General features: G+C 71.7%; 801 protein-coding genes and 10 pseudogenes (2 of these 811 running past the window's edge). 425 read left to right on the top strand and 386 right to left on the bottom strand.

What is annotated here, in order from left to right; genetic code table 11:
* The 4 genes from ACNYS0_RS04755 to ACNYS0_RS04740 all read left to right on the top strand — a co-directional run.
* On the top strand, positions 1–290 hold the 3' portion of the coding sequence (locus ACNYS0_RS04755) for a hypothetical protein (protein WP_422471385.1). The gene continues 37 nt to the left of window position 1, outside the view; 290 of the gene's 327 nt are visible here — the last part of the coding sequence; its start codon lies beyond the left edge, outside the window; it ends in the stop codon at positions 288–290.
* 154 nt (positions 291–444) lie between these two features.
* On the top strand, positions 445–774 hold the full coding sequence (locus ACNYS0_RS04750; protein ID WP_422471384.1) for a hypothetical protein: 330 nt from the start codon (positions 445–447) through the stop codon (positions 772–774).
* Complete coding sequence (locus ACNYS0_RS04745) at positions 771–1,985, top strand: cupin domain-containing protein (protein ID WP_422471383.1); 1,215 nt, start codon at positions 771–773, stop codon at positions 1,983–1,985. The genes ACNYS0_RS04750 and ACNYS0_RS04745 overlap by 4 nt, the downstream gene beginning before the upstream one ends.
* Positions 1,986–1,992: 7 nt before the next feature.
* Positions 1,993–2,889 carry a sucrase ferredoxin gene (locus tag ACNYS0_RS04740; protein ID WP_422471382.1) on the top strand — a complete coding sequence of 299 codons (897 nt, stop codon included), beginning with the start codon at positions 1,993–1,995 and terminating at the stop codon, positions 2,887–2,889.
* A 4-nt stretch (positions 2,890–2,893) separates the two neighbouring features.
* Here ACNYS0_RS04740 and ACNYS0_RS04735 read toward each other — a convergent pair whose 3' ends face one another.
* Together ACNYS0_RS04735 and ACNYS0_RS04730 are read right to left on the bottom strand one after the other, a co-directional pair.
* Positions 2,894–5,215, bottom strand: coding sequence for an FdhF/YdeP family oxidoreductase (locus ACNYS0_RS04735; RefSeq protein WP_422471381.1), 2,322 nt, complete (start codon positions 5,213–5,215; stop codon positions 2,894–2,896).
* The gene (locus ACNYS0_RS04730; protein WP_422471380.1) at positions 5,212–7,722 is read right to left on the bottom strand and encodes an ATP-dependent Clp protease ATP-binding subunit; all 2,511 of its coding nucleotides are present in this window, start codon (positions 7,720–7,722) and stop codon (positions 5,212–5,214) included. Before ACNYS0_RS04730 ends, ACNYS0_RS04735 begins: the two co-directional genes overlap by 4 nt.
* 374 nt (positions 7,723–8,096) lie before the next feature.
* On the opposite strand from ACNYS0_RS04730, the gene ACNYS0_RS04725 reads away from it, so the two are divergent.
* Positions 8,097–9,770, top strand: a complete 1,674-nt coding sequence (locus ACNYS0_RS04725) for an FUSC family protein (RefSeq protein ID WP_422482453.1) — start codon at positions 8,097–8,099, stop codon at positions 9,768–9,770.
* Between the two features lie 10 nt (positions 9,771–9,780).
* Here ACNYS0_RS04725 and ACNYS0_RS04720 read toward each other — a convergent pair whose 3' ends face one another.
* Positions 9,781–11,007, bottom strand: coding sequence for a PucR family transcriptional regulator (locus ACNYS0_RS04720; protein WP_422471379.1), 1,227 nt, complete (start codon positions 11,005–11,007; stop codon positions 9,781–9,783).
* A 156-nt stretch (positions 11,008–11,163) separates the two neighbouring features.
* Here ACNYS0_RS04720 and ACNYS0_RS04715 point away from each other — a divergent pair, with 156 nt between their 5' ends.
* From ACNYS0_RS04715 to ACNYS0_RS04700, 4 genes and pseudogenes are all read left to right on the top strand, one after another.
* Positions 11,164–11,799 (top strand): DUF1345 domain-containing protein, encoded by a 636-nt coding sequence (locus ACNYS0_RS04715; RefSeq protein WP_422471378.1) that lies wholly within the window; start codon positions 11,164–11,166, stop codon positions 11,797–11,799.
* A gap of 37 nt (positions 11,800–11,836) precedes the next feature.
* Positions 11,837–12,031, top strand: a pseudogene (locus ACNYS0_RS04710) (MerR family DNA-binding protein); the annotation flags it as partial.
* 10 nt (positions 12,032–12,041) lie between these two features.
* On the top strand, positions 12,042–12,479 hold the full coding sequence (locus ACNYS0_RS04705) for a VOC family protein (RefSeq protein WP_422471377.1): 438 nt from the start codon (positions 12,042–12,044) through the stop codon (positions 12,477–12,479).
* Positions 12,480–12,575: 96 nt separating this feature from the next.
* Entirely contained in the window at positions 12,576–13,265 is a 690-nt protein-coding gene (locus tag ACNYS0_RS04700; RefSeq protein WP_422471376.1) for a PepSY domain-containing protein, read from the top strand.
* Between the two features lie 51 nt (positions 13,266–13,316).
* On the opposite strand, the gene ACNYS0_RS04695 is transcribed toward ACNYS0_RS04700, so the two are convergent.
* The gene (locus ACNYS0_RS04695; RefSeq protein ID WP_422471375.1) at positions 13,317–15,395 is read right to left on the bottom strand and encodes a phosphocholine-specific phospholipase C; all 2,079 of its coding nucleotides are present in this window, start codon (positions 15,393–15,395) and stop codon (positions 13,317–13,319) included.
* A gap of 147 nt (positions 15,396–15,542) precedes the next feature.
* The gene (locus tag ACNYS0_RS04690) at positions 15,543–16,076 is read right to left on the bottom strand and encodes a TerD family protein (protein ID WP_422471374.1); all 534 of its coding nucleotides are present in this window, start codon (positions 16,074–16,076) and stop codon (positions 15,543–15,545) included.
* A gap of 230 nt (positions 16,077–16,306) precedes the next feature.
* On the opposite strand from ACNYS0_RS04690, the gene rpmF reads away from it, so the two are divergent.
* Positions 16,307–16,477 (top strand): 50S ribosomal protein L32, encoded by a 171-nt coding sequence (gene rpmF / locus ACNYS0_RS04685; protein WP_422471373.1) that lies wholly within the window; start codon positions 16,307–16,309, stop codon positions 16,475–16,477.
* A 6-nt stretch (positions 16,478–16,483) separates the two neighbouring features.
* On the top strand, positions 16,484–17,668 hold the full coding sequence (locus tag ACNYS0_RS04680; protein WP_422471372.1) for a GTP-binding protein: 1,185 nt from the start codon (positions 16,484–16,486) through the stop codon (positions 17,666–17,668).
* A gap of 73 nt (positions 17,669–17,741) precedes the next feature.
* Here the strand turns inward: ACNYS0_RS04680 and ACNYS0_RS04675 are convergent, their stop codons facing one another.
* The 9 genes from ACNYS0_RS04675 to ACNYS0_RS04635 all read right to left on the bottom strand — a co-directional run bounded on the left by ACNYS0_RS04675 (position 17,742) and on the right by ACNYS0_RS04635 (position 28,046).
* On the bottom strand, positions 17,742–19,295 hold the full coding sequence (locus ACNYS0_RS04675; protein WP_422471371.1) for a GMC family oxidoreductase: 1,554 nt from the start codon (positions 19,293–19,295) through the stop codon (positions 17,742–17,744).
* Positions 19,292–20,845 (bottom strand): APC family permease, encoded by a 1,554-nt coding sequence (locus ACNYS0_RS04670; protein ID WP_422471370.1) that lies wholly within the window; start codon positions 20,843–20,845, stop codon positions 19,292–19,294. The genes ACNYS0_RS04675 and ACNYS0_RS04670 overlap by 4 nt, the downstream gene beginning before the upstream one ends.
* Positions 20,842–22,308, bottom strand: a complete 1,467-nt coding sequence (locus ACNYS0_RS04665; protein WP_422471369.1) for an aldehyde dehydrogenase family protein — start codon at positions 22,306–22,308, stop codon at positions 20,842–20,844. The genes ACNYS0_RS04670 and ACNYS0_RS04665 overlap by 4 nt, the downstream gene beginning before the upstream one ends.
* A 162-nt stretch (positions 22,309–22,470) precedes the next feature.
* Positions 22,471–23,106, bottom strand: a complete 636-nt coding sequence (locus ACNYS0_RS04660; protein WP_422471368.1) for an MBL fold metallo-hydrolase — start codon at positions 23,104–23,106, stop codon at positions 22,471–22,473.
* Positions 23,103–24,188 carry an S-(hydroxymethyl)mycothiol dehydrogenase gene (locus ACNYS0_RS04655; protein ID WP_422471367.1) on the bottom strand — a complete coding sequence of 362 codons (1,086 nt, stop codon included), beginning with the start codon at positions 24,186–24,188 and terminating at the stop codon, positions 23,103–23,105. Before ACNYS0_RS04655 ends, ACNYS0_RS04660 begins: the two co-directional genes overlap by 4 nt.
* A 246-nt stretch (positions 24,189–24,434) precedes the next feature.
* Positions 24,435–25,280, bottom strand: coding sequence for an IclR family transcriptional regulator (locus ACNYS0_RS04650; protein WP_422471366.1), 846 nt, complete (start codon positions 25,278–25,280; stop codon positions 24,435–24,437).
* A gap of 311 nt (positions 25,281–25,591) precedes the next feature.
* Positions 25,592–26,263 carry a TetR/AcrR family transcriptional regulator gene (locus tag ACNYS0_RS04645; RefSeq protein WP_422471365.1) on the bottom strand — a complete coding sequence of 224 codons (672 nt, stop codon included), beginning with the start codon at positions 26,261–26,263 and terminating at the stop codon, positions 25,592–25,594.
* A 71-nt stretch (positions 26,264–26,334) separates the two neighbouring features.
* Positions 26,335–26,925 carry an NADPH-dependent FMN reductase gene (locus ACNYS0_RS04640; RefSeq protein ID WP_422471364.1) on the bottom strand — a complete coding sequence of 197 codons (591 nt, stop codon included), beginning with the start codon at positions 26,923–26,925 and terminating at the stop codon, positions 26,335–26,337.
* Positions 26,922–28,046: an LLM class flavin-dependent oxidoreductase gene (locus tag ACNYS0_RS04635; RefSeq protein ID WP_422471363.1), complete on the bottom strand. Its 1,125-nt coding sequence runs from the start codon at positions 28,044–28,046 to the stop codon at positions 26,922–26,924. The genes ACNYS0_RS04640 and ACNYS0_RS04635 overlap by 4 nt, the downstream gene beginning before the upstream one ends.
* A gap of 167 nt (positions 28,047–28,213) precedes the next feature.
* Between ACNYS0_RS04635 and ACNYS0_RS04630 the strand changes: the two genes are divergently transcribed.
* Positions 28,214–30,616, top strand: coding sequence for a beta-glucosidase (locus tag ACNYS0_RS04630; protein WP_422471362.1), 2,403 nt, complete (start codon positions 28,214–28,216; stop codon positions 30,614–30,616).
* A 59-nt stretch (positions 30,617–30,675) separates the two neighbouring features.
* Here ACNYS0_RS04630 and ACNYS0_RS04625 read toward each other — a convergent pair whose 3' ends face one another.
* Genes ACNYS0_RS04625 through ACNYS0_RS04615 form a run of 3 tightly spaced genes read right to left on the bottom strand, consistent with a single transcriptional unit; the run spans position 30,676 to position 33,409 of the window.
* Positions 30,676–31,467, bottom strand: coding sequence for a TIM barrel protein (locus ACNYS0_RS04625; protein WP_422471361.1), 792 nt, complete (start codon positions 31,465–31,467; stop codon positions 30,676–30,678).
* A gap of 2 nt (positions 31,468–31,469) precedes the next feature.
* Positions 31,470–32,474, bottom strand: coding sequence for a sugar phosphate isomerase/epimerase family protein (locus ACNYS0_RS04620; RefSeq protein WP_422471360.1), 1,005 nt, complete (start codon positions 32,472–32,474; stop codon positions 31,470–31,472).
* Complete coding sequence (locus ACNYS0_RS04615; RefSeq protein WP_422471359.1) at positions 32,471–33,409, bottom strand: sugar phosphate isomerase/epimerase family protein; 939 nt, start codon at positions 33,407–33,409, stop codon at positions 32,471–32,473. The genes ACNYS0_RS04620 and ACNYS0_RS04615 overlap by 4 nt, the downstream gene beginning before the upstream one ends.
* A gap of 284 nt (positions 33,410–33,693) precedes the next feature.
* On the opposite strand from ACNYS0_RS04615, the gene ACNYS0_RS04610 reads away from it, so the two are divergent.
* The 4 genes from ACNYS0_RS04610 to ACNYS0_RS04595 all read left to right on the top strand — a co-directional run bounded on the left by ACNYS0_RS04610 (position 33,694) and on the right by ACNYS0_RS04595 (position 38,189).
* On the top strand, positions 33,694–35,085 hold the full coding sequence (locus ACNYS0_RS04610) for an MFS transporter (RefSeq protein WP_422471358.1): 1,392 nt from the start codon (positions 33,694–33,696) through the stop codon (positions 35,083–35,085).
* A 152-nt stretch (positions 35,086–35,237) separates the two neighbouring features.
* Positions 35,238–36,266, top strand: a complete 1,029-nt coding sequence (locus ACNYS0_RS04605; RefSeq protein ID WP_422471357.1) for a sugar phosphate isomerase/epimerase family protein — start codon at positions 35,238–35,240, stop codon at positions 36,264–36,266.
* A gap of 46 nt (positions 36,267–36,312) precedes the next feature.
* Complete coding sequence (locus ACNYS0_RS04600; RefSeq protein ID WP_422471356.1) at positions 36,313–36,699, top strand: C-glycoside deglycosidase beta subunit domain-containing protein; 387 nt, start codon at positions 36,313–36,315, stop codon at positions 36,697–36,699.
* Positions 36,696–38,189, top strand: coding sequence for a GMC oxidoreductase (locus tag ACNYS0_RS04595; protein WP_422471355.1), 1,494 nt, complete (start codon positions 36,696–36,698; stop codon positions 38,187–38,189). The genes ACNYS0_RS04600 and ACNYS0_RS04595 overlap by 4 nt, the downstream gene beginning before the upstream one ends.
* Before the next feature lie 79 nt (positions 38,190–38,268).
* Here ACNYS0_RS04595 and ACNYS0_RS04590 read toward each other — a convergent pair whose 3' ends face one another.
* Genes ACNYS0_RS04590 through ACNYS0_RS04580 form a run of 3 tightly spaced genes read right to left on the bottom strand, consistent with a single transcriptional unit; the run spans position 38,269 to position 42,169 of the window.
* Positions 38,269–39,696: a YlbE family protein gene (locus tag ACNYS0_RS04590; RefSeq protein ID WP_422471354.1), complete on the bottom strand. Its 1,428-nt coding sequence runs from the start codon at positions 39,694–39,696 to the stop codon at positions 38,269–38,271.
* A complete protein-coding gene (fdrA, locus tag ACNYS0_RS04585; protein WP_422471353.1) occupies positions 39,693–41,225 on the bottom strand; it encodes an acyl-CoA synthetase FdrA in 1,533 nt (510 codons plus the stop codon). Before fdrA ends, ACNYS0_RS04590 begins: the two co-directional genes overlap by 4 nt.
* Before the next feature lie 11 nt (positions 41,226–41,236).
* Positions 41,237–42,169 carry an oxamate carbamoyltransferase subunit AllH family protein gene (locus tag ACNYS0_RS04580; protein ID WP_422471352.1) on the bottom strand — a complete coding sequence of 311 codons (933 nt, stop codon included), beginning with the start codon at positions 42,167–42,169 and terminating at the stop codon, positions 41,237–41,239.
* Positions 42,170–42,286: 117 nt separating this feature from the next.
* On the opposite strand from ACNYS0_RS04580, the gene ACNYS0_RS04575 reads away from it, so the two are divergent.
* Positions 42,287–43,216, top strand: a complete 930-nt coding sequence (locus tag ACNYS0_RS04575) for a carbamate kinase (RefSeq protein WP_422471351.1) — start codon at positions 42,287–42,289, stop codon at positions 43,214–43,216.
* A 73-nt stretch (positions 43,217–43,289) separates the two neighbouring features.
* Here ACNYS0_RS04575 and ACNYS0_RS04570 read toward each other — a convergent pair whose 3' ends face one another.
* Complete coding sequence (locus tag ACNYS0_RS04570) at positions 43,290–43,937, bottom strand: GntR family transcriptional regulator (RefSeq protein ID WP_422471350.1); 648 nt, start codon at positions 43,935–43,937, stop codon at positions 43,290–43,292.
* Positions 43,938–44,176: 239 nt separating this feature from the next.
* Between ACNYS0_RS04570 and ACNYS0_RS04565 the strand changes: the two genes are divergently transcribed.
* Positions 44,177–46,264, top strand: a complete 2,088-nt coding sequence (locus tag ACNYS0_RS04565) for a SpoIIE family protein phosphatase (protein WP_422471349.1) — start codon at positions 44,177–44,179, stop codon at positions 46,262–46,264.
* 41 nt (positions 46,265–46,305) lie between these two features.
* Here ACNYS0_RS04565 and ACNYS0_RS04560 read toward each other — a convergent pair whose 3' ends face one another.
* On the bottom strand, positions 46,306–47,034 hold the full coding sequence (locus ACNYS0_RS04560; RefSeq protein WP_422471348.1) for an SDR family oxidoreductase: 729 nt from the start codon (positions 47,032–47,034) through the stop codon (positions 46,306–46,308).
* 75 nt (positions 47,035–47,109) lie between these two features.
* On the opposite strand from ACNYS0_RS04560, the gene ACNYS0_RS04555 reads away from it, so the two are divergent.
* From ACNYS0_RS04555 to ACNYS0_RS04545, 3 genes are all read left to right on the top strand, one after another.
* Positions 47,110–47,487: a MerR family transcriptional regulator gene (locus tag ACNYS0_RS04555; RefSeq protein ID WP_422471347.1), complete on the top strand. Its 378-nt coding sequence runs from the start codon at positions 47,110–47,112 to the stop codon at positions 47,485–47,487.
* 168 nt (positions 47,488–47,655) lie between these two features.
* Positions 47,656–47,880 carry a hypothetical protein gene (locus tag ACNYS0_RS04550; RefSeq protein WP_422471346.1) on the top strand — a complete coding sequence of 75 codons (225 nt, stop codon included), beginning with the start codon at positions 47,656–47,658 and terminating at the stop codon, positions 47,878–47,880.
* Positions 47,880–48,362, top strand: coding sequence for a GreA/GreB family elongation factor (locus ACNYS0_RS04545; protein ID WP_422471345.1), 483 nt, complete (start codon positions 47,880–47,882; stop codon positions 48,360–48,362). The genes ACNYS0_RS04550 and ACNYS0_RS04545 overlap by 1 nt, the downstream gene beginning before the upstream one ends.
* Positions 48,363–48,395: 33 nt before the next feature.
* On the opposite strand, the gene ACNYS0_RS04540 is transcribed toward ACNYS0_RS04545, so the two are convergent.
* The gene (locus ACNYS0_RS04540) at positions 48,396–48,788 is read right to left on the bottom strand and encodes a winged helix-turn-helix transcriptional regulator (RefSeq protein WP_422471344.1); all 393 of its coding nucleotides are present in this window, start codon (positions 48,786–48,788) and stop codon (positions 48,396–48,398) included.
* A gap of 89 nt (positions 48,789–48,877) precedes the next feature.
* Here ACNYS0_RS04540 and ACNYS0_RS04535 point away from each other — a divergent pair, with 89 nt between their 5' ends.
* From ACNYS0_RS04535 to ACNYS0_RS04505, 7 genes are all read left to right on the top strand, one after another.
* The gene (locus ACNYS0_RS04535) at positions 48,878–49,735 is read left to right on the top strand and encodes an SDR family oxidoreductase (protein ID WP_422471343.1); all 858 of its coding nucleotides are present in this window, start codon (positions 48,878–48,880) and stop codon (positions 49,733–49,735) included.
* An 80-nt stretch (positions 49,736–49,815) separates the two neighbouring features.
* A complete protein-coding gene (locus ACNYS0_RS04530; protein WP_422471342.1) occupies positions 49,816–50,400 on the top strand; it encodes a dihydrofolate reductase family protein in 585 nt (194 codons plus the stop codon).
* A complete protein-coding gene (locus ACNYS0_RS04525; protein ID WP_422471341.1) occupies positions 50,397–50,810 on the top strand; it encodes a VOC family protein in 414 nt (137 codons plus the stop codon). Before ACNYS0_RS04530 ends, ACNYS0_RS04525 begins: the two co-directional genes overlap by 4 nt.
* Before the next feature lie 76 nt (positions 50,811–50,886).
* Complete coding sequence (locus ACNYS0_RS04520) at positions 50,887–51,819, top strand: pentapeptide repeat-containing protein (protein WP_422471340.1); 933 nt, start codon at positions 50,887–50,889, stop codon at positions 51,817–51,819.
* 58 nt (positions 51,820–51,877) lie between these two features.
* Positions 51,878–52,312, top strand: coding sequence for a hypothetical protein (locus ACNYS0_RS04515; RefSeq protein WP_422471339.1), 435 nt, complete (start codon positions 51,878–51,880; stop codon positions 52,310–52,312).
* A 107-nt stretch (positions 52,313–52,419) separates the two neighbouring features.
* Complete coding sequence (locus tag ACNYS0_RS04510; RefSeq protein ID WP_422471338.1) at positions 52,420–53,583, top strand: PLP-dependent cysteine synthase family protein; 1,164 nt, start codon at positions 52,420–52,422, stop codon at positions 53,581–53,583.
* Positions 53,583–54,845: an MFS transporter gene (locus tag ACNYS0_RS04505; protein WP_422471337.1), complete on the top strand. Its 1,263-nt coding sequence runs from the start codon at positions 53,583–53,585 to the stop codon at positions 54,843–54,845. The genes ACNYS0_RS04510 and ACNYS0_RS04505 overlap by 1 nt, the downstream gene beginning before the upstream one ends.
* Positions 54,846–54,855: 10 nt before the next feature.
* On the opposite strand, the gene ACNYS0_RS04500 is transcribed toward ACNYS0_RS04505, so the two are convergent.
* Together ACNYS0_RS04500 and ACNYS0_RS04495 are read right to left on the bottom strand one after the other, a co-directional pair.
* Complete coding sequence (locus ACNYS0_RS04500) at positions 54,856–55,209, bottom strand: STAS domain-containing protein (RefSeq protein WP_422471336.1); 354 nt, start codon at positions 55,207–55,209, stop codon at positions 54,856–54,858.
* A gap of 249 nt (positions 55,210–55,458) precedes the next feature.
* Positions 55,459–57,021 (bottom strand): FadD3 family acyl-CoA ligase, encoded by a 1,563-nt coding sequence (locus ACNYS0_RS04495; RefSeq protein ID WP_422471335.1) that lies wholly within the window; start codon positions 57,019–57,021, stop codon positions 55,459–55,461.
* A gap of 302 nt (positions 57,022–57,323) precedes the next feature.
* Here ACNYS0_RS04495 and ACNYS0_RS04490 point away from each other — a divergent pair, with 302 nt between their 5' ends.
* Complete coding sequence (locus ACNYS0_RS04490; RefSeq protein WP_422471334.1) at positions 57,324–58,544, top strand: FAD-dependent monooxygenase; 1,221 nt, start codon at positions 57,324–57,326, stop codon at positions 58,542–58,544.
* A gap of 383 nt (positions 58,545–58,927) precedes the next feature.
* Complete coding sequence (locus ACNYS0_RS04485; protein WP_422471333.1) at positions 58,928–60,214, top strand: glycoside hydrolase family 26 protein; 1,287 nt, start codon at positions 58,928–58,930, stop codon at positions 60,212–60,214.
* 32 nt (positions 60,215–60,246) lie between these two features.
* On the opposite strand, the gene ACNYS0_RS04480 is transcribed toward ACNYS0_RS04485, so the two are convergent.
* The 8 genes from ACNYS0_RS04480 to ACNYS0_RS04445 form a co-directional block, all read right to left on the bottom strand.
* The gene (locus tag ACNYS0_RS04480) at positions 60,247–61,362 is read right to left on the bottom strand and encodes a GNAT family N-acetyltransferase (RefSeq protein WP_422471332.1); all 1,116 of its coding nucleotides are present in this window, start codon (positions 61,360–61,362) and stop codon (positions 60,247–60,249) included.
* Complete coding sequence (locus ACNYS0_RS04475; RefSeq protein ID WP_422471331.1) at positions 61,362–62,021, bottom strand: YveK family protein; 660 nt, start codon at positions 62,019–62,021, stop codon at positions 61,362–61,364. The genes ACNYS0_RS04480 and ACNYS0_RS04475 overlap by 1 nt, the downstream gene beginning before the upstream one ends.
* 4 nt (positions 62,022–62,025) lie before the next feature.
* Positions 62,026–63,168: a glycosyltransferase gene (locus ACNYS0_RS04470; protein ID WP_422471330.1), complete on the bottom strand. Its 1,143-nt coding sequence runs from the start codon at positions 63,166–63,168 to the stop codon at positions 62,026–62,028.
* Complete coding sequence (locus tag ACNYS0_RS04465) at positions 63,165–63,866, bottom strand: polysaccharide deacetylase family protein (RefSeq protein WP_422482451.1); 702 nt, start codon at positions 63,864–63,866, stop codon at positions 63,165–63,167. The genes ACNYS0_RS04470 and ACNYS0_RS04465 overlap by 4 nt, the downstream gene beginning before the upstream one ends.
* A gap of 70 nt (positions 63,867–63,936) precedes the next feature.
* Positions 63,937–65,604, bottom strand: coding sequence for a murein biosynthesis integral membrane protein MurJ (gene murJ, locus ACNYS0_RS04460; RefSeq protein WP_422471329.1), 1,668 nt, complete (start codon positions 65,602–65,604; stop codon positions 63,937–63,939).
* A complete protein-coding gene (locus tag ACNYS0_RS04455; protein WP_422471328.1) occupies positions 65,601–66,941 on the bottom strand; it encodes an O-antigen ligase family protein in 1,341 nt (446 codons plus the stop codon). The genes murJ and ACNYS0_RS04455 overlap by 4 nt, the downstream gene beginning before the upstream one ends.
* A gap of 4 nt (positions 66,942–66,945) precedes the next feature.
* The gene (locus ACNYS0_RS04450) at positions 66,946–68,415 is read right to left on the bottom strand and encodes a sugar transferase (RefSeq protein ID WP_422471327.1); all 1,470 of its coding nucleotides are present in this window, start codon (positions 68,413–68,415) and stop codon (positions 66,946–66,948) included.
* Positions 68,412–69,563 (bottom strand): glycosyltransferase family 4 protein, encoded by a 1,152-nt coding sequence (locus ACNYS0_RS04445; RefSeq protein WP_422471326.1) that lies wholly within the window; start codon positions 69,561–69,563, stop codon positions 68,412–68,414. The genes ACNYS0_RS04450 and ACNYS0_RS04445 overlap by 4 nt, the downstream gene beginning before the upstream one ends.
* A 556-nt stretch (positions 69,564–70,119) precedes the next feature.
* Here ACNYS0_RS04445 and ACNYS0_RS04440 point away from each other — a divergent pair.
* Together ACNYS0_RS04440 and ACNYS0_RS04435 are read left to right on the top strand one after the other, a co-directional pair.
* A complete protein-coding gene (locus tag ACNYS0_RS04440; protein ID WP_422471325.1) occupies positions 70,120–70,536 on the top strand; it encodes a tyrosinase family oxidase copper chaperone in 417 nt (138 codons plus the stop codon).
* Positions 70,537–70,541: 5 nt separating this feature from the next.
* Entirely contained in the window at positions 70,542–71,411 is an 870-nt protein-coding gene (locus ACNYS0_RS04435; protein ID WP_422471324.1) for a tyrosinase family protein, read from the top strand.
* Between the two features lie 65 nt (positions 71,412–71,476).
* Here ACNYS0_RS04435 and ACNYS0_RS04430 read toward each other — a convergent pair whose 3' ends face one another.
* Positions 71,477–71,779: a chaplin gene (locus ACNYS0_RS04430; RefSeq protein ID WP_422413258.1), complete on the bottom strand. Its 303-nt coding sequence runs from the start codon at positions 71,777–71,779 to the stop codon at positions 71,477–71,479.
* Positions 71,780–72,013: 234 nt separating this feature from the next.
* On the opposite strand from ACNYS0_RS04430, the gene ACNYS0_RS04425 reads away from it, so the two are divergent.
* The 3 genes from ACNYS0_RS04425 (at position 72,014) to gap (ending at position 75,332) form a co-directional block, all read left to right on the top strand.
* Complete coding sequence (locus tag ACNYS0_RS04425) at positions 72,014–73,210, top strand: FAD-dependent monooxygenase (protein WP_422471323.1); 1,197 nt, start codon at positions 72,014–72,016, stop codon at positions 73,208–73,210.
* A gap of 58 nt (positions 73,211–73,268) precedes the next feature.
* Complete coding sequence (locus ACNYS0_RS04420; protein WP_422471322.1) at positions 73,269–74,225, top strand: GlxA family transcriptional regulator; 957 nt, start codon at positions 73,269–73,271, stop codon at positions 74,223–74,225.
* A gap of 108 nt (positions 74,226–74,333) precedes the next feature.
* Positions 74,334–75,332, top strand: a complete 999-nt coding sequence (gene gap, locus ACNYS0_RS04415) for a type I glyceraldehyde-3-phosphate dehydrogenase (RefSeq protein ID WP_422471321.1) — start codon at positions 74,334–74,336, stop codon at positions 75,330–75,332.
* A 4-nt stretch (positions 75,333–75,336) separates the two neighbouring features.
* On the opposite strand, the gene ACNYS0_RS04410 is transcribed toward gap, so the two are convergent.
* The 3 genes from ACNYS0_RS04410 to ACNYS0_RS04400 form a co-directional block, all read right to left on the bottom strand.
* Positions 75,337–76,341, bottom strand: coding sequence for an L-threonylcarbamoyladenylate synthase (locus ACNYS0_RS04410; RefSeq protein ID WP_461857766.1), 1,005 nt, complete (start codon positions 76,339–76,341; stop codon positions 75,337–75,339).
* Positions 76,342–76,371: 30 nt separating this feature from the next.
* Positions 76,372–77,004 (bottom strand): carbonic anhydrase, encoded by a 633-nt coding sequence (locus ACNYS0_RS04405; protein WP_422482447.1) that lies wholly within the window; start codon positions 77,002–77,004, stop codon positions 76,372–76,374.
* Positions 77,005–77,129: 125 nt separating this feature from the next.
* Complete coding sequence (locus ACNYS0_RS04400) at positions 77,130–77,276, bottom strand: hypothetical protein (protein ID WP_422471320.1); 147 nt, start codon at positions 77,274–77,276, stop codon at positions 77,130–77,132.
* 74 nt (positions 77,277–77,350) lie between these two features.
* Between ACNYS0_RS04400 and ACNYS0_RS04395 the strand changes: the two genes are divergently transcribed.
* Positions 77,351–78,250 (top strand): LysR family transcriptional regulator, encoded by a 900-nt coding sequence (locus tag ACNYS0_RS04395; RefSeq protein ID WP_422471319.1) that lies wholly within the window; start codon positions 77,351–77,353, stop codon positions 78,248–78,250.
* 35 nt (positions 78,251–78,285) lie between these two features.
* Here ACNYS0_RS04395 and ACNYS0_RS04390 read toward each other — a convergent pair whose 3' ends face one another.
* The 3 genes from ACNYS0_RS04390 to ACNYS0_RS04380 all read right to left on the bottom strand — a co-directional run bounded on the left by ACNYS0_RS04390 (position 78,286) and on the right by ACNYS0_RS04380 (position 81,156).
* Positions 78,286–79,809, bottom strand: coding sequence for a catalase (locus ACNYS0_RS04390; RefSeq protein WP_422471318.1), 1,524 nt, complete (start codon positions 79,807–79,809; stop codon positions 78,286–78,288).
* A 164-nt stretch (positions 79,810–79,973) separates the two neighbouring features.
* Entirely contained in the window at positions 79,974–80,162 is a 189-nt protein-coding gene (locus ACNYS0_RS04385; RefSeq protein ID WP_422471317.1) for a hypothetical protein, read from the bottom strand.
* Positions 80,163–80,343: 181 nt separating this feature from the next.
* Positions 80,344–81,156 carry a DUF998 domain-containing protein gene (locus ACNYS0_RS04380; protein ID WP_422471316.1) on the bottom strand — a complete coding sequence of 271 codons (813 nt, stop codon included), beginning with the start codon at positions 81,154–81,156 and terminating at the stop codon, positions 80,344–80,346.
* Between the two features lie 311 nt (positions 81,157–81,467).
* Here ACNYS0_RS04380 and ACNYS0_RS04375 point away from each other — a divergent pair, with 311 nt between their 5' ends.
* The gene (locus ACNYS0_RS04375) at positions 81,468–82,556 is read left to right on the top strand and encodes a glycoside hydrolase family 76 protein (protein WP_422471315.1); all 1,089 of its coding nucleotides are present in this window, start codon (positions 81,468–81,470) and stop codon (positions 82,554–82,556) included.
* 66 nt (positions 82,557–82,622) lie between these two features.
* Here ACNYS0_RS04375 and ACNYS0_RS04370 read toward each other — a convergent pair whose 3' ends face one another.
* Entirely contained in the window at positions 82,623–83,309 is a 687-nt protein-coding gene (locus ACNYS0_RS04370; protein ID WP_422471314.1) for a DUF2848 domain-containing protein, read from the bottom strand.
* Between the two features lie 167 nt (positions 83,310–83,476).
* On the opposite strand from ACNYS0_RS04370, the gene ACNYS0_RS04365 reads away from it, so the two are divergent.
* Together ACNYS0_RS04365 and ACNYS0_RS04360 are read left to right on the top strand one after the other, a co-directional pair.
* Positions 83,477–84,826, top strand: coding sequence for an MFS transporter (locus ACNYS0_RS04365; protein ID WP_422471313.1), 1,350 nt, complete (start codon positions 83,477–83,479; stop codon positions 84,824–84,826).
* Between the two features lie 37 nt (positions 84,827–84,863).
* A complete protein-coding gene (locus tag ACNYS0_RS04360; protein ID WP_422471312.1) occupies positions 84,864–85,688 on the top strand; it encodes a carbon-nitrogen hydrolase family protein in 825 nt (274 codons plus the stop codon).
* 39 nt (positions 85,689–85,727) lie between these two features.
* On the opposite strand, the gene ACNYS0_RS04355 is transcribed toward ACNYS0_RS04360, so the two are convergent.
* From ACNYS0_RS04355 to ACNYS0_RS04345, 3 genes are all read right to left on the bottom strand, one after another.
* Positions 85,728–86,357, bottom strand: coding sequence for a GntR family transcriptional regulator (locus ACNYS0_RS04355; RefSeq protein WP_422471311.1), 630 nt, complete (start codon positions 86,355–86,357; stop codon positions 85,728–85,730).
* A 99-nt stretch (positions 86,358–86,456) separates the two neighbouring features.
* Positions 86,457–87,824: a sensor histidine kinase gene (locus ACNYS0_RS04350; RefSeq protein ID WP_422471310.1), complete on the bottom strand. Its 1,368-nt coding sequence runs from the start codon at positions 87,822–87,824 to the stop codon at positions 86,457–86,459.
* 56 nt (positions 87,825–87,880) lie between these two features.
* Positions 87,881–88,588 carry a response regulator transcription factor gene (locus tag ACNYS0_RS04345; RefSeq protein WP_422471309.1) on the bottom strand — a complete coding sequence of 236 codons (708 nt, stop codon included), beginning with the start codon at positions 88,586–88,588 and terminating at the stop codon, positions 87,881–87,883.
* Between the two features lie 63 nt (positions 88,589–88,651).
* Here ACNYS0_RS04345 and ACNYS0_RS04340 point away from each other — a divergent pair, with 63 nt between their 5' ends.
* The 3 genes from ACNYS0_RS04340 to ACNYS0_RS04330 all read left to right on the top strand — a co-directional run bounded on the left by ACNYS0_RS04340 (position 88,652) and on the right by ACNYS0_RS04330 (position 91,973).
* On the top strand, positions 88,652–89,833 hold the full coding sequence (locus tag ACNYS0_RS04340) for a UDP-N-acetylglucosamine--N-acetylmuramyl-(pentapeptide) pyrophosphoryl-undecaprenol N-acetylglucosamine transferase (RefSeq protein WP_422471308.1): 1,182 nt from the start codon (positions 88,652–88,654) through the stop codon (positions 89,831–89,833).
* On the top strand, positions 89,830–90,855 hold the full coding sequence (locus tag ACNYS0_RS04335) for a GDP-mannose 4,6-dehydratase (protein ID WP_422471307.1): 1,026 nt from the start codon (positions 89,830–89,832) through the stop codon (positions 90,853–90,855). Before ACNYS0_RS04340 ends, ACNYS0_RS04335 begins: the two co-directional genes overlap by 4 nt.
* A gap of 116 nt (positions 90,856–90,971) precedes the next feature.
* Positions 90,972–91,973, top strand: a complete 1,002-nt coding sequence (locus tag ACNYS0_RS04330) for an LCP family protein (RefSeq protein WP_422471306.1) — start codon at positions 90,972–90,974, stop codon at positions 91,971–91,973.
* A gap of 22 nt (positions 91,974–91,995) precedes the next feature.
* Here ACNYS0_RS04330 and ACNYS0_RS04325 read toward each other — a convergent pair whose 3' ends face one another.
* Complete coding sequence (locus ACNYS0_RS04325) at positions 91,996–92,877, bottom strand: alpha/beta fold hydrolase (RefSeq protein ID WP_422471305.1); 882 nt, start codon at positions 92,875–92,877, stop codon at positions 91,996–91,998.
* Between the two features lie 169 nt (positions 92,878–93,046).
* On the opposite strand from ACNYS0_RS04325, the gene ACNYS0_RS04320 reads away from it, so the two are divergent.
* The 3 genes from ACNYS0_RS04320 to ACNYS0_RS04310 all read left to right on the top strand — a co-directional run bounded on the left by ACNYS0_RS04320 (position 93,047) and on the right by ACNYS0_RS04310 (position 94,846).
* The gene (locus ACNYS0_RS04320) at positions 93,047–93,406 is read left to right on the top strand and encodes a winged helix-turn-helix transcriptional regulator (RefSeq protein ID WP_422471304.1); all 360 of its coding nucleotides are present in this window, start codon (positions 93,047–93,049) and stop codon (positions 93,404–93,406) included.
* 30 nt (positions 93,407–93,436) lie between these two features.
* Positions 93,437–93,889 carry an SRPBCC family protein gene (locus tag ACNYS0_RS04315; RefSeq protein ID WP_422471303.1) on the top strand — a complete coding sequence of 151 codons (453 nt, stop codon included), beginning with the start codon at positions 93,437–93,439 and terminating at the stop codon, positions 93,887–93,889.
* A 102-nt stretch (positions 93,890–93,991) separates the two neighbouring features.
* Positions 93,992–94,846 carry an alpha/beta fold hydrolase gene (locus ACNYS0_RS04310; RefSeq protein ID WP_422471302.1) on the top strand — a complete coding sequence of 285 codons (855 nt, stop codon included), beginning with the start codon at positions 93,992–93,994 and terminating at the stop codon, positions 94,844–94,846.
* A 22-nt stretch (positions 94,847–94,868) separates the two neighbouring features.
* On the opposite strand, the gene ACNYS0_RS04305 is transcribed toward ACNYS0_RS04310, so the two are convergent.
* Together ACNYS0_RS04305 and ACNYS0_RS04300 are read right to left on the bottom strand one after the other, a co-directional pair.
* Entirely contained in the window at positions 94,869–95,546 is a 678-nt protein-coding gene (locus ACNYS0_RS04305; RefSeq protein WP_422471301.1) for a TIGR00266 family protein, read from the bottom strand.
* A gap of 155 nt (positions 95,547–95,701) precedes the next feature.
* Positions 95,702–96,100 (bottom strand): PPOX class F420-dependent oxidoreductase, encoded by a 399-nt coding sequence (locus ACNYS0_RS04300; protein ID WP_422471300.1) that lies wholly within the window; start codon positions 96,098–96,100, stop codon positions 95,702–95,704.
* Between the two features lie 202 nt (positions 96,101–96,302).
* Here ACNYS0_RS04300 and ACNYS0_RS04295 point away from each other — a divergent pair, with 202 nt between their 5' ends.
* From ACNYS0_RS04295 to ACNYS0_RS04275, 5 genes are all read left to right on the top strand, one after another.
* Positions 96,303–96,863 (top strand): hypothetical protein, encoded by a 561-nt coding sequence (locus ACNYS0_RS04295; RefSeq protein WP_422471299.1) that lies wholly within the window; start codon positions 96,303–96,305, stop codon positions 96,861–96,863.
* Positions 96,864–97,022: 159 nt separating this feature from the next.
* Entirely contained in the window at positions 97,023–100,682 is a 3,660-nt protein-coding gene (locus tag ACNYS0_RS04290) for a S8 family serine peptidase (protein ID WP_422471298.1), read from the top strand.
* Between the two features lie 659 nt (positions 100,683–101,341).
* A complete protein-coding gene (locus tag ACNYS0_RS04285; protein ID WP_422471297.1) occupies positions 101,342–101,608 on the top strand; it encodes a DUF3311 domain-containing protein in 267 nt (88 codons plus the stop codon).
* On the top strand, positions 101,605–103,101 hold the full coding sequence (locus tag ACNYS0_RS04280; RefSeq protein WP_422471296.1) for a sodium:solute symporter family protein: 1,497 nt from the start codon (positions 101,605–101,607) through the stop codon (positions 103,099–103,101). Before ACNYS0_RS04285 ends, ACNYS0_RS04280 begins: the two co-directional genes overlap by 4 nt.
* Positions 103,098–104,753: an HAL/PAL/TAL family ammonia-lyase gene (locus tag ACNYS0_RS04275; protein ID WP_422471295.1), complete on the top strand. Its 1,656-nt coding sequence runs from the start codon at positions 103,098–103,100 to the stop codon at positions 104,751–104,753. Before ACNYS0_RS04280 ends, ACNYS0_RS04275 begins: the two co-directional genes overlap by 4 nt.
* A gap of 23 nt (positions 104,754–104,776) precedes the next feature.
* On the opposite strand, the gene ACNYS0_RS04270 is transcribed toward ACNYS0_RS04275, so the two are convergent.
* Positions 104,777–105,730 (bottom strand): PDR/VanB family oxidoreductase, encoded by a 954-nt coding sequence (locus ACNYS0_RS04270; protein ID WP_422471294.1) that lies wholly within the window; start codon positions 105,728–105,730, stop codon positions 104,777–104,779.
* Between the two features lie 206 nt (positions 105,731–105,936).
* Here ACNYS0_RS04270 and ACNYS0_RS04265 point away from each other — a divergent pair, with 206 nt between their 5' ends.
* The gene (locus tag ACNYS0_RS04265) at positions 105,937–107,142 is read left to right on the top strand and encodes a cytochrome P450 (protein WP_422471293.1); all 1,206 of its coding nucleotides are present in this window, start codon (positions 105,937–105,939) and stop codon (positions 107,140–107,142) included.
* 4 nt (positions 107,143–107,146) lie between these two features.
* Here the strand turns inward: ACNYS0_RS04265 and ACNYS0_RS04260 are convergent, their stop codons facing one another.
* On the bottom strand, positions 107,147–107,950 hold the full coding sequence (locus ACNYS0_RS04260) for an IclR family transcriptional regulator (RefSeq protein WP_422471292.1): 804 nt from the start codon (positions 107,948–107,950) through the stop codon (positions 107,147–107,149).
* A gap of 151 nt (positions 107,951–108,101) precedes the next feature.
* Complete coding sequence (locus tag ACNYS0_RS04255; RefSeq protein WP_422471291.1) at positions 108,102–108,680, bottom strand: TetR/AcrR family transcriptional regulator; 579 nt, start codon at positions 108,678–108,680, stop codon at positions 108,102–108,104.
* A 94-nt stretch (positions 108,681–108,774) separates the two neighbouring features.
* Here ACNYS0_RS04255 and ACNYS0_RS04250 point away from each other — a divergent pair, with 94 nt between their 5' ends.
* The gene (locus ACNYS0_RS04250) at positions 108,775–109,218 is read left to right on the top strand and encodes an anthrone oxygenase family protein (protein WP_422471290.1); all 444 of its coding nucleotides are present in this window, start codon (positions 108,775–108,777) and stop codon (positions 109,216–109,218) included.
* Positions 109,219–109,241: 23 nt separating this feature from the next.
* On the opposite strand, the gene nhaC is transcribed toward ACNYS0_RS04250, so the two are convergent.
* The 3 genes from nhaC to ACNYS0_RS04235 form a co-directional block, all read right to left on the bottom strand.
* The gene (gene nhaC / locus ACNYS0_RS04245; protein WP_422471289.1) at positions 109,242–110,732 is read right to left on the bottom strand and encodes a Na+/H+ antiporter NhaC; all 1,491 of its coding nucleotides are present in this window, start codon (positions 110,730–110,732) and stop codon (positions 109,242–109,244) included.
* 106 nt (positions 110,733–110,838) lie between these two features.
* The gene (locus ACNYS0_RS04240) at positions 110,839–111,963 is read right to left on the bottom strand and encodes a DmpA family aminopeptidase (RefSeq protein ID WP_422471288.1); all 1,125 of its coding nucleotides are present in this window, start codon (positions 111,961–111,963) and stop codon (positions 110,839–110,841) included.
* Complete coding sequence (locus tag ACNYS0_RS04235; protein ID WP_422471287.1) at positions 111,960–112,676, bottom strand: GntR family transcriptional regulator; 717 nt, start codon at positions 112,674–112,676, stop codon at positions 111,960–111,962. Before ACNYS0_RS04235 ends, ACNYS0_RS04240 begins: the two co-directional genes overlap by 4 nt.
* Before the next feature lie 244 nt (positions 112,677–112,920).
* On the opposite strand from ACNYS0_RS04235, the gene ACNYS0_RS04230 reads away from it, so the two are divergent.
* Complete coding sequence (locus ACNYS0_RS04230) at positions 112,921–113,928, top strand: asparaginase (RefSeq protein ID WP_422471286.1); 1,008 nt, start codon at positions 112,921–112,923, stop codon at positions 113,926–113,928.
* 189 nt (positions 113,929–114,117) lie between these two features.
* On the opposite strand, the gene ACNYS0_RS04225 is transcribed toward ACNYS0_RS04230, so the two are convergent.
* The gene (locus ACNYS0_RS04225) at positions 114,118–115,452 is read right to left on the bottom strand and encodes an NAD-dependent succinate-semialdehyde dehydrogenase (protein ID WP_422471285.1); all 1,335 of its coding nucleotides are present in this window, start codon (positions 115,450–115,452) and stop codon (positions 114,118–114,120) included.
* A gap of 248 nt (positions 115,453–115,700) precedes the next feature.
* On the opposite strand from ACNYS0_RS04225, the gene ACNYS0_RS04220 reads away from it, so the two are divergent.
* The 3 genes from ACNYS0_RS04220 (at position 115,701) to ACNYS0_RS04210 (ending at position 118,554) form a co-directional block, all read left to right on the top strand.
* Positions 115,701–116,459, top strand: a complete 759-nt coding sequence (locus ACNYS0_RS04220) for an ANTAR domain-containing protein (RefSeq protein WP_422471284.1) — start codon at positions 115,701–115,703, stop codon at positions 116,457–116,459.
* Between the two features lie 76 nt (positions 116,460–116,535).
* On the top strand, positions 116,536–117,234 hold the full coding sequence (locus ACNYS0_RS04215) for a GAF and ANTAR domain-containing protein (protein WP_422471283.1): 699 nt from the start codon (positions 116,536–116,538) through the stop codon (positions 117,232–117,234).
* 102 nt (positions 117,235–117,336) lie between these two features.
* A complete protein-coding gene (locus tag ACNYS0_RS04210) occupies positions 117,337–118,554 on the top strand; it encodes an alpha-hydroxy acid oxidase (protein ID WP_422471282.1) in 1,218 nt (405 codons plus the stop codon).
* Between the two features lie 63 nt (positions 118,555–118,617).
* Here ACNYS0_RS04210 and ACNYS0_RS04205 read toward each other — a convergent pair whose 3' ends face one another.
* Complete coding sequence (locus ACNYS0_RS04205; RefSeq protein ID WP_422471281.1) at positions 118,618–120,162, bottom strand: FMN-binding glutamate synthase family protein; 1,545 nt, start codon at positions 120,160–120,162, stop codon at positions 118,618–118,620.
* Positions 120,163–120,321: 159 nt separating this feature from the next.
* Positions 120,322–120,840: a DUF4232 domain-containing protein gene (locus ACNYS0_RS04200; protein WP_422471280.1), complete on the bottom strand. Its 519-nt coding sequence runs from the start codon at positions 120,838–120,840 to the stop codon at positions 120,322–120,324.
* A 278-nt stretch (positions 120,841–121,118) separates the two neighbouring features.
* On the opposite strand from ACNYS0_RS04200, the gene ACNYS0_RS04195 reads away from it, so the two are divergent.
* Entirely contained in the window at positions 121,119–123,122 is a 2,004-nt protein-coding gene (locus tag ACNYS0_RS04195; RefSeq protein WP_422471279.1) for a glycoside hydrolase family 3 protein, read from the top strand.
* Positions 123,123–123,159: 37 nt separating this feature from the next.
* Here ACNYS0_RS04195 and ACNYS0_RS04190 read toward each other — a convergent pair whose 3' ends face one another.
* Complete coding sequence (locus tag ACNYS0_RS04190; protein ID WP_422471278.1) at positions 123,160–123,786, bottom strand: hypothetical protein; 627 nt, start codon at positions 123,784–123,786, stop codon at positions 123,160–123,162.
* A 575-nt stretch (positions 123,787–124,361) separates the two neighbouring features.
* Positions 124,362–125,768, bottom strand: a complete 1,407-nt coding sequence (locus ACNYS0_RS04185; protein WP_422471277.1) for an MFS transporter — start codon at positions 125,766–125,768, stop codon at positions 124,362–124,364.
* A 105-nt stretch (positions 125,769–125,873) separates the two neighbouring features.
* Between ACNYS0_RS04185 and ACNYS0_RS04180 the strand changes: the two genes are divergently transcribed.
* The 3 genes and pseudogenes from ACNYS0_RS04180 (at position 125,874) to ACNYS0_RS04170 (ending at position 129,329) form a co-directional block, all read left to right on the top strand.
* Positions 125,874–126,443, top strand: coding sequence for a TetR/AcrR family transcriptional regulator (locus tag ACNYS0_RS04180; RefSeq protein ID WP_422471276.1), 570 nt, complete (start codon positions 125,874–125,876; stop codon positions 126,441–126,443).
* Between the two features lie 345 nt (positions 126,444–126,788).
* The gene (locus ACNYS0_RS04175; RefSeq protein ID WP_422471275.1) at positions 126,789–128,090 is read left to right on the top strand and encodes a sulfite oxidase; all 1,302 of its coding nucleotides are present in this window, start codon (positions 126,789–126,791) and stop codon (positions 128,088–128,090) included.
* Positions 128,091–128,224: 134 nt separating this feature from the next.
* Positions 128,225–129,329 (top strand): annotated as a pseudogene (locus ACNYS0_RS04170) (LLM class flavin-dependent oxidoreductase).
* Positions 129,330–129,344: 15 nt separating this feature from the next.
* Here the strand turns inward: ACNYS0_RS04170 and ACNYS0_RS04165 are convergent.
* Positions 129,345–130,469, bottom strand: coding sequence for a Gfo/Idh/MocA family protein (locus ACNYS0_RS04165; protein WP_422471274.1), 1,125 nt, complete (start codon positions 130,467–130,469; stop codon positions 129,345–129,347).
* Positions 130,454–131,155, bottom strand: a complete 702-nt coding sequence (locus tag ACNYS0_RS04160) for a ThuA domain-containing protein (RefSeq protein ID WP_422471273.1) — start codon at positions 131,153–131,155, stop codon at positions 130,454–130,456. The genes ACNYS0_RS04165 and ACNYS0_RS04160 overlap by 16 nt, the downstream gene beginning before the upstream one ends.
* Positions 131,156–131,360: 205 nt before the next feature.
* Between ACNYS0_RS04160 and ACNYS0_RS04155 the strand changes: the two genes are divergently transcribed.
* Positions 131,361–132,392 carry a LacI family DNA-binding transcriptional regulator gene (locus ACNYS0_RS04155; protein WP_422471272.1) on the top strand — a complete coding sequence of 344 codons (1,032 nt, stop codon included), beginning with the start codon at positions 131,361–131,363 and terminating at the stop codon, positions 132,390–132,392.
* A gap of 46 nt (positions 132,393–132,438) precedes the next feature.
* Here the strand turns inward: ACNYS0_RS04155 and ACNYS0_RS04150 are convergent, their stop codons facing one another.
* Positions 132,439–133,374 (bottom strand): LysR substrate-binding domain-containing protein, encoded by a 936-nt coding sequence (locus ACNYS0_RS04150; RefSeq protein WP_422471271.1) that lies wholly within the window; start codon positions 133,372–133,374, stop codon positions 132,439–132,441.
* A gap of 186 nt (positions 133,375–133,560) precedes the next feature.
* Between ACNYS0_RS04150 and phnA the strand changes: the two genes are divergently transcribed.
* From phnA to ACNYS0_RS04135, 3 genes are all read left to right on the top strand, one after another.
* Positions 133,561–134,841 carry a phosphonoacetate hydrolase gene (gene phnA, locus ACNYS0_RS04145; RefSeq protein WP_422471270.1) on the top strand — a complete coding sequence of 427 codons (1,281 nt, stop codon included), beginning with the start codon at positions 133,561–133,563 and terminating at the stop codon, positions 134,839–134,841.
* Between the two features lie 102 nt (positions 134,842–134,943).
* Positions 134,944–136,290: an MFS transporter gene (locus ACNYS0_RS04140; RefSeq protein ID WP_422471269.1), complete on the top strand. Its 1,347-nt coding sequence runs from the start codon at positions 134,944–134,946 to the stop codon at positions 136,288–136,290.
* Positions 136,291–136,414: 124 nt separating this feature from the next.
* A complete protein-coding gene (locus ACNYS0_RS04135) occupies positions 136,415–137,554 on the top strand; it encodes a TIGR03364 family FAD-dependent oxidoreductase (RefSeq protein ID WP_422471268.1) in 1,140 nt (379 codons plus the stop codon).
* A gap of 76 nt (positions 137,555–137,630) precedes the next feature.
* On the opposite strand, the gene ACNYS0_RS04130 is transcribed toward ACNYS0_RS04135, so the two are convergent.
* Complete coding sequence (locus ACNYS0_RS04130; RefSeq protein ID WP_422471267.1) at positions 137,631–139,115, bottom strand: aldehyde dehydrogenase family protein; 1,485 nt, start codon at positions 139,113–139,115, stop codon at positions 137,631–137,633.
* 241 nt (positions 139,116–139,356) lie between these two features.
* Here ACNYS0_RS04130 and ACNYS0_RS04125 point away from each other — a divergent pair, with 241 nt between their 5' ends.
* Both ACNYS0_RS04125 and ACNYS0_RS04120 read left to right on the top strand, forming a co-directional pair.
* Positions 139,357–139,911, top strand: coding sequence for an RNA polymerase sigma factor (locus ACNYS0_RS04125; protein ID WP_422471266.1), 555 nt, complete (start codon positions 139,357–139,359; stop codon positions 139,909–139,911).
* On the top strand, positions 139,901–140,701 hold the full coding sequence (locus tag ACNYS0_RS04120) for a hypothetical protein (protein WP_422471265.1): 801 nt from the start codon (positions 139,901–139,903) through the stop codon (positions 140,699–140,701). Before ACNYS0_RS04125 ends, ACNYS0_RS04120 begins: the two co-directional genes overlap by 11 nt.
* Before the next feature lie 13 nt (positions 140,702–140,714).
* Here the strand turns inward: ACNYS0_RS04120 and ACNYS0_RS04115 are convergent, their stop codons facing one another.
* The 8 genes from ACNYS0_RS04115 to ACNYS0_RS04080 form a co-directional block, all read right to left on the bottom strand.
* Positions 140,715–141,815, bottom strand: coding sequence for a sulfite oxidase (locus ACNYS0_RS04115; protein WP_422471264.1), 1,101 nt, complete (start codon positions 141,813–141,815; stop codon positions 140,715–140,717).
* Positions 141,816–141,968: 153 nt separating this feature from the next.
* Positions 141,969–143,192 (bottom strand): acetyl-CoA C-acetyltransferase, encoded by a 1,224-nt coding sequence (locus ACNYS0_RS04110; RefSeq protein WP_422471263.1) that lies wholly within the window; start codon positions 143,190–143,192, stop codon positions 141,969–141,971.
* Positions 143,193–143,268: 76 nt separating this feature from the next.
* Entirely contained in the window at positions 143,269–144,009 is a 741-nt protein-coding gene (gene fabG / locus ACNYS0_RS04105) for a 3-oxoacyl-ACP reductase FabG (protein ID WP_422471262.1), read from the bottom strand.
* A gap of 8 nt (positions 144,010–144,017) precedes the next feature.
* Positions 144,018–145,295 (bottom strand): CoA transferase, encoded by a 1,278-nt coding sequence (locus ACNYS0_RS04100; protein WP_422471261.1) that lies wholly within the window; start codon positions 145,293–145,295, stop codon positions 144,018–144,020.
* 39 nt (positions 145,296–145,334) lie between these two features.
* Positions 145,335–146,105, bottom strand: a complete 771-nt coding sequence (locus ACNYS0_RS04095; protein WP_422471260.1) for an enoyl-CoA hydratase/isomerase family protein — start codon at positions 146,103–146,105, stop codon at positions 145,335–145,337.
* Positions 146,102–147,247, bottom strand: coding sequence for an acyl-CoA dehydrogenase family protein (locus ACNYS0_RS04090; RefSeq protein ID WP_422471259.1), 1,146 nt, complete (start codon positions 147,245–147,247; stop codon positions 146,102–146,104). The genes ACNYS0_RS04095 and ACNYS0_RS04090 overlap by 4 nt, the downstream gene beginning before the upstream one ends.
* A gap of 23 nt (positions 147,248–147,270) precedes the next feature.
* Positions 147,271–149,418: an acetate--CoA ligase family protein gene (locus ACNYS0_RS04085; protein ID WP_422471258.1), complete on the bottom strand. Its 2,148-nt coding sequence runs from the start codon at positions 149,416–149,418 to the stop codon at positions 147,271–147,273.
* A 46-nt stretch (positions 149,419–149,464) separates the two neighbouring features.
* A complete protein-coding gene (locus ACNYS0_RS04080; protein ID WP_422471257.1) occupies positions 149,465–150,790 on the bottom strand; it encodes an MFS transporter in 1,326 nt (441 codons plus the stop codon).
* 195 nt (positions 150,791–150,985) lie between these two features.
* On the opposite strand from ACNYS0_RS04080, the gene ACNYS0_RS04075 reads away from it, so the two are divergent.
* Complete coding sequence (locus ACNYS0_RS04075; RefSeq protein ID WP_422471256.1) at positions 150,986–151,894, top strand: LysR substrate-binding domain-containing protein; 909 nt, start codon at positions 150,986–150,988, stop codon at positions 151,892–151,894.
* A 48-nt stretch (positions 151,895–151,942) separates the two neighbouring features.
* Here the strand turns inward: ACNYS0_RS04075 and ACNYS0_RS04070 are convergent, their stop codons facing one another.
* Positions 151,943–152,725, bottom strand: coding sequence for a GntR family transcriptional regulator (locus ACNYS0_RS04070; protein WP_422471255.1), 783 nt, complete (start codon positions 152,723–152,725; stop codon positions 151,943–151,945).
* A 252-nt stretch (positions 152,726–152,977) separates the two neighbouring features.
* On the opposite strand from ACNYS0_RS04070, the gene ACNYS0_RS04065 reads away from it, so the two are divergent.
* The 3 genes from ACNYS0_RS04065 to ACNYS0_RS04055 are packed head-to-tail and all read left to right on the top strand — an operon-like array spanning position 152,978 to position 156,031.
* Positions 152,978–153,988 carry a nucleoside hydrolase gene (locus ACNYS0_RS04065; RefSeq protein ID WP_422471254.1) on the top strand — a complete coding sequence of 337 codons (1,011 nt, stop codon included), beginning with the start codon at positions 152,978–152,980 and terminating at the stop codon, positions 153,986–153,988.
* Positions 153,985–155,388 (top strand): MFS transporter, encoded by a 1,404-nt coding sequence (locus ACNYS0_RS04060; RefSeq protein WP_422471253.1) that lies wholly within the window; start codon positions 153,985–153,987, stop codon positions 155,386–155,388. Before ACNYS0_RS04065 ends, ACNYS0_RS04060 begins: the two co-directional genes overlap by 4 nt.
* Positions 155,389–155,419: 31 nt before the next feature.
* Complete coding sequence (locus ACNYS0_RS04055; RefSeq protein WP_422471252.1) at positions 155,420–156,031, top strand: class I SAM-dependent methyltransferase; 612 nt, start codon at positions 155,420–155,422, stop codon at positions 156,029–156,031.
* A gap of 27 nt (positions 156,032–156,058) precedes the next feature.
* Here the strand turns inward: ACNYS0_RS04055 and ACNYS0_RS04050 are convergent, their stop codons facing one another.
* The gene (locus tag ACNYS0_RS04050) at positions 156,059–156,403 is read right to left on the bottom strand and encodes an SRPBCC family protein (protein ID WP_422471251.1); all 345 of its coding nucleotides are present in this window, start codon (positions 156,401–156,403) and stop codon (positions 156,059–156,061) included.
* 275 nt (positions 156,404–156,678) lie between these two features.
* On the opposite strand from ACNYS0_RS04050, the gene ACNYS0_RS04045 reads away from it, so the two are divergent.
* Entirely contained in the window at positions 156,679–157,275 is a 597-nt protein-coding gene (locus tag ACNYS0_RS04045; RefSeq protein WP_422471250.1) for a gamma carbonic anhydrase family protein, read from the top strand.
* A 4-nt stretch (positions 157,276–157,279) separates the two neighbouring features.
* Here the strand turns inward: ACNYS0_RS04045 and ACNYS0_RS04040 are convergent, their stop codons facing one another.
* Together ACNYS0_RS04040 and ACNYS0_RS04035 are read right to left on the bottom strand one after the other, a co-directional pair.
* Positions 157,280–159,298, bottom strand: coding sequence for a GxGYxYP domain-containing protein (locus tag ACNYS0_RS04040; protein ID WP_422471249.1), 2,019 nt, complete (start codon positions 159,296–159,298; stop codon positions 157,280–157,282).
* A 118-nt stretch (positions 159,299–159,416) separates the two neighbouring features.
* Positions 159,417–159,827 (bottom strand): RidA family protein, encoded by a 411-nt coding sequence (locus ACNYS0_RS04035; protein WP_422471248.1) that lies wholly within the window; start codon positions 159,825–159,827, stop codon positions 159,417–159,419.
* Between the two features lie 85 nt (positions 159,828–159,912).
* Between ACNYS0_RS04035 and ACNYS0_RS04030 the strand changes: the two genes are divergently transcribed.
* Together ACNYS0_RS04030 and ACNYS0_RS04025 are read left to right on the top strand one after the other, a co-directional pair.
* Positions 159,913–160,281 (top strand): winged helix-turn-helix transcriptional regulator, encoded by a 369-nt coding sequence (locus ACNYS0_RS04030; protein ID WP_422471247.1) that lies wholly within the window; start codon positions 159,913–159,915, stop codon positions 160,279–160,281.
* Positions 160,282–160,443: 162 nt separating this feature from the next.
* Positions 160,444–161,403, top strand: a complete 960-nt coding sequence (locus ACNYS0_RS04025; protein ID WP_422471246.1) for a D-alanyl-D-alanine carboxypeptidase family protein — start codon at positions 160,444–160,446, stop codon at positions 161,401–161,403.
* Positions 161,404–161,484: 81 nt separating this feature from the next.
* On the opposite strand, the gene ACNYS0_RS04020 is transcribed toward ACNYS0_RS04025, so the two are convergent.
* From ACNYS0_RS04020 to ACNYS0_RS03975, 10 genes are all read right to left on the bottom strand, one after another.
* Positions 161,485–163,059 (bottom strand): PTS ascorbate transporter subunit IIC, encoded by a 1,575-nt coding sequence (locus ACNYS0_RS04020; protein ID WP_422471245.1) that lies wholly within the window; start codon positions 163,057–163,059, stop codon positions 161,485–161,487.
* A gap of 40 nt (positions 163,060–163,099) precedes the next feature.
* Positions 163,100–163,894, bottom strand: coding sequence for a PTS sugar transporter subunit IIAB (locus ACNYS0_RS04015; RefSeq protein ID WP_422471244.1), 795 nt, complete (start codon positions 163,892–163,894; stop codon positions 163,100–163,102).
* A 158-nt stretch (positions 163,895–164,052) separates the two neighbouring features.
* On the bottom strand, positions 164,053–164,277 hold the full coding sequence (locus ACNYS0_RS04010; RefSeq protein ID WP_422471243.1) for a hypothetical protein: 225 nt from the start codon (positions 164,275–164,277) through the stop codon (positions 164,053–164,055).
* Between the two features lie 116 nt (positions 164,278–164,393).
* Positions 164,394–165,332, bottom strand: a complete 939-nt coding sequence (locus ACNYS0_RS04005) for an ABC transporter permease (protein ID WP_422471242.1) — start codon at positions 165,330–165,332, stop codon at positions 164,394–164,396.
* Complete coding sequence (locus tag ACNYS0_RS04000; protein WP_422471241.1) at positions 165,319–166,116, bottom strand: ABC transporter ATP-binding protein; 798 nt, start codon at positions 166,114–166,116, stop codon at positions 165,319–165,321. The genes ACNYS0_RS04005 and ACNYS0_RS04000 overlap by 14 nt, the downstream gene beginning before the upstream one ends.
* Before the next feature lie 56 nt (positions 166,117–166,172).
* A complete protein-coding gene (locus ACNYS0_RS03995; protein WP_422471240.1) occupies positions 166,173–167,279 on the bottom strand; it encodes an ABC transporter substrate-binding protein in 1,107 nt (368 codons plus the stop codon).
* Positions 167,280–167,350: 71 nt separating this feature from the next.
* The gene (locus ACNYS0_RS03990) at positions 167,351–167,452 is read right to left on the bottom strand and encodes a putative leader peptide (protein ID WP_422471239.1); all 102 of its coding nucleotides are present in this window, start codon (positions 167,450–167,452) and stop codon (positions 167,351–167,353) included.
* Between the two features lie 131 nt (positions 167,453–167,583).
* Positions 167,584–168,819, bottom strand: a complete 1,236-nt coding sequence (locus ACNYS0_RS03985) for an acyl-CoA dehydrogenase family protein (RefSeq protein WP_422471238.1) — start codon at positions 168,817–168,819, stop codon at positions 167,584–167,586.
* Positions 168,820–168,829: 10 nt separating this feature from the next.
* A complete protein-coding gene (locus ACNYS0_RS03980) occupies positions 168,830–169,429 on the bottom strand; it encodes a winged helix-turn-helix domain-containing protein (protein WP_422471237.1) in 600 nt (199 codons plus the stop codon).
* A 282-nt stretch (positions 169,430–169,711) separates the two neighbouring features.
* Positions 169,712–170,716, bottom strand: a complete 1,005-nt coding sequence (locus ACNYS0_RS03975) for an amino acid ABC transporter permease (protein WP_422471236.1) — start codon at positions 170,714–170,716, stop codon at positions 169,712–169,714.
* Positions 170,717–171,279: 563 nt separating this feature from the next.
* Between ACNYS0_RS03975 and ACNYS0_RS03970 the strand changes: the two genes are divergently transcribed.
* Positions 171,280–172,239 (top strand): ABC transporter substrate-binding protein, encoded by a 960-nt coding sequence (locus ACNYS0_RS03970; protein WP_422471235.1) that lies wholly within the window; start codon positions 171,280–171,282, stop codon positions 172,237–172,239.
* 46 nt (positions 172,240–172,285) lie between these two features.
* Here the strand turns inward: ACNYS0_RS03970 and ACNYS0_RS03965 are convergent, their stop codons facing one another.
* Positions 172,286–174,997 carry a glycoside hydrolase family 84 protein gene (locus tag ACNYS0_RS03965; protein ID WP_422471234.1) on the bottom strand — a complete coding sequence of 904 codons (2,712 nt, stop codon included), beginning with the start codon at positions 174,995–174,997 and terminating at the stop codon, positions 172,286–172,288.
* Positions 174,998–175,100: 103 nt separating this feature from the next.
* Complete coding sequence (locus ACNYS0_RS03960; RefSeq protein ID WP_422471233.1) at positions 175,101–176,312, bottom strand: PucR family transcriptional regulator; 1,212 nt, start codon at positions 176,310–176,312, stop codon at positions 175,101–175,103.
* A 111-nt stretch (positions 176,313–176,423) separates the two neighbouring features.
* Between ACNYS0_RS03960 and ACNYS0_RS03955 the strand changes: the two genes are divergently transcribed.
* The 4 genes from ACNYS0_RS03955 to ACNYS0_RS03940 are packed head-to-tail and all read left to right on the top strand — an operon-like array spanning position 176,424 to position 182,391.
* Positions 176,424–178,469, top strand: a complete 2,046-nt coding sequence (locus ACNYS0_RS03955) for an acetate--CoA ligase family protein (protein ID WP_422471232.1) — start codon at positions 176,424–176,426, stop codon at positions 178,467–178,469.
* Positions 178,466–179,788 carry an alkyl sulfatase dimerization domain-containing protein gene (locus ACNYS0_RS03950; RefSeq protein WP_422471231.1) on the top strand — a complete coding sequence of 441 codons (1,323 nt, stop codon included), beginning with the start codon at positions 178,466–178,468 and terminating at the stop codon, positions 179,786–179,788. The genes ACNYS0_RS03955 and ACNYS0_RS03950 overlap by 4 nt, the downstream gene beginning before the upstream one ends.
* A gap of 15 nt (positions 179,789–179,803) precedes the next feature.
* Positions 179,804–181,150 (top strand): MFS transporter, encoded by a 1,347-nt coding sequence (locus tag ACNYS0_RS03945; protein ID WP_422471230.1) that lies wholly within the window; start codon positions 179,804–179,806, stop codon positions 181,148–181,150.
* A 35-nt stretch (positions 181,151–181,185) separates the two neighbouring features.
* Entirely contained in the window at positions 181,186–182,391 is a 1,206-nt protein-coding gene (locus ACNYS0_RS03940) for an alkyl sulfatase dimerization domain-containing protein (protein WP_422471229.1), read from the top strand.
* Between the two features lie 26 nt (positions 182,392–182,417).
* On the opposite strand, the gene ACNYS0_RS03935 is transcribed toward ACNYS0_RS03940, so the two are convergent.
* The 8 genes from ACNYS0_RS03935 to ACNYS0_RS03900 all read right to left on the bottom strand — a co-directional run bounded on the left by ACNYS0_RS03935 (position 182,418) and on the right by ACNYS0_RS03900 (position 190,975).
* Positions 182,418–183,332: an endonuclease/exonuclease/phosphatase family protein gene (locus tag ACNYS0_RS03935; protein ID WP_422471228.1), complete on the bottom strand. Its 915-nt coding sequence runs from the start codon at positions 183,330–183,332 to the stop codon at positions 182,418–182,420.
* A 263-nt stretch (positions 183,333–183,595) separates the two neighbouring features.
* Positions 183,596–184,594, bottom strand: a complete 999-nt coding sequence (locus ACNYS0_RS03930) for a nuclear transport factor 2 family protein (protein ID WP_422471227.1) — start codon at positions 184,592–184,594, stop codon at positions 183,596–183,598.
* 95 nt (positions 184,595–184,689) lie between these two features.
* Positions 184,690–186,057: an MFS transporter gene (locus ACNYS0_RS03925; RefSeq protein WP_422471226.1), complete on the bottom strand. Its 1,368-nt coding sequence runs from the start codon at positions 186,055–186,057 to the stop codon at positions 184,690–184,692.
* A gap of 171 nt (positions 186,058–186,228) precedes the next feature.
* The gene (locus ACNYS0_RS03920; RefSeq protein ID WP_422471225.1) at positions 186,229–187,005 is read right to left on the bottom strand and encodes an HpcH/HpaI aldolase family protein; all 777 of its coding nucleotides are present in this window, start codon (positions 187,003–187,005) and stop codon (positions 186,229–186,231) included.
* The gene (locus ACNYS0_RS03915; protein WP_422471224.1) at positions 187,002–187,781 is read right to left on the bottom strand and encodes an SDR family NAD(P)-dependent oxidoreductase; all 780 of its coding nucleotides are present in this window, start codon (positions 187,779–187,781) and stop codon (positions 187,002–187,004) included. The genes ACNYS0_RS03920 and ACNYS0_RS03915 overlap by 4 nt, the downstream gene beginning before the upstream one ends.
* Entirely contained in the window at positions 187,778–189,088 is a 1,311-nt protein-coding gene (gene hisD / locus ACNYS0_RS03910) for a histidinol dehydrogenase (protein ID WP_422471223.1), read from the bottom strand. Before hisD (ACNYS0_RS03910) ends, ACNYS0_RS03915 begins: the two co-directional genes overlap by 4 nt.
* 46 nt (positions 189,089–189,134) lie before the next feature.
* Complete coding sequence (locus ACNYS0_RS03905; protein ID WP_422471222.1) at positions 189,135–189,830, bottom strand: alpha/beta fold hydrolase; 696 nt, start codon at positions 189,828–189,830, stop codon at positions 189,135–189,137.
* 5 nt (positions 189,831–189,835) lie between these two features.
* Positions 189,836–190,975: a cupin domain-containing protein gene (locus ACNYS0_RS03900; RefSeq protein ID WP_422471221.1), complete on the bottom strand. Its 1,140-nt coding sequence runs from the start codon at positions 190,973–190,975 to the stop codon at positions 189,836–189,838.
* Positions 190,976–191,231: 256 nt separating this feature from the next.
* Between ACNYS0_RS03900 and ACNYS0_RS03895 the strand changes: the two genes are divergently transcribed.
* Positions 191,232–192,230, top strand: coding sequence for a LacI family DNA-binding transcriptional regulator (locus tag ACNYS0_RS03895; protein WP_422471220.1), 999 nt, complete (start codon positions 191,232–191,234; stop codon positions 192,228–192,230).
* A 4-nt stretch (positions 192,231–192,234) separates the two neighbouring features.
* Here ACNYS0_RS03895 and ACNYS0_RS03890 read toward each other — a convergent pair whose 3' ends face one another.
* From ACNYS0_RS03890 to ACNYS0_RS03880, 3 genes are all read right to left on the bottom strand, one after another.
* On the bottom strand, positions 192,235–193,644 hold the full coding sequence (locus tag ACNYS0_RS03890) for an amino acid permease (protein ID WP_422471219.1): 1,410 nt from the start codon (positions 193,642–193,644) through the stop codon (positions 192,235–192,237).
* A gap of 132 nt (positions 193,645–193,776) precedes the next feature.
* Positions 193,777–195,138, bottom strand: coding sequence for a histidinol dehydrogenase (hisD, locus tag ACNYS0_RS03885; RefSeq protein ID WP_422471218.1), 1,362 nt, complete (start codon positions 195,136–195,138; stop codon positions 193,777–193,779).
* A gap of 95 nt (positions 195,139–195,233) precedes the next feature.
* A complete protein-coding gene (locus ACNYS0_RS03880; protein ID WP_422471217.1) occupies positions 195,234–196,145 on the bottom strand; it encodes a LysR family transcriptional regulator in 912 nt (303 codons plus the stop codon).
* Between the two features lie 121 nt (positions 196,146–196,266).
* Here ACNYS0_RS03880 and ACNYS0_RS03875 point away from each other — a divergent pair, with 121 nt between their 5' ends.
* Positions 196,267–197,172 (top strand): carbon-nitrogen hydrolase family protein, encoded by a 906-nt coding sequence (locus ACNYS0_RS03875; RefSeq protein WP_422471216.1) that lies wholly within the window; start codon positions 196,267–196,269, stop codon positions 197,170–197,172.
* A gap of 33 nt (positions 197,173–197,205) precedes the next feature.
* Here the strand turns inward: ACNYS0_RS03875 and ACNYS0_RS03870 are convergent, their stop codons facing one another.
* The 4 genes from ACNYS0_RS03870 to ACNYS0_RS03855 all read right to left on the bottom strand — a co-directional run bounded on the left by ACNYS0_RS03870 (position 197,206) and on the right by ACNYS0_RS03855 (position 202,122).
* Positions 197,206–198,882, bottom strand: a complete 1,677-nt coding sequence (locus tag ACNYS0_RS03870) for a glycoside hydrolase family 13 protein (protein ID WP_422471215.1) — start codon at positions 198,880–198,882, stop codon at positions 197,206–197,208.
* Positions 198,883–198,968: 86 nt separating this feature from the next.
* Positions 198,969–199,817, bottom strand: coding sequence for a carbohydrate ABC transporter permease (locus ACNYS0_RS03865; RefSeq protein ID WP_422471214.1), 849 nt, complete (start codon positions 199,815–199,817; stop codon positions 198,969–198,971).
* Positions 199,814–200,797, bottom strand: a complete 984-nt coding sequence (locus ACNYS0_RS03860; protein ID WP_422471213.1) for a carbohydrate ABC transporter permease — start codon at positions 200,795–200,797, stop codon at positions 199,814–199,816. Before ACNYS0_RS03860 ends, ACNYS0_RS03865 begins: the two co-directional genes overlap by 4 nt.
* Complete coding sequence (locus ACNYS0_RS03855) at positions 200,794–202,122, bottom strand: extracellular solute-binding protein (protein WP_422471212.1); 1,329 nt, start codon at positions 202,120–202,122, stop codon at positions 200,794–200,796. The genes ACNYS0_RS03860 and ACNYS0_RS03855 overlap by 4 nt, the downstream gene beginning before the upstream one ends.
* A gap of 168 nt (positions 202,123–202,290) precedes the next feature.
* On the opposite strand from ACNYS0_RS03855, the gene ACNYS0_RS03850 reads away from it, so the two are divergent.
* Positions 202,291–203,316 carry a LacI family DNA-binding transcriptional regulator gene (locus ACNYS0_RS03850; protein WP_422471211.1) on the top strand — a complete coding sequence of 342 codons (1,026 nt, stop codon included), beginning with the start codon at positions 202,291–202,293 and terminating at the stop codon, positions 203,314–203,316.
* Positions 203,317–203,458: 142 nt separating this feature from the next.
* Here the strand turns inward: ACNYS0_RS03850 and ACNYS0_RS03845 are convergent, their stop codons facing one another.
* On the bottom strand, positions 203,459–204,223 hold the full coding sequence (locus tag ACNYS0_RS03845) for a FadR/GntR family transcriptional regulator (RefSeq protein WP_422471210.1): 765 nt from the start codon (positions 204,221–204,223) through the stop codon (positions 203,459–203,461).
* 263 nt (positions 204,224–204,486) lie between these two features.
* On the opposite strand from ACNYS0_RS03845, the gene ACNYS0_RS03840 reads away from it, so the two are divergent.
* From ACNYS0_RS03840 to ACNYS0_RS03815, 6 genes are read left to right on the top strand one after another with little or no spacing between them, the layout of a single operon-like run.
* A complete protein-coding gene (locus ACNYS0_RS03840) occupies positions 204,487–205,854 on the top strand; it encodes an MFS transporter (protein WP_422471209.1) in 1,368 nt (455 codons plus the stop codon).
* Complete coding sequence (locus ACNYS0_RS03835; RefSeq protein WP_422471208.1) at positions 205,851–207,578, top strand: dihydroxyacetone kinase family protein; 1,728 nt, start codon at positions 205,851–205,853, stop codon at positions 207,576–207,578. The genes ACNYS0_RS03840 and ACNYS0_RS03835 overlap by 4 nt, the downstream gene beginning before the upstream one ends.
* A gap of 21 nt (positions 207,579–207,599) precedes the next feature.
* The gene (locus ACNYS0_RS03830; RefSeq protein ID WP_422471207.1) at positions 207,600–208,061 is read left to right on the top strand and encodes a ribose-5-phosphate isomerase; all 462 of its coding nucleotides are present in this window, start codon (positions 207,600–207,602) and stop codon (positions 208,059–208,061) included.
* On the top strand, positions 208,061–208,840 hold the full coding sequence (locus ACNYS0_RS03825) for a triose-phosphate isomerase (protein ID WP_422471206.1): 780 nt from the start codon (positions 208,061–208,063) through the stop codon (positions 208,838–208,840). The genes ACNYS0_RS03830 and ACNYS0_RS03825 overlap by 1 nt, the downstream gene beginning before the upstream one ends.
* Position 208,841: 1 nt before the next feature.
* On the top strand, positions 208,842–209,651 hold the full coding sequence (locus ACNYS0_RS03820; protein ID WP_422471205.1) for a sugar phosphate isomerase/epimerase family protein: 810 nt from the start codon (positions 208,842–208,844) through the stop codon (positions 209,649–209,651).
* A gap of 2 nt (positions 209,652–209,653) precedes the next feature.
* Entirely contained in the window at positions 209,654–210,514 is an 861-nt protein-coding gene (locus ACNYS0_RS03815; RefSeq protein ID WP_422471204.1) for a phosphogluconate dehydrogenase C-terminal domain-containing protein, read from the top strand.
* Between the two features lie 27 nt (positions 210,515–210,541).
* On the opposite strand, the gene ACNYS0_RS03810 is transcribed toward ACNYS0_RS03815, so the two are convergent.
* Positions 210,542–211,360, bottom strand: a complete 819-nt coding sequence (locus tag ACNYS0_RS03810; protein ID WP_422471203.1) for a helix-turn-helix transcriptional regulator — start codon at positions 211,358–211,360, stop codon at positions 210,542–210,544.
* A gap of 140 nt (positions 211,361–211,500) precedes the next feature.
* Here ACNYS0_RS03810 and ACNYS0_RS03805 point away from each other — a divergent pair, with 140 nt between their 5' ends.
* The 5 genes from ACNYS0_RS03805 (at position 211,501) to ACNYS0_RS03785 (ending at position 215,673) form a co-directional block, all read left to right on the top strand.
* Positions 211,501–212,136, top strand: coding sequence for a non-oxidative hydroxyarylic acid decarboxylases subunit B (locus ACNYS0_RS03805; protein WP_422413017.1), 636 nt, complete (start codon positions 211,501–211,503; stop codon positions 212,134–212,136).
* On the top strand, positions 212,126–213,550 hold the full coding sequence (gene vdcC, locus ACNYS0_RS03800; RefSeq protein ID WP_422471202.1) for a non-oxidative vanillic acid decarboxylases subunit C: 1,425 nt from the start codon (positions 212,126–212,128) through the stop codon (positions 213,548–213,550). Before ACNYS0_RS03805 ends, vdcC begins: the two co-directional genes overlap by 11 nt.
* 34 nt (positions 213,551–213,584) lie before the next feature.
* Entirely contained in the window at positions 213,585–213,833 is a 249-nt protein-coding gene (locus ACNYS0_RS03795; RefSeq protein WP_422471201.1) for a non-oxidative hydroxyarylic acid decarboxylases subunit D, read from the top strand.
* Positions 213,834–213,882: 49 nt separating this feature from the next.
* Positions 213,883–214,557: a HEAT repeat domain-containing protein gene (locus ACNYS0_RS03790; protein ID WP_422471200.1), complete on the top strand. Its 675-nt coding sequence runs from the start codon at positions 213,883–213,885 to the stop codon at positions 214,555–214,557.
* A gap of 105 nt (positions 214,558–214,662) precedes the next feature.
* Positions 214,663–215,673, top strand: a complete 1,011-nt coding sequence (locus ACNYS0_RS03785) for a MerR family transcriptional regulator (RefSeq protein ID WP_422471199.1) — start codon at positions 214,663–214,665, stop codon at positions 215,671–215,673.
* Between the two features lie 64 nt (positions 215,674–215,737).
* Here ACNYS0_RS03785 and ACNYS0_RS03780 read toward each other — a convergent pair whose 3' ends face one another.
* A complete protein-coding gene (locus tag ACNYS0_RS03780; RefSeq protein ID WP_422471198.1) occupies positions 215,738–216,946 on the bottom strand; it encodes a M20 family metallopeptidase in 1,209 nt (402 codons plus the stop codon).
* Between the two features lie 49 nt (positions 216,947–216,995).
* On the bottom strand, positions 216,996–218,549 hold the full coding sequence (locus ACNYS0_RS03775) for an AbgT family transporter (RefSeq protein WP_422471197.1): 1,554 nt from the start codon (positions 218,547–218,549) through the stop codon (positions 216,996–216,998).
* A 168-nt stretch (positions 218,550–218,717) separates the two neighbouring features.
* Between ACNYS0_RS03775 and ACNYS0_RS03770 the strand changes: the two genes are divergently transcribed.
* Positions 218,718–219,743, top strand: coding sequence for an AsnC family transcriptional regulator (locus ACNYS0_RS03770; protein ID WP_422471196.1), 1,026 nt, complete (start codon positions 218,718–218,720; stop codon positions 219,741–219,743).
* A gap of 34 nt (positions 219,744–219,777) precedes the next feature.
* On the opposite strand, the gene ACNYS0_RS03765 is transcribed toward ACNYS0_RS03770, so the two are convergent.
* The 3 genes from ACNYS0_RS03765 to ACNYS0_RS03755 are packed head-to-tail and all read right to left on the bottom strand — an operon-like array spanning position 219,778 to position 222,831.
* Positions 219,778–220,701: a glycine betaine ABC transporter substrate-binding protein gene (locus ACNYS0_RS03765; protein WP_422471195.1), complete on the bottom strand. Its 924-nt coding sequence runs from the start codon at positions 220,699–220,701 to the stop codon at positions 219,778–219,780.
* Positions 220,702–220,718: 17 nt separating this feature from the next.
* Positions 220,719–221,642 carry an ABC transporter permease gene (locus ACNYS0_RS03760; protein WP_422471194.1) on the bottom strand — a complete coding sequence of 308 codons (924 nt, stop codon included), beginning with the start codon at positions 221,640–221,642 and terminating at the stop codon, positions 220,719–220,721.
* Positions 221,626–222,831: a quaternary amine ABC transporter ATP-binding protein gene (locus ACNYS0_RS03755; protein WP_422471193.1), complete on the bottom strand. Its 1,206-nt coding sequence runs from the start codon at positions 222,829–222,831 to the stop codon at positions 221,626–221,628. Before ACNYS0_RS03755 ends, ACNYS0_RS03760 begins: the two co-directional genes overlap by 17 nt.
* Positions 222,832–223,034: 203 nt before the next feature.
* Between ACNYS0_RS03755 and ACNYS0_RS03750 the strand changes: the two genes are divergently transcribed.
* From ACNYS0_RS03750 to ACNYS0_RS03730, 5 genes are all read left to right on the top strand, one after another.
* Positions 223,035–223,841 (top strand): IclR family transcriptional regulator, encoded by an 807-nt coding sequence (locus tag ACNYS0_RS03750; RefSeq protein ID WP_422471192.1) that lies wholly within the window; start codon positions 223,035–223,037, stop codon positions 223,839–223,841.
* A gap of 102 nt (positions 223,842–223,943) precedes the next feature.
* Positions 223,944–224,693 (top strand): IclR family transcriptional regulator, encoded by a 750-nt coding sequence (locus ACNYS0_RS03745; RefSeq protein WP_422482445.1) that lies wholly within the window; start codon positions 223,944–223,946, stop codon positions 224,691–224,693.
* A gap of 212 nt (positions 224,694–224,905) precedes the next feature.
* Positions 224,906–226,966: an oxidoreductase gene (locus tag ACNYS0_RS03740; RefSeq protein ID WP_422471191.1), complete on the top strand. Its 2,061-nt coding sequence runs from the start codon at positions 224,906–224,908 to the stop codon at positions 226,964–226,966.
* A gap of 20 nt (positions 226,967–226,986) precedes the next feature.
* A complete protein-coding gene (locus ACNYS0_RS03735; RefSeq protein ID WP_422471190.1) occupies positions 226,987–228,246 on the top strand; it encodes an aromatic ring-hydroxylating oxygenase subunit alpha in 1,260 nt (419 codons plus the stop codon).
* Positions 228,243–229,283 (top strand): FAD-binding oxidoreductase, encoded by a 1,041-nt coding sequence (locus tag ACNYS0_RS03730; protein WP_422471189.1) that lies wholly within the window; start codon positions 228,243–228,245, stop codon positions 229,281–229,283. The genes ACNYS0_RS03735 and ACNYS0_RS03730 overlap by 4 nt, the downstream gene beginning before the upstream one ends.
* Before the next feature lie 18 nt (positions 229,284–229,301).
* Here ACNYS0_RS03730 and ACNYS0_RS03725 read toward each other — a convergent pair whose 3' ends face one another.
* Positions 229,302–229,451, bottom strand: a complete 150-nt coding sequence (locus ACNYS0_RS03725; protein WP_422471188.1) for a hypothetical protein — start codon at positions 229,449–229,451, stop codon at positions 229,302–229,304.
* A gap of 82 nt (positions 229,452–229,533) precedes the next feature.
* On the opposite strand from ACNYS0_RS03725, the gene ACNYS0_RS03720 reads away from it, so the two are divergent.
* Positions 229,534–229,986 (top strand): MarR family winged helix-turn-helix transcriptional regulator, encoded by a 453-nt coding sequence (locus tag ACNYS0_RS03720; protein ID WP_422482443.1) that lies wholly within the window; start codon positions 229,534–229,536, stop codon positions 229,984–229,986.
* A gap of 90 nt (positions 229,987–230,076) precedes the next feature.
* A complete protein-coding gene (locus tag ACNYS0_RS03715; RefSeq protein WP_422471187.1) occupies positions 230,077–230,802 on the top strand; it encodes a hypothetical protein in 726 nt (241 codons plus the stop codon).
* Between the two features lie 22 nt (positions 230,803–230,824).
* Here ACNYS0_RS03715 and ACNYS0_RS03710 read toward each other — a convergent pair whose 3' ends face one another.
* The 4 genes from ACNYS0_RS03710 to ACNYS0_RS03695 are packed head-to-tail and all read right to left on the bottom strand — an operon-like array spanning position 230,825 to position 234,964.
* Positions 230,825–232,303, bottom strand: a complete 1,479-nt coding sequence (locus ACNYS0_RS03710) for a sialate:H+ symport family MFS transporter (protein ID WP_422471186.1) — start codon at positions 232,301–232,303, stop codon at positions 230,825–230,827.
* Positions 232,304–232,362: 59 nt separating this feature from the next.
* Entirely contained in the window at positions 232,363–233,061 is a 699-nt protein-coding gene (locus ACNYS0_RS03705; RefSeq protein ID WP_422471185.1) for an N-acetylmannosamine-6-phosphate 2-epimerase, read from the bottom strand.
* Positions 233,058–234,008, bottom strand: a complete 951-nt coding sequence (locus tag ACNYS0_RS03700; RefSeq protein ID WP_422471184.1) for an ROK family protein — start codon at positions 234,006–234,008, stop codon at positions 233,058–233,060. The genes ACNYS0_RS03705 and ACNYS0_RS03700 overlap by 4 nt, the downstream gene beginning before the upstream one ends.
* Positions 234,005–234,964 (bottom strand): dihydrodipicolinate synthase family protein, encoded by a 960-nt coding sequence (locus tag ACNYS0_RS03695; RefSeq protein ID WP_422471183.1) that lies wholly within the window; start codon positions 234,962–234,964, stop codon positions 234,005–234,007. The genes ACNYS0_RS03700 and ACNYS0_RS03695 overlap by 4 nt, the downstream gene beginning before the upstream one ends.
* Before the next feature lie 195 nt (positions 234,965–235,159).
* Between ACNYS0_RS03695 and ACNYS0_RS03690 the strand changes: the two genes are divergently transcribed.
* Positions 235,160–235,876, top strand: a complete 717-nt coding sequence (locus ACNYS0_RS03690; RefSeq protein WP_422471182.1) for a FadR/GntR family transcriptional regulator — start codon at positions 235,160–235,162, stop codon at positions 235,874–235,876.
* A 1-nt stretch (position 235,877) separates the two neighbouring features.
* Here the strand turns inward: ACNYS0_RS03690 and ACNYS0_RS03685 are convergent, their stop codons facing one another.
* Both ACNYS0_RS03685 and ACNYS0_RS03680 read right to left on the bottom strand, forming a co-directional pair.
* Positions 235,878–236,762 (bottom strand): isocitrate lyase/PEP mutase family protein, encoded by an 885-nt coding sequence (locus ACNYS0_RS03685; protein ID WP_422471181.1) that lies wholly within the window; start codon positions 236,760–236,762, stop codon positions 235,878–235,880.
* 36 nt (positions 236,763–236,798) lie between these two features.
* On the bottom strand, positions 236,799–237,755 hold the full coding sequence (locus tag ACNYS0_RS03680) for an MBL fold metallo-hydrolase (RefSeq protein ID WP_422471180.1): 957 nt from the start codon (positions 237,753–237,755) through the stop codon (positions 236,799–236,801).
* A gap of 124 nt (positions 237,756–237,879) precedes the next feature.
* Here ACNYS0_RS03680 and ACNYS0_RS03675 point away from each other — a divergent pair, with 124 nt between their 5' ends.
* From ACNYS0_RS03675 to ACNYS0_RS03665, 3 genes are read left to right on the top strand one after another with little or no spacing between them, the layout of a single operon-like run.
* Positions 237,880–238,050 (top strand): hypothetical protein, encoded by a 171-nt coding sequence (locus tag ACNYS0_RS03675; protein WP_422471179.1) that lies wholly within the window; start codon positions 237,880–237,882, stop codon positions 238,048–238,050.
* Positions 238,037–239,467 carry an amidase gene (locus tag ACNYS0_RS03670; protein WP_422471178.1) on the top strand — a complete coding sequence of 477 codons (1,431 nt, stop codon included), beginning with the start codon at positions 238,037–238,039 and terminating at the stop codon, positions 239,465–239,467. The genes ACNYS0_RS03675 and ACNYS0_RS03670 overlap by 14 nt, the downstream gene beginning before the upstream one ends.
* A gap of 10 nt (positions 239,468–239,477) precedes the next feature.
* Positions 239,478–240,047 (top strand): TetR/AcrR family transcriptional regulator, encoded by a 570-nt coding sequence (locus ACNYS0_RS03665; RefSeq protein WP_422471177.1) that lies wholly within the window; start codon positions 239,478–239,480, stop codon positions 240,045–240,047.
* Here ACNYS0_RS03665 and ACNYS0_RS03660 read toward each other — a convergent pair.
* From ACNYS0_RS03660 to ACNYS0_RS03625, 8 genes are all read right to left on the bottom strand, one after another.
* The gene (locus ACNYS0_RS03660; RefSeq protein ID WP_422471176.1) at positions 240,007–240,819 is read right to left on the bottom strand and encodes an ABC transporter ATP-binding protein; all 813 of its coding nucleotides are present in this window, start codon (positions 240,817–240,819) and stop codon (positions 240,007–240,009) included. The two genes, ACNYS0_RS03665 and ACNYS0_RS03660, sit on opposite strands and share 41 nt — an antisense overlap.
* The gene (locus tag ACNYS0_RS03655; protein WP_422471175.1) at positions 240,816–241,598 is read right to left on the bottom strand and encodes an ABC transporter permease; all 783 of its coding nucleotides are present in this window, start codon (positions 241,596–241,598) and stop codon (positions 240,816–240,818) included. Before ACNYS0_RS03655 ends, ACNYS0_RS03660 begins: the two co-directional genes overlap by 4 nt.
* Positions 241,599–241,642: 44 nt before the next feature.
* Positions 241,643–242,428, bottom strand: coding sequence for an ABC transporter permease (locus tag ACNYS0_RS03650; RefSeq protein WP_422471174.1), 786 nt, complete (start codon positions 242,426–242,428; stop codon positions 241,643–241,645).
* Positions 242,425–243,327: an ABC transporter substrate-binding protein gene (locus tag ACNYS0_RS03645; protein ID WP_422471173.1), complete on the bottom strand. Its 903-nt coding sequence runs from the start codon at positions 243,325–243,327 to the stop codon at positions 242,425–242,427. The genes ACNYS0_RS03650 and ACNYS0_RS03645 overlap by 4 nt, the downstream gene beginning before the upstream one ends.
* Positions 243,328–243,457: 130 nt before the next feature.
* Complete coding sequence (locus tag ACNYS0_RS03640) at positions 243,458–243,958, bottom strand: MaoC family dehydratase (RefSeq protein WP_422471172.1); 501 nt, start codon at positions 243,956–243,958, stop codon at positions 243,458–243,460.
* A 65-nt stretch (positions 243,959–244,023) separates the two neighbouring features.
* Entirely contained in the window at positions 244,024–244,452 is a 429-nt protein-coding gene (locus ACNYS0_RS03635) for a hypothetical protein (protein ID WP_422471171.1), read from the bottom strand.
* Positions 244,453–244,461: 9 nt separating this feature from the next.
* Positions 244,462–246,744, bottom strand: coding sequence for a hypothetical protein (locus ACNYS0_RS03630; RefSeq protein ID WP_422471170.1), 2,283 nt, complete (start codon positions 246,742–246,744; stop codon positions 244,462–244,464).
* Positions 246,745–246,918: 174 nt separating this feature from the next.
* Positions 246,919–247,500, bottom strand: a complete 582-nt coding sequence (locus ACNYS0_RS03625; RefSeq protein ID WP_422471169.1) for an LOG family protein — start codon at positions 247,498–247,500, stop codon at positions 246,919–246,921.
* Positions 247,501–247,868: 368 nt separating this feature from the next.
* On the opposite strand from ACNYS0_RS03625, the gene ACNYS0_RS03620 reads away from it, so the two are divergent.
* The 4 genes from ACNYS0_RS03620 (at position 247,869) to ACNYS0_RS03605 (ending at position 250,464) form a co-directional block, all read left to right on the top strand.
* Positions 247,869–248,072, top strand: a complete 204-nt coding sequence (locus ACNYS0_RS03620; protein WP_020119326.1) for a cold-shock protein — start codon at positions 247,869–247,871, stop codon at positions 248,070–248,072.
* Between the two features lie 195 nt (positions 248,073–248,267).
* Positions 248,268–249,749, top strand: a complete 1,482-nt coding sequence (locus ACNYS0_RS03615) for a DEAD/DEAH box helicase (RefSeq protein WP_422471168.1) — start codon at positions 248,268–248,270, stop codon at positions 249,747–249,749.
* 45 nt (positions 249,750–249,794) lie between these two features.
* A complete protein-coding gene (locus ACNYS0_RS03610) occupies positions 249,795–250,106 on the top strand; it encodes a CBS domain-containing protein (RefSeq protein WP_422471167.1) in 312 nt (103 codons plus the stop codon).
* Between the two features lie 49 nt (positions 250,107–250,155).
* Positions 250,156–250,464 carry an SCO5918 family protein gene (locus ACNYS0_RS03605; protein ID WP_422412892.1) on the top strand — a complete coding sequence of 103 codons (309 nt, stop codon included), beginning with the start codon at positions 250,156–250,158 and terminating at the stop codon, positions 250,462–250,464.
* Between the two features lie 81 nt (positions 250,465–250,545).
* On the opposite strand, the gene ACNYS0_RS03600 is transcribed toward ACNYS0_RS03605, so the two are convergent.
* Positions 250,546–250,893, bottom strand: coding sequence for a MerR family transcriptional regulator (locus ACNYS0_RS03600; RefSeq protein WP_422471166.1), 348 nt, complete (start codon positions 250,891–250,893; stop codon positions 250,546–250,548).
* A gap of 507 nt (positions 250,894–251,400) precedes the next feature.
* On the opposite strand from ACNYS0_RS03600, the gene ACNYS0_RS03595 reads away from it, so the two are divergent.
* From ACNYS0_RS03595 to ACNYS0_RS03575, 5 genes are all read left to right on the top strand, one after another.
* Complete coding sequence (locus tag ACNYS0_RS03595; protein WP_422471165.1) at positions 251,401–252,792, top strand: RraA family protein; 1,392 nt, start codon at positions 251,401–251,403, stop codon at positions 252,790–252,792.
* Positions 252,789–254,126, top strand: coding sequence for a TRAP transporter large permease subunit (locus ACNYS0_RS03590; protein ID WP_422471164.1), 1,338 nt, complete (start codon positions 252,789–252,791; stop codon positions 254,124–254,126). Before ACNYS0_RS03595 ends, ACNYS0_RS03590 begins: the two co-directional genes overlap by 4 nt.
* Positions 254,127–254,162: 36 nt before the next feature.
* The gene (locus ACNYS0_RS03585; RefSeq protein WP_422471163.1) at positions 254,163–254,462 is read left to right on the top strand and encodes a hypothetical protein; all 300 of its coding nucleotides are present in this window, start codon (positions 254,163–254,165) and stop codon (positions 254,460–254,462) included.
* Between the two features lie 94 nt (positions 254,463–254,556).
* Entirely contained in the window at positions 254,557–255,309 is a 753-nt protein-coding gene (locus ACNYS0_RS03580) for an IclR family transcriptional regulator (protein ID WP_422471162.1), read from the top strand.
* Between the two features lie 17 nt (positions 255,310–255,326).
* Positions 255,327–256,298, top strand: coding sequence for a cyclase family protein (locus ACNYS0_RS03575; RefSeq protein ID WP_422471161.1), 972 nt, complete (start codon positions 255,327–255,329; stop codon positions 256,296–256,298).
* 62 nt (positions 256,299–256,360) lie between these two features.
* On the opposite strand, the gene ACNYS0_RS03570 is transcribed toward ACNYS0_RS03575, so the two are convergent.
* A complete protein-coding gene (locus ACNYS0_RS03570) occupies positions 256,361–256,975 on the bottom strand; it encodes a sigma-70 family RNA polymerase sigma factor (RefSeq protein ID WP_422471160.1) in 615 nt (204 codons plus the stop codon).
* 123 nt (positions 256,976–257,098) lie between these two features.
* Positions 257,099–257,332, bottom strand: a complete 234-nt coding sequence (locus ACNYS0_RS03565; RefSeq protein ID WP_422471159.1) for a hypothetical protein — start codon at positions 257,330–257,332, stop codon at positions 257,099–257,101.
* Positions 257,333–257,504: 172 nt separating this feature from the next.
* Here ACNYS0_RS03565 and ACNYS0_RS03560 point away from each other — a divergent pair, with 172 nt between their 5' ends.
* Positions 257,505–258,566 carry a MerR family transcriptional regulator gene (locus ACNYS0_RS03560; protein WP_422471158.1) on the top strand — a complete coding sequence of 354 codons (1,062 nt, stop codon included), beginning with the start codon at positions 257,505–257,507 and terminating at the stop codon, positions 258,564–258,566.
* Between the two features lie 117 nt (positions 258,567–258,683).
* Positions 258,684–259,955, top strand: a complete 1,272-nt coding sequence (locus ACNYS0_RS03555) for an NAD(P)/FAD-dependent oxidoreductase (RefSeq protein WP_422471157.1) — start codon at positions 258,684–258,686, stop codon at positions 259,953–259,955.
* Between the two features lie 24 nt (positions 259,956–259,979).
* Here ACNYS0_RS03555 and ACNYS0_RS03550 read toward each other — a convergent pair whose 3' ends face one another.
* Positions 259,980–261,473, bottom strand: coding sequence for a cryptochrome/photolyase family protein (locus ACNYS0_RS03550; RefSeq protein ID WP_422471156.1), 1,494 nt, complete (start codon positions 261,471–261,473; stop codon positions 259,980–259,982).
* Between the two features lie 218 nt (positions 261,474–261,691).
* Between ACNYS0_RS03550 and ACNYS0_RS03545 the strand changes: the two genes are divergently transcribed.
* Complete coding sequence (locus tag ACNYS0_RS03545; protein ID WP_422471155.1) at positions 261,692–262,252, top strand: DUF4383 domain-containing protein; 561 nt, start codon at positions 261,692–261,694, stop codon at positions 262,250–262,252.
* A 67-nt stretch (positions 262,253–262,319) separates the two neighbouring features.
* Here ACNYS0_RS03545 and ACNYS0_RS03540 read toward each other — a convergent pair whose 3' ends face one another.
* Positions 262,320–263,114, bottom strand: coding sequence for an SDR family NAD(P)-dependent oxidoreductase (locus ACNYS0_RS03540; RefSeq protein ID WP_422471154.1), 795 nt, complete (start codon positions 263,112–263,114; stop codon positions 262,320–262,322).
* Positions 263,115–263,200: 86 nt separating this feature from the next.
* Here ACNYS0_RS03540 and ACNYS0_RS03535 point away from each other — a divergent pair, with 86 nt between their 5' ends.
* Positions 263,201–264,061: a helix-turn-helix transcriptional regulator gene (locus tag ACNYS0_RS03535; RefSeq protein WP_422471153.1), complete on the top strand. Its 861-nt coding sequence runs from the start codon at positions 263,201–263,203 to the stop codon at positions 264,059–264,061.
* Positions 264,062–264,076: 15 nt separating this feature from the next.
* On the opposite strand, the gene ACNYS0_RS03530 is transcribed toward ACNYS0_RS03535, so the two are convergent.
* Positions 264,077–264,748 (bottom strand): response regulator, encoded by a 672-nt coding sequence (locus ACNYS0_RS03530; protein WP_422471152.1) that lies wholly within the window; start codon positions 264,746–264,748, stop codon positions 264,077–264,079.
* Positions 264,745–266,448 (bottom strand): sensor histidine kinase, encoded by a 1,704-nt coding sequence (locus ACNYS0_RS03525; protein ID WP_422471151.1) that lies wholly within the window; start codon positions 266,446–266,448, stop codon positions 264,745–264,747. Before ACNYS0_RS03525 ends, ACNYS0_RS03530 begins: the two co-directional genes overlap by 4 nt.
* 283 nt (positions 266,449–266,731) lie before the next feature.
* Here ACNYS0_RS03525 and ACNYS0_RS03520 point away from each other — a divergent pair, with 283 nt between their 5' ends.
* Together ACNYS0_RS03520 and ACNYS0_RS03515 are read left to right on the top strand one after the other, a co-directional pair.
* Positions 266,732–268,144, top strand: coding sequence for a GntP family permease (locus ACNYS0_RS03520; RefSeq protein WP_422471150.1), 1,413 nt, complete (start codon positions 266,732–266,734; stop codon positions 268,142–268,144).
* 166 nt (positions 268,145–268,310) lie between these two features.
* A complete protein-coding gene (locus tag ACNYS0_RS03515; protein ID WP_422471149.1) occupies positions 268,311–269,321 on the top strand; it encodes a mechanosensitive ion channel family protein in 1,011 nt (336 codons plus the stop codon).
* Positions 269,322–269,372: 51 nt separating this feature from the next.
* On the opposite strand, the gene ACNYS0_RS03510 is transcribed toward ACNYS0_RS03515, so the two are convergent.
* Both ACNYS0_RS03510 and ACNYS0_RS03505 read right to left on the bottom strand, forming a co-directional pair.
* Positions 269,373–270,242, bottom strand: a complete 870-nt coding sequence (locus ACNYS0_RS03510) for an arylamine N-acetyltransferase family protein (protein ID WP_422471148.1) — start codon at positions 270,240–270,242, stop codon at positions 269,373–269,375.
* 67 nt (positions 270,243–270,309) lie between these two features.
* Positions 270,310–271,299, bottom strand: a complete 990-nt coding sequence (locus ACNYS0_RS03505) for an SDR family NAD(P)-dependent oxidoreductase (RefSeq protein ID WP_422471147.1) — start codon at positions 271,297–271,299, stop codon at positions 270,310–270,312.
* 151 nt (positions 271,300–271,450) lie between these two features.
* Here ACNYS0_RS03505 and ACNYS0_RS03500 point away from each other — a divergent pair, with 151 nt between their 5' ends.
* A complete protein-coding gene (locus tag ACNYS0_RS03500) occupies positions 271,451–272,041 on the top strand; it encodes a TetR/AcrR family transcriptional regulator (protein ID WP_461857705.1) in 591 nt (196 codons plus the stop codon).
* Between the two features lie 89 nt (positions 272,042–272,130).
* A complete protein-coding gene (locus tag ACNYS0_RS03495) occupies positions 272,131–272,742 on the top strand; it encodes a hypothetical protein (RefSeq protein ID WP_422471145.1) in 612 nt (203 codons plus the stop codon).
* 15 nt (positions 272,743–272,757) lie between these two features.
* Here the strand turns inward: ACNYS0_RS03495 and ACNYS0_RS03490 are convergent, their stop codons facing one another.
* From ACNYS0_RS03490 to ACNYS0_RS03445, 10 genes are all read right to left on the bottom strand, one after another.
* The gene (locus tag ACNYS0_RS03490) at positions 272,758–273,213 is read right to left on the bottom strand and encodes an STAS domain-containing protein (RefSeq protein ID WP_422471144.1); all 456 of its coding nucleotides are present in this window, start codon (positions 273,211–273,213) and stop codon (positions 272,758–272,760) included.
* A 424-nt stretch (positions 273,214–273,637) separates the two neighbouring features.
* Positions 273,638–274,909 carry a hypothetical protein gene (locus tag ACNYS0_RS03485; protein WP_422471143.1) on the bottom strand — a complete coding sequence of 424 codons (1,272 nt, stop codon included), beginning with the start codon at positions 274,907–274,909 and terminating at the stop codon, positions 273,638–273,640.
* Positions 274,906–280,020 (bottom strand): hypothetical protein, encoded by a 5,115-nt coding sequence (locus ACNYS0_RS03480; RefSeq protein ID WP_422471142.1) that lies wholly within the window; start codon positions 280,018–280,020, stop codon positions 274,906–274,908. Before ACNYS0_RS03480 ends, ACNYS0_RS03485 begins: the two co-directional genes overlap by 4 nt.
* A complete protein-coding gene (locus ACNYS0_RS03475) occupies positions 280,020–282,095 on the bottom strand; it encodes a CHAT domain-containing protein (protein ID WP_422471141.1) in 2,076 nt (691 codons plus the stop codon). The genes ACNYS0_RS03480 and ACNYS0_RS03475 overlap by 1 nt, the downstream gene beginning before the upstream one ends.
* Positions 282,096–282,145: 50 nt before the next feature.
* Entirely contained in the window at positions 282,146–282,976 is an 831-nt protein-coding gene (locus ACNYS0_RS03470) for a hypothetical protein (protein ID WP_422471140.1), read from the bottom strand.
* A 299-nt stretch (positions 282,977–283,275) separates the two neighbouring features.
* Positions 283,276–284,589, bottom strand: coding sequence for an MFS transporter (locus ACNYS0_RS03465; RefSeq protein ID WP_422471139.1), 1,314 nt, complete (start codon positions 284,587–284,589; stop codon positions 283,276–283,278).
* Between the two features lie 76 nt (positions 284,590–284,665).
* Positions 284,666–287,956: a bifunctional lysylphosphatidylglycerol synthetase/lysine--tRNA ligase LysX gene (gene lysX, locus ACNYS0_RS03460; RefSeq protein WP_422471138.1), complete on the bottom strand. Its 3,291-nt coding sequence runs from the start codon at positions 287,954–287,956 to the stop codon at positions 284,666–284,668.
* 23 nt (positions 287,957–287,979) lie between these two features.
* A complete protein-coding gene (locus ACNYS0_RS03455) occupies positions 287,980–288,771 on the bottom strand; it encodes a hypothetical protein (protein ID WP_422471137.1) in 792 nt (263 codons plus the stop codon).
* A 45-nt stretch (positions 288,772–288,816) separates the two neighbouring features.
* Complete coding sequence (locus ACNYS0_RS03450) at positions 288,817–290,184, bottom strand: DUF2254 domain-containing protein (RefSeq protein ID WP_422471136.1); 1,368 nt, start codon at positions 290,182–290,184, stop codon at positions 288,817–288,819.
* Positions 290,185–290,225: 41 nt separating this feature from the next.
* The gene (locus ACNYS0_RS03445; RefSeq protein WP_422471135.1) at positions 290,226–291,095 is read right to left on the bottom strand and encodes an EamA family transporter; all 870 of its coding nucleotides are present in this window, start codon (positions 291,093–291,095) and stop codon (positions 290,226–290,228) included.
* A gap of 70 nt (positions 291,096–291,165) precedes the next feature.
* Here ACNYS0_RS03445 and ACNYS0_RS03440 point away from each other — a divergent pair, with 70 nt between their 5' ends.
* From ACNYS0_RS03440 to ACNYS0_RS03410, 7 genes are all read left to right on the top strand, one after another.
* Positions 291,166–291,705 carry a CGNR zinc finger domain-containing protein gene (locus ACNYS0_RS03440; RefSeq protein WP_422471134.1) on the top strand — a complete coding sequence of 180 codons (540 nt, stop codon included), beginning with the start codon at positions 291,166–291,168 and terminating at the stop codon, positions 291,703–291,705.
* A 66-nt stretch (positions 291,706–291,771) separates the two neighbouring features.
* Positions 291,772–292,596: a DeoR/GlpR family DNA-binding transcription regulator gene (locus ACNYS0_RS03435; RefSeq protein ID WP_422471133.1), complete on the top strand. Its 825-nt coding sequence runs from the start codon at positions 291,772–291,774 to the stop codon at positions 292,594–292,596.
* A gap of 130 nt (positions 292,597–292,726) precedes the next feature.
* A complete protein-coding gene (locus tag ACNYS0_RS03430; protein WP_422471132.1) occupies positions 292,727–293,836 on the top strand; it encodes a zinc-binding dehydrogenase in 1,110 nt (369 codons plus the stop codon).
* Positions 293,833–295,167 carry an MFS transporter gene (locus ACNYS0_RS03425; protein WP_422471131.1) on the top strand — a complete coding sequence of 445 codons (1,335 nt, stop codon included), beginning with the start codon at positions 293,833–293,835 and terminating at the stop codon, positions 295,165–295,167. The genes ACNYS0_RS03430 and ACNYS0_RS03425 overlap by 4 nt, the downstream gene beginning before the upstream one ends.
* A gap of 61 nt (positions 295,168–295,228) precedes the next feature.
* Positions 295,229–296,977: a dihydroxyacetone kinase family protein gene (locus tag ACNYS0_RS03420; RefSeq protein WP_422471130.1), complete on the top strand. Its 1,749-nt coding sequence runs from the start codon at positions 295,229–295,231 to the stop codon at positions 296,975–296,977.
* Positions 296,974–297,477 (top strand): ribose-5-phosphate isomerase, encoded by a 504-nt coding sequence (locus ACNYS0_RS03415; protein ID WP_422471129.1) that lies wholly within the window; start codon positions 296,974–296,976, stop codon positions 297,475–297,477. Before ACNYS0_RS03420 ends, ACNYS0_RS03415 begins: the two co-directional genes overlap by 4 nt.
* 337 nt (positions 297,478–297,814) lie before the next feature.
* Positions 297,815–299,419 carry a peptide ABC transporter substrate-binding protein gene (locus tag ACNYS0_RS03410; RefSeq protein ID WP_422471128.1) on the top strand — a complete coding sequence of 535 codons (1,605 nt, stop codon included), beginning with the start codon at positions 297,815–297,817 and terminating at the stop codon, positions 299,417–299,419.
* On the opposite strand, the gene ACNYS0_RS03405 is transcribed toward ACNYS0_RS03410, so the two are convergent.
* Positions 299,409–300,173 carry a FadR/GntR family transcriptional regulator gene (locus ACNYS0_RS03405; RefSeq protein WP_422471127.1) on the bottom strand — a complete coding sequence of 255 codons (765 nt, stop codon included), beginning with the start codon at positions 300,171–300,173 and terminating at the stop codon, positions 299,409–299,411. The two genes, ACNYS0_RS03410 and ACNYS0_RS03405, sit on opposite strands and share 11 nt — an antisense overlap.
* A 349-nt stretch (positions 300,174–300,522) precedes the next feature.
* On the opposite strand from ACNYS0_RS03405, the gene ACNYS0_RS03400 reads away from it, so the two are divergent.
* From ACNYS0_RS03400 to ACNYS0_RS03375, 6 genes are all read left to right on the top strand, one after another.
* A complete protein-coding gene (locus tag ACNYS0_RS03400; protein ID WP_422471126.1) occupies positions 300,523–302,052 on the top strand; it encodes an AfsR/SARP family transcriptional regulator in 1,530 nt (509 codons plus the stop codon).
* Positions 302,053–302,120: 68 nt separating this feature from the next.
* Positions 302,121–303,716 (top strand): peptide ABC transporter substrate-binding protein, encoded by a 1,596-nt coding sequence (locus ACNYS0_RS03395; protein WP_422471125.1) that lies wholly within the window; start codon positions 302,121–302,123, stop codon positions 303,714–303,716.
* 28 nt (positions 303,717–303,744) lie between these two features.
* A complete protein-coding gene (locus ACNYS0_RS03390; protein ID WP_422412823.1) occupies positions 303,745–304,671 on the top strand; it encodes an ABC transporter permease in 927 nt (308 codons plus the stop codon).
* Entirely contained in the window at positions 304,664–305,557 is an 894-nt protein-coding gene (locus ACNYS0_RS03385) for an ABC transporter permease (protein WP_422471124.1), read from the top strand. The genes ACNYS0_RS03390 and ACNYS0_RS03385 overlap by 8 nt, the downstream gene beginning before the upstream one ends.
* An 8-nt stretch (positions 305,558–305,565) precedes the next feature.
* Positions 305,566–306,606 carry an ABC transporter ATP-binding protein gene (locus tag ACNYS0_RS03380; protein ID WP_422471123.1) on the top strand — a complete coding sequence of 347 codons (1,041 nt, stop codon included), beginning with the start codon at positions 305,566–305,568 and terminating at the stop codon, positions 306,604–306,606.
* Positions 306,603–307,646, top strand: a complete 1,044-nt coding sequence (locus ACNYS0_RS03375; RefSeq protein WP_422471122.1) for an ABC transporter ATP-binding protein — start codon at positions 306,603–306,605, stop codon at positions 307,644–307,646. Before ACNYS0_RS03380 ends, ACNYS0_RS03375 begins: the two co-directional genes overlap by 4 nt.
* Positions 307,647–307,796: 150 nt before the next feature.
* Here the strand turns inward: ACNYS0_RS03375 and ACNYS0_RS03370 are convergent, their stop codons facing one another.
* Complete coding sequence (locus ACNYS0_RS03370) at positions 307,797–308,093, bottom strand: ribosomal protein L7/L12 (protein ID WP_422471121.1); 297 nt, start codon at positions 308,091–308,093, stop codon at positions 307,797–307,799.
* A gap of 73 nt (positions 308,094–308,166) precedes the next feature.
* Between ACNYS0_RS03370 and ACNYS0_RS03365 the strand changes: the two genes are divergently transcribed.
* Complete coding sequence (locus ACNYS0_RS03365) at positions 308,167–309,372, top strand: cytochrome P450 family protein (RefSeq protein WP_422471120.1); 1,206 nt, start codon at positions 308,167–308,169, stop codon at positions 309,370–309,372.
* Positions 309,373–309,462: 90 nt separating this feature from the next.
* Positions 309,463–310,230, top strand: a complete 768-nt coding sequence (locus tag ACNYS0_RS03360) for a hypothetical protein (RefSeq protein WP_422471119.1) — start codon at positions 309,463–309,465, stop codon at positions 310,228–310,230.
* A 31-nt stretch (positions 310,231–310,261) separates the two neighbouring features.
* On the opposite strand, the gene ACNYS0_RS03355 is transcribed toward ACNYS0_RS03360, so the two are convergent.
* Complete coding sequence (locus ACNYS0_RS03355) at positions 310,262–310,852, bottom strand: CGNR zinc finger domain-containing protein (protein ID WP_422471118.1); 591 nt, start codon at positions 310,850–310,852, stop codon at positions 310,262–310,264.
* An 89-nt stretch (positions 310,853–310,941) separates the two neighbouring features.
* On the opposite strand from ACNYS0_RS03355, the gene ACNYS0_RS03350 reads away from it, so the two are divergent.
* Positions 310,942–312,174 (top strand): aminotransferase class V-fold PLP-dependent enzyme, encoded by a 1,233-nt coding sequence (locus ACNYS0_RS03350; RefSeq protein ID WP_422471117.1) that lies wholly within the window; start codon positions 310,942–310,944, stop codon positions 312,172–312,174.
* Between the two features lie 43 nt (positions 312,175–312,217).
* Here the strand turns inward: ACNYS0_RS03350 and ACNYS0_RS03345 are convergent, their stop codons facing one another.
* From ACNYS0_RS03345 to ACNYS0_RS03325, 5 genes are all read right to left on the bottom strand, one after another.
* The gene (locus ACNYS0_RS03345; RefSeq protein ID WP_422471116.1) at positions 312,218–313,129 is read right to left on the bottom strand and encodes a phosphotransferase family protein; all 912 of its coding nucleotides are present in this window, start codon (positions 313,127–313,129) and stop codon (positions 312,218–312,220) included.
* A 148-nt stretch (positions 313,130–313,277) separates the two neighbouring features.
* Positions 313,278–315,641, bottom strand: coding sequence for a GH92 family glycosyl hydrolase (locus ACNYS0_RS03340; protein WP_422471115.1), 2,364 nt, complete (start codon positions 315,639–315,641; stop codon positions 313,278–313,280).
* Between the two features lie 218 nt (positions 315,642–315,859).
* Positions 315,860–316,159, bottom strand: coding sequence for a DUF3592 domain-containing protein (locus tag ACNYS0_RS03335; protein WP_422471114.1), 300 nt, complete (start codon positions 316,157–316,159; stop codon positions 315,860–315,862).
* 61 nt (positions 316,160–316,220) lie between these two features.
* A complete protein-coding gene (locus ACNYS0_RS03330) occupies positions 316,221–317,123 on the bottom strand; it encodes a class I SAM-dependent methyltransferase (RefSeq protein WP_422471113.1) in 903 nt (300 codons plus the stop codon).
* Between the two features lie 44 nt (positions 317,124–317,167).
* Positions 317,168–318,064: an NADP-dependent oxidoreductase gene (locus tag ACNYS0_RS03325; protein WP_422482441.1), complete on the bottom strand. Its 897-nt coding sequence runs from the start codon at positions 318,062–318,064 to the stop codon at positions 317,168–317,170.
* A 155-nt stretch (positions 318,065–318,219) separates the two neighbouring features.
* On the opposite strand from ACNYS0_RS03325, the gene ACNYS0_RS03320 reads away from it, so the two are divergent.
* The 4 genes from ACNYS0_RS03320 (at position 318,220) to ACNYS0_RS03305 (ending at position 323,095) form a co-directional block, all read left to right on the top strand.
* Positions 318,220–318,633, top strand: a complete 414-nt coding sequence (locus ACNYS0_RS03320) for a winged helix-turn-helix transcriptional regulator (protein ID WP_422471112.1) — start codon at positions 318,220–318,222, stop codon at positions 318,631–318,633.
* Positions 318,634–318,915: 282 nt separating this feature from the next.
* Positions 318,916–320,418, top strand: a complete 1,503-nt coding sequence (locus ACNYS0_RS03315) for a flavin-containing monooxygenase (RefSeq protein ID WP_422471111.1) — start codon at positions 318,916–318,918, stop codon at positions 320,416–320,418.
* 48 nt (positions 320,419–320,466) lie between these two features.
* On the top strand, positions 320,467–321,435 hold the full coding sequence (locus ACNYS0_RS03310) for an AurF N-oxygenase family protein (protein WP_422471110.1): 969 nt from the start codon (positions 320,467–320,469) through the stop codon (positions 321,433–321,435).
* 52 nt (positions 321,436–321,487) lie between these two features.
* Entirely contained in the window at positions 321,488–323,095 is a 1,608-nt protein-coding gene (locus ACNYS0_RS03305) for an FAD-dependent oxidoreductase (RefSeq protein WP_422471109.1), read from the top strand.
* A 45-nt stretch (positions 323,096–323,140) separates the two neighbouring features.
* Here the strand turns inward: ACNYS0_RS03305 and ACNYS0_RS03300 are convergent, their stop codons facing one another.
* Positions 323,141–323,830, bottom strand: coding sequence for a TetR/AcrR family transcriptional regulator (locus ACNYS0_RS03300; RefSeq protein ID WP_422471108.1), 690 nt, complete (start codon positions 323,828–323,830; stop codon positions 323,141–323,143).
* A gap of 245 nt (positions 323,831–324,075) precedes the next feature.
* On the opposite strand from ACNYS0_RS03300, the gene ACNYS0_RS03295 reads away from it, so the two are divergent.
* Complete coding sequence (locus ACNYS0_RS03295) at positions 324,076–324,681, top strand: YdcF family protein (protein WP_422471107.1); 606 nt, start codon at positions 324,076–324,078, stop codon at positions 324,679–324,681.
* 7 nt (positions 324,682–324,688) lie between these two features.
* Here ACNYS0_RS03295 and ACNYS0_RS03290 read toward each other — a convergent pair whose 3' ends face one another.
* On the bottom strand, positions 324,689–327,031 hold the full coding sequence (locus ACNYS0_RS03290) for an ATP-binding protein (protein ID WP_422471106.1): 2,343 nt from the start codon (positions 327,029–327,031) through the stop codon (positions 324,689–324,691).
* Positions 327,032–327,362: 331 nt separating this feature from the next.
* Between ACNYS0_RS03290 and ACNYS0_RS03285 the strand changes: the two genes are divergently transcribed.
* Together ACNYS0_RS03285 and ACNYS0_RS03280 are read left to right on the top strand one after the other, a co-directional pair.
* Complete coding sequence (locus tag ACNYS0_RS03285; protein ID WP_422471105.1) at positions 327,363–327,800, top strand: SsgA family sporulation/cell division regulator; 438 nt, start codon at positions 327,363–327,365, stop codon at positions 327,798–327,800.
* Between the two features lie 94 nt (positions 327,801–327,894).
* Positions 327,895–328,575: an AroM family protein gene (locus tag ACNYS0_RS03280; protein ID WP_422471104.1), complete on the top strand. Its 681-nt coding sequence runs from the start codon at positions 327,895–327,897 to the stop codon at positions 328,573–328,575.
* A gap of 14 nt (positions 328,576–328,589) precedes the next feature.
* Here ACNYS0_RS03280 and ACNYS0_RS03275 read toward each other — a convergent pair whose 3' ends face one another.
* The gene (locus ACNYS0_RS03275; protein WP_422471103.1) at positions 328,590–329,366 is read right to left on the bottom strand and encodes an IclR family transcriptional regulator; all 777 of its coding nucleotides are present in this window, start codon (positions 329,364–329,366) and stop codon (positions 328,590–328,592) included.
* 253 nt (positions 329,367–329,619) lie between these two features.
* Between ACNYS0_RS03275 and ACNYS0_RS03270 the strand changes: the two genes are divergently transcribed.
* From ACNYS0_RS03270 to ACNYS0_RS03260, 3 genes are all read left to right on the top strand, one after another.
* A complete protein-coding gene (locus ACNYS0_RS03270; protein ID WP_422471102.1) occupies positions 329,620–331,269 on the top strand; it encodes an OPT/YSL family transporter in 1,650 nt (549 codons plus the stop codon).
* A gap of 70 nt (positions 331,270–331,339) precedes the next feature.
* Positions 331,340–332,404: an S-methyl thiohydantoin desulfurase domain-containing protein gene (locus tag ACNYS0_RS03265; RefSeq protein WP_422471101.1), complete on the top strand. Its 1,065-nt coding sequence runs from the start codon at positions 331,340–331,342 to the stop codon at positions 332,402–332,404.
* On the top strand, positions 332,397–333,875 hold the full coding sequence (locus tag ACNYS0_RS03260) for a M20/M25/M40 family metallo-hydrolase (RefSeq protein ID WP_422471100.1): 1,479 nt from the start codon (positions 332,397–332,399) through the stop codon (positions 333,873–333,875). The genes ACNYS0_RS03265 and ACNYS0_RS03260 overlap by 8 nt, the downstream gene beginning before the upstream one ends.
* Positions 333,876–334,145: 270 nt before the next feature.
* Here ACNYS0_RS03260 and ACNYS0_RS03255 read toward each other — a convergent pair whose 3' ends face one another.
* The 5 genes from ACNYS0_RS03255 to ACNYS0_RS03235 all read right to left on the bottom strand — a co-directional run bounded on the left by ACNYS0_RS03255 (position 334,146) and on the right by ACNYS0_RS03235 (position 342,400).
* Entirely contained in the window at positions 334,146–336,104 is a 1,959-nt protein-coding gene (locus ACNYS0_RS03255; RefSeq protein ID WP_422471099.1) for a DUF2264 domain-containing protein, read from the bottom strand.
* A 48-nt stretch (positions 336,105–336,152) separates the two neighbouring features.
* Positions 336,153–338,546: a polysaccharide lyase 8 family protein gene (locus ACNYS0_RS03250; RefSeq protein WP_422471098.1), complete on the bottom strand. Its 2,394-nt coding sequence runs from the start codon at positions 338,544–338,546 to the stop codon at positions 336,153–336,155.
* 21 nt (positions 338,547–338,567) lie between these two features.
* On the bottom strand, positions 338,568–339,968 hold the full coding sequence (locus ACNYS0_RS03245; protein WP_422471097.1) for a M60 family metallopeptidase: 1,401 nt from the start codon (positions 339,966–339,968) through the stop codon (positions 338,568–338,570).
* 234 nt (positions 339,969–340,202) lie between these two features.
* Positions 340,203–341,333: a LacI family DNA-binding transcriptional regulator gene (locus tag ACNYS0_RS03240; RefSeq protein WP_422471096.1), complete on the bottom strand. Its 1,131-nt coding sequence runs from the start codon at positions 341,331–341,333 to the stop codon at positions 340,203–340,205.
* A gap of 80 nt (positions 341,334–341,413) precedes the next feature.
* Positions 341,414–342,400 carry a hydroxyacid dehydrogenase gene (locus ACNYS0_RS03235; protein ID WP_422482439.1) on the bottom strand — a complete coding sequence of 329 codons (987 nt, stop codon included), beginning with the start codon at positions 342,398–342,400 and terminating at the stop codon, positions 341,414–341,416.
* A gap of 347 nt (positions 342,401–342,747) precedes the next feature.
* On the opposite strand from ACNYS0_RS03235, the gene ACNYS0_RS03230 reads away from it, so the two are divergent.
* The 5 genes from ACNYS0_RS03230 (at position 342,748) to ACNYS0_RS03210 (ending at position 350,273) form a co-directional block, all read left to right on the top strand.
* Positions 342,748–343,704 carry an ABC transporter permease gene (locus tag ACNYS0_RS03230; RefSeq protein ID WP_422471095.1) on the top strand — a complete coding sequence of 319 codons (957 nt, stop codon included), beginning with the start codon at positions 342,748–342,750 and terminating at the stop codon, positions 343,702–343,704.
* A 94-nt stretch (positions 343,705–343,798) separates the two neighbouring features.
* Positions 343,799–344,659 carry a carbohydrate ABC transporter permease gene (locus ACNYS0_RS03225; protein WP_422482437.1) on the top strand — a complete coding sequence of 287 codons (861 nt, stop codon included), beginning with the start codon at positions 343,799–343,801 and terminating at the stop codon, positions 344,657–344,659.
* A 73-nt stretch (positions 344,660–344,732) separates the two neighbouring features.
* A complete protein-coding gene (locus tag ACNYS0_RS03220) occupies positions 344,733–346,418 on the top strand; it encodes a type 2 periplasmic-binding domain-containing protein (protein ID WP_422471094.1) in 1,686 nt (561 codons plus the stop codon).
* Positions 346,415–347,866, top strand: coding sequence for a M1 family metallopeptidase (locus tag ACNYS0_RS03215; protein WP_422471093.1), 1,452 nt, complete (start codon positions 346,415–346,417; stop codon positions 347,864–347,866). Before ACNYS0_RS03220 ends, ACNYS0_RS03215 begins: the two co-directional genes overlap by 4 nt.
* Positions 347,867–348,089: 223 nt before the next feature.
* Positions 348,090–350,273: a galactose-binding domain-containing protein gene (locus ACNYS0_RS03210; protein WP_422471092.1), complete on the top strand. Its 2,184-nt coding sequence runs from the start codon at positions 348,090–348,092 to the stop codon at positions 350,271–350,273.
* Positions 350,274–350,280: 7 nt separating this feature from the next.
* Here ACNYS0_RS03210 and ACNYS0_RS03205 read toward each other — a convergent pair whose 3' ends face one another.
* Complete coding sequence (locus tag ACNYS0_RS03205; protein ID WP_422471091.1) at positions 350,281–352,383, bottom strand: ATP-binding protein; 2,103 nt, start codon at positions 352,381–352,383, stop codon at positions 350,281–350,283.
* Positions 352,384–352,684: 301 nt separating this feature from the next.
* On the opposite strand from ACNYS0_RS03205, the gene ACNYS0_RS03200 reads away from it, so the two are divergent.
* Positions 352,685–352,906, top strand: coding sequence for a hypothetical protein (locus ACNYS0_RS03200; protein WP_422482435.1), 222 nt, complete (start codon positions 352,685–352,687; stop codon positions 352,904–352,906).
* 81 nt (positions 352,907–352,987) lie between these two features.
* On the opposite strand, the gene thpR is transcribed toward ACNYS0_RS03200, so the two are convergent.
* The 3 genes from thpR to ACNYS0_RS03185 form a co-directional block, all read right to left on the bottom strand.
* A complete protein-coding gene (gene thpR / locus ACNYS0_RS03195; protein WP_422471090.1) occupies positions 352,988–353,593 on the bottom strand; it encodes an RNA 2',3'-cyclic phosphodiesterase in 606 nt (201 codons plus the stop codon).
* Between the two features lie 68 nt (positions 353,594–353,661).
* Complete coding sequence (rph, locus tag ACNYS0_RS03190; protein WP_422471089.1) at positions 353,662–356,304, bottom strand: rifamycin-inactivating phosphotransferase; 2,643 nt, start codon at positions 356,302–356,304, stop codon at positions 353,662–353,664.
* A 61-nt stretch (positions 356,305–356,365) separates the two neighbouring features.
* Positions 356,366–357,259, bottom strand: coding sequence for a LysR family transcriptional regulator (locus ACNYS0_RS03185; protein WP_422471088.1), 894 nt, complete (start codon positions 357,257–357,259; stop codon positions 356,366–356,368).
* Between the two features lie 98 nt (positions 357,260–357,357).
* Between ACNYS0_RS03185 and ACNYS0_RS03180 the strand changes: the two genes are divergently transcribed.
* Complete coding sequence (locus tag ACNYS0_RS03180) at positions 357,358–358,116, top strand: sulfite exporter TauE/SafE family protein (protein ID WP_422471087.1); 759 nt, start codon at positions 357,358–357,360, stop codon at positions 358,114–358,116.
* Positions 358,117–358,212: 96 nt separating this feature from the next.
* Complete coding sequence (locus ACNYS0_RS03175; RefSeq protein ID WP_422471086.1) at positions 358,213–359,109, top strand: MBL fold metallo-hydrolase; 897 nt, start codon at positions 358,213–358,215, stop codon at positions 359,107–359,109.
* 322 nt (positions 359,110–359,431) lie between these two features.
* On the opposite strand, the gene ACNYS0_RS03170 is transcribed toward ACNYS0_RS03175, so the two are convergent.
* A complete protein-coding gene (locus ACNYS0_RS03170) occupies positions 359,432–359,875 on the bottom strand; it encodes a hypothetical protein (protein ID WP_422471085.1) in 444 nt (147 codons plus the stop codon).
* Between the two features lie 307 nt (positions 359,876–360,182).
* Here ACNYS0_RS03170 and gdhA point away from each other — a divergent pair, with 307 nt between their 5' ends.
* Positions 360,183–361,538: an NADP-specific glutamate dehydrogenase gene (gene gdhA, locus ACNYS0_RS03165; protein ID WP_422471084.1), complete on the top strand. Its 1,356-nt coding sequence runs from the start codon at positions 360,183–360,185 to the stop codon at positions 361,536–361,538.
* 90 nt (positions 361,539–361,628) lie between these two features.
* Here the strand turns inward: gdhA and ACNYS0_RS03160 are convergent, their stop codons facing one another.
* On the bottom strand, positions 361,629–362,882 hold the full coding sequence (locus tag ACNYS0_RS03160; RefSeq protein WP_422471083.1) for a PucR family transcriptional regulator: 1,254 nt from the start codon (positions 362,880–362,882) through the stop codon (positions 361,629–361,631).
* Between the two features lie 241 nt (positions 362,883–363,123).
* Between ACNYS0_RS03160 and ACNYS0_RS03155 the strand changes: the two genes are divergently transcribed.
* The 3 genes from ACNYS0_RS03155 to ACNYS0_RS03145 all read left to right on the top strand — a co-directional run bounded on the left by ACNYS0_RS03155 (position 363,124) and on the right by ACNYS0_RS03145 (position 367,102).
* On the top strand, positions 363,124–364,095 hold the full coding sequence (locus tag ACNYS0_RS03155) for an alpha/beta hydrolase (RefSeq protein ID WP_422471082.1): 972 nt from the start codon (positions 363,124–363,126) through the stop codon (positions 364,093–364,095).
* Positions 364,096–364,167: 72 nt separating this feature from the next.
* On the top strand, positions 364,168–364,608 hold the full coding sequence (locus ACNYS0_RS03150; RefSeq protein WP_422471081.1) for a spore germination protein GerW family protein: 441 nt from the start codon (positions 364,168–364,170) through the stop codon (positions 364,606–364,608).
* A gap of 154 nt (positions 364,609–364,762) precedes the next feature.
* Complete coding sequence (locus ACNYS0_RS03145) at positions 364,763–367,102, top strand: MFS transporter (RefSeq protein WP_422471080.1); 2,340 nt, start codon at positions 364,763–364,765, stop codon at positions 367,100–367,102.
* Here ACNYS0_RS03145 and ACNYS0_RS03140 read toward each other — a convergent pair.
* The 4 genes from ACNYS0_RS03140 to ACNYS0_RS03125 form a co-directional block, all read right to left on the bottom strand.
* The gene (locus ACNYS0_RS03140) at positions 367,062–367,463 is read right to left on the bottom strand and encodes a hypothetical protein (protein ID WP_422471079.1); all 402 of its coding nucleotides are present in this window, start codon (positions 367,461–367,463) and stop codon (positions 367,062–367,064) included. The two genes, ACNYS0_RS03145 and ACNYS0_RS03140, sit on opposite strands and share 41 nt — an antisense overlap.
* A gap of 65 nt (positions 367,464–367,528) precedes the next feature.
* Entirely contained in the window at positions 367,529–369,430 is a 1,902-nt protein-coding gene (locus ACNYS0_RS03135) for an ATP-binding protein (protein ID WP_422471078.1), read from the bottom strand.
* Positions 369,431–369,647: 217 nt separating this feature from the next.
* On the bottom strand, positions 369,648–369,806 hold the full coding sequence (locus ACNYS0_RS03130; protein ID WP_422471077.1) for a hypothetical protein: 159 nt from the start codon (positions 369,804–369,806) through the stop codon (positions 369,648–369,650).
* A 70-nt stretch (positions 369,807–369,876) separates the two neighbouring features.
* Complete coding sequence (locus ACNYS0_RS03125) at positions 369,877–370,755, bottom strand: 3-hydroxyacyl-CoA dehydrogenase family protein (protein WP_422471076.1); 879 nt, start codon at positions 370,753–370,755, stop codon at positions 369,877–369,879.
* A gap of 102 nt (positions 370,756–370,857) precedes the next feature.
* Between ACNYS0_RS03125 and ACNYS0_RS03120 the strand changes: the two genes are divergently transcribed.
* The 3 genes from ACNYS0_RS03120 to ACNYS0_RS03110 all read left to right on the top strand — a co-directional run bounded on the left by ACNYS0_RS03120 (position 370,858) and on the right by ACNYS0_RS03110 (position 373,289).
* Positions 370,858–371,655: an acetoacetate decarboxylase gene (locus ACNYS0_RS03120; protein WP_422471075.1), complete on the top strand. Its 798-nt coding sequence runs from the start codon at positions 370,858–370,860 to the stop codon at positions 371,653–371,655.
* Positions 371,652–372,281 (top strand): TetR/AcrR family transcriptional regulator, encoded by a 630-nt coding sequence (locus ACNYS0_RS03115; RefSeq protein ID WP_422471074.1) that lies wholly within the window; start codon positions 371,652–371,654, stop codon positions 372,279–372,281. Before ACNYS0_RS03120 ends, ACNYS0_RS03115 begins: the two co-directional genes overlap by 4 nt.
* Before the next feature lie 120 nt (positions 372,282–372,401).
* Entirely contained in the window at positions 372,402–373,289 is an 888-nt protein-coding gene (locus ACNYS0_RS03110) for an alpha/beta hydrolase fold domain-containing protein (protein ID WP_422471073.1), read from the top strand.
* A 438-nt stretch (positions 373,290–373,727) separates the two neighbouring features.
* Here ACNYS0_RS03110 and ACNYS0_RS03105 read toward each other — a convergent pair whose 3' ends face one another.
* Complete coding sequence (locus ACNYS0_RS03105) at positions 373,728–374,114, bottom strand: transposase (protein ID WP_422471072.1); 387 nt, start codon at positions 374,112–374,114, stop codon at positions 373,728–373,730.
* Between the two features lie 236 nt (positions 374,115–374,350).
* Between ACNYS0_RS03105 and ACNYS0_RS03100 the strand changes: the two genes are divergently transcribed.
* The 9 genes from ACNYS0_RS03100 to ACNYS0_RS03060 all read left to right on the top strand — a co-directional run bounded on the left by ACNYS0_RS03100 (position 374,351) and on the right by ACNYS0_RS03060 (position 385,742).
* Complete coding sequence (locus ACNYS0_RS03100) at positions 374,351–375,430, top strand: LacI family DNA-binding transcriptional regulator (RefSeq protein ID WP_422471071.1); 1,080 nt, start codon at positions 374,351–374,353, stop codon at positions 375,428–375,430.
* Between the two features lie 112 nt (positions 375,431–375,542).
* Complete coding sequence (locus ACNYS0_RS03095) at positions 375,543–377,207, top strand: ABC transporter substrate-binding protein (protein ID WP_422471070.1); 1,665 nt, start codon at positions 375,543–375,545, stop codon at positions 377,205–377,207.
* 5 nt (positions 377,208–377,212) lie between these two features.
* The gene (locus tag ACNYS0_RS03090) at positions 377,213–378,286 is read left to right on the top strand and encodes an ABC transporter permease (RefSeq protein ID WP_422471069.1); all 1,074 of its coding nucleotides are present in this window, start codon (positions 377,213–377,215) and stop codon (positions 378,284–378,286) included.
* The gene (locus ACNYS0_RS03085; RefSeq protein WP_422471068.1) at positions 378,283–379,254 is read left to right on the top strand and encodes an ABC transporter permease; all 972 of its coding nucleotides are present in this window, start codon (positions 378,283–378,285) and stop codon (positions 379,252–379,254) included. The genes ACNYS0_RS03090 and ACNYS0_RS03085 overlap by 4 nt, the downstream gene beginning before the upstream one ends.
* Positions 379,251–380,279, top strand: a complete 1,029-nt coding sequence (locus ACNYS0_RS03080) for an ABC transporter ATP-binding protein (RefSeq protein WP_422471067.1) — start codon at positions 379,251–379,253, stop codon at positions 380,277–380,279. The genes ACNYS0_RS03085 and ACNYS0_RS03080 overlap by 4 nt, the downstream gene beginning before the upstream one ends.
* Positions 380,266–381,282 carry an ABC transporter ATP-binding protein gene (locus ACNYS0_RS03075; RefSeq protein ID WP_422471066.1) on the top strand — a complete coding sequence of 339 codons (1,017 nt, stop codon included), beginning with the start codon at positions 380,266–380,268 and terminating at the stop codon, positions 381,280–381,282. The genes ACNYS0_RS03080 and ACNYS0_RS03075 overlap by 14 nt, the downstream gene beginning before the upstream one ends.
* Before the next feature lie 59 nt (positions 381,283–381,341).
* Positions 381,342–382,607, top strand: coding sequence for an alpha-L-fucosidase (locus ACNYS0_RS03070; RefSeq protein ID WP_422471065.1), 1,266 nt, complete (start codon positions 381,342–381,344; stop codon positions 382,605–382,607).
* Between the two features lie 14 nt (positions 382,608–382,621).
* A complete protein-coding gene (locus ACNYS0_RS03065; protein ID WP_422471064.1) occupies positions 382,622–385,036 on the top strand; it encodes a glycoside hydrolase family 2 protein in 2,415 nt (804 codons plus the stop codon).
* A gap of 46 nt (positions 385,037–385,082) precedes the next feature.
* The gene (locus ACNYS0_RS03060) at positions 385,083–385,742 is read left to right on the top strand and encodes a TetR/AcrR family transcriptional regulator (RefSeq protein WP_422471063.1); all 660 of its coding nucleotides are present in this window, start codon (positions 385,083–385,085) and stop codon (positions 385,740–385,742) included.
* 13 nt (positions 385,743–385,755) lie between these two features.
* Here the strand turns inward: ACNYS0_RS03060 and ACNYS0_RS03055 are convergent, their stop codons facing one another.
* The 5 genes from ACNYS0_RS03055 to ACNYS0_RS03035 all read right to left on the bottom strand — a co-directional run bounded on the left by ACNYS0_RS03055 (position 385,756) and on the right by ACNYS0_RS03035 (position 391,298).
* A complete protein-coding gene (locus ACNYS0_RS03055) occupies positions 385,756–386,577 on the bottom strand; it encodes a carbohydrate ABC transporter permease (protein WP_422471062.1) in 822 nt (273 codons plus the stop codon).
* On the bottom strand, positions 386,574–387,473 hold the full coding sequence (locus ACNYS0_RS03050; protein WP_422471061.1) for a carbohydrate ABC transporter permease: 900 nt from the start codon (positions 387,471–387,473) through the stop codon (positions 386,574–386,576). Before ACNYS0_RS03050 ends, ACNYS0_RS03055 begins: the two co-directional genes overlap by 4 nt.
* Positions 387,470–388,882: an extracellular solute-binding protein gene (locus tag ACNYS0_RS03045; protein WP_422471060.1), complete on the bottom strand. Its 1,413-nt coding sequence runs from the start codon at positions 388,880–388,882 to the stop codon at positions 387,470–387,472. Before ACNYS0_RS03045 ends, ACNYS0_RS03050 begins: the two co-directional genes overlap by 4 nt.
* Positions 388,883–388,892: 10 nt before the next feature.
* Positions 388,893–390,050, bottom strand: coding sequence for a carbohydrate kinase family protein (locus ACNYS0_RS03040; protein WP_422471059.1), 1,158 nt, complete (start codon positions 390,048–390,050; stop codon positions 388,893–388,895).
* A 129-nt stretch (positions 390,051–390,179) separates the two neighbouring features.
* The gene (locus ACNYS0_RS03035) at positions 390,180–391,298 is read right to left on the bottom strand and encodes an NADH:flavin oxidoreductase (protein ID WP_422471058.1); all 1,119 of its coding nucleotides are present in this window, start codon (positions 391,296–391,298) and stop codon (positions 390,180–390,182) included.
* A gap of 249 nt (positions 391,299–391,547) precedes the next feature.
* Between ACNYS0_RS03035 and ACNYS0_RS03030 the strand changes: the two genes are divergently transcribed.
* Positions 391,548–392,732: a 4-hydroxybenzoate 3-monooxygenase gene (locus ACNYS0_RS03030; RefSeq protein ID WP_422471057.1), complete on the top strand. Its 1,185-nt coding sequence runs from the start codon at positions 391,548–391,550 to the stop codon at positions 392,730–392,732.
* 22 nt (positions 392,733–392,754) lie between these two features.
* On the opposite strand, the gene ACNYS0_RS03025 is transcribed toward ACNYS0_RS03030, so the two are convergent.
* The 10 genes from ACNYS0_RS03025 to ACNYS0_RS02980 form a co-directional block, all read right to left on the bottom strand.
* On the bottom strand, positions 392,755–393,945 hold the full coding sequence (locus ACNYS0_RS03025) for an NAD(P)/FAD-dependent oxidoreductase (protein ID WP_422471056.1): 1,191 nt from the start codon (positions 393,943–393,945) through the stop codon (positions 392,755–392,757).
* Positions 393,942–395,402 (bottom strand): sodium:solute symporter family protein, encoded by a 1,461-nt coding sequence (locus ACNYS0_RS03020; RefSeq protein ID WP_422471055.1) that lies wholly within the window; start codon positions 395,400–395,402, stop codon positions 393,942–393,944. Before ACNYS0_RS03020 ends, ACNYS0_RS03025 begins: the two co-directional genes overlap by 4 nt.
* Positions 395,403–395,496: 94 nt before the next feature.
* Positions 395,497–396,639 carry an N-methyl-L-tryptophan oxidase gene (gene solA, locus ACNYS0_RS03015; protein WP_422471054.1) on the bottom strand — a complete coding sequence of 381 codons (1,143 nt, stop codon included), beginning with the start codon at positions 396,637–396,639 and terminating at the stop codon, positions 395,497–395,499.
* A 30-nt stretch (positions 396,640–396,669) separates the two neighbouring features.
* Complete coding sequence (locus tag ACNYS0_RS03010; protein WP_422471053.1) at positions 396,670–397,413, bottom strand: GntR family transcriptional regulator; 744 nt, start codon at positions 397,411–397,413, stop codon at positions 396,670–396,672.
* Between the two features lie 142 nt (positions 397,414–397,555).
* Positions 397,556–399,220: a dipeptide ABC transporter ATP-binding protein gene (locus tag ACNYS0_RS03005; protein WP_422471052.1), complete on the bottom strand. Its 1,665-nt coding sequence runs from the start codon at positions 399,218–399,220 to the stop codon at positions 397,556–397,558.
* Positions 399,217–400,521 (bottom strand): serine hydrolase domain-containing protein, encoded by a 1,305-nt coding sequence (locus tag ACNYS0_RS03000; RefSeq protein WP_422471051.1) that lies wholly within the window; start codon positions 400,519–400,521, stop codon positions 399,217–399,219. The genes ACNYS0_RS03005 and ACNYS0_RS03000 overlap by 4 nt, the downstream gene beginning before the upstream one ends.
* Entirely contained in the window at positions 400,518–401,717 is a 1,200-nt protein-coding gene (locus ACNYS0_RS02995; RefSeq protein WP_422471050.1) for an anhydro-N-acetylmuramic acid kinase, read from the bottom strand. Before ACNYS0_RS02995 ends, ACNYS0_RS03000 begins: the two co-directional genes overlap by 4 nt.
* Positions 401,718–401,760: 43 nt before the next feature.
* Positions 401,761–402,660, bottom strand: coding sequence for an ABC transporter permease (locus tag ACNYS0_RS02990; RefSeq protein ID WP_422471049.1), 900 nt, complete (start codon positions 402,658–402,660; stop codon positions 401,761–401,763).
* Positions 402,657–403,661 (bottom strand): ABC transporter permease, encoded by a 1,005-nt coding sequence (locus tag ACNYS0_RS02985; protein ID WP_422471048.1) that lies wholly within the window; start codon positions 403,659–403,661, stop codon positions 402,657–402,659. The genes ACNYS0_RS02990 and ACNYS0_RS02985 overlap by 4 nt, the downstream gene beginning before the upstream one ends.
* Positions 403,658–405,202: an ABC transporter substrate-binding protein gene (locus ACNYS0_RS02980; protein ID WP_422471047.1), complete on the bottom strand. Its 1,545-nt coding sequence runs from the start codon at positions 405,200–405,202 to the stop codon at positions 403,658–403,660. The genes ACNYS0_RS02985 and ACNYS0_RS02980 overlap by 4 nt, the downstream gene beginning before the upstream one ends.
* 185 nt (positions 405,203–405,387) lie before the next feature.
* Here ACNYS0_RS02980 and ACNYS0_RS02975 point away from each other — a divergent pair, with 185 nt between their 5' ends.
* From ACNYS0_RS02975 to ACNYS0_RS02930, 10 genes are all read left to right on the top strand, one after another.
* On the top strand, positions 405,388–405,942 hold the full coding sequence (locus ACNYS0_RS02975; RefSeq protein ID WP_422471046.1) for a YciI family protein: 555 nt from the start codon (positions 405,388–405,390) through the stop codon (positions 405,940–405,942).
* A gap of 133 nt (positions 405,943–406,075) precedes the next feature.
* Entirely contained in the window at positions 406,076–407,131 is a 1,056-nt protein-coding gene (locus tag ACNYS0_RS02970; protein ID WP_422471045.1) for a LacI family DNA-binding transcriptional regulator, read from the top strand.
* A 156-nt stretch (positions 407,132–407,287) separates the two neighbouring features.
* On the top strand, positions 407,288–408,766 hold the full coding sequence (locus tag ACNYS0_RS02965) for an arylsulfatase (RefSeq protein ID WP_422471044.1): 1,479 nt from the start codon (positions 407,288–407,290) through the stop codon (positions 408,764–408,766).
* 141 nt (positions 408,767–408,907) lie between these two features.
* A complete protein-coding gene (locus ACNYS0_RS02960) occupies positions 408,908–411,232 on the top strand; it encodes an endo-beta-N-acetylglucosaminidase (protein ID WP_422471043.1) in 2,325 nt (774 codons plus the stop codon).
* Between the two features lie 183 nt (positions 411,233–411,415).
* Positions 411,416–412,723 (top strand): ABC transporter substrate-binding protein, encoded by a 1,308-nt coding sequence (locus ACNYS0_RS02955; protein ID WP_422471042.1) that lies wholly within the window; start codon positions 411,416–411,418, stop codon positions 412,721–412,723.
* Positions 412,720–413,700 (top strand): carbohydrate ABC transporter permease, encoded by a 981-nt coding sequence (locus tag ACNYS0_RS02950; protein ID WP_422471041.1) that lies wholly within the window; start codon positions 412,720–412,722, stop codon positions 413,698–413,700. The genes ACNYS0_RS02955 and ACNYS0_RS02950 overlap by 4 nt, the downstream gene beginning before the upstream one ends.
* Positions 413,697–414,575 (top strand): carbohydrate ABC transporter permease, encoded by an 879-nt coding sequence (locus tag ACNYS0_RS02945; RefSeq protein WP_422471040.1) that lies wholly within the window; start codon positions 413,697–413,699, stop codon positions 414,573–414,575. Before ACNYS0_RS02950 ends, ACNYS0_RS02945 begins: the two co-directional genes overlap by 4 nt.
* A 29-nt stretch (positions 414,576–414,604) precedes the next feature.
* The gene (locus tag ACNYS0_RS02940) at positions 414,605–416,041 is read left to right on the top strand and encodes a sulfatase family protein (RefSeq protein WP_422471039.1); all 1,437 of its coding nucleotides are present in this window, start codon (positions 414,605–414,607) and stop codon (positions 416,039–416,041) included.
* A 41-nt stretch (positions 416,042–416,082) separates the two neighbouring features.
* A complete protein-coding gene (locus ACNYS0_RS02935; protein WP_422471038.1) occupies positions 416,083–417,396 on the top strand; it encodes a glycoside hydrolase 5 family protein in 1,314 nt (437 codons plus the stop codon).
* A gap of 65 nt (positions 417,397–417,461) precedes the next feature.
* Complete coding sequence (locus ACNYS0_RS02930; protein ID WP_422471037.1) at positions 417,462–418,784, top strand: sulfatase family protein; 1,323 nt, start codon at positions 417,462–417,464, stop codon at positions 418,782–418,784.
* Between the two features lie 18 nt (positions 418,785–418,802).
* Here ACNYS0_RS02930 and ACNYS0_RS02925 read toward each other — a convergent pair whose 3' ends face one another.
* Complete coding sequence (locus ACNYS0_RS02925; protein WP_422471036.1) at positions 418,803–419,591, bottom strand: AraC family transcriptional regulator; 789 nt, start codon at positions 419,589–419,591, stop codon at positions 418,803–418,805.
* Between the two features lie 70 nt (positions 419,592–419,661).
* Between ACNYS0_RS02925 and ACNYS0_RS02920 the strand changes: the two genes are divergently transcribed.
* Entirely contained in the window at positions 419,662–420,480 is an 819-nt protein-coding gene (locus tag ACNYS0_RS02920; protein ID WP_422471035.1) for a phytanoyl-CoA dioxygenase family protein, read from the top strand.
* On the top strand, positions 420,477–420,746 hold the full coding sequence (locus tag ACNYS0_RS02915) for a hypothetical protein (RefSeq protein ID WP_399229385.1): 270 nt from the start codon (positions 420,477–420,479) through the stop codon (positions 420,744–420,746). The genes ACNYS0_RS02920 and ACNYS0_RS02915 overlap by 4 nt, the downstream gene beginning before the upstream one ends.
* Before the next feature lie 9 nt (positions 420,747–420,755).
* Here the strand turns inward: ACNYS0_RS02915 and ACNYS0_RS02910 are convergent, their stop codons facing one another.
* Both ACNYS0_RS02910 and ACNYS0_RS02905 read right to left on the bottom strand, forming a co-directional pair.
* Positions 420,756–420,989, bottom strand: a complete 234-nt coding sequence (locus ACNYS0_RS02910; protein ID WP_422412681.1) for a twin-arginine translocase TatA/TatE family subunit — start codon at positions 420,987–420,989, stop codon at positions 420,756–420,758.
* Between the two features lie 2 nt (positions 420,990–420,991).
* Positions 420,992–421,969: a sporulation protein gene (locus ACNYS0_RS02905; RefSeq protein ID WP_422471034.1), complete on the bottom strand. Its 978-nt coding sequence runs from the start codon at positions 421,967–421,969 to the stop codon at positions 420,992–420,994.
* A 147-nt stretch (positions 421,970–422,116) separates the two neighbouring features.
* On the opposite strand from ACNYS0_RS02905, the gene ACNYS0_RS02900 reads away from it, so the two are divergent.
* Positions 422,117–422,572, top strand: coding sequence for a tellurite resistance TerB family protein (locus tag ACNYS0_RS02900; protein WP_266724398.1), 456 nt, complete (start codon positions 422,117–422,119; stop codon positions 422,570–422,572).
* 22 nt (positions 422,573–422,594) lie between these two features.
* Here ACNYS0_RS02900 and ACNYS0_RS02895 read toward each other — a convergent pair whose 3' ends face one another.
* The gene (locus tag ACNYS0_RS02895) at positions 422,595–423,527 is read right to left on the bottom strand and encodes a M56 family metallopeptidase (protein ID WP_422471033.1); all 933 of its coding nucleotides are present in this window, start codon (positions 423,525–423,527) and stop codon (positions 422,595–422,597) included.
* Positions 423,528–423,530: 3 nt separating this feature from the next.
* Positions 423,531–423,941, bottom strand: coding sequence for a BlaI/MecI/CopY family transcriptional regulator (locus ACNYS0_RS02890; protein ID WP_422471032.1), 411 nt, complete (start codon positions 423,939–423,941; stop codon positions 423,531–423,533).
* 275 nt (positions 423,942–424,216) lie between these two features.
* On the opposite strand from ACNYS0_RS02890, the gene ACNYS0_RS02885 reads away from it, so the two are divergent.
* Together ACNYS0_RS02885 and ACNYS0_RS02880 are read left to right on the top strand one after the other, a co-directional pair.
* Positions 424,217–425,569 (top strand): hemolysin family protein, encoded by a 1,353-nt coding sequence (locus ACNYS0_RS02885; RefSeq protein ID WP_422471031.1) that lies wholly within the window; start codon positions 424,217–424,219, stop codon positions 425,567–425,569.
* Positions 425,566–426,588, top strand: a complete 1,023-nt coding sequence (locus tag ACNYS0_RS02880; RefSeq protein ID WP_422471030.1) for a hemolysin family protein — start codon at positions 425,566–425,568, stop codon at positions 426,586–426,588. The genes ACNYS0_RS02885 and ACNYS0_RS02880 overlap by 4 nt, the downstream gene beginning before the upstream one ends.
* Positions 426,589–426,597: 9 nt before the next feature.
* On the opposite strand, the gene ACNYS0_RS02875 is transcribed toward ACNYS0_RS02880, so the two are convergent.
* Positions 426,598–428,181 (bottom strand): carboxylesterase/lipase family protein, encoded by a 1,584-nt coding sequence (locus tag ACNYS0_RS02875; RefSeq protein ID WP_422471029.1) that lies wholly within the window; start codon positions 428,179–428,181, stop codon positions 426,598–426,600.
* Between the two features lie 194 nt (positions 428,182–428,375).
* Between ACNYS0_RS02875 and ACNYS0_RS02870 the strand changes: the two genes are divergently transcribed.
* Together ACNYS0_RS02870 and ACNYS0_RS02865 are read left to right on the top strand one after the other, a co-directional pair.
* Positions 428,376–428,639, top strand: a complete 264-nt coding sequence (locus tag ACNYS0_RS02870) for a GlsB/YeaQ/YmgE family stress response membrane protein (RefSeq protein ID WP_422412666.1) — start codon at positions 428,376–428,378, stop codon at positions 428,637–428,639.
* Between the two features lie 107 nt (positions 428,640–428,746).
* Entirely contained in the window at positions 428,747–429,574 is an 828-nt protein-coding gene (locus ACNYS0_RS02865; protein ID WP_422471028.1) for a PaaX family transcriptional regulator, read from the top strand.
* Here the strand turns inward: ACNYS0_RS02865 and ACNYS0_RS02860 are convergent.
* From ACNYS0_RS02860 to boxC, 4 genes are read right to left on the bottom strand one after another with little or no spacing between them, the layout of a single operon-like run.
* Positions 429,558–430,415 carry an amidohydrolase family protein gene (locus ACNYS0_RS02860; protein WP_422471027.1) on the bottom strand — a complete coding sequence of 286 codons (858 nt, stop codon included), beginning with the start codon at positions 430,413–430,415 and terminating at the stop codon, positions 429,558–429,560. The two genes, ACNYS0_RS02865 and ACNYS0_RS02860, sit on opposite strands and share 17 nt — an antisense overlap.
* Positions 430,415–431,989, bottom strand: a complete 1,575-nt coding sequence (locus ACNYS0_RS02855; protein ID WP_422471026.1) for a benzoate-CoA ligase family protein — start codon at positions 431,987–431,989, stop codon at positions 430,415–430,417. The genes ACNYS0_RS02860 and ACNYS0_RS02855 overlap by 1 nt, the downstream gene beginning before the upstream one ends.
* Positions 431,990–432,037: 48 nt before the next feature.
* Entirely contained in the window at positions 432,038–433,456 is a 1,419-nt protein-coding gene (boxB, locus tag ACNYS0_RS02850) for a benzoyl-CoA 2,3-epoxidase subunit BoxB (protein WP_422471025.1), read from the bottom strand.
* A 2-nt stretch (positions 433,457–433,458) separates the two neighbouring features.
* The gene (boxC, locus tag ACNYS0_RS02845; protein WP_422471024.1) at positions 433,459–435,120 is read right to left on the bottom strand and encodes a 2,3-epoxybenzoyl-CoA dihydrolase; all 1,662 of its coding nucleotides are present in this window, start codon (positions 435,118–435,120) and stop codon (positions 433,459–433,461) included.
* 133 nt (positions 435,121–435,253) lie between these two features.
* Between boxC and ACNYS0_RS02840 the strand changes: the two genes are divergently transcribed.
* Complete coding sequence (locus ACNYS0_RS02840; protein WP_422471023.1) at positions 435,254–436,627, top strand: NAD-dependent succinate-semialdehyde dehydrogenase; 1,374 nt, start codon at positions 435,254–435,256, stop codon at positions 436,625–436,627.
* Positions 436,628–436,656: 29 nt separating this feature from the next.
* Here the strand turns inward: ACNYS0_RS02840 and ACNYS0_RS02835 are convergent, their stop codons facing one another.
* From ACNYS0_RS02835 to ACNYS0_RS02825, 3 genes are all read right to left on the bottom strand, one after another.
* Positions 436,657–437,040 (bottom strand): VOC family protein, encoded by a 384-nt coding sequence (locus tag ACNYS0_RS02835; protein ID WP_422471022.1) that lies wholly within the window; start codon positions 437,038–437,040, stop codon positions 436,657–436,659.
* Positions 437,041–437,244: 204 nt separating this feature from the next.
* A complete protein-coding gene (locus tag ACNYS0_RS02830; protein ID WP_422471021.1) occupies positions 437,245–437,379 on the bottom strand; it encodes a hypothetical protein in 135 nt (44 codons plus the stop codon).
* A 234-nt stretch (positions 437,380–437,613) separates the two neighbouring features.
* Complete coding sequence (locus ACNYS0_RS02825) at positions 437,614–438,597, bottom strand: lysylphosphatidylglycerol synthase transmembrane domain-containing protein (RefSeq protein ID WP_422471020.1); 984 nt, start codon at positions 438,595–438,597, stop codon at positions 437,614–437,616.
* Between the two features lie 353 nt (positions 438,598–438,950).
* Here ACNYS0_RS02825 and crcB (ACNYS0_RS02820) point away from each other — a divergent pair, with 353 nt between their 5' ends.
* The 4 genes from crcB (ACNYS0_RS02820) to ACNYS0_RS02805 are packed head-to-tail and all read left to right on the top strand — an operon-like array spanning position 438,951 to position 440,556.
* Positions 438,951–439,415, top strand: coding sequence for a fluoride efflux transporter CrcB (gene crcB, locus ACNYS0_RS02820; protein ID WP_422482433.1), 465 nt, complete (start codon positions 438,951–438,953; stop codon positions 439,413–439,415).
* Complete coding sequence (locus tag ACNYS0_RS02815; protein ID WP_422471019.1) at positions 439,412–439,786, top strand: DUF190 domain-containing protein; 375 nt, start codon at positions 439,412–439,414, stop codon at positions 439,784–439,786. The genes crcB (ACNYS0_RS02820) and ACNYS0_RS02815 overlap by 4 nt, the downstream gene beginning before the upstream one ends.
* Positions 439,783–440,157, top strand: coding sequence for a fluoride efflux transporter CrcB (gene crcB, locus ACNYS0_RS02810; RefSeq protein WP_422471018.1), 375 nt, complete (start codon positions 439,783–439,785; stop codon positions 440,155–440,157). The genes ACNYS0_RS02815 and crcB (ACNYS0_RS02810) overlap by 4 nt, the downstream gene beginning before the upstream one ends.
* 51 nt (positions 440,158–440,208) lie before the next feature.
* Positions 440,209–440,556 carry a DUF190 domain-containing protein gene (locus ACNYS0_RS02805; RefSeq protein ID WP_422471017.1) on the top strand — a complete coding sequence of 116 codons (348 nt, stop codon included), beginning with the start codon at positions 440,209–440,211 and terminating at the stop codon, positions 440,554–440,556.
* A gap of 29 nt (positions 440,557–440,585) precedes the next feature.
* Here the strand turns inward: ACNYS0_RS02805 and ACNYS0_RS02800 are convergent, their stop codons facing one another.
* Positions 440,586–441,122 (bottom strand): hypothetical protein, encoded by a 537-nt coding sequence (locus ACNYS0_RS02800; protein ID WP_422471016.1) that lies wholly within the window; start codon positions 441,120–441,122, stop codon positions 440,586–440,588.
* Positions 441,123–441,352: 230 nt separating this feature from the next.
* Here ACNYS0_RS02800 and ACNYS0_RS02795 point away from each other — a divergent pair, with 230 nt between their 5' ends.
* Positions 441,353–443,188 (top strand): APC family permease, encoded by a 1,836-nt coding sequence (locus ACNYS0_RS02795; RefSeq protein ID WP_422471015.1) that lies wholly within the window; start codon positions 441,353–441,355, stop codon positions 443,186–443,188.
* A gap of 11 nt (positions 443,189–443,199) precedes the next feature.
* Here ACNYS0_RS02795 and ACNYS0_RS02790 read toward each other — a convergent pair whose 3' ends face one another.
* A complete protein-coding gene (locus ACNYS0_RS02790) occupies positions 443,200–443,391 on the bottom strand; it encodes a DUF5999 family protein (protein WP_422471014.1) in 192 nt (63 codons plus the stop codon).
* A 365-nt stretch (positions 443,392–443,756) separates the two neighbouring features.
* Between ACNYS0_RS02790 and kdpF the strand changes: the two genes are divergently transcribed.
* From kdpF to ACNYS0_RS02760, 6 genes are all read left to right on the top strand, one after another.
* A complete protein-coding gene (gene kdpF, locus ACNYS0_RS02785; protein WP_018533641.1) occupies positions 443,757–443,846 on the top strand; it encodes a K(+)-transporting ATPase subunit F in 90 nt (29 codons plus the stop codon).
* An 8-nt stretch (positions 443,847–443,854) separates the two neighbouring features.
* Complete coding sequence (gene kdpA, locus ACNYS0_RS02780; RefSeq protein WP_422471013.1) at positions 443,855–445,519, top strand: potassium-transporting ATPase subunit KdpA; 1,665 nt, start codon at positions 443,855–443,857, stop codon at positions 445,517–445,519.
* On the top strand, positions 445,516–447,657 hold the full coding sequence (kdpB, locus tag ACNYS0_RS02775; RefSeq protein WP_422471012.1) for a potassium-transporting ATPase subunit KdpB: 2,142 nt from the start codon (positions 445,516–445,518) through the stop codon (positions 447,655–447,657). Before kdpA ends, kdpB begins: the two co-directional genes overlap by 4 nt.
* A gap of 5 nt (positions 447,658–447,662) precedes the next feature.
* Positions 447,663–448,313 carry a potassium-transporting ATPase subunit C gene (locus ACNYS0_RS02770; protein ID WP_422471011.1) on the top strand — a complete coding sequence of 217 codons (651 nt, stop codon included), beginning with the start codon at positions 447,663–447,665 and terminating at the stop codon, positions 448,311–448,313.
* Between the two features lie 118 nt (positions 448,314–448,431).
* A complete protein-coding gene (locus tag ACNYS0_RS02765; RefSeq protein ID WP_422471010.1) occupies positions 448,432–449,124 on the top strand; it encodes a response regulator in 693 nt (230 codons plus the stop codon).
* Positions 449,125–449,131: 7 nt separating this feature from the next.
* Positions 449,132–451,717, top strand: a complete 2,586-nt coding sequence (locus ACNYS0_RS02760; RefSeq protein ID WP_422471009.1) for a DUF4118 domain-containing protein — start codon at positions 449,132–449,134, stop codon at positions 451,715–451,717.
* On the opposite strand, the gene ACNYS0_RS02755 is transcribed toward ACNYS0_RS02760, so the two are convergent.
* Positions 451,698–453,152: an SLC13 family permease gene (locus ACNYS0_RS02755; RefSeq protein WP_422471008.1), complete on the bottom strand. Its 1,455-nt coding sequence runs from the start codon at positions 453,150–453,152 to the stop codon at positions 451,698–451,700. The genes ACNYS0_RS02760 and ACNYS0_RS02755 overlap by 20 nt on opposite strands.
* Before the next feature lie 125 nt (positions 453,153–453,277).
* Complete coding sequence (locus ACNYS0_RS02750) at positions 453,278–454,015, bottom strand: IclR family transcriptional regulator (RefSeq protein ID WP_422482431.1); 738 nt, start codon at positions 454,013–454,015, stop codon at positions 453,278–453,280.
* Positions 454,016–454,227: 212 nt separating this feature from the next.
* Here ACNYS0_RS02750 and ACNYS0_RS02745 point away from each other — a divergent pair, with 212 nt between their 5' ends.
* The 5 genes from ACNYS0_RS02745 to lysA all read left to right on the top strand — a co-directional run bounded on the left by ACNYS0_RS02745 (position 454,228) and on the right by lysA (position 462,165).
* Complete coding sequence (locus ACNYS0_RS02745; RefSeq protein WP_422471007.1) at positions 454,228–455,394, top strand: pyridoxal-phosphate-dependent aminotransferase family protein; 1,167 nt, start codon at positions 454,228–454,230, stop codon at positions 455,392–455,394.
* The gene (locus ACNYS0_RS02740; RefSeq protein ID WP_422471006.1) at positions 455,391–458,306 is read left to right on the top strand and encodes an FAD-binding and (Fe-S)-binding domain-containing protein; all 2,916 of its coding nucleotides are present in this window, start codon (positions 455,391–455,393) and stop codon (positions 458,304–458,306) included. The genes ACNYS0_RS02745 and ACNYS0_RS02740 overlap by 4 nt, the downstream gene beginning before the upstream one ends.
* Positions 458,303–460,276, top strand: a complete 1,974-nt coding sequence (locus ACNYS0_RS02735) for an enoyl-CoA hydratase (RefSeq protein ID WP_422471005.1) — start codon at positions 458,303–458,305, stop codon at positions 460,274–460,276. Before ACNYS0_RS02740 ends, ACNYS0_RS02735 begins: the two co-directional genes overlap by 4 nt.
* Positions 460,277–460,432: 156 nt before the next feature.
* Positions 460,433–460,813 carry an SAV_915 family protein gene (locus ACNYS0_RS02730; protein ID WP_422471004.1) on the top strand — a complete coding sequence of 127 codons (381 nt, stop codon included), beginning with the start codon at positions 460,433–460,435 and terminating at the stop codon, positions 460,811–460,813.
* A 14-nt stretch (positions 460,814–460,827) separates the two neighbouring features.
* Positions 460,828–462,165, top strand: a complete 1,338-nt coding sequence (gene lysA / locus ACNYS0_RS02725; RefSeq protein ID WP_422471003.1) for a diaminopimelate decarboxylase — start codon at positions 460,828–460,830, stop codon at positions 462,163–462,165.
* 25 nt (positions 462,166–462,190) lie between these two features.
* On the opposite strand, the gene ACNYS0_RS02720 is transcribed toward lysA, so the two are convergent.
* Positions 462,191–462,628, bottom strand: a complete 438-nt coding sequence (locus tag ACNYS0_RS02720) for a MarR family winged helix-turn-helix transcriptional regulator (RefSeq protein ID WP_422471002.1) — start codon at positions 462,626–462,628, stop codon at positions 462,191–462,193.
* 113 nt (positions 462,629–462,741) lie between these two features.
* Between ACNYS0_RS02720 and ACNYS0_RS02715 the strand changes: the two genes are divergently transcribed.
* Complete coding sequence (locus tag ACNYS0_RS02715; RefSeq protein WP_422471001.1) at positions 462,742–463,167, top strand: nitroreductase family deazaflavin-dependent oxidoreductase; 426 nt, start codon at positions 462,742–462,744, stop codon at positions 463,165–463,167.
* Positions 463,168–463,180: 13 nt separating this feature from the next.
* Here the strand turns inward: ACNYS0_RS02715 and ACNYS0_RS02710 are convergent, their stop codons facing one another.
* The gene (locus tag ACNYS0_RS02710; RefSeq protein ID WP_422471000.1) at positions 463,181–463,729 is read right to left on the bottom strand and encodes a DapH/DapD/GlmU-related protein; all 549 of its coding nucleotides are present in this window, start codon (positions 463,727–463,729) and stop codon (positions 463,181–463,183) included.
* Positions 463,730–463,869: 140 nt separating this feature from the next.
* Between ACNYS0_RS02710 and ACNYS0_RS02705 the strand changes: the two genes are divergently transcribed.
* Together ACNYS0_RS02705 and ACNYS0_RS02700 are read left to right on the top strand one after the other, a co-directional pair.
* Entirely contained in the window at positions 463,870–465,762 is a 1,893-nt protein-coding gene (locus ACNYS0_RS02705; protein ID WP_422470999.1) for an alkyl/aryl-sulfatase, read from the top strand.
* Between the two features lie 50 nt (positions 465,763–465,812).
* Positions 465,813–466,709: an NAD(P)H-binding protein gene (locus tag ACNYS0_RS02700; protein WP_422470998.1), complete on the top strand. Its 897-nt coding sequence runs from the start codon at positions 465,813–465,815 to the stop codon at positions 466,707–466,709.
* Here the strand turns inward: ACNYS0_RS02700 and ACNYS0_RS02695 are convergent.
* Genes ACNYS0_RS02695 through ACNYS0_RS02685 form a run of 3 tightly spaced genes read right to left on the bottom strand, consistent with a single transcriptional unit; the run spans position 466,688 to position 470,443 of the window.
* Positions 466,688–467,695, bottom strand: a complete 1,008-nt coding sequence (locus ACNYS0_RS02695; protein ID WP_422470997.1) for a 1-aminocyclopropane-1-carboxylate deaminase — start codon at positions 467,693–467,695, stop codon at positions 466,688–466,690. The genes ACNYS0_RS02700 and ACNYS0_RS02695 overlap by 22 nt on opposite strands.
* 37 nt (positions 467,696–467,732) lie before the next feature.
* The gene (locus tag ACNYS0_RS02690; protein WP_422470996.1) at positions 467,733–469,022 is read right to left on the bottom strand and encodes an MFS transporter; all 1,290 of its coding nucleotides are present in this window, start codon (positions 469,020–469,022) and stop codon (positions 467,733–467,735) included.
* Positions 469,019–470,443, bottom strand: coding sequence for a M20 family metallopeptidase (locus tag ACNYS0_RS02685; protein WP_422470995.1), 1,425 nt, complete (start codon positions 470,441–470,443; stop codon positions 469,019–469,021). The genes ACNYS0_RS02690 and ACNYS0_RS02685 overlap by 4 nt, the downstream gene beginning before the upstream one ends.
* Positions 470,444–470,581: 138 nt before the next feature.
* Here ACNYS0_RS02685 and ACNYS0_RS02680 point away from each other — a divergent pair, with 138 nt between their 5' ends.
* Positions 470,582–471,481, top strand: a complete 900-nt coding sequence (locus ACNYS0_RS02680) for a LysR family transcriptional regulator (protein ID WP_422470994.1) — start codon at positions 470,582–470,584, stop codon at positions 471,479–471,481.
* A gap of 335 nt (positions 471,482–471,816) precedes the next feature.
* Positions 471,817–473,079 carry an alpha/beta hydrolase gene (locus ACNYS0_RS02675; protein WP_422470993.1) on the top strand — a complete coding sequence of 421 codons (1,263 nt, stop codon included), beginning with the start codon at positions 471,817–471,819 and terminating at the stop codon, positions 473,077–473,079.
* 70 nt (positions 473,080–473,149) lie between these two features.
* Here the strand turns inward: ACNYS0_RS02675 and ACNYS0_RS02670 are convergent, their stop codons facing one another.
* Together ACNYS0_RS02670 and ACNYS0_RS02665 are read right to left on the bottom strand one after the other, a co-directional pair.
* Positions 473,150–475,522 (bottom strand): MFS transporter, encoded by a 2,373-nt coding sequence (locus tag ACNYS0_RS02670; RefSeq protein ID WP_422470992.1) that lies wholly within the window; start codon positions 475,520–475,522, stop codon positions 473,150–473,152.
* Positions 475,523–475,577: 55 nt separating this feature from the next.
* A complete protein-coding gene (locus ACNYS0_RS02665) occupies positions 475,578–476,177 on the bottom strand; it encodes a TetR/AcrR family transcriptional regulator (protein ID WP_422470991.1) in 600 nt (199 codons plus the stop codon).
* Between the two features lie 311 nt (positions 476,178–476,488).
* Here ACNYS0_RS02665 and kdgD point away from each other — a divergent pair, with 311 nt between their 5' ends.
* The 4 genes from kdgD to ACNYS0_RS02645 all read left to right on the top strand — a co-directional run bounded on the left by kdgD (position 476,489) and on the right by ACNYS0_RS02645 (position 481,107).
* Positions 476,489–477,421: a 5-dehydro-4-deoxyglucarate dehydratase gene (kdgD, locus tag ACNYS0_RS02660; protein WP_422470990.1), complete on the top strand. Its 933-nt coding sequence runs from the start codon at positions 476,489–476,491 to the stop codon at positions 477,419–477,421.
* 86 nt (positions 477,422–477,507) lie between these two features.
* Complete coding sequence (gudD, locus tag ACNYS0_RS02655; protein WP_422470989.1) at positions 477,508–478,857, top strand: glucarate dehydratase; 1,350 nt, start codon at positions 477,508–477,510, stop codon at positions 478,855–478,857.
* A gap of 126 nt (positions 478,858–478,983) precedes the next feature.
* On the top strand, positions 478,984–480,306 hold the full coding sequence (locus ACNYS0_RS02650) for a gluconate:H+ symporter (protein WP_422470988.1): 1,323 nt from the start codon (positions 478,984–478,986) through the stop codon (positions 480,304–480,306).
* Positions 480,307–480,447: 141 nt separating this feature from the next.
* Complete coding sequence (locus tag ACNYS0_RS02645) at positions 480,448–481,107, top strand: DUF4232 domain-containing protein (RefSeq protein WP_422470987.1); 660 nt, start codon at positions 480,448–480,450, stop codon at positions 481,105–481,107.
* 24 nt (positions 481,108–481,131) lie between these two features.
* On the opposite strand, the gene ACNYS0_RS02640 is transcribed toward ACNYS0_RS02645, so the two are convergent.
* A complete protein-coding gene (locus ACNYS0_RS02640; RefSeq protein WP_422470986.1) occupies positions 481,132–482,022 on the bottom strand; it encodes a LysR family transcriptional regulator in 891 nt (296 codons plus the stop codon).
* A 134-nt stretch (positions 482,023–482,156) separates the two neighbouring features.
* Here ACNYS0_RS02640 and ACNYS0_RS02635 point away from each other — a divergent pair, with 134 nt between their 5' ends.
* The 5 genes from ACNYS0_RS02635 (at position 482,157) to ACNYS0_RS02615 (ending at position 489,054) form a co-directional block, all read left to right on the top strand.
* On the top strand, positions 482,157–483,242 hold the full coding sequence (locus tag ACNYS0_RS02635) for an alcohol dehydrogenase catalytic domain-containing protein (RefSeq protein ID WP_422470985.1): 1,086 nt from the start codon (positions 482,157–482,159) through the stop codon (positions 483,240–483,242).
* Between the two features lie 154 nt (positions 483,243–483,396).
* Positions 483,397–484,770 (top strand): sodium/glutamate symporter, encoded by a 1,374-nt coding sequence (locus tag ACNYS0_RS02630; RefSeq protein ID WP_422470984.1) that lies wholly within the window; start codon positions 483,397–483,399, stop codon positions 484,768–484,770.
* 148 nt (positions 484,771–484,918) lie between these two features.
* Positions 484,919–486,364 carry an Nramp family divalent metal transporter gene (locus ACNYS0_RS02625; RefSeq protein WP_422470983.1) on the top strand — a complete coding sequence of 482 codons (1,446 nt, stop codon included), beginning with the start codon at positions 484,919–484,921 and terminating at the stop codon, positions 486,362–486,364.
* Between the two features lie 31 nt (positions 486,365–486,395).
* Positions 486,396–488,129 (top strand): IlvD/Edd family dehydratase, encoded by a 1,734-nt coding sequence (locus ACNYS0_RS02620; protein WP_422470982.1) that lies wholly within the window; start codon positions 486,396–486,398, stop codon positions 488,127–488,129.
* 25 nt (positions 488,130–488,154) lie between these two features.
* The gene (locus tag ACNYS0_RS02615; protein WP_422470981.1) at positions 488,155–489,054 is read left to right on the top strand and encodes an LLM class F420-dependent oxidoreductase; all 900 of its coding nucleotides are present in this window, start codon (positions 488,155–488,157) and stop codon (positions 489,052–489,054) included.
* A 10-nt stretch (positions 489,055–489,064) separates the two neighbouring features.
* On the opposite strand, the gene ACNYS0_RS02610 is transcribed toward ACNYS0_RS02615, so the two are convergent.
* Entirely contained in the window at positions 489,065–489,916 is an 852-nt protein-coding gene (locus ACNYS0_RS02610; RefSeq protein ID WP_422470980.1) for a LysR family transcriptional regulator, read from the bottom strand.
* A 178-nt stretch (positions 489,917–490,094) separates the two neighbouring features.
* Between ACNYS0_RS02610 and ACNYS0_RS02605 the strand changes: the two genes are divergently transcribed.
* From ACNYS0_RS02605 to ACNYS0_RS02590, 4 genes are all read left to right on the top strand, one after another.
* Positions 490,095–490,457, top strand: a complete 363-nt coding sequence (locus ACNYS0_RS02605) for a DoxX family protein (protein ID WP_422482429.1) — start codon at positions 490,095–490,097, stop codon at positions 490,455–490,457.
* A 94-nt stretch (positions 490,458–490,551) separates the two neighbouring features.
* Positions 490,552–491,163 carry an acyl-CoA-like ligand-binding transcription factor gene (locus ACNYS0_RS02600; RefSeq protein ID WP_422470979.1) on the top strand — a complete coding sequence of 204 codons (612 nt, stop codon included), beginning with the start codon at positions 490,552–490,554 and terminating at the stop codon, positions 491,161–491,163.
* A gap of 19 nt (positions 491,164–491,182) precedes the next feature.
* Positions 491,183–492,658 (top strand): FAD-dependent monooxygenase, encoded by a 1,476-nt coding sequence (locus ACNYS0_RS02595; protein WP_422470978.1) that lies wholly within the window; start codon positions 491,183–491,185, stop codon positions 492,656–492,658.
* A 172-nt stretch (positions 492,659–492,830) separates the two neighbouring features.
* Positions 492,831–494,312, top strand: a complete 1,482-nt coding sequence (locus tag ACNYS0_RS02590) for an FGGY-family carbohydrate kinase (RefSeq protein ID WP_422470977.1) — start codon at positions 492,831–492,833, stop codon at positions 494,310–494,312.
* 4 nt (positions 494,313–494,316) lie between these two features.
* Here the strand turns inward: ACNYS0_RS02590 and ACNYS0_RS02585 are convergent, their stop codons facing one another.
* Positions 494,317–495,777 (bottom strand): APC family permease, encoded by a 1,461-nt coding sequence (locus ACNYS0_RS02585; RefSeq protein WP_422470976.1) that lies wholly within the window; start codon positions 495,775–495,777, stop codon positions 494,317–494,319.
* Positions 495,778–495,971: 194 nt separating this feature from the next.
* Here ACNYS0_RS02585 and dapE point away from each other — a divergent pair, with 194 nt between their 5' ends.
* The gene (gene dapE, locus ACNYS0_RS02580) at positions 495,972–497,057 is read left to right on the top strand and encodes a succinyl-diaminopimelate desuccinylase (protein ID WP_422470975.1); all 1,086 of its coding nucleotides are present in this window, start codon (positions 495,972–495,974) and stop codon (positions 497,055–497,057) included.
* Here dapE and ACNYS0_RS02575 read toward each other — a convergent pair.
* Complete coding sequence (locus ACNYS0_RS02575) at positions 497,046–498,623, bottom strand: PucR family transcriptional regulator (protein ID WP_422470974.1); 1,578 nt, start codon at positions 498,621–498,623, stop codon at positions 497,046–497,048. The two genes, dapE and ACNYS0_RS02575, sit on opposite strands and share 12 nt — an antisense overlap.
* Positions 498,624–498,740: 117 nt before the next feature.
* Between ACNYS0_RS02575 and ACNYS0_RS02570 the strand changes: the two genes are divergently transcribed.
* The 5 genes from ACNYS0_RS02570 (at position 498,741) to ACNYS0_RS02550 (ending at position 503,200) form a co-directional block, all read left to right on the top strand.
* On the top strand, positions 498,741–499,532 hold the full coding sequence (locus ACNYS0_RS02570; protein WP_422470973.1) for a chorismate synthase: 792 nt from the start codon (positions 498,741–498,743) through the stop codon (positions 499,530–499,532).
* A complete protein-coding gene (gene menC / locus ACNYS0_RS02565) occupies positions 499,529–500,635 on the top strand; it encodes an o-succinylbenzoate synthase (RefSeq protein WP_422470972.1) in 1,107 nt (368 codons plus the stop codon). Before ACNYS0_RS02570 ends, menC begins: the two co-directional genes overlap by 4 nt.
* A gap of 129 nt (positions 500,636–500,764) precedes the next feature.
* The gene (locus ACNYS0_RS02560; RefSeq protein WP_422470971.1) at positions 500,765–501,412 is read left to right on the top strand and encodes a class I SAM-dependent DNA methyltransferase; all 648 of its coding nucleotides are present in this window, start codon (positions 500,765–500,767) and stop codon (positions 501,410–501,412) included.
* Between the two features lie 174 nt (positions 501,413–501,586).
* The gene (locus ACNYS0_RS02555; protein ID WP_422470970.1) at positions 501,587–502,738 is read left to right on the top strand and encodes an FAD-dependent oxidoreductase; all 1,152 of its coding nucleotides are present in this window, start codon (positions 501,587–501,589) and stop codon (positions 502,736–502,738) included.
* Between the two features lie 48 nt (positions 502,739–502,786).
* Positions 502,787–503,200, top strand: a complete 414-nt coding sequence (locus tag ACNYS0_RS02550; protein ID WP_422470969.1) for a VOC family protein — start codon at positions 502,787–502,789, stop codon at positions 503,198–503,200.
* A 73-nt stretch (positions 503,201–503,273) separates the two neighbouring features.
* Here ACNYS0_RS02550 and ACNYS0_RS02545 read toward each other — a convergent pair whose 3' ends face one another.
* The 3 genes from ACNYS0_RS02545 to ACNYS0_RS02535 form a co-directional block, all read right to left on the bottom strand.
* Complete coding sequence (locus tag ACNYS0_RS02545) at positions 503,274–505,127, bottom strand: phospholipase C (RefSeq protein WP_422470968.1); 1,854 nt, start codon at positions 505,125–505,127, stop codon at positions 503,274–503,276.
* A gap of 178 nt (positions 505,128–505,305) precedes the next feature.
* The gene (gene efeB, locus ACNYS0_RS02540; protein ID WP_422470967.1) at positions 505,306–506,529 is read right to left on the bottom strand and encodes an iron uptake transporter deferrochelatase/peroxidase subunit; all 1,224 of its coding nucleotides are present in this window, start codon (positions 506,527–506,529) and stop codon (positions 505,306–505,308) included.
* Entirely contained in the window at positions 506,526–507,731 is a 1,206-nt protein-coding gene (locus ACNYS0_RS02535; protein WP_422470966.1) for an EfeM/EfeO family lipoprotein, read from the bottom strand. Before ACNYS0_RS02535 ends, efeB begins: the two co-directional genes overlap by 4 nt.
* Positions 507,732–507,947: 216 nt before the next feature.
* On the opposite strand from ACNYS0_RS02535, the gene ACNYS0_RS02530 reads away from it, so the two are divergent.
* Positions 507,948–509,114 carry a TetR/AcrR family transcriptional regulator gene (locus ACNYS0_RS02530; RefSeq protein ID WP_422470965.1) on the top strand — a complete coding sequence of 389 codons (1,167 nt, stop codon included), beginning with the start codon at positions 507,948–507,950 and terminating at the stop codon, positions 509,112–509,114.
* 35 nt (positions 509,115–509,149) lie between these two features.
* Here the strand turns inward: ACNYS0_RS02530 and ACNYS0_RS02525 are convergent, their stop codons facing one another.
* The gene (locus ACNYS0_RS02525; RefSeq protein WP_422470964.1) at positions 509,150–510,358 is read right to left on the bottom strand and encodes an oxygenase MpaB family protein; all 1,209 of its coding nucleotides are present in this window, start codon (positions 510,356–510,358) and stop codon (positions 509,150–509,152) included.
* Between the two features lie 220 nt (positions 510,359–510,578).
* Between ACNYS0_RS02525 and ACNYS0_RS02520 the strand changes: the two genes are divergently transcribed.
* Genes ACNYS0_RS02520 through ACNYS0_RS02510 form a run of 3 tightly spaced genes read left to right on the top strand, consistent with a single transcriptional unit; the run spans position 510,579 to position 513,719 of the window.
* Complete coding sequence (locus ACNYS0_RS02520) at positions 510,579–512,171, top strand: succinic semialdehyde dehydrogenase (RefSeq protein ID WP_422470963.1); 1,593 nt, start codon at positions 510,579–510,581, stop codon at positions 512,169–512,171.
* On the top strand, positions 512,168–512,650 hold the full coding sequence (locus tag ACNYS0_RS02515) for a DUF4334 domain-containing protein (protein ID WP_422470962.1): 483 nt from the start codon (positions 512,168–512,170) through the stop codon (positions 512,648–512,650). Before ACNYS0_RS02520 ends, ACNYS0_RS02515 begins: the two co-directional genes overlap by 4 nt.
* Before the next feature lie 16 nt (positions 512,651–512,666).
* Positions 512,667–513,719 (top strand): alcohol dehydrogenase catalytic domain-containing protein, encoded by a 1,053-nt coding sequence (locus ACNYS0_RS02510; RefSeq protein WP_422470961.1) that lies wholly within the window; start codon positions 512,667–512,669, stop codon positions 513,717–513,719.
* Between the two features lie 9 nt (positions 513,720–513,728).
* Here ACNYS0_RS02510 and ACNYS0_RS02505 read toward each other — a convergent pair whose 3' ends face one another.
* Complete coding sequence (locus tag ACNYS0_RS02505; RefSeq protein ID WP_422470960.1) at positions 513,729–514,883, bottom strand: Lrp/AsnC family transcriptional regulator; 1,155 nt, start codon at positions 514,881–514,883, stop codon at positions 513,729–513,731.
* Positions 514,884–515,044: 161 nt separating this feature from the next.
* On the opposite strand from ACNYS0_RS02505, the gene ACNYS0_RS02500 reads away from it, so the two are divergent.
* Positions 515,045–516,310 (top strand): MFS transporter, encoded by a 1,266-nt coding sequence (locus ACNYS0_RS02500; RefSeq protein WP_422470959.1) that lies wholly within the window; start codon positions 515,045–515,047, stop codon positions 516,308–516,310.
* 41 nt (positions 516,311–516,351) lie between these two features.
* Positions 516,352–517,665, top strand: a complete 1,314-nt coding sequence (locus ACNYS0_RS02495) for an amidohydrolase (RefSeq protein WP_422470958.1) — start codon at positions 516,352–516,354, stop codon at positions 517,663–517,665.
* A gap of 21 nt (positions 517,666–517,686) precedes the next feature.
* On the opposite strand, the gene ACNYS0_RS02490 is transcribed toward ACNYS0_RS02495, so the two are convergent.
* Positions 517,687–518,568, bottom strand: a complete 882-nt coding sequence (locus tag ACNYS0_RS02490) for an SDR family oxidoreductase (RefSeq protein WP_422470957.1) — start codon at positions 518,566–518,568, stop codon at positions 517,687–517,689.
* A 103-nt stretch (positions 518,569–518,671) separates the two neighbouring features.
* On the opposite strand from ACNYS0_RS02490, the gene ACNYS0_RS02485 reads away from it, so the two are divergent.
* Positions 518,672–519,253, top strand: coding sequence for a TetR/AcrR family transcriptional regulator (locus tag ACNYS0_RS02485; RefSeq protein ID WP_422470956.1), 582 nt, complete (start codon positions 518,672–518,674; stop codon positions 519,251–519,253).
* 12 nt (positions 519,254–519,265) lie between these two features.
* On the opposite strand, the gene ACNYS0_RS02480 is transcribed toward ACNYS0_RS02485, so the two are convergent.
* Both ACNYS0_RS02480 and ACNYS0_RS02475 read right to left on the bottom strand, forming a co-directional pair.
* Entirely contained in the window at positions 519,266–519,682 is a 417-nt protein-coding gene (locus ACNYS0_RS02480) for a hypothetical protein (protein ID WP_422470955.1), read from the bottom strand.
* A 34-nt stretch (positions 519,683–519,716) separates the two neighbouring features.
* Positions 519,717–522,875 (bottom strand): alpha-N-acetylglucosaminidase, encoded by a 3,159-nt coding sequence (locus tag ACNYS0_RS02475; RefSeq protein WP_422470954.1) that lies wholly within the window; start codon positions 522,873–522,875, stop codon positions 519,717–519,719.
* Positions 522,876–523,066: 191 nt separating this feature from the next.
* Between ACNYS0_RS02475 and ACNYS0_RS02470 the strand changes: the two genes are divergently transcribed.
* Positions 523,067–524,170 carry a pyridoxal-phosphate dependent enzyme gene (locus ACNYS0_RS02470; RefSeq protein ID WP_422470953.1) on the top strand — a complete coding sequence of 368 codons (1,104 nt, stop codon included), beginning with the start codon at positions 523,067–523,069 and terminating at the stop codon, positions 524,168–524,170.
* Between the two features lie 122 nt (positions 524,171–524,292).
* Entirely contained in the window at positions 524,293–525,123 is an 831-nt protein-coding gene (locus ACNYS0_RS02465) for an aldo/keto reductase (RefSeq protein ID WP_422470952.1), read from the top strand.
* Between the two features lie 21 nt (positions 525,124–525,144).
* Here ACNYS0_RS02465 and ACNYS0_RS02460 read toward each other — a convergent pair whose 3' ends face one another.
* Together ACNYS0_RS02460 and ACNYS0_RS02455 are read right to left on the bottom strand one after the other, a co-directional pair.
* A complete protein-coding gene (locus ACNYS0_RS02460) occupies positions 525,145–525,753 on the bottom strand; it encodes a histidine phosphatase family protein (protein WP_422470951.1) in 609 nt (202 codons plus the stop codon).
* A gap of 70 nt (positions 525,754–525,823) precedes the next feature.
* A complete protein-coding gene (locus ACNYS0_RS02455; protein ID WP_422470950.1) occupies positions 525,824–526,519 on the bottom strand; it encodes a type 1 glutamine amidotransferase domain-containing protein in 696 nt (231 codons plus the stop codon).
* A 103-nt stretch (positions 526,520–526,622) separates the two neighbouring features.
* Here ACNYS0_RS02455 and ACNYS0_RS02450 point away from each other — a divergent pair, with 103 nt between their 5' ends.
* Entirely contained in the window at positions 526,623–527,369 is a 747-nt protein-coding gene (locus ACNYS0_RS02450) for an IclR family transcriptional regulator (protein ID WP_422470949.1), read from the top strand.
* Between the two features lies 1 nt (position 527,370).
* Here ACNYS0_RS02450 and ACNYS0_RS02445 read toward each other — a convergent pair whose 3' ends face one another.
* Complete coding sequence (locus ACNYS0_RS02445; RefSeq protein ID WP_422470948.1) at positions 527,371–528,333, bottom strand: zinc-dependent alcohol dehydrogenase family protein; 963 nt, start codon at positions 528,331–528,333, stop codon at positions 527,371–527,373.
* A 101-nt stretch (positions 528,334–528,434) separates the two neighbouring features.
* On the opposite strand from ACNYS0_RS02445, the gene ACNYS0_RS02440 reads away from it, so the two are divergent.
* Positions 528,435–529,064: a TetR/AcrR family transcriptional regulator gene (locus ACNYS0_RS02440; RefSeq protein ID WP_422470947.1), complete on the top strand. Its 630-nt coding sequence runs from the start codon at positions 528,435–528,437 to the stop codon at positions 529,062–529,064.
* Positions 529,065–529,283: 219 nt separating this feature from the next.
* Positions 529,284–530,291, top strand: a complete 1,008-nt coding sequence (locus tag ACNYS0_RS02435; RefSeq protein WP_422470946.1) for an FkbM family methyltransferase — start codon at positions 529,284–529,286, stop codon at positions 530,289–530,291.
* 17 nt (positions 530,292–530,308) lie between these two features.
* Here ACNYS0_RS02435 and ACNYS0_RS02430 read toward each other — a convergent pair whose 3' ends face one another.
* On the bottom strand, positions 530,309–530,680 hold the full coding sequence (locus tag ACNYS0_RS02430; RefSeq protein WP_422470945.1) for a YybH family protein: 372 nt from the start codon (positions 530,678–530,680) through the stop codon (positions 530,309–530,311).
* Between the two features lie 106 nt (positions 530,681–530,786).
* Here ACNYS0_RS02430 and ACNYS0_RS02425 point away from each other — a divergent pair, with 106 nt between their 5' ends.
* On the top strand, positions 530,787–531,668 hold the full coding sequence (locus ACNYS0_RS02425) for a LysR family transcriptional regulator (protein WP_422470944.1): 882 nt from the start codon (positions 530,787–530,789) through the stop codon (positions 531,666–531,668).
* Positions 531,669–531,681: 13 nt separating this feature from the next.
* Here ACNYS0_RS02425 and ACNYS0_RS02420 read toward each other — a convergent pair whose 3' ends face one another.
* Both ACNYS0_RS02420 and ACNYS0_RS02415 read right to left on the bottom strand, forming a co-directional pair.
* Positions 531,682–533,427, bottom strand: coding sequence for an amidohydrolase (locus ACNYS0_RS02420; protein ID WP_422470943.1), 1,746 nt, complete (start codon positions 533,425–533,427; stop codon positions 531,682–531,684).
* Between the two features lie 167 nt (positions 533,428–533,594).
* Positions 533,595–534,614, bottom strand: a complete 1,020-nt coding sequence (locus ACNYS0_RS02415) for an Lrp/AsnC family transcriptional regulator (RefSeq protein ID WP_422470942.1) — start codon at positions 534,612–534,614, stop codon at positions 533,595–533,597.
* Between the two features lie 104 nt (positions 534,615–534,718).
* Here ACNYS0_RS02415 and ACNYS0_RS02410 point away from each other — a divergent pair, with 104 nt between their 5' ends.
* The 11 genes and pseudogenes from ACNYS0_RS02410 (at position 534,719) to ACNYS0_RS02360 (ending at position 546,855) form a co-directional block, all read left to right on the top strand.
* Positions 534,719–536,161, top strand: a complete 1,443-nt coding sequence (locus ACNYS0_RS02410; protein ID WP_422470941.1) for an MFS transporter — start codon at positions 534,719–534,721, stop codon at positions 536,159–536,161.
* Complete coding sequence (locus ACNYS0_RS02405; RefSeq protein ID WP_422470940.1) at positions 536,158–537,345, top strand: M20 family metallopeptidase; 1,188 nt, start codon at positions 536,158–536,160, stop codon at positions 537,343–537,345. The genes ACNYS0_RS02410 and ACNYS0_RS02405 overlap by 4 nt, the downstream gene beginning before the upstream one ends.
* A 454-nt stretch (positions 537,346–537,799) precedes the next feature.
* Positions 537,800–538,951, top strand: a complete 1,152-nt coding sequence (locus ACNYS0_RS02400) for an LLM class flavin-dependent oxidoreductase (RefSeq protein WP_422470939.1) — start codon at positions 537,800–537,802, stop codon at positions 538,949–538,951.
* Positions 538,948–539,370 (top strand): annotated as a pseudogene (locus ACNYS0_RS02395) (GNAT family N-acetyltransferase); the annotation flags it as partial. The gene ACNYS0_RS02400 and the pseudogene ACNYS0_RS02395, both read left to right, overlap by 4 nt.
* Before the next feature lie 54 nt (positions 539,371–539,424).
* Positions 539,425–540,336 (top strand): amino acid ABC transporter permease, encoded by a 912-nt coding sequence (locus ACNYS0_RS02390; RefSeq protein ID WP_422482427.1) that lies wholly within the window; start codon positions 539,425–539,427, stop codon positions 540,334–540,336.
* Positions 540,333–541,097: an amino acid ABC transporter ATP-binding protein gene (locus ACNYS0_RS02385; protein WP_422470938.1), complete on the top strand. Its 765-nt coding sequence runs from the start codon at positions 540,333–540,335 to the stop codon at positions 541,095–541,097. Before ACNYS0_RS02390 ends, ACNYS0_RS02385 begins: the two co-directional genes overlap by 4 nt.
* Positions 541,098–541,138: 41 nt before the next feature.
* Positions 541,139–542,128, top strand: coding sequence for an ABC transporter substrate-binding protein (locus tag ACNYS0_RS02380; protein ID WP_422470937.1), 990 nt, complete (start codon positions 541,139–541,141; stop codon positions 542,126–542,128).
* 46 nt (positions 542,129–542,174) lie between these two features.
* The gene (locus ACNYS0_RS02375) at positions 542,175–543,377 is read left to right on the top strand and encodes an LLM class flavin-dependent oxidoreductase (RefSeq protein ID WP_422470936.1); all 1,203 of its coding nucleotides are present in this window, start codon (positions 542,175–542,177) and stop codon (positions 543,375–543,377) included.
* A gap of 16 nt (positions 543,378–543,393) precedes the next feature.
* The gene (locus tag ACNYS0_RS02370) at positions 543,394–544,776 is read left to right on the top strand and encodes an NtaA/DmoA family FMN-dependent monooxygenase (protein ID WP_422470935.1); all 1,383 of its coding nucleotides are present in this window, start codon (positions 543,394–543,396) and stop codon (positions 544,774–544,776) included.
* The gene (locus ACNYS0_RS02365) at positions 544,769–545,896 is read left to right on the top strand and encodes an MsnO8 family LLM class oxidoreductase (RefSeq protein ID WP_422470934.1); all 1,128 of its coding nucleotides are present in this window, start codon (positions 544,769–544,771) and stop codon (positions 545,894–545,896) included. Before ACNYS0_RS02370 ends, ACNYS0_RS02365 begins: the two co-directional genes overlap by 8 nt.
* Positions 545,897–546,165: 269 nt before the next feature.
* Complete coding sequence (locus ACNYS0_RS02360; protein WP_422470933.1) at positions 546,166–546,855, top strand: glutathione S-transferase C-terminal domain-containing protein; 690 nt, start codon at positions 546,166–546,168, stop codon at positions 546,853–546,855.
* Here the strand turns inward: ACNYS0_RS02360 and mltG are convergent.
* The gene (gene mltG, locus ACNYS0_RS02355) at positions 546,834–547,688 is read right to left on the bottom strand and encodes an endolytic transglycosylase MltG (RefSeq protein WP_422470932.1); all 855 of its coding nucleotides are present in this window, start codon (positions 547,686–547,688) and stop codon (positions 546,834–546,836) included. The genes ACNYS0_RS02360 and mltG overlap by 22 nt on opposite strands.
* A gap of 18 nt (positions 547,689–547,706) precedes the next feature.
* Positions 547,707–548,891 carry a PucR family transcriptional regulator gene (locus ACNYS0_RS02350; RefSeq protein ID WP_422470931.1) on the bottom strand — a complete coding sequence of 395 codons (1,185 nt, stop codon included), beginning with the start codon at positions 548,889–548,891 and terminating at the stop codon, positions 547,707–547,709.
* Between the two features lie 124 nt (positions 548,892–549,015).
* Between ACNYS0_RS02350 and ureA the strand changes: the two genes are divergently transcribed.
* The 5 genes from ureA to ACNYS0_RS02325 are packed head-to-tail and all read left to right on the top strand — an operon-like array spanning position 549,016 to position 556,046.
* Positions 549,016–549,618, top strand: coding sequence for an urease subunit gamma (ureA, locus tag ACNYS0_RS02345; RefSeq protein WP_422470930.1), 603 nt, complete (start codon positions 549,016–549,018; stop codon positions 549,616–549,618).
* Entirely contained in the window at positions 549,615–551,300 is a 1,686-nt protein-coding gene (locus ACNYS0_RS02340) for an urease subunit alpha (RefSeq protein WP_422470929.1), read from the top strand. Before ureA ends, ACNYS0_RS02340 begins: the two co-directional genes overlap by 4 nt.
* 14 nt (positions 551,301–551,314) lie before the next feature.
* Complete coding sequence (locus ACNYS0_RS02335; RefSeq protein ID WP_422470928.1) at positions 551,315–553,033, top strand: amidohydrolase; 1,719 nt, start codon at positions 551,315–551,317, stop codon at positions 553,031–553,033.
* The gene (locus ACNYS0_RS02330) at positions 553,030–554,364 is read left to right on the top strand and encodes an MFS transporter (protein WP_422470927.1); all 1,335 of its coding nucleotides are present in this window, start codon (positions 553,030–553,032) and stop codon (positions 554,362–554,364) included. The genes ACNYS0_RS02335 and ACNYS0_RS02330 overlap by 4 nt, the downstream gene beginning before the upstream one ends.
* Positions 554,361–556,046 carry a thiamine pyrophosphate-dependent enzyme gene (locus ACNYS0_RS02325; RefSeq protein WP_422470926.1) on the top strand — a complete coding sequence of 562 codons (1,686 nt, stop codon included), beginning with the start codon at positions 554,361–554,363 and terminating at the stop codon, positions 556,044–556,046. The genes ACNYS0_RS02330 and ACNYS0_RS02325 overlap by 4 nt, the downstream gene beginning before the upstream one ends.
* Before the next feature lie 3 nt (positions 556,047–556,049).
* Here the strand turns inward: ACNYS0_RS02325 and ACNYS0_RS02320 are convergent, their stop codons facing one another.
* Complete coding sequence (locus ACNYS0_RS02320; protein ID WP_422470925.1) at positions 556,050–556,454, bottom strand: GNAT family N-acetyltransferase; 405 nt, start codon at positions 556,452–556,454, stop codon at positions 556,050–556,052.
* Between the two features lie 129 nt (positions 556,455–556,583).
* On the opposite strand from ACNYS0_RS02320, the gene ACNYS0_RS02315 reads away from it, so the two are divergent.
* The 4 genes and pseudogenes from ACNYS0_RS02315 (at position 556,584) to ACNYS0_RS02300 (ending at position 561,764) form a co-directional block, all read left to right on the top strand.
* Positions 556,584–557,177: a TetR/AcrR family transcriptional regulator gene (locus ACNYS0_RS02315; RefSeq protein WP_422470924.1), complete on the top strand. Its 594-nt coding sequence runs from the start codon at positions 556,584–556,586 to the stop codon at positions 557,175–557,177.
* Positions 557,178–557,288: 111 nt separating this feature from the next.
* Positions 557,289–559,493 (top strand): annotated as a pseudogene (locus tag ACNYS0_RS02310) (MMPL family transporter); the annotation flags it as partial.
* Between the two features lie 27 nt (positions 559,494–559,520).
* The gene (locus ACNYS0_RS02305; RefSeq protein WP_422482425.1) at positions 559,521–560,432 is read left to right on the top strand and encodes an MSCRAMM family protein; all 912 of its coding nucleotides are present in this window, start codon (positions 559,521–559,523) and stop codon (positions 560,430–560,432) included.
* A gap of 102 nt (positions 560,433–560,534) precedes the next feature.
* Positions 560,535–561,764, top strand: coding sequence for an MFS transporter (locus ACNYS0_RS02300; protein WP_422470923.1), 1,230 nt, complete (start codon positions 560,535–560,537; stop codon positions 561,762–561,764).
* A gap of 40 nt (positions 561,765–561,804) precedes the next feature.
* Here ACNYS0_RS02300 and ACNYS0_RS02295 read toward each other — a convergent pair whose 3' ends face one another.
* Positions 561,805–562,734, bottom strand: a complete 930-nt coding sequence (locus ACNYS0_RS02295) for an aldo/keto reductase (protein ID WP_422470922.1) — start codon at positions 562,732–562,734, stop codon at positions 561,805–561,807.
* Positions 562,735–562,756: 22 nt separating this feature from the next.
* Positions 562,757–563,263, bottom strand: coding sequence for a cupin domain-containing protein (locus ACNYS0_RS02290; RefSeq protein WP_422470921.1), 507 nt, complete (start codon positions 563,261–563,263; stop codon positions 562,757–562,759).
* Positions 563,264–563,401: 138 nt separating this feature from the next.
* On the opposite strand from ACNYS0_RS02290, the gene ACNYS0_RS02285 reads away from it, so the two are divergent.
* The 10 genes from ACNYS0_RS02285 (at position 563,402) to ssuE (ending at position 573,108) form a co-directional block, all read left to right on the top strand.
* The gene (locus ACNYS0_RS02285) at positions 563,402–563,836 is read left to right on the top strand and encodes an RrF2 family transcriptional regulator (RefSeq protein WP_422470920.1); all 435 of its coding nucleotides are present in this window, start codon (positions 563,402–563,404) and stop codon (positions 563,834–563,836) included.
* On the top strand, positions 563,833–564,768 hold the full coding sequence (locus ACNYS0_RS02280) for a DsbA family oxidoreductase (RefSeq protein ID WP_422470919.1): 936 nt from the start codon (positions 563,833–563,835) through the stop codon (positions 564,766–564,768). Before ACNYS0_RS02285 ends, ACNYS0_RS02280 begins: the two co-directional genes overlap by 4 nt.
* A 427-nt stretch (positions 564,769–565,195) precedes the next feature.
* On the top strand, positions 565,196–566,731 hold the full coding sequence (locus tag ACNYS0_RS02275) for an ABC transporter substrate-binding protein (RefSeq protein WP_422470918.1): 1,536 nt from the start codon (positions 565,196–565,198) through the stop codon (positions 566,729–566,731).
* Between the two features lie 5 nt (positions 566,732–566,736).
* Positions 566,737–567,726, top strand: a complete 990-nt coding sequence (locus ACNYS0_RS02270) for an ABC transporter permease (protein WP_422470917.1) — start codon at positions 566,737–566,739, stop codon at positions 567,724–567,726.
* A 6-nt stretch (positions 567,727–567,732) separates the two neighbouring features.
* Positions 567,733–568,614: an ABC transporter permease gene (locus ACNYS0_RS02265; RefSeq protein ID WP_422470916.1), complete on the top strand. Its 882-nt coding sequence runs from the start codon at positions 567,733–567,735 to the stop codon at positions 568,612–568,614.
* Complete coding sequence (locus tag ACNYS0_RS02260) at positions 568,611–569,504, top strand: ABC transporter ATP-binding protein (RefSeq protein ID WP_422470915.1); 894 nt, start codon at positions 568,611–568,613, stop codon at positions 569,502–569,504. Before ACNYS0_RS02265 ends, ACNYS0_RS02260 begins: the two co-directional genes overlap by 4 nt.
* Entirely contained in the window at positions 569,501–570,337 is an 837-nt protein-coding gene (locus tag ACNYS0_RS02255) for an ABC transporter ATP-binding protein (RefSeq protein WP_422470914.1), read from the top strand. Before ACNYS0_RS02260 ends, ACNYS0_RS02255 begins: the two co-directional genes overlap by 4 nt.
* Before the next feature lie 35 nt (positions 570,338–570,372).
* Positions 570,373–571,722, top strand: coding sequence for an LLM class flavin-dependent oxidoreductase (locus ACNYS0_RS02250; protein WP_422470913.1), 1,350 nt, complete (start codon positions 570,373–570,375; stop codon positions 571,720–571,722).
* Positions 571,719–572,495, top strand: a complete 777-nt coding sequence (locus tag ACNYS0_RS02245; RefSeq protein ID WP_422470912.1) for an alpha/beta fold hydrolase — start codon at positions 571,719–571,721, stop codon at positions 572,493–572,495. Before ACNYS0_RS02250 ends, ACNYS0_RS02245 begins: the two co-directional genes overlap by 4 nt.
* A gap of 55 nt (positions 572,496–572,550) precedes the next feature.
* Positions 572,551–573,108, top strand: coding sequence for an NADPH-dependent FMN reductase (gene ssuE / locus ACNYS0_RS02240; RefSeq protein WP_422470911.1), 558 nt, complete (start codon positions 572,551–572,553; stop codon positions 573,106–573,108).
* Between the two features lie 3 nt (positions 573,109–573,111).
* Here the strand turns inward: ssuE and ACNYS0_RS02235 are convergent, their stop codons facing one another.
* The gene (locus ACNYS0_RS02235) at positions 573,112–573,507 is read right to left on the bottom strand and encodes a MerR family transcriptional regulator (RefSeq protein ID WP_422470910.1); all 396 of its coding nucleotides are present in this window, start codon (positions 573,505–573,507) and stop codon (positions 573,112–573,114) included.
* Between the two features lie 138 nt (positions 573,508–573,645).
* On the opposite strand from ACNYS0_RS02235, the gene ACNYS0_RS02230 reads away from it, so the two are divergent.
* Positions 573,646–574,524, top strand: a complete 879-nt coding sequence (locus ACNYS0_RS02230) for an NADP-dependent oxidoreductase (RefSeq protein WP_422470909.1) — start codon at positions 573,646–573,648, stop codon at positions 574,522–574,524.
* Positions 574,525–574,573: 49 nt separating this feature from the next.
* Here the strand turns inward: ACNYS0_RS02230 and ACNYS0_RS02225 are convergent, their stop codons facing one another.
* The 6 genes from ACNYS0_RS02225 to ACNYS0_RS02200 are packed head-to-tail and all read right to left on the bottom strand — an operon-like array spanning position 574,574 to position 580,582.
* Complete coding sequence (locus ACNYS0_RS02225; RefSeq protein ID WP_422470908.1) at positions 574,574–575,569, bottom strand: ABC transporter substrate-binding protein; 996 nt, start codon at positions 575,567–575,569, stop codon at positions 574,574–574,576.
* Positions 575,560–576,357, bottom strand: a complete 798-nt coding sequence (locus tag ACNYS0_RS02220) for an ABC transporter ATP-binding protein (protein ID WP_422470907.1) — start codon at positions 576,355–576,357, stop codon at positions 575,560–575,562. Before ACNYS0_RS02220 ends, ACNYS0_RS02225 begins: the two co-directional genes overlap by 10 nt.
* A gap of 1 nt (position 576,358) precedes the next feature.
* On the bottom strand, positions 576,359–577,411 hold the full coding sequence (locus ACNYS0_RS02215) for a FecCD family ABC transporter permease (protein WP_422470906.1): 1,053 nt from the start codon (positions 577,409–577,411) through the stop codon (positions 576,359–576,361).
* Entirely contained in the window at positions 577,408–578,673 is a 1,266-nt protein-coding gene (locus ACNYS0_RS02210; protein WP_422470905.1) for an MFS transporter, read from the bottom strand. The genes ACNYS0_RS02215 and ACNYS0_RS02210 overlap by 4 nt, the downstream gene beginning before the upstream one ends.
* Positions 578,670–579,491, bottom strand: coding sequence for a Rossmann-like domain-containing protein (locus ACNYS0_RS02205; protein WP_422470904.1), 822 nt, complete (start codon positions 579,489–579,491; stop codon positions 578,670–578,672). Before ACNYS0_RS02205 ends, ACNYS0_RS02210 begins: the two co-directional genes overlap by 4 nt.
* Before the next feature lie 59 nt (positions 579,492–579,550).
* Positions 579,551–580,582: a cysteine synthase family protein gene (locus ACNYS0_RS02200; RefSeq protein ID WP_422470903.1), complete on the bottom strand. Its 1,032-nt coding sequence runs from the start codon at positions 580,580–580,582 to the stop codon at positions 579,551–579,553.
* Positions 580,583–580,701: 119 nt separating this feature from the next.
* On the opposite strand from ACNYS0_RS02200, the gene ACNYS0_RS02195 reads away from it, so the two are divergent.
* Complete coding sequence (locus ACNYS0_RS02195; protein WP_422482423.1) at positions 580,702–581,694, top strand: GHMP family kinase ATP-binding protein; 993 nt, start codon at positions 580,702–580,704, stop codon at positions 581,692–581,694.
* Here the strand turns inward: ACNYS0_RS02195 and ACNYS0_RS02190 are convergent.
* The 5 genes from ACNYS0_RS02190 to ACNYS0_RS02170 form a co-directional block, all read right to left on the bottom strand.
* The gene (locus ACNYS0_RS02190; RefSeq protein ID WP_422470902.1) at positions 581,628–582,458 is read right to left on the bottom strand and encodes a class I SAM-dependent methyltransferase; all 831 of its coding nucleotides are present in this window, start codon (positions 582,456–582,458) and stop codon (positions 581,628–581,630) included. The genes ACNYS0_RS02195 and ACNYS0_RS02190 overlap by 67 nt on opposite strands.
* A gap of 49 nt (positions 582,459–582,507) precedes the next feature.
* Positions 582,508–583,248, bottom strand: a complete 741-nt coding sequence (locus ACNYS0_RS02185; RefSeq protein WP_422470901.1) for a sulfite exporter TauE/SafE family protein — start codon at positions 583,246–583,248, stop codon at positions 582,508–582,510.
* Positions 583,245–583,610 (bottom strand): rhodanese-like domain-containing protein, encoded by a 366-nt coding sequence (locus tag ACNYS0_RS02180; protein ID WP_422470900.1) that lies wholly within the window; start codon positions 583,608–583,610, stop codon positions 583,245–583,247. The genes ACNYS0_RS02185 and ACNYS0_RS02180 overlap by 4 nt, the downstream gene beginning before the upstream one ends.
* A gap of 26 nt (positions 583,611–583,636) precedes the next feature.
* On the bottom strand, positions 583,637–584,995 hold the full coding sequence (locus ACNYS0_RS02175; protein ID WP_422470899.1) for an MBL fold metallo-hydrolase: 1,359 nt from the start codon (positions 584,993–584,995) through the stop codon (positions 583,637–583,639).
* Between the two features lie 270 nt (positions 584,996–585,265).
* Positions 585,266–586,237 carry a 2-hydroxyacid dehydrogenase gene (locus ACNYS0_RS02170; protein ID WP_422470898.1) on the bottom strand — a complete coding sequence of 324 codons (972 nt, stop codon included), beginning with the start codon at positions 586,235–586,237 and terminating at the stop codon, positions 585,266–585,268.
* A 169-nt stretch (positions 586,238–586,406) separates the two neighbouring features.
* Here ACNYS0_RS02170 and ACNYS0_RS02165 point away from each other — a divergent pair, with 169 nt between their 5' ends.
* Both ACNYS0_RS02165 and ACNYS0_RS02160 read left to right on the top strand, forming a co-directional pair.
* Complete coding sequence (locus ACNYS0_RS02165) at positions 586,407–587,723, top strand: MFS transporter (RefSeq protein WP_422470897.1); 1,317 nt, start codon at positions 586,407–586,409, stop codon at positions 587,721–587,723.
* A gap of 63 nt (positions 587,724–587,786) precedes the next feature.
* On the top strand, positions 587,787–588,539 hold the full coding sequence (locus ACNYS0_RS02160; RefSeq protein ID WP_422470896.1) for an IclR family transcriptional regulator: 753 nt from the start codon (positions 587,787–587,789) through the stop codon (positions 588,537–588,539).
* 12 nt (positions 588,540–588,551) lie between these two features.
* Here the strand turns inward: ACNYS0_RS02160 and ACNYS0_RS02155 are convergent, their stop codons facing one another.
* The 10 genes from ACNYS0_RS02155 to ACNYS0_RS02110 all read right to left on the bottom strand — a co-directional run bounded on the left by ACNYS0_RS02155 (position 588,552) and on the right by ACNYS0_RS02110 (position 599,879).
* Positions 588,552–589,226, bottom strand: a complete 675-nt coding sequence (locus tag ACNYS0_RS02155; protein ID WP_422470895.1) for an SRPBCC family protein — start codon at positions 589,224–589,226, stop codon at positions 588,552–588,554.
* Entirely contained in the window at positions 589,217–589,756 is a 540-nt protein-coding gene (locus ACNYS0_RS02150) for a (2Fe-2S)-binding protein (RefSeq protein WP_422470894.1), read from the bottom strand. Before ACNYS0_RS02150 ends, ACNYS0_RS02155 begins: the two co-directional genes overlap by 10 nt.
* Positions 589,753–592,131 (bottom strand): xanthine dehydrogenase family protein molybdopterin-binding subunit, encoded by a 2,379-nt coding sequence (locus tag ACNYS0_RS02145; protein WP_422470893.1) that lies wholly within the window; start codon positions 592,129–592,131, stop codon positions 589,753–589,755. The genes ACNYS0_RS02150 and ACNYS0_RS02145 overlap by 4 nt, the downstream gene beginning before the upstream one ends.
* Positions 592,128–592,976, bottom strand: a complete 849-nt coding sequence (locus tag ACNYS0_RS02140; protein WP_422470892.1) for an FAD binding domain-containing protein — start codon at positions 592,974–592,976, stop codon at positions 592,128–592,130. Before ACNYS0_RS02140 ends, ACNYS0_RS02145 begins: the two co-directional genes overlap by 4 nt.
* Positions 592,939–594,387, bottom strand: coding sequence for an MFS transporter (locus ACNYS0_RS02135; protein ID WP_422470891.1), 1,449 nt, complete (start codon positions 594,385–594,387; stop codon positions 592,939–592,941). The genes ACNYS0_RS02140 and ACNYS0_RS02135 overlap by 38 nt, the downstream gene beginning before the upstream one ends.
* A gap of 190 nt (positions 594,388–594,577) precedes the next feature.
* Entirely contained in the window at positions 594,578–595,336 is a 759-nt protein-coding gene (locus ACNYS0_RS02130; protein WP_422470890.1) for a maleate cis-trans isomerase family protein, read from the bottom strand.
* A gap of 79 nt (positions 595,337–595,415) precedes the next feature.
* Positions 595,416–596,837 carry an alpha/beta fold hydrolase gene (locus ACNYS0_RS02125; protein WP_422470889.1) on the bottom strand — a complete coding sequence of 474 codons (1,422 nt, stop codon included), beginning with the start codon at positions 596,835–596,837 and terminating at the stop codon, positions 595,416–595,418.
* Between the two features lie 4 nt (positions 596,838–596,841).
* Complete coding sequence (locus ACNYS0_RS02120; RefSeq protein WP_422470888.1) at positions 596,842–597,492, bottom strand: isochorismatase family protein; 651 nt, start codon at positions 597,490–597,492, stop codon at positions 596,842–596,844.
* Between the two features lie 39 nt (positions 597,493–597,531).
* Entirely contained in the window at positions 597,532–598,803 is a 1,272-nt protein-coding gene (locus ACNYS0_RS02115; protein WP_422470887.1) for an FAD-dependent monooxygenase, read from the bottom strand.
* A gap of 44 nt (positions 598,804–598,847) precedes the next feature.
* The gene (locus ACNYS0_RS02110) at positions 598,848–599,879 is read right to left on the bottom strand and encodes a 2,5-dihydroxypyridine 5,6-dioxygenase NicX family protein (RefSeq protein WP_422470886.1); all 1,032 of its coding nucleotides are present in this window, start codon (positions 599,877–599,879) and stop codon (positions 598,848–598,850) included.
* A 359-nt stretch (positions 599,880–600,238) separates the two neighbouring features.
* Between ACNYS0_RS02110 and ACNYS0_RS02105 the strand changes: the two genes are divergently transcribed.
* Positions 600,239–601,453 carry a beta-ketoacyl-[acyl-carrier-protein] synthase family protein gene (locus tag ACNYS0_RS02105; RefSeq protein WP_422470885.1) on the top strand — a complete coding sequence of 405 codons (1,215 nt, stop codon included), beginning with the start codon at positions 600,239–600,241 and terminating at the stop codon, positions 601,451–601,453.
* A gap of 58 nt (positions 601,454–601,511) precedes the next feature.
* Here the strand turns inward: ACNYS0_RS02105 and ACNYS0_RS02100 are convergent, their stop codons facing one another.
* From ACNYS0_RS02100 to ACNYS0_RS02090, 3 genes are all read right to left on the bottom strand, one after another.
* The gene (locus ACNYS0_RS02100; protein WP_422470884.1) at positions 601,512–602,870 is read right to left on the bottom strand and encodes a phosphatase PAP2 family protein; all 1,359 of its coding nucleotides are present in this window, start codon (positions 602,868–602,870) and stop codon (positions 601,512–601,514) included.
* Positions 602,871–603,006: 136 nt separating this feature from the next.
* Positions 603,007–603,690 carry a GntR family transcriptional regulator gene (locus ACNYS0_RS02095; protein ID WP_422470883.1) on the bottom strand — a complete coding sequence of 228 codons (684 nt, stop codon included), beginning with the start codon at positions 603,688–603,690 and terminating at the stop codon, positions 603,007–603,009.
* Positions 603,687–605,192 (bottom strand): chlorohydrolase family protein, encoded by a 1,506-nt coding sequence (locus ACNYS0_RS02090; protein WP_422470882.1) that lies wholly within the window; start codon positions 605,190–605,192, stop codon positions 603,687–603,689. Before ACNYS0_RS02090 ends, ACNYS0_RS02095 begins: the two co-directional genes overlap by 4 nt.
* A 265-nt stretch (positions 605,193–605,457) precedes the next feature.
* Between ACNYS0_RS02090 and ACNYS0_RS02085 the strand changes: the two genes are divergently transcribed.
* From ACNYS0_RS02085 to ACNYS0_RS02060, 6 genes are read left to right on the top strand one after another with little or no spacing between them, the layout of a single operon-like run.
* Positions 605,458–606,495 carry an ABC transporter permease gene (locus tag ACNYS0_RS02085; protein ID WP_422482421.1) on the top strand — a complete coding sequence of 346 codons (1,038 nt, stop codon included), beginning with the start codon at positions 605,458–605,460 and terminating at the stop codon, positions 606,493–606,495.
* A 27-nt stretch (positions 606,496–606,522) separates the two neighbouring features.
* Positions 606,523–608,265, top strand: a complete 1,743-nt coding sequence (locus tag ACNYS0_RS02080) for an ABC transporter substrate-binding protein (protein WP_422470881.1) — start codon at positions 606,523–606,525, stop codon at positions 608,263–608,265.
* A gap of 6 nt (positions 608,266–608,271) precedes the next feature.
* Complete coding sequence (locus ACNYS0_RS02075) at positions 608,272–609,273, top strand: ABC transporter permease (protein WP_422470880.1); 1,002 nt, start codon at positions 608,272–608,274, stop codon at positions 609,271–609,273.
* On the top strand, positions 609,273–610,283 hold the full coding sequence (locus ACNYS0_RS02070) for an ABC transporter ATP-binding protein (protein ID WP_422470879.1): 1,011 nt from the start codon (positions 609,273–609,275) through the stop codon (positions 610,281–610,283). Before ACNYS0_RS02075 ends, ACNYS0_RS02070 begins: the two co-directional genes overlap by 1 nt.
* Positions 610,280–611,287: an ABC transporter ATP-binding protein gene (locus ACNYS0_RS02065; protein ID WP_422470878.1), complete on the top strand. Its 1,008-nt coding sequence runs from the start codon at positions 610,280–610,282 to the stop codon at positions 611,285–611,287. The genes ACNYS0_RS02070 and ACNYS0_RS02065 overlap by 4 nt, the downstream gene beginning before the upstream one ends.
* A gap of 59 nt (positions 611,288–611,346) precedes the next feature.
* Positions 611,347–612,561, top strand: coding sequence for an amidohydrolase (locus ACNYS0_RS02060; protein ID WP_422470877.1), 1,215 nt, complete (start codon positions 611,347–611,349; stop codon positions 612,559–612,561).
* A 171-nt stretch (positions 612,562–612,732) separates the two neighbouring features.
* On the opposite strand, the pseudogene ACNYS0_RS02055 reads toward ACNYS0_RS02060, so the two are convergent.
* A pseudogene (locus ACNYS0_RS02055) lies at positions 612,733–613,053 on the bottom strand (nuclear transport factor 2 family protein); the annotation flags it as partial.
* Between the two features lie 62 nt (positions 613,054–613,115).
* Between ACNYS0_RS02055 and ACNYS0_RS02050 the strand changes: the two are divergent.
* Complete coding sequence (locus ACNYS0_RS02050; RefSeq protein ID WP_422470876.1) at positions 613,116–613,292, top strand: hypothetical protein; 177 nt, start codon at positions 613,116–613,118, stop codon at positions 613,290–613,292.
* Between the two features lie 75 nt (positions 613,293–613,367).
* On the opposite strand, the gene ACNYS0_RS02045 is transcribed toward ACNYS0_RS02050, so the two are convergent.
* A complete protein-coding gene (locus ACNYS0_RS02045; RefSeq protein WP_422470875.1) occupies positions 613,368–614,162 on the bottom strand; it encodes a thioesterase family protein in 795 nt (264 codons plus the stop codon).
* An 88-nt stretch (positions 614,163–614,250) separates the two neighbouring features.
* Positions 614,251–615,000, bottom strand: a complete 750-nt coding sequence (locus ACNYS0_RS02040; protein WP_422470874.1) for a class I SAM-dependent methyltransferase — start codon at positions 614,998–615,000, stop codon at positions 614,251–614,253.
* A gap of 210 nt (positions 615,001–615,210) precedes the next feature.
* Between ACNYS0_RS02040 and ACNYS0_RS02035 the strand changes: the two genes are divergently transcribed.
* Positions 615,211–616,038: an ArsR/SmtB family transcription factor gene (locus ACNYS0_RS02035; protein WP_422470873.1), complete on the top strand. Its 828-nt coding sequence runs from the start codon at positions 615,211–615,213 to the stop codon at positions 616,036–616,038.
* Position 616,039: 1 nt separating this feature from the next.
* Here the strand turns inward: ACNYS0_RS02035 and ACNYS0_RS02030 are convergent, their stop codons facing one another.
* Entirely contained in the window at positions 616,040–616,831 is a 792-nt protein-coding gene (locus ACNYS0_RS02030) for a class I SAM-dependent methyltransferase (protein WP_422470872.1), read from the bottom strand.
* A gap of 193 nt (positions 616,832–617,024) precedes the next feature.
* Here ACNYS0_RS02030 and ACNYS0_RS02025 point away from each other — a divergent pair, with 193 nt between their 5' ends.
* The 3 genes from ACNYS0_RS02025 to ACNYS0_RS02015 all read left to right on the top strand — a co-directional run bounded on the left by ACNYS0_RS02025 (position 617,025) and on the right by ACNYS0_RS02015 (position 619,076).
* The gene (locus tag ACNYS0_RS02025; protein ID WP_422434101.1) at positions 617,025–617,390 is read left to right on the top strand and encodes a hypothetical protein; all 366 of its coding nucleotides are present in this window, start codon (positions 617,025–617,027) and stop codon (positions 617,388–617,390) included.
* 9 nt (positions 617,391–617,399) lie between these two features.
* Positions 617,400–618,635, top strand: coding sequence for a MalY/PatB family protein (locus tag ACNYS0_RS02020; protein ID WP_422470871.1), 1,236 nt, complete (start codon positions 617,400–617,402; stop codon positions 618,633–618,635).
* 135 nt (positions 618,636–618,770) lie between these two features.
* Entirely contained in the window at positions 618,771–619,076 is a 306-nt protein-coding gene (locus ACNYS0_RS02015; RefSeq protein WP_422482419.1) for a WhiB family transcriptional regulator, read from the top strand.
* A 21-nt stretch (positions 619,077–619,097) separates the two neighbouring features.
* On the opposite strand, the gene ACNYS0_RS02010 is transcribed toward ACNYS0_RS02015, so the two are convergent.
* Positions 619,098–619,487, bottom strand: coding sequence for a VOC family protein (locus tag ACNYS0_RS02010; RefSeq protein ID WP_422470870.1), 390 nt, complete (start codon positions 619,485–619,487; stop codon positions 619,098–619,100).
* 152 nt (positions 619,488–619,639) lie between these two features.
* On the opposite strand from ACNYS0_RS02010, the gene ACNYS0_RS02005 reads away from it, so the two are divergent.
* Both ACNYS0_RS02005 and ACNYS0_RS02000 read left to right on the top strand, forming a co-directional pair.
* Positions 619,640–621,007 carry an MFS transporter gene (locus tag ACNYS0_RS02005; protein ID WP_422470869.1) on the top strand — a complete coding sequence of 456 codons (1,368 nt, stop codon included), beginning with the start codon at positions 619,640–619,642 and terminating at the stop codon, positions 621,005–621,007.
* A 207-nt stretch (positions 621,008–621,214) separates the two neighbouring features.
* Positions 621,215–625,099, top strand: a complete 3,885-nt coding sequence (locus ACNYS0_RS02000; RefSeq protein WP_422470868.1) for a glycoside hydrolase family 2 TIM barrel-domain containing protein — start codon at positions 621,215–621,217, stop codon at positions 625,097–625,099.
* Positions 625,100–625,122: 23 nt separating this feature from the next.
* On the opposite strand, the gene ACNYS0_RS01995 is transcribed toward ACNYS0_RS02000, so the two are convergent.
* From ACNYS0_RS01995 to ACNYS0_RS01960, 8 genes and pseudogenes are all read right to left on the bottom strand, one after another.
* Positions 625,123–625,980, bottom strand: coding sequence for a bifunctional methylenetetrahydrofolate dehydrogenase/methenyltetrahydrofolate cyclohydrolase (locus ACNYS0_RS01995; protein WP_422470867.1), 858 nt, complete (start codon positions 625,978–625,980; stop codon positions 625,123–625,125).
* Between the two features lie 38 nt (positions 625,981–626,018).
* Positions 626,019–626,897 carry a formyltetrahydrofolate deformylase gene (purU, locus tag ACNYS0_RS01990; protein ID WP_422470866.1) on the bottom strand — a complete coding sequence of 293 codons (879 nt, stop codon included), beginning with the start codon at positions 626,895–626,897 and terminating at the stop codon, positions 626,019–626,021.
* 13 nt (positions 626,898–626,910) lie between these two features.
* A complete protein-coding gene (locus ACNYS0_RS01985; RefSeq protein ID WP_422470865.1) occupies positions 626,911–628,290 on the bottom strand; it encodes an L-serine ammonia-lyase in 1,380 nt (459 codons plus the stop codon).
* Positions 628,290–628,901: a sarcosine oxidase subunit gamma gene (locus ACNYS0_RS01980; protein WP_422470864.1), complete on the bottom strand. Its 612-nt coding sequence runs from the start codon at positions 628,899–628,901 to the stop codon at positions 628,290–628,292. The genes ACNYS0_RS01985 and ACNYS0_RS01980 overlap by 1 nt, the downstream gene beginning before the upstream one ends.
* Positions 628,891–632,057 (bottom strand): annotated as a pseudogene (locus tag ACNYS0_RS01975) (sarcosine oxidase subunit delta family protein). Before ACNYS0_RS01975 ends, ACNYS0_RS01980 begins: the two are co-directional and overlap by 11 nt.
* Before the next feature lie 21 nt (positions 632,058–632,078).
* Positions 632,079–633,308 carry a sarcosine oxidase subunit beta family protein gene (locus ACNYS0_RS01970; RefSeq protein WP_422470863.1) on the bottom strand — a complete coding sequence of 410 codons (1,230 nt, stop codon included), beginning with the start codon at positions 633,306–633,308 and terminating at the stop codon, positions 632,079–632,081.
* Positions 633,305–634,606: a serine hydroxymethyltransferase gene (locus ACNYS0_RS01965; protein WP_422470862.1), complete on the bottom strand. Its 1,302-nt coding sequence runs from the start codon at positions 634,604–634,606 to the stop codon at positions 633,305–633,307. The genes ACNYS0_RS01970 and ACNYS0_RS01965 overlap by 4 nt, the downstream gene beginning before the upstream one ends.
* Positions 634,607–634,760: 154 nt before the next feature.
* A complete protein-coding gene (locus ACNYS0_RS01960; RefSeq protein ID WP_422470861.1) occupies positions 634,761–635,666 on the bottom strand; it encodes a LysR family transcriptional regulator in 906 nt (301 codons plus the stop codon).
* 161 nt (positions 635,667–635,827) lie between these two features.
* Here ACNYS0_RS01960 and ACNYS0_RS01955 point away from each other — a divergent pair, with 161 nt between their 5' ends.
* Positions 635,828–638,140 carry an FdhF/YdeP family oxidoreductase gene (locus ACNYS0_RS01955; RefSeq protein ID WP_422470860.1) on the top strand — a complete coding sequence of 771 codons (2,313 nt, stop codon included), beginning with the start codon at positions 635,828–635,830 and terminating at the stop codon, positions 638,138–638,140.
* Here ACNYS0_RS01955 and ACNYS0_RS01950 read toward each other — a convergent pair.
* On the bottom strand, positions 638,128–638,925 hold the full coding sequence (locus tag ACNYS0_RS01950; protein WP_422470859.1) for an IclR family transcriptional regulator: 798 nt from the start codon (positions 638,923–638,925) through the stop codon (positions 638,128–638,130). The two genes, ACNYS0_RS01955 and ACNYS0_RS01950, sit on opposite strands and share 13 nt — an antisense overlap.
* 553 nt (positions 638,926–639,478) lie before the next feature.
* On the opposite strand from ACNYS0_RS01950, the gene ACNYS0_RS01945 reads away from it, so the two are divergent.
* The 7 genes from ACNYS0_RS01945 to ACNYS0_RS01915 all read left to right on the top strand — a co-directional run bounded on the left by ACNYS0_RS01945 (position 639,479) and on the right by ACNYS0_RS01915 (position 647,952).
* Entirely contained in the window at positions 639,479–640,564 is a 1,086-nt protein-coding gene (locus ACNYS0_RS01945; RefSeq protein ID WP_422470858.1) for an S-(hydroxymethyl)mycothiol dehydrogenase, read from the top strand.
* 96 nt (positions 640,565–640,660) lie between these two features.
* Positions 640,661–641,803 (top strand): aromatic ring-hydroxylating oxygenase subunit alpha, encoded by a 1,143-nt coding sequence (locus ACNYS0_RS01940; protein ID WP_422470857.1) that lies wholly within the window; start codon positions 640,661–640,663, stop codon positions 641,801–641,803.
* 28 nt (positions 641,804–641,831) lie between these two features.
* Positions 641,832–642,152, top strand: a complete 321-nt coding sequence (locus tag ACNYS0_RS01935; RefSeq protein WP_422470856.1) for a bifunctional 3-phenylpropionate/cinnamic acid dioxygenase ferredoxin subunit — start codon at positions 641,832–641,834, stop codon at positions 642,150–642,152.
* The gene (locus tag ACNYS0_RS01930) at positions 642,149–643,342 is read left to right on the top strand and encodes an NAD(P)/FAD-dependent oxidoreductase (RefSeq protein WP_422470855.1); all 1,194 of its coding nucleotides are present in this window, start codon (positions 642,149–642,151) and stop codon (positions 643,340–643,342) included. Before ACNYS0_RS01935 ends, ACNYS0_RS01930 begins: the two co-directional genes overlap by 4 nt.
* 111 nt (positions 643,343–643,453) lie before the next feature.
* Positions 643,454–644,128 carry a GntR family transcriptional regulator gene (locus tag ACNYS0_RS01925; RefSeq protein WP_422470854.1) on the top strand — a complete coding sequence of 225 codons (675 nt, stop codon included), beginning with the start codon at positions 643,454–643,456 and terminating at the stop codon, positions 644,126–644,128.
* Positions 644,129–644,339: 211 nt separating this feature from the next.
* On the top strand, positions 644,340–645,425 hold the full coding sequence (locus tag ACNYS0_RS01920; RefSeq protein ID WP_422470853.1) for an S-(hydroxymethyl)mycothiol dehydrogenase: 1,086 nt from the start codon (positions 644,340–644,342) through the stop codon (positions 645,423–645,425).
* A gap of 67 nt (positions 645,426–645,492) precedes the next feature.
* On the top strand, positions 645,493–647,952 hold the full coding sequence (locus ACNYS0_RS01915; RefSeq protein WP_422470852.1) for a GcvT family protein: 2,460 nt from the start codon (positions 645,493–645,495) through the stop codon (positions 647,950–647,952).
* A 28-nt stretch (positions 647,953–647,980) separates the two neighbouring features.
* On the opposite strand, the gene ACNYS0_RS01910 is transcribed toward ACNYS0_RS01915, so the two are convergent.
* A complete protein-coding gene (locus ACNYS0_RS01910) occupies positions 647,981–648,643 on the bottom strand; it encodes an alpha/beta hydrolase (RefSeq protein WP_422470851.1) in 663 nt (220 codons plus the stop codon).
* Between the two features lie 150 nt (positions 648,644–648,793).
* Between ACNYS0_RS01910 and ACNYS0_RS01905 the strand changes: the two genes are divergently transcribed.
* Entirely contained in the window at positions 648,794–649,378 is a 585-nt protein-coding gene (locus ACNYS0_RS01905; RefSeq protein ID WP_422470850.1) for a sigma-70 family RNA polymerase sigma factor, read from the top strand.
* A complete protein-coding gene (locus tag ACNYS0_RS01900) occupies positions 649,375–650,130 on the top strand; it encodes an anti-sigma factor (protein WP_422470849.1) in 756 nt (251 codons plus the stop codon). The genes ACNYS0_RS01905 and ACNYS0_RS01900 overlap by 4 nt, the downstream gene beginning before the upstream one ends.
* Before the next feature lie 46 nt (positions 650,131–650,176).
* On the opposite strand, the gene ACNYS0_RS01895 is transcribed toward ACNYS0_RS01900, so the two are convergent.
* From ACNYS0_RS01895 to ACNYS0_RS01870, 6 genes are all read right to left on the bottom strand, one after another.
* Positions 650,177–650,977, bottom strand: coding sequence for a DUF1295 domain-containing protein (locus ACNYS0_RS01895; protein WP_422470848.1), 801 nt, complete (start codon positions 650,975–650,977; stop codon positions 650,177–650,179).
* Positions 650,974–652,263 (bottom strand): class I SAM-dependent methyltransferase, encoded by a 1,290-nt coding sequence (locus ACNYS0_RS01890; protein WP_422470847.1) that lies wholly within the window; start codon positions 652,261–652,263, stop codon positions 650,974–650,976. The genes ACNYS0_RS01895 and ACNYS0_RS01890 overlap by 4 nt, the downstream gene beginning before the upstream one ends.
* Complete coding sequence (locus ACNYS0_RS01885; protein ID WP_422470846.1) at positions 652,260–653,543, bottom strand: class I SAM-dependent methyltransferase; 1,284 nt, start codon at positions 653,541–653,543, stop codon at positions 652,260–652,262. The genes ACNYS0_RS01890 and ACNYS0_RS01885 overlap by 4 nt, the downstream gene beginning before the upstream one ends.
* A complete protein-coding gene (locus ACNYS0_RS01880; RefSeq protein ID WP_422470845.1) occupies positions 653,540–654,286 on the bottom strand; it encodes a DUF1365 domain-containing protein in 747 nt (248 codons plus the stop codon). The genes ACNYS0_RS01885 and ACNYS0_RS01880 overlap by 4 nt, the downstream gene beginning before the upstream one ends.
* Positions 654,280–655,590, bottom strand: a complete 1,311-nt coding sequence (locus ACNYS0_RS01875; RefSeq protein WP_422470844.1) for an NAD(P)/FAD-dependent oxidoreductase — start codon at positions 655,588–655,590, stop codon at positions 654,280–654,282. The genes ACNYS0_RS01880 and ACNYS0_RS01875 overlap by 7 nt, the downstream gene beginning before the upstream one ends.
* A gap of 104 nt (positions 655,591–655,694) precedes the next feature.
* Entirely contained in the window at positions 655,695–656,345 is a 651-nt protein-coding gene (locus tag ACNYS0_RS01870; protein WP_422470843.1) for a fasciclin domain-containing protein, read from the bottom strand.
* A 163-nt stretch (positions 656,346–656,508) separates the two neighbouring features.
* On the opposite strand from ACNYS0_RS01870, the gene ACNYS0_RS01865 reads away from it, so the two are divergent.
* Positions 656,509–658,104, top strand: a complete 1,596-nt coding sequence (locus ACNYS0_RS01865; RefSeq protein WP_422470842.1) for a sulfite oxidase — start codon at positions 656,509–656,511, stop codon at positions 658,102–658,104.
* 113 nt (positions 658,105–658,217) lie between these two features.
* On the opposite strand, the gene ACNYS0_RS01860 is transcribed toward ACNYS0_RS01865, so the two are convergent.
* The 4 genes from ACNYS0_RS01860 to ACNYS0_RS01845 all read right to left on the bottom strand — a co-directional run bounded on the left by ACNYS0_RS01860 (position 658,218) and on the right by ACNYS0_RS01845 (position 662,068).
* Positions 658,218–659,081 (bottom strand): dioxygenase family protein, encoded by an 864-nt coding sequence (locus ACNYS0_RS01860; protein ID WP_422470841.1) that lies wholly within the window; start codon positions 659,079–659,081, stop codon positions 658,218–658,220.
* Positions 659,082–659,084: 3 nt separating this feature from the next.
* Positions 659,085–659,927: a citryl-CoA lyase gene (locus ACNYS0_RS01855; RefSeq protein WP_422470840.1), complete on the bottom strand. Its 843-nt coding sequence runs from the start codon at positions 659,925–659,927 to the stop codon at positions 659,085–659,087.
* Positions 659,920–661,128, bottom strand: a complete 1,209-nt coding sequence (locus ACNYS0_RS01850) for a CaiB/BaiF CoA transferase family protein (RefSeq protein WP_422470839.1) — start codon at positions 661,126–661,128, stop codon at positions 659,920–659,922. The genes ACNYS0_RS01855 and ACNYS0_RS01850 overlap by 8 nt, the downstream gene beginning before the upstream one ends.
* A gap of 73 nt (positions 661,129–661,201) precedes the next feature.
* Positions 661,202–662,068, bottom strand: coding sequence for an IclR family transcriptional regulator domain-containing protein (locus ACNYS0_RS01845; RefSeq protein ID WP_422470838.1), 867 nt, complete (start codon positions 662,066–662,068; stop codon positions 661,202–661,204).
* Between the two features lie 158 nt (positions 662,069–662,226).
* On the opposite strand from ACNYS0_RS01845, the gene ACNYS0_RS01840 reads away from it, so the two are divergent.
* The 3 genes from ACNYS0_RS01840 (at position 662,227) to ACNYS0_RS01830 (ending at position 665,970) form a co-directional block, all read left to right on the top strand.
* Complete coding sequence (locus ACNYS0_RS01840) at positions 662,227–663,717, top strand: amidohydrolase family protein (protein WP_422470837.1); 1,491 nt, start codon at positions 662,227–662,229, stop codon at positions 663,715–663,717.
* A gap of 258 nt (positions 663,718–663,975) precedes the next feature.
* Positions 663,976–665,244 (top strand): MFS transporter, encoded by a 1,269-nt coding sequence (locus ACNYS0_RS01835; RefSeq protein WP_422470836.1) that lies wholly within the window; start codon positions 663,976–663,978, stop codon positions 665,242–665,244.
* A gap of 93 nt (positions 665,245–665,337) precedes the next feature.
* Complete coding sequence (locus ACNYS0_RS01830) at positions 665,338–665,970, top strand: class I SAM-dependent methyltransferase (RefSeq protein ID WP_422470835.1); 633 nt, start codon at positions 665,338–665,340, stop codon at positions 665,968–665,970.
* Here the strand turns inward: ACNYS0_RS01830 and ACNYS0_RS01825 are convergent.
* A complete protein-coding gene (locus tag ACNYS0_RS01825) occupies positions 665,951–666,700 on the bottom strand; it encodes a MerR family transcriptional regulator (protein WP_422470834.1) in 750 nt (249 codons plus the stop codon). The genes ACNYS0_RS01830 and ACNYS0_RS01825 overlap by 20 nt on opposite strands.
* Positions 666,701–666,766: 66 nt before the next feature.
* On the opposite strand from ACNYS0_RS01825, the gene ACNYS0_RS01820 reads away from it, so the two are divergent.
* A complete protein-coding gene (locus ACNYS0_RS01820) occupies positions 666,767–667,207 on the top strand; it encodes a DUF6194 family protein (RefSeq protein WP_422482417.1) in 441 nt (146 codons plus the stop codon).
* A 50-nt stretch (positions 667,208–667,257) separates the two neighbouring features.
* Here the strand turns inward: ACNYS0_RS01820 and ACNYS0_RS01815 are convergent, their stop codons facing one another.
* Positions 667,258–668,199, bottom strand: a complete 942-nt coding sequence (locus tag ACNYS0_RS01815) for an EamA family transporter (protein WP_422470833.1) — start codon at positions 668,197–668,199, stop codon at positions 667,258–667,260.
* 84 nt (positions 668,200–668,283) lie between these two features.
* Between ACNYS0_RS01815 and ACNYS0_RS01810 the strand changes: the two genes are divergently transcribed.
* Positions 668,284–669,192, top strand: a complete 909-nt coding sequence (locus ACNYS0_RS01810; protein ID WP_422470832.1) for a LysR substrate-binding domain-containing protein — start codon at positions 668,284–668,286, stop codon at positions 669,190–669,192.
* On the opposite strand, the gene ACNYS0_RS01805 is transcribed toward ACNYS0_RS01810, so the two are convergent.
* The 4 genes from ACNYS0_RS01805 to ACNYS0_RS01790 form a co-directional block, all read right to left on the bottom strand.
* On the bottom strand, positions 669,186–669,791 hold the full coding sequence (locus ACNYS0_RS01805; RefSeq protein ID WP_422470831.1) for a dihydrofolate reductase family protein: 606 nt from the start codon (positions 669,789–669,791) through the stop codon (positions 669,186–669,188). The genes ACNYS0_RS01810 and ACNYS0_RS01805 overlap by 7 nt on opposite strands.
* 97 nt (positions 669,792–669,888) lie before the next feature.
* Positions 669,889–671,031: an acyl-CoA dehydrogenase family protein gene (locus tag ACNYS0_RS01800; RefSeq protein ID WP_422470830.1), complete on the bottom strand. Its 1,143-nt coding sequence runs from the start codon at positions 671,029–671,031 to the stop codon at positions 669,889–669,891.
* A 43-nt stretch (positions 671,032–671,074) separates the two neighbouring features.
* Positions 671,075–671,701, bottom strand: a complete 627-nt coding sequence (locus ACNYS0_RS01795; RefSeq protein WP_422470829.1) for a TetR/AcrR family transcriptional regulator — start codon at positions 671,699–671,701, stop codon at positions 671,075–671,077.
* Positions 671,702–671,707: 6 nt separating this feature from the next.
* On the bottom strand, positions 671,708–673,561 hold the full coding sequence (locus tag ACNYS0_RS01790) for an AMP-dependent synthetase/ligase (protein ID WP_422470828.1): 1,854 nt from the start codon (positions 673,559–673,561) through the stop codon (positions 671,708–671,710).
* Positions 673,562–673,963: 402 nt separating this feature from the next.
* Between ACNYS0_RS01790 and ACNYS0_RS01785 the strand changes: the two genes are divergently transcribed.
* The 5 genes from ACNYS0_RS01785 (at position 673,964) to ACNYS0_RS01765 (ending at position 680,701) form a co-directional block, all read left to right on the top strand.
* Positions 673,964–676,273, top strand: coding sequence for a molybdopterin cofactor-binding domain-containing protein (locus ACNYS0_RS01785; protein WP_422470827.1), 2,310 nt, complete (start codon positions 673,964–673,966; stop codon positions 676,271–676,273).
* Positions 676,274–676,318: 45 nt separating this feature from the next.
* Positions 676,319–676,795: a (2Fe-2S)-binding protein gene (locus tag ACNYS0_RS01780; protein ID WP_422470826.1), complete on the top strand. Its 477-nt coding sequence runs from the start codon at positions 676,319–676,321 to the stop codon at positions 676,793–676,795.
* Positions 676,796–676,941: 146 nt separating this feature from the next.
* Positions 676,942–678,741, top strand: coding sequence for an FAD-dependent oxidoreductase (locus tag ACNYS0_RS01775; RefSeq protein ID WP_422470825.1), 1,800 nt, complete (start codon positions 676,942–676,944; stop codon positions 678,739–678,741).
* On the top strand, positions 678,741–679,796 hold the full coding sequence (locus ACNYS0_RS01770) for a maleylacetate reductase (protein WP_422470824.1): 1,056 nt from the start codon (positions 678,741–678,743) through the stop codon (positions 679,794–679,796). The genes ACNYS0_RS01775 and ACNYS0_RS01770 overlap by 1 nt, the downstream gene beginning before the upstream one ends.
* Positions 679,793–680,701, top strand: coding sequence for a dioxygenase family protein (locus tag ACNYS0_RS01765; protein ID WP_422470823.1), 909 nt, complete (start codon positions 679,793–679,795; stop codon positions 680,699–680,701). The genes ACNYS0_RS01770 and ACNYS0_RS01765 overlap by 4 nt, the downstream gene beginning before the upstream one ends.
* Here the strand turns inward: ACNYS0_RS01765 and ACNYS0_RS01760 are convergent.
* The 5 genes from ACNYS0_RS01760 to ACNYS0_RS01740 all read right to left on the bottom strand — a co-directional run bounded on the left by ACNYS0_RS01760 (position 680,698) and on the right by ACNYS0_RS01740 (position 686,459).
* Positions 680,698–681,624, bottom strand: coding sequence for a helix-turn-helix domain-containing protein (locus ACNYS0_RS01760; RefSeq protein ID WP_422470822.1), 927 nt, complete (start codon positions 681,622–681,624; stop codon positions 680,698–680,700). The two genes, ACNYS0_RS01765 and ACNYS0_RS01760, sit on opposite strands and share 4 nt — an antisense overlap.
* A gap of 76 nt (positions 681,625–681,700) precedes the next feature.
* Entirely contained in the window at positions 681,701–683,383 is a 1,683-nt protein-coding gene (locus ACNYS0_RS01755) for a glycoside hydrolase family 13 protein (RefSeq protein ID WP_422470821.1), read from the bottom strand.
* A 60-nt stretch (positions 683,384–683,443) separates the two neighbouring features.
* Positions 683,444–684,295, bottom strand: coding sequence for a carbohydrate ABC transporter permease (locus ACNYS0_RS01750; protein ID WP_422470820.1), 852 nt, complete (start codon positions 684,293–684,295; stop codon positions 683,444–683,446).
* Positions 684,292–685,257 carry a carbohydrate ABC transporter permease gene (locus ACNYS0_RS01745; RefSeq protein ID WP_422412290.1) on the bottom strand — a complete coding sequence of 322 codons (966 nt, stop codon included), beginning with the start codon at positions 685,255–685,257 and terminating at the stop codon, positions 684,292–684,294. The genes ACNYS0_RS01750 and ACNYS0_RS01745 overlap by 4 nt, the downstream gene beginning before the upstream one ends.
* A complete protein-coding gene (locus ACNYS0_RS01740; protein ID WP_422470819.1) occupies positions 685,254–686,459 on the bottom strand; it encodes an extracellular solute-binding protein in 1,206 nt (401 codons plus the stop codon). Before ACNYS0_RS01740 ends, ACNYS0_RS01745 begins: the two co-directional genes overlap by 4 nt.
* 303 nt (positions 686,460–686,762) lie before the next feature.
* On the opposite strand from ACNYS0_RS01740, the gene ACNYS0_RS01735 reads away from it, so the two are divergent.
* Positions 686,763–687,782 (top strand): LacI family DNA-binding transcriptional regulator, encoded by a 1,020-nt coding sequence (locus ACNYS0_RS01735; protein WP_422470818.1) that lies wholly within the window; start codon positions 686,763–686,765, stop codon positions 687,780–687,782.
* 36 nt (positions 687,783–687,818) lie between these two features.
* On the opposite strand, the gene ACNYS0_RS01730 is transcribed toward ACNYS0_RS01735, so the two are convergent.
* From ACNYS0_RS01730 to ACNYS0_RS01720, 3 genes are read right to left on the bottom strand one after another with little or no spacing between them, the layout of a single operon-like run.
* Complete coding sequence (locus ACNYS0_RS01730) at positions 687,819–688,649, bottom strand: citryl-CoA lyase (RefSeq protein WP_422470817.1); 831 nt, start codon at positions 688,647–688,649, stop codon at positions 687,819–687,821.
* Positions 688,649–689,854, bottom strand: coding sequence for a CaiB/BaiF CoA transferase family protein (locus ACNYS0_RS01725; protein WP_422470816.1), 1,206 nt, complete (start codon positions 689,852–689,854; stop codon positions 688,649–688,651). Before ACNYS0_RS01725 ends, ACNYS0_RS01730 begins: the two co-directional genes overlap by 1 nt.
* On the bottom strand, positions 689,851–690,612 hold the full coding sequence (locus ACNYS0_RS01720; RefSeq protein ID WP_422470815.1) for an IclR family transcriptional regulator: 762 nt from the start codon (positions 690,610–690,612) through the stop codon (positions 689,851–689,853). The genes ACNYS0_RS01725 and ACNYS0_RS01720 overlap by 4 nt, the downstream gene beginning before the upstream one ends.
* Before the next feature lie 158 nt (positions 690,613–690,770).
* Here ACNYS0_RS01720 and ACNYS0_RS01715 point away from each other — a divergent pair, with 158 nt between their 5' ends.
* Together ACNYS0_RS01715 and ACNYS0_RS01710 are read left to right on the top strand one after the other, a co-directional pair.
* The gene (locus ACNYS0_RS01715; RefSeq protein ID WP_422470814.1) at positions 690,771–692,129 is read left to right on the top strand and encodes an MFS transporter; all 1,359 of its coding nucleotides are present in this window, start codon (positions 690,771–690,773) and stop codon (positions 692,127–692,129) included.
* Between the two features lie 238 nt (positions 692,130–692,367).
* The gene (locus tag ACNYS0_RS01710) at positions 692,368–693,810 is read left to right on the top strand and encodes an extracellular catalytic domain type 1 short-chain-length polyhydroxyalkanoate depolymerase (protein ID WP_422470813.1); all 1,443 of its coding nucleotides are present in this window, start codon (positions 692,368–692,370) and stop codon (positions 693,808–693,810) included.
* A gap of 199 nt (positions 693,811–694,009) precedes the next feature.
* Here ACNYS0_RS01710 and ACNYS0_RS01705 read toward each other — a convergent pair whose 3' ends face one another.
* From ACNYS0_RS01705 to ACNYS0_RS01690, 4 genes are read right to left on the bottom strand one after another with little or no spacing between them, the layout of a single operon-like run.
* Positions 694,010–696,373, bottom strand: coding sequence for a glycoside hydrolase family 31 protein (locus ACNYS0_RS01705; RefSeq protein WP_422470812.1), 2,364 nt, complete (start codon positions 696,371–696,373; stop codon positions 694,010–694,012).
* Positions 696,370–697,278 carry a carbohydrate ABC transporter permease gene (locus tag ACNYS0_RS01700; RefSeq protein ID WP_422470811.1) on the bottom strand — a complete coding sequence of 303 codons (909 nt, stop codon included), beginning with the start codon at positions 697,276–697,278 and terminating at the stop codon, positions 696,370–696,372. The genes ACNYS0_RS01705 and ACNYS0_RS01700 overlap by 4 nt, the downstream gene beginning before the upstream one ends.
* A complete protein-coding gene (locus ACNYS0_RS01695; protein WP_422470810.1) occupies positions 697,275–698,195 on the bottom strand; it encodes a carbohydrate ABC transporter permease in 921 nt (306 codons plus the stop codon). The genes ACNYS0_RS01700 and ACNYS0_RS01695 overlap by 4 nt, the downstream gene beginning before the upstream one ends.
* An 8-nt stretch (positions 698,196–698,203) precedes the next feature.
* Positions 698,204–699,523, bottom strand: coding sequence for an ABC transporter substrate-binding protein (locus ACNYS0_RS01690; RefSeq protein ID WP_422470809.1), 1,320 nt, complete (start codon positions 699,521–699,523; stop codon positions 698,204–698,206).
* A 214-nt stretch (positions 699,524–699,737) separates the two neighbouring features.
* On the opposite strand from ACNYS0_RS01690, the gene ACNYS0_RS01685 reads away from it, so the two are divergent.
* Together ACNYS0_RS01685 and ACNYS0_RS01680 are read left to right on the top strand one after the other, a co-directional pair.
* Positions 699,738–700,754, top strand: a complete 1,017-nt coding sequence (locus tag ACNYS0_RS01685; RefSeq protein ID WP_422470808.1) for a LacI family DNA-binding transcriptional regulator — start codon at positions 699,738–699,740, stop codon at positions 700,752–700,754.
* A 186-nt stretch (positions 700,755–700,940) separates the two neighbouring features.
* Positions 700,941–702,770 (top strand): glycoside hydrolase family 2 protein, encoded by a 1,830-nt coding sequence (locus ACNYS0_RS01680; protein ID WP_422470807.1) that lies wholly within the window; start codon positions 700,941–700,943, stop codon positions 702,768–702,770.
* On the opposite strand, the pseudogene ACNYS0_RS01675 reads toward ACNYS0_RS01680, so the two are convergent.
* Positions 702,758–703,381, bottom strand: a pseudogene (locus tag ACNYS0_RS01675) (AAA family ATPase); the annotation flags it as partial. The gene ACNYS0_RS01680 and the pseudogene ACNYS0_RS01675 overlap by 13 nt on opposite strands.
* Positions 703,378–703,983 carry a TetR/AcrR family transcriptional regulator gene (locus ACNYS0_RS01670; protein WP_422470806.1) on the bottom strand — a complete coding sequence of 202 codons (606 nt, stop codon included), beginning with the start codon at positions 703,981–703,983 and terminating at the stop codon, positions 703,378–703,380. The pseudogene ACNYS0_RS01675 and the gene ACNYS0_RS01670, both read right to left, overlap by 4 nt.
* Before the next feature lie 155 nt (positions 703,984–704,138).
* Between ACNYS0_RS01670 and ACNYS0_RS01665 the strand changes: the two genes are divergently transcribed.
* Positions 704,139–705,404 (top strand): NADH:flavin oxidoreductase/NADH oxidase family protein, encoded by a 1,266-nt coding sequence (locus ACNYS0_RS01665; RefSeq protein ID WP_422470805.1) that lies wholly within the window; start codon positions 704,139–704,141, stop codon positions 705,402–705,404.
* A 164-nt stretch (positions 705,405–705,568) separates the two neighbouring features.
* Positions 705,569–705,958 carry a VOC family protein gene (locus ACNYS0_RS01660; protein ID WP_422470804.1) on the top strand — a complete coding sequence of 130 codons (390 nt, stop codon included), beginning with the start codon at positions 705,569–705,571 and terminating at the stop codon, positions 705,956–705,958.
* Here the strand turns inward: ACNYS0_RS01660 and ACNYS0_RS01655 are convergent.
* The 5 genes from ACNYS0_RS01655 to ACNYS0_RS01635 form a co-directional block, all read right to left on the bottom strand.
* Entirely contained in the window at positions 705,946–707,436 is a 1,491-nt protein-coding gene (locus tag ACNYS0_RS01655; RefSeq protein ID WP_422470803.1) for an amino acid permease, read from the bottom strand. The genes ACNYS0_RS01660 and ACNYS0_RS01655 overlap by 13 nt on opposite strands.
* A gap of 58 nt (positions 707,437–707,494) precedes the next feature.
* On the bottom strand, positions 707,495–708,640 hold the full coding sequence (locus tag ACNYS0_RS01650) for an aminotransferase class V-fold PLP-dependent enzyme (RefSeq protein ID WP_422470802.1): 1,146 nt from the start codon (positions 708,638–708,640) through the stop codon (positions 707,495–707,497).
* A 117-nt stretch (positions 708,641–708,757) separates the two neighbouring features.
* Complete coding sequence (locus ACNYS0_RS01645) at positions 708,758–709,294, bottom strand: helix-turn-helix domain-containing protein (protein ID WP_422470801.1); 537 nt, start codon at positions 709,292–709,294, stop codon at positions 708,758–708,760.
* 44 nt (positions 709,295–709,338) lie between these two features.
* Positions 709,339–710,919: an AMP-binding protein gene (locus tag ACNYS0_RS01640; RefSeq protein WP_422470800.1), complete on the bottom strand. Its 1,581-nt coding sequence runs from the start codon at positions 710,917–710,919 to the stop codon at positions 709,339–709,341.
* Positions 710,920–710,967: 48 nt separating this feature from the next.
* The gene (locus ACNYS0_RS01635; RefSeq protein ID WP_422470799.1) at positions 710,968–711,771 is read right to left on the bottom strand and encodes an IclR family transcriptional regulator; all 804 of its coding nucleotides are present in this window, start codon (positions 711,769–711,771) and stop codon (positions 710,968–710,970) included.
* A 366-nt stretch (positions 711,772–712,137) separates the two neighbouring features.
* On the opposite strand from ACNYS0_RS01635, the gene ACNYS0_RS01630 reads away from it, so the two are divergent.
* The 8 genes from ACNYS0_RS01630 to ACNYS0_RS01595 are packed head-to-tail and all read left to right on the top strand — an operon-like array spanning position 712,138 to position 720,295.
* On the top strand, positions 712,138–713,436 hold the full coding sequence (locus ACNYS0_RS01630) for a hypothetical protein (RefSeq protein ID WP_422470798.1): 1,299 nt from the start codon (positions 712,138–712,140) through the stop codon (positions 713,434–713,436).
* A complete protein-coding gene (locus tag ACNYS0_RS01625) occupies positions 713,424–713,786 on the top strand; it encodes a hypothetical protein (RefSeq protein ID WP_422470797.1) in 363 nt (120 codons plus the stop codon). The genes ACNYS0_RS01630 and ACNYS0_RS01625 overlap by 13 nt, the downstream gene beginning before the upstream one ends.
* Complete coding sequence (locus tag ACNYS0_RS01620) at positions 713,783–714,238, top strand: hypothetical protein (RefSeq protein ID WP_422470796.1); 456 nt, start codon at positions 713,783–713,785, stop codon at positions 714,236–714,238. Before ACNYS0_RS01625 ends, ACNYS0_RS01620 begins: the two co-directional genes overlap by 4 nt.
* Complete coding sequence (locus ACNYS0_RS01615) at positions 714,226–716,211, top strand: branched-chain amino acid ABC transporter permease (RefSeq protein WP_422470795.1); 1,986 nt, start codon at positions 714,226–714,228, stop codon at positions 716,209–716,211. The genes ACNYS0_RS01620 and ACNYS0_RS01615 overlap by 13 nt, the downstream gene beginning before the upstream one ends.
* Positions 716,208–717,014 (top strand): ABC transporter ATP-binding protein, encoded by an 807-nt coding sequence (locus ACNYS0_RS01610; protein WP_422470794.1) that lies wholly within the window; start codon positions 716,208–716,210, stop codon positions 717,012–717,014. Before ACNYS0_RS01615 ends, ACNYS0_RS01610 begins: the two co-directional genes overlap by 4 nt.
* Positions 717,014–717,709: an ABC transporter ATP-binding protein gene (locus ACNYS0_RS01605; protein WP_422470793.1), complete on the top strand. Its 696-nt coding sequence runs from the start codon at positions 717,014–717,016 to the stop codon at positions 717,707–717,709. The genes ACNYS0_RS01610 and ACNYS0_RS01605 overlap by 1 nt, the downstream gene beginning before the upstream one ends.
* 55 nt (positions 717,710–717,764) lie before the next feature.
* Positions 717,765–719,168, top strand: coding sequence for an ABC transporter substrate-binding protein (locus ACNYS0_RS01600; protein WP_422470792.1), 1,404 nt, complete (start codon positions 717,765–717,767; stop codon positions 719,166–719,168).
* Positions 719,165–720,295 carry a lytic transglycosylase domain-containing protein gene (locus ACNYS0_RS01595; RefSeq protein ID WP_422470791.1) on the top strand — a complete coding sequence of 377 codons (1,131 nt, stop codon included), beginning with the start codon at positions 719,165–719,167 and terminating at the stop codon, positions 720,293–720,295. The genes ACNYS0_RS01600 and ACNYS0_RS01595 overlap by 4 nt, the downstream gene beginning before the upstream one ends.
* Before the next feature lie 10 nt (positions 720,296–720,305).
* Here the strand turns inward: ACNYS0_RS01595 and ACNYS0_RS01590 are convergent, their stop codons facing one another.
* Positions 720,306–721,277: a helix-turn-helix domain-containing protein gene (locus tag ACNYS0_RS01590; protein ID WP_422470790.1), complete on the bottom strand. Its 972-nt coding sequence runs from the start codon at positions 721,275–721,277 to the stop codon at positions 720,306–720,308.
* A gap of 72 nt (positions 721,278–721,349) precedes the next feature.
* On the opposite strand from ACNYS0_RS01590, the gene ACNYS0_RS01585 reads away from it, so the two are divergent.
* A complete protein-coding gene (locus ACNYS0_RS01585; RefSeq protein WP_422470789.1) occupies positions 721,350–722,855 on the top strand; it encodes an alpha/beta fold hydrolase in 1,506 nt (501 codons plus the stop codon).
* 21 nt (positions 722,856–722,876) lie between these two features.
* On the opposite strand, the gene ACNYS0_RS01580 is transcribed toward ACNYS0_RS01585, so the two are convergent.
* On the bottom strand, positions 722,877–723,752 hold the full coding sequence (locus ACNYS0_RS01580) for a LysR family transcriptional regulator (protein WP_422470788.1): 876 nt from the start codon (positions 723,750–723,752) through the stop codon (positions 722,877–722,879).
* A gap of 152 nt (positions 723,753–723,904) precedes the next feature.
* Between ACNYS0_RS01580 and ACNYS0_RS01575 the strand changes: the two genes are divergently transcribed.
* Positions 723,905–724,732, top strand: coding sequence for an EamA family transporter (locus ACNYS0_RS01575; RefSeq protein WP_422482415.1), 828 nt, complete (start codon positions 723,905–723,907; stop codon positions 724,730–724,732).
* On the opposite strand, the gene ACNYS0_RS01570 is transcribed toward ACNYS0_RS01575, so the two are convergent.
* On the bottom strand, positions 724,711–726,042 hold the full coding sequence (locus tag ACNYS0_RS01570) for an MFS transporter (RefSeq protein ID WP_422470787.1): 1,332 nt from the start codon (positions 726,040–726,042) through the stop codon (positions 724,711–724,713). The two genes, ACNYS0_RS01575 and ACNYS0_RS01570, sit on opposite strands and share 22 nt — an antisense overlap.
* Positions 726,043–726,231: 189 nt before the next feature.
* Between ACNYS0_RS01570 and ACNYS0_RS01565 the strand changes: the two genes are divergently transcribed.
* From ACNYS0_RS01565 to ACNYS0_RS01555, 3 genes are all read left to right on the top strand, one after another.
* On the top strand, positions 726,232–727,401 hold the full coding sequence (locus ACNYS0_RS01565; RefSeq protein WP_422470786.1) for a mandelate racemase/muconate lactonizing enzyme family protein: 1,170 nt from the start codon (positions 726,232–726,234) through the stop codon (positions 727,399–727,401).
* A gap of 3 nt (positions 727,402–727,404) precedes the next feature.
* Entirely contained in the window at positions 727,405–728,334 is a 930-nt protein-coding gene (locus ACNYS0_RS01560; protein ID WP_422470785.1) for a dihydrodipicolinate synthase family protein, read from the top strand.
* A gap of 102 nt (positions 728,335–728,436) precedes the next feature.
* Positions 728,437–729,177 (top strand): IclR family transcriptional regulator, encoded by a 741-nt coding sequence (locus ACNYS0_RS01555; protein ID WP_422470784.1) that lies wholly within the window; start codon positions 728,437–728,439, stop codon positions 729,175–729,177.
* Positions 729,178–729,193: 16 nt separating this feature from the next.
* On the opposite strand, the gene ACNYS0_RS01550 is transcribed toward ACNYS0_RS01555, so the two are convergent.
* From ACNYS0_RS01550 to ACNYS0_RS01540, 3 genes are read right to left on the bottom strand one after another with little or no spacing between them, the layout of a single operon-like run.
* The gene (locus tag ACNYS0_RS01550; protein WP_422470783.1) at positions 729,194–729,745 is read right to left on the bottom strand and encodes a phosphotransferase family protein; all 552 of its coding nucleotides are present in this window, start codon (positions 729,743–729,745) and stop codon (positions 729,194–729,196) included.
* A gap of 49 nt (positions 729,746–729,794) precedes the next feature.
* Entirely contained in the window at positions 729,795–730,652 is an 858-nt protein-coding gene (locus ACNYS0_RS01545) for an NmrA family NAD(P)-binding protein (RefSeq protein WP_422470782.1), read from the bottom strand.
* Positions 730,649–731,074 (bottom strand): nuclear transport factor 2 family protein, encoded by a 426-nt coding sequence (locus tag ACNYS0_RS01540; RefSeq protein WP_422482413.1) that lies wholly within the window; start codon positions 731,072–731,074, stop codon positions 730,649–730,651. Before ACNYS0_RS01540 ends, ACNYS0_RS01545 begins: the two co-directional genes overlap by 4 nt.
* Before the next feature lie 101 nt (positions 731,075–731,175).
* On the opposite strand from ACNYS0_RS01540, the gene ACNYS0_RS01535 reads away from it, so the two are divergent.
* Entirely contained in the window at positions 731,176–731,769 is a 594-nt protein-coding gene (locus tag ACNYS0_RS01535; protein ID WP_422470781.1) for a TetR/AcrR family transcriptional regulator, read from the top strand.
* A 15-nt stretch (positions 731,770–731,784) separates the two neighbouring features.
* Here the strand turns inward: ACNYS0_RS01535 and ACNYS0_RS01530 are convergent, their stop codons facing one another.
* Positions 731,785–731,961 (bottom strand): hypothetical protein, encoded by a 177-nt coding sequence (locus ACNYS0_RS01530; protein ID WP_422470780.1) that lies wholly within the window; start codon positions 731,959–731,961, stop codon positions 731,785–731,787.
* Here ACNYS0_RS01530 and ACNYS0_RS01525 point away from each other — a divergent pair.
* Positions 731,960–732,850: an NAD-dependent protein deacetylase gene (locus ACNYS0_RS01525; RefSeq protein ID WP_422470779.1), complete on the top strand. Its 891-nt coding sequence runs from the start codon at positions 731,960–731,962 to the stop codon at positions 732,848–732,850. The two genes, ACNYS0_RS01530 and ACNYS0_RS01525, sit on opposite strands and share 2 nt — an antisense overlap.
* Before the next feature lie 3 nt (positions 732,851–732,853).
* Here ACNYS0_RS01525 and ACNYS0_RS01520 read toward each other — a convergent pair whose 3' ends face one another.
* Both ACNYS0_RS01520 and ACNYS0_RS01515 read right to left on the bottom strand, forming a co-directional pair.
* The gene (locus ACNYS0_RS01520; RefSeq protein ID WP_422470778.1) at positions 732,854–733,690 is read right to left on the bottom strand and encodes a phosphotransferase; all 837 of its coding nucleotides are present in this window, start codon (positions 733,688–733,690) and stop codon (positions 732,854–732,856) included.
* A 27-nt stretch (positions 733,691–733,717) separates the two neighbouring features.
* Entirely contained in the window at positions 733,718–734,512 is a 795-nt protein-coding gene (locus ACNYS0_RS01515) for an SDR family NAD(P)-dependent oxidoreductase (RefSeq protein ID WP_422470777.1), read from the bottom strand.
* Positions 734,513–734,672: 160 nt separating this feature from the next.
* Here ACNYS0_RS01515 and mftR point away from each other — a divergent pair, with 160 nt between their 5' ends.
* Complete coding sequence (gene mftR, locus ACNYS0_RS01510; RefSeq protein WP_422470776.1) at positions 734,673–735,305, top strand: mycofactocin system transcriptional regulator; 633 nt, start codon at positions 734,673–734,675, stop codon at positions 735,303–735,305.
* 8 nt (positions 735,306–735,313) lie between these two features.
* Here mftR and ACNYS0_RS01505 read toward each other — a convergent pair whose 3' ends face one another.
* Positions 735,314–736,858 (bottom strand): GMC family oxidoreductase, encoded by a 1,545-nt coding sequence (locus ACNYS0_RS01505; protein WP_422470775.1) that lies wholly within the window; start codon positions 736,856–736,858, stop codon positions 735,314–735,316.
* Positions 736,859–737,000: 142 nt separating this feature from the next.
* On the opposite strand from ACNYS0_RS01505, the gene mftA reads away from it, so the two are divergent.
* The 6 genes and pseudogenes from mftA to mftF form a co-directional block, all read left to right on the top strand.
* Positions 737,001–737,129 (top strand): mycofactocin precursor MftA, encoded by a 129-nt coding sequence (gene mftA, locus ACNYS0_RS01500; protein WP_422470774.1) that lies wholly within the window; start codon positions 737,001–737,003, stop codon positions 737,127–737,129.
* Positions 737,114–737,440 (top strand): mycofactocin biosynthesis chaperone MftB, encoded by a 327-nt coding sequence (gene mftB, locus ACNYS0_RS01495; RefSeq protein WP_422470773.1) that lies wholly within the window; start codon positions 737,114–737,116, stop codon positions 737,438–737,440. Before mftA ends, mftB begins: the two co-directional genes overlap by 16 nt.
* Complete coding sequence (gene mftC / locus ACNYS0_RS01490) at positions 737,437–738,648, top strand: mycofactocin radical SAM maturase (RefSeq protein WP_422470772.1); 1,212 nt, start codon at positions 737,437–737,439, stop codon at positions 738,646–738,648. The genes mftB and mftC overlap by 4 nt, the downstream gene beginning before the upstream one ends.
* A gap of 34 nt (positions 738,649–738,682) precedes the next feature.
* Positions 738,683–739,867: a pre-mycofactocin synthase MftD gene (gene mftD / locus ACNYS0_RS01485; RefSeq protein WP_422470771.1), complete on the top strand. Its 1,185-nt coding sequence runs from the start codon at positions 738,683–738,685 to the stop codon at positions 739,865–739,867.
* On the top strand, positions 739,860–740,591 hold the full coding sequence (gene mftE / locus ACNYS0_RS01480; protein ID WP_422470770.1) for a mycofactocin biosynthesis peptidyl-dipeptidase MftE: 732 nt from the start codon (positions 739,860–739,862) through the stop codon (positions 740,589–740,591). The genes mftD and mftE overlap by 8 nt, the downstream gene beginning before the upstream one ends.
* Positions 740,588–741,943: pseudogene (gene mftF, locus ACNYS0_RS01475) on the top strand (mycofactocin biosynthesis glycosyltransferase MftF); the annotation flags it as partial. The gene mftE and the pseudogene mftF, both read left to right, overlap by 4 nt.
* A gap of 22 nt (positions 741,944–741,965) precedes the next feature.
* On the opposite strand, the gene ACNYS0_RS01470 reads toward mftF, so the two are convergent.
* The 3 genes from ACNYS0_RS01470 to ACNYS0_RS01460 all read right to left on the bottom strand — a co-directional run bounded on the left by ACNYS0_RS01470 (position 741,966) and on the right by ACNYS0_RS01460 (position 744,444).
* Positions 741,966–742,961, bottom strand: a complete 996-nt coding sequence (locus ACNYS0_RS01470; RefSeq protein ID WP_422470769.1) for a hypothetical protein — start codon at positions 742,959–742,961, stop codon at positions 741,966–741,968.
* A gap of 49 nt (positions 742,962–743,010) precedes the next feature.
* Positions 743,011–743,913: an LLM class F420-dependent oxidoreductase gene (locus tag ACNYS0_RS01465; protein WP_422470768.1), complete on the bottom strand. Its 903-nt coding sequence runs from the start codon at positions 743,911–743,913 to the stop codon at positions 743,011–743,013.
* 78 nt (positions 743,914–743,991) lie between these two features.
* Positions 743,992–744,444, bottom strand: a complete 453-nt coding sequence (locus ACNYS0_RS01460; RefSeq protein WP_422470767.1) for a MarR family winged helix-turn-helix transcriptional regulator — start codon at positions 744,442–744,444, stop codon at positions 743,992–743,994.
* Positions 744,445–744,636: 192 nt separating this feature from the next.
* On the opposite strand from ACNYS0_RS01460, the gene ACNYS0_RS01455 reads away from it, so the two are divergent.
* Together ACNYS0_RS01455 and ACNYS0_RS01450 are read left to right on the top strand one after the other, a co-directional pair.
* Positions 744,637–746,094, top strand: a complete 1,458-nt coding sequence (locus ACNYS0_RS01455; RefSeq protein ID WP_422470766.1) for an MFS transporter — start codon at positions 744,637–744,639, stop codon at positions 746,092–746,094.
* A gap of 243 nt (positions 746,095–746,337) precedes the next feature.
* Positions 746,338–746,601: an ANTAR domain-containing protein gene (locus ACNYS0_RS01450; protein WP_422470765.1), complete on the top strand. Its 264-nt coding sequence runs from the start codon at positions 746,338–746,340 to the stop codon at positions 746,599–746,601.
* Positions 746,602–746,781: 180 nt separating this feature from the next.
* Here ACNYS0_RS01450 and ACNYS0_RS01445 read toward each other — a convergent pair whose 3' ends face one another.
* Complete coding sequence (locus ACNYS0_RS01445; protein WP_422470764.1) at positions 746,782–747,336, bottom strand: TetR/AcrR family transcriptional regulator; 555 nt, start codon at positions 747,334–747,336, stop codon at positions 746,782–746,784.
* A gap of 53 nt (positions 747,337–747,389) precedes the next feature.
* On the opposite strand from ACNYS0_RS01445, the gene ACNYS0_RS01440 reads away from it, so the two are divergent.
* Positions 747,390–748,721, top strand: a complete 1,332-nt coding sequence (locus ACNYS0_RS01440; protein WP_422470763.1) for a carboxypeptidase regulatory-like domain-containing protein — start codon at positions 747,390–747,392, stop codon at positions 748,719–748,721.
* Here the strand turns inward: ACNYS0_RS01440 and ACNYS0_RS01435 are convergent.
* Together ACNYS0_RS01435 and ACNYS0_RS01430 are read right to left on the bottom strand one after the other, a co-directional pair.
* The gene (locus tag ACNYS0_RS01435; RefSeq protein WP_422470762.1) at positions 748,681–749,856 is read right to left on the bottom strand and encodes an aminotransferase class V-fold PLP-dependent enzyme; all 1,176 of its coding nucleotides are present in this window, start codon (positions 749,854–749,856) and stop codon (positions 748,681–748,683) included. The genes ACNYS0_RS01440 and ACNYS0_RS01435 overlap by 41 nt on opposite strands.
* A gap of 44 nt (positions 749,857–749,900) precedes the next feature.
* Positions 749,901–751,247: an MFS transporter gene (locus ACNYS0_RS01430; RefSeq protein ID WP_422482410.1), complete on the bottom strand. Its 1,347-nt coding sequence runs from the start codon at positions 751,245–751,247 to the stop codon at positions 749,901–749,903.
* A gap of 129 nt (positions 751,248–751,376) precedes the next feature.
* Between ACNYS0_RS01430 and ACNYS0_RS01425 the strand changes: the two genes are divergently transcribed.
* Positions 751,377–751,745, top strand: a complete 369-nt coding sequence (locus tag ACNYS0_RS01425) for an ArsR/SmtB family transcription factor (protein ID WP_422470761.1) — start codon at positions 751,377–751,379, stop codon at positions 751,743–751,745.
* A gap of 27 nt (positions 751,746–751,772) precedes the next feature.
* Here the strand turns inward: ACNYS0_RS01425 and ACNYS0_RS01420 are convergent, their stop codons facing one another.
* Together ACNYS0_RS01420 and ACNYS0_RS01415 are read right to left on the bottom strand one after the other, a co-directional pair.
* A complete protein-coding gene (locus ACNYS0_RS01420) occupies positions 751,773–752,420 on the bottom strand; it encodes a class F sortase (protein WP_422470760.1) in 648 nt (215 codons plus the stop codon).
* A complete protein-coding gene (locus ACNYS0_RS01415; RefSeq protein WP_422470759.1) occupies positions 752,420–753,550 on the bottom strand; it encodes a D-alanyl-D-alanine carboxypeptidase family protein in 1,131 nt (376 codons plus the stop codon). Before ACNYS0_RS01415 ends, ACNYS0_RS01420 begins: the two co-directional genes overlap by 1 nt.
* Before the next feature lie 225 nt (positions 753,551–753,775).
* Here ACNYS0_RS01415 and ACNYS0_RS01410 point away from each other — a divergent pair, with 225 nt between their 5' ends.
* Both ACNYS0_RS01410 and ACNYS0_RS01405 read left to right on the top strand, forming a co-directional pair.
* Positions 753,776–754,234, top strand: coding sequence for a cyclic nucleotide-binding domain-containing protein (locus ACNYS0_RS01410; protein ID WP_422412205.1), 459 nt, complete (start codon positions 753,776–753,778; stop codon positions 754,232–754,234).
* Positions 754,235–754,396: 162 nt separating this feature from the next.
* Positions 754,397–754,966: a hypothetical protein gene (locus ACNYS0_RS01405; protein WP_422470758.1), complete on the top strand. Its 570-nt coding sequence runs from the start codon at positions 754,397–754,399 to the stop codon at positions 754,964–754,966.
* Positions 754,967–755,001: 35 nt separating this feature from the next.
* Here ACNYS0_RS01405 and ACNYS0_RS01400 read toward each other — a convergent pair whose 3' ends face one another.
* Positions 755,002–755,964 (bottom strand): electron transfer flavoprotein subunit alpha/FixB family protein, encoded by a 963-nt coding sequence (locus ACNYS0_RS01400; protein ID WP_422470757.1) that lies wholly within the window; start codon positions 755,962–755,964, stop codon positions 755,002–755,004.
* Positions 755,965–756,005: 41 nt separating this feature from the next.
* Positions 756,006–756,794, bottom strand: a complete 789-nt coding sequence (locus ACNYS0_RS01395) for an electron transfer flavoprotein subunit beta/FixA family protein (protein WP_422470756.1) — start codon at positions 756,792–756,794, stop codon at positions 756,006–756,008.
* A 127-nt stretch (positions 756,795–756,921) separates the two neighbouring features.
* On the opposite strand from ACNYS0_RS01395, the gene ACNYS0_RS01390 reads away from it, so the two are divergent.
* Both ACNYS0_RS01390 and ACNYS0_RS01385 read left to right on the top strand, forming a co-directional pair.
* Positions 756,922–757,641: a TetR family transcriptional regulator gene (locus ACNYS0_RS01390; protein WP_422470755.1), complete on the top strand. Its 720-nt coding sequence runs from the start codon at positions 756,922–756,924 to the stop codon at positions 757,639–757,641.
* 166 nt (positions 757,642–757,807) lie between these two features.
* The gene (locus ACNYS0_RS01385; protein ID WP_422482408.1) at positions 757,808–758,206 is read left to right on the top strand and encodes a Zn-ribbon domain-containing OB-fold protein; all 399 of its coding nucleotides are present in this window, start codon (positions 757,808–757,810) and stop codon (positions 758,204–758,206) included.
* A 39-nt stretch (positions 758,207–758,245) separates the two neighbouring features.
* Here ACNYS0_RS01385 and ACNYS0_RS01380 read toward each other — a convergent pair whose 3' ends face one another.
* The 3 genes from ACNYS0_RS01380 to ACNYS0_RS01370 all read right to left on the bottom strand — a co-directional run bounded on the left by ACNYS0_RS01380 (position 758,246) and on the right by ACNYS0_RS01370 (position 761,692).
* Positions 758,246–758,722 (bottom strand): (2Fe-2S)-binding protein, encoded by a 477-nt coding sequence (locus tag ACNYS0_RS01380; RefSeq protein ID WP_422470754.1) that lies wholly within the window; start codon positions 758,720–758,722, stop codon positions 758,246–758,248.
* A gap of 46 nt (positions 758,723–758,768) precedes the next feature.
* Positions 758,769–761,114, bottom strand: coding sequence for a molybdopterin cofactor-binding domain-containing protein (locus ACNYS0_RS01375; RefSeq protein WP_422470753.1), 2,346 nt, complete (start codon positions 761,112–761,114; stop codon positions 758,769–758,771).
* Between the two features lie 176 nt (positions 761,115–761,290).
* The gene (locus ACNYS0_RS01370; protein WP_422470752.1) at positions 761,291–761,692 is read right to left on the bottom strand and encodes a nuclear transport factor 2 family protein; all 402 of its coding nucleotides are present in this window, start codon (positions 761,690–761,692) and stop codon (positions 761,291–761,293) included.
* A gap of 92 nt (positions 761,693–761,784) precedes the next feature.
* Here ACNYS0_RS01370 and ACNYS0_RS01365 point away from each other — a divergent pair, with 92 nt between their 5' ends.
* Positions 761,785–762,387, top strand: a complete 603-nt coding sequence (locus ACNYS0_RS01365; RefSeq protein ID WP_422470751.1) for a PadR family transcriptional regulator — start codon at positions 761,785–761,787, stop codon at positions 762,385–762,387.
* Here ACNYS0_RS01365 and ACNYS0_RS01360 read toward each other — a convergent pair.
* Both ACNYS0_RS01360 and ACNYS0_RS01355 read right to left on the bottom strand, forming a co-directional pair.
* Entirely contained in the window at positions 762,345–763,013 is a 669-nt protein-coding gene (locus ACNYS0_RS01360) for a TetR/AcrR family transcriptional regulator (protein WP_422470750.1), read from the bottom strand. The genes ACNYS0_RS01365 and ACNYS0_RS01360 overlap by 43 nt on opposite strands.
* Before the next feature lie 81 nt (positions 763,014–763,094).
* On the bottom strand, positions 763,095–764,036 hold the full coding sequence (locus ACNYS0_RS01355) for an alpha/beta fold hydrolase (RefSeq protein ID WP_422470749.1): 942 nt from the start codon (positions 764,034–764,036) through the stop codon (positions 763,095–763,097).
* 160 nt (positions 764,037–764,196) lie between these two features.
* Between ACNYS0_RS01355 and ACNYS0_RS01350 the strand changes: the two genes are divergently transcribed.
* From ACNYS0_RS01350 to ACNYS0_RS01305, 10 genes are all read left to right on the top strand, one after another.
* On the top strand, positions 764,197–765,600 hold the full coding sequence (locus ACNYS0_RS01350) for an MFS transporter (RefSeq protein ID WP_422470748.1): 1,404 nt from the start codon (positions 764,197–764,199) through the stop codon (positions 765,598–765,600).
* Complete coding sequence (locus ACNYS0_RS01345) at positions 765,597–766,400, top strand: enoyl-CoA hydratase-related protein (RefSeq protein ID WP_422470747.1); 804 nt, start codon at positions 765,597–765,599, stop codon at positions 766,398–766,400. The genes ACNYS0_RS01350 and ACNYS0_RS01345 overlap by 4 nt, the downstream gene beginning before the upstream one ends.
* A gap of 142 nt (positions 766,401–766,542) precedes the next feature.
* Positions 766,543–768,048: a long-chain-fatty-acid--CoA ligase gene (locus ACNYS0_RS01340; RefSeq protein WP_422470746.1), complete on the top strand. Its 1,506-nt coding sequence runs from the start codon at positions 766,543–766,545 to the stop codon at positions 768,046–768,048.
* Positions 768,049–768,159: 111 nt separating this feature from the next.
* Complete coding sequence (locus ACNYS0_RS01335) at positions 768,160–768,972, top strand: SDR family oxidoreductase (protein WP_422470745.1); 813 nt, start codon at positions 768,160–768,162, stop codon at positions 768,970–768,972.
* The gene (locus ACNYS0_RS01330; RefSeq protein ID WP_422470744.1) at positions 768,969–769,607 is read left to right on the top strand and encodes an HAD family hydrolase; all 639 of its coding nucleotides are present in this window, start codon (positions 768,969–768,971) and stop codon (positions 769,605–769,607) included. The genes ACNYS0_RS01335 and ACNYS0_RS01330 overlap by 4 nt, the downstream gene beginning before the upstream one ends.
* Before the next feature lie 32 nt (positions 769,608–769,639).
* Complete coding sequence (locus ACNYS0_RS01325) at positions 769,640–770,860, top strand: acyl-CoA dehydrogenase family protein (RefSeq protein WP_422470743.1); 1,221 nt, start codon at positions 769,640–769,642, stop codon at positions 770,858–770,860.
* A complete protein-coding gene (locus ACNYS0_RS01320) occupies positions 770,857–771,618 on the top strand; it encodes an SDR family oxidoreductase (RefSeq protein WP_422470742.1) in 762 nt (253 codons plus the stop codon). The genes ACNYS0_RS01325 and ACNYS0_RS01320 overlap by 4 nt, the downstream gene beginning before the upstream one ends.
* 54 nt (positions 771,619–771,672) lie before the next feature.
* Positions 771,673–772,023 carry a luciferase domain-containing protein gene (locus tag ACNYS0_RS01315; protein ID WP_422412173.1) on the top strand — a complete coding sequence of 117 codons (351 nt, stop codon included), beginning with the start codon at positions 771,673–771,675 and terminating at the stop codon, positions 772,021–772,023.
* Between the two features lie 19 nt (positions 772,024–772,042).
* Positions 772,043–772,621: a dihydrofolate reductase family protein gene (locus ACNYS0_RS01310; RefSeq protein ID WP_422470741.1), complete on the top strand. Its 579-nt coding sequence runs from the start codon at positions 772,043–772,045 to the stop codon at positions 772,619–772,621.
* A gap of 66 nt (positions 772,622–772,687) precedes the next feature.
* Positions 772,688–773,047 (top strand): helix-turn-helix domain-containing protein, encoded by a 360-nt coding sequence (locus tag ACNYS0_RS01305; RefSeq protein ID WP_422470740.1) that lies wholly within the window; start codon positions 772,688–772,690, stop codon positions 773,045–773,047.
* A 6-nt stretch (positions 773,048–773,053) separates the two neighbouring features.
* Here ACNYS0_RS01305 and ACNYS0_RS01300 read toward each other — a convergent pair whose 3' ends face one another.
* Entirely contained in the window at positions 773,054–773,431 is a 378-nt protein-coding gene (locus tag ACNYS0_RS01300) for a DUF488 domain-containing protein (protein WP_422470739.1), read from the bottom strand.
* 117 nt (positions 773,432–773,548) lie between these two features.
* Here ACNYS0_RS01300 and ACNYS0_RS01295 point away from each other — a divergent pair, with 117 nt between their 5' ends.
* On the top strand, positions 773,549–774,175 hold the full coding sequence (locus ACNYS0_RS01295; RefSeq protein WP_422470738.1) for an HdeD family acid-resistance protein: 627 nt from the start codon (positions 773,549–773,551) through the stop codon (positions 774,173–774,175).
* A gap of 88 nt (positions 774,176–774,263) precedes the next feature.
* On the opposite strand, the gene ACNYS0_RS01290 is transcribed toward ACNYS0_RS01295, so the two are convergent.
* The 4 genes from ACNYS0_RS01290 to ACNYS0_RS01275 all read right to left on the bottom strand — a co-directional run bounded on the left by ACNYS0_RS01290 (position 774,264) and on the right by ACNYS0_RS01275 (position 776,698).
* Positions 774,264–775,328 (bottom strand): ABC-2 transporter permease, encoded by a 1,065-nt coding sequence (locus tag ACNYS0_RS01290; protein WP_422470737.1) that lies wholly within the window; start codon positions 775,326–775,328, stop codon positions 774,264–774,266.
* Between the two features lie 129 nt (positions 775,329–775,457).
* Complete coding sequence (locus ACNYS0_RS01285; RefSeq protein ID WP_422470736.1) at positions 775,458–775,955, bottom strand: response regulator; 498 nt, start codon at positions 775,953–775,955, stop codon at positions 775,458–775,460.
* 66 nt (positions 775,956–776,021) lie between these two features.
* Positions 776,022–776,180: a hypothetical protein gene (locus ACNYS0_RS01280; protein WP_422470735.1), complete on the bottom strand. Its 159-nt coding sequence runs from the start codon at positions 776,178–776,180 to the stop codon at positions 776,022–776,024.
* 116 nt (positions 776,181–776,296) lie between these two features.
* A complete protein-coding gene (locus ACNYS0_RS01275) occupies positions 776,297–776,698 on the bottom strand; it encodes a VOC family protein (protein WP_422412160.1) in 402 nt (133 codons plus the stop codon).
* 144 nt (positions 776,699–776,842) lie between these two features.
* Here ACNYS0_RS01275 and ACNYS0_RS01270 point away from each other — a divergent pair, with 144 nt between their 5' ends.
* From ACNYS0_RS01270 to ACNYS0_RS01260, 3 genes are all read left to right on the top strand, one after another.
* Entirely contained in the window at positions 776,843–778,645 is a 1,803-nt protein-coding gene (locus ACNYS0_RS01270; protein ID WP_422470734.1) for a thiamine pyrophosphate-requiring protein, read from the top strand.
* An 87-nt stretch (positions 778,646–778,732) separates the two neighbouring features.
* Positions 778,733–779,965: an AAA family ATPase gene (locus ACNYS0_RS01265; RefSeq protein WP_422482406.1), complete on the top strand. Its 1,233-nt coding sequence runs from the start codon at positions 778,733–778,735 to the stop codon at positions 779,963–779,965.
* Positions 779,962–781,353: a VWA domain-containing protein gene (locus ACNYS0_RS01260; protein ID WP_422470733.1), complete on the top strand. Its 1,392-nt coding sequence runs from the start codon at positions 779,962–779,964 to the stop codon at positions 781,351–781,353. The genes ACNYS0_RS01265 and ACNYS0_RS01260 overlap by 4 nt, the downstream gene beginning before the upstream one ends.
* Before the next feature lie 29 nt (positions 781,354–781,382).
* On the opposite strand, the gene ACNYS0_RS01255 is transcribed toward ACNYS0_RS01260, so the two are convergent.
* Positions 781,383–782,318, bottom strand: a complete 936-nt coding sequence (locus ACNYS0_RS01255) for a cation diffusion facilitator family transporter (protein WP_422470732.1) — start codon at positions 782,316–782,318, stop codon at positions 781,383–781,385.
* A gap of 73 nt (positions 782,319–782,391) precedes the next feature.
* Between ACNYS0_RS01255 and ACNYS0_RS01250 the strand changes: the two genes are divergently transcribed.
* The 7 genes from ACNYS0_RS01250 (at position 782,392) to ACNYS0_RS01220 (ending at position 788,731) form a co-directional block, all read left to right on the top strand.
* Positions 782,392–782,562, top strand: coding sequence for a hydrophobic protein (locus tag ACNYS0_RS01250; RefSeq protein ID WP_422412151.1), 171 nt, complete (start codon positions 782,392–782,394; stop codon positions 782,560–782,562).
* Between the two features lie 181 nt (positions 782,563–782,743).
* Positions 782,744–783,736, top strand: coding sequence for an LLM class F420-dependent oxidoreductase (locus tag ACNYS0_RS01245; RefSeq protein ID WP_422470731.1), 993 nt, complete (start codon positions 782,744–782,746; stop codon positions 783,734–783,736).
* Between the two features lie 16 nt (positions 783,737–783,752).
* Positions 783,753–784,883, top strand: coding sequence for an enolase C-terminal domain-like protein (locus tag ACNYS0_RS01240; protein ID WP_422470730.1), 1,131 nt, complete (start codon positions 783,753–783,755; stop codon positions 784,881–784,883).
* 105 nt (positions 784,884–784,988) lie between these two features.
* On the top strand, positions 784,989–785,561 hold the full coding sequence (locus ACNYS0_RS01235; RefSeq protein ID WP_422470729.1) for a hemerythrin domain-containing protein: 573 nt from the start codon (positions 784,989–784,991) through the stop codon (positions 785,559–785,561).
* 103 nt (positions 785,562–785,664) lie between these two features.
* The gene (locus ACNYS0_RS01230; protein ID WP_422470728.1) at positions 785,665–786,858 is read left to right on the top strand and encodes a zinc-dependent alcohol dehydrogenase; all 1,194 of its coding nucleotides are present in this window, start codon (positions 785,665–785,667) and stop codon (positions 786,856–786,858) included.
* A 145-nt stretch (positions 786,859–787,003) separates the two neighbouring features.
* Entirely contained in the window at positions 787,004–787,432 is a 429-nt protein-coding gene (locus ACNYS0_RS01225) for a four-helix bundle copper-binding protein (protein ID WP_422482404.1), read from the top strand.
* Between the two features lie 120 nt (positions 787,433–787,552).
* Positions 787,553–788,731, top strand: a complete 1,179-nt coding sequence (locus tag ACNYS0_RS01220) for an acyl-CoA dehydrogenase family protein (RefSeq protein WP_422470727.1) — start codon at positions 787,553–787,555, stop codon at positions 788,729–788,731.
* Here ACNYS0_RS01220 and ACNYS0_RS01215 read toward each other — a convergent pair.
* On the bottom strand, positions 788,688–789,707 hold the full coding sequence (locus tag ACNYS0_RS01215) for an endonuclease/exonuclease/phosphatase family protein (RefSeq protein WP_422470726.1): 1,020 nt from the start codon (positions 789,705–789,707) through the stop codon (positions 788,688–788,690). The two genes, ACNYS0_RS01220 and ACNYS0_RS01215, sit on opposite strands and share 44 nt — an antisense overlap.
* Before the next feature lie 109 nt (positions 789,708–789,816).
* Here ACNYS0_RS01215 and ACNYS0_RS01210 point away from each other — a divergent pair, with 109 nt between their 5' ends.
* Genes ACNYS0_RS01210 through ACNYS0_RS01200 form a run of 3 tightly spaced genes read left to right on the top strand, consistent with a single transcriptional unit; the run spans position 789,817 to position 794,611 of the window.
* Positions 789,817–790,698, top strand: a complete 882-nt coding sequence (locus ACNYS0_RS01210; RefSeq protein ID WP_422470725.1) for an oxygenase MpaB family protein — start codon at positions 789,817–789,819, stop codon at positions 790,696–790,698.
* Between the two features lie 25 nt (positions 790,699–790,723).
* Entirely contained in the window at positions 790,724–793,000 is a 2,277-nt protein-coding gene (locus ACNYS0_RS01205; RefSeq protein WP_422470724.1) for a serine/threonine-protein kinase, read from the top strand.
* Positions 793,001–793,051: 51 nt separating this feature from the next.
* Positions 793,052–794,611 carry a phytoene desaturase family protein gene (locus ACNYS0_RS01200; RefSeq protein WP_422470723.1) on the top strand — a complete coding sequence of 520 codons (1,560 nt, stop codon included), beginning with the start codon at positions 793,052–793,054 and terminating at the stop codon, positions 794,609–794,611.
* A 23-nt stretch (positions 794,612–794,634) separates the two neighbouring features.
* On the opposite strand, the gene ACNYS0_RS01195 is transcribed toward ACNYS0_RS01200, so the two are convergent.
* Positions 794,635–796,440 (bottom strand): serine hydrolase domain-containing protein, encoded by a 1,806-nt coding sequence (locus ACNYS0_RS01195; protein WP_422470722.1) that lies wholly within the window; start codon positions 796,438–796,440, stop codon positions 794,635–794,637.
* 169 nt (positions 796,441–796,609) lie between these two features.
* On the opposite strand from ACNYS0_RS01195, the gene ACNYS0_RS01190 reads away from it, so the two are divergent.
* Positions 796,610–797,710: an NAD(P)H-dependent flavin oxidoreductase gene (locus ACNYS0_RS01190; protein ID WP_422470721.1), complete on the top strand. Its 1,101-nt coding sequence runs from the start codon at positions 796,610–796,612 to the stop codon at positions 797,708–797,710.
* A gap of 8 nt (positions 797,711–797,718) precedes the next feature.
* Positions 797,719–799,269: an acyl-CoA synthetase gene (locus ACNYS0_RS01185; RefSeq protein ID WP_422470720.1), complete on the top strand. Its 1,551-nt coding sequence runs from the start codon at positions 797,719–797,721 to the stop codon at positions 799,267–799,269.
* Positions 799,270–799,290: 21 nt separating this feature from the next.
* Here the strand turns inward: ACNYS0_RS01185 and ACNYS0_RS01180 are convergent, their stop codons facing one another.
* Positions 799,291–801,702 (bottom strand): penicillin acylase family protein, encoded by a 2,412-nt coding sequence (locus tag ACNYS0_RS01180; RefSeq protein ID WP_422470719.1) that lies wholly within the window; start codon positions 801,700–801,702, stop codon positions 799,291–799,293.
* A 192-nt stretch (positions 801,703–801,894) separates the two neighbouring features.
* Here ACNYS0_RS01180 and ACNYS0_RS01175 point away from each other — a divergent pair, with 192 nt between their 5' ends.
* Both ACNYS0_RS01175 and ACNYS0_RS01170 read left to right on the top strand, forming a co-directional pair.
* Positions 801,895–802,464 carry a hypothetical protein gene (locus ACNYS0_RS01175; RefSeq protein WP_422470718.1) on the top strand — a complete coding sequence of 190 codons (570 nt, stop codon included), beginning with the start codon at positions 801,895–801,897 and terminating at the stop codon, positions 802,462–802,464.
* A gap of 224 nt (positions 802,465–802,688) precedes the next feature.
* Entirely contained in the window at positions 802,689–804,206 is a 1,518-nt protein-coding gene (locus tag ACNYS0_RS01170) for an acyl-CoA synthetase (protein ID WP_422470717.1), read from the top strand.
* A 12-nt stretch (positions 804,207–804,218) separates the two neighbouring features.
* Here the strand turns inward: ACNYS0_RS01170 and ACNYS0_RS01165 are convergent, their stop codons facing one another.
* The 5 genes from ACNYS0_RS01165 to ACNYS0_RS01145 all read right to left on the bottom strand — a co-directional run bounded on the left by ACNYS0_RS01165 (position 804,219) and on the right by ACNYS0_RS01145 (position 811,739).
* Positions 804,219–806,975, bottom strand: a complete 2,757-nt coding sequence (locus ACNYS0_RS01165) for an alkaline phosphatase family protein (protein WP_422470716.1) — start codon at positions 806,973–806,975, stop codon at positions 804,219–804,221.
* 5 nt (positions 806,976–806,980) lie between these two features.
* Positions 806,981–808,375 carry an ABC transporter permease gene (locus ACNYS0_RS01160; RefSeq protein ID WP_422470715.1) on the bottom strand — a complete coding sequence of 465 codons (1,395 nt, stop codon included), beginning with the start codon at positions 808,373–808,375 and terminating at the stop codon, positions 806,981–806,983.
* Entirely contained in the window at positions 808,375–809,376 is a 1,002-nt protein-coding gene (locus tag ACNYS0_RS01155) for an ABC transporter ATP-binding protein (protein WP_422470714.1), read from the bottom strand. The genes ACNYS0_RS01160 and ACNYS0_RS01155 overlap by 1 nt, the downstream gene beginning before the upstream one ends.
* Before the next feature lie 164 nt (positions 809,377–809,540).
* A complete protein-coding gene (gene paaK, locus ACNYS0_RS01150) occupies positions 809,541–810,842 on the bottom strand; it encodes a phenylacetate--CoA ligase PaaK (RefSeq protein WP_422470713.1) in 1,302 nt (433 codons plus the stop codon).
* 108 nt (positions 810,843–810,950) lie between these two features.
* Positions 810,951–811,739, bottom strand: coding sequence for a GNAT family N-acetyltransferase (locus tag ACNYS0_RS01145; protein ID WP_422470712.1), 789 nt, complete (start codon positions 811,737–811,739; stop codon positions 810,951–810,953).
* 82 nt (positions 811,740–811,821) lie between these two features.
* Here ACNYS0_RS01145 and ACNYS0_RS01140 point away from each other — a divergent pair, with 82 nt between their 5' ends.
* Positions 811,822–812,211, top strand: coding sequence for a VOC family protein (locus ACNYS0_RS01140; protein ID WP_422470711.1), 390 nt, complete (start codon positions 811,822–811,824; stop codon positions 812,209–812,211).
* A 30-nt stretch (positions 812,212–812,241) separates the two neighbouring features.
* Here the strand turns inward: ACNYS0_RS01140 and ACNYS0_RS01135 are convergent, their stop codons facing one another.
* The gene (locus tag ACNYS0_RS01135) at positions 812,242–813,861 is read right to left on the bottom strand and encodes an acyl-CoA synthetase (protein ID WP_422470710.1); all 1,620 of its coding nucleotides are present in this window, start codon (positions 813,859–813,861) and stop codon (positions 812,242–812,244) included.
* 200 nt (positions 813,862–814,061) lie between these two features.
* Between ACNYS0_RS01135 and ACNYS0_RS01130 the strand changes: the two genes are divergently transcribed.
* The 6 genes from ACNYS0_RS01130 to ACNYS0_RS01105 all read left to right on the top strand — a co-directional run bounded on the left by ACNYS0_RS01130 (position 814,062) and on the right by ACNYS0_RS01105 (position 819,509).
* A complete protein-coding gene (locus ACNYS0_RS01130) occupies positions 814,062–814,862 on the top strand; it encodes a crotonase/enoyl-CoA hydratase family protein (RefSeq protein ID WP_422470709.1) in 801 nt (266 codons plus the stop codon).
* Between the two features lie 52 nt (positions 814,863–814,914).
* A complete protein-coding gene (locus ACNYS0_RS01125) occupies positions 814,915–815,877 on the top strand; it encodes a Zn-ribbon domain-containing OB-fold protein (protein WP_422470708.1) in 963 nt (320 codons plus the stop codon).
* Positions 815,877–816,938, top strand: a complete 1,062-nt coding sequence (locus ACNYS0_RS01120; RefSeq protein ID WP_422470707.1) for a thiolase domain-containing protein — start codon at positions 815,877–815,879, stop codon at positions 816,936–816,938. Before ACNYS0_RS01125 ends, ACNYS0_RS01120 begins: the two co-directional genes overlap by 1 nt.
* A gap of 8 nt (positions 816,939–816,946) precedes the next feature.
* A complete protein-coding gene (locus tag ACNYS0_RS01115; RefSeq protein ID WP_422482402.1) occupies positions 816,947–818,113 on the top strand; it encodes a thiolase domain-containing protein in 1,167 nt (388 codons plus the stop codon).
* A gap of 94 nt (positions 818,114–818,207) precedes the next feature.
* A complete protein-coding gene (locus tag ACNYS0_RS01110) occupies positions 818,208–818,450 on the top strand; it encodes a DUF397 domain-containing protein (protein WP_422470706.1) in 243 nt (80 codons plus the stop codon).
* A gap of 144 nt (positions 818,451–818,594) precedes the next feature.
* A complete protein-coding gene (locus ACNYS0_RS01105; RefSeq protein ID WP_422470705.1) occupies positions 818,595–819,509 on the top strand; it encodes a universal stress protein in 915 nt (304 codons plus the stop codon).
* A gap of 5 nt (positions 819,510–819,514) precedes the next feature.
* On the opposite strand, the gene ACNYS0_RS01100 is transcribed toward ACNYS0_RS01105, so the two are convergent.
* On the bottom strand, positions 819,515–820,237 hold the full coding sequence (locus ACNYS0_RS01100; RefSeq protein WP_422470704.1) for a leucine-rich repeat domain-containing protein: 723 nt from the start codon (positions 820,235–820,237) through the stop codon (positions 819,515–819,517).
* A gap of 130 nt (positions 820,238–820,367) precedes the next feature.
* Here ACNYS0_RS01100 and ACNYS0_RS01095 point away from each other — a divergent pair, with 130 nt between their 5' ends.
* Positions 820,368–823,250, top strand: coding sequence for an ATP-binding protein (locus ACNYS0_RS01095; protein WP_422470703.1), 2,883 nt, complete (start codon positions 820,368–820,370; stop codon positions 823,248–823,250).
* A gap of 65 nt (positions 823,251–823,315) precedes the next feature.
* Positions 823,316–823,813 carry a hypothetical protein gene (locus ACNYS0_RS01090; protein WP_306319468.1) on the top strand — a complete coding sequence of 166 codons (498 nt, stop codon included), beginning with the start codon at positions 823,316–823,318 and terminating at the stop codon, positions 823,811–823,813.
* Between the two features lie 22 nt (positions 823,814–823,835).
* Here ACNYS0_RS01090 and ACNYS0_RS01085 read toward each other — a convergent pair whose 3' ends face one another.
* Positions 823,836–825,800 (bottom strand): N-acetylmuramoyl-L-alanine amidase, encoded by a 1,965-nt coding sequence (locus tag ACNYS0_RS01085; RefSeq protein ID WP_422482400.1) that lies wholly within the window; start codon positions 825,798–825,800, stop codon positions 823,836–823,838.
* A 299-nt stretch (positions 825,801–826,099) separates the two neighbouring features.
* Positions 826,100–827,254, bottom strand: coding sequence for an aminoglycoside phosphotransferase family protein (locus ACNYS0_RS01080; protein ID WP_422470702.1), 1,155 nt, complete (start codon positions 827,252–827,254; stop codon positions 826,100–826,102).
* 233 nt (positions 827,255–827,487) lie between these two features.
* On the opposite strand from ACNYS0_RS01080, the gene ACNYS0_RS01075 reads away from it, so the two are divergent.
* The gene (locus ACNYS0_RS01075) at positions 827,488–828,987 is read left to right on the top strand and encodes a DNA-binding protein NsdB (protein WP_422470701.1); all 1,500 of its coding nucleotides are present in this window, start codon (positions 827,488–827,490) and stop codon (positions 828,985–828,987) included.
* A 39-nt stretch (positions 828,988–829,026) separates the two neighbouring features.
* Here ACNYS0_RS01075 and ACNYS0_RS01070 read toward each other — a convergent pair whose 3' ends face one another.
* From ACNYS0_RS01070 to ACNYS0_RS01040, 7 genes are all read right to left on the bottom strand, one after another.
* The gene (locus ACNYS0_RS01070; RefSeq protein WP_422470700.1) at positions 829,027–830,445 is read right to left on the bottom strand and encodes a PP2C family protein-serine/threonine phosphatase; all 1,419 of its coding nucleotides are present in this window, start codon (positions 830,443–830,445) and stop codon (positions 829,027–829,029) included.
* Between the two features lie 242 nt (positions 830,446–830,687).
* Positions 830,688–832,280, bottom strand: a complete 1,593-nt coding sequence (locus ACNYS0_RS01065) for a glycoside hydrolase family 13 protein (protein WP_422470699.1) — start codon at positions 832,278–832,280, stop codon at positions 830,688–830,690.
* 47 nt (positions 832,281–832,327) lie between these two features.
* On the bottom strand, positions 832,328–833,203 hold the full coding sequence (locus tag ACNYS0_RS01060; RefSeq protein WP_422482398.1) for a carbohydrate ABC transporter permease: 876 nt from the start codon (positions 833,201–833,203) through the stop codon (positions 832,328–832,330).
* 28 nt (positions 833,204–833,231) lie between these two features.
* Positions 833,232–834,185, bottom strand: coding sequence for a carbohydrate ABC transporter permease (locus ACNYS0_RS01055; protein ID WP_422470698.1), 954 nt, complete (start codon positions 834,183–834,185; stop codon positions 833,232–833,234).
* A 36-nt stretch (positions 834,186–834,221) separates the two neighbouring features.
* The gene (locus ACNYS0_RS01050) at positions 834,222–835,616 is read right to left on the bottom strand and encodes an extracellular solute-binding protein (protein ID WP_422470697.1); all 1,395 of its coding nucleotides are present in this window, start codon (positions 835,614–835,616) and stop codon (positions 834,222–834,224) included.
* Positions 835,617–835,800: 184 nt separating this feature from the next.
* The gene (locus ACNYS0_RS01045; protein WP_422470696.1) at positions 835,801–836,802 is read right to left on the bottom strand and encodes a LacI family DNA-binding transcriptional regulator; all 1,002 of its coding nucleotides are present in this window, start codon (positions 836,800–836,802) and stop codon (positions 835,801–835,803) included.
* A gap of 102 nt (positions 836,803–836,904) precedes the next feature.
* Positions 836,905–837,762 carry a universal stress protein gene (locus ACNYS0_RS01040; protein ID WP_422470695.1) on the bottom strand — a complete coding sequence of 286 codons (858 nt, stop codon included), beginning with the start codon at positions 837,760–837,762 and terminating at the stop codon, positions 836,905–836,907.
* Between the two features lie 245 nt (positions 837,763–838,007).
* On the opposite strand from ACNYS0_RS01040, the gene ACNYS0_RS01035 reads away from it, so the two are divergent.
* The 3 genes from ACNYS0_RS01035 (at position 838,008) to ACNYS0_RS01025 (ending at position 840,177) form a co-directional block, all read left to right on the top strand.
* Positions 838,008–838,595, top strand: a complete 588-nt coding sequence (locus ACNYS0_RS01035) for an Rv1733c family protein (RefSeq protein WP_422470694.1) — start codon at positions 838,008–838,010, stop codon at positions 838,593–838,595.
* A 283-nt stretch (positions 838,596–838,878) separates the two neighbouring features.
* Positions 838,879–839,337, top strand: coding sequence for a Crp/Fnr family transcriptional regulator (locus ACNYS0_RS01030; protein WP_422412088.1), 459 nt, complete (start codon positions 838,879–838,881; stop codon positions 839,335–839,337).
* A 129-nt stretch (positions 839,338–839,466) separates the two neighbouring features.
* Positions 839,467–840,177, top strand: a complete 711-nt coding sequence (locus ACNYS0_RS01025; RefSeq protein WP_422470693.1) for a response regulator — start codon at positions 839,467–839,469, stop codon at positions 840,175–840,177.
* Positions 840,178–840,188: 11 nt separating this feature from the next.
* On the opposite strand, the gene ACNYS0_RS01020 is transcribed toward ACNYS0_RS01025, so the two are convergent.
* Both ACNYS0_RS01020 and ACNYS0_RS01015 read right to left on the bottom strand, forming a co-directional pair.
* Positions 840,189–841,928, bottom strand: coding sequence for a sensor histidine kinase (locus tag ACNYS0_RS01020; protein WP_422470692.1), 1,740 nt, complete (start codon positions 841,926–841,928; stop codon positions 840,189–840,191).
* Between the two features lie 77 nt (positions 841,929–842,005).
* On the bottom strand, positions 842,006–844,357 hold the full coding sequence (locus ACNYS0_RS01015; RefSeq protein ID WP_422470691.1) for a helix-turn-helix transcriptional regulator: 2,352 nt from the start codon (positions 844,355–844,357) through the stop codon (positions 842,006–842,008).
* A 283-nt stretch (positions 844,358–844,640) separates the two neighbouring features.
* Here ACNYS0_RS01015 and ACNYS0_RS01010 point away from each other — a divergent pair, with 283 nt between their 5' ends.
* Both ACNYS0_RS01010 and ACNYS0_RS01005 read left to right on the top strand, forming a co-directional pair.
* The gene (locus tag ACNYS0_RS01010) at positions 844,641–845,357 is read left to right on the top strand and encodes a PP2C family protein-serine/threonine phosphatase (RefSeq protein WP_422470690.1); all 717 of its coding nucleotides are present in this window, start codon (positions 844,641–844,643) and stop codon (positions 845,355–845,357) included.
* A gap of 142 nt (positions 845,358–845,499) precedes the next feature.
* On the top strand, positions 845,500–845,772 hold the full coding sequence (locus ACNYS0_RS01005; protein ID WP_422470689.1) for a DUF5133 domain-containing protein: 273 nt from the start codon (positions 845,500–845,502) through the stop codon (positions 845,770–845,772).
* Positions 845,773–845,812: 40 nt separating this feature from the next.
* Here ACNYS0_RS01005 and ACNYS0_RS01000 read toward each other — a convergent pair whose 3' ends face one another.
* Entirely contained in the window at positions 845,813–846,382 is a 570-nt protein-coding gene (locus ACNYS0_RS01000; RefSeq protein ID WP_422470688.1) for a DUF4232 domain-containing protein, read from the bottom strand.
* Positions 846,383–846,552: 170 nt separating this feature from the next.
* Between ACNYS0_RS01000 and ACNYS0_RS00995 the strand changes: the two genes are divergently transcribed.
* Both ACNYS0_RS00995 and ACNYS0_RS00990 read left to right on the top strand, forming a co-directional pair.
* Positions 846,553–847,188, top strand: a complete 636-nt coding sequence (locus ACNYS0_RS00995) for a TetR/AcrR family transcriptional regulator (RefSeq protein WP_422470687.1) — start codon at positions 846,553–846,555, stop codon at positions 847,186–847,188.
* 167 nt (positions 847,189–847,355) lie between these two features.
* Positions 847,356–848,981, top strand: coding sequence for an MDR family MFS transporter (locus tag ACNYS0_RS00990; protein ID WP_422470686.1), 1,626 nt, complete (start codon positions 847,356–847,358; stop codon positions 848,979–848,981).
* Between the two features lie 67 nt (positions 848,982–849,048).
* Here ACNYS0_RS00990 and ACNYS0_RS00985 read toward each other — a convergent pair whose 3' ends face one another.
* Complete coding sequence (locus ACNYS0_RS00985; protein ID WP_422470685.1) at positions 849,049–849,516, bottom strand: pyridoxamine 5'-phosphate oxidase family protein; 468 nt, start codon at positions 849,514–849,516, stop codon at positions 849,049–849,051.
* 77 nt (positions 849,517–849,593) lie between these two features.
* On the opposite strand from ACNYS0_RS00985, the gene ACNYS0_RS00980 reads away from it, so the two are divergent.
* On the top strand, positions 849,594–850,526 hold the full coding sequence (locus ACNYS0_RS00980) for a sigma-70 family RNA polymerase sigma factor (protein WP_422470684.1): 933 nt from the start codon (positions 849,594–849,596) through the stop codon (positions 850,524–850,526).
* Here ACNYS0_RS00980 and ACNYS0_RS00975 read toward each other — a convergent pair.
* The gene (locus ACNYS0_RS00975) at positions 850,502–851,008 is read right to left on the bottom strand and encodes a GNAT family N-acetyltransferase (protein WP_422470683.1); all 507 of its coding nucleotides are present in this window, start codon (positions 851,006–851,008) and stop codon (positions 850,502–850,504) included. The two genes, ACNYS0_RS00980 and ACNYS0_RS00975, sit on opposite strands and share 25 nt — an antisense overlap.
* A gap of 97 nt (positions 851,009–851,105) precedes the next feature.
* On the opposite strand from ACNYS0_RS00975, the gene ACNYS0_RS00970 reads away from it, so the two are divergent.
* Positions 851,106–851,762, top strand: a complete 657-nt coding sequence (locus ACNYS0_RS00970; protein WP_422470682.1) for a maleylpyruvate isomerase N-terminal domain-containing protein — start codon at positions 851,106–851,108, stop codon at positions 851,760–851,762.
* 9 nt (positions 851,763–851,771) lie between these two features.
* Here the strand turns inward: ACNYS0_RS00970 and ACNYS0_RS00965 are convergent, their stop codons facing one another.
* Entirely contained in the window at positions 851,772–852,686 is a 915-nt protein-coding gene (locus tag ACNYS0_RS00965) for a LysR family transcriptional regulator (protein ID WP_422470681.1), read from the bottom strand.
* An 82-nt stretch (positions 852,687–852,768) separates the two neighbouring features.
* Here ACNYS0_RS00965 and ACNYS0_RS00960 point away from each other — a divergent pair, with 82 nt between their 5' ends.
* Complete coding sequence (locus tag ACNYS0_RS00960) at positions 852,769–853,716, top strand: DMT family transporter (RefSeq protein ID WP_422470680.1); 948 nt, start codon at positions 852,769–852,771, stop codon at positions 853,714–853,716.
* On the opposite strand, the gene ACNYS0_RS00955 is transcribed toward ACNYS0_RS00960, so the two are convergent.
* Together ACNYS0_RS00955 and ACNYS0_RS00950 are read right to left on the bottom strand one after the other, a co-directional pair.
* The gene (locus ACNYS0_RS00955; RefSeq protein ID WP_326021604.1) at positions 853,673–853,945 is read right to left on the bottom strand and encodes a metal-sensitive transcriptional regulator; all 273 of its coding nucleotides are present in this window, start codon (positions 853,943–853,945) and stop codon (positions 853,673–853,675) included. The genes ACNYS0_RS00960 and ACNYS0_RS00955 overlap by 44 nt on opposite strands.
* Positions 853,942–854,508 (bottom strand): rhodanese-like domain-containing protein, encoded by a 567-nt coding sequence (locus tag ACNYS0_RS00950; RefSeq protein WP_422470679.1) that lies wholly within the window; start codon positions 854,506–854,508, stop codon positions 853,942–853,944. Before ACNYS0_RS00950 ends, ACNYS0_RS00955 begins: the two co-directional genes overlap by 4 nt.
* A gap of 210 nt (positions 854,509–854,718) precedes the next feature.
* Between ACNYS0_RS00950 and ACNYS0_RS00945 the strand changes: the two genes are divergently transcribed.
* The 4 genes from ACNYS0_RS00945 (at position 854,719) to ACNYS0_RS00930 (ending at position 860,912) form a co-directional block, all read left to right on the top strand.
* A complete protein-coding gene (locus tag ACNYS0_RS00945) occupies positions 854,719–855,660 on the top strand; it encodes an SDR family oxidoreductase (RefSeq protein WP_422470678.1) in 942 nt (313 codons plus the stop codon).
* Between the two features lie 223 nt (positions 855,661–855,883).
* Positions 855,884–857,026 carry a methyltransferase gene (locus ACNYS0_RS00940; RefSeq protein WP_422470677.1) on the top strand — a complete coding sequence of 381 codons (1,143 nt, stop codon included), beginning with the start codon at positions 855,884–855,886 and terminating at the stop codon, positions 857,024–857,026.
* A gap of 97 nt (positions 857,027–857,123) precedes the next feature.
* A complete protein-coding gene (locus ACNYS0_RS00935; RefSeq protein ID WP_422470676.1) occupies positions 857,124–858,467 on the top strand; it encodes an LCP family protein in 1,344 nt (447 codons plus the stop codon).
* 78 nt (positions 858,468–858,545) lie between these two features.
* On the top strand, positions 858,546–860,912 hold the full coding sequence (locus ACNYS0_RS00930; RefSeq protein WP_422470675.1) for a hypothetical protein: 2,367 nt from the start codon (positions 858,546–858,548) through the stop codon (positions 860,910–860,912).
* A 34-nt stretch (positions 860,913–860,946) separates the two neighbouring features.
* On the opposite strand, the gene ACNYS0_RS00925 is transcribed toward ACNYS0_RS00930, so the two are convergent.
* Complete coding sequence (locus tag ACNYS0_RS00925; protein WP_422470674.1) at positions 860,947–861,774, bottom strand: endo alpha-1,4 polygalactosaminidase; 828 nt, start codon at positions 861,772–861,774, stop codon at positions 860,947–860,949.
* Positions 861,775–861,809: 35 nt separating this feature from the next.
* The gene (locus ACNYS0_RS00920) at positions 861,810–862,304 is read right to left on the bottom strand and encodes a GNAT family N-acetyltransferase (RefSeq protein WP_422470673.1); all 495 of its coding nucleotides are present in this window, start codon (positions 862,302–862,304) and stop codon (positions 861,810–861,812) included.
* Between the two features lie 344 nt (positions 862,305–862,648).
* Between ACNYS0_RS00920 and ACNYS0_RS00915 the strand changes: the two genes are divergently transcribed.
* Together ACNYS0_RS00915 and ACNYS0_RS00910 are read left to right on the top strand one after the other, a co-directional pair.
* Positions 862,649–863,041 (top strand): nitroreductase/quinone reductase family protein, encoded by a 393-nt coding sequence (locus ACNYS0_RS00915; protein WP_422470672.1) that lies wholly within the window; start codon positions 862,649–862,651, stop codon positions 863,039–863,041.
* Between the two features lie 25 nt (positions 863,042–863,066).
* Positions 863,067–863,762 carry a ribonuclease H family protein gene (locus ACNYS0_RS00910; protein WP_422470671.1) on the top strand — a complete coding sequence of 232 codons (696 nt, stop codon included), beginning with the start codon at positions 863,067–863,069 and terminating at the stop codon, positions 863,760–863,762.
* 64 nt (positions 863,763–863,826) lie between these two features.
* On the opposite strand, the gene ACNYS0_RS00905 is transcribed toward ACNYS0_RS00910, so the two are convergent.
* Positions 863,827–864,687 (bottom strand): glycoside hydrolase family 16 protein, encoded by an 861-nt coding sequence (locus ACNYS0_RS00905; protein WP_422470670.1) that lies wholly within the window; start codon positions 864,685–864,687, stop codon positions 863,827–863,829.
* A 229-nt stretch (positions 864,688–864,916) separates the two neighbouring features.
* Between ACNYS0_RS00905 and ACNYS0_RS00900 the strand changes: the two genes are divergently transcribed.
* Complete coding sequence (locus ACNYS0_RS00900) at positions 864,917–865,873, top strand: D-2-hydroxyacid dehydrogenase family protein (RefSeq protein WP_422482396.1); 957 nt, start codon at positions 864,917–864,919, stop codon at positions 865,871–865,873.
* A gap of 7 nt (positions 865,874–865,880) precedes the next feature.
* Here ACNYS0_RS00900 and ACNYS0_RS00895 read toward each other — a convergent pair whose 3' ends face one another.
* A complete protein-coding gene (locus tag ACNYS0_RS00895) occupies positions 865,881–866,345 on the bottom strand; it encodes a cupin domain-containing protein (protein ID WP_422470669.1) in 465 nt (154 codons plus the stop codon).
* Positions 866,346–866,550: 205 nt separating this feature from the next.
* Between ACNYS0_RS00895 and ACNYS0_RS00890 the strand changes: the two genes are divergently transcribed.
* Positions 866,551–867,336, top strand: coding sequence for an SAM-dependent methyltransferase (locus tag ACNYS0_RS00890; protein ID WP_422470668.1), 786 nt, complete (start codon positions 866,551–866,553; stop codon positions 867,334–867,336).
* Between the two features lies 1 nt (position 867,337).
* Here ACNYS0_RS00890 and ACNYS0_RS00885 read toward each other — a convergent pair whose 3' ends face one another.
* Positions 867,338–868,108 (bottom strand): IclR family transcriptional regulator, encoded by a 771-nt coding sequence (locus ACNYS0_RS00885; RefSeq protein WP_422470667.1) that lies wholly within the window; start codon positions 868,106–868,108, stop codon positions 867,338–867,340.
* Between the two features lie 81 nt (positions 868,109–868,189).
* Between ACNYS0_RS00885 and asnB the strand changes: the two genes are divergently transcribed.
* A complete protein-coding gene (gene asnB / locus ACNYS0_RS00880; protein WP_422470666.1) occupies positions 868,190–869,731 on the top strand; it encodes an asparagine synthase (glutamine-hydrolyzing) in 1,542 nt (513 codons plus the stop codon).
* 3 nt (positions 869,732–869,734) lie between these two features.
* On the opposite strand, the gene ACNYS0_RS00875 is transcribed toward asnB, so the two are convergent.
* Positions 869,735–870,586, bottom strand: a complete 852-nt coding sequence (locus ACNYS0_RS00875) for a fructosamine kinase family protein (protein ID WP_422470665.1) — start codon at positions 870,584–870,586, stop codon at positions 869,735–869,737.
* 115 nt (positions 870,587–870,701) lie between these two features.
* On the opposite strand from ACNYS0_RS00875, the gene ACNYS0_RS00870 reads away from it, so the two are divergent.
* Positions 870,702–871,421, top strand: a complete 720-nt coding sequence (locus tag ACNYS0_RS00870) for a type 1 glutamine amidotransferase (RefSeq protein WP_422470664.1) — start codon at positions 870,702–870,704, stop codon at positions 871,419–871,421.
* On the opposite strand, the gene ACNYS0_RS00865 is transcribed toward ACNYS0_RS00870, so the two are convergent.
* Positions 871,381–872,625: a benzoate/H(+) symporter BenE family transporter gene (locus tag ACNYS0_RS00865; protein ID WP_422470663.1), complete on the bottom strand. Its 1,245-nt coding sequence runs from the start codon at positions 872,623–872,625 to the stop codon at positions 871,381–871,383. The two genes, ACNYS0_RS00870 and ACNYS0_RS00865, sit on opposite strands and share 41 nt — an antisense overlap.
* A gap of 148 nt (positions 872,626–872,773) precedes the next feature.
* Between ACNYS0_RS00865 and ACNYS0_RS00860 the strand changes: the two genes are divergently transcribed.
* Positions 872,774–873,313, top strand: coding sequence for a helix-turn-helix domain-containing protein (locus tag ACNYS0_RS00860; protein WP_422470662.1), 540 nt, complete (start codon positions 872,774–872,776; stop codon positions 873,311–873,313).
* Positions 873,314–873,322: 9 nt separating this feature from the next.
* Here the strand turns inward: ACNYS0_RS00860 and ACNYS0_RS00855 are convergent, their stop codons facing one another.
* The gene (locus ACNYS0_RS00855; RefSeq protein WP_422470661.1) at positions 873,323–874,138 is read right to left on the bottom strand and encodes a LolA-like protein; all 816 of its coding nucleotides are present in this window, start codon (positions 874,136–874,138) and stop codon (positions 873,323–873,325) included.
* A gap of 121 nt (positions 874,139–874,259) precedes the next feature.
* The gene (locus ACNYS0_RS00850; protein ID WP_422470660.1) at positions 874,260–875,804 is read right to left on the bottom strand and encodes a PstS family phosphate ABC transporter substrate-binding protein; all 1,545 of its coding nucleotides are present in this window, start codon (positions 875,802–875,804) and stop codon (positions 874,260–874,262) included.
* Positions 875,805–875,988: 184 nt separating this feature from the next.
* Between ACNYS0_RS00850 and ACNYS0_RS00845 the strand changes: the two are divergent.
* The 4 genes and pseudogenes from ACNYS0_RS00845 to ACNYS0_RS00830 all read left to right on the top strand — a co-directional run.
* Positions 875,989–876,721: pseudogene (locus ACNYS0_RS00845) on the top strand (GlxA family transcriptional regulator); the annotation flags it as partial.
* A gap of 121 nt (positions 876,722–876,842) precedes the next feature.
* Complete coding sequence (locus ACNYS0_RS00840) at positions 876,843–879,359, top strand: ATP-dependent Clp protease ATP-binding subunit (protein ID WP_422470659.1); 2,517 nt, start codon at positions 876,843–876,845, stop codon at positions 879,357–879,359.
* 86 nt (positions 879,360–879,445) lie between these two features.
* Positions 879,446–879,844 carry a hypothetical protein gene (locus tag ACNYS0_RS00835; RefSeq protein ID WP_422470658.1) on the top strand — a complete coding sequence of 133 codons (399 nt, stop codon included), beginning with the start codon at positions 879,446–879,448 and terminating at the stop codon, positions 879,842–879,844.
* Between the two features lie 93 nt (positions 879,845–879,937).
* The gene (locus ACNYS0_RS00830; protein ID WP_422470657.1) at positions 879,938–880,324 is read left to right on the top strand and encodes a hypothetical protein; all 387 of its coding nucleotides are present in this window, start codon (positions 879,938–879,940) and stop codon (positions 880,322–880,324) included.
* On the opposite strand, the gene ACNYS0_RS00825 is transcribed toward ACNYS0_RS00830, so the two are convergent.
* From ACNYS0_RS00825 to ACNYS0_RS00815, 3 genes are all read right to left on the bottom strand, one after another.
* A complete protein-coding gene (locus tag ACNYS0_RS00825; RefSeq protein WP_422470656.1) occupies positions 880,311–880,943 on the bottom strand; it encodes a DUF6629 family protein in 633 nt (210 codons plus the stop codon). The genes ACNYS0_RS00830 and ACNYS0_RS00825 overlap by 14 nt on opposite strands.
* Positions 880,944–880,998: 55 nt before the next feature.
* Positions 880,999–882,414 (bottom strand): FAD-binding oxidoreductase, encoded by a 1,416-nt coding sequence (locus ACNYS0_RS00820; protein WP_422470655.1) that lies wholly within the window; start codon positions 882,412–882,414, stop codon positions 880,999–881,001.
* A gap of 99 nt (positions 882,415–882,513) precedes the next feature.
* Entirely contained in the window at positions 882,514–885,111 is a 2,598-nt protein-coding gene (locus ACNYS0_RS00815) for an ATP-binding protein (protein WP_422470654.1), read from the bottom strand.
* 135 nt (positions 885,112–885,246) lie between these two features.
* Here ACNYS0_RS00815 and ACNYS0_RS00810 point away from each other — a divergent pair, with 135 nt between their 5' ends.
* From ACNYS0_RS00810 to ACNYS0_RS00795, 4 genes are all read left to right on the top strand, one after another.
* The gene (locus tag ACNYS0_RS00810) at positions 885,247–885,720 is read left to right on the top strand and encodes a MarR family winged helix-turn-helix transcriptional regulator (protein ID WP_422470653.1); all 474 of its coding nucleotides are present in this window, start codon (positions 885,247–885,249) and stop codon (positions 885,718–885,720) included.
* Positions 885,717–888,413, top strand: a complete 2,697-nt coding sequence (locus ACNYS0_RS00805; RefSeq protein ID WP_422470652.1) for an FUSC family protein — start codon at positions 885,717–885,719, stop codon at positions 888,411–888,413. Before ACNYS0_RS00810 ends, ACNYS0_RS00805 begins: the two co-directional genes overlap by 4 nt.
* 120 nt (positions 888,414–888,533) lie before the next feature.
* Entirely contained in the window at positions 888,534–890,231 is a 1,698-nt protein-coding gene (gene ctaD / locus ACNYS0_RS00800) for an aa3-type cytochrome oxidase subunit I (protein ID WP_422470651.1), read from the top strand.
* Positions 890,228–890,566, top strand: a complete 339-nt coding sequence (locus ACNYS0_RS00795; RefSeq protein ID WP_422470650.1) for a hypothetical protein — start codon at positions 890,228–890,230, stop codon at positions 890,564–890,566. The genes ctaD and ACNYS0_RS00795 overlap by 4 nt, the downstream gene beginning before the upstream one ends.
* Before the next feature lie 42 nt (positions 890,567–890,608).
* Here the strand turns inward: ACNYS0_RS00795 and ACNYS0_RS00790 are convergent, their stop codons facing one another.
* Complete coding sequence (locus ACNYS0_RS00790) at positions 890,609–891,379, bottom strand: AraC family transcriptional regulator (protein ID WP_422470649.1); 771 nt, start codon at positions 891,377–891,379, stop codon at positions 890,609–890,611.
* A 71-nt stretch (positions 891,380–891,450) separates the two neighbouring features.
* Between ACNYS0_RS00790 and ACNYS0_RS00785 the strand changes: the two genes are divergently transcribed.
* Positions 891,451–892,671 carry an MFS transporter gene (locus ACNYS0_RS00785; protein WP_422470648.1) on the top strand — a complete coding sequence of 407 codons (1,221 nt, stop codon included), beginning with the start codon at positions 891,451–891,453 and terminating at the stop codon, positions 892,669–892,671.
* Here ACNYS0_RS00785 and ACNYS0_RS00780 read toward each other — a convergent pair.
* A complete protein-coding gene (locus tag ACNYS0_RS00780; protein WP_422470647.1) occupies positions 892,646–892,999 on the bottom strand; it encodes a Ser-Thr-rich GPI-anchored membrane family protein in 354 nt (117 codons plus the stop codon). The genes ACNYS0_RS00785 and ACNYS0_RS00780 overlap by 26 nt on opposite strands.
* Positions 893,000–893,318: 319 nt before the next feature.
* Here ACNYS0_RS00780 and ACNYS0_RS00775 point away from each other — a divergent pair, with 319 nt between their 5' ends.
* Positions 893,319–893,819 carry a DUF5709 domain-containing protein gene (locus tag ACNYS0_RS00775; protein WP_422470646.1) on the top strand — a complete coding sequence of 167 codons (501 nt, stop codon included), beginning with the start codon at positions 893,319–893,321 and terminating at the stop codon, positions 893,817–893,819.
* Positions 893,820–893,850: 31 nt separating this feature from the next.
* Here ACNYS0_RS00775 and ACNYS0_RS00770 read toward each other — a convergent pair whose 3' ends face one another.
* The gene (locus ACNYS0_RS00770) at positions 893,851–894,021 is read right to left on the bottom strand and encodes a hypothetical protein (RefSeq protein WP_385757755.1); all 171 of its coding nucleotides are present in this window, start codon (positions 894,019–894,021) and stop codon (positions 893,851–893,853) included.
* Between the two features lie 142 nt (positions 894,022–894,163).
* Between ACNYS0_RS00770 and ACNYS0_RS00765 the strand changes: the two genes are divergently transcribed.
* Complete coding sequence (locus ACNYS0_RS00765) at positions 894,164–894,466, top strand: YkvA family protein (RefSeq protein ID WP_422470645.1); 303 nt, start codon at positions 894,164–894,166, stop codon at positions 894,464–894,466.
* 25 nt (positions 894,467–894,491) lie between these two features.
* Here ACNYS0_RS00765 and ACNYS0_RS00760 read toward each other — a convergent pair whose 3' ends face one another.
* Both ACNYS0_RS00760 and ACNYS0_RS00755 read right to left on the bottom strand, forming a co-directional pair.
* Entirely contained in the window at positions 894,492–895,850 is a 1,359-nt protein-coding gene (locus tag ACNYS0_RS00760) for an MFS transporter (RefSeq protein WP_422470644.1), read from the bottom strand.
* A gap of 150 nt (positions 895,851–896,000) precedes the next feature.
* Positions 896,001–896,666, bottom strand: a complete 666-nt coding sequence (locus ACNYS0_RS00755; RefSeq protein ID WP_422470643.1) for a TetR/AcrR family transcriptional regulator — start codon at positions 896,664–896,666, stop codon at positions 896,001–896,003.
* Positions 896,667–896,811: 145 nt separating this feature from the next.
* Here ACNYS0_RS00755 and ACNYS0_RS00750 point away from each other — a divergent pair, with 145 nt between their 5' ends.
* Together ACNYS0_RS00750 and ACNYS0_RS00745 are read left to right on the top strand one after the other, a co-directional pair.
* Entirely contained in the window at positions 896,812–897,726 is a 915-nt protein-coding gene (locus ACNYS0_RS00750) for a shikimate dehydrogenase (protein ID WP_422470642.1), read from the top strand.
* 149 nt (positions 897,727–897,875) lie between these two features.
* Complete coding sequence (locus tag ACNYS0_RS00745) at positions 897,876–899,684, top strand: sugar phosphate isomerase/epimerase and 4-hydroxyphenylpyruvate domain-containing protein (protein ID WP_422470641.1); 1,809 nt, start codon at positions 897,876–897,878, stop codon at positions 899,682–899,684.
* 10 nt (positions 899,685–899,694) lie between these two features.
* On the opposite strand, the gene ACNYS0_RS00740 is transcribed toward ACNYS0_RS00745, so the two are convergent.
* Positions 899,695–900,273 (bottom strand): DinB family protein, encoded by a 579-nt coding sequence (locus ACNYS0_RS00740; protein ID WP_422470640.1) that lies wholly within the window; start codon positions 900,271–900,273, stop codon positions 899,695–899,697.
* An 83-nt stretch (positions 900,274–900,356) separates the two neighbouring features.
* Between ACNYS0_RS00740 and glsA the strand changes: the two genes are divergently transcribed.
* Together glsA and ACNYS0_RS00730 are read left to right on the top strand one after the other, a co-directional pair.
* Positions 900,357–902,159: a glutaminase A gene (gene glsA / locus ACNYS0_RS00735; protein WP_422470639.1), complete on the top strand. Its 1,803-nt coding sequence runs from the start codon at positions 900,357–900,359 to the stop codon at positions 902,157–902,159.
* A gap of 15 nt (positions 902,160–902,174) precedes the next feature.
* Positions 902,175–903,394: pseudogene (locus ACNYS0_RS00730) on the top strand (4-hydroxybenzoate 3-monooxygenase).
* Between the two features lie 54 nt (positions 903,395–903,448).
* Here ACNYS0_RS00730 and ACNYS0_RS00725 read toward each other — a convergent pair.
* Together ACNYS0_RS00725 and ACNYS0_RS00720 are read right to left on the bottom strand one after the other, a co-directional pair.
* On the bottom strand, positions 903,449–904,183 hold the full coding sequence (locus tag ACNYS0_RS00725) for a dienelactone hydrolase family protein (protein WP_422470638.1): 735 nt from the start codon (positions 904,181–904,183) through the stop codon (positions 903,449–903,451).
* Positions 904,184–904,294: 111 nt separating this feature from the next.
* Positions 904,295–904,684: a hypothetical protein gene (locus ACNYS0_RS00720; RefSeq protein ID WP_422470637.1), complete on the bottom strand. Its 390-nt coding sequence runs from the start codon at positions 904,682–904,684 to the stop codon at positions 904,295–904,297.
* A 311-nt stretch (positions 904,685–904,995) separates the two neighbouring features.
* Here ACNYS0_RS00720 and ACNYS0_RS00715 point away from each other — a divergent pair, with 311 nt between their 5' ends.
* On the top strand, positions 904,996–906,276 hold the full coding sequence (locus ACNYS0_RS00715) for a low temperature requirement protein A (RefSeq protein ID WP_422470636.1): 1,281 nt from the start codon (positions 904,996–904,998) through the stop codon (positions 906,274–906,276).
* Positions 906,277–906,316: 40 nt separating this feature from the next.
* Here ACNYS0_RS00715 and ACNYS0_RS00710 read toward each other — a convergent pair whose 3' ends face one another.
* Together ACNYS0_RS00710 and ACNYS0_RS00705 are read right to left on the bottom strand one after the other, a co-directional pair.
* Positions 906,317–907,894, bottom strand: a complete 1,578-nt coding sequence (locus tag ACNYS0_RS00710; protein WP_422470635.1) for a glycoside hydrolase family 13 protein — start codon at positions 907,892–907,894, stop codon at positions 906,317–906,319.
* Positions 907,891–907,946, bottom strand: the 3' end of a protein-coding gene (locus ACNYS0_RS00705) for a Gfo/Idh/MocA family protein (RefSeq protein ID WP_422470634.1). The gene runs 1,177 nt beyond the window's last position; 56 of the gene's 1,233 nt are visible here — the last part of the coding sequence; its start codon lies beyond the right edge, outside the window; its stop codon occupies positions 907,891–907,893. Before ACNYS0_RS00705 ends, ACNYS0_RS00710 begins: the two co-directional genes overlap by 4 nt.

Genomic DNA, 907,946 nt, shown 5'->3' with positions numbered 1-907,946 from the left:
ACAGCCACCTGTTCCCCGGAGCGCGGGTTCGCGTGCGGGGACTCGACGCGCCGGCGGCGCACCTCGACACCCCACAGCCGATGACCTTCGTCGTGACCTTCGCGGACGGTGAGGAGGCCGCCGCCGAGGTCCTCGTGCCGGGGGACGGCCGACAGGATTCGACCGTGCTCGCCGTCGAGGCCCACACCAGCCGCGCGGGCACGGAACTGCCCGCGCAGTCCTGGATGATCAAGGAGTACCTGCTCGACGGAGCCGCACTCGTCCTGCGTCTGGGGGTGCGGCTCACGTAGGGCGGAGGGGACGTCGTCCTCCTGGTGACGCCACCGGATGCAGACGGTCGAAACCTGGGTGAGCATGGTCGAACTGCCCTCGGGCCGCTGGAGAGCCATGACCGGCCTCATCGACGGGACGACGGGCACACGACGTCGACCAGAGGGAGAAACGATGGTTTCCGACCAGGACGCGAACGAGCACGAGGGCCCCGCCGACGGCGGAGCGGCCGGAGTGCCGGGCGTGCACGACGGCGGCGCGGACGGCGGTGCCGAGGGGCCTGCCGACGGTGGTGCGGCCGGGCAGCCCGGTGTGCACGACGGTGGTGCGGACGGCGGTGCCGAAGGGCCCGCCGATGGTGGCGCGGCCGGGCAGCCTGGTGTGCAGGACGGTGGCGCCGACGGTGGTGCCGAGGGGCCTGCCGACGGTGGTGCGGCCGGGCAGCCCGGTGTGCACGACGGCGGTGCCGATGGCGGTGCGGACGGCGGCGGTAACGCCTCTTGACCGCTCCCAGGACCGGGCTCCGGAACCCTGGTGTCCCAGCGGACGCCGGGATTCTGGAGACCCGTCTGACCGATCTGACCGGCCTCGCCTTCGAGGAGTTCGCCCACAAGGTGTGGTCGCGCACCGCCCTGCTCACGACCGCCGCGAGCGACTTCTCCGACGTGTTCGGTGCCGACGCCGTGGACGAACTCGTGTCGAGCCGAGGACTGCGCACGCCGTTCCTCCGCGTGGCCAAGGACGGCGCCGTGCTCCCCGAGTCGTCGTACACCTCGTCCGGCGGCGTCGGCGCGACCATCGCGGACCAGGTGGACGACACCGCGCTGTGGCGGCTGTTCGCGGACGGCGCCACGCTCGTTCTCCAGGCGTTGCAGCGCACCTGGGCCCCGGTCGGTGACCTGTGCGCGGAGCTGAGCGCCGAGCTGGGCCACCCCGTGCAGGCCAACGCGTACATCACCCCACCGCTGAGCCGGGGCTTCGACGACCACTACGACGTCCACGACGTGTTCGTCGTCCAGATCCAGGGCCGCAAGCGCTGGCTCGTCCACGAACCCGTGCACCCCGATCCACTGCGCGACCAGCCCTGGACCGACCGCCGCGAGGCCGTCGCAGAGGCGGCGCGCGGACCCGCGTACATCGACACCGTGCTTGAACCCGGCGATGTGCTGTACCTGCCGCGAGGCTGGCTGCACGCCGCCGAGGCGCAGGGCGAGGTGTCGGTCCATCTGACCCTGGGCGTCCACGTCTGGAACCGGTACACGCTGGCCGAACAGCTCGCCGAGGCCGCCCTCGCCGCGCTGCGCGACGACCCCGGAACGCGCGCCTCGCTGCCGCTGGGCGACGCGGCGGGGGCGGCCGTGATCGACGACATCCGGGAGCGCCTCACCGCCGCCGTCGCCGCGGCCGACCCCGCCCCGCTGTTCCACCGCGCCCGCCGGGGCCGGGCCCGCCCGGCCGCGCTCGGCCCGCTGGCCCAACTCGCCGCCGTCGAGTCCCTCGGCGCCCGGTCGCCGGTGCGCCTCAGGGCGGCACTCGAAGCCCGGTGGGAGGGCACACGCCTGACGACCCGGGTGGGCTGGCTCGACTTCCCGGAGAGCGACCGGGCGGCCGTGGACGCCCTGCTCGACGGCGCGGTCCGCACGGCCGGCGACATCGGCCTCGCCCTCGCCGAAAGACTGCTGCGCGCGGGCGTCCTGGTACCCGCGGGACGGTAGCCGCCCCGTGCCCGCCGCCGACCGCTTCTTCTGCGCCGAGGCCGCCCGCGTCCGCGGCGACTCCCTCGCGGGCACGGCGCCGCGCGGCGCCGTCTGGGTGCTCATCGAGTACCGGGGCGCCTGGCCCACGAACGGCTTCGACGGTCTCGACCTCGACCCGGAGGTCAAGGCCCACGTCTGGGACGCGGCCCACGCGGTCAGGGCCCGCATCCTCCTGGTCAGACGGATCGCCCGCCCCCGGCCCGAAGGACCCGGCCGCTGGGCCGTGTTGCACCACGAACCCTCCGGCGCGTACCGGCAGCACTGGGGTACCTGGACCCGCGACGCCGATCTGGTGGAGATCGCCGAGGCCCTGCGGACACCGGGCGGGCTCGACCACCCGCCGGTCGTGCTCGTCTGCGTCCACGGCCAGCACGACATCTGCTGCGCGGTGCGCGGGCGCCCCGTGGCGAAGGCGCTGAGCGGGCTCTGGCCGAACCTCGTGTGGGAGTGCACCCACGTCGGAGGGGACCGGTTCGCCGCCAACGTCGTCGTCGTGCCCGACGGGGTGTACTACGGCGACCTCGACGCGGACTCGGCCGCCGAGGTCGTCGAGGAACATCTGGCCGGTCGCGTCCACGCCCGGCACCTGCGGGGGTACACCGACCTCGCGCCGCCGCAGCAGACCGCCGTCACCGCACTGCTCGCACACTTCGGCCCGGCCGGCCGCCACGACTACGCCGTCACCGGCACGTCCCGGGACGGCGACGTCTGGCGCGTCCGCGTCGAACTCCACGCGCCGCGGCCGACCGCCTTCGACATCGAGGTGCACGCCCACCGCACGGCCCCGCACCGGCTGACCTGCCGGGGACCGCAGCCGAGTGCCACGGTCGCCTACGAGGCGCGGTCGATCCGGCCGGTGTGACCCCTCAGCCCGAGGGTTCGACCGTCACCTTCACGTGCTTCATGATCGGCTGGTCGCTCTGGGTGCTGTGGTCGCCGATCGCGCACAGCACGTTCATCTCCGGCATGTACCCGGCCGCGCAGCCGCGCGGGATGTCGTAGGGGATGGCCAGATAGCCCTTGAGGCCGCGCTTGCTTCCGTCGCGGGCCGTGCTCGTGATGTCGACCGGGTCGAACTCGCCGATGCCGCGCTCACGCATGTCGTCCTGGTTCAGGAAGACCAGCGTGCGCAGGTTCTTGATGCCCCGGTAGCGGTCGTTGTCGGAGTAGATGGTGGTGTTCCACTGGTCGTGGGAGCGCATCGTGCCGAGCGCCAGGGTGCCCGGCTCCGGGATCACGTCGGGCAGCGGCGCCGCGGAGAACTCGGCGCGGCCGGAGTCCGTGAGGAAGACCAGTTCGCGGGCGGGCTGCTTGATGCGGAAGCCCAGCGGCAGGCGCACCCGGCGGTTGCAGTCCTCGAAGCCGTCGATGACCTGCGCCATGGTGTCGCGGACGCGGTCGTAGTCCTCGACGTACCACTCCCAGGGGGTGTTGCTGTCGGGCAGCGTGGCGCGCGCCATCCCGGAGATGATGGCCGGCTCGGACAGCAGGTGCTTGGACGCCGGGCGCTTCATGCCGACGGACAGGTGCACCATGCTCATCGAGTCCTCGACCGAGGCGGACTGAAGCCCGCCGCGCTGCTCGTCCTTCTCGGTGCGGCCCAGGCACGGCAGGATCAACGCCCGGCGGCCGTGCACGAGATGGCTGCGGTTGAGCTTCGTGCTCACCTGCACCGTCAGCTCACAGGTGCGCAACGCCTCGTACGTATAAGGGGTGTCGGGGGCCGCGAGCGCGAAGTTGCCTCCCATGCCGACGAACACCTTCACGTCGCCGCGCCGCATCGCCTCGATCGTGCCGACCGTGTCGAGCCCGTGCGCACGCGGCGCGTCGATGTCGCAGGCCTCCGCGAGCCGCGTCAGGAACGCGTCGGTGGGGCGGTGGTCGATGCCGCAGGTCCGGTTGCCCTGCACGTTGCTGTGCCCGCGCACGGGGGAGGGGCCCGCGCCCTCGCGGCCCAGATTGCCGCGCAGCAGAAGGACGTTGACGATCTCGCGGACCGTGTCGACGCCGTGCTCGTGCTGGGTCACGCCCAGGCACCAGCTGATGATGCTGCGGTCCGCGTCGCCGTAGACACGGGCGGCCTTGAGGATGTCCTCGCGGCTCAGCCCCGACTGGCGCTCGATCTCGTCCCAGGGCGTCGCCTCGCACAGCTCCCGGTACGCGTCGAAGCCCTCGGTGTGCCGGTCGATGAACTCCCGGTCCAGGGCCTTGGGGTCGGACGCCGACTGCTCGAGGACCGCCTTGGCGATGCCGCGCAGGAACGCCATGTCGCCGCCGATGCGCACCTGGAGGTTCAGGGTGCTGGTGCGCGTCGCCTTGTTGAGCGCCATGTCCTTGAAGTCGTGCGGGATGATCGTGCGGGTCGCCGCCGCCTCGACGAGCGGGTTGACGTGCACGACCTGCGCGCCGCGGGCGTAGGCCTCGGCGAGCGCGGTCAGCATCCGCGGCGCGTTGGAGGCGGCGTTGACGCCCATGATGAACAGGGCGTCCGTGCTCTCCCAGTCCGCCAGGTCGCAGGTGCCCTTGCCGGTGCCGAGCGAGGCCTGGAGCGCCCGGCCGCTCGCCTCGTGACACATGTTGGAGCAGTCCGGCAGGTTGTTCGTGCCGAACTCGCGCGCCCACAACTGGTAGAGGAACGTGGCCTCGTTGCCGAGCCGCCCGGACGTGTAGAACGACGCCTGGTTCGGGTTGTCCAGGCCCCGCAGCGTGCTGCCCACCAGCTCGAAGGCGTCCTTCCAGCTGATGGGGACGTAGTGGTCGCTCTCCGGGTCGTAACTCATGGGCCCGGTCAGCCGGCCCTGGTCCTCGAGCGCGAAGTCGCTCCACTGCGACAGCTCGCTCACCGAGTGCTGGGCGAAGAACTCCTTGCCGACCCGCTTGCGCGTCATCTCCCACGAGACGTGCTTGATGCCGTTCTCGCAGATGTCCAGATGCAGGCCCTTGCGGTCGTCGGGCCAGGCGCAGCCCGGACAGTCGAAGCCGCCGTTCTCGTGGTTCATCTTCAGGATCGCCCGGGGACCGTCGAGGAGTTCGCGCTCGCGCACCAGGAACCGGGTGACGCTCTTGGCGGCACCCCAGCCCGCGGCCGGGTGGTGGTACTGGCTGAAGTCCGGCCGGCCCTCGGGCTCCGGGCCGACCCGCGACTCCGGTGTGTCCTGACCGTCCTGGGAGGCGTTCACTGGGCTCATTCCTTGTCGGCGGAGTTCGTGCTCGTACGGATCGTGCAGTGCAGGGTGTCGTTCTGGACGTCGGCGACGATCGTGTCGCCCGGTTCGGCCTCGCCGCCCAGCAGCAGCGACGCGATGCGGTTGTCGAGCTCGGTCTGGATGGTGCGGCGCAGCGGGCGCGCGCCGAACTCCGGCTGGTGGCCGTGCGCGATCAGCAGCTTCTTGGCCGCCTCGGTGACCTCCAGGTTCAGCCCCTGCGCGTGCACACGGCGCTCGCTCTGGTCCAGCAGGTGGTCGACGATCCGGCCGAGGTCGTCCTCGGTGAGGCTGTGGAAGACGATGATGTCGTCGATGCGGTTGAGGAACTCCGGCAGGAAGCGGCCCCGCAGCTCCTCCATCAGCTCGTCCTTGAGCTCCGCAGCGTCGCCCTGGTGGGCGAGGATGCGGTGGGCGCCGATGTTCGACGTCATGATGACCACGCAGTGCCGGAAGTCGACGGTGCGGCCCTGGGAGTCGGTGAGCCGGCCGTCGTCGAGGATCTGAAGCAGCGTGTTGAAGATGTCCGGGTGCGCCTTCTCGACCTCGTCGAACAGGACGACGCTGTAGGGCTGGCGGCGCACCTTCTCGGTGAGCTGGCCCGCCTCGTCGTAGCCGACGTATCCGGGCGGAGCGCCGACCAGACGCGCGACGGTGTGCTTCTCCTGGAACTCGCTCATGTCGAAGCGGACCATGCGGCTCTCGTCGCCGAACAGCAACTCCGCGAGCGTCTTGGCGAGTTCGGTCTTCCCGACGCCCGTCGGACCGAGGAAGAGGAAGGAGCCGACGGGCCGGTTCGGGTCGCCCATGCCCGCGCGGTTGCGGCGCACGGCCTGCGAGACCGCGGTGACCGCCTCGTCCTGCCCGACGATGCGGGCGTGCATCTCCTCCTCCAGCCTCAGCAGCCGCTCCTTCTCTCCGGCGGTGAGCTGGGCGACCGGGATGCCGGTGCGGCGCGAGACGATGTCGGCGATGTCGTCGGCCGTCACGGAGACCACGCCCTCGCGGCGCTCCTCGATGCCGGCGACCTCGCCCTCGACTTCGCCGATCTGCTTCTTCAGCTCGGAGGCCTTCTCGAAGTCCTCCGAGGCGACGGCCTGGTCCTTCTCGCGGGTCAGCTTCGCGATCCGGTCCTCGCGCTCGACGACCTCGGTGGAGCGGCTCGCGGAACGCAGCCGCACCCGGGCGCCCGCCTGGTCCATGAGGTCGATGGCCTTGTCGGGCAGGAACCGGTCGCTGATGTAGCGGTCGGACAGCTCCGCCGCGGCGGCCAACGCGCCGTCGGCGAAGCGGACCTGGTGGTGCGCCTCGTAGGCGTCCCGCAGCCCCTCCAGGATCTGCACGGTCTCCTCGACCGTCGGCTCCGGGATCAGGACGGGCTGGAAGCGGCGCTCAAGGGCGGCGTCCTTCTCGATGTGCTTGCGGTACTCGTCGATGGTGGTGGCACCGACGACGTGCAACTCCCCGCGCGCCAGGGCCGGTTTGAGCATGTTGCCCGCGTCCATCGAACCCTCGCCCGTGGCGCCCGCGCCCACGACGGTGTGCAGCTCGTCGATGAACAGGATGATGTCTCCGCCCGCGTTCTGGACGTCCTCGATGACCTTCTTCAGGCGTTCCTCGAACTGGCCGCGGTACTGCGCGCCCGCCACCATCCCGGACAGGTCGAGGGCGACGACGCGCTTGTCCTTGAGCGTGTCGGGCACCTCGCCCGCGACGATGCGCTGCGCGAGGCCCTCGACGATGGCGGTCTTGCCGACGCCGGGCTCACCGATCAGCACCGGGTTGTTCTTGGAGCGCCGGGACAGGATCTCCACGGTCTGCTCGATCTCCTCGGCACGGCCGACGACCGGGTCGAGCTTGCCGGCCTTGGCCTCCTCGGTGAGGTCGCGGCCGTACTCGTCGAGCGTCGTGGACGCCCCTGCCGTACCGCTGCCGCCGCTGCCACCGCCGGTGTCCGCCCGGCTCGCCTGCTCCGTGGCGTTCGTGAGCCGGTTCGGGTCGAGGCCCGCCGCGCTCAGCAGCCGCGCGGCGCCCGTCGACGGGTCGGAGAGCAGGGCGCCGAGGATGTGCTCGGGCCCGATGTACGAAACACCTGCCGCCTGCGACTGGGCGTGCGCGGCGGCCAGCGAACGCTTGGCCGCGGGGGTGAGACCCGGCTCCGCGGACGGCTGTCCCGCCTCCTGCGGCAGGACCTTGGCGATCTCCTCCGCCAGCCGGTCGGGGTCGACACCGGCCTGCTCGAGCACCCGGCGGGACGGCTGCACCTTGGTCGTCGCCCACAGCAGATGTTCGGTGTCCAGATCGGAGGTGCCGTCCTCGTGCGCCTTCTGCGCGGCAAGGTTCAGCAGTTCCTGGGACGACTCCGTGAGCAGCCGGCCGATGGGCACGCGCTGCACCGCCGGTGGCGAGCTCGCGGGGGACGTACCGAAGAACCGGTTGAACATTTCACTGAAAGGGTCCGAGGGACCGAACCCGAACGGCGACATCGACATGGTGACTCCAGGTGCGCAATGGGTTCGTCCAAGCCAACCCCCGCCCTTGGTCCCCCGCAAGCTGATCATTGCAGAACGGGTGCACCGGTCGGGCGTTCGCCGATGATTCTGGAAGCCGCCACAAAATGCTTTGTCCAGGCGCACAAACGGTTATGGATTCCGGTGCGCACGGACGATTCGAATTGGTTCTTTGTTTGACTTGTTCGACGTTTTCCCGGACGGTGAGGAAAAGATTCCCGGGCCGTTTGGACAGTTGAGTGAGACACCTGCCGCGGGTGGCCGAGCGGGTCCGGCGGGCGCTCTCCCCGCGCGGCGCCCTCGCGCTGCACAGCGTCGACGGAACCCTTTCGTTCGGACTGCGCGCCGCGCTCGCCATGGCCCTGGTCGCCGTTCCCATGGCGCTCGCCGGACAGGCCGAAGCATCCGTCTACGCGATGCTCGGCACGTTCACCACCACGTTCGGCCGCAATTTTCCCTATGCCCGCAGGGCCAGGGTGCTCGCGCTCGTCGGGCTCGCCATGACGGCCAGCGTGGGCGCCGGTTCCGCGCTCGGTACGTGGGCCCGGCCGCAGGACGGGGGAGCGGGCGCCGCCGTGGTGGTCGCCGCCATGGCGGCGGTGGCCGGGGCGGCGAAGTTCGGCTGCGACGCGACGCGCTTGCGGGGGCTCGGCGCGGTCCTGCTGCTGTTCTCGTTCGCGGTGTCCGCCTACGGGGCTCCGGCGCCGTCCGACGTCGCGGCGCGCACCGCGCTCGCGGCGCTCGGTGCGGCGGTGGCCTGGGTGCTGGCGATGGCCGGCCGCCTCGTGCACCCGGAGCGGCCGCAGCGCCTCGCCGTGGCGGTCGCCCTGCGCGAACTCGCCGGTCTCCTCGACGCCACCAGCCGCGCGGGTGGGGCGGACCGGCTCGCGCGCCACCAGGCGACCGCTGCCGTCCTCGAGGCACACCGGGCCCTCGGTCTGCCGCCCGCGACCGCCGCCGAACGCGGACGCGCGGGTGGGCCCTGCGTACGCCTGGCCGCCGTCTCCTGGACCGTGCTGATCCGCTCCGCGAGCCGCCCGCCGGACCTGCCGGCCGGACTCTCCGTGCACCTGCGCGGGCAGGCGGTCCTCCTCCTGGGCCGCCGCCGCGGGCAGCCGGAGGTGCTGCCGGAGCTGGCGGCGCTCGCGGAGACTGGGGCCGAGATCGAGACCGGAGCCGGGGCCGGGACGCCCACCGGGGCCGCCTCAGGGAGCATCGCGCGCGGCACCACCCGAGCGGTCGCCCCCGCGGAGTCGGCGGTGACACTGGAACGGCGCGCCTCCCTCCTGACCGTCGGCCGCCGCGCCGACACCGCGGGCCGCGCCACCCGCCGCGCCGTCCTCCTCGTGCCCGCCCTGCGCATGACGCTGGGCACCGGCCTCGCGGGCGGCGTCGCCCTGCTGCTCGGCCTCGGCCACGGCTACTGGGCGGCGATCTCCGCGGCCGCCGTCCTGCACTCCATCAACGTGCGCACCGCCGCGCAGCGCGCCGTCCAGCGCACCCTGGGCACCGCGGCCGGACTGGCCCTCGCCCTCGCCGTGCTCGCGCTGCACCCCGGGCCCTTGACGCTCGTCCTCGTGATCGTGCTCCTGGAGTTCCTGCTGGAGTACGGGGTGGCCCACAACTACGGCATCGGGGTGGTGTTCCTGACGCCGCTGGCCCTGCTGATGAGCGACCTCGCGACCCCGGTACCGGCCGAAGACCTCGTCCAGGACCGGGCGTTGGGCAGCGTGGTCGGCATCGTCGTGGCCCTGCTGTGCGCCCTGGTCCTCATCCACGGGCGGGCGGCGGAGCGGGTGCAGCGCGCCCTGACGGCGTGCGGCGCCGCCGCCGAACTCGCCGAGCGGGCCCTCGCCAACCCGGGCGCGGCCACGCTGCCGGAACTGCGCTCGCGCCTCGCCGAGGCCGTCGTCGAACTGCGCGAGGCCGACGACGCGGCGGCCGGGGAACTGTGGCCCGCCGAACTCGACCCCACCGAACTCGCCGCCGCCGAACAGCGCGCCCACCGGCTCCTGCGCCGCCTGGGCTGACTCCTCCGCTTCAGTCGTCGGCGCCCAGCCGGACCGCGTCCGTCGCGGTGACCAGCTCGGCCAGCGACCGCGGATCGCTGAGCGAGCGACCGGTTAGCTCGCGCACGCGATTCAGCCGGTACCGGATCGTGTTGGGATGGCAGTGCAGCGCCCGGCCCGCGCTCTCGGCCGACCCGGCGTGATCGACGTACGCCTCCAGCGTCCGCAACAGCGCGACGCGGTCCTCCGCAGGCAGCGCGAGCACCGGGCCGAGCACCTCCTTGGCCAGGCGCCGCCCCTCGTCCGGGTCGTAGGCGATCAGCGCGGCGAGCGGGCTGGTGCTGAACTCCCGCACCGCGGGCCTGCCCACGGGGAGGTCGGCGAGCGCCGTCCGGGCGAGATGGAGCATGCGCGGTGTGTCGGCGAGCGACTCGTACGAGGGGCTGACACCGGTACGGGACGCGGCGGCCGCGCGCAGCACGCCCAGGACGTCGTCGCGCTGCTCGTCGCGCAGCGCGACGACACCGGCCTGGAGGGCGGGCGTCAGGTGCCAGGCCGACACGATGCCGAGCCCGCCCAGCATGCGCTCCACGCCGACCAGGCTCTCCTCGGCGAGGCCTGCCGTCTCCGCGGCCACCACCATCAGCTTCGAGTCCAGCGGAAGACCAAGGAGCCTGCCGACCTCCCACGAACCGGACTCGGGCACCAACTGGCCGGTGAACAGCGCCTCCATGAGCGCCGAACGCCGCCGCTGCTGGGCGACCAGCAGCTCCGCGGTCGCCGAACGGTACGCCTCCGTGAGCGCCAGCGCGTGCTCGTCGGAGAGCCGCCACAGGGTGCTCGACGCGGAGAGCAGCGCGTCCAGGAAGTCGGGGCGTGCGACGCGGCGCGCGTGCTCGACGAACAGGTCCCAGAGCATGGCGCACGCGATGCGGTAACAGCGCAGCACCTCGGGCAGCGGCGCCCGCTGGCGCGCGCGGCGCCGGCCCGTCTCGGAGGGTGCCGACAGATCGGACGCGGACGCGGCCCCGGCGAGACCGTCGAGGATGAACTGAAGGTTGGCCGCCACGGAGGCGCGCAACTCCGCCGCGGGGACGACGCTTTCGTCGCGGTAGAGGTCGATGCGCTCGCGGGTGGCCGCGCACACGTCGTCGATCAGCGCGGGCAGCCGCTGCTGCGCCCACGTCACCAGCTCACCGAGCAGCGGGGCGGGCGGGCTCGGCACCCGGCCGGGTGGGTCCGCGACGTGATCGGCCATGGGTGGTGCTCCCCTTGTGGGTCCGGGACGGTGGGTCGGGTCGGGCAAGGGCCTCAGAAGTAGCCGCGGCGCGTCGCGGGCGTCAAGTCGGCGGCCCGGCCGTGTCGGGGCGACGCGCGGGGGCGGGGTGACACCGATCCGTCTAGGGTGCGAGCCATGAGTGCCTGGTTGCCGACGTCAGCCGTTCCTCGCCTGGCCTGCTCCGTGGGGATCGGGCTCGTGGCCGCGGTGGCCGTGGGCATCGCGGTCGGCGTGCCCCTGGGCATCCTCACCGGCATCGCGGCCGCGGAGCTGGTCTTCGTGACCACCGGCTGGCTGGTGCTCTGGCCGATGGACGCCGCCGCCACCCGCCGCGAGGCACGCCGTGAGGACTTCGCCCCCGTCACCGAGGAGTTCGCGGTGGTCGGCACCGCGCTGTGCGGCCTCGGAGCCATCGTGGTGCTGCTGCTCCTGCACGGCTCCGGCGCCCGCAACGCCGCGGCGGCTGTCGCGCTGGGCGGGGTGTTCATGGCGTGGGCGGCCCTGCACCTGATGTACGCCGCGCGCTACGCCTACCTGTACTACCAGGACACCGCGGGCGGCATCGACTTCAACTCCGAGGAGCCTCCGGCGTACCGGGACTTCTTCTACTTCAGCTACAACCTCGGCATGACCTACCAGGTGTCCGACACCAACGTCTCCAGCCCGGTGATCCGCTCCGTCGTGCTGCGGCACTGCCTCCTCTCGTACCTCTTCGGCACGAGCCTGCTGGCCACGGCCATCAACCTGGTCGCGGGCATGGTCACGGGCTGACCGTCCGCGGCCCGCCCTGCCGGTGGCGGTCGAGTCCGGCTTCTCGCTGGCGGAGATCGCCCGGCACGGCGAGGAACCGCGTGACGCGCCGGACATCGCGCAGGCCCTGTCGGCGCCGCTCAAGGAGAAGATCCGGGCCGTCGATGCCCGCATGGCCGAACTCGCCGCACTGCGGGCCGCCCTCGAGACGCGGGCCGGCGAGGGGTGCCCGTCGGAGCCGGCCGACTCGTAGCATGCGGCGCATGGCCATCAAACTTGAGAACGTCGCCATCGCCGTCCGCGATCTCGAAGCCGCGATCTCCTTCTTCACCGACCTGGGCCTCACGGTCCTCGGCCGGGACACCGTCCGCGGTGAGTGGACCGACACCGCCGTCGGCCTCGACGGCAACCACGCCAAGATCGCGATGCTCCAGACGCCGGACGGGCACGGCCGCCTCGAGCTCTTCGAGTACATCCACCCCGACGCGATCGAGACGGAGCCGACCCGCCCCAACGAGATCGGCATGCACCGCGTCGCCTTCTCGGTCGACGACATCGACGAGGCCCTGGAGACGGCGGCCAGGCACGGCTGCCACCCGCTGCGCGGCGTGGCCACCTATGAGGACATCTACAAGCTCACGTACGTGCGCGGGCCCAGCGGCATCATCGTGATGCTCGCCGAGGAGCTGAAGAAGGGCTGACGGCCGATCGGGCCAACCGTCCCGATGTCGGGATGCCGCGGGCCGGGGGGACTGCGACGATCGGCGGGCGTCCATTCCTGCTCGAAAGGCCCACCCATGCGCGCTGTACCCGTGAAGCGGAGCGACCGACGCACCCGGCGGCGGACCGTCGGCGTCGTGTGCGCCGTCGCCGCGTCGTTCGCCCTGCTGGCCGCCTGCTCGTCGGACGACGGGGGCGACACCTCCTCGGGCGGCAAGGAAAGCGAGAGCGCCGCCCCGAAGGCCGAGTCCGGTGACCCGAGCCCGTCCGGCCGGCTGAACGAGGACCAGAGCGAGCGAAAGAAGCTGCTCTCCGCGACGAAGGTCGACTGGGACAAGGCGGCCCGCACGGCGCAGAAGGAGGTCTCCGGCAGCGAGCTCCTGGAGATCGAGCTCGGCGACGACAAGCAGGGCAACCCGGAGTGGGACGCCGAGGTCGTCGCGTCGGACGGCACGGGCACCGACGTACGGATCGACGCCGTCACCGGCAAGGTGAGTGGCTCCACGACGGACAAGGACCAGGACGCGGACGACAAGAAGGAGAACGCCGACAAGCTCGCCGCGGCCAAGGTCGGCGCGACGAAGGCCGTCGGCACCGCCACGGAGCGCAAGAAGGGCAAGGTCACGTCCGTGGCCCTCGACGACTCCGACGGCGGGTCCACGACCTGGTCGGTCGACGTGGTCACGCCTGCCACCTGGGACAAGACGTCGTTCGACATCGACGCTGCCAACGGCAAGGTCCTGAACGAGCACGTCGACCAGGACTGAACCGCACGGGGGGCGGGCAGCTCGGCCGCGCCCGCCCCACCGGGGGGTGTCTCAGGTCCGGATCGCCGGGTCGCTCACGCCCGCCTGGCCGTTCTCCACATGGCCCGCGAAACGGCGCAGGAAGGTTTCGTCGGCGTCCGACACCACCGACACGTCGTACCAGCGCTTGCTCGCGCGCAGGTCAACGGTGTGCTGCACCGTGGCGCCCGGCTTGACGGTGAAGGTCTCGCTTCCCTCGCCGTAGGCGTTGCTGACGCCGAGGTGGACGGCCGCGTCCGTCGGGTTGGTCATCGTCAGCGCCAGGTTGCCGGAGTCGGCGGAATGCCGGGCGGTGACCTCGGGGGACTTGGTGGCGCCGGGGCCGCGGAAGGCGCGCAGGAACCCGTTCGGTCCGTGCACCGTGAGGTCGTACGTCCCCTTGGAGTACTCCGTGTTCCAGCTGTCGGAGACGCTCTTGCCGGCCTCCGTGGTGTACGTCCACGGTCCGTCGGTGCGCACCGGAGCGGACACGTAGAACTGGGCGCCGGTGTCGGGGCCGCCGGTGAAGGTGAGCTGGTAGCGGCCGCTCGCCGGGTCCACGGAGCCGTCCACCGCGGGGGCGTAGCGCAGCGGGCGGGAGGGGCGGCTGCCCTTCTCCTGCGTGGGAAGCGTGCCCTGGGCCGGCGGCTTGGGCACGTAGCTGTCGTGGCGCTCGTGGTCCGGCGGCTCATAGGCGTCGGTGTCGGGGAGTTCGGCCGGGTCGGTGTCCTTGAGGGAGAAGTCGAAGGCCGAGGTGAGGTCGCCGCAGATGGCGCGGCGCCAGGGGGAGATGTGCGGCTCGTGCACCCCGAAGCGGCGCTCCATGAAGCGGATGATCGAGGTGTGGTCGAAGGTCTCGGAGCACACGTAGCCGCCGGTGGACCAGGGGGAGACCACGAGCATCGGGACGCGCTGGCCGAGGCCGTAGACGCCCGCCGCGTACTTGGCACTGCCCTCGAAGACGTCGAGCGTGGTGTCCACGGTGGAGCGGCCGTCGTCCGCGGAGCGGGGCGGGTAGGGCGGCACCACGTGGTCGAAGTAGCCGTCGTTCTCGTCGTACGTGATGAACAGCGCCGTCTTGGACCAGACCTCGGGGTTCGAGGTCAGCGCGTCCAGGACCTGCGAGATGTACCAAGCACCGTAGTTCGTGGGGAAGTTGGGGTGCTCGGAGAAGGCCTCCGGGGCGGCGACGTACGACACCTTCGGCAGCTTGTCCGCCTTGACGTCGGCTCTGAGGATGTCGAAGTAGCCGTCGCCCGCCTTGGCGTTGGTGCCGGTGCGGGCCTTGTCGTAGAGCGGATCGCCGGGCTTGGCGTTGCGGTACTGGTTGAAGAAGAGCAGCGAGTTGTCGCCGTAGTTGCCGCGGTAGGCGTCGTCGATCCAGCCCCAGCCGCCGTCCGCGTCCAGGCCGTCGCCGATGTCCTGGTAGACCTTCCAGGAGACCCCGGCCTCCTCCAGGCGTTCGGCGTAGGTGGTCCAGTCGTAGCCCGCCTCCTCGTTGCCGAGCACCGGGCCGCCGTCCTTGCCGTCGTTGCCGACGTGGCCGGAGAGCATGTAGTAGCGGTTGGGGTCGGTGGCCCCGATGATCGAGCAGTGGTACGCGTCGCAGACCGTGAACCTGTCGGCGAGCGCGTAGTGGAACGGGATGTCCTGGCGGGTCAGATACGCCATCGTCCCCGTGGTCTTGGCGGCGATCCAGTCGTCGTACTTGCCGTCGTTGAAGGCCTTGTGGCCGCCGGCCCAGTCGTGGTTGAGGCCCGCGATGAACTGCATGCCGAGGTTCTCGGCGTCCGGGTGGTATGGCAGCGTCTCCTTGCCCGTGCCGTCCGCCTGGTGCCAGACCGGCTTGCCGCTGGGCAGCGTGACAGGACGGGGATCGCCGAAACCGCGGACGCCCTTCATCGCGCCGAAGTAGTGGTCGAAGGACCGGTTCTCCTGCATCAGGACGACGACGTGCTCGACGTCGTCCAGGGTGCCGGACCTGCGGGCCGCGGGGATCGCGGCGGCGCGGTCGATGGAATCGGTCAGGGCGGCGATACCGGTGGCGGCTCCAGCGGTGCCGGCGGCCGCGCCGGCGATCTGAAGGAAGCGCCGTCGATTCAGTTCTGCCATGGGTGGAAGGCCTCGTGGGGGAGAAGCGAACAGAAGTCGCCAAAGTGTTTCAAGAGGTCTGGTCCACTGGGAAGGGCGCAGGGATGTCCGGACAGTAAACCAATGGCCAAGTCCGGTGTTCGGGCCCACGAGCGCGCCCGAAACAGGTCATTCGGACCGGGCGCTGCCCATTTCGGCCGGGAAGTCCGTCGCGTCGCAGTCGAAGCCCTGGATCAGCTCGTGGAGCTTCCAGGCCTCCGAGTCGTTCCGCCGGAACTCCACGATGGTCGCCGCGGTGGAACCGGCCACCGGCGTGAAGTCCGTCTCCAGCAGGTCCGTGTACTTCTCCACGACCAGGACGCCGGCGTTCTCGATGTCGGAGAACGTGCGCGGGTCGGCGTCCTGATGGATCACCACTCCGACCACCACCCGGCTGTACGAGGGCGCCAGGCGGTCGAGTTCGAGCGCCATGACCTCGACGAAGCCGAAACCCATCCCGGTCTCGCTGTGCCGGGTCATGTTGATGGTGCCGTCGGGGGAGCGGCTGTCGTAGTGGACGACGTACGCGGGATCCCCGTAGGGATCGTCCTCGGAGTAGGTCGCGGCGACGATGTCGAGATGGCGTGGTGACTCGCCCACGGGACTGGGATCCCAGCGCAGCCTTACCTCGATCTTCTGGAGTCCCGTCGTGACGCTGCTCACCGGACGCCGCCTCTCTGCGTTGAATCAACCAGGAGCCCTTCCGCCCCCGTGCCCTCAAGTATGGCGTGCGACCAGCGGCTTGATGCTCCCTTAGCGCAATTCGCTCCGTTCCCCGGGGCCCCGGGCCCGCACGGCGGGACGATCGGGATTGAGAATGGAAGTCATTTTCATGTAGCGTCCTGTCCTGCTGTCCCCGTCCCACCCCCACCAGCGACTCCATGGAGGAACCGATGGCCGTTCCCAAGCGGAAGATGTCCCGCAGCAACACCCGACACCGCCGCGCCCAGTGGAAGGCGGCCACGCCCCGGCTCGTCCCGGTCACGGTCGACGGCGTCTCCCGGCTGGTCCCGCAGCGGCTGGTGAAGGCGTACGAGCGCGGTCTGCTGCGCCCCGAGGGCTGAGGCGACATGGCCGCCGAACGACTCCCCGTCACCGTCCTGTCCGGCTTCCTCGGAGCCGGCAAGACCACCCTGCTCAACCATGTGCTCGGCAACCGCGAAGGGCTGCGGGTCGCCGTCATCGTCAACGACATGAGCGAGGTCAACATCGACGCCGCTCTGGTGCGGGGCGGCGAGGCGGCGCTGTCCCGCACCGAGGAACGCCTCGTCGAGCTGACCAACGGCTGCATCTGCTGCACCCTGCGCGACGACCTGCTCGAGGAGGTCGACCGGCTGGCCCGGGAGGGCCGCTTCGACCATCTCCTCATCGAGTCCTCGGGAATCTCCGAACCGATGCCGGTGGCCGCCACCTTCGCGTTCGCCCGCGACGACGGCGCCACCCTCGGGGACGTCGCCCGTCTGGACACCATGGTCACGGTCGTCGACGCGGCGAACTTCCTGACCGAACTGGACAGCGGCGACGAACTGGTCGAACGGGGCCTCGACCAGTACGAGGACGACGAGCGCACCGTCAGCGACCTGCTGATGGACCAGATCGAGTTCGCCGACGTCATCGTGGTCAACAAGCTCGACCTCGTCGACGGGGCGGCGGCCGACCGACTCCGGGCGGTGCTGACCCGTCTCAACCCCGTGGCCCGGATCGTCCCGGCGGTGCACGGCCGCGTACCCGCGAGCGCCGTCCTGGGCACGGAACTCTTCGACCTCGACCGTGCCCAACAGGCCCCCGGCTGGGTCCGCGAACTCAACGGCGACCACGTCCCCGAGACCGAGGAGTACGGCATCTCCTCCACGGTCTTCCGTGCTCGACTCCCCTTCCACCCCGACCGGTTGTGGCACTTCGTGACGGAGGAACTGGACAGCGGCGCCTACGGCCGGATCCTGCGCTCGAAGGGCTTCTTCGCCCTGGCGAGCCGCCCCCATGTCACGGGACTGTGGTCACAGGCGGGATCCGTCGCCCGCTTCGAACCCTCGGCGGCCCGCGACACGGAGAGCCCCGAGGGCCAGGAACTCGTCTTCATCGGCACCCACCTCGACGCGCCCGCCCTGCACGCCGCGCTCACCGCCTGCCTCATGGCGGACGGCGAGCCCCTGCCGGCCGTCGACCCGTTCCCCGCATGGGACACCTACGGCATCGACGAGGCCTGCGAACACGAACACCCCGAACTCGTGGGCGCCCGGCCGGCCTCGTCGTGACGCCCGCCGAGCACCGACGGCCGCCCCGGCACCAGGCGGTGGAACCGGGGCGGCCGACGGTCCGGGAGGCACCTCAGCGCATCGAAGTGCGCAGCAACCGTGCGCACTTCTCGCCGATCATCATCGTCGTGATGCACGGATTGACGGTGACGAGGTCAGGCATGGCCGAACCGTCGGCGACCCGCAGGCCCTCGACGCCCTTGACGCGCAGCTGGGCGTCGAGCGGGGCGAGGGGGTCGTCGTCCGCGCCCATCTTCACCGTGCACGCGGGGTGGTAGACGGTGTTGTGCGTCTGGTGGATGTAGGCGAGCAGTTCGTCGTCGGTGCGGACCTCGGGGCCCGGTGCCAGTTCCGCGCCCTTCCAGCCGCTCAGCGCGGGCTGAGCCGCGATCTCGCGGGCCAGCTTGAGGCCGTACGTCATCACGCGCGCGTCGTGCTCGTGGGTGAAGTAGCGCGGGTCCACGCGCGGCTTGTCGCGGAAGTCGCGGGTGCGCAGACGGACCGTGCCGCGCGACTTGGCGCGGGTCACGTTGGGGGTGAGGCAGAAGGCGTTCTCGGTGGTCGGATAGCCGTGCCGGGCGGTGTTCATGTCGAACGGCACCGAACCGTAGTGGAACATCAGGTCCGGCCGGTCGAGGCCGGGCTCGGTGTCGTAGAAGATGCCCGCCTCCCACCACTGGTTCGACGTGGTGGGCATCGGCTGCTTCGCCTCCCACATGATCACGCCCTCCGGGTGGTCCTGGAGGTTCTCGCCGACGCCCGGCGCGTCCACCAGCACGTCGATCCCGAACTCCCGCAGGTGCGCGCCAGGACCGATGCCCGAGAGCATCAGCAGTTTCGGTGTGTCGATCGAGCCGCAGGAGACGATCACCTCGCGGCGGGCGCGGACCGACCTGGTGTGGATCATGTCCGGGTCGAGGTACTCGGCGCCGACGCAGCGGTTCCGCTCGAACAGCAGCTTCTTGGCGCGTACGTCGGTGCGTACGGTCAGGTTCGGGCGCTTGCCGAGGATCGGGTGGAGGTAGGCCACCGAGGACGACTGGCGGATGTTGTTCTCGTCGGAGTTGATCTGGAACCAGTTCGCGCCGCGGATCACGGTGCTGCCCGTGTTGAACGGCGTCGTCGGGATCCCGGCCTGCGCACACGCCTCGAGCAGCGCCGTGCCGCACGGGTCGTCGCCCTTGACCGTGCGCAGCTTCACCGGACCGCTGCGGCCGTGGTGGTCGCCGGGCGCGTCGTTGTTCTCCAACGTGCGGTACAGCGGGAAGAGTTCCTCCGCGCTCCAGCCCGTGCAGCCGGCCTCCGCCCAGTCGTCCAGGTCCTCGGCCGGCGCCCAGAACGCGATGCACGAGTTGTGCGAGGAGCAGCCGCCGAGCACCTTGGCGCGGGCGTGCCGCATGAAACTGTTGCCGCTGGACTGCGGCTCGACCGGATAGTCCCAGTCGTAGCCGGACTCCAACAGGCCCATCCAGCGGTCGAGTTGGAGCACGTTCGGGTCGCCGACGTCGCTCGGCCCGGCCTCCAGGACACAGACCGACACCGAGGGGTCCTCGGACAGGCGGGCCGCGACCACATTGCCGGCGGTGCCGCCGCCGACCACCACGTAATCGAAGACGTCAGTGCTCATGTGCGGTTGACCTCCAGGGGTGCTGCGGACGGTTCGGGCCGTTGGGCGGCGTGTTCGGACAGGACGCCGGTGCGGTGGCGCTGGACGAACCAGTAGTAGGCGAAGCCGCCGCCCGCGATGACGCCGATGAACAGCACGGCGCCCCAGCGCAGGTACCAGTGGTGCGGGGCGACGGCGTTGTAGACGGCGGCGCGCGGCCAGATGAGATTGAGGGTCATCGCCGCGCCCCACAAGACGGCGACGATGTTGACGGGCAGTCCCCAGCGGCCCAGCGAGAACCTGCCCTCGCCCGCCGGCTGCCACGTGCCGCGCAGCCGTGCCACCAGCATGGGGACGGTGACCAGCAGATACGCGAGGTAGATCATGACGATGCCGATGCTGGTGACCACCGTGAAGATCTGCGGCTGGCGGATGTTCACCAGCAGGATCGCGAGCGCGAGCACACCGATGATGACGGCCGGTGCCACGGGCGTCTTGAAGCGCGGGCTCACCCGGGCGAGCAGTGAGGCGGCCGGCAGGTTGTTGTCGCGGGACATCGCGAACGCGAGCCGGATCGCCGCCGTGTGCACCGCGAGCGCGCACACCGTCACCGCGATGAGCACACACCACAGCATGGCCTTCCCGGCCGTCGGGCCGAGCACGTCCAGGACGATGTACTGAAGTCCGTCCGTGGAGAGCTCGCCGCCGCGCAGCGACGAGACACTCATCAGGGCGAGCAGCAGGATGAGCCCGCCCAGGACGAACGAGGCCAGGATGGCCCGGATGATGGCACGCGGCGCGTTGCGGGACGGGTCGAGGGACTCCTCGCCCAGCGAGGCCGCCGTGTCGAAGCCGTACATGACGTACGCGGAGGCCAGCGAGGCCACCAGGAATGTCCCCAGGTAGCCGAACGAGCCGCCGCCCCCGGCGTGCGCGGTGTGCGTCACGACCTGCGGACCGCGCACGACGTGCACCGCGAACAGCACGATGAGGACGACCGTCGCGACCAGTTCCAGGAACACGCCCGCCGTGTTGATGGTCGCCATCAGCTTCACACCAAAGGCGTTCACGAGCGTGGTGAACAGGATCAGGACCGCGGCGAGAACGACCGCGTTCGTCGCGACGTCGTACGTCCCCGTGCCGTCGCCGACGAACTGGAACACCGACGAGATCTGCGGCAGCGTCAGCTGGTAGGCGAGGGACACCGCCGCGATCGACACCACCGAGGCGACCAGCATCATCCAGCCGGCGAGCCAGCCGACGTGCCCGTTGCCCACCTTCTTCGCCCAGTTGTAGATCGAGCCCGCCACCGGATAGCGCGCGGCCAGTTCGGCGAAGCACAGTGCCACCGTGAACTGTCCGGCGAACACCATCGGCCAGGACCACCAGTAGGCCGGGCCGCCGTGCGCGAAGCCGAAGTAGAACAACTGGAAGGTGCCGGTCAGGATGGAGATGTAGCTGATGCCCGCGGCGAAGGTGTGGAACGTGCCGAGGGTGCGCTTGAGTTCGGGCCGGTAGCCGAACTCGGCGAGCCCGGCGTCGTCGCTGCCCTTCTGTGGCGCCCGCGTCATGCGAACCAGCCCTGGACGGTGGGCGCGGCGGTGCGCCAGATGTGTTTGGTCTCGCGGTACTCGGCGAGCCCCGCGGGCCCCAGCTCGCGCCCGAACCCGGACTGTTTGTAGCCACCCCACTCGGCCTGCGGGACGTACGGGTGGAAGTCGTTGATCCACACCGTGCCGAGCCGCAGACCGGCCGCGACCCGCTCCGCCTTGGCTCCGTCGCTCGTCCACACGGCGCCCGCGAGGCCGTAGACCGAGTCGTTGGCGAGGCGCACGGCCTGCTCCTCGTCGCGGAACCGCTCGACGGTGAGGACCGGGCCGAACGACTCGTCCTGGACGACCGACATCCCGCTCGAACACTCGTCGAGCACGGTCGGCAGATAGTAGAAGCCGTCGTCGTACGGGGGTCCTGCCGGGCGCCCGCCGCCGCAGCGCAGCACCGCGCCCTCGTCGATGCCGCGAGCCACGTACGCCTCGACCTTCTCGCGGTGCGCCGCCGAGATCAGCGGGCCGGTCTGCGCCTGCTCGTCGAACGGGCCGCCGAGCCGGATCTCCCGGGCCCGCCGCACCACCTCGTCGACGAACCGGTCGTGCAGGGAATCCTCCACCAGGAGCCGGGTGCCGGCCGAGCACACCTGGCCCGAGTGCACGAACACGGCCGTGAGCGCCATGTCGACGGCGGCCTCGAAGTCCGCGTCCGCGAACACGATGTTGGGGTTCTTGCCCCCGAGTTCGAGCGCGACCTTCTTCACCGTGCCCGCGGCCGCCGCCATCAGCCGCCGACCGGTCGCCAGGCCGCCGGTGAACGACACCAGGTCCACGTCCGGGTGGTCGGCGAGCGGGGCCCCGGCCTCCGGGCCCGCGCCCAGGACGAGATTGGCGACGCCGTCCGGAACGCCCGCCTCGGCGAGCAGCCGGACCAGGTGCAGCGCCGTGTGCGGGGTCAGCTCGCTGGGCTTGAGGACGAAGGTGTTTCCGGCGGCCAGGGCGGGCGCCACCTTCCAACTCGTCTGCAACAGCGGGTAGTTCCACGGAGTGATCAGGGCGCAGACGCCGACCGGCTCGTGCACGACGCGGCTCTCCGAGCCCGGCACCCCGTTCTCCACCACCCGGCCCGCATCGACGGCCGCGAGCCGCCCGTAGTAGCGGAAGCAGGCGATGACGTCGTCGATGTCGTAGCCGCTCTCCACAAGGCGTTTGCCGGTGTCGAGGGACTCCGCGCGGGCCAGCTCGTCCTTGTCACGGGCGAGCAGGTCGGCGACGCGCAGCAGCAGATCGCCGCGTTCGGCGCCGGTGGTGTGCGGCCACGGACCCGCGTCGAAGGCGTGCCGGGCGGCGGTGATGGCCTCGGTGGTGTCCTTGCCGCCGGCCTCGTCGACGACCGCGACCAGCGAGCCGTCGGCGGGGCAGCGGATCTCGCGGGTGCGTTCGTCCCGCGGCGTCGTCCAGGTGCCTCCGATGAAGAGATCAGACACTCTCGGCCCCCAATTGCTCGATCGGGCAGTGGTGGATGGTGGCGGTGCGGATGGCTCCGGGGTCTTCGTCGCGGGAGGCTTTCGGGACGGTTTCGGGTACGGCGGACATGCCCCTCCTGGGACGTGGCGGGGAGATGGGTGTGCCTGGAGGTGTGGAGCGGCTCAGGACGCGGGGACGTTCGCGCGCTCGGCGTCGACGGTGGTGTCCGGGCCGTGGCCGGTGTGCACCACCGTGCGGTCCGGCAGGGTGAGCAGCCGGTCGCGGATCGACGCCGCGATCGTCGGTGCGTCGGAGTACGAGCGGCCGGTCGCGCCGGGGCCGCCGTGGAAGAGGGTGTCGCCGGTGAACACCGCGGCGAGGGACGGGGCGTGGAGGCTGCAACTGCCCCAGGTGTGGCCGGGGGTGTGCAGGACCCTCAGCTCGATGCCGGCGACCGTGAGGCGGCGGCCGTCGGCGAGCTCGCCGTCCGGCTTGCGGCGCGGGTACACCGTCTGCCACAGCTCCAGATCCGCCGGGTGCAGCAGGACGGGCGGCGAACCCACGGCGGCGGACAGCTCGGCGGCGGCGCCGATGTGGTCGTCGTGGCCGTGCGTGCACACGATCGCGGTGACCCGGCGCCCGGCGACCGCCCGGGCGACGGCGGCGGCGTCGTGGGCGGGGTCGACGACGAGCACCTCCTCGTCGTCCCCGATCAGCCATACGTTGTTGTCGACGTCGAAGGTGTCGCCGTCGAGGCTGAACGTGCCCGAGGTGACGACGCGTTGGGCGCGGGCGGACGGCGTGGCGGTGGGGGTCACAGCACCACCACCGAGCGCAGCACGTCACCGGAGCGCATCTTGGCGAAGGCCTCCTCGACCCCGTCGAGGGAGACCGTCTCGGTGACGAATCCGTTCAGGTCGAGCAGCCCGTACAGGTGCTGGTCGATCAGGACCGGGAAGTCCCGGCTGGGCAGACAGTCCCCGTACCAGGACGACTTGAGGGCGCCGCCGCGCGAGAACAGGTCGATCAGCGGGATGTCGACGCTCATCTCGGGGTCGGGCACACCGACCTGGACCAGCACACCCGCGTGGTCGCGCATGTAGAACGCCTGCTTGTACGTCTCCGGGCGGCCCACCGCGTCGACCGCGATGTCCACGCCGAAGCCGTCCGTCAGCGCCCGCACCGCCTCGATCGGGTCCATACCGGAGGAGTTGACGGTGTGTGTGGCGCCGAACCGCTCGGCCTGCGTGAGCTTCTTGTCGTCGATGTCGACGGCGATGACCTTGCGCGCGCCGTTCAGGCAGGCGCCCGCGATGGCCGCGTTGCCGACGCCGCCGCAGCCGATGACGGCCACGGTGTCACCACGCTGGACGTTGCCGGTGTTCACGACCGCGCCGTACCCGGCCATCACGCCGCAGCCGATCAGGCCCGCCGCCTCGGGGCGGGCGGTCGGGTCGACCTTCACCGCCTGTCCGGCCGCGACCAGTGTCTTCTCCGCGAACGCCCCGATGCCGAGGGCGGCGCTCAGCGGGGTGCCGTCGAGCAGGGTCATGGGCTGTGCGGCGTTGCGCGAGTCGAAGCAGTACCAGGGGCGGCCGCGGCGGCAGGAACGGCAGGCGCCGCAGGGGGCGCGCCAGGCGAGCACCACGTAATCGCCGGGTACGAGGTCGGTGACACCGTCGCCGACGGCCTCCACCGTGCCCGCGGCCTCATGGCCGAGAAGGAACGGGAACTCGTCGCCGACGGCGCCTTCGCGGTAGTGCAGATCCGTGTGGCAGACCCCGCATGCCTGAACCCTGACCAGGACTTCGCCGTGCCCGGGATCGGGCACGACGATCGTCTGCACCTCGACGGGGGCACCCTTCTTCAGGGCGACGACGGCGCGGACTTCTTGTGGCACGACCCAACTCCTCTGCGCTGACTGGCAATGAACGCCGCACGACCGCTTGTTGCGTATCGCAGGATGCATTGCGTGATGAGAGACGACCGGAGTCATACTGGGAAGGACACCAAGACGCCGTCAAGGGGCGGGAGTTAACCGACTGCAAAAAGGCCGGAACGCTCGAAACCTTCCCGACACACAAGAACGCGGAGCAGGTTTCCCCTGCTCCGCGTTCAGTGCGCCGCCCGGTCCGGGCGGGCCTCCTCAGAAGCCGTGCCCCATGCGCTGGGAGAGGTCGACGGCCGCCGCCACGGTGGACTTGGCCAGCTCCGGGAGATGTTCCTCGGTCATCCGGAAGACCGGCCCGGACACGCTGATCGCCCCGATGACCTTCCCGTCGTGCGCGCGTACCGGCGCCGACACCGCGGCGAGCCCGAGCTCCAACTCCTCGACGGCGATGGCATATCCCTGCTCCGCCACCTTCTCCAGCTCGGTCCGCAACGCCGCCGTGCGAACGGTCGTGTGCTCGGTGAAGCGGGGCAGTGTGCGGGCGAGGAGTCCCTCGCGGACCACCGGCGACAGGTGGGCGAACAGCACCTTTCCGCTGGATGTGGCGTGCAACGGCGTGCGCCTGCCGAGCCAGTTCTGCGCGGTGACGGCGGCGGCGCCGCGCGCCTGCATCACGTTGACCGCCATGTCCTCGTCGAGCACGGCGATGTTCACGGTCTCGCCCAGCTCGTCGGCGAGGTCACGGCAGACCGGTGCGCCCTCCTGGGAGATGTCCAGGCGGACCGCCGCGGCCCCGGCGAGCCGCAGCATCCCCGCCGCCAGGAAGTACTTGCCGCGGTCCTTGGTCTGCCCGACGAGGCCCCGGTTCTCCAGGACGCCGAGCAGCCGGAACGCCGTGGACTTGTGGACGCCGAGATCGTCGGCGATCTCGGTGACGCCGGCCTCACCGTGCCGGGCGAGGATCTCCAGTACGCTCACCGCCCGATCCACCGACTGGACCGAGCTTGCCGGGCCCTTGGCCGGCTTGTCCGTGCCGGGGGCGCCCGGCGCGTCCGACGTGCCCGATGTGCCCGTTCCCACCTGCGGTTGCTTGCGGGTCATAGCTCAACTCTCACCACCTCGCGACCTGTTGTCGGGTCGCATCTTCGAGCTGCCCTTGACGTGAACGGGCACCCGACCGGATTCTGTTGCGTAATGCGCTCCCCCGTGCGCCATGTAGAACAACACGTTACCGAAGAGTTCCCGGTCAAGAGGGGGGCCCGCTGTTCCGGTCCACCGCCTTGAAGACCTCCCCGAGCCGGAGGGCCGTCTGGTCGGATGCCCGCTCCCGGTGGCTTCATTCGATCTCCGGCATGCGGCAGCCTCCAGGGCCCGGAGAAAGCCGGGTCCTGGAGGCGAAGTGGGGGTGGGGCTCAGGCGCCGTGGTCGTCCTTGCACCGCAGGAACGCGAGCGTCATGGCGCCCAGGTCCTCGATCAGGGTCGGCAGGTCACTGCCCTCCGCCGCCTCGGGGGCCACGTCGAGCGCCAGTGCGCGGGCGAGCGCGGCGTAGACGGTGGTGAAGCAGGAGCCGACCGCGCGGACCGGGTCGGGATGCTCGATCTCGTCGCGGCGCGAGAGGACGAGGTCGACGAAGCGGTCGCGGGCGTCCATGTAGCCGGCCTTGCCCACCTTGGCGACCGCCGGGTCGACGGCACCCCGCTGGAGAAAGGCGCCCAGCGTCTTGCCCTGCTGTTCGAGCACCCCGGCGAAGTCCGCGATCAGCTGCGGCACGAGCTCGGCGAGACCGGCTCCTGCCCAGCGCTCGGGGTCGGTCATCCTGCGGTGGTCCGCGAGCAGCCCCTCCTGGAAGCGGGCCTGTGCGGCGCGCAGCAGGTCGTCCTTGCCGTCGACCCGGGTGTAGATCGAGCCCACCGACACGCCGGAACGACGGCTGACCTCGGTGAGGGCGAAGCCCGAGTAGCCCTTCTCGGCGAGCAGGCCGAGGGTCGTGTCGAGGACCAGGTCGAAGGAGCGCTGGCTCCGCTCCTGCTTGGGGGCGCGGATGCCGCCGGTCTTCGATGTCGGCTGTGACGGTGTGGGCATTCACCAAGTCTATGCAGTCCGGTCTCCCTCCAGGGCCGAGCGGCCCCGGAGGCGGCCGCGCCGTACGCGGCTCAGGCCGCGCACACCCTCCGTGTCGGCGCCGCCGTGCGCTCGGCGAATCCGTGGACCTGGTCCCCGAGCAGGGACAGCTGCGCCGCCGCGGCCGGGTCCGCGCACGCGCCGTCCGGCGTGAAGAGCCGGCCCTGCCCCGAGTTGAGCGTGACGCCGAGCGGAGTGGGCCAGCCGCGCATGGCGTGCACGACGTTGCGCAGCGCGCCGAGCGTGGTGCCGCACGCCTGCCAGCCGGCGGCCGTCACCACGAGCCCGACCGCGCGCCCGTCGAAGTACACCCGCTCGTCGTCGCGGAGGTCCTCCAGGAGGTCGAGGGCGTTCTTGACCAGGCCCGAGATGCCGCCGTGATAGCCGGGGGAGCCGATGACCAGGCCGTCCGCCCGGCGCACCGCGTCGACCAGGCGGCGCTGCTCGTCGGTGCGCTCGGGACGCTCGGGCGCGTAGTGGGGGAGCGAGGCGAGGAAGTCGCCGCCGAAGTGCACGGTGCGGGCGCCTCGTTCCTCGGTCGCGGCCAGCGCGGCGCGCACGGCGAGTTCGCTGCTGGAGCCGGATCGGGTGGTGCCGCCGATGCCGACGATCAGATGGCTCATCGCTCGCTCCCCGCAGGGGTCTTCGTACGGAAGCGGGGCATGACCTCGCTTGCGAACAGGTTCATGGACTGCCGGGTCAGGGCGTAGCGCTCGGGCGTGAGAGGGCCGTTGGTGAAGCCCATGAGGACGTTCCCGACGCCCAACTCCTCGTAGTGGCGCAGCTGTTCGGCGACCGTGTCCGGGCTGCCGTACAGGCACCAGGTGCGGATCCACTCCTCGCTCAGCGCGTTCGGCGCCTGCGCGGAGGTGAGGTCGACACCGCTGATCTCCTCGGCGCGCTTGTTGTACGCGTACTCGCGGTCGATGGCCTCCTGGTACGCGGCGAGGATGACCTCCAGTTCGATGCGCGCCTGTTCGTCGGTCTCGGCGACGTGGACGCACTGGTAGGAGTGGGTGGTCCAGGACATGCAGTCGTCGATCACCTGCTGGGGGTGGCCCGAGGCGGCCATCGCCGAGCGGTAGGCGTCGAGGTACTTCTGGAAGGCCGTCGAGGGTTCACCGCTCGCGGGGATCGGCGGGACGAAGGCGGGGATGAACGCGGGCCAGCCGTACTTCGCGGCCCGCGCCGTGCTGGCCTCGCGCATCGCGACGCTCATCAGGCGGCGCCGCTCGCTGTAGGGGGCCGGGACGATGCGCTGGACGACGGCACCCTTGTACGGACCGTGCTCGAACCGGATCGGGTCGTCGTCGATCTTCTTGGCCCACAGCCGCTGGACCAGCTCCACCTGAGCGTCCATCAGGCCCTTGGAGTCCTGGAAGTCGACGCCGAAGCCGATGGTCTCCTCGGGCGTCGTGCCGGATCCGATGCCGACGAGGAGCTTGCCCTTGGTGAGGTGGTCAAGGAGGTTGACGCGCTCGGCGAAGCGGACCGGGTGGTGCAGCGGCAGCGTCGTCACGGAGAAGCCGTAGTGCACGTTCTTGGTCCGCGCGGCCAGGTGCGCGGCGAAGAGGAAGGGGTCGCAGGACATCGGTGCGTAGCCCGTGAAGTGGTGGTCGGGCAGGAACACCGCGTCGAAGCCGAGCCGGTCGGCCTCCAGGGCGTGCTGGGCGAGGGTTTCGATGACGTACGCGTCGTCGGACGGGCTCATGGAGCGGCCGACGAGGAAGGCGGAGAAGCGCACGGAGGGACCTCCCGTTAGGAATCCGGTGCGGAGAAGGCGCGGAGACAAGTGGCGGCGTCGGTAGAGAATCAGAATTGCGATTCTGAAAGTAGATGCGAGGTGCCCGCGCGTCAAGGTAGCTTGAAGCGAAATCAATCTTCTGATTCTGAGATTTCTGAGGTGGGGTCATGGATCGACGCACGCAGCCACCCGCATCGCCCGCCGCACTCACCGCGGGGGAGACCGGCTGGAGCACGGTGGCCGAACCCGCCCTGGGGCTAAGGCCGTTGCACCTGGTCGACGGCCCGCTCGGACTCGTCAGCCCGGCCTTCGACGAGCGGGACACCGCACTGCTGCTCCCCAGCGGCATCGCCCTCGGCGCCACTTGGGACGAGGACAGGGTGCGCACGGTCGCGGCGGCGCAGGCGTCCGAGGCCCGCAGGCGCGGATACGACGCCGTGTACGCCCCGAACCTGAACCTGGCGCGAACCGGCCTGTCCGGACGGACCTTCGAGATGCTGTCCGAGGACCCGCACCTCGCCGGTGTGCTCGGCGCGGCCTGCGTCGAAGGGCTCCAGGGGCAGGGTGTGGCGGCCGTGCCCAAGCACCTGGTGTGCAACGACACCGAGACCGCACGCCAGAGGATGAGCGCCGACATCGGCGAGGTCGCGCTGCGCGAGGTGTATCTGCGCCCCTTCGAACTGGCCGTGCGGGCGGGGGCCTGGGGGCTGATGGCCGCCTACAACCGGCTCAACGGCGTTCCGTGCACGGCCCACGCCGACCTCCTCGCGATCGTGAAGGGGGAGTGGGGCTTCGACGGGCTCGTCGTCTCCGACTACTTCGCGCTCCAGGACACGCTCGGCCCCGCGCTCGCCGGTCTCGACCTGGAGATGCCGGGACCGGCGATCCACTTCGGTGACCGCCTCGGCGAGGCCGTGGCGCGCGGAGACGTCCCGCGGGAGCGCCTCGACGACGCGGTGGAGCGGCTGCTGCGCCTCGCGCGCCGCGTCGGCGCCGTCGAGGGCACGGCGCGCCAAGTGGCGGATCCTGGCGCCTACGTGGAGCCGGACGTGGCCGAGGACGCCCTGGTCGACGCGGCGGCCGCGGCCTTCGTCCTGGCCCGCGACGAGGGCGAGCTGCTGCCCCTCGACACGGGGGCGATCCGCCGCCTCGCCGTCATCGGGCCCAATGCCGACCGCCCCTGCTATCAGGGAGCCACGTTCGGCCGGATCCGCCCGGTGCGCGAGCCGGCCACCCCGCTCCAGGCGCTCCGGGAACGCTTCGGCCCGCACTGCGGGATCATCCATGAACGCGGGGTCGACACGACACCGCCCGCCTCCCTCGGCGCCTTCCGCGTCACCACCCCCGACGGGCGCCCCGGCGTGCAGCTCGAGCATGTACGGGGCGGGCGCACGGTCCTGACGGAGATCAGGGCCGACAGTGCGTTCATCTGGTTCGGCGAGGTGCCCGGCGCGGGGCCGACCGCCGAGCCGGGGGTGCTGCGTCTGACGGCCATGCTCACGCCCGACAGCGACGGGGCGTGGATGCTCGGCGCCGGGGGCTCCGGGACGACCGTGCTCTCCGTCGACGGGACCGTCGTCGCCGAGCGGAAGGCCCCCGCGCCGCAGGACGTGATGGGTCAGGTGGCGCGCGCCGAGACGGCCACCGCGCGGGTCGAGCTGCGCGCCGGGGAACCGGTGACCGTCATGGTCGAGATGGCTTCGCAGGAGGGGGCCCGCGTGCAGGCGCTGACGGTCACCTGCGCACCACCGGCCAGGCCCGGGGCCCTCGAACGCGCGCGGCGGGCCGCCGTCGGGGCCGACGCGGTCGTGCTGGTGGTCGGCGACGAACTGGAGACCTCGCGCGAGAGCAAGGATCTGGACTCCTCCGAACTCCCCGCGGCACAGGGCGCGTTGATCGATGCCGTGGCCGCCGTGAACCCTCGTACCGTCGTCGTCGTCAACGCCGGGCGACCGGTCCACGCTCCGTGGGCGGACGACGTGGCGGCGGTCGTCCAGGGCTGGTTCGCCGGGCAGGGCTTCGGCACGGCGCTCGCGCGCGTGCTCGCGGGCGACGCCGAACCGGGCGGCCGCATGCCCGTCACCGTCCCGCACGGCGACGCCGACCGGTCCACGCACGGTGAGCGGCTCGACGCCGACCTGCGCCGCGACTACGACGCCGCCGAGCCGACGGGCTACCGACACCTCGCCCGCACGGGAACCAAGGCCCGCTTCCCGTTCGGCTCCGGACGCGGCTACACGACCTGGCGCTTCGGCGAGGCGGCGCTGCGCCGCAGCGGAGCGCGCTGGGCCGTGCGCCTGGAGGTCACCAACACCGGCCGGCGGCGCGGGCGCGAGGTCGTACAGGTCTACGTCCGCGCTCCTGGCGAGGTGGATCCGCGGCTCGCCGGATTCGCGGGGGTGCGCCTCGACGCGGGCGCGAGCACCGAGACCGAGGTGCTCCTCGACGACCGCGCCTGGGAGCGCTGGGACACGCAGGCCCCAGGGTGGGCCGTGCCCGAAGGCCGGCATGAGGTGTTCGTCGGCCGGTCCGTGGAGGAGATCGTGCAGGTGCTCGTCCACGAGGTGTAGGAGCAGGGCGAAGGGGAGGCCCCGGGCGGGCGCCTCCCCTTCGTGTGTCGGCGAAGTCCTCAGAGCGAGCGCACGATGTCCTCGATGGCCCGCAGGCCGGACCGGGTGTCGGTCGTCGGCAGGTACTCGAGCCCGACCGGCCCCGTGTACCCGAGCCGCTTCAGCGCACCCAACTGCGCTCCCCAGTCGACGGATCCGCTGCCCGGCTCGCCGCGGTCCGGCAGATCGGCGATCTGGATGTGCGAGACGAGGTCGATGGTCCCGGCCCCGGCCAGCTCCTCCTGTGGCACCTCGCCCATCTGTAGCGAGTGGTACGCGTCGTAGAGCAGGGCGAGGCCGGGGGAGCCGACCTCGCGGACGGCGGCCAGGCACTCGGCGGTCGTGTCGAAGAGGGTGCCGGGGTGGTCGACGCGGGTGTTGAGGTTCTCCAGGAGGATCGACACACCGTGCGCGGCGGCGATCTCGGCACCTGCCTTGAGCGCGTCGACGACGATGCCGTGCTGCACGGCGCGCTTCATGTACGGCAGGCCGACACCCGAACCGGTCACGATCCGGGTGCAGTTGAGGCGGGCGGCCGTCTCGGACGCCGCGCGTACGTGGTCGAGGAACGCGGTGTGCGTGGCGGCGTCCGCGAGGGTGAGACGGCCCTCGATCAGCAGGGTGTGCAGGGACGAGCCGGTGGCGTCGAGGGCCTTCTGGAGACCGGCCAGGTCCTTGTCGCTGTGCGACCAGATCTCGATGGTGTCGATGCCGTGGTCGGCCGCGGCGCGGATGCGGTCGCCGAGGTCGTCGCCCGCCTCGCGGAAGAGGAGTTCGACGTTGACGGAGAGCGGCAGGGTGGGCGATGACATGGTCACTCCTGTGTGGCGGTGGCGGTGGCGGTGGCGGTGGCGGGGGAGTGGAACAGGCGTTGCGCGTACCAGCCGTTGAGCATGGCGCTGCGCGCCGGGTTCGGGGTCTGCTCGCTCTCGAAGACGGCCCAGCCCGTCCAGGAGCGCTCCCGCAGCCGGCGCGCGAGGGCCGGGAAGTCGACGAGCCCGCCGGGGGTGCCGCACTCGTGGAACCAGCGGTCGATGCCGCGCGCGCCGCCCTCGGACAGCATGCTGAACTCGGCGTGCGGGGCGAGGCGTTCGCCGGATTCGTCGACGTGCCGGGTGTCCTTGAGGTGGAGGTGATCGACGCGTGTGGGGTGGGTGTCGAAGAGCCGCACCGGGTCGATTCCGGCGACGGTGAGTTCGGCGGTGTCGAGGGTGAGGCCCACCAGTGCGGGGTCGGTCTCGTCGAGCAGCGCGCCGAGGGTCTTCTCGTCGGCCGCGGCGCTGAGGCAGTCCACGTGGAGGGAGAGGCGTACGCCGGTCCCGGCGAGTGCCGCGCCGACCGTGTTCCAGCACTCCGCGGCCACCCCGATGTCCTCGGCGGACAGCGGCCGGTCGAGCGATCCGGCGGACGGCAGCGCCCGCACCACGAGGCGGCTGCCCCCGGCCTCGGCCAGGAACCGGGCGAACGGCAGCAGTGACGTGGCGATGTCGTTGTGCTGGGCCCGGTCCAGGACGCTGCGGCCGCGGCTGAGTTCCTCGTCGACGGGCTCGCCCGGGTCCACGTACCAGCTGCTCACGCCCTCCAGACCGGTGCCGCGCACCATGGCGAGGAACGCGGCGGTGGAGCCGTAGGTGGCCGCGATGGACGCCGGGCGGCCGAGCGGGTCCCAGCGGCCGGTGCCGCCGCGCAGTTCGACACCGGTGAAACCGCAGGCGGCGAGGACCTTGAGGGCGCGCTCGTGCTGTTCGGGGCGGGTGAAGTCGTCGAAGTTCGGCTTCCACTGGTTGATGGCGTAGGCGCGGCGGACCGAGGCGCTCATGCGTAGATCTCCGAAAGGACGTTGCGGGCGTACCACATGGACAGGGCGGTGGCCTCGGCGTAGTCACCGCCGATGTTGACCTTGTCGTGCTCGACCGTGATCCACCCCTCGTAGCCGACGTCCTTGATGGCCCGCATCAGGCGCGGGAAGTCGACGAGGCCGCCCTCCGTGCCCATCTCGTGGAACCACTGGGCGGTCTGCGGCGCCATCAGCTCGGCGTCCGGACCGTGCTCGTACGCGCCCGTGGTGTCTCGCTGGCGGGTGTCCTTGAAGTGGAAGCCGGAGCAGCGCTCGTGCAGATCCATGAAGAGGGCGACCGGGTCGATGCCGGCGATGCAGTGCTGCGCGGTGTCGCAGAAGAACGACACGTAGCGCGGGTCGGTGAACTCGTAGAACCTGCGGATGTCGTCCTCGGTGCGGATCGCGCAGAAGAACTCGTGGTGGCAGGTGGTACGGACGCCGAACTCGGTGAGTGTCATCTCGCCGACCCGGTTCCAGCACTCGGCCGCGGCCTTGATCTTGTCGTCGGTGACCGGGGCGGTGTCCTTGTAGAGGCTCGCGGGCATCACGATGAGGCTCTCGATGTCGAGGCTCTCCCACATGCCGAGCATCCGGCGGGTGCTGGTGACGATCTCGTCGTGGGTCTCGCGCACGTGCGCGTCGGCGACCCGGGGGTCGTACATGATGCCGCGGAAGAGGTTGACGATCTTCTCGATGCCGTGGTCGCGCAGATGGCGCTGGTACTTCTCGACGGAGCCGAACATGCCGGACAGCGCGTAGACCTGGAAGTCGAACATGTCCAGGCCCTCGAAGCCCACGGCGCTGATCTGCTTGACGAAGTCGTCCATGTGCCGGCGGGCGGCGTACTGGGTGACCGGGCCGCGCGGGCTGTCCGTGCGCCAGTGGTCCATATAGCTCCAGCGGAGCGCGTTCATGGGATCAACTCCAGGGGGAGGGGCGGTGGTTCGGTGACGATGGCCGCTCGCCCGATTGAAACAGAATCCTGATTTCGTTTCTAGGGGTGCGGCCGCGGGCGCGGTGTGCCGGGCGGGGAACCCGCAGGCCGCAGGGGCAGGCCGGCAGGGGTATCCATGGGACGAATAAACGAAATCTGAATTTTGAATTTACTTTGTCTTGTGCGGGCCGCACCGGTCGTGTGCTCTGTCTCTCCAAGGTGCCGCGACGTGGTGGCACAGTGCGCGCGAAGGGGCGGAGCACGTTGGACATCACCAGTAAGGCGATCGAGCAACAGGCGGCCCAGCAACCGGAGTTCCGGATCGGGTGGCGGGAGAAGCTCGGCTACGGAGCCGGCGACCTCGCCTCCAACCTCTCCTGGAATCTCGTCGGCGGATTCCTGCTCTACTACTACACCGACGTCGCCCGGGTGCCGGTCGCGGCGCTCGGCACCCTCTTCCTCGTGGCCCGGCTGCTGGACGCCGTGGTCGACCCGGCCATCGGCGTCCTCGTGGACCGCACCAGGACCCGCTGGGGCAAGGCCCGTCCGTACCTGGTCTTCGCGTCGGTGCCCTTCGGGGTCATCGGCGTCCTGGCCTTCATGGTCCCGGACATCGGCGACGGCGGAAAACTCGTCTACGCCTTCGTCACCTATCTGACGCTGGGTCTGCTCTTCTCCCTGGTCAACGTCCCCTACAGCTCGCTGCTCCCGATGATGACGCGGGACTCGCACGAGCGGATGCAGATGGGCGGCCTGCGGGCGGTCGGCAGTTCCGTCGGATCCATCATCGTCACGGCGAGCACGACGCCCTTCGTGGCCTGGCTCGGCGCGGGCGACGAGCAGCGGGGCTGGACGCTCGCCACCATCATCTACAGCGTGCTGAGCGTGGCCTTCTTCGTGGTCACCTTCCTGAGCTGCAAGGAGCGCTACGCCCTGCCCGCGGAGTCCGAGAGGATCTCTCCGCGCACCGCGCTGCGGACACTGTGTCGCAACCGCCCCTGGGTGGTCACCTTCGTCTACGGGATCCTCAACTTCGTACGGCTCTCGCTGGTCCTCGGTGTGACCGTGTACTTCGCGCTCGCCGTCCTGCACGCGCCCTGGGCGATCTCGGTGCTGCTTCCGCTGGTCTCCGGCACGATGATCGTCGGCGGGCTCGTGGCGCCGCCGTACTACCGGCGCTTCGGGAAGCGCCGGGGCAACCTCCAGGCCCTCACCGTGGGCGGGGTCGCCTGGGCCGCGATGTATCCGGCCGAGGGGCACCTCGCCGTGTTCCTCGGGTTCTACATCGTCGCGACCTTCGCCATCGGCGTGTCCATGGTGTCGATGTTCACGATGGTCGCGGACACCGTCGAGTTCCAGCAGTGGCGGTTCGGCACGCGCAACGAAGGGCTCCTGTCCTCCGGTGTCAGCTTCGCCACCAAGGTGGGCTCCGCCATCGGCTCGGCGGCCGTCGCGTACGGACTCGCCCTGGCCGACTACCAGCCGGGGCAGGCGAGCGGCACCGCGCTCACCGCGATCCGCGTGATGTTCTACGGCCTCCCGCTGCTGTTGGTGGCTGCGCAGGCCGTGACGATGTCCTTCTGGGACCTGGACGGGAGGCACGAGCGGATGCGCGCCGAGATCGACGCCCGGGCGGGCGGGCCGCGCGCCCGATAGGGCCCAACAGGTGGGTGTGCGGCGTCCGTTGAGAGCGGCGCCGCACGCCCGAAAAACAGAATCAGAATCTTGAATTTATTCAACGTGGGGCCCAGACTGGCCCCACGGGACCACTGACCCCACCGGGTCGACGAAGGAGACGACAGCCGAGCATGACGCCCCTGACACCCACCCCAGCCGCGCCGCGGCCGCACGGCATCCGCCGCGCCGTCAGCCTCTACTCGTTCCAGGAGGAGTACTTCCTGCGCACGATGACCGTCGAGGACTGCGTGTCCGCGGCGGCCGGCATGGGCGCGTTCGGTATCGAGATCATCCCCGAGCAGTCCATCCCCGGCTATCCGCTGCTCAGCGACGAGTTCGTCGAGCACTGGCACGGGTGGATGCGTGCGTACGGCACGACACCGGTCGCCACGAACGCCTTCCTCGACACCAGGCTCCGCCCCGGCCGCCTGCTCAGCCCCGACGAACAGGCCGCCTCCGTGCGCCGCGACATCGATATCGCGGTCCGCCTGGGCGCCCCCATCGTGAAGGCCACCATCAACTTCCCGCCCGAGGTGATGGAGGCCGCCGCCCCCTACGCCGAGGAGCACGGCGTCCGGATCCTGCTCGAGGTGCACGCGCCCTTCCACTACGAACACCCCTGGATCCTGGAGCACTTGGAGGTCATGCACCGGGTCGGCCCACAGGCCCTCGGTCTCATGCCCGACATGGGGATCCACGTCAGGACGTTCCCGCGGGTCGTGAGCGAGCGCGCCCTGCGGGACGGTGCACGCCCCGAACTCGTCGACTACATCGTGCGCACCTACGACGACCACGGTGACACCCACGCGCTGATGGACATCGTCAACTACCGCGGCGGCGGCCCCGTCGAGTCCTCCCTCGCCCGCCAGGCCACCCACTACATCTGGACCGAACCGAAGGACGCGCTCGCGCACATGCCCCTCATCGGGCACGTCCAGGCGAAGTTCTACGAGATGACCGACGACGGCCACGAGTTCAGCATCCCCTACGAGGACATCCTCCCCGTCTACGCCGAGGGCGGCTTCACCGGCCACTTCTCCAGCGAGTACGAGGGCAACCGGCACATCCAGGACGCCTTCGAGGTCGACAGCGTGGAGCAGGTCCGCCGGCAGCAGCGGATGCTCGCGCGCCTCCTGGGCGAGTCCGGCACCGCTGCCTGACCCACCCCTTCGTCACCCCAACCACGACCGCAGGGAGCAACACACCGTGTTCGACCAGTACATCGTCTGCGAGGACGGCTTCCGTGCCCGGGGCGACGGCCGCCCGGGCGGCCGGGTGGAAGTCAGGATGCCCTACTACCGGGGCCTGTTCCTCTCCATGGTGGAAGCCGTCGACCTCGTCCTCGACGGCGCCCCGGTACCCGCGGAACGCACCACCCTCACCGTGCACGGAAACACGTACACCTTCGCGCAGCTGCCCCATGTCACCGACGACCGCTGGGAGATGGGGGAGCGGGCGGTCCTCGCGTTCGAGACCGGCGAGCCGCTCGCGCCCGGCGAGCACGAGATCGCCGTGTCCGTGCGGCTGCGGATCTCGTACATGCCGGTGCCCGGCGGCGGCAGCGACCGCAAGCGCCTCACCCTCGGCTCATGACCGCGCGTTTTCCCGCGTACGTGGACGTGGCCGTCGTCGGCAGCGGGCCGTGCGGGGCCGCGTACGCACGGGTCCTGTCCGAGCGGTGCCCGGACCTTCGGCTCGCCACCTTCGAGGCGGGTCCGCTGCTCGCCGACCCTCCCGGACTGCACGTGAAGAACATCGCCGACCCGGCCGAACGCGAGCGCGCGCAACGCCGCTCCGAAGGTCCCGGCACCGCCCCGGCCGACGGCCGCCTCGCCCGCCCCGGCACCTTCCTCCTGGAGGCCGCGAAGGACGGCTCCGGCGAGGGCGGCCTCCCGAACGCGGCGATGTCCAGCAACGTCGGCGGCATGGGCGCCCACTGGACCGCGGCCTGCCCCCGCCCCGGCGACAGCGAGCGCATCGACTTCGTGCCCGGCCTCGACCAACTCCTCGACGAGGCAGAGCGGTTGCTCGGTGTCGACGCCCACGCCTTCGACGACGCACCCTTCGCCGCCGAGGTCCGCAAACGGCTCGCCGGGGCCCTCGACGGCGACCGCCCCCAGGAGCGCCGCGTCCAGCCGATGCCACTGGCCGTGCACCGCGCCGCCGACGGCACCGTCACCTGGTCCGGCGCCGACGTCGTCTTCGGAGAGGCGACCCGGAACAATCCCCGGCACACCCTCTTCGCGGAGGCACTCGTGACGGCCGTCCTGGTCGAGGACGGGCGGGCGGTGGGCGTGCGCGTACGGGACCTCAGTGACGGGAGCCGACACCTCGTGCGGGCCGCGCGGGTCGTGGTCGCCGCCGACGCACTGCGCACACCCCAACTCCTGTGGGCGTCCGGCGTGCGCCCCGCGGCCCTCGGCCGGTACCTCAACGACCAGCCGCAGCTCGTGTACGCGGTGCGGCTGCGGGACGTGCGGGCGGCCGACGGTGGGAGCACACGGCCGGGACCGGCCCGGCACAGCGGCGTCAGCTGGGTTCCGTACACCGATGACGAACCCTTCCACGGCCAGGTGATGCAACTGGACGCCTCACCAGTGCCGTTGGCGGCCGACGACATACCGGCCCCCGGGTCGGTCGTCGGCCTCGGCTGGTTCTGCGCGAAGGACATCCGGGCCGAGGACCGGATCGAGTTCGACGCCGACCGCCGCGACGGCTACGGCATGCCCGCGATGCGCGTCCACTACCGGCTCACCGACCGGGACCGCGCCACACTGGACGCCGCCCGCACCGCCGTCCGGCGCGCCGCCGCGGCCCTCGGCGACCCGCTCGACGAGCAGCCGCACACCCTCGGACTCGGCGCGTCCCTGCACTACCAGGGCACGGTCCGGATGGGAACCGTCGACGACGGCACGTCGGTCTGCGACCCGTCCGGCGAGGTGTGGGGCGTGCGAGGCCTGTACGTCGCGGGCAACGGGGTCATCCCGACGGCCACCGCCTGCAACCCGACCCTGACATCGGTGGCGCTGGCCGTGGCGGGTGCCCGGAGCATCGCCAACTCCGTTGTCCTGGAAGGGGAGTGACGCCGACCGTCAGTGCGTACGCCGAGTTGGCGGTGCGGCCGGCGAATCCGGCCCGGGCCGACAGGCCGAGCGCCCCGGGTCAGGAGAACGTCGCGGCGAGCGCCACCACCGCCTTCTCGAAGACCTCGGCGGGCGGGTGCGTGATACCGGCGCCGATCATCCCGACCCCCGGTTCCTTGTGCGCGATGGCGGTGTTGATGACGGGCAGGATGCCCGTGTCGAGCACCTTGCGGACGTCGATGCCGGTCGGCAGGCCCTGGAAGTCCAGGGACGGGATGGTGATGTTCGGGTTCTGCGCGGTGGTGATCTCGCCCATTTCGCGGGTGCGGGAGAGGGCCTCATCCACGGTGCCGCCGACGAGCGCGACGATGGCGGGCGCCGCGGCCATGGCGAAGCCGCCGAAGCCGTACGTCTCGCTGATGGCACTGTCCCCGATGTCCAGGCCGGAGTCCTCGGGGCGGTACCCGGCGAACATCGGGCCGACGACCCTCTGGGCGGGGCCGGTCAGCCAGTGGTTGCCGGGCAGGCCGCTGACGCGCAGACCGAACTCGACGCCGTTGCGGGCCATCGTCGTGACGACGGTCGAGTCCGCGATGCCGTGTGCCGCGTCGAGGGCGGCCTTGGCCATGGCCAGCCACGTAGGCCCGGAGAAGTAGTCCGAACTGGCGATGAAGTCGAAGACCTCCTTCTGCCGCTCGGCGGAGAAGCCCGTCCGTACGATCCGGGGCGCGAGCTCCTGCATCAGCAGCAGGCTCCCTGCGATGTTGCGGTTGTGCGCCTCGTCGCCCATGTGCAGTGCCTGGGACAGCAGCAGGCGCAGGTCGATCGGGCCGCCGAGCTCCATGGCCTCCTTGAGCATGGGGCCGAGGACGTCCCGCATCCAGATCAGCCGCTCGACGACCGACTCGTCGTTGGCCCCCATGCGCAGGATCTTCGACATCTGCTCGGAGAGGTTGGTGTACGCGCGGTTGCCGTGCGTCTCGTTGTGCAGGACGTGCATGTACATCGACGCCGAGGTGACTCCCGCCATCGAGCCCACGCAGTCGTGTTCGTGACAGGGGGAGAAGGTGATCCGGCCGGAGGCCGCGACCTGTTCGGCCTCGGCGAGGTCGGCCGCGAGGCCCTCGAAGACGAGGGCGCCGAGCACGGCTCCCTTCATCGGCCCTGACATCTTCTCCCAAGTGATGGGCGGTCCCGCGTGGAGGATCGTGGTCGGGGTCATGCCGGGCACGACGTCGATGGCCCGGCCGAAGCCGACCAGCATCGGCTTGGCGCTGGTGATCCGCTCCACGGCCTCGGCGTTGGCGGCCTCGATCCGGGCGGCGATGTCGGGGCGCGCGAGGTGGTCGAGGGCGGAGATCACCTCGGGCCTGCCGTTGCCCGGCGGGACCCAGTCGACCGTGGTGACCTTGGCGTTCTGGGCGGCGATGTCCTCCTCGAACAGGGCGAGGCCGACGTTGACGACGTTCAGTTCGCCGCCGAAGAGCTGAGTGATGGGCGTGGTCATGCGCGGGCTCCCTCGCTGACGACGGCGCGGGCGTACTGCCCGGTTTCGGTGCTGCTGCGGGTGACGGTGACTCCCGCCTTCTCCAACGCGGAGACCTGGGCGGCGAGTCGAGGTGTGTCCTGGTCGGTGCCGAGGACGTAGCCGACGATCTCCAGATGGCGCCCGTCCGCCGCGGCGACGCTCTGCGCCTCGGCGATGGCCGGCAGGGCCGCGCCGACGGGATCCTCGTGCGCGCCGTAGCCGAGGACGAAGTCCATGACGACGAGGGCCACTTCCGGGTCCCGGGCCTCCCGCAAGAGGCGTTCCAGGCGCGGCGACGGGTCGATCATCGGGTGCGGTCGGCCGTTGGTGAACTCGTCGTCGCCGAAGTCGAGGAAGGTGTGGCCGCGGCTCGCGTCCGCCGCGCGCAGTACCCGGTCCGGGTTCTTCTGGATGTTGCTCCAGACCTCGTCCTCACCGGCGTCGAGGAGGGTGTACATCGACTCGTCGCACAGGGTCCCGCCGCAGAACAGGCCGCGGACGTAACGCTGTTGGGGGCCAAGCCTCGCGCGTACGGACGCGATCCGGTCGGCGTCCGGGCCCGGCGCGGCGGCCTCCGGATCGCTGGTCAGGCGCACGGCCTGGAGCGCCGCGTCCTGGCTGCTCGCCGCGTAGTGTCCGCCGGCGTCGACGACCGCCTCCCGTGAGCCGCCGACGAAGTGGACGACGACCGGTTTGCCCGCGGTGGCGATCTCGGCGAGCACCTTCCGCTCGACGTCCGGGGCCGGCGGCTTGGAGACGAGGACGATGGCCTCCGTCCCCGGGTCGGCGGCGAGGGCGCGGATGGCGTCGATCATCATGACGCCGCCGACCTCGGCGCTCAGGTCGCGCCCGCCCGTGCCGATGAGCTGGGAGATCCCGCCGCCGAGTGCGTGCACGCGCACGCTGACCTCCTGCGAACCGGTGCCGGACGCGGCGACGATGCCGACGGAGCCGGGGCGGACCGCGTTGGCGAAGCAGAGCCCGACGTTGTTGATGATGGCGGTGCCGCAGTCGGGGCCCATCATCAGCAGGCCCTTGTCGTGGGCCAGGGCCTTCAGCGCGATCTCGTCCGCGAGCGCCACGTTGTCGCTGAACATCATGACGTGCAGACCGTTCTCGAGCGCCGTGCGTGCCTCGCGGGCCGCGTAGGCGCCGTTGACGGCGACGACGGCCAGGTTCGCCGTCGGGTCGGCCCTGACGGCGGAGGCGAGGGTGCGGTGGGTGGCCCGCGGCCCGCCGCCCGCCGGGGACTTGCGCTGAAGGAGTTCCTCGATCCGGGCGTGGGTGGCCGCGGTGTCGACGCCGTCCCCGGTCACGGTGACGATCATGAGGTCGCCGTTGCCCGCGGCCTCCAGTTCCGGGGTGAGCAGGTCGAGGTTGCCGAGCACCTCCTTGTTCTTCTCGGTGGCCATGGCGACGAACGCCTGCTCCACACCGTCGAGTCGGTTCGCCTTCGTCGATATCGACATCAGTGACACCGAATCGAAGTACGTATTCTTTTTGATCACTGCGGTGGCGTTCACATGGAACCTCTCAATTCTGCTTCCAGGCGGAGTCCGGACAGGAGGCCGGACAGGAGGTCGGCCCCGGAGGTGTGGCCGATGGCGAGCACGCGGTCGACCGAGGGTCGCAGGCGGCGGGACAGCTCGGCTGCGGCCGGTGCGGCGGGAGCGAGCAGTGGGTGCAGCACGTCGAGCAGGCTCTGCCGCACACGGCCGCGCAGCGCTTCGCGCAGGGTGGTCCGGCTCAGCCGCGTCGTCCGGTCGGGGTGGCGGTCCAGTACCTCCCGCGCGGCGGTGACACAACCGGTCGTACGGCTGCCGAGCTGGGCGGCGAGGAGGCCGAGCCCGGTCAGGAAGTCGTCGCCGGACGGGGTCAACCCGAGCCCCAGGCCCAGCAGTTGGGTGACCGCTGCGCGCAGGCCCGGCCCGTCGCCCGCGAGCACGGACCGGCGCAACGCCTCCTGCCCCCGCAGCAGTTCGGCTGCGACCGCGGCCTCGAAGACGTTCGGCGAGTCGGGAGGTGTGCGCATGCCGCCATGTGTGCCGTGAGCGTCGAGCAGTTCCGCGAGGACCCGGGCCCGTACGGCCAGTTGGGGGCCGGTCAGCCGCAGCGCGGCCGGTTTGGAATGCCATTCCCGCGGACGGGATGTCATCAGTACGACGTGGCGGGCCGGGGCGCCGAGGGTGATTCCGCCGGCGGTCAGTGTGACCGGGGTGCCCGCCCTGATGCCCGAGGCCGACCAGTCCTCGATGTCGACGCGCGCGCTCCACGGTGCGTCGTCGAGGCCGCGGGCACACAGTGACACCAGCTCGTCGTCGCTGGTCAGGACGTTGATGACGTGGGTGAAGGCGCTGTCCACGTGCCCGCTGAGCCGGCCGGGGCGCAGGCGCGCCAGCAGTTCGGCATCGGCGGACAGTGCCGTCAGGGACGACGGGGCGGGCTGGGTCATGGGCGCCACCTTCTTGCGCGTGAGTTTCTGGCCGCACCCTAGCCCATTTGGTATACCATTTCGAGGGTGCTGCCTCCCGGGAGCACGGTGAGCGGGAGCACGAGGAGGGGAGACACCATGCGAGTGGTGGTGGCACTGGGTGGAAACGCCCTGGCCCGTCGCGGGGAACCCATGACGGCCGACCGGCTGCGGACCAACGTGAGGTCGACCTGTGCGGCCCTTGCGGGGCTCGCCCGCGAGCACGAAGTCGTCGTCACGCACGGGAACGGGCCGCAGGTCGGCCTGCTCGCCCTCCAGAACCTGGCCTACCAGGACGTCGCCGCCTACCCGCTGGACATCCTGGGCGCCGAGACGCAGGGGATGATCGGCTACGTCATCCAGCAGGAGCTCTCCAACGCCCTCGCCGGCGAGCGCGAGGTGACGGCCGTGCTCACCACGACGCTGGTCGACGAGAACGATCCGGCCTTCGAGCGGCCGACGAAGCTCATCGGTCCTGCCTATTCGGCGCAGGACGCGGCCGAGGCGGCGGCGGAGTACCGCTGGACGATCGCGCGGGACGGCGACACCTTCCGCCGGGTCGTGCCCTCGCCCGACCCGGTCCGCGTCCTCCAGGCCCCCGACATCCGCCTCCTGCTGGAGAACCAGAGGCTCGTGGTGTGCGTGGGCGGCGGTGGCGTACCGGTGAAGGCCGACGGTGCGGGACGGACGAGCGGCGTGCAGGCGGTCGTCGACAAGGACCTGGCCAGCGCGGCGCTGGCGGCGGAGCTGAAGGCCGACACACTCGTGATGCTCACCGACGCCGAGTACGTCAGCGAGAACTGGGGCACGCCGGAGCGGCGGGACATCAAGACCGCGGCTGCCGAGGACATCGCCGAACTCACCTTCGCCGCGGGCTCGATGCAGCCGAAGATCGACGCCGCGGTGCGCGTCGCACGTGCGGGCGGCCGGGCGCTCATCGGCCCCCTGGACCGGCTCGACGACCTCCTCGCCCGCAAGGTCGGCACCGAGATCCGCGGCGACGTCGCGGACGGAATCGTCTACGCCTGACCCCGCGCATCCCTCCGGGAAGAGAACTCCCGGCTCCGGTGGCCGGCGCCACGCCCCATCGGAGCCGGGTCGGTCAGTCCGTCTTCTGGGCGCGCGCCTCCTGCTGCGCCCGCCCGGTCTCCAGGTGGCGCAGCACGAGCGCCTCGACACCCGCGACGTCGCGCCGCTCGATCGCCTCGTAGAGCAGCCGGTGTTCCTCGGCGACCTTCGCCAGGTCGTCGTGCTGGCCGAGCAGCCAGCGCATCCGGCTGCGCAGGGTGAGTTGCAGCTCGTCGAAGACGTGGTTGCCCGCGAGTTCGGCGGCGCACTCGTGGAATTCGGCGGCGATCCGGCGCGCGGTGGCGGCGTCGCCCGACGCGGCCGCGGCGAGCTCGGCGTCGAGCACGGCACGCAGGCGTTCGAGCCCGGCGCGGGTGCGGCGCTGCGCCGCCAGCTTGAACGTGACGGTCTCCAGGGCGAACCGCACCTCCTGGAGGTCGGCGATGTCGCTCTTGGTGAACTCGCGGACGACGGCCCACGTCCGGGGGCGCGGGGTGACGAGCCCCTCGGCGACGAGCGCCTTCAGCGCGTCCCGCACCGGCACCCTGCTCACGCCGAGCTCACCGGCCAGGTCCCGTTCGACGAGCTTGCTGCCCTGTGGGCGGGTGCCGTTGACGATGTCGTCGCGGATCAGCCGCGCGATCCGTACCGACTCGGCCTCCCTGCCCTCTTCCACTGCCATCCGGTCCTCGCGCATTCCTTCGGTATATCAAGAGGCGACTTGGTATACCATTCTAGATCCACTCGGATCGGCCAGGAGACGACACGACCGGCCTCGTGCGTCTCCCCGGGCTCATCCACCGGGTCGGCACCACCGGTCCGCCCGGTTCGCGGATGTGCATTGTGCTGCGCCCCGCGACATGCTGGAATGCAGGCGATCCGGCTTCGCCGGTCGCCTGGTGTGCGAAGGCGGTGGGCGGCGTGACTGAGTACGGCTTCACGGCCGGGCCGACCGAGGCGCGGGACGGCGAGGTGTTCTCCGCCCCCGGTGGTCTGCTCGACCTGTTGGGTGTGGCCGCCGTGGTCCTGGACGTCGAGGGCCGGATCACGCTGTGGAGCCCCGAGGCGGAGCGGCTGTTCGGCTACAGCGCCGCGGATGCGCTGGGGCGCAGCGCGGAGGAACTCCTGGTCGAGCCGGAACACGCGCCGCAGGTGCGGGAGTGGTTCCAGCGCGTCCTGGACGGCGAGGCGTGGGCCGGAGGATTCCCCATCCGGTGCAAGAACGGCACGGTGTGCCAGGCGGAGTTCCGCAACGTGCCGCTGAAGGACATCGAGGGGCGGATCTACGCGCTCGGCATCGCCACCGACCAGACGCAGCTGCGCGAGGTGGAGACCGGCCTCGCGCTGACGGCCCCGCTGTTCTACCACTCGCCCATCGGACTCGCGGTCTTCGACACCGAGCTGCGCTACCGGCTGATCAACCCCGCGCTCGAGAAGTTCCACGGCACACCGGCCGCGCAATGCGTCGGCCTGCGCCCCTCGGAAGTACTGCCCTTCATGGACACCGGTCCGATCGAGGCGGCGCTGCGCCACGTGCTCGACACCGGGCAGCCGATGCTGGACCAGTTCACCTCGAGCACGACCCCGTACGATCCCGACCCCGAACGCGAGCACGCGTGGTCCACCTCGTACTACCGGCTCCAGGACACCCGCGGACGTGTCATCGGGGTGGCCGCCGCCGTCATCGACGACACCGAACGGCACCAGGCCGCCGTGGAGGCCGCCCGCGCCCGCCGACGCCTGGCCACGCTGGCGGACGCCGGAGTGCGCATCGGCTCCACGCTCGACATGGAGCGCACCGCGCGCGACCTCGCCGACATCGCCGTGACGGATCTGGCCGACGTGGCCGCGGTGGACGTACTGGACGTCATCTTCACCGGCGTCGACCCCGCCGTGCCGGACACCGGGAAGGGGGCCGCCTTCCGGCCGCTCGCCGTCGCCGCCCGTCCGCCCAGCGACGCGGTCCGGGCCGCCGATCCGGTCGGCGAGGCCGCGGTCTACGCGGCCGACCGGCTGGTGACCGAGTGTGTGACCACGGGCCGTCCGGTCCTGGTGCCGCAGCTGACCGCCGACACCTTACGGCGGCTCGGCAGGGACCCGGACTCGGTCACCCTCGCCCGGGCCGGAGCCCACTCCTACCTGGCCGTGCCGCTGACCGCGCACGGCGTCGTCCTCGGGGCGCTCTCCCTCCTGCGCGTCGGCAACCCGCGCCCCTTCGACGCCGACGACCGCGCCTTCGCCTGCGAGCTCGCCGACCGTGCGGCGATCTGCATCGACAACGGACGCTGGTACCGCCACGAACGCGACACCGCCCTCGCGCTCCAGCGCAGCCTGCTGCCCCAACGGGCCACCCACCGGCCGGGGTTGGAGATAGCCACCCGGTACCACCCGGCCGACGACGCCTCGGGGATCGGCGGGGACTGGTTCGATGTGCTGCCCTTGCCTGACGACCGGACCGCCCTGGTCATCGGGGACGTGATGGGCAGCGGGATCAACGCCGCGGCCACCATGGGTCAACTGCGCACCGCCACGCGGACCTTGGCCCAACTCGACCTCAGCCCCTGCCAGGTGCTGCACCAGCTCGACCGCCTCAGCGCCGACCTCGACGGCTCCTCGTTCGTCACGTGCAGCTATGTCATCTGCGAGCCGGCCACCGGCCACTGCCGGATCGCCACGGCAGGACACCTCCCGCCCGTCCTGGCCCACCCCGACGGCCGGGCCGAAGCCGTCGAGATGGACCCCGGTGCCCCGCTCGGGCTCGGTGACTCGGTCTACACCGCACGGGACTTCACGCTCGCCCCGGGCAGCCGCCTCGTGCTCTACACCGACGGCCTGGTGGAGACCCGCGGCGACGCCATCGACACCCGTATCCAGGTACTCCTCGGCCTCCTCGCCGGACACCGGCCGCTGGAGGAGACCTGCGACCACCTCCTGGAGCACCTGCGCCATCCCGGCGCCCGGGACGACATCGCCCTCCTCGTCGCCCAGCGCGAAGGCCCGGCGAGCTAGGGCCTGTCGGTCGGAACAGCTCCTAGGTCCTGCCGTTCGGATCAGGCCGCCGTCAGCGCCGTCAGGGCGCGGTCCATCGCGGCGTTGAACTCCTCCGGGGCCAGCGGCAGCCGGGACTTGACGTCCCGGCTCCACTGGTCGGCGAGGACCTCGGCGGAGCCCGCCTCGACGCCGTCGAGCGCCGCGTCGGCCAGGTCCGACGGCGCGATCTTGGCCACGGGCCAGCCCGCGGCCATGTCGGTGTCGGCCAGGCCGAGGTGCACCGCCGTCACGAGCGTGCCCTGCTCGGCGAGTTCGAGGCGGACGCCGTTGGTCATCGCCCAGGCGGCGGCCTTCGTCAGGTGGTAGGCATTGGCGCCCGCGCCCCCGAACCACGACATGGCGGAGAGGATGTTCACGATCGCGCCCCCGCCGTTCCCGGCGAGTGCGGGCGCGAACTCCCGGATCATTCCCAGGTGGCCGAACACATTGGTCTCCAGCTCGCGGCGCACCGCGTCCAGGGAACCGGTCACGAGATCGGTCCCCGTCTGGATCCCCGCGTTGTTGACCAGCAGCGTGACGTCCGGGGCGGCCTTGGCGGCGGCCCGGACGGATGCGGGGTCGGTGATGTCGAGGGGCAGCGCCACAACCCCGGGCAGGTCCACGGTCTCCGGGCGGCGGGCCGCCGCGTAGACCTTGCGGGCGCCCCGGTCGAGGAGGCGCTGGGCGAAGGCGCGGCCCAGGCCGCGGTTGGCTCCGGTGACAAGGGCAACTGAGTCGTTGATGTCCATGCCCGGTACGCTAAAACCTGACGTTGACGTCAGGGGCAAGTGCTGTTCTTCGGGAGCGAGGCGAGAGGAACCACCATGACCGTCACGCAGGCCGCGGCGGAGCGGCTGATCCGCATCGGCGAGGTGGCGCGGGCCGCCGGTGTCTCGGTGCGCGCCGTGCGCTACTACGAGCAGCAGGGGTTGCTCGTCGCGGAGCGCAGCCCCTCCGGCCAGCGCCTCTACCGGCAGGACGCCGTCACCCTGGTGCGCTTCTTCCAGCAGATGTACGCCGCCGGCCTGACCAGTCGAAGGATCGCGGAACTCCTCCCGTGCTGGGACTCCGGGCACACCGACGCCGAACAGCGGGCCATGCTGCACGAGGAGCGCGACCGCATCCAGGCCAAGGTCGACGATCTACAGGCCGCCCTTGACCGCCTCGACGAGGTCATCGCGATCGCGGACACACACCCGTAGGCGCGACCGGTCGCACGCCGCACTCCGCTTGCGAGGGAGCGGACATCACGGTTCAGTGGAACGCATCCCCGCGGTCGGCCACTGACGGAGCCGCCGTGCGAACTCCCCGGTCCGGCCGCGCGACGAGCGGTCCATGGCGGTATCTCGGACCGGCATTCAGGAGGAGACATGTCGGGTCACCACAAGTCCAACAAGAAGGTCGAAGGCGACCCGGAAACGGGTCACGGCCGAGGCATGCCCCGGCGGCCCGACGCGGAAGAACTCGACCGCCGCACGCGGGAGGACGAGCGCGAAGCGGGCATCCCCGAGAAGGCAAGGGAGAGTTCGCGCGAGCAGTACGAAGAGGCGCAGGCCGAGGTCGACCGCACGGTCGACAGGCACACGGAGAAGTGATGACCGGAGAACCCCGGCCGATCAGCGCCACCGCACGCCGCGCGCTCGAGAAGGAACTCGCCGACCTGCGCGCCCAACGGAGCGCGGACGCCGCGACGTTGCAGGACAATCCCGATACGGGCGACCGCGCCGACCAGGCCGACGAGCTGCGGCGCCTGGACGTGATCGGACGCCTCGACGACCGCATCTCCGAGATCACCCTGCGGCTGCGCCAAGCCGACGACGCGGGTCCGCCCTCGACCGTCGAGGTCGGCATGGGCAGCACGGTCACCGTGCGGTTCTCCGACGGCACGCGGGGAACCTTCGACATCGGTGAGGTCGCGGAGCCGCGGGACCCTGCGATGGTCACGTACGACAGCCCCCTGGGCAGCGCGCTGCTGGGCCACCGCGCGGGTGACAGCGTCACGTACGACGCGCCCGACGGAGAGGCGACCGTGTCGATCGTGTCGCTCGGCGGGACGGGAGCCGCGGGGGGCGGCTGAGGCCTCCGCCTCGATGGGGGCGCCGGGAGGCCGCTATGCCTGTTCGGCGCTCTTCGTCTCGTCGTACGCCTCGCGCGCCGCCGTCACCTCGGGCAGTCGCCGGTCCGTCCAGTCCGCGAGCGCGCGGACCTGCGCGGCGGCCTCGCGGCCGAGCTCCGTGAGCGAGTAGTCGACGCGGGGCGGGATCACGGGCTTGGCGTCACGGTGGACGACACCGTCCCGCTCCAGGGTTTGCAGCGTCTGCGCGAGCATCTTCTCGCTGACCCCGCCGATCTCTCGGCGCAGCTCGCTGAACCGGTACGAGCGCTCCTCCAGAGCGAGCAGCGCGAGGACGCCCCACCGGCTGGTGACATGCTCCAGCACCAGGCGCTGCGGACACATGCCCTCGCCGGTCGCCGTCCACTCCCGGACCCTGCTCACCTTCATGCCAGTACCTTACTTCAAAGTGGGTACTTACGAATTCTTAGTACCGGTCTTACGGTGGAGGAGAACCGCTGATCAAGGAGATATGAGTCATGAGCCACGTCGTCACCGGCGCCACCGGGAAGCTCGGCCGTCTGGTCGTCACGGGACTGCTGGACGCGGGTGTCCCCGCCTCGGAGATCGCCGCCGTCGTGCGCGACAAGGGCAGGGCCGCGGACCTCGCGGCCCGGGGCGTCGAGCTGCGCGTCGCCGACTACAGCGTCCCCGAGACGCTCGCCGACGCCTTCCGTGCGGGCGACCGCGTGCTGCTGGTCTCCGGCAGCGAGGTCGGGCAGCGCGTCCCCCAGCACCAGGCCGTGATCGACGCCGCGAAGACGGCGGGCGTCGCGCTCCTCGCCTACACCGGTGTGCTCGGCGGCCCGGCCGCCGACTTCGAGCTCGCCGCCGAGCACAAGGTCACCGAGCAGGCGATCCTCGACTCGGGCCTGCCGTACACCTTCCTGCGCAACGGCTGGTACCACGAGAACTTCACCGACAACCTGGCCCCGGTCCTGGAGCACGGAGCCGTCGTGGCGAACGCGGGCGAGGGCCGCTTGGCCTCCGCCTCGCGCGCCGACTTCGCGGCGGCCGCCGTCGCCGTACTGACCGGCGAGGGCCACGAGAACCAGGCGTACGAGCTGAGCGGCGACGAAGCGTGGTCGCTCGCCGAGTACGCCGCCGAGGTCGCGCGCCAGTCCGGCAAGGAGATCGTCTACCGGGCCGTCACGCCCGAGCAGAACCGGGAGATCCTGCTCGGCGCCGGGCTCCCCGCCCCCTTCGCAGACATCCTCGTGGGCGTGGACACCGCGGTCGAGAAGGGGCTGCTCGCCCGGCAGAACGGTGACCTGGCACGCCTCATCGGCCGCCCCACCACACCGATCGCCGACGCGATCGCGCAGGCGCTGCGGTAGGGCCCCGAGGGGGTGTTCGCCGGGGCGATGAGTTCGCCCGCCGTCCGGAGTCCTCCCTGAGACACCAGGGAGGCGGACCCATGACCCCACCGATTCGGCTGTACATGTCGATGTCGCTCGACGGCTTCATCGCCGGCCCGGACGACCGTCCAGGCCAGGAGCTCGGACGGGGCGGCGGGCGCCTCTTCAACTGGCTCGACGACCGGAATTCCGACGGCCCCAGCGGACAGGTCCATCGCGAGGCGCTGGCGACCGGCGCGCTGATCTCCGGCCGCCGGACCTTCGAACTCGCCGGGCGCTGGCAGGGCGACCATCATGACGGTGTGCCGATCCTCGTCCTCACCCACCAGGTCGGGAGCGGTGACGTGCCGCCCGGCCATGCGCGGTTCGTCACCGACGTCGAGGACTGCGCCCGGCGGGCCCGCGCGGCCGCCGGGGACCGTCCCGTCATGGTGCACGGGGCGGGCGCGGCCCAGGCGCTCCTGCGGGCCGGACACCTCGACGAGATGGAGATCCACCTGGTCCCGGTCCTCCTCGGGGCGGGCCGTCGGCTCTTCGACCACCTCGGCGGCGACCACATCGAACTCGACCTCGTCCGACGCCTCGAGGACCGCGACGTCACACACCTGCGCTACCGGGTGCGCCACTCCGAGGAGACGACATGAAGACACTCTTCGTCTCCTACCGCGTCACCGACCTGGACCGCTCGCTCGCCTTCTACACCGCCCTGGGCTACGCCGAGTTGGGCAGGGTCGAGGCCGGCGACGCGGGCCACCTCGTCATCCTGCACTTCCCCGACGAACCGGCCGCCTCGCTCGAACTGGTCCACCGCCCCGCCGAAGGACCCGTCGACGTGGGCACCGGCTTCGACCACCTCGCGATCCAGGTGGACACCCTGGCCGCCACCCTGGAACGGCTCACCGGCGCGGGCCTGGAACCGGGACCGGTCGAGCACCCGGGCGGCCCCGATGGCCCGAAGACCGCGTGGCTCACCGACCCGGACGGCTACCGCATCGAACTGGTGGAGTGGCCGCCCGAAAGCCCCGACGGCATCACCGCGGAGACCTTCTCCTGAGCGGGCCCCGGCCACGGGAATCCGTCCTTGCGGCGCGACAGGTCCTGTTGACGGGACCGCTTTGTAGGGTCGGGGCGTGAAGGACACCGAACGGACCGCCTCCGGGCCACCCGGATTCGCCGGGCGACACATGCGCACGGCACCGGCCGACGCCGAAGCGGCCGAGGTCCTCGCCGATTGGGCGGCCTCCGAGGAGGACGTCACCTTGGATGCCACGTACCTGGACCTGTCGGGCGCCGATCTTTCCGGCGCCGACCTGGGCCGCGCGCTGCTGTGCCCGTCGACGGCCCGCGGCATCGTGCTGAAGGACACCGACCTGTACCGGGCGAACCTCGGCTGGTCGGACCTCACCGGCGCGGTGCTGACCGGCGCCTGCCTGATCAAGGCCGAGCTGACGGAGACGGTGCTGCGCGACGCGGACCTCACGGGAGCCGATCTGGGCAGCGCGGACCTGTACGAGGTCGACGCCCGCCGGGCGTGCTTCGCGGGCGCGCGCCTGAACGGTGCCTCCCTGCTGGGCCCCACGCTGATGGAGGGCGCCGACCTGCGAGGGGCCCGCGTGTCCCGGACGAGTTTCCGCGTGGTCCTCGACGAGAGCACCCGTCTTGAGGGTCTGCACGGCAGCGTCCACGGTCCCGCATACGTCTCAGGCGGCGACGGGCGGCGTGAACTGGCGGGCCTCGCACTGGAGTTGTGGCTCGCCGAGCGGGACGCGACGGTGGAGGTGCTGAACTCGCCCGCGGACACGACGACGTACTACGCGCACGTCGGGGACGGATTCTCGCGCGCCGACCCGGCAGGTGTCGTACGCCGCCGCCGGGCCGGAAACGTCGTCCGTGACGAGGCGTTCACCCGGAACCTGCGCTGGCAGGCGACGGAGTACCTGCGCCGCTACGAACTCGGCCACAACGACGACGACCATGTCGAGATCACCGAGGCGGAGGCCGACGCCTTCGTCCGCCGGATCACCCGGAAGCTCAACGCGGGGGACCCGCCGGCGGACACCTGACGGTTCCCCCCGGTCCTCACGTGCACTTTATGTGCATGATCGGCTACGTTCTGTGCCGATGGGGATCTCGTTCGCAGTGCGCCGCGACCGCCGCACAGGTCCATGGGCCGGTGCGGTCCTCGTCGTGCTGCTGGCCGCGCTGATGCACGTCCTGTGCTGCGCCCACGGGCCCGCGCCGGCGAGTTCCGGGCGGGCCGACACCGTCGCCGCCGTCTCCTGTGCCGCCGAACACGACCACGCCGCCTGCGACCCCCGGGCCGCGCACCCCTCGCATCCCGCGCACGAGGGCGACGAGGAGTGCCGCGGCGCGGACGAGCCCAGCGTGCAGGCGCCGCGCGGCATCCAAGTCGCCCCGGAGGCCGTGCAGTTCACCGTGTCGCGCGCCGAGGCGGACGGTGGCTCGGCCCTGCGGCACGGGCCACCACCGGACAGAGCGCGCGGCCCCCTTCCCGGCCCTCAGGAACGCTCCCGGCTCGGCGTCTGGCGGACCTGACCGGGCCCGCGCCGTCGCAGGTGACCGACGGCGTTCCGGTCAGCCCCTGCCGTCCACCGAACGGCCGCCCCGGCACCCCCTGCCGTCGGCCGTAGGAGAAGCACGTCATGAACCCGAGTACCGCCGCGCGCACGTCCGACGCACCCGCCCAACTGCTCGCCGACGCCAAGCGGCCCCAGCGCACCCCGGCCGGACTGGTCGGCGACACACCCGTGTTGTGGATCGGCGCCCCCTTCACCGCCGCGGGCCGCGGATTCTGGGCCAAGCTCGAAGGCCACAACCCCGGCGGCATCAAGGACCGCACCGCCCTGCACATGGTCCGCGCGGCGCGCCGGCGCGGCCGACTCGCGCCCGGCGCACGCATCGTCGAGTCCACCTCCGGCACCCTGGGCCTCGGCCTGGCGCTCGCCGGAGGCACGTACGGGCACCCGGTCACCGTCGTCTCCGACCCCGGCATGGAACCGCTCATGACCGGGCTGCTCACCGCCTACGGCGCCGACGTCGAGCTCGTCGACACCCCGCACCCCGTCGGCGGCTGGCAGGAGGCGCGGCGCCGGCGCGTGGCGGAGATCCTCGCGGGGCAGCCCGACGCCTGGTGCCCCGACCAGTACAACAACCCCGACAATGTGGCCGCGTACGCCCCGCTCGCCCACGAACTCGTCGCCCAGCTCGGCCGGATCGACACCCTCGTCGTCTCCGTGGGTACCGGCGGACACTCGGCGGGCATCGCCAAGGTGCTGCGCGGATTCTTCCCGCGGCTGCGCGTGGTCGGCGTCGACACCACCGGCTCGACCATCTTCGGCCAGCCCGCAGCGCCCCGCCTGATGCGCGGCCTCGGCAGCAGCATCCATCCGCGCAACGTCGCCTACGAGCTGTTCGACGAGGTGCACTGGGTCGCCGCGCCCGAGGCGGTCCGGGCCGCCCGGCACCTGGCCCGCCGCCACTACGCGACCGGCGGCTGGAGCGTCGGCGCCGTCGCCCTCGTGGCCCGCTGGCTGGCCCGCACGCTGCCCGCGGAGGAGCGCATCGTCGCCGTGTTCCCCGACGGGCCGCAACGCTATGTCGGCACCGTCTTCGACGACACGTACTGCCGGGCGCACGGCCTGCTCGGCGGCGACCCTCCCGCCGACGACCCCGACGAGATCGAACGGCCCGGCGACCGCGTCGTCACCCGCTGGACGCGCTGCACCCACGTCGCCGACCCGCTCGCCACCGACGCGCGACCGATCGCCGGGGTCGACGCCGAGGCCGAGGCCGGGGTGGAGCGGTGATGACCGAGATCTGGCGGCAGACCCGCTCCTTCTCCGCGCCCGTACGCCTGCTGATGGTCAATCAGTTCGCCATCAACCTCGCCTTCTACATGCTCATGCCCTACCTCGCCGCGCACCTGTCCGGCGCGCTCGGCCTCGCGGCCTGGGCGGTCGGGCTCGTGCTCGGCGTGCGCAACTTCTCACAGCAGGGCATGTTCCTCATCGGCGGCACCCTCGCCGACCGCTTCGGCTACAAGGCGCCCATCATGGCGGGCTGCCTGCTGCGCACCGTCGGCTTCGGGCTGCTCGGCTGGGTCGACAACCTGCCGACGCTGATCGCCGCGTCGGCGGCCACCGGGTTCGCGGGCGCCCTGTTCAACCCCGCCGTACGCGCGTACCTGGCCGCCGAGGCGGGCGAGCGGCGCGTGGACGCCTTCGCCACCTTCAACGTCTACTACCAGGCGGGCATGCTGCTCGGCCCGCTGGTCGGACTCGCCCTGCTGGCCGCGGACTTCCGCCTCGTGTGCACCACGGCCGCCCTGGTGTTCGCGGCGCTCACCGTCCTCCAGGCGCGGGCGCTGCCCGCGCGGCGGGGAGCGGGGGCGGAAGCGGGGTGCGAGGGCGTACTAGCCCAATGGCGCACGGTCGTCGCCAACCGGCCCTTCCTGCTCTTCGCCCTCGCGATGATCGGCTCGTACGTGCTGACCTTCCAGGTGTACCTGGCGCTGCCGCTCGCGGCGCGCAACGTGCTGGGAGAACGGGGGACTTGGGTCACGAGCGGCCTGTTCGTGGTGTCCGCCGCGGTCGCCGTGACCGGTCAACTGCGGCTGACGGGCTGGGCGAAGCGGCGCTGGGACCCGCCCCAAGCGCTGGTGCGCGGGCTGACCGCGATGGGCCTCGCGTTCCTGCCGCTCGCGCTGGCCCCGTCCGGCACGGCGTGGGCCGTCGTCGGCGCGCTGGTCGTCGCCGTCGCCCTGCTCGCCATGGGCGGCGCGGTCGTCTACCCCTTCGAGATGGACACCGTCGTGGCGCTCTCAGGCAACCGCCTCGTCGCCACGCACTACGGCCTCTACAACACGGTCTCCGGCCTCGGCATCACCCTGGGGAACCTGGCCACGGGCGCCCTGTGGGACTTCGCCGTACGCCACGACGCGCTGTGGCTGACCTGGTGCGCGCTGACGCTCACCGGCCTCGGGTGCGCGGCGTCCGTGGCGGGGCTCGCTCGCGGCGGGCGCCTCGGGGCGGCAGGCCGCGAGCCCGCGCCGGCAGCGGCGAAGGCGTAGTCCGCCCGGCTCAGGGTCCTGTGGCGTCGTCCGGCGGTGGCGGCTCGGGCGTGGCGAGCAGCAGGTCGGTGGTGCCGGAGATGTCCAGGACCCGGCGCACCGGCCTGCTGACGGCGATCAGGCGCAGACTGCCTCCCGCGTCGGCGGCCAGCCGGTGATGGCGTACGAGGAGGTTGATGCCGGTCGAGTCGGTGAACGGCACGTCGGCGAAGTCGAGTTCGCAGCGGCGTGGATGCAACGGAACCAGCGCGCGGTCGAGACCGGGCGCCGTATTGAGGTCGAGTTCCCCGCGCGCGTGGAGAAGAACGAGGTCTCCGGCGTCGACGACGTGGATGTCGAAGACGGGTGAGGTCGGCGTGCTCATGGTTGTTGCTCCTCGGCCTGCCCCGCTTGAGGTGCGTTGAGTTCTCCATGGAAGCACCGAGCGCACCGTCCGTGCATCAGATCCGACGGAAGGCGGCCAAGGACGCTTGTTGGTCATGCCCCTGGCATATGGTGGAGCGGACCATCGGCGGCGAACAGACGGTCCTGGGTGCACGGTGGCATATGGCCGGCCGTTCGGGACGAGTTCCGGGAAAGCGACGCGCATGACGTCCCATGCCCCGGCGTCGGCTCACTCCCTGGACGGCCGTTCCTTGCGGGCGCGTTCGCGCAGCGTGACCTTGTCGACCTTGCCCGCCGCGTTGTGCGGCAGGGCGTCCACGGGGACGAAGGCGCGCGGCACCTTGAAGTTGGCGAGCCGCTCCCGCGCCCAGCCGGCCAGCTCCGAGGTGTCGATCCCGGCGTCGTCCGCCGCGACGCAGTACGCGACACCCACCTCGCCGAGCCGCTCGTCCGGCGCGCCGACGACGGCCACGTCGGCGAGGGCGGGGTGGCCGCGCAGCGCCTGCTCGATCTCGGCGGGATAGGCGTTGAATCCGCCGACCAGGAACATGTCCTTGAGCCTGTCGGTGATCGTCAGGAAGCCGCGCTCGTCGAGGCGCCCGACGTCACCGGTGCGCAGCCAGCCGTCGGCGTCGAGCGCGGCGGCCGTGGCGTCCGGGTCGTCGAGGTAGCCGCGCATCACCTGGTAGCCGCGGACCAGGACCTCGCCCTCGCCCTCGGCGAACCGGCCGGCCGAGGCGTCGATCCGGATCTCGGTGCCGGGCATCGCGGGACCGGCCGTGTGGGCCAGGGTGTGGGTGTCCTCGTCGGGCGAGCAGATGGTGGCGAAGCCGTTCGTCTCGGTGAGCCCGTAGGCGGTGAACACGGTGTGCGCGCCGAGTTCGCGGATCTGCTCGATGATCCTGGTGGGAATGTTGGAGGCGCCGGTGCCCGCCATGCGCAGCGACGACAGGTCGTGGGCGGGCCGCAGCGGGTGGTTCAGCAGGGAGAGGAAGACCGTCGGCGCGCCCGTGAGCACCGAGACACGGTCGCGCTCGATCCGCTCCAGGACCCGCGCCGCGTCGAACACCGGCTCCGGCAGCACCGCCGCGCCCCGCAACAGGCAGGCCACGAAGCCCGCCTTGTAGCCGAACGTGTGGAAGAACGGGTTGACCAGCAGATACCGGTCCCCGAACCGGAGTGTCACCGACCGCGCCCAGTCCCCGGAGGCCCGGACCACCTGACCGTGCTCGCCGATCACCCCCTTGGGGCGGCCCGTGGTGCCCGAGGTGAACAGCAGATCGCTCGGATCGTCCGGGGCCACCGCCGCCGACCGTTCCTCCCGCTCGCGGGAGGAGACCGCGTCGCCCAGGGCGAGGAACGCGTCCCAGTCACCGTCGTCGTGCAGGGCCACCACCCGTTCCAGGGCGGGCAGTTCATGGCCGTCCTCGATCTCGGCGCGGTAGTCGCGGCTCAGGAAGTCGTGCTCGGTGAGCAGCACGCGGGCACGCGCCCGGCGCAGGATGTCGGCGGCCTCCGGGGCGCGGTAGCGGGTGTTGACCGGCACGAGGACACCGCCCGCGGCCAGGGCGCCCAGCGCGGCGATCACCCACCGGTCGCTGTTGGACGCCCAGATGCCGACCGACTCGCCGGGCCGCAGTCCGTGCCCCATCAGGGCCCGCGCGGCCCGGTCGACCTGATCGCGCAGGGTGCGGAACGTCCAGCGGTTCCCCCGGAACGAGAGGGCCTCCGCGTCGCCGTGGGCGTCGGCCGCCCAGTCGGCGAGGCGGGCCAAGGTGTGCGGGCCGCCCATGTGTTGTCGTCCTCCCGGTCGCCGTGGCAGTGCAGAGCATCGGACGGTCGGAGCGTGCCACGGGGGAGGGGCGGGCGCAGTGGGGTGTTCCCGGTGGGCGGGAAAGCCGACGCATCGGCGCCATCACAGCCGCGGGGGCGGCCCTGCTGCTCATGTCCCCACGTGGCCGGATTAAGTGGAGATGGTGTCTCCAGTTGGATGGTACGGTGGCTCCGTTAAATGGAGAAAGCATCTCCGTTTGGCTTGCCGTGGTCGGAGGAGTCGCCGACCCGGCCGCCCCGGATGGAAGAGGGAAGTCAGCCATGAGCATCCCCGCACCCCGCGCCCTGGTCGTCGGCATGGGCATCGGCGGCCTCGCCGCCGCGATGCGCCTGCACGAGGTCGGCTGGGAGCCCGTCATCGTCGAGCGAGCTCCCGAGCGCCGCTCCGCCGGGTACTTCATCGGCCTGTTCGAGGCCGGCCGCGCCACCGCGCAGCGGATGGGCGTCCTGGACGCCATCGGCAACCGCGCCGCCCCGGACGGCATCACCTACGACGTCGACCGCAACGGCCGCCGCCGCCCCGGCATGGGCTACGGCGACCTGCCCGGCGGCCCCCGCCTGATGCTCCGAGGCGACATCGAGGCCGCCCTGTACGACACCGTCGCGCCACGCACCGAGATCCGCTACGGCACCACCCCCACCGCCCTCGACGAACACCCCGACGGCGTCGACGTCACCCTCCGGACCACGACCGCCCGCGGCGACGCCTCGGCGGTCACCGAACGGTTCGCCCTCGTGGTCGGCGCGGACGGCCTGCGTTCCACCGTGCGGCGCCTCGCGTTCGGCCCGCACGAGCAGTTCATGCGCCCCCTGAACCACATCATCGGCGCCACCGTCATGAAGGAGCCGATCCCCGGCTACCGGCCGCAGGACGGCCTCGTACTGGCCGAACCGGGCCGCTCGGTGTGGACCTTCCCGTTCTCCGACCGCGCGCCCGGCCTGCTGTTCAATTACCGCACCACCGACGTCGATGCCCAGTTCCGCCGCCCGCCCGTCGAGTCCCTGCGGGCCGCCTTCGGTCCGGAGCCGACCGGCCCCGTCCTGGAGCACCTGCTCGAGGAGTTCGAGCGGGCCGAGGACCACCTCTTCGACTCCGTCCACCAGGTCGAGATGGACACCTGGCACACCGACCGCGTCGTCCTGCTCGGCGACGCCGCGTGGTGTCTCACCCTCTACTCCGGGATGGGTGCCTCCACCGCGATGGCGGGCGCCGACCTCCTGGGCACCCTGCTCCAGCGCAACCCCGGCAACACGGCCCGCGCGCTGCGCGAATGGGAGCAGAGGCTGCGCCCCTTCATGGAGGTCCAGCAGCGGTCCGGCCGCACGATGGGCCTGACGATGTTCGTCCCGCAGACCCGCAAGGACAAGGCGATGCGTACCGCCATGCAGCGGGTACAGGCGGGCCGCGTCGGCAAGAAGGTCATGTCGGCCCTGATGGCCAAGGCGTTCAGGGAGAAGTCGATCGACGTCGCCGCCGTCTGAGGGGCGTCCGGTCGGGAAGGCCCCCGTGCACTTCCCGACCCGCACGGGGCGCGGCCGTCGTCGGCTGCCTCCCCACGGCGCGAGGCCGACGGCTGGGAGGAAGGCAGTGCGGGAGCCCTCGTGCCGGAATCAGTGGACCACCTCCGGATGCGCCGAGAGGGGCGTCTTCACTCGTTCGCCCGCAACCTCACCCCAAATGAGGGCAGGGCGCATGTGTGCTCGATCCGGGGCGGCGTGCGCAGCGGACGTCGTGGGCGAAGTGCCGACCCGCGGGTGACACGTGAGGGTGACGAAAGGGGGCATCCGCGAATCCACGAATGGCGCCATGAGCATACATATGACTGAGTGTCAGGAATGGAGCGAGCGCGGGACGAGGAGCATGCATGGTCGGAAAGCACCGCCGGACGAGCCGGAGACGGCTTCCGCTGATCGCGGCGGGCGCTCTGGTTCCGCTCGTCGTCGTGTCGGGATCGTCCGTGTCCATCGAGCACGCGGACGCCGTCGCCCGCAACGGCCCGAGCCCGTCCGCCTCGGCGACACCTACACCTACACCTACCCCCACCCGCACACCGACGCCCACCGCCTCCACGAGCCCCACCGCCTCCGTGGCCCCGACCCCGCCCCCGTCCCCTTCCTCGGGCACAGGCGCGAAGGGCAGGTTCCCCGCCTTCGGGGCCTATCTGGACTACGGGCCCCAGGGCGTGACCCGGATGACGAAACTGTCGGACTGGCTCGGCGGCGCCGACCTCCGCGTCGGGCACACGTATCTGCCCGGTGACCGGTGGGTCAACATCGAGGGCGCGCCCGACTTCCTCGACGCCTGGGCCAAGTGGCGCAACGCGCGCGCCGACCGGACCTTCGTGCTCAACGTGCCCATGCTGGAGCGCAACGAGGCGGGTGTCTCGGACGCCGAGGTGCGGATGATGCTGCGGCGCGGTGCCGCGGGCGACTTCGACCAGCACTTCAAGACCCTGGCCAAGCGCCTGGTCGACCTGAAGGTGCCGGACACCGTCGTGGTGCTCGGCTGGGAGATGAACGGCACCACGTACACGCACCGCTGCGGTCCAGACCCCGCGGCATGGAAGCAGTACTGGAACCGGATCGTGAAGACGATGCGTTCCGTTCCCGGGCAGAAGTTCCGCTTCGACTTCACGCCGAGCCGCGGCCGCGACGCCGTGCCGTGGACCGAGTGCTATCCGGGCGACGACGTGGTCGACATCGTCGGCATGGACTCCTACGACCAGCCGCGGGGCAAGTCCTTCGACGAGCAGGTGACCGAGCCCTACGGTCTGCAAAAACAGGTCGACTTCGCCAAGGAGCACAAGAAGCCGATCTCCTACCCGGAGTGGGGGCTGTTCCGCAACGGCGACAACGCCGTGTACATGCGCCGCATGCTCGCCTGGATGGACGAGCACAAGCCGCTCTACAACACCCTGACCGACTACTGCCCGCACGGTGTGTGGCAGTGCGACGAGAACCCGAAGGCGTCCCAGGCCTACCGGTCCATGCTGACCGGGCGCGACAAGCCGACCGCGCCCCCGAAGCCGACGGCTCCCACGCAGCCGGAGCAGAACCCGAAGTGCCACCCGATCAACCTGGGCGACTGGGTGGAGCGCTGGCTCGGCGGCACGGTGTGCGTCCGCTTCGACTGGTGGTTGCGCAAGAACTGAGTCGGTACGACCGCGGTGGCGGCCCCGTCCTTCTAGGCGGGGCCGCCGCCGCGTTCCCGCCAGGCCCGACGTGCCCGCTTGGCGCCGGAGCGGGCGCCGACGGCGGCGAGGAGCGCGGCCAGTTGGGGTGCGGAACCGGGGCGCGCGAGCAGCAGGCGCTGGTTGACGAGCTGCTCGGGCCGCCAGTGCAGCTTGTACGGCTCGGTGCCGCGCAGCAGGCTCAGCACCTGGGACCGTGTCCCCTCCTGAAGGTGCTGGGCGCTCGAGCGGAGCAGCATCGTCGCCACGTCGACCTTGCGTTCCCGGAGTTGCGGGTGCGCGCCGTAGAGGTAGCCGCCCGCGAGCCGTGGTGACACGAAGGTCAGGTCGGCCGCCACGACGGCGCCGTCCAGGGTGAACTCCGTGACGACCGCGTCGCCGCTCTCCGCCATGAGGGCGGCCGAGCGTGACAGATGCTCGGCGAAGCGCGGCTTCACGTGCTCCGCGGTCACCTTCCGCTCCTGCCACTGCAATCGATGCAGAGCGAGCAGTCGGCGCACCGACGCGTCGACCTCCGCGGCGGGCACCACTCGGCGCTCGATCCCGGTGGCGTCCAGCTTGCGCATCTTGGCCCGTGCCCGCTGCGCACGGGGCCGGGGCAGGCGCTGCACCAGGTCGTCCATCGGCAGCGCGGGCAGTTCCAGACACGCCGAGTCGTCGAACCGGCGGCGCAGGCCCGGCCAGTTGTCGTGCAGCGTCTGCGCGGCGCTGCCCGGCCTGACCTCCCGCAGGTCGATCACCGCGCCCCTGGCCAGGCGCCACAGCCCCGCGCCCAGCGCTTCCACCGCGTGTCCGCCCGCCTCCGCGTCCACGAGTACGTCACTGAAGTCGGAGATGCCCGTCCCGAGCGGTGTCAGCACGGGGAAGGGCCGCAGCCCGCGCATCAGCGGCGCGGCGGCGACGAGCCGGCCGTCGCTGCGGACGAGCACGACGCGCAGGGCGCCCGCCTGCCCGTACGACAGCCACCACGAGTGCAGCCAGGCATGGCTCTGGAACGGCGTCGCGCTCGGAGACGACCGGTGCAGCCGGTTCCACTCCTCGCGCAGGGACGCGAACTCGGCCGCGTCCGTGCACACCGTGACGGCGGGCCCGTCGCCGCCTGCCGCCATCAGGCGCCACCCCGCAGCCCGGCCGCCGGGGCGGGCACCGTGGCCGTGGCGGCCCCGGACTCGCGGCGCGGGCGGACCAGCAGCGCGAGCCCGCCGAGCAGCCCGCCCGCGCAACCGCCCACGAGGGTGGTCAGCGCGGCGGACGGCGTCGAGGGCTCCGTCGGCTCGACGGCCTTGGAGAACCGCAGCAGCTTCACATGAGTGTCGCCCTTGGCCTCGCTCGCGCTGGCGGTGAGCGCGCGGGCCACGGCGTCGGCCATCTTCTTGGCCTGCGCGGGCTTCGCCGCCGCCGCGGACAGCGCCACCATCGGCGCGTCCGGCGAGGTCTCGGCGCGCACCTGGGACTTCAAGGTCTGCACCGACACACCCGCCTTGTCCTGGGCGTCGGCGAGGACCGCGACCTGAGTGGCCACCCGGCTGTACGCCTGGGCGAAGCCGAGCGCCGACATCGAGTCGGACTGTTTGGTCGGCACGGCGATCACATAGCTCGTCGCCGTGTACTGCGGGGTGCTCACCGCGCCGTACGTGCCACCGGCGATCGCACCGACCACGATGCCCACGGGCAGCGGCCACCAGCGCGGCAGTTTGCGTGTGCTGCCGCCGATACGGCCGGACAGCGCGCGGGGGGCCTCGGTCTCCTGTGCGGTTTCGGTCTTCACGTCGTCACTCCTGGGGTGCGGATGTCGGTGCGCCCAGTGCCGTCGCGTACACCTCGTGGTGCAGGGCGGCGCTGCGGGCGATGCTGTAGTGGAGGGCAGCCCGCGTCGGGGGCCTGGGGCCCGCCGGCGCGGCGCCGAGTCTTCGGACCTCGCGGGCGAACGCGGTCGGCGAGCACGGCACCCGGACGGCGTGTGCCCCGGTGCCTCCTGACAGGTCGTCGAGGGCCGGGCAGGTGACGTAGAGGACGGGGAGGCCGCAGGCCTGCGCCTCCACCACGGCCAGGCCGAAGGCCTCGTCGACGGACGGGGAGGCCAGCACGTCCATCGCGGACATCAGGGCCGGCAGGTCGACGACCCCGCCCGTTCGGCCGGTGGCGGTGTGCGGGCGCTCCCCGGCGAAGACGACGCGGTCGAACACGCCCGCCTCGCGCGCCGTCCGACGCAGCGACTCCTCCTCGGGGCCGGTGCCGACGAGCAGGAGGCGTACGTCGCCGGGCAGTTCGCGCAGCGCGGCGATCAGCACGTCGAACCGCTTGCCCGGGACGAGCCGGCCGACGCCGCCGATCACGAACGCGTCGGAGGGCAGGCCCAGTTCACCCCGGGTGGCGGCACGGGCGGCGGCATCGAAGGCGAAGCGGTCGATGTCGACGCCGTTCGGGACGACGTGCACCCGGTGGGGCGCCACGCCCCACCGGTCAAGACGCTCGGCCACCGCCGGGGACACGGCGACGGTCGCCCGTCCAAGACGCTCGCCCGCCAGATACAGGGCGCGCACCCCCGGGGTGAGCGGGCGCCCCTCGATCTGGCCGTCGCCGAGGGAGTGCTCGGTGGCCACGACGGCCCGCACGCCCGCGATCCGCGCCGCGATCCGCCCGTACAGGCAGGCGCGGTACAGGTGGGTGTGCACCAGGTCGTAGCGCCCGTCGCGAATGAAGCGCGCCAGGCGGGGCAGCGCCCGCGCGTCCCGGTTGCCCGCCATGCCGAGGTGGGCGACGCGCACCCCGTCGTGGCGCAGTCCGGCGGCGACCTGTCCCGGGTTGGTCAGGGTCAGTACGTCGTGACTGCCCGGCAAGTGCCGGACCAACAGGCGCAGTTGCTGTTCCGCGCCGCCCGCGCCGAGGCCGGTGATGATGTGCAGGGCCTTCACCGGGCGGCCCCGCCGGGCTCCCAGGCGTGCCGGCAGCCCGGGTGGACGCGCCGTTTGAGTTCGAGGCGCCACGGTGTGTCGCGCTGCCCGACGAAGACGCGGGGCATCGCGTGCACGCCGGTCAGCGGGCCGGGGGAGACGGCGCAGGCGTAGCGGTAGCCCGCGCGGCGCACCGCTTCCACGGTCGGCGCGTCGACGCTTCCGTACGGGTAGCAGAAGCCGTGCACCGGGCCGCCGATGAGTTCGGCGATCTGCGCCCTGCTGCGCTGGATCTCGGCACGGCGCTCGTCCTCGTCGAGGCGGGTGAGGTCGACGTGCAGGAGGCCGTGCGAACCGATCTCCATGCCGGCCGCCGCGGCGGCCCTGATGCCCTGCGCGGTCAGCAGCGGTTTGCGCGGGCCGCTCGCGTCCCACGCGTTCTCGCCGCCGAGCCGGCCCGCGAGCACGAACACGGTGGCGGTGCAGTCGTAGTGCCGCAGCAGCGGCAGCGCGTTCTCGACGAAGTCGCCGTAGCCGTCGTCGAAGGTCAGGCCGACCAGGCCGCGCCCGAGGCCGCGGCTGCGGGCATCGAGAAGCTGCGCGACGCCGACCCCGCGCAGGCCGCGCGAGCGCAGCCAGCTCAGCTGCTGGCGCAGCCGCTCGGGGGAGACGGTGACGTTGTAGGGGTCGTCGGAGCAGTCGTCGACGGAGTGGTACATCGCCACCCACGGCGACCTGCGGGGCAACAGGCCCCTCGGGCGGGCGCCAGGGGGTCCCTGGAGCGCTGTTTCAACGGGCATTCCGGAGCTTTCTGGTCGCGATGCGGACGGCGGGCAGAAACGCCTGGACCTTCAGGGCCCACAGGAGGAGCCCGAACACGGCACCGATGGCCAGGCAACCGGTGGCGAGGGCGGACAGGGGCTGCTCGACGCGGGCCGTGCACAGCAGGCCGACGGCCGTGGCGGCCACCGCCGCGAGCAGGGTCTTGGCGAGTTCGCGCAGCACGGCGGGGATCCGCACGGGCACGCTGCGCCGGTCCATCGCCGCGAGCAGCAGGACGGCGGTGAACGTGATGCCCAGCGCGTTGGCGGCCGCGATGCCGCCGACGCCCCAGGCGCCGACCGCCCACACCCCGGCGCCGGCCGTGAGCGTCATGCCCGCGGCCATCGCGGCGACCGGGTACCAGCTGGGCCGGCCCGCGGAGAAGTAGGAGCGCACGAGCGCCCCCACCAGGCAGTGCCCGAGCAGCCCCAGCGAGTAGACCCGCATGACGGACGCGGTGGCCGCGGTGTCATCGGCGGTGAACGCGCCGCGCTGGAAGAGGAGTTGGATGATCTGTGGGGCGCAGGCGAACACCACGGCCGCGCCGGACAGCACGATGCAGGCGGCGAGCGCCACGTCGCGCTCGACGCGGTCCCGCGCGTGCTCGACGTCGCCGCGTGCCAGCGCCTTGGCCACGACCGGGAACGTGACGGTGCACAGCATCAGCGAGAGCACCATCGGCAACTGCGCGACCTTCTGCGCGTAGTTGAGTTCGGAGATCGCCCCGGACGGCAGTGAGGAGGCGAGGAAGCGCTCGATGAACACCTGGGCCTGCCGGCACAGCGCGAACAGCAGCACCGTGGCGATCAGGGCCAGGTTCATCGGCTGCCGGTCCGCCGCCTTCGCCTCCGGATCGCCCGCGAGCTGCGCACCGCGCCGCAGCCTGCGTCGCAGCGTCGGCGCCTGCACGAGCACCATCAGGACGCCCCCGACCGCGACCCCCGCCGCTGCCGAGCGCACCCCCCAGCGGTCGGCGAGGACCAGCATGGTGGCGATGATGCCGGTGTTGTACGCGACGTAGATGGCGGCCGGCGGCAGATAGCTGCTGTGGGCGCGCAGGGCGGCGCTGCAATACCCCGCCAGCCCGAACGTGAACACACATGTCGCGGTCAAACGGGTGCAGTCGACGGCCAGTTGCGGATCGGGCAGACCCGGCGCGAGCAGCGTCACCAGGGGCCGGGCGCCGGCCATCAGCAGCGCGGCGCACGCCGCGAAGGCCAGGGTCAGGCGGGGCAGCGAGCCGGCCACCAGCGCCCGCACCGGATCATGCCGATGCGGGCTCGTCCCGTCGGCAGCGCGCGCGGCGAGCGCGGCACTGAACGCGGGCACCAGCATGAACGCCAGACCGTCCTCGATGAGCAGCGTCGCCGCCACCTCGGGCACCGTCCACGCCACCAGGAAGGCATCGGTCTCGCTGCCCGCCCCGAACAGCTGCGCCAGCGCCTGGTCCCGGCCCAGGCCGAGCAGCGAACCGGCCGCCGACAGCGCGGCGGTCAGCAGCGCGACCCGGGCCAGGAAGGAGCTGGAGGCGCGGTGCCCGTCCCCGTCGACGCCAAGTCCTTCCGGGGCCGGCTGGGTCGGCACCGTGGAGGAGAGCGGCGACTTGGCCCGGCCCGCGGGCAGAGTGCGCTTCACCGGCCGCCCGCCGTCCCGGACGCCGCGGGCGACAGCGCCCACCAGGCGGCCAGGCCGAACACGACGGCGGTGAGCACCGTGGAGGGCCCGCCGATGTCCGAGTAGACGAAGTCGATCAGCTGCCAGGTGAGCAGTCCGCAGCCGATGAGCGCGCAGTCCAGGCCGCCGCCGCGCCGGTGCGCGGTGGCGAGCCGCCGTGCACCGCACACCAGCAGCGCCACCCAGGAACCGGCGACGGCGACCAGGCTCAACAGGCCCTGCTCGCTGAGGATCAGGAGGTACATGTTGTGCGGCGACAGCAGCGGCTGGCGGTGGTACGCGGCCCCGGCGCCGGCCACGTCGCTGCCCGCGGACAGGGCGATCGAGGCGTGGCTGTCGCGGTACGCGGGGAAGTTCTTGAGCCCGACCCCGGTGGCCGGGTGCTCCTCCCACATGTCGATGGCGGCCGCCCACATCGTGTACCGGTCCGTGACGGACTGGTCGGGCGCGGCGGTGACCTGGGTGATGCTGCTCAGGCGCTCCTCCAGCATCGACGTGCCCACGCCGAAGCCGCCGACGAGGACGACGGCCGCGGCGACGGCGGCGGCCAGCAGCCGCACCGCCCGGCCAAGCCCGCCGAGCACGATCTGAAGCACGCACACCGCGCCTGTGGCGATCCACGCCCCGCGGCTGAAGGACAGCGCCAGCGGCACCACGAGCGCCAGGGCGCAGACCCGGGCGGCGATCCGCACACGACGGCCCTCCCCGCCGAGCGCCAGCGCCAGCGCGCACACCAGCCCGTACGCGACCACCGTGGACATGCCCATCACGTCCGTGGCGCCGAACGTGCCGACGGCCCGGATGTCCTCGCCCGCGTACGAGGCGCCCGTCCCGGTCAGGTACTGGTGCACGCCGATCGCGCCCTGCCACAGGCCGAGCGCCACAAGCCCCCAGGCGACCAGCCGGAAGTCCGCGCGGTCGCGCACGAGCAGCAGTACGGCCGCGGGCACGAGGACGAGGATCTGGTAGTAACGCGCCATCCCCTCCAGGGCGTTGCCAGGCGAGTCGGCGCCGAGGGCGGCCACCGCGACGGCGACGACGGGAAGGCCGAGGACGACGAGCGCGGTGCGGGTCAGCGGGCGCGCGCGGCGCCGGGCGAGCCGCACCGCACAGAAGATCACGACGAGTCCCGAGACCGCGTCGGCCGGGGTGCCGCCGCCCTCGCCCCCGGACGCCGGCAGGGCCAGCATGCCGATCAGGAGGAGGACGGGCAGCACGGGTCCGGCGCGGCGCACCTGCCGCAGGCCGAAGGCGAGCGGGCCGGGGCGGGGAAGGGAGACGGCGGGCAGAACGGTCACGGTGTCAGCTCCCCCTCGGCCGGAAGAGCTCGGACGCCGTGCGCAGCAGGATGGTGATGTCCTTCCACAGAGACCAGTCGGCGATGTACGCGTTGTCGAACCGGCAGCGGTCCTCGATGGAGGTGTCGCCGCGCAGGCCGTGGATCTGGGCGAGCCCGGTGATCCCGGTCGGCATCCGGTGCCGTTCGCTGTAGCCGGGGTGCGCCTCGCTGAACTGCGCCACGAAGTAGGGGCGTTCGGGCCGCGGGCCCACGAGGCTCATGTCGCCGCGGAAGACGTTCCACAGCTGCAACAGCTCGTCGAGCGAGGTGCGGCGCAGGAAGTGGCAGAACCACGACATCTGCTGCTCGTTCGCGACACTCCAGCGCGTCGCCGACTCCATCGCGTCGGCCGGCCGGTGGGTACGGAACTTCAGCAGGGTGAACGGGCGGCCGTCCTTACCGATGCGCTTCTGGCGGAACACGACACCGGGGCCCTCGCTGATCCGCAGCCACAGCGCGCACGTCGCAAGGACCGGCGAGGCAAGCGCCAACAGCGCGGCGGAGAACACGAGATCCAGTGCCCGCTTACCGGGATGCAGCGGCAGGTGCGGCCCCCTCAGGGGTCTGCATCGAAAGCCCGCCAGGTAGCGGTCCGCCTCGCGCAGCTGGGGAACGTAGGGCGACGGATGCGGGTCCAACTCCCAGATCTCGCAGCGCAGTTCCGCCAGGGCGTGCAGGAAGGCCCGTTGCCGTGGGGCGCCCGCACTGCCGAGCACGATCGCCTGCCGCACGTCGTTCTGCACGACCGCTCGGCGCAGGTCCTCCACGGTCGTCAGGACCGGCAGGGCGGGCGTGGCGTCGTGCTGCTGCTGATCCGCGGCGGCGCCGTCACCGGCGATGCCCACGAGCCGGATACCGGTCGCCGGGTGCCGCTGGAGCGCGGCGGCCACCCGCGATGCGGCCGGCTCCGATCCCACCAGCAGCGCCGCGCACGGCTGCCGCAGCAGGGCCACGCGCCGCTGCCGGTGCACGAAGGCCCGGCCCAGCAGGGCGAGGGCGATGTGCACGGCGCAGCCCAGGAGCAGGCTCTGCCCCGGGATCCGGTGCAGCAGGGACAGGCTCGCGCAGACGGCCGTGAGGACACACCACGCGACAGTGGCACGCGTGACGACCGCGGGGCAGTCGTCGAGCATGTGCTGATCGTGGGCGAGCCGGTACAGGCCGCCGGAGCCGAACAGGACCAGCGAGAGCAGGGCGAAGCAGGCCACCAACCAAGGCTGTTGGAGGAGTGGGGCGAGGACGAGCGCGCCGACCACCGAGGCCGTGCCGTCCGTCGCGCACAGCAGCGCCCGGGACGTGCCCGAGGGCGCACCACCGGTCAGCCTCGTCCTCGGGATGTTCGCGTTCCGCTGGGTGATGACGGTGGTTGCGGCACCCGCCTCGTCCCGGGTGAGCTGCCGGGCGGGCGAGGAGACGATGCGGTCGTGGGTCACGTCGTGATCCGCTCTCTGTGCTCGATGGTCTCCGGGCCCAGCAGTTCTGCGTAGACGTCCGCGACCGCGGCGGCGGTGCGTCGGACGTCGTGATGGGCGCGAACATGGGCGCAGGCGTCACGGCCCAGCGCGCGCAGGCCCTCGGGATCATGCAGCAGATCCCGCAACGCCCTTGCCAGGCCCACGGAATCGTCCGGTGCGGTCAGGCACCGGGGCGCCAGATGGTGGGGCAGGCTCTCGCGGGCTCCGGCCACTTCGGTGAGGAGTGCGGGGCTTCCGCACGCCATGGCCTCCAGGGGCGCGAGCGCCATGCCCTCCCACCGGGACGGCAGCACCACGAGGTCCGCGGCCCGGTACCAGGGCGCCGGATCGTCGAGCGCCCCGGTGAAGGTCACCGAGGGGCCGGCCGCGGCCCGCAGGCGCGCCTCTTCCGGACCGTCGCCCACCAGCACCAGGCGGGCGTTCGGCACCGCGCGAAGCACCTCGGGCCACGCCGCGAGCAGCACGTCCTGGCCCTTCTGCCGGCACAGCCGCCCCACGCACACGACCAGCGGGCCCTCCCGAGCGGCGGGCGGCCGCTCGCGAGCGGCCGGGCCGTGCGGGTGGAAGCGCTCCAGGTCCACGCCGTTGGGCACGAACCGCCACCGCGCCGCGATCCCGCGGGCGCTGCCGGTGCGCTGCTCGGCCCCGCTGACACAGACCGTTCGGGCGGCCCAGCGAGCCGCGCTCCGCTCCCAGGCCAGGGCCAGCCGGGCCTGGGTTCCGCCGACCGCCTCGAAGGACCAGGCGTGCGGCTGGAAGACGGTGGGGACCCGGCCGCGCACCACGAGCCGGGCGACCATGCCCGCCTTGGAGCTGTGGACGTGGATGACATCGGGGCGTACGCGGGACACCAGGGCGGTGAGCCGGCGCGTCTCGCTCACGAGACCCTTGCCCGGGGACCTGGAGGCCTCCCAGGCGAGGGCCTCGCAGCCGAGGGCGGCCACGCTCTGCCGCAGGCCGCCGGTGGTGGGACAGGCCACCGACACGTGCATGCCGCGGGCCCGTTGCATGCGCACCAGGTCCGTCACCACGCGCGCGACCCCGCCGTCGGTCGGCTGGGTCACGTGCAGGACGCGCGGTGGCGAGGATGCGGGCGGTGGTGTCACGCGAGGCAGGAAACAGCCTTTCGAATTGGGCACGGCCTGCTTCCCCTTCAGGAATGAGTGGATGCGCTGCGGCACCGGGTAATTAATGAGGAAGTCCGACTTCTCTTGGGGGCTTCGCCGGAAAGCGGCCTTCAGTTAATACACCACTGTGTTGGAGTTGTGAAACTCTCACCTCTCGCGTGACCGCGTCCCGCGACACACTTCAACGACCACACGGGTAATCACCCGTTCGGAGTCGAAACCTTCGTCAACCTCGGTCCGTTGATTCACACGGCAGACGAGTGTCCTGGTCGACGCGGTGTCGTGGATGTCATGACCACGTAATTCGCGAGGTCGGGACCCGGCGTCGGAACCGGTGTCGGGAACATTGCGGCGGCGCGTTAATCGGGAAAGCGTGGTGTGCGGGTTTCAGCTAATGCGCAGGTATGTTGGCGTTGTGAACATCACGACCCTTCTGCGACGCCAGTTTGTTGCACACCCGAGCGATCGAACGGAATTTCTCCCGCCCAGTCCCGGACCGCCGGTACAACGCGGGACGCGCCAGGGGGAGGAGGTCGTGAATTTCCCGGCGATCCCGGTCGACGAGCGGGCCGGGCGGCCGCCGGGGGGAGGGTCGCGCCTGACCAGACGCAGCGCGGGCCTGATCCTGGTGGGCGCCCTGTGCAGCGCCACCGCCGTCCTCACGGTCCGGCCCTTCGAGCGCGGCGAACCGGGCCCGGGCGCCGACGCGTTCGACGAGAACTACCTCGGTCGGCACATCGTCGGCACCCGGCTGCCCGGAGCGGCGGCGGGAGCGGGCACCTGGCAGGTGACCGTCGACGGACGCCCGTTGCACCTCATGCGCCGCGCGGACGGCACGTACCTCAGCATGGTCGACCACTACACGGCCTACGACACACCGCTCGCCGCGGCGAAGGCGGCCGTCGAGGAGCTCGGAAACCAGCAACTGCGGCCGCATGAAGGGGAGATGTGAGGCCTGTGGTGTACACACGTCAGAACCAGCGCACGCTCACGAAGGCCCAGAAGCGGCGCTTCGTCGACGCGGTGCTCGCCCTCAAACGCTCCGGCCGCTACGACGAGTTCGTGCGGACGCACATCGACTTCTACGTGGGTGACGGGGACGGCGGGCTGCGGGTCGCGCACATGACCCCCTCGTTCTTCCCCTGGCACCGCAAGTTCTTGCTGGAGTTCGAGAGGGCGCTGCAAAAGGTGGACTCGGGCGTCGCGGTTCCCTACTGGGACTGGACCGTGGACCGCACGCCGGCCGTCTCCCTGTGGGGCGACGACTTCCTCGGCGGCAACGGCCGCCGCTCCGACCGCCAGGTGACCACGGGGCCCTTCGCGCACCGCAACGGGCACTGGGACATCAAGGTGGCCGTGACCGACGGGGACTTCCTGATGCGGGACTTCGGCCGTCCGCAGGCCCCGGTCGAGCTGCCCAGCAAGGCGGAGCTCGCCGACGCCATGGACGAGACCACGTACGACGTGGAGCCGTGGAACTCCCTTGCGCCGCGCGGCTTTCGCAACCGGCTGGAGGGCTGGCCCGTGCGCCGGGGGGACCGGCGGTGGTTCAATCACAACCAGGTGCACCGCTGGGTCAGCGGGCACATGCTCGGCGCCGGTTCGGTGAACGACCCCGTCTTCTGGCTGCACCACGCCTTCGTCGACCTGTGCTGGTCGCGGTGGCGCCGGCGGCACCCGAAGGCCGACCCCTATCTTCCCGCGCGGGGGCCGGGACCCGGCGACCCGCAGCGCGGCCGCGTACTCGCGCTGGGCGACACCATGCCGCCGTGGGACACCCCGCTGCGCGACATGCTCGAGCACAAGTCGCTGTACCGCTACGAATGACCGCCCGCACGGCGACGGCCCCCGACACCATGTGCCGGGGGCCGTCGTCAGATTCGGCGCGAGGGTCAGCCGCCGTAGCCGGCGTCGTCGCCGTAGCCGCCGCCGTTGCCGTCGTCGTCGTGGCCGCCGTCACCGTTGGTGCAGGCGTTGCCGAAGGCCGGGTTGAGCGCACCGATGACGTTCACGGTGTTGCCGCAGACGTTGATCGGGACGTGGATCGGAACCTGGACCAGGTTGCCCGACAGGACGCCGGGCGAGTTGGTGGCAGCGCCCTGAGCACCCGCGTCGGCCATGGCCAGACCGGCGCCGCTGAGCACCACGGCGCCCGTGCCGAAAGCGACAGCGGTTGCCTTCGCGATGCGTGACATCACGTTCTCCTTTTGCTGTACAGGTGCGGCCGCGTGATCGCAGCCGTCGGCTCATTCAACGGCGGGATGCACCCTCGGTCACGGTTCATACACGGATAGATGGTGAAAACACCGGGAATTCAGCCGCAATGGGTGAGCGGCGGCGGGTACATTCCGGACATTCGTGGGTCGGGCGGCACGGCTTCGACCCCCAACTGCCAGACAGCGCCGCGTTCGCGGCAGAAATGAGCGCACATGAAGGTGGTCTGCGTCGGCGGGGGACCCGCGTCCCTGTACCTGGCCATTCTCCTGAAGCTTCAGGGCCGCGGCCTGGACGTCACCGTGTACGAGAAGAACCCCGCCGGGTCGACCTACGGCTGGGGCGTCACCTACTGGCCGGACATGCTCACGCTGCTCGCGGAGCACGACGAGGTGTCCGCCCGCGCCATCGAGCGGCATTCGGTGCGTTGGCGCGACGGCGTGGCGCACGTCCGCGACCGGGTCACGACCCACCACGGCGACGAGGGCTTCGCGATCGGCCGCCACCGCCTGCTCGAACTCCTCGGGGAGCGGGCGACATCGCTCGGCGTGGACCTGCGCTTCGGTACCTCGATCCCGCGGTCGGACGCGCACGCGGAGGGCGACCTGATCGTGGCGGGCGACGGTTCGCGCAGCAGCCTGCGCGAGCAGCACGCGGAACACTTCGGAACCCAAGTCGCCCTGGGCGGCAACCGGTTCATCTGGCTGGGCACCACGCGGGTCTTCCACTCCTTCACCTTCGCCTTCGTGGAGAGCGACCACGGCTGGCTGTGGTGCTACGCGTACGGGTTCGACGGCACGCACAGCACCTGCATCGTCGAGTGCTCGCCCGCGACCTGGGCGGGACTCGGCCTCGACGTCATGGAGCGCTCCGACGCCCTGAAACTCCTGGAGGGCCTCTTCGCCGACGTCCTGAAGGGGCATCCGCTCATCGGCCGCACGGACACCGACGGCCCCTCGCAGTGGCAGCGGTTCCGCACCGTCACCAACCGGACCTGGTCCCACGGCAATCTGGTCCTGCTCGGCGACGCCGCCCACACCACGCACTACTCCATCGGCGCCGGCACCACGCTGGCGATGCAGGATGCCATGGCGCTGGCCCGCGCCCTGCGCGAGCCGGGACCGCTCCCGGCCGCGCTCGCACGCTACGAACGCGAACGGCGACGGGAGTTGCTGTCCGTGCAGAGCGCGGCCCGGCACAGCGCGCACTGGTACGAGAACCTGACGCGCTACATCCACCTGGAACCGCACCAGATGTTCGCCCTGCTGGGGCAGCGCCACTCCCCGCTGCTCCCGTACGTGCCGCCGCAGCTCTACTACCGGCTCGACCGGGCGGTCGACCAGGCCCAGGCCCTGCGCCGACTCAAGCGCTGGCTCGGCCCGCGCGTCGCGCGTGTTCTCCAGAACAAGTGACCTTGCGGAGCCGGTGTCCCGACCACGGACGGCCGCGACCGCCGCGTAACCTCCTCGTGTGTCAGCCTCCCGCCCGCACCGTGTCGCCGTCCTCGTGCTCGAGGGCGCCAAGCCGCTCGACGTCGGAATTCCCGCGCAGGTGTTCACGACCCGCGCGAGCATGCCGTACGAGGTGCGGGTGTGCGGGGCGGCGCCCGGGCTCGTCACCGGCGGCGACGGCCTCGCGTACTCCGTGGCGCACGGCCTGGAGGCGCTCGCGTGGGCCGACATCGTCTTCGTGCCCGGCTACCGGTTCCCGGACCGCGAGGACCCGCCGCGGGACGTCGTCGACGCGCTGCTCGCCGCCCACGGGCGCGGCGCGCGCCTCGCGGCCATCTCGACCGGGGCCTTCGCGCTCGCCGCCACGGGACTGCTCGACGGCAGGCGTGCCACGACCCACTGGCACTACACACGTGCCCTCGCGGCCAGGTACCCGGACGTCCAGGTCGACGAGAACGTGCTGTTCGTCGACGAGGGCAGCGTGCTCACCTCGGCGGGCGCCGCCTCCGGCATCGACCTGTGCCTGCACATCCTGCGCGGCGACCTCGGGGTGGCCGCCTCCAACCACGCCGCCCGCCGCCTCGTCGCCGCCCCCTACCGCAGCGGCGGCCAGGCCCAGTACGTGCCGCGCAGCGTCCCCGAACCGCTCGGCGAGCGGTTCGCCGACACCCGCGAGTGGGCGCTGCACCGGCTCGGCGAACCCCTCACCCTCGACACCCTGGCGCGGCAGGCCGGGGTGTCACCGCGCACCTTCTCCCGCCGCTTCGTCGACGAGACCGGCTACACGCCGATGCAGTGGGTGATGCGCGCCCGTATCGACCTGGCCCGCGAACTCCTGGAGCGCTCGCAGCACAGCGTCGAACAGATCGCCGCCGACGTCGGACTCGGCACTGGCGCCAACCTGCGCCTGCACTTCCAGCGCATCCTCGGCACCACGCCGAGCGAGTACCGGCGCACGTTCACACCGGGGGAGTGAGCGGCCCCTGCGGCCGGTGGCGGGATCCTTTTGAACCCTGGCGATCCCGCCACTGTCAGCGGTGCGCGCCGCGCGCGAGCCTGGTGGGGAACGGAAGGGACACCATTCATGACTCGCATCGCCATCAACGGATTCGGCCGCATCGGACGCAATGTGCTGCGTGCCCTGCTGGAGCGCGACAGTGACCTCGAGGTCGTCGCCGTCAACGACCTCACCGAACCCGCGACCCTCGCCCGGCTCCTCGCCTACGACAGCACGGCGGGACGGCTCGGGCGCCCGGTGACCGCGGAAGGGGACACCCTCGTCGTCGACGGCCGGTGGATCAAGGTGCTGGCCGAGCGCGAACCGGCGCAGCTGCCGTGGGCCGAACTCGGCGTCGACCTCGTCCTGGAGGCCACCGGCCGCTTCACCTCGGCGAAGGCCGCCCGCGCCCACCTCGACGCGGGCGCCAAGAAGGTGCTCGTCAGCGCCCCCTCGGACGGCGCCGACGTCACGCTCGCGTACGGGGTCAACACCGACGCCTACGACCCGGACGTGCACACGATCGTCTCGAACGCCTCCTGCACCACCAACGCGCTCGCCCCGCTGGCCGCGGTCCTCGACGAACTCGCCGGTATCGAGCACGGGTTCATGACGACGGTGCACGCCTATACGCAGGAGCAGAACCTCCAGGACGGCCCGCACCGCGACGCGCGCCGCGCCCGCGCCGCCGGGATCAACATCGTTCCGACCACGACCGGCGCCGCCAAGGCGATCGGCCTGGTCCTGCCGAACCTCGACGGCAAGCTGTCCGGTGACTCGATCCGCGTCCCCGTACCGGTGGGCTCGATCGTCGAACTCAACACGACCGTCGCCCGCGACGTGACACGCGAGGAGGTTCTCGCCGCCTACCGCACCGCGGCCGAGGGCCCGCTCGCCGGCGTCCTCGAATACTCCGAGGACGCGCTCGTGTCCTCCGACATCGTCGGCAACCCCGCCTCGTCGATCTTCGACTCGGCCCTCACCCGCGTCGACGGGCGACACATCAAGGTGGTCGCCTGGTACGACAACGAGTGGGGCTTCTCGAACCGTGTGATCGACACGCTCGGGCTGCTCGCCGCGAGCTGATTCCCTACGCGGGCCTGGGCCCGGCCGCGCGGCGCAGCCGGTTGGCGATCGCGAGGCCGAGGCCCTCCTGCGCAGGCAGCGACACCAGGATGAGGTCGCAGCCCTGCTCGTCGAGTTCGCGCAGATAGCCGTAGAGGCCGCGCGCGTAGGCGTCGAGCGAGGCCGGGACGGCGGCCACGGCGTGCGCCTCGACCGGGGTGCCGGCGAGGGCGGACGGCAGGAACACGCCCACCCGGTGGCCGAGTTCGTGCGCGCGCCGCGTCTCGGCGACGAGCTCCTCGGGGGCGACGAGGACGACGCGCGCGTTCGGCGCGTAGTGCGAGGGATGCTGGCCCGGTACCCGTACCTCGCTGGTGTCGGGGACGTCGAGGGGACGGCCCAGCGCCTCCTCCAGCTCCTCGCGCGTCACCCCGCCCGGCCGCAGAATGCTCAGCGACTCGCTCGTGGCGTCGACGATGGTCGACTCGACGCCCACCGTGCAGGGGCCGCCGTCGAGCACGAAGTCGACGCCGTCGCCGAGTTCGGCACGGACGTGCTCCGCGGTGGTCGGGCTGACGGAACCGAACCGGTTGGCGGACGGGGCCGCGACGCCACCGCCGAAGGCGTTCAGCAGCTCCAGCGCGACCGGGTGATCCGGCACGCGCACGGCCACCGTCTCCAGGCCGCCCGTGGTGTCCAGGGGCACCCGGGCGCCGCGCCGCAGCACCATCGTGAGCGGTCCCGGCCAGAAGCGCTCCGCGAGCAGCCGCGCCGCCTCGGGCACGTCATCGGCCCAGTCGTCCAGGTGCTCGGCGCCGCCGATGTGGACGATCAGCGGGTGGTTCGGCGGGCGGCCCTTGGTCCGGAAGATGCGGGCGACGGCGGCGGGGTCCTCGGCGTCGGCGGCGAGGCCGTAGACGGTCTCCGTCGGGAGCGCGACCAGGCCGCCGGCGCGCAGCACGGCGACCGCCTTGTCGATGTCGATCCCGGTGTCGCCGGCGAGTGCCGTCACCGGTGCGGTGTCCTTCACTGTGGTGCGCTTCTTTCGATGGGGCGGGGGTCAGTGTGCGGCGGAGGCGGTTTCGCTCAGGCCGTGCGAGGCGACCAGCCGGGCCGTGCCGTCGGCCAGCCGGTAGGACAGGCCCACCACGGCGAGGCGCCCGGCGGCCACCTGCTCGGACAGGACACGGGAGCGGTCGAGCAGCAGGTCGACGCTGTGCCGTATGTGCTCGTGGAGGATCTCCTCGTCCCGGCCGCGCCCGGCGGCACGGGCCGCGAGGACGCTCGGCGTCACCCGCTCGACGACGTCGCGCACGAAACCGGCGGGCGCCCTGCCGCCGTCGGCGGCGTCCTTCGCGGCGGCGATCGCCCCGCACGAGTCATGGCCGAGGACCACGACGAGCGGGCAGCCCAGCACGGCCACCCCGTACTCGATGCTGCCCAGCACCTCCGAACCGACCACGTGGCCGGCCGTGCGGACCACGAACATGTCCCCGAGGCCCTGGTCGAAGATGATCTCGGCGGCGAGCCGGGAGTCGGAGCACCCGAACAGCACCGCGAACGGGTTCTGCCCCGGCGCGATCTCGGTGCGCCGCGCGGCGTCCTGATTGGGGTGTCCGGGGGTACCGGTGACGAAGCGCCGGTTGCCGTCCAGCAACATCGCGAAGGCTTCGTCGGGCGTCGGATTCAGCATCTCGTTCACGACGGCAGCGTACGACCCGGCTCCCGGAGCCCGCTTCCCGGGCCCCACCTGCGCTCCGGCCGTCCGATGCGGCTGTGTGCCGCGCCCTGCCCGCCCCGCGTGCCCGACGACAGGTCCTAGTACCCGCCGAACGGCGTGTGGTCGGCCAGGGCAAGGGTGCGCAAGAAGCAGCGCAGGCGCAGCAGTTGGCGGGCGGCGGCCCGGACGGCGGCGGGGCGGCGGGGGGAGTGGGCGGCGGTCCACAGGGCGGGTACGCGGTTCATGGCAGCAGGATCCGGCGCCCCGCCCGGTCGGTCCAACAGATCGTTTCGCTGGCTGCCATCGATAGAGTAGATGGATGGAGATGCGTCAGCTCCGCCACTTCCTGGCGGTCGTCAGCGAGGGCACGTTCACGGCCGCCGCCCGGTCCGAACTCATCGTGCAGTCGGCGCTCAGCACCTCCGTCCGCAACCTGGAGCGCGAGCTGGGCGCCGACCTGTTCGACCGCACGGGCCGCCGCGTGGTGCTCACCGAGGCCGGACGCGCCCTGCTGCCGCAGGCCAGGTCGCTGCTCGCGGGGGCCGACGCGGCCCGGGACGCCGTCGCCGCGGTCGCGGGCCTGACCACCGGCCGCGTGGCCATCGGCACGATCCAGACCCTCACCTGCGTGGACCTGCCCACGGAACTCGCGTCGTTCCACCGCCGCCTGCCCGGCATCCAGGTGTCCGTGCGCGACGCGCCGGTCGACGAGCTGTACGAGGCCCTGCGCGCCAGCGAACTGGACCTCGCCTACCTCGCCCCGGACGCGGCCGAACTCCCCGAAGGACTGGTGGAGTTCGGCTCCTGGCACGAGGAACTGGTGCTCATCACGGCCCCCGGGCACCCCCTGGCGCGGGCGGGCCGCACCCTGATCCGGGACCTCGCCCAGGAGTCCTTCATCGACTTCCGCGCGGGCACCGGCCTGGAGACGGCGGTGCGCAGGCTGTCCGCGCACTGCGGTCTGGAGCGCCGCATCACCTGTGACGTGACCCAGATCGGCATGCTCGTGGCCCTCGTCCGGGCCGGCATCGGCGTCGCGTTCGTGCCGCGCCGCATCGGCGAGGACGCGGGACTGCCGTGCGTGAGCATCCGCCAGCCGGAACCCGGCCGTACCGTCGTGCTCGTGGGACGCGGTCCCGGCCCGCGCAACCCGGCCGCCGGCGCCCTGATCGACCACCTCACCCGCGCCCCGGACGGGGCGCCGGACACCCGCCGATAGCAGGCACGCGCCCGGTCACCCTTCGCGGGACGGCCTCAGGCCTTGTCCTGCATGCTGCTGCGCGCCGGGTTGGCCTGCTCCGCCGCCTTCGGGTCCTTCTCGTCGGCCTTGGCGCGCACACCCTGCCTGATGCGCTCGCCGATGGTCCGGTCGATGTTGGACCAGTACTCGAAGGCCCGCTCAAGGACGGGATCGCTCACGCCGTTGAGCAGGTGACCGACGACGTTGTCCACGAGCCGGTCCCGCGCCGCGTCGTCGAGGACCTCGCGCACCATGGTGCCCGGCTGCCCCCAGTCGTCGTCCTCGGAATGGTCGACATAGGCGGCGCGTGTGATGTCACCGTCCGCGTACCAGCTCGGCGGTGTGCCGTAGCGGTCCGTGTCGGCCGCCGGGCCGCCCTTGGAGTTGGGCGCGTACACCGGGTCCTGGGCCTTCTTGTAGGCCATGGCCCCGTCCTTGGAGTACGAGTGCACGGGTGCGACCGGCGCGTTGACGGGCAGCTGCTGGTAGTTGCCGCCGATGCGGTGCCGGTGCGCGTCCGCGTAGGAGAACAGCCGCGCGAGGAGCATCCGGTCGGGGCTCGGGCCGATGCCCGGGACCAGGTTGTTCGGCTGGAACGCGGCCTGCTCGATCTCCGCGTGGTTGTCCGTCGGATTGCGGTCCAGCGTCATCCTGCCGACCTCGATCAGCGGGTAGTCGGCATGCGGCCACACCTTGGTCAGGTCGAACGGGTTGAACCGGTACGTGGCCGCGTCCTCGTACGGCATGACCTGCACGTGCAGCGTCCAGCTTGGGTACTCCCCGTCGCGGATGTGCTCGAAGAGATCGCGCGTGTGGTAGTCCGTGTCGGCCGCGGCCATCTGGTCGGCCTCGTGCTGGGTGAAGCACTCGATGCCCTGGTCGGTCTTGAAGTGGTACTTCACCCAGAACCGCTCGCCCTGGGCGTTGATCCACATGTAGGTGTGCGACGTGTAGCCGTTCATGTGCCGCCAGGTGCGCGGGATGCCCCGGTCGCCCATCAGCCAGGTGACCTGGTGCGCGGACTCCGGCGAGAGCGTCCAGAAGTCCCACTGCATGTCGTGGTCGCGGAGGTTGTTGTCCGCGCGGCGCTTCTGGGAGCGGATGAAGTGCTGGAACTTCATCGGGTCCTTCACGAAGAAGACCGGGGTGTTGTTCCCGACCATGTCGTAGTTGCCCTCGGTGGTGTAGAACTTCACCGCGAACCCGCGGGGGTCGCGCCACGTGTCGGGGCTGCCGCGCTCACCGGCGACGGTGGAGAACCGGGTCACCAGCTCGGTCCGCGTCCCCGGCTGGAACACCGCGGCCTTCGTGTACGCACTGACATCCGCGGTGACCTCGAAGTGGCCGAAGGCGCCGCTGCCCTTGGCGTGCGGCTGCCGCTCCGGGATCCGCTCCCGGTTGAACTGCGCCATCTGCTCGATCAGATAGGAGTCCTGGAGGAGGATCGGTCCGCCGGCGCCGACCGTGAGCGAGTGCTCGTCGCTCTCGACCGGAACACCGGCATCCGTGGTGGTCGCTTTGGCTGTCTCGTCACTCATGAGCTACGCGTGCCTTTCGACGGGTTTCGCTCTGCGTCGCGGTCGCCCAGCGGGGTGCGGCCGCGCGGAAGTTTTCGGGCGGAGCCGCCTCGGGAGGGGCGCGTCGGGCAAACCGACGACATCACCATGCTGGGGCCTCCTTCCGCACACGGCCATTCGACCGCTCACACGGAGCGAGTGCCCACACGTCGCGCGGCGATGCACAGCAGGGCGACGGCGGCGACGGCCAGCAGAACGTGCCCGACGAGGTTGACGGTGCCCGCCGAGCCCTGGTCCGGGCTCTGGCCGAAGCCGACCCAGGCCGTAGGGCCTGTCGTTTGGATCAGGCCGGGCTCGCGGGGCCTGGCACGCACTCCCCCAAGCTATTAAGGAGCAGGGGGGACCCCCTTCGGCGTTGTCGTCGGTCGACGACGCTCCGCGTCGCCTCCCTCCTCCGCCTTGCGATCGCACGCTTCCCCAAGCTCTCGGCTTCGCTCGAGCAGGGGAGGCCCCATTGCCCCGCTCCCTGATCCGGCCTGATCCAAACGACAGGCCCTAGGTCAGCGTGGCGCCCGCGGCCAGGGCGAAGGTGTGGGTGGACGTCCAGTCGCGGGCGCGTGCCCAGCGGTGGACGAGGATCGCGGCCACGACGGCGACGGCGAGCGCGGCGGCCACCCCCGGCCAGCTCGGCTGAAGCACCAGCCAGAAGGTGCTGGTGGCCGCGCACGAGGCGAGGACGACGAGCAGCGGCCGGGGCGCGTGCCGGGTGTCGAGCCCGGCGCGCGGGCGGGGCATCAGGAACGCGGCGGCCATGAGCGCGGCCACCACCACGGCCGTTCCGGCCAGCAGCGGCCAAGGCGCCATGAAGCCGCTCTCGTCGTAGCTGCCCCAGCCGACGACCACGGCTCCGAGGGCCAGCAGCCCGGCCGTGACGGTGAGCCCGGTCCTGCCGAGCCACGGGCGCGCCGCCCGGTGCGGTACGAGGGCCTCCATGAGCGCGATCGGCACGGTGATGCTCCACAGCGCGTGCACGGCCAGGACGGAGATCAGGCCGTAGGCGCCGGTGCCCGCCAGCGGGATGGGGGTCACGGTCACCATGTCGTAGTTGCCGGAGTAGTCGGCGTTGAACAGCATCTGGTCCAGCAGGCCCTCCTCGAGCAGGGCGTACGCGGCGCCCAGCAGCAGGATCGAACCCCAGCCGCGACCCGTTCGGCGGACGAGTTCGCGGATGAGCAGGGCCCCGCTGCCGTAGAGGAGGGCGAGAACCGGCAGCAGCGCCAGGGCGTCGAGGGAGGTGGCGCCCAGGAGCATCTCGCCGACCAGCGGCGCGAGGAAGAACAGTCCGACCGCGGGCATGGTGTGTCGCATACGGCCGACGCTACGGACGCCGGTGCCGCCCGTGGATCGGCCGAGCGGCTGGACCGGAGGGCCGAGTGGCTACGAAGAGGCGCTCGCACACATCCGAAGGTGGACGACCGGGAGACTTCGGGAGGATGCGCGGGCGCCTCCGGCTCTCAAGTGCCGGGTGTTGCACCAGGGTTGACGGTGAAAATGCCACCTGGTTTCGTTCTTGGAGCGCGGCGCCTCCCGGGCGCGTTCTGACAACGATGTCATACGCGCGCGGGGACACGGTGTCCGCGCGACGCCGGTCAGTTCCGCCTCTCCGAAGGGACCGCACGATGCGCACCCGTACAAGACGGCTTTCCCTGCTCCTGACCGCCTCCGCTCTCGGCCTGAGCCTGCTGGCCGCGGGCCCCGCCACCGCCGCCCCGCGCGCCGACCGGCACCAGGACGCAGTCGACGCCGTGGACGGCCTGATGACCTGGTGGAACGAGGACACCGGCGCCTTCGAGAGCACCGGCTGGTGGAACAACGCCAACGACCTTCAGGCGCTCCTCGATTTCTGGCAGGCCCCCGGTGACACGGGCGGCCACGACATCAAGAAGATCGCCGACCGGATCTACGAGAAGAACGTCGACGCCAAGGAAGGACAGTTCCGCAACGAGTACCTCGACGACACCGGCTGGTGGGGCCTGGCCTGGCTGAGGGCGTACGACCTCACCGGCGACAAGCGCTACCTCGACACCGCGATCGCCGACGCCGACCACATGTGGAAGCACCACGACGGCACCTGCGGCGGCGGGGTGTGGTGGAACTACGACCACACGTACAAGAACAGCATCACCAACGAACTGTTCATCACCCTCTCGGCGGCCATCCACAACCGCCTCGACGGCGACTCGACGTACCTGGGGCGGGCGCAGAGCGTCTGGGGCTGGTTCCAGTCGAAGAAGCTCATCAACAAGGACAACCTCATCAACGACGGCCTCAACGACGCCTGCGTCAACACGGGCGAGTCGACCACGTGGACGTACAACCAGGGCGTCATCCTCGGTGGCCTCGTCGAGCTCCACAAGGCCACAGGATCCAGCGCCGTCCTCACCAAGGGCCGCAAGATCGCGGACGCGGTCGCCGCCTCGCCGCTGCTCGCGCCCGACGGGATCCTCTCCGAGCCCAACGACGACGACACGGACGGCGGCGCCGACGGCCCGTCCTTCAAGGGCGCGTACATGCGCGGCCTCGGCGCGCTGAACCGGGCGCTTCCCGGCCACCCGTACTCCGCCTTCATCGACCGTCAGGCCGACGCCCTCAACACCCTCGACCGCAGCGGCGACTTCTACGGCTTCCACTGGAACGGCCCCTTCGACAAGGCCGACGCGGCCCGCCAGCACAGCGCGCTCGACGCGCTGACGGCCGCCCTCTACTGACCGAGGTGTTTCGTCGGGTGCGCACGCCGTGGGTGTCGCACCCGACACTCGTCCGTACTTCTCCGCTCAGCCGATCGGCACCGGCAGCGCCGCCACCTCGTAGGCCAGCGCGATGGTGTCACCGGTCGCCGGGTCGGACAGCTCCACGCGCCACGCGTCGCCGAACTGGTCGACGCCCTCGGCCATCGGAATGGTGCCGGAGATCAGCACCGTGCCGGGGAGCAGCTCGCCGCGCCCCCGCAGGACCTCGGCCCAGTAGGACGGCGTGAGCAGTTCCGCGAGCGTGCCGTCCTGGATCAGGGACTCCTCGCCCTTCACCGTGACCCAGGCGCGCAGCGCGATGTCGTCCAGGCGGCCCTCCACATCGGACAGGCGCCAGGCGCGGCGGGCCAGGACGTCGGGGCTCGCGTTCTTGCTCCAGGCCACACCGTGCACCTCCAGCTCGCGGTCCGTGTGGTCGCAGGCCGCCGTGAGCAGCAGCTCGCCGTCCGCCGCCACGACGAGCGCCCACTCCGCCTCGCCCGAGGTCCGCCCGTGCTGCACCGCGACCCGCTCGGTCTGCTGCGCCAGGTAGGGGGAGATGGGGTAGAGCGCCGGGGTGGTGGTCGGCGCGGGCACGCCGAGTTCGGCGAGCTCGGCGACGTGCGCGGCGACGTCGTCCTGGCTGCGCCCGGCGTAGCCGGCGTTGAGGACCTGGACGACCTCCACGTCACGGGTGGAGCCGTCGGGGAGTTCGAAAGTGAGCAGTGTCATGGAAATCTCCAGGGGTGAAGGCAGGGTGGAGGGTTGCGAAGCGGTTAACTTCCCGATCAGGGCTTGCGCATACGACCTGTATACAAGAAGTATGCCGGAAGGTCGATGTCCCCCCGAACGTCGACGGCCCACCCCGACCGCCGAAGCCCCCCGAACCGAGGACCGAAATGCTGCAAGACTCCCCAAGCGGCCCGGCCGCCGCACCGGTCGTCACCCCGAACCGCTCCGGTCTCGTCCGGGCCTTCTTCGCGAGCCTGACCGGCACCGCCCTGGAGTGGTACGACTTCGCGGTCTACTCCGCCGCCTCCGCCCTCGTCTTCGGTGACCTGTTCTTCCCCTCAGAGGACCCGCTCACCGGCACCCTGCTGGCCTTCTCCACGTACGCCGTCGGCTATGTCTCGCGCCCGCTCGGCGGCATCGTCTTCGGGCGGCTCGGCGATGTGATCGGCCGCAAGAAGGTACTGATCGCGACGCTCGTGCTGATCGGCGCGGCCACGTTCCTGATCGGCCTGCTGCCCACCCACAGCAGCATCGGAGCCGCCGCGCCCATCGCGCTCGTCGTGCTGCGCTTCGCCCAGGGCGTCGGCGTCGGCGGCGAGTGGGGCGGCGCCGTGCTGCTCTCCAGCGAGTTCGGCGACCCGAAGAAGCGCGGCTTCTTCGCCTCGGCCGCCCAGGTCGGACCGCCCGCGGGCAACCTCCTCGCCAACGGCGTCCTCGCCGCGCTCGGCGCCCTGCTGACCGAGGACCAGTTCCTCTCCTGGGGCTGGCGCGTCGCCTTCCTGATCTCCGGCGTCCTGGTCGGCTTCGGCCTGTGGATCCGCGCCAAGCTGGAGGAGACCCCGGTCTTCAAGGCGATGGAGGCCGAGCAGACCCGCCCCGAGGCGCCGGTCCGCGAGGTGCTCACCCGCCAGCCCCGCGCCCTGCTCGCCGCGATCCTCTCCCGCGTCGCCCCGGACGTGCTGTACGCGCTGTTCACCGTGTTCGTACTGACCTACGCCACGGACCAGCTGGACATGTCGCGGGGGTCCGCGCTGGCCGCCGTACTGATCGGGTCCTCGCTTCAGATCTTCCTGATCCCGCTCGCGGGCGCCCTGTCCGACCGCGTCAACCGGCGGCTGCTGTACGGCTGTTCCGCCGTCGGCGCCGGTGTGTGGCCGTTCGTCTTCTTCGGCATGGTCGACGGCGGCTCGTGGGGTCTGCTGGTCATCGGCGTGATCGTCGCGCTGATCCTGCACTCCCTGATGTACGGACCGCAGGCCGCCTTCATCGCCGAGCAGTTCTCGCCGCGACTGCGCTCCACCGGGTCCTCGCTCGCGTATACGCTGGCCGGTCTGATCGGTGGCGCGATCGCTCCGCTGCTGTTCACCGCGCTGCTCGGCTCGTTCGACAGCTGGGTGCCGCTCGCGATCTACGTCGCCGTCACCGCGGTCGTGACCGTCACCGGGCTCCTGCTGGGCCGCGACGCGGAGGCGGCCACGGACGAGGACGCGGAGCTGGTCGCCCAGGCGTCCGCCTGAACCGTCACACCTGTCGCCACCCAAGGAGGGACACCTCATGCTGATCGCCCTGAGCCAGCTCACCACCGGGCCGGACCCGGCCAAGAACCTCGACCTCATCGAGGAGCAGGCGCGGCGGGCGGCCGACGCGGGAGCCCGCGTCGTCGTCCTGCCCGAAGCGGCGATGGCCTGCTTCGGTACGAAGCTCGGCCCGCTCGCGGAGCCGCTCGACGGGCCGTGGGCGAACCGCGTGCGCGAGATCGCGGAGGCGGCGGGCATCGTCGTCGTCGCCGGAATGTTCACCCCGGCCGACGACGGGCGGGTGACCAACACCCTGCTCGCGACCGGCCCCGGCGTCGAGGAGACCTACGACAAGATCCACCTCTACGACGCCTTCGGGTTCGCGGAGTCCCGCACCGTCGCCCCCGGTGCGCGGGTGGTCACCATCGACGTCGACGGCGTCCGTCTCGGCCTCGCGACCTGCTACGACGTGCGCTTCCCCGAGCTCTTCCGGGCCCACGCGGACGCCGGCGCCGTCGGCACGCTGCTGCCCGCGTCCTGGGGTGCGGGCCCCGGCAAGCGCGAGCAGTGGGAACTCCTCGTACGGGCCCGGGCCCTGGACGCCACGGTGTGGGTCGCCGCGGTGGGCCAGGCCGACCCGACGGCGAGCGGCATCGCCGTCTCGGGCGCGGCCCCGACGGGCATCGGCCACAGCATGCTGGTCGGCCCGGACGGCACCGTGCGGGAGAGTCTGGGCGCCGAACCGGGCCTGATCGTCGCGGAGTTGGACGTCGCCGAGGTCGACCGGGTGCGCGAGAAGACCTCCGTGCTCGCCAACCGCAGGCTGGGGCGGGACGGCTCGGGGATCACGTACCCCACGTGAGGGAGCCGGACCGGCGCGGTGCTGTCCGCGCCGGTCCGGTCATCCGGCGAGCAGCACCTTGAGCGTCGACTCCAGGTGGCTGTCGATCGCCGCGCTCACCGCGTCCGCGTCACCCGCGGCGAGCGCGTCCAGGATCAGCTTGTGCTCGTCGATGACCGCCTGCTGCCGGCCGCTCTGGTTGTACAGCGCCACGACGCCCGCGCGCACCTGACGGCTGCGCAGCCCGTCGTAGTGACGGTCGAGCAGGCCGTTGCCGACGGCCGAGACGATCGTCGCGTGGAAGCGGTGGTCGATGGCGATGAACTCCTTGGCGTCGTCGGGACCGCTCAGCCCGCGCTGCCGGTCGAGCAGTTCGCCCAGTTCCTCCAGCGGCACCCGGTCCGCCTTGATGACCTGCTCCGCCGCGTACCGCTCCACCATGCCGCGCAGCTCCATCAGCTCGGTGATCTGCCGCCCGGTCAGCCGGGACACGCGCGCGCCGCGCCGGGGCACCATCTCGACGAGGTCCTCGGCGGCGAGCAGCAGCAGGGCCTCACGGATGGGGGTGCGGGAGACGCCGATGCGATCGGCGATCTCCTGCTCGGAGAGGAACTCGCCCTGCATCTCCGGGTCGGTGAGCACCGTCCCCTTGAGGTAGGCGTACGCCTTCTCCCGACCGGACGTCCCCATGTGAGCTCCCGTGGTCCGTGGACCGTGTGTCCTGGATATGAATCGCATACAACTTGTATACGGAAGTTACCACGGGGCGGAGAAGACCGGCGTCGTACGTCACACGGCGTGCGGGACGGTGAGGCGGAACTGGGCGCCGCCGCCCGGCGCGGGCTCGGCGACGAGCTCCGCGTGGTGGGCGTGCGCGATCTGGCGGGCCATCGCGAGGCCGAGGCCCGAGCCGGGCAGGGCGCGGGCGCTGCGGGCCCGGTAGAAGCGGTCGAAGACGTAGGGCAGGTCCTGTTCGCAGATGCCGGGGCCGTGGTCGCGGACGGTCAGCTCCAGGGTGTCCGCGGCGGAGGTGAGGGTGACCTCGACGGGGCGGCCGGGCGGACTGAACTTGGCCGCGTTGTCCAGCAGGCTCGACAGCAGCCGTGCGAGCCGGGCCGGCACACCCGCGACGGTGGCGGTGCGTGCCTCGGGGGAGACCGAGAGGGTGAGCGGCGTGCTGGGCCAGTGGCCGCGCGCCGTCTCGACGGTGTGCGTCACGATGTCCGCGATCCTGACCTCCTCGATCAGCGGGTCGGGTTCCTCGTCGCGGGCCAGCTCGACCAGGTCGTTGACGAGTAGGGTGACCTCGCGCAATTGGCGGCTCAGGGCGCCTGCGGCGCGCTCGCGCTGGGCGTCGCTGAGGCGTGAACTCCTCGTGAGCAGCTCGGCGTTGGTGCGCAGGGCGGTCAGCGGGGTGCGCAGTTCGTGAGAGGCGTCGGCGACCAGGCGCCGTTGCGCGCCGATGGACTTCTCCAGCTCGTCGAGCATGGTGTTGAAGGAGGCGGCGAGGCGGGTGATCTCGTCGTCCTGCCCGGCGCGTTCGGGCGGCAGCTCGATGCGGTGCCGGGCGTCGCGGGTCGCGGCGATGCGTTCGGCGGTGGCGGTGAGCCGGCCGACGGGCGCGAGCCCCGTGCGCGACACCCAGGCACCGAGGGCACCGGCCAGCAGCACACCCGCCACCCCCATGCCGCCGAGCAGCACCGCGGCCTGGCGCACACCCCGGTCCACGGTGTCGGCCCGCACCGCGACCTGGAGGGCCCGTCCTTCGGGCAGCGGTGTCGTCAGCACCCTGGCCCGGTGCCCGGCAAGACGCAGCTCGCTGTAGTACGGCCCCCGGTCGCCGGACGCGACCTCGCGGGTGGAGCGGGTGACCGGCAGGAGGTACGGGTCGTCGGGGTCGTCGGACGGCCGCGCGGGGACCAGTTGCGAGCAGGCCGGGGCGGCGAGGTAGCGGCACTGGCCCTGCACCACGCCCGGAGGCTCGTGGCCCGACTGCTGGGTGGCCAGCCGCGCGGACTGCGTCAGGTGCAGGTCGAGCTGGTGCAGCAGCTGATGACGGATCACCACGAAGCTGCCGGCGCACAGGCCGATGGCCACCGCCGCCACCGCGGCGGAGGCGGCGAGGGTCAGCCGGGTGCGCAGGGGACGGCGGCGCATCCACCGGGCATGCCTGCGCCCACCTTTCGGCCGTGCTTCGCGGGGCGCCGGAGTACTCACGCCAGGTCCAGCCGGTAGCCGACGCCGTGCGCCGTGTGGACGAGCCGCGGCTCGCCCTCGGCCTCCAGCTTGCGGCGCAGGTACCCGACGTAGACGGCGAGGGAGTTGGAGTCCGGGCCGAAGTCGCGGCCCCACACCCGCTCCATGATCGTCTCGCGGGGGAGCACCTGCCCCGGGTGCCGCAGCAGCAGTTCGAGGAGGGAGAACTCGGTGCGGCTGAACTCGATGATCCGCGTGCCGCGCCGCCCGCTGCGGGTGGCCGGGTCGACCACGAGGTCCGCGAACCCCAGCGTCGTCGCCGACTCCTCGGGCGGGGCGCTGCGACGCAGCAGCGCCCGGATCCGTGCCACCAACTCGTCCAGGGCGAACGGCTTGACGAGGTAGTCGTCGGCCCCCGCCTCCAGGCCGTCCACCCGCTCGCTCACCGAGCCCAGCGCCGTGAGCACCAGGACCGGCGTGCGGTCGCCCAGAGCCCGCAGCCGGCGGCAGACCGCGAGCCCGTCGAGGCCGGGCATCATGACGTCGAGCACCATGGCGTCGGGCTCCCAGGCGGCGAGGGCGGAGAGCGCCGCCAGACCGTCCCGCGCGCCGCGCACCTCGTAGCCCTCGACCGCGAGTCCGTCCTCGACGGCGTACCGCACCTCCGGCTCGTCGTCCACCACCAGAACCTTCGGTGCGTTCGTGCACCCGTCGGCCGCGTTCATGGTCACAGCCTGCCAAAACCCGGTCTTAGAAACTTCTTAGAGCGCGTCAGCAGTGTGTCGGCCATGAGGACACAGCGAACATCCCATGGCCGTCTTTCGGTGGTGATCGGGGCGGGCGGCACGGGCGGACACATCTACCCGGGGCTCGCCCTGGCGGACGCGCTGCGGCGGGCCGTGCCCGACGCCGAGATCTCCTTCGTCGGCACCGAGCGCGGACTCGAGACCCGGCTCATCCCGGAGGCCGGGTACCGCCTGCACACCGTCGACATGATCCCCTTCGATCCCTCGCTCGGCGCCCGGCGGTACCTGCTGCCCGCCGCACTGATCAAGTCCGGCACCCAGGCCAAGTCGGTGCTCCGGGCGCAGCGGGCCCAGGTCGCGGTCGGCATGGGCGGCTACCCGAGCGCCCCGGTGATCGTCGGGGCGCGGATGGCCGGGCTGCCCAGCGTCATCCACGAGTCCAACGCCGTGCCCGGGCGGGCCAACCGCTTCGCCGCGCTGCTCACCGACCAGATCACGCTCGCCTTCGAGGAGAGCAGGGCACACCTTTCGGGCAGCCGGCACGCGGACGTCGTCGGCATGCCGATCGCCTCCGAACTGGCCGCCCTCGACCGGCCCCGGATGCAGGGCGAGGCCCGGCGCGCGCTGGGGCTGCCCGCCCACGGACGGCTCCTGCTCGTCAACGGCGGCAGCCTCGGCGCCGTCCGGCTCACGGAGGCCGCCACCGAACTCGCCCGGCGATGGAGCGACCGGACCGGCGTCCACCTGCTGATCAAGACCGGTCCCGCCACCCTGGACGAGGTCCGCGGGCGGCTCGCCGGGACCGGAGCCGACCGGGTGGCGACCGCCGTGCCCTACCTCGACCGCATGGACCTCGCGTACGCGGCCGCCGACCTGGCCGTCTGCCGCGCCGGTTCCGCGACCGTCGCCGAACTCGCGGCCACCCGCACCCCCGCCGTCCTGGTGCCCTACCCCTACGCGCCGGGCGACCACCAGACCCACAACGCGCGGGTCCTCACCGATGTCGGCGCGGGGCTCCTGCTGCCCGACGCGGAGACGGACGCCGACCGCCTGGCCGCCCTCGTCGAGCCGCTGCTCGCCGATCCGGCCCGCCTGTCGGCCATGTCGGCCGCGGCCCACCCCGGACGGCACGGACAGGCCGCCGACCTGTTGGCCGCCCACGTGCTGCGGCTTGCAGGACACCCCCTCACGCACACCACCCACCCCACGGAGCTCGCCATATGACCACCAACGCCCGCAACGCCGCCGCCGACTTCGACTGGACCGGGCGCACCGTCCTCGTCACCGGGGCCGAAGGGTTCATCGGCTCCACCCTCGTCGACCTCCTCGTCGCCCGCGGAGCGAAGGTCCGCGCCTTCGTGCACTACAAGCCGTACGGCGAAAAGGGCAACCTCGCTCCCTACTTCGGCGCCGCCCACGGCCCCGTCGAGATGATCGCCGGTGACGTCCGGGACGCGGGCCGGGTCATGGACGCCGTCGAGGGCTGCGACACCGTCTTCCACCTCGCCGCGCTCATCGGCATCCCCTACAGCTACGACTCGCCCGGCGCGTACGTGCAGACCAACGTCGTCGGCACCGAGAACGTCGCCGAGGCCTGCCGCCGCCACCAGGTGCGCCGCCTCGTCCACACCTCCACCAGCGAGGTCTACGGCACCGCGCTCACCGCCCCGATCAGCGAGGCGCACCCGCTCCAGCCGCAGTCCCCGTACTCCGCATCGAAGATCGGCGCGGACATGATGGCCCTTTCGCACTGGCACGCCTTCGAGCTGCCGGTGACGGTGGTGCGCCCGTTCAACACATACGGCCCCCGGCAGTCGGCCCGCGCCGTCATCCCCACCATCCTCGCCCAACTGCACGCAGGGCGGCGCCAGATCAAGCTCGGCTCCCTCACCCCGACCCGCGACTTCACCTACGTCACCGACACCGCCCGCGGCTTCCTGGCCCTGGCCGCCTGCGACGCGGCCCTCGGCCACAGTGTCAACCTCGGCACCGGCCAGGAGATCGCCATCGGGGACCTCGCCAAGGCCCTGATCAACGCCTCGGGCCGGGACGCCGAGGTCGTCGTCGACCGGGGCAGGCTGCGCCCCTCGGGCAGCGAGGTGCACCGCCTGCTCTCCGACAACTCCCGCGCCCGTGACTGGGCGGGCTGGGAGCCGGAGGTCCCGCTGGAGGAGGGCCTGCGCCGCACCTCCGACTGGGTCGAGGAGCACCTCCACCTGTTCGCGGCGGACCGGTACCAGGTCTGAGCCCGAGCAGCCGTCAACAGCCGCACCCACACGGCGGCTCGCGCAGGCGCGCGGGCCGCCGCCCGGAGGAGCCCGTGTCGCCCGCCCCTGCCCGCCATGCCCGATCCACCCGCGCCGTGCATCGCGCGTCCGGCCGCGGCCGCCGACGCACCCTGTGGTGCACCGCCGTTCTGCTCTGCGCTGCCGTCGCGCTCGGCGGCTGGGGGCTCTACCGCCGGCTCGACAGGAATCTCGCCACCACCGACATCGGCGCGGCGCTGGGCTCCGACCGGCCCCCGCGCTCCGGAACGTCCATGAACATCCTCGTACTCGGTTCCGACACCCGGGCCGGAGCCAACAGCACCTACGGCGCCCACATCAGCGGCGCACGCTCCGACACGACGATGCTGCTCCACGTCGAAGGGGACCGGAAGCACGCCACCGTCGTCAGCATCCCCCGCGACACCGTCGTCGACCGACCGGCCTGCCCCCTCCCGCACGGCGGGACCGCACCCGAGGCCAAGGCCGCCATGTTCAACTCGGCGTACGGCGTCGGTGGCAGCGCCTGCACGGTGAAGACCGTGGAACACCTCAGCCGAATACGCGTCGATCACGTCGTCGAGGTCGACTTCACCGGATTCAAGCGGCTGATCGACGTGATCGGCGGCGTGGAGGTCACCACGGACCAGAACATCCACGACCCGAAGAGCGGCCTCGACCTGGCAGCGGGCACCCACCGACTGCACGGCGAGCAGGCGCTCGCCCTCGTGCGGACCCGGTACGGCATCGGCGACGGCAGCGACCTCGGCCGCATCCAGCTCCAACAACGCTTCATGGCCGCACTGGTCGAACAGCTCCACGGCGGCCGACTGCTCACCAACCCCGCACGCCTGTACCGGGTTGCGGACGCGGCCACTTCGGCCCTGACCACGGACGAGGACCTCGGCTCCCTGCGTGCGTTGACGTCCCTCGCCCGCGGCCTGAGCGGGATCGGTGCGGACGACATCCGATTCCGCACCCTTCCCGTGAAGCCCTACCCCCGCGACCCCAACCGGGTGATGGCTCACGAGCCCGCCGCACGCGCCCTGTGGGAGAGCCTGCGCTCGGGCGGCCCCCTGCCGCCGGACGGCGAGGGCTGACGTGACCGAGGCCGGCCCGTGCTCAGGCGGGCCGGCCGCCGGTGATCCGGTGGACCGGTGTCCGTGCACCCTCACCCGCCAGGAACGGACGCAGCAGAGCGAGCAGCGCGCCCGGCCGGTGCAGCGGGATGATGTGGCCGCAGTCCTCGACGAGGTGTGCGGTGAGATCGTCGGTGACCGGGCGGAGTTGGCGTTCCAGGGCCGGGCCGACCGGCTGCGCGCCGAGGGCCATCGTCGGCACCGTCAGGCGGGCCCTGCCCACCGCGTCGTCGATCTGCGCCGAACTCTCGGGCAGGGCCCGGTAGTACGAGAACGCGCGGCGCAGCGCTTCGCGGCCGGTGTACGCGCGGACGAAGGCGTCCCGGACGGCCGGGCGCACCCCGTGGCCGAGGGTTCCGGTGTGCAGGAACCAGTCGACGTACTCGGCCTCGTGGCCCTCGAGGACGGTCTCGGCCAGGCCGGGCGCGGCGGAGTGGAAGCCGAACCACCACGGGGGACCGCCCGCTAGAAAGTCCTCGGCGCCGGGCAGCCTGCCCAGCAGGGACTCCATGACGACCAGGCGGCGGACGAGGCCGGGTCGGCGCAGGGCAAGGAGGAAGGCCGGCGGGGCGCCCGCGTCGATGCCCACCACCGCGGCCGAGGACACACCGAGCGCGGTGAGCAGCGCGGCGGCGTCCTCGGCCAGGGTGCCCGCGTCGTACCCGGAGTCGGCCCCGCCGCTCGCGCCGAACCCGCGCAGGTCCGGTGCGATGACGCGGTAGCGCTCGGACAGGCCGGCCATGACGTCCGTCCACACCTCCCAGGTGTGCGGGAAGCCGTGCAGCAGGAGGACGGCAGGACCCGATCCGGCGAGGGCGATGTTGAGTTCGACACCGTTGGCCGGGACGCGGCGGAGCTCGGGCATGGAGAGACTCCAAGAGGTCGGTTACGAATGGTGACAACGTCACGGTAGGGAACTAGCCTGGTCCGCCCAAGACGGCACTTTCCCCACAGGTGGTGAGCCCCAGGTGACCACGTCGCGATCCGGCGGACGTGCGCGGCGACGCGGTGAGCGGAGTGAGCGCGGTGACCTGATGGATCCGCTCTGCCCGACCCGCCGGCTGCTCGACCGCATCGGCACCAAGTGGACGTCCATGGTGGTCAAGGTGCTGGCCGAGCAGGCCCCGGACGAGGTCCGCTTCGCGGAGCTGCGGCGCCTCGCCCCCGGCATCTCGCAGAAGATGCTGTCCGTCACCCTTCAGAGCCTGGTCCGCGACGGCCTGGTCGCACGCCGCGTGGAACCCACCGTGCCGCCCGCCGTCCACTACCGGCTCACCGACCTCGGCCTGTCCCTCGAAGGACCGCTCGCGGCCCTGCGGTTCTGGGCCGAGACCCACATGCCGGAGATCGACCGCAACAACCAGCTCGCCGACGAGTCGTCGCCTCCCGACTAGGGGCCGGCACCCGTCAGACATGATCGGGTCATGAGACATCCACGTCTGGCGAGCACGGAAGCCGCTGTGATGGCGGTGCGTGAGGTCGCCCGGGAGTTCCACCTCGAGTTGTCCGTGACCGACGACATCGGCGCCGACCAGACGTCCCGGCGCACCTCGGCGGGTGCCTTCGTGGTGCTCGACCCGGACGGCACGCTGCCGCACGAGGCGCACATCGAGCTCGGGGGATCGCCGTCCGTGTCCGTCCGGATCTTCCCGGAGGACGACGCCAGAATCACCGTCGAGAACGTCGACTTCGAGGACATTCCCCGCGACGCCGTCCCGGCGTTCCTGAGATCCGTCCACGGCGGCCTGGCGTACGTGAAGCGGAAGAGGTTCCCGCCCGCCCTGTGGCTGATCGTTCCGCTGCTCGGTGACGAGACGTACAAGGAGCTGATCCTGCCGAGCGCGCTCAGCCCGTGGCTCGCCCGCAACGTCCGGTGACGGAAAGGGGCGATCCCGGTGCGGCGATGAGTTTGCCTCTCGGCCACGGTCCCCACCTGTGTCACCGCGATCGCGGACGACCGCCCAGGGAAAGGACGACCCGTGACCACCACCCGCACACTCGAAGTCCTCGGTGCACGACTGCGCTACGAGGTCCGTGGCACAGGACCGCTGCTGCTGCTCATGGGATCGCCGATGGACGCGGAGGCCTTCGGGCCCCTGGCCGACGCGCTCGCGAGCGACCGCACGGTCGTCACCCACGACCCGCGGGGCATCTCGGGCAGCACCCTCGACGACCCCGAGCAGGACTCCACGCCCGAACTGCGGGCCGACGACGTCGCCGCACTCCTCGACGCCCTTGAGGCGGACTCCGCCGACGTGCTGGGCAGCAGCGGCGGAGCCGTCACGGGGCTCGCGCTCATCGCCCGGCACCCCGGGCGGGTGCGCACGCTCGTCGCGCACGAGCCTCCGCTCCTGGAACTGCTCCCCGACGCCGCCGAGCAGCGCGCCGCGGCCGAGGACATCGTCGCGACCTTCCACCGCGAGGGCGTGGGCGCGGCCTGGGGCAGGTTCATGGCCAACGCCGGATTCGACGGCGGCCCCGGGGACGGACCCGACGAGGGACCTGCCGCCGGACCCGGCACCGGCGAGGACGCGCCCGCCCCGCCGTTCGGGGAACCCTCGGAGCAGGACCTCGCCAACAGCGCGCGGTTCTTCGCCCACGAGCTGCTGGGCACCAGCCTCTACGTACCCGACATCGCCGCGCTGACGTCGGGCCGGTCCCGCGTGGTCATCGGCATCGGCGCCACCTCGGGAGGCCTGATCACGGCCCGGACCTCCAGGGCACTGGCCGAACGCCTCGGGACCACTCCGGTCGAATTCCCCGGCGACCACGGCGGATTCACCGAACAGCCCAAGGAGTTCGCCGAGCGGCTGCGAGAGGTGCTGAGGGGCTAGGGCGAACCAGGAGGAGGCGACCTCAGCTCCGCGTGAACGGGAGCTTCGCCGTGAGCCAGGTGATCAGCGCGCCGGGGTTGCGGCTCTGGGTCCACACCCGCCCGGGGCCGCTCATCTCGAAGACCAGGCCCTCGCCGGACTTCAGGGTCTGCATCAGTCCGCGGCTCACCTTGCGGGTCGTGTAGGAGACACCGTCGTCGAACGCGACCATGTGGCCGGAGTCGAGGACGATCCTCTCGTCCGCCCGGAGGTCGAGCACGTCCAGCGCCCCGTAGCAGGAGGCGAGGACCGTGCCCCGGCCCTCGGCGCGGACCAGGAAGCCGCCCTCGCCGCCGGCCAGGTTCTTGAAACCGCCCCACTTGGTGTCCAGCTCGATCCCGTCGGACGAGCACAGCCAGGCGCCGCGGGCCAGGTTGAGGCCGCCGTCCACCTCGATGTCGGTGACGTCGCCGGGCAGGTTCGCCGCGAGGTCGACCCAGCCGCCCTCGGGTCCGGCGGTCAGCCGGGTGACGAACAGCGACTCGCCGCCCAGGACGCTCCGCTTGAGCCCCTTGAACAGCCCGCCCTCGGTCTTCGCCTCGACGTCGATCCCGCCGGACATGGCCATCATCGCGCCGGACTCGGCCCGGACGCCCTCACCGGCGGCCAGCAGGACACGGGCCACCGCGAAGGACGGGCTGTGACGGACCTCGATGTGCATGGCTGGCCTCTTCTCGCGTGGGGGAGGACGGCGGACCGCCGTCCCCCTTCATCGTCCCGTGCGGATCGTCCGCGCAGGTCAACCCTGACGCCCGACTCGCCTGCGACCGGGGGACGAGCCACCCGGTGGGCCGATCCTCCTGGCGGATGACAGGACTAGAAGGTGACCTCGAGCCCGATCACCGGATGCCTGCGGTGGCGCCCCGAGATCGCGGAGTACCAGTCACCGATCCGGGCCATCACGTACTTGCCGCGCAGCAGCGCCCCCGCCTTCTCCGTCCCCGCCTCGTCCAGTACGCGGCCGGTTCCCGTGGCCCGTACGGCGTCCGGGGCGACGCGCCCGCGCACATCGCAGACGGCGACCTCGGCCCGGGAATCGCGCCGCAGCCGCTTGACCTTCCAGGCGTCGGCCGCGCTGCGCACATAGAGCCGGTCACCCTCCATGGCATGCCAGACCGCGGTGGCCCGGGGCGTGCCGTCCTTGCGGTACGTGGTGAGGCTGACGTAACGGGCGCGCTGGAGCGCGGCGAGCGTGGCGGGGTCGAGTGAGGTCACAGGGGGACGGTACCGGGCGGCGGGCCGGGAGTTCACCGAGCTGCGACTGTCATGTCACGAACGTGTCTTGAAGACGATCAAGAAGCAACTGGGGAACCGCACCGGCTGTCTGAAGGGACGGAACGCAACACCGGGGGACACCCGCCCGGTTCACTCGCTCGCCGCTCCCCAGGAGCGCCGGCCCCACGCGAAGGACAACAGCATGCGCACTCGGAAGATCTCGGCACTGACCCTGACCGCTGTGGCCCTCGGCCTGTCGCTGACGGCGTGCAACGGCAACGGTGGCAACGACAACGCGTCTTCCAGTGCCTCGTCCTCCGCGAGCGCGACGTCGACGGCCACCAGCGCGCCGAAGGCCGATGCGACGAAGGGCACGTCGGCGGGCACGCCCGCCGCGTCCGACACGAAGTGCACGGACCAGATCGACTACGCGGGCGACGCGCGCTCGAACGCCGAGATCAATTCCATCGGCGCACGCACCGGCACCTGCCCGCCCGTGCAGAAGCAGCAGTCCGACACGAAGTGCACCGACCGGCTCGACTACGCGGGCGACCCGCGTTCGAACGCCGAGATCAACTCGATCGGCGCGGACACCGGCACGTGCCCCACGCCCCAGAAGTCCGACAAGCCGTCGGGCACCCCGAAGGACCCCGGCACGAAGTGCACGGACCAGATCAACTACGCCGGGGACCCGCGCCCCAACGCGGAGATCAACTCCATCGGCGAGGACACGGGCTACTGCCCGCCGGTCAAGCAGCAGTGACCGTCCGCGTGACGGGGGACGCGTGAGGGGTGGCGGATAGGCGCCGTGGCGCCAATCCGCCATCGCAAGACAAGTGCCCCACCCCGCACGGTAGTTGACACTCTTCCCAGCTCTCGGAGCGCACCCCCGCACCCGATGGTTCCAGGAGAAGAGGCAACGATGACCAGACGTACCGCGCGACGCGGCGCGGCCCTGCTGTCGGCCGGGCTCGCGTTCGCGCTGCTGCCCGGCGGCGGGGCGCACGCCGCCGCGGACAAGGCGGGACCGCAGTCCACGAAGGCCGCCCGCGCCGACCGCACCGTGACGCTGGTGACCGGGGACAAGGTGACCGTGACGGACCTCGGCGGCGGGCGGCGGACCGTCGACGTCAAGCGGCCCAAGGGGGCCACAGGGCTGGTCCGTACGCAGGTCACGGACGGCGCGATACGTGTCCTGCCGGACGAGGCCGCGCCCTACCTCGCGGCGGGAAAGCTGGACGCCCGGCTGTTCGACGTGAGCGGGCTCATCGAGCAGGGCCTCGCGGACACCAAGGCCGACACCACCCCGCTCATCGCCACCTACCGAGGCGGGAGCGCGCGCAGCGCCGCCGCCACCCCCAAGGGCGCCGACCGCACCCGCACGCTCGGCAGCATCGGCGGCGCCGCCCTCGACGCGGACAAGGGGCGCACCTTCTGGAACGACCTGACCAGCAAGGGCGGTTACACCGACGGCATCGGCAAGGTGTGGCTCGACGGCCGCGTCAAGGGCGACATGGCGGAGTCCAACGCCCAGATCGGCACCCCGAAGGCCTGGGAGGCCGGGCTGACCGGCAAGGGCGTGAAGGTCGCCGTCCTCGACACCGGGTACGACACCACCCACCCCGACCTCGCCTCCCGCGTGAGCGAGTCGAAGTCCTTCATCGCCGGGCAGGAGGTCGCCGACCGCAACGGCCACGGCACCCACGTCAGTTCCACCGTCGGCGGCTCCGGCGCCGCATCCGACGGCAAGGAGAAGGGCGTCGCCCCCGACGCCGCCCTAGCCGTCGGAAAGGTTCTCTCCGACGAGGGGTACGGCACCGAGTCCGAGATCATCGCCGGTATGGAGTGGGCGGCCAAGGACGTCAAGGCCAAGGTCGTCTCCATGAGCCTCGGCTCCGACACCGGCAGCGACGGCACCGATCCCATGGCGCAGGCCGTCGACTCCCTTACCAAGGACACCGGCACGCTCTTCGTCGTCGCGGCGGGCAACGCCTACGGGCCCGGCACCATCGGCTCGCCCGGCGCCGCCGACTCGGCGCTCACCGTCGCCGCCGTCGACGCGGGCGACGAGCGGGCCTCGTTCTCCAGCCAGGGCCCGCGCCTCGGCGACGACGCCCTCAAGCCCGACCTCTCCGCCCCCGGCGTCGACATCCTCGCGGCCCGTTCCTCGCTGGTGGACGGCTCCGGCAGCTACACCACCATGAGCGGTACGTCGATGGCGACACCGCACGTCGCGGGCGTCGCCGCCCTCCTCGCGCAGGCCCACCCCGACTGGACGGCCGCGCAGCTCAAGAACGCGCTGATGTCGTCGTCGAAGCGGCTCGACGACTCCGCGTACGCCATCGGCTCCGGCCGCGTCTCCGTACCCGACGCGATCACCGCGAAGGTCACCGCGACGGGCAGCGCCGACCTCGGCTCCTACCGCTGGCCGTACGACAGCAACAAGCCGGTCACCAGGACCATCACGTACGCCAACTCCTCCGATAACGCCGTCGAGTTGGACCTCGCCGTGCAGGGATCCACCGACGGAGTCGCGACGCTCGCCGACTCCCGGGTGACCGTGCCCGCGCACGGCACCGCCTCCACCACCGTCACCGGCGACGGCTCGAAAGCCTCCGTCGGCACCAACAGCGGCCGGATCGTGGCGAGTTCCGGCGGCGAGGTCGTCGCGCACACCGCCTTCGGCCTGGTCAAGGAGGAGGAGCGGTACACGCTCACCGTCCACGTCAAGGACCGGGACGGCAGGCCGGCCGCGGCCGACCTCATGTACCAGCAGCTCGCCGAGGGCACACTGCCGCAGCCCGCCACGGTCGACGGGTCCGGCACGGTCGAGCTGCGCCTCAAGCCCGGCACGTACTACCTGGACTCGTTCCTCGACGTGCGCGGCGCCCACGGCAAGGACTCCCTCGGCACGGCCTATCTGTCCGACCCGGAGGTGAAGGTCGACAAGGACCGTGAGATCACCCTCGACGGCACCGAGCTGCGCGAGGTCGCCGCGCGTGTCCCGAAGGACACCGACCCGCACCAGACGCTCGTGCAGTACGACCGCAAGGCGGGCGGCACCGACCTGTTCGGCATGGTGCTGCTGCCGATCACGTACGACACGCTGTACGCCCTGCCCACCCGCCAGGTGACCGAGGGCAGTTACGCCTACCGCACCACCTGGCGCGAGGCCCAGCCGCGCATCACCGTCGACGGCGTCGACGAGGTGTGGGAGCAGCCCGGCTCCACGCTCCTGCCGGGACGGCGCAGCCTCGCCCTGGTGGACGCGGGGGCGGGCGCCCCCGGCGAGTACGCGGGCAAGGACGCGACCGGCAAGGGCGTCCTCGTGCACATCGACGGCACTCGCACCCCGGCACAGATCGCCCAGGCGGCCCAGGACGCGGGCGCCAAGGCCCTGTTCCTCACGGACGACAGGCCCGGCCGCCTCAACACCCTCTTCTACAACGACGACAACACCGACCGCCCGTTGCAGATCGCGAGTGTCACAGGCGCCGACTTCGCCCGGCTGCTCGCCCGGCAGAAGCGCGGCGAGCGCATCGCGATGACGGGCGTCGCCAACCCCACGTACTCCTACGACCTGTCGAAGGGCTACAAGGGCTCGGTCCCGGACCGCAGCCTGCTCTTCGCGCCGGACTCCAAGGACCTCGCCGTCGTCGACACCACCTTCTACGGTGCGAAGAAGGCCGCGGGCAGCGAGTTCCGCCACTCCGTCGACCCGTCCTTCCCGGTCGCGGGCGGCTTCCAGGAGCGGTACGACTTCCCGGGGCACCGCACCGACTACGTGTCCGTCGAGCCGGACCAGAAGTGGCACGAGTCCGTGAACCTCGGCTCCCTGGAGGAGCGCAGCGGCCTGGTGACCTACCGGCCGGGCAGGCGCACCGAGTTGAACTGGTTCAAGCCGGTCTGGCACCCCTACGGCGGCAGCGGTCTCGGCTGGGGCCAGGAGCGGCGCGGAGACATGCTCCGCTTCAACATCCCCGGCTGGGGCGACTCCGGCCCTGACCACACCGGCTTCGGCGACCCGTACAGCTCCGAGTCCGGCATGACGCAGACCACCGAGGCCTTCGTGAACGGGGAGAGCGCGGGCCGACGCACGGGCAGCACCGCCCAGTTCAGCGTCAGCGACGGCTCCGTGCAGCCGTTCAAGGTCGTCACCGACACCGCGCTCGACCCGGCCGTATGGGGCGTCGGCAGCACCTCGCACAGCGAGTGGACGTTCCGCTCGGGCACGACGCCGGACGACCGGTACACGTTCCTGCCGCTGATCAACCTCGACTACGACATCGCCACCGACCTCGCCGGGAAGATCGAGGCGGGCAAGCGCCTGCCGGTCGGACTGTCCGCCGAGTACGTCAAGGGCGCGGCCGGCACCGGCACCATCGGCGGCGGCGCCCTGAAGGTGTCCTACGACGCGGGCAAGACCTGGAAGTCCGTGTCCCTCACCGGATCCGGCGCTTCCTGGAAGGGCACCCTGAACGTGCCGAAGGACGCCACGTCGCTGTCGCTGCGGGCGAGCGCGAAGGACGACAAGGGCGGCTCGGTGGCGCAGGAGATCGTCAGGGCGGCCGTCGTCAAGTAGCCGCGAGGCGACCGTGAGCAGGGCTTCTGCGTGAGGCGGAAGGGGAGCGGCGGCCCGGCGCGCAGCGATTGCGCGCCGGGCCGCCGTTGTCCGTGAGGCGAAGCGCCGGGCGGGAAGATCCGTCGGCCGTGACGGTGCGTCAAGATCGCGCATGGATTTTGCCCTTGAGGTAAAAGTTGCATGTGGCGTACCATTTTTCAAGCGGCCGCCCTGCGTGCCGCACGGCCCCAGGCCCCCGGGCCGGGCAACACATGATCGAGCCGGTCAGAGCCGCATCGCCGACACAGCGGCTTTGACCCTCCGCCGCTGACGCGGTCCGTGGGGCGGGCCTTTCCGCACGCTCCCGTACCGCGGCACGCCGTGCGGAGTTCGCGAGGCGCGCGCAAAGGGGAGCCGCGCGCCTCTCCGGTGGCCCTCGCCGACGTTCCTGGTGATTTCCGGCGAGGGTCACCCCAGCGGTCCTCCATCGCCGTCCCGCCCGTCATGCCACGACGCGGCGGCATTCCCGTCGGGACTCCGTTCCTGCACCGTGAGAATCCGCCATTGCCAAGATCGGTTCACCGGGCAAGCATTCCCCGCGCGCCCGCCCGGCGGCCCGAGGAATCGGTCCCCCGGACGGGCTCCGCCCATGGCCCGTCCGCCCGGAGGGAGCACGTCCCGTGTCACGCCGCTGGATCCTCTATCTGCTCAGCGCCGTCCCGGTCGCCGGGTCGTTGATCGTCGTCAACACCGAGCAGCCCTACGTCCTCGGGCTGCCGATGGTGGTGTTCTGGGCCGCCCTGTGGGTGGTGCTCACCACCGTCGTCATGGCGGCCGTCTACTGGCTCGACCCCGCGAACCGCCAACCCGACGAACTCCCCGACGAGGGCGGCGAGTTCCCGGCCGACGCGACGCCGGACGCCGCCGCCGAAGGAGCCGCCCGATGAACGTCGCCCTCGCCATCCTCGGCAGCGCATTCGTCCTCGTCCTCGTCCTCGGACTGCTCGCCCGGCGCGGTCGCACCATGGACCTCGAACAGTGGTCCGTCGGCGGGCGCGGGCTCGGCAGCCTCCTCGTCTTCCTCCTCGCCGCCGGCGAGAACTTCACCACGTACACCTTCCTCGGTGGCAGTGGCGGCGCCTACTCGATGGGCGGGCCGATGATCTACATGTTCTCGTCGATCTGCTACGTCGTCTTCTACTGGCTCGCCCCGCCGATCTGGGCGTACGCCCGCCGCCACAAGCTGCTCACCGCCCCGGACCTGTACGCCCACAAGTACCGCTCGAAGGGCTTCGGCGTGCTCACCGCCGTCGTCGGGGTGGTGTCCCTGGTGCCGTACCTGGTGCTCCAGCTCAAGGGGCTCGGCATCATCGTCCACGAGTGCTCGTACGGGCGGATCCCGCAGGGCGCCGCCGTATGGATCGGTGTCGCCGTCATCGCCGTGTACGTCACCGTGTCCGGGCTGCGCGGCACCGCCTGGAACGCCATCATCAAGGACACGCTGATGCTGGTCCTCGTCGTGGGACTCGGCCTCTACCTCCCGATCCACTACTACGGCGGCCTCGGTGACATGTTCCAGGCCCTGTCCGCCGCCCACCCGCACTTCCTGACGCTGCCGGACCACGGGTACAGCGTGTGGTGGTACATCTCCACCAGCCTGCTGTTCGCCCTCGGCATCTGTACGTGGCCGCACATGATGCCCGGCATCCTCGCCGCCCGCAGCGCCAAGGCCCTGCGCCGCAACGCCGTGATCACACCCGCGTACCAGATCGTCCTGGTCATGGTCCTCGTCATCGGGTTCACCGCGGTGCTCAAGGTGCCGGGACTGAAGGACGGGGACCTCGCGCTGCTCTCGCTCGCCAAGGACGCGCTGCCGCCGTGGCTGGTCGGGCTCGTCGGGGTCGCGGGCATGCTCGCCGCGCTCGTGCCCGGGGCGATGCTGTTGCAGTCCGCCGCGATGCTGATCGCGAAGAACATCTACCAGACGGCCCGCCCCGCCACGAGCGAGCGGACCGTAGGGCGGCTCAGCCGCCTCCTCGTGCCGGTGCTCGCACTGATCGCCGCCGTGCTCACCTTCCGCGGCGGCGAGGCCATCGCGATGCTGCTGATCATGGCGTACGGGTTCGTGGTCCAGCTCTTCCCCGTGCTCGTGGCGTCGATGTGGCGGCGCAACCCCGTCACCACCGCAGGAGCGTGGGCCGGTGTGTGCACCGGCGTCGCCCTCGTCAGTTGGACGACGCTCACCGATGCCACCACCGCGAGCCTGCTGCCGTGGGCGTCGCGGCCGGTGCAGGACCTCGACGTGGGTGTCGTCGCCATGCTCGCCAACGTCCTCGTCCTCGCTGTCGTCAGCGCCGCCACCCGGCACCGCGCCGGACACCGCGACGACGGCCGCCCCGCCACCACCGCCACCACCGTCCCGGAAGGAGCCGCCCTGTGACCACCACAGCCACCGCACCCCTCGTCCTCGGCGACCGGCCGCTCACCCTCGACGACCTCGTCGCCGTCGCCCGTCACCACCTGCCCGTGGCACTCGGCGCGGCGGCCGAGAAGGCCATGGGGCCGAGCGCCGCGTGGATCTCCCGGCTCACCGACGACATGACGGAGGGCGAGGCCGCCCGGCCCGTCTACAGCGTCAACACCGGATTCGGCTCGCTCGCCGGACGGCAGGCCTTCGAGGCACCCGAGGACGCCGTCGAACTGTCCCGCCGCCTCATCGTCTCCAACGCCTGCGGCGTCGGCCGGTACTGCGGCGAGGACGTCGTCCGCGCCACCATGCTGATCCGCGCCTCCAGCCTGGCGCGCGGCTACTCGGGCGTGCGCCCCGATGTCGTGCACACCCTGCTCGCCATGCTCAACTCCGGTGTCCACCCGGCGATCCCCGAGTACGGCTCCCTCGGCGCCAGCGGCGACCTCATCCCGCTCGCCCACCTCGCCCTCGTTCTCAGCCGCCCCGCCGGTGACACCGACCCGGAGGAGGACAGCGGACTCGCCCACCACGAGGGCGAGTTGATGAGCGGCCGTGCCGCCATGGCCGCCGCCGGCATCGACCGGCTCGCCCTCGGCGCGAAGGAGGGCCTCGCCCTCACCAACGGCACCTCGTACTCCACCGCGCTGTGCGCCCTCGCCCTCGCCGACGCGGAGAACCTCCTCGCCACCGCCGAGGTGACCGCCGCGATGAGCATCGAGGCCCTGCTCGGCTTCGGCGACGCCTTCCTGCCGCAGCTGCACGAGGCCCGCGGCCACCCCGGGCAGATCGCCACGGCGGCCCGGCTGCGCGAACTCCTCGACGGCAGCGCCTTCGTGGACGGCGCCGCCGACACCGATCCCGTACGCCAGCCGCCCCAGGACGCGTACTCGCTGCGGTGCGTGCCCCAGGTGCTCGGCCCTGTGCGGGACACCCTCGGCTTCGTCCACGGCATCGTCGAGACGGAGCTCAACGCCGCCACCGACAACCCGCTCGTCGTGCCGAGCCTGCCGCGCGACCTCAAGGCGGTCTCCGGCGGCAACTTCCACGCCCAGTACCTGGCGTTCGCCTCGGACTTCCTGTCCATCGCCGTCACGGAGATCGGGTCGATCGCCGAGCGGCGCCTGTTCCGGCTCAACGACGGCACCCTCAACCGCGGGCTTCCCGACATGCTCGTCGACGGGGAGAAGGTCGGCATGGACTGCGGCTACATGCTGCCGCAGTACCTGGCCGCCGCCCTGGTGTCCGACTGCAAGACACTCGCCCACCCGGACAGCGTCGACTCCATCCCCACCTGCTCCAACCAGGAGGACCATGTCTCGATGGCGTCCAACGCGGGCCGGCACGCCCGCCAGATCGTCGCGAACATCGAAGCGGTCGTCGCCACCGAGCTGCTGATGGCCGGCCAGGCCCTGGAGCTGCGCCTCGCCGAGCAGGGGAGGGGCCCCGACGCCCTCGCCCCGGCCACCCGCGCCGCCCTCGACCGGCTGCGCGCCACACCAGCCACGGACGGGCGGCCGATCGACCACCTCACCCGCGACGTGGTGCTGTACCCGAGGGTGCACGCGGCAATCGACCTCGTCCGGTCCGGGGCGGTCGTGGACGCTGTCGGACAAGTGGGTTGATCCGTACGGGAGTTGCCAGGTCCTCACACGTCGAGGACCAGGCGATCCCCCCGGCACCGCGACACGCAGATCATCATGACGTCCCCCGCGGCCCGCTCCTCCTCGCTCAGGAGCTGGTCGCGGTGGTCCGGAGTGCCTTCGAGCACGGGTGTCTCGCACGTCCCGCACACACCCTCCCGGCACGAGGTGAGCGTGCGCACCCCGGCCCGCGTCAGGGCGTCGACGACGGACTCCCCGGCGGCCACCGGGATCTCCTGTCCGTCGGCGGTCTCCACCGTGAACGGCCGGTCCTCGTCCCGTGCGTGGTCCTCCGGCGCCGCGGTGAAGCGTTCGAGTGTCAGTCGCGCCCCGGGGTGCGCGTCGGTGTACTCCCGCACCGCGGCGAGCAGCCCGGCCGGGCCGCACGCGTACACATGGGCCCGCGCCGCGCCCAGGCCGTCCAGCTCGGCCGACAGGTCCGCGACGCCCGAGACGTCATCGCGGTGCAGGCGGACCCGGTCGCCGTACCGGGCCAGCTCTCCGGTGAACGCCATGCTCTCCGCGCTGCGGCCGAGATAGAGCAACTGCCACTCCAGGCCCGCGCGTTCGGCCGCCGCGAGCATCGGCAGGACCGGGGTGATGCCGATGCCGCCCGCGACGAACACCAGCCGTGGTGCGTCGAGGTCCAGGGCGAAATGGTTGCGGGGCGCGCTCACCAGCAGGGTGTCGCCCGCCTCGACGCGGTCGTGCAGATACGCGGAACCGCCCCGGCCGTCGGGCTCCCGCAGCACGGCGATGCGCCACCCCGGCTCCTCGGGCCCGGCGGACAGCGAGTACTGCCGGACCAGATCCCGGGACAGGACGACATCGATGTGCGCGCCGGGCGTCCACGCGGGCAGCGCCCCGCCCTCGCGCGCGGCGAGCACCAGGGAGCGCACCCCCACCGCCTCGGAGCGTGTCTCCTTCACGGTCACCGTCAGGTAGTCCTGCGTAGGCATGCTGCACCCTCCATGTCGTCCTGGCCGGCTCGTCTCGTCCGACGGCGCAGCGTTCCGCGCCCCGCCGCATCGTCGAAAAAGCGTGCGCACGGCGGCAACGGCCGTTCTCAGCAGGTGATAACGCCCGTGTCCGGCCGGCTGCCCACCGGTCTACGTTGCGGATGCCGGTCCCGCCCGGCCCACCCCGCCGTACCCAAGGAGGCCAGATGTCCGCCCCGGCCGACACCCCCGTCGCACACCTCGCCGACGACCCCTACGACGACGCCCGCCTCACCGACCCGTACCCGCTCTTCACGCGGATGCGCGACGCGGGCCCCGCGGTGTGGCTGGAGCGCTACGGCGTGCACGCCTTCACACGCTACGAGCAGTGCCGGGAGATCCTCACCGACCACGGGACGTTCCTCTCGGGCGCCGGGGTCGGACCGCGCAACTACCATCAGGAGCCGCCGTGGAGGCCGGCCGGCATCCTGGACTCCGACCCGCCGACGCACACCCCGCTGCGCACCGCCATGTCCGGGGTCATCTCCCCGCGCAACGTGCGCGCGCTGCGCACCGCGTTCCAGGCCTACGCCGATCGGCTCGTCGACGAACTCCTCGACAAGCGCGAGTTCGACGCGGTGACCGAGATGGCGGAACTGTTCCCCATCGAGGTCTTCGGCAACGCCGTCGGCATCCCCCGCGCGGGCCGCGCCGAGAACCTGCTCCCGCACGGCGCCATGAACTTCTCGGCCTTCGGCCCCGAGGACGCCCGCTACGCCGCGTACTTCGCCGCGGGCGAGCACACCGTCGACTGGGTCATGGAGAACTGCGCCCGCGAGAACCTGACCCCCGACGGGCTCGGCGCGAAGATCTGGGAGTACGCCGACCACGGTGTCATCACCGGTGACGAGGCGACCCGCCTGGTGCGCGCGCTGCTGTCGGCGGGGCTGGACACCACGGTGCTCACCCTCGGCAACACCATGAGGTGCCTGTCCGCCCACCCCGACCAGTGGGCGCTGCTCCACGCGAACCCGAAGCTCACCCGGTTCGCCGTGGACGAGGCACTGCGCCACGAGTCGCCGTTCCAGTCCTTCTTCCGCACCACCGCGCGCGAGATCGACTTCCACGGCGTGCGCATCCCCGAGGACAGCAAGGTCGCCCTGTTCACCGGGGCCGCCAACCGCGACCCGCGCCGCTTCGGCGACGACGCCGACAGCTACCGCGTCGAGCGGGACGCCTCCGGGCACCTGGCGTTCGGCTTCGGCATCCACCAGTGCGTGGGCCAGCCCGTGTCGCGGCTCGAGGCGGAGGTGCTGATCGGCGAACTGGCCCGCCGGACAAGGACGGTGGAGCCCGCCGGTGACCCGGTGCCGTTCCTGCACAACACACTGCGTGGCTGGAAGCATCTGCCGGTACGGATCACTCCGGCGTGAGGGCTCACCCGGGCCCGTACTCCAGGATCTCCGACAGGCGGCTGCTCGCCGCCTGAAGGCGGTCGCGGGCCTGCCGCCGCCAGCCGGGACCGCACCGTGATTCGGGCCCCGCCACGGTCAGCGCGCACACCACCTCGCCCGTCGCGGTCACCGGCACCGCGACGGCGACCGCCCCCTCGTTCAGCTCGCCCTGCGAGATCAGGAAGCCGCTGGTGCGGATGCGCTCCATCTCCCGCGCCAGGCGCTCGCGGTCGGGGGTGTGCGCGGTGATCGTACGCATCGGCCGGCACAGCACCCGCTCGATCACCGGGCGGGGCGCGTGCGCCAGCAGGATGCGCTGACCGGCGCCCGCGTACAGCGGCAGCAACTGGTTGATCCGGAACGCCATGCGGATCGCGTGCGGCGACTGGGTCTGGCGCAGACACATCGCCTGCGACCCGACCCGCACGGTCAGCACGGCCGTCTCTCCGGTGGCGTCCGTCAGCTCCTGCAACAGCGGGTGCCCCAGCTCCACGAGCCGGGTGTGCGTCAGATGCTGGCCCGAGAGCTCCAGGAGCCGCCACCCGGGAACGTAGGTGCCCGAACGCTCCTCCACCAGGTCGAACTCCCGCAGCGTGCGCAGATACCGGTACACCGTGCTCACCGGGATCCCCGCGTCGGCCGCGATCTGCTCGACGCGGGTCTCCCCGGACTCCGCGACACTGATGAGCACGCTCAGCCCGCGCTGGAACGACACACCGGCACCGGAGGCCGCGGCCCGCGCGGTCGGTGGTGTCTCGTCGGATTCGTGCGGGACAGCCGTGGACAAAGCCTTCTCCCCTCGAACCGGCGCGCCGGTCGGCGGCGCGGCCAGAGTAGAACAGCGCTGGCGCCCGCACGAGACCCGTCCGATGCGAGAGACGGCCGCTGATCTGCGGGTGTGTCAGGCCCGCGCGGCCGAGGGGCCATCGGTCCGGGGCTCAGAGTTCGGCGAGCCGGTCCACCAGCAGCTCCAGTCGCTGCTCGGTGTACTCCGGCGGCAGCCGTCCCGCCCTCGACAGGGTCGCGAGGCCGTGGAGGCAGGCCCAGAACACCTCCGTGAAGAGGGCCGGGTGGACGCCCTCGCCGGCGACTTCCGCGAGGGTTTCGAGCAGGGCGGCGAAGGCGTCCTTCAGCGGCTCGGGGGTGTCCTCCTGGGCGAACGCGAGGCCACCGTCGAGCTGGAACATGGCGTCGTAGACCGCCGGGTTGCGTGCCGCGAAGTCGAGATAGGTGTGCGCGAGCGCGGCGGCCCGCTCGCGCGGACCGCTCGCGCCGGAGGCCGCGGCCCGCACGGCGGCGGCCATCTCGGCCGCGCCTTCGAGGGCGACGGCGCCGATGATCTCGCGCTTGCCCCGGAAGTGGCTGTAGAGGACGGGCTGGCTGTACTCGATGCGCTCGGCCAGCTTGCGGGTGGTGACCGCGTCCCAGCCCTGCTTCTCGGCGAGTTCGCGGGCCGTGGCCACGATGAGGCGCTCGCGGCCGGCGCGTTCGCGCTCCTTGCGTTCCTGTACCGACATAGCCCGACCCTAGCACCGCTAGACAAGCGAGCGGCAGTAGCGCTAGCGTTGCCTCATCATCTAGCGCCGCTAGATATTTCTCGGGAGGGGCACCATGCTCAACGCACTTGAGATCGTCACCACCGTGATCGTCGGCGTGATGGTGGGGGTGGAGTTCGCCGTCCTCCTCAACAACCCGATCCTCAACGCACTCCCCGGCGACATGGGCCTGCGTGCCCGCGTCCACGGGGCCCGCATCGGCGGCGCCGTGATGCCGTTCTGGTACTTCACCTCGCTCGCCCTCGTCGGGGTCTGGGCCGTGGCCGGACGGCACGACCAGGGCACGGCCCTCGTCGTCACCTCCGGCGGGCTGCTGATCGTCAGCGTGCTCATGTCGGTCCTGGTGCTCGTCCCGATCAACAACCGGATCAAGACGTGGACCGAACAGCAGCCGCCCGCCGACTGGAAGCAGCAGATGAACCGCTGGGACCGCTGGCACTACGGCCGGGTCGCCGTCATCGTCGCCGCCTTCGCCCTGCTGGTCGCCGCCCTCGCCTGAGCCCGCGCATCCGACGGGGAGGGTCAGGAGACGGGCGTGGCGGCGGCCGTCTCCGCGGACGCAGGGCGGGACGTCGGGCCCGCTGCGCTGCGCGCGATGCCGATGCCGGTGTACCCGCAGATCACCGCGAACACCGCGCCGAGGTAGCAGAGGAAGGCGTAGGGCGCGTACGAGATCGTCGCCACGCCCAGCGTCGTCGACATGTACATCGCCGCCTCGCTCCAGGGGATCAGCGGCACCATCACCGTGCCGGAGTCCTCCAGGGTGCGGGAGAGGTTCTTGGGGGCGAGCCCCTTGTCGGCGTAGACCTGCTTGAAGCCCTCGCCGGGGATGAGGATGGTCAGGTACGAGGTGCCGGTGGCCAGGGCCACGCCGATCGAGGAGCCGACGGTCGCCAGGACGATGCCTCCGGTGCGCCGCACGCGGTGCAGCAGGCGGGCGATGAGGACGTCCATGAAGCCCGCCTCGGTGATGATGCCGGCGAACGCGAAGCCGGCGAGGCCGATGAGGACGACGCTCGTCATGGAGGAGAGTCCGCCGCGGTCCAGGAGGGTGCGGGCCGTCTCCGGGATGGTCCGGGGGTCCCAGCCGTGCGCGGCGAGCATGTCGGAGCTGAAGCCCTCGGACGCGGCGGTGCTCAGCTCGGACAGGGAGAAGCCCTGCACCACGCCGCCCAGGAGCGCGGCGACGATCGACGACAGGATGATCGTCGGCAGCGGCGGCTTGCGCAGCACCGCACCCACCAGGACCACCAGGGGCGGCAGCAGGAGCAGCGGGCTGAACGTGAACGCCCGGCCCAGGAAACCGAGAAGCTCCTCCGTCTGCTTGCCCGAGCCCTCAGCCGAGCCCGTGTGCATGGTCAGGCCGAGGAAGAAGTAGGCGACCAGTGACACGACCGCGGCGGGCACCGTGGTGTACAGCAGGTGGCGGATGTGTTCGAAGAGGTTGGCGCCCGCGACGACCGGTGCGAGGTTGGTGGTGTCCGACAGCGGCGACATCTTGTCGCCGAAGTAGGCGCCCGCGACGATCGCCCCCGCCGTCATGGGCAGCGAGGCACCGAGGCCGCCCGCCACGCTGATGAGCGCGACACCGACCGTGCCGACCGAGCCCCACGACGTTCCGGTGAGTGTGGAGACGACCACGGTGACCAGGAACGACACCGGGAGTATCCAATGGGGTTCGATCACCCGGAGGCCGAAGTCCACGACCATCGGGATCGTTCCGCTGATCATCCAGGTGCCGGTGAGCATGCCGATCGAGATCAGGATCAGGAGCGCGGGCATCGTCGAGTCGATCTTGCGGCGGATGCCGGTGAGCATCTGCTCCCAGGACAGGCCGAACCACAGCGCGTACACCCCGGCGAAGCTGGAGGCGACGATGAGCAGGATCACGGGATCGAGGCCGAGCCAGACCGTGCCGACCACCAGCAGCGCGATCATCACGGCGATCGGGGCCAGGGCCTGGAGGAAGGTGGGTGTCCGGCGTGGAGCCGCGACCGGAGCGGTTTCGGGCATGGTTCGCTCTTTCCGGGAGGGGTGAGGGCAGGTCGAACCGGGCCGTCGGGCATGCCGACGACCGGTGGGTGTGTGGTGTGTGGTGTGTGGTTCGGGGAGGGGCGCGCTACGCCGAGGGCTCCGGCGGCGCCGGCGGCCGGGCCGTACCGGCCAGTTCGGCCACCCGGTCCGTGGGCAGCGCGGGTGCGTGGTGGCCCCGGACGCCGGTCACGGCGTGGGCGGCGAACAGCGAGCCCAGGACGGCTTCCTCCGTGGCCTCGGCGACGGCCCGGAACATCAGGTCCATGAGGGGGCCGTCCTCGGCCAGGGCCGGTGAGGTGCGAACCGGCCCCGACGGGACGTGGGGCGTGCGGTGCGTCGTGGACCAGGCCAGGGCGTACTCGCCGCTGCCGTGCTGGATGATGCCGCCGGTGCGGGCCAGGCCGACGGAGCCGCGCTTGGCGATGCGCCGCAGTTGGCGGGCGTCCGCCGGTGCGTCCGTGGCGATCAAAACGACACAGGATCCCGCGCCGCGGGCGAACTCGGCCTGCTCCGCCGCGCTTTCAGGCGTGAGGTGCCGGCCGACCGGGGCGCCGAGCACCGTCAGGTCCGCCGCCCGACCGAAGTTGGCGAGCACGAGGACACCCACGGTGAAGCGACTGCCGTCACCTGCGTCGACGATCCGGGAACTGGAGCCGATGCCCGCCTTCCACCCGAAGGACACCATGCCGGTGCCCGCCCCGACGGCCCCTTCGGCGACGGGCCCCTCGGACGCCGAGGCCAGCGCGTCCAGGACATGGCCCGGGCGGACGAGAAGCCCTCGGATGTCGTTGAGCCAGCCGTCGTTGCACTCGAGGACCACCGGGTTGACGGTGCCGGTCGAGACGCCGATCTCCGGGTGGCCCTGGAGTGCGTGCCGGGCAAGCCCCTCGAAGGCCGACCCGACGCCGAGCGTGTTCGTCAGCGCCAAGGGCGTTTCCAGCACGCCGAGTTCGTCGATCTGGCTGAGCCCGGCGGCCTTGCCGAATCCGTTGACGACCTCCAGGCCCGCTGCCGGTTTGTGGCGGAACACGGAGTCGGTGGCGGGGACCACGACGGTCACACCCGTCCGCGCCGGCTGCGTCCCGTCGTCGTGGTGGAGAGTGAGGTGACCCACGCGGACGCCCCGTACGTCGGTCAGAGAGTTCGCCGGGCCGGGCGGCAGCGTGCCCGGGGCGATGCCCAGGGCGCGAGGGCGGGGCCGGGATGTCACTTCGCCTCCGCCCGGCCGACGCGGCGCGCGGGCGTGGCCACCTCGCCGTGGCCGGTGTGCCGCGTGTCCGGCTGCCCGGAGTGCAGCAACTCGGTCTCCACCAGGCCGAGATGGGCCTCCATCAGGCTCGCGGCGAGATCGGCGTCGCCGTCGGCGACCGCCTCGGCCATCGCCTCGTGGTCGCTCAGCGAGGCCTCCGTGTGCGCGGGCCGTGACACCAGTCCGCTGCGCAGCACGATGACCTGCTGCTGCACCAGCCACACCTGCTCGGCGATGCGCGGGCTGTGCGCGGCCTCCATCAGCGAGCGGTGGAACTCCAGATCCAGGTTGTAGGGGAGCTTGCGTCCCGTCTCGCGCGCTTTGCGGGAGCGTTCGCACACCTTGCGCAGCCGTGTCACCTCCTTGGGCTGCCTGCGCAGCGCGGCCAGGCGCGCCGCCCGGCACTCGAGCGCCGAGCGCAGCTCGAACAGGGCCGCCACGTCCTCCGGGCCCGCCGTGAAGACGGCGGCGCCCTTGTTGGGCACGTGCACGAGCAGCCCGTCGCTCACCAGCTGGCCGATGGCCTCGCGCAGCGGGCTGCGGCTGATGCCCAGATCGCGGGCGATCTCCACCTCGTTGAGGCGGGAGCCGGACGGCAGTACGCCGGTGAGGATCTGCTCACGCAGCATCTCTGCCACCTGACCGGCCAGGCGACGGTGGACCAGTCCGGTCACGGGAACCTCCGAAGGACAACGAGCGGGTGAGGGCGATCTGCCGAAACGTGCTGCCGAATGCGCTGCCAAAGTGTCGACAGACGTCAGTGGACAGTCGTCCCGAACTCGATGTCAAGGCTTCTTGGTGGGTGTCTTTCATCGCGGACAACTGTCGACACTTGCCGCTGAAACTGGTAACTGTCGACACTTGAAAGATCGTGGCGCCCCGCCACGGCCCCGCACCACCGACCACCGAAGGACACACATGACCGCCGCAGCTCCCAGCAAGTCCACGCCCGACTGGCCCGTGCTCGCGGAGGTGTGGCGCGGTGACTTCCTCGAGTCCGTGCACCACGGGTCGGTCGTCGTGCTCGACGCGGACGGCGGGACCGTGCTCTCGGCCGGCCCCGTCGACAGCCCCATGTACCCCCGGTCGTCCAACAAGCCGCTCCAGGCCGTCGGCATGCTCCGTGCCGGCCTCGATCTGGACGGTGAACTCCTCGCGCTCGCCTGCGCCAGTCACTCGGGCGAGGCCTTCCACCTCGACGGGGTGCGCCGGATCCTCGCGGGAGCGGGGCTGACCGAGGACGCCCTGCGGTGCACCGCCGCCCTGCCCATCGGCGCCGAGGCGCAGCCCGCGCACCTCGCCGCGGGGCTCGGCCCCAGTCGCATCACCATGAACTGCTCGGGCAAGCACGCGGCGATGCTCGCCACCTGCGTCGCGGCCGGATGGTCCCTCGACGACTACCTCGACCCCGCCCACCCCCTGCAACTCGCGCTGCGTGAAGCGCTGGAGGACCTCGCGGGGGAGAAGTCGACGGCGGTCGGCGTCGACGGCTGCGGCGCCCCGCTGTTCGCGCTCACCCTCACCGGCCTCGCCCGCGCCTTCGCGAGGATCGCGACCGCGGCCGAAGGCACCCACGAGCGGCGGGTGGCCACCGCGATGAACACCCACCCCGAGTACGTGGGTGGCACGGGACGCGACGTCACCACCCTCATGCGGGCGCTCCCCGGCGTCGTGGCCAAGGACGGGGCGGAAGGCGTCTACGCCCTCGCCCGCCCGGACGGCTCCGCCGTCGCCCTCAAGATCGCGGACGGTGCCCAGCGGCCGCGTCCCGTGGTGATGGCCGCCGCGCTGCGCCACCTCGGAGTCGACGTGGACGCCGACCCGCGGCTGGCGGCGCTGAGCGAGGCACCCGTCCTCGGCCACGGCGAACCCGTGGGAGCGGTCCGGCCGTCGCCCGCGCTCGCCGCCGTCGCGCCGGGGGCGTGACCTGCGCGTGCCACAGTGTGGGCCGTCGCAGCTCCGCGGCCGGCCCGCGGTAGGCGCGCCGGGTGAGCGTGGCCACCAGCTCGCCGCTTGAACCCGTCGCTCGTCCCGCGGCCCTCCACCGGTGGCGTCGTCCGGAACCGACCGGCCGACGCCACCGTCCTCCGCGTGGCTCTACGCCCGTTCCGACGGCTACTTGACGGTGCGGATGAGCTTCTTGTTCACGAACTCCTCGATGCCCGGACGGCCCAGCTCGCGGCCGAAGCCGGAGCGCTTGACGCCGCCGAAGGAGAGCTCCGCGCCTTCGGCGCCGACGCCGTTGACGAAGACCATGCCGGCCTCGATGCCGTGCGCGACCCGCTCGGCCTGGGCGGGGTCGTTCGTGAAGACGTACGAACCGAGGCCGTACGGGGTGTCGTTGGCGATCCGCAGGGCGTCGTCCTCGTCGGCGGCCTTGAAGACCATGGCGACGGGGCCGAAAAGCTCCTGGCGGGCCGTGGCGTGCTCGGTGGTCAGGCCGGTGAGCACGCCGGCCGGGTAGTGGGCGCCGTCGCGCTTGCCCTCGGAGTGCAGCGTGGCGCCCTCGGCGACGGCCGCGGCGACCTGGCGCTCCAGGGTGTCGGCCGCGGTCACGGACGACAGCGGGGCGCCGGTCTGCTCGGCGAGGAGCCGGGCCGTGAACTTCTCCACGAACGCGTCGTACAGACCGTCGACGACGATGAACCGCTTGGCCGCGTTGCAGGCCTGGCCGGTGTTGTCGAGGCGGGCGGCGACCGCGGACTCCACCACCGCGTCGAGGTCGTCGGTGGACAGCACGACGAAGGGGTCCGAGCCGCCGAGTTCGAGGACGACCTTCTTCAGGTTGCGCCCGGCGATCTCGGCGACCGCCGCACCGGCCCGCTCCGAGCCGGTGAGCGAGACCCCCTGGATGCGCGGGTCGGCGATGACGTCCGCGATCTGCTCGTTGGTGGCGTAGACGTTGACGTACGCACCGGTCGGGAAGCCCGCCTCGAGGAACAGCTTCTCCAGCAGCGCCGCCGTGGCCGGGCACTGCGGGGCGTGCTTGAGGACGATCGTGTTGCCGATGGCGAGGTTCGGGGCGGCGAACCGGGCGACCTGGTAGGCGGGGAAGTTCCACGGCATGATGCCGAGGAGGGCGCCGACCGGGCTGCGGCGCAGCACCGCCCGGCCGGGTCCGGAGGTGACGTTCAGCGTCTCGTCGGCGAGGAACTCCTCGGCGTGGTCGGCGTAGTAGTGGTAGATGTCCACGCAGAAGTCGACCTCGCCCTCGGCCTCCTCACGCGGCTTGCCCATCTCCCGCACGATGCTGTCGGCCAGCTCGGTACGGTGCTCGGCGTGCAGGTCACCGAGGCGGCGCAGCAGCGCGGCGCGGTCGGCCACGGAGCTGGTGCGACCCCACGCCGCGGCCTGGTGCGCGGCGTCGACGGCCGCGGTCACCTCGGCGTCGGTGGCGGTGGGGTAGGTCTCGACGATCTCGCCGGTGGCCGGGTCGGTGACTGCGTACATCGGATCTCCAGAAGTGCGAAGGAGCAAGGAACGAGGTCGGTTCCGCGGTCCTGACGTGCCGCGAAGCCCACGGGAAGAACCCTACGGCGCCGGGGCGGGCCGGGCCGAGGCGGTCGACCGGAGTCGCCCGCGGGCCATGTCCCGAAATCCATCGATCCGGTTCCCGCCGGCGGGGCCGTGCGGGACACTGGCGGGGCCGCGACGGTCGGCCGGGCCGACCGGGAACCGGGGCGGAAGGAGGCTGCGTGATGGCGCAGTGGGAGCGGGACGAGCGGCTTGCGCGGGCGTTCCTGGAGCTGGCCGACACCCTCCGGGACGGCTTCTACCTGATGGACTTCCTGCACGTACTGACCGACCACATGCGCGAGTTGCTGGATGTGACGGCGATCGGAGTCGTCATGGTCGACGCCCAGGACCGGCTGGTCGACGTCACCGCGTCCACGCACACCGCCCACCAACTCGAAGAGGCACAGGTCGAGTTCGACGAGGGCCCGTGCAAGGAGTGCTGCCTGGGGCACGAGCAGGTGGGCCCGGTGGACCTGACGCTGCCCGCCGCCGCGGAGCGCTGGCCACGGTTCACCAAGGCCGCCCGCAGCTTCGGATTCACGACGGTGGCCGCGCTGCCGCTGCGGCTGCGCGACGAGGTGATCGGCGCGGTCAACATGTTCCACGACGGGCGCGACGCCCTCCACCCGGCGGCCCTGCGCCTGGGCCAGTCCCTGGCGGACGCGGCGACCATCGGCATCCTGCACCACCGCATCTCCCAGGATCAGGTGGAGCGGGTCGGCCAGCTACAGACCGCGCTCAACAGTCGTATCGCCATCGAACAGGCCAAGGGCGCCCTGGGGGCACGACTCGGCATCACCCCCGATTCCGCCTTCGAGCGGCTGCGGGCCCACGCCCGCAGCCGACGGACGCCGCTGACCCAACTGTGCCGGCGCGTGGTCGAGGGCGACATCACGACCGACGAGTTCGCACCGCCCCCGGAGCGACAGCAGCGTCTTTGAACGACTCCGCCGCCGACGTGTCCTGCGGCTCACGCCACCGGCGTCCCACCACCCACAGCCAAGGAGCGCTCACCCGGTGTCCGCAGACCCCACCGACATCCCTGCCCTCCTGGCCGCCGCCGCCCACTCCGGCCACGGCCTGAGCGCGCTCGCCCCTGCCGCTTGCGCGCACGCGCTCGGCCTCGACGGCCTCACCCTGTGCCTGCTCAACAAATCCGGCCTCGAACTGGTCTGGTACGACCCGGAGCACACCGCCGGAGTCGCCTTCGAGGACCTCGAGTTCACCCTCGGCGAGGGGCCCACCCATGACACCGTGCGCACCGGTGAGCCCGTGCTCGTCCCCGATCTGCACACCGTGCCCGAGGAGCGGTGGCCGGCCCTGCTGCCCGCAGCCCGCTCCGTCCCGCTGCGTGCCGTGCACGCCGTGGCGCTGAACCTGGGGGCCACCCGGCTCGGCGCCCTGACCGGCCACCGCACCGCCCCCGGCCCGCTCACCCGCCCGCAGATGCGCCAGTTCCTCGCCCTCGCCGAGGGCGCCGTGGCGATCCTCACCACCCCCGAAGGCATCCACGACATGGAGTCCGACCAGCCGCTGTCCCTGCACCGGGCCGTCGTCCACCAGGCGACCGGTGCCCTGACCGTCCGCCTCGGTGTCCCCCTCGACCAGGCCCTCATCCGGCTGCGCGCCTATGCCTTCACGCACAACCGCCCGCTCCACGAGGTCGCGCACGACGTCGTCCACCACCAGGCGGGCCTGGACATACCGTCTCCCTGAAACGGGCAACGGATCATGGACCTGTAATTTGCCGTCGACGAGCCATCGTTCGTCGTCACGGCCCCCACCGGGCCGCATCCGTCACGCACCGCGGGAGACACCATGAAACACCGACTGCCCCAGATCTCCGAGCTGCGCCCGCTGCTGAAGTTCGACGGCTTCAACCCCGACCGGCGCGCCGCCCGGCTCGGCAAGGCCGCCGACGTATGGGACCTGCGGTCGATAGCCAGGCGCCGCACGCCCCGCCCGGCGTTCGACTACGTGGACGGCGCGGCGCAACGCGAGTTGACGGTGCGTCGGGCGCGCAGGGCGTTCGACGACGTCGTGCTGCTGCCGCGGATCCTGCACGGGACCGCGAAGGTCGACCTGAGCACGGAGATCGCGGGGGCGTCGTCCCGGCTGCCCTTCGGGATCGCGCCGACCGGGTTCACGCGCTTCATGCACGCCGAAGGGGAGGACGCCGGAGCGAGTGCGGCCGCCGCGGCGGGCATCCCGTTCTCCCTGTCCACCATGGGCACCCGCTCGCTCGAACAGGTCGCCGCCGCGGCGCCGGACGCGCGCCGCTGGTTCCAGCTCTACCTCTGGAAGGACCGCGAGAAGTCGCTCGACCTCCTGAAGCGGGCCACGGCGAGCGGCTTCGACACACTCCTGGTCACCGTGGACACACCGGTCGCGGGGCAGCGGCTGCGTGACACCCGCAACGGCATGGTGATCCCGCCGAGGCTCACCCTCAAGACCGTGCTCGACGCCTCCTACCGGCCCGAGTGGTGGTTCAACTTCCTCACCACCGACCCGCTGAGCTTCGCCTCGCTCTCCGGGACCAGCCAGGACCTGCCGTCGCTCATCAACTCGATGTTCGACCCGACCCTGTCGATCGAGGACCTGGAGTGGATCAGGTCCCAGTGGCCGGGGAAGCTGTTCGTCAAGGGTGTCCTCACCGCGGAGGACACGCGCCGCTCGCTCGACGCGGGCGCCGACGGGCTCGTCGTCTCCAACCACGGCGGACGCCAACTCGACCGCGCACCCGTCTCGTTGCACGCCCTGCCCGAGGTGCGGGCCGAGGCCGGCGAGGACGTGGAGATCATCCTCGACTCCGGCATCATGTCCGGCGCCGACATCGTCGCGGCCCTCTGCGCGGGGGCCGACTTCACCCTCGTCGGACGCGCGTACCTCTACGGGCTGATGGCCGGCGGCCGCGAAGGTGTGTCGCGGGCCGTCGAGCTGCTCGCCAGGGAGATCGAGGTGACCATGCAGCTCATCGGGGCGGCGACGATCGCCGACCTCGGACCGCATCTCCTGCGCACGTCGCACACGGGCTGATGCGGGTGCCCGCCGAGGGTGACCGGCGCCGTCGTCCGCCGGTCGCCCTCGTACGGGGCGACCTCAGACCGCCGGCTTGGGCTGCGGCTCCGGCCGCGCGGTGAGGAGTTCGGTGATCTCCTCGGCGAGGTCCTTGCCGAGTTCGCCCCAGCCGTCCTTGTAGCCGTAGACGCTCCCCAGGGTGCGGGCCTCGTAGTCGCCGTTCATGATGTCGATGTCATGGGGTGTGATGAGCGAGGGGTGGGCGACGCCGACCGCTCCCGACACCTTCAGCAACTCCTTGCGCAGCGTGCGCAGATACATGGCGGCGCGGGTCGCCTTCGAGGGCGCGTCCACGCCGCGCGCCAGCCACGGGTCCTGGGTGGCGATGCCGGTGGGGCACTTGTCGGTGTGGCACTTCTGCGCCTGGATGCACCCTATGGACAGCATCGCCTCGCGGGCCACGTTGATCATGTCGACGCCCAGGGCGAAGGCGACCGTGGCGTTCTCGGGCAGGCCGAGCTTGCCGGAGCCGATGAACGTCAGCTGGTCGGTCAGGCCCCGCTCGGCGAACGTGCTGTAGACACGCGAGAAGCCCATCCGGAACGGCACGGACACCGAGTCGCTGAAGATCAGGGGAGCGGCGCCGGTGCCGCCCTCGCCGCCGTCGATGGTCACGAAGTCGACGCCGCGGTCACCGCGCGCCATCAGCGTGGCCAGCTCCTCCCAGAAACTCATGTCGCCGACGGCGCTCTTGATGCCGACCGGTAGTCCGGTCTCGGTGGCGAGCAGCTCCACGAAGTCGAGCATCGAGTCGACGTCGTGGAACGCGGTGTGCCGCGAGGGCGATGCGCAGTCCTTGCCGACGGGGATGCCGCGGATCTCGGCGATCTCCGGGGTGACCTTCGCGCCCGGCAGCATGCCGCCGAGCCCCGGCTTGGCGCCCTGCGAGAGCTTGATCTCCAGCGCCTTCACGGGCGCGCTCTCGACGACGGCCTTCAGCTTGTCGAGGTTGAACGTGCCGTCCTCGTCGCGGCAGCCGAAGTACGACGTGCCGATCTGGAGGACGAGATCGCCGCCGCTGCGGTGGTACGAGGAGAGGCCGCCCTCACCGGTGTTGTGCATCGTGCCGGCCAGCTGCGCGCCCTTGTTGAGCGCCGTGATCGCCGCGCCGGACAACGAACCGAAGCTCATCGCCGAGATGTTGACGATGCTCGCGGGCCGGAACGCCTTGGCGCGCCCGCGCGGCCCGCCGAGGATCTTGGCGGAGGGAATCGGGGCCTGCGGGTCGTGCAGATCGGGGAGGACCCCGGCGAACGTGCGCTGCTTGACGTACGCGTGTCCCTGCACGTGCTCGACGTCGTTGTCGGTGCCGAACCCGAAGTAGTTGTTCTCCTCCTTCGACGACGCGTAGATCCAGCTGCGCTGGTCGCGGCTGAACGGCCGCTCCTCGTCGTTGGACGTCACGATGTACTGGCGCAGCTCGGGGCCGATCGTCTCCAGCAGGTACCGGGCGTGCCCGACCACGGGGAAGTTGCGCAGCAGTGCGTGCTTCTTCTGTACGAGGTCGCGGGCGGCGACCACCGCCAACGCGGTGGCGGCTGCCGCACCGATGTTCCGAGCACGCATGACGTTCCTCTCCTCGACTGCCCGATACCCGACGTCACCACCGCACGGCGGGCAACGCGGGCGCCCGCCACCGAACACGACCGGCAACTCCCGGGCGCCCGACGGCGAAACGCCACCTGATCGTAGAGGTCGGGGGGAGGGGTGGGCAGGGGCGGGGCGTCAGGCGCCGGCCTTGACAGGACCCACGACCGTGCCCTCGCTGACCCGGAGCCTCCCGGATGCGGCGGACTCGCCCGGGATCCGGCCCCCCGGGGCGGAGAGTGTGAAGGTGGCCTCGTCCGCGGGGAGGCTCGGAAGGTGGTCGGGGACCTGGATGTCGAAGTGGGCCGGGTGGCCGGGACCGAACAGCACCCGAACGCTCTGCTCGCCGTACCCGGCGGCGGGGAGGCCGATCGGCACGCCGTGGTGGGAGAACTGGACGTCGACGGGCGAACCGGCCAGCGTGCACGGCTCGTACCCCGGCGCGGCGGTCAGTGTGACGCGGTAGTGGCTGTGCCCGGACGACGAGGCGTCCTGGGTGATGCGGGCGGTGTGGTTGGCGGGGCGGCAGGAGGAGGGCATCGGCCCCTCTGGTGACGTGGCCGCGGGCGCCGAGGCCTGTGCGAGGCCGCCTCCCAGTGCGGCGGCCAGGACGGTGGCGGTGGCGGTGACGGCGAGCTTCCCAGTGGTCGTACGCACGCGGGGGTGCTCCGTTTCTGTGTCTGCCCGGTGTCCGGTGCGCCGGGTTCCTCCCATCCCTCCCACCGGCGGGGCCGGATGTACCGGTCGGGTGCGGAGCGCTTTCGCTGTCACAGCTCTTGTATTGCTTGAACCCGCAACCTACTTTGAAGGCGCTCAGGTGATGTTTCGCTTCACAGCATGAAGGCGTGACCCTCCGCGCTGCCCATCCGCCGGACGGCGACGTGGCTGTAGGAGGCATGGCAAGCGCTCAAGTGGACCTCGATGGAGAGGAACGCATGCGTTCACGTAATCACCGCACGGGCGGCCGTCGAAGAGTGGCCGTCGGGGCCGCAGTCACCACCGTCGCCGCCCTCATCGCCCAGCCGGGCATGCTCAGCGCACCGGCCGGTGCACACGGAAAACCGTCCGCCGCACCCCGCTTGGAGTCGCGCGACGCACCGATCCTGGCCAAGGACGGCATCCGCTTCCGCGACTTGGACCGCGACGGCCGCCTCACCCTGTACGAGGACTGGCGCCTGAGTGCCACCGCACGCGCCCGTGACCTGCTGTCCCGGATGACCCTGGAGGAGAAGGCCGGGCTCCTCGTCCACGGCACGCTCCCCACCTCGGGCGACGGCTACGACGCCGCGGGGACGGCCCGACTCGTTGGCGAGCGCCACGTCACCACCGCCATCACCCGCCTGTCGAAGTCGCCGCAGAAGGTCGCCGCGGCCAACAACGGCGTGCAGGCGATCGCCGAGAAGCAACGCCTCGGCATCCCGGCCGTGATCTCCACCGACCCGCGCAACGGCTTCGCCGTCGTCGAGGGCCAGACCGTCGCGGGTGCCGGCACCACGGCCATGCCCGACGCCATCGGCATGGCCGCCGCCCACGATCCGCGGCTCACCGAGAAGCTGGGCGACATCGTCCGCCGCGAGTACCGCGCCGTAGGCATCACCGAAGGCCTCTCGCCGCAGGCCGACATCGCCACCGAGCCCCGTTGGACCCGCATCAACGGCACCTTCGGCTCGGACCCGGACGCCGCGGGCCGCCAGGTGAACGCCTACGTCAAGGGAATGCAGCACGGCTCCCGAGGCCTCGGCCCGGACAGCGCGGCCACCGTCACCAAGCACTGGGTGGGCTACGGCGCCCAGGCGAACGGCTACGACAGCCACTACTACTACGGCCGCTACGCCACATTCCCCGGCAAGAACTTCGCGGACCACATCACGCCGTTCAAGGGCGCGTTCGCCGCGCGCACCTCCGGCATCATGCCCACGTACTCCATCCTCAAGGACCTCACGTACAAGGGGCACGAGCTGGACCAGGTGGGCGCGGGCTTCAACTCGTACCTCCTGAAGGACCTGTTGCGAGGCACCTACAAGTTCGACGGTGTCATCGTCTCGGACTGGGGCATCACCGGAGACTGCCCGCAGCAGTGCCGCGACACCCGGCCCCCGGCGTCCTTCGTCGGACCGTGGGGCGTCGGCATGCCCTGGGGCGTGGAGGACCGGTCCGTCCTCCAGCGCACGGCGCTCACCCTGAACGCGGGCGTCGACCAGATCGGCGGCAGCGACCAACCGTCCTACGTGGTCCAGGCCGTGCGCCAGAACCTCGTCACCGAGCGGCGGGTGGACGAGGCGGCCCGGCGCGTGCTGGAGCAGAAGTTCCGCCTCGGCCTGTTCGAGAACCCGTATGTGGACGAGGAGGCGGCCGGTCGCCTGGTCGGCAACGCCGGATTCCAGGCCGTGGGCGACAAGGCGCAGTCCGACTCGCTCACCCTGCTGAAGAACAGCCGTCGAACCCTGCCCGCGCGCAGCGACCGGGTCCGCAGCGTCTACCTGCACGGGGTCTCCGCCGACGCGGCGAAGGCGCGCGGCCTGCGCGTGGTGGACGACCCGGCCGACGCCGACCTGGCGGTGGTCCGGCTCGCGGACCCCAGAGCGGGATCCGACCTCACGGGCCTGGACTTCCCCGACTCCGACCCCGCGTACCAGGCCCTGCGCAAGGCCGCGGCCACCGGCACCCCGACGGTCGCCGTCCCCATGCTGGACCGCCCACTGATCCTGACGAACGTCGCCCGCACCGCCGACGCGGTCCTGGCCAACTTCGGCGTCTCCGACCCGGTCCTCCTCGACGCGGTCTTCGGCGAGCGCGGCCCGAACGGCAGGCTTCCCTTCGAGCTGCCGTCATCGCAGGAGGACGTGGAGGCGCAGCAGGGTGACGTACCCGATGACACGGCGCACCCGCTGTACGAGAGGGGGTTCGGCCTGAACTACCGCCCCTCGATGGGGCGTTGATGGGCTGAAGGGGCAAGGGTCCGCCGCCCTGGGTGACTCAGTTCTGGTTCACCGGCCAGACCGCTGCAGGGTCGCAGTGGGCCGGGCATGCCAGCAGGTAGACCTCGTTGCCGAGGAACAACCCGTAGGTGTCGTCTCGAACGCTGTACGGCTGCTCCGGTTGGCCCGGACGGACAGCGAATTCCATCCCTTCGGGCACCTGGCAGAGGTACTCCAGATCGGCGCCGCACGCGCACGTGTAGTACTCGGGGTCCTGCGCCCAAGAGGGGCTGCCGCCCACCTTGAACGTCTGGGCCCCGAGGCCGCGCGAGTTGGCCGTGTCCTCGAAGGGACGAAGCGTCAACGGCCGCGCGCACACCGACGGTTCGGGCTCCCCGGCCGGAAGCGCCGCGTTGCGCTGGAGCAGGATCCGCCAGAACGGGCCCGGGTACGGCAGCTGTGGGGCATTCCAGTACTCGGGCACGAGGCGGTCGCCGGCGCATTCGGGTTCGGACGCGTCGTTGTGCGCACGGCAGTGGAAGACCAGCAGGTGGTCCCCACCGAAAGGCCCCAGGTCCGCAGGCACGTCGAACTGGAAGAACAGGGACAGCCGCTGCCCGCAGAAACATGAGGGCCACTCCTGCGTGTCGTCCAGGAACGGCCAGCCGCCCACGGAGTTCCGCATCGGTTGATCCAGTGGCTCGGACCCGACCTCGATCGCATGAGCAGGCAGCGCCACTCGAATCCCCCCTGTATCCACACCCCGGCCGACCATCCGCTCACTCTAAGGGGGCCACGGCCGCCGACGATCGCGGCCTCATCCGCAGGTCGGGGCCCGACCACCATCCAGCCGAGCACCGGCGTGGCCGAGGCCGAACGCGAGGTTGTCTTGCGGACGGCCTGACGGACTCTGGGTAACGGTTGTACGTTCGGTAGCAGCGGTCGCCGATGCGCCGCCACGGCCCCCTGCCCCCGGGCTTCCACTGTGCAAACCCTGGGCCGCTGGGGCCGCGTCGCCGACCATGGGCGGCTCCAGCTCAGCCCTGTCACGTGCTGAGCGGAGCGGCCTCCCGCACTCTCCGCCCCGTGCAGGGCACCGCGTGGGGGAGGGAAGGGGAGCTTCCCTCCCCCACGCCTGGCGGCGTCCCGTCGGAGGTGCTGTCCGGCGGTGCCGCCACTACGCCGATGCCCGGATATGTGTTCCCGCATGCGCCCCCACCGTCCACGTCCCTCGGTGCGGTCGGGGCGCCTGACGGCGGTTCACGGAGTGCGCGGCGCGCTGAGGTCGGGCTGTTGCTGCGGCGCGGGTGCGGTCGCGGGTGCGGGCGTCGGGCGGGACTTCGCCAGCCACAGGCCGGTGCACACCGCGGCGGCCAGCGTGACGGCCCCGGCCACCACGAAAGCACTGTCCAGGCCGGCCTCGAAGGAGGCGCCGCCGGACTGCCGGGCGCGGACCACCGCCCCGAGCACCGCCACACCGAGCACTGCGCCGATCTGCCGCGTGGTGCTGCTGACGCCCGAGGCGAGGCCGCCCTCCCGCGGGTCGACCGCCTGGATCGCGGCGCCGGTCAGCGGGGACATGGTCAGGGCGAAGCCGACGCCGACCGTGGCGAGCCGCCACCACACGTTCGCGTAACCGGTGTCGGCGTGCACCCCGCCCAGCGCGAGGAGCCCGAGTCCGGCAAGCGCCAGGCCGCCGGTGACGACGGACCGGTAGCCGTACTTGGCGGCGAGCCGTCCCGCGAAGGGACTGACGACGACCATGGCGAGCGTGGCGGGCAGGGTCTGAAGTCCCGCCCGCATGATCGAGCTGCCCTGCACGTACACGAAGAACTGCGAGAAGAAGAACGTCGAGCCCATGAGCGCGAAACCGACCACGACCATGGCGGAGTTGGAGACGGTGAACAGCCGCTGACGGAACAGGCCCAGCGGCAGCATCGGTGCCGGGTGGCGCCGCTCCACGGCCACGAACGCGCCGAGCAGGACGGCCGCCGCGGCGAAGCCGCCGAGGATCACCGGTGAGGTCCAGCCGCGCGCGCCGCCCTCGATCAGGGCGTAGGCCAGGGTGCCGACCCCGAGGACGGACAGGACCGTGCCCGGGACGTCGAGGGCGGGGGCGCCCGGGTTGCGGGATTCCTTCAGGACGCGCCGGCCCGCCACCAGCAGGATCAGGCCGATCGGCACATTGACCAGGAAGATCGCGGGCCAGCCGAACGCCTGGGTCAGCGCGCCTCCGGCCACGGGCCCGACGGCCAGGCCGATGCCGCTCAGTCCTGCCCACAGCCCGATCGCCCTGACCCGTTCCCGCGGGGCGGGATACGCGGCCACCAGGAGCGCGAGCGAGGCGGGGCTCAGGGCCGCGGCACCGACTCCCTGCAATACGCGCCCGGCCACCAGCCAGCCGACCGAGGGGGCGATGCTGCACAGCACGGACGCGGCGGTGAACACCACGACACCGCTGAGGTACACGCGCTTGCGGCCGAAGCGGTCGGCGAAGACGCCGCCGGACAGCAGCAGCATGGCGACCAGCAGGACGTAGGCGTCGACGATCCATTGCAGGCCGGTCATTCCCGCGCCCAGGCGATGCTGCATGTCGGGCAGCGCCGCGCCGACGATCGTGTTGTCGAGCAGCACCATGAACTGCCCCAGGCAGGTCACTACGAGCATCTGATCCCCTCACTCCCACTTAACGCAGCTCTCCACTGCGTTAAGCGGGACCATAGAGCAGTCGGGCGCACAAACGCAAGGGCTGGCTGCGTTAAGGTGGGGGGCATGGACGAGCAACAGCGCACCCGACGGCCCGGCGGGCGCAGTGCCCGCGTCGGCGCTGCGGTACATCAGGCCGTCACCGACCTGGTGGGCGAACGCGGCTACGGAGGATTCACCGTCAGCGAGGTCGCGGCCCGAGCGGGAGTCGCCGACACCACCGTCTACCGCCGCTGGGGCAGCCTCGAAGAGCTGCTCACCGATGTGACACTGGCCCGGCTCAACGCGCGGTCACCGATGCCCGACACCGGGGACCTGGCCGGCGACCTGCACACCTACGCCGCCGCCGTGGCCCGCGAGATCTCCGGACCCGAGGGCCTGGCCGTGCTCCGACTGGCCGTCGCCCTGTCCGGCTCGGGACCCGAGGGGCTGCGCCTGCGCGACGACTTCCTCGCCGAACGGGCCCGGCAGTTGCAGGTCATGCTCGACCGGGCGCGCGAGCGGGGGGAGCGGTCCCTCGACGCGTTGGACGTCCTCGACCACGTCATGTCCCCGATGTACATCCGGGTCCTGTTCGGCGCGGGCCCGCTCACCCCGGAGTACGTGGACGGCCTGGTCGACCGCCTGCTCGGCTGACGGCCGGGCAGGCGGGCGGCCGAACCGCCGGGCCGTCGCCGCTGCCGCGAATGAGGCCATTGGGAGTGAGTCGCGCCAACCAGCTTGCCAGGGGGCGCCGTTGACACCCTCGCGCCCCGCATGCTTGCATCGCGCCATGTCACCGCTGGAGCCTTTGACGCGTCGCCGCACCGTGGATCTCGTCCGCGTCGCTGCCGCACTGTGTCGGTTCCCCGCCTGATCACCCGCTTTCTCGGATCGACGCCGAACCGCCCTGTACCTGGGCCCTGTTGAGCGCGCGAACGCCCGGCCGTCGGGCGTCGTGCGCGCCCCCGCGTCCCCTCCCGCTGATCATGAGGACCCGCCATGCCCGCATCCGCCGTGCCCCCACCCCGCTCGGAGCCCCGCCCCGCGCTCCGCCTCGACGAAACCGCCTACGACCGCCGCAGACTGCGCCAGTGGCTCGCGGGGGACGCCCGTGCCGACGGAGTCAGCCGCAGGAAACTGCTCACCCTGCTCGCCGCCACTGCCGCCGCCACCGCGCTGCCCGCGCCGCGAGCGGCCCGCGCCGCCGACGCGACCATCGTCAAACCGCTGCCGCCCGAGTGGTTCATCCAGCGTGGCACCAACGCCGAGACCCGCTGGGAGGCCCTGCGCGGGACCGGCCTTCACACCCCCAACGAGCTGTTCTTCGTGCGCAATCACACCGCCACCCCCGTCCTGGACGCACAGGAGTGGCGGCTCCGGCTGTGGGGGAGCGGGCTGCGGGGCGCGCGCGTCGAGGGCAGGCCGGTGGAGTTCGGCTACGACGATCTGCGCGCGCTGCCCGCCGTCACCCGGACCGCGTTCGTCGAGTGCGCCGGGAACGGGCGCAGCTACTACACGTCCCAACAGGGCGAGACGGTGAGCGGCACCGCGTGGACGCTGGGCGCGGTCGGCGTCGCGCGATGGCGTGGGGTGCGTCTGGGCGACGTACTGCGGAAGGCGGGTCTTTCGTCCCACGCCGTCGACGTACAGCCGCGCGGCCTGGATGCCGAGTACGTCAGCGACGGGGAGAACCTCGGCCGGGTGCGCCGTCCGCTGCCGCTGGCGAAGGCCCTGGACGACGTCCTGCTCGCGTACGAGATGAACGGCGAGCCGCTGCCGTACGACCACGGGTATCCGGTGCGGGTGCTGGTGCCCTCGTGGGTGGGGATCGCGTCGATCAAGTGGGTCGGTGACATCGAGGTGTCCGCGGAGCCGCTGTTCTCGCCGTGGAACACCACCTTCTACCGGCTGTTCGGCCCCGGCCACCCGGAGGAGGGCAGCGCGCCGCTGACCCGGCAGACGCTCAAGAGCGCCTTCGAGCTGGCGAGCGGCGCCCGGTTCCCCGTGGGAGAGGAGCAGGTGCTGCACGGCCGGTCCTGGTCGGGCGCGGGCGCCGTCGCGCGGGTCGACGTCAGCACCGACGGCGGGGCGAGCTGGCGTCCGGCCCGGCTGCACGACCGGCCCCGCGCCGACACCTGGACCCGCTGGTCCGTGCCCTGGAGGCCCGACACCTCCGGGGCCACCCAGGTCCTGGCCCGAGCCACCGACACCACCGGCCGCAGCCAGCCGGACGTGGCGGTGCCCAACACGCAGGGATACCTCTTCGACGCGGTGGTGCGGCACCCGGTGACGGTGGTGTGAGGACGGCCCCGTCGGCGACGGATCCGATCCGGCCGCGACGACCCCCCATCGCGCGTCCATCCCGTACGGCAGCACCGAGAGGGAACAACCATGACCACCACTGTCACGCAGGCCGGCGCCGAGCAGGTGGCGCCGTGAAGTTCCTCGCCATCACCCTGATCACGCACCGGCCGGACCCGGTCACCGGTGTGCGGAAGCCGACCCACGACCGGCCGGTTCCGTGAAGTGCTCGAACACGCGCTGCTCGCCGAGGAGTTGGGGTTCGACGGGTTCGGAGTGGGGGAGCGGCACGAGCGGCCGTTCATCTCCTCGTCGCCGACCGTCGTGCTCAGCCACATCGCCGCGCTGACCAGGCGCATCCGCCTCTTCACCGCCGTCACCACACTCAGCCTCCTCGACCCCGTGCGCGCCTACGAGGACTACGCCACGCTCGACCACCTCTCCGACGGACGCCTCGACCTGATCATCGGGAAGGGCAACGGGACCGCGCAGCGCGAGCTGTTCCACGTCACGCCCGAGGACCAGTGGGACCGCAACGCCGAGAGCTACGAGGTGTTCCGCAAGCTCTGGCGGCAGGACAAGGTCACCGCGGCGACCCGATTCCGGCCGCCGCTCACGGACGCCGAGGTGTGGCCGCGGCCGTACCAGCGGCCGGTCCGGGTCTGGCACGGCAGCGCCACCAGCAAGCAGTCGGTGGACCTCGCGGCCCGCTACGGCGACCCGCTGTTCTCGGCGAACGTCACCCATCCGATCGAGCCGTACGCCGAGCTGATCCGCCACTACCGCGAGCGCTGGGAGCACTACGGCCACGATCCCGCGAGGATCGCCGTCGGCGCAGGCACGGCCGGTCTCTTCGTGGCCCGCACCTCCCAGGAGGCGGTGAAGGTGTACCGGCCGATCTTCGAGGCGACGCTGGCGTTCCAGCGGCGCTCCGGGCTCCCGGTGGTATTCGAGACCGTCGAGGACTTCGTCGAACGCAGCTCGGCCCTGATCGGCAGCCCGCAACAGGTCGTCGAGAAGGTGCACCGCTACCACGAGCGGTTCGGGCACTCCGTGCTGCATCTGCACGCGGACGGCGACGGCCTGACACGTCATCAGCACCGGTCGTCGCTCGAACTGTTCCAGTCCGAGGCCGCCTCGGTGCTGCGGCGCGAGCTCCCCGATCCGCCGTTCGCCTGGGAACCGGTGCTCCCTGCGCCACCCGCGCCGCCGGTGGTCGAGGAGCCCGCGCGGGCCTGACCCGGGGTTCTGTCCTCAGACCCCCGTTCGCGACAGGTCCGTGAGCGGGACCGCCGCCGGACGCGCGGCACGGCTGGAGACCGGGACCGACGTGCCGCCCGCTGCCGAGGCCAGCAGGGACTCCATGATGTCCAGGACGTGGTACGCGAGCGTGCCCGACGCACGTGGCTCGTGCGCCGGGGGCGCGGCGGCCAGGTCGGCGATGCCGTAGCCGCGGCCGGAGCCGACGTACCCGGCCGAGACGGGGAGGGTCTCCCATGTGTCGGCGCCGAGCCGGAACACACGTGTGTCACCGTCGAAGTGGTTCGGGTCGGGCACCGCCAGGGAGCCGCGCGGCCCGTGGACCTCGATGTTCGCCGAGTGCGTCGCGACCGCGTCGAAGCTCACCACGAGCGTCGACAGCGCGCCCGACTCGTGCACCAGCACCCCGGTGACATGGGTGTCGACCGAGACCGGGACCCGTTCCCCGGCCCGCGGCCCGCTGCCGATCTCCCGCTCGGGACGGGTGTGGCTGGCGGCCCCGATCACCGAGGCGACCGGCCCGAGGAGGGTGACCAGGGCCGTGACGTAGTACGGGCCCATGTCGAGCAGCGGTCCGCCGCCGGGCGCGTAGTAGAAGTCCGGGTCGGGGTGCCAGCGTTCGTGCCCCGGTGTCACCATCGTCGCCGTCGCCGCGACCGGACGGCCGATGAGCCCGTCGTCGATCGCCTTGCGCGCGGTCTGGATGCCGGTGCCGAGCACCGTGTCCGGGGCGCAGCCGACGACGGCTCCCGCCTGCCGGGCGGCCTCCAGTACCTCGCGGGCCTCGTGCGTGGTGGCCGCGAGGGGCTTCTCGCCGTACACGTGCTTGCCGGCCGCGATCGCCTTGAGCGCCACCTCGGCGTGCGCGGCGGGGACGGTGAGATTCAGGGCGAGGTCCACGTCCTGCGCGGCGAGCAACTCCTCGACGGAGACCGCGCGTACGTCCCCGCCCCACTCCTTCGCGACCGCGCGCGCCCGCTCGGCGTCCAGGTCCGCCACGGCGACGAGCCGGACGCCCGCCAGCCTGCGCAGACTGGCCAGGTACTGGCCCACGATCGTCCCGCACCCGATGATGCCGACCCGCAACGGCCGCCTACCCACGTTCAGCGGCTCGCCCACAGCAGTCCCCTCTCCACGATGGTGCGCACACTGGGGTGTTCCAGGTCCTCGACGTGGTGGCCCGGTGTGCACACGAAGATCCGGCCCTTGCCCCACCTGCGGGTCCAGATCGCCGGCGAGGTGACCTCCCGGTGCCACGGGTCCCAGGCGCGGATCTTCTGCGTGGTGGTGGCGAGCACGTCGATGTAGTCGTCCGCGAGGACCCAGTACTGCTCGGTGACGAGGTCGAAGTCCTCGATGCCCTCGGTGATGGGGTGTTCGGCCGCGGCGGGAAGCATGTTCACGGTGTACGGGACGTAGTTGTCCGCCTGCTCGCCCTTGCGTTCGTCGGGGTGCTTGCCGGGATGGCAGGCGAACTGGCCGCCGATGAGGTGCAGATAGTCCGCGGTGTTCCGGTAGGAGTCGGCGATCCCGCCGTGCCAGCCGGCGAGCCCGGTACCGTTCTCGACGGCCGTGCGCAGCCCCGCGAACTCCTCCCGCTCGATGGTGGACATCGTCATGCACTGCATCACCAGGTCCACGCCGGCCATGTACGCGGCGTCGGCGTAGACCTTGGGCGAGTCCTCGACCCGCACCTCGTAGCCGTGTGTGCTCAGGTGCGGGATGAACAGGTCGGTGGCCTCGACGGGCTGGTGCCCGTCCCAGCCGCCGCGTACGACGAGTGCCTTCTTGGCGGTGGTCGTCACTGGACTCCTCTGCTGCCGTTCCTCGGCATTGAGAGACGGGGACCGAAATATTTCGAGGATTGTTCGAGACTCAGGAACCGTAGAATCGACCGCCGGAGCGGTCAAGAGGGCATGCAGCACGACGATTTGGTGTGCGGGGTTGACGTCGGTCGCCCCGCGCACCACGCTGCCGTCACCGAAATTGTTTCGAGAACCAGGAGACCCCGTGCCGCTCCCGCCCTCCTCGGCCAAGCCGACCCTGGCCGCCATCGCGCGCGGCACCGGAGTCTCCACGGCCACGGTGTCCAAGGTCGTCAACGGCCGGGCGGACGTGTCCGAGGAGACCCGCGCGAAGGTGCTGGCCGCACTGGAGGAGGCCGGATACCGCTCGCCCTCCCAGCGCCGGGGACCCGAAGGACCCGACGTCGTCGAGGTCGCCTTCGACGCGATCGACTCCGCGTACCCGTCGGCGCTCCTCCACGGCATCCTCGACCACGCCGCGAGCACCGGCGTCGAGGTCGTCGTCAGCACCACCGGGCGTCGGCGCGCCGCCGAACTCGGCCTCGGCCGCAAGGCGCAGCGCATGATCAACGAGGGCCGCGCCGGGGTCATCGTCGTCACCTCGGCCTACGACGAGTCCGGCCTGTCCGCCTTCCTGCGGCGGCACATCCCCGTCGTCGTCATCGACTCGTACAACCCGCCGCCCGCCGACGTCGTCGGCGTCGGCGCCGCCAACTGGGCGGGAGGCAAGTCCGCCACCGAACACCTCCTGGACCTCGGCCATCGCCGCATCGCCTACCTCGGCGGCCCGGAGGCGGTCGAGTGCAACCAGGCGCGCCTGCACGGCCACCTGTCCGCGCTCGCCTCGCGCGGCATCGAGACCGACCCCGGTCTCGTCCTGCACGGCCGCTTCCGTGCCGAGTACGGCATCGAGGGGCTGGCCGCACTGCTGTCCCTCGACCGGCCGCCGACCGCCGTCTTCGCGGGCAACGACGCCATCGCCGTCGGTGTCCTGCGCGAGGCCCGCAGACGCGGCATCCGGGTGCCGGAGGACCTCAGCCTCGTCGGCTTCGACGGCACGGCCCTCGCCCGCGACTCCGTCCCCGCCCTCACCTCCGTCGCCCAGCCCCTGCAGGAGATGGGCCGCGCGGCCCTGCGCGCCGTCCTGCGCCAGGCACGCGGCGAACAGCCCGACACGCATCGGGTGGAACTGGCGACACAACTGGTCGTACGGGAGTCGACGGCCGCGCTGGGGTGAGGCGCGCCCCGCCGCGTCGGCCGGGCAAGTGGGCGCCGCGGCCCGGCTATTGCTCCAGGTGCCCGAGTTCGCGCGGCCAGCTTCCGTCCGCAGAGCGCAGCAACTGTACGAAGGCGCGCTCCGCCGGGGACAGGAGGCGGTCGCGGCGGCGAGCCAGGGACACCGGCCGGGGGCTCGGCTCGGGTGACACCGGCAGGATGGTGAGGGCGCCGGAGCGTTCCACGTCGTCCACGATCGCGTGCTCCGAGATGAGCGCGACGCCGAGCCCGGCCCCGACACACTGCTTGACCGCCTCGGGGCCCCACACGTCGGACCGTGACACCGTCTCCGAGATGCCCCACGACTCCAGGACCCGCTCCTGCTCGGTGCGGGTGTGCGAGCCCGGCTCGCGCATCAGGAAGCACTCGCCGGACAGGAGCCCGGGCTCCAGCGCCCCGGTGTGCCCGGCGAGCGGATGGCCGCCGCGGGCGACCAGGACGAGGCGTTCCTCCAGGACCGGCTCGAGGAGGAGCTGAGCCGTCGCGGCCGGGCCGCCCGCCACCACCGCGATCCCGATGTCACCGGCCAACAACCGCTCGGCCACCGCCTTGTTGTTGCCGACGAACACATCGCACTCCACGCCGGGGTACCGCTCGCGGAACCGGGCGAGCAGCGCGGGCAGGAGATACGTACCGACCGTCGTCGAGCCACCCACCATCAGTCGGCCGTGCTCCAGCGAGGACACCTGCTGCACCGCGGCCACCGCCTCGTCCGCCAGCAGGAAGACCCGCTTGGCGTACGCGGCGAGCACCTCGCCCTCCGCCGTCGGCCGGGCCCGCGCCCCCGAGCGGTCCACCAGAGTCACCTTCAGCGTCTGCTCAAGGCGGCGCACCTGGTTGGAGACCGAGGGCTGGCTCATGTACAGCTCGTGCGCGGCGGCGGAGAAGCCCTGGTGCTCCACGACCTTCAGAAAGATCCACAAACGGTGCAGGTTGAGCTCCATAGGGCCCCGAGCGTAGCCCACTACTGATCGGCCGGACAGGCCCGCGGCACACCACCCGCCGGGCCCCTCGGGCTATGGAGGCCATAGCGAACTTCGTGGTTCTGCACCCTCGAACGCCGGTGGTACCCATGGATCCGAGGGACGCACCACGGCTCCCGCACCTACGACCAACAGGGGTGGACGTACATGAATCCTGTCGCCGGCACCACATCGCAGACCTCCGCCGACGGCCGGCTCACCGTGAACGGGCGAGAGTACCCGCGCCCCGGCCGTCCGGTCGTGGTCGTCTGCATCGACGGCAGCGAGGACGCCTACCACGAGCGCGCGATCGCGGACGGCCTGATGCCGTTCACCGAGTCCATGCTGGCGCGCGGCGCCGACCTGCGCGGCGCCTGCACGATGCCCTCCTTCACCAACCCCAACAACCTCTCCATCGCCACCGGCGTGCCGCCCGCCGTCCACGGCATCTGCGGCAACTACTTCTACGACGCCGAGGCCGGCGAGGAAGTGATGATGAACGCGCCCGAACTGCTGCGCGCGCCCACCCTCTTCGGCGCCTTCTCGCGCGCCGGCGCCAAGGTCGCCGTCATCACCGCCAAGGACAAGCTGCGCCGCCTGCTGGGCAGCGGGCTCGCCGAGGGCGGCATCTGCTTCTCCGCCGAGAAGGCCGACCAGGTCACCCTCGCCGACAACGGCATCGAGAAGGTCCTGGAGTCCACCGGCTTCGACCTGCCCTCCGTCTACAGCGCGGAGCTGAGCGAGCTGGTGATGGCGGCAGGGTGTGATGTGTTGGAGCGTGACCGGCCCGACCTCATGTACCTGTCCCTCACCGACTACATCCAGCACAAGCACGCCCCGGGCTCCCCGGTCGCCAACCGCTTCTACGCCATGCTGGACCGCTACTTCGAGCGGATCGACGCGCTCGGCGCCGTCCTCGTCGTCACCGCCGACCACGGAATGAACGCCAAGTCCGACGCCGACGGCGAGGCCCAAGTCGTCTTCCTGTCCGACTGGTTCGACGCGGCGACCGGCGAGGGGGCAAGCCGGGTCATCCTGCCGATCACCGACCCGTACACCGTCCACCACGGCGCGCTCGGCTCGTACGCGACGGTGCACCTGCCGGAGGGGGCGGACCGTGACACCCTGCGCGAGCGACTGGCCGCGGTCGACGGCGTCGACGCCGTGCTCACCCGCGAACAGGCCTGTGCGCGCTTCGAGTTGCCCGGTGACCGGATCGGCGACCTCGTCGTCATCGCCGAGCGCAACACCGTGCTCGGCACGACCGGGGCCCGGCACGACATCTCCGGCTTCAAGGAACCGCTGCGCTCGCACGGCGGCCTCACCGAGCAGCGCGTGCCGGTGCTGGTGAACCGGCCCGTCGAGCTCCCGGCCGGACACCGCCTGCGCAATTTCGACGCCTACTGGATCGGCTGCCACGCGGCGGCGGGGGAGCCGCTCACCGCCTGACGGAAGGAGGGGAAGTCGGTAGTTCAACTCCGGCCCCGGCGCGCCGCCGAGGTGCGCGCCGGGGCCGTGCCATATCCGGATCCGCCGAGGAGGGGACTCCCCATGGCCGAAACCGACCCACCAGTCACCGACCCACCAGACACCGAGCCATCCGACACCGGCACACCGGTCTCCACCCGTGAGGCCCAACGCACCGTCCATCCGCACCTGGTGAACCCCCGGCTGCGCTGGCAGATCTTCGCGGTCACCTGGATCGCGTACGCGGGCTTCTACTTTGTCCGGCAGGCGTTCTCCGTCGCCAAGCTGGGCATCCTGGACGACCCCGTCCTCTCCCACACCCTCTCCGAACGCGTCCTCGGTGTCATCGACGCGATCTACCTCGCGGCGTACGCCGTCGGGCAGTTCGTGTGGGGTGCGTGGTCCGACCGGTTCGGTCCGCGTGTCGTCGTCATCACCGGGATGGTCGGCGCGATCGGCGCGGGGCTGCTGATGGGTGCCTCCAGCGCGCTGCTCGTCTTCGGCGGGGCCATGGTGATCCAGGGCCTGGCGCAGTCGGCCGGCTGGGCGCCGCTGTGCAAGAACATGGGGTCGTTCTTCCCGGTCGCCGAGCGGGGGAGGGTGCTCGGGTTCTGGTCCACGAACTACGCGTTCGGCGGCCTCGCGGCGCCCCCGTTCCTCGGCTGGCTCGCGTACTCCGTCTTCGACAGCTGGCACGCGGCGTTCTTCTGCGGTTCCGCGACGCTCGCCGTCGTCCTGGTGCTCTTCGTCCTGTTCCAGCGCAACGCGCCCGGGAAGAAGGGAAGTTCGGGCGATCCCGCGGGCAAGAAGCAGCGCGGCGGCGGACTCGCCCTGTACCGCGAGACACTCCGCGACCCCATGGTGCTCACCCTTGGCGCCGCCTACTTCCTGCTCAAACCCGCCCGTTACGCGATCCTGCTGTGGGGACCGGTGCTGGTCAGCCAGCGCCTTCCGCACGTCGACAAGGTGGCGGCGACGGTCATCCCGGTGGCGTTCGGTGCCGCGGGCGTGGTCGCGCCGATCGTCGTGGGCTGGGTGTCGGACAAAATCTTCCAGTCGCGACGGGTGCCCGCCTGCGTCCTGTCCCTCGCCGTACTGACCGTGGTCCTCGGCCTGTTCATCCCGCTCACCGGGACCGACAGCGTCGGAATCATGGTCGCGCTGCTCGCCGTGATCGGCCTCTCCGTGTACGCCGCCGACTCGATGATCTCGTGTGTCGCGGCCGTGGACTTCGGGGCCGAGGACGGGGCCGGCACCGCCGCGGGCATGGTCAACGGCTGCGGTTCGGTCGGCGCGATCCTCGGCGGCCTGCTGCCCGGTTTCCTCTCGGGTTCCGCCCTGTTCCTCATCTTCTCCATCGCCGCCGCGCTGGCGGGAGCGGTCATGGTCCCGCACTGGAACCGCCGCCCGCGCACGGCAGGCGCGCGGTGACACCGTCCCCGCATCGAACGTCCCCGGACCGAACGTCTCCGCATCGCACCTCCCCGCATCGCACCTCCCCGCATCGCACCTCCCCGCATCGCACCTCCCCGTATCGAAAGGCAGGCAGACACACATGAACCGTCAGCACGCGGACACCGTCGTGGTCGGCGCCGGAATCGTCGGGCTCGCCCACGCGCTCGCCGCCGCCCGCAAGGGCCGCAGGGTCGTCGTCTTCGAGCGCGACGACTTCGCGGTGGGTGCCTCGATCCGCAACTTCGGGATGATCTGGTCCGTCGGACAGCAGCGCGGAAAGGTGTACGAGCGGGCGCTGCGCAGCCGTGAGGTGTGGCTGGAGGTCGCCGCGAAGACCGGCCTGTGGGCCCCCGAGACCGGCTCGCTCCACCTGGCCACGCACCCCGACGAGGCCGCCGTCCTGGAGGAGTTCCTGCAACTCAGCGACGCCGCCAGGGAACAGGGCACCCGCATGATCACCGCCGACGAGGCGGCGGAACGCTCCGACTTCGTGCGCCGTGACGGCCTGCACTCCGCGATGTGGAGCCCGACGGAGGTCAACGTCGACCCGCGGCGGGCGATCCCCGCCGTCGCCGAGTACCTGGCCGCCGAGTACGGCGTCGAGTTCCGCTTCGGCACCCACGTACGCGGCATATCGATGCCCACGGTCTCCACCACCGCGGGCGATTGGGACTGCGAGCAGGTCTTCGTCTGTTCCGGCAACGACTTCGCCTCGCTGTACCCGGAGGTGTTCGCGGGCAGTGGCCTGACCCGCTGCAAGCTCCAGATGATGCGCACCGCCCCGCTGGCGGGCGGCCGGGCGCTCGGCCCGATGCTCTGCGGCGGCCTCACCCTGCTCCACTACGCGGCGTTCGACGGCTGCCCCACTCAGTCCGCGCTGGCCCAACGCATGGGCACGGAACGGGCCTTCCACCGCGAGCACGGCATCCACGTCCTCGTCTCGCAGACCGCGGACGGACGCGTCACGCTCGGCGACTCGCACGCCTACGGGCCCACGCTCGGCCCGTTCGCGGACGACGCGGTGGACGAGGCGGTCCTGGAGTACCTGGACACGTTCGCCGCGCTGCCCCCGGAGGCCGAGGTCACCGAGCGTTGGATCGGCTTCTACCCCTCGCTGCGCGACGGCCGCACCGAGCTGGTGGTCGACCCCGAGCCCGGTGTCACCGTCGTGAACGGGGTGGGTGGCGCCGGCATGACACTCTCCTTCGGCCTGGCCGAGGAGACACTGGCGACGCGCTGAGCCGCTGTACGCGCCGAAGGGGCCGGCTCCTCCACCCGGAGGACCCGGCCCTTTCGACAGTTCACGGGCGGGGGTGCTAGTACGAGATACAGGCCGAGTGCCACGCCGTGTAGAAGTCAAAGACCTCCGGCGAGCACTCCGGGGGCCCGTACTGGCTGGCCTTGTCGCCGATGTGCGGCAGATGCGCGTACGCGCCGACGCCGGGCCGGTTGACGTGCAGCATCCCCGCCTCGAAGCGGTCAAGGGCCTCGAAGGCGCGGGCCTGCGAGGCGGTGAAGATGGTCCCGGACATGCCGTACTTCACGGAGTTCGCGATCCGCAGCGCGTCGTCGAAGTCCTCGGCGTCGACAACGGCGAGCACCGGACCGAACACCTCCTCCTGGGCCAGCTCCGCGTCCCACGGCACGTCACGGATCACGGTCGGCTGCACGTAACAGCCCTCCGGCAGCTCCGGGCGTTCTTCGCGGCCGCCGCCGCACACCACCTTGCCGCCGTCGCGCTGTGCGCCCGCGATGGCGGCGAGCGCCGCGTCGAGCCGCGCGGAATCCACCACGGGACACAGCTGCGACGCCTCGTCGAACCCGGGTCCCACCCGCAGATGCGCGACCCGGGCGACGAGCCGCTCCAGGAACTCCTCGCGCACCCGTACGTCGACGACGGCCCGGCTGGTCGCCGAACACCGCTGCCCCGCCTGCCCGAACGCCCCGTGCACGACGGCGTCTACGGCCTTGTCGAGGTCGGCGTCGTCGCACACCACGACCGCGTTCTTGCCGCCGAGTTCGAGCTGGGTGCGCAGCAGCCGGCCCGCGCCGCCCGTGTGGATCGCGGTGCCGACGGGCAGCGAGCCGGTGAAGCTGATGCCGGCCACGGCCGGGTTCGCGACGAGCGCCTCACCGGCCGCCGCGTCGCCCTGCACCAGGTTGAGCACCCCGTCCGGGAGCCCCGCCTCGTGGAAGACATCGACCAGCAGCGCCGAGGTGAGCGGGGTCAGCGGCGACGGCTTGAGGATCGCGGTGCAGCCGGCGAGCAGCGCGGGAGCCACCTTCCACATCGGGATGGCGAGGGGGAAGTTCCACGGCGATATCAGTCCCACCACGCCGATCGCCTTGCGGAAGGTGTACGCGAAGGTGCGCTCCTCCTCGGCCGGTGCGGTGACCCCGCCGAGCAGCCGGGCCTGCCCCGCCGTGAACTCCAGGACCGCCATGGCCCGTTGGACCTCCCCGGTGGCCTCCTTCAGCAGCTTCCCCTGCTCGCGCGTGATCGCGTACGCCAGCTCCTGCGAACGCCGCTCCAGGATGCGCAGCGCCTTCATCAGGAACGCCGCCCGCTTGATGGGTCCGATGCCGCGCCAGTGGTCGAGCGCCCGCCGCGCCTCCTCGACGGCCAGGTCCACGTCCGCGCCACCGGACTCCGCGAACTCCCCCAGTACATCGGAGAAGTCGGCCGGATTCACATCGGGACGCCGCTGCCCCGACTGCGCCGCGACCCACCGCCCTCCGATGTGATTCCCCATCAGATACCCCGCCACTTCGAACCTGGTCTCGCCCGGTGCCACAGCCATGCCCCTGCTCCTTCGCAGCCGGTGGGATCGTCCCCGCCACCCTCGCCCGGGCAACGGGGGGTGAACAACGGGTGATCTGCGAATACCGGGTATAGGGGGTTCCTATGTGCCTGCGGAGGCGGACGCTCCGGTTCGTCGTGCCCGGTCCGCCGCTACAGGGCGCGCAAAAACTCGCGTATTCATATCTGTTGCACCTGTGCCAGTGGTGGACATGTAGGGGCAGGCGCTACGGAAGGATGCCATGCCAATCGACACCGAGGCCCAGTTCACGGACGTGTACCGGGCTCACTACGAGGACGTGCTGCGGTTCGTGCGCAGACGTGCCCACCCGATGAACGTGGACGACATCGTAGGAGAGACGTTCCTGGCCGCGTGGCGCCGTCGGCAGGAGCTTCCCGCTGATCCTCGGCCTTGGCTGTTCGGCGCGGCACGCAACGTGATGCTGAACGCGCACCGCACCATGCGTCGGCAGGCCGCACTCGTGGTGCATGTCCAGGCCGCAGAGGTCCGGGGCCATGAACGCGGGGTCGACGCGACGGCTGAGGTGGACAGCCGGATCGACCTCGTCGCCGCCTGGCGGTCACTCACCCCTGCCGACCAGGAAGTGCTCGCGCTGCACCTCTGGGAGGGACTGGGCGCCCGGGACGCGGCCACCGTCCTCAGTTGCACGCGCGCGGCCTACGCCATGCGCCTGACGCGCGCCAAGCGGCGCCTCACCAGCCGTCTCGACCACGCCGCCCCCGCCTCGCCTGCCCTCTCGCCCACGCACCGACCGGAGCCCCTTCATGAAGTCTGATCTCCACTCGCGCCTGGTCGAACTCGACGCCGCTCCGCGCGCCGAACTCTCCACCGCAGAACTCGCCCGCAAAGAGCAGCTGTTGGTGACCGTTCTGAGCGACACCGGCCGGCCCGGCGACACCGGCGCCACCGGGTTCCGCCGCCCGCTCGTGCGACGCCTGGCCTGCACGACGGCCGCCGGGCTCGCCGCGGGAGCAGCCCTCCTCGCGGTGACGCTGTCGGCCGAACCGTCCACGCCCGGCGGATCCGGACCCCTGTCATCGGCCGAAGTGGCCACGTGGACCAGCACCGCCCACCGGCCGAACCGAGCGCTGAGCTCCTTCGGCTGGTGCTTCCACAAAGCGATGGAAGCCAACGGAGGAGTGAGAGGAATGGGGACGATCACCAACGCGGACCGGCGGGGAACCACCACCTCCATGATCGTCACGTCCCGCTACCACTCCGCCTACTGCCTGGCCGGCCCTGAAGGCCCCGGCGTGGCGGTACCCATCACTTCGGATACCGAGGACGGGGTGTCCGCGAACGACGTCACACTGGACGCGCGGGGCACGCTCGGGGACGGCCCCGCTCGATTCCGTTACATGGTCGGCCTGGTGGGCGAGGACGTGAAGGAGATCACCGTGCGCGACCAGGGGCGCACCATCCACGCCACGTTGCAGCAGGAACCGTCGCTGCCCTGGGGCAGGTGGACCGCCTGGTGGCCGGAGAGCGACTCCCACGACGGACCGGTCGGCACCGTCACGCTCACCCTGAAGGACGGCACGACCCGGACCGTCGAGGGACTGTGACGGGACAGCTCTTTCAGCCGCTGACCGCCGCCGCGACCCGCACCGGATGTTCCAGGATCTGGTTGTTGAGGTAGCCGAGGCGGTTCCACGGGACGTAGGGCGGCTGGGTGCGGCCGGTGTCGTCCGTGGCGCGGATCGAGATGGTGTGTTCGCCCGGGGCGGGGTTCCAGTCGAAGTGCCAGCGGGTCCAGGCGCCCGCCTCCCGGGAGCCGGTGAGCCGGGCCTCGTGCCAGGGGCCGCGGTCGATGCTGTATGCCACGGAGGCGATGCGCTGCTCGCCGGCGAAGGACCGGCCGCGTACGAGCTGGGGCTCCGGCTTCAGGTGGGCGGGCCAGTCGAGTTCCACCAGGCTGGTCACCGGGAGTTCGTTGATGGGGGTGCCCAGGACGGGTCCGTGCGCGGGGTGTTCGGGGCCGATGAGGACGTAGTCCTCGGTGTTCCACGGGACGTGGAGGGGCCGACGGGACACCTCGATGCGGCCGACCCACTTGATGCTGGCCGCGCCCAGCCAGCCGGAGACGACGACCCGGGCCGGAAAACCGTGGTCCGGCGGCAGCGGCTCGCCGTTCATGGCCAGGGCGAGGAGCGTGTCGTCGGCCAGCGCCTTGTCCAGCGGCATGGGGCGGCGGGCCCCGCACTCGTCGAGGGCCACCGGCATCACATCGTGCGCGTCCGCGCTCACCCCCGCAGCCGCCAGCAGGTCACGGAGCCGTACGCCGGTCCACTCGGCGGTGCTGACCGCGCCGCGGCCCCACGGAGTACCGGCGATGCGCTGCCCGTGCTGCTCGCCGAACAGCACACGCCGATTGCCCGCACACTCGATCGTGCGCGTGACGGAGACCAGCGGAAACGACCGCCACAGATCGTCGTAGCCGAAGGTGACGGGCGACCGGACGGCGTCGCCCTCGATGCGCAGCGACCACTTCTCGGCGTCGATCCGGGGCGTGGGGGAGTGGCTCCGGACGAAGAAGTGGTCGTTGGGGGTGAGATGGCCCGGCATCCGGTCCGCCCGCGTACCGAAGTCGAGCCCGGTACCGGTGTCCTCCATGAATTCGGCCGACGTCGGCTTGACCACTCCGGGCCGTGCGCTGACTGCTGTGTCGGTTGTCGTCATGTTCCTAGCGTCGACGCGTCGCGAGCGGGCCGCTAGCGGCTTGTTCCCTATGGGCTCATAAGTGCGGTCTATGGCCTGCGAGCCCCGGGCAGGGCCAGTGGTGCGAGACCTACCAAGAGGTCGATGGCCGCAGTGGCCGCACCAGGGCCGTGGTCACGACGCCACCCGCTCGAACACCGCCGCGAGGCCCTGCCCGCCACCGATGCACATCGTCTCCAGGCCGTACCGGGCCTCGCGGCGGTGCAGTTCGCGCGACAGCGTGGCGAGCATGCGCACACCCGTGGCGCCGACCGGATGGCCCAGCGAGATGCCGGAGCCGTGCACGTTGGTGCGCTCCAGGTCCTTCTCGCCGAACTCCCACTCGCGCAGCACGGCGAGCGCCTGCGCGGCGAAGGCCTCGTTCAGCTCGATCAGGTCCATGTCGGAGAGGCCGAGACCCGCACGGTCCAGGGCCACCGCGCTCGCCGGGACCGGCCCGATGCCCATCGTCTTCGGCGGCACACCGGCCACACCCCACGACACCAGCCGTACGAGCGGACGCAGTCCCAACTGCTCGGCGCGCTCAGGGGTGGTGACCACACACATCGCCGCCGCGTCGTTCTGCCCGCTCGCGTTGCCCGCGGTGACCGTGGCCTCCGGGTCGGAGTGGCGCAGGATCGGCCTGAGACGGCCCAGGGACTCCAACGACGTGTCGGCACGCGGGTGTTCGTCGGTGTCGATGACCACTCCCTCGTCGCCGCGGCGGCGTCCCGGCACCGTCACCGGCACGATCTCCTCGGCGAGGACCCCGTCCGTCTGCGCCCGCACGGCGCGCTGGTGGGACGCGAGGGCGAGGCGGTCCTGCTCCTCGCGGCCGATGGCGTACTCGCGGCGCAGGTTCTCAGCCGTCTCCAACATGCCGCCGGGCACCGGGTAGTGGCGTCCTCCGGCGGTGGAGCGGGCGCGCGCGAGGCCGTCGTGCAGCTGGACGGCGGCGCCCTTCGCGCCCCAGCGCATGTCGGTCGAGTAGAACGCCGCGTTGCTCATGGACTCCGTGCCGCCCGCCACGACGACCTCGTGCGCCCCGGTCTGCACCTGCTGGGCGGCGTACAGCACGGCCTGGAGCCCTGAGCCGCAGCGGCGGTCGAGGTGGAGGCCGGGGACGGTGACGGGCAGGCCGGCGTCCAGGGCGACGACGCGGCCGATGGCGGGCGCCTCGCTGTTGCCGTTGCAGTGGCCGAGGACGACGTCCTCGATGGCCTCGGGGTTGAGGCCTGTGCGTTCGAGGAGGCCCTTGAGCGCGGCGACGCCGAGATCGACGGCGGTCAGGGACTTGAACATGCCGCCGTAGCGGCCGATGGGGGTGCGGACGGGTTCACAGACGACGGCTTCACGCATGGGGTGCTCCTGACGGGGGCGGGGTCGGGTGCAGGGGTACGGGTACGGGCCGGTGGTCGAGCTCATCGGGGCCAACTCACATGAAACGGCCGCCCGTTACCTCCAGCACGGTCCCGGTCATGTACGAGGACAGGTCCGAAGCCAGGAAGAGGGCCACGGAGGCGACCTCCTCGACCTCGCCCGCGCGCCGCATGGGGATCTCGGCCATCTTCTGGTCCCAGGCCTTCCGCGGCATCGCCTCGGTCATCGCGCTGCGGATCAGGCCCGGCTGGATCGCGTTGACGCGCACACCATGGTGGGCCATCTCCTTGGCGGCGGCCTTCGACAGGCCGACGATGCCGGCCTTCGCGGCGGAGTAGTTGGTCTGCCCGACCATGCCGACCTTGCCGGAGAGCGAGGAGATGTTGACGATCGCGCCGCGCTTGCGTTCGCGCATCACGGCGGCGGCCTTGCGGGTACCGTTCCAGGTGCCCTTGAGGTGCACGTCGATGACCTGGTCGAACTCGTCCTCGGTCATGGTGCGCATGGTGGCGTCGCGGGTGATACCGGCGTTGTTGACCATGATGTCGAGGGATCCGAAAGTGTCGATCGCCGCTTGGATCAGGGCGCCCACCTGGGCGGCCCGGGTGACGTCGCAGCGCACGGCGTGCGCGACGGAGGGCCCGCCGAGTTCCTTGGCGGCGGCCTCGGCGGCGTCCAGGTCGAGGTCGCCGAGCACCACCTTCGCGCCCTCGCGGACGTACGCCCTGGCGATGGCGAGCCCGATGCCCTGGGCGCCGCCCGTGACGACTGCGGTCCTGTCGGCCAGTAGTGCCATGAGTGTCTTCAGCTTCCTGTTCCGGTGGTCGTGGTGAACGGGCGCGCGGACCGGCGAGGAGGACGGATGACACCCGCCTCGCCGAGCTTCTCCAACTCCACGTCTCCGAGACCGAGTTCGGAGCGGAGCACGTCGCCGGTGTGCTGGCCGACCGCGGGCGAGGGCTCCGGCCTGGACTGGGTGTCGTCCATGACGACGGGCGAGCCGGGCGCCCAGTGCGCGGGCACACCGGACTGGGCGACGCGCGCCATCAGCGGGTTCTCGCGCAGCAGTTGGGCGTCGTCGGCGGCCAGATCGGCGAAGGTGCGGTACGTGGACCACAGCACACGGGTACGGGTGAGTGCCTCCTGGGCCTCGGCGAGGGTGTGTGCCGCGAACCAGCCGGCGAGCAGTTCGCCGAGGACCTTGCGGTGGGTGTAGCGCTCGAACTCGTCGGAGAGATCGGCGCCGAGCGCACGGCCGACGGCGTCGACCGCGTCGGTCAGCCCGGTGGCGGCCAGCAGCCCACGCCAGTGCCGGTCGGTCAGGGCGACGACCATGAGGCGGCCGCCGTCGGCGGTGGCGAAGTCGCGGCCGAAGGTGCCGTAGACGTAGTTCCCGGCGCGGGCGCGCGGAGCGGAGCCGAGCTGCGCCTCGGCGAGGTAGCCGAGGTTCCCGGCCGTCGCCAACGCCACGTCCTCCAGGGCGACGCGTACCGCCTGGCCCTGACCTGTACGCAGCCGGTGGCGTTCGGCGGCGAGCAGCCCGACGGCGAGATAGAGGCCCGCGGCGACGTCCCAGGCGGGCATCAGGTGGTTGACCGGGTCGGGCGTGCTTTCCGGGCCGGTGAGCTGCGGAAAGCCCGTGGCGGCCTGCACCGTGTAGTCGACGGCGGCGGACCCGTCCCTGCGGCCGGTGAGCAGCACATGGATCAGGTCGGAGCGGCGCGCGGCCAGCGCCTCGTACGAAAGGTCCTGATGGCGCTCGGAGTTCGCGAGCACGATGCCGCCGCCCGGACCGCCCCCGGTGGCCAGGCCCGCGATCAGCTCACGCCCATCCTCGGAACGCATGTCGACCTCGACGGCCCGCTTGCCCTTGTTCAGGCCCGACCAGTACAGGCTCGTGCCGCTGTCGGCGAGCGGGTGCCGGGTGCGGTCCGGCGCGCCGTTCAGCGGCTCGACGCGGATGACGTCGGCGCCCAGCTGGGCCAGCGTCATCCCGCCGAGCGGGCTGGCCACGTAACTGGAGAGCTCGACGATCCGCATCCCCTCAAGGGGGCGGGAGCGGGACGCCGTCGGGTGAGGCATGCGTTCTCCTCTCACTTCGTACGGGTACGGGGTCGGGGCTCACGCAGGGAAGACCGGACGTCGGCGCTCCAGGAACGCCGCCCGGCCCTCCGCGAAGCCCTCGCCGCCGAGCAGCGCGACCTGCGCGTCGGCCTCCGCGTCGAGGACCGCGTCCAGGCCCTGCGCCTCCTGCGCGAAGATCCGTTTCGTGGCGGCGACCATGGCGGGGGAGGCGGCGGCGAGCCGCTCGGCCCGCTCCCGCGCCCGCACGGCCACCTTCTCGCCGGCGACGATCTCGCTGACCAGGCCGATCCGTTGGGCCTCAGCGGCGTTCAGGTCCTCGGCGAAGAGGATGATCTCCTTGGCGCGGGCCGGGCCGACGCGCTGGGCGAGGCTCCAGCTCAGGCCGGAGTCGGCGGTGAGCCCGATCTTGGCGAAGGAGGCCGCGAACCGGGCGTCGTCGGCGGCCACGACGTAGTCACAGGCCGCGGCGAGCCCGAGCCCCAGGCCGTACGCGCCTCCGCGCACCGCGGCGACCACCGGCTTCGCCGAGCACACCAGGGCCCGGGCGACATCGCCCACGACGGCGAGGCGCTCGCGGGCGACCTCCGGATCCGGCGACATCGAGCGGATGTCTCCTCCGGCGCAGAACACCTCGCCCGCGCCGGTCAGCACGATCGAACGGCACTCCGGGTCCCGCTCGGACTCCCGCAGCGCGGCGAGGAGTTCGCGCCGGTCGGCGAGGTCGAGGGCGTTGCGGCGGGCGGGCCGGTTCAGGGTGAGGGTGTGGACAGGGCCCTCGCACCGTACGTCCACGGCGGGCTCGATCATGACCGGGCCTGCCGAAGGAGCTGCTTGGCGATGATGACCTTCTGGATCTCGCTGGTGCCCTCGTAGATACGGAAGAGCCGGGCGTCGCGGAAGCAGCGCTCGACGACGGTGCCGCGCATGTAGCCCATGCCTCCGTGGATCTGCACGGCCAGGTCGGCGGCCTTGGAGACCATCTCGGAGCAGAACAGCTTCGCGGCCGAGGGGCGGATGTTCCGGTCCTCGCCCGAGTCGTACTTCTCGGCGGCGTCCAGGACCATCGCGCGGCCCGCGAGGACACCCGTCTGGATCTCGGCGAGCATGCCCTGCACGAGCTGGAACTCGCCGATGGGGCGGCCGCCCTGCTTGCTGGTCGCCGCGTGCGCGACGGACTCCTCCAGGGTCCGCTCGGCCATCCCGACGCACAGTGCCGCGATGTGCACACGGCCGCGTACGAGGGACCGCATGGCCGTGCCGAAACCCGCGCCCTCCTCGCCGCCGACGAGCGCCGCCTTGTCGACCCGTACGTCGTCGAAGAACACCTCGGCCGTCCAGGCGCCCGCCTGCCCGGTCTTGGCGTCCTTCGGGCCGACCGTGACGCCCGGCAGTCCCGCCTCGACGAGGAACACGGAGATGCCCTTCGTCCCGGACACCTCCTCACCGGTGCGGGCGAAGACCACGAACAGGTCGGCGAGCGGGGCGTTGGTGATGAACCGCTTGCTCCCGTTGATGGCATAGCCGTCGCCCGTGCGGACGGCGCGCGTGGTCAGGCCCGACGGGTCGGAGCCCGCCTCGGCCTCCGTCAGTGCGAACGACGCCACCGCTCCCTCGGCGAGCCGGGGCAGCCAGTGCTTCTTCTGCTCCTCGGTGCCCGCGTTGTCGAGGACCTTGCCGGCGATGCCGTTGTTGGTGCCGAACATCGAGCGGAACGCGGGCGTCGTGTACCCGAACTCGAAGGCGAGCCGGACGTCCTCGGACAGGCTCGCGCCAAGCCCGCCGTACTCCTCCGGCAGCGTGTACCCGAACAGGCCCATGTCGACGGCCTTGCGGCGGACGTCCTCCGGGATCGCGTCCGTCTCCTCGATCTCGTCCTCGCGCGGGACCACGTCCTCCCGTACGAGGGTGTGGACGGCGGTGAGGACCGCCTCGAACTCCTCGGCTTCCATCGTGAAGCTCCTTTCCAGGTACGTCAGTTGAGGGGTGTGAGGTGCGCCAGCGCGTCCACCGCGAGCGCGCCCTCGTCCACCGCTCCGAGCAGCAAGGGGTTGACGTCCAGCTCCGCGAGCCCGTCCGCGAGGTCGGCGGCGAGCCAGGAGAGGCGGGCGATCGTGTCGGCCGCGGCCTCGACGTCGCGGGCGGGCCTGCCGCGCACCTCGCCGAACAGGCGGCTGCCGCGCAGCGACAGCAGCATGCGACGGGCGCCCGCCGGGTCGACGGGGGCCACGGCGACCCGGCTGTCGGCGAGCGCCTCGACGAGGATGCCGCCGAGCCCGGTGACCACGACGGGGCCGAACACGGGGTCGTTCTTGACGCCGACGATCAGCTCGGTGCCGCCGCCGTCGGCCATCCGCTGGACGAGGACGCGGGCGTCGTCCACGCCGGCCTCGCGGGCGATGCGCAGCACGTCGGCCGCGGCCTCGCGGACCGCGTCCGCGCCGTCGAGCCCGAGCCGGACGCCGCCGATGTCGCTCTTGTGCCCGATCCGCCCGGACAGCAGCTTCACGGCGACGGGTCCGCCCAACTCCTCGGCCACGGCCGCCGCTCGATCCGGGTCCGCGGCCGGTCGTGCGGTCGCGGCGCGTACCCCGTAGGCGGCGACGAGCTGCGTCGACTCGTACTCGTCGAGCTGGGTGCGGCCCTCGGCGCGGGCGCGGGAGAGGACGGTGCGGGCGGCCTCCGTGTCGACGTCGGCGGGCCGCTGGGGGGCGGGCAGCGGGGGCCGCAGGCTGAAGTCGGCGAGCAGGCCGAGGGCGCGGGCCGCCTGGGCGGGATCGGTGTAGCAGGGGATGCCGAGTTCGCGCAGGCGGGTGCGGGGACGGCCGCTGCCGCCCGTCCATACGACGACGAAGGGGCGGTCGGTCGACCGGTACGCCTCGTCGAGTGCCTCGATGAGCGTGTCCGCGCAGTTGTCCGCGCAGCCCAGGAGCACGGCGATCATGTCGGTGCCCGGGTGCTCGACGGCCACCTTCAACGAGCGGCGCAGGATGTCGGGTTCGGCGATGAGGCTACCGGTGAGGTCGACCGGATTGCGCGGCGATCCGTACACCGGGATCGCGGCGGCCATGGTGCGCTGCCACTCCTCGTCCCAGGCGCGGACCTCGATGCCGTGGCCCGCCGCCGCGTCGGCCATCAGAGCGCCCGCGCCGCCGGAGACGGACAGCGAGGTGAGCCTGCGGCCTGCCGCGCGGCGGCCCGTGGAGAAGATCTGGGCGGCCTCCAGCATCGACTCGGGACCGTCCACGCGCAGAATGCCGTACTGCCGTGTCGCCCCGTCGAAGACGGCGTCCTCACCGGCGAGCGAGGCCGTGTGGGACTGCGCGGCACGGGCGCCCGCCTCGGAACGGCCGACCTTGACGGCGATGATCGGCTTGTCCCGCTCGTGCGCCTCCCGGGCGGCGTCCAGCAGGCGGCGGCCGCCGGTGACCCCTTCGAGGTAGGCGAGGATCACCTTCGTATCGTCGCTGCGCACCAGTCCTTCGATCAGCTCGGCGACCGAAAGGTCCACCTCGTTGCCGGTGTTGAGGTAGTGCGATATCCCGATGCCGAGGTTCTGGGCGGCGTTGAACACGAAGCCGCCGAAGGCGCCGCTCTGGCTGAGGAAGGCGATGGGGCCCTCGACCAGGTCGGCGTCCTCGTCGAGCGCGGAGGTGAAGGTGGGCAGCGCCCGCTCGCGGGAGGCGATCATGCCGAGGCAGTTGGGGCCGAGCACCCGAACGCCGCTCTCGGCCGTCGCGGCCTTCAGGTCCTCCTGCAACTCCACGCCCCGGCCGCCGACTTCGGCGAAGCCGGAGGCACCCAGGATCGCGGCGGGGATGCCACGCCGGCCGCAGGCGCGGACCGCGTCGGCGGACTGCTCGGCGGGCAGCATGATCATGGCGAGGTCGATGTCCCCGTCGATGTCGTCGACGCTGCGGTAGGCGGTGAGTCCCTGCACCTGATCGCGCTTGGCGTTGACGGGGAGGATGCGTCCGGTGAACCCGAACCGCTTCAGATAGTCGACGGGCCGCCCCGACAGTTTGGTCGGGGTGTCGGAGGCGCCGAGGATCGCGATGGAGCGCGGGTGGAGGAGCGAGTTCAGGGCTTCGTCGGTGCGGGGGTGGTCTGCGTGCTGCTGCACGGTTTCTCCTCGGGACGGCGAGAGACGAAGTACGAGTGGACGAAGGTCAGTTGACGGCGGCGGGCGACGCTTCGGTCCGCTGCTCCTGGTCGGCGGTCCTGGCCGACAGAGTGAGGAAGGCGCGGGCGGCGACGAGCGAGACGACGCCGAGGACGACCACGAACAGGACCGGAAGCACGATCGTGCCGGACGCGGACAACAGCGACTGGAGGATGACCGGTGCCAGTCCGCCGAGCACGCCCGCGAGCCCGTATGCCGTGGAGATGCCCGTGTAGCGGACCTTGGCCGGGAAGGCCTGGGCGAACATGCCCGCGACGATCGCGTAGTACATGACGTCCGGGATGGTGGCGAGGACCGCGCCGGTCACGGCGAGCGGGAAGCTGCCGGTGCCGATGAGGGCGAACATGACCGGGATGGTGGGGATCTGGCAGGCCAGGATGACGGTGACGGCCTTGCGGACGCCCCAGCGGGTGGCCAGCACCGCGCCGAGCGGCTGCACGAAGAACTGCACGATGCTGGCGACCAGGATGACGGTGAGGAAGTCCTGCCGGTCCATGCCCACCTCGCCGGTGGCCCAGGACAGGGCGAAGGTGTCACGGGCGTAGACGATGGCGAAGACGGTGAACGCGGCGCCGACACCGAGCAGCAGCAGCTTGGAGTGCTCCCGGAACAGGGTGACGACCGGCACCTTCACGGTCCGGTCGGCGGCCCGCAGCGACACCATCGCCGGGGACTCCTCCAGGCTGAGCCGGATCACCAGACCGATGATCACCAGCAGGGCGGAGGCCAGGAACGGGATGCGCCAGGCCCACGCGAGGAGCGCGTCGTCGGAGAGCCGCCCGACGGCGAGGAAGGACAGCGTGGCGAGGATGCGGCCGGTGGGCGAGCCCTGCTGGGCGAAGGCCGCGAACAGGAACCCGCGTTCCTTCTTGGCGTGTTCGGTGGTGATCAGGACGGAGCCGCCCCACTCACCGCCGAGCGCGATGCCCTGCACGGTACGGAACAGGGTGAGCAGGATCGGCGCGGCCACACCGATCTGCCCGTACGTCGGAAGACACCCGATGCCGACCGTGCTGACACCCATCAGCAGCAGCGTCGCCACCAGCGCCTTCTTGCGGCCCAGGCGGTCGCCGAGGTGGCCGAAGAGGACGGCGCCGAGCGGCCGGGCCAGGAAGCCGACCCAGAAGGTCACGAAGGAGAGCAGCACGCCGACCGCCGGGGGCACGTCGGCGAAGAACAGCGGGGCGAACACCAGGGCCGATGCGGTGCCGTAGACGTAGAAGTCGTACCACTCGATCGTCGAGCCGAGGTAAGAAGCCCAGCCAGCCCTGCGGGCCATCTTCTCCTCTGCGGGAAGCCGTCTGCTCGGCATCTCGTCCCGTCCTTCCGGTCGGCCGCGGACCTCGTCGTCCGGGCGTGGGCAGGGGAACTCCGTGGGGGAACAACGTGATCGCGCTCACAGGGAAGCTATGACTGCCGACTGGTTTCGTCTAACACCAAACTTCCCTACCGTTGATTCGGCGGCGCGACACAATCGCCGATGACCTGCGAAGGAACGGGAGTTCACGTGGAGCTGCGGCATCTGCGGTCGTTCGTGACGGTCGCGGAGGAGCTCAACTTCCGGCGGGCGGCGGAGCGGTTGCGGATGTCGCAGCCGCCGCTGTCCCAGCAGATCAAGCGCCTCGAGCACGAGGTCGGCGTCACGCTGCTGCGCCGCACGACGCGGCAGGTGGCGCTCACGGCGGCGGGGGAGGCGTTCCTGACGGAGGCGCGGCGGGCGCTGCGGGCCGTGCGGGAGGCGCCGCTGGCCGCCCGCCGGGCCGCGAGCGGGCAGACCGGGGTGGTGCGGCTCGGGTTCAGCGGGCCGACCTCCCACGAGGTGCTGATCCTGATGACCCGCAAGTTCCGCGAACACCGGCCGCGCGTGCGCCTGGAGATCCATGGCCCGGTGTACGGCGGTGAGTTGGTGACCCGACTCACCGAGGACGAGATCGACGCGGGCCTGATGCGGCTGCCGGTCGCAGGCACCGGCATCCAGGCCCGGGAACTGACCCGGCACGGCATCGTGGTGGCCCTACCGGCGGGCCACCGGCTCGCCGGGCGCGAGGAGATCGGCATGGCCGACATCGAGCAGGAGCCCGTCGTCAGCCACCCCACCAACCGCGGCGCGGGCATCGTGGCGCTGATCCACACCGCCTATCTGGCCCACGGGTCGAGCCCGCGCATCGTCCAGGAGGCACCGGACACGCACACGATCCTGACGCTGGTCGGCGCCGGTGTGGGCATCGGCTTCGTCCCGTCCTCCGCCAGCCACCTCAAGGTCCCCGGCGTGGTCCTCATCCCGGTCCGCGACATCCCGCCCCTGCCGCTCGCTCTGGCATGGCGCGCGGGCGACCCGAACCCGGCGCTGCACGCGCTGATCGACCTGCTGGACGAGATCGCGGAGGACTGCGGGCCGGGGGCGGTGACGGCGTGAGGCGGCGGGCCCTGTTGGCCGGGCGTTGACGCGGCGGGCCGCGAGCGGTCAGCGGCGCTGGCGGACGTGCAGCAGCGGGGCGCCCGCCGGATAGAGGTACTTGGCGGCGAACAGCGGCCGGCTGCCCCAGGACACGACCTGCGTGACGAGCGTCGCCGGGGTCTGTGCGGGCCGTTCCATCGCCGCTCCGCGCTCCTCGCCGAGCACGGTCGCGCCGACCGTGCTGCGGCCGGTGAGCGGGGCGTCGGTGGCGGCGAGGAGGACGGCGCTCATGCTGCGGTCGGAGGCCTCGCCCCGGCCCGCGTCGGCCGTGCGGTCGAGCAGGGCGGGGCCGTCGGGGACGACCTCGGCGAGGGTCGGGTCACCGGCGGCCCACTCGTGCGCGAAGCACGCGGGCACGCCGTCGGCCGTCAGCAGGGTCTCCCAGAACCAGGTGGTGTCGCCGGCCGAGAGCAGCAGGTGGTGGGCGGAGAAGTCGGTGGGCATGTCCCGGCTGGCGGCGAGGCGGCGGCCCTGGACGTGCCCGGTGCCGAGCAGGTCCTCGACGGGGGAGAGGCGCTCGAGGCCGCGCGGCGGCAGCTGATGGCTGACCCGGCTGCCCACCCCGTGCTTGCGGGTGATGACCCCGTCCTCCTGGAGCAGGATCAGCACCTCGCGCAGCGCGGGGCGGCTCACCCCCAGCTCCCCGGCGAGTGCCGGCTCGGAGGGGAGGACGGAGCCGGGCGGGAAGGTGCCGTCGTGGATCGCGGCGACGATCCGCTCGTACAGCTCGACGCGGGGCGGTCGGCGGTGCGTCGCACGTGCGGGCATGGGGCGGGGCCTCTCGGTCATGTCAGCCATTCTCCGGCTGCCCCAGCTTGTCATACATCTGCCAGGTCGACTCCTGGGGGCATGGCGAGCATGTGTCACCGCCAATACGCCGGTCGACGTCGGAAATCAACCTCTTGTCAGCGCGGCGATCCGTCCTTACGCTCCAGCGCAGAACTTCAGTTGTCTGACAACTAGGTCTGGCAACTAGGTCTGACAACTAGGCCGGGCAACCGAGTCCAGCCGCCCTGAACCCCGCTCGCCGAAAGGCCCCCGATGAACGCCCCCCTGCCCCTGCTCATGGACTGCGACACGGGCGTCGACGACGCCCTCGCCCTCCTCTACCTCGCCGGCGCCCCTGGCGTGGACCTGCGCGGAGTCACCACCGTCGCGGGCAACACCAGCGCCGAACAGGCCGCGATCAACACCCTCCAGGTGCTCGAACTCGCGGGCCGCACCGACATCCCCGTCGCGGCCGGCGCCGCCACCCCGCTCACCGGCACCGACCCCGAGTGCGCCACCCATGTGCACGGAGACAACGGCATCGGCGACATCCGGCTCCCGCCGCCCACCGCCGACCTCGACGGGCGCGACGCCGTACAGCTCATCGTCGACGCCGCGCACGCCGCCCCCGGCGCCCTGCACATCCTCGCCACCGCACCCCTCACCAACCTCGCCCACGCCCTGGAGCGCGAACCCCGGCTCCCCGAACTCGTCCGCCACGTCACGGTGATGGGCGGCGCCGTCCACCACCCCGGCAACATCGGCCCCCGCGCGGAGGCCAACATCGGCAACGACCCCGAGGCGGCGCAGCGCGTCCTCGCGGCGGGGTGGGAGCTGACGATCGTCCCCCTCGACGTGACCATGCACGAGCGCCTCACGCCCGCACACCAGGAGCGGCTGCGCGCGCACGGCACCCCGGCCGCCCGCTTCGCCGCCGATGCCCTCGATGTCTACCTCGACTTCCACGAGCGGATCGTGTTCCCGTTCCGCGCCTCCGCGTGCCACGACCCGCTGGCCGCCGCCATGGCCGTCGGTGACCTCGCGCCGGTCCAGGCGCCCCTGCTGCACGTCACCGTCGACACCACACAGGGCCCGGCGCGCGGCGAACTCGTCGCCGACACCCGGGGCATGTACCGCGGCTACCCCCGCACGGCCGAGGCCAACGCCCGGGTCCTCCTGGAGACCGACGGCACCTTCCCCGAGCGTCTCGTGGAGCGGATCGTCTCCGTGGCCGTACCGGCGGGATCGACCGCGCCCGGCGCCCGGTCCGAGGCACTCTCGTGAGCCGCACGGCTCCCGCGGCGGGCACCGAGCGCGCGGGATCCCGCGGGAAGGCGCACGGCCTGCTCCTGACCGCGGTCATCGTCGCAGTGATCGCGTTCCAGCTCGGCGCCTCCATGGTCACCCCCGCGCTCCCCGAGATCGCCAGGGAATTCGATGTCTCCGCGTCCCAAGTGGCGGGCGCGCAGGACCTGTTCTTCCTCGTCGGCGGCGTCGCGGGCGTCGTCCTCGGCCGGCTCAGCGACCGCGTGGGCCGCCGCCGCATCCTGCTGGCCGCCATGGTCACCATGTGTCTCGGTGCGGTGATCGCCGCCCTGGCACCCAGCGTTCCCGTGCTCATCGCGGGACGCATCCTCCAGGGCGCGTCCGGAGCCACCTTCCCCGTCACGTACATGTTGCTGCGCGACACCATGAGCCCCGCCAGGTTCGGCCCGGCCCTCGGGCTTGTCACCGCCATCAACGGGGGCGTCGGCGGGCTCGACGGTCTGGTGGGCGGCATCGTCGCGGACACCGTCGGCTTCCGCTGGATCTTCGGCGCCATCCTCGTCGTCGGACTCGCCGCGATCTTCCTGCTGCTGCGCTTCCTGCCAGAGGTCGCGCCCAGGAGCGGGCGTCCGATGGACTGGTGGGGCGCCGCGGCGCTGTCCGCCGCGCTCGTCTGCATCAACCTCGCGCTCAGCAAGGGCTCCGCACACGGCTGGTCGACGCCGCTGCCGCTGATCCTCCTGCTCGCCGCGCTCACCCTGCTCGTCGTCTTCTGGCACACGGAGAAACGCCGCACGGCCCCGCTCATCGCCGTCGAGCACCTGCGCTCGCGCCAGGTGTGGCCGCTGCTCGCGACGACCCTGCTGACCCTGATGGGTGTCTTCTCCGCGATCAACTTCACGTTCGTGCTGCTCAGCCAGGACGGGGAGTTCGGCTTCGGGATGAGCGCGACGCTCTCCTCCCTGCTGTACCTCACCCCGCCCGCCGCCATCGGCCTGCTCTCCGCGCCGCTGACCGGCTGGCTCGCGCCCCGCAAGGGCTGGCTGGTGCTCCTGCGCACCGGCCTCGGGCTCAGCCTGCTCATCCTGCTCGGCACGGCGCTGCTGCCGGACAACCGGTGGCTGCTGTTCGGCGCCGCCTGCGCCCTCGGAATCGCCTACAACGGTCTCGCCATGACCCCGCTCAACGCGCTGGGCGTCGTCGTCTCCCCGAAGGACGCGCCCGGCTCGGTCCCCGGCATCAACGCCGCCTGCTTCGGCATCGGTTCCTCGGTCGGCATCGCGCTCGTCGCCCCGGCGGCGGGATCCGGCACCCTCGGCGGCATCGAGCAGGCCCTGTGGATCTCCGCGGGCTTCACGTTCCTCGCGCTGCTCGCGGCGTGCGCGCTGCGTCTTCCGGCGAGCGAGGGCCGGACATGACCGGGAGGTCCCGCGACCTATAGTCGATCTCATGAGTCGTTGGCAGGAACTGACAGGCGGAAAGTCCGGTGGCGAGTACGCCGCCCGCTTCGAGGCGCTGGCGCGCAGCGGAAAGGACGTGCACGGAGAGGCGTCGTTCTGCGCCGCGCTCGTGCCCGCCGGAGCGCGCGTGCTCGACGCCGGGTGCGGCACCGGGCGGGTCATGATCCGGCTCGCGGAGCTCGGATACGACTGCGTGGGCATCGACCTGGACGCCTCCATGCTCGACGTGGCGCGGGAGCGGGCGCCGCAGCTGCCCTGGTTCCGGACCGACCTCGCCGAGTTCGACCCGGCCGCGCTCGGCATCGCCACGGACTTCGACCTCGTGGTCGCCGCCGGGAACGTCCTGCCGCTGCTCACCCCCGGCACCGAGGCCACGGTCGTCGAGCGCCTGGCCGCGGCCCTGCGTCCGGGCGGCCTGCTGGTCGCGGGCTTCGGCCTGGACGCCGCCCACCTGCCCGTGCCGCCCACCATCACGCTGGCGGAGTACGACGCCTGTTGCGCGGCGGCCGGACTGACCCTTGTGGACCGTTTCGCCACCTGGGACGCCGCACCGTACGAGGACGGCGGCTACGCGGTGAGCGTCCACCGCCTCGGCGCCTGACGGTCCGCAGCCCCGTCCCGCCACGTATCAGGCGTCCGGCAGCCCGGTGTTGGGGATGCCGAACCTCCGCGCGTACTGGTCGTCGAGTTCGGCCCAGCCGAAGTCGACGGCCGCGGCGCCGCGGATCGGCCGGATCGGGCGGCCTTCGAGCAGCTTCTCCGCCACGTCGAGGCAGAGGTGCCGGCCCGCCGCCACCTTCGGGGTCCAGTCGCGGTCCCGCACGGTGTGCCGGAGCGTCAGCCGGGTGACTGTCCCGGTCGATGCCGGCTCCCGGCGCAGCAGGTCGGTGCCGAGCGTGCACTCGAGATGCGCCGGCGGCTCGGCGCGCACCACCTCGGCCGCCATGTCCTGGGGCTTCTCGTCGTCGATCATCGTGATCGTGGCGTCGCCGGCCGCGGAGAGGTCGCGGTCGGCGGTGCAGGGCGCCCATGCGGCGAGCTGCCCCGGTTCGGTCAGCGTCGTCGAGCGCCTGGAAGGGGCCCGCGTGGATGCGGTGGATCCGCCGCTGCGCCTGCGTGCGCACGGTGACGAAGCCGGCCTCCCTGAGGACCTTCAGCTGCTTGGACACCGTGTGCCGGCTTCGGGGCCGCTCAGGAAGTGGGTGAAGGTGTGTGCCGTGCGCCCCCGCCTGCCCTACGCTCCGGGACATGCTGATCGAGCACCGTGGAAAGCGGCCCGTGGTTCCCGAGTCCGCCTATGTCGCCCCCTCGGCCGTGCTGTGCGGCGCCGTCGTCCTGGGGGAGCGCGCCCGCGTCCTGCACGGGGCCGTGCTCACCGCGGAGGACGGCGAGGTACGTATCGGCCGGGACGTCGTGGTCATGGAGAATGCCCTGGTCAGGGGGCGGGCGAACACGCCCGCCGTACTGGGTGACTCCGTGCTGATCGGGCCGCACGCGCACATCAACGGGGCACACGTCGAGGACGAGGTCTTCGTGGCGACCGGGGTGTCGATGTTCCCCGGGTCGGTGGCGGGGACACGCTCGGAGCTGCGGATCAACAGCGTGCTCCACGTCAACTCCCGCCTGGACCCGGACACCGTGGTCCCCATCGGCTGGATCGCGGCCGGCGACCCGGCCCGGCTGTTCTCCCCGGACCGGCACGACGAGCTGTGGGAGGTGCAGGAGGGCCTGGACTTCCCGGGCACCGTCTACGGCGTCCCGCGCGGCACACCGATGCGTGCCGTCATGGAGCGCCAGGCCGACTTCTACGGCGCGCACCGGGAGGACCGGGCCCTGCCCGACTGACCTCCTACTCGTAGCTCCGGTCGAGGAGTTCGAAGAACACGTCGCCGCGCACGATCTCGAACGGGTCGTCCAGCAGCTTGGCCAGTTCCGCGATGTCGCTCGGTGTCCAGCTCCATGCGTTGATCGCCGCGGCGACGAACATCGGCTCGTCCGGGTCGCGGCCCTCGATGTGCTTCAGCAGCGCGTCCCGGAAGTCGGCGCCCTTGCCCTGCGGGTAGAAGTTGCCGATCACCGGGAGGCCGGCCGGTCGGGCCTGTAGGTCACCGGTCTCCCAGGACTGGATGACACCCCGCAGTGGTGTGTGCTTTCGGAAGGAGGCCATGACCCGCTCGTCGAACGGCACCCAACCGTCGTTGTCCGCGTTGCGCGGGTTGTACGCGTAGACGAGATCCATGCCGGTGCGCCGCAGATAACGCCCCGTCAGCTCGGTGTACGCGTCGAGCGCCGCCTTCGGCCACGAGCCCGGATAGGTGTAACCGGCGCCGGAGGGGCCGCAGATGAGCAGGTCGTTGTCGGTCGCGGTCCTTTGGTAGTACGCGAGTTGGGCGGGGCCGATGTCGGCGAGCAGCGGGCTGACGGTCCAGTTGACCGGTACGTTGCCGCGCTCGGGGTCGTCCCAGATGTCGCGCATGCGGCGCTGGCAGTACTGGATGTTGTCGCCCTCGCCGACCGTGAACGTGACGTACACGCGGTTGCGCAGCTCGGCCCGGGGGCGCGCGGGAACCCGTGCGGACACCTTCGCCGGGACACCGGCGTGCACGGTGCCGTTCATGTAGAAGTCGGCGGCGACGACCGGCACACCGTGCTGCGAGGCGCGGTCCACGCCGCCCCATTCCCCGGCCACGTCATTGGGGAACCAGCCGGCGTACGGGGTGGTGGGCGCCACCTTGGCGAGCACCTCGTCGAGCAGCTTGCCGGTGTCGCCGGACGGCGGCAGCCACAGCACCATCGCCCGGCTCGCCACGACGTAGTCCCGGAAGTACGGAAAGGGCTCGACGCGGGTGGGCGCGGTGGCCGTCGCGGTCACCAGGTACTGGTTCCACAGGTCCACGTCGACGGTCAACTGTCCGGTCCCGGCAGGTGCCTTGAAGTGGTAGACGAAGTAGCCGCCGCCGTCGGCGAAGCGGTTCGCCTTGTCGCCGAGCGAGGAGTTCAGGCCGTCGAACAGGTACGGCCCTTCGCCGTCCGTGCCCGGTGTGAAGGACGCGAGCTCCTTGCCGTCCGCCATGACCTTGACGGCGCCGACCGATGCGCCCCAGCCGTCGTCGCCGAAGGAGTCCTGGAAGCGGACGTAGACATCGTTGTCGCCGCCCAGTTCGGGACTGAGGTCGAACGTGCGCACCTTCCGGTTGGAGGTGTCCCGGATCCGTTCGCTCTCCCGTGCCACCTCCCGCCACTTGACGCCGCTCACGCTCACCGTCCGCGTCGGCGGCAGCCCGGACAGCAGGGCGTGGTCGCAGTGCGGGAAGAGCTTGTCGAGCTGCCAGCGGTAGGTGGCGAGGACGTCGTCCGCGTCGAACCGGCCGCGCAGGTCCACCAATGTCTTCAGGCCGTGCTCGCGCGCCTGGTCGGCGGTCGCGGCCACCCCGTCCTTGAGCCCGGCGAGCGTGGTGGCGACGTTCACGGAGTCCGGCACGTCGGGGTCGACCAGGACCGCGCCGCGCACCCGGTCGCGGTAACGGCCCACCAGATCAAGGGCGTTGTCGTGCCGCGTGACGGACGCGCCGGTGCTCGACAGCCACCTCCGGTCGGCCGCGCCGTCGTCGAAGGTGAAGTAGAGCCTGGGCCCGCTGCGGTTCACCGCCCCCTGAAGGGTCGTCAACAGCAGCTGGTCGTAACCGTTCAGGGCGCCGACGTGGGCGACGTCGAGCCGGTTCGGCCGCCCGAAGGACGGCAACAGGCGGGCGGGGGCTGCGCGTTCGGCGGGCGCCGCGGCCGCGGCGGAGCCGGGCAGGGAGATACCGAAGGCCCCGGCGGCCAGGGCCGCTCCGCCGGTCCGCAGGACGGTTCTTCGTGTCACCATCGACGTTCACTGCTCCTCGATCGGGCCACTCTGACATCGTTGTCGACCGTCGGTGAACGTAGCCAGAGGGCGGCCCGTTGTCCATGGGGCGCACACGGACTTCTGGAGTACGCGCCCCTCAGTCGAGCACCGCCGTCGCCTCGACCTCCACGAGTACGTCCGGCTCGAAGAGGTGGTCGACCCCGATCAGCGATGCCGGGGGAAGCCGGTCGCCCAGGCCCAACTCCTCGGTCACCCGGCCCACTCCGGTCATGAACGCCTCGATCTTCTCGGGCCTCCACCGCACCACGTAGAACGTCAGCCGCACCACGTCGTCGAAGGTCGCCCCCGCCCCGGCGAGACCCGTCGCGGTGTTGCGCAGCGCGTGGGCGACCTGGCCCGCGAGGTCGCCCGGTGCGAGCTGGGCGCCGTCCGGGGTCCGGGCGATCTGCCCGCTCACGTACACATGGCGCGTGCCGGTGGCGACGGCGACGTGGTGGTACGGGGTGGGCTGCAACATTCCGGCAGGCGTGAAACGGCGCACGGACATGGGGGCTCCTCGTGTCGTATCGAATCGCAGGTATACCTTTGCTACCTGGTGCACGAAGGACACTTCAACGAGACCAGGTTTCGGCATGGATACCGCCCCCGCCCCCGACGGCGAACTGCGCGTCACCGCCCCGCACAGGGAACTCCTCGACCAGGTGCTGGACAAGTGGTCGCTGAGCGTCCTCAACGAACTGTGCGAACGGCCCTGCCGGTTCAACGAACTGCGCCGCGCCATCCCCGCGGTGACACAGAAATCGCTCACCGCCACGCTCCGGCGGCTCGAGCGCAACGGCATCGTCGAGCGCGAACTGCTCAGCTCCCGGCCGGTCGCCGTCGAGTACCGGATCACCCCCCTGGGCAAGACACTCCGCCGCCCGATCGACGTACTGCTGGAGTGGGCCACGGCCCGCATGCCCGAGATCGAGAGCGCGCGCAGGGCCTTCGACGGCGAGTGACACGAAGGGGTGTCCACACACCTTCTTCACGCGGAGGGTGGGCTGTTACCCGGTTATGACATGGCGATCTTGACGTCAAGGGCCCACGGGCAAGTAGGTTCGTGGTGCACCGATTTACCGTGACGAACCGGCGTTGACCACGCCGGGAGGAGGGGGCGTTCCATGGGTTCCCATGCCCGACCCAACCGGCTGCACAGGACCGGAGCCAGATTCGCGACGGTCGCGCTCTTCGGCGCGGTCCTGCCGATCACCGCCGGTGGCATCGCCCAGGCGGCCACGCCGGCCGCCACGCACTCCGCGAACCAGGACGAGGGTGCGCCGGCGGCGAAGGCCCAGGACGCTCCCGACATCGCGGCCGAGCACGCCTACCTCCTCGATGCCCGCGACGGCAGCCAGGAGCGCGAGATGTGGGCCGGGGCCAAGGCCGACGAGAGTGTGTCGATGGCCAGCACCACGAAGATCATGACCGCGGTGGTCGTGCTCAAGCACCCGGAGTGGCTCGACCGGCAGATCACCGTCAAGCAGGAGTACCGCGACTACGTCCAGGAGAACGGCGCCAGCACCGCCGACCTCCAGACCGGCGACAAGCTGACCGCACGCCAATTGCTGCACGCCATGCTGATCCCCTCCGGCGGAGACGCCGCCATGGCCCTCGCCGACAACTACGGCGTCGGGGCCACCACGGAGGCGCGGATCGCCGACTTCGTGCGCCAGATGAACGTCGAGGCGGCACAGCTCGGCATGACCGGCACCCACTTCGACTCCTTCGACGGCATCTCGCACGGCGACAACCGCAGCACCGCCCGCGACCTCGCCAAGCTCGGTCAGCGCGCCCTGCTCCAGCCGGTCTTCGCCGACGTCGTGAAGCTGAAGAAGTACGAGGCGGAGGCCCCGGCGGCGAACGGCCGCACCCGGTACTACACCTGGGAAACCACCAACGACCTGCTGAGCAGCTACGACGGCGCCCTGGGCGTCAAGACCGGCAGCGGCGAGGAGGCCGGCTACTCCCTCGTCTTCGCGGCGAAGCGCGACAACCGCACCCTGGTCGGCGCGATCGTCGGCGCCGACAAGGAGGTCTTCGGCGACGCGGCCAAGGTGCTCGACTGGGGCTTCGCGCACTGACCGGTCCGTCGCACACGGGTGAAGGCCCGCCGAGCTCCGGGGGGAGTTCGGCGGGCCTTCACCGGTGGCAGGTGACGCCGCTCAGTCCTCCGGGGGAGGCGGCGGCACCGGGGCGCCCGCCGGAGGCTGGATCTTCGCGTAGGTGCGGGAGACCGGGGTCCCGCCGCCCGGGGCCTCGTCGTGCTGCTCCGGGCGGTCCTCGGGCGGCAGCAGGGCCGCGCGTTTGGCGCCCGGGTCCCAGCCGGTGTCCACGACCCGCTTCTGCCAGGTGATGGCCGCGGCGAGGATCAGCAGGCCGACCACGAGCATGAGGATCACACCCGCGACGTCACCGGCCTTGGCGACGTTGCCGAGGATCAGGCCGAGCCAGCCGAAGTCGGCGTCGCCGAACGTGGTGTTGGCCGAGCCGAAGGAGCCGAGGACACCCAGCAGGAACGCGGGCAGGAACGTGATCAGCACACCGTTGAGGAACGAGCCGAGCGCCGCGCCCCGGCGCCCGCCCGTCGCGTTGCCGAAGACACCCGCCGCGCCACCGGTGAAGAAGTGCGGGACGAGCCCCGGCAGCACGAGGGCCGTGCCGAACGCGGGCTTGAAGACGCCGACGAGCAGACCGAGGCTGACCAGGCCGCCGACGAACGAGCAGATGAAGCCGACGAGCACGGCGTTCTGGGCGTAGGGGAAGACGATCGGGGCGTCCAGGGCGGGGATGGCGCCGGGCACCACCTTCTGCGCGATGCCCTGGAAGGCGGGCACCAGCTCGCCGAGGATCGTGCGGACACCGAACAGGATGACGGCGACGGCGATGCCGAACTGAAGGCCCTGGTTGACCGATGACATCAGGTAGTTGCCGATGCCCGTGGACGGCGAGCCACCACCCGTCGCGAACGCCTTGAACGCCTCCTCCCTGCCGACCTTCGCGAGGAAGACGATGGCCATGATCATGTAGATGAGCAGCATCGACAGGGCGGTCGCCACCATCGAGTCGCGCAGGAAGCGCAGGCCCTCGGGCAGGTTCATCTCCTCCGTCGAGCGGCTCTTCTTGCCGACGGCCTGGCCGGTGGCACCGGAGACGATGTACCCGGCGGTTCCGAAGTGCCCGACGGCGACGGTGTTGTTGCCGGTCACCCGCTTGGTCCAGGGATGCGCGAAGGCCGGCATCGAGACCAGCATGATGCCGAGCAGCACCGCGCCCGCGACGACCACGATCCACGAGGTGACGCCCGCGGTCGCCATCACCATCGTCAACAGCGTTGCCATGAACAGCATGTGATGGCCGGTCAGGAAGACGTACGACAGTGGTGTGAAGCGGGCGAGCAGCAGGCTGACGAGGAAGCCGAGGATCATCAGCCATGCGACGCGCGAGCCGTACTCGGCCTGCGCGATGCCGACGATCGCCTCGTTGGTGGGGATCACACCGTGCGAACCGGTGGCGCCCGTGATCATGGTGCCCAGCGGGGCGAGCGAGTTGGTGACCAGGGTCGCGCCCGCGCCGATCAGCAGGAAGCCGAGGGTCGCCTTGATGGCGCCCCCGATGACCTGCCCTGCGGACTTCTTCAGGGCGATGAGACCGACGGCCGTGATGATGCCGATGAGATAGGCGGGGACGCTGAGGATCTCGTTGACGATGAATTTCGCGATGTCGACGAGGGTGTTCATGCGGACTCCTGGGGAGGGGAGCGGTGGGGGGGGCGGGGGATCAGACGTCGTAGAGGTCGCGCATGGCCGCGTCGACCTCCTTGGTACTGGTGAAGTCCTCGATCACCCGCACCGGCACCCCCACGTCGCCCAGCGTCCGCGCGATCTCCCGCGAGGTCATGATGGCCACCGCCTCGGACGCCTTGCCCTTCGCGGAGATGGTGTCGGTCGCCTCGGTCGTGATGTACCGGCCCCACTTCCACCGGTCGAGCACCTTGTCCAGCGTCGACTTGAGGAACAGGCTCGTGCCGACCCCGTTGCCGCACACGGTCAGAATCTTGTGCATGCCGTGCCCCGAGCCCTTGGACGCGGGCTGTGCGGGGACGCTGTCGGACGGCTCCGGCTCCGTGTCCCCCACGAGGATGCGCCGCAGTGCCTCAGGTGTCGGGGCACGGTCGAGGGCTGCGGAGGTGTCCGGGTCGGCCAGCAGTCGGGCGAGGGCGCCCATCGCCTGGGTGTGTGCCCCGGCATCCTGGGCGGCGAGGGCGACGACCAGGTGCACCGGGTCGTTCGTCTCGTGCCCGAAGTTCACCGGCGTCGACAGCCGGACCCATGACATCCCGGTACGCCGGACGGCGGGGGAGGGCCGGGCGTGCGCGAAGGCGAAGCCGGGCGCAATGACGATATAGGGGCCGTTCTCCTCGACGTTGCGGAGCATCTCCTCGGTGTACGTGTCCGTGCTGACGTCCGTGGAGACGAGCAGGTCACCGGCGGTGCGCACGGCTGCCTGCCAGTCGGGGGCGGCCACGTCGAGGCGGATCGCCTCGACGGGGATCAGATCGCTCAGTTCACTCATACGAGCAGTGGTTACGAAGGGCGGCCCCGTGTCAGTGCGACACGCCGGGCGAAGACACCTTCGTTATCAGGTTCCACCGGGTGCACACGCGCAGGCGGCCCCGCCGAAGCGGGGCCGCCTGCGTCATGTGTCACGCGAAACGGCCGGGCCCAAGGGGCTCAGTCGTTGTCGAACCAGGCGCCGAAGTGGGCCTCGGCCTCGGCCTGGTTGGCGACGGTGATGCCGTCGTGTCCGCCCACATTGACGAAGTCCGAGGTAGCGGCTCCGACGTGGGTTTCAGCCTGACCGGCGCTCTCCGCGCCACTGTCGGCGACGGCGGGACCGGCTGCGATGAAACCGGCAACCGCGGCAACGGCGGCAGCGGCTGCGATGCGACGCACCATGAACTGCTCCTTCAGGGAGGGGGTCAAGTGATCACTTAAAACATCACCAGACCGCACGGAGGCTCGCATCTCGAGCGGCCCCACGACACCCGCGTGCAGCAACGCGCTACGCCATCTCAGCGTCGGGCCAGCAGCCCCCGCCCCCGCAGCACCCGCCGCTCCAGCGGACTGAAGATCAGCAGGTCGATGGCGATGCCCACGACGAGGATCAGGAGGATCGCCAGGAACACCTGCGACATGCTGCTGTTGTTGCGGCCGTTCTCCAGCAACTGGCCGAGGCCCACCCCGAGATCGGGCGAAGAGGCGATGATCTCGGCGGCCATCAGCGAGCGCCACGAGAAGGCCCAGCCCTGCTTCAGCCCGGCGAGATAGCCGGGGAGCGCACCCGGCATCACGATGTGCCAGGCCCCGCGCAGCCCGGTCGCGCCGAGGTTGCGGCCGGCGCGCAGGTACAGCGGAGGGATCTGGTCGACGCCCGCGACCAGGCCGTTGGCGACGGACGGGACCGCGCCGAGCAGGATCACGGCGTACATCATCGAGTCGTTGAGCCCCAGCCAGATCACGGCGGGCGGCACCCACGCCACCGACGGCAGGGACTGGAGCCCCGACAGGATCGGGCCGATGGCCGAGCGCACGAACCGTACGCGGGCCACCAGCAGGCCGAGCGGTGTGCCGATGGCGAGGGCGAGCAGGAAGCCGAACAGACCGCGTGACACGGACGTCCAGATGGAGTCGAGGAGCGTGCCCTGGAGCCAGGCCGTGCGCACCTCGTCCCAGACATCGGCGGGCGAGGGCAGCTTGTAGTCGGGGACGACCCCCGCCCACACCAGCAGCTGCCAGACCACCAGCACGACGGCGACCGCGGTGACCGGCGGCAGCACCTTGCGGCGCAGTGTCTCGCCCAGCGGCGTACGGGCGGCCCGCACCGAGTCCAGTGCGTCGAGCCCGGCCTCCAGGCCCGCGAGGTCGTTCGGGCGTCCGGGCTCGCCGGGCGCCGCGGAGCCGTCCTTCGTCGCTTCCGCGTCGAGGGTGGCGGTGTGGTCAGTGGCGGCCATGGCGGCGGATCTCCCCACGCAGTTCTTCGGTGATCTCGGCGGACAGTTCGGCGACCGCGGTGTCCTCCAGGCGGCGCGGCCGCGGCAGGCCGACCGTCCACTCCCGGGCGACCCGGCCGGGGCGGGACGACAGCAGGACGACGCGTTCGGCCAGGCGCACCGCCTCGCGCACGTTGTGCGTGACGAACAGCACGGACACACCCGTCTCCTGCCAGATGCGGGTCAGCTCGTCGTGCAGCACGTCGCGGGTGATGGCGTCGAGCGCGGCGAACGGCTCGTCCATCAGCAGCAGCCGACTGTCCTGGGCGAGCGCGCGGGCGAGCGCCACGCGCTGGCGCATCCCGCCGGACAGCTCGTGCACCCGCTTGCCGTGCGCGCCGCTCAGCCGGACGAGGTCGAGCAGTCGCTCCGTCTCGGTGCGCCGCTCCTGGGCGGCGATTCCGCGCAGCTTCAGCGCCAGCTCGATGTTCTTGCCCGCGGTCAGCCACGGGAACAGCGCGTGCTCCTGGAACATCAGGGCGGGCCTGCCGTCCGTGGCGATGGAGCCCGCGGACGGCAGGTCGAGGCCCGCGGCCAGATTGAGCAGGGTGGACTTGCCGCAGCCCGAGGCCCCCAGGAGGGTGACGAACTCGCCCGGCGCGACATCGAGGGTGATGTCGTCCAGGACGAGCTGCTGTCCGCCGGGCGTGCCCGGCGCGGGGAAGGACTTCGAGACGTGCTCGATGCGTGCTGCGTGGGTCACCGTCTCGACGGCCTCGGCCGACTTGGGCGTCATGGTGGCCATGGGCGTCACCTCCTGAGGGCTCGTCAATTCCTCGACGTGCCCGGTCCGATGGGTTGTTACTTCGCGCCGAGACCGGCGTCGTCGACCTCGTCCTCGCCCTCCGCCTTGAGGACCTTGTTGAGCGGCTTGAGGTCGTAGATGCCCTTGAGGTCGGGCTGTTCGAGGAGACCGGACTTCACCGCGTGCTTCGCCTCGGTGTCGAGGGTCGAGGCCAGCGGATCGTCGAGGAAGTCGATGGACTTCCAGGCCGGGTCGATGACCTTGGCGGGCAGCGCCTTGCCGGACAGCTTCTGGAGCGCCGCGTTGGCGGAGGCCTTGGCCTTCGCCGGGTTGGCGTTGATCCACTTGTTGGTCTTCACCGAGCCGCGCAGCACGGCCTCGACGACGTCCGGGTGCTCCTTGAGGAACTTCTGCGACACGATGATGTTCGTGATCACGAACTTCTTGTCGGGCCACAGGTCGGCCTCGTCGAGGATGGTCCTGCCGCCCTCGGACACGAGCTTGGAGGCGGTGGGCTCGGGCACCCAGGCGCCGTCGATGGAGCCGGACTTGTAGGCGTCCGGGGTGATCTTGTTGTCGGTGCGGACGACGGAGACATCGCCCTTGCCGCTCTGGGCGTCGACCTTCCAGCCCTTCTCCGCGATCCAGTTGAGGAACGCGACGTCCTGCGTGTTGCCGAACTGGGGCGTGGCGATCTTCTTGCCCTTGAGGTCGTCCAGGGACTTGATCTTCTTCGGGTTCACGACCAGCTTGACGCCGCCGGAGGCCGAACCCCCAATGATCCGCAGGGACTTGCCCTGGGACTTGGTGTAGCCGTTGATGGAGGGGGAGGGGCCTATCCAGCCGATGTCGATGGAGCCGGCGTTGAGCGCCTCGATCTCGGAGGGGCCCGCGTTGAAGGTCGACGGCTTGATCTCGGTGCCGCCGAGCTCCTTCTGGAGGAGTCCCTGCTGGACGCCCACCAGGGCGGTGCCGTGCGTCAGGTTGGGGAAGTAGCCGATCTTCACCGAGTCGGCGGAGAGCTTCTTGCCGCCGGACGCGGCCTTGGCCTGGTCGCCGCCGTCGTTCGACTGGGAGCCGTAGCCGCACGCGCTCAGCAGAAGGGGGAGTGCTGCTGTGGCGGCGAGGGCGCGCAGGGTGGTGCGGGAGCGTGCGGGAGACACGGAGGTGTCCTCTCGGGAAAAGGGTGGTTCAGGGGAGGCGCGCGGGGCGCCGTGGGACCGGGGCCGGTGGTTCAGGCGGCGCGACAGATGGCGCTGGCGGTGCGGCCGAGGTCGATGTGGCGGCGCGAGGTCAGCAGGAGGCGCGACAGATCCGCGCGGCTGAGCGTACGCATGGCCACCCCCTGGCTTCCCGAGTTTTCCTACCTGACAGATAGGGATCGTGGCAGAAGGTGGCGCTCACCCCAAGAGGGTGTTCATCATATGGACGTACGTGTCTCGTATTTCGAGATCGCTGTGAAAACCCTCAGGCGGGAAGGGCGAACGGGGGCTGCGCGCCATTGAGGAAATAGTCGCCGATGTCGCGGAGCTGATGCCCGAGCGGCTCGTGCAGCGTGTGGGTGCGGGCGTTGCGCCAGAAGCGGTCGAAGCCGAGACGTGCGGAGGCGGCGCGCGGCCCGACGATGTCCAGGGCCCGGGTGGTGGACTCCTGGGCGGCCCGGGAAGCGGCGGTCTCCGCCATGGTCACGAGCGCGGCGACCTCCGCGTACTCGTCGTAGGCGAGCTCGTCGCCGAGCGTCAGGGCCGCCTGGACGGCTCCCAGTGCCTGGTCGGCGAGCGCCGACGCGGACCGGATGAGGACCGTGAGCTCCCCGTAGGTGGTCAGCACCTGCGGATCGTGCGGGCTGCCGACCGGCCAGGCCGGATGCAGGGGTGTCCGGCCCGCCCTGCTGTACTCGCGGGCCTCGGCGAGTGTCCCCTCGGCCGTGCCGAGCAGCACCTGCACGGAGACGAGGTGGGCGACCGGCGACGCAAGCGCCGTCCGGGGCGGCAGGAAGTCCTCGTCGGCGGAGAGGGGGCCGAGCACGTCGTCGGCGGTGACCGGCGCGTCGTCGAACTCCACGGTGCCGCCGGCCGCGAGCCGTCGGCCGAAGGTGTCCGCCGCGGCGTCGATCACGACACCGGGCCCGCCGGCGTCGATCACGACGGCGAGCGGCGCGCCCGTGTCCGCCCGCACGGCCCGCACGGCGAGCCGGTCGGCGGCCAGGACCCCGGTGGTGTAGTCCTGCCGCCCGTTCAGCACCAGACCGCCGGAGCTCCTGGTCAGTGTCAGTGCGGGCTCCTGGCGGGCGAACCCGCCGCCCCAGCACCACTGCTCGGCCGCGGACCGCTGCTCGAGCTGCGCGGCGAGCGCGGGCCCGGCGAAGAACCGGGCGCTGCCCGCCAAGAAGTAGTGACAGCCGAGGAGTTGGCCGATCGCGCCGTCCGCCGCCGCGATCTCGCGGACGACGGCGAGGGCGGCGGCCCAGTCCCAGTCCCCGCCGCCGTCGGCCCCGGCCGACGCCGGAGGTGTCAGCAGGCCCGCCTCGCGCAGTCGGGACACCTCGTCGACGGGGGCCTTGCCCGCCTGCTCCCTGGCGACCGCGTCCGTGGCGAGATCGTCCGCGACCTCGCGGGCCACCCGCAGCCAGTACGGATGGTCGGAGCCGGTCCCCTCGTGGGCCGAGGTGGTGCGGGGCGACGCGATGGCAGGGACCGTCACGGTGTTCTCCTCAAGGTCGGTGGCAGGGGGCGGAGTCGGAGCTCTCCTGCCCGTCGGGTCGCCGCTCGGGGACGTACTTGTACCCCACGCGTCGTACGGTGACGATCCGTTGGCGGTGGGCCCGGCCCAGCTTGCGCCGCAGCCGGGCGATGTGGACGTCCACGGTGCGGCCGTCGCCGACGTGGTCGTATCCCCAGACGGCCGTCACCAGCAGCTCGCGCGTCAGCACGTGGTGCGGGCGCTGCACGAGGTGGGCGAGAAGCGCGAACTCCAGGTAGGTGAGGTCGAGTTCGCGGCCCTCCAGCTCGGCCACGTGCCGCACCGGGTCGATGCGGATGACGTCCTCGTTCGCGGGCGGTGCGGCGGCCGGCGGGAGAGGGGGCGGGGACGCGGGGTCGACCGGCCGGAGCTCGGGCCGGGGCCCGCCCTCGGCGAAGAGCTCGGTGGGGTCGGTGCCCTCGGGGACGAGCAGCAGGTATCCGACCATCGGTACGGAGCCGCGCTGCCCGGCGCCGCCGCCCCGCGGGGTGTCGCGGACGAGGCTGAGGTGGCGGGCGTCGGAGGGTGGTGCGGTGGCCTGGGTGGGGCGGGTCTGCGGTGCCGTGGTCATGGCGGGTGTCCCTCGATGGTGTGTCGGGCCGCCGGGGCGTAGTGGATGAACGCGCCCCGATGGCCGGGGAATTGGCGTGCGGAGCGGCACGGTCCGGCCGGTGGGCCGGGTGCCTTACGCGCGACAGCACGCGGCGCTGACGACGTGACCAAAGTCGACATGCCGACGACGAACGAGTCGCTGCTGCGTACGGGACATGTGCACCATCCTGTGCGCCCGGACGGGCCGGGTCAAGGATTTCCTAGTAATTCGGTAGGGAAAGTGGGGAAGGCGTGGCGCAGCTCACCGGTCGCCGTCGATCGTGGGGCGCGCGTCGGACGCCGTCACCCTGCTCAACCAGGCACGGGCGGCCTTGAGTCGAGCGCGAAGGCGCTGCAACGGAGTGGGCGGCAACGTCCGCGAGTCGCCCCGCGCGTAGTGCCGCTCCACATAGAACTGCCCCACGCTGAGCACGCTGGTGACCGCGATGTACCAGAGCGTGGCGACCATGAGCAGCGGGATCACCTGGTACGTCTGGTTGTAGATGAGCTGCGCCGAGTACAGCAGGTCGTGCACGGCGAGCACGCTGACGATGCTCGTGCCCTTCAGGGTGCCGATCAGCATGTTTCCCGCGGTCGGCACGATCGAGCGCATCGCCTGCGGCACGACGATCCGGCGCAGGGTGCGGCGCCTGCTCAGGCCGAGCGCCTGCGCGGCCAGGGTCTGCCCGGAGTCCACGGAGATGATGCCGCCGCGCACCACCTCGGCGGCGTACGCGGTCTCGTGCAGCGTCAGGCCGATCAGTGCGGTGAGGGTGGGTCCGAACAGGTTCACCGTCTTGACCGTGACGAACTCCGGGCCGAACGGGATGCCGAGCCCGAGCGTGGGGTACAGGGTGCCGATGTTGAACCAGAACAGCAGCTGCACAAGGAGCGGCGTGGACCGGAAGATCCACACGTACCCCCAACTCAGCGTGCGCAGAATCGGGTTGGCGGACAGTCGCATCGTCGCGAGGACGGTGCCGAGCAGGAACCCGAGCACCATCACGGCGGCGGTCAGCCACACCGTCAGGAGCAGTCCGTCGAGCACGGCGGAGGTCGTGAAGTAGTGGCCCACCACCTCCCACTGGAAGGCGCCGTTGCGGACCACGGAGTTCAGCACCATCGCGAAGACGAGCAGCGCGACGGCCGCCGACGCCCAGCGGCCCAGGTGCCTGCGCGGCACGATCCGGGTGGCGGACGCCGCGGGCGCCGGATCATCGGGCGATGCGGCGGGGGAGTGTGTGACGTAGGACGACGTCGTGGTCATCGAAGGTCTCCGGAGAGGGAGGCGCGGGCGCGGAAGGCGCCCCGCGGCACAGGCGGGAAGGCGTGGACGGATGTGGCGTCGTCACATGTGCCGCGTCCCTCAACGCGGCCGGAACGGATCCGCGGGAGACGCGGCCGGTCCACCGCCGATCGTATGCGCCCGCGCCGCGCACGTGTCAACACGGCCTGGAAACGGGAGAGTAGAGGCCGCCCGGCATGCGGGCGCCGCTTGACGTGGCCGCCGATGTCCTGCTCAATTGTCCGCATGACTGCCCAGCGCCTGGTCTCGCGTGACCACATCGACTTCGGTCGGGTGTGGTCCGCGGCGTGTTGCGCCTGAACCGGCAGCGGGCCCTCTGACCGGCCCTTCCCTCCCTCGGTGCCCCCGTCGCGGGCCGAGTCCTCTCCTGACGCGCGCTGCCGCGACACCACTTCTTTCCACGACACCTACGCGTGACACGTCCCCGCACGTGACACCGCGCCCGGCGTCGTCACACCCACCTGCCCGACCCGCCGCCCCGCGGGCGCCGCGCGCTGCCCGCACACCCGAAAGGCCCCCGACCCGTGAACCTGCCCGGGACCAGAACCCGACCGCGCCTCGCCGCCCTCGCCCTGCTGCCGCTCCTCGCGCTGACCGCCTGCGGCTCGGGCGACACCGACAGCGGCGGCGCGGCGGGCGGGGGCGCGCAGGCCGCCGCCGCGCCGAGCGGCAACCCCGTCGCCGCCGTCCGCAAGGTGGACTCCGCCGCCGAGCTGCTGCCCGCCGACGTCCGCGAGAAGGGCACGCTGCGCATCGGCAGCTCGACCGGCGGGCCGCCCGCCGCGTACTACCCGAACGGCACCGGAAAGAAGCCAGTGGGTCAGGACATCGACCTCGCCGACGCGGCGGCCAAGGTGCTCGGGATCCGACTGAAACGCCAGGACGCCTCGTTCGAGACGATTCTCCCGGCCCTGGAGAGCGGCAAGTACGACCTCGGCACCGGAAACTTCGGTGTCACCAGCGAACGCCTGAAGACCATCGACTTCGTCACCTACATCAACGACGGCCAGGGCTTCGCGGTCAAGACGGGTGACACCTCGTTCGGCAAGAAGATCACCAACCTCGCGCAGCTCTGCGGCCGGCACATCGGAGTCGGCGCGGGAACCACCTTCGAGGCGACCCTCGACGCGCAGAAGGCACGCTGCACCAAGGCCGGCAAGAAGCCCTACGACGTGCAGGTCTTCTCCGACAACGGCGCCACCCTCACCGCACTCCAGCAGGGCCGCATCGATGTGATCATGTCGACCATCAACGGTCTGCGCCACCAGGCGAGCAAGTCCGCCTCGCAGACCACCTTCCTCGGCGAGTTCCACCGCCTCGACGTCGGCTTCGCCTTCAAGAAGGGCTCCCGGCTCACCAAGGCCTTCCAGGCCGCGGTCAACGAGCTGATCAAGGACGGGACGTACGAGCGGATCCTCAAGAAGTGGGGCACGTCCGAGTCCGCGATCGAGACATCACGCGTCAACCCGCCCGAGCACGCCTGAGCGGGTGCGGGGAGCCGCCAACGGTTCCCCGCACCCGCCCCGTTCACTACTTGGTGATCACCTCGCTCACCACGGGCGCCACCGATCCGTCACCCCACACGAGCCGCACCGCGTCCGCGCTCGCCCCGGCGGGCACGGGCAGGGCGGTGACCGAGCCGTCGAGCGGGCCGAGGTCCTGCCACGTGCCGCCGACCCGCAGTTGCACCTCGGCCTTCGAGGACGCCGCGTCGTCCGGACGCAGCACCGTCACCGAGGACACGGCGCGCGCCGCCGGATACGTCACCGTGAGCGCATCGCCCGACGCGGGGGCGGAAGCCGCACGGTAGGCGTTCTCCAGGACGCCGTCCGCCGCCGCGGCCAGGCTGCTGCCGTCCTGGGGAGCCGGGCCGCCGCTCACCGTCGGGCGGTCCGTGCGCGCCACCGTGAACTCCCGGACGACCAGCCAGTTCGTCTGGTCGGCCGTCGCCCGGGCCCGCACGTACCGGGCGCTCGTGCCGCTCGGCACGTCCGCCGTCCACGTCGCCCTCCCGCTGAACTCCGCGCCCAGCGCGTGCCACGTCGTGCCGTCCGACGAATACTCCAGGACACCCTTGTGCAGGTAGTCCTCGGTGCTGCCGGACTTGCCCATCGCCACCGTCACCGAGCCGAGCGGCTGCTCACCTCCCAGGTCGACACCGACACCCTCACCGGTCTTGGGCGCCCGGCTGCTCCAGAAGTACGTGGAGTCGTCGCCGTCGGTCATCCGGTCGGCCGTATTGCCGTTGTAGACCGGCAGTTTGGTCGTGCCGGTCGGCTGCGGCGGCAGGCCGAGGTCCTTGTTGGACGTGTCCCGCACCTTCGCGAAGAACGGTTCGAGCACACCCTCACCGACGACCACCGGCACCTTGCCGCCGCCCAGATCGGTGTACCGGAACGACTTCGCCTCCGCCACCAGAGCGGGCAGCTGCTGACGGAGCGTCCAGGCCGCGTCCGCGTGCCCGGCGCGCTGCTCCTCCAGCATGCGCACTGCGGCGACTCCGGCCCTGCCCCACGCCTCGGCCGAGTCCAGCCATGGTCCGGAGTCCGCGACGAAGCCCTTCTCCACGCCGCCGCGGATCGTCTCCGGCGCGTCCCGCAGCGCCGCGAAGGCGGCGGTCAGCTCGGCCGCCGGGACGGAACCGTCCCAGTACCCCTTCACCAGCTTCGACAGCTCCGGCGCCTCCACGGAGTCCATCCGCGAGCTGTGGTTGAGGTCCGTGAACGCCCGCAGCGCCCGCGCCACCTTTGCCTTCCCGTCGGCCATCTCCTCGACGGCCGCGCGGTAGGAGGCATCGGGGTCGTACGCCGCGTCGTTCCACGTGTAGTCGGCGACGGTGTGCAGCGCGAGCTTCGAGGCGTACGGCTGGATCATCGGGTTGGCGGTGATCCCGGCCAGCTCCTCGGCGAGCCCCTTCTCGCGTCCGCTGAACGGGCCGAGGAAGAGCCGGCCGGTCGCGAAGTCGTTGACCGGATAGTTGTCCCACGTCAGGATCGCGTGCCCGAAGACCGCCTTGGCCCGCTTCGCCTGGGCCACCGTCATCGTCGGTGCGACGACACCCTCGCCCGTCCACTCGACGAGCACATCCTTGTCGAGCTGCCCGGAGATCGCCGTCTTGTACGGCGTGGAGGTGGTGTTGTAGTACTCCGTCGGCACCATCTGGAGCGGCAGGGCGCCGTCATGGGTCTTGATGAACTGCTGGTTGACCCGGTTGAGCAGATACGCCTGCGCCTGACCGGCGGCGCCGCCGCCGGTGCCCCACTTCGCCTTGTCCGCGTCGCAGTTCCAGTCGGTGTAGCTGATGTCGTCCAGCGGCACCGCGAACTGTCGCACTCCGATGTCCCACAGCGTCTGGAACTTGTCCGTGAGCGCCGTGAGGTCGGCGGCGGAGCTGTAGCAGACGCTCAGGCCGGGGGAGAGGGCGTAGGTGAACTCGACGTGGTTCGCCCGCGCCCGCTCCACCAACTCCTCGATCCGGTCCAGCTGTTCGGCCGGGTACGGGTCGCGCCACTTGGCGCGCAGATACGGGTCGTCCTTCGGCGAGTACACGTAGATGTTCATCTTGTGCGCGCCGTAGTAGTCGAGCTGGTCCAGGCGCGCCTCGTGCGACCACGGGGTGCCGTAGAAGCCCTCGATGACACCGCGCACCGGCGTCGCGGGCCAGTCGCGCACGGCAAGGCCGCGCACGGTGGTGCCGGGGGCCGTGCGCTTTGGCAGCACCTGGCGCAGCGACTGCGCCGCGTAGTACGTGCCGGTCGGATCGGCGCCGGACAGCACGATGCGGCCCGCGCCCTTGCCGCCCATGGCGAGGACGTACCCCTCGGCGGTGAGCCCGGCGGGTCCTTCGGTGTCCAGGCCGTCGAGCGCGCCCGCGGACGCCGGATTCTCGGACGGGCCGCCGACGTAGACCGCCAGCGAACCGGAGCCGGCGGGGGCCTTCCGGGCGGTGGTGACCTCGCGCGCACCGGCCGCCTTCAGCGCGGCGGTGGTCAGCTTCACGGCGGCCGGATCGGACTTCGCGCCGGTGACGACCGTGACGGCGGGGGTGATGGTGACCCGGTCGGGGCGCTGCCGCTCGCTGTGCGGGGCCGGGGTGATGGCGGGCGGACCCTCGTCGGCCCCGGACCCCGGGCCGGCGGCGGCCGGGCCCGAGCCGAAGGTGAGGGGAGCGGCGGCCAGAGCCGCCACGGCGAGGACGGCGACGAGCGGCGTCCTGCGTGATCTGTGCTTCGGGCGGAACATGAGTGAACCTCCACGGTGGGCACACACGACATGCTGTAGCGGACTAGACCACTTCGGTGATGGGCTGTCAATGTTGTGTGAACAAGGGGCAGTTCGAGCAGTTTCACGCATCCCGGTGCGCTGATCCGCCGAGTCCCAGCGCGGCGCCGAGCACCAGAAGACCCTGTGCGGTTCGCGGGTTGGCGCCGGTCAGCGCGTCGACACGGGACAGGCGGTTGTCGATCGTGTTCGGGTGTACGTGCAGCTGCTGCGCGGTCTGCCGCCGATTGAAGTCGTTCGCGAAGTAGGCGCCGACCGTTGTCAGCAGGTCCGGTTCGGTGCGCAGCCGCTCCACGAGGGAACGCAGCCGCGGGGCCGCCTCGCTCTCGTGGCGGAGGTGGTAGGCGAACAGATGGTCACCGAGCACGGCCACCTCGCCGGGGGCGACGGCGAGGGGCAGCAGCCGGCGGGCCTGCGCGGCCGCCGACGGGATCCCGGCGTGGTCACCGGCGTGGGCGAAACCCGCGGTCATGTCGACACCCGTGGCCTGCTGGGCCCGGTGCAGCGCGGAGCGCGCCGTCTCCAGGTGGTCGTCCGGGCGGCCGGGATCCGACGGGACGAGGACGAGTCCGCCGTCCGGGTCGAGCGCGGTCAGGAGGTCCGCGTCGCCTGCCGCCTCGCTGAAGGCGCGGAGCAGTTCCTCGGTGAGCCGGTGCACCTTGCGGCGCCCCGCGAGGCGGCGCCCGAGCGCGTCCCCGACGGACTCCGAGGCCTCTGTGGCGAAGCCCAGCGCGAGCACCGCGTAGGAGTCGGCGAGCCGGATGCCGAACCGCGTCGCCGACTCGTCGGCCCGCTCGCCCGCCACCAGCGCCCGCACGGTTGCCCGCCTGGCCTCGCGCTCCTCGCTGCGTGCCGCCTGGAACTCCTGCTGGTGCGCGTCGAGTGCCTCGCGCGTCACGTGGCGCACCCAGCGCAGGAGCACCGCGCCCGCCTCCGGCGGCAGTTCACCGCCTGCGATCCGCGTCAGCTCGTGCCACAGCTCCTCGGCGCACAGGTGATAGGCCTCCATGAAGTCCGCGGCCGGAAGCCCCTCCGCGCCCCGCGCGTGGGCGCGCTCGCGGAACAGCCGCAGTTCCTCCTCGCGCGGCTCGCGCAGTTCCCGCGCCATGCGGACGTAGAGCCGGGCCCCCTCGCGGCAGGTGTGCGCCATGTGGCGGTGCAGATGCTCCGTCACGACGCCCTGGTAGTGCGGGGAACCGTCCACGTACCTGCGCATGATGCGGTCGGCCACCGCCGGTATTCGCCGCTCCAGCCTGTCCCACAGCCCTTGTGACATGTCACAGGAGGCTAGCCGAAATCCTGGTGACCAAGCGCTTACTCCCGGTGGTTCGCGTCGGCACAGTGGGAGCCGTCCGCGGTGGACCGAGCCACAGGGAGATGTCCGTTGGTGCCCGATGTCATGCGTTGCGAGCCGCTGTTCCGGCCGAAGTCCGTCGCCGTGGTGGGTGTGTCGGCGTCCCAGGAGCTGTCCTGGGGCCGCATCACCGTGCGGCGCCTGCTGTCCGGTGGATACGAGGGTGATGTCTACGCCGTCACCAGGGGAGAGCTGACCCTCCCGGGCGTACGGACCGTGGGGTCGCTCGCGGAGATCGGGCACGGCCCCGACCTCGTCGTCCTCGCGACCCCGGCGGCGACCGTGCCCGGGCTGCTGCGCGAAGCCCGCGAGGCCGGGGCGGGCGCGGCGGTCGTCTACGCCTCCGGCTTCGCCGAGGAGGGCGACGACGCGCTCCAGGACGAACTGCGCGCCGCCGCAGGGGACATGCCGGTGCTCGGCCCCAACTGCCTCGGACTGGTGAGCCGCCCGGCCGGGGTCCAGGTGTCGACGACGGTGTTCCTCGACCGCGAGCGCCTGGAGCCGGGCCCCGTCGCCATCGTCACGCAGAGCGGAGCGGTCGGCTTCGTCCTCGCCGACCTCCTGGAGCGGGCGGGCCTCGGGTACTCCTACTACGCCAGCGTCGGCAACGAAGCCTGCCTGTCCGTCGGCGAACTCGGCGGCCACCTGCTCGCGCAGCCCGACGTCGAGGTGCTGGTCCTGTACCTGGAGGGGGTCCGCGACGCGGCGGGCCTGCGGGAACTGGGGCGGCTCGCCCGGGAGTCGGGGAAGACCGTCGTCGCGCTGACCGTGGGCCGCAGCGCCGAGGGCCGCCGGGCCGCTCTCTCGCACACCGCGGCCGTCGCGGGCGACCACCTGCTGCTCGCGTCGCTGTGCCGGCAGGAGGGCATCCGCCTCGTGACCGAGGACGACCAGCTCGTGGACGCCGTGCTGTGCGCACGCCGGGGCATCCGGCTCCCGCCCGCGCCGCGGCTCGCGGTCCTCACCATGTCCGGAGGCGCGGGCGGTGTGCTCGCCGACAACCTGACGGCGATGGGCGTCCGCGTCCCCGCGCTGTCGGCCGAGACCCGGCGCCGACTGGCCGAGATCGGCGGGGTGGAGGCCACCGACGCCAACCCCGTCGACCTCGGCGGCAACCTGTTCCGCTGGATGGACCGCGTCGAGGACCTCCTGGGCGTGCTCGACGAGGACCCCGAACTCGACGGCGTCGTCCTGTACTTGACGTTCGGCGACCTGTTCCCGGAGGCGTACCACCGCCTCGCGCGGGCGGCGAAGTCGATGCGCACACCGGCCTGGTTCGTGTGGGCGTGCGCACCCACCGGCGAACTCGAACGGCTCGGGATGCCGGAGACGGTGCTGGGGAGCATCGGCGCGTTCCTGCGGCGCCTGCGTGTTCTCGTCCCGGACGCCGTGCCGCCCAGGGCGGTGCCGCGGCAGCGGTCCGAAAAGGCCCAGTGGGCCTGGTCCGAGCTGCGCTCCGCGCCGCTGACCGAGGCCGCGGGCATCGCGCACGTCCCGACCGTGTCCGCCGGGAGCGCGGACGAGCTCGCGGCGTCAGTGCGCGGCGCCGGCTGGAACGGGCCCTACGTCCTCAAGGGCGACGCCGCCGACGTCCCGCACCGGGCGCGGCACGGACTCGTACGCGTCGGAGTGGAGGACACCCAACTGGCTGAAACAGCGGGTGAGTTGATGCAGCTGCTCGACACGGTGTCCACCGACCCCGACCGTCGCCTGGTGGCCCAGCCCCTCCTGGAACACACCTCCGAACTGGCCCTCGGCGCGACCCACGACCCGGTCTACGGCACCGCCCTGCTGCTCGGCGCGGGCGGCGACCGGGCCGAGGACCCCGAGGCGCCACGGCGCGGACTGCTGCTGCCGGCCACCGACGACCAGATCCGCGCACTCGCCGACTGGGCGGCCTTCGTACTCGACGCACCGGCAGAGGAGACCGCGCGGGCCATCACCTCCCTGGCCCGGCTCCTGGACGCCCACCCCGGCATCGAAGAGGTCGACATCAACCCGCTGTGCGTCGTCGGCGACCGGCTGATCGCCGTCGACGCGCTCATCACGCACCACGAGGAAGAAGGAGCCAGCAAGTGACCGACGACCTGCTCGAATACGCCGACCGCGTATGGCGCGGCGAGGCAAGCACGAAGGTCTACCACTCCGGCGAGCTGCGCCGCGAAGGACTGCGCGAGGTCGCCGACGGCGTGTGGATGTGGCCGGCCTTCGGCAACGTCTACCTGTTCCCCACCTCCGACGGCCTGTTCTGCTACGACACCGGGGAGAAGCGCACGGCGGCCGATCTGCACGCCGCCGTGAGGGCCCGCACGGACGCGCCGCTGCACACCGCCGTGTACTCCCACGGCCACATCGACCACGTCTTCGGGGTGGCCCCCTTCGACGCCGAGGCCGCCGAACGCGGTGCGCCCCGACCCCTGGTCGTGGCGCACGAGAACACCCCACCGCGCTTCCGCCGCTACGCCGCGACCGCCGGCTACAACGGCGTCATCAACCAACGCCAGTTCCAGCGCCCCGACTTCCAGTGGCCGACCGACTACCGCCACCCCGACCTCACCTACTCCGACCGCACCGATCTGCGCGTAGGAGACCTGGACGTACGGCTGCGGCACGCGCGGGGCGAGACCGACGACGCCACCATGGCGTGGCTGCCCGAGCGCGGCATCCTGTGCTGCGGCGACTTCTTCATCTGGTCGTCGCCGAACCCCGGCAACCCGCAGAAGGTCCAGCGCTACGCCCTGGAGTGGGCGCAGGCCCTGCGCTGGATGGCCTCCCTGGGCGCCGAGATCCTGCTGCCCGGCCACGGCGTGCCGATCGTCGGCGCCGAGCGCATCCGCACCGCGCTCACCGACACCGCCGACTTCCTGCAAACCCTGCACGACCAGACACTGACCGCCATGAACGCCGGTGCCACCCTCGACGAGGTCGTCCACGAGGTCACCGCCCCCGCAGAGCTGCTGCGCAAGCCGTACCTCAAACCGTCCTACGACGAGCCCGAGTTCGTCGTCCGCAACCTGTGGCGGCTGTACGGGGGCTGGTACGACGGAGACCCCTCCCACCTCAAGCCCGCCCGCCGGAGCGAGCTGTCCCGCGAGATCGCGCAGCTGACCGGCGGCGCCGACCGGCTCGCCGAACGTGCCCGCGAACTCCTCGCCCGCGGCGAACACCGGCTCGCCGGCCACTTCGCCCAGCTTGCCGCCGACGCCGCCCCCGACGACAAGGACGCACACGCGGCCCGCGCCGAAGTCTTCGCCGCTCTGGAGAAGGCGGCCACGTCGACGATGGCCAAGGGTGTCTACGCCTGGGCCGCCGCCGAGTCCCGCGCCGTCCTCGCGGGCGACGACCTCGACAGCCAGCTGCGCGCCCGGACCGCGGGCCGTACCCGGTGGGCCATTTGACGAAGGAGTGAAGGCGTGAACGTCCCCTCCGCACACCCCGCTTCCGCCAGGACCGGCACGAGACCCGACCGTCACCCGCAGTCGCGGGAGCCGGGGCACCGCGGCCCCCGGCGCGCCTGGCTGGTGACCTTCCTGCTGCTGGTCTTCATGCTGATCAACTTCCTCGACAAGGCCGTCCTCGGCCTGGCGGCGAAGCCGATCATGCACGACCTGGGGCTCAGCCCCAGCGAGTACGGGCTGCTCTCCAGCGGCTTCTACTTCCTCTTCAGCCTCTCGGCGATCCTCGTCGGCTTCGCCTCCGACCGCGTGCCCACGAAGTGGCTGCTCATGGCGATGGCCGTGGTGTGGGCGCTGACCATGCTGCCGGTCCTCGCACCGGTCGGATTCGGTGTCCTGCTCGCCAGCCGCGTGGTCCTGGGCGCGGCGGAGGGCCCCGCCAACCCGGTGGCCATGCACGCCGTGCACAAGTGGTTCCCCAACGAGAAGCGCAGCCTGCCCACCGCGCTGCTCAACGTCGGCCCCGGCATCGGTGTCGCGCTGGCGTCCCCGCTGCTCGTCGCGGTGATCGCCGCGTTCGGCTGGCGGTGGGCGTTCGTGTCCCTGTTCGCGGTCGGTGTGGTGTGGGCACTGGTGTGGGCCGTCCTGGGCAGGGAGGGGAGTGTCTCCGACGCCGAGTCCCCGCAGGTGGGCGGGGCACCGGTCGCCGACGAGCCGCGCGTCCCCTACCGCCGCATCCTGCTCAGCGGCACCTGGCTGGGCGGCTTCGTGGGGGCCTTCGCCGCCTACTGGGCGCTGGCCCTGCTGATCGCATGGGTGCCGCCCTACCTGGAGACCGTGCTCGGCTACAGTGCGGCCACCACCGGCACCCTGGTGGTGCTGCCGTGGATCGCCACGGCCGTGTTCAACCTCGGGCAGGGCATCCTCACGCAGTGGCTGATGCGGCGAGGTGTCTCCAGCCGGACGGCGCGCGGAGTGCTCGGCGGTGTCGGCATCCTCGTCGCGGGCCTCGCGATGCTGCTGTTCCCCCTCGCCCCTGCCGGCGGGCCACAACTGGCCCTGCTCACCGTCGCGTTCAGCCTGGGCGGGATCCTCTTCGCCATCGGTGTCACCGTCACCAGCGAGATCACCCCCACCCGGCAGCGCGGCTCCGTCCTGTCGATCACCGTCGGGATCGTCACCACGGCCGGACTGCTCGCGCCGTACGTCACCGGGCTCATCATCGAGGCCGCACCGGACCCGGCCGCCGGATACGGCCTGGCGTTCACCGCGGCGGGCGTGCTCATGCTGGTCGGCGGCCTGCTCGCCGTGATCTTCGTACGCCCCGAGCGCGACGCCCGCCGCCTCGGCCGCACCCACCCCTGAAGCCCCGACCCGCCCCGCACGAAGGAGCCTCGACCGTGCTCACCACGAAGCCCGAAGACAACCCCCTGCTCGGCTCCCGCGAGGTCCACGTCGTCGCACCCGGCGTCTACACCATCGGCCTCCAGGGCAACAGCCTCGCCGTGGAGACCGAAGAGGGGCTGCTGGTCATCGACTCGGGGCCCGCCCCGGCCGTCGTCCCCGAGGCGCTGGACCGGCTGCGCGAGCACACCGACAAACCGGTGCGCTGGATCGTCTACAGCCACGGACACCTCGGCTACAACTACGGAGTGCCCGGCTTCCTCGACGCGGCGGCCGAACGCGGCGAGCCCCGGCCGACCGTCATCGCCCACGAGAACGTCGTCCGCCGCTACCGCCAGTACCTGGAGACCGCCGGACTCCAGAACCACATCAACACCCGCCAGTTCCGCAAGGGTTCAGCGGCGTTTCCGGCCGTACCGCCGCTGACCTTCCCCGACCAGACGTACGGCGGGTCCCTCACGCTCGGCAGCACGGGACGCACCGTCCGACTGCTGTGGGCCCCGTCGGAGACCGACGACGTGACCGCCGTATGGCTCCCGGAGGAACGGATCCTGTACGGCAGCGCCGCCGTCATCAACGGCATCCCCAACATCGGCACACCGATGCGGACCATGCGCGACACCGTCCGCTGGGCCGACACCCTCGACCGGCTCGCCGCACTCGAACCCGCCACCGTCGTCCCGGAGTTCGGGCCGGTCATTCGCGAGGGCGGCGCCGGGCAGCTCACCGCGACCGCGGCCGCCCTGCGCTGGCTGCGCGGCGCGGTCGTCGACCGCCTCAACCAAGGCAGGTGCGCGGACGACATCGTGCACGAACTCGACTACCCCGCCGAGCTGTTCGACGTCCCATGGATGCGGGAGACCTACGGCCACCGCGAGTACATCGTCCGGGACATCGTGCGCTCCGAGACCGGCTGGTGGGACGGGAACCCGACGACCCTGCACCCCGCGCGGCCGGCCGTCGCCGCGGCGGCCCGCGCGGACGCGATCACCGACAAGCAGGCGGTGCTCGACCGTGCCGCACGGCTGCGGGACGAGGGCCGGGTCCAGGAGGCGCTGCACGTCGTCGACCTCCTGGCCCTGGCCCCCGGCGACGACCCCGAACTCGCGGCGGCGCGCGAACTCAAGAGCGAACTGTGCGCCCTGCGGGCGAAGGAGGCCACCAGCTACGTGTCCCGCAGCTTCTACCGCGTGACGGACTGAACCACGCGCCCGGGCGGGGGCGGGACTCAGCCGAGCGTGACCCGCACCTGCACCGGCAGATGGTCGCTCGGGTACTGGCCGTCCTTCTCGTACGTGTTGATGGACGCGGAGTGCACGCTCACGCCCGGCGTGGCGAGGATCCAGTCGATGCGGTCGCCGTCCGGGACGAGCGGCTTGTAGCCGTGGAACGTCGCGTAGAGCTTGCTGCGTACGGCGGCCGCGTCCCAGGTGTCCTCGAGGCCCGTGGCGAGGAGCTGGTCGTAGACCGGGTTGCCGTGTGCGGCCACGTTGAAGTCACCGGTCATCAGCAGCGGCAGGGAGGTGTCGAGGGCCGCGACGCGCGAGGCGATCAGCTCCGCCGACTTCACGCGGGAGAGCTGCACCTGATGGTCGAAGTGCGTGTTGAGGAGGTAGAACTCCTTTCCGTCTTCGGTGAGATCGGCGAAGCGCACCCAGGTGGCCATCCGGATCACCGAGTTGCCCCAGGTCTTCGAGCCGATCAGCTCGGGGGTGTCGGAGAGCCAGAAGTGGTCGAACTCGACGGGGCGCAGGCGTCGCGTGTCGTAGAAGACGGTGGCGAACTCGTCCCGGCTGCCGCCCGCTCTGCCCGTGCCGATCCAGGCGTAGTGCTCGCCCAAGTCGGCGTGGATGTCCTGGAGTTGGTGGTACAGGCCCTCCTGCGTGCCGATGACGTGCGGTCGTTCGGTGCGGAGCAGTTCGCGCATCACGGGGCGGCGGTCGGCCCAGGAGTGCGGCGAGGTGTCGGAGGCGTAGCGCAGGTTGAACGTCATGACGTGCAGACGGCCTCCGCGGCTCGCCGGTGCGGCGCCCGCGGGCGTGGCGGCGGTGGTGGTGACCGCCGCCGCGGCGGGGAGCGCGGCGGCCACGGCGAGTGCGGCGCGCAGTCCGTGGCGGCGGGTGAGACGGGGGTGCTCGGTCATGGGTCCTCCCGGTGCGTTGGGGGCGGGGCAGGGGCCCCACGATGGCGAACTCGGGTGAGGCGGAGGTGAACGGTCGGCGGCGGTGGATGTGACGTCTGTGGGCCCTTGACTCCACTGTGCCCAGGGCGTGTTGGAGTGATGCGGGGCGACCGACCGGGTACGGGGTGGCGCGGCCTCTTCGGGGCAGGGACAACGGGTGCGGGCCCGGCGCGATGTCGCACCGGGCCCGCACCCGTCCCGCTAGGGCCGGTGGATGAGGGGGATCAGTAGATGTTCGCCGCCACGTCCGCGCCGTCCTCCCGGCCGGCGTTGATCTGCGCGCGCAGCGCGATCTCGTCGTACACGCGGACCTCCTTCACGATGCGGCCGTCCTGGATCGTGAACTGAGAGACACCGAGCATCGTGACCGGCTTGCCGGTGAGCGGGCCGAAGGCGGGGATGCCGCGGTACGTGCCGTGCATCGTCCAGGTCACGGCGACGCGCAGACCGGCGTACCGCTCCGCGTGGTGCGTCTGGACGTCCAGGACGGCGAAGCGCGCGTCGGGGAACGGGCCGACCATCTCCAGAAGATCGGCCTGGTAGCGCTCCGGGCGGATGACGGTGCGGTCGCCGATGGTGTGCAGGAAGAGGTCGCGGGCCATGTAGTCGTTGACCTTGTTGAGCTCGCGTTGCGACCAGACCCGCTCGATGAACTCGAGGACCATCTCGCACTCGGGGCGGAAGTCGTCGGGGCGCGGGCCGCTGACACCCTCCAGGAGCACGTCCTTCGGCGGCTCCTCGGTCATCGACCCGGTGTAGCCCTGGAACTGGAGGTCGCGTGCGGCCTCGTCCGGGTCGATGCCGAGCTGGAGGCAGTCCGCGAGATCGTCGCGCACCACCCACTCCTCGACCATGCGGCCGCGCCGGTAGAGGCAGTTGGCGACCGTGCGCTTGCGGACGCGGACCCTGCGGCCGTCCACGAGGTGCTCGTCGGCGGAGAAGACGAGGTGCGAGCTGAGGAACGCGTCGTCCCCGCGGGCCTCCCACACCACGTCCTCGGCCTGGCCGACGTGGCCCGGCACGGCGGCCATCCGCATCGTGCTGCCCTCGATCACACCGTCGCGTCCGACGACCGTTCCGAGGCTGGCGTGGACGATCGAGTCGGGCTCGTAGTTGTCGACGATGTGGGCGATGTCGCGCTCGACCCAGATGCGGTCGGTCACCTCGCGGATGAACTCGTCCGGGTCGTTGTAGGGCTCGTACGCGACGGGGTCCAGGGCCATGGTGCTTCTTCCGTTCCAGTGCGATGTGGTGAGTGTATGCGTATGTAGCGTGACGGGTGGGCGGGGCGTCCGGCAAGGGGTGCCGGAGCGCGGGATCAGGCCGGCTGCGAGGTGTCTTTGCGGGCGAACTTGTCCGCGCCCAACTCGCTCCGGTACGTCTCCGTCATGAAGGCGGTCACGACGACGAGGGCCAGGACGGCGCCGGCGGCCAGGTAGGCCCACACGGCGTAGATCGTGTCGAAGGTGCTGACCAGCAGTGTCGCGACGAACGGGGTGATCCCCATGAAGATGGAGAACGAGCTGTTGTACGCGATGGCGCTGGCGCTGAACCGGGTGCGGGTGGAGAAGAGCTCGGCCGCGCAGACGGTGACGATGACGGTGAGGAAGAACTCCGGTACCAGGTAGATGAGTTGGCTGACGATCGCGGCCCCGAAGGTGCCTCGTTCACCCACCCAGAACGCCAGCGGCACCAGCACGATGCAGGCCACGGCGCCCGAGATGAGCATCGGCTTGCGGCCGATCCGGTCCGAGAGCTTGCCGGCCAGCGGCAGGAGCGGGATGAGGACCGCGATCGAGATGGCGTTGGACGCCAGGCCCATCCAGCGGGGCAGGCCGAGGGTGTCCGTCAGGTACTGCGGATAGAACGTGACCCAGGTGTAGGACAGGATCGCGCACATGATGGAGATGCCGCAGTAGACCAGGATGGGCCGCCACTGCGACCGCAGGGCCTCGATCACCGGCGACTTGACGACGTCGGTGCCGTCCTCGGTGGCCCGCACGAACTCCGGGCTCTCCGAGATGCGGCTGCGCATCCACAGGCCGACCAGGCTGAGCGGGATCGCCAGCAGGAACGGCATCCGCCAGCCCCACGAGTCCAGCGCGGGACCCTCGAAGACCCAGCTGGTCAGCGCCGCGACACCGGCGCCGGCGAGCGTGCCGACGAAGCAGCTGTTGGAGGCGTACGAGGTGTAGTACGCGCGCCGGTTGGGCTCGGCCCACTCGACGATGAAGGCGACCGCGCCGACGTACTCGCCGCCGGAGACCACGCCCTGCACCACGCGCAGCATCAGCAGCAGGATCGGCGCCAGGATGCCGACCTGGTGGTACGTGGGGAGGACGGCGACGAGGGCGGTGGCGGCGCCCATCGCCACGAGGGTCCACAGCAGGGTCTTCCTGCGGCCGACCCGGTCGCCCCAGCGGCCCAGGAGCGTGCCGCCGAGCGGTCGGACCAGACACGCGATCGCGATGATTGCGTACGTGCCCAGTACCGCGACGGTCCTGTCGCTCTCGGGGAAGAACGCCGGGGCCATGATCGGGGCCATGTAGCCGTACAGGCCGTAGTCGAACTGCTCGACGAAGTTACCGATGCTGCCCGCGCCGATGGCTCGGCGAATCGCGCTCCGCTTCTCCGCCGCCTCGGGGGCGGACGCGGGGGCTGTGCGGGGTGGCGCTGCAGAGGACATGGCTGCTCCGATCGCGCGGCGGATGATGAGGGGTGCATGCAATGCATACGTATGAACTAGGCGTGAACATTAGAGTTCCGGGAGAGGGGCGTCAAGAGGTTGAACGAGGGTGGAAGGAGGCGTTCCACGGCTGGGGCGGAGCGCCTCCGGTGCCACCCGTGTCGAGGCCCTTCAGCGGGGCTCCGCGGGCCCCGCGGGCCGGGCGAGGGAACTCATGGTGTCCATCAGTACCTGCGCCGTGTTGAAGACGATGAGGCGGGCCCCGGACTCCTCGGCGGCCCGCGCCGCAGCGAGATGGGGGACGATCGTCATCACCGTGCGGCCGTTCTCGGCGGTGGCCCGGTGTGCCTGCCGGACCAGGTCGTCGACGACCGCCTGCGCGGGGAAGCCGCAGTCGGCCGCCAGGTCGGCGGGGCCCACCAGGACCGCGTCCACACCCTCGGTGGCGGCGATCTCGGCGGCCGCGGCGCACGCCCGCCGTGTCTCGATCATCGGGACGACCAGCGTCTCGCGGGACGCGGCCACATGCTCGGCCGCGCTGACCGTGCCGAACCGCCCCGACCTGCTGTACGTGGCGAAGCCCCGCTCGCCCCACGGCGGATAGTGGCTCGCGGCCACGGCCCGCCGGGCGTCCTCGGCGCCGTCCACGTGCGGGTGGACGAGTCCGGCCGCGCCCAGGTCCAGGCAGCGCAGCGCCAGTGCGGGCTCGGCCGAGCCCACCCGTACCAGGACGTCGATGCCATGGGCCTCGGCCGCCATGATGTGCTGCTGGAGCAGTGCGGTGTCCGCGGGCCCGTGCTCGCAGTCGATGACCACGAAGTCCAGGCCGGCGACGCCCGCCATCTCCACCAGCGTCTCCGAGGGCAGCCGCAGCAGGACGCCGCGCAGCGGATCGCCGTCCGCCAGGCGCTGTTTGAGGCTGCGGCGCGGGGTGCGCGGAACGGTCATCGGGCCACCATCCCCGCCGACAGGTCGACATCGGCGCCGCACATGCCACGCATCCGCAGCATCGCGCTCACCGCCTCGCCGACCTCCTCCTCGGTCACCATCCGCCCGAGCGCGGCACGCGACACGAAGGCCTCCTCGGCCTCGGCGTAGCTGCTGCCCGTGCGCTCCGCCTCCAGGCGGAAGTTGCGCTCCATCCGGGGGCCCGAAACCGGGCCGGGGGACAAGGAGTTGACCGTGACACCTTGCGGCCCCACCTCGCCCGCCAGCGTGGTCGTCAGACCGATGACCGCCATCTTCGACGCGCAGTACGGGGTGCGCCGCAGCAGTGGCCGCTTGCCCGACACCGAGGCGAGGTTGATGACATCGCCGGAGCCACGACGGGTCATCGCGGGAAGGAACGCCCGGCACATCAGGAACACACCGCGCACGTTGATGTCGAAGACCTCGTCCCAGGCCTCGGGCGAGATCTCGGTCAGTGGCGCCACCGGTCCCGCGATGCCCGCGTTGTTGACCAGGATGGATATCTCGTCGTCCGCGAGGGCCGCGGCGAGCGCCTCGACGTCCGCGGCCCGTGACACGTCGCAGACCTGAGGGTCGACCCCGGGCCCGAGTTCGTCGGCGGTGCGCTTGAGGGTGTCCCCGTCGCGGCCCGTGATCACCACGCGGGCGCCGTCGGCCAGCAGTGAGCGGGCGATGGCGCGGCCCAGGCCGCTGCCGCCCCCGGTCACCAGCGCCGTACGCCCGGCGAGGGGCGTTGTCGTGCGGTCGGTCGTCATGCGCCGGCCTCCTCGTTCCACTCCAGCGTCCTGTCGCCGTACTTCGCGGCGCGGACGTCACCGGAGCGCGCGTGCCCCTCGAAGAGCTCGACGCGGGCGGCGCGCCCGCACACCTCACCGAGCAGCGCCGACGAAGTGGTGTCGGTGACTTCCTGGTGGGTGACCGTCTTGAGGTACTTGCCGACCCACAGACCACCCGTGTAGCGGGCGGCGCCGCGGGTGGGCAGGACATGGTTGGTGCCGATGACCTTGTCGCCGTAGCTGACACACGTGCCCTCGCCGAGGAAGAGTGCGCCGTAGTCGCGCATCTTGTCCAGCGCCTGCCGCGGGTTCTCGGTCAGCACCTCGACATGCTCGCTCGCGTACGAGTCGGCGATCTCGAAGGCCTCGTCGAGGGTGTCGGCCACGACGATCTCGCCGTGGTCGCGCCAGGCAGGACCGGCGAAGTCCTTCGTCGACATGCCGGGCAGCAGCCGCTCGATGTGCCGCTCGACCTCGCGCCCCAGCTCCTCGGACGTGGTGACGAGGACGGCGGGGGAGTCGGGCCCGTGCTCGGCCTGGGACAGCAGGTCGACGGCGACCACGAAGGGGTCCGCGTGCTCGTCCGCGATCACCAGGATCTCCGTGGGACCGGCGAACAGGTCGATGCCCACCTCGCCGAACAGCTGACGCTTGGCCTCGGCCACGTACGCGTTGCCGGGCCCCGCCAGCATCGGCACGCTGCCGATGGTCTCGGTCCCCACGGCCATCGCCGCGACGGCCTGGACGCCGCCCAGCAGGTAGATCTCGTCGGCACCCGCCAGATGCATCGCGGCGACGGTCGCGGCCGGGATCTCGCCCCGGATGGGCGGGGTGCAGGCGACGACCCGGGGCACACCGGCGACCTTGGCGGTCACGATCGTCATGTGGGCCGAGGCGGTCAGCGGGTAGCGGCCGCCCGGCACATACGCGCCCGCGGCGGCGACGGGGACGTGCCGGTGGCCGAGCCGGACGCCGGGCAGCGTCTCGATCTCGACGTCGAGCATCGAGTCCCGCTGGGCCTGGGCGAACGTACGCACCTGCTCCTGCACGAAGCGGATGTCGTCCAGGACCTGCTCCGGGACACCGGCGACGATGCGCTCGATCTCCTCGGACGACAGCCGGAACGACTCCGGGCTCCAGTTGTCGAACTTCTCGGAGTACTGGCGCACCGCCTCGTCGCCGCGCTCGCGGATGTCGTCGAGGATGGCGTGCACCCGGTCGGCGACGTCCGCGCGGGCGGCGCTCACCTGGGCGGCGGGGACGGGGGACTTGAGGTGTCGGGGCATGACGGCTCTCTTCGACTCGCTTCGATGGGGGGGACAAGGATGGGTGTCAGGCGGCGGCGACCGCGGCGACCAGGTCCCGCAGCGCCGCGTCCACGGCATCGGGCCGCTGCCACGGCACGAGGTGTCCGGCGTCGGGCAGTTCGCGCAGCCGGGAGTCCGGCAGGGCCTCGGCGATGGCGTGGTGGAAGGCGGGCGGGCAGAGCGTGTCCCGGCCGCCCGAGAGGACGACGGCGGGGCAGCGCACCGAGCGCAGCGCCGCGAACGCGTCCTCGCGGGTGGGCTGGGCGGCGAGCTGGGCGCGGGCGGCATCGGGGCCCACGGCCCGAGCCATGCGCCGGTAGCGTTCGGCGTCCGCCGTCGACCAGCGGCGGTCGGGGAACATGTCGGGGAGCGTGCGCTCGACCACCTCCGCGAACCGTCCGTCGGCGACGAGACCGTCCAACTCCCGCCAGACGGCGTGCTGTTCGAGGCGCGGCGCGGCGGCGTTCGTCGCCATCACGCACAGCCCGGCCACCCGCTCGGGGGCCCGCCGCAGCGCCTCGAACCCGACGATGGCGCCCAGGCTCAGGCCGACGAGCACGAACGGCCCGTCCACCGCGGACAGCACATCGTCCGCGAGCCCGCCGATGTCCGGCCGCCGCAGCGCGACATGGTGGACGGCGTGGCCCTCGGGGAAGGTGACGTCCGACCACAGGCTCGCGTCGCAGAGCATGCCGGGGACCACGACCAGGGGCAGCGGCACGCCGGTCACCAGCGCCGAGCGGAGCGGGGAAGCAGCGCGTACGGGGCGACGTACCCGTTGTGGTCCAGGCCGAGGCCCGCGTCGGCTGCGGCCTTGAGGACCTCCTCGTCCCACTCCAGACGGACCCGTCCGTCCCCGGAGTTGACCACCAGGAGGTCGCCCTCCTCCTCGCCGACGTTGCGCAGCGTGCGCCAGGCGTCCTGCGGCACCGACAGCATGTCGCGCGGTCCCAGACGCACCGAGACGGGGTCGGTGCGGTTGAGGGTGACCTCCCACTCGCCGTTCTTGACGATCAGTGTCTGGGTCTCCTGCTGGCGGTGCTGCGAGACACCCTGGCCGGGCTCGGCGCGCAGCCAGGCGACGTTGTGGCCGTGCGGGTTGAACACGCGCGGCTCCTGGTGCGGGTCCTCGGTCATGCCGTAGCCGATGACGCAGCTCAGGCGCGCGCCGCCGCCCGGCAGGGTGCTGTCGATGAAGGGGTGTTCCGACCACACGAGCTCGTCGGCGGCGGCGACCCGGCGCTTCATCTCCTCGGCGCTGTAGTGGCGCAGCCGGTCGATGTGCTCCTGCGCCATCGGTGTGACCCGCTCGGACTCCGGCGGGAGTTCGTCCCCGGCGACGGTGTCGACGAGCTGGTTGTCGGCGCTGAGGTACAGACCGTGCTCGGCCGCCTCGCGCAGGACCGAGGGGCCCCAGATGATGCCGCCGGTGCGGTCCATGCCGAGCACGGTGAACAGCCAGCCGTCGTCGGGCCCCGTATTGGTGAAGCCGCGGAAGATCCAGGTCGGCACGGACACGATGTCGCCGGCCTTCAGCGGGAGCTCGCCCTCCTCGCCGTCGGCGCCCCAGCGCAGCAGGTACTCGCCGGCGGTGCAGATGAACACCTCTGCCGTGTAGTGCAGGTGCAGATTGTTGGTGATGCCGTGCGGCATGGCGGCGGCGCCGATGTTGTAGCCGTGCGGCAGCCGCAGGTTGACGTGCTGGCCGGAGGACTGCGAGACGCCCGGCCCGATCATCGCGTAGTTCTCCTTCCGGTCCGAGCCGGGCGTACGGCAGTCGATGAAGGCCTGGTTGCAGGAGACGAAATCGCTTCGGCGCACCGTGCGGCGCTCGAGGTCGGAGGTGGACACGACGACATCGGGCATGGGGGCTCCCTGGTGGACAAGCAATGGACAAGCAGTGGGCAAGCATCAGTGGAATACGTATGCATTGCCATGACAGGCTCCGGAGGTGTGTCCTGTCAAGGGGTTCGAAACGAATTTCCGTACGGGCGGTGGGTAATCCGCGATCAAGGAATCCCGGAGAGACATACGTATACGGACTCCGGTACGTATACTGTCCGGGCCGCGGGTTCCGGTTCGGGTTCCGGGCGGTACGAGGCGTCGACGAGGAGAGAGAGTCATGGCGATCACGAGTCACGACGTGGCGAAACTCGCGGGCGTCTCGCAGCCCACGGTGTCCCGCGCCCTGCGTGACGACCCCCGTGTCTCCCTGGCCACGCGCGAGAAGATCAAACGGGCCGCCCAGGCGCTCAACTACGTGCCCAGCGAAGCGGGCCGCACACTGTCCACCCGGTCCACCCACCGGGTCGGCGTCATCGTGACCGACATGACCAACCCGTTCTACCCGCACGTCGTGGCGCCGCTCCACGACGAACTGGAGCGGCTCGGCTACCGGATGATGCTGCTCACCGAGCGCTCCGACGAGGCGGTCGCCGAGGAGAAACTCCTTGACCAGTCGCTCGACGGCGTCGTCCTCGCGACCGCCACCACCGACTCGCGCCTGCCCGCCCTGCTGGAGCGGCGCGGCATGCCGTACGTGTTCCTGAACCGGGACACCGGCCGGCCCGGCGACTTCGCCTCCGTCGTCGACAACGAGGGCGGAGGACGTCTCGTCGCACAGGAGCTGGTCGGGCTCGGCCACCGTCGCATCGCGGGCGTCTTCGGTGCGGCCAACACCACGACCGGCCGCGACCGCGAACTGGGCTTCCGGCTGGCCTTGGCCGACGCCGGTATCGGGCTGCCGGACGACCGCGTGGTGCGCGGCGCGTTCGAGTACGGGACCGGGTACGCCGCGCTGCCCTCCCTCCTCGATGCGGCCGAGCCGCCCACCGCCGTGTTCTGCGGAAACGACGTGGTCGCCATCGGTGTGCTCAACGCCGCGCTCGCGGCGGGCGTCAAGGTGCCCGACGACCTCACGGTCATCGGCTTCGACGACCTGCCCATGGCGGCCTGGGAGGTGTTCCGGCTGACCACCGTCCGCCACGATCTCAGTGAACTCGCCTTCCAGGCGGCCCGGTTGCTGGCCCGGCGGATCGCCGGGGAGGTCGACGCCGACGGCGAACGCCTCGTCCTGCCGACCGAGTTCGTCCCCAGGGCCACCCACGCCAAGGCCCGCTGAACCCTTACGACCCGGAGGTCGCGCGGACCGGTTCGGCGCTGGCCGCGGGCGTCGCCCCAAGGCGCCGCTGCCGCACCACACCCACGGTGGCGAGCACCGCGGCGAGCCCGAGCGACAGCCACAACTCCAGCCGGTGGCCCGGCAGTACGGCCATCAGGACCAGCACCCCGGCGATGAACGCGATGGTGGCGAGCGTCAGATACGGGAAGCACCACATGCGCACGTCGCTCGGCTGCTCGCCCTTGCGGCGCACGGCGTACTGGGTCAGCGCGATGACCAGGTACATCATCAGCGCGATCGCTCCGCTGGAGGCGATGAGGTACGAGAACACGTCCGGCAGCAGATAGTTGGCGATCACCGCGGCGATGCCGACGACCGTGGAGGCGAGGACCGCGTTGCGCGGCACACCCTGCCGCGAGGTCCGGGCGAAGACGGCCGGGGCGTCACCGCGCCCGGCCAGCGAGAACAGCATCCGTGAGGCCGTGTAGACGGCGGAGTTGAGGCAGCTGCACACGGCGACCACAAGCACCACGTCCATGATCCGGGCGGCGCCAGGGATGTTCATCCGGTCCAGGACCGCCTGATAGGAACCGGCCCCCAGATCGTCGGCGTTCCACGGCACGAGACACACCACGACGAGGATCGAGCCGATGTAGAAGAGACCGAGCCGCCACACCACCGCGCGGATCGCCTTCTTGATGTTCCCCCGCGGATCCTCGGACTCGGCGGCCGCGATGGTGACGATCTCGCTGCCCTGGAAGCTGAACATCGCGGTGAGCAGACCGGCCAGGATCGCCGTGACACCTTGCGGGGCGAAGCCTCCGTGGCTCCACAGGTTCGAGACACCATGGGTGTCGGAGCCGGGCAGCACACCGAGGATCGCGAGGGCGCCGAGGACCAGGAACGCCACGATCGCGACGACCTTGATCAGCGAGAACCAGTACTCGAACTCGCCGTAGTTGCGCACCGCCAGCAGATTGCTGCCGGTCAGCACGAGGATCACCGCGAGGGCCGGTATCCAGCTCGGGATCGAGGTGAGCCCAGCGATCACCTCCCCGGCCGCGATGGCCTCGATGGGGATGACCAGGATGTAGAACCACCAGTACAGGTAGCCGATGGAGAACCCGGCCCAGCGGCCGAGCGCCCGGTCCGCGTACGTGGAGAAGGAGCCCGTGTCGGGGTTGGCGACGGCCATCTCTCCGAGCATCTGCATGACGAGCACCACCAGGGCGGCCGCCAGCAGGAACGAGACGATCACGGCGGGACCCGCGGTGGCCACGGCGGCCGAGGAGCCGACGAAGAGACCGGCGCCGATCACCCCGCCGATGGAGATCATCGTGATCTGGCGGCCCTTCAGGCCCTGGGTGAGCGTCGCGCCCGCGGCGGGGGACGGCTCAGGAGGTGGGTGTTGCATATGAGGATCCTTGGCTCGCGGACGAGGTGGGAGCCACGCCGCGCCTGAACGGCACGCAGGGTCCCGGAAGAGGGGTGGGCCGGGGACCGACCGATGACGGTGCTGTCCCCGGCCCGGTGGTGGGAGGAGCGGTCAGAGCTGCTCGCGCAGCGCCGCCGGTACGTCGTCGAACGCGCCCGAGGTGCGGCCGATCTCGTCGATGCGCAGCGTCGCGGTCGCGCCGTGCGCCGCCAGGCCCTCGAAGGCGGAGATCCGCTCGACGGCCGGGGCGAGCGCCGCCGTGCCCTCCTTCGCGGCCCGCTGGTACGTCAGCGGCTTCAGGAACCGGGAGACCGACAGACCGGCGTTGTACCGCGCGGTCTTGCCCGTCGGGAGCACGTGGTTGGTGCCGGCGATGCCCTTGTCCGAGTACGCGACGGTGGACCACGGCCCGATGAACAGCGAGCCGTAGTTGGAGAGGTTCTCCAGGTAGAAGTCGTCGTCCTCGGTGTGCACCTCCAGGTGCTCGGGCGCGATGACATCGGCCACGGCGACGGCGGCGTCCCGGTCCTCCACCACGATGACCGAGCCGAAGTCGCGCCAGGCCGGACCCGCGATCTCACGGGTGGCGAGGGTGGCGAGCTGGCGCTCCATCTCCGCGACGACGGCCTGCCCGGTCCGCTCGGACGTGGTGATCAGCGCGGCGGGGGAGTTGGGCCCGTGCTCGGCCTGGCCCAGCAGGTCGGCTGCCACCCACACCGGGTCGGCGCTGTCGTCGGCGATGACCGCGACCTCGGAGGGGCCGGCGAGCAGGTCGATGCCGACCTGGCCGAACAGCTGCCGCTTGGCCTCGGTGACGAACGCGTTGCCCGCACCGACCAGCATGTCCACCGGCGCCTCGCCCAGCAGACCGAAGGCCATCGCGCCGAGCGCCTGCACACCGCCGAGGGCGAACACCCGGTCGGCGCGCGAGAGGTAGGCGCCGTACAGCACCGCGGGGTGGGCGCCGTGCTCGCCCGAGGGCGGGGTGCAGGCCACGACCGTGGGCACACCGGCCGTCTTGGCGACGTTGACCGTCATGAACGCGCTGGCGAGCAGCGGGAACCGGCCCGCCGGGAGGTAGGCGCCGACGCGGGAGACCGGAACGTACCGCTGGCCGCCCTTCACACCGGGGGCGAGCTCGATCTCGAAGTCCGTCAGGTGCTCGCGCTGCGCGGCGGCGAACCGGTGGGTGCGCTCGTAGCCCATCTCCAGGGCGGTGCGGACGTCCGGGGGAAGGGCGTCGCCGGACTTCTTCAACTCGGTGGCCGAGACCTCCAGTTCGCCGGACCAGCCGTCCAGCTCGTGGGCGTAGGCGCGCACCGCGTCCATGCCCTTGTGCTCGATCTCCGTGAGCATCTCGGAGACGCGCTCGACCACCTTCGGGTCGCGCTGGGCGGGCGGTCCGTCGACGGACGGCTTCTTGAGCCACTTGAGGGGAGGGAGGGCCTGGGCTTCGTCGTGCGTGATCTGCATGGCGAGGACGCTAGACGCGCTGCTGCCACAGGACTAGAGGGGCGAGTCCTGTCTGATCCACAGGTTTTCCCTGTGGCAGGTCGCGGCCGTCCTTGTCACAGGCCGCGTGCGACGCGGATCTCACGGAGGGTGTCCTCGGCGATGCGGGCCAGTTCGCGGGTGGCGCGGGACAGCGGGTGCCCCCGGCGGCGCACCAGCGCGATGGTGTCGTAGAGGGGGTCGGCGAAGGAGGCCGTGTGCAGCCCTTCGGGGAACGCGGGGCTGTCGACCACGGCGCGGCTGGCGATGGTGTCGCCGACCCCGGTGGTCGCCAACTTCAGGGCCGCCTCCACGTGTTCGAGCTCGATGAGCGGGTCGACGCGGACGCCCGCGAACTGGGCGCGTTCGGCGAGCTGCCGCCGCGTCGGGTCCTGCCAGCCGTAGTGGGCGTCGTACAGGACGAGGGGGGCCCGCGCGAAGTCCTCGATGGTGAGGGGTGTGCGCGTGCGTTCCTCGCTCGCGCTGACGTAGTACACCTCGTCGCGCAGCAGCGGTGTCACCTGGAGCTCTTCGTCATCGATGGGGAGCACGACGAGCCCCGCCTCGATGCGCCCGGCGGCCACGGCGGCGGCGGTCTCGGCGGAGTTCTGGCCCACGAGCCGCACCCGCACCGACGGGTAGCGGGCGTGGAACAGCTGCACCAGGTTGGACAGCAGGTAGTAGTCCGCGTTGCGCAGGACCCCGAAGGTGGCGGTGCCGCCGCCGAGCGAACCGAGGGAGTGCACGGCCCGGGTGCCGCTGTCGGCGGCCTCCACGGACTGCTGGGCGTAGGGCAGCAGCTCCTGCCCCGCCGAGGTCAGCGCGAGGGTGCGGCTGCCGCGCACGAACAGCTCGGCGTCCAGTTCCGCCTCCAGTCGGCGCACCAGTTCGGAGGCGGATGCCTGGGCGATGTCCATGGCCCGCGCCGCCGCGGTGAACGACCCGAGCCGCTCCGCTTCGACGAAGGCCCTCAGCTGGTTGAGGGTCATGCGGCCACAGGTTAGTCCTGTGCCTGCCGCAGGAAACAGAGGGGTTGTCCGATGGTGTGCCGGCTGATTGGCTCGTGCGGTCCCCGCACACCACCTCGGCCCCGGAAGGTTCCACCCGCCGATGACCAGCAGTCCCCTGCCGATCTGCCTCGTCCAGTCGGCCGCGTACCAGCACGACGCGGACGGAGTCCTGGACGCGTTCGCGGCGGACGTACGCCGTGTCACGCGCGCCCATCCCGCCGTCCGGCTGCTGGCCCACCCGGAGCTGCACCTGTGCGGCCACCGTCCGGACGAGGACCCCGAGACGGTCATGACGACGGCCGCCGAGCCGCTGGACGGCCCGCGCGGCGCCCGCCTGGCGGACCTCGCGCGCGAGACGGGTGTGTGGCTGGTCCCCGGCAGTGTCTACGAACGCGGCGCCGACGGCCTGATCTACAACACGGCGCCCGTGTACTCGCCCGAGGGCGAGCGGGTGGCCGCGTACCGGAAGATCTTCCCCTGGCGCCCCTACGAGACCACGGCGTCCGGCACGGAGTTCGTCGTCTTCGACATGCCGGGGTACGGACGCGTGGGCCTGTCCATCTGCTACGACGCCTGGTTTCCCGAGGTCACCAGGCACCTGGCCTGGCAGGGCGCCGACCTGGTCCTCAACCTCGTGCGCACACCGACGGTCGACCGCACCCAGGAGCTCGTCCTGGCCCGTGCCAACGCGATCGTCAACCAGGTCGCCATGGCCAGTGTGAACGCCGCGCAGCCGGACGGGATCGGCCGCAGCATCGTCGTCGACCCCGAGGGCCGGGTGCGCGCCGAGGCCGAATCCGCCACGCCCCAGCTCGTCACGGACGTCCTCGACCTGAGCGAGGCCCGCCGGGTGCGCACGCACGGCACGGCGGGCCTGACCCGGGTGTGGGACCCCTTCACGGCCGACCAGCCGCCTCTCGAACTCCCCCTGTACGCGGGCCGGATGGACCCGAAGCGGTGGCGTGAGGCACTTCCGGCGCCCACGCGTACGCCCGAGCAGCCCTGAGTGCGGCCTGGGGCCTGTCGTTTGGACCAGGCCCTAGTTCCGCAACCAGACCGTGGTCCAGCCGGGCAACCGGCCGCCCTCCAGCGGGCCCGAGGCCAGCAGTACGGTGCCCTGTGGCAGCGGGACGGCGTCGTCCGACAGGTTGCAGAGCACGTGCCAGCCGCCGCTGCGGGTGAAGTGCACCAGCCCTCGCTCGGCGCCGCCCGGGGCCGTGTCGGTCCACTCCAGCGTCTCGTCCGCGACCAGGCCGCGGCGCAGGTGCAGCGCCTCGCGGTACAGCTCGAGGACGGAGCCCTTGACGCCGGACTGGGTGTCGGCGGCGTACCTGCCCCAATCGGCGGGCTGTGGCAGCCAGGAGCCACCGGAGCCGAAGCCGTGGCTGTGCCCCTCACGGGTCCACGGCAGCGGCACCCGGCAGCCGTCGCGGCCCTTGGCCCGGCCGCCGCTGCGGACCCAGATCGGGTCCTGGAGGTCCTCCGTGCGCAGGTCGGCGACCTCCGGCAGTCCGAGTTCCTCGCCCTGGTAGACGTACGCGGATCCGGGGAGTGCCAGCATCAGCAGCGTCGCGGCGCGGGCCTTGCGCAGCCCCAACTCCCCGTCGGGTGACGGACTCTGGCCGCCCGTCATGAGCCAGGCCTCCAGGTCGGACTTGGTGGCGCCGGTGGGCAGCGCGTAGCGCGAGGAGTGACGCACCACGTCGTGGTTGGACAGCACCCAGGTGCTGGTGGCACCGGCGTCGCGGGCATGCGCGAGCGCGGAGTCGATGGTGGCACGCATCGCGCCGGCCTCGAGAGGTGTGTTGAGGAAGTCGAAGTTGAACGCCTGGCCGAGCTCGTCCGCGCGGGCGTACGGGGCGCGCCGCGAGGAGCGGACCCAGGCCTCGGCGACGGCGAAGCGCGGCGGCGCGTACTCGTCGAACACCCGCCGCCAGCCACGGTAGATGTCATGGACCGCGTCCCGGTCCCACAGGGGGTGGCTGCCGTCCTCGGGCAGCTCGTCCGGTTGGTAGCTCCGCGCCTCGCCGAGGTCGCGCAGTGGCTCGGCGAGATCCTTGGCGAGGCCGTGCGCGACGTCGACGCGGAAGCCCGCGACGCCCCGGTCCGACCAGAACCGCAGCGTGGTGTGGAAGTCCTTGCGCACCTCGGGGTTGTCCCAGTTGAAGTCGGGCTGCTCGGGCGCGTACAGGTGCAGGTACCACTGGCCGTCGGGAACCCGGGTCCACGCGGGGCCGCCGAAGCTGGACGGCCAGTCGGTGGGCGGGAGTTCGCCGTGCTCGCCGCGGCCCTCGCGGAACACGTAGCGCTCACGGGCGGCCGAACCGGGGCCCGCCGCCAGCGCCTCCTGGAACCACACGTGCCGGTGCGAGGAGTGGTTGGGGACGATGTCCACCACGATCTTCAGGCCGAGCCGGTCGGCCTCCGCGACCATCGCGTCGAAATCGTCGAGCGTGCCGAGCCGGGGGTCCACATCGCGGTAGTCGGCGACGTCGTACCCGCCGTCGGCCAGCTCCGACGGGTAGAAGGGGCTCAGCCAGACGGCGTCCACGCCGAGCTCGGCGAGGTAGGGCAGTCGAGAGGTGACACCACGGATGTCGCCGATGCCGTCACCGTCGGCGTCGGCGAAACTGCGCGGATAGACCTGGTAGACAACGGCCTGCCGCCACCAGTCGGCGTCGGTTCCGGTGCCGACGGGGTGGGGACGCTGAGGCATGTGAGGGCCTTTCGGGGTTGTGCGGTGTGCCCGCCCGGCGGGTGCTGGGCGGGCAGGCGAAACGCGGTACGTATGGATGGAGGCGGTCAGCCCTTGACCGCACCCGTGGTCATGCCGGAGACGACGGACCGGCGGAAGATCAGGACCAGCAGGGCGATCGGCACGGTGGCCACCATCGCCCCGGCGAAGATCACCCCGTACGGGACCTGGTACTGGCTGGTGAACAGGGCGATGCCCACGGAGACGGTGCGCCGGTCGTCGACGCCGTTGAAGGTGAGTGCCAGCAGGAACTCGGACCAGGTGGCCGTGAAGGAGAACACCCCTGCCGTGAACAGCCCGGGCCGGGCCAGCGGCAGGATCACCGTCAGCGCGGTGCGCCAGGGGCCCGCGCCGTCGACGGTCGCCGCCTCCTCCAGCTCGCCGGGGATCTTGCTGAGGTAGTTGCGCATGATCCAGACGGCGAACGGCAGGTTCAGCGCCACGTACGGGATGATCAGGCCGGGGTAGCTGTTGAGCAGGCCCGCCTGGCGCTCCATCAGGAAGAGCGGGACGAGAAACGCGATCGGCGGGAACACCGACAGCATCAGCAGCGCCGTCATGACGGGGCCCCGGCCGCGCAGCCCGAACCGGGCGAGGGCGTAGCCGGCGAAGAATGCCAGGGACAGGATCAGTGTCGTCGACACACAGGCGACGATGACGCTGTTGAGGAAGTACTGGCCGATCCCGTTGCGCACGAACGCCGTCGTGTAGTTGTCGAGCGTCGGCGACTTCGGCAGCAGGGTCGGTGGCGTCGCGCTGATCTCGGCGGGGCCCTTGAGAGAGGCGGACGCCATCCACAGCAGCGGCAGTGTGGCACAGACGGCGATCAGGAGACCCCCGGCGTTGACGACATTGACGTACCGGCGGACACCGGAGCGCGCGGTGTGGCGGCTCATCCTCGGACCTCCTCATCGGTCTGGGCGCGAAAGACGCGCAGGAACAGCAGGCAGCAGGCCATGACGATGACCGCGGTGGAGACGGCGACGGCAGCGCCGCCGCCGAAGTCGAGATCCTGGAAGAGGATCCGGTAGCCGAGCATCGCCACCGACTGGGTGGCCGTGCCGGGACCGCCCTGTGTCAGGACGAACGGCAGGTCGAAGATGCCGAAGGCCTGCAAGATACGGAAGAGCACCGCGATGGCCACGATCGGCTTCAGCTGCGGCAGCGTGACCCGCCAGAACGTCGTCCAGGGCCCGGCCCCGTCGATCTCGGCGGCCTCGTACACCTCCGCCGGGATCAGCATCAGCCCCGCGAGCACGACGATCGCCACGAACGGCGTGGTCTTCCACACGTCGACGACGACCATCGCGGCCATCGCGGGAACCGGCCGCCCCAGGATGTCCGGCTGACTGCCCAGCACCTGCTCGCACAGCCAACTCACCGCGCCGTACGTGCCGTTGAAGAGGTACGACCACAGCTGGGCGGCGACGACGTTGATCAGCGCCCACGGCAGCAGAAGCAGGGCGATGAGCCAGCCGCGGGCCGCCCCCAGCCGCTCAAGGACCAGCGCCGCGAGCGTGCCGAGGACCAGTTCGAGCAGCACGGAGACGACCGTGAACCCCAGGGTGAACGCCAGCGCGTGGTACCACTCGGGATTGCTCAGCAGCGCCTCGTAGTGCGCGAGCGTGGGGGATCCGAGGCGCAACCCGCCGTAATCCAGGCGCACTTCGGAGAAGGACAGCGCCAGCGAGAAGACCACGGGGAAGACCGTCACCACCGTGACGACCAGCAGGGCGGGTGAGGCGAACAGCCATCCCGTGCGGGTGCGGCGGCGCGCGCCGGAACCGGCCGACGCGGCCCGCCCGTCCGGGGGCTCGGGACGACTGCCCCCGCCCTTCGCCGGTGACGATGTCTTCGACCGCAGCGCGGTACTCACAGCGTTTTCCCTTCCAGAGCCTTACGAAGGCCGTCGTGCGCGGCACGAACCCCGGCCGCGGGGGAGAGCTCGCCACCGACGACCGCGTTGGCCGGTGTGTAGAGCGCCTTGCTGACCTGCGGGTAGTGCGGGGTCTGCACGGGCCGGGCGACCAGGTGCAGATCGGCGGCGCGCAGCACCGTCGGATCGTCGGCCGCGCGTGCCTCGCGCCCGTGCAGCACGGAAGTCATGGCGGGTACGACGCCGGCCTCCCGGGCGAGCAGACGCTGCACCTCCTCGCCCGCGCAGAACCGGGCGAACTGCATTGCGGCGCCCAGCTGTTGGGAACTCGGGTTGACGAAGTTGCTCCAGCCGCCCGCACAGGCGACTCCGCTGCGACCGGTGCCCTCGAAGCCCGGACGGGGCACGACACCCACCTTGCCGGCGACGCGCGAGACGTTCGGGGTGCCGGCGTTGACCCACGCGTAGGACCAGTTGCGCAGGAACAGGCCCCGCCCGTTGACGAACGCGTCCTGGGAGTCGGACTCCTCATAGGTCGTCACCGTCCGGGGCGTGACCCCGGACTTGGTGAACTCCGCCATCAGCGAGAACGCGCGCTCGGCCGCCGCGCCGTTCAGGGCGGCCCTGCCCCGCTCGTCGAGGACGGTGCCGCCCGCATCGGCGAGGAACTCGGTGACGTTCGCCGTCAGTGACTCGGTCACGGCGGCCTGCCACAGGAACCCGGCCTCCGTGTCCCCGGCCCGCTGCACCGTGCGCGACGTGTGCAGCAACTCCTCCCAGCTCCGGGGGACCCGCAGGCCGTGCTTGGCCAACAGGTCCTTGCGGTAGAAGAGGTACGTGCTGTCGAGGAAGAACGGCACCGCGTACGCCGCGCCCCGGTACGTGGAACTGCGCCGCAGGGCCTGCGGGTAGGCGTCCCAGAAGCCGTCGGGCAGCAGCTTGTTCACGGGCAGGGCGAGCGCGGCATGACCGAACTGCGTGGGCCAGGTCGTGTCGCCCAGGTAGACATCGGGCTGCGGGGAGCCGCCGGCCAGCTGCGTGGCGATGGCGCTGCGGTTGCCGTCCGAAGTCGACAGCGCGTTGATCTTCGAGATCCGGACGGTGGGGTGGCGCCGCTCGAAGGCCCGGATGATCAGGTCGGCGACGACGGCGCCCCGGCGCGACGGGATCTCGGAGACCCACCAGGTGAGCCGGGCCGGCTTCGTCGGCGTTGTCGCCGCCTGCGCGACCAGGTCGTCGACGTCCCTCCCTCCGCATCCGGACACCAGCCCGGCCGCGACGGCGCTCCCGACGCCGGCCAGCACGGTTCTGCGGTGCAGGGCCATGGCATGCTCCTCCCCTTTCGCGCCGCCGAATGACAGCGCTAGCACGGTAGGGAGCGCCAAGATTCACTGTCAATGGTCCCAGCGAAGGCATTGCAGGCAATCCTTGGAATGACAGCGATGGCATAACCGGGCTCAGCGGAGCGGGAACGCTGTGTTAGCGTCCCGCTCATGACTGGTGAACGGGGCGCCACGCTGGCGGATGTCGCACAGAGGGCCGGAGTGTCTCCCTCGACCGTCTCGCGCACACTGCGCGGTCTGTCGACGGTGTCACCGCAGACCCGCGAGCGCGTCGAACAGGCCGCCCGCGAGCTGTCGTTCGCGATATCGCGCAGCGCCTCCAGCCTCGTCACCGGACGCACCGGCAGAATCGCCGTGCTCGTGCCGAACATGGAGTCATGGTTCCTGGGTGCCGTACTGGCGGGACTCGCACCCGAACTGAACGCGGCGGGCCTTGACCTGCTCGTCTACAGCGTCACCACCGCCGAACAGCGTGCCCGGTTCTTCGACCGTCTGCCCGCCCGCCGCAACGCGGACGCGCTGCTCGTCGTCAGCTTCGCGCTCTCCCCCGAGGAGCGGGAGCGGCTGGACGGCCTCGGCATGCCACTGGTCTTCGTCAGCCAGCACGAGAAGGGCCGGGCCAGTGTCTACGTGGACGACGCCGAGGCCGCCCTGCGGGGCACCCGGCACCTGCTCAACCTCGGCCACCGCCGCATCGCCTACATCGAGCCCGCCGACGACTCGGGTTTCGCCTGGAGCAGCCGCGCCCGCCTCGAGGGGTACCGGGCCGCGCTGGCGGAGGCCGGTGTCGAGCACGACGAGGACCTGGTCCGACAGGTCGCGCAGTGGCAGGGGCCGAGCCTGGACGCGGCGGTCGGGCGCTTGCTGTCCCTCACCGAGCCGCCCACGGCGATCTTCGCCGAGACGGACGACATCGCCTTCCGGCTGCTGACCGTGCTGCGCGGCGCGAACGTGCCGGTGCCGCAGCGCATGTCCGTCCTCGGCTTCGACGACCACGCGATGGCGGCGCCCTGGGACCTGTCCACCATGGCCCAGCCGGCCCGCCAACTCGGCGTAGCCGCGGCCGAATTGGCTTGCGGTGTGGTCCAGGAACCCGAGACGAACCTGGAACGCCACGTCGTCCTGCCGGTGGAACTGGTACCGCGGGGGAGCACGGGGCCCGCCCCGCGGCCGTAGCGCCGCACCGGAGCCGGGATCAGCAGGCGCGAACCGGTGGTGGCACCTCACCGGTCATGACGGTGCCCATCGGTGAACGTGTGGGCGCGGCCACGGAGCGGGTGCCGGCGGTGCCGGGCGGCGGCATCGACTCGCCCCGGCCTCACCCCTCCTGGCTCTCGTCCCCCACCGACTCCCGCAACCGCGCACTCGCCATCCGCATGTGTTCCGCCATGGCGCGGTCCGCGCCCTCGGGGTCGCGGTCGCGGATCGCCTTGAGGACGGCGTCGTGTTCGCACAGGGTGCCGCTGACGGTGCCCTCGATGTCGCTGACCCGCTCCATCCAGACTTGGAGGAGGGCGCGGATGCTGTGCAGGATGTCGCTCAGGACGGTGTTCTGGGCGATGCTCGCGCACTCCAGGTGGAAGGCGATGTCGGCGTCGATGAACGCCTTCACGTCGCTGCCCGCCTCCTGCATGTGCCGCAGGTGTTCCTCCAGGCGTGCCACGTCCTCGTCGCTCGCGCGCTCCGCCGCGAGCCGCGCCGAGACACCCTCCATGTAGGTGCGCACCTCGACCAGGTCCCGGGTGCGGCGCTGGCCCAGCATCAGGCCCCAGTTGATGGCGCGCGGCAGGAACTCCGAGGTGCCCTCGCGCACGTACGAGCCGGAGCCTGGGCGGATCTCGATGATGCCGAGCACGTCGAGTGCGGACAGGGCGCCGCGCACGCTGGAGCGGGCGACCCCCAGGGCCTCCGCGAGCTGACGCTCGGCGGGCAGCCGGGTGCCGGGCTTGATGTTCCCCGCGGAGAGGTGGTCGAGCAGGCGCTTGGCGACCTCGCTGACCGACGACTCGCGTACGACGGGTCGCAGGAGCTGGGCGAGGTCGGTCTCGGGAGCGGCGTCGGAGGGCTGGTTGGTCACGGTCACCAGTAGACCAGACGGGTCGTCCGGGCCCTTCCACGGCCGCGCGCGACGTCCTTCCGTGCCCGCTTTGTCAAGGGTTCAGCCATGAGCAACAAGTGCGACGCTCGCCACATTGGTAAATTGGTGACCAATTTGAAGATCGGGTCTAGCGTGAATCGCAGATCGGCCCGACCTGAGCGGCCAGCCAGCTGGTGCAGCGCCCTCGCCCCTCGTGCCGAGCGTGACCCAAGTCCGGACAGAGCTGTCCGGCGAGCCGAGGAGTCGCCATGCCTGCCACCGCCGCGCCGCCCGTGAAGGCGACGAGGTCGGCCGTCGAGAAGTCGGCCATCAAGAAGATCTCGATCCGCCTGGTCCCCTTCGTGGCCCTGATGTTCTTCGTGAACTATCTGGACCGCACCGCGGTGTCCTTCGCCGAACCGAACGGGATGGGGGACGACCTGGCGCTCACCGCGGCCCAGTTCGGCTTCGCCTCCGGGATCTTCTTCGTCGGTTACATCGTGCTCGAGGTCCCCAGCAACATGGCGTTGCACCGCTTCGGCGCCCGCCGCTGGCTGGCCCGGATCATGGTGACCTGGGGCATCGTCTCGCTGCTCTTCACTTGGGTGGACAGCAGCGGAGGCCTCTACACGCTGCGCTTGCTGCTGGGTGTCGCGGAGGCCGGGTTCTTCCCCGGCGCGATCCTCTTCCTCAGCCAGTGGGTGCCGAGCCGCCACCGCACCAAGATCCTCGGTCTCTTCTACCTCGCACAGCCGCTGACCACGGTCTTCGGCGCCCCGCTCGCGGGCTGGCTGATCGGCCACCACGGCCTGTTCGGCCTCGAGGGCTGGCGCGTGATGTTCCTGTTCGTGTCGATCCCGGCGATCCTGCTGGGCGTCATCGCCTGGTTCTACCTGATCGACCGCCCGGCCGACGCCAAGTGGCTCACCACCGAGGAGCGCGACTGGCTCACCGAGGAGCTGGCCGCCGAGAACGAGCAGAAGACCGGCCACGAGGACAAGCACGCCAAGGGCGACCTGAAGGCCGCGTTCACCAACGGCCGCGTCTGGGTCCTGGCCGTCGTCTACTTCGGCTTCGTCTACGGCCTGTACGCGCTCGCCTTCTTCCTGCCGACCATCATCGACGGCTTCCAGGAGCAGTACGACACCACGTTCAGCGTCATGGACAAGGCGTGGATCACGGCCATCCCGTACCTGCCCGCCGCGATCGTCCTCTTCTTCTGGAGCCGGCACGCCACCAAGCACGGCACCCGCACCTGGCACGTCGCGGGCCCCGCGGTCGTCGGCGGTGTCTCCATCCCGCTGGCCCTCTACATGGGCTCGCCGACCGCCACCGTCGCCGTCATCACCGTGACCGCCTGCGCCATCTTCGCCGCCCTCCCGGTGTTCTGGGCCGTGCCCTCCCGCTTCCTGACCGGAGCGGCCGCCGCGGCCGGCATCGCACTCATCAACACCGCGGGCAACATCGCCGGCTTCGCCTCCAGCTACATCACCGGCTGGCTCAAGGGCTGGACGGGCGACTACTACGTGCCGCTCTACCTCGTCGGCCTCTTCATGCTGCTGTCCGCCGTGCTGATGGTCCTCCTCGCCCGCCGCGCACCCACCAGCACCTCGTCCCTCCCGGAGAACCAGCGATGACCCGCCTCCACAACGACCCCGCCGCCTTCGCCGACGAAGCACTCGAAGGCTTCGCCGCCGCCCACCGCCGCTGGGTGCGCCCCGTCCCCGGCGGCGTGGTCCGCGCCACCGCCAAGACCCCCGGCCAGGTCGCCGTCGTCATCGGCGGCGGATCCGGCCACTATCCGGCCTTCTCCGGCCTGGTCGGTCAGGGGCTCGCGCACGGCGCCGCCGTCGGCAACGTCTTCGCCTCGCCCTCCGCCCAGCAGATCCGCGGCGTCGCCAAGGCGGCTCAGGCGGGCGGCGGTGTGCTGCTGATGTACGGCAACTACGCGGGCGACGTCCTGCACTTCGGGCAGGCCGCCGAGCGGCTGACCGGCGAGGGCATACCGACGCACACGTTCGCCGTCACCGACGACATATCCAGCGCGGGCCCGGACGAGGCCCACAAGCGGCGCGGCATCGCCGGCGACCTGCCCGTCTTCAAGGCGGCCGCGGCCGCCGCGGAGCAGGGCGGCTCCCTCGACGAGGTGACACGCATCGCCGCCCACGCAGGCGACCGCACCCGCTCCTTCGGCATCGCCTTCTCCGGCTGCACACTCCCGGGCGCCGACCACCCGCTGTTCACGGTCCCCGAGGGCCGGATGGCCGTCGGCCTCGGCATCCACGGCGAGCCCGGAATCGGCGAGGAATCCGTGCCCACCGCCGACGAGGCCGCCGAACTGCTCGTCACCACCCTCCTCAAGGAACTCCCCGAAGGGATCGGGGCGCCGGACGGACAGCGCGCCGCGGTGATCCTCAACGGCCTGGGCTCCGTGAAGTACGAGGAGCTGTTCGTCGTCTACCGCAGGGTCGCGCAACTGCTGGACGAGGCCGGTGTGACGGCCGTCGACCCCGAGGTCGGCGAACTCGTCACCAGCTTCGACATGGCCGGCGTCTCCCTCACCCTGACCTGGCTCGACGACACCCTCGAAGCCCTCTGGACCGCCCCGGCCGACACCCCCGCGTACCGCAAGGGCGCCGTCCCCGCGACGGCCGCCGCGGGCGAGGAGTCGTACGAGACCGAGGAGGGCCCCGAGGCCTACACGGCGAGCGAGGAGTCCCGGCAGGCGGCGGCGACCGCGCTCGACGCGCTGGGCCGCCTCAAGGGCACCGTCGACGCGCACGCCGACGAACTCGGCCGCATCGACGCCGTCGCGGGCGACGGCGACCACGGCATCGGCATGCGGCGCGGTTCGGCCGGTGCCTACGAAGCCGCCCTCAAGGCACATGAGTTGGGGGCGGGAGCCGGTTCGCTGCTGACGGCGGCGGGCGACGCCTGGGCCGACAAGGCCGGCGGCACCTCCGGCGCCTTGTGGGGCATCGTCCTGCGCGCGCTCGGCGACGCGCTCGGCGACACCGAACGGCCGACTCCGGCGTCCGTCGCCCACGGAGTCCGGCAGGCGTCCGACGGCGTCCGCAGGACCGGCGGCGCCGAGGTCGGCGACAAGACCATGGTCGACGTCCTCGTGCCCTTCGCCGAGACGCTGGGGCAACAGGTCGACACCGGTGCCGAGTTGAGCACCGCGTGGGACACCGCCGCCACCGCGGCCGAACGCGCCGCACGTGACACCGCCCACCTGCTGCCCAGGATGGGCCGCGCCCGACCGCACGCCGAGAAGTCCCTTGGCACCCCCGACGCGGGCGCCCACTCCCTCGCCCTGATCGTCCGCGCCGTCCACGGCGCGCTCGCCACCTGCCAGTAACTCCCTTTAAGGAAAAGCGACATGAGTGACAAGCTGCGGATCGTCGTCGGCTGCGACGACGCCGGATTCCAGTACAAGGAGGCGCTGAAGCAGGACCTCCTGGCGAGCGACCTGGTCGAGTCCGTCACCGACGTGGGCGTGGACGCCGAAGGCCACACCGCCTACCCGACCATCGCCATCGAGGCCGCCGAGCGCGTCGCCCGCGGCGAGGCCGACCGGGCGCTGCTGATCTGCGGCACAGGACTCGGCGTGGCCATCGCCGCCAACAAGGTCAAGGGCATCCGGGCCGTCACCGCGCACGACTCCTTCTCCGTCGAGCGCGCGGTCCTCTCCAACAATGCCCAGGTCCTCACCTTCGGCCAGCGCGTCGTCGGCCTCGAACTGGCCCGCCGCCTCGCCGCCGAGTGGCTCACCTACCGCTTCGACGAGCAGTCCGCGTCCGCCGCGAAGGTCCAGCTGATGTGCGACTACGAGGCCGCCTGATGAACGCCCCCGTCCTGCTCGGGGTGAGCCTGAAGATGTACTTCGGCCACCACGAGACCCTCAACTGGTCCCGCCGCGTCGTGCGGTTGGCGGACCGGCACCCGGCCGTCACCAGCGGCAAGGCGCGCCTGTTCGTGCTGCCCGCCTTCCCGGCGATCGTGCCGGTGGCCGGGATCCTCGCGCGCGGCGCCGTCGACGTCGGCGCGCAGGACATCGCCACGGAGGACGTGGGCGCCTACACGGGCGAGGTGTCCGGGCCGCTCCTCAAGGAGATCGGCTGCCGGTACGCCGAGGTCGGGCACGCCGAGCGCCGCCGCCTGTACGGGGAGGGCGACACGGTCGTCGCCGCGAAGACCGCGGCCGCGCTGCGCAACGGCCTCACCCCGGTCCTGTGCGTCGGCGAGCTCGACCCCGTGGAGCCGGAGGAGGCCGCCCGCCGCACCGTCGCCGAGGCCGCCCGCCTCCTGTACGGCCTGGAAGGCCCGGTCGTCCTCGCCTACGAGCCGCAGTGGGCCATCGGCGCACCCGAACCGGCCTCGCCCGGACACATCACCACGGTGTGCGCGGCGCTCGGGGAGTGGCTCGACTCCCGCCCCCAGCACACCGGTTCCACCGTGATCTACGGCGGCAGCGCGGGCCCCGGCCTGCTCACCCGCCTGGGCGGCTCCGTCGGCGGCCTCTTCCTCGGCCGGTTCGCCCACGACCCGGAGGCCGTCGCGAGGATCCTCGACGAGATCGAACCCGCCGACACCCCCGACTCCCGCGCGGAGGTGGCCTGACATGGCGTACGGCATCAGCACCTACGCGTACTTCTGGCGGATCTCCTCGCGCGCCCCGCGGCCGATGACGGCCCTGGACATGCTCCAGGACATCCACCGGCTCGGCGGCCAGGTCTTCCAGATCTGCGACTACGCACCCATCGAGACGTACGACGACGCGCAGCTCGCGGAGGTGCGGACGGTGGCGGCCGACCTCGGTGTCGTCCTCGAACTCGGCACCCGCGGCATCGCCCCCGACCACCTGGACCGCTACCTCCGCATCGCGGAGAAGCTCGGTGTCACCTTCGTGCGCTCCATGCTGCACACCGCCGACCACAAGCCGGACGTCACCGAGTCCGTGACCCTCCTCAAGCAGGTCATCGGCAGGTACGAGGAGCAGGGCGTCACGCTCGGCCTGGAGACCTACGAGCAGGTCGCCACCGCCGACCTCGTGGACGTCGTCCGCACCGTCGACAGCCCCCGCCTCGGCATCGTCGTCGACCCGGGCAACTGCGTGGCCCGCCTGGAACACCCGTCCCAGGTGGTCGAGTTGACCGCGCCCTACGTGGTGAACGTGCACGTCAAGGACTTCGCGTTCAGCCGCAGGGACGGCTGGGTGGGCTTCACCTACGCCGGAGCGCCGCTCGGCACGGGCCTCCTCGACCACGAGTCGATGATCGCCGCCGTCCGGGACCACGCCCCGGACCCCGCGTCGGTCAACCAGATCGTGGAGCACTGGCTCCCGTGGCAGGACGGTGGCTTCGATGCCACCGCCGAGCTCGAACACCAGTGGACCAAGCACAGCATCAGCACACTCCTGAAGGGCGAATGAACATGGCCGCCGAGAACAACAAGACCGTTGCCGTCATCGGGGCCGCCGGCAAGATGGGCCAGCGTGTCTCCAACAACCTGGTCGAGAGCGACTTCACCGTCCTCTTCTCCGAGAATTCCCCCAAGGGCCAGGAGCTGATCCGCTCGCTCGGTCGCGACCTGACCGACTCCGAGACCGCCGCCCAGGTGGCCGACGTGCTGATCCTGGCCGTCCCGGACATCGTCCTCGGCAAGGTCTCCGAGCAGCTCGTCCCGCTTCTGAAGCCGGGCGCCGTCGTCCTCACCCTCGACCCGGCGGCCGCGTACGCGGGCCTGCTGCACCCCCGCGCCGACGTGCACTACGTGTGCGCGCACCCCTGCCACCCGTCGGTGTTCCTCCAGCGCAGGACGCAGGCCGAGCTCGACGACACCTTCGGCGGCATCGCGGCCCCGCAGGAGGTCGTCGCCGCGTACGAGGGCGGCGACGAGGACAAGCAGCAGCTCGCCGAGTCCGTCATCCGCGTCATGTACGCGCCGGTCGTCGACGTCCACTGGGTCACCGTCAAGCAGCTCGCCGTCCTGGAGCCGACGCTCGTGGAGACCATCGCCTGCATGGTCGGCGCCCTGCTCAACGAGGCGCTGCACGAGACCGTGCACACCGTCGGCGTCCCGGAGAAGGCCGCCCGCGCCATGCTGCTCGGCCACACCCAGGTCGCCCTCGCCAACACCCTCAAGGGCGACAACCCGTTCTCCGACGCCTGCCTGATCGCCATGGACTACGGCCGCGACTCCATCGTCAAGGACGACTGGAAGAAGGTCTTCGACGACGGCGAGCTCGACAAGGTCATCACGAAGATGCTGAAGATCAAGGAGATCCGCCGCTGACCCGACACCTTCGTCGGCCCCACGCGCTCAGGCCCCCGCCCGGAACGCCCCCGGTGTCACCCCGGTCCGCAGCCGGAAGAACTTCGTGAAGTCACTGGGGTCGTCGAACCCGAGCCGCCCCGCCACCTCCTTCGCCGACAGGCCGCTGTGCCAGAGCAGCCGCTTCGCCTCCAGGAGGACCCGGTCGTCGACGTACTGCTTCGCGGTGCGCCCCGTCGCGGCGAGGGCGGCACGGGTCAGGGTGCGGGGGCTGTAGCCGAGGGCCGCCGCGTAGTCCTCGACGCGGCGGGTCACCGCGTGGTCGCGCTCCACGGCCGCGTGGAAACGGTGGAAGGTGTCGCGCGACGCGGCCGGCGCCGGATCGCGCACCGCCGCGAGCCGCATCACCAGCACCGAGAGCAGCGCGCGCAGCACCTCCGCGTGGCTGCCCAGCGGGAGCGAGGACATCGCCCCGTACTCGTACGTGAGGTGCTCCACGGCCCGGCGCACCGACTCCGCGTCCGGGCCGCGCGGGGTCAGCGGGACCTGTTCGTACGGCGGGTCCATGTGCGCCGCCGAGACGATCGCCGGCGGCAGGAAACCGGCCTTGAACAGCACGATCACGCCGTCCGCCGACGCCAGATCCGGGCCGAAGCGCTGCACCTGCCCCGGACGGATCCACAGCCAGGACCCCGGGCGCAGCTCGTACTCGACGAAGTCCACGGCCACCCGCAGCGGGCGCTCGCGGGCGCCGATCAACTGGTGGAAGACGGGACGCAGCGGCGCGTACGGGTCGTTGCCGTGCCGCAGCGAGCGGTCGTGCAGGTCGGCCAGCTCCGCCACCTCGACACCCGTCGGTGCCCCCACGGTCGGCGTGTACGCGAGATCCCGGACTTCAAGGCGTTCCTGTCTGATTTTCCCCATCGTGAGTCCCGAGCGTACCGCTGCCGCCCTCTCCTCGCCGCCTAGCGTGAAAGCACAGGTCAGCGACGTGTGAGGAGTGTCCTGTGCGATTGGTCGTGGGAATGACGGGAGCGACGGGTGCCCCCTTCGGTGTCCGGCTCCTTGAGTGTCTGCGCGAGCTGCCGGACGTGGAGACGCACCTGGTGCTGTCCCGCTGGGCGCGCACCACCATCGAGCTGGAGACCGGTCTGTCCGTGGCCCAGGTGTCCGCGCTCGCCGATGTCACCCATCATCCCGACGACCAGGGCGCCACCATCTCGTCCGGCTCGTTCCGCACCGACGGCATGGTCGTCGTGCCCTGCTCCATGAAGACACTCGCGGGCATCAGCGCCGGTTACGCCGACGGGCTCGTGGCCCGTGCCGCGGACGTCGTCCTCAAGGAGCGGCGCAAGCTCGTCCTCGTCCCGCGCGAGACACCGCTGAGCGAGATCCATCTGCGCAACATGCTCGAACTCGCCCGTATGGGCGTGCAGTTGGTGCCGCCCATGCCCGCGTTCTACAACAACCCGCGCACCGTCGACGACATCGTCGATCACATCGTCGCCCGGGTCCTCGACCAGTTCGACCTGCCCGCCCCGGCCGCCGAGCGCTGGGCGGGCATGCGCGCCGCCCGCGCCGCACGCGTCGCCGAGGCCGCAACTTCCGTACCGTACGAAGGAGTTCACCACCATGCCGTATGACGATCTGCGGAGCTTCCTCGGCACCCTGGAGAAGGAGGGGCAGCTGCTGCGCATCTCCGACGAGGTGCTGCCCGAGCCCGACCTCGCGGCCGCCGCCAACGCGACGGGCCGCATCGGGGAGAACGCCCCCGCCCTGCACTTCGACAACGTCAAGGGCTTCACCGACGCCCGGATCGCGCTGAACGTGCACGGCTCCTGGGCCAACCACGCCCTCGCGCTCGGACTGCCGAAGAACACGCCGGTCAAGGAGCAGGTCGAGGAGTTCGCGCGGCGCTGGGACGCGTTCCCCGTCGCCCCCGAACGCCGCGAGGACGCTCCCTGGCGCGAGAACACGCAGCAGGGCGACGACGTCGACCTCTTCTCCGTCCTGCCCCTCTTCCGTCTCAACGACGGTGACGGAGGCTTCTACCTCGACAAGGCCGCCGTCGTCTCCCGCGACCCCGAGGACCCGGAGAACTTCGGCAAGCAGAACGTCGGCACGTACCGCATCGAGGTCATCGGCGCCAACCGCCTCGCCTTCCAGCCCGTCCCGATGCACGACGTCGCCCAGCACCTGCGCAAGGCCGAGGAGGTCGGCGAGGACCTGCCCATCGCCATCACCCTCGGCAACGACCCGGTGATGGCGATCGTCGCCGGCATGCCGATGGCGTACGACCAGAGCGAGTACGAGATGGCCGGCGCGCTGCGCGGGGCGCCCGCCCCGATCGCCACCGCGCCGCTCACCGGCTTCGACGTGCCCTGGGGCAGCGAGGTCGTCATCGAAGGCGTCATCGAGTCCCGCAAGCGGCAGATCGAGGGCCCCTTCGGCGAGTTCACCGGGCACTACTCGGGCGGCCGCCGGATGCCCGTCATCCGCGTCGACCGTGTCTCGTACCGCACGAACCCGGTCTTCGAGTCCCTCTACCTCGGCATGCCGTGGACCGAGTGCGACTACCTCGTCGGACCCAACACGTGTGTGCCGCTGCTCAAGCAACTGCGCGCCGAGTTCCCCGAGGTGCAGGCCGTCAACGCGATGTACACGCACGGACTGATGGTGATCATCTCGACGAAGAAGCGGTACGGCGGCTTCGCCAAGGCCGTCGGCATGCGTGCCATGACGACTCCGCACGGGCTCGGATACGTGGCCCAGGTGATCGTCGTCGACGAGGACGTGGACCCGTTCAACCTGCCGCAGGTCATGTGGGCGATGTCGGCGAAGGTCAACCCGAAGGACGACGTCGTCGTCATCCCGAACCTCTCCGTCCTCGAACTCGCTCCCGCCGCCCAGCCCGCCGGTATCACCAGCAAGATGATCATCGACGCGACGACGCCCGTGGCGCCCGACGTCCGCGGCAACTTCTCCACGCCCGCCAAGGACCTGCCCGAGACGGCCGAGTGGGCGAAGCGGCTCCAGGACATGATCGCCGCCCGCTGACACCCGTCGCATCTCTTCCGAAAGGCCAACACCCATGAACGACAAGCTGGTTGACGGGGCCGAGTGCCCCCGCTGCCCCGCCGACACCGTCACCCTCCTCGCCACGTCGCCCGTCCCCGGGGTGTGGGACGTGCTCCAGTGCACCCGCTGCCTCTACACCTGGCGCACGAGCGAACCCGCCCGCCGCACCCGCCGGGACGCCTACCCCGAGGCCTTCAAGCTGACGGACGCCGACATCGAGAACGCGATCGAGGTACCGGCGGTGCCGCCGCTGCGCGTTTGACCTTGACACGGTGACAAGGTCTTCACTGCTTGCCGAGGAGGTGGTCTCGATGACGATCACTGGGCAGGACACGGAGACCTCGCGCGCGCTGCGAGGCCTTGAGGACCGCGATGCGTCGGTGCGGCTGCGGGCCGCGCTGGCGGTCGGCTCGGCGCCCGACCCGCGGTTCGTCGGCACGCTGGTCGAGCGGTGCGCGGTCGAGCCGGAGTTCTTCGTCCGCGACATGCTGACCTGGGCGCTCACCCGGCACCCGGTGGACCTGACACTGCCCGCGGTGATCCGCGAGGTCCGGTCCGAGCGGGCGCAGGCGCGGAGCCAGGCGCTGCACACGCTCTCCAAACTGGGGGACCCCGGCGCGTGGCCGGTGATCACGCGGGAGCTGCTGACCGACCCCGACGAAGAGGTCGCGCGGTGTGCCTGGCGGGCCGCCGCCGTGCTCGTACCGGACGACGAGAGGGAGGCCCTGGCCGGCGTACTCGTGACGCAGTTCGGCCGGGGCGGGCGCGAGACCCGGCTCAGCCTGAGCCGGGTCCTCGTCGACCTCGGCGAGGCGGCCGAGCCCGCCGTGGACGCGGTCGCGCGTGCCGCCGACGACCCGGACGTACGCGCGCACGCGCTCGCCACGCGGCGCGTCCTGCGCGACCCGGACACCGGAATCGGCTTCGCGATCGAGGACGCCAAGCGCGCCGTGGCGCTCGACGGGGCTCCCGTGGTGGACGATTAGGGTCCTTCTGGCGGATCAGGTTGGATGCGGGAGGCCGTGTCCGGTCGGTCCGGCGCGTGGCCAGGGCCCGCGACTCCAGCAAGATCCGTCAGAAGGGTCCCAAGTGTGTTGATCGGTGAGGTGGCGCGGAGGTCCGGGGTCAGTGCCCGCATGCTCCGCCATTACGAGTCGCTGGGCCTGGTGCGGCCCTCGGAACGCACGGGCTCCGGGTACCGCGAGTACTCGGGCGACGACATCCGGCGGATCTTCCACATCGAGAGCCTGCGCTCACTCGGTCTCTCGCTGCGGGAGATCGGGCGCGCGCTCGACGAACCGGGTTTCACGCCCACGGCGCTCGTCGGCGATCTGATCCGGCAGACGCGCGAACGCATCGCGGCCGAGACCGAGTTGCTCACGCGACTCAACCGGATCGACGCCGCGGGCCCCGGTGACTGGGAGGAGGTTCTCCAAGTCGTCGCGCTGCTCCAGGCGTTGGGCTCGAAGAACGCCGACGCCCGGCAGCGGGCGGCCCTTTCGTCGGGCGGTCAGGACGCGATGCCCGTGGAGGCCCTGGTCGAGGCGGTGCTGAACGAGACCGACACCAATGTCGCCGGGGCGCTGCGCTGGGCGCTGGCGCGTTCGGGCGGCGCCGAGGGTGTGCCCCTGCTGGTCGAGGCGCTCGACTCGCCGGTGCCCGCCGTACGGGAACGGGCCGCGCAGTGCCTCGCCGAACTGCCCGGCGAGGAGGCCGCCGCGGCGCTGCGGGAAGCCCTCGTCGGCACCGACGCCGTGGTCCGGGGGCGCGCCGCCGTGGCGCTCGGCAACGGCGGCGCAGCCGACGCGGTGCCGGAGCTCGTCGACATGATCGTGGCGGGCAGGAACGACACCGATGCCGCGGACGCGCTGAGCGTGCTGGCGGGCGACGCCGCGGCGACGGAGGGCATCGCCGCCGCGCTCGTCGACCGCCTCGCCCGCCCCGCCACCGAAGCGCCCGCCCGCGGCCGGCTCACCCAGGCGCTGGCGGGCATCCCGGGGACGACGGCGACGCGCGCCCTCGTCGACCTGTCGGCCGACGAGGACCGCGCCGTGGCCCTGACCGCGACGTATCTCCTCCGGCTGCGCGACGGCGAGAGCTGACGGCCTCGTCGCGGCCGGGGTGCCCCTCGCCACCGCGTGAGCCACTTCGTCGGGAGCCCGTGCGTCAGCCCCGCGTCAGCCGCGTCAACAGGCCCGCGACCAGGGCCGTCTGCGCGGGCACCGTGTCCGGGTGGATGAATTCGCCCTGGGCGTGCGCCCCGTCGCCCACCGCGCCCATGCCGCACAGCACCGGCAGGCCGAGCGCGGCGACGAAGTTGGCGTCGCTGGCGCCGCCGACCGCCGTGTCGGGCAGTTCCCGGCCCTGGTCCGCGGCGACCTCGCGGGCGAGGGCGAGCAGCGGGACGGAGGCGGCCCCCAGGGTCATGGGCGGCCGGTTCCAGTCGCGGTCGATGGCGATGTCCACCCGCGGGTCGCTGACGGCGATGGCGCTGAAGGCGGCGTCCACACGGCTCTGTTCGGCCTCGCTCGTCATCCGGATGTCGATGGCGGCGGTGGCCCGGCCCGCGACCACGTTGGTGCCCGAACCTCCTTGGAAGAGACCGGGGTTGATGGTCGTACCCGCTTCGGGGCGGGCGATCCTGGTGGCGGCCAGGACGAACTCGGCCAGTGCGGTGATCGCGCTGGCTCCGTCCTGCGGTGCGAGGCCGGCGTGCGACTCGATGCCGGTGGCCGTCACCTTGAAGATGGCGGAGCCCTTGCGGGAGGTCTTGACCGCGCCGTGTGCCGTGGGTTCGAGGACGAGGGTGGCATCGACGCCCCGCGCCGTCTCCTCGATCACCGGGCGTGAGGACAGCGAGCCGATCTCCTCGTCGCCGTTGAACAGGAAGGTGACCGTGGGGACGGGGGCGCCGCTCTCGCGGGCCAGTTTGAGGGCCCAAATGCCCTGTGCGAGACCGGTCTTCATGTCGAAGATGCCCGGTCCGCTGATCCGCGCCCGCCCGTCGGGCCCTGTCCGCGGCTGACCCCAGCCCTCCCATCCGTCGAGCGTGCCGGTCGGCCAGACGGTGTCGTAGTGGCCGACGAGCGCGACGTGTCCCGGGGCGGTGCCCGTGTAGGTCAGGGTGAGGATGTCGCCGCACGCGCCGCCGGGGTGACGCTCCTCGTGATCGGGCTCCCCGAGACGCCGCACGGCCAGGTCGCGCAGCAGATCGAGGCCCGCGGCGAGGGCGTCCAGGTCGTAGCTGCCGGTCTCCTGCCCCACGAGCGTCAGGATGTCCTCGACGATGCCGGTCGCGACCTGCTCGGCGCGACCGGTGAAGGCCGCGGTCGTGGCGGTGTGCTCAGTGGTGGTGCTGTCGGGGGATGCCGTCATGGTGAAGTCTCGTGCCCTTCTCGGTGGTGGTACGGGTGCGGGGTGCGGGTCAGCCGATGCCGAACGGGATGCCGAGCAGGTACCAGGCCACGAAGAACGCGACCCAGACGACCCAGATGACGGCGGCGATCGGGATGGTGAAGGAGGCGAGGGTGCCGATGCCCGCGGACTTCTTGTGCTGCTGGATGAAGCCGAGCGCCATCGCGAAGTACGGGCTCATGGGAGTGACGCAGTTGGTGACCGAGTCGGCGACGCGGTAGACGGCCTGGGTGGCCTCGGGGTCGATGCCGATGAGCATCAGCATCGGGATGAGGACGGGTGCGGCGAGCGCCCACAGGGCCGAGCCGGAGGTGATGACGAGGTTCATGAAGGTGATCAGGACGGCGATGCCGACCAGCACGCTCCAGCCGCTCAGCTGGAGGTCCTTGAGGGTCCGGGCGCCCTCGACGGCGAGGACGTTGCCGATGTTCGTCCACTGGAAGTACGCCAGGAACTGGGATATCGCGAAGAACAGGACGAGGATCGGGGCGTAGGTGCGGGTGCCCTCGACGAGCCCCTCGACGAGGTCGCGGGGGCGGGAGAAGGTCCCGGAGGCCTTGCCGTAGACCCAGCCGAGCAGGGCGAAGAAGACGAAGAGGACGATCGACATTCCCGTGACCACCGGGGACTCCACGAGGGAGCCGCCCTTGCCGCGCAGGGGCGAGCTCTCGGGAATCATGCCCGCGGCCACCACCGCGACGAAGCCGAGGGCGGTCAGCCCGGTCGCCCGAAGGGCGCGGAGCTGCTGGGGAGTCGTCTCGATCTCCTTGAATTCCTTGGCGCTCAGCGCGCTGACCGGTTCGTCGGGCTGAAGGTCGGAGCGCTTGGCGATGACCTTGTCGACGACGAGCGTGATCACCAGGGCCACGAGGACGGACGAGCCGAGGGCGAAGAAGTAGTTGGCGATCGGGGTGACGTGGTAGTCGGCGTCGATCGTGTGGGCGGCGGCGGTGGAGATCGACGAGAGCAGGGTGTCGGTCGTGGTGATCACCGGGGAGGCGTCGTAGCCGGCGGATACGGAGACGTACGCGACGATGCAGCCGAGCACCGGACTGCGGCCCGCGGCGCGGTAGATGAGCGCTCCGAGCGGGATCAGGGTGACGTACGCGGCATCGCCCGCGACATGGCCGACCATCGCCGTCATCGACAGCGCGAAGGTGAGGTACCGGCCGGGCACGCGGGCCACCATGCGGCGCAGCAGCACCGTGAACAGGCCGCTCGCTTCCGCGATGGAGATGCCGAAGCCGACGATGAGGATCGTGGCCAGCGGCGGGAAGGTCGCGAAGTTCTCGACTGCTCCCTCGATCATCGTCGTGACGCCGGCCTTGCTGAGCAGGCTGCGCACCGCGATGGTGTCACCGGTTCCGGGGTGCGTGGTGCCGACTCCGGCCGTCGCGAGGACCGCGCTGAGGAAGATCACGACGCCGGCGAGGATCCAGAACAGCCAGAAGGGGTGGGGGAGTCTGTTGCCGACCTTCTCGATCGCGGCGAAGGAGCGGAACGCGGCGCGCAGCATGCGCGAGGGCGGCTCGGTCGGCCGGGGCTCGGTGGTGAGGGAACTCATGGGGCCTCTTCACGCGGTCAGGGGACGGGGACACGAGGTGCCGGCAGTGGGGGAGCCGGTGGGAGGCGTTCCGTAAGGGGACGTTGTCGCACACCCTGACAGTGGAATAAGAGATTCTCTAGAGGTCACGCGTAACATCGGGATTAATCTGCACCCAGAGGGGATCGCATGACTTCTCCGTCACTCGACGAGCTCGACCGGCGCCTCATCGGGGCGCTCCATCTGGCGCCCCGCGCCACCTGGGACGACATCGGCGCGGTCCTGTCCGCCGACGCGGGCACCCTCAAGCGCCGCTTCGACCGGCTGCACGAGGCCCGCATGGTCCGTGTCATCGGACAGGCCGCCTGGGGCATGCACTCCACGGCGATGCCGGTGCACGTGTTCCTGGACGTCACGGGCGCCACGCCGCTCGCTGTCCTGGAGCGGCTCCGCGGTCTGCCCCATCTCCAGCACCTGGCGCAGATCTCCGGGGACCATCCGCTCTACGCCGTGGTGCACGCCCCGTCCGAGGCGGCTACCGGCGAGGCCGTCGACCGGATGTTCTCCGTCCCGGGCGTCCGGCGCGTCAACGCCCTGCCCGCGCTGCGCACCCTGCGCCGGGGCATCACCTGGGACCCGGGCTTCCTGTCCGACGACGAACGGGCCGGCCTGCACGAGCTGACCGGCGTGCGCCCTGAGGGCACCGCGGTCGCGGCGCCGCCCGGCAAGCCGCCGAGCGAGGCCGAACGCGCCGTGGTCGCGCACCTGATGGCGGACGGCCGCGCCCCGGCCGCGGCCGTCGCACGGGCCGTTGGTCTGGCCACGTCCACGGCGCACCGCGTCGTCCGCCGGGTCCTGGACGAGCGCTGGGTCCAGCCGCGCCTGGAGACGGTCTCGCAGTGGCTGGGCTTCGACACCGCGTTCCTGCTGCGGCTGCGGGTCGCGCCCGGTTCCACCGCCGACGTGATGGGGCGCATCGACCGGCTGCCGCAGACCCGGCTCACCGCCCATGTCGCGGGAGACCTGTCCGTGCTGTGCACCGGGCTCGTCGCCGACCGCACCGCCCTGGCCGCGTTCATCGACGACGAACTGGCCAGGGTGCCCGGCATCGTCAAGGCAGGCGTGGACGTCATGCTCACCGAGCCGCGCCGCTACTGGCTGGACCGCGACCGTGCCTCGGGCCTCGGGGAGTTCCACGCGCCGGCGCTGCTGTGAGGGGCTTCGGCTCCCACGCCGCGCCGGCCCGCGGTCACTTCAGCCAGCTGTCCACCAGCTGCTTGTTGCCGTCGATCCACTCCTTCGCGGCCTCCTGCTCGTGCCCCGTGCCCTTCTTCTGGAGGAGGAGTTCCAGGCTGCCGAGCTGGCTGCTGTTCATGCGGAAGTTCTTGAGCCAGCCCGCGACCTCGGGGTTGGCCTTGGAGTAGCCCTTGGAGGCGACCATCTGGACCTTGTCGGGCTTGCCGTAGGCCTTCTTGGTGTCCTTGAGGACCTTGAGCGGCATCTTGGTGTACGCCCAGTGCGGCCGCCAGAGCGTGACCACGATCGGCTTCTGGTTGTTGATCGACTTCTGGAGGGCGGAGAGCATCGCGGACGTGCTGGACTCGGAGAGCTCGTACTCTGACTTGAGGCCGTAGTCCGGCATGACGGGGGAGCGGGTCAGCCGCATCAGCCCTGAGCCCGCCTCGATGCCCACGATCTTGCCGCCGAACTCCTTCGACTTCCCCTTGAGGTCCTCGATGGTGTTGACGTCCTTGACGTACTTGGGGACGGTCAGGTTGAGGTCGGCCGGCTCGTACCAGGTGCCGAGCTTCTCCATCTTGGGGCCGAGCTTCTTCCAGTACGTCTCGTGGGTGACCGGCAGCCAGGCGTCGAGGTAGACGTCGGCCTGCTTGTTGGCGATGCCGGTGTACGTGCTGGCGATGTCCAGGTCACGGACGTCGACCTTGTACCCCTTGTCCTCAAGGATCTGCTTCCACAGGAAGGTCGCGGAGACACCCTCGTCCCAGCCGGCGACATAGGCCAGCTTGACCGTCTTCGAGCCGCCGCCGCTGTCGTCGTCGGAGCCCCCCTCGACCTTCGAGGTGTTCCCGCTGCATGCGGTGGCGAGCAGGGTGAGCGCGGCGGCGGTGCAGCCGAAGAGGTAGGTGGTGCGGCGGCGGCGATTGCGGATCATGGCTGGAGCTCCTGTCTTCACGCGGAAACCGGAGTGGTGGACGAGGCGGGAGAGGGCGACTTCTCCGTGTCGGCCACCGGGGTCGTGCCGGTGCGCCCGCGGCCCGGACGGCGGCGTATGCGGGGGGTGGCGAGGGCACTGGTGACGCGGTCGAGGAAGATGGCGAGGAACACGACGGCGAGGCCGCCCTGGAAGCCGATCCCCACGTCGAGCTGGCTGATGCCGCGCACCACGATGGTCCCCAGGCCGTCGGCGCCGACCATGCCGGCGATGACGACCATGGAGAGCGCAAGCATGATGACCTGGTTGATGCCGGCCATGATCGAGGGCAGGGCCAGGGGGAGTTGGACACCGCGCAGGATCTGGCCGTGCTTGGCCCCGAAGGCGTGCGCGGCCTCCACGACCTCCGGATCGACCTGCCGGATGCCCAGTTCGGTGAGGCGCACGGCGGGCGAGACGGCGAAGGCGATGGTGGCGACGACGCCTGGGACGAGCCCGATGCCGAAGAAGAAGACGGCCGGGATGAGGTAGACGAAGACCGGCAGCGTCTGGAGGAAGTCCAGGACGGGCCGCACCAGCGTGCTGGCCAGCGGGCTGCGCGCGGCCCAGATGCCGATCGGCACCCCGATGACCACGGCGAACACCGACGCGACCACGACGACGGCGAGCGTCTGCATCGCCGGGGTCCACAGGCCCATGCCCTGGATCAGGAGGAACGCGGCCAGGGTGTAGACGGCGAAGAACCAGCCGCGCGCGAGGAACGCGAGAACCGTGAACACCGCGATGATGACCAGCATGTGAGGGGCTGTCAGCACGAAGAGGACCGCGTTGACCAGTCCCGTCATCACGGAGGTGACGGCGTCGAAGAGACCACTGAGGTTCTCGGTCAGCCAGTCGACGGCCTTGTTGACCGGGGTACCGAGATCAACGCTGAACAGCATCGGCGACCTCCTCCTGTGAGCTGCCTGATGCTTCGGAAGTATCGTCCCGATCGCGGGAGTTGGTGGCCTGCGGTGCGGAGAGAGCGGTGAGCAGTGCCGCGCGGGGCACGACTCCGAGCAGTCGACCGTCGTCGTCGGTCACGGCCAGCGGCACCGAGTACCGCCCGGCCGCCGGGAACAGGTCCACGAGCAGTGTGTCGGGGCCCGCCCGCCCGTAGGCATCGCTCAGGCACTCCGGGCTGTCGCGCAGCGCGGCGTGCCCCGCGTCGGCGGCCCGTGCGACGGCGTCGTCGTGGGCCACGCCGGCCACGCCTCCGTCGGCGTCGAGGACATAGACGGCGCCCGCCTCGAGGTCCGCCAGGGAGCGCAGCACGTCGCGCGGGTCGTCGTCGAGGCCCGCCGTCGCCAGCGGCTCGCGCATGACGGCGCGGGCGGTCAGCACGCGGGAGCGGTCGACGTCGGAGACGAAGTCGCGCACGTAGGCGTCGGCGGGGGAGTCGAGGATGTCGGTCGCGGTGCCGAGCTGCACCACGCCCCCGTCGCGCATGACCATGATCCGGTCGCCGAGCCGCATCGCCTCGTTGAGGTCGTGGGTGACGAAGACGATGGTGCGGCGCAGATCGCGCTGGAGGCCGAGCAGCAGGTCCTGCATGTCCCGGCGGATCAGCGGGTCGAGGGCGCTGAACGGCTCGTCCATGAGCATGATCTCGGCGTCGGTGGCCAACGCCCGTGCCAGGCCGACGCGTTGGCGCATGCCGCCGGACAGGGCGCTGGGGTAGGAGTCGGCCCAGTCGGCGAGGCCGACGGTGCGCAGCGCCCAGTCCGAGCGCTCCTGTCGCTCGGCGGCGGTGCCGCCGCGCAGCCGGATGCCGTACGCGGCGTTCTCGCGGACCGTGCGGTGGGGGAAGAGCGCGAAGTGCTGGAAGATCATGTTGACCTTGCGGTTGCGCAGTTCGCGCAGGTCCGCGTGGTCCATCGCCAGCAAGTCCCGCCCATCGACGCGCAGTTCGCCCGAACTCGGCTCGACGAGGCGGTTGAGCATCCGGAGCAGGGTCGACTTCCCGGAACCGGACAGGCCCATGACGACGAAGAGTTCGCCGGGCTCCACGGTGAAGGACACGTCGCGCACCGCGTGGACCGTGCTGTCGGCGGTCTCGAAAATCTTGTTGAGCCGTGCTGCTTCTATCACCGTGCCCCACCTCCGGGGAACCGCGCGAGGCGGTTGGAACGCATGTCCGAGCTGGTGTTTCGCAATGCGCAACAGATGTGCAGTACGGTGTGACGATGCCGTTGATCGTGACGGCGCGTCAAGGCTCTTGCGTATGGGCAACCGCGAATTAACGTCGACGAGTGGCTAGTTGGGCCGTCGGAGCGGGGCGGGAGGGTGCTGTGATGACGACCGGCAGTCGTGGGCGAGCGCGCGACCGTGCGGTCCAGTCCGTCGACCGGGCCGTGTCGGTGCTTCAGATCCTGGCGGTCCGCGGCTCGTGCGGCGTCACCGAGATCGCCGGACAGCTCGGCGTCCACAAGACGACCGTGTTCCGGTTGCTCGCCACCCTGGAGGCGCGCGGCCTCGTCGAACAGGGGGCGGAGCGCGGCCGTTACCGGATCGGGCACCCGCTCACCGAGATCGCCGCCGCGGCGGTCGCCAGGACCACCGACCTGTTCCTCGTCGGCCGCCCCGTCTGCCAGGAGCTGGCGCGGGCCGCCGGTGACACGGTGAACGTCTCGGTCCGCGAGGGCCGGGACGTGGTCACCGTCGGGCAGGTGGCCGGGGAGGCCGCGATCGCGAGCGTCGACTGGGTGGGCAGGCGCTGCCCACTGCACGCCACCGCCGCGGGCAAGATCTTCCTCGCCCACCCCGCCCCCGACCGGCACGGGCGGCTGCCCGCGGAACTGTCGAACGGGGAGGGCCTGGAGCGCTACACCCCGCACACCATCACCGGCGAGGAGCACCTCGCGGCGGACCTCGCCGCCGTACGGGAACGGGGTTACGCCGTCTCGTTCGAGGAGCACGAGATCGGGCTGGTGTCCCTGGCCGCGCCGGTCCACGCCCTCGACGACACGGTGGTCGCCGCCGTGACCCTCTCGGGCCCCGCCTTCCGCATCCGCGAGGACACCGTCCCCGACCTGGCCGGGCAACTGCTGATGGCCGCCAAGCAGATCTCCTGGCGGCGGGGGCAGGTCAAGCGGGGCTGAGCGCGGCGCGGCCGCTCCCGCGGCGATCGTCACCGGTGTGCGCAGGCGCTTCCTGGATAGGCTCCCGGTATGAGCAGCAAAGGTCGCGCGCGGGACACGTCGGTGCAGTCGGTGGACCGGGCGGTGTCGATTCTCCAAGTGCTGGCCGTGCAGGGCCCGTCCGGCGTCACGGAGGTCGCGGACGCCCTGGACATCCACAAGTCGACCGTCTACCGGCTGCTCGCCACGCTGGAGGCGCGCGGCCTCGTGGAGCAGGACAGTGAGCGCGGCAGCTACCGGATCGGCTACACCGTCGTCGAACTCGCGGGCGGCGCGACCAAGGGCAACGACCTGTCGCTGCTGAGCCGCCCGGTCTGCCAGGAGCTGGCCGCTGCCGTCGGGGAGACGGTGAACGTGGCGGTCTACGACGGCGAGGCCGTCATCAGCATCGACCAGGTGCTCGGCAACGCGGCCATCACCAGCATCGACTGGGTCGGCAAGCGCACGCCCCTGCACGCCACGTCGGCGGGCAAGGTGTTCCTGGCACACATGCCGCAACCGGAGGCCGCCGAGATCCTCGAGCAGCCGCTGGAGGAGTTCACGCCGCACACCATCACGGACCCGGCGCTCCTGAAGGAGCAGCTTCAGGGCGTGCGTGAGCTGGGCTACGGCGTCATCAGCGAGGAGCTGGAGATCGGGCTCGCCTCGCTGTCCGCCCCCATCAGGTCGCTGAACGGCGAGGTCATCGCCACCGTGACGGTCTCCGGACCGACGTTCCGGATCAACGACCACACGATCTCCGGGCTCGCCGAACAGCTGGTGGCGGCCGGCGAGAAGATCTCGTGGCGCAAGGGCTACATCCGGCGCGGCTGATTACGCAGCGGTAGGGGTTGACGACGCGCTCTGGCGCGCCGCACATTTGTCTCGCATCGCGTTGGTGTTTCACATCGCGAAACGGGAACGTGGCGGCGCCGCCGTCACGCAGCCATCCCCGTCGCCCTGCCGCAGCACATCCGGGGCCGTCCCGCCCCGACACAGCCACAACATCCGGGCCACAGAGCTTCCCTGCCTCCCTAGGAGCTGTCGTGCGCGCACCGAACACGAACCTGGATCCCCTGCTCCAGCCCTTCCGGCTGAAGCACCTCACCCTGCGCAACCGGGTGGTCAGCACGTCCCACGAGCCCGCCTTCGGTGAGGACGGACTGCCCAAGGACCGCTACCGCGCCTACCACCTGGAGAAGGCCCGCGGCGGCGTCGGCCTGACGATGATCGGTGGTTCCGCGGTCGTCTCCCCGGACAGCCCGCCCTCCTTCGGCAACCTGCTGCTCCACCGCGACGAGATCGTGCCCTGGCTGCGCCTGCTCGCCGACGACGTGCACGCGGCGGGCGCGGCCGTCATGTGTCAGGTCACCCACCTCGGACGCCGCACCAGCAACTACACGGGCGACTGGCTGCCGGTGGTCGCCGCGTCCCCGCTGCGCGAGCCCGCCCACCGCGCGTTCCCCAAGGCGGCCGAGCCCTGGGACCTGGACCGGATCGTCGACGACTACGCCGCCGCGGCCGTGCGCTGCAAGGAAGGCGGCCTGGACGGCATCGAGTTGCAGTCCTACGGCCACTTCCTCGACGGCTTCCTCTCCCCGGCGACCAACCACCGCGACGACGAGTACGGCGGAGACCTGGAACACCGGATGGCGTTCCCCCGCAGAGTGATCAAGGCGGTGCGCGAGGCAGTCGGCCCCGAGTTCGTCGTCGGCATCCGCATGGCCCTGGACGAGGACCTCCCCGGCGGCCTCACCCTCGCCGAAGGCCTCACCGCCGCCGAGCGGTTCAGCGCCGACGGCATCGACTTCATCAGTGCCATCCGCGGCACCATCGAATCCGACGCCTCCCTGGCCAGGACGATCCCCTCGATGGGCACCCCGCTCGGCCCCTTCCTCGACTTCACCGGCGAGATCCGCCGCCGCCTCGACATCCCCGTCATGCACGCCGCCCGCATCGCCGACCCCGCCACGGCCCGGCACGCCCTGCGCGAGGGACTCCTCGACCTCGTCGGCATGACCCGGGCGCAGATCGCGGACCCGCACCTCGTCGCCAAGATCCGCTCCGGTGACGAGGACCGCATCCGCCCCTGCGTCGGGGCGAGTTACTGCCTGGACGCGATCTACGACTCCGGGGACACCAAATGCATCCACAACCCGGCCACCGGCCGTGAACTCCAGATCCCGCACACCGTCCCGGCCGCAACCGGCCCACGCCGCAGGGCAGTTGTCGTCGGCGGTGGCCCCGGGGGCCTGGAAGCCGCCCGCGTCCTGGCCGAACGCGGCCACGACGTCGTGCTGTTCGAGGCCGGCGACCAGGCGGGCGGACAGATCCGGCTCGCCGCGCAGAACCCCCGCCGCCACGACCTGCTCGGCATCGTCGACTGGCGCGTCGCCGAGTGCAAACACCTCGGCGTGGACCTGCGCCTGGGCGCGTACGCGGAAGCGTCCGACGTGCTCGCCGAACACCCCGACCTCGTCGTCGTCGCCACCGGCGGCCTCCCCAACCGCTCCTTCCTCACCGCGGGGGAGGGGCTCGTCGCGGACACCTGGGACGTGATGTCCGGCTCCCTGCGCCCGCGCGCGGGAAGCCAGGTCCTGATCTACGACGACCACGGTGGCCACCCGGCCATGGACGTCGCGGAACTCCTCGCCGCGCACGGCACCCGCCTCGAGTACGTGACACCGGAGCGCACCCTCGCCCCCGACGTCGGCAGCATGAACTCGCCCGCCTACCTACGGGCGTTCACCGAGCACGACGTCACCGTCACGCTCGCCCGGCGCCTGCGCTCCGTGCGCCGTGGGGCAGAGGGCCGACTCGTGGCGACCCTGTTCAGTGAGTACACCGGAACCGAGGCCGAACGCGTCGTCGACCACGTCGTCGTCGAGCACGGCACCCTCCCCAACGACGAGCTCTACACCGACCTGCTGCCCGCCTCCCGCAACCTCGGCGAGGTCGACCACCGGGCTCTGATCGCCCGCGAGGCCCAGACCGTCGTCCGCAACGAGGCCGGCCGCTACCAACTGTTCCGCATCGGCGACGCGGTCACCAGCCGCAACATCCACGCTGCCGTGTACGACGCGCTGCGCCTGTGCCTGCCCGTCTGACGAGTCCCCGGAGCGACCTCATGACCGTTCACGCCTCCTCCGACGCCAGCCCCGCCCACCTCGTCGCCCGCCGCGCCGCGGGCCACAGCCTCGAAGCCCCCTTCTACGTCAGCGACGCGTTCTTCCGCCTCGACGTCGACGCCGTCTTCGCCCGCAGCTGGATCTTCGCCGCCGCCGAGGCCGAACTCCCCGAACCTGGCGACTACATCACGCTCACCGTCGGCCCGTACTCCGTCATCGTCGTCCGCGACGACGACGAGGAGGTCCGGGCGTTCCACAATGTGTGCCGCCACCGGGGCGCCCGCATCCTCAACGACGAGCGCGGATCGGTCGGCAACATCGTCTGCGGCTACCACCACTGGACGTACGGCGTCGACGGGCAACTGCTGCACGCCGAGTCCCAGCCGCCCGACTTCGACCGCTCGTGCTTCAGCCTGCGCTCTGTCCCTCTGCGCACGGTCGCAGGACTCGTCTTCCTGTCCCTCGCGGCCGAACCGCCCGAGGACTTCGACGAGTTCGCCTCCCGTGTCGAGCCCTATCTCGCGCCGCACAACCTGGCCCGCGCCAAGGTGGCCCGGCAGATCGACCTCGTCGAGCACGGCAACTGGAAGCTCACCATGGAGAACAACCGCGAGTGCTACCACTGCGCGGGCCACCCCGAACTCCAGCGCTGCTACTTCCCGCTCTACAACTTCACCGAGGACGAGGTGCCGCCCGGCATGCGGGCCACCTTCGAGCGATTCCGGAAGGCCGACGCCGAGGCCCGCGCCACGTACGAGTCCCTCGGCCTGCCCCACGCCACCATCGAGGAACTGGTCGAACGCCCCACGGGTTTCCGCATCCAGCGCGAACCCCTCGACCTGGCCGGGGAGTCCTTCACCCCCGACGGCAAGGCCGCCGTACGCCGCCTGCTCGCCGACTTCCCGACCGCGCGCCTCGGCCACCTGGGCCTCCATCTTCAGCCCAACGCCTGGTTCCACTTCTCGGCGGACCACGCGGTGCTGTTCTCCGTCGTTCCGCTCGCCGCGGACCGCACCCTCGTCCGCACGACCTGGCTCGTGCACGCGGACGCCGAGGAGGGCGTCGACTACGACCTCGACACCCTGACCGGCGTCTGGGTGGCCACCAACGAACAGGACGCGGTCTTCGTCTCCCGGGCCCACCTGGGCGTGAGCAGCCCCGCGTACGTGCCGGGCCCCTACAGCCCGACCGAATCCCAGGTCGAGGACTTCGTCACCTGGTACATCAACCGGCTCGAAGCGCACCTGGAGGGGTCATGACGACAGCGACGCCGACGGCGGCGGGATCCCCGCCCGCCTGGGCCGACGGCCTGCTGGTGTGCCAGCAGGTCCACGACGTGACCTCGGACGTACGGACCTTCGTGCTCGCCCCCACCGAACCGCGGCTCTTCCGCCACGACCCGGGCCAGTTCCTCACGCTCTGCCTGGACATCGACGGCGAGCCCGTCGAGCGCTGCTACACACTTTCCTCGGCCCCCACCCGCCCGGACCTCGCCACCATCACGGTGAAGCGCGTCCCCGGCGGGCACGTGTCGAACTGGCTGCACGACCACCTGGCGCCCGGCGGCACGGTGTGGGCGCGCGGCCCCCTCGGCCGGTTCACCATCAACCAGCACCCCGCCCCGAAATACCTGTTCCTCTCGGCGGGCAGCGGGGTCACCCCGCTGATGTCGATGACCCGCACGCTGTACGACCTGGCCCACCCCGTGGACGTCGTCTTCGTGCACAGCGCCCGCACCTTCGACGACATCATCTTCCGCCGCGAACTGGACTTCATCGCGGCGGCGTCCCCCAACTTCCGGATCCGCCACCTCCTCGACGACCACGCCGAGCAACTGAACGCCCAGGTGCTGCGCGCCGTGGCCCCCGACCTGGCGGAACGCGAGGTCTTCACCTGCGGTCCTGCCGGCTACATGCGGGCGGTGCGGGAGATGCTCACCTGCGAGGGCTTCGACATGGCCCACCACCACGAGGAGAGCTTCGCGTTCGAGGCATCCGGGGCGACCGAACCCGGGTCCGGCACCGGAATCGGCACCGGCTTCAAGGTCCAACTGGCCCGCACCGGCCGCACCATCGAGTGCGACGCGGAGACACCGGTCCTGGCAGCCGCGGCCCGCGAGGGCATCACCCTCCCCGCCTCCTGCGCACAGGGCATGTGCGGCACCTGCAAGACGCGCCTCCTGTCCGGCTCGGTCGACATGCGGCACGCGGGCGGCATCCGCCCCCGCGAGATCGCCGACAACAAGATCCTGCTGTGCTGTTCGACGCCGCGGGAGGACCTGGTGATCGACGTCTAGCGGCCGTCACCGCGGCCGTCACTCGGCCCAGGGGAGCGGGATCCTGTCGTCCTTGCCGGGCAGGACGACCGCCTGCCCGGCAGCGGCCCGCTCCACCTTGCCCTCCACGTCCACCTCGAACTCCCCGCCCACCGGCATCCAGATCTGCTCGCGATCGATGATGTGCACCGGCGTGGCGCAATCGGCGTTCAACTCCACCCGCCACGTACTGACTTCGGTACTGCCCTGGCTGGGGGCCGCGAGACCGAACATCGCCCCGGCCGGGCTCTGGGTCGTCCGCTGCGCACTTTCACTGGTCCTCACCGAATTCGTGAGCCGCGTGGACGCCGCCGGGTACTCCGACCTGCGCCCCGTGCACGGACTGGTCTTCCAGATGCTGAAGGGCTCCGGCGCGACCAGCAGCGAGCTCGCCGAAGGGCTCGGAGTCACCAAGCAGGCCGCGGGCCAGATCATCGACGACCTGGAGAAGCGGGGATACGTCGAACGGCCGCCGCACCCCGCCGGCGGCCGCCGCAAACTCGTCGTGCTGACCGACAAGGCCACGGAGCACCTCGCCGTGGCCGGACGGATCCTGCACGACCTGGAGGGCCAACTGGCCGAGCGCCTCCGGGCGGCCGGACGGGAGATGCCGCGCGCGGAACTCGCGGCCATGGTCCGCACGTTGGCGGGCGACACGATTCCGCCGCTGCGGCCGGTCTGGTGAGGCGTCCCGGTTCCGCCGGCCGGTGATCCCGCCGTCCCGCCCGCCGTGTCGGCGCCGCAACGGCAGATCACGCCCTGTTTCATGGCCCGCATGCCTGGCACAGCCGTACACGAAGAACACCCGCCGTCACCGCAGGAGCAGGCCCTCGACCGCAAGGGCGGGCCCGGGCACACGCTTTTGATGGCGCTCGCCCTCGCGATCCCCACCGTGAAGGTCGCCTACACGGTGGGCGGAGGGGAGCCCGCCCGTGATGTGTTCGTCGGGATGGAGCTGGGCAACTGGCCGGACGTGCTCATCGGCATGCTGCTCACCGAGCCCGCCCTCGGTTCGGTGTTCGGTGTCGTGGTGTCCCGCGTCGTGTTCGCCCTGTTCGCCGCGCGCGGTTCCGTGCCCAAGGGCGGCGGGGTGGGGCAGGCGGCACGGCGGGTGGCGCTCACCCTCGTCAACCCGGTCGCCGTCGGGATCATCGCCGCCTGCTTCTACGGCCCCTGGTGGGGGCTCGGCACCGCGGTCGTGGCGTACGCGCTCCGGCTGGGGGTCGTCAGCGGGCGCCGGTGGGAACAGGGTCTTTCGCTGCTGCTGACGGTGGTCGTGCTGCCCCTGCTCGCCTTCGGCTCCGCCCTCGACGGGAAGGCGTGGACGTCGGTCCTGGAGTGCCAGGTGCAGGAGGGCACCCGGAACACGACCCAGCAGCTCATCGAGCTGGGCCGCAAGGGCAACGGTGTCGTCGGCTGGAGCCTCGACACCGAGGAGGTCGTGAACGGTGCCGGGTGTGTGGACACCGGAAGCCTGCGGGTGCGCAGCGCCTGGTGGTGACCGGCGCTGCGCACCCGGCCCGTCAGGACTTGCTGCCCGCCCCGTTCGGCTGCGGCGTGTCCGCCACCGGCGCCGCCAGGTCGACCGCCAGGTGGTCGCGCGTGGCGTCCGGGTCCGTCAGGCGGTTCAGGCGGGCCGGCACGTCGAGGCCGACCAGGGCCACGACGATGATGGTGCCCGCGAAGGTGAGGACCGCCAGGGCCCGGCCCAGTGGCATTCCGTCGGCCAGCGAGGCGCCCAGGACCGGGGCCACGGCGCCGCCGAGCGCACCCACGTTGTACGTGAAGCCGAGGGCGGCCGCCCGGTTCTCGGTGGGGAAGTGGCCGCCGATGTAGCGCGGCAACAGACCGGAGATGCCGAAGCTGAGTCCTTGCAGGACGAACAGGAGCGCGCCCAGAAGGAGCAGGTTGTCCTTGACCGCGAAGACCGGGAACACGAACACCATCGACGCGATCAGCGTGAGCGCGTACGCCTTCTTCGTGCCGATCCAGTCACCGACGAACCCGGCCAGCCAGCAGCCCGCCATCGTGCCGAAGCCCGCGAAGAACATCGCGTTGCTGACCTGGTCCGGGGAGTAGCCGAGGTCGGTCTTGAGGTATGTCGGCAGCAGTGCCTGGATGGGCCAGGTGTAGAGGAACGCGAAGAACACCGTCACGGTCATCGCCACGTACAGGGTCCAGTTGCGGCGTCCGCCCAGCTGCGCGGCGAGCGCGATGAGGCCGACACCCGCGACGACGGCGAGCACGGGCACGTACCCCGCGCCGATGGGGGTGAAGACGGCGAAGAGGGAGATCGTCGCGGCCACCGCCAGGACGACGTTGGCCGTCGCGCGGGCCGTCGTCGCGAAGAGCGGGCGGAACGGGTTGGGCTTCGTCGCCCGCTGCTCGACCGTCTCGCTCCACTCGGCGGCCTCCGGCAGCGCCCGGCGCAGCCACAGGGCCACCACGATCGGGACGATCCCGATGTAGAACATCCACCGCCAGCCGAGTGCAGGCACCACCCACTTGTACACCTCGGCGGCCAGCACCGAACCGACCGAGAAGCCGGAGATCAGGAATCCGCTCGCCCGGTTGCGCAGGCGTGCCGGCCAGCTCTCCATCGCGTACGTGGCGCTGGCGCTGTACTCGCCCGCCATCCCCATGCCGATGGCGAGCCGGGCGACGAACAGGCTGGTGTAGTCCCAGGCGAAACCGCAGGCGAAGGTGCCGAGCGAGTACAGCAGGATGCTGACCACCATCGACAGCTTGCGGCCGTAGCGGTCGCCGAGGGCGCCGAGCACGGCGCCGCCGATCCACCGGGTGATGAACGCGGCGGACACCAGGCTGGCGCCCTCCACCGTGCTCAGCCCGAAGTCGTCACTGATCTCCGTGAGGACGAGGGTGATCAGGACGAAGTCGAAACCGTCCAGGACATAGCCGACCCAGGCGGCGAAGAACGACTTCCACTGGGTACCGGTCACCTCGCGGTACCAGGGACGTGTGTCGTGGGTTGCAGTGCGCACGATGTCTCCATGATGTCGGACCGCCTCGGCATTGAGCACGGGCCGCGGGCGGTGATGTGTCAGCGCTGAGTGAGTCCTGCGACGAATTGGCCGGTCAGGGCCGTGGGAGCGGTGATGGCCGTGCCGACCACGACACTGTGGGCGCCGCGCGCGAGGGCGCGGGCGGCCTCCTGCGGGGTGCGGATGCGGCCCTCGGCGACCACGGGGACGTCGAGAGCGGTGGCGAGCGCGGCGACGAGGTCGAGGTCCGGGCCGTCCTGCTCCGGGGTGCCGGGGACGTAGCCGGAGAGCGTGGTGGACACCAGGTCGGCGCCCTCGGCGGCCGCGGTGACACCTTCGTCGAACGTCGAGACATCGGCCATCACCAGGGCGCCCGCCGCGTGCACCGCCTCGGCCGCCGCGGCGAAGGTGCCGCCGTCGGGCCGGGGGCGGTCGGTGGCGTCGATCGCGACCACGTCCGCCCCCGCTTCGGCGATCGCCAGGGCGTGCCGGACGGTCGGCGTGATGTAGACGCCGGTGTCGCCGTCCTTCCACAGGCCGATCAGCGGCAGGTCGACCGCCGTACGGATCGCGGCCACCACCTCGGGTTCGTTGGCGCGGATGGCCGCCGCGCCGCCCGCCGCGGCGGACCGTGCGAGGCGCACGAGGGTGGTGGTCTCGCGCATCGGGTCGCCGGGCGGTGCCTGGCAGGACACGATCAGCCGGCCCGCGAGGGCTTCGGCGAGCGCGGCGGGGGAGGGAGGGCTGGTGGTCGTCACGGATTCCGCCTCTGGTGTCGGGGGTGGTGGAGGGGCCCGGTCGCGGTGAGCGCGGCGGCGCCGAGCACGGCCGCGTCCGCGCCGTTCCTCGGTGCCTCGGGCTTCAAGTGGCGCAGCAGCGGCAGGAGTTCAGCGGCGAACGCGCGGTCAAGCGCGTCCCGGTACAGCGGTCCGATCCGCGGCACGCCGCCCGCGACCACGACGCGGTCGGGGCCGAGCGCGTTGGCGAGCCCACCGAGGGCGCGCCCGGTCGCCGTCGCGCCGATGGTGATCGCGCGGGCCGCCTCGTCGTCCCCGCCCGCCGCTCGTTCGGCGACGGTCTGGAGGCGGTCGACGGGGTGCCCCGTGAGCCGCTCGTACAGGGCCGTGATGCCCGGCCCCGAGGCGACGGCCTCCAGGTGCCCGCTCGCGCCGCAGGTGCACGGCAGCCCCGCCGCCTCCGGGCTCGGCAGGTGCCCGATGTGCCCCGCGACGCCCGCGACCCCGTGCAGCATGCGGCCGCCCGCGGCGACCGCGCCCCCGACGCCCGTACCGACGGCGACGAACAACAGCGTCCCGGCGCCGCCGAGCGCGGCGAGTTCGGGTGCGGCCGTGGCCCGCACGTCGTTGTCGCAGGCGACCGGGAGGCCGGTGCGGTCCGCGAGGCCGGCGCCGAGCACGGTGCCCGCCCACCCGCGGATCGTGTCGGTCGAGGCGGTCACCGTGCCCGTACGAGGGTCGACGACACCGGCGGCGGCGACACCGACGGCCAGCGCCCCGCGGTCGACGGACCGTGCCGCCTCACCGAGTGCGTCGAGGACCGCAGCGGGCCCTTCGGCGGCAGGGGTCGGTCTGGTGTGCCGGTCGAGTACGGACCCGCCCGGACCCACCAGGGCGGCGTCGATCTTCGTGCCGCCCAGGTCGAGTCCGATGACGGGACCGGACACGGGAAGGGGCCCGGTACTCATCGGACCGGCGCGAGCCCGGCGGCCCGCAGACGCACGGCGATGCTCTCGACGGACGATTCGTCCAGCTGGATCTGCGGGAACGCGGTGTCGCCGTTGTCGATGACACCGAGCAGCCGAAGCGCACCCTTGAAGGAGCCGAGCGCCGACGAACTGCGCCCCATGTCCCCCTCGGGCCCGACGTCGACGATGCCGAACAGCTCGACGAGCCGCTCCTGCTCCTTGGCCGCCAGGTCCCAGTCACCGGCGCGGGCGGCCTCGTAGAGACGTACGTACGCGGCCGGGTCCACGTTCCCGATGCCCGGCACGACACCGTCGACGCCCGCCAACAGGGCCGCGTCCACGGTGAGTTCGGAGCCGGTGAGGATGCTGAAGTCGGGCGCGGGCCCGGACTTCCGGCCGTGCCGGCCGCCCAGCTCGACGATGAGGCGACGCAGTCCGCCCTCGTCGCCACTGCTGTCCTTGACGCCCGCCAGCGTGCCGTCCTGCGCCAACTCCCGCAGCAGCGCGGCCGACAGCTTGCTGTGCACCGACACCGGCAGGTCGTACGCGAACAGCGGCAGGTCGACGGCCGCGCGGATGCGCCGGAAGTGCCGGGCGATCTCCAGGGGGTGGGTGCGCGTGTAGAACGGCGCGGTGGCCACGAGCCCGTCGGCGCCCAGCTCCGCCGCCTTCGCGGCGTGGTCGAGGACGCGCGGCGTGGTGGTGTCGATGACGCCGGCGAGCACCGGCACCCGGCCCGCCGCGGCGCGCACCACCGTCTCCAGGACCGTGCCGCGCTGCGCGTCGGTGAGGTAGGCGACCTCGCTCGTCGAGCCCAGGGCGAAGAGTCCGTGCACGCCGCCGTCGACGAGGTGCTCGACGAGCCGGGACAGAGAGGCGGTGTCGATGTCGCCGTCCGCGTCGAGCGGCGTGCAGACGGGCGGAACGATCCCGCGAAGAGGGCTGGTGAGAGGCATTGCGACTGCTCCAGTGCTGCTGCGGAGGTACGGCCGGCGATCGGCCGCGAGGTAAGACGTAAGATGTCTTACGTCAGGCGTCACCATAGACTCAGCTGGGCGCCACAGGTCAAGAGCGTCGTATGTCACACCCGGGATCCATGCCGGGAAAGCAGCACCGGGTCGTCACACCCGGCCGATCGGAAGGAGGCGTCGGTGGCCCGCTCCACGCTGACCGCGGACGTGCAGGAGAGCATCAAGCAGCTGATCCTGGAGCGCGGTCTCGCGCCGGGCAGTCCGCTGCCGCCCGAGGGCGAGCTGGCGGAGCTCTTCGACGTCAGCCGGGTCTCGCTGCGCGAGGCGCTCAAGGCGCTCCAGGCCCTTCAGGTCATCGAGATCCGGCGCGGCTCCGGCACCTTCGTGGGCTCGCTCTCCCTCGACCCCTTCGTCAAGGGCCTCGCCTTCCGTGCGGCGGTGCGACACCGCAACGGCGAGCCGAGCCTGTACGAACTCATGCGGGTGCGCGAGGCGTTGGAGGCCGGGCTGATCGAGAGCGTGGCGGCGTCCCTGCCCGGGGAGGACCTCGAGGCGTTGCGCGGGATCGTCGCGGACATGGAGAAGGAGGCGGAGACGGGGCGCGTCGCGCGGGCCACGGACCGCGCCTTCCATGTGGCGCTCTACCGCTCTCTGGACAACTATCTGCTCAGCGAGGTGCTCGACGCGTTCTGGGCGGCCATGGACCAGGTCCGCGACGACATCGGCGACAGCCACCAGGTGGGCGCCGTCACCGCCGCCCATCACAAGGCGATCGTCGAGGCGCTGGCCGCGGCGGACGGGCCCCGCGCGGCGGCGGCGATGCGCACGCACTTCGACGGGATCCGGGAGCGGCTCGCACCGGGCGGCGTGGCCGCGGAGGCCCGCCCGGTGGGCTGAATCAGGCCTCCGGCCGGTCGCGGGGCCCCGCCCCCTTGTCGTACCGGCCCCGCAGGTCCTCCCAGAACCCGAGCCCGACGGACTCGAACAGGTCGCGCACCGGCACGTGTCCCGCGGTGTCGAGGTCACCGGCCGCCGCGCGGGCCAGCGCGGCGCGCATGGCGGCCGCGGCGCCGCCGACGTTGAGGAGGGGCATGATGACCAGCGCGTATCCGGCCTCGCGCAGTACGTCGAGATCCGCGTCGGGTGTCTTGCCGCCGGGGACGAGGTTGAAGAGCGCGGGCGCGGCGACCTCGGACGGCACCCGCCGCACCTCCTCCAACGTCCGCGGTGCCTCGACGAACACCATGTCCGCGCCCGCCTCGACGTAGCGGTTGACCCGGCGCACGGCCTCGTCGAAGCCGTGCGTGGCGCGGCAGTCGGTGCGGGCGATGAGGACCGTGTCCGGGTCGCGGCGCGCCTCGGCCGCCGCCTCGATCTTCGCGGCGAACTCCTCGGCGTCCACCACGCGCTTGGCGTCGAGGTGCCCGCAGCGCTTGGGGAACTCCTGGTCCTCCAGCTGGATCGCGGCGACCCCGGCCCGCTCGTACAGCTGGACGGTCCGGTAGGTGTGCGTGATGTCGCCGAACCCGGTGTCCGCGTCGGCGATGAGCGGGATGTCCAACACCCCGGCCAGCAGCCCCGCCCGACGCACCATCTCGGTCTGCGTGGCGAGCCCGATGTCCGGCAGCCCGTTCGCGGCGGCCACGGCCGCGCCCGACATGTAGGCGGCCCGGAATCCGGCGCCCGCCGTCAGCGACGCCGACAACCCGTCGTACACACCTGGCGCGAGCACCGCCGACCGCTCCCGCAGGATCTCCCGCAGCCGATTGCGCATGTCCGTCATGGGTCTGCCTCCACCGGGTCGGTTCCTCGCTCGAGATCAACTCCCCATTCGACCCTGGGAGGGGTCGTCAGGGGAAGTGGGCGCGGGCTGCGGCGGAGTGTGTCGGTCCGGATCGGCCGGGACGGGGGAGAGGCGGTAGGCGCCGTCGTGGGCGACGACGCGGCCCGCCGTGGGCGGGGCGAAGTGGGTGCCCAGGAGGAGTGTGTCCGTGCCGGCGAGTGAACCGAGCAGGGTCCGGCGCGTGCGCTCGGACGCCTGCGGGTCGATGTCGACGCAGGCGCCGACGGCGGGGTGTGCGAGCTGTACGGGGTGGTGGACGCAGTCGCCGGTGATGAGCGCCGTGCCGCCGTGGTCCGCGAGTTCGACGGCCACGTGGCCCGGGGTGTGTCCCGGCGTGGGCAGCAGCCGCAGGCCGGGGGCGACGGTGATCCCCTCGGCGGGGACGTCGACGAGGTCGAGCAGCCCCGCCTCCTCCACCGGGAGCACGGAGTCCCGGAACATCTGCTCGCGCGCCTCGTCCATGTCGTACGCGGCCCAGAACTCCCGCTCCGCGCGGGAGACCAGGTAACGGGCTCGCGGGAAGGCGGGTACCCAGGCGCCGTCCACCTTCCGTGTGTTCCAGCCGACGTGGTCCGCGTGCAGGTGGGTGAGGATCACCAGGTCGACCGAGTCCGGCGGGAATCCGGCGGCGGTGAGGGTGTGCAGGTAGTCGGTGCTCAGGTGGTGCCATGCGGGGTTGGCCCGCTCCTTGTCGTTGCCGATACCGGTGTCGACGAGGACGCGCAGGCCGCCGACGGTGAAGGCGAAGGTGTGGCTGTCGAGGCGGAGGGTGCCGTCGGCGTCCGCGAAGTGCGGGTGCAGCCAGTCCTGTTCGACGACGAGGTCCGGGGTGGCGCCGGGCAGCAGCCACGGTCCCGTGGCGGGCGGCAGGGGTGTCTCGTCGATGCGGTGGACGGTGATGTCACCGACGGTCCAGGAGGGGGTCGTGGTCATGAGAGGGCTTCCCAGGAGGTCGCGGCGGGCATTAAAAGCTAACTGTTTGCGTTAGTGGGACCGTAGGCGCTACGGTCCCACTAACGCAAATGATTAGCGTTTGGAGTGCAAGGGAGAACCGTCCATGTCCGAACCCGAGCGGCATGCCGAGGCCGTCGCCGCCACCGCCGAGCACATCCGTTCCGTCGTCTCGGTCCTGCGGGAGCTGGACTTCGGCGACACCCCGCCCGCCCTCGCCTACCGCGCGGAACAGTCGCGGTCGCCGGAACAGGAGAAGCCCGTTGCAGCCGTATGAGATGTCCCTGAGTGAGGCCGCGGACGCGATCGGGCAACGGCGTCTGTCACCCGTCGAGTTGACGGATTCCGTCCTGACCCGCGTCGCGCAGGTGGAGCCCGGGCTCGGGGCCTATGTCACGGTCACCGCGGACCACGCCCGTGCCTCGGCACGCGCGGCCGAACGCGAGATCGCGGCCGGGCGCCGTCGCGGCCCGCTGCACGGCATTCCCATGGGGCTCAAGGACATGATCGACGTCGCGGGCGTGCCGACGACGGCCAGCTCCCGGGTGCGGGCCGGTCATCGCGCGGAAACCGACAGCGCGGTCGCCGCCCGCCTGGCGCAGGCCGGTGCCGTACTGCTGGGCAAGACGCACACGCACGAGTTCGCGTACGGCCTGACCACTCCGCAGACCAGCAACGCATGGGACGCCGAACGCGTCGCCGGCGGCTCCAGCGGCGGATCCGCCGTGGCCGTCGCCGCGGGCATGGCGACCTTCGCGCTGGGCACCGACACGGGTGGTTCGATCCGCGTGCCCGCCGCGCTCAACGGTGTCGTCGGCCTGAAACCGACCTACGGTCTGGTGCCCCGCCGCGGTGTCACCTCACTGTCCTGGTCCCTTGACCACGTCGGCCCGATCACGCGCACCGTCGAGGACGCGGCGCTGGTCCTGAACGCGCTGGTCGGCCACGACCCGTACGACCCGGCCTCGCTCGATGTCCCGTCCGCGGACCATCGGCCCCGTGCGGACGGGCGTCTCGAGGGGCTGCGCGTCGGAGTGCCGAGGACCTACTACTTCGACCACGTCCACCCCGAAGTGGAGGCCGAAGTCCGGTGCGCCATCGACCGGTTGGCGTCCCTCGGTGCGCAGCTCGTCGAGGTCGACATCCCGATGACGCGCTACGTGCGGGCCACGCAGTGGGGGCTGATGGTCCCCGAGGCGACCGCGTACCACGAGAGCACCCTGCGGGCGGCCCCCGAGCTCTACCAGGCCGACGTCCGCACCCTGCTCGAAGCGGGCGAGGCGATGAATGCCGGGGACTATCTGCGCGCCCAGCGCTCGCGGACGCTGATGCGGGAGGAGTGGGCCCGTGTACTGCGGCAGGTCGACGTGGTCGCCGCCCCCGCGGTCCCGATGACCGCCGTCGAGGCCTCCCAGGAGACGATCACCTGGGCCGACGGCACCGTGGAAGCGGTGTCCGACGCCTACGTACGCCTGTCGTCCCCCGCCAACATCACCGGCATCCCCTCCCTGTCCGTACCGGTCGGCCACGATGCGGCCGGGCTGCCCATCGGCATGCAGCTGCTCGGCCGCCCCCTCGGCGAGCACACCCTCCTGCGGGTCGGACACACCTATGAGCGCACCCGTCCCGCCCGCGCGCTCGCCCCTGCGGCACGAGGAAACCGCGAATCCGTAGACGCAACGATGTCGCTCTAGCATGGGTCCCATGAGCAGGCAGATGGCACGCCCCGGCGGGCGCAGCGCCCGGGTCCAGGCGTCCGTGCACGAGGCCGTGCGCGCACTCGCCGCCGAGGTGGGCAGGGACGCGGTGACGGTGCCGCTGGTCGCCCAGCGCGCGGGCGTGACACCGTCGACGATCTACCGGCGCTGGGGAGACCTCCAGGCGCTCCTGTCCGACGTGGCGGTCGAGCGGCTGCGGCCCGAAACGGAGCCGGAGAACCACGGCAGCCTCTCCGGTGACCTGACGGCCTGGGCCGAGCAGTTCCTCGACGAGATGGCCTCACCCGCGGGGCGTGCCTACATCCGCGACGCCCTGCTCGGCGACCCGGACGGCAGCAACGCGGGCCAGTGCTCCGCCTACGCCGCCGAACAGATCGACGTCGTCCTCGCCCGTGCGAAGGCGCGCGGGGAGCGGACACCCGACGTCGAGACGGTCATCGACCGCGTCGTCGCACCCCTCATGTACCGGATCCTCTTCCGCCCGCACGGCCTCGACGCCGCGTACGCCCGCCGCCTCATGGGGGAGACGCTCGAAGCGGCGGGCCCGGCGACCTGACCGTCCGTCCCACCTCCGCCCGCAGCTTCACGAACTCCGGCAGCCCCCGCGTCGTGATCTGGTCGCGTTCCACGGGGAGTTGGACCCGCAGGTCGAGCGCGATACCGGAGTCGGGGGCAGGTGAGAGGACGACCACGCGGTCGCCGAGGTAGACGCTCTCGTCGATGTCGTGCGTGACGAACACGATCGTGGCGCCGTCGGTGCGGTGGACGTCGAGGAGGAGGTCCTCCAGGTCCTCGCGGGTCTGCGCGTCGAGGGAGCCGAACGGCTCGTCCATGAGGAGCAGCGAGGGGCGGACCACCAGCGCACGGGCGATCGCGACCCGTTGCTGCATGCCGCCGGAGAGCTGCCAGGGGTGGCGGCGGGCCGAGGCTTCGAGGCCGACACGGGCCAGGATGCGGTCGGCCGCGGCGCGCCGCTCGGCGCGGCGCAGGCCCTGGCGGCGCAGCGGCAGTGCCACGTTGTCGCGGACCGTGAGCCAGGGGAGCAGGGAGCGGCCGTAGTCCTGGAACACGATCGCGAGGCGGTCGGGCACCCCGGTGACCGGGGAGCCGTCGAGCGTGATCGTGCCCTCCTGGACGGGGAGCAGCCCCGCGATCGTGCGCAGCAGCGTCGACTTTCCGCAGCCCGACGGGCCCACGACACACAGGAGTTGGCCGCTCGGAACGGTCAGCGACACATCGTGCAGGACGCGATGGGAGCCGTAGGACCGGCTGATGGCGGTGAGGCGCAGCAGGTGGGGTCCTTCCTCCTCGCCCAGGTGTGTCGTCATGTCGCCCTCCCCGTGCCGAGCACGCGTTTCTCGATGGCCAGCAGGCCGGTGTTGAGCAGATAGCCGAGGACGCCGAGCAGGGCGAGCGCCGCCCACACGGTGAGCAGGTCCGAGCGTGACTGGGCGTCGGTGAGGACGAAGCCGATCCCGTTCTCGGTGCCCGGCAGCAGCTCCGAGAACACCATGAGGATCAGCGCGAGCGACAGGCTGAGCCGCAGCCCGGCGAAGATGCGGGGGAGCGCGGACGGCACGACGACGTACCAGAGCCGCTCGGCCGTGGTGAGCCGCAGCGCGGCGGCGACCTCCAGGCGCAGCGGATCCGTGTTGCGGGCGCCCTCCGCCGTGTTCACGAGCACCGGCCACACGGCGCTGAACACGATCGACGTGATCTGCATCGGCGTACCGAAGTCGAGGACCACGACGAAGACCGGGACCAGGGCGGGCGGCGGGACGGCCCGCGCGAATTGCAGCACCGGATCGCACAGCGCGTACACACGGCGGGAGCGGCCGATCGCCACGCCGAGCACGATCCCGGCGAGGGCCGCGAGCAGGAATCCGGCGGCCATCCGGCCGAGGCTCGGGCCGATGGTGTCGAACGCGGCGTCGGTGAGGAACACATGGGAGACCGGTCCCGAGAACCACAGCTCGTAGGCGTGGCGCGCGATGCGTGACGGGGGCGGGAAGAAGACACTGCCGTGCGCGCGGGCCGACACCTCCCAGAGCGCGACGGCGAGCGCGAGTACGGGCCAGCGGAGCAGGGCGCCGGTCCGAGGGCGCACAACATGCGTACGTGGAAGGCGTGTTGGCGCCTGGAGCGGCCGCGTCACGTCCGCACCGTCCGCCGCTCGGGCGTCCACGGGAACAGCCGCCGTTCGCCCCACACCAGTACGCCATTGATGAGCACACCGAGTACGCCCGCCCACACCACGCCCGCGAGCACGTCCCGGTTGCCGTCCGTGGCCTGCTGGGCCTGGGCGATGAAGATGCCGAGGCCCTCGCCGAACCCGGACAGGAGTTCCGTGGCGACGGCCACCACGAGCGCGACGGCCGCCGAGATGCGGATGCCCGCGGCGATGAACGGCGCCGCGCCGACCAGCTCGACACGCAGCAGCACCGCGGCCCGGCCGAAGCCGAAGGCGCGCAGCGTGTCCTTGGCCAGCGGATCGCTCTCGCCGAGGCCGTACATCGTGTTGAACAGGATCGGCCACACCGATGCGTACGTGACGAGCGCGACCTCCGTCTCGGTGCCGGAGCCGAGCAGCAGCGACACCAGCGGGATCAGCGCCACCGACGGCAGCGGCCGCAGGAACTCCACGACGGCGCGGACCGCGGCGTCGACCACGGGCACGCTCCCGAGCAGCAGGCCGGCCGGCACGGCGATCGCGCAGGCGAGCGCGAGCCCGAGCACCCAGGCGCGCAGCGTGGCACCGACCCCGTCGAGGAACACGGAGTCGCCCGCGAGCCGGACGGCGCGGGCCAGGATCTCGGACGCCGGCGGCAGATACTCGCGCCGCACGATCCCCGCGCGGGACACCGCCTCGCACACGCCGAAGGCCAGCAGCACGCCGAGGATGCCGAGCCCGGCGTCCCGGCGGCCGCGCCCGCTCATTCGACGACGAGCGTCGACGGGTCGACGGTCTTCTTCAACAGCCCCTGTTTGTGCATGAGTTCGGTGAGGCGGCGCAGCTGTGCCACATCGGTCCGCGTCGGATACGCGGGCAGCCCCATCGACTCGGCCTGCGCGGACTTCACCTTGCTGTACGTGGGTACCACCTTGCGGACGACGGCCGGATCCGCGTCGGCGATCTTCGACGCGGCCTCGATGGCACGCTTGAACTTGGCGGCGGTGTCCGGGTTCCGCTTCGCGTACGCGGCGGTGGTGACGTACCCGCTGATGGGCAGCGACTCGACGGGGCTCGCGGCGCCGTCGACGAGGACCCGGGCCTTCAGGCCGTGCTGGATCGCGCCGTCGAAGGGCTCGACGACATGCACCGCGTCGACCTGACCCTTCTCCAGCGCGGCCCCCATCTGCGGGAACGCGATCTGCCGGTACGCGGGCCTGCCGGCGCCCCGCTTGTCCAGGATCGCGTCCAGCGTCAGCGTCTGGATGTTGTTGAGGATGTTGACGGCGACCTTCTTGCCCTTGAGGTCGTCCGCGCTCTTGATGGGGGAGTCCTTGGGCACCAGGACGTCCATCATGTGCGGCGCCGTCCGCACGCCCTCCGCGAGGATCCGCACGTCGAGCGTGCCCTTCTCCTGGGCTTGGAGGAAGGTCACGTAGTTCGCGCTCGCGATGACGTCGACCTGCCCCTTGGACAGGGCGGGCAGCGCCTGGATGCTCTGCTGCACGGGCTGGATGCGGACATCCAGCCCTTCCTTCTTGAACAGCCCGCGGTCGCGGGCGATGTAGAGCGCCGCCGAGTCCGTCAACGGCAGCGCGGCGACGGTGACCTGGGTGTCCTGGCCGCCGCCCGCACCGTCCGACCCGCTGTCCCCGCACGCCGTCATCGTTAAGGCAAGTGTGGTGACGGCCACCGCCGCCCCGACCGTTCGCGTCTTTCCCTGACGTAACGTCACAATCATTGCCTATCAGGTGATTGACGATGATCGCCACAGGGCGTGCGCCGCCGTCACCGGATCACTGCTGGTCGCGGCGGAGCAGCAGATTCATGGCGGTGAGGGTCAGTACGGTCTCGCCGTCCTGCTGGAGGACCTCGACGTCGGTGTGGACGAGGCCCCGGTCGGGCTTGCTGCGCGAGGGGCGGGCCGCGCGGACCGTGGTGCGGATCGAGAGGCTGTCGCCGGGGCGGACCGGGCGCGGCCAGCGCAGTTCGTCGATACCGGGCGAGGCCAGGCTCGCGACCTTGCTGACGTAGTGGTCGGCGTACAGCCGCATCATCACCGAGGCGGTGTGCCAGCCACTGGCGATGAGCCCGCCGAAGGGGCCTGTGGCGGCCGCCTCGGGATCGGTGTGGATGTCCTGCGTGTCGAACTCCCCTGCGAAGCGCAGGATGGCCTGCTCGGTGACGGTGATGCTGCCGAAGGTGTAGGTCGATCCGGGGACGTAGTCCTCGAAGTACCGCTTCTCGACGGGGGTGTTGAAGTCGGGGCCGATGGCGTGCGTCGATGAGGTGGTCATCGGGCGCACGTTAGCGGACGGGCGCGCTTCGTGCGGCGGGAGCGGGCCGGGTCGCCCGCCGCCGGTCACGCGGTGCCCTCGCCGCCGAAGCGTCGGCGGAACTCCTCGGTGAGCGTGCCGCCGGCCGCCGCCACCAGCTGTCCGACGACCGGGTGGACGACGAGGCTGGTGACCGCGCCCGCGAGTGCGGGCAGATGGCGGGCGAACCAGCGGCGTACGTACTCCATGGTGGAGAGGTCGGGTTCCGGCGCGGTCGCGGACTCCTCCAGTTCGTCGAGGAGTTCCCCGGCCCGCTCGGGGGCGCCGTCGGGCAGCAGCGCGCGGACGCGGGCGAACTCGGCGCGCAGCTCGGCCAGTTGCTGCTCGGTCACGGCGGCCTGGGCGGTGGGGCCCGCCACCTGGGAGACGGTGTTGTCGCGGCCGACGACCACCTGGCCCGAGACACCGCCTTCGGTCCGGATCTCGTAGTGGTCGCCGTCTGGTGTGCGGGACATGGGCTCTCCTCAGTCGATGCCCGGGGCGGGCCCGGAGGGTGGTTCCGTGCCGGAAAGGGTGGGGGAGGGAGGCGGCGAGGGCGGCGTCGTGGTGGAGGGCGGGCCGGTGGGGCCGGCGACGGCCGACCCGGCCACCTGCATCGACACGTCCTGTTGCCCCGCGTCGTCGGGCATGGTGACCAGCGCCTTGTACGCGCCCGGCTTCTTGGGTGCGAAGGTGACCTGGAAGACGCAGTCGTGCGAGCCGCCCGCGGGCGGGCACGAGGTCAGGGCGGTCTTCCAGTTGGCGGGGTCGCTGGACCTCAGGGCCTGCTCGTCGTCGCACTTGAGCCACGAGGTGAAGTGGACGGTCTCGGTCTTCGAGTCGCCGATCTGGACGGCGCCGAAGTCCCGTGCGGGCAGCCCGACCGGTGGGCAGTCGCCCGAGCCGGGCGGGGGTGCGGAGCCGCGCGGACCTGTGGGGGCCGTGGTCGTGGGGGACGGCTGTGGCGTCGGGCTCGCGCTCGTGCTCGGGGTCGTGGGCGAGTCGGTGGGGCTCGTGGAGGACAGCCGGGTCAGTGGAGAGGCGATGCTCGGGGTGCCGTTCACCGCCACCGGAGTGCCGCCGCCGGCCAGGGTCGCGGCGCCCACCGCCACGCCCGCCGCCGCCAGGACGCCACCGGCGCCGACCGCCACGGGGTGCGACGAGACGGCGTGGTGCAGGGAGTGGCGTGCCCGGTGGATCCCGCGGCCCGGTGGGCGTGGCGGCCCGGCGCCGATCGGGCTGCCCGCACCGGGCGGGCCGCTCGGGACGGCCGGGCCGCCCTGGCCCGGCCCCGGTACTCCCTGGCCGCCGACCCCACCCCCACCCCCGCCACCCGCGTGCGCCGCCGCGTATCCGACGCCCCCGCCCCCTCCGAGGAGCCCCGAGGACGCCGTGCTCAGCGCGACGGCCCGTACGTGCACCTCGTGGGCGAAGTACGACTCATCCGCCACGGCGCCCAGGAACTGGGCCGCCGCCCGGCCGTAGCGCAGGACCTGGCCCCACACGCCCCAGTGCAGCGAGAGCGCGAGCAGCGGGGCCGCGGCCCGCGCGAGGTCCCGCACGCCCCGGTGGTCCTCGATCATGGCCAGATTCCCCAGGACCCGCCGGATGGCCGCGGCCTCGGCGCACGCCTCCTGCCGGGTGGCGCGGGTCCGCAGCCAGTGGGTGAGGGCGGGCGCGAGCTGGGCGGCGCCGGGCAGCGCCCCGGACTGCTGGGCGACGAGCACGGCGAACGGCCCGCAGGGGCAGAGGTCGTCGCCGTCGGCCTCGACCAGGCGCAGCGCCGTGAGTTCGGCGAGCGCCGCCGGATCGGGACGTACCCCGAGCGCCGCCAGCAGGACGGGTGAGCAGGGCAGCGGGGCGAGGATGCACAGGGGACGCAGCAGCCCGACCGCCCGTTCCGAAAGGCGGGCCGCGGTGCCGACGGCGAGAGCGGTGTCGTCGACCGGAAAGAATCCGGCCGGCCGGGGCGGGCCGCCGTGGGCGCTCCGCCCCTGCCCGGCGTTGAACGCGGCGGCGGCCTGCACGACGGTCTGCGGGTGCCCGTGGACGGCCGCGATCAGGTGCCGGGCCGCGTCGGCCGCGGGCCCGGTCGGATACCGGCCCACCTCGCGGGCCAGCAGCTCGAACGCCTGCTGTTCGTGCAGCCCCTCAAGGCGCAACGGGCGGGCGTCGGGCCGCTCGATGCGGTCCACGGCGGCCGTGAGCAGTCGGCAGCCCGGGGTCGCCTCGATCAGCGCGCCCAGATCCTCGGGGGAGACCTGGAGGTCGTCGACGACGAGGACCAGGTGGAGGTCGCCCAACAGCTGCCGAAGGGTGGCGGGCTCGGGCTTGTAGCCCTCGCAGGGGCGGCCGTCGGGAAGCTCGTAGCAGGCCTGGAAGATCTCCTGGAGCAGATCCTCCGTCGTCCTGTCGGCAGCGTGGAGGTGGAGGACGGGCCGGCCCAGCGCGAGCTGCTCCGCGGCGCAGCGGCGCAACAGCGCGCTCTTGCCGATGCCGGGCGGACCGAAGACCTGAACCCGCAGGCCCGCCTCCAACCAGGCGCCGATCGCGGCGAGTTCGTCGCCGCGACCGATCGGCGTCTCGCCCTGCCCGCGGATCGCGGAGCCGCCCGGATACGGGCGCGCCCGGAGCCGCAGTAGGGGCGGCCCCTCGGGCCGGTAGGCGACGTACGCGCCCTGTTCGGCATTGATGACGACGTTGTTGCGGCCGACGACGACCTGCCCGTTCACTTCCCCGCGTACGTCGACCCTGCCCACATCCCCCATGGGCTCGTCCTTCCCCCGTTGCGCCTTGACAGCGTTCTACGCCGACCGGACGCCCCCTTCAAGGCAGTTACGGCAGATAGGGGCAAGGGGTGGAAATCGGGGCGGAAGTGGGGGTGGTGTCGCTCCCGGAGGTGGGCTGGGGCCGACGCCCGCGTGCAGCGTGGGCCGTGAGGTCTAGCGGAGGCTCTCCCCGTGCGCGGGCTCCGGACTGTTCCGGAGCCGCTCTTCCAGCGCCTCCAGCAGGCCGGGCAGATCGGGGGCGACGGCGAGGTCGTCCAGCGTCGCCGTGGGAAGCAGGCCGGAGTCGGCGATGCCGCGCAGGGCGCCGAGCAGCGGCGTCCAGAAGCCCCCGGCATCGAGGAAGCCGACGGGCTTGGCGTGGAAGCCGAGCTGGCGCCAGGACCACACCTCGAAGATCTCCTCCAGCGTGCCGAGTCCGCCGGGCAGGGCGACGAAGGCGTCGGCGTGATCGGCCATGAGCGCCTTGCGCTCGTGCATGGAGTCGCACAGGAGCAGCCGCGACACGCCCTCGTGTGCCCACTCCCGCTCGACCATGCTGCGCGGCATGACACCGATGACCTCGCCGCCGGCCTTCAGCGTGCTGTCCGCTATCGCGCCCATCAGGCCCCGGCGGCCACCGCCGTAGACGAGCCCGATCCCGCGGCGGGCCAGCTCCGCGCCCACGTGGACGGCCAGTTCGGTGTGGGCCGGGTCGGTTCCGCCGGAAGAGGCGAGAAAGACGGCGAGGCGGCGCATGGGCATCTCCGGATCGATCGCGACGGGGGCTCCGGTCTACCACGGGCGCGGTGCGGCGGACCCGCCGAACCCTGTACTTCGAGTGACTCAATATCTGTGTCCGCGCGATGAGGGTTTTGCCGACCATGTAGGGAGAGTTTTTGGGAGGGCGGAAAAACCGAAATTCCGTGGTGGGTGCAGGCTGTTCTTGCGTGCTACTGTCGTTCCTAGTTGCAGTTGTGGTTCCCAAGACTTCAGGTGCTCCCAACTGCTCTTGCGGCTGGGAGTGCTCGTACTTTTCCGGTCATTTTCCGGTCGGGGCAATCATCGCGGCGACACGGTGTTCGCACGGTGCGGATTCCGATGTACTGCCCCAAAGGAGATATGACATGGCTACTGGAACCGTGAAGTGGTTCAACTCGGAAAAGGGCTTCGGCTTCATCGAGCAGGACGGTGGCGGCGCCGACGTCTTCGCCCACTACTCGAACATTGCCGCCCAGGGCTTCCGTGAGCTGCTCGAGGGCCAGAAGGTGTCCTTCGACATCGCCCAGGGCCAGAAGGGCCCGACGGCCGAGAACATCGTTCCGGCCTGACACTGACGCGTTTTTTGCAGCTGGGGCCCGCATCCTTCGGGGTGCGGGTCCCGGCTGCATTTCCGCATCCGGACCCGCGTGGGTTTCCGCCGGCCGGCTCTGCTTGCTTCAACCATCGGTCCATACTTGTAATTCTCCATGCCGCTCATCGCTGCGGGAATTCCTTGATATGCGCCGCATCGAGGAAGGTTCCGCATGAACCGCACACGTACAAACGACCGTTCTGCCCGTACCCGTGGTGGTAATTCCTACGCCGGAAAGGGTGGCAGCCGCTTCGGCTCCTCGGCGCCGCGCCGTTCCGGCGGACCTGCCCGCTCCGGCGGTCACGGTCGTCGGCCCGCTGCGGTGCAGGGTGAGTTCGCGCTGCCCGAGACGGTCACCGCGGCGTTGCCCGCGGTGGAGAGTTTCGCCGCTCTCGGGATGCCGGAGCAGTTGCTGGCCGAGCTCGGCCGGCAGGGGGTCAGCGTGCCGTTCCCGATCCAGGGCGCGACGCTGCCGAACTCCCTGGCCGGGCGGGACGTCCTGGGGCGCGGGCGCACCGGCTCCGGCAAGACGTTGGCGTTCGGGCTGGCGCTGCTGGCCCGCACCGCCGGACAGCGTGCCGAGCCCCGCCGGCCGCTGGGACTGATTCTGGTGCCCACGCGCGAGCTGGCCCAGCAGGTGACGGACGCCCTCACGCCCTATGCCCGCGCCGTCAGGCTGCGGCTGGCCACGGTCGTGGGCGGCATGTCGATCGGCCGGCAGGCCAGTGCGCTGCGGGGCGGGGCCGAGGTCGTCGTCGCGACCCCGGGCCGGCTCAAGGACCTCATCGACCGTGGCGACTGCCGCCTGGAGCAGGTCGGCATCACGGTGCTCGACGAGGCCGACCAGATGGCCGACATGGGGTTCATGCCGCAGGTCACCGCGCTGCTCGACCAGGTGCGTGCGGAGGGGCAGCGGATGCTGTTCTCCGCCACCTTGGACCGCAATGTCGACCTGCTGGTGCGCCGCTACCTCAGCGACCCGGTCGTGCACTCGGTCGACCCGTCGGCCGGTGCGGTCACCACGATGGAGCACCACGTCCTGCACGTGCACGGCGCCGACAAGCACGCCGCCACCACGCAGATCGCCGCCCGCGACGGCCGCGTGATCATGTTCCTCGACACCAAGCACGCCGTCGACCGGCTCACCCGGGACCTGCTCAACAGCGGGGTGCGGGCGGCCGCGCTGCACGGCGGCAAGTCCCAGCCGCAGCGCACCCGCACCCTGACCCAGTTCAAGACGGGAGACGTCAGCGTCCTCGTCGCCACCAACGTCGCCGCCCGCGGCATCCACGTCGACAACCTGGACCTCGTCGTCAACGTCGACCCGCCGACCGACCACAAGGACTACCTCCACCGCGGCGGGCGCACCGCCCGTGCCGGTGAGTCCGGCAGCGTCGTCACGCTCGTCACCCCGAACCAGCGCCGGTCCATGGTCCGCCTCATGTCGGACGCCGGGATCCGGCCCCAGACCACCCCGGTCCGCTCCGGCGACGAGGCCCTGCACCGCATCACCGGCGCCCAGGCCCCCTCCGGCGTCCCGGTCGTCATCGCCGCACCGGTCACCGAACGCCCCAAGCGCGGCGGCTCCTCCCGCGGCCGGCGCCGCCCCACTTCCGCCGCGCGACGCGCCCCCGCCCGCAAGCCCGCCGCATAGCATCTTCGCGATCAGCAAGCCGACCCCACTCCGCAGGAGGCACCTTTGACGCTGGTTCAGACGCAGTTTCGCCCCGCGACCGCCGACTCCGTGCACCGACACGTGACCGAAGCGGTCGGCCGGGCCGGGCCCCAGGTCCGTGACGACATGAGTGTCGAGGTGGCGCTCTCCGTCATGGCCGCCGCCCGGACGCGCCGGTTGGTCGTCTGCGATCAGGACGACCAGGGCATCGGCCTGGTCACCCGGGCCGGCCTCACGGCCGTTCGCGACAGCTCCGCCTACACGGACCGCGTCTGCCTGCGCGATCTCCTGGACGAGCAGGGCACGGCATCGCCGGCCTTCGTCCTTTCCCGTTGAACCCGTCCCTCTCCGGCCGAACCGTTCTTCCCTACCCCTGTGAGGACCCATGCGCTGCGTCATCGCCCGCTTCCCGTTCGATCTCACCAAGAACGGCGTGCTGGAATCGATGAAGGGCATCAAGCCCGAACCGACCACCGGTGAAACCGTGACCATCGGTCGCCGTCAGTACCCCGTCAAGCAGGTCGGCCAGGTCGTCACCCGCCAGGACCGTCGAGACTTCACCGCCGCCGAGGTCCTGCGGGCCATGACCAAGCTCGGCTTCACCTGCCACACCGCCCCCGAGCCGGCGCCCGCGCCCGCCCTCGACCCGATCGAGCGGGCCTCCGCGATGCTCGGCACCACCACGCCCGTCTGAACCGGCGAGCAGGGGTGCTGATACCCGAATGACAGTGGGGCCCGACCGGCATGCCGGTCGGGCCCCACTGTCATTCGGGTATCAGATGTTCTCGACCGCGGTCGCGGAGTCCCCCGAATCGGCGGTGCGGCGGTATTCGGCGTTGATCCGCTGCGCTTCCTCGAGCTGGTCCTCCAGAACGATGATGCGGCAGGCGGCCTCGATGGGCGTCCCCTGGTCGACGAGCTCCCGGGCGCGCGCGGCGATGCGCAACTGGTAGCGGGAGAAGCGGCGATGACCGCCTTCCGAGCGGAGCGGCGTGATGAGGCGGGCTTCGCCGATGGAGCGGAGGAAGCCCTGGGTGGTGCCGAGCATCTCGGCGGCCCGGCCCATGGTGTAGGCGGGGTAGTCGTCGTCGTCGAGACGCCCGAACGAGTCGTCTGCTGTCACTTGCACCTCTCTGTTGAACATGCTCAAGGGGCCCTGGTGCCGAACGGCACCAGGGCCCCGAAGGAACTACTACACCATCTGCCGGTCCTGATACTTCGCCGGCCTTCTGTTTCCGCCTGCCCGGACGTACTGCCGTCGGGGCCGCGGGGATCGCGGTTGCTTGACCGGAGACCACCTCACTATCGATGTCCTGCGGTACCCGGGATCCCACTTTCCGCCCGGGCGATCCTGATGGCGCTCGCTCCTCCGTTCTTTCTGGCTACGAGAGAAACCATAGCCAGGCCGCGTGCCAATGTCTACTCCAGCCGACATAGATTTTCGTGTGTTCGAGACGGAGTTAATCCGCATCGAACACGGAGTGGTGTCTGGCGCCCAGCGGCCGGGCGATTGCCCTCTGCCGCCCTTTTTTGATCGATCATTTCTCTGCCCTTGACGTGCCCGTCATGCCCAAGCAACATCCTCCTGCGCACAGTGATAGTGCTTATCACTCTATGAGAAGAGGTTCAGGTGAAGGCAGGGATCATCGGTCTGGGCGAAGCGGGCGCGCTCTATGCGGCCGGATTCGTGGAACAGGGCTGGCAGGTCGTCGGCTTCGACCCGGTCGACGTGCCGACGCCGGAAGGCGTCGAGCGGGCGGCCACGATCGAGGAAGCCGTGCGGGGCAGCGATCTCGTGCTGGGCCTCACCGGGGCGAAAGCCGCGCTCGCCGTGGCCGAGGAGGCCGCCGCGCATGTGCCCGCGACCGCCGTCTACGCGGACATGAACGCCGCGGCCCCGGAGCTGAAGAGGAAGATCGCCGCGGTCGTCGGGGCCGCGTCTTCCGCGGTGTTCGCCGATGTGTCAGTGATCGGTTCCGTCCCGAAGTACCGCCACCGCACCGCGCTCATGGCCAGCGGGCAGGGCGCCGCCGCGGTCGCCGAGCACTTCGGCGCGCTGGGCGCACCCGTCGAGGACCTCGGGGGCGACCCCGGCGCCGCCTCGGCGCGCAAGCTGCTGCGCAGCCTGTTCATGAAGGGGCTCGGCGCCGTCATCGTCGAGGCCGTGGACGCGGGGCGGGCCGCCGGTGACGAGGCGTGGGTCAGGCAGCAGGTCGCGGGCGAGCTGGCGGATGGCGACGCCACGCTGGAGCGGCTCTACCAGGGCACCCTCAAGCACGGCGAGCGGCGAGCCCGTGAGGTGGCCGCCGCCGCGGACCTCGTCGGTGAACTCGGCCTCGACGCGCGCCTCGCCGACGCCATCGGCCACGTGCACACCTTGGCCGCCCGCCCGGAAGGGCTGCGCGACACCTCGCGTGTCACCGCCGAACTGCTCGCCGGGTACGAAGGCCTGGCGACGGCGAACATCGGCGACGCCACCGACCGCCTCGGTCTCCTCGACTCCGGAATCAGCGCCCTGTGGTCCGGCGCCCGAACCGTAGGCCGCGCGCTCACCGTGTGGACCCGCGCCGGTGACAACCAGGCGCTGCACCAGGCCATCAAGATCGCTCAGCCGGGTGACATCATGGTCGTCAACGGGCAGGGGGACGTCTCCCGTGCCCTGGTCGGAGAGCTGATCGCCGAGCGTGCCCGGGCCCGTGGCGTGGTCGGCATGGTGCTCGACGGCGCCGCGCGCGACGTCGAGGTGCTCGCCGAGATGGGCTTCCCCGTCTGGGCGCGCGCGGTCACTCCGGCAGGCCCCTACAAGTTCGGTCCCGGCCATGTCGGGGTCCCGGTCGCCGTCGGCGGAGTCGTCTGCTCGCCCGGGGATCTCGTCGCGGCCGACGGGGACGGTGTGGCCGTCGTCCCGGCCGAGCGTGCGGCGACCGTGCTGGCCGCCGCCCGCGAGGTGGAGGCCGAAGAGGCGCGACGGCGCACCGACATCCGCGCCGCCGCCGCGGCCACGCCAGGAGGAACATCGTGATCGCCGTATGGGCACTGGGCTGCTACATCGCGGCCATCATCGTGTGGAACGCCGTCCTCAAGCGGAACATCGGCGAGGCACTCATCGTCGGCTTCCTCGTCACCGGCCTGTTCGCCGGCGGTGACATCGCCCATGTCATGTGGGACGGGCTGGTCGAGGCGATGCAGGAGGAGGTCACCTTCGCGGCCCTCGCCTTCGTCTTCATGAGCTATCTGCTCGCCCGCACCCCGGTCCTCGACCACCTCCTGGGCATCCTCAACTCGCTCCTCGGCAGGCTGCGCGGCGGCCCGATCTATACCTCGACCGTCGCGGCCGGACTCTTCGGGGCCATCGCGCACGTCGGCGCGGCGGTGACCGCGGCGGTCGGCTCGGTCACCATCCCGTGGATGAAGCGGTCGAACGTGAGCGGTGAACTCGCGGCCACCGTCGCCGCGGGCGGCGCCGGCATGGGAGTCACCTTCCCCTTCAGCTCGACCATGTTCATCCTCATGGGCTCGGCGGGTGTCGCCTCGATCGCCACCACCGACGACATCGTCCTGCCGCTCGCCCTCGGCGGGCTGTGGTGTCTCGGGTACCGGCTGGTCGCCGCGTTCGTCATGGTGCGCCGCCACAAGGTGCAGCCCATCGACCGCGCCGACCTGCTGCCCCTGCGGACCAGCCTCGGCGCGGGCTGGACCAGCCTGTTCCTGTTCGTGGCGATGGCGATACCCCTGGCGCTGACCAAGGGTCCCGTCGGCGCCGCGCTCGACGGCCACGTCGGCCTCGAACTGTCCGACGCGATCAGCCTCATCACCTGGATCCCCGTCCTCCTGATCGCCACCGTCCTCGTCCTCGGACGGCGCCACCTGCCCCGCTCGGGCCGCGAATGGTGGAACGTGCTCGGCGGCGCCGCCCCGCACTTCGGTGTCATCGGCGTCACGATCGTCGCGGCGTTCTCCGCCTCCAATGTCCTCGGCTCACTCGGGCTGCCCGAGCAACTGACCGAGCTGCTCGCCGGGGTGGAGGCACCGAAGTGGGTCATGGCCCTCATCGTCGGGGTGCTCGTCGTCGGCGTGGCCATCCCGCTGACGGCGTCCGCGACGATGGCCGCCATCGGGCCCGTCGCCGTGACCTCGCTGGTCGGCGCCGGAGTGCCCCCGGCCACCGCCTGCGTCGCGGTGCTCATCTTCGCGTCCACCGAGGGAGCCTCACCCCCGTCCGGGGCTCCCATCTACGTCGCCAGCGGCATCGCCGGCATCGACCCCGCCCGCACGTTCCTGCCGCTGGCCGCCTACTACTGCGTCCCCATCCTGCTCGTGGGCGCCGCGGTGGCCACTGGCGTCCTCCCCGTCTGACACCCTCCCCGACCCGCACGAACCGGAGGCCCGCTCATGACCCACCTCATGGTCCAACGCACCCTTCAAACGCTCTTCCGGCTGAGCATCGTCGTCTTCCTCGTCGGCGGCGCCGTGACCGTCGTGGGCCAGGCCCTCGGCATGGTCCTGGGCGACGCCGCCTGGGTGGAAGGTGTGGCCGCCGACGCCGGACCGGCCACCTGCGTCGCGGCAAGCATCAGCGGCATGCTCACGTTCGCCCTCTCGTACGGGAAGCAGGACGCAGGGCAGCAGGACGGCGCGCACGGTGCGGACGCCCAGGCGTCCAGTCCCGCCGCGTCCGCCACCACGCACTGACCGGCAATCGGCTCCTGACGCACGGCGCGCACTCGCGGACTGATAAGTGTTATCGGGTCCGTGCGTGCCGACCGACGATCCAGGAGCCGCCCCCATGCCCGCCGAGTCCTCCTCCACCATGCGCTCCCTCGACCGGGCCTTCGACGTCCTGGGCGTACTGGAGGACAGCCGCCAGCCCCTGCGCCTGAGCGAGGTGGCCCGCCGTGCGGGCCTGCACGTCGCGACCGCGCAGCGGATCCTCAACGTGCTCGTCGACCGCGGTTACGCGGCCAAGGAGGACACCGGCTACACCGCGGGCCCGGCGTCCCTCGCCACCGCCCACGCGTTCCTGGTCACCAACCGGCTCAGCCAGGTCGCGCTCCCCGTCCTCCAGGAACTCGCCGCCACCACCCACCTGGCGGCCAGCCTGTACGTCCGCGTCGGCTCGGCCCGCGTGCTGATCGCACGCGTCGAGGGCCGCAACCCGCTGCGCTACCAGCTCCCCATCGGAGAGAAGCTCCCCCTCCACCTCGGAGCGGGCAAGGCGCTGGCCGCCTCTCTCCCGGAGCCGGAACTCGACACCTTCATCAAGGAAGCCACCCCGTTCACCCGGATCTCCGGAGAGCAGGTCACCGCGGACGAACTCGCCGCCGATCTGCGCCGGGTCCGGGCGGACGGCTACGCCCTCTCGCTGAGCGAACGCGTCCTCGGAGTCGCGGCCGTCAGCGCCCCGATCAGCACCCCTGACGAGGTGCTCGGCGCGCTGAGTGTCACCGGCTCCAGCACCGAACTCACCGAGGACGACCATCCGCACCTCATCAGCGAGGTACGCCGGGCGGCCGACGCCATCGCGGCGCGCTGCCCCTGACAGAAAGCCACCAGTCCGTGCCACTGCCCACGTACCAGGAACTCACGGAGCGCACCGACGCGCCCGCCGGCTCCAGCTGGCACCTCTTCCCGACGACCCCCGAACGCGGCATGGCCAACTTCGCGGGCCCGCACCAGGTCCGCCGCGCCGCCGACTGCGTCCGCCGGGGCGCCGCCTTCAACCTCGATTACGCCCTGAACGCCTTCGACCCGCCCATGGCCACGTCGCGTGGTGTGCCGCGCCATCACATCACCGCCAAGCACGAGCAGGCGCGCGACGACTCCCTCGACAACTTCCACCTCCAGGCCACCACCCAGATCGACGGCCTGCGCCACCGCCGCGCCTCGGGACACGGCTTCTACAACGGGGTCCCCGACACCGACATCGCGGCCGGAACCCCGTCCCTGGGCGTGCAGTTGTGGGCCGAGCACCCGCTGGCCGGCCGCGGGCTCGTGATCGACGTGGAGGGCCTGCTGCGCGACCGCGGCGCACCCCTGGACCACAGTGCGGGCCCGGCCCTCCCCACCGCCCTGCTCGACGAGGCGCTGGAGGCGCAGGGGTGTGCGGTCGAACCCGGCGACCTGGTCCTCGTCCACACCGGATGGGCCGAGTGGTTCCTGTCCGCGAGCCCCGACCAGCGCGTGGCCACCCGCGCCCAGCGCCGTGCCACCGGCTTCACGCAGAGCCGCGAGTTCGCCGCGTGGTGCTGGGACCACCGCATCGCGCTCATGGCCACGGACACCTTCGCGGTCGAGGTACTCCCGGTCGCGGACGACAGCGACTTCCGGGACAGCGCGCCCGAGGACGACGGCATGATGCACCAAGAGCTCATCGCCGGACTCGGTCTCCCGCTCGGGGAGTTGTGGAACCTCACCACCCTTGTCGACGACAGCCGCCAACACGGTGTCTGGGACTGCCTGTTGACGGTGAAGCCGCTGAACCTCGTGGGCGGGGTGGGCTCCCCGGCGAACGCCACCGCCCTCCGCTAGCGGAAGCGGCGGCCGGCACACCTCCGCGTGGCGCGCATGCCGATGACGGACGCCTCGGCGCCTCACGCCCCGTCGGTCCGCCCGAGCTGGTCCCGCAGCCGCAGCATCCCGCGCCGCGCGTGACTCTTGACCGTGCCGAGCGGCCAGCCCGTGAGTTCCGCGATCTGGGTCTGGGTGAGGTCGTCGTAGAACGTCAGCTCCAGGACCCGGCGCTGCGCCGGGGGCAGTTGCTCCAGTTCGTGCGTGACGACGACCTGGTCGAGCACCCGCTGTACGTCGTGCTCCTGCGTCGGCTGCCGGACCGTCAGCTCGGCGCCGGCGGCGCCGAGCAGCTCCGTGCGGCGGGTGCGCGCGCTCAGGGCGTCGGCCACCTTGCGGCGGGTGATGCCGACGATCCACCCGGCCAGCCGACCGCGTCGGGGGTCGAAGTTCCGCCGTCCGTGCCATACCGCGAGGAAGACCTGCTGTGTCACGTCCTCGGCCTCGCGCGCATCGCCGAGCGAGCGGTAGGCCAGCGTGTGCACCAGCGTCGCCCAGCGACGGTAGACGCCCTCGAGCCCTGCCTCGTTGCCGCGCAGGAGCTCGGTCGCGAGTTCGTCGTCGGAAAGCTCCACGCATCGTTCTCCGGGGGCCGCGCCGGGCGCTGCCGCTTCCGTCGTGGTCAGTAGGACAGACATGGCCCGGTCCTTTCGCCGTCGGCTGCCGGACTCACTGTCCTGGCGAAAGGGGCCGGTCTCGACTTGCACCGTAGTTGCATCGATATGGCGGCCCGCTGCCGTGCCGGAGGCGCCGGGCGAGCTTCACAGCCCGCGACGAATCGCCTGCCAGGTCGAGGAAGGGGGCTCGGCCGGTGCGGCGGGCCCCGATCTCGCGGCCCGCGCCACCCGCACCAGAAGACCGAGTGTGGAAAGGCAGACGCGGCACGCGAGCACGTGCTCGGTGTCGAGGGACGCAGCGTCCTCGTTCAGCGCCACCAGCGCGAGGTCCTCGACCGGAGGGTGCCGGTCACGGGGCGGCATGGACGTAGGAGGCATGGCGCACCTCGCGCTTTCGTCGGGCGTGGGGACCGGGGCGGGGCGGCGGTTTCCCGCGGCTCTCACCCCTGTTTCCGTGCGAAGCGCGCGGTTGGATGCGTGCGGGCGCGGGCAAAGGAGCCGCCAGATGGGGAGCGATGGCGCATTGCTCTTGCAACGATAAGGTGCATGTATGGAGCAGCAGGTGTACGGCGAACGGGAGGACATCGGCGACGGCGCGGCCGACGCGGCGGTCGGCGGCGCGCTCAACGGGTCGGCCGAAGGATCGGCCGAGGGCGCCGGACTCACGTCCGGCACCGTCGCCCGGCGCCTCGGCGTGTCGCCCACCACCCTGCGCTCCTGGGACCGGCGCTACGGCCTGGGGCCCGCCCGCAGGAGCGAGGGCCGGCACCGGCGGTGGTCCCCGGACGACGTCGCCATGCTGGAAGCGATGTGCCGGCTGACCTCGCAAGGGGTGCCGCCCGGGGAAGCCGCACGCCTCGTCAAGAGCGGTGCGAACCACGTCGCGGCTGCACCCTCCGACGAGGCGACAACGCCCGCACACGACGCGGACGACGGCGGCGGCCCGTCAGGGGCCGACCCCGCGGGCCTCGCGCTGGGCATGGTGCGCCCCGAGTGCCGCGGACTGGCCCGCGCCGCCGTCCGGCTGGACGCCGACACCGTCGAGGAACGCCTACAGGAGTTTCTGCGTGCCCACGGCGTCGTCGCCACCTGGGAAGAACTCATGATGCCGACGCTGCACGCCGTCGGCCGCAAATGGGAGACCGCCGGAGACCGCTACGTGGAGGTCGAGCACTTCCTGTCCTGGCACGTGTCCACGGCCCTGCGCTGCGCGCCCTTCCTCGACCGCCGCCCGGTCCGCCGCGAGGGCCCGCCCGTCCTTCTCGCCTGCACCCCCGGCGAACAGCACACCCTCCCGCTGGAGGCGATGCACGCGGCCCTCGCCGTGGAGGGCCGCCCGGTACGGATGCTCGGCGCCGCCGTCCCCGCCGACGCGCTCGCCGAGGCCGTGCACCGCACCGGCCCCACGGCCGTGATGCTCTGGGCCCAGTCGCGCTCCTCCGCAGGGGCGCCGCTCGCCGAGCACCTCATGCGCGTGGGCTGGGGACTCAAGGGCGCACGCCAAAAGCCCGTCATCCAGCTCGGCGGCCCCGGCTGGCGGGGCGCTGCGGTCGCGGGCGCCAGCTATCCGTCGAGCCTCGGGGACGCCCTGGCCGCGCTGCGCGGACGGTGACCGCGCATGGACGCTGAACCGGGGCCGTCCGAGCGCGGCGCATCCGTCGGCGGGTCTCGCGCGGAACACTCTGGGACGGGCGGAACAGCCGCGCCGACGCACAGAAGAGGTGGTCGCATGCCCGCGACCGGCACACCCGGAGACTCCACGCCCGCGGCTCGGGACGGGGCGGAGGTGTTCGTGATCGGAGCCGGTGTCTCGGGGCTGGCCTGCGCGCGGGACCTGTTGGCGGCCGGCGTCGACGTCCAGGTCCTGGAGGCCGGTGACGAGGTGGGCGGCCGGATGCGCTCGGACCTGGTCGACGGCTTCGTGATCGACCGCGGCTTCCAGGTCTGCAACACCTCCTACCCGCAGGTCCGGCGCAGGCTGCTACTGCGCAACCTCCGCCTGCGGCCCTTCACCCCCGGCGTCCTGGTCCACGGACCCGCAGGGCGGCTCCGCTTCAGCGACCCCACGCGCCGCCCCCGCAACCTGCCCGACCTGCTGCCGGGCCGCTTCGCGGGCCTCCGCGACCTGGCCGCCCTCGGTGCGCTGTCTGCCCGCGACATGCTGGCGCCGCCCCGGCGGCTGAAGCGGTCCACCGACACCACCACGCGCACCGCGCTGGCGGACGCCGGGATCTCGGACGAGCTCGTCGAGCGGTTCTTCCGGCCGTTCCTGTCCGGGGTCTTCCTTGAGGACGAGCTGGAGACGTCCTCCCGGTTCTTCCACCTGGTGTGGCGGAGCATGCTGCGCGGCACGCTGTGTCTGCCCGCCGGGGGCGTCGGCGCGCTCCCGCGGGCCCTCGCGGCCGCCCTGCCCCCGTACGTCGTGCGGTTGGAGTCACCCGTTGCCGGGCTCACCGACGCCGGAGTGCTCACCGCCGAGGGCGACGAGATCCCCGCGCGGGCCGTCGTCGTGGCCACCGGACCGGGCGCCGTCGCCGGGCTGCTGCCCGACGTCACCACGCCGGGGACCCGCGTGGTGACGACGTACTACCACGTCGCCCCGCGGTCCCCGCTCGGCGAGCCGACCCTGCTCGTCGACAGCCGACGCCGCTTCCTGAACACGTGTGTGCTCAGCGACGTCGTGCCCGAGTACGCGCCTCCCGGTCTCGCCCTCGTCGCCACCTCGGTGCTCGGCCGGAACACGGCGGGCCGGGAGCGCGCGGTCCGGGCAGCGGCGGGGGAGGCGTACGGCACCGGCACCGACGGCTGGGACCTGCTCACCCACCGCACCGTCGAGGACGCGCTGCCCGCCATGACACCGCCGCAGCCACTGACCCGCACCACCCGCGTGACACCGGGCCGGTATGTGTGCGGCGACCACCGGGCCACCGGCTCGGTCCAGGGCGCGCTGGCCTCGGGCGCCCGGGCCGCCCGCGAGGTGCTGCACGACCTGCGGCACTGAGCCGCACCGCAGTCGGGCAGCGGGTCACGGAGCGGCGTCGCCGCGCTCCCGCTCCTCGCGCAACAGTTCGTCCAGATTGGCCAGCCGGTCAAGACCACGGACCGGCTGCGCCATCCTCGGATTGCGCTCCAGGCGGGACCGGTGGCGGTGCAGGAACGCCCAGTACCCGGCGGTGAACGGGCAGGCCCGGTCGCCGGTGCGGTCACCGGGCCGGTACGCGCACCCCTTGCACAGATCGCTCATCCGGTTCACGTAGGCGCCGCCCGACGTGTACGGCTTCGTCGTCATGCGGCCGCCGTCGGCGTACTGCGACATGCCGACGACATTGGGCACCATCACCCAGTCGTAGCCGTCGACGAAGCAGCGGTGGAACCAGTCCGTGACCGCCTCCGGGTCCCAGCCCCGCTGGAGCGCGTGGCTGCCCAGCAGCATCAGGCGCGGGATGTGGTGGGTCCAGCCGGTGTCCCGGACCTGGGCCAGCGTCGTCGCCAGACAGCGTGCCCGTACGGCGTCGGCGTCCAGGTCCAGGAACCACTCGGGCAGCGGTTCGTGGTGCCGCAGCGCGTTGCGGTGGCGGTAGTCCTCGCCGAAGTGCCAGTACAGCTGCCACACATATTCGCGCCAGCCCGCGACCTGCCGCACGAAGCCCTCCACGCTGCCGATCGGGGCGTCGCCCGCCCGCCAGGCCTCCTCGGCGCGCTCCACGCACTCCGCCGGGTCGAGCAGGCCGAGGTTGAGCGAGGACGACAGGAGGCTGTGGCTCAGCACCGGGTCCTCGGCCAGCATCGCGTCCTCGTGCGGCCCGAAACCCGCGAGGCGGTGCTCCACGAACCGGCGCAGCGCGGACAGCGCCTCACGCCTCGAGGCGGGGAACCGGCGCGGCCCGTCCCGGCCGACGAACCGCACGTCACCGTCGCGCTCCCACCGGTCGAGGTCGCGGCGCACCTCCTCGTCGATCTCGTCCTCGCGCGGCCGGTACGGCGCCGGGGAGCCCAGGGTGCGGGCCCCCTTCGGCGGGGGCTCGCGGTTGTCGTGGTCGTGGTTCCAGCGCCCGCCGGCCGGCTGGTCGCCGTCCATCAGCAGTTCGTGCGAGCGCCGCACCCACCGGTAGAAGTCCTCCTGCCGCAGCTGCCGTCCACCGTGCCCGTCGGCCCACGCGCGGAACTCGTCCTGAGGCACGAGGAAGCCCCGCGCGGGCAGCACCCGCACCGATTCCAGCGACTTCACCAGCCGCAGCGCCGCGTACGAGGTCGGATGACTCACGGTCACCCGACCGCCGTCCGGCAGCGCCTCCCGCAACCCCTGCGCGTACGTCTCGGCCCGCACGTACCGGACCCGGTCGCCGAGTTCGGCGGCGCGGTGCCGCATCGCGGACAGCACCAGGTGTGCCTTGGCCCGGTGGAAGCGGCGACGGCGGAACACCGAACGCGCCTCGATCATCACCACGGGCACATCGCCCAGGCCGCTGAGGTGGTGCGGCCCCAGCTGGTCGCCGAAGAGCCAGTGGCGGTCCGTCATGCGGGTGTCTCCTCGTTCGCGGTCCCGGGGTGTGTGCCGCCGGGCTGCCACCCATGCTTCGCGAGGGCGCCGCGCGCCGGATGCGCCGACGCGGCCGGTCAAGCCGTTTGGATCTCGGTGCAACCGTCCGGCCTCCGCCTCCGGAAGAGGTGTCACCAGCGGACGGAGCACCCGCTTCGTCGCGGGAGGGGCGCTTCCTGCAAGGCAGAGGACATGTCATGAAGCTCAGCGAGGAACTTCCCGTCGACCACACGCTCGCCCGCGTCTACCGCTACGGCGCCGGGCTGTGCGGAGTCATCCTGCTCGTCTTCGGCTGCCTCGGCTTCGCCGACCAGCTCAGCCCCTTCGACACGGACGGCACCCGGATCGCCGGGATGTCCACCAACGGCGTGCTCAGCCTGATCTCGGTCGTCGTGGGCCTCGTCCTCATCGGTGGCGCCGTCGTCGGTGGCAACGTCGCGTCGACGCTCAACATGGTGATCGGCGGCCTGTTCGTCCTCAGCGGCTTCTACCACCTCTTCGTCCTGGACCGCCCCGCCAACTTCCTGGGCTTCGGCATGACGAACGTCGTGTTCAGCTTCGTGATGGGGCTCCTGGTGGCCTGCTTCGGCATGTACGGCCGGGTGTCGGCCGGCCTCCCGCACGACAACCCGTACTGGCGCCGCCGCCACCCGCGCCAGGCCGCCCGCGAGTCCCTGGCCCGCCGCCACGGCCCGACCGCGGGCGTGCCCGCCCGCGCCGGGTCCTCGACCCGCGCGGTCACGTCCACCGACCGCTGAGGCGGCCCGAGGTGCCCGGCCCTGGAAGGCCCGCACCACGGGCCTTGCAGGGCAGGGCGGTTCGCTGTCAGGCGCCCGCCCCGCCGTCCACCGGCACCACCGCCCCGGTCACCATCGACGCCCGGTCGCTGAGCAGCCACGCCGCCGCCTCGGCGACCTCGCGGGGCTCGGCCATCCGGCCGAGGGGGATCGCCCGCTTGATCTGCTCGACGACGCCGGGGGTCGACTCCTCCCAGGTGTCGATCATCTCGGTCGCGGTGCCGCCGGGAGTGAGCCCGTTGACCCGGATCCCGTCCGGCGCCCAACTCACCGCCGCCGTCTCGGTGATGCTGTTCAGCGCCCGCTTCATGGCGCCGTAGGCGGGCAGCGCCGGGTTCGCTCGGCGGCTGCCGATGCTCGACGTGTTGACGATCGACCCGCCCCCGCCCCGCCGCATCAGCGCGGCCTCGGCGTTCATGGCCGTCCAGTGCGCGCGGAAGTTGACGGCGAACTGTAGGTCGATGTCCTCGTCGCTGGTGGTGCCCAGCGGGCCGGGCCGCTGGATCGCCGCGCCGTTGTTGAACGCGCCGTCGAGCCGGCCGTGCAGCTCGCCGACGCGTTCGACGGCGGCGCGGATGCCGTCGCGGTCGGCCAGGTCCAGGGCGACGGCGTCGGCGGTGCCGCCCTCCGCGCAGATCTCCTCGACGATGCGACGCAGCGCGTCGATGCCGCGCGAGGCGAGGACGACGGCGGCGCCCTCGCGGGCGAACAGGCGGGCCGCGGCCGCCCCGATGCCCCGGCTGGCTCCGGTGATGAAGACAACCTTGCCGGTGAGCAGACCGATGGGCGGATGCGGGGTGTGGTGTGTCGTGTCGTTCGTCATGAGGGGAGTGTCGGCGGGGTCCGAGCCCCCGATACAGGCACAACCGGTACCAGGATGCGCGGCCGCCGCCCGGGCACACTGGAGGCATGGACAAACAGGAACTCGGCGCGTTCCTCCGCAGCCGGCGCGAACGGCTCCGGCCGCGGGACGTCGGCCTCCCGGCGGGCGCGCGGCGCCGGACACCGGGACTGCGCCGCGAGGAGGTCGCGGTCCTCGCGCACATCTCCACCGAGTACTACGTCCGGCTCGAACAGGGCCGCGCGCCCCGTCCCTCCGGCGAGGTGCTCGCCGGGATCGCGGGTGCGCTGCGGCTCACCGACGCCGAGTCCGAGCACCTCCACGTCCTCGCGGGAACCGCGCCGCACCAGAGCCGACGGCACCGGCGCGACGTCCGGCCGAGCATCCTGGCCCTGCTCGAACGGCTCCCGCAGACGGCCGCGTTCGTGACGTCCGCCGTGTTCGAGGTCCTCGCCTGGAACGAGCTCGCGGCCGCACTCATGGAGGACTACGGCCAACTCGCGCCCGAGGAAAGGAACTTGGCGCGGCGTGCCTTCCTCGGCCCCAAGCGCCCCGAGGTGCCCCTGTACGGGATCTCCGACGCCGCCGAGTTCCGTCACCACGTCGTCATGGAGCTGCGCTCCGCCCTCGCCCGCTACCCGGACGACCCCGCGGTCACCGGCCTCGTGGCCGAACTGTGCGACGGCAGCGCCGAGTTCGCCCGGCTGTGGGAGCTGCGCGACGTGCACGCCGCGCCGACCCTCACCAAGACCTTCGACCACCCGGCAGTCGGCAAGGTCACCGTCGACTGCGACGCCCTCGCCCTCACCGACCGCGACCAGCACCTCGTCCTCTACAGCGCCCCGCTCGGCTCCCGCGACGCCGAAACGCTGGCGCTGCTCGGGGTGTTGGGCGCCGGTGCGAAGGGTGCGCTGCGCCGGAGCGGCTGAGGCGCCGGACACGGTTCAGTCCGCCGGGCGGTACTCCTGCTCGGGCCGGCCCGTCGCCCCGTACCGCAGTCGCATCCGCAGCAGCCCGTCCGTGCACAGCCCCGCGAGGTGGCGCTGCGCCGTGGCGCGGGAGATGCCGATGGCGAGGCCCACCTCCGCCGCGGACCGGGCGGCCCCGGCCTGCCGCACCGTGGCCAGGACCAGGTGGCGTGTCGCTGCGTGCGCGCCCGTGGGCCGGTCGCGGCGCGGCGGCGGGGCCGAGAGCGCGGCCACCGCGTCGTCGATCGCGTCCTGGTCGACGTGCGGGGACGCCAGTGCCCGGCGGAACCGGGCGTAGCCGCGCAGCCGGTCGATCAGTCGCTGCGGGGGAAACGGCTTGGCGAGGTACGCCAGCGCGCCCGCCGACAGCGCCGCACGCACCGTCCGCCCCTCCGTCGCCGCGCTCAACACGAAGCTGTCGCACGGCAGTTCACGGACCAGGTCCACGCCGGACCCGTCCGGCAGATACACGTCGACCAGCGCCAGATCGACGTGCTGCTCCCGTACGGCGTCGCGCGCCCGCTCGGCCGACTGCGCGGTGGCCACCACGGTGAAGCCGGGGGCCTGGGCCACGTGCGAGGCGTGCAGGTCCGCCACGTGGAAGTCGTCGTCCACCACCAGCACCGACAGTGCGGGACGTTCGCTCACCGTGCCTCCTCCAGTACGTGCGGCAGCCTCGCCACGAAAACGGCTCCGACTCCTTCGTCGCCCGGGCCGCCCGGTGCCACCAGCTCGACCTCGCCGCCCCGGCCGCGCGCGATCTGGCGCACCAGTGCCAGGCCGACACCGCGGCCACCGGGCACCGGGCCGCCGTCCTTCGTGGAGAAGCCCTCCTCGAAGACGGCCTCGGCGTGGTCCGCCCGCACACCGTCGCCGCTGTCCGCCACGGTGATCACCAACGTCGTGTCCTGGGTCATCAGCTCCACCTCGACCTGACGTGCCGAGCGTCCGCCCTCGCCCGCGGCGTGCACCGCGTTGTCCAGCAGATTGCCGAGGACCGTGGTGACATCCACGGGCTCGGTGACGGGGGAATCGACCCAGGTGCCCTCGCCGAGCACCAGCTCCACGCCCTTCTCCCGCGCCTGCGCGGCCTTCGCGCGCAGGAAGGTGCGCAGGTAGTCGTCGTCCACAGCGTCCAGGCCGGGAAGGGACACCGACGCCGAACCCGTGCCGGTCAGTTCCTCCAGGTAGCGGGCCGCCTGTGTGAGGTGTCCGCCGTGCACCAGGCCCGCCACCACGTGCAGCCGGTTGCTGAACTCGTGGCGCTGGGCGCGCAGCGCCGAACTCATCGCCTGCACCGCGTCCAACTGCCGGGTCAGCGACTCGACATCCGTGCGGTCCTTGACGGTGACGAGCGTGCCCAGGTCGCGGTCGGCCCTGCGCACCCGCCGCGCCGTCACCACGAGCAGCCGTTCGCCCGCCGCGGTCACCACCGGCCCGCCGCCGTCCGCCCGTGCGGCGCGGGCCACCGCCAACACCCTTGGATTCAGGCCCCATTCGGACACCGGGGCGCCCGGCCGGCCGTCCACCGCGAGCAGCCGCCGCGCTTCGTCGTTGACGACCGTCACCCGCTCCCGCGCGTCCAGGGCCAGCACACCCTCGCCGATCCCGTGCAGCACCGCCTCCTGCTCCTGCACCAGCGCCACCAGTTCCTCCGGTTCGAGGCCGAGCGTCAGCCGCCGCCACCGCCGGGCGAGTGCCGCGGACGCCAGCACCCCCACGAGCAGCGCCAGCGCCAGGCAGGCCAGGCCGCCGAGCAGCACCCGGACCACCTGGTCGTGCACATGGCTCGCCGCGACGCCTGCGTTGGCCTCACCCACCACGCGACGGCTGCCCGGGGCGTAGACCGGGACCTTCGCCACGATCTCCTCGCCGAGGTGCGCGTGGTCGTGGTCCAGCACCTCGTGCCCGGCCAGCGCCCTCGACGGATCGGTGCTCACCATGCGTCCGAGCTGGCTCCGCTGCGGGTGGGCGAGGCGGAGGCCGCGGTCGTCCGTGACCACGACGAACAGGGATCCGGTACGGGCCCGGGCGGCCTGCGCCACCGCCTGTACCGGCCCCTCGGCCAGGGCCGCGACGTCCCGTTCCGCGTGGGCCCTGCGGTGCCCGTCGCCGGACACGGAGTAGCGGGCCGCCTGCGCGCGGACGACCGGATTCGCGGCGACGGTGCGGGCCACCCCCAGCGCCCGCAGCTGGTACTCGCGCTCGACATGCTGATCGTTGACGTATGCGAAGGCCCCGAAGGCGGCCGTGAGGGCGAGCGCGACGACCGCGCTCTGGAGCAGCAGTACCTGGGTACGCAGCCGCAGGCGCCGCCCGCGCCACCGTATCGACCTGGAGAACCTCACGCCGCGACGGTATCCGCCGCCCCTCACGGGGCCGTCGGGGACCCCGTCCCGGGCGTGCACTCAATGAGCAGAACCCGCACAAGGCGGGTTTCGCGGCTTGCGAGCGCAACCTGTCCGGCGCCGATCGGCGCGGGATACGTTCGCCCGGATCATTCCCCGGCCGACCCCGTGTGCGTCCGCCGGCCCACCCTGCCCGAGCCGCTTCGACCAGGAGTTCCCCCATGACACCAACCACCACAGAGGCCAGGGACGGCCTGCGTGGCAGCACCCGTGGAGGCCGCCGGTGACCACGCACACCTGGGGACTCCTGGCCATCCTGGTCCTGTCCATCGGCGCGCTGATCGCACTGATCAACACGCGCCTGCGCCTGCATCCCTTCCTGGCCCTGACGCTGGTCTCGCTCGGCGCGGCCGTCGCCGCCGGTCAACCCGCGGAGAAGATCGCCGAGTCCCTGGAGACGGGCGCGGGCTCCATCCTCGGCGACGTCGGTGTCACCCTCGCCTTCGGAGCGATGCTGGGCCGGCTGCTGTCCGACTCCGGAGCCACCGACCGCATCGCCCGGCTCATCGTCCACCGGGCCGGCCGACGGTCGCTGCCCTGGTACATGGCCGGCGCGGCCTTCGTCATCGGCATCCCGATGTTCTTCGAGGTCGGGCTGATCGTGCTGCTGCCGCTGATCTTCAGCGTGGCCCAGCGGCTGCGCGACGACCACGACGTCAAGGGTTCCCCGTACGTGGCCCTCGCGGCCCCGGCGATCGCCGCCCTGTGCACCCTGCACGGCATGGTGCCCCCGCATCCGGGGCCGCTGATCGGCGTGAGCGGTCTGCACGCCAACCTCGGTCTGACCATCGGCGTCGGCCTGGTGTGCGCGATACCCACGGTCATCATCGCGGGCCCCGTCTACGGCCGGTGGATCGCGCCGCGCCTCGACGTCCGGCCCGACCGCACGCTCGTCGCCCAGTTCACCGGAGACCGCGCCTCCGGCGCGGGTGCCCCGGCCGACACCACGGAGTCCGGGCGGACGCGCCGCAGCGTGCCCACCGGGTGGGCGGTCGCCGCGGTCCTGGTTCCCGTCGTCCTGATGCTCCTGAACACCATCGCCGACCTCGTGCCCGCGCTGCCCGCGGGGCTGCGGCACACCCTCGCCCTGACCGGTTCGCCGGTCGTCGCGATGTTCTTCGGCCTGCTCTTCGCGCTGTTCGTCGTGGCGCTGCCCAGCGGAGTGGGCGGCGAGGCGATCCGTGACTCGCTGGGCGAGAGCCTGCGGTCCGTGGCCGGCATCCTGCTGATCATCGCGGGCGGCGGAGCGTTCAACCAGGTCCTCGAGGACTCCGGCATCGGCAAGGCGGTGGAGTCGGCCGCCTCGGGGGCGCACCTCAACATCCTCGTCCTGGGCTGGCTGTTGGCGCTGCTGCTGTCGTTCTCGACGGGTTCCGCGACGGTGGGCATCGTCGCCGCCACCGGGGTCCTCGCCCCGATGGCCGCGACGCAGCCGAGCCTGACCACCTCGCTGCTCGTGGTCGCCATCGGCGCGGGCTCCGTGGGCCTCAACTACGTGAACCATGCGGGGTTCTGGCTGGTCAAGGAGTCCTTCGGGATGACACTCGGCCAGGCCACCAAGTCCCACACCGTCATCCAGACACTGGTGAGTGTCTGCGGACTGCTGATGACACTGCTGCTGTCGCTGTTCGCCTGACAGGGCCTCGATGCGGTGACGAGGATGCGAAGGTCCCGTCGGGACACGTGAAGGCTCCACACATCCCTCTCCACGGCTTTGACCTCGGTGGAGAGCGGTAAATAGGTTCGGGCGCCGAGTACTTGCTCGCGTACCGCCCTGTCCCGCCACGAACGGAGCTTCCCCCGTGTCATCCCTTGACGCGTTCACGTCCCACCCGCTCAGCAGCGAGAACCCGGTGACCAGTGCCCCCGAGTGGCTGCGGGACAACCTCGGCACGTTCGTCGGTGTTCCGCTGCGCATCCTGCTGATCGTGCTCGGTGCCGTACTGGTGCGGGCGCTCGCCCAGCGGGCCATCACCCGGACCGTGACCCGGGTCCTGGAGGCCAACGAGCACGAAAGCGAGCCGCGGCGCACCACACGCGGGCCCGCGGTGCTCCAGCGCGATGCCTCCCGTGCGCAGGAGCGGCGTGAGCAGCGGGCGCGCACCATCGGCTCGGTGCTCAGCAGCATCGTGACCATCGTCGTCTCCGTCATGGGCCTCGCCATGGTTCTCGACCAGATCGGCATCGCGCTCGGCCCGCTGCTCGCCAGCGCCGGCGTGGTGGGTCTCGCGATCGGCTTCGGCGCGCAGAGCCTCGTCGCCGACTACCTGGCCGGAATGCTCATCATGATCGAGGACCAGTACGGCGTCGGTGACTCGGTCGACCTGGGCGAGGCCGTCGGAGAGGTCGAGCACGTCGGGCTGCGCCTCACTCAGGTCCGCGACCTCAACGGCGGCCTGTGGCACATCCGCAACGGCGAGATCATGCGGGTCCGCAACGACAGCCAGGAGTGGGCCCGCGCGGTGCTCGATGTGTCGGTGGCGTACGACTCCAACCTGGAGAAGGTCTTCGCCGTACTGGAGGAGACCGGCATGTCGCTGCGCTCGGAGGAGGAGTACAAGGGTGTCCTCCTGGAGGACCCCTCGGTGTGGGGTGTGCAGTCCATCGAGGCCGACGGCATCGTGGTCCGGCTCGTCGTGAAGACCGCCCCGCTCAAGCAGTGGGCGGTCACCCGTGAGCTGCGCCGCCGGGTCAAGGAGGCCCTCGACGCGGCCGGCATCGAACTGCCCTTCCCGCAGCGCTCGGTGTGGGTGCGGGGCACCAAGGACATCGACGCGGAGGACAGCCGCGCGGAGGTTCCCATGTCCCGCTGACGGGCATCCGGCATCGCCCCGGGCAGGCCTGCCCGGGGCGATGCCGTGCGACTACGCGGCCGGATTCCGGGCGGCGTCGAGTTCCGTCAGCCGGGTCACCAGGAGCGCGGCCTCCTCGGGATCCACGCGGATGTCGAAGACGTCGTCCAGCAGCCCCGGCACCTCGTGCGGGAGCACGGTCCGTGTCACCGGGTCCCGACCCGGACGCTCCGTCGTCCAGACCAGCGCGTCGAGGGTGTCGTGCCGGTCCGTGCGCAGGCGCTGGATGTACGGACGGGTGACGAAGGGCGAGCGCTCGTGCGTGGCCACGAAGTGGTTTCCGAGCGTGTAGTCGATGGGGTACTGCGGGTTCTCGGTGAAGACCTGCCGCACCGTCCAGCCCTCAGGGCCCTCAGGACCCTCGCCCCGCTGGTGCACCGCCCAGCCCTCCGCGCCGTGCGTGATGACCTGCCACCGCAGCAGGTACGGCCACGGCCCGCCCTCGCTGCGACCGCCGTCGACCAGCTCGATGGGCTCCAGCGGGCTCGCGCCGAAACCGACGTCGACCAGCCAGCGCCTGTCGTCGAGGTCCACGATCAGCATCGCGTGGGTCGGGGGACGGGGTGTGGTGGAGTCCGCGCCGAGCTGCACCCGCGCGGAGACGGCGGTGAACCGGAAGCCGAGCGCCTCCAGCGCGGCGGCGAACAGCACGGTGTGCTCGTAGCAGTAGCCGCCCCGGCCCCTGCGCACCAGCTTGTCCTGAACCGACGGCACATCGATCCGCACCTCGCGGTACAGGAACGAGTCGTAGGTGTCCCACCGCAGGGTCAGCACATGCGTGCGTTGCAGCGCCCGCAGTGTCTCCAGGGTGGGTGCACGGTCGCCCTCGTACCCCAGGCGGGCGAGGTAGGCGTCCAGGTCGAGTTGTTCGCTGCTCCACATGTGAGGGACAACTCCGGCGGGCGCGGCGGCTATTCCGGGCGGCGTGGCCGGGCCACGTCCGGCCGGTTCACACCTTCAGCATCCGCTCGCTCAGCTCCCACAGCCGCCGCGCGGAGTCGGGATCGAGGGAGTGGGACATGGCGTCGGCCGGGATGCTGTCGGCGGTCAAGGGACGTTCCTCGTCGTCCAGCGGCGCGATGTCGCTGTCCTTGAGATAGACACCACCGATGTCCGCGAGCGCCGGGTGCGCGGCCCCGAACACGATCGTCGCCGCTCCCTGCGCTGCGGTCTTCTTCCCGAGGACGGGATCGATGACCGGTCGGCCGTGCTCGTCGACCAGGCCCTCGGCGCGCAGGGCCTCCTCGCCCGCCGCGCTGTTCAGCGCGGTGCCGACGACGACGCCGGGGTGGGCCGAGTGGGCGCGGATGCCGTCGGCGGCGTGGCGGCGGTCGAGTTCGACGGCGAACAGGACGTTGGCGCACTTCGACTGCGCGTACGCGAGGCCCGGACTGTAGTCGCCCGCCTCGAAGTTGACGTCGTCCCAGCGGATGCCGGACATCCGGTGCGCGCCGGAACTCACGTTGACGACGCGGGCCCCGTGGGCGGCGCGCAGGGCGGGCAGCAGACCGAGGGTGAGCTGGAAGTGGCCCAGGTGGTTGACGGCGAACTGCAACTCGTAGCCGCGTCCTTCGACCTCGCGGGTCGCGGGGGCGGCCACTCCGGCGCAGTTCACGAGGATGTGCAGGGCGCGGCCGGTGGCGTTCCAGCGGTCGGCGAAGGCGGTGACGGAGGCCGGGTCGGCGAGGTCCAGGCGGCCGGTCTCCACCTCCGCGATGCCGGCCTCGCGCAGTGTCTCGGCCGCGCGTCGCGGATCGCGGGCGGCCACGGTGACCGCGGCGCCCCTGGCGGTGAGCGCGCGGGTGACCTCCCGTCCGATTCCGGCGTGGCCGCCGGTGACGACGGCGTGCTTGCCGGTCAGGTCGACGTCGGCGAGAACGTCGTCCGCCGTCGCCGCGGGCGTGAATCCGGAGCCGATGGGCTGCTGCTTGGTGGTCATGGGGCAGGTCCTCTCGCGGTGCGGCGCGTACCGACCATGCTGCGGTCGCCGCGCACTTTCCGGAACATTGCTCCGTTTAGCTTACGGAGCGCTGTTCCGTTTAGGCAAGCGCAGTAGGGTTCCCCTGATGAGCAGTCCTCGGGAGGAACGCGTGGAAAGCACGGAAGGCCAGGTCGGGGGAGCGGGCCGCGGCAAGCGGGCCGACGCCGCGCGCAACCAGGAGAAGCTGCTCGCCGCGGCGGCCCAGGTGTTCGTGACCTCCGGCGTCGACGCGCCGGTGCGCCGGATCGCGGCCGAGGCGGGCGTCGGCATGGGCACGATCTACCGGCACTTCCCGACCCGCGCCGAGCTCGTGGTCGCGGTCTTCCGCCATCAGGTCGAGGAGTGCGCGGAGGCGGGCCCACGCCTGCTGGCCGAGGCCGGGTCCCCGTTCGAGGCGCTGCGCGCGTGGGTCGATCTGTTCGTGGACTTCCTGGTCACCAAGCACGGCCTGGCCAACACGCTGGAGCCGGAGAGCAGTGGATTCGCCGCGCTGCACTCGTACTTCATCGACCGTCTGATGCCCGTCGCCGCGGACCTGCTGGACGCCGCCGTCGAGGCCGGCGAGATCCGGCCCGGCACACGGCCCTACGAATTCCTGCGCGGCATCGGCAACCTCTGCATCGGCCACGAGAGCGACACCGACTACGACCCGCGCAGGCTGATCGACCTGCTGCTGCGGGGACTCCGACAACCGCGCTGAACAGGGGAGAGCTGCCGCCGCTCGGCCACCGGTGTGACCCGCGGGCGCGCCGCCCGCCCCCGGTGACGGCCCGCCCGAAGACTGGCGGCATGATTCTCCGCCCCGCCTCCACCCGGCTCCTGCGGCGTGCCGCCCTGGTCGCCGCCACCGCGCTGACGACCGCCCTGTCCGCCACCCTCGTCGCCGCGCCCGCGGCATCGGCCGCACACTGCGCCGCCGACTCCTGCGGCGGCGCGGCCGTCGTGGCCCCGCTGTCCCAGGAGCCGCCCGCCGTCGGTGCGTGCACGAGCCCGGAACCCGTGGTGTGCGAGATCCGCCGCTCCACGCCCGACGAGCGGGTGGAACAGCGCGACATCCGGATGCGGTACCTCGACCTCATCGGCGACATGGACCGCGTGCGGTGCACGATGCGCGCCGAGGGGCACACCCCCGAGGAGATCGCCCGCCGCCTGGTCGACATGCGCAACGACGCCAAGGAGATCACCCGGGCCGGGATGACGCCGGAGGAGGTCCGGGTCCTCGAGGCGCGCAACATGGTGAAGTACGGCAACCCCCTCGGCCCCACCGCCGACCAGCTCCACGCCAAGTACGGCTCCTGGGAGAAGGTCGCCGACGCCGCCACCCGCACCAGCCGTGCCGTCGACGGCGAACTCGGCCTGGCGTATCTGCCCTGCCCCTGCGACGTGCCCGCCGAGGCCTGACCTTCGGGGGCCCGCTCAGCGGCCCCCGTCCCCGTCCGCCGCGCAGGCCGCCGGCGGCGCGGCGGTGTCCTCGCCGCCACGCGCGGGCGGCGGCCAGACAGGGCGGTGGTGCGGGGGCAGCGCCTCCAGGGCGCCGCTCACCGTGGAATGCGACGGCAGCAGTTCATTGCTCGCGGTCTGGCTGAGCAGATCGGACAGCCGCCGCCCGGGTCCGGCCAGCAGGAGCAGGCCCTCACGGCGCCGCAGCAGCCAGCGGGCGGCGAGCAGGCAGTTGAGGCCGCGCGAGTCGCAGAACGTGAGCGCCGTGACGTCAAGGACCAGGTGCCGGTGCCCCGACAGCACCCGGGAGCCGATCGCCCTGAGGAAGAACTGCTCGCAGTTCTGATCGAGTTCCCCGCTCACGCGCAGCACCGCACAGTGCTCGCACCGCGCCAGCTCGGTCACGGACAGGCGGCCGGCCTGCGTGGACATCGTGCCTCCTGTGAGTCGTACGGTTACGACGCGTCTTGTTCGGTTGCCCAGGACCATCCCGTGTACGCGCAGAAGTACATCAATGAACGCAGTCTTTCCGTAGACCCGCGCCGCATGTATGACGGTGTGTCAAGTTACGGGTGTGTAACGGGAGGTGGCCGTTAGGTAGGCACCTGCCCGACCGGCAAGGAGGGCTGGTGAGGGCGTGAGGCGCTTCGGACATCGCCCCGGGGAGGCACCCCGGATGGCGCCCGGTGTCGCGCTGGCCGTGGTCCGGGGGCGGCATGATCGGCGCGCTCACCGTCGGCTCGGCGCTGCCCCACGCCGTGAACGGCGGCGCTGCTGCTCGCGGTGGGCCCCGCCGTGGGCGTGGCGGCCATGAGCCGGTCGATCGTCAGGGACCGGCGTACGGCGTCGGCGTGCGTTACTCTCCCGGCGTCCGTTCCGTGCCTGCCGTGCGCAGGGCCCGCAGCAACCGCTCTCCGGCCGCCGTGTCCCGCCCACCGTTCGCCGCGGCGCCGGAGGCGCGCGGTCCCACCGGCCGCAGCGCGAGGGCCTCGGACACCGCTCGCGCCCCGACGCGGCGGGCCCGGTACCCCGCCGGGTCCTTCAGGAACGCCAGCGCCGCCGCGGCGAACACCCCGGGGACGAGGGTGAGGCCGGACGGGATTCCCGCCAGGAGACGGTCGGCGTGCAGCCGTCCGGCCGACGCCGGGGGAAGCAGCTTCGACAGGCGGCGGCAGGCGAACTGCGGGTAGCCGTCGTCGAGGAGGGCCCGCGCCACCCTCGTCGAGGAGGAATCGCCGCCCTCCGCCAGGTCCTCGGCGGCCGTCGCGGGCCACGCCTTCGGGTGCTCCCGGCCGGTCAGGTCCAGGGCGGCGCGACAGATCCGGAGGCGGGTGCCCAGCGGCGGATGTGTGGCCAACTCCCCCGCGCCTCCTACGGGTTCGGGCTCCAGTGTGCCCAGGACGTCGGCGAGGACCGCGGGGTACGCCACTCCGCAGGCCAGGCTCGCGCACACGTCCGCGAACACCTCGCCGAACCACGCCGACGGCAGCGACGTGTCCGCGAGCCGCGCGGCGATCGTCTCCGTCAGGCCGAAGTCGTCCTCGATGTGGTGGCCGACCTCGTGCGCGACGGTGAGCACGGCGGGCACGTGCGAGCCGTAGTACCAGGGCACGTCGATCACCGGGAACGGCAGGCTGCGCACCAGCTGGACACCCGCGCGCGTGTGCATCCCGCCGCGCGGCAACAGGTCGCGGTACTGTCCGCCGCGCCGGTGCGCCCGCGGCGCCGGATCCCGGCTGAACGACACGAGCGGCGGCTCCTTGGAGCGGGTGCCACCCGCGCCGAGCGCCGCCGTCAGCGGACCCGCGTAACACGCCCAGGCGAGTTCGTCCGCGGCGTCGAGATACCCCCGGTACTCGTCGAGCCTGCGCAGCACGAACTTCGAGCGGAAGTAGTCCCAGACGTGGTGCAGATCCAGGACCAGCACGTGCAGGCCCGCCGCTGCGGAACCGGCGGCGAGCTCGGCGCGTGCCGCCGCGATGCCCTCGCTCAACATCGCCTCCACCGCGCGGAGTTGACTGCGGTGCTTCTCCAGCGGGGGCCTGTCGCCGAGCGTCAGCCCGCGCCAGGCGGTCAGTTCGTCCTCCAGCCCGTCGAGCAGCGACTCCAGCTCCGCCGGGGGTGTCACGACTGACCCATCGGGCGGCGCAGCAGCGCCGAGGACGCCGCGTACAGCGCCGTCGCCCGGAGCGCGTCCTCGTCGGTCTCGAACGTGGTGCCCCGGTCCACCCCTCCGTCACCGGCTCCCGCGCGCATGCCGCGTACCGCGTGCGCCACGGCGGCCTCGTCGGACAGTGCCCGGTAGAAGGTGAGCATGTGCTCCAGGCCGCTCTCCGGGAACAGTCCCGTGCACACGATCGCGGGGCAGTCGCCGAGCCGGAACAGCTGCGCGGCGAAGAGATTGCGCAGCGCCAGCTGGACGTGGAGGTCCACCTCGGAGCCCGGACACGGCGGATCGAGCACCACCAGCGGCGTGCTCCCCGGCGCGAACCCGGCCAGCCAGCGCGACAGTTGGCTCGGGAAGAGGTCCGAGCCGCGGGCCTTGCTCTCCAGGCGGCGGGTGTGGCCGGGCGGCGAGAAGTCGACGTACGGCATGCCGTCGCGCTGGCGCAGCGGGGCGGCGATGTGCAGGACGTCCGTGCCGTCCGGCGGCGACGTCACGCGGGCGGTCAGTTCGGTCACCGAGTCCACCACGACCAGCTTCACCGGGAAGCGGCGCTGCTGGGGGTGGAGACGGCGCTGCCAGTACGACAGAGGCACCACCCGCTCCTCCTGCTTCGTGCTGAACACCAGGACCTTGCGCGGCCCCGGCTCGCGTGTCTCGTCCCGTTGCAGGGTGCGCCTGGTCTCCGGGCCGACGAGCGGGCGGCCCGCCGTCGCGCCCCCGGGCTGGATGCGGTCCAGCGCCTTGCGGGTCTCGGGCCCCACGAGTCCGTCCACGTCGAGGCGCAGGCCGAACCGCAGGTTCAGCCGGAGCTGAAGCCACCGCACGTCGATGCGGCGGGCCGCGGAGGGCAGCGTGCGGTACATCACCGGCCGCTCGTCGTCGCCCGCGGCGTCCAGTGCGTGCTGAAGTGTCATCTCCCAGGGCAGCGCGTGCGCCGTCGGGTCCTCGGACTCGAGCCGGGCGAACCGCAGCCGGCGCAGCGTGGATTTGCTGAGGGCGGCGCGCAGCAGCCACTCGTCGGCGTGCCAGGCCGCCAGCTTCGCCGGGTGGGGCGAGGCCTCGTCGTCCACCGGGTCGATGTCCGGACGCCGGCGAAGCGCCAGCGTCCGCTCGCCCGGCCAGTCCTGGAAGAGACGCAGCTCGTCCTGCCGGTCCGTATCGCGCATCACCGGCCAGCTCAGGCTGAGCAGGAGGTCCTCGATCCGCTCCGGTACGCCGTCGACCTGGATGCGCCGCGCGCAGTCGGTCAGCGTCTGCGGGAGGCTGTGCTGGACGATGCCGGTGTGCGAGGCCAGCGCGACCGCCCGGTGGAACGCCTGGACCGCCGCGGTGCGATCCGGTTCGATCCCGGCGAGAAGCACCAGCGCGGCGAGTGCGAGCCGCGCGTGCGGGACCCGCGGGGTGCCGCTCGGCGCGGTGCGCGGCTGCTCCCACGGCACCCGGCGCAGCAGCCGGACGGCCAGCTTCCGTCGGCCGAGCCGGGCCGCGATGCGCCCGCAGCGCCACACGATGAGCCGGTTCTCGCCCGCCCCCTCGACCAGGCTCGCCACCGCCCGTTCGAGGCGCCCCTGATCGGCGTCGCCGACCTGGGCGATCAGCAGCCTGGCCAGCGCCTGGTCGGGATGGTCGCCGTCGTCCGTCATCTCGTAGAAGGGCCGCAGCAGCGGCCAGGGCACCCGGTTCTCGAGGGCCGGGTTGTCGACCAGGTCGCGCAGGGTGGCCAGGCGGGCCTGCGCGGGCCGCACCTCGCTCAGCGCCTGCTCCAATTGGCTCAGCTGCTCCCCGGGGTCCTGGTCCTCGGTCAGCGCCGCGATACGGCACAGCACCTGCAAGGGACGGACCAGCGCGGGCAGTTCGCCGTACGGCATCGGCAGGCCCTCGACGGAGGTCACGCCCCGGGTGCGCTTGGCCCACTCACGGGCGAGCAGGTGCAGACGCAGCGCGAACTCCGGTTCCTGGCCCGGGGATTCCTTGGGTTCGAGGAGTCGGTGGGCGGAGGTGAAGTCCATGCTGTCGCGCAGCAGGAAACGGGCGAACAGATAGTGGCACTCGGGCTCGCCCGTCAGATAGCCGAGTTCGGACCACAGCCCCGCCGCGCTCGTGAACCAGTCGTTGGCGTCCGAGAGCTCCTGAAGCTCGCCGAAGGCCACGCCGCGCAGCTGGGCGTTCTGCGCCAAGTGCCGGTAGCGTTCAGCGCCCTGCAACCGTCCCGCGGCGATGTCGGCGCGGTGGATCGCGGCGAGCGCCGGCTCCTCCCGGCCCAGCAGCAACTGCGCCTTGGCCTGGAGCCGTGCCTTGTCCGCGCGCTCCGAAGGCGTCGTCACCTGCGCGGCGTCGAGCACGGTCAGGGCCTGCTGCGGGCGCCGACAGCGCAGCAGCAGACCGGCCCGCTGGGCGACGGCCTGGAACGTGGGCTGCCCGGCCTTCTCCAGCAGCTCGGCGGCCTGTGCGTACAGCTCGATGGCGCGGCCGACGTCGCCCATCAGCCGGCGCTGCGCCGCCTCCGCCGACGCGGCGGTCGCCGCGACGACCCGCTGACCGATCTTCCGTGCGAAGACGAGGACCTGATGGTAGGCCGCCGCCGTGTCCTGGGAGCGCAGCAGGCGCAGTTGAGCGGCGCGGATGCTCAGCGCCCACAGCCGCTCCAGGGAGGGGAGCTCCCCGCGCGACAGCACGCACGCGTCGAGCAGCCGCACCGCGTCCCCCGCGTTGCCGCCCAGACCCAGCATCGCCGCGCGTACGACGTCCTCGCGCACCGAGTGCGGCCGGTCCTGAGGGCTGATGCCACCCTGCGCGAACAGCTCCTCGGACCGCGTCAGATGCAGCTCGATCTCCGCCCACACGTGGTCGTGCGCCTCGGAGGGGGTGCCCTCGGCCATGGCCTCGCGGAACTGGGCGTAGGCGATGTTCAGATGGGCCTCGGCCATCAGAGAGAACGTGATGACGGTGCCGCCGCGCACCCGGCGCGGGACGTCCCGCTCCACGTACTCGTCGCCGAGGATCTCCTCGGCGAGGCCGCGCAGCTGCTCGGTGTGTCCGCCCGCCCAGGCGCGCTCCATCGCCTCGCGCCAGCGCCGGGGCGCCCGCGGGTCCCGCATCTGGAAGCGGTGGTAGAGGGATTCGCGCAGATACCAGGCCCAGTTCTCCGGATCGGCCTCGCCGGCCTCGGCGGCCCGCCGCTCGAAGATCCGGGCGAAGTCCCGGTGCAGTTCGGTGAAGACGTTCTTGTCGGAGATCAGATCGCGCATCGGGCCGAGGACCACGCTGTGGAAGACCACCGACTCCTCGTCGCCCGCGACCTCGCTGATCCAGGAGGAGCCGCCCGCGTACTGGAGCAGCTTGCCCCAGGCGTCGTCGAGGCGTTCGCGGTCCGGCGGCGGGACGGGCGGGAAGACCGTCCCCTCGCCGTGCAGTTGGTGCGCGTCGGTCAGCGGGTCGTCCGCCGCCTGCGCGGGCCCTGCGGTCATCCGCTTCTCCAGGTGGGGCCGCAGGATGTCGTGGACGTGCTCGCGGCGCAGCCGCCGGGGGATCACCCCGTAGCGCACCAGCCACAGGACGACCGGGTCCTCGATGCGCCGCAGCACCCGCTTGACGAGGTAGCGGATCAGCGGGTCGCGCAGGCTGCCCAGCTCCTCCGCGGTGACATCGGGATTCTGGTCCGTGACGTCCGCGAACAGCGCGAGATGGAAGGGCATGCCGGAGCTGCGCCGCACGATGATGTCGCGCAGCTCCGGATGCCGGACATCGCGTACGTCGCGCAGATAGCGGTCCGCCTCGTCGGGGGTGAACTGCACCACCTGGACGTTCTCGTAGTCGCCGAGCGAGGCGAGCGCCCGGCCGTGCCGGATGCTCAGATCGGGGCGGCCGGACAGGATCAGGCGCAGCGCCGGGCAGGCGCGCACGGTCTCGCCGAGCAGGCGCAGCAGGCCGTCCGTGTGCGCGGCGCTGCGCAGCACCACCTCCTCCAGCGTGTCCACCACGAGGAGCACCGGCGCCTCCGTGCCGAAGCTCTTGTTGAACCGGGAGGTGAAGGCCTCGACGACCTCGCGCTCGATGCGGCCCTCGTCCTGCGAGCGGATGCCGCGGGCCGCCTCCGCGGCCGAGCGCGAGGTGGGACGGCGCAGCAGGGAGCGGTAGGCCGCGTACTTGTCGAGACCGGTGAACACCCGCTGCGGCAGCCGCTGTTCGAGCTGCTCGGCCGCCTCCAGGAGCAGCAGCCACGGCCAGTGCGCCGCGTTCAGCGGATCGATGACGTCGAAGTCGATCCGGGCGCAGTTGATGTCCGCCTCCGCGGTGACCGCCTTGCGGGACACCAGCCAGCGCAACTGCATGGTCTTGCCGGTGCCGCCCGTGCCGTGCATCTGCCACACCCGCGGCCCCTGCGCGGACAGCAGCCGCCTGGCCCGTTCCCACAGACCGTCCGGCTCCAGGAACTGCGCGCAGCGGGCGTAATCGGCGGCCCAGTAGGTGCGGGCCCGCAGATACCCGGCGCGGTCCTCTGCCAGCCGCAGGAGCGGTCGCGGGGCGATCGCGGCCCGGTCCGGGTCCGTCAGTACGTCGACGAGGTCCTGGCAGCGGGTGAAGTCACGCGCGGTGTCGCTGGCGAGGAACAGGTCGTCGAAGAGCGCGGCGGCGTCCTCCGGATCGGCGAGCATCAGGTGGCGCAGCTGCTCGGCCGGCCGGTTCCGGGAGGCCCAGTGCTCGCTCAGCAGCCGTTCCAGTTCGACGAGTCGCTTGGGATACGGCGGCCAGGTGCCCTCCTCCAGCCAGGGGGCCAGATAGGCGGGGCGGTCCGCGTCCGGCACCTGGTAGCACATCCGCTGACCGGGAATCTCCTCCACGGCGCCGCGCTCCAGCAGGGCCGTGAGGCCCGGCGGGGCACCGCCCGCGAAGTCCCGGACGACCGTGTACGTCTCCTCGTCGAAGAGCCGCGCGACGGCCGCGGCCCGAAGGGTGTCGGTCCACTCCGGTGGCAGCAGGGCCCGCCGGATGTCGTCCAGGGTCTCGCCCTGGCCGAGCCGGCCCACGAGTTGGCTGAACGCGGCCGCGAGTCGCTCGTCCGGATCGGACATCAGCCCGCCTCCTCCATGCCGTCGACGTCGCCCAACGCGAGCCAGGTGTCCAGGACCCGCTGGTACACCCCGACGTGGAACGACTGCTGATTGCCCTTCAGGCCGTTCATGCCGTCCAGGAGCGCCTCGAAGTCCCGGAAGCTCTGGCGCCGCAGGACCCTGTTCTCGTGCCGCTGGCGCTCCCAGAACTCCCTGGCGAGACGCTTGTAGTCGACTTGTTGGAGATCGGTGAGGACCACGGGGGAGCCCTCCATGAACTTCTGGAGATGCCGGAAGCCCGGCCAACTCTGGGGCGCCACGGCCAGGATGCGCAGCGGGAAGTCGCCGCCGCCCTCCTGTACGGGGCCGAGCAGCAACGGCAGGAGGGCATCACTGAACTCGGACTCGCTGATCCGCTGGACGCTGTCGATGGCCAGCAGATGCGGGCGGCGCCGGGCCACGGCCCGGCTGCGCAGGGTGTTCAGGAAGGCCTGGAAGATCTCGGCCCTGCGGGCCTCGGCGTGCCGGTCGGCGTCCACCTTGAAGGCGTGGCCGAGGTCGAACGCGGGCGACGGCATCCCCTCCGCCCACCGCTGGCCGCCCTGCGCGGCGAGGTTGAGCACCTGGTTGAACCTGGCGAACTCCGTGACATGCATGGCGCTCGGCTGACGCTTGTCGTCCGTGCACGCCTCGCGCAGCGCCCGCAGCACGGCCAGCCAGTCCAGGGTCACCGGCTCGTCGGCCTCGCCCCGGCCCGCGTAGTCCGCGAGGTCGGCGTACGTGACGTCCTCGCCGCGCAGCATGCAGGTGAGCAGGCACCACTTGGCGAGCCACGTCTTGCCGGACTTCTGCCGCGCGGAGGTGATGGCGAGGAGTCGGTCCGGCGGGGCCGTGTCCTCGGGCGGCCCCCACCAGCCGGTGCGCCGTTCCTTGGCCCGCCCCACGAACATCGAGAGCTCGGTGAACGGCCAGCTCTTGTTCAGCCGGGTCAGCTCGGGCTCGGGGTGCCCGAACTTCACCCGCACCACGTCGCGCGGGTCCTCCACGCCGCACTGGAGGACGGGCAACGCCCACGAAGGGCCGTCCGAGTCGTCGATGTGCAGATGGTTGCGGGCCGCGGTGACCGCCGCGTCGATCGACTGGGCGTCGGCGAGGTCCTGGTACAGCGAATGGGAGAACTCCGCGGCGGCCGGAGAATCGATGTCGGCCTGCATGGACACCACCGCCAACGAGCCCCGGTCGAGGCATGTCTCGACCAGATCCGCGAAGTCGGCCGCCGGGGCGTGCGCAAGGCGGCAGGCGTTGAGCACCACGAGCCGCGGCTTCCAGGAGACGTAGAGGTGATCCATCTGTTCAGGACCGAGCGTCCAGCTCTCCTCCGGTGCCTCCCAGTGCGGGTCCTGGGGGCCGATCGCGGGCTGCGCGACATTGAAGTGCAGCTTTCCCACGTCCCCCTCGACCGCGCGCATGCCGTGCCCGATGAAGTGCAGTACGTGCGGGCGGACATGGGTCACCTCGGCGATCAGCTCACGCAGACTGGGACCGTCGATCACCTCGGTGTGCACCCGGCCGGGCAACTGGGTGAGCGCCGCGCCGATCATCGCCAGCTCCTGGTCGGCGAGGAGGCGACGGTCGCTCGGATTGCACACCACCAACAGCACCCGCAGGGGCCCCTGTTCCGGAGGGGTGTCGGCGGAGGGCCCCACGCGTCGCCCGCGGCGCAGCAGCACGAGGTTGTTGCGCGACCACGCCTGCCGCCTGTCCCGCATCAACTCCCACGGCAGGCGGGCGAGTTCGGGGCTGTCAATGTCCACCCTGACGTGCAGCGGGTCCTTCTCGGACGCCCCGGCCTGCAACTCCGCCCAGCGGCCCGCGGGCGCCGCGTCGAACACCGCCCGGTACAGGCGCAGTCCGATGTCGGTCCGCTGCTGCGGGGGTGCCCCGGATTCGAGTGCCTCGGTGAACGCCGAGGCCTTGCCGCCGGTCGGGTCATGGGCGACCGCCACCAGCTCTTCGCCCAGCTCCCACTCGAACTCACTGGTGTTCGTGTGCAGTTGGACCCGCTCGTCAGTGATGCGAATAACTGCGTCGGTCATTGCCGGCCCCCCGAGGGTCTTGCGTGTGCCGTGTGCTTGGTGGCTCGCGCCTAGAGCGGTTCCCCCGGCTCCGGGCACTCCAAGTGATCTGACTGCTCTACGTGTTCGACGACCGCCCCGGCCTCGTCGCGGGCCTCGTCCAGCAGGACCGGGGGCACGGGCCCCGCTGCGAGACCACGACCGGGCTGGGGCGTGCCGTATTCCTCCCGGACGCGCTTCAGCCACGTCCTGCGCACCCGGAGAACCCGATAACACGGGGTGAGATCCGCCCCGGTCCAGTTCAGGCCCAGTCGGCTCGACGCGCTGAAGGCGGCCCGGCCCGCGAGGTCGACCAGCTGCAACGGCCCCGGCCCGACCGCCCCTTCGAGCCGCAGCTCGGCGCTGGCGCCCGCCTTGTCGGCGATGAGGACGGTACCGGCGCGGGCACCGACCACGTCGGAGACGACGAGCAGATCCGGATCCCAGTCACCCCGCCACAGCCGCCGCACCAGGGAGTCCGCGAGCCCGGCGAGGTCCGCGAGGCCCGACTGTTCGAGACCGGTGTAGACGATCAGGGCGCTGTGCTCGTCCCGGAACTCCACCAGCGCGCCGGCCTCGGCCGCCGCCACCGACGAGAACCCCTGCGCCGCGACGCCCGCGGCCTTGAACCGCACGGCGACCGTGCCTCCGGCGTCGTACGTGATGTCACCCGGAGCGCCCACCGGGCCGGGCTTCGCCTCGATGCCCCGCTCCGCGAGGCTGCCCGCGGGAACCGAGCCGCGGCGGTGCACCTTGCGCACCTGGCCGACCTCGACGCGCTCCGTCAACGGCCAGGCCAGCCACCAGCCGCGGTAGACGTCCCCGAGCGCCTTCCGGTACGCCTCGTATGAACCCTTGGCCATAGCCGCTCCCCCTTGCCCCCGTGAGAACGCGGCACTTTTTTGGAGGCTAGCAGCGGTTCCGCTCCTGGGCGCCGGGCCGAACGGCCCCTGCTTTCGGCGCGCTCCGGGGCCCGTAGGAGGAGCCCGGACCGCTCCGAACAGGGGCTCGCATCACGGGTGCGGCGCTGTCCCTGGAGACCCGGGAGCTGCGGCGCGTACGCAGCCGACGGTAGGCGGGCGGGACGGGGAGCGTAGCGGGATGCCGACCGGGTGGGCGCCCGCGCCCCGCGCCGCCTGGGGCCCGATCCGAACGACAGGCCTTAGCAGTCCGAAAAGGTGCCCCGCTTTCTGTCCTGCTTCGTGTCCTGCTTCGTGTCCTGTTCCGGGTCCTGTTTCTTGTCCTGTGGTGCCTCCGTGGCACCTTCCGCGCAGGGAGGTGACGGGGGAGCGGCAGGGCCGCGCCCGGTGCGCAGGGTCACGACCGCCGCGACCGCGGTCGCCGCCGCCATCAGCAGGAAGCCGAAGGAGAAGGTGGCCACCTGGGCGGCGAGGCCCAGCAGGAGCGAGCCGAGGCCGGTGCCCGCGTCGAAGCCGATGTTCCAGGCGACGGATGTGGTGTGCCGGTTCTCCACGCCCGCCCGGTTCAGAGCCTGTACGAGGGTGACGCTTTGCAGCCCTCCGTACGCCGCCCCCAGCAGCAGGAGCCCGCCCAGCAGGCCGGGAAGGACGGCGGGTCCGGAACGCACGGCCCAGGCGACGAGGCAGAGCCCCGTGCACGCCGCGAGCAGCAGACTGAAGTTGAGCGGCCGGGCGCTGAACCGGTCCGCGAGCACGCCACAGCTCCAGCGGGTCACCGCCGCGGTCGCCGTGAAGGTGACCAGTGCCCCGGCGGCCGCTCCCGGTGAGCCGGCGAACTGCGGGGTGAAGGTGAGGATCGCGCCCCCGGCCACGGTCACGAGCAGCAGCAGGACCACCGGCATCAGGATGCGCCGCAACGTGGCCGCCGTCGCCTTCCGGGGAGCGGCGGGGCCGGGCTCGGGCGCGGGCGCGTCGGTGTGGGCGTCGAGGGCGCGTCCCAGGGCGGGGGTGAACGGCAGGGCGAGCACCGGGAGGATGCCGCACGCGAGGATCGCGGGCAGGGCGAACGCCGCGACCAGGGCCGGCGCCGCCGGGGTCAGCACCATCTGGGGCAGCGCGATCGACAGGCCGTACAGACCGATGGCCGCGCCCTGCCTGCCGGCCGGGGCCAGGGCCGCCACCGCGGTGGCCCCGCACACGGTCATGATGCCGAAGCCCGCGCCGCGCAGCGCCGTGGTGGCCAGGATCGGCCACAGGTTGTCGCTGAGCGCCTGCAACGGGGCGGGCAGGCCGAGCAGCAGGGCGCCGAGGGCGAACGTGCGCGCCCACCCCAGCCTGCGGAGCGTGGCCTTGACGCACAGCTGGGAGGCGACCGTCATGGTCATCAGGACGGCGGTGACGAGTCCGGCACCGAACTCGTCGGCCCCTCCGTCCAGGGCCCACTGCGGGGACACCGGCAGCAGCAGCGCGAACCCCGAGAAGCAGAACAGCACCACCACCATCAGGTGCGGCACGCCGCGCGACCTCATGACGGACGGTCTCGTTCCTTCAGCCATGCAACTCAGTCCTCTTTTCCGTCGGCTTGGCGGGACAAAGGACGAGCCTAGGGCCTGTCGTTCGGGTCGGGCCCGATCAGTGCCGGCGGACCAAGGGGAAGGGCAGGGTCTCGCGGATCGTGCGCCCGGTGAGGAACATGACGAGCCTGTCGACGCCGATGCCGAGTCCGCCCGTGGGCGGCATCGCGTACTCGAGGGCGTCGAGGAAGTCCTCGTCCAGTTCCATGGCCTCGGGGTCGCCCCCGGCGGCCAGCAGCGACTGGGCGGTGAGGCGGCGGCGCTGTTCGACAGGGTCGGTCAACTCGCTGTAAGCGGTTCCGAGTTCGGTGCCGAAGGCGACGAGGTCCCAGCGTTCGGCGAGCCTGGGATCGCCGCGGTGCTGCCGGGTCAGCGGCGAGACGTCGGTGGGGAAGTCCTTGTAGAAGGTGGGCAGCTGGGTCTTCTTTTCGACGAGCCGCTCGTACATCTCCAGGACGACGTCCCCGCGGACCTCGTCGGGCGCGCACGGCACCTGGGCCCGCTCGCAGAGCCGCAGCAGCCGCGGCAGTTCGGTGTCCGCATCGACGCTTTCTCCGAGTGCTTCGGAGATGGCCCCGTACACCGTCTTCACGGGCCAGGGCCCCGAGATGTCGTGCTCGACGCCGTCCTTGCGGGCGACGGGCGAGCCGAAGGCGGCGACGGCGGCGCTCTGGATCAGTTCTCGGGTGAGATCGAGCATCACGTCGTAGTCGGCGTGCGCCTGGTAGGCCTCGAGCATCGTGAACTCGGGGTTGTGCTTGTAGGAGACGCCCTCGTTGCGGAAGGTGCGGCCCATCTCGAAGACCTTCTCCAGGCCGCCGACACAGAGCCGTTTCAGATACAGCTCGGGCGCGATGCGCAGATACAGGTCGAGGTCGTAGGCGTTGATGTGCGTGGTGAACGGGCGGGCGTTGGCGCCGCCGTGGATCTGTTGCAGCATCGGCGTCTCGACCTCGAGATAGCCGCGCTCCAACAGGCCCTGGCGCAGCGCCTGCACCGCGACGGACCGGGCGCGCACCACCTCGCGGGTGTCGGGGCTCGTCACGAGGTCGAGATAGCGGCGCCGGACCTTCGCCTCGGGGTCGGCGAGACCGTGCCACTTGTCCGGAAGCGGGCGCAGGCACTTCCCGGTGAGCGTCCAGTCGGTGACGAAGACGGTGACCTCGCCGCTGTCGCTCGCGCCGACCTCGCCGGTGACCGTGGCGTGGTCGCCGATGTCGGTGTCCGCCGTGAAGGTGTCGATGAGGCCCTGCCCCGCGCGGTCGCGGCTGAGGGCGAGCTGCCGGTCGCCCGACCAGTCGCGCAGCACGGCGAAGACGATGCCGCCGAAGTCGCGTACGAACATCAGCCGGCCCCCGACGGTGACCTGTTCGCCGTCGAGCCCGGCGGTGATCTCGTCCAGTGTGTGGGTGTGCGCGAGTCCGGCCACGGGGTAGGGATCGACACCCTTCGCGAGCAGCCGGTCGAGCTTGCGGTGACGCATCCGCACCTGCTCCGGCTGTCGGGAGGCCCCGCGCTCCTCGGAATCGGGCCCGTCCTGGCCCAGGTGCAGCGCCTCGATGGGCGGCAGGTGTTCGGTGGTCGCCGGGGCGCCGACCGCGGAGCCGGCATGGCCCTTGCCCCACAGGCGGCGCAGCGAAGGGACGGAGACGAAGCCCTCGGCGATACCGGAGGCGAGGCTGATCCGGGCGAGGGCGGCGGCGTCCGCGTAACAGATGAAACGGGGATACCACTGTGGCCGGTACTTGGCGTTGGAGCGGTACAGGCTCTCCAGTTGCCACCAGCGGGAGGAGAAGAGGAGCAGCCTGCGCCACAACCGCAGCACCGGGCCGGCGCCGATCCGTGCGCCCTCCTCGAACGCGGAGCGGAACACCGCGAAGTTCAGCGAGACCCGGCGGACACCGATCCGGGAGGCGGCCTCGCAGAGCTCGGCGACCATGAACTCGGTGACACCGTTGGGCGCGCTGCGGTCGCGGCGCATCAGGTCCAGGGACACGCCGTCCTTGCCCCAGGGCACGAAGGACAGCAGCGCCAGCAGTCGGCCGTCCGCCCCGAGCGCCTCGACCAGCAGGCAGTCACCGTCGAGCGGGTCGCCGAGGCGGTCGAGGGCCATGGAGAACCCGCGCTCGGTCTCGGTGTCGCGCCAGGCGTCCGCCTTGTCGACGACGTCCCGCATCTCCGCGTCCGTCAGGGTTGAGTGCCGGCGGATACGACACGTGGCACCGCTGCGACGCACCCGGCCGACCGCCTGCCGGGTGACGCGCATGTCCCGGTGGCCGAGGTCGAAGTCGGCGGTGTGGACGATGGCCTCGTCGCCCAGTTGCAGAGCGCCGAGGCCGGCCCGCGCGAAGGCGGTCGCCCCGTCTTCGGACGCGCCCATCGCGGCGGGGGACCAGCCGAACCCGCGGGCCACGTCCAGCCATGCGGCGATCGCGTGCGGCCACGCCTCCCGGTCACCGACGGGGTCACCGCTGGCGAGACACACACCTGCCTCGACGCGGTAGGTGACGGCGGCTTTGCCGCTGGGCGAGAAGACCACCGCCTTGTCGCGGCGCGTGGCGAAGTAGCCCAGGGAGTCGTGGGCACCATAGGCGCCGAGCAGGAGACGCAGGCGGGGCTCCTCGTCACCGTGCAGGGCCGCCTCCATGCGCTGCGAGCGGAACAGGACCGCGCAGGCGTTGAGCAGGACCAGGGCGCCGAAGAGTCCGAGGAGGAAGGCCAGCGGGCGCGGTGGGGCGCCGTCGTAGTGGCTCGCCGACACCAGACCGCCACACACCTTGTCCGCCGCCCAGAGCAGCCGTTGGTCGGCCCGAAGGGTGCCGGGGAAGAGCGCGACGAGCCCCCAGCCCACGAGGACGGCCACGACAAGGCCGAGCAGCAGGGCCGACAGCGCCCGGCGCAGCGAGCCGTGCCGGGTCCGCGCGCGGAACTCGCGGCGTGCGGGGAGCAGAACGACGAGAACGACCGCGCACACGATCAGGGAGGGAAGCGACTCGGCGAACAGTCCGAAGCAGACACCCAGGGCGTCCGCCACGATCAGCAGGCCGAGGTAGACCACGACCAGCCACCAGGCGACCTTCTTGCGGGCCGCGGTCGCCCCGGCGAGCAGCAGGAGGAAGGCCGCATAGGCCAGGTTGGCGCTGACCGGGACGGTGAGCGTGTCCAGGAAGCGGGTCACCGGGTGCAGCAGACGGCGCAGCGGCGCGACGACCGCGATCAGCGCACAGTAGACCGCCACCGTGCCGAAGGCGGCCGAAAGGGCCTTCGGTACCTTCCGGGTCCACGGGCCGGGTCCTTCACCCTCCGGCAAGGCCGTGGTGGGGGACTCGGTCGACACACTGGTGGCCATGAGGGAATGTCCCTTCCGTTCCGTTACCTCGAATCCCGGTCTGCCTCACCGGGAGGCTCCTCGGGCGCCAGGTTGTGCTTGCCCGCGAGCAGTTCCTGCACCGCGACCTTCTTTTGGTTGATGGGCGTCCACCACCGGGCCTCCCGCCTTCGGGAGGCAACGGCCTTTCGGGAACCGGGCGCATAGCGTGCCCGGCCCCACGGGGAGTTCGGCCGGGCCAGACGGATGGCGCCCACCACGAGGAACACGTTGATGAACACGCCGATCAAGCCGGTCCACAACTTGCCCTTGAGCAGCGTGATCACGGCGAGAGAGGCCTGGAGCAACCAGAAGACGACGGAGACCGCCATGGACGTGCCGTCGCCGAGATCGGTCTTCGCACTGATCAGCGGCACCGGACGGAATCCCATGAGCATCAGACTGATGGTCGCCACGGCGACGAAGATGGCCTCGACGGAGGCGCGCCCCTCACGCTGCCAATAGACATCACGCAGATGCAGGATGAGCGCGAACTCGTCGAGCACCAGAGCCGCCCCGATGCCGAAGAGGGCGGCCAGGGACGACTGCACCGCCGGGGTGGGGGTGCGCACGGCGACCAGGCCCACGCCGCCGAGCAGCATGAACACCACACCGAAGACGACGTGATGGATGTGCAGGCCGCCCGGCGTCACATTGCCGGGCCACCACCGGACCTGGGCCCGGATCATGCGCACGCTGAACCGGATGAACCCGAACGTGAGGATGAACGCCGCCAGCAGACAGAACAGCGGGAGCTGCCCCTGGTCGACGATCTCACGCGTGAACCACGACCCCACGGCCCCTCCTTTCGGACGACGGCACGGCTGACGGAGTGTGCGCGGTCACCCGATCCCCTGCCGGTCCGGAACCGCGGCGAAGAGCCGTCGCTCGGGGTCGGGGAAGGTGTGTTCCACGTGCTGCGCCAGGCGTTTGCGGTAGCCCGTCACCACCGCGCGGCGCTCGGGCGGGGCGAGGACCTCCAGGTCCCGCAGGAGAGCGGCGAATCGTCGTGTCACCTGCGGCGCGGGGCCGCAGTGCAGGAGCATCTCCTCGCACCCCAGGACCACCAGGTCGTCCCACGAAGGAGCGATTTCGACCAGCCGGACGACGCCTGCCCTGTCCCGGTGCTCGATGTTTCCCCACGGCACGCGCACGCAGGCGGTGAGGACGACCTGAATCCGGTCGAGCACCTGCACGGCGGTGGTGGGGTCGTTGACCGAACCGGACAGCGCCCGCAGCCCGATGTCCACGAGCTGCCGAAGACCGAAGGCCACATCCTCCGCCGAACCGCGCTCGCTGCCGGTGCGGATGTGCCGCCGAAATCGTTCCGGCCGGCGCACCGCCTCGTGCTCCGTTTCGTACACCGCGAAAAGCGGGCTGCCCGGCACGAGATAGTCCCCGGTGCGGGCCAGCAAGCGCAGTCGGCACTTACTCCTGGCCGCTTCCCTGACCATCGCCTTCCTGTGGAATCCGATCAGTACGCCCGGGAGTGACGCATGAAGCACCTCGTGTTCCGCGGCGCGGTCCTCCTCGTGCGACGGATCCTGTGCCCTGCTCAGCCCCTGGACCAGGCGCACGCTCTTGAGCGTTTCTCGCATGAGCAGGTCGATGACCTCGGTCAAGCGCATGAGACGCAGTGTGTGCTGCACGTAGGCGATGAAGGCGAGAATGCAGCAGGTCACCAGGACCATGGTGAAGAAGCCGGAGAGGAACGGGACGAAGACGTCCTTCCGGCCCTGCTGGTCCTCGACACGCAATGACAGATACCGCACCACGAGCGTGTAGAAGAAAGTCCCCAGAAAGAGCGCCAGGGCGGTTTTCGTCACCCGGCTCTGCATGAACAGACGCACCACGCGCGGTGTGAGGTTCTCGGCGGCCATCTGAACCGCCACCAGGGTCAGGGAGAAGACCACGCCGATGAAGGTGAGCATGGGTGGCCCGACCGATTCGATGACCGCCCGGCTCGGATCGCGGAATGCCTGGAAGTCCGGATCGTTCGCGAGCGAGGACACCGAGGACAGGGCCTGGTCGATTTCGGTGGTGACGATTCCCCAGATGCCACCCGCAAGAAATCCCAGCAGCGGTACGAGCAGGGAGAACCGTGGCACACGAGAAGTCGCGTTGAGCCGCCATTTCTGCGGCCGCATCACCTGCCTCCTGCCCCTGTCGAAAACCAAAGCCAGCCGGTTTCCGAAACGTATCCTGGGCAAGATGGGGCCGCACATCGGAATGGGGGCCGGGCTTCAGCACTTCACCGGGCGGCCCTCCGCACCGACCACACTCCCGCCGCGACGATCAGCCCGGCCGCCCCCAACTGCCGCCCGGTCAACTCCTCGTCCAGCAGCGCGAAACCGACCCCCGCCGCCACCGCGGGGCTCAGCGCGAGCAGCACACCAAAGGCCCGGGCGTCGATGCGCCGCAGCACCGTCATGTCCAGCGCGTACGGGATCAGCGAGGACAGCAGTGCCACGAGAAGCCCGGTGAACAGGACGGACGGGTGGGCCGCCACCCGGTCGCCGTCCGTGACGGCGGTGACCGGGGTCAGCACGCACGCGCCGACGGCCAGCGCCAGCGTCAGTCCCGTCCAATCGGGGAACAGGTGGCCGACCCGCCGGCTCAGGACCACGTACGCGGCCCGGCACACCCCCGCGGCCCCGCCCAGGACAAGCCCGGCCGCGGGCAGCGAGGCGCCCGGGGCCGCCAGCAGCAGGACGCCCGCCAGGGCCAGCAGGCCCACCACGAGGTGCTCGATCCGGCGGGACAGCGCGATCGACAGGGCCAGCGGGCCGAGCAGTTCGAGCGTCGCGGCCACGCCGATCGGAAGTCGGCCGATGGCCTGGAAGTAGGCCAGGTTCATGGCCGCGAGGACAAGGCCGAGCGCGCCGGCCGCGCGCCACTGAGCTGCCGTGATCCCCCGCAGCCGGGGCCGGACGAGCAGCCAGAGGATCACGGCGGCGAAGCACAGCCGCATACCGGCCAGCGCCGTGGGCCCCACGGCGGCGTACGCGCCCTTCGCCACGGCGGAACCCACCTGGAGGCTGGCGATCTGGGTGAGCATCAGCGCCGGTGCCACCGCCGCGCCCCGCGACCGCGGGCGTGGACCCTCCACCGTCGTGTCCATCCGCGTCCTCCGCACGCTCGGTGCCGGCGCCTTCGGCACGGCCCGCGACACACGGTGCTGTAATGCCCTTATGCACTTCAACCATTACGGCGGTGAGGCCGCCCGGCTCGCGGCGGACCTGGTCAACCTGACGGAGCCACCACACCCCGAGAGCCTGGAGACACTGCTCGCCGCGCACGGCGTCGTGCACCGCGCACTCACCACCGCGCAGACCGAGTCGATCTGGAACTGGAGCAGGCGCCTGGCCGTGTGCTTCGGGCGGCAGGACCTCGAAGAGCGGTGCCACGCGGTCAACGAACTGCTCGCCGACGCGTCGAGCAGCCCCCGGATCTCCCTGCACGACGGGCGCCCCCACCTGCACTACAGCGCGATCGGCGCCGACGCGGCCGCACACATCCGCGCCGTCACCGCCGCCGGACTCGCCTACGTGATCTGTTCCGCCGACGCCGGCCGACTGGGCCGCTGCGCACGCCGGAACTGCGCCCTGGCCTTCGTCGACACCTCCCGGGGTGGCCGCCGAACCTACTGCTCGGTGCGCTGCGCCAACAACGACGCCGTGGCACGGCACCGCGAGCGCGGTCAGGCATCACAAGGCAGAACACATTCCTAACACGAGGGGTGTTGTGTTTGAGGGGTTCGCTGTTAGCTTGTCGGTCAGTGGCAGGAAGGAAACGCCGTGAGCACCGATGAACTCCCCACGGGATCAGCAGAGTTGCTGAACCCGCAGGCGCGCCAGGAGCGCATCCGCGACCGGGTGCTCGAGCTGGGCTCGGCCCGCATCGAGGACCTGGCGCGGGAGCTGGGGGTCAGCGTGATGACCATCCACCGCGACCTGGACCGCCTCGCCGACGAGGGCTGGCTCCGCAAGACGCGCGGGGCGGCCACGGCCCAGCAGTCCGTGCTCTTCGAGAGCAACGTCCGCTACCGGACGACGCAGCAGGGCGAGGCGAAGAAGGCGCTGGCCGGCGCCGCCCTGGAGCACATCGACCGCGGTCAGGCGATCCTGCTGGACGACAGCACCACTTCGCTCGCCCTCGCCCGCGCGCTGCCCGAGAGCGGTTCGCTCACCGTCATCACCAACTTCCTCGCCATCGTCAACGCGCTGGCCGGGCGCCCCGGCATCGAGCTGATCTCCCTCGGTGGCAGCTACGACCCGCACTACGACGCCTTCCAGGGCATGGCGACCTGCGACCACATCAAACCCCTGCGCGCCGACACCGTGTTCATCTCGACGTCGGCGGTCGCGGACGGCCACTGCTACCACCAGTCGCAGGAGGCGATCCTGGTCAAGCGGGCGCTCCTGGAGGCCGCCCAGCGCAGGATCCTGCTCGTCGACCACACCAAGTTCCGGAAACGGGCGCTGCACCGGGTCGCCCCGCTCTCCGACTTCGACCTCGTGATCGTCGACGAGCGCATCTCCGCGGCCGAACTGGAGGCGCTGCGCGAGGACGGTGTCACCGTGCAGGTCGCCGCCCTGAGCCAAGGCACCGCCGAGGCCTGATCCGGCCCGGGTCCCGACCCACCGGAACACCCGCACAACCACCGCGAACCCACCGGATCCACCCCCACACGGATCCGTGTCCCCAACCGCATCTCATCTGCGCAAGAGCCGACTGCCAATGGAGGTAGTAGTGATCAGTGTGCCGAAGCGAATGCAGGCCGTGGTCGTCCACGGGCCCGAGGACTATCGACTCGAAGAGGTCGATGTCCCGACGCCGGGACCCGGCGAACTGCTGTTGCGGACCGAGGCGGTGGGGGTGTGCGCGAGCGACCTCAAGTGCTACCACGGCGCCCCCAAGTTCTGGGGCGACGAGAACCGTCCTGCCTGGGCCCAGCGCGGCATCATCCCCGGTCACGAGTTCGTGGGCGTGGTGGCCGCGGGTGCGGACGCCGCCCTCGCGGCCCACGGCGTGCAGGTCGGTGACCGCATCGCCTGCGAGCAGATCGTGCCGTGCGAGGAGTGCCGCTACTGTCGGCGCGGTCAGTACTGGATGTGCGGCCCGCACGACATGTTCGGCTTCCGCAACCACCACGGCGCCATGGCGCAGTACATGGTGATTCCGCCCAACGCCCGCGCCCACAAGGTCTCGCACGATCTGAAGCCGCACCACGCCGCGTACGCGGAGCCGCTCTCCTGCGCCCTGCACGCCGTGGAGCGCGCCGACATCCACTTCGAGGACGTCGTCGTGGTCGCCGGCTGCGGCCCCATCGGCCTGGGCCTCATCGCGGGTGCGCGGCAGAAGAACCCGCTCAAGATCATCGCGCTCGACCTGGACGACAACAAGCTCGAACTGGGCCGCCGCACGGGCGCCGACATCGTCCTCAACCCCGCCAAGGAAGACGTCGTCGCCCGCGTCAAGGAGCTGACCGACGGCTACGGCGCCGACGTCTACCTCGAGGGCACCGGCGCCACGCCCGCCGTCGCGCAGGGCCTCAACCTGCTGCGCAAGCTGGGCACGTACGTCGAGTACTCGGTCTTCGGCTCGGACGTCACGGTCGACTGGTCGATCATCTCCGACGACAAGGAACTCGACGTCCGCGGCGCCCACTTGGGCCCGCACTGCTGGCCCGCCGCGATCCGTCTCCTGGAGGAGGGCAAGGTGCCGGTCGACGACATCTGCACCCACCAGTTCGGTCTGCGCGACTTCCAGAAGGCGCTCGACCTGGTCGCCGACACCTCCGGCGCCTCCGTGAAGGTGTCGATCCTGCCCAACGCCGAGGCCGACGGGGTGATCGCGTGACGGCCGCGGCCGCCGGGGCCGCGCAGGCCCACGAGACCCGGCTCGACCGCATGGGCATACCCCACTCGCTGCGCTGGGGCTTCGTCGCCGTCCTGGTCTTCATGACAGGCAACGGCACCGAGTCCAACTTCATCGCCCCGCACATCGAGCACGTCCTGGGCAGCACCACCGCGACGGCCAGCACCATCATCTCCATGTACGGCGTGTCCGTACTGGTCGGCAGCTACCTCTCCGGCGCCCTCACCGACCTGTGGGGCCCCCGCCGGGTCATGCTCCTTGGCACCGCCGTGTGGGTCGTCTTCGAGGTGCTGTTCCTCGCGGGCCTCGCCGCCGGCAGCATGCCGATGGTCTTCCTCACCTACTTCCTGCGCGGCTTCGGCTATCCGCTGTTCGCCTTCGCCTTCCTGGTGTGGGTGAACCTGGTGTCGCCGAAGGAGCGCAACGGCGCCGCGGTCGGCTGGTTCTACGTCATGTTCACCGGCGGACTGCCCACGCTGGGCTCGCTGTTCGCACTCGGCATGATCCCGGCGTTCGGCGGCTCGACCGGCGGCGAGACCGGCGCCATGGCGGCCTCCACCGCCCTGGTGGTCATCGGCTTCCTGATCGCCCGGTTCGCCGTCAAGGAGCCGCACGGCTCGCAGCGGGTGGCCCCGGCCGACAAGACCTCCTTCGAAGTCCTGTCCGCCGGGCTGCGCCTGACGGCGCGTCAGCCCAAGGTCCTGATGGGTTTCCTCGTCCGGCTGATCAACACCGCGCCCCAGTACGGCATGTTCATCATCCTGCCGGGCGTCATCGCGGACGACCGTGGCTGGGGACAGAGCCGCTGGCTCACCATGACCGTCCTCGTCTACGCGACGAACATCCTCGTCAACGCCCTGTTCGGCGCCATCGGAGACCGCTGGGGCTGGCGCCGCACCGTGCAGTGGTTCGGTGTGTTCGGCTCCTCCGTCGGGCTGCTCGCCTGGTGGTACGTGCCGCAGCTGGTGCCCGCGGGGTCCACCTGGGGCTTCTGGGTGTCCGTCGTCGCGGGCTGCGTGTTCGGCTGCCTGCTCGCCGGGTTCGTGCCGATGGGCGCGATCATGCCGGCGCTGGTGCCCGCGGAGTTCAAGGGCGCGGCCATGGCCATGTACACCACGGCGGCCGGTGGTGCCTCGTTCCTCGGCTCGGCGGTGGTCGCCGCCGTGCTGTCGGCCGGCCTCGGCAACGCCGGAGTGGTGTGGGCGTTCGTCGTGCTGTACGGCGCGGCCTTCGTGATGGTGTCGTTCCTCAACGTGCGTCAGAGCGAAGCGAGTTCGCAGGAGGAGCGGGCCGGGGCCGTCATGGCCCGCTGAGCCCGCAGGCCCGACAGCGCACCGTCGCGACGCACCGTAGTAGTTCTTGGAGGTACCCCTCGTGACCAGACTCTTCGACGACCCGGCGAACTTCGCCGAGGACCAGCTGGCCGGCTTTCTCGACCTGTACGCGGACCGGTTGCGCGGCGTACCCGGAGGCGTCGTCGCACACCGCGGCGAGCGCCCCCAGGTGGCGGTCGTCATCGGCGGCGGATCGGGACACTACCCGGCCTTCTGCGGAACGGTCGGCCCTGGCATGGCCCACGGCGCCGTGGTGGGCAACATCTTCACCTCGCCGTCGGCGACCCAGGTCTACTCGGTGGCGAAGGCCGCCGACCAGGGCAGAGGCGTGATCCTCAGCTTCGGCAACTACGCCGGGGACGTGCTGAACTTCCGGATCGCCGCGGAGCGGCTGTGCGCCGAGGGCATCGACACCCGGATCGTGATCGTCACCGACGACGTGGCGTCCGCCGAGGAAGCGGGCAAACGCCGGGGCATCGCGGGCGACTTCACGGTCTTCAAGGTCATGGGCGCGGCGGCCGCCGAGGGCCTCGACCTCGACGAAGTGGAACGCCTCGGCCACGCCGCCAACGCCGCGACGCGCAGCCTCGGCGTGGCCTTCTCCGGCTGCACACTGCCGGGCGCGGGGGAGCCGCTCTTCGAGGTGCCCGAGGGACACCTCGGCCTCGGCCTCGGCATCCACGGCGAACCGGGCATCGAGGACGTCCCGATGCTGAAGGCCGACGAGCTGGCGGCGCTCCTCGTGGAACGCCTCCTCCAGGAGACACCTGCCTCCGCCGACCACCGGGTGGGCGCGATCCTCAACGGCCTCGGTGCCACCAAGTACGAGGAACTCTTCCTCCTCTGGGGCCGGGTGTCCGCACGGCTCCGGGAGCGCGGCATCGAGGTCGTCGACCCCGAGGTCGGCGAGCTGGTGACCAGCCTCGACATGGGCGGCTGCTCGCTCACCCTGATGTGGCTGGACGAGGATCTGGAGCCGCGCTGGCGCGCCGACGCCTACACCCCGGCGTACCGCAAGGCACGCGCACCGCTGTCCGGCCTGCGAGCCTCCGACGCGACCGGCGGAGCGGCATCGGTCACCGAGATCCCCCAAGCGTCGCCCGCCGCCCGCGAGTTGGCCGACGGAGTGCGCGCGGCGCTGTCGACCATCCACCGCACCATGGTGGACAACGAGGAGGAGCTGGGCCGCATCGACGCGGTCGCCGGTGACGGGGACCACGGCCGCGGCATGGTCCGCGGCGCCCGGTTCGCCGCCGAGCGTGCCGAGCGGGCGAGCCGGGACGCCGGCGCCGGATGGCTGCTGCGGCAGGCGGGCCAGTCCTGGGCCGAGTACGCGGGCGGCACATCGGGCGTCCTGTGGGGCGCGGCGCTGGAAGCGTTCGGACGCGCACTGGACGACGAGGCGGACGCGTACACGGCGGCCGATGTCACCACTGGCGTACGGGCGTTCACCGAGGCCATCGGCGACCTGGGCCGGGCGGCGCCGGGCGACAAGACGATGCTCGACGCCCTGCTCCCGTTCGCCGACACACTGCAACGCGCGACGGACTCCGGCGCCGACCCGGCCGAGGCCTGGCGCACGGCGGCCGAGGCGGCGACCCACGCCGCCGAGTCGACCAAGGACCTGCGCCCCAAGGTGGGCCGGGCCCGCCCGCTCGCCGAGCGCAGCCTGGGCACTCCCGACGCGGGAGCGACCTCGCTGGCCCTGATCGTGACGGCACTGGCCAAGGAGCCGCACGTACAGGGGCAGGCGCACGAACCGAACCGACAAGGAGTGACAACGGCATGACGGACCGGCTGCGTCTGGTCGTCGGCTGCGACGACGCCGGCTTCGAGTACAAGGAACGCATCAAGGCCGACCTCCAGGCCGACGATCGCGTCTGCGAAGTGCTCGACGTCGGCGTGGAGGCCGACGGCACGACCGCCTACCCGCACATCGGCGTGGCCGCGGCCCGCCTCGTCGCCGAGGACCGGGCCGACCGCGCCCTGCTCATCTGCGGCACGGGCCTCGGCGTGGCGATCTCCGCGAACAAGGTCCCCGGCATCCGCGCGGTGACCGCCCACGACGCGTACTCCGTGGAACGCTCGGTGAAGAGCAACAACGCGCAAGTGCTGTGCATGGGCCAACGCGTGGTCGGCCTGGAACTGGCCCGCAAACTCGCCTCCGAGTGGCTGCAACACCGCTTCGACCCGACCAGCTCCTCGGCGGAGAAGGTGGCTGCGCTGAGCCGGTACGAGACGGATGCGGGTGGGGCGGCGGCGGAAGGGGTGGGCTTCACGGAGTGCTGAGGCGGCTTGGTGCCGACGTGACCGGCACACCGCTCGGGTGGCCTCCGATGGACGTCGAATGGACGTCCCCGCACGTCCCACCCCACCCGCGCTTCCGGCAATGAGCTGACGGTGCGTGACGCAACACCCCCTTCGCTGCCCTCTCCCGCCCGAGTCATCCGAAATCTTCCTCGCGGACAGTTGCCGGACTCGGGTCCTGCCACCGCAGGACACCGGGTGCGGGGGCGCCCGGCCGTCCTTGACGTGTCATCGGACGCCTCCCTACCGTCGCCGCCCGTTCACCAGATGTCGACGTGGCGGGGGCCCGGGCCCGTTCCGTCACCCGCGAGGAGCTTCGATGAGACGAACGCGCAGCGTCGGTGGTGCGGTGGCGGCCGCGGCCCTGGCCCTCTGTCTGGCTGCCTGTTCGGGCGGCTCCGGAGACTCGGACGGCACGGGCGGCGGAGCTGGGGGCAAGCACCTCACCATCGGCACCGCGGCGGAGGTGCCGCACCTGATCCCGAACAACGACCTCGGTGCGACCGGCATCCAGATCGAGTCCGCTCTGTGGGCGCCGCTCACGCAGGTCGATCCGAAGGACGGTCACCTGCGCAACGTGGTCGCCGACTCGATCAAGTCGAAGGACGCCAGGACCTGGACCATCAAGATCAAGCCGGGCTGGACGTTCACCAACGGCGACAAGCTCACCGCGAAATCCTTCGTGGACACGTGGAACTACACCGCGTACGCGCCGAACGGCTTCGCCAACAACGGCTTCTTCCAGCGGGTCGAGGGCTACGAGGCGCTCAACCCGGCGAAGGGCGAGCCCAAGCGTGACACGCTCTCCGGCCTGAAGGTCATCGACGACCTCACCTTCCAGGTGAAGCTGAAGAAGTCCTTTTCGCCCTACCCGACGACCCTCAGCTATCTCGGTGTCGCGGCGCTCGCTCCCGAGGTGCTGAAGGACCCGGGGAAGTACACCCACAAACCGATCGGCTACGGGGCCTACAAGCTGGACGGCGCCTGGAAGGCCGGGCAACCGGTCAAGCTGGTGCGCAACAAGGGCTACAAGGGCGGGAACGCCCCGGAGGCCGAGTCGATCACCTTCCGGTTCTTCGCCAACCCGGAGACCGCCTACAACGAGTTCCTGGCGGGGAACCTCGACTTCGCCCCACTGCCGGCCTCGAAGATCGACACGTACAAGCAAGAGGCCGCCGGCCGCTATCTGCGGACCAAGGCGGCCGTGGGAGTGGGCCATCTGGTCCTGCACGTCAACGTGAAGCCGTACGACAAGCTCAAGGTGCGCCGGGCCCTGTCCCTCGCCCTGGACCGCGCCGCTCTCGCCAAGGTCAAGCCCGGCACCGTCCCGTCGAAGTCCTTCACACCACCGAGCATCGCGGGCCATCGCGACAACACCTGCCCCGACTGCACCCTGAACGTGACCAAGGCGAAGAAGCTGCTGAGCGAGGCGGGCGGCTTCCCCGGAGCGCTGAAGATCTACTACGCCACCGACGACCCCGGCAGCCAGGTCTACGCGGAGGCGCTGGGCAACATGTGGCGCCAGAACCTCCACATCAAGGTCAAGTACGCGGGTCAGCCGGGAAGCGAGATCGGCAAGCTGGACGACGCGGGCAAGCTCGACGGCATCCGCATCCAGGGATGGGGCCACGACTACCCGTCGATCGAGGACTACCTCACCCCACTGTTCGCCTCCTACGGTGACATCAACACCGGCAACTACGACAACCCCGAGGTCGACAAGGGTCTTGAGAAGGCGAACGGCATCGCCGACCAGCAGCAGGCGATCAAGGCCTACCAGAAGGTGGAGGACATGGTCGCCGCGGACATGCCGGTGATCCCGCTGTCCCTGTCGCGCACCGTCTACCTGCACGCGCAGGGCGTCGAGCCGCTGAACTCCGCCTACGCGGGCGTCGACCCGATCAGGTCCACCTTCACCCGCTGATCCGGTCGGCGTGGCCCGGCCCCGCACCGTCCCGCCTCGTGGCCGGTGCGGGGCCGCTCGCGTCCTCGGGCGCGCCGACCGTCGGCATCAGCTCGCGCAACCAGCGTTCGGCCTGGGCCACATGTGCGTGGGCCGCGCAGGTCGCCGCTGCCGGATCGCGGTCGGCGATCGCCCGGGTCAGCTCCCGGTGGCCCTCGTCGCTGCGGCGCCGCAGGTCCGGGCCCTCGGGGAGAGTGAAGATCTGGTACTTGCGGGAGCGGGAGCGGAAGACCGAGATCAACGCGGCGAGCGTCGGGTTCGCGCCGATGCGTGCGATCTCGCAGTGGAAGTCGTGGTCGAGCGCCGAGGCCTTGTCCGGGTCCTCCGCCGACTCCATCGCTTCGACAAGGGTGTTGAGGATGTGCATGTCCTCGCTGGTGCGGCGTGCCGCCGCACGCGCCGCGGCGTGCCCCTCGAGCAGCCGCCGGATCTCGTACATCTCGAGCAGGCCGGCCAGTGGCAGCAGATCCACCGTGAGCGACAGGCTGCCGATCAGATCCTGCGGGCGCAGCCCGGAGACGTAGGTGCCGGAGCCGTGCCGGGGCTCGATCACCCCCAGTGCCGCGAGCATGCGTACCGCCTCCCGCAACGGGCCCCTGGAGACACCGAGTTCGGCGCACAGGTCGGCCTCGGCCGGTATCCGCTCACCGGGCCCCAGCCGCTCCGTGGCGATCATCCGGCGCAATCCATGGAACGCCTTCTCCACTGCCGACATCGGTTTCCTCCCCCTGAGCGCGGCGCGATCCGCTGGACATCCGGCATGGCGCCGACGTTCGGAGCACTGTAGTCAGCCGGTGAGTCATCGTATGACTTCAACTCCGGTCGATGGGCAGCACATTGAATACGGAGCAAGAGGGCTTGTGCGGGTGGCGGGCACCTGCCAAGATTCCCGCATTCATCATATGACTCCTTGGTCCAGAGTGAGTCACGAGTGATGACGCATGCGGTGGTCCGCTGCCCCGCGGGCGGTCGGAGCGCCGTGTCCTACCGGTACCGCCGCCGGTGTCGCCCGCGGCACCGGCGCGAGGCGCCGCGCCTGTCCGTCAGCAGGGAGGGAGTAGGGCATGGAAACGTTTGGCACCGGACGGCGGGACGTCGTGCGCTACGAGGTTCTCGGCCCGGTCCGTGCGCTGCGGGCGGGAACCGGGCTCCACCTCGGTACACCCCAGCAACTCGCCCTGCTCGCCGTGCTGTTGCTGCACGGCGGGCGGCCGGTGGAGCGGCACGAACTGGTGGCCGCCCTGTGGGGCGAGCGCCCTCCGACCGGCGCCCACGGGCTCCTGGCGACCTACGCGGCGCGCCTGCGCAAGGTCCTCGAACCCGACCGCCCGCGCCGCAGCTCACCTCGTGTCCTCGTCACCCACAACACCGCGTACGGGATCGAACTAGGGCGTGACGAGCTCGACCTGTGGCGCTTCGAGGACGCCGTGACCGAGGCGCGCGCGGCCCGCCGCCACCGCGACCTCGACGCCGCCCGGTCCGGGTACGAGCGGGCGCTGGCCGGATGGACAGGGGAGGAGGCCCTGGCGGGCGCGGCCGCCCCGTTCGTCGATGCCGAGCGGCTGCGGCTCGGTGAACTGCGCCTCAACGCCCGGCTCGAACATGCCGAAGTACTCCTGGAGGACGGGGCGTCCGAGGAGCCCATCGAGGTGCTGAGACCATTGGCCCGCGCCCACCCGCACCACGAGCGGCTGCACACCCTGCTGATGCTCGCCCTGCACCGGGGCGGCCGGACGGGGCAGGCGCTCGAGGTCTACCACGGCATCCGGCGGACTCTGGTCGGTGAGTTCGGTGTGCCGCCCGGCCCACGCCTGGCCCGTATGTACGAGCGGATCCTCGCCGCCGACCCCCGGCTGCTGCACCGCGTCGCCGATGCGGCCCTCGTTCCCGCCCAACTGCCGCGAGACCTGGCCGACTTCTCCGGGCGCGCGACCGAACTGGGTCGACTGCGGCACCTTCTGACCGCACATCACGGAACGGCGGCGGGGCCCAGTGTCCTGGTCACAGGGCCACCCGCCGTCGGCAAGTCGGCCCTCGCCGTGCGTGTGGCCCACCAGGTCGCGCCCCGCTTCCCGGACGGCCAGCTCTACGTGGAGCTCGGTGGCGCCACCGGGAGCCCGGCCGACCCCGCCGACGTGCTGGGTCGCCTCCTCGCCGACCTGGGCGTACCCGCCGCGGAACTTCCCGACGGGGCCGCGCACCGTGCGGCCCGCTTCCGCACCCTCACCGCGCGGCGCCGCCTGCTGATCCTGCTCGACGACGCCCATGACGAGGCGCAGGTCCGGCACTTGCTGCCGGGCGGCCCGGGCTGCGCGGTGCTGGTGACCAGCCGGTCGCGCCTCGCCACGCTGCCCGGACGGTCCGCCGTGCCGCTGTCCTATCTGCGCGAGGACGAGTCGCTGCGCATGCTGACCCGGATGGCCGGCGCCGATCGGGTCGCCGCGCAGCCGGCCGCGGCCCGGGCCCTGGCCCGCGTCTGTGCGGGGCGGCCACTGGCCGTTCGGAGGCTGGGCGCGCGGATCGCGGACGCGGGCGCGGCGGAACTCCCCTTACTGGCCAACTGGTCGGCCTCGCCTCGCCCACGCGCCGGCTGAGCCCCACCGGTCCTCGTCGCCGAGAGGCACCCGCAGTCCACACACCCCGAGACACCAAGGAGAAGCGCATGCGTCGATCTCGTCATGCGGCCCACGCCGTCACCGCCCTCGCGGTGGCCGTCGCCGCCAGTGCCTGTTCGTCCGGGAGCGGCTCCGACGACGGCGCCTCGGGCGGCAAGAAGTCCGTCGTCGTGGCCTCGAAGAACGAGATACCCGCCATCAACCCGGCCAAGGACAACAGCTCCACCAGCATCCAGCTGGCCTGGGCCATGTGGGCTCCGCTCACCGACCTCGACCGGAAGACCGGCAAACTGAAGTACGTCGTGGCCGACTCGGTCACCTCCAAGGACGCCAGGACCTGGACCATCAAGCTCAAGCCGGGCTGGACCTTCACCAACGGCGAGAAGCTGACCGCCAAGGCCTTCGTCGACACCTGGAACTACACGGCCTACGCCCCCCACGGCTACAAGAACAACGGTTTCTTCAGCCGCATCGAGGGCTACGACGATCTCAATCCGGCGAGCGGCAAGCCCAAGAAGACAACGATGTCGGGGCTGAAGGTGATCAACGACCTCACCTTCCGGGTCACGCTCGACAAGGCCTTCTCCCCGTACCCGACGACGCTGATGTATTACGGTTCCGTCGCGCTCGCCCCCGAGGTGCTCAAGGACCCCGACGCGTACGACCACAAGCCGATCGGCTACGGGCCGTACAAGCTCAAGTCCCAGTGGAAGGCCGGGCAGCCGGTCGTCATGGTCCGCAACAAGAAGTACCCGCTCAAGGGGCCGGACGCGGACCAGCTCACCTACCGGTTCTTCTCCAACCCGGAGACCGCCTACAACGAGTTCCTCGCGGGCAACGTCGACTACACCATCGTCCCCGACACCAAGGGAGACACCTACAAGAAGGACGCCCCCGGCAAGGGGGCCGTGTCCAAGGCCGCGGTCAACATGACCTACCTCGTTCCGCCGGTCAACTCCGGTCCGTACAAGGACCCGAAGGTGCGTCGCGCCCTCTCGCTCGCCCTGGACCGCAAGGCGCTCACCCGGCTGCGCGCGGGATCCTTCCCCGCCACCTCGTTCACCGCGCCCTCGCTGCCCGGTTACCGTGAACACACCTGTGACGCCTGCACGTTGGACGTCACCAAGGCCAAGCAGCTCCTGAAGCAGGCGGGTGGCTTCCCGGGCACGCTGAAGATGTACTACAACAGCGACGACCCCGGACAGCGGGTCTTCGCCGAGGCGCTGGGCAACATGTGGCGGCAGAACCTCGGCATCAAGGTTGCCTACGTCGGCAAGCCCGCCATCGACCTCAGCGCCCTGTTCAGCAAGGGCAAGGTCGACGGCATGTACCTGGGCGGCTGGGGCCACGACTACCCGTCCATCGAGGACTGGCTCACCCCCATCGTCGGCAGCCACGGCGATGTGAACGGCGCCCGCTACAGCAACCCCGCCCTCGACAAGCTGATCGACGAGGGCAACGCGCTCGCGGACCCGGATGCCGCCATCAAGAAGTACCAGGCCGCCGAGGACCTGGAGGCCGAGCAGATGCCCATGATCCCGCTGTACCACAAGCCGGACGCCTATCTGCACGCGCCCGGGGTCGAGCCGCTGGACTCCCCGTACGCCGGACTCAACCCGGTCTGGTCGACCGTCTCCCGCTGAACTCCCCGACACCACAAGGAGATCCACGATGTTCAGGTATGCGCTCCGGCGCCTGATCATCATGGTGCCGATCGGGATCATCGTGACGTTCATCGTCTACGCGATGGTGTTCGCCCTGCCCGGCGACCCCATACAGGCACTGTCCGGCGACAAGCCGCTCGCCCCCTCGGTGATCGCGGCCAAACGCGCCTACTACCACCTCGACGATCCGCTGTTCTCCCAGTACCTGCACTTCATGGGAAACCTGCTGCGGGGCAACCTGGGCCAGACCTTCGACGGCCAGGACATCGGTGAACAGCTCGCCCTGCGGTGGCCGGTCACCCTCCAGCTCGGACTGACCGCCCTCGCCATCCAGACCGTCTTCGGCCTGCTGTTCGGCATCTACGCCGGCTGGCGGCGTGACGGGCTCGTGGACCGGGCCCTGCTCGGCGCCACCCTCGCGGTGCTCGCCGTGCCCGGACTCGTCGTCATGTTCTTCGCCCAGTCCCTGTTCAGCGTCCAGCTCGGCTGGTTCCCGGTCTCCGGCAGCGCCGACGGCTGGCCCACCAGCTATCTGCTGCCCGCCACCGTCCTCGGCGTGCTCGGCTTCGCCGGGCTCGCCCGCATCACTCGTACCAGTCTCGTGGAGGTGGCGGGCGCCGATTTCGTGCGCACCGGACGCGCGAAGGGGCTGTCCCCGCAGCGGATCCTGTGGCGGCACGTGCTGCGCAACGCCCTCCTCCCCGTGATCACGTACATCGGTCTCGATCTGGCCGGCACGCTCGGCGGCGCGATCATCACCGAAGGCATCTACAACCTCAACGGCATCGGCCAGTTCATGTTCCGCTCCATCGGAATGAAGGAGGGCGGAGTCGTCGTCACTCTCTCCACAGTCCTGCTCATCGGCTACATGGTCGTCAACCTGATCGTCGACCTGCTCTACGGCCTCCTCGACCCGCGGGTGCGTCATGTCTAGCCCCGCCCTGGTCGTGGCGACCGAGATCGAGCCGACCGCGGAGGACGCCCCCGCGGGCGCCGCGGTCCTGCGCGAACTGCTGCGCAAGCCGCGGTTCGTCCTGTCCGGTGTGGTGATCCTCGTCATCGTGGCGATGGCGGCCTTCCCACGCCTGTTCACCTCCACCGATCCCACCGCCTGCAATCTGCGGTACAGCAAGATCGGACCGTCAGCGGCACACTGGTTCGGCTACGACATCCAGGGCTGCGACTACTTCGCCAACGTCATCTACGGCGCCCGCCCCTCGGTCCTCGTCAGTGTCTCCGTCAGCCTCGTCGGCTTCGTGGTGGCCTGCACCCTCGGCATGCTCGCCGGATACTTCCCCGGCTTCGTCGACGGCCTGGTCTCCCGCACCGCCGACGTCCTGTTCGCGCTGCCCGGCCTCGTCGCGATGATCGTCATCCTCCAGGCCTTCTCGGCCCGTTCGGTGTGGACGATCGCCTTCGTCATCGTGCTGCTCGGCTGGCCTGCCGGGATGCGCCTGATGAGGTCCACGGTGCTGTCCGTGCGCAGCCGCGAGTACGTGCTCGCCGCCCGCGTGCTCGGCGCGACCGCCCCGCACATCCTGCGCAAACACATCTTCCCCAACTCCGTCGCGCCGCTGCTCTCCCTCACCACGCTCTCGGTCGGTGTCGCCGTCGGCACCGAGGCCGCGCTGACCTTCCTGGGCATCGGACTGCAGCCGCCGACCATCTCATGGGGTCTGCAGATCGCCATCGCCGCCTCCTACCGCGACGACATCCATCTGTTCGTCTTCCCCGCGCTGTTCCTGACGCTGACGGTGATGTCCTTCATGATGATGGGCGACACCGTGCGGGACGCGCTCGACCCGAAGCTGCGGAGGTGAGCGCGGACATGACCGCCACCGACACCGTCGAGCACACCGCCCCGCTACTCGAAGTCACCGACCTCACCGTAGAGTTCGACACTCAGAGCGGCACCCTGCGCGCCGTCGACGAGGTCTCCTGGACCCTCTACCGGGGCAAGACCCTCGTCGTCCTCGGCGAGTCCGGTTCCGGCAAGAGTGTCTCCACTCAGGCCATCACCGGCATCCTCGACAGCCCACCCGGACGAGTCCGCGCGGGCAGCGCACTCTTCGACGGCCAGGACCTGATCGCGATCCCCGAGAAGGAACGCCGCCGGATCATCGGCAGCCGCATCTCGCTCGTCTTCCAGGACGCCCTGTCCGCCCTCAACCCCGTGCACACCGTCGGCCGCCAGATCGCCGAGCTGTACCAGGTGCACCGCGGCATGTCCCGCAAGGACGCCATGCGCGGGGCCGCCGAGATGCTCGACCGGGTCGGCATCCCCAGCGCCCGTGCGCGGGTGCGTGACTACCCGCACGAGTTCTCCGGCGGCATGCGCCAGCGCGTCATGATCGCCATGGCGCTCGCGCTCGGTCCCGAGGTGCTCATCGCCGACGAACCGACCACCGCGCTCGACGTCACCGTCCAGGCCCAGATCCTCGAACTCCTGGAGGAGATCCAGCAGGACAGCGACATGGGCGTCGTCCTCATCACCCACGACCTGGGCGTCGCCGCCGAGATCGCCGACGACCTCGTCATCATGTACGCGGGCCGGGTCATCGAATCGGGCCCCACCCCGCTCGTCCTCGGCGCTCCGTCCCACCCCTACACCCAGGGCCTGCTGCGCTCGATGCCGTCGAGCGAGATGAAGGGCCTCGAACTGCCCGCCATCCCCGGCACCCCGCCCAACATGCTGCGCCTGCCGACCGGCTGCCCCTTCAGGCCGCGCTGTCCCAAGGCGATCGACCTCTGCGCCACCGAGCGCCCCGAACTGCGTGTCCTGCCGGGCGGCCCCCGCAAGGCCGCCTGCCACCTCGCGGACACCCTCGACACCACGGACACCCCCTCACTGGCCGGAGGCGCCTCATGAGCGACGTACTCCTCCAGGCGACCGGCCTGGCCAAGCATTACGACACCGCGCCCCGTCTCCGGCCCGGACGCACCAAGTCCCTGGTCCGCGCCGTCGACGGCGTCGACCTCGAACTGCGCAAAGGGGAATCCCTCGGCATCGTCGGCGAGTCCGGCTGCGGAAAGTCGACCCTGCTGCGCCTGCTGTGCGCGCTGGAGCGGCCCACCGCCGGCAGCCTCACCTTCGACGGACAGGACGTCGGCCGGTTGCGCGGCGCCGCACTGCGCCGCTGGCGACGCCGGGTCCAGGTGGTGTTCCAGGACCCGTACGCCTCGCTCAACCCGCGCATGAAGGTGCGCGACATCATCGGTGAGGGCTTCGACGTCCATCCCGACGCCGTCCCGAAGCAGGGGCGCCGCCGCCGCGTGGAGGAACTCCTCGAACTGGTCGGTCTGGAGCCCGCGCACGCCGACCGCTTCCCGCACCAGTTCTCCGGCGGCCAGCGCCAGCGCATCGGCATCGCCCGCGGTATCGCCCTCGGCCCCGACGTCCTCCTGTGCGACGAACCCGTCTCAGCCCTCGACCTGTCGGTGCAGGCCCAGGTGGTCAACCTGCTGCTGCGCCTGCAAAGGGAGTTGGGCCTCAGCCTGGTCTTCGTCTCCCACGATCTCGGCGTCGTCCGCCATGTCTCCGACCGGATCGCGGTCATGTACCTGGGCAAGGTGGCCGAGTACGCGGACGCCTCCCGCCTCTACGAACGCCCCGGCCACCCCTACACCCAGGCCCTGCTCTCCGCCGAACCCTCCCTCGACCGGATCCGCAGACCCGACGCCCCGCGCCGCCGCCGCATCGTCCTCGCGGGCGACCCGCCCTCCCCGGTCAACCCGTCTTCGGGGTGCCGGTTCCACACACGGTGTCCGGTGGTGCGGGACGTGTGCCGACAGGTGGAGCCGGAACTGGTCCAGGTGGACGGGCGGCTGGCCGCATGTCATATCGCGGAGGAGCTGCTCGGGGCGGACGGCGGGGCCGTGAACGCAATGGGTGCCGGACGGGAGGGGTGACGCATGACGCGCCGGTGCGTTCGTTCACCGCGGGGCCCCTGTCCGCGAACGGCCGTACCGCCTGCACCGCCGACCAGGGCGTGGACCATGTCACCCGGATCGAAGTGGCGCGCTGACGCCGACGGCCAGGAAGTGCGCCCCGCCCTCGCGTCAGCGCCCGCCCGACTCGATGCGCTCGACCTCGTCCTTCGCCTCCTTGAGGCCCACGCCGGTCGCCTCGCGGTAGGCCTTGATGGCCTCGATCTTCTTGCCGTCCCGCACCAGGGCGCGTACACCGTCGAGTCCAGGGACGAGCGTGTCGGTCCCGATCTCCAGGTGGTCGATGATCAGGTCCAGCTTCCGCTCGACGCGGGCGGTCCTGCGGTCGGCGCGGTCGACCTTGCGCTCGATGGTGCCTGCCGTGATGAGTACGCCGACCAAGAGGATGAGTATCGCTGCGATGTCCATGATCCCTGATCCTAGGCAACGCCGATGACGCGAACGGCACGCGAATCGTCGTACGGCGTTGGATCCTGAGGTCATGACCGACCCGACCCAGGATCCCCGCTTCCTCAGGGACCCGTACCCGACCCTCGCCGCCATGCGGGCCGACTGTCCTGTGCGGCCCGTTCCGGCAGGCTCCGGCGGCCGCACCAACTACGTGGTCACCGGCTACAAGGAGGCCAGGGAGGCGCTCCACGACCCGCGGCTCTCGAAGGACACGGCCGTCTTCTTCGCGGGAGAGGATTCAGGCCGACGCCTGCACCCCGCGGTCGCCCACACCATGCTCGCGAGCGACCCACCACGGCACACCCGGCTTCGCCGGCTGGTGACCAAGGCGTTCACGACCGGGGCGGTCGCGCGGCTGCGCCCGTTCATCGCCCGTGTCACGGACGAACTGCTGGACCAGTGGCATGCCGAGGAACCCTTCGACTTCGTGACCGGCCTGGCGGTGCCGCTGCCGGTCGTCGTCATCTGCGAGCTGCTCGGCGTGCCACCGGGCGACAGGGGCGACGTACGGCGATGGTCCGCGGAGCTGTTCGCCGCGGGGGAGCCCGGTGTCATCGACGACGCCTCGCACGCGATGGCGGAGTACATGGCGGGACTGATCGAGGCCAAGCGTCGCGACCCCGGCAGCTCACTCCTGGACCGGCTCATCGCAGCGCGCGACGGAGAGGACCGTCTGACCGAGGAGGAACTGGTCTCCCTGGCCGTCCTGTTGCTCGTGGCCGGTCACGAGACCACCACCCACGCCCTCGGCAATGCGGTTCTCGCGCTGCTCCGGCATCCGGACCAGCTGGACCGCCTGCGGCGCAACCCGGACGAGATTCCCGGCGCTCTGGACGAACTCCTCCGCTTCGACTCCGCGGTGAGCACCTCCACCTTCCGGTTCACCGCCGAAGCCCTCACGCTCGGCGGCACCGAACTCCCGGCCGGAGTACCTGTATTGGTGGCGATCGGGGCGGCGAACCGGGACCCGGCGAGGTTCCCGGAGCCGGACGGGCTCGATCTGGACCGCGACGCCACCGCGCATCTCGCCTTCGGTCACGGCATCCACCGCTGCGTCGGCGCGCCCCTGGCCAAGGCGGAGATGGAGATCGTGCTGCGGGCCGTCCTGGCGCGACACCGGCACATCCAACTGGCGGTGCGCGAGGACCAGTTGACGTGGCGTCGCACTCGCCTCGTCCGGGGACTGTCCTCGCTTCCCGTCCTGGCCCCGCGGGCACAGGCGCCCACCACCGATTAACAGGTCGTGCGGTTCCGCCCCCTCCGGTAAGGTCGGGATCTTCAGACGGCCGAGGCCGCTCTGGAGTCCTTGAAGGTATGGGCCCACGTCATGCATGCAGCCGACCACCCCGCCCGTCGAAGACTCGACGCCGCCCTGGCCGATCTCGCCACGGTCTTCCGCGGAATGACCGCACACCCGGACGAGTCCAACTGCACGTGTCACTGGGGGAGCGAGGAGGAGCTGGCCCTCCTCAAGGTGCCCGACGTGGACCTGGATCCGGATCTCCTGCGCCGCACATGGCAGGCCGTCGACTGGACGGATCACGGCGCGGTCCTGCGCCGCATCCTGCCGCAGTTCGCCGCCGCCCTGGTCGCCGGGCGCGTCGATGGGCTGTTCGGTCTTGAGGAGGCGGGGGACTCGTTCGCCCGTGGCCGCTGGCAGCGGTGGCCCGATGCGCAGGCCGGTGCCGTACGCGAGTTCCTGCACGCCTGGTGGGCCCAGAGCCTCACCGGCCCGGACGCGGCCGTCCCGGCCCACCAGGTGATGGCGATGTGCGCCGAGGCGTCCGGCACGGTCGGCCCCTGGCTCGCCGACTGGGAGCGGGAGACCGGCCCCCTCAGCGACCGGCGGCTCGTGGAGGCGGCGGAGGAGTGGGAGTACGAGCTGCTGGGCGACCGGCTCCCGTGGTACGTCAACTGGTACGAGAACGACGAGGACCAAATGAGCGCGGAATTGGCGGCCTGGCTCCACGGCCCCGGCGCCGCACGGCTCCGTGCCGCCGGCGCCCCGCAGGAACTCCGCCACCGGATAGGGCTGCTCGCACTCACCGGCGAGGACCGCTGGACGCACCCGCACTGGCCGGGGCATCGCTACTGATGTCCGGGGGGGCCAGGAGGCCCGCCCCGTGTCACTGCTGCTTGCGTGCCGCGTAGGAGCGCGCCGCCCGCACCCGGTTTCCGCAGCGCGTCGTGCACCAGCGGCGGGCGCCGTGGGAGCGCAGGAACCAGCGGGCGCAGTTCTGCGCGGCGCATTCGGTGAGGCGGTCGGCCTCCTGGCCGACGAGCAGGTCGGTCGCGTCGTCGGCCAGTTGGGAGAGCGCGGCGGCGACCGGATTGCCGGTGTCGGGGGTGTCGGCGCGGTGCGGGCCGGTCGTGGACCAGGCGAGCCGGGGCGTCGAAGGGGCCGCGGCGAGCGCGGAGTTGAGGGTGGCCAGGGCGTCGGCGGGCGGCGGCCCGGAGCCGTCCGCGCGAGCGCGCAGCAGGGTGCGTACGGCCTCGCGCAGTCCGAGAAGTCGCCCGTGCTGCCGCCCGTTCAGCGCTGTCCGGTCGGTCAGCAGCTCGTGCCGCACGAGCCACAGGTGTGCGGCCTCGGTGTCGTCGAGCAGGTCGACGGCGCCATGGCTGAGGTCGAACCGGGTGTTGACCAGGGCGAGCGAGAGGAAGCGCTCCTCGCCGGGGACCGGAGGCTGGCGCAGATAGACAGGGTCGGCTTGATCCACGCCCTCATGCTAACGCTTGCCATTCTCCGTGAGAAAGCCTAGCGTCGCTCACGTTAAATGAGACTGGAAACCGTGAGAGGTGGTCGGCCGTGGGATTCGACGTCGACGCAGTGCGCAAGGACTTCCCGATTCTCGGGCGCACGATGGACGGCGGCGCACGCCTCGTCTACCTCGACTCGGGCGCCACCACCCAGAAACCGCTCCACGTCCTCGACGCCGAGCGGGACTTCTACCTGCACCACAACGCGGCCGTCCACCGCGGCACCCACCAGCTCGCCGACGAGGCCACCGAGGCGTACGAGAACGCCCGGCACAAGGTCGCGGGATTCATCGGCGCCGCGGACGACGAGATCGTGTTCACCAAGAACACCACCGAGGGCATCAACCTCGTCGCGTACGCCCTGGAGAACGCCCGCAGGGTCGGCCCCGGCGACCGCATCGTGGTGACGGAGATGGAACACCACGCCAACCTCGTGCCCTGGCAGCAGCTCGCCGAACGCACGGGCGCGACCCTCGACTGGTTCGCCCTCACCGACGACGGCCGCCTCGACCTGACCCGCGCCGACGAACTCCTCGACGAGCGCACGAAGGTCCTCGCCCTCACCCACCAGTCCAACGTCCTGGGCACCCTCAACCCCGTACGCGAACTCGCCGACCGCGCCCACGCGCACGGCACGCTCGTCGTGGTCGACGGCGCCCAGTCCGTCCCGCACCGCCCCGTCGACGTCCACGACCTCGGCGCCGACTTCCTCGCCTTCTCCGGCCACAAGATGCTCGGCCCGAGCGGCGTCGGCGTGCTGTGGGGGCGCGGCGAACTCCTCGCCGCACTACCGCCGTTCCTCACGGGCGGCTCGATGATCGAGGTCGTCGAGATGGACCACTCGACGTTCCTCCCGCCGCCGCAGCGCTTCGAGGCCGGTGTCCCGATGGCGGCGCAGGCGGTGGGCCTGGCCGCGGCCGTGGACTACCTGACGGCACTGGACATGAACGAGGTGGCGGCCCACGAGGACCGGCTCACCGAACACGCGCTTCGCCTGCTGGCCGAGATCCCCGGCGTCCGCATCGTCGGACCTGCCGAGCCGCGCGACCGCGGCTCGGCCGTCTCCTTCACCGTCGACGACGTCCACCCGCACGACATCGGCCAGATCCTCGACCAACGCGGCATCGCCGTCCGCGTGGGCCACCACTGCGCCCGGCCGATCGTGCGCCGCTACGGCATCCCGGCGACGACCCGGGCGTCCTTCTACGTCTACAACACACATGCCGAGGTCGAGGCGCTGGCGGAGGGAGTCCGCGAGGCGCAGAGCTTCTTCGCGAGGTGACCGTGGGGGAGGCGCCGGGGCGGCGGCCCGGTGTGCCATGACGTCACGCGGACGACATCAGCCCGGTGACATAGGCGTCCAGCCGCCGCTTCACAACCCGCGTGGTCAGCTCCGTCCTCCCCGCGTCCCGCCACGGTCGAGCCACCACCTCCACCTCCTCCGAGAACGCCAAGGCGTCCCGCACCCGCCAGTACAGTCGCTCACCCGGTTCCCCGGCGAGCACCCCGCCGGCCTCCTCGTAGGCGTCGGCGAACCGCTGCCCCCACTCAGGGCCGTGCACCAGGGCGAGATTGGTGCAGGTGTGCGCCACGTCGAGGTCCGCAGGACCCCAGGAGGCCCCGGCCCAGTCGACGACACCCGTGATCCGGGTCGTCGGGGTGTCGAAGAGTACGTTGCCGAGGTGGAAGTCCCGGTGCAGGAAGCGCCCTTCGTAGGGCGGCGCGGGCTCACGAATGACGTCGATGGCCGCGGCCCACGCGGCGGCGTCGGCGCCCTCGGGAACCACCACGGTGTCGGCGGTGGTCAACGCCTCGTACTTCGGCGGCTGTTCAGCGGGACACACCTGGTGAATCGCCACGAGCTGACGCGCGAGCAGCCGGACACGAGTCTCAAGCCCTTCGTCGCACAGGTGCGTACGCCCGGGCAGACAGGTCATCAGGAGCGACGGATACTCGCAGTGCGCCGCGGTCGGATCGGCCGCGATCAGCCCGGGAGCCGGTACGTCGGCGGCCCCCGCGAGCACACCCAGCGCGCCGCTCTCCCGCTCCAGGGCCTCCTCGGCACGATCCACGAAGAACGGATCGACGTAACTCCGCAGCACCAGCTCACGGCCGCTGCCACCCGGCCCGGCCACCGTCAGTCGCCGCATCTCGGCGGTGACACCACCGTGCAGCGCCTCGATCCGCACGACCCGCTCACCGTCACCGAGCGCCCGCCGCACCCACGCCCTCGTCAACGGCCGGACAGTGGCTTCCTCATCAGCTGCGCCATCACCTTTGATCACCGTGCCAGCGCATCATCCGGAGGACGGCCCGCACAAGCGTATTTCGCGGAAGCAGCCCGGGCGCGGCTCCCCATGAGCCGGGAGCCGCGCCCCGACCACCTCAGTCCCCGGCCACCGCCGGCGGCGCGACGTCCGCGCCCCAACTCGTCGGCTTGTCCGAGAGCTTGACGCCGATCGTGCCCGCGCCGAGCAGGTCCTTGTGGGAGAGCCAGCTCTGGCGCAGCGGGGTGCCCTTGCCCGTGGTCACGGACGAGACGTACTGGAGCTTCGACGCGTCCGCGCCCGGAGCCGCGATGCTGATCCTGCGGCCGCCTGCCGGGCGGATCTCGACCTTGTCGAACATCGGGGCCGACAGGACGTACTTCGCCGAACCGGGCTGGACCTCGAAGACACCGGCCATGGCGAAGACGAGCAGCGACGACGTGGCGCCGAGGTCGTCGTTGCCGGGCATGCCGTACGGGTCGTCGGTGAACAGCGTCCGCATGGCCCGCAGCACCGCGGAGGTCTTCCACGGGGTGTCGGTCCACGTGTACATCCACGGGGCGTGGAAGTCGGGCTCGTTGTTCGGGTTGAACGCGAAGTTGTTGTGGTAGTCGTACGCGCCGGTCACCCACGACTCCTTGGCGGCCTTCGCCGGGTCGCTGAGCACGGTCGGCATGTCGAAGAACGTGTCGAGCCGCTGCTCGGCGGCCTTCTTGCCGCCCATCAGGCCGTACAGCGCCTGCGGGTCCTGCTGCGCGAGCCACTGGTACTGCCACGCCGTGCCCTCGTGGAAGGCGCCGGACTGCGTCGGGTCGCTGTCACCGGCGACGCTGCCGTCGGCGTTCCTCGTCACGGGGAACCCGGTGAAGCCCTGCGAAGTGACGTCGGCGTCCCACAGCTTGGCGAAGTTGCCGCAGCGGGAGGCGAGCGTCGCGGCCTTGTCCTTGTGGCCGAGACCGTCGGCCATCGTGGACAGGGCGCAGTCGCCGAGCGCGTACTCCAGCGTGGCCGACCCCGCCTGGCGGCTGTCGCCGAACTTGTAGCCGGGCAGGTTCTGGTAGCCGACGAAGCCGTTCTTCACGTACGTCGGGTTGCCGTCGCGGCCACGGAAGGTCGACTGGTCGGAGGGGACCTCGTTGACGTTCTTCCAGAGCGCGTCGAAGAGCTCGCGCGAAGTGCGGTCGTCGAGCAGGCCGCGGTTGTAGAGGTCGACGATGAACGGGGTGACGGGGTCACCGCTCATCACGTTCGTCTCACTGTTTCCGAGGCCCCAGCGAGGCAGCCAGCCACCGTCCTTGTAGACCCGCAGCAGGGACTTGGCCATGTCGGCGGCCTTGTCCGGGTGCAGCAGCGCCACCAGTTGGTTCTGCGAGCGGTACGTGTCCCACAGCGAGAACATCTGGTAGTACGGCGAATCCGAGCGGTGCACCTTGTCGTCGAAGCCGCGGTAGCGGTTGTCGACGTCGGAGCCGATCGAGGGGTGCAGCAGCGATCGGTACAGGGCGCTGTAGTACGTGCGCTGGTCGGCGGTGGAGCCACCGGCGACGCGCATCCGGTTCAGCTCGCTCTTCCAGGCATCGTGCGCTCCGGAGCGGGCCCGGTCGAACGAACTCGGCTGCTCGGCGCCGCGATTGAGGCGCGCACCGTCCACCGAGGTGTAGGACACGCCCACCGACGCGCCGACCTTGTCACCCTTGGACGGGTCGAACGACAGCCAGGCACCCGCGCGCTTGTCGCCCCGCGAGGCCTCGCGCTGGCTCGGGGTGAGTGTGCCGTCGCTCCAGGTGCCGAACTTCGAGAACGACCGGTTGAACCTGGCGCTGAAGAAGACCCGGTAGCGCTCCTTGCCGGTCTCCCCGCAGAAGTTGCCGCCCTGCACCCATCCTTCGACGGTGTTGTCACCGACGACCTTGATGTCACCGGCGTAGGTGCTGCCGTTGCTCTCCCCGGCCTCGATGAGGACGTTCTCCGCGCCCGAACCGCTGGGGAAGGTGTAACGGTGCTGGCCGGTGCGCTTGGTCGCCGACAGCTCGGCCTTGATGCCGTTGTCGAACTTCACGCCGTAATAGCCCGGCGAGCGGGTCTCGTTGTCATGGCTGAACTTCGCGCCGTACTGCGCCGGATCGGACGAGGTGACCGCGCCCGTGGTCGGCATGAACCGGATATTGCCCATCGTCTGGCAGCCGACACCCGACAGGTGCGTGTGGCTGAAGCCGAGGATGGTGTCCTGCGCGTAGTCGTACGAGGCGTACTTGTTCAGCTGTGTGTCGGGGCTCAGCTGGACCATGCCGAAGGGCGTGGTCGCGCCGGGGAAGGTGGTTCCGTCGCCGTTGTTCCCGATCGAGGTGTCGACCAGGCTCGTCGGGTCGGCGGCGAAGCCGGGCCCGGCTTCCCGGGCGCTGGCGACCCCGGGGGTGAGGCTGGCGGCGGCCACCGTGGTGACGACGAACGCGGCGGTGACGGTGCGTATCAGCGAGCGCAACGGGTGCGGCGTGCGCCGCGACGCGAGGGACCTCAGCGGTCTCGGTGAGTTCTGCGAGCTCGGTGGCGGCGACGCTCTCATCGCGACCCTCTCTTTAGACAACGTTGTCGGTACGGTTCCTGTCGATCTTTGTCGTGAGGGAGGGGGTACGTCAATGGATGGGGTCGCAGGGGCTGTTGAGGGGAGGTGTCCTCGGCCCGGTGGGAACGGCGTTTCGCTCAGCGGCCGGTGACCAGCAGCCAGACGCCGATGGCGGTGAAGAGCGCGCCGCCCACGGGCAGGCCCCTGACGCCGGACGAACCGGCCTGGAAGGTGTGCCGGCCGCCGTACGTGTCGACGAACTCGACCACCGCGAAGTGGACGGGGCCGCCGTGCCGTCCGGCGTCGCTCCGCTCGTGGCGGACCACCAGACCTCCGGCGCGGATGCCCTCTCGCTGGAGGCGGTACTGGACGACGGCCTCACGGACGCCGAAGCCGAGGGCGGCGAGCCCGGCCAGGAGTGACATGGCGATCCACATCGTGGTGTCCTCCTCCCCGTTGTACGCGAGCCATTGGTGACTGTCGTCCGGGGAGGAGACGTTACGTCGAGGGCGTGTGGTTCCTGGTCGCGGGCGTCTCCGCCACCGCCACCCGGCCCGACCGAAGGGAGGCCCGGCCCCGCGCCGGACTGCCGAGGGACTCGGCGAGGGTGAGGAGGGTGTCGTCCGACGTCACCGACCAACCGTGTTCGGCGAGGAGGGCCGCCAATTGCCGCGGCTTCCACAGTGAGCGCCACGGCTCGCCCGCCGTGACGGAGCTGCGGAGCACGCGTGTCAGCAGGCGTCCCGCGGTCGCCTTGGCCGACGGTGCCTGGTAGTTGACGACGAGCGTGCTGCCGGGAGCCGTACGCGCGGAGAGCGTGGCCACCGTCGCGCGGACCTCGGCGCGCGTGAGGTAGGGGACGACGCCCTCCCACAGCCAGGTCGTCGGTGCGGCCGGATCGTGCCCGGCGGCGGCCAGCGCGGCGCCGAGGTCGTCGACCGCGAAGTCGACGGGTGTGAAGCGGACGGAACGTGCCGCGGGCGGCAGCTCGGCGGCCTCCGCGAGCCGGTCTCGCTTGTCCTGCTGGGAGGCGGGGTGGTCGACCTCCCACACATCGGTGCGGGCGAGTGCGGCCAGGCGCCAGGCGCGGGTGTCGAGACCGGCGCCGAGGATCACGAGCTGGCCGCTCGGACGGGCGCGCAGGGCCTCGTCGATGGCGACCGTGCGCGGCACCGCCACCTCGACACACGCCCGTACGCTCTCGTACGTCATCCGGGCCCGCCAGTCCTTGGGCGGTGTGCCCGCGCGCACCTCGGTCACGGGCGCCCGCTCCGCCTCGCGCAGCAGCCGTACCGCCACCGGATCGGCGAACCCGCCCGCGCCGGCCTTTCCGTCCGCGGCCGCCCTGCCCTGGCACACCAGCACCGCCGTCCGGCTGGCGGCACGCCCACTCTCGCTCATGAGGTCGTATTCAATCGCACCCGCCGTCACCGGGGGCGGGCGGATCAGGGGACGATCACGATCCGTCCCCGCAGGCCGCCCTCCGCGAGGCGCGCGTGGGCCGCGGCGGCGTCGGCGAGCGGGTAGAGCTCGGCGACGCGGGGGAGCAGCGTGCCCCGGTCGGCGAGGCCCGCCAGGTCCGCGAGCTGGGCGCCGTCGGCGCGCACGTCCAGCGCGTGGACGCGGATGCCGCGCTCGGCCGCCGGCTCCTGGCCGGGCCAAACGCCGACGTAGGCGCCGCCGTCGCGGACCGGAGCGAGGGCCGCGTCGCCCAGAACGGCGGCGTCGACGACACCGTCGAAGGTGGCCGGAGGCGGTGTCTGCTCGCGGGACAGGAAGTCGTCGGCGCCGCGCGACCGGAGGAACTCCTCGTCGCCCGCGGAGGCGAGCGCGGTGACCTTCAGTCCGCGGTGGTGTGCGAGCTCCACGGTGTGCGCGCCGACTCCACCCGCCGCGCCCGTCACGAGCAGGCTCTGCCCGGGCTCGAGCGCGGCCAGGTCGAGTGCCTGCGCGGCGGAGAGCGTGTTGAGGGGGAGGGCCGCGGCGTGCGCGTCGTCCAGGGCCTGAGGGGCGGGCGCGACGGCGTCCGCGTCGAGGACCGCGTACTCGGCGTGGGTGCCCAGCGGGGTGCGGTGTCCTGTGGCCAGGCCGAGGACGCGGTCGCCGGGGGACAGGGACGCGCCGGGGCCGACGGCGTCGACGGTGCCCGCGACGTCCCAGCCCGGGCCGATGCGCTCGCCGTCGCCGCCGAAGACGCCCGCCCGCATCGCCGCGTCCACCGGGTTCAGCGCGGCCGCCGCCACCTTGATCCGCACCTGTCCGGGGCCGGGCTCGGGCACCGGGACCTCCGTGATCTCGACTGCCTCGGGCCCGCCGAAGCGGGATACGGTCGCGGCACGCATGAGCATGCTGATCCTCCTGGGGTGGGCCGGCCCGCGGTCGGGACGCCGCGCGGCCGTCGGTCATCTGTGGTGCGCCACCCCACCCTGCGTCAGCATGGGAGCGCGTACAAAAGGCACACGCGTGTAAGCAAGGCGGAGGGAAGGGCAGGCGCACGATGACCCGCGACCCCCGGGCGGCCGAACCGCCGCACCGGACCGGCCCCTGTGCCCGCTGGCCCGCCGAGCAGGGCGAGACCCTCCGGCAGATCGTCGAGCGGGCGGGCAACAAGTGGGCCGTGCTCGTGATCGGCACCCTGGAGGGCGGGCCCGTGCGCTTCACCGATCTTCAGCGCTCGATCCCGGGCCTCTCCCAGCGGATGCTCACCCTCACCCTGCGCCAGCTGCGCCGCGACGGCCTCGTCACGCGCACCTCCTACCCCGAGGTGCCACCACGGGTCGAGTACGCGCTGACCGCCCTGGGCGCCTCGCTCCTCGACGCGGTCACCGTCCTGATCGACTGGGCGGGCACGCACCACGACGAGATCGCAGGCAATCGAGCCCGGTTCGACAGCGGCCCCGACGCGGACTGACCGACCGACCGGCACACCGCCGCCGACGCGACCACCAGCGACAACAGGGAACCCGCCGCCAACTTCTGCGTCTTCTGCGGGCGTTCGGCCGAAAACACCGGCCTCGCAGTGTGACCCACGTCACGTTACCAACGGTATCTGAAACAGAGTGTCGCAGGTAAATTGCGGGTACCGCGCAGATGAGAACCACGTGTCTGAGTACCGCCGGCGCCCCGAGAGGCGCTGAACCCTCCGTCCCTGTCTCTCTCAGGGGCTCACGAGCGAGAGCGAGGACCCTCCGCGATGGAGCAGCAGCACGTCGACGTCCTGGTCATCGGTGCCGGAATATCCGGCATCAGCGCCGCGCGCCATGTCCTGCGCGACAACCCCAGGGCCTCGCTCGTCGTACTGGAGCGCCGCGCCCGCGTGGGCGGCACCTGGGACCTCTTCCGGTACCCCGGCATCCGGTCCGACTCCGACATGCCCACCTTCGGCTTCGGCTTCCGCCCCTGGACCGACGCGCGCATCCTCGCCGATGGCGCGCAGATCCGCCAGTACGTGGAGGATGCCGCCACCGACGGCGGCATCCTGGAGCGCACCCGCTTCGGCCGCCGCGCCATCAGCGCCGACTTCTCGCACGAGAGCGGGCGTTGGACGGTCGAGGTCGAGGACGAGGCCACCGGCGCGCACGAGTCGTACAGCGCCGGCTACCTCGTCGGGGCGACCGGCTATTACGACTACGACCAGCCCTACCGCCCCGAGTTCCCGGGCGAGGCCGACTACCAGGGCACGCTCGTGCACCCCCAGCAGTGGCCCGAGGACCTCGACCACACCGGCAAGCGCGTGGTCGTGATCGGCTCGGGCGCCACCGCCATCACACTGCTGCCCGCGATGGCCGACAAGGCCGAGAGCGTCACCATGTTGCAGCGCTCGCCCACCTACGTCCTGGCCCTGCCGGAGGTCGACCCGCTCACCTCCGTCATGAAGAAGCTGCGCGCCCCCGCCCGGCTCACCCACAAGGTGGTGCGGGCCCGCAACATCGCGTTGCAGCGCGGGAGTTACGCCTTCTGCCGCAAGTACCCCCGCCTCGCCCGCAAGGCGCTGCTCGGGCTCGTGCGCGCCCAGGCGGGCAAGAACGTCGACATGCGCCACTTCAGCCCCACGTACAAGCCGTGGGACCAGCGGCTGTGCGTCGTCCCCGGCGGCGACCTGTTCAAGGTGCTCAAGCGCGGCAAGGCATCCATCGCCACCGACCACATCGACACGTTCACCGCCGACGGCATCCGCCTGAAGTCCGGCGAGGAGCTGAAGGCCGACATCGTCGTCACCGCGACCGGCCTGAGCGTCCGCCTCATGGGTGGCATGGACCTGACCGTGGACGGCGTCCCCGTGGACGTCACGAACCGCGTGCTCTACAAGGCCGTCCTGCTCGAGGGCGTGCCCAACATGTCGCTCGTCATCGGCTACACCAACGCCTCCTGGACCCTCAAGGCGGACCTGGCGGCCGACTACACCGCCCGCCTGCTGGCGCACATGCGCCGTAACGGACACGACATCGCCACCCCGGTGGCCTCCGACGGCGACCGCTCCGAGTTCTCCGTCATGGGCGAGGCGCTGACCTCCGGGTACATCGCCCGCGCCGACAAGGTCATGCCGCGCCAGGGCACCCGAGACCCGTGGCGGCTGTGGAACAACTACTACCGCGACCGCGCCATGCTCCAGAAGTCCGCCATCGACGACGGCCCGCTGCGCTTCGAGAAGGCGGGCCGCCCGGCCGAGGTCAAGGAACCGACCCGCGCCGCCTGACCGCTCGCTCCGCCTGACCGCCCCCACCACCGACAATCGAGGACGAAGATGACCCCGAAGCTGTCCAGGAAGGTCTACGACGAGCGCCTGCGGACCTTGTCCGAGGGCTCCGTCAACGTCAACTTCAACGCCTTCATCGACATCAAGTGGGACGATCCCGAGTTCGCCGTGGACACGAGCGACACCCGCTGGGTGCTCACCTCCGCGGACGCCCTGGGCGCCCACCGCTGGTACCAGGAGCAGTCGCTCGAGACGCAGATCCGGATCGGGATCTGGCGCTGGGCGGTCATCGCCAAGGTGGGCATGCAGTTCGAGAACCTGCTCATGCGCGGGGCGCTCGACTACATCTACCAACTGGGGAACCAGAACCTGGAGTTCAGGTACCTCACCCACGAGATCACCGAAGAGACCCACCACACCCAGATGTTCCAGGAGCTGGTCAACCGCACCGGCGTGGACACCCCGGGCGGCAAGCGCTGGTTCCGCCAGCTCAGCCGGGTCCTGCCGCTGTTCGGCTCGCTCTACCCCGAGGCGTTCTTCACCGGCATCCTCGCCGGTGAGGAGCCCATCGACCACCTCCAGAAGGGCGCCCTGCGCAGCGGGGAGCCGGTGCACCCGCTGCCGCAGCGGATCATGCAGATCCACATCGCCGAGGAGGCCCGGCACATCTCCTTCGCGCACGAGTTCCTGCGGCTGCGCGTGCCGCGCTACGGCAAGGCCCGCCGCGGCGCGCTGTCCGTGCTCTTCCCGCTGATCATGCGGATCCTGTGCGACGTCATCATGATCCCCGACAAGAAGTCCGCCGAGCTGGTCGGCATCCCGGACTGGGTGATCAAGGAGGTCTTCTGGAAGTCCGAGGCCGGCCAGAAGATGCTCCAGGAGCTCTTCTCCGACGTGCGGATGCTCGCCCAGGACATCGGCCTCATGAACAAGGTGTCCCGGCCGCTGTGGCGGGCCCTGCGCATCGACGGCCGCCCGGCGCGCTTCCGCGGCGAGCCCGCCCCGCTCACCGACTGAGCCCCTCCCGTACCACCCTTCCCTGAACCGCCCGAACGGAGACCAGCCCGCCGTGCCGTACGCCGTCACCCGATCCTGCTGCGCCGACGCCTCCTGCGTGCTGGCCTGTCCGGTCAACTGCATCCACCCCGCCCCGGGCGAGCCCGGCTTCGCCACCGCCGAGATGCTGTACGTCGATCCGCGCACCTGCGTGGACTGCGGCGCCTGCACGACGGCCTGTCCGGTCGACGCGCTCAAGCCGCACACCGCGCTCAGCGAGGCGGAGTTGCCCTTCCTGGAGCTGAACGCCTCCTACTACAAGGAGAATCCGCACGACGACCGCGCACCCATGTACGTCGTGCCGAAGCAACGCGCCCTCCCGCAGGGCGAGTTGTCGGTCGCCGTCGTCGGTGCGGGGCCTGCCGGGCTCTTCGCCGCCGACGAGCTGCTGCGCCACCCCGGCGTCCGCGTCACCGTGTACGACCGGCTCCCCACCCCGTACGGTCTCGCGCGGGCCGGTGTCGCGCCCGACCACCAGGACACCAAGCAGGTCACCGAGCTGTTCCGGACCATCGAGTCGCAGCCCGGCTTCACCTACCGGCTCGGTGTCGAGGTCGGCACCGACCTCACCCACGCCGACCTGCTGCGCGAGCACCACGCCGTGATCTACGCGGTCGGCGCCGCGACCGACAAGCGGCTCGGCATCGAGGGCGAGGACCTGTCCGGCAGCGTCTCCGCGACGGACTTCGTGGCCTGGTACAACGGCCACCCCGACCGCGCCCTCGACGAGCACCCCCTCGACACCGAACGCGCCGTCGTCATCGGCAACGGCAACGTCGCCCTCGACGTGGCCCGCATCCTCACCGCCGACCCCGACGCCCTGGCCCGTACCGACATCTCCGACCGCGCCCTCGACGCGCTGCGTGCCAGCAAGGTCCGCGAGGTCGTCCTGCTCGGCCGCCGCGGGCCCGCGCAGGCCGCGTTCACCGTTCCTGAACTCCTCGCGCTTTCTGCTCTGGGGGACGTCGACGTGAGCATCGAGGGCTGGCCCGAGGGCCTGGCCCACGACACCAACGACAAGACCCGGCTGCTGGCCGAACTGGCCGCGCGCGCCCCGGTCGAGGGCCGTCGCCGCATCACCCTGCGCTTCCTCGCGGGACCGGCGCGCCTCGTCGGCGAGGACCGCGTACGGGCCGTGGAGATCACCCCGACCACCCTGCACACCGACGAGGACGGCACCGTGCGGGCCCGCCCCACCGGCGCCACCGAGACCCTGGAGACCGGCCTCGTGCTGCGCTCCGTCGGGTACCGCGCCCGGCCGGTGCCCGGACTGCCCTTCGACGAGGACAGCGCGACCGTCCCGCACGAGGCGGGCCGCGTCGAGCCCGGTGTCTACGTCGCGGGCTGGGTCAAGCGCGGCCCGACCGGGTTCATCGGCACCAACAAGACCTGCGCCCACGAGACCGTCGAGTCCCTCCTCGACGACTTCGCCGCGGGCCGCCTCCCGCAGCCGGAGCCCGGCGCCACGGCGGCACCGGACGCCCTGGGCCTCGCGGCCTGGCAGGCGATCGACCGTACGGAACGGGCGGCGGGCGCGGCCCAGGGACGCCCCCGCGTCAAGTTCACGGACACCGAGGCCCTGAGGCAGGCCGCGCGGCCCACCCCGGTCGCGGCCGGCTGACACACCGAGCTGCCGGCCGGTCGACACCGGCCGGCAGCGCCGCGCTCAGCCCCCTTCCACGTCCGCCACCCGCTGCTGCGGCGTCAGCTCCACGCCGAGGTCGCGCAGCGTCGCCTCCAGTACGGCCCACACCGAGCGGCACAGCATGGCGCGCAACTCGTCCTCGGTCTGCTCGCGTTCGGGATCGCGCATCCACTGGTTGACCGCGGTGTCCACGAACCCCACGATGCCGACCGCCACCGAGCGGATCGGCGCCCCCTTCACACCAAGCGCCGCCAGTACGTCGCTGAACCGCTCGCTCAGCATCAGCGCGATGGCCGTCTTGGTGTCAGCCACCAGCGAGCCGTCGCCCATCGCGTGCTCGGCGACGCCCATGTAGGCATACAGACGGGGGTGTTGGGCCACCCAGTCCAGGTGCGCGCCCACCACACGGTGCACGGATTCCTCGACGGTGCCCTCGAAGCTGAGCGTGGGCTCCATCCGCTTCACGAACGACTCCACCACCCGCCGGCGGATCAACTCGTCGAACGACGCGCGGTCCTTGAAATGCCGGTAGAGCACGGACCGCGGCAGGCCCACACGCTCCGCCAGACGCTGCATCCGGAAGTGCGCGCCCTCCTCCTCGATGAGCGCGACAGCCGCGTCCACCAACTCCACCTGACGCTGTGCCTTGTGCCCGTCCCAGCGGGTGGAGCGTCCATCGATCTGCGGCTCACCGCCGGTTCTCTCCGCCATCTGTCCAGGATATCGGCCCGATCCGAACACATAAGCAGGAGAGCAGTCGGAGTCGCGAGGGGGCGGGGGGCCGCACTCTTCGGCCCGAACGGCGCGTTTGCGCCACTTCGGGCGCCTCATGTGGAAACGTTCCTTCGGCAAGATGGCCGCCGCCGGGGACCTTCCGCCCCCTCCTGGGCCCCGGCGGCGCTTGCGTTCGAACCGGGCTTCCGGCCTGACGGTCCGCTGCCCGTTAGGGTCGCCGCATGCGACGGTGGACGGGTGCTGTGGCGGCGGGGGCGGCCGTGCTGGTGTGGAGCGAATGGCTGAACCGGCGCTGGTCGCGCACGCTGGTGGGTCGCGGGAGCGGCGGGCAAGCGTCGGAGGCCGTGATCGTGCTGGGGTTCCGCAACGCCCGGCCGACGGCGAACTTCGTCAACCGCTGGCGGGTACGTGCCGGGCTTCGCTCCATGTCGGCCGAGGGCGCGTGCGACACGACCCTGATCCTCAGCGGCGGCGCGGCGACCGGGCGCGGCGCCACGGAGGCCCGGCTGATGGCGGACTACGCGAGGTCGGTGCGCGGATTCGACGGCACGGTCCTCCTGGAGGACCGGTCGACGACGACGTGGGAGAACGTCACGAACGTGATCCCCATGATCGAGGATGCCGAGCGCATCAAGATCGTCTCTCAGCCCGCGCACGCACTGAAGGCCCGCGGGTACCTGCGGCGGCAGCGCCCCGATCTGGCCGAGCGGCTCGTGCGGGCGGAGGACTACCGTCCCGGCGAGTGGCTGCTCGGCAAACCGCTGCTGGCCCTCTACGGGCTCTGGGCGCTTCGCGGCCTGGGGCCCGAAGAGCGAAAGGCCGCTTGAGCGGGCGTCACTCCCCGGTCCCCGCCGTCGCGAGTTTCACCGCGATGCGGTTGCGGGAGCCGATGCCGAGTTTGGAGAGGATGCGTTCCATGTGGGCGTCGACGGTGCGGCGGGAGATGAAGAGCCGCTCGGCGATCTCCCGGTTCGACAGGCCGTCCGCCGCCATGCGTGCCACCTCGTGTTCGCGGCGGGTCAGTGACTCCCCGGAGGTCGTCCTGCGCTGGCCCGGCAACTCCGCCGGTTCCAGGACGAGTTCGTCCGCGCCGGTGAGCGCCGCCGCGAACAGGGTCTCGCGCGGTGCGGTGGCGCCCAGCTGCCACAGGTGCTCGTAGGCGTCGCCGCCCAGGCTCGAACGCGTCGCCTCCGCCGCCATCCGGTGGTTCTCCACGGAGACCGGCGCCCCGCTCAGCAGCTCGCCGCCGGTCGACTGCCACAGCGCGTCCGAACCGCCGAACAGCCAGGCGGCACGCCGGTACCGGCCGTCCCGGGCCGCGGCCCACGCCATGATCTCCACCGCGTAGCCGCAGCCGATCACGTCGCCGAGCGCCGCCTTCAGCGGAAGCGCCTCCTTCAATGCCGCCTCGCTCGCCCCGGGGTCCCCCTTCGAGTAGTGGCTCAGCCCCACGATGGTGTGCACGAAACCGCGCAGCCAGCACTCCTTCGAGCCGGCGCCGAGCCGGGCAAGCCCCTGGCCGCTGCGCTCCAGGGCGAGATCGTCCTGCCCCGAGAGGTGGTACTGGTACCCCGCCTGGACGTCCAGGCAGACCAGGCCGATGAGGTCGCCGAGCGCCGCGAGGCGTTCATGGGCGGCAACCCCGGCCCGCTCGGCGTGGTCGAAGTCGCAGGCGAAGGTGTACGCGCAGTGCAGGTACAGCCAGCCCCGGGCCCGGATCAGGGGCTCGCCGAGCCGGTCGGCGATCTCGATGCCCTCCTTGATCTCCGGGACGGCGCCGGCCGGGTCGCCCTGGAACGTCTTGATGTACCCGCCGACGACCAGTGCCCAGGCGCGTTCGGGCGTCGCGCCGGGAAAGGCCGCCGCGGACTTCTGCTGCCAGTACCGCCCTTCCGTGAGGAGCCCCGTGATCTGCCAGTACCCCCACAGTGCCCCGGCGAGCCCGGCCCCCTTCTGTTCCCGGTCGCCGCGCCCGAGCGCGAACTCCAGAGCGAGCCGGACGTCGGGGTGTTCGCGGCGCAGCGCCTGGACGCGCGGCATCTGGTCGTCGTCGATGAAGTGCCGGTCGAACTCGTCCGCCGCTTTGACGTAGCGGGCCAGATGCCGGTCGCGTGCCGCGGTCTCCTCACCGGACGCGGCCAGCTTCTCCGCCCCGTACTCACGCAGGGTGTCGAGCATCCGGTAGCGGGTCGTACCGTCGGCGCCGGTGCCGGGCCCGAACTCGTCCACCCGCTGCACCACCGACTTGTCGACGAGGTCGATGAGCACCTCCAGCACCTCGTCCGAGCCCAACTCGCCGAAACCGCAGACCTCCTCGGCGGCCGAGAGGTCGAAGACGTCGGCGAAGACCGAGAGCCGCGCCCACAGCCGCTGCTCGCGGGCGTCGCACAGGTCATGGCTCCAGTCGATGGTCGTCCGCAGCGTCTGGTGGCGCGGCAGCGAAGTGCGGCGGCCGCCCGTCAGGAGCCGGAAGCGGTCCTCCAGGCGGTCGATGAGCTGATTCAGCGGCACGGCGCGCAGCCGGACGGTGGCCAGCTCGATGGCGAGCGGCATGCCGTCCAGACGGCGGCACAGCCGCACCACGGCGTCCCGGCTGGCATCGGTCACCTCGAATCCGGGGACGACGGCCGCGGCCCGCTGCTCGAACAGCGACACCGCCTCGCCGCCCGCGTCCGACACACCGAGCGGCGACAGCGGAAAGGTGTGTTCACCCGGCACGTCCAGGGGTTGCCGACTGGTCGCCAGGACGCGGACGCCGTCGGTCTCGCGCAGCAGGACGTCCACGAGCTGGGCGCAGGCGTCCACCAAGTGCTCGCAGGTGTCCAGGACGATGAGTGCGGGCGTCTCCCGCAAGTGGTCGAGCACCACGTCGAGTTGGGGCCGCCCCGACTGTTCGGGAAGATCGAGGCAGGCGGCGAGGGTGTGCGGCAGCAGTCCGGGGTCGCGCAGCGCGGACAGTTCCACCAGGCACACCGGCACATCGGCCCCGGTGGTGCGGCCCGCGAGCGCACGGAGCGCGAGCCGGGTCTTGCCGACGCCGCCAGGGCCCACCACTGTGACGCAGCGCTGCGCGTCCAACGCCGCTGCCAACTGGGCCAATTCAGGGGCCCTGCCGATGAAACCGGTGAGTTCACGGGGGAGTTCGCCGGGACGGCGCCGCACAATGCCGAACGTCATGCAGCGAATTGTCCCGCGCGTGCGCGGCGTGTGCGGCGGGATGCGCGAAGGTCCATACGAACTGGTGAAGCACGGCATAACATTCGCTGCCGCGGTCGGCCTCTCGGTCACTCGGGTCGACCCCGATGGCGCGCCACGGCGCGAACGTGGAGCACGTGGACGACCGGCGTTGAGCTCACAGGACTGGTGTGCGAACGGTCGAACAGGTTGCGTGGGATTGATGGTCATCAGCGACTATGCCAACGGCACTTCTGACCCCGTATCTAGGTTAGTTCGAGCGCCGTTCTACGGCTCGTTCCGCGGCGCGTCTTCGGGGAAGGGAATGATCACGGTGGATCCTGGCAGGAGCAGTGAGAGGCGGCTCGAAGCGACCGTACGAGGGCTCGCCTTCGACACGGACGGCGACGCGTGCGAGCCGTGCGACGTCATGCTCCGCTACGGCGAGGACGATCCGCTGGTCGTCGCGGTGACCGTGACGCGGTTCGAGCGCCGACCCGAACACCGTTTGATGTCCCGGGACTTGCTGTCCGACGGCCTGTCGGGCGCGGCGGGCATCGGCGACGTGACGGTGTGCCCCGTCGTCGACCCCGACGGCCCACCCGGAGTGCTCCTGCGGGCCCGCGACGCGGGGCGCACCCTCCGCGTCCGCATCGGCCACCAGGCGCTCCTGCTCTACCTGGCGCGCAGCCACGCCCTCGTCGCGTTCGGCAGTGAAGTGCGCCCCGGCTGGATCGACAAGGGGATCGAGGGGCTGCTGGCGCCGCGGTGACGGCACGGGGTCAAGGGTTCCCTCATGGTCACTCGCATGTCTATCTTTCTGGAATCCAGTCTCATAATCTTGAACTCGAAGGACTCCAGAACTGATGCGAAACGTCGGCTTTCTGACCATCGGCCAGTCGCCGCGCCCCGACCTCAGCGCCGGGATCGAGGCAGCGCTGCCCCACACCGCGCGCGTGCGGCACGTCGGTGTGCTCGACGGGCCCGACCCGGCGCGGTCCGCGGAGCGCCTCGCTGCAACCCCCGGGCGCCCCACCCTGATCACTCGCCTCGCGACCGGAGCCACGGTCACCCTCGATGAGGCGGCCGTGGGGGAGGCGCTCCAGGTCCGGGTCGACGCGCTCGAGGAGGAGGGTGTCGACACCGTGGTGCTGCTGTGCACCGGCGAGTTCCCGGCGCTGCGCACCCGCAGTGCGCTGCTCGTCGAGCCGGACGCCCTCCTGACGGCCTACGTCCGTGGCGTGTTGGACGGTGTGCCAGTGGGTGTGATCGTGCCGCTGCCGGAACAGGTGGCAGCGGCCCGCGAGAAGTGGCGGGGCGTCGCGCCGGTGCCGGAGTTCGGCACGGCGTCGCCGTACGCCTCGGACGAGACCGAACTGCTCTACGCGGCCCGGGAGTTGCTGGACCGGGGTGCGGCGGCTCTCGTCCTGGACTGCATGGGATACGCCGACCGGCACCGCGAGGCGCTGCGCGCGGGCGGTGTCCGCGTGCCGGTCCTCACGTCGATGGGGATCGCCGGGGCCATGACCGGCCCGCTCCTCGCGTAGCGCGGGGCGGCGGGTCAGCCCTCGTCGGCCACGAAGCGCAGCCAGTACGGGTCGCCGATGCGCTTGCCGACGCGGGCGGCCGCCTCCCGCACCGCCCTGCCGAAGCGTTCGGTCGCTTCGTCCCGCAGCTCCGGGGCCGGCAGGGCGATGCCGATGCCGAAGACCTGGCCCGTGTCGTTGTCGAGCACGGCGGCCGAGATGCCGCCCACGTTCGGCACCCACTCGCCCTTCGAGATGTCCCAGCCGTCGACGCGGATCCGGGCCAGCGCGGCGACGAGGTCCTTGCGGGTCCGCGGGGCCGTACCGGTCGCCTGCTCGAGGCGGGCGTCGACGAGCCGCATCACCTGCGCGTCGTCCAGGCGGGCGAGCAGCGCGCGGCCCATCGAGCTGGCGTACGCGGGGGCCCGGGTGCCCGCAGGTGTGTACGCCTGGAGGGCGCCGGCCGTGCCGATGCGCATGTGCAGCACCAGCGACTCGGCCCCGTCGAGCACGTCCACGTACCCGGTGTAGCCGGTGTCGGCGACGAGGCGGGCGGCCTCCTCCTCCAGCAGGGAGACGGTGCCGCGGGAGGCCCGGAAGTGGTACGAGGCCTCCATGATCAGGCCGCCGGGGCGGTAGGCACGGGTCAGCGGGTCGCGGTCGAGGAAGCCGTACTCGGCCATCATGCTCAGCGTCCGTGACACCGAGCTCTTGGGCAGCCCGAGCTCGGCCGCGACATCGGTCACGGTGACATCGCGCTGCAGGTGCGCCATCAGACGCAGTACGTCCCGTGCGTTGGCGAGTGTGCTCACGGTTGTGCCTCCCCCGATCGTTTCCGGGTCCGATCGTATGCGCTCGGGCGCCACCGCCCGCATCCGCCCCGTCGCCGGGCTCATGTGCGGCTCACATCGTGAGAACTCCTCGAAGGGGCTTGACGGCACACCCAAGGACTATGAATGATCCAGATCCAGATATTCGGAATTGGTTCTAAATTATGGAACTCCGAGGTTCTGTACTCCGCAACTCCGCTAGGTCGCCGACCGGCGCCGACCAACAGGAGCACCCATGAGCACCAACGCCGACACCGCACGGCCGCCCACGGCCGAAGCCGAGGACCCGCACGACACGGGCGGTGCCCCGCGCCGCCATCCCCGCGCGCTCGCCCCCGGCAACCTGGTCCTGACCGTGGTGCTCAGCGTGTTCGGCGCGATCGTGGGCGTGCAGCTGCTCGCCACCCTCGGCGTCACCCCGAGCACATCGCTGATCGGCGCGCTCGCCGCGATGACACTGGCCCGCGTCCCGCTCGTCGCCTTCCGCGGCTTCCGTTCGGTGCACGCCCAGAACCTGGCGCAGACGAGCATCTCCTCGGCCACCTTCGGCGCGGCCAACAGCCTGTTCCTGCCGATCGGGATCCCGTTCCTGTTCGGCCTGGACAACATGATCGTGCCGATGCTCGTCGGCGTCTCCGTCGCGATGCTGGTCGACGCCTGGCTGCTGTACCGGATGTACGACACCCCGGCCTTCCCCGCGAGCAACCCGTGGGCCCCGGGACTTGCCGCCGCCGAGGCCATCAAGGCGGGCGACGAGGGCGGCCGGCGCGCAGGGGTGCTGGGGCTCGGCCTGGTGACCGGTCTGGCGGGAGCCGCGTTCGCGCTGCCGATGTCCGCGTTCGGTGTCGCTCTGATCGGCGGGCTTGCCTCGATGGCCGCGTTCGGCGTGGGTCTGCTGGTCATCAGCTACGCCGAGCCACTGCTCGGCCTCGACCTGAACGCCATGTACCTGCCGCACGGCATGATGATCGGCGCCGGTCTGGTCGCCCTGGTCCAGGTCGGCCGGACGGTACTGAAGGCACGCAAGGCGGCCACCGCGTCCACCACCGTGTCAGCCGGCGCCCCCGACGACGGCGCCCGGCGCCTCGGCAAGTCGCTGCGCCTCGGCTTCGGCGCCTACCTCGCCATCTCGGTCCTGCTCTCGCTCGGCACCGGCATCGTCACGCACATGAGCGTCGGCATGCTGATCGCCTTCGTCCTCTACGCCACCGTGGCCGCGTTCCTGCACGAACTGCTCGTCGGCATCGCCTCCATGCACTCCGGCTGGTTCCCCGCCTTCGCGATCGCCCTGATCACCCTGCTGCTCGGCATCCTTGTCGGCTTCCCGCCCGAGGCCCTTGTCGTCCTCTCCGGCTTCACCGCGGCCACCGGACCCGCCTTCGCCGACATGGGCTACGACCTCAAGGCCGGCTTCATGCTGCGCGGCGAGGGTGCCGACCCGGCCTTCGAACTGGAGGGCCGTCGCCAGCAGCTGATCGCCGCGATGGTCGGCTTCGGCATCGCGATCGTCGTCGTCGCCGTCTCGTACCAGATGTTCTTCGACAAGGGGCAGACCGCCCCGATCGACGCCGCGTACGTCGCCGCGATCAAGGCGGGTCCTTCCGTGGAGACGGCCAAGCAGCTGGCCCTGTGGGCGATCCCCGGCGCGGTCATCCAGCTCATCGGCGGCTCGAAGCGCCAGCTCGGCATCATGCTCGCCACCGGCCTGCTGATCACGACGCCCATGGCCGGCTGGATGGTCGCCGCGGGCCTCGCCGTCCGCGTCCTCGCGCCGCGCGTCCTGGGCCCCAAGGCCAAGGAGAACCTCGAGATCTTCGCCGGCGGAGCGATCGCGGGCGACGCGCTCTATTCGTTCGGCAACGGCGTGTGGACGGCGACGAAGTAACCCTCCGCGCTGCCACGCCCCCCGTACCACTCGTACCACCCGTACACCCAGAACGACCCAGGAGACCCCTGTGAAGCGACAGTTGACGCACGACGACCTCAACGCCGCCGTCTACGGCGGAGCCGTACTCGGCGGCGGAGGCGGCGGATTCGTCGAGCGGGGCCTGCGCACCGCCGAACTCGCCCTGCAGGTGGGTACGCCCGAGCTGTGGAGCGCCGACGAGTTCGCCGACGACGCCCTGACCGCGACCGTCGCCCTGGTCGGCGCGCCCGCCGCGCCCGACCCGCAGGTGCTGCCCACCCACCTGCTGCGCGCCCTCGAACTGCTGCGCCGCGACCTGCCGACCCCACTGGTCGCCATCCATACCAACGAGAACGGCGCCGAGACCACCATCAACGGCTGGTTCCACTCCGCGATGACCGGCCTGCCCGTCATCGACCTGGCCTGCAACGGCCGCGCCCACCCCTCCAGCCAGATGGGCGCGATGGGCCTGCACGCGCTGGACGGCTACCGCTCCTACCAGGGCTACGCGGGCGGCAAGCCGCACACGTACGTCGAAGGCTCCGTCACCGGCACCCTCGACGCCACCTCCAACGTGGTCCGCCGCGCATCGGTCGAGGCGGGCGGCTGGGTGGGCGTGGCCCGCAACCCGGTCGAGGTCGGGTACGCGACTCGGAACGGCGCCGCCGGCGCCATCGGCTTCGCCATCGAACTCGGCCGCCGCTTCCTCGCGGATGGCCCGGCGGGCGCAGCCGCCCACCTCGGCGGGGAGATAGCGGTGACCGGCACCGTCCGCGAGTACCGCTGCGAGCAGCGCGAGGGACTGGACATCGGCGTCGCGGTCCTCGACGACGCGGCGGGCACGGAGCTGCACTTCGTCAACGAGTACATGACCTTCGAGTCCGGCGGCGAGCGCAAGGCCGCCTTCCCCGACCTGATCACGACGTTCGACGCGGCCGGACAGCCGCTCGCCTCCGCCGACGTCGAGGTCGGCAAGGAGGTCTCCGTCCTCGTGGCCCCGGCGGCGAACCTGCTCCTCTCCTCCACGATGCACATGCCCGAGCTGTACGCGCCGATCGAGGACCTGCTCGGCTTCTCGTTCGCCCCGGCCGCGAAGGTGCTCGCCGATGCCTGAGCAGGCACGCGTCGCGGACCCCGCATTCGTACGGGACTTCTGCGCGACGCGCTGGGACGCGGAGGTGCTTCCGCTGGTGCGGGAACACATCCGCGTTCCGGCGGTCAGCCCGGCGTACGACCCGCAGTGGGAGTCCCACGGCTTCCTGGACCGGGCCGTGGAGTCCGCGGCGGCGTGGCTGCGCTCCGTGGAGGACCTGCCGGGCCTGCGGGTCGAGGTCCTGCGCGCGCCCGGACGTACGCCGCTCGTCTTCTTCGAGATCCCCGGCCACGGCTCGACCGCGGAGGACACCGTCCTCTTCTACGGTCACCTCGACAAGCAGCCCGAGGGCGAGGGCTGGGCCGAGGGCCTGTCCGCGTGGGAACCGGTCTTCGACGGCACCCGGCTGTTCGGCCGGGGCGGCGCCGACGACGGTTACGCGCTGCCCGCCGCCCTGACCGCGGTCCGTGCCCTCGCCGCACAGGGCGCGGCCCGCCCGCGCTGCGTCGGCGTCTTCGAGGCGGGCGAGGAGTCGGGCAGCCCCGACCTCGACCACTGGTTCGCCGAACTGGCCCCGCGCATCGGCGAGATCGGCCTCGTGGTGTGCCTGGACTCCGGCGCCGGCGACTATGAACGGCTGTGGCTGGTCACGTCGCTGCGCGGCCACTGCGGCGGCACGCTCGACGTGCGCGTCCTCGACGACGGCGCGCACTCCGGGGACGCGGGTGGCGTCGTCCCGTCGACGTTCCGCATCGTGCGCCATCTGCTGGACCGCATGGAGAACAGCGCGACGGGCGACGTGCTGGTCGAGGCCCTGCACTGCGAGGTGCCCGACGAGCGCCGCGCCCAGGTCGCCGAGGCGGCGGAACTCCTCGGCGACCAGGTCTGGCAGCGCTTCGACTGGCACGCGGACGAGACCGGCCACCGCACAGGACCCGTCACCCACGACCCCGAGGAATTGCTGCTCGCCCGCGCCTGGCGCCCCAGCCTGGCGGTCACCGGCGCGGACGGGCTGCCCCCGATCGCGTCGGCCGGCAATGTGCTGCGCCCGCACACCAGGGTCAAACTCTCGTTCCGGCTGCCCCCGTTGGTGGACAGCGCGAAGGCGCTCGCGGAGGTGACACGCCTCTTGGAGGATGCGCCCCCGCACGGCGCGTCGGTCCGCTTCACGCCCGACCGGGTCCTGGCCGACGGCTGGCACGCGCCGCCCGAACGCCCCTGGCTCCGCGAGGTCCTGTCCGCGGCGAGCCGCGCCTGCTTCGACGGGGCGGACGCGGCCCGCATCGGCCAGGGCGGCACGATCCCGCTGATGGGCCAATTGAGTCGGCAGTTCCCCGAGGCCCAGTTCCTGGCCTGCGGAGTCCTCGGCCCGGGCGCCAATGCCCACGGCCCGAACGAGTCCTTGCACGTGCCGTACGGGAAACGGCTCACGGCGTGCCTGGCGTTGACGGTGAACGCGTTCGCGTCGAGGTCGGCGGGCGCTGCGCACTGACGCCCGGGGGAACGGGGTGCGGCGCGTATCGACGGAACATGGACACGGTTGCCGCACTTCGCGTTCTTGTCATCGGGTTCGACCCGCGAGCGATGACGTCGAGGCCGTCGTAGGGAGTGCGCTGCGGGCCCAGCGGTGGGAGTGCGTCACCCTCGGTGGTGGCCTGCGGCACTCGGACGATCAGGCCGAACTCCTCGAACTGGTCGTCAACCTGGTGCGGCGGTACGCGCCCGCCGCGGCCATCGCGTTCAACAGCTCCCCGGACACCATCTATGAGGCGGCCGCTCGCTGGATCGGGTGAGGAGGCACTGTCACCGCTTCGCCGTCGGGGAACGTGACCGTGACCTCGCCCGCCGCGTCGACCGTGCACTCGATCGCCTCCCGCAGCGCCTGCGGGTGCACCGCGTCGCGGGTGAGGGCCACCAGGGACACGTGGATGCCGGCGCCGTCGGCGTGGGGATGTGAGCGCAGGTACGGGGTCGCGGAGTGGGGGCCGAAGGCGTTCGCCTCCACCTCGCGGGCGATCCCGGCCTCCGTGTCCCAGCCGTGCAGCGCGATCAGCGCGCTCGTCAGCCCCGATTCGGTGCGGGCCAGTGCCCAGCCCGGGCCCCGGTCGGTGTCCGGCCGCACGGTGTCGGCGACCGCGTGGCCACCCTCGCGGACGGTGACGCCCGCCGGGGCCTGCACCCGGTGCACCCTCAGTTCCCACGGACCGTGCAGCACACTCGTCGACTCGATCGGGAACTCGGTGTCGGTGTGCGGGAGTCGGGCGTAGTGGCGGGATGCGGCACGGCGCGCTTCGCAGGTGAGGGGGTGGATGCGGGCGCGGCGCGACGGTGTGCCGTCCGGGGCGAGCAGCGCGATGTGGTTGTCGACCGTGCGGGACCAGGCGTGCGGGGCGGACTCGGGTGCGGTCGCGGTGGAGTAGGCGAGCTTGGCGTAGTGCGGATCGTCGTCGGCGGGGCCGTCAAGCGGGTTGTGGTCGCTGCCGTGGTTGATGAGACGGACGACGCCGTCGTGCGGGGTGCCGTGCAGCAGCCAGCCCGGCGCGGGCAGGGCCGTGTACTGCGTCTCCCGCTCGACGGGCAGGGGGAGTTCGCGGTCGGTCCACACCGGATGCTCGGCGGGCAGCAGCAGTCCCAGGAAACCCTTGCTCGACCAGTACGGTGAGGCCGGGCCCGAGTACGGCTGGGTGGTCGGCAGGTGCGTGCCGTACCAGCCCAGGGGCTGGAGCCCCCGCTCGTCCGGCACGCCGCGCTCGGCGAAGTGCCGTGCGGTGCCCGAGGCCAGACGGCGCGTCAGGCCCGGAGCGAGAGGCGTGCAGTCGGCCAGTGCGCCCAGCCAGACGGGCGCCGTGGCCGCCATGCGGTATGTCAGCGAGCGCCCCTGGTGCACGGGCGCGCCGTCCGCGCCGAAGAACTGCGGATACGTCTCCAGGAACAGTGCGAGCCGCTCCCGGTAGAGCTTCGCGCGGCCGCCGTCGTCGTGTCCGTCGTGGCCCGAGATCCTCGCCCACAGCAGCGGGTACAGGTGCAGGGCCCAGCCGATGTAGTAGTCGAAATTGCGGCCGTCCCCGTCGCTGTACCAGCCGTCGCCGACGTACCAGTCCTCGATCCGGTCGAGTCCGCCGTCGATGTCGCTCTGGCTGTACGGGGCGCCGACCGAGGCCAGGAACTGTTCCGCCACCACCTGGAAGAGCCGCCAGTTGTTGTCCCACGTGCGGGCGCCCACGAAGCCCGAGAGCCAGTCCACCACCCGCTCCTGGACCGGGCTGTCGAGCCGGTCCCAGATCCAGGGGCGGGTCTCGTGCAGGCCGATGGCTATCGATGCGGCCTCGACCATCTGCTGGGAGCAGTCGGTGAGTTCGGGCCAGGCCTCCGGGTGGTCACGTTCCGTGCCCGTTGTCAGACCCTGCGTATACCTTTCGATGAGGTGGGAGACGGCGGGGGCCTCGGTCCCGTTCCCCGTCCCCGTCGTGTCCGTGCCCGCGCCCGCGATCCGGAACGAGGCGAGCAGAAATGTCCGAGCGAACCCTTCGAGCCCGTCGAGCACCACCCCCGACCAGCTGCCCCGCCCGGGAAGCCGGTACTGCGCGAACCCAGGCGTCGCGTAGGGGAGCAGCGCCGCCAACTGCCGGTCGGCGAGGGCCTCCCAGTGTGCCCGGGTCCACCCCGTCAGCGGGGAGCGGACGCGGTCGGTGGGCGGCAGGGAGAGGTACGGGGCGGGCATGGTGGCTCGAGGGCTCCTCGGTCGGGGCGGGCGGGGCGGAGGGCTGGGCTATGCGAGGTCCGCGGTGTGCGTGTGGCCGCGCGAGCCCGCGACGCGCACCGTGACCACCGGGCGGCGGCCCGGCGTGACCGAGACCGTGTCGTCGGCGCGGACCACCTGGCGTACGGGGAAGGGAAGTTCGACGGACAGGGTCGTCCCGGTGCGGCCGGGGTCGGAGACGGCGACGCTGATGCCGTCGTCCCGGCGGCGGACGAGCACGGTGCCAGGACCGTCGGCGCGCAGCCCGTCGACGGAACCCGCCGCCCAGAAGTGCGCCGCGAGCAGCCCGAGCCGGGACGACTCGACGGCCTGGACGGTCGCGCTGTTCGTGAGGACGCGCACCGGTGTGGAGCGGGACCACGCGGCGGTGGTGGCGGCCGTCGCGCCCGGCAGCAGGACGTAGGCGTAGGAAGCGGATGCGGGGGAGGGGCCGTGATCGAACCAGAGGGTGGCGTAGCGTCGGCTGACCGGGGTGGTGGAACCACCGGTGTCCGCGCCGGTGTTGAGTGAGCGCCAGGTGCCGGTGCGTTCCTCGCGCAGTGCGCGCAGGGGGCCGCCGGCCGGGAAGACGTAGCCGCCCGTGCCCTCCAGGTGCGCCCACCGCGCATCGGTGAGCCGCGCCGACCAGCCCTGCTCACCGGGCTGCGGCCGGTCGTCGACGGTGAGCAGGGGAGCGCCGTCGGCGTGCAGGTTCCGGTTCTCCACGACGGTCTCGACCGTGCGGCCGTCGCTCGCGGTGATGCCGGCGCCCAGTGCGACGACCGCGTTGTCGAGGAGGAACCACGCCTTCTTCGCGCGCAGCGTCGACCCGTCGGCGATCAGCTCCATCGCCGCCGCCCCGTACCGGGAGTCGAGCACCGCGCCACCCGCGACCGCGTTCTTCGGGCGGAAGGTTCCGGTTCCGGCCCCTGTGCCCAGGTCGGCGCGCTCGCGCGTGTCCACGGTGGTTCCCGGCAGCCGGTAGGGGTTCACCGTCGGCCAGAAGCTGTCACCGAAGGCGTCGAGGTCGTCGCCGTCGTACAGGTACGTCATGCCGTCGCCGGTGTACCAGCCGTGCAGGTTCTCGCCGTTGCCCGCCTCGTAGGCCGCGATGCGCTTGGAGGACAGGGACAGGGCGCACGACCAGCCGGGCCGCCGGTGCACCACTCGGTCCATGTCGGCGAACACGTAGTGGCCGGTGAGGCGCTCCGCGGGGCGCACCGCCGTGTCGGCCAGCAGGGCCTTGGCGCGGGCCAGGGCGGGGACGCCGACGAGCCGCAGGTACGGAGTGTCCTTGTTGCGCAGGATCCAGCCCTTGACGGTCGCGCGCCAGCGGTCCGCGTACGACTGCGGCGCGCCGTCCGCCAGTTGGAGGATGTACGAGGCGGTGGCCGCCCCGTCGGTGTGGTCGCGGGCCCGTTCGCGCGAGATGGCGCGACCGCGCAGCGCGTCCATCATCACGCCGTCGAACAGCACGGGCACGAAGGAGCGCTCGACCGCCTCGTACAGCACCTTCACCGCCGGGTCGGTGACGGACCACCGCGAGTCGGCGAGCAGCGCGATCAGCTGTCCGGCGCTGCCGAGCAGGACGCCGCCGTAGGTGCCGGTGTAGGCGACCGAGGAGTGCTGGACGAACGAGCCGTCCGCGTAGAAGCCGTCTCCCGAGGTGACGTACTGGAAGAGGCTGTTCTTGCCGTTGTCGCGCACGTCCGAGAGGCCGTCCCGGGCCAGCGCGACGACGTCCGCGTCGCCGGCGAGCAGGCCGCGCAGGGCGACGATGACGGCCTTGTCCGCGCGGTTGGCGCCCGTCTCGGCCAGCGTGGGGGAGTTGGTGCGCCGGTCGGCATCGGGGACGAACCTGGCGACGGTCTTGAGGTACGCGGACCGGTCGTCGGCCGGGAGGTGCGCGCGGAGCAGCACACAGGTGTCGAGGAGGGCGCGCGGTGCGCCGATCTCCCAGAACCACCAGTTGCCGGACTCGGAGCGGGTGTCGTTGTAGCCGGTGTCGCCCAGGAAGCGCAGCGCGTCGAGGAGCGCGTCGCGTACGGCCGCGTCGTCGGTCAGGGAGGTGCCGGGGGTCGCCCAGGCGGTGGCGAGGGTGCGCAGCCGCGTGTAGCTCTGGCCGAACATGCCCGGATCGGAGGCCGGGGTCAGATCGGACCACAGGGCCGTGCGCGAGGCGGAGCGGTCGAGCGTCTTCCACCAGCCGGCCGCCTGCGTGTCCAGGGCGGTCAGCGCGGCGGCGACGTCGGGGTCGTCCGGATCGACCTCGCCGCCGGTGAGCTGCTCGGCAGCCCGTGCGAGCAGCGGCTCGTAGGGATCGTCGGCCGCGGTGGCGGCTCCGGCGCCGAGAGCGAGGGGAAGCGTCGTCGCCGCGGCGCCCGCGCTCAGGAGAGCCAGGGTGTGACGTCTGCTCAGCTGCATGATCGGTGGTCGCCCTTCGGGTCAGTCGGTCAGCGTGGCCGGGTCGACGGACGGCTTCGGCAGCCCGAGCGCGGCAAGCTCCGCACGCCCCTGAGCGTCGATCGGGAACGCCCAAGTGGTGAGGAAGAAGTCGGTGAGGTCGCGCTCCGCGACGCGGCTCGCGTACGTGGCGAGGGCCCGGTAGCGCCCGGCCGAGTCCGAGGAGTCCGACTGCGGGCGCTCCTCGCGCACAAGCCGGTGCAGCCGCGGCCAGAACGCGTCGCCGAACGCCAGCTCCAGCTGCCGCAGCGGAACGAGCTTCTCGTACGCGCCGAAGGACTTCTCGTACGTGAGCCCGTCCGTGCCGAACTTGGCGCGGGCCGACTGGAAGGGGTTCAGCCCTGTCGCGGGGTCCACGGTGAGCAGGTTGGAGGGCTGCCCCAGGGCCCGCTGCACGGCCAGGGAGTAGATGTTCACGGTGACCTCGGTCATCCCGGCGGGCTTGTAGGCGAACTGCTGATGCAGGTGCCCGAGCTCGTGGTAGAGGCCCCAGCCGCGGGTGCGCAGCCCGTGCACCGTCGTCGCCCGGTCGAGGTAGGCGCGCGGGAAGCCGTTGTAGCCGTGCGTGGCGTACGCGCCGACACCGGAGGGCACCACCGACACCTCGGTGAAGTGGTACCCGCCCGCCTTGGGCCTGTGCACGGGCCTGGACCCGTCGAGACCGCTGATCGCCGACTCCGCGTCGATGATCTGCTCCAGGAGGCGCAGCAGCTCCGCGTGGCTCTCGTCGCGGTAGAGGAGGGCGCCCTCGCGGGTCAGGGTCACGATCGAGCGCGGGCCGTGCAGCTCCACGACCGGCACATCGGCCATGGTGTCCAACTGGCTCTGGAAGTCGGCCTCTTCGGTGCTGCCCAGCGTGAAGACCGGCATGGGTACGCTGCCGCCCTTGAACGCGACCGTGGCCCGCTCGCCGTCGCCTTCGAGGGAGAAGTAGACGGGACCGCCGTGCGGGTCGGTGACCGTGTTGGCGCCGGGCTTGAGCGGGTAGCGCCGCGGAGCGGTCAGGGCGGCGTAGTAGTCCCACCGGCCGATCCACACGGTGGGCAGCACGTCGTCGTGGGGCTGCACGTCCAGGCGCAGCGGAGTGCCCGCCGCGGCGCAGCGGCCGCTCGGCTGGAACTCGGAGGCACGCAGGGCCTGTCCGAGGCGCAGCCGTTCGGCCTCGGCGGACGGGCGGGCGGTGAGTCGCACGGTCGCGGAGGAGGTGGAGGTGGCCGCCTGCGCGGAGCCCGCGCCGAGGGTGAGAGCGAGGCCTCCGGCGGCACCGGCGCCGGCCAGCGCGGTGAGCACGGTGCGTCGTCCGGGGCCGGGGCCGGGACCGGGACCTGGGCGCGTGTCGGGGCGGCGGGCTGCGGGATCGTGGGACGTGTCGGCAGGGCGCATGCAGGGACTCCCCAGGGGACGAAGGACGTCGGAAGGACGAGTGGGACGTGGTGCGTGCGAACTGGGCGACAGCATGTAAGCGTTTGCTGCACCGGGGCAAGGTGCTGGCGTGATTTTCTGCTCGTTACTACGCCAAGTGGCCCTGAAGCGAGCAGAATCGAGCAGCCGGAGGTGCGGTCGGACGTGCCGCCGAGGCGCCGTGACCGATGCGGGCCCGGCCCGTCGCGGAGTGTCTCAGTCCTGCTTGCGGCCGCCGCGGCCGCGCGGTGCGGCCGCCGGGGGTGCCACGGAGTCGCGGACCACGATGTGGGTCCCCAGGCGCAGCGCGCCGGTCGTGGGGGCGCGCCAGTCGTCCTCGTCCCCGCCGTTGAGCGCGACCCGTACGGCCTGGCGGCCCATCTCCTCCAGCGGGATGCGGACCGTCGTCAGGCGCGGCCGCAGTTCCTGGGCGACCGGAATGTCGTCGTAGCCGACCAGCGACACGTCCTGCGGTACCCGCAGACCGGCCTCCTCCAGGGCCTGCGCGGCTCCGGCGGCGACGATGTCGTTGGCGGCGAACACGGCCGTGAACTCCGCCCCGTCCCGCAGCAGTTCCGTCATCCGCCGGTAGCCGAAGGACCGGCCGAAGGCGCCCGGCTGTTCGAGGTCGGGGACGCGGTCGATGCCGCGCAGTTCGAGCGCGCGCCGGTGTCCGGCGAGCCGGTCGCGCGCCGTCGACAGGGCGGGCGGCCCGCCCAGGTAGAGGATCCGCCGGTGGCCCCGGGTGATCAGGTGGTCGGTGATGGCGAAGGCGCCGCCCTCGTTGTCGTACTCCACGTCGACCGTGGGCACGCCCGCGCCGAGCGAGGGGCGCCCGCACAGCACGAGCTTGGCGCCGTCCGCCGCCAACTCATGCGCCCTGCGCGAGAGTTCCGCGCGGTAGTCGGGATCGTCGACGCTTCCGCCGACCAGCACCACCGCGTCCGCCCGCCGCTCGTGCATCAGCTCGATGAAGGCCAGCTCGCGCTGCGGGTCGCCCTGCGTGCAGCACACCAGGCACAGCCGGTCGCCCGCGGTCGCCTCGCGTTCGACGCCGCGCGCGATGTACGCGTAGAACGGGTCGATCAGTTCGCTCACGATGATGCCGACCGTGCGCCCCGAACTCCCGGCGAGCGCACGGGCATGGGCGTTGGCCACGTAGCCGAGCTCGCGCGCCGCGGCTTCGACGCGCTCGCGGGTGGCGGCGGCGACCGGGTAGTTGCGGTTCATCACGCGCGACACGGTGGCCGTCGAGACACCGGCGTGTCTGGCGACGTCGACCACCGTCGCACGGCGCTGCTCCCGGTGGCCGGAGCCGCCGGCCGCCGTCGATCGTTGCCGGGCCATCCGGCCCACCCCCTGGTGATCCTGCCGTGCCGTTCCTGCTCCGCCCGCCCCAGAGCTTATGCCGTGCGGGGTGGGCCCGGTCACGCGATGTGCTCCAAGTCGTCGAGGCGGACGGGGTGGTCGAGCGGGGCGCCGTGCGCGTACCGGGTGAGCTCGTCGACGGCGAGCGCGCCGAGCCGCCCCACCTCGTTGCCCTGGGCGCCCGCCATGTGCGGGGTGATGAGGACGTTGGGCAGGTCCCACAGTGGGTGGTCGGCGGGCAGCGGCTCCGGGTCCGTCACATCGAGCACGGCGTCGATGCGACCGCTGACCAGGTGCCCGACCAGGGCCTCGGTGTCCACGAGGGGGCCGCGTGCCGTGTTGACCAGCAGGGTGCCGGGCCGCAGCAGGTCCAGTCGGCGGGCGTCCAGCAGCTGCCGGGTCTCCTCGGTGTCGGGCGCGTGCAGGGTGACCACGTCGCTCGCGGCGAGCAGGGTGTCCAGGTCGGTGCGGGCGACGCCGAGCAGGGCGGCCTCGGTGTCCTCGATGTACGGGTCGTACAGGAGGACCTCGACGTCGAGCGAGCGCAGCAGTCGCACCACGCGGCGGCCGACGTGCGAGGCGCCGACGACGCCGACGGTGAGGCCGCGGGTGCCGAGCCAGTGGTGCCGGTCCAGGTCGGCGTCGGTGCGGTGGGTGCGCCGTGTGCGGAAGAGATGGGCGAGCGGAAAGGTCCGTTTGGCGCCCATGATGATCGCCGCGAGGGTGAACTCCGCGACCGGCACGGCATTGGCGGCGGCCGCCGACGACACCGCGATACCGCGTTCGTAGGCCTCCCGCCCGAGGAAGGGCTTGACGGTGCCGGCCGCGTGGATCACCGCGCGCAGCCGGGGCGCCCCGTCGAGCACGGCGGTGTCGATGGGCGGGCAGCCCCAGCCGGTGAGCAGCACCTCGCACTCGGCGAGGGCGGCGCGCGCCGGCGGGCTGGTGAACTCGCGCAGGACGTGCGGCGGCCGGATGTCGGCGGCGTCCTCGAGCCGGACCCGCACGGCGGGCGGGAAGACGTCGTCGACGACCGAGGAGTGCATCGCCAGAACCGTACGGGGCCGCCTCGGGGGCGGTGTGGCGCCGGTGGCCGAGGCCTCGGCCCCGGTCGACACCTGGTCAGTGGTACGCACCCTGCCTCCGGACAGTAAACGTGTTCTATCAGGTGACCGAACGCTAAGGAGGCCTCCGGGCGATCGTCAACCCAAAGGCGCAACGGAATCCGCGAGTTGGCAGGTCACATCAGTAAAACCCGTGCATCAGCGGTGTGTTGAAAGGAGGGCACCCGGGCAATGCTTGCCCGGATCTATTGACGACAGGGTTAAACGCTTACTAACTTGCCGCCGCAGTAACGCAGTTCTTGCGTCACCCGGCCGAACAGGACCGCCCCATGACTGCTTCCGCGCCACCAGCCGTACCCCGCACCCTCCGCAGAACCCTGTGGCAGCGCGTCAAGCGCGACAAGGTGATGCTGCTGCTCTGCCTGCCCGGCTTCCTGTACTTCGTGGTGTTCCACTACGTACCGCTGCTCGGCTACATGGTGGCCTTCCAGGACTACCAGCCCTATCTGGGCTACATGCACAGTGCCTGGACCGGCTTCGCCAACTTCGCGAGCGCCTTCGCCGACCCCGACTTCTGGTCGGCGACCGCGAACACCCTGGAGATCGCCCTCGTCCAACTGGTCCTGTTCTTCCCCGTGCCGATCGGGCTCGCGCTGCTGCTCAGCAGCATCGTCAGCGACAAGCTGCGGCGCTTCGTGCAGAGCGTCGTGTACCTGCCGCACTTCATCGGCTGGGTCATCATCGTCTCGATCTTCCAGCAGATCCTCGGTGGCGCCGGGGTGGTCCCCGACCTGCTCGAAGCGGTCGGCCTGCCGCACTACGACATGATGACCGACCCGAACGCGTTCCCCTGGCTGCTCGCACTCCAGGTCATGTGGAAGGACGCCGGCTGGGGCACCATCATCATCCTCGCCGCGCTGCTCAACATCGACCGCGGCCTGTACGAGGCGGCCGCCATGGACGGCGCCGCGCGTTGGCGCCGGTTCTGGCACGTGACGCTGCCGGGTCTCGCCCCGGTGCTCGTCCTGCTGCTGATCCTCAACCTCGGCAACATCCTCACCGTCGGCTTCGAACAGATCCTGTTGCAGCGCGACGCCGTCGGACCCGGCGCCGGCGAGGTGCTCGACACCTACGTCTACTTCCACGGCATCAAGGACAACCAGTGGGGCACCGCGGCCGCCGTCGGCCTGGTCAAGGCGGTCATCGGCACGGCCCTGGTGATCGGCGCCAACAAGTTCGCCCACCGGCTCGGACACGAAGGGGTGTACAGAGGTGCTGACCGCTGAGACGACCGCCGTGCGGACAGGCCGCAAGGCCGTGCCCGCCACACAGAGCGCCGGGCACGGCGAACTCCGTCCTTCGGGCGCCCGCCCGCCGTGGATGGAGCGGCCCACGCGGGCCGGCCTCATCCTCAAGGGTCTCGCCCTGGCCGTCGTCGTGGGCCTCGTCGCGTACCCGCTGCTCGGCGTGATCGGGACGAGCTTCGCCTCGCAGACCGACATCATCCATGCCAACGGCCTCGTCCTGTGGCCCGACCACCCCAACCTCGACGCCTACCGCACGGCCTTCACCGGAGGCAGGGTCACCCGCGCCCTGTTCGTCAGCATCGGTGTCACCGTCGCGGGCACGGTGTGCAGCCTGCTCGCCACCATCGGCATGGCGTACGGACTGTCGCGGCGCGGCATCGTCGGCGGCCGCTCCCTGTTGATGACGGCGCTGTTCACGATGCTGTTCAACGCGGGCGTCATCCCCAACTTCCTGCTGGTCAAGGAGCTCGGCCTCTACAACACGTTCGCCGCCCTGGTCCTGCCGACCATGGTCAGCGCCTTCAATCTCGTGGTGATGCGGGCGTTCTTCATGAACCTGCCGGAGGAGCTGTACGACGCAGCGAAGGTCGACGGCGCGGGCGACTTCCGCACCCTGATACAGGTCGTGCTGCCGCTGTCGAAAGCGGTCATCGCCGTCGTCGGGCTCTTCTACGCGGTCGCCTACTGGAACGCGTACTTCAACGCCCTGCTCTACCTCGGCGACAACGACAAGTGGCCCCTGCCCATGGTGCTGCGGACCTTCATCCTCCAGGGGCAGAACCTCGACACCGCCGCGGCCGGTGAGGCGATAGCCCCGCAGCAGGCCGTGCAGATGGCCGTGCTGGTGATCGCGGTCGTACCGATCCTGCTCGTCTACCCGTTCCTCCAGCGCTACTTCACCAAGGGCGTCCTCACCGGCGCCGTCAAGGGCTGAGACGCCCCAGGGCCCGCACACCGGCCGCCACCCCCCGACTTCCGTGTGCCCCTTCACGTTGAGGAGACTTCGCATGCCCGGCACCACGACCATGAACCGCCGCTCCGTGCTCCGCTGGGGTGTGGGCGCCGGGCTCGGCGTCGCCGCCGCGCCCCTGCTCGCCGCGTGCGGCGACGGCGGCACCGCCGCAAAGGCGGAGGCCAAGAGCGCCAAGCTGCTGCCGGCCACAGCCATCCGCAACATCGGCATCGAGGCCGACCTGCCCGGCACCGCCGCGGGCGTGCCCGCCGCGTTCCTGAAGTACCCCGCCGAGATGGCCCGAGCCACCAAGGGCACCCCGCTCAAGGGGGCCAAGAAGATCACCGCGGTCACCGAGACCTTCGCTCCGCTGCCCCCGGAGCGCGGCAAGAACGCCGCGTGGCGGGAGATCGAGAAGCTGCTCGGAGGCAAGGTCGACTTCACGGCCGTACCGGCCGACGACTACCCGGCGAAGTTCTCCACGATGGTCGCCGGCGACCAGCTCCCCGACATCTTCATGTACCCGGAGACCGGCGGCGTGGACAACAAGGCGGCCTTCCTCGCCTCCACCTGCGCGGACCTCACCCCGTACCTCGCCGGAGACAAGGTCAAGAAGTACCCCAACCTGGCGGCGATCCCCGAGTACGCCTGGAAGGAGGCCATCTTCGGTGGCAAGCTCTACGGCATCCCGATTGCCCGGTCCGGCAGCGGCGGCGCCGGTTTCTACCGCGCGGACCTGTTCAAGCAGGCGGGCGTGGACAGCCTCGACGAGATCGACAGCCTGGAGCGGCTCGTCGAGCTGGCCAAGGAGCTGACCGACACCAGGAAGAAGCAGTACTTCTTCACCGGCAGCGGCACGAACCTGCTCGCCATGTCGGCAGGCGCCCAGTACTTCTGGACGCACGACACCAAGTCCGGCACGTGGACGTACCAACTGGAGGACGAGGCCTACCGGCACGCCGTCGAGACCGCCGCCAAGCTCTACAAGGCGGGCTGCTTCTACCCCGGCACCGTCCAGATGTCGGGCGCCCAGAAGGCCCAGTACACGGACCTGTTCAAGAACGGCAAGGCCGCGTACGTGTACGACGGCATGCCCTCCTACCTCACCACCGGCACCGGCTACGTCGACGCGATGAGCGCCATCGACACCTCCTTCGACGTCCGCCCGATGGTGCCGGTCGGCAAGGACGCGGTCGCCTGGAGCGACAACCCCGCCCTGGAGAACTGCCACATCACCAAGGCGGGCCGGAGCCGGATCGAGGAGATCCTGCGGCTCGCCGACTTCGCCGCCTCTCCCTTCGGCTCGCTCGAGTACACCCTCATGAACTACGGCGTCGAGGGAACCGACTACAAGCGCGATAAGCACGGCACCCCCGTCCTCACCAAGCAGGGCACACAGGACGTCACCGTGCCCTGGACCAAGCTGGCCTCGGCCGCCCCCGCGTTCTTCAGCGCCACACACCCCGAAGCGGCGCGCTACGCCCACGAGGCCTACACCAGGATCATTCCCCTGCTGACCGAGGACCCCACGCTGGGCTACACCTCTCCCACCTGGGACTCCAAGGGCCTCGGCAGCCTCTACACGATCCACCTCGACGGCGTGAAGGACCTCGTCACCGGACGCAAGCCCCTGTCGTCGTACGACGCCCTGGTCAAGAAGTGGCGCAAGGCGGGCGGCGACACGTGCCGCGCCGAGTTCAAGCAGGCGGCCGAGCAGGGCGGCAAGAAGGGGGCCAAGTGAGCGCCGGCAGACGCACGTTCCTCACCGCAGCGGCCGGCGCGGCGGTCGCCGTTCCGCTGTTCAGCGCCCCGGCACAGGCCGCGGGCTTCGACCCCCGGCCCGGGTCCGACGGCGTCGGCGACCCGCTGTTCCCGACGCTCGGAAACGGTGGCTATCAGGTCGACCACTACGACCTGACCTTCGACTTCACCCCCGGCACGTACGACTTCACGGCCTCGGCGACTCTGCACGCCCGGGCCACCCAGGACCTGTCGGCCTTCAACCTGGACACCGACGGACACACCATCGACTCCGTCACGGTCGAGGGACGGCAGGCGCGCACCTCCCTCTCCCTCGGCAAGTCCGGCCAGGAGCTGACCGTCACCCCGGGGACCCCGCTCCACAAGGGCACCCCGTTCACGGTCACCGTCCGCTACCACGGCAACGGCAAGGCGCCACGCGCCGGGCTCACCGGCTGGCGCTTCGGGACGGACGGTGGATTCGCCTCCGCCGTGCAGTCCTCGCGCGCGGACACCTTCCTGCCGTGCAACGACACCCCGTCCGACAAGGCCACGTGGGCCTTCCACATCACCGCGCCCGAGGGCTACGTCGCCGCGGCCAACGGCGAGTTGACCGGGAAGGACCGCCGAGGCGACGGCTCCACCGTGTGGCACTTCGCGCTGCGCGAGCGGATGCCCACCGAGCTGCTCGGCATCGCCGTCGTCAAGGGCACGTACCTGTACGGCAGTTCCCACACCGGACTGCCGTTGCGGCACATCGTCCCGCAGGGCCGCGAGGACCTCTACGCGCCGATCGTGGCCCGCACGCCGGACCATCTCGCCTGGCTGGAGGCGAAGTTCGGCCCGTACCCGTTCTCCGTCTACGGCGTCCACATCTACGACGGGTACACCGACGCCCTCGAGAACACGACGCTCACCCTGATGGGCACCAACTGGTTCAAGGACGACGCGGCCGGCCGGCCCACGTACGAGAACACCATGGTCCACGAGCTGGCCCACCAATGGTTCGGCGACAGCGTCACCCCGCACGACTGGCAGCAGGCCTGGCTCAACGAGGGGCCCGCCGTGTACTACGCCGCCCTCTACAGCGAGGAGCGGGGCTGGTCGCGGATGGCCGACAAGATGCAGGCCACGTACGAGAAGCTCGACGCGATCCGTGCGAGCGACGGCCCTCCCGGGCTGCCCAAGGCGCTCGGCGGCACCAACATCTACGACGGCGGCGCGCTCGTCCTGTACGCGCTCCGACTCCAGGTCGGCCAGAAGAAGTTCGACCGGGTGATGGGGCTGTGGCCCCGGCGCTTCAAGGACCGGACCGTCACCAGCGAGGACTTCATCCGGCACGCGGTGGACGTGACGGGGGACCGGGGAGTGGACCCGTTCCTGCGGGACTGGTTGTTCGGGGCGAAGAACCCGCCGCTGCCAGGTCATCCTGACTGGTCGGGGAGCTGATGTGCCGCGCCGTAGGGGTGAGGCCTGCCTTCGCCGACGTCACGGGGCTCCGCCCCGGACCCCGCTCCTCAATCGCCGGAGGGGCTGGAAACAGAGGCACGGGGCTCCGCCCCGGGCCCCGCTCCTCGAACGCCGGAGCGGCTGAGTGTGGTCGTCTGCCCCGAGAGGAAGGTTTCGTATGAGATCCGTCAGGCGCACGGTTTGCACCACCGTCACGGCGGCCATGTCTGCCGTGGCTCTCTCCGCGCTCGCCCTCGTGCCCTCGCCCCGGGCGGAAGCCGCCGATGTGGCCGTCCTGCACGCGGCACCCCACGGCTCCGGCTCCGCGTGCAGTCTCACCGCCCCGTGCTCGCTCGACGGCGCCCGCGACGCCACGCGCACCGTCACCGGCAAGGGCGTCCGCGTGGAACTGGCGGACGGCGCCTACGAGTTGAGCCGTCCGCTCGACCTCGACGCCAAGGACTCCGGTGTCACCTGGGCCGCCGCCCCCGGCGCCCGCCCCGTCCTCTCCGGAGGCCGCGCGCTCACCGGCTGGTCCGCCAACGCCGACGGCACCTGGACGGCACCGGTCCCGGAAGGTGTCACCCCGCGCCAGCTCTTCGTCGACGGCGTACGTGCCGTCCGGGCGCGCGGCGACTCCTGCGCCGCCTCCGTGTGCGACGCCACCAAGACGGGCATGACCGGCGCCGAACGCACCGGGATCAACCGGTGGGAGCGGCCCACCGACGCCGAGGCCGTCATCCGGGTGCGCTGGCGAAACTACCACTGCCGGATCGCCTCCGTCAGCGGCGACCTCATGACGTTCGCGCAGCCCTGCTGGACCAACGCCTCCTCCGGCACCGGCCGCACCGGACCCGCCTGGGACACCACCACCGTCGACTCCAGCCGCTACGCGAAGGTGTCCTTCTTCGAGAACGCCCGCGAACTCCTCGACAAGCCCGGGGAGTTCGTGTGGGACTCGGCCGCACGGACGGTCACGTACCTGCCCCGCGAGGGCGAGAACCCGCGCCGCTTCCGAGCAATCACCCCCGCCACGGAAGGGCTCGTGACCCTCGACGGAGCCCACGACGTCCGCCTCACCGGCATCGGCTTCGCGTACTCCGCCTACCGGCAGCCCGACACCGACGAGGGCTACGCGGGCACCCAGGCCGGACTGACCCTCACCGGAGCCACCGGCCCCGTCGACCATGCCGGCCGCCACTACACCAAGCCCGCCGCCGCGCTCACCGTCCGCGGCGGCCGGGACGTGGTCGTCGACGACGCCTCCTTCACCCGGCTCGGCGGCGCCGGAGTCGTCTTCGAGCGCGGCACCCAGGACTCCACCCTCACCCGCTCCCGCTTCACCGACCTGTCCTCCGGAGCCGCCTACATCGGCGACACCGAACCCCGTCCGACCGCCGAACTCACCGGCGCCCGCAACACGGTGTCGTACAACACCGTCCGGCACACCGGCGTGGAGTACACGGACGCCGTCGGGATCTGGGCGGGCTACGAGGCGGACACCGCCATCGACCACAACACCCTCGAGGACCTGCCCTACTCCGGCATCTCCGTCGGCTGGGGCTGGAACCAGCCCGAGGCCCAGCAGTCCGTCCTGCGCGACAACCGCATCACCAACAACCGGATCACCAACGCCATGCGCGTCGCGTACGACCAGCACGACGGCGGCGCCATCTACACCCAGGGCGCCCAGCCCGGCACCGTGATCTCCGGCAACTACCTCAACCGCAGCGCGTACGGGAACACCGAGCGCGACGGCAACGGCATCTACCTCGACGAGCAGTCCAGCCACATCACCGTCACCCGCAACGTCCTGACCCGGCTCGGCTACAAGTGGGTCTCCAACTGGGCCGACTACGGCATCGACAACCACGCCACCGGCAACTGGACCGACACCGACGCCCCCGCCCTCGGCGGCACCGGATCGACCATGACCGACAACCACACCAAGCTCGACCGGCTGCCCGCCGAGGCCCTGAAGGTCGCCGGTTCGGCCGGCGCGGGCCCCCACGGCAACGTCGAACAGCTCCGCCGCGACCTCGCCCGCACCGGCACCGCCACCCAGTCCTCCACGGACGGCACGGCCACCGCGGCACGCGCGATCGACGGTGACACCTCCACCGACACCCGCACGCAGTCCGAGCCCGGCGCCTGGTGGCAGGTCGACCTCGGCGCCGTCCGGCACATCGGCCAGGTCGAGGTGTGGAACGACGCGTCGACGACGACGGGCGGCTTCGACATCCAGCTCGCCAGGTCCGCCGACTTCTCGGACGCGACGACCGCACACATCACGGGCAAGGCCCTGCGCCCCACCCTCCTCGACACCGACACCGAGGCCCGCTACGTCCGCATCAAGCTGACGGGCACCGGCAGAGTGGGCCTGAGTCAGGTGCTGGTGCACCCCTGAGGCGGGCCTAGGGAGGGGGCGCCGCGGTCACGTCGAGGGCCCGGGCGATGCCGGTGTTCAGGTCGAGGGTGCGGCCGGCGTCGAAGGCGTGGCGGTAGGCGTCCTCTCCCAGGGCTTCGCGGGTCCGTCGCTCGCAGACCTGGTGGGCTGCCACCACGGCCGGGACGTTCGCCTGCGGCCGGCCGAGCGTCTCCCACAGTTGCGCGGCCAGGCCGAGCAGCCACGCGGCGCCCCGGTCCCGGCCGGTGGCAGAGGCGGCGCGGGCCAGCGCTTCCAGGGCCATGCCACTGCCCACCCCGTCGCCGAGCCGGTGTTTGGCCAGGAGGGCGGCCCGGGCGTGCCCGGCGGCCTTCGCAGGGTTGCCCAGGGCCAGTTCGACCTGGGAGCGGACGAAGTCGCCCCATGCGCGCATGGAGCGCTCCCCGGAGAGGTGGCAGGCGACACTCAGCTCGTCGAGCCAGGCCACCGCCTCCTCGAAACGGCCCACGGAGACGAGGGTGTGGGCGCCGAAGACCAGGGCCGCCAGCGGCTCCAGGGTGAGCGGTTCCGCACGCCAGTCGGTGGCGAGCAGGGACTCGACCAGGGAGAGCACATGCTGCACGTCGCCACGCATGACCCACACCCGCAGCTCGGTGGCGGCCGCCCAACGCCGCTCGGTGTCACCGAAGTGTGCCGCCAGCGCCGTGCACTCGGCGGCCCGTTCCTCCAGGGCGGGCACGTCGCCGAGGTAGACCAGCACGGGACCGCAGACGTACAGGGCCCTGACCCGGGCGGACGAAGGCGAGGTGTCGGCGGCCAGCGCCTGGTCCAGGAAGTGCCGGCCCTCCTTCACGAACCCGCAGCCGTACCAGAAGAACCACAGCGACGCCGCCATCTCCAGCGCGATGTGCCCCTCCGAATCGGTGAGGCTGTGCTCAAGTGCGGCCCGGAGGTTGTCGTGCTCGGTGGTCATCCGGTCGTACCACGCGAACTGGTCGGGACCGATCCAGGCGGCATCGCCCGCGCGGGCCAGGGCGAGATAGTGGTCACGGTGGCGGCGGCGCAGCGTCTCCTCCTCGCCGAGCCCGCGCAGCCAGTGGGCGCCGAACTCCCGGATGGTGTCCAGCATCCGGTAGCGCTCGCCGCCCCCGGTGGGCTGCCACGTCAGGATCGACTTCTCCCGCAGGGACCCCAGCACGGCGGGGATCAGCGGCGCGGGGAGGTGGTCGTCGGCGCAGACCCGGCGCGCCGTTTCGACGTCGAAGCTGCCGGCGAAGACCGAGAGCCGTGCCCACAGCAGTCGTTCAGCGGGGGTGCACAGCTGGTGGCTCCAGCCGATCGCGGTGCGCAGGGCCTGATGCCAGGGCGGGTCCGCGTCGGCGGCGATGCCCTCGGTGTCGCCGAGCACCGCGAAGCGGTCGTCGAGCCGTGCGGCCAGCTCCCGTACCGGGAGTTCGCGCAGGCGGGCCGCGGCCAGTTCGATCGCGAGCGGCAGCCCGTCGAGCCGCCGACACAGCTGCACCAGCTCCCCATGGTCGGCAGCGGTGACCACGAAGCCCGGCACCGCCTCCGTGGCGCGCAGGGTCAGCAGCGCCACCGCGTCCGCCGTGTCCTCCCGCGAGCCGTCGGCCTCGGGCACGGGAAGCGGCTCGACCGTGACGACGTGCTCGCCCGTCACATTCAGGACGCGGCGGCTCGTGGCCAGGATCCGCAGGCCGGGTGCGGCCTTCAGCAGGGCCTCGGCGACGAGCGCGCAATGGTCGGCCAGGTGCTCGCAGGTGTCGAGGATCAGCAGCAGCTCCCGGTCGGCCAGATACTCGGCCAGAACCTCGATCATCGGCCGGGTGCTCTGGTCGGCCAACGGCAGGGCTTCCGCGATGACATGCGCGAGCAGGACGCCCTGCTCGCGCAGCGGCGAGAGCTCGACCAGCCATGCCCCGTCGCGGAAGCGGGGCTGGAGCGCGACGGCGGCGTTCAGTGCCACCCGGGTCTTGCCCACTCCGCCGACCCCGGTCAGGGTCACCAACCGTGTCGGTTCGTCGGGGGAGGGGCTGAGGAAGATCCGCTCGATCTCCGCGACTTCCTCCCGGCGGTCGATCGTTCCCGTACGGGGACGGGTCAGATTCCCCAACCGCCGCGGTTCACTCGGGCTCTCGTCTCGACGATCCGTTGCCACAACGATGTCCCCTTGACCCGGCGCCGCGCTCCGCTGCGTGTGCTGAGGACGCCAGCCTGCACCAGTGCGCGACGCTGAGTGACCGGCGACGGCAAACTGTCCGCAATCGCCGTACGGAGGACCGCGGAAGACCACAAGTGCTCGCGCGGGTCCGGGTGTTGGCCCCTTCGGTGCGTGCTGCGGACCATTACGGAGCGACGCCTCCCAGAAGCCGGCTCGACCCCACCTCCTCCCCACCTCCTAAACTGATCCGGTGATGGACAAGACCTGCACCCACTGCGGCACCGGCAGCCTGGAAGACGGATTCATCGAGGACGCGGGGGAGCACTCACGCGGCTACGCGCGCTGGATCGAGGGCGCGCTGGAGCGGGGTGTCTTCGGCGGCGCCAAGCGGCTCGGCCGGCCCCGACGGCGGATCGAGGCGCTCCGCTGCGTCAAGTGCGGGCACCTCGAACTGTTCGCCATCGACAAGGCGTAGATCGACGAGGCGTAGATCGACAAGGCGTAGATCGACGAGGCGTGGATCGGCGAGGCGTGGATCGACAAGGGGTGGTCCGCCTCAGCTCCTCGGCTGCTCCGTGGGCCCTCCCGCCAGTTCCCAGGCCGCGATGTCCCGGTAGCGCCTCGGTGGGGGCGTGTTCCCGGGAGTGCTGCCGACCAAGTGGAGGCGGAGCGAGCGCCAGTGGCGGCCGGTGAAGGTGGCGAGCGCGGCGGCCGCCTCCGGGACGGACGTCGTGTCGTGGCGGCGGGCGCGGGCCAGCGTCAGGTGGGGGCGCAGCGGGCGTTCGGGGAAGTCGACCCCGCAGGCCCTGACCTGCTTGCGGACGGCCTGGGACAGCAGGTGCAGGCCGTCCAGGTCACCCACCACGCCGCTCCACAGCACCCGTTCGTCGAAGTGCCCGCCGCCGCGCAGCGCCAGCTCGGGGGAGGGGTGTGCGGCCGCCAGATCGGCGAGCGGCGACCGCAGCCGCCGCACCGCCTCCACCGGCTGCTCGCCGAGGAAGGCCAGCGTGATGTGCCAGTCCTCGATGCGGTTCTCCCGCAGCCGGGGGTGGGCGGCGTAGACCGGACGCAGCGCGTGGGCCAGTTCGTCCTTCGCGTCGTCGGGCGGGGCGAGCGCGACGAACGCGCGCTGGGTGACGGCGGGTTCGGCCGGGTCGGTCACGTGTGCCTTCGTGTCTGAATCGGTGCGGTGAATCGGTAGTGGGGAGCCGTGGTGCACAGAGGCCCCGGTCACTCCAGGAGTTCGACGTACCCGTCCGCCCCGTGCACCCGGATCCGCCGGCCGTCCTGGATGAGGCGGGTGGCTCCGGCCACGCCCACGACCGCGGGCAGACCGTACTCGCGGGCGATCACGGCGCCGTGCGTCATCAGCCCGCCCACCTCCGTGACCAGGCCCGCGACCGCGACGAACAGCGGCGACCAACTGGGGTCCGTGTAGGCCGTGACCAGGATGTCGCCCGCCTCCAGATCGGCCTGCGCCATGTCGAGGACGACGCGCGCCCGCCCCTCGATCGTCCCGGCGGAGACCGGCAGACCGACCAGCGCCCCGTCCGGCACGTCCTCGCGCCGGTACGTTCCGCTGACGGCCTCGCCGTCCGAGGTGAGCACGCGCGGCGGGGTGAGCGACTGGTGCGTACGGAAGTCGTCCTTGCGCTGTCGTACGAGCCGGCGGTCCACCCGGTTCGTCCGTACGACGTCGTGGAGTTCCCCGAACGTGAGGTAGTGGATGTCCTCCGGGTCGGCGAGCACACCGGCCCGCACCAGGCGCTCCGCCTCCGCCGTCAGGGCCCGCTTGTAGACGAAGTAGCGGCGGATGATGCCGTACTTGGGGTACTCGCGGTACCCGATGAACGTGCGGACCCGGTCGACCATCCGCCGGGTCTCCTCGGCCCTGTCCTCCCCGTCCACGGGCAGGGCGCGCAGGCGCGACAGCACGTCCGCCTCCTTCCGCCGCGCCTTCTCGAGCCCCTCCTCGAACCGCCGCTTCGCCGCGCCCGGTGCGAAGTTCCGTACGTTGTCGAGGATCACTGGAACGAGCGTGGTGGGGCGTTCGCGCCAGCGTGGCCGCGTGATGTCGATCTCGCCGACGCAGCGCATGCCGTACCGGTCGAGGTAGGCCTCGAAGGCGTCGCGTGCCTCGGGGCCGCCCGCACGTTTGGCCAGCTCGTCCAGGAAGGTGTCGTCCGCGAGTCGCTCGGTGTCCTGGAGGAAGGCGAGCACGTCGGGCAGCGGGCGGACGACGTCGGCGACGTCGAGCAGGGCGAGGCCCATCTCCGAGGTGATGTTGCCGGGGGCGGACAGCGTGAGGGTGTCGGCGGCGTTCGTCTCGCCCAGCCACTCGTACAGCTTGTCGTTGAGCCACCACGTCGCCTCCATGCCCGCCATCACGGCCTGCATGCTCAGCCGGTCACCGAGGGCACGCTTGTGCTCCTCGAAGGCGTCCAGCAGGAAGTCGAACAGCGCGGGACCCGTCTTCGTCCGGATGTCGCGCTCCAGGGCGGCGATGGACTCCTGACTGCGCGCGATCAGTCCGGTGACGACGGCCGGGTCGGTGGCGATCGGGGCGGGCGGACCGCCGCCGGCCGGTGGTGCGGCCGGCGCCGGATCCGGGAGCGTCGGGACGAAGTCGCCGCGGTCGAGGACGGTTTCGAGGGCGTCCCTGAACAGCGGGTCGCCCCTGCCCACGAGGTCGAGGAGGCCCGCGCGGCTCGTGGGCGCGGCCAGGCGCCGGGTGGCGTCGACGAACAGCCGCCCGCCGGCCTCGTACATGGGCGCCATCGCGGTCAACTGCCATACGGAGATGCCCAGCGGCCGCATCGCGTCGGTCATCATCTGCTGATGGCCGACGGAGAGGTAGACGTGGTTCTCCTCGTCGTCCCGCTCCGGGACCGGGAACAGGGTCGTGATCGGCCGGCTCTGCACGATCCGGAAGTCGGCCTCGGCCTCGGTATCCGTCGTGGCGTCGTCGGCGACCAGACACCATTCGATGTCCTGCGGCCGGCCGAAGTGCGCCTCGATGCGCCGTCCGAGCTCCACCAGGCGTACGACCTGGGCGTCGGTCAGGGACGGCTGTTCCTGCCGCCCCGCGTCGACCGTCACTTCCTGCGTGCCGCCGTCCGGGAGCGCGTACACGGCACGCTGCTTGGCGGCGATGGTCCGCTCGACGACCGCGCCGTCGCGCACCCGGAACACGTCCGGGTTCACCAGACCGGAGACCAGGGCCTCGCCGAGGCCGAAGCCGGCGTCCACGGTGGCGACCTTGCGGTTGCCCGTGACCGGGTCGGCCGTGAACAGGATGCCCGAGGCTTCCGGGCGCACCATCCGCTGGACGACCACGGCCATGTCGACCGTCCGGTGCTCGATGCCGGCCCGCTGACGGTAGGTCACGGCCCGCTCGGAGAAGAGCGAGGCCCAGCACCTGCTGATGTGCCGGAGGATCGCCTCGGGCCCGATGATGTTCAGGTAGGTGTCCTGCTGGCCGGCGAAGGAGGCCGTCGGCAGGTCCTCCGCGGTGGCGCTGGAGCGGACGGCGCAGGCGGCCCGCTCACCCAGGGCCCCGAGCGCGCCCCTGATCTCCGGGGCGAGGCCGTCCGGGACGCCGATGCCCTCGACGGCCCCGCGGATCTCCGCGCTGAGCGTACGGATCGCCTCCCGGTCGTCGGGATCCGTGCGCGCCAGCCGGTCGAGCCGCTCGTCGAGCATCGGCGCGTGCGCCACGGCCCGCCGGAAGGCGGCCGTCGTCACACAGAAGCCGTCAGGAACCCGGACGCCGTCGATCCGTGCGAGGCCGCCCAGCTGCGCCCCCTTGCCGCCGACGAGGGCGATGTGCGTCTCGTCGACCTCCCGCAGACCCACCACGTATTGCTCGCTCACTGCGCTGCCTCCCGGGCGGCCGTCCGTTTCCGACAGCTCACTATGAACGATGGACGCCGGATCATGACTCGAGGGCCGCTCGACGCAGGTGCTCGGCGAGCGCCTCGGCCGCCGGTGAGGGGGCACCGTCCTTGGCGCCCCAGGCGAGCAGATGCCGCCGACGGGCCCACGGGTCCTGCAACTCGCACACGTCGAGGGGGTGGCGGGGGTCGATCGCGCGGCGCGGCACGACGGCGAGCCCGGCGCCCGCGGCGGCGAGGGAGACCAGGACGTTCAGGTCGGCGACCGTGGTGCGGTGGCGCACCACCGGTGCGTGCGGGCCGAGCCGCTTCTCGATCCAGCGGCGCAGCGAGGAGCCGGTGTCGAGGCCCACGAGCGGGTGCTCGGCGACCTCGCTGTACGGCAGGGAGGTCCGCCCGTCGAGGACCCCTCCGGCCTGCCCGATCACCACGAGGGAGTCGTCTCCGAGCGGCTCCGTGCGCAGGCCGCAGTCCTCGGCCTCGTCGTCGATGACGACCCCCAGGTCCGCCTCGCCGTCGGCGAGCCTGCGCACGGTGCGCGGTGTGCGGCTCTCGGACACGGTGACGTCGGTGTCCGGGTGGGCGCGCAGGAACGGGACCAGGGCGTGCGGCACGAGCCGGTGCATCGCGGATCCCCCGCACAGCAGGGTCAGCCGGGCGTTCGGCGCCCGGGTGTAGCTCGCCACGGCGCTGTCGAGCCGCGCGGTCCGGTCGAGGACGTCGCGTGCGTGGCGGGCCAGTGTCGCCCCCGCCGGAGTGGGCCGCACGCCCCGGCGGCCGCGGATCAACAGCGCCACTCCGGCGTGGTGTTCCAGCGAGCGCACCCGGGCGCTGGCCGAGGGCAGGCTCAGATGCATCCGCCGGGCGCCCGCCGTGATCGAGCCCTCCGTGACGATGTGGAGGAAGAGCCGCAGGTCGTCCAGGTCGTAGCGCACGGGCCCAGCCTAGGCGACTGCCTTAGGCGCAGGCTTAGGCTGGGGACGTCGATCGCGCATTGTGGTGTCGATCGGCGGCGGGTGATGCTCTGCGGGTGATGGAGCCCTTCCTTGTCCTGCTGGCCGGCGTCGCCGCCGGTGCCCTGAACGCCATCGGCGGCGGCGGAACCTTCGTGGCACTGCCCGCACTCGTCGCCGTCGGCCTGCCGCCGGTGGTCGCGAACGCGGTGTCACGCGTCGCCCTCGTGCCCGGCGCGGTCGCCAGCGCGTGGGTCTACCGGCGCGAACTCGCCCCCGTCGGGGCCACGTCCACCAAGACGCTGACGGTGGTCAGCGCGGCCGGCGGTGCCGTCGGAGCGGGCCTGCTCCTGGTCCTCCCCGCGTCCTCCTTCGATGTCGCGGTGCCGTGGCTGCTCGCGTTCGCGACGGTGGTCCTGGCCTTCGGGCGCCACCTGTCGAGTGTGCTGACCCGGGCGCTTGGCCGCCCCGTCGGCATGAGTGCGCGCGCCGTCCTGATCGGACAGTTCTTCCTCGGCGTGTACGGCGGATACTTCGGCGGAGCCGTAGGCATCCTGATGCTGGCCCTGTGGGGCATCGGCTTCGGCCTCGACGCCGCAGCGGGCAATCCGATGCGGGTCACCCAGCTCGCCGCCATCTACCTCAGCGCGACCGTGCTCTTCCTCCTCGCCTCGGACGCGCTGAGCGCCCCGCTCCTCCTTACGGCCATGCTGGTCGGTGCGGTGGCGGGCGGATACGTGGGCGCCCACCTGGCCCGCCGTCTCTCGGCACGGCTGCTGCGCGGCGTCCTGCTGTCGACGGCCGTGATCACGACGGTGCTGTACTTTCTGCGCGGGTGACATGACACGGGTGACACGGCGGACAGCGCGGGGCGGCTGAGCGCCCCGCGGAGGCCCCATGGCGATCCCGCCCGCTGTTGGATAGAAACAGGAACCATGGACTCCCGCCCCACCGGATACACCCCCGAGGAGTACGGCGCGGTCACCGTGCTCGTCGGTGCCCGCAACGGCGCCTACCCGTACGGCAATTCGCTGCTTGTGCGCGGCACGGACGCCTCGCTGGTCGTCGACCCCTCGCTGTCGCTCGTCGACGACGCGCCGCCCGCGGACCTGGTTCTCGTGAGCCACGCGCACGAGGACCACATCGCGGGACTCGGGCGCTACGAGGTGCCGGTGCATGTGCACCACGGCGACCTCGACGCGCTGCGTTCGCGCGCCGCCCTGATCGCCGCGCTCGGCCTGCCGCCGGACACGGTCGAGGCCGTCGACGCGCAGATGCGGGACGAGTTCCATGTGGCGGGGCGCCCGGACGCGCAGGCGTTCAAGGACGGCACCGTCTTCGACCTGGGAGGACGCACGGTGACCGTCGTCCACCTCCCCGGGCACACCGCGGGCCACAGCGGATTCCTGGTCGAGCCCGACGGGTTCCTGTTCGTCGCGGACATCGATCTCACCTCGTTCGGCCCGTACTACGGGGACGTGGGCAGCAGCCTCGCCGACTTCGAGGCGTCGATGCGGCGGTGCGCGGAGATCGAGGTCCGCTGGTACGGCACCGCCCACCAGAAGGGTGTGATCGAGGGGGCGGCGGAGTTCCGCCGCCGGCTCGACGCGTACGCGGGTGTGGTGGACAAGCGTGATGCCGCACTGCTCGCCTTCCTCGGCGAACCGCGCACACTCGACGAGATCGCCGACCACCGGCTGGTGTACCGGGCGCACGTCGAAGGGGCGCACATCCGGCCCGTGGAACTGCGCACCGCACGGCGGCACTTGGACCGGCTGACGGGGCAGGGGCGGATCGAGGAAGTGGCGACCGGCCGCTTCCGAGCCGCGTAGGACGACACGCTCCGGCTCTACTTCCTGTGCGCCCACCCCTCGCTGGCCCCGGCCTCCGCGGTCGCCACCAACTACGTGCCCACCGTGTGAAGGCGGCCTGGGAGTCCCGTGCAATGCGTCAACCCGTTGCCGCATGGCGGAACATGGCGGATCGCGGCTCGTTGCATCCGGTGAGACCGGCCGCGGTACCTGTCGCGTGATGAGCGTACGGGGGAGTGCACACCCCGCGGCCGGCCTCTTCCCCTCAGGCCCGGCCCCGCTTCCTCGAACCAGCGGGGCCGGGTCGGCCGGTGAGACGGTGGGATCGGGGTGCGATGCGGGTTCAGCGGGTCAGCGGGTCGTCGCCCAGCGTCGTCCGCGGCGTCGGGGCCGGGCTGATCGTGCGGTACGCCGCCCGGGCGTGGGAGACGCGGGCCCACAGGGTGCCGACGAGGGTGGCGGTCAGCAGGCAGGTCAGCCACACCGTGTCCCGGTGTCCGATCCAGCTGAGGGTGCCCGCGGGCGGTATCGCGAAGCCGTTGAGGAACAGCCAGCACAGCACGGCGGTGCCGGGCGCCGCGGTGAACCGGGCGCAGAAGCCGAGGCCCGCGGCGAGCAGGGCCAGCGCCGTGAGCGCGAGCCACGGGCGGCCCGGTCCGAGGAACGTGTTGATGAGCGCCACGAGCAACAGGGCGGTGCCGCTGGTCACCGCCCACACCAGCGGTGTGGCCACGGGCCGGGGGACAGGACGCGGTCCGGTGCTCTCGACGGACACCCACTTGATCACGCGCACGCTTCCTTCCGGCCGGGTTCGGATGCCAGGGCTGTATTCTCCCCCACCCCTCCGCGCGGCCGGAAGCTCGAACCCGTAAGGGTGGAAAGGTGGGACAAGTGCACATTGCGCCGGTCGAATTCGGTTGTGTGCGGGGCCATGTCGTCCGGATCTCGGATGCCACTGGTCAAGCCGTTTACGTGCGCGTAACACTTACCCCTGTCCCACGCACGGCAATGGCGCCGCGCGCTCATCGAACGACCGGACCCGAGCGAGCCGCACCCGCAGGGAGATGGCGACTGCCGAGCCCGAAAGGCTTTCAGTGACGACGCGAACCAACACGCAGGACTCCCTCGGCAACCTCCTTGCCGAGATCGAAAAGCGCAATCCCGCGCAGCCCGAGTTCCACCAGGCCGCCCACGAGGTCCTTGAGACCCTCGCCCCGGTGCTCCAGGCCCGCCCCGAGTACGCCGAGGCCGGCCTCGTGGAGCGGCTCGTCGAGCCCGAGCGGCAGGTCATGTTCCGGGTGCCGTGGACCGACGACCGCGGCCGGGTGCAGGTCAACCGCGGGTTCCGCGTCGAGTTCAACAGCGCGCTCGGCCCCTACAAGGGCGGCCTGCGCTTCCACTCGTCGGTCAACCTCGGCGTCATCAAGTTCCTGGGCTTCGAGCAGATCTTCAAGAACGCGCTGACCGGCCTCGGTATCGGCGGCGGCAAGGGCGGCAGCGACTTCGACCCGCACGGGCGCAGCGACGCCGAGGTCATGCGGTTCTGCCAGTCGTTCATGACGGAGCTGTACCGGCACATCGGCGAGCACACCGACGTCCCCGCGGGCGACATCGGCGTGGGCGGCCGCGAGATCGGCTACCTCTTCGGCCAGTACCGGCGCATCACCAACCGCTGGGAGTCCGTCCTCACGGGCAAGGGCCAGGGCTGGGGCGGCTCACTGATCCGCCCGGAGGCGACCGGCTACGGCAACGTGCTGTTCGCCGAGGCCATGCTGCGCGAGCGCGGCGAGGACCTGGAGGGCCAGACGGCCATCGTGTCCGGCTCCGGCAACGTCGCCATCTACAGCATCGAGAAGCTCCAGGCCCTCGGCGCCAACCCCGTCACCTGCTCCGACTCCTCCGGCTACGTCGTCGACGAGAAGGGCATCGACCTCGAACTGCTCAAGCAGATCAAGGAGGTCGAGCGGGGCCGCGTCGACTCCTACGCCCAGCGCCGCGGCGCCTCCGCCCGGTTCGTGCCCGGCGGGCGTGTCTGGGACGTCGCCGGTGATGTCGCCCTGCCGTCCGCCACGCAGAACGAGCTGGACGAGAACGCCGCCGCCGCGCTCGTCCGCAACGGTGTCAAGGCGGTCTCCGAGGGCGCCAACATGCCGACGACGCCCGAGGCCGTGCACCTGTTGCAGAAGGCGGGTGTCGCCTTCGGTCCCGGCAAGGCGGCCAACGCGGGCGGCGTCGCCGTCAGCGCGCTGGAGATGGCCCAGAACCACGCCCGTACGTCCTGGACCGGACAGCGCGTCGAGGACGAGCTGGCGCACATCATGAAGGACATCCACGCCACCTGCCACGAGACCTCCGAGCGCTACGGCGCCCCCGGTGACTACGTGACCGGCGCGAACATCGCCGGCTTCGAGCGCGTCGCCGACGCGATGCTGGCGCAGGGTGTCATCTGAGGTCGGGTCGAGAAGGCAGCCACAGGGGCCGCCCACCGTGCGCACCGCTCGACGGTGAGCGGCCGGCGGCCCCTGCCGCGGGGCATCCGGCTATGGTGCCTCCGCCGCGTCGAGCGCGCTGATCGCGGCCCGGACGCGCAGCGCGTCCGGGCCCGACGTGACGTCGAGGCCCGTGATCTCGGCGGCGCGGCGCAGCCGGTAGTCGACGGTGTTCGGGTGCACGCACAGTTCGTGTGCGGTACGGCGGCGGCTGAGACCGCAGCGCAGGTACCCGCGCACCGTGTCCAGCAGTTCGGGCCGCCCCGTCAACGGCCGCATCAGCTGGGCCAGTTCGTCCCGTGCCGGGCCGGGGCGCATCAGCTGGTACTCGAGCAGTACGTCCGGGAGCCGGTACAGGCCCGGGGGCCGCTCGGAGGCCGCCGCCACCCGGCGCACCTCCCGCGCCAGTGTCACCGCCGCGGGGACGTCCGCCGGGGCGGCGGCCGCAGCGCCCGCCATGATGTCGACCCCGGCGACGCGGCACATGTGGGAGACGGCGCCCGCGAGCCGCGCCCAGTCCCGGGCCGTGACCCGATCGGCCGCGGCCCGGCACGGGATCAGGGCCAGGCCGCCGTCGCCGGAGAGCGCGGACAGCACCGTGCCGTCGACATGCCGATCCAGCTCCACCCGTAGCCGACGCAGCTTGCGCTTGCCCGCGATGACCGGGCTCACCCCGTCGAGCGCCTCGTCGGGGTGGGTGCCGATGGACAGGTCGAGGACCAGATAGCAGTCGGGGACGTCCAGACCCCAACGGGCCGCGGCGCCGAACACGTCCGTCCCCTCGAGCAGCGCCGTCAGCAGGTCCTGGCGCGCCGACTGCTCCTCGCCGAGCACCGCCTGCCGCTCGGCCGAGTACCCCGCCACCACGGTGACCGTCATACGCTCCAGGAACCCCAGGACCAGCTCGGTGGCGGACCGCACATGGTCCAGGTCGTCCGCCGTCGCGTGCCGCAGCATCTGCCGCAGGCACTCCTGCGCGCCGACGTGGTACGCCCGCAGCACCGCCTCGACCGGCACCCCTTCCTCCGCCCGTTTGGCCGCAGACTGACGCAGCGCCAGAAAACGCCCCTCGCCGGGGAGCCGGCCCGTGCGCAGCATCGCGGCGAAGGAGGCGATGCACTGCTCGACGACGCCCTGGATCTCGCCACGGAGCTGTTCGCGGGGCATGGTGTCGTACACCGGAACCTGGTCGACGAGGCGGTCCAGGACGCGCGCGGTCAGCGGGGAGAGCGCATCGCTCAAGCGCTGGTGCAGGGGCACACCGTCGAAGCTCAGCGGCACCGGGGGCGCGGCATCGCCGATCATGCTGCCTCCTTGCGGCGCCCGGGGTTACCAACGCGTAGCGCCAGTAAAGGTCGCCGGTCGCGGCCGGGGTGTCAAGGGTGTGTCCGGGGCGGTGGAGGGGGCTTCGCAGGGCGCGCCGCTTTGTGACGGCTCACAAAGGACGGCGCCGATGTCTGGACGCCGGCCGGGGTGCAGGGAGGTCACTGCTGCCCCAGTCTTGCCTGGACGCCCCTTCCTCCGTGACGCACCCCAGGAGACACCTATGCCCGTGACCGATTCGTCCCCGCGGCGGCCGAGGTCCCGCAAGGCCCTGGCCGCCGCGGCCGTCTGTGCCTCCACGGTGCTCACCCTGTCGGCCGCACTGCCCGCGCAGGCGGACGACGCGGAGAGACTTCCCGAAGGAGGTGTGGCGCAGGCCCTGGCCAACTACGTGAGCTCTCCTGGAGCCGTCGCCGGCGCCAACGACTGGTCGTGCAGGCCGAGTGCCGAGCATCCCGAGCCGGTCGTCCTGCTGCCGGGCACGTTCTTCAACATCGGCGCCAACTTCGTGAAGGCGGCACCCCGTCTGAAGAACGCCGGCTACTGCGTCTACGCCATGAACTACGGCTTCACGTCGGCGTCCCTCGGCCGTGTCGGCGGCCTCGGCCCCAACCGCGAGTCGGCGGCCCAGCTCGACGCGTTCGTCGACAAGACGCTCGCGTCGACGGGCGCGAAGAAGGTGAACATCGTCGGCCACTCGCTGGGCGGCAATGTCCCCATGTGGTGGATGAAGAAGATGGGCGGCGCCAAGAAGGTCGACAACTACGTCGGCTGGGCGCCGAGTTCGCACGGCACCGACCTCAACGGAATCGTCGGCCTCGGCTCCGCGCTGAACGTGATGGGCTTCGTGACGCGGCTGTCGGAGGTCGGGCAGTTCCCCGGTGTCATCGAGCAGACGGCCACCTCCGAGTACACCCGCGAGATGTGGGCGGACGGTGACACCGTCCCGGACGGGCCGCACTACACCGTCGTCATGACGAAGTACGACACCGTCGTCACGCCGTACGCCACCCAGGCGCTCAAGGGCAAGGACGTCGACAACGTGCTGTTGCAGGACGCCTGCCCCGACGACCGGGCGGGGCACATGGGCCTCTTCAACGACGACCCGACGCTCCAGATCACCATGAACGCCCTCGCCGACGGGCCGGCCGACTTCAAGCCCAGCTGCCGCGGCTACGGCCTGCAACTCCTCTGACTGCTGGCGGAGCGGTGGCCTCCGGCCTAGCGTGAAGGGCTCTGCCCCGGAAGTCACGCCAGGAGGCACCGTATGACCAGTCAGGACGGGCAGGCCGTGGCCGCCCCGCCGGTCGAACTCGCCGCCGCCCACGCGTCCGTCGCGCTGCTGGAACGGCTGGCCGACAAGCTCGGCGGCCGGGCCTCCGTCGGTGCGGTCTTCGGCGAGCCGGTCTTCCGGGAGGGCGTCACCGTCGTCCCGGTCGCCCAGGCCGGCTTCGGGTTCGGCGGCGGCACCGGGCGCGAGAAGGCGCGGGACAAGGACGAGGAGGGCGGGGGAGGCGGCGGCGGCGCGTGGGCCAAACCGCTCGGCTTCATCGAGATCAAGGACGGGGCCGCCGTCTACAAGCCGATCCGCGATCCGTGGGTGGACGTCGCCCTGCCGCTCGCCACACTGCTGGTCGGCGTCGCCGGGAGCAGGGTGCTGCGGGCGGTGGCGAAGGCCCGCCTCGCGCGGCACGACAAGCCGAAGTGAACCGGACGCCGACTCCGGCGGCCCGTCCTATTACCTCCCACTTGTCTGTAAAGTTCCTTTAGGGACTTTCGGTCCTTACTCAGGTCATATGTGATCCGCGACGCTTGTCCCTGGAGGACCACGCGGAAGGGGGAACCCCCAGGGAGGTCGGTACATGGTCGGCACCGGTGCGTCCGGATTCGCGGCGGACGGCGCACGGGGCTCGACGCGCGTGGTCGGGCTGCTGCTCGCCGCCGTGGCGGCTCTGTACGTGATGGCGCCCGCGGTGCACTTGGCAGCCGTCCCCCTGGTCCACGCCGAGCTGGGCCTGGGCACGGGGCACGAGGTGGTCGCCCGCGTCGTGGGCTCGTCCCTGGCGCTGTTCACCCTGGTCGTCGCGGGACGCGTGGGCGACCTGCGGGGTCGACGCTCCGTCCTGAGCGTGTCGCTGGCCGTGCTCGCCGCGGGCTGCGTCCTGCACGCCGTCGCGTTCGACGGCTGGTCGTACGTGCTCGCGCGGATCGTCGTGGCCGTGGCCCTGGCCGCCGTCTTCGTCAGCTGCCTCGCGTTCCTGCCGACCGTGTTCCTGCCCGGCAGGATGCGCAAGGTGATGGGCGGCTGGCTGGCCGCGATGTCCGTCGGCTTCGTGCTCGCCGTGAACCTGGCGCCACGGTCGGCGTCCACGACCGGATGGCGCGTGGCCATGGCAGCGATGGCTCTCGCGGCGGTCGCGGCACTGTTACTGGTGCACCGCTATGTGCCCGAACCCGCCAAGGCGGCCCGCCGGCCGATGCCGGACCGGGCGCGCGCCGGCTGCCTGATCGTCTTCGGCGTGCTCGCCCCCGCGGCGCTTCAGCTCGCCCCCGTGTGGGGGTGGGCCGACCCGCGCGTGGGCCTGCTGCTGCTCATCGCCACGGTCAGCCTCGTCGTCGCGCGGCTGCGCTGCCCCGGTCCGTCGGTGCTCTCCCGCGGCCGCCCGGCACTCATGCCGGACGCGCCGCGCGCGGGCGCCCTGATCGCGGGGCTCGCGCTCGGCTTCACCCAGGTCGTGCTCGCCATGGCCCTCCCGGCGCTCGCCTCCGAGCGGGGCGGCGGTCCGGAGTCCGCCGGGTTCGTCCTGTCGGCCTTCGGCGTCGGCGGCGCGGCGAGCTGTCTGCTGGTGCGGCGCCGCGCCGTCGCACCGGTGACCGGCTCCTCGCTCGGCCTGCCCCTGGCCGCGCTCGGCCTCGTCCTGCTGCACGGGGGACTCGGCACGCACGCCTATCCGGTGGCCGGCGACTTCGCCGTCGTGGCGCTCATCGGCTTCGGTGTCATGCTCGCCGCCGCGCCGCAGATGGCTCGCTATCTCGCCGCCGTCCCGCGCACCCACCTCGGCACCAGCGCGGCGCTGCTGCCCGGCTCCATCCTGCTCGGCACCGCCGCCGCGCAGGCACTGCCGTACACCTCGGCCGTCGACAGCCTCCCGGTGCCCGCCGAGGCGCGCCAGCTGCTGCGCGTCGGCACGATCGTGCTCGCCGTCGCCGCCCTGCTGCTCGGCCGCGTCGCGGTCTCCGTGGCAGTGGCCTGCGCCGCGGCGCTCCAGTACCTGCTGACGCGCGCCGGCATCGGCGACGCGGGCACCCTGATCGTCGCGCTCGCCTTCGGGGCCGCGGCCGGCGCCCTCGTCTGGTCACGGCGCGAACAGCGGGACCGGCTGGCCCGTATCAGCCAGACCGCGAGCACTCTTCAGCACGCCGTGCTCCACCCGATACCCGAGGATCTGGGCCGGCTGCACCTCGCGAGCCTGTACCGGCCCGCCACCGCGGACACCGGCATCGGAGGCGACTTCATCGAGGCCCTGCACACCCCCTTCGGCACCCGCATCCTCATCGGCGACGTCCGCGGAAAGGGCCTCCAGGCCGTGCAGACCGTCACCGACCTGCTGGGCTGTTTCCGCAGCCAGGCGTACGAGACCCAGGAGCTCGGGGAGCTCGCCGCGCGCCTGGACCGGCAGGTGCTGCGCGCCGCCGCCACACGCGGCGACGAGGAGCTCTTCGCGACGGCGCTGCTGCTCCAGCACGACGGCCCGGAGCAGGAGGCGTGCGCGCTGCACGTCGTCAACTGCGGCCACCTCACCCCGCTGGAGGTCACAGCGGACGGCGTCACGGAGCTGGACGTGCCGACCCTGCTGCCCCTCGGCTTCGGCACGCTCGGTTCCGGCGCCCCGCCCACCCCGCACACGGTGCGCCTGGGCGCCGGGGCGACGCTCGTGGCCCACACCGACGGCCTGAGCGAGGCCCGCAACTCGACCGGCGAGTTCTACCCGCTCACCGAGGGCCTGGGCCGGGCGCCGTACGGCACTCCCGAGCACCTCGTCGGCCACCTCGACGACGGCGTCCGCGACTGGACCCACCACCTGGCCGACGACATCGCGATCATCGCGCTGCGCCCCGCGGAATGCCCGGTCGCCGAGGAGCCGCGCGTGCCCCGTGCGCTCAGCGGCCCCGCGGACCGCCAAGCCGCACAAAGCCGCTGAACCGCGGGGCGAACGCCGGGGCCGCCTGGTCACCGAGCGCCTCCCGGATGCCGCTCGCCACGTCCTCGTCGGGCTCCCCGAACACTTCGAAGTGCTCCACGCGGCAGTGCGCCATGACGTCCTGGATGTACGGGTCGGACAGCTTCCAGTGCGCGCGGACGGCGTCCGAGTCCTGGTAGAGCTGGAAGCTGTGGGCGAGGAGCCGCTCCTCGTCGACGAAGACCTCCACCATGAGCTGGGGGCCGTGCCGTTCGACGAAGCTCACCGCCCGGTCGATCGCGCCCCGGAACTCCTCCAGGTGACCTTCGGTGATGCGCATCGTGTTGCGGAACAGGAGAAGACCGCTGTCTGGTGTGTTCATGGTGCGAGTCTCGGACCTCAACCGCGCTTGAGATCAAGCCCGTTGGCCGGACGGGTGCCGTCGGGTCATGCGGACAACCCCGGGATCACCGGCGCCGACCCCGCCTGCCCCGTGCGCAGGGCCGTGAGCAGGGAGTGCAGCGCGGCGTGGGCCTGTGGGGCGCAGGTGGCGGAGTCGGCGTCGGACACCGCGCGGTGGGCGCGGGTCCAGGCCCGGGCGGCGCGGCCGTTGTGGTGGTCGACCAGGGCCAGGGCGTAGCGGGCGCGCACGCTGGACCACACGTCGTCCCGGAGACCGGGCTGCGCGAGGGCGGCGAGGGCCGCGCGGTGTGCGGCGCGCGGCTCGGTGTCCCGCCGGGCGAAGGCGAGGGCCGCGAGATACACGGCCCGGCCCGGACCGCCGGTGGCGTGGTCGGGGGTGAGGACACAGGCCTGCTCGAACAGGTCGGCGGCCTGCAACGGGTCCCCGAGGGTCAGGGCGATGACGCCGTGGACATGGGCGATGCGGGCCAGCAGGGTGTCGTCGCCGTCGAGCACGGCGCCGGGCCAGATCCGGTCGAGCAGGGTGAGGGCCGTGTCGGGGTCGGTGCGCGCGGCGAGCCAGGCGGCGAGCCAGGCCGCGGGGGCCGCCGAAGGATGGTCCTCGGGGCAGCGGGCGAGGAGCTGGAGGAGGTAGCGCAGGCCGGTCGCGGCATGGCCCGTGACCCACCAGAACCACAGGCGGGTGGCGGTCTCCAGCGCGGCGACGGTGGCCTCGGGCCGCGGGTCGGTCAGCGCGTACCGCAGGATGGCGTTGAGGTTGTGCTGCTCGTCGGCCAGGAGGCGTACCGCCTGCGTCTGGTGGCCGTGCTCCCACAGGTGTTCCGCGAGATGAACGATTCTTCGGCAGTGTCCGGCCCGGCGTTCGACCGCGATGTCCAGCTCGCCGGCCTCGGTGAGCCGGCGCTCGCCGAACTCCCGGACGGCCGGGGGCATGCGGTAGCGCGGCTCGCCGGGGCCGTGCGGGTCGTTCTCGTACTGGAGCAGTCCGAGCGCGGCCAGTTGGGTCAGCAGCCCCGGCACCTGGTGCGGGGCGACCTCACCGCCGGAGCACAGCAGGACGGCGGCCGCCTGGCCGAACGGCCCGGCCAGGATGCTGGCGCGGCTCCACACCATCCGCATCCACGGCGAGCACAGCGTGTGCACGGCGCCGACGGCCTCCTCGACGGAGCGGTGCCGCCGAAGACGCGGACGGGGGCTGTGCAGCCAGGTCTGCCCGTGCTCCACGAGCTCGGCCAGGTCGTGCAGCGAGTACGAGTTCAGCTGGGCGGCGGCGAGTTCGATCGCCAGCGGCAGTCCTTCGAGGGTCTCGCAGATGGCCTGGACGCGCTCCAGGGTGGCCGGGTCCCGGCGCCGCAGCGTGCCGCCGGCCGTGGCCAGGAACAGGCGTGCGGCGGGCGAGGGGGAGCCGTCGTCCGCGGGCCCGGTGGCGAGCGGGCCCAGCCGCAGCACCGCTTCGTCGCCGAGTCCGAGGGGTTGGCGGGCGGCGATGAGGACCTGGAGCGTCGGGTGATGGAGCAGATGCCGCTGGACCACGCCGACGCACTCGTCGTGGACCGGGTCGACGTCGTCCAGGAACAGCAGGACCCGAGCGGCCGTCCGCCGCCCGGTCGGCGGGCCGTCCGGCGAGAGCGGGGTGCCGAGCAGCGCCTGCCGCACGGCGTCCCGGAAGGCCCCCGGCCGACCCGACGCTTCGGGCCAGGACACCCGCACGACCTGGCGCCTCGGCGTCCGGCCGCGCTGCACGGCGGCGTCGCCCAGCAGACTCTTGCCGACCCCGACGGGGCCGGTGACGGTGACCAGTCGGTGGCCCGCCAACAGGCTCCGCAGTTGGGTCAGTTCCGCTTCTCGCCCGATGAGGGAGTCGTCGGCCCTGGTGTCCGCGACGAGCCTGAGAAGCGTGCCGACCTCGCCGGCTTGCTTGCGCACCTTGTGTCCTTTACGGCTGCGATGAATGGAACGAACGGTGGTGAGCGAAGATCAGCAGAATCGTTACTGTCGGCAACTCCCGGCAGCTTCAACGCCGGTGATGCGCGCCGGTAGTGCGCGTGGGCGCAGGCGTACCCGCAGGGCAGACAACGCGGATGCACCCGATGACGAAATCCATGAAAAAGACCTATCAGGAACACATTTCACACACGTGGCTTTAAGGAAAGTGCGTGCGGGCCACAGGGGCGCCGCTCCGCGCGACCCACACCGCCCAGCCGATGCGGCAGAGGTTGACGCACAGTCGCGCGATCGCTCCCGACGGGCGTTCGAGCACCCGCGAGCGGTCCACGCGCGCGTGCCGGAGGGCGTCGATCACGGCCTCGGCATCTTCCGCGTCGCTGTCGGCGGATACGGGTAGTGAGGTCCGACGTGATGCGGACGATGCGTCAGGCGTCGCTCGCCGCGGTGGCGTAGTCGTCGTAGAAGCCGCGGCCGGTCTTCACGCCGAGGCGGCCGGTGTCGACGTACTCGTGCAGCAGTCGGCGGGGCCCCTCGGGCAGGTGCGGATTCTCCGCTGCGTAGTGGTTCTCGATGTCGAGGACGACGTCCAGGCCGACCTGGTCCATCATCCGGAACACCCCGAGCTTCGCGCCGGTGTTCACCTGGAACATCGCGTCGAACTCCGCCGGCGTGGTCACCCCTTCGGCCACGACCTCCAGCGCCTCGCGCTTGATCGCGGCCCAGACCCGGTTGAAGATGAATCCGGTGCTCTCCCGGCGGGCCTCGAAGGGGTGCACTCCGTAGCGCGGCAGCTCGTTCTTGAGCCGCTCGATGACCGCGGGGTCGGTGGCCCCGTCGCTCATCAGGTCGACCGCGTTCTGCGCCGGCGGCATGTAGAAGTGCATGTTCAGCACCCGCTCCTTGTGCTCCACCCGGTCGATGAACAGCCGGGAGGCGTAGGAGGAGGAGTTGCTGGCCAGGACGGTGTCGGCCGGGGCGATCCGGTCCAGATCGGCGAACAGGGTGCGCTTGAGGTCCAGCCGCTCGGGCACCGCCTCGATGACCAGCCACGCGTCGTCCAGCGCGGCTTCCAGTGTGTCGACGCCGACCACCCGGCCCTCGGTGGCGCCGGGCCGGGAGGCGACCACCTGCGGCAGCTCTGCGGCGACGTATTCCAGGGCCGCGGTCCGGACCTCGGCAGACAGGTCGTACAGGCGCACCAGCCCACCGTCGGAGGCGAACATCATCGCGATGCGGCGGCCGAGGGTGCCTGCGCCGATCACCGCGACAGGGCGGGCGGCGAGCTGACTCGAAGAGTGGGTCATCACGGGACTCCTTTGTGCAGGTCCGGTCCGGCTGGTTGCCCAACACGCGGACTCGATGCAAACTGTACTCAATACGTTTTGTATCGCAAGGAGGGTGGAGCAGTGCGCGAGTCCGAGGTGGCGCGTCAGGCGCTCACGCCGCTGGGAGTGCCGGTCTATCCGGTGCGGCCGACCCGGTTCACCGACCGGGAATACTTCAACGTCGTCTACCGCACCGACCCCGACGCCCTGCGCGCGGTGGTGCCCGAGCCGCTGGCCGTGCCGGAGCCGCTGGTGCGGTTCGAAGTAATGAAAATGGGCGACGTCGAGGGCTTTGGCCCCTACCTGGAGTGCGGCCAGGCGATCGCCGTGGAGTTCGACGGCGAGGTGGGCGAGTACCTGCACGCCATGTACCTGGACAGCTTCGCCGCCACGGCCGCGGGCCGCGAGCTGAGCGCCTACCCCAAGGTGGCCGGCAGCCCGGCACTGTTCACCGACACCGGTGCGCTGGTCGGCACCCTGGACCGCGGCGGCCAGCGGGTGGCCACCGCGACCATGCCGTACAAGTGGCAGCCCCTCGACCTCGATGCGGCCCGGGCGCAGATCACCGTGCCCACCTTCGCGCTCAAGCAGGTGCCCAACGTGTTCACCGGGCAGCTGCGCGCCTCGGACCTGGCCCGCACCGAAATCACCGACATCACGGTCAAGGAGGCCTGGACCGGGCCCGCCCGCCTGCAACTGTTCGAGCACGTGATGGCCCCCCTGGCCGATCTGCCGGTGCTCGACGTCGTCTCCGCCAGCCACATCCTGACCGACCTGACCCTCAGCCCGGTCACCTCCGCGCACGACTACCTGCACAGCGGCTCACCTCTCGGTCAGGAGGCGGGCTCGCAGCCGCCGACGGAGAAAATGGCCCCATGAATCACCCGACCACCCCCGCATCCGCCCGGCCGCCCCGCCAGCGCAAGGCGACCCGCGCGCAGCTGATCGCCGCGGCCGCCGACCTGTTCGCCGAGCACGGCACCACCAACGTCAGCATCGGGGCGATCTGTGAGCGCGCCGGGTTCACCCGCGGCGCGTTCTACTCCAACTTCAAGACCGTCGACGACGTCTTCTTCTCCCTGTACGAGCAGCGCAACGCCGAGGTTCAGCAGCGACTGGAGGCGCTGGCCGCCGACGCACCGCCGCCTGAGCAGGCCCGCTGGTCCCTGGAGTCCGTCGTGGCCACGGTGTTGCGGGCCCTGCCGGTGGATCCGCAGTGGGTCGCGATCCGCACCAGTTTCGCGGCTCAGGCCCAGCACCGGCCCGAGGTCGCGGCCATACTGCGCGAGCACGCCGAGCAGCTCCGCCGGCACCTCCAGCCGCTGCTGTTGCAGGCCCTGGAGCTCACCGGCCGTCGACCGCTGGACTCCCCGGAGGACTTCACCCGGGCCGTCATCACCGCGCACGTCGGCGCGATGACTCAGTCGCCGCTCCACGACGACCCCGAAGCCGTCCGCGAAACCGTCGTCCGCGGCATCGTTCTCGGCCTCACCACCGGCCAGTGAACAACAGAGCCCCCACTCAGCTCAGTGGCAGCTCTCGGTCCGCCCGCGAGGCGGGTGCCTCGAAATCCATGTAGTACGTGAACTGTTCAGGTGTAAGCCCGTGAACGAGAAGGAGCCACGGTGTCTCTGGTAATGAAAGCGCTGGTGCAGGCCCTACGGCTGCGACCGAAGCCTCTCGCCTCGGCCGATGCGATCGCCGCGGAGGTCGACCGTGACCGCCCCAACGCCAAGGTGCCGCGCACACTCCTGAGGGCGTACAACGTCCGCCAAAGCAGCATCGACGGCATGCCGGTCATCACGCTCACCCCGAAGGGCGTTCCCCCAGTGGGCGAGCTGCTCTATACGCACGGCGGCGCGTACGTGCACCCGCTGGTCACACCGCACTGGCACATCATCGGACGTCTGGGGCTGACCACCCCGCTGCGCGTGACCGTCCCTCTGTACGCGCTCGCACCCGAGCACACCGGTGACGAGACCTACCCCAAGCTCCACAAGCTCTACGACAGCCTGACCGAATCCGGGCTGCCGGTGATCACCGCGGGCGATTCGGCCGGCGGCTCCCTTGCAATGGCTCTCACCATCCGCGCCCGGGACGAACACCGTCCTCTTCCCGACGCGGTCCTGCTGTTCTCGCCCTGTGCGGACGCGACCCTGACCAACCCCGACATCCCGGCCATCGAGCCGCGGGACCCCATGGTCGGCAGCGAAGGAGCCCGATGGGCCATGCGCCGCTGGGCCGGGGACCGGCCCCTGGAACATCCCTGGCTCAGCCCGGTCAACGACAGCCTGCGTGCCCTGCCCCGGATCTCCGTCTTCCACGGCGAACGCGACATTCTGTGCCCCGACGCCAAGAAGATGGTCGCCAAGGCCAAGGCCGCCGGTACCGACGCCGAGATCAACCTCTACCCCGACGCCTTCCATGTCTTCGTAGGCCTGCCACAACTCCCCGAATCGCGGGCAGCCCTCGCCCACGCCAGAGCGATCATCAAAACCGTCACCGCGACCTGACCCCACCACGGGGCGGACGCCGCCCCGTGGTGGGGTCCGCCCCGTCGTCAGGCGTTCTCCGAGTCGGGAACTCTGTTCAGATACGAGGCGAGTCGTTCGAGGATCTCGTCTGCGGTCCCAGGCAGTTTCGTCTGGCTCAGCGGGCGGACCAGAGTCAGCGGGCGGACCAGAGGAAGATGCCCGCGATGTGAAGCCCGGCGAGGTGGATGGTCGCGGTCTTCTCGTAGCGGGTGGCGAGGCCACGCCACTGCTCCGGCCTGGTGCGAGGCCGACCTCGGCGGCGGGAAACGCGCAGGCGGGCCACGACCTCGGTGAAGGCGGGTGCGTCACCGGCCCGACCTGCGGTGAGAACGAACGCCAGCGACCGGCACCGGCCGAGGGCCGCGAGGTGGATCTTCGTGGTCGGTCCGCCGCGTGACCGGCCGATGGCGTTCGTTCTCAGCGCAGGTCGGGCCCCTCTTTGCGGGCCCCGGCAGCGTGCTGGTGAGCATGCACGACAGTGGAGTCGACGGACACGGCCCAGCTGACGTCTTCGTCCGCGTCGGCCCGGGCCACCAGGGCAATGAACACCCGCTCCCAGACGCCGTCGACGGCCCACATCCGCAGCCGGTTGTGGACGCCGCGCCAGGTGCCGTACCTCTCCGGCAAGTGCACCCACGGTGTACCGGTCTGGAACTTGAAGGCGATCGCGTCGACCACCTCACGATGGTCGCACCGGCGGGCGGGAACGCCTCCATCCCACCAGTAGGTCGGTGGAGGCGAGCGCGCGGAGCCAAGAGGTGCCGGGAGGGCTCGTGTCTTTTGGTGTGTCGTCCTGCCATCCACCTGTATTCACCTCACATCTATGGCAAATCCCCTTTGATGGCGGTCGGCGGAGCCGCTCCGCACCCCAAATACCCGCCGTTCGGCGGCAATTGGCGCGCAACCTGTTGCCCCCAGAGCTTCAGCGCTTTAGCGTTCTCGCACTCAACCGCTTGAGTTCAGGGCAGTTGGGCTTCAGGCCGTCCCGTTCGGGGGCGGCTTGCCGGTATGCCTTGCCGGTATGCGTGGCAGGAGAATCCATGCGCCGTACCCCCTCCAGACGCTCGACCCTGAAGGACATCGCCGAAGAGGCGCGGGTGTCCGAGTCCGCCGTGTCCCTGGCGCTCAACGGGCGGCCCGGTGTCTCACCGTCCACCCGGCAGCGGGTGCGCGAGGTCGCCGACCGCCTCGGGTGGCAACCCAGCGCGGCGGCACGGGCGTTGAACGGGGACAGCACCGCCACGGTGGGCCTCGTCCTGGCCCGGCCCGCGCGTGCCCTGGGGGCCGAGTTCTTCTTCCTGCAACTGGTGTCCGGGATCCAGGAGGCGCTCGCCGGGCGGAGTATCGGACTGCTCTTCCTGGTGGTCCCCGACCTGGACGCGGAGTGCGCCGCCTACCGGCGCTGGTGGGCCGAGCGCCGCGTCGACGGTGTGCTCGTCGTCGACCCGAGGGACCGCGACCCGCGTCCGGCGCTCCTCGACGAGCTGGGCCTGCCCGCCGTGTTCGTCGGACCCGTGCCGCGCGGCGAGGGCGGCTCGGCGCATCCGGGCATCTCCAGTGTGTGGGCCTCGGACACCCGGGCGATGACCGGCATCGTCCAGCACCTGCACGGCCTGGGCCACCGCCGCATCGTGCACATCGCGGGGCTGCCCCATCTCGCCCACACTCAGCGGCGGATACGCTCCCTGCGGGACGAGGCGGAGCGGCTCGGCCTCGACCCCGCCGACGTGCGCAGCATCCCCACCGACTACTCGCGGCAGCAGGGTGTCGAGGCCACCCGGCAGGTGCTCGACACACCGGCGCCGCGGCCCACGGCGATCGTCTACGACACCGATGTGATGGCCGTCGCGGGGCTCGGGGTCGCCGCCTCGCTCGGCATCGCGGTGCCGGCCGAGCTCACCCTCGTCGCCTGGGACGAGTCCGTGCTCACCGGCTCCACCCACCCGCCGCTGTCCGCCCTCGTCCGGGACACCCCGGCCTTCGGGCGGCGGGCCGCGGAGGAACTGCTCGCGCTGATCGACGGCGGGCCCGCCCGCACCGTCCAGGACGAGACCCCACGCCTCGTCCCGCGCGGCAGCAGCGGCCCCGCACCGGTGGAACCCGCCCCCGCCCCCGGCTGATCCGCATTCCACGACGCTCCACCGCCACGACCTGACAACGATGTCAAAGACTTGCTGCGTGCCCCCCCCCCACACGCCATGTCCCCGTCCCCACCACTCCTCGGGAGCCCCGATGAACCCGAAATCCCAGCCCGCTCTGCGCACCGGCGTCCGTGTCGCCGCCGTCGGCGCCGCCGTGCTCTCGCTCGCCCTGTCCGGCTGTTCTGCGGCGCCCACCCCGGCGGGCGGCTCCGCCGGCGGCGGCGCGCTCACCACGAACCTCGGCTTCGCGGGCACCACCATCAACCGCAACTTCAACCCGTTCGCTCTCAAGGCCACGCAGGGCACCTTCGGGTTCCAGTACGAGGCACTCTTCGACTTCAACATCCTTCAGGGCGGCAAGTTCACGCCCTGGCTGGGGAAGAAGTACGAGTGGGCCGACGGCGGCAAGAAGATCACCATCCACCTCGACGAGCGGGCCAACTGGAGCGACGGCTCCAAGCTCACCGCGCAGGACGTCGTCTTCACGCTGAACTACGTGAAGAAGAACAAGCTGCCCCCGACCTGGGCCTTCGACTTCACCAAGGCCTCCGCGCCGGACGAGCACACCGTCGAGATCACCTTCGACAAGGCCGCCTACTCCAAGATCGACAGCATCGGCGGGATCACCCCGGTGCCCGAGAAGATCTGGAGGAAGAAGGACGGCGCGAAGGACACCAACCCGAACCCGGTCGGCTCGGGCCCGTACAAGCTCAAGCAGTACACCCCGCAGCAGCTCACCTTCGAGGCCCGCGACGACTACTGGAAGCAGAAGGTCCCGGTCAAGACGGTCAAGGCGCCCATCATCACGCAGGCGTCCGAGGTGCCCAAGCTGCTCAGCGGGGAGCTCGACTGGAGCGGCGGCGTCGTGCCCGACGTCAAGAAGCAGTACATCGACAAGGACCCGAAGAACCACCACGCCTGGTACCCCACCTACGGCGGTCAGTTCCTGTTCTTCAACCACACCAAGAAGCCGTTCAACGACGTCCACGTGCGCAAGGGCCTCTCGCTGGCCGTCGACCGCAGCCAGCTCCTGAACGTCACCAACCCGGGCATGTTCAACACCCTCAACCTCACGGGCCTCGACTCGAAGACCCAGGGCAAGTGGATCGCCGACAAGTACAAGGACGCCGAGCAGCCCAAGGCCGAACTCGCCAAGGCGCTTGCCGAGTTCAAGAAGGCCGGCTACACGAAGAAGAACGGCAGGCTGGTCGACGGCAGCGGCAAGCAGCTCAGCTTCTCCATCATGGAGGTGCAGGAGTGGGGCGACGCCGTGCAGTTCGACAAGGTCGTCGCCTCGCAACTGAAGAAGGCCGGCATCGACGTCGACGTGAAGCCCATCGCGGCCGCGCAGATCGACGCCAAGCGCAAGACCGGAGACTTCGACGTCACCATCGGCGGCGGGGTCTACTACTCGACGCCGTACAACTTCTTCAAGGACATGCTCTACAGCGAGAACGCGGGCATCTGGACCAACTACGGCCACTACAAGAGCAAGAAGGCCGACGCGCTGCTCAAGGAGATGGCCAGCGCCAACGACGACGCGAGCGTCAAGAAGTACTCGGCCGAGTTCGAGAAGATCATGGTGGACGACGTGCCGGCCGCCCCGCTGATCACGATCGGTGTCTCCTCCGAGTACAACAGCAAGAACTGGACCGGCTGGCCCGACGAGAAGAAGCCCTACGCCCAGCCCGCCCCGTGGGCCGGCGGCATCGACGCCATGAGCATCCTGCTCAACCTGCGCCCGGCGAAGGGCTGACCGTCATGGCCACCGCCCCCGTCCTCACCCCCGCCACCGCGGAGGCCCCGCCACCCGCCCGGCGCTCGGCGGCCGCCCGGTTCGGCGCCGCCCGCTACTTCCTGCGGCGCCTCGGCTTCTACCTCGGCGCCGCGGCCGTCGCCGTCACCCTCAACTTCCTCATCCCGCGCCTGATGCCGGGCGACCCCGCCTCCGCGCTCATCTCCCAGATGCAGCAGAAGCAGAACCTCTCCGCCGACCAGGTCACCAGCATCTACCGGCTGTTCGGCGCGCCCGGAGCCCCGCTGTGGGACCAGTACGTCACCTACCTCGGCCAGATCGCCCACTTCGACTTCGGGGCGTCGGTCGCCTACTACCCGACGCCCGTATGGGAAGTGATCCGCTCCGGGCTTCCCTGGACCATCGGACTCGTCGGCCTCACCGCCGTGCTCGCGTTCGTCATCGGCACCTCGATGGGCGTCCTCGCGGGCTCGCGCGTCGGCTCGCGCTTCGACTCCTTCATCACGCCCGCCTCGATGTTCCTCGGCGCGCTGCCCTTCTTCTGGGTCGCGCTGCTGCTGGTCATGGCGTTCGGTGTGCAGCTGAACTGGCTGCCGATCAGCGGCGCGTACGACGGGGACATGGCGGTCGCCCTCAACGGCCCGTTCCTGATGAGCGTCCTGGAGCACGGCATCCTGCCCGCCGTGACCATGGTCGTCGCCTCGTTCGGCGGCTGGCTGGTCGGCATGCGCAACATGATGGTGACGACCGTCTCCGAGGACTACGTGCTCCTGGCCCGCGCCAAGGGCCTGTCCAAGGCCCGCGTGATGTTCCAGTACGCGGCCCGCAACGCGGTCCTGCCCAGCGTCGCGGGGTTCGCCCTCACCATCGGCTCGGCGGTCAGCGGCCAGATCCTCGTGGAGATCGTCTTCTCCTACCCCGGGGTGGGCTACCTGCTCTACCAGGCCGTCTCCAGCGTCGACTACCCGCTGATGCAGGCCCTGTTCCTGATCGTCTCGCTCACCGTGCTCGCCGCGAACTTCATCGCGGACTCGGTGTACGGCCTGATCGACCCGCGCGCGAGGGAGACCCGCTCATGACGAAGCCGGTACGCGCCACGCGGCGGCTGCCGAAGCTGCCCGGGAACCTCAAGGTCCGCGTCGGGATCGCCATCATTGTGTTCTTCGCCCTGCTCGCGGCCTTCGGCCCGTTCGTCGTGGAGAACCTGATGGGGCTCCAGCCCGGCGACGTCGACACCAGCGGCTCCATGCAGCCGCCCTCCGGGGCACACCTGCTGGGCACCACCGCCAACGGCGAGGACGTCTTCGCGCAGCTCGTCGTCGGCAGCCGCGTCTCGCTGCTCGTCGGGCTCGTCGCGGGCGTCGTCACCACGGTGCTCTCGGTCCTGGTCGGGGTCGCCGGCGGCTATCTCGGCGGGCGGGCGGACTCGCTCCTGACCGTCGCCACCAACATCTTCCTCGTCATCCCCGGCATGCCGCTCCTCATCATCGTGGCGAGCTATGTGCAGGGGCGCGGCGGCTGGCTCACCGTGGCCCTCGTCATCGGCCTCACCGCCTGGCCGTGGGCCGCACGGCAGAAGCGGGCGCAGACGCTGTCGCTGCGGCACCGCGACTTCGTGGCGGCCGCCGAGATGACCGGCGAGAGCCGCTGGGGTGTCATCACCCGCGAACTCATCCCGTCCCTCGCGCCGCTGATCTCCGTCAGCTTCCTCGGCGCCGTCGTCGGCTCGATGTTCGCGGACGCGGGTCTGTCCTTCATGGGCCTCGGCAACATCAACATCACCAGCTGGGGCTCGATGCTGTACTGGGCGCAGAACGGCTCCGCGCTGACCCGCGGCGCCTGGTGGTGGTTCGTCCCGCCGGGCGCCTGCATCGCCCTGGTCGGTGTCGCCGCCGGACTCATCAACTTCGGCATCGACGAGGTGTCCAACCCCCGCCTGCGCAAGCCCTCCAAGCAGGTACGGATGCGGGCCCGCGCCGCCCGTGTCGGCGCGGGCGACGCCACCGGGTCCCTCAAGGCCGCACCCGTCAAGGAGGTCACCTCATGACCGGCGCCCCCCTCCTCACCGTCCGCGACCTGCACGTCGACTACTTCGACCAGGAGAACCCGGTGCACGCCGTGCGCGGCGTCGACCTCACGCTGCGCCGCGGCGAGACCCTCGGCATCGTCGGCGAGAGCGGCTGCGGAAAGTCCACCCTGGTCACCGCCATGACCCGCCTGGAACGGCCGCCGGCCGTCACCACCGCGGGCTCGGTGATCCTGCACGGCCACGACGGCGCCGACAACACCGACATCCTGCGCCTGACCGAGCGTCAACTGGCGGCCCTGCGCTGGGAGAAGGTCGCCATCGTCTTCCAGAGCGCGATGAACGCCCTCAACCCCGTGCTCCGCCTCGGCACCCAGTTCGCCGACGTCCTGCGAAAGCACCGCGGCCTGTCGAAGAAGGAGGCGTGGGAGCGGGCGGGGGAGCTGCTCGGCATGGTCGGCATCCCCGCCGACCGGCTGCGCTCCTACGCCCACGAACTGTCCGGAGGCATGCGCCAGCGCGCCACCATCGCCCTCGCGCTCGCCTGCGAACCCGACCTCGTCGTCATGGACGAGCCGACCACCGCCGTCGACGTCGTCATGCAGCGCCAGATCCTGCGCCAAGTGGCACGTCTGAAAAGAGAGTTGGGGTTCTCGGTCGTCTTCATCACGCACGACCTGTCGCTGCTCATCGAGATCGCCGACCGGATCGCCGTCATGTACGCGGGCAAGATCGTGGAGACGGGGCCCCCGCGCCGCCTCTACGAGGACCCCCGGCACCCCTACACCACCGCCCTGCGCGGCGCCTTCCCTCCGCTGCACGGCGAGCGCCGCGAGATCACCGGCATCCCCGGCTCGCCGCCAGGACTGCGCACCCCGCCGCCCGGGTGCTCCTTCCACCCGCGCTGCGCCCAGCGCCTCGACGCCTGCGACCGCGAGGAGCCGGTCCTGCTGCAACTCGGCGACGACGCCGGAGACGTCGCCTGTCATCTCCACCAAGACCCCGCCGCCACCCCGGAAGCCGAGGACCGTCATGCCCGTACCTGAGACGCTCCCGGTCCTGGAGGCCCGCGAGGTCGTCAAGCGCTTCCCGATGCACGGGCCCGGCGGCCACGGCAAGGAGGTCAAGGCCGTCGAGCCCACCTCGCTCGCCCTGCACAAGGGCCGCATCACCGCGCTCGTCGGCGAGTCCGGCAGCGGAAAGTCGACGCTCGCCCGGATGCTCGCGCTCGCCTACCCGCCCACCGAGGGCGAGATCCGGCTCGACGGCGACGTCGTCAAGAAGGCCCGCACGGCGAAGGCGAAGCGCGCGTACTACCGCCAGGTCCAGATGATCTTCCAGGACCCGTTCTCCTCGCTCAGCCCGGTCCACAAGATCCGCTACATCCTCAGCCGGCCCCTCAAGCTGCACGGCCTCGCGTCCGGCGCCGAGGACATGGAACGCCAGATCCTCCAGCTCCTCGAACGCGTCAACCTCACGCCGGCCGACCAGTTCATCGACAAGTTCCCCTACGAGCTCTCCGGAGGCCAGCGCCAGCGCATCGCCATCGCCCGCGCGCTCGCCGCCCGCCCCAAGGTGCTCCTCGGCGACGAGCCGATCTCCATGCTGGACGTGTCCATCCGCCTCGACATCCTCAACCTGCTCGGCAGGCTCCGCGACGACGAGGGCCTGGCGATCCTCTACATCACCCACGACATCGCCAGCGCCCGCTACTTCGCCGACGAGATCAAGGTCCTGTACGCGGGCCAGCTCGTCGAGTCCGGACCCGGCGACGAACTCGTGGCCAACCCTCAACACCCCTACACCAGGCTCCTGTTGGAGTCGGCTCCCGACCCCGACCGCGGCGGCTTCCTCGACGAACCGGACGTCGACGACGACGAGGAGACCCTCGGCGAGCCCCCGAGCCTGGTCGCCCCGCCCTCCGGCTGCCGCTTCCGCACCCGCTGCCCCCTGGCCAAACCGGTCTGCGCCACGGCCTTCCCGGCCAGGACCCAGGTCGACGACAGTCACTGGGTGCACTGCTGGGCGCAGGACGAGCAGTACGCCTGAGAGCCGAGGCTCGACACCGGGCCCCGAGCCCGACCCGTACCACCCCGAAAGGACACGCGTTGGAATCCGACGCCCCGCTCGTACCGACACCGCACCAACTCGCCTGGCAGCGCTTGGACACCGGCGTCTTCTTCCACTTCGGCATCAACACCTTCCACGGCCAGGAGTGGAGCGACGGCACCCTCCCGGCCTCTTCCTTCGACCCCACCGACCTCGACGCCGAACAGTGGGTCGAGACCGCCCGCGCGGCCGGGGCCCGCTACGCGATCATCACCGCGAAACACCACGACGGCTTCTGCCTGTGGCCTACGAAGACCACCGACTACTCCGTCGCCTCCTCGCCGTGGAGGGACGGGAAGGGCGATGTCGTCGGTGAACTCGCGGCGGCCTGCCGGGCGGCCGGGCTCGGTTTCGGCGTGTATCTCTCCCCGTGGGACCGGCACGCGCCCGAGTACGCCGACCCGGCCGCGTACACCCGGCTCTACACCGAGCAGATCCGCGAGCTGTGCACGTCCTACGGGCCGCTGATGGAGCTGTGGTTCGACGGCGCGGGCTCGGACGGCTACGCGTACGACTGGACGGCCATCATGGCCGTCGCCCGCGAGCACCAGCCCGACGCCATGGTGTTCAACATGGGCGACCCGACGATCCGCTGGGTGGGCAACGAGGACGGGCTCGCGGCGGACCCCGTCGAATACGTCGTCGACCACACGCAGATGAGCAACTACACGGTCGTCACGGCCGAGTTCGCCGAGGCGCTCTACCTGCCGCCCGAGTGCGACGTGTCGATCCGGCGCGGCTGGTTCTGGCACCCGGACGACGAGCCCAAGTCGCTTGAGCACCTGCTCGCCATCCACTACCGCTCCGTGGGCCTCGGCGCGAACCTCCTGCTCAACCTGCCGCCCGACACACGCGGCCGGATCCCGGACGCGGATGCCGCGCGGGCGGCGGAGTTCGGCGCGGAGGTGGCACGCCGCTTCGGCACACCGGCGGCGACCGCCGAGCCGACCCGCGGGGACACCTGGACGGCCTCCTTCGGTGAACAGGTCACCTTCGACCACATCCGGCTGCGCGAGGACCTCACCCATGGGCAGCGCGTCGTACGCCATGTGGTGCGGGCGGGCGACCGCGTCCTGGCCGAGGGGCTGACCGTGGGCGCCGGACGCATCCACCTCACCGAGCCGGTGACGGCCGCCGAGCTGACCGTCGAAGTCGACGGCGAGGGTGCGGTGTTGGAGTCCGTCGAGGTCTTCGAGACGGGAGTACGGGAACTGCCGCGGGTTCCCGAGGGATATCGGGCGCCGACGGATCGGCCGGACGCATGAGAGGGCAAGGGATCGTGGATCTGACGGGTGAGGGCTGGACGCTGCGTTCCGCCGACGGGACCGGTGACATCGAGGTGCCGGCGATCGTGCCGGGATGCGCACACACCGACCTGATGCGGGCCGGGACCATCCCCGACCCGTTCCTCGGCACGAACGAGGCGGACGTGCAGTGGGTCGGGCTCGCCGACTGGGAGTACAGCAGACACTTCGACATGGCGGACCCGGGCGGCGGCTCGCGCGTGCACCTCGTCTTCGACGGGCTCCAGACGATCGCGACGGTCCTCGTCAACGGCACGGAGGTTGGCGACACCCGCAATATGCACCGCCGTTACCGCTTCGACGTGACCGACGCCGTCCGGCCCGGGGCGAACGAGTTGACGGTGCGCTTCGCCTCGTCCGCGCGCGCGATGCTGGAGTCGGCCGGCGACGACCCACTGCCGTACGACTGGTCGTACCCCTACAACGAACTGCGCACGATGGCCTGCGAGGGCGGCTGGGACTGGGGCCCGACGCTCGTCACCGCCGGGATCTGGCGGGGCGTACGCATCGAGGTGTGGGACACGGCCCGCGCGGACGTCGATGTCACCACCACCCTGGACGAGGGCCTGCGGCACGGCACGCTCGTCGTCGGGCTCGACGTGGAGGGCGGCCCGTGCGCGGCCGAGGTCGCGGTCGCGGGCCGCACGGAGCGCTTCGCGGTCACCTCAACAGGACGACAAAGACTGGCGGTTGAGGTCCCGAGCCCCGACCCCTGGTGGCCGCGCGGCTACGGCGCGCCCATGCGGTACGACGCGACCGTGCGGCTGCTGGATGAGGACGGCAAGCTCCTCCAGGAGACCCACCACCGCGTCGGCTTCCGGCACATCACCATCGACACGACACCCGACGAGCACGGCCGCGCGTTCACCCTTCGGGTCAACGGCCGCCCGGTGTTCTGCAAGGGCGCCAACTGGATCCCCGACGACCTGTTCGTCTCCCGCATCACCCCCCACCGCTACGAGACCCGCGTCGAGCAGGCCTGCGCCGCCAACATGAACACCCTGCGCGTCTGGGGCGGTGGCATCTACGAGGACGAGGCCTTCTATGCCGCGTGCGACGAGCGCGGCGTCCTGATCTGGCAGGACTTCGCGTTCGCCTGCGCCGCCTACCCGGAGGAGGACCCGCTGCGCTCGGAGGTCGTCGCCGAGGCCGACGACGTCGTCCGCCGCCTCGCCGCCCACCCGAGCGTCGTCGTGTGGAACGGCGCCAACGAGAACCTGCTCGGACACGAGGACTGGGGCTGGCGCACCCAGATCCGGGACCGCACCTGGGGCGAGGGCTACTACCGCGAGCTGCTCCCGGCCGCCGTCGAGGCGCACGCACCCGGCGCCGTGTACGTCGTGAACAGCCCCGTGGCGAGCGAACCCGGCGTCCACCCGCAGGTCCCCGGAGACGGCCCGACCCACCTGTGGGACACCTGGAACCTCCTCGACTACGCCCACTACCGCGACCAGATCCCGCGCTTCGCCGCCGAGTTCGGCTGGCAGGCCCCGGCCACCCGGGCCACGCTGACCGAGGCGCTCGGCACCCTGCCCGAGCGCCCCGACGACCCGGGCCTCCTGGCGCACCAGAAGCAGCCCGGCGGCGAGCGCCACCTCGTGGACCGCCTGAAGGCCCGCTTCCCCGACCCGGCCGCCATCGCCACGGACACCGGCCGCTGGCACCTGGCCACCAGCCTCAACCAGGCACACGCCCTGCGCACCGCCGTGGAGCACTTCCGCTCCTGGTGGCCGCGCACGGCCGGGGCACTGATCTGGCAGCTCAACGACGTCTGGCCCGCCCTGTCCTGGTCCCTGATCGACCACGGCGGCCGCCCCAAGCCCGCCTGGTACGCGGTGCGCGGCGCCTTCGCCGACCGTCTCGTCACGCTCCAGCCGAGGGAAGCGGGCCTCAGTGCCGTCCTCGTCAACGACACGGACGAGCCGTGGACGGGAGAGCTCGCGCTGCGCCGTGTGCACGTACAGGACGGCGAAGTGGCGCGCACGGAAAAGGAGTTCACCGTGCCCGCACGCTCCGTCCGCACGCTCCCCGTCGGACCGGGGATCACCCAGGCCGGCCGTCGCCGCGAGGAACTGGTGGTCGCGGACACCGCGGGTGCCGACCGCGCCGTCCACGTCTTCGTACGCGACGACGGCGTCCGCTGGCCCGCCCCCGACGTCAAGTACTCCGTCGAGCAGAAGGAGGACCACGCGCTCGTGCACCTCACCGCGGGAGCCGCGGTCGGTGACCTGATCGTCGAGGCCCCCGGCATGCGCGCGGACACGGCCCTGCTCACGCTGCTGCCGGGGGAGAGCGGGGCGGTGGTACTGCGCCCGGAGCGCGACGGGGCCCCGCTACCGGACGAAGAAGCGGTCACCCTGCACACCCGGAACGGCTTCTTCGCGACATGACAGCAACCGGAGGGGGTGTCTCCGGCTGGCTCGCTACAGTAGCCCCATGAGTCGCCGAGCCACCCCCTCCGGGAGCACCCCCGCCAAGCCTCTACGGGCGGACGCCGAACGCAACCGGCAGCGCATCATCGCCGCCGCCCGTGAGGTGTTCGCCGCACGGGGCGTGGAGGTCACCCTCGACGACATCGCCCGGCACGCGGGCGTCGGCGTCGGCACCGTCTACCGGCGCTTCGCCGACCGCGAGGAACTCATCGAGGCGGTCTTCGAGGGCCAGGTGGAGCGACTGGCGGAGGCGGCCGAGGAGGCGGCGCGGTGCGAGGACCCGTGGACGGGCCTCGAACGGCTCCTCCTGGTCACCGGCCAACACTTCGCCCACAACCGCGGGCTGCGCAACGTCCTGCTGGAAGGCGGGCCCGACAGGCGACGGGCGGTCACCATGCGCGAGCGGCTCACTCCCGCGGTGACCGCCGTTCTGGCCCGCGCCCAAGAGGCCGGCAGCCTGCGCGACGACATCGAAGTGACGGATGTCCCGCTCATCCACATCATGCTGATGGCCACGGCCGAACAGGGCCGCTCCGTCACCCCGGACCTGTGGATGCGCTACCTCACCCTGATCCTGGACGGCCTCCGCCACGACCGTGACCGGCCGACGCCGCTGCCGCAACGGGCACTCGACCAGGGGGAGTTCGACCGGGCGATGAGGTGAGCGGAGCGCGCCCCTACTCCTTCACCGCCCCGCTCAGCATCCCCTCGATGAACTTCCGCTGCAACGCCACGTACACGACCACCACCGGCAGCGCGATCAGTACCGACGCCGCCGCGAGGAGTGTCGTGTCCGCGCTCTGTTGGCCCTGGAAGAAGGCCAGGCCCAGGGGGACCGTGCGGAGGGACTCGTCGCTGATCATGACGAGGGCCATCAGGAACTCGTTCCACGTCCACATGAACGTGATCACGACGAGCGTGGTGATGGCCGGGCGGCCCATCGGGACGAGGATGCGCCACAGCGTGGTCCAGGTGCTCGCGCCGTCGACCCGGGCCGCCTCGATGACCGAGCGGGCGCTGTTCCTGAAGTACGTGCGCATCCAGAACACGCCGAACGCGAGGGACTGCGCGGTCTGGGGCAGGATCAGCGCCCAGTAGGTGTCCGTGAGGTGGAAGTACCGCAGGTCGAAGTAGAGCGGCACGACCAGGGCCTCCTGGGGGAGCGTGAGACCCAGGACGAAGAGGTAGAAGAGCAGCGTCGAGCCGGGGAAGCGCATCGTGCCGAAGGCGTACGCGGCCAGGACGGACAGAATCGTCGCGGCTGTCACCACGGCCAGAGTCACCAGCACCGAGTTGCCCAGGTACGTGCCGAAGTGGCCGCGCTGCCATGCCTGTTGGAAGTTGGACCAGTGGAAGGTGTCCGGCACGGCGAAGCCGCCGCCCACCGCGTCGGGGGAGGAGAAGGCCGTCGACAGGATGCCGATCACCGGGGTCAGGGCCAGTACCGCGAAGAGCGCCAGGATCGCGTACGTGGCCGTGCGTTCGAAGCGGGAGGTCATGCGCGGCGCCCTTCGACGAGACGGGAGACCGTGACGGTCAGGGCGAAGATCAGGACGGTGAGGGCGACGCCGATGGCGGCCGCCGAGCCGACCTCGTTCAGTTCGAAGGCGCGGTGGTACACCTCGTAGGCCGGTACGGAGGTGGCGTTGCCGGGGCCGCCGCCCGTGGTGATGTAGATCAGGTCGAAATTGCGCAGGCCCGCGATGATCGTGAGGGTCAGGGCGACCGAGATCTCGCCCCGCAGGCCGGGGAGTGTCACCGTGAGGAACTCGCGTACCGCGCCCGCTCCGTCGAGGCGGGCCGCCTCGTACAGCTCGCGCGGGATGCGCTGCGCTCCCGCGAGGAAGAGGACCATGCACAGGCCCGTCATGACCCAGGTGCCGACCACGCCCACGGCGGGCAGCGCCCAGGTGTCGTCGCCCAGCCACGGGCGGGCCAGGCCGTCGAGGCCGACGCCGCGCAGCACGTCGTTGAGCAGGCCGTCGGGCGCCAGGATCGAGCGCCAGGCCACGCCCACGACGACCATGGCCAGCACCTGCGGCAGGAACAGCACCGTACGGAAGAAGGTGAGGCCGCGGACCCGGATGCGGGACATCGTCGCCGCGAGCAGCAGGCCGATGGCCACCGGCAGTGCCGCGTAGAAGAGCAGCAGCACCAGCGCGTGGCCGAAGGGGGCGCGCAGCGTCGGGTCCGTGAACAGGGACGTGTAGTTGTCCAGGCCGGCCGATGTGGCCCGGGTCAGGCCGTCCCAGTGGAGGAAGGACAGGCCCACCGCCTGACCGAAGGGGTAGAGCAGGAACAGGCCGTAGATCGCCAGTGCGGGCAGGACGTAAAGGTATCCGATGGCACGGGGCTCGCCGGGCGCCCGGCCCGAGGTGTGAGATGTCTTGGTCACGAGCCCGACGCTCCCGAACCGCCCTTGCCGCGCTGCTTCTTGATGAACGGGGCGTAGTCGGACTGGAGCTTGCGGGCGAAGTCCCGAGGTGACGTCCTGCCCGCGATGAGGTCCTGGAGGGCCGCCGAGCTCGTGTCGTAGAACGTGGGCGTCGCGTAGTCCAGGTAGGGGACCAGGCCGTCCGCCGACGTCAACCGGCGCCAGCCGTCGACCATCTGGCCGTCGGGGGACTTCGGGTCGAGGGCGTCCGCCGCCTTCCCGGGGACCGCCGGCAGGACGCCGTTCTCCGTCATCACGTCCGCCGCGTGCTCGCTGGTGATGAAGTCCAGGTAGGCGGCCGCCACGTCGGGGTGCGCGGAGCGCGAGGTGACCGACCAGGCGAGGCCCTGGCCGCCGGTGGTGACCGGCTTGCCGCTCGCCGTGGGCGGTGGCGGGGGCATGATGCCGAGATCGTCACCGAGCCGCTTCTTCAGGTCGGCCAGCATCCACGTGCCCGTGATCGTGTACGCGCCCTGCCCGGCCATGAACTTCTTGTTGGCGTCGTCGTAGCCGAGCCCATTGGCGTCCTTGGGCAGATAGCCGCGGTCCAGCCAGTCCGTCAGCGTCGTGGCAGCCTTCGTCGTACGGGAGTCGGTGAAGCCGTCGCCGCTGCCGAGGACGGTGGCGCGGGCCTGCTCCGCGCCCTGCTGGTCCTGGAGCACGCCGAACGTGTGGATCGCGGGCCACTTGTCGAGGTTGCCGAACTGGATCGGGAGTACCCCGGCCTTCTTGAGCCTCGCGAGACTGTCGGTGAACTCCGTCCAGGTGCGCGGGGGTTGGACGTCCGCCTGTTTCAGGATCTTCTTGTTGTAGTAGAGGCCCACGAACTCGCCGGTCTGCGAGATCCCGTACAGGCGGCCGGTCCCGAAGCGGCGGGACGCGCCCGGCTCCGCGAGCGAGACCCGGTTGAGGTTGAGGAGCGTGGCCGGGTAGCGGGTGTTCCACTCGTAGATGCCCGCGTAGTTGTCGAGCGGTGCGAGCAGGCCCGCCTCGACGAACGCCACCATGTCCGGGTAGCCCTGGTTCGCCTGGACCACATCGGGTGGGGTGTTGCCGGACAGGGCCAGCTTGAGTGTCGTCTTGAGGTCGTCGAAGCTCCGTGAGACCCGCTTGATGGTGACGTTCGGGTACGTGTGCTGGAACTCCTTGTTGAGCTGCTCGATCTCGGCGTTGGTGCCGCCGCGGGTCTCCTGGTCCCACACGTGCAGCGTGACGTTCCCGGCCTTCGCGGGGTCGGGGATGCCGTTGCCGCCACCGGGCGCGGTGTCGCCGGTCACCGCACCTGAACCGTCGGTGCCCGGTGTGCAGCTCGCGGCACCGGCGGCGAGGGAGGCCGCGAGCACCGACCTCCGCGTGAATCCTGCGCTCATGGTGTGTCTCCTACGCGGCGCGGAAGCCGAGGGTCGGTGTGGCGCGGCGGCGGGCCACCTCGTGCAGGCGGGCGGGGACGAGGTCGTGCAGGAAGCCGTAGCGCCCCGCCAGGTCCGTGGCGGCGGCGTCACCGGCCTTGGCCCGTGCGGTCAACTCGCCCCACCAGGCGGCCACTTCCACCCACCCCGGCGCGGACAGCGAACCGCCGAAGTGCTGCACGGACAGGGCAGCCGTGAGGTTGGCGAAGGCCAGGCGGTCGGCGAGCGGCCACCCGGCGAGGGTGCCCGTCACGAAACCGGCCATGAACACGTCCCCGGCGCCGGTCGGATCCAGCGCCTCCACGCGCAGCCCCGGGACGTCGGCGTGCTCACCGGTGAGCGAGTCGACGGCGACCGCACCCTCGGGGCCCTTGGTGACCACGGCGATCGGCACGAGCTCGGCCAGCCTGGCCACCGCGTCGTCCGGGGTGTCGGTGCGCGTGTAGTGCAGCGCCTCGGTGGCGTTGGGCAGGAAGGCGTGGGCGTACGGCAGCCCGGTCAGCGTCGCGGTGTCCCAGCGGCCCGACTCGTCCCAGCCGACGTCGGCGAAGATCCGGGCGCCCTGCTCGTGCGCCTGCCGCAACCAGGCGTCCTCGCGGTCGGGTTCGAGCGAGGCCACACCGGCGCGGGCACGCGGCACGGTGTGCTCCAGCGGGGGCGCCGGGTGCTCGTGCGTCACCATGGTGCGCTCGCCGTCGTACGCCATGGAGACCGTCAGCGGCGAGTGCCAGCCGGGAAGGCGCCGCGAGTGGGTGAGGTCGACGCGCTCGACGTCGGCGAGGGACTCCCAGCAGTAGTCGCCGTACAGGTCGGTGCCGAAGGTGGCCGCCAGCGTGGTGCGCAGTCCCAGGCGGGAGAGCGCGGTGGTCATGTTGGCGATGCCGCCGGGGCTGGAGCCCATGCCGCGTGCCCAGTTCTCGGTGCCGATGCGCGGGGCGCCGTCGAGCCCGGTGAAGACCAGGTCCATGAAGACGGTTCCCGTGAGGAACACGTCGTGTTCGGGATCGCCGGTGGCACGCACCCCTGCCAGCGGATCGATGCAGTCGCACACCGCCCTGCTCGGACTCACCGTCGTACCCTCCCTGTTCGCGAACGTCGGCCGATGCGGCGCGACGATGATCGATACCATGCACTTCCGGCCAGGCAGTTGCAAGAAGTTGCTCATCTTTGCGCGGGCTGGCCGTCCGAACACGACGAAGGGGCGTCCGCCCTCCTGCCGCGCGGCAGGAGGGCGGACGCCCCTTCGGGACGCCCCGGTCTAGCTCAGCGTCTTGAGCGCCGCCGCGTCGTACGGCTTCAGCTCGTCGAAGCGCCCGGCGAGGACCTTCGCCGCCCACTGCGGGTCCTGGAGCAGGGCGCGGCCGACCGCGACCATGTCGAACTCGTCGCGCTCCATGCTGTCGAGGAGGTCGTCGATGCCCTTGACGGGGGAGCCCTCGCCCGCGAAGCCGCGGATGAAGTCGCCGTCGAGACCCACCGAGCCGACGGTGATGGTCGGCTTGCCGGTGAGCTTCTTCGTCCAGCCCGCCAGGTTCATGTCCGAGCCGTCGAACTCCGGACGCCAGTAGCGGCGCGTGGAGGCGTGGAAGACATCGACACCGGCCGCGGAGAGCGGGGCGAGGATGGCCTCCAGCTCCTCCGGGGTCTCGGCGAGGCGCGCGTCGTACGCCTCCTGCTTCCACTGCGAGTAGCGGAAGATGACCGGGAACTCGGCGGAGACCCGCTCGCGGATCGCGGCCACGATCTCGGCGGCGAACTTCGTACGGGCCACGGCGTCGCCGCCGTAGGCGTCGCTGCGGCGGTTCGTGCCCGACCACAGGAACTGGTCAAGGAGATAGCCGTGCGCGCCGTGCACCTCGACACCGTCCAGACCGATCCGCTCCGCGTCCGCGGCCGCCTGCGCGAAGGCGCCGATGACGTCGTCCAGGTCGCCCTGGGTCATCGCCCGGCCCGCGTTCTCCGTGCCGTCGACGCGGATGCCGGAGGGGCCGACGGCCGGGGCCTCGGCGAAGGGCGGCTGCCCCTCCTTGCGGACCATGCCGATGTGCCACAGCTGCGGCACGATCGTGCCGCCCGCGGCGTGCACGTCCTCGGCGACCCGCGCCCACCCGGCCAGCTGCTCCTCGCCGTGGAACCGCGGCACCCGGTCGCTGTCGCCGGCCGAGTCGTGGCCCACGTACGTGCCCTCGGTGATGATCAGGCCGACACCGGCGGCCGCGCGCCGCGCGTAGTACGAGCGCACGTCCTCACCGGGAATACCGCCCGGCGAGAACATGCGGGTCATCGGCGCCATCGCGATGCGGTTCGGCACGGTCAGGCCGTTCAGCGCGACGGGGCGGGAGAGTATCTCGGCGGCGCGGGACGTGGGGTCGGCCACGGGTGCTCCTCAGAAGTACGGACATACGGGACATCGGGACCGGTCGGCTGTGCGGCGCTGCACAAACGGCGATCTTCGGTGGCAACCGCCGCACCTCCTGTGCGCATTCCACGAGCGGGCCGCACCGCCGTGTGATCCCCGCCACGGCCGGCGGGCGGACCTGCCGCCCATCCGTATTGATCACTCCCGTACCGTGCTGCGACGGGGTCGGCATCCCCCCTCCCGGCCCCGCAGAGGGAGTGAGATCTGGTGCGTACGCTCGACACGAGTGTGGTCGTCGTCGGAGCCGGCCCCGCGGGCCTGATGCTCGGTGTGCTGTTGCGGCGGCGCGGGGTCGACTGCGTGGTGGTCGACAAGTTCACGCGGGAGCAACTGCTGGCGCGTTCGCGCGCGGGGTTCCTGGAGCGCCGGACCGTGCAACTGCTGGACCGGCACGGGCTGTCCGCCCGACTGCGCGCCGAGGGCCTCGCGCACACGCGCTGCGAGATACACGCCGAGGGCGAGCGGGTCACCGTGGACTACGAGGCGTGGTGCGGCGACGCGCCCAGCTATGTGTATCCCCAACAGGACGTCGTGGCCGACCTGTTGGACGCGTACGCCGGTGAGGGCGGCACGCTGCTGCTCGGCGCTCCGGTCACCGACGTCGTGGCCGACGAGGCGCCGCGGGTCGTGTGCGCCGACGGCACCGAGATCCGCGCGGACCTCGTCGCCGGGGCCGACGGGTGGCACGGGCCGACCCGCGCGGCCCTGCCGGACGGGGTCTTCACCCGGTACGACGTCCCGCACGACGCCCGCCTCCTGGGCGCGCTCGTCCAGGCTCCGCCGTCCGCCGGGCACACCGTGTACGCGCAGCACCCCGACGGCTTCGCGGGACACATGCTGCGCTCCCGTGACGTCACCCGCATGTACCTCCAGATACCCGCCGGTGACACCCTCGACCAATGGCCGGACGAACGGATCTGGAAAGAGCTGCACGTGCGGCTCGACCTGCCGGACTGGACACTCGACGAGGGCCCGGTCCTGGACCGGGCCCTCGTCGACATGCACACCAAGGTCGTGGAACCCATGCACCACGGGCGGGCGGTGCTGCTCGGCGACGCCGCACACATCGTCCCGCCCTCCGGAGGCAAGGGCATGAACCTCGCGGTGGCCGACGCCGCCGACCTCGCCGCGTCCCTTCCGGACCACTTCGCGGGCGGGGAGCCCTTGGAGGCGGTGCTGGCCGGGTACTCCCGGCGGCGCCTGGCCGACGTGTGGCAGGTGCAGGAGTTCAGCCACACCATGCTGGAACTCCTGCACGCCGACGAGCCCGGCACTCCGCACGCCGCCTACCGCGAACGGCTGCGGCGCGCCCGGTGGCAGCGGCTGCGCGACGACCCCGCGTACGTGCGGTCCTTCGCGGAGCAGTACATGGGGCCTTCGCTCGCCGAGTAGGCCCGGCCGCTACAGCCTGGCGTCATTGCTGGCCCGCGAAGCGTGGACGCTCCAGCTCCGCGAAGGAGTCCGGGGCCGCGCCCGTGAGGCGGTCCGGGGCGAAGTCGGCGAGCAGCGGGTCCCGTTCGCCGGTCAGCAGCTCGTGCGCGGCGAGGCGTCCGAGCAGCGGGCCGAGGGTGATGCCGCTGTGGGTCGCCAGCGCGTAGACCTTGCCGTCCGGGCGCAGCCGGCCCGCGACCGTGAGGCCGTCCGCGGGCAGCGCCCGTTGGCCCACCCGGAACGATTCGAGGCGGGCGCCGCGCGTGCCGTGCAGCAGGTCGGCCAGTCGGTCGAGGAGTTGGGCGGCGTGCGGGCCGTCCACCGGCGGCGGCGCGGCCGGGTCGGCGTCCGTGTCCAGGTCGAGTCCCTGGACGACGAGCCGGCCGCCGCCGTCGGGGCGGACGTTGAGGCGCGGCGTGGTGAGCACCGCGTCGAGGCGTGTCGCCGTCGGGGAGGTGTAGCCGAGGAGGCCGACCGTGGCGGAGCCGGGCTCGGTGGTGTCCGCCATGGGCAGAGACACCCCGGTCAGCGCCGCGGTCCGCTCGCTCCACCGCCCGGTCGCGCTCACGACCAGGTCGAAGGTCTCGCCGGTGCCGTCGGCCAGTTCGATCCGGACGTCCGAGGCGCGCTCGTCGATGCCGGTCACGTCGGCCGGGCGGCGCAGCTCGGCGCCGTGGTCGCGGGCCTCGCCCCACAGGCGGGCGACGAGCGGGTGCGGCAGGACGTAGCCCTCCTCGGGGAAGTACGCGATGCGCCGCACCTCGTCGGGGAGGCGCAGGTCGGGCACGAGCTCGCGGGCCCGGTCGGGCTTCAGCCACCGCCAGGGGTAGTTCCGGCCCTCCAGGAGTTCGAGGGCCTCGGCGAGGCGTGCGTCGCCCACGTCGTCGGCCGCCCACTCCAGGTTCCCGGACGGGAAGAACCAGTGCGGCGCCGGGCCGCCCGCCTCCCTGAGCGCGTGGTGCTCGGCGACACCCGCCAGGTTCAGCTCGTGGTACGAAATCGGGTTCTTTGCATGGGAGTTGACCCAGGCGAACGTGGTGCCGGTCGTCCCGGCGGCGAACCCGGTGCGCTCGTAGAGGGTGACCGCGGCGCCGCGCAGGGCGAGCGCGCGGGCCGTCGCGGTGCCGAGGACTCCGGCGCCGATGACGGCGATGCGGGGGGTGGGTGCGCTCATGCGGAGGTGCTTCCTTCCGGTGCGGGGACGGGGGAGGACGGTGCGGGCACGGGGGTCGTCGGGCGGCCCGACGCGAGGGCGCAGCCGAGCAGGACGACGGTGGAGGCGGCGATGCCGTACACCGCGTACGGCACGACGGTGTCGGCGAGTTGGGCCGCGCCGCAGCCCGCGAGGCCCGCGAGCATCGCGGCGAGGGCGGCGGCAGGTGTCAGGCGGAAGCGGCGGCGCAGCGCGTAGCCGAGGAAGAGCGGCGCGGCGAGCGCGGCGGCCGAGTACGCGTAGGTGGCGACGAGCCATGTGAGCGCGGTCGGGAAGGAGATGGCGAGGACGGCGGCGATGGCGGTGACCACGACGGTGCAGAGCCGGGAGAGTGTCACCGTGCGCCGGTCGGAGCGCCGCCCACCGGCGACGCTGCTGTAGAGGTCGCGGATCAGGCTGGTGACGACCGACTGGAGCGCGCTGCCCGAGGTCGACACGATGGTGGCCACGAGGAACGCGCCGTAGGTGACCAGGAGGAGCGGCGGCAGCTGCGTGATGAGCCAGCCGGCCGCCTCCTCCGGGTTGGCCAGTCCGGGGTGCTGGGCGCGGACGGAGAGGCCGATGGCCGCCGCGTAGACACCGCCGACGAGGATGGTGAGTCCGCTCAGGACGATGCCGCGGCGGGCGTCGGAGACGTTCTTGGTGGCGAAGATGCGCTGGTAGTAGAGCTGGTTGGTGAGGGTGCCGGGCAGGATCGCGGCCACCCACAGCCACACCTGGTCGCCACCGGCGGCGAACAGGCCCGACGGCTGCCACAGCCGCTCGGGCACGTGTGTCGTGATGCCGCTCCAGCCACCCGCGAGATGGACGGCGTACGCGGCCACCACGAGCGACATCACGATCTTGAAGATACCGAAGACGAAGTCCGTCCAGGCCACTGATGTCAGCCCGCCGGGCAGTACGAACAGCAGCGAGCCTGCGGCGATGACGGCGATCAGCAGGCTCGGCGACAGGCCGGTCAGCTGCCCGAACAGCTGGGAGAACGCGACGAATTGGGTGGCCAGCCAGCCGAACGGCACGACCAGGGCGCACACCCCGGCGAGCCCCACGACGACCCGGCTGTGCCCGAACAGCCGGGTCACGACATCGGGGACGGTGCCGAAGCCCTGGTCGCGCAGCCAGCGCGCGGTCAGGGCGAGGCCGAAGAAGCCCAGTACGACGCAGAGTTCGTACGCGAAGACCGACCAGCCCGACGCGTACGCGATGCCGACGTGCGCGATGAGCACGCCCCCGCCGGCGGCGGTCGCGAACTGGGTGATGACGACGACGATGAGCGGCAGGGACTCGGGCGCGGAGAGCCAGTCGGCGGAGTTCTTCGCGCGGCGGCCGAAGTACACCGAGAGCAGTGCCCCGGCGGCGATGATGACCAGGCCCGCGACGACGATCGCGGCTATTTGGGCGGTGGAGTGGTGCGGCAAGGGGTCACGCTCCTCGGGAGGGCAGGGGGAAGCCAGGAGGGTGTGCTGTGCCGTGCGAGTGGGGGGGGGAGAGGGGGAGCGGGAGCGGTGGCTGTCAGCTCGTGAAGCGCGCCGGGTCGAGGAACGAGATGTCGTACGGCGACTTCCCGTCCGTGACCAGGGACGCGGCGATCTCCCCGAAGACCGGGGCGAGCTTGAATCCGTGCCCGGAGAACCCGGCGAGCAGCGTGGCATCACGGGCGCCGGGCAAGGGGCCGACCAGCGCGTGGTCGTCGGCGCTGAACGCCTCCGCGTACACACCGATCCGCACGGGATGCGGGATCAGGCCGGGCAGCAGCCGGGCCACGGCGGCGGACGCGGCCCGCGCGAAGTCGGTGTCGGCGCTGCGGGGCAGGTCCTCGGGGGCGCCCGCCTCGTGCCAGGGCAGATGGTGCGGCACGATCTTGACGGCGGTTCCGTCGAGAACGGGGAAGCAGGAGAATCCGGCCTCGTGGTGGCGCCGGATGGCGATCGGCAGCCGGTCGGGCCGGTGAGCGGCGACATCCTTCGCGGCGAACCATGCGGCCGTGATGCGCCGCCCCTGAAGCGGCAGCCCGGTGAGCCGCGCGAAGGAGCCGGACCAGGGGCCGGGGCTCAGCACCACGTGATCGACGTCGTACGTGCCCTGCCGCGTGACGATGTGCCAGCCGCCGCCGGGCCGTTCGTCGAGCCCGTCGACCCGGTGGTACGGCAGCAGTCGGGCGCCCAGTTCCTGCGCCCGGGTGAGCGCGGCCTGCACGGCGGGCTCGGGGCGCAGCACTCCGGCGCCCGGGTCGAGCACGGCGATCTCGTCCGCGTCGAGCCGGTGCTGCGGGAAGCGCCGGGCGGCATCGGAGGAGTCCAACACCTCTACGTCCAGGCCGTGTTCGTCGGCGCTGCCCCGGACGGCGCGCAGATCGGGGTGGTCCGGCGGGCCGAGGGTGAGCCCGCCGCAGAGGGTGAGCAGCTCCCGGTCGGCCTCGCTCTCCAGACGGCGCCACAGTTCGTACGAGCGGCGCAGCAGTGGAACGTAGGAGGCGCCCTCCTTGTAGGCGGTGCGGAAGATCCGGGACTCGCCGGCCGAGGCGCCGCGGTCGTGGCCGGGGGCGTACGCGTCGAGGGCGAGCACCTCGACACCTCGGGCGGCGAGGTGCCAGGCGGTCATGGCGCCGATGACACCGGTGCCGACCACGGCGACACGCAGCGGGGGAGTGGGCATGAGGGTTCCTTCCAGCGAGCACGAGAAGGGTCAGGAACCGCCCGGCGCCTCCGGCGCATCCGGCACGTCGAGGACCGACTGCTCGACGAAGAACTCGGTGAGGCCGGGCCGCATGATGTGCCACATGGCCTCCGCGAGCGTGCCGTCGGTCAGCCGCGTCAGCCGCCGCAGCCGCAGGACGGCCTCGCCGGGCGGGGTCTCCAGCAGGGCCGCGGTCGGCTCGTCCAGGACCTGGGCCTCGACGTACATCCGCGAGGTGCTGACGGGGATACCGGTGCGGTGGAAGTAGTGCAGGACGGTGAGGTGTTCGAGGTCCTCGTCCAGCAGGCGCGGGGCGAGGGAGAAGGGCACGGCTGACAGCTCGACGGCGAGCGCTCGGCCCTCCTCGCTGTACTTGACGCGCCGCAGTTCGTTGACGGGATCGGTGTCGGACACTCCGGGCAGGGTGACGCCGGCGTCACCCGCCGGAACGACCTTGGCGGACTGGACGATGTGCGGACCCGGTACCTCGGGGCCGGTCTGCCGCACGTCGGTGAAGCGCAGCAGATTCTCCTGGCGGGCGCCCTCGGCCACGAACGTGCCGCGCCTGCGGTAGCGGACCACCAGTCCTGCCTGGGCGAGTTCGTGCAGGGTGCGCTGCGCGGTCGCGCGGCTCACCCCGTACTCCTCGCGCAGCTCGGCCTCCGTCGGTACGCGGGAGCCGGGCCGCCATTCACCCGAGGTGATCCGGGCCTCGATCTCGGCCCGGATCAGTTGGTACTTGGGAATGCCCATTGATTTGATCCAACCATTCGCCAATTGACCGGTCAATAGTCTGGAGCGATGCGATCTCCATCCATCGGCCATTCTCGGGGTGCGGCGGGGTGGCGGAACGGGCGGGGCGAGGCCGGAGCCTGAGCTGGTGACGGTGCGCGGCTTACGGCCGGTGCGCACCCTTGCCCGGGATCGCCGCGATGAGTTCGCGCGTGTACGGATGCTGCGGGTCGTCGAAGATCGCGGTCGGGGTGCCCTCCTCGACCACGCGGCCCTCGCGCATCACCAGGACGTGGTGCGAGACGAGGCGCACCACGTCCAGGTCGTGACTGATGAAGAGGTAGCCGAGGCCCAGGTCGCGCTGGAGTTCCACCATGAGGTCGAGGATCTGGTCCTGGACCAGGACGTCGAGCGCGGACACGGCCTCGTCCAGCACGATCAGCCGCGGCCCGAGCGCGAGGGCGCGGGCGATGGCCACCCGCTGGCGCTGGCCGCCGGAGAGTTCGTGGGGGTAGCGGTCCATGCACGCCGAGGGCAGTGCCACCTGGTCGAGGACGTCGGCGGCCCGTGCCCGGTGGTCGGCGCGGCCGGTGCCGATGCCGTGCACCCGCAGCGGCTCGGCGACGATCCGGCCGACGGTGTGGCGCGGGTCGAGGGAGGCGTACGGGTTCTGGAACACCGGCTGGACCGCGCGGCGGAACGGCAGGAGGCGGCGGCCGTGGCGCTTGGTGACGTCCGTGTCCTCGAAGTGTGTCGTGCCCGCGTCCTGGTCCTCCAGACGCAGGGCGATGCGCGCCGTGGTGGACTTGCCGGAGCCCGACTCGCCGACCAGGGAGACCGTACGTCCGGGGTGCACGGTGAGGCTGAGGTCGTCCACCGCGCGCAGGGGCTCGCGGCGGCCGCGCAGCCGGTACTCCTTGGTGACACCGCGCAGTTCCAGGAGTGGGGGCGGGAGGGGCTCGCGGGGGGCCGGGGACACCTTGGCCCGCGCGATGCCGGGGGCGGCCGACAACAGGCGGCGTGTGTACGGGTGGTGGGCGCCTGCGACGATCCCGGGCGCGGGGCCCGTCTCCACGATGCGGCCCTCGTGCATCACGACGACCCGGTCCGAGCGTTCGGCCGCGAGCGCCAGGTCGTGCGTGATGAGCAGCACCGACGTGCCCAAGTCGCGCGTGAGTGCCGCCATGTGGTCCAGGACCAGGCGCTGCACCGTGACATCGAGCGCCGATGTCGGCTCGTCGGCGATCAGGACGTCCGGGCGGCAGGCCAACGCCATCGCGATCAGCACACGCTGGCGCATGCCCCCGGAGAACTCGTGCGGGTACTGGGAGAAGCGGGACGCCGCGTCCGCGATGCCCGCGCGTTCGAGCAGGGCCACCGCCTCGTCGCGGGCCCGCTCGCCCCGTGCGATGCCGTGCACCCGGAGCGCCTCGGTGATCTGCGAGCCGATCGTGGCGACCGGGTCGAGGTTCGTCATGGGGTCCTGCGGCACCATCCCGATCCGAGCGCCGCGCACCTGACGCAGGACCTTGGGGGACGCGGTGGTGAGGTTCAGGTCGTCGAGGTGGACCGAGCCGCGGGTGATCCGCCCGTTGCTAGGGAGAAGCCGGTTGATGCTCGCCGCCAGCGTCGACTTTCCCGAGCCCGAGGCCCCGACCACCGCCACCGTCTCGCCCGCCGCGAGATCGAGGTCGACGCGGTCCACGGCGGTGACATCCCGGCCAGAGGTCTCGTACGCCACCGAGAGGCCACGGATGCGCAGCGTGGCACCCCCGCGTGTGGTGGCGCCGTCGCGCGGGTCGGCCTCGGCCGGTACGGGAGCGGTCATGGCGACTCCAGGGTGGTGGGTCCGGTGTGTCCGGGTCGGCCTAGGGGCTCGCCTTGTTCCGTGTGTGCGGGCGGGCGGTGCGGCGGGAGGGCGCCCGCCTCCGCAAGGGCCCGTACGATCCCGCGGTGTGCGGCGGCGGACAGGTGGTCCACGGGCACAAGGCCTGCCCGGTCCGTACGCGTGCCGTGCAGGCGCGTGGCCGCGAGGGCCAGGGCGAGCGGTCGGTCGGTGGCCACCCCGACATGCGTTCCGGTGAAGCCGTCGTGGCCCACCATCGGGACCGGACCCCGCGGCGTGTCCAGCGTGAACCGGCGGAAGCCCAGGCCCTGTTCGGGGCTGCGCGAGTCCGCCGCCGCGAGGAACCGGGAGCGTACGGCGGCCGGGACGAAGGACTCGTCGTGCACGAGGGCCCGCGCCAGCCGGAGCAACTCGTCGAGTGGGGCGAACAGTCCCGCGTGCCCGCCGACACCCGCGAGGGCGTGCGCGGCGTTGCCGTCGGCCGCCGCGCCACGGACGGGACCGGTGCGCCAGCCGGTGAAGTCGGCCGTCGCGCAGGGCACGGGGTAGGGGCGACCGGTGTCCACCATGCGCGCCTCGATCCCGTCGCCGTCGCTGCTCACGGCGGCGGCCTCCGGTGGCACGGGCCCGTAGCGGGTGCGGGTCAGGGCGAGTGGGCCTGCCACCCACCGGCGGAACGCTGTGGCCAGGTCCGTGTCCGTGGCTCGCTCGACGAGGCGGCCGAGCAGCATGAAGCCCACGTCCGAGTACGTGCGCCGGGTGCCGGGCGGGGTGTCCAGCGGGAGCCGTTCCGCCAGATCGAGTGCCGTCCCGCGGTCCGTGGTCCGGCAGTACAGGGGCCACCACGGCGGCAGGCCGGAGCGGTGGGCGAGCAGGTGGGCGGCGGTGACCTGAGTCTTGTCCGCGATGCTCGGCCTGCGACGGCGCTGCGGTCGTGAGGCGCTGCCCCACACCCCGCTCCTCAATCGCCGGAGGGGCTTCATGCGGAACCCCGCCAAGTACCGCCCCACCGGCGCGTCCAGATCGAGCCGTCCCGCCGCGACCAGCCGCATGACCACGGCCGTCGTCGCCGCCACTTTCGTCACCGACGCCAGGTCGAAGACCGTCCCGGTGGTCATCGGTTCGCCCGGCACCGGCCCGTCGGGGCGCCGCGCCCAGCCCGTCGCGGCCAGTACGGTGCCCGTGGCGGGGGTCGCCACGCCCAGGCACACCCCGGCGGGGTGCCGGCCAGGGCCACCCGTGTCCAGTACCTCGGCCGCGGCCCCGGCCAGGTCGACCTTCATGCCGCCCCGCCGGTGACCACCAGCCGCTCGGGCCGCACCGGGGGCGTACCGGGAACGGTCAAACCCGCCGCACCATACGTGAGTTGACCGAGGACCCGTTCGCCCGAGGCGCCCGTGCACGCCACCACATTGCCCGGCAGCCCGTGCAGGCTGTGCCAGCCGATGAGGGCGAACGCGAGGGCCTCCTTCGCATCGGACGGGACACCGAGCGCGTCGCTCGGTCGCACCGTGAGCCCGTCGAGCCGGTCCGTGAGCGCGGCCATCAGCGCGGGGTTGCGCAGCCCGCCCCCGGACACGTACAGCACGTCGAGACGTGCCTCGCGCACGGTGCGCGCGACGGTCTCCGCGGTGAGTGCGGTCAGGGTGGCGACCAGGTCGTTGAGTCCGGTGACGGGAGGGCGGCCGGACCGGCTCGCCGCCTTCTTCGCGTACCCGGACACGTACAGCGCGTCGAAGAGTTCCTTGCCGCAGCTCTTGGGCGGTGTGAGCGCGTAGTACGGCTCGGTGAGCAGTTCGGCGAGCAGGGCCTCGTCCACCGTCCCGGATGCGGCGAGGCGGCCGTCGCGGTCGAATCCGTCGGGCGTGTCGGGGGAGTCGGCCACGACCGCGTCGATGAGGGCGTTGGCGGGGCCGATGTCCCACGCCGCCGGTGCGGAGCCGGGGGCGGCGACGGTGAGGTTGGCGATGCCGCCGAGGTTGAGCGCGCCGGCCCGCAGGCCCTGCTCCACGTCGGGCGCGAGCAGCATCCGGTCGAGCAGCGGCACCAGCGGGGCGCCCTGGCCGCCCGCGGCGATGTCGGCGGCGCGCAGATCGCTGATCACGGGCAGCCCTGTGGCCTGAGCGATCCAGGCCGGCTGCCCGATCTGGAGCGAGCCGCGGACCGTGTTGCCCTCCACCCAGTGGTACAGGGTCTGGCCGTGGCTGCACACCGCGTCGGCGGGCGCCTCGGCGAGCGCGGCACTGGCCGCTTCGGCGAAGGCCTGCCCGATACGCGTGTCCAGGGCGCAGGCATCGGCCGCCGTGATGCCCCGCGGGGGCAGCGCGGCCACGAGCTCCGCGCGCAGCCGCGGCGCGTACGGGGTCGAGCCGTGCTGCACGAGGTGGCCGCGCAGCGTCGTACCGTCCTGCGTGAAGTCGACGACGGCGACATCGATGCCGTCGTGCGAGGTCCCGGAGATCATGCCGAGTACCCGCATCGGAGTCCCTTCCCTTCCCAAGTGGCGGTGGCGCCGGTGGTGGTCATCGGCGGCCTCCCGCGCGCGGGTCCAGCACATCCCGCAGTCCCGCGCCGAGCAGGTTGAGCCCGAACACGAACACGATGAGTGCGACGCCCGGCCCTGCGAGCAGCCACGGCGCGACGCTGGACAAGGTGCGCGCGTCGAACACCATCACGCCGAGCGACGCGGCGGGCGGCGGCGTGCCGAAGCCGAGGAAGCTGAGCGAGGCCTCGGTGAGGACCGCCCAGGAGAGGCTGAGCGTGACCTGGACCAGCACGATGCCGCGCATGTTGGGCAGTACGTGGGTGAACAGCGTGGCCAGACGCCGCTGCCCGACGGCGGTGGCGGCGATGACGTAGTCCGCGCGGCGCAACGTCAGCACCGGACCGCGCGCGACCCGTACGAAGATCGGCGCGTACACCACCGCGATGGCGAGGGCGACCGTGGCCCGAGTGCGGGAGAGCGTCGCGGCCAGGGCGAGCGCGAGCAGCAGCGAGGGGAACGCGAACAGCACATTGGTCAGCACCCCGACGACCCGGTCGAGCACTCCGCCGAAATAACCGGCGAGGACACCGAGGGCGACACCCACGGCCCCGGACACGGCGACCGCCCCGCCCGCCACGAGCAGCGAACTGCCCAGTCCCGCGGCGACCCGCGAGAACACGTCCCGGCCGAACTGGTCGGTGCCCAGCCAGTGTTCACCGCTCGGCGCCGCCAGCGCCGCGGCGACGTCCTGCGCGGCCGGGTCGTACGGCAGCGCGCCGAGCAGGCCCGCGGCGGCGGTGACCACGACGAGGAGAGTGAGCACGGCGCCGATGAGCCCTGTCCTGCTGCGGGCGAGCCCTCGCAGGAGGGAGCGTCGGCGGGCCGGTGGCGCGGCGGAGGCGAGGGGCCGGGGCCGCTGGGTCGGCAGGACACTCAACGTGACCACACCCTCGGGTCGACCAGCCGGTAGACGAGATCCGTCGCCAGGTTGACCAGCACGAACAGCACCGCGATCACCAGGACCGTGCTCTGCACCACCGCGTACTCCTTCTGCCCCATGCCGAGCAGCACCTGCCGCCCGATCCCCGGCAGCGCGAAGACCTGCTCGACGACGACGGCCCCGCCCAGCAGAAAGCCGAACTGGAGGCCGCTCATGGTGACGACGGGAATCAGCGCGTTGCGCAGCACATGCCGCACCTGGAGCGCCCGTTCCGGCACACCCTTGGCGCGCGCCGTGTTGATGAAGTCCTCGCCCCGGATGTCGAGGATCGCCGTCCTCGTGGTCTGCGCGATCGGGGAGGCGATGCTCACGCCGAGCACCAGCGCGGGCAGCACCATCTGCTGGAGATTGAGGGACGGGTTCGTGGTCAGGGGCGCGTACGTCTGCCCGTTGGGGTTCCAGCCGAAGGAGTCGGCGAGCACGCGCGCGAGGACGGTGCCGGTGAGGAAGACCGGCGCGGACAGCGCGAGGAGGGACACCGTCTGCGTCGCGCCGTCCCGCAGTGCGCCGGGCCGGGAGGCCGCGAGCAGACCGCCGGACACACCGAGGACGAGGGCCAGCGCAATGGCGAGGACCGCGAGTTCGAGCGTCACGGGCAGGGCGTGTGCGGTCAGCCGCGCGACGCTCTGGCCCGCGTTCGACGAGAACCCCAGGTTTCCGCTGAGGATCCCGCCCAGCCAGGACAGGTACTGCCCGGCCGGCGGCTGGTCCAGGCCGTAGTAGGACCGGAGTTGGGCGCGCTGGGCGCCGCTCAGGTCGCCCGCGTCGGTGCCGTACGCGGCGGTGATCTGGTCGCCGGGCAGCACCCGCAGCACCACGAAGGTCAGCACGGTTACACCGACCAGGGTGAGCACGGCCTCGGCGACGCGGCGCACGACCGGGTGCGTGACGAGTCGGCCGAGCCGGCCCCACGACGAGAGGTGCACGGATGCCGTCATGCGAGCTTCGTCTCCCACAGGCTCTGGAGGCTCGCGTCGATCACCGGCCGGAACCCGTGCACGCGCGTGTTCGTGGCGATGTGGCTGCGCCCGCTGTAGAGCCAGATCCACGCCGCGTTGTCCTCGAGGTTCCGTGAGATCTTGGCGTAGATCTCCTTGCGGGCACTGGTGTCTCCGGTCGCGATGCCCTCGGCGAACAGCTTGTCCAGGGCGGCGGAGTGGTATCCGGCCACCTTGTTGAAGTTGCCGTCGCTGGTGAAGTAGCGGGCGTAGGCGGGGGCCGGGTCGGCCACCGCGCCGTTGAGGGCGATCGCCGCGTCGAACTTTCCGGCGAGCCAACGGTCCACGTAGGCACTGGAGTCCAGCGTCTCGATCTTCATCTTGATGCCGACGTCGCCGAGTTGGGCCTGGATGTTCTGCGCCTCGTCGGTGGCGGTGGAGTACAGGCCCTGCGGGACGAGCGCGGTGAAGGCGAAACCCGAGGGCCGCCCCGCGTCCGCGAGGTGCTTCTTGGCGGCCTTGACGTCGCGCTTCGGGCAGGGGCGGGCGTCGGGATCGGAGGCGAAGGCGGGGGAGGTGAACGGGCCCACGACCTTGCCCTGGCCGAGCGCGGCGGTCTTGATGACCTGCTTGCGGTCGATGGCGCACTGCACGGCGAGCCGCGTGTCCAGCTTGCGGAAGGTGGCGGAGTCGGCACGCAACTGCAACGCGTGGTAGTCGAGTTGGTCGACGGCGTGGATCGCGACGGACCCGGACTTCGCGGTCTTCGCGGTGACCGGGTCGTCGAAGATCGCCATGTCGACGGTGCCGGAGCGCAGCGCCGACGCCAGGGAGTTCTTGTCCTGGATGACGCGGAACTCCAGGGAGCGCAGTCCCGGCCTGCCCCGGAAGTAGTCGGGGTTGCGGACCAGGGTGACGGACTGGTTCGCGGTGCGGTTCTTGAAGGCGTACGGGCCGGAGCCGACGGGCTTGCGCTCAAGGCCGGACAGTGGCTTGTCGGACGGCAGGATGACCGTGTTGACGCTGGTCAGCGCGGTGACGAGAGAGGCGTCCGGCGCCTTGAGCGAGAGGACGACGTGCGTCTTGTCGGGGGCGGCCACCTTGCGCACCGCGGCGAGCGAACTCCGCGCCACGGCCTTGGTGCCGGGGTCGAGGATCCGCTCCAGGCTGTATTTGACGTCGGCGGAGTCGAGCGCGGACCCGTCGGAGAACGTGACACCGGACTTCAGCGCGAAGGTGTAGGTGCGGCCGTCCTTCGAGATCTCGGGCAGCTCGGCGAGCCCCGCGACCGGGGTGAGCTTGTCGTCCTGGTCGAGGAGCGAGCTGTAGACCTGGCCGAGGACCTGCTGGGACTGGACGGCGGTCGCCGTCCAGGGCAGGAGCTGCGTCGCGTCCGCGGTGATCCCGAAGACCAGGGGGCCGCCCCCGCCCTTGGACGACGCGCTGTCGGAACCGGAACATGCGGCCACGGTGGCGAGGGCGATGGCGGCCGCGCCGGCGGCCGACAGGCGCCGCGTCGTGCGGCGGTTTCGTCTGAGCACGTGCGTTCTCGCTTTCTCCGGTGGACCTGGAGCGGCGTGGTGCGGCCGCCTGCGGGCGCGTACGGATGGTGCCGAGAGAACTCAGGCGCAAGGATTTCCAGAAACGGCCCTTTCCATGTGTGTTCCGGACCGGGGAAAGGTCCGAGTGAAGGACGCGGTCGCCGTCCGGAGGGGATGCTGCGGTCATGGAATTCCTCTGCTACCACCGCGACCGCAAGGACTCCCTGGCGCTGCGATACGAACTGGTGGAGAAGCACTGGTCCTACATGGACCGGTACGCGAAGGAGATGATCGCCCGCGGGCCGACGTTCCTGGACGACGGCGAGACGCTGACCGGAAGCCTGCACATCCTCGACCTGCCCGACGCCGCCGCGGCCCGCGCGTTCGCCTTCGACGAGCCGGGCTACCAGGCGGGCGCCTACCGGGACGTGCTGCTGAGACGGTGGCGCAACGTGCTGGGGCGCACCATGTGGGACTTCCCCGGCGGCCGGACCGGGGGCAACCGGTATCTGGTGCTCGGCCTCGGGGCGGAGCCGTCCGCCGACCTCGACCGGGACGAACCCCGTGGCGCACACGAACCGATCGCCTACGGGCCGTTGTTGTCCGACGACGGCGCCGCCTGGCTGGGCACGGCGGCGCTCCTTGGGGCGCCAGACGCGGACACGGCCCGCACCGTGCTGACCCCGGGGTGGTACGCCGACATCGAGGTGCACAACTGGGAGTTCGGCGGGCGGTCGTGACGCGGTCTTCCCCAGTGACGAACTAAAGCGCTAAAGTCGCGGCGCGCACCGGTCCAGCCCAAGGGCCGTACCCAGGAGGCCGGTTGGGAGCGACTGGACCGGTCCCCGCCCTCGTCACCCCGAACGGAGCTCCATGCCCGCACGCCCGCGCCGCCTGACCCTGCGCGACATCGCCAAGCTCGCCGGGGTGTCCGAGACGGCGGCCTCGTTCGCGCTCAACGGCAAGCCCGGTGTGTCGGACGAGACGCGGCGGCGCATCCTCGCCGTGGCCGACGAACACGGCTGGGTCCCGCACCACGCGGCCAAGGTGCTCACCGGCGCCAGGTCGGGGACCGTCGGCCTGGTCATCGCCCGCAGCGCGCGGGACGTCGGCTCCGAGTCGTTCTTCCTGCGGTTCATGACGGGCCTGCAAAGTGTGCTCAGCGAGCGGCGGCAGGCGCTGCTGCTCCAGGTCGTGGACTCCGTCGAGGCGGAGATCGAGACCTACCGGATGTGGCAGGTCGCGGGCCGGGTCGACGCCGTCGTCCTCGTCGACCTGCGCGTCGACGACCCGCGGCCCGACGCGCTCGCCGACCTCGGGCTGCCCGCCCTGATCGCCGGTGGCCCCGACCCCCGCCGCAGGCTGCCCGCCGTCGCGATCGACGACCGGGAACCGATGCGCCGCATCGTCAGCCACCTGCACGCGACAGGGCACGACTCCATCGCCTACGTGTGCGGCGAGGGCGAGATGCTGCACATCGCCCGACGCGTCGACGCCTTCCACACCGGCGCGCGGACGCTCGGTATGTCCGGGCACATGGTGATGTCGACAGACTTCTCCTCCTCGTCCGCCGCGAAGGCGACACGGCTGCTCCTGTCGTCCGATGACCGGCCCACCGCACTCGTCTACGACAACGAGATCCTCGCCGTCGCCGGTGTCGGCGAGATCCGCCGGCTCGGCCTGGCCACGCCCGCCGACGTGTGTGTCGTCGTCTGGGAGGACACCCCCATCGCCAGCGCCATGGAGCCGCCGCTCACCGCCCTGAGCCGCGACGCCTTCGCGTTCGGCTCCGATGTCGCCACCCGCCTCATCGCCATCCTCGACGGCACCGACGACGCCACCGCCGACACCGTGGAGAGCGTCCCCGAACTCATCGAGCGCACCAGCTCCCGCTGCGGCCGCACCCCGCCGACGCAGCGGGCGACCTGAGGCCCAGCAGGGCATTTGAGGAAACCGAACAGGCCGTCCGAGAAGAGACCGAGCAGACCAAGTGGGTGGTTCAAGCACGTCAAGTTGGCTGTCCGAGCAGGCCACTTGAGCAGTTCGAACAGGCCACGTGAGAAGTACGCGAGAAAGGCGACGCCCGTGTCCGCACCGAACATCGTCCTCATCTGCGTCGACCAATGGCGCGGCGACTGCCTCTCCGCCGCGGGACACCCCCACGTACGCACCCCGCACCTCGACCAGCTCGCCGCCTCCGGCACCCGCTTCGGCTCCGCCTACTCCGCGACCCCCACCTGCATCCCCGCCCGCGCCGCCCTGTTCACCGGCCAGTCCCAGGAGCGCCACGGCCGCGTCGGCTACGTCGAGGGGGTGCCCTTCGAGACCGCCCACCCGGTCACCCTCGCGGGCGAGCTGCGGCGTGGCGGCTACCAGACTCAGGCCATCGGCAAGATGCACGTGTGGCCCGAGCGGGCCCGCGCCGGGTTCGACGACGTCGTCCTGCACGACGGCTTCCTGCACCACGCGCGCCGCGAGCACCGCCGCGACTTCGCGTTCTTCGACGACTACGTGCCCTGGCTGCGCCGCCAGCCCGGCATGAGCCCCGATGCCGAGTACGGCGACCACGGCGCGGGCTGCAACTCCGTCGTCGCCCGCCCCTGGGACAAGCCGGAACACCTGCACCCGACGAACTGGATCGCCACCCAGGCCACCGAGTGGCTGTACCGGCGCGACCCCTCACGGCCCTTCTTCCTGTACCTGTCCTTCCACCGGCCGCACCCGCCGTACGACCCGCCGCAGTGGGCCTTCGACGAGTACCTCCGACTCCCGCCGTACGAACCGGTGGTGGGGGACTGGGCGGACGACTTCGCCGCCCACCGCAAGGACGGCGACCACGAGGCCTTCGCCGGCCGGATCGACACCCGGACCCTGCACCGCGCGCGGGCCGGCTACTACGGGCACATGGCCCACATCGACCTCCAGATCCACCGGATCCGCACGGCCCTTGAGGACTTCGGCCTGCGCGACGACACGGTCATCGCGTTCACCTCGGACCACGGCGAGATGCTCGGCGAACACCACCTGCTCCGCAAGGGATACGGCTACGAGGGCTCGGCCCGCGTCCCCCTGCTGTTCGGTGCGCTGCCCGACGGCTACGCCGCCGGGAACGTCGCCGACGAACCGGTCGAGCTGCGCGACATCATGCCGACCCTCCTCGACCTGGCCGGACTTCCGGTACCCGACACCTGCGACGGACGCAGCCTCGTACCGCTGCTGCGCGGCGAACGGCCGGACGACTGGCGGCCGGCGCTGCACGGCGAGCACGTGCTGCTCGACCAGTCCCTCCAGTGGGTGACCGACGGACACACCAAGTACCTGTGGATGTCGGGCGAGGGCCACGAGCAGCTCTTCGACCTCGCCGCCGACCCGCACGAACAGCTCAACCTGGCGGGCGATCCGGCGGCGCAGGACCTGCTGCACACCTGGCGCGGACACCTGATCCGGGCGCTGACCGGGCGGGAGGAGGGCTTCGTCGAGGACGGCCGGCTCGTCACCGGACGCCCCGTGGTGGCCGTCCTGCGCCCCACCCGCGAACGCCTGGAAGCCGCGGGCGCCGCCTGACGCACCCCGCGCCGATGGTCGGCCCGCCTCGCGCCGCGCCGACGTCTGACTTGCCCCGCGCCCACGCCTGACCCACCCGCGCCAACGTCGTGATCGTTCCTGCCGAGATGTCCGCGGCCCTTCCCAAGGAGTGTCACCGCCTTGACCGAACGCGCAGAGCCCACAAGCCCCTTCCACCTCGACCGGCGCGCCGTCCTGCGCCTCGCGACGGTCGCGGCGGCCTTCGGCGCCACACCGCTGCTGCCGCAGGTCGCCCGCGCCGCCTCGGCCCAGGCGGCGGCTGCCGACGCCGCCGCCGCCGAGCCGAGCATCGCGCCGCGCTTTCGCGACTGGCCCGACGACTGGCGCTTCTACATCGACGGCCGCACCGACCTCGACCGGTTCCTGGCGTTCGACTACCGCAACAGCGACCTGAAGTACCACCGCTCCTTCGTGCCCGTCGCCGACCGGGTGGGCGCGGAGCGCGAACAACAGGCACAGCCCGACATCGACCCGCGCATCCAGGTCGCGGACTTCTCCGAGTTCTACGGCCCGATCCTGGAGCGCCCCGAGGTCACCCTCGCCCACAATTTCCGCTACGGCACGGGCCGCCGCGACGTGCACGTCACCCGCTTCCAGCAGTACCGCGACGTCGTCTCGTACTGGCAGGTGTTCAGCGCCGTCCCCAACGCGGCGCTGACCGACGCCGTGCACCGGGGCGGCGGGCGCTGCATCGCCTTCATGTTCAACTCGGAGGGCGCGAACTTCGACCGCGCCCACATGCTGCGCCGCGACGCGGACGGCCGCTTCCCCGTGGGCGACAGGCTCGCCGACATGGCCGTCTACTTCGGCTTCGACGGCTACATGTTCGACATGGAGGGCGGCGAGGTCGCCGCCGAGGACAAGCCGCTCGTCCTGGAGATGTTCCGGCGGATGCACGCCCGCGCGGCTGCGCAGGGCCGGGAGCTGTACCTCCAGGTGTACGCGCCGACCCCGGCCAACTGGCAGACCATCGAGCCGGAGCACGCCGACTACCTCACGACCAAGGGCGCGGCCGACAGCTGGTTCCTCGACTACAGCTGGAAGGACTACCTCGACACCACGCGCGAGACGATCGACAACGAGCGGCTCGACCGGTTCCGGCAGGTCTACTTCGGCATCGAGCTGGAGGGCTACCGCACGGCGCTCGGCGTGGAGACGTCCCGCTCCGACATCTACGACGTGGTGCCCCCGCACGGCCAAGGGCCCGCCCTGGGCAGCGTCGCCCTGTTCAGCCTGACCAACGAGACGACGAAGCGGTCCCTCGCCGCGCTCAAGGAGCAGAACGGCGGCACCCTGCCCGAGGACTTCTCAGTGGTCCGTGACGCCGTGTACGCGGGCGAGCGCAAGTTCTGGTCCGGGAACAGCGAGAATCCCGCGAGATCCGACGACGAGGCGAACACGGGTGAACGCGGCATGGCCGACTATGTGTCCGCCCGCTCCTCGATCACGAAACTGCCGTTCATCACCCGGTTCAACACCGGGGCCGCCGACGTCTTCTGCGTCGACGGGCGCATTGCCTCAGAGCGGCCCTGGTACGACCTGGGCAGCCAGGACCAGCTGCCGACCTGGCAGTTCTGGACCCGCCGCCTCAAGGACGGGCAGCCCGCTGACGGCCCGCTGACGGTGGACTACGACCTCACGGGCGGCTTCAACGGCGGCAGCTCCCTGGTGATCTCCGGCACGCCGGACCCGGACGACCCCACCGAGGTCCGCCTCTTCCGCACCGAACTGGCCCTGCCCCGCGCCGAACCCGCATGGCTCAGCCTCACCTTCACCTCGGTCGCACGCACCAGCGGACTACAGGTGGGCCTCGTGTTCGCCGACCGGCCGGCACACACCGAGTGGCTGTCGGTCGACGACCTGGAGGTCGACGACGACTGGGGACGGGAGTGGGGCTACGGCACCGGCCGGGGCGGCGCCTCCTCCGGCGGCTGGGACACCAACGGGCGGTGGCGCGACGGCTGGCGCACCACGAAGCGGCTCGACACCCCATGGCAGCAGGCCGTGTTCGGCCTCGCACCGTACGCCGGACGCACCATCGAGGCGATATCGCTCGCGGTACGCGCACGGCGTGCCGAGCCCTGCCGGATCGCCCTCGGCGAGCTGACCGTCTCCAGCCTCTCCCACCAGCGCTCCCGCCCGGCCGCACCCCGAGCCCTGAAGGTCGAGCAGCACCGCGTGCGTGCCGACGGACGCAGCGCGGAGGCCCGTCTGACGTGGGAGTTCGACCGTGGCGTCTGGTACTACGACCTGTTCCGCCGCCGTAGCGCCCACAGTACGGACGACATGATCTGGCTCGGCAGGGTCACCGCGGACTGCTACTACGTGGACCACGTTCCCCGTCTCGGCGACGAGAGGTCGGCGGTGCTTCAACTGGTCCCGGTTTCCCCCAACGGGCGTGCCACGGTGGCCGATTCGGCGACCGCCGAAATGACCTTCGGGTAGCGGGGGCCTCCGCCCGGCCGTCGTCGGCGCCATTCGTTCACGGCCTGTTGACCCTGCTGCTAAAGCGCCTTAGTTTTCTTTTCGAGCCACCGGTGGCCGAACTGGCCCGGGTTCGGGCGGACTTCACAGCACGTTCCATCAACTGCACGTCCTCTCAGCAGAGCTGTTCCGGAGATGGAGAAGATGACGATGAGATACGTCCGGCGACTGGCCCTGGCCACAGGTGTCACGGCGTCCCTGGTGCTCACCGGCTGCGGTGTGGGCGGTGGCGGTGGCGACGAGGGCGGCAAGGCCCAGGACGCCGCCAAGGGGAAGATCACCGGCTCCATCAGCTTCCAGACCTGGAACCTGAAGGCCGGATTCAAGGGCTACTTCGAGGGTCTCGTCGCCGCCTTCGAGAAGAAGCACCCCGGCACGAAGGTCAAGTGGATCGACCAGCCCGCCGAGGGATACGCCGACAAGCTCTCCGCCGACGCCGCAGGTGACACCCTCCCGGACGTCATCAACCTCGACCGCAGCACCGCCGCCCCGCTCGCCAAGGCCAAGCTGCTGCTCAACCTCGACGAGGCGGACCCCGGCGCGAGCAAGGACTATCTGGCCGGGGCGTGGAAGAGCAACGACTGGAAGGACGCCGGCGGCCACTTCGCCTACCCCTGGTACCTCAACACCGGCCCGACGCTCTACAACACCGGCCTGTTCAAGAAGGCCGGAATGGACACCAAGAAGCTCCCCACGACGTACGACGAGTACTTCGACCAGGCCATGGAGATGGCCAAGAAGTCGAAGAAGCAGTACGCCATGATCGGGCAGCTGCCCGGCACCGACATGATGGCCAAGTACGGCATCAAGGTCATGAACGACGCCCAGACCAAGTACGTGTTCAACAGCCCCGAGGGCGTCGCCTTCATCAAGAAGTACGTCGAGCTGTACAAGGCCGGAGCGATCGTCCCGGAGGCACTCAGCCAGGACTACGTCAACGAGGGCAAGAACTTCCAGGCCGGACGCCTCGCCTCCATCGGCGGCAGCTCGTACACCGTGCAGGACCTCAAGAAGAACGCCCCGAGCGTCTACAAGAACCTCGCCTACCGGCCGCAGATCACCAACAACGCGCCCGGCATGTACATCCAGTCGGTGGGTGTCTCCGCGCACACCAAGAACTCCGCGACGGCCATCGCCTTCGCCCGCTTCGTCACCAACGCCGAGAACCAGATGGCCTTCGCCAAGAAGGCCGATGTGTTCCCCTCCGGCAGTGACGGCGCCGACGCGAAGTACTTCCACACCGACGACGGCAGCGACGCCGCCAAGGTCCGCGTCCTCTCCGCCGACCAGCTCGGCAAGGCCGTCGAGTACACCTGGCCCGGTACCTCGGAGGCCCAGAAGACCGACCTGCGCGAGCAGATCGCCCTCGCCGTGAGCGGCAAGAAGCCGGTCAAGAAGGCCCTCGACGACGCCGTCGCCTTCGCCGACAAGTCGGCGCGGACCGAGAAGTGACCACCCCCACGAAGACGGTGGGCGCCGCCCGCCGCCTGGTCCGCCGCGCGCCGCAGGAGCGCACGGCGGACCGGGGCCGGGCGGCACCGGCCGGGCACGCGGCCCGGCACGGCAGGCTCACCCCCTGGCTGTTCCTCGCCGTCGCGCTGCTGAGCGAGGGGATCTTCACGGTCTTCCCGTTCCTCAACACGATCGTGCTGGCCTTCACCGACGCCACCCGCCTCAAGGGCGGCGCGTTCGTCGGGCTCGACAACTTCACCCGTATGATCCACGACGACCGGTTCTGGACGGCGCTCCAGAACTCCGTGCTGTACATGGTGATCGTCGTGCCCTGCATGGTGTTCCTGCCGCTGCTGCTCGCCATGCTGGTGCACACCAGGCTCCCGGGCGCCGGGTTCTTCCGGACCGCGTACTACATCCCGGTCGTCTCCTCGACCGTCGCCGTCGGCATCATGTGGTCCTGGATGCTCGACAGCCAGGGCCTGGTCAACCAGACGCTCAAGGCGCTCGGTGTCATCACCGAGCCCGTCCCGTTCCTGACCGAGCGGTGGCTGCTGATGGGCAGCGCCATGTTCGTGACGATCTGGACCGGCCTCGGCTGGTACATGGTCATCTACCTGGCCGCCCTGACCAACGTGAGCAAGGACCTCTACGACGCCGCCGCCATGGACGGCGCGGGCTGGTGGCGCCGCTTCGTCTCGGTCACCATCCCCGGTGTGCGCAACACGATGGTGCTGATCGCCGCGCTGTCCTCGGTCGCCGCCTTCCGGGTGTTCACCGAGATCTACGTCCTGTCGGGCAACACCGCGGGACCCGGCGGCTCCGCGATGACGATCATCATGCTGATCCAGCGGGTCGGCACGGGGCTCGACGCCGAGGTCGGCTACGCCTCCGCGCTCTCCCTCGTCGTCTTCGTCATCACCATCGGACTGATGGTCGCCGTCCTCAGGATGCAGACCCGGGAGAACGAGAAGTGACCGCCACCCACGCCCCCCTCGCGCCGAGTCCCGCCCGCCGCCGCGCCCGCCGACGCCGCCTGACGGGCCACGCCGCGCGCTACGCGGCCCTCACCGCGGTGGCGATCCTGTGCGTCGGCCCGCTGCTGTGGCAGGTGTCCACCTCCCTCAAGGGCAACGGCGTGGACATCTACTCCTCGCCCCCGCAGCTGCTGCCGGAGAAGCCCACCCTGGGCGCCTACTCCAAGGTCGCCGACATCGTCCCGATCTGGCACTACGCGATGAACTCGCTGCTCGTCGCGGTGGCCGTGGTGTGCACCAACGTCATCGGCGCGACCTGCGCGGGCTACGCCCTGGCCAAGATGGACTTCCGAGGCAAGAAGCTCGCCTTCGCCGTCTTCCTGACCGCGATGCTCGTGCCCGGCGAGGTCGTGCTCATCGCGAAGTACATGCTCGCCCTGTCGATGGGCATCAACAACTCGCTGCTCGGCGTGATCCTGCCGTCCGCGGTCGGCGCCCTCAACGTCCTGCTCATGCGCAACGCGATGTCCGGCATCCCGAACGAGCTGGAGGAGGCCGGGATCATCGACGGGGCCAACGCCTGGCAGCGCTTCCGGCGCATCGCCGTCCCCTCGGTGCGCGGCACCATCGCCGTCGTCGCGATCTTCGCGTTCGTCGGCTCCTGGGACAACTTCCTGTGGCCGCTGATCGTGCTCTCCGACCAGAGCCAGTACACGCTCACCGTCGGCCTGAACTACCTCCAGGGCACCTTCGTGAAGGACCCCCGCATCATCGCCGCGGGCACCGTCATCGCGATCCTCCCGCTGGTCGTCTTCTTCTTCGCGCTCCAGCGGTACTTCTTCCGGGGCGTCGGCGAGGGGGCCGTCAAGGGATGACACCCGTACCACGAACAGGAGTCGACGCAGTGCAGCGCAGGCCCAACATCCTCCTCGTCCTCACCGACGACCACGCCGCCCCGGCCATCGGCGCCTACGGCTCCCGGATGAACACCACCCCGAACATCGACAAGATCGCCTTCGCGGGCATGCGCTTCGACCGCGCCCTGGTCAACAACTCGCTGTGCACCCCGGCCCGCGCCGCCGTCCTCACCGGCACGTACAGCCACGTCAACGGAGTCACCACGCTCGCCACTCCCATCGACGCGAGCCAGCCCACCTTCGTCTCCGAGCTGAAGGCGGCCGGCTACCGCACCGCCATGTTCGGCAAGTGGCACCTCGGCCACGGCGAGGGACACGACCCGCAGGGCTTCGACCACTGGGAGATCCTCGACGACCAGGGCACCTACCACGACCCGGTGTTCCTGACCGCCGACGGCAAGGTCCAGTGCGAGGGCTACGTCACCGACATCCTCACCGACCGTGTCACGGCCTGGCTCGACGAACAGCCCGCCGACCAGCCGTGGTGCGCCCTCGTCTGGCACAAGGCCCCGCACCGGCCGTGGCTCCCGCACGAGCGCCACAAGCACCTGTTCACCGAGCCGATCCCGCTTCCGGAGACCTTCGACGACGACTACCGCGGCCGTGCGACGCCCGCCCACCATGCCACGATGCGTATCGCCGACGACCTCGCCGACGTCGACCTCAAGGAGGACCCTCCCGAGGGCCTGGACTACGAGGCCATGGGCCGCTGGAAGTACCAGCGCTACCTGGCCGACTACCTGCGCTGCGTCGCCGCCGTCGACGAGAACGTGGGCCGCCTGACCGACCATGTCACCGCGCGCGGTGAACAGGACGACACCCTTACGATCTACACCGCCGACCACGGCTTCTTCCTCGGCGAACACGGCTGGTTCGACAAGCGGTTCATGTACGAGCCGTCCCTGCGCATCCCGCTGGTGATGAGCTACCCGCGCAAGGTGTCGGCCGGGCGGAGCAGCGACGCCCTCGTGGCCAACGTCGACCTCGCGCAGACCATCCTCGACGCGGCCGGAGTCCCCGCCCACCCGCGCATGCAGGGCATGAGCCTGCTGCCGCTGCTGACCGGCGACCCGCAGGCGGAGCGCCGAGAAACGTTCTACTACCGCTTCTACGAACACGACGACCACATGCACCACGTGTGGGCGCACTACGGCATCCGCACCGACCGTTACAAGCTCATCCACTACTACGCGGACGGTCTCGGCCTGCCCAACACCAACAACGTCACGTACCCGCCGGAGTGGGAGCTGTTCGACCTGGAGGCCGACCCGCACGAACTGCGCTCGGTGTACCACGACCCCGAACACCGTGCGATCCGGGAGCAGTTGACGCGCGAGCTGGCGCGCGTGCAGGAGGAGCTCGGTGACACCCCGTACGAGCGCCCCAGCCCCGCAAAACGGGCGGCCGCACTCGGTCGCCTCTGAACCGGCACACCCCCCCACTTGACCCGAAGGAACCCCGCACGATGAGCCACCACGCGCGCCGCGGCCTGCGCTTCGGCGCCAACTACACCCCGTCCCAGTCGTGGATGTTCTCCTGGATGGGGCTCGACCTCGACGAGGTGCGCAGCGACTTCGAGGGCCTCGCCGAACTCGGCCTCGACCATGTGCGCCTGATGCCGCTGTGGCCGCAGCTCCAGCCCAGCCGCACCTGGGTGCGCCCGCAGGCCGTCGAGGATGTCCGCGCCGTGGTCGACGCGGCGGCCGAGTTCGGCCTCGACGCCTCCGTCGACGCGCTCCAGGGACACCTGTCCAGCTTCGACTTCGTGCCCGCCTGGCTCGACACCTGGCACCGCCGCAACATGTTCACCGACCCGGACGCCGTCGCGGGCCAGGCACTCCTCGTGCGCAGCCTCGCGGAAGGCCTCGCCGACCGGCCCAACTTCCTCGGCCTCACCCTCGGCAACGAACTCAACCAGTTCTCGGGCGACCCGCACCCCAGCCCGATGCGCGCCGACGCCCGCCAGGTCACCTCCTGGCTCGACACGCTCCTCGACGCCGCCGAGACGACAGCCCCCGGCAAGGAACACCTGCACAGCGCCTACGACGCCGTCTGGTACCTCGACGGTCACCCCTTCACCCCGGCCCACGCCTCCCGCGCGGGCACCCTCACCTCGATCCACTCCTGGGTGTTCAACGGCACCGCGCAGCGCTACGGCAGCCGCTCCTTCGAGACCGACCACCACGCCGAGTACCTGATCGAGCTGTCCCGTGCCTTCGCCGCCGACCGGGACCGGCCGATCTGGCTCCAGGAAGTGGGCGCACCCCTCAACTGCATGAGCGCGCAGGAGGCCCCCGGTTTCCTGGAGGCCACGGTCCGCTCCGCCGCGACGACCGCGAACCTGTGGGGTGTCACCTGGTGGTGCTCGCACGACGTGCCGCGCCGCTTCGGCGATTTCCCCGAACTCGAGTACACCCTCGGCCTTGTCGACTCCCGGCGCCGCCCGAAGCCGACCGGTCGCCGCTTCGCGGAGGTCGCCGCCGACCTGCGGGCTTCGCCCCCGGCCGTACCCGAGCGCCCGGCTGCCGTGGTGATCGACGTCGACGACGAGGACACACCCCTGGCCCGCGGGTCGCTCGGCCCCGGGGGAGCCGTCTTCGACACCTGGATGCGCCTGGCGAGCGCCGGCACCCGGCCCGCGCTCGTCCTCTCCTCGGCCATCGACCCGGCCGCACTGGCGGCGCGCGGCATCACCGATCTGCACCGTGTCCCCGCAGGCGGGGAGCGGGCCGTCTACCAGGCCGTGAACACGGTCGTTCCGGAGGATGCGACATCATGAGGGACGACCGTGCCGACGGTCCAGGGGCGCTGCCCCCGACCCCGCTCCTCAATCGTCGGAGGGGCTTGAGCGCGCGGCCCGACATCGTCGTCATCTACGCCGACGACCTCGGCTTCGGCGACGTCGGCTGCTTCGGGTCCGAGGACATCCGCACCCCGCATCTCGATCAACTGGCGGCTGAAGGCGCCCGGTTGACCAACTGGTACTCCAACTCCCCGGTCTGCTCGCCCTCCCGTGCCTCGCTGCTCACCGGGAAATATCCGGTGCGCGCCGGGGTCCAGGAGATCCTCGGCGGCAAGCGCGGCACCCTGGGCCTTCCCGAACAGCCGACCCTCGCCTCCCTGTTGCGCGGCGAGGGCTATCGCACCGGCGTCTTCGGCAAGTGGCACCTGGGCACCGCGACCGGCTACGGCCCGCTGGACCGCGGCTTCGACACGCACACGGGATTCCTCGCCGGATGTGTCGACTACTACTCGCACATCTTTTACTGGGGCCCGGGCAACCCGGTCCACGACCTGTGGCAGGACGGCGAGGAGATCTACGACAACGGCCGCTATCTCACCGAGGTCATCGCGGAGCGCGCCGCGGACTTCATCACCGGGACGGCCGGGCAAGGGGACGCTCCGTACTTCTGCTACGTGCCGTTCAACGCCCCGCACTATCCGATGCACGCCCCGCGTGAGTACGTCGACCGCTTCCCCGAGCTCGACCCCGAGCGCCGCATCATGGCCGCGATGGTCTCCGCGCTCGACGACGGCGTGGGCCGCATCCTGGCCGCCATCGACGCGGCGGGCCGGCGGGAGAACACCATCGTGTTCTTCTCCTCCGACAACGGCCCGTCCACCGAGACCCGCAACTGGCTGAACGGCGAGGAGATCGACTACCAGGGCGGCTCCACCGGCGGCTTCCGCGGGGCGAAGGGCTCGCTCTTCGAGGGCGGCATCCGCGAACCCACCGTCGTGCGCTGGCCCGGCGTCGCCGACTCGGGCCGGGAGGTCGCCGAGCCCGGCCTGATGATGGACCTGCTGCCCGCGCTGCTCGGCGCGGCGGGCGCCGCGGTCCCGGCCGACATCGATGGTGTGGTCCCGGGGTGGGCAGGCGGGCCGGGCGACGGCGAACGCGACCTGTTCTGGGAGTACGGCCCCCAACTCGCGGTCCGCCGGGGCCGGTACAAGCTCGTCCGTTCCCCGCGCGAGGCGCTCGGCGGCCCGTTCGTCCTCGACGAGATGCTGGTCGACCTGGACACCGACCCCGCCGAGACGACCGACCTGCGCGAGCGCGAACCGGAGCTCACGGCCTCGCTCGGCGCGGCGCTCGACGCCTGGGCGGAGTCCTTCGGCTGGGACCCGGGTCCCTGGCTGCCCAACGCCGGCACCGCGTCCGCATAGGCAGGTTCCACGCGGCGTTCACCTCACCCGGCGCCGCCCCCGCACCTCCCGCGGGGACGCGCCGAGCTCTCTGCGGCACGTCTTGTTGAACGCCTGAAGGTCCGGGATGCCCACCGTGGCGGCGACCGCGGTGATCGCGAGCGTGGAGGACTGCAACAGATGCCGGGCGCGCTCCATCCGGCGCCTGCGGATCCAGGCCACCACGGTGTCTCCCGTGTCGGCGCGGAACAGCCGCGTCAGATGGCCGGGGGAGACGCCCGCTGCGGCGGCGATCCCCGGCACCGTCAGGGGCGTCGCGAGCGACCTCTCGATGTACTCCGTCGCCGCCGCGAGCGCCGGATGGGGGCGCCCCGCCCGCTCCGGCGGGCCCAGTTGGGTGGTGTGCCACAGCACCGTCCACACCTCGGCGGAGGCCCGCGCCCGCGCCGTCGGCATGGCCGCCACCGCGCTCCCGAGCAACGTACCGAGCAGTGCCGCCTGCGCCCCGGCGTCCTGCATGACCGGCACCCGGCGCAGCGCCTGCGGATCGCGGCCCGGCAGCCGGAAGTGCGCGTACAGATGCTCGCTGCGCCGCGACGCGTACCGGAAGTGTGCCTCGGTGTCCGGCCGGATCAGGCTGATGTGTCCCGGCCTGATCGGGTGGCGGTGGCCGTCGACCGTCAGCTCGCCCGCGTAGCTGTAGAGGTGCAGCTGCCACAGGTCGGGCAGCCGGAAGGACTCGCGCAAGCCCTGCCCGCCGTGGACGCCGACGCCCGCGCTGACCACGTGGGGCGGCTGGTCCAACGGCAGTGCGACGCTCTCGCTCATGCCGGGAAATTACCAGCAGAGGCCCGATACAGCCCACGACGCGGCGACTTCGGCTGTCTACGTTTGCCTCATGCCAACCAGTGAGCAGCTGCTGAGCTCCGTACAGATGGCGCGCTTCGTCGCCCACGGTTCGCTCCGCCTCGACGCGGTCGTACCGGCGGAGTTGAACCAACAGGCCATTGACGTCTTCGAGGCCGGGATCCCGGCCGCGCCGTACGGCACGCCCGTCCCGAAGGCCTACCCCGACGGCTCCTTCGCCCGCCGACTCCTCGAACTGCCCGTCGTGGCGGGCGCGTTGAAGAGCCTCGTCGGCCCCGACCCGGAGGTCGACCACCACGCCGTGCATGTGCGCGAGGCCCGCGACGGCACCGCCCAGCCGCTGCACGGGGACGCGATCATCGATGTGCGTCCTGACGCCTTCGACGTCCAGCTCATGTACTACCCGCAGGACGTGACGCTCGACATGGGCGGCACGCTGAGCGTGCCCGGCAGCCATCTGCGGCACACCAACGAGACCGACACAGGCCGCTATCAGAACCTGCGCGGCCAGAACCGGCTGACCTGCCCCGCCGGCACCGTCCTCCTGATGCACCACGGGATCTGGCACGGCGGGCGCCGCAACGACAGCGACGTCCGGCGCTACATGTTCAAGATCCGCTTCAATCCCACCGTGCCCCAGGTGCGCCTGTGGGACACCTCCGACCTCGACGACCCGGCGGTCGGCGACGAACTCCGCCATGTCTTCCCCTGGTACGAGCCCGCCACCGGACGCCTGGAGATCCACAACCGGATCCGGCTGTGGCGCGCCCTGACCGGCGACGACACCTTCGACCTCGACCACTGGGTGACCCGGGTCTCCAACCGTCCCACCCTCGGGAGCCACGCATGAGACAGCAGGTACTCGTCCTCTACCTCGCCAACTCGGCGCTCGACGCGAAGGTGGTCGGCTGGGCCCGCTACGACGGCACCGGGACCACCGACCACACCACAGGCGACAGCGACGAGCCGCCGTACGAGACGGGCCTCGAAGCCCTCCTCGACGGCTGGCGCCTCTTCCAGGCCGCGCAGTTGCTGCCGCCGCATCCGGGCCACGAGTACGACACGTCGTACCTGAAGCACGAGTTCTTCTTCGAGAAGCTGCAACCGACGCCCTGAGGCGAGGGGTTACGGCTTCGGTGACTCCTGCCCCGGCTCTCGCGGGGGCGGGGTCACCGTCTCGCCCTGGATGACGCGCGGCGGCGGCTGATGCTCGTCGTCCTGCTCCTTCATGGCCCGCGCCTCGGCCTTGAGGATGCGCGCCGACTTGCCCGCGCTGCGGGTCAGCTCCGGGAGCTTCTTCACGCCGATCACGACCGCGATCACGATCAGCACGATGGCGAGTTCGCTGAGTCCGAACATGGTCAGTCCTCGCCGCCCTCGTCGTCGCCTTCGTCGTCGCCCTCGAAGAAGTCCCCGACCTCGTCGACGACTTCGGCGGCCACCATGCCGCCCACCACACCGACCGCGAGCCCGGCCGCGCCGACCGCCACGGCCGTTCCCACGCCGGGCCCTGAGTGGTGGCCACCGCCACCGTCGTGCCCGTACGAGGCGCCCGACTCGTAGGCGGAGTGGTGCTCGACCAACTCCCGTACCCAGCCGTCCACGACCGTGTTCCAGTCCTGGCGTCCGGCATCCTCGTGCGCAACGGTGAAGCGGGTGAGCGCGTCGTGTCCGCCGGAGAGGAGGCCGCCGCGCTTGTCGGCCTCAAGGACCACCTCCATGCCGCCCGGAGCGGCGAGGAAGGTCAGCTCGAGCTCCTTGACGGCGTGCGCGTACCGCGGCGAGGGCGCCAGCTCGATCTCCTGGTAGAAGGGGAGCCGCTGGCCGGTGCCGCCGATGTGTCCGAACTCCAGGTCCGCGGACGTGAAGCCGAAGCCGAGCTGCCCGAACGCCTCGAGGATCGCCTCCTGCACGGGGAGCGGTCCGACGGCGAGCCGGTCGAGGTCGCCCTTGTCCTTGGCGCCGGCGACCGAGAGTTCGGTGCGTACGCCGAGCGCGATGCCGAGCGGCTGCCCGTACAGCTCGGTGATCGGCGTCTCCCACGGCAGCGTCACCGTGAACGGCACGCTGTGCTCGGCCCCCGCGACGAGCCGGAAGCCACCGCCGACCACGAACCGGTCGAACGCCACGGTGCCGTGGCCCTCGCCCTCGTCGTGCTCCGCCTCGACGTGGGCGACGAGTTCCAGGGTGATGTGCTCGATCTCGAAGTCGCCGCTGCCGCCCTTGAGGTGGACCTGGCCGGAGACGGTGCCGCCGGGGGCGGTGGTCCAGTCGGGCAGGACCGTGTCGACGGTGGGCCCGCCCACGCCGAGCGAGCCGAGCAGTCGTTTGAACACCATCGGGGGGTGAACTCCCTTGTGAGCGCAGGACATGTTCTACAGGCGTGTAGAAGTATAGGGGTGGGGCGGAACTTTCCCGGTGCTTCGCCAGTTTCTACAGTGCTGTAGAAGTAAGCACTGTAGGAAATCGCAATCCGAGGAGTACTCGTGGCCCTGTGGGACCGCATCAAGGAATCCGCGTCGACCATGCAGACGCAGCTGGTGGCGAAGAAGAACGACCTGAAGTCCGGGGCCTTCCGGGACGCCTCCATGGCGATGTGCGCGCTGGTGGCGGCCGCCGACGGCACCATCGACGCCTCCGAGCGCCGCCGCGTCGCGCAGCTCATCATGAGCAATGAGGTGCTCCAGAACTTCGACGCCACGGACCTCCAGAAGCGCTTCGAGGCCAACCTCGACAAGCTGACGGCCGACTTCGACTTCGGCAAGGTCAGCGTGTTGCAGGAGGTCGCCAAGGCGAAGAAGAAGGAGGCCGAGGCGCGCGCCGTCATCCAGATCGGCATCGTCATCGGCGGCGCCGACGGCGACTTCGACCCGACCGAGCGGGGCGTAGTGCGCGAGGCGTGCCAGATGCTCGGCCTGGCGCCGACCGAGTTCGACCTGTAGACACCCGGGTTCGGTGACCGTGTCAGAGGGGTGTGGCCGCGTGCAGCGTGGCCGCCAGGGTGAGCGCGGAGTTGGCGGACGACATGGCGGAGGCCGCCGTGCCGAATCCCGCCGTCCACGTGGCGAGCCCGACGGGCGTGAACGCCGTGGCCCGGCCCTGCGCGGCAGGCGGCGGCGCGAGGAGCGCGGCGACGCGGCGGGGCAGCGGGCCGGGAGCGGCGAACGCCGCGAACAGCGGCTCGCGCGCCCCGCCGGGCGACAGGGCGGCCTTGCCGATGGCGCGCGCGACCACCTTGCGGTCACCGACCAGCGCGGCGGCCTCCTCGTCGGCCCACCGCTCGGCCGTGTACGCGACGGCCGAACTCAGCGGACGCAGGAACGGGTTGGCGCGGGCGGCAAGCCGCACGGTCAGCAGCAGGCGGTGGTGCCGGGCCGTCAGATGGGTCCGCTCGTGGGCGAACAGGGCCCGCCGCTCGGCCGGTGCGAGCCGGTCGAGCAGCGCGGTGCTGACGACGATCCGGCCGCGGTCCCCGCCGGGCAGCGCGTAGGCATACGCCTGGGGGTCGGGCAGCACCGCGACCTGCGAGGCGGGCAGTCCGGCGAGCGCGGCATGCGCGCGGCGGCGCAGCGTGAAGTGGCGCCACAGCGTGCGGGCGCAGGCGGCGAGGACGGCGAGCAGCGCCGGAATGGCCGCCTTGCCCGCGATCTCGTCCTGCGGCACGGCGGCCCGCACCTCTGGGTCCGACCAGCCGTCCGGCAGCGGATTGCCGGGCAGCTGCGCGGTGCCGACCACCATCAGCAGGGCGAGGCACACCGTGCTGCACACCGCCATCACGGCGGCCACGCAGGTCAGCAGCCGGGTCGCGGTGCGCGGATGCAGTCGGTGGGTGGCGAGCCGGGCCACCGGCCAGGCCGTCAGCGGCAGCACGAGAGGCAGGAAGACGAAGATGCCCACGGCTCAGTCCGTGCCTTCCTCGTCGCCGCCGGCCGCGCCCTCGTCCGCGCGCCTGAGCAGGTCCCGCAGCAGTTGCTCGTCGCCCTCGGGCAGCGAGGTGACGAAGCTGGCGAGGACGGCCTCCCGGTCGGCCTCGCCGTCCAGCACCTTGCGCATCTTGAACGCGGCGAGCCCGGCCTCGTCGGCCACGGGCGTCCACACGAACGAGCGTCCCTCGCGGCGCCGGGTGACCGCGTCCTTGGCCTGGAGCCGGGCCAGGATCGTCACCACGGTGGTGTACGCGAGGTCGCCGTCCATCCGGTCGCGCACCCACCCGGCGCTGACCGGGGCATCGGACGTGCGCAGCGCGGCCAGGACCTGGGCCTCCAGCTCACCCTGGGCGCGTCGCGGGGTGCTGTGGCGGGACGTCGTCACCGGCTCCTCCTGGTGGCTGGGTGCGGGGGCCAGTCCATCATCCCTGTTCGTTCCCTGGGCCCCGGTGGGAGGTGCGGTGGCGCCGCGTACATGACCGACGGAGAGTGGTCGGGAACGACGGCGCCGGGCCGCGCGTTGTCGTAATGAAAGCAAAGAGAAAGTAAAATGCGAAGGAGCAGCCGGTTGTCCGCCAGACCGACGGACCCAGCGGGGCACAGTCCCCGACCACCCCGCCCCTTGATCGGTGAGCACGGCACGCGGCGAGGTGGTGGCACATGCTGAGTGCCGTGCTCGGCCTCCTCGCGGTCCTCGTGCTGACCGCGGGGACCGGATACTTCGTGGCCCAGGAATTCGCGTACGTCGCGGCGGACCGGCTCGCGCTCGCCCGCGACGCCGAGGCGGGCGACAAGAGAGCCGCCAAGGCCCTCAAGGTCCTCGAGCGACTGTCCTTCATGCTGTCCGGTGCCCAGCTCGGCATCACGGTCACCGGACTGGTCGTCGGCTTCCTCGCCGAACCGTCCGTGTCGACCCTGCTGCGTCCGGTCCTGGAGGGCATCGGCATCCCGGCCGCCGCAGTGACCGGCATCTCGGTGGTCCTGGCGTTCGTCCTCGCCACGGTCGTGCAGATGGTGCTTGGCGAGCTGGCCCCGAAGAACCTCGCGCTCGCCGTCCCCGAACGCCTGGCCAAGTCCCTCGCCGGGTCCACGCTCGGCTATCTGAAGGTCGTCGGCCCCGTCGTGCACCTCTTCGACAGCGCCGCGAACAAGCTGCTGCGCAAGGTCGGCATCGAACCCGTCGAGGAGCTGCACCACGGCGCCACCCTGGAGGAGCTCAGCCATCTCATCGGCGAGTCCCACCAGCAGGGCGAGCTGCCCCGCGAGACCGCCACGCTCCTCGACCACGCCCTGGAGTTCAACGAGCGGACCCTGGACCAGGTGATGGTGCCGCGCGCCGACGCGATCTTCGTCCGCAAGGAGGCCACGGCCGCCGACGCGATCGAGCTGATCGCCAAGCACGGCCACTCGAACTACCCGGTGATGGGCGACCACCCCGACGACGTCACCGGCGTTCTCGGCGTGCGCGAACTGATGCGCCTCCAGCAGTCCGCGTACGAGAGCACCCCCACCGGGACCCTGGCCCGCCGCCCCCTTCTGCTGCCGGACACGCTCCAGCTCCCCGCCGCCGTCGACCGGATGCGGGAGGCCGACGACGAATTCGCGGTCGTCCTCGACGAGCACGGCGGCGTCGCGGGAGTCGTGACGTACGAGGACATCGCCGAGGAGCTGGTCGGTGACATCGCGGACGAGACGGACCGCGAGACGCAGCTTGCGGTCCAGGACCCGGACGGCGCCGGCTGGGTGGTCGACGCGGGCCGCCGGATCGACGAGATCGCCGAGGCCACGGGCATCGAGCTGCCCGAGGAGGAGGACTACGACACCGTCGCAGGGCTGATCGTGGACCGGCTCGGCCGCTTCCCGGCGATCGGCGACCGGGTCACGGTCGACCTGGCGGGCGACGGCGAGCACGCCGTCATCGACGTCCGCACCCTCGACCGCCACGTACCGGAACTCGTCCACCTGACCCGCGAAACCGTCGCTGCCGACACCGAGGAGGAGCCGCGCGCATGAGCTTCCCCATGGCCCTCTTCATCACGCTCCTGCTCCTGATCGGCAGCGGATTCTTCGTGGCCGCCGAGTTCGCCCTCGTCGCCGCCAAGCGGCACCGTATGGAACAGGCGGTCGCGTCCGGCGCCCGCGGCGCCAAGGCGGCGCTCGCCGGCATGCGCGAGCTGTCGCTGATGCTCGCGGGCGCCCAGCTCGGCATCACCATCTGCACGCTGGGCCTCGGCTCGATCTCCAAGCCGGCGATCTCGCACGAGCTGGACCCGCTGCTGCACGGCTGGGGCCTGCCCAGCGGACTCAGCTACGGAGTCTCCTTCGCCTTCGCGATGATCGTCGTGGTGTTCCTGCACATGGTCGTCGGCGAGATGGCGCCCAAGTCCTGGGCGATCGCCCACCCCGAGCGCTCGGCGATGCTGCTGGCCCCGCCGTTCCGTGGAGTGGTCAAGGTCGTGCGCCCGCTGATCTGGGTCCTCAACAAGGTCAGCAACGCGCTGGTACGGATGTGCCGGGTCACCCCGCGCGACGAACTCGCCGAGGTCCACAACCGGGAGCAGCTCACACACCTCGTCGTGGAGTCCGAGCGGCTCGGCCTGATCAGCAAGGACGACTCGGAGCTGATCACCAGCTCGCTGGTCGAACCGCTCACCCCCGTCGGCGACCTCCAGACGCCCGCCGCGCGGATCACCTCCGTCGCGGCCGACGCCGACCTCGACGCGATCCTCGCCACGGCGGCGGAGCGCGACCGCAGCCGCCTCCTCGTGCGCGCGGGGGACCGGATCGTCGGCTCCGTGCACGCCCGCGACGCGCTGATCGCCCGCAGCCGGGGGCGCGCCACCACCGCGGGCGAACTGGCTCGCCCGGTACCGGAGTTGCTGGCCACCGACACGGTCGGCCAGGCCATCGAACAGCTCCGCCACCGCCGCGCCTCGCTCGCCGTGGTCCACGACGACACCGGCCGCCTGACCGGCCTGGTGGCCCTCGACGACCTCCTGGCCCGCCTCACCCACCCGCAGGCGGCGGCCTGACCCGCTCTGTCAACCGAGCGACTTCCAGAAGGCGTCGTGGTGCTCCTTGGCGAAGTCGACGGGCCGGATGCCACCCGGCCCCGAGGCGAGGGCCTGGGCGTTGAGCGCGGAGGCGGTGCTGGGCTTCCACGGGGCCCTGCCGGTGCGGGCGAAGTCCGTCCAGATGTCGATCATCGCGGCGGACAGCGCCCGCTGCCGCGCATTGAGCGGCCGATGGGCGGAGAGCTCGAAGAGATAGGGGAGGTCGAAGGTGTGCATGGCGCCGGCGGGGAACGACGGCTCGGTGTAGGCCGGGTCGCTGTACCAGGGCGTGGGCTCGTCGGCGAACTCGTAGGTGTACGTGGGGACATGCCGGGACAGGGCTTGCCCGGTGGTGACCGTGGCACGCCCGTGGTCGCCGTCAGTGAGCGCCGCGCCGAGGGCGAGCGCGGGGGAGCCGCCGTGGGCGGCGACGGGGTACTCGGCCACGACCGCCCGCGCCTTGTCCTCGCCGAAGGTGTCTTCGAGACGGGTGCGGTAGTCGTTCTCGTCGAGGGTGGCGTCCGGGTCGCCGGTGGCCTGCCGCTTGGCCAGCTCCATGCCGTAGACGGCGCCGAGGTTCTCGTCGCGGGTGCTGCCCTGAAGGACGGGCACCTTGTTGAACCGGCCCTCGGCGAGGGCTTGTCGAGGGGTGCGGGGCAACAGCTTGCCGCCGTACACGGGTCCGTAGTGCGGGCCGGTACCGAAGACGTGCACCAGCTGTTCGGGGGACGCGGTGCGCCAGTCGTCGAGGCGATGCGTCCTCTGGATGTCCTTCGCCGTCGCCCTGCCCTGTCGCAAGGCGTCGGACCGCACCGTCGTCGCGTCGTCCCGTGTGCACGCGCCGCTCTGCAGGATCGCCCGGTCGAAGAGTCCGGCCGAGGAGGGGGCGACGAGGTGGGCGCAGGTGCTCGTGGCCCCCGCGGACTGGCCGAAGAGGGTGACGTTGTCAGGGTCGCCGCCGAACGCGGCGGCGTTGCGCAGCACCCACCGCAGGGCTGCCTGCTGGTCGAGAAACCCGTAGTTGCCGGACTCGCCGCGCTTCTTCTCGAGGTCGGGGTGGGCGAGGTAACCGAGCGCTCCGAGCCGGTAGTTGACCGTCACGACGACGACGTCCCCCTGGGCGGCGAGCCGCGCGGCACCGTTCATCGCGCCCTCGCCGTCGGTGTGGTCGCCGCCGTGCAGATAGACCATGACGGGGCGCGGGTGCTGTGCGTCGGCCTTGGGTGTGGTCACGTTGACGGTCAGGCAGTCCTCCGTGGCCGAGCGCGGTCCCACGGGCGGGACGAGCCCCGTCTGCGGGCAGGCGGGGCCCAGCCGGGTGGCGTCCCGGGTGCCACGCCACCGGGAGGCGGGCGCGGTCGGCGCCCATCTGAGGTCGCCCACGGGCGGCGCGGCGTACGGAATGCCCTCGAAGGTGCGAGCGGTGGCGCCGACCGTGCCCCGCACGAGCCCCTTGTCGGTCCGCACGATGGTGGTGCCGGTTCCGGCGGCGCTGCTCGTGGTCGCCGTGGCCACCATGGCTCCCGAGGCGAGAGCGACGGCGATGGCTGCGTGTGCTGTCCGCTTCAACATGCCGCCAAAGCTATGGAGTTGAGATCGCCGCCGGGAGCCGGGCAGCCACCGATCCCAAGCTGGGGCTGGCCCCACCCTCCACGCTCAACCCTCGGCGGCGGGACTGCGTCCCCCATGCCGGGGAACACGTAAATCGACATTCGACAGCTGTGTCGAAACGTCGACGTGTCGGACCAAGGGAGAGGCAGACAGGCATGGAGATCTCCGGCATCTTCACCGCGATCGTCATCGGCATCGTGATCGGCGTGCTCGGCCGACTGGCGATTCCCGGGCGTCAGCGCATCGGCATCCTGTGGACGCTCCTGGTCGGCATCGTCGCGGCGCTCGTCGGAACCGCCCTCGCAGGCGCCTTCGACGTCGCCGAGACCGACGGCGTCGACTGGATCGAACTCGCCCTCCAGATCGGCCTCGCCGCCGTCGGCGTGGCGGGCGTGGAGCGGATCAAGGGGCGACGCTGAGGGGTCACTTGGTCCACCCGGCAAGCTCTACGGAACTCGGACGCTCCGCCGCCATTGCGTAGCGGAACTCGGCTACGCTGGGGCAACGCCCAGTGGAGGAGCCCGGATTGTCCAAGCCGACCGGATCGGGGAGCGCGCGCTCCCTCCTGCTCACCGTGCTCGGTGAGTACGTGCTGCCGCGGGACGCCCCCGTATGGACCTCGGTGCTGCTGCGCGTCCTCGACGGCCTCGGTGTCGAGGAGAAGGCGGCCCGCCAGGCGCTGAACCGGCTCTCGGCGAGCGGCCTCGTCGCCGCCGAGCGGTCCGGGCGGCGGGTGCGCTGGGCGCTGACCGAACACGGCAGGACGCTCCTGAGCGAGGGGGCCGAGCGCATCTACTCCTTCGGGCAGGCACGGGCCCGGTGGGACGGCCGCTGGCTGGTGCTGCTCGTCAGCGTCCCGGAGTCGCGGCGCGAACTGCGCCACCGGCTGCGCACCCGGCTGACCTGGGTGGGCCTCGGCAGCCCCGCGCCCGGCCTGTGGGTGGGCCCGCACGCCTCGCGCGAGGCGGAGGCCAAGCAGGTGGTGGAGGAGCTGGGGCTCGGGCCCGAAGTGTCCTCGTTCTGCGGGCCGTTCGCGGGGATCGGATCCGAGCGGGACATGGTGGAACAGGCGTGGCGGCTCGGCGATCTGGCCACGGAGTACGCGGAGTTCGTCCGCTCCTTCGCCGGAATGCGGGTCGAGTCGGGCGAGGACACGCTGCTCGCCCAGGTTCGGCTCGTCGACGCCTGGCGCCGCTTCCCGGCCCTCGACCCGCAGCTGCCCCTCGAACTGCTGCCCCCGCACTGGATCGGGGCGCGCGCGGCCAACCTCTTCACCGAGCTGCACGAGCGGTGGCACGCGGAGGCGCAGGAGGAGTGGGACCGGCTGACCGCAGAGGTCACGCCGGCGGCTTGAGCCGGTACACCTGAGCCGCGTTGCCCGCCAGGACCAGTTCCGTGGTCGTCTCGTCGGGGCACAGGGCCGCCACCGCGCGGGCGTTGCGCGCGATGCCGGGGACGCCCGGCCAGTCGGTGCCGAAGATCATGCGGCGCGTGAGGCGCGCCCAGTCGTGCTTGCCGTAGTACGTGCGAAGGCGGGACGGCGGCAGGCCCGAGAGCTCGATCCACACCCGCTCGTTGGACAGCGCCATGAAGGCCGCAGCGTCGTACCACCAGCCGCGCCCGCCGTGCGCGAGGGCCACGTCCAGGCGCCGGAAGTCGCGCAGCACGTCGTCGAGGAACAGCGGGTCGGCGTACTTGTTGAGGGCGCCGGGGAACGTGCTCGTGCCGCAGTGCACGACGAGCGGGACGCCCGCCGACTGGCACAGCTCGTACGCCGGATAGAGGCGCCGGTCGTTGGCGGCGACGCCCGCGTGCACGGGGTGCAGCTTGCAGGCCACCGCGCCCAGATCGAGCTGGCGCTGGAGCTCCTCCTCGATCGGGTAGTGCAGATGCGGGTTGATGTTGGCGATCGGCTTGGCCCTCGACGGGTCGTAGGACGTGATCGGCAGCAGATCCTCGATCGGCTGGATGCCGGTCGTCCGCGGGCTGTACTCCGACAACAGGAGCGCGATGTCGACGCCCTCGGAGACGAGGTGGCGGTGGAACGCCTCGGGGGACACCGTGTCGCCGTCGTAGACGCGGGCCAGCAGATCGTGGTCGGCGACTCCCTGGGTCCACTCCTGGTACGTGGGTTTCAGCGTGGACAGGCGCGCCGGGTGCAGGTGGACGTCGATCAGCGGGTGGCCGTCCAGCATCAGGTCTCCTCGTGCTGTTCCAGGGAAGCGGTCAGGTCGCCGGCCGCGCGGGCCCTCAGCTCCACGCGGCGGATCTTGCCGGTGGCGGTCGTCGGCAGCGCCTCGGTGAACAGCACGCGCCGGGGCCGCTTGAACGAGGGAAGACCGGTGCGGCAGTACGCGATCAGCTCCGCCGCGGTGGCGTCCTGCCCCGGCGTGGTGACGACGTAGTCGACCGGCTTCTCCAGGCCGTCCGTGTCCGTCGCCGCGACGACCGCCGCCTGCGCGACGGCGGGGTGTTCCAGCAGCCGCGCCTCGACCTCGGCGGGGGACACCCAGATGCCCCCGGCCTTGAGCATGTCGCCCGTGCGGCCGAGACAGGTGAAGTACCCGTCCTCGTCGCGTACGTAGGTGTCTCCGGTACGCAGCCACTCGCCGCGGAACACCTGGCGGGACTCGTCGTAGCGGGACCAGTAGCCGGTGGCGACGGAGCGGCCGCGGACGTGCAGGGTGCCCGGTGTGCCGGTCGGTGTCTCGCGGTCCTCCTCGTCGAGTACCCGCAGCTCGTAGCCGGGCACGGGGCGGCCCGTCGTGCCCGGGCGGATCGAACCCGGCGCGTTCGACAGGAAGATGTGGAGTGTCTCGGTCATGCCGATGCCGTCGATGATGTCGACACCGAAGCGCCCGCTCCAGCGCTGCTGCAACGCGGCGGGCAGCGGCTCGCCCGCTGACGCCGCGAGCCTGACACCGGCGAGCGCGTCGCCGGGCAGGTCGTCGCGGAGCATGTTCGCGAAGAACGTCGGCCCGGCGAAGAACAGCGTCGCGCCGAACTCCCGGGCCCGCGCTGCCAGCAACTCCGGGCGGGACGGCTCCGGTTCGAGCACGGTCGTCGCCCCCACCGCCAGCGGGAACAGCAGCGAGTTGCCGAGACCGTACGCGAAGAACGCCTTGGCCGCCGACAGGCACCGGTCGCCGGTCCTGATGCCGAGGACCCGGGTCGCGTACGTTTCGCAGACCTCTGCGACGGCGCCGTGCCGGTGCATCGCGGCCTTGGGCGAGCCGGTGGTGCCGGAGGTGTAGAGCCAGAAGCCGGGGGAGTCGGCGGTGGTGGCGTACGCGCCGGTGTCCGGGGCCGCCCCGGCCAGCTCCCGCAGCCGGTGCACCGGGAGGGCGCCGGTGAACGTGACATCGTCCCCCGCGAGCAGCCCTCGCAGCTCCGGGGCGTCCGGCACCGCCTTGTCCGCCACCGCCGCGTACGAGGAGCTGACGGCCAGATACGCCGCCCGCGCGTCCCGCAGCAGCTCGGCGAGGTCGCCCGCGTGCAGCATCGTCGACACCGGCACCGGGATCGCGCCGATGCGTAGCGCGGCGAGGAAGACGGTGACAAAGTCGGGGGAGTCGGCCATGAACAGCATCACGCGCTGCTCGGGCCGCAGGCCGATCGCGCGCAGGCCGTTCGCCGTGCGGCACACCCGGTCGTGCAGTTCGGCGTAGCTGAACTCGCCCGCGGGCCCCGTCAGCGCGAGGCGGGCGCCGTCCCCGTGGTCGAGCCGGCGGTCGAGCAGATAGCGGCACGCGTTGAAGGGTTCGCTCATCGTCGGGCTCCCGCTCATCATCGGCTCCCCGGATCGTCGTCGGCGTCGTCAGGCGAGGTGCACGTACTCGTACTCGAACGGCTTGCCGTTGATGCCCTGGCGCGGCGGGGCGATCCACGAGGCGATCCGGCCGGGCTCGTGCACGGGCCGCATCAGGGAGCGGATGTACGTTTTGTCGACCTCGGTCGGCAGCCAGGCGCCCTTGGCGTCCTCCCAGTCGTCGGCGGTGAGGACCGTGCCGTCGGGCGCCGTCTCGACCGAGGCGAAGGCGCCGACCTTCCGGTTGAACGCGATGTGCGGGAGATACAGCCGCCGGTCGATCCCCGCCTCTTCGAGCAGGCGGTTCCAACGGTTGAGGCCGCTGTGGCAGTCGCGGATGTACTCGCGGCGCAGATCGGTGTTGAGGCCCACGAGCGCCGCGACCTCCCGCTGCCCGATCGCGCCCTCGATCAGCGCGTCGACCAGGAACGAGTCGTCGGTCAGGGTGTGGTCGTCCTTGCGGCGCTCCTCGCCCCAGCGGCCCTTGAGGCCCGAGGTGTAGTAGTTGGCGACGTTCGTCGAGGTCTCCGAGCCGAAGAGGTCGAGCGAGACCGAGTAGTGGAAGTTGATGTACTTCTGGATGACGTCCAGGGGGATGCCGCCGGAGGCCGTCACGTCGTCGGTGTCGTGCTCGCGCATCAGCTCGGCCGTGCGCAGCACCACCCGGTCGATACCGGTGGTGCCGACGAACATGTGGTGCGCCTCTTCCTTCAGCATGAACTCGCACGTGCGCGACAGCGGGTCGAAGGCCGACTCCTTGAGCGTGCCCAGCTGGTACTTGCCGTCGCGGTCGGTGAAGTAGGTGAACATGAAGAAGGACAGCCAGTCGGGCGTCTCCTCGTTGAACGCGCCCAGGATGCGCGGCGATTCGTCGCTGCCGGAGTTGCGGTGCAGCAGCTCCTCGGCCTCCTCGCGGCCCTCCCGGCCGAAGTAGGCGTGCAGCAGATACACCATCGCCCACAGGTGCCGGCCCTCCTCCACGTTCACCTGGAAGAGATTGCGCAGGTCGTAGAGGCTGGGCGCGGTGGCCCCCAGGTTGCGCTGCTGCTCGACGCTGGCCGGTTCGGTGTCGCCCTGGATGACGATGAGACGTTGCAGATCGGCCCGGTACTCGCCGGGCACCTGCTGCCAGGCGGGCTCGCCGCGGTGCGCGCCGAAGGCGATCCGGCGGTCGGGCTTCGGCTCGGCGAGGAAGACCCCCCAGCGGTAGTCGCGCATGGCTACGTGCCCGAACTGTGCCCAGCCGTCGCGGCCGACGTCGACCGCCGTGCGCAGATACACGTCGTCGGTGGGCAGGGTGGGGCCCATGGAGTCCCACCAGGTGAGGAAGTTGGGCTGCCAGGACTCCAGGGCCCGCTGGAGCCTGCGGTCCTCGTGCAGGTCCACATTGTTGGGAATCTTGTCGGTGTAGTCGGCGGTGAGCGCCATCGTCACACCCGCTTCCGGTCGAATTCGGCGCGCTGTCCGGTGCCGTACCTGCGCAGGGCCCCTTCGGGGCCCGAGGCGTTGGGGCGGTTGAAGATCCAGTTCTGCCAGGCGGTGAGGCGGCCGAAGATCTTGGTTTCGAGGGTCTCGGGGCCCGCGAACCGCAGGTTCGCCTCAAGGCCCGTGAGGGCGTCCGGGCTGAACCCGGACCGCTCCTCCAGCGAGATCCGTACCTCCTCGTCCCAGTCGATGTCGTCGGGGGCGAAGGTGACCAGGCCGAGCCGCTCGGCCTCCTCGGCGTCGAGCGCCCGCCCCTCGGCGGCGCGCGCGTGCGACAGCGACTCCTCGTCACCGAGGAACCGGGTCTCCAGGCGGCTCAGCCCGTTGCTCATGGGGAGCGGGCCGAGGTTCATCGGGCCGACGACGAGCGTGGCGGGTTCGGCGTCCGGGGCGATCTCCTCGAAGACGCCGGCCAGTTGGAAGGACCGGTCGGCCGCGAGGACGGTCTCCAGGAGCGTCCCGGAAAAGCAACTGCCGGGCTCGATCAGGGCGATGAGGCTGCGGCTGCTCAGGTCCAGGCGCTTCAGCGTGCGCTTGAGGTAGAGCGTGATCTCGCGGGCGAGCCAGTCGTCGCGGTGGGCGATCAGCAGCGCGTCGTGGTCGAGGACGCGGGAGGTGTCACCCTGGCTGCGCAGGACCCAGGTGCCCAACTCCGGTTCGTTCGTGCGCAGATCGAGGACGAGGTCGTCGAGCTCGCGGGCCAGGGCGAGCGGCCAGCTGGCGTCGCCCTGCCGGTGCAGGGCGGCGAGGTCGGCCGGTGCGTCCTCGCGGGGGCCTTCGAGTGTGATCTCCACGGTGCGGCGGACGCGGTCGAGGCTCGCGTGCACGTACCGGTACGCGACACGGTCCTCGGTGCGGGTCTTCTCCAGCGGGGTGAGGCGGATGCCCTGGGGGGCGCCCGCCGGGCGGTCGGAGCGGTCGGCCGCCTCGGCCGCGCGGGCGGCGACGGTGTGCTCCCACTCCCTGCGCGGCACCGCCTCGTCGACCAGGCGCCACTGCGCGGCCCGTTTGCCGCCCACGCCCTCCGGCTTCGTCGCGAAGTAGTCGGCGCGGTCGCGGCGGACGTGCCGCTTGTCGACGAGCCGGGTCAGGCCGCCGGTGCCCGGCAGGACACCGAGCAGTGGCAGCTCGGGCAGGGACACCGTCGACGAGCGGTCGTCGACGAGCAGGATCCGCTCGCAGGCCAGCGCCAGCTCGTAACCGCCCCCGGACGCCGTGCCGTTGAGGGCGGCGAGGTACGTCTGTCCGGAGTGCGCGGAGGCGTCCTCGATCGCGCCGCGGGTCTCGTTGGTGAACTTGCAGAAGTTGACCTTCCAGGCGTGGTCCGACGCCGCCAGCATCCGGATGTTCGCCCCGGCGCAGAACACCTTCTCCTTGCCGCTCGTCACCACCACCGCGCGCACCTCGGGGTGCTCGAAGCGCAGCCGCTGCACGGCGTCGTAGAGCTCGATGTCGACGCCGAGGTCGTAGGAGTTGAGTTTGAGTTCGTAGCCGGGCACGAGGCCGGCCTGCTCCGCCACGTCCATGGTGAGCGTGGCGACGGCCTCGTCGACCTTCAGCGACCAGTGGCGGTAGTGCGTCGGGGCGGTCCGGAACTCGACGCGCATGGCGGTCCCCTTGTCCTCGGATGACTCAACACTCCACGCTCGACTGTAGGAGCGTCAATATCTCGTAGCACGTTTCCTGAGGGGTGGGCAGGGTCTGGACGGGCGGCGGGAGGCAAAAGGTATGGTCGCGGCCATGACGGCCTACAAAACGGTGAACCCCGCGACCGGCGAGACCCTCGAAGAATTCCCCGAGGCGACCGCGAAGCAGATCGAGACCGCGCTGGCGGACTCCCACGCGGCCTACCAGAGTTGGCGCACCTCGCCCGTCGAGACCCGCTCCGCGGTGCTGCGGCGCGTCGGCGAGATCTACCAGGAGCGCAAGGACGAGCTCGCCCGCATCATCAGCCTGGAGATGGGCAAGCCGCTCGCCCAGGCCAAGGGCGAGGTCGACATCGTCACCAGCATCTACGAGTACTACGCCACCGAGGGCCCCGGCTTCCTCGCCGACGAGGAGCTCTCGGTCAGCGGCGGCGGCACCGCCACCGTGCGCACCGCCCCGCTGGGCTCGCTGCTCGGGATCATGCCGTGGAACTACCCGTACTACCAGGTCGCCCGGTTCGCCGCGCCGAACCTGATGCTCGGCAACACGATCCTGCTCAAGCACGCCCCCAGCTGTCCGCAGGCGGCCCTCGCGATGGAGCAGATCTTCGCGGACGCGGGGCTGCCGACCGGCGCGTACATCAACGTCTTCGCCACCAACGAGCAGGTCGCCGACATCATCGCCGACCCGCGCAACCAGGGTGTGTCGCTGACGGGCAGTGAGCGGGCCGGTTCGGCCGTCGCCGAGATCGCGGGCCGCAACCTCAAGAAGTGCGTCCTGGAGCTGGGCGGCTCCGACGCGTTCATCCTCCTGGACACCGACGACGTGGCGAAGACGGCCCGCAAGGCGGCCGGCGGCCGGCTCGGCAACGCGGGGCAGGCCTGCAACTCGCCGAAGCGCTTCCTCGTCCAGGAGGGCCTCTACGAGGACTTCGTGCGCGAACTGACCGCGAACGTCGCGCGGGTGGAGGCCGGCGACCCGCTGGAGCCGGACACCAAGTTCGGCCCGCTGTCCTCGCGCGCGGCCGCCGACCAGCTGCTGGAGCAGATCAAGGACGCCGTCGACAAGGGCGCCACGCTGCACACCGGCGGCGGCCGCGGCGAGGGCCCGGGCGCGTACGTGCAGCCCACCGTGCTGACCGGCATCACGCCCGAGATGCGCGCCTACACCGAGGAGCTGTTCGGCCCCGTCGCCGTCGTCTACCCGGTGGCCGACGAGGACGCCGCCGTCGAGCTGGCCAACAGCTCGCCCTACGGGCTCGGCGGCGCCGTGTGGAGCGGCGACGTCGAGCGCGCCAAGCGGGTCGCCGACCAGCTCGACACCGGCATGGTGTGGATCAACGGCTTCGCGGGCACCCAGGCCGACCTGCCCTTCGGCGGTGTCAAGCGCTCCGGCATCGGCCGTGAGCTGGGCAAGTACGGCATGGCGGAGTTCGCGAACAAGAAGCTGATCCGCGTCCAGGGCTGATCACGGAGCGGCCTGCCCGCCCCCGCGTGTCAGGGGCGGGCGTACGGCCGGGTCATGATCTCCATGTTGTGGCCGTCCGGGTCGTCGAAATAGGCGCCCCGGCCACCGAACAGATCATTGACCCGGCCGGGCTCGGTGTGTGAGGGGTCGGCGTAGTACGTCACTCCGACCCTCTCCAGGCGGTCGATCATCGCGTCGAACTCCTCGTCGGGCACGAGGAACGCGTAGTGCTGCGCCTGGATCGGCTCGTCCCGCTTCTCGTAGAAGTCGAGCGTCACGCCGTTGCCGAGATCGACGGGCAGGAACGGCCCGAACGGGGCGGCCACCTTCAGGCCGAGGATCGCGGCGAGGAACTCGGCGGACAGGTGCCGGTCGCTCGCGTAGACGGCGGTGTGGTTCAGCTGGACATGCATCAGTGGTGTGTCTCCGGTCTCGGGATCCGCTACGGGGATCCGGCGCCGCACAAGGGCGCCGGGGAAGGGACGCGGAGAGGAACGGCGGGCTTCTCGCCCGCCCCGTGCTCACGCCGGGGCCGGGAGCCTCACTCGTGCATGGCCCAAGGCCGACCCGGTCGTCACGTCGATGACCTTAATGCCGGGCACCCGACAGCGGCAACGCTATTTCCTGCGCCGGAAGAACAGCCACACGCGGGTGACCATCAGGCCGAGGACCACCACGGCCGCCGTGATCCGAAGCCAGCGCGGGACCGCGTCCAGCTCGGGCAGGAATACGGCGAGCGTCGTCACCGGCACCAGGCCTCCTTGCTTGCGGCACATCGGCCCCCACGCCGCGAATCTACCAAGCCCCCCTCCGGCATGCTCCCGCCCCGCTGCGCCGGCGCGCACGTTCCCTCGCGGCCGCGCCGCTTTCGGCGCACTCCCCTTCGCGGACGCCCTCGGTCTGTTCGGCGCCTGCTTCGGCCTGGTGCTGCTGGTGGCCGCCTGGCCCAACTCGGCCTGCTCTGTGCTCTGGTGGGCCGGCAGCCGTCAGATCACCTTGCGGCGCACCAGCGCGGCCAGTACCAGGGCGCCGGGCAGCAGCGGCCCCCAGACCGTGAGCAGGCGGAAACCGACGACCGCGGCGGTCGCTTCGACGACCGGTGACCCCGCGCCCACGAGCGCGAGGACAAGAGCCGCCTCCACGGACCCGATCCCGCCCGGCGTCGGCACCACCCCGGCCACCACGGAGGCCGCGAGATACGCGAGGGCGATGTCGAGGGACGGCACCGGCACCTGAAGGGAGCGCGCCACCGCCACCATGACGGTGGCCTGCAACGCGGGAAAGCCGACCGCCCCGCACCACAGGGCGAGGGCACGGGCGGGCCGGGCGTGCAAGGCCCGCACATCGGTCAGCGCGGTGGCCAGAAAGTCCCGGACGGCCCCGCGCAGCGGCCGCACCCACCACAGCACCCCCGCCGCGACGGCGACCACCGCCACGAGCAGGAGCACCGCGAGACCGCCCCGCTCGGCCGGCATGAGACCGCCCAGCGGCAGCGCGTCCGGCGAGGCCGCCATCAGCGTGATCAACAGGGCGTACCGGCCGATGGGCTGCGCCAGCGAGTACAGGGCGAGCGCGGCGCAGGCGCGGGTCGCCGATATCCCGCACGAGCGCATGAACCGCAACGTCACCACGTGTGCGCCGAGCCCCGCGGGCAGCAGGTGGTTCGCGGAGCCCGCGGCGACCTGCGAGGCGAACAGCCGCCCCGCGGGCAGCGGTTCCAGCACCGCGCCCTGCCGCAGCAGACACACCGGCACCCAGCACGCGACCGTGATCATGGCGGCGCCGAGCAGCCAGCCGGGATCCGCGCCGCGCAACTGCGTGAGCCCCGAGACGAACACGGGCCAGTTCCAGGCCACCCATCCGGCGACCAGGAGGAGCGGAACGAGCGCTATCCATTTCCGTACGGGACGTCGGCGCCGCGGGGCGGGCCGCAGGACAGGGGGAGGGGGAAGGGCTGGGGGAGTGGCCACGCTTGGGCCGTCCTTTCGGGGCGCGCACAGCGCAGGGCGAGGGGAGGGAGCGGTAGGGGGCCACTACGGTTCTGCCCGCTTTCGGCGACGCCGTAGTGTCGTGCGCCCGTCAATCTGTGAAACGGAGCGAACCCGTCGCCCGGAACGGCTGCCACCGGGCCCTCGGGCGGTGGCCCGGCGCGCCGCACGGTAGGATTTTTTCGGCGGTGGTCGTGATCATCGCGCGGCGGTGGGGCCCGCCGTCCTCCAACCGCGGCACAGTCGCCGCCAACGGTCCCTGCTTGCGACGACGCACACCCGTAACGTGTGTGCCCGGCGAGTAGGAGACGTACGTGGGAGAGGCCCGCACCCCGATGCTGAACGAACCCGTCGACCCGGACGTGGAACAGCGCGCTCCCGTCCCGCGCGCCTCCGCCTGGCGGGGGCAGGGGCCCGTGATCGCCGCGGTCTCGCTGGGCGGCGCCGTCGGCGCGAGCGCCCGCTACGGCGCCACCCTGCTGTGGCCCACCGCGACCGGCGCCTTCCCCTGGACGACACTCGTCGTGAACGCGATCGGCTGCGCCGTCATCGGCGTCTTCATGGTCGTCATCACCGACGTCTGGGCGGCCCACCGACTCGTCCGGCCGTTCTTCGGCACCGGCGTCCTCGGCGGCTTCACGACCTTCTCCACGTACGCCGTGGACATCCAGAACCTGATCGACGAAGGCCACCCGCGCACCGCCCTCGGCTACCTGGCCCTGACGGTGTGCGTGGCGCTCGCGTCGGTGTGGACCGCGGCGCACCTGACCCGCCGCGTCATCGAAGGGAGGCAGCGGTGACATCCGACGCTCCGGTCCGCCTTACCGGCACCGCCCTGCGTGTCTCGATCTTCATCGGCGAGAACGACACCTGGCACCACAAGCCCGTCTACACCGAGATCGTGCACCGCGCGCACGCCGCCGGACTCGCGGGCGCCTCGGTCTTCCGCGGCATCGAGGGCTTCGGCGCCTCCTCCCTCATCCACACCAGCCGACTGCTGTCGATGAGCGAGGACCTGCCGGTGCTCATCGTGATCGTCGACACCGACGACCGGATCCGCGCCTTCCTGCCGCAGATCGACGAGCTCGTCACCGAGGGCTTGGTGATCCTCGACGACTGCGAGGTCATCCGTTACGTGGGGCGCGAGGCGAAGGACGGGGGCGAGGCGTGAACTTGCTGTTGGTGATCGCGGGCGCGATGGTCGGCGCCCCGCTGCGCTACCTCACGGACCGCACCGTCCAGTCCCGGCACGACACGGTCTTCCCCTGGGGCACCTTCGCCGTCAACGTGACGGGCTCCCTCATCCTCGGCCTGGTCACCGGCGCCGTCGCGGCGGGCGGCGCCTCCTCCCAGGTGCAACTGCTGCTCGGCACCGGCCTGTGCGGCGCGTTGACCACGTACTCCACGTTCTCGTACGAGACCCTGCGCCTCGCCGAGGACGGGGCGCGCTTCTACGCCGCCGTCAATGTCGCCGGCAGCGTCGTGGCGGGACTCGGCGCCGCGTTCACCGGCGCGGCGCTCGCGGCGGCCGTCTGGGCATGAGGGGACCGGGCCGCTAACGTCGCAGCACGCACCTGCCTTTGGGGGTGGGCCATGCTGCGATCCGGGCCGGCCGCCCGGCTGACCGTGCACCTGTCGAGCACCGCCCTGTGGCACCACAAGCCCGCCTACACCGAAGTCGTCCACCGCGCCCACCGCTTCGGCCTCGCCGGCGCCACGGTCGTCCACGGCGTCCAGGGCTTCGGCATCCACCTGCGCATCCACGACACCCGTACGGCCCGCCTGAATCACCACGCCCCGTGCGCGGTGTTCGTCATCGACGAGGAGGCCCGGATACGGGCGTTCCTGTCGACGCTCGACGACATCCTCGCGGTCACGGGAGTGGCGACGGTCGACCGGGTGGAGGTGTACCGCCCGGGCGCGCGGACCCGGTTCGGGTAAGGGGCGCGCCGCGCGGCGAGGGACGCTTCTCAGCGCAGTCCGGAAACCCGGAACACCGATTGCGCCAGCTCCCCGTCCACCCGGCGCGCCAGCATGCGCAGCGCGGTCGCGCCGCACAGCAGGAGTCCGCGTCGCTCCGACGCACGGGCGGCGTCGTCGAGGAGGCGCCACAGCGGCGGATTGGCCACCAGGACCTGAGGGTCGATCTCGACCCGGCCGCCCAACCGGTCGCGCAGCACCAGCCGCTGGGCGACGCCGCCCGCACAGCGCACGGACACCAGCAGGTCCGTACGCACCGTGTGTGCACGCCACAGTCCGCGCGCGGTGAGCCGGTCGGCGGTGGCGGTGACCCGGGCGGGCAGCAGCACCACGGTGAGCAGCGCGCCGAGGCCCAGCCACCATGCGCAGCGCCACAGGGTGAATTGGCCCGACATCGTGTCCATCCCGAGCAGCAGCGCGCTCAGCACCACACCGCACCGCACCGCGCTGCGCGCTTCGCCGGCCCACTGTTCGTCCCGTGCGCCCGCCGTGTCCACCGTGTCCGCCGCGCTGAAGATGTCTGCCATACCGCCGACGCTAAGCAGCCGATCCCGCGCCCTCCGCGGTCTTGACGCGGCCCGAACGCCTCTCCGTACACCTTCTTGACGAGCCGCGCGCGCGGTCGTCAACGCCGCGTCAAGGTGCGCCGATCGACCGCGAAGATCCCGCAAGGAGGCACGGCCCCGGCCGCGTCGGGGGCACACCCTGGCCGAACCGTTTCAGCGGGCCACCGCCCCCGACCGTGAGCAGGACTCCCATGACGACCCAGGCCACCCGACCCGCGGACACCGGCACCACCGAGGAACCCCCTGATCCCGCGGTCACCGAGCGGCACCGACTCACCACCGTAACCGGGCTCGCCGCGCTCTCGCTCGACGCCATGGCCTCCGTCGCCTACGGCCCGGAGGCCATCGTCCTGGTGCTGGCCGCCGCCGGCGCCCACGGCCTCGGCTTCACCCTCCCGGTCACGCTCGCGATCGCCGCGCTGCTCGCCGTGCTCGTCGCGTCCTACCGGCAGGTCATTGCCGCGTTCCCGGACGGTGGCGGATCGTACGCCGTCGCGAAGAAGCACCTGGGCGCCAGGGCCGGCCTGGTGGCCGCCGCGTCCCTGGTGCTCGACTACGTCCTGAACGTAGCCGTCGCCGTCACCGCCGGGGTCGCCGCCCTGACCTCCGCGTTCCCGGAGCTGTACGGGGACCGGCTGTGGATCTGCCTGGCCGTGCTCGCGCTGATCACCGCAGTGAACCTGCGCGGCATCGTCGACTCGGCCCGTGCCTTCATCGCGCCGACGGCGATCTTCGTCGTGTCGATCCTCGTCCTGATCGGCGTCGGCCTGTTCCGCGAAGCCCCCGTCTCCACACAGGCCGCCGCGGGCCATGCCTCCGCCCTCGCCGACAACGCGACGACCGTCGGAGCGCTGCTCCTGCTGAAGGCGTTCGCCTCCGGCTGCTCCGCGCTGACCGGCGTCGAGGCCATCGCCAACGCGGTACCGCAGTTCCGCACCCCGCGCGCCCGCCGCGCCCAGCGCGCCGAGGTGGCGCTCGGCGCGGTGCTCGGCGTCATGCTCATCGGGCTTTCCGTGCTCATCGCCCGCTTCCACCTCCAGCCGGTGGCGGGCGTCACGGTGCTCGCCCAGCTCGCGGACGCGTCCCTCGGCCACAACTGGGCCTTCTACGTCGTGCAGTTCGCGACGATGGTCCTGCTGGCCCTGTCCGCGAACACGTCGTTCGGCGGCCTGCCCGTGCTGCTGGGGCTGCTCGCCCGTGACAACTACCTGCCGCACGTCTTCGCCCTCAAGGCCGACCGCCAGGTCCACCGGCACGGGGTCCTCGCCCTCGCCGGAGTCTCGGCCGCGCTGCTGGTCCTCTCCGGCGGTGACACCAACACCCTCGTGCCGCTCTTCGCCATCGGTGTGTTCGTCGGCTTCACCCTCGCGCAGACCGGCATGGTGATCCATTGGCGCGGGGTGCCGGGAGCCCGCGCGAAGATGCTCCTGAACGGGGTGGGCGCGCTGCTCACCGGCGTGTCCGCGATCGTCGTGACGGCCACCAAGTTCCACGACGGCGCCTGGCTGATCGTGGTCGCGCTCCCGCTGCTCGTCCTCGCGTTCCAGGCCGTGCACCGCGCGTACGACCGGATCGGCGAACGGCTCGGACTCGGCCGCATCCCGGAGTGCCCGACGCACGCCCGCTCGCTCGTCATCGTGCCGGTGTCCGGCATCTCCCGGCTCACCCGCGAGGCGCTGACCGCCGCGAACTCCCTCGGTGACGAGGTGCGCGCCGTCACGGTCGTGCACGCCGATCCGGAGGACCGGGCCGCGAGCGAGGCGCTCGTCCGGGACTGGGCGCTGTGGAACCCGGGCGTCGAGCTCGTCCCCCTGCGCTCCGAGCGGCGCACCCTCGGCAGGCCCGTCGCCGCCTACGTACGCGAGGCGGCGGAGCCCGGCACCCGCGTGACCGTGCTCGTCCCGGAGGCCGAGCCGGGCCGGGCCTGGCAGCGGATCCTGCTGAACCAGCGGGGCGCCGTCGTCGCGCACGCCGTGCGCCGGGACACCGACGCGGTGATCTGCCGGCTGCGGTTCAAGCTGACCTGACGCCGACCTCCTCAGGCCGCGACGGCCAGCCCCTTGACCGGGGCCGGGCACGACCGGTGCGGGGCCACGACGCCCCCGTCCGGCCGCAGCTCACCGGTGTCGTCGAAGACGATCGTGCCGTCGCAGCGCAGGCTCCAGCCCTGCTCGGGGTGGGCGGCGACGACGTGCTCGGAGTTCGGGCACGCGGGGTGGTGGAAACACATGGCGAACCTCCGGGTCGGCCGGCGGGGCGGTCCTCGACGGCTGCCCCATGTGTCGACGATGCGCCCGCCCGGCCCCGCGAACCAGACCCCGGCGCCGAATGTGACAGCTCCCGGACACTCCCGGAACCGTTCCACGACCGCCACCCGCCCCGCCTGCGTAAGAGAGGCGTCAAGGGCGCGCACGGCGACGTATGGGAGCCGTCAACGGGGATCGAAACCGGCCATGACCGGGGGTTTCCTCTGAATGTCAGTTCCGAATCAACACCTTCAACCAGGGAGCTCACGATGGCCGACCTGGCCTTCGTCGTCACCACGATCGCGGTCTTCGCGCTGGTGGCACTCGTCGCCAAGGGGGTGACCAAGCTGTGACCGCCGAGAACATCGTCGGCCTCGTCGTGGCCGTCGCCCTCCTGGGCTATCTCGTCCTCGCCCTCATCTATCCCGAGAGGTTCTGAGTACAGATATGAGCCCCGAACTCGCCGGAGTGCTCCAGCTCCTCGCACTGATAGCGGCGCTGGCACTGGCGTACCGCCCCCTCGGCGACTACATGGCCCGGGTCTACTCCTCCGGCAAGCACCTGCGGGTGGAGAAGTGGATCTACAAGGGCATCGGCGCCAACCCGGACACCGAGATGCGCTGGACCGCCTATCTGCGCGGCGTCCTCGCCTTCTCGGCCATGAGCGTCCTGTTCCTCTACCTGCTGCAACGAATCCAGGGCAGCCTGCCGGGCTCGCTCGGCTTCGCCTCGATCGACCCGGACCAGGCGTTCAACACGGCCGCGTCCTTCGTCTCCAACACCAACTGGCAGTCGTACTACGGCGAGCAGGCCATGGGCCACGTCGTCCAGACCGCCGGCCTCGCCGTGCAGAACTTCGTCTCGGCGGCCGTGGGGATCGCCGTGGCGGTCGCCCTGGTCCGCGGCTTCGCCCGCTCGCGCACCGGTGAACTGGGTAACTTCTGGTCCGACCTGGTGCGTGGTGTCATCCGGATCCTGGTTCCGATCTCCGTGATCGGCGCGCTGGTCCTGGTCGCCTGCGGCGCCATCCAGAACTTCTCCGGCATCCACTCGGTCGGCCAGTTCATGGGGGGCTCACAGCAGTGGAACGGCGGCGCCGTCGCCTCCCAGGAGGTCATCAAGGAGCTGGGCACCAACGGCGGCGGCTACTTCAACGCCAACTCCGCGCACCCCTTCGAGAACCCCACCGCGTTCTCGAACCTCTTCGAGGTCTTCCTGATCCTGCTCATCCCGTTCGCGCTGACCCGCACCTTCGGCACCATGGTCGGCTCGGTCAAGCAGGGCTACGCGATCCTCGCGACGATGGCGACGATCTGGGTCGGCTTCATCGCCCTGATGATGTGGACCGAGTTCACCCATCACGGCCCGGCCTTCGAGGCCGCGGGCGGTGCGATGGAGGGCAAGGAGACCCGCTTCGGCATCGGGGCCTCGGCGATCTTCTCGATCTCCACGACGCTCACCTCGACCGGCGCGGTGAACTCCTTCCACTCCTCCAACACCGGTCTCGGCGGTGGCCTCAACCTGCTCGGCATGCAGCTCGGCGAGATCGCGCCCGGCGGCACCGGATCAGGCCTCTACGGCATGTTGATCATGGCGATCATCGCGGTGTTCATCGCCGGCCTGATGGTGGGCCGCACGCCCGAGTACCTCGGCAAGAAGATCGGCACCCGCGAGATCAAGTTCGCGGCCTGCTACATCCTCATCACCCCGGCCCTCGTGCTGATCTTCACGGCCTGCTCGATGGCCCTGCCGACCCCGCCGAACTCCATGCTCAACCCCGGCGCGCACGGCTTCTCCGAGATCCTGTACGCGTACACGTCCGGCGCCAACAACAACGGCTCCGCCTTCGCCGGCCTGTCCGCCGACACCCAGTGGTTCAACACCACGATCGGCCTCGCGATGCTGCTCGGCCGCTTCCTGCCGATGGTGTTCGTGCTCGCGCTCGCCGGTTCGCTGGCCGAGCAGCGGCCCGTCCCGGCCACGGCGGGCACGCTGCGCACCAACAAGCCGCTCTTCACGGGCCTGCTGGTCGGCACCCTCCTGATCATCACCGGCCTGACGTACTTCCCGGCGCTAGCGCTCGGCCCGCTCGCGGAAGGGCTCGCGTCATGACCGTACGTACCGAACGTTCCGAGAATTCCGAGGACGCGATGTCCACTGCCACACCCACCAGGGCTCCGCACCAGGACGTGCCCACCGGGCACAAGCCCGACGGCGGCAAGGTCGGCGGGGGCCTGTTCGACCCCAAGCAGCTGCTGAAGTCGCTGCCCGACGCCTGCCGCAAGCTCGACCCGCGCGTCATGGTCAAGGCGCCTGTCATGTTCGTGGTGCTGATCGGGTCCGTGCTGACGACGGTGTTCTCCTGTCTGCACCCCTCCGACTGGTTCGGCTGGACGATCAGCGTCTGGCTGTGGCTGACGGTGATCTTCGCCAACCTGGCGGAGGCCGTCGCCGAGGGCCGCGGCAAGGCGCAGGCCGACACGCTGCGCAAGGCGAAGACCGACACCGTGGCGCGGCGCCTGGCGGGGGACCGCGAGGAGCAGGTCGCCGGCACGGAGTTGAAGATCGGTGACCTGGTCGTCTGCGAGGCGGGCGATGTCATTCCCGGCGACGGTGACGTCGTCGAGGGCGTGGCCTCCGTCGACGAGTCGGCGATCACCGGCGAATCCGCCCCGGTCATCCGCGAGTCCGGCGGCGACCGGTGTGCGGTCACCGGCGGCACGAAGGTGCTCTCCGACCGCATCGTCGTCAAGATCACGACGAAGCCCGGTGAGACGTTCATCGACCGCATGATCAATCTGGTCGAGGGCGCTGCCCGGCAGAAGACGCCCAACGAGATCGCGCTCAACATCCTGCTGGCTTCGCTGACCATCGTCTTCCTGCTGGCGGTCGCCACGCTGCCGCCGTTCGCCGACTACGCGGGCAAGCACCTCACCATGGTCGTGCTCGTGGCCCTGCTGGTGTGTCTGATCCCGACCACCATCGGCGCGCTGCTCTCCGCGATCGGCATCGCGGGCATGGACCGGCTGGTCCAGCGCAACGTCCTGGCCATGTCGGGCAGGGCGGTCGAGGCCGCGGGCGACGTGTCCACGCTGCTGCTCGACAAGACCGGCACCATCACCCTCGGCAACCGCCAGGCCGCCGAGTTCGTACCGGTACGCGGCACCACGGAGGCCGAACTCGCCGATGCCGCACAGCTCTCGTCGCTGTCCGACGAGACGCCCGAGGGCCGCTCCGTCGTGGTCCTCGCCAAGGAGAAGTACGGGCTGCGCGAGCGGCACCAGGGCGAGCTGACGGGCGCCGAGTGGATCGAGTTCACCGCCCAGACCCGTATGTCGGGTGTCGACGTGGACGGGCGCAAGATCCGCAAGGGCGCGGCCGGTTCGGTCATCACCTGGGTCAAGGAGCGGGGCGGCAGCATCGCCGATGACGCCGACACCCTCGCCAACCAGATCTCCGAGGCCGGCGGCACACCACTGCTCGTGGCGGTCGAAGACACCGAAGGCGCCCGCGTCCTCGGCGTCATCCACCTCAAGGACGTCGTCAAGGACGGCATGCGCGAGCGGTTCGTCGAGCTGCGCCGCATGGGCATCAAGACCGTGATGATCACGGGTGACAATCCGCTGACCGCCAAGGCGATCGCCGAGGAGGCGGGGGTCGACGACTTCCTCGCGGAGGCCACGCCCGAGGACAAGATGGCCCTCATCAAGCGGGAGCAGGCGGGCGGCAAGCTCGTCGCGATGACCGGTGACGGCACCAACGACGCGCCCGCCCTCGCACAGGCGGACGTGGGTGTCGCGATGAACACCGGTACGTCGGCCGCGAAGGAGGCCGGCAACATGGTCGACCTCGACTCGAACCCGACCAAGCTCATCGAGATCGTCGAGATCGGCAAGCAACTCCTCATCACCCGGGGCGCGTTGACGACCTTCTCGATCGCCAACGACGTCGCGAAGTACTTCGCGATCATCCCGGCGCTGTTCGCGGCGGTCTACCCCGGCCTGGACAGGCTCAACATCATGCAGCTGTCCAGCCCCGACTCGGCGATCCTCTCCGCGGTCATCTTCAACGCGGTCATCATCATCGCGCTGGTGCCGCTCGCCCTCAAGGGCGTCCAGTACCGGCCGGTGAGCGCCGACAAGCTGCTCCGCCGCAACCTCGGGATCTACGGCCTGGGCGGGCTCGTCGCGCCCTTCATCGGCATCAAGCTCATCGACCTCCTCATCTCCCTCATTCCTGGAATCGGCTGATCACGATGAACAACTCGGTAGGAAACACCGGCCGGTTGCTGTGGGCCGGGCTGCGCGCCCTGATCGTCCTGACCGTCGTGTGCGGCGTGCTCTACCCGCTCGCGGTGACCGGCGTCGCACAAGTGGCCTTCCACGACAAGGCCAACGGCTCGGAGATCACGTCCGAGGGCAAGGTCGTCGGCTCCTCCCTCATCGGCCAGACGTACCTCACCAAGGACGGCAAGCCCGACCTGGCGTGGTTCCAGCCGCGGCCCTCCAACGGGCTCGGCGAGAACAGCGTCAATACGCAGTACAAGCTGATCCTCTCCGGGGCCACCAATCTCGCCGGTGACAACAAGGAGCTGGTCAAGCAGGTCGAGTCCGCCAAGGCGGCCGTCGTCAAGGACAACTCCACGGCGACGTACAAGGTGAAGGCCGCCGACATACCTGCCGACGCCGTCACCTCCTCGGGATCGGGCCTCGACCCGGCGATCTCCCCCGAGTACGCCGACCTCCAGGTGCACCGGATCGCGGAGCGCAACCACCTTTCCGTCGCGCGGGTGCACAAGCTCGTCGACGCGCACAAGGACGGCCGGGATCTCGGGTTCATGGGGGAGCCGCGGGTCAACGTCCTCGAACTCAACATCGCGCTCAAGCAGTTGACGGCGAAGAACTGACGAAGAGCTGGTGGCCCGTGGCCTTACGGATCCGGCCGGGAGCCGGCGGACCGGGACCCCGTCCCGACCCGCCGGCTCCCGCGGCCGCACAACGGAACATGACCGGAACGGGAACGGCATGACGCGCGTACTGGTGGTGGAGGACGACCCGCAGCTCGTGCGGGCACTCGTGATCAACATGCAGGCGCGCAGGTTCGGCGTCGACGCGGCCCCCGACGGCGCCACCGCGCTCCGCCTGGTCGAATCCCGCAAGCCGGACGTCGTGGTCCTCGACCTGGGCCTGCCCGACATGGACGGCGTCGACGTGATCAGGGCGCTGCGCGGCTGGACCCGCGTGCCGATCATGGTGCTCTCGGCGCGCAGGGCCCCCGACGAGAAGGTGGCGGCGCTCGACGCGGGCGCCGACGACTACGTGACCAAGCCCTTCAGCATGGACGAACTGTTCGCCCGGCTGCGGGCCGCCGTGCGCCGGACCCGGGCGACGGACCCCGCACCCGACACGGTCGTCGTCACCACGCACGACTTCACCGTCGACCTGTGCGCGAAGAAGGCACTGCGGGACAGGCGCGAGGTGCGTCTGACACCCACGGAGTGGCGCCTGCTGGAGATCCTGGTGTGCAACCCCGGCCGGCTCGTCAGCCAGAAACAGCTGCTGCACGAGGTCTGGGGAGTCGCGCGGGGCAACAAGACCAACTACCTCCGCGTGTACATGGCCCAGCTGCGGCGCAAGCTCGAGGCCGATCCCTCGCACCCCCGCTACCTGATCACCGAGCCCGGTATGGGCTACCGCTTCGAGAATCCAGGGGACTGACGGGCAGATGGCGCGAGGCAGGCTCAGGATCTATCTCGGCGCCGCTCCCGGCGTCGGCAAGACATACGCGATGCTCTCCGAGGTACACCGCCGCATCGAACGCGGCACCGACTGCGTGGTGGCGTTCGTCGAGCACCACGACCGGCCCCGCACCGAGGTGATACTGCGCGGCCTCGAACAGATCGAGCGGCAGCAACTCGCCCACCGGGAAGCGGTGTTCGCCGAGATGGACGTGGACGCGGTGCTCGCCCGCGACCCCGACGTGGCGATGGTCGACGAACTCCCGCACACCAACGTCCCCGGCGCCCGCAACCGCAAGCGCTGGCAGGACGTCGAGGAACTGCTCGCGGCCGGCATCGACGTCGTCTCGACGGTCAACATCCAGCACCTGGAGTCGCTCGGTGACATCGTCGAGTCCATCACCGGCGTACGCCAGCGGGAGACCGTCCCCGACGAGTTCGTGCGCCGGGCCGACCAGATCGAGCTCGTCGACATGTCGCCGCAGGCGCTGCGCCGCCGCATGGCGCACGGCAACATCTACAAGCCGGACAAGGTCGACGCGGCGCTCTCCAACTACTTCCGCCCCGGAAACCTCACCGCACTGCGGGAGTTGGCGCTCCTGTGGGTCGCCGACCGGGCCGACGAGTACCTCCAGGAGTACCGCAGCGAACACCGCGTCTCGAAGATCTGGGGCTCGCGCGAACGCATCGTGGTCGGCCTCACCGGCGGACCCGAGGGCCGCACGCTGATCAGACGCGCGGCGCGCCTCGCTGAAAAGGGCGCGGGCGGCGAGGTGTTGGCGTGCTACATCGCCCGCAGCGACGGTCTCACCGCCGCCTCGCCGAAGGAACTCGCCCTCCAGCGCACCCTCGCGGAGGACCTCGGCGGCACCTTCCACCATGTCATCGGCGACGACGTCCCCTCCGCCCTGCTCGACTTCTCGCGCGGGGTGAACGCCACCCAGATCGTCCTCGGTGTCTCGCGCCGCAAAGCCTGGCAGTACGTGTTCGGGCCCGGCGTCGGCGCCACCGTGGCCCGCGACTCGGGCCCCGACCTCGACGTCCACCTCGTCACCCACGACGAGATCGGCAGTGGGCGCGGTCTCGCCCCCGCCAGGCGCGCGGGGCTCGACCGCGGCCGCAAGGTGTGGGGATGGGTCACCGGCATCGCGGGGCCCGCCCTGCTCACCGTGCTGCTCGGCCATGTGGTGCCGAACCTGGGTCTCGCCAACGACATGCTGCTGTTCCTGGCGGTGACGGTCGCCGCGGCGCTGCTCGGCGGGCTGCTGCCCGCACTGGCCTCGGCGGCCGTCGGCACGCTCCTGCTCAACTGGTTCTACACCCCACCGATCCACCGGCTGACGATCGCCGACCCCAAGAACATCCTCGCCCTCTCGATCTTCATAGGGGTCGCGGTGTCCGTGGCCTCCGTCGTGGACCTCTCCGCGCGCCGCACCCACCAGGCGGCGCGGCTGCGCGCCGAGTCCGAGGTCCTCGCCTTCCTCGCGGGCAGCGTGCTGCGCGGCGAGACCGGCCTGAAGGCGCTCCTGGACCGGGTACGGGAGACCTTCGCGATGGAGTCGGTGGCGCTCCTGGAGCGGGAGGGCGACAGCGCGCCATGGACCTGTGCGGGCCGGGTCGGCCCCGAGTTCGCGACCGGACGGCCCGAGGACGCCGACGTCGACATGCCGGTCGGCGACCACACCGCGCTCGTCCTGAACGGCCGCGTGCTGCCCGCGGAGGACCGGCGTGTGCTCGCCGCCTTCGCCGCCCAGGCCGTGGTCGTCGTCGACCGCGAGCGCCTCAAGTCCGAGGCGGAGACGGCCCGTACGCTCGCCGAGGGCAACCGCATCCGCACGGCGCTGCTCGCCGCGGTCTCGCACGATCTGCGCACCCCGCTGGCCGGCATCAAGGCGTCGGTGTCGTCGCTGCGTTCGGAGGACGTCGAGTGGTCGGAGCAGGACCGTGCCGACCTGCTCGAAGCGATCGAGTCGGGTGCCGACCGGCTCGACCACCTCGTCGGCAACCTCCTCGACATGTCCCGCCTGCAGACCGGCACGGTGCACCCCCTCATCAGGGAGACGGGCCTCGACGAGGTGGTGCCGATGGCGCTGGGCGGCGTACCCGACGAGGCGCTGGACCTCGTCGAGCTGGACCTTCCCGAGACCCTGCCGATGGTGGTCGCCGACCCGGGCCTGCTGGAGCGCTCCGTCGGGAACGTCGTCGAGAACGCGGTGAAGTACAGTGCCGACGACGCCCCGGTCCTGATCGCCGCGAGTGCGCACGGCGACCGTGTCGAACTGCGGGTCGTGGACCGCGGCCCGGGCGTCCCCGACGACGCGAAGGACCGCATCTTCGCTCCGTTCCAGCGCTACGGCGACGCCCCGCGCGGCGCGGGCGTCGGCCTCGGCCTCGCGGTCGCGCGCGGTTTCGCGGAGGCGATGGGCGGCACCCTGATCGCCGAGGACACCCCCGGCGGCGGGCTCACGATGGTCCTGACCTTGCGGGTCGCGGGGGTGGCGGCGCAGGGCGGGTCGGTGACGGCGACCGTCGTCGGCCGACCTCCACCCGCCGTCACAACTGGCCGGGGATGACGAGGACGACCCAGGTCGCGAGCGGGGCGATCAGGGTCATGCTCAGGCCCCAGGTCATCAGCCGCCGGAAGACGGTGTCCCGCATCTCCTCCGGTGCGCTCGCCACGGTCAGCGCACCGCTGGTGGAGAACGGCGAGGAGTCCACCACGGACGACGAGATGGCCAGCGCGCTGATCATGCCGATCGCGCCGATCTCGCCCCCGGCGAGGAACGGGACGGCCAGCGGGATGAGGGCGCCGAGGATGCCGGTCGTGGAGGCGAACGCGGACACCACGCCGCCGATCACGCAGATGAGGAGTGCCGACACCAGGGGTGTGCCGAGGTCGCTGACGCTCTCCCCGGCCCACTTGATGGTGCCCATCTTGTCCATCAGGCTGACGTACATCACGATGCCGCACACCAGCAGGACCGTCGGCCAGGCGCAGCGCTCGACGGCTCCCTTCGCGGAGGCGGGGGAGACGAGGCACAGGACGGCCGAGACCACGAAGGCCATCAGGCCCACGTCGAGGTCGAAGGCGAGCGAGCCGACGGCCAGGCTGATGACTCCGAGCACGGTGAGCGCGCGGACGCCGGTGAGGTGGTGGATCTCCTCGGTGTCGGTGTCGGTGTCAGAGCCGGTGCCGGTGCCGGTGTCTGTGGCGGACGGCCGGGGTTTCGGCGGGGCGGACATGGGCGTCGCCGCCACCTGCCCGCCCGCCGGGGCCGACGCCGGCACGCGCTCACCGGTCGGGGTCGGGTTCGGGGCCGGGATCGACGCGGTGGGGGTGCCGCCGCTCGCCGGTGTCTGCGCACCGTCACCCGGCTTGCCCGCCGGGATCTCCGCCCGCCGCCCCAGCAGCCCCCGGCCGCCGAAGAGGAAGAAGACGATCACACTCAGCGCCAGATTGAAGAGGAACGAGGTCAGGAAGAGCATGCCCTCGCTGCCGGGCAGGTCCTCCCGCTGCACCACGCCGTTGGTGATGGTGCCGAAGATGCTGATCGGCGAGAAACCGCCGGCGCTGGCGCCGTTGATGATGAGCAGCCCCATCAGGACCGGGTTGATCTTGTGGCGCACGGCGAAGCCCATGCCGATGGGTGCCATGATGCCCACCGCGCCGGGGACGACCGCGCCGGAGGCCGTCAGCGCCCCCGTGATCAGGAACATCACCCACGGGATGAGGGCGATACGGCCGCGCACGGCACGGGTCGAGGCCTGGACGAGCCAGTCCACCGTGCCGTTGTTCTTGGCGATCGCGAACAGTAGCGTGACGCCGACGAGCACCACGAACAGATCGCCGGGAAAACCGGCGAAAATCTCGTCGGCCGACTCACCGGCGACGGCAGTGCCCACGATGAACGCGGCGACGATGGCGATCACGCCCATGTGCACCTTGGAGAAGGTCGCAATGACGAACACGAGCACAAGGCCGATGATGGAGATGACTTGATCTGACACGAGGCTTCCTCGCCTTCGGTCGGTGGTCACCACACATTCAGGACGTTCCGGAATCCGGAATCTGCGTTTCGGGTTGGGGCGAGAGTATGGAAGGCCTCTGATGGCGCGTCAAGACACCTTGCGCGTCAGGAGATTCGGGCGCTGATGTGTCGCGCCGCCTCCCGCACCAGGCCACCGAAGGTGGCGACCGCGTCCTCGGTCATCCGGCTCGTCGGCACATTGACGCTGACGCTGGCCACCGGCAGGCCCTCCGCGCCGAGTACGGCCGAGGCCACCGCCGAGACGTCCACGCGCCATTCGCCCGAGTTCGTCGCGTAGCCGCGCGCCCTGATCTCCCGTACCTCCGCGAGGAGTTGCTCCCGGTCGGTGACGGTGGTGCCGGTGTAGCGCGGGAGTCCCTCGTCGAGGTAGCGCTCGACCGCGTCGTCGGGGTCGGCGGCGAGCACCGCCTTGCCGTTGGCCGAGGCGTGCATCGGCAGATCCTGGCCGAGGGGCAGGATGATGCGCACGGCCTTGGACGTCTGCAGACGCTCGACCAGCAGCACCTTCCCGCCCTCACGGACCGCCAAGTGAACCGTCTCGTCCGTGCGTCGACGCAGCTCCTCCATCACCGGAAGCGCCGCGTCACGCAGCCCCAGTTCGTCCGTGGCGTGCCGTCCGACGTGCAGCGCCTTGGTGGTGACCACCCAGCGGGTGGGCGTGCCTCCGGCGGGGCGGATCCAGCCCGTGGTGTGCAGCGTGACGAGCGAGCGCTGCACCGAGCTCTTCGGCAGATCGAGGGCCCTGGCCAGGTCGGCGACGCCGACGGGCTGCCGGGCGGCCACCTCCTCCAGTGCCCGCAGAGTGTTCGCCACGTTCTGCATCATCGCGAGTCCTCACGCATTCGTTGACCCCAACCGGTGTCCCCTGTGCGGCTTCGCTGACCCCAACCCGTGCCCCCTGTGCGGCCGTTGATCCCGCCCGGCGGCCCTTGCGCGGCCGTTGACGCGTCGGCGACGGGAAGCCTACGCTCCATGTGCCGCTCAACGGTACGGCGTGCCGCCTCACGGCACAACACCCTTGAGGAGTCGACCGCATGACGCTCCGCACCGGCCGCCACTTCCTACAGATCCCCGGCCCCACCAACGTCCCCGACCGGGTCCTGCGCGCCATGGCGGCGCCCACCATCGACCACCGCGGCCCGGAGTTCGCCGAGCTGACGAAGCGTCTGTTGGCCGCCCTGAAGCCGGTGTTCGGCACCTCGGGGCCCGTCGTCGTCTACCCCGCGTCCGGCACCGGCGCCTGGGAGGCCGCGCTGGTCAACACCCTCAGTCCCGGTGACCGGGTGCTGTCGTTCGAGACCGGGCACTTCGCCGTGCTCTGGCGCGAGATGGCCCGCGGGCTCGGCCTCGACGCGGACACCGACGCCATCCCCGGCGACTGGCGGCACGGCGCGGACCCGGACGCGCTCGCCGAGCGGCTCGCCGCGGACACCGATCACCGCATCAAGGCGGTCTGCGTCGTCCACAACGAGACATCGACCGGCGTCACCAGCCGCATCCCCGAACTGCGCGCCGCGATCGACGCGGCGGCCCACCCCGCGCTGCTGTTCGTCGACACCATCTCCTCGCTCGGCTCCATCGACTACCGGCACGACGAGTGGGGCGTCGATGTCACCGTCGCCGGCTCGCAGAAGGGGCTGATGCTGCCGCCGGGCCTCAGTTTCAACGCCGTGAGCGAGAAGGCCCTCGCCGCCTCCCGGACGGCCGGGCTCCCCGCCTCGTTCTGGCGCTGGCAGCCGGTCATCGACGCCAACGCCAAGGGCGCCTTCCCGTACACCCCGGCCACCAACCTGCTCTACGGCCTGGACGAGGCGCTGCGCATGCTGGAGGAGGAGGGACTCACGAACGTGTTCGCCCGGCACACCCGGCATGCCGCCGCCACCCGCGCCGCGGTGCGGGGCTGGGGACTCGAGGTGCTGTGCGCGGACGAGCGCGAGCACTCCGGCTCGCTCACCGCCGTCCTGATGCCCGAAGGGCACGACGCCGACAAGCTCCGAAAGATCATCCTGGAGCGCTTCGACATGTCACTCGGCTCCGGACTCGGAAAGCTCGCCGGCCGGGTCTTCCGCATCGGTCACCTCGGCAACTTCAACGATCTGACGCTCGCGGGCACGCTCTCCGGCGTGCAGATGGGCCTCGAACTGGCGGGTGTCCCGATCCGGCGCGGAGGCCTCGAAGCGGCGTTGGACGTGCTGCGATGACGGCCCCCAGTGAGGTCCCCAGCGAGGTCCGTGCCACCGCCCGCGACCTGGAGGCCGCGCTGCGCCGGGACCTCGACGGCGAGGTCGCCTTCGACGACTACACCCGGCACCTGTTCTCCCGCGACGCCAGCATGTACGCGATCGAACCGCAGGGCGTCGTCTTCCCCCGCCACGCCGACGACGTACGGGCCGCGGTCGCGGCCGCCGCCGAGCACGGTGTGCCGCTCGTGCCCCGGGGTGCCGGGACCAGTCTGGCCGGGCAGACCGTGGGGCCCGGCCTCGTCCTCGACCTCTCCCGGCACATGCACCGCATCCTCGACCTCGACGCCGACGCGCGCACCGCGCTCGTCGAACCGGGCGTCGTCCAGGACCAGTTGAACCGGGCCGCCGCAGCGCACGGCCTGATGTTCGGCCCGGACACCTCCACCAGCAACCGCGCCACCATCGGCGGCATGGCGGGCAACAACTCCGCGGGCAGTGGCTCGATCCGCTACGGCATGACCATCGACCACGTACGGGAGCTGGACGTCGTCCTCTCCGACGGCACCACGGCCCGCCTCGCCCCCGTCGACGAGGCGGAGCGCGCCCGCCGCGCAGGACTCGACACCCTGGAGGGGCGGCTCTACCGCGAGCTCCCCAGGATCGTGGACGCGCACGCCGCCTCGATCGCCACGGACTTCCCCGACTACTGGCGACGCTCCGGCGGCTACCGCCTGGACCGGCTGGCCGACTCCGGCGGCGACGCCCCCTTCGACCTCGCGAAGTTCGTCGTCGGCTCGGAAGGCACCCTCGTCGTGGCCACCCGCGCCCTGGTCGACCTCGTCCCCAAACCCGCCCGGACGGTCATCGCCGTCGGCCACTTCACCTCCGTCGCCGGGGCCGTCGAGGCCACCGAGGACGCCCTCGGCCTCGATCCGTCCGCCGTCGAGATGATGGACCGCACGATCCTCGACCTCTCCCGGCAGAAGATCGAGTACGCCTCGCTCGGCAGCATCCTCGAAGGCGACCCGGAGGCCCTGCTCTTCGTCAGCTTCACCGGCGACGACGAGGCCGAACTCGCCGGGCGCCTCCAGGAGTTGACCGCACTGTGGAAGCGGCACGGCCACGGCTACCACACCCTCCAGGCCGTCACCCCAGCCCAGCAGTCCGGGCTGCTCAAGGTCCGCAAGTCCAGCCTCGGCCTGCTGATGGCCGCGAGCGAGGGCACCCGGCGTCCGCTGGCCTTCATCGAGGACACCGCGGTCGACCCGCGGCACCTCGCCGCCTACACCCGCCGTTTCAAGCAGGTCCTGGACCGGCACGGCCTCGACGCCGGCTTCTACGGCCACTGCTCGGTCGGCTGCCTGCACATCAGGCCCTTCGTCGACGTCGCCGACCCCGCCCAGGTCACGACGATGCGGGCGGTCGCCGAGGAGATCAAGGAGCTGGTACGGGAGTACGGCGGCGTCAACTCCAGCGAGCACGGCGACGGCCTGGCCCGCAGCGAGTTCAACCGTGAGCTCTACGGCGACGACCTGTACGAGGCGATGCGCGAGGTCAAGGGCCTCTTCGACCCGGAGAACCGGCTGAACCCCGGAAAGATCGTCGACGCCCCGGCGATGACCGAACACCTCCGCGACGCGGCGCTGCCGCCCGCGCCGCCCCTGCGTACCCACCTCGACTTCGAGGTCGTCGGAGGCGGTGACATGCGCGGCGCCGCCGACCGGTGCATGAACATCGGCCTGTGCCGCAAGAGCGACGCGGGCGCCATGTGCCCCTCGTACATGGTCACCAAGCACGAACACGACTCCACGCGCGGCCGGGCCAACGCGCTGGTCAAGGCGCTCTCCGAATCCGACCCGAAGGTGGCGCTCGGCGACGAAGGGCTGCACGAGGTCCTCGACCTTTGCCTGATGTGCAAGGCATGCAAGAGCGAATGCCCCCTCGGCGTCGACATGGCCACGCTCAAGGCCGAGACCCTGGCCCACCACCATGAGCGGCACGGCACACCACTGCGTTCGCGGGTGTTCGGCGCCGTCCGCCGCCTCAACCGGCTGGGGTCCGCGACCGCCCCGCTCTCCAATCTGCCGCTGCCCAGACGGCTGTTGGAGCGTGGTCTCGGCATCGCCAGTGCCCGGCCGCTGCCCGTGTTCGCCCGCCGCAACCTCGTGACATGGTTCCGCCGCAGGCCGGGGACCGTGGCGGGCAGCCAGGGCACCGTCACCCTCCTCGCCGACTCCTTCACCACCTACACCGACCCGGACGTCGGCCGCGCCGCCGTCGAACTCCTCGAACGGGCGGGCTGGCACGTGCGGTTGGAGAGCGGCGGCTGCTGCGGCCGCGCCGCCTTCTCCAAGGGGCTGCTCGACCAGGCGAAGGCCCAGGCCGGCGATCTCGTGCACCGCCTCGCGGACTCGGGGGACGGGCCCGTCGTCGGCTGCGAACCCTCCTGCCTGCTGACCCTGCGCGACGAACACCGCGCCCTGCTGCCCGGCGACCCGGCCGTCGCCGAGGTCTCAGGACGGGTGAAGCAACTGGAGGAGCTGCTCACCGAAGCCATCGACGACGGCAGACTCCAGCTGCGCGACGACACGGGGCCCGCGGGCCGCCGCATTCTCTTCCACGGCCACTGCCACCAGAAGGCCGAGGTCGGCACCGCCGCCACCGTCGCGCTCCTGAAGCGCATCCCGGGCGCCGAGGTCGTCGAACTCGACGCCGGATGCTGCGGGATGGCGGGCTCCTTCGGCTTCGAGGCCGAGCACTACGAGACGTCCATGGCGGTCGGCGAGGACCGGCTCTTCCCGGCGGTCAGGGCCGAGGCGAAGGACACCCTCGTCGCCGCCACCGGTGTCTCCTGCCGCCAGCAGATCCAGCACGGCACCGAGCGCACGGCGGTGCACCCGCTCCAGCTGATCCGGGAGGCATTGCGATGACCGTCACCGCAGGTGCGCTGGACGGCGTCCGCGTCCTCGACCTCACACAGGTCATGGCGGGCCCGTACTGCACGATGCTGCTCGCCGACCTCGGCGCGGACGTCATCAAGATCGAGTCACCGGAGGGCGGCGACCAGACCCGCACCTCCATGGGCACACCACGTCCCGGCAGCGACACCCCCGCCTTCCACGCCCTCAACCGCAACAAGCGAAGTGTCACCCTCAATCTGCGCACCGACGCCGACCGCGCCGCGTTCTTCCGGCTCGTTGCCGACGCGGACGTCGTCGTGGAGAACTTCCGGCCCGGCGTCACCGACCGCCTCGGTGTCGGCTACGAAGCCGTTCGCGCGGTCCGGCCCGACATCATCTACGCGTCGATCTCCGGCTTCGGCCAGTACGGCCCGTACGCCGACCGGCCCGGCTACGACCTCATCGCGCAGGGCATGGCGGGCGCCGTCAGTGTCACCGGCGACCCGGACGGGCCGCCGGTCAAGTGCGGGCTTCCGGTGGCCGACCTCGGCGCGGGCATGCTCTGCGCGCTGAGCATCGCCGCCGCGCACGTGCACCGGCTGCGCACGGGGGAGGGGCAGTACCTCGAGACCTCGCTCTACGAAGCGGTGCTGGCGATGTCGGTGTGGGAGTCCGTCGAGTACTTCTCCGGCGGTGAGCCCCCGCAGCGCCTCGGCTCCGCGCACCGCATGTCCGCGCCCTACCAGGTCGTCCGCACCAAGGACGGCCACGCCACCATCGCCGCCAACAACCAACGCCTTTGGCTGCGGCTGTGCGAGGCCCTCGACCTCCACCACCTCGCGGACGACGAACGGTTCGCGACCAACACCGACCGGATGGGCCACCGCGCCGAACTGATCGCCCTCCTCGAAGGCCGCCTCGCGGCGACCAGCACCGAGGAGTGCGTGGCCCGGCTCCTCGACGCGGGCGTCCCCGCGGGCCCGATCCTCGACTACGGGCAGATCCTCGACCACGACCCGCACGCGAGGGCCCGCCGCATGGTCGAGGAGTACGACCACCCGGTCGACGGCCGCAGCCGCGTCGTCGGCTTCCCGGTGAAACTCGCCCGCACCCCGGCGACCTTGCGCCGCCACCCGCCGGTACTCGGCGAGCACAACGAGGAACTCCTCGGAAAGGAGCCGGAGTTGACGCCGGACGACGACGCGCACGGCGGCTCCGTCACCTGGACCCGCCACGCGGTCCCCGGAACCCACACCTACGCCGCCCACCTCACCCTGAACAACCCGGACCGGCGCAACGCGCTGACCCTGCGCATGTACGACCAACTGGAACGCGCCTGCCAGGAGATCGACGCCGACCCCGACATCCGGCTGACCGTGCTCCGCGGCGCGGGCGGGCGCGCGTTCGCGGCGGGCACCGACATCCGCGAGTTCCGCGACGTCGCGAGCGGCGAGGACGGCGTGGCCTACGAGCGCCGTGTCGGCCTCGCCGTCGACCGGCTCGCGGGGCTGCGCATGCCCCTCGTCGGCGCGGTCGAAGGCCCGGCGGTCGGTGCGGGCAGCGCGCTCGCGAGCTGCTGCGACGTGGTGCTGTGCACCCCGGACGCGGTGTTCGGCGCCCCCATCGGCCGCACCCTCGGCAACTGCCTTTCCCCCGCCATGATGTCCCGCCTCTACGCGGGCCTCGGCCGCGCCCGCGTACTGCGGGCCCTCCTCGCCGGACGGCTGATCACGGCGACGGAGGCGCACGACTCCGGTTTCGTGGCGGACGTCGTCGACCCGGCAGACCTGGACACACGCCTCACGGAACTCACCGCGGACATCGCCCGTTGCGCCCCGCTCACCCTCGCGGCCCTGAAGGAGGCGGACCGCCGCGTCCTGGCCGCCTCGGCCCCCGGCCACGCCGAGGATCTCTACGCCCGCGTCTACGGCAGCCGCGACTTCGCGGAGGGTGTGGCGGCGTTCCTGGACAAGCGGAAACCGGTGTGGGAGGGGCGGTAGCGCTGCCGGTCGGGGTCGCCGAACTCGGGCCCGTCAGCAGCGCGTCAGCATCGTTGCCGGTGTCGTCAGCGTCCCGTCAGGACGGGCCGATGACGGGGGAGAGGGGCCTAGCGTCCCTGGTGAGCCACCATTCTCGGACTCTCCAGGAGACACTCCATGGCACAACCCGTGAGCGACGAAGACCCGGAACCCTCCGAACCCTTTCCGGCCGGGCCCCTCTACGTTCCCGTCCGGCCGGGCCCGCTCGGGTACGCCGCCCGCCTGTTCCGCACCCCGCTCGGTGACCGAACGGCCGTCGGCTTCACCTCCGAGCGTGCGCTGACCGTCACCCTCGGCGCGGGCCAGCCGTGGGTTCGGCTGGCCGAGCCCGCCCTGCGCGACATGGCCGCGCCGCTCGGCGCCGCCACCGTCACGGTGGACCCGCAGCTCTCCGCGCCCGCCCCGCGCCCCCGCACGCGGAACGTGCGCACGGCCGGCACGCTCCGGGGCGCCGGCGTCGCGGCCCTCGTCATGGCGCTGTCGTACTGGATCGGCTGAGGGGCGACGACACCATGACCACCGTTCACGAAACCGTTCCTTCCATCGCGAGCGCCGAGGACCCGTCGGTCTGGCCACACTCCACCACCGAACCGCACCCCGGCGACGCGCGCGTCGGCGGGGTGTCCCTCGCGGAGGTCGCGGGCCGCTACGGCACACCGGTCTACGTCCTCGACGAGGGCGAGGTCCGCCGCCGCTGTCGCACCTACCGCGACGCCTTCCCCGAGGCCGAGGTCCACTACGCGGCCAAGGCCTTCCTGTGCCGGGCCATGGCGCACTGGGTGTCGGACGAGGGACTCGGGCTCGACGTGTGCTCCGCGGGCGAGCTGGAACTCGCCGTCGCCGCGGGCTTCCCCGCCGACCGGATCGTCCTGCACGGCAACGCCAAGACGCCGCACGACCTGAAGCGGGCCCTCTGGTACGGCGTCGGCCGCATCGTCATCGACAGCCCCTCAGAGATCGCCCGGATCGCGGCGGCGGTCGGCCCCGAAGGGCACCAGAGGGTGATGGTCCGCGTGGTCCCCGGCATCAGCGCGGGCGGCCACGACAAGATCCGTACCGGCACCGACGACCAGAAGTTCGGCCTGTCCATCAGCGACGGCTACGCCCAGCACGCCATCGCCCGCATCCTCGACCAGCCGCAACTCGAACTCACCGGACTGCACTGCCACTTGGGCTCCCAGATCACCGACGTCAAGCCGTACCTGGCGGCGGTGCGGCGCATGGTGGGGCTGATGGCCCGGCTGAAGGAGCAACACGGCCTCGTGCTCCGGGAGTTGGATCTCGGCGGCGGTCATGGCATCGCCTACCGTCCCGGCGAGCCCGAGATGGACCTCCCGCGCCTGGCCCGCAAGGTGCGCGGGGAGCTGACCGAGGCGTGTGCGGCGGCCGGGCTCACCGTGCCGCGCCTGCTCGTGGAGCCGGGTCGGGCCGTCGTGGGGCCCGCCGGAGTCGCCCTGTACCGCGTGGTGTCCGTCAAGCGCACCGGTGGGCGCACCTTCGTCGCCGTCGACGGCGGCATGAGCGACAACCCGCGGCCCGCGTTGTACGGGGTGCGCTACGCGCCCCGCCTGGTGGGGCGCCGGGGAAGTGCGGACACGGCCCCGGTCACGGTCGTCGGCCGGCACTGCGAGGCCGGGGACGTGCTGGCCCCGGACGCCCGGCTCCCTGCCGACGTGCGGGCGGGCGACCTGATCGCCGTGCCGGTGGCCGGTGCCTACCACCTGTCGATGGCCTCCGGCTACAACGCGGTCGGCCGCCCGCCGGTGGTCGCCGTCCGCGACGGCCGGGCCCGACTGCTCGTGCGCCGCGAGTCGTTGGAGGACATCCGCAGCCGCGACGTCGGGCTCTAGACCGGGCCCCGAAGGGCGCCGCCCCTCACGCCTCCTCGGTGCCCACGTTCCGGGCGAGGTGTCGCAGCAGTCGGCTCAACTCGGCGCGGTCGGCGTCCGACAGACCGGCGTTGAGGCCGCGGTCGAAGGCGGTCGCCGCCTTGCGCATGCGCGTGAAGGCCTCCTCGCCCGCCTCCGTCAGCTCCACCACGTGGATGCGGCGGTTCGCGGTGTCGCGCCGCCGGGTGATGAGGCCGCGCTTGTCCATCGCGTTCAGGTGGTGCGTGAGGGTCGCGTCCCGGACGCCGACCGCCTCGGCCAGCCGGCGCTGGTTGGCGGGGCGGCCGGTCTTCAGGTTCAGCAGGATCAGCCACACCGGCAGTGAGCCGTCGGCCTCCTCCAGTGCCTCCTCGAAGGCCCGGCTGACCGTGCGGGCGGCTTGACTGAGCTGGAGACCGAGGGGCGGGGAGGAGGGCTGCTGCATGGCACAACTTTAGCAGCGGGATCGAATCGTTTGATGTCTAAGCATTAGGTGTCTACTCTTGGAGGGGCGAGGGGGCGTCACAGGACACTTGTCGGAGAAGAAGAGGTCCCACCATGTCCACCCGGAACTATCTGCGCCCGCCCTGGGCGGCGCGCGTCATCGGCGGACGGATGGCCCGCCTGGTCAAGCCCAAGGTGGTCAGCCTGCTGTCGGTCCCCGGGCGCACCACCGGCGCCTGGCGGTCCACCCCCGTGGCCGTGCTCGACCACGAGGGTGCGGAGTACCTGCTGGCGGCCTACGGCGACACCGAGTGGTCCCGCAATCTGCGCGCCCACGCGTCGGGCCGCCTCACCCGGGGCGGCCGCGTCGAGCAGTTCACGGCGGTCGAGGTGGACCCGTCCGAACTCCCGGCGCTCATGGAGGCCTATCTGCGGGAGTTCGGCAAGCTCCCGAACGTCGCCAAGACCTTCGCGGCGCTGCCGGACCCGGCCGACCACCCCGCCTTCCGCATCACGGTCACGGGGAGCGAGCGCGCGTAGACGCCGCCGGGCTTCAGTCGTGCCAGTGCTTGCGCGGGGCCGCCGCGGGGCCTGTCACCAGCGTGTTCGGTGGTACGTCCTTGGTGACCACGGCGCCGGCGCCGACCACGGCACCGTGGCCGATCGTGACACCGGGCAGCACCGTCACCGCCGCGCCGAGCCATGCGCCGGCCCCGATCGTGATGGGCGCCCGCGTGTAGAACTCGGGGCGTTCGGACGCGCGGATCGGATGGTTGGCGGAGATCAGATTGGTCTTCGGCCCGATCAGTACGCCGTCGCCGAGGCTGATCCCTCCCTGGTCCAGGAACGTGCAGCTCTGGTTCACGAAGACGTGCTCGCCGAACTCGGTGCGGAGTCCGAAGTCCGTGTAGAAGGGCGGATAGACGGTGGCGGATTCGGGCATCGGCCGTCCGAAGATGTCGCACAGCAGTGCCGCGCGTGCGGCCTTGTCGTCGAAGGGCAGCACATTCAGCCGTGACGTCAGCGAGGTGACGTACTCGATGCGCTCGGCCACGCGCGTGAACTCGGGGGTGCGGACGTAGAGGCGGTCCTGTTCGGGCATGACCGTCATCCAAGCCGTCGCAGGGCGCGGGGATCAAACAACGAACATGGCGCAGCAGCACAAGCGTTGGTTGTGCGGCGACTGGCTGAGAGCGCGCGTCGTGCCATGCAATCGGGGCACAAAGGTGTGAATCTGTCGATATGACTTCGACACCCAAGGCCGCGCAGCCGTCCGTCACTCAGCAGCAGGCGGAAGTCCGCGAGCGCCTCCCGTTCTCCGACACCCAGGACTTCGAGGACGCGAAGCGGGGCTTGATCGCCCGGCGTGCGCCGAACGCGGTCACCGCCGAGGACGGGCGTGTCGTGTGGGACAACGACACGTACGCCTTCCTCAACGGTGACGCCCCCGACACTGTGAACCCCAGTCTGTGGCGGCAGTCCCAACTCTGCGCCGAACAGGGCCTGTTCGAGGTTGTCGAGGGCATCTATCAGGTGCGAGGTCTCGACCTGTCGAATGTCACGTTCATCGAGGGCGACACCGGTGTGATCGTGATCGATCCCCTGCTGTCGAAGGAACCGGCCGCGGCGGCGCTCGACCTGTACCGCGAGCACCGCGGCGAGCGTCCGGTCACCGCCGTGATCTACACCCACTCGCACGCCGACCACTTCGGCGGCGTCAAGGGTGTCACCACGCAGGAGGACGTCGACGCCGGGCGCGTACCCGTCATCGCGCCCGAGGGCTTCACCGAGCACGCCGTCGCCGAGAACGTGTACGCGGGCACCGCCATGGCCCGCCGCGCCGCCTACATGTACGGCGCGGCGCTCGCCCGCGGCCCGCAGGGGCAGGTCGGCGCAGGGCTCGGGCAGACGACCTCGACCGGCGGCGTCACGCTGATCCCGCCGACCCTGTCCATCATGACGACGGGCCACGAGGAGACCGTCGACGGGGTGCGCATGGTCTTCCAGATGGCGCCCGACACCGAGGCACCCTCGGAGATGCTGATCCACTTCCCCGACTTCAGGGCGCTGTGCGCGGCCGAGGACGCCACGCACACCCTGCACAACCTGCTGACCCTGCGTGGTGCCGTCGTCCGCGACCCGCACGGCTGGTCGCACTACCTCACCGAGACCATCGACCTCTTCGGCGACAAGAGTGACGTCGTCTTCGCCTCGCACCACTGGCCGACCTGGGGCCAGGACCGCGTCGTCGAGTTCCTGGAGAGCCAGCGCGACCTGTACGGCTACCTCCACGACCAGACGCTCCGTCTGATCAACAAGGGCTGGACCGGAGCTGAGATCGCCGAACACCTTGAGTTGCCGCCCGCCCTGGAGAATGCCTGGAACGCGCGCGGCTACTACGGCTCCGTCAGCCACAACCTCAAGGCCATCTATCAGCGCTACATGGGCTGGTTCGACGGCAACCCGGCCCATCTGTGGCAGCACCCGCCCGTCGAGGCGGGCAAGCGCTACGTCGAGTTCATGGGCGGCGCCGACACCGTCGTGGACAAGGCGCGCGGCTCCTTCGACGCGGGCGACTACCGCTGGGCGGCCGAGGTGCTCAGCCACGTCGTCTTCGCCGAGCCCGACCACGCGGCGGCGCGCGAACTGCTCGCCGACACCTACGAACAGCTCGGTTACGGCGCCGAGAACGGCCCCTGGCGCAACTTCTACCTCTCCGGCGCCACCGAACTGCGCGACGGCAAGTTCGGTACCCCTACCGTTGCCGCGTCGGCCGACGTGATCGCGAACCTCGGCCCGACGATGCTGTTCGACGCCATCGCCATCCAGATCGACGGCCCCAAAGCCTGGAACGAGAAGCTCAGCATCGACGTCCATCTCACAGACATCGACGAGCGCTACCGGCTCCGCCTCGCCAACGGCGTGCTCACCTACAGCTCCGCGTCCCAGAAGACCGCGGCCGATGTCTCCCTCACCGGCGAGGTCCAGTCCCTGTCCGCACTGGCCGCCACCGGCCTGACCCCCGAGGGGCTCGAGCGGGCAGGCGTCCAGGTCCAGGGCGACGCGTCAACGCTCAGTCGGCTCGCCGCGGTGCTCGACCCCGGCGACCGGGACTTCTCGATCGTCACGCCGTGAGGTTCACCAAGTAAAAAATGTAACTCGGTTGCGCTATTGTGGCCCTTGTGATGACCGACGAAGCGCACCAGACGGACAACGGGCAGGGCGGCGGGACACGCCCCGTCCTCGTGACGGGGGCCACCGGCCGCATCGGCCGGGCGGTGGTGGACGAACTGCTGGCCGCGGGCGTGCCCGTGCGGGCGCTCACGCGCGACCCCGCGGCCGCGGGTCTCCCGGCCGGGGTCGAGGTGGTGGCCGGCGACTTCGCCGACCCCGCCTCGCTCGACCCCGCACTGCGGGGCGTGCGCTCGGTGTTCCTGCTGTGGACCGCGCCGCCCGCGACCGTCGAGGCCGTCGTCGGGCGGATCGCGGCCCGCACGCGACGGATCGTCTTTCTCTCCTCGCCGCACCGAACGCCGCACCCGTTCTTCCGGCAGCCCAACCCGATGGCCGACCTGCATGCCCGGATCGAGCGCCTGATCGCGGACTCGGGACTCGACTCCACGATCCTTCGGCCCGGCATGTTCGCCTCGAACGTCCGCCTGTGGTGGGAGCCCGCCATCAACGCCGGCGAACCCGTCCGGTGGCCCTACGCCGCCGTGGAGACCGCCCCGATCGACGAGCGCGACCTCGCCGCCGTGGCGGCCCGCACCCTGTACGAGGCCGGACACACCGGCGGCGACTACGTCCTCACCGGCCCCGAGGCGCTCAGCCACGCGGATCAGGTACGCGTGATCGCAGACGTCATCGGCCGCCCGGTCCCGTTCGAGGAACTCACCCCGGACGAGTTCCGGCGCGCGACCGAAGGCGCCTGGCCGCGCCCCGTCGTCGACATGCTGCTCGACGCGTGGGGTGCGAGCGACGGACACCCCGCGTATGTGACATCGACGGTGGCCGATGTCCTCGGAGTGCCCGCGCGGACGTTCCGCGAGTGGGTCACCGATCAGTGGAAGACGCCGCTGTAGGCGTTGAGCGCGGGCTGCCCGCCCAGGTGCGCGTACAGGACGTTCGCGTCCCTGGGGATGTCCCCGTCGCGTACGAGATCGATGAGTCCGGCCATCGATTTGCCCTCGTAGACCGGGTCCAGGATGACGCCCTCCAGCTCACCGGTCAGCCGGATCGCGTCCACCGTGGACTCGACCGGGATGCCGTAGCGGTCACCGGCCCAGCCCTCCAGAACGGTGATCTCGTCCTCGCGCAACTCCCGCCCGAGACGCAGGAGTTCGGCCGTATTGCGGGCGATCTTCGCCACCTGGGCGCGGGTCTCCTCGATCTTCGCCGAGGCGTCGATGCCGATCACCCGGCGCGGCCGGTCCTGGCCCGCGAACCCGGCGATCATGCCCGCGTGCGTGCTGCCGGTGACGCTGCACACCACGACCGTGTCGAAGAAGACGCCCAGCTCGCGCTCCTGTCGCTCCACTTCATACGCCCAGTTCGCGAAGCCGAGGCCGCCGAGCCGGTGGTCGGAGGCGCCGGCGGGGATCGCGTACGGGGTGCCGCCCGCGGCGCGTACGTCCTCCAGGGCCTGCTGCCAGCTGTCCTTGAACCCGATGCCGAACCCGGCCTCCACCAGGCGCACGTCGGCGCCCATGATCCGGGACAGCAGGATGTTGCCGACCTTGTCGTTGACCGCATCCGGCCAGTCCACCCAGCTCTCCTGCACCAGCACGGCCTTCAGGCCCAACGAGGCGGCGACCGCCGCCACTTGCCGGGTGTGGTTGGACTGCACGCCGCCGATGCTGACGAGCGTGTCCGCGCCCTGGGCGAGCGCGTCGGGGATCAGGTACTCCAGCTTGCGGGTCTTGTTGCCGCCGAAGGCGAGCCCGGAGTTGCAGTCCTCGCGCTTGGCCCAGATGCGCGGGCCGCCGAGGTGCTTGCTGAGCCGGTCAAGGGGGTGCACGGGGCTGGGGCCGAACAGAAGAGGGTGGCGCTCGAAGTCGTTCAGGGACATGGGGACTCCTTGCGTGGACGGGCCCGTCGGGCACGGGTCATCGGGGGTGCGGGGTGCGGCGGCGCAGCACGAACAGGCTGGTCAGGCTTGCCACGGCGGCGAACGCCACCCAGTAACTGGGGGCCGCCGTCTGCCCGGTCGTATCGAGCAGCCAGGCCGCGATCATCGGGGTGAAGCCGCCGAAGACGGTGACACCGATGTTGTAGCCCACGGCCATCCCGGTCGCTCGGGTCCCGGCCGGGAAGATGCCCGCCATGAGTGCGCCCATGGGGCCGTAATAGCAGCCCTTGAAGAGCGCCAGCACCATGACGACGCCGATCAGCAGGGCAAGCGAGGGCGTGGCCACGAGGAGCGCGAACATCGGGTAGATCAGCAGCAGGACCGCGCCCGCCGCCGGGACCATGATCGCGATCTGGCCCACCCGGTCGGAGAAGTGGCCCGCCACACTCGTCACCGCGAGCAGTACCAGGCCACCGGCGAGGGCCGCGATGAAGCCGGTGGAGTCCGGGAGGCCCAGGGTCTTCGTGGCGTACGTCGGGATGTACGTGATCAGGTAGTTGAGGCAGGTCGTCACGGCGAGCAGTCCGATGGTGAGCAGCACGCCGGCCTTGTGCTCGCGGAGCATGGTGCGGACCGGGGCGCGGGTGGCCTCGGGCTCCCGGGCGGTGGTGGGCGGCTCGGGCACGTTGCGGCGGATGTAGAGGCCCACGGGTGCCACGAGCAGACCGATGAGGAACGGGATCCTGAAACCCCAGGAGGTGAGCTGGTCCTCGCTGAGCGTCGAGGTGAGCACGGTGCCGAGGAGGGCGGCGAGCAGAGTGCTGGCGGCCTGGCTGGTGAACTGCCAACTGGCGGCGAAACCACGCCGGTCCGGCATGAACTCGACCATCAGGGCCGTCGCGCTGCCGAACTCGCCGCCCGCGGCGAAGCCCTGGATCAGCCGGGCGAGCAGGATCCCCACCGGCGCGACCACGCCGATCGCCGCGTACGAGGGCATCGCGCAGATCAGCAGCGTGCCGAGCGCCATCAGTCCGATCGACCAGGTCAGTGCGGCCTTTCGCCCCGCCCGGTCGGCGTAGGAACCCAGGACGAGGGCGCCCACCGGCCGGATCAGGAAGGAGACACCGAAGGTGCCCAGGGTGAGGAGCAGGGCCAGTGCCGGGTCGTCGTTGGTGAAGAAGACCTTCGACAGGTACGTCGCGAAGTAGCTGTAGACCGCGATGTCGTACCACTCCAGGGCGTTGCCGACGCACGCCGCGGTGATGATCTTCCCCGGGCTCGGGGTGGTGGTCGACCGTGCCGTGGTTCTCGCCGGTGGTGCGCTCATGGGGCGCTCCCGTCGGTGGAAGGGGCGGCCGGAGGCCAGGTGCCGTGCTCGGCGAGGTCGGCGAGATCCCAGAAGAGCCCGGCCATCACCTGAAGCGACTCGCGTACGAGCGGGGCCGGCAGATGCTCGTCCGGGGCGTGCTGGGAGCAGCCGGGGTACGAGTGCGGAACCCACACGGTGGGCAGGCCGAGGCCGCGCGAGAAGGCGGAGTTGGGCAGCGAGCCCGCCAGGTTGGGCAGGAGCGCGGGCGTCGTGCCCGTCGTGCGCTCCAGCGAGCCGAGCGTCCACGGGACCCAGGGGTCGTCCGGGTCGAGCCGGGTCGCCTCCATGCCGTAGTCGGCGGCGACCTCGACCATGCCGAAACCGTGCTCGTCGAGATGCTTGCGGACCGCACGCTCCACGTCGGACGACTCCAGGCCGACGACGAAGCGGAGCTGGCAGTGGGCGCGGGCGGAGCCGGGGATGGCGTTGGTGGGGTTGTCCGGCTGGCCCGTGGTCATGGCGAGGACCTCGATGGTGTTCCACGCGAAGAGGCGCTCGTTCGGGGTGAGTCCCGGCTCGCCCCAGCCGGTGTCGGGCGTGGGTCCGTCGGTGCCCGCGGGGATGTCGGCGAGGGCGCGGCGCACCTCGTCGGGGATCCCGGCGGGGCGCAGGCCCTCGACGCGGATGCTGCCGCGGTCGTCGACGAGGCAGGCGATCGCGTTGGCCAGGACGGTGCCGGGATTGCGCAGCAGGCCGCCCCAGTTGCCCGAGTGGTGCGAGCCCTCGCGCAGGTTCAGGCCGAGCGTGAAGTCGGCGGCGCCGCGGGAGCCGAGGAAGACGGTGGGCCGGTCTCTTGCGACGCGCGGGCCGTCGGAGCCGATGAGCAGGTCCGCGGCGAGCAGGTGGTCACGCTCCAACTCGCAGAACTCGGCGAGGCCGGGGGAGCCGAACTCCTCGCCGGTCTCAAGAAGCAGCACGACGTTGTAGCCGAGTCGCCCGCCGCGTTGCCCGATGGTGTGTTCCAGGGCGACGAGATTGACCAGGTGCTGGCCCTTGTTGTCGGCGACGCCGCGCCCGTACCAGCGCTCGCCCTCGACGGTGAGCCGCCAGGGATCGAGCCCGGTGCGCCAGCGCTCCGGGTGGCCCGGCTGCACGTCCGCGTGTCCGTAGGTGAGGAGCGTGGGCAGGCCCTCGGCCTCGGTGCGGCGGGCGACGAGGAACGGGTGGCGGGCGGAGACGGGGTTGTCCGCGATCTCGACGTCGAACCCCATGCGGTGCAGGCGCGGCGCGATCTCCTCGCTCAAGTAGCCGTGGAGCGCGGGCTCCTGGGCCGGGTCGTGGCTCTCGGTCGGGACCGCGACGAGGCGGGTGAGTTCTTCCAGGAACGTTCCGGAGTCGAAGTGGTGTGCGGCGCTGTCGATCGCGTCCTGTCTGCTCATGAGCCACGACGGTGGCACCGCACGGGAGAGGCCAACAAGGGGCGCTGGGACATCCGGCGGTGACAATATGGGAATGCGTGCGTTGCCGTGACGGCAACGCACGGTCCATGGCGAAGGCGCAGGGAGAGGGCACATCCGATGCCACTGGTCGACCCGGCCCTGAAGTACTTCATCGCCGTCTTCGAGACGGGGTCGGTGAACGCGGCGGCGCGCCGCCTCTTCGTCGCGGGCTCCGCCGTGAGTCGCCAACTCGCCCGCCTGGAGCGGGAGGTGGGCGCCCCGCTCTTCGACCGGCGGCCGAGCGGTGTCACCGCGACCGCGGCCGGGCGCGCGTTCGCGGGCTTCGCGCGGCGGGCGATTCAGGACGCCGAGGCCTTCACCGAAGAGGTCCACCAGCGCCGCACGACGCGGGCGGTCATCACGGTCGCCGCCACGATCGGTGTCACCCACCACCTGCTGCCCGACGTCGCCGCGGGCTTCCACGCGGCCCACCCGGAGGCCCGCGTCATCCTGCACGTGGCGCGGCCGACGGAGGCGACGCAGATGGTGGCGGAAGGCATCGCCGACCTCGGCGTCACCTTCAACATCGCGCTGCCGGCGGGTGTCTCGATCCGCCACACGCAGGAGGCCCCGCTCTGCGCGATCGTCCGCAGGGGCCACCCGCTCGCCGACAAGGCGGCCGTCTCGGTGCGCGACCTCGTCCGGCACCCGGTGGCCCTGCCCTCGGCCGACACCACGAGCCGGCTGCTCCTGGAGGCCTCGGCGGCGGCCCACCAGCTCACGGTGGAGGGTGTCTTCGAGTGCACCACGGTCGACGCGCTCCTGCGTTTCGTCCGCGCCAGCGGCGCGGTCACCCTGGCCAGCCGCGTCACGCTGGGCCCGTCCGACCGCCGTGCCCTGGTCGCCGTCCCCCTGGAGGAGAAGGAGTTCCGCCAGCGCACCCTCCAGGTGCAGTGCCGGGCGGGCCGCGAACTCCCGCCCGCGGCGGCGGACTTCATGGACCGGGTGATCGATGCGCTGGGGCATCGGGCGGTGTGACTGGTGCCGGCCACCGGTGACCAGTAGGTTCACGGCAACAACGTGCGAGGGGCACGGAGTTCCGGTGGGGCGAGGGCGGGGGAGTGGGGATGCGGGTGCCGAGGACGTGGCAGAGGGCCGGGATCCTAGTGCTGGGGGCCGTGCTCGTCGTCAGTGGGTGTGATGTCGGCACGAGGGCGGGCGACGCGCGGCCGCCGGAGCCCCGGCGGGTGCAGGCCAAGGCCTCGAATCCGCCCGCCGGGATGCCCTCCCGGTTCACCGGCGGGCAGCGGCTGCGGTGGGCGAAGTGTTCGGCGCCCTCCGGGGCCCGGGAGCGCGGGTACGAATGCGCCACCATGAAGGCGCCGCTGGACTACCGGAGGCCGGGGGGCGACACCATCGACGTCGCGCTGATACGGAAGCGGGCCACCGGGCCGGAGCGCGAGCGGATCGGCTCCTTGCTGCTCAACTTCGGTGGGCCAGGGGTGTCCGGTGTCGAGGGGCTGCCCAGGTACGCCCGTCAGTACGAACCGCTGGGCGAACGCTACGACCTGGTCAGCTTTGATCCGCGAGGGGTGGGCGGGACCATTCCCGTCACCTGCGTGGCGCGGCGGTTCGAGGGCGGTGACGCCTGCCCGAAGGGCTCCGGGAAGGTGCTGCCGTACATCGGGACCTCGCGGACCGCGCGGGATTTGGACCTGATGCGGTATCTGCTCGGCGACGAGCGGCTGCACTACTTCGGTGTGTCCTACGGGACCGAACTGGGCGGCGTCTACGCCCACTTGTTCCCGAAGCACGTCGGACGCCTCGTGCTGGAGGCCCCCGTCGACCCGACGCGGGACCGGGTGGAAGGTGACATCGCCCAGGTCAGGACCGTGCAGCGGGCCTTCGACCGGTTCGCGCGGCACTGCGCGAGCGCCTACGACGACTGCCCGCTCGGCCGGGACCCCGGGCGGCGCGTCGTCGCGCTCCTGCACAAGCTGGAGAAGACCCCCGCCCGCGCGCCGGGCAGGAAGAAGCTCGACGGGACCGACGCCGCCTACGCCATCTCCGATTTCCTGGACCGCGGCAAGGAGGGCTGGCGGCCCCTGGCCACGGCCCTCGACGACCTCATCGCACGGGGCGACGCCCGCGGACTGATGGACGCGGCGGACGATCACGAGCCCGGCGCCCACGCCCGCAGCGCACCCGTCGAAGGCGACGACGGCACCACCGCCCTCGTCGCCATCACCTGCGCCGACTCCGACCAGCGCCCCGGGTACGACCGGGCCGACGCCATGGCCAGACGGATCGAGGCGGCCTCACCCGTCTTCGGGAAGGCCTGGTCGAACAGCGTGTACCTCTGCTACGAGTGGCCCTTCGACGGCGAGCGGGCCGACCCCGACGTCGCCGCGAAGGGCGCCCGTCAGATCCTGGTCGTCGCGGGCACCGGGGACCCGACGACCCCGTACGAGGGCGGCAGGCACATGGCCGACGAGCTGGGGAAGGGTGTCGGCGTGCTGCTGGGCGTGCGGGCCGAGGGGCACGGCACGTACCCGCAGAACGCGTGCGCGACCCGGGCCGTCGACACGTACCTCCTCGACGGCAGGACACCGAGGAGCGGCACCAGGTGCGGATAGCGGAACGCCGCGGGCGGGGCAGTGGACTGCCCCGCCCGCGGCGGTGTGTTCCGGCGACCGGCGGGGGCCGTCAGTCCCCGTGGCCGAGCGAGACGTCGAGGTCGCCCGGGTTCCCGCTGCCCGCCACCGTGACCGGCTTCGACACCGGCGGGTAGCCGCTGGCGATCACCGTGTACGTGGCGCCGGACAGGCCGGCGAAGGCGTACACGCCGTCGTCGCCGGTGGTGTGCACCGCGACCACGTTCCCCGCCTGGTCGAGGAGGGTGACGCGGGCGTCGTTCACCGGGGAGCCGTCGGTGCCACGGACCGTGCCGGTCAGCGTCGCGGCGGAGCGCAGCACGGCGTCCTGCCGGGTGGCGGTGCCGCCGGCGACCTGGGCCTGGCCCGCGTACGGCTGGAAGCCCTCCGCGCTGGCCGTGAAGGTGTAGGCGCCGGGCGGCAGCTGCGGCAGCGAGTAGCCGCCGTCGGTGTCGGTGAGCGCCGAGCCGACGGTCTCGCCGCGCTCGTCGGTGGTGATGACGAGCGCGCCGATCACGGGCGCCGAGTCGGACTCGGACCGCACCGTGCCGTAGAGGCCGCCGTCGCCGCTGAGGACGAGGTCGAAGCCGACCGGTCCGTCCGCGCGCAGCGCGAGCGTGGCGACCCGCGGGTCACGGCCCGGGGCCGAGCCGACGAGGACGTAGCCGTCCCCTTCGGCGGCCGGGGCCGACACCGCGTAGCTGCCGTCGGCGGCGGCGGTGCCGCGCCCGATCTGCGCGCCGCCCCGGTCGATGAGGGTGACCACGGCGCCGGACAGGGGAGCACCCTGCCCGTCGAGGATCCGGCCCCGCACGCCCGGGCCCGCGACCGCCGGGGCGGTGGCGACGGGCGTGACGGGAGCGGCGGCGGCCACGGCCTCGCCCGCGGTCTCGGCGGCCTCGGCCGCCTCGGACGTGGACTCGACCTTCTGCTGCGAGTGCGCCAGCGGACGGCCCGCGCGGTACAGCAGGACCGAGACGACGAGACCGGCCACGAAGAACCCGGCGGCCCACCAGTACGCGGTCGCGTAGCTGTGCACGGCGGCCTCGGCCTGGGCGGCCTTCGAGGCACCGTGGTCGGCGATGTAGTTCGATGCGGCCGTCGCGGCCATGGTGCTGAACAGCGCCGTACCGATCGAACCGCCGACCTGCTGCATCGTGTTGACGGTCGCGGCGGCGACGCCCTGGTCCTTCGGGGCGACCCCGAGGGTGGCGAGGCTCATCGCGGGCGGCATCACGAGACCGATACCGACACCGATCATGATCAGCGGCGGCAGCACGTGCGAGGCGTAGCTGCTGGTCACGTCGAGCGCGGTGAGCCAGACCAGGCCGCCCGCGGTGAGACCCATGCCGACCGGGACGACCGGCTTCGGGCCGAGCTTCGGGATCAGCGCCATCGTGGCGACCTGCGCCGTCACCATCAGCGACAGGATCATCGGCAGGAACGCGACACCCGTCTCCATCGGGCTCTTGCCGAGGATGAGCTGGAGGTAGTACGTCAGGAACAGGAAGATGCCGAACATGCCGGCGCCGGTGATGAACACGCTCACGTAGGACGCGGCGCGGTTGCGGTCGGCCAGGACGCGCAGCGGCAGCAGCGGGTGCTTGGCCCGGGTCTGCCAGAAGATGAAGAGCGCGAGCAGGACGACACCCGCTGCCAGGAAGACCCAGCACATCCAGTTGCCCCAGCTGTGCGTCTCGGCGTTGGAGAAGCCGAAGACGATGCTGAACAGGCCCGCCGCGACGAGCAGCGTGCCCAGCAGGTCGAGCTTGGGACGCGGGCCGGGCGCGGGCTTGCGGACGAAGATCACCGCGCCGACGACCGCGACCGCGGCGATGACGAGGTTGACGTAGAGCGTCCAGCGCCAGTCGAGGTGCTCGGTGAGGAAGCCGCCGAGCAGCATGCCGATGGCACCGCCGGAACCGGCGATCGCACCGAAGATGCCGAACGCGCGGGCGCGTTCCTTCGGCTCGGTGAAGGTCGTCGTCAGCAGGGCCATCGCGGTCGGCGCGAGGATCGCGCCGAACACACCCTGAAGGGCGCGGCCGACGACGAGCATGGAGAAGCCGGTGGCGGCACCGGCGAGGGCGGACGAGCCCGCGAACCCTATGAGGCCGATGATCAGCGTCGCCTTGCGCCCGAAGAGGTCGGACAGCTTGCCGCCGAGGAGCAGGAGGCTGCCGAAGGCGAGCGAGTACGCGGTGACGACCCACTGGCGGCCGTCGTCGGAGAAGCCGAGGTCCGCCTGGGCGGACGGCAGGGCGATGTTCACGATGGTGGCGTCGAGCACCACCATCAGCTGGGCGAGGCCGATGACGGCCAGGACCCACCAGCGGTGGGGCACGTGGTGCGCGGCCTGCGCGCCCGGCGGCTGTGCGGACGAGGCCGCGGCCGGACGCTCGCGCGCGTCGAGCGGGGTGGGCATTGCGTGGTCCTTCGAGGTCTGTCGGGAGCCGGAGGCCGGGAGGGGCCGGAGGCGGTCAGGCGTTCAGCAACAAGGGGAGGACGACGGTGTCCACGTAGCGCTGGAGATATTCGGTGTCGGCCGACTGCCGCTCGAGGAGCGGCCGGGAGAAGACGGAACCGAGGAACATGTGCGGAAGGAAACCGCAGGCGGGTGCGGAGCGGTCGATCTCGCCGCGCTCCGCGGCCCGCGCGAGCATCGCCTCGAACAGGTCGAGCTCGGGCTGGACGAGCGCCTCGTGCACGGCGTCCGCGAGCTCCGCGTCCTTGCGGATGGCCAGCGAGATGCCGCGTACGAGGTCGAGGTCCTTGCGGGCCTCGCCGATCCGCTGCGCGAGCGCGTGCAGATCGCCCCTCAGGGACCCGGTGTCGAGGTCGTCGAGGGAGAACGGCCGCATCTCGCGCAGCGCCTCGGACACAAGCCGTGGCTTGCTGCCCCACTGCCGGTAGAGCGTGGCCTTGCTGCACCGCGACCGCGCGGCGACGGCGTCGAGCGTCATCGTCTCGTAGCCGACGTCGCGCACGAGGTCGAGGGTGCGTCCGAAGAGCTCGCGCTCCCGCTCGGGGGTGAGCCGGGTGCGCCGCTTTCTGCGCGTGAGGGGTTCGGGCAGCCCCATGGGTTCCTTGCCTGATGGTGGTGCGCGGATCCGCTCGAGGTCTGTCGTGCGCGGACAAGCGAACCGAAACGGTTTCGTACCGTTAGAAGGTACGCCCTCCCGTCATCGAAACGCAAACGTTTCGCTCCCTGTGTGTCCCCAGTGAAGATCACCTGACGATGCTCAACGCGCATCGCAAGATGCGAAATCGGTGTTGGACGTGCATCAGCGGCAGCTCATAGCGTCACGCCAGACCAGTGACGCGGGCCATACGGGAGTGGGCCCGCCTCCGGGACGTCTGTCGCACACCTCAGCTCGGGAGCACCGCCGCTATGACCGCCTACACGCCTGCCGACCTCGGTCGACGACTCGGCTCGGGCCTGTTGTCCTTCCCCGTGACCCACTTCCGGGGCGAGGACCACCCCTCGGCCTTCGACTTCGACGAGGAGGCCTACCGGGAACACATCGGCCGCCTCGGGGCGTACGAGGTGGCCGGACTCTTCGCGGCCGGCGGCACCGGCGAGTTCTTCTCGCTGACCGTGGCCGAGGTCGAGCGCGTGGTCGCCGCCGCCGTGGCCGCCGCGCCCGAGGGCACCCCGATCCTCGCCCCGGCCGGCTACGGCACCGCCACCGCCGTCGAGATGGCCAAGGCGGCCGAGCGTGCGGGCGCCGACGGCATCCTGCTCTTCCCGCCCTACCTCACCGAGGCCCCGCAGGACGGACTCGCCGCACACGTCGAGGCGGTCTGCCGGGCGACGAACCTCGGTGTCATCATCTACAGCCGCGCCAACGCCGTGTACAGCGCCGACACCGTGGCCCGCGTCGCCGAGTCCTGCCCGAACCTGATCGGCTACAAGGACGGCGTCGGTGACATCGACGCCATGACCCGCATCTGCGCGCGGCTCGGTGACCGGCTCACCTACATCGGCGGCCTGCCGACCGCCGAGATGTTCGCGCTGCCGTACCTCGAACTCGGTGTCACCACCTACTCGTCGGCCATCTTCAACTTCGTCCCGGAGTTCGCGCTCTCCTTCTACGCGGACGTCCGCGCCCGCCGCCACGACGAAGTGCTGCGGGGGCTCGACGAGTTCGTCCTGCCGTACACGGAGATCCGCAACCGCAAGAGCGGCTACGCGGTCAGCATCGTCAAGGCGGGACTCACCGCCACCGGCCACCCCACGGGCCCGGTCCGGCCGCCGCTGACCGACCTCGAACCGGCGGAGCTGGACGCACTCACCGCACTGATCAAGGGCATCAGCCTCTGACGCACGCTCGTCGCACGACTCATGCACCACCCCTTCCGTAGGTCCCTCATCCGCCTGCGAGCCGCACGCGAAAGGTGTCACCGTCCATGAGCCCCAAGGCCGTTCCCCCCGCCGCCACCCCCGTCGTCGCCTCGATGCGGGTCGTCCCGGTCGCAGGCCAGGACAGCATGCTGCTGAACCTGAGCGGCGCGCACGCCCCGTACTTCACCCGCAACCTGGTGATCCTCACCGACTCCGACGGCCGCACCGGTGTGGGCGAGGTCCCCGGCGGCGAGCCCATCCGCGGCACGCTCGAGGAGGTCGCCGACCTGGTCGTGGGGCAGCCCGTCGGCGATCCGCAGGCCGTGCTGCGCGCGATACGTGAGCGCTTCGGCGACCGGGACGCGGGCGGGCGCGGCGCGCAGACCTTCGACCTGCGCGTCACCGTGCACGCGGTCACCGCCGTCGAGGCGGCGCTGCTCGACCTGCTCGGCCAGTACCTGAACGTGCCGGTCGCGGCGCTCCTCGGCGAGGGCGTGCAGCGCACGTCCGTGCCCGTCCTCGGCTACCTCTTCTACGTCGGCGACCGCCGCCGCACCGACCTCCCGTACCGCGACGAGTCCGACGCCAAGGACGCCTGGGAGCGGCTGCGCAGCGAGGAGGCGCTCACCCCCGAGGCGGTCGTCGCGCTCGCCGAGGCGGCCCAGGAGCGGTACGGGTTCCAGGACTTCAAGCTCAAGGGCGGTGTGCTGGACGGGCGCGCCGAGGCCGAGGCCGTCACCGCACTCGCCGAACGGTTCCCCGAGGCCCGCATCACCCTCGACCCCAACGGCGGCTGGCTGCTGAACGACGCCATCGACATCGGCCGCTCGCTGCGTGATGTGCTCGCGTATGCCGAGGACCCGTGCGGCGCCGAGGGCGGCTACTCGGGCCGTGAGGTGATGGCCGAGTTCCGCCGTGCCACCGGCCTGAAGACCGCCACCAACATGATCGCCACGGACTGGCGGCAGCTGGGGCACGCCATCAAGGCCGACGCCGTCGACATCCCCCTTGCGGACCCGCACTTCTGGACCATGAACGGTTCGGTGCGCGTCGCCCAGCTCTGCGACGCCTGGGGCCTGACCTGGGGTTCGCACTCCAACAACCACTTCGACGTGTCGCTCGCGATGTTCACGCACGTCGCCGCCGCCGCGCCCGGTGACATCACCGCCATCGACACCCACTGGATCTGGCAGGACGGCCAGCGGCTGACCCACGAGCCGCTGCCCATCGAGGGCGGCGCCATCGCGCTGCCCGAACGCCCGGGCCTGGGCGTCGAGTTGGACATGGAACAGGTCGAGGCGGCCCACCAGCGCTACCTCTCCCTGGGCCTCGGTAGCCGGGACGACGCCGCCGGCATGCAGTACCTGGTCCCGGGCTGGACCTTCGACGCCAAGCGCCCCGCGCTGGTGCGCTGACCACCCCCCTTCATTTCTTCCGACCGCCGTTGCGGCGTCGTGGCCCGCTCGCACGACGCCGCACCGAGCCCCCGCATGCCCTGACTTCCGAACGTGCACCTCCGTCACTTCGAAGGAGAAGTGATCATGCCCATGCTCGTCGTTGCGCTCAGTGTTGTGGCGCTGCTGTTCCTGATGACCAAGGTGAGGCTCAACGGCTTCATCGCCCTGCTGCTCGTCGCGGTCGTCGTCGCGATCGTCCAGGGCATCAGCCTGCCGGAGATCTCCGATGTCCTGGAGACCGGTATCGGTGACCAACTCTCCGGCACCCTGCCGGTGATCGGACTGGGGGCCATGGTCGGCCGCGTGATGGGTGACGCGGGAGCGGCCCAGCGCATCGCCACCAAGCTGACCAGGGCCTTCGGCGACCGGTGGGTGCAGGTGGCGATGGTCGTCACCGCGATGCTCATCGGCGTCACCATGTTCTACGAGGTGGCCTTCGTCATCATCGTCCCGGTGGCGTTCACCCTGGTCCGTGTCACCCGGCAGAACCTGCTGTGGATCGGCCTGCCGATGTCCATCGCGCTCTCCACGATGCACAGCTTCCTGCCGCCGCACCCCGGCCCGACCGCCGTGGCCGAGATGTTCGACGCCTCCGTCGGACAGACGCTGTTCGTCGGCCTGTTCATCGCCGTCCCGGCCGGCGCGCTCATCGCCCTGGTCTGGCCCCGACTGCCGTTCGTCCGCCGGATGAACCCCTCGATACCCACCGGCCTCGTCACCGAGCGCGTCTTCGACGAGGACGAGATGCCGGCCCTCGGCTGGTCGCTCGCCGTCGCCCTGCTCCCGGTCGTCCTCATCGCCGGCGCGGCCATCGCCGAGATGTCCCTCGACGATCACGCCCCGGGCATGGGCGTCATCAAGTTCGTCGGTTCCCCCGAGTTCGCGCTGCTGCTGACCCTGCTGCTCGCCATCTACGTCTTCGGGCCGCGCGTCGGCCGCTCGCTGAAGGACATCGCCACCTCCTGCGGCGACGCCGCCAAGTCCATGGCCATGATCATGCTGGTGATCGCGGCGGGCGGCGCGTACAAGAACGTCCTCGTCGAGGGCGGCATCTCGGACTACATCAAGGACACCACCGAGCACTGGTCGATCTCCCCGCTGCTCCTCGCCTGGCTGATCGCGGCGATCCTGCGCATCGCCCTCGGCTCGGCCACGGTGGCCGTGTCCACGGCCGCGGGCATCGTGGCGCCGATGGTGGCGGGCAGCGGTTCCTCCCCGGAGCTGATGGTGCTCGCCGTCTCCTGCGGTTCGATCGCCTTCTCCCACGTCAACGACCCGGGCTTCTGGATGTTCAAGGAGTACTTCAACCTGTCGGTCCTCGACGCGATCAAGGCGCGGACCACCTATACGACGGTGCTTGCGGTGTTGGGGCTCGGCGGGGTCATGGCGCTCAACGCCGTGATGTGAGGATCCAAGAGGCGTTTGTAACAGCCATGTATGAGTGCGTGGTCGACAGGAACGGTTCACCCGTCGGTCGGGGTCCTAAAGATCAGTAACGCTCGCCCCCACCGAGCGGACAGCACCACCGACCACGGAGGAACCGAAACCATGCGCGCTCAGAAGACCGCCCTCGCCGCCCTGGCCCTTGTAGCGGGCCTCTCGCTCACGGCCTGCCAGGGCAACGAGGACTCCGCCGCGGGCACCGACGACTCCGGTTCCTCCTCCTCGTCGTCCGCCGCCGCCTCCGACTCGGGTGGCGGCGGCGACGCGCAGCAGGGCGGGGACGACAAGGCCACGAACACCGGGGACGACACCGCCACCACCGGCTCGGCGGACGCCGACGAAGGCAGCGGCGGCGGGCAGATCAACACCGGCCCCTGCAAGACCGCGAACCTCGCGTTCAGCACCGCCCACGGCATGGGCGAGGGCGACCTCATGGTCACCATGAAGAACACCAGTGACGCCTGCTCCCTCAAGGGCTTCCCGGGCGTCGACCTCAAGGCCGACAACGGCCCCGGCGGCATCAGCGCCAAGCGCAGCGACCGCACCGCCCCGGCCGTCGTCCTCAAGAACGGCGAGGAGACCCGCTTCACGCTGCACACCCCGCGCAACGACACGGGCGGCTCGGGCCTCGACATCGTGAGCATCGTCGTCACCCCGCCGAACGAGACCCACTCCAAGACCCTGCCGGTCTCCCTCAACCTGCCGGTGAGCGACTCCACCGACGCCAACGTGACGGTGGACCCGGTCGGCTCCGGCAAGCAGTGACCAACAGGCCGCTGCCGGCCGTCCTCACGCCGACACCAGGGCCCGGACGACCGCCGAGATCGCGGGGGCGGGTGAGCCGGGCAGGCGTGCCACGTGCACTCGACGGATCTCGGGCGGCGCGCCCTCGACGCTCAAGAGCGTCACCCCCGTCGGCAGCACCGGCGCCATCCGGCTCGGCACGGTGGTGACACCGAAACCCTCGGCGACCAGCTGCGTCTTCGTCAGCCAGTCGCGCGTCCAGTGGACGACGCGCGGCCGCCCCGGCAGCCCGGGCCAGACCCCGAGCAGGGGTTCCGGGCGGGACGAGGGCGCGGCGATCCAGTCCGCGTCGACCAGTTCGTCGAGGTGCACCGCCGTGCGCCCGGCGAACTCCCCGGTCGACGACGCCGCCACCACCAGCTCGGTGTCCTCGACGGTCTCGAACCGCAGCCGCGGCGACTCGCCGTCCGACGGCCGGTGCGGCGGTCGCGAGGTGAGCAGGGCCAGATCGATCGAGCCGGCGCGCAACGCACGGATCAGGGCGGGGGTGGTGCCCTCGCGCGTGGTGACCGTGATCCGCGGATCGGCCCGCGCGAGGCGCCGCAGCGCGGCGGGCAGCAACGCCGCGCCCGCGCTCAGGACCACCCCGAGGCGCACCACTTCGGTCCGTGGCTCGGCCCCGGTGAGCTCGCGCTCCGCCGCGGCGATCGCGTCGAGGACCGTCCGGCCGTGCCGCAGCAGGGTCAGGCCCGCAGGCGTGAGCCGCACGCCGTCGGTGCGACGCTCGAACAGGGCGGCGCCCGCGGCCTGTTCGAGGGAGGCCGCCTGACGCGAGACGGCGGACTGCGTGTAGCCGAGCCGGGCGGCCGCCGCCGTGAAGCTGCCGGATTCCGCGATCTGCCGCAGGACCCGCAGGCCGGCGCTGGAGATGTCCATGGCCCTACGGATAGCACGCCGTCACGCCATGCGGGCCACGCATGCCCGGGATGCCGATCCTTCGCTTCCCGCATGCCCGGAGCGCGCCTAACGTCGATCGCGGAAACCGCCCCCCTCACGCACGGAGGCTCTTGATGCGAGCAGCGGTCCTGACAAAGTTCGGCGCCCCGTTGTCGGTGCGGGAGCTGCCCGCCCCCGAGCCGCACGCCGGTGAGGTGTTGGTCGAAGTGCTGGCCGCCTGCGTGGCCCCGTACGCGGACGAGGTCTTCGGCGGCGTGCGCAACTACCCGCTCGTCCCGCCGGTCGTGCCCGGCATCGGCGGCGTGGGCCGGATCGTTCGTATCGGCCCGGACGCCACGCGGCTGCGGGCGGGCGACCTGGTGTGGTGCGACGTGACCGTGCGCTCGCGCGACGACGCGCTGACCCCCGACATCGCGCTCCAGGGCTGGAGTTCGCGGGGTGAGGGCGGCGCGGCTCTCGCCCGGCACCTGCACGACGGGGCGTTCGCCGAGCTGATGCGCGTCCCCACGGAGAACGTGTACCCGCTGCCCGCGGCCGCGGCGGACGACCCGGTGCGATGGGCGGCGCTCGGCGTGCACGTCATCCCTTACGGCGGGCTGCTGGCCGGCGCACTGGCGGCGGGGGAGACGCTGCTCGTCAGCGGCGCCACCGGGAATCTGGGCAGCAGCGCGGTCGCGGTGGCGCTGGCGATGGGGGCGGGGCGCGTCGTGGCCCCGGGCCGCAATCGCGCCGCCGTCGACCTCCTCACCGGCCGGTTCGGACCGCGGGTGCGCCCGGTCCGGCTTACCGGGGACGAGGCCGCCGACCGCGCGGCGATGGCCGCGGCGGCGGAGGGGCCGATCGACATGGTGCTCGACCTGCTCCCGCCGAGCGCGCCCGGCTCCGTCACGCGCGCGGCGGCGATGACCGTGCGCGAGTACGGCCGCGTCGTCCTCATGGGCGGCGTCGGCATGCTCGGCGGCGACGACCTCGCGTTCCCCTATCCGTGGCTGATGCGCAATTCCATCACCGTGCGCGGGCAGTGGATGTACCCGCGCACGGCGAACACGGGCATCATCCGGCTGGTCGCCGCCGGCGCTCCGGACCTCTCCGCCGAGCGCGTGCGGTCGTTTCCGCTCGACGAGGTCAATGAGGCCGTCGCGTACGCCGCTGCCCACGGAGGCCCGTTCGACCGCACCGTGCTGCTGCCCGCCGCTTGAGCCATGGGAACGGCATGTCTCGTTCACCGGTCGCGATCAGTGTGATAAACGGAATCCTTGGTTTCCCTTTGCTGTTTCTTTACTGATAGAAAACTCCGGATCACCCCGCTCGTCCCGCACTGACTGAGGTGCCTGCCCCACCCCGGAGTCCCCGTTGTCCTACTCACCCTGGTCGCTGCTCAGCGACGCCGGACTGATAGCCGCGCTGCTGCTCGTCGGCACCCTGTTGCGGGCCCATGTCCGGCTGTTCCAGCGGCTGATGCTGCCCTCCAGCGTCATGGCGGGCTTCCTCGGCCTCGCGCTCGGGCCCGAAGGGGCGGGCCTGCTGCCGTTCTCCGACCAGCTCGGCACCTACGCGTCCGTGCTCATCGTCGTGGTGTTCGCCTGCCTCGCCCTCACCGACGGCCTCGGCCTCAAGGGCTTCGGCAAGGCGGCGGGCTCCTTCGGCTCCTACGGTGTCGCCGCGTACGCGTTGCAGGTGGGTATCGGCGTGGTGCTCGGTCTGGTCCTGCTCCAGCCCGTGTGGGACGTGCCCGACGCGTTCGGCGCGCTGCTCTTCGCGGGATGGGCCGGCGGCTTCGGCACGGCGGCCGCGCTCGGCACGGCCTTCGAGGCGAACGGCTGGGAGGGCGCAAGCTCGCTCGGCTTCACCTCGGCCACCGTGGGCATGCTCGTCGGCGTCGTCGGCGGCATCATCCTGTGCAACTGGGGCGCGCGGCGCGGACACACCCGCAGCGTCGGCCGTTTCGAGACGCTCCCCGAGGAGCTGCGCACCGGCCTCGTGCGCAAGGACGAGGAGCGCCACCCCACCGGCCGCGCGACCACCTCGCCCGCCTCCATCGAACCGCTCGGCTTCCAGATCGCGGTGATCGCCGCGCTCGCCGCCGCCGCGTACGGCGTCTCCGAGTGGATCACCGGGATGTTCCCCTCGCTGATGCTCCCGGTCTTCGCGCTCGCCTTCATCCTGGGCCTGATCCTGCGCGCCGTCGTGGCCCGCACCAAGGCCTGGAACTACGTCGACGGGGAATCGCTCAAGTCGCTCTCGGGCACCGCCACCGACGTCCTCATCACCTGCGGCATCGCCTCCATCGTGCCCAGCTTCGTCGCCGACTACTGGCTGCCGCTGGCGCTGATGTTCGCCGTCGGCCTCGCCCTCGTGCTCTTCCTGTTCCTGGTCGTCGCGCCGCGCCTCTTCGAGGGCAACTGGTTCGAGAAGGGGCTCGTGACCTGGGGCTGGACGACCGGCGCCGCCGCGACCGCGATCGCCCTGCTGCGCATGGTCGACCCCAAGCTGAAGAGCGGCACGCTGGAGGAGTTCGGCGTCGCGTACATCCCCGTCGCGCCCGTCGAGACGGCCACCGTGACCTTCGTGCCCGTCCTGCTGTCCGCCGGTGCCGCCTGGGCCGTCGGCGGTGCCTGGGCCGCCCTCGGCGTGCTCGCGCTCGTCCTGCCCTGGCTGGCCGGATGGGCGCCGCGAGGCAAGGCGAAGGCGGGAGCCGAACCGGCCAAGGAGAGCGCCGGAGTCTGAGAGATCACGCCGCGACAGCGCCCCGGGCCACCAGGCCCGGGGCGTTCTTCGTGCGCACCCCCTGGACGATCTCCGTGAATCATCCGATGATTGCTGGGCATCGCAAAGCGCTCCACTTCCGCCCCAACGGCCCCCGGAGACGCCCCAGATGACCGAGACCGGAAACTCCCCCTCCCCAGCGCCCGCCCCCTTCCCCCTGCGCACCAAGCTCCTCCCGCCACCCGCCGTACGGGAACTGCCCGCACCGCCCGCGAAGACCTGGCGCATCATCGGGCCCGGCATCGTGGCCGCCGGGGTCGGGGTGTCCTCGGGCGAGTTCATCCTCTGGCCGTACATCGCCACGCAGGCAGGCCTGGTGTTCCTGTGGGGCGCCGTGGTGGGTGTCGTCACCCAGTGGTTCCTCAACATGGAGATCGAGCGGTACACCCTCGCCACCGGCGAGACCGCGGTGACCGGCTTCAACCGCTACTGGCGGCACTGGGGCCTGGTCATGGTGGTGTTCACCTACGCCGCCAACCTCTGGCCGGGCTGGGCCACCAGCTCGGCGACCATGCTCAGTTACGTGTTCGGCGGCGAACCCGCCTACATCGGCATCGGGCTCCTGGTCCTCATCGGTCTGATCCTCACCCTCGCGCCCGTCGTCTACAACGCGCTGGAGAAGCTGCTCGGCGTGAAGATCCTCGTCATCGGCGGCTTCTTCGTCCTCGCCCTGATCCTTGCGGTCACCGCGACCACGGTGGGCGATCTGCCGAAGGCCGTCACCGACGCGACCTTCCCCTCCGAACTCGGAGTGGCCGTCCTCATGGGCGCCCTCGCCTACGCGGGCGCGGGCGGCGGCCAGAACCTCGTGCAGAGCAACTGGATCCGCGACAAGGGCTTCGGCATGGGCCACTACGTGCCCCGCCTGGTCAGCCCGGTCACCGGCAAGGAGGAGGCCGCGGGCCCCGTCGTCGGCTATGTCTTCGAGCTCAACGAGACGAACATGGCGCGCTGGCGCCGCTGGTGGCGCTTCGCCAACGTCGAGCAGGCCCTCACCTTCGTACTCGTCACCGTCGTGACGATCGTGATGTCGTCGCTGCTGGCGCACTCGACGCTGTTCGGGACCGGCGGGCTCGAGAACAACGTCGCCTTCATCGAGAAGGAGGGGCAGGTCCTCCAGGAGCGCGTCGGCGACTGGTTCGGCGTGTTCTTCTGGCTGGTCGGCGCGTTCTCGCTGTTCAGCGCGGCCACCGGCATCATCGACTACACCAGCAGGATGGCGGCCGACGTCCTCAAGTCGACCTACCTGCGGGGGAGCCGGGTCAGCGAGTCGCGGATGTACGCGCGCCTGGTGTGGGCGGTCGTCGCCATCGGCGCGATCGTCCTGCTCTCCGGGCTCGACCAGCCGCTCGTCCTGCTCGTCATCTCGGCGTGCGTGTCCGGGCTGATGATGTTCGTGTACTCGATCCTGCTCCTCGTCATGAACCGCACCGCACTGCCGGGCCCTCTGAAGGTGCGCGGCGTTCGCGTGGCCGCCCTGGTGTGGGCGGTGGTGCTCTTCGGTGTGCTGTCCGTGCTGACGGTGCGGCAGCAGCTCACGGACCTGTTCGGCTGAATACCCCAACATGCGTACAGGAGTGGAATACATGACGGATGGTCACGCGGCCCGCCGCAGCCAGGCATGGTTCGGCGCCGCCGGACGCGGCGGCATGGTGTACCGGTCGTGGATGCGCAACCAGGGCTTCGGGCCCGAGGTGTTCGACGGGCGGCCGGTCATCGGCATCGCCGTGTCCGCCTCCGAACTCGCCCCCTGCAACGCCCACTTGACGCGCGTCGCCGAGGCGGTGAAGCGCGGGGTGTGGCAGGCAGGCGGCTTCCCACTGGAATTCCCCACCATGGCCACCGGCGAGACACTGATGCGGCCCACCGCCATGCTGTACCGCAACCTCATGGCCATGGAGGTCGAGGAGCTGATCCGCGCCAACCCGCTGGACGGCGTGGTCCTCCTCTCCGGCTGCGACAAGACGACCCCCGCCATGCTCATGGGCGCCGCGAGCGTCGACCTGCCCGCCGTGATGGTGACCGGCGGGCCGATGCTCAACGGCAAGTTCCAGGGCCGCGACGTCGGTTCGGGCACGGCGGTGTGGCAGATGGAGGCCGAGGTCAAGGCCGGGCGGATGACCGAGGAGGAGTGCTTCTTCGCCGAGGGGTGCATGGCCCGCTCCAACGGCCACTGCATGACGATGGGCACGGCCTCCACCATGGCGTGCATGGCGGAGACCCTCGGCATGCAGCTGCCCGGCTCCGCGACCTGGCCCGCCGTCGACATGCGCCGCTTCGAGACCGGGCAGGCGGCGGGCCGCCGCATCGTGGACATGGTCGAGGAGGACCTGCGCCCGTCCCGCATCCTCACCCGCGAGGCCTTCGAGAACGCGATCCGCACGAACGCGGCGATCGGCGGTTCCACCAACGCCATCATCCACCTGACGGCACTCGCGGGACGGGTCGGCGTACGCCTCGACACCGAGGACTTCGACCAACTGGCGCGCGACGTACCGACGTTGCTCAACCTCATGCCGTCCGGGAAGTACCTCATGGAGGACTTCTGCTACGCGGGCGGCCTGCCCGCCGTCCACCACGAACTGGTACGGGCCGGACTCCTCGACGGCGAGCAGCTGACGGTCACCGGGCGCAGCATCGCCGAGAACGTGGCGGACGCGGAGCGCATCGGCGACGAGGTGATCACGGGAGTGGCCGACCCGTTCCAGCCCGCCGGTACCGGGACGGCGGTCCTGCGCGGCAACCTCTGCCCCGACGGCGCGGTCATCAAGCAGTCCGCGGCCTCGCCGCACCTGCTCACGCACACCGGTGTCGCCCGCGTCTTCGACTCCCCGGAGGCCTACCACGCGGTGTGCGACGACCCGGACCTGGACGTCGACGAGGACACCGTGCTCGTCATCCGCGGCGCTGGCCCGAAGGGCTACCCCGGCATGCCCGAGGTGTCGAACGTGCCGCTGCCCACCAAGCTCCTGAAGGCCGGGGTCACCGACATGGTGCGGGTCTGCGACGGCCGGATGAGCGGCACGGGATACGGCACGGTCGTCCTGCACGTGGCACCGGAGGCGGCGGTCGGCGGCCCGCTGGCCCTCGTGCGCGACGGGGACACCATCACCCTGGACGTCCCGAAGCGCTCGCTGCACCTGGCGGTCGACGAGGCCGAACTGGCGCGCCGCCGCGCGGCCTGGCAGGCACCCGAGCCGCGCCACACCAGCGGCTACGCCTGGCTCTACACGCAGCATGTCGAGGGCGCCGACCGCGGCGCGGACTTCGACTTCCTGCGGGGATGCCGCGGCAGCGCCGTGCCGCGCGACTCGCACTGAGGCGGGTGTGGGTAGCCTCGGAGGCATGGCCAACATCAATTTCAGTTCTCGTGTCGGCGTCTGGTGGACCAGTGACCGGTGGCCGATCAATGACGTCGTCGCCCGAGCCCGTGAGATCGAGAACCTCGGCTATGCCTCGCTGTTCTACGGCGAGGCCGGAGGCAAGGAGACGTTCACGCAGGCCGCCGCCCTGCTCGGCGGCACCGAACGCCTGGTGGTCGGCACCGGCATCGCCAACATCCACGCCCGCAGCGCCCCGGCGAGCGAGGCGGGCGCCCGTACGCTCGGCGCGCTGCACCCGGGCCGGTTCGTGCTCGGCCTCGGCGTCAGTCACGCCCCGCTGGTGGAGCACAGCTACGCCGGTTCCTACAGCAAGCCGCTGGCCACCATGCAGGAGTACCTGCGGACCATGGACGCGGTGCCGGACGCGGTGGAGCCGGACGGGCAGCGCCCCGCGCGGCTCCTCGCCGCACTGGGCCCGAAGATGATCGAGCTCTCCGGCAAGGCGGCCGACGGGGCGCACCCGTACCTGGTGACGCCGGAGCAGACCGCGTACACCCGCGAGCAGCTGGGCCCCGACAAGTGGGTGGTCAGCGAGCAGGGCGTCGCGCTCACCACGGACCGGGAGACCGGTCTGCGGCGCGCGCACCAGCATCTGCACATGTACTCGCAGCTGCCCAACTACCGCAATTCCTGGCTGCGTCAGGGATTCGACGAGTCCGACGTGGTCGTCGGAGGCTCGGACAAGCTGGCCGAGGCCATGGTGGCCATGGGTGACGCGGAGGCGGTCGCCGCGCGGGTGCGGGCACACCTGGACGCGGGCGCCGACCAGGTCGTCGTGCAGGTCCTCGGCGACGACCCCTCCGACGACCCGCTGCCCGCGCTGCGGGAACTCGCCCCGGCCCTCGGCCTGCACACCGCCTGAGCGGCGCGGGTCAGCCCCGGTACGTCGTGGTCGCGAGCTGGACGAACGAGCGGATCAACGGGTTGGTGTCGCCGTCGTTCCACGCCGCGACCACGCGGCTCGGCGGCATGTCGGTCAGCGGCACCACGGTGAGCCCCCGCGCCGGCCGGTGACTCAGGAGTGTCATGCCGACCGTGCCGTTCCACAGCACGGCCTGCTGGCATTCCTGCACGGTGCGGACCACCGGGCCCTCGCGGGGCCGCCCGCCGCTCCAGTACGCCTGCCAGTCGGGGTCGGTGCCCGGCGGGAACACGAACCAGCGGCGGTCGGCCAGTTCCGCGAGGGTCAGGCTGTCGCGGCCGGCCAGCGGATCGTCGGAGCGCAGCAGGGCGCCCACCGGGTCGGAGCGCAACTCGCGCACGGCCAGCCCTGTTCGGTCGAACGGGCCACGGGTCAGGGCGACATCGACGAGCCCGGCGTGCAGCCCGCAGGTGGGATCGGTCAGATCGGTCTCGCGCACGTGCACCTCGACCCGCGGGTGCCGGCGGCTGTGGGCGGCCGCAAGGCGGGTCACGTCCGGATCGGTGCTGTCGCCCAGGACGCCCACGGTGAGGGCCGCGGTCCCCGCCGCCGCTGCCACCCGGACACGGAGCAGCTCGGCCCGCTCCAGCAGGGCGCGCGCCTCGTCGAGCAGCACCGTGCCCACCTCGGTCAGCGCGACACCGGCGGGGGAGCGGTCGAACAGCGCGGCTCCGACCTCGGTCTCCAGCTGTTTGATCGCCCGGCTCAGCGGCGGCTGGCTCATGTGCAGGCGGGTGGCGGCCCGGCCGAAGTGGAGTTCCTCGGCGACCGCCACGAAGTAGCGCAGCGCGCGTAGCTCCATGCGGGGACGATACCCGTACGGTATCGGCGTCGCGCAACAGGTCTTGGACGGATCGCGTGCCCCGGCGGTGGAATCGGGGCATGACCGAGCAACCGCAGCCCCGCGCGCCGCTGGGCGCCCTCGCCGTACCGTCCCTCTTCGCGCCCGCGGTCGACCTGGGGCGGGCGTCATGAGCGCGGTGTCCGTCGCCTATTGGATCGTCGCGGGACTGCTCGCCCTGTTCTACGTCTACGCGGGCGGGCTCAAGGTGGTCCGCAGTCGAGAGCAGTTGCGGCCGATGATGGCCTGGGTGGACGACACGCCGATGCGGGCCGTCAGGGCGATCGGGGCGCTTGAACTGCTCGGCGCGCTCGGCCTGGTGCTGCCGCCGCTGACCGGGATCGCGCCCTGGCTCGCCCTGGTCGCGGCCATCGGGTTCGTGGTCCTCCAGGTCGGGGCGACCCGGCTCCACCTGCGCCGAGGCGAGCGCCAGGTCGCGCTGAACGGTGTGCTGCTCGGCGTGGGGGCCGTGACCGTGGGATTGGCGACGTCCTGGCTGTGAGCCGGGGCGAGGCACGCGGAGAATATCTGCGCATCACGCAACATTGCTTGTTGCGAATTATTGCGTACCACGCAATGTTTGCTACCGTGGGGCCATGAGCGGACTGAGAGAGCGCAAGAAGGAAGCCACGCGCGTGGCTCTGAGCTGGGCCGCGATCAGGCTCACCGTGGAACGCGGGCTCGACGAGGTCCGGGTGGAGGACATCGCCGACGCGGTCGGTGTCTCGCCGCGCACCTTCAACAACTACTTCTCCAGCAAGGCGGAGGCGATCGCCTTCCGTCACCTCCGGCGCTCCCTGCGGGTGGCCGAGGACGTGCGGTCCGCGCCGGAGGGCGAGCCGCTGTGGGAGGTCATCACCCAGGCGGTGCTCCGGCAGCTGGAGCCCGGACCCGAGGTGCGGGACATGCCGCCGCAGGAACCGGCCGACTGGGTGGCCGGGCTCCGGGTGATGGTGGCGGAGCCCGCGTTGCAGTCCGAGATGCTGCGGGCGGGCAAGCTCGCGGAAGGCGAACTGGCCGCGGCGATCGCGGACCGCACCGGCACGTCCGTCGATACCGACCTCTATCCCCGCCTGGTGGCCGCGAGCGTGACCGCCGCCAACAGTGCCGCGCTCGACCTGTTCCTGCACGGCGGCGCCGAGCAGCCGATGGAGCCACTGCTGCGCTCGGCCCTCACGATGCTGGCCGCCGGGCTCCCGACCCCTTAGTGCCTCAAGGAGGCATGTCATGTTCGACGTGATCATCGCCGGTGGCGGCCCCAACGGGCTGATGCTGGCCGCTGAACTGGCCCTGGCCGGGGTCCGCCCGGTCGTCATCGAGAAACTCGCCGGCCCCACGACGGAACCCCGGGCGAACGGCCTGGTGGGCCAGGTCGTACGCATGCTGGACCGGCGCGGCCTGTACGCCCGGATCAGCGGCAGCGACGAACCGGTCAGGCCCGTGCCGCGCTACATGTTCGGCGCCTTCCCCCTGGAACTGCACCGGCTCGATCACAACCCGGTCGGCATCCTCCCCGCGCCACAGGCCCGGATCGAGGAGGTGCTCGCCGCACGGGCCACCGAACTCGGGGTCGACCTGCGCAGGGGCAAGGAAGTCACCGGCGTCCAACAGGACGCCGACTCGGTCCGGGTGACCCTGTCGAGCGGGGAACGGCTCGCGACCCGCTATCTGGTGGCGGCCGACGGAGGCCGCAGCACCGTGCGCCGCCTGACGGGCATCGGCTTTCCCGGAGTGACCAACGACGACTTCGTGTCACGCTCCGCGACCGTGTCCGCGCGCGAGGAACACGTGGGCCCACAAGGCGAGTTGATCGTTCCCGGTTACGGAACGCTGCCGCCCACCATGTACGTGCGCACCGAGCGCGGAACCATCGTCTGGGCCCGGCTGCCCGGTCGCCCCGCGAGCATCCACACCACGGAGGTCGAGACACCGGACGACGCGGACGGTTCCGCGCCGATGACCTTCCAGGAACTCCTCGACAGCGCCGAACGCGTCCTGGGCGCACCGCTGCCGGTACTCCCGCCCGAAGGCGAGGGACCGCACCTGCTGCGCCGCCTGGTCGGCGGCAACACACGGCTGGCGGACCGCTACCGGGAAGGACGCATCCTGCTCCTCGGGGACGCCGCCCACGTGCACTCGGCGATCGGCGGTCCCGGCCTCAACCTGGGCCTCCAGGACGCCGTCAACCTCGGCTGGAAACTGGCCGCCACGGTGCACGGTTGGGCGCCCGACGGCCTGCTCGACACCTACGACGAGGAGCGCCGCCCCGTCGCCGAACGCGTCGTGGACTCGACCCTGGCCCAGTCGGCGCTGCTGCGCCCCGGCCCGGAGGTCACCGCCCTGCGGACCGTCTTCGGTGAACTCCTCGACACACCCGCGGGCACGGAACGCATCGCCCACCTCGTCGCCGGCACCACCGAGGGCTTCGCCCCCGACCTCGTCGTGCACACCACCACGGGAACCCGCCGGCTGGCCGAACTGACCGTCACCGCACGCCCGTTGCTTCTCGACCTCGGCGGCGACTTCGCCGACGTGGCCAAGCCCTGGCGCGACCGGGTCGACGTCATCACCGGCACGACGGACGACACCGACGCGACCGGCATGCTGCTGCGCCCCGACACCCATGTCGCCTGGACCGGGGGCGGCCCGGAGGATGCGCCCGGCCTGGAGGCGGCGCTGAATCGGTGGTTCGGTCCGGCGTAGGCGAGTGTCGCGTACCCCGTGGCGGGCCGTCGGGGTGCAGACGCGGAGGTCCCGGACGGCGGCACCTGGAAATTCCACGTCCCAGGTGCCGCCCTCTTGCTTGTCCACCAGGTTCGGATGGTCGAATCGACTCGGATCTCCGCCGTGCAGTAGACCAGAAAGGGTGGCCCCCATGCCCCAGTCCGCAGTCATCGGCGTCGACATCGGCACGTCGAGCAGCAAGGGAATCCTCGTCGCCCTCGACGGAAGCGTCCTGCACACGGCCGTCCGCGAGCACACCGTCGACCGCCCGGCTCCGGGACACGTGGAGATGCCGGGGGAGGTGTGGTGGGACGAGTTCGTCTCCCTCGCCCGCGAGCTGACATCGGCGCTCGACACGGACGTGGTCGCCGTCGGCGTCAGCGGCATGGGACCGTGCGTGCTGCTCGCCGACGCCGACGACACGCCGTTGCGGCCCGCCATCCTGTACGGCGTCGACACCCGCTCCGTCGCCCAGATCGAACGCCTGGAGAGGGAGTTGGGGGCGGACGAGATCACCCACCGCTGCGGCTCGCGCCTCACCTCGCAGGCCGCCGGGGCCAAGGTGGCCTGGGTCGCCGACGAGGAACCGGAGCTGTTCGCCCGCGCCCGCCGCCTCTACATGCCCAGCTCCTGGCTGGCCCGCAAGCTCACCGGCGCCTACGTCCTGGACCACCACTCCGCCAGCCAGTGCACCCCGCTCTACGACACCCTGGCCCGCGACTGGTACGCGCCGTGGGCGGAGCGGATCGCCCCCGGCATCGAACTCCCGCCGCTGCGCTGGTCCGGCGAGGCCGCCGGTACGGTCACCGCCGAGGCCGCCCGCGCCACCGGACTGCCCGAAGGCATTGCGGTCACCACCGGCACCGTCGACGCCTGGGCCGAGGCCCTCAGTGTCGGGGCGCACAACGTCGGTGACCTGATGCTCATGTACGGCACGACCATGTTCCTCGTGCACACCGTGCCCGACCTGCTGCGCGACCCCGCGCTGTGGAGCACGGTCGGCGCCCTGCCCGACACCCGCAACCTCGCGGGCGGCATGGCCACCTCCGGTGCCGTCACCGGATGGCTGCGGGACCTGTTCGGCGACGTCGACTACCCCGAACTGCTGAGCCTCGCCGAGAAGTCGGGGCCCGGCGCGAATGGGCTCCTCATGCTGCCGTACTTCGCGGGGGAACGCACCCCGGTCGACGATCCGCGCGCCCGAGGCGTCATCGCGGGCCTCACCCTCGGCCACACACGCGGCGACCTGTACCGGGCCGCCCTGGAGGCCACCGCCTTCGGTGTGCGGCACAACATCGAGGCACTGGAAGCGGCCGGCGGAGACATCCGTCGCGTCGTCGCCGTCGGAGGCGGCACCCAGGGACGGCTGTGGACGCAGATCGTCTCCGACGTCACCGGCCGCACGCAGGAGGTACGGACGACCTCCGTCGGTGCCTCCTACGGAGGGGCGTTGCTCGCCGCGCAGCTCGTCACGGACGGCGCCCGTATCGACGACTGGAACCCCGTCGCCGAACGCCTCGCCCCGCGCCCCGAGGTGACGGCCCGCTACGACGAGCTGTACGCGCTCTACCGCGAGCTCTACCCCGCGTCGGCGGACGTGGCGCACGCCCTGGCCGACCTCCAGACCCGCTGACCGGTCAGCGCACCCCGGCCGTCTCCGCCTCCCGCCCGGCGCCCTCCCGCAGCGCCGACCTCCGCCGCCCGAACGCCAGGTACAGCACCGCCGCCAGGGCCAGCCAGCCCAGGAACAACGTCCAGGTCAGGCCCGGAAGTTGGTACGCGAGGTAGACGCAGGAGGCGGCGGTGAGGATCGGGACGACGGGGTAGAGGGGGACGCGGAAGGGGCGCGGCGCGTCGGGGGCGATGCGGCGCAGCACCATCACCGCGGCGGCCACCGCCACGAAGGCGATCAGCGTGCCCATGCTGGTCAGGTCGGCCAGCTCCTGGAGCGGGACGAAGCCGGCGAGGGCCGCGACGGCGACGCCCACGATCCAGGAGTTGGCCGCGGGGGTGTGCCGCTTGCGGTCCACGCGGCGGAAGACCTGCGGGACCAGGCCGTCCCGCGCCATCGAGAACAGGATGCGTGTCTGCCCGTAGAGCGTGACCAGGACGACGCTGAAGATGGAGACGACGGCGCCCGCGGAGAGTACGAGGGCGGCCGTACCGGAGCCGGTGACCGACGTGAGGATCGATGCGAGCACCGCCTCGCCGGCCGCCTCCTGGCGAGCGAACGCTCCCTCCGGCTGCGCGCCGATGCCGGCGACCGCGACCAGGATGTAGAGGGCCGTCACCACGACGAGGGTCAGCAGGAGGGCCAGCGGGATGGTGCGGCGCGGGTTGCGGACCTCCTCGCCCGCCGTGGAGACCGCGTCGAAACCGACGTACGAGAAGAAGACCGCGGAGGCGGCCGCCGTGATGCCGCCCATGCCGTGCGGGGCGAAGTCGGTGAAGCGGTCGGCCCGGAAGGCGGTGAGTGCCACCGCCGCGAACATCACGAGGACACCCAGCTTCACGCACACCAGGATCGAGTTCACCAGGATGGACTCGCGGGTGCCGCGGGCGAGCAGCGCCGTGCACGCGAGGACGACCACGATGGCCGGGATGTTCACCAGGCCGCCCGCGCCCGGCGGCTGACTGATCGCGTCGGGCAGCGTGACACCGAAGAGGGCGTCCGAGACCTCGTTGAGGTACTGGCCCCAGCTGACCGCGACGGTGGACACCGCCACCCCGTACTCCAGGACCAGACACCAGGCGACCAGATACGCGATGCCCTCGCCGAGCGAGGCGTACGCGTACGAGTAGGTGCTGCCCGCCACCGGGATCGCCCCGGCCAGCTCCACGTAGCAGAGCGCCGCGAGGGCGGCGACGGTGCCCGCGATGACGAACGACAGGACGACGCCGGGACCGGCCGTGGGCACGCTCGTGCCGAGGACGAAGAAGATGCCGGTGCCGAGCACCGAGCTGATCCCGAGCAGCGTCAGCCGCCCGAGCCCCATGGTGCGTTGCAGGCGGGGGCCGTCCTGCGCCGTGCCCTCGGCATCCGCGACGATGCTGTCCAGAGGTTTGCGGCGGCACAGCTGAGTGGCCACAGGGCCCATGGGTCCTCCTGTACGACGTGTGTCGGTGAGGGTGCGGATCCTTCGGGACGTGCGGGTCCCGCACATTGGCCGATCGGCACAAGTGCGGCGTGGGGTGTTGGCCGACACCACAACCCGCTGCCGATCCCGCCGTCCGAGCATGGTGGGCGCATCCCCGCGGACACCCCGCGGCGCAGACGCGAAGGAGATCAGCCGTGCCCCTCGACCTCGCCGCCGACGCCGTCGCACTCACCGAGGCGCTGGTCGACATGCCCTCCGAGAGCGGCGCCGAGGGGCCGCTCGCCGACGCCGTGGAGGAGGCGCTGCGCGCGCTGCCGGGCCTGGCGGTGGAGCGCGTCGGCAACTCCGTCGTCGCCCGCACCGACCTCGGCCACCCCGAGCGCGTGGTTCTCGCCGGACACCTCGACACCGTCCCGGAAGCCGGCAACCTCCCGGCGCGCCGCGACGGCGAGCGGCTGTACGGGCTCGGCGCCTGCGACATGAAGGGCGGCGTGGCCGTCGCGCTGAAGCTGGCCGCCGCGGCATCCGGCGCGCACGACGCGCTGACCCGCGACGTGACCTTCGCGTTCTACGAGTGCGAGGAGATCGTCGGCGACCGCAACGGCCTCGCCGTGATCGCCGCGCGCAGGCCCGAACTCCTCGACGGCGACCTGGCGTTGCTCCTCGAACCCTCCGACGGCGGCGTGGAGGCGGGCTGTCAGGGCTTCCTCCTCGCCGACATCGTCGTGCCGGGACAGCGGGCACACACCGCGCGCGCCTGGATGGGCAGCAACGCCGCACACCTCGCGGGCGAGGTCCTCACCCGGCTGCACGCGCACGTCCCGGAGCGGATCGCGATCGACGGCCTGGAGTACCGCGAGGGCCTCAACGCCGTCGCCGTACGCGCCGGGGTGTCGTCCAACGTCGTGCCCGACGCATGCGTGGTCACCGTCAACCTCCGCTACGCGCCCAGCCGTTCGCCCGAGCAGGCGCAGGCGTACCTGCGCGGACTCTTCCCCGAGTACGAGCTGCGGATCACGGAGGTCGAGCCGGGCGCGCTGCCGGGGCTCGACCGGCCCATGGCGGCCGGACTCGTCAAGGCCCTGGGCGTCGAGCCGCGCCCGAAGCTCGGCTGGACCGACGTGGCACGCTTCGCCGCGCTCGGCGTGCCCGCGCTGAACTGCGGTCCCGGCGATCCCCAACTGGCGCACACCCCGGGGGAGTTCGTGCCGATGGCGCAGGTGCGGGAGTGCGAGGAGCGGCTGCGCGGGTGGCTGCTGTCCCGGGATTCAGCCGCGTAGGCCCGCCAGCGTACGCAACTGCACCCACAGCACGAGCCGTTCGTCCGGATCGTCGAGGTCGATGCCGAGCTGCCGCTGCACCTTGCGCAGCCGGTAGCGGCAGGTGTTGGGGTGCACGACGAGGCGCTCCGCCGCGCGTCCGGCGTCGCAGCCCGCATCCAGCCAGCAGATGAGCGTGCGGGCGTACTCGGTGCCGTGCTCGGCGTCGTGCGCGAGGACGTCCCGCCAGGGCCCGCCCGACTGGTCCCTGCGGTCCGCCAGGAACTCGCCGAGCACCAGCAGCGAGGTCTGCGCCCGCACCTGCCCGGCGTCCGCGACCTCCCCGGCCCCGAGCACCCGCAGCACCAGATCGGCGTCGTCGCGCGACTCCCGGACCCCGGCGACCCCGGGCACCGCATGCCCGAGCCCGGCCCGCACGGAGATCCGCAGCGCCTCCTCCGCGCGCCGCACGATGTCCTCCGCGATCCGCAGATGCCGGTCGGCCGCGTGATCGGCGGCCCCGACCACCGGCAGCAGCGCGTACACCACACCGTCGAGCAGGACGCACGCGTGCTGCCCGTAGCGGGTCTGGCACTGGAGGCGTACGAGGTCGAGCAGGCGCAGCGCCGCCTGCCCGCCGTCCTGCGCGGTCGCCGCGCCCGCGAGCGCGAACGCCGCCACGCGCACCGGGGCGTCGGGCGCCAGGCCGAGGCGGTGCGCGGCCGAGGCCGGTTCGATGGAGCCGTCGAGCAGGCGGCGCAGCAGGTCACTGCTCAGGTGCCGGGCCAGCTCGTCGGCGGCGCGCGCCCGCAGCAGCAGCATCGCGGCGGCCGAGGCGCCCTGGCGTAGCGCGTCCTCGGCGTCGGCGGCCAGGTTCCCGTTGTCCACCGCCCAGATCGAGCCCAGCAGTTCACCTCCGGCGCGCACGGTGGTCGCGAGGCGCGGCAGCTCGTCCGCGGTCACCCCGGGGAGCCTGCGCGGGCCGTCGGCGGCGTACAGGAGGCGGTAGTCCTCGTCGTTCTCCGGGCTGCCGGGGACCTGGCGGCCGAGGATGCCCTGCCGCCTGGTCTCGTCGACCGGCTGGCCGGGGACGGTCGAGTACGCGAGGATCTGCCGGCCCAGGTCCTCGACGGCGATGGCCCCGCCGACGGCCGCCGCGACGGCGTTGGCCAGCGCGAACAGATCACCCGGCAGCGCGTCCTCACCCAGCGGCGCGGTGCGCGCGCCGTGCGCCCCGACGACGGACGACAGCAGCTGGAACACCTGGTGCCAGGCCGCGTCCCCGTCGGTACCGAGCAGCGCGGCCCCCGCCGCCTCGGCATCGGGCACCGCCCGCGACCCGTCACCGCGCACCACGACACCCGCCATCCCCGCCCGCCCGGCGTCGCGCACCAGCGGCCCCGCCTCGTCCGCGCGCACGCCGACGGCGAGGAGCAGCGCGCCCGAGGCCCGCTCCGGCAGCGGGGCGTGCGGGTCGTGCAGCAGCACCTCGGTGACGGGGACGGTGCGGCCGTGCGGGGCGCTGAGCAGGCGCAGCGTGGAGCCGCCGAGCGCGTCGAGGAGGTTCCCCAGAGTGCAGGTGTCCATGGGTGAACCTTTCGCCGACGGCGGGAGCGGGTGATTGTCCGATCGCAACAGGCTAGACGCCGATGATTGGCCACCACCACAAGCCCCTCCGCGCCGTCCGCCCCGAGACTCGTGGCCATGAACGATCTGACGACCTCGACCGTCGACGACGTGGCAGGGCTGCGGGCGGTGGCCGACTTCCTCGCCGACGTGTGGCAGATGCCCCGCGACGCGCCGCCCTTCCACACCGATGTGCTGCACAGCGTCGCCCACGCGGGCGGTGCCGTGCACGCGGCCCGGTCGGGCGGCGCCGTGGTCGGGGCCTCGGTCGCGGTGTTCGGGCCACCGGCCGAGCGGGACGTGTACTCGCTCGCCGCGGCGGCGGCCGTCTCCGACCGGGGCACGGGCCACGCCGTCAAGCAGGCCCAGCGCGTCTGGGCCCTGGAGCGCGGCGCCCGCACCATGCGCTGGACCTTCGACCCGCTCGTCGCCAGGAACGCCCGCTTCAACCTGGTGAAGCTCGGCGCCGTGGCCAGCGAGTACCAGGTCGACTTCTACGGCCCGATGGACGACGGCATCAACAACGGCGACGAGACCGACCGTCTCACCGCCCTGTGGGACCTGACGGCCGACGCCCCGCAGGCCCCGGACCCGGTCGAGGGCCGCGCCGAGGCCGCGGTGACCGCCAAGGCCCCGGACGGCGGACCGCTCGCCGCCAGGGACGACACCCGCGTGTGGTGCCGCGTCCCCGAGGGCATCGTCGCGCTGCGTGCCGGCGACCCGGACACCGCGCTGCGCTGGCGGCACGCGGTGCGCGACGTCTTCACGTCGGCGTACGCGGAGGGCCTGCGAGCCACCGCGATGTCCCGCGACGGCTGGTACCTGCTCAGCCGCCCGACCGTCCCCACCGCCCAGGAGGGCCAGGCATGAAGATCGAACGCGTAGAGCTGCTGCACATCGCGATTCCGCTGGTCAAGCCGTTCCGCACCTCGTTCGGCAGCGTCGACAGCAAGGACGCCTTCCTGCTGCACGTGGTCACCGACGAGGCCGAGGGCTGGTCGGAGTTCGCGGGCGACCCCGACCCGCTGTACTGCTCCGAGTTCATCGCGGGCGCCGAGATCGTCATCCGCGACTTCCTGCTGCCGCGCGTCAAGGCACTGCCCGAGCCGCGCGCGGCCGCCGCCGGGCGGGCCATGGAACCGGTCAAGGGCAACGAGCTGGCGAAGGCGGCCCTGGAGACGGCGCTGCTCGACGCCGAACTGCGCGCCCACGACATGCCGTTGGCCACCTACCTCGGCTCGGCCACCGGGCAGCGGGTGCCCGCGGGTGTCTCCGTCGGCATCAAGAACTCCCTCCCGGAACTCCTCGACGACGTCGAGGAGTATCTCGCCGAGGGCTATGTCCGGATCAAGCTGAAGATCGAGCCCGGCTGGGACCTGGAGCCGCTGCGTGCCGTGCGCGAGCGCTTCGGCGACGCGCTGCCGCTCCAGGTGGACGCCAACACCGCGTACACCCTCGCCGACGCCGAACACCTGCGGAAACTGGACGAGTTCGGCCTGCTGCTCATCGAGGAGCCGCTCACCGAGAACGACCTGCGCGCCCACGCCCGCCTCCAGGAGCGCATCAACACCCCTGTCTGCCTCGACGAGTCGATCCACAGTGCGCGGGACGCGGCCACGGCCATCGCGATGGAGGCCTGCCGGATCATCAACGTCAAGCCGGCCCGCGTGGGCGGTTATCTGGAGGCCCGCCGCATCCACGACGTGGCGGTCGCCAACGGCGTGCCGGTGTGGTGCGGCGGCATGCTGGAGACGGGCATCGGCCGCGCCCCCAACCTGGCGCTCGCCGCCCTGCCCGGCTTCACCCTGCCCGGCGACACCTCGGCCTCCAGCCGGTACTACGCGGAGGACATCACCGAGCCGTTCGTGCTCGACAAGGACGGCTGCCTCACGGTGCCCTCGGGCCCCGGCATCGGCATCGATCCGCTGCCGGAGACCCTGGCGCGCTTCACCACCGCCACCCACCGGCTGTAATCGGCCTTGCCGACACCCAGGTCGTGTTCGGATCCGGGCTTTCCGGGTAGCGGCGTGACGGTCACCCCTGGACGGGTCGAAACGGGCCCGCCCAGGGGCGTGAACCGTCCGACGACAAGGGAGACGTGGGTGTCACAGAGCCAGGACCGGATCAAGAAGGCGCACGGTCTGGACGGCGTTCCGGACCGCATCGACTCGTACTACGGAGAATGGGCGGCCTCGTACGACGAGGACCTGCGCACCACCGACTACCGGGGCCCCGAAGAGATCGGCGAGCTGTTCGGGGCCATGGCGGGCGACCATCCGGGTGCGATCGGCACCGAGTCCGTCGTCCTCGACGCGGGCTGCGGAACGGGCCTGGTCGGGGGCGTCCTCGCGCGCCGCGGCGTCACCGTCGTCGACGGCTTCGACCTCAGCGAGGGCATGGTCACCGAGGCACGCAGGACCGGCGTCTACCGCTCGCTCACCGCGGGCGTGGACATGAACCGGGGCCTGGTGGAGTTCGCGGACGACAGCTACGACGTGAGCGTGTGCTGCGGTGTCTTCACCCTCGGACATGTGCCGCCGACCGGGGTGCAGGGCCTGCTGCGCGTCACCAGGCCCGGCGGGCTCGTCCTGGTGAGCACCTTCTCGAAGTACCTCGCGGGCTCGGACTTCGTCGCATACGTGCAGCGGCAGGCGGACGACGGCGCGCTCAAGGTTCTCGAGCGGCGCCGCGACGCGCCGTACACGGCCGAAGGGCCCGCGGACTACTGGGCGTTCGAGGTGCTGCGCTGACGGAGCGGCCCGCCCGTGGGGCCGCTGTCGGCGGGTTGTCGGCGGCGTCGGCGGTCTGTAGGCGGTCTGTCGTGGGCCGCGGGGAGATTGGTGTCCGTCGGCGCCGTGCGACCACGGCGCCGGCCGCGGGCATCGCGCCCCGCGGCCCACGCACGCTCCGGAAGGACCCCACCCATGACCACGGACCGCACGCACGTCACGATCGTCGGAGCCGGTCTCGGCGGCCTCACCCTCGCCCGTGTCCTGCACCTCCACGGCATACCCGCCACGGTCCACGAGGCGGAGTCCTCGCCGACCGCACGCGCGCAGGGCGGGCTGCTCGACATCCACGACTACAACGGTCAGCACGCCGTCCGGGCGGCCGGCCTGATGGACGAGTTCCGCGCGATCGTCCTGGAGGGCCACCAGGCGATGCGGGTCCTCGACCCGGACGGCACCGTGCTGTTCGAAGAGGACGACGACGGCACGGGCGGCCGCCCCGAGGTCTACCGCGGCGAACTGCGGCAGATCCTGCTCGACTCCCTCCCGGCCGGCACCGTCCGCTGGGGACACAAGGTCAGCGGCGTCCGGGCCCTCGGCGAAGGGCGCCACGAGGTGACCTTCGCGGACGGCTCCACCGTCACCACCGGCCTGCTGGTCGGCGCGGACGGCGCCTGGTCACGGGTCAGGCCGCTGCTCTCCGCCGCCGCGCCCGCGTACACCGGCAAGTCGGTCGTCGAGACCTACCTGTACGAGTCCGACACCCGGCACCCGGCCACGGCCAAGGCCGTCGGCGGCGGGATGATGATCTCGCTGAAGCCCGGCCGGGAGCTCTTCGCGCACCGGGAGCGGGCCGGTACCCTGCACGCCTACGTGGGCCTCGAAGAGCCCCGGGAGTGGTTCGACGCGATCGACTTCGGCGACGCCGCCGCCACCGAGCGGATCGCGGCGGAGTTCACCGGCTGGGCGCCCGAACTCACCGCGCTGATCACCGAGGCCGACGACGCTCCGACGCTGCGCCACCTGTACGGGCTGCCGACCGGGCACCGGTGGGAGCGGGTCCCGGGTGTCACTCTGCTGGGCGACGCCGCCCACCTCGCGCCCCCGAACGGCGAGGGCGCCAATCTGGCCATGGTCGACGGAGCCGAGCTTGCCCGTGCCGTCGCCGCGCACCCCGGCGACGTGGAGGCGGCGCTGGCCTCGTACGAGGAGGCCATGTTCGTCCGCACCGCCGAGACCCGCGGGGCCGACGAGGACGGGCACTCGCTCCAGGACCTGATGGCCGAGCTTCACCGTGCGCGGGCGGAGTCGACGCCGAATAATGCGGAAGTCCGGAGCACCCAGTAGCGCTCATGCGCAGCGCTCACCCGTAGCCCCCCGTGAAAGGAACCCGCTGTGGCCTCTCGCCTCAACCCGTACATCGCCTTCGACGGGGACGCCCGCCAAGCCATGGAGTTCTACCAGGGGGTGTTCGGCGGCGAGCTCGTCCTGAACACCTTTGGGCAGGCCGGTGGCGGCGGGGCGCCCGCCGACTTCGCCGACAAGATCATGCACGCCCTCCTGGAAACACCGGCCGGGTTCACGATCATGGGCTCGGACACCCCGCCCGGCATGGACCGCACCGTCGGCACCAACATCTCGGTCAGTGTCAGCGGCGACGACTCCGTGGCACTGCACGGCTACTGGGACAAGCTGGCCGCCAACGGGACGGTCGCCATGCCGCTGGAGAAGCAGATGTGGGGCGACGAGTTCGGCATGTGCACCGACAGCTTCGGCATCAACTGGATGGTCAACATCAGCGACCAGTAGGAGGCCCCGACGGGCCCGCCCGGCACGGTCCAGGGGGCGCTGGACCGTGCCGGACAGTCTGGGGGGCGGGTCGTCAGGCGGTGGTGCGCCGCCTGCGCCGCAGGGTGAGGTACGTGCCGGTGACGCCGGTGGCGAGCAGCGCGGCGACACCGAGGCTCACCGGGAGCACCGGGAAGTCCTCGCTCGTCGCGGCCGTGTTCTCCATCGGTGGGCCCGGCGTGATGTGTGTCGTGACCGGGGCGATGTGCTCGACCGGCCCTTCGGACTTCACCGAGCCGTCCGCGTTCAGGAGCAGTTGCCTGTTGTTGGGGTGCTTGAAGTCGAACATGCCGGACAGCGGCCCCGCGGTGGCGTCGAAGGAGTGGTCGCCGATCCGGCCGGTGTGCCAGTTGTCCTCGATGAACCGGATGATGGACGCCTGATCCGTCAAGGTGTGGTCGACCTTGTTGACCCTGCTGTACGGGGAGATCACCAGCAGCGGCTGCCGGGTGCCGGGGCCGCAGCGGTCCTGGTAGCCCCCGGCGGCGGCCGGGCCGTTCTGACAGGCGGGGGAGTCGGCGGCCTTGCCGTTGGAGCCGACCGTGGTGTCCTTCGAGCCGTTGCGCGGCGGGATGTAGGCGTGGTCGTACCAGCCGTCGGAGTCGTCGTACGCGATGACGACCGCGGTCGACTTCCACTGCGGTGAGCTCTGCACCGCGTTGATCTGGTTCACCAGGAAGTGCTGCTCGTCGACCGGGTCGGAGTAGCCGGCGTGCCCGTCCTGGTAGGCGCTCGCCTTCACGAAGCTGACGGCGGGCAGGTGGCCCGCCTTCGCCGCGGCGGAGAAGTCGGTGAGGTCGTAATTGTGGTTCGCGGGGCCGGCGTGCCCGATCTCCGCGACGCTCTTCGGCGCCAGGTGGTGCGGGTTCGCCGTCGATTTGTAGTAGGCGAACGGGTTGTGGTGCGGGCTGTAGTCGAGGGTGGAGGCCCCGCCGACATTGGCGTGCGCGTCCTCGCACTCGGCGTACGAGCCGTCCTCGCCGTTCCACGCGCTGCTCGGCCGGAAGCCGCCCTGGAACCAGCCCCAGGACACCTTGCGGGTGTTGAGCAGGTCGCCGATGTTGCGGCCCTTCATCGTGGCGAGCGCGCTGGCGGCGGTGTGGTTCTTGTCGGAGCAGTCGTCGAACGAGGGGTCCGGGTCGTTGATCATCGTGCCGACGCCGTGCGCGTCGGGCGACTGGACCGCGGTCTTGTCCGGGGTGTCGGTCTGCTTCGGTTCCTCGGTGCCGGACGCCGGGTCGGTGGAGATGACACCGTGGGTGTTCCCGGAGGCCAGGTTGATGGCGCCGGGCGTCGACGGGCCGTAGTTCGAACCGTAGGAGCGGTCGCTCAGGGAGTAGTGCTGGGCGTAGTTCCACAGCGCGGTGACGGTGTTGCCGTCGAAGTAGTCCATCACCAGGCCGGGTTCGCCGAACAGTCCGCCGCTGCACTTGTCGACTTCGGTGTTCTGCACGAACTTGTCGGCCTTGCCGCCGTTGTACGCGTACTGCTCGGGCCCGTAGGAATGGTTCTGGTCGCAGGTCACCGCGTGGTCCGGGGTGAGCCGCTTCGGGGTGTACTGGTTGGGATTCTTCTTCAGCAGGCCCGCGTGCGCGAGGGTGTCGATGTTCCTCGGCGTGCCCTTGGCCGGCGTGAACGTGGTGCCGTCGGTGTTCGCGGCCTTCGGGTACGTCGCGAAGTAGTGGTCGAAGGAGTTGTTCTCGTCGAAGAGCACGACCACGTGCTTGATGGGGGTGGCGGTGCCGGAGGTGTCGGCCGAGGGCGCCGCGGCCCAGGTGGGCGAGGCCCCGCCGAGCACGGTGAGCGCGGCGGCCCCCGCGAGCGCGCCCAGGCCCCGGATCACTGATCTCCCGGTCGCTGATCCGGGTCTACTTGCCTTGCTGTCCATGGATGTTCGTCCTCCGACCCATGTCGACGGCGTGCATGCGCAAGTACGGTGACACTTGAGTGAACCCTGCATCTATCGCCATGGGGCAGATCTTGACCACCTGTTGACCGCTTGTGAGCGGAAGCTTTCCGCAGTGGTGAGATCCGCTTGGGAGTCGCCCCTCGACAGGAGGGGTGCGTCAGGACAGCAGCGCGCGGCCGAACCAGTCGTCGGCGTCGCGCACGCCCGGCACCGCGAAGAAGTAGCCGCCACCGAACGGCGAGATGTAATCGGTCAGCGGCTCGCCCGCGAGACGCTTCTGCACGGTCTCGAACTGCCGCCGCGTGTCCTGCTGGTAGCAGCAGAACAGAAGCCCCATGTCGAGATTGCCGTTGGCGTCCGTGCCCCGGTCGTAGTTGTACGCGCGGCGCAGGATCCGCTGGCCCGCGGTGTCAGGGGTGCGGGGGTTGGCGAGCCGGATGTGCGCGTCGAGCGGGATGACATCACCCTTGGGATCGTCGACGAACCTCGGCACGTCGTGCTCCGCGTCGCCGTCCAGTGGCGCGCCCGAGGCGCGGGAACGCCCGAACATCCGCTCCTGCTCGCTGAGCGAGACCCGGTCCCAGAACTCCACCAACATCCGTATCAGCCGCACTACTTGATAGCTGCCTCCCACCGCCCACTGCGGCTCGCTGCTGTTCCTGCCCACCCACACCAGACGGTCCATCGCGCGGGCGTCGGCGGTGTCCGGGTTGGCGGTGCCGTCCTTGAACCCCAGCAGATTGCGCGGCGTCCCCGAGGGGCGCGGCGGACTGGTGAACCCGTCCATGCGCCAGCGCACCTGAAGCGCGCCGCGCGTGTGCCGGGTGATGTCACGCAGCGCGTGCAGCACCGTGTCCCGGTCGTCGGCGTGCAGTTGCAGGCTCAGGTCGCCGTGACACCAGTCGGGGTCGAGATCGTCGTCCGGGAAGACCGGCATCGGGGCGAGCCGCCGTGGCGCGCGCCGCCCGAGTCCGAACCGCTCGTCGAACAGCGACGCCCCGACGCCCACGGTCACCGCGAGCGCCCCGCCCGGCACCTGCTCGCCGAGGACCCCCGAGTCGGCGGGCGGCGCCGTGATCCCGCCGGGCTCCGGTGTGCCGCCCGAGGCGAGGAACCGGCAGCGGTGGGTCAACGTACGCAGTGTGTCCGCGAGTTCGGCCCGGCCCTCGGCGGTGACGTCGAGGGAGACGAAGGCGGTCGCCCGGCGCTGCGCCGCGACGACGGAGGCCTGCCGGGCGCCGTGGAACGCGGCGACGGGCGCGCTCGGGATGGCGACCGGCGCCCCGACCGGGGTCGCCGCCCCGGTCGCGGTGAGCCCGACCCCGGCGAGCGCGGCGCCCCGCAGCAGTCCGCGCCGCCCGACACCACCCGTCGCGCTCACACCGTCCTCCGCGGATCGCACAGTGTCGCCACCGACGCGAGGCGCTCGACCAGGTCACCGAACCGGGCGTCGACGCGCTCGCGCTGGGGGCGGCTCAGCCGCTCGAGCGGCGGCCAGTGGCCGTTGTCGCGCAGGTCGTCGAGGGCGGTTCCGGCCCGCTTCACGTCCCTCTCCAGCGCGGGGAGACGGGCGTAGCGCCGGGCCAGGATCGGGTGCAGACGGGAGAGGACCTCGCGGGTGCCGTCCACGTTGGCGCGGGCCGTGGCGAGACTGCTGCCGCTGCCGAAGTCCGTGCGCCCGGTCAGCTCGAACTGGACCGTGTTCTCCAGGATCTCGTGCGCCCGCAGGCCCAGTTGCGCCGGGTCCATCCGGGTCTGCGCCCAGTCCTCGCGCAGCGCGGTGACCGCCGTCAGCAACGCGGCCGCCGGGGCGCGCAGTTCACGGGCGGACTGGCCGTGCCACAGCCCGTACTCGACGCGGTGGAAGCCGGTGAAGTCCTTGTCGCCGGTGCCGTCCGGCAGTCCGGCGTCCGTGCCGTTGATCCGTCCGTCGGCCTCGCCGAACGCATCGTAGGCCGCGCCCATCCGCTCGTACTGGAGGTGGGCGGGCAGCCATGCCTTGCGGGCCGCGCGGAGGTCGCCGCGGTCGACGGCGTCGCGCAGGGTCCGCGTCTGCCGGACCACCTTGCCGAGGCCTTCGCCGACCCACTTCTGGTAGGCGATGGCCGGGGGGATGAGGTCGTGCGTGGTGACCGGCGCGGCGGCGGGGCCCGAACGCCCCTTGTGGATCCGGACGGTGGGCCCGGTGACGGCGTCCGCGTCCTCGGGCAGGCATGTGAACGCATATGAGCCCCTGCCGAGGCGCACCGTCAACTCCCGTGTCGTGCCGGGGCCGATGTCCTCCACCTCGCCGTACACGACATGGCTGCGCGGATCCTGAAGGAACACTTCGGCGGAGGCGGCGGAGGTGTTGTGCAGCGCGAAGACCTGCAACCCCGGCGCGGGTGCCTCCCAGCCCTGGCCGCAGCGGCTCCCGGACACCTCGACGAGCGTGCGCCGCGGCCCGTCGGAGGACCGGGGGCCGCCGTGCGCATGCCGGGTGAGCGCGACGACATTGACCATCAGCAGACACAGCAGCGCGACGAGCACCCCCGTGACCAGCCACCGTTGTCCGCGCCGCCACCGGGGGCCGGGCATCGACATCCGGGCCTCCCAGTCCGATCCGTCAGAAGGACCCTAGGCGGCGCGTTCCGCGCGAACAGCAGTCCACCGAAAATCATGACCAAGAGTTGACGAGAGTTGATATACGCGCTCGCCCGCACGGAGGCCCGTGCACGCCATGGAGTGTGTCGCGGCGTGTGATTGACTGGCTCGTATGGCCCCGCCTCTGTCTCTGTCCCCGCACCCGTCAGCCCGGTCATGACCACGGAGCCGATGCCGGCCACGCGTCCCCGCAACCGCAGGCAGCTGATCGTCGAGGCGGCCGGGCGACTCTTCAGCGAGCGCGGCTACCACGCGGCGTCCATGGAGGAGATCGCCTCGGGCGTGGGCATCACCGCGGCGGCCCTCTACCGGCACTTCCCCAACAAGTACGCGCTGTTCTCCGAGATCGCGCACGCCATGGTGGACGGGCTCGTCGCCACGCTCGACGAGCTGCCGCCCGATGCGGGCACCGAGGAGCTGCTCGCGGCCCTCGTCCGGATCACCGTGAAGCGCCGCGCCGAGGGCGGTGTGTACCGGTGGGAGGCCCGGTACCTCAACCGTGAAGACCGTCGGCTGCTGCGGGGAAAGTTCGCGCACGTCGTCGGGCGGGTGACCGAGGCGGTGCGCAGGGAACATCCCGGCGAGCGCGCGGAGTTGCGGGTGGTGGCCGCGCTCGGCGCGATCGGGTCGATCACGATGCATCACACGTCCATCGCCCAACGCCGTGCCGAGGAACTGTTGTTGACGTGCGCGCTGGGTCTGGTGGCGGCGGACGCCGCCCGGCCCGCCAAGGGGAGCGGGCGGCCCGTCGAGCTCCCGGCCCTCCCGGTGGCGCGCTCACGGCGCGCGGAGATCCTGTCGGCCGCCGTGCCGCTGTTCGCGCGCGACGGGTTCGCCAACGTCACGAACGGACAGATCGCGGAGGCGGTGGGCCTGGCCCCGTCCGCGCTCTACCGCCATTACCCGGGCAAGGTCGACATCCTGGCGGCGGCCTGTATGCAGGCGGCGGGGCTGCTCGCCCAGGCGGTGGACCAGAATCTGGCGGGGACGGCCGACCCGCACGAGGCGGTGGCGGCGCTGGCGGCGACGTACGTGGGCTACAGCTTCGAGCACACCGCGCTGACGAGCGTCGCGGAGGCCGAGTTCGTGGGGCTCCCGGCCGAGCTTCAGCGCCCCTTGGTCCTGGCGCAGCGCGAACACATCGCCGTATGGGAACAGCAGTTGCGGCTCGCGCGCCCCGAGCTCGACCCGCGGCAGGCCCGCGTCCTGGTGCACGCCGGGTTCGGTGTCGTGGTCGAGGCCGGCCGGAGCATGCGGTGGCGGGACGGTGTCGAGCAGCGGGCGACGGTGGCGGGGCTGGTGGTGCGGGCGCTGGGGCTCTGAGCGGTGAGCCCCAACGCCCGCGTGGGGCAGGGATGTCAGTCCTGCCGGTTGTGGGTCGGGATCACGATGGGTGTGGTCTGCCCCGAAGCTCCCTTGTTCAGGAACCCCATGGCCAGCGCGCGGACGAACTGGTCGAACATGTAGAACGCGCCGGGCGCGACGGGGTTCAGCCCCTCACGGAAGAGGATGAAGGCCGGCCACACCGTGCGGATCAGGGCGGCCGAGGCGTAGTCGCGCTTGAGCCCCAGCCAGTCGCCGATCTCGTTGCTGAGGACGTAGCGCACGAACTCGTTGAGGAACCCGCGCGTGACACCGAGGTCGATCTGTGCGGTCAGCCCGAGCAGGTCCTCGGCGAGCTCGATGCCCTCGGTGGTGGGGGAGAGGATCGGGGTGAGGACCTGCGCCGACTGCTTGTCCGCCTCGTCCCACGACTTGGGGATGTACTCCGTGCGCACGCCCAGCAGGTGCAGGGCGACCTGCCAGCTGTGCAGGAAGGCCTCCTGGTCCTCCGCGTTGAACGGGACCTTCCACTCCAGCAGCTTCCTGCGCACGAACGTGCCGAGGCTGTGGAAGGTGACCAGGATGTCGGCGTTGCTGATCGGGATCTTCTGGTCCGCGACCGCCGACCAGTGCGGTGACTGTGGCAGCATGTGCCGCACCGCGGCGTGCACCATGCGCGTCTTGTTGGCGGTGACGATGAACTGGCCCTCGGGCTCCATGCCCTTCAGCTGGGCCAGGTCGTAGCCGAAGGTGAACGTCTTGGCCGCGCGGTCCTGCATGTCGGCGCCGCCCGCCGACCAGTAGACGCTCTTCGCCTCGCGCGGGATGACGGTGCTCATGATCCCGCTGCCGAGCCCGTACAGCAGGAAGAGGTAGGTGTCCTTGCGCCGGTTGAAGTCGGCGGCGCGGGCCAGCTTCTTCGGGTCCGCCCAGGAGGGGAGCTTGTTGACCCCCTCCAGGTAGGTGGTGAGCTCGGCCGGCAGGCCACTGGGCAGCGGGTCGTCGTTGTTCACCCACGGTTCCATCGCCTTGTTGACGGCCGGAACCTGACCACTGGTGATGATCTTGGCCATCAGCGGGTCGATGGCGTCGTCCCACACGTACTCGGGATCGGTCCCCGCCCCGGAGCCCGCGATCGAGCCCGTCGGTGACCAGGCCCATGCGTCGGTGGCGGTACCCGTCGCGCCCACAAGTCCGAGCGCGGCACCGAGCGACAGGATGTTTCTGCGGCTCAGATTTGTCATTGACTTACTCGCTTCCCTGGTTGGCCAGGCGGTTCAACGAGCCCGGTTCTGCTGGGTGTTGGAGTCTCCGCCGTGCTTCAAATCTTGTTCCAGGATGTGATTTCTGATTAACATAGCGAGGCGTGCAGTCATCGACAAGAGAGTCGGCAAGAGTGCCGACAGGGCATCGAAGTGACCGGTGCGAACCGGAGCGGCGGTCCCGTACGAGCGAGGAGCCCGCATGAGCACGGACCAGGCCCGCCCCGCGTGGGTGACGGACGAGTCGATCGCGCGATGGTGCGACGGGGTGCGCCGCGACGCGACACGCGGTGAGGCCGAGGAGCCCGAGCCACTGACCGCGGTGGCACCGTTCGACCTCTCGCCGACCGCGGCCGTTCCCACCTGCACCCCGGAGGATGTGACGCAGGCGGTGGCAGGTGCCCGCGCCGCCCGGTCGGCATGGGCGCGCACACCGGACAAGCGCCGCGCCGACGTCGTACTCGCCTTCCACGACCTGTTGTTGAAGCGGCAGGACCAGGCGCTCGACCTGATCCAGTGGGAGACGGGCAAGGCGCGCTACCACGCGTGGATGGAGGTCGCCCAGGTCGCGACGATCGCCCGGCACTACGCGCGGCGCGCCCGGCACTACCTGGCGCCGCGCCGCGTACGCGGGATGATCCCCGGTGCGACGCGGGTCCAGGAGGTGCGGGTGCCGAAGGGTGTCGTCGGCATCATCTCGCCCTGGAACTACCCCCTCTACCTCGGCGTCGGCGACGTACTGCCCGCTCTCCTCGCCGGCAACGCCGTGGTCTCCAAGGCGGATTCGCAGACCGCGCTGACCCTGCTGTGGACGCGGGCCCTGATGGCGGAGGCCGGGCTGCCCGCCGACCTGTGGCAGATCGTGACCGGGCGAGGCTCCGTCGTCGGCACGGCCCTCGTGGAGGCCGCGGACTACGTGTGCTTCACCGGGTCGACCGCCACCGGACGCGTCGTCGGGGAGCGCGCCGCGCGCCGACTGGTCGGCGCCTCCCTCGAACTCGGCGGCAAGAACCCGCTGATCGTGCGCGCCGACGCCGATGTGAAGGCGGCCGCCGCGGGCACGGTGACGGCGGCCTTCGCCAACACCGGGCAGATGTGCATCCACATCGAGCGCGTCTACGTGCACGAGAAGGTCTACGACGCCTTCCGCGACGAACTCGTCCGCGCGACAAGGGCGTTGCGCCTCGGGCGGACCTACGACTACACGGCGGACCTCGGCTCCCTCGCGTCCAAGGCGCAGCTCACGGCCGTCGAGTCCCATGTCGACGAGGCGGTGGCACAGGGGGCGACGGTGCTCGCGGGCGGCAGGGCCCGCCCCGACATCGGGCCGCTCTTCTACGAACCCACCGTGCTCGAAGGTGTCACGCCGAAGATGGCGGTGTGCGGCGAGGAGACCTTCGGCCCGGTCGTCTCGCTCTATCCCTACGCCTGCGACGACGAGGCGGTCGCTCTGGCCAACCAGGGCACCTACGGCCTCTCCGCGTCGATCTGGTCGAAGGACACCCGCGGGGCGGCGCGCCTCGCACGCCGGATCCGCTCCGGCTCGGTCAACATCAACGACGGCGCCGCCGCGGCCGCGGGCAGCATCGAGGCAGGCATGGGCGGCATGGGCGACAGCGGACTCGGCAGGCGCCACGGTCCCGAGGGAATCCGCAAGTACACCGAGAGCCAGACGCTCGCCACGCAGCGGCTCCTGCCTCTCGGTCCGACGAAACCGGAGGAGAGCTCGGTGACATCCTTCATCCGCCGCACGAACGGTCAACTTTCCCTGCTGCGCAGGCTGGGGGTCCGATGAGCGGCGTGAGCGAACGCTGGAAGGCCCTGCGCGCGGTGGCGGGCCCGGTGGACCCGGCGGAGCTCGACGCCCTGTGGGCGGACCTGGAGACGGTCGAGGCGTCCTCGCTCCTCGGCCCCTGGCGCGGCTTCGCCTTCCTGACAGGACACCCCATCGAGAAAGTACTGGCGGCCAGCCGCTGGCACGGCAAGCGGTTCGACGCCCTCGACGACGCGAAGCCGCTGATCTGCCGTGCGGAGGACGGCAGCCTCTACTCCGACACCAAGGCGGGCCGCGGCGAGGCCAGCCTGTGGAACGTCGAGTTCCGCGGCGAGGTGACCGCCACGATGGTGTACGACGGGATGCCCGTGTTCGACCACTTCAAGCGGGTCGACGACACCACGCTCATGGGCGTGATGAACGGCAAGCCCGGCGTCGTCCTCGTGGACGGCCGGCACTTCTACTTCGGCCTGGAACGCGACACCCCGGACCGCACATGAAGGCATCGGTGCTGACATGAGGACCTCGGTACTGCTCTCGCGCGGCACGGCACCCAGCGCGCTCGTCGACGCCGAACTCGACGACCCGCGCCCGCACGAGGTGCTCGTCCGGATCGAGGCGGTCGGCCTCTGCCACACCGACCTCGCCACCCGGAAGGCGCTCGGCGACCGCCCGGCGGTGCTCGGACACGAGGGCTGCGGCGTCGTGGAGCGCCTCGGATCCGAGGTCGCGGGCCTGGAGGCGGGGGACCGGGTGGTGCTGTCGTTCGCGCACTGCGGCCGCTGCGGTCAGTGCCGTGCGGGCCATCCGGCGTACTGCGAGCTCGCGACCACCCTCAACAACTCGGGACGCCGCCCCGACGGCACACCCACGATCCGCGTGGACGGTGTCCCGGTGTTCGGCTCCTTCTTCGGTCAGTCGTCCTTCGCCACGGCCGCGCTCGTCGGTGCCCGTTCCTGCGTGCCGGTCGGCGACGTACCGCCGTGGCTCGCCGCACCGCTGGGCTGCGGATTCCTGACCGGGGCGGGCGCGGTCCTGAACGTCCTGCGGCCGGGTCGGGGCGACCGGCTCCTGGTGGTCGGGGCGGGCGCGGTCGGCAGCGCGGCGGTGCTCACGGCGCTCTCCGAGGACGTGGAGGTCGTGGTGGCGGAACCGGTCGCCGCGCGCCGCGACCTGGCGACCCGGTTCGGGGCACTGGCGGTCGCCTCCCTGGACGACCCGCTCCCGTCGGTGACCCACGCCCTCGACACCACCGGCCGCCCGGAGCTGCTGACCCGCGCGCTCGCGCTGCTCCAGCCACGCGGCACGCTCGCCGTGGTCGGCCTCGGCCCCGCCAGAGCCGAGATCGATGTGCGGGAGCTGATGCTGCGGGGGCTGCGACTCAGGGGCTGCGTCGAGGGGGACGCGGAACCCGCGCAGCTCGTGCCGGAGCTGATCGGGCGTTACGAAAAGGGGCGGCTGCCTCTGGACGAGCTGGTGACGACGTACGGCCTCGGGGAGTTCGACCGGGCGGTGGCGGAGCAGCGGGAGGGGAAGGCGCTGAAGGCGGTGCTGCTACCGGGAGGCTGAGGGCCGGGCTCAGGCGTGGTGGTCCATCGGGACGTGTCCCCGGGCGCGCCCGTCGTCGTCGAGCAGTCGCCCCATCCGCTTCGCGGTCAGCAGGGTGACATCACGGCGCAGCACGCGGGCGCCGGGGAGCCGGGAGCCGAGGCGGACCTCGAAACCGGCGGCGTCACTCAAGGAGCGCGCCCACGTCGACACCAGCAGATTGGCCTCGCCGGTCACCGCCATGCACAGCCGGACCCCGGGCAGCGCCGCCACCAGGTGCCCCGCGGCGTCCAGCTCGGCGGAGGGCACGGCGAGCCGGTACGTGCCGATGACCGGGCGGCCCGCCGCCAGATGGGACACGTCGCAGCGGATCCTGACCCGGCCCGAGGCCAGCATCCGGGCGAGGCGGCGGCGGACCGTCGCCTCGCTCGTGCCGGTGTCCCGGGCGAGCTCGCTGTAGGGGCGGCGGGCGTCGTGGGACAGGGCGCGGAGCAGCGCGCGGTCGGCGTCGCCGGGCCGCGGGGCCACCGCTTGAGCCGGTACGGCGGACGCCAGACGGGAGCGCTGGCCCCGGTCGAGCGCGTGCACCTTCCAGTCCGCGCCTTCCCGGTAACTGTGCAGCACCACGGAGAGCTGGACGTCGCGCGCGCCCGGCAGAGCGGCCAGCGGGCCGTCGGCGAAGCGCGTCAGGGCCGCCGTACCGGAGCAGGCCACGGTGAGGAAGAGGGCGCCGTCGCTGCCCGTGGTGCCGCCCCCGGTGGTGCGCTCGACACTGGCCACGCGCGGGTCCGCGCACGCGGCCTCCGTGGCGGCGGCCAGGCTGCCCGGGGCCACAGCCACATCGGCGAAGGCCATGCACAGGCGCTGTCCCCGCGCGTGCCGCTCCCACGTCTCGTACGCGGTGCTCCAGGCGAGCCCGGAGGCGCGCAGCCGGTCCCAACGGCGGGCGGCGGTGGTGGCGTCGATGCCGAGGACCGCGCCGATCCGTGACCAGGGGGCACGGGGGCTGGTCTGAAGGGCGTCGACGAGCGCCATGTCCGTCTCGTCGAGGTCGTGCATGTCGGCGGTGGCGGCATGGGCGTGTGCGTCAGGGGCGCCGGAGTCGTACGTGTCGGCAGTCGGGGTGCCGGAATCCTGCGCCCCAAGGGGGATGGAATCCGGCATCGGTACGGGGGCGGGCGGCATGGCGACCATTGTGGGGCCACTCGCACCTGCCCGTGCGGCGGCCCCCGGCACAGGGGGCGGATGCCCGCCGCACGGATGTGCGCGCCTGCCCGGACGCGGACCCGTCCCAAGGCCAGGCGTGCGCGCCCACCCCCAGTCGCGACACACACCGTGGAGCCGCCGTGAGCGCCACCGACACACCGACCGCAGAACCCGCCGCGCCCGCCAAGGGCCGGGTCCGGCTCGACCGGGCCGCGAAGACGACCGTGGGCCTGCTGTTCCTGGCCTGGATCGTCGACTACATCGACCGGCTCGTCATCAACCTCGCCCTGCCGCACATCGGCACCGAGTTCGGCATCGACCGCACCCAGCAGGGCATGGTCCTCTCCGCCTTCTTCCTGGCCTACGCGGCCTGCCAGATCCCCGGCGGCCTGCTCGCCGACCGGTTCGGGTCCAAGCGGATCCTGCTGTGGGCGATGCTGATCTGGTCCGTGTTCACGGCGTTGACCGGGACCGCCTGGTCGTTCGCCGCGCTCGTCGTGATCCGCGTGCTGTTCGGCGCGGGACAGGGCATCTTCCCGGCCGCCGCGATGAAGGCCGTCGCCGAACGCACCGGGCCCCGCGAGCGGATGACGGCGAGCGGCTGGATCTCCTCGTCCAACTCCTTCGGCGCGGTCGTCGCGCCGCTGATCGCCGGTCCCGTCATCGCCCTGTGGGGCTGGCGCATGTCGTTCTACGCCGTCGCGGGACTCGGCGTCGCGACGTTCGTCCTCGTACAGATGCTGCTGCCCCCGGCACGGCAGGCGACGCGGACGGAGGCCGCCGAGGGCGGCGGGGGAACGCGTGCGCTGCTCGCCACCCCGGCCATGTGGCTGTACGTGGGGATGCTGTTCGGCTACGGCATGCTCGCCTGGGGCCTCAACTCCTGGGTGCCGTCGTATTTGCAGACCGAACGCGGGCTCTCGCTGGAGAGTTCGGGCCTGCTCACCGCGCTGCCCGCGCTGTTCGGCGGCCTGACGATGATTCTGAGCGGCTGGTGCGCGGACAGGGTCAAGGGCCGTCCCGCGCTCCTGGTCGCCCCGTCCATGACCGTAGCCGGCGTGGCGGTGCTGGCGATGACGCAGGCCGAGAGCCTCGTCGCGTTCGAGACGCTGCTGTGTCTCGCCTTCGCCGCCTGCACGTTCTGCTTCACGCCGATCTTCGCGGTGCCGCTGCGGACGCTGTCGACCCGGCTGAGCGGCGCCGCCTCCGGAATGATCAATTTCGGCGGCCAGTCCGCGGGCATCCTGGTGCCGATCCTGATGGGATATCTCGCGGACACCTACTCGTTCACCGTCGCCTTCGCCGTCCTCGCCCTTGGGGCGGCACTCACCGCCGTCCTCGCCCTGCTCACCCCGCAGACCTCCGAGGCCCTGCGCTCCCGGCTCGGCCCCGCCGTCCGGGACTGACCACCGGCCGCCCTCCCCACTCAGCGAAGGAGCTTCGCCGTATGACCACCTCCACGACCCCCGCCTGCCCGGTCGACCCCGCCCGGCTCACGCTGCCCGCAGGCACCCCCGCCGACGAGGGCCTTGTGCAGCTGCTGCCCGCCCTGGGCGAGCTCTACCGGGACCTGCATGCCCACCCCGAGCTGTCGATGCACGAGACCCGCACCGCCGAGATCATCGCGACCGTGCTGCGCGCCCAGGGCTGGGAGGTCACGGAACACGTCGGCACCACCGGCGTCGTCGGCGTGCTCACCAACGGCGAGGGCCCCACGGTCCTGCTCCGCGCCGACACCGACGGGCTCCCGCTCGCCGAGGACACCGGCCTGCCCTACGCCTCGACCGACACCGCGACGGGGCCCGACGGCCACGAAGTCCCGGTGATGCACGGCTGCGGCCACGACCACCACGTGACCGCGCTGCTCGGCGCGGCCGCCCTGTACGCGGCGGACCGCACGTCCTGGCGCGGCACGCTGCTCGCCGTGTTCCAGCCGGGCGAGGAGATCGCGGCGGGCGCGCGGGCCATGGTCGACGACGGCTTCGCGGACCGTTTCCCGCGTCCGGACGTCTGCCTCGGCCAGCACGTCAGCCCGCTGCCCACCGGCACCGTGGCGCTGCGCCCCGGCACGACCATGTCGGCCGCGGACAGCTTCCGCATCCGCCTGTTCGGCTCCGGCGGACACGGCTCCCAGCCCGAGCTGACGGTCGACCCCATCGTCCTCGGCGCACACGTCGTGACCCGGTTGCAGACGGTGGTCTCCCGGGAGATCGCCGCCCAGGACGCGGCCGTGGTGACGGTCGGCTCGTTCCGGGCCGGCCACAAGGAGAACATCATCCCGGACAGCGCCGAACTCAAGGTCAACGTCCGGACCTTCGACCCGAAGGTCCGCGAGCGGGTCCTCGCCGCCATCGAACGCATCGTCCGCGGCGAGGCCGAGACCGCGGGCGCCCCGCGCGAGCCGGAGTTCGAGCCGCTCAACGCCTTCCCGCTCACCGTCAACGACGACGAGGCGACCGAACGCGTCCGCACCGCCCTGCTGTCCGTCTACGGGGAGGAGGGCGTCCAGCACATGGCGCGCCCGCTCTCCGGCAGCGAGGACTTCGGCGTCTTCGGCACGACCCTCGACTGCCCCTCGGTGTTCTGGATGTGGGGCAGCCTCGACCCGAAGCTGTACGAGGGCGAGGACCCGACGCAGCCGCGCCCGGGAATCCCCGGCAACCACTCGCCGCGCTTCGGCCCGCAGGCGGAGCCGGTCATCGAGTACGGGGTCCGCGGGCTGCGCGCGGTGGCCGCGGAGTTCAACGGCCCCGCGGCCTGACCGCACGGCAGGCCCGATCGGTCAGGGCTCGATCCTCTCCAGGTCCTCGAGCAGGCCCGGGTGGGTCGGCTGCCAGCCGAGAGCGGCGCGGGTGTGTGCGCTGCTCGCCGGCTGGTCGGTCGCGAACATCGGGCCGAGCGGGCCGAAGTTCTCCCCAGGAACGGACTGGACCGGGAGGTCGAGCCGCCGTCCGATGACGGCGGCCATGTCCCGTACGGCAACGCCCTCGTCGGCGACGGCCTGCCAGGCGGTCCCGGCAGGGGCCTTCTCCAGCGCCAGCCGGAACAGCACGGCGGCGTCGAGTGCGTGCACGGCGGGCCAGCGCTGCGTGCCGTCGCCGGGGTAGCCCGCGACGCCGGTTCGGCGGGCGATCTGGGTGAGCAGCCCGGTGAATCCGCCGTCCCCGTCGTTGTGCACGGTGCGCGGCAGCCGGATGGCCGAGCTGCGCACACCGCGCGAGGCGAGGTCGAGCGCGCGGGTCACGGAGACGCCGCGCCCGCCGACGAGCCCGTCCGTCGGCAGCGGATCCTCCTCGGTGGAGGCGCGCCCCGCTACCCAGGGCGTGCCCGACACCGTGACGAGCGGCTTGTCCGAGCCCACGAGGGCGTCACCGAGCGCCGCCAGAGCGGCCCCCTCCTCCGCCACGGAGCGCGCGACCGCGTCGGGCGAGCTGAAGTCGTTGCTGAAGGCGAGGTGGACGACGCCGTCCGCCTGCCCGGCGCCGGTGCGCAGCACGTCGAGATCGGTAAGCCCGCCACGGACCACGTCCGCACCGGCGGCCCTGGCCTTCTCGGCGGAGGCGTCGGAGCGGGCGAGGGCGGTGACCGCGTGACCCGCGGCGAGCAGTTCGGCGACGACGGCAGAGCCGATCAGGCCCGTGCCGCCGGTGATGAAGACGCGCATGGCGGACTCCCAGGTGCGAGGATGAGTGATGCGACACATGTCGCATCACCCACCACGCTACACCCGATGATGCGACATGTGTCGCATCACTTAGACTGGCCATATGCCGAGATGGAAGCCGGATGCCCGGCAGCGCCTGGTCGTGGCGGCGCTGAGCCTGTTCGCGGAGCAGGGCTACGACGACACGACGGTCGCCCAGATCGCCGAGCGCGCGGGCCTCACCCGCAGCACCTTCCACCGGCACTTCGCCGACAAGCGGGAGATCCTCACCGCGGGCCAGAAGACCCTCAGTCGCCTGCTGGTCGAGGGCATCACCGAGGCCCCCGACGATGCGACCCCGGCCGCTGCCGTCGCGGCGGGCCTCGAGCGCGCCTCGGGCGAGATGACCTCCTTCAACCGCGAGCTGAGCCCGCTGCTGCACGCGGCGATCGAGGCGAACGAGGAACTTCAGGAGCGCAACGCGCTGAAGAGCATCGGCATGGCCGCCGCCATGGTCGAGGCGCTGCGCCTCCGCGCCGTCCCGGAACCCACGGCCCAGGTCGCCGCGGAACTCGGCGTCCTGGCCTTCAAGCTGGGCTTCACCGAGTGGGCCGACCCCACCCGCGACGAGGCCCCCGGAGAACTGGCCCCCCTGGTCCTGGCCGCCTTCGAGGAACTGCGCGCGGCGGCGACGGGGCTTCGCTAGTCGGCCCCGCCCTCACGACCCGGCGATCTCCCGCCGGAGTCGCTGGGTGAAGCGGCGCAGGTGGGCCACCGTCTCGTGGTACTCGGCCCGGCGTTCGTCCGAGCCGGCGATGGGGCGGACGGACCAGACCCGGCGGGCGAGGGTGTCGGCGAGTCGGACGGTGTCGTCGTCGCACAGCAGGTAGAGCGCCGACCGGGCCTCTTGCAGCCGGTTCGTCAGCTCGTTGGCGCCGGGGCCGTCGTCGCCCAGGCGGGAATCCTTGAGGTAGTCGATCAGTTGCACCACGGCCGTGTTGAAATTGGCCCCGGCCTTGAGCTTCTGCTCGCGCAGCCACATCCGGTCCTGTCGGCGTGCGGTGAACCACGACCCGAACACGACCCCCAGAAGCCCGATCCCGGCCCCGAGGCCCACCGACAGCATGTTCTCCACGGTCAACTCCCCCTCCCGATCGCCATCGATGTCCCTATGAGCTCTGCCCGGCCCGGACCCGCAGCCCGTCGAACTCCGCGATTCCCCGCTCTCCGCTCCCGCCGTTCACCGCACTCATGAACACGCCCACGTCCTGCCCGCCCGCCGCGACGCCCGCGGGGGACGCCGTGCCGACCGTCGTCCACGTCGTGCCGTCCGCGCTGAACTCGCCCTTGTACGTGGCGCCTTGGCGGGTCAGGCGCAGGTGCACCGGCGCGGTCGTCGAGCCGCCCGCCGTCGTGACGGAGTCGAGGCGGCCGTCGCCGTCGGCGTCCCAGGACAGCGCGCAGCCGTTGGACGGGGTGACCGCGAGGTTCACGTACCCCGGACTCCCTTTCGCGGTCAGGTCGTTGCGCACCATCAGGCCCGCGCGTGCCCACCCGCCCGTACGGTCCTGGGCTGTGACCCTGACGGATGCGGAGGCCCCGTCCGTGAGGGAACCGGGACGGTGGATCGCGCCGAACTCGTCCGTGCCGCCCCACAGATCGGCGCCGCCGCCCAGAATGGCGAAGGACTCGCCGGACTGGCCGAACACCGCGTCGTTGAACGACACCGTCCGGTACGGGTCCTGGACTCCGGTGCCGGCCAGGAGCCGGACCGCGTCGACCGCCGCGCCGCGGGCCGTGCCCATCCGGTACGCGGCGTCGGCGCGCACCTGGAGCACGAGCCTGTCCACCGCGCCCGTCAGCGACACGGTGAAGCGCGCCGTGAACTTCTCGCCGGGTGCCACCTCGGCCGCGACGACCGGTCCCTCCGCGCGGGAGGTGAGCCCGTCGGGCAGGTCGAGGGAGAGGGTGACCCCTCGTGCGGGCGCGAGACCGTTGCGGTTGGCGAACGTGACCTCGACGGTGACCGGCTTGTCGGCGGAGACGGCGGCGTGCGCGACGGAGGCGGTCAGTGTGGCCTGGTGCGCGGCGCCCGCGAGGGTGTCGTGGATCCGGCGCGCGAGACGCTCGATCGACCCCAAGGGGCGCTGCGGATACGTCTCGTGCCCGTGCGCCCACTTGTCGTCCATCGCGAACCAGTCGATCCCGGCGGGCTCCCGCTGCTCGGCGAGCGCCTCCGTCAGCTCGGCGAAGTACCTTTGCCAGCGCGGCAGATAGAGGCCGGAGACCAGGCCGGACCACTCCCGGTTGGCGTAGTCGCGCAGCCCCGCGTCGCTGCCGTCCCGGTCGCCCCAGGTCGTCAGGATCGACCGGGCGTCGTACTCGAGCCGGTCCTGTTCCGCGCGATCGGCTCCCCAGGCGCGGGCCTCGGCGAGCCATCGGCCCAGCAGATGCTGCTCCGAGGTGGCCAGTGCGTCGTCGAGGAGCCTCATCCAGTCGAGCCACGTCCGCGTCAACTGCCCGAACAGCGTCGCGTCGCGGACCTCGTACGCCGATGTGATCTGCGGCAGCAGTACGCGGCTGCGGTTGGCGAGCACCTGCCGGGCGACGTCGAGCAGGTCGTGCCGGTAGGCGGAGCTGTCGCGCAAGTCCGCGTCCACGGAGAGGAGTTCGGTCAGGGCGTGGTCGAACGCCGCGGTGTCGTAGCGCTCGGCCTGCGGGCTCCACGCGGCGGCCGACTTCACGTTCAGCCCTGGCCTGGCCCCGAAGAGGCCGTCCGGCGGCTCGCTCCAGGAGTCGGTGCGGCGCATCCCGTACGCCGTCTCGCGCAGCACCCGCCAGGCCGCGGCCGCGTGCCGGTCGGTGCCGCCGTAGCGGGCCGCAGCCCACCGCCCGAACCAGTCGTCCAGGTCGACGCTGCCCGCCGTCCACGCGAGGTCCCCGAGGAGCGCGAGCGCCGCGGGGTTGTTGTCCGCCCCCTCCGGCATCGCGGCGATCCCCGACAGTCTGCTGCCGTCCTTGTCCCGCCAGCGCGGGTAACTCTCCACCCAGTCCGGGGTGTTGGCGCCGAGCGCGGTGTGCCCGCCGAAGTTCCAGATGCTGCCGTACGCGTACGGGGTGTCGCCCCAGTCGCTCTCCCGGTCGGTCACCGTGGCGTACCGGTCGGACAGGCCGTCGACGATCAGCATCCGGTCGCGGTCGACGGCGTCGAGGATCTCGCGGCGCGGATTGCTCTGCCAGCCGAGGATCGCCCACACGGCGCCGGGGTGGGCCGTGCGCAGCGCGGTCTCGACGGCGCGTGCGGCCTCGCCGACCGGTACGTCGCCCGGCCGGCCGCCCTCGTGCAGCAGATCCATCTTGTACATGGAGGTGCCGCCGAGCCGTGCGTCGAGGCGGGTGTAGAACTCGGCGCCCACCTCGGTGAAGGCCTTGGTGCGAGGGTCGAGCCAGTCGGGGCGCTCGAACCCGCTCCACGTGCCCTGCGGGACGACCTGCGCCCCGTCGACCCGCTCGGGGAAACCGTCGGGCACGGTGCCGAACCAGCCCGGGAGCACCGGCGTCATGCCCAACTCCCGCACGCAGTCGGCGATTTTGCGCCCGAGGTCGGCGCGCCGCTCGAGCAGGCGCCGGCTGATCGGGCCGCCGAAGCCCGACATGTTCTGGAGCAGCCACCACGGCTGGTGCGCCGGGGCGGGGATCCACGCCAGCAGCTCGGCCTCGGAGTAGCCGAACCGCCGGAACGTGTCGAAGTAGGCGGCCTCCACGCCCGTCGTCACCAGGACCTCGTTGAAGCCGTGCAGAGCGAGCACGTCCAGCTCCCGCTGCCAGGCGTCCCAGTCGCGGTAGGGGCCGGTGTAGCCGTCGTTGGTGTCGTTGAGGGCGAACCGGTGGGAGACGTTCGCCGAAGCCGCCAACTCCTCGGCGCGTGCGGGCAGTTGCGCCGGAAGGTGCAGCTGCTCGCCGTTCCAGGTCACGCAGGCGTGGGCGGCCTCGCGCAGATAGCGGTGCAGGCCGGCGAGGAGGGTGGCCGGGGTCGTGCCCTCGACGACGATGTGCCCGCGCGTGCCGGAGACCCGGAAACGGTCGGCCGCACCCCCGCCGTCGAGCGGGCGGAAGGTGACCTGGTCGTGGTGGCGGGGGAGCAGCCGGCGCAGCGCCGCGTCGGCGGGCCCGGTGTCGAAATCCGCTCCGCCGCCGGTGGCCGCGAGGGCGGGCGTGCCCCGGGCGGGCAGGGCGGCCGTGGCACCCAGCACGAGCGCCGTGCTCGACAGCAGCCGTCTGCGGCTCAGCCGGGGCCGGTTCGGCTGCTGCGGTGAGGGTCGGGTCACGAGGTCAACTCCCGAATGACGGCCGCGTCGGCCTGCTCGATGTGGGTGATGTCCGTGCAAGAGCATGCTTGATTCGCCCCATGTTTGAGCGCAAAACGTCAAAGTGTCAACGGAAAAGCACTCGACTGTCGTCCCCGACCGGGCCATGCGTTCGCTGGACCGATGGCGGGCGAGGACCGCAGGCTGATCGTGTGAGCGAGCATCCTGACCTCCCCCGTGTCCCGCTGCCATGGATCGACCGGCCCGGCGCCCGTGCCTGGCGCTGCGCGCCCGCCCCCGCCGACGTACGCGCATTCCATGCCGCGCTGCCCGGCTACGCCCCGACGCCGCTGACAGAACTCCCCGAACTGGCCGAGGAGATGGAGGTCGGACGGGTTCTCGTCAAGGACGAGTCGAGCCGTCTCGGGCTGCCCGCCTTCAAGGCCCTCGGCGCGTCCTGGGCCGTCCACCGTGCGCTCGCCGGAGCACGGGGCCCGATCACCCTCGTGACCGCCACCGACGGGAACCACGGCCGGGCCGTCGCCCGCACCGCCCGGCTGCTGGGGCACCGCGCCCACGTGCTCGTGCCGCGGGGCGTTCACCCGGGGGCCGTGGCCGCCGTCGCCGCGGAAGGCGCGGAGGTCACCGAGGTGCCGGGGACGTACGACGAGGCGGTGCGCCGTGCGGCGGACGCGGCCGAGGCGCCCGGCCGTGTTCTGGTCCAGGACACCGCGTGGCCCGGCTACGAACGGATTCCGGGGTGGATCGTCGAGGGCTACTCCACGCTCTGCGCCGAGGTGGACGAGCAACTGGGTACCCAGGAACCGGACCTCGTCGTGGTGCCCGTGGGCGTCGGCTCCCTGGCCCAGGCCGTGGTGACCCACTACCGCAGCCGCCGCCGCGGGCACGCGCCCGCCCTGCTCTCCGTGGAACCGGAGTCCGCGGCCTGCGTCCTCGAAAGCCTCACCCGCGGCGAACCCACCAGCGTCACCACGGGAGACACCGGCATGGCCGGCCTCAACTGCGGCACACCCTCCACACTCGCCTGGCCGTACCTGGCCGCGGGCCTCGACGCGGCCGTCGCCGTCCGGGACACCGACAGTGCCCGCGCGGCCGTCCGCCTCGCGGACCTCGGTGTCTCCTCGGGCCCCTGCGGCGCCGCGCCCCTCGCGGGACTGCGCGCGGCACTCACGGGACCGGGCGCCGAGAAACGGCGCGCGGCGCTGGGCCTCGGCCCCGCATCGCTCGTCGTCCTGCTGAGCACCGAGGGCAGCGCCGCGAACCCGCACGCGGCCACCGGCGGCGCGGCCTGCTGACCCCTCGTGAACCACCCGCGCCGAGAAGACGTACGTTGCAAGGGACGGGCATGCGCCTCGAGGGACGTACGCACGTCTTGCGACACACCGGACTTGAGTCACCACGTAAGGACACACGAGTCATGAGCAGCACTCCCGAGGTCACCCTCAACAACGGCGTCACCATGCCGCAGCTCGGCTTCGGCGTCTTCCAGGTCCCCGACGACGAGGCGCACGCCGCGGTCACGAGCGCCCTGGACGCGGGCTACCGCAGCATCGACACGGCGGCCCTGTACGAGAACGAGAAGGGCACCGGCCGCGCCATCGCCGACTACGGCCTGGCCCGCGAGGACGTCTTCGTCACCACCAAGCTGTGGAACACCGAGCAGGGCCGGGACACCACGCTGCGCGCGTTCGACGCCTCCCTCGACCGGCTCGGCATGGACTACGTCGATCTGTACCTGATCCACTGGCCGGTGCCGTCGCGCGACAAGTACGTCGAGACGTGGCAGGCGTTCGAGGAGATCCTCGCCAGTGGCCGGGCCCGCGCCATCGGCGTCTCCAACTTCCTGCCCGAGCACCTCGACCGGCTCGCCGCCGAGACCTCCGTCGTCCCGGCGCTCAACCAGATCGAGCTGCACCCGCGGCTCCAGCAGAGCGAGCTGCGCGCGTACGACGCGAAGCACGGCATCGCGACGGAGGCCTGGTCCCCGCTGGGCCGCGGCAACGGCGTCCTGGACGACGAGATCGTCACCGCGCTCGCCCGCAAGTACGACCGCAGCCCCGCGCAGATCGTGCTGCGCTGGCACCTCCAGCTCGGCAACGTCGTCATCCCGAAGTCGGTGACCCCGTCCCGCATCCGCGAGAACATCGCCGTCTTCGACTTCGAGCTGGCCGCGGACGACATGGCCGCGCTCGCCGGCCTGGAGACCGGCGAGCGCGTGGGCCCGGACCCGGCCGTCCTCGGGTCCTGAGGAAACCGGGCAGGGAGCGGGTCACCGGCCCAGCGGCCTGCCCTCCCACAGCTCGAGTTCCCAGCCCTGCTCCGGCGAGCCGGTGAGGGTGACGATGCCGGTGTTGGGCAGCGGGCGGGCGGCGACGAAGGCGACGTCGACGTTGCCCGCCCGCGCCGCCGTCCAGGTGCGGATCACGGCGCCGTGGCTGACCATCGCCACGGTGTCCGCACCGGTCCCGGCCGCCTCGGAGACCACCGCGTCGAAGCGGCCGAGCGTCTCCTCGCCGGTCTCACCCCCCGGCATCCGGATCGAGGTGTCGCCGGAGGACCAGGAGAACGCGGTGTTGAGGTACTTCTGCGCGGACTCGTCGTCGCCGCGCATCTCCAGGTCCCCGGCCGCGATCTCCCGGATCCCGTCCCGGATCACGACGTCGAGGCCGGTCGACCGGGACAGGGGCGCGGCGGTGAGCTGCGTGCGCACGAGGGTGGAGGCGTACAGGGCGTCGATCCGCTCGTCGGCCAGCGTCTCCGGCAGCGCCGCCGCCTGCTCGAGGCCGAGCGGCGTCAGGCCGGGGCCCGGCGCCGCGGAGTCCAGCAGGCGCTTCAGGTTGGACGGGGTCTGGCCGTGACGTATGAGCAGCAGACGCATGCGGGGGGAACCTCCACGAGACGAACGGAACGTGTGCGTCCACTGTGTCATCCGCGGAGGAGATCGGTGGTCAGGGCAGCTTTTTCAGCAGCTCGGCCGCGAGCGGGGCGGAGGAGGCCGGGTTCTGCCCGGTGACCAGATTGCGGTCGACCACCACGTGCGGCGCCCACGGCTCTCCGACCTGGACGTTCACCCCGGCCTCCGTGAGCCGGTCCTGGAGCAGCCAGCGCGCCTTGTCGGCGAAGCCGGCCTGGGCCTCCTCGACGTTGGTGAACGCGGCGACGTCGTAGCCCGCGAAGGCGTTGGCGCCGTCGGGCTTCGTGGCGGCCAGCATCGCCGCGGGCGCGTGGCAGACGACGCCGAGCGGCTTGCCGGACTCCAGCGCGCGGGTGAGCAGGGCGCCGGACGCGGCGTCGGAGGAGAGGTCCTCCATCGGGCCGTGGCCGCCGGGGTAGAAGACGGCCGCGTAGTCGTCCAGGTCCACCTCCTCCAGCTTGACGGGGGAGCGCAGCTCGGCGTTCGAGGACACGGCGGCGGCCATGCGGGCGGCGTTCTCCTGCCCGTCGTTGAACTCGGGCGCGAGGCTGCCCGCGTCGACGGTGGGGACCACGCCGCCCGGCGTCGCCACGACGATCTCGTGGCCCGCCGCCTTGAAGGCGTCGTACGGGGCGATGGCCTCCTCGGCCCAGAAGCCCGTGGGGTGGTGGGTGCCGTCGGCCAGGGTCCAGTGGTCGGCGCCGGTCATCACGAAAAGGATCTTCGACATGGGGTGCTCATTTCCGCGGGAAACGTCGGTCCGGTGATGTCTTGACGTCTACGAAGGTAGGGCCGGGGGCCGCCGTCGACCAACGGTGGGCTACCGTGCCCGCGTGGCAGAGCGGATCCAGTCGGTGGAGCGGGCGGCGCTCGTCCTTCGGCTGCTCGCGTCCGGGCCCCGGCCTTTCGGGGTGACGGAGCTGGCCCGCGCGATGGGACTGCCCAAGGAGTCCCTGCACGGCATCCTCGGCACGCTTGTCGCGGCGGGTCTGGTGGCACAGGACCCGGCCACCGGCAAGTACCGGATCGGCGCCTCGCTGCTCCACCTGAGCAACGGCGACCTCGACACGAACGAGCTGCGCGCCCGCTCCCTGCACAGCGCCGACACCCTCGCCGCGCGCAGCGGCGAATCGGTCTGGATCGCCACCCCGCACGAAGGCGCGGCCCTCGTCGTCCACCACGTCTTCCGCCCCGACGACAGCACCCAGGTCCTGCGCCTCGGCACCCACCTGCCGCTGCACGCCTCGGCCGTCGGCAAGACCCTGCTCGCCTTCGACCACGACCTGGACGTGCCCGAGAAGCTGCCGGCCTTCACCGACCGCAGCCTCACCGAACATGCCGCCCTGGCCGCCGAGTTGTACGAGATACGCCGCCGGGGCTGGGCCGCCTCCGTCGACGAGCACGCGGACGGCAGGACCGCGATCGGCGCCCCGCTCCGCGACGCCTCCGGCCGAACCGTCGGCGCCATCAGCATCGCGGGCCCCACCCACCGCCTCACCGAGGCCGGCCGCGCGCGGGCGGACCTCGCGGCCCAGGTCACGGACGCGGCCGGGGAGATCGGCAGGGAGCTGGCGCGCTGAGCTACGGCACGAGCACGATCCGGCCGAAGGCCTCGCCGGACTCCATCAACTGGTGCGCCCGCACGGCCTCGTCCAGGGGGAGCACGGCGTGCACCACCGGATCCAGGGCGAGCTCTCCCGCGAACAGCTCGGTGCGTACGGCGCGTTGGGCGGCCTCGGGGACGGTGTCGGCGCTGAAGGTGGCGAACGACATCGACTTCCGGAAGTCCGCCGTCATGTGCGCGGCGAGATCCGCGGGCGGCGGTCCCGCGACCATGCCGATCGCCACCAGGCGGCCGTTGGGGTTGAGGAGGTCGAGGAATGTCGGCATGTCCGGGCCGGCGATGATGTCGATGACGACGTCGTAGCCCTCGGGGGCCTCGTCGTCGGTGACGGCGCCGGTGCGGTCCAGCACGTGGGTGGCGCCCAGCTTGCGCAGGCGTTCGCCGCGCTCGGCCGACGACGTGGTGACCGCGACCGCGCTCGCCCCGCCGCGCCCCGCGAGCTGCACCGCCGGGATCCCCAGGCTGCCGGCCGCGCCGCGCACCAGCACGGACTCACCAGGGGCGAAGTGGGCGTGGCGCAGGGCGAAGTGCGCGACCACGCCGGAGGTGCCCAGCGTCACGGCGTCGGCGGCGGACAGGTCGGCAGGCAGGGGGAGGACCGCGTCCACGGGGGCGACGGCCTGCTCGACGTAGCCGCCGCCCGTGCCTGTGAACGCCCATACGCGCCGGCCCACCCACGAGGCGTCCACACCGGCGCCCACGGCCGTCACGGTCCCCGCCACCTCACTGCCGGGCACATGACCCTCCTGGAAAAAGCCGTACGCGGCGAGGGCGCCGCTGCGGATGAGCGCGTCGACCCCGCCGACACCGATCGCCTCGGTGGCGATCAGCACCTGCCCGGCGGCGGGGGCCGGAGCGGGGAGGTCGACGACCGCCATGCCCTCGGGGCGTCCGAATTCCTGGATCGCGATGGCCTTCATGGTGCCTACTCAGGTGTCTCGGGTGACCCGGTGCGGCTGTCTCCGGGTGGGACTTTCGGACGCTAACGGACGCCCCCGTCCGTTTGAGTAAAGTGAGAGAGGTGACCGAACGTTTGCCTCAGACACTGCGCTCCGACGCCCTCGACAACCGCGAACGCATCCTGGACGCGGCCCGCGCCGTGTTCGCCGCCGAAGGCCTGAACGTGCCGATGCGGGAGATCGCCCGCCGCGCCGAGGTCGGCCCGGCCACCCTCTACCGCCGCTTCCCGACCAAGCAGGACCTGGTCACGGCGGCCTTCACGGAGGAGATGCGGGGATGCCGCAGGCTCGTCGACGAAGGGCTCGCCGACCCGGATCCCTGGCACGGCTTCTGTCACGTGATCGAGGAGACCTGCGAGATGCACGCCCGCGACCGCGGCTTCACCGAGGCCTTCATGTCCGCGTTCCCCGAGTCCGTGGACTTCGCCGAGAACCGCGCGTACACGCTGAAGGCCATCGCCGAGATCGCCCGCCGCGCCAAGGACACCGGCCGCCTGCGCCCCGACTTCGTCCTCGACGACCTGATCCTGATGCTCATGGCCAACCGGGGCATCCAGGCCGGCTCGCCCTCCGCCCGCGTCGCGGCCTCCCGCCGCTTCGCCGCCTTCGTGATCCAGGCCTTCGAGACACGCCCGGCCGAACGCGGGGAACTGCCGCCGGTGGCACGGCTGACTCCGCTGTTGTCGCTGTAGGCGCGTTGATCACGAAGGGGCCGTCAGCGGGTTTCCGTGATGACCGGTTTCTGTGATGACCCGACCGGGATCGCTCTCTTTCGGGTGAAACAGCGGTGGCGGGAGACACCCTGGCGCGGCTTCTGACCTGTGACGCAGGTGGATCGGGCGGCCGGATGTCATTTGGCGGCAGCGAGTCGGTGCGCCGGGTCCCGGCGGGGCGGCTGCAAATGTGGGCGTATGGCTAGCGTGTACAGAACCCTGCTCAACAACGTCGCGCGGACCGGCACTCAGGTCGTGAATCTGGCTCCCGGAGCCGCGGTCCTTGCGCGGAGCCGGCGGAAGTGGACCGGGGCCCGCCTGGAGGACGGGGCGCATCTCGTCACCAGTCGCGGGAAGTGGACCGGAACCCGCCTGGGGGACGGGGCGCATCTCGTCACCCACGGCGGAAAGTGGGCCGCGAGCGCGCTCGCCGAAGGGGCTCGGCTGATTGTCGACGAGCGGACGTCGCGTGACCAGGAGCACGGTTTCCAGAAGGCGGCGGCCGACTACCTCGGCGCTCGCCACGTGGCCGCCATGCTCGAGTCGTACGGCGTGAACTGTGTATTCGACGTCGGGGCCAACGTCGGCCAGTACGGAAGGCGGCTGCGGGAGTTCGGGTACACGGGGCGGATCGTTTCCTTCGAGCCGGTTCCGCGGTTTCTGGAAAGGCTGCGCGAACGCGCCGAGGGCGACCCGGACTGGCATGTCGTCCCCTGCGGCCTCGGCCGCGTGAACACCGTGCAGCCCATGCACGTGGAATGGCAGACGATGAGCTCGCTCCTGCCGCCCAGCGACTACGGGAACACCCGGTACAAGCGATTCGTCAAAGGCGGCACCGAGGACATTCAGGTCTGCCGGCTCGACGAAGTCATGGACAAGGCGCTCATCGGAATCGACAATCCGCAGCCCTATCTCAAGATGGACACCCAGGGCTACGACCTCGAGGTGTTCGCCGGGGCGGGGGAGCGCATCTCCGAATTCGTCGGAATGCAGTCGGAGGTCGCGCTTCTGCGAATCTACGAGGGCAGCCCGCGGATGTCCGAGGCGCTCGCCGAGTACGAGCAGCAGGGCTTCGAGGTCACCGGAATGTATCCGGTGACCCGGGAGATCAGCACCGGCCGGGTGCTCGAGTTCGACTGCGTGATGATGCGCGCGAGCGAGACGCCGGTCCCGCTCCCGCGCAGGCAGCACGCCGCTCGGGCCTAGGGCCCTGGCCGGCACGGTCAGCGCTCGGCCGGTGCGAACTCCGGCTGGTCGAGGAAGCGGAGCCAGCTGCCGTCCGGCTGGCGGCGGACGACCTGGGCGCGGGCGCCGGTGCCGTCCTTCGGCGGTGTCGACGTCAGCGCGATGTCACCGTTGACCAGCGTCGGCAGCGGCTGTTCCGGTTCGAAGTGGGGGCGGTTCGCGAGCACCTTCTCCCACAGGGCGCGGATCGCCTCCCGGCCGACCGTCTCCTGACCGGGCGGGTAGGCAAGCACCGCGTCCTCCTCGTAGAGCGCGGCGACGCCGGCCGCGTCGCCCGCGTTGGAGCGCTCGACGAACAGGCGGGTGATGTCCTCGGGGTGCATGGCCTTCTCGTACGCGGACTCCGGCATGGGTTCCTCCTGGGGCGCTGCGGTCTTCCGTGTCGTGGTTCCAGCCTGGCCGCGCATCGGGCAGAAGTCCAACAGATGGTTTTGCTGGAAACTAGAATCTGTGGTCATGGACCTGAGGCAGCTCGAGTACTTCGTCGCCGTCGCGGAGGAGCGGAACTTCACGCGCGCCGCCGAGCGGGTGCACATCAGCCAGTCGGGCGTCAGCGCGCAGATCCGGCAGCTGGAGCGCGAGCTCGGGGCGGAGCTGTTCGACCGCTCGTCCCGTACCGTCACGCTCACCGTGGCGGGCAAGGCCGCGCTCGAACACGCCCGTGCCACCCTCGCCGCGGCCGGAACGATCGGCCGGGCGGTGGCCGAGGTGTCCGAACTGATCAGGGGCCGGCTCACCGTCGGCATGGTCATCGGCTGCACCGTCACGCCGCTGTTCGACGCACTCGCCGCGTTCCACGAGGCGCACCCCGGCGTCGAGCTCTCGCTCCTCGAGGACGGCTCCGACCGGCTCGTCGAGGGGGTGCGCGCGGGCGACCTCGACCTGGCGCTCATCGGCGCCGCCCACTCCACCCCCGACGGACTCGACTCCCTGACCGTCATCGACGAACGGCTCGTCGTGGCGGTCCCGGCCGGACACCCGCTGGCGAAACGGCGGCGCGTGGCGCTCGGGGACCTGATGGCCCATCCGATCGTGTGCATGCCGCCCGGCACCGGCCTGCGCACCGTCTTCGACCGCGCCTGCGCGGCCCAGGGGCTGCGCCCCACGATCGCGCTGGAGGCGAGCGCGGCGGACTCCATCGCCGCGCTCGCCGACCGCGGTCTCGGCGTCGCCGTCCTGAGCGAGTCGATGGCCGCCGCCTACGGCGACCGGCTCACCGCCCGCGCCCTCGTCGACGTCGACACACCTGCCCTGCTCGCCCTGGTCTGGAAGCGGGCGCACAACCCGGCGCTGCGCGAGCTGCTCGAGCACGCCCGGCGGGCGTTCGCCCCGGCGTGACGCCCGCCGCGCGTCACAGCTCGCCGTACTCGCCGACCCGCTTCCCCGCGACCCACGTCTGCAACACCTTCGTCTGCCACACCGCCCGGCCCGACGGCAGGTCGAACGGGTCGGTGTCCGTGAGGACGAAGTCGCCCCACTTGCCCGGCTCCAGCGTGCCGAGAACGTGCTCCTGGTGCGCGGCGTGCGCGGGCTCCACCGTGAACGAACGCAGCGCCTCCACCGGCGTCATGGCCTGCTCAGGGTGCCAGCCGCCGGCGGGCCTGCCGTCCCGGTCGGTGCGGGTGACGGCCGCGTGCAGACCGTCGAAGGGATTCTCGGACGACACGGGGAAGTCCGAACCGGACGGCAGGTGCGTGCCCTGGTCGATCAACGTACGCCAGGCGTAGGCCCCCTTGATGCGCTCCGGACCGATCCGGTCCTCGGCCATGTTCATGTCGTCGGTGGCGTGCACCGGCTGCATCGACGCGATGATGCCGAGCCGGCGCAGCCGCGGGATGTCCTCGGGCGCCAGCACCTGTACGTGCTCGATACGGTGCCGCATCCCGGCGTCGCCGACCCGCCGGAACGTCTGCTCGTACGCGTCCAGGACGACGCGGTTGCCGCGGTCGCCGATGGCGTGCACCGCCGACTGGTAGCCGCCGCGCACCACTTGCTCCACGCGGCGCTGCAACTCCTCCGGCTCCACCTGGAGCAGCCCGCTGGTGTCCGGATCGTCGGCGTACGGGGCGAGAAGCGCGGCGCCGTGGCTGCCGAGCGCGCCGTCGATGTACTGCTTGACGGTGCGGATGCGGACCATGTCGTCGGCGTACGAGTCGGTGCGGGCGTCCGCGCCGATCTCGGTGAACGCCGTGTAGGACAGGAAGGCGTTCACGCGGACCGTCAGCGCGCCCTCGTCCGCGAGTCGGCGCAGTACGACGACGCCGCTCGCGTCCGTGCCCGCCTCCGACACGGACGTCATGCCGACGCTGCCGAGCTGCTTCTGCGCGGCGAGCGCACGGGCGCGCACGTCGTCGAGCGTGGGCTCGGGCAGCTTGTCCTCCACCAGCGACTGCGCCGCGTCGATGAGCACCCCGGTCGGATTGCCCGCGCCGTCGCGCACGATCCGGCCGCCGTCGGGATCGGGGGTGTCCGCGGTGACACCCACGGCCTTCAGCGCCGCCGTGTTGGCGACGCCCGCGTGCCCGTCCACGCGGCCGAGCCACACCGGCCGGTCGTCGACGACCGCGTCCAGGTCGGCGGCGTTGGGCAGCCGCCCGAGCCCCCATACGACCTCGTTCCAGCCGCGGCCGAGGATCCACGCGTCATCGGGGTGCGCGGTGTCGTACGCGGCGAGCCGGTCCATCGCCTCCTTCAGGGAACGGGTGCCGACGAGGTTCAGTTCGACGGCGAGGGCGCCGAGCCCCCACAAGTGCCCGTGTGCGTCGTGCAGTCCGGGCAGCAGTACGCGACCGCGGCCGTCGAGCCGGCGTATGCCCTTGGGGGCGGCGCCGACGTCGAGCGCGGCGACCCGCCCCTCGGGTGTGAGCAGCATCCGGGAGAATCTGCGCAGCTTGCCGCGCGAGAGCGTGTAGCCGCGCACGTTGTCGACGAGCACCGGACCCGAACGCTCGGCCCCCGCAGCCCGGGAGGCGGCGCCGGCAGACCCGGTGAACGTGCCGGACGCGGCCACCGCGGCGGCCCCCGCGCCAGCCAGTTGCAGGAACCGCGCGCGGCTCATGTGCGGCGTACGGGGCGTGGGGCAGCAGGACTCACACATTCGATGGCTCCCTACAACAAGGTGTACGGCCAAGGGGGTTGGCCGCAAGATGATCGAATCGAATCACTGACCGAAGCTAAGCAGTCACTGACGGGTGGTCAAGATCCCTTACGCTCCCGGTTGGCCTTGCCCCCGGACGTCTCGGCCCTGAACGGTGCCGACGAGGGTCACCAGGGCCGGATCGGACGCACCCCGACGCGTCTGCCGTGCTCGTCCAGCAGATGGCCCATGCGCTTGACCGTGTGCAGGCCCACGATCCGGTCCGTGAACTCCAGCGTCGGCAGGCGTGCGCCCAGGGCGGTCTCGCGGCGCTGGATGTCACCGAGGTCGCGCACCCACAGCGTGGCGAAGATATTGGTCCGGCCGGTGACCGCGGCGACGAGGCGGCACTCGGGCAGAGCGGCGAGAGCGCGGTGGACGGCGGCGATGTCTCGGGCCGGGACGCGTCCGAGCAGCGAGACCGGCAGCGGCCGTCCCGCGAGCGCGTCCGCCATGTCGCAGCGCAGGGTCAGGACACCCGAGTCGGTGAGGCGGTGCAGGCGGCGGCGGACGGTGGCCGGGCTGGTGCCGGTGTGCGCGGCGAGCGCCGCGAGGCCCAGGCGGCCGTCGCCGACCAGGGAGTCGAGCAACACCCGGTCCACCGCGTCGAGTTCGAGCGTCGCCGCGGGCTCGGGCGGGCGTTCGCCCGAGCGGCCCAGGACGCTGAGCTGTGCCGGGTCGAGCGAACGGAGTCGCCAGCGGCTGCCCTCCACGTAGAGGGACGTGGCGAAGAGGCAGTCCACGGCCGTGACACCGGGCAGCGTTTCGAGGTGTGTCGTCACGAACCGGGTGAGCGCGGGGAGGTCGGGGGCGAGGACGTCGACGAGCAGGTCGGCGCTGCCGGGCCCGGTGAGCTCGATGGTGACGGCCTCGGGCCGCTCGCACAGCTCCTGAGCGATGCGCGCACGGGTGCCGGGCCGACAGCGCACCAGGACGAACGCCGTGCAGCGCGTGCGCGAGAACTCCCGTCCCGGCGCCGCGTACACCCAGGCGAGCCCCTCTTCGGTCAGCCGCTCCCAGCGGCGGGCAAGCGTGCTCGCGGTGACACCGAGCGGCGGTGCGAGTTCGGTCCAGGAGGCGCGGGGGCGCAGCTGGAGGGCGTTGACGAGTGCCAGATCCAGCTCGCTCACGGTGACTGTTTCTCGCATCGGACAGCCCCTCCCTGCTCGTTTCCGACGAATCCGCCGACCGGTACGACCGCTGCCCGCACAGTAGCCACCGCATTCGATTCCGGCCAGAAGGGACGTCCTCGATGGGCGCAGACGTGGGCACAGGTGGATCGGCGGTCGGCACCGGCCGCGGCATGCTCGGCGCGATGGCGGTGGTCGTCGTGTTCAGCGGCGTCGTCCAGGGCTATCTCACCCCGCTGCTCCCGGAGCTGGGGCAGCGGCTCGGCATCGGGGGAGTGGCCCAGAACAATCTCTATCTGCTGTCGCAGTGCGCGTTCGCCGTGCTCACGCCGCTGCTCTCGCGCCTCGGCGATCTGTACGGCCACCGTCGGCTGCTGAGGGTGGCACTCACGATGGTCGCGGCCGGTTCGCTGGTGATGGCTCTGTGGCCCACGGTGACGACACTCGCGGTGGGCATGGTCCTGCAAGGCGCGGTGGTCGGGTTCTTCCCGCTGCTCGCCGGAATTCTGCGCTCCCGCGCCCCCGAACGCGGTCGCACCGGCATGTCCCTGCTCGTCGGCGTCCTGTTGATCGCCATCGGCGTGGGCGGCCTCGTGGCCGGAGCCCTCAGCGAGCGGCACGCCGAGGCCGGGCTGTGGGCGGCGGTGCCGGTGGCGGTCCTCGCCCTGGCCGCCGGCCTCGTACTGCCGGACAGCGACGGGGAGTTCGGCGGCCGGTTCCACTACGGAGCGGCGGCCCTGCTGACCGTCGGGCTCGTGGCACTGGTCCTGGTGCTCGCCCAGGGCGGCACCTGGGGGTGGACCTCGGCCCGCTCCCTGGGCACGGGAGCCCTCGCGGTGGCGGTGTTCATCGCCTGGGTGGCGGTGGAGCGCCGCGCGGCCCACCCGCTCGTGAGCGTCCGGATGCTGAGCGACCGGCGGCTCGCCGTGGTCAGCGCGCACACCTTCTGCGCCGCCTTCGGGTGCATCGGCTTCCTCGGTGCCAACGCCCTGTTCCTCGGCGCCGACCCGGACGCCGTCGGCCACGGCATGGGCCTCGGCCCGCAGGCCATCGCGACGGTGTCCCTGGCCATGGTCGTACTGGGCTTCGTCGGCTCCACGGCCACTCCGCGCCTGGCCCGCCGCATCGGCGACCGCGCCGTCCTGGCCACCGGCGGAGCCCTCATCGGACTCGGCTTCCTGGGCATGATCCTCTTCCATGCCACCCTCGCGCAGTACGTCGGCTCGGTACTGGTCGTCGGCCTCGCCACCGGCGTCTTCGAGTCCATCACCCGGACCCTGTCGGCGGAGATCGTGCCCGAACGGCAGACCGCACTGGCCGTGGGCATCAACGAACTCGCACTGTCGCTGGGCGCGGCGATCGGCGCCGCCGTGATCGGGGCGCTCTTCTCGGCACACCAACGCGGCGGCCACATCACGCTGTCCGGCTACGTGTGGGGCTGGGGCACCTGCGCGGCGGTCGCGCTCATCGGAGGGGCGCTCGCGCTGCTGTACGGGGGCGGTGGCGCGGCCCCCGCCGCCACGGAACCCGCCGTACCCACCGACGCGAAGGAGAGCCTCGCATGACGACATCGCAATCCGTTTCCGTGCACGACGAGGTGACCCGGGCGGTCGGGGCCTGGCGCGAGCGGCTCGTCGCGCTCAGCCACAGCCTGCACGCCGAACCCGAGACCGCCCTCCAGGAACACCGCTCGGCCACGAAGATCGCCGACCTGCTCGAAGCGGCCGGATTCACGGTCACCCGCCCCCTCGACTCGCTGCCCACCGCGCTCGACGCGACGTACGGGAGCGGCGAGCTGGTGCTCGCCTTCTGCGCCGAGTACGACGCGCTGCCCGGCATCGGACACGCCTGCGGGCACAACGTGAACGGCGCGGCGTCGGTCGGCGCGGCACTCGGCCTCGCGGCCGTCGCCGACCGGCTCGACGTCACCGTCCGGCTCATCGGCACCCCCGCGGAGGAGGACATCGGCGGCAAGGTGCTGCTCATCGACGCGGGAGTCTTTGACAACGTCGCCGCGGCGTTGATGGCGCACGCTGCCCAGGAGGACACCGTCGGCGCCTCCTCCCTCGCCATCGGCGCCTGGGACATCACCTACCGGGGCCGCCCGGCCCACGCGGCCCTCGCGCCGTGGGAGGGGGTCAATGCGCTCGACGCGCTGACCGTCGCCCAGACCGCGATCGGCGTGCTGCGCCAGCAACTGCCACCGGGCTCCCTGGTCCACGGCATCGTCACCGACGGGGGCCGGGCGCCGAACGTCATCCCCGACACCGCCTGCGCCCGCTACGAGGTGCGCGCCCCCACCGCCGAACAGCTCACTGCGGTCCAGCGCCGGATCCGTGCCTGCTTCGAGGCGGGCGCCCTCGCCACCGGCGCCGAGCTCGAACTGGCACCGCACGGGCGGGACTTCGCGGATCTCCGGCAGGACCCGTTCCTGACCGATGCCTACGCGGCCGCCGCCCGTTCCCTCGGCCGCGACCCGCTGCCCCGACACGGCGACACCACCGCCTCCACCGACATGGGCAACGTCTCCCGCCTGCTGCCCGCGATCCACCCCACCATCGGCTACGACACCGCGGGCGCGAGCCAGCACACCGTCGAGTTCACGGCGCACGGCACCACCCCCGGCGCGGACCGTGCCGTGATCGACGCGGCGGCGGCCCTCGCCCTGGCCGCGGCGGCCGCGGCGACGGACGAGGAGCAGCGGAACCGTCTCCTGGCCGGTGTCGAACGGCGCAGGACCCGGCGGTAGACCGACGCCGCCCCGTCCGAGCGGGGCGGCGTACACACGCACGACACACTGCCGCAACACACGCCCTCCGAGACGCACTTGAGCGCCGTCCGACATACGAGCGCGGCTTGACGAAACGGCCCCGCGGACGGCTCAATTGGTCCATGACTGCCCAGCACTTGGTCTCGCGCGACCACATCGACTTCGGTCGGGTGTGGTCCGCGGCGTGTTGCGCCTGAAGCGGCAGCGGGCCCTCTGACCGGCCCATCTCTTTCTCGGCGACTCCCTCGGCGCCCCCTTCGCGGGCCGGGGCCTGACGCCTCGCGCGCGGTGCCGCCGCGCCCCCTCCCACGACGCCCCGCGTCGCCTCTTCCGTAGCGACCCGTCCCTGTGACGCGTCGTCAACTCCGTCTGCGCGCACGGCCGTTCCGGCCTGCCCGCCGGCGGATTTCGCCGCCTCCGAAAGGCCCACCCCATGCCCGTGGAATTCCTCGGCATCGCCGCCACCAACGACGGCTCCGAAACCACACCCCGTTCCGGCGCCGCCTTCGACAAGGAGTACACACTCCGGCTCGCCCGCGCCCATGAGGACCACGACTGGGACCGGGTGCTGTTCGCGTACGGCTCCGGCTCGCCCGACCCGGCACCGGCCGCCGCCTACATCGCGAGCCGCCTCGAACGCCTCCAGATCCTGCTCGCCCACCGGCCCAACGTCTCGTACCCCACCTTCGCCGCCAAGACCTTCGCCACCCTCGACCAGATCAGCGGGGGCCGGCTCACCGTCCACTTCATCACCGGCGGCAACGACCACGAACAGGGCCGCGAGGGCGACACCCTCACCAAGGACGAGCGCTACGGCCGCACCCGCGAGTACATCCGGCTCGTCAAGAAGATCTGGACGACCCACGAGCCCTTCGACCACGAAGGCGAGCACTACCGCTTCCACGACTTCGTCAGTGATGTCTTCCCGGTCCAACAGCCGCGGCCCGGCGTCTCGTTCGGCGGTTCCTCGTCCGCCGCGTACGCCGCCGGGGGCGCGGAGGCCGACATCTACTGCCTGTGGGGCGAGCCGCTGGCGAAGACCGCCGAGCAGATCGAGACCGTGAAGGCCGCCGCGAAGGCGGCGGGCCGCACCGACGTCCCGCGCATCCAGGTCGCCTTCCGCCCGATCATCGCGCCGACCGAGGAACTGGCCTGGGAGAAGGCGCACCGCACGGTCGGCGCGATCAAGGCCCGCAAGGAGCGGGGCGAGCGCATCGGCAGGCGCCACCACGGGCAGGCCGAGCCCCAGGCTGCGACTCCTCAAAACGTCGGCTCCCAGCGCCTCATCGCCATCGCCGAGGCGGGCGAGCGCTACGACCGCGCGCTGTGGACCCCGACGGCCGCCGCGACCGGCGGCGCGGGCAACTCCAACGCCCTCGTCGGCACCCCGGAGACCGTCGCCCAGGCCCTGCTCGACTATTACGACCTCGGCGTCGACATCCTCTCCGCGCGCGGCTACGACCTCCTCGACGACGCCGTCGACTTCGGCCGGTACGTGATCCCGATCGTGCGCGAGGAGGTCGCCAAGCGCGACGCCGAGCGCGCGGCCCGCGGGACCGAGACGCCCGCGGCGGTGGGTGCATGACCTCCCTCGCCCAACCGCCGGCGCCGTCCGAGGACGTGACGGTCGTCCACGTACCCGTCTCCGACCCGCGTGTCGAACCCCTGCTGCGCGAGCTCGGCGACGAGTACTCGACCCGCTACGGCAAGGACGCCCACGCCGAGATCTCCCGCTATCCCGACGAGGAGTTCACGCCTGCGCACGGGGGGCTGCTGCTCCTCGTCCTCGAGAACGGTGAGCCCGTCGCGGGCGGCGCCTTCCGCCGTTACGACGCCGACACCGCCGAGCTCAAGCGGATCTGGACGCACTCCGCCCACCGGCGGCGCGGGCTCGCCCGCCGCGTCGTCGACGAACTGGAGCGCGAGGCGGGCGAGCGCGGCTACCGGCGGATCTACCTGACCACCGGCCCGCGCCAGCCCGAGGCCCGCGGCCTCTACCTGACCACCGGCTACACCCCGCTCTTCGACACCGAGGCCGACCCCGAGTCCATCGGCCCGCTGCCGTTCGAGAAGCACCTGCCCGGCGCCGCGCCCACCGCCCCGGACGACCCGGCCGCCCTCACAGTGGTCCCGATCCGCCACTACGCCCGCTGGGTCGCGGCCGCCGCCGTGCTCGTCCTGGTCGCCCAGTTCGCGCACGGCCTGCTGACCAACCCCGTCTGGGAATGGGGCGTCTTCCGCGACTACGTCCTGTCCGAGACGATCGTGCAGGCCGTCTGGGTCACACTCCAGCTCACCGCCTATGCGACGGTGTTGGGATTCCTGCTCGGTACGGTGCTGGCCTTCATGCGGCTTTCGCGGAGCCCGGTGCTGCAGACCGTGGCCTGGACGTACATCTGGATCTTCCGATCGATCCCGATGATCGTCCAGCTCGTCTTCTGGTTCAACCTCAGCGCCCTCTACAAGGAGTTGGGCCTCGGCATCCCCTTCGGTCCGGTGTTCTGGTCCGTCGACAGCAACAGCCTCATCGGCACCATCGGGGCCGCCGTCATCGGCCTCACCCTGCACCAGGCCGCGTACGCCGCGGAGATCGTCCGCGGTGGTGTCATCTCCGTCGACCGAGGCCAGCTGGAGGCCGCCGCGGCCCTCGGCATCCCACGCCTTCGGCAGGTCCGCCGGATCGTGCTGCCGCAGGCCATGCGCGCCATCCTGCCCACGGCGGGCAACGAGATCATCGGCCTCCTCAAGGGCACATCGGTGGTCTACGTGATGTCCATCGGCGAGCTCTTCTACCAGGCGCAGGTCATCTACGGACGCAACGGCCGGGTGATCCCGCTGCTCCTCGTCGCCACCGCCTGGTACGTGGTCCTGACCTCGCTCCTGTCCATCGCCCAGCACTACGTGGAACGCCGATACGCCCGGGGCACCGCCGCCCCCAAGACCCTCCGAGCCCTGGGAGCCCGACGATGAGCAAGCCCATGGTGGACATCCAGGACGTCCACAAGAGTTTCGGCCCGCTGGAAGTACTGCGGGGCGTCGACCTTCAGGTGCACGCCGGTGAGGTCACCGTGATCCTCGGCCCCTCCGGCTCGGGGAAGTCCACGCTGCTGCGCACCATCAACCACCTGGAGAAGGTGAACAGCGGCTGGATCAGCATCGACGGCGAACTCATCGGCTACCGCCGCTCCGGCAACAAGCTGCACGAGCTGCGCGAGAAGGACGTCCTGAAGCAGCGCACCCACATCGGGTTCGTCTTCCAGGACTTCAACCTCTTCCCGCACCTGACCGTCCTCGACAACCTGATCGAGGCCCCCGTCTCCGCTCTCGGCCGCCCGCGCAAGGAGGCGCAGGACACCGCCCGCAAGCTGCTCGACCGCGTCGGGCTCGGCGACCGGGCCGACGCCTACCCGCGCCAGCTCTCCGGCGGCCAGCAGCAGCGCGTCGCCATCGCCCGCGCGCTCGCCCTCGAACCGAAGGTGCTGCTCTTCGACGAGCCCACATCCGCGCTCGATCCGGAGCTGGTGGGTGAGGTCCTCGATGTCATCAAGGACCTGGCGAGCACCGGCACCACGATGATCGTCGTCACCCACGAGATCGGCTTCGCCCGCGAGGTCGCCGACACCGTGGTGTTCATGGACGGCGGCGTCGTCGTGGAACAGGGGACGCCCGCGGCCGTCCTCGACGCACCGCGGCACGAACGCACCCGCGCCTTCCTCTCCAAGGTCCTGTGACCGTCCCCCGCTCCGTTTCGTACGCAAGGAGAACCACCACCGTGCCCACCACCCTCGTTCGCCGCCGCCCCGCAACCGCCGCCGCGCTCTCCCTCGCCGCCGCCCTCCTCCTCGCCGCGTGCAGCAACCCCTCCGACGGCGGCACGACCGAGGTCGCGGACGGCTCGGGCGCCAAGGCGAAGATCAACCTCAGCCCCGATCAGCACCGCGTCACCACCGGCAAGGTCGACTCCATAGCCGACGAGGTGCCCGAGCGGATCCGCAGACGAGGAACCCTCGAGGTCATCGGCTCCTCCAGCTCGGCAGCGCCGCTCGGCTTCCACGCCACCGACAACAAGACGGTCATCGGCGTCGAGCCCGACCTCGCCCACCTCGTGGCCGACGTCCTCGGCCTCAAGGTGCGCCGCACCACCGCGTCCTGGGAGAACATCTTCGTCGGCCTCGACAGCGGCAAGTACGACGTGGGCCTGAGCAACATCACGGTCACCGAGGACCGCAAGGAGAAGTACGACTTCGCCACCTACCGCAAGGACAACCTCGGCTTCGAGGCCAAGAAGGGCAGCGGCCTGAAGGTCAGGGGACCGAAGGACGTGGCCGGGAAGACGGTCGCCGTGGGCAGCGGCACCAACCAGGAGAAGCTGCTCATCGAGTGGAGCAAGGAGAACGTGAAGGCCGGCCGCAAGCCGGTCGACATCAAGTACTACCAGAACGACAGCGACACCTATCTCGCCCTTCAGTCCGGCCGCATCGACATCTACCTGGGCCCCAACCCGACCGCCGCCTACCACGCGGCGAGCACCGGGAAGACCGAGGTCGTCGGCACGTACTCCGGTGCGGGCGCCGAGCTCCAGGGCCTCATCGCCGCCACCACCAAGAAGGACAGCGGACTCGTGAAGCCGCTCGCCGACGCGCTCGACCACGTCATCGACAACGGCAGCTACGCGAAGGTGCTCAAGCGCTGGGGTCTGTCCGACGAGGCCGTGACGAAGTCGAGGATCAATCCGCCCGGACTGCCCAAGACCGGCAAGTAGCCACGCCTGTCGTCCTCCCTGTCGGCCGTTCCAGAAAGGCACCTTCGTGTCTCCATCGCCCTCTCCTTCCTTGCACCTCGCCGTCGCCCTCGACGGCACCGGGTGGCACCCCGCCTCCTGGCGCGAGCCCGTCTCCCGGCCGCGCGAGCTGTTCACCGCCGCGTACTGGGCCGAACTCGTCGCGGAGGCCGAGCGCGGCCTGCTCGACTTCGTCACCATCGAGGACGGACTCGGCCCGCAGTCGAGCCACTTCCTCGAACCGGACGAGCGCACCGACCAGGTCCGCGGCCGCCTCGACGCCGTACTGATCGCCTCGCGCATCGCCCCGCTGACCCGGCACATCGGCCTGGTCCCCACGGCCGTGGTCACGCACACCGAGCCGTTCCACCTCTCCAAGGCCATCGCCACCCTCGACTACGTCAGCGAGGGCCGCGCCGGAGTCCGCGTCCAGGTCACCGCACGCCCGAACGAGGCCGCCCACTTCGGCCGCCGCACCATCGACCCCATCGACGCCTACGACAGCCCGGAGGCCGCCGAGCTGGTGACCGAGCTCTTCGACGAGGCCGCCGACTACGTGGAGGTCGTCCGGCGGCTCTGGGACAGCTGGGAGGACGGCGCGGAGATCCGGGACGCCGCGACCGGCCGCTTCATCGACCGCGACAAGCTGCACTACATCGACTTCGAGGGCAGCCGGTTCAGCGTCCGCGGACCCTCGATCACGCCCCGCCCTCCGCAGGGCCAGCCGCTCGTCACCGCCCTCGCGCACGACGCCGTCCCGTACCGCCTGGTGGTCCGCGCCACCGACGTCGGATACATCACCCCGCACGACGCCGCGCAGGCCCGCGCCATCGTGGGCAGGATCCGCGCCGAGCAGGACACGGCCGGTCGGGCGGGCGAGCCCCTGCACGTCTTCGGTGACCTGGTGGTGTTCCTCGACGAGGACCCCGCCGCCGCGACGGCCCGACGGGACCGGCTCGACGCCCTCGACGGATCGCGGTACGAGAGCGACGCGCCCGTCTTCGCGGGCACGCCCGCCCAACTGGCCGACCTGCTCCAGGAGTTGCACGAATCCGGACTCACCGGGTTCCGGTTGCGGCCCGCCGTCGTGGGGCACGACCTCCCGGCCATCACCCGGGGCCTCGTCCCCGAACTCCAGCGCCGCGACCTCTTCCGCCGCGCGTACGAGGCCGACACCCTGCGCGGACTCCTCGGCCTCGACCGCCCCGCCAACCGCTACGCCGCCGCGTGAGCCGGAGGGAACTCCCATGACCAAGCCGCTGAAGCAGATCCACCTGGCCGCCCATTTCCCCGGCGTCAACAACACCACCGTGTGGAGCGACCCGCGGGCCGGCAGCCACATCGAGTTCGGCTCCTTCGCCCACTTCGCGCGGACCGCCGAACGCGCCAAGTTCGACTTCCTGTTCCTCGCCGAAGGGCTGCGGCTGCGCGAACAGGGCGGCGAGATCTACGACTTGGACGTCGTCGGCCGCCCCGACACCTTCACCGTCCTCGCCGCGCTCGCCGCCGTCACCGAGCGCATCGGGCTCACCGGCACCATCAACTCCACGTTCAACGAGCCCTACGAGGTGGCCCGCCAGTTCGCTAGCCTCGACCACCTCTCCGGCGGGCGCTCCGCCTGGAACGTCGTCACCTCCTGGGACGCCTTCACCGGCGAGAACTTCCGCCGCGGCGGCTTCCTCCCGCAGCGCGAACGCTACTCACGCGCCCGGGAGTTCCTCGCCACCGCGAACGAGCTCTTCGACTCCTGGCACGACGACGAGATCCTCGCCGACCAGGACACCGGCGCCTTCCTGCGCGACGCCAAGGCCGGCTCCTTCGCGCACACCGGAGCACACTTCGACATCCACGGCCGGTTCAACGTCCCGCGCTCTCCGCAGGGCCGCCCCGTCGTCTTCCAGGCCGGTGACTCCGACGAGGGCCGCGAGTTCGCCGCCGCCGAGGCCGACGCCATCTTCAGCAGGCACGGCACCCTGGAGGCGGGCCGCGACTTCTACGCGGACGTGAAGTCCCGCCTCGCCAAGTACGGCCGCGGGAACGACCAGTTGCTCATCCTGCCCGCCGCCACCTTCGCGCTGGCCGACACCGACGCGGAGGCCGAGGAACTCGCCCGCGAGGTGCGCCGCCAGCAGGTCAGCGGGGCCACCGCCCTCAAGCACCTGGAGTTCGTCTGGAACCGGGACCTGTCCTCGTACGACCCGGACGGACCGCTCCCGGACATCGACCCGGACGTCGGTGAAACGCACATCGCCGAGGGCCGCGCCCAGGTCCGCATGTACCGGGACCCCCTGGCCACCGCCCGCGAGTGGCGCGAGCTCGCCGCCGCCAACCAGTGGTCCATCCGCGACCTCGTCATCCACACCGGCAACCGGCAGAACTTCGTCGGCTCCCCGGCCACCATCGCCGCCACCATCAACGAGTACGTCCAGGCCGACGCCGCCGACGGCTTCATCCTCGTCCCGCACATCACCCCGGGCGGCCTCGACGCGTTCGCCGACAAGGTGGTCCCGCTCCTCCAGGAACAGGGCGTGTTCCGCACGGAGTACGAGGGCACGACCCTGCGCGACCACCTCGGCCTCGCCCACCCCGACGACGCGCCCGCGACCACCGAGGAGTTCTCCCGTGTCTGACATCCCCCTCGCCGTCCTCGACCTGGTCCCGGTGCCGTCCGGCTCGACCGCGGGCGACGCCCTGCGCAACTCCATCGACCTCGCCCAGCAGACCGAGCGGTTCGGCTACGCCCGCTACTGGTTCGCCGAGCACCACCTCAACCCGGGCGTCGCCGGCACCTCGCCCGCCGTCGTCCTCGCCCTGACCGCCTCCGCCACCGACACCATCAGGCTCGGCTCCGGCGCCGTACAGCTCGGCCACCGCACCGCGCTGTCCACGGTGGAGGAGTTCGGGCTGCTTGACGCGCTGCACCCCGGCCGCATCGACCTCGGCCTCGGCCGATCCGGCGGCCGCCCGCCCGCCCAGCCCGCGGCGCCCAGGACGACCGCGACCCCGGTCATCGAGGGCACCGCCCCGAACGGCCTCGTCATCCCGCCCCGCTTCTCCTTCGAGCACCTCCTCGGCTCGCCCCGCGTCGCGCTGCAACGCAAGCTGCTCCAGCAGCCGGGCGCGCAGGCGCAGGACTACGCCGAGCAGGTCGACGACATCCTCGCCCTGTTCGCGGGCGCCTACATATCCCCGGACGGCGTCGAGGCACACGTCGTGCCGGGGGAGGGCGCCGAGGTCGACGTGTGGATCCTGGGCAGCAGCGGCGGCGAGAGCGCCGAGGTGGCGGGCGCACGCGGACTGCCGTTCGCCGCGAACTACCACGTCAGCCCCGCCACGGTTCTCGAAGCGGTGGAGGGCTACCGGTCCTTCTTCCGGCCCTCCGACACCCTGGACAAGCCGTACGTCAGTGTCTCCGCGGACGTCGTCGTCGCCGAGGACGACGCCACCGCCCGCGAACTCGCCACCGGTTACGGCCCGTGGGTGCGCAGCATCCGCAACGCCGAGGGCGCCATCGACTTCCCGACGCCGGAGGAGGCCCGCAAACACACGTGGACCGACGCCGACCGGGCGCTCGTGCAGGACCGGCTCGACACCCAGTTCGTCGGCTCGCCGGCCACCGTGGCCCGCCGCCTCGCCCAGCTCCAGGAGGCCACCGGCGCCGACGAACTGCTCATCACGACCATCACCCACGACCACGCCGACCGGGTCCGCTCCTACGAGCTGCTGGCCGAGGAGTGGAAGCGCTCTTGACGCGGCGTCCCCACGGCCACACACTCCTCTAAGGGAATCCTAGTGAAACGGTAGGGAATGATGGGCGGTGCGGCGCGCGACCCCGGCAGCCCGGCTGTCCGCGCCGCCGTCGGGGCACTGCCCCGGCTCACGTCCCGCCGTCACATCGACCTCGCGCGGGTGTGCAGCGCGGCGAGTTCTCCCCACGGCGGCGGCCGACTCGCCGCCCACGCCTGACACTTCCGTACGCCCGCCCGTACGCCCGTGATCGAGCACCCCCAGGGAGACGCATGTCCGCCACAGCGCCCACCGCCGTGCCGTCCTTCCGGAGCCGCATCGGCTGCGACGCGCGCAGCGGCTACTACGCCGCGCCGCACCGCTTCCGGCTCCACCTGTCGCCCGCCTGCCCGCACTGTCTCCAGATCGCCGTCACCCACGGCCTGCTCGGCCTCGGCGACACCCTCCCGGTGACCGTGCTGCCGACCGTCCCCGACGCACCCGGCGGCGGACACCGGGCGCTCGTCCCGCTGTACGAGTCGACGTCGCATCAGTACCCGGGACCCGCGGTGGCACCGGTGCTCAGCGACGACTGGACCGGGCGGATCGTCAGCACGCACACCGGGGACATCCTGCACGACCTGGCCCGGCACTTCGGCGGCCACGGCCCCGATCTGCTCCCGCGCGGAGCGGAGGACGCGATCGAGGCGGTGGGCCGGCTGTGCGAGCGCGGCATCGCCGCCTCCGCGCCCGCCACGCTGGAGCGGGCCCTTGACGTCCTGGAGCGACGGCTTGCCGGCCGCGAGCACATCCTCGGCGGCGAGCTCACCCTCGCGGACGTCCGGTTGTGGGCGACCCTGGTGCAACTGGACGCCACCTCACCGATCGGCGGACGTCCCCGGCTCTGCGCGTACCTGCGCCGTCTCTCCGAGCACCCCGCCTTCGCGCCCCACCTCGCGCGTTACTCCTTCGCGCTCGCCTGACGCGAGTTGAACTCCTCGACGTTCTTCTTCTGCTCCTCGTAGCTGTCGGTGAACCGGGTGTCCCCGGGCCCGACCGTCACGAAGTACAGCCAGTCGCCCTTCGGCGGCGCGATCGCCGCGTCGATGGCGTCCTCGCCCGGATTCCCGATGGGTGTGGGCGGCAGGCCCTTGTGCGCGTACGTGTTGTACGGACTGTCGGTCCTCGTGTCCGCGTGGCTGGTGTCGAGGGTCGAGCGGTTCAGGGCGTAGTTGATGGTGGAGTCCATCTGGAGCGGCATGCCCTGGTCGAGCCGGTTGTAGACGACCCGGGCGACCTTCCCCATGTCCTCATGGGTGTCGGCCTCGGCCTGCACGATGCTGGCGATGATCACCGTCTCGTAGCCGGAGACGCCGTTGGCGTCCGCGCCCTTGGCGATGTGGTCGGCCTTCAGCCGCTGATCGGCGGTGTCGTTCATGTAGGCCAGGAGGGACGCGGGGGTGGTCTTGCGGCCGATGGGATAGGTGGCCGGGAACAGATAGCCCTCGGGGTTGCCGTCCGCCGCGCCCGGCAGTGTGAAGTGCGCCTTCGCCGCGGCCTTCTTGGTGGTCCCGCCGTCGACGGCGAGCGCCTTGTCCACGGCCTCGTACACCTGGCTCGCACGGTATCCCTCGGGGATCACCAGCTTCTCGGACCGCCCGGACTCCTTCCCGCCGAAGACCACCACCAGCGGCACGACAACGGCCGCGACGACGGCGAGGGCCACGACGGCCAGCACGACGAACCGGGCACGGCGGCTGAGCCGGCGCTTCTTCTCTGTCCCCTGATGCGTGGGGGTCTTCTCGTCCTCGGACACAGGGGAACGCTAACGCGTTCACCTCACCCGCAACGCCACCGCCAGCAACGCCGCGTCCGCCGGCCGCCGCAGATCGCGCCCCGTCAGCTCATGGAACCGGTTGAAGCGGTGCTGCACCGTGTTGCGGTGGCAGTACAGCGCGTCGGCCGTGTCCGCGATGGAGCCCGAGCCCGCCAAATGGACCCGCACGGTGTGCAGCAGCCGGTCCGCCTCGCCGCGCGTGACACCCTGCCCGTGCAGTGCGCCCAGTACATCGGCGGCCAGATCGCGGCCGAAGTCGCCCGCCCGGTGGGCCAGCACATCGAGCCAGCTGTCCTCCAGGAGCCGCGGGGAGCGCGTGTCCGCGGGCAGTACCTGCGCCGTCGCCACCGCGAGCACCGTGGCCCGCGGCACGGCGGCGAGCCCGACCGCCTGCGGAGCCACCCCGCACGGCGAGTCCTGCAACTGGTCCAGGACGTACGGGCGGGTGACGCGGCCGCTGAGCTGCACCACCAAGACCGCGTCCCCACCGACCATCTGCTGCTGCACCGCCGCCCCCGCCCCGCGCAGCGCGAGCCCCGCACGGTGCAGCCCCGGGCCGGCCGCGGCGGAGGACGCCGCGCACAGGAACCGGCCGTCGTCCGCGAGCCCCAAGGCGCGGCCCGCGTCCCGTACGACGGTCGGGTTGCGGCCCTCGGTCTCCAGGAGCCGGGCGAACCACATGCGCCGCTCGTCCTCCTCGCGGCGCCCCATCTCCAGGACCGTGCGCTGGTACGCCGTCATGATCCCGGTGACATGCCGCTCGACCGCCTCCCACACGTGGTACGCCGAGCCCGCCAGATCGGCCATGTCCTCGGGGCGCGCCCGGTTCACCAGCGCCTGCCACACCACCCGGAAGTCGAGGCGTGCCGCCTCCAGGAGCGCGTCCAGCGGGACGCCCTGCCGGGCGCGGTCCTCTCCCACCCGCCGCGAGACGTCCGCGATGTGCGGCGGCACCGGAAGCCGCGCCACCGTGCGCAGCAGCAACTCGAAGGCCTGCCAGGCCGAATCGCGGAACTGGATGTCCGGCACCTGGGTCTCGTACGAGGTGCGCACCGGGCCGACCATCTCCAGCCAGTCGCCGATCAGGTCGTCCACATTGTCCAGACACTGCCCGGCGAGTTCCGCGATGCGCGGCGAGGTCGGGGGCAGTCCGGGGCGGCCCCGGCCTTCGGAATTGTGCATGTGACCAATTCTCGGTGGCACGGGGGCGATGTTTCAACGTTGGTTCGGCGGCCGAGGCCGAGGATCCTGGTGCGATCCCTGGGCGGAGCGTCCGGGGCCCGCCGACCAGGAGGGCCATCCGACCGTGCACTTGACCCCTCGTGAACAGGAACGGCTCCAGCTGTTCACCGTCGCCGAACTCGCGCGCCGTCGCCGCGCGCGGGGACGCCGCCTGAACGCCCCCGAGGCGATCGCCCTGATCTGCGACGAGATCTTGGAGGCCGCCTGGGACGGGCTGAGCCTCGACGAGGTGATCGAGACCGCGCGGCGGGTGCTCACCGTCGACGACGTGCTGGACGGCGTCGCCGACATCGTGACGACCGTGCAGGTGGAGGCGCTGTTCCCGAGCGGCACTTCTCTCGTCGCCGTCGACCGGCCGATCGGTCCCGCCAGTGCCGAGGGACCGGGCGCCGTACGCACCGCCGAGGCGCCACCCGTCGAGATCAACGTCGGCCGCCCGCGCACCACCCTCACCATCCGCAACACCGGCGACCGCGTCGTCTACATCTCCTCGCACTACCCGCTGCACGAGGCCAACCGGGCGCTGGAACTCGACCGCGAGACCGCCCGCGGGCTGCGGCTCGACATCGCCGCAGGCACCGCCCTCGCCTTCGAACCCGGCGAGCGGCGCGAAGTCGTCGTCATCCCCGCAACTCACAAGGCCCGTACGACCCAGGAGCGCGCATGACCAGCGTCGACCGCCGCACGTACCACGCCCTGTACGGGCCCACGACCGGCGACCGGATCCGGCTCGGCGACACCTGCCTGTGGGTGGAGGTCGAGGCCGACGACGGCACCCCGGGCGACGAACTCCTCGGCGGCTGCGGCAAGACGGTCCGCGACGGACTCCTCGCCTCACCGCGCTCCGACCGCGATTCCGCCCTCGACATGGTGGTCGCCGGTGTCGTCCTCATGGACCCGGTGCTCGGCGTGCGCAAGACCGACATCGGCATCAAGGACGGCCGGATCGTCTCCGTCGGGAGCGTCGGCAACCCGGACGTGATGGACGTCGAGTACGCCATCGACTCGCACACCTCCGTGGTGCCGGGGGAGGGGCTCATCGCCACGCCCGGCGTCGTCGACAGCCACGTCCACCTGTCCTCGCCCGAGGTCGCGCCCGCCGCGCTGTCAGCCGGAGTCACCACGCTCGTCGGCATGGGGCTCGGCGGTGTGTGGGAGATCGGCTGCAACCCGACCCACAACCTGCACACGCTGATGAGCTCCTGGCAGGGCACTCCGCTCAACATCGCCTTCCTGGCCCGCGGTTCGTCCAGTTCACGGGCGCTCCTCGACGAGATCACCCTCGCAGGGGCCGGCGGCTTCAAGATCCACGAGGACTTCGGGGCGACCCCGCGCATCATCGACACCTGCCTCGACACCGCCGAACAGGCCGACCTGCCGGTCGCGCTGCACACCGACTCCATGAACGAGTCGGGGTACTTGAGGGACACCCTCGGCGCCACCCGCGGCCGCACCGTGCACGCGTACCACGTGGAGGGCGGCGGCGGTCACCCCGACCTCCTGGAGATCCTCTCCGAGCCGAACATCCTGCCCTCGTCGACGACACCCACCGTGCCGTACACCCCGAACACGGTCGGCGAGCTGTTCCCGATGACGATGACCGTGCACCGGCAGAACCACGCCTCCGCGAGCGATGTCGCCATCTCCAAGGGCCGGATCCGCGAGCACGCCATCGCCGCCGAGAACGCCCTGCACGACCTCGGCGCCATCTCCATCGTCAACTCCGACTCCATGGGGATGGGCCGGATCGCCGAAACCGTGCGCAGGACGTGGCAGCTCGCCCACGTCCAGGCGCTCGCGAACGGCGGCGGGGGAGTGGAACACCCGGACAACACACGGGTGTTGCGCTACCTCGCGAAGATCACCCTCAACCCGGCGCTCGCGCACGGACTCGCCCACGAGGTCGGCACCGTGCAGGCCGGGCGGATGGCCGACCTGGTGCTGTGGGACCCCAAATGGTTCGGCAGCAAGCCCGAGCTGGTCATCAAGTCCGGTTTCGTGGCGTGGGGCAACACGGGCTCGGGGTCCGGGTCGACCCGTCTGACCCAACCGCGTTCCTACAAGCCCTACTTCGGGTCGCTGGGTGCCGCGCCCGCCCGGCTCGCCAAGGTCTTCGTCGCGGAGGCCGCGCTCAACGACCGCGCCGCTCGGGCCGCCCTGCCGGGCGGACTCTCGTACGCCCCGATCCGGGACAGCCGCGGCCTGACGCGCGCCGACATGCTGCACAACACGGCGACACCGCGGGTGGTGGTGCCGCGCGAGCCCGCGCCCGTCCTCGTCGACGGCGTCGAGACCGGGACACCGCCCGCGACAGAAGTGCCACTCGCGCAACTGCACCACTTCGCCTGAGGGGGCCGGCCCGTATGCAGCTCGATCTGCTCGTCCGCAACGCCCGTGTCCGCACCCTCGACCCCGACCGGCCGACCGCCTCAACCCTCGGCGTGCTCAACGGAGTTGTCGTCGGACTCGACGAGGACGTGGCCGGGCTCGGCGCCCGCAGGGTTCTCGACGCGGGCGGCGCCACCGTCGTCCCCGGCTTCAACGACGCGCACTGTCACACCGCCTGGTTCGGACTCAACCTCACCCAGCTCGACGTCTCCACGGCCCGCTCCGTCGACGACGTGTACGCCGCCGTGGCCCGGCACGCCGAAGGCCTAGCTCCGGACGCCTGGGTGCTGGGCGCCGGGCTCGACCACAACAACCTCGGCGGCGTCTGGCCGCACCGCGACGCCCTCGACCGCGCGGCGGGCGGCCGGCCCGTCTGGATCAAGCACACCTCCGGGCACGCCTGCGTCGTCAACACACCCGTGCTGCACGCGGCGGGAGCCCTGGAGGACGGCTTCCGGGACCCGGACGGCGGAGTCGTCTCCCGCGACGAACACGCCCGCCCCGACGGCCTGTTGGAGGAGACCGCCCAGAGCCTCGCGCAGCGCCAGGTGCTGCCGTACCCGGTGGAGACCGTCGCCGACGCCGTCGGAGCGGCGACCCGGCACTACCTCACCGAAGGTGTCACCAGCTTCACCGAGGCCGGGATCGGCGGCGGCTGGATCGGCCAGACTCCGGTCGAGCTGGCCGCCTACCAACTCGCACGGGAGACCGGTCGATTGCACACCCGGGCCCAGGTGATGGCCGCATCCGACGTGCTGCACCCGCTGGCCGCGCACGCCGACGACGACATCACGCTCGGCCTCGACCTCGGCATGCGCACCGGCTTCGGCGACGACACGCTCTCCCTCGGCCCGGTCAAGATCTTCCTGGACGGCTCGCTGCTGGGAAGGACGGCGGCCGTCACGGAGCCCTTCTGCGGGTGTCCCCACAACGAGGAGCGTCCCACCGGCTACTTCCAGGGCGACGCAGGGTCCATGACCGACCTCGTGGTCGCCGCGCACCGCTCCGGCTGGACGGTGGCCGCGCACGCCATCGGCGACCGCGCCGTCGACCTGGCCCTCGACGCCTTGGCCCGCGCCCACAAGGAACGGCCGCGCCCCGGCGTCCGCCACCGCATCGAGCACGCCGGTGTCGTCCGCCCCGAACAGCTCGCCCGCTTCGCGGAACTCGACGTCGTGCCCGTCCCGCAGCACAACTTCCTGCACACCTTCGGCGACGCCATGGCCGCCGCGCTCGGTCCCGAGCGCACCGGCTGGTCGTACCGCATGCGCTCGTTCCTCGACCTCGGGCTGCCCGTCCCCGGCAGCTCCGACCGGCCGGTGGCACCGGGCGCGCCGCTGCCCGCGATCCAGTCGATGGTCGCGCGCCTGACCGAAACAAAGGTGCCGTACGGTCCCGACGAAGGCGTTCCCGCCCTCGCCGCGCTGCGCGCTTGGACCGAGGGCTCGGCCCTCGCCACCGGCTTCGGCGGACGCAAGGGGCGGCTCGCCCCCGGGTATCTGGCCGACCTCACCGTCCTGGACGGCGACCCCGTCCGCACGGACCCCGACCGCATCGGCGCGATCGGCGTCCTCGCCACCGTCGTGGGCGGCGACCCCGCCCACGATCCGCACCATCTCACCCGCACTCCCGCACGCCACGGTCCCCCTTCCGCTCCGGCCACCCAGGCCGCCCCTCCCCAGGAGACCCCGTGAGCACCACAGCGAAGCCCCCGATCAAGGACATCAGAAGGCTGTTGTTCGGAGCCTTCAGCGGCACCGCCCTGGAGTGGTACGACTACTTCCTCTACGGCACCGCCGCCGCGCTCGTCTTCAACAAGCTCTTCTTCACCGACCTCAGCGCGGCGGCCGGCACCCTCGCCTCCTTCGGCACCTTCGCCGTCGGGTTCGTCGCCCGGCCCATCGGCGCCGCGATCTTCGGCCACATCGGCGACCGCTACGGGCGCAAGGTGTCCCTCATCATCACCGTCGTCATGATGGGAGCCACTACCGGCTGCATCGGCCTGCTGCCCTCGTACGACACCATCGGCATCTGGGCGCCGGCCCTGCTCACCGTCCTGCGCTTCGTCCAGGGCATCTCCGTCGGCGGCGAGTGGTCCGGGGCGATGCTGCTCACCCTGGAACACACCCCGAAGGAGAAGCACGGCAGCTACTCCTCCGTGCCCCAACTCGGCTCGCCGGTCGGCACGTTGATGTCCAGCGGTGCCTTCGCCCTCGTCGGCATGCTGCCCGACGACGCCTTCTACTCCTGGGGCTGGCGGCTGCCGTTCCTCGCCGCGTTCCCGCTCCTCGGCTTCGCGCTCTACCTGCGCGTACGCATCGAGGAGTCCCCGGTCTTCCGCGCCATGCAGGACGACGCCGAGCGCAATGGGCCGCCGCCCGCGCCGCTCCTCGAGGCGTTCCGCCGCACCTGGGGCCGCATGATCGTCGGCGTCGGGGCCGCACTCCTCGGCGTCGGCGGCTTCTTCCTCATGACGACGTTCATCATCAGCTACGGCACCGGTGAACTCGGCATCGACAAACAGACGATGCTCAACGCCACCGTGGTCGGCGCCGTCGTCGAGATCGCCGTCATCATCGCCGGCGGACGGCTCGCCGACCGCATCGGCTCGTGGAAGGTGTGTGCCATCGGCGCCGCCGTCACGATGGTGGCCGCGTTCCCCGCCTTCTGGCTCGTCGACACCAAGCAGACCCCGCTGGTGTACCTCGGCGTCGCGCTCGGCATCGGCGCGCTGTCCATCCCGTACGGACCGATCGGCGCGGTCGTCGCCTCGCTCTTCCCCGAGGAGTTCCGCTACAGCGCCGTCGCCATGTCGTACAACCTCGCCGGGGTCCTGGGCGGCTTCATCCCGCTCGTCGCGGCCTCGGTCACCGGCGCGGCGGGCGGCGCCTCCTGGGGCGCCGCGCTGCTCCTCGTCGGCGTGGCCGCCTGCACCGTCGCCGGGTCCGTCGCGGCCGGCACGGTGCTGCGCCGGCACGGCTCCCTTCCCTCCAGCGACACACTGAACGCAAAGGTTCCCGCATGACCCCGCACCGTCTTGCCCGCACCGGCGGCCAGGTCCTCGTCGACCAGCTCCGGGCCCACGACGTCGACACCGTCTACGGCGTGCCCGGCGAGAGCTACCTCGCCGTCCTCGACGCCCTGCACGACTCACCGGTCCGCATGGTGGTGTGCCGCCACGAGGGCGGCGCCGGATACATGGCCGAGGCCTCCGGAAAGCTCAGCGGGCGCCCTGGTGTGTGCTTCACGACCCGGGGGCCGGGCGCCACCAACGCGCTGGTCGCCCTGCACACCGCCCACCAGGACGCCACCCCGCTCGTCCTGTTCATCGGGCTCGTGCCGCGCGGCCACACCGACCGGCACGCGTTCCAGGAGCTGGACCTGCGCGGCACGTTCGGTACCAACGCCAAGCTCGTCGAGACCATCGACGACGCGGCCCGCATCCCCGAGTACGTGGCCCGCGCCTTCGCCGTCGCGAGCAGCGGACGGCCGGGGCCCGTGGTTCTCGGGCTGCCGGAGGACATGCTGACGGACGTCGTCGAGGTCGCCGACGCCACGCCGCTGCCGGTTCCGCACGGCGGGGTGTCGGCCGAGGAACTGGCCATCCTGGAAGGCCTGTTGAGTGCGGCCGAGCGTCCGCTGGTGCTGCTCGGCGGCAGCCGCTGGACGGACCGGGCGCGCGCCGACGTACGCGCCTGGGCCGAGGCCTGGTCGCTGCCCGTCGCCGTGGACTTCCGCTGCCAGGACCTGCTGGACAACGAGGCCGAGGTCTACGTCGGCAACCTCGGCTACGGGCGGGCCAGGGCGCTCTCCGAGCGGGTGCGCGAGGCGGACCTGCTGGTGAGCGTCGGCGCGGCGCCGGGAGACGTCACGACGGACGGCTACCGCTCGCTGCCCACGGTGGGCGAGGACACGGCGGGCCCGCGCCTGGTGCAGGTGCTCCCCGAGGCGCAGCCGCCCGGCGTCGTCCACCGCGCCGAACTCACCCTGCTCGCCGCCCCCGAGGCCTTCGGCGCCGCGATACGCACCCTGCGACCCGCCTCGCCCGTGCCCTGGGCGGAGCGCACCAAGGAGGCACGGGCCGCGCACCTGGCCACCCGCACACCGGAGCCGGACGGCGACCCGCTCGACCTCGGGCAGGTCTTCGCGCATCTCGACACCCGGCTTCCGGACGACACCATCGTCACCTTCGGCGCGGGCAACCATGCCATCTGGGCGCAGCGCTTCCTCACGTACCGCGACGGCATGCGTCAACTCGGCCCGCGCAACGGTTCGATGGGCTACGGCGTGCCCGCCGCGGTGTCGGCCGCCATCGCACACCCGGACCGCCGCGTCGTCTCCGTCGCGGGGGACGGCTGCTTCCTGATGAACGGACAGGAACTCGCCACCGCAGTGGCGGAGGGCGCGGCCCCGCTGATCCTCGTCCTGGACAACTCCCAGTACGGCACGATCCGAGCGCACCAGGAGCGGGAGTACCCGGGCCGGGTCAGCGGCACGGCCCTCGGCAACCCGGACTTCGCCGCGTACGCTCAGGCCTTCGGCGCCCACGGCGAAACGGTCACGGAGACCGAGGAGTTCGCCCCGGCCCTGGAGCGCGCGCTGACCTGCGGCCGCGCGGCGATCATTCAGCTCAAGGTGACCGAGGGGCGGCTCTCTCCCGGGGTGACCGTCGCCTCGCTGCGCGAGAGGGGGCGCGCCAAGGGCTGAGCCCTACGGGCGCAGGTGGATCAGGCCCGCCTCGGTGGGTCTGAATCCGCACGCCTCGAAGTAGAAGTCGCGGAGTCCGGGCTCGAAGTCGACGTGCAGCCACTCGCAGCCCGACTCCCGCGCCCGGGACGCCGCGAGGCGCACGACCGCCGTGCCGATGCCGCGCCGCTGGTGTGTGCCCCGGGTCTTGGCGTCGATCAGGAAGGCGTGGTCGCCGCCGTCCCATGCCACGTTCACGAAGCCGACGAGCAGCCCGTCCGCGTCGCGGGCCGTGGCCCAGCCGAGGCTGTACTTCTGGATCTTGGTCCACCAGCCGGCGACGTCATTGCCGCCGTGGGACCGCACGAGACCGACCATCTCCTCGTCGGAGACCGGGTCGCGCCATGCGCATTCGAACATCTCGCTCATGGGGCTTCACCTTCGCACACGGCGTGACCCGGGCCACGTACGAAACGGTTTCGTTTCATTGCGGTGGCGGGTTAGTCTGCCGTCGTACGAAACCGTTTCGTTCGGCACGGCCGTGAGGGGGAGCAGCACGTGAGTGGGACCGGCACCGCCGTGCGGCGCAGACGCATGACGGCGGAGCGCGAGGCGGAGTTGTACGACGCCGTGCTCGGGCTGCTGCGTGAAGTCGGGTACGACGCGCTGACCATGGATGCCGTCGCGGCCCGCACGCGGTCCAGCAAGGCCACGCTCTACCGCCAGTGGGGCGGGAAGGCCGCGCTCGTCGTGAAGGCGATGCGGCACCACAAGCCGGTCGACATCGCCCAGATCGACACCGGCACCCTCCGCGGTGACCTGCACACGCTCGCCCACCGGCACGACGACTGTTCCGTCGAGGAGTCGACCGCGCTGATGCGGGGACTCGCCATGGCGATGCACAGCGACCCGGATCTGCTGCGCGCGTTCCGGGAGTTGCTGATCGAACCGGAGCTGGAGGAGCTGGACCAGGTCCTCCAGAGAGCCGTCGCCCGGGGCGAGATCCGCGAGGACAACCCGGCGAGGGACTACACGCTGCACATGATGGTCGGCGCGATGGCGACCCGCGGTGTGATCGACGAACTGCCGCCCACCCAGGAGTACCTCATCTCATACATCGACGCAGTGGTCCTCCCCGCCCTCTGCGCCTGATCCCCCCGTACACACCCCAGATTTCCCCCACACCTGACGCCACCGCTCACCGTCGTCGGGCCGAAGTCCCCTGCCCAGCACCACATACGACCTGACCGGGAGTACGCCCTCGTGGCTCGATTCCTCTACAAAATGGGCCGATTCGCCTTCAGGCGACGGTACTTCGTCGCCCTCTTCTGGGTGGTGGTCCTCGCCGCCGTGGGCGTGGGCGCCTCCCAGGCCCCTACTGCCGCATCCTCCTCCTTCTCCATCCCGGGCACCGAGGCCCAGAAGGCCTTCGACCTGCTGGAGGACCGGTTCCCCGGCGCCAGCGCCGACGGCGCCACCGCGCGCGTCGTGTTCAGGGCCCCGGACGGCGAGAAGATCACCTCCGCCACCAACCAGCGCCTCGTGCGCGACACCGTCAAGGAACTCGGCGGCGGCTCCGAGGTCCAGAGCGCGACCGACCCGTATCGGTCCAAGTCGGTCAGCCGCGACGGCACCATCGCGTACACGCAGGTGTCGTACAAGGTCTCCGGCATGGAGCTGGAGGAGTCCTCGCGCGATGCGCTGAAGGACACGGCGCAGGACGCCCGTGACGAAGGTCTGACCGTCGAGGTCGGCGGCGACGCGTTGCAGGCGGTGCCCGAGACCGGCTCGACCGAGGTCATCGGCGTCGTGGTCGCGGCCGTCGTCCTCGTGATCACCCTCGGCTCGCTGATCGCGGCAGGACTGCCGCTGGTCTCCGCGCTGTTCGGCGTCGGCATCGGCGTCTCCGCCATCACCGCGCTCGCCAAGCCGCTCGACCTGGACTCGACGACGTCGACGCTCGCGATGATGATCGGCCTCGCGGTCGGCATCGACTACGCGCTGTTCATCGTGTCCCGGTATCGAGCCGAACTGGCCGAGGGCCGCGAGCGCGAGGAAGCCGCCGGACGGGCCGCCGGTACCGCCGGATCCGCCGTCGTCTTCGCGGGACTGACCGTCGTCATCGCCCTCGTCGGCCTCGCCGTCGTGAACATCCCGATGCTGACGAAGATGGGCTTCGCGGCCGCCGGAACCGTCGTCGTCGCCGTGCTCGTCGCGCTGACCCTGATCCCCGCCCTGCTCGGCATCGCCCGGCGCCGGGTGCGCCCCGCGGGCGCCAAGAGCAGGCGCAAGCAGCGCAAGGCGGAGAACAAGGCACAGGAGCAGGGCCACGTCCACGCAGAGCACGCCGAGCCCAAGCCCGCCCTGGGCACCCGCTGGGCGCGCCTCGTCGTCAGGCACCCGGTCGCCGTGCTGCTGCTCGGTGTGATCGCCCTGGGCACGGCCGCCGTACCGGCCGCGTCCCTCGAACTCGGCCTGCCCGACGACGGTTCGCAGCCCACCGACACCACGCAGCGCAAGGCCTACGACCTGCTCTCCGAGGGCTTCGGTCCCGGCTTCAACGGGCCGCTGATGGTCGTCGTCGACGCCAAGGACAGCGATCGGCCGAAGTCCGCCGTCGCCGATGTCACCAAGACCGTCAAGGGTCTCGACGACGTCGCCGTGGTGACCCCGGCGACGTTCAACAAGTCCGGTGACACCGCGATGCTCAGCGTCGTCCCGAAGTCCAAGCCGACCTCGACGGACACCGAGGACCTGGTGCACAACATCCGCGACGCGGGTGACGGCATCAAGGCCGACTCGGGCGCCGAGCTGATGGTCACCGGCTCCACCGCGATGAACATCGACGTGTCGCAGAAGCTCAACGACGCGCTCCTTCCCTACCTCGCGCTCGTCGTCGGCCTCGCCTTCCTGCTCCTCATCGTCGTCTTCCGCTCGATCCTGGTGCCGCTGAAGGCCGCGCTCGGCTTCCTGCTGTCCGTCCTCGCCGCGCTCGGAGCCGTCGTCGCCGTCTTCCAGTGGGGCTGGCTCGCCGACCTCATGGGCGTCGAGGAGACCGGGCCCGTGATGTCGATGATGCCGATCTTCATGGTGGGCGTCGTCTTCGGACTCGCGATGGACTACGAGGTCTTCCTCGTGACGCGGATGCGCGAGGCGTACGTCCACGGGGAGACCGCCAAGGAGGCGATCGTCACCGGGTTCCGGTACAGCGCCCGCGTGGTCACGGCGGCCGCGGTCATCATGATGGCCGTGTTCGCGGGTTTCATCGGCTCCACCGAATCCATGATCAAGATGATCGGCTTCGGGCTCGCCGTCGCCGTCTTCTTCGACGCGTTCATCGTGCGCATGGCCATCGTCCCGGCGGTCCTCGCGCTCATCGGGCGCGGCGCCTGGTGGCTGCCCAAGTGGCTCGACCGCGCGCTGCCCAACGTCGACGTCGAGGGCGAGGGCCTGCGTGAACTCGACGAGGCCCGCGCGGCCCGGCCCGCCGACGAGGTGCCGGGCGGCGCCGTCCCGCACCCCGCCGAGCCGGAGCGCGAGCTCGTCACGGCCTCGGTCGGCGCGCAGGGCGAGGCGCAGCCGCGCAAGCACCTCGTGACCGCGTCCACCCCGGAGGCCGACGGAGCCCGCTCGTTCACCCCGAACGGCAACGGCATCCTCGGCACCGTCCGCACCGGCGGCGGCGAGGTCGTGGCCCGCGCCGCGATCACGCTGATCTCGACGGGCGGCCGGCAGATCAGCCGCTCCGTCACCGACTCCGGCGGCTCCTACAGCCTCGACGTACCCGGTGCGGGCACCTACGTGCTGATCGTCGCGGCCGACGGGCACCAGCCGCAGGCCTCGACGGTCACCGTGGACGGGGAACTCCTCTCCCACGACATCCTGCTCACCGGCACCGGCGGACTCGCGGGCCTGGTGCGCGAGTCCGGCGGCCGTCCGGTGCCCGAGGCACTGGTCGTGGTGACCGATGTCCGCGGCGAGGTCGTGGCCACGGCGCGCACCGGACTGCACGGCGACTTCGCCTGCGGCGGCCTGGTGAACGGCCTGTTCACGCTCGCCGTCAACGCCCCCGGCTTCCGGCCGACGGCGCAGCAGGTGGAGACCGGCGCGCAGGGCGTGACGCAGGTCGAGCTCGTGCTCGGGGTCGGCAAGCGGGTACAGGGCGTGGTCCGCGCGGGCACGGAGGACGGCCCGCTGGCCGACGCCCGGGTCACCCTGGTCGACGCGGCGGGCAACGTCATCGCCACGACGACCACCGGCGCGGACGGCGCGTACGCCTTCACCGACCTCGACGCGGGCGACTACTCGGTCATCGCGACGGGGTACCCGCCGGCCGCGCAGACGCTGCGGGTGGGCGATGCGGAGCCGGGTGATCTCGACATCCGGCTGGCGCACCCGGAGGCGTAGCGACACCCTCCCACCGCCTGTAGGGGCGGCACCCGCCACGACCGGCGGGTGCCGCCCCTATGATCCTTTCTCGGCCTCCCCGCGAGAGAGAGCACGCTACCGATGGACCTGGACACCCGCCGCAGGCGGACGGCACTGTTCCTCTTCTTCCTCATACCCGGCCTGTCGATGTCGTCGTGGGTGACGCGCACCCCCGACGTCCGCGACCAACTGGGCGCTTCGACCGCGCAGATGGGCCTCGTCCTCTTCGGGCTCTCGGTCGGCTCGATGCTCGGCATCCTGTGCTCCGGCGCGCTCGTCGCCCGGTTCGGCTCACGGCCCGTCATGGGCGTGGCGACGGTACTGATCACCTTCAGCATGGCGGTCATCGGCCTCGGTGCGATGGCGTCCTCCGCGCCCCTCGTCACCGCGGGGCTGCTCCTCTTCGGCGCCGGAATGGGCGGGGGAGAGGTCGCCATCAACATCGACGGCGCGGAGGTGGAACGGATCACCGCGCGCACGATCCTGCCGACGCTGCACGGCTTCTTCAGCCTGGGAACGGTCGTGGGAGCGGCGGTCGGCATCCTGTGCACGGCCGTCGAGTTCCCCGTGCAGTGGCACCTGATCGCCGTCGCCGTGGTCACCACCGCGATGTTCGGGTACGCGATCCGGGCCGTCCCCAACGGCGTGGGCAGGGCCGTCGGCGGCTCGAAGACGGCGGGCGCCGCGCAGGGCCCGTCGAAGGCGAAGGTGTGGCGGGACCGCCAACTCCTGCTTCTCGGCGGCATCATCCTCGCCATGGCGCTCGCCGAGGGCGCCGCGAACGACTGGCTGCCGCTGCTCATGGTCGACGGCCACGACATGGACCCCGCGCTCGGCTCCGCCGTCTACACCGGCTTCGCCGCCGCCATGACCATCGGCCGCTTCGTCGGCGGTCACTTCATCGGGCGGCTCGGCCGGGGGCCGGTCGTGCGGGCCAGCGCCGTGTCGGCGACGCTCGGCATCGCCCTGGTCGTCTTCTCCGACTCCGCGGTCCTCGCCGGTGCGGCGGTGTTGTTCTGGGGGCTCGGTGCCTCGCTCGGCTTCCCCGTCGCGCTCTCGGCGGCCGGTGACTCGGGCGAGAACCCGGCGGCGCGGGTGAGCCTGGTGGCGATGCTCGGCTACGTCGCGTTCCTCGTCGGACCGCCGTGCCTCGGTTTCCTCGGCGACCACTACGGGCTGCGGACGGCCATGGTGGTCGTGCTCGCGTTCACCACGGTGGCCGTCTTCCTCGCTCCGGCGGTCGGGTCGCGCTCCTCGGCGACGGTGGCCTCGCGGCCCGACGGCGAGCGCTCGCGGGAGCACTGCGAGTGAGCGCGGTGGGCCCCGCCGCAGAAGGCGGGGCCCGGTGCGGCTACGGCAGCGTGTGCCCGGCCGCGGTGAACAGCCGGTACCACTCCTCGCGGGTGAGCGGGATGTCCGAGCCCGCCGCGGACTCGGCGACCCGACCCGGGTTGGTGGTGCCGAGCACGACCTGCATGTCGGCCGGGTGCCGGGTGATCCAGGCGACCGCGATGCCGGTCGGCGTCACGTCGTACTTCGCGGCCAGTTCGTCGAGCGCGGTGTTGAGCTCCGCGTAGTTCTCACGGTCGCCGATGAAGACACCGTCGAAGAAGCCCTTCTGGAACGGCGACCACGCCTGGAGGGTCATCTTGTTGAGCCGCGAGTAGTCGAGCAGCCCGTTGTCGCGGCTCACCGACTGGTCGAGCCCCGCCATGTTCGCGGCGATGCCCTGGGCGATCAACGGAGCGTGCGTGATGCTCAGTTGGACCTGGTTGGCGACCAGCGGCTGGTTCACCGCCGACTTCAGCAGCTCGACCTGTCCCGGCGTGTGGTTGGAGACACCGAAGTTCACGACCTTGCCCGCCGCGTGCAGCTCGTCGAAGGCCGCCGCGACCTCCTCCGGCTCGACGAGGGTGTCGGGGCGGTGCAGCAGGAGCATGTCGAGGTAGTCGGTACGCAGCGCCGCGAGCGACTCGTCGACGGTGGCCAGGATGTGCTCACGCGAGAAGTCGAAGAAGCCGGGCCGGATGCCGACCTTGCTCTGGATGACGATCGACTCGCGCTCCGCGGCGCTCAGCGTGACCGCCTGCCCGAAGCGCTCCTCGCAGGCGTGCCGCGTGGGCCCGTAGATGTCGGCGTGGTCGAAGCTGTTGATCCCGGCGTCGCGGGCGCTGTCGTAGAGGGCGCGGACGGCCTTGTCGTCGAGGTCCGCGATGCGCATCAGGCCCAGGACGACGTTGGAGGACGGCGTCTTGGCGCCGGGGAAAGAGATCGATTTCATGGCGCCATCCTCGCAGAGCCGGTCAGGATGCGTCGGGATCCGAAAGCGCGTACAGCTTCGGCAGATTGACCACGATGGCCTCCTGCGTGCTGCGGGCGATCACGACCACGGCCTCGTCGGACGGGTCGGGGTTCTCCTCGCGGTGCGGCACGTAGGGCGGGACGAAGATGTAGTCGCCGGGGGAGGTGCGCAGCCTGACCTCCTCGCCGGAGCCCGAGTCGTCGAGGAACACGAACTCGGGGTGCCCGCTCACCACGTAGATCGCGGTCTCGGACTCGCCGTGGTGGTGGTCGGAGGACGCGGTCGACGGGGCGACATGGGTCTGGCCCATCCACAGCTTCTCCGAGCCCACCGTGTTCCCGCTGACGGCGGCGAAGCGCCGCATGCCGCCGCTCTGCGCGGTGTCACCGTCCAGGGCGTCGGCGCGGATGTGGTGCAGCCGCGAACGCAGGGGAGCGGAAGGGGAGTTCGGAGCGTCGGGGAGATGGGGGTGGAAGCCCTCACCGGGTGTCGTCAGCGGCTCGGTCATGGTGGCGACGCTAGAGCGGCGACAGAAAAGATGTCAAGAGGTGTCCATTGGCTCTCACCTGCGGCAATGTTCCCGCAATGTTCGGGCGGAGGGGGCGCGGGACCTTGCCGCGCGGCGCTCTTCGGGCATCATGTGGCCATGCATATCTCCGCGAAGGCGGACTACGCCACGCGCGCACTCCTCGAGCTTGCCCGCGCCCCCGAACAGCCGCTCACCTGCGAGGCCATCGCCGACGCCCAGGGGATTCCGTTCCGGTTCCTCAAGTCGGTGGTCGGCGAGCTGCGCAAGGCCGGGCTCGTCCGCAGCCAGCGCGGCTGTGTGGGCGGGTACTGGCTCGGTGTGCCGGCCGACGCCATCACGCTGCTCGATGTCACCCGCGCCGTCGACGGCGAGCTGATCACCCTGCGCGGCGAGCCCCTGTCCGGGCTCGGTTACGCCGGTGCCGCACGCGGGCTGCCGGAGGTCTGGCGGCGGATCGAGGCGGACGCCGCCGCGGTGCTCGGCGGGGTGACGGTGGCGTCGCTCCTTGCGGAGGCCGGGGTCGAACCGGTGGCCTCCCAGGAGGTCGCGTGAGCGGCGACCCGGTGACCGCACCGCTCGAAGTCGTCGAGTACACCGACCCGCTGTGCCCATGGTCCTGGGGCTCCGAGCCGACCTTCCGCAGGCTGCGGCACGAGCTGGCGGGGCGCGTCCGCTGGCGCCGCGTGTACTGCATCCTCTTCGACGACGTCGATGACCCGGCTCCCGACCCGGCGGCGGAGACGGCCTGGTACGCGCGCTACGTCAAGGAGATCGGCGCGCACACCGGGGCCCCGTACGCCGCCCGCCTGAGCCGGGTCGCGGCGAGCTCCTGGCCGTCGTCCCTCGTGGCGAAGGCGGCGGAGGCCCAGGGGGAGGAGCCGGCCGCGCGGGCGCTGCGCCGCCTGCGCGAGACGGTCTTCGTCCTGGGGGAGCCCGCCGACACGCTCGACCTCGCCCTGGCCGCTGTACGCGACGTCCCCGGGCTCGACGCCGACCGCCTGCGCGATGACGCCACATCAGAAGCCGTACGGAGCGCGGTCCTGGCCGACCACGCCGAGGCCCGACGGCCGGTGCCCGAGGTGCTCGCGCCGCCGCCCGGAGACTCGCCGCACCCCGGCGCGGCCAAGGAGACGGGCGAGGGTACGGAGCTGCGGTACGCGCTGCCCACGGTCCTCGTGCGCGGGGCGGCAGGGTATCGGGCGGTGCCGGGGTGGCGGCCCTACGACGAGTACGTCGCCGCGGTGCGGGAGCTGGGCCCCGAACCGGTGGCGCCGGCCGAGCCGCTGCCCGCAGGCGAGGCGCTGCGCCGCCACCGCACCCTGACCGAACCCGAGCGGAGGGCCCTGGCGAGCGGCCCCTGGCCACCTCCGGAGGCCGTCCGTGCGGACACCGCGAACGGACCGCTGTGGCTGTGCCCGAGCGAGGCCGCGGTGCATCCGGCGACGCGGTCCCGCGGCAAGTCCAGCCTCCTGACACCGCGTTGACCAGCGACATCGAGCCGTCCCGCGTGATGAGACACCAATTGGTGTCCATTGACAGCCAGGGCTCGGGCGGGCCAGGATGTGCAGCATGCTGACGACGCACCCCGGCGTGGTGTGCCGCTATGTGGACCTGCGGCGCACGTGCAGCGCACTCTGTCGCTGACACTCTTCCCCTCCGCGTAGCTCCCCGCGCGCCTGAACCCTCTCCCCGGGCTTCCCCGGGAACTCAGGGCGCCTCGGACGCTCCTTCCTGACGGGCGGCTCTTCGAGCCCCTGCCCCGTCATGCCTCCTTCACCGCGTTCCGCCCTGCCCACCGGTGTGCCCAAGTGCATCCCTCGGGGCGGCTGCGCGCGCCTTGTCCTTCGCTCCTTCGCGCTGCCCTCGAAGCGCGGGAGCCGTCGCAGAGAGACACTCATGTCCGGACGCCCCATGCCCAGAACGCGCCGACGAACCCTGAAGGCCGCCGCCCCGGCCGCCGGGACCGCCCTCCTCCTCGTCTCCACCCTCAGTGGATGCGGTGGCGAGAGCGCCTCGGCCACGGGCGGGGGCGGCACGCTGAAGTGGACCTCCACCTACTTCCCGACCCACTGGGACCCGGTGGTCGGCGGCAGCGGCGCCCAGTTCCGCGAACTCTCCATGGTCTACGCCTCGTTGACACGCACCGACGAGAAGGGCGACGCGGTCCCCGACCTCGCCAAGAGCTGGGACTACAACAAGCGCGGCGACCGGATCACCTTCCATCTGCGCCCGGGGCAGAAATTCAGCGACGGCGAACCCGTCGACGGCGCCGCCGTGAAGGCGGCCATCGAACGCGCCAAGAAGCAGAAGAACTCCGCTCTCTTCGGGGACCTCACCTCGATCGAATCGGTGCGCGCTAAGGGGCTCGACGCGATCGTCGAGCTGAACCAAGTCGACTACCAGATACCGCAGTTGCTCGGGCAGCGCGTCCTCCAGATAGCCAGCCCCAAGGCGGCCGAATCGCCCGCCGAGCTCGACCAGCAGCCGGTTGGCGCCGGACCGTTCACCGTCACCCAGCTCATCCCCGGCACCAAGGCCGTCCTGAAGAAGAACCCGAAGTACTGGGACGCCAAGAACATCCACATCGACCAGGTCGAACTGACCTCGGCACCCGACGCCTCCACTGTCGTCTCCGGCCTCCAGACCGGCGTCTACAACTTCGCCGACATCGAGCCGAGCCAGGCCGACGCCGCCAAGAAGGCCGGACTCGACGTCTTCGTACAGCCCGGATTCAACGCCTCCAACATCAGCCTGAACGTCAACAAGAAGCCGTTCGACAACGACAAGGTCGTCGACGCGGTCCGGCACGCGATCAACCGTCAGGAGTTCGTCGACAAGCTGACGTTCGGCTACGGACAGGCCACCGACCAGCCGTTCCCCAAGGGGTACGCGGCATACGACCCGAAGTCGGCGAACGCCTACCCGTACGATCCCGCGAAGTCGAAGAAGTTGCTCTCTGAAGCCGGATATCAGGCGGGCGACATCAAGCTCGACCTCGTCATCCCGGAGGAGCAGCCCGACGCCGAGATCGTCCAGTCGCAGCTCGCCAAGGTCGGCATCAAGGTCAACATCAAGATCGACAAGAACTGGGCGACGCCGTTCTTCGCCAAGGACCTGACGTTCTCCCTGTACTCGACGACCGGGCGCGACTCCGCCGCGCAGACCCTCACCGCGCACTTCGGCCCCGACGGACCGCTCAACCTCAGCACTCCGTACGAGCCGAAGGGCTTCGAGGACGCCATCGCCAAGGTCCGCGAGACCCGCATCGACGCCCCCGACTACCCGAAGGTCCTCCAGGCCGCGACCCGCGCCGGGCTGCACAGCAGGGCGCTGGTCTTCACGTACTCCCAGCCGAACCTCATCGCCAAGAGCAAGACGGTCTCCGGACTCCCGAAGAACCCGGCCCACATCGACTGGACCGGCGTCACCATCAAGCCCGGGGCGTGAGCGGCATGCCCCGCACGAAGAACAGAACCGCTCATGTCCTCGGCCGAGTCCTGGCCACCGCCGGACGTTCCGTCGCCATCTTCGTCCCGGTCTTCGTGGTGGCGACGTTCGTGACGTTCGCGCTGCGCTCGATGAGCGGACTCAGCCCGGCCCGCATCCAGCTGGGGGAGAAGGCGACCCCTGAGGCCATCGCCCGCGTCGAGGCCCAATGGGGACTCGACCGGCCCTTCCTCGCCCAGTACGGCGACTGGTTCAACGGCGTCCTGCACGGCCAGTTGGGCACCAGCTGGACCAACGGCTCCGACATCTCCACCCTCATCGGGACCGGCCTCGGGGTGAGCCTGTCCGTGGCGGGCGCCGCACTCGTCATCGGCGTGGTCCTGGGCTTCGTCCTCGGCACCGTGGCCGCGCTGCGCCGGACCACCTGGATCGACCGGGCGGTCACCGGCTTCGTCACCGTGATCTCGGTGATGCCCGCGTTCGTCGTCGGCATCGTCCTGGTCACCGTCTTCGCCGTCGGCCTCGGCTGGTTCCCGTCCGCCGGATACGTACCGCTCGCACAGGGCTTCGGGCCGTGGTCCCTGCACATCCTGCTGCCCGCGCTCGCGCTGAGCTGCGACGTCGTCGCCGACGTGGCACGCCAGCTGCGCACGAGCCTGATCGCGGCCTCCCGCGAGAACTACGTCACCGGGGCCGTGGTCCGGGGCCTCAGCCCCCGGCGGATCTTCCTCGGCCACGTTCTGCGCAACGCCCTCGGCCCGACGCTCGCCACCCTCGGCCTCAAGTTCCCCGCCCTCGTGGGCGCCTCCGTCGTCACCGAATGGATCTTCGGCCTCCAGGGCTTCGGCCGCTTCGCCAACGACGCCGCACAGGCCGGCGACGTACCGGCCGTACAGGGAGTGCTCGTGGTGTCGATCGTCCTCGTCGTCGGCTTCAACCTGATCGTCAACCTGGTCCTGGCGCGCGTGACGCCGGCCGCCCAGCGGGGGGTGTGAGCCACCATGATCCGCCGCATACTCGCCCTCACCACGGGCCGTATCGCCGCCGTCATCCTCACCGTCGTCGCCCTGCTCGCGCTCCTCGGCCCGCTGCTCGCCCCGCAGAGCCCCCTCGCGACGAGCGGTGACACCCTAGCCGCCGCCTCGTGGGAACACTGGCTGGGCACCGACTACCTCGGCCGCGACGTGCTCAGCCGGCTCCTCGACGGGTCCCGCGTGAGTGTCCTCGGCTCGCTCGAAGTCGCCCTGACCGCACTGGTCGTGGGGTCGGTCCCGGGCATCCTGTCGGTGTACCTCGGCCGGGTCTTCGAGTGGCTGACGCTGCGCCTCGCCGACACCCTCGTCGCCCTGCCGTTCCTGCTCTTCGCGGTCGCGGTGATCGCGCTGCTCGGCAACGGCATCACCCAGGCGATGCTCGTGACCGGCGCCCTGGTGTCCCCGCTGTTCTACCGGGTGTCCCGCGCCGCGACGTTGGCGGTGGCCCGATCCCCGTACGTGGAAGCCGCGTTGATCTCCGGGGCCTCGATCGGCTGGATCGTCCGGCGCCACGTCTGGACGAAGGTGCTGCCGCCGCTGGCGGTCGCCCTCGCGCAGACCATCGGCACCGGATTCGTGATCGTGTCGAGCCTGACGTTCCTGGGCATCGGCGTCCAGCCGCCCGAACCCACCTGGGGCGGCCTGCTCGCCTCCGACCTCGGCTACCTCGGCCAGCAGCCCTGGGCCCCGCTCCCGCCCGCCCTCCTGATCATGGCGACGGTGTGGGCCGCGAACCTCCTCGCCGACGCGATCCGCGACGTGTCCGGCACGGCCACGAGCGGCCGCACCCCCATCGGAGCAGGCCGCGACCGCATCGACGACACCGCCCCCGCCGGAGGCACGACATGACGACAGCGCCCACCGCCCTCGCCCGCGCACAGGACCATCACGACGAACTCCGGGCCGCCGCCCCCGTGCTCTCCCTGCGCGACGTACGCATCGCCGACACGGCCACCGACCGGGAGATCGTGCACGGTGTCGGCTTCGACCTCGGGCCCGGCACGACGACCGGAATCGTCGGCGAGTCCGGCAGCGGAAAGACCCTCACCTGCCGCGCCGCGCTCGGCATCCTGCCGCCGCACTTCGAGATCACCGGCGGCCACGTCGAACTCGACGGCACCGACATCGCCACCCTGACCCCGAAGCAGTGGACCCGGCTGCGCGGCACCACCATCGCCGCCGTCTTCCAGGACCCGGCCTCCTACCTCAACCCCTCGATCCGCGTCGGCGCACAGCTCGCCGAGGTGCTCCGCGTCAAGAAGGGCCTCAAAAGGCGCGAGGCGCGGGAACGGGCCGTCGAGCTGCTGCGCACCGTGCACCTGCGCGACCCGGAACTCAGCTACGACCAGTACCCCCACGAGCTGTCCGGCGGCATGCTCCAACGCGTCCTGATCGCCACCGCGATCGCCGCGGAGCCCCGCGTCCTCATCGCCGACGAGGCCACGACGGCCCTCGACGTCACGGTCCAGGCGGAGATCCTCGACCTCCTGGCGGACCTGCGCGACCGAGCGGGCCTCGCCCTCGTCGTCGTCTCCCACGACCTCGCTGTGGTGGCCCAACTGTGCGACGAGGTGCTGGTCATGAAGGAGGGCACCGTCGTCGAACAAGGCCCTACGAGCGAGGTGTTGCACGCCCCGCGCCACGAGTACACCCGGCTGCTCATCGCCGAGCACGAGCTGTACGGCCTCGAAAGGTTCCGCACCGGGACCTCGACGGCCGCGGTCGAGGAGGACGCATGAGCACCACCATCCCGGGCCCCGTGCTGGACATCGACACGCTCGACGTCCACTACGGCCCCCGACGGCGCCGTCGCCAAGCCCTGCACGGCGTCTCGCTCAGTGTCGCGCCCGGTGAGACGCTCGGGCTCATCGGCGAGACCGGCTCCGGCAAGTCGACGCTCGCCCGCACCGTCCTCGGCCTCGTCCCCGCCACATCCGGCACGATCACCATCGGGGGAGCGGACGTCACCGCCCACAGCCGCCGCCAATGGCGCGGCCTGCGCCGCAGAGGCGTCATTCAGTACGTGTTCCAGGACCCGCTGCGCAGCCTCGACCCGGACCTGACCATCGAGGAGTCACTGAGCGAGCCCCTGCGCGTGGGCGGCGTGCCGCGCGCCGAGGCGGCCGAGCGCATCCGTGAGTACCTCGAACGGGTGCGCCTTGCCGAGGAGTTGCTGAGCCGACTGCCCGGCGAGCTGTCCGGCGGCCAGCGGCAACGCGTCGCCGTGGCACGGGCGTTGGTCACCCGGCCCCGCCTCGTCATCCTCGACGAACCCGTCAGCGCCCTCGACTCCGCCAACCGCGTCCAGATCCTGGAGATCCTCAAGGAACTCCGAGCGGACGGCACGGCGCTGCTGTTCATCTCCCACGACCTCGGCTCCGTCGCCGGCGTCGCCGACCGGATCGCCGTCCTGTACCGCGGCGAACTCGTCGAGACCGCAGCGACGGACACCGTCGTCAACGACCCCCAGCACCCGTACACGCGACTCCTGCTCGGCTCCGCACCCACCCTGCACGGCGCCCCGGCCGACCGGGCCGAACGCGAGGCGCTGCGCGCCCTGCTGCCCGCCTGAGCCACCGTCGCCCGCCCTCACAGAAGGACCCGCCCATGCCCCGCAAGAAGATCCACCTCGCGCTGCATCCCTACGGTGTCGGCGGCCCCGGCCAGCACGGCCTGTGGAAGGACCCGCGCGTCGCCGACAACGCCAGCATCGACATCAACTACTACATACGGCAGGCCAAGGCCGGCGAACACGCCCTGTTCGACGCCCTGTTCATCGTCGACAGCCAGTTCATCAACGCCACCTACCCCTCCCACTACCTCAACCGGCTCGAACCCCTCACCCTGCTCTCCGCCGTGGCCACGCACACTCGCCGCCTCGGTCTCGTCGGCACGGCCAGCTCGACGTACAACTCGCCGTTCAACCTGGCGCGCCGCTTCGCCTCCCTCGACCACATCAGCGGCGGCCGGGCCGGCTGGAACGTCGTCACCAGCTTCGACACCGGCACTTCGCGCAACTACGGGTTCGAGGAGCACCTCGACTACGCCACGCGCTACGGCAGGGCGCTGGAGTTCGTCGAGGTCGCCCGCGGCCTGTGGGACTCCTACGAGGACGACGCGTTCCCCGCCGACGTCGAGCGCAACGTGTTCCTCGACCCGGCCAAGCTGCACGAACTCAACCATGTGGGCGAACACTTCAGGGTCGCGGGCCCGCTCAACATCTCGCGCTCCCCGCAGGGCCAGCCGGTCATCTTCCAGGCCGGTGTCTCCGAGGAGGGCCGCGACCTCGCCGCCCGCGTCGCCGAGGGCATCTACGCGCCCGGCGGCTCCCTCCAGCAGGCCCAGGAGTACTACGCCGACATCAAGCGCCGCACCGCCGCGTACGGCCGCGACCCCGAACACATCAAGATCTTCATTCACGGCGGCCCGGTCGTCGCCGCCACCGACGAGGCGGCCCGCCGCCGCGAGCGGGAGATCTTCGAGGAGGACAACGACTTCGACCGCCACCTCGCCCTGCTCGGCCGCTCCTTCGGCGCCTACGACTTCAGCGTCCACGACCTCGACGCCCCTTTCCCCGACGTCGCCCACCTCGCCGAGAAGGGCGGCAGGACGGGAGCCGCGAAGATCATCGAACGCGCGCGGACCGAGAACCTCACCCTGCGTCAAGTCGCCCAGTCCCTGGCCGAGTTCCGCCGCTCGCCGTTCGTCGGCGCCCCGGAGACGGTCGCCGACCGGATCGAGGAGTGGTTCGACGCCGGCACCTTCGACGGCATCAACCTCGCCTTCCGCACCGAGGACGAACTCGAGCTGTTCGTCGACGGCGTCGTACCGATCCTCCAGAAGCGCGACCTGTTCCGCACCGCGTACGAGGCCGACACCCTGCGGGGCCACCTCGGCCTGCCGATCCCCGCCAACCGGCACACCGCCGACAACGCCCCCTTGGGAGCCCTGCGATGACCCGCCAGTACACCGACCACTTCGCCCCCGATGGCCTGCTCACCCGCGGCACCGTCCTGGTCGTGCCCGGACGCGGCGAGACCCGTGCCGTCTACGAGCGGTTCGGCAGGCGGCTCGCCGCGGACGCCTACCGCGTACGGGTCGTGGACACCCCGGATCTGAGCGGCGACGACCTCGACGCCTCGCTCGACGCCCTGGCCGCGCAGCTCGCCGAAGCGGCCGACGGTACGGCGCCCGAACCGGGCGGCACCGCGGCCGCCCCGCTGGTCCTGGTGGGCGCCGACAGCGGCGCCGCGGCGGTCGCCGCGCTGGTCGCGGACCCGGCCCGGGCACGCAGGCTGCGGGCCGACGGTGTCGTGCTCGCGGGACTTCCCGGCCGGGCGGCCGCCCTCACGGAGGCATGGGACGAGGAACTCGACGTCCGCACCTCCTGCCCCACACACCGTGGCGTCCTCACGGACGACACCCGCGTACGCCGCGGAGAGCTGAACGCACCGGTGCCGGAGGCGGTGTTGGAGTCGGCCCACGACAGCGCTGCGGACCTCCCGCACCTGCTCCTGGTCGGTGACGCCGACCCGCTGGCGGATCGCGACGCCCTCGCGCTCACGGCGCAGAAGCTGGACTCGGCGCGCCTGGCCGTCGTCCACGGCGCCCACCACGACGTGCTCAACGACAAGCAGCACCGCTCGGTGGCCGCGGAGGTCGTGATGTTCCTCGAAGCGCTGCGCGAAGGTCTGACCCCCGCGATCACGGTCGTGTCCAGCGCGTGGTGAACGCCGCCGCCCGTTAGCCCCTTGCGTCTTCCGCCCCCTCACGAAAGGCCCCACCATGGCCACCATCCTTTCCGTGTCCGGCAGCCCCTCCGCCACGTCCCGCACCGCGGGACTCCTGGAACATCTCGACGAACGGCTGCGCGGTCAGGGACACGAGGTGGACTCGCTGAAGGTCCGCACCCTGCCCGCGGACGCGCTGCTGGGTGCCCAGTTCGGCCACCCGGCGGTCGTCGATGCCATCGCCCGGTTCGAGCGCGCCGACGGCATCGTCATCGGCACGCCCGTCTACAAGGCCGCCTACTCGGGCCTGCTGAAGTCCCTCCTCGACCTGCTGCCGCAGTACGCGCTCGCCGGAAAGACCGTGCTGCCCCTGGCCACGGGCGGCAGCACGGCCCACGTCCTGGCCCTCGACTACGCCCTGCGCCCCGTCCTGAACTCGATGGGCCCGCACCACATCCTCCCCGGCTGGTTCACCCTCGACCGGGACGTCACGGTCGGCGAGAACGGGAAGGTGGCCGTCGCGCAGCCGTCAGCCGAAGCACTCGCGGAGGTCACGGACCGGTTCTCCGCGGCGCTCGGCGGCCGGACGGTGGCACTGGCGAAGGCCGGTTGACAGTCACCCCGCGGCGGCCGCGGCCGCCCGGGCGCGCTCGGCGACGTCGGCGGGGGAGGCGGCGATGACGTCGTCGAGCGCGGAACGGGAGGACCGCAGGTCGTCGATGGCTTGGGAGATGCGGGCCCGCTCCTTCAGGAGGGCGCCCACGAGGTCGGGGCAGGTCGGCACCAGACGCTCGCCCTCCTCGCGCAGGCACGGCAGGATCGTGGCGATGGTGGCCGTGGTCAGGCCCGCGGCGAGCAGGCTGCGGATGCGGCGCACGGTGTGCACGTCCGCCTCGGCGTACTCGCGGTAGCCGCTGGGGCGGCGCACGGGGTGCAGCAACTGCTGCTCCTCGTAGTACCGCAGCAACCGCTCGTGGACGCCCGTCCTGCGCGACAGTTCACCGATCCGCACGTGTTCCTCCTCGACGCGGCTTGACTCTCACACCGATGTGAGACTTTAGCGTTCCGGGTGTGAGCGGGGGAGGCCGCCCGACGGCGGTCTCCCCGGCCACGTGGACCGACCCCGCACCCCTGGAAGGGCCTCACCACCATGCGCGCCATCCGGATCGACCGCCACGGCGGCCCCGAAGTCCTCACCCTCGACGACATCGCCGAGCCGACTCCGGCCGCCGGCGAAGTCCTCGTCCGCGCCACCGCCACCAGCCTGAACCCCGTCGACTGGAAGACCCGCGCCTGGGAGGTCGGCCCGCCGCTGCCGGCCACGCTCGGCTGGGACCTCTCCGGCCGCGTGGTCACCAGCAACGACCCCGCGCACCAGGTGGGCGACGAGGTGATCGCGATGTCCGCCCAGATCGCCACCGCCCGCGGCACCTGGGCCGACCTCGTGGCCCTGCCGGGACACCTGGTGACCTCCGCGCCCTCCGCCCTTCCCCTGGCGGACGCGGCGACACTGCCGCTGGCCGGAGTGACCGCTCTACAGGCTCTGCGCAAGGCCGAACTCGCGCCCGGCGAGCGGATCCTGGTCGTCGGTGCCGCCGGGGCGGTCGGCGGCCTGGCCGTCCAGCTGGCCCGCTCGACGGGTGCCCGCGTCGACGGACTGGTGTCCCGCCCCGAACACGAGGCGGAAGCGATGGACCTGGGCGCCGAACGGGTCTGGCACCGCCCGGCCGACCTGCCGCGCGACCACTATCCGGTCGTCCTCGACACCGCCGGCCTCGACGCCGCCGTCGCCCTCGCCGCGGACGGCCGCTACGTGTCGGTCTCCGACGAGCCACTGCCCGACGTGCCGGGAGCGCGCAAGAGCTATGTCCAGGAGAGCGCGCCCGACCTCGCCCACCTCGCCAAGCTGGTCGATGCCGGGGAACTCCGTGTACGCATCGCGGACCGCTACCCGCTGACGGACATCCGGGCCGCCCACGAACGCTTCGAGGCGGGCGGCCTCCTCGGGAAGATCCTGGTGACGTTCTGAACTCCCGGTCCACGCGGCATCGGTCGGGCGAAAGAGCCGGTAGCCGGGCTCAGCCGGGCAGCTCGCGGAGGTATTCGCCGAACTTCTCCAGGCCGTCGATGTTGCGGGGTCCCGAGATGCCCTCGTTGTAGTCGAGGACGAAGAACCGGTCGTTCTTGATGGCGGGGAGTCCGCGCGTGTGCGGGGAGCGCTTCAGGAAGTCGATCTTCTCCTTGGCGGGCTTGTCGCCGTAGTCGAGGATCATGATCACCTCCGGCCGGGCCTCGGCGACGGACTCCCAGTTGACCTCGGTCCAGCGCTCGTCGAGGCCGGAGAAGACGTTCCTTCCTCCGGCCTTGGCGATGATCTCGTCGGGCGGGACCTGGTTGCCGGCCGTGAACGGCTTGTCGGTGCCGGAGTCGTAGAGGAACACCGGGACCTTCTCGCCGCGCGGCGCCCGTTCGGTCACCGCCGCCGCGCGCTTCTTGAGGCCGGCGACGACCTTCTCGGCCTTCTTCTCCACGTGGAAGATCTCACCGAGCCGTTCGAGGTCGGTGTACAGCGCCTCGAACGGGGCGGTTCTTTCCGGGTACTTGGGGTAGTTGAAGCAGCTTTCGGTGTGCATGAAGCTCTGGATGTGGAGCTTGTCGAGGATCTCCGGGGTGATGCCCCGGTCGTCGGCGAAGCCGGATCCCCAGCCGGCGATGACGAAGTCCGACTTGGCGTCCACGACGATCTCCTTGTTGAGGAGGTCGTCGCTGAGCAACCTGACCTTCTTGTACTCCGAAGCCCACGGCGACTCGCTGACCGGCGGATTGGCCGGAGGCATCACGTAGCCGTGGACGTGGTCGGTCAGGCCGAGCGCGAACAGCTTGTCCGCGCTGCCCGCCTCGTAGGCGACGGCACGCTGCGGAACGGTGTAGTCGACCTTCTCCCCGCAGCGGTTGACGGTGGACTTCCGCGCGGCCTTGGGGTCGTCGGAGGCGACGTCGGCGCCGCACGCGGTGGTGACGAGCGCGGTGGCGGCGAGGGCGCAGCCGAGGACGGTGTGTCGGGTCACGGGCATGGCTGGGGGCTTCCTTCTGGGGCCGGGGTCAGGGTGTAGAGCAACTGCGGGTCGCCGGTCAGGGGGTGGGGCACGACGCTGGCGCCGACGCCGAAGACGTCCTCGACGAGCTCCGGTGTGAGCACGTCCTTCGGGGTGCCGGAGGTGACCAGGCGTCCTCCGCTCAGCACGCCGAGCCGGTCGCAGGCCGCCGCGGCCAGGTTGAGGTCGTGCAGGACGACGAGGACGGTGAGGCCGGCGCCGCGCAGCAGGGAGAGCAGTTCGACCTGGTGGCGGATGTCCAGATGGTTCGTCGGCTCGTCGAGGACGAGGATCTCCGGTTCCTGGACGAGGGCGCGGGCCACGAGGACGCGCTGCCGCTCCCCGCCGGACAGGGTGAGGACGCCGCGCCGGGCGAGGTGGCCGATGCCGAGCCGGTCCATGGTCCGCTCGCACAACTCGCGTTCGTGCGAGCCAAGTTGTCGGTTCCCTCTCAGGTGCGGGGTGCGGCCCAGGGCGACGACCTCGGAGACGGTGAAGTCGAGGTCGACGGTGCCGTCCTGGGTGAGCGCGGCGACGGCGCGGGCTCCGGCCCGCATGGTGAGCCGGCTCAGGTCGTCGCCGCCGACACGGACGGTGCCCGCGGTGGGCCGCAGCGCGCGGTACACGCAGCGCAGGGCGGTGGACTTGCCGCTTCCGTTCGGACCGACCAGACCCACGACCCGGCCGTCAGGGACGTGCAGGGACAGCTCGTGCACCAACGTGGCGCCGTCGGTGACGACGGTCAGTCCTTCGAGCTCCAGATCCATCTCAACGCCCTCCGAACATATAGGACTTGCGGCGCATCAGCGTGATGAAGACGGGCACCCCGATGAGCGCGGTGATGACGCCGAGCGGCAGCTCGCGCGGGGCGACCAGCGTGCGCGACGCCAGATCGACCCAGACCATGAAGACCGCTCCCGCGAGCGGGGCCACGGCGAGCACGAGCCGGTGCGAGGCACCCACGGCCATCCGCACCAGATGCGGCATGACCAGACCCACGAAGCTGATGGCACCGCTGACCGCCACCAGCACGCCCGTCACCAGGGAGACCAGGAGCAGCAGCGCCTTGCGGTGCCGGTCGGGACCGATCCCCAGGCTCCCGGCGGTCTCGTCGCCGAGCGCGAGCACATCGAGGGTGCGGCTGCTGCGGTGCAGGACGAGGGAGCCCAGCAGGACGGCCGCGGCGACGACGGGCAGCACACCCCAGGCAGCGGCGCCGAAGCTGCCCATCGTCCAGTACAGGACCGTCGACGTGGCCTCGCTGTCCGGCGCCAGATAGACGATGACGCTCATCACCGCCTGGAAACCGAGCGCCATCGCGACACCGGTCAGCACGAGCCGCAGCGGCGAGAGCACGCCCCGCCGTGACGCGGCCGCGTACACCAGGACGGACGCGGCCACCGCCCCGAGGAACGCCCCCGCCGACATCGCGTAGATGCCGAGCGCGGCGAGCGCGCCGCTGACCTTGACGGCGACCGCGCCCACGGACGCCCCCGAGGAGACACCGAGGACGAACGGGTCGGCGAGCGCATTGCGCACCAGCGCCTGGATGGCCACACCGACGGCGCTGAGACCGGCCCCGACGAGCGCGGCGAGCAGCACGCGCGGGGTGCGGATCTGCCAGATGATCTGGTACGTGCTCTCCTCCGCGGCCCCGATCCGCCCGCCGCTGAGCGCGGCCCACAGATAACGGCCGGTCTCGCCCGGTGTCACCGTCGCCGGGCCGAGCCCGATGGCGACGACCACGGACACGGCGAGCACACTGAACAGGGCCGCGCAGATGAGGAACAGGCCGCCGCGGGAGTCGAGTCGACGCATCATGCCTCGTCCTGAACGGGGCCCTGCCGCAGCACGAGCCACGCCGCGGCGAGCGCGACGGCGAGCAGCGCCCCGAACGCGACGGCGATCCCCGGATACCCGGCCACCGCGAGCCCGGCCCCGCCGAGGGCGGCACCGGCGAACACACCAAGGCTCTGCCCCGCGGAGTTGAGGCTGAGCGCGGTGCCGCGCAATGAACCGCAGCGCCGCACCAGCAGGCTGACGGCGCAGGCCGCCACCACCGCGTGGGCGGCGGCGTGCAGCGACGTGAGCACCAGGGCGAGCGGCAGCCAGTGCGTGAACCAGAACCCGACGGCGCTGACCAGCGCGACCGCCACACCGACGGCCAGGAGCCGCTCGGTCGCGACGCGGGAGCGCTCCGCGTTGGTGACCCGCCCGGTGAGCAGGTTGCTGACGAAGAACGAGGCGCCGCTCAGCGTCCACACCAGGGAGAAGAGCTCGGGGTGCAGATCGAACCGGTCGTCGTAGTACGCCGCCAGGTAGGCGAGATAGCCCATGAAGACGGAGGTGCGCAGCACCGACACCGACAGCAGCGGCACCGCGCCGGGCACGGCGGCCAGCAGCCTGAACGAGGCGAAGTAGCCGGGCCGCCGCTCTTCAGCCCCCCGCGTGGTCCGCGCCGAACCGTCCGCCCGGCCGCGTACCAGCAGCGCGCCGGCGAGCAGCACGGAGAGGCAGGCGACGGCGACGAGGTCGCCCTGCCAGCCCCACAGCATCGCGGGCAGCGCGATGAGCGGGGCGGCGAGCATGGCCGTCATCGACGTGGTGGCGGAGACGAGTGTGGCGGCCCGTCCCGCTGCCCTGCCGTCACCGAAGCGGTCCGCGGCGGCAGCGGCCAGCGCCGGATTGAGGACGGCGGTGGCGGCGCCTGTCAGCAGACAGAAGGCGGCCACGAGCAGGAAGTCCCCGCTCGCGCCGAGCGCCGCGGCGACGCCGAGCAGGCCGAGCCCCGCGGCCGCGGCCCGGGCTCTGGGCACCCGGTCGATCAGCGGCGCAAGGGCCATGCCCACGGCGAGCGCGGCGACCCCGCCGAGCCCGCGCAGGCCGCCCACGGTGGCGACGTCCCGGCCGGCTCCGTCGGCGATGGGGACCAGGTACGTACTGAAGACCGTGAAGGGCAGCAGGCCGACCGCGGAGGCGAGCAGCAGGGGCCACAGCGCCCGTGTCATGGCCAGGTCGCCGGGGATCGGGTCGTGGGGTGAACCGTCGTGCTCGGCAACGGAGTTGGAGGTGTCGGCGCTCACGTGGCGGCCCCGGCGCGGTACCGGTACATCGGAGTCTCGTCCGCGCTGAACTGCGAGAACGTGAACGGCTCCGCGTTCAGCGCGGTGACACCCGAGCCCAGGAACGCGCGGGCCACGGCGCTCCCGCTCTGCGCGTACATCACCAGCGGGATGCCCTGGTCGCGGCAGTGCCCGAGGATGAGGTCGAAGGTGCCGTTGCTGAGCGTCATGCCGGTGGCGACGACCGCGTCGGCCTTCTCCAGGACCTCGGTCATGTCGTCGGTGACGGGGTCGCCCCACTGTGTGGTCTGCAAGTTCAGATCGCAGGGCAGGCACTCGCCACCGCGCTCGCGGATCGCGGCGACCAGCGGATTGACGACCCCGATGAGCGCCACCTTCGCGCCAGGTTCGATGTCGAGCAGCCCGGCGATGGCGGCATCGCGCGCCCGCGCCCGGACCTCGGGCGTACCCGCGGGCAGTACGACGGTCTCGGCCCGTGCCGCACGGTGCGGCGCGGTCAACGCGAGATACGCGTCGAGCGCGGCGATCCGCACCGGCGTGGACTCGCTCCGCAGGAGGGTGCCGAGGGAGTGTCCTGAGGCGTTCTCGCAGAAGTCCGGGGTCAGTTCGCCCGCTTCGAAGGAGCAGGCGCCGAAGGCGGCGCCGGCCCGCAGCAGCAGATAGTGGTTGTGGTACGTCACGGGCCCGCCGGCCAGGCGGGTCGTGTGGTAGAGCCAGAAGGCGCTGGTGACGTTCGTGTCCTGCGGGTCGGGGCCCATGGCTCCGGCCAGTACGGCATCGGTCAGTTCGGCCACCGTGTGCGGCGCCTGGTGAGACATGACGGTTCTCTCTGGTGGGTTCCGGTGAGTGTTCGGTGGGTGTTTCGGTGGCAGGGCGGTCAGGCGGCCGCGGAGCCCGCGTCGCGCAGGTCGGCGGGGGCCGACACCCGGGGCCAGGACATCGCCGACCACGGCAGGCTCAGCTCGTCGAGCGAGGCGATCTCGCGCGGCGCGAGCTCGCTCAAGGGGCGGGCCCGGCGGTGCTGGGAGTAGGCGCTCTCCACGTACCGGTGACCGGTGTCGGCGGCGATGAAGACATGGTTCGCGCTCCGGCCGTGCTGGTCACGCTCCCAGCGGGCGGCCAAGTACGCGGCGCCCGATGAGAGTCCGGCGAAGATGCCGCTGGTCCGCAGCAGGCCGACCGCCCCGGACAGGGCGGAGTCGAAGTCGACCCAGTGGACGCGGTCGTAGAGCGCGTGCCGGACGTTGCGGAACTCGATGGCGCTGCCGATCCCGGCGATGATCATGTCGGGGTCCGAGACGTGTTCCGATCCGAACGTGACACTCCCGAAGGGCTGCACCCCGACCAGACGCACCTCGCGCCCGGCCTTCCGCAGGTAGGTGGCCAGAGCGCCCGTGGACGCGCCGGATCCGACACCTCCGGTCAACGCCACGGGACCGGCGGGCAGTTCTTCGTCGAGCTTGGTGGCCACGTCGCGGTAGCCGTAGTAGTGGATCTCGTCGTGGTACTGGCGCATCCAGTGGAACGAGGGGTTGGCGGCGAGGATCTCCCCGACGCGGCGCACGCGCAGCTCCTGGTCGAGGCGGAGGTTCTGCGAGGGCCGTACCTGTTCGAGGGTCGCGCCCAGGATCTCCAACTGGACGCGCAGGGTGCGGTCCACGGTCGTCGAACCGACGATGTGACACTTCAGCCCGTAGCGGTGACACGCGAGGGCGAGCGCATGGGCGTAGATGCCGCTGGAGCTGTCGATGAGGGTGTCACCGGGCTCGATCGTCCCCTGCTCGAGGAGGTGCCGTACCGCGCCGAGCGCCGAGTAGATCTTCATGGACTCGAAGCGCAGACACGCGAAGTCCCTTTCAAGACAGACGAGATGGGGCTCCTTGACCGCTTCCGCTATGTGTTCGTCCACATTGAACCCTTCTCCTGGCGCTGCTTCGACAGGGCAGAGAGAAGCATTAAACGAAAACGATTGTCAATTGCGATAGTGTGACGTCCGTGAGTCCAGGGGAGAGGAACTGCGTGAAGTCGATCGATGAAGCAGGGGAGCGGTCGCCGCTCTTCGTGCCGCCCGGCACGGTGGGTGCCGGCACCGCATTCGGGACCTTCGGGGAGCTGCTCCAGGGGCAGCTGCCCGAGGAGGACGGCGACTTCCTCGTCACCCTGCCGGTGGCGCGCTGGACCCGGGTCGTCTTCCGCCCGGACCCGCGGCACGCGGAACCGCAGGTCTGGCCGGCGCACAAGACGAAGGCGCTGCGGCTGGTGCGGATGATCTGCGCGGACGCGGGACGGTCGGCGGGCGGGCGGCTCACCGTCCGCAGTGCGATCCCCGAGGGCAAGGGCCTGGCCAGCTCGTCGGCCGATCTCGTCGCGACGGCGCGGGCGGTGGGGCGGGCGCTCGGCCTCCCGATGCCGCCGCGCCGGATCGAGCGCTACCTCGCCCGCATCGAACCCACCGACGGTGTGCTGTACCCGGCGATCGTGGCCTACCACCACCGCACGGTGCGCCTGCGCGCCACGCTCGGGTCGCTGCCGCGGATGACCGTGGTGGGGGTCGACGAGGGCGGGGTCGTCGACACCGTCGACTTCAACCGTGCCCCGAAACCGTTCACGGCCGCGGACCGGCGCGCGTACGCGGGCCTGCTCGACCGGCTGGCCACGGCGGTGCGCTGCGGCGACCTGGAGACGGTCGGTGACATCGCGACCCGCAGCGCGCTCCGCAACCAGGCGGTGAGCCCCAAGCGGTGGCTGGAGCCGATGCGGGACATCTGCCGTGACGTGGGCGGTCTCGGCGTCGTGGTCGGCCACAGCGGGACGACCCTCGGCGTCCTGCTCGACGCCCGCGACCCGGCCTGCCCGCACCGCACGACGGCGGCGTCCCGGGCCTGCGCGGAACTGGCCGGCGCCGCCACGCTCTACCGGACGCTCAGCTTCTGCCGCGACGGGCGCGCCGGCCCTCAGGCCACCGTGGCACGCACCAGGTGTCCGGACCCCAGCGAGTCCGTCACGGTCCTGTCCAGGTAGTGCCCCAGGACCTCGGCGGCGGACCGGTCCTCGACCGCGGAGAATCCGGCCCCGACCAGTGCGTCGCGCAACTCGCCGGCCGTGAACGCGGACAGCCACGGTTCACCGGCGGCCGCGACACGCTTGGATCTCTCGTCCAGGGCCGCGGCCGCCGCCCCGCCCACCGGATGGAGGTAGTCCATCACCAGGACCGGGCCACCGCCCTGCCCGGCGAGGAAGCGCCAGGTGGCGGTCAGCGAGGGCAGCGTCAGGTACGCCGCGACGCCCAGCATGACGAACGCCGTCGCACGCGTCCGGTCGAACTCCACGGCGGCCAGGCCCTCGGCGAGCGTCGCGGACTCGAAGTCGACCGGGACGAACGTCAGCGTGTCCGGCACCGCGATCCCGGCCTCGGCCAGCCGGTGCCGCTTCCAGCGCTGCGTATCGGGATGATCGACCTCGAAGAACCGTACGTCCGGGTGGGTGTTGCGCAGGGCGGACGTGTCGAGCCCCGCGCCGAGGACCACCACCTGCCGGCACCCCGAGGCGACGGCCCCGGCCACCGTGTCGTCGGCGAACCGGCTGCGCGCGGCGACCCACAGCCGCCGCCTGCGCAGGAAATCCGGATCGAGCCCCTCGTCGAACTCCCCCTCGCTCAGGGCCGCTTCCCCCACGACGCGCACGGCGAACGGGTCGGTGAACACCCGCGGCTCGTCGGCCAGTTGGTGCTGCGCCCTGGCCCGGGCGACAGCGATCGCGGTCCTGCTGGGCTTCCCGGTCTCCATGGCTGCCACCCTAACGCGGGTCTCGAAAGCCGAGCGGGGTGGCGGGTGGTCACACCACCGCGTCGACGAGCATGAACGCCGCCACCGCCAACAGGACGAAGGCGAAGACGCGTTGCAGGGTGTTCCCCGTGACACGGGCGGCGAGGCGCTTGCCGTCCCAGGCGCCGAGGATCGCCGCGCCCGCGAACGGGGCGATGATCTCCCAGCGCAGTTCGCCGCTGCCGGTGCGGGCCGCGAGCGCGGCGAGCGAGTTGACGACGATGACCAGCAGGCTGGTGCCGACGGCCTGCTTCATCCTCAGGCCGAGCACACCGACGAGCGCCGGTACGGCCAGAAAGCCGCCGCCCACACCGAGGAACCCGGTCACCGCACCGAGTCCGGCCCCGGCGCCCGCCGCCTTGACCGGCCGGACAGCGCCCGCCGCGTTCCCGGTGGCGGGCCGGAGCATCCGCAGGGCCGCGAGCGCCGCGACGACGGAGAACGCGACGGTGAGGGCGGCCTCGGGGACATGTGCCGAGGCGAGGCCGGTCGCGTAGGCGGGCACGATCCCGGCCGCCGCGAACAGTGTTCCCGTGCGCCAGGCCACGTTCCCGTCGCGGGCGTGCGCGTACAGGGCGGTCGCGGAGGTGGCCGTGACGATGATCAGGCTCGCGGTGGTGGCCGCGGCCGGTGAGAAGTCGAGTAGATAGAGCAGGGCGGGCACGGCCAGCACGCTGCCGCCGCCACCCAGTGCGCCCAGCGCCACGCCGATGACGGCGCCCGCGGCGAGGGCGAGTATCAGCGTGCTCACGCGATCGTGCCGCCGTTCCCGCGCGCGTCGACGACGGGGTGTCCGGCGGCGGCCCAGGCGCTCATGCCGCCCTCGACGTCCACGGCCTCGGCGCCGCGCCGGGCGAGCAGGCCCACCGCCCGCTGGGACCGGTGACCGCTGCGACATATCACGACGAGTGGCAGGCCCCGCGCGGCCGCGGGCAGTGGCGCGCCCGCGGCCAGCGCGGTCAGCGGGGCGTGCACCGCGCCGGGCGCGTGCCCGGCCCGCCACTCGGCGTCCTCGCGTACGTCGAGCAGGACGGCCTCGGGCCGCCCGCCCGCGGTGCGTGCGAGCGCTTCCTCGACGGACAGGCGCTGCCTGCCCCTGCGGGAGCGGAACATGGTGCGGTTCCTTCCTCTCGCGCCGGTCAGCCGGTGACGACGGGCAGGCCCGCGGCCGCCGCCCGGTCGAAGCCGTCGTCCACGGCCACGACGTCGCGGCCGTTGGCGTCGAGGAAGGAGGCGGCGATGGCCGCGCGCATCCCGCCCGCGCAGTGCACCCACACGGTCCCCTCGGGGACCTCCGCGACGCGGCGGTGCACTTCGTGGATGGGGATGTGCACGGAGCCCTCGATCCAGCCGCCCGCTCGCTCGCCGTCCCTGCGGACGTCGAGGACGGTGAGCGCGGACCTGTCCCGCTCGGCGAGGTCGGCGAAGGTCGCGCGCGGGAAGGCGGCCGGGCGCTCGCCCGCGCGCAGCCAGTCGGCGACCTCGCCGGTGGCCGCGGCGGCGGGCCGGTCGATACCGACCCGGACCAACTCGCGCTGCGCGTCCGCCAGTTGTTCGGCCGATTCGGCGAGCAGCGTGACGGGCTTGCCCCACGGGATCATCCAGGCGAGGTACGTGGCGAGGCCGCCGTCGGCGGCGAAGTTCAGCGAGCCCGCCACGTGGCCCTCCGCGAAGGCGATACGGCCCCGCAGGTCGACGACCCACTCACCGGCCGCGAGCCGCGAGGCGATCTGCTCCGGGTCGGCCGGCTCGGGCGGCGTGAGGTCGACGGGGGCGGGGCCCTCCGCGTTGGCCGGGCTCATGTGCGCGTAGTAGGCGGGCACGTCGTCGAGGTCGGCCAGGAGATGGGCGACGAAGGTGTCGACGTCGGTGGTGAGCGCCGTGTTGGCCTTCCGTTCGTGGCCGATCGTCGTGGTGTCGCCGTCCGCCTGCGCGGAGGAGCAGAAGCTGCCGAAGCCGTGCGTGGGCAGCACCGTCGTCGCGTCGGGCAGCGCGTCGGCGAGACGCTGCGCCGAGGTGTGCTGCGCCCGCGCCAGCTCCTCGGTGAGCCGCGGGTCGACCAGGTCGGGCCGCCCGACGGTACCGATCAGCAGCGAGCCACCGGTGAACGCGGCGACCGGGGTGCCTGCCTCGCCGAGGACGTACGAGGTGTGGTGCGGGGTGTGGCCGGGGGTGGCGACGGCGGTCAGGGTCACACCGGTGTCGATGTCGACGGTGTCGCCGTCCGTGACGGGAACGCGGGCGAAGGCGACGCGCGCGCCGGCCGGGACCAGGTAGGCGGCACCGGTCGTGCGCGCCAGCTCCAGGCCGCCGGTCACGTAGTCGTTGTGCAGGTGTGTCTCGACGACGTGGGAGATGCGTACGCCGCGGCGGGCGGCCGCCGCGATGACCTGGTCGATGTCCCGGGGCGGGTCGACCGCGACCGCGGTGGTGGCGCTGCCGGCCAGGTAGCTGCGGTTGCCGAGGCCCGGAAGCTCGATGGTGTCGATGAAGAACACGGCGTGCTGCTCCTTCCGTATGAAGTGTCCGGGAGGGTTACCCCCGGGGGTATGCAATCCACCGTACATGATTACCCCTGGGGGTATCGATGAGTGTGTGCGGCGCCACCCCGTGCGGACCGTGTCGCGGCCGTGACCTGCGGGAATTCCCGACCGCCGTCGTACGTGACGGCGACGGCCGCTGCCCGAGTGCGGGCAGCGGCCGTCGATACTGCTGGAAGACCCCGGCCGGGCGCTGCGCCGGCGAGGTCGAGGGCGTGGCGCCCCCGGCTACTCCATCGCGTTGGCCAGCGGCTCGCCGTCGGCCCAGCGGCGCACCTGCTCGACGATGAGGCGCTCGGCGCGCGGCCGGAACGCCGCAGAGCCACCGCCCACGTGCGGGGTGATGAGGACGCCGGGCAGTGCCCGCAGCGGGTGGTCGGCGGGCAGTGGCTCGGGGGACGTGACATCGAGGGCCGCGCGGAGCCGGCCGGTGCGGGTCTCGGCGAGGAGCGCGTCGGGGTCCAGGGTGCGGCCGCGGCCGATGTTGACGACGAGCGCGTCGTCCGGGAGCGCGGCGAGTTCGCTCGCGCCGAACAGGTTCACCGTGGACGGGTTCTCGGGCAGCACCAGGATCGCGATGTCCACCTCCGGCAGCAGCCCCGGCAGATCCGTGACCGCGTGCACATCGCTCTCGGGGCGGGCGCGGCGGGCCACGCGCACCACGGTGGCCTCGCACGCGAGCAGCCGCTGTTCGAGCGCCGCGCCGATGGACCCGTAGCCCACGATCGCCACCCGCGAGTCCGCGAGGGAGCGCGTGAAGTGCGGCTCCCAGCGGCCCCCGTCCTGATCGCGCACCCAGCGCGGCAGATCACGCTGCGCGGCGAGGGTCAGCGCGAGGGCGTGCTCGGCGGCGCTCGCGTCGTGCAGCCCGCGTCCGTTGTGCAGCGCCACCCCCTCGGGCAGCAGTGGCCGCAGCTTCTCCACGCCGGCGCTCAACGACTGCACGGCGCGCAGCCCCGGGAGCTCGGGAAGCAGCTTCGTGGCCTCGGGGGTCGCGTACGGCATGACCCAGTAGCCGATCCGGGCCAGCTGCTCCGCGTCGAGGTCGACCGGAGACACTCCGTCCCACACATGTACGCGCACACCGTCCGGCCAGGGGCCGTGTGCGCGGTCGAGTCCGGACCAGGGCACCAGTACGTCCGGCGCCTCGGAGCGGAGTCCGGTGTGGGGGGACATGCGGGTGGAGTCGTGGTTGGGCATACCTGCACCTTTCCTGGCGGCATGGTCCGAAGCGCGGCAAATCACGTCTGCGTCAAGGCTGTTGACCTGGAGACGTCCCGACCCTAACGTTTTTCCGTCCCACAGAACACTTTCCACCCCACGGAAAAGTGTCTCGGAAAACCCTCACGGAAAACAGGAGGTGTGACGGATGACAGCGACGTCGTCCCGCGCCGCACGCGGCAGTGGATTCTGGTCGTCCACGCGGACCAAGCACATGATCCCGATCGCGTTCGTCACCTACTCGCTGGCGTATCTGGACCGGTCGAACTACTCGATCGGTTCGGCCGGCGGCATGGCCGAGGACCTCCACATGTCCAGCGGTATGGACGCGCTGGTCGCCGCCTCCTTCTTCCTGGGCTACTTCTTCTTCCAGATCCCCGGCACCATCTACGCGGAGCGCCGCAGTGCCCGCCGCCTCGTCGCGTACTCGACCATCGCCTGGGGAGTGCTCGCCGCCGTCCAGGGCCTGCTGCACAGCCCGACCATGCTGGTCGCCGTCCGCTTCCTGCTCGGCGTGGTCGAGGGCGCGGTCATGCCGTCCATGGTGATGCTGCTCGGCCGCTGGTTCACACAGCGCGAGCGCGGGCGCGCCAACACCTTCCTGATCCTGGGCAATCCCGTCACCGTGATGTGGCTCTCCGCCGTCTCCGGGCTGCTCATCGAGGCCACCAGTTGGCGCGAGATGTTCATCATCGAGGGCTTCCCGGCCGTGCTGTGGGGTCTGCTCTGCCTCAAGATGATCAAGGATCATCCGGCGGAGGCCGGATGGCTGCCCGAGCACGAACGGACCGAGCTGGCGCACGAGTTGGCCAAGGAGCCGACCGTCGCCGTGGCCCGCACCGCCGAGTACCGCAAGGTGCTCTCCTCGCGCCCGGTACTCATCCTGGCCGCCCAGTACTTCTGCTGGTCCATCGGCGTGTACGGCTTCGTGTTCTGGCTGCCCTCCATCATCAAGGAGGCCTCGGGCCAGGGCATCGGCGCCACAGGGCTGCTCTCCGCGGTCCCGTACCTCTTCGCCTCGATCGCGATGCTCGTCAACTCCCAGCTCTCCGACCGCAGCGGCAGGCGCCGCGTGGCGATCTGGCCCTGGCTGGTGGTCGCGGCCGTCACCCTGTACGGCTCCTACCTCGCGCACTCCTCGTTCGCGATGTCCTTCGTGCTCCTGATCGTCGCCGGCCTCTGCCTGTACGCGCCCTACGGACCGTACTTCGCGCTCGTCGCCGACCAGGCGCCCAAGAACGTCTCCGGCGCGGCCGTCGCCCTCGTCAACTCGTTCGGCGCGCTCGGCTCGTTCGTCGGCACGTACCTCGTCGGCTGGATCCGCGGCAGCTCCATGGGTGACATGGGCGCCTTCGCCGTCATGGCGATCGGCACGCTCGTCTCGGCCGCGCTGATGGCGTTCGTACGGCGGCCCAAGGCGCTCGAGACGGCGGCTGCCAAGGTCGGCGCGGAGCACGCCGCGTAAGCTTCGGCAGCGACCGGGCAACCGACTCGGCGACGAAACCACAGGTGGGGGAGGGCGTGAAAGATGGCCGATGACATGCTCGGCCGCGGGCTCAGGCTGCTGACCACGCTCTCCCGGCACCCCGAGGGGCTCGGTGTCAGCGCCGCCGCGCGCGCCGCGGAGCTGCCGGTGAGCAGCGCCCACCGGCTGCTCGCCCGGATGACCGAGGAGGGCTTCGTCGTCCACGATCCGAGCGCACGCACCTACGCGCTCGGGCTGCGCGCCCTGGAGCTGGCACACGGCTTCCACCGCACCCCGGCGGGGTTCAATCATCTGCTGGGCCCCATGCGGCAGTTGGCCGAACGCACGGGCCTGGTCGTCATCGCGGGCATCCTCGACGGCGACCAGGTCCTCCTCGTCCGCTCCGTCCAGGGCAGCCAGCACCTGCAACTGCGCAGCGACGAGGGCACCCGCAACCCCTGGCACGCCACCTCGATGGGCAAGGCCCTCGTCGCCGCCCGCCCGCAGGACGACCGGGAGCGCCTCCTTGCGGGCCCGCTGCCGCGCAGTGCGCCCAACACCCTCAGCGACCCGGACGAACTGCGGGCCGAACTGGACCGCGTCCGGGAGCTCGGCTGGGCGGCGGCCGAGGAGGAGAACGAGCGCGGGGTGCGCTCCATCGCCGTGTGCGTCCCCGCCGCGGACCCGGACGGCGGGCCGCCGCAGCTCGCCCTCTCCCTCGGCGCCACCGTCGTCCTCACGGGCCGCGAGGAACTCCACGCCATGGTGCCGCTGCTCCAGACGGCGGCACGGGAGGCGGCGGCCTACGGCAGGTGACCGTACGCCGGATCACCCCTGGCGGCGGAGCTCCTTGAGCTGGGCGGACTGAGCCCGCAGCGTGCCGAGCATCCAGCCCTGGAAAAGCCCGACGGCGAGGCCGGCGGCGACCGGGCCGTACTTGGCGAGGAGAGGCCCTGCGACGAGCGACAGGCCGTCGAGCTCCGCGGGCGCGGCGGGTGCGTCGGCCGTGGTGGCGACGGGCCGTGGCACGGCAGCGGGGGAGTGGGCCACGGCGGGCCCCTGGTCGAGCAGCAGGTTCCCGAGGTTCTGCGCGAACTGCTGAAGGATCCGGTCCGAGACGGTGGCGATCGCGCCCTTGCCGAACTGGGCCAGCTTTCCGCGGATGAGCAGATCCGTGCTGAGTTCCAGGCGTGCGCCCGCCGGGTCCTCGCCTATGTCCAGGACCACCTCGGCCTCGGCGTCACCGTTGCCGTGGGTGTCGGCGCCGCTGGCGTGCACGCGCAGGCGGCGCTTCTCGGCGTCGACTTCCAGAAAGCGCACCGTCCCCGCGTACGCCGCGCCGATCGGCCCCACCTTGACCTTGACGGCGCCGCGCCAGGCATCGCCGTCCCGGCCCTCCAGTGCCGCGCCCGGCATGCAGGACGCCACCTTCTCCACGTCGCTGACGAGCGCGAACACCGCGTCCGGAGCGGCGCCTACGACGACGGTGTTGGTCAGCTGCATGCTGTCTCCTCGTTCGTGGTGCAGGTCTTGGCACAGTCGGCGCGGCGGGCCGTGGCGCAGGAGTCGATGGCCTCGACGATGGTCTGGTAGCCGGTGCACCGGCACAGGTTGGCGGCCACGACCTCACGGATCTCGTCCTTGGTCGCCTCCGGGTGCTCGGCGAGGAACCCGTCCGCGAGCATCAGGAAGCCAGGTGTGCAGAAGCCGCACTGCAACCCGTGGTGCTCGGTGAACGAGCGCTGGAGATCGCCCAGTTCACCGCTCGCCGGGTCCGCGAGGGACTCGACCGTGCGGATCCGGGCGCCCTCTGCCTGCGCGGCGAACATCAGGCAGGCCCGCGCGGGCCGCTCGTCGACCAGGATCGTGCAGGCCCCGCAGATGCCGTGCTCGCAGCCGACATGGGTGCCGGTCAGGCGCAGGTCGTGGCGGAGCACGTCGACAAGGGTGCGGCGCGGCTCGGTGATCACCTCGTGCTCCTCGCCGTTGACGTTCAGCGTGAGCAGCAGCAGGTTGTCCGGCGTGGTGGTCATGAGGAGGGCTCCAAGCGCGAGGACTCCAGGTTCAGGGCGCGATGCACCGTCTCCGGGGTGATCGGGGTGTGGTCGAGTTCGGTGCCGGTGGGGCGCAGCGCGTCGTTGACGGCGTTGAGGACCGCGGCGGGCGCGCCGATGGTGCCGCCCTCGCCTGCACCCTTGGCGCCGGTCTCGTTGAACGTGCACGGCGTTTCGAGGTGGTGGATGAGCACGTCGGGGATCTCGTGGGCGGTCGGCACCTTGTAGTCCATGAAGCTGGTCGCCGAGGGCTCGCCCTGTGCGTCGTACGTCACCTGCTCGAAGAGCGCGCCCGCGATGCCCTGGGCGATACCGCCCCGGCACTGGCCCTCCACGACCTGCGGGTTGATGGCGACGCCGCAGTCCTCGACGCACACGTACCGCAGGATCTCGACCTGCCCGGTGCCCTGGTGGAGTTCGACGACGACCGCGTGGGTGGCGTTGGAGAAGGTGCCGTCGTTGAACACGTCGAAGGTGGCGGTGGCGCTCAGCCCCGGCTCGATGTCGCGGGGCAGCAGGTGGGCGCGCAGGTAGGCGATGTCCGCCAGCTCCTCGTACGTGAGGACGCTGCCGTCCGCGCGCCGCACACCACCGCGCGTGATCTCCACCTCGCCGGGGTCGGTCTCCCAGAGCGCCGCCGCGATCCGCCGCAGCTTCTCGCCGAGCTTGGCCGCGGCGAGCCGGACCGCGCTGCCGCCGATGGTGACGGAGCGGCTGGCGAAGGTGCCGTAGCCGTACGTGATCCGGTCGGTGTCGCCCTGATGCAGCTTCACCTTGCCCAGTTCCAGGCCGAGTTCGTCCGCCGCGATCTGCGCGAGCGTCGTCTCGTGGCTCTGTCCGTGGCTCATCGTGCCGCTGGTGACGGTGATCGCGCCGCTGGTGTCCATCCGCACCTCGGAGATGTCGAAGCCGGGGACGACCTGCATCTTGCGCTGGGCGAAGGCCGTCGATCCGTAGCCGGTGCGCTCGCTGAAGCAGGAGTACCCGATGCCGAGGAACCGTCCCTCCGCCGCGGCGGCCTCCCGCTTCTCGTACCAGCCCTCGTCCTTCACGAGCCGCTCGCACAGATCGAGCGACTCCAGGTAGGAGCCCGGGTCGTACGTGATGTTGTTGACGCCCGTGTACGGGAACTCGGTGATGACGTTGCGGCGGCGCAGTTCGACCGCGTCCAGGCCCAACTCGCGGGCGGCGCGCTCGAAGAGACGCTCCATCACCATCACGTACTGGGGGCGGCTCACTCCGCGGTACGGGGCGGTCGGCGCCTTGTTGGTGGTGACCGCCCGGCCGCGCACCCGGTAGGCGGGCACCTTGTAGACGCCGGGCATCTCCGCCGAGGCCATCAGCGGCTCGATGCCGGCGGTGAACGGGTAGCAGGAGTACGCGCCCATGTCGCACACCACGTCCGCGTCGAGCCCGAGGATGCGCCCGTCGGCGTCGAAGGCGGCCCGCACGTCGTAGTGCTGCTCGCGTGCGAGGAACGAGGCGGACAGGGCGTCCTTGCGGTCCTCGATCCACTTCACCGGCCGGCGCAGCCGCAGCGCGGCGGCAGCGGCGGCGATCTCCTCGCGGCCCACGACGCACTTCTGGCCGAAGCCGCCGCCCATGTCGGGCACGACGACCCGCACCGCCCGCTCGTCCAGGCGCAGACAGCGCGAGGCCACCGTCCGCACCTGGTGCGGTACCTGGGTGCAGGTGTTGAGGACGAGCTGCTCCTCACGATCGTCCCAGTGGGCGACCGCGCCGCGTGTCTCCAGGGGGAGGGCGTTCTGCCGGCCGGTCCGTGACTCGACCCGCACGACACAGTCGGCGGTGTCGAAGACCTCGTCGATGCCCTCCGTCGCGAACAGCGAGACGTCCACCAGGGTGTTGCGCGCGGCCTCCTCGTGGACGAGCGGGGCGCCGGGCGCCAGGGCCTCGTTCTCGCAGGTCACCGGCGGCAGGGTCGTGTAGCGGACCTTGGCCGCCTCCAGGCCGTCCTCGGCGGCGTACGCGTCCCGTGCCACCACGATGGCGACGGGCTCGCCGACGTAGCGCACCCGGTCGCGGGCGAGCACCGGCATCGCGGTGGGCACGAACTCCGAGCGCGGGCGGCCGAGCTCGGCGGTGATGTCGGTGAGGTCCAGATCCTCGGCGGTGAAGGCCGCGACCACGCCCGGCACCTCGCGCACCGCCGTCAGGTCGACGGAGGCGAGCTCGCCGTGCGCGACCGTGCTGCGCACGAACTGGGCGTGCAGCATGCCGGGCAGCGCGATGTCGTCGACGAACCGGCCGCGCCCGGACAGCAGCCGCGGGTCCTCGCGGCGTGCCACCGACCGGCCGGTCAACTGCCCCTTGGTGTCTGCCGGATGTGTCATCGGCTCATCGCCTCCTCACAGGCACGCAGGACCAGCGTGCGGACGAGCTGCTTGCGGTAGTGCGTGCTGCCCGAGGCGTCGGACGGGGGCTCGACGGCCCCGGCCGCGGCCTCCGCGCAGTCGGCGAAGCTGCCGCCGGCCGCGAGCACCGCCTCCGCCTCCGGAACCCGGACCACCGAGGCAGCGACCCCGCCGAGCGCCACCCGGCCGCCGCGTACCGAACCACCCTCCACATCCAGGTCGACGGCCGCGGCGACCAGCGCGAAGTCGCCCTGGCGCTCGGCGAACTCGGTGAGCGCCGCGTGCGGGGCGGGGCGGGGGAAGACGACCTCGACCAGCAGTTCGTCGGGGTCGAGCACACTGGTGTAGTAGCCGAGGAAGAAGTCCCCGGCCGCGATGCGACGCTCGCCGCGCGGCCCGCGGGCCACGCACTCCGCCCGCAGCGCGAGGGCGAGAAGACACCACTCGGCGGTGGCGTCGGCGTGCGCGAGGCTGCCGCCGATGGTGCCGCGCGTGCGGATGGGCAGGTGCCCGATCCACCGCATGGCCTCGCGCAGCACCGCGAACTCCCGGCCCAGCACACCCTCCGGGTCGCTCTCCACCGTGTGATGGGTGGTGAGCGCCCCGATGTGCAGGGCGCCCACCGCGTCCCGGTGCATCCCGTCGAGTTCGCGCAGTCCTGCGATGTCGACGAGGTGGCCGGGGCGAGCGAGCCGGAAGTTCATCATGGCGACCAGGCTCTGGCCGCCTGCGATGACCTTCGCGTCGTCGCCGAGCTCGGACAGCAGCCGGGTGGCGCCGTCGACGTCACGAGCCCTGTGATAGCCGAAGGGGGCTGGCTTCATGGTTCTCCTGGTCTTTCTGGTCTGCCTGGTTGTCCTGTTGCGCGATCGGGCCGCTGCCGCCGTCCTGGTCCGTGTCGTCCAGTTCCCGGCCCTTCGTCTCCGGCGCGGCCACGGCCATCCAGCCGACGGCGAGGAGCACGGCCGCGCCGAGCACCGCGAACGTCAGGGGCAGGCCCAGCAGGGGCCAGAGCACCGAACCGAAGAACAGCGGGGCGAACCCGGTGAGCGCCCGGCTGACCGAGGAGGCCCAGCCGAAACCGCTGGCCCGCAGTTCGGTCGGGTACAGCTCGGAGACGTACGCGTACAGGGCGGGGATGGCGAGTTGGGCGAGGAAGCCGAACACACCGATGGTCACGACCGAGGCGGTCGGCATGTCCCGCACGATCGCGAAGATCACGAGGGCGAGCGAGGCGACCGGGGCCGAGACACCGATCAGCCACTTGCGGCCGACGAGATCGACCAGGGCCGTCGAGGCGAGCACACCGATGATGCCCACGCCGCTCATCAGCGTCGTGCTCATGAAGGCGGCGGTGTCACCCTGCCCCTCCTCCTTGAGGATGGACGGCATCCAGCTCAGCGCCGCGTAGTACACGAGCATGATGGTCGCGAACAGCAGCCAGGCCGCCGAGGTGATGCGCGGGCTGAACGTCCAGATGTTGCGCAGTTGTTGGGCCGCCGCGGCCACCCCGCGCGGACCCTCGTCCGGCACCGGCTCGGGGATGACGTACGGCTCGACGGGCGCGCCGGTGCGGGCCACCAGGTCGTCGATGACGGCCCGTGCCTCGGCCTCGCGGCCCTTCTTGGTGAGGTAGATGGGTGACTCGGGGATGCCGCGGCGCGCCCAGAAGAGCAGCAGCGCGGGAAGCACCATCGTGGCGAGCATCCAGCGCCAGTTGCCGTCGAGGGTGAGCATGGCCGTGGAGACGAGGCCGCACAGAGTCACCCCCACCGGCCACCAGGCGTCGAGCGCGGTGAGGATCCGGCCCCGGTACTTGCGCGGCGAGAACTCGCCCACCAGCGCGTAGTCCACCGGGATGCAGCCGCCGAGCCCGACGCCTGCGAGGAAGCGAAGCACCAGGAAGACCGGGTACGTCGGGGAGAGCGCGCCCAGGACCGAGAACAGGGCGAAGATCAGCAGGGTGACACTGAACGCCTTCTTGCGGCCGATCCGGTCGGCGACCGCGCCCCAGGCGATGGCACCGACGGCCATGCCCACCAGGTTGGCGGTGGCGACGAGCCCTCGGGCGCCGAGGGAGAGGTCGAAGTGCTGGCCCAGGAGCGGCATGAGGAAGCCGTTCAGGGCGATGTCGTACGCGTCGAAGAGGTAGCCGAGACCTCCGATGATGAAGATCTTTCCCTGGACGTTCCATCTCCAGGGGAGATCCTGAACGATCTGATCGCCTGTTCTCACGTGCGCTCCACAAGGTCGTGTCGGGGACGAACTGCGACGGGAGGTGTGCGGGCGGTGCGGGGCGGTGCGGTGGGGACTGTCCGTGCGCGAACGGTTCGGGGCCTGTTCGGCGCCGGCCGGGAATGAAGGTAATCCGAGCACGTACGATTCCCCTTGGCAAGGGGTCGCGCACGGAGTTAACGCGGTGGTTTCACGCGGCGGCCGGGCCGGCCAGCAGGCTGCCCGCGTTCGGCGCCAGCGGCGGCAGTCCCAGCTCGGACAGGATGCGGAACGCCGTGGCGGTGGCCGCCGACAGGACCGGCAGCCCCAGCTCGTCCTCGACGGGCTGGATCGCCGGCAGGGACGGCATCTGCACGCACGCGGACAGCACCAGTGCCTCCGCGTCGCCCAGCTTCAGGCGCTTGTAGTGCTCGCGAAGGTCCTGCGGGTCGAGCCGGGCGACGGCCAGATTGTCCGGCACCTCCAGGCTCAGCGCGTCCACCACCTCGACGCCCGCGTCCTCGATGTAGTCGGCGACCTTGCGGGTCAGCGGCTTCATGTACGGGGTGACGATGGCGACCTTCTTCGCGCCGAGCGCGGCGATCCCGTCGAGCAGCGCGCCGGCGCTGGAGACCACGGGGACCAGCGCATCCTGGCCGCGCAGCACATCCTTGATCTCGTCCTCGGCCGTGCAGTGGTGTCCTGGCCCCTGCGCCATGATGGCGACGAGGCAGGCCGTGGCCACGACGTCGGGCCGGGCGTCCGCCAGCTCAAGCACGGCGCGCTCCGTCTGTGCGTTCATCGCCCGCAGCTCTTCGGGGGTGACGTGCTTCATGCGCATCCGGCTGCTGTGGAAGACGAAGCGGTCCTCGGGGGAGACGGCCTCGCGCGCCCGCATCAGGCGGGGGAGTTCGGTCTCCATCGTGAGGTTCGAGCTGGGGACGATCATCCCTATGTGGTGATCCGGCACGGTTCGCTCCAAGTTTTGAGGCATGCCTGAGGAAGGCGGGGCCCACGGGTGTTCTTCGGGAGGGTCGGTTGCGGAGGTGTCAGTGCTCCTGGCCGAGCCGCTCCCAGTGGTCGGCGAGGACCGCGAGGTGCCGCAGGACATCGGCGCGCTGCTCGGCCGGGATCGGGCGCAGCAGCTCCTCGTCGAGCTTGCGGGCCCGCAGGTTCGCGTCGTGCACGGTGGCGCGGCCCTCGTCGGTGAGGTTGAGGAGCTTGCGCCGGGCATCGGCGGGGGAGGGGGTGCGGGACAGCAGGCCCCGGTTCTCCAGGCGGCGCGCGACGTCGGCCATCGTCGAGGTGTCGAGCGCGACCAGGTCGGCGATGGACCGCTGGTCGCAGCCGGGGTTCTCGCCGGTGATCTGAAGGACGGCGAACTGCGGCCCGGTCAGCGTCGCGTCGACGTCATGCAGCCAGGCGGCCAGGTACGCCTGGTGCAGCCGGCGGGCCAGGAAGCCCGGGGCGTGGCTGAGTTCGTCGGGAGTGGCGACGTCGTCGGCCCGGTCGGGGGTGGAGGGCGAGGTCATGGCACCGCTGTCGTGTGGAGGGATCGTCGGGGCGTCCGGCTCCGGGGAGAGGGTCTGCCGCAGCGCGGTGCGCAGCAGGTCCAGGGCCGGTGCCGGGTTGTCCCAGAAGACCATATGTCCCGCCGCCGGGATGCGGACCATGCGCGCCGCGGGGTTCGCGGCGGCGGCCTCCGCGGCGCCCTCGGCGGTGACGACCGGGCTGTTCTCCCCGTACAGCAGCGTCGTGGGGCCCGGTACCCGCGGCCACCAGTCGAAGAAGTCCTCGCTCTCGAAGCCCTGGTGGGCGCGCTCGATGGCCTCCAGGCCGCAGCTGGCCAGCCAGCGGGCCCGCAGCTCCAGCTCCCGGCGCGGCCAGGTCGGCCAGAAGCCGCCGACCTCGTCGGCGTCCGTGCCGCGCCGGGCCTGCGACAACTGGCGCGTGAACGCGGCGAGCGTGGTCGGGTACGGACCCCGGCCCGGGCCGCTCATCGGCGGGTCCACCAGCAGTGTGCCGCCGAGCGGGACCCGGCCCCGTACCGCGGTGGCGGCGGCGATCCGGGCACCCATGGAGTGGCCGAACAGCACCGGATCCGCCAGCTCCAGCTGCTGGATCACGGCCTCCGTGTCGGCGGCCAGGGCGTCGAGGTCGTGGTCGTCGGCGTCGTCACTGAGGCCTCGGCCGCGAATGTCGAGGACCAACGGCCGTGCCAGGTCGGTGAGTTCACGGGCGACGAAGTCCATGGTGATCGCCGGACTGGTGATGCCGGGCAGGATCAGCAGCGGCACGCCGTCGCCGCCGTAGTCCAGGACGTGCAGCCGTACGATCCCGCTGCGGACCCAGCGGCTGACGGCCGGGACCTCGGCGAGGTCCGCGAGGCCGGGCTGCGTCAGGAAACGCTCCCGCCCTCGAGCCTCGCGGTCGTGTGCGGCATCCTGCGCGGCTCCGGAAGACGCGTCCATGGTCTCAAACTCCCTTCGTCGTCAGGTACTTCACCATGTCCTCGTGGCCCACGACATCCCCGTACTTGGCCTGGATGTCGAAGAGCGCCGCATCGTGCGGCCCCGCGGCCCGGTCGCCGCATGCCTCGGCGGGCACGAGCACCGGCCAGCCGTACTGCACCGCGTCCACCGCGGTGGCGCGCACGCAGCCGCTCGTCGTGGCACCGCAGACGACCGCCGTGTCGCAGCCGAGGCCGGTGAGCAGCGAGGCCAGCGCGGTGCCGAAGAACGCCGACGCGCCCTTCTTCACGATGAACTGGTCGCCCTCCTCGTACGGCAGCCGGGGGTCGAGGGCGACGGCCTCGCCGCCCTCGCGCAGGGCCCGCATGCCGGGCGCCTTGGCGAGCCAGGTGACGGAGTCGCCCTCGGCCTCGGCGGGTGTGTAGGCGATGACCGTCCACACCACGGGCACGCCGCCGGCGCGGGCGGCGCGCACCAGCTCCGCCGTGGCCTCGACGGGGGCGGTCAGATCGCTGCCGGTGGCGAAGCCCGGCTCGGTGAAGCCGCGCGTCAGGTCGACCACGATCAGGGCGGGACGGTGGCCGCGGGCGACGGCGGCGCCGAAGCCGGCGCCTTCGTAGACGCGGTCGGTGGCGGGGTCGTACGGGGTGGGCACGGGGGCCTCCAAGGCGCGGGAGCCGGCCGATGGTTCGGCTCAGTGGTGGTGGCGGTAGGCGAAGGACTCGTCGTCGGAGGTGTCCAGCGGGGTGCCGCGCCACAGCCAGTCGTAGGAGACGTCGGACTCGCCGTCGTAGCGCTCGCCGAGCTTGGCGTCGCGGGCCTGCTGCTCGGGGCCGTCTGGGTAGCGGTAGAAGACCTGGTTGCGCAGCGAGGCCTGCTGCACCATCCCGGCGTGCCGGGCGCGGCGGTTGACGTACCGCTGGAGCGCACCGGCGATGCCCTCGCGGGTCACGGCGCCCAACTCCTCGGCCAGCACGGCCCCGTCCTCCATGGCCTGCGAGGCACCCTGGGCCTGGTAGGGGAGCATCGCGTGGCAGGCGTCGCCGAGGAGGGCCACCCGGCCGTCGACCCAGTTCGGGTCGCGGCGGCGGTGGTAGAGCGGGAAGCAGGTGATGTCGCCCTTGGCCTTGGCGAGCATGGCCGGGGCGCGGTCGTCCCACTCGGCGTAGGCGTCGACGAGCATCTCCGTGGTGCCGGAGAAGGTCGCCTTCTCGCCGTACTCGTCCTTCCACGGGACACAGCCGACGATGTTGAGCCACTCGCCGCCGCGGATCAGGTAGTGGACGAGGTGGCGCCCGGGGCCGTACCAGATGGTGCTCTGGTAGCGGTCGAAGAGGAAGCGGGTGGCCGGGTCGGCGTGCAGCAGCTCGCCCGGGATGAGGGTGCGGAAGGCCATGTCGCCGGAGAAGACGAGTGTGTCGTCGGCGCCGATGAGGTCGCGGACGCGGGAGTGGATGCCGTCGGCGCCGACCAGGACGTCGGCCTCGTGCCGGGTCCCGTCGTCGGTGACCGCCACGGGACGGTCCGGGGACGTACGGTCCAGTTCCACGACGCGCGCCCCGGTGACGATCTCGACGGCGGGGCCCGGGCCCAGCGGGTCCGTGCACGCGTCGAGGATGGTGCGGTGCAGGTCGGCGCGGTGGTAGTGCCAGTAGGGGGCGTTGAACTCCTCCTGGACGCGGCGGCCCAGCGGGGTGAGTCCGATGATGCTGCCGTCCTGCCAGCGGCGGCGCACCTGGTCCTGCGGCTCGGTGCGGATGGCCTCCAGTTGCTTGCGCAGGCCGAGCCGCATCAGGACCCGGCTGGCGTTCGGCGCGGTCTGGATGCCGGCGCCCACCTCGCCGAGCTCGGCGGCCTGTTCGAGGACGGTGACGCGCAGTCCCTTGTGGCGCAGGGCCAGGGCGGCGGTGAGGCCGCCGAGACCGCCGCCGACGACGGTGACTTCGTAGGACTGGCTGAGAGGCAAGACTCCTCCAGGGATGCGGCGTTGGGGGCGGGGAAACCGGGGGGTCAGCCTTCGACGAGGCGGCCGTCGGTGACGACGTCCGCGCCGTCGAGGCTGACCGTGCAGCCGCGCATCGCGATGTCGAGGTGGGCGTATGAGTCGCGCTGGAGGTGCGGGTGCGGGCCCGTGGACCACAGGAAGTTGCCTGCGAAGGCGCGGGCGTCCATGCCCATCAGTTCGTCCTTGCCGTACATCGCGGTGGCGAACCAGTCGGCGGACTTCATCAGGCCCCAGCCCATGTGGGAGAGGCTGCGGGCCCACTTGTCGTGCGAGTCCTCGAAGAAGGTGTTCAGGAGCTTGGCCTCGGCGCCGCCGGTGACCTCCTGGATGTGGCCGCCCGAGACATGGAGGGTGACGGGCCGCTGCACGTACTCCTTGAACGGCAGCAGGATGTCGCCCTCGGCGAGCACGATCCGCCCGTCGGAGATCTCCGGCCAGCACAGCACCATCGTGCTCGGCCAGTGGTCCCAGCGGCCCGGGTCGTCGGCGAAGCCGGTCTGGAACTCGGGGTGGGAGTCGGCCAGTTGGACCGTCAGGTCCGTGCCCGCCTCGGAGGTCACGCGCATGACGGAGGAGGCGCGGACCCGGTCCACGCCCTCCTGGACGCGCTCCTTGTCCCGTTCGTCCGGCAGGTTGCGGATGAGGACGTCGGGGGCGTCGCAGACGAAGATGATGCGGGTGCCGGTCTTGAGGATGTCCTGCTGCAACGGGGCGTGGATGAAGCCCTCACGGGTCAGGTCCACGACGAGGTCGGCCGCCTTCAACAGCTCTTGTGCGGCGGTGTCGTTGAGGACGGACACGAGGCCGGGGCCCGCGCCGGTGTGGGTGCTGGGCAGCGGGGCCGGGCTGCCGCCGGGGACCGTGGCGGACACGACGTGGGCGCCGAGGCTCTTGGCGGCCCCGAACGCGGCGGCGACGTAGTCACCACGGCTGCCGGGCTCGGAGAGCACGACCACGTGCTCTCCCTCGCGGACCTTGCACAGCTTCAGTTCACGGGTGAAGGCGTCGAGGACGTCGACGGACGAGAAGTCGAACATCGGGGGTTCCTCCGGGATGCGAGCGCGGACGTACTGGGCACGTGCGGATGGTGCGGAGGGTGCGAAGGCATGCGGGATCGCCGCGGCGGGACGCCGTACGAGGGCGTCGCCGGGGGTTCTTCCGAACCCGCCTGCCGAGATAATCCGAGCACGTACGATCTGGGAAATCAAGGGGTGGGGTGCCGGGGAAGGGTGGCGAGCGGGCCCCGAGGGGGAAGCGAGTCACTTGTAGTAAGCCGACAATGTCTCGCTGGGGAATCGGTCGACTCCTCGCCTGATAAAGCCGCTGATCGTTGACATCATCGCCGGGAGAGTGGATCGACAGCTATGTAGCATCTGAACAATACGAGGAGGCTCAGGTGACTGGGAACGGTCATGTGCAGGTGACGGGCATCGGCGCGATGACGCCGCTGGGAGCCGACGCCCCGGCGTCGTGGGCGGGGCTGCTCGACGGCAAGTCGGGGGTAAGGCTCCTGGAGGAGGAGTGGGCCGCGGAGCTGCCCGTGCACGTCGCGGCAGGGCTCACGGTGGACCCGGCGTCGATGCTTCCGCGTCCCGAGGCCAGGAAGCTGGACCGCGGTGAGCAGATGGCGCTCCTCAGCGCGCGCGAGGCATGGCAGGACGCCGGTGCCCCGCAGGTCGAGCCGGAGCGGCTCGCGGTCGTCATCGGCACCGGGACCGGAGGCGTGCTCACCACGCTGGGGCAGGACGACATCTTCGAACGCTCGGGAGCCCGCCGACTGTCACCGTTCGCGGTCCCCATGCTGATGCCGAACGGTCCCGCGGCCTGGGTGAGCATGGACCTGGGCGCGAAGGGCGGCGCCAGGACCCCGGTCAGCGCGTGTGCGTCCGGCGCGGAGGCCCTGGCCATGGGGCAGGACCTGATCCGGGCCGGGCGGGCGGACGTGGTGGTCGCCGGTGGCGTGGAGGCGTGCCTGCACCCCTTCACCCTTGCGGCGTTCGCCCAGATGAAGGCCCTGTCGACGCGGTCCGACGAACCGGAGGCGGTGTCCCGCCCGTTCGACACCGAGCGGTCCGGATTCGTCATGGGCGAGGGTGCGGGGATGATGGTGCTCGAACGCCCCGAGTTCGCGCGGGCCCGCGGCGCACGCGCCCACGGCACGCTGGCCGGCAGTGCCGTGACGTCGAGCGCCGACCACATCACGGCCTCCGACGCGGACGGCCAGTCCTTCGCCATGAACCTGGCGCTGCGCGACGCCGACGTGGCCCCGGCGGACATCGGGGTCGTGCACGCCCACGCCACCTCCACGGAGTCCGGCGACGTGGCGGAGGCCGAGGCGATCGGCCGCGTGATCGGCAGGCACGCCGCGGTCACGGCGACCAAGTCGATGACCGGCCACATGCTGGGTGCGTCCGGGACGGTGGGCGCCATGGCGGCCCTCCTCGCCCTGAGGGACGGCGCCGTGCCCGCCACGCGCAACCTCGACACCCTCGACCCGCGCGTGGACCTGGACGTGGTCCGCGGTGAGCGCCGCTCGGGGCAGTGGCAGGCGGCGCTGGCCAACTCGTTCGGGTTCGGCGGGCACAACGTGAGCCTGGTGTTCACGGGCTGAGCGTCTGCGCGGAGAGCAGGTGCGGCAGCGAATGTCCGCGCACACGCGTGGCCAGGCCCTACGCCAGCTCCGGCTGCGGATCCGCCGAACCCGCCTTCGACGGACGCGGCGGCGGAGGCGGCGTGGCCTGCGGGCCCCACTGCCGTGCCGTCCGTACGTAGAGGAGGACCACGGAGCCCGTCAGCAGGATGAGCAGCGGGCCGAACGCCCAGGGGTGTGCGGCCATGTGGGTCGGCAGGTAGCGGTAGGACACGAGCAGCAGCGTGAGGACCGCCGTGCCGTAGCTCACCATCAGCGTGGCGTGGCGGTCCCAGCCGCGGGCGAAGGCGCGCATCGCGGCCTCGATGGACAGCGCGAAGACCGTGCCCGCGAGCAGGTCCACGCCGTAGTGGTAGCCGAAACCCAGGGTCGCGGTGAGCGTGCCGACCAGCCAGAAGGTGCCCGCCCAGCGCATGGCGCGGGAACCTTCGCGGGTGTGGAGGAAGAGGCTGATGGCCCACGCGGTGTGCAGGCTCGGCATGCAGTTGCGCGGGGTGATCTCGTCGAACGGGAAGGAGTGCGGGACGGTGATCGCCGGGAAGGTGTCCGGCCAGATGTTCGCCATCGCCCAGTGGCCGCCGTCGGGGCCGAAGGCGTAGAGCGGGCCGACGACCGGGAAGATCATGTAGATGGCCGGTCCGAGGAGGCCGATGGCCAGGAAGGTGCGCACCAGGTGGTGGGCGGGGAAGCGGCGCTCCGCCGCCACGTGGCGCAGCTGGTAGAGGCCGACGAGGGCGGCGGCCAGGGGCAGTTGGCCGTAGACGAGGTGGAGGAAACCGCCGCTGAACGGCGAGGTGGCTTCCACGAGCCGGCCGACCAGCCACGACGGGTTGGCGAGGGCGTGATCGGCGGTGGCCACGTACTGGTCGAGAACCGTCGGGCGGGTCTTGGACGTGATGAGCAGCCAGGTGTCGCCCGTCTTGTGGCCGAAGACCAGAAGGAGGCCGAGGCCCGAGCCCTTGAGGAGGACCGATCTCTCCCGGCCCGTGTGGCGCACGAGGCCGAGGACCGCGACGCCCACGATCACCCACAACGCGCCGTTGCCGAAGCTCGGATCGGCGCCGACGATCAGCCGCACGAGCAGGAAAACGATGTCGACGGCGATCGCGGTACATGCCGCGATCAGCCGCTGCCGCCAGGTGAGCACCACCATCGTGAGCGCCAGACCGGCGTAGAGCAGCGGGCCCGAGCGCGGCGCGAAGATCACCTCCCGGGCCTCTACGGTGATCGGCCCGGGCTGCCCGTAGCGGCGCGCCACGAACTCCAGGGCGATGTGGAAGCCGAGCGTCACGAGGCCGACCGCGATCCACAAGAGGGTGCGCGGCTGACGCCAGGCGGGCGGCCGGGGCTCGGCGCCGCGCTGGTGCGGCAGGGGCATGGGAGGTGGTGTGGTCTTCAATTGTCCGACTTGGTGGCTTGGTTCCGGCTGCGGGCGACTGCGACGATCTGGGTGATCGTCGCAGTTCGAACATGCTAACGGGGGCCGGGTCCGGTAGGTAGAGGCGTGTCTGGGGCTACTCCGCGGGCAGCACCTTCGCCAACGCCCGCAGCACGGGCTCCCGTCGGACGTCGATGTGCGCGTAGGTGAGCGCCTCGGCGAGCCGGGGGCGGCCGTCGCCGATCGCCCGGCAGATCTGGTCGTGCTCTGCGCGGTGCTGCTCGGCGCCGCGCTCGGTGGCGGTGATCCGGAACAGCCAGTGCATCAGGCCGAGCGAGCGCTGGAACGAGGACTGGAGCAGCCGGTTGCCCGTCATCGTGATCAGCTCGGAGTGGAAGGCCGTGTTCGCGGCCGCGATCCCCGCCTGGTCTGCGCTCCGCGTCGCCGCGTCGGCCTCGGCCATCACGGTCCGCAGGCTGTCGTGGCCGCCCCCGTCCGCGACGATCTCCGCCGCCCTGCGCGCCGCGAACACCTCCAGGCTCAGGCGCAGATCGAAGAGTTCCTCGACGTCCCGGAGGGTCAGGCGGCGCACGCGCGCGCCCCGGCGCGGCTCCAGTTCGACAAGGCCCTCGGCCGCGAGGCGCATCAGCGCCTCGCGGACCGGGACCCGCGAGACACCGAGCGCCTCGGCCAGCTCGCGTTCCCGCAGCCGAGAGTCGGGCGGGTGCGCGCCGGAGTGGATGCCGGCCCGGATCAGCTCCTCGGTGCGCTCCACCTGCGAAGCGGTTCCGGCTCCGGCGCGTTCTGCCGTGAGTGTCACGCGGGGGACTCGCTCTCGGGCACGGGGGAGCCGGGCGCACGGAACGCCGGGAACGTCGGCGGGAAGAGCGTGCCGGTGTCGCGGCGCTCGGTGTCGCGTTCGCTGTAGGCCGCGCGCATCTTCTCGAACAACGCCTGCGCGCTGCGCGCCAGTCGCGGCAGGTCCGTGCCGGGCAGCGCGCCGTCGACCAGGACCGGGTTGCCCGCCACCACCGAGTTCGTGGCCTGCCGCGCCGTGCCGTTGAGCAGGAACGTACGGACCGGGTCGTCCATGACCCCGTCGCGGATGTCGTCCAGGGAGAAGGCGACCAGGTCCGCCTGTGCGCCGACGGCGATCCGGCCCAGGTCCGCGCGGCCGAGGGCGCGGGCCCCGCCGAGCGTGGCCGCCTCCACGTAGTGCTCGGCGGGCGCGGCGTCCGAACGCCCCTCGGCGATCTTCGCCAGGTGGACGCCGACATCCATACCGCGGATCAGATCCGGCGGGAAGGAGTCGGTGCCCAGGCACAGGTTGACGCCGGCCTCGCGGTAGGCGCGGAACGAGTGCAGCATCTCGCCGTAGCGCAGCGAGGTCTGCGGGCAGTGGATCACCGAGATGCCGCTGGCGGCGAGCAGCGCCAGGTCGCCGCGGTCCTCGCCGTGGACTGCCGGGTGCCGGTCGAGCAGCACCGTATGGGGGATGAGCAGGTTCGGGCTCAGCAAGCCGTGCTTGTCGAGGAGTTGAAGCGGCGTCAGGCCGTCGTGCCGACGTTGGACGATCTCGCGCTCGGCCAGGCCCTGGAGCGCGTGCAGCCGTACCAGGGACCCGCGCTCGCGTGCGACGCGGGCCGTCTCGCCGAGCAGTTCCTCGGTGAGTGTCTCGATGCGGCAGGGGAGCAGGACGCCGGTGAGCAGCGGGTCGTTCAGCTCGTCGAGGTGGTCGAGGAAGCGGACGGCGTCGCGCAGTCCCGCGCGGCCCTCCTCCTCGTCGAAGGCCACGTCGCGGGTGCCGTCCGGCAGTACGACGTTGACCCCGGAGCGGTAGGCCGGGCCGAGGTATCCGCGCAGACCGATGCGGCGCGCCGACTCCGCCATGTCGACCAGTTCCTCGTAGGGCTCCGCCCAGCGGCTGTGCACCTCGGAGGCGATCGGCATGAAGGTGGTGATGCCGTGCAGGGCGAGCTGGGCGAGCGCGTACTCGCGGATGGTGGCGCGTTCCCGCGGCGTGAACACGTCGTGGCGGCGGTGGGTGAAGTAGTCCAGGGACCACTGGAGTCCCTTGCCCCGCTCGGGCCCGGCCCAGGAGTCGAGGACGAGGTGGTCGACGTCGGTGAGCGCGTCGAGGTCGATGAGGCCCGGCAGCACCAGGGACTCGCCCAGGTCGCGCTCCTCGTCGACCTCGCCCTCGTACCGGGGGCCGACGTAGATCACGGTGTCGTCCTGCCACACCACCTCGCCGTCCCGCAGCAGCGCGTGGCCGCCGTCCTGGTGGGCGAGGACGTGTCGGGCGCGCCAGCGGGTGCGCATAAGTGCCTCCTGCGGTGGGGGTGTTGCGAACGTGGCCGATCGTACGAGTTGGTATACCGGAAAGGGAAGGCGGTGTCGGCGGGAGTGCCCGCCGGGTGTCGAAGGCGCGCGAATACGCGCCTTAATGTCCAGCAATGCGGCTTAGTTCAGGCGACCGGTATACCAAATTGCGAATACCCCTATCGCTGCCCGACCCGGCTGGTATACCGTCCCGCCAACCTTCCCCCTTGCGCCGAATGGATCACGCGACGTGACGGATTCCCCAGTGCTGCCCGCTCGGCCGCCCTCCGGCGCCGACGGCGACGCCGTACCCAACTCGCCCTCGGCGACGTCGGCTTCGGGCCCGCCCGTGGTCGCCGCCCGCTCCCTCATCGGGACCGCCTGGCTGCGCATCCGGCGCAGCCGGGTCGCCCTCGCCGCGCTCGCCGTGGTGGTGCTCATGATCCTGTTCGCGGTGCTCGCCCCCGTGCTCACCGCGATCGAGGGCCAGGACGCGTACACCACGAGCACCAGCCCGGACGTCCTCGACGACTACGGCACCCCGGGCCTGCCGTTGCCCTACTACCGCTACCCCTCGGGCGACCACTGGCTCGGGCTCGAACCGGGCCTGGGCCGCGACATCTTCGCGCGCATGGCACACGGCGCCCAGGTCTCGCTGGTCATCGCGCTCCTCGCGACCGTCGTCTCCGTCGTGCTCGGCACCGTGCTCGGCGCCGCCGCCGGCTACTTCGGCGGCAAGGTCGACATGGTCATCAGCCGCGTCATGGACCTGTTCCTGGCCTTCCCGCACCTGCTGCTCGTGCTCTCCCTGACGCCGATCCTTCAGTCCCGGCTCGGCGACACGGCGCTGGGGGACGGGAGCCTGCTGCCGATCGCCTCGCTGGTGATCATCCTCGGCTTCTTCGGCTGGGCCTACCTCGCCCGCGTCGTGCGCGGACAGGTGCTGTCCATCAGGGAGCAGGAGTTCGTCGAGGCCGCCCGCGCCTACGGCGCCTCGCACCGCTCGATCATCCTCAAGCAGATCGTGCCCAACGTGATGGGCGTCGTCCTCGTCTACGCCACGATGATGATCCCCACCAACATCACGGCCGAGGCCGCGCTCTCGTTCCTCGGTGTCGGCGTCAAGGACCCGACCCCCTCCTGGGGTCAGATGCTCAACGCCGCCCAGCAGGGCAACTGGTATCTCACCGACCCCTGGTTCCTCGCCGTGCCCGCGGGCGCCCTGGTGATCACCGTCCTCGCCTTCAATCTGCTCGGCGACGCCGTCCGCGACGCCCTCGACCCCAAGTCCTCCCGTGGCTGACCGCGTACCGGAACAACAGGAGCAGCAGTGAATCGACGCACCACGGCGGCGCTCGCCCTGGCGGTCGCCGCCGGGCTGAGCCTCACCGCCTGCGGCGGCCCCAAGCCGGCCCCCGGCTCGGGCTCCCGCGCCCCCGCCGACGCCTTCGACCCGGTCAAGGTCGGCGACGGGGACACCACCAAGGGCGGCAACGTCAACGTCCTGATGTCCACCGACTTCCAGACCCTCGACCCCGGCAACAGCAACTACGTCCAGACAGCCAACGTGGGCCAGCTCTACTACCGCACGCTCACCATGGCGAAGGAGGAGGCCGGCAAGCCGCCGAAGGTGGTCCCGGACCTCGCGACCGACCTCGGCAAGGTCTCCAAGGACGGGCTGACCTGGACGTACACCCTGAAGAAGGGGCTGAGGTTCGAGGACGGCAAGCCCATCACGGCCAAGGACGTGAAGTACGGCGTCGAGCGCACCTACGCCCGCGACGTCTACACCCAGGCCCCGCAGGAACTGAACGCCGCCCTGTCCGACGACGGTTACAAGGGCCCCTACGTCAAGGGCGCGGCCCGCAACTTCAAGGGCATCGAGACACCCGACGACCGCACCGTCGTCTTCAAGCTCAAGCAGCCCTTCGCCGAGTTCCCCGCCCTCGTCTCCCGCTCCAACACCGCTCCCGTGCCGCGCGCCAAGGACACCAGGCTCGACTACACCAACCACCCGGTGTCCACGGGCCCGTACAAGATCGAGTCGTACCAGCGCGGGCGCGCCATGAAGCTCGTCCGCAACCAGCACTGGGACCCGGCCACCGATCCGAACCGCAGCGCGCTGCCGGACACCTTCACCTTCAGCCTGTCCACCGCGCAGTCCACCATCAGCCAGCAGCTGCTCGCCGACTCCGACCCCACCGCCATCACCCTCGACAGCGCGGGCGGACTCCAGGCCTCGGACGCGGCCAAGCTCGACCGGCCGAGCATCGCCCGGCGCACCGCCTCCGGGATCATCGGCTGCACCGACGTCCTCGACTTCAACACCGAGACCATCAAGGACCCGGTCGTCCGCAAGGCCCTCGCGCTCGCCGTCGACCGCAAGGCCATCCACCTCCAGTACGGCGGCGCGCGCTTCGGCAAGCTCACGCAGTCGTACATCAACCCCCAGCAGCGCGGATACGTACAGCAGCACACCGACCTCGACCCGACAGGCCAGCCCAAGTTGGGCGAGGCGAAGAAGCTGCTCAAGGGACGCTCGTACCCGAAGAAGCTCGTCTACGGCTACGCGGACGCCACGCCCCGCTACAAGAACATGGGCACCTCGCTCCAGGAGAACCTGCGCCATCTCGGCATCGAGCTCGAACTGCGCCCCATCCCCGCGGCGAACTACTTCACCACCCTCGCAGGCAAGGCGATGCCGGACCTCGCCCGCAGCGGCTGGTGCGGCGGCGCCGACAGCGGCTCGGTGCGCACCACCATCGACCCCAACCTGGGCCCGAGCGTCGACGGCAAGACCTTCGGCTTCTCCAACATCCCCCGCTACCACGACCCGGAGATCTCCAAGGCCATGTACGCGCTGCGCGGTGAGAACGGCACGAGCGAGGAGCTGGGCCGCAAGTGGTCGAAGCTCTTCGACCGCGCCATGCAGGACTACCCGCTCGTCCCGCTGATCAGGAACGTGACGCGCAGCGTCGTCGGCTCCGACATCAGGGGCGCGCAGGTCGGCTACTTCTTCGGCGCCATCGACCTGTCGACGGTCTCCGTCGCCTCCGGCCCGGGAAAGGGGTGACCTGACATGCTCGGCTTTCTGACCCGGCGCCTGGGCGCCACCGTCGTCCTGCTCGCCGTCATCAGCTTCGTCACCTTCACGCTCTTCCAGTTCGGCCCCGCCGACCCGGCGGCCGCCGCCTGCGGCCAGGAGTGCACCCCCGAACGCGTCGCCGAGGCGCGGGTCGCCCTCGGCATGGACAAGCCGTTCCTCACCCAGTACGTGAACTACATGTCGGGCCTCTTCCACGGCCGGACGATCGGCGCGCCCGGCGCCCAGACCCTCTGCGAGTGGCCCTGCCTCGGCAAGTCCTTCCAGACGAACGAGGACGTCGCCGCCGTCCTGGAGCGCGCCCTGCCGTACACCGTGTCGGTCGCCGTCGGCGCCATCGTGCTGTGGACCGTCGCCGGAGTCACCCTCGGCACGCTCGCCGCGCTGCGCAAGAACAGGCTCACCGACAAGCTGATCGTCGGCGCCGCGTCCATCGGTGTCTCGCTGCCGATCCCCGTCACCGGACTGCTCCTGCTGCTCGTCTTCGTCTCGACCTTCGACGTGCTGCCGTTCACCACGAACGCCATCACCTCACCCTTCGGCCCGGCCGGATTCGACGGCTGGTTCCTCAACTATCTGCTGCCGTGGGTCGCGTTGGCGGTGCTGTTCAGCGCCCAGTACATCCGTGTCACCCGCAGCTCCATGCTGGAGACCTTCGGCGAGGACTTCATGCGCACCGCCCGCTCCAAGGGCCTGTCGAAGCCCGCCATGGTCGTACGGCACGGCGCCCGCGCCGGACTGACCCCCGTCGTCACCATGCTGGGCCTCGACATCGGGCTGCTGCTCGGCGGCGCCGTGCTCACCGAGCAGATCTTCTCCGTGCCCGGCATCGGCTTCACCGCCGTCCGCGCCGCCCAGGCCGGCGATCTGCCCGTGACCATGGCGATCACCCTGCTCGCCGCCTTCTTCATCATCGTCGCCAATGTCGTCGTCGACGCCGTCTACGCCGTCATCGACCCGCGAGTGAGGGCCGCCTGATGACCAGTCAACCGCTGTTGCGGATCCGGGATCTGCACGTCGCCTTCCCCACCGACGACGGGCTCGTGCACGCCGTCAACGGCATGGACCTCAGCCTCGCCAAGGGCGAGACCGTCGGCCTCGTCGGCGAGTCCGGCTCCGGCAAGACGGTCACCAGCCAGGCGCTGATGGGCCTGCTCAAGGAGACCCGCGCCCAGGTCGGCGGCGAGATCCTGCTCGACGGCACCGACCTCAACACCCTCACCGAGGACCGGATGCGGTCCTGGCGCGGCAAGAAGATCGCCATGATCTTCCAGGACCCGCTCTCCGCGATGCACCCCTTCCACGCCGTCGGCGACCAGATCGCCGAGGCGTACCGGGTCCACAACAAGGTGTCCAAGAGGGCCGCGCTCGCCGTCGCCGTCGACATGCTGGGCCGCGTCGGCATCCCCGACCCGAAGCGCAGGGCCCGTGCCTACCCGCACGAGTTCTCCGGCGGCATGCGCCAGCGCGCGATGATCGCCATGGCCCTCGTCTGCGAGCCCGAACTCCTCATCGCCGACGAGCCGACCACCGCCCTCGACGTCACCGTCCAGGCGCAGATCCTCGACCTGCTCGGCGAACTCCAGCAGGAGACCGGCACGGCCATCGTCATGGTCACCCACGACCTCGGTGTCGTCGCCGAGGTCTGCCACCATGTCGCCGTGATGTACGGCGGGCAGTGCGTGGAGCGGGGGAGCGTGCGCGAACTGTTCCGCGACCCGCGCCACCCGTACACGCAGGGACTGCTCGCCTCCATGCCGACACTCGGCGACGACGGCGAACGGCTGCGCCCCATCCCCGGGTTCCCGCCCTCGCTCACCGCGCTGCCCGCCGGATGCCTGTTCGCGGACCGCTGCCCGCAGACCCACCTCGTCCCCGACGACCTGTGCCGCAGCGAGCGCCCCGCGTTCCTCGCGAACACCGGCGCCGACCACCCCTCCCGGTGCCACCAGGAGAACCTCGCCACCGCCGAGGAGGCCGCGCGATGACATCGACTCCCTTGCTGGAGGCCGAAGGGCTGACCAAGCACTTCCCTGGGCGCGGCGGACTGTTCGGCCGGGGCGGCGCGCCGGTCAAGGCCGTCGACGGAGTGAGCTTCTCCGTCGGGGCCGGGCAGACGCTCGGCCTGGTCGGCGAGTCGGGCTGCGGAAAGTCCACCACCGGACGGCTGCTGATGCGCCTGCTCGACCCGACGGCCGGAACCATCCGCCTCGAAGGACAGGACCTCGGCTCGATGAACCGGGCCGAGGCGCAGGAGTACCGCCGCCAGGTCCAGATGGTGTTCCAGAACCCGTCCTCCTCCCTCAACCCCCGCCAGTCGGTCGGCTCCGCCATCGCCGCACCGCTGCACGCCCAGGGCATCGAACCGCCCGGCGGCGTCAAGACCCGGGTGCGTGAGCTGATGGACCGCGTCGGCCTGCGCCCCGACCACTACAACCGGTTCCCGCACGAGTTCTCCGGCGGCCAGAAGCAGCGCGTCGGCATCGCCCGCGCCCTCGCCCTCGAACCCCGACTCATCATCTGCGACGAACCCGTCTCGGCCCTCGACGTCTCGGTCCAGGCACAGGTGGTCAACCTCCTCCAGGACATCCAGGCCGACACCGGTGTGTCGTACGTCTTCATCGCCCACGACCTGTCCGTCGTGCGCCACTTCGCGGAGCGGGTCGCCGTGATGTACTTGGGAAGGATCATGGAGAGCGGTCCGACGCGGGAGGTCTTCGACGACCCGCGCCACCCCTATACCCGGGCGCTGCTCTCCGCCGTCCCGCAGCCGGACCCCGATGCCGACCGCAGCCGCAGGATCCGGCTCAGCGGCGACCTCCCCACCCCCGCGAACCCTCCCTCCGGGTGCGTGTTCCGTACGCGGTGTCCGCTGCGCCCGACCCTCGACGAGGCCGAACAGGCGCGGTGCGCGGGCGAGTTGCCACCCACGGCGGGCACCGAGGGCCCCGCGTGCCACTTCGCGGACAGGACCCTCGCGGCGGCGCACTGACCGGGCCACCCACACACCCACCATCATCGACACCACCGAACAGAAGGAAGTCGCACCACATGCTCATCCGTGACGTCCGCCCCTGGGGCGGCGAGCGCAGTGACGTACAGCTCGACGGCGCCCGCATCGCCGCGATCCGCCCGCACGACCCGCAGGCCGAGCCCGTCGGGAACGGCGTCGAGGGCCGCGGCCGGCTCCTCTTCCCCTCCTTCAGCGATGTGCACGTCCACCTGGACTCCACCCGCATCGGCCTGCCGTTCCGCCCGCACACCGGGGGTCCCGGCGTGTGGACGATGATGATGAACGACCGCGAGAACTGGCGCGACGCCGAGGTCCCGCTGAACGAACGGGTGGCCGGCACCCTGGAGCGCATGATCGCGCGCGGCACGACCCGGGTGCGTACGTACGCGCAGGTCGACGTCGACTGCAAGCTGGAGAAGTTCGAGGCGGTCGTCGCCGCCAAGGAGAAGTACGGGCACCTCGCCGATGTCCAGATCATGACGTTCCCGCAGGCCGGCATCCTGCGCGAGCCCGGGACCGAGGAGTACCTGGAGGCCTCGCTCAAGGCGGGCGCGGACGTCATGGGCGGCATCGACCCCTGCACCCTGGACCGCGACCCCAAGGGCCACCTCGACGTCGTCTTCGGGCTCGCCGAGAAGTATCAGGTCGAGGTCGACATCCACCTGCACGAGCCGGGCGAGCTGGGTGTCTTCTCGACGGACCTGATCCTGGAGCGGGTCCGCGCCCTCGGCATGCAGGGCAAGGTGACGATGTCGCACGCCTACGAGCTCGGCTCCGTGAACGAGTCCACCAGCCGCCGCCTCATCGAGGAGTTCGCCGAGCTGGACATCGCCATGGCGACCGTCGCCCCCGCCGCCCGCAACCAGCTCTCCCTCGTCCAACTCACCGAGGCGGGCGTCCGCGTCGGCCTCGGCGAGGACGGGCAGCGCGACTACTGGAGCCCGTACGGCAACTGCGATCTGCTCGACCGCACCTGGCAGTTGGCCTTCACCAACAACTTCCGCCGCGACGACCACATCGAGATGTCTCTTGCCGTCGCCACCATGGGCGGCGCCTCCATCATGAGCCACGAGGTGCCGCGCCTGGCCGGTGTCACCGACCGCCCGGGACTCGCCGTGGGAGACCGCGCGGACCTGGTCCTGGTCGACGGCGAGACGCCGAGCAGCGCGGTGATGGACCGCGGCCGCGACCGTACGGTCCTGCACGACGGCCGGGTCGTGGCGGAGGGGCTGGAGCTGGTCGCCGGGGTGTGACCGGTGGTGGTGCGCGGGGCCCGGTCGCTGTGTGCGGCCGGGCCCCCGCGCGTGGTCCGGGAGGGGGCAGGGCCGCGCGGTCTGCGACGTTCCGTCCTCCAGGGCGGTGAGCCGGCCCATGGTGTGGGCGATGCGCAGGCCGTCCATGTAGCCCCGGGCATGCACGATCAGGCCGTCGCGGACCCGGAGCACCAGGAGGCCGGGGAAGCGGAACGTCCGGCCGGTCGTGGTCACGGTCCCGGTGACCACCTGCTCGACCGTGATCAGTTCGGGGTCGGTGCTCTCGTGGACGCGGACGTCGTCGATCCGCTGCGGCCGCGCGGGACTCGCGCCCCAGGCCGCCCGGTACCCCGCCCGCACCTCCTCCCGCCCGGGGCCAGGACCTCGCGGGGGCCCAGGTCGTCCGAGGGGCCGTCCGTCATGAGTGTTACTCCGTTCGAGAGGCCCAAGTTCCGCCCGCGGGACCCGGTCTGGACGTCGAGTGTGTGGCACAGCACGTCCGGTCGGGCGCAAATCGCGTGCCCGTTGTCAGTGGCTGCCACTATTCTCTTCACATGATCCCCACACCCGAGCATGGTCCCGCACGGTCCGCCGACGAACTCAACGAGCGGATCCGCGACCTGATGCTGCGCTCCGGTGGCCGGTTGAGTGCGGAGCAGCGTCGGGAGTACGAGGTGCTGGTCGCGGAATGGGCGGCCGCCGAGCGTGGCGGGATTGTGAAGGCAGCGTAGGCGGCGGCCCGGCTCCGCCGGCCGCGAGCGCGGGGGCGGGGGCAGGGGACGACGGCGGTCCCGCCCCCCCCAGGTTCACGAGCGTCCGGGCTGGGGGCGGACGGTGAGCATCTGCTGGGCGTGGCCCACGGGGCCGTGGGTGTCATGGAGGACCGAGGTGGTGACTCCCTGGCCGGTGGGGCCGAAGACGACCGTGGTGTCGAGGCCGGTCCAGCCGCCTTCGGGGAGGCGATGGAAGTGAATGGTCAGGTCGACGTTGGGGAACATCCAGTCCGCGGGTGACTCGCGTACGGCGATTCCGTTGGCGGTGTCGACCAGGGCGACGTACGAGGCGAGAGAGCCGGCCTCCTCCCCGGCGACCAGGTCGAGTCCGGTCGCGATCCACGCGGTCGTACGGCCCGGCTGCGGGGGCGCGACCGGCCGGACGTCGAGCGAGGCGATGTAACCACCCGGCCACACGGACGCCATCGGCCACGAGGTGAGCCCCTCGGGCGCCGGGAGCCGCTCGTCCGCGCCACCGGCCACGGCCGCCGTGTCGCCGGTGGCGAGCAGCCAGGCGCGGGCGCGGACGACGGGACGGCCGGAGATGAGCACGACGGCTTCGAGGAGTTCGATGGTGCGGCCGGGCCGTACGGTCTCGACACGGATCTCGCACTCGTCGAGGGCGAGGCGGCCGAGGATGTCGAAGCTGAGCCGCGACATGACGAGCCCACGGTCCGGTCGGTCGACGAGATGGCGGTCGAGCGCGTGCACGACCAGGCCGCCGAGGGGGCTGAAGTGCATCTCGTCGGGGTCCCACGCCCCGCTCGCGTGGGCAGTGGGCTTGTAGCGGTGCTCGTCGATGCGTTCGAAATAACCGGCCGTGCTCAACGGGTGCGTTCCTTCCAGGGGTTCATGGCAGGGGGCGTCATCGGGCAGCGAAAACAGTATCCGGCGGCTGAAGTGGGGCCCCGAACGGTCACCGGCGCAGGCACATCACGTAGCCGGAGCCGTCCGGGTCCCGTCGTAGGGTCTCCAGGGTCCACGGGGACGCGTGGATGAGGGCGGTGAGTTCGTCCGGTGCCGCCAGCCAGTAGTCGAACCATGGTGTCGCCGTCGCCTCGTCCCTGACGCGGAGCCGGAGTTGGCCACGGGCCCGCCCGTGCCGGAGGTTGCGGGCGTGGTAGGCCGCATGGTCGCTCCCGCCGTCGCCCGGGTCCGAGCCGGAACCGATGAGGAGCGCGCCGGGGGAGGCCAGCTCGCCGAGGGCCGACAGGACGCTGGGTGCGCGGTCCGGGCCGCCCAGCAGGCCGAAGTTGTTGCCCAGCATGGCGATCGTGTCGAACCGGCCGAGGCCCTCGGGGAGCTCGGGCACCTCGCCGACCACCGCCTCGACCCCGCGTTGACGCGTGACGTCCACGGCCCCGGCGGAGGAGTCGAGGCCCACGACGCGATGCCCACGGGCCACCCACTCGACCGCGTGACGCCCGCCGCCGCACCCCACGTCCAGGATCCGCCCACCGGCCTGTTCCCAGGCCCACCGCTCCAGAGCCGGCCACTGCTCCAGCGTGCTGAAGTACCGCGCGGCGTCGTTGGCCCGGATCAGCCCGTCGTCGCGCTCGATCACCTCGACGGCCGACCAGGGAGCGGCGTCGGCCTGCCAGCAACGGGCGAGAACGCGACCGAAGGCATCGCCGGGCCGGGGAGCTTCCGGGGCTGGTGGCTGCATGGGGCAACGATGGCATCAACGGCCCGACGGTGCATGCGAATTGATGTCGACCACAGCACTGAAGCGAGGGTCCCCGGCGGCCTGCCGCGACCAAGGGCCTCGCATCCGGACGGACGGCCCCGGATTGACATGCAGCCCAAAGGCTGCCTATCGTCGAATGTGCAGCCAATCGGCTGCATGTCGAGTCGACCGAGAGAGGGCACGACCCCCGTGGACGCGATATTCAAGGCGCTCGCCGACCCCGGCCGCCGCCGGCTGCTCGACAGCCTCAACGACCGGGGCGGGCAGACGCTGGGCGAGCTGTGCGGCGAGCTGGACATGGCCCGGCAGTCGGTCAGCAAGCACCTCGCCGTCCTCGAGGCGGCGGGCCTGGTCACGACCGTGCGCCGGGGCCGCGAAAAGCTGCACTACCTCGACGCCGCGCCCCTCAACGCGGTCGCCGACCGCTGGCTGAGCCGCTACGACCGGCATCGCGCCGCCGCCCTCGACGACCTCCGTACCGCACTGGAAGAGGAAACCCCCATGAGCAACGCCACCCCCGGCGGCGCCGCCACCGCGCCCTTCGTTCACACCAGCTACGTCCGCACCACCCCCGAGCGGCTGTGGGAGGCGCTCACCTCGCCCGCGTTCACCCGCCGCTACTGGGGTGTCGCGTTCGAGGCCGACTGGAAGCCCGGTTCGCCCATGGCATGGGTCGAGGGCGACAACCGCACCGAGGACCCCGAGCAGGTCGTCCTGGAGGCCGACCCGCCGCGCCGTCTCGCGTACACCTGGCACACCTTCACTCCCGCGTGGGCGAAGGCCGTCGGCGTCGACGAGGAGCTGCGGCAGCGCATCGCGGGCGAGGGTCGCTCGAAGGTGTCCTTCGACCTCGAGGCGATGGGGGAGACCGTGAAGCTCACCGTCGTGCACGACGGCTTCGACCCCGACAGCACCGTCCGCGGCATGATCGGCGACGGCTGGCCGGCCCTGCTGTCCAGCCTCAAGACGCTCCTGGAGACCGGGGAGCCGCTGCCGGAGCCGCAGGCCCAGGGCTGAGTCAGGCCCGCCGGGCCACCAGGGCGTCGACGACGTACGTCTCCTCCACCTCCCCGCCGGGGAACATCGCACCGAGCCGCTCGCGCTCGTCGGAGAGGAACGCCCGCCGGGCCGCCTCCTCCAGGACCAGGAACGCCGAGCGGCTGCCGATGTTGGCGAGATGTGTGTCGACCGGGACGGTGCGGCTCCAGCGCAGCCGGTGGCGCACGGCCCGCAGCCCCGACAGGCCCGCGAGGCGGACGGCGTCGTCGTCCGAGGGGCGTGCGGCGGACTTCGCTGCCACCCCGCAGTGTCGTGCGATGCGCTCGTGCTGGTCGCGGATCCACGGCACGTCGAAGGCCGTCGTGTTCCACCAGATCGCCAACGCACCGTCCGGCCGCAGCACCCGAAGCGCCTCCGGTACGGAGCGGGCGGGATCGGTCCACTGCCAGGACTGCGCGTACGTGATGAGGTCGCGGGAGGCCGTGGCGAGCGGCAGGGCGTTGCCGTCGCCGCGTACGACGGGCACGTCCGGCACTCGCGCGCGGCACTCCCGGGCCATCGCCCCGCCCGGCTCCACCGCGATCACCTCGGCGCCCCGCTCCCGCAGCAGCGCGGTGGAGATCCCGGTGCCCGCACCGACGTCCGCGACGCGGGTGTCCGTGAGGCCGGTTCCCGTGAACTCCTCGATCAGGTCGAGGAGTTCGGCCGGGTAGGACGGCCGGCTCGTCGCGTACTCGTTCGCGGCCCGGTCGAAGGACGTGGCCCGGTCGGAGGGTGCGGGGCGGGAAGCGGGGCGGGGGGCGGTGCTCATGCCCGCATTCTCGTGCATCGGCCCGGCTGGACGCGTTGGCGTGCCGGACGCGGTGACGCGGATCGAGGCCGTCGGCGTCGTCTCGGTGGACGGGAGCGCGGGGTGGTGCGGGTGCACGGGGAAGGCGCGCAGCCGCGGCGCGGCGCCTATCCTGTAGGTCACCGCACGCGCATCCGGGGGGAAGGGGCGGTAGATGAACTGGATTTGGGTGGTTCTCATCTTGTTCTGGACGGGCGCGTTCGCGTGGGTGGCGGACACCGCGCGCGGCGCGTTGCGCAACCGGCACGAGCGAAGGCTGGAGCGGCTCGAGGCCGCCAAGCAGGCGCGCCTCGCGGTGGAGGCCGCGAACAAGCCGCCGGAGCCGGTCTGCGGCTGCGCCCACCACCTCGCCAAGCACGACAAGACGGGCCGCTGCCACGAGCGCGTCGAGGTCCCCACGGCCTGGGACGAGAACAAGAAGCCGACCCACTACGAGGCGGGCCAGTGCAACTGCCAGCAGTACGTGGGGCCGCAGCCGCTGTCCCAGGTGTACGCGGAGGAGCTGACGGACCGGATCTAGCATCCAGTCATGGCATCCGAGACGACTTCAGGTTCAGGCCCGGCAACCGAAAGCGCTTCGCTCTTCGACACCGTCGTCGACCGCACGCGCTCGAACTCCATGAAGTGGACCTTCGCCGAATCCCTCCTGGCCCCCGACGAGGCCGCGGCGAAGCCCCTGCCGATGTGGGTCGCCGACACCGACTTCAAGGCCCCGCAGGCGGTCCTCGACGCGCTGCACGCCGCCGTCGACCACGGCGTCCTCGGCTATCCCGGCGGCGCGACCGACGGCTACCTCGACGCCGTGGTCAACTGGCAGGCCAGGCGCTTCGGCTGGGACGTCTCGCGCGACTGGGTGGTGCCGACGGCGGGCGTCATCACCTCCCTCAAGACCATCGTCCAGGCCTTCTCCTCGCCCGGCGACTCCGTCCTGATCCAGCCGCCCGTCTACGTGCACTTCCACGAGGACGTACGACTCAACGGCCGCCACCTCGCGCACGCGCCGCTGGAACGTACCGACGACGGCTACCGGTTCAACGCCCGCACCTTCGAGGACGCCATCCGCCCCGACACCAAGCTGTTCATCCTCAGCCACCCCCACAACCCCACCGGGAACGTCTGGACGGAGGACGAGCTGCGCACCATGGGCGAGATCTGCGCTCGGCACGGTGTCCTGGTCGTGTCCGACGAGATCCACCAGGACCTGGTCCTCAACCCGGACCGTACGCACATCCCGTTCGCCTCCCTCGGCCCGGAGTTCGCCCGCACGAGCATCACCTGTACGGCGCCGAGCAAGACGTTCAACCTGCCCGGGATGCAGTGCGCGAACATCCTGATCCCGGACCGCCGGCTGCGCGCGGACTTCGCCCGCCAGTACGACCGCAATGTGTTCCCGCTGGTCAACGTACTCGGCATGGTCGCGGCCGAGGCGGCGTACACCCACGGCGAACCCTGGCTCGAGCAGTTGCTCGGCTATCTGCGCGGCAACCACGAGCACTTCGCGAAGGCGGTCCACGGCGTCACCTCGAAGCTGCGTGTGCTGCCCGCGGACGCGCTCTACCTGGCGTGGATGGACTGCCGGGGCCTCGGGATGGACGCCGAGGCGCTCGACAGGTTCATGCTCACCGAGGCGCGCCTCTGGCTGGACCGGGGGCAGAAGTTCGGGGCCGAGGGCCACGGCTACATGAGAGTGAACCTGGGCTGTCCGCGCGCCACGGTGGACGAGGCGGTCCGCAGGCTCGGTGGCGCCGTGGCAGGGCTCGGCTGACGGCCCGAAACCCTCGGTGACTCACCGTTCAACTCCTGGTCATGGGCTGCCTGTTGAGGATCTATGGCGTACGGTCGCGAATCGCACCTGAGACGGACCGAATTTGCCAGGAGCAAGGAGCAGACAGTGACGGACATCTTCAACTCGTGGTGGGACAAGGCGGCATGCAAGGCCACGGACCCCGAGGAACTGTTCGTGGAGGGCGCGGCGCAGTCCCACGCCAAGCGGTTCTGCGACACGTGCGTGGTCAGGACCGAGTGCCTGGCGCACGCCCTGGACGAACGCATCGAATACGGCGTGTGGGGCGGCGCCACGGAACGCGAACGGCGGGCCCTGCTGCGCAGGCGCCCCACCGTCACGTCCTGGCGCAACCTGCTGGAGGCGGCCCGCGCGGAGCACGCGCAGGACGGCGGGCGGACCGGCGCGGTCCGGGCCTCGTGAAGGCCGGTGCCCCGCGCGCGGTCAGCCGCGCCCGGGATCGAACGCGAGTACCTGCGTCAACCGGATGTCGTTGCCCGAGGGGTCCCGGAACGAGGCGTCGATGCCGTACGGCCGCGAGGTCGGCGGGTCGTTGAACGCGACGCCGCGCGCGGACAGCTCGTCGTAGGCGGCCTTGCAGTCGTCGGTCTCCAGGAACAGTGTCCCTCCGGCCCCCTTGGCCACCAGCTCCGACAGCTGGACGCTGTCCTTGTCATCGATCATCGGCGGGCCCGGCACCGGCAGGACGAGCGCGGGACCCTCGCCGCCGGGCGGCCCGACACCGACGCCACGCACCCGCTCAGGCGCTGTCTTCTCAAAACGTGCGGCTCCGCGGCCGCCCAGCCCCACCGTGAGCACCTCGGCGTACCGCATGGACCCATTGTGCGGCGCCCGCGCCCCGGCGGCCTCACCCGATAGTTGAACCTCGTTCGATTCCTTGACATGGACGCGACCGGGGAGCACTCTCGCGGAGGTTTTCGTTCCCGTGTGCCGTGGCTCCACCGATGGCAGGGCAGGGAGGCGTCGTGACGACGCAGGATGCAGGGTCAGGGGCGGGGCGGTCCGCTGTGCGCGGGCACCGTAATCGCGCGGTCGTCGCCAGTACGGTCGGCACCGCCATCGAGTGGTACGACTTCTTTCTCTACGGGACGGCGGCGGCGCTCGTCTTCCCGCATCTGTTCTTTCCCGGGCAGTCCGAGTACACGGGTGTGCTCGCCTCCTTCGCCACCCAGTTCGTCGGGTTCGCCGCCCGTCCCCTCGGTGCCGCGATCTTCGGGCACTTCGGGGACCGGGTCGGCCGCAAGTCCACGCTTGTCATCACCCTGCTGCTGATGGGTGTGAGCACTGTCCTGATCGGGTGTCTGCCCACCTATGCGTCGATCGGGCTCGCCGCGCCGATCCTGCTCGTGGTGCTCCGTGTCTTCCAGGGCATCGGGGTGGGCGGCGAGTGGGGCGGGTCCGTGCTGCTGTCCATGGAGTGGGGGTCGAGGAAACGCCGTGGGCTGATGGCCAGTTGGCCGCAGATGGGCGTGCCGCTCGGGCTGCTGATCTCCACCGGCATGGTCAAGTGGCTGAGTTCCGCCTCCGGTGACGGCTTCGAGAGCTGGGGCTGGCGCGTTCCGTTCCTGGCCAGCGGCGTGCTCGTCGCCGTCGGCCTCTACGTGCGTCTCAAGGTCCTGGAGAGCCCCGACTTCACCGCGGTGAAGCGGGAAGAGGCCGTCGTACGCATGCCGCTGTGGGACGTGCTGCGGCATCAGTGGCGCGAGGTGCTCGCCGCCGCGTTCGTCCGGCTCTCCGAGCAGGCGCCGTTCTACCTCTTCATCACCTTCGTCCTGACCTACGGGACCTCCCATCTCGGGCTCGCCCGTGGCGATCTGCTGGACGACACGCTCGTCGCCGCCGCCATCGGGCTGGTCACCATCCCCGTCTTCGGGCACCTCTCCGACCGCTACGGACGCCGGCTGGTGTACGGCGTCGGCATCGTGTGCGTGGGTGCGTTCGCGTTCCCCTACTTCGCTCTGCTCAATACGAAGACACCAGGGCTCGTGCTGCTCGCCATCGTGCTGTCCCTCGTCTTCCACGACATGCAGTACGGGCCCCAGGCCGCGCTCATCGCCGAGGGTTTCGGCGCCAACGTCCGCTACAGCGGCGCCGGGCTCGGCTATCAGCTCGCCTCGGTCATCGCCGGCGGGCCCGCCCCGCTGATCGCCGCCGCGATTCTGGAGGACACCGGGTCCAGCACCGGCATCAGCCTCTACATCGTGGGGTGTTGTGTGCTGTCCATGGGGGCGTTGTTCCTCATTCCGAAGCGGGCGGCGAGTGGGCCGGAGGCCGCGGAGGGGCGCGCCGACGTCCCCCAGCAGGGCTCCGCGAGCTCGACCAAGGCCCCGTAAGCAGCCGTCCCGCCACGGCGTCAGGGAGGCCGCACCGCCGTACCCCGGCGGTGCGGCCTCCTGCTGTCCGCCCATTGTGCTCACGAATCAACAAAGTCCTACGGCGTCATTGTGTCGGTTGTGTTGTCTTCTTAGGGTGGTGCCGGCTCAACAGGCGTTCCGCACCACTCCAGTTGCACGTGTCCACACCCGCAGAAGGGCACAGCCATGCCGCAACCCCCGCACCCCCACCCCATGCCGCTCAGCCGGCGCCGCCTGCTCCAGGCGGGCGCCGCCGTCGCCGGGGCGCTCGCCCTGCCCCTGACCCTGCCCGCCGCCCGGGCCGGCGCGGTCGACGGCGACGAGTGGAACGGCCGCATCGACCTGTTCCGGCTCGGCACCGAGCCCCCGCACACCACCCTCATGCCGTACGCCGACGTGACGCAGGCCCTCGCCGCCGACCGCACCCGCTCCCCGTACCGCCAGAGCCTCGACGGGGACTGGAAGTTCGCCTACGTCGACCGGCCGTCCGAGCGCGACGAGGACTTCTACCGCACCGATCTCGACGACGGCGGCTGGGACACCATCCCCGTTCCCGCCGTCTGGCAGCTGCACGGGCACGACTTTCCGATCTACACCAACATCACCTACCCGTGGTGGGGTGCCAACGGCCTCGGCGAGGAGGCCAGGCCGCCCGCGTCGCCGACCCGCTACAACCCCGTCGGTCAGTACAGACGCACCTTCACCGTCCCGAGGGGCTGGAAGGGCAGACGCGTCCTCCTGCACTTCGAGGGCGTCAAGTCGGCCCACTACGTGTGGGTGAACGGCAAGCTCGTCGGCTACCACGAGGACTCCTTCACTCCGGCCGAGTACGACATCACCCCGCACCTCACCGAAGGCACCAACCAGCTCGCCGTCGAGGTCTACCGCTTCTCCGACGGCGACTGGCTGGAGGACCAGGACATGATCCGGCTGAGCGGCATCTTCCGCTCGGTGTACCTGTACTCGACGCCCACCGTGCACCTGCGCGACTTCAAGCTCGACACCCCGCTCGGCGACGGATACACCACCGCCGAGCTGTCGGTGACCGCCACCGTCCACGACTCCGCCGGTGACGGCGGCGCGTACAGCGTCGAGACCCAGCTCTACGACGCCGCCGGTCACCCCGTCTGGTCCCGCCCGCTCACCCAGAAGGCCGCCCTCACCGATTCCGAAGTGACGGTGAAGGGCGCCAGGTCCGTTCCCTCGCCGCGTCTTTGGTCCGCCGAGAGCCCGTACCTCTACACCGCCGTGCTCCGCCTGCGCGACCCGGCGGGCAAGGTCGTCGAGACGCTCTCGCACCGCGTCGGCCTGCGCGAGTTCGCGCTCAAGGACGGGCTGATGCGGATCAACGGCAAACCGGTGTCGTTCCGCGGCACCAACCGCCACGAGATGCACCCCGACCGCGGCACCGCGCTCACCCGCGCCGACCTGGTCAAGGACATCGAGATCGTCAAGCGGATGAACATCAACACCGTCCGCACCTCGCACTACCCCAACAATCCGATCTGGTACGAACTCGCCGACGAGTACGGCCTGTACCTCGTCGACGAGACCAACCTCGAGACCCATGGCGTCCGCGACGACTACCCCGCCAGCCGCCCCGACTGGACCAAGGCCTGCGTCGCCCGCGCCCAGAACATGGTCCACCGCGACAAGAACCACGCGTCCGTCGTCATCTGGTCCCTCGGCAACGAGGCAGGATCCGGCTCCACCTTCACCGCCATGCACGACTGGATCCGCTCCTACGACACCACCCGCGTCATCCAGTACGAGGGCGACGACAGCCCCGGCGTGAGCGACATCCGCTCCGAGATGTACCCGTCGACGAGCCACGTCGAGTCGAAGGCAAAGGACACCTCCGACACCCGCCCGTACGTGATGATCGAGTACTGCCACGCGATGGGGAACTCGAACGGCAACTTCAAGGAGTACTGGGACCTCGTCCGCCGCTACGACGTGTTGCAGGGCGGCTGGATCTGGGACTTCGTGGACCAGTCGCTGAGCTGGCCGACACCGCCGCGGACGCTGCTCACCGAGACCGGGCCCGTCGGGCTGAAGGGTGAACTCCTGAACCCGGCAGGGGAGTTCAGCCGGGACAAGGGGCTGAGCGGAGCCACGGTCTTCGACCGCGACGACCGCCTCGACCTGACCGGGCCCCTCACCCTCGAAGCCTGGGTGACCCCGCACGTCACCGGCTACCACCAGCCGATCGTGGCCAAGGGTGACACCCAGTACGCGCTCAAGCAGAACGGGAAGACCCTGGAGTTCTTCATCCACTCCGGCGGTCAGTGGATCACCGCGACCTGGGCCACCCCGGCCGAGGGCTGGACGGGCAGCGAGCACCACATCGCCGGTGTCTTCGACGCGGACGCGGGCACCCTCACGCTCTACGTCGACGGGGCGGCCAAGGCCACGAGGACGACGACCGGCAAGCCCACCAGCAACACCGCGCCGCTGGCCCTCGGCGTGGACGTCGACAACATGACCCGCGAGTTCAGCGGCACCATCCGCCGCGCCCGCGTCTACGCCCGCGCGCTGAGCGCCGCCGAACTCGCCGACGACAAGCGCGGCCCGGACGGCGAAGGGGTGCGCTTCTGGTTCGACGCCAAGACCGTCGGTGTCACGGAGAAGAAGCCGCGCGACAAGACCTTCCTCGCGTACGGCGGTGACTGGGGCGACAACCCCAACGACGGCAACTTCGTCGCCGACGGCATCATCACCGCGGACCGGGGCCACACCGGCAAGGCAGCCGAGGTCAAGCGGGTCTACCAGGCCGTCCAGGTGGCACCGAAGGAGGGCGGCGGGGAAGCCGGAGACATCACCCTCACCAACGAGTTCCTTTTCACCAACCTGCGCGATTACGACGGGCGTTGGGAACTGGCCCGTGACGGGGAGGTGATCCAGCGCGGCAGCCTCAGCCGCTCCCAGCTCGACGTCGCGCCGCTCACCCGCAAGAACATCACCGTCCCCGTGAAGTTGCCGTCCGCCCCCGCGCCCGGCGCAGAGTTCTTCCTGAACCTGTCCTTCCGGCTGAAGAACGACACGGTCTGGGCCGACGCGGGCTTCGAGGTGGCTCGGGCACAGCTCCCGCTCGACGCGGGCAGCCCGAAGGTGACCCCCGTCCCCCTGAAGAACGTACCGGCCCTGCGCCACGAGGACGGCGACAAGACGGTCTCCGTCACCGGAAACGGCTTCACCCTCGCCCTCGACAAGTCGACCGGCGTCATCACCTCCTACGAGGCCGACGGCGTCCGGCTCCTCGACTCGGGCCCCGTCCCCAACTTCTGGCGCGCGCCGACCGACAACGACCACGGCAACGGGCAGCACACCCGCAACCAGACCTGGCGGGACGCGGGGGCGCGCCGCAAGGTGACCAGGGTGAGCGTCCGGGGCCTCGACGACCGCGCCGTGCGCATCGAGGTCAAGGGCACCCTGCCGACCACCACCGAGTCCACCTACGCCACCACGTACACCGTCTTCGGCGACGGCGCCGTCAAGGTCGACAACGCCGTGCATCCCGGTGCCGCGTCCCTCCCGTATCTCCCCGAGGTCGGCACCATCCTGCGGCTGCCCGCGGCCCTGGAGCGTCTGCACTACTACGGACGCGGCCCGGAGGAGAACCACTGGGACCGCAACGACGGTACGGACGTGGGGCGTTGGTCCTCGACCGTGACCGAGCAGTGGACCTCGTACATCCGCCCCCAGGAGAACGGCAACAGGACGGACCTGCGCTGGGCGGCGCTCACGGACGGCCGCGGGCGCGGCCTTCTGGTGGCCGCCGACCCCACCGCCGACCACCCCCTGTTCGAACTCACCGCCTCCCACCTGACCCCGGAGGACCTGTCGGTCGGCGCACGCCACGACTATCAGCTCGACCCGCACGACGAGGTGATCCTGCGGGTCAACCACCGCCAGATGGGCGTCGGCGGCGACGACAGCTGGGGCGCCCAGACCCACGCCCCGTACAAACTCCTCGCCGACCGGGACTACGCGTACACGTACTGGCTGCGGTCGATCACGGACGTGGGGGAGGCGACGAAGCTGGCGCGCAGGGTGGTGGCGGTGGAGTAGCGGGAGAGGGGCTACGTGACGTCCTAACGCGCCGCCCCTCGTTCCGCCGCCTCCACCACATTGGTCAGCAGCATCGCCCGTGTCATCGGGCCGACACCGCCGATCTTCGGCGCGAGGCGGCCCGCCACCCCGGCGACGTCCGGGTGGACGTCGCCGAGGATGCCCTCGATGGTGCGGGTGATGCCGACGGAAAGGACCGTGGCGCCCGGTCTGATCCAGTCGGGGCGGACCAGGTGGGCCGAGCCGGCGGCCGCGACCACCACGTCGGCCGCGCGGGCGTGGGCCGCGATGTCCTCCGTGCGCTCGTGGCACATGGTCACCGTGGCGTGCTCGCTGCTGCGGGTCAGCATCAGGCCGAGCGGGCGCCCGACGGTGATGCCGCAGCCGATGACGCAGAACGTGGCACCGGTGATGCGCACGTCGCTCAGGCGCAGCAGCTCGATGATGCCGCGCGGGGTGCAGGGCAGCGGACCCGGTGTGCCGAGGACGAGGCGGCCCAGATTGGTGGGGTGCAGGCCGTCGGCGTCCTTGGCCGGTTCGATGAGTTCGAGGACGGCGTGCGTGTCGAGGTGCGGGGGCAGCGGGAGCTGGACGATGAAGCCCGTGCAGGCCGGGTCGGCGTTGAGGGCGAGGACCGCCGCCTCGACGTCGGCCTGGGTGGCGTCGGCGGGCAGCTCGATGCGCTGCGACTCGATGCCGACCTCGGCGCAGTCGCGGTGCTTGCCCGCTACGTAGACGTGGCTGCCGGGGTGGTCCCCGACCAGGATCGTGCCGAGGCCGGGAGCCGCGCCGCGGGCCCGCAACGCGGCGACGCGGGCGGCGAGTTCGGTCTTGATGTCGGCCGCGGCTCTGGTGCCGTCGAGCTTGACGAGGGTGGTCACGGAGGAACTGCCCTTCTGCCGGGCTTGGTTGAACGGGCTCAGTTGAAGATGACCGTGCGGTTTCCGTGCAGCAGGACGCGGTTCTGGCAGTGCCAGTTGACCGCGCGGGCCAGCGCCAGGCGCTCGGCGTCGCGGCCGACGAGGACGAGTTCCCGGGCGCTCTGGCGGTGGTCGACGCGGATCACCTCCTGCTCGATGATGGGCCCCTCGTCGAGGTCGGCGGTGACGTAGTGGGCCGTCGCGCCGACGAGCTTGACGCCCCGCGCATGCGCCTGGTGGTACGGCTTGGCGCCGGCGAAGCTCGGCAGGAACGAGTGGTGGATGTTGATGGCCCGCCCCTCCAGCGCCTTGCACAGGTCGTCCGAGAGGATCTGCATGTACCGGGCGAGCACCACCAGGTCGATGGCGTGCTCGTCGACCAGGCGCAGCAGCCGCTCCTCGGCCGCCGCTTTGGTGTCACGGGTGACCGGCACATGGACGAACTCCACGCCCGCCTGCTCCACCTGCTCGCGCAGATCGGCGTGGTTGGAGACGACGAGCGCGATGTCGCCGTCGAGGGTGCCGCTGCGCCACCGGTAGAGCAGGTCGGCGAGGCAGTGGTCGAACTTCGACACCATGACGAGGACCCGGGGCTTGGCCGCCGCGTCGCGCAGCCGCCAGTCCATCGCGTACGCCTCGGCCGTGGCGGCGAAGCGCTCCTCCAGCTGGGCCGCGTCCGTACCCGCGGGCGCGGTGAAACTCGTCCGCAGGAAGACGGTGCCGTTGTCGGGGTCGTCGAACTGCTGGTGCTCGGTGATGTCGCAGCCCTCGCCGACCAGGAAGGAGGTGACGGCGTGCACGATGCCGGGCCGTTCCGGGCAACTGAGGGTGAGGATGTGCTGGTTGACTGCGGTGCGTGCGCTGCGTGTGGTGGTCACGACAGGTGTCTCCTCAGCATTCGACGACGTTGAGGGCGAGGCCTCCGCGTGCGGTCTCCTTGTACTTGTCCTTCATGTCGGCACCCGTCTCGCGCATCGTCTTGATGGCCTTGTCGAGACTGACGTGGTGCCGGCCGTCGCCGTGCACGGCCATCCGGGCGGCCGTGATCGCCTTGAGCGCGGCGACGGCATTGCGTTCGATGCACGGGATCTGCACCAGGCCGCCCACCGGATCGCAGGTCAGACCGAGGTTGTGCTCGATGCCGATCTCGGCCGCGTTCTCCACCTGCTCCGGGGTGCCGCCGAGGACCTCCGCGAGCCCGGCCGCCGCCATCGAGCAGGCCGAACCGACCTCGCCCTGGCAACCCACCTCGGCCCCCGAGATCGAGGCGTTCTCCTTGAACAGGACGCCGACCGCGCCCGCGGTGAGCAGGAAGCGCACGATGGCGTCCGGGGTGGTGTCGCGCCCGAACCGCTCCACGTAGTGCAGCACCGCCGGGATGATGCCCGCCGCGCCGTTGGTCGGCGCGGTGACGACCCGGCCGCCCGCCGCGTTCTCCTCGTTCACGGCGAGGGCGTACAGCGTCACCCACTCCATGGCGTACAGGGAGTCCGTCTCCGCGGTGTCCTGCGCCGCGTCGAGCTTGCCCTTGAGCGCGGCCGCCCTGCGGCGCACCTTCAGGCCACCGGGCAGCGTGCCCTGGGCCGCGCAGCCGGTCCGCACGCACTCCTGCATGACGGACCAGATGTGCAGCAGCCCGGCCCGCACCCCCTCCTCGCTGCGCCAGGACAGCTCGTTGGCGAGCATGATCGAGCTGATCGGCAGGCCGGTCGCGCGGGTGTGGGCGAGCAGTTCCTCGGCGGTGGTGAACGGATGGCGCACCGGGGTGCGGTCGGGCACGATGCGCGGACCGTGCGCCTCGTCCTCGTCGAGGACGAAGCCGCCGCCGACCGAGTAGTACGTACGACGGGCCAGGCTCGACCCGTCCGCGCCCCACGCCTCGAACGTCATCGCGTTGGAGTGGAACTCCAGGCGTTTGTTCCGGTGGAGCACGATGTCGGTGTCGAGGGTGAGCGGGACGGGCTGCTTGTCGAGCAGCCGCAGCAGGCCCGTCTCCCGCACCCGGTCCACGGCCGGGTCCGCGAGGCCCGGATCCACGGTCTCGGGGGCATGGCCCTCCAGCCCGAGCAAGACGGCCTTGACGCTGCCGTGCCCGTGCCCGGTGGCGCCGAGCGAGCCGAACAGCTCGGCCCGGACCTGCCGCGTACGGGACAGCAGCCCGTCCCGCTCCAGCGCGTGGGCGAAGGTGTGCGCCGCGCGCATCGGGCCGACCGTGTGCGAACTGGAGGGCCCGATGCCGACCTTGAACAGGTCGAAGACGCTGATGCCCATCAAGTGGCCCCGGCGTACTCGGTGCGTTGCTCGGCGCTGTACTCGGTGCACGCGTCGGCCAGCCACGCCGCGAGGTACCCGGCGAACGACGACCTGACCAGCAGCCAGACGGACTCCGGCCCCTCCTCGCGTACGACCACCGTGACACCGGCCTGCGCGAGCAGCGTGGTGTGGCAGGTGCCGACGTCGGCCTTGCCGGGCGCGAGGTCGATGGCGCAGCCCTGGGACAGGATGTCCGGCAGCAGCGGTCCCGACAGGGCGAGGACCGTGCGCTGCGCCGAGGTGTCGGTGACGGTGGCGAACTCCTCGCCGATCGCCGTCCGCAGCCCGGCCGCCAGTTCCCCGGCCTGCCCGGCGGGCGCGACCAGGAGCCACTCGTCGGGGCCCAGCCAGAGCGCCTTGACCTCCGCGTCGAGGTGGGCACGGCAGGCCTCGGGCAGTACGTAGCCGAGGTACCCCTCGACGGCGGTGGCCGCCGCGCTGCCCGGTGTCACGCGCAGGGTGAGCTGGGTCAGGAACGGGAGCTCGTGCGCGCTGAGGCCGGCGGGCAGGTGCGGGTCCCAGTCGGCGAGCGGACTGATGCGTACGGGGGAGTGGGTGTCAGCCGTCACGGCGGGCTCCCTCCTTGTCGAAGAGGACGGGTTCGGCGACGGTCACCGGCACGGTGGCGCCGTCGAGCGGGACGAAGAGGGTCTCGCCGACGCGGGCGGTGCCGGAACGGACGAGCGCCAGGGCGAAGGTGCGTTGCAGGGCGTCGCTGCGGTAGCTGGAGGTGACATGGCCGAGCATCGTGACCGGCGGCTCGGGCACCGCCTCGGTGGCGATGATCTGGGCGCCCTCCGGGAGCAGGGTGCGCTCGTCGGTGGGCAGCAGCGCGACGAGCTGCTTGCGGTCGCTGCGCCGGTTCTCGGGCCGGGCGAAGGAGCGTTTGCCGACGAAGTCCGGCTTCTTCTTGGAGATCACCCAGTTCATGCCGAGGTCCTGCGGGGTGACCGTCCCGTCGGTGTCCTGCCCGATGATCGGGTACGCCTTCTCCGCGCGCAGCACGTGCATGGTCTCGGTGCCGTACGGGGTGAGGCCGAGCGGCTGTCCGGCGGCGTACAGCGCTTCCCAGACGTGCGTCCCGTACCAGGCCGGGACGTTGACCTCGTAGGCGAGCTCTCCGGAGAAGCTGATCCGGCACACCCTGGCCTCGACACCGGCGATCACCGTGTCGCGCCAACTCATGAACGGGAACGCCTCGTTGGAGACATCCAGGTCGTCGCCGACGACCGCGGCGAGCACCTCGCGCGAGCGCGGGCCCACGAGCGGGATCGTCGCCCAGTGCTCGGTCACGGAGGTGAGGTGGACGCGCAGCTCGGGCCACTCCGTCTGGAGCCACTCCTCCATCCACTCCAGGACCTTGGCCGCGTTGCCCGTCGTGGTCGTGACGAGGAACTCGTCCTCCGAGACGCGGATGACCGTGCCGTCGTCGATGGCCATGCCGTCGATGCCGCACATGACGCCATAGCGGATCCGACCCGGCTTCAGCGAGGCCATCATGTTCGTGTAGAGCCGGTTGAGCAGCTCACCCGCGTCCGGCCCCTGCACGCTGATCTTGCCGAGCGTCGAACCGTCCATCATCGCCACGCCGCCCCGCGCCGCCCGGCACTCGCGCTGCACCGCGTCGTCCATCGTCTCGCCGGGCAGCGGGTAGTACCAGGGCCGCTTCCACTGGCCGACGTCCTCGAACAGCGCGCCGTGCCGCTCGTGCCAGGCGTGCAGCGCGGTCACCCGCACCGGGTCGAACAGCTCGCCCCGGTTGCGGCCCGCGAACGCCGCGAACGCGATCGGCTGCACGGGCGGCCGGAAGCTGGTGGTGCCCAGCTCGGCGATGTCCGTGCCGAGGCCCTCGGCGACGATGCCCGAGGTGAGGATCCCGGACGTACGGCCCTGGTCGTGCGCGGTGCCGATGGTGGTGTACCGCTTGACGTGCTCGACGGAGCGCAGCCCCGCGCGGGTCGCCCGGAACACGTCGCTGACGAGCGCGTCGCGTTGCAGGTCGACGAACTGGGACGTGCCGTCCGCGCCGTCCCGCGGGCTGGGCACACGCCACAACACGGCGATGGGGGAGGGGAGTTCCGTGGCGGCCGCCGGCACGCCGACCGGCGCGACGGTGACGCCGAGCGCCTCAAGGGCCGCGGCCGTCGCGGCGATGCCGCTGCCGAGGCACTCCCCGAGCGTGCGCAGACCCTCCGCGGCGCCTGCCGTGCGTACGGTGGCCAGGGCCTTGGCGGGCACGAACGTGGCGAGTTCCGCGTCGTAGCGCAGCTTTCCGCGCGCCTGGCTGAACAGGGCCACGGCCGGGTTCCAGCCGCCCGAGACGAGGAGCACGTCGCAGTCGACACCGTGCCGCCGGGCGTCGTCCGCCGAACGCCGGGCGATGTGCACGCGGGAGATGCGCTCGACACCGCTGGTGCCGGTGACGACGTGGTCGCGGTGGAGCGGGATGCCGCGCTCGGCCAGCGCCCCGGCGAGCCGCTCGGGAACGGTCGGCCGCGCGTCCACGACGGCGGCGAACTCCACGCCCGCGTCGGCGAGTTCGAGCACCGCGTCGTACGCCGAGTCGTTCGTCGTGAAGACGGCGATCCGGCGGCCGGCGAGGACGCCGTACCGGTTCAGGTACGTACGGGCCGCGGAGGCCAGCATGATGCCGGGGCGGTCGTTGTCGTCGAAGGCGATCGGCCGCTCGGTGGCGCCGGTCGCGTGCACGACCTGCTCGGCCCGGATGCGCCACACCCGCTGCCGGGACACATGGCTCGGGGCGGCGGCGCCGAGGTGGTCGGTGCGCTTCTCGAGGGCCAGGACGAGGTTGTCGTCGTAGTGGCCGAAGGCGGTGGTGCGGGTCAGGACGGTCACGTTCGAGGACGCCGCGAGCCGGGCCGTCACCGAGTCGACCCACTCCTGCGCGGGCCGGCCGTCGATGGTCTCGCGCGTGCCGAGCAGGCCGCCGCCCGGCTCCGGTGCGCTGTCGACGAGGACGACCCGGACGCCCGCGTCGCACGCGGCGAGCGCGGCGGCGAGACCGGCCGGGCCGGCGCCGACGATCAGCAGTTCGGCGTGCAGGTGCCGCGCGTCGTACCGGGAGGGGTCGGCCTCGGCGGCGAGCCGCCCCTGGCCGCCGAGGCCGCGTGCCACCAGACCGTCGTAGAGCTCGATCGTCGTGGCGGTGAGCATCGGCTCGGGGAACGGGGCCTCGATCTGGACGAGAGCGTTGGGCTCCTCGACACCGGCGGCCAGGATGCCGCGCGGGCGGCCGTACTTGATGCTCGTCGCCACCCGGTGCACACCGTTCGCGAGCAGCGCGGAGGCGAGGGTGTCCCCGGGGTGCCCGGTGTAGGGGGTGCCGTCGAATTCGAAGTCCAGCGTGGTGGAGCGGTCGATGCGGCCGTGTGCGTCGGGGGCGCGGAAGGGAGTTGTCATGCGGTCGCCTCCTGGCGCTCTCGCGTGCCGGTGCCGAGCGGGTTCGGGGAACCCACGGGGTACACGGTCAGGAACTCGTAACTCACGGTGTCGCGCACGGCGTTGAACCAGCGGCGGCAGCCCGCCGTGTGCGCCCACCGCTCGGCGAACGGACCCTTGGGGTTGTCGCGGAAGAACACGTACTGGGCCCACTGCTCGTCGTCGAGCGCGTGCGGGTCGGCGGGGTGCTCGACGTGTGCCTGGCCCCCGTAGTGGAACTCGGTCTCCTCGCGCGGCCCGCACCAGGGGCAGGGGATGAGCTGCATGGATCTCTCCTAGGAAGGGGCTCAGTGCGCGACGGCGGCGGCGCCGTGCTCGTCGACGAGGGCGCCGGTCGTGAACCGGTCGAGGGTGAACGGCGCGTTGGTGTCATGGGGTTCACCGGTCGCGATGGTGTGCGCGTACGCCCAGCCGACGCCCGGGGTCGCCTTGAAACCGCCGGTGCCCCAGCCGCAGTTGAGGTACAGGTCCTCGACGGGGGTGAGCCCGACGATGGGGGAGGCGTCCGGGGTGGTGTCGACGATGCCGCCCCAGGTGCGCAGCATGTGGGCGCGCGCGAACACCGGGAACAGCTCCAGGGCCGCCGCCATCTGCCGCTCGATGATGTGGAAGGCGCCGCGCTGCCCGTAACCGTTGTAGCTGTCGATGCCGGCGCCCATGACGAGTTCGCCCTTGTGCGCCTGCGACACGTACACGTGCACCGCGTTGGACATCACGACGGTGGGGTGCACGGGTTCGAGCAGCTCGGAGACGAGTGCCTGGAGCGGGTGGCTCTGCAACGGCAGCCGCAGGCCGACCATCTGCGCGAGCACGGAGGTGTGTCCGGCCGCCGCGAGCGCGACCTTCCCCGTGGCGATCCGCCCCCGGCTGGTCTGCACCCCGGTGACCCGGCCCCCGCTGACGTCGATGCCGGTGACCTCGCAGTTCTGGATGAGGTCGATGCCGTACGCGTCGCAGCGGCGGGCGAAGCCCCACGCCACGTAGTCGTGCTTGGCGATGCCCGCGCGCGGCTGGTAGGTGGCGCCGTGCACCGGATAGCGCACGTCCGGGCTGGTGTTGACGATCGGACACACCTTGGCGACCTCGTCGGGCTCCAGCCACTCGGCGTCGATGCCGTTGAGCTGGTTCGCGTAGACGCGGCGCTTGCTGTCGCGGACGTCCTGGAGGTTGTGCGCGAGGTTGAGGACGCCGCGCTGGCTGAACAGGATCGGGTAGTCGAGGTCCTGCTCAAGGGTTTCCCACAGCTTGAGCGAGCTCTCGTAGATGCCGGAGCTCTCGTCCCACAGATAGTTGGAGCGGATGATGGTGGTGTTGCGGGCCATGTTGCCGCCCGCCAGCCACCCCTTCTCCAGGACGGCGATGTTCGTGATGCCGTGGTTCTTGGCGAGGTAGTACGCGGTCGCCAGGCCGTGTCCGCCGCCGCCCACGATCACGACGTCGTAGGACTTCTTCGGGTCGGCATTGCGCCACAGGAAGTCGGGGTGGTCGGGCAGGGCGTCGCCGGGGGTGGTGGTCATCGCCGGCCTCCTTCTTCCTGGGTGGTGGCTGCGAGGGTGGGGTAGAGGGGGAAGCGCTCGGTGAGCGCGGTGACCCGCTTGCGCAGGGCGCCGGCCGTCTCGTCGTCGAAGCCGGGCAGGAACGCGGTGGCGACGATGTCGGCGACCTCGGTGAACTCGTCGGCGCCGAAGCCGCGCGCGGCGAGCGCGGGGGTGCCGATCCGGACGCCGGAGGAGACCATCGGCGGCCGGGGGTCGCCCGGGACCGCGTTGCGGTTCACGGTGATGCCGATGCGGTGCAGCCGGTCCTCGGCCTGCTGCCCGTCCAGATCGGACGCGCGCAGGTCGACGAGGACCAGATGGACATCGGTGCCCCTGGTGAGGACGTCGATACCGGCGGCCCGGGCGTCGTCGTGCAGCAGCCGCTCGGCCAGGATGCGGGAGCCCTCCAGGGTGCGGCGCTGCCGGTCGGCGAACTCCGGCTCGGCCGCCAGCTTGAACGCCACGGCCTTCGCCGCGATCACATGTTCAAGGGGACCGCCCTGCTGACCGGGGAAGACCGCGGAGTTGACCTTCTTCGCGAGCTCGGCCGTCGACAGGATCACGCCGCCGCGCGGGCCGCCCAGCGTCTTGTGCGTGGTCGTGGTGACGATGTGGGCGTGCGGCACGGGGGAGGGGTGCAGGCCCGCGGCGACCAGGCCCGCGAAGTGCGCCATGTCGACCATCAGATACGCGCCGACCTCGTCGGCGATCCGCCGGAACGCCGCGAAGTCCAGGTGCCGCGGATACGCCGACCAGCCCGCGATGATCAGCTTCGGCCGGTGCTCGCGGGCGAGGCGGGCGACCTCCGCCATGTCGACCCGGTGGTCGTCCGGGTCCACGTGGTACGCGACCACGTTGTAGAGGCGGCCCGAGAAGTTGATGCGCATGCCGTGCGTGAGGTGGCCGCCGTGTGCGAGGTCGAGGCCGAGGATGGTGTCGCCCGGCTTGAGCAGGGCGGCCATCGCGGCGGCGTTGGCCTGCGCCCCCGAGTGCGGCTGCACATTGGCGGCCTCGGCGCCGAACAGCTCCTTGACCCGGTCGATGGCCAACTGCTCGATGACGTCGGCGTGTTCGCAGCCGCCGTAGTAGCGGCGGCCCGGGTACCCCTCGGCGTACTTGTTGGTCAGGACCGAGCCCTGCGCCTGCATCACGGCGAGCGGGGCGAAGTTCTCGCTGGCGATCATCTCCAGGGTGTCGCGCTGGCGGGAGAGCTCCGCGTCGAGGGCGGCGGCCACGTCCGGGTCGGCGGCGGCCAGATCGCGTGCGTCGGGGGTCATGAGGGCTCCTTGAAAACCGACTGGTGACGCTCTGATATATCAGCGGCGGGTCGTCGTCACGGTAGCCAGCGCCAAAGGGGCGCGTCAATGGGGTCCGAAGGAGGAAAACAAGCCGCTGACCACCTGGGGAAACGGCCAGTTGCGGCGCCGGGGCTCAGCCCGGCAACACGTCCAGGACGGTGTGCATCCGCGAGGCGCGGGCCAGGTCCGCGAGCGCCTGCTCCATCACCGACAGCGGATCGCGCGGCGGCAGCAGCAGGCCGATCCGGGCGCTGCGCCGCGGGCCCATCAGCGGCACTGCCTCCATCCCGGCCGGGATCCCGAAGACATGCAGCCAGGTGTGCGGGATGATGCTCGACCACTGGCCGGTGCGCACATGCGCGATCAGCGAGGCGATCGAGTCCGTCTCCACACGCGGCGCCACCGACAGGGACAGCTCCGCGAACACGTCGTCCAGGACCCGGCGCCCCAGCATCCGCGGATGCAGCAGACACAGCGGCAGCGCGGCGGCTTCCGCCCAGCTGATCTCCTGCGCCGTCCGGCCCGGATCCTCCTGGGTGAGCACCACATAGCGCTCCCGGTACAGCGGCACGAACGGCAGATCAAGGCCCCGGCTGTGGTACGAGACCGCGCCGTGCAGCTCGAAGGCGCGCAGCCGGCGCACGATGTCATCACCCTGGAGATCTGCCTGGACGTTCACCGTCGTGTGCGGGTTCGCCGCGCAGAACGGCTGCGTGAGCAGGGCGACCGCGCCGACCGCCGTGGGCACCGCGCCGAGCCGCAGCTCCCCGCTCAACCCCTCGCGCAGCGCCGCGAGCCCCGACTCCATGGCGTCCCGGTCCGCGAGCATCCGCCGGGCCCACAGCACGACCTGCTCGCCCTCCGCCGTCAGCCCCTCGAAGCGCCGGCCGCGCCGCACCAGCGGCACCCCCAGCTCGGTCTCCAGCTTGCGGATGCCTTCGGACAGCGTCGGCTGCGACACGAAGCACTGCTCGGCGGCCTTCGCGAAGTGACCGGCGTTGGTGAGCGCGACCAGGTACTCGAGCTGGCGCAGCAGCACGGTCCCACCCCTTTTCCGGCCGACTTCGGTGGACGATGCCCGCCCATGATCGTAGCTGCCTATCAACGATCGGACTTTCCGCTTTGACCGTGGGCCGAGGGCGGACGAATGCTGGGCGCCGGGGGCGTGCCGGCTCCCGTCGAGTCGGAAACACAGAGGTGATGGGCGTGCGCGCCGTCGAAGAGCCCGAAGAGGATCTTTCCCTGAGCAAGCCCAGGACCTGGGCCACGGGAGCGCCCGCGGTGGCCCACGCCCTCCAGTACGCCCTCAGCCAGACCTCGCCCAAGCGCACCGCCCTGACCCTCCTCAACATCAACCAGGACGGCGGCATCGACTGCCCCGGCTGCGCCTGGCCCGAGGGTGCCCCGGACAAGCGGCACCGCAACGAGTACTGCGAGAACGGCGCCAAGCACATCGCCGACGAGGCCACCACGCGCCGCGTCACCCGCGCGTTCTTCGCCGAGCACCCGGTCAGCGAGCTGGCGGAGCGCTCCGACTACTGGCTCAACCAGCAGGGCCGGCTGACCGAGCCCATGGTCAAGCGCCCCGACAGCGACCACTACGAGCCGATCGGCTGGGACGAGGCCCTCGGCCTGCTCGCCGACGAGTTGAACGGTCTGGACAGCCCGGACGAGGCGCTGTTCTACACCTCGGGGCGGCTCGCCAACGAGCCCGCGTTCCTGCTCCAGCTCTTCGCGCGGGCCTTCGGCACCAACAACCTGCCCGACTGCTCCAACCTGTGCCACGAGTCCAGCGGCTCCGCCCTCAACGAGACGCTGGGCATCGGCAAGGGCAGCGTCAGCCTCGACGACCTGCACAACAGTGACCTGGTGTTCGTCGTCGGCCAGAACCCCGGCACCAACCACCCCCGGATGCTCACGGCCCTGGAGGAGACCAAGCGGCGCGGCGGGAAGATCGTCGCGGTCAATCCGCTGCCCGAGGCGGGTCTTCTGCGCTTCAAGCACCCGCAGAAGGCGCGCGGTGTCATCGGCCGCGGCACCGAGATCGCCGACCAGTTCCTCCAGATCCGGCCGGGCGGCGACCTCGCCCTGTTCCAGGCGCTGAACCTGCTGCTCCTGGAGGCGGAGGACAAGGCCCCCGGCACCGTCCTCGACCGCGAGTTCATCGACACCCACACCTCCGGCTACGAGGTCTTCACGGACAACATCCGCGGACTCGACTGGGCGGAGGTCCTCAAGGCCACGGGGCTCACCCGCGAGGAGATCGAGGAGGTCCACCAGCGGGTGCTCGGCGCCAAGAACGTCATCGTGTGCTGGGCCATGGGCCTGACCCAGCACAAGCACGGCGTCCCCACCATCCGCGAAGTCGTCAATTTCCTTCTGTTGCGCGGAAACATCGGCAGGCCGGGCGCCGGTGTCTGCCCGGTGCGCGGCCACAGCAATGTGCAGGGCGACCGCACCATGGGCGTGTGGGAGCGGATGCCGCAGTCGTTCCTCGACGCCCTGGAGAAGGAATTCGGCTTCGCCCCGCCCACCCGGCACGGGGTCGACGCGGTCGACGCGATCCGGGCCATGCGCGACGGCCGGGCCCAGGTGTTCGTCGGCGTGGCGGGCAATTTCGTCCGCGCGACACCGGACAGTGATGTCACCGAACGCGCCCTGCGCAATTGCCGGTTGACGGCCCAGATCTCCACGAAACTGAATCGCTCGCACGCCGTCTGCGGACGCACCGCGCTGATTCTGCCCACGCTGGGGCGCAGCGACCGCGACATTCAGTCCGGCGGTGAACAGTTCATGACCGTCGAGGACTCGATGAGCGATGTGCACGCCACGCGCGGCCGGCTCGCGCCCGCCTCACCGGCGCTGCTCAGCGAGGTGTCCATCATCAGCCGCCTCGCCCGCAGGACCCTGGGGGAGCGGCACGACATCGCCTGGCAGGAATTCGAGAACGACTACGACACGATTCGCGAGCACATCGCGAACGTGGTGCCGGGATTCGACGACTTCAACCGGCGTGTGCGCGAACCGGGCGGCTTCAACCTGCCCAACCCCGTGAACAAGCACGTCTTCCGGACGGCGAGCGGCACCGCCGTCTTCACCGCGAACACCTTCACCGGGCTCACCGCGCCGCCCGGCCACCTGATCCTTCAGACGCTGCGTTCGCACGACCAGTGGAACACCATTCCGTACGCGATGGACGACCGCTACCGCGGTATCAAGGGTGCGCGGCGCGTCGTCCTGGCCAACGCCGAGGACCTCGCCGAACTGGGCATCGCCGAGGGCGCCCTGGTCGACCTGATCAGCGTGTGGACCGACGGCAGCGAACGCAGGGCCCCCGCGTTCCGCGTCGTCGGCTATCCGACGCCCCGGGGCTCCGCCGCCGCCTACTACCCGGAGACGAACGTCCTCGTGCCGCTGGACAGCGTCGCCGAGAACAGCAACACCCCCACGTCGAAGGCCGTGATCATCCGGATGGAACCGGCCGAGGGGGAGGTCCCCGCTCAGTCCAGGTAGCCCATCTTGCGGCTGATGTCCTGCGCGCTCCTCAGCAGCGTGGGGGAGAGTTCGTGCATCCGCTCCTCGGTGAACCGGTAGGCGGGACCCGAGGCGCTGATCGCGGCGATGACCTCACCCTGGGCATTTCTGATGGGTGCGGCCATTCCGTGCAGCCCGAGCTCCAATTCCTCGAGCGTCACCGCATATCCGCGCTCAAGGGTCTGCGCGAGATCCTTCTCGAGTTTTCCCTTGGCGGTCAGGGTGTGCGGTGTCATCTTTTTCATGTGGGAGGCCGCGAGCATTTCCGCGCGTTCCTGCTCGGGGACATGAGCAAGGAGCACCTTTCCACTGGATGTGGCATGCATCGGGGTGAGCTGGCCGACCCAATTGTGCGTGCTGACCGCCATGGGACCGCGCACCTGGAGCACGTTCACCGCGTAATGTTCCTGCAGTATCGCGATGTTGACGGCCTCGCCGAATTCCTCCGCGAGTTGCTCGCAGAACGGGCGGGCCTGCTGGGTCACATCGAAATTGTCGGTGACCGAGCTGGCCAGGCGTACGATGCCGAATCCGATCCGGTACTTTCCCCGGTCGCCCGACTGCTCGACCAGGTCGCGCGCCTCGAGCGCGCCCAGCAGACGGAAGGCCGTCGACTTGTGCACGTCGATTTCCGCGGCGATCTCACTGACGCCCGCTTCCCCGCGCCGGGCGAGAATCTCCAGAACGCTCACGGCGCGGTCGACGGACTGCACTCCGGCGCCCGACGATCCCGATGTCTCGCTGTCTGCGTCATGCTTTCTCATGGCGCGACTATAGGTGCTGGCCGCGGACGGGCGGCAGGGCGATGCGGAAGCGGATCTTCGACTCCAACTGCACGATCGTCTCCGATAAGTGGCGTCTCCTTTATCAGGACAGAAAAGTCCCGCCTCGCCACTGCCGCTACCCGAGTCGGCGGGAGTCATGCACCCTTGCGCATCGTCGTGAGGCGAACACGTGAGCGATGTTCTGGCCCGGCCCCCTGCGGAAGGGGCGCTTCGAGGGCTCCTGAGGGACGGTTGGTGAAGGCCCGCAACGCCCGTGCGCTGCAACGCAGTTGACGACCCCCTGTCGGCGCCGGCACGTGGTGCGGGACGCCGGGTTTCAGTGTGGCGCGACAGTTCCCAGATCCCTCTTGACACGCGCCGTCGACGGAGACGACAGTTTGGGCGTTGCGTAGAACGCGTCAAGGTTCTTCATGCGCAACAGAGTTCGGTGCTTCAACAGATCTTCAAAAGCTCCCCTTCGGCTCTTCTGCCTCCCTCAACAGACTCCGCCGGGTCCCCGTGCTCGGCCGTCCCCGCAGCAAGGAGCTCAACCGTGACTCACGAGGTTCGCGCAGTGGTCGCCCGCAAGCAGGGCGCCCCCGTCTCCGTGGAGACGATCCTGGTCCCGGAGCCCGGGCCGGGGGAGGCGCTGGTACAGGTGCGGGCCTGCGGCGTCTGCCACACCGATCTGCACTACCGGGAGGGCGGGATCGGTGACGAGTTCCCGTTCCTGCTCGGCCACGAGGCCGCCGGTGTCGTCGAGTCCGTCGGTGACGGGGTCACCGACGTGGCGCCCGGCGACTTCGTCATCCTCAACTGGCGCGCGGTGTGCGGAAGTTGCCGGGCCTGTCGGCGCGGCCGGCCCTGGTACTGCTTCGCCACGCTCAACGCCACGCAGCCCATGACCCTGCTCGACGGCACGCCGCTCTCGCCGGCCCTCGGCATCGGCGCGTTCGCCGAGAAGACCCTCGTCGCCGCGGGTCAGTGCACCAAGGTCGACCGGTCCGCCCCGGCCGCCGCCGCGGGCCTGCTCGGCTGCGGCGTCATGGCGGGCTTCGGCGCGGCGGTCAACACCGGCGGCGTCGGCCGGGGCGACTCGGTGGCCGTGATCGGCTGCGGCGGCGTCGGCATCGCGGCGATCGCCGGGGCGAAGGTGGCGGGCGCCGCCCGCATCATCGCCGTCGACATCGACGAGCGGAAGCTGGCGAAGGCCGAACGGTTCGGCGCCACCGACACCGTCGACTCCTCCAGGACCGACCCCGTCGAGGCCGTGCGCTCCCTCACCGGCGGCTTCGGCGCCGACGTCGTCGTCGAGGCGGTCGGCCGCCCCGAGACCTACCAGCAGGCCTTCTACGCCCGCGACTTGGCGGGCACCGTCGTCCTCGTCGGGGTGCCCACCCCCGAGATGAAGCTGGAACTGCCGCTCGCCGACGTCTTCGGCCGCGGCGGCGCCCTCAAGTCCTCCTGGTACGGGGACTGCCTGCCCTCCCGCGACTTCCCCGCCCTCATCGACCTCTACCTCCAGGGCCGCTTCGACCTCGGCGCCTTCGTCAGCGAGGAGATCGGCCTCGACGAGGTGGAATCCGCGTTCGACGCCATGCGCCGCGGAGACGTACTGCGCTCAGTGGTGACGCTGTGAGCGCGGGGGTGCTCTGAGCCCCCGTCACCACACACGAACTCGCATCGCTTCGGCACCTGCCGCATGTCCGCACGACATCTACCGAGGTGACATCTGATGAGCACCGCCAGCCTGCCCCCGAGCCTGATCTCCACGCTGCCCGGCGACTACTACACCGACCCGCGGATCTTCGCTCGGGAGCAGGAGCACATCTTCGAGTCCATGTGGTTCTGCGTGAGCCGCGCGGCCGACCTCACCAAGCCGGGCAGCTTCCGCACCTACCAGGTGGGCCGGGAGAGCGTCCTCGTCTCGCGCTCCCGCGACGGTTCGATCCGCGCCTTCCTCAACATCTGCCGGCATCGCGGCGCCAAGCTGTGCACCGAGGAGTCCGGCGAGGTCAAGCGGAACTTCCAGTGCCCCTACCACGCCTGGACCTACGGCCTCGACGGCAAGCTGGTCGCCGCGCCCAACCTGACGTCCATGCCCGACATCGACCGCACCGAATACGGTCTGGTCAACGTGCACGTGCGCGAATGGCTCGGGTACGTATGGGTGTGCCTCGCCGAGCAGCCCCCCTCCTTCGAGGACGAGGTGATCGGCGCCGTCAGCGAGCGGCTCGGCGGCGCCGAGGCCATCGAGAACTACGCGATCGAGGGCCTCGACGTCGGCCGGCGCATCACGTACGACGTCCAGGCCAACTGGAAGCTCATCATCGAGAACTTCATGGAGTGCTACCACTGCGCCACCATCCACCCCGAACTCACCGAGGTGCTCCCGGAGTTCAAGGACGGCCTCGCCGCCCAGTACTTCGTGGGGCACGGCGCCGAGTTCGCCGAGGAGGCGCAGGGCTTCACCGTCGACGGCTCCGAAGGACTCGACCGCATCCCGTCGGTCGCCGATGACCAGGACCGGCGCTACTACGCGATCACCGTGCGGCCCCAGGTGTTCATCAATCTGGTCCCGGACCACGTGATCCTCCACCGGATGTACCCGATCTCCCACGACCGCACCATCGTCGAGTGCGACTGGCTGTACCTGCCGCACGTCGTCGACAGCCACGGCGACGGCAAGGACATGGAGCGGTCCGTCGAACTGTTCCACCGCGTCAACCAGCAGGACTTCGACGCCTGCGAACGCACCCAGCCCACGATGAGCTCGCGTGCCTACGTCAAGGGCGGCGTCCTCGTCCCCAGCGAACACCACATCGGCGAGTTCCACACCTGGCTCCAGGCCAGGCTCGGCGCACAGCACGCCAATTGACCGTCCATTTGTTTCCTGGAGGTTCCCCATGATCCCGGTGTGCCGCATCGAAGATCTGCCCCCTGGTGAGTCCATCCGCGTGACCGAGGGCGTGCCGACCCCGGTCGCCGTCTTCAACGCGGACGGCACGGTGTACGCCATCGACGACACCTGCACCCACCAGGACGCCTCGCTGGCCGACGGCTTCCTCGAGGGCTGCTTCGTCGAATGCCCCCTGCACGAGGCGTCGTTCGACCTGCGCAACGGACGCCCGACCTGCCCGCCCGCGAAGACGCCCGTCCGCACCCATCACGTCACCGTCAAGGACGGCCAGGTCCTGCTTCACGTCACCGTTGGGGAGCCCGCATGAAGCACATCACCGTCGTCGGAGCCTCGCTCGCCGGCCTCAGCGCCGTCCGGTCGCTGCGCGCCGAGGGGTACGAGGGAGAGATCACCGTCGTGGGGGAGGAACTGCACCGGCCCTACGACCGCCCGCCCCTGTCCAAGGCCTACCTCAAGGGCGACGTCACGGCCGACGCCCTCGAACTTGGGGACGCCGAGGAGTACGAATCGCTCGACATCCACTGGGAGCTGGGCGACCGCGCCGTGCACCTGGACTGCTTCAACACCTCGGTCATCCTCGGCAACGGGCGCCGGATCGAGACGGACGGCGTCGTGGTCGCCACCGGCTCGACGGCCCGCCGTCTGCCCGGCACGGACGGCCTCGCGGGCGTGCACACCCTGCGCACCCTCGACGACGCCCGGAGTCTGCGCACCGAGCTGGTCAGCGGGGTGCCCCGGATGGTCGTCATCGGCGCCGGATTCATCGGCGCCGAGGTGGCCGCCACCGCCCACCACCTCGGCCTCGACGTCACCGTGGTCGAGGCGCTCGACACCCCGCTGGAACGCCAGCTGGGCGCCGAGATGGGCCGCCTGTGCGCCTCCCTGCACACCGACCACGGCGTCCGCCTGCTGTGCGGGACCGGAGTCGCGGAACTGGAGAGCGGCGGCGGCCGGGTCACCGGCGTGCGGCTCACGGACGGACGGCTGCTGCCCGCGGACATCGTGCTCGTCGGGGTGGGGGCCAGGCCGGTCGACGACTGGCTCGCCGACTCCGGTGTGTGGGTGGACAACGGCGTGGTCTGCGACGCGGGCGGCGCCTCCAGCGTGCCCAACGTCGTCGCGGTCGGCGACGTCGCCCGCCGCCCGCACCCCTTCACCGGCCGGCACGCCCGCATCGAGCACTGGTCGAACGCCGCGGAGTCGGCCGCGACGGCGGCCCGCACCCTGCTCACCGGCGAGACCGCCGTGCCCCGGGCCACCCCGCCCTCCTTCTGGTCCGACCAGTACGACGTCCGGATCCAGCTCGCCGGCGTCGTGAACCCCGGAGCCGAGCTCGAACTCGTCGAGGGCAGCTACGAGGACCGGTCCTTCGCGGCGCTCTACAAGGAGGACGGGGTACCCACCGCGGTCCTCGCCATGAACCGCTCCAAGATCTTCAACCGGCTCCGCCGCACCCTGGTCCCCGCCACGGAAAGGATCGCGCCCGCCGCCGTCTGACGGGCCCGCCACCATGTCTTCGCCTCTCCCGCCGTGCCGCACCCCTGATATATCAATGCTTGGATGCGGTACGGTGAGGTCCCATCCGGGACACGTCAAGGGAGGGGCGAGATGGCATCTGTGCCTGCCGCCGGGGGCCAGTCGCACGGCGCGACACTGGCCGACCAGGCGTATCAGGAGATCACGGACCGGCTCGTCACCCTCCAGATCCGTCCCGGTGAACCCGTCCACGACGGGCGGCTCGCCGCCGACCTCGGCCTCGGCCGCACCCCGGTCCGCGAAGCCCTCAAGCGCCTGGAGACCGAGCGGCTCGTCGTCGCCTTCCCCCGGCGCGGCACCTTCGCCACCGAAGTACAGATCGCCGACCTCGGCCACATCTCCGAGGTCCGTCAGGAGCTCGAACCCCTCGCCGCCGCGCGTGCCAGCAAGCGGGCCACCGCGGCGGACCGGGAGCGGCTGCGCGCACTGCTCACCCGCGTCGAGGAGGAGTCGCGGACCGCGCCGGAGCCCGGCGATGTCGCCCTGCTCCGTCTCGACATGGCGGTGCACCGCGCCGTCTACGCGCTCACGTACAACCCGTACCTCGAAGCCACGCTGGTCAACTACGACAACCTCGCCACCCGTATCTGGTGCCTGTTCATCGACCGCCTGGCCGGACTCGAGCAACACGTACACGAGCACGGGCAGTTGCTGCGGGCCGTCATCGAGGGCGACGCGGCCAAGGCGTCGGCCGTGTCCGCGGAGCACGTGGAGAACTTCGAGCGCGCGATCCGCTCGATCATCTGAGGTCGTCGACCGCCCCTCAACCATGGGGAACGCGGGGCCCATTGACGCCCGCCACGCAGCGGTTCTAGTGTGCCGAGCGCTGGTATATCAATCACGCTCAACTGTCGTGTCAATTCCACGTGCATACGCGGCCGCCGCCCCGAGGCGCACGGTCCGCGTCTCTCCCGAACGCCACAAGCCCCCACGGCGGGCCGCTGCTCGGAGGATCCCCATGCCCCATCAGGTCAAGGCAGTCGTCGCCCGCGCGGCAGGCGCACCGGCGACCCTGGAGACCGTGACCGTGCCCGATCCGGGCCCCGGTGAGGCCCTCGTCGACATCCAGGCCTGCGGCGTGTGCCACACGGATCTGCACTACCTCCAGGGCGGCATCGGCACGGAATTCCCCTTCCTTCTCGGGCACGAGGCGGCGGGCGTGGTCGCGGCCGTCGGGCCCGATGTGACCGACGTCGCCGAGGGCGACTTCGTCGTCCTCAACTGGCGGGCGGTGTGCGGCAGTTGCCGGTCCTGTCGGCGCGGGCGCCCCTGGTACTGCTTCGACAGCCTGGGCGCCACCCAGCCCACCACCCTGGACGACGGCACCCCCCTGGTCGCCGCCCTCGGCATCGGCGCCTTCGCCGAGAAGGCCCTGGTCGCCGCGGGCCAGTGCACCAAGGTCAACGCGGCGGCTCCGGCCGCGGCCGCCGGGCTGCTCGGCTGCGGCGTCATGGCAGGCTTCGGCGCCGCCGTGCACACCGGCGGCGTCACCCGCGGCGACTCCGTCGCGGTCATCGGCTGCGGCGGCGTCGGCATGGCGGCCCTCGCCGGCGCCGAACTGGCCGGTGCCACCCGGGTGATCGCGGTCGACGTCGACGCCCGCAAGCTCGACCTCGCCGGGAGATTCGGCGCGACCCACACCGTCGACCCCACCGCGACCGACCCCGTGCAGGCCGTCCGCGACCTCACCGGCGGCCACGGGGCCGACGTCGTCATCGACGCGGTCGGCCGCCCGGAGACCTACCGGCAGGCCTTCTACGCCCGCGACCTCGCCGGAACCCTCGTGCTCGTCGGTGTGCCCACCGCCGACCGCACCGTCCAACTGCCTCTCCTCGACGTCTTCGGACGCGGCGGAGCACTGAAGTCCTCCTGGTACGGCGACTGTCTGCCCTCCCGGGACTTCCCGCAGCTCGTCGACCTCCACCTCCAGGGCCGGTTCGACCTGGACCGGTTCGTGAGCGAGACGATCGACCTCACCGATGTGCAGGGCGCCTTCGACCGGATGAGCCGCGGCGAGGTGCTGCGCTCGGTCGTCCGCCTCTGACGACACCACCAAGACCCCTCCCACGTCACGCCACCCCGTGCACCCATGAACTCCCGGAGGACCCACCATGACCTCGCAGTCTTCGCAGCCCAAGGTGGTCATCATCGGAGCCGGCATCGTCGGCTGCTCCCTCAGCGACGAACTCACCGCCCTCGGCCGGACAGACGTCACCGTCCTCGAACAGGGGCCCCTCTTCGCGACCGGTGGATCCAGCTCGCACGCCCCCGGCCTGGTCTTCCAGACCAGCCCCTCCAAGACCATGACCGAGTTCGCGCGCTACACCGTCGAGAAGACCAGCGCCCTCGACCTCGACGGCGACTGGTGCTACCGGCAGGTCGGCGGCCTGGAGATAGCCACGACTCCCGAACGCCTCGCGGAACTCGAGCGCCGGCACGGCTGGCTCACCTCCTGGGGCGTCGAGAGCCACCTCCTGGACCCCGCCGAGTCCGCCAAGCTGCACCCGCTGCTCGACCCCGACGCGATCCTCGGCGGCTACCACATCCCCAGCGACGGCCTCGCCAAGGCGCTGCGCATCGGTGAGGCACAGGCCCGTCGCGCCATCGCCCGCGGTGCCACCTTCCTCGGCCACCACACCGTCACCGACATCGAGACATCAGGCGGCGCCGTCAGCGCCGTCGTCACCGACCGCGGCACCTTCCCCGCGGACATCGTGGTGTCCTGCGCCGGATTCTGGGGCCCGCGCATCGGCCGCATGGTCGGCCAGCACGTGCCGCTCGTCCCCATGGGCCACCAGTACGCCACCACCACACCGATCACCGAACTCAAGGGCCGCAACAGCCAGTCGGACGAGGCGAACCTGCCGATCCTGCGCAACCAGGACGCCGGCCTGTACTACCGCGAACTCGTCGACCGGATCGGCATCGGCTCGTACGCCCACCGACCGATGCCGATCTCCGCCGACGACGTCGTTCACCCCGCCGACAGCCCCGACCAGCCCTCGAAGCTCGACTTCACGAAGCCCGACTTCGCAGGCGCCTGGGCCGACACCCGCAGGCTGCTGCCCGCCCTGAACGACGCGGAGATCGCCGACGGCTTCAACGGCCTGTTCTCCTTCACGGTCGACGGCATGCCCCTGATCGGCGAGTCCCCGGAGGTCTCCGGCTTCTGGCTGGCCGAAGCCGTGTGGGTGACCCACTCGGCGGGCGTCGCCCGGGCCGTCGCGAAGTGGATGGTCGAGGGCAGGCCCGGCATCGATCTCCACGGGTGTGACATCAACCGTTTCGAGGACGTGCAGCTGGCCCCCGACTACGTGCACGAGCGCAGCTGCCAGAGCTTCGCCGAGGTCTACGACATCATCCACCCGCTCCAGCCGCCGAACCGGCCGCGGCCACTGCGCGTGAGCCCCTTCCACACCCGCCAAAAGGAACTCGGCGCCGTGTTCCTTGAGGGCGGCGGCTGGGAGCGCCCGCACTGGTACGAGGCCAATGCCGGGCTGCCCGAGGTGTCCCGCATCAGCGAGCGGGGCGAGTGGGCCTCCCGCTTCTGGTCGCCCGTCGCGGGCGCCGAGGCCCTGGTCACCCGCGAGCGCGTGGCGATGTACGACATGACCCCGCTCAAGCGCCTGGAGGTCACGGGTCCCGGCGCCCTGGCATTCCTCCAGGGCCTGTCAACCAACCAACTGGACAAGGCAGTCGGAGCGGTCACCTACACACTCATGCTCGACGAGGCGGGCGGCGTCCTGAGCGATCTCACCGTCGCCCGGCTCGCCGAGGACCGCTTCCAGGTCGGCGCCAACAGCAACCTCGACCTCGCCTGGCTCCGCCGCCACCTGCCCGCCGACGGCACCGTACAGGTCCGGGACATCACGGCCGGCACCTGCTGCATCGGCGTATGGGGCCCGCGCGCCCGCGACCTCGTACAACCCCTGACCGACGCCGACTTCTCGCACGAGAACTTCGGCTACTTCAAGGCGAAGCAGGCCTTCATCGGGGACGTCCCGGTCACCGCGATGCGCCTGTCCTACGTCGGCGAACTGGGCTGGGAGATCTACACCACCGCCGACCTGGGCCAGCGCCTGTGGGACACGCTCTGGCGCGCCGGACAGGAGCACGGTGTCATCGCCGCGGGCCGCAGCGCCTTCAACTCCCTGCGCCTGGAGAAGGGATACCGGGCCTGGGGCCACGACATGACCAGCGAGCACAACCCGTACGAGGCCGGTGTCGGCTTCGCCGTCCGCAAGAAGAAGGGCGACTACCTGGGTCTCGACGCGATCCGCGACCTCACCAAGGACACCGTGGAACGCCGTCTCACGGCCCTCCTCATCGAGGACGACCACTCGGTGGTGATGGGCCACGAACCGGTCTTCGTGAACGGCCGGCCCAGCGGCTACATCACGAGCGCCGCCTACGGCTACACCCTCGGCCGCCCCATCGCCTACGCCTGGCTCCCCGCCGAACACGCGGAACCCGGCACACGGGTGGAGATCGGCTACTTCGGCGACAAGGTGCCCGCGACGACGGCGGCGGAGCCGCTGTTCGACCCGGAGATGACACGCATCAGGCGGTGACATGTGCTGCGACGGTGTCTCGGCCGGGTCAGGACCGCAGCAGGTCCAGCACGGCCGAGGCGGCGGCGCGGTGCCAGCGCGCACTGTCGCGCAGCATCGCGTGGTCGCCACCGGGCACCAGGGAGATCCGGGCCCGTGCACCCGCCGCCCGCGCCCGCTCGACGAACGCCACGGACGCCCCCGGGTCCGTGACCCGGTCCCGGTCGCCGTGCAGCACGACGACGTCCTTGCCGCTCAGGTGCGCGACGGGCTCGCGCTCCGGGCACCAGGGCGCCAACGCCACCACGCCCCGGACACCGGGCGCACGCGCGGCGGCCAGGGCCGCACGGCCGCCCATCGAGTGTCCCACGAGCACCACCGGCACCTCGCCGACGTGCCGCGTCAGCTCGCGCAGCGCCCGCTCGGCATCGTGCAGCGCGTCGGCGTCCGAGCCGTTCCAGCCGCGGACCCGGTAGCGCACCTGCGCCAGCAGCACGGCATCCGTCGACGGAAGGGACGCGGACACGGCCCGTACGAACGGCCTCATGCGCAGCGCCGCGAGATGCCAGGGCCGCGAAGCGGACCGGCTGTCGGCGCGGCCGCCGTGCAGGAACAGCACCGCGGCACGCGCGCCCGGCGGATTGCGGCGCACGATCAGTGCCCCGGCAGACCCGGTGGCCTCCCGGATCGCCCGCTGTTCAGGACCGGTCATTCGTCCCCCTCACTCCTTCACCGCGTGACTGCGGAATGCCCGCTACCGATCATTCGACGCCGAACGTGGGACGGTTTGGTCCACTGGACCAATCCATGGCCTCCCGGGGTCCGGATTACGCCTGGACAGTTCCCGACCACGGAGGGCCCCGTGAAAGAAGCCGTACACATCGGCAGAAACCCGTCCGCCGAACCCGATCTTCAGGAGCTCGTGGGCCGCGTCGCCCTCGGCGACGAGGACGCGTTCGCTTCGGTGTACGACAGGGTGATGGGACCCGTCCTGGGTACGGTACGCGCCGTCCTGCGGGACCTGGCGCAGTCGGAGGAGGTCGCGCAGGAGATCCTCGTCGAGGTCTGGCGCACCGCTCCCCGCTACCGCACCGACCGCGGCACGGCGATCAACTGGATCCTCACCCTGGCCCACCGGCGCGCCATCGACCGGGTCCGCTCCGTCGAGGCCGCCGCGGCGCGCGACCAGAAGGCCGCGCTCCTCGACCACATGCCCGACTTCGACCAGGTCACCGAGCAGGTCGAGGCACGCCTCGAGCGCGAGCAGGTACGCCGCTGCCTGCGCACCCTGACCGAGATCCAGCGCCAGGCCGTCACCCTCGCCTACTACCGCGGGCTGACCTACCGGCAGGTCGCCGAGTCCCTGACACTGCCCCTGGGCACGGTCAAGACCCGGCTGCGCGACGGTCTCATCCGGCTCCGCGACTGCCTGGGGGTGACCGCGTGACCACCACCGACCTGCACACGCTGACCGGCGCGTACGCGCTGCACGCGCTGTCCGACGAGGAGCGTGCCGACTTCGAGCGGCACCTGGCGCACTGCGAGGCCTGCGCCCAGGAGAGCGCCGAACTCGCCGCGACCGCGGCCCGTCTCGGCCTGGCGGCCACCGTCACACCCCGCCCCGATCTGCGCGGCCAGGTACTGCGCCGGATCACCACGGTCCGCCAGGACTCGCCCCGCGAGCCGGCGCTGTCCCGGGCCGGGCGCACGGCGGGCGCCAGGCGGCGGCTGCTGTCGCGGTGGGCGCTCGCCGCCTGCTTCGCGGCCGCCGCCGCGCTCGGCGGCACGGCCGTGTGGCAGCACCAGCGCGCCGAGGACGCCCAGGAACAGGCCCGGCAGGCGGATCAGGACAACGACCGGATCGCCGCCGTGCTCGCGGCGCCGGACGCCAAGAGCGACTCGGCGAAGCTCGCCGACGGCGCGAGGGGCACCGTCGTCGTCTCCAAGAGCCAGGACCGGGCCGTGTTCATCGCCTCCGGGATGGCACACCCGCCGCGGGGCAAAGTCTACCAACTCTGGTTCGACGACGGCGGAACCATGCGCTCCGCAGGGCTCATGAACAACGACCGCAGCGACCAGGCCGTGCTGCTGAGCGGCGCCGTGGACGGGGCGTCGGGCATGGGCATCACCGTCGAGCCGGCAGGCGGCTCGGACCGGCCGACCACCGACCCGGTGGCGCTGATGCCCCTTCCCGCCTGAGCGATCGGACCCTGGGACCCCGCCCGGCGGCGGGGTCCCACCCGCCTCAGCGACGGGGCGGCAGCGGAAAGAAGCCACTGGTGCGGGCCGCGTACTCGGCGTAGCCCGGCCGCTCGGCCATGTGCCGTTCCAGCAGCCGTTTACCGCTGCCCTTGGTCAGCAGCAGGCTCATCACCAGCGGGGACACCAGACAGACGGCCGCCGCGCCGAACGAGTCGCACACGATCAGGAACAGGCCCCACGAGACGCAGAAGTCCCCGAAGTAGTTCGGGTGACGGGTGTACCGCCACAGCCCCCGGTCCATGATCCGCCCCTTGGCCGCGGGATCCGCCTTGAACCGCGCCAGCTGCGCGTCCCCCACCGCCTCGAAGAACATGCCCACCGCCCACAGCACCGTCCCCGCCCAGGCGAAGCCGGTCATCGGCCCCGTCACGTACTGCGCGGCCTGCACGGGCAGGGACACCAGCCAGACGAGGGCGCCCTGGAGGAGGTACACCATGCGCAGGGCGTACAGGTTCCGGTTTCCCGGGGCCCCGGCGAGCATCCGCTCGTAGCGCGGGTCCTCGCCGTGGCCGCGCCCGCGCCGCGCGATGTGCCCGGCAAGACGCACACCCCACACCACCGTCAGTACGGTCACCAGGACCCGCCGCCCCGGATCGCCGGCACCCCCTGACGCCACGAAAGCCACCACGGCGACCGCGGCGAACCCGAGACCCCACGCCACGTCGACGATCCGGTGCACACCCTTGCGCACGGCCACGGCGAACGTGACGAGCATGACGGCGAACGCGGCGGCGGCCGCCCACCCGAGACCGGTCGCGAAGTCCCCCCAGGCGAAGCCGCTCATGACCGCTCCAGACCGGGGTACCAGTCCCGCGGCGTCGCCGGCACACCACTGCGTCCCGCGGCCGTCGGACGGACCGAGAGGATCTGGTCGACGCCCATGCGCCGCTCCTCGAAGGCGAGGGCGCCGCCCACCAGGTACAGGCGCCACACGCGGGCCGTCTCCGCACCGACGAGCTCCACGAACTCGGACCAGCGTTCCTCCAGCGTGCGACGCCAGGCGTCGACCGAGCGCACATAGTGTTCGCGCAGCGACTCCACCGACCGCACCTCAAGACCGGCCGTCTCCAGCAGGCCCACGGTCTCGCCCAGCGGACGCATGTGCATGTCGGGCGCGATGTACGCCTCGATGAACGCGCCGCCGCCCGGAGCCGTCGCCCCGCGCGACATCTGCTGGACCAGGACGCGTCCCGCGGGCCGCACCAGACGGTGCAGCGCGGCGGCGAACGCCGGGTACTCGGCGTCCCCGACGTGCTCGCCCATCTCGACCGTGGCGACCGCGTCGTAGTCACCGCCGGTGATGTCCCGGTAGTCCTGACACACCACATGCACCCGGTCCGCGAGACCCCGCGAGCGCACCTGCTCGTCCACGTACGCCGCCTGCTCGCGGGCCAGAGTCACCGCGGTGACCCGCACACCGTGCCGTTCTGCCGCGTACAGCGTCAGGGAGCCCCAGCCGCAGCCGATGTCGAGCAGCCGGGCCCCGGGCACCAGGCCGAGCTTGCGGCAGATCAGCTCCAGCTTGGCGCGCTGCGCGTCGGCCGCGGTGAACCCCGGTCCTTCGCCCGCCCAGTACCCGCACGAGTAAGCCATCGTCTCGTCGAGGAGCAGCCGATAGAAGGCGTTCGACAGGTCGTAGTGGTGGCTGATGGCCTCCCGGTCGCGGGACCTGCTGTGCAGGGCTCCGCGCAGCCGCGCCTGCGAGGCGGGCGGGGCCGGGGGAGGGCCCACCGCGCCGAGGCGGGCGGCGGCGCCCGCCGCACGGGCGCGACCGGTCAGGGAGAGGCGGGGCGCGTGCAGCTTCCGTTCGCGGGCCGCCGACCACATGGCGCGCAGCCCTGCGGCCAGATCCCCTTCCACGTCGATCTCACCGGTCACGTACGCCTGCGCGAGCCCCAACTCGCCGGGATTCCACAGCAGTCGGCGCAGCGCGCGGCGGGAGCGCACGACGACCACGGGGCCGTCGGCCGGGCCCGCCTCGGCGCCGTCCCAGGTGCGCAGGCGGACCGGGAGCGGCCCGCCGAGCGCGGTCTCGGCGAGTGCGGCGAGGCGGTGGGCGGCGCCGGTCATCGGCTGATCTCCTCCTTGGTGAGCAGGTACTGCTGTACGTCGAGGTATCCGGAGCGGAAGCCGGCCTCGGAGTAGGCGAGATAGAACGTCCACATGCGCTGGAACGTCTCGTCGAATTCGAGCGCGGAGACCGCGTCGGCCCGTTCGGCGAACCGTTCCCGCCACAGCCGCAGCGTCTCCGCGTAGTGCGCGCCGTAGCCGTCGCGGCGGGCGATGGTGAGGCGGGTGTGGTCGCGTACCGTCTCGGCGATCGCCTCGACGGACGGCAGCAGCCCACCGGGGAAGATGTACTTCTGGATCCAGGTGTACGTGGACCGGCTCGCCAGCATCCGGTCGTGCGGCATGGTGATGGCCTGGAGCGCGACCCGGCCGCCCGGCGCCAGGCGTGCGTCGAGGGTGCGGAAGTAGACGGGCCAGAACTCGGCGCCGACCGCCTCGATCATCTCGACGCTGACGACGGCGTCGTAACTGCCGCGTGCCTCGCGGTAGTCGCACAGTTCGACGGTGACACGGTCCGTGAGCCCGGCCGCCGCGACGCGTTCCAGGGCGAGTTCGCGCTGTTCGCCGGAGAGGGTGAGCGACGTGACCCGGGCCCCGCGCGCGGCGGCGCGGATCGCGAGCTCGCCCCAGCCGGTGCCGATCTCCAGCACCCGGCTGCCGGCGCGGACTTCGGCGAGGTCGAGCAGCCGGTCGATCTTGCGGCGCTGGGCGTCGGCGAGCAGGCTCCGGTCGGCGGGCAGGCCGCGGAACACGGCCGACGAGTAGCTGAGCGTCTCGTCGAGGAAGAGCGCGAACAGGTCGTTGGACAGGTCGTAGTGGTGGCTGATGTTGCTCCGGGACCCGGCCGGGGTGTTGCGCCGGGCCGAGGGCTGACGCAGCGCCCACAGTCCACGCAGCCGTTGCAGCGGTGCGGGCACCAGCTCGGAGGCGTGCGCGGCGAGGACGGTGAGGGCCGCCACGAGATCGGGCGCGTCCCACTCCCCGGCCATGTACGACTCGCCGAACCCGATCAGTCCCTGCTTGCCGATGCGGCGGTGGAAGGCGTCCGGCCGGTGGATGTGCAGGACAGGCCCGCCCTTGCCGAGCTCGGTGCCGTCGGCGAACCGCACACGCAGCGGCAGTTCACGCAGGGCACGGCGGACGACGGCCGCGGCGACGGCGGTCCGGGGCGGGGAGGCGGCCGGTGGCGCGGCGACGTCGGGCCACCTGACCGGGGCCACGGGGAAGCGAGTGGGCCCGGCCGGGGGAGCCGTGGCGGGGCGGGTGTCGCCGGTTCTCATGAGGTGTTCTCCGAAGTGCTGTGTTCGTGCTGGTCGGGACGCGGCTGGACGGGCAGACCCCGCAGGTACAGCCGGATGCCGTGCAGGCGAATGGCGGCCGACACGGCGAGCGTGGACCACGGCCTGCGCACCGCGAGCCCCAGCAGGGTTCGTACACGTACTTCCTTCCTGGAGCCGCGAACGGTTGCGGTGAACGGCCTGCCGCCGTCGCGCTCCAGGTGCACGGTGAGGTCCACCCGGTCCTCGGGGGCGGGCAGGCGCATCCGGTAACGGCCGTCGACGGGGAAGAACGGCGAGACGTAGAACTCCTTGTCCGTCGACGCCCGACCCGTGGCGTCCGGCCACAGCAGATAGGCGTGGCGTCCGCCGTACGTGTTGTGGACCTCGGCGACGACGCAGCGCAGGGTGCCGCCGGGGGTGTGGCACCAGTACAAGGTGAGCGGGTTGAAGACGTACCCGAAGACGCGCGCGTGGGTCAGCATCACGACCGGGCCGCCCTGGAGGTCCACTCCGTGTTCGGCCAGGAAGGCGTCGAGGCCGGAGCGGATGGACGGCTGCCGGTCGCCGCCGAAGTGGTCGCGCGCGTCGAAGCGCGCCAACGACCGTAGCGGAAAGGGCAGGTCGGGCGGATGCTCGGGGTCGATCAGCCACATGTACGTGCGATGGCGCAGCGCGTACCGGCGCGGCGCGGTGCGCACGTGGGCGACCGTGACGCTGTACAGAGCCGGGGCCGTGCTCACCATGACACTCCCAGGGCCGCGGCGGCCGCGACGCCGGAGGCGCAGCCGTCCTCGTGGAAGCCCCAGCCGTGGTAGGCGCCGGCGAACGCGGTCGTGGAGGTGTTCAGTTCGGGAAGCCGCCGCTGGGCGGCCACGGACTCCGGTGTGTACACCGGGTGTTCGTAGACCATGCGGGAGCGGACCAGGTCCGGATCGACGCGGTCCTCGCCCCCGAGCGTGACGACGTAGGTCTCGGGTGCGTCCAGGCGCTGGAGCCGGTTCATGTCGTAGCTGACCCGCACCCGGTCGGCGCCCGCCGCGCAGGACGGCATCAGATAGTTCCAGGAGGCCCGGGCGCCCCGGGCGCGCGGCAACAGCGCGGTGTCGGTGTGCAGGAGCGTGGTGTTCCGGGAGTACCGGAACGCGCCGAGCACCTCCTTCTCCCGCGGTGTGGCATCCGCAAGGAGTCGCAGCGCCTGGTCCGGGTGGGTGGCGACGACCACCGAGTCGTACGTGTGCGTGAAGCCGTCGGCGGCGGTGAGCGTGACGCCGTCCGCATGCCGCTGGAGGGCGTGGACCGGCGCCGAAAGACGCACCTGGTCCAGGCCCCGCGCCACCCGGTCGACATAGCTGTGCGAGCCGCCGGTCACCGTGCGCCAGGTCGGCGACCCGCCCACCGAGAGCATCCCGTGGTGCTTCAGGAACCTGAACAGGTACGCGGCCGGGTAGCGCATCGCCGTGGTGGCGTCGCACGACCACACCGCGGACACGAGGGGCGTCATGAAGTGGGTACGGAAGTACGGGGAGAAACCCTCGCGATCGACGAACTCACCCAGCGTGAGCTCCGATTCCGCGTCCCGTTCCAGCAGCCGCCGCGCCGCCCGGTGGAAGGCGGGCACCTGTGCGAGCAGCCGCAGATAGCCGGCGCGCAGGGCGTTGCCGGGCTGTGCGAACAGTCCGGAAAGGCCCCGCGCACCGGCGTACTCCAGTCCGCAGCCCTCGCACCGCACCGACATGCTCATCTCCGACTCCTGCGTGGCGACGCCGAGCTCGGCGAACAGCCGCAGCAGGTTCGGATACGTGGCGCCGTTGTGCACGATGAACCCGGAGTCGACCCGATGGTTCGCCCCGTCCGGCGAGGTCAGGTCGTGGGTGTGCGCGTGCCCGCCGAGCCGCTCGTCGGCCTCGTACAGGGTGACGTGGTGTGTCCGGGCGAGTACGTGCGCGGCGGTGAGCCCGGCGACGCCGCTGCCGATCACGGCAGTGCGCCGCCGCCCCACCGTCCTTGAGGTGGCATCCCCCGAGCCGCCTCCTGGAGCCATCGACATCGCTTCTCCTCTCACCCGCCCGCGAATGCTGTCTCACGGGTAATCCGGAGCCGATCACGGGGCGGATTGGGGGAGAGGTCGAGTGAGGGTGCCGATTCCCGGGGTCAGCTCTTGGGCATCAACACGCTGTCGATGATGTAGACGTTGGCGTTGGCGGTCTTGACGTTGCCGCAGACCACGTTCGCCGAGCCGTTGACCTTGTAGGACTCCCCGGAGCCCGCGGTGGTCAGCTTCGACTTCTCCAGCGTCTCGAACGAGCCCTTCTCCAGGTCCTTCGGCGCGAGCTTCTGGCCCACCACGTGGTACGTGAGGATCTTGGTGAGCTGCGCCTTGTCGTTGAGGACCTTGTCCAGGTCCGCCTTCGGGATCTTGGCGAAGGCGTCGTTGGTGGGCGCGAAGACGGTCACGTTCTCGGCGTTGTTGAGGGTGTCGACAAGGCCGGCCTTCTTCACCGCGGTCACCAGGGTGGACAGGTCCGGGTTGTTCGACGCGGCGGTGGCGACCGGGTCCTTCGCCATCCCGTCGAAGGAACCCGCACCGTCCTTGGGCACGGACGAACAGCCGGGACCGAACGGCTTGCTCATCGTCGAGGTGTCGCCCGAGGGGCTGGTCTTGTCGGCCCCCTTGGACGCGGAAGAGGAAGCGCTGTCCGAGCCACTGTCCTTGGAACTGCTGTCGGAGCAGGCGGTCAGCGCCAGCGGCAGCATGGCTGCGGCAGCGACGGCGACGGCGGCACGACGGGTTCGAGTGCGCATGGCAATTCCTCCACGATCGGATCAGTGGGAGCGTCTTCGCTCCCGGCACACGTAATCCGAGCTGGACGGGAATACGGATTGGTCGATTCCCGAACGAGTGAAGATCGGCGGTCCGATGGCGGTACCACCAATCCGAACCGCGCGCGAGAACGTATTCCGGGGCATGGACGGCAACGTGACACACCACCGGCCCCGCGGCGCCGAGCGCCTGGCCCTCGGCGCGCTGAGCGGGCTGCTCGCCGGATACACGGCCATCGCCGTCGCGGAGCCGGTCTCCGCGGCCGTACGGCCCGAGTCGGGGCCGGTCGTCGCGGTCGGCGGGGCGGCCATCGACCGCACCCCGCCCGCCGTGAAGGACTGGGCGATCCGACAGTTCGGCACGGACGACAAGCTGGTGCTGCAACTGGGCATCCTCGCCGTGCTCTCGCTCCTGGCCGTACTCCTGGGCATGGTGGCCACCCGATGGCGACTCGTCGGCTCGCTCGGGGTGCTGGCCTTCGGCGGCATCGGCGCGCTGGCCGCCGTCGGCAGGCCCGACTCGACGAGCGCGAGCGACGCCCTGCCCTCCTTGGTGGGCGGGGTCGTCGGCGCGGCCCTGCTGTACCTGCTCAGCGGACGTCTCGCATCCTCCACAGCCTCCGTGGCGGCGCGTGGCCCCGGTGAACCCGGATGGGACCGGCGCGGATTCATCATCGCGGCCACCGCCGCGGCGGCCGCCTCGACCGGAGCCGGAGTGCTCGGACGGGCGCTGAACGGCTCCCAAGGGCAGAACGCCGTCGCCTCACGCAAAGATGTGGTGCTGCCCGCGCCCGCGTCGAAGGCCGCCCCCACACCGCGCGGCGCCGCCCTGCGCATCAACGGCATCAGCCCGTACGTGACACCCAACGCGGACTTCTACCGCGTCGACACGGCCCTGGTGGTGCCCAAGGTCGATGCCACCACCTGGAACCTCCGCATCCACGGCAAGGGCGTGGCCCGCGAACTGACACTGACCTTCGCCGACTTGCTGAAGCTGCCTCTCATCGAGCGCACCATCACCCTGACCTGTGTGTCCAACGAGGTCGGCGGCCCCTACGCAGGCAACGCCCGCTGGATCGGCGTCCGGCTCGCCGACCTCCTGAAGCGGTGCGGTGTCGAACCTCCCTCGAAGGGCGGGCCCGCCGACCAGTTGGTGGCACGCTCCGTGGACGGCATGACCATCGGCAGCCCGGTCGAGGACGTGATGGACGGACGGGACGCGATGCTCGCCGTCGGCATGAACGGACAGCCGCTGCCCTTCGAGCACGGCTTCCCCGTCCGCATGCTCGTCCCCGGACTGTACGGCTACGTGTCCGCCTGCAAATGGATCCAGGACATCGAGCTGACCACGTTCGACGCCTACGACCCGTACTGGGTCAAGCGGGACTGGGCCCGGCGCGCCCCCATCAAGACCCAGTCCCGCATCGACACCCCGAAACCCTTCGCCCGCCCCGGGGCAGGCACCGTCATGGTCGCCGGCGTCGCCTGGGCACAGCACCGTGGCATCGACAAGGTGGAGGTCCGGGTGGACGACGGCCCCTGGCAGGAGGCTCGCCTCGCCGCCGAGGACACCCGCGACACCTGGCGGCAGTGGTCCTACGAGTGGAAGGCCACCAAGGGCAGCCACACCCTCACGGTCCGTGCCACCGACCGCACGGGCACCACCCAGACGGCGAAGCGCACCCCGACCATCCCCGATGGGGCGTCAGGATGGCACTCCGTGGTGGTGACGGTGGACTGAGGATCGGCGCCGCCGGGCGGCGCAGGCGGTGCCGGCCGCGGAACTGTGACGGCTGACGACGTCATATTGGTTGGTAGCCGTCACAGTCCCGAGTCGCGCGGGCCGAGCGCGCGCTACTCCGGTTCCAGTACGAAGGTGTACTCGGCCTGGAGGTACGGCTCCGTGAGCTTGCTGCCGTCCGGCGGCGGGGCGGCGGCCGGGTCGCGTTCCGTGAAGGGGACGATCAGCGGGTCCTTCGTGCCGAACACGACGTCGCTGTCCAGGTATTGGCCGCCCTCTCGGAACAGGTGGGTGATCAGCCTGCGGTGTCCTGGATGGTCGATGAGGAAGTGCACGTGCGCCGGGCGGAAGTGGCTGATGCGGGTTTTGTGGATGAGCTCGCCCACCGGTCCGTCCATGGGGATGGCGTAGCCGAGCGGTGCGACGGTGCGGATGCAGTACGTGCCGTCCTCGCGGGTGGTGTACTTCGCGCGAAGCCGGGCCTCGTCGGCTCCCGGGACCTGGGACTCGTACGCGCCGTCCGTGTCGGCCTGCCATACGTCGAAGACGACATGGGGGAGCGGTGTGCCGGCCGTGTCGGTGACCGTGCCGGTGAGGAAGAGCGGGGTGCCGGGGAGGCCGTCCGACATGTCGTGGGCGTAGGGCACCTCGGGGGAGCCGTCGATGTGGAACGGGCCGAGGACGGTGGCGGGCGTGGCGCGCTCGGAGAAGCGGTGGCCGAGTTCCACGGTGAGCATGCTCAGGCCCAGGACGTCGGAGGCGAGCACGAGTTCCTGGCGTTTGTCGTCGCTGACCTGGCCTGCCGCCGTGAGCCAGGTGATCGCGGCCGCCCATTCGTCCTCCGTCAGGTTCACCTCGCGGGCGTACGCGTGGAGGTGGCGGACGAGGGAGGCCATCAGCTCGGCCAGGCGCGGGGATTCGGCCGTGGACCAGCGCTCGGCGGCCAGTTCGGTGAGGTCGTGCTCGTCGGTGGACACGGGCTACTCCTCGGGGGAGGCGGTGGTCGGCGGGATCGGAGTGCTGTGCTGTTCCACTGAGGCGAAGATGTCCCGGGCGACCGGTGTGCGGATCTCCTCCGCCAGCTGCCCGATCAGGCCCGCCGTACGGGCGAGCAGGGCGAAGCCGCGCAGGAGGGGGAGCGGGAGGCCCAGGTCGGCGAGGGCGGCTCCGCACACCCCGGCGCCGTTGAGGGGGAGTGTGCGGCCGAGGACGGTCGGGTGGGTGCGGCCGATGGCCTCGAAGAGGGTGAGGTGCGGTCCGAAGACGCCCTCCTCGCGGGCGATGTCCATCAGGCGGCCGGTGCGCGGGTCGCCCTCCTTGTGGAGGTGGTGGCCGAGCCCCGGAATCAACTGACGGGATTCGCGGCGGTGTTGGAGTGTGTCGAGAGCGATCGCGTCCCAGGCCGGGCGGTCGTCGGACGACGGGTGGGCGTCGCCGAGCGAGGTCACCACCGCGTTGAGGAAGCGGCCCGTGTCCTCCGTGACACCGAGGAAGCGGGAGCCGCCGCCCAGGAGACCGGCGGCGAGGGCGCCCTGGACCGAGTCCGGGGCGGAGAGGTACGTGAGACGGGAGACGATCGCGGTCGGAGTGAACCCGTGGTCGGCGAGCGCGGCGAGGACCGCCTCGAACACGCGGGTCTCGCCCGGGCTCGGGCGGCGCTGCGTGGCCAGCCAGAACGCCAGCTCCCCGAAGCCGACGGAGCCCATGATGTCCTCGGCCAGGTCCTGCCCGAGGAGTGTGATCCGCTTCGGGTCCGATGCGCCCAGGGCGGTGGGGTAGGAGGGGGACGCGGGGTGTGTGGCGTGGTGTGGTTCGTCAGTCACGTGGGGGCTCCGTGGTCGTGGGCTGTGCCAGCCATGCGCGCAACTGCGCGCCGTGCTCGTCCAGTTCGGGCGGCGGCAGGCGGTACGAGGCCGGGGTCGCGGAGAAGCGGATCGGGTGGCGGGTCGTGGGCAGGGCGCGCTCGCCCTCGCCGACGGTGACGACGGGGTCCAGACCGAACTCCTCGGCCATGGCGAAGCCGCCGTCGATCGTGTTGATGGGGCCGCTGGGCACTCCGGCCTTCACGAGCAGCGTGAACCAGTCGTGCGCGCCGCGCGTGGCCAGGCGCTCGACCAGGATCGGGCGCAGTGTGTCGCGGTGGGCCGTGCGGTCGGCGTTGCGCGCGAAGCGCGGGTCGTCGGCCGTCTCGGGGATGCCCAACACCGCACAGAGCGTGCGGAATTGGCTGTCGTTGGCGGCGGCGACGATCAGGTCGTGGTCGGCCGTCGGCAGCGGTTCGTACGGGAAGACGCTGGGGTGGGCGTTGCCCATGCGGTACGGGACCGTACCCCCGGCCACGTACGCGGAGCTGTGGTTGACGAGGCCGGTGAGCGCGGAGGAGAGGAGGTTCACCTCGACGTGCTGGCCCTCACCGGTGGCGTCGCGGTGGCGCAGCGCGGCGAGGATGCCGATGGCGGCATGATTGCCCGCCATCACGTCGAAGACGGAGATACCGGCCCGGAACGGCGGGCCCTGCGGGTCCCCGGTCAGGCTCATCAGGCCGGACATGGCCTGCACCATCAGGTCGTACCCCGGGACGTCGCGGCCCGGACCGGTGCCGAAGCCGGTGATGGACGTGTAGACGAGGCCGGGGTTCGTGCGGCTGACCGACGCGAAGTCGAGGGCGTAGCGGTCCAGGGCGCCGGGGCGGAAGTTCTCGATCAACACATCGGCCCGGTGGGCGAGTTCGGTAGCGAGTGCGGCGTCGGACTCGTCCTTCAGGTCCAGGGCCAGGGAGCGCTTGCCGCGGTTGATGCCCAGGTAGTACGTCGACACGCCGTCGTGGACCGGGGGCATCCACGTGCGGGTGTCGTCGCCGCGCGGGCCCTCGACCTTGATGACGTCGGCGCCCAGGTCGGCGAGCAGCATCGTCGCGTACGGGCCCGCGAGGATGCGGGAGAAGTCGGCGACGAGGATGCCCGACAGGGGGCCTGTGGCGGGCGGTTGGTCGGGTGGTTGGACGGATGGGGTGCTTGGCGGCATGGGCCCAGCCTCTCCGTGTCCGGACGGCGGACACTTGTCCGTGCGGTGATTCTGATCTCGGTGGGGGTGGGCGTCAAGGAGTGGTGGGCGCGGCCTCGGGGCTCCGCCCCGGACCCCGCTGCTCAATCGCCGCAGGGGCTTGATCTGACGTCACGTGCGGTACCGAATCCACCCGGGCGAAGTCGAGGCTGATCTCACCGGCGGTGTGCAGCAGGCGCGGCAGATGTTCGCGCACCAGGAAGTCGACCGACGTCTCCGCCGCGTGCGCGTTGACGTTGACGCTCGCGATCACCCGGCCCGTGCCGTCCCGCAGGGGTGCCGCCACCGAGCGGATGCCGCGGGCGAGCTGCTCGTCGGTCAGGGCCCAGCCACGGGCCCGTACGTCGCACAACTCGGCCTGCCACTCGGCGCGTTCGGGACGCCACAGTGGTGTGAGGCCCGAGCGGCTCGGCTCGGCGAGGGCCCGTGCCGCCTCGTTCGGGGGCAGCGCGGCGAGCAGTACCTTGCCGAGGGAGGTCTGCAGCGCGGGGAAGCGGGTGCCGATCTGCACGGACAGCGCGACGATCTTCGGGCGGGCCACCCGGGCGACGTACACGATGTCCGAACCGTCGAGCTGCGCGATCGAGCAGGACTCGTCCGTCTGCTCCACGAGACGCTCCAGGTGCGGACGCGCCACGTCCCACAGGCCCATCGACCGGACGTAGGAGACCCCGAGATCGAGCACGCGCGGCGTCAGCGCGAAGCCTGCCGTGCACTGGCGGACGTAACCGAGTTCGGCCAGCGTCAGCAGGACGCGGCGCGCCGTCGGGCGGGCGAGGCCCGTCGCGCTCGCGACCTCGGCGAGCGTCATCGAGGGCCGGCCCGGCCGGAACGCGGTGATCACGTCCAGGCCGCGGGCCAGCGCCTCGATGAAGTCCGGGCCGGTTCCTTCGCGGGGCATGGGCGCCACCTCCGGGCCGTGAAGCTCTCCAGCTTTCCAACTCCCCGTTTTACGTGAGGGATTGACAGTAGGGTGCGCCTTCTTCAGCATCGGTGGCAATGGCCGACCGGCATCCGGACACTCGTCCGGAGCGACCGGGAGCGCCGGAGAGGAGACCGATGACGAGTCGCTCAGCTCCCTCGGATCCACCGAACCCGTCGACCCGACCGGAATCGTTCCCGCCCGGACGGCCCGTCGTCCTGCGCGGCGGCACCGTCCTGCCCATGGACCCCGCCCGCCGGATCCTCCCCGGCACCGACGTGCTGGTCGTCGGCGACCGCGTCGCCGCCGTGGGCCCCCAACTCCCCATCCCCGGGGGAACGTTGGAGATCGACGCCACCGACGGCATCGTCATGCCCGGCATGATCGACACCCATCGGCACATGTGGCAGACGGCCATGCGTGGCTACGGCGCCGACTGGACGCTCACCCAGTATTTCGTCTGGTACTACCTCGAACACGGCACCGCCTTTCGCCCCCAGGACATCCACGCGGGCAACCTGCTCGCCGCCGTCGAAGCAATCGACGCGGGCGTCACGACCGTCGTCGACTGGTCGCACGGGCTCCAGAGCACCGGGCACGCCGAGGCCGCCGTGGACGCGCTGCGCTCCGTTCCCGGCCGGTACGTCCTCGCGTACGGCAACATCCAGCAGGCGCCCGCCGAATGGGCAACGAACCCCGACTTCCGCGCCTTCGCGCGACGACACATCGCCGGGGCCGACGACCTGCTCGGCTTCCAGCTCGCCTTCGACGTCACCGGCGACCCGGCCTTCCCCGAGAAGCCCGCCTTCGAGGCAGCGCGCGAACTCGGCGTCCCCGTCAGCACACACGCGGGGGTGTGGGGTGCCACCAACGACGACGGCATCCGCCTCATGCACGAGCACGGCTTCATGACACCCGAGACGGTCTACGTGCACGCGGCGACGCTGTCACCCGACTCGTACCACCGCATCGCGGCGACCGGCGGCTCGGTGTCCGTGTCCACGGAGAGCGAGCAGAGCGCGGGCCAGGGGTACCCGACGACCTGGGCGTTGCGTGCCCACGGCATTCCGGTGTCCCTGTCCATGGACACGAGTGTGTGGTGGAGCGGCGACCTGTTCTCCGCGATGCGCACGACAATGGGCGCCGACCGGGCCCGCGAGCACCTGGAGGCGCACGCGCTGGGGGAGACGGTCACGCACTGCGCGCTGCGGGCGGAGCAGGTCGTGGAATGGGCGACCGCCGGCGGCGCGCGGGCGCTAGGCCGGGACAGTGACCTCGGCAGCGTGGAGGAAGGGAAGAAGGCGGACCTCGTCCTCATCAAGAACGACCACTCACCCGTCTCCTTCCCACTCCTCAACCCCTACGGACATGTGGCCTTCCAGGCCCAGCGCGGCGACGTGCACACCGTCCTCGTCGACGGGCGGGTGGTGAAGCACGCGCACCGCCTCGTCGACATCGACCTCGCCGCCGTACGGCGCGAGGCCGAGTCCACCGTCGAGCATCTGCGGTCGACGCTGGGGGAGGAGGCGTGGCGGGCCGGGATGAACCCGGACGTCCCGGAGACGAAGGTGCTCGACAACCCGTACACGTACACGGATTACCGGTCGGCGACGACGCACGGCCGGTGACGTGCTCCGCAGAAGGCGGCCAAGAGCCCGTGTCAGAGGCGGTGCGTGCGGTGTGAAAGAATTTCACCCTGCCGGTGCGAGCACGGTCCCCCTGGAGACCGTCGACGCCACCATCTCTTCTTCCGTTCTCCGGATGCCGCGGCCGTTCCTTCCCGGTCGCGCCGTGTCCGGACGTCGGCATGAGCGGGTGGGGCAGGACGCCCGCCCCGGCGCCTGCCCCAGTTCACCTCGCGCGACGGAACGACGGAACCAAGCCACATGACACAACTGGATGAGACGGCCGCGACCCCGTTGGACAGCGCGGACGGCGGCGGCGACGGCGGTGACAAGCCCAGCCGCTACGCGAAGAAGGCGGTGTTCGCCTCCTCCCTCGGCTACGCGATGGACGGGTTCGACCTGCTGATCCTTAGCTTCGCCCTCTCGGCCATCTCCGCCGACCTGGGCCTGGACAAGGCGCAGGGCGGCTCGCTCGCCACCATCACGCTCATCGGCGCCGTCGTCGGCGGACTCGGCTTCGGGATGCTGGCCGACCGGATCGGCCGGGTGAAGGTCCTCACGTACTCGGTGATCTTCTTCGCGGTCTTCACCGGTCTCTCGGCGCTCGCGACCTCGTACGGCGAGCTGTCGGCGTTCCGCTTCCTTGCGGGCGTCGGTATCGGCGGCGAGTTCGGCATCGGCATGACGCTCGCCGCCGAGGCCTGGCCGAGCAAGAAGCGGGCGCGCGCCACGTCGTTGGTGGCGCTCGGCTTCCAGGCGGGTGTGCTGGCCGCCGCGCTCATCTCGGCGCCGGTGCTCGCGGCCTGGGGCTGGCAGGGGCTGTTCCTGATCGGTGCGGTGCCGGCGGTGGTCGCCATCGCGCTCCGCTCCCGGCTGCACGAGCCCGAGCACTTCACGCGCACCCGCAGCGAGGGCGCCCGCCTGCCGACGCTCGCCTCGCTGAAGCTGCTGGTGAAGGACGGGCCCACGGCCCGTGCCAGCTTCGGCGTCCTGGTCCTGACCTCGGTCCAGAACTTCGGCTACTACGGCATCATGACGTGGCTGCCGACCTACCTGAGCGAGCGGTTCGGCTACAGCCTCACCAAGTCCTCCGGCTGGACGGCCGTCACCGTCGTCGGCATGGCGCTCGGCATCCTCCTCTTCGGCGAACTCGCCGACCGGCTCGGCCGCCGCAGGACGTTCTGGCTGTTCCAGGTCGGCGCGGCCGTCTCCGTCCTCGCGTACAGCCAGCTCGTCTCGCCCTGGGCGCTGCTCGTCGGCGGCGCCGTGATGGGTCTCTTCGCCAACGGCATGACCGGCGGCTACGGCGCGCTGATGGCCGAGCTGTACCCGACGCAGGTGCGGGCCACGGCGCAGAACACGCTGTTCAACCTCGGCCGCGCGGTGGGCGGCTTCGCGCCGGTCGTCGTGGCGCTGTGCGCGGACCGGTGGGGCTTCGCGGTCGCCATCGGCCTGCTGTCCGCGATCTACGTCGCCGACATCCTCGCCATGTTCGTCATCCCGGAGCGCAAGGGCGAGCGCCTCGCCTGACGGGCCGCGACAGCACCCCCGCAGGGTGCTCGCCTTCGGCGCGGCCGGGTCGCATGCTGGGACCGGACGCCCGCGCCGAAGGGGGAGGCCGCCGTGACCGCTCACGATCAGGACCTGCGTACCCAGAAGATCTGGGCGCGCGACGCGCCCCACTACGACGGCTGGATGCGCCGCTTCGACCGCCACATGCTGCGCGGCGGCCGCGCCCGGCTCTGCGCGCGGGCCGAGGGCCGGGTCCTGGAGGTCGCCGTCGGCACCGGCCTCAACCTGCCGCACTACCCCAAGGGCACCGATCTGACCGGGGTCGACCTGTCCCCGGACATGCTGGCCCGCGCCCGGGTACGCGCGGCCGACCTCGGCGTCGACGCCACGCTCGGCGAGGCGTCCGCGACCCGGCTTCCGTTCCCCGACGGCTCCTTCGACACGGTCGTCTGCGCGCTCGCCCTGTGCTGCATTCCCGACGACCGCGGGGCCGTCGCCGAGATGCACCGCGTCCTCGTCCCGGGCGGCACGCTCCTCCTGCTCGACCACGTCATCAGCCACAAATTCGCCGTCCGCACGCTCCAGCGGATGCTCGAGCCCCTGATGCTGAGGCTCGCGGACGACCATCAACTGCGCCGCCCGCTGCACCTCGTACGAGAGGCGGGTTTCAGCGTCGTCGAGCGCGAGCGCTACAGCTTCGGCATCATCGAACGGGTCGTCGCCGTCAAGCCTTCGGCGCGGTGAGGGAGTCGAGGACGGCCGCGAGGTCCGTGCCCGCGCGCAGGAGTGCCACGGAGCGTGCGGCGATCCGGTCGAGCCGCTCCTCAAGGATGTGCCGGACCCGCTCCGGCCCGCCGCGCTCCCGCACCGCGCCCAGCGAGTCGACGATGTCCCGCACCGCGGCGATGCCGTACCCGCTGCCGCGCAGCGCCGCGACGATCCTGGCCGCGCCGATCGCCGCGGGGCCGTAGCGCCGCGCCCGCTGCGACGTCACGCGCTCGGGCGCGACGAGGCCTTCCCGGTCCCAGAACCGCAGCGTCGAGGTGCGCACGCCGAGCGCGGCGGCGAGTTCGGTGATGGTCATGGTGTCCGCGCCCTCGACCGCCCTCTCGGCCGCACCATGGTGTGCCGCCTCGGACTCGATCGCCCACAGCGCCTCCTGCGCGCGCAGCACCTCGTCGCGCTCGCGCGCGAGGCCGACATGCACGGCGCCCACCGAGGCCGCCGCCTCCTCGACGGTCCGCGTCCACAGCCCCGCCATCAGCTGCCGGGCCGCGACGGGGCCCATGGCTCCGGCGAGCCCCCGGTAGGCGCACAGCGCACGCACATGCACGGGCGTGTAGGCCCGGTATCCGTGGGCCGACCGGACGGCCGCCGGGACGACCCCGAGCCGCTCCAGATCCCGCACCTGCTGCACGGAGTACCCGGACTCCCTGGCGACATCGACGGTCCTCAGCGCCCTCTCGACGGCCATCGATCCCCTCTCAACCCCACACAGGTACTTCAAGCCGATGCTTGAACCATGACCAGCGACCCGAGTATGGAACAGATCATCAAGGCCGTGCGCGGCTTCGACGGCGCGCACGTCCTCGCTCCGGAGACCGGCGACGATTTCCCCGAGATCGCGTGGGGCGACGCGTTCTTCTCCTACGCGCCGGACGGCGAGAGCCCGCAGGCCACGCAGCCGTACGGGACGATCGTCACCAAGAACTACCCCGGCGACACGCTGTCGGACCTGGACACCCCCGGCCGCCTGCGCGTGAACATCCAGGTGGACCGGGCCGCATTCCAGCAGCTCACTGGAGACTCGCCGCCCGACTACGCGGCCGTCGACACCGTGCTGCCGCACCCCGTGTACGGCGCCCAGAGCTGGATCTGCGTCGTCAATCCCGGCGAACGCACGTACGGCACGGTCCTGCGGCTGCTCCGCTCCGCGCACGACGCCGCACGGGCCCGCTTCGAGCGCCGCAGACAGCCGTGATCGGCAGGCCGTGCGTACGGTGCCGGTTGCATGGCGGCCGGCGCGGTCCCTCACGCCTCCATCGACGCCGGGGCGGGAGCCGTGGACCCGGTGGCGTGGCGTGATGTGTCGGCCGGGGACGGTGTCGGTCGGCGCCCGCCCGTGCGGGTGGCGCCGACGCCGGCGGCGACCACGAAGGCGATCCCGATCGCCGGGGCCAGGCCGGGATTCTGGCCGAGCACGAGCAGTCCGACCAGCATCGCGATGGCGGGTTCGAGGCTCATCAGGGTGCCGAAGGCGGACGTGGTCAGGCGGCGCAGGGCGAGGAATTCGAGGGCGAAGGGCAGGACGGGGCTCAGGGCGGCCAGGGCCAGCATGATCCACAAGGTCGTCCAGGTGACGTTCGCCGAGACGGCGGGCGCGGCGATGAGCATGCCGAGAACGCCGGCCACGGGCATGGACACCGCGAGCCCCTTCAGGCCGGTGACCCGGTCGCCGACCCGCTGGGTGAGCAGGATGTAGGCGGCCCAGCAGCCCGCCGCCGCCAGCGCGTACACCGCACCGAGCGCGTCGAGGCCGCCGTGCCAGGGCTCGGTCAGCAGGACGACGCCGACCGCGGCCGCCGCGGTCCATGTCCTGCGGCCGTGGCCGGGCCCGAACAGGGAAACGGCCAGCGGGCCGAGGAACTCCAGCGCGCTCGCCGTGCCCAGGGGCAGGCGGTCGAGGGCCAGCATGAAGAACACCATCATCCCCGCGGTCGCGGCGCCGAGGACCGTGCAGGCCAGCAGGTCGGGCCGGGTGAAGTCACGGCGGCGGGGCCGGACGAGTACGAGCAGGAGCAGGCCCGCCCAGCCGAGGCGGAGGCCCGCCGTGCCCAGCGCGCTGAGCTGACCGAAGAGGGGGACGGTCAGGGCCGAGCCGAGCTGGACCGTGGACATGGAGGCGACGGCCATCGCGAAGCCGGCTTGCGCGCCGCTGGGGCGGGAGCGGTGTGGGGCCTGGGACGAACTCATGGGCGACAGTCAATGCCCTATGCACCGTTCGCGTCCACGTGCCGATGACGGACGTAATGTTCGAAGATCCTGGACAATGGAGTAATGGAGACACGACGGCTGCGGCTCTTGGCGGAACTGTCCCGGCTGGGCTCGATGCGCGCGGTCGCGGACACGGTGGGCACCACGACCTCGACGGTCTCGCAGCAACTCGCCGTCCTGGCAAAGGAGATGGGGGCAGAACTGATCGAGCCGGAGGGGCGGCGGGTGCGGCTCACCCCAGCCGGGCGGCGGCTGGCCGAGCACGCCGCCGTGATCCTCGCGGCCGTCGAGACCGCGCGCCTCGACCTCGCTCCGGGCGCCGAGCCGAACGGGACACTGCGGGTGGCCGGGTTCGCCACCGCCATCCGCGTCCACCTGCTGCCCCTCGTCACCGAGCTGGCGGCGAGCCACCCCCGGATGCACATCCTCGTCCGCGAGCACGAACCCCCCGAGGCCCTGGAACTGCTCGCCTCGGACGAGACCGATCTCGCGCTCACCTACGACTACAACCTGGCCCCCGCCGACCCGAACCACGCACTGCACACCACCGCTCTGTGGACCGCGCCGTGGGGCCTCGGTGTCCCCGCCGACGCCGAAGTGCCGGACGGGGCGGACACCCTCGAGGTCTTCGACGTGTTCCGCGCGCAGGACTGGATCGTCAACTCCCGCGGCACCTCCGACGCGACCGTCATCCACACCCTGGCGTCCATGGCCGGGTTCACACCCCGCGTCACCCACCAGGCCGACAGCCTCGACCTGGTTCAGGGCATGATCACCGCCGGGCTCGGCGTCGGACTGCTGCCCATCGGCACCCCCACGTTCCCAGGGGTCCGGATGCTGCCGCTGACCGGACCCGAGGTGGTGCTGCGCGCCCATGCCGTCGCGCGGCACGGGCGCCTGGGCTGGCCGCCGCTCGCCCTGGTCACCGAACTGCTCACGCGGCGAACCGTGTCCCGGGCCGCCGCTCAGTAGCTGTCGTAGCTGGGCTCGCCGTTCGGCCGGTAGACGCCGACGACCGTGCCGCCCTTCGTCGTCGAGACGCTGACGGGTTCGAGCGCGGTGGGGATCGCCCCGTCGGCGAACAGCCGCTTGCCGGTGCCGATGATCACCGGGTGGATGGTCAGCCGGAACTCGTCGACGAGGCCGTTGCGCATCAGGGTCTGGGCCAGGTCGCCGCTGCCCACGACATTGATCTCGCCGCCGCCGGACGACCGCAGCCTCCGCACGGCGTCGACGACATCGCCCTCCAGCAGCGTGGAGTTCTGCCACTCGACGGACGTCAGGGACCGGGACGCCACGTACTTGCGCATGCTGTTCATCCGCGCGGTGAACGGGTTGCCCGGATCGGCGGTCGGCCAGTACGACGCGAAGAGCTGGTACGTCTTGCGGCCGAGCAGCATCGCCTCGGCGTGCTCGTACCAGCCGGCGATGGCCGCGCCGACCTCCTCGTCGCTCGTCGGCTTCTGCCAGCCGCCGTGCTCGAACCCGTCCTCCAGGTCCTCGTCCGAGGCGCCCGGCGCCTGCATCACGCCGTCCAGTGTCAGAAACGTACAAACATTGATCTTGCTCATGAAGTGCTCCCTTCGTCGACGGGTAGACCGGACGACCGCAGGAAACTCATCGAAGGGCCCTGAAGGGAACACACCGCGCGGGCCCCGCGCGAGGGCCCTACAGCCCGTACGTCTTGCCGATGATGTCCCGCTGGATCTCGCTCGTCCCGCCGTACACCGTCGACACCACCGTCGCGCGCAGCAGGGCCTCCATGCCGTACTCGGTGGCGTAGCCGTAGCCACCCATCATCTGCATGCCCTCCAGGGTGATGTGCTTCGCCAGCTCCGTGCACTTGAGCTTCGCCATCGAGGCCTCGCGGGGGAACACCTTGCCCGGCTCCGCGTCGATCGTCGCGGCGGTGTCGTCCAGGAGGAGCTGCGCGCACTCCAGTTCCGTCGCCATGTCCGCGACGCGGTGCTTGAGCGCCTGGAAGGAGCCGATCGGGCGGCCGAACTGCTCGCGCTGGCGTACGTACGCCAGGGTGTCGTCGAAGGCCCGGCGCGCCACCCCCAGCATCATCGCGGCGAGGATCATCCGCTCCAGGTTGAGGCCCGCCATCAACTGCGTCCAGGCCTTCCCCGGCGTGCCGACCACCGCCGAGTCCGGGACGAAACAATCCGTGAAGTAGAGGTCGTTGACCTCCTTGCCACCCATCGTGTCGATGCCGCGGATGGTCAGGCCCTCGGCGTCGGTCGGCACCATGAACTGGGTCAGACCCTCGTGCTTCGCCGAACCCGGTTCCGTACGGGCGATCAGCAGGATGTGGTCGGCGAAGTGGGCGTTGGAGCACCACGTCTTCTGGCCGTTGACCAGATAGCCGCCCGCGGTGCGCTCCGCGCGGCAGGTCAGCGCGCCCACATCGGAACCGGCCCCCGGCTCGGACATCGAGACCGACTCGACGCGGCCGTTCACCACGCCTTCGAGGACGGTGCGCTTCTGCTCCTCGGTGCCGAACTTCTCGTACGCCGCCGCGGTGATGATCGTCGTGCCGAAACCGCTGATGGGGGCGCGGCCGTAGGACGTCTCCTGGAGGAAGAGGGAGAGGTCCACCATGCCGCGGCCCGCGCCGCCGTACTCCTCGGGGACGGCGATGCCGAGCCAGCCGAGCTTCGCCATCTTCTCGTACAGCTGCTGGTTGTGGTGCTCCACGCCGTTGGACGTCAGCTTGTCGCGCTGCTCCTTCGTGCCGCACTCGCGGCCGCAGAAGTCCGCGATGGCCTTGACCAGATCGCGGCGCTCGTCGGACAGGACTCGGGGCATTGGGGTCTCCTGAGGAAGAGGAAGGGTGTGTACGTGACGTGGGTCAGCCGTTGCGTACCGCGGGGAAGACCGTGTGCAGCAGATGGACGACCGAGCGGGTGAGCATCACGTGCAGGTCGTCGCGGGTGAGGGTGCCGCGCGTCAGCCACTCGTGGGACGCGGACTTGAGCATGGCGCTGTGGGCGCGGATCATCGCGCGGAGCTTGTCCCGGCCCGCGTCCTCGTCGACGTCCGTCATCATCGCGGCCTCAAGGATCCGGTCGGTGGCGATCTCGTCGGCCTCCAGCATGATCCGGTCGACCTCCGGGTCGCCGAGGGACTCCATGCCGATGGCCGCGAGCCACATGTCCCGGTTCCGCTCGACGACTTCGAGCCAGCGGTCGACGCAGACGGCCAGGCGTTCCTCGGCCGTGGTCGGCGGCAGCCGCTGGGACACGGAGGCCGGGATGACCATCATCTGCCGCACCACTTCCAGGTACAGCTGCCGCTTGTCGCCGAAGTAGTGGTTGACGAGGGCCCGGGCCACACCGGCCTCCGCCGCGATGTCCGAGATCGACACCGAGGCGTAGCCGGCGGACCCGAACCTTCGGCGGGCCACGGCGAGGATCTCGGCGCGGCGCGCGTCCGGTTCCATCCGGCGCCGCCGTGTGGCCTGGGCCTTGCCTGTCATGGGCGACTACTCCTTGTCCTTGTCCCTGTCCGCTGGTTCGTCGGACTCGTACATCGACTCGATCGTCGCCGCGTGCAGATCGTCGATGGCGCGGCGGCGCAGGCTGAGCTTGGGTGTCAGCTCGCCGGTCTCCGTCGTCCAGGGGCCTGCGAGGACCCGGTACCGCTTGACCTGTTCCACGCGCGAGAGCACCGCGTTGGCCTCCTCGACCGCCGCGTCGAGCGCCGCCAACACTCGTGGGTGCACGGCGAGTTCGTCGAGTTCGGTCGTGGTGAGGCCGGCCGCGCGTGCCCACTGCGGGGCCGCCTCCTCGTCGAGGACCAGGAGTGCCGTGACATAGCGGCGCCGGTCGCCGATCGCGACGGCCTGGCCGATCAGCGGGTGGGCGCGCAGCAGGGACTCGATCCTCGTCGGGGCGATGTTCTTGCCGCCGGCGGTGATGATGAGTTCCTTCTTGCGGTCCGTGACGGTGACGATGCCCCGGGAGTCGACGGTGCCGACGTCCCCGGTCGGCAGCCAGCCCTCCGTGTCCGTGCCGGAGGCGATGGCGCCGTCCGCCTGGAGGTACCCGGCGAAGACCACGGGGCCGCGGACGAAGAGTTCGCCGTCCTTGGCCGCCTTGACCTCGATGCCGGGGCCCGGGCAGCCGACGGAGCCGAGCGCGAACACGTCGGGGGTGCTGACCGTGGCCGCACCCGTCGTCTCGCTCAGGCCCCACACCTCGTACACCGGCAGGCCCACGCTCGCGAGGAACTCCAGGACGGCCGTGGGGATCGGGGCCGCGCCGCTGAACGCCCGCAGGCAGTCGTCGAAGCCGATCGCGGCGCGCAGCGGGCGCAGGGCGAGCTCGTCCAACGTCTCGAGCTGCTCGGCCAGTTCGGGCGGTACGCCCTTGTCGGCCGAGCGCAGTCGGAAGACCTCCAGTGCCGTCTTCTGGACCTGTGCCAGGGCCGTCGCCTGCTCCTCGGGGAGCGCCGCGAGCTGGGCGCGCAGGCCGGTGGTGAGCTTCTCCCACACTCGCGGCACACCGAAGAAGCCGTGCGGGCGGACCTTCTGGAGCGCGGGCAGCAGCTGGTCGGGGGAGGGGCAGATGGTGACATGGCCACCGCTGCATATCGGCATGTAGATCCCGAGGACCCGCTCCGCGATGTGCGCCATCGGCAGGTACGCGACGGAGCGCGGGTGCTCGGGCAGTGGCACCAACTGCTCCTGCATCAGGGACTCGTGGATGACGTTGCGGTGCGAGAGCACCACGCCCTTGGGGTCGCCCGTGGTGCCCGAGGTGTAGACGAGGGCCAGCGGCTGGTCCGTGGTGGCGGCGTCGGTGAGCGTCTCGAAGGCGGCGTCGTCGGGCGGCAGCGCGTTGCGCACGGCCGCGTAGCTGACGAACCGCGGGTCGTCGGCGGGCGCCGCCGACCGGTCGAGGACGACGACGGCCCGCAGGTGGGGCAGGTCGTCGAGGACGGGCGACCAGCGCCGCACCTGCTCCTCGCCCTCCAGGACCAGCACGGTGGCCGCACTGTGCCGGGCGATGACGCCGATCTGCTCGGTGCTCAGTGTGTCGTACGTGCTGCACGGGAGCGCGCCGATGTGGGCGGCGGCCAGGTCGGTGACCCAGTGCTCGGCGCGCTTCGACATGGCGATGAGCAGGCGGTCGCCCTGGTTCAGGCCGAGTTGGGCGAGGCCGCGGGTCAGCGCGGCGGTCTCGGCGCGCAGTTGGCTCCAGGCCAGGGTGCCCGCGTCCGGCCCGATGCCGGTGGTCAGGGCTGGCCTGTCCCCGAATTCCTGGGCGTTGCGGCGCAATAGTTTGGTGATCGTCAGTCCGTCGATGGACTGACGCAGCGGCTCTGTTGGCGTCACGGCGGCTCCCGGGAACGTACGACGTGGAACGTGCGGGGTGGGGCGGACTGTGGGTGAGCGGTGCCCACCGTGGACCGTTATTGGCGCCGTGTCAATAAGTCGCGTCGTCGTATCCGCTCGTCGACGGTCAGCCGCTGCCCGACGGACTCCCGGCGGATGCGCGGGAGTTCATGGAGGACGCCCGCCTGCTGCCCTCCTGCGCGGGCCCGACCCCTGATCAGCGCGTTCTCCCGGTATACGCTGGGCGGCCGGGTCGGCGACATGATCGGCCTGTCCAAGGAACCGAGCCTGGAACCGCTCGTCGCCGGTGCCCGGCCACTGCTCGTGGCCTCCCGTGAAGGGCTCGTCCCCCCACCGGGGGTGCCGGCGGTCGGACATGGACCGGCCGGAGTGAGAGGAAGTATGCGCAGACGACAGTTGCTCGGCTACGTACTGGCGGCACCCACGCTGGTGGCCGCGGCCGAACTCGCACCGGCAAGGCAAGCGGCGGCGGAGGGGACGGTGGCCAAGGGGGGAGCGGCCCAGGATGTCGCGGGGGCCGGCGGTCTGCCGTCCCTCGACATCACGGAGGTCGTCGACCTCAACGACGCCCTGACCCTGGCGGCCGCGCCGACCTCCGCGCTCATCACCGTCCAGGTGAACAAGGACGGCACGGTGTCCTTCGCGCTGCCCCGCGCGGAGGTCGGCCAGGGCATCACCACCTCGACGGCGATGCTGATCGCGGAGGAGCTGGACGTACCCCTCGACCGGGTGCACGTCACGCTCGCCGACGCCCGCCCCGAACTCCTCTTCAACCAGCTCACCGGCGCCTCCAACACGACGATCGCCACCTACACCCCGGTGCGCGTGGCGGCCGCCATCGCGCGCGGCAGGCTCCTCGACGCCGCCGCGCTCGTACTGGACGCGACCGTCGACGAGTTGAGGATCAAGGCGGGCGTCGTCCTCGGCTCGGCGGGCAAGAGCATCGGCATCGGGGAGCTGGCCGAGAAGGCCGCCGCGAGCACGACGCGGAAGGCCACGGCGCGGCTCAAGTCCGCCGACGAGTTCTCCGTCATCGGCACACCGCAGGGCCGCGTCGACGCCCGCGCCGCGGTCACCGGCGCCAAGAAGTTCGCCATGGACCTCGCCGTTCCGGACGCGCTGCCCACCATGGTGTGCCGGGCGCCCACCATCAACGGCAAGGTCGGCTCGGTGGCCAACCTCGACACGGTGCGGGCCATGCCCGGTGTCACCGACGTCGCGGTCGTCTCCACCGGCGTCGCCGTGCGGGCCCGCACCTTCGGCCAGTGCATCGACGCCGTACGCGCCCTTGAGGTGTCCTGGCGGGGCGGCACGGCCGAGGGCAAGTCCGACGCCACGGTCCTCGCCGAGCTGAAGAAGGCCGAACCCTCCATGGGGCTGCCGTCGTTGAACCGCACCGTGGAGGAGACCTTCACCTTCCACTTCCGCGGCAACAGCGCCCTCGAGCCCAACTGCGCCATCGCCGACGTCCGTTCCGGCAAGGCGGAGATCTGGGGCGGCCTCAAGTCGCCGATCGTCGCCAAGCAGACCATCGCCGCCCGACTCGGCCTCCCGGTCGGCGCCGTGACCGTCCATGTCACCGAGAGCGGCGGCTCGTTCGGCCGCAAGCTGTTCTTCGACGCTGCCCTCGAAGCCGCCGAGATCTCCCAGAAGCTGGGCAAGCCCGTCCGGCTCATGTGGCACCGCGCCGACGACGCACGCCAGGGCCGCGCCCACCCGATGGCCACCTCGCGGGTGCGCGCCTCGTACGCGGGCGACAAGGTGCTGAGCTTCAAGCAGCGGCACACCAGCGTCGCCACCGACCTCACCATGGGCTTCGGCGAGGCACTCACCTCCGTGGCCGCGAAGCTGCCGGTCGCCGACCTCGCGTTCTCCGAGACGTTCTTCCAGCTGTCGCAGTCGATGCCGTACGAGTTCGGGATCTACAGCCGGCTCCTCAACGAGACGGACAAGGGCTTCAACACCGGCAGCATGCGCAACGTCTACTCGCCGGACGTGACCTGCGCCCGCGAGCTCATCGTGGACCGGCTCGCCGCGAAGCTGGACAAGGACCCGCTCGCGTTCCGCCGGGACTTCCTGCACGACGAGCGGGCCCGCGCGGTCCTCGACAAGGTCGCCGAGGTCGGCCGGTGGGGCCGGGAGCTGCCGGACGGGGTGGCGCAGGGCATCGCCGTGCACACCGAGTACCACGCGGCGAACGCGGTCCTCGTGGAGATCGACTGCCGCCCGGAGACGGTGAAACGGCCGATCCGCGACGGTGTCACGGGCCCCCGGGTCACCAAGGCGGTGTGCGCGGTCGACGTGGGCCTCGCGGTCAACCCCCGCGGCCTCGAGGCCCAGATGATGGGCTGCCTCATGGACGGCATCGCACAGACCCTCACCTCCAGCCTGCACCTCGAGGACGGCCACTTCCTGGAGGCGAGCTGGGACAACTACGCCTACACCCGACAGTGGAACACCCCGCCCGAACTCGACATCATCGTCATGCCGAACACGAGCGAAAAGCCCGGCGGGGCGGGGGAGTTGGGCGTCGCGGCATCGATGGCCGCGGTGGCGTGCGCGTACGCGAGGGCGACCGGCACGATGCCGACGACGTTCCCCGTCAACCACGACACGCCCTTCTTCATCCCCAAGCCGACCGTCCCGCCGGTGCCGCAGTCGCCGACGGACGGCCTCACCCACGCCATCTGACCCGCACCCGACCCACCGATACGAATCAGGGAGACTGGAAACCCCGTGCCCAAGCACACATTTCGCGTCAACGGCGAGCAGGTCACGGTCGACGTAGAGGACGACGTGCGCCTGCTGTGGGTGCTGCGCGACATCCTGGGCGTCACAGGACCGAAGTACGGCTGCGGCATCAACGTCTGCAAGGCCTGCACCAGCCACCTCAACGGCAAGGCCGTCAACCCCTGCTCGATTCCCGTCAAGGCGCTGGCCTCCGATGACGAGGTGACGACCATCGAGGGCCTCGCCGACACCGTGGACACGGACCTGCACCCGATGCAGCAGGCCTGGCTCGACCAGGACGTCGCCCAGTGCGGCTACTGCCAGCCCGGCCAGATCATGGCCGCGGTGGCGGTGGTCCGCCGGGCCAAGGAGGAGGGCCGCGCCATCACCGACGCGGACCTCGACGGCATCCGCAACGTGTGCCGGTGCGGCACGTACTTCCGGATCCGGGAGGCGATCCGCGAGGGCGCCAAGGGGATGTGAGTCCCGGCCCCGACGAGGGGCGACTTTCGTGAAACCGCCATGTGTTGGCGGACCCGCCGACTTCGGAGCGTACGGTTCCGAAGTCGGCGGGTCCCGCGGAGACTTGTGGCTCCGACACCGACGCCGGATTCACGAAAGGCCCCACGATGCCCGCTTTCAGCGATGGGACACCGGAGACCGAGCCACCCGCAGGACCGACGGTGACAACGGACGTCGTGGTCGTCGGCTCGGGCCCGGCCGGGGCCGCCGCCGCGCTCCTGCTGTCGACGCTCGGCGTCGACACGATCATGATCACGAAGTACCGGTGGACCGCCAACACACCTCGCGCGCACATCACCAACCAGCGCACGATGGAGGTCTTCCGCGACCTGGGCATCGAGGAGCAGGTGCTCGCGGACGCCACCGAGCACGCCCTCGTCGGCGACACCGTCTTCTGCACGAGCATCGCAGGCGAGGAGATCGGCCGGATCCGCACCTGGGGCACGCGCCCCGACCGCGAGGGCGACTACCGCCTCGCCTCGCCCTGCCTCACCGTCGACATCCCGCAGACGTACCTGGAGCCGATCCTGGTCCGCAACGCCACCGAGCGCGGCGCGCACACCCGGTTCTCCACCGAGTACCTGTCCCACGCCCAGGACGCCGACGGTGTCACCGTGCGGGTCCTCGACCGGCTCACCGGCCATGAGTACAGCATCCGCGCGAAGTACCTGATCGGCGCGGACGGCGCCCGCTCCAAGGTCGCCGAGGACATCGGCCTGCCCTTCGAGGGCGCGATGGACATCGCCGGATCGATGAACATCACCTTCAAGGCCGACATCGCCCGCCACGTCGAGCACCGCCCGTCCGTCCTGTACTGGGTCGTCCAGCCCGGCTCGAACGTCGGCGGCATCGGCGCGGGACTGGTGCGCATGGTGCGCCCCTGGAACGAGTGGCTCATCGTGTGGGGGTACGACATCGCCGAGGAACCCCCGGTCGTCGACGAGGCAGCCGCCGTGCAGATCGTCCGCAACCTCCTCGGCATCCCGGACCTCGACGTCGAGATCACCGGCACCAGCCTGTGGGGCAACAACGAGATGTACGCGACCCGGCTGCACGAGGGCCGGGTGTTCTGCGCGGGCGACGCCGTCCACCGGCACCCGCCGAGCAACGGCCTCGGCTCGAACACCTCCGTCCAGGACTCCTACAACCTGGCCTGGAAGCTCGCGGCCGTGCTCAAGGGCCATGCGGACCCCACGCTCCTCGACACGTACACGGCCGAGCGGGCACCGGTCGCGGAGCGGATCGTGAAGCGGGCCAACAAGTCCGGCCGCGAGTTCGTGGGCATCTTCGAGGCGCTCGGCCTGCTCGGCGCCACGACCGAGGCCGAGATGGCGGCCGCCATCGAGGAGCGCAAGGACAACACCCCGGCGGGCGCCGCCAAGCGGGCCGCCCTGGTGCGCGCCATGGAGCTGAAGAACTACGAGTTCAACGCGCACGGAGTCGAACTCGGCCAGCACTACACCTCCGCCGCGATCCTCCCCGACGGCAGCGAGCGCCCCGCGCCCGCCCGGGACACGGACCTCTACTACGAGATGTCGACCGTCCCCGGCGCCCACCTGCCGCACGCCTGGGTCGGCGACAGCACACACCGCCACGCGCTCATGGACCTGGCGCCCTACGACCGCTGGACGCTCCTCACCGGCATCGCGGGCGAGGCCTGGGAGCAGGCAGCGGAGAAGGTCGCCGGAGAGCTTGGTGTCCCGCTCGCCACGGTCGTCATCGGGCCCGGCCGCGAGGTGACCGACCTGTACTACGACTGGGCCGGGTTGCGCGAGATCGAAGAGAGCGGTGTGCTGCTCGTGCGCCCCGACAAGCACATCGCGTGGCGGTCGACGAGCCTGCCCGACGACCCCGCTCAGGAACTGCGCCGGGCCCTGGCGTCCGTCCTGGGAAGGAACGAACCCTGATGCACTTCGTCCACGAAACGCTCCCGCAGACCGTGCGGTTCGCCTCCGGCGCCGCCGCGGAGAGCCTCGCCGCCGCGCTCGGCCGCCTCGGCAGCGAGCGGGTGATGGTCATCGCCGCTCCCTCGGCGAAGGAGCCGGCTGAGCGCATCACAGCAGGACTCCCCGTCGTCGTGCGCCACGACGATGTCGTCATGCACGTCCCCGTCGAGACCGCGCGGCGCGCGAGAGAGGTCGCCGCGGTCCACGGAGCCGACGCCGTCGTCAGCATCGGCGGCGGCTCCGCCACCGGCCTCGCCAAGGCGGTCGCGCTGACCTCCGGGCTCCCGGTCGTCGCCGTCCCCACCACCTACGCGGGCTCCGAGGCGACCCCGGTGTGGGGCCTGACCGAGGGTTCCGTCAAGACCACGGGCACCGACCCGAAGGTGCTCCCGCACACGATCGTCTACGACGCCGAGCTGACGCTGGGCCTCCCCGTGGGCCTCAGCGTCGCGTCCGGCCTGAACGCTCTGGCGCACTGCGTGGACTCCCTGTGGGCCCCGCGCGCCGACCCCCTCAATCAGGCCCTGGCCGCCGAGGGCGCACGGGCACTGTGCGCCGGACTGCCCCGGGTGGCGGCGGAGCCGGAGGGCCTTGAGGGCCGGGAGCAGGCCCTGTACGGGGCCCACCTGTCCGCCGTCGCCTTCGCGTCCGCCGGGTCCGGGCTGCACCACAAGATCTGCCACGTCCTGGGCGGCCGGTTCAACCTGCCGCACGCCCAGACCCACGCCGTCGTCCTCCCGTACGTCCTCGCCTTCAACGCACCGAGCGCCCCACAGGCGGAACGGCGCCTCGCCGCGGCCTTCGACGCCCCCACCGCCGACGAAGGGCTGGCCCGGCTGCGCGCAGAGCTGGACGCGCCCCGCTCGCTGCGTGACCTCGGCATGCCGCACGACGGCATCACGGCGGCCACCGAAGCCGTCCTCGCCGCCGCCCCGGCCGACAACCCCCGGCCCGTCACACCGGAAGGCATCACGGCACTGCTCGAGGCCGCCTGGGAAGGAGCCGACCCCCGATGACACACACCCCCAGCACGTCCGCAGGCATCCCGGCCGAACAGCGGGAACGCGAGGCCGATGTCCTGCGTCAGGTCCTGCGGTCCTTCGAGGACTGCACCGACCCCCGGCTGCGCCAGGTCCTCGAATCCCTGACCCGGCACCTGCACGCGTTCGTCCAGGACGTACGGCTCACCGAGGAGGAATGGAGTACGGGCATCGACTTCCTCACCCGGGCCGGACACATCACCGACGAACGCCGCCAGGAGTTCATCCTGCTCTCGGACGTCCTCGGGGTGTCCATGCAGACGGTCGCCGTCAACAACGAGGCATACGGCGACGCCACCGAGGCCACCGTCTTCGGACCGTTCTTCATCGAGCACAGCCCCGAGATCGAGCAGGGCGGCGACCTCGCCTTCGGTGCCGCCGGAGAACCCTGCTGGGTCGAGGGCACCGTCACCGACACCGCCGGGAAGCCCGTGGCCGGGGCGCGGATCGAGGTCTGGGAGGCCGACGAGGACGGCTTCTACGACACGCAGTACGGCGACGACCGCGTCGCGGCCCGCGCCCATCTGTTCTCGGACGCCGAGGGGCGGTACCGGTTCTGGGGCCTCACCCCGACCCCGTACCCCATTCCCCACGACGGCCCGGTCGGAGGCCTGCTGGCGGCCTCGGGACGCTCCCCGATGCGGGCGCCGCACCTGCACTTCATGGTCACCGCGACCGGACTGCGTACGCTCGTCACGCACATCTTCGTCCGTGGGGACGAACTGCTCGACAGCGACGCGGTGTTCGGAGTGAAGGAGTCCCTCGTCAAGGACTTCGCGCCACAACCGGCCGGTACACCGACGCCCGACGGACGCGAGCTGGAGGGCAGGGCCTGGTCCCGCGTCCGCTTCGACATCACGCTGGCACCGGACGGCAGCTAACCGGTCCGGGCCCCGCGCAGCACGTCCGAGGCCCGTACCCCGTAGCGCTCCTTGAATCGGTGGGAGAAGTGGGCGGCCGAGCCGAAGCCGCAGCGGACCGCGGCTTCGGCGACCGTCGCGCTGCCGCCCCCGGAGAGGATGGTGTGGGCCAACTCCAGCCTGCGGCCCAGCAGATACTGGGGAACGCTCGAGCCGCCCGAGGAGAACACGCGCGACAGATGCCGCTCGCTGATGCCCACGCCACGGGCGATGCGCGCCGCCGAGAGGCCGGGCTCGGCCAGATGCTGGTCGATGTACACCTTGGCGATCGCCAGATGGGCCGAGGCGAGCGCGGGCGGCCGGCCGGTCACCAGGCTGCCGAGCAGCCCCAGCAGGGTCTGCTCGTCGACGGTGTCGGGGACGCCCGGGCGCAGCGCCCGGCCTGCCAGCCCGGCGAACGTCCGCGCCTCGACGGAGCCTTCGCCGACATCGAGGACGAGAGGCCGCTTCAACGTCGACGGCCCGCCGATGTCCCGCCACACCGTGCGCGGCACCTTGACCGCCAGCTCCTCGAGTCCCTTCGAGAAGCCCCGCACGAAGGGCCGGTCGGCATCGCAGACGATCAACTGTCCCGAGCGCAGCAGGTGGACCCCGTCGTCGTGGTAGAAGAACGCGTCGTCCGCCAGGTTCAGGTAGCAGGCCATCGCCTCGGACGGGGTGCGCCGGATCACCGCCTGGGGACGCTCCACGATGTGCGGGCTGCCGAGGACCCGCGCGAGATGGACCCGGGGGAGCTGGAGATTGATCTCCGTGGCGTCCAGGCGCCGTTCGCCGAGGGAGCGGCACCGCAAGCCGATCAGTGCTTCGGCGTTGTGCCGCTCCCACAGAGCGATGTGCTGTTCCTCGGGGAGGTTCAGGGTGCTGAAGCTGACGGGGTGCGTCATGGTCCCGAGCCTCCCGGTTCCTGAGTCTGGCTTCTCGCGTCTGGTTAAACGCTCAACAGCTCAGGTTAGTGGGTTTTCAGGCGGCCGGCTCCGTGCGCAGCCACACCGCCGTGTCCGCGGGCAGCAACCCCTCCTCCGTCAGCGGACCGCTCGCCAACAGCACCTGACCGGGCGGGAGATGGGCGGGCGGCCCGTCGACGTTGACCACGCACTCCCAGCCGTCGAGGCGCGTGAAGTGCAGCAGCTGTTGCGTCTCTCCCATCCGGGGCTCGCCCAGCACCTCGCTGCCGGGGGCGCCCGGCCGCAGCAGCTCGCGGCGCAGGCGCAGCGCCGTACGGTAGAAGGCCAGGTGCGAGTCCGGGTCCCGGTCCTGGGCCGCCACCGACAGGGCGCCGAAGTCCTCAGGTTGCGGCAGCCAGCCCGCCGCGTCCCCGAATCCGTACGACGGGCCGTCGGCCTCCCACGGGAGCGGCACCCGGCAGCCGTCCCTGCCCTTGCGGCGGCCGCCGGACTGTCCGTACACGGGGTCCTGGAGGTCCTCCACGCGCAGGTCCGCGACCTCCGGCAGGCCCAGTTCCTCGCCCTGGTAGATGTACGCGGAGCCGGGCAGGGCGAGCATCAGCATCGTGGCCGCGCGGGCGCGGCGCAGGCCGAGTTCGCGGTCGGGCTCGGGGAGTCGGCCGTCGGCGCGCAGCCACGCCTCCAGATCGGTGCCGGGCGGCAGACCGAGCCGCGAGGCGTGCCGGACCACGTCGTGGTTGGACAGAACCCAGGTCGCCGTCGCGCCCACGGAACCGGCCGCGTGCAGTGACTCCTCGATCACCTTCGCGAGGTCGGGCGTGCGCCAAGGGGCCGACAGGAACTCGAAGTTGAACGCCTGGTGCAGCTCGTCGGGCCGGGTGTAGAGCACCCTGCGGGAGTTGGTCACCCAGGCCTCGGCGACGGCGACGCGCGGTGGTGTGTAGTCGTCGAGGACCGTGCGCCAGTCGCGGTAGATCTCGTGCACCTCGTCGCGGTCCCAGTACGGGTGGGTGCCCGGCGGCATGTCGTCGTGGATGCCCTTGTACTGGGGGCGGCCGATGTCGGCCAGCGGCCCGGCGAGGTCCTTGGCGCAGCCGTGCGCCACGTCGATACGGAAGCCGTCGACACCGCGGTCCGACCAGAACCGCAGGGTCTTTCGGAAGTCGGCGCGCACGTCCTCGTGTTCCCAGTTCAGGTCGGGCTGCTCGGGCGCGAACAGGTGCAGGTACCACTGCCCGTCGGGCACCTGCTTCCACGCGTTGCCCGAGAAGCTGGCCTCCCAGTCGGTGGGCGGGAGCGAGCCGTCGGGGCCGCTGCCGTCGCGGAAGACGTAGCGCTCGCGGGCCGGGGAGCCAGGCGGGGACGCCAAGGCCTCCTGGAACCAGACGTGCTGGTCGGACGTGTGGTTGGGGACGATGTCGACGAACACCTTCAGGCCGAGGCGGTGCGCCTCGGCGACCATGGTGTCGAAGTCGTCGAGACTGCCGAGCCGCGGGTCGACGTCCCGGTAGTCGGCGACGTCGTAGCCGCCGTCCTTCAGCTCCGAGGGGTAGAACGGGCTGAGCCAGATCGCGTCGACGCCCAGGTCGGCCAGGTGGTCGAGGCGGCGGGTGATGCCGGGGAGGTCGCCGATCCCGTCACCGTTGGAGTCGGCGAAGCTGCGCGGGTAGATCTGGTAGACGACGGCCTGACGCCACCAGTCGGCGTCCTGCGGGGAGTTGTCGATGTGCTCGGTCATGCGGACTCCGTACGTAGTCGAGTGGGGGATCCAGCTGGAGCAGGGGCAGGTGTGCCGTGGTCATCCCTTGACCGCGCCGTCCGTCAGGCCGGACAGCACACTGCGGCGGAAGATCAGGACAAGGAGCGCGATGGGGACCGTCGCGGCCATGGCGCCGGCGAAGATGGTGCCGAACGGGATCTCGTAGACGCCGGAGAACAGGGCGATGCCCACCGGCACGGTCCGGAAGTCGTCGGAGGAGTTGAAGGTCAGGGCCATCAGGAACTCGGTCCAGGTGGCGGTGAACGTGAACACCCCGGCGGTGAACAGGGCGGGCCTGGCCTGCGGCAGGATCACCGACAGGAGCGTGCGGACCGGGGACGCGCCGTCGACCGTCGCCGACTCCTCCAGCTCGTGCGGGATGTCGAGCAGCGAGTTCCGCAGGATCCACACCGCGAACGGCAGATGGAAGGCGACGTACGGGATGATCAGGCCCCAGTAGCTGTTGAGCAGGTCCAGCTGCCGCTCGACCAGGTACAGCGGGGTGACCACGGCGATCGTCGGGAACACCGAGATCATCAGCAGGGCCACCATGATGGGTCCCCTGCCGCGCAGCGGCATCCTGCCCAGCGCGTACCCGGCGAACAGGCCGAGGGCGAGGACGATGGCCGTGGCGCTGAGGCAGATGACCGCGCTGTTGAGGAGATAGCGGTCGAAGCCCGCCGAGGTCAGCGCCCGCGCGTAGTGTGCCCATGTCGGGTCCTTGGGCAGCACGGTGGGCGGCGAGGCGCCCAGTTCGCCTTCCGGCTTGAAGGACGTCACCGCCATCCACAGCAGCGGCAGCGACACCGCGAGGACCAGCACGAACGCCCCGATGTTCACGACGTTCAGCCAGCGGTGCACGCCGGTGACCTGTCGTCCGCGGCGGCTCATCGGCCCACCCCTCCCTCGTCCACCTGCATCTTGAAGGCCCGTAGGAACAGCAGGCAGCCGATGGCGACCAGCGCCCCGGTTGCCGTGGCGATCGCCGCCCCGAGCCCGACGTTGAGGTCCTGGAACAGCGCCTTGTAGCCGAGGATCGCCAGCGACTGGGTGGCCGTGCCCGGACCGCCCTGGGTGAGGACGAAGGGCAGGTCGAAGATGCCGAAGGCCTGCAACACACGGAAGAGCACCGCCACCGCGATCACCGGCCGCAGCGCGGGCAGCACCACCAGGCGGAACGTCGTCCAGGCCCCCGCGCCGTCCATCTCGGCCGCCTCGTACCGCTCCTGAGGGATCTTCACCAGACCGGCCAGGATGATGACGGCGACGAACGGTGTCGTCTTCCAGATGTCCGCCACCGCGAGCCCCGCGACGGCCGGCACCGGCTTGCCCAGGATCACCGGCGGCGCCTCCATGACCAGGCCGAACAGCCAGGTCACCGCCCCGTACCCGGCGTCGTACAGATACGCCCACAACTGTGCGGAGACGACGGTGATCAGCGACCACGGAATGAGGAGCAGCGCCAGGATCCAGCCGCGCCCCGCCTCCAGGCGCTCAAGGAGCACCGCCACCGCGATGCCGAGGACCATCTCCACCGCGACCGTGCCCAGCGTGTAGCCCACGGTGAACACCAGCGCGTCCAGCCACGCGGAACTGGAGAACATCGTGGCGTAGTTGGCGACCGTCCACTCCTGGACCTCCATGCCGCCGAACGTGAAGCGGATCTTGGCGAAGCTGGTCACCACGGAGTACAGCACCGGGAAGAGCGTCACCAGACCCACCACGACCAGTGTCGGAGCGGTGAACAGCCATCCGGTGCGCGCCTTGCGGCGCCGCAGCCCGTCTCCCCGGACCGCGGTCTCGGGACCCGGCACCGTCGTCGCCCGCGGCCGGGTGCGCACGGGGGCCGTCACAGCGACTCCCCGGCGAGCGCCGCGGTCAGCTGGTCCTGCGCGTCGGCCACCGCACGGCCGACCGGCACACCGGTGAGCACCCGGTTCGCGTGGGTGTAGATCGCCTTGCTCACCTGCGGGTACGAGGGATTGCGGGTCGGGCGCGCGACCAGTTTCATCTCCGGCGCCAGGGCGTAGACCGGATTCTTCGAACCGCGGATCCAGCGGCTGTTGAGGGCCTCGCGCGTGGTGGGCAACTGCGCGCCGTGCTCGGCGAGGACCATCTGACCCTCCTGGGCGATGAACTTGGCGAAGGCCGCGGCCGCGCCCAGCTTGCGGGAGTGCGGGTTGAGGTAGTTGCACCAGCCGCCCAGGCAGCCGAGGCCGCCCTCGCGCCCCTCGAACCCGGGGCGCAGCGCGGCGCCGACCTTCCCGGCGACCGACGAGTCCGGAGCGGTGGCGACTCCCCAGGCGTAGGGCCAGTTCCGCAGGAACAGCGAGTGCCCTCCGGTGAAGTCGTCGAGCGTGTTCTGCTCGATGAACGTGGAGACGGCGGACGGGGAGACACGGCTGGTCACCAGGTCCCGCATCAGGCCGAAGGCCCGCTCGGCCGCCGCTCCCGCGAAGGTGGCGCGGCTGCCGTCCGGGGAGAGTGCCTGGCCCCCGGCGTCCGCGAGGATCTCGGTGACGTTGCAGGTCATCCCCTCGTAGACGCTGCCCTGCCAGACGAACCCGTGCTTGATGTCACCGGCGCGCTGGACCCGCCGCGCGGTGCGCATCAGCTCCTCCCAGGTGCGCGGCACCCGCAGCCCGTGCTTGTGCAGCAGGTCGCGCCGGTAGTAGAGGTACGGCTGGTCCTGGTACAGCGGGAAGGCGTACCGGTGACCCTCGTAGCCGAGCGAGGTGAGCAGCGCCTTGGGATAGCGCTGCCACTCCTCCTCGTCCAGCAGTGACTCGACCGGCAGCGCGAAGGACGCGGCGCCGAACTGGGCGGCCCACGTGATGTCGCCCTGATAGACATCGGGACTCGTACTGCCCGCGGCCAACTGTGTGGACAGCGCCGAGCGTTGGGTGTCGGTACTGGCGGGCGCCTTGATGATGTTCACCGAGATCTGTGGGTACCGCTCGCGGAAAGCGCTGATCAGACGGGGTGCCAGATCACCGCCGTCCTTCGCGGCCACCGAGCTGTACCACCAGTCGATGGTCGTCTTCCCGCGTGGCACCTGCCGCGCCTCGGACGGATCCGGGGGAGCGGCCGAGGCCCGGGAACAGGCCGAGACGAGAGGGGCAGCGGCGGCGGTACCGGCAGCGATACCCAAGGAGGACAAGGTTCTTCTGCGGCTCAATGTCATGGGGAGGTGCTCCTGCCGAAGTGGCGGCTGACCCAGCGCTGACAACTTCCTGAGAACGCTTGCACGCTAGGCAGTCACTTCCCGGGAGGTCAATGGGTCTGCACAGCACGGAGTTGAAGACAACGCTTTCACGGCCCCTGCCGTCGTGCGTCGCCGCTGTGCTACGTTCCCGCCATGCCGATACCCGACCAGCGCTACCCGACGATGGCCGATGTGGCCGAGCGGGCCGGGGTGTCGGTCTCGACCGTCTCGCGCACGCTGCGCGGCATGGCCACCGTCTCGCCCGAGGCGCGCCGGCGTGTCGAACAGGCCGCCAGGGAGCTGGAGTTCGTGGTGTCCCGGCAGGCGTCCTCGCTCGTCACCGGGCGCACGGGGAACGTCGCCGTGCTGGCCCCCACCCTCTCGTCCTGGTTCGTGGGATGTGTGCTCCAGGGCCTGAGCACACAGCTGAGCGGTGCCGGCCTTGACCTGCTGATCTACCCCGTCGCCGAAATGTCCGAACGGCAGGCCTTCTTCGAGCGGCTCCCGGCCCGGCGGAACGCCGACGCGTTGATGGTGCTCAGCTTCGACCTCACCGAGGAGGAGACCGCGCGCCTCGACGGCCTCGGCATGCCGGTCGTGTACGTCAGCCGCAAGGTCGAGGGCCGACCGAGCGTGTACGTGGACGACGTTGCCGGAGGCCGCGCCGCCACCCGGCATCTGCTCACCCTCGGCCACCGCCGCATCGCGTACCTCTGCGGCAACCGGAGCGACGGCTTCACCTACAGCTCGCGGCAGCGCAGGACCGGGTTCTCGCAGGCCCTGGCCGAGGCCGGGACCGAACCCGCCCTCGTCCGCGAGGTGTCGCACAGCCGTCGCGCGACACTGGAGACCATCGGGGAGCTGACCACTCTGTCCGACCCGCCCACCGCGGTCTTCGCCGAGACCGACGAACTCGCCCTCGAACTCCTCACCGTGCTGCGCGAGGCCCGGATCGACGTCCCCGAGCAGCTCTCCGTGGCGGGCTTCGACGACCACCCGGTGGCGGAGTGGGCCGGCCTGACCACCGTCGCGCAGGACCCGGTGAGCCTGGGCGCGGTGGCCGGCGGCATGGTCACGGACCTGATCGCGAAACCGGACGCCGACCCTGCTCCGCATCGGGAGCTGCCGCTGAGGCTGATCCCGAGAGGGTCGACGGTGCGACCCGGGAGGTGATCGGTCCCGGGTGTCGCGCGACCGCGGCGGGCGGGGTCACGCGTCGGTGTGTCCCCGCTTCAGGTCACGTGGTGCCGCACCGTGGTACCCGGCCAGCAGAGGTTTGGGCAGCGGGCCCTTGATCCGGTTGCCGGTCTGGTGCTCCTCCCAGGCGTGCGCGAGGATGCCGACGCTGCGGGAGAGGACGAACAGGCCGCGCCCCAGTTCCGCCGGGAAACCCAACTCGGCGTAGACGATGGCGGTGGCACCGTCGATGTTCATCGGCACCGGGCGAGTCCGGCCCGCGGCCAGTGCCTCCTCCAGTGCGAGACCGGCGGCCAGGGCGTGCCCCGGAACCTCCCCGGCGTCCACGGCCTCGCGCACCAGCGCCAGCAGCGGATCGCGGCGTGGGTCGTGCGGGTGGAAGCGGTGCCCGAACCCGGGCACGTACGCCCCCCGCGACCTGAACTCCGCGACCAACTGGGCGGGTTGGGCCCCAGCGGCGATCCGCTCCAGGACCTCCATGCACTGCTGCCCCGCCCCGCCGTGCGTGTCGCCGAGCAGCCCCGCGCCCGTGGCCACCGCACTGTTGAGGCCGACCCCACAGGTCGCGGCCATGCGTGCTGCAGCGATGGAGGGCGCCTGCGGGCCGTGGTCGACGGCGGACACGAGGGCGGCCTCCAGGAGCTTTCCCTGGGCGGGGGTGGGGAGTTCGCCGCGCAGCATGAGCCAGATCTGCTCCGCGAAGGTGACATGGCCGATGAGCTGTTCCACCGGGTAGCCGCGCAGCAGTATCTCGCCGGGGCGGATGCGGCTCACCGCCGTGGACCACCAGCCGGTGACCCGGTCCTGCTCGATCAGGCCTTCGGGCGTGCCCGGCTCGCTCATCACACCGCTCCCTTGCTGCGCAGCTCCGCGATCTCCCGCTGCCCGTAACCGAGTTCGGCCAGAACCGTGTCGGTGTGCTCGCCCAGGCGCGGGGGCGGGCAGCCCGGGCCGACCGGTTCGCCGTCGACCTGGGTCGCGCTGCCCAACACCTGGAGGGGGCGGTCGCGGCCGTCCGGGAAGGGCAGGTCGTGGACGAAGCCGCGGGCGCTCACCTGCTCAAGACCGAGGGCGTCCGGGACGGACAGCACGCGGGCGGCGGGCACGCCCGCGTCGGACAGGACCTCCTCCCACTCCTTGGCGGTCCGCAGCGCGAGGCCCGCCTCGACCTCGGCGCGCAGCGCCTCACGGTGTGTCTTGCGGTCGGCGGGGTGGGCGAAGCGCGGGTCGGACAACAGGTCCTCGCGGTCGACGAGGCGGCACAGCGTCGCGAACTGCTGCTGGCGATTCGCCGCGATGTTGAGGTGGCCGTCGGCGGTGGCGAAGGTGCCGGAGGGGGCCGCGGTGAAGTTCTCGTTGCCCATGGGCTGCGGACTGCGCCCGGTGATCAGGTAGTTGGAGGTGACCCAGCCCATCGCGGTGAGGGCGGACTCCAGCATGGACACATCGAGGAGGGCCCCCTCGCCCGTGCGCGCCCGGCGCACGAGGGCGGCCGCGACCGCGTAGGCCGCCGCCATGCCGCCCAGGGTGTCCGCGACGGGGAATCCGGCCCGCAGCGGCGTGACCTCGGGGGTGCCGGTGACGCTCATCATTCCGCTGAGGCCCTGCACGATCTGGTCGTAGGCGGGGCGGTGCCGCATCGGGCCCGTCTGCCCGAAACCGGAGATGGCGCAGTAGACGAGGCCGGGGTTCTCGTTCCTGAGCGCGTCCCAGCCGACGCCGAGCCGGTCCATCACGCCGGGCCGGAAGTTCTCCACGAGGACGTCCGCGTCGCGCACGGCGCGCAGCAGGGCTTCCTTGCCCGACGGTTCCTTGAGGTTGAGGGTCAGGGACCGTTTGCCGGCGTTCTGTGCGAGGAACGAGGCGCCGAGCAGATCCTCGCCGAGCGCACGGTCGGCGCCCAACTGCCTTGCCAGGTCCCCGGATTCGGGCATCTCGACCTTCACGACGTCGGCGCCGTGGAGCGCGAGCTGATAGCCCGCGAAGGGCCCGGCGAGGACGTTGGTGAGGTCGAGGACGCGTATGCCCTCCAGCAGTGGCGTGCTCATCGTGCGGTGCCTCCGATGCAGTCGAGGGCGGTGAGCGCGGTCGCCGATTCGACCAGGAGCTTTCCGAAGTCGGCCACGATCTCCTCGGTGAAGCGGGTGGTGGGCCCGCCCAGGGCGAGCGCGGCGACGACCCGCCCGGACGTGTCGAAGACGGGCGCCGCGACACCGGACACCCCCGCCTCGCGCTCCCCGTGACTGGCCGACCAGCCCGTCACCGCGGCCCGCTGTGCCCGCTCCCACAGCAGTGCGGGCCAGTCCTCGTGCGGGGCCCCGGCCGCTACCGCCTCGACGTCGGCGCGGTCGGCGCGTGACAGCAGGACGTGGCTGGCGGCACCGGACCACAGCGGCATCTCCTCGCCGACCCGCACCACGTGCCGCAGCGTGCGAGTGCCCTCGTGCCGGGCGATGCAGACGCGGGCGCCCTGCTGACGCACGTACAGATGCACGGCCTCGCCGCTGCTGGCCTCGCTCAGCTGCCTCATCAGGGCGAGCGCCGACTCGGGCAGCTTCCAGGTGGATCCCGCGAGCTCGGCCCACCGCAGCAGTCCGGGGCCCGGCACCGTGCGGCCGTCGCCGCGGCTCCACAGCAGCCCGCACTGCTCCAGCGTGTGCACGAGACGGACGACGGTGGACTTGGCGAGTCCCGTCGCGTCGACCAGCTCGCGGACGGTGCGGGCCGGGTGCTCGGCGTCGTACAGGGCGAGCAGGTCGACCGCGCGCTGCACGCTGCGCACGCCTCCCGCTTCGGACTCGGGCATGGGTCTCCTCCCGGAAACAGAACATGTCGGCGCCGACCCCTTGTCACGGGGTGGGCCCCTCCATAACATCACCGAACCATTCAGCGGCACAAGAGAACCACCAGATGGTACGAGAGTGATTCTGGTCCGTGCCGGCCAAGCGGCGACGAGGGAGTCCCATGAGTGAAGTGGCAAGCAGACGGCGGCTGGTGCAGCCAAGGGTGGCGGTCGCGGCCGTCTTCGGGACGACCGTCGAGTGGTACGACTTCGCGCTCTACGGCACCGCGGCGTCACTGGTCTTCAACAAGGTGTACTTCCCCGACAGCGACCCGCTCGTCGGCACGATCCTCGCCTACGGCACCTTCGCCATCGGCTTCCTCGCCCGCCCGCTCGGCGGCGCCTACTTCGGCGAGAAGGGCGACACCCAGGGCCGCAAGAAGGTCCTCGTGGCCACCCTGCTCCTGATGGGTCTTGCCACCACCGCCATCGGACTGCTGCCGACGTACGCGCAGATCGGCCTGGCCGCACCGGTGCTGCTCACACTGCTGCGCTTCGTCCAGGGCTTCGCCGCGGGCGGCGAGAAGACCGGCGCGCTGATCATCCTCTTCGAGAACGCCCCGCCGAAATGGCGTGGGCTGCTCACCTCACTGCCCGCCATCGGCACGGGCACCGGCACCCTGCTGTCCACCGGCGTCTTCGCGCTGTGCACCGGGCTGCTGAGCGACGAGGCCTTCCTGGCCTGGGGCTGGCGTGTGCCGTTCCTGTTCAGCGCCGCGCTCACCCTGTTCGGCCTGTGGGTGCGCAGGTCGCTCGACGAGACCGCCGAGTTCAAGGAGAGCGGCGCGCCCGCTCCCCGCGAACGGACCGGCACCTGGCGCAGGCGCCTCGCCCGCACCCGGTTCGTGGAGGCCTGGCGGCGCTACCCCAAGGAGATGATGATCGTTATCGGCGCGGGCGCCGCCGAGAACGCCGGCTACTACATCTTCGGCACCTTCTCCGTCGCGTACGCCGAGGACCGCGGCCTGTCGACCGCCGCGCTGCTCAGCGGGATCTCGGTCGCGGCGGCGGTGAAGCTGGTGACGGTGCCCGCGTTCGGTGCGCTCTCCGACCGCGTTGGACGGCGAGCCGTGTCGATCGGCGGGGCGCTGGTACTGCTGTTCGCGGCGTGGCCGTTCTTCTGGGTCGTGGAGGGCGGCAGTACGGCGCTCATCTGGGTCGCGCTGATCGTCACGCTCGGCATCGGCCAGTCGGCGATCCTCGGATCGCAGCCCGCCTTCTTCGCCGAACTCTTCGACACGAAGGTCCGGTTCAGCGCCGTCGGCGTCGCCAACAACATCGGTACGGTCCTGACCGGCGGGCTCGCCCCGATGCTGGCCACCGCGCTGCTGCTCTGGTTCGACCACAGCGTGACCGGTGTCGTCGTCTTCATCGCCCTGATGAGCGGACTCACGGCGGGGACGGTCCTCCTGGCCAGGGAGACGCGACCGGTGGCGGACGCCGAGGCGCGGGCCGAGGCGCCGGCGTCGATGCCGGGCTGAACCGCGCCCGCACACCTGGGATCCGCCATGGGCTGCCGTCACACGAGTCGCCCGGAACACCTGGCGGACCGATACATGTCGGAGGCGGCACAGGCTCCTCGATGATGCACGGCACACCGACGTCCGGGTCGCCTCTCGGCGCGCTCGGACGTGTCCGTCTCATCTGGAGTCAGTCGCCATGACACAGCCACACCCCCCACGTCGCTCCGCAAGAGACCACCGCGACACCCGCACAGGCGTGCGCCGCTGGATCGGCGCCGCCGCGGCAGCCCTCGCCCTCCTGGCCGGGCTCCTGGCCGCCGCGCCCCAGGCATCCGCCGCGGGCCTGACCCAGCTCACCGGGTTCGGTTCCAATCCCGGGAACCTGTCCATGTACGCGTACAAGCCCGACACCCTGCCCGCCGGTGCGCCTCTCGTGGTCGCCCTGCACGGCTGTACGCAGAGCGCGAGCGACTACTACGGCCACTCGGGCTGGCCGAAGTTCGCCGACAGCTACGGCTTCGCGGTGGTCTTCCCGCAGACCAGCAGCGCGAACAACGCCAACTCCTGCTTCAACTGGTTCCAGTCGGGCGACAGTTCGCGCGGCCAGGGCGAGGCACTGTCCATCAAGCAGATGGTCGACAAGGCCGTCGAGCAGTACGGCAGTGACACCGGGCGCGTGTACGTCACCGGGCTGTCCGCCGGGGCCGGCATGACCGCGAACCTGCTCGCCGCCTACCCCGATGTCTTCGCGGGCGGCTCCATCGACTCGGGCCTGCCCGCCTCCTGCGCGACGAGTGTGTCCGCCGCCTACACGTGCATGTACAGCCCGCCGGACAGGACCCCCGCCCAGTGGGGCGACCTCGTGCGCTCGGCCGCGCCCGCCGGCACCACGTCCTGGCCCCGGGTGGCCATCTGGCAGGGCACCGCGGACACCACCGTCGTACCGGCCAACGCCGACGAGCTGCGCGACCAGTGGACGAACGTGTGGGGCATCGGCCAGACACCGTCCCGCACCGAAAGCCTCAGCGGGGGCACCACGTTGAGCGTCTACGACGACACCGCGGGCAAGGCGGCCGTCGAGGTGTACTCCATCTCCGGCATGAACCACGGCCTCGCCGTCGACCCGGGCAGCGGCGCGGAACAGTGCGGCACGACCGGCACGTACTACCTCGACACCATCTGCTCCAGCTATCACACGGCCCGCTTCTGGGGCCTCGACAAGGGCGCGGACGGTGGCGGCGACACCCCGGGCAGCCTGCCCGCGCCCACCGGACTGAAGGTGTCCGGCACCACCGACACCACCGCCTCCCTGACGTGGAACACGGTCGACGGAGCGGCCGCGTACGACGTCTACCGCGGCGGATCGAAGGTGGGCACCGCCACGTCGGCCTCGTACACCGACACCGGACTCGCGACCGGCACGTCGTACGGCTACACGGTGGCGGCCGTCGACGCCGAGGGAGCCGCCGGGGCGAAGTCCGCGTCGGTGACCGCGACGACCAGCGGTTTCACGCCCACATGCCACACGGCGAGCAACTACCAGCACACCGTGGACGGACGCGCCCACCAGAGCGGCGGCTACACCTACGCCAACGGCTCCAACCAGGCCATGGGCCTGTGGAACACCCTCACCACGCACACGCTCAAACAGACCTCCGCCGGCTACTACGTCCTCGCCGACTCCGGCTGCTCGGCCTGACCCCCCGGGGCGCCCGCACTCGGGCTCACGGGCGCCCCTCCTCCACGGCCGCCAACTTCTCCAGCAGCGCATCCCGTTCGAGATCGAACCGCGGATCCGCCGGGAGGAGGAGCCGACGCCACCAGGACGGCCGCGCCGCCCGGCTAGGCGGCGCACGGCCGCGTTGCCGGGGCGTGCCGTGACGGGGCGGGCGCCGTCGTCAGGTCTCCCGGGCGGTGAGCTGCTCCAGCACCGCCCCCAGCAGCCCCGCCGGAACCCGCAGTGCGTGCAGTGCCGAGATCTTTGACGTCAGCGGGGCGCGGGAGGTCACGATGCGCCACATCTCCAGCTTCGTGGGGTTGTCGAACTGGGCCGCGGCGAGGATGCCCTGGACGGTGTCGGTCGTGCGGTCCTGGTGGAGCGGCGAGCCCAGCTTGACCTCGACCGTCGTGGCGCAGGAGGTGGCTGCGGCCTCGGCCGTGACGCTGAAGCGGCCCGGTCCGCCGGTGACCTCGGCCGGTTCTCCGTCGACGAGGGCCGGGCCCGTGGGCAGGTCCGCCAGGAAGGTGACCGTCCAGGTGCGGGCGGCCGGGACGATGCCGTCGGGGCCGTCCGCCGGACCGATGCGCAGGATGCCGGACTCGGCGTCCCACTCCAGACGTGTGGTCGCCGTGCGCAGGTTCGTGCCGTCGCCCTGGCCGTCGTCCTCGATCAGGGTGAACGTGCCGCTGTCCGAGGGCGCGACGAGCAGTTCCAGGTGACCGGGATTGCGGGTGGCGTCCAGGTCGTCGGGCCCGGCGAGCGGGAGGATGCCGCCGCCGCGCAGCAGGGCCGGCACCCCGTCGAGGCCTCGGTGCAGCTCGATGTGGCGGTCGCCGTCGTACACCGTGCCGGTGAAGATGTCGGTCCAGGCGCCGGGCGGCAGCCAGGCCGGTGTGGCGGAGAGCAGTGTCACCTCGTCGCGGCGGGTGGTGAGGGGGGCCACGATCAGCTCGCTGCCGAAGGCGAACTGGTTGGGCACGTCGTACGCCTCGTGGCGCTCGGGCTCGATGTGGTACATCGGGCGGACCAAAGGGGTGCCCGTCGCCGCGAGGTGGTTCATGGTGTGCAGGTACGGCACGAGCCGGTGCCGGAACCGCAGTGCCTCGCCCATCGCCTGCCGGGGTTCGGACGGGAACTGCCACGGCTCCTTGCGGATGAACGGGTTGTTCGCCGAGTGCAGTCGCAGGATGGGGGAGAAGACCCCCAACTGCACCCAGCGCGTGGCCAGTTCGTCGTCGCGAACGCCACGTGTGTGGCCGCCGATGTCGTGGCTCCACCAGCCGTAGCCGATATTGGCCGACGACGCGGTGAACTCGGGCTGGAAGGCGAGGGACTCCCACGACACCACTGTGTCACCGGAGAACCCGACACCGTAGCGCTGGCTGCCGGGACCGGCGTAGCGGGAGAACGCCATCGGACGGCGGCCCTCACGCCCCGAGTCGAGGAAGTGGAAGTGGTTCAGCAGCCAGAGCGGGTCCACGTCCGGGATCCGGGACGTGCTGCCCTGCTGCCAGTCGACCCACCAGAAGTCGACGCCTTGGTCCTCCAGCGGGTGGTGCAGGAGCCGGAAGTAGGCGTCGAGGAAAGCCCGGTCGGTGAGGTCGAACGGGATCGTCGCGTCGGAGGCGGGATCGATGCCGACCGCCCGAGCCATCTGCGGGTACGCGTCCTCGAACGGGCGGACCCCGTCGGCGGGGTGCAGGTTCAGGGTCGTGCGCAGGCCCCGGCGGCGCAGCTCGCCGAGGAAGGCCTCCGGGTCCGGGATGAGGTCCCGCTCCCACGAATAGCCGGTCCAGCCGGTCCCGTACCGCGGTGGCACCGAGCCGACGCGGTGCCAGTCCATGTCGATCACGGCCACGGAGAACGGCAGCTTCTCGGCGTCGAAGCGGTCGAACAACTCGAGGTACGCGTCGGCGGTGTACGCGTGGTAGCGGCTCCACCAGTTGCCCAGCGCCCAGCGCGGCAGCACGGGCGGGCGCCCCGACAGCGCGTACAGGGCCTCGACCGCCTCGCCGTAGTCGTGGCCGTACGCGAAGACGTACAGGTCGCGCCGGCCGGGCCGGCGCGATGCCACCCACCCCTCGTCGTCGAAGAGGAACGACGCCGAGTCGTCGATGACGGCGATACCGTCCCGGGCGGCGACACCGTCCTCCAGTGGGATGCGCCCGTCTGCGTCGTCGAGGGTGCGTGCCGTGCCACCCAAGTTGTCCGGGCGCCGCTCGCCGAACCGCCAGCGACCACCGGCCGGGGACGTGACCACAAGCCCGGTCGCGCTGAACTCCCGCCGGTCGTACAGGAGATGGAGGCGACCCGTGGACACCTCCAGCGCGTCGTCGCTCTCGCGGACCGTGAACTCGGGTGTGGTCCGGTCGCGGTGGAGCGCGAAGCTCGACGCGCGGTCCTCGAACCCGCCGTCCTCGGACCACTCCAGGCGCAGCAGACCGTCGGTGAGCACGGTGATGCGCCAGTGGTCGCCGCGCAGGACCGACGCGTCGCGGGCGCGGGGGTGTGCCGGGATCCGGCTGAGTGCTGTCGTTGTCATGCCTTGACTGCCCCTTGGGTCACTCCGCTGATCACCCAGCGCTGGGAGAACAGGTAGACGAGTACGGTCGGTGCCATCGCCATGAGGTAGGAGGCGAAGGCGACGTTGTAGTTGGTGTCGAACTTGCTCTGGAAGATGGTCTGCAGGACCGGCAGCGTCTGCAGCCCCGGATCGGATGTGATCAGCGAGGGCAGCATGAAGTCGTTCCAGGAGGCGAGGAAGGCGAAGATCCCGACGGTCGCGTTCATCGGCCCGAGCAGCGGCAGGATGATCCGCCGGAAGATCTGCCCGGTCGTGGCGCCGTCCATCCGCGCGCTCTCCTCCAGTTCCATCGGGACCGAGCGCAGATACGCGGTGTAAAGCAGCACGCTGAACGACAGCTGGAAGACGATGTGCAGCAGGGCGACACCCACCGGGCTGTCGATGCTCAGCAGCGCGGTCAGCTTGATCTGCGGCAGCGCCACCACCGGGAACGGCAGGAACATCGCGCCCAGCAGATAGAAGAACGACCAGCGGAAGATCCGCCGGTCCCAGTTGCGGGCGATGGCGTACGCGGCGAGCGAACTGAGCGCCAGCGTGCCGAGGACCGAGGCCGCGGCCACCGCAACGGAGATGGAGAACGAGACGGGGAAGTCCGTGATGCGCCAGGCGTCGGCGAAGCTGCTCAGGTCGATCGGCCACGGCAGCGCGAAGGCGTCGCCGTCGGCTGCCTGCGCCGAGGACTTCAGGGCCATGGCCACGGTGACGTACAGCGGCACCAGGACCGTCAGCGAGGCCACCACGAGCAGCAGGGTGACCGGCCGGTTGGTGGCGTCCTTGCCGCGGCGGCGGGCGCGCGTGACGGCCTGCCGCAGGGGAGGCGTGTTCCGTGTGGTGCGCTCGGACGGCGGGAGAGTGGTGGTCATGACAGCCGAAGCCCCCTTCCGCGGGTGGCCAGGAGTTGCAGCAGGGACACCACTACCGTCAGCACGAAGAAGATGGTGGCGTTGGACATCTGGTACGCGTAGTCGCCGCCCGAGTAGCCACTGAAGATCGTCATGGCGACGCTGTTGGTGGCGGTGCCGGGCCCGCCGTCGGTGAGGCCCTTGATGATGTCGTAGGCGTTCAGATAGCCCTTGACGCCGAGGATGGTGTTGATGACGAGATACCCGGAGACCAGGGGCAGGGTGATGGACCGGAACCTGCGCCAGGCCGATGCCCCGTCGATGGAGGCCGCCTCGTACAGCTCGCCCGGGATCGACAGCAGGCCGGCGATGTAGATGAGCAGTGCGCCCGGGATCGTCTGCCACGCGGAGACGAGCATGATGGAGATCCAGGCCAGATCGGGATTGCCGAGGATGCTCTCCTCCAGCGGACCGAATCCGGCCCAAGTGGCAAGGGAGGGCAGCGTGTTGGAGAAGAGATAGCTGAAGACGTAGGCGGCGACGATCCCGGATATCACCATGGGGATGACGAAGACGCTCCGCAGGGCCGTCAGGAACCGCACGCGGCTCGTCAGGCCGAGAGCGAGCGCCAGCGCGACACTCTGCGCGAGCACCACGGTCACCAGGGCCAGGCCGAGGGTGAACGTGTACGAGTCCCGGATCGCAGGGTCGGAGAAGAGTGCCACGTAGTTCGTGAAGCCGGTGAACCGCCACTCACCGAACCCCACGTAGTCGGTGAAGCTGTAGAAGATGCCGACCAGTGCCGGGCCCAGGACGAGCCCGGTGAAGAGCAGAAGCGTCGGCAGCAGGAACCAGTAGTAGACGGGTTCGACCCGTCGCCGCCCGCGGCCGGGCGGAGCGGTGGTCACGCCTCGTGGGACGGGGGGAGGGACTGCCATGAGGTCTCCTACTTCGTCTTCGTCGAGGAGCGGATCGCGAATCGCCGCCAGTCGGCGTCCAGTTGCTGGAGCATCGCGTCGAAGTTCCCGGTGGCGATCGCCGTCTGGAGGTAGTTGCCCACGGGGATGGACGGCGGGATGAAGGTGCCCGCACCGAGATAGAAGGCCGCCGAGTCGACGTAGGGCTGCAACCCGGACAGTCGCGGGTCCTTCGCCGCCGGCGCGTCCTTGGTGACTCCGTACGCGAGATTGTCCCGGTTGTACGCGTCGATGATCTCCGGCCGCATCAGGAAGTCGACCAGCTCCTTGGCCTCGTCGGGGTGGTCCGCCCCGGTCGGGATCCACAGCGCGAGGTCGATGTTCACGCGGGCCTTGCGGTCGGCGGCGCGCTCCGTGACCGGCAGCGCGAAGGTGCCGATGTCCAGGTGCGGATCGACCGCGGCGATCTGCGTCAGTGCCCAGGGGCCTTGCAGATACATGGCCGCGCGGCCCTTGCCGAAGGCGAGATTCCCGTCCGGGTACGAGCGGGTGGCGGCGTCCCGGTTGTAGAACTTCGTGAGCGTACGGGCCCGGTCCATGGCCTCCGCGAAGTCCTTCTGGAACGAGACGGGCGAGGACGGGCCGACGTCCGTGCCCTGCTCCTGAAGCTTGCGGAAGAACGAGGCGCTGTCGACCAGTCCGCCGGCGCAGTAGTCGAAGAGGCCCTGCCAGACCGTCCACACCTCCTTGCTGGTCGCGTAGATCGGGGTGACCTTCGCGGCCTGCAACTCCTTGCACACATCGACGAATTCGGTCCACGTCGTCGGCACCGGGAGGCGGTACTTCGCGAAGATCTTCTTGTTGTAGATGACTCCTGCGGCGGCCAGCGAGTACGGCAGGACGCTGGTCCGTCCCGGATACGTCGCGTACTGCTCGGCGAGCCGGGCGACGCTGCCGGTGATGCGCCGGGCCGCGGGCCGGTCCGACACGTCGGAGAGCACGCCGCGCTCGATGTACCGGGCCAGCTCCAGGTTGTTGTTGAAGCAACCCACGTCGGCGGGCTGGGCGCGGACGAACTGCGGCGCGATGGCATCCGTCGTGTCGTGCACGACACGCACCCCGGGCCGGCTGCGCTCGAACTTCCCCAGCACCTTGTCGAAGTAGGCGATGACCTCACGCTTTTGCAGATAGAAGCGCATCGTGGTCCGCGACTGCCCGGACGCGTCGCCGCCGCAGCCGGTGAGTCCGATGGCGCCGAGCGCGGCCCCGGCACCCGCCGCCGCGACGAGGCCGCGACGGCTCGGGCCGCGGGCACCCCGGATCGTGGCTCGCTCTGGTCCGATCGACACCTCGTCGCCTCCTGAGGTCGGGGTCACGCCACCGCGGGGCATGCGGGCCCGGGGGTGTGTGAGTTCAGTTACGAGCAGAGCGCGGCGAACTTACAGCGCTGTAAATTTGGGTGTCAACAGGTAGGGTTCGGCGCGCAGTCGGCGGGGCGTCCGACCAGGCGCGGTCCCCGCGCCGGTCCACGGCGGCTCGCGCGTAGGCCCACCAGGAGGCGAAGTGCCCAACGTCCGCCTGAGCGATGTCGCCCAGCACGCAGGCGTCTCGACGAAGACGGTCTCGAACGTCGTCCACGGCTATGTGCACGTGCGCGAGAGCACACGAGCCAAGGTCCAGCGCGCCATCGACGAGCTGGGCTACCGGCCCAACCTGCGTGGCCGCAACCTGGCCACCGGCCGCACCGGAATGATCGCGCTCGCCTTCCCCGACCTGCGCATCCCGTACTTCGCCGAGCTCGCGCACGTCCTGTCGCGGGCGGCCGGCGAGCGCGGCTACCGGCTGCTGCTCGAGGAGTCCGGCGACGATCCGGAGATCGAGCGCGCCATCCTGTCCGCGCGGGAGGCGGGCGTCGTCGACGGTGTGCTCCTTCAGCCCTCGTGGCTGAACTCCACGGAGATCGCCCAGCACCGCCGGGGGGTCCCGGTCGTGCTCCTGGGGGAGAGCGCCGCGCCGCTCACCGTCGACCATGTGCGGATCGACAACATCGCGGCCGCCGCGCAGGTCGTGGAGCACCTCGCCGCCCTGGGGCGGCGCCGCATCGCCTTCCTGTGCGCCGAGGAGTCGGCGCCCAGCGAGACGTCCAGACAGCGCCTCATCGGCTACCAACAGGGGCTGGAGACCTGCGGGCTTCCGGTCGATCCCGGCCTGATCGTCACCGGCCGTGTGGCCGACGCACACTCCGGCGCGCAGGTTCTGGGGGCCGCGCTCGACGGTGGCATGGCACCGGACGCCGTGTTCTGCCGTGACGACCTGGTCGCGCTGGGTGCCCTGCGGGCGCTGGGCGAGCGGGGGCTTCGGGTGCCGGAGGACGTCGCGGTCACGGGCTGGGACGACAGCAGGCTCGCGTCGGCGGTGCGGCCGAGCCTGACCTGCGTACGGGCCGACGAGGCCGAACTGGCGCGGCGCGCGCTCGACTTGCTGATCGAGCGCATCGAGGGTTTCGAAGGGCTCGGTCGGCACGAGGTCGTCCCGTACTCGCTGGTGGTCAGGGAGAGCGCGCCGCAGCCGACCGACTGAGCGGCGGGTGGGGTCGGCGGCCCGGCAGTTGTCCAGTGCGGCTGTCCCGTGCAGTTCGCCCTTTCTCATTTACAGCGATGTAAAACGATGCTGTGATGAGCGTCGAGGGCTTCCGATTCGGTGGTGCGTGGACCGCGCCGAACGCTGCTCCTCGAACGCACCCGTCACGACGCCCCAGGAGAGTGCATGGCCCAGGACCTGCCCCGCCCGGAGTACCCGCGCCCCGGCTTCGTCCGGACGGAGTGGCTCAATCTCAACGGCCCGTGGCAGTTCGCCCGGGATCCCGGCGACAGCGGGCTCGAACGAGGCCTGGTCGACGCCGAGTTGCCCGAGCTGATCACCGTCCCGTTCTGCCCGGAGTCGGAGCTGTCCGGCATCGGAGACACGGACTTCCACGCCGCCGTCTGGTACCGGCGCACCGTGCGGGTGCCCGCCGAGTGGGCCGGGCGCAGGGCCGTGCTGCACTTCGGAGCCGTCGACCACGACGCGACGGTCTGGGTGAACGGGCGGGAAGTCGCCCGGCACAGCGGCGGGTTCACCTCGTTCGGCGCCGACCTGGGCGATGCGGTGCGGCCCGGCGAGGACGCCACGATCGTCGTGCGGGCAAGGGACGACTCCAAGGGCCCGCAGGCACGCGGCAAGCAGTCCGACCGGTACGCCAACTACAGCTGCCTGTACACCCGGACGACCGGGATCTGGCAGACGGTGTGGATGGAACCGGTCGCCGACACCCACCTCGGCCGCCCGCGCATCACCCCCGACCTGGCCGCGGGCTGCTTCCACCTCGAACTGCCGCTGTCCGGGAGGCGGACGGGCCACCGTGTCCGCGCCCGCCTGACCGACGCGCGGGGAACGGTCGCCGAGGCCTCGGTCGCCGCCCACCTCGACCTCGCACCGCGCCTCGTCCTGCCCATCCCCGAGGAGCGGCGCAGGAGTTGGTCGCCCCAGGACCCGCACCTGTACGAGATCCACCTCGACGTCGTCGACGCGTCCGGCGCGGTCGTCGACTCGGCGGTGTGCACGGCGGGCCTGCGCTCGGTCACCGTCGACGGCAAGCGGGTGCTGCTCAATGGGGAGCCGGTCTTCCAGCGGCTCGTCCTGGACCAGGGCTACTACCCGGACGGCCTGATGACGGCCCCCGACGACGCGGCGCTCGTCCGCGACATCGAGCTCTCCCTCGCCGCCGGCTTCAACGGGGCGCGCCTGCACCAGAAGGTGTTCGAGGAGCGCTTCCTGCACCACGCCGACCGGCTCGGTTACCTGGTGTGGGGCGAGTTCGGTGACTGGGGTGCGAGCACGGGGCCCGTGAGCACCGACAATCAGCAGCCCACCAGCGGGTTCGTGGCGCAGTGGCTGGAGGCCGTCGAGCGCGACTACAACCACCCGTCGATCATCGGCTGGTGTCCGCTGAACGAGACACGTCAGCGGCTCTCGGACCGCCGGTCCGTGCTCGACGAGGTCACCCGCGCCATGTTCCTCGCGACCAAGGCCGCGGACACCACACGGCCGGTCCTCGACGCATCCGGCTACGCACACCGCGTACCGGAGACGGACATCTACGACTCCCACTGCTACGAGCAGAACCCGGAGATCTTCGGCAGGCTGATGAGCGGCCTCGCCAAGGACGAGCCGTTCGTCAACCCGCAGGACGAGGCGCCGGACGCCACCTGGTCCGTCCCGTACCGCGGACAGCCGTACTTCTGCAGCGAGTTCGGCGGGATCTGGTGGAACCCCGACGAGGCGGAGGCCGCGGGCGAGGACCGCGACGTCTCGTGGGGCTACGGCCAACGGCCGCGCGACGAGGAGGAGTTCCACCACCGCTTCACGGGCCTCACCGGCGTCCTCCTGGACGACCCGGACATGTTCGGCTACTGCTACACGCAGCTCACCGACGTCTTCCAGGAGCAGAACGGCGTCTACCGCTTCGACCGCTCCGAGAAGCTGGACGTGGCACGGGTGCGCGCGGCGCAGGTGCGGCCCGCAGCCATCGAGGGAGACGGTCGGTCGAGGACATGACGTAGATAGCTGTGCGGGTCGGCCAGATAGCGGCGCCAGTGGTCGACCAGCGCCAGGTCCTGCCAGGTGGTGCGCCGCATCCCGTGCTCGTCGAGCTCGAGGATGTCGGCGCCGGGCAGCGCCGTCAGGAGTGGGGAGTGGGTGGCGCAGACGACCTGGCCACCCGCCTTCGTCAGCTCGGAGAGGTGGCCCAGCAATTCCAGGCAGGACGTGAAGGAGAGCGCCGCCTCCGGCTCGTCGAGCACTTACAGGCCCGGCTGTAGGAACTTGCCGCGGAAGGCGGCCAGGAAGCCCTCGCCGTGGCTGACCGAGTCCGGGTCGAACCCCTCCCGGTCCAGCGCGTCAATGGCCGTCTCGGCACGCAGGAAGAAACCCTTGCGCGCCGACCAGCTGCCCAGCATGCGCCGCCCGCGGGGCGCGGCGTCGAACCGTAGGTGCTCGCCGAGCACCGACTTCCGCCGGTGCGACGCGTAGCGCCAGTCGTGCGAGCCGCCCCAGGAGTCCAGGCCGAAGCCTTCCGCGAGGGCCTCGACCAGCGTCGACTTCCCCGAGCCGTTCGCACAGGCAGCACTGACAGTCGCCGTCCCGCGCATCCGAGCTGTGCCCGTCAGCGCCGCCCGGCCGCCGCCTCCGCAAGCGCCGGCGCGGCCGTGAACACGGCGAGGAACGCGCCGCGGACCTGTTCGGCGACCGCGTCCGGGCCGGCGGCGTCGAACTTGCCGTCGAGGTGCAGGAACGCCAGGCCGTGGACCAGGGCCCACACCGGTGTCCACAGGGTGTCCGGATCGGCGCCGGGGACGGCCCGGCGCACGGTGTCGCGGACGTAGTCGGCGATGGCGGCGGTCGCGGCGACCCGCTCCTCGTTGGCGGGGTCGCAGGGCTCGGCGAACATGGCCCGGAACAGCGCGGGGTGGTCGAGCGCGAAGCGGACGTAGGCGACGGCGATCTCCGCGAGCTCGTCCGGGGTCACGGGGGAGGGGTGGGCGGCCAACAGCTGCTCGGCCAGCTCGCGGTAGCCCTCGGCGGCGACGGCGGAGACGAGTGCTTCACGGTCCTCGAAGTGCCGGTAGGGCGCGGTCGGCGACACGCCCGCGCGGCGTGCGACGGCCCGCATCGACAGCGCGGCGCTGCCGTCCTCCTCCAGCAGCTCGCGCGCGGCGCGCAGGCAGGCGGCGCGCAGGTCGCCGTGATGGTACGCCGTCCCCTGTGGCACAGGTCACGCCCTCTCATGTATGCACCGCTTACATTCTCTGGTTAATGTGAGCGCTGTACACATTCTAGGCGATCGCCCTGCGCGGTCGCGCCGCCGTGGCCGGACACGCCATGTCGAACGCGTCGCGGACGGACACAGAGGGAAGAGGGATTCGGATGACCAGCGGGCTGTTCTCGCCGTTGTCCCTGCGATCCGGGCAGGTCCTGGGCAACCGGATCGCCAAGGCCGCCATGGAGGAGAACCTGGCCGACGAGGGGCAGTTGCCGGGACCGCACCTCCTCGCGCTGTACCGGCGCTGGGCCGCGGGCGGCACCGGGCTGCTGATCACCGGCAACGTCATGGTGCACGCCGAGGCGCTGACCGGCCCCGCGGGCGTCGTGCTCGACGAGGCCGCGCCGCTGGAGCCTTTCACCGCGTGGGCCGAGGCCGGGAAGTCGGGCGGCGGCGCGCTGTGGATGCAGATCAACCACCCCGGCCGCCAGGTGCAGTCCGGCATGCCGGGCGTGGTGTGGGGCCCCTCCGACGTGGGCGTCGACCTGGGGCGGCACAGTGGCCGCTTCGGCAGCCCCACCGCCATGACGGCCGAGCAGATCGACGCCACGGTGAACCGCTTCGCGGTGACGGCCCGGCGTGCCGAGGAGGCCGGCTTCGACGGCGTGGAGATCCATGCCGCGCACGGCTATCTGCTGTCGCAATTCCTGTCTCCGCTGGTCAACAAGCGGACGGACGAATGGGGCGGCTCGCTGGAGAACCGGGCCCGGCTGCTCCTCGACATCGTCCGCGCGGTGCGCGCCGACGTCTCGCCCTCCTTCGGGGTCGGCGTGAAGCTCAACTCCGCCGACTTCCAGCGCGGCGGGTTCGACGCCGACGACGCGCGCCAGGTCATCGGGATGCTCGAACCGCTCGGCGTGGACCTCGTCGAACTGTCCGGCGGCAGCTACGAGAGCCCGGCGATGACCGGCCGCCCCGCCGACGAGCGCACCCAGGCCCGCGAGGCCTACTTCCTCGACCTGGCCAAGGACCTCGTCAAGGAGAGCCCGCTGCCCCTCATGCTCACCGGTGGCATCACCCGCCGCGAGACCGCGGAGCGGGTCCTCGACAGCGGAGTGGCGCTCGTCGGCATGGGCACGGCCCTCTCCGTCACCCCCGACCTGCCCGAACGCTGGCGCGGCGACCGCGAGGCCGAGCGCCGGCTGCGCCCGGTGACCTGGTCGGACAAGTCCCTCGCCTCGGCCGCCGCCATGGCCCAGGTCCGCCACCAGATGCGCCGCATCGCCCACGGCCGGGACCCCAGGCCCGGCACCCACCCGGCACGCGCCCTGCTCTGCGAACAGGGCCGACAGCGACGCGCCCTGCGCCGCTACCGCACCTGGCTGAGCACGTCACGCCCCACGGCCACTGCCGCCGACCGAGCCGCGTGACCGCGAGACGGCTTGCGTGCCACACGTGAGACACGACGATGGACGAGGAAGGAAGCGATACCGATGTCGTCACTTGCGCGGACGCGGTGAGTGTCGATCCGGATGATCCGTGTGATCTGGGTGGCCGTACGGCAAGGGCGACTCGAACCGGTTGGAGGCCCCGCATGACACCAAACCCCCCGCGGATCGCGGCCCTCGTCATCGACGCCGAGGATCCGGAGCGGCTGGCCGCGTTCTGGTCCGAGGTGCTCGGGCGTCCCGTCGAGAGCCGTACGGGCCCGTACACCTGGCTGCGTCGGGAGGGCGGTCTGGTGTTCGGGGTTCAGCGGAATCCGCGGCCCACGCCCGGCAAGGACCGCATGCACGTCGACCTGACATCAGCTGACCTGCCCGCCGAACAGCGGCGGATCGAGGCGCTCGGCGGGCGGCGGCTGACGGAGTACGACGAGGGCGGGTTCCTGGTGATGGCGGACCCGGAGGGCAACGAGTTCTGCATCCTGCCCGAAGGATCCGTGGAGATGGACGACGACGGGCGCGCCCACTACCTGGAGTGATCCGGCTCGCCGGACAGGTCCTGCGGTTCGCGGCTTGCCGGGACCGCACCGTCCGGCACCGTGCTGTCCGGCAGCGCCGCCGCCGTCTCGTACCGCCGCGCCCCGAACCGGTACACCAGCACCAGCACCGCGAAGAACGGCAGGCCCGCCTTCCAGGAGTCCTCCAGGCCCTCGATGAACACGGTCGAGACCAGGATCGCCGCGAGGGCGAGTGCCGCCGCGACGGTGGTGAAGGGCGCGCCCCGCAGTCGCGCCGGTGAGGCGGGCAGGCAGTGCCGGGTGCGGTGGCGGCGGAAGGCCAGATGCGAGGCCAGGATGAGGATCCACACCACCAGCGCGCCGAACACCGATATGCCGAAGAGCAGGATGTACGCCGTGTCCTCGGAGTGCACCGACAGGAGCGCCGCCGCGCCCAGGCCGATGCCGGAGACGGCGAGCGCCCGGTGCGGGACGCCGCGCGTGCCGACCCGTGCGAACAGGCGCGGCGCGTGCCGGTCCACCGCCAGGGAGTGGATCATGCGGGTGGCCAGGTAGGTGTTGGCGTTGGCGCTGGAGAGGGCCGCGGTGAGCACGACGAAGTTCATGATGCCGGCCGCCGCCGGGATGCCCGCGACATCGAAGAGCTGCACGAACGGGCTCGCCGTGACGTCGCCGCCCTTCGCCGTGCGCGTCCACGGCACGACGGTGACGACGACCGCCATCGCCAGGACGTAGAAGAGCGCGAGGCGGACGACCATCCGGCGGGCCGCGCGAGGGATGTCCCGCACCGGGTTCTCGGACTCGGCCGCGGTCACCGCGATGATCTCGGTGCCGATGTAGCTGAAGATGACGAACACGAAGGCCGTGGCGAGGCCGCTCATGCCGTGCGGGAGCAGTCCGCCGTGGCCGGACAGGTTCGAGGTGCCGACCGCCGCGTGTCCTGGCAGACCGAGGAACACGTACGCGCAGCCGAGCAGGACGAAGACCCCGATCGCCGTGATCTTGATCGTGGAGAACCAGTACTCGAGGCGGCCGAACACCCCGACGCTCAGCGCGTTCGCCGCGAGCAGCAGCAGCGAGAACGCCACCACCGGGAGCCAGAGCGGGAGCCCGGGCCACCAGAAGCGCACGTAGATGCCGGCCGCGATGACCTCGCCGCCGATCGCGATCACCTGGATCGTCCAGTACGTCCAGCGGATCACGAACCCGGCCAGCGGGCCCAGATAGTGCCGCGCGATGCTGCCGAAGGACCCGGCCGCCGGATGCACGGACGTCATCTCGGCGAGCGCCCAGCCGATCACGAGGGCGATCAGCGCGCACACCACATAGGCGATCACCGTGGCCGGGCCCGCGGCCGAGATGGCGAGACTTGACCCGAGGAACAGGCCGGTGCCGATGGCCCCGCCAAGACCCATCATGCTGAGCTGACGCCCGGTCAAGGACCGTTTCAGCCCGTGGTCCTGAGGCGGTGCCGAGTCGATGCGCGGGTCGTCGGGCATATCACTCGCTCCGTGGTGGGTGCGGTGTTCCTGGACGGGCTGGTGCTTGCCTGCGTGGCTACGTGGCGCGGAGCTCGCCGAGCGCGGAGATCAGCGCGTCGACGTCGGAGACGGTGTTGTAGTAGTGGAACGAGACGCGGAGCAGGGTGCCGCGCGGACTGGTGACGATGCGGCGCTCGCCGAGCGCGGCGGCCAGCGCGTCCGGGGCCGGGTCGGCGATCGCCACCTGCGGGCCGCGCAGTTCCGGATCCGCCGGTGAGGCCAGGGTCTCGCCGGTCTCGGTGAGGCGCTGGTGTGCGTACGCCGTGAGCTCACGGATGTGCGCCTCGACGTCCTTGGCGTCGGCCTCCGCCAGCGTGCGCAGTCCGGCCGCGGCGGCGTACGCGGAAGGGATCGACGGCGTGCCGGTCTCGAAGCGCCGCGCGGTGTCCGGAAAATCGAGCGTCCGAGGATCGAAACCGAAGGGGTCGACCCGCCCGAACCACCCGGTGAGCTGCGGCGCCACCTCGTCCCGCACACCGTCACGCACATACAGGAACGCGATGCCGGGAACGCCCAGCAGATACTTCAGCGCGCCGCACACCAGGTAGTCGCAGTCCAACTCCCGTACGTCGACGGGGAGTACGCCGAGGCCCTGATACGCGTCGACGAACACCCGCGCGCCCGCTGCCCGAGCCGCCGCGACGGTCTCGGTGACCGGCAGTCGGACGCCGTTGCGGTACGACACCAGCGGGATCGAGACGAGGTTGGTGGACTCGTCGACGGCGGCGGCGTACCCGGCGGCGGGTACGGTCCCGTCCTCGTCCGGCACGTGCCGCACCTGGGCGCCCCGTCCGCCCTGCGCCAGCCACACATGCGCGATGGACGGGAACTCCATGTCCGTCGTGACCAGGCCGGGGCGTCGTGACCAGTCCAGCGTGGACGCCACCTGGTACGCCCCGTCGGAGGCGCAGCCCACGACCGCGATCTCGTCCGTGGTGGCACCGATGTGCGCGGCGAACGCGGACCGTGCGGCGTCGACCTGCACCATCCACTCGCCCCACGGGGCGCCGTGGCTGCGCATGGACCACTGGAACTCCTGCAACGCCGTCAGCATGTGCTCGGACGCCGCCCCCTGGCTGCAACTGGCCAGGTGAACCGTGTCCTTGAGGGAGGGGAACCGGGCGCGGAAGCGTTCGGGTGTGTCCAGGGTGTCGATCGGCACGGGCGACTCGCATTCAATCCCGGTGAACGTGTTCAGTGCGGGTGATCGAACCAGCCGGGTGTGCGCCACGTCAATGGGTGTGCGGGTACGGGGACTTGTGGTCGCCGGCCCGCGGACTCACCGGCTCGGCGGCGTGACACTCACCAGGAACCGCGCGGCCCCCTCGCCCTCGTTGACGTAACGATGCGGGAGGCGGGAGTCGAACGTACAGCTGTCGCCCGGCCCCAACTCGTAGCGCCCGTCGCCCGCTTCGACGACCAGGCTGCCGCTCAGCAGCAGCACACACTCCTCGGACGGATGGCTGTACCGCTCGCCTGAGGAGGCCCCGCCCGGCTCCAGCGTCCCTTCCAGGACCTCGAGACGCGCCGACCCGGCCGACACCCGCGTGTACTCGATCCCGCCCTGCGGCGAGCGCACCTGAATCCGCCGCTCGCGCCGCACCACCGCGACCTCCTCGGCCTCGTCCTGCCGGAACAGGTCGAACAGCGGAAGCCCGAGCGCGGTGGAGAGCCGCCGCAGCGTCTCCAGACTGGGGTCGGTGAGCCCGCGCTCGACCTGACTGACGAGCCCGGTCGACACCCCGGCCCGCTCGGCCAGCTCCCGCACGGTCATCTTGTGGGCCTTGCGCAGCTCACGTATCCGATTGCCGATCACGGGGCGAGGTTAGACCACCGACCCCCGTCCTCCGGGCGGGTCGGTCAATTGATCCGCCGCTCCGCCCCCGCCCACGCCCTCTCGCGCAGCACATACTTCTGGATCTTCCCGGTCGAGGTCTTCGGGAGTTCGCCGAAGGTCACCGACTTCGGGGCCTTGAAGCGGGCGAGACGGGTGCGGACGTGGTCGATGATCTCCGCGGCGGTCGCCGAGGTGCCGTCCCGGAGGGTGATGTACGCGGCCGGGACCTCGCCCCAGCGTTCGTCGGGGACCGCGACGACCGCCGCCTCCAGGACCGCCGGGTGGTCCATGATGGCCTGCTCGACCTCGACCGACGCGATGTTCTCGCCGCCCGAGACGATGACGTCCTTGGAGCGGTCGCGGAGTTCGACGTAGCCGTCGGCGTGCACGACGCCGATGTCACCGGTACGGAACCAGCCGTCCGGCGCGGCGGCCGCCGTCGCCTCAGGGTCGTCCAGGTAGCCGAGCATGACGTTGTTGCCGCGCAGCGCGATCTGACCGGTGGTCGTGCCGTCCGCCGGGACGTCGGTGCCGTCGTCGGCGATCACGCGGGCCGTGCACGAGATCATGTTGCCCACCCCCTGGCGTGCCTTGAGGCGGGCCTGCGCCGCGCCGTCCAGGGAGTCCCACTCCGGGCGCCAGTCGCACAGCATCGCCGGGCCGTACGTCTCGGTCAGCCCGTAGAGGTGGGTGACGTCGAAGCCCAACTCGCCCATCCTGCGCAGGATCGCGGGGGAGGGCGGCGCTCCTCCCGTCGCCATGCGGATCGTGCGGCCCTGCGGCAGCGGGGCCGCCTCCGGGGCGTAGGCGATCATCGACAGGACCGTGGGCGCGCCGTTGAGGTGTGTCACGCCCTCCTCGCGGATCAGCCGCCACACCTCGGCCGGGTCGAGCTTCGGCAGGCACACGTGTGTGGCCGCCGCAGCGGTCACCGCCCACGGGAAACACCAGCCGTTGCAGTGGAACATGGGAAGGGTCCACAGGTGCACCGATGAGGGGGTGAGTCCTGTGTGGCCGACCATCGCCACCGATTGCAGGTACGCGCCTCTGTGGTGGTACATCACGCCCTTGGGGCGGCCCGTCGTGCCCGATGTGTAGTTGACGGCGAGCAGCGAGCGCTCGTCGGCCGGGGTTGCGTGGAGTGGCTCGGCCCCGGCGATCAGGGACTCGTACTCCTCGCCCGACCTGATGCGGTGGGGCGGGGTGTCCAGGCGGGCCAGGGCGTCGTCCACCAGGGCGTCGAAGGACGGGTCGTGGATCAGCACGGCCGCCTTCGAATGGCTCAGGATGTACGCCACTTCGGCCGCCGCCAGCCGCGTGTTCACCGCCACGAGCGGCACGCCCGCCCACGGCACGCCGTAGTGCGCCTCCAGGAGTACGTGCGTGTTCGGAGCCAGTACCGCCACCGGGCGTCCGTCGGCCAGTGGTGCGAGAGCGCCCGCCAGTCGGGTGCAGCGCTCGTGCAACTCCGCGTAGGTCCACCGCCGTTCACCGTCGACGACGCCGATCCGGTCTCCGTGCGCCGAGGCGGCACGGTCCAGGTACGCGGTGGGGGTCAGCGGCTCGTACGACAGGGCGTCGAGGGCGGTGACGGTGTCCGGCATGGCGGCCTCCTGGGGGAGAGCGGGGTCCCGAAACCGGCCCTACCCCGTTCAGTGCCGGCCAAGCCGTGGGAACAGCGCCCGCCGCGCCTCGCCCGCGACGTCGTGCACGAGCGGAGCCAGCTCCTTGAAGCCCACCGCCTGCCGGTCCCCGCACAGGGACAGCGCCGCCGCGGCCTGACCGCAACCGCGCAGGGGCGCGGCGATGCAGCGGATGCCGGACAGCGTCTCCTCGTTGTCGACGGCCAGGCCCTCGCGTCCCCGGATCCTGGCCAGTTCATGGCGCAGCTCCGCGGCCGTGCGCAGGCTGCGCGCGGTGCTCTGGGGGAGCCGGCCGCGGTACGCCGAGTCGACCAGGCCGGGTTCGAGCGTCGCGAGGATCGCCTTGCCGACGGCCGTGGTGTGCGCGGGCAGCCGGGCGCCGAGCCGGGTGGGGAGGCGGGCCGCCGTCCGGCCGCCCGCCTTGTCGAGGAACACCACCTCGCGCCCGTCGAGGACGGCGAGGTGTCCGGTGAGCCCGGTGCGCCGGCACATCTCGTGCAGCAGCGGCGTGACGACGTCCCTGACCTCGCTGTGTCCCGCGGCCCGCCCGCCGAGTTCCAGCGGGCGCATGCCGAGGCGGTAGCCGCCGGTGGAGTGGGTGAGCCAGCGCAGCCGGATCATCTGGTCGAGGATGCGGTGCAGCGTCGAACGTGGCAGTCCCGTGCGGTCGATGAGGTCGAGCAGGGAGAGGGTCGGCGTGTGCGGGTCGAACGCGTCGAGGATGACCGTCATGCGTTCGATCATGGAGATCGGGGCGGAGGACGGGCCGCGGTGCTCCGCTGTGTTCGTGTCTGCCGTCGCCGGTGTCGTCATGGTCGCCTCCCTGGTGGGCGTGGAGACCGGGATCGCCAAGTGTCGACCGAACGAGGGCGTGCGGGGGAGTCCCTTGCGGGGCTCGTGCCGCGCATATACAGAATCCTCACTTCTGCGCAGGGCCCGGACCGGGCACGGGCCGTCCGTCGGTGAGTCCCACTGAGCGGGAGTGCGGGGTCCGGTGAGCGGGATGCGGCCGCCGGGCCCCTTCCGGGTGGTGCCGCGCGCCCACAGAGTGCGGCACGTCAACCGGATCTGACGGTCTGTCAAATCCGGCCGTCGCTTCCATCCGTCACACCCCGTCACATCCGGCCGTCACATCCATCCGGTCCGAAGACGACGTCTACGTGAAGGGCATCGATGTCCGTGCGAGGATCTCACGCCGTCCCCCGGCGGGCCCGCGCGCTCTGCGGAGCGGGCACGGCCGCGCTTCTGGTGCTGCTGCCCGCGGCGACCGGTTCGGCGGGCGCCGCCGAACCGGAAGCGGCCGAGGGCGAGGACTGCCCGGTGGCCGCGATGGCGCAGGGCGTGCAGGTGACCGTGAGCGCCAGCAACGACACACTGCTGTCGGCGCCCGCCGGGGCGGGCATCCCGGTGGCCAAGTCCTGTGTGAACTACGCGGTCGGCGAGTCCTCGGGGTGGGCGAGCAGCCCGTACCCCGGTGAGACGGTCATCTCCGCCCCCGCGCTCATCGGCGGCCAGACCGGGCAGAAGTTCCCCGACTACCCGCTGTACGCGGCCTCCAAGTATCCGTCCGAGGACAGCGCGAAGGCCGGACGGGCCCCGCACACCATGCGGGCGCACAGCACCAAGACATCCACCGATGCGGTGGCCGGCACGGTCCTGGGCAAGGACGCGACCGGCGCCTCCACCAAGGCGTCCGCCCACTCCTCCGTCGACCCCGGCGCCCTCACCGGCACGGCGGAGGCGAGCGCCGACACCCGGCCCTGGTCCGTGAACGGCGTCCTCGACATCGGCCGCATCCGCAGCTCGGCGCGTGCCGGAGTCGACCGGTCGGGCAAGGTCGTCCGGGACGCCGAACTCACCATCGGCCGCACCGAGATCGCGGGCCAGGGCGTGGAGATCACACCGGACGGGCTCAAGGTCGCGGGCAAGGCCGTGCGACTGCCAGGCGGAGGCGCGGGCGGGGCGGACCCCGCCGAGGCACTGACCCAGGCCCTCGCCAAGGCCGGCGTCAAGCTCCGCTACCTGGACGAGAAGCGCACCAAGCACGGCATCGAGTCCGCCGGACTCGAGGTGCGGGCCCGCCAGCAGGACACCCGCTCCGGGTCCGTCTACACCGTCACCTACGTGTTCGGCCGCGCCTCCGCCGACGCCCGGCGCGTCGAGGCACCTCCCGGTACTGGCGACATGCCGCCCGTCCCCGCCCCGCAGGCACCCTCCGGGACGGGTGGCGGCGACGGCGCGGGCGCGCCCGCACCCGGCGGCGGAGGAGGCGGCGGCGCCGACACCCCGAAAACGCCCTCCGACGGCGGCGGATCCCCGGCAGGGCCCAAGGACACCCGGCCCGTCCGACTCGCCGCCAATCCGACCGACATGGGTGTCACCGGCCTGTACATCGTGCTCGCGTTCGGCGCCGTGGCCACGTTCGCCGCCGGCACCCTGCTGCGCCTGTTGGGAGTGAAGACTCGATGGACCTCGTGACCCGGATACGCAGTCAGTGGGACCGGCTGACCGCCGCGCTCACCGCGCTCGCGGGCGCCGTGACCCTCGTCCTCGGCTGGCGCGGGGTGAGCGGCACGCCGTACCCCGCCGAGCAACTGCCGTACGTGATCAGCGCCGGGCTCGGCAGCCTGTTCCTGCTCGGCCTCTCCAGCGCCCTGTGGCTCTCGGCCGACCTCCGCGACGAGTGGCGCAAGCTCGACCGCATCGAGCAGGCGCTGCGCACGGGCGGCGGGGCGACCCCCGCCGCCGGGCCGTCCGTCGCGGCGGCCCCCGACGGCGTCGAGACACCGACTCCCACGGCCCCCGTACCCGAAGGGAGCCTGCGATGAGCGGCGTGGACCCGCGCGCCGTCCCCTGGCGCGACCGCGACGTCGTCACCGTCTGCGGCACCAGCCTCGCCGGACTCGCACTGATCGTGACCGCCTGGTTCGGCGCGAGCGCCACGGTGTCGACCGCCCGGCAGGCGGCCTGGACGAACCTCGGCGTCGCCGGATTCGCCGTCGGCGCGGGCGGCCTCTGCCTGTGGCTGCTGCGGGCGCGCCGCGCCCTGGGCGAGCGGCGCGTGACGCTGATCGCCCTCGCCCCCACGGACGATGACGAGGACACGCGGACCGGGCCCGCTCCCCGGACCACGAGCACGGACGACACACTCGTCCTGCCGCTCGTACGCGCCGAGGGCATGGACCGCCCGCACCGGCCGGACTGCCCGCTGGTCGCGGGCAAGGACGTGACACCGGCCGCGGTCGGCGCGGGCGAACCGTGCAGGGTGTGCTCGCCGTGAACGAACTGCTGCCGTTCCTGGTCGTCGGAGTCACCACCGGGTCCGTGTACGGACTCGCCGCCATGGGACTCGTCCTCACCTACAAGACCTCGGGCATCTTCAACTTCGCGCACGGAGCCATCGCCGCGATCTCCGCGTTCGTCTACTACGACCTGCGGACGCTGCGCGGCCTGCCCTGGCCCGTGGCACTCGCCGTCGCCGTGGTCGTCGTGCCGCCGGTCGTCGCACTGCTGATGGAACGCGTCACGCGCACCCTCGCCGCGGCGACCGTCGCCACCAAGGTCGTCGCCACCGTCGGCCTGCAACTCGTCGTCACGAGCGCGCTGATCGCCGGATACGGCAGCTCGGCCCTCGACTTCCCCGGCTTCCTGCCCACCGACACGGTCACGGTGATCGGCGTGCACGTCGGCATCGACCAGCTGACCTCGGCGGTCGTCGCCGCGGCCGGAGCGCTCGGGTTCTTCGCCTTCTTCCGGCTGTCCTCGATGGGCGTACGGATGCGGGCGGTCGTCGACGACCCGGACCTGCTGGAACTCTCCGGCACCAGCGCGTTCGCCGTACGCACCCGAGCCTGGCTCATCGGCTGCTGGTTCGCCGCCGCGTCCGGCATCCTGCTGGCACCCCAGCTCGGCCTGGACGTCCTTCTGCTGACCCTCCTGGTGGTGCAGGCGTACGGGGCAGCGGCCGTCGGCCTCTTCTCCAGCCTCCCCCTCACCTACGCGGGCGGACTGCTCATCGGCGTACTCTCCGCGCTCGCCACCAAGTGGGTCGCCACGTCCGAGACACTCTCGGGCCTGCCGCCCGCGATGCCGTTCGTGGTGCTGTTCGCCGTGCTGCTCCTGGTCGGCCGGGGCAGGCTCGCCGAGATCGGCGGACACCGTCCCGCGCCCGCCTCCACACCACTGGTGAGCCGCGCCACCGGCCGGATCGTGGCGACAGCAACGGTGGTACTCGCGGGCTGCGTGCCGCTCGTCGCGGCGTCCAAACTCCCCGTCTATTCCTCGGCGTTGGTGTACGTCCTGATCTTCGCCTCGCTGCAACTCCTCGTCCGCACCTCGGGACAGGTCTCACTGGCGCACGCCGCACTGGTGGCGGTGGGAGCCTCGACGTTCTCGCACCTCGCGGTCGGCGCCGGGCTGCCGTGGCTGCTCGCCGTGCTCCTCGCGGGAGTCGTCGCCGTGCCCGTCGGCATGCTGGTGGCGATCCCCGCGATCCGGCTCTCGGGCCTCTACCTCGCCCTGGCCACCTTCGGCCTCGGGCTGCTCCTGGAACGGGCGGTCTACGGCACGTCCTGGATGTTCGGCAGGACCAACACCCTGCCCGCGCCCCGCCCCGGCCTCTTCGAAGGCGACGAGGCCTTCTACTACGTCCTCCTCGCCTTCGCCGTCGCGGGCTCACTGCTGATCGCCCTGGTCGGCCGCAGCCGCCTCGGACGCCTGCTGCGCGCCATGGCCGACTCGCCCACGACGCTCTCCACGCTCGGCCTCGGGGTGAACGTCACCCGCGTCACCGTCTTCGCCATCTCGGCGTTCGTCGCCGGCGTCGCGGGCGCCCTGTACGCGTCCCAGGGCCGCTCGGCGACGGGCGCGCCCTTCCTCTCGTACACCTCGCTGACCTGGCTGACCGTCCTGGTCCTGTGCGCGGGCCTGCGTTCGGCGGGCCCGCCCCTCGCGGCGGTGCTGGTCGCGGTCGTCCCCGCCTATCTCACCGACGACACCTTCGCCCAGGCCCTCCCGGTGCTCTTCGGCTTCGGTGCGCTCCTCGTCGCGCTGTACGAGGCGGGCGCGGCGAAGCGCCGCGGCGCGGGGACGCCCGCGCCGGAGTCGCAGCACGGTTCGCGCGCCGACGAACGCCTCGGGGCGCCGGGCCCGGCCGCGCAGCGCCTGACGGTGGCACGGAAGGCGCGCGCCGCCCGGTCGGCACCGGCACGGGTTCGCGTGGGTTCGGGACTGCGGAAGGAGGCGGCGCGATGAACGGGAACGCGGTCAACGAGACGGAGCGGCCCGCCCCGATGGTGGACGGCCTGGAGATCGACGGCCTGACCATCCGGTTCGGCGGGAACACCGCCGTCGACTCCGCCGCCTTCGCCGCACCGCTCGGCCGTGTCACCGGGCTCATCGGGCCCAACGGGGCCGGGAAGACCACCACGTTCAACGCATGCTCCGGGCTGCTGAGGCCCACCCAGGGAGTGATCCGGCTCTTCGGCAAGGACATCACCGGACGGCCGCCCGCGGCCCGTGCCCAGCTCGGCCTCGGCCGGACCTTTCAGCGCATGGACCTGTTCGACTCGCTCACCGTCGAGCAGAACATCGCGCTCGGACGCGAGGCGGGGCTCGCCCGCGGCAACCCCCTCAAGCAGCTCCTGGCCACCCCTGCCGAGACGAAGGCCGTACGGGCCGCCACCGAGGGGGTCCTCGAACTGTGCGGCCTGGGAGCCCTGCGCCACGAGATCGCCGGATCGCTCTCGACCGGGCAGCGCCGCCTCGTCGACCTCGGCCGCGTCCTCGCCGGGGACTTCAAGCTGCTGCTGCTCGACGAGCCGTCCTCGGGCCTCGACACCGCCGAGACGGAGAAGTTCGGCGCGATCGTCGCCAGGGTCGTCGCCGAACGGGGCTGCGGAGTACTCCTCGTCGAGCACGACATGGGTCTCGTCATGTCGGTCTGCGACCACCTCTACGTGCTCGACTTCGGCCGGCTGATCTTCGAGGGCACTCCGGCCGAGGTGCGTGCGAGCCCCGTCGTGCGCGCCGCCTACCTGGGATCGGAGGCCGCGTAGTGCTGGAACTCGACGACATCGACGCCGGATACGGTGGCGCCCGCGTCCTGCGCGAGGTGAACGTGTGGCTGCCGCCCCAGTCCGTCGTGGCGCTGCTCGGCACCAACGGGGCAGGAAAGACAACCCTGTTGAGGGTCGCGTCCGGCCTTCTCGCACCCACCTCCGGGCGCCTCACCATCGACGGCGAGGACCTCACGGGCAAGCGCCCGCACGCCCTCGCCCGAGCAGGTGTCTGCCATGTCCCGGAAGGGCGCGGGGTCTTCCCGACCCTGACGGTCAAGGAGAACATCCTCATCCAGGCGGCAGGAGGCGATCCCGGCGAAGCCGTCGAACGCGCCGTCACCGCCTTCCCGGTCCTCGGGGAGAAGCTCGGCCAGCTCGCGGGCTCGCTCAGCGGCGGCCAGCAGCAGATGCTCGCCCTCGCCCGCGCCTATGTCACCGACGCCGACTACGTACTGCTCGACGAGGTGTCGATGGGCCTCGCCCCCGTCGTCGTCGACGAGATCTTCGAGTTCCTCGGCAGGCTGGCCGAGGACGGCCGCGCCCTGCTCCTCGTCGAGCAGTACGTCTCCCGCGCCCTCGAACTCGCCGACTACGTCTACCTGATGAACCGTGGCCGCATCGAATTCGCCGGAGAACCGGGCGAGTTGGACGGCGACCGACTCGTCGCCCAGTACCTGGGCGCGCACACCTGACCACCACTCACCCCCTTCCGCTCGTTGTTTCGTTCCCGCGCTCCGGAGGAGAACCATGACCCCGACCCGTACACGCGCCACCCTGGCGGCCGTGGCGGCGCTGAGCCTGGTGCTCGCCGCCTGCGGCAGCCGGGTCGACCACGACACCGTCGTACGTTCCGTGGGCAACGGCGGGAATGTCGCCACCGGGGCCGCGGGCTCGGACACCGGTGTCGGCGCCGACGGCTCGTCCGACACCACCACCCCGAGGGACGGCTCGAAGTCCGACGGGAAGTCCGGGAGCGGGACCGGAGCCGGCGGAGGCGGCGGCGATGGTGGTGGCCCGGCATCCGGCGGCGGTGGCGGAAAGGCGGGCGGTGGCAGGTCCGGCGGCGGCCCCATCGTCATCGGTAGCGTCGGGACGACGTCGGGACCCGGCGGCGTCGCCTTCGCCCAGGGGCCACGTGCCCTCCAGGCCTGGGCGGCCACCGTCAACGCAAACGGCGGAATCAAGGGCCGCCAGGTCAAGGTCATCGTCATGGACGACGGCGCCGACGCCTCCAAGGGGCGCAGCCAGATGCAGGAGCTCGTCGAACAGCGCAAGGCCGTCGCGATCGTCGCCTCGTTCACCACCACGCAGACCATGAACGCCTGGAAGAGCTACGTGGAGAAGAAGCAGGTCCCCGTCATCGGCGGCGACTGCTCGACGACCGCGTGGACCGCGAGCCCCATGCTGTTCAGCGAATGCCCCGGCACCAACTCGGCGCTCGACGGCCTCGCCCAGGTCGGCGCGAAGTACGGCAAGGGCAAGAAGCTCGGCGCCCTCTTCTGCACCGACTCCGATGCCTGCACCCACGTGCACGAGCGGTTCTTCGGCAGCGGGAACGCCGCCAAGCGCTACGGCCTCGACCCCGTCTACAACGCCAAGATCTCCGTCACTCAGCCCGACTTCACGGCCGAGTGCATCCAGGCGCGCAACGCGGACGTCGACCTGATGCTGGTGACCGGCGATCCCAACACCGTGAACCGGGTCGCCTCCTCGTGCAGCCGGCAGAACTTCAACCCGCAGTTCTTGCAGCCGGGCGCCACCGTCGACGGCACCACCGCCTCCAAGCCGGGACTGAAGAACGTCCTCGCGGTGACCCCGGTGTTCCCCTTCAAGGGCTCGTCGGCGGCCGGCTTCGGGCAGTTCGACTCCGCCTGGAACAAGTACGGCGGCGGCAAGGCGCCTGGCCCCTCGGCCGCGCAGGGCTGGGCCTCGGCGAAGGTGTTCGAGAAGGCGGCGCGCGGCGCGGGTGACATCACGCGGGCCGGACTGATCAAGGAGCTGCGCACCTTCCGCGGCCAGCGCTTCGACGGCCTGACCGTTCCGCTGACGTACACCAGCAAGGGCTCGAACGACACCAAGTGCGCCTTCGGGATGCGGGGTTCGGGCGGCCGGTGGACGGCGATGTCCGGTGGAAAGGCGTTCTGCTGGTGAGCGGGCGACCGCAGGGCCGGCGCGGCGGGCGCCGTAGGAGCCTGCTCTGGCATCAGATCCTCACCGGGGCGGTCGCCGTGGCGGCGACGGGCGGCATGGCGACGGCGACGGTCTGGCAACTGGCGGACATGGCATCGGTGTCGGCCACGAGTGCCCCGCCGCCCGGCTCGCAGGCGGGCGGCGGCAGCCCGCCGCTTTACCCGCAGGCGCCGACGGAGATACCCGGGACGCGGCCGGTGCCGTTCAAGAGCGAGAAGCACGACGGCGAGAAGGACCCGAAGGACCTTCCGGCACTCCCGACGACACACGGGATTCCCGGCCGCGTACTTGCCGCCTACCGCAGCGCCGTCAAGGACCTCGCGTCCGAGTCACCGGGGTGCGGAATACGAATGCCGCTGCTCGCGGCGATCGGCCGGGTGGAATCCGGGCACGCACGCGGCGGCGCCCTGGACGGGAACGGCCGTACGCGAACCCCCATACTCGGCCCGCGACTCGACGGCGGCCCGGACGTGGCCGCCATCCACGACTCCGACGACGGAACCTGGGACGGCGACCGGACCTGGGACCGCGCCGTGGGTCCCGCCCAGTTCATTCCCTCCACGTGGCGCCGCTGGGGCAGCGACGGCAACGGTGACGGCGCCCGCGATCCGCACCAGATCGACGACGCGTGGCTGGCGGCGGGCCGCTACCTGTGCGCGGCGGGCGGCGACCTGACCCGCGGCGCCGGAATCCGCAGTGCGGTGCTGGCGTACAACCACTCGGACTCCTACCTGGAGCTGGTACTGAGCTGGATGAGGGTGTACGGGAACGGGGCCGTGCCGACGGCGGGGATGCCGGGGGACGGGGAATCGCAGGGCGAGCCCGGGCAGTCGGAGAAGCCGGGCCAGGGCAAGGCAGGGGAGAAGGAGGACGGAAAGCGGAAGGGGGAGGGAAAGAGGAAGGGGAAGGGTGGCAAGGAGTCGGGCTCGCCCTCGGCCACGCCCAGTCCTTCGCCGTCGCAGAGCCCGTCGGGCGACGGCAAGCGTCCGTCGAAACCCAAGCTGCCGAGCCTGCCCGACCCCACCTTCCGGCTGCCGACCTCCGGCCACACTCCTTCGCCGCTGCTTCTCTCTCGCCGGTCGACGTGACCCCGAGAGGTCAGGCGTCGGTGAGTTGCCTGTCCAGCGCGGCGAGGAGCCAGTCGTGGGCCGTGCCCGGAGTCGGCTCCGGGCGGCCGCCTTCCGGGGTGGTCAGCTCCGCCACCAGGTCCCAGTAACGGTCGAGGCGCGGATCGGAGGCGAGCTGCCCCGCGAGGCCGCGTCGGAAGGCCGGGGTGTCCCGGGCCCTGGTCACACGCGCGTACGTCGTGACGAAGCAGTCGAGCGCCGGACCCGGCGTGGGAGCCTCGCCCGCCCGCATCGGCTCGGCCGCCAGGTCGTAGGCCTCGGCCAACCCGGCGTACAGCATGGAGGATTCGCGTGCGCCTGCCGTGCTGTGCGCGGCGGGCTGAGTGGGTCCCATGTCCGGCGTGCAGGGGCGTGACACCAGCGCGCACAGCCGGGCGAAGGCGAGCACCTGACCCGGGGTGGGGGAGTCGGGCGGGGCCGGAACGGTGGCTTCCAGAAAGGCCGTTCGCGACGAGGCAGGCATCCGAGGTGGCAGCCAGGCCCGCCAGAACCTGGCCAGTGGCGCCGTGCTCGGTGGGGCGTCCAACGCGCCGACGAGCCGCAGCCGGTCCGCCCGCTCCTGCGGCGGGCACTCCTGGACGAGGCGCAGCGCCGCCTCCTGCCAGCGCAGCGCGCTGAGCCGCGAGCCGAGGGTGCGCAACTGCCCCGCGACGGCGTCCTCCAGTGCCCCGTCCGCCCCCGCCCGCTCGTCGACGATGCGCCGCACCTCGGGAACGGGCAGGCCCAGACCGCGCAGCGAACGGATCAGGCGGAGCCGGTCGAGGGCGTCGGAACCGTACCGGCGGTGCCCGCCCGCGCTGCGGGTGCGCTCCGGGAGCAGGCCGGTGTCGGAGTAGAAGCGGACCGTCTTGACGGTCGTGCCCGCCTGCTCGGCGAGCTCACCGATGCTCCACAGCCCGTCGGGCGAGCCGGACGGCCCAGTCGAGTCGGTCGACAGGTGCACTTGAACCTCCCTCAGGGGGAGTTCCTAACGTACCCGCCGCCGCTGACAACCACTGATGAAGGACGTGGAGACGTGAAGACAACGGAGTTCGTGCTGGTGCCGGGCCTGTTCACGGGCCCGGACGTGTGGCGGAAGACAGCCGGGAAACTGGCGGCCGGGGGCGCGCGGACCCACGTGGTGGACCTCGGGCCCGCCACAGACCTGGACGCGCACATCGCAAGGGTCGTCGAGGCCATCGACACGATCACGGAGGGAGCCGTGGGCCAGGACGTCGTCCTCGTCGGGCACGACTACGGCGTGTATCCGGCGGTGGGCGCGGCCGACCTGCGGGCCCACCGCATCGCGCGGATCGTGTACCTGGACACGGGTCCGGTACAGGACGGCGCCGTTGCCCTCGCCGCGGTCCCCGACCAGGAACTGCGCGAACGCCTCGCCAAGGAGGGGAACACCAGTGGAGAGCTGCCTGCCCCCACCCGGGAGGAATGGCGGCGCTGGGGCAGCACCGCCGGTGTGTCCGACGAGGCCCTGGACCGGCTGACCGCCCACGCCTCTCCCCAGCCGCTCGGCACACTCCTGCAACCACTGCGGCTTACCGGCGCGGGGGACGACCTGCCCACCACCGGAGTGCTGTGCGCGGAGAGCGGCGCGACCATCGACACCGTCCGCATGCTGCTCGGCTTCGGCGACCCGACGATCAAGGCGCTCGCCCGTCCGGACGTGACCTTCTTCGAACTGCCCACGGGGCACTGGCCGATGCTGTCCTGCCCGGACGAACTCGCCGACGTGCTGCTGCGCGCGGCGGCCGACGAGGGCACCCGGCTCGAACCCGTGGGCGAGGAGGAGGAGGCACAGACCGGATACCTCCGGCCGTTCCTCCTGGACGTACCGGAGGTCCCGCGCGAACGGCGCGGCGCCATCGACCTCTACGTCCCTGAGGGCGCGTCGGCGCAGCCCCGTCCGGCGGTCGTCATCGTGCACGGCGGCCCCGTGCCCGAAGCCGCTCGGCCGACGCCGCGCGACTGGCCGACCCTGATCGGCTACGCCCGCCTCGCGGCATCACGCGGCGCGATCGGCGTCACCCTGGACCATCGGCTGCACGCGGTCACGGCGTATCCGACGGCCGCCGAGGACGTGGCGGCCGCGGTCGCCGAGGTGCGTGCCGATCCGCGGGTCGACGCGGACCGGATCGCGCTGTGGTTCTTCTCCGGCGGCGGCCCGCTGACGGCGCCGTGGCTGCGCGAGGCCCCGCCGTGGCTGCGCTGCCTGGCGGCGAGCTACCCGATCATGGCGCCGCTGCCCAACTGGGGCGTGAACGATCCCGGGTTCCGGCCCGCGGACGTGGTGGCGCGCGGCGGGACACCCCCGTTCGTCCTCATCCGGGTCGGCCGCGAGGCGCCGGCGGTCGCGACGACGGTGGCCGAGTTCGTCGGCGCGGCGGAGGCGGGCGGCGCCCCGCTGGAGGTGATCGACGTACCGGGTGCCCCGCACGCCTTCGAGGGCCTCGACCACGGTGATGCCGCACGGCAGGCGGTCTCCGAGGCGATGGGACGCGTGTCGGCATACCTGGGACTCGACTGAGACGTCCGGCCGCGCCGACCGTCAGCCCCCGTACAACTCGCTCAGCAACGCGATGGCCGCGTGCGTACGGGGGTGGGAATCCCGCTCGTCCCATATCACCCGCACGGGCACCGGGTCCGCGCCCGACACCGGGCGGAAGACGACGCCCTCGCGCCGGTACTGGGCGAGGGTGGCCTGCGGGGTGACGCCGACGCAGCGGCCGGTGGCGATGGCGGCGAGCCAGTCGTCGACGTCGGCCGTGTACTCGACGTCGCCGTGCGGGTCGCCGGGCCACAGGTCGGCGGTGGTCGTGCCGGTGCGCCGGTCCACCACGACGGTGCGCTCACGGATGTCGGCGAGGGGAACGCGGCGGCGCCTGGTCCAGGGGTCGTCGGCGGCCATGACCACATAGCGGGGCTCGTGACCGACGACGGCGGAGGCGTACCGGCGGCGCAGATCCGCCCGGTGGCGTACGACGGCGAGATCGCAGGCTCCCTCGGCGAGGCCGCCGGTGGGACTGTTGTGCCGCACCAGGAGCAACTCGACATCGGGGCAGCGCTGGTGCCAGCGGCGCTGGAACTCGGTGGTGTGCCGCCCGAACGCTCCCCAGGCGTGCCCGATCCGCAGCCGCGTGTGCCCCGTGGTGGCCTCGCGCACGAGATTCTCGGCGTCGGTGAGCAGCTGCCGGGCGTGGTGCACGACCCGGACGCCGGTGGTCGTGGGTGTGACGGTGCGGCTCGTACGGTGCAGGAGACGTACGCCGAGCACGGTCTCCAGCGCGTGCAGGGTGCGGGACACCGAGGCCTGGGAGACACCGAGGTGGATCGCGGCGTCGGTGAAGCTGCCGGTGTCGACGATCGCGAGCAGACAGCGCAGATGCCGCAGTTCGAGACCGGCGAGACCGCTTCCTTCATCCATACGCCCAGCGTATGCGAGACGCACGGCATGCATTTTGCGTATGGCCGACGCGGGGCGAATCTCACACCATGGCGACCACATCCCACCCTTCCGCGCCCTCCGCGCAGCCGACCCGCACCCCCGCCGACGCCCGCGCCGGCGGTGTCGCGCTGATGCTCGGCAGCGGCCTGTCGAACCAGGTCGGCGCGTCCCTGGGGGCCCTGGCGTTCCCCGTGCTCGGACCGGCCGGGGTCGTGGCCGTACGTCAATGGGTCGCCGCCGTCGTGCTGTTGACGGCGGGCCGCCCGCGCATACGCTCCTTCACCGCCGCCCAATGGCGCCCGGTGCTCGCCCTGGCCGGGGTCTTCGCCACGATGAACCTGACGCTGTACCTCGCCGTCGACCGGATCGGCCTCGGCCTCGCGGTCACCCTGGAATTCCTCGGCCCGCTCACCGTGGCCCTCGCCGGAACGCGGCGCCGCCTCGACCTGCTCTGCGCCCTCGCGGCGGCGGGGGCCGTCGTCGTACTGACCCGCCCGCGGCCGAGCACGGACTACGTCGGCATCGGTCTCGCACTGGTCGCCGCGGCGTGCTGGGGCTGCTACATCCTGCTCAACCGGGCCGTCGGCCACCGCCTCCCCGGCCTCCAGGGCTCGGCCGCGGCGGCCGGTGTGTCGGGCCTGCTCTATCTGCCGATCGGCATCACGGTCCTGTACCTGCACCCGCCGACCCTCACGGCCCTCGTCTGCGCCCTGGCTGCGGGCATCCTGTCCTCGGCGGTGCCGTTCCTGTCCGACCTCCTGGCCCTGCGCCGGGTCCCCGCCCGCTTCTTCGGCGTCTTCATGAGCGTCAACCCGGTCTTCGCGGCGCTCGTCGGGCTGCTGGTCCTGGGCCAACACCTCGACCCCTTGGCCTGGTTGGCGATCGCCGTCATCGTGGCGGCGAACGCGGTCGCGGTGGGCACCGGTACGCGCGTCGCTCAGCGGGCGACCGACATCTGAACCCGCGGGCCCGCGGTCTCGCGCACACCCAGCACGACCGTGAGGAGTGTGACGAGGCCCGCGGCCATCAAGTAGTAGGAGGGGGCCAGGTCGTAGCCGGTGGAGGTGACCAGCCAGGTGGCGATGTACGGGGCGGTGCCGCCGAAGAGGCTGACCGAGATGTTGTACGGGATGGCGATGGCGCCCGTGCGGATCCGGGCCGGGAACAGTTCGGCCATGCTGGCGTTGACCGCGCCGTCGTAGGCGGCGATCGGCAGCCCGAGGATCACCATCGCGACGATCGCGAGCACGGCGTTCTCGTAGGACATCAGGAGCAGGCAGGGCCAGGCGAGCACGATCAGGCCGAGGGCGCCGGTGATGAGCAGGGGCTTGCGGCCGACCCGGTCGGAGAGCAGCCCGGCGCACGGGATGAGGACGGCCACGGCCCCCATGCAGATCGTCGAGGCGGCGAAGGACTGGGCCTGGCTGAAGTGCATGGTGTCCGTCAGATAGCTGACCATGAAGGTCTGCAGCGTCCAGTGGGCGACGCCCTTCAGGACGATGACACCGGCGAGGATCAGCATCGGCCTGCCGCTGGTGCGGAACGTCTCCTTGATGGGTGAGTCGGCGACCTCGCCCGCCTCCTCCAGGCGCCGGAACTCCGGAGTGTCGTCGAGCTTGAGCCGCAGATACAGACCCGCGACGCCCAGGGGCAGCGCGAGGAGGAACGGGATGCGCCAGGCGTACGAGGACATCTGGTCGTCGCCGAATGTCAGGGAGAGGATGAGCGCCACCCCGGCTCCGCAGACGAAGGCGACGAAGCCGAGAGCGGCACCGTAACTGGTGTAGTAGCCACGACGATTGCGCGGCGCGTACTCGAACAGCAGGCTGACCGCACTGGACGTCTCGCCGCCCGCGGCGAACCCCTGTACCAGGCGGGCGAGTACGAGCAGCAGGGGAGCGGCGGCGCCGATGCCGGCGTAGGTGGGCAGCACACCGATGGCGAACGTGGACGCCGAGGTGACGAGCACGGTGATGGCGAGAACGCGGTTGCGTCCGACGCGGTCGGCCAGCGGGCCGAAGTAGAGCGCGCCGATCGGTCTGATCGCGAAGCCGACGGCGAAGATGGCGAACGTCGACAGGAGTGCCGCCGTCCGGTCGCCGTGCGCGAAGAAGTTCCCGGCGATGACGGACGAGAGCGTGCCGTAGATGCCGATGTCGAACCACTCGACGAAGTTGCCGATGCTGCCTGCGACGAGAACCCGCTTCGACGGCGTCGCGTCGGTGGGATCGGTGTCGGGCGTGGAGGGCGCGGCGGTCTGCTCGGGCATGGGGGCCTCGCATCCGGATGGGTGGGACAACGCGGGGTGTGCAACGCGACGGCCGGGCAGATTGCCTCAGCGTTGAGCGTTCATGGCCACGATGTTAACCATGCTTGCTCTATTTACAAGAGCTATGCAGAATGTGGATTGCCCAATCAGGAATGGGCGAGACCGAGCCAGACGATGGAGGGAAGCGGCATGGCCCGTATCACCGAGGTGCTCACCCACGTACTGAAGCTGGAGGGGTCACGGGCCTACCTGGGACGCCTTGACGACGGGCAGGAGCTCACGCCGGAGCGCGGCTACGTCGTGCGCGCGCCGTGGCGCAGCCTGTACTCGGGACGCTTCGAGACCCTCCTGGTGGAGGTCCGCACCGACGAGGGATGCACCGGCTGGGGCGAGGCGCTCGCGCCGGTCGGCCCCGAGATCCCGGCCGCCGTCGTGGACCGGCTGCTGGCCGGTCAACTCATCGGCCAGGACCCCACGCGGGTCCGCCCGCTGTGGCACCGCATGCGCGAGCTGATGCGGGAGCGCGGACACCTGACCGGCCACCAGGCCGACGCCATGGCCGCCGTCGACATCGCCCTGTGGGACCTGCACGGCAGGCTGACCGGCCTTTCGGTGGCCGAACTGCTCGGCGGCGCCCATCGCGACCGCGTCCCCGCCTACGTCTCCGGCCTGCCCGAGCCGACTGACGAGGAGCGCGCCGCGCTCGCCGCCTCGTACGAGAAGCAGGGCGCCACCATGATCAAGCTGGCGCTCGGCAAGGGCGTCGAGACGGACCTGGCCACCTACGACGCCGTGGCCGCGGCGGCCCCCGGCGTGCGGCTCGCGGTGGACGCCCACTGGGCGTACTCCATCGGCGAGGCGCTCGCCCTCGGCCAGGAGCTCGACCGGCGCGGCGCGCTGTTCCTCGAGGCGCCGCTGGCCCCCGAGGACGTCGAGGGGCACCGGGAGCTGGCCGGCCGCATCACCACACCGGTCGCCGTCGGCGAGGCGATGCGCAACCGCTACGAGTTCGCCGACTGGATCGGCCGCCGTGCCCTGCGCCTGGCCCAGCCCGACGTCGCCCGAACCGGCATCACCGAGGCCCAGTCCATCGCCGAACTGGCCGCGGCGGCGCACCTTCCGGTGGCCTGCCACCACTCGGTCGGCCTGGGTGTGGCCCTGGCCGCCGGGATCCAGCTGAGCGCGGCCGTCGAGAACTCCCCGTTCTTCGAGTTCCAGGCCGATTCCCTGTCCGTCGCGCAGAGCATCCTGCGCGCCCCGATCGACGCCTGTCCCGACGGCTACGCGCTGCCCGCCGGGCCCGGCCTCGGCGTCGAGGTGGATGCCGAGAAGGTCGCCGAACTCGCCAAGGAGAGCTGAACCGTGCCTGTACTGCCCCGAGGTCTGATGCCGATCCTCGCCACTCCCTTCACCGACGGCGGAGAGCTGGATGTCTCTTCGCTGCGCTCGCTGGTCGAGTTCGAACTCGCCTGTGGCGTAGACGGTCTCGCCGTCTTCGGCATGGCCAGCGAGGGCTTCGCCCTCACCGAGGCCGAGCGCGCGACGATCCTGCGCGAGGTCCGTACGGTGGCGGGACCGGAGCTGCCGCTGATCGCCGGCGTCAACGGAACGAGCACCGTCACCGCGCGCGAGCTCGCGCTGCGGGCGGTCGACGGCGGCGCCGACCACCTCATGGTCCTGCCCCCGTTCCTGACCAAGCCGTCCCCGCCGCAGGTCCTCGAATTCTTCGCCGCCGTGGCCGCCGCGACCGATGCCTCCGTCATGATCCAGGACGCGCCGGGAGTGACGGGGGTGTCGATGAGCGTCGAGCAGATTGTGTCCCTGGCGGCCGAACCCCACATCACGTCGGTGAAGGTGGAAGTGCCCTCGCCCCCGGCCAAGGTGGCCGCCGTCGCGACCGCGACCGGTCCCGGCTTCGCCGTGCTGGGCGGCCAGAACGCCCAGTACCTCCTCGACGAACATGCGAACGGTGCGGTCGGCACGATGCCGGCCTGCGAGTTCTCCGACGTGTTGCGCGAAGTCCTCGACGCGCTGGACCGCGGCGACCGGGGACGGGCACGGGCCCTGTTCGCGAACGTGCGGCCGCTCGTCCACCTCGGTGTGCGCGCGGGGCAGGCCTGGGCGGTCCACAAGGAGGTCCTGGTGCGCCGCGGGGTGATCGCATCCGCGCGGGTCCGGCTGCCCGCGGCGCCCTTGGACGCGGTTACGCGCAGGGCGCTCGACGAGGTCCTCGAGGACATCGAGTGGCCACGCCGTGGCGCCTTCGTGCCGGCCGCATCCGCCGCCCGCTAGAACGGATCACCCTGGGGATTCCGGCGGTCGACGCGTCGGCGAGGATGTAGCATCCACGATATGGATGCTACATCTCGTGCCGCTGGGATCGGGACCCAGAGCGTGGAACGCGCCCTCTCGCTGCTCACCTACTTCACCGAGGAGCAGCCCGAGCGCCGGATCGCGGAACTCGTCGAGCTCTCGGGTCTCGGCCAGTCCACGGTCTCCCGCCTGGTCGGCGCGCTCGAATCGCTCGGCTATCTGGCCCGCGACGAACGCACTGGCCTGCACCGGCTCGGCCCCCGCCTCGTCGGCCTCGCCGGGATCGCCCTCAACCAGTCCCCGGTGTTCCGCGCCTCGCGCCAGGTCGCGCAGAACTTCGCGCACGAGACCGGCCTCGGCGCGAACGTCGCGGAGCGCCAGGGTGACCAGATGTTCTACCTCTGCCACTTCGAAGGCCCGCGCACCCAGCGTTCCTTCACGCTCACCGGCCGACTCGCCCCGCTGCACGCCACCGCCATGGGCAAGGTGCTTCTGTCCGGTCTGAAGGGCGACGAGGTCGAGGCGCTGATCGGGCCGGACTACCCCGCGTACACTCCGCACACCTTCACCACCCTCAAGGGCCTCCTCAAGGACCTCGACGAGGTCCGCGGCCGCGGCTACGCGACGGAGGTCGAGGAGCTGGCGCTCGGGCGTGCCTGCCTCGCGGTCCCGGTCCGTGACCGCTCCGGGGACATCGTGGCCGCCCTGTCGGTCTCCGGCTCCCTGTCGGCCCTCGACCTGGCATCCCGGGAGCGTGAACTCGCGGGCAGGGCCATCGAGTACGCGGACCAAGTGTCCTCGGCGCTCGGCTATTTGCACTGAGCGGCCGGGTCCTGGATCACTCCCGCCACGCCGCCGTAACGCCAGCACGCTCCCGCCACTGCCGTGCACCCGCACCGCCCGCCTCCCACCGCTCGCAGAACCGGTGCAGCTCCTCGCACCAGGCCAGGTCCGCCACCGGAGCGCCGAAACGGGCGAACTCCCAGTCGACCACGGCCGTGACCTCGAAGGTGCCGGGGTCGAGGAGCAGGTTGTTGGGGCCGAAGTCGCCGTGCACGAGGACCTCGGTCGCCCCGCGCGTGCCCAGGGCGGGCACGGGCGGCGTGAGTTCGTGGATCCGGCGCAGCAGCTTCCCGCAGCTTGCCAGGACCTGCGCCGCGTGCCCGGCGTCCAGCAACTCCTGACCCGGCACGCCTGGCAGGCGCCCAAGCTTCAGGGTGGTCGCGGTCGCGTCGAGTACCGGAGGCACGGGCAACCGGCCCTGGAGGTGCGGGAGCAGCGTGCGTTCGCGGCGCAGTCTCAGTGCGGCGTCGGGGCCGTCGTAGGTCTTCGTCACGACCGTACGGTCGGCGAGCGTGCGGTTGGTGTGGCCGTGCTTCAGCGGACGCATGCGCCGATCATCGGCCAGAGGCGGTTTCTCGGCCACGGCATGGTGAGGGTCAACCGGCGTCCCGCGTCTCCTGCTCGAGGTGTGCGCGGAAGCTGCGCGGGGCCCGCCCGGTGACGCGCTGGACGGTGTCGGTGGTGCGGTCCTCCGCGCCCTCGGCGATCGCGCGGTCCATGCCGGCCAGCATCGCGGCGAACTCTCCCTGGATCGGGGTCTGCGTCGCGAAGCGGTCGCGCAACTGCTCGTAGGAGAGCCGCTGGTGGACCACGGGGCGGCCGGTGGCCTCGGTGACGAGCCTCGCGATGTCGTCGTAGGAGAGGGCCTCGGGGCCGGTGAGCACGAGGTCGGTGTTGGGGGCGACTTCGTCGGTCAGGGCGCGGACGGCGACGGCCGCGATGTCCTCGGCGTCGACGAAGCCGACCCGGCCGCTCTCGGTCGCGGTCCGGATGACGCCCTCCTCGCGGATGCTCGCGGCGTGTGCGTGCGAGCCGGTGAAGTTCTGCATGAACCACGAGGGCCGCAGCACCGCCCAGTTGTCGAAGAGCTCGGGCAGTTCCTGGTGGACCATTCCTACCGCCGGTCCGCCCTCGGGTACGGCCGAGGCGCTCAGCAGCACCGCGCGGTGGACGCCGGCGGCGCGGGCCCTGCGGAGGAACGGCAGCATGACCGCCGCCGGGTCGAAGTCGCCCACGGGCGGGACGAGGTGGACGCGGTCGACTCCGTCGAGGGCGGCGTCGTGGGTGGCGGGGTCGTACCAGTCGAAGGCGACGGGCTCCGTGCCGGGGACCGGCGTCGCGCGACGGCTGGCGGCCCTGGCGCGATGGCCGCCGGCCGTGAGGTGCGCGACGACGCGGCTGCCCGTGGTGCCGGTGGCGCCGATGACCAGTGTGGTGGCGCTGGTGGTGCTCATCGGGCGCTCCCGGTGAAGTCGGCGCCGTCCTGCTGGACGGCCAGCGGGTTCCAGTAGTCGCGGTAGGACGTGAAGTGTCCGTCCTCGACCGTGACGACGGCGATGTAGGTCATGTCGAAGGGGCTGTCGGTCCCGACCAGTCGGCCGACGCCGCGCATCTCGACCACGATCGTGTGCGGGTCGGTGGTCCGGTGGATTTGCAGTTCGGGGAAGTCGTGCAGGTCGATGTGGTCGGGATAGTGGCGCATGTACGCGGCAACGGCCTCCCTGCCGTCCAGTCGCCGCGGCCAGCCTGGGGGAGCGAAGGGGAACTCCATCACGCCGTCTGCCGCCCACAGGTCGACCCAGCCCGGGATGTTCTTGTCGAGGAGCAGCTTCAGACTGTGGCGGAAGAGCTCCGCGGGGACGGTCGGTGCGGGTATCGGTGCGGACATGGGTGTCTCCGTCTCGTAGAATGCGGACCGTGGGTCCGGTTTGAAGGTAGCGGACCGTGGGTCCGTTTTGCAACGAGAGGAAGAAGCGCATGCCCGAGCGCAAGCCGCGCAAGGACGCCGCCCGTAACCGGGAGGCGGTGTTCGCGGCCGCCGACGCGCTGTTCGCCCGTGGGACGAGCCCCGAGGACGTCACCATGGCCGACATCGCGGCGGAGGCCGGCGTCGGCAAGGGCACGCTCTTCCGGGCCTACGGCGACCGTTCCGGACTGCTCCGCGCGCTGTACGAGGCACGGTTCGAACCGGTCACCGAGGCCGTGGAGTCCGGCCCGCCACCCCTCGGCCCCGACACACCACCGCGGGAGCGTGTCCCCGCGCTGCTCGACGCCGTGCTGTGCTTCAAGCTGGACAACCGGCGGCTCGCGCTGGCCCTGGAGGGCAGCGGGAGCGGCAGCCCGTACCGGGCGGAGCACTACGAGCGGTGGCACGGCCTGCTCCGGGCCGTGCTGGAGCAGATTCCCGGGCTGGGCGACGGTGACTTCACCGCCCACGCGCTGCTGGCCGCCACGCGCGCCGACCTCGTCGAGCACCTGGCCGGACAGGAGCACGTGCCGCGCGAACGGATGCGGGCCCGACTGGCGGACTTCGCGGCCCGCGTCATGGACGGTGCGCCGGGCGACTCCTGAGGCCCGGAAGCCGTCTCAACGCAGCGCCTGCGGCCCTGTGCCGGACAGCAGCCGCAGTTTCTCGTGGCTCTCGGTGCCGGGGACGGCCGTGTGGACGAGGAGCGGATGGGACTGGCCGGGGTACCTGCGGGTCAGGAATCCTTCCGATGCCTGGCGGCACGCGGGCGGCCGCGTACGTAAGCTGGCTCGCATGCGTACGCGACCGACTCTGACCTGGGAACCGTCCGGCGACCTGCCGCCCGCCACGACCGACCTGGCACCCGTCGTCGAGGCCGTGCGCGCGGGTGGGGTCGTCGTGCTGAGCGGGGCCGGGCTGTCCACCGAGTCGGGGATCCCTGACTACCGCGGGGAGCACGGCTCGCTGCGGCAGCACACCCCCATGACGTACCAGGAGTTCACCGGCAGCGAGCACGCCCGGCAGCGGTACTGGGCGCGCAGCCAGCTGGGCTGGCGGGCCATGATCCGGGCCCGGCCCAACGCCGGACACCTCGCCGTGGCCGAGCTGGCCGGGGCGGGCCTGGTCACCGGCGTGATCACGCAGAACGTCGACGGGTTGCAGCAGGCCGCGGGCGCCCCGGACGTCATCGAGCTGCACGGCAGCCTGAGCCGCGTGCTCTGCCTGCACTGCCGTGCCTTCACCACCCGCGCGGAGGTCGACCGGCGACTGCGCGAGGCCAACCCGCACTTCGAGGCCGAGGCCGAGCGGCACCGCACCGCGCGCGTCAACCCGGACGGCGACGTGGAGCTCCCCGAGGAGGCGGTGCGCGACTTCCAGGTGGTGACGTGCGCGGCCTGCGGCGTCGGGGTGCTCAAGCCGGACGTCGTCTTCTTCGGCGAGAACGTGCCGCCCGAGCGGGTCGCCGCCTGCCGCGAGCTCGTCGCCGGGGCCGCCTCGCTGCTCGTCCTGGGCTCCTCGCTGACCGTCATGTCCGGCCTGCGCTTCGTGCGCCAGGCCGCGGACGCCGGTACGCCGGTCCTGATCGTCAACAACCAGCCCACCCGCGGCGATCGCTGGGGAGTGCGGGTGGAGCTGCCGTTGGGGGAGGCGCTGCGGGACGTCGTGGCGGGGGTTCGCGAGTGAACGTCAGCGCGGGCCGTTTTCCGCCCGGAGCCGTTCGAGCCACTCCCGGCCCATCCGCTGTCCGCCCGGGTACGCGTCGTCCCGGTCCCACCGCCACGTCGTGACGACCGCGAGGACGAGGGTCCGGCACGCGGCCAGCAGGTCCTCGTCGATCCCCGAACAGTGCGCGGCGACCTCCTCCGGCGCATGGGCGAGGTCGAACTCGACGGGCCCGCGGCAGCACGTCTCCAGGTCGACGAAGAGCAGGCCGTCGCCCTTGGTGTCGAGAACGTTGCCGGGGTGCGGCTCGCCGTGCAGCAACTGCTCGTCACCGCCGTGCCCGCCGAGCGTGCGACCAAGGCTCCGCAAGGTGTCGCTCAGCAGCTCCCGGTCCGCGGCGGCGAGCCGCGGGGTGCGGTCGTGGTCCGCGAGCAGGTCCCGTGCGCGGGCGATCCGGTCCGTGAAGTGCGGGGCCGGGACGTCGGCGGCGCGCATTCCGGCGTGCAGCCGTTCGAGCGCGCGGGCGTAGTCGGCCGGAGGCACCGAGGGCGTGCCCGTGGGCTCGTAGTAGGTCCACAGGGTGATGGCGAAGCCGTCCCGCTCGTACACCCGGGGCTGGACGCGGGGATCGAGCGCGGCCACCGGGGACCCGACGGCGGCGAGGCGCTTCGCGAGATCGACCTCGAACTCCGCCACCTGGTCGGTCACCGGTGCCACGCGGGCCAGCACGTCGCACGGCAGAAGGCGCGCGGTGAGCTTGTTCGAGTCGTGCAGCACGGTGGCGTCGGCCACGCTCAGACCCAGCGACGAGCCGACCGCCATGGCTGCCGACAGGGCCCGAGCGGACTCGGTCTCACGCATGGCCATCCTCTTTCCCTGGTCGAGACCTCAGACGGTGTAGCCGCCGTCCACCGCAAGGTGCTGTCCCGTGATGAACCCGGCCCGGTCGGAGGCCAGGAACGCGACCGCCTCCGCGATGTCCTGCGCGGTCCCGAAGCGGCGCAGGGGAATGTTACGTCGCGTCACCTGGAGGGCGGCGTCGTCGAGTTCGCCGTCCTCGATGAGGCGGGCGGCGATGCCGTCGGTGAGCATGCCGGGGCCGACGCAGTTGAAGCGGACCCCGTAACGGCCCTCCTCCGCCGCGAGCGCGCGGACCACCGCCTCCACGGCGCCCTTCGTGCCCGAGGACAGGCCGTCGCGGACGGGGTAGCGGTGGGTGGCGGCGGTGGTCACCGCGACCGCGCTGCCGGCGGTCTCCCGCAGCGGAGCGAGCGCGGGGTGGACCAGGTTGTAGAAGGCCTGCGCCTCGGTGTGGAGCTGGTGCCGGTACTGGGACGGCGTCACCTGGCTCAGGTGCACCATCGGGACGTGCGGGCCCGCCGCGTGGACGAGCGTGTGCAGGGCGCCGAAGCGGTCCGACACCGACCCGATCAGGCCCGCCGCCCCGTCCTCGTCCGTGAGGTCCGTCCGCACGCACTCCACTTGGCCGCCCTCGGCGCGGAGTTCGGCGGTCAGTGCCTCGGCGGCCTCCTGGTTCGAGCGGTACGTGAACAGCACCGTGCTGCCGCGCCGGGCCAGCGTGCGGACCACCGCCGCGCCGATGCCTCCGGTCCCGCCCGCCACGAGCGCGGCGCCCTTGCGGGAGCCGAAGTCCTGTTCCGTGTCCGCATGTGTGCCGTTCAACGCGCCAACTCCCTCACAGCTCCGGCCGGTCGGCGACGATCGTCGTCCGGATGTCGCCCGTCCCCGCGTATATATCCGCAACCGGCGAAGAGTTGAAGGCATGCCCGGCCGTCGACGGGTGCCACGGAGGTATCTTCGGTCCCCTGACGAAGGAGCGGATGTGCAGTCGCCGACGAGCAGCGTGGCCGAGCGTGACGACCGTTCGCCGAAGGGCGGCCGCCCGCGTGCCACCTCCCGCGCCGACCTCGAACGGATCGGCTTCGAGCTCTTCGCCCGGAAGGGCTTCGATGCCACGACGGTCGACGACATCGCGGGCGCGGCCGGTATCGCCCGGCGGACCTTCTTCCGCTACTTCGCGTCGAAGAACGACCTCGTGTGGGGCGACTTCGAGCAGCAACTGACCGGATTCCGGGAGCTGTTGCGCGCCACCGACCCGGGCGTCCCGATCATGACGGCGCTGCGCGCGGCCGTGGTCGACTTCAACCGGTTCGACGCCACCGTCGTGCCCTGGCACCGGCAGCGGATGCGGCTGATCCTGTCCGTGCCCACCCTTCAGGCCGATGCCACGTTGCGGTACACCGCGTGGCGCGCGATCGTCACGGACTTCGCCGCCCACCGTCTCCGTGTCGCCCCGTCCGACGCACGCCCGCGGCTCTACGGGCACACCGTCCTGGCGGCGGCGGTCACGGCGTACGAGCACTGGCTCGCGGTGCCGGACGCCGAGCTGAGCGAGCTGTTGGACACGGCGATCCGGCACCTGGAGGCGGGGCTCGGCGAGGCACCGCCTGCGTAGTCAGGGCCTCACGGCAGCTCGCGCCGCATCGCGTCGGCCACCAGCTCACCGATCAGCACGGCGGTCGCGGCCGGTCCGCGATGCGGTGTGTCCGGCAGCATCGAGGTGTCCGCCACCCGCAGCCCGCGCACCCCGTGCACCCGCCCGTACTGGTCCACCGCCGGGCCCATCGGGACGGTGCCGCAGGTGTGTTGCGCCGTGCCGAGGTGTTCGCGGATCCATGCGTCGAGTGCGCGGTCGTCGCCGAGGACATCCCGCCCGGGAGCGAGCAGGCCGCCCTCGGAGAGCTCGGTGAACGGCGCGGTGTCCAAGAGGCCGGCCGTGGTGCGCACGGCCACGCGCAGGCGGCGCAGGACCTCGCCGTCGCGCAGATAGTCGTAGTCGATGGCGGGGGAGACCGTGGGATCGGCGGAGAGCAGCCGGAGCCGGCCGGTGGGGCGCGGGGTCTGGACCGAGGCGAGGAAGGAGAGCGGCGCGCCCGGCACGCGTACGGCCCCGGCGACGAGCCCGGCCATCGGCACCAGTGACTGGAGGATCTCGATGTCGCCCGGACAAGCGACCGCCTCGGGGCGGGAGTTGAGGTGCAGGCAGCCGCCGAGCCAGCTCGTCGTGGGCGGCTCGAAGTCCTCGCGCGGCAGCCATTCCAGGACCAGTTGCGGGTGGTCGGAGAGGCGGGCGCCGACGGCAGGCGCGTCGCGGACGACGGTGATCCCGGCGCGCTCCAGATCGGTGCGTGGCCCGATCCCGGAGAGCAGCAGCAGGTGGGGCGTGACCAGCGCCCCGGCACTCAGCACCACGCACCCGGCGTGGAGCGTCTCCCGTACCCCGTCGCGCTCGACCACGACCCCCGTGGCCCGCCCGCGTTCGACCACCACCCGCCGTACGGAACAGTCACCGAGCACGGTGAGGTTGGGCCGTTCCCGAACCGGGGCCGACAAGTACGCGAGACCGGTGTTGCGCCGCACGCGGTCGACGGAGTTCGAGGGCACGGGCCCGAAGCCGGGCGGGCCCTGGTCGTTCATGTCGGGCTCGGCGGCGAAGCCCAGCTTCCGGGCGGCCTCGCGGAAGGCCGCCGCGGCCGGGTGGGTCAGGGGTTCGCGGGTGACACGCATCGGACCACCGAGCCCGTGCGCCTCGCCCTGACCGAAGTCGAGGTCGTCCTCCATGGCGCGCAGCAACGGCAGCACCCGCTCGTACGCCCACGCGGGACTCCCCGCCCCGGCCCACCGGTCGAAGTCCCGGCGCCGCGCCCGCACGAAATACCCGCCGTTGACCGTGGTGGACCCGCCGAGGACCCGGCCACGCGGCACCGACCACGGCCGGTCAGGTGTCAGCCGAACGGCATGACCGGAGGTCGCCGGATGCCCCGGCCCGGCCCCCGGTACGAGGCGCGCGTCCAGCAGCTCCGGTTCGAAGGCGGGCGGCACCGCACCGGCCTCCACCAGCAGCACACTCCGGTCGCCGTCCTCGCTCAACCGCGCCGCCAGTACGGCCCCCGCGCCACCGGCACCGACGACCAGCACATCGGGGCGGGCTGACGCGATCGGGACCATGGGACCGGATCCAATCCCGCCGCGACGGCAGCGCGCAAGGCCTCCGGCGGCGGCCGCGCCCTTTCTTTTGGCATCGCATGCCAATACTCTCGATTCGGTTCGCGCACACCCTCAACCATCCACAGGTAACAGGGAGTTACGCATGAACGAGCAGCTCCAAGAGGCCCCCCGTTCCCCCGATGCGGTCGCCGAGCCCACGGACGAATCCCTCATCGAGGCCGACGACCTGGTCGAAGAGGTCTCGATCGACGGCATGTGCGGCGTGTACTGATCGTGCCCGCCCCCGCCTCAGGACTCGACGCCTCCGCGTTCGACCTGGACCGCGCCTGGGACCTGCACCCCCAGGTGTCGGTCAGGCCCGAACCCTTCGGCGCGCTGCTGTACCACTTCGGCACGCGCAAACTGTCCTTCCTCAAGGACCGGGGACTGCTCGCCGTCGTCCAGGCGCTGTCGACGTCCCCCACCGCGCGCGCCGCCTGCGCGAGCTCCGGCGTCGGCGATGCGGACACGGCGCGGTACGCGCGCGCCCTCGCCGTCCTGGCCCGCTCGTCGATGCTGGTCGAAAGGAGCCCGACACCGTGACCTCGACTCCCGTGGCGGCCAAGCCCGGTGAACGCCTGGTGGACCTCTTCGAATACGGCCTCGACGCGCCGATCTGTCTCACGTGGGAACTCACCTACGCCTGCAACCTGTCCTGCTCCCACTGCCTGTCCAGCTCGGGCCGCCGCGACCCGCGCGAGCTCACCACCGCCGAGGCCAAGGCGGTCATCGACGAGCTGGAGGCCATGCAGGTCTTCTACGTCAACATCGGCGGCGGCGAGCCGACCGTCCGCCCCGACTTCTTCGAACTGCTCGACTACGCCACCGCCCACCACGTCGGCGTCAAATTCTCCACCAACGGCGTGCGCATCACCCCTGCTGTCGCCCGGCGCCTCGCCGCCAACGACTACGTCGACGTGCAGATCTCCCTCGACGGCGCCACCGCCGACGTCAACGACGCGGTGCGCGGGGCGGGTTCGTACGACATGGCGCTCACGGCGATGGCGAACCTTGCCGACGCGGGTATGAAGAACTTCAAGCTGTCCGTCGTCTGCACCCGGCACAACATCCCGCAGATGGACGACTTCAAGGCCCTCGCCGACCGGTACGGCGCCCAACTCCGCCTCACTCGGCTGCGTCCCTCCGGCCGCGGCGCCGACGTATGGGACGAGCTGCACCCGCTGCCCGCCCAGCAACGGCAGCTCTACGACTGGCTGGTGGCGCACGACGGAGAAGTGCTGACCGGTGACTCCTTCTTCCATCTGTCCGCCTACGGGGAGCCGCTGTCGGGCCTGAACCTGTGCGGGGCGGGCCGCGTCGTGTGCCTCATCGACCCGGTCGGTGATGTGTACGCCTGCCCGTTCGCCATCCACGACGAGTTCCTCGCGGGGAGTGTGCGCGACACGGGTGGCTTCGCGGGTGTGTGGCGGGAGTCGGAGCTGTTCCAGCGGCTGCGCGAGCCGCAGCACGGCGGCGCCTGCGCCTCCTGCACCTTCTACGACACCTGCAAGGGCGGCTGCATGGCCGCGAAGTTCTTCACCGGCCTGCCGCTCGACGGCCCCGACCCGGAGTGCGTCCAGGGGTACGGGGAGCAGCTCCTCGCGGAGCGCGAGCGGCAGGGTGCCACCATCCCGAAGCCGTCCGGCGACCACTCCCACCGCACCGGCCCCGTCGTCGTGCCGCTCATGCGGCGCCCGCCCGTGTCGGACTGCGACGAGAACCCCGTGGCTGGGCTGGGACCCGCCACCTGACGACGCGATCACCCGACGAGGAGACAGCCGCCCCATGGCAAGAAACCCATGGTTCGAAACGGTCGCCGAGGCCCAGCGGCGCGCCAAGAAGCACCTCCCCAGCAGCGTCTACGGCGCCCTGGTCGCCGGCTCCGAACGCGGCCGGACCATCGACGACAACATCGGCGCGTTCGCCGAACTCGGCTTCGCGCCACGGGTGGTGGGTCACCACGCGGAACGGAACCTGACGACCACCGTCCTCGGAGTCGAGTCCGCGTTCCCGGTGCTGATCTCGCCCACCGGCGTGCAGGCCGTGCACCCGGAGGGCGAGGTGGCCGTGGCCCGCGCCGCCGCCAACCGGGGCGTCATCATGGGCCTGAGTTCGTTCGCGAGCAGGTCCGTGGAGGAGGTGGCGGACGCCAATCCGAACACCTTCTACCAGATGTACTGGATGGGCAGCCGCGACTCGATGGTGCAGCGCATGGAGCGCGCCAGGGCCGCCGGGGCCAAGGCGCTCATCGCCACCCTGGACTGGTCGTTCTCCAACGGCCGCGACTGGGGCAGCCCGTCGATCCCGGAACGCCTCGACCTGCGTACGGCCGTGAAGTTCGCTCCCGACGTGCTGCCGCACCCGCGCTGGCTCCTCGCGTTCGCCCGGGCCCGCCGCGTCCCCGACCTGACCACGCCCAACCTCCAGGCACCCGGCGGCCAGGCCCCGACCTTCTTCGGTGCCTACGGCGAGTGGATGCAGACCCCGCCTCCCACCTGGGACGACGTGGAGTGGCTGCGCAAGGAGTGGGGCGGCCCGTTCCTACTCAAGGGGGTCAGCAGGGTCGACGACGCCAAGCGGGCCGTCGACGCCGGGGTCTCCGCCATCTCGGTCTCCAATCACGGCGGCAACAACCTCGACACCACCCCCGCCACCATCCGCCTCCTGCCGTCCATCGCGGAGGCGGTCGGCGCCGACATCGAGGTCCTGCTCGACGGTGGCGTGCGGCGTGGCGGCGATGTCGCCAAGGCCCTCGCGCTCGGCGCCCGCGCGGTCCTCATCGGCCGCGCCTACTTGTGGGGCCTGGCCGCGAACGGACAGGCGGGCGTGGAGAACGTCCTGGACATCCTGCGCGGCGGCCTCGACTCCGCCGTCCTCGGCCTCGGGCACGCCTCCGTGGACGAACTGTGCCCGGACGACCTGGTGATCCCGGACGGCTTCACCCGGGCCGTCGGGGTCCCGCGTGCCTGAACCGGTGGTGCTGGCGCGCGCGACCTGGACCACGGTGCCGGAGGGCGCCGTGGTCCTCGTCCCCGTCGGCGCCACCGAACAGCACGGCCCGCACCTGCCGTTGAACACGGACAGCGTGATCGCCAAAGCCGTGGCACGGGACCTGGGACATCAACTCCCGTACGGAAAGGTCGTCTTGGCGCCCACCCTCACCTACGGTGCCAGCGGTGAGCACGCCGGATTCCCCGGCACTCTCTCCATCGGCCACGAGGCACTGCACGCGGTCCTGGTCGAGACGATCCGGTCCCTGTCCCTGTGGGCGGGCCGCGTCCTCCTCGTCAACGGCCACGGCGGGAACATCACCACTCTCGACGCGGCCTGCGCTCAACTCCGCCACGAAGGTCACGACGTCGCCTGGCTCGGCTGCGCCCCACCCGGCGGCGACGCCCACGCCGGCCGCACCGAGACCTCGATCATGCTGCACCTCGCCCCGGACGACGTACGACTCCCGCACGCGGCCCCCGGCGACACCCGCCCCCTGCCCGAACTGCTGCCGCGCCTCATCGCCCACGGTGTACGCGGTGTCTCCCCGAACGGCGTGCTCGGCGACCCGACCGGCGCCACCGCCGAGGAAGGGCGTGAGCTGGTCGAGGCGATGGTGTCGAGCGCCGCACGCCTCGTCACCACCGGCCGCGCCGACCCACGGGGCAGGCTCCTGGCCGCCGCACCGCGAGGAGCCGCATGACCCTCCCGCAGGGTTTCGTCGTCGCGCTCGACCGGCGCACCCGCGTCCTCGACGGCGGCCGCGCCCTGCTCGGCGGAACCCCGACACGGCTGCTGCGGCTGACACCACGAGCCCGCGCACTCCTGACCGGGCGCACCCTGTACGTACGCGACCGGGCGGGAGCGGTCCTCGCCGACCGGCTGCTCGCCACCGGCCTCGCCCACCCGCTGGTCACCGAGCTGCCACGGAACGACCCGAACTCCCTCAGCGGCACGGTCACGTACGTCATCCCCGTCCGCGACCGCCCCGACCAGCTGCACCGTGCGCTCGCGAGCATCCGGGCCACCACGACCGACGCCCCGGTGCTCGTCGTCGACGACGCCTCGCACGAACCGGACCCCGTCGCCGCCGTGGCGGCACGCCACCACGCGCGCGTGCTCCCGCTCCCCGCCAACCTCGGCCCGGCCGGCGCCCGCAACGCGGGCCTGCGCGAAGTCACCACGCCGTACGTGGCGTTCGTCGACTCCGACATCGTCCTCGCGCCCGACACGGTCGGCGTCCTGCTGCGCCACTTCGCCGACCCGGCCGTCGTGATGGCAGTGCCCCGCATCACCGCCCTGCCGGGGCCCGGCGCCGAGCGCTGGCTGGGCCGCTACGAAAGCGTCCGCTCCTCGCTCGACCTGGGCAGCCGGCCGGCCGCCGTGCGCACCGGCACCCCCGTGTCCTGGGTCCCCAGCGCCTGCGTGCTCGCCCGCACCGACGCGCTCCTCAAGGCGGACGGCTTCGACGCCGCGATGCGCGTGGGGGAGGACGTCGACCTGTGCTGGCGGCTGACCGCGGACGGCGGCCGCGTCCGCTACGAACCCGCGGTGCACGCCGCCCACGAGCACCGCGTCGAACTCGTGGACTGGTTCCGCCGCAAGGCCGCCTACGGCACCGGCGCCCACCCCCTGGCGCGCCGCCACCCCGACAACATCGCCCCCGCGATCCTCGCCCCGTGGAGCGCGGCACTGCTCGTCGCCCTGCTCGCGCAGCGCCGCTGGTCGCTGCCCGCGGCGGGCGGACTCGCCGCCGTGGCCACCGTGAGCAACGCCCGGAAGCTGAAGGGCATCGCGCATCCGCTGCCGCAGGCGGCCCGCCTCACGGCCCTCGGCTCGCTCGCGTCGCTCACCCAGGGCGCGGCGCTGCTCACCCGCCACTGGTGGCCGCTGACAGCGGTGGGCTGCCTGGCCTCGCGCCGGCTGCGCCGGGCCACGGCCGTCGCGGCGGTCGCGGACGTCGCCCTGGAGACCCTTGGGCGCGGCCCGGACCCCACTCGTCTCGACCCCGTCCGCTACGCCGTCGCCCGCCGTCTCGACGACCTCGCGTACGGCTCCGGGGTGTGGCTCTCGGCGCTCAAGGGCCGCTCCACCGCTGCGTTGCGCCCTCGGATCGCGTGGCCCGCCCGTCCCCGGCCCCCGCGTCCTCGCGAGCGCGCAGGTCCCCGTGCAGCCGCGCGACCCCGCCGCACACCAGCGGCATGACCAGCGGCGGCAGCAGGAGCAGCGCCACCGCCGTAGGGAAGATGATCATGAATACGCCGGTCATCCACACGTTGTCGTCGTTGAGCCACAGCATGCCGAGCCCGGCGTAGTGGTTCAGGGGACCGGCCGCGTACACGACCACCACGTAGGCCGACACGGCCGCCGTGCAGGACACCAGGCCCAGGCCGAACGTGCGCAGGCGGGCGCGCCGGGTCAGCACCCAGGAGCGCCACACGGCCACGAACGGGTTGCGGCGCTCAAGGACCGTCTCTGCGGTGGCCCCGGACAGCCGGAACCAGAGCAGCGGGCCGAGCGACCAGATGACGATCGGCAGCACCCAACCCACCAGCGTGTACGGCCAGGACGCGGTCTCGCCCAGAGGCGTGGGTTCGACGCCGGGCACCTCCTCCGTGTCGACCAGGGTGAACAGGACCAGGCCCGCGAACACCACCACCGCCACGAAGGCGCCGGTCAGGAAATTGGTGACGACGGCGGCGAACAGACGTGGCCGGGTGCGCCGCCACAACTCGCCGACGGACAGCGGCCCGCCGCCGCGCCGGGCGTGCGAACCGCCGACCGCGTACGCGCTGTGGAGCACGGACACGACGACCAGCCCCAACAGGAGGAACACCGGCGCCGCCACGGCCCCGACGGCCCGCAACGGATCCAGGCCCCCGTCCGCGTACGCCACATAGGAGTCCTCGTTGGCCATGTTGCGGTCCGCGTACTCCCGCACGTTCTCGAAGCCGTCCCACGCGGCGGCGAACGCGCCCGCGAGGACGGCGAACCCCAGCACGGCGGTCGCCGACGACACCCGGAGGGTGAAGCGGTACAGCGTGCCCCGGTAGGGCCTGACGTCGTGTTCCATGGGGTTCAGGACGCCCGGTGGGACACGTGAGGTTCCCGGCGCGGGGCGGTCAAGCCGCGTACGTCGTCCCGAACGCCTCCAGGAACTCGAGGGTCGCCGCAGCCGACCGGTTCGGACACGACACGGCCGTCCAGGTCACCCCAGCCTTCTCAAGCGCGGCGAACGCCTCCCGGTGGCGGTCCGCGTCCCGGGCCGGTTCCGCGAGGGCTTCGTCGCGGTAGGAGTGGAGCACGTCGACGTCGGCATCGCGCCCGGCCGCGGTCGTGGCGTCGCGCACCTCCGCGATCGCGCCCGCCAGTTCGGGCAGCGGACCCAGCGTCGGGGTACGTGCGGTGGTGCTCAGTTCGGAGCCGCCGGACATCGGCATCCAGCCGTGCGCCCGCTCCGCGACCCGGCGCCGGGTCAGCCGCGAGTTGCCGCCGATCCACAGGGGGACGGGCCGCTGTGTCGGGCGTGGCAGGGCCTGCGCGTCGCGGACGTTGAAGTGCCGGCCCTCGTAGCTGAACGGCTCGCCGCTCCAGTGCAGCGGCAGCACGTCGAGCACCTCGTCGAAGAGTGCGTTGCGCTCCTCGAAGTCGACGCCCAGGGAGTGGAATTCGCCCTTCAGGTATCCGGCGCCGAGGCCGAGGATCAGTCGTCCGCCGGAGAGCCGGTCGAGCGTCGCCGCCTGCTTGGCGAGGAGCAGCGGATTGCGGTACGGGGCGACGGCCAGATAGGTGAGGAGGCGCAGTCGGCCGGTGACCGCTGCCGCGTGGGAGAGCGCCACGAAGGGGTCGAGCGTCTGGTGCCCGCCGTGGTTCAGCCATCGCGCGCCGGGCGCCGGGTGTTCGCTGAAGGAGAGCCCGGAGAACCCGAACCGCTCGGCCGCGCGCGCCACTTCGGTCAGCGGCCCCGCGTCGAGCATGTCGGCGTCCGGTCCGTGCGCCTCCGGGTAGTGAAACAGGAATCGCATGTCACGCATCTACCCAGGGGCGCCGCAAAAGGGAAGAGCTTCGGCGGCTCTCCTTCTGTGGTTCGGCAGTTCTGTCGTTCAGGAGCGGGGCCAGGGCTGGCCGCTGATCCGTTCGATGCTGGTGTTGAAGCGCTGGAGGTAGTGGGCGAAGGTCTCCACGTCGTCGGCCGACCAGTCCTCGAAGACCTTGTCCAGCTCCTGGACGTGGGTCGCGCGCTCGTGGTCGAGGCCCCGCTCGCCCTCTTCGGTGAGCCGGAACTTGCGGGCCATGCCCCCGTCCGGATCGGGGATCCGCTCCAGGAGGCCGGCTCGCATCGCGCTCGCCGTCTGCCGGTTGAGCGTGGACGCGTCGAGCAGCAGCGCCTCGCTGAGCTGCCCGATCGACATCGGCCCCTGAACCCTGATCCGGCTCAGCAGGATGTATGCGCTGCGTTCCATGCGAGCTGCCTCGCGGCGCCGCTTCTCGCTGCCGAGCTGATGCCGGCCGAGCACCATGTGTTCGAACTCGACCAGGTGCGATGGCTTGTCCATGTACGTGCGTCCTCCCAGGTCGACCGTATCGCAGCGCCTCGCAGTCGATGCGCCCCGTCCGGGCTCCTGCCCCGCTCGAGCGCCGCACCGTTACATATGTGTGCCACGCATGGAATGTGTGCGATGCACATCATGTGTACGATGCACATCGTTGCACAAGCTGAAGTGTTTGAAGAGATTGAGGAGTCCCTCATGGATGCGCCCCAGTCGAGCGGCAGGTCGGGCGTCGTCGTCGCCACCCTCGCGCTCGCAGGTACCGTCGCCGCGATCATGCAGACGCTGGTGACCCCGCTGATCGCCGAACTGCCCCGGATCCTGGACACGTCCGCCTCGAACGCGGCCTGGGTGATCACGGTCACGCTGCTCGTCTCGGGCGTGTGCGTACCCGTCTCCGGGCGCCTCGGCGATCTGGTCGGCAAGCGCCGCATGATGCTCGCCTGCGCCGTGCCGCTGGTCATCGGCTCGGTGGTGTGCGCCCTCTCGTCGTCCGTCGTGCCGATGATCGTCGGGCGCGGACTTCAGGGGATGGGCATGGGCATGGTGCCGCTCGGCATCGCCCTGCTGCGCGACGTGGTGCCCGCCGAGAAGCTCAGCGGTTCCATCGCCCTGGTCAGCGCGTCCATGGGCATCGGCGGCGCGATAGGCCTGCCGATCGCCGCCGCGGTCGCCCAGTACGCGAACTGGCGTGTGCTGTTCTGGGGCGCCGCCGTGCTCGCCGTGGTCATCGGCGCCATGATCTTCCTGATCGTGCCGGACGCCCCGGCCGCCGCCAAGGGGCAGCGCTTCGACGCCCCCGGCGCGATCGGCCTTGCCATCGGTCTCGTCTCGCTGCTGCTCGCGATCTCCAAGGGCGCCGACTGGGGCTGGTCGTCGGCCACCACGCTGGGCCTGTTCGGCGTCGCCGTCGTGGCGCTGCTCGTATGGGGCCGCTACGAGCTGCGCACCCGCGACCCACTGGTCGACCTGCGCACGACCGCCCGCCCGCGCGTGCTGTTCACCAACGCCGCCTCGATCCTCATCGGCGTCGGCATGTACGCGTTCATGCTGATCGCGCCCCAGGTCCTCCAGTTCCCCGAGGCCACCGGATACGGCCTCGGCCAGTCGATGCTGGCGGCCGGCCTGTGGCTGGCGCCCGGCGGCGTCATGATGATGCTGATCTCGCCGCTCGGCGGAAAGCTCATCAACGCCCGCGGCCCGAAGTTCGCCCTCATCAGCGGCGCCCTCGTGATCGCCCTCGGGTACGGTGCCGCGCTGCCGCTCATGGGGACGGCCTGGGGCATCATGCTCGCCGGAATCATCATCAACAGCGGTGTCGCCCTCGCCTACGGCTCCATGCCCGCGCTCATCATGGGCTCGGTGCCGATCTCCGAGACGGCCGCGGCCAACGGCTTCAACACCCTGATGCGCTCGCTCGGTACGACCATCGGCTCCGCCGTGATCGGTGTGGTCCTCGCGCAGATGACCGTCTCCATGGGCGGCTTCACGCTCGCCTCCGAGGGCGGATTCCGCACCGGGCTCATGATCGGCTGTGGTGTGGCCCTGCTCTCCGCCGCCGTCGCGACGCTCATTCCGGCGCTGCGCAGGGCGGGCACGGGCCCGGCCGTCGAGGCGCGGCCTGCCGGGGAGGGTCAGGCCGCGGCGCGCGCCTGAGGGTGGTCCGTGGGGGAGGGGTGGCCCGTCCTCAGGGCCACCCCGGGCATCTGCCCGGCGCATACGCGAGAGGGCGGTTGTGGTGCGAGGTGCCGGGCAAGAGTGGTAAGAGGTCATTCGGGTTCCCTTGCCAGGTACGGCACTTGGAGGTGCACCGTGATGCTCCCGGCTCGCCGATGCGCAGCGGACGCTGCCTGCGAGAGGGCAGAACGGTCCGCCGAACTCGAGGCGAAGATCGAGCAGTTGAAAAAGGCCGTGACCTCGCACGCCGTGGTCGACCAGGCCATCGGCGTCGTGATCGCGGTGGGCGGTGTCACGCCGGCCGAGGCCTGGGACGTGCTGCGCGAGGTCTCCATGCGCACCAACACCCGGCTCCGTCTGGTCGCCGGGCAGCTGATCTCCTGGCCGCGCACCCGCGAACTCGATCCGGTGATCCGCGCCGAGCTGGAGCGCCAACTCGCCCAGCGCCGGACGACCGCGAGCCCGGTGGCGACCGAGCCGCGCTGAGGGCCCGCTCCCCGGCCCGAACCGTGACGGCTCCCGCCGAGAAGCGGGTGCGGGCTCACTGCCGAACCCGCCACGACCAGCATTGGCCGCTCCACCCTCGGAGTAACACGCGAGCCCGCTCACTAACGCACATTCGCCCGGAATCTTCACGGATGCTGGCCCGCCCGGTCACCGCGTCCGTCACGCGTGCGCAAGTGCCGCCTCGATGAGCCGGCGGGCCGCCGCGTCGGTGCGGACCGCGTCGCCCGTCACCAGCCGGTCCTGGCACAGGCCGCGCAGCCCGGACACGAGCAGCGTCGCGCGCTCGCGCGCCGCGGGCTCCGGGTGGCCGAGGCGGACATAGGCGTCGGCGATCGGGTCGACCATGAACGCCACGGTCTCGCGGGCCAGCTCACCGTACTGCCCGGGATCGGTTGCCGCGAGGCTCAGCAGCTGGAGCAGCATCCGGATCGGTCCGGCCTGCTCGCCCACCGTGATCGCCCGCCACAGCGCATGGGCGGAGCGGCGCAGCGCCGCCACGTCCTCGACCGGGTCGAACAGCGCGTGCGCGTCCGGCCTGCTCGCGGCGAGAGCCCGCGCGATGAGCGTCTCGCGGCTGCCGAAGTAGTACAGCAGCATCCGCTTCGTCGTGCCGATCTCCTCGGCGAGCGGGGTGAGCGACAGGTGCGCGAGGCCGTGGCGCTGCACGTACTCGACCACCTGGCCGAGCAGCTCGGCACGCTTCTCGGTGTTCACGGTTCGGGGCACCCTTTGAACGTACCGGACGGTACATGTATCGTCCATTCATCATGGATTCCTGTTCCGACCGGTACGACAACGGGCGGCCGCGCGGCGCCGCACTCAAGGCCTTCGCCGAGGCCGCATGGTTCCCCGCCGTCCTTTTCCTCGGCATCCTCTGCTTCTTCGCCCCGGCCCTGCACGCCCCGAAGCCGCACCACGTGCACGTGGTCGTCGCGGGCTCGGTGCACCGGGTCGAGGACGAGCTGCGCGCGCGACACCCCGGCGGCTTCGACGTGACACCCGTGGACACCGCCCGCCAGGCCCGCCGGGCGGTCCTCGACCGGGACGCCTACGCCGGATACGTCACCGGCGACCGCCCCGTCCTCTACGTCGCCAAGGGCAACGGCGCCTCCCTGGAACAGACCCTCACCGACGCGTTCGGTGGGCTCACGGGCGGCGCCCCCACCGTCCGCGACGTCGCGGCGACCGCGCCGAAGGACCTGCTCGGCTCGACGGTGCTGTACTTCGCCATCGCCTGGAACATCCCCGCGTACATCCTCGCGACGACCCTGCTGCGCGCCGTCACCCTCGACCGGCGCCGCAAACTCCTCGCCATCGCGGCCGTCGCCGCCGTGTTCAGCCTCGTCGGATACGGGGCCGGGGTCGGCCTCGGCTACTTCGACGCCCACCCGGCGGTCCTGGCCGTCGCCTTCCTGCTCTCCACGGCGGTCGCCACCGTCGCCTCCGGGCTCGCGCCGTTCACCCGGCAGTTCCTGCCCGCGGTCGGCATGACGCTGTTCATCGTGATGTCGATCCCGACCAGCGGGGGAGCGGTGCCCGCACCGCTGCTCCCGGAGTTCTTCCAGGACGTGCACGCCGTGATGCCGCTCGCCAACGCCGTCGACGCGCTGCGCGGCGTGCTGTACTTCGACGGCGCCGGGGTGCTCAAGCCGCTGCTCGTCCTGTGCGGCTGGATCGTGGCGGGCGTGGCCCTGCTCGGGCTCGACCGCGCACGCCATCGCCGGGCGGCCGAGGGCGAGTCGGCCCCCGTCGACGACCCCGCCGCCGAGACGCCCGTGCCCACCGCGCTGCCCGCCCAGCGCCACCACTTCGGCGAACCGGTCCCCACCCTGACCGGCACGGTCACCGACGCCGCCCACGAACCGCTGCGGGGCGCCGCCGTCGTCGTCCTCGACGGCCGCGGACGCCAGCTGGTCTCCACGTTCACCGACGGCCAGGGCCGCTACGCGGTGGCCGGCCTGCCCGAGGACCACCTCAGCCTGGTCGCCTCGGCCCCCGGCAGACACCCCGGGGCGCAGCGCATCCTCGTACGCCAAGGAGCCCCGGCCGCCGCGGACTTCACGCTGCGGGCCCGCGAGGGCGTGCTGGTCGGCGGATGACGCCGGAGCCCGCGCCGAGCACCTCGGCCGTCCGGCTCAGGATCGCGTCGACCTCCTCGTCCGACAGCGGTACGAGTTCCAGGGCCAGCTCGCCGTCGTCCTGGCGGTCCGTGTAGAGCCAGATCTGCGGGTCCCCGGACCTGAGCGCGTCCGCGAGGGCCGGCGCGTCGAGCCCGGCCCGTGCCGCGTCGACGCGCAGTGCCACGCGGGGGAACGGCAGTCCGGTCGGATCGGGGACGGGGTGCGCGGTGAGGCCGGGGAGCGCGGCGGCGCGGGCGGAGAAACCTGCGGCCTTCTCCTCCTGGCGCCGCGCCCACGCGGACACGTCCAGCTCCTGCCGTGCCTCCAGCGCGGCGAGCGTGCCCACGATCGACTCCTTGCTCGCCTTCATCGCCCGGCCGATCCCCTTGCCCTGCGCGCGTACCGCCCGGACGGCGTCGGCGCGGCCGAGCACCAGGCCCGCCGTCGGGCCGCCCAGGTACTTCTGGCCGCTGACGAGGACGAGGTCGGCGCCGGTGTCCAGAAGTTCGCGAACCCGGAAGTCCTGCGCCGCCCCGTCGACGATCGCGGGCACCCCGCGACGGTGTGCCGCCGCGACCGCCTCGGCGAGCGGGACGCGCGCCCCGCGCGTGAGCCGCGACGACACCAGCACGAGGCAGGCGGTGCCGGGGTGCGCGAGGTCCTTCTCCAGCTCCTGACGGGTGCAGGCGGAATCGGATCCCGACAGGACGGGCGTGGCGCCCGCGAGCCGGATGTCCTGGACGAGCGGGTGCCCGTAGTCGACCGCATGGCCCGCCGGGAGCACGACGCGCGCGGGCAGGCCGCCGGTGTCCGGCAGCGCGGCGATCCGCTCCGCCGACTCACCCGTCATCGCGGCCGCGACCGACAGGGTGATCGCCGAGGACGTGCAGTGCACGACCGTTCCGGCCTCCGCCCCCGTGGCGCGTGCGAGGGTGCGGTCGGCGAGCTCGTACAACTCCTCCATGACGAAGAAGCCGGACAGCGCCTCCGCGACCGCGCGCCCGACCCGCTCGTCGCTGCGCGAGACACCGGCCGGGGTGAAAGGCCCTCGGGCGTTGATCAGCCGCGTCAGCCCGTACCGCTCGTGCGGCCCCTGCTGTTCGTGAAGTCCCATGGGGTGCATGGTGCCCGGTCGGCGGCGCGTGCCCGGCGACCGGCTCAGCGGGTCGCGTGCAGCGCGTCGCCGAACCGCCGATGGCTGTGCCGCCAACCGCCCGCGACCCGCACGGCGTCGCGCACATGCGGATGGTCCGCGGTGAGCCCCAGGTGCTCGTGCTCCACCTCGGGTAGCGACTCGTCCGCGCCCGCCGGCCACAAGCGCGCCGCCGCGACCCCCGCGCCCACCGCCACCACGCCGAGCCCGGCCACGGCCGCGCCGAGGCCGGCCCGCGCACCCAGCCACCCGGCCAGCGGGTACGTCAGCAGCCAGCACGCGTGCGACAGGGAGAACTGCGCGGCGAACGCGGCCGTACGTTCCCGTGCCGGTGCGGCCCGCCGAACCAGCCGCCCGGTCGGTGTGAGCACCATCGAGCACGCGCCGCCGAACCCGGCCCACGCGGCGAGCAGCGCGGGCACCCGCCAACTCCCGCTCTGCGCCGCCGTGATCGCCCCGACGACCGCGAACACACCACCCAGCGCCAGCGCCCCGCGCACCATCACCGCCCGCTCGCCCACCCGCTCCAGCAGCCGCGGCACCACGAGCGCCACCGCCATCGACCCGGCCCCGTACGCACCGAGCGCCAACGGCACCGCACCCGAGGACAGGCCCAGGAAGTCCCTTACGTAGACGACGGAGTTGACGGTCACCAGCGCGCTCGCCGCCGCCACGGCCAGATTCAGCGCCAGCAGGCCTCGCAGTGGGGGGAGCGAGACGAAGAGCCGGGTGCCGGCCGTCGCCTTGGCGAACACGCCACCCGCGCGCGGGGCAGCGGGCGGGCGCCCGGGAAGCGTCGTCGAGAGCACGAGCACGGCCGAGACGAGGAAGCCCACGACCGTCCCCGTGAACAGGCGGTGGTACGAGAGCACGGACAGCAGCGCCGCGGCGAGCGCCGGACTGAACAGGCTCTCCATGTCGTACGCGAGCCGGGCGAGCGACAACGCGCGCGTGTAGTCGCGTTCGTCCGGCAGCACGTCCGGGATCAGGGCCTGGAAGGTGGGCGTGAACACGGCGGAGGCGGACTGGAGCACGAACACCAGGACGTAGACCTGCCACACCTGGTCCACGAACGGCAGCGTCAGGGCGACGGCCGCCCGCAGCAGATCGGAGCCCACCAGCACCGCCCGCCGCGGCAACCGCTCGGCGAACGCCCCCACCAGCGGGGCGACCAGCACATACGCCGTCATCTTGATCGCGAGCGCGGTGCCGAGCACGGCCCCCGCGTCCGCCCCCGCGATGTCGTACGCCAGGAGCCCGAGCGCGACGGTGGCGAGGCCGGTGCCCACCAGAGCGACGACCTGGGCGCCGAACAGACGGCGGTACGTGCGGTGGCGCAGAACCGTGAGCATGCGGACCCCTCCCGAAGGCTGCGTCGCCAGAATACTCGTCATGTGCGCACCTGCGCACATGACGAGTATGAAACCCCGGGGTGGGCCGTTCGCACATGAGCCCCATGATCAGGGCTCTAGGCTGGGGCCATGTCCGCAAGCGATCCGACCCCCACCGCGGCTCACGCGGCCGTCGCGCACCCGCGCGAGCCCGACGCCGCCCGACTCGCCGAGGCGACCCGGGTGTTCGCCCTGCTGTCGGACGCGACCCGGCTGCACGTGCTGTGGCTGCTCGCCCTGGAGGAGTCGGACGTGGGCTCCCTCGCCGATCAGGTCGCGGCCTCGCGCACGGCCGTCAGCCAGCACCTGGCGAAGCTGCGGCTCGCGGGCCTCGTCGAGGCGCGCCGCGAGGGCCGGCACATGCACTACCGCCTCACCGACGGGCACCTGCGGCGCCTGGTGACGGAGGCGTTGAGCCACGCCGACCACCGGGTGACCGGAGAGGCCCCGCACGACTGAGCGGGACCCGGCTGGGGGCGTGCTGCGTCACGTACGGTCGCGGACCGAGGTGAGCAGTCCGTACAGCACGACGTTGCCCGCGTACCCGGTGCTCTTGCTGTACGTGCCGCCACAGGTGATGACGCGGAGTTCGGGCAGGCCGGTGCCGCCGTAGACCCGGCGGGACGGGAAGTGCTTCTTGTCGACGACGTCGATGCCGTGGATCTCGAACACGGCCGTCTTCCCGTCGGCTCGGTCGATCTCGATGTGCTCGCCCTTCTTGAGCGCGCCCAGGCCGTAGAAGACGGCGCGGCCCTTCGCGTTGTCGACGTGCCCGTCGACGACCGCCGTGCCACGCTCCCCGGGCGTGACCGCGCCCGGGAACCAGCCCGCCAGATTCGCCTTGTCCGGCGGCGGCGCGTCCAGCCAGCCCTCCGGGTCCCGGCCGACGCGTGTCAGCGGCGCGTTCACGCCGATCTCGGGGATGCGGATGCGCTGCGGCGTCGCGGCGGGCAGCGGGTCGGCGGGCGGCGTGCTGGTGCCGAGCTTCGCCGCGCCGGGTTCTGGCTGCGGCGGCCCGTCACCGGACAGCCCGTGGTGTACGAGCAGCACCCCGGCGAGCAGCGTCGCCGCGAGGAAGGACCACGTGGGACGGCGGCGCTGCGTCACAGGAGGGGACCCGGCTATCGCAGGCATCAGCGCGCCCCGCTCTGCTGCCGTCGTCGGCGCAGCCGCCTGCCGAGGAGTACCGGCACGGCAGCCATGCCGAGCAGCCCGGCCGCCGCGCCGAGGTGGCGGCCGAGGCCGCCCGACGTGTCGGCCGTCACCTCGGCGCCCGTGGCGGGCGGGGGCGCCGGTGCGGCCGCCGCCAGCTGCTGCGGAGCCGACGGGGGCTGGGCCGCCGCCACCTGCCGTGCGTGCAACGGCGCCGCCTCCGCGCCCCAGTCGAGCAGCGCGCGGCTCTCCTCGTAAACCGCGTTGAAGTCCTCGGCCTGCGGGTTCATGACGGTCACCAGGACCGTGCGCCCCTCGTGACTCGCGGCGGAGACCAGGGTGCAACCTGCCTTCGACGTGTAACCGTTCTTGACGCCGATCAACCCCGGATACGGCTTCACCCCGTGCGAGCCCACCAAAAGCCGGTTGGTGTTCTCGATGCCGAACGCCTTCTTCCCGCCGGCCGCCGGGAAGCGCGCCCACTTCGTGGCCATGTAGCGCCGGAAGTCGTGGTTCTTGAGGCCCTCCCGGGCGATCAGCGCCAGATCGTGGGCCGACGAGAACTGGCCGCGTGTGTCGTAGCCGTCGGGGGAGCGGACCTGGGTGTCGCGGGCGCCGATCCGGCGGGCGGTCCCCTGCATCTGCGCGACCGTGCGGGAGACGCCGCCGTTCATGTGGGCGAGCGTGTGCACGGCGTCGTTGCCCGAGCTGAGGAACACCCCGCGCCACAGGTCGGCGACCGTGTAGCGCTGCCCCTCGTCGACCCCGACGAGGCTGCTGCCCTCGGAGACGTCGGAGAGATCCCCGTACGTCGCCCGGTGCACCTCGTCCTGGCGCAGCTTCGGCAGCACGGTGAGGGCGAACAGGGTCTTGAGCGTGCTCGCGGGCGGCAGCCTGCGGTGCGGCGCCTTCGCGGCGAGGACGTCACCGGTGCGCGCGTCCATGACCTCCCACGACAGCGCGGACAGGGATGAGGGCAGCGCGGGCGGGTCGGGCACCGGAGGCTCGGCGACGGCCGGGCCGACGGCGGTGCCGACGGACACCGCCGCACACACGCCGCACGTGACAACGGCCCTGCTCAGGGCAGGGCGAAAGCGGAAGATTGACGCCATGCCGGAAACGTAGGACCGGCTCGGCGCAACCGCGCTCCACGTACGCCATACGGCCTCCGCACAAGGGGGACGCCCGCCACGAGGTGCGCGTGGTGCGGCCCGGAAATACGCTGTTCGGGTGACGGCCGCTCCGCCCGGGGCGGCCGTGATCCTCCCCGCCGAGCCGGGCGGGCCACGAACGTGACGTACGTACGCTGGAATGACACGACGGTGGAGGTGGCCGCCATGACGGCCCAGACACGACTCCTGAACCGGCTCTCGCACGCGGACCGTGACCGGTTGATGCCCCTGGCGAAAGAGGTCTCGTTCGCGCAGGACACCCGGATCTTCGAGGAGGGGGACCGGGCGGACCGGTTCTGGATCATCCGGACCGGGATGGTCACCCTCGACGTCCGCGTCTCCGACCGCGCGCTGCTGCCCATCGACCCGCTCGGACCCGGTGACCTGCTGGGCTGGTCCTGGCTGTTCGAGCCGTACGAGTGGGACTTCGGCGCGGAGGCGTTCAGCCCGGTGCGGGCCTACGAGTTCGACGGCGCGTCCGTCCGGACGCTGTGCGAGCAGGAGCCACGGCTCGGCGTGGCGGTGCTGCACGCCGTGGCCGAGGTGATGGCGCACCGGCTCGAATCGGCGCGGGTCAAGCTGGTCGAGGCGCATCGGACGCACGGGCGCATCCAGGCGCTCTAGGCGCTCGAGGCGCCTCCCGCGGTTCTGTGGTCCTGCGGGGGGGGGCGTCGGTGTCACCCGACTCGACGCCTCGACAGGCGGTGGGCGCCTCCACGCGGTGGGATCGGTGCGGAGCATCCGCACATCCGTGGTCCGTCCCCCGGGCCCGCCGAGAGGATCCGCATGGGCCGCACCGCGTCCTGGCCGACCGCCGCCGTCGCCGCGGCCGCACTCGCCCTCGGGGCGCTGACGTGCCCCGCGACGGCCTGGGCGGCGGATGACGACCCCTGGGACACCGACACCTCGTGGACCGAGAGCCCGCCGGTCGACGACACCTCGGGAACGCTGGAACTCGTGCCCGCCGACCCGGGGCCGGGCGCGAGCGTCACGGCGAACACGAGCGCCTGCGGCGAGGACCGGACCGCGACGGGGGACGCCGACAGTCTCGGAGCGGGCGAGTTCCCCTTGCAGACGGCGACGCAGGAGGGTTCGGTCACGGGCCAGTTCAAGGTGCCGACGGGGGCCAGGTCCGGAACCTTCCCGATCACCGTGACCTGTGAGAGCGGCACCGAGGTCCGGCAGACGCTCACCGTGTCGGGGCGGGGCGGCACCGAACTGGGCGGCGTCAAGGCCGGGGACGGCGGCTCGCTGGGCACGCTGAGCGTCGCGCAACTCGCCCTGGGCGGGGTCCTCATCGCGGGCGCGCTCGGCGCGGCCGGGCACTACGCACGCCGCCGCGCCCAGGAGACATGAGGGTCTTCCCGGGCGCGGCGTGGTCTGGAACTCCCTTAACCCTTGCGGGTCTTGACCTCTTCGGTCAGGGCGGGGACGACGTCGAAGAGGTCGCCGACGACGCCGTAGTCGACGAGGTCGAAGATCGGCGCCTCCGCGTCCTTGTTGATCGCGACGATCGTCTTCGAGGTCTGCATGCCCGCGCGGTGCTGGATCGCACCCGAGATGCCGGAGGCGATGTACAGCTGCGGCGAGACGGACTTGCCGGTCTGGCCGACCTGGTTGGAGTGCGGGTACCAGCCCGCGTCCACCGCGGCGCGCGAGGCACCCACGGCCGCCCCCAGCGAGTCGGCGAGCGCCTCGATGACGGAGAAGTTCTCGGCACCGTTGACGCCGCGGCCGCCGGAGACCACGATCGCGGCCTCGGTCAGGTCCGGACGCCCGGTCGACTCGCGCGGGGTGCGCGCGGTGACCTTCGTGCCGGTCGCGCCGTCCGAGAAGGTGACGGCCAGGGCCTCGACGGCGCCGGCGGCCGGGGCCGCCTCGACCGGCGCGGAGTTGGGCTTGACGGTGATCACCGGCGTGCCGGTGGTGACCGTCGACTTGGTGGTGCAGGAGGCGGCGAACACCGACTGGGTGGCCACCGGGGCGCCGTCACCGGCCTCCAGGTCCACCGCGTCGGTGATGATGCCCGACTTGATGCGCAGCGCGAGACGGGCGGCGATCTCCTTGCCCTCCGCGGACGAGGGCACCAGCACGGCGGCCGGGGAGACCTGCTCGTAGGCGGCCTGCAGCGCGTCCACCTTCGGCACGACCAGGTAGTCGGCGTACTCGGCGGCCTCGTGCGTGAGGACCTTGACGGCGCCGTGCTCGGCCAGCGCGGCCGCCGTGTCACCGGCACCGTTCCCGAGGGCGACGGCGACCGGGTCGCCGATGCGGCGGGCCAGGGTCAGCAGCTCCAGGGTGGGCTTGCGGACGGCACCGTCCACGTGGTCGACAAAGACCAGAACTTCAGCCATGGGGATGTTCCAACTTCCGTGACGAGTGAGCGACTTGGTCACTAGATGAACTTCTGGCCCGCGAGGAACTCGGCGAGCTGCTTGCCGCCCTCGCCCTCGTCCTTGACGATCGTGCCCGCGGTGCGCGCCGGACGCTCGTCCGCGGAGGCGACCTTCGTCCAGGCACCCTCCAGGCCGACCTGCTCGGCCTCGATGTCCAGGTCCTCCAGGTCCCACGCCTCGACCGGCTTCTTCTTCGCCGCCATGATCCCCTTGAAGGAGGGGTAGCGGGCCTCGCCCGACTGGTCCGTCACCGACACCACGGCCGGAAGAGCGGCCTCGAGCTGCTCGGAGGCGGTGTCCCCGTCCCGGCGCCCGGTCACCTTGCCGTCGGCCACGGCGACCTCGGACAGGAGCGTCACCTGCGGCACCCCGAGGCGCTCGGCGACCAGCGCCGGCACGATGCCCGCGGTGCCGTCCGTGGAGGCCATACCGGAGACCACCAGGTCGAACCCGGCCTTCTCGATCGCCTTCGCCAGCACCAGCGAGGTGCCGATCGCGTCCGTGCCGTGCAGGTCGTCGTCCTCCACGTGGATCGCCTTGTCCGCACCCATCGACAGCGCCTTGCGCAGCGCGTCCTTGGCGTCCTCGGGGCCCACGGTCAGGACCGTGACCTCCACGTCGTCGTCCGAGTTCTCGGAAATCTGGAGCGCCTGCTCCACCGCGTACTCGTCCAGCTCCGACAGCAGACCGTCGACATCGTCACGGTCCAACGTCAGGTCATCGGCGAAACCCCGGTCGCCCGTGGCGTCCGGCACGTACTTCACGGTGACAACGATCCTCAAGCTCACGCCGACTCCTCCACTGCCCTGCTGCCCTACTGCAGTCGTCCAACTACTTCCGCCAACGTATGGCACTCAGTTCCCTCTGTAAAGGCACCTAGTGCCAGAAGGGGGCGTCCGGTGTTACGTTCCCGGCATGAGCGAGGCGCGCGAGGTCAACGGGTCACAGAAGAAGGCACCCATGCGGGAGGTACTGGCCGAGGCGGCGTTCCAGCTGTTCACGGAGCGCGGGTTCGAGCGGACGACCGTGGACGACATCGTGGCGCGGGCCGGGGTGGGGCGACGGTCGTTCTTCCGCTACTTCCCGTCCAAGGAGGACGCGGTCTTCCCGGACCATGAGAGCTGCCTCGCCGACATGACGGCATTCCTCGATGCCGCGAGCGACGAGAGCGATGCCGTGGACGTGGTGTGCGACGCCGCGTGCCTGGTGCTGCGCGTCTACTCCACCAACCCCGAATTCTCCGTGCAGCGCTACAAGTTGACCCGTGAGGTGCCGGGGCTGCGTACCTACGAGCTGTCCGTCGTGCGGCGCTACGAGCGCATGCTCGCCGGGTATCTGCGCCGGCGCTGGGCCGATGCCGCCGACGGTTCGCTGCGGGCCGAGGTGGTGGCCGCTTCCGTCGTCGCCGCCCACAACAACGGCCTGCGCTCCTGGCTGCGTTCGGGCGGCGAGGGCGACGCCGAGGACGCGGTCGACCGCGCGCTGCGGCTCGTGCGGCGGACGTGGGGGGAAGGGGCCGCCGGCGCGGGTGCGCCCGCGCCCCAACAGGAGGACGTCGTCGTGATGGTGGCGACCAAGGGGGCCCCGATGTGGCGGGTCATCCAGCGGGTGGAATCGGCCCTGCGGGACGAGTGAAACGGAGCCCGAAGCAACTTGATGGTACTCAGTGTCTTTACCGGCTGGCACTGAGTGTCATACGCTGAGAGGGCGTCGAGGCACTGCCGCCCGGCGCGCGCCGGCGAGTGCGGGAGGCCGAAGGATGTCAGTGATGTCAGGGACGTTCACGAGCGGCATCGGTGTCATGGCGCCGAAGGGTGGCGAGGGCGTCAAGGGCGCCCCGGACGGTGCGGAGGCCGAAGAGGGGTTCCCCTACCAGCGCTGTCGCTGGTGTCGCACCCCGTCCTTCCGGCGGCTGCTGTGTCCGGTCTGCGCGTCGAGCGAGCTGAAGACCGAGCACAGCGCGGGCCCCGGCGTCGTGGTCCAGTCCCGCGTCGTCCACCGCGGCACCGGCGTCGCGCGCAACGAGGCGCTGGTCCGCTTCCCCGAGGACTTCATCGTGCCCTGCCGCATCGTGGGCACCGCACCGCACATGGTGTGGCTCGGCGCCACCGTGCGCCCGGTGGCGAACGCGGCCGCCGACTCCGGCGAGGTCTTCTTCGAGCTCGACGACGACTTCACCGTCGACTACGACCTGCGCTGACCCCGGCGCCCCGAACCGGTCCCGGCCGCGCGGGCCGCCTCACATGGCCCGCGCCCCCGACTTGATCGCCTCACGGATCCGGTTGTACGTCCCGCAGCGACACACGTTGCGGATCGCGTCGAGGTCCGCCTCCGTTATCTCGCGGCCCTCCTCCCGCACCTGGCGCACGGTGGCCACCGCGGCCATGATCTGGCCCGGCTGGCAGTAGCCGCACTGCGCCACGTCCCGTTCCAGCCAGGCCTCCTGCATCGGGTGCAGCTCACGGCCGACGGTGCCTGGCAGCCCCTCGATCGTCGTCACCTCGTCGTCCGGGCCGATCCGTGACACCGGCACCGAACACGGGTTGAAGGCCTTGCCGTTGATGTGCGACGTACAGGCCTGGCAGACGCCGATCCCGCAGCCGTACTTGGGTCCGGTGACGCCGAGCAGATCGCGCAGGACCCACAGCAGCCGTACGTCGTCCTCGGCCTCGACGGTGATCCGCTCGCCGTTCAGCGTGAAAGTGTGGCGCGGCATCGGGATATCAGGTCTCCTCGGTAGTCGGGGAAAAGCGAATCCGGCGTCAGTACGCCCGGTCGAGCCCGTCCGTCGGTGACTGCGGTGTCGACGGCTCGCGCGGCAGCGGCTCGAACGCGAGCTCCGCGTGGTCGATGGGGAAGCGCGTCGGCAGCTTTCCGGTCGCCCGTGCGTAGGCACACGCGACGGCGGCGAAGGCGGGCGCGACGCCCAACTCCCCAGCGCCCGAAGGTTTTTCGCCGGTGTTCGGCATCACGATCACCCGGAGCTCGGGCGGGGTGTTCCACTGCCGCGTGTAGAAGTAGTTGTCCCAGCTGCCCTCCAGCGGGAGACCGTCCTCGATGTGCAGGCTGGAGGTGAGGGCCATGGCGAGGCCGTCGTTGAAGCAGCCCATCATCTGCGCGCCCAGGCCCCGCGGGTTGATCGCGAACCCGGCGTCCACCACGATCAGCGCCTTGGTGACCCGTGGCCCCGTCACCCCGTCCCTGACCTTGCGGCCCACGGTCTCCGGCCGGCAGTCGATCTCGACGAGGATCGCGACGGCGCCCCGGTACTCGGTGTGCAGGGCGATTCCCTGTGCCACACCATCGGGCAGCGACCGGCCCCACTCGCCCTCCTCGGCCGCCTTGTCGAGCACGGCCCGCAGCCGCTCCTCCTTGAGGAACGAGCGCCGGAACTCCACCGGGTCCCGGCCCGTCTTCCGCGCCAGCTCGTCGACCATCAGCTCGCGCGCGCACGCCACGTTCGGCGAGTAGATGTTGCGCATGCTGCCGGTCGCGAACTTGAGCGGCACCTCGCTGAGCAGCTGCGTGACGACACCGAAGTTGTACGGGGTCGTCTGTGTGAGCGTGAAGACGGTCTCGGCGAAGGTGAGATTGCCCGCCACGGGCAGCTTCGCCGCCGTCGACGTGATCATCTCGCCGAGCCCGTGCCCGAAGTCGGTCTGCGAACTGGCGTGCCGCTGCTCGTAGCTGAGGACTTCCTTGCCGGTGTACGTGGCGCGCACCCGCGAGACGGACATCGGGTGGGCGCGGCCGTGCCGGAAGCTGTCGGTGCGCGACCAGGACAGCTTGACCGGCTTGCCCATCTTCTGCGAGATCTCCGCCGCCTCGGCCGCGACGTCGTGGAACAGGTGCCGGCCGAAGGAGCCGCCGCCCTCCACCACGTGCACCGTCACGGCGCTCTGCGGCAGGCCGAGTCGCGTCGCGATGTCGCGCTGGGCGACGATCGGGACCTTGAGGCTCGACCAGATCTCGGCCTTCCCGTCGCGCACGTCGGCGATGGCGTTGTCCGGTTCCAGCGGGCTGTTGCTGGCGAACGCGAAGGTGAACTCGGCGTCGAGCTTCTTCGTCAGGACCGGCGGCACGATCATCGGGGGAGTGGCCGCCTTGAGCTTGCGCTCCACCGAGTCGTCGGACTCGCCGTCGACGTCGCCCGGTCCCCACTCGACGTCCAACTCCCGCAGCGCGTCGATGCATTGGCCGAAGGTGTCCCCGCGCACCGCGACACCGTGCTTCAGCTCCGCCACGTCCGTGATGCCGGGCATCCGCCGCACGGTGTCCGCGTTGCGCACGGCCCGCACGGTCCCGCCGAGCGTCGGCGCCCTGCGCACCATGGCGGGCTTGGCGCCGGGCACCGCGTAGTCCATGCCGAACTTCTTGCGCCCGGTGACGGCCTCCAGCGCGTCGACACGGTTCTGTGGTGTGCCGAGCACCTTGAACTCGGACCGCTCCTTCAGCGGCGCCGCCGCCACGCGCAGCGACCGCGCACTCGCCGCCGCCTTCGCGAGGGAGCCGTACGCGGCGCGCTTGGCCGAGGAACCGGAGCCGTAGGAGACGACGCCTTCCTGTGCGGTCAGTTCGGAGACCGCGACGCCCCACTGCCGCGCGGCCGTCGCGATGAGCTGTTGCCGGGCGATGGCGGCGGCGGTGCGTACGGGGCGGTAGATGCTGCGCATCGAGTTGGAGCCGCCGGTGAGCTGGTTCATCAGCAACTCGGGTCGGGCGTCGGCCAGGGAGACCCGTACCGCGTCGAGCGGCAGGTCCAACTCCTCCGCGATCATCATCGCCACCGCGGTCGTCATCCCCTGCCCGACCTCGGCCCGCGGGACCGCGAACGAGGCGGTGCCGTCCTCGTGCACCCGGACGGTGATCAGGCCCGAGGTCGGCGCCGCCGCGAGGTTCTGCATGTCACCGAGGTCGAAGAGCTCCTCGGGCTGCGCCGGCGAGGGCACCGCCGCCTCGGCCTCGGCGGGGGCCGCGGAGTCCAGGGCGAACCGGGCGCCCACGGCCAGCGTGGGCGCGGCCAGCAGATAGGCGAGGACTCTGCGCCGACCCGGTGCGGCGGACGTCGACGGTTCGTCGTGCTGAGGTGAGCGACTCTGCTCGGCCATAAGGCGGTCCTCCGGAACGCGGGCGGACGCTAGGGCCTGTCGTTGGGATCAGGCCCGCGGGCGGGATCGGCCCGGCACCACGGCGGAGCCTGGCACGCCGCCCGCGCGGCCGACATGGACACGGCATGTTCCTCGCCGCTGGTCCACAGGACCGTCACACTTGCCGCGAATGCCGCTCAGGACCCGTCGGCCCCGGACGCCTCCTGGGCGATCCGGTCGAACTGCGCGCCCATCGCCTCGGACAGCGCCTGCGCGGCCGACAGCGGGCGCACCATCACCATGAAGTCGTCGATCAGGCCGTCCTCGTCGAAGTGCAGGAAGTCGGCGCCGGTGATCTTCCGGTCGCCGACCCGCGCCTCGAAGACGAGCACGTGGTCGCGCCCGTCGGGGTCGCCGATCTCCCGCACGTAGCGGAAGTCCTCGAAGACGCGGGTGACACCGCGCAGGATCGCCGCGGTGATCGCCTTGCCCGGGTAGGGCTTGAACACGACGGGGCTGGTGAAGACGACGTTCTCGGCCAGCAAGGCCTCGACCGCGTCGAGATCGTCCTTCTCCACGGCCGCACGGAAGGGATGCATGGGTGCCACCTCGGTTCCTCGCCCATCGACTTCATAGGCAACAAATTGAATAGGTGCGGGTGACAGTAATCGCATCGCTGTATGGTGTCCATATGTCGCTCAAGTACGCCGTCCTGTCCGCACTGCTTGAGGGCGAGGCCTCCGGGTACGACCTGGCGAAGATCTTCGACGTCTCGGTGTCGAACTTCTGGGCGGCGACGCCCCAGCAGCTCTACCGCGAGCTGGAGCGGCTGACGGCCGACGGGCTGATCGACGCCCGAGTGGTGTCGCAGGAGCGCAGGCCGAACAAGCGGATGTTCACGCTGTCCGAGGCCGGCCGCGCCGACCTCGCGGCGTTCACGCGGCGGCAGCCCAAGCCGCTCGCGCTGCGCGACGAACTCATGGTGAAGGTGCAGGCCCTCGACATCGGCGAGCTCGATGCCGTCCGGGCGCACATCGAGGAGCGCATGGACTGGGCGCGCGGAAAACTCGCCCGCTACGAGCGGGTGCGGCGGCACCTGCTCGGCGAACGGGACGAGGACGACTTCCTCGCCGAAGGGGAGCGGATCGGCCCCTATCTGACACTGCTGCGCGGCATCTCCTTCGAGGAGGAGAACCTGCGCTGGGGGCGGCGCGTCCTGGAGATCCTGGAGCGGCGCGCCGCCCGCGCCGCTCAGCCCTCCGGGTCCCCGGAGGGCTCGGGCTCCTTGAGCTGAAGCCCGTTCTCCCAGATCTTGTTGAGCGTCGTCACCAGCTTCTCGTACGGGATGCGCTGGCCGAGGACGAACACCAGGTACGCCATGCGGCTCACCATGACCGACAGGGCGTGCGCCGTCACCAGCGGGTCGAGGGCCGGGTCGGCCGCGCCGGAGTCCTGAAGGGAACGGATCAGCTTGGCGTTGCGGCGCGCGAACGCGTTGCCCCGCTCGATGCGCAACTGCTTGAACGTCTCGTCGACCTGGGCGACCTGCTCGAAGAGCGCCATGAGGCGGGCGTTCTTCTTGTAGGCGCGCAGATATTCGCGGTTCGACGCGTCGATCATCTCGCGCGGATCGGTGATGCCGGTGCGTTCGCGCAGATGCGGATGGAGCATCTCCTCCTGCACCTGCGCGACGAGCGCCTGGAAGATCTCTTCCTTGCTGTTGAAGTACGTGTAGAACGAGCCGGACGCGACATGCGCGGCCTTGGAGATGTCAGTGATCCGGGCGTCGAGATACCCGTCGCGCTCGAACACCTCACGGGCGGCGACGACCAGCGCGTTGCGCGTGCGGACGCCGCGGGCGCTGCGTGGTGTGATGGGTTGCTTCTGTCCGCCGTCTGCGGCCGGGGCATGGGCAGCCAACGCGGGTCCCTCCGTTCGTGTTTCCACTGGTGGACGCGCATCCGTCAGAGGGTGTGCACCCACCGGTGGCTGCGGATCGTATCAGCCGACACCGGCGAGGAACTCGAGAAGAGCGGCGCTGACCGCACCGGCCCGCTCCTGCTGGATCCAGTGCCCCGCCCCGTCGAGCACGACGCTCCCGCGCAGATCGGTCAGCACCTCCTCGAGCCGGTCGGCGGGCATGAACCGGCCCACCGGATCGGCGGACCCGGTGACGAAGAGCGAGGGGCAGTCGATGGTGCGTCCGGCGAGGTGCTCGGTCAGCTCCCAGGTGCGGTCCAGGTTCCGGTAGTAGTTGAGGCCGCCGGTGAAACCGGTGCGCTCGAACTCCTCGACGTAGTAGGCGAGTTCCTCGTCGCTCAGCCACGGCGGCGGCGGGAACTTCTCGTCCGGACGCTCCGCCCACTCGGCCGACCAGATCTCCCGCGTCACCAGTGTCCTGCGCACGTTCCGCGCGAGGGCGCGATCGGCGACACCCGGCTCCTGGAACCACACCATGTAGAAGGCGTCGCCGAGCCGCCGCTGCATGACGGGCAGGGGCGCCACGGGGGAGCGGGGAGTCACCGGCACACTCATCCCGACCACTGCGCGCACCCGCTCCGGGTGTGCGAGCGCCATCTGCCACACCACCTGCGCGCCCCAGTCGTGCCCCACGAACACCGCGTCGTCCGCGTCCACGGCATCGAGCAGCCCGACAAGGTCCGCGCAGACCGTGAGCGTGTCGTACGCGTCGACGTCGTCAGGTCGTGAGCTGCCGCCGAACCCCCGCATGTCCGGCGCGAGCACCCGGTACCCCGCCGCACCGAGCGCGAGCACCTGATGGCGCCACGAGAAGGCCAGCTCGGGAAAGCCGTGGCAGAGCACCACCAGTGGCTTCTCGGAATCGGCGGGACCGTGCTCGAAGACGCGCAGCGAGATCCCGTTCACCTCGACCTGCCGTGCGGCCACGCGCTTCCACTCGGTCACGGGGGCGGGGGTGGTCATCTGGGCAACTCCTCGAACTCGGCACCGGGTGACAACTTGAACAGTCCCTGTTCAAGGGCATGTTCAAGGTATTGAAGTTGACGTTGGGTTCAAATATACAGGGGGGCGGCCGCAGGCCACAGCGGTCGTGACATGTCCGGACGACGGAGGAGCCCCGCACGTGAATCCGCCCACCGCACAGCCCAGAAAAGGCTCCGAGCAGGCAGCCGCCGGAACAGCTCCGGCGCGCGCCTCGGGCAAGCTACTTGCCGCCGGACTCATCGGAAGTTCCATCGAGTGGTACGACTTCTTTCTCTACGGGACGGCCGCCGCGCTGGTCTTCCCGCAGGTCTTCTTCCCCGACTCCACGGCGCTGACCGGCACCCTGCTGTCGTTCAGCACGTTCTGGGCGGGCTTCGTCGCCCGGCCGATCGGCGGAGTCGTCGCGGGACACCTCGGCGACCGGCACGGCCGCAAGGCGATGGTCGTCCTGTCCATGGCACTGATGGGCGCCTGTACGTTCCTCATCGGCTGTCTTCCGGGCGCCGGGGTCCTGGGCGCCGCCGCGCCGCTGCTCCTGGTGATGCTCCGCTTCGTGCAGGGCCTCGCCTGCGGCGCCCAGTGGGGCGGCATCGCGCTGCTGCTCACCGAGTCCGCGTCACCCAAACGCAAGGGATACGCGGGCACCTTCGGACAGATGGGTGTCTCGCTCGGTGTGTTCCTCGGCAACGGCGTCTTCCTCCTCGCGAGTGCGGTCACCTCGGACGAGGCGTTCATGAGCTGGGGATGGCGCATCCCGTTCCTGGTGAGCGCCGTGCTGCTGCCCGTCGTGATGTACGTGCAGAACAAGGTCGAGGACTCGCCCGAGTTCCGGGCCATGGCCGAGCAGGCCGCCGCGAAGAACGAGAAGGAGAAGGTCGCCCGGGCGCCCGTCGTCGAGGTCATGCGCACCAAGTGGCGCACCGTGCTGCTCGCGGCCGGACTCCTCGCCGGCACCAACTGCCTCTTCTACATCAGCATCGCGGGCGTCATCAGCTACGCCGCCGAACACCTCGGCCTCGACAAGGACTCCATCCTCCTGGTCGCACTCCCGGTGACCGCCGTCGGCGCCGTGTTCGTCCTGTGGGCGGGATGGCTGTCCGACCGGGTCGGACGCAGGCCCGCCGTGCTCGTCGGGGCCGCCATCATCGTGCTGTGGGCGTTCCCCTACTTCTGGCTGGTCAACACCGGGTCCCTGCTGTGGCTCGGCGTCGCCGTCCTGATCGGTGGATTCGGCCAGTCCCTCACGTACGGACCGCTCGCCGCGTACATCGGTGAACTCTTCGAGCCGCGCGTGCGCTACTCCGGCGCCTCCCTCGCCTACCAGCTCGCCGCCCTCACCATCAGCGGGGGCACCCCGCTCATCATGACCGCGATCATCGGCGGCACCGGCGGCACCACCTGGGTGTCCGTGTTCGTCGCGGTGATGGGCCTGCTCACCTTCGGCTGCGCCTGGGTCCTGCGCGAGACCAACCCGCGCGAGGTGCGCGAGGACCCGACAGCGGTGCCGGGGGCTCCGGCCGCCGCGGAAGGAGCCGGAACGTGACGACCACCGATCAGGACCTGGCGTACGCCGAGCGGCGCGGCGCCGTGACCGTGGTGACCCTCAACCGCCCCGACCGGCTCAACGCCTGGACCAACGAGCTGGAGGACCGCTACTTCGCGCTCCTCGACGAGGCGGAGGCCGACCCCGAGGTGCGCGCGATCGTCGTGACCGGGGCGGGCCGCGGGTTCTGCGCGGGCGCCGACATGGCCGAGCTGGAGCGGATCGGCTCCGCCGACGCGGAGCGCGAGGAGCGGCCGAAGAGGGACCGGCCCCGCTGGTTCCCGCTGAGCCTGCGCAAGCCGCTGATCGGCGCGATCAACGGGGCGGCGGCGGGGCTCGGCCTCGTCGAGGCGCTGTACTTCGACATCCGGTTCAGCACACCCGACGCGAAGTTCACGACGTCGTTCGCGCGGCGCGGGCTGATCGCCGAGTACGGGATCGCGTGGCTGCTGCCCCGGCTCGTCGGGCCCGCGCGGGCGGCGGACCTGCTGTTCTCGGGGCGGGTGGTGCGCGGCACGGAGGCGTACGAGATGGGGCTCGTGAACCGGGTCGTCGAGCGGGACGCGCTGCTCGACGAGGCGGTCGCCTACGCCACGGAGCTGGCGACCTGGTCGTCGCCGACATCGATGAGTGTGATGAAGCAGCAGCTCCGCGAGGCGTTCGAGACGGACTTCGAGGGGGCGGCGCGGAGGGCGGAGGCGCTGATGGAGGAGTCGTTCGGGCGGGCCGATGCGGTGGAGGGGGTGCGGAGCTACTTGGAGGGGCGGGAGCCGGGGTTTCGGCCCCTGGGGCCGGCCTGACCCGATGTCGCGGTGGCCCGGCGCGCGGTCTCGGGGCTCTGCCCCGGGCCCCGCTGGCTCTCGTCCAAAGAGCGGGGCTTGATTTGCCGGCCCGCCGCCGACGGGCTTGATTCGCCCCTGAGTTCCCTACGGAAAGGTTCGCATGACCAACGCCTCCGCCTCCGTCTGGGCCCACGCGACCGCGGCCCCGGAACGTGTCGCACTGCGCGGTGCCGCAGCCGGTGTCTGGACGTACCGGCAGCTATGTGAACGGGCCTGCGCCGTAAGGGAATTGCTGGACGCGCACGGCATCCGGCCCGGTGACCGGGTGTTGCTCGTCGCGCCGTCCGTCCCCGAGTTCGCCATGGCGTACTACGGGATCCTGGCCGCGGGCGGAATCGCCGTGACCGCGAACACCATGGCCACCGAGCGCGAGTTGACGTACATGGGGCGGGACGCGGACGTGCGGCTCGTACTGGCGTGGAGCGCGCTCGCCCCGGTGGCGCGGCGCACGGCCGATGAACTCGGCGTGCCCTTCCGGGAGTTGGATGAGGGGTTGCGTGGGATCGCGCCCGCCGCCTCCACCCCCGAGCCGCTCCCCGCCGACGTCCATGACACCGCCGCCCTCCTCTACACCTCCGGCACCACCGGCAAGCCCAAGGGTGCCCAGCTCACCCACGGCAACCTCGCATCATGTGCCGCGATCTTCTGTGACATCCACGCCATCGGCCCCGACGACCGCGCCGTCACCGGCCTCCCGCTCTTCCACGTGTTCGGGCAGGCCTGCGTGATGGGGACGACGATGCGCGCGGGTGGCTCGCTCACCCTGCTCGAACGGTTCGACGCCGGCGCCATGGCGGCGCTCATCCGGCGCGACCGGCCCACCTTCATCGCCGGCGTGCCGACCATGTGGAACGCGCTGCTGAGGGCCACCGACGACGAGGAGGTCGACTTCGCGGGTCTGCGGCTCGCCTCCTCTGGTGGTGCCTCCCTGCCCGTGGAGGTCATGCGCGCCTTCGAGGAGCGGTTCGGGTGCACCATCGTCGAGGGCTACGGCCTCACCGAGACCACGGGCGCGGGCACCTGTCATCTGGCGGGCGAACCGGCCGGGCCGGGGACCGTGGGGCGCGCCCTGCCGGGCTGCGAGGTCGCCGTGCGCGACGACGAGGGCGCCGAGCTGCCGCCGGGGGAGGTGGGCGAGGTGCACATCAGGGGGCCCGTCGTCATGAAGGGGTACTGGAACCGGCCCGACGCGACCGGGGAGGCCCTCGACGCCGACGGCTGGCTGCGGACCGGCGATCTCGGCTCCCTCGACGCCGAGGGTGACCTGCGCATCGTCGACCGCAAGAAGGACCTCGTCATCCGCGGCGGCTACAACGTGTACCCGCGCGAGGTCGAAGAGGTGCTGTACGAGCACCCCGACATCGTCGAGGCCGCCGTCATCGGGGTGCCCGACACACACTACGGCGAGGAGGTCGCGGCCGTCGTCGCCCTGCGCGCTGGTGCCGCTCTCGACGTACAGGCGCTGCGGGCCTGGGCCAAGGAGCGGCTGTCCGCCTACAAGGTGCCCCATCTGCTCGCGGTGGTCGACGAGTTGCCGAAGGGTGCCACCGGAAAGATCCTCAAGCGTGCCATCGATCCGGACCTCGTCGCCCGTGGCCGGCTGTGACCCGCCGTCCTGTCCGCCGCTCCAGGATTCTCTAGAACTTGACGTCGGATTCAAGTACGGTGAGTGCCACGCACCGGGTGGGACGAAGGAAGCGAAGGAGCGGACAGCGGGATGTTGATCAACGACAAGGTCGCGATCGTGACCGGAGCCGCCGGGGGGATCGGCGCCGCAGTGGCCCAGCGCCTGCTGGAGGCCGGCGCCCGAGGTGTGCTGCTCACCGACCTCGACGCGGCCCGCCTGGACGAGACCGTGCGGCGGCTCGCCGGGAGCCACGAGGGGCGTGTCGCCGGGCTGGCCGGGGACGCGGGTGACACCGGGCACCTGCGCGGCCTCATCGCTGCGGCGGAGGAGGGCTTCGGGCCCGTCGACCTGTACTTCGCCAACGCCGGGATCAGCGGCGGCGCCGGGCTCGACGCCTCCGAGGAGGAGTGGGACCGTGCGCTCGACATCAACGTGATGGCACATGTGCGCGCCGCGAAGCTGCTCGTACCGGGCTGGGTGGAGCGCGGCGAGGGGTACTTCTTCTCGACCGCGTCGGCCGCGGGCCTGCTCACGCAGATCGGCTCGGCGACGTATGCCGTCAGCAAGCACGCCGCCGTCGCGTTCTCCGAGTGGCTCTCGGTCACGTACGGGGACGAGGGGGTGCGCGTGAGCTGCCTGTGCCCGCAGGGTGTCGAGACGGAGCTGCTCATGGCGGGCACCCGCTCCTCCGACCCCACGGAGCAGGCCGCTGCCCGCGCCGTCCTTGACGCCGGGAACCTGCTCAAGCCGCTCGACGTGGCCGACGAGGTGCTCGCGGCCGTCGGCGACGAGCGCTTCCTCGTCCTTCCGCACCCGCAGGTGCTCGACTTCTACCGGCACAAGGGCAGCGATTACGACCGCTGGCTGCGCGGCATGCGCCGCTACCAGAAGTCCGTGCGATGAGCGGCGAACCCGTGCGCGACGCCGTCCTCTTCGACTTCGGCGGCGTGCTCACCACCAGCCTCATCGACGCCTTCGAGGACCTCGGGCGCGAACTCACCGGTGAACCCGGCCTGTTGCTGCGTCTGCTGACGCACGACAAGGAGAGCAGCGACCTGCTCGTCGAGCACGAGAAGGGGCTCATCGGGCAGCGCGCGTTCGAGGAGGGCTTCGCGGCGCGGCTGCGTGCTCATGGGGCAGATGTCGAGGCCCCCGGACTCGTCACCCGCATGCAGGCGAACCTGCGCCCCGACCCGGACGTGGTCGCCCTCGTCGCGAAGCTGCGCGCGGAAGGGCACCGCGTCGGACTGCTCTCCAACTCCCTCGGCGACGACTGCTACGCGGGCTTCGACCTGCCCGCGCTGTTCGACGCCGTCACCATCTCCGGCGAGATCGGCGTCCGCAAACCCTCGCGGCGCGCCTACGCCATCGCCTGCGAACGCCTCGGCGTCGCACCCGAACGGACCGTCATGGTCGACGACCTGGAACAGAACATCACGTCCGCGGCCCGCATCGGCATCGCCGGGGTCGTGCACCGCGACGCCGCCACGACCACCGCGGAACTCGACCGCCTACTGGGCGCGTCGGGCCGCGTGTGACACCGTACGTAAAGACTTGGGAGGAACCACTCGTGTACGAACAGTCCGCCAGGGGCAAGGAGTACCAGGAGAAGCTGCTCGCCTTCATGGACGAGCACATCTACCCCGCCGAGGCGGTCTACGCCGCGCAGATGGCCGAGTCCGGCGACCCGCACTTCCACCCGCCGGTCATCGAGGAGCTGAAGACCGAGGCGAAGAAGCGCGGCCTGTGGAACCTGTTCAGCCCGCACCCCGAGTGGGGCCCCGGGCTCACCAACCTCGAGTACGCGCCGCTCGCCGAGATCATGGGCCGCAGCGCCGGTCTCGCCCCCGAGGCCACCAACTGCAACGCGCCGGACACCGGCAACATGGAGGTCCTCACCCTCTTCGGTACCGAGGAGCACAAGGAGAAGTGGCTCAAGCCGCTCCTCAACGGTGAGATCGCCTCCGCGTTCGCCATGACCGAGCCCGCGGTGGCCAGTTCGGACGCCAGCAACATCCAGATGCGGATGGAGCGCGACGGCGACGACTACGTCCTCAACGGCCGCAAGTGGTGGACGTCCAACGCCCTGCACCCCAACTGCAAGGTCCTCATCGTCATGGGCAAGACGGACCCCGACGGGCCCGCCTTCCGCCAGCAGTCGATGATGGTCGTGCCGATCGACACCCCCGGTGTCACCATCGTGCGCGGACTGCCCGTCTTCGGCTACCAGGACCGCGAGGGCCACGCCGAGGTCCTCTTCGAGAACGTACGGGTCCCGGCCACCGCCCTGCTCTCCGGCGAGGGCGACGGCTTCATGATCAGCCAGGCCCGCCTCGGCCCCGGCCGCATCCACCACTGCATGCGCGCCATCGGCATGGCCGAGCGCGCCCTCGACCTGATGATCGACCGGGCCCAGGCCCGCACGACCTTCGGATCCCCGGTCGCCGACCGCGGCAACATCCAGGACTGGATCGCCGAGGCCCGCATCGAGATCGACATGGCGCGACTCCTCACGCTGAAGGCCGCCTACCTGATGGACACCGTCGGCAACAAGGAGGCGCGCACCGAGATCGCCGCGATCAAGGTCGCCGCGCCGAACGTCGCGCTGAAGATCGTCGACCGCGCCATCCAGGTGCACGGCGGCGGCGGTGTCTCCGACGACTTCCCGCTCGCCAGCATGTACGCGCACCTGCGCACCCTGCGCCTGGCCGACGGCCCCGACGAGGTGCACAAGCGGACGATCGCCCGGCGCGAGCTGCGCCGCCGGCAGAAGGAACGGGGTGAGAAGTGACCTCTGCGGAGGCCTCTTTGCACGGACGGGTCGCGCTCGTCACCGGCGCGTCGCGGGGCATCGGCCTCGCGGCGGCCGGCGCCCTGCGCGACCGCGGCGCCCGCGTCGTGGTGACCTCGCGTGACGAGGAGCGCGCCAAGGAAGCGGCCCGCGGGCTCGGCGACGGCGTCGAGGGGTTCGGGGCGCACGCCACCGACGAGGACGCCGCGCGCGCCTGCGTCGAGCATGTGGTGGAGAGCTACGGCCGTCTCGACATCCTCGTCAACAACGCCGGTACGAATCCGGCGTACGGCCCGATCGTCGACCAGGACCACGGGCGCTTCGCCAAGGCCATGGACGTCAACCTGTGGGCGCCGATCCTGTGGACGTCGCTCGCGGTGAAGGCATGGATGGGCGAACACGGCGGCGCCGTCGTCAACACGGCCTCCATCGGGGGGCTTTCGGTCGCCAAGGACGTCGGGATCTACCACGTCTCGAAGGCCGCCCTGATCCACCTCACCAAGCACCTCGCCCTCGAACTCGGCCCGAAGGTGCGGGTGAACGCCATCGCTCCCGGCGTCGTGCGCACGCGGCTCGCCGAGGCGCTGTGGCAGGACAACGAGGAGGCGATCGCGGGCGCGACACCGCTCGGCCGGATCGGCGAACCCGAGGACATCGGCGAGGCCGTCGCCTTCCTCGCCGGTGAGGGCGCCCGCTGGATCACCGGCGAGACCCTCGTCGTGGACGGCGGTCAACTCGTCGGCTCGGGCCCGTTGTAACCGCCCGATGGATGGGGGTGGTCCTCCAGGTGAAGCGTGCGCGAGGATGGAGGCATGACCGCGGCCCAGCGCGCCATGACCGAGCTCGGGACATGGCCGACCCTGGTAAGTGGCCCGCCCCAGTGCTCGGTTGGGCACGCGTTCCGCGCGGCGGGCCACGATCTTGTGCACTTCCACGCCGACGACTGCGCCGATCTGTACCTGACGTCGTCGGCCGTGCAGCGACTGCTGCCCCAATTGCGACACAACAGCGCCATCAGGGTGCAACCGGGGGCCTCCTGGATTACCGTGCTCCTCGAGTGCGACACGGATGTGCAGCTGTTGCTGAGTCTGGTGAGCGTCGCCCTGAAGGAACACGATGCGCACGCCACCCCCTCACCTCCGTGTGACTGGGAGCGCGGCTAGCGACGAGAGGCGAGCGCCGATGCGCAAGATCGTTTTCATGATGGGCATCTCCCTCGACGGCTATATGGAGGGCCCCGGCCGGGACATCGGCTGGCACCGGGTCGACGAGGAACTGCACCAGCACATGAACGATGTGTGCGGCTCCTTCGGCGGCATCCTGGCCGGACGCGTCACGCACGAACTCATGGCCGACTACTGGCCCACGGCCGACAAGGACCCCGAGGCCTCGCCGGCCACCGCCGAATTCGCGGGCATCTGGCGCGAGGTGCCGAAGATCGTGTTCTCCCGGACGCTGAAGCCGGGGCCCGCGGAGTGGCACACCACCGTCATGCCGGAGGTGGCGCCCGAGGCGATCCGCGCGCTCAAGGAACAGTCCGGCGGCGACCTGGTGATCGACGGAGCGAATCTGGCGAAGACGTTCATCGAGCACGACCTCGTGGACGAGTTCCGGGTCTATGTGCACCCGGTGATGATCGGCACCGGCACTCCCATGTTCCATTCTTCGGAGACCTTCGCGGTGCGTCCCCTGCGTCTCGTGGAGACGCACACGTTCGGGAACGGGGTCGTCCTGCTGCGGCACGAGCGGGACCGCGGCTGAGCCGGACGATATCGCCGTGGGCGAAGCGCGGTGCGCGGCCCACGTGCGCCCTCGTACGGTGGGCCGATGAGCATCCAGGAGAGCCCTCGCCCCCGTCCCGCTGCGGCCCCGGAGCCCCTGTGGCGTGACGTCGTCGGCGGAGTGCTGCGGCGGCGCAGGCGGGCGCAGGGGCGGACGTTGCAGGACGTGGCGGATGTCGCCGGGATCTCGATGCCCTACCTGTCGGAGGTCGAGCGCGGGCGCAAGGAGGCCTCGTCGGAGATGCTGGCCGCCGTGGCGGGAGCGCTCGGGCTCGGTCTCGTCGACGTACTGGCCCTGGCGCAGGGGGAGTTGGTGCGGGCGGTGCGGCCGGTCCGGCTGGTTTCCGCCCTCGGCGGCACCGCGTCCGGCCGGGGCTCGCGGGGCACGGTCTGCCTCGCCGCCTGAGCCGGTTCAGCCCTCTTCGAGGTGGCGCCGCAGCACCGGGACGTGGCTGTGCTCGATGTCCTTCACCGACGTCACGAGCGTCACCCGCCCGTGCTCGGCGAGGCCGCGCACCCGGTCGACGAGTTCGGCGCGCTCCGGTTCGTTCAGTTCCGCCGCATAGCGCTCGGCGAACGCGTCGTACCGGTCCGCCTTGTCCTCGTGGTACCAGGAGCGCAGTCCCTTCGACGGCGCGATGTCCTTGAGCCACTCGTCGATGTCGGCGCGCTCCTTCGACACACCGCGCGGCCAGAGCCGGTCGACCAGCAGACGGGTGCCGTCGGCCGGGGCGGCCGGATCGTAGACCCGGCGGACGGCGAAGGATCCGGAGCCATGATGTGCGGTCATGGACCCATTGTGCTGCGTACCCCCGCGGTGCGCCGTGGGGGCGGGGGAGGGGCCGGGTGTCAGCCGTTCGGCCCATGCGCGATGGCGGGGCGCGCTGTTCCGTAGGGACAGTCGAGCATGACCCAAGCACCGTACGACCCGCAGACTCCCCACCGGACGCCCGGCGGCGACGCCCCGCAGGGGCAGGGTCCGCTCGGCAGACTTGCCCAATCCGCCTGGCAGGCCGTGCTGCTCATGGGCGTCGCCTCGGTGATCCTCGGGGTGCTCGTCCTGGCCTGGCCGGGCGCCTCGCTGCGCGTGGCGGGCATCCTGTTCGGCGTGTACCTGCTGGTGAGCGGCATCTTCCAGCTCGTCGCCGCGTTCGGTACGCACGCGACGGCCGGGATGCGCGTCATCGGCTTCATCAGCGGCGCCCTGTCGGTGCTGCTCGGCCTGTTCTGTTTCCGCGATGCGATGGAGTCGACGCTGCTGCTCGCCCTGTGGATCGGCATCGGCTGGCTGTTCCGCGGCATCACGCAGACCGTCGCCGCGGCCTCCGACCCCGCCATGCCCACCCGCGGCTGGCAGATCTTCCTCGGCGTCATCACCGCGCTCGCCGGCGTCGTCCTGATCGTGTCGCCGTTCGAGACCCTGGCGGTGCTCACGCTGGTCACCGGCATCTGGCTGCTCGTGGTCGGCGTCGTGGAGATCGGCACGTCGTTCGCGGTCCGCAAGCGGGCGAAGGACATCCCCGCCGGGGTGTGACCGCGGCCGCCGGTACGCACGCATACGGCGAGGGCCCCGCTGAGGCAGCGGGGTCCTCGCCGTATGCGTGCGTGGGGGAGTGGGCGGGTCAGACGCCCACGGCCTCCTCCATCTCCTCTTCCTGCTCCTGGTCGCGGACGGACTCCCGCTTGTGCTTGTGCGCGGGAGCCGGTGCGACGGCGGCGGGGGTGCCGCGCCGGCGCTCGGTGAGGGCCGCCACCGCGATCATGGCCGCGCCCACGAGCAGCCAGGCCACGAGCGTCCAGATGTTGCGGGCGAGGTCGTGCTGCCCGAAGTAGAGCAGGCTGCGGGCGCCCTCGACGTATCCCGCGCCGTTCCAGAAGCTGTGCAGGCCGCCGAAGAAGCCGTTCTGGAGCTCGGGCCGGAAGATCCCGCCGGAGCTGGTGAAGTTCAGCATCACGAACAGCACCATCACGCCGAGCGTCGTCCACTTCTTCAGGAACGTGTGCAGTCCTACGCCGACCAGGAGGACGCCCGCCGAGTACAGCCACGTCATGCCCCACAGGCCCCACAGGTGGCTGTGCGCGAGATGGAAGACGGGTCCCGCGAACGCCGCGCCGATCAGGCTGACCACACCGGACGCGCCGACGACGAGCAGGGTCCGGGTGCGCATCCGCAGCGCGGCGCCCGCGCCGCCGATCACCGCGACCGAGGCGTACGAACCGATGCTGACCGCGACGAGCAGGAAGAACAGGCCCTGGCCCGTAGGGTCGTCGTCCACCGAAGGCGCCACGTCGGTGACCTTCAGGGGAGCGCCCTGCTCGGCGGCGACCGGCGTGAAGATCTTCTGGACGGCGGAGACGGTGGTGTCGGAGCCCGCGGAGGCCACGATCAGCTCGGGCCTGTCGCCGAGGACGTAGGCGCCGTCGATGTCCCGCGTCCTGAGCTGGTCGACCGCGCTGGAGCGGGCGTCGAGCGTGCGGACGTCGAGGGCGTCGCCCGCCTTGTCCTTCACCGTCTGCGCGAAGACCTTCGCCTGCGGGCCCGAGCCGACGACGGCGATCGGCAGGTGGTGCGGCTCGGGCGAGGCGAAGGCGCCGAGATAGGCGAGGCCCATGCCGACGCACATCAGAAGCGGGGTGAGCAGATGCGTCAGGACGTGGCGCAGCGCAGGCTCGCGCGTGCCGCTCATGAGCAGGACCTCCACGGATCGATTGGTTGGCTTATACAACTCTTGGTGCAGTTGTACTGTACAACCATGAAGGGGGTCGGAAGTCCTCGGGCGGGTGTGACCATGGCCACCCGGTGGCGAAGCGGCAGGTCAGGCGGGGCGGGACAGCGGAGGGCCCGCGGCGGCGTGCGCCGGTGGCGCGGGCCGGGCGTCGCCGCCGTTCTCGTACGTCCGAAGGCGCTCGCGCAGGGCGTGCATGCGTAGGCTCGTCTCGTACAGATAGCGGACCTTCGTCCGCATCACCCACGGCTCGATCGGCTTGGACACGTAGTCGGCGACGCCGAGCTCGAAGGCCTGGGTGGCGAGCTTGGTGTCCTGGCCCGCGCCGGTGATCAGCATGATGGGGATGTCCTGGGTCTGTTCCAGGCGCCTCATGTAGTTGGCGACCTCGAGGCCGCCGACGTCGGGCATCAGGACATCGAGCAGGACCAGGCCGATGCCGCCGCGCAGCACCGCCTTGAGGGCGTCGTCCCCGGTGGTGGCCCGGTCGATCGGGTAGCCCAGCGGTGCCAGCGCGCTCTCCATCGCGAACAGGGTGTCGTCGCGGTCGTCCACGACGAGGATCCTCGGCCGTGCAGCGGTGGGCATCGCCAAGCGCCTCCCCTCGTCGGCACCGCCAGCATATGCCGGAATCAACAGGAGGGAAGGGGTCGCTCAGTCCTCTCCGCGCACCAGATTCCAGTCGGTGTCGCGGTCGTTGGCGCCACCGGTGGGCTCGGGGCCGTCGCGCCGCGCGGCCCTACAGGTGCGGATCCTGCCCTTGACCTCGCGCTTGGTCTCTGCGGGGTGCGGTGCACGCTCCTTTGTGTTCATGATCCGATCCTTCTCCGACCGAAAACCGACGGGATTCGGTCGAGTTCGGTTGTAGACGGGTTTGTAGACGGGTTTGTAGACGGGTTCGTGGACGGGTTCGTGGACGGGGGGCCCGTTCAGCCGGTCTTCGGTGCCGGGTGCTTCGCGCAGTGCGTCGCGAACGGGTGCCCCGCCGGGTCGGAGTACAGGCGCATCTCGTTCGGGCCGCGCGCGCCACGGGTCTCCAGCGGCCGGGCGCCAAGGCCGATGAGCCGGCGCTCCACCTCGTCGAGATCCTCCTGGTCCACCAGGAAGTCGAGATGGGCCTGCTGCGAGTCGTCGGGGCGCGGCCAGCTGGGCGGGGCGGCGTTCAGGTCGCGGCGGAAGGACATCCGCATGCCCTGCTCGCCGACGACGTCGATGCGGTTGCTGCCGGGCGACGACTCGATCTCACCGTCCAGCAACGTCCGGTAGAACTCGGCCAGTTCCTCGGGCTCCGCGCAGTCCAGGACCAGTACTCCCGCCCGCACCAGGCTCATGTCTCCTCCTCCTGCGCACCCCCGTGGCGCGCATCGTGGCGTCGAGTACCCAGCGCGCGCGGTACCAACCCGGGTTTCCCCGCCCCCTGGCTGGTCACCCGGCCCTCGGCAGTCATCCACCGAACCGAACGAAAGGGTCCCGGCATGAGCACCAAGGTCGCCGATCACGTCCTCGACCGGCTGCGCGCCTGGGGCGTGGAGCAGGTCTTCGGCTATCCGGGCGACGGCATCAACGGCCTGCTCGCCGCCTGGGGCAGGGCCGACAACCGGCCCGAGTTCGTCCAGGCGCGGCATGAGGAGATGGCGGCTTTCGAAGCGGTCGGCTACGCGAAGTTCAGCGGCCGCGTCGGTGTCTGCGTCGCCACGTCGGGCCCCGGCGCGATCCACCTCCTGAACGGCCTGTACGACGCCAAGCTCGACCACGTACCCGTCGTCGCGATCGTCGGCCAGACCGCCCGCAGCGCCATGGGCGGCTCCTATCAGCAGGAGGTCGACCTGCACACGCTCTACAAGGACGTCGCCTCCGACTTCGTGGAGACCGTCAACGTCCCCGAACAACTGCCCAACGTCCTCGACCGGGCCATCCGCACCGCCACCGCGCGCCGCGCCCCCACCGCCGTGATCATCCCGGGGGACGTGCAGGAACTCGACTACAACCCGCCGCCCCACGCGTTCAAGATGGTGCCCTCCAGCCTCGACCGCAGCTCGTGGACCGCCGAACCCGCGCAGGAGGCGGTGGAACGGGCCGCCGAGGTCCTCAACGCCGGTGACAAGGTGGCCATCCTCGTCGGACAGGGCGCGGCGGGAGCGAAGGACGAGGTGTGCGAGGTCGCCGAACTCCTCGGCGCCGGAGTGGCCAAGGCGCTGCTCGGCAAGGACGTCCTCTCCGACGAACTCCCGTACGTCACCGGGGCCTCGGGCCTGCTCGGCACCCGCCCCTCCTACGAGCTGATGCGGGACTGCGACACGCTCCTGACCATCGGCTCCAGCTTCCCGTACGCCCAGTTCCTGCCCGACTACGGCAAGGCCCGCGGCGTGCAGATCGACATCGACCCGCACATGATCGGGATGCGCTACCCGTACGAGGTGAACCTCGTCGGCGACGCCCGCGCCACGCTCCGCCGCCTGCTGCCGCTGCTGCGCCGCAACGAAGGCCGCGACTGGTTCGACGAGACGTGCGCGAGCGTGCGGCGCTGGCACGAGGTCATGGACCGCCGCGCCCAGTTGAGCGCCGACCCGATCAACCCGGAACACGTAGCCCGCGCCCTCGACCCGCTGCTCCCGGACGATGTGATCCTGACCTCGGACTCCGGCTCCGCCGCGAACTGGTACGCCCGGCACATCACCATGCGCGGGACGATGCGCGGCTCCCTGTCCGGCACACTCGCCACCATGGGCTGCGGCGTCCCCTACGCCATCGGCGCCAAGTACGCGCACCCGGACCGGCCCGTCGTGGCGCTCGTCGGCGACGGCGCGATGCAGATGAACGGGCTCGCCGAACTCATCACCGCCGCCAAGTACCGGCACCGCTGGAGCGATCAGCGGCTCGTCGTCGGCGTGTTCAACAACCGGGACCTCAACCAGGTGACGTGGGAGCTGCGCGCCATGGGCGGCTCGCCCTCCTTCGTGCCCTCGCAGGAGCTGCCCGACGTCGACTACGCCGCGTTCGCCCGGCAGTTGGGGCTCACCGGCGTCCGCGTCGAGAAGCCCGGCGACGTCGCCGATGCCTGGCGTGCGGCGCTCGCCGCGGACGGGCCCGCCGTCGTCGACTTCCGCACCGACCCGTCCGTCCCGCCGATCCCGCCGCACGCGACGTGGGAGCAGATGGAGTCCACGGCCGAGGCGATCCTCAAGGGCGACCCGCAGAGCACCGACGTGGTCAAGCAGGGGTTCAAGGCGAAGGTGCAGGAGTTCCTGCCGGGCGCCGGCAAACGCGGTGACCACTGACGGACACCACTGACGTAGTTTGGGGTCCGACCTGACATCGGTGGGGCCTTGAGGGCAGGGGGAGCGGCAGTGGAGGCGCGGGACGCGTTGGGGGACCGGGACGACTCGGCCGGGCGGGACGGCCCGGCCGAGCGGGAGGACACGGCCGGGCGGTTGCGCGCGATCTGCCGCGAACTCTCCGATCGTTTCTACGAACGCGCCGACGTCGTACGGACGTTGGTGACCGCCCTGCTCGCGGGGCAGCACTCCCTCGTGCTCGGGCCGCCCGGCACCGCGAAGTCCGAGCTGGCCCGCGAGCTCACCGGCCGGGTCGAAGGCGCGGCGTACTGGGAGATCCTGCTCTCCAAGTTCACCGCGCCGACCCGCATGTTCGGGCCCATCGACGTCGCCGCGCTGGCCCGCGGCGAGTACCGGCAGGTGTACGACGGCCGGGCCACGACCGCGCACATCGCGTTCATCGACGAGATCTTCAAGTGCTCCACCGCCGCCCTCAACGAGACACTCGGCTACCTCAACGAGCGGATCTACCACCCCGAGAACGGCGGCGCCCCGATCCACTGCCCGCTGATCGGCGCCATCACGGCCAGCAACGAACTGCCCGAGGGCGAGGACTCCGCCGCGATCTACGACCGGCTCCTCGTCCGCATCGAGGTCGGCTACCTGGAGGACCCCTCGAACTTCGCCGCCCTCGTCCGCTCGGCCGTCGGCGGCCGGGCCGAGGCCCCGGTGCGGACCACCGTCCAACTGGCAGAGTTGCGCCGGGCCGTGACCGAGACCGTGCCCGCCGTGGACGTCCCCGACGCCATCGTCGACGCGGTGTGCACGCTGCGGGCCGCGCTGCGCCGCAAGGAACTCGTCGCCTCCGACCGCCGCTGGCGGCAGGCGGTCGGACTGCTCCAGGCCTCCGCGTACCTCGACGGCCGCCCGGAGGTCGCCGAGACCGATCTGTCGGTGCTCACCCACGTGCTGTGGGACTCGCCCGCCCAGCGCCCGATCGTCGAGCGCGAGGTCCTGCACCTGGTCAACCCCGACGCCAAGGAAGCGCTCGACCTGGCCGACACCATCGAGGAGCTGGAGACCCAGCTCGACGCCATGGCCGGGCAGTCCCGCGAGGCGCTGAGCGACTGGGTCATCAAGAAGGCCCACCACCAGCTCGCCACGGCCGGGCAGCGCCTGGAGAAGCTCCGCGAGGAGGCGGCGGGCGCGGGCCGCTCCACCGCCGCCATCGACCGGGTCACGGGACGCCAACGCGCCGTCCGCGCCCGGATCCTCACCGAGGCGCTCGGCGTGGACGCGAGCATGGTGCGGGACCGGGCGTGAACCATGCGGTGGTCGCGGACCACTTCGACCGCCTGACGTGGCGGGACACGTATGAACAGGCGGCGGGCGTGAGGGAGTTGGCGGCGGAGCTCGCCGCGCGCCACGAGTGCGCGCACGACCTGCTCGCCGATGTGTTTCTCGCCGCGTACAAGACGCGGGTGCGGGTGCGCGAGCGTACGGAGATGGCGCGCTCGCGGCTGCTCACCCACGAGTTCGTGAGCGCGCTCGTCGAGTCGCCGCAGTTCTCGGAGGCGCGCCGGGACACCGTCGGCGACCCGTACGCCGCCGCGATGGCTCTCCTTGCGCAGGGGCCCGCACTGCGCGGACTGCTGGAACGGGAGGCGGCCCAGGAACGGGCGGGCGAGGCCTCCCGGCACGAAGGCCGGGACACTGCCGCGACAGCGCTCGGCGCTCCAGGCACCCCGGGCGCTCCCGGCGTCCGTGCCGCCGCCCGCGCCGCCGCGGCGAAGGCCTCCCGTGCCGTACGCCAGGAGGCGTCCCTGATGCGCGCCTGGGGCCTCGGCCCCGGAGAGCTGGAACGGCTGCCGTTCGAGGAACGTGCCCGGCTCGCCGAGCGGCTGCGCACCGGGCGGCTCGCCGAATGGGCCGAACTCATCGGCCGTTTCCGGCAGATGGCCGCCGGTGAACGCGCTCGCAAGGTGGAGAACACCACCGGCGAACTCGTCGGCGTCACCCTCGGCGACGACCTGTCCCGGCTCGTCCCCTCCGAACTCGCGGGGCTCGGTGTGCCCGCCCTGCGCGCGGTGTTCGCCGCCCGGTACGCCGCCGGGGAGCTGATGCTCTACGACAGCCGGGGCGAGCGGCCCAGCGGGCGCGGCGCCGTCATCGCCTGCGTGGACACCTCGCACTCCATGTACGAGGCGGGACCCGGCGGGGTCACGCGTGAGGTGTGGGCGAAGGCGTGCGCGCTCGCGCTGCTCGACCAGGCCCGCGCGGGCGGGCGGGACTTCGTCGGCATCCTGTTCTCCGCCGCCGACAAGGTGCGGGTCTTCCGCTTCCCCGCCGACCGGCCGGCGGACCTCGACGCCACCCTCGAATTCGCGGAGACCTTCCTCGGAGGCGGCACCAGCTACCAGGCGCCGCTGGGCGCGGCCCGGGACCTCCTTGAGCGGGAGTTCGACGACGCCGCCCGCGCCCGCGGCGACATCGTGCTGCTCACCGACGACGACTGCGGCGTCACCGAGGAGTGGATGCGCGGCTGGAACGCGGCCAAGCACCGCCTGGGGTTCCGCGTCTTCGGTGTGGCCGTCGGCGCCCCGCGCGCCGCCGAGGCCGATTCCGTCCTGGACGCGCTGTGCGACAACCTGCGTTCCGTGGAGGACTTCACCGACGTGCACGCCGCGGCCGACCTGTTCCGCGTGATCTGACCCGGCAGGGAGCACCGGCCCGGCCGGGGTCACCGCTCGCGTACCGGCTTCGGCGCGTCCACCACGTCCAGGAACACCTGGTCCGCCTCGGGCCAGCGCTCCCGGACCGCCCGCTTGATGCGTTCGAGGACCAGCTCGAGGCGCTCGCTCTCGATGCCGGGCGCCAGATCGATCCGCGCCGCGACCAGCGTCGAGTCCGTACCCAGCTGCATCGTGTGCAGCGCCGCCACATTGTCGATCTCGGGCTGCGCCGCCAGGAGCTCACGGATGCCGCGGTGCAGCTCTGGGTCGCCCGCCTCGCCGATCAGCTGGTCGCGGGCGTTCCTGCCGAGCCGGTACGCCACGTACACGAGCAGTACGCCGATGCAGAACGACGCGGCCGCCTCCCACTCGATCCGCCCCGTCACCATGTGCAGCACCATCCCGCCCGCCGCGAGGAGCACGCCGACCACCGCCGTGCCGTCCTCGGCCAGGACCGTGCGCAGTGCGGGGTCCGAACCGATGCCCTCGCCCGGCTGCACGCGCACCTGGTGCACGGCGCGGGCCAGCGAGCTGCCCTCGGCGACCAGCGCCACACCGAGGACCACGAGCCCGGCGACGTACCCGCTGCGGGACTCCTCCTGGCCGCCCGACGTCAGCGCCTCGAACGCCTGGAAGAAGGAGAAGCAGCCGCCCATCACGAAGATGCCGACGGCGGCGAGCAGCGACCAGAAGAACCGCTCCTTGCCGTACCCGAACGGATGCCTGCCGTCGGCGGGCCGGCGGCTGCGGCGCAGGGCGGCCAGCAGGAACACCTCGTTGAGGCTGTCGGCCACCGAGTGCGCGGCCTCCGAGAGCAGCGCGGGCGACGCGGCGATCAGTCCGCCGATGGCCTTGGCCACGGCGATGAGCAGATTGGCGGCGAGTGCCACCACGACGGTGATGCGGGTCCTTCGGTCGTCTTCCTCGGAATTCTTCGCGGTCACGTCAACTCGCAAGGGGGTGAGTGGAGTACGGGGGGAATTCGCGGGAACTCGGCGTTGCAAGGAGGTATTCACCGTGATTCCCATTCTGCTGGTCCTACTGCTCGCGCTGCTGCTTTTCGGCGCGGGATTCGCCGTGAAACTGCTGTGGTGGGTGGCCATTGCCGTGCTGGTCGTGTGGCTGCTCGGGTTTGTGATGCGCGGTACGACTGCGGGTGGATCGAGGTCACGCTGGTATCGGTGGTGAGTAACCGAACCAGGTACCGATAAACCCGGGAACGAAACCTTTGAAGTGCCGTCCGGACCGCCGGGAATGATCCGCCAAAACCCGGCCCGGACGGCACTCGCGTCGTGTCACGGCGTGTTTCCCCGCGGGGGTCGGGGTTACTCGGAAGCCCTGGAAGGACACCCACCACCGGGAGGTCGGCATGCCCGAGTTCGGCTATTTTCTGGCGTCGGAGGAATTCGGGCCGCGCGAGCTCGTCGAGCAGGCCCGGATGGCGGAACAGGCGGGCTTCGACTGCCTGTGGATCTCTGACCACTACCACCCGTGGAACGAGGCCCAGGGGCAGAGCCCCTTCGTCTGGAACGTCATCGGCGCCCTCGCGGAGGCCGTGTCGCTGCCCGTCGAGACCGCGGTCACCTGCCCCACCGTCCGTATCCACCCCGCCGTGCTCGCCCAGGCCGTCGCCACCAGCGCCGTGCAACTGGACGGCCGCTTCCGCTTCGGGGTCGGCACCGGCGAAGCGCTCAACGAACACATCCTCGGCGGCCCCTGGCCGTCCGCGCACGTCCGCATGGAAATGCTCGAAGAGGCCGTCACCGTGATCCGCAGGCTCCTCGAAGGCGGCGAGGTCACCCACCGGGGTGAGCACTACACCGTCGAGAACGCCCGGATCTACACCCTGCCCGACGAGCCCGTGCCCATCGACATCTCCGGATTCGGCCCGCAGGCCACCGCGCTCGCCGCCCGCATCGGCGACGGCTACATCACCATGAGCCCCGACGAGGAGCTGGTCACCCAGTTCCGCAAGGGCGGGGGCGGCGCGAAGCCCGCCGCCGGCGGCCTCAAGGTCTGCTACGGACCCGACAAGTCCGAGGCCGTGCGCCGGGTCCACGGTCTGTGGGCCAACCAGCTGCTGCCCGGCGAACTCGGCCAAGTGCTGCCCACACCCCGCCACTTCGAACAGGCCGAGACCCTCGTCACCGAGAACATGGTCGACGGGGCGCTGCCCTGCGGCCCCGACGTCGACGAGCATGTGAGCGCCCTCGACGCCTTCGCCCGGGCCGGCTTCGACCGCGTCTACGTCAATCAGATCGGCCCGGACCAGCGGGAGTTCTTCGACTTCTACCGGACGAAGGTGCTGCCGCGCCTCAAGGACGGCACACCCCACAGCGCGAGCAGCGGCTCGGCAGGGTGAGGCGCGGCAGACGACCATGATGACCAGCACCCTGACATCCCCGGGCACCTGCCTCCCCGTCGAACACCTCGACGTCAGCGCGTACACGGTGCCCACTGACGCACCCGAGGCCGACGCGACGCTCGCCTGGGACAGCACGACGATCGTCTTCGTCGAGGCCAGGGCCTGCGGCCTCACCGGCATCGGCTGGACCTACGCGCCCCCGGCCGCCGCCGACGTCGTCCGCCACCAGCTCGCCCCGCTCGTCGAGGGCCGCGACGCCTTCGACACCCCCGCAGCACATGTGGCGCAGTGCCAGGGCGTCCGCAACGCGGGCCGTCCCGGCATCGCGTCCTGCGCCGTCTCCGCCGTCGACCTCGCCCTGTGGGACCTCAAGGCCCGTCTCATGGACCTCCCGCTCGTCCGCCTCCTCGGCGCGGCGCGGGACACCGTCCCCGTCTACGGCAGCGGCGGCTTCACCACCTACCACGACAGCCATCTGGCCGCCCAGCTCGGCGGCTGGGTGCACGGCCAGCACATCCCGCGGGTGAAGATAAGGATCGCCGAGGCCTGCGGGCGCGCCGTGCCCAGGGACCTCCAAAGGGTCCGCCGTGCCCGCCAAGTCATCGGCGAGGAAGCCGAGTTGTACGTCGACGCGGCCGGCGGCTACAACCGAAAACAGGCCGTCCGGGTCGGAGAGGCGCTCGTCACCCACGGTGTCGGCTGGTTCGAGGAACCCGTCTCCTGCGACGACCTCACCGGCCTCCGGCTCGTCCGCGACGCCCTCGTCTGCGATGTCACAGCCGGAGAGTACGGCTACGACCTGCCGTACTTCGCCCGCATGATCGCCGCGGGCGCCGTCGACTGCCTCCAGGTCGACGTCACCCGCTGTGGCGGCATCACGGAGTTCCTCCGCGCCGCCTCCCTCGCCCACGCCCACGGGCTGGAGGTCTCGGCGCACGGCGCCCCGCACGCCCACGCGGACGTGGCGGCCTGTGTCCCGAACCTCCGCCACGTCGAGTGGTTCCACGACCACGTCCGCATCGAGTCGATGTTCTTCGCGGGCGTCCTGGACCCGACGGGCGGCACGGTGCGCCCGGGGCAGAACGGCCCCGGGAACGGACTGGTGCTGCGCAGCGAGGAGGTCGAGGGGTACCGGGTGGCTTGATGCATGAGCCCCCGGCACGAGGGGCCGGATCCCGGCGCGTAACGGTTGCCGCCCCGGGTACCCGGCTCGCTCCGCACCCGAGATACAGAATCCCGAGGACACGACATGCCCCAGACCAAGGGCACGAAGGACCCCAACGACGTGGTGCAGCTTCTTCTGAAGCAGCACGTCAGGATCCGCACACTGTTCGAGGAGGTGGCCGCCGCCAAGGGGGAGGAGCGCAAGGAGCGCTTCCACGAACTGGTGCGGCTGCTCGCGGTGCACGAGACCGCAGAGGAAGAGGTCGTGCACCCCTTCGCGCGCAAGAACATCGACGGCGGCGAGCACGTCGTCAAGGACCGCATCGAGGAGGAGGAGAAGGCGAAGAAGGTCCTGTCGAAGCTCGACGACATGGACCCGGACTCGCCGCAGTTCCTCGAGAAGTTCGCCGCGCTGCGCGAGGACGTCCTCGCGCACGCGGACGCGGAGGAGCGTTACGAGTTCGCGCACTTGGGCGAGGTCGCCGACCGCTCCAGGCTGGAGACCCTGGGCCGCGCCGTGAAGGCGGCGGAGGCCATGGCGCCCACGCGCCCCCACCCCGGCACGGACTCCGCGGCGAAGAACATCGCCGCGGGCCCCGTCGCCGCGGTCGTCGACCGGACCCGCGACGCGATCCGCAAGGTGACCGGCACCACCTGAGCGAATGCACACGAGCAGAGGTGCGGGGGGCCACGCGTGCGCCCCGCACCTCTGCTCGTACGCGCCCCCGCGCACCGCATGGACACGTACAGAGGAGGACACGATGAAGGCAGTGACCTGGCAGGGGCGACGCGACGTCCGCGTGGACACCGTCCCCGACCCCCGCATCGAGCGGCCCACGGACGCGATCGTCCGGATCACCTCCAGCGGCCTGTGCGGCTCCGATCTGCACCTCTACGAAGTGCTCACGCCGTTCATGACCCCCGGTGACATCCTCGGCCACGAACCCATGGGCATCGTCGAGGAGGTCGGCGACGAAGTGCCCGACCTGCACCCCGGGGAACGCGTCGTCGTGCCGTTCCAGATCGCCTGCGGGCACTGCTGGATGTGCGAGGCGGGCCTGCCCACGCAGTGCGAGACGACGCAGATCGCCGAGCAGGGCACGGGCGCCGCGCTGTTCGGCTACACCTCCCTGTACGGCGCGGTGCCGGGCGCGCAGGCCGAGTATCTGCGGGTGCCGCAGGCCCAGTTCGGCCCCATCAAGGTGCCGCACGGCCCGCCGGACGACCGCTATGTCTACCTCTCCGACGTGCTGCCCACCGCCTGGCAGGCCGTCCGGTACGCCGAGATCCCCAAGGGCGGCACCGTCGCCGTGCTCGGCCTCGGCCCGATCGGCGACATGGCCTGCCGCGTCGCGCTGCACGAGGGCGCAGGACGGGTCTTCGGCGTCGACCTCGTGCCGGAGCGCCTGGAGCGGGCACGGGCCAGGGGGGTGGAGACGTACGACCTCCGCGACCACGACAAGAACGAGGACCTGGTCACCGCGATCCAGGACGAGACCGGCGGCCGCGGACCGGACGCCGTCATCGACGCCGTCGGCACCGAGGCGCACGGCAGCCCGCTCGGCCGCACCGCCCAGACCGCCGCCGGGCTGCTCCCGCACGCCTGGTCGGCCAAGCTCGCCGAACGCACAGGCGGCGCCGACCGGCTGGCCGCGCTCCGGCTCGCCATCGCCCTCGTGCGGCGCGGCGGGACCGTCTCGCTCAGCGGCGTCTACGGCGGGATGGCATCGCCGCTGCCGCTCATGACCATGTTCGACAAGCAGCTCCAACTGCGCATGGGCCAGGCCAACGTCCGCCGCTGGTCCGGCGAGATCCTCCCGCTCCTCAACGACGAGGACCCCCTCGGCGTCGACGAGTTCGCCACCCACCACGTGCCGCTGGGCGAGGCCCCGCACGCGTACGAGATGTTCCAGAAGAAGCAGGACGGCGCGGTCAAGGTGCTGATGCGTCCGTGAGGGACGCCGTGCGGTTTGGCATCAGGTGATCCGGCTACCCGCACAACAGCCGTACGTCCTCTGGAAAGGAGCCGGGCCGGTGACCTCCCTGGCGAAGTACCCGAACCCATACGCCGAGGACTCCACGGGCGCCGACCGTGCCCTGATGAACGAACCGCCCAAGGACGACCTCGTGCGCTTCCTCGAGGACCGTTTCGCCTGCGCGCAGTCCTGCACGGAGTGCGCCCGCGCCTGCGCCCTGCTGGTCAGCTCCACCGACCTGGGGCCCGTCGCCCCGCAGGTGCACGGGCCCGTGCGCTCGGTCCCGTCCGAGGGCCGGGAACAGTCCGACGCGCCGCACGGTCTGCGACGCGCGCTGCTGCTCAGCGTCGAGGTGTGCGACGCGACCTGCCGGCTGCTGTCGGAGGAGGCACACCAGGACGAGTACGGCCTGCGGCTCCAGGTCGAGTGGTGCCGGGCCGTCGCCCTGGAGTGCGCGCACGTCTGCGACCGCACGCGTGACGCCGCCGACTGCGCCGAACGGTGCCGGGCCTGCGCGCGGGCCTGCACGGACTTCCTCGCGACGCTCGGCTGACGTTCCATCAGTTCCCGCGGTCCGCGGCATTCCCTATTTCTGGAACGCGTTCTACTGTGTGCGCCGTCAGGCTGGCGCAAGCCGGCTCCCGGACCACGCAGTCGACCGCCAGGAGGGGCCGTGCACCTCGAATACACGCCTGAGCAGCAGGAGTTGCGCACCGAGCTGCGCGCCTACTTCGCCGAGCTGGTCCCCGAGAACGCGTACGCGCGCTACGAGGACCCGGCCGCGCAGAAGCGCTTCTACCGGGAGACGGTGCGCCGGCTCGGCGGCGACGGCTGGCTCGGCGTGGGCTGGCCGAAGGAGTACGGGGGCCGCGGCCTGTCCCCGATGGAACAGTTCATCTTCTTCGACGAGGCGGCACAGGCGGGCGTGCCGCTGCCCCTGATGGCGCTCAACACCGTGGGCCCGACCATCATGCAGTTCGGCACGGACGAGCAGAAGGAGTACTTCCTCCCGAAGATCCTCTCCGGCGAGCTCGACTTCGCGATCGGCTACAGCGAGCCCGACGCGGGCACGGACCTCGCGGCGCTGAAGACCCGCGCGGTCCGCGAGGGCGACACCTACGTCGTCAACGGCCAGAAGATCTGGACGACCAACGGCGACACCGCCGACTGGGTCTGGCTCGCCGTCCGCACCGACCCGGACGCGCCCCCGCACAAGGGCATCACCATGCTCCTCGTACCGACGTCGGAGCCCGGCTACTCCTGCACCGTCATCAACACCCTCGCCTCGCACGACACCACGGCCAGCTACTACGAGAACATCCGCGTCCCGGTCTCGCGCCGGGTGGGCGACGAGAACAAGGGCTGGCGCCTGATCACCAACCAGCTCAACCACGAACGCGTCACCCTCGCCGCCCACGGCACCATGGCGATCCGCGCCCTGCACGACGTGCAGCGCTGGGCGATGGACACCAAACTCGCCGACGGCCGCCGCGTCATCGACCTCGGCTGGGTCAGGAAGCGGCTCGCGCAGACCCACACCAAGCTCGACGCGATGAAGCTCCTCAACTGGCAGATGGTGAACGCCGTCCAGCAGGGCACCCTCCTCCCGCAGGACGCCTCCGCTGTCAAGGTCTACGGCTCCGAGGCCCGCCGCGACGCGTACGCCTGGCTGATGGAAGTGGTCGGCGCGGCAGGCGCGCTCAAGGAGGGCAGCGCCGGGACGGTCCTGCACGGCGAACTCGAGCGCGGCTACCGCTCCGCCGTCATCTTCACCTTCGGCGGCGGCAACAACGAGATCCAGCGGGAGATCATCTCGTGGATCGGCCTGGGGATGCCCCGAGTGCGGCGCTGACCGGACCCTCCAGGGCCACCCGGGCGAGCACGGGAAGGTGGTCGCTGCCGGTCGCGGGCAGGGTGCGGATGCGGCCCACGTTCGCCGAGCGGGCCATGATCTGGTCGATCCGCGCCACCGGGAACGCGGCGGGGTAACTGAACGCGAACCCGCGGTCCGGGACGTCCAACTGTGAGGTCAGCGGGGCGAGCCCGCGGTCGTCGACCGTGCCGTTGAGGTCACCGAGGACGAGCACCGTGCCCGTCTCCTCGGCGGCGACCTCCGCGCCGAGCCTGCGGGCGCTCTCGTCGCGCCACTGCGAGGCGAGGCCGCTCGCGCCGATCCGTATCGAGGGCAGATGGGCCACGTACACGGCGACGTCGCGCCGCGGGGTCTCGACGACCGCGCGCAGGCCCCGGTTCCACGGCCCGGTGATCCCGGCCGGTTTGATGTCCGCGGCCCGGACGCCGGACAGCGGGTACTTCGACCAGAGCCCGACCGTACCGATCACCGCGTGGTGCGGGTGGCTCGCGGACAGGGTGCGCTCGTACTGGGCCCGGGCCTTCGGCAGCAGCTCCTCCAGGGCGATGAGATCCGGGAAGCGCATGGACAGTGCGCTCGCCGTGCCCTTCGGGTCGGTGTTCTCGTCACTGACGTTGTGCTGCACCACGGTGAGGTCGTGCCCCTCGGACCGGGGCTCAGGGAGCAGCAGACCGCATTGATACGCCCAGAGCGCCGTCGCCAACACCACGGCCACCTGCGCGATCCGAGCCCGGCGCAGCAGCGCGAGGCCGAACAGGACCACCAGGCTGAGCCAGCACCACGGCAGGAACGACTCCACCAGGCTTCCCAGGCGTCCCGGTGTGTTCGGTATCCAGCGGTGGAAGAGCAGGACGAGCCCGGTCAGGACGGCGAGCGCGGTGAGCACCCGGCCGCGCCGCCAGGGCGTCCGTCTCCCGCCCGCGCTGTCGGTCGCCGCCTCGGCTCGCTCGCTCATTTCTCCCCGTTCCCCGGCCCGTTGTCCCTGCTCACCAGGACGAGTACGAGGTTGATCGGGTTCCGCGGGGCCCGTGTGCGTACCCTGCGAGCAGGAGGTGCTGTGCGACATGAGTGACGCGGACCCCGGGCTCTTCGGACCCGACTCGGTGACCTGGCAGATGCACGCCGACCCCATGATGTGGATCGCGGGCGTGCGCGCCCTGTACTTCCAGGCGCTGCACCCGCGCGCCGTGCGCGGTGTCATGCAGAACTCCGACTTCCGGCGCGACGCCTGGGGCCGGCTGATGCGCACCGCGAGTTTCGTCGGCACGACGACGTACGGGACGAGCGAGGCCGCCGAGAAGGCCGGGGCGCGCGTGCGGCGGATCCACAGCCACCTGGGGGCGAGCGACCCGGACACGGGGGAGCGCTACGGAGTCGACGAACCCGGGTTGCTGCTGTGGGTGCACTGCGCCGAGATCGACTCCTATCTGCACGTCGCGCGCCGCTCCGGCTTCCGGCTCACCGAGGCCCAGGCCGACCGGTACATCGCCGAGCACCGGACCAGCGCCCGGCTCGTCGGCCTCGACCCGGAGCGGGTCCCGGGCAGCCAGGAGCAGTTGGCGGCGTACTTCGAGTCCGTACGGCCGAGGCTCGCCGCCGGGCCCGAGGCCCGCGAGGTCGACGACTTCCTGCAACGGCCGCCCACCCACCCGCTGCTGATCCCGGCGCGCGAAGCCCTCTGGCGGCGCGTGGCCAACCTGGCGTACGCCTCCCTGCCGCCGTACGCCCATGAGCTGTACGGCAGACGGGCCCCCGAACCGGCCGCCGTCACGCGCCGGTTGCGCGCCACGGGCACCGCGCTGCGCCTGATTCCCGCCCGTGTGCGCTGGCAACTGCCGCCCAAACACATCCTGCGGGCGATGGGGAGACTCGGTGTCGACGCCCGTCCCGCCCCGTACAAAGTCGACAGAGGGGAAGCCATACTGGACGGGCCGGGGAGGGCGTAGCGACGCGACGGGGGCGACGGCGGGAATGCCAGGGGTGGGGGAGACTCGGGACGTCAGGCTGATCCATGGGCGGTATCGGCTGCTCGAGCTGATCGGTCGCGGCGGCATGGGCGAGGTCTGGCGGGCGCGCGACGAATCGCTGGGCCGGCACGTCGCCGTGAAGTGCCTCAAGCCGCTCGGTCCCGAGCGCGACGAGACCTTCACCCGCATCCTGCGGGAGCGTTTCCGCAGGGAGGCACGGGTCGCCGCCGCGCTCCAGCACCGGGGCATCACCGTCGTGCACGACTTCGGCGAGTACGAGGGGATCCTCTATCTCGTCATGGAGCTGCTGGACGGGAAGAACCTCAGCCAGCTCCTCGAGGAGACCCGTCCGAGTGCGCTGCCCGTCCACGACATCGTGGACATGGCCGAACAGGTGGCGACCGCCCTCGCCTACACCCATGAACAGGGCGTGGTGCACCGGGACCTCAAGCCCGCGAACATCATGCGGCTCGGCGACGGCACCGCCAAGATCTGCGACTTCGGCATCGCCCGCCTCGGCCACGACATCGGGTTCACCGCCCGCCTCACCGGCACCGGCATCGCCATGGGCACCCCGCACTACATGTCGCCCGAGCAGATCGGCGGCGACCAGGTCGACGAGCGCAGCGACCTGTACTCGCTGGGGTGCGTGCTGTACGAGGTCGCCACGGGCGCCCCGCCGTTCGACCTGGAGGACGCGTGGTCCGTGCTCGTCGGGCACCGCGACACCGAGCCCGAGGCACCGCGAGGCCATCGGCCCGAACTGCCCGGCTATCTCGACCGGATCATCCTGGACCTGCTCGCCAAGGAACCCGAACAGCGCCCGCGGGACGCGCGGGAGCTGGCGCGGCGGATCACGCAGGGCGCGCGGTCCGGGCGCGGGACGTACGTGCCGACGGTGCGGACGACGCGGATCGAACCGCGTACGGACGTGCCCGTGGGGGAGGCGACCGAATCCCGCGAGCCCCGGCTGCCCTCCTGGACCCGCGGCATGACCACAGGGCACAAGGCCACCGGCGTCCCCGGCCCGCGCGTCACACCCCCGGACACCGCGGCCGGGCTCTCCGGCGAGTGGATCGCGCGCGACGCCGACCGCACGCCCGCCGCGCCGGAGCCGGCGGGGCGCCCCGCCCCCGCCCCGGAACTGCTTGCCACCCTCGCCTCCCGGCACAACGCGGGACTCAGCCTCGGTCGGCTCGGACGCTGGGCCGAGGCGGGCGAGGTGCACCGCGCGGTGGCCGCCGAGCGGGAGTTCGCCCTCGGCCCCGACCACCCCGACACCCTCGCCAGCCGCTACGAGGTCGCCTTCACCCTCAGCCGCACCGGGCGGGCCGCCGACGCGCTGCGCGAGTACCGCGGCGTCGTCGAGGGGCGCGAGCGCGTCCTTGGGCCCGAACACCCCGACACGCTCGGGGCGCGTCAGGAGGTCGCGTACGTACTGGGCAAGCTGGGGCGGCACTTCGAGGCGCACCAGGCGTACAGCGCCGTGCTCGCCGCCCGGGAGCGGGCCATGGGGCCCGAGCATCCGGACACGCTGCGCTGCCGCCACAACCTCGCCTTCAACCTCAGCAGGCTCGGACGGCTCGAGGACTCCTACCGGATGGCGGAGGAGGTCGCCGACGCGCGCGCCCGCGTGCTCGGCGCCGACCACCCCGACACGCTCGTCACGCGCTGCGAGGTGGCCTACGCGCTGGGGCAGCTGGGCCGGTGGAGCGCGGCCCTGCGGACGTATCAGGAGGTCGCGCAGGCCAGGGTGCGGGCGCTCGGCGGCGACCACCCCGACACCCTCGCCGCCCGCTACGAGGTGGGCATCAGCCTCGGCCGCCTCGGCCGCAGCGCAGAGGCCCTGACGCTCTACCGCGACCTGATCGAGGACCGCACGCGGGTCAGCGGCCCCGACCACCCCGAGACGCTGCGCGCCCGGCACGGACTCGGCGTGAACCTCGGCCGCCTTGCCCGCTGGGAGGAGGCTCTCGCGGAGGCCCGCGACGTGTGCGCGATCCGCGCCCGCGTGCTCGGCGCCGACCACCCGGACACGCTCGTCAGCCGCCGCGAGGTCGCCGTCGGCCTCGGCTGGCTCGGCCGCTGGCAGGACGCCCTCGGCGAGTACCGCGCGGTGTCCACCGCCCGCGAACGGGTCCTCGGCGAGGCCCACGCGGGCACCCTCGCCAGCCGCAACGACGAGGCCCACTGCCTGGAGCAGCTCGGCCGCACGGCGGACGCGGTCGCCCTGTACCGAAGGGTGGCGGCACTGCGCCAACAGGGGGCGCCCGGCGCGTGACCGCGGACCCGCCCTCTGGTCCACCGCGCTCGGCGCGTGTTACGAAGGGCCATGCCCGCACATGATCTCCGCGCCCGCTACGACACGGTCGTCGTCGGCGGTGGCCACAACGGCCTGGTGGCCGCCGCCTATCTCGCCCGTGCAGGACGGTCCGTCGCCGTCGTCGAACGCCTCGGCACCACCGGCGGGGCCGCCGTCTCCACCCGCCCGTTCCCCGGCGTCGACGCCCGGCTCTCGCGCTACTCGTACCTCGTCAGCCTGCTCCCCAAGAAGATCGTGGCCGACCTGGGTCTGCGCTTCGCGACCGCGACCCGTGACGTCTCCTCGTACACCCCGACCGTCCGCGAAGGACGACCGACGGGGCTGCTCGTCGGCGGCGGCGAACAGCGCACGCGCGCCGCGTTCCGCGAACTCACGGGCGGCGACCGGGAGTACGAGGCGTGGACCCGCTTCTACGAGACGACGCGGCGGGTCGCCGAACGGGTCTTCCCGACCCTCACCGAGCCGCTCCCGTCACGGGACGCGCTGCGCGAGCGGGTCGGGGACGAGGACGCGTGGCGGCTGCTGTTCGAGGACCCCATCGGCGTCGGCATCGAGGAGCACTTCAGCGACGACCTGGTGCGCGGCGTCGTCCTCACCGACTCCCTGATCGGTACCTTCGCCGACGCCCACGACGCGTCACTCGCCCAGAACCGCTGCTTCCTCTACCACGTGATCGGCAACGGCACGGGCGACTGGGACGTCCCCGTCGGCGGCATGGGCGCGCTCACGGACGCGCTCGCCGCCGCGGCCCGCTCGGCCGGCGCGGACCTGGTCACCGGGCACGAGGTGACCCGCATCGAGACGGACGGCGCCGAGGCCGAGGTCACGTACAGGACCGCCGACGCCGAGGGCACCGTCGCCGCCCGCAACGTCCTCGTCAACGCCTCCCCGCAGGACCTCGCCCGGCTCCTGGGCGAGGCTCCGCCCGCACCCGCGGAGGGCGCACAGCTCAAGGTCAACATGCTGCTGAAGCGGCTGCCGCGGCTGGGGGACACCTCCGTCGACCCGCGCGAGGCGTTCGCCGGCACCTTCCATGTCGCCGAGGGGTACGGCCAGTTGGCGACCGCGCACGCCGAGGCCGCGGCGGGCTCCCTGCCGAGCGCGCCGCCGTCGGAGATCTACTGCCACTCGCTGACCGACCCGACGATCCTCGCCCCGGACCTGGTCGAACGCGGCTACCAGACGCTCACCTTGTTCGGCCTGCACACCCCGGCCCGGCTCTTCGCCGCCGACAACGACACGGCCCGCGCGGACCTCCTGAAGGCCACCCTCGCCCAGCTCGACACCCACCTCGCCGAACCGATCGAGGACTGTCTCGCCCTCGACGGCGAAGGCCGGCCCTGCATCGAGGCGAAGACCCCGCTCGACCTGGAGCGGGACCTGCGGCTGCCCGGCGGCAACATCTTCCACCGGGAGCTCTCGTTCCCGTACGCCTCCGGAGCCACCGGCCGCTGGGGCGTCGAGACCGGGCACGCCAATGTGCTGCTGTGCGGCGCGGGCGCCGTGCGCGGCGGCGGGGTCAGCGGGATTCCGGGGCACAACGCCGCGATGGCGGTGCTCGGCCACTGACCCCGCCCGCACGCGCGTAGACCCTAGTCCCGAGAGGCCGTCCACCCCTTCGCCTCGATGCGTGACGCGTCCGCCGGGCGCGCCTCGTCGAACGCCACCGTGTCCCCGTCGAGGACGCGGATACCGTCGACGTAGGCGCCCCGGCCGACGTACAGCTGGTCCGTCGCATAGCGCCAGCGCAGCCGGAGCGATGCCGCGGTGAAGGGGCCCAGGTCGGCGGTGAGGCGGTGCCAGGTGCGGTCGGCCCAGCCGTCGACCGAGCCGGCGGGGTGGGCGTCGGCGCGGTCCGTCGTGAACGGCAGCGGCTTCCAGTTCTTGCCGCCGTCCGTCGACGTCTCCAGGAACAGGAAGTCGGAGTGCGGCTCCGTGTCCCACCACAGCTCGCAGGAGAGCCGCGCCGCGTCGGAGGCGAGCCGCAGGTCGGGCAGCGTGAGCGTCGCCGACGTGGCGCTCGCCATCCCAGAGAACCAGGCGGTGCGGCCGTGCTTGGGCCGGACGGCGACCGCGCGCGCCATGTTGTTGCCCGCGGCGACCCGGGGAGCGGATCCGGATCGCCAACTGCGCACCGGGTGCACCGAGTTGCCGAGGACGATGAGGAACGAGTCGGTCGTCGGGTCGAGCACCAGCGAGGTGCCGGTGAACCCGGTGTGTCCCGCCGTGCGCGGCGTCGCCATCGCGCCCATGTACCAGTGCTGGTAGAGCTCGAAGCCGAGGCCGTGCTCGTCGCCGGGGAAGTCCGTGTTGAAGTTGGTGAACATCAGGTCCACGGACTTCCGGGACAGGATCCGGGACGTGCCGTAGCTGCCGCCGTTGAGCAGGGTGCGGCCGAGCACCGCCATGTCCCAGGCGCAGGAGAAGACGCCCGCGTGCCCCGCGACGCCGCCGAACGCGTACGCGTTCTCGTCGTGCACCTCGCCCCACACCAGTCCCCGGTCGAGGCCCGACCAGGGAGCGCGGGCGTCCTCGGTCGCCGCGACCTTGGGCTTCCAGGAGGCGGGCGGGTTGTAGCGGGTGCGGGTCATGCCGAGCGGCCCCGTGATCCGCTCGGGCAGCAGCACGTCCAGGCGCTTGCCGGTGAGCTTCTCGACGACGAGCTGGAGCGTGATGAGGTTGAGGTCCGAGTACAGGTACGTGGTGCCCGCCGGATTGATCAGCGCCTCCTTCCACAGGAGGGCGAGCTGCGCGTCGTGCTGGGACTCCTTGTAGAAGGCGAGGAAGGGCCTGAACCCCGAGGTGTGGGTGAGGAGCTGGCGGACCGTCACGTCCTGCTTGCCGCCGCCCGTGAACTCCGGGAGGTACGAGACGACCTTCGCCTCGAGGTCCAGCGTGCCGCGCTCGATCTCCTGCACGGCCAGGATCGATGTGAACAGTTTGGAGATCGAGGCGAGGTCGAAGACGGTGTCGTCCGCCATGTCGATCTGCTCGTCCGCCGGGAACTCGATCCCCGTGTCCGTCGTGTCGTCGTAATGGGAGTAGCGCACCGCCTTGCCGATCGGCTGGTGCAGCGCGACCGTGCCGCCGCGGCCCGCGAGCAGCACCGCGCCCGCGTACCAGGGGTGCTTCGGCGAGGGGCCGAGGAACTTCTCGGCGTCGGCGACCAGTTGGCGCAGATGCCCCGCGAGGAGCCCGGCGCGCTCGGGGGAGCCGCGCCGCAGGACGGGCCGGGCCGCCGCGGCCTCGGTGGCGGCCGCGGCGGGGCCCGCGGGGAACGGGGCGAGGGCCAGGGCGCCGCCCAGCGCGAGGCCGGCCGCGCCGAACTGCCGCCGGGTCGGGCCCGAGCCCGTGGCGCCTCTGTGTGGTCTGTCCGCTGCTTCGGGTGCTCCGCTCATGGACGAGGCCCTTCTGAAAAATTCTTTCGGGATCTACCGAGTCGGGTGAAACTTCTCTGTCAGGTCTGCCCCGTGTCAACACCCGTGCGTCATGACCGAGCCGTGAAGAATCTGACGCCGCATCAGAAAAGCTCTTCCGTCGTCCGCCGCGCTGCGGCATCCTGCGCGCATGCAGACGGAGCTGAGCAAGAAACTGGGGATCGAGCACGCCGTCTTCGGCTTCACGCCGTTCCCTGCGGTGGCCGCGGCCATCAGCAGGGCCGGGGGCTTCGGCGTGCTCGGTGCGGTCCGCTACGCGGCACCCGACGAACTCAAACGCGACCTCGACTGGCTGGACGGACACGCGGACGGCAGGCCCTACGGCCTCGATGTCGTCATGCCCGCCAAGAAGGTCGAGGGTGTGACCGAGGCCGACATCGAGGCGATGATCCCGCCGGAGCACCGGCAGTTCGTCCAGGAGACCCTCGCCAAGTACGGCGTCCCGGAACTCGCCGAGGGCGAGGCGTCCGGCTGGCGCATCACCGGCTGGATGGAACAGGTCGCCCGCAGCCAACTCGACGTCGCCTTCGACTATCCGATCAAACTCCTCGCCAACGCACTCGGTTCACCGCCCGCCGACGTCATCGACCGAGCCCACCAGCACGACATCCTCGTCGCCGCGCTCGCGGGCAGCGCCCGGCACGCCCGCAAGCACGCGGACGCGGGCATCGACGTCGTCGTCGCGCAGGGCTACGAGGCCGGCGGCCACACCGGAGAGATCGCCTCCATGGTGCTCACCCCGGAGGCCGTGGAGGCCGTCGACCCGCTGCCGGTCCTGGCCGCGGGCGGCATCGGCAGCGGACAGCAGGTCGCGGCCGCGCTCGCGCTCGGCGCACAGGGCGTGTGGCTGGGCTCGGTGTGGCTGACGACGACCGAGGCCGACATGCACTCGCCCGCCGTCACCCGCAAGCTGCTCGCCGCGGGCTCCGGCGACACGGTGCGCTCGCGCGCGCTGACCGGCAAGCCCGCGCGCCAGCTCCGTACGGAATGGACGGACGCCTGGGACGACCCGACGGGGCCGGGCCCGCTGCCGATGCCGTTGCAGGGCCTGCTCGTCGCCGAGGCCGTGTCCCGGATCCAGAAGTACGAGGTGGAGCCCCTGCTCGGTACGCCCGTCGGGCAGATCGTGGGGCGGATGAACGAGGAGCGCAGCGTCCAGGCCGTCTTCGACGACCTGACGCGCGGCTTCGAGAAGGCGATCGACCGCATCAACAAGATCGCAGGACGGTGAGTACGAGCATGAGCACACCCCCCAATGGTTTCTGGGCGCAGGCCGCCGCCGACCCCGACCGCACGATCCTGATCGCCCCTGACGGCGAACCGTGGACCGCGGGACGTCTGCACGCCGCCTCCAACAAGATGGTCCACGGACTGCGCGCGGCAGGGCTGAAGCGCGGCGACGCCTTCGCCGTCGTGCTCCCCAACAGCGTCGAGTTCTTCACCGCCTACCTCGCCGCCTCGCAGGCCGGCTTCTACCTCGTCCCGGTCAACCACCACCTCGTAGGGCCGGAGATCGCCTGGATCGTCTCCGACTCCGGCGCCAAGGTGCTGATCGCGCACGAGCGGTTCGCCGACGCGGCGCGCTCGGCTGCCGACGAGGCGGGGCTGCCCGACAGTCACCGCTACGCGGTCGGAGACGTCGAGAGCTTCCGCCCGTACGCCGAACTCCTGGACGGCCAGAGCGATTCGGCGCCCGAGGAGCGCACCCTCGGCTGGGTCATGAACTACACGTCCGGCACCACGGGCCGCCCCCGCGGCATCCGCCGCCCGCTGTCCGGGAAGCTGCCCGAGGAGTCGTACCTCGGAGGGTTCCTCGGCATCTTCGGCGTCAAGCCGTACGACGACAACGTCCACCTGGTGTGCTCGCCGCTCTACCACACGGCGGTCCTCCAGTTCGCGGGCGCTTCCCTGCACATCGGGCACACCCTCGTCCTGATGGACAAGTGGACGCCCGAGGAGATGCTCCGCCTCATCGACACCCACAAGTGCACGCACACGCACATGGTGCCGACCCAGTTCCACCGCCTGCTCGCGCTCCCGCAGGAGGTCAAGGACCGCTACGACGTGACGTCCATGCGGCACGCGATCCACGGTGCCGCGCCCTGCCCCGACCACGTCAAGCGCGCCATGATCGACTGGTGGGGGATGTGCGTCGAGGAGTACTACGCGGCCAGCGAGGGCGGCGGCGCGTTCGCGACCGCCGAGGACTGGCTGAAGAAGCCGGGAACGGTCGGAAAGCCGTGGCCCATCAGCGAGTTGGCGATCTACGACGACGACGGCAACAAGCTGCCCGCCGGTGAACTCGGCACCGTCTACCTCAAGATGAACACCGGCGGATTCTCGTACCACAAGGACGAGGGCAAGACGAAGAAGAACCGCATCGGCGACTTCTTCACCGTCGGCGACCTCGGCGTGCTCGACGAGGACGGCTATCTCTTCCTGCGCGACCGCAAGATCGACATGATCATCTCGGGCGGCGTCAACATCTACCCCGCCGAGATCGAGTCCGCCCTCCTCACCCACCCCGCCGTCGCCGACGCGGCCGCCTTCGGCATTCCGCACGACGACTGGGGCGAGGAGGTCAAGGCGGTCGTCGAGGTCGCCGAGGGACGGGAGGCCGGTGACGCGCTCGCGGCCGAGATACTCGCCCACTGCGAGACCCGACTCGCGGGCTACAAGCGGCCCAAGAGCGTCGACTTCATCGAGACGATGCCCCGCGACCCCAACGGCAAGCTCTACAAGCGCCGCCTGCGCGACCCGTACTGGGAGGGGCGGACCAGGGCGGTCTGATACCGCCCCGGTCCGCGTTCCTCAGTCGCGCACCCGCACCACCTTCAGCGCGGGCGACGTGAGGATGTCCTTCTCGCAGAAGCGCTCCGTGACCCACTTCTTCTTCGAGAAGAGGTGGGTCTGGTCGCTGTAGTGCGGCGAGTTCGGGTTCGACGACTGGGAGTACGTGAGGAGGGTGCGCGCCACGGGGCACCGCCCGCCGTCCCAGCCGACCGCCTGGATGTAGCTCGACCCGGTCGTGACATCGGTGTAGCCGCCGCCCGCCGCGTCCCACACCGGCTCGGCCTTGTTCCACACACCGAGCGACTCCGTGCCGCCGTGCACCGGGATGCGCTCCCCGCCGCGCGTCACGAACTGGTGGTCGCCGAGCTTCGCGTCGAAGGGGATCTTCGCGGCCCTCAGCTCGGCCACCGCGTCGGCGAGCGCCGTCGCGAAGCCGGGCGCCCCGGTGTTCAGCGTGTTCGGGGTGCGTACCGGGTCCGCCGCGGAGAACGGCACCTTCCACAACTGGGCCGCGGGCACCGCCGCCGTCAGCTTCCGCCAGAACCGGTCGAAGAGCAGGGCGCCCCGGCTGTCGGTGTTCATGGTGCGGTCCCACGCGCCGATCGCGTCGCAGGCCGACGCGAGGTCAACAGGTGTGCCGTTGCTGCCCGTTGCCGTACCACCGGGCAGTGCCGCGCACGCCTTCGCCGTGTCGGCCGCCGCCAGGTCACCGGCGGGCACCCGGTCGGCGAACTGCTGCCGTTGCAGGTCGGCGACGGTCAGGCGGCCCTTTTCGGCCATCCCCGCGACGTCCTCGACGGCGCCGCGTGTCCGCATCGAGCGCTGCGTGCCGATGTTCCCGAAGACCCGCTCGTAGCCGGTGAGCGGCCTGTCCGCGTTGGCGAGCCAGGCGCTGTCGTTGGAGTTCTCCGCGTACGGGGCGTCCTTGAGCACCGGCATCTTCGACGGGCCGAAGATCCCCGCCTGCACGGCGTCCTTGTCCTTCCCCAGGCCGCAGTCGCTCTTCGAGCCGTCGAGGACGGCGACACCCGAGGCCGGGTACGTCGCCCTGCCGAGCGGCGTCGAACAGCGTGCCGCGAGGTCGTCGGTGATCCGCGGCAGCACCTGCGACTGCGTGAACAGCGAGTGGCCCGAGGAGTCCGCGGCGATCGTGTTCACCCACGGCAGGCCCTGCGTGCGGCGCAGCGAGCCGAGGACGTCGGCCGTCGAACGGGCCTTGCTGAAGCCGAGCGCCGTGTCGGAGGCGCGCAGGTTGACCGCGTTGGGGTCGCCCAGAGCGTAGGCCGTCGTCGCGGTCCAGGGGAGCGGGAGCTGGGCGCCGAGGTTCGTGACGATCGGCCCGTAGCGGGTCCACCACTGGGTGCGGGTCACGTCGCCGCCGCCCTTCACGGGCACGGTCACGGACCGCTTCGTCATCCGCTCCTTCTTGCCGTCGACCACGTACGTCGTCGGGTCCGACGGGTCGAGGGTCAGCTGGTGGAGGTTGAGCGTGACACCCGTCGCGACCGTGTGGCTCCACGCGACGTGCGCGTTGTGGCCGATGGAGATGCCGGTGGTGCCCAGCAGCGAGCCGCCCATCACGTTCAGCTCGCCCGGGATCGTCTGCTGCGACTGCCAGAAGCGGCGGCCGCCCTGCCACGGATAGTGCGGGTTGCCGAGCAGCAGGCCCCGCTTGTTCGCCGTCGCCGCGCCGCTGAACGCCACCGCGTTCGAGCCCATGTCGGAGTCGTCCTGGGCGAACAACGCGCGGGCGGCGTCGGCGGCATCGGCCCCATCGGGCTGCGCCTGCGCGGCACCGGCGGTGGGTGGCTGCGCGGCCGTGATGCCCTCGATCCCGCGCCCCTGCCCGCCGAGCACCGCGATCGCGAAACCGCGCGTCGCCACGTCGAGCGAGGTCACCGGCTTCACCCAGTCCGCGCCCTTGCAGGCCGGGTCGGTGATGCGGTTCTGCTTCAGCCACGCGTTGTACCCGGCGGCCCAGCCACGCATCGCGTCCTTGGCGTCGTCGCTCGGACCCGCGGGTGCGGGGACGCCGAGCAGCTTCTCCACGGTGTGCGCCTCGCGAACCCCCTTGAAGTAGAGGTCACTTGAGAGGTTCTTGGTCGCGGACGACAGCGAGCCGTCGGGCGCCGCGTCGGGCCCGAAGACCCGCGAGCGTTCGCCGCGCAGCGTCACGAACCCGTCGGCGAGGGTGCACACCTGATCCTGGGCCTGCGCCCACCCCGTGCCGAAGCCGAGGTTCGCGTAGTCCTTGGCGACGATGTGCGGGATCCCGTACTCGGTGTAGCGGATGGTGGCGGACAGGCCGCCGTCGTGCGGGCGGCCGGCACGGTCGGCCGCGGCGGACGACACCGAGGCGGTGCCGCTGAGCGCGGTCAACAGGGCGACCCCGAGGGCCGCGAGGCGTCTGTGTCCCGGGCGTGTGCGCATCGTGCTCCCAACTGCAGTGCGGGCAGAGGTGGTTGAGCGGTGCGAGGTGCGGCTGAGCGTACCAACCGGTATGTCCGGTGCGGAGACATCGGCGGAAACAGGTCGAGGCCCCGGGTGCCGGGGCGGGCCCTGGGGTCAGTGCTCTTCGTGGGACGATTCACCTGGTTGTGCGTTACATCTGCTGGAGGGGTCATGCGCTTCGCGCGAACGGGTCGCATCCTCGCGGCCGCCTGTTGTCTGACTCTCACGGCCTGCACGGGGAACGACGAGCCGAGCGCGTCGACGTCCGGTCCGCAGCCGACGCTCACGCTGGGGCACCGGGTGAGGACCGCGGGCGTCGGCGGCAAGGGGACGGCGTGGATCGACCCGGACACGGTCGTCTACGCCAGGACGACCACTTTCGGTGCTCCGGAACACGGTGTCTTCGCCGTCGTCAACTACCGGTCCGGGGACGGCTCCGAACCTCGTGTGACGACGACGGCCGAGAGAGGCGGCTTCCGCTGGAAGACCCCCGAAGGGCGCACGGTGAAGGCAAGGAACACCAAGGCGGCCAAGAAGCTCGCCCCCATCGGTTTCAGCGAGGGCGGACCGGTCGTGGCGCCCAAGGAATGGCATCAGGACGTCGCGGTCTTCGACATCGCTGCTGCCGAGAAGGGCGGCACGCTCGTCTACGTCGACGGCAAGGGCGTCGCCTTCCGCTGGAAGATCCCCGGCGGAAACTCGGGGACCGCGGTTCCCGCACTCAAGTTCGCCCTGAGTTGAGCCCGGGCACGTCCGGTACCGGCAGGCCGGCCATGAGGGCCGCTGACACCGAGGCGAGCAGGCACCCGGTGTCAGCGGCGAAGGGGCTCAGCGGGTGAGGTGGGGCCCGCTGCCTCACTCCTTCCTTCGCCGCGGGCGGCCGGATCGGATGCACCGCGCTCGGGCGCCGGCCCGCGGCGTCCGCCGCCTTGACCCGGCGCGCCCCTGCCGCACAGGATCACGCCATGACGAGGTCACCTGCCGCCGAGGCCGCCAGCAGCACCGTCGACGGAGTCCTGCGCCGCAGTGCGCGCCGCACCCCGGCGCGCGTCGCCCTGCGCTACGGGCCGCGCACATGGACGTACGAGGAACTGGACGACGCCGTCTCCCGCGCGGCGGGGGCCCTGCGTGCCGAGGGACTCGCGAACGGCGACAGGGTCGGCGCCTACGGGCACAACTCGGACGCGTATCTCATCGGCTTCCTCGCCTGTGCCCGCGCAGGGCTCGTGCACGTCCCCGTCAACCAGAACCTGACCGGCGACGACCTCGCGTACATCGTGGGCCAGTGCGGTGCCTCGCTCGTCCTCGCCGATCCCGACATCGCCGACCGGCTCCCCGGCGACGTACCGGTGCTGCCGCTGCGCGACGCGGACGACACGCTGCTCACACGGCTCGCGGCGAGCGCGCCGTGGGACGGCGGGGCGCCGGGCGCCGAGGACCTGGCGCAACTGCTCTACACGTCGGGGACCACCGCGCTGCCCAAGGGCGCCCGGATGACACATCGCGCGCTCGTCCACGAGTACGTGAGCGCCATCCACGCGCTCGACCTCAAGGAGACGGACCGGCCGGTGCACGCGCTGCCGCTGTACCACTCGGCGCAGATGCACGTGTTCCTGCTGCCGTACCTGGCGGTGGGCGCCACGAACACGATCCTCGACGCGCCGGCGGCCGGGCCGGTCTTCGACCTGGTGGAGGCGGGGGAGGCGGACAGCCTGTTCGCGCCGCCGACGGTGTGGATCGGGCTCTCCCAGCACCCGGAGTTCGCCGACCGCGACCTGAGCGGCCTGCGCAAGGCCTACTACGGGGCCTCGATCATGCCGGTCCCGGTCCTCGAACGGCTGCGGGCCCGGCTACCGGGGCTCGCCTTCTACAACTGCTTCGGGCAGAGCGAGATCGGTCCGCTCGCCACCGTCCTCGGTCCCGACGAGCACGAGGGGCGGATGGACTCCTGCGGGCGCCCCGTGCTGTTCGTCGAGGCGAAGATCGTCGACGACGAGGGCAAGGACGTGCCCGACGGGACGCCCGGCGAGGTCGTCTACCGCTCCCCGCAGCTGTGCGACGGCTACTGGGACAAGCCCGACGAGACCGAACAGGCCTTCCGGGACGGCTGGTTCAGGTCGGGCGACCTCGCGGTGCGCGACAGCCAGGGCTACTTCACGGTCGTCGACCGGGTGAAGGACGTCATCAACTCCGGCGGCGTACTCGTCGCCTCGCGCCAGGTGGAGGACGCCCTCTACACCCACCCGGGGGTCGCCGAGACCGCCGTCGTCGGACTGCCCGACGAGCGGTGGATCGAGGCGGTCACGGCGGTGGTGGTCCGCAGCGACGCGGGCGTCACCGAGGAGGACCTGATCGCCCATGCGCGCGAGCAGCTCGCCCACTTCAAGGCGCCCAAGAGGGTTGTCTTCGTGGACGAGCTGCCGCGCAACGCCTCCGGCAAGATCCTCAAGCGCGAGCTGCGGGACCGCTTCACCGAAGGCTAGAAGAGGAAGGGATCAGCCGTCGTTCTCCGCCGAGGGGATGAACGCGCCAGGCACGTCCTTCGGCGCGTAGAGCCTGCTCTCGCCGGGGTACGGCTTCTTCCAGCCGTGCGTCTCGTACCAGGTGAAGTGGTTCATCTGCGCCGGGTTGGCGTAGTCCGGCACCGCGTGCTCACCCGTGAGCCGCTGCTTCGACTTCCAGGTCTGCCAGGTGTCGGCCAGCTTCTCCTGGGCCGCGGGGACCTCCGTCGACGGCACGGCCGCCGCCTTCGGGTTCTGCTCCGCCGGCTTGTCCTCGCCGCACGCGGGCGGCGTCGCGAGACCCGCGGTCAGCGAGGTCCTGTTGGGCACCGCGTCGAACGGCGTGTTGTCCGCCTTCGTCGTGAACGCCGCGGTCATCGGGCTGGCCGCGGTGTCCTTCTGGTTCATCGGGTGGATCCCGAGGATCTGCTCGATGGTGCGGATCATCGTGATCTGCGTGTAGTAGTGGCTGTCCACCGTGGAGCGCTTCGCCCACGGGCTGATGATCTGAACCGGGGCGCGGTGGCCGTCGACGTGGTCGAGACCCGCCTGGGAGTCGTCCTCGACCACGAAGATCGCGGAGTCCTTCCAGTACTTGCTGTGCGAGATGGTGTCCACGATCCGGCCGGTGGCCAGGTCGTTGTCCGCGACCTGCGCGGGCGCGCTCGCGGGACCGCCGGTGTGGTCGCTGGAGAGCCAGAACATGTTCAGGTTCGCCGGACCGTTCTTGGCGAAGTCCTGCTTCCAGATCTCCGAGCGGTAGACATCCGGCACCGAGGTGTCGAACTTGGCGAAGCCCGGCACGGACACCGAGTTCAGCGACGGGATCGGCGAGGACGACGTCAGCTTGTACGCGGTGTCCTTGCCCGTGGCGGCCATGCTCTTGCTGTCGCAGTACAGGTTCTGCCAGCTCGCGTCGGCCGGCTTGTCGAGGAACTGGTGGAACTCGCCGAAGTCCCGCACCGACCGGCCCGCGGACTGCGCTCCGCTCCACAGGAAACCGGACTTCTGGTGGCCGAGCGCGTCGTCCTCGGTGTCGTAGCTGCGCTGGTACTCACCGGCCGAGGACTCGGTGTACTCCGGGTTGTCCGCCTGCATCAGCCAGTTGTGGCCCTCGGCGGAGTTCGTGCCGATGTCGTACGTGTTGTCGTAGAGGCCGAACTGGCGCGCCATGGCGTGCTGGTTGGGCGTGACGTTCTCGCCGAACTCGGCCAGCGAGGCGTCGCCGTTGCCCTCCTTCATGTCGCCGAAGACCTGGTCGTAGGTCCGGTTCTCCTTGACGATCAGGAACACGTGCTTGATCGTCGACGGGTCCCCGAGCCGCGCCGGGACGGGCACCGGCTTCGCGTGGCTGCCGCCGCGCGCCTTCTTGGCGGCGCCGGCCGTCCAGCCGTTCTGCCGGAACACCTTCCCGGTCTGCTTCTTGATCACGTCGTCGCTCGGCAGCGTGAAGTGCTGCACGCTGGACGTCGTGTCGTGCGTGGTGTGTCCCGCCTTGGTGGTGGGCCGACGGGCGTCGATGCCGCGCGTGTTGGATACCACGACCTGCTTGCCGAGGGTGCTGATCTCCGACGGGAAGTAGTCCGTCGGCAGCAAGCCGACGTAACCGACCGGCTCCTGAGGCGACGTGTAGCGGTAGACGGCGACCGCGTTGGCGCGGCCAAGGGTCACCAGGAGTCGGCCGTCGTCGGTGACCGTCGCCGCGTTCGGCTCATAGCCGACCGAGGCCTCCGGCCAGGGCTTGGTGGAGATCGTCTGGACGACCTTGTCCTTGCCGGTGTCGACGACGGAGACGTCGTTGGTGGCGGTGTTCGTGACGAACAGCGCGCCCTTCTTGGCGTACAGGGCCGTCGGGTGCAGACCCACGTCGATGGAGCGGACGTCGGCGTCCGGGCGGCCCAGGTCGATCACGCTGAGCGTGCCGGTGGTCGTCGCCCCGGTCTTCGGGTCGGCGGGCACATCGGTGCCGTACGAGTTGATGGTGGACTCGCCGGGCTTCGCGGGACGGCCGCCCTCGTTGCTGACGTACAGCTTGTCGCCGACCTGCGCCAGGTCGCGCGGCGCATTGCCCACGGACCAGCTCTTCTTGACCGCACCGCTCGCCGCGTCCAGAGCGACCACGCGGTTCTGGCCGTTGACGGCCGAGTACACGGTCGAGCCGTCCTGGGAGAACACCGGCTCACCCACGAGCGCGTGCTTCGCGCCGTCCGCGGGGATGGTGACGTACGTCGGATCGGAGACCGAACCGTCGTCCTTCACGGTGAACCTGGTATAGCCGTCGATCTGGCCGAGCCACAGCTGCTTGCCGTCGGGGGAGTAAGTGGGGCCCTCCTGGCCGACGTTGTTGCTCTTGATGCGCGGCGACGACGAGGCCGCGTTGCCGACGAGCTGCTGGACCTTCCACGTCTTCAGGTCCACGATGCCGAGCGCGGAGCCGCCGTCGGTGAGCGAGGCCGCGAGGTGCGAGCCGTCCGGGCTGGCCTCGGACGACATGATCTTCCCGTTGTCGATGACCGTGCGCTCGCCGTACGGGGCTATGTACTGGTCGCTGGAGACGACCCGGCCGTTCGCGGTCTCCTGGCCGACCTGATCGGTGCCGAACTGGTGCGTCTGGGCGAAGGCGGTGCCCGCGAGCGCCAGGGCGAGGCCGGTGATGCCGGCGGTGGCCAGCGGTCTGCGGCGGCCGATGCGTCCGGCGAGCGAGCCGAGCCCGGCCCGCGGCACGCGCCTGCGGCGGCGTGTTACCTGCATGGAGTTCATCCCTTCGGAACCTTTTTCACTTCGTGCGGTGTGGCGGACAACAGCTCGACGGTGCCGTCGAACTGCCACAGCGGGTTCGGTGCGTCACCGGTCGGGGTGTGCACCAGGAAGTAGCCGTTCACTTCCTTCGGGCCGTCGCCGTCGGCGACGAACCGCCCGTCGGCGGTGACGTCGAGCTGGTAGACGGCCTGACCGGTGGCCTCGACGTCGGGCAGGTGCCAGGAGACGACGCAGCGCCAGTCGTTGCCCGCCCCCTCGGCCCCGTCGCGCACCTCGCCCTTCGTGCACGCCGCGGAGGTCCGGAGCCGGTCCTCCGTGACGGCGGGGCGGTGCAGCTGTTCGGTCTGTGTGCGGTACAGGTGCGCGAACGTGGTGGCGGCCGAGCGCTCGACCTCCTGGGTGATCCCGGAGCCCTCGGCCGGAGCCGCCAGGCCCACCACGGCGACGCTCACCGCCAGCAGCCCGGCCAGCGGCAGCGCCCCCAGGGTGAGCGCACGACGGCCGGTGGCGTCGTCGGTCGGGTTGGTGAAGTCCCGCCGTACGAACAGGAGATACGCGAGTCCGGTCGCTGCCGCCGCCCACACCAGCGCGACCACCACGCCGATGAGGAGCGGGGCGAGCTGGACGGGCCCGGTGAACAGCCCGTTCCAGGCGATGAACGCATAGCCGGGCAGGGCCGTGCGCACGATCACCGGCAGCGGCAGCAACTGCGCGAGTTGCAGGACAAGGGCGACGAGCGCGGGCAGCAGCAGGCCCATCGGGGAGCGGCCGAGGGAGACCGAGCCGAGGAGGCCGAGCGCGGCGAGGGCCAGGGTCGGCGCGAGGGCGCACAGCCATGCGAGCAGCACCCGGCCCGCCGCGTCCGACGCGCCGATGTCGGCTCCGTCGAGGCCGACGAGCGGATGATGACCGGCCGTGAGAAGCCCGCCGACCGCGCTCGACACGGCGAGCCCGGCCACGAGCACCAGAAGCACGGAGAGACTGGCGAGCGCCTTCGCCGCGAAGATCCGGCCCGGTGAGCGGACCGCCACCAGGAGATGCCGCCAGGTGCCGAGCCGGTCCTCCGCGGCGAACACGTCACCGGCCACCAGGGACGTCAGCAGCGGCAGTGCCCACACGCCCGCGAACCCCAGCATCACCAGGGGGCCGGCCCACCCGGTGGCGTGCATCCAGCGCCCGAACAGGGTGTCGGTGGGCAGTGTGCTCTGCATGCCGACGGCGGCCACGAACAGACCGGGCGCGAGCCAGCAGGCCAGCACCAGGAGGCGGACACGCCACTGCGAGACGAGCTTGACCAGTTCGAACCGGTAGCCGCGCAGCACGGAGACGGGGCGGGACACGAGGCTTTCGCCAGGGGGTGCGGCGCGGGGCGCGGTCACGGTGGAGGTCATCACGCGGCCTCCCGCCGGTCGGCCGCGTCCGGTTCGGTCAGCGCCAGGAACGCCGCCTCCAACGGGGAGACCACGGGCGTGAGTTCGCGCAGTGCGACCCCCGCGCCCACGAGCCGCCCCACGAGGGCGTCGACGGCGTGCACCCGGGCCCGTACGACGAGGGCCCGCGTGCCGTACCGCGACGCCGCCTCGGAATCGTCGACCGGGTGGATCCCGTCGGTGGCCTCGGCCAGCTCGCGGGCCGCGCGCGGGTCGGAGGTCAGCAGCCGGTACTCGAGGTCCTGGTGCTCGGCGGCCAGCTTGCTCAACGGACCGGAGAAGACGACACGTCCGGTCGCGAGGATGGTGACCTCGGAGCACAGCGCTTCCAGGTCGTCCATGCGGTGACTGGAGAGCACGACGGCGGTGCCGGCCGCCGCGAGGCGGTGGAGCACGCGGTGCACATGCCGGGTCCCCGCCGGGTCCAGGCCATTTGACGGTTCGTCGAGGATCAGCAGCCGGGGCTCGGTGAGCAGCGCCGCGGCCAGCCCGAGGCGCTGGCGCATGCCGAGCGAGAAGCCCCGCACCCGCTCGTCGGCGACCTCGCGGAGACCGACCTCGTCGAGCGTGTCGTCGACCGGGGCCGAACGGGCGTCGAGGCCGCGCAGCCGTGCCAGCGCGGCCAGATTCTGCCGTGCGGTGAGCGTCGGGTAGAGCCCCGGACCGTCCACGAAACCGGCCACCCCGGCAGGCGCGGCGAGGGTCCGCCCGGCCGGTGCGCCCAGCACCTCCAGGCTGCCGGCGTCGGGGACGGCCAGACCGAGGAGCAGGCCGAGCAGCGTTGTCTTGCCGGCGCCGTTCGGGCCGGCCAGGCCGTGGATCCGGCCCCGCGCCAGGTCGAGGTCGACGCCGTCGAGCGCGATAACGTTGCCAAAACATGTGGTGATGCCGCGTGCCCGGACCGCGAGACGTCCGTCGTCCTCGCGGCCGTCGCTTCTGTCGTCCAGCTGTCTGTCGTCCATGGGTCCCTTCCTTCAAGACCTCATGGACCCTAGGAACCACACAAGAAGCGCACAGAGCCCGAGAGTTGAACGACGCCGGAACGACAGACGGCCGGACGGTGGCACACCGCTTGTCCGTGGTGTGCCACCGTCCGGCCGTCACATGCGGGCGGTCGGCGCTCCGTTCACCGCTTCCGCTCGTCCACGATCCGCTTGATCTTCCCCACCGACCGCTCCAGGGACTCCGGCTCGACGATCTCCACGGACACCGTCACCCCCACCCCGTCCTTCATTCCGGCGGAGATGGCCTGCGCCGCCGACTCCCGGTCCTCGGGCGTCGCGTCCGGGCGGGCCTCGGCGCGGACCGTGAGCGCGTCCATGCGGCCCTCGCGGGTCAGGCGGAGCTGGAAGTGCGGGGCGACGCCGGGTGTGCGCAGCACGATCTCCTCGACCTGGGTGGGGAACAGGTTCACGCCCCGCAGGATCACCATGTCGTCGCTGCGTCCGGTGATCTTCTCCATGCGCCGGAAGGCGGGGCGGGCCGTCCCTGGGAGCAGTCGGGTCAGGTCCCGCGTCCGGTAGCGGATCACCGGCATCGCCTGCTTGGTCAGCGAGGTGAAGACCAGCTCGCCGTGCTCGCCCTCCGGCAGCACCTCGCCCGTGATCGGGTCGACGATCTCCGGGTAGAACTGGTCCTCCCAGATGTGCAGCCCGTCCTTGGTCTCCACGCACTCCTGGGCCACGCCGGGCCCCATGACCTCCGACAGGCCGTAGATGTCGACCGCGTCGATCCCCGCCCGCTCCTCGATTTCGCGCCGCATCTCCTCGGTCCACGGCTCCGCGCCGAAGATGCCGACCTTCAGAGAGCTGGTTCGCGGATCGACGCCCTGGCGCTCGAACTCGTCGAGCAGCGTGAGCATGTACGAGGGCGTCACCATGATGATCTCGGGCTTCAGGTCCTGGATCAGCCGCACCTGCCGCGAGGTCATGCCGCCGGACGCCGGAATCACCGTGCAGCCGAGCCGCTCCGCCCCGTAGTGCGCGCCGAGCCCGCCGGTGAACAGGCCGTACCCGTATGCGACATGGACCTTGTGGCCCGGCCGTCCGCCCGCCGCGCGGATCGCACGGGCCACCATGTCCGACCACATCGACAGGTCGTCCTCGGTGTACCCGACGACCGTGGGCAGCCCGGTCGTACCGCTCGACGCGTGCAGCCGCCGCACCTCGGACTGGTCCACGGCGAACATCCCGAAGGGGTAGTTGTCCCGCAGGTCCGCCTTGGTCGTGAACGGGAAGCGCCCCAGGTCCGCCAGCGTCCGGCAGTCCTCGGGCCGCACTCCCGCCTTGTCGAACGCCTCGCGGTAGAACGGCACCCGCTCGTACACCCGGTGCAGCGTCCCGCGCAGCCGCTCCAACTGGAGCGCGCCCAGCTCGTCCGCGCCGAGCCGCTCGCCCTCGTCCCGCCAGTCCGTCGCCATCGACGCCATCGCACGCTCTCCCGAAACTCCCGACCGATCATTCGGTTGCCCTGCTGTCGATCAGTAATTCAAGGAGTGACCGCCGTCGTCAAGACATGCGACGCCCCAGTTCCGGTGTCACCGGCTGACAGGGGGCTCCCAGACGTACGGCGTGGTGGTCCCGAGCGCCTGGAATCCCAGGCGCTCCAGGATCGGCCGGCTGTACGAGGACGCGTCCACCTGCACGTACGGGAATCCGCGCTCGGCGGCGATCCGGACCCGGAAGGCGACGAGCGAGCGGTAGACCCCGCGGCCCCGCCACTCGGGGACCGTCCCGCCGCCCCACAGGCCCGCGAAGGCGGTCCCCGGGTGCAGCTCAATACGGGCGGCGCTCACCGGCTCGGCGCCGTGCAGCGCCACGACCGCGGGCACGGTGGCCGGGTCCTGGGCCAGCTGGGCCCTGAGCTGGTGGCCGATGGTCGAGCGGCCGGAGCCGAAGGCCCGCTCGTGCACCCGCTCCACCAGCTCGATCCCCGCCTCGTCGGTGACGGGGTGCAGCCGGATGCCCGCCGGGGGCGGGGTGTCGTGGGGGAGCACGGCCGTCTCCGCCACGAGCAGGGTCTCCGGTTCCTCCGGTACGAACCCGGCGGCCTCCAATCGGTCGGCGAGGTCGCCCGGGCGGTCGTGCCCGTACGTCTTCCACTCGAAGGCCAGGGCGAGGCCGCCGAAGAAGCGGACCTGCTCGGCGATCGCGGCGTCGGCGGTCCGTTCGTCGAGGTCCGACCACAGCACCCCGTTCCAGCCCGCCGCCGGGCCCACGTGGCGCACCACGTCCCCGGCGCGCTCGACCCGGGCCCCCGTCTCCTCGGGGCGCGCGCCGCGCCGCATCTGCTCGTCGAACAGGTCTCGTACCGCCGCATGATCCATGCGGGAACTCCAGCACCGGGGAAGGAGGGCGGCAACCGAAAATTCCTGCCGCGCGGTAGAACACCCTTGCTATGGTGCGCCGATGACCACGATCAAGAAGGTTCAGATCACCTTCGACTGCGCGGAGCCCGTGCGGGTCGCCCGCTTCTGGTGCGAGGTACTCGGCTACGTCGTCCCGCCCGGGGCCGACGAGGACGAGGCCTGGTCCGTCGCCGCCGACCCCAAGGGCGAGGGGCCGCGCCTGTACTTCCAGCGCGTCCCCGAGGGGAAGGTCGTCAAGAACCGGGTGCACCTCGACGTACGGGCAGGGACCGGGCTCGTCGGCGACGAGCGGCTCGCGGTGCTCGAAGCCGAGGCCGAGCGCCTGTACAAGCTCGGCGCGACGCATGTGCTGACGCAGCGCGCCGACGACGAGAACGAGTCCTGCATCACGCTCCAGGACATCGAGGGCAACGAGTTCTGCCTCGACTGAGCTCGACCGAGTGGCCGCGGAGGGGGGGACCTACGCGTTCCCCTCCGCAGCCACCTGCCGCGCCCACCGATAGTCCGCCTTCCCGCTCGGCGAACGCTGGATGCTGTCCGTCACCACCAGCTGGCGGGGGATCTTGTAACCGGCGAGATGGCTGCGGCAGTGCGTCTGGACGGTGTCCAGGGTCAGCTCGCCCGCGCCCTCCATGAGCTGGACGACCGCCGCCACATGGTTGCCCCACTTCTCGTCCGGCACACCGGCCACCAGCGCGTCGTAGATGTCCGGGTGGGACTTGAGGGCCTGCTCGACCTCCTCCGGATACACCTTCTCGCCGCCGGTGTTGATGCACTGCGAACCGCGCCCGAGGACCGTGACGATGCCCTGTTCGTCGACCGTCGCCATGTCGCCGAGCAGCACCCAGCGCTCGTCGCCCTTCTGGAAGAACGTCTCGGCGGTCTTCGCGGGGTCGTTGTAGTAGCCGAGCGGGACGTGCCCGCGCTGTGCGATGCGGCCCACCTCGCCGACCGCGACCGGCTCGTACGTCGCCGGATCCACCACCTGCGTACGGGAGTTGACCCGCACGTGGAAACCGGCGCCCGCGCCCGAGCCGGCCGTCGCCGTGCCGTTGAAGCCGGACTCGGACGAGCCGAAGTTGTTGAGCAGCATGGTGTTCGGCACCAGCTCCTGGAACTGGGCGCGCACCGTGTCCGACATGATCGCGCCCGAGGACGAGACACTGAACATCGACGAGCAGTCCGTGCCCTTGAGCGGGCCCTTGAGCGCGTCGATGAGCGGTCGCAGCATCGCGTCGCCCACCAGGGACATGCTCGTCACCTTCTCCTTCTCGATGGTGCGCAGCACCTCCTCCGGCGCGAACTTGCGGTGGATGACCACGCGCTGACCGAAGTTGAAGCCGATGAACGCCGTGAGCGTCGACGTGCCGTGCATCAGCGGGGGAGTGGGGAAGAACGTGATGCCGTCGCCGCCCGCCGCCACCCGCTCGGCCAGTTCCTCGGGCCGTGACACCGGCTCGCCCGTGGGCGCGCCGCCTCCCAAACCGGCGAAGAACAGGTCCTCCTGACGCCACATCACCCCCTTCGGCATGCCCGTGGTGCCGCCGGTGTAGATGATGAACTGGTCGTCGGGGGAGCGCGGCGGGAAGCCCCGCTCGGGGGAGGACTGCCCGGTCGCCTCCTCGAAGTCCACCGCCTTCAGTGGCGGCGCGTCCGCCTCGGGGGCGCCCACCCGCACCAGATGGCGCAGCTTCTCGGCGCGCGGGAGCGCCGCCGCCACGCGCGGCGCGAACTCCGTGTCGAAGACGAGGGCGGCGAGGTCCGCGTCCTGGTAGAGGTACGCCAACTCCTCTTCCACGTAGCGGTAGTTCACGTTCACCGGGACGACCCGCGCCTTGAGGCAGCCGAGCGCCGTCTGTAGGTACTCGATGCCGTTGTAGAGGTGCAGCCCCAGGTGCTCGCCGGGGCGTATCCCGGCCGCGATCAGGTGGTGGGCGACCCGGTTGGCCGCCGCGTCCAGCTGGGCGTAGGTGAGCCGGCGCTCCGCGCCCGTACCGGGATGATCCACGTAGACGAGCGCCTCGCGGTCCGGGACCACGTCGACGACCGACTCGAACAGGTCGGCAAGGTTGTACTCCACCGCGCTCCTCCTGATCCAGATGATCCAGGGCCGGATGTCTCCCGGGCGCCTCCTGGCCGTCATCAGAACAGAACGGGGAGTAAGGGGGAAGGGGCTCCGCACAAGAAAACTGACTGAGTGTCAGAAAACTCTTGAACTGGCACGTGCGCTACTGCAACCTGTTCCAGGTCCGAGGCTGCGGCTGACTGGAGGGACCCCTCATGGGTGGGACCGAACATCTCGACGTCCGGCGCGAGGGCGCCACGCTCGTACTCACGCTCAACAGGCCCGAGGCGAAGAACGCGCTGTCCCTGCCGATGCTCGTCGGCCTCTACGACGGGTGGCTGGAGGCCGACGCGGACGACTCGATCCGCTCCGTCGTGCTCACCGGGGCGGGTGGTGTGTTCTGCGCCGGCATGGACCTCAAGGCGCTCGCCGGCAAGGGGATGCAGGGCGAGCAGTACCGGGACCGGCTGAAGGCCGACCCCGATCTGCACTGGAAGGCGATGCTGCGCCACCACCGGCCGCGCAAACCCGTCATCGCGGCCGTCGAGGGACACTGCGTCGCGGGCGGCACCGAGATCCTCCAGGGCACGGACATCCGGGTGGCGGGGGAGTCGGCGACGTTCGGGCTCTTCGAGGTCAAGCGCGGCCTTTTCCCCATCGGCGGCTCGACGGTCCGGCTGCCGCGCCAGGTGCCCCGTACCCACGCCCTGGAGATGCTGCTGACCGGGCGGCCCTACCCGGCCCCGGAGGCCGCCGCCATCGGGCTCGTCGGACGCGTGGTGCCCGACGGGACGGCGCTCGATGCCGCCCTGGAGACCGCCGAACAGATCAACGCCTGCGGCCCGTTGGCCGTCGAGGCGGTCAAGGCCTCCGTCTACGAGACCGCCGAGATGACCGAAACGGACGGTCTCGCCTCGGAGCTGAAGCGCGGCTGGCCCATCTTCGACACCGCCGACGCGAAGGAGGGCGCCCGCGCGTTCGCGGAGAAGCGGCCCGCCGAGTTCCGGCGCGAGTGAGGTTCGCGGCCGTGCCATTCCGTCCCGTTCGCCCATACGTCAAGGAGGCCTCATGACATCCACCGCCAGGCCGGAGGTGCTGCGCGCGCCGTTGGTCGTGGAGTTCCCGTTCACCCGCTCCCTCGGCCCCGTCCAGTCCGCCTTCCTCAGCGGCCTGCGCGACCGCACCGTCCTCGGCGTGCGGACCGGCGACGGGCGGGTCATGGTGCCGCCGGTCGAGTACGACCCCGTGACCGCCGAGGAGATCCGGGACCTCGTCGAGGTCGGCGCCACCGGAACCGTCACCACCTGGGCCTGGAACCCCGAGGCGCGGCGCGGCCAGCCCCTCGACACACCTTTCGCCTGGGTCCTGGTCAAGCTGGACGGCGCCGACACCGCCCTGCTGCACGCCCTCGACGTCGCAGGACCCGACGCCGTGCACACCGGCATGCGCGTCCGCGTCCGCTGGGCCGAGGAGCGCGAGGGCGCCATCACGGACATCGCGTGCTTCGAACCGTACGAGGGTGACGACACGCCTTCCCAACTCGCACCGCACAGCGGGGAGTTCGAGGATCCCGTCACCGGCATCGTCGCCGAGGCCCGCCTCGACTACACCTACAGCCCCGGCGGCGCCCAGACCCGCTACATCAACGCCCTCGCCGAACGCCGCACCGTCGGAGAGCGCTGCCCCTCCTGCCACAAGGTCTACATCCCGCCCCGCGGCGCCTGCCCCACCTGCGGCGTCGCCACCACGGACCAGGTCGAGGTCGGCCCCGGCGGCACCGTCACCACGTACTGCATCGTGAACATCAAGGCGAAGAACCTCGACATCGAAGTCCCGTACGTCTACGCCCACATCGCCCTGGACGGCGCCGACCTCGCCCTGCACGGCCGCATCGCCGGCATCCCGTACGACCAGGTGCGGATGGGTCTGCGCGTCGAACCCGTGTGGACCGAGGGCGGGCGCTACCCGGACCACTACCGGCCCACCGGTGAACCCGACGCCGAATACGACACCTACAGGGAGATGATCTGATGCGGCCGCCGATCCGGGACATCGCCGTCGTCGCCTTCGGGCAGACCGACCACACACGTACCTCCGACGAACAGTCGGAGGTCGAGATGCTGATGCCCGTCCTCCACCAGGTCCTGGCCAGCACCGGCCTGAAGACCAGTGACATCGGGTTCACCTGCTCGGGATCGAGCGACTACCTCGCCGGGCGCGCCTTCTCGTTCACCATGGCGCTCGACGGGGTCGGCGCCTGGCCGCCGATCTCCGAGTCGCACGTCGAGATGGACGGCGCGTGGGCCCTGTACGAGGCGTGGACCAAGCTCCTGACCGGCGAGGCCGACACCGCGCTCGTCTACTCGTACGGCAAGTCCTCACCGGGCTCCGTACGCGACGTCCTGACGCGCCAGCTCGACCCGTACTACGTCGCCCCGCTCTGGCCCGACGCGGTCGCGCTCGCCGCCCTCCAGGCGCAGGCGCTGATCGACGAGGGGCACACCGACGAGCCCGCGCTCGCCGGGGTCGCCGCCCGCAGCCGCGCGTCCGCCACCGGCAACCCGCACGCCCAACTGCGGGGGAACGTGCCGCACGGCGATTACGTCGTAAATCCGCTGCGGACCGGGGACTGCCCGCCGATCGGGGACGGCGCGGCCGCCGTGATCCTCGCCGCGGGCGACCGCGCGAGGGAGCTGTGCGAGCGTCCCGCCTGGATCCGCGGCATCGACCACCGCATCGAGGCCCACAGCCTCGGCGTGCGCGAGCTCACCGACTCGCCCTCCACGCGGCTCGCCGCCGAGAACGCCGGAGCCTTCGAACGGCCCGTGGACACCGCCGAGTTGCACGCCCCGTTCACCTCGCAGGAGGTCGTCCTGCGCCGCGCCCTGCAACTCGGCGACGACGTCGACATCAACCCGTCCGGAGGCGCGCTCGCCGCCAACCCGGTGATGGCCGCCGGGCTCATCCGCATCGGCGAGGCCGCCGCCCGCATCCACGCAGGGGGCTCCGACCGCGCCCTCGCCCACGCCACCTCCGGGCCCTGCCTCCAGCAGAACCTGGTCGCCGTACTCGAAGGGGAGGACCAGCGATGAGCAAGGCCGTGAACAAGGAGCCGGTGGCGGTCGTCGGGATCGGGCAGACCAAGCATGTCGCCGCCCGCCGGGACGTGTCGATCGCGGGCCTCGTCCGTGAGGCAGCCCAACGGGCCCTGGAGGACGCCGAGTTGACCTGGGCCGACATCGACGCCGTCGTCATCGGGAAGGCGCCCGACTTCTTCGAGGGCGTCATGATGCCGGAGCTGTACCTCGCCGACGCGCTCGGCGCCGTCGGCAAGCCGATGCTCCGCGTGCACACGGCGGGCTCGGTGGGCGGCTCCACGGCGCTCGTCGCCGCCAACCTCGTCGCGGCCCGCGTCCACGGCACCGTCCTCACCCTCGCCTTCGAAAAGCAGTCCGAGTCGAACGCGATGTGGGGCCTGTCCCTGCCCATCCCGTTCCAGCAGCCCCTGCTGGCGGGCGCCGGTGGCTTCTTCGCGCCGCACGTGCGCGCCTACATGCGTCGCACCGGCGCCCCCGACAGCGTGGGCTCCGTCGTCGCGTACAAGGACCGCCGCAACGCGCTGAAGAACCCCTACGCCCACCTCCACGAGCACGACATCACCCTGGAGAAGGTCCAGGCGGCGCCGATGCTCTGGGACCCCATCCGCTACTCCGAGACCTGCCCCTCCTCCGACGGCGCCTGCGCCATGGTCTTCACCGACCGCGCGGGGGCGGAGCGCTCGTCGAAGCCGCCCGCCTGGATGCACGGCGGCGCCATGCGCAGCGAACCGACCCTCTTCGCGGGCAAGGACTTCGTCTCCCCGCAGGCCGGCAAGGACTGCGCCGCCGACGTCTACCGGCAGGCCGGCATCGCCGACCCGCGCCGCGAGATCGACGCCGTCGAGATGTACGTGCCGTTCTCCTGGTACGAGCCGATGTGGCTGGAGAACCTGGGCTTCGCGGACGAGGGGGAGGGCTGGAAACTCACCGAATCCGGCGTCACGGAGCTCGACGGGGACCTCCCCGTCAACATGTCGGGCGGCGTCCTGTCCACCAACCCCATCGGCGCCTCCGGGATGATCCGCTTCGCCGAGGCCGCCCTCCAGGTGCGCGGGCAGGCCGGGGAACACCAGGTCGACGGCGCGCGGAAGGTCCTCGGGCACGCCTATGGAGGCGGCTCGCAGTTCTTCTCCATGTGGCTGGTGGGCTCCGAACCACCCACCCGATGAACGCGCGTTGACCTTCTTCCCCGTCGCGGCCTGTGCGCGGCACGGACCGATCGCTAGGCTGGCGCACGGACGACGAACCGGGAGGAGCACGGACGTGGCCGAGAGCACCATCGACCAGCACCCGCTCATGGGGTGGGAGAAGCCGCACCTGGACCTCAGCAAGGCGGACTGGCGGTCCAGCAGCGGGGGCCAGGGCGATGTCCAGATCGCCTTCGTCGAAGGTTTCATCGCGATGCGCAACGGCGGACACCCGGAGAGCCCGTCCCTGATCTTCACGCCGGCCGAGTGGGGAGCGTTCGTGAGTGGTGCCCGAGAGGGCGAGTTCGACCTCACGTAGTCGTTTTCGCGGCTCTTTGCTCACCCAGTACCGACACAGGACCAACGGCCCTGTCCTGTGGCCCCCGCATTTGCGAGCCTGGCCACAGGAACAGCCGGTCAATGAGGGCGCGGCGACGCGCCCAGTGTCGGAGGCGAAGAGATCATGCCCAACGCGCACCACCTGCCCGTCCTCGCCGCGGTCGACGGCTCCGAAGACAGTCACCGCGCCCTGGAGTGGGCGCTCGCCGAGGCGGACCGGCGCGGCGCCGAGCTGCGCGTCGTACATGTGCAGCAGTACGCGCCGTTCCTCCAGGCCGAGGTGCTCGTGGCGGACTTCGACGAGGAGCCCGAGAACGACACCGTGCTCGCGGAACTGCGCAAGAGCCTGGAGGGCCGCGAGGGTCTGCCGCCGCTGGAGTTCATCAGCCGGGTCGGGCTTCCGGCAGTGGTGTTGTCCGAGATGAGTACGGAGGCCCAGCTGCTCGTCGTCGGCTCGCGCGGGCGCGGCGGCTTCGCAGGCCTGGTGCTCGGCTCGAACAGTGTGTCCACGGCGCGTGACGCGGTGTGCCCGGTCGTCGTGGTGCCGAGGCCCGGTCGCGAGGTGCACGGCGACACGTCGGCGGCGCCGGGGCCGCGCGTCGTGGTCGGACTCAAGGCGGATGCGCCGGACCACGCGACCCTGGCGTTCGCGTTCGAGCGCGCGGCGAGGTCGGGTGCCCGGCTTCAGGTCGTCGTCGCGTACCCGTGGCCGGTCCTGGCCTGGACGGCGTACGGGGACTTCACGCCCACGACGATCGACCAGGAGGCGACCGAGCGCGACACGCTTCGAGTGGCCGATGAGACCCTCGCGGAACTGCGGGAGTCTCACCCTAAAGTTGAGGTTGAGGTTCTGGTGGTGCCGGGGGACGCGGCGGGCCATCTCGTCGAGAACTCGCGGGACGCGGAGCTGGTAGTCGTCGGCCGCCACCGCCGCCGCCTCACCCGCCCCGCCCCGATGCTCGGCTCGGTCACGCACGCGGCCCTGCTGCACGCGGCGAGCCCCGTCGCGGTGGTCCCGCCGGAGCCGGACGCGGACTGAGCCGCTCAGCGCAGCACGACACACCCCCGCCCGGCCAGCGCGTCGAGCAGGCCGGGCGCGAGGCACACGTCGTTCCAGCGCAGATCGAGCTTCTCCAGGCAGGGCAGTTTCACCACCCACTCCGGCACCTCGCGCAGCTGGTTGCCACGCAGGTCGAGCCGGCGCAGTCGCGGGAGGCCGCGCAGCGCCCCTGGGACTTCGGTGAACGCGTTGTCCCGCAGCTCCACCTCCCGCAGCTCCGCAAGCTCGCCGACGGACGCGGGCAGGGTGGCGAGCCGATTGCCCCGCAGCCACAGCTCCCGGAGCGCGCTGAGCCCGCCGATGCCGTCCGGCAGCGCCTCCAGCCGGTTGTGCTGGGCGCGCAGCTCCACGAGCCCGGTCATCGCGCCGAGTGTGGAGTGCAGCGCCGTGAGCCGGTTCTCGCCGACGTTCAGATACGCGAGTCGACCGAGGTGGCCGAGCGACTCCGGCAGTTCGGTGAGCCGGTTGTCGTGCAGATAAAGGAAACGGCTCAGACCGGTGAGGCCGCCGAGCTCCACCGGAACCGAGGTGAGCCGGTTGTGCCCGAGGTCGAGGGTGTGCAGACGGGTCAGCGCGCCGATGCGACCGGAAAGGTGTGCGAGTCGATTGTCGGCGAGCAGCAGCACCCGCAGCTCCGGATGACGCCACACCTCATCGGGTACGGCGTCCAGATCGCCCCGCCAGTAGTCGAGCACCGTCACGGTCATGGACGCGTACCTTAGCGGCACCGGATTTCGTACCGAGAATGGCGCATCACGCTCCGGCGGGGGCGCCCCGGCGTACGCTGAGGTGCCTGGAAACCGTGGTGCGCGACCGTGCCGCGGGTGGGGGTGCGCCATGGTGCGGAGCGATGGCAGGGACCGGCGGCGGCTGTTCGAGCGGGACGGTGAACTCGCCGTCGTGGACGCGGTGTTGAACGAGCTGTCCGGGATCCCGCGGGACGGCGGAGAGCCCCCGGACCGGCCGCACGGCGCGCTGCTCGCCGTCGCCGCCACCGCGGGACTCGGCAAGACCACCCTCCTCGCCGAAGTGCGCCGCAGGGCCGCCGCCAAAGGCTGCACCGTCCTGTACGCGCGCGGCGGAGACCAGGAGCAGGGCGTCGCCTTCCACGTCGCCCGCCAGCTCCTCCAGCCGCGCCTCGCGGGCGCCTCCGCCGCCGACCTGCACGCCACACTCGGCAGTTGGTACGCGATCGTGGGCCCCGCCCTCGGTCTGTGCGCCCCCACCGAAGGGGCGCCGCCCGACCCGCAGGGCCTGCGCGACGGCCTCGACTGGGTGCTCACCCATCTCGCCGTGCAACAGGCCCCCATGGTCCTCGTCCTCGACGACGCCCACTGGGCCGACCCGGAGTCCCTGAGCTGGCTCGCCGCGTTCGCCCCGCGCGCCGAGGAACTGCCGCTCCTGCTCGTCGTCGCCTACCGGCCCGAGGAACTCCCGGAGCACGCGGAAGCCCTGCGCGGACTGCCAGGACGCTCCGGCCGGCGCGCCCTCGGCCTCGAACCGCTCAGCGCACCCGCCATCGCAGGACTCGTCCGCGAATCGCTCGGCGGCCACGCCGACGACGCGTTCTGTCGCGAATGCTGGGCCGTCACCGCGGGCAACCCCTTCGAGGCGGTCGAGCTGACCGCGAAGGTGCGCGACCGCGGCCTCGTCCCCACCGAGACCGGCGCCCACCTGCTGCGCGACCTGGCCGCAGCGGCCAAGGGCAGCGGCCTCGTCGCCCGCATCGAACGCCTCGGCACCTCCACCGTCCGCTTCGCCTGGGCCTGCGCCGTCCTCGGCACCGAGATCGCCCCCGAACTCGCCGCGAACGTCGCCGGGTTGGGCCCCGAGGAGGCCGCGGACGCCACCGACCGGCTCAGGGCGGAGCGCGTACTCAAGGGCGCGGACTCGCTCGAATTCGTCCACCCGCTGATCGCCACCGCCGTCTACCGCGCCATCCCCGGCGGCATCCGCGTCGCCCTGCACGGACAGGCCGCCTGGACCGTCCTCGACGCCGGCCTCGGCCCCTGCGCCGCCGCCCGGCACCTCCTGGAGACCCACCCCGAGGGCGACCCCTGGGTCGTACGGCAACTGCGCGCCGCCGCGGCCGAGACCGTCCGCGCGGGCGCCCCCGACGCCGCCCGCCGCTACCTCGCGCGCGCCCTGCGCGAACCCCCGGCCTTCGACGACCGCGCCGCCGTCCTCTACGAACTCGGCAGCGCCTCCCTGCTCACCGAGCCCGCCACCACCGTCAACCACCTGCGTGCCGCCCTGGAAGAACCCATCACCGACCCGGCCCTGCGGCACGGCATCGTCTACCGGCTCTCCCAGGTCCTCGCCCACACCGACCGGCTCGCCGAGGCATCCGAGACCCTCGCCCGCGAGATCCGCCTGACCGACGACCCCCGCGTCCGGCTGCGCATGCAGGCCGAACAGTTCATGTGGGACGCCTTCCGTGCCGACGAACCCGACTCCCCGGCCCGCTCCCGGCGCCTCGCGAAACTCGCCGACCGGCTCACGGGACGCGACCTCACCGAGCGCTACCTCATCGGCCTGCGCACCTGGGACGCCACGCTGCGCGGCGAGCCCGCCGACACGGTGATCCAGCACGCCGAGCGCGCCCTGGCCGGCGGCCTGCGCTGGGCCGCCGCCGAGGACCGCGGCTTCGAGGTCCCCGTCCTCGTCGCCATGGCCTTCCTCTACGCCGACCGGCCGGGCCGCACCGAGGAACTCTTCGTCGAGGGCATCGCCGACTTCGAACAGGCCGGCTGGCGCGGCGCCCACCTCTCCTTCGCGTACACCCTGCTCGGCTACATCCGCTACCGGCGCGGGCGGCTCGCCGAGGCCGAGGACTTCGTCCGCGCGGGCCTGCGCCTCGCCCGGCGCGTCGGACCCGGCACGCCCGCCCACTGGTACGCCGTCGGCACCCTCGTCGAGGTGCTGCTCGCCCGCGGCCGGGCCCCGGAGGCCAAGGAGGTGGCGGACGAGCACGCCTTCGGACAGCCGTTCCCCGCCGCCGTCGTCTTCCCCGACGCACAGACCGTGTACGGCGAACTGCTCCTCGCGCTCGGCCGCGCCGAGGAAGCCGCCGAGGAGCTCGCCGCGGCGGGCCGCCGCCTCGATCCGCGCGGCATGCGCAACCCCGCCTGGTGCCCCTGGCAGCTGCACCTCGCGCGCGCCGAGGCCTCCACCGCGCCCGAGCGGGCCCGGGCCCTCGCCGAGGACGCCGTCGAGCGGGCCCGGCACTACGGGGCGCCGTCCGGCGTGGGCCAAGCCCTGCGCACGCTGGCCGAGGTCTCCTCCGGCACCGACCGCGCCAAGCTCCTGGAGGAATCCGTCGCCCACCTGGAGCGCTCACCCGCGGGCTACGAGCTGGCCTGCTCGCTCGTCGCCCTCGGCGCGGAACTGCGCCGCAAGGGCCGCGCCAAGGAGGCGGCCGACCACCTGTACCGGGGGCTCGACGCGGCGGTCGGCTGCGGTGCCGACGGCCTGGTGCAGCAGGCCCGTGACGAGCTGGCCGCGGCGGGCCTGCGGCCCCGTCTCCTGCACGGCGCCGTCACGGACACCCTCACCGCGCGCGAACGGGCGGCGGCCCGCCGCGCCGCGCGAGGACTGTGCCCGGAGGAGGTCGCGCGGGACCTCCGCGTGGACGAGCCCACGGTCGTACGCCTCCTCTCGTCGGCCTACCGCAAACTGGGCACGGACGTGAAGGGTCTTGCGGCGGCGCTGGGGGAGTGACAGCCGTCCACAGCTGCGCAAACCCCGACGCCGGGGGACGCCGCGCGCGACGTACTATGGAGCGCATGTCCTTCCTCCGCCGCCGCGCAGCGACCCCCGCTGGTCCCGACTTCGACGTCCTGGCCATGGATCCGGGCGACTGGCCGGGCAACCTGGGCGCCGGTCTGCTGCCCGCCCCCGACGGAACCTGCCAGGGTGTGTTCCTGCGCTACGACCTGTTCGGCGGCCGCGGCCCCGCGATGGTCATCGGCAACCTGCCCGAGGGTTCCCCGGCCCGCGAGGTCGGCGAGGGCGAGATCCCCTTCGAGGTCGCCCAGCTCCTGGTGGCGCTCGAGAACGACGAGGAAGTCACCGTCACCGACGTGGAGGACGTCCCGGTGATGCAGGGCGACAACCTCCTCGTGGTGCGCCGCCTGAAGCTCTCCGAGACGCGGATCTCCTGCGTGCAGTTCGACCGCAGTGACAACGTGCTGGTGACCATCGCGTCCTGGGACCGCCCCATCACGGACGACCTGTACGCGCTGCTCAAGCCGCTGCCGGCGGAGCTCTTCCAGCAGGGCTGAGCAGCGCGCGTACGTCAGGCACTCAGGACACGGTCGACGGCAGCACCTGCACATCCGCTGCCCGCACCCACGCGACGCGGTGCCCGAACTGGATCTCGTAGTACACGTCCTTGCCCTTGACCACCCTGTGCGACGAGGTGTCGAACGTGGGGGAGTAGAAGTACTCGCCCCTGGTCGCCCCGCCCGTCGCATAGCGCTGGCCCGCGAGCAGCTTGTACGGCAGCGGCGAGACCGCCTGCGGCGTCATGCCCGCCGGGTAGGCCTCCTTCTCCGGATACGCCCGCCCGTACACCGGCACCTCGCTCGCGCCCGGCTTCGGCGTCACCACAAGTCCCTTGGCAGGAACGGCGGTCGGCTGACCGGACGGGTTCTTGAACCAGGCCTTCTGGCCCAGGTACCAGATGGCCGTCCAGTCGCCCTCGCGGCCCGCGACCGCGTACTGCTGGCCCGTGGAGACCCGCGACGCCATGTCGTTGACGTCGATGGTCGAGGGGTCGCCATTGGGGCGCAGCCCGATGTCCTTGATCAGCGGGGCGTCCTCGCGGGGCTCCGAGTAGAGCCGCACGGCGCTCGAACCGTGCGGCGCACAGGGCACGCCCGCCTTCTCGCAGCCCGTGAACTCCGGCCGGTTCTCATTGAACTCGGGGGCGACCGTCACGAGCCCGCCGTTCGGCCCCGCGGTCTGGTGGAACGGCTTGCCCATCAGGGCGAAGTAGTGCGACCAGTCCCAGTACGGACCCGGGTCCGTGTGCATCGACTTGATGGTCGACGTCGTCGGGCCGGGCACCGTGTCGTGCCCCAGGATGTGCTGCCGGTCCAGCGGGATGCCGTACTTCTTCGACAGGTACGTCACCAGGCGCGCCGACGACCGGTACATCTCCTCCGTGTACCAGGAGTCCGGCTGCGCGAGGAAGCCCTCGTGCTCCAGGCCGATCGACTTCGCGTTGACGTACCAGTTGCCCGCGTGCCAGCCGACGTCCTTGTTCTTGATGGACTGCACGATGTGCCCGTCCGTCGACCGCAGGGAGTAGTGCCACGCCAGGTATGTCTTGTCCTGGACCAGCTTGAGCGTCTGCTCCCACGTCGCCTCCGTGTCATGGATGACGATGTAGTCGATGCTCTGGTCCTTCGGGCGGTCCGCGAGATCGTGATTCCCGTAGTCCCCGTCGCCGAACTCCTCGTACGGCGCCGGGATCCACTCGCACGACACCGTCTTCGGGCACTCGGTCCCGCCCGCGTCCGCCTTGCGCAGGCCCATCTTCTCGATCTGCGCGGCCTGCGGCTCGGCGTCGGGACGGGCGCGCAGGGTGACCTGCTGGCCGGCGTCCGTGGTGCGCCGTTCGCCGTCGCGGATCACGGCGAAGACATCGTTCGCGTACGTGCCCGCCGTCGCCGCGTCGTCCGCGCCGGAGAACGCGGCGACCGCTCCGTACCAGTCGGCGGGCCGGTCGCTGAGCGGCTTGCCGAGCTTCTTCTGGGCGGCCGCGAGGAGGGCGGCGCCGCCCCGCACGTTCGCCGCGGGGTCGGTGCGCAGCTGCTTCGCCGACAGACCGGCGAGCTTCGCGGCGCGGGGCAACGTCCTCAGCCGCGCGGGGAGTTGGCCGGAATCCGGCACGGCCTCCGAAGCCTTGAGCGGGGCCCGCGAGTCGTCGCCGCGCGGGTCGCCCGCCGCCTCACTGTGCCGCGTCGCGTTCTTGAGCGCCGCGCGCGCGTCGGTGAGATGCATGGGGCCGTAGCCGCCGGTGACGCTGGGCGCCCCGTCGTGCGCGTCCCACCGCGACTGCAGATAGGACACACCGAGGAGCACGCTCTGCGGCACCTTGTACTCGGCCGCCGCCGCGGCGAACGCGTCCTGAAGCCGCGCCGAGGTGGCCCCGGACGCGGCCTCCGGCGGGGCCGCGCCGAGCAACGGCACAAGCAGCGCCGCCACCGCGACCGTGCCGCCGGCCGCCCGAACGCCGAGCGCACGCCTGTTACGTCTGCCAATGAGGGAACGGGTCGACCGGTGCAAAGGTGCCTCCAGGGGAACACTGGGAACGGACGGGTACGCGGTACCTGCGGGCCGATGGTGGGTCAGTGCTATCGGCTCGCCGACGATCCGTCAATCATGCGTCGCGCAGGGATGATTCCCCTGGATTTCCCAAGTCAACAGGCGTGTGCGGAGCTTTCGCCGCCGGTGGTGCGACCGCCTGCGGCGCGTCAGTGGTGTGAACCAATGAGTGCCCGCACACGAAGATCCGCGGTGCGCCCTGTTTCTTCCGGGCGCCCCGCGGATCGTCGTCCCCGTCAGCGAGTGCCGACTGCCGCTCGCACCGCCTTGCGGGCCATATTGCAGTCGTCGTGCAGACGGCGCAGCAACAGCCGCTGCTCCTCACCGGACGGCGCAGCACCGGTATGGGCCTGAACCGACGGTGCCGCCGGGGTCTGTTCGTGCAGGGAACGCTGCACGGCCGTCTCGTACGTGCGGATCTCCCGCGTCAGTACGAGCATCAGATTGACCAGGAACGCGTCCCGGGAGGCCGGGCCGCCGGACTGAGCGAGCTGACTGATCTGACGCCGCGCCACCGGGGCGTCGCCGAGCACCGACCAGAGCGTCGCCAGGTCGTAGCCCGGCAGGTACCAGCCCGCGTGCTCCCAGTCGACGAGCACCGGCCCCGTGGGGGCAAGCAGCACGTTCGACAGCAGGGCGTCGCCGTGGCAGAACTGGCCCATCCCGCCGCGTCCCGCGGTGTGCGCGATCCCGTGCAGCAGCTTCTGAAGGTCGCCCATGTCCCGGTCGGTGAGCAGGCCCAGGTCATGGAAGCGGTTGATCCGCGCCGCGTAGTCCAGCGGCGCGTCGAAGGTGCCCGCCGGCGGCCGCCACTGGTTGACCCGGCAGATCGCACCGAGCGCGGCGCGCACATCCGCCCGGGGCGGAGCCTCGACCGGGTGGCGTTGCAGGGCCGCCACCCGGCCGGGCATCCGCTCGATCACCAGCGTGCCGTTGTCGGGGTCCGCGGCGATGAGCCGGGGCACCCGCACCGGCGGCCGGTGTCGGACGAACGAGCGGTATGCGGCTATCTCGTGCCGCATCCGCGCGGTGTAGGCGGGAGCGTGATCCAGTAAACACTTCGCGACGGCGGTGCTGCGCCCTGTCGTACCGACGAGGAGCACGGAGCGCGGGGAGCGGCGCAACACCTGCACCGGATGGAACTCCGGGCAGATCCGGTGCACCGACGCGATCGCCGTGCGCAGCTGGGCGCCCTGGGGGCCGGACAAGTCGAGTCTCCCGCTGAGCGGTTGCGTGCCGATCCCCGGGGCGCGACGCGGCCGGGCGATGCCGTTCAGCGCCGGAGCCGCGGGCCGCGCGGGGTCGAGGTACGGGCCGCTTCCGCCGACCGCCGGACGGGCGGGGCGCAGCGGCCGGGGCGGGGCGGACACGGAGGACGATGCTGCGTACATGGGCGAAACAGATCCCTTCGTGTGCCAGTGAGTTGCGGCGCCGTCCCGGCCCGGCCGATTCGGTACACCCTGGGGAATGCCCTGCGGCGACCGGGTCGGGGTGGCGCACTCCTACCTGACACCAGGCGTCCAAGAGCACAACAGCTGGCGCACCCTGGCGAACCCTGGCGAATAGTCGCCCTGCAACTGACAGGGGGCTACTGTCAATTTCAGCCGAGAACCTGGGGGCTTACGTGAACGGACAACCCAACACCCGCCTGAACGACCTGTTCGGCCTGGCCGGCTGGTCCAAGGGCGAACTCGCGAGACTGGTCAACCGGCAGGCCGCGGCCATGGGCCACGCGCAGCTGGCGACCGACACCTCGCGGGTGCGGCGGTGGATCGACATGGGAGAGATCCCGCGCGATCCGGTGCCCAGGGTGCTGGCGGCGCTGTTCACCGAGCGACTCGGCCGTGTCGTGACCATCGAGGACCTCGGTCTCGTCCGACACGGGCGCGTAGGGAAACGGCAAGGCGGCGGCCCGGAGGAACGGGGCCCCGACGGAGTGCCGTGGGCGCCCGAGCGGACAGCGGCGGTCCTCACCGAATTCACGGGAATGGACCTCATGCTCAACCGACGCGGCTTGGTGGGCGCGGGTGCCGCGCTCGCCGCAGGCTCCGCACTCAGCAGCGCCATGCACGACTGGCTGCACACCGATCCGGCCCTCGTGGCCGATGCCCCCAGGACCGACGATCCGCTGTCCTCTCCGGCCAACGCCGACGCGGCCGGGTTCGACCGATACGAGGCGGCCCCCATCGGGTCGCAGGAGATCGAGGAACTCGAGCGCTCGGTCGAGGTGTTCAGGGCCTGGGACGCATCCCGCGGCGGCGGGTTGCAGCGCAAGGCGGTCGTGGGCCAGCTCAACGAAGTCGGCGGAATGCTCTCCTACCGCCACCCCGACCATCTCCAGCGGCGCCTGTGGGGCGTCGCCGCCAATCTCGCCGTCCTCGCGGGCTGGATGTCGCACGACGTCGGCCTGGAGCCCACGGCCCAGAAGTACTTCGTCATCGCCGCGCACGCCGCGCGCGAGGGCGGCGACCGGCCGCGCGCCGGCGAGGCCCTGTCGCGGGCCGCCCGCCAGAAGATCCACCTCGGTGCGCCCGACGAGGCGCTCGACCTGATGAAGCTCGCCAAGTCCGGCTCCGGTGACCAGGTGCTGCCGCGTACGAAGGCGATGCTCTACACCATCGAGGCCTGGGCGCAGGCGTCCCTGGGCAAGGGCCAGGCGATGCGGCGCACGCTCGGGCAGGCGGAGGAGCTCTTCGTCTCCGACAAGGGAGACGTACCCCCGCCGACCTGGATGCAGATGTTCGACGAGGCGGATCTGCACGGTATGCAGGCCCTTGCCTACCGCACCCTCGCCGAGCACGACCCGTCCGCAGCGGTCATCGCGCAGCGGCACGCCCACGAGGCCCTGGCGCTGCGCGCCGGCGGCCGCGACCGGTCGAAGATCTTCGACCACCTGTCGATGGCCTCGGCCTGCTTCATCGCCGACGACCCCGAACAGGCGGACAGGTACGCGCGGCTGGCGCTCAACTCGATGGGTTCCAACTCCTCGCACCGCACCTGGGACCGCTTGCGCGAGATGTACCGGCTCACCGGTCACTACGCGGACTACCCGAAGATCGACGACCTGCGCCAGGAGATCAAGCTGGCACTGCCGAGGTCGTCGGGCAAGCGGGTCCAGGCGTAACGGCCGGAGGTTCCGGCCGAACAGAGCACGCGTACGTCGTCAGGAACCGATCCTGGCGACGAGAACACAGGCGTCGTCCTCGCGTTCGCCCTGACCGAACTCGTTCCTGAGCACGCCGACGCACTCCTGTGCGTCACGGGCCGCGGTCAACGGCCCGGCCAGCGCGAGCAGTCGGCCCACGGACGCTGTCGAGCCACGCCGTGGCACGAGTCCGTCCGTGTGCAGGAGCAGCAGGTCTCCGGAGCGCAAGGGCTCCTCGGCCTGCCCGTAGACGGCGCCGGACGTGGCACCGAGGAGGACGCCGTCGGGTGGCGTGAGCGCACGCCCCGTCCCGTCACGGAACAGCAGCGGGGCGGGGTGTCCCGCCTGCGCCCACGCCAGCGTGTGGGCCGCCGGGTCGTACCGGCAGCACAGGGCGCTGCCGAGCGCGGGCTGTACGGAGGAGTCGAGGAGGTGGTTCAGGGAGCCGAGGAGTTCGCCGGGCGGGGTGTCGCACATCGCCATGCCGCGCACCGCGCCGAGCAGCATCGCCATGCCGGAGGTGACGGCCACGCCGTGTCCGGTGAGGTCGCCGACGGTCAGCAGGGTGTGGCCGCCCGGCAGTTCGAGCGCGTCGTACCAGTCGCCGCCGACGAGATTGCCGACGGAGGAGGGGAAGTAGTGGGCGGCCAGATCGAGGCCGCCGGGACCGCTGTGCGGGAGCCGCAGGGAGCCACGCCACGGCGGTAGCACGGCTTCCTGCAGCTCGACCGCGAGCCGGTGCTCGGTCTGCGCGATGTGCCGCTGGCGCTGGAGCGAGTCACGGGTCTCGCTCACCGCGCGTTGGCTGCGGCGCAGTTCACTGACGTCGCGTACGACCGCCCACATCGAGGCGGTCGCACCATCGGCGTCGAGCACGGGCTCGCCCATCATGTGCACCGTGCGCGCGGAGCCGTCCTGGCGCACGACGCGGAACTCCCCGTCGATCGGCTTGCCGTCGATCAGGCAGTCGGTGACCATCGCGGTGAGTTTGGGCTGGTCGTCGGCGTGCACCAGGGCGGGCAGCTCGTCGAGCGTCAGTGCGGGTGCGGCGGGGTCCCTGCCGAGGATCTGGTAGAGCTCGCCGGACCAGGTGGCCTCGTCGGTCAGCAGATTCCATTCGGCGCTGCCCACCCGGCTCAGCAGCGAGCCGGACGGCGGCGTCGCGGTGGTGCGCTGGGGCGGCAGGCCCGCAACGGGGGCGGGGCCCTCCCGCAGCTGCGCCAAATGCCGGTCGAGGTCGCTGAGTTGATGCACCGCCAGCTCGTACAGGGCGCGCTGCCAGCGGGACTCGGGGTCGGTCTCGTCCGTCATCGCCGATTCGCGGCGCACCGCGTCGACGTCGCCCAGGAGGCGACGCGTCTGCGAGATCAGCGCGTCGACGGCGCCACGCTCCGGCGGTTGGCCGGCGGGGCGGTCCGCGAAGGCATGGGGCGGCATGAGGAAACTCCGATGCGGGCACAGATGGCCGGGGCTGACGGAAGGACCGCTAAAGACTTTGGCACAGGCCGCGTTGGCCCGTAAGGCATTTGGCCATACACGATGCGGTGGTGCCAAAAGCATATGCCCATGTCCTCTGGCTGTGCCCTTTGGTGGACCTCGTTCGAACGCCAGCGCGGATGTGGCGTATGCCGTGTTCATACGTCCGGTGATCCGTGCCCCGCCGATCGACGTAGTCAAACCTACGTACGAAGCCAGGCCGCCGTGTCGCACGGCAACCGCCCGTCGCCGTCCAGGGGGTCGCTGGTCAGCAGCACTCCTCGATGAGGTGGCAGGCGGACCGGCTCCGCGCCGAGGTTGACCACGCACGCGAGGCCGTGGTCGCGGGCGAACGCGAGGACCCCCCGCGGTGCGTTCAGCCACGTCAACTCCCGCCCGCGAAAGCCCGGTTGGCGTGCGCGCAGCCGCAGTGCGCTCCGGTACAGGGAGAGCATGGAGTGCGGATCGTCCTCCTGGCTCTCGGCGGCGTACGTCCCCCAGCCGGGCGGCTGCGGCAGCCAGGTCTCGCGCGCGTCCGGGTCCCCGAAGCCGTGGGTCGCTCCCCGTGCGGTCCACGGCAGCGGCACGCGGCAGCCGTCGCGGCCGGGGTCGACGCCGCCCGAGCGGGCGTGCATCGGGTCCTGGATGTGCGCGCGGTCCACCTCCACCTCCGGCAGCCCCAACTCCTCGCCCTGGTACAGGTACACGGAGCCGGGCAGGGCGAGCGAGAGCAGCGCCGCCGCGCGGGCCCGGCGCAGGCCGAGCCCGAGATCGGTCGGGGTGCCGAACCGTTTGGCGGCGAAGTCGAAACGGGTGTCGGAGCGGCCGTAGCGGGTGACCGTACGCGTCACGTCGTGGTTGCACAGCACCCACGTCGCGGGCGCGCCCACCGGGGCGTGGTGGGCGAGGGTGCGGTCGATGGACGCGCGCAGTTCCGCCGCGTCCCAGGGGCGGGTCAGGAAGTCGAAGTTGAAGGCGGTGTGCAGCTCGTCGGGGCGCAGGTAGCGGGTGAAGCGCTCGGGGTCGGGGACCCACAGCTCGCCGATGAGGACGCCGTCGTACTCGTTCGCGACGGCGCGCCAGGAGCGGTAGACGGCGTGCAGTTCGTCCCGGTCGACGTAACCGCTCGTGTCGTCTTCGCCGTTCGCGTCGGCGAGGGCGGGGTCCTTGGCGAGCAGGGCCGCCGAGTCCACGCGCACACCGGCCGCGCCCCGCTCGAACCAGAAGCGCAGCACCTCCTCGTGCTCCTGGCGGACCGCCGGATGCGCCCAGTTGAGGTCGGGCTGTTCGGGCGTGAAGAGGTGGAGGTACCACTCGCCGTCCGGGACCCGGGTCCAGGTGCCGCCCGAGAACTGGGAGGGCCAGTTGTTCGGCGGCAGCTCCCCGTGCGCGCCGAGCCCCGGCCTGAAGTGGAACAGCTCGCGCTCCGGGCTCCCCGGGCCTGCCGCCAACGCGGCCTGAAACCAAGGGTGCTGGTCGGACACATGGTTCGGCACGATGTCCACGATCACGCGGATGCCGAGGTCCCGGGCCTCCGCGATCAGCTTCTCGGCGTCGGCCAGGGTGCCGAACGCGGGGTCGATCGCCCGGTAGTCCGCCACGTCGTACCCGCCGTCGGCGAGCGGCGAGCGGTACCAGGGCGTGAACCAGATGGCGTCCACGCCAAGCCGGGCCAGATACGGCAGGCGGGCCCGGACACCGGCGAGGTCGCCGGTGCCGTCGCCGTCGCCGTCGGCGAAGCTGCGGACGTACACCTGGTAGATGGCAGCGCTGTGCCACCAGTCGTCGGCCACCACGAAGGGTCCTTTCGCGCAAGGTGTGAGGTGATCGGGAGCGGGGCGGGTCAGCCCTTGAGGCCGCCGGCGGTCAGACCGCTCATGATGTTCCGCTGGAAGAGCAGGAAGAGGATCAGCGTCGGCACGGACGCGATGGTCAGCGCGGCGATCAGCTGGTTCTGCGGGACGCCGCCTGCCAGCGAGTAGATGCCGACGTTCAGCGTCTGCTTCGCCGGGTCCGGCAGTGTCAGCATCGGCCAGAGGAAGTCCTTCCACACGCCGACCACCGCGAAGATGGAGACGACGCCGAGGATGGGCCGGGAGATCGGCAGCACCACCGAGCGCAGCGTGCGCAGCGAGGAGGCGCCGTCGATGGACGCCGCGTCGAGCAGCTCCTGCGGGATCGAGTCGAAGAACCGCTTGAGCAGGAAGATGTTGAAGGCGTTCGTGACGGACGGCAGCCAGATCGCCCAGGGGCTGTTGAGCAGATTCCGCTCGAAGATCGGCACGTCGAGCACCGTCAGGTACTGCGGCACGACGAGCACGGTCGCCGGGATCATCAGCGTCGCCAGCATCATGCCGAGGATGACGTTGCCGAACAGCGGGCGCAGCTTGGACAGCGAGTAGGCGGCGGCCACGTCGAGGACGAGCTGGAAGGCGAGGGCGCCGAACGCGTAGTAGAGGGTGTTGAACAGGAGCCGGGCGAGGTCCATGACCTGCCAGGCGGACCGATAGTTCTTCGGGTGCACGCTGTCGGGCACCAGGGTGGGCGGGGACTGGACGATCTCCGCGGTGGTCTTGAGACCGCCGGTCACCATCCAGTACAGCGGGCCGAGGAAGACCAGGGTGAACAGGGCCATGGTGAGGCCGAAGACCGTCCAGTAGACGATCCTGCCCCGGCGCCGGCCGAGCTGGGCGGGGGAGATCAGGGTGCGGGGGCGCATCGTGTCGGTGGCCATGGGTGCCGTCTCCTCAGTCGTCCGATGCGCGGCTCAGCCGTACGTACACAGCGGAGAACGCCGCGAGCAGGACGAGCAGGACGAGGCCCAGGGCCGCCGCGCCGCCGTAGTTGTTGAAGTTGAAGGCGTACTGGTAGATCAGGTAGACGACGGTCGTCGTGGAGCCCTCGGGGCCCGCGCCGTTCGTCAATAGGAACGGCTCGGTGAAGACCTGCATCGTCGCGATGATCTGCATCAGGAACATCAGCGAGAGGATCAGCCGGGTCTGCGGGATCGTCACGTGCCAGATCTTGCGCCACAGGCCCGCGCCGTCCAGCTCCGCGGCCTCGTACAGCTCGCCGGGGATGCCCTGGAGCGAGGCCAGGTAGATGAGGGTCGCGCCGCCCATGTTCATCCAGGTCGCCGCGATGACGACGGAGAGCATCGCGGTGTCGGTGGACTGCAACCACTGCTGCTCCGGTATCCCGAAGACGCCGAGAACGCGGTTGAACAGGCCGTACCCCGGATCGTAGAAGTACTTGAACAGGAGCACGGAGGCGACCGGAGGGAGCATCACCGGGAGGTAGACCAGCATCCGCAAGTAGCCCTGGCCGTGCCGGAATTCATTGAGCAGGACCGCCACGAGGAACGGGACGGCGAAGCCCAGGAGCAGGGCCAGGGCCGTGAAAAGGAGCGTGTTGCGCCAGGCCTGCCAGAAGGCCGGGTCGCCCAGGACGTACGTGAGGTTGGACCATCCGGCCCAGGTGGTGCGGCCGTCCTTCGTCTTCTGGAAGGCCAGCAGGAACTCTCTGACCATCGGATACCAGGAGAAGAAGGAGAAGCAGAGGACCGCGCCGATCAGAAAGCCGTGGGCGGAGATGTTGCGCTTCACGGCTCGCGCCAACGAGCGGTCGGACGAGGCGAGTTGGTGCCTCCGTGCGGGTGGTGCGGGCTGCCGGGGCTTGGCGGGCAGTGTCGGGGCCGACATGGTCGCTCCTCGGGTCACAGGTGGCGGCTGGACGGCTTACTGGTTGGCCAGCACCTGGTTGACCTGCTGCTCCGCGGTGGACAGCAGCTTGTCGACGTCGGCGTTCTCGTTGGTCAGGACGCCCGACATGACGTTGTCGAGGACCTTGTAGACCTCCTGCGCCTTCGGCGGTTCCGCCTTGCCGCGGACCGGGTTCGCCATGAACGGCTCGAAGTTGCGTACGGGCATGGTGGCGTTGTTCGTCCGCGACTGGAGGTCGTCCGCCTTGACGGCGCCGGTGAAGAAGTTGGGCTGCGGCAGGCCGACGGGAAGCTTGTCCTCCTTGGTCCTGGCCCAGTCGAACTGGCCCTTGCCCGGGGTGAGCGTCTTGAAGTTCAGCCAGGCGATCGCGGCCTTGATCTTGTCGGGCGAGGAGCCCTTCTTGATCATGTAGTCGTTGCCGCCGAAGAGCGTGGCCTTGCCGCCGGGGATCGGGCCCATCCCGAAGTTGTCGTAGTCGGCACCCAGTTGCTGCACCATGTACGTCACGTCGTCGGGCGCGGCGAGGAACATGCCGAGCTTGTCCGAAGCGATCTGCTTTTGAAGGTCGCCCCACTTGAGCAGCTGCGTCTTGCCCATGCTCTCGTCCTTCCAGCGCATGTCGTGCAGCTGCTGGGCGACCTGCTTTCCGGTCGCGTCGTTGAACGCGGCCTTCGTGCCGTCGGAGGAGACGACGTCGCCGCCGAGCCCGTACATCGTCGCCGTGAAGTGCCAGCCGCCGGTGTTCTCCGCGCTGTACTCGCCGTATCCGGAGATGCCGCTCCCGAGCCCGGCGATCTTCTTCGCGGCCGTGCGGACCTCGGCCCACGTCGTCGGCGGCGTGTCCGGGTCGAGTCCGGCCTTCTTGAACAGCTTGCGGTTGATGAGCAGGCCCATCGTGTAGTTGCTGGTCGGCAGGCCGTAGAGCTTGTTGTCCTGCTTCAGGGCGCTCAGCACGTTCGGGTCGATGGAGCCGAGCGCCGGGACGGTCTTCTTGGTGACGTACGGCGTGATGTCCTCGGCGCCGTCGTTGTCGAGCACCTGCTGGAGGTCGGTGAAGTACGTGTAGAAGACGTCCGGCTGGGACTTCGCCTTGAGCGCGGCGGTGAACCGGGCCGGCTCCTCGCACTGGCCCGCCGTCGACTTCCCGTTGATCGTCACGTTCGGATACTTCTCGTTGAACGTCTTGACGTCCTCGTTCCACTGCCGCCGCTCGGCCGCCTTCGCCTTCGGCGGCATGCAGTCGATGGTCAGCGAGACCTTGGTCTTCGGGTCGAGCGGGGCGCTCATGTCGGCCTTCGAGCCGGCGCCGCCCGCGCCCTCGCCGTCGTCCGAGCTGCTGCTGGTGCCACAGGCCGTGAGCGAGGCCAGTGCGAACGCGGTGACGACAACCTTCACGGAAGTGCTTCTCATCGGTGGGTCCCCTCAGGGCCTGAGCCTGTGCAGGCAGGAACGTGGAGGCCGCGGCACCCGGGTCGGTGGGACCGGGGCGCCGGAGCGAGCCACACTCAAGCACCGCCAACCGATGGGCGCAAGATGTCGCGCGTATTCCGCAAAAAATGAACAGGCGGGTTTGTCGGGGGAGTTGAGGCGCCTCCTACGAGGCCGGGGGCGGCGGCGCCGTGGAGCCGCGCACCACCAGTTCGGGCTCGAACAGCAGCTCACCCGGTGGCACCGTGCCGCCCTGGATCTGCGCGACGAGCAGCTCGACCGCGGCCCGCCCCATCGACTCGATCGGCTGGCGCACCGTGGTCAGCGGCGGCTCGGTGCAGTTCATGAACGCCGAGTCGTCGTAGCCGACCACCGAGATGTCGCCCGGCACGGTCAGTCCCGCGCGGCGGGCGGCCCGCACCGCGCCGAGCGCCAGGGGGTCGCTCGCGCAGATGATGCCGGTGATGCCGCGGGAGATGAGCCGGGCCGCCGCGGCGTGCCCGCCCTCCAGGGAGAACATCGCCCGCTCGACCGCCGAGCCCGGGAGCCTTCCCTCCATGGCCCGGGCGGCGGCGAGTTTGCGCTGCGAAGGCATGTGGTCGTCGGGGCCGAGCACCAGGCCGATGCGCTCGTGGCCCAGCGAGGACAGGTGTCGCCAGGCCTGCTCCACCGCGACCGCGTCGTCGCACGCCACGCACGGGAAGCCGAGCCGTTCGATGGCGGCGTTGACGAGTACCACCGGCACCTGGCGCTCGGCGAGCCGCTGGTAGTGGCCGTGCTCGGCGTCGCCCTGCGCGAACAGTCCGCCCGCGAACACCACGCCGGAGACCTGCTGTTGGAGTAGCAGCTCCACGTAGTCGGCCTCCGAGACGCCGCCCTTGGTCTGGGTGCACAGCACCGGCGTGAGGCCCTGCTGGGCGAGCGCGCCGCCGATCACTTCCGCGAACGCGGGGAAGATCGGGTTCTGGAGCTCGGGCAGCACCAGGCCGACCAGACGGGCCCGTTCGCCGCGCAGTTGCGTCGGCCGCTCGTAGCCGAGGACGTCGAGCGCGGTGAGCACCGACTGGCGCGTCGCCTCCGAGACGCCGGGCTTGTTGTTGAGCACCCGGCTGACCGTGGCCTCGCTGACCCCGACCTTTTTCGCCACTTGAGCAAGTCTGCGCGTCATGGAACGCAAGATTAGCGCAAGAAATTGCGTCCCGTTTGCGTGATGGAGACATTCACCGAGGCCACGGCCGGCGCGGCAGGAGGTGCCCGGTCGGCTGCGCTGTCAGCTGTGCGGAACGACCGCGACCGGGCTGGTCACATGGTGCACGACCGAGTGAGCGGTGCAGCCCAGGTGGGACGCGTCGGTCCGCCGGCCCACCACGGTCAGGCTCGCCGTCGTGGCCGCCTTGAGGAGATGGTGGCCCGGCTGCCCGTACAGGAGCCGCTCCTCGACCCGTACCTCCGGGTACTTCGTGCGCCAGGTCCGCACCGCGTCCGTGAGGGCCCGGCGCAGTCGCTCCTCCTGGCGTGCGGCGTCGCCCGGCATCGCCCCGTCCGGCCGGTTGCCGCGCAGCGGCGGCAGCGTCCAGGCGTGCAGCACGTGCAGCGGGGCGTCGCGCAGGGCCGCGGCCTCGAAGGCGTACGAGAGGACTTCGTCGGCGGGTGCCGTCACGTCGAGCCCCACCACCACGGGGTGGAAGTCGGGCCCCTCCCGCTCGTCCTGAGGGAGCCCGCCGGCCCGCACCAGGACTACCGGACGCGTGGCGCGTGCCGTGACGGCGAGGGCGACCGAGCCGACGAGGAACCCCGAGTAGCCGGTGAATCCACGTGAGCCGAGCACCAGGGTCTCCGACTCCGCTGCCGCGTCGAGGAGCGCGTCCACCGGCTGCTCGGCGCGGCGCCGGGCGATGATCTCGAGGGCGGGATGGGCGTAGGACAGCCGCAGCGCGACGACGTCGAGGACGCCGCGGTCCGGCAGATCGACGTCCGGCAGCCGGGGTGCGGGACGCTCCCTGCCCGCCGCCTGCACGAGCCGCAGCGGCAGGCGGCGGCGGAGTGCCTCGCGGGCCGCCCAGTCCGCGGCGTGCACGCTCTCACGTGAAGCGTCCGTCCCGACGCTGAGTACACGACAACTGGTCATGACGGGAACCTCTCCGTGACGATGACGCGGATGGTGTGCCTCCGACGCGGGTTCCACGCCAGGCGGTGCTCACTCGTGTGGAGCACGGCCGGATCGGGTGCTCGCGGGCCCCGGCGTCAGGGACCCTCTCACCGGCCCGACCTGCGCAGGGAGAGGCGAACCGGCCCTTGGCGAGGGGCCGTTCGGCCCCTGTGCCGGGATGCCCGGGAGCGCGAGCGTGGTTCTACCCTGGCAGGGAGGTGACGATGACGACCTGCAAGAAGTTCAGGCAAGCCAAGGGCAACCCCCTGCGGCGCGGGTCGGACGCGGTCGAGGGCTGGGCGGCGCTGCTGCTCGGACTCCTCGCCCTCCTGGTGGCGCCCGTCGCGGGCGTCGCGGCCGGCTGGGCGACCCATGCGGACGCGGCCGGGCACGCCCGCGCCCAGGCGGCGCAGCGCCAGGAGGTGCGGGCCACACTGGTCGAGAACGCCCCGGACTACGTGCCGTCCCAGAGCGGCGTGCAGAACACGGTCACCTACCCGGTCAAGGTCCGCTGGACCGAGGCCGGACGGGGCACCGTCGTGGCGAAGGCACCCGTCTCCGCGGGTCTGGAGCGGGGCGATCACGCCGCCGTCTGGCTCGACCGGCAGGGCCGGGTCACCACCGAGCCCTGGGGCTCCGAGGCCGTCTGGGCCCGCGCGCTCACCGCAGCCTTCCTGGTCACCGCCACCACCGCGACCCTCGCCCTGCTCGCCCGCTGTCTCCTGCGCCGGGTCCTCGACCACCGCAGGATCGCGGCATGGGAGCGCGACTGGCGCCGGGTGGGGCCCGAGTGGAGCCGGCGGCACGCGTAGGCCCTGGCCTCCGCTGCGCCGGACGGGAGTCGGGCGGCGGCACGGAGCGCCTGCTCAGGGACCCGACGGGCCCACCGGCAGAGCCGACAGGGCCCGCCACCGGAGCCGTTCGGCCCCTGCCCCCGCGGGCGCGGACCCGGCATCGTCGAGGTATCGCAAGGACGCCGTCCGGAAGACGCGAGACGCAGCCGGGGGCCCTGCTCCGTCGACAGCAGGGCCCCCGGCGGCGCCCCCGAAGGGAAGCGCTGCCGGCCGTCGCCCGAGCCCCTGAAGGAGGCCGCTCATGACCACAACGGCACCGCGGATGAGTCAGACCCTGCCCGAGGAGTACCGCGGCCGGCTGATGCGCTTCGCCCGCGACGTGAGCTTCCCGGAAGGCACCCGGCTCTTCGACGAGGGCTCCCGCGCCGACCGCTTCTGGCTCCTGCGCAGCGGCACCGTCGCCCTCGACATGCGGGTGCCGGGCCGGCACGCCCCCGTCGTCGAGTACCTCGGCCACGGCGAACTCATCGGCTGGTCATGGCTGTTCCCGCCCTATGTGTGGCAGCTCGGAGCACGGGCGGAGACCCGGGTCAGGGCCCACGAGTTCGACGCCTTCACGGTGCGTCTCCTGTGCGCCTCCGACCCCGGCCTCGGCTCGTTCGTGGCCCAGTGGGTGGGTGGAGTGCTCGCCCACCGGCTCAGCGTCACCCGCACCCGGCTGCTCGACCTCTACGCCCCCTATGGATCGGGGGCCGCGTAGCACCGACGACGGGCCGCCAGGGCCTGGTGAACGGTACCGTTCGGCCCTGGCGGATCAGTCCGTCCGGCCCCAGGATCTAGACGGGCTCGCACCCATCCGTCTGGGAAACACCACATCCGAGGGGGCCGTATGTCACAGCCACGTACTTTCTCAGCGGACCGGCCCATACGCATCCTGCTGCTCGACGACCACGAAGTGGTGCGACGCGGCCTGCGCGACCTCCTCGGCGCCGAGCCCGACATGTCCGTCGTCGGCGAGGCCGCCACCGCCGCGCAGGCGATCGCCCGCGGCCCCGCGCTCCGCCCCGACGTGGCCGTGCTCGACGTGCGCCTCCCGGACGGCGACGGCATCACGATCTGCCGCGAACTGCGGGTCCTCATCCCGGACGTGAGCTGTCTGATGCTGACGTCGTTCGACGACGACGACGCGCTGCTCGACGCCATCATGGCCGGCGCGGGCGGCTACGTACTGAAACAGATCAAGGGCTCCGACCTGGTGTCCGCGGTGCGCACCGTCGCCGCGGGCGAGTCCATGCTCGACCCGGCGACGACGGCCCGGCTGATGCGCAGCCTGCGCGGCCCGGAGCAGGGCGCTCCTGCCGAGCCCGACACCGCGGGGGCGCCGCTGGCCGAGGGCGTCGAACTGACCGAACGGGAGCGGGACATCCTCGCGCTGGTGGGGGAGGGGCTCACCAACCGGCAGATCGGGGCGCGGCTCTTCCTGTCGGAGAAGACGGTGAAGAACAACATCTCCCGGCTGCTCGCCAAGTTGGGCGTGGAGCGCCGGATCCAGGCCGCCGTGATCGCGACGAAGCTGCCGCAGGACAGGTACCGGCCGTGACCGCGACCGGCTCACGCGCCCTGCGGCGATGAGGTGAGCGGCACCGTCCACTCCAGGAGGGTGCCGCCGCTGTCCCGCGCCGTGGCCGTCAGCACCCCGCCGCGCCGGACGGCGCGGGCCGCGAGATTGGCGAGACCGCTGCGGTGCCGGTCCGAATCCGCGGTGATCCCCACGCCGTTGTCCGTGACGGTCAGCGTCAGCGCGCCGCCGCGCACCACGAGGGCCACATCGGCGGAGGACGCGTGCGCGTGCCGGGCCACGTTCGTGAGCGCCTCGCCGAGCACGGCCAGCGCGTCGTCGGCGCAGGACGCCGGCACATCCGCGTCGATCAGGCCCTCCATGCGCAACGACGGCGTGAAACCCAGGACTTGGGCCGCGTCCTCAACCGCCCGTACGACCCGCACCCGCAGTCCGGAGCCGGTCGGAGGGGCGCCGCGCTCGCGCAGCCCGAAGATCGTCGAGCGGATGATCTTGATGGTGGTGTCCAGGTCGTCCACGGCCCGCAGCAGCCGCTCAGCCGCCTCCGGGTGCTGCACGAAGCGCTGCGCGCTCTGCAACGTCATGCCGGTCGCGAACAGCCGCTGGATCGCGAGGTCGTGGAGGTCGCGGGCGATCCGGTCCCGGTCCTCGAGCAGGCTCATCTGCTCCGCGTCCCGCCGCCGGTCCGCGAGCTCAAGGGCGAGGGCCGCCTGCCCCGCGAACCCGCTCAGCGGTATCAACTCGGCCGCCGAGAACGGGGCGTGCTCTGCCCGGCGGGCCAGCATCAGCACCCCGCGCACGCCCTCCGACGTGCCGATCGGGACCGCTACCGCCGGCCCGAGACCGTCCCAGCGGCCCGGCTGATAGGTGATCCGCGGATCCTTGCGGATGTCGTCCGACGTGACCAGATCGCCGGCGGCGAGCGCCGCACCGGCGAAGGTCCCCTCGCGCGGCAGCGTCACATCGCTGTGCGCGTGGGCGCGCTCGCCGAGCGCCAGCATCTCGTGCAGCCGGTGGTCGCCGGGGACGAGCAGCGCCACCACCCCGAGATCCGCCGCGGTGATCTCCCGCGCCCGGTCCACCATGAGGCGCAGAACCTCGGCCTCGTCGGCGCCCGACAGCAGGCTCCCGGTGAACTCGGCGCTCAGCTGGAGCCAGCGCTCGCGCAGCCGGACCTCCTCGTACAGGCGCGCGTTCTCGATCGCCACGCCCGCCGCGGCGCCGAGTGTCTGAAGCACCGCCACGTCCTCGTCGTCGAAGTCGCCGCCGCCGCGCTTCTGCGTCAGGTACAGATTCCCGAACACGCCGTCGCGGAGCCGGATCGGCACCCCGACGAACGTGTGCATCGGAGGGTGGTGCGGCGGGAAACCCGCGGACGCGGGGTGATCGGCGAGTTCCGAGAGCCGCAGGGGCTCCGGGTGCCGGATCAGCTCGCCCAGCAGCCCGTGCCCCGAGGGCAGATCGCCGATCTCCGCGCGCAGCTCGTCGCTGATCCCCACCGGCAGGAACTGCGACAGCTTGCGCCGGTCCTCGCCGATCACCCCGAGCGCCCCGTACTCGGCGTCCACCAGGACCACCGCGACCTCGACGATCCGCCGCAGCACCTGGGACAGATCCAGCTCCTGGCCCACGGACAGGACCGCCTCGAGCAGCCCTTGCAGTCGGTCCCGGGTACGGCGGACCGCGCCGATGCGTACCTGGAGTTCTTCGAGCAGTTCGTCGAGCCGCAACCTCGGCAGTGGGCCCGACCCCCGTGCACCGTCCTCGGCCATCCGGCCTCCGTGGGCCTCGGTGAGGTGTCGTTTCGTACTCAAGGTAGCGGCTGTTCGCGCCCCCATGACCTGCTTCGTCAGACCTCGGAGGGTGGAACGGGGGAGTCCGCCGAGGGCGAGGCGTGCAGCGCGGCGATCTGGGAACGGGAGGTGAAGCCGAGCTTGGTGAGGATGTGCTCCACATGGGAGTCGATCGTCCGCTTCGACACCACGAGCTTCGCCGCGATCTCCCGGTTGGTGCACCCGTCCCCGACGAGAGCGGCCACCTGGCGCTCACGGGGCGTCAGTCCGTCGGTGGGACCCGAGCGCTGCGGCGGCACATCGGGGGACGGCGCCGACTCGTCGTCGAGTGCCAGGTCCACCATGACGTCGAACGGGAGCGCCGCGCCCTCCTCGAACGAATGGTGGTACCCGTCCGCTCCGAGCACCGCGCGGGCCAGGTCCGCGGCGTGCGCGTGCAGTTCGTGCAGCGCGGGGAGGCCGAACCTGGCCTCCTTCGCGGCCCGGCGCCACAGCGCGTCGGCCGCGCCCTGAAGCGCGGCGACCCGTTCGAAGCGGCGCAGCTCCGCCGCGTGCCAGGCCAGGCCCTCCATGAAGTGGGCGAGCCCCATCAGGTCGTGCAGCGCGGCCTTGCCGCGGATGCCCTCGCGGGCGCACTCCACGGACGCCTCGTGATCGCCCTTCAGCCACAGGCCCACGCTCTTGACCCACAGGGCCCAGCTGCGCGCCCACTGCTCGCCCGGATGCGCGGCGCCGCGCGCGAGCGAGTCGTCGCACCAGGCGATGCCCTTCTCGTGGTCGCCGGAGACGATCAGCATGAATCCGGCGTAGAAGCCCAGCATGAGCAGGCCGGTCTCGTCGCCGAGCGTCGTCATCCGGGCGCGCGCCTCGTCGAAGTCGTCGGCGCAGCCCTCCATCTGACCGAGGAAGTAGCGCCGGTGCGCCTGGAAGGCGAGCGTCCATGTGGCGCCCACGCGGTCGCCGATCCGCGCGGCGACCTGTTCGGCCTCCTTCAACAGCGCCTCGTTCTTGCCCCGTTCCCCCTGGATGTCCATGTACCAGCTGATCAGATACAGCGCCTTGACGCGCTGCGGCGTCTCGTCGCGGCAGCCGTCCAGGGTGCGGCGAAGCCAGTAACGGCCCTCGGTGAGCAGCCCGGTCGCGTGCCAGTAGCCCCACAGCGACGTCGCCATGTCGAGGCCGTCGCAGTGCAGCCGGGGTGTGGCCAGGCAGTACTCCAGGGCGACGCGGACATTGGCCTGGTCCCGCACCAGCGCCCGCAGCAGCGGGATCTGCGCGTCCCCGGTCCACTCCTGGTCGAAGGCGCGCGCCGCGTCGAGGAAGTACTCGAGGTGGCGGCGCCGAGCCCGCTCCTCGCCGCCGAGCACGGCGAGTTGTTCCTGCCCGTACTCGCGGATGGTGTCGAGCATCCGGTAGCGCGTGCCCTCGGGTGTCTCGACCCGCACCACGACCGACTTCTCCACGAGGCCGATCAGCGAGGTCAACACGTCCTCGACCGGCAGGACGTCCTCGTCCGCGCACACCACCTCGGCGGCCTGGAGGCTCAACTCGCCCGCGAACACGGACAGCCGGGCCCACAGCAGCCGCTCCGCCGCCGTGGACAGATCGTGGCTCCAGCCGATCGCCGTACGCAGCGTCTGATGGCGCGGCACCGAGGTGCGGCGCCCTCCCGTGAGCAGCCGGAACCGGTCGTCGAGCCGCGCCAGCATCTCGTCGAGGGACAGCACGCGCAGCCGGGAGACCGCGAGTTCGATGGCGAGGGGGATCCCGTCGAGCCGGCGGCACAGCGCCAGCACGTCCGCCCTGTTGTCCTCGCTCACCGTGAACCCCGGTACCGCGGCGGACGCGCGGTCCGCGAACAGGGCCAGCGCGTCGCACTCCCGCTCGGCGCCGCCCGCCGGATCCGGCATGCTCAGCGGGCCGATCGCCAGGACGTGCTCACCGGGTACGTCGAGCGGCTGCCTGCTGGTGGCGACGATCCGCAACCGGGGCGCGGAGCGCAGCAGTTCGTCGCAGAGCACCGCGCACGCGTCGACCAGATGCTCGCAGGTGTCGAGCAGCAACAGCAGCTCGCGGTCCTCCAGATGGTCGGCGATCACCTCGATGGCGGGCCGCGCCGCCTGCTCCGGCAGGTCGAGCGACGCCGCGACCGCGTTCGCAAGGAGGGCCGGGTCGCGCAGCGCGGACAGTTCCACGAGCCGCACGCCGTCGGGATACCTCCCGCGCAGGTCGCGCGCCGCGCGCACCGCGGCCCGGGTCTTGCCGACGCCGCCCGGTCCCGTGAGCGTGACCAGCCGGGCCCGCGTCAGCACGTCCGCGACCTGGTCCAGTTCCTGGCGCCGCCCGACGAAACTGGTCGTCTCTGCGGGCAGTTCTCCCGGCGTGCGCCGGGTGGGACTGGGGTTCATGAGGGGCTCACCTCGTGCGGTACGGAGGGCGGCGACTGCCGTCGCCAGGCTAGGCCCAACCGGGCCCGAGCGGGCCCTCTTCACCGGACGGCCACCCGAACGGGAAGGGAGGGACGGGTAGTTGGCGTCGCTCCCGCGATTTCCTCGCGCACTTCGGGGAAACCGTCACACGGAGCGCCCGGCTGACTACACTTCCGGGAACGCCACGGCTGTCGCGCCGGCCGGGCAGCGCCCCACCGGCACAACCGGAGCCGAGATCTCCGGCCCCTTCCGAAAGGCCCTTATGACAGCTCGTCCGTCGCCGACCACTTCCCTGCCCGAGACGTTCGGCACGCTCGGCGTCAGCGCACGGCGACTGGCGGCAGGTACGGGGGCGGCGGCGGACGGCGATGCGGGCGGTGATCTGCACGGCGTCGTCGACACGCCGTACGGGACGCGACTGCTCATCGGCGACGTGATGGGCAAGGGCGCCGAACTGTCCCGCACGGCCGACACGGTCCTGCGTACCTGGCAGCGGCTCGCCCGCGTACAGCGGACGTTGGAGGTGCTCGCGGTGCGGCTGCACTCGCTGGTCGCGCACTCCGAGGAGCCCGACCGGTTCGTCACCGCCACGCTGGTGACGGTCGGCCCCGACGGCTCGGCCGAGGTGGTCTGCTGCGGGCACCCGCCGCCCCTTTTGATCCGTGACGGGGCGACGGTCCCGGCGGCCGTGCCCGCGCCCGCGCCGCCGCTCGGCCTGCTCGACCTCGCGCACGGCTGGTGCGGCGCGGAGCAGATATCCGCGGCCTCCTGGGACCGCATGCTGCTGCACACCGACGGCGCCACCGAGGCCCGGGACGCCGACGGTGAGTTCTACCCTCTCGCCGAGCGCGCCACCGAGCTGAGCGCACTGCCGCTCGCCCCGTTCACCGCGGCCCTCTCGGTCGACCTGCTGCACCACGCGGGAGGCCGCCTCCAGGACGATGCCACGCTGCTGGCGCTGGAGCCGGCGACCTCCTAGCTGTCCGTCCGCCCGCCGCCGCCCGTCGCGACGCGGCGCTTTCGAAAATCTGTTGCTCCGAACCCGTTTTCGTCCCGGGTGACAGGGGAGTCGGAGTGCGGACCGTGTGACAACAGACGACGACGGAAGGGAGTGGCGGAACATGCTCCTCGCCCATCCCGCCCTGTTGACCGACCTCATCCGCGAGTACGACATGCTCAGCGCGCTCGACGCCGACGAAGGCGGACCCGCCGCGCGCCGCCGGCTCGACGACATCGGCTACAGCCTCTGCGTGGCCACCGGCACGAGCGACGTGGACGCGGCGCTCGTCGCGGCCCGGCACCGGCTGCCCGGCGCTCGCGTGCGGGACGATTCGATGCTCACCGCACGGCGGCGCAGGGCACCGCACGCGCGGCGCCACCGCCCCCGAGCGTGAGCCGGGCCCGCGTCGAGCGCCCCTTGCGCCGCGCGGGGCGTCAGACCGCCAGCGTGCCGCGGCCCGTGGTCTGCTCCAGCAGCACCTGCCGGGCCTGCGCGGCCGAGGACTGCCACAGCGTCGTCACCGGCTCCCACACCCGCACGCCGGTCGGTGAGCCGAGGGTCAGCGCCTGGAAGCTGCGGCCCTCCTGATCGGGCACCACCGTGACCGTCACGTACATGACGGCGGGCGCCTCGTCCTTGGCGTCCTCCGCGTCGGACACCGACAGGACCGCCGCGTACGCCGTGTCGTGCGCGGCCAGCGTGCGACCGGCGTGCGGCACCATCGGCAGCGGCAGCGCCGCCCCGTCCAGCTCTCCGTACGTGACCATCGGGACGCGGTCGACGAGGCAGGCCTTCGAGGTGTCGTTGCGCACGCTCAGCCTCAGGATGTCGGCGTTGTCCTCGGAGGGCTGGGCGCGCACGGTCACATCGTTCTCGCCGCAGCGCGCGAGCACGGCGGGGGAGGCGGAGCCGGCCGCTCCCGCCGTCGGGGCGGCGAGTGCGGTCAGGGCGAGGGCGGCGGCGGTGGCCGCCGCGGCATGACGCGTGACGTGACGAGCGCGCATCGGAATTCCCCATTCCGTGGTGGTCCGTCGTGGTCGTTCACTGCCGCCAAACGAATGAAAAGCGGCAAATGCAGGCATACGACCCTAGCGCGAAAGTGTGACCCGGGGCACGTCGCAGGGCGGGGGGTGCAGTACGCGCAAGGTTTGCACAGTGTGCAAGAATCACGCCCGTGACCGTCTCCGACCAGCCCAGCGCCCCCGCCGAGGGGCTGCGCGCGCGCAGGCGCCGCCAGACGCGCACCGAGCTGCACGCGGCCACGGTCCGGCTGGCCCGCGAGCACGGCTTCGCGCGGGTCACGGTCGAGATGATCAGCAAGGAGGTCGGCGTCTCGCCGCGCACCTTCTTCAACTACTTCCCCAGCAAGGAAGCCGCCCTCTTCGCCCTGCCCGGCACCGTTCCGCCCGCACTCGCGGACCGGTTCGCCGAGGGCGAGGGGAGCGGGACCGACGCCGTGCTGCGCGACCTCGGCGACATTCTCGCCGACCACCTCCAGGGAGCGGTCCCCGAGCCGCAGGAACTGGAGGACCTGCTGCGCATCGCGGAAGGAGTGCCCTCGGTCCTCGCCACGTTCCTCGCCCAGTGCGAGGCGGTCGAGCGGGACCTCGCCGGACTCATCGCCCGGCGCACCGGCACCCCGCCCGACGGTGCGGAGGCCGAACTGCTCGCGGGAGTCGCCATGGCGACCGTGCGCAGCGGGATCAAGCGCTGGCAGCAGTCGAGCGACCATCACGACGGGCCGGCCGGGCGCGTACGCGACGCCTTCGACGCGCTGCGCTCGCTACTGGGACCGGCCGCCGTGCAGTAGGCGCGCCACCCGTGTGACCACCTCCCCCTCGCGGTCACCCCGGATCCCCCTCCCCCCTTCTCCCCGCATCGGCACCACCGAAGCACCCCGTACGCGGCAACCGCTCTCCCCGCCGCCGGGTCAGCCCTGTACCACTCCACCCGCACACCACATCGGAGAACACCGCAATGACGCACGCCCCCGCTTCCGAGGGCATCGACTCCGGCCCCGACCCGGCGGCCGCCGGGCTCGAAGGGACCGACGAGAGCACGGTCAAGCCGCACAACTTCGGCCTGATCTTCGCCGCGCTGATGCTGACCATGCTGCTCGGCGCGCTCGACCAGACCATCGTCTCGACCGCCCTGCCGACCATCGTCGGCGAGCTCAACGGCATCGAGCACATGGCCTGGATCACCACCGCGTACATCCTCGCCGCCACCATCGGCATGCCGGTCTACGGCAAGCTCGGCGACCTCATGGGCCGCAAGAACATCTTTCTCGCGGGCATAGCCCTGTTCCTGGTGGGATCGGTGGTCTGCGGACTCGCCCAGAACATGGGCACGTTGATCGCGGGCCGCGCCCTCCAGGGCCTCGGCGGCGGTGGCCTCATGATCACCTCGCAGGCGATCATCGCCGACCTGGTGCCGCCGCGTGAGCGCGCCAAGTACATGGCCCCGATGGGCGCCGTCTTCGGTCTCTCCTCCGTCGTCGGGCCGCTGCTCGGCGGCTGGTTCACCGACGAGCACTCCTGGCGCTGGGCGTTCTGGATCAACCTGCCGCTCGGCATCCTGGCCTTCTTCGTCGCCGCCGTCGCGATCAAGCTGCCGCGCAAGGCGGTCCAGGTCACGCTCGACTACCTCGGCACGATCCTGATGGCCGCCGCCGTGACGTGCACGGTCCTGTTCGCCTCGTGGGGCGGCACGCAGTACGAGTGGTCCGACCCGCTGGTCATCGGCCTCGGCATCGGCGCCGTCGTCGCCTGGGTGCTGTTCTTCCTCGCGGAGAAGCGCGCCAAGGAGCCGGTGATCCCGCTGCACCTGTTCCGGTCGCCGATCTTCAACGTCGCCACCCTGCTCGGCATGATCGTCATCGGTCTCGGCATGTTCGCGATCGTCGGCTACATGCCCACCTACCTTCAGATGGTCTACGGCAAGTCGGCCACCGAGTCCGGGCTGCTGCTGATCCCGATGGTCGTCGGCATCATGGGCACCGCCCTGCCGTCCGGCGCGATCATGTCCAAGACCGGCAAGTACAAGGTCTATCCGATCGCCGGTACCGCGATCATCATGCTCACCGCGTACCTGATGTCGACGCTCGACGTGTCCGACCCGGTCTGGCTGGTGTGCGTGTACGTCGGTCTCGCGGGCGCGGGCGTCGGCCTGATGATGCAGACCCTCGTGCTCGCCGTGCAGAACGACTTCCCGGGCTCGGAGGTCGGCACCGCCACCTCCGCGAACAACTTCTTCCGGGAGATCGGCGCGACGCTCGGCACGGCCGTCGTCGGCGCCGTGTTCGCGAGCCGACTCACCGACCAACTGGCCTCGCGCATCCCCGCCGAGGCCGCCGCCAAGGTCGGCGACAGCGACTCGCTGACCCCGGCGCTGGTCCGCGCCCTGCCGGCCGACCTGCGCGACACGGTCGTCAACTCCTACCAGGAAGCGCTCGTCCCGATCTTCCTGTACCTGCTGCCCGTCTTCACGGTCGGTCTCGTCCTCGCCTTCGTCCTGAAGGAGAAGCCGCTCGCCGACAACGCCGACTGGCACGCGGAGAACGCGGGCCCCGCTGCGGACAAGGAGCCGGAGCCGGTCGGCTGACCGCGTCCCCGTGGGCAAAGAGCCGTGCCCCGCCGCGCTTCCTGAAGCGCGGCGGGGCACGGTCGCGTCAGTCGGCGTCCAGCCACACCCCGTCCCGCATCAGGTCCCGGCCCGCGAGCTCGTTCGCCTCGCGCCAGGCCTGGATGCGTACGGGCCGGATCCGGAAGTACGGATACGGTCCGTCGGCCGCGCGCGGATCGAACCCGGCGGCCGCGGCGAAGGCGTCCGCGAACTCCTCGGTGACCTCGTCGGGGGACAGGGCCTCGCACCGCCCCGCGATGTGCACGACGTCCCGCGTCGGCCCGATGCCGAGGTGCACGAGCCCGCTCGCCGCGAGGTTGCGCGCCACTGGATTGGTGGCCCGCGTCGACACGTACACGCATTCGTCCCGCCACAGGAACGACAGCGGCATCATGTACGGGGCGCCGTCCTCGGGCCCGGCCGTCGCGACCCACGCGTCGGCCTCCCGCTCCAGGCGGTCGAGGGTGTCCTGCTTGCGCTGCTTTGCCGAACGCGCGGGCGCGGCCTGCGACATGCGATTCTCCTTCTCGGCGAACAAACGAACATGAGTGGCGCACTGCCATGACATGACAGCACGGAGGAATGTGACAGATGGCCGACGCCGAAGTCCTGGCCGCCCGGTTCGAGGAACACCGACCGCGGCTGCGCGCCGTCGCCCACCGCATGCTCGGCTCGTCGGCGGAGGCCGACGACGTGGTGCAGGAGGCGTGGCTGCGGCTCAGCCGCACGGACGGGGCCGAGGCGATCGACAACCTCGCCGCGTGGCTGACCACGGTCGTCTCCCGCATCTGCCTCAACGCGCTGCGCGCCCGCGCCACGCGCCGCGAGGACCCGCTGGAGGTCCAGGAGCACGAGAGCGGGGAGGGCCCCGCCGACCCGGCGGACGAGGCGGTCGCGGCCGACTCCGTGGGGCTCGCGCTGATGGTCGTCCTCGACCGGCTCGCCCCGGCGGAGCGCCTCGCCTTCGTGCTGCACGACCTGTTCACCGTGCCCTTCGAGGAGATCGCGCCCATCGTCGAGCGCACCCCCGCCGCCACCCGCCAGCTGGCCAGCCGCGCGCGGCGCCGGGTGCGCGACGCCGATCCGCGCGCCACGGAGGAGGCGGACCGCGAGCGGCGCCGCGAGGTCGTCGAGGCCTTCCTCGCCGCGACGCAGGGCGGTGACTTCGAGGCGCTGCTCACCGTGCTCGACCCGGACGTCGTGGTCCGCTCGGACGCCGCGGCGATCGCCATGGGCTCGGAGCCGGAGGTGATCGGCGCGCGTGCCGTGGCCTCCCTGTACGCGGGCCGCGCCAAGGCCGCACGCCTCGCGCTGCTCGACGGTTCGGCCGGCGTGGTGTGGACGCACGCGGGCACCCTCAAGGTCGCCTTCGCCGTCGAGGTCGACCTCACGGCCGACCCGCCCCGCATCACCGGCATCGAACTCGTCGCGGACGAGAAGCGGCTGGCGGCGATGGACGTGGTGCCGCTCCCGCGACGCAGGAGCCCGGCCCCGGGAGGTCAGTCCCCGGCGGGCGCCGAATAGCACCGCACGGCCACCGATTCGCCCGGCCCCCACACCTGTTGCCCCGTCCCGAGGAACCGCCACCCGAGCCGTTCGTACAGGGCGATCGCGGCACGGTCGGTGGTGACGACGTCGAGCACGGCCAGGGCGCCGCGCAGGCATGCCTCGCGCGCGGCCCGCTCCAGGAGCGCCGCGCCGAGCCGGTGCCCGCGCGCGGACGGCGCGACGAAGAGCCGCCCCACGACGGCGACGGGTGTGTCCGCAGGTACGCGGGTCGGGGCCACGTCGCCCGGGGCGGGCCGGGCCAGCAGGACGTGCCCGGCCACGCGCCCGTCGTGGCACCCGACCCACGCGCCCACGGTGTCGCCGTCACTCAGCCAACCCACGGGATCCTTGGGCCAGTTGACTGGATAGCCGTCCGCGTGGTGCACGGCGTGCAGCACCCGCGCGCAGTCCGTCAGGTCGCGGTCCCGCCGCGCCCTGACCCGCGTACCGTCGTTCACATCGACCCACCGTTCCGCCGTCGGCTCCGTAGGCGGCATCGAAGCACACGTTCCTCAGGCGCTTGTCCGGCCTTCGCGGCCGGGCTAGCGTGCCGCCGTGGATCACTTCTCGCGCTCATGGGCCGCACTGCGCGCGGCGGTCGACGGCCTCCCCGAGCGGGCCTTCGAGCAGCCCTCGGGGTGCACCGGATGGCTGGTGCGCGACCTGGTGTGTCATCTGGTCATCGACGCGCAGGACGTGCTGATCACCCTGGTCACCCCCGCGTCGAGGGAGCCGACCGTCGACGCGGTGACGTACTGGCATGTGGACAGTGAGCCGCCGACCGGCGAGGAACCGCTCGACGCCCTGACCGTCCGCCTCGCCGCCGCCTACCAGGACCCGGACCTGCTCACTTTCCACCTCGACGACGTCGGGTCCGCGGCGGGGCGGGCCGCCAAGCTCGCCGACCCGGCGGCCCGCGTGAGCACGCAGGGGCAGGTCCTCACGGTGGGCGACTACCTCACCGCGTACGTCCTGGAGTGGACCCTGCACCACCTCGACCTGACCGCCCACCTCCCGGACGTGCCGGGACCACCCGCGGAGGGGCTCGCCCGGGCGAGGGCGCTCCTGGAGGGGATCGCCGGCGCCGCGTTCCCCACGGCGTGGGGCGACGCGGACGTGCTGCTCGTCGGAACGGGGCGCCGGGCCGCGACCGAGGCGGAACGCCGCGAACTCGGCGCTCTGGCGGGGAAGGTGCCGTTCGTCATCGGCTGACCCGGCAGGTCACGTGAAGCCACGGCCGGAAGAGGCCTCGCCGAGCCGGTCCAACACGTACGCGACATCCGGGTGCCCGGCCGTGCCCGCCCGGTACACCGCCCGCACGGTCCGCCGCACGGGGGAGTGCAGCGGATGCAGGGAGACACCCTCCAGGTGCGCGGGCAGGGCGAGTCGGGGCACCAGGGCCACTCCGGCGCCGCGTGCCACCAGGGCCGTCAGGACGCCGAAGTCGCTCGCCCGCGCCACCGCGCGCGGCACGAACCCGGCGGCCCCGCACGCCCGTTGGGTCATCTCGTGACAGGCGGTGTCCGTACCGGGCACCAGCCACGCCTCCCGCGCGAACGCGGCCAGGTCCGCCTTGTCGCCCGGCGCGAGACCGTGCCCCGCGGCCGCCTCGGGATGCAGCGCCAACTCCACCGGCTCGTCGAAGAGATGACGCTGTTCGCAGCCCGGCGGCAGCGGCCGGGGGAGCAGGCTGTACGTGTGCGTGACCGCGACGTCGACCGTCCGCTGCCGCAGTGCCTCGTCGGCGGCGTCCGGCTCGTGCTCGACGAGGTCGAGCCGAGGTGCCTCCACGCCCGGTTCGGGCCACACCTGGGGGATCAGCACCCGCGCCGCCGACGGGAACGCCGCGATGCGTACGGCTCCCGGCCGCCCCTGCCGCAGCGCCGCCACATCGGCCTGCGCCGCGGCGAGGTCGGCGAGCACCACCTGTGCGTGCTCCACGAGCAGTCGCCCCGCACCGGTCAGCCGCAGCGCCCGGCCGTGCTTCTCCAGGAGTACGAGACCCGTCTCCTTCTCCAGCGCCGCCAGCTGCTGCGAGACCGCGGGTCCGGTCAGATGCAGGGCCTCGGCGGTCGCCGCCACCGTGCCGTGCGCGGCGAACTCCGCGAGCAGCCGCAGCCGCCGCACTTCCAACACCAAAGCCCACCTTCTCAATAGGAGAAGAAAGAGTAACTGGACCTTTCCCATTCTACGGAGCAGGGTCGGGAGGGTGAAGTCCGTGACATTCGACAAGACCTCCCTCGCCCTCGCGGCCACCGTCCTGCTGTGGGCCTCCGCGTTCCCGGCCATCCGTGTCGCCCTCGACGGGTACGGGCCGGCCGCGCTCTCCTTCGTGCGGCTGGCGTCCGCGTCGCTCGTGCTGCTCGCCGTGGCGCCGTTCCTGGGCGTGCGCAGGCCGCGCAGGGCCGACCTGCCGCGCATTCTCGTCGTCGGGGCCTGCGGGATGAGCGCGTACCAACTCCTGCTGAACTGGGGCGAGACGAGGGTGCCGGCGGGCACCGCGAGCCTGATCGTCGCGTCGGTGCCCGCGATCAGCGCGCTGCTCGCCGTCGCGTTCCTGGGGGAGCGGCCGACCTGGCGCACGGTCGCGGGATCCGGCACGGCGCTCGCCGGCTGCGCGCTGATCGCCTTCGCGGGCGGGGAGACCGGCTACACGGCCGCCGCCTGGGCCGTCCTGGGTGCGGCCGTCGTACAGGCCGTCTACCACTTCGCGATCAAGCCGCTGCTGCGCCACTGCACAGGCCTCGAGGTCGCCTGCTACGCCATGTGGGCAGGCACGGTGCTGCTGCTCCCGCTGGCACCGGGAGCGCTCGGCGAGGTGATGAGGGCTCCGGCCGGGGCCACCGTCGCCGCGCTCTACCTGGGCCTGCTGCCGTCCGCCGCCGGATTCGTGGTGTGGGGGTACGCGGTCGCCCGGCTGACCGTGACGGCGGCGACCGCCGCGCTGTACCTGGTGCCGGGGGTGGCCCTGGTGGTCGCGTACCTGTGGCTGGGCGAGACGCCGACGCCCGTTGAGGTGGTCGGCGGGATCGTGACGCTGGCGGGTGTCGTACTGCTCGGGCGCGCCGCACCGAAGAGGCGCGGCGCGCCCGAGGAGCGGTGCGGCGCACCCGCGGACCGTGTCACGCCAGCGACAGGAACAGCTTCTCCAGCTCATCCTCGCTGAGCGGCGGCTGCTCGCCGTCCGCCGCGTTCATGCAGTCCCGCATGCCCGAGGCGATGATCTTGAATCCGGCCCGGTCGAGCGCGCGCGAGACGGCGGCCAGCTGCGTGACCACGTCCTTGCAGTCGCGGCCCGCCTCGATCATCGCGATGACGCCGGTCAGCTGCCCCTGCGCGCGGCGCAGCCGCTTCAGGACGGCGTCCATCGCCTCCGGGTTGCCCGTGCCGCTCATGAGCGCAGGGCCGCGCGGGCGGTGTCGAGCGCGCCCGGCGCGGGGCGGTTGAAGGGAAGCTTGCCGAGCATCGCCGCCATGCCGCACGTGTTGCTCACGCCGGAGTAGACGAGGCCGGAGGCGACGCCCGCGGCGAGCAGCCGGGCCTTCGGGGCGCGGCGCCCGAACGCGAGGCCGAGCAGGACCAGCGAACCGGCGGCGAACCGGACCTGGCGGTCCATCGCCCAGACGGCGCGCTCGGGGCGGGCCGCGGTGTCGACCGGCAGCCCCTCGGCGGTCCAGGCCTGCGTGCCGCCGTCGAGCCCGATGGCGTCGACGCCGGCCTCGGCGAGCTTCGCGCAGGCGGCGGCGGAGCGGTGCCCGGCCGCGCACACGACGACGATCCGGCGGCGCCCGGCCGCGTCACGCAGGTCGGGCAGCAGCTCGTCGATGAGCTCCGCGGGCACATTGAGGGCGCCGGGCACGTGCCCCGACGCGTACTCGGCGGGGGCGCGCACATCGAGGACGAGGGTGTCGTCGGCGGCCGCGCCGTGCAGATCGGCGGGGGCGAGGGTGGTGCTCATGTCTCTCCTGTCTCCCTGGTATACCCCCGAGGGTATCACCACGTACCCCCGTAGGTATGTGACCCGACCGTCCGGACGAAGTCCCACCGAAAGCAGGACAAGGGATGTCGGGATTCCGGGACATGCTCGTGAGAGCGAGCCGCACGGCAACGGCACCGTGAGCCGCGCGGCGATGACGCTTGACACCTGGAAGCAACGGGAGACACCTCCATGCCTGACAACGCCCACCCGGCGACCGACGAACAACCCCTGCGCGGCAAGGTCGCCCTGGTCGCGGGGGCCACCCGCGGCGCCGGCCGCGGCATCGCCGTCGAACTCGGCGCGGCCGGCGCCACCGTCTACGTCACCGGCCGCAGCACCCGCGCCCGCCGCTCCGAGTACGACCGCCCGGAGACCATCGAGGACACCGCGGATCTCGTCACGGCCGCCGGGGGCCAGGGCGTCGCCGTCCCCACCGACCACCTCGAACAGGACCAGGTGCGCGCCCTCGTCGAGCGCATCGATCGCGAACAGGGCCGCCTCGACATCCTCGTCAACGACATCTGGGGCGGCGAGAACCTCTTCGAATGGGACACGCCCGTCTGGGAGCACGACCTCGACAACGGGCTCAGGCTGCACCGGCTGTCCTTCGAGACGCACGCCATCACCAGCCACTACGCGCTGCCGCTGCTGCTACGCACCCCGGGCGGCCTGGTCGTCGAGGTCACCGACGGCACGGCCGAGTACAACAGCGCGAACTACCGCGTGTCCTTCTTCTACGACCTGGCCAAGAGCTCCGTCCTGCGCATGGCGTTCGCCCTCGGCCACGAACTCGGCTCGCGCGGCGCCACCGCCGTCGCGCTCACCCCCGGCTGGATGCGCTCGGAGATCATGCTCGGCCACTACGACGTCACCGAGGAGAACTGGCGGGACGCGGTGCGGGTCCAGCCGCACTTCGCCATCTCCGAGACGCCCCGCTACACCGGCCGCGCGGTCGCCGCGCTCGCCGCCGACCCGGACGTCGCCCGGTTCAACGGGACGTCCCAGTCCAGCGGCGGCCTCGCCAAGGTCTACGGGTTCACCGACCTCGACGGCAGCAGGCCCGACTCCTGGCGCTACCTCGTCGAGGTGCAGGACGCGGGCAAGCCGGCGGACGTCACCGGATACCGCTGACCGTCGAGAACGGCCGCTCGGCCCTCGTCTGCGAGAATCCGTCTCATGACATCGGCCATCGTTCCAGGACAGGTCCTCGGCGACCCCGCCCCGCGCACCGCGACGCGGGAGCCGAGCCGCCCCTGACCCATGTGCTCGCCCGGTGACGACCGCCGGGCCGCCTCCCGCTCCTCGCCCATGTGCGCTTCGTGCCCCGCACGTTCCACTCCGAGGAGTTCCCAAGGTGACCGTCCTGTCCTGGACCGAACCCGATACCGACACCACCCGCACCGCGTCCTGGCGCGCGCTCGGCGGTGGACGGCCGCCCCGGCGCGTCGTCGTCGCCGAGGACCGGACCCGCGCGCGGGAGGCCTACCGCCACGCCTGCGAAGGCACCGCGCTGTTGTGGCGCGGCGACTACCACGGCGCCCGGCAGCTGCTGAGCGCCCTCGGCCGCCGCGTCGACCGGGCGCTGCCGTTCGCCGAGGGCTTCCACGAGCACCGCAGGAACCGCGTCCACCGCGCCCGCGTCCTCGGCATGCTCCTGGTCGTCCTCGGCCCTGACCACGGCCTCGACCTGCGCCGCGCCCCCGACGTGCGCCGCGCGTGCACCGAGGCGTACGGGCCCGCTCCCGGCACCCCCGGAGTCGTGCCGCTGCGCGAGCTGCTCGGTGTGCTCGGCGCGCACGAATGGCGCCGTACCGGCGTGCCCGTGGCCGCTCTCGACGGTGCCCGCATCCACCCGCACTATGGGGTGTTCGCCCCGGTCAGGGGCGAGTACGTCGACCTGGTCCACGGTGCGGAGCTGCCCCGCGGCGCGGCCGGCGGCGTCGCCTTCGACCTCGGCACCGGCACGGGGGTGCTCGCCGCCGTCCTCGCCCGGCGCGGCGTCGGCAGGGTCGTCGCCACCGACGCGGCGCCGCGCGCCCTCGCCTGCGCCCGCGACAACGTCCACCGGCTCGGGCTCGCGGACCGGATCGAGGTGAGCGACGCGGGGCTCTGGCCCGAGCGCGGGCGCGCCGCCCTCGTCGTCTGCAACCCGCCGTGGCTGCCGGCGCGCCCCGCCTCATCCCTCGAAGAGGGCGTGTACGACCCCGACTCGCGCATGCTGCACGGCTTCCTCGGCGGGCTCGCGGGCCGCCTCGAACCCGGCGGCGAGGGCTGGCTCATCCTCTCCGACCTGGCCGAACTGCTCGGACTGCGGGGCCGCGACGAGCTGACGAACGCCTTCGCCGCGGCGGGTCTGCGCGTCGCAGGCCGGCTCGACGTCCGGCCGCGCCACCCGCGCTCGCACGACCGCACCGATCCGCTGCACGCCGCACGCGCGGCGGAGACGACGTCGCTGTGGCGATTGGTCCCGACGGGGGAGGCCACCGTGCGTACATGACGGTGAATCAGGCGTGGCAGGGTGGGACCAGAGTGGCGATATGGGGTAAAGGGTTCAGATCGCACCCGCTCCGACATCCGCTCGACGGAGGTACTCCATGGCCCCCCAGCACCGTCTCCGCCGCCGCCACGCGGTGGCCGCGGCCGCCCTGCTGATCAGCACGCTCGCCGGGGCGGCGCCCGCGGGGGCCGGAGCGGCGGAGGGCAGATCCGCTCCGGCCCCGGGGCAGCAGGCCGCCAAGGGCAGGGGGACCAACCTGCTCGTCGCGGGGCTCGACCGGCGCAGCGGAATGTCCCGCGAGGAGATCCAGCGGCTGCACGTCGGCGGCCAGGAGTGCGGCTGCACCGACGTGCTGATGCTCGTGCACATCGCCGCGGACGGCCGTCGTCTCAGCGTCGTCTCCCTCCCCCGCGACTCCTTCGTCCGCTTCGCCCGGCACGACCACCCCGCGCACAGCGGAAAGATCAACGGGGCCTACGCGCACGGGGGCCGGGACCTGACCGTCCGGACCGTCGAACGTGCCACAGGGCTGCGCGTCGACCACTACATGGAGGCCGACTTCCGCGGATTCGTCGCGGCCGTCGACGACCTGGGCGGCGCCGAGGTGTGCAGCGACAGGCCGCTGCGGGACGAGAATTCGGGACTCGACCTGGCCGCGGGCACCCACGACATCGACGGCAGGCACGCCCTGCGCTACGTCCGCGCCCGCCACCTCAACCCGCCCGGCGACCTCGGACGGGTCCGCCGCCAACAGAAGATGCTGCTCGGCATGTTGGCGCGGCTCTCCGACGCGAAGGTCTTCAAGGACCCGATGGCGACCGCCCGTACGGCCCGCGCGCTGATGTCGCACGTGCGCACCGACGGCCACACGGACACCCGAACGCTGATGTCCCTGGCGTGGAAGCTGCGCGACCTCACGCCGCGGCGGACGGAGTTCGCCACCGTGCCCATCTCGAACTTCGACTACCGGGATCCCCAATGGGGCTCGTCGCTGCTGTGGGACGACAAGCGGGCGAAGGAGATGTTCGGGGCGCTGCGCGCGGACCGGCCGCTGACGTCCACCCGGAAGTCCGGCGGTCCCGTCCCGGTCGGCATGCCGCCCCAGGAGACCAAGGTGCGGGTCGACGACCCGCGCGTCGCCGCCGGGCTGCGGGAGAGCGGCTTCGACGTGACCGAGGCGCCCGCGCCGAGCAGCCGCCCGAGCGGACCCACCGTCGTCACGTACGATCCCGAACGCGCCCGCTTCGCGCCCTCTCTGGCGGCCGCGCTCCCCGGCGCGAAGCTGCGGTCCGTGGCCGGTTTCGGCCCGGTCTTCCGCGTCGCCGTCGGCGGCGGCGATCAGAGTGTGACGCAAGTGACGTACGACCGCAGCATGGTGGAAGGGGCCCCGGTTACCGGAGACCGGCTGCGCTGCGGGAACCCTTCGGGCAAAAAGGGCTGAAAACCGACTGCTGCGGGGCCACTTGAGGTCCGGTGACGGGAGCGCGACGCTCCGTGTTGCGGTTACGGTTCTGCTGTGGTGATCAACGCGCAAGGCAACAACGAGGCACATTCCACCGAGCCGGGCACGGCACTGCTCCTCGCGGCCGCGCCCGTCGGCAAGGCGGGCCTCATCGACGCGGTCTCCGTGCTGCCCACGCTCGCGGCGGTGCCGCCGGACGTGCTCACCGGCACGGCGGCGGCGTCCGTCGTCGAACTCGCGGACCCGCTCGACCCGCAGGCAGTCCTCACCCGCCTGCGCACCGCGGCCGCGCAGCCGGGGCCGCTCCACCTGTACGTCGCGGGCCAGCTCCACCTCGACCAGCGCCAGCGCCTGTTGCACCTGGCCCTCGCCCGCACCACCCCGTCGACGCTTCGCTACACGGGGCTGCCGTGGCACTGGCTCACCGGTGAACTCACCCGGCGCCGCGCGCACACCACGACCGTCGTGCTCGACCTCGTCGCCGACGCGGAGGCCTGGAAGCACGTCGGATCGGGCGGCCTGGGCCTCGGTCACGGCACCAGCGTCTTCGGCCGGGTGCTGCCGCCACCGCCCCGCCGCACCACCCTCACCCCCACCTACCTCCGCGCCTACGCGGACATCTGGCGGACGGGCGCCCGCCCCACCCCGCCCGACCTCCACGAGACGGCCGCGGCCCACGCGGGCCCGGCGGACGCGCTGTTCGTGGCGCTGGGGTCGGGGTACGTGGCGCCGGGTTCGCGTGTGCCCGCGGCGGCGAGCGGTCACCCGGCCGAGCCCGCGCCCGCGGGACGGCCAGGCGGGGCGGAGGCTCCGAGGTCCGGTTCGGGTACGCCCTCGGCCCCCGAGGCGGGAGCGAGCCCAGGCTCCTCTCCGGCCTCGGACCCGACGCCGATACCGGTCGCGCACCCGACGCCGGCCCGGGAATCGGCCCACGTCCCGCCGTCGCACCCGGCATCGACTCCCACCCAGGCCTCTGCTCCCGCCCCGGCCCCAAGCCCGGCTCCGGCCTCGGCTCCGGTTCCGACTTCGGGCTCTGCTCCGGCTCCCGCGCCGGCCCCAAGTCCGGCTCCGACTTCGACCCCAAGTCCGGCTCCGGCTCCGACTTCGGCTCCCGCGCCGACCCCAAGCCCGGCTCCGGCTCCTGCCCCGGCCCCAAGCCCGGCTCCGACTTCGGGCTCTGCTCCGGCCCCAAGCCCGACTCCGGTCCCGGCTCCGACTTCGGCTCCGGCCTCTGCTCCGGCTCCCGCGTCGGCCCCAAGCCCGGCTCCGGTCCCGGCTCCGGCTCCGACTTCGGCTCCCGCGCCGGCCCCAAGTCCGGCTCCGGCCTCGGCTCCGGTTCCGACTTCGGGCTCTGCTCCGGCTCCCGCGTCGGCCCCAAGCCCGGCTCCGGTCCCGGACTCGGCTCCGGCCTCGGTCTCAACTGCGGCTCCGGGCGGGGCGTCGAACTTGGCTCCGGGCTCGGTCCCAACTTCGGCTCCGGTTCCGACTTCGGCCCCGACTCCGGCTCCGGCTCCGGCCCCAACTTCGGTCCCGGTCCCGGCCTCGGCCCAGCCTTCGGCCCCAGCGGTGCCTCCGGTGTCTGCCGGGGCAGCCGCATCGGGGCCGCTGCCGGATCCGGCGCCCGCGCCGACTCTGGCGCCCGCGCCGACTCCGGTACCCGTCACGGACGCGGCTCCGGTGTCCGCTCCCGCTGCGGGCCCGGTTTCGGCTCCGGCCGCGGAGCACGTCCAGGAGCCCGCCCTGGGGCCCGCCGCGGAGCACGTCCAAGCGCCCGACCCCGGGCCCGCCGTGCGGCTCGGCAAGGCTTCGGACCCGGGGCATGTCCAGGCCCCCGCCCCCGGTCCGACCGTTCAGCTCTCCGAGGCGCCGGTTCTGGGCCCGGTCGTGACGCCCCCGGCCGCCGCTCCCATCAGCCCACAGCCCGCCCCCGACCCCGCCCCCGCGCCCGTCGTCCCGCCCATGCCCGCCGTCGCGCCTGCGCGGCCCGCCGAGCCCGACCCGCACGCTCTGCTGCTCGCCGCCGTGCAGGCGGGGCGGCACGGGGAGGCCGCGTCCATCGCCGCCGCGTGGGAAGGGGAGGCGCTGCGGGTGCACGGGATGCGGTCCTCGCAGGTCGTGCACTGGATGGAGGTGCGGGCCGACCTCGCACGCCTGGCCGACGAACCGGGACGCAGCTGCGAGTTGTGGATCGCCGTGGCGCACGCCCGGATCGCGCGCGGCGAGTCACCCTCCGACGAGGACGTGGAGGCGGCCGCCGACCGTGCCCACCACCAGTTCGAACAGGTCCGTGACCCGGAGCGGGCCCGTGGGCACGCCGCCGGTCTGACCGCCCTGCGGGAACAGGTACCGGGCCGACGCCCCGGCGCCCTCGACGCGATCAAGCGCCGCCTCGACGCGCTCGGTGACCCGACCCGGAAGGCCTGAGGCCCACCCGCTCCGTGCCCAACAGCTCAGCAGCTCAACAGGCCCGCCGCACATAGCCCTTCGTGCCGGCGGGCCGCACGTCCATGTCACGCAGCACGATCGAGAGCCGGTCGCCCCACGCGCGGCAGGCCCCCTCGAAGTCGCCCTTGCGGTACTCCACGGCGAAGACCCGGTCGTCGTACGCCGACGCGTACGCCCGGCACTCGTCATAGGCCTGGCACTCCTCCGTCACCGCGAAGTCGAACCCGATGTCGTGGCGCTTCGGCAGGAGTTCCGCGGTGTTCTTCTGCCCGACCGCGAGCCCGGCCCCGTGCGAGCGGTCCGCGATCAGCTGGGCGAACGCGACCGCGTCCGAGGAGTCGAGCAGGCCGTCGGAGCGTTCGTAGGAGTCGAGGTTGTCCGGCTCGACGGCCTGGTAGCCGTCGTCGGCGCAGCCCCGGATCCAGCCGCCCACGATGTTCGCGAGCCGCGCGCGCTTCGTCTTCGTGGAGATGTCGAACAGCGGCTCGTGCCAGTCCTCGTCGACCACCAGCTTGCCGTCGTCGTCCCGCAGCAGCAGGTCGTCGTGGTGGGTCCGCCACCACGTCACCGCGTCGGGCTGGGCCTGGAAGGCGTTGACGTAGCAGACGTTGTAGAGCCCGCGGGCGGGTGCGTCCCCGCGGTCCCGCGAGACGGCCCGCACCCCCGCGGGCGGCTTGTACGCGCCGCCGATCTGGTAGTCGAACTGCGCGTCCGGTGTCGGCCGTTGCACGTGTGGGGAGTGGCCCCCGGACTCCGGTGACGAGCAGGCGGACACCGCGAACGCGGCGCTCAGGGCGAGGCACAGAGCCGACAGACGTCGGGAAGCCGGACGGAAGATCATCGTCGCAGCCTAGAACGAGAACCCCGCCCCCTCGTTCACAACGGCCGCCGGAAACACACCCGGTCCTGCCCCGGACCGTCGTAGTCCGTGCGCACCGCGACCCCGCCCACCTCCCGGTCACCCGGCTCCACCACGAACCCCAGCGCCCGGTGGAAGGCGATCGATCCGGCGTTCCCCGGCGACGTGATCGCCCGCACGTCCCCCCGCCCGGCCCGCTCCGCCCGCCGGAAGAACTCCTCGTACAGGCCACGGCCCACACCAGTGCCGCGCAGCGCCGGGTCGACACCCACGAAGTGGATGTACGCGGAGGTGTCGTCATCGGCGGCGTACAGGCCCACCAGGAACGCCCGGACTCCGGACGCGTCCTCCGCCACCAGGCTGGTGCCCGCGAAGAACTGGAGGAACAGGCGGGGCAGCAGCAGCGACAACTCGCGCGCCTCCTGCGGTGTGCGCGAGTCGCCCCACCACTCCTGGACCCGTCGTACGAGCAGGGGGTGGTCGCCCTCGCGGGCCGCGCGCAGCTCGGGCATCAACGTTCCTTTCGCCGGGATCCGCCGCAGACGGTTCGAACGGTCACCAAGCGGTACCGGTCGTGACGCACCTCACGCCCCGCCCCGGCACCGCCGGGAACAACCCTGCCACCCCGTCCGTTGACCAAGACGTGGACACGGATGGAACAGTGTCCCCGGGCCCTACCTATCGCCCGCAGGGAAGATCGTTCGGCTGAAGCCCTGCGGAGCCCCCCGCCGAGAGGCGACCGCCATCCGTGTCCCGCTCAAAGCCGCCCCGGCCGTGGTCCCCCGTCACGGCCGGGGCTTCCTCTTTCCCCGACCTTCCCCGACCACACTCCCGGGCCGGCGCCTAGAGTGCGCCCATGTCGCGCTTCCACGAGACCAAGCACCGGCTCGTCACCACCTTCCAGCGCCGCGTCGCCAACCCCGTGACCCGGCGCCTGCCGACCCAGGTCCTCCTGGAGACGACCGGACGCACGTCGGGGCTCGCGCGCCGCACCCCCGTGGGCGGGCGGCGTGTCGGCGGGGCCTTCTGGCTGGTCTCGGAGTTCGGGTTCAAGTCCCAGTACGTACGCAACATCCAGGCCGATCCCCGCGTCCGCGTCCGCCTGCGCGGGCAGTGGCACGGCGGCACCGCACACCTGCTGCCCGGGGACGACGCCCGCGCACGCCTGAGGTCCCTGCCCCGCCTCAACAGCGCCGCGGTGCGCGGCCTCGGTGTCGACCTGCTGACCGTCCGCGTCGACCTCGACTGACCGCGACCACTCGTCCGGACCTGGCATGATCGGGGGCATGGCAGAACGTGTGATCGCCGCGTGTGACGGCGCGTCCAAAGGAAACCCCGGGCCCGCGGCATGGGCCTGGGTCGTCGCCGACGGTGACGAGAAGCCCGTGCAGTGGGAGGCCGGCGCGCTCGGCACCGCGACGAACAACGTCGCCGAACTCACCGCCCTTGAGCGGCTGTTGAGTACGGTCGCCGCGGATGTGCCGCTCGAGGTGCGGATGGACTCGCAGTACGCGATGAAGGCGGTCACCACGTGGCTGCCCGGCTGGAAGCGCAAGGGCTGGAAGACGGCCGCGGGCAAGCCGGTCGCCAACCAGGAACTGGTGCAGCGGATCGACGCGCTGCTCGACGGCCGCGCGGTCGAGTTCAAGTACGTGCCCGCGCACCAGGTCGACGGCGACCCGCTGAACGACTTCGCGGACCGTGCCGCGAGCCAGGCCGCCGTCGCCCAGCAGGACGCGGGCAGCGCGCTCGGCTCTCCCGAGCCGCCGCCGTCCGCCCCGTCCTCGGCCAAGCCGCCGCGCGCGAAGAAGGCGGCGACCGCCAAGCGGGCCTCCTCCGGCTCCTCCTCGCGCACCCTCAAGGCGAAGTTCCCCGGCCGCTGCCGCTGCGGCCGCTCGTACGGCGCGGGTGAGGACATCGCCAAGAACCCCGACGGCTGGGGCCACCCGGAGTGCCGCACGTCGGCCTGACCGCAACCGGCACAGAGGGGCCCGGCGCACATCGCGCCGGGCCCCTCTCCATGCCCTTGCGTACTTACGTGCTCACCCGCACGTAGTCCACCACCAGCTGCTGTGGGAACTGGGTGCTGGAGTCCGGGTCGCCCGGCCAGTCCCCGCCCACGGCCAGGTTCAGAATCAAGAAGAACGGCTTCTCGAAGACCCACTGGTTGCCACCCACGTCGGCGGGGGTCCGGGTCTGGTACACCGTTCCGTCCACCGACCAGGTGATCTTGTTGGGCGTCCAGTCCACCGCGAACGTGTGGAAGTCGTCCGCGAAGGCCTGGCCGCCGGGCAGCGAGTAGCCCGCGCCGATCCCGCCGGCCCCGGAGTAGCCGGGGCCGTGGATGGTGCCGTGGACCGTGGAGGGTTCGAAGCCCACGTTCTCCATGACGTCGATCTCGCCGCAGTTGGGCCAGCCGGCCGAGCCGATGTCACTGCCCAGCATCCAGAACGCGGGCCATATGCCCTGCCCGCGCGGGATCTTCATCCGGGCCTCGACGTGGCCGTGCGTCGTCTCGAACTTCCCCGACGTGTTGAGGCGCGCCGAGGTGTACTGGCACGTCCCGTACCAGCACTGGTAGTTGGAGGGATTCTCCTTGCGTGCGGTGATGACCAGGTTGCCCTGGCCGTCGAGCGCGGCGTTGTTGTTGCCGGCCGTGTAGTACTGCCGCTCGTGGTTGCTGACGTTGTCTCCGGTCTCGGTCTGCCAATTCGAACCGTCGACCGCCGAGCCCGCGGGCCCGTCGAAGTCGTCGGAGAAGGTGACCGCCGTGGGGTGCGCGCCGTCTTCGGTGTCGGCGGCGTTCGCCGTCGGCACGAACGCGGCGGCGACGCACAGCAGGGCCGCGGCGCCCAGGGGGAGTCTGCGGCTCAGCGGGCGGAGTGAACTGCGCATGGGGCATCACATCACTTCGGGTAGGGGGTCGTGCCGTCCCGCGGCACGCCAGAAAGTGAAGGCAGGAACGCTGCGCTTGACGTGTTCCGTTCAAGGCTTGATTTAAGGGGTGGGGTCAAGGGGCGTCAAGGGGCTGCGTAAAAGTCCGTACCAGTGTTCCCGGTTAAGGTTTTCCGACGATCTTCGAGGAGATCTTCGAGGCGATCTTCGAACCAGGAGTGATGTGAGCATGCTGCGGTGCGCCGTACTCGACGACTACCAGGGCGTCGCCCGTGAACTGGCCGACTGGGACCGGTTGTCGGACCGCGTCGACGTCACGTACCTGAATCGGTATGTCGACACGCACGACGAGCTCGTCGCGCTGCTCGGCGACTGCGAGATCGTCGTCGTGATGCGTGAACGCACCCCGTTCCCCGCGGAGTTGATCGGACGCCTGCCCAAGCTGCGGCTCCTCGTCACCTCGGGCATGCGCAACGCGTCCATCGACCTCGACGCCGCGGCCGCGCACGGCGTCACCGTCTGTGGCACCGCGAGCAATCCCGAACCGCCCGTCGAGCTCACCTGGGCCCTGATCCTGGGCCTCGCCCGCGGTGTCCTCACGGAGGGCGCCAACCTGCGCGACGGCGGCCCCTGGCAGTCCACCCTCGGCGCCGACCTGCACGGCCGCCGCCTCGGCCTGCTCGGCCTCGGCAAGATCGGCGCACGGGTCGCGCGCGTCGGCGCCGCCTTCGGCATGGACGTCACGGCATGGAGCCGGAACCTGACCGCCGAACGGGCGGCAGAGGCCGGTGCCACCCTCGCCGCCTCCAAGGAAGAACTCCTCGACACCAGCGACTTCGTCTCCGTCCACCTCGTCCTGGGCGACCGCACCCGCGGCCTCCTCGGCGAGGCCGAGCTGCGCCGGATGCGCCGCACCGCCTACCTGGTCAACACCTCGCGCGCCGCGATCGTCGACCAGGAGGCGCTGCTGCGGGCGCTGCGCGAGGGCTGGATCGCCGGCGCGGGCAGCGACGTCTTCGACACCGAGCCGCTCCCGGCCGACCACCCCCTGCGCACCGCCCCGAACTTCCTGGGCCTGCCCCACCTCGGCTACGTGACGCGCCGCAACTACGAGGGCTTCTTCCAGGGCGCCGTCGAGGACATCGAGGCGTATCTGGCGGGAGGCCCGGTGCGCGTGCTCGGCTGACTCCCGCTCAGCCGCGGACGAACTCCCGCAGCTCCTCCGTGAGGTGCGGGAACTCCTCCAGTACGGCCCGCGTCGCGAACTCGTGGTCCGAGTAGTCGAATCCAGGGGTGACGACCTCCGCCACCAGGCCGTGGCGGGCGTCGTCGATCAGGTGCGAGGCCTTCCAGTGGCCGCCCGGCACCAGCAGGAAGCGCTCGTCGTCCGGGCCGAGGGTGGTGCGGTGCAGGGTGCCGTCCGGGGCGACGGTCACGTACTCCAGAGGGCCGCCGTCGATCAGGAAGTGCAGGATGTCGCTGCGGTTGCGGTGCAGCAGGCCGCTGGGCTGCCGCTCGTCGAGCAGATAGTGGATCGATGTCGCCGAGGGGCGGGGGCCGTGCGGCGTCGACAGCTCGTACGGGCTCGTGTAGACGCGGCGGAAGTAGCCGCCCTCGCCGTGGGGCTCCAGGTCCAGCTCGCCCAGCCAGTCGCGCACGGTTGCTCCTCAGGGTGGAACATGGGTGGATGATCAAGGATAAGGGGCGTGGGACGCGGATGCGGGAGGCTCGCGAGTACCGTGCGCTGTCGCCCGTGTACCCGCCGTGACCTGCAACTCCGTGGTGAATCACGGGAGTTGGCATGACAGACTGCGGGCAGGTCACACGCATCGTCCCGCCCGCACAGCGACGTTGGAGAGTTTCATGACGGCACCTGCTCCCCGGCCCCGTATCGACACCAGCCAGGCGCACCCCGCGCGGGTCTACGACTGGCTGCTCGGCGGGAAGGACAACTACCCCGTCGACGAGGCCGTCGGCGAGCAGCTGCCGCCCGAGGCGCGGGACGCGGCCCGGCAGAACCGGGAGTTCATGCACCGGGCCGCCGCCTGGCTCGCCGGGCAGGGCGTCGACCAGTACCTGGACATCGGCACCGGCATCCCGACCGCGCCGAACCTGCACCAGATCGTGCAGCGCATCGTCCCGACCGCCAAGGTCGTCTACACCGACAACGACCCGATCGTGCTGCGGCACGCCCAGGCGCTGCTCGTCAGCAGCCCCGAGGGTGCCACCGACTACATCGAGGGCGATGTCCGCGAGCCGGACGCCATCCTCGAACACGCCCGCACCGTCCTGGACTTCGACCGGCCCATCGCCCTGTCGCTGATCGCGCTGATGCACTTCATCCCGGACGACGAGGAGGCGTACGGCATCGTCTCCCGGCTGGTGTCCGAGCTCCCGCCCGGCAGCCACCTGGTGCTGTCCAACGCCTCCAGCGACATCTTCCCCGACCTGGTCGAGAAGGTCGTGGCCCAGTACACCAAGGCCGGGATCCAGCTGGGCTTCCGCACCCGTGACGGGGTGGCGCGGTTCTTCAAGGGGCTCGACCTCGTGGAGCCGGGCCTGGTGACCGCCACCGAGTGGTTCCGCGGCGAGCCCGCCCCCGCGCCGGAGCCGTCCGGCATCTACTCGGGCGTCGCCCGGATCTCCTGACTCACATGGTCGGCGGCGCGCCGTTCAGCCGGGCCGACAGCTGGTGCGCCGCCGCGACCACCGCCTCCGCGACCTGCGGGAGCGCCTCCGGCGGCAGCCGGAACACGGGCGCCGACACATTGACGGCCGCCACCACGTCGCCCCGGTGGTCGTGCACCGGGACGGCGACCGCGGTCAGGCCCGGCTCCATCTCCTCCGCCGCCACCGCGAAGCCGCGCACCCGCTCCGCCCGCAGCCGTTCCAGGACGGCCGCCGCGTCGCGGGGCGCCGCGTCCGTGCCCGGCAGCGGCGCTCCGTCCTCGGTCGTCAGGAGCGCCGCCACCTGGTCGTCCGGCAGTCCGAACAGCAGCGCGCGGCCCGCGGACGTGCAGTTCAGGGGCGAGGTGCGGCCGATCCACTCGTGCGCCTGGAGGCCGCGCGACGTGCGCTCGGTGAGCACCGTCACCACGCCGTGCCCGGACAGCACCGTCAGATAGGCCGGTTCCCCCACGCGGTGCACCAGGTCCCGCAGCACCGGCGGCGCCTCCCCGTACAGCCGCTCCTCGCCCGCCGAGGAGGCCAGTGCCAGCAGCTGCCAGCCGACGCGGTAGCGCAGCGTGCGCGGATCCCGCTCCAGGAATCCCTCCTGCGCCAGGACCTTCAGGGTCCGTGACACCTGCGTCTTCTCTTTGCCCACCGCCTGGGCCACTTCCTGTACGCCCATGGGGCCCTGCGCCAGTGCGCGCAGCACGTCCAGCGCGCGGTGCACGCTGCTCAGGTTCTCCGCTGCCATGACACTAGGCTGCCACAGCGGCGTGCGTATACAGCAACTTGCATTGTTCCATTCGCACGGACCGCTCTATGGTCGATCCACATGTGCGGAATCGCAGCCATACACAGCCATCACGGAAGTCTCGCCACCGAGTGCGCCGACGCGGCGGCGGAGGGCATGCTCGACCGGCTCGCCCACCGCGGACCCGACGACAGCGGAACCAGAACGGTCGGCGGCCACACCTGGCTCGGCCATCGGCGCCTCTCCATCGTCGACCTCGACGGCGGACACCAGCCGCTCGGCGGCGGCAACGGCGACGACGACTGGTCGCTCGTGTGCAACGGCGAGATCTACAACCACGAGGCCCTGCGTGAGGAACTGCCCGCCGAGGCGTTCGGCTCCTCGTCCGACTCGGCGGCGGCCCTCGCCGTGCTGCGCACGGACGGGCCCGCGGGCCTGCGACGCCTGCGCGGCATGTGGGCGCTGTGCGCGGCCACCCCGGGCGGCCGGTTCGTCGTCGCCCGCGACGCCATCGGCGTCAAGCCGCTGTACTGGGCGCGCACGGAGACCGCCGTGCACTTCGCCTCCGAACTGCGCGCCTTCGACCCCGACGTACAGCCCGCCGCCGAGATCTTCCCTCCCGGACACCGGTGGACGCCCGAGGGCGGTCTGCGCCGGTTCGCGGAGCCGGTTCCCGACGTGACCGACACCTGGGGCGGCGTGCCCGAGCAGGTCGTCGAGAAGGCCACCTTCGAAGCCGTCGCCGACTCCGTCCGCCGGCACCTGATGGCGGACGTCGAGGTCGGCGTGTTCCTCTCGGGCGGGCTCGACTCCAGTCTCGTCGCCGCGGTCGCCGCCGACGAGTACGCCCGCCAGGGACGCCGCCTCAAGACCTTCGCCGTCGGCACGGAGGACTCCCCGGACCTGCTCGCCGCGCGGGACGCCGCCGCGTTCCTGGGCACCGAGCACCACGAGGCGGTGCTCGACCCCGAGGCCGCGGCGCGGGCGCTCGACGAGGTGGTCGGGTGCGTGGAGTCCTTCGACGCCAGCCTCATCCGCAGCGCCGTCCCGAACTGGTTCCTGTCCGAACTCGCCTCCCGGCACGTCAAGGCCGTCCTCACCGGCGAGGGCGCCGACGAACTCTTCGCCGGATACGGCTACTACCACGAGCGGCACGCCGCCCCCGACGCGCTGGACGCCGAACTGCGCCGCACCATAGGCGCGTTGCACGGCCTCAATCTCCAGCGCTGCGACCGCGTCACCATGGCCCACGGCCTGGAGGCACGTGTGCCGTTCCTCGACCGGGACGTCATCGCGCACGCCATGTCACTGCCCGCGCCACTCAAGGCACTGGAGGCGGACGGCATGGAGAAGGGACACCTGCGGCGCGCCTTCGCGGGCCTGCTCCCCGAGCGTCTGTTGTGGCGGCGCAAGGAGCAGTTCGGCACGGGCAGCGGCGCGGAGAGCGTCCTGAGCCCGCTGTGGGACAGCCGCATCACGGACGAGGAGTTCGCGAAGGCGAGCGCCGAGGACGGGGCACCCGAACTGCGCAGCAAGGAGGAGCTCGGCTACTACCGGACGTTCCGTGCCGCGCTGCCGGGCGTCCGCCCGGAGGCGGTGCTCACCCGGTTCGCGACGGCGTAGCCCTTACGAGAGCTGGGAGCGGGCCGCGGCGACCGCCTGCTCGGCGTAGCCGCGGCCGAAGAGCACCGTGTGCACCAGGAGCGGGAAGAGCTGGTGGAGCGGGACGCGGTCGCGCCAGCCGGCGGCGAGCGGCGCGGCCCGCTGGTAGCCGTCGAGGATCCGGTCCAGGTGCGGCGCGCCGAACAGGTGCAGCATCGCCAGGTCGGTCTCGCGGTGCCCGCCGTGCGCGGCCGGGTCGATGAGCCGGGCCGCGCCGTCCGCGCCCCACAGCAGGTTGCCGTTCCACAGGTCGCCGTGCAGGCGGGCGGGCGGCTCGGCGGGGCCCGCGAGTTCGGGCAGCCGCTCGCAGACGCTCTCGACCGGTTTCGCCTCGGCGGGGGAGAGGGTGCCGGCGTCGACGGCCTCGCGCAGGTACGGCAGCACCCGGTGGGCGGCGTACCAGCGCGGCCAGTCGTCGCCCGGCACATTGCGCATGGGGGCGAGCCCGATGTACGCGTCCGTCGGCCCTTCGGGCGGCGCCGCGCCGAACGCCGGGGCTCCGGCGCCGTGCAGCCGCGCGAGGTCCGTGCCGAACCGCTCGGCGGCGTCCGGGCTCGGCCGCCCCTCCTCGACCCGGTCGACGACCAGACACCGGTCGTCCGAGCCGTGCACCGCGGGCACCGCCACCGCGTCGGCCGCCGCGAGCCACCGCAGCCCGGCCGCCTCCGCACGCACCGCCGCGGGGGTGTCGGCGTGTTTCACCACGACCACGCGGCCGTCGTCGAGGGTGATCTCGGCAAGGTGGGCGGAGCGGCGGCGCTCGGCGGTGGCCGGGCGGCCGGTGAAGCGGGTCGCGGCGGCTGCGGATTCCGACATGACTCCAGCGTAGGACGGCCGCGCGAGCGTTGACGTGACGCGTGGCCCGCTGGTCTGCTGCGTTGATCAACGCGGGGTGTGGCCCCGGTCGACGTACGGAACGAGGCGAACGCGGATGAATACCACGGCAGTTGCTCCCGTCCTGGTCGTGCAGAACACCAGGAGCGGCGGCCCCGGCCGGGTCGGTGACTGGCTGCGCGAGGCGGGGCTCGCGGTCGAGGTGCTGCGCCCGTACGAGGGTGAGGCGCTGCCGGAGGCGCTCGACGACAGGCCGCTGCTGGTGCTGGGTGGTGGTTTCCTGCCGGACGACGACGCACGCGCGCCCTGGCTGCCCGCCACCCGCAGCCTCGCCGCGCAGGCCCTCGACGGCGGCACACCCGTCCTCGGCATCTGCCTCGGCGGTCAGCTGCTCGCCCATGTCGCGGGTGGCCGCGTGCGGGGGAGTCACGGTCGGCCCGAGTACGGCAGCACGCGGATACGGCTGCGGCCCGAGGCCGCCGATGACCCGCTGCTGCACGGGCTCGGCGACACGGTTCCCGCGATCGAGCGGCACGTCGACCAGATCACCGAACTGCCGCCGGGTGCCGTCTGGCTCGCGTCCACCGAGGCCTGCCCGCACCAGGCGTTCCGGGTGGGGGAGCGGGCCTGGGGCGTCCAGTTTCACCCCGAGGCGGAGGCCGAGCGGATCGCCGGATGGGATCCCGAGCCCCTGGCCCGGCAGGGCTTCGACCGGGATCGGCTGCACGACGCGGCGGTGGCCGACGAGGGCGCGGCCGTCGCGGCGTGGTCCGAGGTCACGCGGAGGTTCGCTCGGGTGTGCGCGACGATGCCGTGACCGGCTTGGCGGCGGCCGGGGTGGCCCCGCGCCGCGTCAGGGACGTGACGACGGTGGTGAGCACGCCCGCGAGCAGCCCCCAGAACGCGGACCCGATGCCGAGCAGGGTCACCCCGGAGGCGGTCGCGAGGAAGGTGACGACGGCCGCCTCCCGGGACTTGGGGTCGGACAGCGCCCCGGCCAGGGCCGACTCGATCGTGGCGAGCATGCCCACCCCGGCGACCGCCAGGACAAGCGCGTGCGGCATCGCGGCGAGCAGCGAGGCCACCGTCGCTCCGAGCAGGCCGACACACAGGTAGAAGACACCCGCCCACACGGCCGCGAGATAGCGCCGCTCGCGGTCGGGGTGCGCCTCTTCGCCGGTGCAGATCGCGGCGGTCAGCGCCGCGAGGTTGAGGCCGAACGCCCCGAACGGCGCGAGCACCGCCTGCGCGACGCCGGTCCAGGTCAGGACGGGCGAGATGGGCACCTCGTAGCCGGAGGTGCGCAGCACGGCGACACCCGGCAGGTTCTGCGAGGCCATGGTGACCACGAACAGCGGCACACCGACGCTGATGAGCACCTTCCAGTCGAGCTCCGGAGTCGTGAACACCGGCTGCGCGAGCGACAGTTGCACCTGCTCCAGATGCCAGCCGCCGGTGAGGACGGAGGCCACCACACCCCCGGCGAGCGCGACGACCACCGCGTAGCGCGGCAGCAGCCGGCGGGCGAGCAGATACAGCGCGAACACCGGGAACGCGATCCCGAAGTGCCCGCCCATCTGCGTGAAGAGCCCCGTCCCGAAGTCCAGGAGCACGCCCGCGAGCAGCGCGGAGGCGAGCGGCACCGGGATCCGGTCCATGAGCCGCGCGAACCACCCGGTCAGGCCGCTCACCACGGTCAGCACGGCACTGAACACGAACGCGCCCACGGCCTTCTCCATGGACACCCCGCTCAGGCTCGTGGCGAGGAGCGCGGCCCCCGGCGTCGACCACGAGGTGAGTACGGGCGCCTTGTTGCGCAGCGACAGGCCCACGGTGGTGACGGCGATGCCGACGCCGAGTGCCAGCATCCACGAGGACACCTCCCGCGCGTCCGCCCCCGCGGTCCGCGCCGCGGTGAACACGATGGCGGCCGCGCTGGTCACACCGACGGTGGTCGCGATGAGCCCCGCCGCCACGGCCGAGGGTGGTGCGAAGGCGCGTATGCGGGCGAGCGAGGGCATGCGGGTGTCACTTCCGAAAGTCAGGAGAGGGCAGGATGGTGTGAGCGTACGGAGCGTTCCATAAACGGAACGTTCTGTTTGTGGAACACTAAGGACACGGGTGGCGACACGTCAACACGCGCCGACGGGCGCGGGAGGGGGCCGGGCGATGGGGCTTGGTGACGAAGTGGGGCGCAGGCTGAAACGGCTGCGCGAGGACAGCGGCCTGTCCCTGTCCGAACTCGCGCGCCGCTCGGGCGTCGGCAAGGGCACCCTCTCCGAACTCGAGACCGGCCGCCGCAACCCCACCCTCGAAACCCTCTACGCCCTGACCACCGAGCTGGGCCGCCCACTGAGCGCGGTCCTGGACGACCCCGCGCCGGGCGTGGGCGCGAGCGCGGCCGGTGTCTCCGGGAGCGCGGTCACCGCCGTGCTGATCGAGCGGTACGAGGACGCGGGCGCGGCCACCGACGTCTTCCGCGTCACCATCGCGGAGGGTGCGACCCAGGAGTCCGCGGCACACGTCCCGCGCACCACGGAGAGCCTGATGGTGCTCTCCGGGACGGCCGTCGTCGGCCCGCCGGACGCGCCCACGACCGCGGGGCCCGGCGGTCACGCCCAGTGGGCGGCGGACGCCCCGCACATCTACGGCGCACCGGACGGCGAGGTCCAGGGGATCCTGTTCGTCCGCTACCCGAAAACCGGCTGATATTCGGCGTCAGGCGGCGTGCGGAGCCTGCGACGGGCCGGTGTCGCGCAGCTCCGAGACATCGATCGAGTCGTCCGCGGACGGGGTCTTCTTCGGCACCGGCTTGCCGTAGTCGGTCAGCGTCATCGACAGGGACTCACCGGAGTCCTTCTCGGTGGCGCGCACCAGGCGGTGCGGCTCGTCGGCGGTGACGTAGAGGGTGATGCGCCCCTTGGTTTCACCGGAAGGGGTCAGCGGCACCACCTCGGTGCCCGCCACCTTCTTCTGGTCGCCCTTCGTGAGCTCGTCCTTGGTGGCACGGTCCGATCCGTCCTTGAGGCGCTCGCGGAACGCGTCGAGGTCGCAGGTGCCGGAAAGCCCGTCGAGCATCGGGTCGTCGGTGGAGCCGTGCACATACCGGTCGCCGATCAACTGGGCGGCCAAGTCGCCGCTGCGGCCCGGCAGTTGAGTCTTCCAGAATGTGGCGTCCGGCTTCACCCACACCTCGTCGCCGCGCTTCACGAGGTCGACGGTGCCGCCCTTGGCGCCGCCGGTGCCCATACGGAGCCTGCCCGTGCAGTCGCCGTTCTCGTCGAGCCGCAGATCGACCAGCGCCGGGGTGCGGGCGTCCTTGTCGTCCGATCCGTTCTTCATCGTCAGATGCAGGGACTTGGCGTCCAGGAGCTCCTTCTTCGCCGCGTCGGCCAGCTCCTGCGCGCTCCTGTCCTTGGCGTCGCCGTCGTCGGCCACGGCGGGTCCCGCGGAGAGCAGGCTCGCGCACACGAATGCCGCGGCGACGGGTGCGCGGGCGGCCCGGTGCAGCCGGGTCGTGGTCGGTCCGGCCATGACGCCACCTCGCCTTCATGGACGCGTCGCGCGTCCGAAACACCCACAAATTCTACGTTCTGTGCGGTGTGGGTGTCCTGCGCGGAGTGCCCTGGCCCTCGTCCGCTGCTCGCCGTGCCCGTCAGCCGTCCTTGCCGCACACCCGCAGCCCCACCGGCGTCCCGCAGGGAAGGTGACCGTGGGTGGCGACGACGCCCTTGCCCGTGCCGTTGTCGACGGCGTACGCGAGGAAGCCGGCGGCGAGCGAGTCCGTCGGCGGGCGGCCGTAGGTGTACGCGTACTCGATCTCGCGGTACGGGTAGCCGCCCGCGTCGATCCGGTCCGGGTCCGGGGTGTGGCCGTCGAGGGTGAGGCGGTGCAGACCCTTCGGCGCGTCCGGCGGCGACGCCGCGCGCAGCTCGCTGTAGCCGAGGGCGCCGGGGGTGCGGGCCACGGTGTCGAGGACCTGTTCCGTCGAGTCCAGTTCGCAGCGCAGGACGCGCGCGCCGGTGCGGGCCGTGCGGTTGACGCAGTCGTCCGAGGACGCGGGCGGCTCGTCCGCATCCGCGAGCACCCGTGCCGTGAGGGCTGACCGGGTGCCCGAGCCGGAGGTGCGGCCGACCAGGACGACCGGCAGCTCCGGCCCGCCCAACTGCGACCAGTTGCGGATCTCGCCCCGGTAGACGCGCCGTACGTCGGCCACGGACAGGTCGGTGAGACGGACGTCGTCGTGCGCGACGAGCGTGAACAGGGACACCGCGATGCGGCTCTCGCTCAGCCGCGTGTAGCTCGCCGGGCGGGGCCCGTCGGAGAACGCGATGACCCCCGCGGCGCTGCCCGACTCCTCGCCGGACAGGGCGAGTTCACGCACCCCGGTACGGCTGCCGCGCGCCGCGACCGTGATCCGCGGCTCGTCCCCGCAGTGACCGCGGTACTTCTCCGCCAACTCCTTCAGCACCGGGGCGAACGCCGTGGACCCGGTCAGCCGCAGCCTGCCCGATTCGCAGTCGTCCGGCAGCGGTGAGGGGGTGAGCAGCGGCAGGGTGGCCGCCGCGATCAGGGCGACGCCGAGCGTGACGGTGGTCCAGCGGGCCCGGCCGCTGAACACCGGAGGCTTCTCGTCCGGCGTGAGGCTGTGGTTCTCGTGCAGCGTGCCGTCCTTGATGTCACCGGTGACGGCGACCTTGTCCCCTTCGCCGCCGCCCGTGAGCAGCACCAGGATCTTGTAGTACGCGCCCGGCTTCAGGGGGACCTTCGGGATGCGGAGCCTGCCGGGCGACTCGATGAGCAGTCCCGGTCGTCGCTCGAAGTAGCCCGACAGGTTGGAGTGTTCCTCGGGCAGGGTGACATCCAGCGCCTGAATGCTGCGCCCGGTGAACTCTGCGGTGAGCCCGTACCGCTCCGACGCGTCGATGTAGTCGCCCGTGTCGACGTGCCGCGAGCCGTCGTTCTCGATCCGCAGCAGCACGAGGGTGGCGTCGCGCATCTCGGGCAGGTCGGTGAAGAGCCCGAGCCGCGCGTCGCCGGCGCCCGTCTGGCCGTTGTGCCCTATGGCGATGTCCATCTGCTTGCGGAATCCGACCCGCCTGCTGCGCCGCGCGCGCCGGTCGGCGACGAACGGCGTGACGATGGACACCACGCCGATCAGCAGCCCCACGGCGGTGAAGGCGATCTCCAGCCATCCCATGTGCGGGACGGTACGGACCCGCCGGGCCGGGCGACGGGTCCGGTCGCCGGGCTTCGCCAACTGTTCGTCGTCCGTTCAAGGTTCCCGTCAGGAACCGGTCGTCGAACCGGGCCGGACGATCATCAGCACGGTGACCGCGGCCCACAGAAGGTTGAACACACCGGTCAGCATGGAGAGTTGGGCGGTCATCGTGCCGGGTACCGCCGCCCCCACCGCCGCTCGCCCCCGCCGTCCGCGACGCGCTGCGGGCGGCCGCCGCCGACGGCACCAGGATCGCCTCGATCTGCTCGGGCACCTTCCCCCTCGCCGCCACCGGGCTCCTGGACGGCCTGCGCGCCACCACCCACTGGATCGGCGCCGACCTGCTCGCCGCCACCCACCCCGAGATCGAGGTCGACCCCGGCGTCCTGTACGTCGACAACGGTCAGATCCTCACCTCGGCCGGCGCGGCCGCCGGGCTCGACCTGTGCCTGCACATGATCCGCCGCGACTACGGGTCCGCGGTCGCCGCCGACGCGGCCCGGCTCTCCGTCATGCCGCTGGAGCGCGAGGGCGGCCAGGCCCAGTTCATCGTGCACGACCACGCGCCGACGCCGCAGGGTTCGACCTTCGAGCCGCTCCTCGCCTGGTTGCGGGAGAACCTTGAACGGGACCTCGGCCTCGCCGACATCGCCGCGCACGCGGGGGTCAGCACTCGTACCCTCATGCGGCGCTTTCGCGAACACACCGGCAGCACGCCGTTGCAGTGGCTGCACCGCGCCCGCATCCGGCAGGCCCAGCATCTCCTGGAGACCACACCACATCCCGTGGAGCGGATCGCCGCGCAGGTCGGCTTCGGCTCGCCCACCGCCTTCCGCGACCGCTTCAAGCGCACCACGGGAGTCAGCCCCCAGACGTACCGCCGCACCTTCGCCTGACGCGGACGCCCCGTACGGTCCACGACGTTTATCCACGCCACAGCGGGCTACGCGGACCCCGGACGGACGTCGACGAGGCAGCGCCGCCGCACGCGGGCGGCGCATGCCGGGACGGATGGGTATGAGCAGCGGATACACCGGGGCCGACGGTCCCGGACAGGACCCCTTCGGCGACTTCTTCTCGCGGTTTCTCGGCGGTGGCCGACGGCAGGTCGACATCGGCAGGCTGATGAGCGGTCCCGCCCGCCATCTCGTCGCCACGGCCGCGAACTACGCCACCGAGCACGGCCGGGGCGACCTCGACACCGGGCACCTGCTGTGGGCGGCGCTCTCCCTCGAACCCACCCGCAGCCTCGTGACGCGGGCCGGCGCCGACCCCGACCGGCTGGCGGGGGAGATCGACCGGCACGCGGGCAGCGGTGAGCCGAGCCGCACCCCGCAGTCACTCTCCGTGACCCCGGCGGTCAAGCGGGCCCTGCTCGACGCACATGTGATCGCGCGGGAGTCGGGCGTCGCCTACATCGGCCCCGACCACATCGTGCTGGCGCTCGCGGCCAACCCCGACTCGGCGGCGGGACACCTCCTCAATCAGGCCCGCTTCACCCCGGACCCGGCGCCGCAGACCCCGCCGCCCGGATCCGCGGAAACCCGGCCCGGCGCCCAGCAGGGGAGGGGCACGGCCGCCACCCCCAACCTGGACCGCTTCGGCGAAGATCTCACCGACCGGGCCCGCCAGGGCCGCCTCGACCCGGTCATCGGCCGCGACGAGGAGATCGAGCAGACCGTCGAGGTGCTCTCCCGCAGGGGCAAGAACAACCCCGTGCTCATCGGCGACGCGGGTGTCGGGAAGACCGCGATCGTCGAGGGCCTCGCCCAGCGCATCGCCGAGGGCGACGTGCCCGAGACGCTCTGCGGGCGCCGCCTCGTCTCGCTCGACCTGTCGGGCGTCGTCGCGGGCACCCGCTACCGCGGCGACTTCGAGGAACGCCTGAACGGCATCATCGACGAGGTGCGCGCCCACCCGGACGAACTCATCGTGTTCATCGACGAGTTGCACACCGTCGTCGGCGCGGGCGGCGGCTCCGAGGGCGGCTCGATGGACGCGGGCAACATGCTCAAACCCGCCCTGGCGCGCGGCGAGTTGCACGTCATCGGAGCCACCACCCTGGAGGAGTACCGGCGGCACATCGAGAAGGACGCCGCGCTCGCGCGCCGCTTCCAGCCGATCCTGGTGCCCGAGCCGACGACGGCGGACGCCGTGGAGATCCTGCGCGGACTGAGCGACCGCTACGAGGCGCACCACCAGGTCCGGTACGCCGACGAGGCGCTGCTCGCCGCCGTCGACCTCTCCGACCGGTACCTCACCGACCGCTTCCTGCCGGACAAGGCCATCGACCTGATGGACCAGGCCGGCGCCCGCGTCCGGCTGCGCGACCGCACCAAGACCACCGACGTACGTGCCCTGGAGCGGCAGGTCGACGACCTCACCCGCGACAAGGACGAGGCCGTGGCCGCGGAACAGTACGAGCGGGCCACCGAACTGCGCGACCGGATCGGCGAGTTGACCAGCCGGATCGAGGGTGCGCGCGAGCCCGATCCCGGCGACGGACACATCGTCGAGGTGACCGCCGAGGACATCGCCGAGATCGTGTCCCGCCAGACCGGCATCCCCGTCAGCAGCCTCACCCAGGAGGAGAAGGAGCGCCTGCTCGGCCTCGAACAGCATCTGCACGAGCGGGTCATCGGCCAGGACGAGGCCGTCACCGCCGTCTCCGAGGCCGTCCTGCGCTCCCGCGCCGGGCTCGCCAGCCCCGACCGCCCCATCGGCAGCTTCCTCTTCCTCGGCCCCACAGGCGTCGGCAAGACCGAACTGGCCCGCGCCCTCGCCGAGGCGCTCTTCGGCAGCCAGGAACGCATGGTCCGGCTCGACATGAGCGAGTTCCAGGAGAAGCACACCGTCTCCCGCCTCGTGGGCGCGCCGCCCGGCTACGTCGGCCACGAGGAGGCCGGGCAGCTCACCGAGGCCGTGCGCCGCCACCCGTACTCGCTGATCCTGCTCGACGAGGTGGAGAAGGCACACCCCGACGTGTTCAACACCCTGCTCCAGGTCCTCGACGACGGCCGCCTCACCGACGCCCAGGGCCGCACGGTCAACTTCACCAACACGGTCATCGTGATGACCAGCAACCTCGGCTCCGAGGCCATCGCCGGACGCGGCACCGCGCTCGGTTTTCGCACCGACGACTCCGCCGACGAGACCGCGCGCCGCGAACAGGTCCTGCGCCCGCTGCGGGAGCACTTCCGCCCGGAGTTCCTCAACCGCGTCGACGAGATCGTGATCTTCCGGCGGCTCAGCACCGAACAGCTGGCCCGCATCACCGACCTCCTCCTCGACGAGACCAGGCGCCGCCTGCACGCCCAGGACATTACCGTCGAGTTCGCCCCCGAGGCCGTCGAATGGCTGGCCCGCCGCGGCCACAAGCCGGAGTACGGCGCGCGCCCGCTGCGCCGGACCATCCAGCGCGAGCTCGACAACCGGCTCTCCCGGATGCTGCTCGACGGCGAGATCGCGGCGGGCGGCAAGATCCGGGTCGAGGTGGGCGACGGGGAGCTCACCGTCCGGACGCAGGAGACGTAACCCCTGGTCGCGTACGACGTTGATGCGCGCGAAGCGCGGACGACCGGCTCCGCGCACCACGTCGTACGAGACACAGGGAGTCACCCATGCGGGACACCATGCGGGCCGCCGTCAAGAAGACCTTCTCCTCGGTCGCCGCGGCCGTCGCCGCCCTCGGCTGCGTCATCGCCGTCGGGCAGCCGGCCGCCGCCGACGGCAAGTGGTGCAACAACGCGGTGTGCATCGAGACCTACGACACCGGCACCTACCTGGGCCGCGTCGAGGTGTCCGTCATCAACACCAACCAGCCGCACCGGATCAGCGCCCGCGTCTGGACCACCGACGGCTGGTCCGCGAACACTAAGGTCGAGGACGTCGACGCGTTCCGCACCTACCGCGACCAGGCCTACCCACAGCGGCACTTCGCGCCGGGCACCCGGCTGTGCGCCGAGGGCTTCCGCGGCGGCGACAGCGTCGGCCTGCCCTGTGTGACGATCACCGACTGACGGCAACCCGGTGCCACAACCACTGACCCCAAAGGGGGACGTGGACAGCGTGGCCCGGGCGGACGGCGGCGGGCGGCTGGTAGCCGTGGACCCATGAACCACACCAAGCGCGTCATTCGTTCGGTGCTCGCCGCCGCGGTCCTCACCCTCGCCGGGCTCGCCACCGCGCACACCCCGGCCGTCGCCGCCGACGGCTGCAACTCCGACCCCGGCATCCCCGTCCAGGGCCCGCCCGGCACCATCACCGCCACCGCCAACAGCACCGGCTGCGCCAACAACTGGACGTTCAAGGCGGTGCTCCAGAGCTCGCGCTGGTACGGCTGGGCCGACGACGCCGAGCAGACGTGGGTGGGCAGCGGGAGCGCCACCCTCAGCGCCGGATGCGCGGGCGTGCACGACCACCGGGTGATCCTCTTCTGGAACAGCGGCCCCGCCCAGGGGCAGGAGATCAGCCCGGTCAGCAACCTCAACTGCGGCTGACCGTACGGGAATCCCCGCGCAGCCACCCGTACAGCACCAGGGAGCAGAGCGCGGCGCCGGCGCACCACGTGGAGATGAACTCCCAGCGCCACAGCGCCGCGCACACGCCCGCGGCGACCGCCGCGAGCACACCGAGCAGCACCAGGATCCGCTCTCCCGACAGCAGCAGTGAGCCGATCGTCGCGAGCAGATAGCCCGCGAGCAGCCATCCGGCATACGGCAGGCCGATCGAATAGCCCATGGTGTGTCCGCGGACCTCGGCGGTCACGGTGCGCGTCGCCAGGACGTACCCGAGCGCCCCCGCCGTCACGACGCCCGCCGCGAGCGGCACGAGCAGCCTGCGGCGGGCGTGCGGAGCCGCCGCGCACCACACGGCGGCCGGCACCCACAGCGGCAGCAGCGGCAGCGCGATCACCGCCCAGGCGACGACGGCGGGGCCGCTGCCACCGCCGTCGTTCCAGATCACCGCCTCGATGAGCTGGTGCGCCCCCAGCAGCAGCGGCAGCGCCGCGAGCGGCACGGCCCGCGGCCGGGTGCGCACCGCCCGCGTCACACACCCCACGCCCACGGCGGTGACCGCGCCACCCGCCACCAGATCGGCCGTCGCACTCCAGCACATGCGACCACGCTACGTTTCCGGAGGCCGGGCGGCGCGTCGTGGGTTCACCGCGCCCTCACGGCCGGACGTTGTCCCGCGCGGCCGGGTCCGGCTGGATGTTCTGGTTGTTGCGGAACACGTTGTCCGGGTCGAGGGCGGCCTTGACGCGGGCCAGACGGGCGTAGTTGCCGCGGTAGCTCGCCCGCACCCGCTCCTGCCCCTCGTCCATCATCATGTTCACGTACGCGCCGCCCGCCGAGTACGGGTGCAGGGCCTCGAAGTAGTCGACCGTCCAGCGCCGCAGCAGGTCCGCGTTGCCCGGGTCCGGGTCCACGCCCGCGAACACACTCGCCCAGCGCGCGTCCCGGTAGCTGAACGCGGTGTCCGACGGGCCGGCCTCGTGGGCGGCGCCGTCGATCGGGTAGAGGTGCATCGTCGACTGCATGGACGGTGTCTGCGGCCCGAACTTGGCGTGCAGCTCCACGGCCTCGTCCGGGATCTCCTCGACGAAGTCGGCCCGCCAGTACCACTGGTCGCCCGGCGGGTACAGGCCGTCGAACATCGACTGCATCGCGGGGTGCGGCATCGGCGCGACCGCGTGCAGCAGCGGCGCGGGCAGGTCACCCAGGAGCGGCGCCATGGCGCGGTCCGCCGCCTCCGGATCCCCGGCCGTGTGACACCACACGACCCCGCACACCTTGCGCAGATGCAGTTCCTCGGGGAACGGCGGCGCCGGAGGCACGGACCCGTACAGGAAGAAGGCGTTGACGTCGTGGGGCGCGGAGGGCAGGAACTCGCGGTAGGCGGCGAGGATCTCGGCGCCCTGTTCGGCGGGCCAGAAGGTCGGCCCGGCGACCACGGTGCTCACGTCGTGCAGCCGGAACGTGAAGGAGGTGACGGCGCCGAAGTTGCCGCCGCCGCCCCGGATCGCCCAGAACAGGTCCGTGTTGGTGTCGGCGTCCGCGCGCACCGGGGTGCCGTCGGCGAGGACGACCTCCGCCGCCAGGATGTTGTCGACGGTGAGGCCGCAGCGCCGGGTGAGGTGACCGAGGCCGCCGCCGAGCGCGAGGCCGCCGACGCCGGTGGTGGAGATGATGCCGCTGGGCGTGGCCAGGCCGTGCTCGTGCGTCGCCGTGTCGACCAGGCCCCAGGTGGCGCCGCCGCCGACCGTCACGGTGCGGGCGGCCGCGTCGACCTCGACGGAGTTCATGGGCGCGAGGTCGGCGACCACACCGGCCTCGCAGGTGCCGAGCCCCGCGCCGTGGTGGCCGCCGCCGCGCACCGCGAGCGGAAGCTCGTGACGGCGGGCGAAGGCGATCACCTTCTCCACGTCGCCCGCGTCGGCGCAGCCCGCGACGAGCGCGGGACGCCGGTCGATCATCGCGTTGTAGACGGCGCGGGCCTCCTCGTACCCGGAGTCCGTGGGCCCGGTCAACGTCCCCCGGAATCCGGTCAGTTCCTGGCGCGCCGCCTGTGCGGGTGTGCTGGTCATGCGGTCCCCCGTGTCGAGTGGGTGTCGTCCGCCCCGTTCTACGGGCGTCGCGCACGGCCGTGCATGCGTGGCGGTCACCCACCTCGGGCGCGGGGATACCTACGTTTCGTCGGCCGCCGTAAGGCCGAGCTCGACCGCCCGCTGGGCGGCCCGGCGCCGGGTGGGCGCGTCGAGCTTCTCCAGGACGGCGCGGACGTGGTTGTCGACCGTGCGGACGGACAGGACGAGCCGCCCGGCGATCTCCGCGTTGGTCAGCCCTTCCATCAGAAGCCGCAGGACCTGGAGTTGACGGCTGGTCAGCCCCGCCGGATTGCCGCGCGCCGCCGCGTACGGGCCGCGGGGGACACGACGCACGCCGAGTTCGCGGAGCTCGGCGCGGACCAGGCGGGCGAGCGGCGCGGCGCCCAGCGCGTCCAGGGTGGTGAGCGCGCTCAGCTTGTCGGCCGGGTCGGGGCTCTGGGCGAGCGCGGCCGCCTCCTCGTACGGGCAGCCCGCCGTGTGCCACAGCTCGGCGGCCTTGTCCCACTGACCCGCGGCCTGGAGCGCGTACGGGTGGGTCGCCCCGTCGGCCGGTGCGGGCCTGCCCGCCCGTGCCAGCCAGTAGCCGAGCTCGTAGCGCTGCGGCGCGGCGAGCCGGAGGGCCCGCTCGTGCACGCGCTCGGCGGCGGCGAGCACGCCCGCCGGGTCGCCGCGCAGCCACGCGGCCTCCGCGCGGGCCGCCGCGACCGGGCCGAGGCGCTGCAACTCGTCGGTGCCCACCGCGATCCGCCAGGCCTGGTCGAGCAGTTCATCGCCGCCGGGCTCACCGCGCCGCACCCGGACGCGGGCGAGGACCGTGAGAGCGGGGCAGCGGGCCGGCGGGAAGACGTCCGCGCCGAGCCGCGCGTACCGCTCGGCCTGCGCCCAGTCGCCCGCCGCGAACTTCCGCAGCGCCAGCTCGACGTGCAGGTACGTCAGGAAACCGAGGTGCTCGGCCCGGTCGGCGAGATCGATGGCGGGGGAGAGGTGCCGGTCCGCCTCGGCGAACCGCAGGTCGTCCAGGAGCGACCAGACGATATTGGCGTAGGCGCGGCACGCGTGCTCCACCTCGCCCGAGGCCAGCGCCACCGCCAGACTCTCCTCCAACTGCCGCTGCCCCAGCGGGTCACCGTCCCGCCAGCGCGCCGAACCGACGTTGTTGAGCGCGTGCGCGAGGATCGCCGGGTCGCCCGCCCTGCGGGCCAGCGCGATGGCCCGCTCCCCGTACTCGACGGCCTGCGCGTACGCGTCCGAGAGCATCCGCAACTGCGCCGTGTTGCTGAGGGCGAGCGCCAACAGCCGCTCGTCACCGGCCCGTTCGAGTACCGCGAGGGCCTCGCGCGCGGCCGTCTCGGCCGCCGCCGCGTCCCCCGCCCACCAGTGGATCCGCGAAAGCCAGCGCAGATCCGCGCCGAGCGCCCGTGGTTCGCCAAGGCTACGGCGCAGCTCCACGGCGTCCCGCTGCGCGGTGACGGCGGCGTCCGAATCGCCGATGGTGTAGCTCTCGACGGCGTACTGCTCCAGCAGACCGGCCAGCTCGGCGGGGCCGTGACGCGCTCGCTGGCGCAGTACGAGGCGCAGATGCGCGGCGGCCTCCCGGTGCGCGCCCGCCCGCGCCGCGTCGCGTGCCGCCCGGGGCCCGTACCGCGCCACCGCGTCGAGGTCTCCGGCCGCCGCCGCGTGGTGCACGATCCGGGAGCGGTCGGCGTCCGGCGTGGCCACAAGCGCGGCGAGCACCGCCCGGTCGAGCGCGATGCGGCGCGCCGCGGGCAGCGAGTCGGCGACGGCGCGGCGGATGATCTCGTGCCGGAACGCCACTCGATCGGTCGCCACGGTCAGCAGCCCGCCCTGTTCGGCCGCCGCGAGCGCCGCGCAGCCGTCCGGCAGCAAGGTGTCGACCAGGGGCAGCTCCACGGCCGACGGCACCACGGCCAGCTGTTCGAGGGCGTCCCGCGCGGCGTCGTCGAGGCGGCGCAGGCGGGCCAGGACCGCGTCGACGACGGTGGGCGGAACCACGCCCGTACCGCCCGCAGCCAGCACCTCGGCGACGAAGAACGGATTCCCGGACGTCGCCGCGTACACCTGGGCCGCATCGAGCCCCGACGCCGCGCACAGGCTGCCGACTGCCGCGCGCGACAGCGGGGCGAGGGGCAGCCGGTGCGCGCGGGCCGCCCCCGACACCTGGCCGAGCAGCTGGCGCAGCGGATGGCCGCGCCCCAGCTCGTCGTCCCGGTAGGTGAGCACGAGCACGGCGGGCAGCCGCTCGATGCGGCGCACCAGATAGCGCAGCGCGTCCAGCGAGGCCTCGTCCGCCCAGTGCACGTCCTCGACGACGAGCACCGCGGGATGTGGGGCGCCCGCCAGCTCGGCGTGCAGCGCCTCGTAGATGCGGTGCCGGTCACCCGCGTCGCGCAGGGCGCGGGCCAGCTCGGCGCCCACGCTGCCGACGAGGTCGCGCAGCGGGCCGAGCGGGCGGCCCGTGGCCAGGTCGTCGCAGTGTCCGACGAGGAGGCGGGCGCCGGCAGGCAGCACCGTGGGCAGGGCCCGGACCAGGGACGACTTTCCGATTCCGGCCTCGCCGAGGACGAGCGTGACCGAACCGGCCCCCTGTGCCGCGTCCCGGGCGGCGTCGGCCAGTCGCCCCAGCTCGAGATCCCGCTCCAGGATCCCCCCGTCCATACGGGAACCTTCCCACCGGGGGCGTCCGCCGGGGAGCGGGCAGCGGGGCGGATACGTATTTCGCCGGACGGCGGGTGGTCGGTGAGTGGTGCCCCGCCGTCGGCTGCGTGTAAGGCTCATGTATATTCTTTCTATATGCATCTATCTCCGGAGTCCGTCGACGCCGCGGAGGCCCAGCGCATCGAAGGCGCTGCCCGAGGGCTCCTGCGCGGTATCGCCCAGCTCGGTCAATCCCTTTTCAGGGAAGGCGAGTTCGGGCTCACGCGGAGCCAGGTAGCCCTGCTCGACGCGCTGGACGGCGGGCCGTGCCGGGTGACCGGGCTCGCCGCCCGCACCGGCATGGCGCAGCCGCGCGTGACCGTGCTCCTCCAGAAGCTGGGGGAGGCCGGGCTCGTCGAGCGGCGGCGCTGCGAGGACGACCGGCGCGCCGTCGAGACCTCGCTGACGCCCGCGGGGCGCGCCCTGCTCGAAGCGGGGCGGCAGCGGATGGCCGCCGCTCTGCTGACCGCGCTCGAGGGCGGGGCCGTCGATGACCCGGAGCGCGCGGTGTCCACCGCGCGGGATGCGCTGAACATCTTGTTGAACGCCATGGAATCGGAGGCCAGTTGACCACCCCGGGCACCCTGCCGGACCAGCACACCGCCACGAGCGACGCCCCACCGGGAGCGGACCTCGCACCCCATCGGGTCGCAGGACCCCGCAGATGGTGGGACTGGGTCCTCGCGGCCGACCCCGGACTCGGTCAGCTCCAGACCGGCTGGCGCACCCTCGTCGCCATGGTGACCGCTCTCGCCGTCGGCTACGCGATGGCCGAGGCGCTCGGCATCCCCGACATGATCGGCATGATGGTCGCCGGGATGATGGGCCTGATGAGCGCCTTCGCGGTCGCCGAGAACACCTGGGACCGCCTCGCCCGCGCCATCCTGTGGATGCCGTTCCCGTACACCGTCGCGCTGTGGCTGTGCGCGACGCTGAACGGCAAGCGCGTCCCGCAGATGGTGCTGATGATCGCGGCCCTCGCCGTCACCTTCCTGCTCGCCAGGTTCGGGGCGATCCCGCTGGTCACCGGCATGATGCTGTTCAACGGCATGATGGTCGGGATGCTCGCGGGCATCCCCGTCGCGCTCGTCGGCAAGGCCTTCGCGGTCGCCCTGGTGTCCGCCGCCGCCGTCCTCGTGACGCGGCTCCTGCTGTGCTACCCGATGCCGCGCGAGGACCTGCTGCGCACCCAGCGCGCCTTCGTCGTCGAGGCGCGGCGCGTCGCCGACGCCGCCGTGGACGCCGTCGACCCCGACGCCGACCAGGAGCGGGCCGTGCGCCGCATGAGCCGCTCGCTGCGCCGCCTCAACATCACCACCGTGACCATCGACGGCCGCCTCGCCCAGCCCGAGGTCGCCGCCGACCCGGCCGCCGCGGAACTCCTGCACCGGCACCTCTTCGACGCGGAGCTCGCGCTGCGCGGCATCGGGCAGGCCGTCCAGGAACTGACCCGGCTGCCCGTCCCCGAGCAGCTGCGCGAGGCGCTCGCCGTCGGCCTCGTGCTCGCCCGCGACACCCCGATACGCGAGGCCGAGGGCCTCCAGCCCGCAGCCCTCCACATCCAGGAGCGCGCCGAGGCGGTCCTCGCCGATCCGGCAGCCCCCGCCGACGACGTGGAGGCCGCGGTGCTCGCGCGCCGCGTCGGCCACCTCCTCGACTCCCTCGCCCGCGCCCTGCACAACTGGCTCACGCTCGGCGCGAGCGCCGTCGCGGACAAGGCCGAGGTCCCCTTCAAGCCGACCGTCGCCCTGGAGAACAACCGGCTGCCGGGCTCCGCGGGCCCCACCCGCCGTGTGCTCGCCGGGACCACCGAGTCCGGCTGGCGCCGCGCCATCCCGTACATCCGGGTCCCCGCGCACGCCGCCGTGGCCGCCGCGATCGTCGTCCCGATCTCCGACGCCATCGACCCGCACCGCTTCTACTGGGGCCTGGTCGGCGTGATGATCACGCTGTTCGGCACCAACACCACCCACGAGCGGCTGCGGAAGTTCGGCCACCGCATGGTGGGCACCGTCGTCGGCGCCGTCCTCGGCATCCTCCTGGTCCACCTCATCGGCCAGGGGCACGTCTACTGGACGCTCACGGTCATCGTCGCCGGACTCACCTTCGGCGCCTGGGGCATGGCCCGCGCCTACGCCTGCTGGGTAGTCGGCCTCGTCGTCGCACTGTGCCAGCTGTACGCACTCTCCACGCCCGAGAGCGGCATGGACCACCTCCTCGGCGAGCGGCTCCTGGACAACGGCATCGGCGTCCTCGTCGCCACCGCCTGCGCCGCCCTGATCTTCCCGCTGGCCCGGCGCACCGTCGTCCAGGAGGCCGAGCGCGGCTACGTCGACGTACTCGCCCAGGTCGTCGCGCAGGTCGAGCAGCGCTGGACGCAGCCCGACACCCCGGTCCGGCTGCGCGGCGCCGCCCGCGCCGTGGACGCCGCGCTGCTCCAGGTGCAGGCCGTCGCCAAGCCGCTGGTCCGCATGCCGGTCGGCGTCAGCGGTCCGGCCGCGGAGCACCGCGTCGCCCTGCTGACCTCCGCGACGGGTCACGCCCGCGCGCTGGCCTCGGCCGCCGACATAGACATCGACCTGCCGCCGCGGCTCGTCGAACGCGCCCGCCTCGTCACCGCCACGGTCACCGCGTCCCTCAAGGAACTCGACCGGTTCTTCGCGACCGGCGAGCCCGAGGGCACGTACCGCAGGGTGAGCCCGCTCCTGCGGGAGCTGCGCGCCGAACTGGCCCCCGCCAGGTCGGGGCAGCGCGCCCAGCGTCTGCACACCGCGCTGCGCGAGCTCGACGCCCTCGACGAGACCCTGGCCGCGTACGCCGAGCAGGCCGGCCTGCCCGTCGCCACCGGCAACGGCGCCGCCCAGCGGCCCGCGTCCCCGATGCAGCGCCGCACCCGCGCCGTGATGGCGGCCTGGGGCGAACCGCGGCCGGAGCCGGTACCCGCGCCCAAGCCGAAGCCGCAGGCCCCGCACGCGCCACAGCAGCGTCGTGAACCGGCCACCGTCAGCAGGGCCCGCGTCACCGGCCGCGTGGAGTGCGCCGAGCACCCCGAGGACTGCCCCGCCTGGATCACCGTGATCAGCGCCCGCGGCAAGCGGCTCGCCAAGGCGGCGGTGAACCAGGGGAGTTACACGGTGGAGGGTCTGCCCACCGGCACCCACACGCTCGTGATCTCCGGGTCCCGGCACACCCCGCGTGCCGAACTGATCAGCGTGGAGGACTCGTTGGGCGTCGTCCAGCACGACATCCGACTGTCGCACTGACGCCTCGCTGCTGCATTCGAGGGAACCGGGGACGCGCGGGCGCGCGTGTCCCCGCTTCCCGCCCCGACGTCCGCTAGTCGTGGTCGTGTCCTGTACACCGGCCAAGGAAGCGACTACCTGATGACGTCCCTGGAGAGCGCGGCGGCGAGCGCCGAGGCACCGGATTCGGAGACCGCACACGCGCGGCAGCCCGGTGCGGTGGTGATCAAGTGGCTCACCACCACTGACCACAAGACGATCGGCTCGCTGTATCTCATCACTTCGTTCGCGTTCTTCTGCGTCGGCGGCATCATGGCGCTCTTCATGCGCGCCGAACTGGCCCGCCCCGGACTGCAGATCCTGTCGAACGAACAGTTCAACCAGGCCTTCACGATGCACGGCCTGATCATGCTCCTGATGTTCGCGACGCCGCTGTTCTCCGGCTTCGCGAACTGGATCATGCCGCTCCAGATCGGTGCCCCCGACGTCGCGTTCCCGCGGCTGAACATGTTCGCCTACTGGCTGTACCTGTTCGGCTCGCTGATGGCGGCCGGTGCACTGCTCACCCCGCAGGGCGGCCCCGACTTCGGCTGGTTCATGTACGCGCCGCTGTCGGACGCGATCCACACCACGAGCATCGGCGCCGACCTGGGCATCATGGGCCTCGCCTTCTCCGGCTTCGGCACGATCCTCGGCTCGGTCAACTTCATCACCACCATCATCTGCATGCGCATGCCCGGCATGACGATGTTCCGGATGCCGATCTTCGTGTGGAACGTGCTGCTGACCGGTGTGCTGGTCCTGCTCGCCTTCCCGGTCCTGGCCGCCGCGCTGTTCGCCCTGGAAGCGGACCGCAAGTTCGGTGCCCATGTCTTCGACGCGGCCAACGGCGGCGCGCTGCTGTGGCAGCACCTCTTCTGGTTCTTCGGCCACCCGGAGGTGTACATCATCGCCCTGCCGTTCTTCGGCATCGTCTCCGAAGTGATCCCGGTCTTCTCGCGCAAGCCGATCTTCGGCTACTCGGGCCTGGTCGGCGCCACGATCGCGATCGCCGGTCTCTCCATCACGGTGTGGGCGCACCACATGTACGTCACCGGTGGTGTACTGCTGCCGTTCTTCTCGTTCATGACGTTCCTGATCGCCGTGCCAACGGGCGTGAAGTTCTTCAACTGGATCGGAACGATGTGGAAGGGCTCGGTGTCCTTCGAGACACCGATGCTGTGGTCGGTCGGCTTCCTCGTGACCTTCCTGTTCGGTGGTCTGACGGGAGTCATCCTGGCCGCGCCGCCGCTGGACTTCCACGTCTCGGACTCGTACTTCGTGGTGGCGCACTTCCACTACGTGGTGTTCGGCACGGTCGTCTTCGCGATGTTCGCCGGCTTCCACTTCTGGTGGCCGAAGATGACCGGCAAGATGCTCGACGAGCGCCTTGGCAAGATCACCTTCTGGACGCTGTTCGTGGGCTTCCACGGCACGTTCCTGGTGCAGCACTGGCTGGGCGTCGAGGGCATGCCGCGGCGTTACGCGGACTACCTCGCGGCCGACGGCTTCACCGCACTGAACACCATCTCGTCGATCTCCTCGTTCCTGCTCGGCCTGTCGCTGCTGCCGTTCTTCTACAACGTCTGGAAGACCGGCAAGTACGGCAAGAAGGTCGAGGTCGACGACCCGTGGGGTTACGGTCGCTCCCTGGAGTGGGCCACCTCGTGCCCGCCGCCGCGGCACAACTTCCTCACGCTGCCCCGCGTCCGCTCCGAATCCCCGGCGTTCGACCTGCACCATCCCGGCGTCGCCGCCCTCGACCACGCCGAGAACCGGCACGAGGACGCATCCGCATGAGCAGCACCGAGCACGACGTGAGCGCGGGCATCCAGCAGATGGAGGGATATCTGCTGTGGAACTCGAAGGTCACCGAGGCCCATGCGCAGGCCGAGGCGTTCACCGACCGGCTCGACTGGCTCACCGGGGCGCAGCGCGAGGAGGTGCGGCGCGTCTTCGTCGAGGAGCGCCTCGTCTTCCACAAGGCCGCGCTCGGGCAGATCGTGGCGCGGGCAACGGAGCTGCGCACCGAGTACGAGACGCGTTACGAGCGCCTGAAGGCGCGTTGCGTCGGCCTTTGCGGCGGCGTCCTCGTCGGCCTGATGGGCCTGGCGTCGCTGGTCGCCCTCAAGTGACCGACGTACGCGCGCGTGCTCGGGTGACGCGTCCGCGCGTCCTCACGTGAAGTACGCCGTCGGCCGCGTGCCCAGCGCGCGGCGGAACATCGCCGTGAACGCGCTGGGCGTCGCGTAGCCGACCGCGCCCGAGACCGTCGTGACGGGCACGCCCCTGGCGAGCAGCGTCACCGCGTGGATGAGCCTGGCCTGCTGGACCCAGCGGGCCAGGCTCATTCCTGTCGCGGCCGTGAACCGGCGCTGAAGACTGCGCGCGCTGAGATGCGCGAACGCGGCGGCCTGCGCCGTCGTCCAGCGCTCGCCCGGACGCTCCTGGACCGCCGCGCACAGCGCTTCCAGGTGCGGGTCCTTCGGCGTCGGCAGGTGCAGCGCGGGCACCGGGTGCGGGGCGAGTTCGTGCAGCAGCAGCTGCACCAGGACGCCGTCGCGGCCCTCGCGGTCGTACTCCACCGGGATCCGGGTCGCCGCGTCGATCAGCTCGCGAAGGAGCGGCGGGACCGAGACGACGGTGGGCGCGTCGGGCAGGCGTACGGCCGTGTCGGTGGCGATGTACAGCGTCCGCATGGCCACGGCTCCCGCGCAGGTCATCGCGTGCGTGAGCCCGCCCGGGACCCACGCCCCGCGGGTGGCGGGGACGACCCAGGCGCCGTGCTCGGTGGTGACGGTGATGGCGCCCGTGGTGCCGTAGATCAGCTGCGCGCGGCGGTGCTGGTGCGGCGGGATGTGGTGACCGTCGGGCAGGTCACGGGCCATCGCCGCCAAGGGCCGCGGCACGTTCTGGTAGTCCTCGCGGTCCTCGCTCTTTCCGTACATGGCGCACTCTCGACAGGTGTTGGCTCGACCACGAAAGTGTGCCACCCACCGGCGGCCTAACGTCGCGGTATGTGAACGCCGCACCTCCCAGAACCCAAGCCCCGACGGTCCTCCTCGCGGTCACCTGTGCCGTGACCGCCGCGAACGTCTACCTCTGCCAGCCGATCCTCGGCCCGGTCGCCGACTCGCTCGGCACGTCCCCCGACGCGCTGGGCGCCGTGCCGACCGCCACTCAGCTCGGCTACGCGCTCGGCATCCTGCTGGTCGTCCCGGCCGGCGACAGCCACGACAGGCGCCGCATCATTCTCGTCCTCGCAGGTGCCTCCTCCCTCGCCCTCGCGGCCTGCGCGCTCGCCCCGACGGCGGCCTTCCTCGCGGTGGCGAGCTTCGTCGTCGGGCTGTGCTCGCCGGTGCCGCAAGTGATCACCCCGCTCGCCGTCGCCCTCGCCGAAGGCGGTGACGACGGGCCGGGCCGCGGGCGCACCGTCGGCGCGGTGCAGGGCGGCCTGCTCGTCGGCGTGCTCGCCTCGCGCGCGTACGCGGGTGCCCTCGCCGAGTTCGCCGGGTGGCGGACCGTGTACGTCGCCTCCTGCCTGCTCACGCTGGCGCTCATGGGCGTGCTCGCCCGCCGGCTGCCCAAGGTGCGGGGGCGCGCCACCGGCTCGTACAAGGCAGTGCTCCGCTCGTTGCCCGGCCTCGCCCGGCAGCCGCTCGTGGCGCGGGTCGTGGTGTCCGGGGCGCTGGTCGGGATCGCGTTCGGCGCGTTCTGGACGACGCTGACCTTCCTGGTCACGGACACCTACGGGCTCGGCTCCACGGCCGCCGGGATGTTCGGCCTCGTCGCCGCCGTGAGCGCGCTCGCCTCGCCGTACGCGGGGCGCAGCGCGGAACGGCTCGGCAGGCGCGGGGCGATCGCCCTGCTGACCGGGCTCGTGCTGGTCGGCTGGCTGGTCCTGCTGCCTGCCGGGGGCGGCTCGCTCGTGGCGCTCGTCGTGGGCGTGATCGTGCTCGACGTCGGCGTGTGGGGCGGCCAGGCCGTCTGCCAGACCGTCCTGTTCACCCTGGACCCGGCCGTGCACAGCCGCCTGAACACCGTCTACTTCACGCTGCGCTTCCTCGGCATCGGGCTCGGCTCGCTGGCCGGAACCCTGGCGTGGGGTGCGGGCGGCTGGCCGGGCGTCGTGGTCACCGGCACGGTCGCGGCGGCCGCCGGGCTCGTCGTCGGGGTGCTGCCGCTGCCCTCGCGGGCGAAGGAGCCGGAGGCGGTCAGCCCACCGCGAACGAGGGACTGAAGCCGCGGGCGGCGCCGTCGCGGCTTCTCAGCTCGATCGCGTAGCCGTCGCCCGCCGGCACGTTCGGCAGGACGGTGGACGTCTCGCTGCGCGGCGCCGACGTCAGCCGCGACGCGAGTTGCGCGACGCGGGACGCGTCGCCCCGCACGAGCCACATGTCCAGCTTCTGACCTGTGGGGTTGTTCCAGGTGACGAACATGCTGGCGCCCGCGCTGTGCACGGAGTCCGCCGCGGGCTCCGTGACGGTCAGTGCCTGGGCCGGCTCGGCCATGGGGGCGAAGGCCAGGAGCGGGGCAGCGGCGAGAGAGAGGAATCCGGTGCGGCGCATGCGACGACCTCGTTCCGTCGGATCGTTGGGAGGGATGAGGGATGAGGGATGGATGCGGATGGTGAACATTGATGGACTGAGAGTGAAGAACCCGGACGAAGGGTCTCTTCCCGCGCTCGTCGCCGGACTCAAGCATTTGGCCGTCATCCCCGCCCCATGAGGGACGGATCTGTCCCCGAACCGGTGGTGTCGGCGGGACAGGGACCGGAGTGCGGGTGCATGCTCGCGCACGCGCGCGTGGCCCCCCGAAGCAGCCGGGTGGCGCGGACTGGTGCACGCTGGACATGTGACACGGAGCACGGAGACGAGGTGACGCGACATGACCGAGCGCAGCGACGACTCGGCCATGGGCGACGAGGTGTATCAGCCCTCGGGCCCTGACGTGCGGGACGACGAGGGCATCCTCGAGGTCGAGGACACCCTGAACGACCGTGGCGTGGACCCGTACGACGAGGGATGGTCGCCGCCCGAGCGCCCACTGGCCGTCGAGCACAGCGGCAACACCGCGGCGGAACGGCAGGCCGGCGAGACGCTCGACGAGCGCCTCGCGGAAGAGCGGCCCGACCCCGTCGTCGACGCTTACGAGGCGCTGGAGTCCGGCGAGGAGGACGGCGACGGCGTGGGCGATCTGCGCGAGGGCGAGGGCGAACCACTGGACTCGGAGGTGGGAACGCGCCGCGCGGGCCGTCTGATCGCGCCCGACGAGGGTGCCCACGAGGACGCCGAGAAGGACATGCTGGCCCGGGACGCGGGGTACGGCGGGGGAGCGGCATCGGCCGAGGAGGCCGCGATGCACGTGGTGGACGACGACGAGACGTGAGCTCCGCGGGGGCCGGGCGCGGCCCCCCTGCTCACTGGCCGAGGGCCGTCGCCGTCAGCATCAGCGCGGCGGCGGCGAACGCCGTCACCAGCGCCAGGACCGGCGGGCCGAGGGCGACATTCCCTGTCACCATCCGCCGCGCCGTGATGCCTATGCAGACCACGCCGATCCCTCCAAGGATCATGGCCACGTAGATCAGCACTTCAGGCCCCTCCTCCTCGCGACACCCGCTTGTGCGTTCGGACCACATCCTCGCCCGGCGAGCCGCACGTCGCACGTGGGGGAGGCTCCGTTCCGTACCCTTTAGCCTGGGACGTCTCGCACTACGCCCCAGGGGGACCGGCATGGACAGTACCGCGTGGATCGTTCTCGGCACGCTCGCGGCAGTCGCGATGCTGGTGGTCGCCGCGGTGCTCCTCGTCCGGGTGTTCAAGGCGCGGCGGCTGCTCGTCGACGCCGGCATCCCGCTGCACAACAAGGCACTGTTCTGGGCCGCGGTCGCCTACACGATCTCCCCGGTCGACCTGCTGCCCGACCCGATCTACCTCGACGACATCGGGGTGCTGCTGGTCGCCCTCAAGATGCTGCACAGCGCCGCGCACAAGGCGGGCATCGGCACAGGAGAGCGCCGGACCCCCACTCCGTGAGGTCCGGCGCCGGCGGCGGAGGCGGTCAGACCGCCGCGCCCGGAGCCTCCTTGAGCGGGGTGGTGTCCGCGTCCCGCTCGCCCAACCGCGCGGTCGGTACGTTCACGGTCTCGCGGGCCGTGAGCCCCGCCACCACCGGGAGCACACACAGGGCCGCGGTGAACATGGCCACCGCGAACCAGTTGTCGCCGGCCGGGCCCGCGATCTGCGCCGCGAACGTCACCGCGAAGCCCGAGATGGCGAAGCCGATCTGGGTGCCGATCGCCATCCCCGAGAGCCGCACGCGGGTCGGGAACATCTCGCCGTAGAAGGCCGGCCACACGGCGTTGGCCGCGCTGTAGACGACGCCGAACGCGAGGATGCCGAGCACGAACGTGAGGACGTACGAGCCCGTGGAGATGGCCCACAGGTAGCCGAACATCAGCAGCGCGCTGCCCGCGGCGCCGGTCAGGAACACGGGACGGCGGCCGATGCGGTCGGCGAGGCGCGCCCACAGCGGGATTGCGCCGAGCGCCACGAGGTTGGCGAGCGCGCCGACCCACAGCATGGCGGAGCGGTCCATGCCGACCGCGTCGCTCGTCGCGTACGACAGGGCCCACACGGTGAAGATGGTGCTCACGGAGGCGACGAGCGCGCCGCCGATCACGCGCAGCACGTCCACCCAGTGGTCGCGGAAGAGCACCGCGAGCGGCAGCTTGGCGACCTCGCCGGACTCGGCCTTGCGGGCGAACTCGGGCGTCTCGTCGAGCGAGCGCCGGATGACGTACCCGGCGATGGCGACGCCGAGGCTCAGCCAGAACGGGATGCGCCAGCCCCAGGTCAGGAGCTGGTCCTCGGGGAGCGCCGCGATCGGCAGGAAGACGATGGTGGCGAGGAGCTGCCCGGCCTGCGTCCCGTTGAGCGTGAAACTCGTGAAATACGCCCGCCGGTCCTCGGGTGCGTGTTCCAGGGTCATCGAGCCCGCGCTGGACTGCTCGCCCGCGGCCGAGATGCCCTGAAGGATGCGGCAGAGCACGAGCAGCAGCGGCGCGAATCCGCCGACCTGGTCCCGGGTGGGCAGACAGCCGATCAGGAACGTCGACAGACCCATCAGGACCACGGTGAACACCATGATCTTGCGGCGGCCCAGGCGGTCGCCGATGTGCCCGAGGAAGAACGCGCCGACGGGCCGCGCGGCGTACGCGACGCCGAACGTGGCGAGCGAGAGCAGGGTGGCGTCGGCCGGATCGGACTCGTCGAAGAAGACCTTGGGGAAGACGAGCGCGGCGGCGCTGCCGTAGATGAAGAAGTCGTAGTACTCGAGGGCACTGCCGCTCCAGGCGGCGAATGCCGCCTTGCGGGGCTGGCCCTGTGGTGCGCGCGGTGATGCTGCGGGGACGGACACGCGGGCTCCTTGAGGGCTGGGTGGATCAACCCGGCGGACCGGAGTCGGCCGAGTTAATTAACCCACTGGATAGTTAGTACCGGATGGCCAGCGATGTTGCGCCGGTGTTTCCCGCCTGTCAAGAGGTTGCGACGAGGACGTTTCCGCCGATCAGTGCTTGTCGCCGCCCGCCGTCAGGTACGCGATCACCATGTCGCCCAGCATCGTGCGGTAGTGCTCGCGGCGGTCCTGGGCCGTCAGGTCGCGGCCGAACAGGGCGCCGAACGTATGCCGGTTGGAGACCCGGAAGAAGCAGAACGAGCTGATCATCGCGTGCAGATCCACCGCGTCCACGTCCGCCGTGAACACGCCGTCCGCCCGGCCCGCCTCCAGGATCCGGCCGATCACGTCGATCGCGGGCGAGTTGAGTGACCCGATCGTCTCGGACGCCGTGATGTGCTCGGCGTCGTGGATGTTCTCGATGCTCACGAGGCGGATGAAGTCCGGGTGCTGCTCGTGGTGATCGAAGGTCAGCTCGGCGAGTCGGCGGATCGCGGCGACCGGGTGGAGGTCCTCGACGTCCAGGTCCCGCTCGGCGTGCCGGATCACCGCGTAACTGCGCTCCAGTACGGCCGTGAACAGCTGTTCCTTGCCGCCGAAGTAGTAGTAGATCATCCGCTTCGTGGTGCGGGTGCGGGCCGCGATCTCGTCGACGCGGGCGCCCGTGTACCCGGCGCGGGCGAACTCCTCCGTGGCGACCTTGAGGATCTCGGCCTTGGTGCGGGCCGCGTCGCGGATGCGCCCCGCGCGGCGGGCCGGCTCTTCGACAGTGGTCATCCGGCGATTGTAGGAGCCGTGCCGAGGTCCGTTCGGATCAGTGCCGGTCCGGTTCGGGTCCGTCCCTTCCCAGGAGGGCCTCGGACTTGATATGAGTAACGAACCAGTTCGTACATTAGCTAGCCGCTCGGCCAGGAGGACCCCCGTGCCCCAGGACTCTCCCCAGGACTCTTATCTCGTCGGTCTGATCGGCGAGGGCATCGGCCCCTCGCTCTCCCCGGCCCTGCACGAGCGGGAGGCGGACCGGCAGGGCCTGCGGTACCTGTACCGGCGGCTCGACATCGGCGAACTGGGCATCCGGCCCGAGAACGTGGGGGAGCTGCTGCGGGCCGCCCGCACCGTCGGCTTCGACGGCCTGAACGTCACGCACCCCTGCAAGCAGCTCGTCATCGAACACCTCGATGAACTGTCGCCGCAGGCCGCGGCCCTCGGCGCGGTCAACACCGTGGTCTTCGACGGCGGCCGCGCCATCGGCCACAACACCGACGTGACCGGGTTCGCCGCCTCCTTCGCCCGCGGGCTGCCCGAGGCCCGCATGGAGCGCGTCGTGCAGCTCGGCGCCGGGGGAGCGGGCGCCGCCGTCGCGCACGCGGTGCTCACCCTGGGCGCCGGCCGCATCGTGCTCGTCGACGCGCTGCCCGAGCGGGCCGCCGCCCTCGCCGACTCCCTCAACCGGCACTTCGGCGAGGGGCGCGCGCTGCCCGCCGGCCCTGACGCGCTCGCCGCGCACCTCGCCGAGGCCGACGGCATCGTGCACGCCACCCCCACCGGCATGGCCGCCCACCCCGGCCTCCCGTTCCCCGCGGAGCTGCTGCACCCCGGCCTGTGGGTCGCCGAGGTCGTCTACCGGCCGCTGGAGACCGAACTCGTACGCACCGCCCGCGCGCTGGGCTGCGCCGTCCTCGACGGCGGCGGCATGGCCGTCTTCCAGGCCGCCGACGCGTTCCGCCTGTTCACCGGGCGCGAGCCGGACGCCCCCCGAATGCTCACCCACTTCGCCGACCTGGCGGGCGCGGAGGAGGCGCTGCGAGCAGCCACATCAACCCCTGCCACCGACTGAGCAGCTCCTATTGAGCCCCTGCGGCGATTGAGCAGCTCTTATTGAGCCCCTGCGGCGATTGAGCAGCGGGGTACGGGGCAGAGCCCCGAATCTTTTCAACCCCGCCGCCGACCCGCCCCGCCGACCCGCCCCCCTCCGGAAGGAGCCCCGTGCGTACCTCCATCGCCACCGTCTCGCTCAGCGGATCGCTCACCGAGAAGCTCACCGCCGCCGCCCGCGCGGGCTTCGACGGCGTCGAGATCTTCGAGAACGACCTGCTCGTCAGCCCCCTCACGCCCGAAGACGTCCGCGCCCGCTGCGCCGACCTCGGCCTGAGCATCGACCTGTACCAGCCGATGCGCGACATGGAGGCCGTGCCCGAGGACGTGTTCGCCCAGAACCTGCGGCGGGCCGAGCACAAGTTCCGGGTCATGCGGCGCCTCGGCACCGACACCGTCCTTGTGTGCTCCAGTGTCTCGCCGCTCTCCGTCGGCGACGACGCGCTCGCCGCCGACCAGTTGCGCCGGCTCGCCGAGCGGGCGGAGGACTTCGGCGTCCGCGTCGCCTATGAGGCGCTCGCCTGGGGCCGCCACGTCAACACCTACGACCACGCCTGGCGCATCGTCGAGGCCGCCGACCACCCGGCGCTCGGCACCTGTCTCGACAGCTTCCACATCCTCGCCCGCGGCACCGAGGGCAAGGGCCTCGAAGGCATCGAGGACATCCCCGGCGACAAGATCTTCTTCCTTCAGCTCGCCGACGCGCCGCTCCTCGACATGGACGTCCTGCGCTGGAGCCGCCACTACCGCTGCTTCCCCGGCCAGGGCGACCTCGACGTCGCGGGGCTGCTGCGGCACGTCCTGCGTGCCGGCTATCGGGGGCCGCTGTCCCTGGAGATCTTCAACGACGTGTTCCGGCAGGCCGAGGCCGGGCCCGCCGCCGTGGACGCGCTGCGCTCGCTGCTCGCCCTCCAGGAGGCCGTGGGCCTTCAGGACGTGGTCGCGCAGGGCGAGTTGCCCGCGCCCGTCGTGCCCACCGGCGTCGCCTTCACGGAGCTCGTCACCCCCGACGTCGCCCCGGCCGCCGACCTCCTCGCCGCCCTCGGCTTCACCCGCACCGGACGCCACCGCGGCAAGCCGGTCGACCTGTGGGAGCAGGGCGAGGCCCGCGTGCTGCTCAACACCGGGCCCGCCGCCCGCCGCGACGGCACCGTCCTCGCCGCCGTCGGCCTGGAGTCCCCCGACCCGGCCGCCGCGGCCCGCCGCGCCGAGGCCCTGCTCGCCCCGGTCCTGCCGCGCCGCCGCGGAACCGGCGACGTACTCCTCGACGCGGTCGCCGCGCCCGACGGCACCGAACTCTTCTTCTGTGCCACGGACCGCCCCGAACTCCCCAGCTGGATCCGGGACTTCGAGCCGACGGGGGAGCGGCCCGCCGAGACCGACATCACCGGAATCGACCACCTCCAGCTCACCCAGCCCTGGCACCAGTTCGACGAGGCCGCCCTGTTCCACCGCAGCGTGCTCGGCCTCGAACCCCGGGCGAGCGTGGACGTCGCCGACCCGTACGGACTGCTGCGCAGCCGCGCCGTCGCCACCGCCGACGGCTCGGTCCGCATCGCACTCGGCGCGGGACCGGGCCCCGGCGAGGACCAGGACCGTGCCCAGCACATCGCCCTCACCACCAGCGACGTCGTCGCGGCCGCCCGCCGCTTCCGCGCGGCGGGCGGGGAACTGCTGCCGATGCCGGGCAACTACTACGACGACCTGGCCGCCCGCTTCGAGTTCGCCCCCGGCGAGCTGGAGACCTACCAGGACCTCGGCATCCTCTACGACCGCGACGCCCACGGCACCTTCCGCCACTGCTACACCCGCACGGTCGGCCGGGTCTTCTTCGAGCTGGCCCAGCGCGAGGGCGGTTACGAGGGATACGGGGCGCAGAACGCACCGGTGCGGCTCGCGGCGCAGCACGCGCCGAACTGACTGGCCGGGGTCAGTCCTTGAACCGGACGGCGATGTCCTCGAGGCGGGCCCGGTACTTCTCCCACTCCAGCGGCGGCAGGCTGTCGTTGTCCTCGCGGTAGCCCGCCGCGCCGTCCAGACCCTCGCGGAGGATGTCGGCCTGCCCCGCGTGGCGCTGCGTGTCGGACAGGACCCGGACGAGGACGTGGTGGAGCGTCACCTGGCCCCGTTCCTTCGGCCACCACGGCACCGTGCCGACCGCGTCCAGGGACAGCTCCCCGACCGAGGCGTCGCACAGCGCCCAGGCGCGCCGATAGCGCTCGACGATCTCCTCGCGGGACTCGTCGGCGGTCGCGAACATGTCGGCGTTCGGGTCCTCGTCGTCCTTGAAGTCGGGCAGCGGCTCGCCGTGCGCCCGGCTGAAGGTGTCGCAGAGATAGCCCAGCTCCACCCCGGTCAGATGCTTCACCAGCCCCAACAGGTTCGTGCCCGTCGGCGTCAGCGGGCGCCGTACGTCGTATTCGGAGAGCCCGTCGAGCTTCCACAGCAGGGCGTCGCGGGCGTCCTGGAGGTAACGCAGGAGATCGTTCTTGTGATCGGTTTCGGTCATGCGCTCACTCTGCTGCCTCGGACGGGTGGCGAACAGGCGTTTTCGACAGGCAGTGCGGCACCTGATGGGCTTCGATGGACGGAATGGGACACGAGCCGGAAGCCTCCGCACACGATCCGCTGACCGCACTCCTCGACGGCGTGCGGCTGCGGCTGCGCGATCTGAACGACGGCGAGCCCGCCTCCTACATCCCGGAACTGGGCCGCGTCGACCCGCGCCTGTTCGGGCTCAGCCTGTGCACCCTCGACGGGCGGGTCTACGGGAGCGGGGACACGAACGTCCGCTTCACCGCGCAATCCGTGTCGAAGCCCTTCGTGTTCGCGCTCGCGCTCGCCGACCACGGCCTGGAGAACGTCCTGGCGCGGGTCGGCGCCGAGCCGAGCGGCGAGGCCTTCAACTCCATCCGGCTCGAACCCGGCACCGGGCGGCCGCCGAACCCGATGGTCAACGCCGGTGCCATCGTGACCAGTTCGCTCGTCTCGGGCGACACCCCGAAGGCCCGCTTCGAGCGCATCCTCGACGGGCTCAGCGCCTTCGCGGGGCGTCCCCTCACCGTCGACGAGGCCGTGTACGCCTCCGAGTGCGCCACCGGCGACCGCAACCGCGCCCTCGCCTACCTCATGCACAACGCGGGCTCGCTCACCGGCGACGTCGAGGCGGAGCTCGCCGTCTACTTCCGCCAGTGCTCCGTCCTCGTCACCAGCGACGACCTCGCCGTCATGCACGCGACGCTCGCGGGCGGCGGCATCAACCCGGTCACCGGCGAACGCGTCGTCGCGAGCCGGCACGCCCAGCACGTCCTCGCCGTCATGGCCACCTGCGGCATGTACGACGCGTCGGGCCAGTGGATGCTGCGCGTCGGCATGCCCGCCAAGAGCGGGGTGTCCGGCGGCATCGGGGTCGCGCTGCCCAGCCAGTTCGGGATCGGCGTGTTCAGCCCGCCGCTGGAGGAGAAGGGCAACAGCGTGCGCGGCATCGCCGCCTGCCACCTGATCTCCGACCAGTTCGGCCTGCACCTGATGCGGGCCACGGCCCCCGAGCGCAGGCCGCTGCCGCCCCGCTCCCTGCACCCCGCCCCACTGCGCTCCCTGCGGCACCGCACCCGCGCCCAGCGGGCCGCGCTCGACGCCCGCGCGGAGCGGATCCGCGTCCACGTCCTCCAGGGCGACCTCGACTTCGCCACCGCCGAGCAGACCCTGCGCGCCGCCCTCGACCTCCCGGACGCCGTCGGCTGGTTCGTGCTCGACCTCACCCGCGTCGGCCGCATCGAACCGGTCGGCGCCGACCTGCTGCGCGCCCTCGCCGATGAGCTGCGCGCACGCGACCTGCGCATGGTGCTCGCCGACCCGGACGAACGGCAGGCGATGGCCCGCACCACGGACGAGTTCCCCGACCTCGGGCGGGCCCTGGAGGCCTGCGAGGACGAGCTGCTCACCGGGATCGGTCTCGACCCGGACGCCCCCGTGCCGCTCGCCGACTGCGACCTGTTCGGTGCGGCCGACGCCGGTCTGCGCGCCGCCCTCGCCGAGGCCTTCGACACTCTCGACCTCACGGCGGGCGAGTCCGTCGCGCCGCCGCAGGCCGCCCCGCTCGACCGGATCGTCCTGTGGTACGTCGAGTCCGGGCGCCTCGCCGTCTGTGCCGACACCGCCGACTCCGTGACGACGCGCCGCACCTGGTCGGCGGGCCCCGGCGCGGCCCTCACCCCCGCCGACTTCCCGCCCGGCCGCACCCGCAAGGTCCTCGCCGAACGCGACACGCGCTGCCGCACCCTCACCGCCGCCGGCTTCCGGCGGCTGCGCGAGCGCGAGCCCGACGCGGTGGCGTTCCTGGAGCGGGCCCCGCTGGAGGGCGCGGAGACGGTGGACCGCGGGGAGGTCACCTGACCCATAATGGGCCGCATGACCGACGCGGAGTCCGGGATCAACTCGACGCTGTCGCAACGGAGTTCGGTGGTGATCGTCGGCGCGGGCCCCGCCGGGCTCACCGTCGGGAACATCCTGCGGGCCGCGGGCGTCGACTGCGTGGTCCTGGAGTGCGAGACCCGTACGTTCATCGAGCGGCGGCCACGGGCCGGTGTCATCGAGGAGTGGGCGGTCCGCGCGCTCGACCGGCGCGGCCTCGCCGCGCGGCTGCTCAAGCACGCGGAGCGGCACACGGCCTGCGAGTTCCGCTTCGCCGGTGAGCGGCACCGCTTCGGCTACACCGAGCTGACCGGACACCACCACTTCGTCTACCCCCAGCCGCTGCTCGTGACCGACCTGGTGCGCGAGTACGCCGACATGCGCGGTGGCGACATCCGCTTCGGCGTGCGCGACATACGCCTGCACGATCTGGAGGGGGACCACCCCTGGGTCTCGTACACCTGCGGCGACACCGGTCAACGGAGGGTGCTGCACTGTGAGTTCGTCGCCGGGTGCGACGGCGCGCGCGGAGTGACGCGCGACGCCGTCCCCGAGGGGCGGGTCCGTGTCGCGCGGCACGACTACGGCATCGGCTGGCTGGCGCTGCTCGCCCAGGCGCCGCCGTCGGCGGACCGCGTCCTGTTCGGCATGCACGCGGAGGGCTTCGCCGGACAGTGCCGCGCAGCCCCGAGGTCACCCGCTACTACCTGCAATGCCCGCCCGGCGACGACCCGGACGGCTGGTCGCACGAACGGGTGTGGACACAGCTGCGCCGGCGCCTCGCCGCCGAGGGCGCAAGGCCTTTGGCCGAGGGCGAGTTGATCGAGAAGCGCGTCCTCGACATGCACGACTACGTCACCGAACCCATGACGTACGGGCGGCTCTTCCTGGCCGGGGACGCCGCGCACCTCGTCGCCCCCATCGCGGCCAAGGGCCTCAACCTCGCCCTGCACGACGCGTTCCTTCTCGCGGACGCGATCGTGGCGCACCGGGCGGGCGACAGCAGCGGCCTCGACGGATACGGCGAGGCCTGCCTGCGACGGGTCTGGGACTACCAGGAGTTCTCGCAGTGGCTGTCGGAGGTCTACCACGGCGCGTCGTTCGGCAACCCGTTCCGCACCGGCACGACGCTGGCCCGGCTGCGCCGACTGTTCACGTCGCGGGCGGCGGCGACGGCGTTCGCGGAGCAGTACCTGGGATCGGCGGAGGGGTACTGACCAGGACGCGGCGGTACGGACGTCCAGGGACGACGCCCGTACCGCGCGGAGGTCTCAGCCGGCCCGCAGGGCGCCGTCGAGGAGCGGCAGCAGCCGGTCCCAGTGGCGCTTGAGGGCGTCCGCGGAGAAGGCGGAGGTGTCGGCCATGGTGAAGCCGTGGACGCTGCCGGGGTACAGCTCGATGGAGTGCTCGACCCCGGCGGTCTCGAAGGACTTGTTGAGCTCGGCGACGGCTTCCGGAGTGAGGTCGCCCTCGGCGAGACCCAGGTGGACGCGGGCGGTGACCTTGTCGGCCGAGAGGTGCGCGCTGTCGGGGGCGTCGGTGACGAGCATGCCGGGGTGGAACCCGGCGACGGCGCCGACCTTGTCGGGGTGGGCGGCGGCGGTGCGCAGCGCGAGGGCGGCGCCCATGCAGTAGCCGGTCGTGCCGATCGGGCCCTCGGCGACCTCGGGCTGGGCCGAGAGGAAGTCGACGTAGGCCTCGGCGTCGCTCAGGACGCGCTCGGCGGAGTGCTCCTGGAGCAGCGGCATCAGCTTGCCGAAGATCTCCGGCCGGTTCTCCTCGCTGATGTGCTCGGGAAGCTCGACGACGGGCGACGCTCCGTGCCGGTAGTACACGTTGGGCACGAGCACGTAGTAGCCGTGCCCGGCCAGCTCGCGGGCCAGCTCCTCGATCACGGGCCGCACGCCGAAGGCGTCCATGTAGAGCAGTACGCCCGGATGCCGCGCGCCGTCGTCGGGGAAGGCGACGAAGGCGTCAGCCCGGCCGTCCGCGGTGGGAATCTGCACTGTCTTGCTGGTGGCGATGGCGGATCATCCTCCCTGGAACAACTGATATCAGTGCACAGTACAGTTGCCCGCTGTGACGGCTCTCCGCGCGGGGGTGCCCGGGGTGGGTGCTCAGTGGCTGTGCCGCTTGCTCGCCCAGAAGACGGCGCGGGCCGCTCTTATCCGCTCGGCCTGCCGGGCGGGGTCGAGGGCCGACTTGAGTGCGGTGCGCAGAAGCTCGGGGTCGACCAGTTTGCCGCTGCCGTCCGGCGGGGTGCGCCACAGGAACGAGTGGTGGCGCACGCCCGTGATCCCGTCGGCGTCGGGGGAGGGCATCGACAGGTCCTCGCCCGCGGTGAGCATCCGGACGTCCTCCGTCGCGGGCCAGGCCGAAGCGACCGCCTGGGGGTGCGCGAGGATGTAGAACACAGGGCGCGGCTTGGCGTGCTCCTCGAGCACCGGCACGGCGTCCGCCTCCTCGCCCAGCTCCCACAGCACCGTCAGACCGAGCGGCTGCTGCACGCGCAAGGCGTCCCAGCCGTGACCCGCCGGGAGCCTCGCCAGAAAGGGCGACTGCTCCCATGCGGCATATGCCTCGCTCGGGTTTCGGTGACAGGAGGCCAACCACTGCGCTCCGTCCATTGGGTGACCATACGTCAACTGGCATGTCTGGTCAGCGGATTCATCAATCCGGAGAACTCGCTGCGTGAAGATCTGGCCATGACTGCCGCGCCAGGGACGGACCTCGCGGCTGGCACATGCCAGAACCCGCGGGTGGGAACGGCGCGCGGAACTCCACGTCAAGTGCACCGATTTGTGTAGATAATTCCGCCATGCCGGAAACTCTCGACACAGTGGACGAGCCCGCCCCCGAACGCCACGCTTCTTGGCTGGAACTGTTCTTCGACCTGATCGTCGTCGCGGGGGTGGGGCAGCTGGCCCATCTGCTGCACACCGGGCCGACCTGGGCGGAGCTCGGCGAGTACGGCCTGCTGTTCCTGGCGTTCTGGTTCACGTGGGTGATGTTCACGATGTACGGGAACGTGGCCCAGGACCGGGCGCGCACCCTCGTCGTCATCGTCGCCATGTTCGGGATGGCCGTGATGGCCGCGGCCGTGCCGGGAGTGCGGGAGTCCGACGAGAAGGCGTTCGCGTTCGCCCTCGCCTACGTGGTGGTGCGCCTCATCGCCTCCCGCGCGGCGAACCAGCCGGGGAAGGTCGTCGCCGATCTGCCGATCCTCCAGCTCGGCGCGGGCCTTGTGCCGTGGATCGTGTCGCTGTGGGTCGGCGGCGACGCCCGTCTGTGGCTGTGGGCGCTGGGCCTCGCCATCGACGTGTACGTGATGGTGCGGGTCTCGCGGGGTGCCATGCAGGAGGCGGTCGACGAACGCTGGGCCCAGGGCAGGGAACGCGTGCGGCGCCGCCTTGAACAGGAGGAACGCAGGAGCGGCGCCGGGCGTCCCGCCCGCGGGATCGGTGAGCGCGGCCGCCGGGCCCTGATGAAGCCCGAGCTGGTGACCGCGGACCTCACCCATCTTTCGGAACGCCTCGGCCTGTTCGTGCTCATCGTCCTCGGCGAGGGGCTCGTCCAGTCCGTCGACGCGGCCGGAGAGGCGGAGTGGAACGGGTCGGTGCGGATCGTCGCTGTGGGCGCCTTCGCCATCCTGGTCCTCGTGTGGGCGCTGGCGCTGCTCGGCGGCGCGCACGGGCTGCCGCTGCTGGTCCCGGAGGCGCTCGCCGTGCATCTGGTGCTGCCGCTGCACTGTCTGTTCGCGGGGTCGGTGGCGGCGCTCGCGGCCGTGCTCGGCAGGGCGGTGGCCGACGCGGACGGTGCCCTGCCGGGGCCGGCGAGGATGCTGCTCGGCGTCGTCGTCGCGCTGATCCTGCTCACGGCGGCGGTGTGCGCACTGGCCTCCGGCCGGGGATGGCGGTGGACGGCGGCAGCGGTGGCGCCGGCCCTCGTGGTGGCGGGCCTGCTGATCGTGGGGCAGGGGCCGTCGGTCTCCGAGGGCCTCGGGACCGGGCAGGCGGTCGTGCTCGCGGTGGTCGCGGTCGCCTGGCCGGTGGTGTGGCGCGCCCGGGACGGGGCCGCGGTGCCCGCCACGACCGGCTGAATCGGGTCCGGTCGTGACGGGCACGGCAGCGCCGGAGGGCTCAGGCCGGGGACACCAGCCACGCCGCAGTGTCCCGCGGCAGTGCGCCCGCCGAGAGCGGGACGCTGGTGAGGAGCGGAGGGTTGGTCAGGCCGAGGGCGGAGAGGGGCAGCGGGTCGTCGGCCAGATTCACCACGCACACCAAGTTCCCGCGCCGGAACGCGAGATGGGGTGATCCGGGTGCGGAGAGCCACTGCGGGGGCGCGGCGGGATCCGGGGCCGGATGGATGCGGCGCAGGCGCAGTGCCCGCCGGTACAGGGCGAGCGTCGAGCCCGGGTCCGCCTGCTGCGCTGCCACGGTGAACGGCGCCCAGTCGTCGGGCTGGGGCAGCCAGGTGGCTTCGGGTGCCGCGCTGCTGAATCCGTACGGCGCCGCCGTGCCGGACCAGGGCAGCGGGACGCGCGCCCCGTCGCGGCCCCGTTCGGTGCGCCCGGAGCGTTCCCACAGCGGGTCGAGGATCCGGTCGTCCGGCACGAACGCCTGCGGAAGCCCCAGCTCCTCGCCCTGGTAGAGGTACGCGGACCCGGGCAGCGCCAGCATCAGCAGCGCCGCCGCACGGGCGCGCGCCGCGGAGCCGTACCGCGTGACCGGCCGGGGCGCGTCATGGCTGGAGAGCAGCCAGGTCACCGCGGAACCGGGCACCGTGAACGAACCGTCGATCACCTCGCGCAGTTCCTTCGCGTCCCAAGACGCCTCCAGGAAAGCGAAGTTGAAGGCCTGATGCATCTCGTCGGGGCGGATGTAGCGGGCGAGCCGGGCCGGATCGAAGACCGCCGACTCTGCGACCATCACCCGGTCCTCGGGGGCGACCGCGCCGGGCGGCGCGGGGTGCGTGTCGAGCAGGGCGCGCCACTCGCGATAGAGCGGGTGCAGCTCCTCCTGGTCGTAATAGGGCATGAGGTGGTTGCGCAGCGGATCGGTGTGCTGCCCCGGGCCCGCGTCGGGCAGGCCTTCCGCCTTGAACAGGGCGTGCGCGACGTCGACGCGGAATCCGTCCACGCCCCGGTCGAGCCAGTGGCGCAGAACGTTCGCGAACGCGTCGCGCACCTTCGGATTGCGCCAATTGAGGTCCGGCTGCTCGGCGGCGTGCAGGTGGCAGTACCACTCGCCGTCCGTGACGCGGGTCCAGGCGGGCCCGCCGAACGCCGACTGCCAGTCGTTGGGCGGCAGTTCGCCGTCCGCGCCCCGGCCGTCCCGGAACAGGTACATCTCCCGCTCGACGGAACCGGGCCCGGCCGCCAGCGCCTCCAGGAACCAGGGGTGCCGGTCGGAGGTGTGGTTCGGTACCAGGTCGACGATCAACTTCAGGCCCAGTTCGTGGGCGCGGGCGGTGAGTTCGTCGACGTCCGCGGTCGTCCCCAGGTCCGGGGCGACGCCTGTGTAGTCGGCGATGTCGTAGCCGCCGTCGGCCAGCGGCGACGGAAAGAACGGCGTGCACCACACGGCGTCCGCGCCCAGGTCCTTGATGTGTTCGAGGCGTTCGGTCAGCCCGGGCAGGTCCCCTACGCCGTCGCCGTTCGAGTCGGCGAAGGCCCGCGGATACACCTCGTAGCAGACCATGTCCTGCCACCAGCTCATGCGCAGGATCCTTCCGAAGCCCACCGGAAGGTGGGGAGGACCGGCTGTTCGC

Source organism: Streptomyces anthophorae, assembly GCF_049310305.1.
In the GTDB taxonomy this organism is placed as follows: domain Bacteria; phylum Actinomycetota; class Actinomycetes; order Streptomycetales; family Streptomycetaceae; genus Streptomyces.
Note: the sequence above shows the minus strand (reverse complement) of the source record. Positions and strands in the feature narration are given on the sequence as shown.

Excerpts from the sequence above, each read along its gene's own strand:
- ACNYS0_RS04750 (WP_422471384.1), top strand. The coding sequence starts at position 445 with ATGGTTTCCGACCAGGACGCGAACGAGCACGAGGGCCCCGCCGACGGC.
- ACNYS0_RS04735 (WP_422471381.1), bottom strand. The coding sequence starts at position 5,215 with ATGAGCCCAGTGAACGCCTCCCAGGACGGTCAGGACACACCGGAGTCG.
- ACNYS0_RS04730 (WP_422471380.1), bottom strand. The coding sequence starts at position 7,722 with ATGTCGATGTCGCCGTTCGGGTTCGGTCCCTCGGACCCTTTCAGTGAA.
- ACNYS0_RS04725 (WP_422482453.1), top strand. The coding sequence starts at position 8,097 with ATGGCCCTGGTCGCCGTTCCCATGGCGCTCGCCGGACAGGCCGAAGCA.
- ACNYS0_RS04720 (WP_422471379.1), bottom strand. The coding sequence starts at position 11,007 with ATGGCCGATCACGTCGCGGACCCACCCGGCCGGGTGCCGAGCCCGCCC.
- ACNYS0_RS04715 (WP_422471378.1), top strand. The coding sequence starts at position 11,164 with ATGAGTGCCTGGTTGCCGACGTCAGCCGTTCCTCGCCTGGCCTGCTCC.
- ACNYS0_RS04705 (WP_422471377.1), top strand. The coding sequence starts at position 12,042 with ATGGCCATCAAACTTGAGAACGTCGCCATCGCCGTCCGCGATCTCGAA.
- ACNYS0_RS04700 (WP_422471376.1), top strand. The coding sequence starts at position 12,576 with ATGCGCGCTGTACCCGTGAAGCGGAGCGACCGACGCACCCGGCGGCGG.
- ACNYS0_RS04695 (WP_422471375.1), bottom strand. The coding sequence starts at position 15,395 with ATGGCAGAACTGAATCGACGGCGCTTCCTTCAGATCGCCGGCGCGGCC.
- rpmF (WP_422471373.1), top strand. The coding sequence starts at position 16,307 with ATGGCCGTTCCCAAGCGGAAGATGTCCCGCAGCAACACCCGACACCGC.
- ACNYS0_RS04680 (WP_422471372.1), top strand. The coding sequence starts at position 16,484 with ATGGCCGCCGAACGACTCCCCGTCACCGTCCTGTCCGGCTTCCTCGGA.
- ACNYS0_RS04675 (WP_422471371.1), bottom strand. The coding sequence starts at position 19,295 with ATGAGCACTGACGTCTTCGATTACGTGGTGGTCGGCGGCGGCACCGCC.
- ACNYS0_RS04670 (WP_422471370.1), bottom strand. The coding sequence starts at position 20,845 with ATGACGCGGGCGCCACAGAAGGGCAGCGACGACGCCGGGCTCGCCGAG.
- ACNYS0_RS04650 (WP_422471366.1), bottom strand. The coding sequence starts at position 25,280 with ATGACCCGCAAGCAACCGCAGGTGGGAACGGGCACATCGGGCACGTCG.
- ACNYS0_RS04645 (WP_422471365.1), bottom strand. The coding sequence starts at position 26,263 with ATGCCCACACCGTCACAGCCGACATCGAAGACCGGCGGCATCCGCGCC.
- ACNYS0_RS04640 (WP_422471364.1), bottom strand. The coding sequence starts at position 26,925 with ATGAGCCATCTGATCGTCGGCATCGGCGGCACCACCCGATCCGGCTCC.
- ACNYS0_RS04630 (WP_422471362.1), top strand. The coding sequence starts at position 28,214 with ATGGATCGACGCACGCAGCCACCCGCATCGCCCGCCGCACTCACCGCG.
- ACNYS0_RS04625 (WP_422471361.1), bottom strand. The coding sequence starts at position 31,467 with ATGTCATCGCCCACCCTGCCGCTCTCCGTCAACGTCGAACTCCTCTTC.
- ACNYS0_RS04620 (WP_422471360.1), bottom strand. The coding sequence starts at position 32,474 with ATGAGCGCCTCGGTCCGCCGCGCCTACGCCATCAACCAGTGGAAGCCG.
- ACNYS0_RS04615 (WP_422471359.1), bottom strand. The coding sequence starts at position 33,409 with ATGAACGCGCTCCGCTGGAGCTATATGGACCACTGGCGCACGGACAGC.
- ACNYS0_RS04605 (WP_422471357.1), top strand. The coding sequence starts at position 35,238 with ATGACGCCCCTGACACCCACCCCAGCCGCGCCGCGGCCGCACGGCATC.
- ACNYS0_RS04595 (WP_422471355.1), top strand. The coding sequence starts at position 36,696 with ATGACCGCGCGTTTTCCCGCGTACGTGGACGTGGCCGTCGTCGGCAGC.
- ACNYS0_RS04590 (WP_422471354.1), bottom strand. The coding sequence starts at position 39,696 with ATGACCACGCCCATCACTCAGCTCTTCGGCGGCGAACTGAACGTCGTC.
- ACNYS0_RS04580 (WP_422471352.1), bottom strand. The coding sequence starts at position 42,169 with ATGACCCAGCCCGCCCCGTCGTCCCTGACGGCACTGTCCGCCGATGCC.
- ACNYS0_RS04575 (WP_422471351.1), top strand. The coding sequence starts at position 42,287 with ATGCGAGTGGTGGTGGCACTGGGTGGAAACGCCCTGGCCCGTCGCGGG.
- ACNYS0_RS04570 (WP_422471350.1), bottom strand. The coding sequence starts at position 43,937 with ATGGCAGTGGAAGAGGGCAGGGAGGCCGAGTCGGTACGGATCGCGCGG.
- ACNYS0_RS04560 (WP_422471348.1), bottom strand. The coding sequence starts at position 47,034 with ATGGACATCAACGACTCAGTTGCCCTTGTCACCGGAGCCAACCGCGGC.
- ACNYS0_RS04555 (WP_422471347.1), top strand. The coding sequence starts at position 47,110 with ATGACCGTCACGCAGGCCGCGGCGGAGCGGCTGATCCGCATCGGCGAG.
- ACNYS0_RS04550 (WP_422471346.1), top strand. The coding sequence starts at position 47,656 with ATGTCGGGTCACCACAAGTCCAACAAGAAGGTCGAAGGCGACCCGGAA.
- ACNYS0_RS04545 (WP_422471345.1), top strand. The coding sequence starts at position 47,880 with ATGACCGGAGAACCCCGGCCGATCAGCGCCACCGCACGCCGCGCGCTC.
- ACNYS0_RS04540 (WP_422471344.1), bottom strand. The coding sequence starts at position 48,788 with ATGAAGGTGAGCAGGGTCCGGGAGTGGACGGCGACCGGCGAGGGCATG.
- ACNYS0_RS04535 (WP_422471343.1), top strand. The coding sequence starts at position 48,878 with ATGAGCCACGTCGTCACCGGCGCCACCGGGAAGCTCGGCCGTCTGGTC.
- ACNYS0_RS04530 (WP_422471342.1), top strand. The coding sequence starts at position 49,816 with ATGACCCCACCGATTCGGCTGTACATGTCGATGTCGCTCGACGGCTTC.
- ACNYS0_RS04525 (WP_422471341.1), top strand. The coding sequence starts at position 50,397 with ATGAAGACACTCTTCGTCTCCTACCGCGTCACCGACCTGGACCGCTCG.
- ACNYS0_RS04515 (WP_422471339.1), top strand. The coding sequence starts at position 51,878 with ATGGGGATCTCGTTCGCAGTGCGCCGCGACCGCCGCACAGGTCCATGG.
- ACNYS0_RS04510 (WP_422471338.1), top strand. The coding sequence starts at position 52,420 with ATGAACCCGAGTACCGCCGCGCGCACGTCCGACGCACCCGCCCAACTG.
- ACNYS0_RS04505 (WP_422471337.1), top strand. The coding sequence starts at position 53,583 with ATGACCGAGATCTGGCGGCAGACCCGCTCCTTCTCCGCGCCCGTACGC.
- ACNYS0_RS04500 (WP_422471336.1), bottom strand. The coding sequence starts at position 55,209 with ATGAGCACGCCGACCTCACCCGTCTTCGACATCCACGTCGTCGACGCC.
- ACNYS0_RS04495 (WP_422471335.1), bottom strand. The coding sequence starts at position 57,021 with ATGGGCGGCCCGCACACCTTGGCCCGCCTCGCCGACTGGGCGGCCGAC.
- ACNYS0_RS04490 (WP_422471334.1), top strand. The coding sequence starts at position 57,324 with ATGAGCATCCCCGCACCCCGCGCCCTGGTCGTCGGCATGGGCATCGGC.
- ACNYS0_RS04485 (WP_422471333.1), top strand. The coding sequence starts at position 58,928 with ATGGTCGGAAAGCACCGCCGGACGAGCCGGAGACGGCTTCCGCTGATC.
- ACNYS0_RS04480 (WP_422471332.1), bottom strand. The coding sequence starts at position 61,362 with ATGGCGGCAGGCGGCGACGGGCCCGCCGTCACGGTGTGCACGGACGCG.
- ACNYS0_RS04465 (WP_422482451.1), bottom strand. The coding sequence starts at position 63,866 with ATGTACCACTCCGTCGACGACTGCTCCGACGACCCCTACAACGTCACC.
- ACNYS0_RS04430 (WP_422413258.1), bottom strand. The coding sequence starts at position 71,779 with ATGTCACGCATCGCGAAGGCAACCGCTGTCGCTTTCGGCACGGGCGCC.
- ACNYS0_RS04425 (WP_422471323.1), top strand. The coding sequence starts at position 72,014 with ATGAAGGTGGTCTGCGTCGGCGGGGGACCCGCGTCCCTGTACCTGGCC.
- gap (WP_422471321.1), top strand. The coding sequence starts at position 74,334 with ATGACTCGCATCGCCATCAACGGATTCGGCCGCATCGGACGCAATGTG.
- ACNYS0_RS04405 (WP_422482447.1), bottom strand. The coding sequence starts at position 77,004 with ATGCTGAATCCGACGCCCGACGAAGCCTTCGCGATGTTGCTGGACGGC.
- ACNYS0_RS04400 (WP_422471320.1), bottom strand. The coding sequence starts at position 77,276 with ATGAACCGCGTACCCGCCCTGTGGACCGCCGCCCACTCCCCCCGCCGC.
- ACNYS0_RS04395 (WP_422471319.1), top strand. The coding sequence starts at position 77,351 with ATGGAGATGCGTCAGCTCCGCCACTTCCTGGCGGTCGTCAGCGAGGGC.
- ACNYS0_RS04390 (WP_422471318.1), bottom strand. The coding sequence starts at position 79,809 with ATGAGTGACGAGACAGCCAAAGCGACCACCACGGATGCCGGTGTTCCG.
- ACNYS0_RS04380 (WP_422471316.1), bottom strand. The coding sequence starts at position 81,156 with ATGCGACACACCATGCCCGCGGTCGGACTGTTCTTCCTCGCGCCGCTG.
- ACNYS0_RS04375 (WP_422471315.1), top strand. The coding sequence starts at position 81,468 with ATGCGCACCCGTACAAGACGGCTTTCCCTGCTCCTGACCGCCTCCGCT.
- ACNYS0_RS04370 (WP_422471314.1), bottom strand. The coding sequence starts at position 83,309 with ATGACACTGCTCACTTTCGAACTCCCCGACGGCTCCACCCGTGACGTG.
- ACNYS0_RS04365 (WP_422471313.1), top strand. The coding sequence starts at position 83,477 with ATGCTGCAAGACTCCCCAAGCGGCCCGGCCGCCGCACCGGTCGTCACC.
- ACNYS0_RS04360 (WP_422471312.1), top strand. The coding sequence starts at position 84,864 with ATGCTGATCGCCCTGAGCCAGCTCACCACCGGGCCGGACCCGGCCAAG.
- ACNYS0_RS04355 (WP_422471311.1), bottom strand. The coding sequence starts at position 86,357 with ATGGGGACGTCCGGTCGGGAGAAGGCGTACGCCTACCTCAAGGGGACG.
- ACNYS0_RS04350 (WP_422471310.1), bottom strand. The coding sequence starts at position 87,824 with ATGCGCCGCCGTCCCCTGCGCACCCGGCTGACCCTCGCCGCCTCCGCC.
- ACNYS0_RS04345 (WP_422471309.1), bottom strand. The coding sequence starts at position 88,588 with ATGAACGCGGCCGACGGGTGCACGAACGCACCGAAGGTTCTGGTGGTG.
- ACNYS0_RS04340 (WP_422471308.1), top strand. The coding sequence starts at position 88,652 with ATGAGGACACAGCGAACATCCCATGGCCGTCTTTCGGTGGTGATCGGG.
- ACNYS0_RS04335 (WP_422471307.1), top strand. The coding sequence starts at position 89,830 with ATGACCACCAACGCCCGCAACGCCGCCGCCGACTTCGACTGGACCGGG.
- ACNYS0_RS04325 (WP_422471305.1), bottom strand. The coding sequence starts at position 92,877 with ATGCCCGAGCTCCGCCGCGTCCCGGCCAACGGTGTCGAACTCAACATC.
- ACNYS0_RS04320 (WP_422471304.1), top strand. The coding sequence starts at position 93,047 with ATGGATCCGCTCTGCCCGACCCGCCGGCTGCTCGACCGCATCGGCACC.
- ACNYS0_RS04315 (WP_422471303.1), top strand. The coding sequence starts at position 93,437 with ATGAGACATCCACGTCTGGCGAGCACGGAAGCCGCTGTGATGGCGGTG.
- ACNYS0_RS04305 (WP_422471301.1), bottom strand. The coding sequence starts at position 95,546 with ATGCACATCGAGGTCCGTCACAGCCCGTCCTTCGCGGTGGCCCGTGTC.
- ACNYS0_RS04295 (WP_422471299.1), top strand. The coding sequence starts at position 96,303 with ATGCGCACTCGGAAGATCTCGGCACTGACCCTGACCGCTGTGGCCCTC.
- ACNYS0_RS04290 (WP_422471298.1), top strand. The coding sequence starts at position 97,023 with ATGACCAGACGTACCGCGCGACGCGGCGCGGCCCTGCTGTCGGCCGGG.
- ACNYS0_RS04280 (WP_422471296.1), top strand. The coding sequence starts at position 101,605 with ATGAACGTCGCCCTCGCCATCCTCGGCAGCGCATTCGTCCTCGTCCTC.
- ACNYS0_RS04270 (WP_422471294.1), bottom strand. The coding sequence starts at position 105,730 with ATGCCTACGCAGGACTACCTGACGGTGACCGTGAAGGAGACACGCTCC.
- ACNYS0_RS04265 (WP_422471293.1), top strand. The coding sequence starts at position 105,937 with ATGTCCGCCCCGGCCGACACCCCCGTCGCACACCTCGCCGACGACCCC.
- ACNYS0_RS04255 (WP_422471291.1), bottom strand. The coding sequence starts at position 108,680 with ATGTCGGTACAGGAACGCAAGGAGCGCGAACGCGCCGGCCGCGAGCGC.
- ACNYS0_RS04250 (WP_422471290.1), top strand. The coding sequence starts at position 108,775 with ATGCTCAACGCACTTGAGATCGTCACCACCGTGATCGTCGGCGTGATG.
- nhaC (WP_422471289.1), bottom strand. The coding sequence starts at position 110,732 with ATGCCCGAAACCGCTCCGGTCGCGGCTCCACGCCGGACACCCACCTTC.
- ACNYS0_RS04230 (WP_422471286.1), top strand. The coding sequence starts at position 112,921 with ATGACCGCCGCAGCTCCCAGCAAGTCCACGCCCGACTGGCCCGTGCTC.
- ACNYS0_RS04225 (WP_422471285.1), bottom strand. The coding sequence starts at position 115,452 with ATGTACGCAGTCACCGACCCGGCCACCGGCGAGATCGTCGAGACCTAC.
- ACNYS0_RS04220 (WP_422471284.1), top strand. The coding sequence starts at position 115,701 with ATGGCGCAGTGGGAGCGGGACGAGCGGCTTGCGCGGGCGTTCCTGGAG.
- ACNYS0_RS04210 (WP_422471282.1), top strand. The coding sequence starts at position 117,337 with ATGAAACACCGACTGCCCCAGATCTCCGAGCTGCGCCCGCTGCTGAAG.
- ACNYS0_RS04205 (WP_422471281.1), bottom strand. The coding sequence starts at position 120,162 with ATGCGTGCTCGGAACATCGGTGCGGCAGCCGCCACCGCGTTGGCGGTG.
- ACNYS0_RS04195 (WP_422471279.1), top strand. The coding sequence starts at position 121,119 with ATGCGTTCACGTAATCACCGCACGGGCGGCCGTCGAAGAGTGGCCGTC.
- ACNYS0_RS04190 (WP_422471278.1), bottom strand. The coding sequence starts at position 123,786 with ATGCGGAACTCCGTGGGCGGCTGGCCGTTCCTGGACGACACGCAGGAG.
- ACNYS0_RS04185 (WP_422471277.1), bottom strand. The coding sequence starts at position 125,768 with ATGCTCGTAGTGACCTGCCTGGGGCAGTTCATGGTGCTGCTCGACAAC.
- ACNYS0_RS04180 (WP_422471276.1), top strand. The coding sequence starts at position 125,874 with ATGGACGAGCAACAGCGCACCCGACGGCCCGGCGGGCGCAGTGCCCGC.
- ACNYS0_RS04175 (WP_422471275.1), top strand. The coding sequence starts at position 126,789 with ATGCCCGCATCCGCCGTGCCCCCACCCCGCTCGGAGCCCCGCCCCGCG.
- ACNYS0_RS04150 (WP_422471271.1), bottom strand. The coding sequence starts at position 133,374 with ATGGAGCTCAACCTGCACCGTTTGTGGATCTTTCTGAAGGTCGTGGAG.
- phnA (WP_422471270.1), top strand. The coding sequence starts at position 133,561 with ATGAATCCTGTCGCCGGCACCACATCGCAGACCTCCGCCGACGGCCGG.
- ACNYS0_RS04140 (WP_422471269.1), top strand. The coding sequence starts at position 134,944 with ATGGCCGAAACCGACCCACCAGTCACCGACCCACCAGACACCGAGCCA.
- ACNYS0_RS04135 (WP_422471268.1), top strand. The coding sequence starts at position 136,415 with ATGAACCGTCAGCACGCGGACACCGTCGTGGTCGGCGCCGGAATCGTC.
- ACNYS0_RS04130 (WP_422471267.1), bottom strand. The coding sequence starts at position 139,115 with ATGGCTGTGGCACCGGGCGAGACCAGGTTCGAAGTGGCGGGGTATCTG.
- ACNYS0_RS04125 (WP_422471266.1), top strand. The coding sequence starts at position 139,357 with ATGCCAATCGACACCGAGGCCCAGTTCACGGACGTGTACCGGGCTCAC.
- ACNYS0_RS04120 (WP_422471265.1), top strand. The coding sequence starts at position 139,901 with ATGAAGTCTGATCTCCACTCGCGCCTGGTCGAACTCGACGCCGCTCCG.
- ACNYS0_RS04115 (WP_422471264.1), bottom strand. The coding sequence starts at position 141,815 with ATGACGACAACCGACACAGCAGTCAGCGCACGGCCCGGAGTGGTCAAG.
- ACNYS0_RS04110 (WP_422471263.1), bottom strand. The coding sequence starts at position 143,192 with ATGCGTGAAGCCGTCGTCTGTGAACCCGTCCGCACCCCCATCGGCCGC.
- fabG (WP_422471262.1), bottom strand. The coding sequence starts at position 144,009 with ATGGCACTACTGGCCGACAGGACCGCAGTCGTCACGGGCGGCGCCCAG.
- ACNYS0_RS04100 (WP_422471261.1), bottom strand. The coding sequence starts at position 145,295 with ATGCCTCACCCGACGGCGTCCCGCTCCCGCCCCCTTGAGGGGATGCGG.
- ACNYS0_RS04095 (WP_422471260.1), bottom strand. The coding sequence starts at position 146,105 with ATGATCGAGCCCGCCGTGGACGTACGGTGCGAGGGCCCTGTCCACACC.
- ACNYS0_RS04090 (WP_422471259.1), bottom strand. The coding sequence starts at position 147,247 with ATGGAAGCCGAGGAGTTCGAGGCGGTCCTCACCGCCGTCCACACCCTC.
- ACNYS0_RS04080 (WP_422471257.1), bottom strand. The coding sequence starts at position 150,790 with ATGCCGAGCAGACGGCTTCCCGCAGAGGAGAAGATGGCCCGCAGGGCT.
- ACNYS0_RS04070 (WP_422471255.1), bottom strand. The coding sequence starts at position 152,725 with ATGACCGAGAGGCCCCGCCCCATGCCCGCACGTGCGACGCACCGCCGA.
- ACNYS0_RS04065 (WP_422471254.1), top strand. The coding sequence starts at position 152,978 with ATGAACGCCCCCCTGCCCCTGCTCATGGACTGCGACACGGGCGTCGAC.
- ACNYS0_RS04055 (WP_422471252.1), top strand. The coding sequence starts at position 155,420 with ATGAGTCGTTGGCAGGAACTGACAGGCGGAAAGTCCGGTGGCGAGTAC.
- ACNYS0_RS04050 (WP_422471251.1), bottom strand. The coding sequence starts at position 156,403 with ATGATCGACGACGAGAAGCCCCAGGACATGGCGGCCGAGGTGGTGCGC.
- ACNYS0_RS04045 (WP_422471250.1), top strand. The coding sequence starts at position 156,679 with ATGCTGATCGAGCACCGTGGAAAGCGGCCCGTGGTTCCCGAGTCCGCC.
- ACNYS0_RS04040 (WP_422471249.1), bottom strand. The coding sequence starts at position 159,298 with ATGGTGACACGAAGAACCGTCCTGCGGACCGGCGGAGCGGCCCTGGCC.
- ACNYS0_RS04035 (WP_422471248.1), bottom strand. The coding sequence starts at position 159,827 with ATGTCCGTGCGCCGTTTCACGCCTGCCGGAATGTTGCAGCCCACCCCG.
- ACNYS0_RS04030 (WP_422471247.1), top strand. The coding sequence starts at position 159,913 with ATGGATACCGCCCCCGCCCCCGACGGCGAACTGCGCGTCACCGCCCCG.
- ACNYS0_RS04025 (WP_422471246.1), top strand. The coding sequence starts at position 160,444 with ATGGGTTCCCATGCCCGACCCAACCGGCTGCACAGGACCGGAGCCAGA.
- ACNYS0_RS04020 (WP_422471245.1), bottom strand. The coding sequence starts at position 163,059 with ATGAACACCCTCGTCGACATCGCGAAATTCATCGTCAACGAGATCCTC.
- ACNYS0_RS04015 (WP_422471244.1), bottom strand. The coding sequence starts at position 163,894 with ATGAGTGAACTGAGCGATCTGATCCCCGTCGAGGCGATCCGCCTCGAC.
- ACNYS0_RS04010 (WP_422471243.1), bottom strand. The coding sequence starts at position 164,277 with ATGGTGCGTCGCATCGCAGCCGCTGCCGCCGTTGCCGCGGTTGCCGGT.
- ACNYS0_RS04005 (WP_422471242.1), bottom strand. The coding sequence starts at position 165,332 with ATGGCCGCCACTGACCACACCGCCACCCTCGACGCGGAAGCGACGAAG.
- ACNYS0_RS04000 (WP_422471241.1), bottom strand. The coding sequence starts at position 166,116 with ATGGCCACCATGACGCCCAAGTCGGCCGAGGCCGTCGAGACGGTGACC.
- ACNYS0_RS03990 (WP_422471239.1), bottom strand. The coding sequence starts at position 167,452 with ATGCGTACGCTCAGCCGCGCGGATCTGTCGCGCCTCCTGCTGACCTCG.
- ACNYS0_RS03980 (WP_422471237.1), bottom strand. The coding sequence starts at position 169,429 with ATGACCACGGCACCGCAGACCCGCCCCACCCAGGCCACCGCACCACCC.
- ACNYS0_RS03975 (WP_422471236.1), bottom strand. The coding sequence starts at position 170,716 with ATGACCACGACGTCGTCCTACGTCACACACTCCCCCGCCGCATCGCCC.
- ACNYS0_RS03965 (WP_422471234.1), bottom strand. The coding sequence starts at position 174,997 with ATGTTCCGCCCGAAGCACAGATCACGCAGGACGCCGCTCGTCGCCGTC.
- ACNYS0_RS03960 (WP_422471233.1), bottom strand. The coding sequence starts at position 176,312 with ATGTCACAAGGGCTGTGGGACAGGCTGGAGCGGCGAATACCGGCGGTG.
- ACNYS0_RS03935 (WP_422471228.1), bottom strand. The coding sequence starts at position 183,332 with ATGACCGAGCACCCCCGTCTCACCCGCCGCCACGGACTGCGCGCCGCA.
- ACNYS0_RS03930 (WP_422471227.1), bottom strand. The coding sequence starts at position 184,594 with ATGGCCCTGGACCCCGTCGCGTACGAGCCCTACAACGACCCGGACGAG.
- ACNYS0_RS03925 (WP_422471226.1), bottom strand. The coding sequence starts at position 186,057 with ATGTCCTCTGCAGCGCCACCCCGCACAGCCCCCGCGTCCGCCCCCGAG.
- ACNYS0_RS03920 (WP_422471225.1), bottom strand. The coding sequence starts at position 187,005 with ATGACCGTTCCGCGCACCCCGCGCCGCAGCCTCAAACAGCGCCTGGCG.
- ACNYS0_RS03915 (WP_422471224.1), bottom strand. The coding sequence starts at position 187,781 with ATGACGACCGACCGCACGACAACGCCCCTCGCCGGGCGTACGGCGCTG.
- hisD (WP_422471223.1), bottom strand. The coding sequence starts at position 189,088 with ATGCCCCGACACCTCAAGTCCCCCGTCCCCGCCGCCCAGGTGAGCGCC.
- ACNYS0_RS03900 (WP_422471221.1), bottom strand. The coding sequence starts at position 190,975 with ATGCCCGATGTCGTCGTGTCCACCTCCGACCTCGAGCGCCGCACGGTG.
- ACNYS0_RS03895 (WP_422471220.1), top strand. The coding sequence starts at position 191,232 with ATGGCGATCACGAGTCACGACGTGGCGAAACTCGCGGGCGTCTCGCAG.
- ACNYS0_RS03890 (WP_422471219.1), bottom strand. The coding sequence starts at position 193,644 with ATGCAACACCCACCTCCTGAGCCGTCCCCCGCCGCGGGCGCGACGCTC.
- hisD (WP_422471218.1), bottom strand. The coding sequence starts at position 195,138 with ATGCAGATCACGCACGACGAAGCCCAGGCCCTCCCTCCCCTCAAGTGG.
- ACNYS0_RS03880 (WP_422471217.1), bottom strand. The coding sequence starts at position 196,145 with ATGACCCTCAACCAGCTGAGGGCCTTCGTCGAAGCGGAGCGGCTCGGG.
- ACNYS0_RS03875 (WP_422471216.1), top strand. The coding sequence starts at position 196,267 with ATGACCAGCAGTCCCCTGCCGATCTGCCTCGTCCAGTCGGCCGCGTAC.
- ACNYS0_RS03870 (WP_422471215.1), bottom strand. The coding sequence starts at position 198,882 with ATGCCTCAGCGTCCCCACCCCGTCGGCACCGGAACCGACGCCGACTGG.
- ACNYS0_RS03865 (WP_422471214.1), bottom strand. The coding sequence starts at position 199,817 with ATGAGCCGCCACACCGCGCGCTCCGGTGTCCGCCGGTACGTCAATGTC.
- ACNYS0_RS03855 (WP_422471212.1), bottom strand. The coding sequence starts at position 202,122 with ATGGCCCTGCACCGCAGAACCGTGCTGGCCGGCGTCGGGAGCGCCGTC.
- ACNYS0_RS03850 (WP_422471211.1), top strand. The coding sequence starts at position 202,291 with ATGACTGGTGAACGGGGCGCCACGCTGGCGGATGTCGCACAGAGGGCC.
- ACNYS0_RS03840 (WP_422471209.1), top strand. The coding sequence starts at position 204,487 with ATGCCTGCCACCGCCGCGCCGCCCGTGAAGGCGACGAGGTCGGCCGTC.
- ACNYS0_RS03835 (WP_422471208.1), top strand. The coding sequence starts at position 205,851 with ATGACCCGCCTCCACAACGACCCCGCCGCCTTCGCCGACGAAGCACTC.
- ACNYS0_RS03830 (WP_422471207.1), top strand. The coding sequence starts at position 207,600 with ATGAGTGACAAGCTGCGGATCGTCGTCGGCTGCGACGACGCCGGATTC.
- ACNYS0_RS03825 (WP_422471206.1), top strand. The coding sequence starts at position 208,061 with ATGAACGCCCCCGTCCTGCTCGGGGTGAGCCTGAAGATGTACTTCGGC.
- ACNYS0_RS03820 (WP_422471205.1), top strand. The coding sequence starts at position 208,842 with ATGGCGTACGGCATCAGCACCTACGCGTACTTCTGGCGGATCTCCTCG.
- ACNYS0_RS03815 (WP_422471204.1), top strand. The coding sequence starts at position 209,654 with ATGGCCGCCGAGAACAACAAGACCGTTGCCGTCATCGGGGCCGCCGGC.
- vdcC (WP_422471202.1), top strand. The coding sequence starts at position 212,126 with ATGCCGTATGACGATCTGCGGAGCTTCCTCGGCACCCTGGAGAAGGAG.
- ACNYS0_RS03795 (WP_422471201.1), top strand. The coding sequence starts at position 213,585 with ATGAACGACAAGCTGGTTGACGGGGCCGAGTGCCCCCGCTGCCCCGCC.
- ACNYS0_RS03790 (WP_422471200.1), top strand. The coding sequence starts at position 213,883 with ATGACGATCACTGGGCAGGACACGGAGACCTCGCGCGCGCTGCGAGGC.
- ACNYS0_RS03780 (WP_422471198.1), bottom strand. The coding sequence starts at position 216,946 with ATGACGGCATCCCCCGACAGCACCACCACTGAGCACACCGCCACGACC.
- ACNYS0_RS03775 (WP_422471197.1), bottom strand. The coding sequence starts at position 218,549 with ATGAGTTCCCTCACCACCGAGCCCCGGCCGACCGAGCCGCCCTCGCGC.
- ACNYS0_RS03770 (WP_422471196.1), top strand. The coding sequence starts at position 218,718 with ATGACTTCTCCGTCACTCGACGAGCTCGACCGGCGCCTCATCGGGGCG.
- ACNYS0_RS03765 (WP_422471195.1), bottom strand. The coding sequence starts at position 220,701 with ATGATCCGCAATCGCCGCCGCCGCACCACCTACCTCTTCGGCTGCACC.
- ACNYS0_RS03760 (WP_422471194.1), bottom strand. The coding sequence starts at position 221,642 with ATGCTGTTCAGCGTTGATCTCGGTACCCCGGTCAACAAGGCCGTCGAC.
- ACNYS0_RS03750 (WP_422471192.1), top strand. The coding sequence starts at position 223,035 with ATGACGACCGGCAGTCGTGGGCGAGCGCGCGACCGTGCGGTCCAGTCC.
- ACNYS0_RS03735 (WP_422471190.1), top strand. The coding sequence starts at position 226,987 with ATGACCGTTCACGCCTCCTCCGACGCCAGCCCCGCCCACCTCGTCGCC.
- ACNYS0_RS03730 (WP_422471189.1), top strand. The coding sequence starts at position 228,243 with ATGACGACAGCGACGCCGACGGCGGCGGGATCCCCGCCCGCCTGGGCC.
- ACNYS0_RS03715 (WP_422471187.1), top strand. The coding sequence starts at position 230,077 with ATGCCTGGCACAGCCGTACACGAAGAACACCCGCCGTCACCGCAGGAG.
- ACNYS0_RS03700 (WP_422471184.1), bottom strand. The coding sequence starts at position 234,008 with ATGAGTACCGGGCCCCTTCCCGTGTCCGGTCCCGTCATCGGACTCGAC.
- ACNYS0_RS03695 (WP_422471183.1), bottom strand. The coding sequence starts at position 234,964 with ATGCCTCTCACCAGCCCTCTTCGCGGGATCGTTCCGCCCGTCTGCACG.
- ACNYS0_RS03685 (WP_422471181.1), bottom strand. The coding sequence starts at position 236,762 with ATGACGGACATGCGCAATCGGCTGCGGGAGATCCTGCGGGAGCGGTCG.
- ACNYS0_RS03680 (WP_422471180.1), bottom strand. The coding sequence starts at position 237,755 with ATGACCACGACCCCCTCCTGGACCGTCGGTGACATCACCGTCCACCGC.
- ACNYS0_RS03675 (WP_422471179.1), top strand. The coding sequence starts at position 237,880 with ATGTCCGAACCCGAGCGGCATGCCGAGGCCGTCGCCGCCACCGCCGAG.
- ACNYS0_RS03665 (WP_422471177.1), top strand. The coding sequence starts at position 239,478 with ATGAGCAGGCAGATGGCACGCCCCGGCGGGCGCAGCGCCCGGGTCCAG.
- ACNYS0_RS03660 (WP_422471176.1), bottom strand. The coding sequence starts at position 240,819 with ATGACGACACACCTGGGCGAGGAGGAAGGACCCCACCTGCTGCGCCTC.
- ACNYS0_RS03650 (WP_422471174.1), bottom strand. The coding sequence starts at position 242,428 with ATGAGCGGGCGCGGCCGCCGGGACGCCGGGCTCGGCATCCTCGGCGTG.
- ACNYS0_RS03645 (WP_422471173.1), bottom strand. The coding sequence starts at position 243,327 with ATGACGGCGTGCGGGGACAGCGGGTCGGACGGTGCGGGCGGCGGCCAG.
- ACNYS0_RS03640 (WP_422471172.1), bottom strand. The coding sequence starts at position 243,958 with ATGACCACCTCATCGACGCACGCCATCGGCCCCGACTTCAACACCCCC.
- ACNYS0_RS03635 (WP_422471171.1), bottom strand. The coding sequence starts at position 244,452 with ATGTCCCGCACACCAGACGGCGACCACTACGAGATCCGGACCGAAGGC.
- ACNYS0_RS03630 (WP_422471170.1), bottom strand. The coding sequence starts at position 246,744 with ATGGGGGATGTGGGCAGGGTCGACGTACGCGGGGAAGTGAACGGGCAG.
- ACNYS0_RS03625 (WP_422471169.1), bottom strand. The coding sequence starts at position 247,500 with ATGCGCCGCCTCGCCGTCTTTCTCGCCTCTTCCGGCGGAACCGACCCG.
- ACNYS0_RS03620 (WP_020119326.1), top strand. The coding sequence starts at position 247,869 with ATGGCTACTGGAACCGTGAAGTGGTTCAACTCGGAAAAGGGCTTCGGC.
- ACNYS0_RS03615 (WP_422471168.1), top strand. The coding sequence starts at position 248,268 with ATGAACCGCACACGTACAAACGACCGTTCTGCCCGTACCCGTGGTGGT.
- ACNYS0_RS03605 (WP_422412892.1), top strand. The coding sequence starts at position 250,156 with ATGCGCTGCGTCATCGCCCGCTTCCCGTTCGATCTCACCAAGAACGGC.
- ACNYS0_RS03585 (WP_422471163.1), top strand. The coding sequence starts at position 254,163 with ATGACCCACCTCATGGTCCAACGCACCCTTCAAACGCTCTTCCGGCTG.
- ACNYS0_RS03580 (WP_422471162.1), top strand. The coding sequence starts at position 254,557 with ATGCCCGCCGAGTCCTCCTCCACCATGCGCTCCCTCGACCGGGCCTTC.
- ACNYS0_RS03570 (WP_422471160.1), bottom strand. The coding sequence starts at position 256,975 with ATGTCTGTCCTACTGACCACGACGGAAGCGGCAGCGCCCGGCGCGGCC.
- ACNYS0_RS03565 (WP_422471159.1), bottom strand. The coding sequence starts at position 257,332 with ATGCCTCCTACGTCCATGCCGCCCCGTGACCGGCACCCTCCGGTCGAG.
- ACNYS0_RS03560 (WP_422471158.1), top strand. The coding sequence starts at position 257,505 with ATGGAGCAGCAGGTGTACGGCGAACGGGAGGACATCGGCGACGGCGCG.
- ACNYS0_RS03555 (WP_422471157.1), top strand. The coding sequence starts at position 258,684 with ATGCCCGCGACCGGCACACCCGGAGACTCCACGCCCGCGGCTCGGGAC.
- ACNYS0_RS03550 (WP_422471156.1), bottom strand. The coding sequence starts at position 261,473 with ATGACGGACCGCCACTGGCTCTTCGGCGACCAGCTGGGGCCGCACCAC.
- ACNYS0_RS03545 (WP_422471155.1), top strand. The coding sequence starts at position 261,692 with ATGAAGCTCAGCGAGGAACTTCCCGTCGACCACACGCTCGCCCGCGTC.
- ACNYS0_RS03540 (WP_422471154.1), bottom strand. The coding sequence starts at position 263,114 with ATGACGAACGACACGACACACCACACCCCGCATCCGCCCATCGGTCTG.
- ACNYS0_RS03535 (WP_422471153.1), top strand. The coding sequence starts at position 263,201 with ATGGACAAACAGGAACTCGGCGCGTTCCTCCGCAGCCGGCGCGAACGG.
- ACNYS0_RS03510 (WP_422471148.1), bottom strand. The coding sequence starts at position 270,242 with ATGTGGAGCAGCGAACAACTCGACCTGGACGCCTACCTCGCCCGCCTG.
- ACNYS0_RS03505 (WP_422471147.1), bottom strand. The coding sequence starts at position 271,299 with ATGACCACCAAGCAGCAGCCCATCGGCTCCGGATTCACGCCCGCGGCG.
- ACNYS0_RS03495 (WP_422471145.1), top strand. The coding sequence starts at position 272,131 with ATGATTCTCCGCCCCGCCTCCACCCGGCTCCTGCGGCGTGCCGCCCTG.
- ACNYS0_RS03490 (WP_422471144.1), bottom strand. The coding sequence starts at position 273,213 with ATGTCCACGCAGGCCGGCCGCCTGTCCGTGACCGAGCTGGCGCGGTGC.
- ACNYS0_RS03480 (WP_422471142.1), bottom strand. The coding sequence starts at position 280,020 with ATGTCCGATCCGGACGAGCGACTCGCGGCCGCGTTCAGCCAACTCGTG.
- ACNYS0_RS03475 (WP_422471141.1), bottom strand. The coding sequence starts at position 282,095 with ATGACCGACGCAGTTATTCGCATCACTGACGAGCGGGTCCAACTGCAC.
- ACNYS0_RS03470 (WP_422471140.1), bottom strand. The coding sequence starts at position 282,976 with ATGGCCAAGGGTTCATACGAGGCGTACCGGAAGGCGCTCGGGGACGTC.
- ACNYS0_RS03465 (WP_422471139.1), bottom strand. The coding sequence starts at position 284,589 with ATGGCTGAAGGAACGAGACCGTCCGTCATGAGGTCGCGCGGCGTGCCG.
- lysX (WP_422471138.1), bottom strand. The coding sequence starts at position 287,956 with ATGGCCACCAGTGTGTCGACCGAGTCCCCCACCACGGCCTTGCCGGAG.
- ACNYS0_RS03445 (WP_422471135.1), bottom strand. The coding sequence starts at position 291,095 with ATGGACACGACGGTGGAGGGTCCACGCCCGCGGTCGCGGGGCGCGGCG.
- ACNYS0_RS03440 (WP_422471134.1), top strand. The coding sequence starts at position 291,166 with ATGCACTTCAACCATTACGGCGGTGAGGCCGCCCGGCTCGCGGCGGAC.
- ACNYS0_RS03415 (WP_422471129.1), top strand. The coding sequence starts at position 296,974 with ATGACGGACCGGCTGCGTCTGGTCGTCGGCTGCGACGACGCCGGCTTC.
- ACNYS0_RS03410 (WP_422471128.1), top strand. The coding sequence starts at position 297,815 with ATGAGACGAACGCGCAGCGTCGGTGGTGCGGTGGCGGCCGCGGCCCTG.
- ACNYS0_RS03405 (WP_422471127.1), bottom strand. The coding sequence starts at position 300,173 with ATGTCGGCAGTGGAGAAGGCGTTCCATGGATTGCGCCGGATGATCGCC.
- ACNYS0_RS03400 (WP_422471126.1), top strand. The coding sequence starts at position 300,523 with ATGGAAACGTTTGGCACCGGACGGCGGGACGTCGTGCGCTACGAGGTT.
- ACNYS0_RS03395 (WP_422471125.1), top strand. The coding sequence starts at position 302,121 with ATGCGTCGATCTCGTCATGCGGCCCACGCCGTCACCGCCCTCGCGGTG.
- ACNYS0_RS03390 (WP_422412823.1), top strand. The coding sequence starts at position 303,745 with ATGTTCAGGTATGCGCTCCGGCGCCTGATCATCATGGTGCCGATCGGG.
- ACNYS0_RS03385 (WP_422471124.1), top strand. The coding sequence starts at position 304,664 with ATGTCTAGCCCCGCCCTGGTCGTGGCGACCGAGATCGAGCCGACCGCG.
- ACNYS0_RS03380 (WP_422471123.1), top strand. The coding sequence starts at position 305,566 with ATGACCGCCACCGACACCGTCGAGCACACCGCCCCGCTACTCGAAGTC.
- ACNYS0_RS03375 (WP_422471122.1), top strand. The coding sequence starts at position 306,603 with ATGAGCGACGTACTCCTCCAGGCGACCGGCCTGGCCAAGCATTACGAC.
- ACNYS0_RS03370 (WP_422471121.1), bottom strand. The coding sequence starts at position 308,093 with ATGGACATCGCAGCGATACTCATCCTCTTGGTCGGCGTACTCATCACG.
- ACNYS0_RS03365 (WP_422471120.1), top strand. The coding sequence starts at position 308,167 with ATGACCGACCCGACCCAGGATCCCCGCTTCCTCAGGGACCCGTACCCG.
- ACNYS0_RS03360 (WP_422471119.1), top strand. The coding sequence starts at position 309,463 with ATGCATGCAGCCGACCACCCCGCCCGTCGAAGACTCGACGCCGCCCTG.
- ACNYS0_RS03335 (WP_422471114.1), bottom strand. The coding sequence starts at position 316,159 with ATGTGGATCGCCATGTCACTCCTGGCCGGGCTCGCCGCCCTCGGCTTC.
- ACNYS0_RS03330 (WP_422471113.1), bottom strand. The coding sequence starts at position 317,123 with ATGAGCGAGAGTGGGCGTGCCGCCAGCCGGACGGCGGTGCTGGTGTGC.
- ACNYS0_RS03325 (WP_422482441.1), bottom strand. The coding sequence starts at position 318,064 with ATGCGTGCCGCGACCGTATCCCGCTTCGGCGGGCCCGAGGCAGTCGAG.
- ACNYS0_RS03320 (WP_422471112.1), top strand. The coding sequence starts at position 318,220 with ATGACCCGCGACCCCCGGGCGGCCGAACCGCCGCACCGGACCGGCCCC.
- ACNYS0_RS03315 (WP_422471111.1), top strand. The coding sequence starts at position 318,916 with ATGGAGCAGCAGCACGTCGACGTCCTGGTCATCGGTGCCGGAATATCC.
- ACNYS0_RS03310 (WP_422471110.1), top strand. The coding sequence starts at position 320,467 with ATGACCCCGAAGCTGTCCAGGAAGGTCTACGACGAGCGCCTGCGGACC.
- ACNYS0_RS03300 (WP_422471108.1), bottom strand. The coding sequence starts at position 323,830 with ATGGCGGAGAGAACCGGCGGTGAGCCGCAGATCGATGGACGCTCCACC.
- ACNYS0_RS03295 (WP_422471107.1), top strand. The coding sequence starts at position 324,076 with ATGCGACGGTGGACGGGTGCTGTGGCGGCGGGGGCGGCCGTGCTGGTG.
- ACNYS0_RS03290 (WP_422471106.1), bottom strand. The coding sequence starts at position 327,031 with ATGACGTTCGGCATTGTGCGGCGCCGTCCCGGCGAACTCCCCCGTGAA.
- ACNYS0_RS03280 (WP_422471104.1), top strand. The coding sequence starts at position 327,895 with ATGCGAAACGTCGGCTTTCTGACCATCGGCCAGTCGCCGCGCCCCGAC.
- ACNYS0_RS03270 (WP_422471102.1), top strand. The coding sequence starts at position 329,620 with ATGAGCACCAACGCCGACACCGCACGGCCGCCCACGGCCGAAGCCGAG.
- ACNYS0_RS03260 (WP_422471100.1), top strand. The coding sequence starts at position 332,397 with ATGCCTGAGCAGGCACGCGTCGCGGACCCCGCATTCGTACGGGACTTC.
- ACNYS0_RS03255 (WP_422471099.1), bottom strand. The coding sequence starts at position 336,104 with ATGCCCGCCCCGTACCTCTCCCTGCCGCCCACCGACCGCGTCCGCTCC.
- ACNYS0_RS03250 (WP_422471098.1), bottom strand. The coding sequence starts at position 338,546 with ATGCAGCTGAGCAGACGTCACACCCTGGCTCTCCTGAGCGCGGGCGCC.
- ACNYS0_RS03245 (WP_422471097.1), bottom strand. The coding sequence starts at position 339,968 with ATGCGCCCTGCCGACACGTCCCACGATCCCGCAGCCCGCCGCCCCGAC.
- ACNYS0_RS03240 (WP_422471096.1), bottom strand. The coding sequence starts at position 341,333 with ATGGCCCGGCAACGATCGACGGCGGCCGGCGGCTCCGGCCACCGGGAG.
- ACNYS0_RS03235 (WP_422482439.1), bottom strand. The coding sequence starts at position 342,400 with ATGCACTCCTCGGTCGTCGACGACGTCTTCCCGCCCGCCGTGCGGGTC.
- ACNYS0_RS03230 (WP_422471095.1), top strand. The coding sequence starts at position 342,748 with ATGACTGCTTCCGCGCCACCAGCCGTACCCCGCACCCTCCGCAGAACC.
- ACNYS0_RS03225 (WP_422482437.1), top strand. The coding sequence starts at position 343,799 with ATGGAGCGGCCCACGCGGGCCGGCCTCATCCTCAAGGGTCTCGCCCTG.
- ACNYS0_RS03220 (WP_422471094.1), top strand. The coding sequence starts at position 344,733 with ATGCCCGGCACCACGACCATGAACCGCCGCTCCGTGCTCCGCTGGGGT.
- ACNYS0_RS03210 (WP_422471092.1), top strand. The coding sequence starts at position 348,090 with ATGTCTGCCGTGGCTCTCTCCGCGCTCGCCCTCGTGCCCTCGCCCCGG.
- ACNYS0_RS03200 (WP_422482435.1), top strand. The coding sequence starts at position 352,685 with ATGGACAAGACCTGCACCCACTGCGGCACCGGCAGCCTGGAAGACGGA.
- ACNYS0_RS03180 (WP_422471087.1), top strand. The coding sequence starts at position 357,358 with ATGGAGCCCTTCCTTGTCCTGCTGGCCGGCGTCGCCGCCGGTGCCCTG.
- ACNYS0_RS03175 (WP_422471086.1), top strand. The coding sequence starts at position 358,213 with ATGGACTCCCGCCCCACCGGATACACCCCCGAGGAGTACGGCGCGGTC.
- ACNYS0_RS03160 (WP_422471083.1), bottom strand. The coding sequence starts at position 362,882 with ATGATCGGCGATGCCGCGCCCCCGGTGCCGCTGAGCTTCGACGGTGTG.
- ACNYS0_RS03155 (WP_422471082.1), top strand. The coding sequence starts at position 363,124 with ATGCCCGTGACCGATTCGTCCCCGCGGCGGCCGAGGTCCCGCAAGGCC.
- ACNYS0_RS03150 (WP_422471081.1), top strand. The coding sequence starts at position 364,168 with ATGACCAGTCAGGACGGGCAGGCCGTGGCCGCCCCGCCGGTCGAACTC.
- ACNYS0_RS03145 (WP_422471080.1), top strand. The coding sequence starts at position 364,763 with ATGGTCGGCACCGGTGCGTCCGGATTCGCGGCGGACGGCGCACGGGGC.
- ACNYS0_RS03140 (WP_422471079.1), bottom strand. The coding sequence starts at position 367,463 with ATGAACACACCAGACAGCGGTCTTCTCCTGTTCCGCAACACGATGCGC.
- ACNYS0_RS03125 (WP_422471076.1), bottom strand. The coding sequence starts at position 370,755 with ATGACCCACTCTTCGAGTCAGCTCGCCGCCCGCCCTGTCGCGGTGATC.
- ACNYS0_RS03115 (WP_422471074.1), top strand. The coding sequence starts at position 371,652 with ATGAATCACCCGACCACCCCCGCATCCGCCCGGCCGCCCCGCCAGCGC.
- ACNYS0_RS03100 (WP_422471071.1), top strand. The coding sequence starts at position 374,351 with ATGCGCCGTACCCCCTCCAGACGCTCGACCCTGAAGGACATCGCCGAA.
- ACNYS0_RS03095 (WP_422471070.1), top strand. The coding sequence starts at position 375,543 with ATGAACCCGAAATCCCAGCCCGCTCTGCGCACCGGCGTCCGTGTCGCC.
- ACNYS0_RS03090 (WP_422471069.1), top strand. The coding sequence starts at position 377,213 with ATGGCCACCGCCCCCGTCCTCACCCCCGCCACCGCGGAGGCCCCGCCA.
- ACNYS0_RS03085 (WP_422471068.1), top strand. The coding sequence starts at position 378,283 with ATGACGAAGCCGGTACGCGCCACGCGGCGGCTGCCGAAGCTGCCCGGG.
- ACNYS0_RS03080 (WP_422471067.1), top strand. The coding sequence starts at position 379,251 with ATGACCGGCGCCCCCCTCCTCACCGTCCGCGACCTGCACGTCGACTAC.
- ACNYS0_RS03075 (WP_422471066.1), top strand. The coding sequence starts at position 380,266 with ATGCCCGTACCTGAGACGCTCCCGGTCCTGGAGGCCCGCGAGGTCGTC.
- ACNYS0_RS03060 (WP_422471063.1), top strand. The coding sequence starts at position 385,083 with ATGAGTCGCCGAGCCACCCCCTCCGGGAGCACCCCCGCCAAGCCTCTA.
- ACNYS0_RS03055 (WP_422471062.1), bottom strand. The coding sequence starts at position 386,577 with ATGACCTCCCGCTTCGAACGCACGGCCACGTACGCGATCCTGGCGCTC.
- ACNYS0_RS03045 (WP_422471060.1), bottom strand. The coding sequence starts at position 388,882 with ATGAGCGCAGGATTCACGCGGAGGTCGGTGCTCGCGGCCTCCCTCGCC.
- ACNYS0_RS03040 (WP_422471059.1), bottom strand. The coding sequence starts at position 390,050 with ATGGTATCGATCATCGTCGCGCCGCATCGGCCGACGTTCGCGAACAGG.
- ACNYS0_RS03025 (WP_422471056.1), bottom strand. The coding sequence starts at position 393,945 with ATGAGCGCACCCACCCCCCGCATCGCCGTCATCGGCGCCGGAGTCCTC.
- solA (WP_422471054.1), bottom strand. The coding sequence starts at position 396,639 with ATGCCCACTCCCCCGCTGCGTGTCGCCGTGGTCGGCACCGGTGTCATC.
- ACNYS0_RS03010 (WP_422471053.1), bottom strand. The coding sequence starts at position 397,413 with ATGGGCATTCCCAAGTACCAACTGATCCGGGCCGAGATCGAGGCCCGG.
- ACNYS0_RS03005 (WP_422471052.1), bottom strand. The coding sequence starts at position 399,220 with ATGACCGCTCCCGTACCGGCCGAGGCCGACCCGCGCGACGGCGCCACC.
- ACNYS0_RS03000 (WP_422471051.1), bottom strand. The coding sequence starts at position 400,521 with ATGAAGGTCGACCTGGCCGGGGCCGCGGCCGAGGTACTGGACACGGGT.
- ACNYS0_RS02995 (WP_422471050.1), bottom strand. The coding sequence starts at position 401,717 with ATGCGGGTACTCGGCATGATCTCCGGGACCTCGCACGACGGCATCGAT.
- ACNYS0_RS02985 (WP_422471048.1), bottom strand. The coding sequence starts at position 403,661 with ATGACGGCATCCGTGCACCTCTCGTCGTGGGGCCGGCTCGGCCGACTC.
- ACNYS0_RS02975 (WP_422471046.1), top strand. The coding sequence starts at position 405,388 with ATGGAATTCCTCTGCTACCACCGCGACCGCAAGGACTCCCTGGCGCTG.
- ACNYS0_RS02970 (WP_422471045.1), top strand. The coding sequence starts at position 406,076 with ATGCCCGCACGCCCGCGCCGCCTGACCCTGCGCGACATCGCCAAGCTC.
- ACNYS0_RS02955 (WP_422471042.1), top strand. The coding sequence starts at position 411,416 with ATGACGATGAGATACGTCCGGCGACTGGCCCTGGCCACAGGTGTCACG.
- ACNYS0_RS02935 (WP_422471038.1), top strand. The coding sequence starts at position 416,083 with ATGAGCCACCACGCGCGCCGCGGCCTGCGCTTCGGCGCCAACTACACC.
- ACNYS0_RS02925 (WP_422471036.1), bottom strand. The coding sequence starts at position 419,591 with ATGAGCGAGAGCGTCGCACTGCCGTTGGACCAGCCGCCCCACGTGGTC.
- ACNYS0_RS02920 (WP_422471035.1), top strand. The coding sequence starts at position 419,662 with ATGCCAACCAGTGAGCAGCTGCTGAGCTCCGTACAGATGGCGCGCTTC.
- ACNYS0_RS02915 (WP_399229385.1), top strand. The coding sequence starts at position 420,477 with ATGAGACAGCAGGTACTCGTCCTCTACCTCGCCAACTCGGCGCTCGAC.
- ACNYS0_RS02910 (WP_422412681.1), bottom strand. The coding sequence starts at position 420,989 with ATGTTCGGACTCAGCGAACTCGCCATCGTGCTGATCGTGATCGCGGTC.
- ACNYS0_RS02905 (WP_422471034.1), bottom strand. The coding sequence starts at position 421,969 with ATGGTGTTCAAACGACTGCTCGGCTCGCTCGGCGTGGGCGGGCCCACC.
- ACNYS0_RS02885 (WP_422471031.1), top strand. The coding sequence starts at position 424,217 with ATGCTGAGTGCCGTGCTCGGCCTCCTCGCGGTCCTCGTGCTGACCGCG.
- ACNYS0_RS02880 (WP_422471030.1), top strand. The coding sequence starts at position 425,566 with ATGAGCTTCCCCATGGCCCTCTTCATCACGCTCCTGCTCCTGATCGGC.
- ACNYS0_RS02875 (WP_422471029.1), bottom strand. The coding sequence starts at position 428,181 with ATGTTGAAGCGGACAGCACACGCAGCCATCGCCGTCGCTCTCGCCTCG.
- ACNYS0_RS02870 (WP_422412666.1), top strand. The coding sequence starts at position 428,376 with ATGGAGATCTCCGGCATCTTCACCGCGATCGTCATCGGCATCGTGATC.
- ACNYS0_RS02860 (WP_422471027.1), bottom strand. The coding sequence starts at position 430,415 with ATGCTGGACGGCCACCCGCTGATCGACGTCCACCTGCACCCGGCGCGC.
- ACNYS0_RS02855 (WP_422471026.1), bottom strand. The coding sequence starts at position 431,989 with ATGAGCGAACCCTTCAACGCGTGCCGCTATCTGCTCGACCGCCGGCTC.
- boxB (WP_422471025.1), bottom strand. The coding sequence starts at position 433,456 with ATGGCGCTCACCGCCGACTACACCGACAAGATTCCCAACAATGTGGAC.
- boxC (WP_422471024.1), bottom strand. The coding sequence starts at position 435,120 with ATGCGCGTCGAGTTCCGGACCGCCCCGACGCACTACCGCCACTGGTCG.
- ACNYS0_RS02840 (WP_422471023.1), top strand. The coding sequence starts at position 435,254 with ATGACGGCCTACAAAACGGTGAACCCCGCGACCGGCGAGACCCTCGAA.
- ACNYS0_RS02835 (WP_422471022.1), bottom strand. The coding sequence starts at position 437,040 with ATGCATGTCCAGCTGAACCACACCGCCGTCTACGCGAGCGACCGGCAC.
- crcB (WP_422482433.1), top strand. The coding sequence starts at position 438,951 with ATGCTGAACGAACCCGTCGACCCGGACGTGGAACAGCGCGCTCCCGTC.
- ACNYS0_RS02805 (WP_422471017.1), top strand. The coding sequence starts at position 440,209 with ATGCTGCGATCCGGGCCGGCCGCCCGGCTGACCGTGCACCTGTCGAGC.
- ACNYS0_RS02800 (WP_422471016.1), bottom strand. The coding sequence starts at position 441,122 with ATGGCAGACATCTTCAGCGCGGCGGACACGGTGGACACGGCGGGCGCA.
- ACNYS0_RS02795 (WP_422471015.1), top strand. The coding sequence starts at position 441,353 with ATGACGACCCAGGCCACCCGACCCGCGGACACCGGCACCACCGAGGAA.
- ACNYS0_RS02790 (WP_422471014.1), bottom strand. The coding sequence starts at position 443,391 with ATGTGTTTCCACCACCCCGCGTGCCCGAACTCCGAGCACGTCGTCGCC.
- kdpA (WP_422471013.1), top strand. The coding sequence starts at position 443,855 with ATGAGCCCCGAACTCGCCGGAGTGCTCCAGCTCCTCGCACTGATAGCG.
- kdpB (WP_422471012.1), top strand. The coding sequence starts at position 445,516 with ATGACCGTACGTACCGAACGTTCCGAGAATTCCGAGGACGCGATGTCC.
- ACNYS0_RS02770 (WP_422471011.1), top strand. The coding sequence starts at position 447,663 with ATGAACAACTCGGTAGGAAACACCGGCCGGTTGCTGTGGGCCGGGCTG.
- ACNYS0_RS02765 (WP_422471010.1), top strand. The coding sequence starts at position 448,432 with ATGACGCGCGTACTGGTGGTGGAGGACGACCCGCAGCTCGTGCGGGCA.
- ACNYS0_RS02760 (WP_422471009.1), top strand. The coding sequence starts at position 449,132 with ATGGCGCGAGGCAGGCTCAGGATCTATCTCGGCGCCGCTCCCGGCGTC.
- ACNYS0_RS02750 (WP_422482431.1), bottom strand. The coding sequence starts at position 454,015 with ATGCAGAACGTGGCGAACACTCTGCGGGCACTGGAGGAGGTGGCCGCC.
- ACNYS0_RS02745 (WP_422471007.1), top strand. The coding sequence starts at position 454,228 with ATGACGCTCCGCACCGGCCGCCACTTCCTACAGATCCCCGGCCCCACC.
- ACNYS0_RS02740 (WP_422471006.1), top strand. The coding sequence starts at position 455,391 with ATGACGGCCCCCAGTGAGGTCCCCAGCGAGGTCCGTGCCACCGCCCGC.
- ACNYS0_RS02735 (WP_422471005.1), top strand. The coding sequence starts at position 458,303 with ATGACCGTCACCGCAGGTGCGCTGGACGGCGTCCGCGTCCTCGACCTC.
- ACNYS0_RS02730 (WP_422471004.1), top strand. The coding sequence starts at position 460,433 with ATGGCACAACCCGTGAGCGACGAAGACCCGGAACCCTCCGAACCCTTT.
- lysA (WP_422471003.1), top strand. The coding sequence starts at position 460,828 with ATGACCACCGTTCACGAAACCGTTCCTTCCATCGCGAGCGCCGAGGAC.
- ACNYS0_RS02720 (WP_422471002.1), bottom strand. The coding sequence starts at position 462,628 with ATGCAGCAGCCCTCCTCCCCGCCCCTCGGTCTCCAGCTCAGTCAAGCC.
- ACNYS0_RS02715 (WP_422471001.1), top strand. The coding sequence starts at position 462,742 with ATGTCCACCCGGAACTATCTGCGCCCGCCCTGGGCGGCGCGCGTCATC.
- ACNYS0_RS02710 (WP_422471000.1), bottom strand. The coding sequence starts at position 463,729 with ATGCCCGAACAGGACCGCCTCTACGTCCGCACCCCCGAGTTCACGCGC.
- ACNYS0_RS02705 (WP_422470999.1), top strand. The coding sequence starts at position 463,870 with ATGACTTCGACACCCAAGGCCGCGCAGCCGTCCGTCACTCAGCAGCAG.
- ACNYS0_RS02700 (WP_422470998.1), top strand. The coding sequence starts at position 465,813 with ATGACCGACGAAGCGCACCAGACGGACAACGGGCAGGGCGGCGGGACA.
- ACNYS0_RS02695 (WP_422470997.1), bottom strand. The coding sequence starts at position 467,695 with ATGTCCCTGAACGACTTCGAGCGCCACCCTCTTCTGTTCGGCCCCAGC.
- ACNYS0_RS02690 (WP_422470996.1), bottom strand. The coding sequence starts at position 469,022 with ATGAGCGCACCACCGGCGAGAACCACGGCACGGTCGACCACCACCCCG.
- ACNYS0_RS02685 (WP_422470995.1), bottom strand. The coding sequence starts at position 470,443 with ATGAGCAGACAGGACGCGATCGACAGCGCCGCACACCACTTCGACTCC.
- ACNYS0_RS02680 (WP_422470994.1), top strand. The coding sequence starts at position 470,582 with ATGCCACTGGTCGACCCGGCCCTGAAGTACTTCATCGCCGTCTTCGAG.
- ACNYS0_RS02675 (WP_422470993.1), top strand. The coding sequence starts at position 471,817 with ATGAAGGCGCCGCTGGACTACCGGAGGCCGGGGGGCGACACCATCGAC.
- ACNYS0_RS02670 (WP_422470992.1), bottom strand. The coding sequence starts at position 475,522 with ATGCCCACCCCGCTCGACGCGCGCGAGCGTCCGGCCGCGGCCTCGTCC.
- ACNYS0_RS02665 (WP_422470991.1), bottom strand. The coding sequence starts at position 476,177 with ATGGGGCTGCCCGAACCCCTCACGCGCAGAAAGCGGCGCACCCGGCTC.
- kdgD (WP_422470990.1), top strand. The coding sequence starts at position 476,489 with ATGACCGCCTACACGCCTGCCGACCTCGGTCGACGACTCGGCTCGGGC.
- gudD (WP_422470989.1), top strand. The coding sequence starts at position 477,508 with ATGAGCCCCAAGGCCGTTCCCCCCGCCGCCACCCCCGTCGTCGCCTCG.
- ACNYS0_RS02650 (WP_422470988.1), top strand. The coding sequence starts at position 478,984 with ATGCCCATGCTCGTCGTTGCGCTCAGTGTTGTGGCGCTGCTGTTCCTG.
- ACNYS0_RS02645 (WP_422470987.1), top strand. The coding sequence starts at position 480,448 with ATGCGCGCTCAGAAGACCGCCCTCGCCGCCCTGGCCCTTGTAGCGGGC.
- ACNYS0_RS02640 (WP_422470986.1), bottom strand. The coding sequence starts at position 482,022 with ATGGACATCTCCAGCGCCGGCCTGCGGGTCCTGCGGCAGATCGCGGAA.
- ACNYS0_RS02635 (WP_422470985.1), top strand. The coding sequence starts at position 482,157 with ATGCGAGCAGCGGTCCTGACAAAGTTCGGCGCCCCGTTGTCGGTGCGG.
- ACNYS0_RS02625 (WP_422470983.1), top strand. The coding sequence starts at position 484,919 with ATGACCGAGACCGGAAACTCCCCCTCCCCAGCGCCCGCCCCCTTCCCC.
- ACNYS0_RS02620 (WP_422470982.1), top strand. The coding sequence starts at position 486,396 with ATGACGGATGGTCACGCGGCCCGCCGCAGCCAGGCATGGTTCGGCGCC.
- ACNYS0_RS02615 (WP_422470981.1), top strand. The coding sequence starts at position 488,155 with ATGGCCAACATCAATTTCAGTTCTCGTGTCGGCGTCTGGTGGACCAGT.
- ACNYS0_RS02610 (WP_422470980.1), bottom strand. The coding sequence starts at position 489,916 with ATGGAGCTACGCGCGCTGCGCTACTTCGTGGCGGTCGCCGAGGAACTC.
- ACNYS0_RS02600 (WP_422470979.1), top strand. The coding sequence starts at position 490,552 with ATGAGCGGACTGAGAGAGCGCAAGAAGGAAGCCACGCGCGTGGCTCTG.
- ACNYS0_RS02595 (WP_422470978.1), top strand. The coding sequence starts at position 491,183 with ATGTTCGACGTGATCATCGCCGGTGGCGGCCCCAACGGGCTGATGCTG.
- ACNYS0_RS02590 (WP_422470977.1), top strand. The coding sequence starts at position 492,831 with ATGCCCCAGTCCGCAGTCATCGGCGTCGACATCGGCACGTCGAGCAGC.
- ACNYS0_RS02585 (WP_422470976.1), bottom strand. The coding sequence starts at position 495,777 with ATGGGCCCTGTGGCCACTCAGCTGTGCCGCCGCAAACCTCTGGACAGC.
- ACNYS0_RS02575 (WP_422470974.1), bottom strand. The coding sequence starts at position 498,623 with ATGGACACCTGCACTCTGGGGAACCTCCTCGACGCGCTCGGCGGCTCC.
- ACNYS0_RS02570 (WP_422470973.1), top strand. The coding sequence starts at position 498,741 with ATGAACGATCTGACGACCTCGACCGTCGACGACGTGGCAGGGCTGCGG.
- menC (WP_422470972.1), top strand. The coding sequence starts at position 499,529 with ATGAAGATCGAACGCGTAGAGCTGCTGCACATCGCGATTCCGCTGGTC.
- ACNYS0_RS02555 (WP_422470970.1), top strand. The coding sequence starts at position 501,587 with ATGACCACGGACCGCACGCACGTCACGATCGTCGGAGCCGGTCTCGGC.
- ACNYS0_RS02545 (WP_422470968.1), bottom strand. The coding sequence starts at position 505,127 with ATGGACAGCAAGGCAAGTAGACCCGGATCAGCGACCGGGAGATCAGTG.
- ACNYS0_RS02535 (WP_422470966.1), bottom strand. The coding sequence starts at position 507,731 with ATGTCGATGCCCGGCCCCCGGTGGCGGCGCGGACAACGGTGGCTGGTC.
- ACNYS0_RS02530 (WP_422470965.1), top strand. The coding sequence starts at position 507,948 with ATGACCACGGAGCCGATGCCGGCCACGCGTCCCCGCAACCGCAGGCAG.
- ACNYS0_RS02525 (WP_422470964.1), bottom strand. The coding sequence starts at position 510,358 with ATGACAAATCTGAGCCGCAGAAACATCCTGTCGCTCGGTGCCGCGCTC.
- ACNYS0_RS02520 (WP_422470963.1), top strand. The coding sequence starts at position 510,579 with ATGAGCACGGACCAGGCCCGCCCCGCGTGGGTGACGGACGAGTCGATC.
- ACNYS0_RS02515 (WP_422470962.1), top strand. The coding sequence starts at position 512,168 with ATGAGCGGCGTGAGCGAACGCTGGAAGGCCCTGCGCGCGGTGGCGGGC.
- ACNYS0_RS02510 (WP_422470961.1), top strand. The coding sequence starts at position 512,667 with ATGAGGACCTCGGTACTGCTCTCGCGCGGCACGGCACCCAGCGCGCTC.
- ACNYS0_RS02505 (WP_422470960.1), bottom strand. The coding sequence starts at position 514,883 with ATGCCGCCCGCCCCCGTACCGATGCCGGATTCCATCCCCCTTGGGGCG.
- ACNYS0_RS02495 (WP_422470958.1), top strand. The coding sequence starts at position 516,352 with ATGACCACCTCCACGACCCCCGCCTGCCCGGTCGACCCCGCCCGGCTC.
- ACNYS0_RS02490 (WP_422470957.1), bottom strand. The coding sequence starts at position 518,568 with ATGCGCGTCTTCATCACCGGCGGCACGGGCCTGATCGGCTCTGCCGTC.
- ACNYS0_RS02485 (WP_422470956.1), top strand. The coding sequence starts at position 518,672 with ATGCCGAGATGGAAGCCGGATGCCCGGCAGCGCCTGGTCGTGGCGGCG.
- ACNYS0_RS02465 (WP_422470952.1), top strand. The coding sequence starts at position 524,293 with ATGAGCAGCACTCCCGAGGTCACCCTCAACAACGGCGTCACCATGCCG.
- ACNYS0_RS02460 (WP_422470951.1), bottom strand. The coding sequence starts at position 525,753 with ATGCGTCTGCTGCTCATACGTCACGGCCAGACCCCGTCCAACCTGAAG.
- ACNYS0_RS02455 (WP_422470950.1), bottom strand. The coding sequence starts at position 526,519 with ATGTCGAAGATCCTTTTCGTGATGACCGGCGCCGACCACTGGACCCTG.
- ACNYS0_RS02445 (WP_422470948.1), bottom strand. The coding sequence starts at position 528,333 with ATGAAGGCCATCGCGATCCAGGAATTCGGACGCCCCGAGGGCATGGCG.
- ACNYS0_RS02435 (WP_422470946.1), top strand. The coding sequence starts at position 529,284 with ATGGCTAGCGTGTACAGAACCCTGCTCAACAACGTCGCGCGGACCGGC.
- ACNYS0_RS02430 (WP_422470945.1), bottom strand. The coding sequence starts at position 530,680 with ATGCCGGAGTCCGCGTACGAGAAGGCCATGCACCCCGAGGACATCACC.
- ACNYS0_RS02425 (WP_422470944.1), top strand. The coding sequence starts at position 530,787 with ATGGACCTGAGGCAGCTCGAGTACTTCGTCGCCGTCGCGGAGGAGCGG.
- ACNYS0_RS02420 (WP_422470943.1), bottom strand. The coding sequence starts at position 533,427 with ATGTGTGAGTCCTGCTGCCCCACGCCCCGTACGCCGCACATGAGCCGC.
- ACNYS0_RS02415 (WP_422470942.1), bottom strand. The coding sequence starts at position 534,614 with ATGCGAGAAACAGTCACCGTGAGCGAGCTGGATCTGGCACTCGTCAAC.
- ACNYS0_RS02410 (WP_422470941.1), top strand. The coding sequence starts at position 534,719 with ATGGGCGCAGACGTGGGCACAGGTGGATCGGCGGTCGGCACCGGCCGC.
- ACNYS0_RS02405 (WP_422470940.1), top strand. The coding sequence starts at position 536,158 with ATGACGACATCGCAATCCGTTTCCGTGCACGACGAGGTGACCCGGGCG.
- ACNYS0_RS02400 (WP_422470939.1), top strand. The coding sequence starts at position 537,800 with ATGCCCGTGGAATTCCTCGGCATCGCCGCCACCAACGACGGCTCCGAA.
- ACNYS0_RS02385 (WP_422470938.1), top strand. The coding sequence starts at position 540,333 with ATGAGCAAGCCCATGGTGGACATCCAGGACGTCCACAAGAGTTTCGGC.
- ACNYS0_RS02370 (WP_422470935.1), top strand. The coding sequence starts at position 543,394 with ATGACCAAGCCGCTGAAGCAGATCCACCTGGCCGCCCATTTCCCCGGC.
- ACNYS0_RS02360 (WP_422470933.1), top strand. The coding sequence starts at position 546,166 with ATGTCCGCCACAGCGCCCACCGCCGTGCCGTCCTTCCGGAGCCGCATC.
- ACNYS0_RS02350 (WP_422470931.1), bottom strand. The coding sequence starts at position 548,891 with ATGCACAATTCCGAAGGCCGGGGCCGCCCCGGACTGCCCCCGACCTCG.
- ACNYS0_RS02340 (WP_422470929.1), top strand. The coding sequence starts at position 549,615 with ATGACCAGCGTCGACCGCCGCACGTACCACGCCCTGTACGGGCCCACG.
- ACNYS0_RS02335 (WP_422470928.1), top strand. The coding sequence starts at position 551,315 with ATGCAGCTCGATCTGCTCGTCCGCAACGCCCGTGTCCGCACCCTCGAC.
- ACNYS0_RS02325 (WP_422470926.1), top strand. The coding sequence starts at position 554,361 with ATGACCCCGCACCGTCTTGCCCGCACCGGCGGCCAGGTCCTCGTCGAC.
- ACNYS0_RS02320 (WP_422470925.1), bottom strand. The coding sequence starts at position 556,454 with ATGAGCGAGATGTTCGAATGCGCATGGCGCGACCCGGTCTCCGACGAG.
- ACNYS0_RS02300 (WP_422470923.1), top strand. The coding sequence starts at position 560,535 with ATGGACCTGGACACCCGCCGCAGGCGGACGGCACTGTTCCTCTTCTTC.
- ACNYS0_RS02295 (WP_422470922.1), bottom strand. The coding sequence starts at position 562,734 with ATGAAATCGATCTCTTTCCCCGGCGCCAAGACGCCGTCCTCCAACGTC.
- ACNYS0_RS02290 (WP_422470921.1), bottom strand. The coding sequence starts at position 563,263 with ATGACCGAGCCGCTGACGACACCCGGTGAGGGCTTCCACCCCCATCTC.
- ACNYS0_RS02285 (WP_422470920.1), top strand. The coding sequence starts at position 563,402 with ATGCATATCTCCGCGAAGGCGGACTACGCCACGCGCGCACTCCTCGAG.
- ACNYS0_RS02275 (WP_422470918.1), top strand. The coding sequence starts at position 565,196 with ATGCCCAGAACGCGCCGACGAACCCTGAAGGCCGCCGCCCCGGCCGCC.
- ACNYS0_RS02270 (WP_422470917.1), top strand. The coding sequence starts at position 566,737 with ATGCCCCGCACGAAGAACAGAACCGCTCATGTCCTCGGCCGAGTCCTG.
- ACNYS0_RS02265 (WP_422470916.1), top strand. The coding sequence starts at position 567,733 with ATGATCCGCCGCATACTCGCCCTCACCACGGGCCGTATCGCCGCCGTC.
- ACNYS0_RS02260 (WP_422470915.1), top strand. The coding sequence starts at position 568,611 with ATGACGACAGCGCCCACCGCCCTCGCCCGCGCACAGGACCATCACGAC.
- ACNYS0_RS02255 (WP_422470914.1), top strand. The coding sequence starts at position 569,501 with ATGAGCACCACCATCCCGGGCCCCGTGCTGGACATCGACACGCTCGAC.
- ACNYS0_RS02250 (WP_422470913.1), top strand. The coding sequence starts at position 570,373 with ATGCCCCGCAAGAAGATCCACCTCGCGCTGCATCCCTACGGTGTCGGC.
- ACNYS0_RS02245 (WP_422470912.1), top strand. The coding sequence starts at position 571,719 with ATGACCCGCCAGTACACCGACCACTTCGCCCCCGATGGCCTGCTCACC.
- ssuE (WP_422470911.1), top strand. The coding sequence starts at position 572,551 with ATGGCCACCATCCTTTCCGTGTCCGGCAGCCCCTCCGCCACGTCCCGC.
- ACNYS0_RS02230 (WP_422470909.1), top strand. The coding sequence starts at position 573,646 with ATGCGCGCCATCCGGATCGACCGCCACGGCGGCCCCGAAGTCCTCACC.
- ACNYS0_RS02225 (WP_422470908.1), bottom strand. The coding sequence starts at position 575,569 with ATGCCCGTGACCCGACACACCGTCCTCGGCTGCGCCCTCGCCGCCACC.
- ACNYS0_RS02220 (WP_422470907.1), bottom strand. The coding sequence starts at position 576,357 with ATGGATCTGGAGCTCGAAGGACTGACCGTCGTCACCGACGGCGCCACG.
- ACNYS0_RS02215 (WP_422470906.1), bottom strand. The coding sequence starts at position 577,411 with ATGATGCGTCGACTCGACTCCCGCGGCGGCCTGTTCCTCATCTGCGCG.
- ACNYS0_RS02205 (WP_422470904.1), bottom strand. The coding sequence starts at position 579,491 with ATGTCTCACCAGGCGCCGCACACGGTGGCCGAACTGACCGATGCCGTA.
- ACNYS0_RS02190 (WP_422470902.1), bottom strand. The coding sequence starts at position 582,458 with ATGGAGACCGGGAAGCCCAGCAGGACCGCGATCGCTGTCGCCCGGGCC.
- ACNYS0_RS02180 (WP_422470900.1), bottom strand. The coding sequence starts at position 583,610 with ATGTTCCGCTCCCGCAGGGGCAGGCAGCGCCTGTCCGTCGAGGAAGCG.
- ACNYS0_RS02170 (WP_422470898.1), bottom strand. The coding sequence starts at position 586,237 with ATGCCCAACCACGACTCCACCCGCATGTCCCCCCACACCGGACTCCGC.
- ACNYS0_RS02165 (WP_422470897.1), top strand. The coding sequence starts at position 586,407 with ATGACAGCGACGTCGTCCCGCGCCGCACGCGGCAGTGGATTCTGGTCG.
- ACNYS0_RS02160 (WP_422470896.1), top strand. The coding sequence starts at position 587,787 with ATGGCCGATGACATGCTCGGCCGCGGGCTCAGGCTGCTGACCACGCTC.
- ACNYS0_RS02155 (WP_422470895.1), bottom strand. The coding sequence starts at position 589,226 with ATGCAGCTGACCAACACCGTCGTCGTAGGCGCCGCTCCGGACGCGGTG.
- ACNYS0_RS02150 (WP_422470894.1), bottom strand. The coding sequence starts at position 589,756 with ATGACCACCACGCCGGACAACCTGCTGCTGCTCACGCTGAACGTCAAC.
- ACNYS0_RS02145 (WP_422470893.1), bottom strand. The coding sequence starts at position 592,131 with ATGACACATCCGGCAGACACCAAGGGGCAGTTGACCGGCCGGTCGGTG.
- ACNYS0_RS02140 (WP_422470892.1), bottom strand. The coding sequence starts at position 592,976 with ATGAAGCCAGCCCCCTTCGGCTATCACAGGGCTCGTGACGTCGACGGC.
- ACNYS0_RS02125 (WP_422470889.1), bottom strand. The coding sequence starts at position 596,837 with ATGGACGCGTCTTCCGGAGCCGCGCAGGATGCCGCACACGACCGCGAG.
- ACNYS0_RS02110 (WP_422470886.1), bottom strand. The coding sequence starts at position 599,879 with ATGTTCGACTTCTCGTCCGTCGACGTCCTCGACGCCTTCACCCGTGAA.
- ACNYS0_RS02100 (WP_422470884.1), bottom strand. The coding sequence starts at position 602,870 with ATGCCCCTGCCGCACCAGCGCGGCGCCGAGCCCCGGCCGCCCGCCTGG.
- ACNYS0_RS02090 (WP_422470882.1), bottom strand. The coding sequence starts at position 605,192 with ATGCGCACCCGCTGGCGCGCCCGACACGTCCTCGCCCACCAGGACGGC.
- ACNYS0_RS02075 (WP_422470880.1), top strand. The coding sequence starts at position 608,272 with ATGCTCGGCTTTCTGACCCGGCGCCTGGGCGCCACCGTCGTCCTGCTC.
- ACNYS0_RS02070 (WP_422470879.1), top strand. The coding sequence starts at position 609,273 with ATGACCAGTCAACCGCTGTTGCGGATCCGGGATCTGCACGTCGCCTTC.
- ACNYS0_RS02065 (WP_422470878.1), top strand. The coding sequence starts at position 610,280 with ATGACATCGACTCCCTTGCTGGAGGCCGAAGGGCTGACCAAGCACTTC.
- ACNYS0_RS02060 (WP_422470877.1), top strand. The coding sequence starts at position 611,347 with ATGCTCATCCGTGACGTCCGCCCCTGGGGCGGCGAGCGCAGTGACGTA.
- ACNYS0_RS02050 (WP_422470876.1), top strand. The coding sequence starts at position 613,116 with ATGATCCCCACACCCGAGCATGGTCCCGCACGGTCCGCCGACGAACTC.
- ACNYS0_RS02040 (WP_422470874.1), bottom strand. The coding sequence starts at position 615,000 with ATGCAGCCACCAGCCCCGGAAGCTCCCCGGCCCGGCGATGCCTTCGGT.
- ACNYS0_RS02030 (WP_422470872.1), bottom strand. The coding sequence starts at position 616,831 with ATGAGCACCGCCCCCCGCCCCGCTTCCCGCCCCGCACCCTCCGACCGG.
- ACNYS0_RS02025 (WP_422434101.1), top strand. The coding sequence starts at position 617,025 with ATGAACTGGATTTGGGTGGTTCTCATCTTGTTCTGGACGGGCGCGTTC.
- ACNYS0_RS02020 (WP_422470871.1), top strand. The coding sequence starts at position 617,400 with ATGGCATCCGAGACGACTTCAGGTTCAGGCCCGGCAACCGAAAGCGCT.
- ACNYS0_RS02010 (WP_422470870.1), bottom strand. The coding sequence starts at position 619,487 with ATGCGGTACGCCGAGGTGCTCACGGTGGGGCTGGGCGGCCGCGGAGCC.
- ACNYS0_RS02000 (WP_422470868.1), top strand. The coding sequence starts at position 621,215 with ATGCCGCAACCCCCGCACCCCCACCCCATGCCGCTCAGCCGGCGCCGC.
- ACNYS0_RS01985 (WP_422470865.1), bottom strand. The coding sequence starts at position 628,290 with ATGGGCATCAGCGTCTTCGACCTGTTCAAGGTCGGCATCGGGCCCTCC.
- ACNYS0_RS01970 (WP_422470863.1), bottom strand. The coding sequence starts at position 633,308 with ATGACCACCACCCCCGGCGACGCCCTGCCCGACCACCCCGACTTCCTG.
- ACNYS0_RS01965 (WP_422470862.1), bottom strand. The coding sequence starts at position 634,606 with ATGACCCCCGACGCACGCGATCTGGCCGCCGCCGACCCGGACGTGGCC.
- ACNYS0_RS01955 (WP_422470860.1), top strand. The coding sequence starts at position 635,828 with ATGGGCGTGCGCGCCGTCGAAGAGCCCGAAGAGGATCTTTCCCTGAGC.
- ACNYS0_RS01950 (WP_422470859.1), bottom strand. The coding sequence starts at position 638,925 with ATGAGAAAGCATGACGCAGACAGCGAGACATCGGGATCGTCGGGCGCC.
- ACNYS0_RS01940 (WP_422470857.1), top strand. The coding sequence starts at position 640,661 with ATGAGCACCGCCAGCCTGCCCCCGAGCCTGATCTCCACGCTGCCCGGC.
- ACNYS0_RS01935 (WP_422470856.1), top strand. The coding sequence starts at position 641,832 with ATGATCCCGGTGTGCCGCATCGAAGATCTGCCCCCTGGTGAGTCCATC.
- ACNYS0_RS01930 (WP_422470855.1), top strand. The coding sequence starts at position 642,149 with ATGAAGCACATCACCGTCGTCGGAGCCTCGCTCGCCGGCCTCAGCGCC.
- ACNYS0_RS01925 (WP_422470854.1), top strand. The coding sequence starts at position 643,454 with ATGGCATCTGTGCCTGCCGCCGGGGGCCAGTCGCACGGCGCGACACTG.
- ACNYS0_RS01920 (WP_422470853.1), top strand. The coding sequence starts at position 644,340 with ATGCCCCATCAGGTCAAGGCAGTCGTCGCCCGCGCGGCAGGCGCACCG.
- ACNYS0_RS01915 (WP_422470852.1), top strand. The coding sequence starts at position 645,493 with ATGACCTCGCAGTCTTCGCAGCCCAAGGTGGTCATCATCGGAGCCGGC.
- ACNYS0_RS01910 (WP_422470851.1), bottom strand. The coding sequence starts at position 648,643 with ATGACCGGTCCTGAACAGCGGGCGATCCGGGAGGCCACCGGGTCTGCC.
- ACNYS0_RS01895 (WP_422470848.1), bottom strand. The coding sequence starts at position 650,977 with ATGAGCGGCTTCGCCTGGGGGGACTTCGCGACCGGTCTCGGGTGGGCG.
- ACNYS0_RS01890 (WP_422470847.1), bottom strand. The coding sequence starts at position 652,263 with ATGACCGGCGCCGCCCACCGCCTCGCCGCACTCGCCGAGACCGCGCTC.
- ACNYS0_RS01885 (WP_422470846.1), bottom strand. The coding sequence starts at position 653,543 with ATGAGAACCGGCGACACCCGCCCCGCCACGGCTCCCCCGGCCGGGCCC.
- ACNYS0_RS01880 (WP_422470845.1), bottom strand. The coding sequence starts at position 654,286 with ATGGTGAGCACGGCCCCGGCTCTGTACAGCGTCACGGTCGCCCACGTG.
- ACNYS0_RS01875 (WP_422470844.1), bottom strand. The coding sequence starts at position 655,590 with ATGTCGATGGCTCCAGGAGGCGGCTCGGGGGATGCCACCTCAAGGACG.
- ACNYS0_RS01870 (WP_422470843.1), bottom strand. The coding sequence starts at position 656,345 with ATGCGCACTCGAACCCGTCGTGCCGCCGTCGCCGTCGCTGCCGCAGCC.
- ACNYS0_RS01865 (WP_422470842.1), top strand. The coding sequence starts at position 656,509 with ATGGACGGCAACGTGACACACCACCGGCCCCGCGGCGCCGAGCGCCTG.
- ACNYS0_RS01850 (WP_422470839.1), bottom strand. The coding sequence starts at position 661,128 with ATGCCGCCAAGCACCCCATCCGTCCAACCACCCGACCAACCGCCCGCC.
- ACNYS0_RS01845 (WP_422470838.1), bottom strand. The coding sequence starts at position 662,068 with ATGCCCCGCGAAGGAACCGGCCCGGACTTCATCGAGGCGCTGGCCCGC.
- ACNYS0_RS01840 (WP_422470837.1), top strand. The coding sequence starts at position 662,227 with ATGACGAGTCGCTCAGCTCCCTCGGATCCACCGAACCCGTCGACCCGA.
- ACNYS0_RS01835 (WP_422470836.1), top strand. The coding sequence starts at position 663,976 with ATGACACAACTGGATGAGACGGCCGCGACCCCGTTGGACAGCGCGGAC.
- ACNYS0_RS01825 (WP_422470834.1), bottom strand. The coding sequence starts at position 666,700 with ATGGCCGTCGAGAGGGCGCTGAGGACCGTCGATGTCGCCAGGGAGTCC.
- ACNYS0_RS01820 (WP_422482417.1), top strand. The coding sequence starts at position 666,767 with ATGGAACAGATCATCAAGGCCGTGCGCGGCTTCGACGGCGCGCACGTC.
- ACNYS0_RS01815 (WP_422470833.1), bottom strand. The coding sequence starts at position 668,199 with ATGAGTTCGTCCCAGGCCCCACACCGCTCCCGCCCCAGCGGCGCGCAA.
- ACNYS0_RS01810 (WP_422470832.1), top strand. The coding sequence starts at position 668,284 with ATGGAGACACGACGGCTGCGGCTCTTGGCGGAACTGTCCCGGCTGGGC.
- ACNYS0_RS01805 (WP_422470831.1), bottom strand. The coding sequence starts at position 669,791 with ATGAGCAAGATCAATGTTTGTACGTTTCTGACACTGGACGGCGTGATG.
- ACNYS0_RS01800 (WP_422470830.1), bottom strand. The coding sequence starts at position 671,031 with ATGCCCCGAGTCCTGTCCGACGAGCGCCGCGATCTGGTCAAGGCCATC.
- ACNYS0_RS01795 (WP_422470829.1), bottom strand. The coding sequence starts at position 671,701 with ATGACAGGCAAGGCCCAGGCCACACGGCGGCGCCGGATGGAACCGGAC.
- ACNYS0_RS01785 (WP_422470827.1), top strand. The coding sequence starts at position 673,964 with ATGCGCAGACGACAGTTGCTCGGCTACGTACTGGCGGCACCCACGCTG.
- ACNYS0_RS01775 (WP_422470825.1), top strand. The coding sequence starts at position 676,942 with ATGCCCGCTTTCAGCGATGGGACACCGGAGACCGAGCCACCCGCAGGA.
- ACNYS0_RS01770 (WP_422470824.1), top strand. The coding sequence starts at position 678,741 with ATGCACTTCGTCCACGAAACGCTCCCGCAGACCGTGCGGTTCGCCTCC.
- ACNYS0_RS01765 (WP_422470823.1), top strand. The coding sequence starts at position 679,793 with ATGACACACACCCCCAGCACGTCCGCAGGCATCCCGGCCGAACAGCGG.
- ACNYS0_RS01760 (WP_422470822.1), bottom strand. The coding sequence starts at position 681,624 with ATGACGCACCCCGTCAGCTTCAGCACCCTGAACCTCCCCGAGGAACAG.
- ACNYS0_RS01755 (WP_422470821.1), bottom strand. The coding sequence starts at position 683,383 with ATGACCGAGCACATCGACAACTCCCCGCAGGACGCCGACTGGTGGCGT.
- ACNYS0_RS01750 (WP_422470820.1), bottom strand. The coding sequence starts at position 684,295 with ATGAGCCGCCGCGGACGACAGGTCACCGGCGTGCACCGCTGGCTGAAC.
- ACNYS0_RS01735 (WP_422470818.1), top strand. The coding sequence starts at position 686,763 with ATGCCGATACCCGACCAGCGCTACCCGACGATGGCCGATGTGGCCGAG.
- ACNYS0_RS01730 (WP_422470817.1), bottom strand. The coding sequence starts at position 688,649 with ATGAGCGAGCCGGGCACGCCCGAAGGCCTGATCGAGCAGGACCGGGTC.
- ACNYS0_RS01725 (WP_422470816.1), bottom strand. The coding sequence starts at position 689,854 with ATGAGCACGCCACTGCTGGAGGGCATACGCGTCCTCGACCTCACCAAC.
- ACNYS0_RS01720 (WP_422470815.1), bottom strand. The coding sequence starts at position 690,612 with ATGCCCGAGTCCGAAGCGGGAGGCGTGCGCAGCGTGCAGCGCGCGGTC.
- ACNYS0_RS01715 (WP_422470814.1), top strand. The coding sequence starts at position 690,771 with ATGAGTGAAGTGGCAAGCAGACGGCGGCTGGTGCAGCCAAGGGTGGCG.
- ACNYS0_RS01705 (WP_422470812.1), bottom strand. The coding sequence starts at position 696,373 with ATGACAACGACAGCACTCAGCCGGATCCCGGCACACCCCCGCGCCCGC.
- ACNYS0_RS01700 (WP_422470811.1), bottom strand. The coding sequence starts at position 697,278 with ATGACCACCACTCTCCCGCCGTCCGAGCGCACCACACGGAACACGCCT.
- ACNYS0_RS01695 (WP_422470810.1), bottom strand. The coding sequence starts at position 698,195 with ATGGCAGTCCCTCCCCCCGTCCCACGAGGCGTGACCACCGCTCCGCCC.
- ACNYS0_RS01680 (WP_422470807.1), top strand. The coding sequence starts at position 700,941 with ATGGCCCAGGACCTGCCCCGCCCGGAGTACCCGCGCCCCGGCTTCGTC.
- ACNYS0_RS01665 (WP_422470805.1), top strand. The coding sequence starts at position 704,139 with ATGACCAGCGGGCTGTTCTCGCCGTTGTCCCTGCGATCCGGGCAGGTC.
- ACNYS0_RS01660 (WP_422470804.1), top strand. The coding sequence starts at position 705,569 with ATGACACCAAACCCCCCGCGGATCGCGGCCCTCGTCATCGACGCCGAG.
- ACNYS0_RS01655 (WP_422470803.1), bottom strand. The coding sequence starts at position 707,436 with ATGCCCGACGACCCGCGCATCGACTCGGCACCGCCTCAGGACCACGGG.
- ACNYS0_RS01640 (WP_422470800.1), bottom strand. The coding sequence starts at position 710,919 with ATGCCGGACACCGTCACCGCCCTCGACGCCCTGTCGTACGAGCCGCTG.
- ACNYS0_RS01635 (WP_422470799.1), bottom strand. The coding sequence starts at position 711,771 with ATGACGACACCGGCGACGGCAGACACGAACACAGCGGAGCACCGCGGC.
- ACNYS0_RS01625 (WP_422470797.1), top strand. The coding sequence starts at position 713,424 with ATGGACCTCGTGACCCGGATACGCAGTCAGTGGGACCGGCTGACCGCC.
- ACNYS0_RS01620 (WP_422470796.1), top strand. The coding sequence starts at position 713,783 with ATGAGCGGCGTGGACCCGCGCGCCGTCCCCTGGCGCGACCGCGACGTC.
- ACNYS0_RS01610 (WP_422470794.1), top strand. The coding sequence starts at position 716,208 with ATGAACGGGAACGCGGTCAACGAGACGGAGCGGCCCGCCCCGATGGTG.
- ACNYS0_RS01600 (WP_422470792.1), top strand. The coding sequence starts at position 717,765 with ATGACCCCGACCCGTACACGCGCCACCCTGGCGGCCGTGGCGGCGCTG.
- ACNYS0_RS01580 (WP_422470788.1), bottom strand. The coding sequence starts at position 723,752 with ATGGATGAAGGAAGCGGTCTCGCCGGTCTCGAACTGCGGCATCTGCGC.
- ACNYS0_RS01575 (WP_422482415.1), top strand. The coding sequence starts at position 723,905 with ATGCTCGGCAGCGGCCTGTCGAACCAGGTCGGCGCGTCCCTGGGGGCC.
- ACNYS0_RS01570 (WP_422470787.1), bottom strand. The coding sequence starts at position 726,042 with ATGCCCGAGCAGACCGCCGCGCCCTCCACGCCCGACACCGATCCCACC.
- ACNYS0_RS01565 (WP_422470786.1), top strand. The coding sequence starts at position 726,232 with ATGGCCCGTATCACCGAGGTGCTCACCCACGTACTGAAGCTGGAGGGG.
- ACNYS0_RS01550 (WP_422470783.1), bottom strand. The coding sequence starts at position 729,745 with ATGCGTCCGCTGAAGCACGGCCACACCAACCGCACGCTCGCCGACCGT.
- ACNYS0_RS01545 (WP_422470782.1), bottom strand. The coding sequence starts at position 730,652 with ATGAGCACCACCAGCGCCACCACACTGGTCATCGGCGCCACCGGCACC.
- ACNYS0_RS01535 (WP_422470781.1), top strand. The coding sequence starts at position 731,176 with ATGCCCGAGCGCAAGCCGCGCAAGGACGCCGCCCGTAACCGGGAGGCG.
- ACNYS0_RS01525 (WP_422470779.1), top strand. The coding sequence starts at position 731,960 with ATGCGTACGCGACCGACTCTGACCTGGGAACCGTCCGGCGACCTGCCG.
- ACNYS0_RS01530 (WP_422470780.1), bottom strand. The coding sequence starts at position 731,961 with ATGCGAGCCAGCTTACGTACGCGGCCGCCCGCGTGCCGCCAGGCATCG.
- ACNYS0_RS01520 (WP_422470778.1), bottom strand. The coding sequence starts at position 733,690 with ATGCGTGAGACCGAGTCCGCTCGGGCCCTGTCGGCAGCCATGGCGGTC.
- ACNYS0_RS01505 (WP_422470775.1), bottom strand. The coding sequence starts at position 736,858 with ATGGTCCCGATCGCGTCAGCCCGCCCCGATGTGCTGGTCGTCGGTGCC.
- mftA (WP_422470774.1), top strand. The coding sequence starts at position 737,001 with ATGAACGAGCAGCTCCAAGAGGCCCCCCGTTCCCCCGATGCGGTCGCC.
- mftD (WP_422470771.1), top strand. The coding sequence starts at position 738,683 with ATGGCAAGAAACCCATGGTTCGAAACGGTCGCCGAGGCCCAGCGGCGC.
- ACNYS0_RS01470 (WP_422470769.1), bottom strand. The coding sequence starts at position 742,961 with ATGGAACACGACGTCAGGCCCTACCGGGGCACGCTGTACCGCTTCACC.
- ACNYS0_RS01465 (WP_422470768.1), bottom strand. The coding sequence starts at position 743,913 with ATGCGATTCCTGTTTCACTACCCGGAGGCGCACGGACCGGACGCCGAC.
- ACNYS0_RS01460 (WP_422470767.1), bottom strand. The coding sequence starts at position 744,444 with ATGGACAAGCCATCGCACCTGGTCGAGTTCGAACACATGGTGCTCGGC.
- ACNYS0_RS01455 (WP_422470766.1), top strand. The coding sequence starts at position 744,637 with ATGGATGCGCCCCAGTCGAGCGGCAGGTCGGGCGTCGTCGTCGCCACC.
- ACNYS0_RS01440 (WP_422470763.1), top strand. The coding sequence starts at position 747,390 with ATGGATTCCTGTTCCGACCGGTACGACAACGGGCGGCCGCGCGGCGCC.
- ACNYS0_RS01435 (WP_422470762.1), bottom strand. The coding sequence starts at position 749,856 with ATGGGACTTCACGAACAGCAGGGGCCGCACGAGCGGTACGGGCTGACG.
- ACNYS0_RS01430 (WP_422482410.1), bottom strand. The coding sequence starts at position 751,247 with ATGCTCACGGTTCTGCGCCACCGCACGTACCGCCGTCTGTTCGGCGCC.
- ACNYS0_RS01425 (WP_422470761.1), top strand. The coding sequence starts at position 751,377 with ATGTCCGCAAGCGATCCGACCCCCACCGCGGCTCACGCGGCCGTCGCG.
- ACNYS0_RS01420 (WP_422470760.1), bottom strand. The coding sequence starts at position 752,420 with ATGCCTGCGATAGCCGGGTCCCCTCCTGTGACGCAGCGCCGCCGTCCC.
- ACNYS0_RS01415 (WP_422470759.1), bottom strand. The coding sequence starts at position 753,550 with ATGGCGTCAATCTTCCGCTTTCGCCCTGCCCTGAGCAGGGCCGTTGTC.
- ACNYS0_RS01410 (WP_422412205.1), top strand. The coding sequence starts at position 753,776 with ATGACGGCCCAGACACGACTCCTGAACCGGCTCTCGCACGCGGACCGT.
- ACNYS0_RS01405 (WP_422470758.1), top strand. The coding sequence starts at position 754,397 with ATGGGCCGCACCGCGTCCTGGCCGACCGCCGCCGTCGCCGCGGCCGCA.
- ACNYS0_RS01400 (WP_422470757.1), bottom strand. The coding sequence starts at position 755,964 with ATGGCTGAAGTTCTGGTCTTTGTCGACCACGTGGACGGTGCCGTCCGC.
- ACNYS0_RS01390 (WP_422470755.1), top strand. The coding sequence starts at position 756,922 with ATGAGCGAGGCGCGCGAGGTCAACGGGTCACAGAAGAAGGCACCCATG.
- ACNYS0_RS01385 (WP_422482408.1), top strand. The coding sequence starts at position 757,808 with ATGGCGCCGAAGGGTGGCGAGGGCGTCAAGGGCGCCCCGGACGGTGCG.
- ACNYS0_RS01380 (WP_422470754.1), bottom strand. The coding sequence starts at position 758,722 with ATGCCGCGCCACACTTTCACGCTGAACGGCGAGCGGATCACCGTCGAG.
- ACNYS0_RS01375 (WP_422470753.1), bottom strand. The coding sequence starts at position 761,114 with ATGGCCGAGCAGAGTCGCTCACCTCAGCACGACGAACCGTCGACGTCC.
- ACNYS0_RS01370 (WP_422470752.1), bottom strand. The coding sequence starts at position 761,692 with ATGCATCCCTTCCGTGCGGCCGTGGAGAAGGACGATCTCGACGCGGTC.
- ACNYS0_RS01365 (WP_422470751.1), top strand. The coding sequence starts at position 761,785 with ATGTCGCTCAAGTACGCCGTCCTGTCCGCACTGCTTGAGGGCGAGGCC.
- ACNYS0_RS01355 (WP_422470749.1), bottom strand. The coding sequence starts at position 764,036 with ATGACCACCCCCGCCCCCGTGACCGAGTGGAAGCGCGTGGCCGCACGG.
- ACNYS0_RS01340 (WP_422470746.1), top strand. The coding sequence starts at position 766,543 with ATGACCAACGCCTCCGCCTCCGTCTGGGCCCACGCGACCGCGGCCCCG.
- ACNYS0_RS01335 (WP_422470745.1), top strand. The coding sequence starts at position 768,160 with ATGTTGATCAACGACAAGGTCGCGATCGTGACCGGAGCCGCCGGGGGG.
- ACNYS0_RS01330 (WP_422470744.1), top strand. The coding sequence starts at position 768,969 with ATGAGCGGCGAACCCGTGCGCGACGCCGTCCTCTTCGACTTCGGCGGC.
- ACNYS0_RS01315 (WP_422412173.1), top strand. The coding sequence starts at position 771,673 with ATGACCGCGGCCCAGCGCGCCATGACCGAGCTCGGGACATGGCCGACC.
- ACNYS0_RS01310 (WP_422470741.1), top strand. The coding sequence starts at position 772,043 with ATGCGCAAGATCGTTTTCATGATGGGCATCTCCCTCGACGGCTATATG.
- ACNYS0_RS01305 (WP_422470740.1), top strand. The coding sequence starts at position 772,688 with ATGAGCATCCAGGAGAGCCCTCGCCCCCGTCCCGCTGCGGCCCCGGAG.
- ACNYS0_RS01300 (WP_422470739.1), bottom strand. The coding sequence starts at position 773,431 with ATGACCGCACATCATGGCTCCGGATCCTTCGCCGTCCGCCGGGTCTAC.
- ACNYS0_RS01295 (WP_422470738.1), top strand. The coding sequence starts at position 773,549 with ATGACCCAAGCACCGTACGACCCGCAGACTCCCCACCGGACGCCCGGC.
- ACNYS0_RS01290 (WP_422470737.1), bottom strand. The coding sequence starts at position 775,328 with ATGAGCGGCACGCGCGAGCCTGCGCTGCGCCACGTCCTGACGCATCTG.
- ACNYS0_RS01285 (WP_422470736.1), bottom strand. The coding sequence starts at position 775,955 with ATGCCCACCGCTGCACGGCCGAGGATCCTCGTCGTGGACGACCGCGAC.
- ACNYS0_RS01280 (WP_422470735.1), bottom strand. The coding sequence starts at position 776,180 with ATGAACACAAAGGAGCGTGCACCGCACCCCGCAGAGACCAAGCGCGAG.
- ACNYS0_RS01275 (WP_422412160.1), bottom strand. The coding sequence starts at position 776,698 with ATGAGCCTGGTGCGGGCGGGAGTACTGGTCCTGGACTGCGCGGAGCCC.
- ACNYS0_RS01270 (WP_422470734.1), top strand. The coding sequence starts at position 776,843 with ATGAGCACCAAGGTCGCCGATCACGTCCTCGACCGGCTGCGCGCCTGG.
- ACNYS0_RS01245 (WP_422470731.1), top strand. The coding sequence starts at position 782,744 with ATGCCCGAGTTCGGCTATTTTCTGGCGTCGGAGGAATTCGGGCCGCGC.
- ACNYS0_RS01240 (WP_422470730.1), top strand. The coding sequence starts at position 783,753 with ATGATGACCAGCACCCTGACATCCCCGGGCACCTGCCTCCCCGTCGAA.
- ACNYS0_RS01235 (WP_422470729.1), top strand. The coding sequence starts at position 784,989 with ATGCCCCAGACCAAGGGCACGAAGGACCCCAACGACGTGGTGCAGCTT.
- ACNYS0_RS01230 (WP_422470728.1), top strand. The coding sequence starts at position 785,665 with ATGAAGGCAGTGACCTGGCAGGGGCGACGCGACGTCCGCGTGGACACC.
- ACNYS0_RS01225 (WP_422482404.1), top strand. The coding sequence starts at position 787,004 with ATGAACGAACCGCCCAAGGACGACCTCGTGCGCTTCCTCGAGGACCGT.
- ACNYS0_RS01215 (WP_422470726.1), bottom strand. The coding sequence starts at position 789,707 with ATGAGCGAGCGAGCCGAGGCGGCGACCGACAGCGCGGGCGGGAGACGG.
- ACNYS0_RS01210 (WP_422470725.1), top strand. The coding sequence starts at position 789,817 with ATGAGTGACGCGGACCCCGGGCTCTTCGGACCCGACTCGGTGACCTGG.
- ACNYS0_RS01205 (WP_422470724.1), top strand. The coding sequence starts at position 790,724 with ATGCCAGGGGTGGGGGAGACTCGGGACGTCAGGCTGATCCATGGGCGG.
- ACNYS0_RS01200 (WP_422470723.1), top strand. The coding sequence starts at position 793,052 with ATGCCCGCACATGATCTCCGCGCCCGCTACGACACGGTCGTCGTCGGC.
- ACNYS0_RS01195 (WP_422470722.1), bottom strand. The coding sequence starts at position 796,440 with ATGAGCGGAGCACCCGAAGCAGCGGACAGACCACACAGAGGCGCCACG.
- ACNYS0_RS01190 (WP_422470721.1), top strand. The coding sequence starts at position 796,610 with ATGCAGACGGAGCTGAGCAAGAAACTGGGGATCGAGCACGCCGTCTTC.
- ACNYS0_RS01185 (WP_422470720.1), top strand. The coding sequence starts at position 797,719 with ATGAGCACACCCCCCAATGGTTTCTGGGCGCAGGCCGCCGCCGACCCC.
- ACNYS0_RS01180 (WP_422470719.1), bottom strand. The coding sequence starts at position 801,702 with ATGCGCACACGCCCGGGACACAGACGCCTCGCGGCCCTCGGGGTCGCC.
- ACNYS0_RS01175 (WP_422470718.1), top strand. The coding sequence starts at position 801,895 with ATGCGCTTCGCGCGAACGGGTCGCATCCTCGCGGCCGCCTGTTGTCTG.
- ACNYS0_RS01170 (WP_422470717.1), top strand. The coding sequence starts at position 802,689 with ATGACGAGGTCACCTGCCGCCGAGGCCGCCAGCAGCACCGTCGACGGA.
- ACNYS0_RS01165 (WP_422470716.1), bottom strand. The coding sequence starts at position 806,975 with ATGCAGGTAACACGCCGCCGCAGGCGCGTGCCGCGGGCCGGGCTCGGC.
- ACNYS0_RS01160 (WP_422470715.1), bottom strand. The coding sequence starts at position 808,375 with ATGACCTCCACCGTGACCGCGCCCCGCGCCGCACCCCCTGGCGAAAGC.
- ACNYS0_RS01155 (WP_422470714.1), bottom strand. The coding sequence starts at position 809,376 with ATGGACGACAGACAGCTGGACGACAGAAGCGACGGCCGCGAGGACGAC.
- paaK (WP_422470713.1), bottom strand. The coding sequence starts at position 810,842 with ATGGCGTCGATGGCGACGGACTGGCGGGACGAGGGCGAGCGGCTCGGC.
- ACNYS0_RS01145 (WP_422470712.1), bottom strand. The coding sequence starts at position 811,739 with ATGGATCATGCGGCGGTACGAGACCTGTTCGACGAGCAGATGCGGCGC.
- ACNYS0_RS01140 (WP_422470711.1), top strand. The coding sequence starts at position 811,822 with ATGACCACGATCAAGAAGGTTCAGATCACCTTCGACTGCGCGGAGCCC.
- ACNYS0_RS01130 (WP_422470709.1), top strand. The coding sequence starts at position 814,062 with ATGGGTGGGACCGAACATCTCGACGTCCGGCGCGAGGGCGCCACGCTC.
- ACNYS0_RS01125 (WP_422470708.1), top strand. The coding sequence starts at position 814,915 with ATGACATCCACCGCCAGGCCGGAGGTGCTGCGCGCGCCGTTGGTCGTG.
- ACNYS0_RS01120 (WP_422470707.1), top strand. The coding sequence starts at position 815,877 with ATGCGGCCGCCGATCCGGGACATCGCCGTCGTCGCCTTCGGGCAGACC.
- ACNYS0_RS01105 (WP_422470705.1), top strand. The coding sequence starts at position 818,595 with ATGCCCAACGCGCACCACCTGCCCGTCCTCGCCGCGGTCGACGGCTCC.
- ACNYS0_RS01100 (WP_422470704.1), bottom strand. The coding sequence starts at position 820,237 with ATGACCGTGACGGTGCTCGACTACTGGCGGGGCGATCTGGACGCCGTA.
- ACNYS0_RS01095 (WP_422470703.1), top strand. The coding sequence starts at position 820,368 with ATGGTGCGGAGCGATGGCAGGGACCGGCGGCGGCTGTTCGAGCGGGAC.
- ACNYS0_RS01090 (WP_306319468.1), top strand. The coding sequence starts at position 823,316 with ATGTCCTTCCTCCGCCGCCGCGCAGCGACCCCCGCTGGTCCCGACTTC.
- ACNYS0_RS01080 (WP_422470702.1), bottom strand. The coding sequence starts at position 827,254 with ATGTACGCAGCATCGTCCTCCGTGTCCGCCCCGCCCCGGCCGCTGCGC.
- ACNYS0_RS01070 (WP_422470700.1), bottom strand. The coding sequence starts at position 830,445 with ATGCCGCCCCATGCCTTCGCGGACCGCCCCGCCGGCCAACCGCCGGAG.
- ACNYS0_RS01060 (WP_422482398.1), bottom strand. The coding sequence starts at position 833,203 with ATGCGCCCCCGCACCCTGATCTCCCCCGCCCAGCTCGGCCGGCGCCGG.
- ACNYS0_RS01055 (WP_422470698.1), bottom strand. The coding sequence starts at position 834,185 with ATGTCGGCCCCGACACTGCCCGCCAAGCCCCGGCAGCCCGCACCACCC.
- ACNYS0_RS01050 (WP_422470697.1), bottom strand. The coding sequence starts at position 835,616 with ATGAGAAGCACTTCCGTGAAGGTTGTCGTCACCGCGTTCGCACTGGCC.
- ACNYS0_RS01045 (WP_422470696.1), bottom strand. The coding sequence starts at position 836,802 with ATGACGCGCAGACTTGCTCAAGTGGCGAAAAAGGTCGGGGTCAGCGAG.
- ACNYS0_RS01040 (WP_422470695.1), bottom strand. The coding sequence starts at position 837,762 with ATGACCAGTTGTCGTGTACTCAGCGTCGGGACGGACGCTTCACGTGAG.
- ACNYS0_RS01035 (WP_422470694.1), top strand. The coding sequence starts at position 838,008 with ATGACGACCTGCAAGAAGTTCAGGCAAGCCAAGGGCAACCCCCTGCGG.
- ACNYS0_RS01030 (WP_422412088.1), top strand. The coding sequence starts at position 838,879 with ATGACCACAACGGCACCGCGGATGAGTCAGACCCTGCCCGAGGAGTAC.
- ACNYS0_RS01025 (WP_422470693.1), top strand. The coding sequence starts at position 839,467 with ATGTCACAGCCACGTACTTTCTCAGCGGACCGGCCCATACGCATCCTG.
- ACNYS0_RS01020 (WP_422470692.1), bottom strand. The coding sequence starts at position 841,928 with ATGGCCGAGGACGGTGCACGGGGGTCGGGCCCACTGCCGAGGTTGCGG.
- ACNYS0_RS01015 (WP_422470691.1), bottom strand. The coding sequence starts at position 844,357 with ATGAACCCCAGTCCCACCCGGCGCACGCCGGGAGAACTGCCCGCAGAG.
- ACNYS0_RS01010 (WP_422470690.1), top strand. The coding sequence starts at position 844,641 with ATGACAGCTCGTCCGTCGCCGACCACTTCCCTGCCCGAGACGTTCGGC.
- ACNYS0_RS01005 (WP_422470689.1), top strand. The coding sequence starts at position 845,500 with ATGCTCCTCGCCCATCCCGCCCTGTTGACCGACCTCATCCGCGAGTAC.
- ACNYS0_RS01000 (WP_422470688.1), bottom strand. The coding sequence starts at position 846,382 with ATGCGCGCTCGTCACGTCACGCGTCATGCCGCGGCGGCCACCGCCGCC.
- ACNYS0_RS00990 (WP_422470686.1), top strand. The coding sequence starts at position 847,356 with ATGACGCACGCCCCCGCTTCCGAGGGCATCGACTCCGGCCCCGACCCG.
- ACNYS0_RS00985 (WP_422470685.1), bottom strand. The coding sequence starts at position 849,516 with ATGTCGCAGGCCGCGCCCGCGCGTTCGGCAAAGCAGCGCAAGCAGGAC.
- ACNYS0_RS00980 (WP_422470684.1), top strand. The coding sequence starts at position 849,594 with ATGGCCGACGCCGAAGTCCTGGCCGCCCGGTTCGAGGAACACCGACCG.
- ACNYS0_RS00955 (WP_326021604.1), bottom strand. The coding sequence starts at position 853,945 with ATGAGCGGCACGGGCAACCCGGAGGCGATGGACGCCGTCCTGAAGCGG.
- ACNYS0_RS00950 (WP_422470679.1), bottom strand. The coding sequence starts at position 854,508 with ATGAGCACCACCCTCGCCCCCGCCGATCTGCACGGCGCGGCCGCCGAC.
- ACNYS0_RS00945 (WP_422470678.1), top strand. The coding sequence starts at position 854,719 with ATGCCTGACAACGCCCACCCGGCGACCGACGAACAACCCCTGCGCGGC.
- ACNYS0_RS00935 (WP_422470676.1), top strand. The coding sequence starts at position 857,124 with ATGGCCCCCCAGCACCGTCTCCGCCGCCGCCACGCGGTGGCCGCGGCC.
- ACNYS0_RS00925 (WP_422470674.1), bottom strand. The coding sequence starts at position 861,774 with ATGATCTTCCGTCCGGCTTCCCGACGTCTGTCGGCTCTGTGCCTCGCC.
- ACNYS0_RS00920 (WP_422470673.1), bottom strand. The coding sequence starts at position 862,304 with ATGCCCGAGCTGCGCGCGGCCCGCGAGGGCGACCACCCCCTGCTCGTA.
- ACNYS0_RS00915 (WP_422470672.1), top strand. The coding sequence starts at position 862,649 with ATGTCGCGCTTCCACGAGACCAAGCACCGGCTCGTCACCACCTTCCAG.
- ACNYS0_RS00910 (WP_422470671.1), top strand. The coding sequence starts at position 863,067 with ATGATCGGGGGCATGGCAGAACGTGTGATCGCCGCGTGTGACGGCGCG.
- ACNYS0_RS00905 (WP_422470670.1), bottom strand. The coding sequence starts at position 864,687 with ATGCGCAGTTCACTCCGCCCGCTGAGCCGCAGACTCCCCCTGGGCGCC.
- ACNYS0_RS00900 (WP_422482396.1), top strand. The coding sequence starts at position 864,917 with ATGCTGCGGTGCGCCGTACTCGACGACTACCAGGGCGTCGCCCGTGAA.
- ACNYS0_RS00890 (WP_422470668.1), top strand. The coding sequence starts at position 866,551 with ATGACGGCACCTGCTCCCCGGCCCCGTATCGACACCAGCCAGGCGCAC.
- ACNYS0_RS00885 (WP_422470667.1), bottom strand. The coding sequence starts at position 868,108 with ATGGCAGCGGAGAACCTGAGCAGCGTGCACCGCGCGCTGGACGTGCTG.
- asnB (WP_422470666.1), top strand. The coding sequence starts at position 868,190 with ATGTGCGGAATCGCAGCCATACACAGCCATCACGGAAGTCTCGCCACC.
- ACNYS0_RS00875 (WP_422470665.1), bottom strand. The coding sequence starts at position 870,586 with ATGTCGGAATCCGCAGCCGCCGCGACCCGCTTCACCGGCCGCCCGGCC.
- ACNYS0_RS00870 (WP_422470664.1), top strand. The coding sequence starts at position 870,702 with ATGAATACCACGGCAGTTGCTCCCGTCCTGGTCGTGCAGAACACCAGG.
- ACNYS0_RS00865 (WP_422470663.1), bottom strand. The coding sequence starts at position 872,625 with ATGCCCTCGCTCGCCCGCATACGCGCCTTCGCACCACCCTCGGCCGTG.
- ACNYS0_RS00860 (WP_422470662.1), top strand. The coding sequence starts at position 872,774 with ATGGGGCTTGGTGACGAAGTGGGGCGCAGGCTGAAACGGCTGCGCGAG.
- ACNYS0_RS00855 (WP_422470661.1), bottom strand. The coding sequence starts at position 874,138 with ATGGCCGGACCGACCACGACCCGGCTGCACCGGGCCGCCCGCGCACCC.
- ACNYS0_RS00850 (WP_422470660.1), bottom strand. The coding sequence starts at position 875,804 with ATGGGATGGCTGGAGATCGCCTTCACCGCCGTGGGGCTGCTGATCGGC.
- ACNYS0_RS00840 (WP_422470659.1), top strand. The coding sequence starts at position 876,843 with ATGAGCAGCGGATACACCGGGGCCGACGGTCCCGGACAGGACCCCTTC.
- ACNYS0_RS00835 (WP_422470658.1), top strand. The coding sequence starts at position 879,446 with ATGCGGGACACCATGCGGGCCGCCGTCAAGAAGACCTTCTCCTCGGTC.
- ACNYS0_RS00830 (WP_422470657.1), top strand. The coding sequence starts at position 879,938 with ATGAACCACACCAAGCGCGTCATTCGTTCGGTGCTCGCCGCCGCGGTC.
- ACNYS0_RS00825 (WP_422470656.1), bottom strand. The coding sequence starts at position 880,943 with ATGTGCTGGAGTGCGACGGCCGATCTGGTGGCGGGTGGCGCGGTCACC.
- ACNYS0_RS00820 (WP_422470655.1), bottom strand. The coding sequence starts at position 882,414 with ATGACCAGCACACCCGCACAGGCGGCGCGCCAGGAACTGACCGGATTC.
- ACNYS0_RS00815 (WP_422470654.1), bottom strand. The coding sequence starts at position 885,111 with ATGGACGGGGGGATCCTGGAGCGGGATCTCGAGCTGGGGCGACTGGCC.
- ACNYS0_RS00810 (WP_422470653.1), top strand. The coding sequence starts at position 885,247 with ATGCATCTATCTCCGGAGTCCGTCGACGCCGCGGAGGCCCAGCGCATC.
- ctaD (WP_422470651.1), top strand. The coding sequence starts at position 888,534 with ATGACGTCCCTGGAGAGCGCGGCGGCGAGCGCCGAGGCACCGGATTCG.
- ACNYS0_RS00795 (WP_422470650.1), top strand. The coding sequence starts at position 890,228 with ATGAGCAGCACCGAGCACGACGTGAGCGCGGGCATCCAGCAGATGGAG.
- ACNYS0_RS00790 (WP_422470649.1), bottom strand. The coding sequence starts at position 891,379 with ATGTACGGAAAGAGCGAGGACCGCGAGGACTACCAGAACGTGCCGCGG.
- ACNYS0_RS00780 (WP_422470647.1), bottom strand. The coding sequence starts at position 892,999 with ATGCGCCGCACCGGATTCCTCTCTCTCGCCGCTGCCCCGCTCCTGGCC.
- ACNYS0_RS00775 (WP_422470646.1), top strand. The coding sequence starts at position 893,319 with ATGACCGAGCGCAGCGACGACTCGGCCATGGGCGACGAGGTGTATCAG.
- ACNYS0_RS00765 (WP_422470645.1), top strand. The coding sequence starts at position 894,164 with ATGGACAGTACCGCGTGGATCGTTCTCGGCACGCTCGCGGCAGTCGCG.
- ACNYS0_RS00755 (WP_422470643.1), bottom strand. The coding sequence starts at position 896,666 with ATGACCACTGTCGAAGAGCCGGCCCGCCGCGCGGGGCGCATCCGCGAC.
- ACNYS0_RS00740 (WP_422470640.1), bottom strand. The coding sequence starts at position 900,273 with ATGACCGAAACCGATCACAAGAACGATCTCCTGCGTTACCTCCAGGAC.
- glsA (WP_422470639.1), top strand. The coding sequence starts at position 900,357 with ATGGGACACGAGCCGGAAGCCTCCGCACACGATCCGCTGACCGCACTC.
- ACNYS0_RS00715 (WP_422470636.1), top strand. The coding sequence starts at position 904,996 with ATGCCGGAAACTCTCGACACAGTGGACGAGCCCGCCCCCGAACGCCAC.
- ACNYS0_RS00710 (WP_422470635.1), bottom strand. The coding sequence starts at position 907,894 with ATGAGCTGGTGGCAGGACATGGTCTGCTACGAGGTGTATCCGCGGGCC.